At 58.2% G+C, this 922,746-nt stretch carries 812 protein-coding genes, 8 tRNA genes, 7 rRNA genes, 1 other RNA gene, 10 pseudogenes and 1 riboswitch (2 of these 839 only partly in view); of the genes and pseudogenes, 418 read left to right on the forward strand and 420 right to left on the reverse strand.

The annotated features are described in order from the left end of the window. Together RGV06_RS11695 and RGV06_RS11700 are read right to left on the reverse strand one after the other, a co-directional pair. On the reverse strand, positions 1-1,266 hold the 5' portion of the coding sequence (locus RGV06_RS11695; protein WP_019825759.1) for a CoA-acylating methylmalonate-semialdehyde dehydrogenase. 228 nt of this gene lie to the left of the window's left edge; only the first 1,266 of its 1,494 coding nucleotides appear in the window; its start codon is at positions 1,264-1,266; its stop codon lies beyond the left edge, outside the window. Positions 1,267-1,348: 82 nt separating this feature from the next. Beyond that, positions 1,349-2,698, reverse strand: coding sequence for an aspartate aminotransferase family protein (locus RGV06_RS11700; RefSeq protein WP_019825761.1), 1,350 nt, complete (start codon positions 2,696-2,698; stop codon positions 1,349-1,351). Positions 2,699-2,822: 124 nt separating this feature from the next. On the opposite strand from RGV06_RS11700, the gene RGV06_RS11705 reads away from it, so the two are divergent. The 5 genes from RGV06_RS11705 to RGV06_RS11725 all read left to right on the forward strand — a co-directional run bounded on the left by RGV06_RS11705 (position 2,823) and on the right by RGV06_RS11725 (position 6,952). After that, entirely contained in the window at positions 2,823-3,743 is a 921-nt protein-coding gene (locus RGV06_RS11705; protein ID WP_019825763.1) for a LysR family transcriptional regulator, read from the forward strand. 56 nt (positions 3,744-3,799) lie between these two features. Beyond that, positions 3,800-4,450, forward strand: coding sequence for a TetR/AcrR family transcriptional regulator (locus RGV06_RS11710; protein WP_046808561.1), 651 nt, complete (start codon positions 3,800-3,802; stop codon positions 4,448-4,450). Positions 4,451-4,463: 13 nt separating this feature from the next. Next, the gene (locus RGV06_RS11715; protein ID WP_322150042.1) at positions 4,464-5,066 is read left to right on the forward strand and encodes an IMPACT family protein; all 603 of its coding nucleotides are present in this window, start codon (positions 4,464-4,466) and stop codon (positions 5,064-5,066) included. Positions 5,067-5,223: 157 nt separating this feature from the next. Then, positions 5,224-5,910 carry an SDR family oxidoreductase gene (locus RGV06_RS11720; RefSeq protein WP_019825770.1) on the forward strand — a complete coding sequence of 229 codons (687 nt, stop codon included), beginning with the start codon at positions 5,224-5,226 and terminating at the stop codon, positions 5,908-5,910. An 88-nt stretch (positions 5,911-5,998) separates the two neighbouring features. Beyond that, complete coding sequence (locus tag RGV06_RS11725) at positions 5,999-6,952, forward strand: adenosine deaminase (RefSeq protein ID WP_046808563.1); 954 nt, start codon at positions 5,999-6,001, stop codon at positions 6,950-6,952. 133 nt (positions 6,953-7,085) lie between these two features. On the opposite strand, the gene RGV06_RS11730 is transcribed toward RGV06_RS11725, so the two are convergent. Then, the gene (locus RGV06_RS11730) at positions 7,086-8,003 is read right to left on the reverse strand and encodes a LysR family transcriptional regulator (protein WP_198823089.1); all 918 of its coding nucleotides are present in this window, start codon (positions 8,001-8,003) and stop codon (positions 7,086-7,088) included. Positions 8,004-8,127: 124 nt separating this feature from the next. On the opposite strand from RGV06_RS11730, the gene RGV06_RS11735 reads away from it, so the two are divergent. Continuing rightward, positions 8,128-9,141 carry a zinc-binding alcohol dehydrogenase family protein gene (locus RGV06_RS11735; RefSeq protein ID WP_048352179.1) on the forward strand — a complete coding sequence of 338 codons (1,014 nt, stop codon included), beginning with the start codon at positions 8,128-8,130 and terminating at the stop codon, positions 9,139-9,141. A 124-nt stretch (positions 9,142-9,265) separates the two neighbouring features. Beyond that, positions 9,266-9,436 carry a hypothetical protein gene (locus RGV06_RS11740; protein ID WP_019825774.1) on the forward strand — a complete coding sequence of 57 codons (171 nt, stop codon included), beginning with the start codon at positions 9,266-9,268 and terminating at the stop codon, positions 9,434-9,436. Position 9,437: 1 nt separating this feature from the next. Here the strand turns inward: RGV06_RS11740 and RGV06_RS11745 are convergent, their stop codons facing one another. Together RGV06_RS11745 and RGV06_RS11750 are read right to left on the reverse strand one after the other, a co-directional pair. Then, on the reverse strand, positions 9,438-10,634 hold the full coding sequence (locus RGV06_RS11745) for a multidrug effflux MFS transporter (protein WP_019825776.1): 1,197 nt from the start codon (positions 10,632-10,634) through the stop codon (positions 9,438-9,440). Between the two features lie 150 nt (positions 10,635-10,784). Next, on the reverse strand, positions 10,785-10,985 hold the full coding sequence (locus RGV06_RS11750; protein ID WP_019825778.1) for a heavy-metal-associated domain-containing protein: 201 nt from the start codon (positions 10,983-10,985) through the stop codon (positions 10,785-10,787). A 146-nt stretch (positions 10,986-11,131) separates the two neighbouring features. On the opposite strand from RGV06_RS11750, the gene RGV06_RS11755 reads away from it, so the two are divergent. The 3 genes from RGV06_RS11755 (at position 11,132) to cueR (ending at position 14,411) form a co-directional block, all read left to right on the forward strand. After that, a complete protein-coding gene (locus RGV06_RS11755; protein WP_019825780.1) occupies positions 11,132-11,512 on the forward strand; it encodes a hypothetical protein in 381 nt (126 codons plus the stop codon). 96 nt (positions 11,513-11,608) lie between these two features. After that, positions 11,609-13,996, forward strand: a complete 2,388-nt coding sequence (locus RGV06_RS11760) for a heavy metal translocating P-type ATPase (RefSeq protein WP_322151876.1) — start codon at positions 11,609-11,611, stop codon at positions 13,994-13,996. A 13-nt stretch (positions 13,997-14,009) separates the two neighbouring features. Next, complete coding sequence (gene cueR, locus RGV06_RS11765; RefSeq protein ID WP_019825782.1) at positions 14,010-14,411, forward strand: Cu(I)-responsive transcriptional regulator; 402 nt, start codon at positions 14,010-14,012, stop codon at positions 14,409-14,411. 59 nt (positions 14,412-14,470) lie between these two features. On the opposite strand, the gene RGV06_RS11770 is transcribed toward cueR, so the two are convergent. From RGV06_RS11770 to RGV06_RS11780, 3 genes are all read right to left on the reverse strand, one after another. Beyond that, a complete protein-coding gene (locus RGV06_RS11770; RefSeq protein ID WP_046808567.1) occupies positions 14,471-15,271 on the reverse strand; it encodes a sulfite exporter TauE/SafE family protein in 801 nt (266 codons plus the stop codon). Between the two features lie 8 nt (positions 15,272-15,279). Continuing rightward, complete coding sequence (locus tag RGV06_RS11775) at positions 15,280-16,845, reverse strand: TIGR01244 family sulfur transferase (RefSeq protein WP_322150044.1); 1,566 nt, start codon at positions 16,843-16,845, stop codon at positions 15,280-15,282. A gap of 70 nt (positions 16,846-16,915) precedes the next feature. After that, the gene (locus RGV06_RS11780) at positions 16,916-17,245 is read right to left on the reverse strand and encodes an ArsR/SmtB family transcription factor (RefSeq protein ID WP_019825789.1); all 330 of its coding nucleotides are present in this window, start codon (positions 17,243-17,245) and stop codon (positions 16,916-16,918) included. Between the two features lie 92 nt (positions 17,246-17,337). On the opposite strand from RGV06_RS11780, the gene RGV06_RS11785 reads away from it, so the two are divergent. Then, complete coding sequence (locus RGV06_RS11785) at positions 17,338-18,201, forward strand: MBL fold metallo-hydrolase (protein WP_019825791.1); 864 nt, start codon at positions 17,338-17,340, stop codon at positions 18,199-18,201. A 176-nt stretch (positions 18,202-18,377) separates the two neighbouring features. On the opposite strand, the gene RGV06_RS11790 is transcribed toward RGV06_RS11785, so the two are convergent. Then, positions 18,378-19,271: a PA4780 family RIO1-like protein kinase gene (locus RGV06_RS11790; RefSeq protein ID WP_019825793.1), complete on the reverse strand. Its 894-nt coding sequence runs from the start codon at positions 19,269-19,271 to the stop codon at positions 18,378-18,380. Between the two features lie 141 nt (positions 19,272-19,412). After that, complete coding sequence (locus tag RGV06_RS11795) at positions 19,413-20,207, reverse strand: AraC family transcriptional regulator (protein WP_019825795.1); 795 nt, start codon at positions 20,205-20,207, stop codon at positions 19,413-19,415. Between the two features lie 82 nt (positions 20,208-20,289). On the opposite strand from RGV06_RS11795, the gene RGV06_RS11800 reads away from it, so the two are divergent. Continuing rightward, positions 20,290-21,303: a bile acid:sodium symporter family protein gene (locus RGV06_RS11800; protein WP_019825797.1), complete on the forward strand. Its 1,014-nt coding sequence runs from the start codon at positions 20,290-20,292 to the stop codon at positions 21,301-21,303. A gap of 111 nt (positions 21,304-21,414) precedes the next feature. Here RGV06_RS11800 and RGV06_RS11805 read toward each other — a convergent pair whose 3' ends face one another. Further along, complete coding sequence (locus tag RGV06_RS11805; RefSeq protein ID WP_046810465.1) at positions 21,415-22,689, reverse strand: acetyl-CoA C-acetyltransferase; 1,275 nt, start codon at positions 22,687-22,689, stop codon at positions 21,415-21,417. A gap of 122 nt (positions 22,690-22,811) precedes the next feature. Here RGV06_RS11805 and RGV06_RS11810 point away from each other — a divergent pair, with 122 nt between their 5' ends. The 7 genes from RGV06_RS11810 to RGV06_RS11840 all read left to right on the forward strand — a co-directional run bounded on the left by RGV06_RS11810 (position 22,812) and on the right by RGV06_RS11840 (position 29,754). Continuing rightward, positions 22,812-24,164 carry a 3-oxoacyl-ACP reductase gene (locus tag RGV06_RS11810; RefSeq protein ID WP_322150045.1) on the forward strand — a complete coding sequence of 451 codons (1,353 nt, stop codon included), beginning with the start codon at positions 22,812-22,814 and terminating at the stop codon, positions 24,162-24,164. A gap of 3 nt (positions 24,165-24,167) precedes the next feature. After that, on the forward strand, positions 24,168-25,022 hold the full coding sequence (locus RGV06_RS11815; RefSeq protein WP_322150046.1) for a MaoC family dehydratase: 855 nt from the start codon (positions 24,168-24,170) through the stop codon (positions 25,020-25,022). Between the two features lie 221 nt (positions 25,023-25,243). Further along, positions 25,244-25,549, forward strand: a complete 306-nt coding sequence (locus RGV06_RS11820) for a nucleotide pyrophosphohydrolase (protein WP_019825804.1) — start codon at positions 25,244-25,246, stop codon at positions 25,547-25,549. After that, positions 25,546-26,295, forward strand: a complete 750-nt coding sequence (locus RGV06_RS11825) for a methyltransferase domain-containing protein (RefSeq protein WP_046810468.1) — start codon at positions 25,546-25,548, stop codon at positions 26,293-26,295. Before RGV06_RS11820 ends, RGV06_RS11825 begins: the two co-directional genes overlap by 4 nt. 23 nt (positions 26,296-26,318) lie before the next feature. Further along, complete coding sequence (locus RGV06_RS11830; RefSeq protein WP_322150048.1) at positions 26,319-26,933, forward strand: DUF4136 domain-containing protein; 615 nt, start codon at positions 26,319-26,321, stop codon at positions 26,931-26,933. Between the two features lie 28 nt (positions 26,934-26,961). After that, positions 26,962-27,549 (forward strand): DUF4136 domain-containing protein, encoded by a 588-nt coding sequence (locus RGV06_RS11835; protein ID WP_019825810.1) that lies wholly within the window; start codon positions 26,962-26,964, stop codon positions 27,547-27,549. A 234-nt stretch (positions 27,550-27,783) separates the two neighbouring features. Further along, positions 27,784-29,754: a pilus assembly protein TadG-related protein gene (locus RGV06_RS11840; protein ID WP_322150049.1), complete on the forward strand. Its 1,971-nt coding sequence runs from the start codon at positions 27,784-27,786 to the stop codon at positions 29,752-29,754. Between the two features lie 208 nt (positions 29,755-29,962). Here the strand turns inward: RGV06_RS11840 and RGV06_RS11845 are convergent, their stop codons facing one another. Beyond that, complete coding sequence (locus tag RGV06_RS11845) at positions 29,963-32,713, reverse strand: PAS domain-containing sensor histidine kinase (RefSeq protein WP_322150051.1); 2,751 nt, start codon at positions 32,711-32,713, stop codon at positions 29,963-29,965. Continuing rightward, positions 32,703-33,146 (reverse strand): TadE/TadG family type IV pilus assembly protein, encoded by a 444-nt coding sequence (locus RGV06_RS11850; protein WP_048352224.1) that lies wholly within the window; start codon positions 33,144-33,146, stop codon positions 32,703-32,705. Before RGV06_RS11850 ends, RGV06_RS11845 begins: the two co-directional genes overlap by 11 nt. A 71-nt stretch (positions 33,147-33,217) precedes the next feature. Between RGV06_RS11850 and RGV06_RS11855 the strand changes: the two genes are divergently transcribed. Together RGV06_RS11855 and RGV06_RS11860 are read left to right on the forward strand one after the other, a co-directional pair. Further along, positions 33,218-33,691, forward strand: coding sequence for a prepilin peptidase (locus RGV06_RS11855; protein ID WP_048352186.1), 474 nt, complete (start codon positions 33,218-33,220; stop codon positions 33,689-33,691). A gap of 116 nt (positions 33,692-33,807) precedes the next feature. Next, positions 33,808-34,593, forward strand: coding sequence for a response regulator transcription factor (locus RGV06_RS11860; RefSeq protein WP_046810473.1), 786 nt, complete (start codon positions 33,808-33,810; stop codon positions 34,591-34,593). Between the two features lie 74 nt (positions 34,594-34,667). On the opposite strand, the gene RGV06_RS11865 is transcribed toward RGV06_RS11860, so the two are convergent. Genes RGV06_RS11865 through cpaB form a run of 8 tightly spaced genes read right to left on the reverse strand, consistent with a single transcriptional unit; the run spans position 34,668 to position 42,093 of the window. Continuing rightward, positions 34,668-34,934 carry a DUF3613 domain-containing protein gene (locus RGV06_RS11865; RefSeq protein WP_048352187.1) on the reverse strand — a complete coding sequence of 89 codons (267 nt, stop codon included), beginning with the start codon at positions 34,932-34,934 and terminating at the stop codon, positions 34,668-34,670. A 17-nt stretch (positions 34,935-34,951) separates the two neighbouring features. Beyond that, positions 34,952-35,641 (reverse strand): tetratricopeptide repeat protein, encoded by a 690-nt coding sequence (locus tag RGV06_RS11870; RefSeq protein WP_046810478.1) that lies wholly within the window; start codon positions 35,639-35,641, stop codon positions 34,952-34,954. Positions 35,642-35,655: 14 nt separating this feature from the next. Next, positions 35,656-36,540: a type II secretion system F family protein gene (locus RGV06_RS11875; protein WP_322150055.1), complete on the reverse strand. Its 885-nt coding sequence runs from the start codon at positions 36,538-36,540 to the stop codon at positions 35,656-35,658. Position 36,541: 1 nt separating this feature from the next. Beyond that, a complete protein-coding gene (locus tag RGV06_RS11880; RefSeq protein ID WP_322150056.1) occupies positions 36,542-37,426 on the reverse strand; it encodes a type II secretion system F family protein in 885 nt (294 codons plus the stop codon). A gap of 10 nt (positions 37,427-37,436) precedes the next feature. Then, positions 37,437-38,711 carry a CpaF family protein gene (locus tag RGV06_RS11885; protein ID WP_322150057.1) on the reverse strand — a complete coding sequence of 425 codons (1,275 nt, stop codon included), beginning with the start codon at positions 38,709-38,711 and terminating at the stop codon, positions 37,437-37,439. Next, the gene (locus RGV06_RS11890; RefSeq protein ID WP_322150058.1) at positions 38,708-39,907 is read right to left on the reverse strand and encodes a pilus assembly protein; all 1,200 of its coding nucleotides are present in this window, start codon (positions 39,905-39,907) and stop codon (positions 38,708-38,710) included. The genes RGV06_RS11885 and RGV06_RS11890 overlap by 4 nt, the downstream gene beginning before the upstream one ends. Next, positions 39,904-41,130 carry a type II and III secretion system protein family protein gene (locus RGV06_RS11895; protein ID WP_048352190.1) on the reverse strand — a complete coding sequence of 409 codons (1,227 nt, stop codon included), beginning with the start codon at positions 41,128-41,130 and terminating at the stop codon, positions 39,904-39,906. Before RGV06_RS11895 ends, RGV06_RS11890 begins: the two co-directional genes overlap by 4 nt. Positions 41,131-41,157: 27 nt before the next feature. Then, positions 41,158-42,093: a Flp pilus assembly protein CpaB gene (gene cpaB, locus RGV06_RS11900; RefSeq protein ID WP_322150059.1), complete on the reverse strand. Its 936-nt coding sequence runs from the start codon at positions 42,091-42,093 to the stop codon at positions 41,158-41,160. Between the two features lie 335 nt (positions 42,094-42,428). Here cpaB and RGV06_RS11905 point away from each other — a divergent pair, with 335 nt between their 5' ends. After that, positions 42,429-42,659 carry a Flp family type IVb pilin gene (locus RGV06_RS11905; RefSeq protein WP_322150060.1) on the forward strand — a complete coding sequence of 77 codons (231 nt, stop codon included), beginning with the start codon at positions 42,429-42,431 and terminating at the stop codon, positions 42,657-42,659. Between the two features lie 22 nt (positions 42,660-42,681). Then, positions 42,682-43,095 (forward strand): response regulator, encoded by a 414-nt coding sequence (locus RGV06_RS11910; RefSeq protein WP_046810395.1) that lies wholly within the window; start codon positions 42,682-42,684, stop codon positions 43,093-43,095. Positions 43,096-43,155: 60 nt separating this feature from the next. Here the strand turns inward: RGV06_RS11910 and RGV06_RS11915 are convergent, their stop codons facing one another. The 3 genes from RGV06_RS11915 to pbpC all read right to left on the reverse strand — a co-directional run bounded on the left by RGV06_RS11915 (position 43,156) and on the right by pbpC (position 49,029). Then, positions 43,156-44,838 carry a ShlB/FhaC/HecB family hemolysin secretion/activation protein gene (locus tag RGV06_RS11915; RefSeq protein ID WP_019825836.1) on the reverse strand — a complete coding sequence of 561 codons (1,683 nt, stop codon included), beginning with the start codon at positions 44,836-44,838 and terminating at the stop codon, positions 43,156-43,158. Between the two features lie 190 nt (positions 44,839-45,028). Next, complete coding sequence (locus RGV06_RS11920; protein WP_322150063.1) at positions 45,029-46,372, reverse strand: collagen-like triple helix repeat-containing protein; 1,344 nt, start codon at positions 46,370-46,372, stop codon at positions 45,029-45,031. Positions 46,373-46,692: 320 nt separating this feature from the next. Beyond that, on the reverse strand, positions 46,693-49,029 hold the full coding sequence (gene pbpC, locus RGV06_RS11925) for a peptidoglycan glycosyltransferase PbpC (RefSeq protein WP_322150064.1): 2,337 nt from the start codon (positions 49,027-49,029) through the stop codon (positions 46,693-46,695). Between the two features lie 83 nt (positions 49,030-49,112). On the opposite strand from pbpC, the gene RGV06_RS11930 reads away from it, so the two are divergent. Next, on the forward strand, positions 49,113-49,406 hold the full coding sequence (locus RGV06_RS11930) for a hypothetical protein (protein ID WP_019825839.1): 294 nt from the start codon (positions 49,113-49,115) through the stop codon (positions 49,404-49,406). A gap of 113 nt (positions 49,407-49,519) precedes the next feature. Here the strand turns inward: RGV06_RS11930 and RGV06_RS11935 are convergent, their stop codons facing one another. Continuing rightward, a complete protein-coding gene (locus tag RGV06_RS11935; protein ID WP_322150065.1) occupies positions 49,520-54,409 on the reverse strand; it encodes an alpha-2-macroglobulin family protein in 4,890 nt (1,629 codons plus the stop codon). Positions 54,410-54,603: 194 nt separating this feature from the next. Between RGV06_RS11935 and RGV06_RS11940 the strand changes: the two genes are divergently transcribed. Next, on the forward strand, positions 54,604-55,947 hold the full coding sequence (locus RGV06_RS11940) for an MATE family efflux transporter (protein ID WP_046810398.1): 1,344 nt from the start codon (positions 54,604-54,606) through the stop codon (positions 55,945-55,947). 78 nt (positions 55,948-56,025) lie between these two features. Here the strand turns inward: RGV06_RS11940 and speA are convergent, their stop codons facing one another. The 4 genes from speA to RGV06_RS11960 all read right to left on the reverse strand — a co-directional run bounded on the left by speA (position 56,026) and on the right by RGV06_RS11960 (position 60,426). Continuing rightward, a complete protein-coding gene (gene speA, locus RGV06_RS11945) occupies positions 56,026-57,945 on the reverse strand; it encodes an arginine decarboxylase (RefSeq protein WP_019825845.1) in 1,920 nt (639 codons plus the stop codon). A 207-nt stretch (positions 57,946-58,152) separates the two neighbouring features. After that, positions 58,153-58,524 (reverse strand): translation initiation factor Sui1, encoded by a 372-nt coding sequence (locus tag RGV06_RS11950; RefSeq protein WP_019825846.1) that lies wholly within the window; start codon positions 58,522-58,524, stop codon positions 58,153-58,155. A 288-nt stretch (positions 58,525-58,812) separates the two neighbouring features. Beyond that, the gene (locus RGV06_RS11955) at positions 58,813-59,355 is read right to left on the reverse strand and encodes an NUDIX hydrolase (RefSeq protein ID WP_048352195.1); all 543 of its coding nucleotides are present in this window, start codon (positions 59,353-59,355) and stop codon (positions 58,813-58,815) included. 3 nt (positions 59,356-59,358) lie between these two features. Next, the gene (locus RGV06_RS11960; protein WP_322150069.1) at positions 59,359-60,426 is read right to left on the reverse strand and encodes a DUF2333 family protein; all 1,068 of its coding nucleotides are present in this window, start codon (positions 60,424-60,426) and stop codon (positions 59,359-59,361) included. 266 nt (positions 60,427-60,692) lie between these two features. Here RGV06_RS11960 and RGV06_RS11965 point away from each other — a divergent pair, with 266 nt between their 5' ends. The 14 genes from RGV06_RS11965 to RGV06_RS12030 all read left to right on the forward strand — a co-directional run bounded on the left by RGV06_RS11965 (position 60,693) and on the right by RGV06_RS12030 (position 80,328). After that, entirely contained in the window at positions 60,693-62,336 is a 1,644-nt protein-coding gene (locus RGV06_RS11965) for a response regulator (protein WP_019825853.1), read from the forward strand. A 998-nt stretch (positions 62,337-63,334) separates the two neighbouring features. Then, positions 63,335-64,378 (forward strand): methyl-accepting chemotaxis protein, encoded by a 1,044-nt coding sequence (locus RGV06_RS25780; protein ID WP_416194577.1) that lies wholly within the window; start codon positions 63,335-63,337, stop codon positions 64,376-64,378. A gap of 1,053 nt (positions 64,379-65,431) precedes the next feature. Then, positions 65,432-67,198 (forward strand): protein-disulfide reductase DsbD, encoded by a 1,767-nt coding sequence (locus RGV06_RS11975; RefSeq protein ID WP_322150071.1) that lies wholly within the window; start codon positions 65,432-65,434, stop codon positions 67,196-67,198. 130 nt (positions 67,199-67,328) lie between these two features. Beyond that, a complete protein-coding gene (aroQ, locus tag RGV06_RS11980) occupies positions 67,329-67,784 on the forward strand; it encodes a type II 3-dehydroquinate dehydratase (protein WP_019826878.1) in 456 nt (151 codons plus the stop codon). 25 nt (positions 67,785-67,809) lie between these two features. Beyond that, the gene (gene accB, locus RGV06_RS11985; protein ID WP_019826877.1) at positions 67,810-68,271 is read left to right on the forward strand and encodes an acetyl-CoA carboxylase biotin carboxyl carrier protein; all 462 of its coding nucleotides are present in this window, start codon (positions 67,810-67,812) and stop codon (positions 68,269-68,271) included. 17 nt (positions 68,272-68,288) lie between these two features. Next, a complete protein-coding gene (gene accC / locus RGV06_RS11990; RefSeq protein WP_046810401.1) occupies positions 68,289-69,647 on the forward strand; it encodes an acetyl-CoA carboxylase biotin carboxylase subunit in 1,359 nt (452 codons plus the stop codon). Between the two features lie 298 nt (positions 69,648-69,945). Beyond that, a complete protein-coding gene (prmA, locus tag RGV06_RS11995) occupies positions 69,946-70,824 on the forward strand; it encodes a 50S ribosomal protein L11 methyltransferase (protein WP_019826873.1) in 879 nt (292 codons plus the stop codon). Positions 70,825-70,854: 30 nt separating this feature from the next. Further along, entirely contained in the window at positions 70,855-72,108 is a 1,254-nt protein-coding gene (locus tag RGV06_RS12000) for a DUF3426 domain-containing protein (RefSeq protein WP_198822278.1), read from the forward strand. A gap of 197 nt (positions 72,109-72,305) precedes the next feature. Then, positions 72,306-73,319, forward strand: coding sequence for a tRNA dihydrouridine synthase DusB (gene dusB / locus RGV06_RS12005; protein ID WP_019826870.1), 1,014 nt, complete (start codon positions 72,306-72,308; stop codon positions 73,317-73,319). Beyond that, complete coding sequence (fis, locus tag RGV06_RS12010) at positions 73,316-73,636, forward strand: DNA-binding transcriptional regulator Fis (protein WP_003439210.1); 321 nt, start codon at positions 73,316-73,318, stop codon at positions 73,634-73,636. Before dusB ends, fis begins: the two co-directional genes overlap by 4 nt. Positions 73,637-73,717: 81 nt before the next feature. Continuing rightward, entirely contained in the window at positions 73,718-75,325 is a 1,608-nt protein-coding gene (gene purH / locus RGV06_RS12015; protein WP_019826868.1) for a bifunctional phosphoribosylaminoimidazolecarboxamide formyltransferase/IMP cyclohydrolase, read from the forward strand. Positions 75,326-75,493: 168 nt separating this feature from the next. Continuing rightward, a complete protein-coding gene (gene purD, locus RGV06_RS12020; protein WP_322150076.1) occupies positions 75,494-76,792 on the forward strand; it encodes a phosphoribosylamine--glycine ligase in 1,299 nt (432 codons plus the stop codon). 99 nt (positions 76,793-76,891) lie between these two features. Continuing rightward, positions 76,892-79,672: a hybrid sensor histidine kinase/response regulator gene (locus RGV06_RS12025; protein ID WP_048352200.1), complete on the forward strand. Its 2,781-nt coding sequence runs from the start codon at positions 76,892-76,894 to the stop codon at positions 79,670-79,672. 59 nt (positions 79,673-79,731) lie between these two features. Continuing rightward, a complete protein-coding gene (locus tag RGV06_RS12030; RefSeq protein ID WP_019826862.1) occupies positions 79,732-80,328 on the forward strand; it encodes a MarC family protein in 597 nt (198 codons plus the stop codon). A gap of 126 nt (positions 80,329-80,454) precedes the next feature. Here RGV06_RS12030 and cobJ read toward each other — a convergent pair whose 3' ends face one another. The 4 genes from cobJ to cobG are packed head-to-tail and all read right to left on the reverse strand — an operon-like array spanning position 80,455 to position 84,800. Then, positions 80,455-82,122: a precorrin-3B C(17)-methyltransferase gene (gene cobJ, locus RGV06_RS12035; RefSeq protein ID WP_322150078.1), complete on the reverse strand. Its 1,668-nt coding sequence runs from the start codon at positions 82,120-82,122 to the stop codon at positions 80,455-80,457. Continuing rightward, positions 82,119-82,853, reverse strand: coding sequence for a precorrin-2 C(20)-methyltransferase (locus RGV06_RS12040; protein ID WP_173667384.1), 735 nt, complete (start codon positions 82,851-82,853; stop codon positions 82,119-82,121). Before RGV06_RS12040 ends, cobJ begins: the two co-directional genes overlap by 4 nt. Continuing rightward, positions 82,850-83,476, reverse strand: a complete 627-nt coding sequence (locus RGV06_RS12045; protein WP_046810051.1) for a precorrin-8X methylmutase — start codon at positions 83,474-83,476, stop codon at positions 82,850-82,852. The genes RGV06_RS12040 and RGV06_RS12045 overlap by 4 nt, the downstream gene beginning before the upstream one ends. Continuing rightward, the gene (gene cobG / locus RGV06_RS12050) at positions 83,469-84,800 is read right to left on the reverse strand and encodes a precorrin-3B synthase (protein ID WP_322150080.1); all 1,332 of its coding nucleotides are present in this window, start codon (positions 84,798-84,800) and stop codon (positions 83,469-83,471) included. Before cobG ends, RGV06_RS12045 begins: the two co-directional genes overlap by 8 nt. A gap of 200 nt (positions 84,801-85,000) precedes the next feature. Between cobG and RGV06_RS12055 the strand changes: the two genes are divergently transcribed. From RGV06_RS12055 to RGV06_RS12110, 12 genes are all read left to right on the forward strand, one after another. Next, positions 85,001-86,212 (forward strand): bifunctional cobalt-precorrin-7 (C(5))-methyltransferase/cobalt-precorrin-6B (C(15))-methyltransferase, encoded by a 1,212-nt coding sequence (locus RGV06_RS12055; protein ID WP_019826856.1) that lies wholly within the window; start codon positions 85,001-85,003, stop codon positions 86,210-86,212. Then, the gene (locus RGV06_RS12060) at positions 86,205-87,302 is read left to right on the forward strand and encodes a cobalt-precorrin-5B (C(1))-methyltransferase (RefSeq protein ID WP_019826854.1); all 1,098 of its coding nucleotides are present in this window, start codon (positions 86,205-86,207) and stop codon (positions 87,300-87,302) included. Before RGV06_RS12055 ends, RGV06_RS12060 begins: the two co-directional genes overlap by 8 nt. Further along, the gene (locus RGV06_RS12065; protein ID WP_322150081.1) at positions 87,299-88,027 is read left to right on the forward strand and encodes a cobalt-precorrin-6A reductase; all 729 of its coding nucleotides are present in this window, start codon (positions 87,299-87,301) and stop codon (positions 88,025-88,027) included. The genes RGV06_RS12060 and RGV06_RS12065 overlap by 4 nt, the downstream gene beginning before the upstream one ends. Before the next feature lie 244 nt (positions 88,028-88,271). Next, positions 88,272-88,670, forward strand: coding sequence for a DUF2946 domain-containing protein (locus RGV06_RS12070; protein WP_046810048.1), 399 nt, complete (start codon positions 88,272-88,274; stop codon positions 88,668-88,670). Between the two features lie 48 nt (positions 88,671-88,718). Beyond that, positions 88,719-89,213 (forward strand): copper chaperone PCu(A)C, encoded by a 495-nt coding sequence (locus RGV06_RS12075; protein ID WP_048352204.1) that lies wholly within the window; start codon positions 88,719-88,721, stop codon positions 89,211-89,213. Positions 89,214-89,261: 48 nt separating this feature from the next. Continuing rightward, on the forward strand, positions 89,262-89,633 hold the full coding sequence (locus RGV06_RS12080; RefSeq protein WP_048352205.1) for a DUF2946 domain-containing protein: 372 nt from the start codon (positions 89,262-89,264) through the stop codon (positions 89,631-89,633). Positions 89,634-89,732: 99 nt separating this feature from the next. After that, positions 89,733-91,790, forward strand: coding sequence for a TonB-dependent copper receptor (locus RGV06_RS12085; protein WP_019826846.1), 2,058 nt, complete (start codon positions 89,733-89,735; stop codon positions 91,788-91,790). Between the two features lie 99 nt (positions 91,791-91,889). Beyond that, on the forward strand, positions 91,890-93,266 hold the full coding sequence (locus RGV06_RS12090; protein ID WP_322150084.1) for a PepSY-associated TM helix domain-containing protein: 1,377 nt from the start codon (positions 91,890-91,892) through the stop codon (positions 93,264-93,266). A 165-nt stretch (positions 93,267-93,431) separates the two neighbouring features. Further along, complete coding sequence (locus RGV06_RS12095; RefSeq protein WP_322150086.1) at positions 93,432-95,561, forward strand: TonB-dependent receptor; 2,130 nt, start codon at positions 93,432-93,434, stop codon at positions 95,559-95,561. Positions 95,562-95,716: 155 nt separating this feature from the next. Further along, on the forward strand, positions 95,717-96,505 hold the full coding sequence (locus RGV06_RS12100; RefSeq protein WP_019826841.1) for an ABC transporter ATP-binding protein: 789 nt from the start codon (positions 95,717-95,719) through the stop codon (positions 96,503-96,505). Continuing rightward, positions 96,502-97,452 carry an ABC transporter substrate-binding protein gene (locus tag RGV06_RS12105; protein WP_019826840.1) on the forward strand — a complete coding sequence of 317 codons (951 nt, stop codon included), beginning with the start codon at positions 96,502-96,504 and terminating at the stop codon, positions 97,450-97,452. Before RGV06_RS12100 ends, RGV06_RS12105 begins: the two co-directional genes overlap by 4 nt. Continuing rightward, positions 97,449-98,459 carry a FecCD family ABC transporter permease gene (locus tag RGV06_RS12110; protein ID WP_322150087.1) on the forward strand — a complete coding sequence of 337 codons (1,011 nt, stop codon included), beginning with the start codon at positions 97,449-97,451 and terminating at the stop codon, positions 98,457-98,459. Before RGV06_RS12105 ends, RGV06_RS12110 begins: the two co-directional genes overlap by 4 nt. Here the strand turns inward: RGV06_RS12110 and RGV06_RS12115 are convergent. Together RGV06_RS12115 and RGV06_RS12120 are read right to left on the reverse strand one after the other, a co-directional pair. Then, positions 98,456-101,902 (reverse strand): DUF4329 domain-containing protein, encoded by a 3,447-nt coding sequence (locus tag RGV06_RS12115; protein ID WP_322150089.1) that lies wholly within the window; start codon positions 101,900-101,902, stop codon positions 98,456-98,458. The genes RGV06_RS12110 and RGV06_RS12115 overlap by 4 nt on opposite strands. 98 nt (positions 101,903-102,000) lie before the next feature. Next, entirely contained in the window at positions 102,001-105,435 is a 3,435-nt protein-coding gene (locus tag RGV06_RS12120; RefSeq protein ID WP_322150091.1) for a DUF4329 domain-containing protein, read from the reverse strand. 281 nt (positions 105,436-105,716) lie between these two features. Here RGV06_RS12120 and urtA point away from each other — a divergent pair, with 281 nt between their 5' ends. The 12 genes from urtA (at position 105,717) to RGV06_RS12180 (ending at position 117,035) form a co-directional block, all read left to right on the forward strand. Further along, complete coding sequence (gene urtA, locus RGV06_RS12125; RefSeq protein ID WP_019826834.1) at positions 105,717-106,982, forward strand: urea ABC transporter substrate-binding protein; 1,266 nt, start codon at positions 105,717-105,719, stop codon at positions 106,980-106,982. A 149-nt stretch (positions 106,983-107,131) separates the two neighbouring features. Beyond that, the gene (gene urtB, locus RGV06_RS12130) at positions 107,132-108,634 is read left to right on the forward strand and encodes an urea ABC transporter permease subunit UrtB (RefSeq protein ID WP_322150092.1); all 1,503 of its coding nucleotides are present in this window, start codon (positions 107,132-107,134) and stop codon (positions 108,632-108,634) included. Beyond that, the gene (gene urtC, locus RGV06_RS12135) at positions 108,634-109,713 is read left to right on the forward strand and encodes an urea ABC transporter permease subunit UrtC (RefSeq protein WP_322150093.1); all 1,080 of its coding nucleotides are present in this window, start codon (positions 108,634-108,636) and stop codon (positions 109,711-109,713) included. The genes urtB and urtC overlap by 1 nt, the downstream gene beginning before the upstream one ends. Next, positions 109,710-110,555, forward strand: a complete 846-nt coding sequence (gene urtD / locus RGV06_RS12140; RefSeq protein WP_322150095.1) for an urea ABC transporter ATP-binding protein UrtD — start codon at positions 109,710-109,712, stop codon at positions 110,553-110,555. The genes urtC and urtD overlap by 4 nt, the downstream gene beginning before the upstream one ends. Positions 110,556-110,676: 121 nt before the next feature. Continuing rightward, complete coding sequence (gene urtE / locus RGV06_RS12145; protein WP_019826826.1) at positions 110,677-111,375, forward strand: urea ABC transporter ATP-binding subunit UrtE; 699 nt, start codon at positions 110,677-110,679, stop codon at positions 111,373-111,375. Positions 111,376-111,407: 32 nt separating this feature from the next. Beyond that, entirely contained in the window at positions 111,408-112,247 is an 840-nt protein-coding gene (locus tag RGV06_RS12150) for an urease accessory protein UreD (RefSeq protein WP_322150096.1), read from the forward strand. A gap of 52 nt (positions 112,248-112,299) precedes the next feature. After that, positions 112,300-112,602, forward strand: a complete 303-nt coding sequence (ureA, locus tag RGV06_RS12155; RefSeq protein WP_016783355.1) for an urease subunit gamma — start codon at positions 112,300-112,302, stop codon at positions 112,600-112,602. 9 nt (positions 112,603-112,611) lie between these two features. Then, the gene (locus RGV06_RS12160; RefSeq protein WP_019826821.1) at positions 112,612-113,145 is read left to right on the forward strand and encodes a GNAT family N-acetyltransferase; all 534 of its coding nucleotides are present in this window, start codon (positions 112,612-112,614) and stop codon (positions 113,143-113,145) included. Next, on the forward strand, positions 113,142-113,675 hold the full coding sequence (locus tag RGV06_RS12165) for a GNAT family N-acetyltransferase (protein WP_019826819.1): 534 nt from the start codon (positions 113,142-113,144) through the stop codon (positions 113,673-113,675). Before RGV06_RS12160 ends, RGV06_RS12165 begins: the two co-directional genes overlap by 4 nt. Further along, a complete protein-coding gene (locus RGV06_RS12170) occupies positions 113,672-113,980 on the forward strand; it encodes an urease subunit beta (RefSeq protein WP_019826818.1) in 309 nt (102 codons plus the stop codon). Before RGV06_RS12165 ends, RGV06_RS12170 begins: the two co-directional genes overlap by 4 nt. A 116-nt stretch (positions 113,981-114,096) precedes the next feature. Further along, complete coding sequence (gene ureC, locus RGV06_RS12175; protein WP_322150097.1) at positions 114,097-115,797, forward strand: urease subunit alpha; 1,701 nt, start codon at positions 114,097-114,099, stop codon at positions 115,795-115,797. 104 nt (positions 115,798-115,901) lie between these two features. Next, a complete protein-coding gene (locus RGV06_RS12180) occupies positions 115,902-117,035 on the forward strand; it encodes a sensor histidine kinase (RefSeq protein ID WP_019826814.1) in 1,134 nt (377 codons plus the stop codon). 127 nt (positions 117,036-117,162) lie between these two features. Here RGV06_RS12180 and RGV06_RS12185 read toward each other — a convergent pair whose 3' ends face one another. Then, complete coding sequence (locus RGV06_RS12185) at positions 117,163-117,468, reverse strand: chaperone modulator CbpM (protein ID WP_019826812.1); 306 nt, start codon at positions 117,466-117,468, stop codon at positions 117,163-117,165. A gap of 2 nt (positions 117,469-117,470) precedes the next feature. Continuing rightward, positions 117,471-118,382: a curved DNA-binding protein gene (gene cbpA / locus RGV06_RS12190; RefSeq protein WP_019826810.1), complete on the reverse strand. Its 912-nt coding sequence runs from the start codon at positions 118,380-118,382 to the stop codon at positions 117,471-117,473. Between the two features lie 302 nt (positions 118,383-118,684). On the opposite strand from cbpA, the gene RGV06_RS12195 reads away from it, so the two are divergent. Next, positions 118,685-119,950: an Hsp70 family protein gene (locus tag RGV06_RS12195; RefSeq protein WP_019826808.1), complete on the forward strand. Its 1,266-nt coding sequence runs from the start codon at positions 118,685-118,687 to the stop codon at positions 119,948-119,950. A 119-nt stretch (positions 119,951-120,069) separates the two neighbouring features. Here RGV06_RS12195 and RGV06_RS12200 read toward each other — a convergent pair whose 3' ends face one another. The 3 genes from RGV06_RS12200 to RGV06_RS12210 form a co-directional block, all read right to left on the reverse strand. After that, positions 120,070-121,080: an AI-2E family transporter gene (locus RGV06_RS12200; protein WP_019826807.1), complete on the reverse strand. Its 1,011-nt coding sequence runs from the start codon at positions 121,078-121,080 to the stop codon at positions 120,070-120,072. 195 nt (positions 121,081-121,275) lie between these two features. After that, entirely contained in the window at positions 121,276-121,557 is a 282-nt protein-coding gene (locus RGV06_RS12205) for a PsiF family protein (RefSeq protein ID WP_046810036.1), read from the reverse strand. 85 nt (positions 121,558-121,642) lie between these two features. Further along, entirely contained in the window at positions 121,643-122,428 is a 786-nt protein-coding gene (locus RGV06_RS12210) for an AraC family transcriptional regulator (protein WP_048352213.1), read from the reverse strand. Positions 122,429-122,524: 96 nt separating this feature from the next. Here RGV06_RS12210 and RGV06_RS12215 point away from each other — a divergent pair, with 96 nt between their 5' ends. Continuing rightward, complete coding sequence (locus tag RGV06_RS12215; RefSeq protein WP_322150099.1) at positions 122,525-123,400, forward strand: DMT family transporter; 876 nt, start codon at positions 122,525-122,527, stop codon at positions 123,398-123,400. Between the two features lie 571 nt (positions 123,401-123,971). Here the strand turns inward: RGV06_RS12215 and RGV06_RS12220 are convergent. Then, the gene (locus RGV06_RS12220; RefSeq protein ID WP_322150100.1) at positions 123,972-126,038 is read right to left on the reverse strand and encodes an AsmA family protein; all 2,067 of its coding nucleotides are present in this window, start codon (positions 126,036-126,038) and stop codon (positions 123,972-123,974) included. Between the two features lie 254 nt (positions 126,039-126,292). On the opposite strand from RGV06_RS12220, the gene RGV06_RS12225 reads away from it, so the two are divergent. The 6 genes from RGV06_RS12225 to RGV06_RS12250 all read left to right on the forward strand — a co-directional run bounded on the left by RGV06_RS12225 (position 126,293) and on the right by RGV06_RS12250 (position 130,684). Then, a complete protein-coding gene (locus RGV06_RS12225; protein ID WP_019826183.1) occupies positions 126,293-126,565 on the forward strand; it encodes a hypothetical protein in 273 nt (90 codons plus the stop codon). 224 nt (positions 126,566-126,789) lie between these two features. After that, complete coding sequence (locus tag RGV06_RS12230) at positions 126,790-127,422, forward strand: TetR family transcriptional regulator (protein ID WP_046809184.1); 633 nt, start codon at positions 126,790-126,792, stop codon at positions 127,420-127,422. A 161-nt stretch (positions 127,423-127,583) separates the two neighbouring features. Next, positions 127,584-128,084: an urease accessory protein UreE gene (gene ureE, locus RGV06_RS12235; RefSeq protein ID WP_019826186.1), complete on the forward strand. Its 501-nt coding sequence runs from the start codon at positions 127,584-127,586 to the stop codon at positions 128,082-128,084. After that, positions 128,081-128,755 (forward strand): urease accessory protein UreF, encoded by a 675-nt coding sequence (locus RGV06_RS12240; protein WP_322150101.1) that lies wholly within the window; start codon positions 128,081-128,083, stop codon positions 128,753-128,755. The genes ureE and RGV06_RS12240 overlap by 4 nt, the downstream gene beginning before the upstream one ends. Before the next feature lie 9 nt (positions 128,756-128,764). Beyond that, positions 128,765-129,373 (forward strand): urease accessory protein UreG, encoded by a 609-nt coding sequence (gene ureG / locus RGV06_RS12245; protein WP_019826189.1) that lies wholly within the window; start codon positions 128,765-128,767, stop codon positions 129,371-129,373. A gap of 177 nt (positions 129,374-129,550) precedes the next feature. Continuing rightward, positions 129,551-130,684: an AGE family epimerase/isomerase gene (locus RGV06_RS12250; protein ID WP_019826190.1), complete on the forward strand. Its 1,134-nt coding sequence runs from the start codon at positions 129,551-129,553 to the stop codon at positions 130,682-130,684. Between the two features lie 45 nt (positions 130,685-130,729). Here the strand turns inward: RGV06_RS12250 and RGV06_RS12255 are convergent, their stop codons facing one another. The 10 genes from RGV06_RS12255 to RGV06_RS12300 form a co-directional block, all read right to left on the reverse strand. Beyond that, entirely contained in the window at positions 130,730-131,635 is a 906-nt protein-coding gene (locus tag RGV06_RS12255; RefSeq protein WP_019826192.1) for a cation diffusion facilitator family transporter, read from the reverse strand. Between the two features lie 73 nt (positions 131,636-131,708). Further along, positions 131,709-132,473, reverse strand: a complete 765-nt coding sequence (locus RGV06_RS12260) for an SDR family oxidoreductase (RefSeq protein WP_019826194.1) — start codon at positions 132,471-132,473, stop codon at positions 131,709-131,711. Positions 132,474-133,283: 810 nt separating this feature from the next. After that, positions 133,284-134,000: an ABC transporter ATP-binding protein gene (locus RGV06_RS12265; protein ID WP_019826195.1), complete on the reverse strand. Its 717-nt coding sequence runs from the start codon at positions 133,998-134,000 to the stop codon at positions 133,284-133,286. Then, the gene (locus RGV06_RS12270) at positions 133,997-134,887 is read right to left on the reverse strand and encodes an ABC transporter ATP-binding protein (RefSeq protein ID WP_322150102.1); all 891 of its coding nucleotides are present in this window, start codon (positions 134,885-134,887) and stop codon (positions 133,997-133,999) included. Before RGV06_RS12270 ends, RGV06_RS12265 begins: the two co-directional genes overlap by 4 nt. After that, positions 134,884-136,167, reverse strand: a complete 1,284-nt coding sequence (gene livM / locus RGV06_RS12275; protein ID WP_322150103.1) for a high-affinity branched-chain amino acid ABC transporter permease LivM — start codon at positions 136,165-136,167, stop codon at positions 134,884-134,886. The genes RGV06_RS12270 and livM overlap by 4 nt, the downstream gene beginning before the upstream one ends. Before the next feature lie 2 nt (positions 136,168-136,169). Continuing rightward, positions 136,170-137,084, reverse strand: coding sequence for an ABC transporter permease subunit (locus tag RGV06_RS12280; RefSeq protein ID WP_019826198.1), 915 nt, complete (start codon positions 137,082-137,084; stop codon positions 136,170-136,172). 9 nt (positions 137,085-137,093) lie between these two features. Beyond that, a complete protein-coding gene (locus tag RGV06_RS12285; RefSeq protein ID WP_019826199.1) occupies positions 137,094-137,249 on the reverse strand; it encodes a hypothetical protein in 156 nt (51 codons plus the stop codon). A gap of 1 nt (position 137,250) precedes the next feature. Beyond that, positions 137,251-138,387 (reverse strand): branched-chain amino acid ABC transporter substrate-binding protein, encoded by a 1,137-nt coding sequence (locus tag RGV06_RS12290; RefSeq protein ID WP_019826201.1) that lies wholly within the window; start codon positions 138,385-138,387, stop codon positions 137,251-137,253. A 362-nt stretch (positions 138,388-138,749) separates the two neighbouring features. Then, positions 138,750-140,033, reverse strand: a complete 1,284-nt coding sequence (locus RGV06_RS12295; protein WP_019826202.1) for an NAD(P)/FAD-dependent oxidoreductase — start codon at positions 140,031-140,033, stop codon at positions 138,750-138,752. A gap of 174 nt (positions 140,034-140,207) precedes the next feature. Next, positions 140,208-141,698 carry an aldehyde dehydrogenase family protein gene (locus RGV06_RS12300; protein WP_046809181.1) on the reverse strand — a complete coding sequence of 497 codons (1,491 nt, stop codon included), beginning with the start codon at positions 141,696-141,698 and terminating at the stop codon, positions 140,208-140,210. A gap of 152 nt (positions 141,699-141,850) precedes the next feature. Between RGV06_RS12300 and RGV06_RS12305 the strand changes: the two genes are divergently transcribed. From RGV06_RS12305 to RGV06_RS12320, 4 genes are all read left to right on the forward strand, one after another. Further along, on the forward strand, positions 141,851-142,777 hold the full coding sequence (locus RGV06_RS12305) for a LysR family transcriptional regulator (protein ID WP_019826206.1): 927 nt from the start codon (positions 141,851-141,853) through the stop codon (positions 142,775-142,777). Between the two features lie 103 nt (positions 142,778-142,880). Then, positions 142,881-144,095 (forward strand): nicotinate phosphoribosyltransferase, encoded by a 1,215-nt coding sequence (gene pncB, locus RGV06_RS12310; protein ID WP_019826208.1) that lies wholly within the window; start codon positions 142,881-142,883, stop codon positions 144,093-144,095. 3 nt (positions 144,096-144,098) lie between these two features. Continuing rightward, positions 144,099-144,926, forward strand: coding sequence for an ammonia-dependent NAD(+) synthetase (gene nadE / locus RGV06_RS12315; protein WP_322150105.1), 828 nt, complete (start codon positions 144,099-144,101; stop codon positions 144,924-144,926). Positions 144,927-145,093: 167 nt separating this feature from the next. Continuing rightward, the gene (locus RGV06_RS12320; RefSeq protein WP_322150106.1) at positions 145,094-146,116 is read left to right on the forward strand and encodes a DUF1338 domain-containing protein; all 1,023 of its coding nucleotides are present in this window, start codon (positions 145,094-145,096) and stop codon (positions 146,114-146,116) included. Between the two features lie 58 nt (positions 146,117-146,174). On the opposite strand, the gene azu is transcribed toward RGV06_RS12320, so the two are convergent. Then, positions 146,175-146,621 (reverse strand): azurin, encoded by a 447-nt coding sequence (gene azu / locus RGV06_RS12325; RefSeq protein WP_016783322.1) that lies wholly within the window; start codon positions 146,619-146,621, stop codon positions 146,175-146,177. Between the two features lie 407 nt (positions 146,622-147,028). Between azu and RGV06_RS12330 the strand changes: the two genes are divergently transcribed. Next, positions 147,029-147,229 carry a hypothetical protein gene (locus tag RGV06_RS12330; protein ID WP_019826214.1) on the forward strand — a complete coding sequence of 67 codons (201 nt, stop codon included), beginning with the start codon at positions 147,029-147,031 and terminating at the stop codon, positions 147,227-147,229. 345 nt (positions 147,230-147,574) lie between these two features. Here RGV06_RS12330 and RGV06_RS12335 read toward each other — a convergent pair whose 3' ends face one another. The 8 genes from RGV06_RS12335 to rnr all read right to left on the reverse strand — a co-directional run bounded on the left by RGV06_RS12335 (position 147,575) and on the right by rnr (position 157,459). Then, the gene (locus RGV06_RS12335) at positions 147,575-149,881 is read right to left on the reverse strand and encodes a YgiQ family radical SAM protein (RefSeq protein ID WP_037032431.1); all 2,307 of its coding nucleotides are present in this window, start codon (positions 149,879-149,881) and stop codon (positions 147,575-147,577) included. 236 nt (positions 149,882-150,117) lie between these two features. Beyond that, positions 150,118-151,512: a replicative DNA helicase gene (gene dnaB / locus RGV06_RS12340; RefSeq protein ID WP_019826218.1), complete on the reverse strand. Its 1,395-nt coding sequence runs from the start codon at positions 151,510-151,512 to the stop codon at positions 150,118-150,120. A gap of 135 nt (positions 151,513-151,647) precedes the next feature. Next, complete coding sequence (gene rplI / locus RGV06_RS12345) at positions 151,648-152,094, reverse strand: 50S ribosomal protein L9 (RefSeq protein WP_003439047.1); 447 nt, start codon at positions 152,092-152,094, stop codon at positions 151,648-151,650. A gap of 19 nt (positions 152,095-152,113) precedes the next feature. Further along, positions 152,114-153,010, reverse strand: coding sequence for a hypothetical protein (locus RGV06_RS12350; protein WP_019826222.1), 897 nt, complete (start codon positions 153,008-153,010; stop codon positions 152,114-152,116). A 36-nt stretch (positions 153,011-153,046) separates the two neighbouring features. Beyond that, entirely contained in the window at positions 153,047-153,277 is a 231-nt protein-coding gene (rpsR, locus tag RGV06_RS12355; protein WP_003171373.1) for a 30S ribosomal protein S18, read from the reverse strand. Positions 153,278-153,305: 28 nt separating this feature from the next. Continuing rightward, a complete protein-coding gene (gene rpsF, locus RGV06_RS12360) occupies positions 153,306-153,731 on the reverse strand; it encodes a 30S ribosomal protein S6 (RefSeq protein WP_003439045.1) in 426 nt (141 codons plus the stop codon). A 300-nt stretch (positions 153,732-154,031) separates the two neighbouring features. Next, positions 154,032-154,799 (reverse strand): 23S rRNA (guanosine(2251)-2'-O)-methyltransferase RlmB, encoded by a 768-nt coding sequence (gene rlmB, locus RGV06_RS12365; RefSeq protein ID WP_046809179.1) that lies wholly within the window; start codon positions 154,797-154,799, stop codon positions 154,032-154,034. Continuing rightward, positions 154,796-157,459: a ribonuclease R gene (gene rnr, locus RGV06_RS12370; RefSeq protein ID WP_019826227.1), complete on the reverse strand. Its 2,664-nt coding sequence runs from the start codon at positions 157,457-157,459 to the stop codon at positions 154,796-154,798. Before rnr ends, rlmB begins: the two co-directional genes overlap by 4 nt. A 224-nt stretch (positions 157,460-157,683) precedes the next feature. On the opposite strand from rnr, the gene RGV06_RS12375 reads away from it, so the two are divergent. The 8 genes from RGV06_RS12375 (at position 157,684) to RGV06_RS12410 (ending at position 166,496) form a co-directional block, all read left to right on the forward strand. Then, positions 157,684-157,770 (forward strand) — tRNA-Leu (locus tag RGV06_RS12375). 175 nt (positions 157,771-157,945) lie between these two features. Then, positions 157,946-158,032, forward strand: a tRNA-Leu gene (locus RGV06_RS12380). Positions 158,033-158,224: 192 nt separating this feature from the next. Next, positions 158,225-158,731, forward strand: coding sequence for a sigma-70 family RNA polymerase sigma factor (locus RGV06_RS12385; RefSeq protein ID WP_019826229.1), 507 nt, complete (start codon positions 158,225-158,227; stop codon positions 158,729-158,731). Beyond that, complete coding sequence (locus tag RGV06_RS12390) at positions 158,724-159,686, forward strand: FecR family protein (RefSeq protein ID WP_322150111.1); 963 nt, start codon at positions 158,724-158,726, stop codon at positions 159,684-159,686. Before RGV06_RS12385 ends, RGV06_RS12390 begins: the two co-directional genes overlap by 8 nt. Positions 159,687-159,927: 241 nt before the next feature. Next, positions 159,928-162,705 (forward strand): TonB-dependent receptor, encoded by a 2,778-nt coding sequence (locus tag RGV06_RS12395; RefSeq protein WP_322150113.1) that lies wholly within the window; start codon positions 159,928-159,930, stop codon positions 162,703-162,705. A 5-nt stretch (positions 162,706-162,710) separates the two neighbouring features. Continuing rightward, a complete protein-coding gene (locus RGV06_RS12400) occupies positions 162,711-163,799 on the forward strand; it encodes a cytochrome-c peroxidase (protein ID WP_322151879.1) in 1,089 nt (362 codons plus the stop codon). Between the two features lie 121 nt (positions 163,800-163,920). Next, positions 163,921-164,943, forward strand: coding sequence for an iron ABC transporter substrate-binding protein (locus tag RGV06_RS12405; protein ID WP_046809177.1), 1,023 nt, complete (start codon positions 163,921-163,923; stop codon positions 164,941-164,943). Continuing rightward, the gene (locus tag RGV06_RS12410) at positions 164,943-166,496 is read left to right on the forward strand and encodes an ABC transporter permease (RefSeq protein ID WP_019826235.1); all 1,554 of its coding nucleotides are present in this window, start codon (positions 164,943-164,945) and stop codon (positions 166,494-166,496) included. The genes RGV06_RS12405 and RGV06_RS12410 overlap by 1 nt, the downstream gene beginning before the upstream one ends. A gap of 176 nt (positions 166,497-166,672) precedes the next feature. On the opposite strand, the gene RGV06_RS25785 is transcribed toward RGV06_RS12410, so the two are convergent. From RGV06_RS25785 to RGV06_RS12470, 13 genes and pseudogenes are all read right to left on the reverse strand, one after another. After that, positions 166,673-167,557 carry a methyl-accepting chemotaxis protein gene (locus RGV06_RS25785; protein WP_401015696.1) on the reverse strand — a complete coding sequence of 295 codons (885 nt, stop codon included), beginning with the start codon at positions 167,555-167,557 and terminating at the stop codon, positions 166,673-166,675. A 21-nt stretch (positions 167,558-167,578) separates the two neighbouring features. After that, positions 167,579-168,322: pseudogene (locus tag RGV06_RS25790) on the reverse strand (methyl-accepting chemotaxis protein); the annotation flags it as partial. A gap of 419 nt (positions 168,323-168,741) precedes the next feature. Next, positions 168,742-170,031 (reverse strand): adenylosuccinate synthase, encoded by a 1,290-nt coding sequence (locus RGV06_RS12420; protein WP_019826237.1) that lies wholly within the window; start codon positions 170,029-170,031, stop codon positions 168,742-168,744. Positions 170,032-170,085: 54 nt separating this feature from the next. After that, positions 170,086-171,273, reverse strand: coding sequence for an ATP phosphoribosyltransferase regulatory subunit (locus tag RGV06_RS12425; RefSeq protein ID WP_019826238.1), 1,188 nt, complete (start codon positions 171,271-171,273; stop codon positions 170,086-170,088). Between the two features lie 404 nt (positions 171,274-171,677). Then, positions 171,678-172,556, reverse strand: coding sequence for a protease modulator HflC (gene hflC / locus RGV06_RS12430; RefSeq protein WP_019826240.1), 879 nt, complete (start codon positions 172,554-172,556; stop codon positions 171,678-171,680). Continuing rightward, entirely contained in the window at positions 172,556-173,737 is a 1,182-nt protein-coding gene (hflK, locus tag RGV06_RS12435) for an FtsH protease activity modulator HflK (protein WP_019826241.1), read from the reverse strand. Before hflK (RGV06_RS12435) ends, hflC (RGV06_RS12430) begins: the two co-directional genes overlap by 1 nt. A 96-nt stretch (positions 173,738-173,833) precedes the next feature. Next, entirely contained in the window at positions 173,834-175,135 is a 1,302-nt protein-coding gene (gene hflX / locus RGV06_RS12440; protein ID WP_322150114.1) for a ribosome rescue GTPase HflX, read from the reverse strand. A 12-nt stretch (positions 175,136-175,147) separates the two neighbouring features. Continuing rightward, positions 175,148-175,408, reverse strand: coding sequence for an RNA chaperone Hfq (gene hfq, locus RGV06_RS12445; RefSeq protein ID WP_019411154.1), 261 nt, complete (start codon positions 175,406-175,408; stop codon positions 175,148-175,150). Between the two features lie 90 nt (positions 175,409-175,498). Then, a complete protein-coding gene (gene miaA, locus RGV06_RS12450) occupies positions 175,499-176,479 on the reverse strand; it encodes a tRNA (adenosine(37)-N6)-dimethylallyltransferase MiaA (protein ID WP_046809175.1) in 981 nt (326 codons plus the stop codon). Then, positions 176,479-178,392 (reverse strand): DNA mismatch repair endonuclease MutL, encoded by a 1,914-nt coding sequence (mutL, locus tag RGV06_RS12455; protein ID WP_401015645.1) that lies wholly within the window; start codon positions 178,390-178,392, stop codon positions 176,479-176,481. The genes miaA and mutL overlap by 1 nt, the downstream gene beginning before the upstream one ends. Next, positions 178,389-179,813 carry an N-acetylmuramoyl-L-alanine amidase gene (locus RGV06_RS12460; protein WP_197678352.1) on the reverse strand — a complete coding sequence of 475 codons (1,425 nt, stop codon included), beginning with the start codon at positions 179,811-179,813 and terminating at the stop codon, positions 178,389-178,391. Before RGV06_RS12460 ends, mutL begins: the two co-directional genes overlap by 4 nt. A 2-nt stretch (positions 179,814-179,815) precedes the next feature. Then, positions 179,816-180,286 carry a tRNA (adenosine(37)-N6)-threonylcarbamoyltransferase complex ATPase subunit type 1 TsaE gene (gene tsaE / locus RGV06_RS12465; protein ID WP_019826251.1) on the reverse strand — a complete coding sequence of 157 codons (471 nt, stop codon included), beginning with the start codon at positions 180,284-180,286 and terminating at the stop codon, positions 179,816-179,818. Further along, positions 180,274-181,134 carry an NAD(P)H-hydrate dehydratase gene (locus tag RGV06_RS12470; RefSeq protein ID WP_322150115.1) on the reverse strand — a complete coding sequence of 287 codons (861 nt, stop codon included), beginning with the start codon at positions 181,132-181,134 and terminating at the stop codon, positions 180,274-180,276. The genes tsaE and RGV06_RS12470 overlap by 13 nt, the downstream gene beginning before the upstream one ends. Before the next feature lie 62 nt (positions 181,135-181,196). On the opposite strand from RGV06_RS12470, the gene queG reads away from it, so the two are divergent. Further along, positions 181,197-182,264, forward strand: a complete 1,068-nt coding sequence (gene queG / locus RGV06_RS12475) for a tRNA epoxyqueuosine(34) reductase QueG (RefSeq protein WP_322150116.1) — start codon at positions 181,197-181,199, stop codon at positions 182,262-182,264. 16 nt (positions 182,265-182,280) lie between these two features. On the opposite strand, the gene RGV06_RS12480 is transcribed toward queG, so the two are convergent. Then, a complete protein-coding gene (locus RGV06_RS12480; RefSeq protein ID WP_019826256.1) occupies positions 182,281-182,892 on the reverse strand; it encodes a trimeric intracellular cation channel family protein in 612 nt (203 codons plus the stop codon). A 184-nt stretch (positions 182,893-183,076) separates the two neighbouring features. After that, on the reverse strand, positions 183,077-183,619 hold the full coding sequence (orn, locus tag RGV06_RS12485) for an oligoribonuclease (RefSeq protein WP_048352220.1): 543 nt from the start codon (positions 183,617-183,619) through the stop codon (positions 183,077-183,079). A 106-nt stretch (positions 183,620-183,725) separates the two neighbouring features. Between orn and rsgA the strand changes: the two genes are divergently transcribed. Then, positions 183,726-184,757 carry a small ribosomal subunit biogenesis GTPase RsgA gene (gene rsgA / locus RGV06_RS12490; RefSeq protein ID WP_019826259.1) on the forward strand — a complete coding sequence of 344 codons (1,032 nt, stop codon included), beginning with the start codon at positions 183,726-183,728 and terminating at the stop codon, positions 184,755-184,757. Between the two features lie 107 nt (positions 184,758-184,864). On the opposite strand, the gene motB is transcribed toward rsgA, so the two are convergent. Then, positions 184,865-185,845 carry a flagellar motor protein MotB gene (gene motB / locus RGV06_RS12495; RefSeq protein ID WP_019826260.1) on the reverse strand — a complete coding sequence of 327 codons (981 nt, stop codon included), beginning with the start codon at positions 185,843-185,845 and terminating at the stop codon, positions 184,865-184,867. 3 nt (positions 185,846-185,848) lie between these two features. Continuing rightward, entirely contained in the window at positions 185,849-186,700 is an 852-nt protein-coding gene (gene motA / locus RGV06_RS12500; protein WP_322150118.1) for a flagellar motor stator protein MotA, read from the reverse strand. A gap of 153 nt (positions 186,701-186,853) precedes the next feature. Here motA and RGV06_RS12505 point away from each other — a divergent pair, with 153 nt between their 5' ends. The 3 genes from RGV06_RS12505 to asd are packed head-to-tail and all read left to right on the forward strand — an operon-like array spanning position 186,854 to position 190,146. Beyond that, positions 186,854-188,392: an HDOD domain-containing protein gene (locus RGV06_RS12505; protein ID WP_037032435.1), complete on the forward strand. Its 1,539-nt coding sequence runs from the start codon at positions 186,854-186,856 to the stop codon at positions 188,390-188,392. 38 nt (positions 188,393-188,430) lie between these two features. After that, a complete protein-coding gene (locus RGV06_RS12510) occupies positions 188,431-189,258 on the forward strand; it encodes a rhodanese-like domain-containing protein (RefSeq protein WP_019826266.1) in 828 nt (275 codons plus the stop codon). A gap of 9 nt (positions 189,259-189,267) precedes the next feature. Next, entirely contained in the window at positions 189,268-190,146 is an 879-nt protein-coding gene (gene asd / locus RGV06_RS12515; RefSeq protein ID WP_019826268.1) for an archaetidylserine decarboxylase, read from the forward strand. Between the two features lie 99 nt (positions 190,147-190,245). Here the strand turns inward: asd and serB are convergent, their stop codons facing one another. Then, positions 190,246-191,457, reverse strand: coding sequence for a phosphoserine phosphatase SerB (gene serB, locus RGV06_RS12520; protein WP_019826270.1), 1,212 nt, complete (start codon positions 191,455-191,457; stop codon positions 190,246-190,248). A gap of 132 nt (positions 191,458-191,589) precedes the next feature. Between serB and RGV06_RS12525 the strand changes: the two genes are divergently transcribed. Continuing rightward, positions 191,590-193,140 carry an AhpA/YtjB family protein gene (locus RGV06_RS12525; protein ID WP_322150121.1) on the forward strand — a complete coding sequence of 517 codons (1,551 nt, stop codon included), beginning with the start codon at positions 191,590-191,592 and terminating at the stop codon, positions 193,138-193,140. Between the two features lie 221 nt (positions 193,141-193,361). On the opposite strand, the gene RGV06_RS12530 is transcribed toward RGV06_RS12525, so the two are convergent. The 9 genes from RGV06_RS12530 to RGV06_RS12570 form a co-directional block, all read right to left on the reverse strand. Further along, positions 193,362-194,066, reverse strand: a complete 705-nt coding sequence (locus RGV06_RS12530) for a PqiC family protein (RefSeq protein WP_201356178.1) — start codon at positions 194,064-194,066, stop codon at positions 193,362-193,364. 180 nt (positions 194,067-194,246) lie between these two features. Next, positions 194,247-196,511 carry a DNA topoisomerase IV subunit A gene (gene parC / locus RGV06_RS12535; protein ID WP_046809167.1) on the reverse strand — a complete coding sequence of 755 codons (2,265 nt, stop codon included), beginning with the start codon at positions 196,509-196,511 and terminating at the stop codon, positions 194,247-194,249. An 11-nt stretch (positions 196,512-196,522) separates the two neighbouring features. After that, positions 196,523-197,044 carry a retropepsin-like aspartic protease family protein gene (locus RGV06_RS12540; protein WP_322150125.1) on the reverse strand — a complete coding sequence of 174 codons (522 nt, stop codon included), beginning with the start codon at positions 197,042-197,044 and terminating at the stop codon, positions 196,523-196,525. Beyond that, positions 197,041-198,024 carry an esterase-like activity of phytase family protein gene (locus tag RGV06_RS12545; RefSeq protein ID WP_403212531.1) on the reverse strand — a complete coding sequence of 328 codons (984 nt, stop codon included), beginning with the start codon at positions 198,022-198,024 and terminating at the stop codon, positions 197,041-197,043. Before RGV06_RS12545 ends, RGV06_RS12540 begins: the two co-directional genes overlap by 4 nt. Then, positions 198,021-199,925: a DNA topoisomerase IV subunit B gene (parE, locus tag RGV06_RS12550; protein ID WP_046809165.1), complete on the reverse strand. Its 1,905-nt coding sequence runs from the start codon at positions 199,923-199,925 to the stop codon at positions 198,021-198,023. Before parE ends, RGV06_RS12545 begins: the two co-directional genes overlap by 4 nt. Before the next feature lie 52 nt (positions 199,926-199,977). Then, the gene (locus tag RGV06_RS12555; RefSeq protein WP_019826283.1) at positions 199,978-200,586 is read right to left on the reverse strand and encodes a YqiA/YcfP family alpha/beta fold hydrolase; all 609 of its coding nucleotides are present in this window, start codon (positions 200,584-200,586) and stop codon (positions 199,978-199,980) included. Positions 200,587-200,681: 95 nt separating this feature from the next. Then, complete coding sequence (gene cpdA, locus RGV06_RS12560) at positions 200,682-201,497, reverse strand: 3',5'-cyclic-AMP phosphodiesterase (RefSeq protein WP_019826285.1); 816 nt, start codon at positions 201,495-201,497, stop codon at positions 200,682-200,684. A 174-nt stretch (positions 201,498-201,671) separates the two neighbouring features. After that, complete coding sequence (locus RGV06_RS12565) at positions 201,672-202,124, reverse strand: DUF1249 domain-containing protein (RefSeq protein ID WP_019826287.1); 453 nt, start codon at positions 202,122-202,124, stop codon at positions 201,672-201,674. Beyond that, complete coding sequence (locus RGV06_RS12570) at positions 202,115-202,732, reverse strand: NUDIX domain-containing protein (RefSeq protein ID WP_046809191.1); 618 nt, start codon at positions 202,730-202,732, stop codon at positions 202,115-202,117. The genes RGV06_RS12565 and RGV06_RS12570 overlap by 10 nt, the downstream gene beginning before the upstream one ends. Before the next feature lie 220 nt (positions 202,733-202,952). On the opposite strand from RGV06_RS12570, the gene RGV06_RS12575 reads away from it, so the two are divergent. Further along, the gene (locus RGV06_RS12575) at positions 202,953-203,699 is read left to right on the forward strand and encodes an RsiV family protein (protein ID WP_048352380.1); all 747 of its coding nucleotides are present in this window, start codon (positions 202,953-202,955) and stop codon (positions 203,697-203,699) included. A gap of 53 nt (positions 203,700-203,752) precedes the next feature. Here the strand turns inward: RGV06_RS12575 and cytX are convergent, their stop codons facing one another. After that, complete coding sequence (gene cytX / locus RGV06_RS12580; RefSeq protein WP_322150126.1) at positions 203,753-205,015, reverse strand: putative hydroxymethylpyrimidine transporter CytX; 1,263 nt, start codon at positions 205,013-205,015, stop codon at positions 203,753-203,755. A 192-nt stretch (positions 205,016-205,207) separates the two neighbouring features. Then, entirely contained in the window at positions 205,208-207,097 is a 1,890-nt protein-coding gene (thiC, locus tag RGV06_RS12585) for a phosphomethylpyrimidine synthase ThiC (RefSeq protein WP_046809164.1), read from the reverse strand. Positions 207,098-207,251: 154 nt separating this feature from the next. Further along, positions 207,252-207,357, reverse strand: a riboswitch (TPP riboswitch). 172 nt (positions 207,358-207,529) lie between these two features. Between thiC and RGV06_RS12590 the strand changes: the two genes are divergently transcribed. From RGV06_RS12590 to RGV06_RS12600, 3 genes are all read left to right on the forward strand, one after another. Continuing rightward, entirely contained in the window at positions 207,530-208,966 is a 1,437-nt protein-coding gene (locus RGV06_RS12590) for a TolC family outer membrane protein (RefSeq protein WP_046809163.1), read from the forward strand. Between the two features lie 180 nt (positions 208,967-209,146). Next, positions 209,147-212,212 carry a dermonecrotic toxin domain-containing protein gene (locus RGV06_RS12595; RefSeq protein ID WP_322150127.1) on the forward strand — a complete coding sequence of 1,022 codons (3,066 nt, stop codon included), beginning with the start codon at positions 209,147-209,149 and terminating at the stop codon, positions 212,210-212,212. Next, positions 212,134-213,834 (forward strand): hypothetical protein, encoded by a 1,701-nt coding sequence (locus RGV06_RS12600; RefSeq protein ID WP_322150128.1) that lies wholly within the window; start codon positions 212,134-212,136, stop codon positions 213,832-213,834. The genes RGV06_RS12595 and RGV06_RS12600 overlap by 79 nt, the downstream gene beginning before the upstream one ends. A gap of 21 nt (positions 213,835-213,855) precedes the next feature. Here the strand turns inward: RGV06_RS12600 and waaA are convergent, their stop codons facing one another. Further along, complete coding sequence (gene waaA, locus RGV06_RS12605) at positions 213,856-215,133, reverse strand: lipid IV(A) 3-deoxy-D-manno-octulosonic acid transferase (RefSeq protein ID WP_048352386.1); 1,278 nt, start codon at positions 215,131-215,133, stop codon at positions 213,856-213,858. Between the two features lie 168 nt (positions 215,134-215,301). Here waaA and RGV06_RS12610 point away from each other — a divergent pair, with 168 nt between their 5' ends. The 4 genes from RGV06_RS12610 to RGV06_RS12625 all read left to right on the forward strand — a co-directional run bounded on the left by RGV06_RS12610 (position 215,302) and on the right by RGV06_RS12625 (position 219,497). Further along, positions 215,302-215,634 carry a DMT family transporter gene (locus RGV06_RS12610; protein WP_046809161.1) on the forward strand — a complete coding sequence of 111 codons (333 nt, stop codon included), beginning with the start codon at positions 215,302-215,304 and terminating at the stop codon, positions 215,632-215,634. A gap of 880 nt (positions 215,635-216,514) precedes the next feature. Then, complete coding sequence (locus RGV06_RS12615; protein ID WP_019825399.1) at positions 216,515-217,690, forward strand: NAD(P)/FAD-dependent oxidoreductase; 1,176 nt, start codon at positions 216,515-216,517, stop codon at positions 217,688-217,690. Then, a complete protein-coding gene (locus tag RGV06_RS12620; RefSeq protein ID WP_046809159.1) occupies positions 217,687-218,499 on the forward strand; it encodes an aldo/keto reductase in 813 nt (270 codons plus the stop codon). The genes RGV06_RS12615 and RGV06_RS12620 overlap by 4 nt, the downstream gene beginning before the upstream one ends. Positions 218,500-218,540: 41 nt before the next feature. Then, a complete protein-coding gene (locus RGV06_RS12625; protein ID WP_019825396.1) occupies positions 218,541-219,497 on the forward strand; it encodes a hypothetical protein in 957 nt (318 codons plus the stop codon). A gap of 121 nt (positions 219,498-219,618) precedes the next feature. Here the strand turns inward: RGV06_RS12625 and hldE are convergent, their stop codons facing one another. Both hldE and msbA read right to left on the reverse strand, forming a co-directional pair. After that, complete coding sequence (gene hldE, locus RGV06_RS12630; RefSeq protein ID WP_019825394.1) at positions 219,619-221,040, reverse strand: bifunctional D-glycero-beta-D-manno-heptose-7-phosphate kinase/D-glycero-beta-D-manno-heptose 1-phosphate adenylyltransferase HldE; 1,422 nt, start codon at positions 221,038-221,040, stop codon at positions 219,619-219,621. A gap of 151 nt (positions 221,041-221,191) precedes the next feature. After that, positions 221,192-223,000, reverse strand: a complete 1,809-nt coding sequence (gene msbA / locus RGV06_RS12635) for a lipid A export permease/ATP-binding protein MsbA (RefSeq protein WP_019825392.1) — start codon at positions 222,998-223,000, stop codon at positions 221,192-221,194. A 157-nt stretch (positions 223,001-223,157) separates the two neighbouring features. Here msbA and RGV06_RS12640 point away from each other — a divergent pair, with 157 nt between their 5' ends. Next, positions 223,158-225,008 (forward strand): O-antigen ligase family protein, encoded by a 1,851-nt coding sequence (locus tag RGV06_RS12640; RefSeq protein ID WP_322150129.1) that lies wholly within the window; start codon positions 223,158-223,160, stop codon positions 225,006-225,008. A 228-nt stretch (positions 225,009-225,236) separates the two neighbouring features. On the opposite strand, the gene RGV06_RS12645 is transcribed toward RGV06_RS12640, so the two are convergent. From RGV06_RS12645 to RGV06_RS12675, 7 genes are all read right to left on the reverse strand, one after another. Continuing rightward, positions 225,237-226,121 carry a glycosyltransferase gene (locus RGV06_RS12645; RefSeq protein ID WP_322150130.1) on the reverse strand — a complete coding sequence of 295 codons (885 nt, stop codon included), beginning with the start codon at positions 226,119-226,121 and terminating at the stop codon, positions 225,237-225,239. Continuing rightward, positions 226,118-227,269, reverse strand: coding sequence for a glycosyltransferase (locus RGV06_RS12650; protein ID WP_046809155.1), 1,152 nt, complete (start codon positions 227,267-227,269; stop codon positions 226,118-226,120). Before RGV06_RS12650 ends, RGV06_RS12645 begins: the two co-directional genes overlap by 4 nt. After that, positions 227,266-228,150 (reverse strand): DUF6625 family protein, encoded by an 885-nt coding sequence (locus RGV06_RS12655; RefSeq protein WP_173667386.1) that lies wholly within the window; start codon positions 228,148-228,150, stop codon positions 227,266-227,268. The genes RGV06_RS12650 and RGV06_RS12655 overlap by 4 nt, the downstream gene beginning before the upstream one ends. Positions 228,151-228,213: 63 nt before the next feature. Continuing rightward, the gene (locus RGV06_RS12660; RefSeq protein ID WP_322150131.1) at positions 228,214-229,632 is read right to left on the reverse strand and encodes a PIG-L deacetylase family protein; all 1,419 of its coding nucleotides are present in this window, start codon (positions 229,630-229,632) and stop codon (positions 228,214-228,216) included. A 129-nt stretch (positions 229,633-229,761) separates the two neighbouring features. Next, positions 229,762-230,658 (reverse strand): antimicrobial resistance protein Mig-14, encoded by an 897-nt coding sequence (locus RGV06_RS12665; protein ID WP_046809154.1) that lies wholly within the window; start codon positions 230,656-230,658, stop codon positions 229,762-229,764. Then, positions 230,658-231,788, reverse strand: a complete 1,131-nt coding sequence (locus RGV06_RS12670; protein WP_198822336.1) for a glycosyltransferase — start codon at positions 231,786-231,788, stop codon at positions 230,658-230,660. The genes RGV06_RS12665 and RGV06_RS12670 overlap by 1 nt, the downstream gene beginning before the upstream one ends. Continuing rightward, the gene (locus RGV06_RS12675; RefSeq protein ID WP_019825376.1) at positions 231,772-233,529 is read right to left on the reverse strand and encodes a carbamoyltransferase; all 1,758 of its coding nucleotides are present in this window, start codon (positions 233,527-233,529) and stop codon (positions 231,772-231,774) included. Before RGV06_RS12675 ends, RGV06_RS12670 begins: the two co-directional genes overlap by 17 nt. 251 nt (positions 233,530-233,780) lie before the next feature. Between RGV06_RS12675 and RGV06_RS12680 the strand changes: the two genes are divergently transcribed. Then, positions 233,781-238,067 (forward strand): membrane-targeted effector domain-containing toxin, encoded by a 4,287-nt coding sequence (locus tag RGV06_RS12680; RefSeq protein WP_322150132.1) that lies wholly within the window; start codon positions 233,781-233,783, stop codon positions 238,065-238,067. A gap of 165 nt (positions 238,068-238,232) precedes the next feature. Continuing rightward, a complete protein-coding gene (locus tag RGV06_RS12685) occupies positions 238,233-240,308 on the forward strand; it encodes a TonB-dependent receptor family protein (protein ID WP_322150133.1) in 2,076 nt (691 codons plus the stop codon). Between the two features lie 103 nt (positions 240,309-240,411). On the opposite strand, the gene RGV06_RS12690 is transcribed toward RGV06_RS12685, so the two are convergent. The 9 genes from RGV06_RS12690 to glnE all read right to left on the reverse strand — a co-directional run bounded on the left by RGV06_RS12690 (position 240,412) and on the right by glnE (position 251,403). Continuing rightward, entirely contained in the window at positions 240,412-241,854 is a 1,443-nt protein-coding gene (locus RGV06_RS12690; protein WP_322150134.1) for a lipopolysaccharide kinase InaA family protein, read from the reverse strand. After that, the gene (locus RGV06_RS12695; protein WP_322150135.1) at positions 241,854-242,606 is read right to left on the reverse strand and encodes a lipopolysaccharide kinase InaA family protein; all 753 of its coding nucleotides are present in this window, start codon (positions 242,604-242,606) and stop codon (positions 241,854-241,856) included. The genes RGV06_RS12690 and RGV06_RS12695 overlap by 1 nt, the downstream gene beginning before the upstream one ends. Beyond that, positions 242,603-243,337 (reverse strand): lipopolysaccharide kinase InaA family protein, encoded by a 735-nt coding sequence (locus RGV06_RS12700; RefSeq protein WP_322150136.1) that lies wholly within the window; start codon positions 243,335-243,337, stop codon positions 242,603-242,605. The genes RGV06_RS12695 and RGV06_RS12700 overlap by 4 nt, the downstream gene beginning before the upstream one ends. Continuing rightward, positions 243,337-244,143 (reverse strand): lipopolysaccharide core heptose(I) kinase RfaP, encoded by an 807-nt coding sequence (rfaP, locus tag RGV06_RS12705; protein ID WP_046809150.1) that lies wholly within the window; start codon positions 244,141-244,143, stop codon positions 243,337-243,339. Before rfaP ends, RGV06_RS12700 begins: the two co-directional genes overlap by 1 nt. Beyond that, positions 244,143-245,264, reverse strand: a complete 1,122-nt coding sequence (locus tag RGV06_RS12710; protein WP_019825365.1) for a glycosyltransferase family 4 protein — start codon at positions 245,262-245,264, stop codon at positions 244,143-244,145. Before RGV06_RS12710 ends, rfaP begins: the two co-directional genes overlap by 1 nt. Beyond that, positions 245,264-246,325, reverse strand: coding sequence for a lipopolysaccharide heptosyltransferase I (gene waaC / locus RGV06_RS12715; RefSeq protein ID WP_019825363.1), 1,062 nt, complete (start codon positions 246,323-246,325; stop codon positions 245,264-245,266). The genes RGV06_RS12710 and waaC overlap by 1 nt, the downstream gene beginning before the upstream one ends. Then, complete coding sequence (gene waaF, locus RGV06_RS12720) at positions 246,326-247,360, reverse strand: lipopolysaccharide heptosyltransferase II (protein ID WP_019825361.1); 1,035 nt, start codon at positions 247,358-247,360, stop codon at positions 246,326-246,328. Between the two features lie 58 nt (positions 247,361-247,418). Next, positions 247,419-248,342 (reverse strand): branched-chain amino acid transaminase, encoded by a 924-nt coding sequence (locus RGV06_RS12725; RefSeq protein WP_019825360.1) that lies wholly within the window; start codon positions 248,340-248,342, stop codon positions 247,419-247,421. Positions 248,343-248,460: 118 nt separating this feature from the next. Next, on the reverse strand, positions 248,461-251,403 hold the full coding sequence (gene glnE / locus RGV06_RS12730; RefSeq protein ID WP_019825358.1) for a bifunctional [glutamate--ammonia ligase]-adenylyl-L-tyrosine phosphorylase/[glutamate--ammonia-ligase] adenylyltransferase: 2,943 nt from the start codon (positions 251,401-251,403) through the stop codon (positions 248,461-248,463). 383 nt (positions 251,404-251,786) lie between these two features. Between glnE and aceE the strand changes: the two genes are divergently transcribed. The 5 genes from aceE to msrA all read left to right on the forward strand — a co-directional run bounded on the left by aceE (position 251,787) and on the right by msrA (position 261,321). Beyond that, a complete protein-coding gene (aceE, locus tag RGV06_RS12735; RefSeq protein ID WP_019825356.1) occupies positions 251,787-254,432 on the forward strand; it encodes a pyruvate dehydrogenase (acetyl-transferring), homodimeric type in 2,646 nt (881 codons plus the stop codon). A gap of 11 nt (positions 254,433-254,443) precedes the next feature. After that, the gene (gene aceF / locus RGV06_RS12740; protein WP_322150137.1) at positions 254,444-256,087 is read left to right on the forward strand and encodes a dihydrolipoyllysine-residue acetyltransferase; all 1,644 of its coding nucleotides are present in this window, start codon (positions 254,444-254,446) and stop codon (positions 256,085-256,087) included. Positions 256,088-256,356: 269 nt separating this feature from the next. Further along, positions 256,357-257,742: an alkaline phosphatase D family protein gene (locus RGV06_RS12745; protein ID WP_322150138.1), complete on the forward strand. Its 1,386-nt coding sequence runs from the start codon at positions 256,357-256,359 to the stop codon at positions 257,740-257,742. 175 nt (positions 257,743-257,917) lie between these two features. Beyond that, positions 257,918-260,611 (forward strand): putative bifunctional diguanylate cyclase/phosphodiesterase, encoded by a 2,694-nt coding sequence (locus RGV06_RS12750; RefSeq protein ID WP_322150139.1) that lies wholly within the window; start codon positions 257,918-257,920, stop codon positions 260,609-260,611. A gap of 62 nt (positions 260,612-260,673) precedes the next feature. Next, positions 260,674-261,321, forward strand: a complete 648-nt coding sequence (gene msrA / locus RGV06_RS12755; protein WP_322150140.1) for a peptide-methionine (S)-S-oxide reductase MsrA — start codon at positions 260,674-260,676, stop codon at positions 261,319-261,321. A gap of 128 nt (positions 261,322-261,449) precedes the next feature. Here the strand turns inward: msrA and RGV06_RS12760 are convergent, their stop codons facing one another. Continuing rightward, positions 261,450-262,286, reverse strand: a complete 837-nt coding sequence (locus RGV06_RS12760; RefSeq protein WP_019825346.1) for a 23S rRNA (adenine(2030)-N(6))-methyltransferase RlmJ — start codon at positions 262,284-262,286, stop codon at positions 261,450-261,452. A gap of 168 nt (positions 262,287-262,454) precedes the next feature. Next, positions 262,455-263,942 (reverse strand): sodium/proline symporter PutP, encoded by a 1,488-nt coding sequence (gene putP, locus RGV06_RS12765; RefSeq protein ID WP_019825344.1) that lies wholly within the window; start codon positions 263,940-263,942, stop codon positions 262,455-262,457. Between the two features lie 459 nt (positions 263,943-264,401). On the opposite strand from putP, the gene putA reads away from it, so the two are divergent. Next, on the forward strand, positions 264,402-268,355 hold the full coding sequence (gene putA, locus RGV06_RS12770) for a trifunctional transcriptional regulator/proline dehydrogenase/L-glutamate gamma-semialdehyde dehydrogenase (protein ID WP_048352365.1): 3,954 nt from the start codon (positions 264,402-264,404) through the stop codon (positions 268,353-268,355). Positions 268,356-268,442: 87 nt separating this feature from the next. On the opposite strand, the gene RGV06_RS12775 is transcribed toward putA, so the two are convergent. Continuing rightward, positions 268,443-269,105, reverse strand: a complete 663-nt coding sequence (locus RGV06_RS12775; protein WP_322150141.1) for a hypothetical protein — start codon at positions 269,103-269,105, stop codon at positions 268,443-268,445. 264 nt (positions 269,106-269,369) lie between these two features. Between RGV06_RS12775 and RGV06_RS12780 the strand changes: the two genes are divergently transcribed. From RGV06_RS12780 to selO, 3 genes are all read left to right on the forward strand, one after another. Further along, positions 269,370-271,112: a potassium/proton antiporter gene (locus RGV06_RS12780; protein ID WP_019825340.1), complete on the forward strand. Its 1,743-nt coding sequence runs from the start codon at positions 269,370-269,372 to the stop codon at positions 271,110-271,112. A 35-nt stretch (positions 271,113-271,147) separates the two neighbouring features. Continuing rightward, on the forward strand, positions 271,148-274,495 hold the full coding sequence (gene mscK, locus RGV06_RS12785) for a mechanosensitive channel MscK (protein ID WP_019825338.1): 3,348 nt from the start codon (positions 271,148-271,150) through the stop codon (positions 274,493-274,495). Between the two features lie 152 nt (positions 274,496-274,647). Next, the gene (gene selO / locus RGV06_RS12790; RefSeq protein ID WP_019825337.1) at positions 274,648-276,111 is read left to right on the forward strand and encodes a protein adenylyltransferase SelO; all 1,464 of its coding nucleotides are present in this window, start codon (positions 274,648-274,650) and stop codon (positions 276,109-276,111) included. A 9-nt stretch (positions 276,112-276,120) separates the two neighbouring features. Here selO and RGV06_RS12795 read toward each other — a convergent pair whose 3' ends face one another. Both RGV06_RS12795 and RGV06_RS12800 read right to left on the reverse strand, forming a co-directional pair. Then, complete coding sequence (locus RGV06_RS12795; protein WP_019825335.1) at positions 276,121-276,522, reverse strand: helix-turn-helix domain-containing protein; 402 nt, start codon at positions 276,520-276,522, stop codon at positions 276,121-276,123. Between the two features lie 5 nt (positions 276,523-276,527). Beyond that, entirely contained in the window at positions 276,528-276,815 is a 288-nt protein-coding gene (locus RGV06_RS12800; RefSeq protein WP_019825333.1) for a type II toxin-antitoxin system HigB family toxin, read from the reverse strand. 305 nt (positions 276,816-277,120) lie between these two features. On the opposite strand from RGV06_RS12800, the gene RGV06_RS12805 reads away from it, so the two are divergent. Continuing rightward, positions 277,121-278,917 carry an SLC13 family permease gene (locus RGV06_RS12805; RefSeq protein ID WP_322150142.1) on the forward strand — a complete coding sequence of 599 codons (1,797 nt, stop codon included), beginning with the start codon at positions 277,121-277,123 and terminating at the stop codon, positions 278,915-278,917. A gap of 52 nt (positions 278,918-278,969) precedes the next feature. After that, positions 278,970-279,410, forward strand: coding sequence for a thioredoxin TrxC (gene trxC / locus RGV06_RS12810; RefSeq protein ID WP_019825330.1), 441 nt, complete (start codon positions 278,970-278,972; stop codon positions 279,408-279,410). Here trxC and RGV06_RS12815 read toward each other — a convergent pair. Further along, positions 279,407-280,180, reverse strand: coding sequence for a ParA family protein (locus RGV06_RS12815; protein WP_019825328.1), 774 nt, complete (start codon positions 280,178-280,180; stop codon positions 279,407-279,409). The genes trxC and RGV06_RS12815 overlap by 4 nt on opposite strands. Before the next feature lie 337 nt (positions 280,181-280,517). On the opposite strand from RGV06_RS12815, the gene RGV06_RS12820 reads away from it, so the two are divergent. From RGV06_RS12820 to RGV06_RS12920, 21 genes are all read left to right on the forward strand, one after another. Further along, positions 280,518-281,237 (forward strand): beta-ketoacyl synthase chain length factor, encoded by a 720-nt coding sequence (locus RGV06_RS12820; RefSeq protein WP_046809139.1) that lies wholly within the window; start codon positions 280,518-280,520, stop codon positions 281,235-281,237. Beyond that, positions 281,213-282,025 carry a lysophospholipid acyltransferase family protein gene (locus tag RGV06_RS12825; protein WP_019825326.1) on the forward strand — a complete coding sequence of 271 codons (813 nt, stop codon included), beginning with the start codon at positions 281,213-281,215 and terminating at the stop codon, positions 282,023-282,025. The genes RGV06_RS12820 and RGV06_RS12825 overlap by 25 nt, the downstream gene beginning before the upstream one ends. Beyond that, positions 282,000-282,260 carry a phosphopantetheine-binding protein gene (locus tag RGV06_RS12830; RefSeq protein WP_019825325.1) on the forward strand — a complete coding sequence of 87 codons (261 nt, stop codon included), beginning with the start codon at positions 282,000-282,002 and terminating at the stop codon, positions 282,258-282,260. The genes RGV06_RS12825 and RGV06_RS12830 overlap by 26 nt, the downstream gene beginning before the upstream one ends. Before the next feature lie 9 nt (positions 282,261-282,269). Further along, positions 282,270-282,524, forward strand: coding sequence for an acyl carrier protein (locus RGV06_RS12835; RefSeq protein WP_019825324.1), 255 nt, complete (start codon positions 282,270-282,272; stop codon positions 282,522-282,524). Further along, positions 282,521-283,066: a hypothetical protein gene (locus tag RGV06_RS12840; protein ID WP_019825322.1), complete on the forward strand. Its 546-nt coding sequence runs from the start codon at positions 282,521-282,523 to the stop codon at positions 283,064-283,066. The genes RGV06_RS12835 and RGV06_RS12840 overlap by 4 nt, the downstream gene beginning before the upstream one ends. Continuing rightward, positions 283,063-284,733, forward strand: a complete 1,671-nt coding sequence (locus RGV06_RS12845; RefSeq protein ID WP_322150143.1) for an AMP-binding protein — start codon at positions 283,063-283,065, stop codon at positions 284,731-284,733. Before RGV06_RS12840 ends, RGV06_RS12845 begins: the two co-directional genes overlap by 4 nt. Beyond that, positions 284,726-285,460 carry a glycosyltransferase family 2 protein gene (locus RGV06_RS12850; RefSeq protein ID WP_322150144.1) on the forward strand — a complete coding sequence of 245 codons (735 nt, stop codon included), beginning with the start codon at positions 284,726-284,728 and terminating at the stop codon, positions 285,458-285,460. Before RGV06_RS12845 ends, RGV06_RS12850 begins: the two co-directional genes overlap by 8 nt. Continuing rightward, positions 285,457-286,395, forward strand: coding sequence for a glycosyl transferase (locus tag RGV06_RS12855; RefSeq protein WP_322150145.1), 939 nt, complete (start codon positions 285,457-285,459; stop codon positions 286,393-286,395). Before RGV06_RS12850 ends, RGV06_RS12855 begins: the two co-directional genes overlap by 4 nt. Next, a complete protein-coding gene (locus RGV06_RS12860; protein WP_322150146.1) occupies positions 286,376-287,920 on the forward strand; it encodes an HAL/PAL/TAL family ammonia-lyase in 1,545 nt (514 codons plus the stop codon). Before RGV06_RS12855 ends, RGV06_RS12860 begins: the two co-directional genes overlap by 20 nt. Further along, a complete protein-coding gene (locus RGV06_RS12865) occupies positions 287,913-288,338 on the forward strand; it encodes an acyl-CoA thioesterase (protein WP_019825314.1) in 426 nt (141 codons plus the stop codon). Before RGV06_RS12860 ends, RGV06_RS12865 begins: the two co-directional genes overlap by 8 nt. Then, positions 288,335-289,018 (forward strand): outer membrane lipoprotein carrier protein LolA, encoded by a 684-nt coding sequence (locus RGV06_RS12870; RefSeq protein WP_019825313.1) that lies wholly within the window; start codon positions 288,335-288,337, stop codon positions 289,016-289,018. The genes RGV06_RS12865 and RGV06_RS12870 overlap by 4 nt, the downstream gene beginning before the upstream one ends. Continuing rightward, positions 289,008-291,320, forward strand: a complete 2,313-nt coding sequence (locus RGV06_RS12875) for an MMPL family transporter (RefSeq protein ID WP_322151883.1) — start codon at positions 289,008-289,010, stop codon at positions 291,318-291,320. Before RGV06_RS12870 ends, RGV06_RS12875 begins: the two co-directional genes overlap by 11 nt. After that, positions 291,317-292,480, forward strand: a complete 1,164-nt coding sequence (locus tag RGV06_RS12880) for a sodium:proton antiporter (RefSeq protein WP_322150147.1) — start codon at positions 291,317-291,319, stop codon at positions 292,478-292,480. Before RGV06_RS12875 ends, RGV06_RS12880 begins: the two co-directional genes overlap by 4 nt. A 2-nt stretch (positions 292,481-292,482) precedes the next feature. After that, complete coding sequence (locus RGV06_RS12885; protein ID WP_233099473.1) at positions 292,483-293,715, forward strand: NAD(P)/FAD-dependent oxidoreductase; 1,233 nt, start codon at positions 292,483-292,485, stop codon at positions 293,713-293,715. Beyond that, complete coding sequence (locus RGV06_RS12890) at positions 293,712-294,440, forward strand: class I SAM-dependent methyltransferase (RefSeq protein ID WP_019825305.1); 729 nt, start codon at positions 293,712-293,714, stop codon at positions 294,438-294,440. Before RGV06_RS12885 ends, RGV06_RS12890 begins: the two co-directional genes overlap by 4 nt. A gap of 128 nt (positions 294,441-294,568) precedes the next feature. Then, on the forward strand, positions 294,569-295,027 hold the full coding sequence (locus tag RGV06_RS12895; protein ID WP_046809131.1) for a DUF3261 domain-containing protein: 459 nt from the start codon (positions 294,569-294,571) through the stop codon (positions 295,025-295,027). Then, positions 295,024-296,211, forward strand: coding sequence for a beta-ketoacyl-[acyl-carrier-protein] synthase family protein (locus RGV06_RS12900; protein ID WP_322150148.1), 1,188 nt, complete (start codon positions 295,024-295,026; stop codon positions 296,209-296,211). Before RGV06_RS12895 ends, RGV06_RS12900 begins: the two co-directional genes overlap by 4 nt. After that, positions 296,208-296,675 carry a hotdog family protein gene (locus tag RGV06_RS12905; RefSeq protein WP_019825302.1) on the forward strand — a complete coding sequence of 156 codons (468 nt, stop codon included), beginning with the start codon at positions 296,208-296,210 and terminating at the stop codon, positions 296,673-296,675. The genes RGV06_RS12900 and RGV06_RS12905 overlap by 4 nt, the downstream gene beginning before the upstream one ends. Next, positions 296,668-297,396: a 3-oxoacyl-ACP reductase FabG gene (fabG, locus tag RGV06_RS12910; RefSeq protein ID WP_019825301.1), complete on the forward strand. Its 729-nt coding sequence runs from the start codon at positions 296,668-296,670 to the stop codon at positions 297,394-297,396. The genes RGV06_RS12905 and fabG overlap by 8 nt, the downstream gene beginning before the upstream one ends. Next, positions 297,396-298,622 carry a beta-ketoacyl-ACP synthase gene (locus RGV06_RS12915; RefSeq protein WP_322150149.1) on the forward strand — a complete coding sequence of 409 codons (1,227 nt, stop codon included), beginning with the start codon at positions 297,396-297,398 and terminating at the stop codon, positions 298,620-298,622. Before fabG ends, RGV06_RS12915 begins: the two co-directional genes overlap by 1 nt. A gap of 19 nt (positions 298,623-298,641) precedes the next feature. Beyond that, positions 298,642-299,082 (forward strand): hypothetical protein, encoded by a 441-nt coding sequence (locus RGV06_RS12920; RefSeq protein WP_048352356.1) that lies wholly within the window; start codon positions 298,642-298,644, stop codon positions 299,080-299,082. Between the two features lie 117 nt (positions 299,083-299,199). Here the strand turns inward: RGV06_RS12920 and RGV06_RS12925 are convergent. Further along, a pseudogene (locus RGV06_RS12925) lies at positions 299,200-299,343 on the reverse strand (DNA-binding protein); the annotation flags it as partial. Between the two features lie 403 nt (positions 299,344-299,746). On the opposite strand from RGV06_RS12925, the gene RGV06_RS12930 reads away from it, so the two are divergent. Continuing rightward, entirely contained in the window at positions 299,747-299,929 is a 183-nt protein-coding gene (locus RGV06_RS12930; RefSeq protein WP_322150150.1) for a DUF6124 family protein, read from the forward strand. Positions 299,930-300,062: 133 nt separating this feature from the next. On the opposite strand, the gene RGV06_RS12935 is transcribed toward RGV06_RS12930, so the two are convergent. Then, positions 300,063-300,962: a LysR family transcriptional regulator gene (locus tag RGV06_RS12935; RefSeq protein ID WP_048352355.1), complete on the reverse strand. Its 900-nt coding sequence runs from the start codon at positions 300,960-300,962 to the stop codon at positions 300,063-300,065. Positions 300,963-301,114: 152 nt separating this feature from the next. Here RGV06_RS12935 and RGV06_RS12940 point away from each other — a divergent pair, with 152 nt between their 5' ends. After that, entirely contained in the window at positions 301,115-302,362 is a 1,248-nt protein-coding gene (locus tag RGV06_RS12940) for an MFS transporter (RefSeq protein ID WP_416194578.1), read from the forward strand. 68 nt (positions 302,363-302,430) lie between these two features. On the opposite strand, the gene hemE is transcribed toward RGV06_RS12940, so the two are convergent. The 11 genes from hemE to pilM form a co-directional block, all read right to left on the reverse strand. Continuing rightward, positions 302,431-303,498 carry a uroporphyrinogen decarboxylase gene (gene hemE, locus RGV06_RS12945; protein WP_019825290.1) on the reverse strand — a complete coding sequence of 356 codons (1,068 nt, stop codon included), beginning with the start codon at positions 303,496-303,498 and terminating at the stop codon, positions 302,431-302,433. Positions 303,499-303,728: 230 nt separating this feature from the next. Next, positions 303,729-305,147, reverse strand: a complete 1,419-nt coding sequence (locus tag RGV06_RS12950) for an FAD-dependent oxidoreductase (RefSeq protein ID WP_019825289.1) — start codon at positions 305,145-305,147, stop codon at positions 303,729-303,731. Positions 305,148-305,180: 33 nt separating this feature from the next. After that, the gene (gene gltB / locus RGV06_RS12955; RefSeq protein WP_322150152.1) at positions 305,181-309,629 is read right to left on the reverse strand and encodes a glutamate synthase large subunit; all 4,449 of its coding nucleotides are present in this window, start codon (positions 309,627-309,629) and stop codon (positions 305,181-305,183) included. Between the two features lie 331 nt (positions 309,630-309,960). Beyond that, the gene (locus RGV06_RS12960) at positions 309,961-311,520 is read right to left on the reverse strand and encodes an AAA family ATPase (RefSeq protein WP_322150153.1); all 1,560 of its coding nucleotides are present in this window, start codon (positions 311,518-311,520) and stop codon (positions 309,961-309,963) included. Between the two features lie 10 nt (positions 311,521-311,530). Further along, positions 311,531-312,631 carry a 3-dehydroquinate synthase gene (gene aroB / locus RGV06_RS12965; protein ID WP_046809123.1) on the reverse strand — a complete coding sequence of 367 codons (1,101 nt, stop codon included), beginning with the start codon at positions 312,629-312,631 and terminating at the stop codon, positions 311,531-311,533. Between the two features lie 147 nt (positions 312,632-312,778). After that, positions 312,779-313,297, reverse strand: a complete 519-nt coding sequence (aroK, locus tag RGV06_RS12970; protein WP_037032209.1) for a shikimate kinase AroK — start codon at positions 313,295-313,297, stop codon at positions 312,779-312,781. Between the two features lie 4 nt (positions 313,298-313,301). Next, positions 313,302-314,651, reverse strand: coding sequence for a type IV pilus secretin PilQ (locus RGV06_RS12975; protein ID WP_046809122.1), 1,350 nt, complete (start codon positions 314,649-314,651; stop codon positions 313,302-313,304). 12 nt (positions 314,652-314,663) lie between these two features. Beyond that, positions 314,664-315,191 (reverse strand): pilus assembly protein PilP, encoded by a 528-nt coding sequence (locus tag RGV06_RS12980; RefSeq protein ID WP_019825279.1) that lies wholly within the window; start codon positions 315,189-315,191, stop codon positions 314,664-314,666. Then, positions 315,188-315,811 carry a type 4a pilus biogenesis protein PilO gene (locus RGV06_RS12985; protein WP_019825278.1) on the reverse strand — a complete coding sequence of 208 codons (624 nt, stop codon included), beginning with the start codon at positions 315,809-315,811 and terminating at the stop codon, positions 315,188-315,190. Before RGV06_RS12985 ends, RGV06_RS12980 begins: the two co-directional genes overlap by 4 nt. Further along, positions 315,808-316,374, reverse strand: coding sequence for a PilN domain-containing protein (locus RGV06_RS12990; protein ID WP_019825276.1), 567 nt, complete (start codon positions 316,372-316,374; stop codon positions 315,808-315,810). Before RGV06_RS12990 ends, RGV06_RS12985 begins: the two co-directional genes overlap by 4 nt. Further along, entirely contained in the window at positions 316,374-317,336 is a 963-nt protein-coding gene (gene pilM, locus RGV06_RS12995; RefSeq protein ID WP_322150154.1) for a type IV pilus biogenesis protein PilM, read from the reverse strand. The genes RGV06_RS12990 and pilM overlap by 1 nt, the downstream gene beginning before the upstream one ends. A gap of 206 nt (positions 317,337-317,542) precedes the next feature. On the opposite strand from pilM, the gene RGV06_RS13000 reads away from it, so the two are divergent. Next, on the forward strand, positions 317,543-319,966 hold the full coding sequence (locus RGV06_RS13000; RefSeq protein WP_416194579.1) for a penicillin-binding protein 1A: 2,424 nt from the start codon (positions 317,543-317,545) through the stop codon (positions 319,964-319,966). Between the two features lie 57 nt (positions 319,967-320,023). On the opposite strand, the gene RGV06_RS13005 is transcribed toward RGV06_RS13000, so the two are convergent. The 4 genes from RGV06_RS13005 to rpmE form a co-directional block, all read right to left on the reverse strand. After that, entirely contained in the window at positions 320,024-321,814 is a 1,791-nt protein-coding gene (locus RGV06_RS13005) for a lipase family protein (protein WP_322150156.1), read from the reverse strand. A gap of 465 nt (positions 321,815-322,279) precedes the next feature. Next, positions 322,280-323,548 (reverse strand): malic enzyme-like NAD(P)-binding protein, encoded by a 1,269-nt coding sequence (locus tag RGV06_RS13010; RefSeq protein WP_019825268.1) that lies wholly within the window; start codon positions 323,546-323,548, stop codon positions 322,280-322,282. A 182-nt stretch (positions 323,549-323,730) separates the two neighbouring features. Further along, positions 323,731-324,558, reverse strand: a complete 828-nt coding sequence (locus RGV06_RS13015; protein ID WP_019825266.1) for a thermonuclease family protein — start codon at positions 324,556-324,558, stop codon at positions 323,731-323,733. A 5-nt stretch (positions 324,559-324,563) separates the two neighbouring features. Continuing rightward, on the reverse strand, positions 324,564-324,815 hold the full coding sequence (rpmE, locus tag RGV06_RS13020) for a 50S ribosomal protein L31 (protein ID WP_019825265.1): 252 nt from the start codon (positions 324,813-324,815) through the stop codon (positions 324,564-324,566). 219 nt (positions 324,816-325,034) lie between these two features. Here rpmE and RGV06_RS13025 point away from each other — a divergent pair, with 219 nt between their 5' ends. The 6 genes from RGV06_RS13025 (at position 325,035) to RGV06_RS13050 (ending at position 332,622) form a co-directional block, all read left to right on the forward strand. Next, positions 325,035-327,254 (forward strand): primosomal protein N', encoded by a 2,220-nt coding sequence (locus tag RGV06_RS13025; RefSeq protein WP_322150157.1) that lies wholly within the window; start codon positions 325,035-325,037, stop codon positions 327,252-327,254. A 251-nt stretch (positions 327,255-327,505) separates the two neighbouring features. Then, positions 327,506-329,242: an arginine--tRNA ligase gene (gene argS / locus RGV06_RS13030; RefSeq protein WP_322150158.1), complete on the forward strand. Its 1,737-nt coding sequence runs from the start codon at positions 327,506-327,508 to the stop codon at positions 329,240-329,242. Between the two features lies 1 nt (position 329,243). Next, a complete protein-coding gene (locus RGV06_RS13035) occupies positions 329,244-329,936 on the forward strand; it encodes an SPOR domain-containing protein (RefSeq protein WP_019825261.1) in 693 nt (230 codons plus the stop codon). Positions 329,937-330,176: 240 nt separating this feature from the next. Then, a complete protein-coding gene (hslV, locus tag RGV06_RS13040) occupies positions 330,177-330,707 on the forward strand; it encodes an ATP-dependent protease subunit HslV (RefSeq protein WP_003438754.1) in 531 nt (176 codons plus the stop codon). 68 nt (positions 330,708-330,775) lie between these two features. Further along, positions 330,776-332,110 (forward strand): ATP-dependent protease ATPase subunit HslU, encoded by a 1,335-nt coding sequence (hslU, locus tag RGV06_RS13045; protein WP_019825257.1) that lies wholly within the window; start codon positions 330,776-330,778, stop codon positions 332,108-332,110. A gap of 134 nt (positions 332,111-332,244) precedes the next feature. Further along, a complete protein-coding gene (locus tag RGV06_RS13050) occupies positions 332,245-332,622 on the forward strand; it encodes a gamma-butyrobetaine hydroxylase-like domain-containing protein (protein ID WP_019825255.1) in 378 nt (125 codons plus the stop codon). Positions 332,623-332,742: 120 nt separating this feature from the next. Here RGV06_RS13050 and RGV06_RS13055 read toward each other — a convergent pair whose 3' ends face one another. From RGV06_RS13055 to RGV06_RS13065, 3 genes are all read right to left on the reverse strand, one after another. Beyond that, positions 332,743-333,507 carry a phasin family protein gene (locus RGV06_RS13055; protein WP_322150159.1) on the reverse strand — a complete coding sequence of 255 codons (765 nt, stop codon included), beginning with the start codon at positions 333,505-333,507 and terminating at the stop codon, positions 332,743-332,745. A gap of 139 nt (positions 333,508-333,646) precedes the next feature. Next, positions 333,647-334,078, reverse strand: coding sequence for a hypothetical protein (locus RGV06_RS13060; RefSeq protein ID WP_019825253.1), 432 nt, complete (start codon positions 334,076-334,078; stop codon positions 333,647-333,649). 244 nt (positions 334,079-334,322) lie between these two features. Next, positions 334,323-334,598, reverse strand: a complete 276-nt coding sequence (locus tag RGV06_RS13065) for a polyhydroxyalkanoic acid system family protein (RefSeq protein WP_019825251.1) — start codon at positions 334,596-334,598, stop codon at positions 334,323-334,325. Positions 334,599-334,704: 106 nt separating this feature from the next. Here RGV06_RS13065 and ubiE point away from each other — a divergent pair, with 106 nt between their 5' ends. The 11 genes and pseudogenes from ubiE to RGV06_RS13120 all read left to right on the forward strand — a co-directional run. Then, a complete protein-coding gene (ubiE, locus tag RGV06_RS13070; protein WP_019825250.1) occupies positions 334,705-335,475 on the forward strand; it encodes a bifunctional demethylmenaquinone methyltransferase/2-methoxy-6-polyprenyl-1,4-benzoquinol methylase UbiE in 771 nt (256 codons plus the stop codon). After that, positions 335,475-336,098 carry a ubiquinone biosynthesis accessory factor UbiJ gene (locus RGV06_RS13075; RefSeq protein WP_019825249.1) on the forward strand — a complete coding sequence of 208 codons (624 nt, stop codon included), beginning with the start codon at positions 335,475-335,477 and terminating at the stop codon, positions 336,096-336,098. The genes ubiE and RGV06_RS13075 overlap by 1 nt, the downstream gene beginning before the upstream one ends. After that, the gene (gene ubiB, locus RGV06_RS13080) at positions 336,095-337,699 is read left to right on the forward strand and encodes a ubiquinone biosynthesis regulatory protein kinase UbiB (RefSeq protein ID WP_019825248.1); all 1,605 of its coding nucleotides are present in this window, start codon (positions 336,095-336,097) and stop codon (positions 337,697-337,699) included. Before RGV06_RS13075 ends, ubiB begins: the two co-directional genes overlap by 4 nt. Positions 337,700-337,778: 79 nt before the next feature. Then, positions 337,779-338,180 (forward strand): phosphoribosyl-AMP cyclohydrolase, encoded by a 402-nt coding sequence (gene hisI, locus RGV06_RS13085; protein ID WP_019825247.1) that lies wholly within the window; start codon positions 337,779-337,781, stop codon positions 338,178-338,180. Further along, entirely contained in the window at positions 338,173-338,505 is a 333-nt protein-coding gene (locus RGV06_RS13090) for a phosphoribosyl-ATP diphosphatase (RefSeq protein ID WP_016783168.1), read from the forward strand. The genes hisI and RGV06_RS13090 overlap by 8 nt, the downstream gene beginning before the upstream one ends. 23 nt (positions 338,506-338,528) lie before the next feature. Further along, complete coding sequence (locus tag RGV06_RS13095) at positions 338,529-338,807, forward strand: twin-arginine translocase TatA/TatE family subunit (RefSeq protein WP_019825245.1); 279 nt, start codon at positions 338,529-338,531, stop codon at positions 338,805-338,807. A 10-nt stretch (positions 338,808-338,817) separates the two neighbouring features. After that, entirely contained in the window at positions 338,818-339,225 is a 408-nt protein-coding gene (gene tatB, locus RGV06_RS13100; protein WP_019825243.1) for a Sec-independent protein translocase protein TatB, read from the forward strand. Between the two features lie 4 nt (positions 339,226-339,229). Beyond that, a complete protein-coding gene (tatC, locus tag RGV06_RS13105; RefSeq protein WP_019825241.1) occupies positions 339,230-340,027 on the forward strand; it encodes a twin-arginine translocase subunit TatC in 798 nt (265 codons plus the stop codon). Beyond that, positions 340,024-340,734 carry a 16S rRNA (uracil(1498)-N(3))-methyltransferase gene (locus RGV06_RS13110; RefSeq protein ID WP_019825240.1) on the forward strand — a complete coding sequence of 237 codons (711 nt, stop codon included), beginning with the start codon at positions 340,024-340,026 and terminating at the stop codon, positions 340,732-340,734. The genes tatC and RGV06_RS13110 overlap by 4 nt, the downstream gene beginning before the upstream one ends. Positions 340,735-340,954: 220 nt before the next feature. Continuing rightward, complete coding sequence (locus RGV06_RS25795) at positions 340,955-341,212, forward strand: hypothetical protein (RefSeq protein WP_416194559.1); 258 nt, start codon at positions 340,955-340,957, stop codon at positions 341,210-341,212. A 206-nt stretch (positions 341,213-341,418) separates the two neighbouring features. Next, positions 341,419-342,522: pseudogene (locus tag RGV06_RS13120) on the forward strand (methyl-accepting chemotaxis protein); the annotation flags it as partial. A gap of 102 nt (positions 342,523-342,624) precedes the next feature. Here the strand turns inward: RGV06_RS13120 and RGV06_RS13125 are convergent. From RGV06_RS13125 to hutC, 14 genes are all read right to left on the reverse strand, one after another. Beyond that, positions 342,625-343,359 carry an amino acid ABC transporter ATP-binding protein gene (locus RGV06_RS13125; RefSeq protein ID WP_019825237.1) on the reverse strand — a complete coding sequence of 245 codons (735 nt, stop codon included), beginning with the start codon at positions 343,357-343,359 and terminating at the stop codon, positions 342,625-342,627. Further along, positions 343,352-344,311, reverse strand: coding sequence for an amino acid ABC transporter permease (locus RGV06_RS13130; RefSeq protein ID WP_401015707.1), 960 nt, complete (start codon positions 344,309-344,311; stop codon positions 343,352-343,354). The genes RGV06_RS13125 and RGV06_RS13130 overlap by 8 nt, the downstream gene beginning before the upstream one ends. A 190-nt stretch (positions 344,312-344,501) precedes the next feature. Next, complete coding sequence (locus RGV06_RS13135; protein WP_019825234.1) at positions 344,502-345,299, reverse strand: transporter substrate-binding domain-containing protein; 798 nt, start codon at positions 345,297-345,299, stop codon at positions 344,502-344,504. Between the two features lie 245 nt (positions 345,300-345,544). Continuing rightward, positions 345,545-348,097 carry a glucans biosynthesis glucosyltransferase MdoH gene (gene mdoH / locus RGV06_RS13140; RefSeq protein WP_322150160.1) on the reverse strand — a complete coding sequence of 851 codons (2,553 nt, stop codon included), beginning with the start codon at positions 348,095-348,097 and terminating at the stop codon, positions 345,545-345,547. Next, a complete protein-coding gene (locus RGV06_RS13145; protein WP_401015692.1) occupies positions 348,090-349,793 on the reverse strand; it encodes a glucan biosynthesis protein G in 1,704 nt (567 codons plus the stop codon). The genes mdoH and RGV06_RS13145 overlap by 8 nt, the downstream gene beginning before the upstream one ends. A 264-nt stretch (positions 349,794-350,057) precedes the next feature. Then, positions 350,058-350,495, reverse strand: coding sequence for a D-aminoacyl-tRNA deacylase (dtd, locus tag RGV06_RS13150; protein ID WP_019825230.1), 438 nt, complete (start codon positions 350,493-350,495; stop codon positions 350,058-350,060). Next, positions 350,492-351,463 (reverse strand): prolyl aminopeptidase, encoded by a 972-nt coding sequence (gene pip, locus RGV06_RS13155; protein WP_019825228.1) that lies wholly within the window; start codon positions 351,461-351,463, stop codon positions 350,492-350,494. The genes dtd and pip overlap by 4 nt, the downstream gene beginning before the upstream one ends. Before the next feature lie 210 nt (positions 351,464-351,673). Next, a complete protein-coding gene (gene hutG, locus RGV06_RS13160; RefSeq protein ID WP_322150162.1) occupies positions 351,674-352,480 on the reverse strand; it encodes an N-formylglutamate deformylase in 807 nt (268 codons plus the stop codon). Between the two features lie 11 nt (positions 352,481-352,491). Continuing rightward, positions 352,492-353,697, reverse strand: a complete 1,206-nt coding sequence (hutI, locus tag RGV06_RS13165; protein ID WP_198822608.1) for an imidazolonepropionase — start codon at positions 353,695-353,697, stop codon at positions 352,492-352,494. Positions 353,698-353,724: 27 nt separating this feature from the next. Continuing rightward, a complete protein-coding gene (locus tag RGV06_RS13170) occupies positions 353,725-355,128 on the reverse strand; it encodes an amino acid permease (RefSeq protein WP_019825222.1) in 1,404 nt (467 codons plus the stop codon). A gap of 76 nt (positions 355,129-355,204) precedes the next feature. Continuing rightward, the gene (gene hutH / locus RGV06_RS13175) at positions 355,205-356,737 is read right to left on the reverse strand and encodes a histidine ammonia-lyase (RefSeq protein WP_048352345.1); all 1,533 of its coding nucleotides are present in this window, start codon (positions 356,735-356,737) and stop codon (positions 355,205-355,207) included. 116 nt (positions 356,738-356,853) lie between these two features. Continuing rightward, the gene (hutU, locus tag RGV06_RS13180) at positions 356,854-358,551 is read right to left on the reverse strand and encodes a urocanate hydratase (protein WP_322150163.1); all 1,698 of its coding nucleotides are present in this window, start codon (positions 358,549-358,551) and stop codon (positions 356,854-356,856) included. 357 nt (positions 358,552-358,908) lie between these two features. Beyond that, positions 358,909-359,487 carry a HutD family protein gene (locus RGV06_RS13185; RefSeq protein WP_322150164.1) on the reverse strand — a complete coding sequence of 193 codons (579 nt, stop codon included), beginning with the start codon at positions 359,485-359,487 and terminating at the stop codon, positions 358,909-358,911. Continuing rightward, positions 359,484-360,194: a histidine utilization repressor gene (gene hutC, locus RGV06_RS13190; RefSeq protein ID WP_173667408.1), complete on the reverse strand. Its 711-nt coding sequence runs from the start codon at positions 360,192-360,194 to the stop codon at positions 359,484-359,486. Before hutC ends, RGV06_RS13185 begins: the two co-directional genes overlap by 4 nt. 146 nt (positions 360,195-360,340) lie before the next feature. Between hutC and RGV06_RS13195 the strand changes: the two genes are divergently transcribed. Further along, positions 360,341-361,705 (forward strand): formimidoylglutamate deiminase, encoded by a 1,365-nt coding sequence (locus RGV06_RS13195; RefSeq protein ID WP_322150165.1) that lies wholly within the window; start codon positions 360,341-360,343, stop codon positions 361,703-361,705. 45 nt (positions 361,706-361,750) lie between these two features. On the opposite strand, the gene RGV06_RS13200 is transcribed toward RGV06_RS13195, so the two are convergent. Next, the gene (locus tag RGV06_RS13200) at positions 361,751-363,682 is read right to left on the reverse strand and encodes a RecQ family ATP-dependent DNA helicase (RefSeq protein WP_322150166.1); all 1,932 of its coding nucleotides are present in this window, start codon (positions 363,680-363,682) and stop codon (positions 361,751-361,753) included. 202 nt (positions 363,683-363,884) lie between these two features. On the opposite strand from RGV06_RS13200, the gene RGV06_RS13205 reads away from it, so the two are divergent. From RGV06_RS13205 to RGV06_RS13215, 3 genes are read left to right on the forward strand one after another with little or no spacing between them, the layout of a single operon-like run. Then, the gene (locus RGV06_RS13205) at positions 363,885-364,157 is read left to right on the forward strand and encodes a BrnT family toxin (RefSeq protein ID WP_046810582.1); all 273 of its coding nucleotides are present in this window, start codon (positions 363,885-363,887) and stop codon (positions 364,155-364,157) included. Then, on the forward strand, positions 364,117-364,395 hold the full coding sequence (locus RGV06_RS13210) for a BrnA antitoxin family protein (RefSeq protein WP_322150167.1): 279 nt from the start codon (positions 364,117-364,119) through the stop codon (positions 364,393-364,395). Before RGV06_RS13205 ends, RGV06_RS13210 begins: the two co-directional genes overlap by 41 nt. 22 nt (positions 364,396-364,417) lie before the next feature. Further along, a complete protein-coding gene (locus RGV06_RS13215) occupies positions 364,418-364,768 on the forward strand; it encodes a DUF1493 family protein (RefSeq protein WP_048352596.1) in 351 nt (116 codons plus the stop codon). A gap of 166 nt (positions 364,769-364,934) precedes the next feature. On the opposite strand, the gene RGV06_RS13220 is transcribed toward RGV06_RS13215, so the two are convergent. The 3 genes from RGV06_RS13220 to RGV06_RS13230 all read right to left on the reverse strand — a co-directional run bounded on the left by RGV06_RS13220 (position 364,935) and on the right by RGV06_RS13230 (position 368,111). Beyond that, positions 364,935-366,476: a phosphoenolpyruvate carboxykinase gene (locus tag RGV06_RS13220; RefSeq protein WP_019821763.1), complete on the reverse strand. Its 1,542-nt coding sequence runs from the start codon at positions 366,474-366,476 to the stop codon at positions 364,935-364,937. Positions 366,477-366,655: 179 nt separating this feature from the next. Then, positions 366,656-367,558: an Hsp33 family molecular chaperone HslO gene (gene hslO / locus RGV06_RS13225; protein ID WP_019821764.1), complete on the reverse strand. Its 903-nt coding sequence runs from the start codon at positions 367,556-367,558 to the stop codon at positions 366,656-366,658. Positions 367,559-367,703: 145 nt separating this feature from the next. After that, positions 367,704-368,111 (reverse strand): RNA-binding S4 domain-containing protein, encoded by a 408-nt coding sequence (locus RGV06_RS13230; RefSeq protein WP_019821766.1) that lies wholly within the window; start codon positions 368,109-368,111, stop codon positions 367,704-367,706. 268 nt (positions 368,112-368,379) lie between these two features. On the opposite strand from RGV06_RS13230, the gene RGV06_RS13235 reads away from it, so the two are divergent. Both RGV06_RS13235 and rimK read left to right on the forward strand, forming a co-directional pair. After that, a complete protein-coding gene (locus RGV06_RS13235; RefSeq protein WP_173667409.1) occupies positions 368,380-368,829 on the forward strand; it encodes an ATP-dependent zinc protease in 450 nt (149 codons plus the stop codon). Next, on the forward strand, positions 368,826-369,731 hold the full coding sequence (rimK, locus tag RGV06_RS13240) for a 30S ribosomal protein S6--L-glutamate ligase (protein ID WP_016783140.1): 906 nt from the start codon (positions 368,826-368,828) through the stop codon (positions 369,729-369,731). Before RGV06_RS13235 ends, rimK begins: the two co-directional genes overlap by 4 nt. 56 nt (positions 369,732-369,787) lie before the next feature. On the opposite strand, the gene RGV06_RS13245 is transcribed toward rimK, so the two are convergent. Together RGV06_RS13245 and ompR are read right to left on the reverse strand one after the other, a co-directional pair. Continuing rightward, positions 369,788-371,101 carry an ATP-binding protein gene (locus RGV06_RS13245; RefSeq protein ID WP_322150168.1) on the reverse strand — a complete coding sequence of 438 codons (1,314 nt, stop codon included), beginning with the start codon at positions 371,099-371,101 and terminating at the stop codon, positions 369,788-369,790. A 114-nt stretch (positions 371,102-371,215) separates the two neighbouring features. Beyond that, on the reverse strand, positions 371,216-371,956 hold the full coding sequence (gene ompR, locus RGV06_RS13250) for a two-component system response regulator OmpR (protein WP_019821773.1): 741 nt from the start codon (positions 371,954-371,956) through the stop codon (positions 371,216-371,218). Positions 371,957-372,314: 358 nt separating this feature from the next. Between ompR and RGV06_RS13255 the strand changes: the two genes are divergently transcribed. From RGV06_RS13255 to RGV06_RS13270, 4 genes are all read left to right on the forward strand, one after another. Next, complete coding sequence (locus RGV06_RS13255) at positions 372,315-374,636, forward strand: Tex family protein (RefSeq protein ID WP_322150169.1); 2,322 nt, start codon at positions 372,315-372,317, stop codon at positions 374,634-374,636. Beyond that, a complete protein-coding gene (locus RGV06_RS13260; protein ID WP_019821776.1) occupies positions 374,636-375,019 on the forward strand; it encodes a PaaI family thioesterase in 384 nt (127 codons plus the stop codon). Before RGV06_RS13255 ends, RGV06_RS13260 begins: the two co-directional genes overlap by 1 nt. A gap of 200 nt (positions 375,020-375,219) precedes the next feature. Then, positions 375,220-376,803, forward strand: coding sequence for a glutamate--cysteine ligase (gshA, locus tag RGV06_RS13265; RefSeq protein WP_046810261.1), 1,584 nt, complete (start codon positions 375,220-375,222; stop codon positions 376,801-376,803). Between the two features lie 370 nt (positions 376,804-377,173). After that, entirely contained in the window at positions 377,174-377,437 is a 264-nt protein-coding gene (locus tag RGV06_RS13270) for a DUF3077 domain-containing protein (protein WP_322150170.1), read from the forward strand. A 92-nt stretch (positions 377,438-377,529) separates the two neighbouring features. On the opposite strand, the gene argA is transcribed toward RGV06_RS13270, so the two are convergent. After that, positions 377,530-378,828 carry an amino-acid N-acetyltransferase gene (gene argA, locus RGV06_RS13275; protein WP_019821782.1) on the reverse strand — a complete coding sequence of 433 codons (1,299 nt, stop codon included), beginning with the start codon at positions 378,826-378,828 and terminating at the stop codon, positions 377,530-377,532. A 132-nt stretch (positions 378,829-378,960) separates the two neighbouring features. Continuing rightward, positions 378,961-380,103: an acetylornithine deacetylase gene (gene argE, locus RGV06_RS13280; RefSeq protein WP_019821784.1), complete on the reverse strand. Its 1,143-nt coding sequence runs from the start codon at positions 380,101-380,103 to the stop codon at positions 378,961-378,963. 156 nt (positions 380,104-380,259) lie between these two features. On the opposite strand from argE, the gene RGV06_RS13285 reads away from it, so the two are divergent. Then, positions 380,260-381,648, forward strand: a complete 1,389-nt coding sequence (locus RGV06_RS13285; protein ID WP_322150171.1) for an inorganic triphosphatase — start codon at positions 380,260-380,262, stop codon at positions 381,646-381,648. Positions 381,649-381,693: 45 nt separating this feature from the next. Here the strand turns inward: RGV06_RS13285 and RGV06_RS13290 are convergent, their stop codons facing one another. The 4 genes from RGV06_RS13290 to RGV06_RS13305 all read right to left on the reverse strand — a co-directional run bounded on the left by RGV06_RS13290 (position 381,694) and on the right by RGV06_RS13305 (position 386,498). Beyond that, the gene (locus RGV06_RS13290) at positions 381,694-382,263 is read right to left on the reverse strand and encodes a lipocalin family protein (RefSeq protein WP_322150172.1); all 570 of its coding nucleotides are present in this window, start codon (positions 382,261-382,263) and stop codon (positions 381,694-381,696) included. Between the two features lie 21 nt (positions 382,264-382,284). Next, on the reverse strand, positions 382,285-382,539 hold the full coding sequence (bamE, locus tag RGV06_RS13295) for an outer membrane protein assembly factor BamE domain-containing protein (protein ID WP_019821790.1): 255 nt from the start codon (positions 382,537-382,539) through the stop codon (positions 382,285-382,287). Positions 382,540-382,808: 269 nt separating this feature from the next. Further along, on the reverse strand, positions 382,809-383,819 hold the full coding sequence (locus RGV06_RS13300) for a class 1 fructose-bisphosphatase (protein ID WP_019821792.1): 1,011 nt from the start codon (positions 383,817-383,819) through the stop codon (positions 382,809-382,811). Positions 383,820-384,050: 231 nt separating this feature from the next. Beyond that, a complete protein-coding gene (locus RGV06_RS13305; protein WP_019821793.1) occupies positions 384,051-386,498 on the reverse strand; it encodes a glycogen/starch/alpha-glucan phosphorylase in 2,448 nt (815 codons plus the stop codon). 265 nt (positions 386,499-386,763) lie between these two features. On the opposite strand from RGV06_RS13305, the gene RGV06_RS13310 reads away from it, so the two are divergent. Beyond that, entirely contained in the window at positions 386,764-387,201 is a 438-nt protein-coding gene (locus RGV06_RS13310; RefSeq protein ID WP_037031547.1) for a YkgJ family cysteine cluster protein, read from the forward strand. A gap of 224 nt (positions 387,202-387,425) precedes the next feature. On the opposite strand, the gene typA is transcribed toward RGV06_RS13310, so the two are convergent. Next, positions 387,426-389,246: a translational GTPase TypA gene (typA, locus tag RGV06_RS13315; protein WP_003438614.1), complete on the reverse strand. Its 1,821-nt coding sequence runs from the start codon at positions 389,244-389,246 to the stop codon at positions 387,426-387,428. Positions 389,247-389,386: 140 nt separating this feature from the next. Beyond that, positions 389,387-390,841, reverse strand: coding sequence for a tRNA uracil 4-sulfurtransferase ThiI (gene thiI, locus RGV06_RS13320; protein WP_037032087.1), 1,455 nt, complete (start codon positions 390,839-390,841; stop codon positions 389,387-389,389). Between the two features lie 332 nt (positions 390,842-391,173). Here thiI and glnA point away from each other — a divergent pair, with 332 nt between their 5' ends. From glnA to ntrC, 4 genes are all read left to right on the forward strand, one after another. Beyond that, on the forward strand, positions 391,174-392,580 hold the full coding sequence (gene glnA, locus RGV06_RS13325; RefSeq protein ID WP_016783124.1) for a glutamate--ammonia ligase: 1,407 nt from the start codon (positions 391,174-391,176) through the stop codon (positions 392,578-392,580). 225 nt (positions 392,581-392,805) lie between these two features. Further along, positions 392,806-393,327, forward strand: coding sequence for a DUF4124 domain-containing protein (locus tag RGV06_RS13330; RefSeq protein WP_322150173.1), 522 nt, complete (start codon positions 392,806-392,808; stop codon positions 393,325-393,327). 265 nt (positions 393,328-393,592) lie between these two features. Further along, positions 393,593-394,678, forward strand: a complete 1,086-nt coding sequence (gene glnL / locus RGV06_RS13335; protein WP_019824842.1) for a nitrogen regulation protein NR(II) — start codon at positions 393,593-393,595, stop codon at positions 394,676-394,678. After that, on the forward strand, positions 394,675-396,108 hold the full coding sequence (gene ntrC, locus RGV06_RS13340; RefSeq protein ID WP_046810336.1) for a nitrogen regulation protein NR(I): 1,434 nt from the start codon (positions 394,675-394,677) through the stop codon (positions 396,106-396,108). The genes glnL and ntrC overlap by 4 nt, the downstream gene beginning before the upstream one ends. Positions 396,109-396,560: 452 nt before the next feature. Here the strand turns inward: ntrC and RGV06_RS13345 are convergent, their stop codons facing one another. Then, positions 396,561-396,998: a hypothetical protein gene (locus RGV06_RS13345; RefSeq protein ID WP_019824838.1), complete on the reverse strand. Its 438-nt coding sequence runs from the start codon at positions 396,996-396,998 to the stop codon at positions 396,561-396,563. Here RGV06_RS13345 and trmL point away from each other — a divergent pair. Next, positions 396,997-397,452, forward strand: coding sequence for a tRNA (uridine(34)/cytosine(34)/5-carboxymethylaminomethyluridine(34)-2'-O)-methyltransferase TrmL (gene trmL, locus RGV06_RS13350; RefSeq protein ID WP_019824836.1), 456 nt, complete (start codon positions 396,997-396,999; stop codon positions 397,450-397,452). The two genes, RGV06_RS13345 and trmL, sit on opposite strands and share 2 nt — an antisense overlap. A 176-nt stretch (positions 397,453-397,628) precedes the next feature. Here the strand turns inward: trmL and secB are convergent, their stop codons facing one another. From secB to RGV06_RS13365, 3 genes are read right to left on the reverse strand one after another with little or no spacing between them, the layout of a single operon-like run. Then, entirely contained in the window at positions 397,629-398,114 is a 486-nt protein-coding gene (gene secB, locus RGV06_RS13355; protein ID WP_019824834.1) for a protein-export chaperone SecB, read from the reverse strand. 41 nt (positions 398,115-398,155) lie between these two features. Beyond that, positions 398,156-398,410, reverse strand: coding sequence for a glutaredoxin 3 (gene grxC, locus RGV06_RS13360; protein WP_016783118.1), 255 nt, complete (start codon positions 398,408-398,410; stop codon positions 398,156-398,158). A gap of 2 nt (positions 398,411-398,412) precedes the next feature. Then, complete coding sequence (locus RGV06_RS13365) at positions 398,413-398,826, reverse strand: rhodanese-like domain-containing protein (protein WP_019824832.1); 414 nt, start codon at positions 398,824-398,826, stop codon at positions 398,413-398,415. Between the two features lie 148 nt (positions 398,827-398,974). Between RGV06_RS13365 and gpmI the strand changes: the two genes are divergently transcribed. From gpmI to RGV06_RS13385, 4 genes are all read left to right on the forward strand, one after another. Beyond that, positions 398,975-400,510, forward strand: a complete 1,536-nt coding sequence (gene gpmI / locus RGV06_RS13370) for a 2,3-bisphosphoglycerate-independent phosphoglycerate mutase (RefSeq protein WP_019824830.1) — start codon at positions 398,975-398,977, stop codon at positions 400,508-400,510. A gap of 209 nt (positions 400,511-400,719) precedes the next feature. Continuing rightward, entirely contained in the window at positions 400,720-402,006 is a 1,287-nt protein-coding gene (locus tag RGV06_RS13375) for a murein hydrolase activator EnvC family protein (RefSeq protein WP_048352232.1), read from the forward strand. Positions 402,007-402,041: 35 nt separating this feature from the next. After that, entirely contained in the window at positions 402,042-403,358 is a 1,317-nt protein-coding gene (locus RGV06_RS13380; protein ID WP_019824825.1) for a S41 family peptidase, read from the forward strand. Position 403,359: 1 nt separating this feature from the next. Beyond that, positions 403,360-404,142: a divergent polysaccharide deacetylase family protein gene (locus tag RGV06_RS13385; RefSeq protein WP_019824823.1), complete on the forward strand. Its 783-nt coding sequence runs from the start codon at positions 403,360-403,362 to the stop codon at positions 404,140-404,142. A 120-nt stretch (positions 404,143-404,262) separates the two neighbouring features. On the opposite strand, the gene RGV06_RS13390 is transcribed toward RGV06_RS13385, so the two are convergent. From RGV06_RS13390 to RGV06_RS13420, 7 genes are all read right to left on the reverse strand, one after another. Further along, complete coding sequence (locus tag RGV06_RS13390) at positions 404,263-405,018, reverse strand: substrate-binding periplasmic protein (RefSeq protein WP_019824821.1); 756 nt, start codon at positions 405,016-405,018, stop codon at positions 404,263-404,265. Positions 405,019-405,090: 72 nt separating this feature from the next. After that, positions 405,091-405,861: an imidazole glycerol phosphate synthase subunit HisF gene (gene hisF, locus RGV06_RS13395; RefSeq protein WP_198822364.1), complete on the reverse strand. Its 771-nt coding sequence runs from the start codon at positions 405,859-405,861 to the stop codon at positions 405,091-405,093. A gap of 10 nt (positions 405,862-405,871) precedes the next feature. Beyond that, a complete protein-coding gene (gene hisA / locus RGV06_RS13400; protein WP_019824817.1) occupies positions 405,872-406,609 on the reverse strand; it encodes a 1-(5-phosphoribosyl)-5-[(5-phosphoribosylamino)methylideneamino]imidazole-4-carboxamide isomerase in 738 nt (245 codons plus the stop codon). Positions 406,610-406,648: 39 nt separating this feature from the next. Next, a complete protein-coding gene (locus tag RGV06_RS13405) occupies positions 406,649-406,906 on the reverse strand; it encodes a DUF2164 domain-containing protein (protein ID WP_019824815.1) in 258 nt (85 codons plus the stop codon). Further along, positions 406,906-407,544, reverse strand: coding sequence for an imidazole glycerol phosphate synthase subunit HisH (gene hisH / locus RGV06_RS13410; RefSeq protein WP_019824813.1), 639 nt, complete (start codon positions 407,542-407,544; stop codon positions 406,906-406,908). The genes RGV06_RS13405 and hisH overlap by 1 nt, the downstream gene beginning before the upstream one ends. Further along, positions 407,544-408,137: an imidazoleglycerol-phosphate dehydratase HisB gene (gene hisB, locus RGV06_RS13415; RefSeq protein WP_016783108.1), complete on the reverse strand. Its 594-nt coding sequence runs from the start codon at positions 408,135-408,137 to the stop codon at positions 407,544-407,546. The genes hisH and hisB overlap by 1 nt, the downstream gene beginning before the upstream one ends. Positions 408,138-408,381: 244 nt before the next feature. Further along, positions 408,382-410,043, reverse strand: coding sequence for an OFA family MFS transporter (locus RGV06_RS13420; protein WP_019824810.1), 1,662 nt, complete (start codon positions 410,041-410,043; stop codon positions 408,382-408,384). Positions 410,044-410,333: 290 nt separating this feature from the next. On the opposite strand from RGV06_RS13420, the gene RGV06_RS13425 reads away from it, so the two are divergent. From RGV06_RS13425 to RGV06_RS13440, 4 genes are all read left to right on the forward strand, one after another. Then, positions 410,334-412,547 (forward strand): AsmA family protein, encoded by a 2,214-nt coding sequence (locus tag RGV06_RS13425; protein WP_322150174.1) that lies wholly within the window; start codon positions 410,334-410,336, stop codon positions 412,545-412,547. Next, entirely contained in the window at positions 412,544-413,611 is a 1,068-nt protein-coding gene (gene mutY, locus RGV06_RS13430) for an A/G-specific adenine glycosylase (RefSeq protein WP_019824807.1), read from the forward strand. The genes RGV06_RS13425 and mutY overlap by 4 nt, the downstream gene beginning before the upstream one ends. Beyond that, positions 413,608-413,880, forward strand: a complete 273-nt coding sequence (locus RGV06_RS13435; protein WP_003438557.1) for an oxidative damage protection protein — start codon at positions 413,608-413,610, stop codon at positions 413,878-413,880. Before mutY ends, RGV06_RS13435 begins: the two co-directional genes overlap by 4 nt. 103 nt (positions 413,881-413,983) lie before the next feature. Beyond that, positions 413,984-414,059, forward strand: a tRNA-Phe gene (locus RGV06_RS13440). 142 nt (positions 414,060-414,201) lie between these two features. Here the strand turns inward: RGV06_RS13440 and RGV06_RS13445 are convergent. Next, a complete protein-coding gene (locus RGV06_RS13445; protein ID WP_019824802.1) occupies positions 414,202-414,528 on the reverse strand; it encodes a hypothetical protein in 327 nt (108 codons plus the stop codon). A gap of 176 nt (positions 414,529-414,704) precedes the next feature. Between RGV06_RS13445 and RGV06_RS13450 the strand changes: the two genes are divergently transcribed. From RGV06_RS13450 to RGV06_RS13460, 3 genes are all read left to right on the forward strand, one after another. Next, entirely contained in the window at positions 414,705-415,175 is a 471-nt protein-coding gene (locus RGV06_RS13450; RefSeq protein ID WP_019824800.1) for a hypothetical protein, read from the forward strand. 59 nt (positions 415,176-415,234) lie between these two features. Further along, positions 415,235-416,101, forward strand: a complete 867-nt coding sequence (locus RGV06_RS13455; RefSeq protein WP_048352239.1) for an alpha/beta fold hydrolase — start codon at positions 415,235-415,237, stop codon at positions 416,099-416,101. Positions 416,102-416,355: 254 nt separating this feature from the next. Next, complete coding sequence (locus RGV06_RS13460; protein WP_231984131.1) at positions 416,356-416,637, forward strand: DUF3077 domain-containing protein; 282 nt, start codon at positions 416,356-416,358, stop codon at positions 416,635-416,637. 74 nt (positions 416,638-416,711) lie between these two features. Here the strand turns inward: RGV06_RS13460 and RGV06_RS13465 are convergent, their stop codons facing one another. Further along, on the reverse strand, positions 416,712-416,957 hold the full coding sequence (locus RGV06_RS13465; RefSeq protein WP_019824794.1) for a DUF1272 domain-containing protein: 246 nt from the start codon (positions 416,955-416,957) through the stop codon (positions 416,712-416,714). A gap of 112 nt (positions 416,958-417,069) precedes the next feature. On the opposite strand from RGV06_RS13465, the pseudogene RGV06_RS13470 reads away from it, so the two are divergent. From RGV06_RS13470 to RGV06_RS13480, 3 genes and pseudogenes are all read left to right on the forward strand, one after another. Continuing rightward, positions 417,070-417,483: pseudogene (locus RGV06_RS13470) on the forward strand (DUF1016 N-terminal domain-containing protein); the annotation flags it as partial. 257 nt (positions 417,484-417,740) lie between these two features. Next, a complete protein-coding gene (locus RGV06_RS13475) occupies positions 417,741-418,346 on the forward strand; it encodes a biliverdin-producing heme oxygenase (RefSeq protein WP_048352241.1) in 606 nt (201 codons plus the stop codon). Continuing rightward, entirely contained in the window at positions 418,343-420,580 is a 2,238-nt protein-coding gene (locus RGV06_RS13480) for an ATP-binding protein (protein ID WP_322150179.1), read from the forward strand. The genes RGV06_RS13475 and RGV06_RS13480 overlap by 4 nt, the downstream gene beginning before the upstream one ends. A gap of 92 nt (positions 420,581-420,672) precedes the next feature. Here the strand turns inward: RGV06_RS13480 and gabP are convergent, their stop codons facing one another. Then, positions 420,673-422,064, reverse strand: coding sequence for a GABA permease (gabP, locus tag RGV06_RS13485; protein WP_019824786.1), 1,392 nt, complete (start codon positions 422,062-422,064; stop codon positions 420,673-420,675). A 543-nt stretch (positions 422,065-422,607) separates the two neighbouring features. Here gabP and RGV06_RS13490 point away from each other — a divergent pair. The 5 genes from RGV06_RS13490 to RGV06_RS13510 are packed head-to-tail and all read left to right on the forward strand — an operon-like array spanning position 422,608 to position 426,793. Further along, the gene (locus RGV06_RS13490) at positions 422,608-423,381 is read left to right on the forward strand and encodes an ABC transporter ATP-binding protein (protein ID WP_322150181.1); all 774 of its coding nucleotides are present in this window, start codon (positions 422,608-422,610) and stop codon (positions 423,379-423,381) included. 13 nt (positions 423,382-423,394) lie between these two features. Next, positions 423,395-424,150, forward strand: a complete 756-nt coding sequence (locus tag RGV06_RS13495; protein ID WP_019824783.1) for an ABC transporter substrate-binding protein — start codon at positions 423,395-423,397, stop codon at positions 424,148-424,150. A gap of 57 nt (positions 424,151-424,207) precedes the next feature. Then, the gene (locus RGV06_RS13500) at positions 424,208-424,900 is read left to right on the forward strand and encodes an ABC transporter permease (protein ID WP_019824782.1); all 693 of its coding nucleotides are present in this window, start codon (positions 424,208-424,210) and stop codon (positions 424,898-424,900) included. Continuing rightward, the gene (locus tag RGV06_RS13505) at positions 424,900-425,589 is read left to right on the forward strand and encodes an ABC transporter permease (RefSeq protein WP_046810328.1); all 690 of its coding nucleotides are present in this window, start codon (positions 424,900-424,902) and stop codon (positions 425,587-425,589) included. The genes RGV06_RS13500 and RGV06_RS13505 overlap by 1 nt, the downstream gene beginning before the upstream one ends. After that, complete coding sequence (locus RGV06_RS13510; RefSeq protein ID WP_322150183.1) at positions 425,570-426,793, forward strand: methyltransferase; 1,224 nt, start codon at positions 425,570-425,572, stop codon at positions 426,791-426,793. The genes RGV06_RS13505 and RGV06_RS13510 overlap by 20 nt, the downstream gene beginning before the upstream one ends. Before the next feature lie 106 nt (positions 426,794-426,899). On the opposite strand, the gene uraH is transcribed toward RGV06_RS13510, so the two are convergent. Both uraH and RGV06_RS13520 read right to left on the reverse strand, forming a co-directional pair. After that, positions 426,900-427,310: a hydroxyisourate hydrolase gene (gene uraH, locus RGV06_RS13515; protein ID WP_019824778.1), complete on the reverse strand. Its 411-nt coding sequence runs from the start codon at positions 427,308-427,310 to the stop codon at positions 426,900-426,902. A 36-nt stretch (positions 427,311-427,346) separates the two neighbouring features. Further along, positions 427,347-427,826: a GlcG/HbpS family heme-binding protein gene (locus RGV06_RS13520; protein WP_046810326.1), complete on the reverse strand. Its 480-nt coding sequence runs from the start codon at positions 427,824-427,826 to the stop codon at positions 427,347-427,349. 135 nt (positions 427,827-427,961) lie between these two features. On the opposite strand from RGV06_RS13520, the gene RGV06_RS13525 reads away from it, so the two are divergent. The 3 genes from RGV06_RS13525 to RGV06_RS13535 all read left to right on the forward strand — a co-directional run bounded on the left by RGV06_RS13525 (position 427,962) and on the right by RGV06_RS13535 (position 430,285). Beyond that, complete coding sequence (locus RGV06_RS13525) at positions 427,962-428,636, forward strand: heavy metal response regulator transcription factor (RefSeq protein ID WP_019824774.1); 675 nt, start codon at positions 427,962-427,964, stop codon at positions 428,634-428,636. Further along, positions 428,629-429,993, forward strand: a complete 1,365-nt coding sequence (locus RGV06_RS13530) for a heavy metal sensor histidine kinase (protein ID WP_322150186.1) — start codon at positions 428,629-428,631, stop codon at positions 429,991-429,993. The genes RGV06_RS13525 and RGV06_RS13530 overlap by 8 nt, the downstream gene beginning before the upstream one ends. Before the next feature lie 216 nt (positions 429,994-430,209). Then, positions 430,210-430,285: transfer RNA gene (locus tag RGV06_RS13535), tRNA-Thr, on the forward strand. Positions 430,286-430,371: 86 nt separating this feature from the next. Here the strand turns inward: RGV06_RS13535 and RGV06_RS13540 are convergent. Next, positions 430,372-430,782, reverse strand: coding sequence for a type II toxin-antitoxin system HicB family antitoxin (locus RGV06_RS13540; protein ID WP_219262562.1), 411 nt, complete (start codon positions 430,780-430,782; stop codon positions 430,372-430,374). Further along, positions 430,779-430,976, reverse strand: coding sequence for a type II toxin-antitoxin system HicA family toxin (locus tag RGV06_RS13545; protein ID WP_219262563.1), 198 nt, complete (start codon positions 430,974-430,976; stop codon positions 430,779-430,781). Before RGV06_RS13545 ends, RGV06_RS13540 begins: the two co-directional genes overlap by 4 nt. A 276-nt stretch (positions 430,977-431,252) precedes the next feature. On the opposite strand from RGV06_RS13545, the gene RGV06_RS13550 reads away from it, so the two are divergent. The 6 genes from RGV06_RS13550 to dsdC all read left to right on the forward strand — a co-directional run bounded on the left by RGV06_RS13550 (position 431,253) and on the right by dsdC (position 439,283). After that, positions 431,253-431,753, forward strand: coding sequence for a sigma-70 family RNA polymerase sigma factor (locus RGV06_RS13550; protein WP_019824768.1), 501 nt, complete (start codon positions 431,253-431,255; stop codon positions 431,751-431,753). Then, positions 431,753-432,700 carry a FecR domain-containing protein gene (locus RGV06_RS13555; RefSeq protein ID WP_046810324.1) on the forward strand — a complete coding sequence of 316 codons (948 nt, stop codon included), beginning with the start codon at positions 431,753-431,755 and terminating at the stop codon, positions 432,698-432,700. The genes RGV06_RS13550 and RGV06_RS13555 overlap by 1 nt, the downstream gene beginning before the upstream one ends. Positions 432,701-432,812: 112 nt before the next feature. Further along, positions 432,813-435,251 (forward strand): TonB-dependent siderophore receptor, encoded by a 2,439-nt coding sequence (locus RGV06_RS13560; protein ID WP_322150188.1) that lies wholly within the window; start codon positions 432,813-432,815, stop codon positions 435,249-435,251. Between the two features lie 198 nt (positions 435,252-435,449). Then, a complete protein-coding gene (locus RGV06_RS13565) occupies positions 435,450-436,790 on the forward strand; it encodes a gluconate:H+ symporter (RefSeq protein WP_046810322.1) in 1,341 nt (446 codons plus the stop codon). A 43-nt stretch (positions 436,791-436,833) separates the two neighbouring features. Next, a complete protein-coding gene (gene dsdA / locus RGV06_RS13570) occupies positions 436,834-438,180 on the forward strand; it encodes a D-serine ammonia-lyase (RefSeq protein WP_322150190.1) in 1,347 nt (448 codons plus the stop codon). Between the two features lie 164 nt (positions 438,181-438,344). Further along, the gene (gene dsdC, locus RGV06_RS13575) at positions 438,345-439,283 is read left to right on the forward strand and encodes a DNA-binding transcriptional regulator DsdC (RefSeq protein WP_019824758.1); all 939 of its coding nucleotides are present in this window, start codon (positions 438,345-438,347) and stop codon (positions 439,281-439,283) included. Positions 439,284-439,477: 194 nt separating this feature from the next. Here dsdC and RGV06_RS13580 read toward each other — a convergent pair whose 3' ends face one another. Both RGV06_RS13580 and RGV06_RS13585 read right to left on the reverse strand, forming a co-directional pair. Next, on the reverse strand, positions 439,478-440,761 hold the full coding sequence (locus RGV06_RS13580; RefSeq protein WP_019824757.1) for an OprD family porin: 1,284 nt from the start codon (positions 440,759-440,761) through the stop codon (positions 439,478-439,480). A 250-nt stretch (positions 440,762-441,011) separates the two neighbouring features. Continuing rightward, positions 441,012-441,707, reverse strand: coding sequence for a DsbA family protein (locus tag RGV06_RS13585; RefSeq protein WP_048352248.1), 696 nt, complete (start codon positions 441,705-441,707; stop codon positions 441,012-441,014). A gap of 257 nt (positions 441,708-441,964) precedes the next feature. Between RGV06_RS13585 and RGV06_RS13590 the strand changes: the two genes are divergently transcribed. After that, positions 441,965-444,043: a TonB-dependent receptor gene (locus RGV06_RS13590; RefSeq protein ID WP_322150192.1), complete on the forward strand. Its 2,079-nt coding sequence runs from the start codon at positions 441,965-441,967 to the stop codon at positions 444,041-444,043. Between the two features lie 170 nt (positions 444,044-444,213). Here the strand turns inward: RGV06_RS13590 and aguA are convergent, their stop codons facing one another. Beyond that, the gene (gene aguA / locus RGV06_RS13595) at positions 444,214-445,320 is read right to left on the reverse strand and encodes an agmatine deiminase (protein ID WP_322150194.1); all 1,107 of its coding nucleotides are present in this window, start codon (positions 445,318-445,320) and stop codon (positions 444,214-444,216) included. Between the two features lie 282 nt (positions 445,321-445,602). Here aguA and rfbB point away from each other — a divergent pair, with 282 nt between their 5' ends. The 5 genes from rfbB (at position 445,603) to RGV06_RS13620 (ending at position 451,414) form a co-directional block, all read left to right on the forward strand. Then, entirely contained in the window at positions 445,603-446,685 is a 1,083-nt protein-coding gene (rfbB, locus tag RGV06_RS13600) for a dTDP-glucose 4,6-dehydratase (protein ID WP_019824751.1), read from the forward strand. Between the two features lie 17 nt (positions 446,686-446,702). Continuing rightward, entirely contained in the window at positions 446,703-447,566 is an 864-nt protein-coding gene (gene rfbD / locus RGV06_RS13605; protein WP_048352251.1) for a dTDP-4-dehydrorhamnose reductase, read from the forward strand. Between the two features lie 177 nt (positions 447,567-447,743). After that, entirely contained in the window at positions 447,744-449,558 is a 1,815-nt protein-coding gene (locus RGV06_RS13610) for a sensor histidine kinase (RefSeq protein ID WP_019824748.1), read from the forward strand. After that, the gene (locus RGV06_RS13615; protein ID WP_019824746.1) at positions 449,555-450,946 is read left to right on the forward strand and encodes a sigma-54-dependent transcriptional regulator; all 1,392 of its coding nucleotides are present in this window, start codon (positions 449,555-449,557) and stop codon (positions 450,944-450,946) included. The genes RGV06_RS13610 and RGV06_RS13615 overlap by 4 nt, the downstream gene beginning before the upstream one ends. A 12-nt stretch (positions 450,947-450,958) precedes the next feature. Beyond that, complete coding sequence (locus RGV06_RS13620) at positions 450,959-451,414, forward strand: thioesterase domain-containing protein (protein WP_322150196.1); 456 nt, start codon at positions 450,959-450,961, stop codon at positions 451,412-451,414. Between the two features lie 104 nt (positions 451,415-451,518). On the opposite strand, the gene cysQ is transcribed toward RGV06_RS13620, so the two are convergent. Together cysQ and nudE are read right to left on the reverse strand one after the other, a co-directional pair. Continuing rightward, positions 451,519-452,346, reverse strand: coding sequence for a 3'(2'),5'-bisphosphate nucleotidase CysQ (gene cysQ / locus RGV06_RS13625; protein WP_046810315.1), 828 nt, complete (start codon positions 452,344-452,346; stop codon positions 451,519-451,521). Next, a complete protein-coding gene (nudE, locus tag RGV06_RS13630) occupies positions 452,343-452,909 on the reverse strand; it encodes an ADP compounds hydrolase NudE (RefSeq protein WP_048352254.1) in 567 nt (188 codons plus the stop codon). Before nudE ends, cysQ begins: the two co-directional genes overlap by 4 nt. 87 nt (positions 452,910-452,996) lie before the next feature. On the opposite strand from nudE, the gene yrfG reads away from it, so the two are divergent. Further along, positions 452,997-453,659: a GMP/IMP nucleotidase gene (yrfG, locus tag RGV06_RS13635; RefSeq protein WP_019824737.1), complete on the forward strand. Its 663-nt coding sequence runs from the start codon at positions 452,997-452,999 to the stop codon at positions 453,657-453,659. A gap of 77 nt (positions 453,660-453,736) precedes the next feature. On the opposite strand, the gene lysM is transcribed toward yrfG, so the two are convergent. Next, the gene (gene lysM, locus RGV06_RS13640; RefSeq protein ID WP_019824735.1) at positions 453,737-454,177 is read right to left on the reverse strand and encodes a peptidoglycan-binding protein LysM; all 441 of its coding nucleotides are present in this window, start codon (positions 454,175-454,177) and stop codon (positions 453,737-453,739) included. Positions 454,178-454,281: 104 nt separating this feature from the next. On the opposite strand from lysM, the gene RGV06_RS13645 reads away from it, so the two are divergent. The 5 genes from RGV06_RS13645 (at position 454,282) to RGV06_RS13665 (ending at position 460,414) form a co-directional block, all read left to right on the forward strand. Beyond that, positions 454,282-455,169 carry a LysR family transcriptional regulator gene (locus RGV06_RS13645; RefSeq protein ID WP_019824732.1) on the forward strand — a complete coding sequence of 296 codons (888 nt, stop codon included), beginning with the start codon at positions 454,282-454,284 and terminating at the stop codon, positions 455,167-455,169. A 94-nt stretch (positions 455,170-455,263) separates the two neighbouring features. Further along, complete coding sequence (gene fdhD, locus RGV06_RS13650) at positions 455,264-456,103, forward strand: formate dehydrogenase accessory sulfurtransferase FdhD (protein WP_048352255.1); 840 nt, start codon at positions 455,264-455,266, stop codon at positions 456,101-456,103. Then, positions 456,100-458,448 (forward strand): FdhF/YdeP family oxidoreductase, encoded by a 2,349-nt coding sequence (locus RGV06_RS13655; protein ID WP_019824520.1) that lies wholly within the window; start codon positions 456,100-456,102, stop codon positions 458,446-458,448. Before fdhD ends, RGV06_RS13655 begins: the two co-directional genes overlap by 4 nt. Positions 458,449-458,768: 320 nt before the next feature. Further along, positions 458,769-459,245 (forward strand): glycine zipper domain-containing protein, encoded by a 477-nt coding sequence (locus RGV06_RS13660; protein ID WP_019824518.1) that lies wholly within the window; start codon positions 458,769-458,771, stop codon positions 459,243-459,245. Positions 459,246-459,490: 245 nt separating this feature from the next. Then, positions 459,491-460,414, forward strand: coding sequence for a hypothetical protein (locus RGV06_RS13665; protein ID WP_046810430.1), 924 nt, complete (start codon positions 459,491-459,493; stop codon positions 460,412-460,414). A gap of 153 nt (positions 460,415-460,567) precedes the next feature. On the opposite strand, the gene RGV06_RS13670 is transcribed toward RGV06_RS13665, so the two are convergent. Beyond that, entirely contained in the window at positions 460,568-461,032 is a 465-nt protein-coding gene (locus RGV06_RS13670) for an Lrp/AsnC family transcriptional regulator (RefSeq protein ID WP_019824516.1), read from the reverse strand. Between the two features lie 127 nt (positions 461,033-461,159). Here RGV06_RS13670 and RGV06_RS13675 point away from each other — a divergent pair, with 127 nt between their 5' ends. From RGV06_RS13675 to RGV06_RS13700, 6 genes are all read left to right on the forward strand, one after another. Next, positions 461,160-461,498 carry a hypothetical protein gene (locus tag RGV06_RS13675; protein ID WP_019824514.1) on the forward strand — a complete coding sequence of 113 codons (339 nt, stop codon included), beginning with the start codon at positions 461,160-461,162 and terminating at the stop codon, positions 461,496-461,498. 101 nt (positions 461,499-461,599) lie between these two features. After that, the gene (locus RGV06_RS13680) at positions 461,600-463,384 is read left to right on the forward strand and encodes a GspE/PulE family protein (protein ID WP_019824513.1); all 1,785 of its coding nucleotides are present in this window, start codon (positions 461,600-461,602) and stop codon (positions 463,382-463,384) included. Between the two features lie 80 nt (positions 463,385-463,464). Then, positions 463,465-464,385 carry an SPFH domain-containing protein gene (locus RGV06_RS13685; RefSeq protein ID WP_019824512.1) on the forward strand — a complete coding sequence of 307 codons (921 nt, stop codon included), beginning with the start codon at positions 463,465-463,467 and terminating at the stop codon, positions 464,383-464,385. 3 nt (positions 464,386-464,388) lie between these two features. Then, entirely contained in the window at positions 464,389-464,838 is a 450-nt protein-coding gene (locus RGV06_RS13690) for an NfeD family protein (RefSeq protein ID WP_198822391.1), read from the forward strand. Positions 464,839-464,904: 66 nt separating this feature from the next. Then, positions 464,905-465,219 carry a DUF2388 domain-containing protein gene (locus tag RGV06_RS13695; protein ID WP_019824509.1) on the forward strand — a complete coding sequence of 105 codons (315 nt, stop codon included), beginning with the start codon at positions 464,905-464,907 and terminating at the stop codon, positions 465,217-465,219. Positions 465,220-465,461: 242 nt separating this feature from the next. Next, on the forward strand, positions 465,462-466,604 hold the full coding sequence (locus RGV06_RS13700) for a DegT/DnrJ/EryC1/StrS family aminotransferase (protein WP_198822392.1): 1,143 nt from the start codon (positions 465,462-465,464) through the stop codon (positions 466,602-466,604). Positions 466,605-466,660: 56 nt separating this feature from the next. Here the strand turns inward: RGV06_RS13700 and gcvH are convergent, their stop codons facing one another. The 8 genes from gcvH to RGV06_RS13740 form a co-directional block, all read right to left on the reverse strand. After that, positions 466,661-467,044, reverse strand: coding sequence for a glycine cleavage system protein GcvH (gene gcvH / locus RGV06_RS13705; protein ID WP_019824507.1), 384 nt, complete (start codon positions 467,042-467,044; stop codon positions 466,661-466,663). A gap of 62 nt (positions 467,045-467,106) precedes the next feature. After that, positions 467,107-468,189: a glycine cleavage system aminomethyltransferase GcvT gene (gene gcvT / locus RGV06_RS13710; RefSeq protein WP_019824506.1), complete on the reverse strand. Its 1,083-nt coding sequence runs from the start codon at positions 468,187-468,189 to the stop codon at positions 467,107-467,109. Between the two features lie 153 nt (positions 468,190-468,342). Then, positions 468,343-469,959, reverse strand: coding sequence for an ABC transporter permease (locus RGV06_RS13715; RefSeq protein ID WP_048352260.1), 1,617 nt, complete (start codon positions 469,957-469,959; stop codon positions 468,343-468,345). Positions 469,960-470,107: 148 nt separating this feature from the next. Beyond that, positions 470,108-471,109: an extracellular solute-binding protein gene (locus tag RGV06_RS13720; protein WP_019824503.1), complete on the reverse strand. Its 1,002-nt coding sequence runs from the start codon at positions 471,107-471,109 to the stop codon at positions 470,108-470,110. Between the two features lie 94 nt (positions 471,110-471,203). Next, positions 471,204-472,421 (reverse strand): 2-octaprenyl-3-methyl-6-methoxy-1,4-benzoquinol hydroxylase, encoded by a 1,218-nt coding sequence (locus RGV06_RS13725; RefSeq protein ID WP_165585718.1) that lies wholly within the window; start codon positions 472,419-472,421, stop codon positions 471,204-471,206. Between the two features lie 85 nt (positions 472,422-472,506). Beyond that, positions 472,507-473,694 (reverse strand): 2-octaprenyl-6-methoxyphenyl hydroxylase, encoded by a 1,188-nt coding sequence (ubiH, locus tag RGV06_RS13730; RefSeq protein WP_019824499.1) that lies wholly within the window; start codon positions 473,692-473,694, stop codon positions 472,507-472,509. After that, a complete protein-coding gene (gene pepP, locus RGV06_RS13735) occupies positions 473,691-475,013 on the reverse strand; it encodes a Xaa-Pro aminopeptidase (RefSeq protein WP_046810423.1) in 1,323 nt (440 codons plus the stop codon). The genes ubiH and pepP overlap by 4 nt, the downstream gene beginning before the upstream one ends. Positions 475,014-475,042: 29 nt before the next feature. After that, entirely contained in the window at positions 475,043-475,600 is a 558-nt protein-coding gene (locus RGV06_RS13740; protein WP_019824492.1) for a YecA family protein, read from the reverse strand. 122 nt (positions 475,601-475,722) lie between these two features. Here RGV06_RS13740 and RGV06_RS13745 point away from each other — a divergent pair, with 122 nt between their 5' ends. The 4 genes from RGV06_RS13745 to RGV06_RS13760 all read left to right on the forward strand — a co-directional run bounded on the left by RGV06_RS13745 (position 475,723) and on the right by RGV06_RS13760 (position 477,147). Next, positions 475,723-475,932 (forward strand): TIGR02449 family protein, encoded by a 210-nt coding sequence (locus RGV06_RS13745; protein WP_019824490.1) that lies wholly within the window; start codon positions 475,723-475,725, stop codon positions 475,930-475,932. Further along, a complete protein-coding gene (locus tag RGV06_RS13750) occupies positions 475,929-476,246 on the forward strand; it encodes a cell division protein ZapA (RefSeq protein ID WP_019824488.1) in 318 nt (105 codons plus the stop codon). The genes RGV06_RS13745 and RGV06_RS13750 overlap by 4 nt, the downstream gene beginning before the upstream one ends. A 31-nt stretch (positions 476,247-476,277) precedes the next feature. Continuing rightward, positions 476,278-476,455, forward strand: a non-coding RNA gene (gene ssrS / locus RGV06_RS13755) — 6S RNA. 86 nt (positions 476,456-476,541) lie between these two features. Then, entirely contained in the window at positions 476,542-477,147 is a 606-nt protein-coding gene (locus RGV06_RS13760; RefSeq protein ID WP_019824486.1) for a 5-formyltetrahydrofolate cyclo-ligase, read from the forward strand. Between the two features lie 42 nt (positions 477,148-477,189). Here the strand turns inward: RGV06_RS13760 and RGV06_RS13765 are convergent, their stop codons facing one another. After that, the gene (locus RGV06_RS13765; RefSeq protein ID WP_019824485.1) at positions 477,190-477,339 is read right to left on the reverse strand and encodes a hypothetical protein; all 150 of its coding nucleotides are present in this window, start codon (positions 477,337-477,339) and stop codon (positions 477,190-477,192) included. Between the two features lie 194 nt (positions 477,340-477,533). Between RGV06_RS13765 and RGV06_RS13770 the strand changes: the two genes are divergently transcribed. From RGV06_RS13770 to RGV06_RS13785, 4 genes are all read left to right on the forward strand, one after another. After that, on the forward strand, positions 477,534-477,983 hold the full coding sequence (locus RGV06_RS13770; protein WP_322150209.1) for an EVE domain-containing protein: 450 nt from the start codon (positions 477,534-477,536) through the stop codon (positions 477,981-477,983). Positions 477,984-478,211: 228 nt separating this feature from the next. Beyond that, positions 478,212-479,177: an HlyD family secretion protein gene (locus RGV06_RS13775; protein ID WP_019824481.1), complete on the forward strand. Its 966-nt coding sequence runs from the start codon at positions 478,212-478,214 to the stop codon at positions 479,175-479,177. Further along, positions 479,174-481,906 carry a ribosome-associated ATPase/putative transporter RbbA gene (gene rbbA, locus RGV06_RS13780; RefSeq protein WP_046810421.1) on the forward strand — a complete coding sequence of 911 codons (2,733 nt, stop codon included), beginning with the start codon at positions 479,174-479,176 and terminating at the stop codon, positions 481,904-481,906. The genes RGV06_RS13775 and rbbA overlap by 4 nt, the downstream gene beginning before the upstream one ends. Then, positions 481,906-483,024 (forward strand): ABC transporter permease, encoded by a 1,119-nt coding sequence (locus RGV06_RS13785; RefSeq protein WP_019824479.1) that lies wholly within the window; start codon positions 481,906-481,908, stop codon positions 483,022-483,024. Before rbbA ends, RGV06_RS13785 begins: the two co-directional genes overlap by 1 nt. Positions 483,025-483,063: 39 nt before the next feature. Here the strand turns inward: RGV06_RS13785 and RGV06_RS13790 are convergent, their stop codons facing one another. After that, positions 483,064-483,468 (reverse strand): flagellar basal body-associated protein FliL, encoded by a 405-nt coding sequence (locus tag RGV06_RS13790; protein ID WP_037032074.1) that lies wholly within the window; start codon positions 483,466-483,468, stop codon positions 483,064-483,066. 51 nt (positions 483,469-483,519) lie between these two features. Then, positions 483,520-483,936 carry a hypothetical protein gene (locus RGV06_RS13795; RefSeq protein ID WP_046810433.1) on the reverse strand — a complete coding sequence of 139 codons (417 nt, stop codon included), beginning with the start codon at positions 483,934-483,936 and terminating at the stop codon, positions 483,520-483,522. 366 nt (positions 483,937-484,302) lie between these two features. On the opposite strand from RGV06_RS13795, the gene glpT reads away from it, so the two are divergent. Further along, positions 484,303-485,658, forward strand: a complete 1,356-nt coding sequence (glpT, locus tag RGV06_RS13800; RefSeq protein ID WP_019824474.1) for a glycerol-3-phosphate transporter — start codon at positions 484,303-484,305, stop codon at positions 485,656-485,658. Here glpT and RGV06_RS13805 read toward each other — a convergent pair. Continuing rightward, the gene (locus tag RGV06_RS13805; protein ID WP_233099428.1) at positions 485,655-486,314 is read right to left on the reverse strand and encodes a gamma-glutamylcyclotransferase; all 660 of its coding nucleotides are present in this window, start codon (positions 486,312-486,314) and stop codon (positions 485,655-485,657) included. The two genes, glpT and RGV06_RS13805, sit on opposite strands and share 4 nt — an antisense overlap. A 203-nt stretch (positions 486,315-486,517) precedes the next feature. On the opposite strand from RGV06_RS13805, the gene RGV06_RS13810 reads away from it, so the two are divergent. Beyond that, on the forward strand, positions 486,518-486,997 hold the full coding sequence (locus RGV06_RS13810) for a hypothetical protein (protein ID WP_019824471.1): 480 nt from the start codon (positions 486,518-486,520) through the stop codon (positions 486,995-486,997). A 113-nt stretch (positions 486,998-487,110) separates the two neighbouring features. Here RGV06_RS13810 and RGV06_RS13815 read toward each other — a convergent pair whose 3' ends face one another. The 4 genes from RGV06_RS13815 to trxA form a co-directional block, all read right to left on the reverse strand. Further along, positions 487,111-488,079 carry a CDP-6-deoxy-delta-3,4-glucoseen reductase gene (locus RGV06_RS13815; RefSeq protein ID WP_019824470.1) on the reverse strand — a complete coding sequence of 323 codons (969 nt, stop codon included), beginning with the start codon at positions 488,077-488,079 and terminating at the stop codon, positions 487,111-487,113. After that, the gene (gene ubiD / locus RGV06_RS13820) at positions 488,079-489,545 is read right to left on the reverse strand and encodes a 4-hydroxy-3-polyprenylbenzoate decarboxylase (RefSeq protein ID WP_019824469.1); all 1,467 of its coding nucleotides are present in this window, start codon (positions 489,543-489,545) and stop codon (positions 488,079-488,081) included. The genes RGV06_RS13815 and ubiD overlap by 1 nt, the downstream gene beginning before the upstream one ends. Before the next feature lie 142 nt (positions 489,546-489,687). Further along, positions 489,688-490,947, reverse strand: coding sequence for a transcription termination factor Rho (gene rho / locus RGV06_RS13825; RefSeq protein WP_003438291.1), 1,260 nt, complete (start codon positions 490,945-490,947; stop codon positions 489,688-489,690). A gap of 233 nt (positions 490,948-491,180) precedes the next feature. Continuing rightward, a complete protein-coding gene (gene trxA / locus RGV06_RS13830) occupies positions 491,181-491,510 on the reverse strand; it encodes a thioredoxin TrxA (RefSeq protein ID WP_016783018.1) in 330 nt (109 codons plus the stop codon). A 312-nt stretch (positions 491,511-491,822) separates the two neighbouring features. Between trxA and RGV06_RS13835 the strand changes: the two genes are divergently transcribed. The 5 genes from RGV06_RS13835 to ppx all read left to right on the forward strand — a co-directional run bounded on the left by RGV06_RS13835 (position 491,823) and on the right by ppx (position 496,437). Continuing rightward, a complete protein-coding gene (locus RGV06_RS13835; protein ID WP_322150218.1) occupies positions 491,823-492,608 on the forward strand; it encodes a transporter substrate-binding domain-containing protein in 786 nt (261 codons plus the stop codon). Positions 492,609-492,629: 21 nt separating this feature from the next. Further along, entirely contained in the window at positions 492,630-493,295 is a 666-nt protein-coding gene (locus RGV06_RS13840) for an amino acid ABC transporter permease (RefSeq protein WP_046810419.1), read from the forward strand. Continuing rightward, positions 493,292-493,942 carry an amino acid ABC transporter permease gene (locus RGV06_RS13845; RefSeq protein ID WP_173667410.1) on the forward strand — a complete coding sequence of 217 codons (651 nt, stop codon included), beginning with the start codon at positions 493,292-493,294 and terminating at the stop codon, positions 493,940-493,942. Before RGV06_RS13840 ends, RGV06_RS13845 begins: the two co-directional genes overlap by 4 nt. Next, the gene (locus RGV06_RS13850) at positions 493,929-494,666 is read left to right on the forward strand and encodes an amino acid ABC transporter ATP-binding protein (protein ID WP_019824462.1); all 738 of its coding nucleotides are present in this window, start codon (positions 493,929-493,931) and stop codon (positions 494,664-494,666) included. Before RGV06_RS13845 ends, RGV06_RS13850 begins: the two co-directional genes overlap by 14 nt. A gap of 268 nt (positions 494,667-494,934) precedes the next feature. Then, complete coding sequence (gene ppx / locus RGV06_RS13855) at positions 494,935-496,437, forward strand: exopolyphosphatase (protein WP_019824461.1); 1,503 nt, start codon at positions 494,935-494,937, stop codon at positions 496,435-496,437. A 90-nt stretch (positions 496,438-496,527) separates the two neighbouring features. Here ppx and ppk1 read toward each other — a convergent pair whose 3' ends face one another. Continuing rightward, the gene (gene ppk1, locus RGV06_RS13860) at positions 496,528-498,765 is read right to left on the reverse strand and encodes a polyphosphate kinase 1 (RefSeq protein ID WP_322150222.1); all 2,238 of its coding nucleotides are present in this window, start codon (positions 498,763-498,765) and stop codon (positions 496,528-496,530) included. A gap of 446 nt (positions 498,766-499,211) precedes the next feature. Here ppk1 and RGV06_RS13865 point away from each other — a divergent pair, with 446 nt between their 5' ends. Then, complete coding sequence (locus RGV06_RS13865) at positions 499,212-499,832, forward strand: DedA family protein (protein WP_048352268.1); 621 nt, start codon at positions 499,212-499,214, stop codon at positions 499,830-499,832. On the opposite strand, the gene RGV06_RS13870 is transcribed toward RGV06_RS13865, so the two are convergent. Further along, positions 499,810-501,048 carry a sterol desaturase family protein gene (locus tag RGV06_RS13870; RefSeq protein ID WP_322150224.1) on the reverse strand — a complete coding sequence of 413 codons (1,239 nt, stop codon included), beginning with the start codon at positions 501,046-501,048 and terminating at the stop codon, positions 499,810-499,812. The genes RGV06_RS13865 and RGV06_RS13870 overlap by 23 nt on opposite strands. Before the next feature lie 108 nt (positions 501,049-501,156). Here RGV06_RS13870 and elbB point away from each other — a divergent pair, with 108 nt between their 5' ends. Further along, on the forward strand, positions 501,157-501,822 hold the full coding sequence (gene elbB, locus RGV06_RS13875; protein WP_048352270.1) for an isoprenoid biosynthesis glyoxalase ElbB: 666 nt from the start codon (positions 501,157-501,159) through the stop codon (positions 501,820-501,822). Here elbB and RGV06_RS13880 read toward each other — a convergent pair whose 3' ends face one another. The 5 genes from RGV06_RS13880 to RGV06_RS13900 form a co-directional block, all read right to left on the reverse strand. Continuing rightward, positions 501,823-502,275, reverse strand: coding sequence for a YaiI/YqxD family protein (locus tag RGV06_RS13880; protein WP_048360584.1), 453 nt, complete (start codon positions 502,273-502,275; stop codon positions 501,823-501,825). A 110-nt stretch (positions 502,276-502,385) separates the two neighbouring features. Next, positions 502,386-504,284: a cytochrome c/FTR1 family iron permease gene (locus tag RGV06_RS13885; protein ID WP_046808612.1), complete on the reverse strand. Its 1,899-nt coding sequence runs from the start codon at positions 504,282-504,284 to the stop codon at positions 502,386-502,388. Positions 504,285-504,350: 66 nt separating this feature from the next. Beyond that, a complete protein-coding gene (locus RGV06_RS13890; RefSeq protein WP_019824448.1) occupies positions 504,351-504,983 on the reverse strand; it encodes a LysE family transporter in 633 nt (210 codons plus the stop codon). Between the two features lie 114 nt (positions 504,984-505,097). Continuing rightward, entirely contained in the window at positions 505,098-505,655 is a 558-nt protein-coding gene (locus tag RGV06_RS13895) for a mechanosensitive ion channel domain-containing protein (RefSeq protein ID WP_019824446.1), read from the reverse strand. Then, entirely contained in the window at positions 505,655-507,565 is a 1,911-nt protein-coding gene (locus RGV06_RS13900; RefSeq protein WP_322150228.1) for an ATP-binding cassette domain-containing protein, read from the reverse strand. The genes RGV06_RS13895 and RGV06_RS13900 overlap by 1 nt, the downstream gene beginning before the upstream one ends. 50 nt (positions 507,566-507,615) lie before the next feature. Here RGV06_RS13900 and RGV06_RS13905 point away from each other — a divergent pair, with 50 nt between their 5' ends. Beyond that, positions 507,616-508,080, forward strand: a complete 465-nt coding sequence (locus RGV06_RS13905) for a TIGR02444 family protein (protein WP_322150229.1) — start codon at positions 507,616-507,618, stop codon at positions 508,078-508,080. Here RGV06_RS13905 and RGV06_RS13910 read toward each other — a convergent pair. Next, a complete protein-coding gene (locus RGV06_RS13910) occupies positions 508,077-509,021 on the reverse strand; it encodes an AlgP family protein (RefSeq protein ID WP_322150230.1) in 945 nt (314 codons plus the stop codon). The two genes, RGV06_RS13905 and RGV06_RS13910, sit on opposite strands and share 4 nt — an antisense overlap. 247 nt (positions 509,022-509,268) lie before the next feature. Between RGV06_RS13910 and RGV06_RS13915 the strand changes: the two genes are divergently transcribed. After that, positions 509,269-509,934, forward strand: a complete 666-nt coding sequence (locus RGV06_RS13915) for an FKBP-type peptidyl-prolyl cis-trans isomerase (protein ID WP_198822398.1) — start codon at positions 509,269-509,271, stop codon at positions 509,932-509,934. A gap of 58 nt (positions 509,935-509,992) precedes the next feature. Here RGV06_RS13915 and RGV06_RS13920 read toward each other — a convergent pair whose 3' ends face one another. The 8 genes and pseudogenes from RGV06_RS13920 to RGV06_RS13955 form a co-directional block, all read right to left on the reverse strand. After that, on the reverse strand, positions 509,993-510,463 hold the full coding sequence (locus RGV06_RS13920; RefSeq protein WP_019824437.1) for an Rsd/AlgQ family anti-sigma factor: 471 nt from the start codon (positions 510,461-510,463) through the stop codon (positions 509,993-509,995). A 191-nt stretch (positions 510,464-510,654) separates the two neighbouring features. Continuing rightward, complete coding sequence (locus tag RGV06_RS13925; protein WP_019824436.1) at positions 510,655-511,182, reverse strand: disulfide bond formation protein B; 528 nt, start codon at positions 511,180-511,182, stop codon at positions 510,655-510,657. 221 nt (positions 511,183-511,403) lie between these two features. Next, positions 511,404-512,645 (reverse strand): heme biosynthesis protein HemY, encoded by a 1,242-nt coding sequence (locus RGV06_RS13930; RefSeq protein ID WP_019824435.1) that lies wholly within the window; start codon positions 512,643-512,645, stop codon positions 511,404-511,406. Then, entirely contained in the window at positions 512,642-513,769 is a 1,128-nt protein-coding gene (locus tag RGV06_RS13935; RefSeq protein WP_019824434.1) for a uroporphyrinogen-III C-methyltransferase, read from the reverse strand. The genes RGV06_RS13930 and RGV06_RS13935 overlap by 4 nt, the downstream gene beginning before the upstream one ends. Before the next feature lie 16 nt (positions 513,770-513,785). Beyond that, positions 513,786-514,553: a uroporphyrinogen-III synthase gene (locus RGV06_RS13940; RefSeq protein WP_046808607.1), complete on the reverse strand. Its 768-nt coding sequence runs from the start codon at positions 514,551-514,553 to the stop codon at positions 513,786-513,788. After that, entirely contained in the window at positions 514,550-515,491 is a 942-nt protein-coding gene (hemC, locus tag RGV06_RS13945) for a hydroxymethylbilane synthase (RefSeq protein WP_019824432.1), read from the reverse strand. The genes RGV06_RS13940 and hemC overlap by 4 nt, the downstream gene beginning before the upstream one ends. Before the next feature lie 127 nt (positions 515,492-515,618). Then, the gene (locus tag RGV06_RS13950) at positions 515,619-516,365 is read right to left on the reverse strand and encodes a LytR/AlgR family response regulator transcription factor (protein WP_019824430.1); all 747 of its coding nucleotides are present in this window, start codon (positions 516,363-516,365) and stop codon (positions 515,619-515,621) included. Further along, a pseudogene (locus tag RGV06_RS13955) lies at positions 516,362-516,481 on the reverse strand (sensor histidine kinase); the annotation flags it as partial. The gene RGV06_RS13950 and the pseudogene RGV06_RS13955, both read right to left, overlap by 4 nt. Before the next feature lie 270 nt (positions 516,482-516,751). Between RGV06_RS13955 and argH the strand changes: the two are divergent. Further along, positions 516,752-518,146 (forward strand): argininosuccinate lyase, encoded by a 1,395-nt coding sequence (argH, locus tag RGV06_RS13960; RefSeq protein WP_198822399.1) that lies wholly within the window; start codon positions 516,752-516,754, stop codon positions 518,144-518,146. 66 nt (positions 518,147-518,212) lie between these two features. Here the strand turns inward: argH and RGV06_RS13965 are convergent, their stop codons facing one another. Further along, positions 518,213-518,872 carry a glutathione S-transferase family protein gene (locus RGV06_RS13965; RefSeq protein ID WP_019824426.1) on the reverse strand — a complete coding sequence of 220 codons (660 nt, stop codon included), beginning with the start codon at positions 518,870-518,872 and terminating at the stop codon, positions 518,213-518,215. Between the two features lie 124 nt (positions 518,873-518,996). Between RGV06_RS13965 and RGV06_RS13970 the strand changes: the two genes are divergently transcribed. After that, the gene (locus RGV06_RS13970) at positions 518,997-519,281 is read left to right on the forward strand and encodes a hypothetical protein (protein ID WP_019824424.1); all 285 of its coding nucleotides are present in this window, start codon (positions 518,997-518,999) and stop codon (positions 519,279-519,281) included. Positions 519,282-519,289: 8 nt separating this feature from the next. Here the strand turns inward: RGV06_RS13970 and dibA are convergent, their stop codons facing one another. Beyond that, entirely contained in the window at positions 519,290-521,212 is a 1,923-nt protein-coding gene (dibA, locus tag RGV06_RS13975) for a phosphodiesterase DibA (protein WP_322150235.1), read from the reverse strand. A 149-nt stretch (positions 521,213-521,361) separates the two neighbouring features. Between dibA and desA the strand changes: the two genes are divergently transcribed. Continuing rightward, positions 521,362-522,546: a delta-9 fatty acid desaturase DesA gene (gene desA, locus RGV06_RS13980; protein ID WP_019824421.1), complete on the forward strand. Its 1,185-nt coding sequence runs from the start codon at positions 521,362-521,364 to the stop codon at positions 522,544-522,546. A gap of 113 nt (positions 522,547-522,659) precedes the next feature. Here the strand turns inward: desA and RGV06_RS13985 are convergent, their stop codons facing one another. The 3 genes from RGV06_RS13985 to gabD all read right to left on the reverse strand — a co-directional run bounded on the left by RGV06_RS13985 (position 522,660) and on the right by gabD (position 526,922). After that, positions 522,660-523,874, reverse strand: a complete 1,215-nt coding sequence (locus RGV06_RS13985) for an HDOD domain-containing protein (RefSeq protein ID WP_322150237.1) — start codon at positions 523,872-523,874, stop codon at positions 522,660-522,662. Positions 523,875-524,018: 144 nt separating this feature from the next. Next, complete coding sequence (gene gabT, locus RGV06_RS13990; RefSeq protein ID WP_019824417.1) at positions 524,019-525,302, reverse strand: 4-aminobutyrate--2-oxoglutarate transaminase; 1,284 nt, start codon at positions 525,300-525,302, stop codon at positions 524,019-524,021. Between the two features lie 177 nt (positions 525,303-525,479). Beyond that, positions 525,480-526,922, reverse strand: coding sequence for an NADP-dependent succinate-semialdehyde dehydrogenase (gabD, locus tag RGV06_RS13995; protein ID WP_019824415.1), 1,443 nt, complete (start codon positions 526,920-526,922; stop codon positions 525,480-525,482). A gap of 348 nt (positions 526,923-527,270) precedes the next feature. Here gabD and RGV06_RS14000 point away from each other — a divergent pair. Continuing rightward, positions 527,271-527,347, forward strand: a tRNA-Arg gene (locus RGV06_RS14000). 185 nt (positions 527,348-527,532) lie between these two features. Continuing rightward, positions 527,533-527,623 (forward strand) — tRNA-Ser (locus tag RGV06_RS14005). A 202-nt stretch (positions 527,624-527,825) separates the two neighbouring features. Here RGV06_RS14005 and RGV06_RS14010 read toward each other — a convergent pair. The 9 genes from RGV06_RS14010 to RGV06_RS14050 form a co-directional block, all read right to left on the reverse strand. Then, positions 527,826-529,310, reverse strand: a complete 1,485-nt coding sequence (locus tag RGV06_RS14010) for a YdgA family protein (RefSeq protein ID WP_019824413.1) — start codon at positions 529,308-529,310, stop codon at positions 527,826-527,828. Positions 529,311-529,438: 128 nt separating this feature from the next. Beyond that, positions 529,439-530,083: a hypothetical protein gene (locus tag RGV06_RS14015; RefSeq protein ID WP_019824411.1), complete on the reverse strand. Its 645-nt coding sequence runs from the start codon at positions 530,081-530,083 to the stop codon at positions 529,439-529,441. 107 nt (positions 530,084-530,190) lie between these two features. Further along, the gene (locus RGV06_RS14020) at positions 530,191-531,636 is read right to left on the reverse strand and encodes an efflux transporter outer membrane subunit (protein WP_322150238.1); all 1,446 of its coding nucleotides are present in this window, start codon (positions 531,634-531,636) and stop codon (positions 530,191-530,193) included. Continuing rightward, on the reverse strand, positions 531,633-532,535 hold the full coding sequence (locus tag RGV06_RS14025; protein WP_019824408.1) for an HlyD family secretion protein: 903 nt from the start codon (positions 532,533-532,535) through the stop codon (positions 531,633-531,635). The genes RGV06_RS14020 and RGV06_RS14025 overlap by 4 nt, the downstream gene beginning before the upstream one ends. Next, entirely contained in the window at positions 532,532-532,741 is a 210-nt protein-coding gene (locus RGV06_RS14030) for a DUF1656 domain-containing protein (protein WP_019824406.1), read from the reverse strand. Before RGV06_RS14030 ends, RGV06_RS14025 begins: the two co-directional genes overlap by 4 nt. Beyond that, positions 532,738-534,828 carry an FUSC family protein gene (locus tag RGV06_RS14035; protein WP_019824404.1) on the reverse strand — a complete coding sequence of 697 codons (2,091 nt, stop codon included), beginning with the start codon at positions 534,826-534,828 and terminating at the stop codon, positions 532,738-532,740. Before RGV06_RS14035 ends, RGV06_RS14030 begins: the two co-directional genes overlap by 4 nt. Then, positions 534,825-535,256, reverse strand: coding sequence for a MarR family winged helix-turn-helix transcriptional regulator (locus RGV06_RS14040; protein ID WP_019824403.1), 432 nt, complete (start codon positions 535,254-535,256; stop codon positions 534,825-534,827). Before RGV06_RS14040 ends, RGV06_RS14035 begins: the two co-directional genes overlap by 4 nt. Positions 535,257-535,356: 100 nt before the next feature. Next, entirely contained in the window at positions 535,357-535,614 is a 258-nt protein-coding gene (locus RGV06_RS14045; protein ID WP_019824401.1) for a DUF2789 domain-containing protein, read from the reverse strand. Next, entirely contained in the window at positions 535,595-537,211 is a 1,617-nt protein-coding gene (locus RGV06_RS14050; RefSeq protein WP_322150241.1) for a glycosyltransferase family 39 protein, read from the reverse strand. Before RGV06_RS14050 ends, RGV06_RS14045 begins: the two co-directional genes overlap by 20 nt. 247 nt (positions 537,212-537,458) lie before the next feature. Between RGV06_RS14050 and RGV06_RS14055 the strand changes: the two genes are divergently transcribed. Next, positions 537,459-538,157, forward strand: coding sequence for a GntR family transcriptional regulator (locus RGV06_RS14055; protein WP_037032065.1), 699 nt, complete (start codon positions 537,459-537,461; stop codon positions 538,155-538,157). 48 nt (positions 538,158-538,205) lie between these two features. Here RGV06_RS14055 and RGV06_RS25800 read toward each other — a convergent pair whose 3' ends face one another. The 13 genes and pseudogenes from RGV06_RS25800 to RGV06_RS14115 form a co-directional block, all read right to left on the reverse strand. Next, positions 538,206-538,991 (reverse strand): methyl-accepting chemotaxis protein, encoded by a 786-nt coding sequence (locus RGV06_RS25800; protein ID WP_416194580.1) that lies wholly within the window; start codon positions 538,989-538,991, stop codon positions 538,206-538,208. 69 nt (positions 538,992-539,060) lie between these two features. Continuing rightward, positions 539,061-540,086, reverse strand: a pseudogene (locus tag RGV06_RS25805) (cache domain-containing protein); the annotation flags it as partial. A 283-nt stretch (positions 540,087-540,369) separates the two neighbouring features. After that, positions 540,370-540,485: ribosomal RNA gene (gene rrf, locus RGV06_RS14065) — 5S ribosomal RNA — on the reverse strand. A 105-nt stretch (positions 540,486-540,590) separates the two neighbouring features. After that, positions 540,591-540,706, reverse strand: a 5S ribosomal RNA gene (rrf, locus tag RGV06_RS14070). A gap of 150 nt (positions 540,707-540,856) precedes the next feature. Next, a 23S ribosomal RNA gene (locus RGV06_RS14075) occupies positions 540,857-543,748 on the reverse strand. A gap of 247 nt (positions 543,749-543,995) precedes the next feature. Then, a tRNA-Ala gene (locus tag RGV06_RS14080) sits at positions 543,996-544,071 on the reverse strand. A gap of 28 nt (positions 544,072-544,099) precedes the next feature. Then, positions 544,100-544,176: transfer RNA gene (locus tag RGV06_RS14085), tRNA-Ile, on the reverse strand. A gap of 81 nt (positions 544,177-544,257) precedes the next feature. Continuing rightward, positions 544,258-545,794: ribosomal RNA gene (locus RGV06_RS14090) — 16S ribosomal RNA — on the reverse strand. A 480-nt stretch (positions 545,795-546,274) separates the two neighbouring features. Further along, positions 546,275-546,390 (reverse strand): 5S ribosomal RNA (gene rrf / locus RGV06_RS14095). 150 nt (positions 546,391-546,540) lie between these two features. Continuing rightward, positions 546,541-549,432 (reverse strand): 23S ribosomal RNA (locus RGV06_RS14100). A 325-nt stretch (positions 549,433-549,757) separates the two neighbouring features. Next, positions 549,758-551,294, reverse strand: a 16S ribosomal RNA gene (locus RGV06_RS14105). Together the 16S, 23S and 5S rRNA genes with 2 tRNA genes alongside form the textbook arrangement of a ribosomal RNA operon. 440 nt (positions 551,295-551,734) lie before the next feature. Next, entirely contained in the window at positions 551,735-552,955 is a 1,221-nt protein-coding gene (locus RGV06_RS14110) for a CaiB/BaiF CoA transferase family protein (protein WP_019827000.1), read from the reverse strand. A gap of 14 nt (positions 552,956-552,969) precedes the next feature. Next, positions 552,970-554,151 (reverse strand): acyl-CoA dehydrogenase, encoded by a 1,182-nt coding sequence (locus RGV06_RS14115; RefSeq protein WP_046809476.1) that lies wholly within the window; start codon positions 554,149-554,151, stop codon positions 552,970-552,972. A gap of 158 nt (positions 554,152-554,309) precedes the next feature. Here RGV06_RS14115 and RGV06_RS14120 point away from each other — a divergent pair, with 158 nt between their 5' ends. The 10 genes from RGV06_RS14120 (at position 554,310) to RGV06_RS14165 (ending at position 564,145) form a co-directional block, all read left to right on the forward strand. Continuing rightward, on the forward strand, positions 554,310-555,206 hold the full coding sequence (locus RGV06_RS14120; RefSeq protein WP_322150246.1) for a LysR family transcriptional regulator: 897 nt from the start codon (positions 554,310-554,312) through the stop codon (positions 555,204-555,206). Between the two features lie 437 nt (positions 555,207-555,643). Further along, positions 555,644-556,765: a Re/Si-specific NAD(P)(+) transhydrogenase subunit alpha gene (locus RGV06_RS14125; RefSeq protein WP_019826994.1), complete on the forward strand. Its 1,122-nt coding sequence runs from the start codon at positions 555,644-555,646 to the stop codon at positions 556,763-556,765. 11 nt (positions 556,766-556,776) lie between these two features. Then, the gene (locus RGV06_RS14130) at positions 556,777-557,100 is read left to right on the forward strand and encodes an NAD(P) transhydrogenase subunit alpha (RefSeq protein ID WP_019826992.1); all 324 of its coding nucleotides are present in this window, start codon (positions 556,777-556,779) and stop codon (positions 557,098-557,100) included. Continuing rightward, the gene (locus tag RGV06_RS14135) at positions 557,097-558,533 is read left to right on the forward strand and encodes an NAD(P)(+) transhydrogenase (Re/Si-specific) subunit beta (protein ID WP_019826990.1); all 1,437 of its coding nucleotides are present in this window, start codon (positions 557,097-557,099) and stop codon (positions 558,531-558,533) included. Before RGV06_RS14130 ends, RGV06_RS14135 begins: the two co-directional genes overlap by 4 nt. Before the next feature lie 181 nt (positions 558,534-558,714). Then, on the forward strand, positions 558,715-560,205 hold the full coding sequence (locus RGV06_RS14140) for an acetyl-CoA hydrolase/transferase family protein (protein WP_019826988.1): 1,491 nt from the start codon (positions 558,715-558,717) through the stop codon (positions 560,203-560,205). A 318-nt stretch (positions 560,206-560,523) separates the two neighbouring features. Then, complete coding sequence (locus RGV06_RS14145; RefSeq protein ID WP_019826986.1) at positions 560,524-560,739, forward strand: DUF1127 domain-containing protein; 216 nt, start codon at positions 560,524-560,526, stop codon at positions 560,737-560,739. A gap of 299 nt (positions 560,740-561,038) precedes the next feature. After that, the gene (locus RGV06_RS14150; RefSeq protein WP_019826985.1) at positions 561,039-561,356 is read left to right on the forward strand and encodes a DUF2388 domain-containing protein; all 318 of its coding nucleotides are present in this window, start codon (positions 561,039-561,041) and stop codon (positions 561,354-561,356) included. A gap of 190 nt (positions 561,357-561,546) precedes the next feature. Continuing rightward, positions 561,547-561,840 (forward strand): DUF2388 domain-containing protein, encoded by a 294-nt coding sequence (locus RGV06_RS14155; protein ID WP_046809479.1) that lies wholly within the window; start codon positions 561,547-561,549, stop codon positions 561,838-561,840. Between the two features lie 26 nt (positions 561,841-561,866). Beyond that, positions 561,867-562,187, forward strand: a complete 321-nt coding sequence (locus tag RGV06_RS14160; protein ID WP_019826982.1) for a DUF2388 domain-containing protein — start codon at positions 561,867-561,869, stop codon at positions 562,185-562,187. Beyond that, positions 562,184-564,145, forward strand: a complete 1,962-nt coding sequence (locus RGV06_RS14165) for a DUF4105 domain-containing protein (protein WP_322150250.1) — start codon at positions 562,184-562,186, stop codon at positions 564,143-564,145. The genes RGV06_RS14160 and RGV06_RS14165 overlap by 4 nt, the downstream gene beginning before the upstream one ends. Before the next feature lie 108 nt (positions 564,146-564,253). On the opposite strand, the gene RGV06_RS14170 is transcribed toward RGV06_RS14165, so the two are convergent. The 7 genes from RGV06_RS14170 to RGV06_RS14200 form a co-directional block, all read right to left on the reverse strand. After that, positions 564,254-565,129, reverse strand: a complete 876-nt coding sequence (locus RGV06_RS14170) for a response regulator (RefSeq protein ID WP_048352463.1) — start codon at positions 565,127-565,129, stop codon at positions 564,254-564,256. 76 nt (positions 565,130-565,205) lie between these two features. After that, on the reverse strand, positions 565,206-565,967 hold the full coding sequence (gene phoU, locus RGV06_RS14175; protein WP_322150252.1) for a phosphate signaling complex protein PhoU: 762 nt from the start codon (positions 565,965-565,967) through the stop codon (positions 565,206-565,208). Between the two features lie 85 nt (positions 565,968-566,052). Next, positions 566,053-566,886 carry a phosphate ABC transporter ATP-binding protein PstB gene (gene pstB / locus RGV06_RS14180; RefSeq protein WP_019826974.1) on the reverse strand — a complete coding sequence of 278 codons (834 nt, stop codon included), beginning with the start codon at positions 566,884-566,886 and terminating at the stop codon, positions 566,053-566,055. A gap of 153 nt (positions 566,887-567,039) precedes the next feature. Then, positions 567,040-568,710, reverse strand: a complete 1,671-nt coding sequence (gene pstA / locus RGV06_RS14185) for a phosphate ABC transporter permease PstA (RefSeq protein WP_048352462.1) — start codon at positions 568,708-568,710, stop codon at positions 567,040-567,042. Positions 568,711-568,725: 15 nt separating this feature from the next. Next, a complete protein-coding gene (locus RGV06_RS14190) occupies positions 568,726-571,011 on the reverse strand; it encodes an ABC transporter permease subunit (RefSeq protein ID WP_048352461.1) in 2,286 nt (761 codons plus the stop codon). Between the two features lie 220 nt (positions 571,012-571,231). Beyond that, a complete protein-coding gene (locus tag RGV06_RS14195; protein ID WP_019826968.1) occupies positions 571,232-572,236 on the reverse strand; it encodes a phosphate ABC transporter substrate-binding protein PstS in 1,005 nt (334 codons plus the stop codon). Positions 572,237-572,402: 166 nt separating this feature from the next. Then, positions 572,403-573,692: an MFS transporter gene (locus tag RGV06_RS14200; protein ID WP_019826966.1), complete on the reverse strand. Its 1,290-nt coding sequence runs from the start codon at positions 573,690-573,692 to the stop codon at positions 572,403-572,405. A 375-nt stretch (positions 573,693-574,067) separates the two neighbouring features. Between RGV06_RS14200 and RGV06_RS14205 the strand changes: the two genes are divergently transcribed. Together RGV06_RS14205 and RGV06_RS14210 are read left to right on the forward strand one after the other, a co-directional pair. After that, positions 574,068-574,469, forward strand: a complete 402-nt coding sequence (locus RGV06_RS14205; RefSeq protein ID WP_003438129.1) for an acyl-CoA thioesterase — start codon at positions 574,068-574,070, stop codon at positions 574,467-574,469. Positions 574,470-574,526: 57 nt separating this feature from the next. Beyond that, positions 574,527-575,426: a D-hexose-6-phosphate mutarotase gene (locus RGV06_RS14210; protein ID WP_322150256.1), complete on the forward strand. Its 900-nt coding sequence runs from the start codon at positions 574,527-574,529 to the stop codon at positions 575,424-575,426. A gap of 81 nt (positions 575,427-575,507) precedes the next feature. On the opposite strand, the gene RGV06_RS14215 is transcribed toward RGV06_RS14210, so the two are convergent. From RGV06_RS14215 to RGV06_RS14235, 5 genes are all read right to left on the reverse strand, one after another. Continuing rightward, positions 575,508-576,044, reverse strand: a complete 537-nt coding sequence (locus tag RGV06_RS14215) for a DUF3299 domain-containing protein (protein ID WP_019826960.1) — start codon at positions 576,042-576,044, stop codon at positions 575,508-575,510. An 81-nt stretch (positions 576,045-576,125) separates the two neighbouring features. Then, positions 576,126-576,374: a GlsB/YeaQ/YmgE family stress response membrane protein gene (locus tag RGV06_RS14220; RefSeq protein WP_019826958.1), complete on the reverse strand. Its 249-nt coding sequence runs from the start codon at positions 576,372-576,374 to the stop codon at positions 576,126-576,128. A gap of 106 nt (positions 576,375-576,480) precedes the next feature. After that, entirely contained in the window at positions 576,481-577,566 is a 1,086-nt protein-coding gene (locus RGV06_RS14225) for a 5-(carboxyamino)imidazole ribonucleotide synthase (protein ID WP_019826956.1), read from the reverse strand. Between the two features lie 11 nt (positions 577,567-577,577). Continuing rightward, positions 577,578-578,069: a 5-(carboxyamino)imidazole ribonucleotide mutase gene (gene purE / locus RGV06_RS14230; RefSeq protein WP_016782937.1), complete on the reverse strand. Its 492-nt coding sequence runs from the start codon at positions 578,067-578,069 to the stop codon at positions 577,578-577,580. Positions 578,070-578,460: 391 nt separating this feature from the next. Next, positions 578,461-579,378, reverse strand: coding sequence for a LysR substrate-binding domain-containing protein (locus RGV06_RS14235; RefSeq protein WP_019826954.1), 918 nt, complete (start codon positions 579,376-579,378; stop codon positions 578,461-578,463). A gap of 180 nt (positions 579,379-579,558) precedes the next feature. Between RGV06_RS14235 and aspA the strand changes: the two genes are divergently transcribed. From aspA to RGV06_RS14260, 5 genes are all read left to right on the forward strand, one after another. After that, entirely contained in the window at positions 579,559-580,983 is a 1,425-nt protein-coding gene (aspA, locus tag RGV06_RS14240; RefSeq protein ID WP_019826952.1) for an aspartate ammonia-lyase, read from the forward strand. A 387-nt stretch (positions 580,984-581,370) separates the two neighbouring features. Then, on the forward strand, positions 581,371-582,792 hold the full coding sequence (locus RGV06_RS14245; RefSeq protein ID WP_019826950.1) for an alanine/glycine:cation symporter family protein: 1,422 nt from the start codon (positions 581,371-581,373) through the stop codon (positions 582,790-582,792). A gap of 56 nt (positions 582,793-582,848) precedes the next feature. Beyond that, positions 582,849-583,853 carry an asparaginase gene (locus RGV06_RS14250; protein ID WP_019826948.1) on the forward strand — a complete coding sequence of 335 codons (1,005 nt, stop codon included), beginning with the start codon at positions 582,849-582,851 and terminating at the stop codon, positions 583,851-583,853. Between the two features lie 141 nt (positions 583,854-583,994). Continuing rightward, on the forward strand, positions 583,995-584,987 hold the full coding sequence (locus tag RGV06_RS14255; protein WP_037032524.1) for an AraC family transcriptional regulator: 993 nt from the start codon (positions 583,995-583,997) through the stop codon (positions 584,985-584,987). Positions 584,988-585,114: 127 nt separating this feature from the next. Beyond that, positions 585,115-586,152 (forward strand): histone deacetylase family protein, encoded by a 1,038-nt coding sequence (locus tag RGV06_RS14260; protein WP_322150261.1) that lies wholly within the window; start codon positions 585,115-585,117, stop codon positions 586,150-586,152. A 125-nt stretch (positions 586,153-586,277) separates the two neighbouring features. Here the strand turns inward: RGV06_RS14260 and RGV06_RS14265 are convergent, their stop codons facing one another. Further along, positions 586,278-587,825, reverse strand: coding sequence for a PLP-dependent aminotransferase family protein (locus RGV06_RS14265; protein WP_019826942.1), 1,548 nt, complete (start codon positions 587,823-587,825; stop codon positions 586,278-586,280). Positions 587,826-587,914: 89 nt separating this feature from the next. Here RGV06_RS14265 and RGV06_RS14270 point away from each other — a divergent pair, with 89 nt between their 5' ends. Genes RGV06_RS14270 through RGV06_RS14280 form a run of 3 tightly spaced genes read left to right on the forward strand, consistent with a single transcriptional unit; the run spans position 587,915 to position 589,694 of the window. Beyond that, entirely contained in the window at positions 587,915-588,544 is a 630-nt protein-coding gene (locus RGV06_RS14270) for an FMN-binding negative transcriptional regulator (RefSeq protein ID WP_322150263.1), read from the forward strand. 5 nt (positions 588,545-588,549) lie between these two features. Further along, positions 588,550-588,999 carry a GNAT family N-acetyltransferase gene (locus tag RGV06_RS14275; RefSeq protein WP_322150264.1) on the forward strand — a complete coding sequence of 150 codons (450 nt, stop codon included), beginning with the start codon at positions 588,550-588,552 and terminating at the stop codon, positions 588,997-588,999. Positions 589,000-589,013: 14 nt separating this feature from the next. Continuing rightward, the gene (locus RGV06_RS14280; protein ID WP_019826936.1) at positions 589,014-589,694 is read left to right on the forward strand and encodes a GNAT family N-acetyltransferase; all 681 of its coding nucleotides are present in this window, start codon (positions 589,014-589,016) and stop codon (positions 589,692-589,694) included. A 55-nt stretch (positions 589,695-589,749) separates the two neighbouring features. Here the strand turns inward: RGV06_RS14280 and RGV06_RS14285 are convergent, their stop codons facing one another. The 4 genes from RGV06_RS14285 to RGV06_RS14300 form a co-directional block, all read right to left on the reverse strand. Continuing rightward, positions 589,750-590,025, reverse strand: coding sequence for a helix-turn-helix domain-containing protein (locus RGV06_RS14285; protein WP_019826935.1), 276 nt, complete (start codon positions 590,023-590,025; stop codon positions 589,750-589,752). Then, complete coding sequence (locus tag RGV06_RS14290) at positions 590,022-591,347, reverse strand: HipA domain-containing protein (protein WP_322150265.1); 1,326 nt, start codon at positions 591,345-591,347, stop codon at positions 590,022-590,024. Before RGV06_RS14290 ends, RGV06_RS14285 begins: the two co-directional genes overlap by 4 nt. 224 nt (positions 591,348-591,571) lie before the next feature. After that, positions 591,572-593,380 (reverse strand): sodium-extruding oxaloacetate decarboxylase subunit alpha, encoded by a 1,809-nt coding sequence (gene oadA / locus RGV06_RS14295; RefSeq protein ID WP_019826931.1) that lies wholly within the window; start codon positions 593,378-593,380, stop codon positions 591,572-591,574. Between the two features lie 11 nt (positions 593,381-593,391). Continuing rightward, the gene (locus RGV06_RS14300) at positions 593,392-594,807 is read right to left on the reverse strand and encodes an acetyl-CoA carboxylase biotin carboxylase subunit (RefSeq protein WP_019826929.1); all 1,416 of its coding nucleotides are present in this window, start codon (positions 594,805-594,807) and stop codon (positions 593,392-593,394) included. Positions 594,808-594,997: 190 nt separating this feature from the next. Between RGV06_RS14300 and RGV06_RS14305 the strand changes: the two genes are divergently transcribed. Beyond that, the gene (locus RGV06_RS14305) at positions 594,998-595,960 is read left to right on the forward strand and encodes a LysR family transcriptional regulator (RefSeq protein WP_019826928.1); all 963 of its coding nucleotides are present in this window, start codon (positions 594,998-595,000) and stop codon (positions 595,958-595,960) included. Here RGV06_RS14305 and RGV06_RS14310 read toward each other — a convergent pair. The 3 genes from RGV06_RS14310 to RGV06_RS14320 form a co-directional block, all read right to left on the reverse strand. Then, complete coding sequence (locus tag RGV06_RS14310) at positions 595,902-596,114, reverse strand: PA3496 family putative envelope integrity protein (RefSeq protein WP_019826927.1); 213 nt, start codon at positions 596,112-596,114, stop codon at positions 595,902-595,904. The two genes, RGV06_RS14305 and RGV06_RS14310, sit on opposite strands and share 59 nt — an antisense overlap. A gap of 192 nt (positions 596,115-596,306) precedes the next feature. Beyond that, positions 596,307-597,173 (reverse strand): transcriptional regulator HexR, encoded by an 867-nt coding sequence (hexR, locus tag RGV06_RS14315; RefSeq protein WP_019826926.1) that lies wholly within the window; start codon positions 597,171-597,173, stop codon positions 596,307-596,309. A gap of 157 nt (positions 597,174-597,330) precedes the next feature. Further along, the gene (locus RGV06_RS14320) at positions 597,331-598,866 is read right to left on the reverse strand and encodes a putative bifunctional diguanylate cyclase/phosphodiesterase (RefSeq protein WP_019826924.1); all 1,536 of its coding nucleotides are present in this window, start codon (positions 598,864-598,866) and stop codon (positions 597,331-597,333) included. A gap of 191 nt (positions 598,867-599,057) precedes the next feature. Here RGV06_RS14320 and uvrD point away from each other — a divergent pair, with 191 nt between their 5' ends. From uvrD to RGV06_RS14335, 3 genes are all read left to right on the forward strand, one after another. Continuing rightward, the gene (uvrD, locus tag RGV06_RS14325) at positions 599,058-601,241 is read left to right on the forward strand and encodes a DNA helicase II (RefSeq protein ID WP_019826923.1); all 2,184 of its coding nucleotides are present in this window, start codon (positions 599,058-599,060) and stop codon (positions 601,239-601,241) included. 265 nt (positions 601,242-601,506) lie between these two features. Continuing rightward, the gene (locus RGV06_RS14330; protein ID WP_019826921.1) at positions 601,507-602,364 is read left to right on the forward strand and encodes a Tim44 domain-containing protein; all 858 of its coding nucleotides are present in this window, start codon (positions 601,507-601,509) and stop codon (positions 602,362-602,364) included. A 134-nt stretch (positions 602,365-602,498) separates the two neighbouring features. Then, positions 602,499-602,906 carry an SMI1/KNR4 family protein gene (locus tag RGV06_RS14335; RefSeq protein WP_016782918.1) on the forward strand — a complete coding sequence of 136 codons (408 nt, stop codon included), beginning with the start codon at positions 602,499-602,501 and terminating at the stop codon, positions 602,904-602,906. A 43-nt stretch (positions 602,907-602,949) separates the two neighbouring features. Here RGV06_RS14335 and RGV06_RS14340 read toward each other — a convergent pair whose 3' ends face one another. Continuing rightward, complete coding sequence (locus RGV06_RS14340; RefSeq protein WP_048352455.1) at positions 602,950-604,710, reverse strand: cation:proton antiporter; 1,761 nt, start codon at positions 604,708-604,710, stop codon at positions 602,950-602,952. Positions 604,711-604,997: 287 nt separating this feature from the next. On the opposite strand from RGV06_RS14340, the gene RGV06_RS14345 reads away from it, so the two are divergent. Then, a complete protein-coding gene (locus RGV06_RS14345) occupies positions 604,998-605,483 on the forward strand; it encodes an acyl-CoA thioesterase (RefSeq protein WP_019826917.1) in 486 nt (161 codons plus the stop codon). Positions 605,484-605,558: 75 nt separating this feature from the next. Here RGV06_RS14345 and pdxY read toward each other — a convergent pair whose 3' ends face one another. Continuing rightward, a complete protein-coding gene (gene pdxY / locus RGV06_RS14350; protein ID WP_019826915.1) occupies positions 605,559-606,431 on the reverse strand; it encodes a pyridoxal kinase PdxY in 873 nt (290 codons plus the stop codon). 113 nt (positions 606,432-606,544) lie between these two features. On the opposite strand from pdxY, the gene RGV06_RS14355 reads away from it, so the two are divergent. Next, complete coding sequence (locus RGV06_RS14355) at positions 606,545-606,946, forward strand: DUF3301 domain-containing protein (protein ID WP_019826913.1); 402 nt, start codon at positions 606,545-606,547, stop codon at positions 606,944-606,946. Between the two features lie 197 nt (positions 606,947-607,143). Here RGV06_RS14355 and RGV06_RS14360 read toward each other — a convergent pair whose 3' ends face one another. The 3 genes from RGV06_RS14360 to zigA are packed head-to-tail and all read right to left on the reverse strand — an operon-like array spanning position 607,144 to position 610,016. Beyond that, positions 607,144-608,118 carry a CobW family GTP-binding protein gene (locus tag RGV06_RS14360; RefSeq protein ID WP_322150271.1) on the reverse strand — a complete coding sequence of 325 codons (975 nt, stop codon included), beginning with the start codon at positions 608,116-608,118 and terminating at the stop codon, positions 607,144-607,146. Between the two features lie 39 nt (positions 608,119-608,157). Next, positions 608,158-608,808 (reverse strand): DUF1826 domain-containing protein, encoded by a 651-nt coding sequence (locus tag RGV06_RS14365; RefSeq protein ID WP_198821812.1) that lies wholly within the window; start codon positions 608,806-608,808, stop codon positions 608,158-608,160. Then, the gene (gene zigA / locus RGV06_RS14370; protein WP_322150273.1) at positions 608,808-610,016 is read right to left on the reverse strand and encodes a zinc metallochaperone GTPase ZigA; all 1,209 of its coding nucleotides are present in this window, start codon (positions 610,014-610,016) and stop codon (positions 608,808-608,810) included. Before zigA ends, RGV06_RS14365 begins: the two co-directional genes overlap by 1 nt. Before the next feature lie 147 nt (positions 610,017-610,163). Between zigA and folE2 the strand changes: the two genes are divergently transcribed. Together folE2 and RGV06_RS14380 are read left to right on the forward strand one after the other, a co-directional pair. Continuing rightward, a complete protein-coding gene (gene folE2, locus RGV06_RS14375; protein WP_019826906.1) occupies positions 610,164-611,060 on the forward strand; it encodes a GTP cyclohydrolase FolE2 in 897 nt (298 codons plus the stop codon). Beyond that, positions 611,057-611,617 (forward strand): DapH/DapD/GlmU-related protein, encoded by a 561-nt coding sequence (locus tag RGV06_RS14380; RefSeq protein ID WP_019826904.1) that lies wholly within the window; start codon positions 611,057-611,059, stop codon positions 611,615-611,617. The genes folE2 and RGV06_RS14380 overlap by 4 nt, the downstream gene beginning before the upstream one ends. Here the strand turns inward: RGV06_RS14380 and RGV06_RS14385 are convergent, their stop codons facing one another. Beyond that, the gene (locus RGV06_RS14385; protein ID WP_322150275.1) at positions 611,618-612,136 is read right to left on the reverse strand and encodes a DUF3617 domain-containing protein; all 519 of its coding nucleotides are present in this window, start codon (positions 612,134-612,136) and stop codon (positions 611,618-611,620) included. A gap of 138 nt (positions 612,137-612,274) precedes the next feature. Between RGV06_RS14385 and cls the strand changes: the two genes are divergently transcribed. Continuing rightward, a complete protein-coding gene (gene cls / locus RGV06_RS14390) occupies positions 612,275-613,714 on the forward strand; it encodes a cardiolipin synthase (protein ID WP_322150277.1) in 1,440 nt (479 codons plus the stop codon). 72 nt (positions 613,715-613,786) lie between these two features. Here cls and cfaB read toward each other — a convergent pair whose 3' ends face one another. The 7 genes from cfaB to RGV06_RS14425 all read right to left on the reverse strand — a co-directional run bounded on the left by cfaB (position 613,787) and on the right by RGV06_RS14425 (position 623,573). Further along, positions 613,787-614,971, reverse strand: coding sequence for a C17 cyclopropane fatty acid synthase CfaB (cfaB, locus tag RGV06_RS14395; RefSeq protein ID WP_019826897.1), 1,185 nt, complete (start codon positions 614,969-614,971; stop codon positions 613,787-613,789). A gap of 115 nt (positions 614,972-615,086) precedes the next feature. Then, positions 615,087-617,003 carry a cation-translocating P-type ATPase gene (locus RGV06_RS14400; protein WP_322150280.1) on the reverse strand — a complete coding sequence of 639 codons (1,917 nt, stop codon included), beginning with the start codon at positions 617,001-617,003 and terminating at the stop codon, positions 615,087-615,089. Further along, the gene (gene hflK, locus RGV06_RS14405; protein WP_322150282.1) at positions 617,000-618,058 is read right to left on the reverse strand and encodes a protease modulator HflK; all 1,059 of its coding nucleotides are present in this window, start codon (positions 618,056-618,058) and stop codon (positions 617,000-617,002) included. The genes RGV06_RS14400 and hflK (RGV06_RS14405) overlap by 4 nt, the downstream gene beginning before the upstream one ends. Beyond that, positions 618,055-618,963 carry a protease modulator HflC gene (gene hflC, locus RGV06_RS14410; RefSeq protein WP_416194581.1) on the reverse strand — a complete coding sequence of 303 codons (909 nt, stop codon included), beginning with the start codon at positions 618,961-618,963 and terminating at the stop codon, positions 618,055-618,057. The genes hflK (RGV06_RS14405) and hflC (RGV06_RS14410) overlap by 4 nt, the downstream gene beginning before the upstream one ends. A gap of 116 nt (positions 618,964-619,079) precedes the next feature. After that, positions 619,080-621,014, reverse strand: a complete 1,935-nt coding sequence (hflK, locus tag RGV06_RS14415) for a protease modulator HflK (RefSeq protein ID WP_019826892.1) — start codon at positions 621,012-621,014, stop codon at positions 619,080-619,082. Between the two features lie 206 nt (positions 621,015-621,220). After that, on the reverse strand, positions 621,221-622,555 hold the full coding sequence (locus RGV06_RS14420) for a serine hydrolase domain-containing protein (RefSeq protein ID WP_322150286.1): 1,335 nt from the start codon (positions 622,553-622,555) through the stop codon (positions 621,221-621,223). Positions 622,556-622,658: 103 nt separating this feature from the next. Beyond that, complete coding sequence (locus tag RGV06_RS14425) at positions 622,659-623,573, reverse strand: LysR family transcriptional regulator (RefSeq protein ID WP_019828676.1); 915 nt, start codon at positions 623,571-623,573, stop codon at positions 622,659-622,661. A 279-nt stretch (positions 623,574-623,852) separates the two neighbouring features. Here RGV06_RS14425 and RGV06_RS14430 point away from each other — a divergent pair, with 279 nt between their 5' ends. Next, the gene (locus RGV06_RS14430; RefSeq protein ID WP_019828674.1) at positions 623,853-624,815 is read left to right on the forward strand and encodes a bifunctional GNAT family N-acetyltransferase/nucleoside diphosphate kinase regulator; all 963 of its coding nucleotides are present in this window, start codon (positions 623,853-623,855) and stop codon (positions 624,813-624,815) included. A 209-nt stretch (positions 624,816-625,024) separates the two neighbouring features. Here the strand turns inward: RGV06_RS14430 and glmS are convergent, their stop codons facing one another. The 22 genes from glmS to rpmH form a co-directional block, all read right to left on the reverse strand. After that, a complete protein-coding gene (gene glmS, locus RGV06_RS14435) occupies positions 625,025-626,860 on the reverse strand; it encodes a glutamine--fructose-6-phosphate transaminase (isomerizing) (protein ID WP_046809498.1) in 1,836 nt (611 codons plus the stop codon). A gap of 9 nt (positions 626,861-626,869) precedes the next feature. Next, positions 626,870-627,637 (reverse strand): DeoR/GlpR family DNA-binding transcription regulator, encoded by a 768-nt coding sequence (locus RGV06_RS14440; RefSeq protein WP_019828670.1) that lies wholly within the window; start codon positions 627,635-627,637, stop codon positions 626,870-626,872. A gap of 268 nt (positions 627,638-627,905) precedes the next feature. After that, positions 627,906-629,273, reverse strand: a complete 1,368-nt coding sequence (gene glmU, locus RGV06_RS14445) for a bifunctional UDP-N-acetylglucosamine diphosphorylase/glucosamine-1-phosphate N-acetyltransferase GlmU (protein WP_019828669.1) — start codon at positions 629,271-629,273, stop codon at positions 627,906-627,908. Between the two features lie 115 nt (positions 629,274-629,388). Continuing rightward, complete coding sequence (locus RGV06_RS14450; RefSeq protein WP_019828668.1) at positions 629,389-629,814, reverse strand: F0F1 ATP synthase subunit epsilon; 426 nt, start codon at positions 629,812-629,814, stop codon at positions 629,389-629,391. A 44-nt stretch (positions 629,815-629,858) separates the two neighbouring features. Further along, entirely contained in the window at positions 629,859-631,238 is a 1,380-nt protein-coding gene (atpD, locus tag RGV06_RS14455) for a F0F1 ATP synthase subunit beta (protein ID WP_019828667.1), read from the reverse strand. 27 nt (positions 631,239-631,265) lie between these two features. Next, on the reverse strand, positions 631,266-632,126 hold the full coding sequence (atpG, locus tag RGV06_RS14460) for a F0F1 ATP synthase subunit gamma (protein WP_019828666.1): 861 nt from the start codon (positions 632,124-632,126) through the stop codon (positions 631,266-631,268). Between the two features lie 50 nt (positions 632,127-632,176). Further along, the gene (atpA, locus tag RGV06_RS14465; RefSeq protein ID WP_019828665.1) at positions 632,177-633,721 is read right to left on the reverse strand and encodes a F0F1 ATP synthase subunit alpha; all 1,545 of its coding nucleotides are present in this window, start codon (positions 633,719-633,721) and stop codon (positions 632,177-632,179) included. Between the two features lie 21 nt (positions 633,722-633,742). Continuing rightward, the gene (locus RGV06_RS14470) at positions 633,743-634,279 is read right to left on the reverse strand and encodes a F0F1 ATP synthase subunit delta (RefSeq protein ID WP_046809499.1); all 537 of its coding nucleotides are present in this window, start codon (positions 634,277-634,279) and stop codon (positions 633,743-633,745) included. A 12-nt stretch (positions 634,280-634,291) separates the two neighbouring features. Next, positions 634,292-634,762 carry a F0F1 ATP synthase subunit B gene (locus RGV06_RS14475; RefSeq protein ID WP_019828663.1) on the reverse strand — a complete coding sequence of 157 codons (471 nt, stop codon included), beginning with the start codon at positions 634,760-634,762 and terminating at the stop codon, positions 634,292-634,294. A 57-nt stretch (positions 634,763-634,819) separates the two neighbouring features. Beyond that, positions 634,820-635,077: a F0F1 ATP synthase subunit C gene (gene atpE, locus RGV06_RS14480; RefSeq protein ID WP_002555987.1), complete on the reverse strand. Its 258-nt coding sequence runs from the start codon at positions 635,075-635,077 to the stop codon at positions 634,820-634,822. A 123-nt stretch (positions 635,078-635,200) separates the two neighbouring features. Then, entirely contained in the window at positions 635,201-636,070 is an 870-nt protein-coding gene (gene atpB, locus RGV06_RS14485) for a F0F1 ATP synthase subunit A (RefSeq protein ID WP_019828662.1), read from the reverse strand. A 16-nt stretch (positions 636,071-636,086) separates the two neighbouring features. Continuing rightward, the gene (locus tag RGV06_RS14490; protein WP_003437994.1) at positions 636,087-636,494 is read right to left on the reverse strand and encodes a F0F1 ATP synthase subunit I; all 408 of its coding nucleotides are present in this window, start codon (positions 636,492-636,494) and stop codon (positions 636,087-636,089) included. A 148-nt stretch (positions 636,495-636,642) separates the two neighbouring features. Further along, the gene (locus RGV06_RS14495; RefSeq protein WP_019828659.1) at positions 636,643-637,515 is read right to left on the reverse strand and encodes a ParB/RepB/Spo0J family partition protein; all 873 of its coding nucleotides are present in this window, start codon (positions 637,513-637,515) and stop codon (positions 636,643-636,645) included. 9 nt (positions 637,516-637,524) lie between these two features. Continuing rightward, on the reverse strand, positions 637,525-638,316 hold the full coding sequence (locus RGV06_RS14500) for a ParA family protein (RefSeq protein WP_046809500.1): 792 nt from the start codon (positions 638,314-638,316) through the stop codon (positions 637,525-637,527). Positions 638,317-638,334: 18 nt separating this feature from the next. Further along, the gene (rsmG, locus tag RGV06_RS14505; RefSeq protein ID WP_046809501.1) at positions 638,335-638,979 is read right to left on the reverse strand and encodes a 16S rRNA (guanine(527)-N(7))-methyltransferase RsmG; all 645 of its coding nucleotides are present in this window, start codon (positions 638,977-638,979) and stop codon (positions 638,335-638,337) included. Continuing rightward, positions 638,976-640,868, reverse strand: a complete 1,893-nt coding sequence (gene mnmG / locus RGV06_RS14510; RefSeq protein ID WP_019828655.1) for a tRNA uridine-5-carboxymethylaminomethyl(34) synthesis enzyme MnmG — start codon at positions 640,866-640,868, stop codon at positions 638,976-638,978. The genes rsmG and mnmG overlap by 4 nt, the downstream gene beginning before the upstream one ends. Positions 640,869-641,372: 504 nt before the next feature. Next, positions 641,373-642,989: an ABC-F family ATP-binding cassette domain-containing protein gene (locus RGV06_RS14515; protein ID WP_322150291.1), complete on the reverse strand. Its 1,617-nt coding sequence runs from the start codon at positions 642,987-642,989 to the stop codon at positions 641,373-641,375. A 248-nt stretch (positions 642,990-643,237) separates the two neighbouring features. Next, positions 643,238-644,605: a tRNA uridine-5-carboxymethylaminomethyl(34) synthesis GTPase MnmE gene (gene mnmE / locus RGV06_RS14520; RefSeq protein WP_322150293.1), complete on the reverse strand. Its 1,368-nt coding sequence runs from the start codon at positions 644,603-644,605 to the stop codon at positions 643,238-643,240. An 80-nt stretch (positions 644,606-644,685) separates the two neighbouring features. Beyond that, positions 644,686-646,371, reverse strand: coding sequence for a membrane protein insertase YidC (gene yidC / locus RGV06_RS14525; RefSeq protein WP_019828650.1), 1,686 nt, complete (start codon positions 646,369-646,371; stop codon positions 644,686-644,688). A 13-nt stretch (positions 646,372-646,384) separates the two neighbouring features. After that, positions 646,385-646,618: a membrane protein insertion efficiency factor YidD gene (yidD, locus tag RGV06_RS14530; RefSeq protein ID WP_019828647.1), complete on the reverse strand. Its 234-nt coding sequence runs from the start codon at positions 646,616-646,618 to the stop codon at positions 646,385-646,387. Then, positions 646,611-647,012: a ribonuclease P protein component gene (gene rnpA, locus RGV06_RS14535; RefSeq protein WP_019828646.1), complete on the reverse strand. Its 402-nt coding sequence runs from the start codon at positions 647,010-647,012 to the stop codon at positions 646,611-646,613. Before rnpA ends, yidD begins: the two co-directional genes overlap by 8 nt. A gap of 16 nt (positions 647,013-647,028) precedes the next feature. Beyond that, positions 647,029-647,163 carry a 50S ribosomal protein L34 gene (gene rpmH / locus RGV06_RS14540; RefSeq protein ID WP_003213577.1) on the reverse strand — a complete coding sequence of 45 codons (135 nt, stop codon included), beginning with the start codon at positions 647,161-647,163 and terminating at the stop codon, positions 647,029-647,031. Between the two features lie 563 nt (positions 647,164-647,726). On the opposite strand from rpmH, the gene dnaA reads away from it, so the two are divergent. From dnaA to gyrB, 4 genes are read left to right on the forward strand one after another with little or no spacing between them, the layout of a single operon-like run. Next, entirely contained in the window at positions 647,727-649,226 is a 1,500-nt protein-coding gene (gene dnaA, locus RGV06_RS14545) for a chromosomal replication initiator protein DnaA (RefSeq protein ID WP_322150295.1), read from the forward strand. 38 nt (positions 649,227-649,264) lie between these two features. Continuing rightward, the gene (gene dnaN, locus RGV06_RS14550) at positions 649,265-650,368 is read left to right on the forward strand and encodes a DNA polymerase III subunit beta (RefSeq protein ID WP_019828643.1); all 1,104 of its coding nucleotides are present in this window, start codon (positions 649,265-649,267) and stop codon (positions 650,366-650,368) included. A 20-nt stretch (positions 650,369-650,388) separates the two neighbouring features. Beyond that, entirely contained in the window at positions 650,389-651,492 is a 1,104-nt protein-coding gene (recF, locus tag RGV06_RS14555; protein WP_046809505.1) for a DNA replication/repair protein RecF, read from the forward strand. Between the two features lie 5 nt (positions 651,493-651,497). Then, positions 651,498-653,915: a DNA topoisomerase (ATP-hydrolyzing) subunit B gene (gene gyrB, locus RGV06_RS14560; RefSeq protein ID WP_019828641.1), complete on the forward strand. Its 2,418-nt coding sequence runs from the start codon at positions 651,498-651,500 to the stop codon at positions 653,913-653,915. Positions 653,916-653,981: 66 nt separating this feature from the next. Here the strand turns inward: gyrB and RGV06_RS14565 are convergent, their stop codons facing one another. Further along, the gene (locus RGV06_RS14565) at positions 653,982-654,869 is read right to left on the reverse strand and encodes a LysR family transcriptional regulator (protein ID WP_019828640.1); all 888 of its coding nucleotides are present in this window, start codon (positions 654,867-654,869) and stop codon (positions 653,982-653,984) included. 130 nt (positions 654,870-654,999) lie between these two features. On the opposite strand from RGV06_RS14565, the gene RGV06_RS14570 reads away from it, so the two are divergent. After that, positions 655,000-656,661 carry a GMC family oxidoreductase gene (locus RGV06_RS14570; protein ID WP_019828639.1) on the forward strand — a complete coding sequence of 554 codons (1,662 nt, stop codon included), beginning with the start codon at positions 655,000-655,002 and terminating at the stop codon, positions 656,659-656,661. Positions 656,662-656,752: 91 nt separating this feature from the next. Further along, positions 656,753-658,375 (forward strand): MFS transporter, encoded by a 1,623-nt coding sequence (locus RGV06_RS14575; RefSeq protein WP_019828638.1) that lies wholly within the window; start codon positions 656,753-656,755, stop codon positions 658,373-658,375. A gap of 252 nt (positions 658,376-658,627) precedes the next feature. Here RGV06_RS14575 and RGV06_RS14580 read toward each other — a convergent pair whose 3' ends face one another. The 4 genes from RGV06_RS14580 to glyQ form a co-directional block, all read right to left on the reverse strand. Beyond that, on the reverse strand, positions 658,628-659,401 hold the full coding sequence (locus tag RGV06_RS14580; protein ID WP_019828637.1) for a lysophospholipid acyltransferase family protein: 774 nt from the start codon (positions 659,399-659,401) through the stop codon (positions 658,628-658,630). A 77-nt stretch (positions 659,402-659,478) separates the two neighbouring features. Then, the gene (gmhB, locus tag RGV06_RS14585) at positions 659,479-660,012 is read right to left on the reverse strand and encodes a D-glycero-beta-D-manno-heptose 1,7-bisphosphate 7-phosphatase (protein ID WP_046809506.1); all 534 of its coding nucleotides are present in this window, start codon (positions 660,010-660,012) and stop codon (positions 659,479-659,481) included. A 10-nt stretch (positions 660,013-660,022) separates the two neighbouring features. Next, positions 660,023-662,077 carry a glycine--tRNA ligase subunit beta gene (gene glyS / locus RGV06_RS14590; RefSeq protein ID WP_046809507.1) on the reverse strand — a complete coding sequence of 685 codons (2,055 nt, stop codon included), beginning with the start codon at positions 662,075-662,077 and terminating at the stop codon, positions 660,023-660,025. Then, on the reverse strand, positions 662,074-663,027 hold the full coding sequence (glyQ, locus tag RGV06_RS14595) for a glycine--tRNA ligase subunit alpha (protein ID WP_019828634.1): 954 nt from the start codon (positions 663,025-663,027) through the stop codon (positions 662,074-662,076). The genes glyS and glyQ overlap by 4 nt, the downstream gene beginning before the upstream one ends. Before the next feature lie 81 nt (positions 663,028-663,108). Here glyQ and RGV06_RS14600 point away from each other — a divergent pair, with 81 nt between their 5' ends. Then, positions 663,109-663,666, forward strand: a complete 558-nt coding sequence (locus RGV06_RS14600) for a DNA-3-methyladenine glycosylase I (RefSeq protein ID WP_019828633.1) — start codon at positions 663,109-663,111, stop codon at positions 663,664-663,666. A 182-nt stretch (positions 663,667-663,848) separates the two neighbouring features. Then, complete coding sequence (locus tag RGV06_RS14605; protein ID WP_016782851.1) at positions 663,849-664,736, forward strand: lysophospholipid acyltransferase; 888 nt, start codon at positions 663,849-663,851, stop codon at positions 664,734-664,736. Between the two features lie 115 nt (positions 664,737-664,851). Here the strand turns inward: RGV06_RS14605 and RGV06_RS14610 are convergent, their stop codons facing one another. From RGV06_RS14610 to def, 5 genes are all read right to left on the reverse strand, one after another. Further along, positions 664,852-665,163, reverse strand: a complete 312-nt coding sequence (locus RGV06_RS14610) for a tetratricopeptide repeat protein (protein WP_046809508.1) — start codon at positions 665,161-665,163, stop codon at positions 664,852-664,854. A 10-nt stretch (positions 665,164-665,173) separates the two neighbouring features. Continuing rightward, positions 665,174-666,550: a Trk system potassium transporter TrkA gene (trkA, locus tag RGV06_RS14615; protein ID WP_019828631.1), complete on the reverse strand. Its 1,377-nt coding sequence runs from the start codon at positions 666,548-666,550 to the stop codon at positions 665,174-665,176. A 19-nt stretch (positions 666,551-666,569) separates the two neighbouring features. Then, the gene (gene rsmB / locus RGV06_RS14620; RefSeq protein WP_048352448.1) at positions 666,570-667,880 is read right to left on the reverse strand and encodes a 16S rRNA (cytosine(967)-C(5))-methyltransferase RsmB; all 1,311 of its coding nucleotides are present in this window, start codon (positions 667,878-667,880) and stop codon (positions 666,570-666,572) included. Beyond that, positions 667,877-668,836: a methionyl-tRNA formyltransferase gene (fmt, locus tag RGV06_RS14625; protein ID WP_046809510.1), complete on the reverse strand. Its 960-nt coding sequence runs from the start codon at positions 668,834-668,836 to the stop codon at positions 667,877-667,879. The genes rsmB and fmt overlap by 4 nt, the downstream gene beginning before the upstream one ends. 216 nt (positions 668,837-669,052) lie before the next feature. Further along, on the reverse strand, positions 669,053-669,559 hold the full coding sequence (def, locus tag RGV06_RS14630) for a peptide deformylase (RefSeq protein WP_019828628.1): 507 nt from the start codon (positions 669,557-669,559) through the stop codon (positions 669,053-669,055). Positions 669,560-669,951: 392 nt separating this feature from the next. On the opposite strand from def, the gene dprA reads away from it, so the two are divergent. Together dprA and RGV06_RS14640 are read left to right on the forward strand one after the other, a co-directional pair. Next, entirely contained in the window at positions 669,952-671,049 is a 1,098-nt protein-coding gene (gene dprA, locus RGV06_RS14635; protein ID WP_322150304.1) for a DNA-processing protein DprA, read from the forward strand. 35 nt (positions 671,050-671,084) lie between these two features. Further along, a complete protein-coding gene (locus RGV06_RS14640; protein WP_019828625.1) occupies positions 671,085-671,642 on the forward strand; it encodes an L-threonylcarbamoyladenylate synthase in 558 nt (185 codons plus the stop codon). 141 nt (positions 671,643-671,783) lie between these two features. Here the strand turns inward: RGV06_RS14640 and RGV06_RS14645 are convergent, their stop codons facing one another. Then, on the reverse strand, positions 671,784-672,761 hold the full coding sequence (locus RGV06_RS14645; protein ID WP_019828624.1) for an NADPH:quinone reductase: 978 nt from the start codon (positions 672,759-672,761) through the stop codon (positions 671,784-671,786). Between the two features lie 162 nt (positions 672,762-672,923). Here RGV06_RS14645 and hemF point away from each other — a divergent pair, with 162 nt between their 5' ends. Both hemF and aroE read left to right on the forward strand, forming a co-directional pair. Next, positions 672,924-673,838, forward strand: a complete 915-nt coding sequence (hemF, locus tag RGV06_RS14650; RefSeq protein ID WP_019828623.1) for an oxygen-dependent coproporphyrinogen oxidase — start codon at positions 672,924-672,926, stop codon at positions 673,836-673,838. Positions 673,839-673,860: 22 nt separating this feature from the next. After that, entirely contained in the window at positions 673,861-674,682 is an 822-nt protein-coding gene (gene aroE, locus RGV06_RS14655; protein ID WP_019828620.1) for a shikimate dehydrogenase, read from the forward strand. A 51-nt stretch (positions 674,683-674,733) separates the two neighbouring features. Here aroE and RGV06_RS14660 read toward each other — a convergent pair whose 3' ends face one another. Continuing rightward, positions 674,734-676,302: a SulP family inorganic anion transporter gene (locus tag RGV06_RS14660; protein ID WP_019828618.1), complete on the reverse strand. Its 1,569-nt coding sequence runs from the start codon at positions 676,300-676,302 to the stop codon at positions 674,734-674,736. Positions 676,303-676,312: 10 nt separating this feature from the next. Continuing rightward, positions 676,313-677,866, reverse strand: coding sequence for a choline-sulfatase (gene betC / locus RGV06_RS14665; RefSeq protein ID WP_322150307.1), 1,554 nt, complete (start codon positions 677,864-677,866; stop codon positions 676,313-676,315). A gap of 109 nt (positions 677,867-677,975) precedes the next feature. Between betC and RGV06_RS14670 the strand changes: the two genes are divergently transcribed. The 6 genes from RGV06_RS14670 to RGV06_RS14695 all read left to right on the forward strand — a co-directional run bounded on the left by RGV06_RS14670 (position 677,976) and on the right by RGV06_RS14695 (position 684,953). Beyond that, complete coding sequence (locus RGV06_RS14670; protein ID WP_046809513.1) at positions 677,976-678,893, forward strand: choline sulfate utilization transcriptional regulator; 918 nt, start codon at positions 677,976-677,978, stop codon at positions 678,891-678,893. 35 nt (positions 678,894-678,928) lie between these two features. Next, positions 678,929-679,255, forward strand: a complete 327-nt coding sequence (locus RGV06_RS14675) for a DOPA 4,5-dioxygenase family protein (RefSeq protein WP_019828610.1) — start codon at positions 678,929-678,931, stop codon at positions 679,253-679,255. 286 nt (positions 679,256-679,541) lie between these two features. After that, complete coding sequence (locus RGV06_RS14680; RefSeq protein WP_019828609.1) at positions 679,542-680,078, forward strand: hypothetical protein; 537 nt, start codon at positions 679,542-679,544, stop codon at positions 680,076-680,078. Between the two features lie 73 nt (positions 680,079-680,151). Beyond that, the gene (locus RGV06_RS14685; protein ID WP_322150310.1) at positions 680,152-681,591 is read left to right on the forward strand and encodes a hypothetical protein; all 1,440 of its coding nucleotides are present in this window, start codon (positions 680,152-680,154) and stop codon (positions 681,589-681,591) included. A 674-nt stretch (positions 681,592-682,265) separates the two neighbouring features. Further along, positions 682,266-684,224, forward strand: coding sequence for a choline transporter BetT (gene betT, locus RGV06_RS14690; protein ID WP_162207969.1), 1,959 nt, complete (start codon positions 682,266-682,268; stop codon positions 684,222-684,224). A gap of 471 nt (positions 684,225-684,695) precedes the next feature. Further along, a complete protein-coding gene (locus tag RGV06_RS14695; protein ID WP_019828606.1) occupies positions 684,696-684,953 on the forward strand; it encodes a hypothetical protein in 258 nt (85 codons plus the stop codon). 71 nt (positions 684,954-685,024) lie between these two features. Here the strand turns inward: RGV06_RS14695 and RGV06_RS14700 are convergent, their stop codons facing one another. The 8 genes from RGV06_RS14700 to RGV06_RS14735 form a co-directional block, all read right to left on the reverse strand. Then, the gene (locus RGV06_RS14700) at positions 685,025-685,240 is read right to left on the reverse strand and encodes a TOBE domain-containing protein (RefSeq protein WP_003444581.1); all 216 of its coding nucleotides are present in this window, start codon (positions 685,238-685,240) and stop codon (positions 685,025-685,027) included. 34 nt (positions 685,241-685,274) lie between these two features. After that, positions 685,275-686,081: an aliphatic sulfonates ABC transporter ATP-binding protein gene (ssuB, locus tag RGV06_RS14705; RefSeq protein WP_322150316.1), complete on the reverse strand. Its 807-nt coding sequence runs from the start codon at positions 686,079-686,081 to the stop codon at positions 685,275-685,277. Continuing rightward, the gene (gene ssuC / locus RGV06_RS14710) at positions 686,078-686,884 is read right to left on the reverse strand and encodes an aliphatic sulfonate ABC transporter permease SsuC (RefSeq protein ID WP_019828603.1); all 807 of its coding nucleotides are present in this window, start codon (positions 686,882-686,884) and stop codon (positions 686,078-686,080) included. The genes ssuB and ssuC overlap by 4 nt, the downstream gene beginning before the upstream one ends. Positions 686,885-686,891: 7 nt before the next feature. Further along, the gene (ssuD, locus tag RGV06_RS14715) at positions 686,892-688,040 is read right to left on the reverse strand and encodes an FMNH2-dependent alkanesulfonate monooxygenase (protein ID WP_019828602.1); all 1,149 of its coding nucleotides are present in this window, start codon (positions 688,038-688,040) and stop codon (positions 686,892-686,894) included. A 31-nt stretch (positions 688,041-688,071) separates the two neighbouring features. Further along, on the reverse strand, positions 688,072-689,037 hold the full coding sequence (locus RGV06_RS14720; protein WP_019828601.1) for a sulfonate ABC transporter substrate-binding protein: 966 nt from the start codon (positions 689,035-689,037) through the stop codon (positions 688,072-688,074). A gap of 188 nt (positions 689,038-689,225) precedes the next feature. Next, positions 689,226-689,819, reverse strand: coding sequence for an NADPH-dependent FMN reductase (ssuE, locus tag RGV06_RS14725; RefSeq protein ID WP_019828600.1), 594 nt, complete (start codon positions 689,817-689,819; stop codon positions 689,226-689,228). Between the two features lie 304 nt (positions 689,820-690,123). Continuing rightward, on the reverse strand, positions 690,124-690,762 hold the full coding sequence (locus RGV06_RS14730) for a peroxiredoxin (RefSeq protein WP_019828599.1): 639 nt from the start codon (positions 690,760-690,762) through the stop codon (positions 690,124-690,126). Positions 690,763-691,057: 295 nt separating this feature from the next. Continuing rightward, positions 691,058-692,407, reverse strand: a complete 1,350-nt coding sequence (locus tag RGV06_RS14735) for an OprD family porin (protein WP_322150320.1) — start codon at positions 692,405-692,407, stop codon at positions 691,058-691,060. A 499-nt stretch (positions 692,408-692,906) separates the two neighbouring features. Between RGV06_RS14735 and tauA the strand changes: the two genes are divergently transcribed. From tauA to tauD, 4 genes are read left to right on the forward strand one after another with little or no spacing between them, the layout of a single operon-like run. After that, positions 692,907-693,890 carry a taurine ABC transporter substrate-binding protein gene (tauA, locus tag RGV06_RS14740; protein ID WP_019828597.1) on the forward strand — a complete coding sequence of 328 codons (984 nt, stop codon included), beginning with the start codon at positions 692,907-692,909 and terminating at the stop codon, positions 693,888-693,890. 26 nt (positions 693,891-693,916) lie between these two features. After that, on the forward strand, positions 693,917-694,711 hold the full coding sequence (tauB, locus tag RGV06_RS14745; protein WP_046808795.1) for a taurine ABC transporter ATP-binding subunit: 795 nt from the start codon (positions 693,917-693,919) through the stop codon (positions 694,709-694,711). After that, complete coding sequence (gene tauC / locus RGV06_RS14750; RefSeq protein ID WP_322150322.1) at positions 694,708-695,544, forward strand: taurine ABC transporter permease TauC; 837 nt, start codon at positions 694,708-694,710, stop codon at positions 695,542-695,544. The genes tauB and tauC overlap by 4 nt, the downstream gene beginning before the upstream one ends. 50 nt (positions 695,545-695,594) lie before the next feature. After that, positions 695,595-696,428, forward strand: a complete 834-nt coding sequence (tauD, locus tag RGV06_RS14755; RefSeq protein ID WP_019828594.1) for a taurine dioxygenase — start codon at positions 695,595-695,597, stop codon at positions 696,426-696,428. Positions 696,429-696,475: 47 nt separating this feature from the next. Here the strand turns inward: tauD and RGV06_RS14760 are convergent, their stop codons facing one another. Both RGV06_RS14760 and RGV06_RS14765 read right to left on the reverse strand, forming a co-directional pair. Continuing rightward, the gene (locus RGV06_RS14760) at positions 696,476-697,120 is read right to left on the reverse strand and encodes a TetR/AcrR family transcriptional regulator (RefSeq protein ID WP_322150325.1); all 645 of its coding nucleotides are present in this window, start codon (positions 697,118-697,120) and stop codon (positions 696,476-696,478) included. A 100-nt stretch (positions 697,121-697,220) separates the two neighbouring features. After that, positions 697,221-698,597: a glutamine synthetase family protein gene (locus RGV06_RS14765; RefSeq protein ID WP_019828592.1), complete on the reverse strand. Its 1,377-nt coding sequence runs from the start codon at positions 698,595-698,597 to the stop codon at positions 697,221-697,223. A 278-nt stretch (positions 698,598-698,875) separates the two neighbouring features. Between RGV06_RS14765 and RGV06_RS14770 the strand changes: the two genes are divergently transcribed. The 8 genes from RGV06_RS14770 to RGV06_RS14805 all read left to right on the forward strand — a co-directional run bounded on the left by RGV06_RS14770 (position 698,876) and on the right by RGV06_RS14805 (position 708,138). Then, entirely contained in the window at positions 698,876-699,652 is a 777-nt protein-coding gene (locus RGV06_RS14770) for a gamma-glutamyl-gamma-aminobutyrate hydrolase family protein (RefSeq protein ID WP_322150328.1), read from the forward strand. A 36-nt stretch (positions 699,653-699,688) separates the two neighbouring features. Then, positions 699,689-701,047 carry a glutamine synthetase family protein gene (locus RGV06_RS14775; protein WP_019828590.1) on the forward strand — a complete coding sequence of 453 codons (1,359 nt, stop codon included), beginning with the start codon at positions 699,689-699,691 and terminating at the stop codon, positions 701,045-701,047. Between the two features lie 61 nt (positions 701,048-701,108). Next, positions 701,109-702,473: an aspartate aminotransferase family protein gene (locus RGV06_RS14780; protein ID WP_048352439.1), complete on the forward strand. Its 1,365-nt coding sequence runs from the start codon at positions 701,109-701,111 to the stop codon at positions 702,471-702,473. 184 nt (positions 702,474-702,657) lie between these two features. Continuing rightward, a complete protein-coding gene (locus RGV06_RS14785) occupies positions 702,658-703,770 on the forward strand; it encodes a polyamine ABC transporter substrate-binding protein (RefSeq protein ID WP_019828588.1) in 1,113 nt (370 codons plus the stop codon). A gap of 257 nt (positions 703,771-704,027) precedes the next feature. Beyond that, the gene (locus RGV06_RS14790) at positions 704,028-705,122 is read left to right on the forward strand and encodes a polyamine ABC transporter substrate-binding protein (RefSeq protein ID WP_322150331.1); all 1,095 of its coding nucleotides are present in this window, start codon (positions 704,028-704,030) and stop codon (positions 705,120-705,122) included. Between the two features lie 69 nt (positions 705,123-705,191). Next, a complete protein-coding gene (gene potA, locus RGV06_RS14795; RefSeq protein WP_046808802.1) occupies positions 705,192-706,334 on the forward strand; it encodes a polyamine ABC transporter ATP-binding protein in 1,143 nt (380 codons plus the stop codon). Further along, the gene (locus RGV06_RS14800) at positions 706,331-707,251 is read left to right on the forward strand and encodes an ABC transporter permease subunit (protein WP_072022787.1); all 921 of its coding nucleotides are present in this window, start codon (positions 706,331-706,333) and stop codon (positions 707,249-707,251) included. Before potA ends, RGV06_RS14800 begins: the two co-directional genes overlap by 4 nt. After that, positions 707,248-708,138, forward strand: coding sequence for an ABC transporter permease subunit (locus tag RGV06_RS14805; RefSeq protein WP_046808804.1), 891 nt, complete (start codon positions 707,248-707,250; stop codon positions 708,136-708,138). The genes RGV06_RS14800 and RGV06_RS14805 overlap by 4 nt, the downstream gene beginning before the upstream one ends. A 122-nt stretch (positions 708,139-708,260) precedes the next feature. On the opposite strand, the gene RGV06_RS14810 is transcribed toward RGV06_RS14805, so the two are convergent. Then, entirely contained in the window at positions 708,261-708,641 is a 381-nt protein-coding gene (locus RGV06_RS14810) for a hypothetical protein (protein WP_046808805.1), read from the reverse strand. 152 nt (positions 708,642-708,793) lie between these two features. On the opposite strand from RGV06_RS14810, the gene phoB reads away from it, so the two are divergent. From phoB to epsC, 7 genes are all read left to right on the forward strand, one after another. Further along, positions 708,794-709,486, forward strand: coding sequence for a phosphate regulon transcriptional regulator PhoB (phoB, locus tag RGV06_RS14815; RefSeq protein WP_016782809.1), 693 nt, complete (start codon positions 708,794-708,796; stop codon positions 709,484-709,486). Positions 709,487-709,530: 44 nt separating this feature from the next. After that, on the forward strand, positions 709,531-710,853 hold the full coding sequence (phoR, locus tag RGV06_RS14820; protein ID WP_048352564.1) for a phosphate regulon sensor histidine kinase PhoR: 1,323 nt from the start codon (positions 709,531-709,533) through the stop codon (positions 710,851-710,853). 99 nt (positions 710,854-710,952) lie between these two features. Beyond that, complete coding sequence (locus tag RGV06_RS14825; protein WP_046808807.1) at positions 710,953-712,293, forward strand: hemolysin family protein; 1,341 nt, start codon at positions 710,953-710,955, stop codon at positions 712,291-712,293. Between the two features lie 254 nt (positions 712,294-712,547). Beyond that, complete coding sequence (locus RGV06_RS14830) at positions 712,548-713,855, forward strand: CitMHS family transporter (RefSeq protein ID WP_019828320.1); 1,308 nt, start codon at positions 712,548-712,550, stop codon at positions 713,853-713,855. 245 nt (positions 713,856-714,100) lie between these two features. Next, positions 714,101-715,759, forward strand: coding sequence for a Na/Pi cotransporter family protein (locus tag RGV06_RS14835; protein WP_019828319.1), 1,659 nt, complete (start codon positions 714,101-714,103; stop codon positions 715,757-715,759). An 83-nt stretch (positions 715,760-715,842) separates the two neighbouring features. After that, positions 715,843-717,219 carry a M16 family metallopeptidase gene (locus RGV06_RS14840; RefSeq protein WP_019828318.1) on the forward strand — a complete coding sequence of 459 codons (1,377 nt, stop codon included), beginning with the start codon at positions 715,843-715,845 and terminating at the stop codon, positions 717,217-717,219. A 96-nt stretch (positions 717,220-717,315) separates the two neighbouring features. Beyond that, the gene (epsC, locus tag RGV06_RS14845; protein WP_019828317.1) at positions 717,316-718,242 is read left to right on the forward strand and encodes a serine O-acetyltransferase EpsC; all 927 of its coding nucleotides are present in this window, start codon (positions 717,316-717,318) and stop codon (positions 718,240-718,242) included. Between the two features lie 102 nt (positions 718,243-718,344). Here epsC and trpA read toward each other — a convergent pair whose 3' ends face one another. Together trpA and trpB are read right to left on the reverse strand one after the other, a co-directional pair. Beyond that, positions 718,345-719,151 (reverse strand): tryptophan synthase subunit alpha, encoded by an 807-nt coding sequence (trpA, locus tag RGV06_RS14850; RefSeq protein WP_019828316.1) that lies wholly within the window; start codon positions 719,149-719,151, stop codon positions 718,345-718,347. Next, positions 719,151-720,371 (reverse strand): tryptophan synthase subunit beta, encoded by a 1,221-nt coding sequence (trpB, locus tag RGV06_RS14855; RefSeq protein WP_322150336.1) that lies wholly within the window; start codon positions 720,369-720,371, stop codon positions 719,151-719,153. Before trpB ends, trpA begins: the two co-directional genes overlap by 1 nt. Before the next feature lie 113 nt (positions 720,372-720,484). On the opposite strand from trpB, the gene RGV06_RS14860 reads away from it, so the two are divergent. Next, entirely contained in the window at positions 720,485-721,381 is an 897-nt protein-coding gene (locus tag RGV06_RS14860; protein WP_322150338.1) for a LysR family transcriptional regulator, read from the forward strand. Here RGV06_RS14860 and RGV06_RS14865 read toward each other — a convergent pair. Then, entirely contained in the window at positions 721,378-721,704 is a 327-nt protein-coding gene (locus RGV06_RS14865) for a DUF883 family protein (RefSeq protein WP_322150340.1), read from the reverse strand. The two genes, RGV06_RS14860 and RGV06_RS14865, sit on opposite strands and share 4 nt — an antisense overlap. 154 nt (positions 721,705-721,858) lie before the next feature. Here RGV06_RS14865 and RGV06_RS14870 point away from each other — a divergent pair, with 154 nt between their 5' ends. Together RGV06_RS14870 and RGV06_RS14875 are read left to right on the forward strand one after the other, a co-directional pair. After that, positions 721,859-722,074 carry a dodecin gene (locus RGV06_RS14870; RefSeq protein ID WP_019828312.1) on the forward strand — a complete coding sequence of 72 codons (216 nt, stop codon included), beginning with the start codon at positions 721,859-721,861 and terminating at the stop codon, positions 722,072-722,074. A gap of 122 nt (positions 722,075-722,196) precedes the next feature. Further along, a complete protein-coding gene (locus tag RGV06_RS14875; protein ID WP_019828311.1) occupies positions 722,197-722,421 on the forward strand; it encodes a DUF1161 domain-containing protein in 225 nt (74 codons plus the stop codon). Between the two features lie 120 nt (positions 722,422-722,541). On the opposite strand, the gene RGV06_RS14880 is transcribed toward RGV06_RS14875, so the two are convergent. Then, positions 722,542-723,546 carry an LLM class flavin-dependent oxidoreductase gene (locus RGV06_RS14880; RefSeq protein WP_019828310.1) on the reverse strand — a complete coding sequence of 335 codons (1,005 nt, stop codon included), beginning with the start codon at positions 723,544-723,546 and terminating at the stop codon, positions 722,542-722,544. Between the two features lie 214 nt (positions 723,547-723,760). Between RGV06_RS14880 and RGV06_RS14885 the strand changes: the two genes are divergently transcribed. Beyond that, positions 723,761-724,192 (forward strand): OsmC family protein, encoded by a 432-nt coding sequence (locus tag RGV06_RS14885; RefSeq protein WP_094999634.1) that lies wholly within the window; start codon positions 723,761-723,763, stop codon positions 724,190-724,192. A 158-nt stretch (positions 724,193-724,350) separates the two neighbouring features. Continuing rightward, positions 724,351-724,596: a DUF1161 domain-containing protein gene (locus RGV06_RS14890; protein ID WP_019828308.1), complete on the forward strand. Its 246-nt coding sequence runs from the start codon at positions 724,351-724,353 to the stop codon at positions 724,594-724,596. Here RGV06_RS14890 and RGV06_RS14895 read toward each other — a convergent pair. Further along, on the reverse strand, positions 724,588-725,004 hold the full coding sequence (locus tag RGV06_RS14895; RefSeq protein ID WP_019828307.1) for a hypothetical protein: 417 nt from the start codon (positions 725,002-725,004) through the stop codon (positions 724,588-724,590). The genes RGV06_RS14890 and RGV06_RS14895 overlap by 9 nt on opposite strands. Positions 725,005-725,186: 182 nt before the next feature. On the opposite strand from RGV06_RS14895, the gene RGV06_RS14900 reads away from it, so the two are divergent. Further along, complete coding sequence (locus RGV06_RS14900; protein WP_322150343.1) at positions 725,187-726,236, forward strand: aminopeptidase; 1,050 nt, start codon at positions 725,187-725,189, stop codon at positions 726,234-726,236. On the opposite strand, the gene RGV06_RS14905 is transcribed toward RGV06_RS14900, so the two are convergent. Further along, positions 726,237-726,872 carry a dual specificity protein phosphatase family protein gene (locus tag RGV06_RS14905; protein WP_322150345.1) on the reverse strand — a complete coding sequence of 212 codons (636 nt, stop codon included), beginning with the start codon at positions 726,870-726,872 and terminating at the stop codon, positions 726,237-726,239. Between the two features lie 292 nt (positions 726,873-727,164). On the opposite strand from RGV06_RS14905, the gene RGV06_RS14910 reads away from it, so the two are divergent. Genes RGV06_RS14910 through RGV06_RS14920 form a run of 3 tightly spaced genes read left to right on the forward strand, consistent with a single transcriptional unit; the run spans position 727,165 to position 730,958 of the window. Further along, positions 727,165-727,902 carry a gluconate 2-dehydrogenase subunit 3 family protein gene (locus RGV06_RS14910; RefSeq protein WP_048352560.1) on the forward strand — a complete coding sequence of 246 codons (738 nt, stop codon included), beginning with the start codon at positions 727,165-727,167 and terminating at the stop codon, positions 727,900-727,902. Positions 727,903-727,904: 2 nt separating this feature from the next. Next, positions 727,905-729,689: a GMC family oxidoreductase gene (locus RGV06_RS14915; RefSeq protein WP_046808814.1), complete on the forward strand. Its 1,785-nt coding sequence runs from the start codon at positions 727,905-727,907 to the stop codon at positions 729,687-729,689. A 12-nt stretch (positions 729,690-729,701) separates the two neighbouring features. Then, entirely contained in the window at positions 729,702-730,958 is a 1,257-nt protein-coding gene (locus RGV06_RS14920) for a cytochrome c (RefSeq protein WP_322150348.1), read from the forward strand. A 101-nt stretch (positions 730,959-731,059) separates the two neighbouring features. Here the strand turns inward: RGV06_RS14920 and RGV06_RS14925 are convergent, their stop codons facing one another. Next, entirely contained in the window at positions 731,060-731,701 is a 642-nt protein-coding gene (locus RGV06_RS14925; RefSeq protein ID WP_019828301.1) for a transporter substrate-binding domain-containing protein, read from the reverse strand. Between the two features lie 139 nt (positions 731,702-731,840). Here RGV06_RS14925 and RGV06_RS14930 point away from each other — a divergent pair, with 139 nt between their 5' ends. Then, on the forward strand, positions 731,841-732,278 hold the full coding sequence (locus RGV06_RS14930) for a DUF4399 domain-containing protein (protein WP_037032682.1): 438 nt from the start codon (positions 731,841-731,843) through the stop codon (positions 732,276-732,278). A 59-nt stretch (positions 732,279-732,337) separates the two neighbouring features. On the opposite strand, the gene serA is transcribed toward RGV06_RS14930, so the two are convergent. Continuing rightward, a complete protein-coding gene (serA, locus tag RGV06_RS14935) occupies positions 732,338-733,567 on the reverse strand; it encodes a phosphoglycerate dehydrogenase (RefSeq protein ID WP_019828299.1) in 1,230 nt (409 codons plus the stop codon). A gap of 206 nt (positions 733,568-733,773) precedes the next feature. Here serA and RGV06_RS14940 point away from each other — a divergent pair, with 206 nt between their 5' ends. The 7 genes from RGV06_RS14940 to RGV06_RS14970 all read left to right on the forward strand — a co-directional run bounded on the left by RGV06_RS14940 (position 733,774) and on the right by RGV06_RS14970 (position 740,755). Continuing rightward, positions 733,774-735,168, forward strand: a complete 1,395-nt coding sequence (locus RGV06_RS14940) for an FAD-binding oxidoreductase (protein ID WP_019828298.1) — start codon at positions 733,774-733,776, stop codon at positions 735,166-735,168. Positions 735,169-735,300: 132 nt separating this feature from the next. Beyond that, positions 735,301-735,966 (forward strand): fumarylacetoacetate hydrolase family protein, encoded by a 666-nt coding sequence (locus RGV06_RS14945; RefSeq protein WP_019828297.1) that lies wholly within the window; start codon positions 735,301-735,303, stop codon positions 735,964-735,966. 175 nt (positions 735,967-736,141) lie between these two features. Beyond that, the gene (locus tag RGV06_RS14950; protein ID WP_019828296.1) at positions 736,142-737,182 is read left to right on the forward strand and encodes a DUF5924 family protein; all 1,041 of its coding nucleotides are present in this window, start codon (positions 736,142-736,144) and stop codon (positions 737,180-737,182) included. Between the two features lie 79 nt (positions 737,183-737,261). Further along, on the forward strand, positions 737,262-738,392 hold the full coding sequence (locus RGV06_RS14955; protein WP_046808817.1) for an ABC transporter permease: 1,131 nt from the start codon (positions 737,262-737,264) through the stop codon (positions 738,390-738,392). Between the two features lie 8 nt (positions 738,393-738,400). Continuing rightward, the gene (locus RGV06_RS14960; RefSeq protein ID WP_173667411.1) at positions 738,401-739,192 is read left to right on the forward strand and encodes an ABC transporter ATP-binding protein; all 792 of its coding nucleotides are present in this window, start codon (positions 738,401-738,403) and stop codon (positions 739,190-739,192) included. A gap of 1 nt (position 739,193) precedes the next feature. Further along, entirely contained in the window at positions 739,194-740,132 is a 939-nt protein-coding gene (locus tag RGV06_RS14965; protein WP_019828293.1) for an MlaD family protein, read from the forward strand. Continuing rightward, entirely contained in the window at positions 740,129-740,755 is a 627-nt protein-coding gene (locus tag RGV06_RS14970) for an ABC-type transport auxiliary lipoprotein family protein (protein ID WP_019828292.1), read from the forward strand. Before RGV06_RS14965 ends, RGV06_RS14970 begins: the two co-directional genes overlap by 4 nt. A 57-nt stretch (positions 740,756-740,812) precedes the next feature. On the opposite strand, the gene RGV06_RS14975 is transcribed toward RGV06_RS14970, so the two are convergent. The 4 genes from RGV06_RS14975 to RGV06_RS14990 all read right to left on the reverse strand — a co-directional run bounded on the left by RGV06_RS14975 (position 740,813) and on the right by RGV06_RS14990 (position 746,974). Next, positions 740,813-741,553, reverse strand: a complete 741-nt coding sequence (locus RGV06_RS14975; RefSeq protein WP_019828291.1) for an SDR family oxidoreductase — start codon at positions 741,551-741,553, stop codon at positions 740,813-740,815. A 206-nt stretch (positions 741,554-741,759) separates the two neighbouring features. Next, positions 741,760-744,822, reverse strand: a complete 3,063-nt coding sequence (locus RGV06_RS14980; protein WP_322150353.1) for an efflux RND transporter permease subunit — start codon at positions 744,820-744,822, stop codon at positions 741,760-741,762. Next, a complete protein-coding gene (locus RGV06_RS14985) occupies positions 744,819-745,886 on the reverse strand; it encodes an efflux RND transporter periplasmic adaptor subunit (RefSeq protein WP_019828289.1) in 1,068 nt (355 codons plus the stop codon). Before RGV06_RS14985 ends, RGV06_RS14980 begins: the two co-directional genes overlap by 4 nt. Continuing rightward, complete coding sequence (locus RGV06_RS14990) at positions 745,883-746,974, reverse strand: efflux RND transporter periplasmic adaptor subunit (RefSeq protein ID WP_322150355.1); 1,092 nt, start codon at positions 746,972-746,974, stop codon at positions 745,883-745,885. The genes RGV06_RS14985 and RGV06_RS14990 overlap by 4 nt, the downstream gene beginning before the upstream one ends. 117 nt (positions 746,975-747,091) lie before the next feature. Between RGV06_RS14990 and RGV06_RS14995 the strand changes: the two genes are divergently transcribed. Beyond that, positions 747,092-748,255: an AAA family ATPase gene (locus tag RGV06_RS14995; RefSeq protein WP_019828287.1), complete on the forward strand. Its 1,164-nt coding sequence runs from the start codon at positions 747,092-747,094 to the stop codon at positions 748,253-748,255. Between the two features lie 51 nt (positions 748,256-748,306). Here the strand turns inward: RGV06_RS14995 and RGV06_RS15000 are convergent, their stop codons facing one another. The 3 genes from RGV06_RS15000 to RGV06_RS15010 all read right to left on the reverse strand — a co-directional run bounded on the left by RGV06_RS15000 (position 748,307) and on the right by RGV06_RS15010 (position 750,854). Beyond that, on the reverse strand, positions 748,307-749,089 hold the full coding sequence (locus RGV06_RS15000; protein ID WP_046808819.1) for a MetQ/NlpA family ABC transporter substrate-binding protein: 783 nt from the start codon (positions 749,087-749,089) through the stop codon (positions 748,307-748,309). Between the two features lie 237 nt (positions 749,090-749,326). After that, a complete protein-coding gene (locus RGV06_RS15005; protein ID WP_046808820.1) occupies positions 749,327-750,223 on the reverse strand; it encodes a sigma 54-interacting transcriptional regulator in 897 nt (298 codons plus the stop codon). A 49-nt stretch (positions 750,224-750,272) separates the two neighbouring features. Further along, complete coding sequence (locus tag RGV06_RS15010) at positions 750,273-750,854, reverse strand: alpha/beta hydrolase (RefSeq protein WP_048352556.1); 582 nt, start codon at positions 750,852-750,854, stop codon at positions 750,273-750,275. Positions 750,855-750,975: 121 nt separating this feature from the next. Between RGV06_RS15010 and RGV06_RS25810 the strand changes: the two genes are divergently transcribed. Next, complete coding sequence (locus RGV06_RS25810) at positions 750,976-751,119, forward strand: Mpo1-like protein (protein ID WP_401015784.1); 144 nt, start codon at positions 750,976-750,978, stop codon at positions 751,117-751,119. Between the two features lie 55 nt (positions 751,120-751,174). Here RGV06_RS25810 and RGV06_RS15020 read toward each other — a convergent pair whose 3' ends face one another. Continuing rightward, positions 751,175-751,822, reverse strand: coding sequence for an HAD family hydrolase (locus RGV06_RS15020; RefSeq protein WP_019828282.1), 648 nt, complete (start codon positions 751,820-751,822; stop codon positions 751,175-751,177). A gap of 22 nt (positions 751,823-751,844) precedes the next feature. Next, a complete protein-coding gene (locus RGV06_RS15025) occupies positions 751,845-752,393 on the reverse strand; it encodes a gamma carbonic anhydrase family protein (protein WP_046808824.1) in 549 nt (182 codons plus the stop codon). A gap of 75 nt (positions 752,394-752,468) precedes the next feature. On the opposite strand from RGV06_RS15025, the gene prlC reads away from it, so the two are divergent. Further along, entirely contained in the window at positions 752,469-754,547 is a 2,079-nt protein-coding gene (prlC, locus tag RGV06_RS15030; protein WP_164675415.1) for an oligopeptidase A, read from the forward strand. Further along, positions 754,544-754,822, forward strand: a complete 279-nt coding sequence (locus RGV06_RS15035; RefSeq protein WP_019828279.1) for a YheV family putative zinc ribbon protein — start codon at positions 754,544-754,546, stop codon at positions 754,820-754,822. The genes prlC and RGV06_RS15035 overlap by 4 nt, the downstream gene beginning before the upstream one ends. A 112-nt stretch (positions 754,823-754,934) precedes the next feature. On the opposite strand, the pseudogene RGV06_RS15040 reads toward RGV06_RS15035, so the two are convergent. The 5 genes and pseudogenes from RGV06_RS15040 to oscA form a co-directional block, all read right to left on the reverse strand. Beyond that, positions 754,935-755,914: pseudogene (locus RGV06_RS15040) on the reverse strand (sulfate/molybdate ABC transporter ATP-binding protein). 3 nt (positions 755,915-755,917) lie between these two features. Beyond that, positions 755,918-756,790, reverse strand: coding sequence for a sulfate ABC transporter permease subunit CysW (gene cysW / locus RGV06_RS15045; RefSeq protein WP_019828274.1), 873 nt, complete (start codon positions 756,788-756,790; stop codon positions 755,918-755,920). Positions 756,791-756,803: 13 nt separating this feature from the next. Then, entirely contained in the window at positions 756,804-757,622 is an 819-nt protein-coding gene (gene cysT / locus RGV06_RS15050; protein WP_019828273.1) for a sulfate ABC transporter permease subunit CysT, read from the reverse strand. 90 nt (positions 757,623-757,712) lie between these two features. After that, positions 757,713-758,723: a sulfate ABC transporter substrate-binding protein gene (locus RGV06_RS15055; protein WP_019828272.1), complete on the reverse strand. Its 1,011-nt coding sequence runs from the start codon at positions 758,721-758,723 to the stop codon at positions 757,713-757,715. Between the two features lie 68 nt (positions 758,724-758,791). After that, positions 758,792-758,974 carry a sulfur starvation response protein OscA gene (gene oscA, locus RGV06_RS15060; RefSeq protein ID WP_016782652.1) on the reverse strand — a complete coding sequence of 61 codons (183 nt, stop codon included), beginning with the start codon at positions 758,972-758,974 and terminating at the stop codon, positions 758,792-758,794. Between the two features lie 332 nt (positions 758,975-759,306). Here oscA and RGV06_RS15065 point away from each other — a divergent pair, with 332 nt between their 5' ends. Both RGV06_RS15065 and RGV06_RS15070 read left to right on the forward strand, forming a co-directional pair. Further along, on the forward strand, positions 759,307-759,555 hold the full coding sequence (locus RGV06_RS15065; RefSeq protein ID WP_019828271.1) for a TIGR02647 family protein: 249 nt from the start codon (positions 759,307-759,309) through the stop codon (positions 759,553-759,555). A gap of 166 nt (positions 759,556-759,721) precedes the next feature. Then, a pseudogene (locus RGV06_RS15070) lies at positions 759,722-760,978 on the forward strand (class I adenylate cyclase); the annotation flags it as partial. 93 nt (positions 760,979-761,071) lie between these two features. Here RGV06_RS15070 and rnk read toward each other — a convergent pair. The 3 genes from rnk to cyaY form a co-directional block, all read right to left on the reverse strand. Next, the gene (rnk, locus tag RGV06_RS15075; protein ID WP_019828269.1) at positions 761,072-761,485 is read right to left on the reverse strand and encodes a nucleoside diphosphate kinase regulator; all 414 of its coding nucleotides are present in this window, start codon (positions 761,483-761,485) and stop codon (positions 761,072-761,074) included. A gap of 304 nt (positions 761,486-761,789) precedes the next feature. Beyond that, positions 761,790-762,002, reverse strand: coding sequence for a DUF1289 domain-containing protein (locus RGV06_RS15080; protein WP_322150361.1), 213 nt, complete (start codon positions 762,000-762,002; stop codon positions 761,790-761,792). A 2-nt stretch (positions 762,003-762,004) separates the two neighbouring features. Beyond that, positions 762,005-762,337: an iron donor protein CyaY gene (gene cyaY / locus RGV06_RS15085; RefSeq protein ID WP_019828267.1), complete on the reverse strand. Its 333-nt coding sequence runs from the start codon at positions 762,335-762,337 to the stop codon at positions 762,005-762,007. Positions 762,338-762,540: 203 nt separating this feature from the next. On the opposite strand from cyaY, the gene lptM reads away from it, so the two are divergent. From lptM to RGV06_RS15115, 6 genes are read left to right on the forward strand one after another with little or no spacing between them, the layout of a single operon-like run. Continuing rightward, positions 762,541-762,696: an LPS translocon maturation chaperone LptM gene (lptM, locus tag RGV06_RS15090; RefSeq protein WP_019828266.1), complete on the forward strand. Its 156-nt coding sequence runs from the start codon at positions 762,541-762,543 to the stop codon at positions 762,694-762,696. A 9-nt stretch (positions 762,697-762,705) separates the two neighbouring features. Then, complete coding sequence (lysA, locus tag RGV06_RS15095; protein WP_019828265.1) at positions 762,706-763,953, forward strand: diaminopimelate decarboxylase; 1,248 nt, start codon at positions 762,706-762,708, stop codon at positions 763,951-763,953. Positions 763,954-763,957: 4 nt separating this feature from the next. Beyond that, positions 763,958-764,788 (forward strand): diaminopimelate epimerase, encoded by an 831-nt coding sequence (gene dapF / locus RGV06_RS15100; RefSeq protein ID WP_019828264.1) that lies wholly within the window; start codon positions 763,958-763,960, stop codon positions 764,786-764,788. A gap of 13 nt (positions 764,789-764,801) precedes the next feature. Continuing rightward, a complete protein-coding gene (locus tag RGV06_RS15105; RefSeq protein ID WP_019828263.1) occupies positions 764,802-765,518 on the forward strand; it encodes a DUF484 family protein in 717 nt (238 codons plus the stop codon). Next, positions 765,519-766,415 (forward strand): tyrosine recombinase XerC, encoded by an 897-nt coding sequence (gene xerC, locus RGV06_RS15110; RefSeq protein ID WP_322150364.1) that lies wholly within the window; start codon positions 765,519-765,521, stop codon positions 766,413-766,415. Then, entirely contained in the window at positions 766,412-767,098 is a 687-nt protein-coding gene (locus RGV06_RS15115; RefSeq protein ID WP_322150366.1) for an HAD family hydrolase, read from the forward strand. The genes xerC and RGV06_RS15115 overlap by 4 nt, the downstream gene beginning before the upstream one ends. A 170-nt stretch (positions 767,099-767,268) precedes the next feature. Here RGV06_RS15115 and sutA read toward each other — a convergent pair whose 3' ends face one another. The 3 genes from sutA to glnK all read right to left on the reverse strand — a co-directional run bounded on the left by sutA (position 767,269) and on the right by glnK (position 769,787). Then, positions 767,269-767,595 carry a transcriptional regulator SutA gene (gene sutA, locus RGV06_RS15120; RefSeq protein WP_019828260.1) on the reverse strand — a complete coding sequence of 109 codons (327 nt, stop codon included), beginning with the start codon at positions 767,593-767,595 and terminating at the stop codon, positions 767,269-767,271. Between the two features lie 481 nt (positions 767,596-768,076). Continuing rightward, positions 768,077-769,414: an ammonium transporter gene (locus RGV06_RS15125; protein WP_019828259.1), complete on the reverse strand. Its 1,338-nt coding sequence runs from the start codon at positions 769,412-769,414 to the stop codon at positions 768,077-768,079. 34 nt (positions 769,415-769,448) lie between these two features. Then, positions 769,449-769,787: a P-II family nitrogen regulator gene (glnK, locus tag RGV06_RS15130; RefSeq protein WP_002555808.1), complete on the reverse strand. Its 339-nt coding sequence runs from the start codon at positions 769,785-769,787 to the stop codon at positions 769,449-769,451. Positions 769,788-770,203: 416 nt separating this feature from the next. Here glnK and RGV06_RS15135 point away from each other — a divergent pair, with 416 nt between their 5' ends. Further along, the gene (locus RGV06_RS15135) at positions 770,204-770,464 is read left to right on the forward strand and encodes an accessory factor UbiK family protein (protein WP_019828258.1); all 261 of its coding nucleotides are present in this window, start codon (positions 770,204-770,206) and stop codon (positions 770,462-770,464) included. Between the two features lie 45 nt (positions 770,465-770,509). Then, the gene (locus RGV06_RS15140) at positions 770,510-770,938 is read left to right on the forward strand and encodes a bleomycin resistance protein (RefSeq protein WP_019828257.1); all 429 of its coding nucleotides are present in this window, start codon (positions 770,510-770,512) and stop codon (positions 770,936-770,938) included. Position 770,939: 1 nt separating this feature from the next. Here the strand turns inward: RGV06_RS15140 and RGV06_RS15145 are convergent, their stop codons facing one another. Both RGV06_RS15145 and RGV06_RS15150 read right to left on the reverse strand, forming a co-directional pair. After that, positions 770,940-771,245 carry a HigA family addiction module antitoxin gene (locus RGV06_RS15145; protein ID WP_048352553.1) on the reverse strand — a complete coding sequence of 102 codons (306 nt, stop codon included), beginning with the start codon at positions 771,243-771,245 and terminating at the stop codon, positions 770,940-770,942. A 7-nt stretch (positions 771,246-771,252) separates the two neighbouring features. Further along, complete coding sequence (locus tag RGV06_RS15150; protein ID WP_048352552.1) at positions 771,253-771,531, reverse strand: type II toxin-antitoxin system RelE/ParE family toxin; 279 nt, start codon at positions 771,529-771,531, stop codon at positions 771,253-771,255. A 175-nt stretch (positions 771,532-771,706) separates the two neighbouring features. Here RGV06_RS15150 and RGV06_RS15155 point away from each other — a divergent pair, with 175 nt between their 5' ends. Next, positions 771,707-773,200 (forward strand): YifB family Mg chelatase-like AAA ATPase, encoded by a 1,494-nt coding sequence (locus tag RGV06_RS15155; protein ID WP_322150369.1) that lies wholly within the window; start codon positions 771,707-771,709, stop codon positions 773,198-773,200. A 9-nt stretch (positions 773,201-773,209) separates the two neighbouring features. Here the strand turns inward: RGV06_RS15155 and RGV06_RS15160 are convergent, their stop codons facing one another. Next, positions 773,210-774,130: a LysR substrate-binding domain-containing protein gene (locus RGV06_RS15160; RefSeq protein ID WP_019828228.1), complete on the reverse strand. Its 921-nt coding sequence runs from the start codon at positions 774,128-774,130 to the stop codon at positions 773,210-773,212. 152 nt (positions 774,131-774,282) lie between these two features. On the opposite strand from RGV06_RS15160, the gene RGV06_RS15165 reads away from it, so the two are divergent. Continuing rightward, positions 774,283-775,698, forward strand: coding sequence for a NorM family multidrug efflux MATE transporter (locus tag RGV06_RS15165; protein WP_037032677.1), 1,416 nt, complete (start codon positions 774,283-774,285; stop codon positions 775,696-775,698). A 2-nt stretch (positions 775,699-775,700) separates the two neighbouring features. On the opposite strand, the gene RGV06_RS15170 is transcribed toward RGV06_RS15165, so the two are convergent. Next, the gene (locus RGV06_RS15170; RefSeq protein ID WP_019828225.1) at positions 775,701-777,263 is read right to left on the reverse strand and encodes a putative bifunctional diguanylate cyclase/phosphodiesterase; all 1,563 of its coding nucleotides are present in this window, start codon (positions 777,261-777,263) and stop codon (positions 775,701-775,703) included. A gap of 366 nt (positions 777,264-777,629) precedes the next feature. Here RGV06_RS15170 and rep point away from each other — a divergent pair, with 366 nt between their 5' ends. Next, entirely contained in the window at positions 777,630-779,639 is a 2,010-nt protein-coding gene (gene rep / locus RGV06_RS15175; protein ID WP_046808832.1) for a DNA helicase Rep, read from the forward strand. 56 nt (positions 779,640-779,695) lie between these two features. After that, positions 779,696-780,268, forward strand: a complete 573-nt coding sequence (locus RGV06_RS15180; protein ID WP_019828223.1) for a xanthine phosphoribosyltransferase — start codon at positions 779,696-779,698, stop codon at positions 780,266-780,268. Between the two features lie 158 nt (positions 780,269-780,426). Here RGV06_RS15180 and RGV06_RS15185 read toward each other — a convergent pair whose 3' ends face one another. From RGV06_RS15185 to dadA, 6 genes are all read right to left on the reverse strand, one after another. Continuing rightward, positions 780,427-782,352 carry an acetyl-CoA hydrolase/transferase C-terminal domain-containing protein gene (locus tag RGV06_RS15185; protein ID WP_322150373.1) on the reverse strand — a complete coding sequence of 642 codons (1,926 nt, stop codon included), beginning with the start codon at positions 782,350-782,352 and terminating at the stop codon, positions 780,427-780,429. Positions 782,353-782,470: 118 nt separating this feature from the next. Continuing rightward, positions 782,471-782,884, reverse strand: a complete 414-nt coding sequence (locus tag RGV06_RS15190) for a c-type cytochrome (protein ID WP_019828221.1) — start codon at positions 782,882-782,884, stop codon at positions 782,471-782,473. Positions 782,885-783,065: 181 nt separating this feature from the next. Continuing rightward, positions 783,066-783,614, reverse strand: a complete 549-nt coding sequence (locus RGV06_RS15195) for a cupin domain-containing protein (protein WP_019828220.1) — start codon at positions 783,612-783,614, stop codon at positions 783,066-783,068. A gap of 127 nt (positions 783,615-783,741) precedes the next feature. Continuing rightward, positions 783,742-784,815, reverse strand: coding sequence for an alanine racemase (gene alr / locus RGV06_RS15200; protein ID WP_322150375.1), 1,074 nt, complete (start codon positions 784,813-784,815; stop codon positions 783,742-783,744). Between the two features lie 101 nt (positions 784,816-784,916). Then, positions 784,917-785,270, reverse strand: coding sequence for a RidA family protein (locus RGV06_RS15205; protein ID WP_019828218.1), 354 nt, complete (start codon positions 785,268-785,270; stop codon positions 784,917-784,919). Continuing rightward, entirely contained in the window at positions 785,242-786,543 is a 1,302-nt protein-coding gene (gene dadA, locus RGV06_RS15210) for a D-amino acid dehydrogenase (protein ID WP_046810728.1), read from the reverse strand. Before dadA ends, RGV06_RS15205 begins: the two co-directional genes overlap by 29 nt. Positions 786,544-786,699: 156 nt before the next feature. Here dadA and RGV06_RS15215 point away from each other — a divergent pair, with 156 nt between their 5' ends. Beyond that, entirely contained in the window at positions 786,700-787,188 is a 489-nt protein-coding gene (locus RGV06_RS15215) for an Lrp/AsnC ligand binding domain-containing protein (protein ID WP_019828215.1), read from the forward strand. A 60-nt stretch (positions 787,189-787,248) separates the two neighbouring features. Here the strand turns inward: RGV06_RS15215 and RGV06_RS15220 are convergent, their stop codons facing one another. Then, positions 787,249-787,602, reverse strand: coding sequence for a YkgJ family cysteine cluster protein (locus RGV06_RS15220; RefSeq protein WP_019828214.1), 354 nt, complete (start codon positions 787,600-787,602; stop codon positions 787,249-787,251). A 147-nt stretch (positions 787,603-787,749) separates the two neighbouring features. Between RGV06_RS15220 and RGV06_RS15225 the strand changes: the two genes are divergently transcribed. Continuing rightward, entirely contained in the window at positions 787,750-789,051 is a 1,302-nt protein-coding gene (locus RGV06_RS15225; protein WP_046810729.1) for an NAD(P)/FAD-dependent oxidoreductase, read from the forward strand. Between the two features lie 49 nt (positions 789,052-789,100). Here RGV06_RS15225 and RGV06_RS15230 read toward each other — a convergent pair whose 3' ends face one another. Beyond that, positions 789,101-789,334 carry a DUF1127 domain-containing protein gene (locus RGV06_RS15230; RefSeq protein ID WP_322150380.1) on the reverse strand — a complete coding sequence of 78 codons (234 nt, stop codon included), beginning with the start codon at positions 789,332-789,334 and terminating at the stop codon, positions 789,101-789,103. Positions 789,335-789,505: 171 nt separating this feature from the next. On the opposite strand from RGV06_RS15230, the gene RGV06_RS15235 reads away from it, so the two are divergent. Next, a complete protein-coding gene (locus RGV06_RS15235) occupies positions 789,506-790,927 on the forward strand; it encodes a PLP-dependent aminotransferase family protein (RefSeq protein WP_322150382.1) in 1,422 nt (473 codons plus the stop codon). A gap of 35 nt (positions 790,928-790,962) precedes the next feature. Next, positions 790,963-792,513 carry a phospholipase D family protein gene (locus tag RGV06_RS15240; protein WP_037032670.1) on the forward strand — a complete coding sequence of 517 codons (1,551 nt, stop codon included), beginning with the start codon at positions 790,963-790,965 and terminating at the stop codon, positions 792,511-792,513. On the opposite strand, the gene RGV06_RS15245 is transcribed toward RGV06_RS15240, so the two are convergent. Together RGV06_RS15245 and RGV06_RS15250 are read right to left on the reverse strand one after the other, a co-directional pair. After that, positions 792,514-793,662, reverse strand: coding sequence for an MFS transporter (locus tag RGV06_RS15245; protein WP_019828209.1), 1,149 nt, complete (start codon positions 793,660-793,662; stop codon positions 792,514-792,516). It abuts the gene before it with no gap. Between the two features lie 139 nt (positions 793,663-793,801). Further along, positions 793,802-795,295 (reverse strand): aldehyde dehydrogenase, encoded by a 1,494-nt coding sequence (locus tag RGV06_RS15250; RefSeq protein WP_019828208.1) that lies wholly within the window; start codon positions 795,293-795,295, stop codon positions 793,802-793,804. Positions 795,296-795,464: 169 nt separating this feature from the next. Between RGV06_RS15250 and RGV06_RS15255 the strand changes: the two genes are divergently transcribed. Beyond that, positions 795,465-795,827, forward strand: a complete 363-nt coding sequence (locus RGV06_RS15255; protein WP_019828207.1) for a cupin domain-containing protein — start codon at positions 795,465-795,467, stop codon at positions 795,825-795,827. A gap of 229 nt (positions 795,828-796,056) precedes the next feature. Continuing rightward, entirely contained in the window at positions 796,057-796,353 is a 297-nt protein-coding gene (locus RGV06_RS15260) for an I78 family peptidase inhibitor (protein WP_019828206.1), read from the forward strand. A 100-nt stretch (positions 796,354-796,453) separates the two neighbouring features. Here the strand turns inward: RGV06_RS15260 and rpmG are convergent, their stop codons facing one another. Both rpmG and rpmB read right to left on the reverse strand, forming a co-directional pair. Continuing rightward, positions 796,454-796,609, reverse strand: a complete 156-nt coding sequence (gene rpmG, locus RGV06_RS15265; protein WP_003437824.1) for a 50S ribosomal protein L33 — start codon at positions 796,607-796,609, stop codon at positions 796,454-796,456. 11 nt (positions 796,610-796,620) lie between these two features. Further along, positions 796,621-796,854, reverse strand: a complete 234-nt coding sequence (gene rpmB / locus RGV06_RS15270; protein ID WP_019410280.1) for a 50S ribosomal protein L28 — start codon at positions 796,852-796,854, stop codon at positions 796,621-796,623. A gap of 502 nt (positions 796,855-797,356) precedes the next feature. On the opposite strand from rpmB, the gene RGV06_RS15275 reads away from it, so the two are divergent. Then, the gene (locus tag RGV06_RS15275; RefSeq protein ID WP_048352570.1) at positions 797,357-798,943 is read left to right on the forward strand and encodes an ABC transporter substrate-binding protein; all 1,587 of its coding nucleotides are present in this window, start codon (positions 797,357-797,359) and stop codon (positions 798,941-798,943) included. A gap of 3 nt (positions 798,944-798,946) precedes the next feature. Here RGV06_RS15275 and radC read toward each other — a convergent pair whose 3' ends face one another. Next, positions 798,947-799,621 carry a RadC family protein gene (gene radC, locus RGV06_RS15280; RefSeq protein WP_322150386.1) on the reverse strand — a complete coding sequence of 225 codons (675 nt, stop codon included), beginning with the start codon at positions 799,619-799,621 and terminating at the stop codon, positions 798,947-798,949. 122 nt (positions 799,622-799,743) lie between these two features. Between radC and coaBC the strand changes: the two genes are divergently transcribed. From coaBC to argB, 4 genes and pseudogenes are all read left to right on the forward strand, one after another. Next, entirely contained in the window at positions 799,744-800,952 is a 1,209-nt protein-coding gene (gene coaBC, locus RGV06_RS15285; protein WP_019828202.1) for a bifunctional phosphopantothenoylcysteine decarboxylase/phosphopantothenate--cysteine ligase CoaBC, read from the forward strand. A 5-nt stretch (positions 800,953-800,957) separates the two neighbouring features. Beyond that, positions 800,958-801,413 (forward strand): dUTP diphosphatase, encoded by a 456-nt coding sequence (gene dut / locus RGV06_RS15290; protein WP_019828201.1) that lies wholly within the window; start codon positions 800,958-800,960, stop codon positions 801,411-801,413. Positions 801,414-801,584: 171 nt separating this feature from the next. Next, a pseudogene (locus tag RGV06_RS15295) lies at positions 801,585-802,961 on the forward strand (phosphomannomutase/phosphoglucomutase); the annotation flags it as partial. A 25-nt stretch (positions 802,962-802,986) separates the two neighbouring features. After that, positions 802,987-803,892 carry an acetylglutamate kinase gene (gene argB / locus RGV06_RS15300; protein WP_019828199.1) on the forward strand — a complete coding sequence of 302 codons (906 nt, stop codon included), beginning with the start codon at positions 802,987-802,989 and terminating at the stop codon, positions 803,890-803,892. A gap of 111 nt (positions 803,893-804,003) precedes the next feature. On the opposite strand, the gene pyrE is transcribed toward argB, so the two are convergent. After that, the gene (gene pyrE / locus RGV06_RS15305) at positions 804,004-804,645 is read right to left on the reverse strand and encodes an orotate phosphoribosyltransferase (RefSeq protein ID WP_046810733.1); all 642 of its coding nucleotides are present in this window, start codon (positions 804,643-804,645) and stop codon (positions 804,004-804,006) included. An 82-nt stretch (positions 804,646-804,727) separates the two neighbouring features. Between pyrE and RGV06_RS15310 the strand changes: the two genes are divergently transcribed. Then, complete coding sequence (locus RGV06_RS15310) at positions 804,728-805,507, forward strand: exodeoxyribonuclease III (RefSeq protein ID WP_003437806.1); 780 nt, start codon at positions 804,728-804,730, stop codon at positions 805,505-805,507. Between the two features lie 146 nt (positions 805,508-805,653). Here the strand turns inward: RGV06_RS15310 and RGV06_RS15315 are convergent, their stop codons facing one another. Together RGV06_RS15315 and rph are read right to left on the reverse strand one after the other, a co-directional pair. Further along, on the reverse strand, positions 805,654-806,022 hold the full coding sequence (locus tag RGV06_RS15315) for a DUF4870 domain-containing protein (RefSeq protein ID WP_019828196.1): 369 nt from the start codon (positions 806,020-806,022) through the stop codon (positions 805,654-805,656). A 49-nt stretch (positions 806,023-806,071) separates the two neighbouring features. Further along, positions 806,072-806,794 (reverse strand): ribonuclease PH, encoded by a 723-nt coding sequence (gene rph, locus RGV06_RS15320; RefSeq protein ID WP_019828195.1) that lies wholly within the window; start codon positions 806,792-806,794, stop codon positions 806,072-806,074. A 194-nt stretch (positions 806,795-806,988) separates the two neighbouring features. Here rph and RGV06_RS15325 point away from each other — a divergent pair, with 194 nt between their 5' ends. The 6 genes from RGV06_RS15325 (at position 806,989) to RGV06_RS15350 (ending at position 812,297) form a co-directional block, all read left to right on the forward strand. Further along, positions 806,989-807,852, forward strand: coding sequence for a YicC/YloC family endoribonuclease (locus RGV06_RS15325; RefSeq protein ID WP_019828194.1), 864 nt, complete (start codon positions 806,989-806,991; stop codon positions 807,850-807,852). 13 nt (positions 807,853-807,865) lie between these two features. Then, a complete protein-coding gene (gene gmk, locus RGV06_RS15330; RefSeq protein ID WP_019828193.1) occupies positions 807,866-808,486 on the forward strand; it encodes a guanylate kinase in 621 nt (206 codons plus the stop codon). Between the two features lie 168 nt (positions 808,487-808,654). Then, positions 808,655-808,918, forward strand: coding sequence for a DNA-directed RNA polymerase subunit omega (gene rpoZ, locus RGV06_RS15335; protein ID WP_016782707.1), 264 nt, complete (start codon positions 808,655-808,657; stop codon positions 808,916-808,918). A 60-nt stretch (positions 808,919-808,978) separates the two neighbouring features. Further along, on the forward strand, positions 808,979-811,084 hold the full coding sequence (gene spoT, locus RGV06_RS15340; protein WP_019828192.1) for a bifunctional GTP diphosphokinase/guanosine-3',5'-bis pyrophosphate 3'-pyrophosphohydrolase: 2,106 nt from the start codon (positions 808,979-808,981) through the stop codon (positions 811,082-811,084). Positions 811,085-811,108: 24 nt separating this feature from the next. After that, entirely contained in the window at positions 811,109-811,489 is a 381-nt protein-coding gene (locus RGV06_RS15345) for a RidA family protein (RefSeq protein ID WP_019828190.1), read from the forward strand. 67 nt (positions 811,490-811,556) lie between these two features. After that, entirely contained in the window at positions 811,557-812,297 is a 741-nt protein-coding gene (locus RGV06_RS15350) for a hypothetical protein (RefSeq protein ID WP_322150390.1), read from the forward strand. A gap of 25 nt (positions 812,298-812,322) precedes the next feature. On the opposite strand, the gene RGV06_RS15355 is transcribed toward RGV06_RS15350, so the two are convergent. Next, positions 812,323-813,180 carry an SDR family oxidoreductase gene (locus RGV06_RS15355; protein WP_322150392.1) on the reverse strand — a complete coding sequence of 286 codons (858 nt, stop codon included), beginning with the start codon at positions 813,178-813,180 and terminating at the stop codon, positions 812,323-812,325. Positions 813,181-813,369: 189 nt separating this feature from the next. Between RGV06_RS15355 and exbB the strand changes: the two genes are divergently transcribed. The 6 genes from exbB (at position 813,370) to RGV06_RS15385 (ending at position 820,164) form a co-directional block, all read left to right on the forward strand. After that, positions 813,370-814,350, forward strand: coding sequence for a tonB-system energizer ExbB (exbB, locus tag RGV06_RS15360; RefSeq protein WP_019828187.1), 981 nt, complete (start codon positions 813,370-813,372; stop codon positions 814,348-814,350). 6 nt (positions 814,351-814,356) lie between these two features. Continuing rightward, positions 814,357-814,782 (forward strand): TonB system transport protein ExbD, encoded by a 426-nt coding sequence (gene exbD, locus RGV06_RS15365; RefSeq protein WP_019828186.1) that lies wholly within the window; start codon positions 814,357-814,359, stop codon positions 814,780-814,782. Next, positions 814,779-815,525 carry a TonB family protein gene (locus RGV06_RS15370; RefSeq protein ID WP_019828185.1) on the forward strand — a complete coding sequence of 249 codons (747 nt, stop codon included), beginning with the start codon at positions 814,779-814,781 and terminating at the stop codon, positions 815,523-815,525. Before exbD ends, RGV06_RS15370 begins: the two co-directional genes overlap by 4 nt. 160 nt (positions 815,526-815,685) lie before the next feature. After that, positions 815,686-816,606: a hydrogen peroxide-inducible genes activator gene (locus RGV06_RS15375; RefSeq protein ID WP_019828184.1), complete on the forward strand. Its 921-nt coding sequence runs from the start codon at positions 815,686-815,688 to the stop codon at positions 816,604-816,606. An 8-nt stretch (positions 816,607-816,614) separates the two neighbouring features. Beyond that, positions 816,615-818,690: an ATP-dependent DNA helicase RecG gene (gene recG / locus RGV06_RS15380; RefSeq protein ID WP_322150395.1), complete on the forward strand. Its 2,076-nt coding sequence runs from the start codon at positions 816,615-816,617 to the stop codon at positions 818,688-818,690. Between the two features lie 79 nt (positions 818,691-818,769). After that, on the forward strand, positions 818,770-820,164 hold the full coding sequence (locus RGV06_RS15385) for an aminoacyl-tRNA deacylase and HDOD domain-containing protein (protein WP_322150396.1): 1,395 nt from the start codon (positions 818,770-818,772) through the stop codon (positions 820,162-820,164). A gap of 62 nt (positions 820,165-820,226) precedes the next feature. Here the strand turns inward: RGV06_RS15385 and RGV06_RS15390 are convergent, their stop codons facing one another. The 4 genes from RGV06_RS15390 to RGV06_RS15405 form a co-directional block, all read right to left on the reverse strand. Continuing rightward, entirely contained in the window at positions 820,227-820,607 is a 381-nt protein-coding gene (locus RGV06_RS15390; RefSeq protein WP_019828180.1) for a hypothetical protein, read from the reverse strand. A gap of 191 nt (positions 820,608-820,798) precedes the next feature. Beyond that, positions 820,799-821,074, reverse strand: coding sequence for an HU family DNA-binding protein (locus tag RGV06_RS15395; protein WP_016782719.1), 276 nt, complete (start codon positions 821,072-821,074; stop codon positions 820,799-820,801). Between the two features lie 189 nt (positions 821,075-821,263). After that, a complete protein-coding gene (locus RGV06_RS15400) occupies positions 821,264-822,412 on the reverse strand; it encodes an NAD(P)/FAD-dependent oxidoreductase (protein WP_322150397.1) in 1,149 nt (382 codons plus the stop codon). 39 nt (positions 822,413-822,451) lie between these two features. Continuing rightward, positions 822,452-822,619 (reverse strand): rubredoxin, encoded by a 168-nt coding sequence (locus RGV06_RS15405; protein WP_003437744.1) that lies wholly within the window; start codon positions 822,617-822,619, stop codon positions 822,452-822,454. Positions 822,620-822,822: 203 nt separating this feature from the next. On the opposite strand from RGV06_RS15405, the gene RGV06_RS15410 reads away from it, so the two are divergent. Continuing rightward, positions 822,823-823,386: a chorismate--pyruvate lyase family protein gene (locus RGV06_RS15410; protein WP_019828177.1), complete on the forward strand. Its 564-nt coding sequence runs from the start codon at positions 822,823-822,825 to the stop codon at positions 823,384-823,386. Then, on the forward strand, positions 823,386-824,276 hold the full coding sequence (ubiA, locus tag RGV06_RS15415; protein WP_046809336.1) for a 4-hydroxybenzoate octaprenyltransferase: 891 nt from the start codon (positions 823,386-823,388) through the stop codon (positions 824,274-824,276). Before RGV06_RS15410 ends, ubiA begins: the two co-directional genes overlap by 1 nt. A gap of 154 nt (positions 824,277-824,430) precedes the next feature. On the opposite strand, the gene RGV06_RS15420 is transcribed toward ubiA, so the two are convergent. Then, a complete protein-coding gene (locus RGV06_RS15420) occupies positions 824,431-826,812 on the reverse strand; it encodes a penicillin acylase family protein (RefSeq protein ID WP_322150398.1) in 2,382 nt (793 codons plus the stop codon). A gap of 40 nt (positions 826,813-826,852) precedes the next feature. Continuing rightward, the gene (locus RGV06_RS15425) at positions 826,853-827,437 is read right to left on the reverse strand and encodes a DUF6436 domain-containing protein (RefSeq protein ID WP_322150399.1); all 585 of its coding nucleotides are present in this window, start codon (positions 827,435-827,437) and stop codon (positions 826,853-826,855) included. A gap of 108 nt (positions 827,438-827,545) precedes the next feature. On the opposite strand from RGV06_RS15425, the gene RGV06_RS15430 reads away from it, so the two are divergent. Beyond that, positions 827,546-828,487: an alpha/beta hydrolase gene (locus RGV06_RS15430; protein WP_046809339.1), complete on the forward strand. Its 942-nt coding sequence runs from the start codon at positions 827,546-827,548 to the stop codon at positions 828,485-828,487. Between the two features lie 34 nt (positions 828,488-828,521). Here RGV06_RS15430 and RGV06_RS15435 read toward each other — a convergent pair whose 3' ends face one another. Then, positions 828,522-829,274, reverse strand: a complete 753-nt coding sequence (locus RGV06_RS15435) for a hypothetical protein (protein ID WP_322150403.1) — start codon at positions 829,272-829,274, stop codon at positions 828,522-828,524. A 152-nt stretch (positions 829,275-829,426) separates the two neighbouring features. Here RGV06_RS15435 and RGV06_RS15440 point away from each other — a divergent pair, with 152 nt between their 5' ends. From RGV06_RS15440 to RGV06_RS15450, 3 genes are all read left to right on the forward strand, one after another. Continuing rightward, the gene (locus RGV06_RS15440) at positions 829,427-830,062 is read left to right on the forward strand and encodes a 2OG-Fe(II) oxygenase (protein WP_322150405.1); all 636 of its coding nucleotides are present in this window, start codon (positions 829,427-829,429) and stop codon (positions 830,060-830,062) included. Continuing rightward, a complete protein-coding gene (locus RGV06_RS15445) occupies positions 830,059-830,550 on the forward strand; it encodes a DUF523 domain-containing protein (RefSeq protein ID WP_019828169.1) in 492 nt (163 codons plus the stop codon). Before RGV06_RS15440 ends, RGV06_RS15445 begins: the two co-directional genes overlap by 4 nt. Positions 830,551-830,640: 90 nt before the next feature. Then, complete coding sequence (locus RGV06_RS15450; RefSeq protein WP_019828168.1) at positions 830,641-831,354, forward strand: carbonic anhydrase; 714 nt, start codon at positions 830,641-830,643, stop codon at positions 831,352-831,354. An 88-nt stretch (positions 831,355-831,442) separates the two neighbouring features. On the opposite strand, the gene RGV06_RS15455 is transcribed toward RGV06_RS15450, so the two are convergent. Further along, the gene (locus RGV06_RS15455; RefSeq protein ID WP_019828166.1) at positions 831,443-832,078 is read right to left on the reverse strand and encodes a hypothetical protein; all 636 of its coding nucleotides are present in this window, start codon (positions 832,076-832,078) and stop codon (positions 831,443-831,445) included. A 345-nt stretch (positions 832,079-832,423) separates the two neighbouring features. Here RGV06_RS15455 and coxB point away from each other — a divergent pair, with 345 nt between their 5' ends. The 9 genes from coxB to RGV06_RS15500 all read left to right on the forward strand — a co-directional run bounded on the left by coxB (position 832,424) and on the right by RGV06_RS15500 (position 840,668). After that, a complete protein-coding gene (coxB, locus tag RGV06_RS15460; RefSeq protein WP_322150408.1) occupies positions 832,424-833,548 on the forward strand; it encodes a cytochrome c oxidase subunit II in 1,125 nt (374 codons plus the stop codon). Positions 833,549-833,630: 82 nt separating this feature from the next. Further along, the gene (gene ctaD / locus RGV06_RS15465; RefSeq protein ID WP_322150410.1) at positions 833,631-835,220 is read left to right on the forward strand and encodes a cytochrome c oxidase subunit I; all 1,590 of its coding nucleotides are present in this window, start codon (positions 833,631-833,633) and stop codon (positions 835,218-835,220) included. An 82-nt stretch (positions 835,221-835,302) separates the two neighbouring features. Then, positions 835,303-835,875 carry a cytochrome c oxidase assembly protein gene (locus RGV06_RS15470; RefSeq protein WP_019828162.1) on the forward strand — a complete coding sequence of 191 codons (573 nt, stop codon included), beginning with the start codon at positions 835,303-835,305 and terminating at the stop codon, positions 835,873-835,875. A gap of 12 nt (positions 835,876-835,887) precedes the next feature. Further along, positions 835,888-836,775, forward strand: a complete 888-nt coding sequence (locus RGV06_RS15475; RefSeq protein WP_019828161.1) for a cytochrome c oxidase subunit 3 — start codon at positions 835,888-835,890, stop codon at positions 836,773-836,775. Positions 836,776-836,782: 7 nt separating this feature from the next. Further along, positions 836,783-837,520 carry an SURF1 family protein gene (locus tag RGV06_RS15480; RefSeq protein WP_322150412.1) on the forward strand — a complete coding sequence of 246 codons (738 nt, stop codon included), beginning with the start codon at positions 836,783-836,785 and terminating at the stop codon, positions 837,518-837,520. After that, a complete protein-coding gene (locus tag RGV06_RS15485) occupies positions 837,495-838,088 on the forward strand; it encodes a hypothetical protein (RefSeq protein WP_046809342.1) in 594 nt (197 codons plus the stop codon). Before RGV06_RS15480 ends, RGV06_RS15485 begins: the two co-directional genes overlap by 26 nt. An 11-nt stretch (positions 838,089-838,099) precedes the next feature. Continuing rightward, positions 838,100-839,149: a COX15/CtaA family protein gene (locus tag RGV06_RS15490; RefSeq protein ID WP_019828156.1), complete on the forward strand. Its 1,050-nt coding sequence runs from the start codon at positions 838,100-838,102 to the stop codon at positions 839,147-839,149. Beyond that, entirely contained in the window at positions 839,137-840,036 is a 900-nt protein-coding gene (cyoE, locus tag RGV06_RS15495) for a heme o synthase (RefSeq protein ID WP_048352584.1), read from the forward strand. The genes RGV06_RS15490 and cyoE overlap by 13 nt, the downstream gene beginning before the upstream one ends. Then, complete coding sequence (locus RGV06_RS15500; RefSeq protein WP_198822719.1) at positions 840,033-840,668, forward strand: SCO family protein; 636 nt, start codon at positions 840,033-840,035, stop codon at positions 840,666-840,668. Before cyoE ends, RGV06_RS15500 begins: the two co-directional genes overlap by 4 nt. A 189-nt stretch (positions 840,669-840,857) precedes the next feature. Here RGV06_RS15500 and RGV06_RS15505 read toward each other — a convergent pair whose 3' ends face one another. The 3 genes from RGV06_RS15505 to RGV06_RS15515 all read right to left on the reverse strand — a co-directional run bounded on the left by RGV06_RS15505 (position 840,858) and on the right by RGV06_RS15515 (position 843,391). After that, entirely contained in the window at positions 840,858-841,628 is a 771-nt protein-coding gene (locus RGV06_RS15505; protein WP_046809345.1) for a MetQ/NlpA family ABC transporter substrate-binding protein, read from the reverse strand. 81 nt (positions 841,629-841,709) lie between these two features. After that, positions 841,710-842,384, reverse strand: coding sequence for a methionine ABC transporter permease (locus tag RGV06_RS15510; protein ID WP_019828150.1), 675 nt, complete (start codon positions 842,382-842,384; stop codon positions 841,710-841,712). Then, positions 842,384-843,391: a methionine ABC transporter ATP-binding protein gene (locus RGV06_RS15515; RefSeq protein WP_322151892.1), complete on the reverse strand. Its 1,008-nt coding sequence runs from the start codon at positions 843,389-843,391 to the stop codon at positions 842,384-842,386. The genes RGV06_RS15510 and RGV06_RS15515 overlap by 1 nt, the downstream gene beginning before the upstream one ends. A gap of 217 nt (positions 843,392-843,608) precedes the next feature. On the opposite strand from RGV06_RS15515, the gene katE reads away from it, so the two are divergent. After that, positions 843,609-845,783, forward strand: a complete 2,175-nt coding sequence (gene katE, locus RGV06_RS15520; protein WP_322151893.1) for a catalase HPII — start codon at positions 843,609-843,611, stop codon at positions 845,781-845,783. 80 nt (positions 845,784-845,863) lie between these two features. On the opposite strand, the gene RGV06_RS15525 is transcribed toward katE, so the two are convergent. Genes RGV06_RS15525 through RGV06_RS15540 form a run of 4 tightly spaced genes read right to left on the reverse strand, consistent with a single transcriptional unit; the run spans position 845,864 to position 848,672 of the window. Then, positions 845,864-846,583 (reverse strand): PA5502 family lipoprotein, encoded by a 720-nt coding sequence (locus RGV06_RS15525; protein WP_048352586.1) that lies wholly within the window; start codon positions 846,581-846,583, stop codon positions 845,864-845,866. A gap of 37 nt (positions 846,584-846,620) precedes the next feature. Further along, positions 846,621-847,409 (reverse strand): zinc ABC transporter permease subunit ZnuB, encoded by a 789-nt coding sequence (znuB, locus tag RGV06_RS15530; RefSeq protein WP_019828144.1) that lies wholly within the window; start codon positions 847,407-847,409, stop codon positions 846,621-846,623. Continuing rightward, the gene (gene znuC, locus RGV06_RS15535) at positions 847,402-848,190 is read right to left on the reverse strand and encodes a zinc ABC transporter ATP-binding protein ZnuC (protein ID WP_019828143.1); all 789 of its coding nucleotides are present in this window, start codon (positions 848,188-848,190) and stop codon (positions 847,402-847,404) included. The genes znuB and znuC overlap by 8 nt, the downstream gene beginning before the upstream one ends. Beyond that, on the reverse strand, positions 848,190-848,672 hold the full coding sequence (locus RGV06_RS15540; protein WP_019828141.1) for a Fur family transcriptional regulator: 483 nt from the start codon (positions 848,670-848,672) through the stop codon (positions 848,190-848,192). The genes znuC and RGV06_RS15540 overlap by 1 nt, the downstream gene beginning before the upstream one ends. Positions 848,673-848,738: 66 nt before the next feature. Here RGV06_RS15540 and RGV06_RS15545 point away from each other — a divergent pair, with 66 nt between their 5' ends. Continuing rightward, positions 848,739-849,659, forward strand: coding sequence for a zinc ABC transporter substrate-binding protein ZnuA (locus tag RGV06_RS15545; protein ID WP_046809349.1), 921 nt, complete (start codon positions 848,739-848,741; stop codon positions 849,657-849,659). A gap of 159 nt (positions 849,660-849,818) precedes the next feature. Here the strand turns inward: RGV06_RS15545 and RGV06_RS15550 are convergent, their stop codons facing one another. Next, positions 849,819-850,769 (reverse strand): homoserine kinase, encoded by a 951-nt coding sequence (locus RGV06_RS15550; RefSeq protein WP_019828139.1) that lies wholly within the window; start codon positions 850,767-850,769, stop codon positions 849,819-849,821. A gap of 56 nt (positions 850,770-850,825) precedes the next feature. Next, positions 850,826-851,116 (reverse strand): DUF2782 domain-containing protein, encoded by a 291-nt coding sequence (locus RGV06_RS15555; RefSeq protein ID WP_019828138.1) that lies wholly within the window; start codon positions 851,114-851,116, stop codon positions 850,826-850,828. 74 nt (positions 851,117-851,190) lie between these two features. Between RGV06_RS15555 and polA the strand changes: the two genes are divergently transcribed. Continuing rightward, positions 851,191-853,956: a DNA polymerase I gene (gene polA, locus RGV06_RS15560; protein ID WP_048352588.1), complete on the forward strand. Its 2,766-nt coding sequence runs from the start codon at positions 851,191-851,193 to the stop codon at positions 853,954-853,956. Between the two features lie 331 nt (positions 853,957-854,287). Here polA and yihA read toward each other — a convergent pair whose 3' ends face one another. Then, positions 854,288-854,938, reverse strand: a complete 651-nt coding sequence (gene yihA, locus RGV06_RS15565; protein WP_019828135.1) for a ribosome biogenesis GTP-binding protein YihA/YsxC — start codon at positions 854,936-854,938, stop codon at positions 854,288-854,290. Positions 854,939-855,128: 190 nt separating this feature from the next. Between yihA and RGV06_RS15570 the strand changes: the two are divergent. The 7 genes and pseudogenes from RGV06_RS15570 (at position 855,129) to RGV06_RS15600 (ending at position 861,386) form a co-directional block, all read left to right on the forward strand. Further along, positions 855,129-855,385, forward strand: a pseudogene (locus tag RGV06_RS15570) (c-type cytochrome). Positions 855,386-855,431: 46 nt separating this feature from the next. Then, positions 855,432-856,052 carry a c-type cytochrome gene (locus RGV06_RS15575; RefSeq protein ID WP_019828134.1) on the forward strand — a complete coding sequence of 207 codons (621 nt, stop codon included), beginning with the start codon at positions 855,432-855,434 and terminating at the stop codon, positions 856,050-856,052. A gap of 199 nt (positions 856,053-856,251) precedes the next feature. Beyond that, a complete protein-coding gene (locus RGV06_RS15580; RefSeq protein WP_019828133.1) occupies positions 856,252-856,890 on the forward strand; it encodes a thiol:disulfide interchange protein DsbA/DsbL in 639 nt (212 codons plus the stop codon). A 15-nt stretch (positions 856,891-856,905) separates the two neighbouring features. Next, a complete protein-coding gene (locus RGV06_RS15585; protein ID WP_322150421.1) occupies positions 856,906-857,784 on the forward strand; it encodes an endonuclease/exonuclease/phosphatase family protein in 879 nt (292 codons plus the stop codon). After that, entirely contained in the window at positions 857,781-859,784 is a 2,004-nt protein-coding gene (locus RGV06_RS15590; RefSeq protein ID WP_322150423.1) for a diguanylate cyclase, read from the forward strand. The genes RGV06_RS15585 and RGV06_RS15590 overlap by 4 nt, the downstream gene beginning before the upstream one ends. A 298-nt stretch (positions 859,785-860,082) precedes the next feature. After that, positions 860,083-860,484 carry a hypothetical protein gene (locus RGV06_RS15595; protein ID WP_322150425.1) on the forward strand — a complete coding sequence of 134 codons (402 nt, stop codon included), beginning with the start codon at positions 860,083-860,085 and terminating at the stop codon, positions 860,482-860,484. Positions 860,485-860,606: 122 nt separating this feature from the next. Then, entirely contained in the window at positions 860,607-861,386 is a 780-nt protein-coding gene (locus tag RGV06_RS15600) for an N-acetylmuramoyl-L-alanine amidase (protein WP_046809353.1), read from the forward strand. A gap of 14 nt (positions 861,387-861,400) precedes the next feature. Here RGV06_RS15600 and RGV06_RS15605 read toward each other — a convergent pair whose 3' ends face one another. Together RGV06_RS15605 and algB are read right to left on the reverse strand one after the other, a co-directional pair. Continuing rightward, positions 861,401-863,191, reverse strand: a complete 1,791-nt coding sequence (locus RGV06_RS15605) for a KinB sensor domain-containing domain (RefSeq protein WP_046809354.1) — start codon at positions 863,189-863,191, stop codon at positions 861,401-861,403. Positions 863,192-863,198: 7 nt separating this feature from the next. Beyond that, positions 863,199-864,545 carry a sigma-54-dependent response regulator transcription factor AlgB gene (gene algB, locus RGV06_RS15610; protein WP_019828124.1) on the reverse strand — a complete coding sequence of 449 codons (1,347 nt, stop codon included), beginning with the start codon at positions 864,543-864,545 and terminating at the stop codon, positions 863,199-863,201. Positions 864,546-865,067: 522 nt separating this feature from the next. On the opposite strand from algB, the gene RGV06_RS15615 reads away from it, so the two are divergent. The 4 genes from RGV06_RS15615 (at position 865,068) to RGV06_RS15630 (ending at position 868,871) form a co-directional block, all read left to right on the forward strand. Then, positions 865,068-865,352, forward strand: coding sequence for a hypothetical protein (locus tag RGV06_RS15615; protein WP_019828123.1), 285 nt, complete (start codon positions 865,068-865,070; stop codon positions 865,350-865,352). Between the two features lie 85 nt (positions 865,353-865,437). Continuing rightward, positions 865,438-865,602 carry a DUF1328 domain-containing protein gene (locus RGV06_RS15620; protein ID WP_019828122.1) on the forward strand — a complete coding sequence of 55 codons (165 nt, stop codon included), beginning with the start codon at positions 865,438-865,440 and terminating at the stop codon, positions 865,600-865,602. Between the two features lie 614 nt (positions 865,603-866,216). After that, a complete protein-coding gene (gltP, locus tag RGV06_RS15625; protein WP_019828121.1) occupies positions 866,217-867,536 on the forward strand; it encodes a glutamate/aspartate:proton symporter GltP in 1,320 nt (439 codons plus the stop codon). Positions 867,537-867,641: 105 nt separating this feature from the next. Next, on the forward strand, positions 867,642-868,871 hold the full coding sequence (locus RGV06_RS15630; protein WP_019828120.1) for a nucleoside recognition domain-containing protein: 1,230 nt from the start codon (positions 867,642-867,644) through the stop codon (positions 868,869-868,871). A gap of 133 nt (positions 868,872-869,004) precedes the next feature. On the opposite strand, the gene RGV06_RS15635 is transcribed toward RGV06_RS15630, so the two are convergent. From RGV06_RS15635 to RGV06_RS15670, 8 genes are all read right to left on the reverse strand, one after another. Continuing rightward, positions 869,005-869,649 (reverse strand): class I SAM-dependent methyltransferase, encoded by a 645-nt coding sequence (locus tag RGV06_RS15635; protein WP_322150428.1) that lies wholly within the window; start codon positions 869,647-869,649, stop codon positions 869,005-869,007. 40 nt (positions 869,650-869,689) lie between these two features. Then, complete coding sequence (locus RGV06_RS15640) at positions 869,690-870,334, reverse strand: methionine ABC transporter permease (RefSeq protein ID WP_019828117.1); 645 nt, start codon at positions 870,332-870,334, stop codon at positions 869,690-869,692. Next, the gene (locus RGV06_RS15645) at positions 870,324-871,445 is read right to left on the reverse strand and encodes a methionine ABC transporter ATP-binding protein (RefSeq protein WP_322150430.1); all 1,122 of its coding nucleotides are present in this window, start codon (positions 871,443-871,445) and stop codon (positions 870,324-870,326) included. Before RGV06_RS15645 ends, RGV06_RS15640 begins: the two co-directional genes overlap by 11 nt. A 2-nt stretch (positions 871,446-871,447) precedes the next feature. Further along, a complete protein-coding gene (locus RGV06_RS15650) occupies positions 871,448-872,239 on the reverse strand; it encodes a MetQ/NlpA family ABC transporter substrate-binding protein (protein WP_037032676.1) in 792 nt (263 codons plus the stop codon). 115 nt (positions 872,240-872,354) lie between these two features. Further along, a complete protein-coding gene (locus tag RGV06_RS15655) occupies positions 872,355-873,716 on the reverse strand; it encodes an LLM class flavin-dependent oxidoreductase (RefSeq protein ID WP_322150431.1) in 1,362 nt (453 codons plus the stop codon). Then, the gene (locus tag RGV06_RS15660) at positions 873,716-874,912 is read right to left on the reverse strand and encodes an SfnB family sulfur acquisition oxidoreductase (RefSeq protein WP_198821554.1); all 1,197 of its coding nucleotides are present in this window, start codon (positions 874,910-874,912) and stop codon (positions 873,716-873,718) included. The genes RGV06_RS15655 and RGV06_RS15660 overlap by 1 nt, the downstream gene beginning before the upstream one ends. Positions 874,913-874,926: 14 nt before the next feature. Continuing rightward, a complete protein-coding gene (locus RGV06_RS15665) occupies positions 874,927-876,168 on the reverse strand; it encodes an SfnB family sulfur acquisition oxidoreductase (protein WP_048352473.1) in 1,242 nt (413 codons plus the stop codon). Between the two features lie 219 nt (positions 876,169-876,387). Continuing rightward, positions 876,388-877,152 carry a hypothetical protein gene (locus RGV06_RS15670; protein WP_046810239.1) on the reverse strand — a complete coding sequence of 255 codons (765 nt, stop codon included), beginning with the start codon at positions 877,150-877,152 and terminating at the stop codon, positions 876,388-876,390. A 542-nt stretch (positions 877,153-877,694) separates the two neighbouring features. Here RGV06_RS15670 and RGV06_RS15675 point away from each other — a divergent pair. Then, positions 877,695-878,627 carry an SdiA-regulated domain-containing protein gene (locus tag RGV06_RS15675; RefSeq protein ID WP_048352475.1) on the forward strand — a complete coding sequence of 311 codons (933 nt, stop codon included), beginning with the start codon at positions 877,695-877,697 and terminating at the stop codon, positions 878,625-878,627. Between the two features lie 101 nt (positions 878,628-878,728). Then, complete coding sequence (locus RGV06_RS15680) at positions 878,729-879,637, forward strand: SdiA-regulated domain-containing protein (RefSeq protein ID WP_322150435.1); 909 nt, start codon at positions 878,729-878,731, stop codon at positions 879,635-879,637. Positions 879,638-879,799: 162 nt separating this feature from the next. Here the strand turns inward: RGV06_RS15680 and rpiA are convergent, their stop codons facing one another. Then, the gene (gene rpiA, locus RGV06_RS15685) at positions 879,800-880,471 is read right to left on the reverse strand and encodes a ribose-5-phosphate isomerase RpiA (RefSeq protein ID WP_019828108.1); all 672 of its coding nucleotides are present in this window, start codon (positions 880,469-880,471) and stop codon (positions 879,800-879,802) included. Between the two features lie 142 nt (positions 880,472-880,613). On the opposite strand from rpiA, the gene ilvA reads away from it, so the two are divergent. Next, a complete protein-coding gene (gene ilvA, locus RGV06_RS15690; protein WP_019828107.1) occupies positions 880,614-882,128 on the forward strand; it encodes a threonine ammonia-lyase, biosynthetic in 1,515 nt (504 codons plus the stop codon). Positions 882,129-882,168: 40 nt separating this feature from the next. Further along, complete coding sequence (locus RGV06_RS15695) at positions 882,169-882,597, forward strand: DUF2269 family protein (protein WP_019828106.1); 429 nt, start codon at positions 882,169-882,171, stop codon at positions 882,595-882,597. A gap of 124 nt (positions 882,598-882,721) precedes the next feature. Here RGV06_RS15695 and RGV06_RS15700 read toward each other — a convergent pair whose 3' ends face one another. Further along, positions 882,722-883,378 carry an HAD family hydrolase gene (locus RGV06_RS15700; protein ID WP_019828105.1) on the reverse strand — a complete coding sequence of 219 codons (657 nt, stop codon included), beginning with the start codon at positions 883,376-883,378 and terminating at the stop codon, positions 882,722-882,724. 143 nt (positions 883,379-883,521) lie between these two features. Between RGV06_RS15700 and RGV06_RS15705 the strand changes: the two genes are divergently transcribed. Both RGV06_RS15705 and ptsP read left to right on the forward strand, forming a co-directional pair. After that, positions 883,522-884,001 carry an RNA pyrophosphohydrolase gene (locus RGV06_RS15705; protein WP_019828104.1) on the forward strand — a complete coding sequence of 160 codons (480 nt, stop codon included), beginning with the start codon at positions 883,522-883,524 and terminating at the stop codon, positions 883,999-884,001. Between the two features lie 21 nt (positions 884,002-884,022). Further along, positions 884,023-886,302, forward strand: a complete 2,280-nt coding sequence (gene ptsP, locus RGV06_RS15710) for a phosphoenolpyruvate--protein phosphotransferase (RefSeq protein WP_019828103.1) — start codon at positions 884,023-884,025, stop codon at positions 886,300-886,302. Positions 886,303-886,409: 107 nt separating this feature from the next. Here the strand turns inward: ptsP and RGV06_RS15715 are convergent, their stop codons facing one another. Continuing rightward, complete coding sequence (locus tag RGV06_RS15715) at positions 886,410-887,156, reverse strand: NRDE family protein (protein ID WP_019828101.1); 747 nt, start codon at positions 887,154-887,156, stop codon at positions 886,410-886,412. 129 nt (positions 887,157-887,285) lie between these two features. On the opposite strand from RGV06_RS15715, the gene RGV06_RS15720 reads away from it, so the two are divergent. The 3 genes from RGV06_RS15720 to RGV06_RS15730 are packed head-to-tail and all read left to right on the forward strand — an operon-like array spanning position 887,286 to position 889,909. Continuing rightward, the gene (locus tag RGV06_RS15720; protein WP_322150442.1) at positions 887,286-888,068 is read left to right on the forward strand and encodes a sulfite exporter TauE/SafE family protein; all 783 of its coding nucleotides are present in this window, start codon (positions 887,286-887,288) and stop codon (positions 888,066-888,068) included. Positions 888,069-888,080: 12 nt separating this feature from the next. Continuing rightward, positions 888,081-888,887 (forward strand): prolipoprotein diacylglyceryl transferase, encoded by an 807-nt coding sequence (lgt, locus tag RGV06_RS15725; RefSeq protein WP_019828099.1) that lies wholly within the window; start codon positions 888,081-888,083, stop codon positions 888,885-888,887. Between the two features lie 50 nt (positions 888,888-888,937). After that, positions 888,938-889,909, forward strand: coding sequence for a thymidylate synthase (locus RGV06_RS15730; RefSeq protein ID WP_322150445.1), 972 nt, complete (start codon positions 888,938-888,940; stop codon positions 889,907-889,909). Between the two features lie 92 nt (positions 889,910-890,001). Here the strand turns inward: RGV06_RS15730 and cadR are convergent, their stop codons facing one another. After that, entirely contained in the window at positions 890,002-890,451 is a 450-nt protein-coding gene (cadR, locus tag RGV06_RS15735; protein WP_019828097.1) for a Cd(II)/Pb(II)-responsive transcriptional regulator, read from the reverse strand. Positions 890,452-890,537: 86 nt separating this feature from the next. Between cadR and RGV06_RS15740 the strand changes: the two genes are divergently transcribed. The 7 genes from RGV06_RS15740 to RGV06_RS15770 all read left to right on the forward strand — a co-directional run bounded on the left by RGV06_RS15740 (position 890,538) and on the right by RGV06_RS15770 (position 899,584). Further along, positions 890,538-892,790, forward strand: a complete 2,253-nt coding sequence (locus tag RGV06_RS15740) for a heavy metal translocating P-type ATPase (protein WP_019828096.1) — start codon at positions 890,538-890,540, stop codon at positions 892,788-892,790. 16 nt (positions 892,791-892,806) lie between these two features. Next, positions 892,807-893,670 (forward strand): LysR family transcriptional regulator, encoded by an 864-nt coding sequence (locus RGV06_RS15745; RefSeq protein WP_046810241.1) that lies wholly within the window; start codon positions 892,807-892,809, stop codon positions 893,668-893,670. A 217-nt stretch (positions 893,671-893,887) separates the two neighbouring features. Further along, on the forward strand, positions 893,888-894,964 hold the full coding sequence (locus RGV06_RS15750; protein ID WP_322150447.1) for a putative 2-aminoethylphosphonate ABC transporter ATP-binding protein: 1,077 nt from the start codon (positions 893,888-893,890) through the stop codon (positions 894,962-894,964). 1 nt (position 894,965) lies between these two features. Continuing rightward, the gene (locus RGV06_RS15755) at positions 894,966-896,690 is read left to right on the forward strand and encodes a putative 2-aminoethylphosphonate ABC transporter permease subunit (RefSeq protein WP_322150449.1); all 1,725 of its coding nucleotides are present in this window, start codon (positions 894,966-894,968) and stop codon (positions 896,688-896,690) included. A gap of 47 nt (positions 896,691-896,737) precedes the next feature. Further along, the gene (locus RGV06_RS15760) at positions 896,738-897,760 is read left to right on the forward strand and encodes a putative 2-aminoethylphosphonate ABC transporter substrate-binding protein (RefSeq protein WP_019828091.1); all 1,023 of its coding nucleotides are present in this window, start codon (positions 896,738-896,740) and stop codon (positions 897,758-897,760) included. Between the two features lie 139 nt (positions 897,761-897,899). Continuing rightward, entirely contained in the window at positions 897,900-899,027 is a 1,128-nt protein-coding gene (locus tag RGV06_RS15765; protein ID WP_322150451.1) for a TIGR03364 family FAD-dependent oxidoreductase, read from the forward strand. Continuing rightward, positions 899,027-899,584, forward strand: a complete 558-nt coding sequence (locus RGV06_RS15770) for a phosphonate degradation HD-domain oxygenase (RefSeq protein ID WP_046810245.1) — start codon at positions 899,027-899,029, stop codon at positions 899,582-899,584. Before RGV06_RS15765 ends, RGV06_RS15770 begins: the two co-directional genes overlap by 1 nt. Before the next feature lie 27 nt (positions 899,585-899,611). Here the strand turns inward: RGV06_RS15770 and RGV06_RS15775 are convergent, their stop codons facing one another. Together RGV06_RS15775 and RGV06_RS15780 are read right to left on the reverse strand one after the other, a co-directional pair. Beyond that, entirely contained in the window at positions 899,612-900,976 is a 1,365-nt protein-coding gene (locus RGV06_RS15775) for a GTPase/DUF3482 domain-containing protein (RefSeq protein ID WP_322150453.1), read from the reverse strand. Then, positions 900,969-902,351 carry a DUF2868 domain-containing protein gene (locus RGV06_RS15780; RefSeq protein WP_019828085.1) on the reverse strand — a complete coding sequence of 461 codons (1,383 nt, stop codon included), beginning with the start codon at positions 902,349-902,351 and terminating at the stop codon, positions 900,969-900,971. The genes RGV06_RS15775 and RGV06_RS15780 overlap by 8 nt, the downstream gene beginning before the upstream one ends. A 90-nt stretch (positions 902,352-902,441) precedes the next feature. Between RGV06_RS15780 and RGV06_RS15785 the strand changes: the two genes are divergently transcribed. Then, the gene (locus RGV06_RS15785) at positions 902,442-902,954 is read left to right on the forward strand and encodes a dihydrofolate reductase (protein ID WP_019828083.1); all 513 of its coding nucleotides are present in this window, start codon (positions 902,442-902,444) and stop codon (positions 902,952-902,954) included. 128 nt (positions 902,955-903,082) lie between these two features. Here the strand turns inward: RGV06_RS15785 and RGV06_RS15790 are convergent, their stop codons facing one another. Then, positions 903,083-904,474 (reverse strand): L-cystine transporter, encoded by a 1,392-nt coding sequence (locus RGV06_RS15790; protein ID WP_019828082.1) that lies wholly within the window; start codon positions 904,472-904,474, stop codon positions 903,083-903,085. A 221-nt stretch (positions 904,475-904,695) separates the two neighbouring features. On the opposite strand from RGV06_RS15790, the gene RGV06_RS15795 reads away from it, so the two are divergent. After that, a complete protein-coding gene (locus RGV06_RS15795; RefSeq protein WP_048352482.1) occupies positions 904,696-905,751 on the forward strand; it encodes a phosphorylcholine phosphatase in 1,056 nt (351 codons plus the stop codon). Positions 905,752-905,915: 164 nt separating this feature from the next. Here RGV06_RS15795 and ilvD read toward each other — a convergent pair whose 3' ends face one another. After that, positions 905,916-907,763: a dihydroxy-acid dehydratase gene (gene ilvD, locus RGV06_RS15800; protein WP_019828080.1), complete on the reverse strand. Its 1,848-nt coding sequence runs from the start codon at positions 907,761-907,763 to the stop codon at positions 905,916-905,918. 448 nt (positions 907,764-908,211) lie between these two features. Here ilvD and RGV06_RS15805 point away from each other — a divergent pair, with 448 nt between their 5' ends. After that, positions 908,212-909,897 carry a DUF4153 domain-containing protein gene (locus RGV06_RS15805; RefSeq protein WP_019828078.1) on the forward strand — a complete coding sequence of 562 codons (1,686 nt, stop codon included), beginning with the start codon at positions 908,212-908,214 and terminating at the stop codon, positions 909,895-909,897. A gap of 69 nt (positions 909,898-909,966) precedes the next feature. Here RGV06_RS15805 and RGV06_RS15810 read toward each other — a convergent pair whose 3' ends face one another. Then, positions 909,967-911,163 (reverse strand): class I SAM-dependent rRNA methyltransferase, encoded by a 1,197-nt coding sequence (locus RGV06_RS15810; RefSeq protein ID WP_019828076.1) that lies wholly within the window; start codon positions 911,161-911,163, stop codon positions 909,967-909,969. A gap of 150 nt (positions 911,164-911,313) precedes the next feature. Between RGV06_RS15810 and mutM the strand changes: the two genes are divergently transcribed. Further along, positions 911,314-912,126 (forward strand): bifunctional DNA-formamidopyrimidine glycosylase/DNA-(apurinic or apyrimidinic site) lyase, encoded by an 813-nt coding sequence (mutM, locus tag RGV06_RS15815; protein WP_046810369.1) that lies wholly within the window; start codon positions 911,314-911,316, stop codon positions 912,124-912,126. Positions 912,127-912,256: 130 nt separating this feature from the next. On the opposite strand, the gene RGV06_RS15820 is transcribed toward mutM, so the two are convergent. From RGV06_RS15820 to RGV06_RS15840, 5 genes are all read right to left on the reverse strand, one after another. Next, positions 912,257-912,508 carry a YfhL family 4Fe-4S dicluster ferredoxin gene (locus tag RGV06_RS15820; RefSeq protein ID WP_016782613.1) on the reverse strand — a complete coding sequence of 84 codons (252 nt, stop codon included), beginning with the start codon at positions 912,506-912,508 and terminating at the stop codon, positions 912,257-912,259. 99 nt (positions 912,509-912,607) lie between these two features. Then, positions 912,608-913,090: a pantetheine-phosphate adenylyltransferase gene (gene coaD / locus RGV06_RS15825; RefSeq protein WP_004419754.1), complete on the reverse strand. Its 483-nt coding sequence runs from the start codon at positions 913,088-913,090 to the stop codon at positions 912,608-912,610. Positions 913,091-913,205: 115 nt separating this feature from the next. Continuing rightward, positions 913,206-914,801 (reverse strand): GMC family oxidoreductase, encoded by a 1,596-nt coding sequence (locus RGV06_RS15830; protein WP_322150459.1) that lies wholly within the window; start codon positions 914,799-914,801, stop codon positions 913,206-913,208. A 40-nt stretch (positions 914,802-914,841) separates the two neighbouring features. Then, on the reverse strand, positions 914,842-915,387 hold the full coding sequence (locus RGV06_RS15835) for a hypothetical protein (protein WP_019828073.1): 546 nt from the start codon (positions 915,385-915,387) through the stop codon (positions 914,842-914,844). Between the two features lie 13 nt (positions 915,388-915,400). After that, positions 915,401-916,831 (reverse strand): coniferyl aldehyde dehydrogenase, encoded by a 1,431-nt coding sequence (locus RGV06_RS15840; RefSeq protein ID WP_322150461.1) that lies wholly within the window; start codon positions 916,829-916,831, stop codon positions 915,401-915,403. A 164-nt stretch (positions 916,832-916,995) separates the two neighbouring features. Here RGV06_RS15840 and RGV06_RS15845 point away from each other — a divergent pair, with 164 nt between their 5' ends. Together RGV06_RS15845 and RGV06_RS15850 are read left to right on the forward strand one after the other, a co-directional pair. Continuing rightward, positions 916,996-917,664: a TetR/AcrR family transcriptional regulator gene (locus RGV06_RS15845; protein WP_019828071.1), complete on the forward strand. Its 669-nt coding sequence runs from the start codon at positions 916,996-916,998 to the stop codon at positions 917,662-917,664. A 29-nt stretch (positions 917,665-917,693) separates the two neighbouring features. Beyond that, positions 917,694-918,548 carry a sulfurtransferase gene (locus RGV06_RS15850; RefSeq protein WP_046810373.1) on the forward strand — a complete coding sequence of 285 codons (855 nt, stop codon included), beginning with the start codon at positions 917,694-917,696 and terminating at the stop codon, positions 918,546-918,548. A gap of 42 nt (positions 918,549-918,590) precedes the next feature. Here RGV06_RS15850 and RGV06_RS15855 read toward each other — a convergent pair whose 3' ends face one another. From RGV06_RS15855 to RGV06_RS15870, 4 genes are all read right to left on the reverse strand, one after another. Next, complete coding sequence (locus RGV06_RS15855; protein WP_019828069.1) at positions 918,591-919,430, reverse strand: AraC family transcriptional regulator; 840 nt, start codon at positions 919,428-919,430, stop codon at positions 918,591-918,593. Continuing rightward, positions 919,430-920,461, reverse strand: a complete 1,032-nt coding sequence (locus tag RGV06_RS15860; RefSeq protein ID WP_231984142.1) for a hydrolase — start codon at positions 920,459-920,461, stop codon at positions 919,430-919,432. Before RGV06_RS15860 ends, RGV06_RS15855 begins: the two co-directional genes overlap by 1 nt. A 74-nt stretch (positions 920,462-920,535) precedes the next feature. Further along, positions 920,536-921,969: a M16 family metallopeptidase gene (locus tag RGV06_RS15865; RefSeq protein WP_322150464.1), complete on the reverse strand. Its 1,434-nt coding sequence runs from the start codon at positions 921,967-921,969 to the stop codon at positions 920,536-920,538. Continuing rightward, a protein-coding gene (locus RGV06_RS15870; RefSeq protein WP_322150465.1) for a M16 family metallopeptidase crosses the window boundary here: on the reverse strand, positions 921,962-922,746 show its 3' portion. 562 nt of this gene lie beyond the right edge of the window; only the last 785 of its 1,347 coding nucleotides appear in the window; its start codon lies off the right edge, out of view; its stop codon occupies positions 921,962-921,964. The genes RGV06_RS15865 and RGV06_RS15870 overlap by 8 nt, the downstream gene beginning before the upstream one ends.

Consider the following 922,746-nt stretch of genomic DNA (forward strand, 5'->3'; position numbering starts at 1 on the left):
GGCAGCCTCGCCATCACGCGTGAAAATACAGGTGCCATTACCGTACTCGTGATCATTGATCAGTTGCATCGCCTCTTCCAGGCTCTTGACCCGCACGATGCACAACACCGGACCGAAGATTTCTTCTTTATAGATGCGCATTTCAGGCGTCACGCGATCGAACAGGCACCCCCCCAGGAAGAAGCCTTCTTCATGACCCTTGATACTCAACCCACGCCCATCAACCACGAGTTCGGCACCTGCCGCCACGCCATCGTCGACATAGCCGCTGACCTTGTCACGCGCCTGCCCTGTAACCAACGGCCCCATGTCCAGACCACAGGAAGTACCCGCCCCGATTTTAAGCGCCTTGATTTGCGGAACCAGCTTGGCAACCAGGGCATCTGCCACTTGATCGCCCACACACACCGCTACCGAAATAGCCATGCAGCGCTCGCCGCACGAACCGTAAGCAGCCCCCATCAACGCACTGACGGCGTTATCAAGATCCGCATCCGGCATCAGTACCGCATGGTTCTTCGCCCCACCCAACGCCTGAACGCGTTTACCGAGCTTGGTGCCTTGCGCGTAGATGTACTCGGCAATCGGAGTCGAGCCCACAAAGCTCAACGCTTTAACTTCCGGCGCCTCGATCAAGGCGTCCACAGCAGACTTGTCACCGTGAACCACGTTCATCACGCCCTTGGGCAGACCGGCTTCCTGCAGCAACTGAGCAATCAACAGCGTCGAGCTTGGATCACGCTCCGATGGTTTCAGAATGAAGCAGTTGCCGCACACGATCGCCAATGGATACATCCACAGAGGAACCATGGCCGGGAAGTTGAAGGGCGTAATCCCTGCAACCACACCCAGTGGCTGAAAATCCGACCAGGCATCAATGTTCGGGCCTACGTTTCGGCTGTACTCGCCTTTCAAGATTTCAGGAGCTGAACACGCATACTCAACGTTCTCAATCCCGCGTTTCAATTCGCCTGCAGCATCTTCCAGCGTCTTGCCATGCTCTTCGCTGATCAACTGCGAGATACGTGCTTCGTTCTGCTCCAGCAATTGCTTGAAGCGGAACATCACCTGAGCACGCTTGGCTGGAGGAGTATTACGCCACGCTGGGAATGCTGCTTTCGCCGCATCGATGGCTTGTTGAATTGTCTCGCGACTGGCCAACGGCACCTGATGAATCACTTTACCGGTGGACGGGTTAAACACATCAGCGGTGCGACCGGAATCGCTCAGCAGCTCGCCATTGATCAAGTGTTGGATGGTGCTCATGAATACTCCAGAAAAGTTGTCCACAGGCGCGAATGCTGCGCGCCTGTGTGAATGCAATGAGGTTCGCTTCTATATAGAAGGATCAGTCAATCTGGTTCAGTGCTTCGCCGACCGCATCGAACAAACGATCCAGGTCTTGCGGTTTGCTGTTGAAGGTTGGCCCGAACTGCAGGGTGTCACCGCCAAAGCGCACGTAGAAACCGGCTTTCCACAGTTTCATCGCTGCATCGAACGGACGCACAATCGCATCGCCATCACGCGGTGCAATCTGAATCGCCCCCGCCAGGCCGTAGTTACGAATATCAATGACGTTCTTCACGCCTTTCAAGCCGTGCAAGGCATTCTCAAAATGCGGCGCAACTTCAGCCACGCTCTGCACCAGGTTTTCCTTTTGCAGCAGATCGAGCGCTGCAAGACCTGCAGCGCAGGCCACAGGGTGGGCGGAATAGGTATAACCATGAGGGAATTCAACCGCGTACTCAGGCGTCGGCTGATTCATGAACGTGTGATAAATCTCGCTGGTCGCAATCACGGCACCCATAGGGATCGCACCGTTAGTGACTTGCTTGGCAATACACATCAAGTCAGGCGTTACACCGAAGCTGTCAGCACCGAACATCGAACCTGTACGACCAAACCCGGTAATCACCTCATCGAACACCAACAGGATGTTGTGCTGGTCGCAGATTTCACGCAGGCGCTTCAGATACCCCTGAGGTGGAACCAGTACACCGGCCGAACCGGCCATAGGTTCCACAAACACCGCCGCAATGTTCGAGGCATCGTGCAGTTCGATCAATTTGAGGAGCTCGTCGGCCAGGGCAATACCGCCCAGCTCCGGCATACCGCGAGAAAACGCGTTGCTTGCCAACAGCGTATGCGGCAAGTGATCAACATCCATCATTGCCTGACCAAACATTTTACGGTTGCCGTTCACACCGCCCAGGCTAGTGCCGGCGATGTTTACACCGTGATAACCACGAGCACGGCCAATCATCTTGGTTTTAGTCGACTGACCTTTCAAGCGCCAGTAGGCACGCACCATCTTGACCGCAGTATCGGCACACTCCGACCCCGAGTCAGTGAAGAACACGTGATTGAGATTGCCCGGCGTCAGCTCGGTGATTTTTTCTGCCAGCTTGAAGGACAGCGGGTGGCCATACTGGAACGCCGGGGAGTAATCGAGCGTGCCCAATTGCTTGGCAACAGCTTCCTGGATTTCTGTGCGGGTATGCCCTGCGCCGCAAGTCCACAGACCTGAAAGCGAATCGTAGATTTGCCGACCCTTATCGTCCGTCAGATAACTACCTTTAGCGGCCACGATAAAGCGCGGATCGCGATGGAAGTTACGGTTGGCGGTGTAAGGCATCCAGTGAGCATCCAGCTTGAGCTGGCTGGTCAGGTTCAATTCGGCATTCTCGGGCATGTTCATCAGCAAAACCTCGCAAGGCGAAAGCGGCGTAGGATGTTGAAAGCGTTGTTGCACCTAAATTGCCACGCCTATAAAGTCGATGAAATCCAACTCTTCTAACCTTTAGTTAGGCCTCCACTAAACTATGAGCAGCCGTCGTCCCGATGCACTGGCCCAGGTCAGCGACTTTGATATTCGATTGCTGCGCATTTTTCGCAGCGTGGTGGAGTGCGGCGGCTTCTCGGCGGCAGAGACAGTGCTCGGTATAGGCCGCTCGGCCATCAGCCAGCAAATGAGTGACCTTGAGCAACGCCTGGGCTTACGCCTTTGCCAGCGTGGGCGCGCCGGGTTCTCGCTGACAGAAGAAGGCCGAGAGGTCTATCAGTCGGCGCTGCAGTTACTGGGCGCACTCGAAAGTTTTCGTACAGAGGTCAACGGCCTGCACCAGCACTTGCGCGGCGAGCTGACCATTGGACTGACAGATAACCTCGTCACCCTGCCCCACATGCGCATCACCCATGCCCTGGCCCAACTCAAAGAGCGCGGCCCGGATGTGCAAATCCATATCCGCATGATTTCGCCCCACGAAGTTGAACAGGGAGTACTCGACGGGCGCCTGCATGTGGGCGTCGTGCCTCAGGCCAGCACGTTGTCCGGGCTGGAATATCAGCCGCTCTACAGCGAGCGCTCCTTGCTGTACTGCGCCGTAGGTCATCCGTTGTTTTATGTCGATGACCGGCAACTGGAAGATGCGCGGCTCAATGACCAAGATGCCATCGCTCCCACCTTCCGCCTGCCCTCCGATATTCAGGCTCACTATCAAGCTCTCAACTGCACCGCCAGTGCGTCGGACCGCGAAGGCATGGCCTTTTTGATTTTGACCGGACGTTACATTGGCTATTTACCCGATCATTACGCCAGCTTGTGGGTTCAGCAGGGCCGGCTACGGGCGCTGAAGGCAAAAACGCGTTTCTACGATTTGAGCCTCGCATCCGTCACCCGTAAAGGTCGTCGTCCACACCTTGTACTGGAAAGTTTCCTTGAGAGCCTGGAGGCGACGCGTTAACGTGAAAAACCTCGCAATGGTACAGAATGCTCCCACACAGATTGCCTGGAACGACCATGACCTTTGATGTCCCCGCCCACGATGGCAAGCCTGCAAGTCGCATTCGCCAAAAAAACGAAGAGACCATTCTCAAGGCCGCTGAGGATGAATTTGCCCGTCACGGCTTCAAAGGCACCAGCATGAACGCCATCGCGCTCAGCGCCGGGCTGCCAAAAGCCAACCTGCACTATTACTTCATCAATAAGCTGGGTCTCTACATCGCGGTTCTCAGCAATATCCTCGAATTATGGGACAGCACCTTCAATGCCCTGACCGCTGAAGATGATCCCGCTCAAGCCCTGACACAGTACATCCGCGCCAAAATGGAGTTCTCGCGCCGCCAGCCCCAGGCTTCCCGTGTTTTTGCCATGGAAATCATCAGCGGCGGCGCCTGCCTGACCGAGTACTTCACTCAAGACTACAGAGCCTGGTTCCAAGGCCGGGCCGCAGTATTCCAGGCCTGGATCGATGCCGGAAAAATGGACCCGGTCGACCCCGTGCACCTGATTTTCCTGCTGTGGGGCAGTACTCAGCATTACGCCGACTTTTCGACGCAAATTTGTCGCGTATCGGGCCGTACACACCTGACCAAACAGGACATGCAAGCGGCCTGCGACAACCTGATTCGTATCATCCTTAAAGGCTGCGGCCTGACGCCCACTGTCTAAGCCTGGAACCGACATGCCTTCTACCCTCACGGGACTTTGCGAATACCGCGAAGAAATCCGTAAAAGCCGCTTTATCACTTATGCCGCGCCCATCACCAGTGCCCAGCAAGCCGTCGACTTTATCGATCAATACAGCGACCTCAATGCGTCGCACAATTGCTGGGCCTGGAAGCTCGGGGATCAATACCGCAGCAGCGATGATGGCGAGCCCGGCGGGACAGCCGGACGTCCGATACTCTCAGCCATTGAAGCTCAGGATTGTGATCAGGTCGCGGTGTTGGTGATCCGCTGGTATGGCGGTATCCAACTGGGGACCGGCGGACTGGCTCGCGCCTATGGTGGTGGCGCGAACAAATGCCTGCAAAGTGCCGAAAAGCTGCCTTTGGTCAGCCGTGTAGCCCTCAGCTGTTCCTGCAGTTTCAGTGAACTTGCTCTGGTTAAACTGCGCCTGACCGAACTGAGCGGCCTGATCATCGACGAATCGTTCACCGCCAATGGCGTTGACCTACAACTGGCGCTGGCCGAAGAACAGATTGCTCCTGCACAACAACAACTGGCTGACTTAAGCCGCGGCAGAATTTTACTCCAGCGCCACAGCCTCAAGACTGACGACTAAAGGTGCTACTTTCCTGCATCCATAGTTGCCCACAGTCACTGTGCACCTGCCTGTGGATAACCTGAGCACACAGCGCTGCAGCCCTTGCACACCATAGGTTTCAAGCACTTGTACGCTTTTTAGCCAACTCTTATCACCTTTCTATAGGACGCTACTCATGACGGCAAAACATGCACTGATCATCGGAGCTTCACGTGGCCTGGGCCTGGGTCTGGTCAAAGAGTTGCTCGCAGATGGATGGAACGTCACCGCGACAGTTCGTGATCCCAAAAAAGCAGAGGCACTGAAGGCTCTGGGTCCGGTGCGTATCGAGCGCCTGGACATGGACAATCAGCAAGCCATCAAGGCGTTGAGCAATACGTTACACAACGAAATTTTTGACCTGCTGTTCGTGAACGCCGGGGTCAAAGGCCCGGACGATCAACTGTCGGGCAACGCGACGCTGGCCGAGGTGGGGCAGCTGTTTTTCACCAACAGCGTGGCGCCGATCAATCTGGCCCGCGAGTTTGTCAGCAAGGTCCGCAAAGACAGTGGCGTACTGGCCTTTATGAGTTCAGTGCTCGGCAGCGTCATTCATCCTGACGCCCCTGAGTTGGCCCTCTACAAGGCCAGCAAAGCGGCGCTCAACTCCATGACCAATACGTTTGTGCGTTACGAACTGGGCGACAACAACCCAACCGTGCTGTCCATGCACCCTGGCTGGGTGAAAACCGATATGGGCGGCGAAGGCGCGGACATTGATGTCCAGACCAGCACCCGGGGCCTGGTTGATCAGGTCAAGGCGTTTGCCGGCAAAGGCGGCCATCATTTTATCGATTACAAAGGCCAGACGATTCCCTGGTAAGCCGCCTGCGACAAATGGCGGGAGAACTGTGCCGCCTCCCGCCTGTAGAATGTCGACATCTGCACCCGATTTGATGAGAAAAACTTTTATGTATGACTGGCTCAATGCCCTGCCAAAAGCTGAACTTCACATGCACCTTGAGGGTTCTTTAGAGCCCGAGTTGCTGTTCTCGCTGGCCGAGCGCAACAAGATCGCCTTGCCCTGGAACGATGTTGAGACCTTGCGCAAGGCGTATGCTTTCAACAACCTGCAAGAGTTTCTGGACCTCTACTACAAGGGCGCGGACGTACTGCGCACCTCTCAGGACTTCTACGACCTGACCTGGGCTTACCTGTTGCGCTGCAAGGCACAGAACGTCATTCACACCGAACCGTTCTTCGACCCGCAAACCCACACCGACCGTGGTGTTCCGTTTGAGGTCGTGCTCAATGGTATCGCCAGTGCACTCAAGGATGGTGAGCAGCAACTGGGTATCACCAGCGGCCTGATCCTGAGCTTCCTGCGCCATTTGAGCGAAGAAGAAGCAGAAAAAACCCTCGATCAGGCACTGCCATTTCGCGATGCATTTGTCGCCGTGGGTCTCGACAGTTCAGAAATGGGCCACCCGCCCAGCAAGTTCCAGCGCGTCTTCGACCGGGCACGCCATGAAGGCTTCCTGACCGTGGCCCACGCGGGTGAAGAAGGCCCTCCGGAATACATCTGGGAAGCCCTCGACCTGCTGAAAATTCAGCGTATCGATCACGGCGTACGCGCAATCGAGGACGAGCGTCTGATGCAGCGCATCATCGACGAACAAATCCCGTTGACCGTGTGCCCGCTGTCCAACACCAAGCTGTGCGTGTTTGATCACATGTCGCAGCACAACATTCTCGACATGCTTGAGCGCGGCGTAAAAGTCACGGTCAATTCTGATGATCCGGCCTACTTCGGCGGTTACATGACAGAGAACTTCCACGCGCTGTACACCGACCTGGGCATGACCCAGGACCAGGCCAAACGCCTGGCGCAAAACAGCCTGGATGCGCGTTTGATCAAGCCGTAACACACCCTGTGGGAGCGGGCTTGCCCGCGATGGCATCAACTCGATCAGACAGACACACCTGATTGTTAGCATCGCGAGCAAGCCCGCTCCCACAGACATCTGAAACTGCATCACCGTCAGTACCACAACAGTTTTACTGTTTTCCCGGGTACAACTTGCTCAACATCGCACACCGCTCACTGAGCATCTCGTGCAACAACCGCACCGGCTTGCTCAACTGCGCGCGATGACCGCAGAGCAGATTCAACGGTGCACGCTCACACACAAGCTCCGGCAGTAACACCTTGAGCCTGCCCGCAGTCACATCGCCCGCCACATCCAGCCATGACTTGTAGGCAATGCCCTCCCCGGCGACTGCCCACAAGCGCACCACATCGGCATCATCGCTGAAACGATTGCCGCTTACCGTCAGCCCCAGCTCGCGCTTGCCATCATTGAATTGCCAATGGTCGTGAACCCGCGTGCCAAGCATGTAAAGCAGGCAATTGTGTTGCAGCAATTGCTCAAGTTGACGCGGCTCCCCCTTGCGCGCCAAGTAGCCGGGCGACGCACACAGCACTCGACGATTGTCCGGGGCCACCGGCAGTGCCACCAGGCTGGAGTCTTCTGGCTCGCCATAACGCAAAGCGATATCCACAGGCTGACGAAACAGGTCGGCAATACGGTCGCCCAATAAAAGCCGTACGGTCAGTTGGGGATGCTCACGCTGAAACTCATCCAGCCAGGGCAACAGCAGATTACGCCCGAAGTCCGAGGGAGCTGACAACTGCAGCACACCGCTGACTTGATCTTGCCCACGCGCCAACAAGCGCCGTCCTTCATCAAGACTGCTCAACGCCGTACGGGCATATTCGAGAAAGCCGTCCCCTTCGGCCGTCAGACGCAAGCTGCGGGTCGAGCGAGCCAGCAATCGAGCACCCAACTGCGCCTCTATCCGCTTGAGTGCCGCGCTGGCCACCGCGGGCGACATGTCCATCACTCGGGCGGCGGCCGACAGGCTGCCCAAGTCGGCAGCGCGAACAAACAATTGCAGGTCATCAAAACGCAGCATCCAGAACTCACTCGGCCATTATCAAAAAAATATTGAAAGAGACTGCTGTTTTAGCCGGTTTTATCATCCTGCGAAATAGCCAATTATCTCTACCAGATTCTTACCCCTTTTCAGGACATGTCCGATGAAAGCTGTCGCCTACTACAACTCGCTGCCCATTCACGACCCACTGGCCCTGCAAGACATCGAATTGCCTGAACCGGTCGCCGGTCCAAGGGACTTGCTGGTCGAGGTCAAAGCCATCTCCGTCAACCCGGTGGACACCAAAGTTCGCCAGAACGTGCAGCCAGAGGCCGACGCTGCCAAAGTTCTGGGTTGGGATGTCGCCGGGGTCGTAAAGGCCGTAGGCAGTGACGTCAGCTTGTTCAAGGTGGGCGACACTGTGTTTTACGCCGGATCCATTGCCCGGGCCGGGGCCAACAGTGAACGCCATGTGGTTGATGAGCGAATTGTGGGGCACATGCCAAAAAGCCTCGACTTTGCCCAGGCAGCCGCGCTGCCGCTGACCGCCATCACCGCTTGGGAGCTGCTGTTTGAGCGCCTTGGTGTTACAGAAGGTAAAACTGATGAGCAGCAAAGCCTGCTGATCGTCGGCGCAGCCGGTGGCGTTGGTTCGATCCTGACGCAACTGGCCCGCCAACTGACCGCGCTCAAGGTGATTGGCAGCGCATCACGCGCTGAAACCAAAACCTGGGTCCGCGAGCTTGGTGCCGATGTCGTTGTCGATCACAGCCAAGCGTTGAGTGAAGAGCTCAAGCGCCACGGCATCAACACCGTCACCCACGTCGCCAGCCTGACCCAGACCGATCAGCATCTGGATCAACTGGTCGAAGCCCTGGCACCACAGGGCAAACTGGCATTGATCGACGACCCCAAGGCTCTGGATATCACCAAGCTCAAGCGCAAGAGTCTGTCACTGCACTGGGAATTCATGTACACCCGCTCACTGTTCGAAACCGCGGACATGATCGAGCAGCATCACTTGCTTAATCGAGTCGCTGACCTGATTGATGCTGGCACCCTGCGCACCACCGTCGGCGAGCACTTCGGCACCATCAACGCGGCGAACCTGCGCCGCGCCCATGCGCTGCTGGAAAGCGGCAAATCCAAGGGCAAAATTGTGCTCGAAGGGTTCTGATAAAACGCGACACGGGACTGATGCGGCCAACGCTCAACCGTCAGTCAGAGACTTGACCCCGGACATATTTACCCACGTATTTCGGCATACACTGGCCTCCTTTGCGAACCGAAGGAGGCCAGTCATGAAAATCCTGATACGAGCGTTAGCAAGATCCCGTAACTGCCAATGGCAGGTTCAAATCGACCAACAAGCCGTCAATTTTCGCAGCGAGTCCGAGGCCCGCGCCTTTGTAGACAAATTGCAATCTCGCCTGCAAGCCCCGCATAGCCTGCCCGAACGTTTGGCAGGCTGAATCAGATCGACTGCTGAGCGGCGATCCGGGCGGTGTACAAACGCCGGGTCGCCATCGCGATCGCCACGGCCAAAACCCCACACAGCGTAATGACCAACGCCATTGGCATAGCGCTACCATCGTGCAGAACACCCACCAATGAAGCCGCCGCCGCTGCCACGCTGAACTGCAAGCAGCCGAGCATTGCCGACGCGCTACCGGCACGCGCGCCCTGCCCGCTCATGGCACAGGCCGAAGCATTGGGAATGATGCAACCCAGACTGGCAATACAGATAAACAACGGAATCAGCAGCGGCCATAGTTGCTCGGTGTGCAACGCACTGACCCCAAGCAACACCAGACCTGCAGCCAGATAGACCCACACCGTTCGCGCCAGCAAAAAAGCCGGGCCGCGCGATGCCAACAACCGGGCGTTGACCTGTGCTACCAGAATAAAGCCCGCCGCGTTACTGCCAAACAGCCAGCCGTAATGTTCGGCAGGTACGCCGTACAGTTTGATAAATACGAAAGGTGAGCCGGCTATGTAGGCAAACATCCCGGCCATTGCGATCCCCCCTGTGAGTGCATGCCCCAGAAACTCACCGTCCTTGAGCAATCGCCCGTATTGGCGCAGTGCTCCCGACAGAGGTTGACGCGGCACATTGGCCGGCAGACTTTCCGGCAACCCCAGCGCAACGGCCAGGGCGGCCAAGGCACTGAATCCGGTCAGCACGATAAAGATTGATTGCCAGCCATGCAGGTTGACCAACAGACCACCGAGCATCGGCGCCAGAATCGGAGCCAGCCCCATCACCAGCATCAATTGCGAAAAGACCTTGGCCGACCCCACCGCATCGCACTTGTCGCTGACAATCGCCCGCGACAGCACCATCCCCGCGCAACCGCCCAGCGCCTGAACGAACCGGGCGCCGATCAGCCATTCCAGGGTCGGGGCAAATGCACAGGCCAGCGATGCCGCCGTAAACAGGCCAACCCCTACCAATAATGGAATGCGGCGGCCAAAACGGTCCGCAATCGGGCCATAAGCCAGCTGGCCGATAGAAAGGCCCAGGAAGTAAACCGCCAGGGTCAACTGAATATGCTGCTCATCTGTTGCAAAGGCTTGTGCCATGGCTGGGAAGCCCGGCAGATAGAAATCGATCGCCAACGGACCGAAGGCGCTCAGGGCGCCAAGAATCAAGATTGTTCGAAGGTTCATCAGGTATCCAGATCGGGCTGCAATTAGCGCAGCCCGATAGTCTAGCCGTGGATACTGAACTTGAACATTAAGATAGCCAGCTAGCTAATAAATTGTAGAGACTCCGTTGTGAGAGTGAGCAGGCTCACCCCCACGATTGGGCGATGCTTTCTAGTGCGCCGTCCGCGCTTCAAACCCTGCATTGGTAATCACATCGATAATCTGCAGAGGAGCCACCTTGCTGTCCACTTTTACGGTTTTGCTCGCCAGATCCACTTCGACCTTCGCATCTTTATCCACAGCCTGCACCGCACGGGTCACCGCGCCAACACAGCCACCACAGGTCATACCTTCTACTTTGAACGTTTGCATGATCACGCCTCCTATCTGAGAGATGGCTACAGCTTCGACCTTGCCATCGTGGCAAGGTCAAGCCCGTTGTTTCACTCGCTGACTGGCAATCCATCCCCTGCTCGGCCAAGCTGCAGGCCTTGGGATTTAAAACAGGATACTGAGTCATGCGCTGGACCGCTTTGAGCCTAGTCAGCCTTTTGGGTCTCGCCAGTTTGCCGCTGTCGGCAAATGCCGATCAGGACTACGGCGTACTGATCATTTCCCGCGAGCGCCTTGAAGTGCCGACCCACTGCGAGGTCGGTGTGTATATCGACGATCAACTCGCCGGGCGATTGTTTCAGGAACAAGCGCTGGCCTTTAACTTGCCGGCGGCAAGCGTTGATATCCGTCTCAAGCTGCTACCCGGGCAAGCCCCCGGCTGCTTGCCCGGCATGCTGGTACCGCCCGCACAGCAATTCACCCTAAAGGCCGGTGACGTACGCAAATACCGCATCGCTCTTGGCAAGCAGGGCATGTACCTAAAGCCCGCCAAACTCGAGTATTGAACGCGGCACACAGGCAAACCCGACGAACAGCAAGAGCCCTTGACCTTCCCATGGGGTCAAGGTCGATTCTATGGATAGATAACTTCTTGAGGAGGACTGCTCGTGCCCACCCAATTCGATCTGCCGATTGATGGCATGACCTGCGCCAGTTGCGCAGGACGCGTAGAAAAAGCCCTGACCAAAGTACCCGGTGTGCGTTCGGTAAGCGTCAATCTGGCCACTGAACAGGCCCGCATCGAGGCGCCTGTGGGCAGCTTGCCGGCACTGGTCGAGGCCGTGAAGCAGGCAGGTTACAGCGTGCCCGCCCACAGCCTGGAACTGGATATCAGCGGCATGACGTGCGCCTCTTGTGCAGGGCGCGTCGAAAAAGCCCTGACCAAGGTGCCGGGGGTCAAAAGCGTGAGCGTTAACCTCGCCAGCGAACGTGCTCATATCGAGTTGCTCGGTCAAGTCGATACAACCTTGCTGATCAACGCTGTCAGCCAGGCGGGCTATGGCGCCAGCGTCCATCAAACCGCCAAAGCCACCGAGGACGATCAGCAAAAACGTCTGCGCCGCGAACGCTGGGCACTGACCCTGGCCATTGTGCTGGCGTTGCCACTGGTGTTGCCGATGTTGCTCGCCCCATTTGGCGTCCACTGGATGCTCCCCGCCTGGGCCCAGTTCCTCCTCGCCACCCCGGTTCAATTCATCCTCGGCGCACGCTTTTACGTGGCCGCCTGGAAAGCCGTCAAAGCCGGTGCGGGCAATATGGACCTGCTGGTCGCCCTGGGCACCAGCGCCGGTTATGGCCTGAGCCTCTACGAGTGGGCGATTGCCGAACCCGGCAGCATGCCGCACCTGTATTTCGAAGCTTCGGCGGTGGTGATTGCACTGGTGCTGCTGGGCAAATACCTCGAAAGCCGTGCCAAACGCCAGACTGCCAGCGCCATCCGCGCCCTCGAAGCCTTGCGTCCGGAGCGCGCCTTACGTGTAGTCGACGGGCAGGAACAAGACGTCGCCATCAGTGACCTGCGCCTCAATGACCAGGTGTTGGTCAAGCCCGGCGAGCGCTTTCCGGTAGATGGGGAAGTGGTCGAAGGCCAAAGCCATGCCGATGAAGCCTTGATCAGCGGTGAAAGCCTGCCTGTACCCAAACAGCCTGGGGATAAAGTCACCGGGGGCGCCATTAACGGCGAAGGCCGATTGATCATCAAAACCCTGGCGCTGGGCACCGAGACCGTACTGGCGCGCATTATCCGCCTGGTCGAAGACGCCCAGTCCGCCAAAGCGCCCATCCAGAAACTGGTGGATAAAGTCAGCCAGGTGTTCGTACCCGTGGTCCTGTTGATAGCCCTGGCAACGCTGCTCGGCTGGTGGCTGTATGGCGCACCCATTGAAACGGCGCTGATCAACGCCGTGGCCGTGCTGGTTATCGCCTGCCCTTGTGCCCTGGGCCTGGCAACACCTACCGCGATCATGGCCGGCACGGGTGTTGCCGCCCGTCACGGGATTCTGATCAAGGATGCCGAAGCCCTCGAACGCGCCCATGAAGTCAGCGCCGTGGTTTTCGACAAAACCGGCACCCTGACCTCTGGCACCCCGCAAATCGCCCATTTCAGCGCCCTCGACGGCGATGAGGCGCATTTGCTGCAAGCCGCGGGCGCCCTCCAACGCGGCAGCGAACACCCGTTGGCCAAAGCCGTTCTGGATGCCTGCGCCGCACGCAATCTGAATGTACCGGATGTTACGGACAGCCAATCCCTTACCGGGCGGGGCATTGCCGGCACGCTGCAAGGTCGTCGCCTGGCGCTGGGCAACCGTCGTTTGCTCGAAGAGACCGGCCTCACTCCGGGTTCGCTCGCCGAATCCGCCAGCGACTGGGAAACCGAAGGCCGTACGCTGTCCTGGCTGATAGAGCAAAGCCCGCAGCCTCGCGTGCTGGGCCTGTTTGCCTTTGGTGACACACTGAAAACCGGTGCCCTCAGCGCAATTCAGCAGCTCAATGCACGCCACATCAGCAGCCACTTGCTGACCGGCGACAACCGTGGCAGTGCGAAAGTGGTCGCCGAGGCGCTGGGGATTACCGATGTTCACGCTGAAGTGCTCCCCGCCGACAAGGCCGCGACAGTGACTGAGCTGAAAAAAACCGGCGTGGTGGCCATGGTCGGCGACGGCATCAACGATGCTCCGGCATTGGCCGCGGCCGACATCGGCATCGCCATGGGTGGCGGCACCGACGTGGCCATGCATGCAGCGGGCATCACCCTGATGCGCGGCGACCCACGGCTGGTGCCTGCGGCACTGGAGATCAGCCGCAAGACCTACGCCAAAATTCGTCAAAACCTGTTCTGGGCGTTTATCTACAACGTGATCGGGATTCCACTGGCCGCCTTCGGCTTTTTGAACCCGGTACTGGCGGGCGCGGCCATGGCCTTTTCCAGCGTCAGCGTGGTCAGCAACGCGTTGTTGCTCAAGTTCTGGAAACCCAAGGATCTTGATTAAGGAGGCAACCGTCATGAATATCGGCCAAGCCGCCAAACACAGCGGCTTGAGCGCCAAGATGATTCGTTATTACGAGTCCATTGGCCTGCTCAAACCCGCCAGCCGCAGCGACAGTGGCTACCGCCTGTACAACAGTGATGACCTGCACACGCTGGCGTTTATCAAGCGCTCACGTGACCTTGGGTTTTCACTGGAAGAAGTCGGCAAGCTGCTGACACTTTGGCAGGACCGCCAACGCGCCAGCGCTGATGTGAAGGCGCTGGCGCGTCAGCACATTGAGGCGTTGAATAAAAAAATCGCCGAACTGACCAGCCTGCGCGATACGTTGCACGAACTGGTCGAGAGCTGCCAGGGCGACCATCGTCCTGACTGCCCGATTCTCAAGGATCTTGAGAGTGCTTGTTGTGTCGGCTGAACAAAAAACCCCGTAGCAGCTGCCGAAGGAACGAGGCTGCTGCTACGGAAATTCGGGGCTTACGTCAGGACTGCCTTGGCGAGCATCAACAGGCCTATCACCGCACACAGCGCCGCGAAGCCTTGCTGTAGCCACTGGGCCGAGATGCGAGGGGCCATCAGCCGCCCGGCAAACATCCCGGCTAGGGTTGCCACGATAAACATCACACCCTCGCTCGACAGGCTCACACCCTGGCTCATCAGATTGCCCAATGTGCCCAGCGATACCAGCGCCACCACCATCAGCGACGTTGAAACCACTGCATGGATGCGCACGTCACTGAATTTGCGAAACGCCGGCACGATCAAGAATCCGCCCCCCACACTCAATAATCCCGTCAACAAACCCGACGTAGCACCAATCGACACCAGCGTCATGCTGCAGCGGGCGTTCCAGGTTAACCGTCCGGTGGACGGGTTGAGCATGCAGTTTTTTTCAATGGCTCCCGCGCTGCTACCTTCACGCGCATCAGCTCTGGCCTGCAAAAACATCCGCAGGGAGACGAACATCATCACCCCGCTGAACATCAATACCAGTGCTCTGGAGGGGATTTGTCTGGCGAGATAAAGCCCGATCGGCGAGGTCATCGAACCCACAATCGCCATCAATGCGGCCGCCTTGTAGCGCACCAATCCTTTGCGCAGGCCATCCAGCGCGCCCAGTGCCGCAGCTGTACCCACCGCCAGCAATGCTACTGGCGTGGCTTGCACCAGCGTCCACCCGAGGCCAAGGGTCAACGCCGGTATGGCCAGAATACCTCCCCCGGCCCCCGTCAACCCAAGCACTACACCCACCACCATGCCTAACAGAATAATCAACATGGTCAGGTTCAGTCCGGCTTGCAATCAGTGAACCACTCGCGCCCCTTGAGCATGCCTTGCCAGTAGAACCAGGGCAGAAAGGTTGCCTTGAGCCACCAGGCCGAGGTGCGGGCCACTGTCGGGTCCAGCCCGAAGGTGGGCAGCAGTTTGCCGCCATAGCCAAACTCGGCCAGGATCACCTTGCCGTTTTCTACGGTCAGCGGGCATGAGCCATAGCCGTCGTAACGTTTGGGCAAAACCGTGCCCTTGCGCAGGGCGAGCAGGTTCTCGGCCACCACGACCACTTGCTTGCGGGTCGCCGCCGCGGTTTTGGCATTGGGGGTATTGCAGACATCGCCAAGGGCGAAAATGTCGGGGTAGCGTGGGTGTTGCAGTGTAGCCGGATCGGTCTCGAACCAGCCCGCCTTGTCCGCCAACTCGCTGCGACGGATAACATCGGGGGCCTGCTGCGGCGGCACTACATGCAACAGGTCGAAGGTTTTCTCAACACGGGTCACGCTGCCGTCTGCGTCGGTGACATCAAACCAGGCGGTCTTGCCTGGCCCGTCGACCTTGACCAGATTGGACTGGAAGGCCAAGTGGGCGTTATAGGCCTCAACGTATTTCATCAACGGCGGGACAAAGGCCGGCACACCAAACAGCACCGCCCCCGCCAGATTGAACTCAACCGCAATCGAATCCAGAACGCCGCGCTTGCGCCAATGATCACAGGACAGATACATGGCCTTTTGCGGAGCACCGGCACACTTGATCGGCATTCCCGGCTGAGTAAACAGCGCTTTTCCGCGACCCAAGGTACGCACCAACTCCCAGGTATAGGGTGCCAGGTCATGACGATAATTAGACGTGACACCGTTCTTGCCCAGGGTCTCTTCCAGGCCCTCGATAGTCTCCCAGGCCAGCTGTAACCCCGGGCAAACGATCAATTGCTGATACCCCAGTTCAGTGCCATCACTGAGCAGCACGACCTTGCGTTGCGGGGCGAAGGCGCACAGTGACGCCTTGATCCAGACAACGCCTTTAGGCATCACGGATGCGGTCGGGCGAACCGTGTTTTTGACATCAAAAGCACCGCCGCCCACCAGCGTCCACGCGGGCTGATAGTAATGCTCTGTATTGGGCTCGATCACGGCGATGCGCAATGCCGCATTGCGCTTGAGCAGGCTCGCCGACACCGAGATTCCGGCCGAGCCCCCACCCACCACGACAACATCGTACAGCCTGGCCTTACGCGGGGCTTGAGTGGCGGCTTCGTAAAGTTTTGAGGAGCGATTGCCCGTACGGCAATACGCCAGAACGGGCGTTGGTAGCTCATTAAGCAAATGACGCAACTGCTGCGCCTGCTCAGGTGTCGCGCCAGTGCTGGGTACTGGCAGGTAGGCAAAGCTCAGCCCCAAGGCATGCGCGGCCTGTTGGATCGATGCGTGCCCGGGCTGCTCTGGTCCGCCTTCATGATCCGGACGGTTACAGATCACACTGGCAAAACCCAGTGCAGCCAAAGAGTGGAGATCAGACTGCTCGATCTGACCGGTCACGGAAAATGACGCGTCGATTCGCTTGATGTTTTGCTCCATTGAGCACTCCAGGCACAACAAAAATGAATGGAATAAGCCGGGCGATGTCAGCAGGGGGGATGAGGCCGCGTTACTTTTTAAGTGCTTGCCCGCAATACAAACCCGACAGGGCTTGCATCACACAAACCACTTCAAAGCTGGCAAGCGAATAAAAAATGTACTTCCCCATCCTCCGGGTGTTGACCATGCCCTCATCGCGCAACACGCCAAGCTGTTGCGACAAGGTGGGTTGCCTGATGCCTGTCAACCCTTCCAGTTCACCGACATTGCGCTCACCTTGGGTCAATTGGCAGAGCAGCAGCAGTCGGTCTTCATTGGCCAGGGCTTTGAGAAGGGTGCAGGCTTTGGATGCAGAGTCGCGCAGAAGTCCGATTTCTTCGCTGGTTAACTGAGCAGTCATGAAAAGCTCCGGGCCGTGATGGTCGACAGTCTACGACCCGATAATATATGTTTCAATATATTGAGTATTTTTTGACTAACGCGAGGCCATTCATGCAACCCGCCATTCAAGGTTTTTTCGACCCCGTGACGTCGACCGTGAGCTACGTGGTTCATGAAGCTGGCGCTCGCGAGTGCGCAATCATCGATCCGGTGCTCGACTACGATGCCGCCGCCGGACGCATCAGTACCACCGGTGCAGACATCATTGCTGCCTACGTGCAGGCACAGGGCCTGAAGGTGCAATGGTTATTGGAGACCCATGCCCACGCCGACCACCTGTCTGCCAGCGCTTACCTGAAGCGAAAACTGGGCGGCCAGATTGGTATTGGCGCGGCAATCACCCAGGTACAAGGGGTGTTTCGCGACATCTACAACCTTGAGCCCGAGTTCAAGCTGGACGGTTCGCAGTTTGACCGGTTGTTCGAACCGGACGAGCTGTTCCAGATCGGACGACTTAAGGTGCAAGCGTTGCACGTGCCCGGGCATACCCCGGCCGACATGGCGTATCAGGTTGAAGGCGACAGCCTGTTTGTGGGCGACACGCTGTTCATGCCCGACGTTGGCACGGCCCGCTGCGACTTCCCGGGGGGCGATGCGCATCAGTTGTATCAGTCGATCAAGCGTCTGCTGGCCCTGCCTGCACAGACCCGGTTGTTCATGTGCCATGACTATCCGCCAGCAGGGCGTGAGGCCGCATGGTCAACGACGGTGGGTGAACAGCGCGCCAAAAACATTCATGTCAACGACAGTATCGACCTGACGGGTTTTGTCGACATGCGCACCGCCCGTGACGCCACCCTCGGGGTTCCTGCGCTGCTGATTCCGGCCATTCAAATCAACATTCGGGCCGGCAACCTGCCGCCTGCCGATGAAACCGGCCTGTGCAGCCTTAAGGTGCCGCTGAACCGTTTTTAGCCGCACCATTTTTTTGTGTGTGGGAGCGGGCTTGCTCGCGATGCAGGGAACGCGGTCTACCGGTATGACCGCAGTGATGCCATCGCGAGCAAGCCCGCTCCCACAACAAGCCTGCTCCCACAGGGCTGCATTGAAGTAAAAAAAATCCGGCCTGAGCCGGATTTTTATTTAGCCAATTACTGCATCCACGGTGGAGGCGGCTCTTCAGACTTACTCGGTGGCGCATCATCTGCAGCACGCACGGCCTGACGGAACGCTTCGTCCAGACGGGCAGCTTCGATCTCGCGCATGACACCGCCAACATCGGCCAGCTCGTCCGGCTCGTCAAACTCGCCCGTCAATACGCTGCCAGGGTGCAAGGTGGCGGCTTCGTAAAGCGCCCACATTTCCTTGGCGTATTTGGTTGTCTTCAATTCCGGCGCAAAACGCCCGAAGTAAGAAGCCATGTTGCCCACATCACGCTCCAGCATGCTGAAGGCGTGGTTATTACCAGCTGCATCGACAGCCTGTGGCAGATCGATAATCACCGGCCCGGTTGGCGTCAACAGTACGTTGAACTCGGACAAATCGCCGTGGACCAAGCCGGTACACAGCATCAGCACAATCTGCTGAATCAGGAACGCGTGGTACTCGCGAGCCTGGTCCGGCTCCAGCACCACGTCATTGAGTCGCGGTGCTGCATCGCCGTACTCATCGGCCACCAGTTCCATCAACAGCACGCCTTCCAGGAAGTCGAACGGTTTTGGAACCCGAACACCGGCGCCCGCCAGACGAAACAGCGCAGCCACTTCGGCGTTCTGCCAGGCATCTTCGGTTTCTTTACGACCGAACTTGGAGCCCTTGGCCATCGCTCGGGCCTGACGGCTGTTGCGAACCTTGCGACCCTCCTGATATTCGGCGGCCTGGCGGAAACTTCGTTTGTTAGCCTCCTTATAAACCTTGGCGCATCGCAGCTCATTGCCGCAGCGGACTACGTACACAGCTGCTTCTTTACCACTCATGAGTGGGCGCAGCACCTCGTCGATCAGACCGTCCTCGATCAGGGGTTCTAAGCGTTTTGGAGTCTTCATCAGCTTTTATTGTGGGTCCTTTATTACCAAACACGCGAATGTCACTCGTTATACGGCAATCCACTCACCACGGGGAGAGGGCAAACGATTTGAATGATAGACGAGCAACCCGTTTAGAGCACCGACAAATGAGCCCGTAGCTTAGCCCTGGCGAAATAACTCGCCCGGCGTAAAGCCAAACATCTTTTTGAACGCCGCGATGAACGCTGACGTCGACTCATATCCGCACGACAACGCCGCGCGCGTGACATGCCCACCCTCCTCTAGCACCCGCAACGAAGACAGCAATCGTACCCGCTGACGCCAACTGCGAAAGCTCAAGCCCGTTTCACGCAGGAACAAACGCATAAGGGTTTTTTCAGACATGCCCAACCGATCCGACCACAGGCTCAGGCTCACGTCGGCATCGGGGGTTTCGATCAACTCATTGCACAGCACCAGCAAGCGACCATGGCGGGGCAACGGCAGCGAAAAACCCACCTCGGGCAGGCTCGCCAATTGATCCAGCAACACCGTCACCAGCCTTTGCTCAGGACTGCCGCCCTCCGGGTATTCGACGGGGAGCGCACAAAAACTTTTGATCAGTTCGCGCGCCAGCGGCGTAACTTCAAGGACCCGGCACTGGTCAGGCGCCCACTGGCAATCCTCTCGACGCACATACAGGCTGCGCATTTCAGCACGCATCGAGGTGATGACCTCATGCTCCAGCCCGGCGGGAATCCAGATCCCCCACTGCGGCGGGGCAAAAAAACTGCCCTCGTCGGTGTGCACGCCCAATACACCACTGATCGCGTATGAAAACTGCACCCAATCATGTCGATGACGTGGCGTCCACGAACCTGCGCCCAGGCTTTCGGCCCGGGCATACAGCGGCCGCGGCAATGCATCAAGCACTGGAATGACGCGCTGGAGCCCACGTTGTCCGTTTGGCGGCATTGATTGGCCTTATATCGCAAGACGTCAGATACCGGCGACGTTAGGCTAAGTCATCAATTCTTACAATGTTCCGGTGCCCACGATGCCTGTGCTCAAACATCTCAAACGAATGTTCACCGACTGGTTTCTGTGCGGCATGCTGCTAGCGACACTTCTGGCGTATGTGTTCCCGCATTTCGGCAGCACTGGCGGTGGGATGCATGCTGAGTGGGTCATCAATATCGGCGTGTTCCTGGTGTTTTTCCTGCACGGGGTCAACCTGTCCAGCGAGCAGATCAGTCACGGCCTGAAAAACATACGCCTGCACTTCATGGTGCAGGGCTTCACCTTTGTTGCCTTCCCGCTGATCTGGGTCGTCGCCAACAAGCTACTGGGCGCCCATATTCCACCGTTGTTGATGCTGGGGTTCTTCTACCTGTGCGCGTTGCCTTCAACCATATCCTCCTCGGTCGCACTCACCGGCAGCGCAGGCGGCAACGTACCGGCGGCGATTCTCAACGCCAGCCTGTCCAGCGTATTGGGGATTTTCATCACCCCATTGCTCGTCAGCCTGGTGGTTGGCAGCGGCGCGGGCGGTATCGACCTGGGCTCAACCCTGCTCGACCTGTGCGCCATGCTCCTGTTGCCCCTGGTCCTTGGCCAACTGGTACGCCCGCTGTTCGGACGCTTTTTCGCCCGCCACAAGCGCTACACCAACATCTGCGACAAAGTGGTGATTCTGCTGCTGGTCTACGCGGCGTTCTGCAACTCGATGGTCTCGGGCATGTGGCAACAACAGGGCACGTCGGTGATTTTCAGCGCCTTGATTGGCAGTGCGATGCTGCTCGCCATCATCCTGTGGATGACCACCCGCACAGCCCGCGCCTTGAAGTTCAGCACCAGCGATGAAATTGCCGCCGTGTTCTGCGCCAGCAAAAAATCCCTGGCTGCCGGAGCGCCGATGGCCGCCTTGATCTTCGGCGCCAACCCGGGGCTGGGCCTGATACTGCTACCCATCATGATCTATCACCCGCTGCAGTTAATCGTGTGCTCGGTGATGGCAGAAAGCTACGCCACTCGCACTCGGCAAGAGGTTCGGGCCCCTGTGCCCGCATAACGCCTGGAGAGACTTCAACCGTGGGAGCGAGCCTGCTCGCGAAGATCATTCGCGAGCAGGCTCGCTCCCACAGGGCCTTGACCGGCAACAGAGTGCCTGTCGGGTTCAGCGCTACCGCTCAAGGATTGCGGTCACGCCCTGCCCACCCGCCGCGCAGATCGAGATCAGCCCCCGCCCCTGCCCGGCGGTGGCGAGCAGCTTGGACATATTGGTCACAATCCGTCCTCCCGTCGCCGCAAACGGATGCCCCACGGCCAGCGAGCTGCCCTTGACGTTGAGCTTGCTGCGATCGATCGAGCCCAGCGGTGCATCCAGGTCGAGCCGGCTTTTGCAGTAGGCCGCATCCTCCCAGGCTTTCAGGGTACACAGCACCTGCGCAGCAAATGCCTCGTGAATTTCGTAGTAGTCAAAATCCTGCAAGGTCAGTCCATTGCGTGCCAGCAGCCGTGGGACGGCATACACAGGAGCCATCAGCAAACCTTCTGCTCCATGCACGAAATCCACGGCGGCAGTCTCGCCATCACGCAAATACGCCAAAATCGGTAAGCCGCGCTCCTTGGCCCACTCTTCGCTGCCCAACAGCACCACGGCAGCACCATCGGTCAGTGGCGTAGAGTTGCCCGCCGTCAGCGTGCCCTTGGCACTGCGCTCGAACACGGGTTTCAGGGCTGCGAGTTTTTCCAGGGTCAGGTCGGCACGCAGGTTGTTATCACGGCTCAAACCCCGGAAAGGCGTGAGCAAGTCATCTTCCCAGCCCGCGTGATAGGCCGCCGTCAACGCCTGATGGCTGTGCAGGGCCAACTCGTCCTGAGCAAGCCTTGGAATACCCCAGGTTTGCGCCATCAACTCGCAGTGCTGGCCCATCGACAGTCCGGTGCGGGGCTCGCCATTACGGGGAAACTCGGGCTTCAGAAATCCCGGACGCAATTGCAGCAAGGTCTTGAGCTTGTCCAGAGGCGCCTTGGTGCGATTGAACTGCAACAGCCATTTACGCAAGCCGTCATTAAGGCCAATCGGCGCATCCGAGGTAGTGTCCACTCCCCCGGCAATCGCACAGTCGATCTGCCCCAAGGCAATCTTGTTGGCCACCAGCAACACCGCTTCTAGTCCCGTCCCGCAGGCCTGCTGCAGGTCATAGGCCGGCGTTTTCGGCGAAAGCCGTGAACCCAGCACGCACTCTCGGGTCATGCTGAAATCCCGTGAATCCTTGAGCACCGCCCCGGCCACGACCTCCCCCATGCGCAGCCCGTGCAGGTTGTAACGCTCGATCAACCCCTCCAGCGCGGCCGTCAACATGTCCTGATTACTGGCGGTCGCATACGGCCCATTAGAGCGGGCAAACGGGATTCGGTTACCACCAATAATTGCTACACGACGCAGACTCATACGATTGCCCCTATTCTCTTGAATCCATTAATCGTTACAAGCGTAGGTCTTATCGCTGATAACGAACGACCACGGCATGTTTGTGGTCAACCCTTTGAACCCCATCTGTCGGAGAGTGTTCCATGTCAGACCGTTATATCGACTTCGTCAACTCATCCCTCGGCCAGCGTCTGGTCGGCGCGTTGGGTCTGCCGTCACCGGGACGACTGGAACGCTGGCAGGCCGGGCGTCTGCGCCCCGTCGAAGGTCCGCTGTTGATTGGTGGCGGGGCATTGGCCGAGCAGGTAAACCGTTTTGCCAGCAAACTCACCGACGCCGTGTACAGCTACGGCCCCGAACCATTGCTCGCCACACCCTGGATTCCAGGCCAGGGCCCCAGGCTCAAGGCCGTGGTGTTCGACGCCAGCGAACTGCTGCACACCGATCAGCTCAAGCTATTGCGCGAGTTTTTCCAGCCACTGCTGCGCAGTCTGGAACACAGCGCCCATCTAGTGATTCTGGGCCGGGCGCCTGAAACATTAAGTGACCCATTTGCCGCCAGCGCCCAGCGTGCGCTCGAGGGCTTCAGCCGGTCACTGGCCAAAGAACTGCGTAACGCCAGCACCCTGCAACTGCTGTATGTCGGTGAAGACGCGCAAGATCAGCTTGAAGGCGCACTGCGGTTTTTCCTTTCGCCCAAAAGTGCATTTATCAGCGGGCAAGTGCTACGCCTCTCGACCTGCACCTCTCAGGTACAGGACTGGACTCGCCCCTTGGCCGGGCGCAAGGCCTTGGTGACCGGGGCGGCCCGTGGAATTGGCGCCTCGATTGCCGAAACCCTGGCCCGGGATGGCGCCCAATTGATCTTGCTCGACGTTCCATCTGCCAAGGCCGACCTCGATGCACTGGCCGCCCGCTTGGGCGGGCACAGCATTGCGCTGGATATTTGTGCCGCCAATGCGGCTCAAGAGCTGGTCGAACACCTGAGTGACGGTGTCGACATCGTGGTTCACAACGCAGGTATCACCCGTGACAAAACCCTGGCCAACATGACGCCCGAGTTCTGGGACTCAGTGATCGCGGTCAACCTCAATGCCCCGCAAGTACTCACCAAAGCCCTGCTCGACAGCGGCACCCTGCGCGATAACGGTCGGGTGATTCTGCTCGCATCCATCAGCGGTATCGCCGGTAATCGCGGCCAGACCAACTACGCCGCCAGCAAGGCCGGGCTGATTGGCCTGGCTCAAGCCTGGGCCCCGATGCTGGCCGAGCGTGGCATCAGTATCAACGCCGTGGCCCCCGGGTTTATTGAAACCCAGATGACGGCGCATATCCCCTTCGCCTTGCGCGAAGCGGGCCGACGCATGAGTTCCCTGGGCCAGGGCGGCCTACCGCAAGACGTGGCCGAAGCGGTGGCCTGGCTCGCACAGCCGGGCTCTGGCGCCGTCAGCGGTCAAGCCCTGCGGGTGTGCGGACAAAGCATTTTGGGAGCATGAACCATGACCGTGAAGTGGCTCGACCTGACCAGCCCACCGCATTTGCCCGCGTTGTACGCCCGCGCCGCGGCCCGGCGCAAAATCACCGGCAGCACCTTGCCAGAGCAGGGTTTGCGCTGCTGGGTTGAAGTTGAGCCCACGTCACTGGCGGCGTTCAGGGACGTATGCGACCTGGCGCCTAGCCCCTTGCTGCCTCCTACCTATCCCCATGTCCTGGCCTTTGGGCTGCAAATGCAGTTACTGACCAGCAAGGACTTTCCCTTCCCGCTCCTTGGGCTGATTCATCTAACCAATCGGATACGGCTGCTGCGCCCCATGGGCAGCGTGACGCAACTGCGCATCGGGGTGTTTGTGCACAACCTGCAAAAACACCCCAAGGGGGCGACCTTTGAAGTGGTCACCCAAGTGGACGATATGCTCGGTCCGTTGTGGGAGGCCGAAAGCACCCTGCTGTGCAAAGGCGTCGAGTTGCCGGGCGAAGCACCTGAAACCCTGCCACCCGGGCCGGTGGTGCTCAACGAACTGACTCGCTGGTACGCCCCGGCCGACATTGGCCGCCGGTACGCCAAGGTGTCGGGCGACTACAACCCCATTCACCTCAGTGCTGCCAGCGCCAAACTGTTTGGCCTGCCCAGCGCCATCGCCCATGGCCTGTGGATAAAAACCCGCGCTGTGGCGGCATTGAACTCGCACCTGCCTGCGGCCAATGTCGAGATCTTTATCGCCTTTAAAAAACCGGTTCGTTTGCCCAGTGAAGTGATCCTGCTCAGCAGCGAAGCCGGTTCCAGTGGTGATTTCCAGCTCAACGGGCACGGCGACCTGGTGCACTTGATCGGTAACTGGCGACCGATCAGCTAAGCGACACAAGCGCGTCAGCGGCTACAGGAAAACGCCAACTGTGGGAGCGAGCCTGCTCGCGAAGGTCGTTCGCGAGCAGGCTCGCTCCCACAGTAGGGCTTGATCTACAACAGAGTTTGCACAAAGAACTGACTGTCAGGCCAGCATGGCTTCTATGCCTTTCACTTGCACCAACGCCCGTTCGGTCGCAAGCTTTGCTCCTTCTGGAGAGCACACCCTCGATGAACCTCGACGAACTCACGCAACGCATGCACCGCATCCGCGATAACAACGACTGGAAACAATTTCATAGCCCGAAAAATCTGGCCATGGCCGCCAGTGTAGAAATGGCTGAGCTGGTGGAAATTTTTCAGTGGCTAAGCGAAGACCAATCCCGCCAGCTACCCGCCGACAAACTCGCCCACGCAGGCCAGGAGGTAGGCGATATCGTGCTGTACCTGGTGTTGCTGTGCGCCGAGCTGGGACTGGACATGAACGACGTCGTGCGCAGCAAACTGGCCGACAATGAAAGGCGTTTCAACCCATGAGTGACCGTCACTTCGATCAACTGGCCACCCGTTTCGCCGAGAAAATCTACGGCGGCGCCAAGGGTGCCATTCGTCTGGCCGTGCTTCAGGCCGACCTTGAAGAATCACTGCCAAAACGCCCGTTACGGGTACTGGATATCGGTGCAGGGCTGGGCCACATGTCTTTGTGGCTGGCCCAGCAAGGTCACGATGTAACCCTGGCCGAACCAGCCGCCCCCATGCTTGAAGGCGCCCGCCAGCGTTTCGCCGAGGCAGGCCAGACCGGCACCTTTATTCAGGCGCCGTGGCAAGAGCTGCTGGGGCAATTGACCGAGCCCTACGATCTGGTGCTGTGCCACGCTGTGCTGGAATGGCTGGCCGAACCCCACGCGATCCTGCCGGTGCTGCATCAACTGACCGCCAAGGACGGCTGGTTATCGTTGGCGTTTTACAACCGCGACGCGTTGATCTACCGCAACCTGCTCAAGGGCCACTTTCGCAAAATGCGCAAGAACGACATGGCCGGCGAAAAACAGAGCCTCACCCCGCAGCAACCCCTCGACCCACGGGAACTGGCTACGGCACTGGACGGCCTGTGGCAGGTCGAAACTCAAAGCGGCGTGCGAGTGTTTCACGATTACATGCCCGTTGAATTTCAGGCCCGGGCCGAACTTGAGGCGCTGGTTGAAATGGAACTGGCCCATCGTCGCCATCCAGCCTTTGCCGGGCTGGGACGTTATCTGCATTGGGTGTGCCGCCCGGTTTAAATCGCCCTGCGGGGGAGACCATCATGTATCGCCGCGTTGCCTTATTCGTTTTAAGCCTGGGGCTGGGCGCTTGCCAAAGCCCCAACCCTTACATCCCGAGCGCCATGCCCATGCCGCCCGCCCCGGTGCAAGCGGCCAATACTCTGGATTTGAGCGCCTACCCCGCGCCACCGCGCGATTACGGGCGCTACCAGAGCTGGGCCTGGCTCAACGGTCGCCTGCCGGTTGGCACCGCGTGGGCCGACTCTGCCCAGATCGCCGAAGCGGTGAACAATGCGCTGGACCAGCGAGGCTTGCGCCCGGCCCAGCCCAACCGTCCAGCGGATCTGTGGGTCAGCGCTGATTTACACACCGAAAAACGCTTGCGCCAGGTACAGGACGACTATGGTTATGGGGCGGGCTACGGCAGCGGCTATGGCCGGTACGGCAGCCAGTACGGAATGTACAACTCCGTCCCGGTCGTACGGACCTACGAAGTCGAAGTCATGGTGGTGCGACTCAATCTGTATGACGGCAAAACCGGTCAACCGGTGTGGAGCTCCAGTGCAGAAACCAGCAGTAAAGGCAGCCTGGGCGAACGCAGTGATGCCCTGCGCGAATCACTGAACAAGGCAGTACAGGCTTATCCTCCCCATTAAGACTTATTGTTGAAGCGGAGAAATCATCATGCTACGTCGCCTGGCATTACTGGGCCTGGCCCTGCTGCTCAGCGCTTGCGAAACCATGCAGGTCAGCCATGACTACAACCCTGCTGTCGATTTCGCCAGATTCCAGTCCTGGGCCTGGAAAGACCCTGCCGTGCAATATCAACCCAACAACCCGATGCTGCGAAGCGACCTGACCGAGCAGCGCATCGTTCAGGCCATAAGCGGCCAGCTGGACCAGCGCGGCCTGCGCCCCGTAGCGGCAGGCAGCAAGCCGGATCTGCTGGTGCAAGCCTGGCTGATCGTTGCCAATCATCAGGAACAAGTGGTGACCAACTACGGTTACGGTCGCCCATGGGGCGGGCCGTGGGGTGGTTACTGGGGTGGCCCGTGGGAAGGTTATTGGGGCCCACCGATGTACAACGAAACCCGCAACGTGGTCTATCAAGTCGGCACGCTGCAAATCGACCTGATCGATGCCAAGGACGGCAAACTGGTGTGGCGCGGCAGTGCCGAAAAAGTCATCGACACCAGCCCTACTCCGGCTGAGCGCAGTGCGGCGATCCAGGAGGCGGTGACCAAGATATTGAGCACCTATCCACCGAAGTAAGTTCGAGAGCACTAACTTGCTCACAAAGTATATAAGTAAGTTGGTATTAATACTTTCGTGAGCAAGTTAGCTTTCACCCTCGATTTTCGACCATTTATCATCGGCTTTTGATTAACTGTTCACATCACGCCTATAAAACTGGCAACTGGCCAGCGCATCGATCACTTATTAGCTACACTCGTTCAAACTTTGGAGAGTTAGCGCTGGGCAATGTTCCAGCAACAGGAGTGCTCGATGTCTCCCCAACTACGCGGTATTGGTTTTACGGGTCCACAGCAACAGCGTGGCGCAATCGGCTTGATGGCTGCCGTGACCCTCGGCATGGTGCTGCTGTTCATGTTGCTGGTGGTCGACAGCGGGCGTTTGTACCTGGAGCAACGCAAATTGCAACGGGTGGCGGATATGGCGGTATTGGAGGCGGTGAGCAGACTGGGCACCTGTGGCAGCGGCGCTACAGCCGCGAGTTACGCGAACCAAAGCGCCATCCGCAACAGCTTTACACCCGGCGCCGTACAAAAAATAAACACTACCTGCGGAAGCCTGAGTACAAACAGCAGCCAGTTGCGTGTCTTCACCGCAGACGCAAACAAATCCGATGCCATCCGTGTGATCGCCACCACTACTGTTCCCACCAGTGTGGCCGGAGGATTGTGGAGTCTTTTTTCCAAAGACGGGTTTAACCTGAATACCAATTTGACGGCAAGTGCGGTGGGGAGCAATGGTGGGGCGCCGTTGGCACAGTTGACGATTCGTAGTTCACTGGCAACCATCGACACTACTCAATCCCGTATTCTGGATCAACTTATAGGCGGGTTGCTGGGAGGATCTATAAAAGCAGGCGTTGTGTCTTGGCAGGGACTAGTGGACACCAAGATAAACTTACTAAGCTATTTGAATGAGTTGATCTCATTGAATGCAAACGTCGGAAACTACGACAACTTATTAAAGACCGACCTTCATGTCACTCAGTTACTGGATGCAGCCATAAGTGCCTTAAACAAAAACGGGGCCACGGCTAATGTGGCAACCAGCGGTCTTGCTGCAATACGCGCTATCGTCAGCCCTACGCAGGTCTTAAAGCTGGGAGATTTGATTAAAGTTCAAACCGGGACATCCAGCGCAGGCCTGGATACAAACATGTCCGTGTTCGATCTCTTGCAAGGTATCGTCCAGCTTTCGAATGGCCAAAGCGGAATCACTGCGAATATAAAAATCAACCCTTTCAATCTTGTCGACATCAATGTCTACACCAAGGTTATCCAACCTCCACAACTTTCAGCCGTCGGTAACCCGGCATTGATAAACAACAACCCTACGGGCCCTAATCAAATATCCGTTCGAACGGCACAAGTGCAAACAAGAATACAAATAGGTCTGCCTGTACTGACAGCACTACAACCGCTTATAAGCTTACTCACCGACGCAATATCGACCGTTACAGAAATTGTCGGGAAAGTTTTAACTCTCGACTTGGTTGGTGCCGTTAAGTGCGTACTGAGCTGCGAGTCGGTCGCAACACTAACCTTAGTGAATGACATTAATGTCTACCTGGAGGCTGCCAGCGCCAACAGCTACGTAACTAACTATCGCTGCACCAATGAAAACTCAAAAAGTCTTATCGCACAAGCCAATACTTCGCTGGCGAAAGTCAGCATCGGAAGTGCGCCGCAAAACGGCACATTCCCACCGATAGATGTGGCCACCAACAACTTCAACGTCACACCTGTGAAGCTTATAAACATCAACCTTAAAACATGCACACTATTAGGACTTGGCGGCTGCTCAATTGGCGTGGGCGACGGAGGAAGTTTTAATTTAAAGGTCCAGACAAACATTTCACCCACCACCAAGAGTCTGACTTACGACTCCCCCCAATTATTAAATATCAATCAAGCCACCACTTACCAAAGTTTTGGCTCTAACGCCAACGTCCTGACCATTATGAGTCCTCCTGACAGCATTATAACGACCACTTACACCCCTCCCGCTGGCAAAACGGTCTTGGGCTCTCTTCTTCAAGCGGTATCAGGAACACTTACCACACTCGGCACCACCATAATTTCAGCCTTGAATCAAATATTGGTCTCCCTGGTCAACCCAATCATCAATACGTTGTTGAACGCCTTGGGTGTAAAGGTGGCCGTGGCTGATGTCGGTGCCAACCTCTCCTGCGGCCAAGGCGGTCGCGCCCAGTTGGTGCTTTAACTCCCCCTTGAACGCAGAAGGCCCGGTGTATCAGATACACCGGGCCTCATGGTCTTACGACTGCTGCGCAGCCGATCGCAGCCTCGCTTCGCTCCTCAGCGACTACACGCCCACTGCCTGTAGCCACTGACGAGTAGTACGAGGCTGCGTTCAAGTGCGCAGCACTCGCAGCTTCGTCAACGGCTACAGCTACAGCTATCGCAGCACCTCACTCCTGCACTTCAACCACCGGCAACTCCACGCAAAACCGGGCGCCGTGCTCGGTGTTGCTGACGCTTAACCGTCCGCCCATGTTGTCGATGATGCCGTAGCTCACGGATAACCCCAGCCCCGTACCAAGGCCAATGGGCTTGGTCGTGAAGAATGGCTCGAAGATCCGTTCCAGCAGACGCGGGTCAATACCGCCAGCGTTGTCGTCCACTCTGAGGCACACATGCTGTGCATCTGATTCAATGCTCAGGGCAATCCAGGGCTCAAAGTCGCGGTCGGTTTCACGCTTGCTCATCAGCGCATCACGGGCATTGACCATCAAGTTGATCAGCACTTGCTCAAGCTGGTCGACATGGCCACGCACCTGCACGTCACACGCCAGACCTTCGCTGCGCAACGCCACGCCTTTGCCGCGCAGGCCTTCGCTGAGCAAGGCCACGGAGCCTTCCATCGCTTGTGAAGGGTTGAACACTTGCTGCTCGATTTCCGAGCGACGGCCGAACACCCGCAAGTGGTCAACCACCCGCGCCGCACGTTGGATTTGGCCGTCGATGCGGGCGAGTTTTTCTTGCAAGTACTCGACCTGCGCATCGCCATTGCCAAGGCGCTTGAGCACGTTAGCAACGGCCATGCGCATGACGTTCAACGGCTGGTTGATTTCGTGCGCCAGCCCCGTGGCCATTTCGCCAAGGGTGGCCATTTTCGCACTGTGGGTCAGTTGCTGCTGCGAGCGACGCACCTCGGTGTTGTCGCGGCCAACAGCTTGTACTTCAAGCAGGTTGCCCTGCTCGTCGAAAATCCCCCGGTCCGACCACACCCACCAGGCATATTCGCGACCCGGCAGTTGCAGGCTGATTTCAGCGGAGCTCACCGGAGCCTGTGGAGTCAAACCCGCAATACGCTGCACAAAGGCTTCACGCTGTTCGTCGGAGAGCCAACTGCTCAGGTTGATGCCCGGCAACTGCTCGGTCGTGCACTCCAGATAGCTGGCCAGGGGCTGGTTGCCAAAGGTCAGGGTCAGGTCAGGCCGGTACCGGCAGATCATGGCCGGTGAGTCTTCGACCAGGATTCGATAGCGTTCTTCGCTGCTCTTGACCCGCTCGGCCGCTTCGGTGGCCTCGGTGATGTCCAGCCACAACCCGACGACTTCAACCGGCAAACCCAGGTCGTCGCGCAACAATTTGGCCTCATCGAGCAGCCAATGGTAATCACCCCCCCGGTCACGAAGGCGATAGCGACGGCGGGTGCTGCCTTCGCGCAGCAATTGGCGCGTGCGCTCAAAATAGTGCTCCCGATCATCGGGGTGAACCCACTCGATCAAGGTCGCGCTTGTACACTCCTCCAGCGTCCAGCCCAGCAAGGGCTTGAGGCTATCACTGAAAAACGCGGGCAACAGCGCGCCTTCTACATAACGTTGCACGTAAATCACGGCTGGCGAGCTGGCGATCAGGTTGTCCAACCGCGCATGAGCAGCGGCGACTTGCTGCTGTTGATTCTTGATGTCGCTGACATCCAGCATAAAACCAACAATGCGCCGCCGGGTGCCGGTCCCCAGCATCTGGCCCTGAATCCGATACCACTGGGCAGGCTGTGTGCTTTGGGGTTGATGCACCCGCGCAAACAGCAATAACTCCTTGCCATGCTCCAGCAATTCATTAAATCGGCCGCAGAGTTCGTCTCTGTCCGCGGGATGAAACAGCGCCAACCATGCCTCTCGGGTCAGTGGCTGCGGCTCTGCGGTATCCGTCAGATTCGCAGCCAGTTGTGGCGCAAGTTGCAACAGCTCGTTAGTGATCGACCACTCCCACCACCCCGTGCCCAGCAAGCCTTGCAGGGCTTCCATGCGCTCGCGCTGCTGCACATGCTGTTGCTCGCGCAAGCGATCCAGCAGCGGCGCTGACAAAGCTGCGCACACCTGCATCCAGTCGCTTTCACTCATCTGCGGCCCGTGCAGTGACGCAGGGTAAAAGCCCAGCATCAACCAGGCACACAAGCCTTGCTGGTCGCTGTACGGCACCAGTACACCGTCGGCATTGCCAAACAGATCGTTAAGCCGCGGATTACCATCGCGCTCGACACGCTGGGGCGAGTTGCCGCCCAGCGGGTCGAGCAGGCTGCCCAGGTTTTGCTCTGGCAACCAGAGTTGCGGGGCATCAAACGAGTGATAGGTGCTGTGCATGTACCACGAGGACTGCGCATCATCGCGCACCGCCAGCGCCATGCAGGGCACACGCCCATGCTGGGCCACGCTGCGCAGCGCCTCATGCATCACTTCCGGCAGGCGCAGCACACTGCACTGACGCAATTGCTCGCCCAGGCTGAGGGTCAGTTGCGTGCAGCGCTCACGGTTGCGCGCCTGCTCGCTGCCAAGGCGCAGGTCGCTGATGTCCAGCAGCTGTAAAAGCCAGCCATCGCCCCGGGGCTGAACCCAGCCTCGGGTATGCACTACGCGCAGACCGGCACATTGAAAGTCCAGGTCGAGGCTGTGGCCGACCCAGTCTGCCGGCACACCTTCGAGTGCCAGCGTGCTGCCCGGCACCATGTAGCTCAGCAGCAAGCGCGGTGCACCGTCGCCGCTCGAGCGCGCCAGGCCATAACGCTGCAGGCCGTGAATATCAGTGACGTAACCGTGTTGATCGAGCATCAATTGGATGCCCGCATGGGTGGGCATTTGCGGATCATTGGATTCAGGCAAGCGCTCGTCGGTCCGTCCCAACAATCGCCCAAACAGCCCTTCACTAGTTGCCAATTTGGACGCTCGATTCGGCTTTCAAAATAGTTGGCAGATTGGGCACAGTGATGGTCCCCAGCTTGAGCACTGGCATGATGGAAGTCAGCGCCGTGGCCGGCAGACTGACACTGGCGGTCAGGACTTTGGTTGTCGCGTTGTAGGTCGCGGCCGGGACCAGACTGCTTTTCACCGCAGTTGGCACCCAGGTCAGCTTCTCGTTCAAAACGCTCTTGGCCAACGTTTCCACCACACTCCCGTAGTTAGGCGCCGTCGGATCGACCGCCATGCTACGGCGTACCGCCTCGGCCGTCGCATTATTGAAGGACTGCACCAGTAGCAGCGGCAAGCTGTAGCTGAGGACGCCATAGAGCACTGCAAAAAAAATCACAAACACCAGCGCGAACTCAATCGCAGCGGCGCCTTTCTGCTTTTTGGGAAGTCTTGTTTTCATGACTGCGTCTACCCTGACCATCGACAGTAATATCATCATAGAATCATTGGTAAAAAAGGGAGGTTCTTTACGTGATCCAGTTATGTGTTGTGTTTGTGTGGTTTGCTGCGTGTTCCATTCAAGACCTGCTCCAACGTAATATTTCCAATGTCCTGACCTTTGGTGCCGCGGCGCTTGCGTTGCTGTATTTGCTATGGACGGGGCACACCTGGCTGGGCGCAAGCGCAGCCGAAGGCGGCTGGGCGTTACTGGTCGCACTCGTTCTGACGCTTCCCGGTTATGCGCTAAACAAGCTTGGAGCCGGCGACGTAAAGCTGTTGATGGCTTTGGCACTGGCAACCGACCGTCCGACAATTCTTGGTACCATCATCGGTGCTGGCCTGTGTGCTGGCGCTTGGTGGCTCTTTGCGTCAAAAATCCTGCCGTCAATGAATCAACGGGTTAAGATCCCTTCCCTTGTCAATAACGCCCCAGTGTCAAAAAAGCTTCCATTTGCACCCTTCCTGTTAGGCGGGTTTACCCTGACAATGGCGCTCCTTCGCTAATTGATATGAGGGATTAACACCTTGTACATAGTCGTAAAGTAGGTCTACGTTTAAACCAACGCAGTAAACAAGTGGACCAAGAAGTCCCTGATTGGTTTACCAGGAAGGAGAACCGCGTGCATACGTCCAACCCCCTAATAAAAGTCCTCGTGGTCGACGACCAATCGTTGATTGTCGAAGAGCTTTGCGAATTTCTTGAAAGCAGCGGCTACCGCTGCGTTCCCTGCAATTCAACACGTGAAGCCATCAGTGCCTTCGTCGCCGATCCGGAGATTGGCCTGGTACTGTGCGACCTGCACATGCCCGAGATGAACGGCATTGAACTCACCCAGCACCTGCAAAAAATCGCCGGTAAACATCGCGCCTTTGAAAGCATTTTATTAACCGGTCGAGCAGACAAGCAGGATGTGATCAAAGCCCTGCGTATCGGCATCGCCGATTACTATCAAAAGCCGGTCGACCTCAATGAACTGCTTGAGGGCATCCAGCGCCAGGAAGCCATCTTGCGCGAACGGCACAAGAGCGATCAGTTGGGCCACCTGAACCAAAAACTGCAGTACCTGGCCGAATCCATCGACGACCTGTATCAGGACATGGAGTCCGCTCGACGCCCTCCTCAGTCGGCCACTCAGCCTTCAAACCCGCAGGACTCAAGCGAGGGCACCTGGCAACAGATCCCGACGATTTTCAAACAGCTGTCGCCCCGTCAACTGGACGTTGCCAAGCTGGTGAGCAAAGGCCAGACCAACTATCAGATCGCCTGCGATCTGGGCATCACCGAAAACACGGTAAAACTGTACGTGTCCCAAGTACTGCGCCTGACCCACATGAACAACCGCACCCAACTGGCCCTCGCACTGTCCCCTAATGCACCCTCGCAGCATCGCCAAAGTGCGCATTAATCGCTGAGCGGGTATCAACTGAATCGCTGGCAACACCTGTGAATGACAGGCTTGCCCGCGACAGCATCACGTACTCATTCCTGCTTGGCCGTACCACCCTCATCCTGCTTGTAGTACTCCGGGATCTCATGCTTGTAGCTGTCCAGCCAGCGCTGCAGGCTGAGCTCACGCTCGGCCGGGGTCGCCGTTTGGCGTATCGGCGACTGCACGCTGCCACTGACCTGAAGCTGCAGCCAGTTTTCGGTTTCCTGCTGGTTTTTAGGCGTGGGGCCGGACTCGATGGCCACCGCCCCCAACGGGATAAGAGCGAGCAGCACCCCCACACGAATAGAAAAAGTCATTGCAAACCTCCAACGCATTATTTAATGACAGCTACCTGGTTGCTGGCTGTCTTGGCTTGGGCCTTCAGGGCTTGTGCCCGGGACTGGGCATCACTCACTTGATCGGGCGTTAATTCGGCGCGGGTGACCAGTTCTGCCGCCTGGGTCCACTGATCCTGATAAATCAGCAAGGTCACCAGATTCAGTGCCGCCAACGAGTCATCCTGCTTGAGTTCCAGAGCGGTCAAAAACTCGAACCGTGCATCATCGACACGACGCTGATTGAGATAGACCACACCCAAATCGTTACGGATCTTGGCATCGGTCGGTGCCAGTTTCGCCGCGCGCTCCAGGTGAGTGGTCGCCAATGCGTTGTCACCACGCCCGGCTGCCAACTGACCTAAACCATGCTCCCCCTCTGCGGCCAGACACGAACCCAACAACCCTTGAAACAACGGCTCGGCCTCACTGCGGCCCAACTGACGATAGATCCGCGCCTTGCGTAGCTGCACCTGTGCGGAACGCTCCGGCAGGTTTTGCAGGTTGGCCAGGCTGGCGTGCAGCTTGCCCTCCTTGGCCATGTCATCCGCCAGGTTCATCGACAGTTCCTGATCACCACTTAACTTCGTGCAGCTGCCGCCCATGGCCATCCACGGCGGATTGCTCTGGCCTCCTGTCGCACAGCCGCCCAACATCAGCAGCCCACACAAGACGATGACAGCTTTCATGTTCATACCCCTGATCAAGAGAGAAAAGCTCGTGAGATAGCGACAAAACTTGGTCCGGCCAACACAATCATTAACGCCGGGAACAGAAACACCATCATCACTACCGACATCTTTGCGGACATTTTGGAGATGTACTCCTCCATGCGTGTCAGGCGACGGTCATCAAGCAGCTCTTTGAGTGCCTGCAATGACTTCATCGCGCCACCGCCCTGTTGAATCAATTGCTGAAGAATCACGCAGGTGTCATTGAACTCGTCCACGTCCAGCAGGCTCGCGGTTTTGCTCAGCTCCTGGCTCAGCTCCAGCCCCGAATCGACCCGCGACAGCACGACTCGCAACTCGCCGGTCAGCACTGGCAGTAACTCCCGCGCATCCTGGCTAAGCACCCGTAGCGCCTGCTCAACGGCCATGCCCGACTCAAACAGAATGCGTAGCAACGGGATAAAGGTAGACACCTCAACCGCCACTTCCTGTTGCCGCTTCTTTGCAGCGTAGGCCAACATTCGCTTTGGGATCAGATACCCCAGAGCCAGTGAGAACAACAGCACAACCAACAGGTTTCCGGATCGCGGGAAGAACAACTCATGCCCCAAAAACACCAGCCCGGCAAACGCGAACGGTGTGCCGATCTGAAAGGCGGCAAACAATGAACGCTGACTGGCGGTACGCCAGCCCAGCCGGTTGAGCAGCGTCTGAGTTTCGCTGTCCATCGTGATCGAACGCTGGCCAAACTTGCTGTTGCCCACCATCCGCATCCAGAGACTGAGCTTGCCAGGGCCGCTCTTGTCACCGTCCAGACGCTGCATCACCCGTTGCTGACTCAGACGGTCCTGAACCACGTTATTGATCAACAGCGCCATGGCGCCCAACAGTAAAACTGCACAAATCAGATAGGCCATGTCATACGCTCCGTACCATGCGCCACAACGCAAAACTGCCAATTATCTGCATCGCCATAGCCGTAAGCAGCATGTGCTGCCCTCCCCCGTCCTGCCACATTTTGAGCATGTAAGCGGGGTTGGTAGACATGAAGAAAGCCACCACAAACAGCGGCAACATACCCAGTACCAAAGCCGTCATTCGGGTTTCACCGGTCATGGCTCTCAACCTGCGCGCCCCTTGTTCACGCTCGCGGATCAGCACGATCAGGTTTTCCAGCAGCTCACTGGCGTTACCGCCGTAGCGATGGTTGACCTTCAAGCCGAGGGCAAACATGCGAAACTCGTCACGCTCATACAGCTCGGCAAAATCGCTTACAGCTTCAGGCAAACTCACCCCCATCTGCACGTTACGTGACACCCGACTGATACTGGTTTTGAGCGGTTCACTGGACGCCTCGATTGCGTTCAGCACGGCATCGGCCAAGGTCCGTCCTGCTTTCAGGCTGCGAACGCTGTGATCGAGCAAGAGCGGCAGTTGCTCAACCATGCGCCGTACCCGACGGTGGTACCGCCAACTGACAAATAACTTGAGCAACAGCGGTGGCAACACCAGCAGCGCGAGAAAAAATACCCAGCCGCCGATCAGGCCAGCCAAAACCACTGCCCCCGCCCACAACGACAGCCATAAACCCAAACGTTCTGACGGACGCCCCAACCCGGCCTGTAAAAAAGCCCGGTCCAGCCACACAACACCCTGTTTTTTTTCCACCAACTGCGACTGACCTTCACTCAATCGGTCCAGAACACGACTGGTTGTCGAGTCAGTCAAAACCCGATAAACCAAGAACAGAAAAAACACGAGCATCAATAAACTGATGACGAAAAGCAGTAAGACCGGGATCATGATTAGCGCCTCAGCCGTGTGCATTCAAAGTGGGGTCACGACGCAACTTGTCGCCTGCCGGGTTCAAGGCTTCGCGCATAAAACCAAAACCGGTGCGTTTGTCCAGGCGGAACAGGGTGTTGGTCACGTACACATCGTCACGCACCCCGACCACTTCCAGAACTTCACTCACGCAACGGCGACCATCAGGCATGCGCGTGAGCTGGATGATCACGTCCAGCGCTGCGCAGATCATCTGGCGCAAGGTTTTTTCCGCCACTGTGCGGCCCGTCAGGCCGACCAGTGTTTCCAGACGCAACAACGCATCTTGCGCAGTGTTGGCGTGCACGGTGCTCATCGAACCATCGTGACCGGTGTTCATCGCGGTCAATACGTCGAGCACCTCCACACCACGAATTTCGCCGAGGATGATGCGGTCCGGACGCATCCGCAGGGCGTTGCGAATCAGGTCGCTGGATTTCACTTCACCATGCCCTTCGGCATTGGGCGGGCGGGTTTCAAGGCGCACCACATGGGGGTGACCCAGCTGCAATTCGGCCACGTCTTCGATGGTGACCAAACGTTCGTGGGGGTTGATCAACTGGCTCAAGATATTGAGCAGCGTGGTTTTGCCGGTACCGGTACCGCCGCTGATCAAGATATTGCAGCGCTTGCCCACTGACTCCTGAAAAAACTCATAGATCGCCTGGTCGATGGTTTGCATCGCCACCAGGTCGCTGCTTTTGAGCATGTCCTTGCGAAACTTCCGGATCGACAGGCACGGACCATCCAGGGCAATCGGCGGAATGATCGCGTTGACCCGGCTGCCATCAGGCAGACGTGCATCCACCATCGGCGAAGACTCGTCAAGGCGCCGGCCCAGCGGCGCCAGAATGCGCTGCATGACCCGCTCAACGTGATGATCATCGATAAAGCGCAAGTCGCTCTGGCTGAGCAGACCATCACGTTCAACAAATACTCGGTGGGGGCCGTTGACCAAAATTTCAGTGACGGCGGGGTCACGCAGCAAGACTTCGAGCGGGCCGAAACCGGTCAGTTCGTCGACAATTTCTTCGGCCAGACGCTCCATTTCATAACGGGAAATGGCCAGGTGCAGGCGCGACACATATTCAGCCACCCGCTCAGTGACAAATTGGGCCAAGGACACGCGAGAACCTTCCAGCAGGTTTACCCCGGTCTCTTCAATGGCATCAATGATGTAGCGGTGCAGCACCAGTTTCAGTCCGTCATGGTCCGCGCGCCCGTCCTTATAGAGGCCGGAACCAAACAATTGCTCATTGCTCATTTGGCCCCCCACAGGCGGTTTAACCACGCGCCAGACTTGGAAACCGTTTGCTCGGACGACTGCGAGCGCTTGGTCAATCGCTCACCCAGTTTTTTCAACGCCAGGCTCAGGGCTTCTCGCGGGGCCAGATCAAACAGGGTGGTGGCCTGATTCTTGGCATTGATGCGCAGCTCAGGGCTGAGCGCCAGTGTCGCCATCACCGGCAGGCCAAAGCTCTTGCCCAGGGCATCGGCATTGGGGGCAACGCCACCCATATAACGGTCGATCAACAACCCCGTATGCTCAAACTTCATGCCCTTGGCCCGCCAGCGAGCGAGCACCTCCAGGTTGCGGCGGCAATCAAGCACGCTCTGGTCGGTGTACCACAGCAAACTGTCGCAATGGGTGGCAAAGGTGCGCAGCGCTTCACTGTCAGGCTGACCCGTGAGGTTGACCACAATGTGTTGAAAGTGCTGACGCAAGGCGCTGAGCAACATATACAACTCGGCGGCACTGGTGTGCTCCAGCGGCTCATCACTTTCACTGTGGGCCAATACCCGCAAACCACTCGCTGTCTTGGTAAAAGCACTGTCAATCAAGGTACTGTCCAGGCGTCGTAAATGGCGCAGGGCATCACCAAAAAAGAACGTACTCTCAAGCCCCAGCACAGCCAGACCATCACCGCGGGGTACACCCAGGTCCAGAAACAAGGTTTTTTGATCGTGTTTTTGCACGACCAGCCCAAGGTGGCTGGCAACCAGCGCGCCATCCGCATTGCATTGCGCGCTGAACAACACGCTCAACCCACCCAGTTCGGTGTTTGGCGCAACCGGCGGCAAGCGTTTACTCAGACGCCGAACAAGCCCCGCCACTTCACTGGAACGCGAACCGTAGGCGACAAAATCCCTTGCCCCGGCGCGCATGGCGTTGAGCACCAACTGGTTATCCATACCATCGCCCAAGGCAACAATGGCCAGCATGGGCTTGGCTTCCAGCGCGCCTTCAATCAGGGCGCACTGGCTGACCACTTTGTCCCGATCCAGGCCTACAAAGATCAAGCCGGCAAACGTCACGTCCACCAGGGCCAGCAGTTCATCCAGGCTACTGGTGCCTGCACCCACCACTTGACCCAGCGGCGCCAGCGCACCTTGCAGCCATTCAAGATCGGTGTTGTTGCGCGTCAGCGCGAGAAATGTCTGGCTCAGGCTTTGGCTCATTGGGATAACCCGCTACGGCTGTTGAATTTGCCGTTTTCCAGGAAGTACAGGCGATACCAGTTAGGGTCGTAGTTACGCAGTTTCTCCCCGGGCATCGATGGCAATGGCGCATTGGCAGCCAATGGCTGAACCAGATGCGGGGTCACGATCATCAGCAATTCTTTCTCTTCGCGACTGATGTTGGAGTCGCGGAAGAACGCGCCAAGAATCGGGATATCGCCCAGGCCAGGGAATTTGTTGACCTGAGAGCTGTTGCGCGAGCTGATCAAGCCGCTGATCACAAAACTTTCGCCATCGGCCAAGGAAATGCTGGTGTCGGTGCGACGAACCGTCAGGCCGGGTACCAGGGTCCCGGCGATATTCACCGCATTGGTGTAGTCAAGTTCACTCACCTCAGGTGCCACTTTCAACATGATGCGATCACGACCAACCACGGTAGGGGTCAGCGTCAGACGGATACCAAACTCCTTGTACTCGATCGATACGTTGTCGCTGCCGCTGCTGGGTACCGGGATCGGTACTTCGCCACCGGCCAGAAAAGTCGCACTCTGCCCGCTCATGGCGACGAGGCTGGGGCGCGCCAGGGTATAGGCAAAACCGCTGCCTTCCAGGGCATTGATCATCGCTTTAACCTTGCCGCCGCCAAAACCAATGTTGAAATACTTGCTGTTGGCAACCGGACCGCCCGTGATCACCCCTTCAGCCGTACTGAGGAATGAGTTCGGCGAGCCGAACAGGAAGTTGCTGCCCATGCCGAAGATCGAGGTGCTGGCCTCTTGCAGCTTGGTGCGGCTGACCTCGACAAAACGAATATCCGTTTGCACCTGAATGGGCAGCGTCGGGTCTTCGGACGGTGACAACGAAGTACCGGTCAAACCCGAGGTGGCCTTGCCCTTGACGAACAACATGGTCTGATGTGGCTCTTTCGAACAGGCGCTCCAGACCATCAGACTCGTAGTACCCGACGCAACGCCGGTCAGCAAAAAGGCGTTTTGACCATTGGTGCGAACATCGGCAACCGTGGGGTCCCCCACGGCGATGCGAGAAATGTTGACCGGAAAGCTCATGGCCTTCTGAGACCCCTGGGGCACTTCCAGTACCGACGGCAACGCGTTGAATGCCGCGCAATTGTCAGCAGCGGCCAACGCCATTTCCAGGGGCAAGCTGCTCAGGATCAGGGTCCAGGCAGCACGTTTGTAGAACGGAACGCAACGATGGCTCATGTTGGTTTTCCCTGCAGAAAAGGATTTTTATTGGGCCGACTGCTGAGCCGTTTGATTGCCACGAATAACTTCAATACCGCGCACACGAGGAGCGCCAGCAGGACTGCTGACAGGCGCTCTCGCCGGGCTGGTCAGGGATAGCTGGTTGAACTGGTAAAGGCTGCGCTTGGCGTTCTCAAGGTTGGTCGAAGACTCCTGCTCACCCGCCCAATATTTGCTCAAGCGCTGCTCATCGGCACTGCGTACGGCAAGGCGAAGCGTGCCGGCCTGGGTCGCAAGCATCAGTTGATTGAGAAGAATGTCTGGTACTGCCAGGACTGCGGTGCGCGCATTGATGCGGCCCTGCTCTTGCTTGAGTGCTTCTTCAGCATTTTTCGGCGGGCTGGCCAACTGACCATCACTGGTCAGGCCCAACTCAGTCCCCACGCTCAGCACCCGTACCGCTGGCAACACCACTTGGGCCGATTGCTGGGGGTTGCCGGTGTCCTGACGCAGGAACAGCAGAATGTCGACGTAATCACCCGGGGTTAACTGCCCCCCCGCACCAGCTACCTCGTCGATGGATACCGCCAATGCGCGCTCATTGGGGCGGATCATGCGTGCCAGCGGCCCGCCCATTTCAAAACTTTTTTCATTGAGCCAGGTACCTGCACTCATGCTGCGCCACGGAGTACGACCCACCGCCTGATCGATTGCAGTGAGACTGCCTGCAGGTGCGGTACGCAATTTTTCGAGGGTTAGGTCTTCGGCCGTCAAGGCCACATTCGGGGGTACATCGCGGGCCAGTACCACCACCGACTGGCGAGTCGTGTCTTCAGCTGCTGCTACACCCTGCTCCACAACCTGGGTCACCGGAACTTCGGCGATCGGCTGCTGTCGACTCAATACCAGCCCCCAGTAACCAGCGGCAATTGCCCCTACAAATAATAGGGCGGCCAGTATTAAACTGCGTCGATTGTTCATGCACAAACTCCCTTTTCCACTGCGCACGGCAGACTAAAAAACCCATTCACAATCAGGCAGCTATAAACCAATAACGCTGTTGCAACCATTCGCTATTTAAAAATAGCCCAGTCGAAGCAAAATGCCATTAGTGAAACTAAAAAGCTCTAATTAATTGTGAATAGTTTGATTTAGCACACATTTTTTAAAAGGCGTATTTGGATTAATACTTTGTGATTAGTCCATTGTTACAGTTGTAAGGAAGTGATTTATTGCCAATCCTATGATGGCAGATGGAGATCAACCTGCACCATTGTTACGCAGTGCCCGACCCGGTGCACTCAAGGAGAAGTCAGATGATGTTAAATACTGTTCTGAAAGTGTATGTACCTGCACAAGTCTTTCTGGCGCGCCAGACCAAGTTATTTATTAAAAGGACAGAGGGTGCATCGGGCATTGAGTATGCGATTATTGCTGCGATGGTCGCAGTGGTTATTGCTGGACTTTCACCAGACGTACAAAAAGCTGTATCAACTATTTTCACGACGATAACAACTGGCCTAAACAAGCCGGTAACAGCTCCATAACAGGTCAAAGTGAGTTTTTAACATGCCCCTCTCCCCATCACGGCAACAACTGCTTCTGGTGGATGACGAAGAGGACGCACTGCTGGAGTTGGCCGAACTGCTTGAGGGCGAGGGCTTTTGTTGCTTTACGGCAACATCAGTCAAACTCGCCCTTTTGCAGTTGACCCAACATCCGGACATTGCGCTGGTCATCACTGACCTGCGCATGCCGGAGGAAAGCGGTATTGCGCTGATCAGGCGCCTGCGCGAGCACACATCGCGCCAGCATTTACCGGTGATTGTCATCTCAGGGCACGCCGATATGAGCGATGTCAGCGACCTGCTGAGATTGCAGGTACTGGATCTGTTTCGCAAACCCATCTACCACGTGCGCCTGCTCGACACCCTCGAAAATCTCTTTCCAAAACCTGCCCACCTACAGCTGGCCAGCACCTAAAACCCACCCATAAAAACCCCGCAGCCTTAGTTAGCACTGCGGGTTTTTTATATATAAAGTTTATAACTGATAGCTAAAACTTAGTGTATAACGCGGCTTGCGGTTAAAACTGTCCAACGCGATATCCGACATGGGTTTGGCAACTTCCAGGGCAATGTTGTAGTAGCGTTTATCACCAAAACGCAACCCCAGTGCTGCCGAGGACATGTCCGAGCCTTTTAATGGCAGTTCGTTGTACCAGGCCTTGGCCCGATCCACGATCGCATAGGGCTGCAGCAACTTGACCCACTCACCATCGCGGTTAAAGCTGTAGTTCAGCTCGTAGGCCACACCCCAGCCCTTGTCTCCCGATGCCTGGTCATCCGGATAACCCCGGCCGAAGTTCTGCCCGCCGAACACGGCACGCTCGCTGTCAGGCAGCGTGTCATCACTCCAGTACACCGCACCCGATACCACGCCTTGCCAGTTGTCAAAGTAACTGTCGCTCTGCACGCCCGACAAACGCAAACGGAAGAAGTCCAGATCATAACGACTGCTGGTCAGATTGGTTTCGCTCTTGGCGCCCATCCCGTCTATCCCTTGGTACAGACCGGCACTGACAATACGCAACTGCCTGGCATCGGACTTGCGCCAGTCACCTTCAAACGCCAGAGCGCGTACGTTGGTTTTTTCGCTGATGGTTTGCCCGTAGCCGACGATCTCGTAGTCTGTGTTGTCGTTGACGCCATACAACCGGGCGCCGGCGCTGAGCCATTGATCCGGCGCGGCAATCAAGGGGTGGCTGACGCCAATCGAAAAGCGGTCATTCTCGCGGTGAGGCTTAAGCTCAAAGCCATCATTTGTAGCAATGCTGGTGCTCGGGTCACTGCGATAACTGGAACCATACACGCTCAGCTGAGTACCTTCGGCATTCAGGTACTGGCTGTAATCGAGACGGTAGTAGTGCTCCTTGTCGCGACCCGGTGGGAACAACCCGCTCAGGGTCAACTGTTCAGCCATGGCTGTTTGCGAGTTGCTGGTGGCCCCGAACAGGGCCTGAGTACTGCTACGGCTGCCTTCGACAAGGCTCATGCTGGTGGTGAACGGTTTGCGGCTGGCACTGACACGCAGTGTCGATGCGCCGTCAGTGGTGCCCGGCGGCGGAACTTGCGCCTGCAGGGTTACACCGGGAATCCGGCTCATCAGCGTGCTGTAGCGATCAAATGTTTTACGGGTCAGTGGGCGCTCGCCCTTGATCTTGTCTACCAGTTCATCAACAAAACCTTTGACCCGCCCTATGTCCCCGTCAATCTGGTAATCGCTCACATAGCCTTCGACAAGCACCACACGCACCAGGCCCTGATCGAAGTCCTGCTGTGGCAAAAACGCGTAAGACAATAAGTAGCCATCGTCCTGGTAACGCTGGGTGATGCTGCGAGTCGCCTCGATCAATTGGCCCAAGGTGATCTCATGGCCCAGCAGCGATTTGAACGCCGCCCCCAACTCAGGCAGCGGGTAAATCGTGCCGCCTTCGATTTGCAACTTGCGAATGGTCAGGCGCGTGCCCATCACCAAGGGTTGAGCCTCGCCCGTTGCCGGCTTGGGCAATTCCAGCGCAGGCGCAGGCGGACGATAGGCATCCACTGGCAAGTTGGGCGTGGGCAAGGTTTGCATGCTGTCGTTGCTATTGAGAAAGCGCGGAAGCGACTCGGCACCCGCATACGGGGTCAGTGCCAGCAACAAAAAAGGTACGTAATTACGCATATGACACTCCATGTTCACAACAGCGGCATAACGAGGGGGGCTTCATCTTTGATTGATCCGTGAAGCTACCCGAGCATCAGTCCTAAAACCTGCACATGAAAAAAGACGAGAGACTCATCTGAATCTCTCGTCCCAACCAAGCGTAGGCGCTGTAGGTACGGCCGTCGAACCGGCCAGGTGCAATTAATCGTCAGTTTTTCTTGCCCAGATTGCCCAGCCCACCCAGCACTCCCCCAAGAGCACCACCCAGACCTGTATTTGCACCCGTGTTGTTACCACCCGTGCTTGCGCCTGCCCCCAACAAGCCGCCAAGACCGCCGCTCAGACCTGCACCTGCACCGGTGCTGCCACCCGTGCTTGCGCCAACACCCAACAAGCCGCCCAGACCTACACCAGCACTTGCACCGCCACCTGTGCTTGCACCTGCACCCAACAGACCACCAAGACCACCGCCAAGGCCTGCGCCAGTGCCCGCACCGGTACCATTACCCGTGCTTGCACCCAGACCCAGCAAGCCGCCAAGACCGCCACCCAGACCTGCACCTGTGCCCGTGTTGGTCGCCGGGTTCAGCAGGCCGCCAGCCTTGTCAACCGCGCCGCCCACGCCCACCAGCACGCCACCTACCAGCGAGGTCACCGGATTTTTGTCGCCGGTTGTCGACACCTTGGTGCCGAGACCGCCAACGGTGCCACCGACCTTGGTCAGCAGACCATCCACGGGGGCCCCGAGACCTGTGGTGGTACCCACTTTGCCTGTAACGTTTTCTACCAGGGAAATAACCGGCACCAGCACCTTGTCGTTCACGCCCCCAGTCACCTTGCCCAATTTGCCACTGTTCACGTCGGTGGTCAGTGTGTTGCCCAGCATGGTCACGGTTGTGCCCACTTTATTGACCAGGCCACCTGTGGTGTCGGTCACTTTACCCACCAGCCCGCCGGCCAGCGGGATCTGGCTGATAGGCGTGTTATCGAGCACAGTGCTCAGGCCCGTGCCGACGGACGAGACGCCTTTACCCACCTCGCTGACAGCATTGGTTGCGCCCGCTACGGTAATACCGAGGGAGTTTTTGTCTGTACCCAGCGAACCCAGGCCATTAGTCAGGCCAGTGGTGACAGAGGACACGGCATCGCCAGTCTTGACCACCAGGCCGCCACCCAGGGTACCGACTACCGGCACGGGGGTCAGGGCAGTGCCCAGGCTGCTGACGGTAGTACCCACACCACCCAGGGCGGTACCGACTTGTCCTATCACCTGGCCAGTAACCAGAGGTGTACTACCTGTACCACCGGTACCGCCAGTACCCCCACCACCGGTGCCGCCCGTGCCACCTGTACCACCTGTGCCACCAGTACCGCCTGTGCCACCAGTACCGCCGGTACCACCCGTGCCGCCGTCTGCACCGCCGCCCGAATCAGTATTGGTTGTAGTCACATAGCTTTTGGAGCCGCCGCCACCGCTGCTGCAGCCAGCCAGACCGACAGACATGACCAACAATAAAGCTGTACTGGTTTTAAACCACAGTTGAGTGTTCATGATTAATTCCCTTGCACCTGTTACACCTGAGTTCGAAAGTTCCCTGCTCTGCGTCAGGGATACATTCATCCGTTGGTGACATAACAACCTCAAGGGCCTTATCAAACAATTCACAACTTGGTATTAACCCCTTATATAAAGAGGCCCGAACCTCGCTTAAGAGCTAATACTTTTGGTTTAAGAAGTTATTAAAAAACGTTATTTATCAAGGCTATCGCCCGCCCGACAAAACACGCCCCTCCACAACCCTACTTTAGGTATACCTACAATTAACTGTGTTGCAGGAGATCCTTATCCCTCAGAAACACTCGTTGAGTACCTCACTCCACCACACTGAATTCAACCCGGGCCGTTTGCCCGCTCTCATCAAGCACACTGAGTTCATAACGTCCTGCTTGCTCCAGCGTGGTATTGAAGACCTCGTGCCCGGTGCTGTCTCCCAAGGGGGCCCCGTTAATGAACCACCAGCGCCGTCCCTCTCCGCCCAGGGTCGATATCGCCAATCGCAGCAAGGCCTGGCTCGCAGCAGGACGACGCAGGCGATCACCGTCGCGCACTCCGACAATCGACAGCGGTGTAACCGCACTCAAGGCCGGTGGAGGGCATTGCGTGGAGGCTGCTGGCAATCGCGCCGCCGAGCGCTCAACTCGCGGCAGCCACGGCTCAAGCGGCGCAGGCCACAACGCCACCTCGCGCAGCTGAGCTTCAGGACATTGCGGCCCAACACGAAGGCCCTGCGGGTTGACCCGGATTGTTTCCTTGAGGCCCACACCCAATGGTTGATCCGCCGCCAGCAAGGTCGGGGGGGTGGTGTGATCCAGCGTCCAGGCAAAGCGTTGGCGACGGCAATTGGGGTCGCTCTTGTTCAGGGGCTGGCCCAATGGCCAGCAAATCGCAGCCACCCCGACGCTCTCCGGTACCGCGTGCACCGGCGCGACGATCCCGCGCTGGCTGTCGCGGTTGCTCAGCACATCATGCACTTGCAGCATCAAGGGCGCTGCCGACGCCAGACCAAATTGCCCCGGCACCGGTGTGCCATCCGGACGGCCGATCCACACCCCGATCAAGTAACGCGGCCCCACCCCGATCGCCAGCGCATCACGAAAGCCATAGCTGGTACCGGTCTTCCAGGCCAGCAACGGGCGCTGCACCAGATCCGCGTGAGGGTCACGGTCCGGGCGTGCCTGACCGCTCAGAATACGCCGGATAACCCACGCAGCCCCCGGCGACAGCAAGCGTCGCTCGTGTATTCCATCACTCGGCTGCAGGCGCAAATTAGCACTGCGCCCCTCTCGCGCCAGGGCGCTGTAGCCGCTGACCAGATCTTCCAGGCGACTGCCCGCGCCCCCCAGAATCAGCGCCAGGTTGGGTTCCGCGAGTGCCGGCAGGCTCAACGGCACTCCACCGTTACGCATATCGGCGGCAAAGCGCTTGGGGCCATACGCCTCCAACAACTGCACGGCAGGCAAGTTCAGCGAAGTCACCAGCGCCGCACTGGCAGAGACCGGCCCGCTAAAGCCCATGGAGAAATTACCCGGCCGGTAATCGCCATAGCGCCGAGGCACATCCTGCAGCAGCGACTCGGAGTGGATCAGCCCCGCATCCATTGCCATGCCGTACAAAAACGGCTTGAGGGTGGAGCCCGGCGAGCGCATGGCGGTGATCATGTCGACATGGCCAAAGCGCCGCGCATCGTTGATATCTACCGACCCCAGATAGGCCCGTACCGCCATGTTTTCGGTCTCGACCACCACGATGGCGGCCGATGTGTGATCAGGGAGACGGGCGCGCCAGCCCAGCAGCAAGTCTTCGAGACGACGCTGCAAGCTGGCGTCAATCGTGGTGCGGATCAGCGGCGGGCTGTCCGGGCGGTTGAGCCGCCGCGCCAGCAACGGCGCCAGGCTTGGTTCCAGACGCGGCGCCAGCAACAAGGGTTCTTCCAGCGCCTCGGCCACAGCTGATTGCGGCCATACCTGGTACTCGGTCAAGCGGCGCAACACCTTGTCCCGCGCCACTTGCGCCCGCTCCGGGTGACGGTCGGGCCGCAAGCGGCTCGGTGCCTGGGGCAGCACAGCGAGCAACGCCGCCTCGGAATGGGTGAGCTGACGCGGCGACTTGCCCAGATACGCCCAACTGGCTGCCGCGACACCCTGCAAGGTGCCGCCGAACGGAGCCCGATTGAGGTACAGCGTGAGTATCTGGTCCTTGGACAAGTGCCATTCCAGCTGCGCCGTGCGCCACAGCTGACGCAGTTTGCCGGGCAGCGTGCGTTCATGGGGATCAAGCAAACGCGCAACCTGCATCGACAAGGTGCTGCCGCCTGACAACACCCGTCCGCCCGTCAGGTTCTGCCAGGCCGCACGGCCCAGCGCCAAAGGGTTGATGCCGGGATGTTGAAAAAACCAGCGGTCTTCGTAGGTCAGCAAAGCATCCAGATACAACGGCGATACTTCAGTGGTGTGCACCGGATAGCGCCACACGCCATTGGCATCGGCAAACCGCCACAAGGGCGTGCCGTCTTCAGCCAATACCACGCGAGCCAGATCATCCCGGGGCAAGGGCAAGGGCCAGGTCCTGTCCGCCGCCCACAGCAATACGCACACCAGCAGCAGGCCACCGAGTGCCCATCCCGCTATTTTTTTGATCCTTGCCCCCACTGACTCTCACTCTCTACGCAACTTGCGGCATGAATGGATGCCTAATCTGGCACAGTGGCCACCTTACTCATCGGAACATGACCATGCACGTCGAAAGTTTTATCGGAAATCTTGGCCTCTGGCTGGGCACACTGGTTCGTTTTATCGTCGAGAGCCTGAGCGGCCTGTTCGGCGCCATCACCGAGGCGGGCAGCAGCTTTGTCGAAGGCATGGCACGCGCGCTGGGTATGGACACCTCGATCATCAGCATCGCGGTGCTGATCATCGGCTTGCTGTTTTTATACAACGCCGTGCGCGCCTTTATGCGCGCCTCGGTCATCGGTGGAGTGATCTGGCTGCTGTTGGGGCTGTGGGTGCTGAGCTGGATCATCAACTGAGCAGCCATCCCCCCCTCACGCCTGTGGGAGCGGGCTTGCTCGCGAAAGAGTCGCCGCGGTTTGACGGTTACACCGCGTCATCGCCATCGCGATCAAGCCCGCTCCCACACCGGTCAGCGACCCTTGATTACCATGTCCCCCGGTGTTTCACCCACGGCCTGCCAGTTGGGGCGGTACATCGACTCCACTTGCGGCGGGGGGACGCGGTAGGTGCCTGGGGTCACGGCACGGGCCAGGTACAGCAGGTGCGTGGTGCCGTAGCCATCCAGTTTCAATGCCGCCACATAACGATCATCCCGGTATTCCTGGTGCTGCACGCTGGCATTTTGCATCGACTCGCGCCATTGCTTGACCTGAGTACTGGCGTTTTCAAGGCTGGCGGCGCTTTGGCCCAGGTTCTGGTTCTCAAGCTCCAGGCCCGCCGGCAGCAAATCGACCACCAGCGCATCCGGCACCTGCTGCTTGGCCGTCACGGCCAGGTGCACCAACACCAGATCACCACTTTTCAGGGCTTTGAGGTTCAAGGGTTCCCCGTTCATGCCCAGGTAGTCCCGGCGGATGCTCATGTTCTCACCGCCCGCCGCCGGGGCTTGCTGTGGATAACCCGAAATCGTCAGTTGTTGATAAACCGGCGCGCTGCCTTCATTGCGCAGGGTCAGGGGTGACGCCAGCAGCGGCCCATCGAGTTTGAGGCCCGACTGGGCGTTGTTCAGCTCACGGGTCTGGTCACCACTGGTGAGCAGGGCTGTCCAGTTGGCCTCAGGCTTGCTCAGCAGATCACGACCGGCGAGAAACAGCGCGTTGCGCTCCTGGGTCGACAGCCACTGGCTCGCCGCCAATTGATCGGACAGGTCGAACAGCCGTTGCTCGCGCTGCCCGGCCATCACGTTGTTTTCTTCCAGCAAGGCCAGAATCAGCGCCTGATCACGCAGCGGGCTGCCGTAGTCGCCCAGCCACTGATCGGCTTTACGGGGCACCGCCAGGCCTGCCACCAGCGCCTGATCCGCTCGTGGCTGATCGCCCATTTTCTGCAAGGCAATCGACAACTGCACCAACGGCAGACCGGAAAGGGCATCGCTACGCCGCTCAAAAATGCTGCGCAAGGCACCCAGCGGCGCTTGCTGGCTGCGAGCCAGAACCAACGCAGCATAGGCCTGCACGGCAAAGCGGGTGTGATCGAGGTTTTCGCTGTAGTCGGCCTCGATCAAATTGCGTTCTTGCACATAACGCAGCAAACGCTCGCTGGCCTTTTTAAGCGCTTCGGGCGGCACGGCGTAGCCTTGATCCCGTGCACGCAGCAAGAAGTCGGTGACATAGGCAGTAAGCCAATACTCCTCCTGACCGTCCGCGCCCCACAGGCCAAAACTGCCGTTGTAACGCTGCATGCCCAGCAGGCGTTCGATACCGAGCTCGATGTTGCGTTTGCGCTCCGCGTCCGGCTCGCCTTCCAGGCCCAGCCGCTTGAGCAACGCCGCATCGGCGTACAGCGCCGGGTACAGGCCGCTGGTGGTCTGCTCGGAGCAGCCGTAGGGGTAGGCCTTGAGCGCCCGGATCTGCTCGCCCAGGTTCAGCGGCGGACGGCTCGACAGGCTGATCAGGGCTTCACGCCCGGCCGGCTCAAAGGCTTGCAACTCGGCCTCAGGCAGGCTCCACGGCTGGTCGTTAAGTACCGCACGGTAATGTTTAAGCAGGGCCGGATACGCCGGGCGCACGCCCAGAGTCCATTGGCGGGTAAAAGGCGCCAGGGTTTCACCCGGCAGGTCCAGGCCATTGACCGTCACGTTGACCACGCCGGTGCCATACCCGCCCAGCGCCTTGACCGGCACCTGCAAGGTACTGCGCTGGCCGGGGCTGAGCGTCACGCTTTGTGTCGCGTCACCCTGCAGGCTCAGTTGACCTTCGGTGTTGAGCTTCACGCGCAGCGTTTGCGGCTTGTCGGTGAGGTTGGACACATCCAGCGCCAGCCTTGTCTCGTCGCCACCTGCCAAAAAGCGCGGTGCGGCCAGCTCGGCCACCAAAGGCGCCGCGACCACGGTTTTGGCCTCGGCCATGCCATAACGATCATCGGTCCAGGCTTGAGCCATCAAACGCAGTTCGCCGTTGAAGTCAGGAATATCCACACTGACTTCGCCTTCGCCCTGCTCGTTGAGGGTCACCGGTGCGCTTTGCAGCGCCACGATGGTCACGCTGGTGGCGGGCCGCTTGCCGCCCTTGGCCAGCGCCGCATCCCCCCCAAACGCCAGACTGGCCAAGCGGCCCTGCCCGGCTTCGATCAATTGCCCGTAGATGTCCAGTTGATCCGCACCATAGGCCTTGCGCCCAAACAGGCTGGCGAATGGATCGGGGGTCGGGTATTCGGTGATGTTGAGCACGCCCACATCCACTGCAGCCAGTAACACGTGAGCTTGCTTGGGGATGCTGCCATCGGCGTTTTTAGCGTGGATTTTCACCGTCAATGGCTGCTTGGGGCGCATTTTCTCGGGGGCATCGAGCGTGAGCGCAAGCTTGCGCTGGCTGCGATCGATCGGCAAATGCAGCACGCCCACGGCACGCTTGGGAGTGATGTTGGTCTTGCGCTCACCCGGGCGAATCACCAGGGCGCTGATGTACAAGTCATGCCGCGCCCAGCGTGGATCAAGCTTGATGTCGAATACCTTGCCCTCGGCCGGCACCTCGATTTCTTCCCACCACAATGGGCCGTCACTGCCTTCAACCAGCAAATAGCCTTTGCCTGCCGCAGGCGGTGTGACCGTCACTTTGGCCGTATCGCCATCGGCATACGCAGCCTTGTCCAGCGCCAGCTTGACCTGGTCGGGTCGCACGGCGCCGCCTTCGGCGTTGTCCTGGGCACGATAACCGGCCCAGAAGCGCAGGCTGCTGATCAGGCCAGTTTTCGGGTCTTCAACTTCAACGCGATACGGCCCCCACTCGACCGGGAAGCTGACCTTGGCGGTTTCGCCCGCCTTGAGGCTGAGGGTTTGCTCATTGAGGTTCAGAAACTTCTCGTTGTAGTGGTAGCTCCAGCCATCGCTGTCCGAGTAGTTCCAGTAATAGTCACGGCGCTCGCGCACTAAGCGCACCTTGAGGTCGTCGGCGGCCAGCTTGTTGCCCTGGCTGTCGGCAACCAGCAGCTCGAATTCAACCGGGCCATCACCATCGGTTTCAGTGCCGTCAAACAGGCCGCGAATACCCGGCAGACGATCCGCTGGCCACACGGGCTGCACCAGACGCCGGGTAATCGGCCGCCCACCCGACTCTTGCAGACTGGCCTGCACAATCAGTTGCAACGGCGATTTGGCATCGCTCCACTGGCTTTCGAGGCTGATGGTTTCCTTGCCTTCGGCATTGAGGACGCTTTCGTCCAGTTCCAGGTCCTGAGTCAGCTCAGGTTCTGTCACCGAACCGAACTGATACCCCGGCAAGGCACTGACCGCCTCGCGCAATGGCCGCACATAGACCTGACCACTTAAACGGTTGCCGGCTGCCGGCGCGCCATACAAGTAGCGGCCATTGACCTGGATTTCAGCGGTTTGCTCAGGGCTCAGCGGCGTATCGCTGCCCTTGAGCTCCAGCGCCAGGCGCTCGGGCAGGAAGTCCTCGACCAAAAACTCGTACAGCTGTGGCTTGCCGTCACCGAAATCGAACACCAGTTGCCAGCGGCCGGTCGGGGCTTCGGCGGCCAGTTGCAACGGGTACTGATACAGACCGGAAGCGTCTGGCGACCAGACAAACTTGCGGCTGACCTGCTCGTCCGGGCGACGCACTTCAACGCTGACCGGTTGTGGCTTGACCGGGTTGCCATCGCGGTCACGCAGCAAGGCATTGAGCAATACGGTTTCGCCGGGGCGATACAGGTCGCGCGGGCCAAATACAAAGAACTGCAGCGGATGCGCTTGCGGACCCCCGATGTCGAATTCGGCCAGGTCCAGCGCGGCCGTGTTCAAGCGCAGCAAGCTGGTCTGATCACCCTGACGCGCCACCAGCACTTCGGCCTTGGGTGGCAGCGCCAGTTGGGCGTGGCCGTCTTTACCGGTTTTGCCCTGCCCGAGCATCTGGCCTTTGCCGTCCAGCAGCTCCAGCTCAATATCACCCAGGGCACTGCCACCCTCCAGGGCCTGAGTGAAGACATCCAGGCGCTTCTGATAACGGTGTACCGAAAGGCCGATATCGCTAAGGGTGAACAAGGTAGCGGGCGTCGAATAGTTGTAACTGCCCGTCGCGGTCATGACCGCCAGATACACCCCCGGCTGCTGCAACGGCTTGATCCCGGACGTCGGCAAGATCAGGGTTTCACGGGTATTGCGCGCCGGGTTCAAGTCAAAACGCCCGCCGTACACCAGATCGGCCATGCTCAGCAGATCCTTGGCTTCGTAGCTTTGCAGGCTGCTGTTGCGTCCCCATTGACTGAGAAACGCTGGCAGCGACTCGGGTTTGACCCGAAAGAACTCAACGTCCACCTTGTCGACGTTCAGCGCGATCACCGGCAAGCCTTCGGCCAGACGGGTAGGCAGCAAGTTGCCACGGCTGGCGAAGCCGACCGTGGGTTGCAGGTCACGGGTTTCAAGGCGGCTGATGTATTCGGCGGCCAACGTGGCGTCATTGACGGCACGCAGGCCGGGGTCGACGGTGAGGATCAGTTTGCGCTGAGGCTCCAGATGGCGCAGGCGCAGCTCCATCAGGTTATCCGACAGCTCCCAGGCGCCATCGACCTTGCCGGTCTTGGCGTCTACCAGGTGCAGCTTGTCCGCGAAGTTCTGCTCAGGATTGAGCGGCACCGAAAAGCTCACGGACAAGGTGCTGGCACCGTCCAGTTGCACCTCGGACACATCCACCACACTTAACTCACGCCCGGCGTAGCGCTCGGCCAGAACCTTGACGTCCTGCACCGGCTTGTCCGGCTGGGTCGCAGCAACGGTCGGCGCGGCGGGCTTGTCGACGCTTGAAGAATCGCAAGCGCTCAACAGCGCAAGCGTGCAGGCCAGGAACAATCCTTTGTTAAGCATGGTGTTCTCGTTTACGGGGCAGGTAAGGGGCGACTATATAGCAGCCGGTGAGGAACCACAGGCACACTGGTCTGATTGTGGGAGCGGGCTTGCTCACGATGGCATCACTGCGGCTGGTCTGACACACCGTGCTGCCTGCAGCGCGAGCAAGCACGCTCTCACAGGTTACAATCGCGCTCCCCAAAGGAGCCTGCATGTCATCTTCTCTATTAGCCGACTGGCGCGACCGCCCTACCCATCGCCGGGTGTGGGCACTGGCGGCGCCGATGATTTTGTCGAATATCTCTGTGCCACTGGTGGCACTGGTCGACAGTACGGTCATTGGCCATTTGCCTCACGCCCATCAGCTGGGCGCAGTGGCGGTGGGCGCCAGCCTGTACATCTTCCTGGCCTGGATGATGGGCTTCTTGCGCATGGGCACCACCGGGTTCTCCGCTCAGGCCGCGGGGCGTGGGGATGGCGCCGCACTGCGGCAAATTCTAGTGCAGGGCTTGTTGCTCAGTGCTGTGCTGTCGATGCTGCTGGGGGCCATCGCGATTCCGTTCAGCGGGGTCGCATTGAGCTTGATGCAACCCTCGGCCGAGCTGCACGCCCTGACCCTGGATTTTTTCCATACCCGCCTGTTTGGCTTGCCCGCCGCATTGGCCAGCTATGCGCTGGTGGGCTGGTTTTTGGGCACGCAAAACGCCCGCGCACCGCTGGGGATTCTGCTGACCACCAACCTGGTCAATATCGCGCTTAACCTGTGGTTTGTACTCGGTCTGGACTGGGGCGTGGTCGGTTCGGCGCGGGCTTCGGTCATTGCCGAGTGGAGCGGCGCCCTGCTCGGCCTGTGGCTGACTCGCGGCGCATTGCGCACGTTTCCCGGCACCCTGGCATGGGCCGCATTGCGCCTCTGGAATAACTGGAAGCCATTGCTGGGGGTCAACCGCGATATTTTTATCCGAAGCCTGATGCTGCAATCGGTGTTTTTTGCCATCACCTTGCAGGGGGCTCGTCTGGGGGACTCAACGGTGGCGGCCAATGCATTGTTGCTCAATGGCCTGCTGCTGGCTGCCCATGCCCTGGACGGCCTGGCCCATGCTGTCGAGGCCTTGTGCGGGCATGCTATCGGCGCCCGGGACCGCAATGCGTTACGCCGTTCGATGGTGGTGGCCTGCGGCTGGTCAATGTTGGCCAGCCTCGCGTTTGCGCTGCTGTTCCTGTTTGGCGGTCACCTGTTTATCGAGATGCAAAGCGATATCCCCAGCGTGCGCGAAACGGCCTATCAGTACCTGCCGTATCTGGCACTGCTGCCGCTGATTGCGGTGTGGAGTTATTTGCTCGACGGGCTGTTTATTGGGGCCACCCGTGCCCGGGAAATGCGTAATGCAATGGTCATCAGCGTGATCATCGCCTTCCCCGTCGCCTGGGCGCTGCACGGCTATGGTAACCACGGGCTGTGGATAAGTTTCCTGCTGTTCATGGTGCTGCGCAGCCTGACCCTGGGCGTTTACGCCTGGAGAATGCAGCGCAAGGATCAATGGTTCGGCGCCTGAAACCCGGGCAAAAAAAAACGCTGCCCCCTGCAGTGCAGGAGGCAGCGTTGTTCAGTCAGCGGCGACTGTGTCGGGCAATCAGTGGCTCGACAGGTACGACGAACGGGTCAGGCCAAGACGCAGCGCGTCCAGGTACTGGGCACGCTCTTTAACGCTGATGTTGGCGCTGGCCACTTTGTCGCGGTAGTGGTTCATCAGCTCTTCAGGCGACAAGTGCACATAGCGCAGCATGTCTTCAATGGTGTCGTGGGTCTCGATACCGGCGTGATACACACTGCCATCGGCGTTCTGGTAGATGTTTACCGAGTCGGTATCACCGAACAGGTTGTGCATGTCACCCAGAATTTCCTGGTACGCGCCCACCAGGAAGATACCCAGCAGGTAGTCTTCGCCTTCGTTCAGCCCGTGAACCGGCAGGCTGGTTTCGATGCTCTGCTCGTCAACGTATTGCTTGATCTTGCCGTCCGAGTCACAGGTCAGGTCTTGCAGCACGGCGCGACGCAGCGGCTCTTCATTGAGACGGTGCAGCGGCAGGATCGGCAATACCTGGCCAATCGCCCAGGTGTCCGGCAGGCTCTGGAACACGGAGAAGTTGCAGATGTACTTGTCTGCCAGCTTGTCGTTGAGCTCGTCCAGCACCTGACGGTGGGAACGCTGACGCGCTTTCAACGAGTTGTGCAGGCGACGGCACACCGCGAAGTAGCACTGCTCGGCCAAGGCTTTTTCAGCCAGGTTGATCTTGCCGTCGGCGTACTGGGCAGCGATATCGCTCATGTAGTGCGTTGCACGCCAGTAGGTTTCGGTGACCATTTCGATGTCGGTCGGACCCAGCAGGTCAACCAGCCATTGCACGGTTTCCGGCAGGCTTTCCTTGTTCTCGATAACCGGCACGTCGTCGTTGTGTTTCTCGACGTCGGTCACTTGCACCACCAGCATGGCGTGGTGCGCGGTCAGGGAACGGCCGCTTTCAGAAAAAATGTTGGGATGCGGCAGGTTTTGCGCGTCGCAGAACTCTTTGAGCATACCCACGACCACACCGGCGTAATCGTCCATGTCGTAGTTGATCGAGCTGGCGTTGCGCGAGTGCGTACCGTCGTAGTCCACGCCCAGACCGCCGCCCACGTCGATGTGGTCGACCGGCAGGCCCAGGTTGCGCAGTTCGCCGTAGTAACGGATCGCTTCCTTGAAGCCGTGCTGGTAGTCCGCCAGGTTGGCGATCTGCGAGCCCATGTGGAAGTGCAACAGACGGATGCCCTGGTCCAGACCGGCAGTGCGGAAACGCTCAACCACCGACAGCAGCTGCGCGGCAGACAGACCGAACTTGGATTTCTCACCGCCCGTGTCAGCCCACTTGCTCGAGGCAAGAGAGGACAGACGCACGCGCAGACCCACCTGTGGCTTGACCTTGAGCGAGGCCGCTTCTTCGATCACCAGGTCTACTTCGGATTCTTTCTCGATCACGATAAAGACGTTGTGGCCCAGCTTCTGGCCCATCAGTGCCAGACGGATGAACTCGCGATCCTTGTAACCGTTGCAGACGATGGTGCCGCCCTTGGGGGCCAGCGCCAGCACGGCCAGCAGCTCAGGCTTGGAGCCGGCTTCAAGACCAATGGACACGTCTTTGGTGGCGATGATGTTTTCGATCACCGCTTCTTGCTGGTTGACCTTGATCGGGTACAGCGCGGTGTACTTGCTCTGGTATTCCAGGCGCTCGATATTGGCATCGAAGGCACCGGTCAACTGGCGTACACGGTCTTGCAGGATATCCGGGAAACGCACCAGCAACGGCAAGGACAAGCCGCTGTTTTTGCGCAGTTCGTCGACCTGCTCGTACAGATCGATGGGCGAGCTGTTCGGGCCGTTCGGACGGACTTCTACGCGACCGGCTTCATTGATCGCGAAATACCCGGCCCCCCAATGGCGAATCCCATAAACGCTGCGGCTGTCCGCAACTGTCCATTGGCTGCCATCGTCTTTGCGTGTGCGTCGTACGGACATCGAAGTCCCCTATAAATAAGTCAAATAGCCCAGCCTGAAAGCAGGCTGGCGCAGTCTAAAGTGTGAAAGTGACGATTAGTCAGACCCTGACAACAGCGCCGAGTTTAGAAACCCGTGATAACAGGCTCTGTGAAAACCATGGCGAGCACGATCTGGCCAGCCCTCAGGGGCGTCAGATCGGCTATGCGGTGGTTTTCACAGAGGCTGCTAGCCGCCGGATTTCTTGGCTTTGAACCCGTGCTTGATCAACTCGCCAAGCAACAGTTCGACGTGATCGCCCTGGATTTCGATGATGCCGTCTTTCAAGGCACCACCCGTGCCACAGCGTTTTTTCAACGTCGTGGCCAGTTCCTTGAGCGCGTCTTCAGCCAGCGGCACACCGGTGATGGTCGTCACCGTCTTGCCGCCACGGCCTTTGCTTTCGCGACGCACGCGGGCAATGCCATCACCTTCGGGGATCAGGGTTTGTTTGCAGGTACAGGCGTCCACCGGCTGGCGACAGTCCGGACAATGACGACCTGCGTCGGTGGAAAATACCAGGCCACCAAGGGCGGCGAAGGATGCGGCTTTTTTGGCCACCGGCAATCCTCATTCGGAGGACAAATAATTGGCCGGTGCATGGCGCTGTTGCGCCAAGGGATACCGACCGCGAAGCCCCACTCTGGCAGGGGCAGCGCAACTCAGGCGGGTAAACCGCCTGAGCCTGAAAAAGGTCGCGCAGTGTAACGACAAAATCGCTGCTGCCCAATAGCCAATCGGCGCAAAAGTCATCGCAAGGGCCACATGACCTTCAACCGTGGGAGCGAGCCTGCTCGCGAACAGCATTCGCGAGCAGGCTCGCTCCCACCAGGGCAGCTGTGCAGCGATCTACAGCGTGTTGATCTGAGCCAGATAACGCTTGAGTGCATCCAGTGAATCAGGGCAGTAGTCCTGTTGCGTACTCAAGCGCAGCGCCTCGTCCACAGGCATGAAGCAGGCCTGCTGAACTTCTTCGGGTTGAACCTGCAAGGGGCCGTCCCACACGGCCGAAAACACCGCGCACCACAGATGGTTTTGCGGGCCTTCAAAGTAAAACCGCTCATGGGCCGTCAGCGTTACACCACTGACTCCCAGTTCCTCGGCCAGCTCACGGGCCGCCGACTCGGCATAGGTTTCATCCAGGCCGACCATTCCACCCGCCGCCACGTCCCAAAAACCCGGGTAAAGCGCTTTGCTGAGGGTGCGCTGATGCACACACAGCTCGCCGGCAGAGTTGAATAATAGGATGAAGGTTCCGCGCCCGATCAGGCCGCGTTCTCGCAATTCGTGGCGCGGCAGTGCGCCCAGCAAACGATCATCACGATCGACCCAGGCAACTTGCTCGACATCAGAGGCCGCACGGTGTGCGGCCTCCAAAGCTGAAATAACCATCGCTTAGCCTTGCGACAGCAATTGACGAAGGTCCATGACCGCCGCGTTGGCGCGGGAAATGTAGTTGGCCATGACCAGCGAGTGGTTAGCCAGAACGCCATAGCCGCTGCCGTTCAGGATCATTGGGCTCCAGACCGGCTCTTGAGCCGCTTCCAGCTCGCGGATGATCTGACGCACACTCACCGTAGCGTTCTTCTTGGCCAGTACATCGGCGAAGTCCACTTCAATGGCCCGCAGCAAGTGCGACAAGGCCCAGGCTTGGCCACGTGCTTCGTAGAACACGTTATCGATCTGCATCCACGGTGTTTCGACCACTTCTTCGTCAACCACCGGCACCTGGCCAGGTTGCAAGGACTCAGTCTTCAAGGCGCTATTAAGCTTTACCCGCCCGACACTGGCCGACAGGCGTTGCGACAACGAACCCAACCGCGTGCCCACATCGCCCAGCCAGTTATTCAGGTTATCGGCGCGGGCATAGAACAGTGCGTTTTTCTGATTAGGGTCAGACAGACGCGCCTGATAGCGGCTCAGGGAGTTAATGCCTTCCTGATATTCAGACTCGCTGGACGGCAACATCCAGCTCTTGTTGTCGAAGTTGAAGCGCGGCTCGGCCTTGGCCAGGTCCGCGTCTTCCGCCGATTGCGACTGCGAGCGGGCGAAGTCTTTACGCAAGGCTCGGGTCAGGTCGCGCACTTGCACCAGAACGCCGTATTCCCAGCTTGGGATGTTGTCCAGAAAAATGCCCGGTGGAAGACGGTCATTGGACAGGTAACCACCCGATTTGCTGAGTAATGTACCGGCCACGGTCTTGAGGGTTTCGACGGTGGTAAAGCCCGGCACCATCTGCTTGCCTTCTTTCTCGGCCGCCAGCTGGGCGTTTTGCTGCACAGGGAACAGGTCCGGTTCCTGGCTCCAGTACCAGCCCACGCCCAGGTTCACCACGATAAAAATCGCCACCAGGACCGCGATCGAGCGGCTCAGCAGAATGCTTTTGAAATAGCCACGCGACTGTGTTTTCGTCTCTTTGACCGACTCGCGGGCACTGCCCTCACGTTTTTTCCAGTCCAGCATGGCTATGTCCTTTCATATGCTTGATTCAACGGTTCGACCACAACCCTAACCCATCGTGCCTTGGGGGCACGCTTTTAAATCCAGGCCAGGCTTCCTGCCGTAACGCAGGGGCCATTTACGCCCGGCACTATAGAACAAGCACGCAGACGATGGGCAAAATGGCTGCCCGTGAGTTAATTTCAAGGAGAAACTCGAACATTTGAAACGAGCTGCTAGCATAGAGCCACTATTCAATTTCAGCATGCTCCCTAACCAGCAGCCAGGATATGACAGAGCAAGAAGACCCCAGTCGCGAACGCCTGAAAAATCACTTTGCCCAGCGGGTCACGCATCAGGCACGCCAGATCCTTGAGCTCTGGCAACGTTTACAAGCCAATGAATGGTCGCCTACCAGCCTGGCTGAACTCGACGACGCCAACTTGCGCCTGCTGCGGTTTGCCAAACGCTTTGAACAGCCGGAGCACACCGAGCTGGCCCGGGCGATCAACGTTGCGCTGCAAGACATGGCCGCCAATCAGAGCCGCCTGAGCAGCCAGCTCATCACTGAGCTCAACCGTTTGATGCAGCGTCTGTCGCGCACCGGCCTGCGCCAGGGCGATGTAGACGCCAACATCCGCCTGCCTGCGCTGCGCAAGCCGGTGTATATCCTGCTGCTGGATCTGGAACGGGCGGACCGCCTGGCCAGGCAACTGGAGTTTTTCGAGCTTACGGCACAAGCGTTCAGCAGCCCGACCGCCTTTCGCCACGCCATGGCCGAGCGCCATCCGGCCGCCATTGTGATGGACGTTGATTTTGGCGGTCCGGGCCTGGGTCTGGAACTGGCTGCTGAAGCACAGGTCGGCCTGGAGCAAAAGCTGCCGCTGCTGTTTTTCAGCCTGCATGAAACCGATACCCCGACGCGCCTGGCCGCCGTGCGCGCAGGCGGGCAAGCGTTTATGACCGGCACCCTCGAAGCCTCAAGCCTGATGGAAAAAATCGAGGTGCTGACCTGTGTCGCTCAGTACGAGCCATACAAAGTGCTGATTATTGACGACTCCCGAGCACAGGCGCTGCACACCGAACGCTTGCTCAATGGCGCAGGCATTGTCACCCGCACCCTGATCGACCCGATTCAGACCATGGCCGAGCTTGCAGACTTTCAGCCGGACCTGATCATCCTCGATATGTATATGCCCAGCTGTACAGGTACCGAACTGGCCAAAGTCATCCGCCATAACGACCGTTATGTGAGTGTGCCGATCATTTACCTGTCTGCCGAAGACGACATGGACAAGCAACTCGATGCCATGAGTGAAGGCGGTGATGATTTCCTGACCAAACCCATCCAGCCCCGCCATCTGATCACCACAGTGCGCAACCGCGCCGCTCGCGCCCGCCACCTCAAGGCGCGAATGGTGCGTGACAGCCTGACCGGGCTTTATAACCACACCCATATCCTGCAATTGCTCGAAGACTGCACCTTTCGCGCACGCCGTGAAAATCGCCCCCTGAGTTTTGCAATGCTCGACCTGGATCACTTCAAACACGTTAACGATGGCTACGGCCACCCCATGGGCGACCGGGTGATCAAAAGTCTGGCGCTGTTTCTCAAGCAACGCCTGCGTAAAACCGACTTTATTGGCCGATATGGCGGTGAAGAGTTTGCGATCGTGATGCCCGATACCGATCAAGAGTCGGCCTACAAGGTGCTCAATCAGATTCGACAACGCTTTTCCGAGATTCATTACCCCGCCCAGCCAGCAGATCTGTCGTGCTCGTTCAGCGCCGGCGTGGTGCAAATGCAGGGCGAGGCCGACAGCCTGCTGATGGCCTCCCAGGCCGACGAGGCGCTGTACCGGGCCAAGAACAGCGGCCGCAATCAAGTGCAGCGGTTCTCCCACATAAGGCCAATTGCCACTATTTGCTCGTAACCCCCGCTTCCCGTCACACCGCTGTAACGTAAGTGCAATAACTTCTGCCGCTTCTGACTGTGTCGTAGGCAACATTCCACATGCGCCTGAAGCTGCTAACCAACCTCAATACACTGTTGCTGGTCGCCGTGTGCCTCGCCCTTGGCGCAACCTTGTGGTGGTCTCAACAGGCACTGGAACGGCCTTTCCTGTTGATGGAGCGCTACCTCAGCCTCTCACAGCAGTTCCAGAATAAAGTGGCACGCAACATCGAAGACTACCTAGCCAGCGGCGATGCCCTGCGCCTGAGTGATGCCAACAGCGCCCTGGACACGCTCAAGACCGAACTCGAGCCTTTACCACCGGCACTGGCTGATGCGCTGCGCCCCAGCCTTGAAAACCTGAGCACCTACAGCAACACGCAATTACTGGCCGCCGGTAAATTGGCCGGTGATCCACAGGCCTTACTGCTGCAAGCCGAACGCGAGCTGGGCGCCAGCCTCGAACAACTCAGTCAGTACGCCAGCGATGGGGCTTCACCGCAGGCCCGCGCCTATCTGCCTTTGTTGTTTGGCGCCTCGCAACACTTGGCCAAGCTGTCTCTTGGCCGCGACAAACTGGTCAGCAGCGGGCGCAGTGAACTGGCCGGCGACGTGGAGCGTGAACTGGACGGCATTGAGCGCCAGGCCAGACAAATCGAAGCCTTGCCCCTGCTCGGTGTGAGCAGCAACAGCGCTTCGGGCACCGACGACTTTGCCGCCATGATGGGGCTTGAATCCGCCGCCACAGCCCAGGCCGAAGACGCCGGGATTGGTCTCAAGCGCGAACTCAACAGCCTGTTGAGCCGCTACCCGGCCGAACTCAAGCGCACTCAGAACCAGATCGAACAACGCGCTCAACTCAGCGCTGCCACCCATCTAAAACTCGACGCCGTGCAGCAAGCCATAGCCGAACTGGAGCCCGTGGTACGCGCAGAACATGGGCAGATCCAGAACGAAGTGCGGCTGATCCAGGGACTGATGATTGGCCTGATCCTGTTGATTGCACTGCTGATCGACACCCTGCAACGCAAACTGGCGCGGGTACTGACGTATTTGGCACCGCTACTGTCGACCTGGGCCGAGGGCGACTTCAGCCGCGACATTCAACTGGGCAAAACCAACCGCGAATTGCGCGACATCGAAGCCTCACTCAACCGACTGCGCAGCTACCTGGTGAACCTGGTGGGCACCTTGCGTCTTAATGCCGAGCAGGTCGCAGGCAGCAGTCAAACCCTGGCCGAACTGAGCACGGGTTTGCACAGCGGCGCACAACGCCAGGCCGGCGATACCGCGCAAATCCGCGACGCCCTGGGTGATCTGGAAGCCACCATCTCTCAGGTAGCGGGCGATGCCAGTCAGGCCGCCGATGCCAGCCGCAGCGCCGGGCTGGCCGTGGCACAAGGGCAACGGGTGATCGGCCAAAGCCTGACCGGGCTGCACGCGCTGGTGGGGGAAGTGCAAGGGAACGCGCAGACCATCGAACGCCTTGCCGAAGAATCGGCCACCATCGGCGGGGTGCTGACCGTGATTCGTTCCATTGCCGACCAAACCAATCTGCTGGCGCTCAACGCTGCCATCGAAGCTGCCCGTGCAGGTGAAATGGGCCGAGGCTTCGCGGTGGTTGCCGAAGAGGTCCGCTCCCTGGCGCAACGCACGGCGGGCGCGACCAACGAAATCCAGATCCTCATTGGCGGGCTGCAACTGGCCGCCCGCCAATCGGTTGAAGGCATACGCGCACAAGTGACCCACGCTCAGGCCACCGCCCAGCAAGCCCAGGACGCGGACGGCGCGCTGGATGAGATTGTCGGAGCGATTGCGACCATCTCAAACACTGCCGTGCGAATCGCCGACGTCACGGCACAACAGACAGGCGCCGTCAGCGAGATTCGCGACCATAGCGAACGCATTCACGTGCTGGGCGACGAAAACTTGCAACGCATCGGCATTGCCCGCGACCAAAGCCAGCAACTGCTGGCGCTGGGTTCAGAGCTCAACACCGCGGTGCAGGCGTTTCGGGTGTAAGCCCAAACCACCTGCCCCTGTGTGGGAGTGAGCCTGCATCGCGAGCAGGCTCGCTCCCACAATAATCCCTGCAAGGCTCGAACTCTGTGGGCGCTGAAGCCCCTGTGGGAGCGAGCCCGCTCGCGAAGGCATCACCGCGTTCGTTACGGGTAAACCGCGTCGTGTGCATCGCGAGCAGGCGCGCTCCCACAATAATATCTGCAAGGCTCGAATTCTGTGGGCGCTGAAGCCCCTGTGGGAGCGAGCCCGCTCGCGAAGACATCACCGCGTTCGTTACGGGTAAACCGCGTCGTGTGCATCGCGAGCAGGCTCGCTCCTACAATAATATCTGCAAGGCTCGAACTCTGTGGGCGCTGAAGCCCCTGTGGGAGCGAGCCTCTCGCGAAGGCATCACCGCGTTCGTTACGGGTAAACCGCGTCGTGTGCATCGCGAGCAGGCGCGCTCCCACAATAATCCCTGCAAGGCTCGAATTCTGTGGGCGCTGAAGCCCCTGTGGGAGCGAGCCCGCTCGCGAAGGCATCACCGCGTTCGTTACGGGTAAACCGCGTCGTGTGCATCGCGAGCAGGCTCGCTCCCACAATAATCCCTGCAAGGCTCGAACTCTGTGGGCGCTGAAGCCCCTGTGGGAGCGAGCCCGCTCGCGAAGGCATCACCGCGTTCGTTACGGGTAAACCGCGTCGTGTGCATCGCGAGCAGGCTCGCTCCCACAATAATCCCTGCAAGGCTCGAACTCTGTGGGCGCTGAAGCCCCTGTGGGAGCGAGCCCGCTCGCGAAGGCATTACCGCGTTCGTTACGGGTAAACCGCGTCGTGTGCATCGCGAGCAGGCTCGCTCCCACAATAATCCCTGCAAGGCTCGAATTCTGTGGGCGCTGAAGTCCCTGTGGGAGCGAGCCCGCTCGCGAAGGGATCACCGCGTTCGTTACGGGTAAACCGCGTCGTGTGCATCGCGAGCAGGTTCCCTCGGCTGAAGGTGAGGCAGCAGCTACAGACGACCAGCACAGGTTTATTGGCCGCGCTATCATGCCCCCACGTTTGATATGCGAGATTCCTATGCGCCGCCTGTTTTTGCTCCTGTGTTTGCTGTTTGCCGTACCCGCTCTGGGCGCGGGGTTGCTGGATAACAGACCCAGTGCGACCTTGGGTGCAATCAATAACAGCAGCGATTTCTTGCCGGTGCGCGAAGCGTTCAAACTGAACCTGATCAACAGCACACCCGAGTCGATCAAGCTGCGCTTTGTGCCCACCGAAGGTTATTACCTGTATCGCCACAAGTTCGCCTTCAAGACCGAACCCGCCGACATCGCCCTGGGTACCGCGCAACTGCCTCCCGGTGAAGCAAAGCACGATGAGTACTTTGGCAACGTCGAGGTCTATCACGGCATTCTCGATGTGGATATCCCTCGCCCGACCAACGATTCACGTCCTTTCACGCTGGTGGTTACCTACCAGGGTTGCGCCGACAAGGGCCTGTGCTACCCGCCTGAAACCGAGCGCCTGAACATCGAGGGCAGCGCAGCTCCTGCTACTGGCCATCCCGTACAGTCGTGGAGCTGGCGCGAACTGGCGCTGTTTTTCCTCGCGGGCATTGGCCTGACGTTCACCCCCTGCGTGCTGCCGATGCTGCCGATTCTGTCGGGCGTGGTATTGCGTGGCCAGGTCGGTGGCCTGCGCGGTTTCAGCCTGTCGCTGGCCTACGTGCTGCCGATGGCGGCGTGCTTTGCGTTGCTGGGTGCGCTGATGGGCATGTTCGGGGCTCAACTCAATCTGCAGGCCCGTCTGCAATCGGTTTGGGTGCTGGTGCCATTTGCACTGTTCTTCGGGATTTTTGCCCTCGCCATGTTTGGCGTATTTGAGCTGAAATTGCCGCAAGCCCTCAGCAGTCGCCTCGATCGCGTGGCCAATCGCACTCAAGGCGGCTCGCTTTGGGGGGCCGCCGTGTTGGGCGTAGTCTCCAGCCTGCTGGTGTCACCTTGCGTGTCCGCACCGCTGGCCGGCGCCTTGCTCTATATCAGTGCCAGTGGCGATGCGCTGGGCGGTGGTTTGAAGCTGTTCGCCCTTGGCCTGGGCATGGGCGCGCCACTGCTGCTGGTCGCCACCGGTGGCGCGGCCTGGCTGCCGAAGAGCGGGCCATGGCTGGTCAATGTCAAAAACGCGATTGGCGTACTGCTGCTCGGTCTGGCCATTGGTTTGCTCAGCCGCGTGTTGCCGGGCCCCGTGACCTTGCTTCTGATCGGTGCATTGGCAGCGGGCGTGGGCCTGTTTCTCGGTACGCTGGAGTTTGTCTACAAAGCCCCGCGCCAACGTCTGGCCCAGTTGCTCGGGCTGTTTTTGCTGGTCTATGGGCTGGCGTGCTGGTACGGCGCCCTGAGCGGCCAAAGTGATCCGTTCAACCCTATCGGGCGCTCGCAACCCGCCAATACGGCAGTGACCGCTACCGCACAACCGGCCGACCAATGGCTTACCGTCAGCACCCCCGCCGAGCTGGACAGCGCACTGGCCCAGGCCAAGGCCGCTGGCCAGCCTGTCTTGCTGGACTGGTACGCCGACTGGTGTATCAGCTGCAAAGTGATCGAGCACGAAGTGCTGAACAACGCCCGCGTACTCGATCTGCTCAAGGGTTATCGACTGGTGCGTTTCGATATCACTGCCAGCAATGCCGAGCAACGCGCCCTGCTCGATCAGTACAAATTGTTCGGCCCGCCTGCGCTGATGTTCTTCGGAAAAAACGGCGCTGAAAAAAGTGACCAGCGGGTCATCGGAGAGATCAATGCAGCAGACTTCGCCGAACGTGTCGCTATCGCGAATGACCAGATCTAGAGCCGCAGTCACAAACTTTTCGCGAACATCGGTCATCGTGCTGGCTATTGCAGTTAACTGGACAGCGAATCCGCTTTTCGGCATAGTCGCCCGGCACTGACAACTGCACACAGATAATAAGGAACAGCAGATGGCGACTTTTCTGGTTCTACATGGCCCCAACCTGAACCTGCTTGGCACCCGCGAGCCGGGCGTCTACGGCGCAACTACCCTGGCGCAAATCAATCAGGATCTGGAACAGAGAGCCCGTGATGCCGGCCACCATTTGCTCCATCTGCAAAGCAATGCCGAGTATGAATTGATCGACCGCGTACACGCTGCCCGCAACGAAGGCGTGGACTTTATTCTGATCAACCCGGCGGCTTTTACCCACACCAGCGTGGCATTACGTGACGCGCTGATGGCGGTGAGCATCCCATTCATCGAAGTGCATTTGTCTAACGTGCACAAACGCGAACCTTTCCGCCATCACTCCTACTTCTCCGACGTTGCGGTAGGTGTGATCTGCGGCCTTGGCGCCAGCGGTTATCGACTGGCCTTGGAGGCCGCCCTGGAACAGCTTGAACTACAAGCTAAACGCCCCTGACAGACCCATTGGGAGTTGACGATTCATGGATATCCGTAAAGTTAAGAAACTGATCGAACTGCTGGAAGAGTCCGGCATCGACGAGCTGGAAATTAAAGAAGGCGAAGAGTCCGTACGCATCAGCCGTCACAGCAAGACTCCTGCTCAACAGTTCTACGCACCAGCGCCAATGCAGCAAGCACCGGCCGCAGCTCCAGTCGCTGTAGCTCCGGTTGCCACCGTGACCGAAGCGCCTGCTGCACCAAAACTGAACGGTTTTGTGGTCAAGTCGCCAATGGTCGGTACGTTCTACCGCACCCCGGCTCCAACCTCGCCTGCCTTCGTTGAAGTTGGCCAGACCGTCAAGGTTGGCGACACCATTTGCATCGTTGAAGCGATGAAAATGATGAACCACATCACGGCTGAAAAAGCCGGCGTTATCGAATCCATCCTGGTAGAAAACGGTCAGCCGGTTGAGTTCGACCAACCGCTGTTCACCATCGTTTGAACCGCGGGGAGCCAACGATGCTGAAGCCTCAGAAGCTGGAAAAAGTCCTGATCGCCAACCGTGGCGAGATTGCTTTGCGCATCCTGCGGGCGTGCAAGGAAATGGGGATCAAGACCGTCGCGGTGTACTCCACCGCCGACAAAGAGCTGATGCACCTGGGTCTGGCAGACGAAACCGTCTGCATCGGCCCGGCACCGGCCAACCTGTCTTACCTGCACATTCCGGCCATCATCGCGGCCGCTGAAGTGACCGGCGCCACGGCGATTCACCCGGGCTACGGCTTTTTGGCTGAAAACGCCGATTTCGCCGAGCAAGTCGAGAAATCCGGCTTTGCCTTCATCGGCCCGAAAGCCGACACCATTCGCCTGATGGGCGACAAGGTTTCGGCCAAGCACGCCATGATTGCTGCAGGCGTACCTACGGTTCCAGGTTCTGACGGCCCGTTGCCTGAAGACGAAGAAACCGCACTGCGCATCGGCCGTGAAGTCGGCTACCCGGTGATCATCAAGGCAGCAGGCGGCGGCGGTGGCCGTGGCATGCGCGTTGTACACCGTGAAGAAGACCTGATCGAAGCTGCCAAGCAGACCCGCGAAGAAGCCGGCGCCTGGTTCAGCAACCCGATGGTCTACCTCGAAAAATACCTGACCAACCCACGTCACGTGGAAGTTCAGGTCATTTCCGATGGCCAGGGTAACGCGATCCACCTGGGCGACCGCGATTGCTCGCTGCAACGTCGTCACCAGAAAGTGCTGGAAGAAGCACCGGCACCGGGCATCGACGAAACCGCACGCGCTGAAGTTCTGGCTCGCTGCGTAAAAGCCTGTGTCGACATCAACTACCGTGGCGCGGGTACTTTCGAGTTCCTGTACGAAAACGGTCGTTTCTACTTCATCGAGATGAACACTCGTGTGCAAGTAGAACACCCGGTGTCCGAGATGGTGACTGGCATCGACATCCTGAAAGAGATGTTGAGCATCGCAGCCGGTAACAAGCTGTCCTTCACCCAGGCTGACGTGAACATTCACGGTCACTCGCTGGAGTGCCGGATCAACGCTGAAGACCCTGCGACGTTCATGCCGAGCCCTGGCATGGTCAAGCACTTCCACGCTCCGGGCGGCAACGGCGTTCGCGTCGATTCGCACCTGTACAGCGGCTACAAGGTTCCGTCCAACTACGACTCCCTGATCGGCAAGCTGATCACCTGGGGCTCGACCCGTGACGAAGCCATGGCGCGCATGCGCAATGCACTGGACGAAATCGTGGTTGACGGGATCAAGACCAACATCCCGCTGCACCGCGATCTGGTGAATGACGAAGGCTTCTGCAAAGGCGGCGTCAACATTCACTACCTGGAACACAAACTGGCTAACAAGTAAGTTTGTAATCCGTTCAACAAAGCCGCTTTCGAGCGGCTTTGTTGTTTCTGAGTTTGCAATACCTGTAGTCGCTGTCGAGGCAGAGATACTTCAAGCGTGGGAGCGAGCCTGCTCGCGAAGATCATTCGCGAGCAGGCTCGCTCCCACTGGGGCTTAACCTGGAACAGAGTATCTACAACGCCAGCAGCGATCACTTTTCATCGTTTTTGATTACCCCCCTCTCAGCCCGCTCGCGTAAACTTGCGCGCTTCTCGCAGCCCGACCGGCTGCACACTCCTATATTTCAAAGGTGCCCGCCATGCCTTGGCTGCAAGTACGCCTCGCCATCAGCCCGGAACAAGCCGAAACCTACGAAGACGCGTTCCTCGAAGTCGGTGCTGTTTCGGTTACGTTCATGGACGCCGAAGATCAACCGATTTTCGAACCTGAACTCAACACCACCCCCCTGTGGTCGCACACCCATTTACTGGCCTTGTTCGAAGGCGGCACCGAAGCCGAGCTCGTGCTGTCCCATCTGGAACTGCTCACCGGTTCGCCACTGCCTGAACACCACGCCGAAGTCATTGAAGATCAGGACTGGGAGCGCAGCTGGATGGACAACTTCCACCCGATGCGCTTCGGCCAGCGCCTGTGGATCGTGCCAAGCTGGCACGCAGCTCCGGAGCCTGACGCGGTTAACCTGCTGCTCGATCCGGGCCTGGCTTTCGGTACCGGCACCCACCCGACCACCGCGCTGTGCCTGGAATGGCTCGACGGTCAGGACCTGAAAGACTGCAACGTGCTGGACTTCGGCTGCGGCTCGGGGATCCTGGCCATTGCCGCCCTTCTGCTGGGCGCCAAGGAAGCCATCGGCACCGACATCGACGTACAGGCACTTGAAGCCTCCCGCGATAACGCCGGTCGCAACAATGTCGCCGAAGAGCTGTTCCCGCTGTACCTGCCAGAAGACCTGCCGCAGGTTCAGGCTGATGTCGTGGTTGCCAATATTCTGGCTGGCCCGCTGGTGTCCCTGGCCCCGCAATTGTCGAGCCTGGTCAAGCCGGGTGGCCGCCTGGCACTGTCGGGCATCCTCGCCGAACAGGGCGAAGAAGTCGCCGCGGCTTACGCCAAGGACTTCGATCTGGATCCGATTGCCAATCGCGATGGCTGGGTGCGCATCAGTGGTCGTCGGCGCTAGAATGCACGCCTGCTCAATCCGGATGGTCGCATGAACGATAGCTTCGTTACCCAGTGCCCACATTGCCAAACCAGCTTTCGCGTAAGCCACGCCCAATTGGGCATGGCTCGCGGAGTGGTGCGCTGCGGCGCCTGCCTGCAAGTGTTCAATGCCGCACAGCAACTGCTGAACCAGAGCCCTGAAACAGAGCAGCCGCCTGCGCTGGTGACGCCCGTCGTTGCCGCACCTGAAGTGATTGAGCCTGCACCCGTCCAGGCGCCTGCCACGCCTCTGCCGGCCAGCCCGGCACCGTGGCAGGCAAACGCCATGGACCTTGACCATCTGGATCTGGACGAAGAACTGGCCAAGCTCGAAGAGCGAGAAATCCAGCCCAGCAAAAGCTTCGGCCAACCGCACACACCCAAAAGCAGCGCCCTGAGTGCTCGTCGCGAAAGCTCTGACGCTGAAGAAGGCGAATGGTCTGACAGTCTGTTCAGTGAATCCGCTGCAGACCGCGCCGAGACCGCCAAAGAAACCGAGAAAGCAGCCGAGCCCCCCAAGACAGGGCGCACAGAGCCGTCATTGTCACTGGACCTCGACGAACCGGACGACACACCACCGCTCCAGCTTTCACTGGACGACGACCTGGAGCCACCGCTGCCGGGCGAGCGCCTGTCGGCGACCGATGACGATGACGACGAGCTCCCTGAGCCCGCGCCCGTCAGCAAAGACAAGCGCAAGCGCAGTGAGCCGGCCATGCGCGAAGATCCGTTGATGGACCTGGTCGACGATCCGCTGCACCTGGACTGGCAAAAGCGCCGCACCCCCTGGGGCAAGCGCCTGCTCTGGACCTTGCTGGTATTGCTGGCCGCGGCGGCATTGGCCGGGCAGTACATTGCCAACCACTTCGACGAGCTGGCACGTCAGGATCAATACCGCCCGATCTTCCAGCAACTGTGCCCGCAGATCGGCTGCACGGTGCCGTCCAAAGTCGATATCGACCGAATCAAAAGCAGCAACCTGGTGGTGCGCAGCCATCCGGAGTTCACCGGAGCGCTGGTGGTGGATGCAATCCTCTACAACCGCGCACCGTTCTCCCAGCCCTTTCCGCTGCTCGAACTGCGTTTCGCCGACCTTAACGGCAAAATGATAGCCAGTCGTCGGTTTAAACCTGGCGAATACCTGACCGGGGATCTGTCCAAAGCCGAAATGCCCCCGCAAACCCCTATCCACATTGCCCTGGACATCCTTGACCCGGGTCCCAAGGCCGTGAACTACAGCCTGAGTTTTCACTCTCCCGAATAACCGCGCTACGCTTTGAGTGACAAACCGCAAGCGGCAAGTGCGGGGCTGTTCGCCCTCCACTTGCCGCTTGCGGTTTGTGTCTTGCGGCTAATTGTTCAAAATTCATCCAATTGCGTCTTTAACCAGTCATCGAGAGCGGGTATCATGCCAACCCTTTTTCGAACTCCCAAGATCCGGCCCCACAACAGGGAAGTCCTATGTCGGCGGTACGCATCGGCCCATATACATTGCACAACGGTTTGATTCTCGCCCCTATGGCGGGCGTCACCGACCAGCCCTTTCGTCAGCTTTGTCGACGGATGGGTGCAGGCCTGGTTGTTTCGGAAATGGTCACCAGTGACATGAGTCTCTGGAACAGTCGTAAATCGCGCCTGCGCATGATTCACGACGGTGATCCCGAGCCCCGCTCGGTACAGATCGCCGGCGGTGATGCGCAAATGCTGGCAGACGCCGCCAGGGCCAATGTGGAACTGGGCGCACAGATTATTGATATCAACATGGGTTGCCCGGCAAAAAAGGTCTGCAACAAGGCCGCCGGCTCCGCGTTGCTAAAAGACGAAGCATTGGTAAACGAGATCCTGCAGGCCGTCGTGGCTGCGGTTGATGTACCGGTTACCCTGAAGATTCGTACCGGCTGGGACCGGGACAACAAGAACGGCATTACGGTGGCAAAGATCGCCGAACAAGCCGGCATTACCGCTCTGGCGGTGCACGGTAGAACCCGTGCCGACCTGTACACCGGCGAAGCCGAGTACGACACCATTGCCGCCATCAAGCAGGCGGTGTCGATACCGGTCTTTGCCAACGGCGACATCGATTCACCCCACAAGGCCCTGCACGTGCTGAACGCGACCGGGGCTGACGGACTATTGATAGGCAGGGCGGCTCAAGGGCGGCCCTGGATTTTCCGCGAAGTTGATCACTTTCTGCGTACCGGGCAACTGTTGCCGGCACCGGAATTGAGCGAAGTGGAACGTATTCTGCTAGAGCATCTGACTGCATTGCATACCTTCTATGGGGAGGTACTGGGCGTACGCATCGCCCGCAAGCATGTTGGCTGGTATCTGGCAACCTTGCCGGGCGCCAAGGAGTTTCGCGCCCACTTCAATCGTTTAGAAGATACGGAAGCACAATGCGCCAACGTTCAGGCGTTTTTCGCCGAACGACACAAGAGCCTGGTGACAGGGGACGAAGGATGGGTGGCCGCATGACGATGATGACCGAGACATTAGTGAGTGGAACAACGCCCGTGAGCGACAACGTCAACTTGAAACAGCACCTCAATACACCGAGCGAAGAGGGCCAGACCCTTCGCGGGAGTGTCGAAAAGGCGCTGCACAATTATTTCGCCCACCTGGAGGGCGCTGAAGTCACGGACGTCTACAACCTGGTACTTTCCGAAGTCGAGGCTCCCCTTCTCGAGTGCGTTATGAACTACGTCAAGGGCAACCAGACCAAGGCCTCCGAGCTGCTGGGCCTCAATCGCGGCACCTTGCGCAAAAAGCTCAAACAGTACGATCTGCTGTAAGCATTCAATCAAACCTGAAAGGCGCCCTGATAAAACAGGTCGCCTTTTTTGCTGACTCCTTTGCTTTTGATGGAAATCGAGATGACCGATCAGACTACCCGCCTGCCGATCCGCCGCGCTCTAATCAGCGTTTCCGACAAAACCGGAATCCTTGATTTCGCCCGTGAACTGGAAGCCCTCGGCGTCGAGATCCTGTCCACTGGCGGTACGTTCAAGCTGCTGCAAGACAACGGCGTAGCCGCCGTTGAAGTGGCTGATTACACCGGTTTTGCAGAAATGATGGACGGTCGGGTCAAGACCCTGCACCCGAAAATCCACGGTGGCATTCTGGGCCGTCGCGGCATCGACGACGACATCATGAGCGAGCACGGCATCAAGCCGATCGACCTGGTAGCCGTTAACCTCTACCCGTTCGAAGCCACCATCTCCAAGCCAGGCTGCGACCTGCCGACCGCCATCGAAAACATCGACATCGGCGGCCCGACCATGGTCCGTTCGGCTGCAAAAAACCACAAAGACGTAGCCATCGTGGTCAATGCCAGCGATTACGCCAGCGTTCTGGAAAACCTCAAGGCCGGTGGCCTGACCTACGCACAGCGTTTCGACCTGATGCTCAAGGCGTTTGAACACACCGCTGCCTACGACGGCATGATCGCCAACTACCTGGGTACCGTGAACCAGGCCGCCGAGACATTGAGCACCGAAGACCGCGGCCTGTTCCCGCGCACCTTCAACAGCCAGTTCATCAAGGCCCAGGAAATGCGCTACGGCGAGAACCCGCACCAGAAAGCGGCGTTCTACGTTGAAGCCAAGCCGGCCGAAGTCAGCATCGCGACGGCTACCCAGCTGCAAGGCAAAGAACTGTCATTCAACAACGTGGCCGACACCGACGCCGCGCTGGAATGCGTAAAAAGCTTCGTCAAACCGGCTTGCGTGATCGTCAAGCACGCCAACCCGTGCGGTGTTGCCGTAAGCCCGGACGCTGAAGGCGGCATCCGCCAGGCCTACGAACTGGCTTACGCCACGGATACCGAATCGGCGTTCGGCGGCATCATCGCCTTCAACCGCGAACTGGACGCCGAAACGGCCAAGGCCATTGTTGAGCGTCAGTTCGTTGAAGTGATCATCGCCCCATCCGTGAGCGAGGAAGCCCGCGCCATCGTCGCGGCCAAAGCCAACGTGCGCCTGCTGGCCTGCGGCCAGTGGAGCGAAGACCGCGCCCCGGCCTGGGACTTCAAACGCGTCAACGGCGGCCTGCTGGTTCAAAGCCGTGATATCGAAATGATCGGTAGCGAAGACCTGAAAGTCGTGACCAAGCGCGCACCGACCGAGCAAGAGATCAACGACCTGATCTTCGCCTGGAAAGTAGCCAAGTACGTGAAGTCCAATGCCATCGTCTACGCCAAGGGCCGTCAGACCATCGGTGTCGGCGCGGGCCAGATGAGCCGCGTCAACTCGGCCCGTATTGCCGCGATCAAGGCGGAACACGCCGGCCTGCAAGTACAGGGCGCCGTCATGGCATCGGACGCGTTCTTCCCGTTCCGTGACGGCATCGACAACGCTGCCAAGGCCGGTATCACTGCGGTGATCCAGCCAGGCGGTTCGATGCGCGACAACGAAGTGATTGCAGCAGCAGACGAAGCCGGTATTGCCATGGTGTTCACCGGTATGCGCCACTTCCGTCACTAATCACTTTTGAGCGCACCGCAACCCTGTAGTCGCTGCCGAAGGCTGCGATAGGATGCACAGGGAACTTGAGGTAACGGGTTGCTTCGCAACCCTTCGCAGCCTAAGGCAGCGACTACCGGTTCAGGTTGCGGTGCTCACCAGAATTCAGCGTCATCCGAGGTTTTTGAAATGAATGTTTTGATCATTGGCAGCGGTGGCCGCGAACACGCACTGGCCTGGAAAGTAGCTCAGGACCCACGTGTCGCTAAAGTTTTCGTTGCTCCGGGCAACGCCGGCACCGCCATTGAAGCCAAATGCGAGAACGTCGCCATCGACGTGCTGGCCCTTGAGCAGCTTGCGGATTTTGCTGAGAAGAACGTCTCCCTGACCATCGTTGGCCCGGAAGTGCCCCTGGTAGCCGGCGTTGTGGATCTGTTCCGCGCCCGTGGCCTGGACTGCTTCGGCCCGACCGCCGGTGCTGCTCAGCTGGAAGGCTCCAAGGCGTTCACCAAGGACTTCCTGGCTCGTCACAAGATCCCGACTGCCGACTACCAGAACTTCACAGAAATCGAACCGGCTCTGGCTTACCTGCAGAAAGTCGGCGCGCCGATCGTGATCAAGGCCGACGGCCTGGCCGCAGGTAAAGGCGTGATCGTCGCCATGACCCTGACCGAAGCCGAAGACGCCGTACGCGACATGCTCGCAGGCAACGCGTTTGGCGAAGCCGGTTCACGCGTTGTGATCGAAGAGTTCCTGGACGGCGAAGAAGCCAGCTTTATCGTGATGGTCGACGGCAAGAACGTTCTGCCAATGGCCACCAGCCAGGACCACAAACGTGTTGGCGATGGCGACACCGGCCCGAACACCGGCGGTATGGGCGCTTACTCCCCTGCTCCTGTCGTGACCGCTGAGGTTCACCAGCGCGTGATGGATCTGGTGATCTGGCCAACCGTGCGCGGCATGGCTGAAGAAGGCAATGTCTACACCGGTTTCCTGTACGCAGGCCTGATGATCGACAAAGCCGGCAACCCGAAAGTCATCGAGTTCAACTGCCGCTTCGGCGACCCGGAAACCCAACCGGTGATGCTGCGCCTGCAATCGAGCCTGGTGCTGCTAGTTGAAGCCGCACTGGCCCAGGCGCTGGACAAGGTTGAAGCGCAATGGGATCCGCGCCCAAGCCTGGGTATCGTCCTGGCTGCCGGTGGCTACCCTGGCGATTACGCCAAGGGCACCGTCATCCACGGTCTGGATGCCGCGGCCAAGCTGGAAGGCAAGGTTTTCCATGCGGGTACTGCCCTGAACCAAACCGGTGATGTCGTGACTTCAGGCGGCCGCGTACTGTGCGCAACCGCAATGGGCGACACCGTTGAAGCGGCACAACACAAGGCTTACGAGCTGGCCAAGGCCATCGAGTGGGAAGGTTGTTTCTACCGTAACGATATTGGCTACCGAGCCATTGCACGCGAACGCGGTGACGACCAGGAATAGGCAATCTACATGGATAGGCGGGGGCTGTCGGCCCTTGCCTAACTATTCCAGGCCCGCGCATAGTTATCATCTGGCTTCACTTTACGAAGGGATTTCGCCGTGCGCTGGCTCAGGATCGCCATAGCTTTTACCGTCACGTTGCTGGCCTCTGTGCTCTGCATGATGCCTGTGCAGGCGGCATCAGGGACCAGTTGGTCTGTATTGCCAGACCCACAGGCAACCCTGCAACTGAGCGACGTACGTTCACCCCGTTTATCCAGTCAGTTCGGCCCTGTCGAACTCGATCGAATCATCGCTGCAGAACCCGGCGAAGCCTTGTGGCTGCGGGTGCACCTGCAACCCGAAAAACATGAGCAGGTCCTGCGAGTGTTCGCCCCCGATCTGGCGAACCTCGACATGTATGTCTTCGATGATCAAAAACTGATCAGCGAAACCAACACCGGCACGGCATTGCCCCTCAACAGCAAACCTGTGCCCAGCAGCGACTACCTGCTGCCCCTGCCCCAAAGCTCCAAACCCCTGGATGTCTACCTGCGCATGGTCTCTGACCACCAGTTGCGTCCCCACATTACCCTCGACACTGCCGTCATGCTGGCTGCCAACCAGACCAAGCCCTTGCTCTATGGTTTGCTGCTGGGCTGCATGGCGATGCTGTTGCTGCACAACCTTGTTCGCTTTGCCTTCAGCCGCTCACCCAGCAGCTTATGGCTGGCCATCTGTGAGATTCTGCTCATGGCCAGCTCCGCGCTGTTCCTGAACCTGCTGGATCCCTGGCTTCCGGAGTGGCACGGCATACAAACCCCCGGCGCCTACCTGACCTTGCTGCTGACCGCGCCATGCGGGCTGATGTTCACCTACAGCTTTTTCTCTACCCGTGGCGCCCATCGCCTGCACAAACTGCTACTGCTGGACATCCTGATCATCTGCCTCGGTGGCCTGTTACTGCTGTTTATCGACAATCTGCCGCTCAACCTCATTACCTACGGCCTGGTCGGACTGGCAAGCATCAGCATCCTGGTGGTTTCGATTTACCACTGGCAAAAAGGTTACCGGCCTGCGCGCATGTTTGTCATAGGGATGGTGATTTTCAATATCGGCACCCTGGTGATTCTCCCCGCGTTGCTGGGCTTGACCCTCATCGCGCCGCAGGAGCTGGTCCTGGCGCTGATGGCGATCATTTGCATCAGCGGGTTGCTGATGAGCATCGCCCTGAGCGAGCGTAATCGCAGCATCACCCAGGCTCAGTTCAGCATCAGCCGCGAGTTGGCCGCCAGTAATGCCGAAGTGAACGCCAAGGCCGAGTTTCTGGCCAAGATCAGCCATGAAATCCGCACCCCCATGAACGGTGTTCTGGGCATGACCGAGCTACTGCTCGGCACGCCGCTGTCGGTCAAGCAGCGGGACTACGTCCAGACCATCCACAGTGCGGGCAACGAACTGCTGACACTGATTAACGAAATTCTCGATATTTCCAAACTCGAATCGGGGCAAATCGAGCTCGATGACGTGCAATTCGATCTCAATGCCCTGATCGAAGACTGCCTGAGTATTTTTCGCACCAAGGCCGAACAGCAGAACGTCGAGCTCATCAGCTTCATCCAGCCACAAGTGCCACGGGTCATCAGCGGTGACCCCACGCGCCTGCGCCAAACCCTGCTGAGCCTGCTCGAAAGCTCCCTGAAAAAGACTGACGAGGGCGAGATCCTCATCGTTGTGGCACTGGAGGAACGCAATGGTCCGCCGCGACTGCGCATTGCCATTCAGGATTCCGGGCAGCCTATGGATGAACAGGAGCGTGACGCCCTGTTGCATGCCGAGTTGCACAGCAAGAACTTCCTGGCCGCGACCCGCCTGGGTGGCCATTTGGGGCTGGTAATCGCTCGCCAGCTGATCATGTTGATGGGCGGCGAATTCGGCATAAAACCCGGGCAAACCATCGGTAGCAACCTGTGGCTGACACTGCCCCTGGACCCGCAGCACCTTGAACGCCAGACCTGCGACCTGGACAGCCCGCTCAAGGGCGCACGGGTGCTGGTGGTTGACGACAATGACACCTGCCGCAAAGTACTGGTGCAGCAATGCTCCGCCTGGGGCTTGAATGTCAGTGCGGCGGCGTCGGGCAAGGAAGCCCTGGCCTTGCTGCGCACCAAGGCGCACTTGCGTGACTACTTCGACATCGTGCTGCTGGACCAGAACATGCCCGGCATGACCGGCATGCAACTGGCCGCCAAAATCAAGGAAGACCCCAGCCTCAACCACGACATCCTGCTCGTCATGCTCACGGGCATCAGCAACGCACCGAGCAAGATCATTGCGCGTAACTGCGGGATCAAACGCATCCTCGCCAAGCCTGTGGCCGGTTACACCCTCAAGACCACCCTGGCCGATGAGCTGACCCAACGCAACAAGGGTCATGCCGCCGCACACACCACCGCCAACGGCCCGGCCGCCGTACCTGTTTCAGTACCCAGTGACTTCCGCATCCTGGTGGCTGAAGACAACAACATCTCTACCAAGGTCATTCGCGGCATGCTGGGCAAGCTCAACCTGCACCCGGACACTGCCTGCAATGGTGAAGAAGCCCTGAAGGCGATGAAAACCCAGCAGTACGACCTGGTCCTGATGGACTGTGAAATGCCCGTGCTGGACGGGTTTTCAGCCACGGAGCAATTGCGCGCCTGGGAGGTCAGCCATCAGCGTGTACGCACCCCGGTGGTCGCGCTGACCGCGCACATCCTCACAGAGCACAAGGAGCGCGCCCGACAGGCCGGCATGGACGGGCATATGTCCAAACCCGTGGAACTGTCGCAACTGCGAGAACTGGTGGAGTTTTGGGTCGAACAACGTGAGTTGCGTCAATCCTCGACACAACTGTCCTAACACACAGCCGAACCCCTGATAGACTTTCCGGCGCCCCTCCTTCGATATGAGCCAAGACCATGCTTCATATGCTGTTCAGTGTGTATTTGAAGATGCTGGTGCTCTACAGCCCGTTTTTCGTGCTGTCGTGCTTTATCAGCCTGACCCGGGGTTACTCAAACAAGGAACGCCGCCGCCTGGCCTGGAAAGTGGCCCTGGCAACGCTGATCTCCAGCGTACTGCTGTACCTGTTTGGACGCGCGATCTTCAATGTGTTCGGCATTACCGTCGACGCCTTCCGTATCGGCGCGGGCAGCGTGCTGTTTATCTCGGCGCTGGGCATGGCCCAAGGCAAGTCTGCCGTTCAGACCGACAACGTGCAGCAGGACGTGACCATTGTTCCGCTGACCATTCCGCTGACCGTTGGCCCCGGCACCATTGGTGCGTTGCTGGTCATGGGCGTCAGCCAGCCCCATTGGGACGACAAACTGATGGCGATCACCAGTATTGCGCTGGCGAGCCTGACGGTTGGCGTGGTGCTTTACCTCTCCAACCGAATCGAACGGATACTGGGCGAACAAGGGCTGCAGATCGTCAGCCGTTTGATGGGCCTGTTTGTCTGCGCCCTGGCGGCCCAGATCATCTTCACCGGGATCCGGGGCTACATGATCCCCTGAAACACACCGGACGGTGGGAGATCATCTTCACCGGGATCCCCCTGAAAACACACAGTGACTGTGGGAGCGAGCCTGCTCGCGCAGCGGTTCAAGACCATTTCGCGAGCAGGCTCGCTCCCACGGGGCTCAGGGCTTTTCGCCATACCAGCGCGGCGTGTACACCCACTGCGTACCATCGACCCGCGGGAACGTGCAGGTGGTCGACGACCCCACCAGCACCATCGTGCGCATATCCACCTGATCCGGCGTCAACTCGCCCAGCGTGGTCACCCGCAGGGTCTGCCCCGGGCGGCCGATATCACGGCCCAACACCACCGGCGTTTGAGGCGTACGATGACGCCTGACGATTTCCAGCGCCACGCCCAACTGCCACGGACGGGAACGGGAGATCGGGTTATAGAACGCCAGGGCCAGGTCCGCTTCGCTCGCCAGATCCAGTCGCTTTTCAATGATGCTCCACGGCTTGAGGTTGTCGGACAGCGACATCACGCAGAAGTCATGCCCCAACGGCGCTCCCGCCTGTGCCGCCGTTGCCAGCGAGGCCGACACCCCCGGCAACATCTCCAGGTCAACGCTGTGCCACTGCGGGTCCGTCGACTCGTGCAAGGCCTCAAGCACGGCCGCCGCCATGGCAAACACCCCCGGATCCCCCGAAGACACCACCACCACCGAACGACCCTGTGCCGCCAGCTCAAACGCATGGCGGGCGCGCTGCATTTCTTCGCGGTTGTCGGTGCAATGCATCACCTGATCGTCGCGAAACGGTCCGGCCATGCGCACATACGTCTCATACCCCAGCACGTCATTGGCACGCGCCAACTCGGCCTTGACCGCAGGTACCATCAGCTCGGCAGCGCCAGGGCCCAGGCCGATCACGGCCAGACGGCCACGGGCCCGACCCAGCTGCAACGGGTCCAATGGCGCGGGGGCAACGCCCAGGGACATGTCATTACCCATCTCGCGCCAGACAGCAGGCACTACCGGCTCACCCGCGCTGACAAAGCGCAGGGGCACCGCCAGTTCGAGGGCTGTTTCACGCAACGACGCGCTGGCCATCAAGGTTTCGTCGGCGACGATGCACGCCAGTGATTGCCACGCCAGCTTCGCGTCATGCAAGGCCTCGCGAATGGCCTGTGGCGACACTTCAGCAGCCACTTTCACCAGCACATTACGGGGATAGATCAGCAGTTCGTCAGCGGCCGGCTCACGCTCGGCACTGCCGATATGAATGGCCAGACGCGCCTGCTGACTTTCAGGCAACTGCGCGCTGGCCAGCCACGGGGCATCGCCTTCAATACGTACCGATTCGCCCGCCAGCAGGTCAGAGACAAAACGCTTGCCCAACTCCAGATCACCCAACGCATAACCCTGTGGAGGATTGAGCAGGCAGGTACCAAAACGCAATTCACCACTGGTGGTGATCGCAGGGGCAATGCCCAGCCCGGCAGCGATTTTCCGTGCCAGATCATTCACGCCACCCAACCCGCCCAGCAGCGGCACCACCGCGCTGGCGTCTTCGGCCACGGCCAGTACCGGCGGCTCGGCGCCCTTTTCCAACAACAGTGGCGCCAGCGTGCGGATCACAATCCCCGCCGCGCACAGCGCAATAATCGGTGTGTTCTGTTGATACAGCTCACGCAGGGTGGCGCCAAAATCGCTGTAGCCGCGATCAGCACCTTCAACCCGCCCCGTCAGGCCGTAAATAAGCGCCTCGGGGTAGCACTGTTGAATACGCTGCGCGGTGCTCAGGCTGCCATTACCCAGAATGACAATGGCTGGCGCTGGACGACTCATCCTTGCCACCGTTCGCCGGGCACGATGATCAGCGAGAAGTACGGCGAAGACATCGGTTCCACTTCGTTGAGCGGGACGATTTTCTGATTGCTCATGGTCGCGCGCTCGACATACAGCGCACGCTCGGCCAGCCCCAGTTCACCCAGCACTTCACGCACCTTATGAAAGTTGCGGCCCAGTTTCATGATCACCGCTGCATCGGCAACCGCCAGGCGCGACTTGAGTTCGTCGTGGGGCAGCACGCCCGAAAGCACCGACAGGCTCTGATTGCGATACACCAGCGGCACGCCCAGCACCGAAGCGCCACCCAGCATCGAGCACACGCCCGGCACTACCTGCGCTTCAAAACGCTGGGCCAGACGGTCATGCAGGTACATGTAGGAGCCATAGAAGAACGGGTCGCCTTCGCAGATCACCGCCACATCGCGACCGGCGTCCAGATGCACGGCCACTTCGACGGCAGCCTGATCATAGAAATCGCTGATCACTTGCTCGTACGACAACGGCTCGGGCAACACTTCAGTGGTCACTGGATACACCAGCGGCATCTGGGTTTGCTCCGCTTGCAGGTGGGCTTCGATGATGCCGAAGGCATTGCCCTTTTTGCCTTTGGCAACGAAGTACGCCACCACCGGCGACTCACGCAGCAGGCGCAAGGCTTTAACGGTAATCAGCTCCGGGTCGCCAGGGCCAACGCCCAGACCGATCAAACGTCCTGGTTGCGTCATCATTCGATCTCCGTCGCCAGTGCATTGACCGCGGCGGCGGCCATTGCGCTGCCGCCACGACGGCCTTGCATGATCACAAACGGCACGCCGCGGCTGTCTGCCGCCAGCATGGCCTTGGACTCAGCCGCGCCAACAAACCCCACCGGGAAGCCCAGGATCAGCGCCGGTTTCGGTGCTCCGGCGTCGATCATTTCCAGCAGGTAAAACAATGCAGTGGGCGCGTTGCCGATCACCACAACGCTGCCTTCCAGGTACGGGCGCCACAGCTCAAGGGCCACGGCCGAACGGGTGTTGCCCTTCTCCAGCGCCAGCTCTGGCACGCCTTCTTCACGCAGGGTACAAATCACCGGGTTGTTGGCCGGCAAGCGGGTACGGGTGACGCCTTCGGAGACCATGCGCGCATCGCACAAAATTGCAGCGCCAGCGGCCAGGGCATCGCGCCCGGCCTTGCCTGCACCCGGAGAAAAGCGCAGGTCTTCAATGGCGTCGACCATGCCGCAGGCATGAATCACCCGCACCGCGAGTTTTTCCAGATCCGCCGGGATGCTGTCCAGGTTGGCCTCGGCACGAATAATGGCGAACGAGTTGCGATAGATCTCTTGACCATCGCGGATGTAATCAATCATCGGTGTTGCTCCGTTGGCGGGCCTCAAGCCAGGCGCCTGCCGCTTCAATAGTAAGGTTGCGCTCACGCAGAACACCGAATCCCGGCTGCTCTGGGGCACGTAAATAAAGGTCGTAATGACCGGGCGCCACGGCCAGCAATGTGACCGGCGCGACATGGGCTGCCGCGCAAGAGCGCAGGCAGCCGGTCAAATGAATACTCAGCGGTTGCGACAGGTTCGCGGCCAGTTGGCGGGCGTCCTGCTTGGTGTCGGCCAGGCCTTTGGCGCAGGCGCTGGAGCCGGTGCAGGCGATCAAGTGGGCCAACGGGTTGCCCACGTCACAGCACAACCCCAAGGCGTGTAGCTGCCGCGTGACGGTCGACGCGTCTGCAGCCCGTACATTGGGCAGCAACACACTTTGCCACGGGGTAAACCGCAGCGTGCCATCGCCGTACTCGCGGGCCAGTTGTGCCAACCCCTCAAGCATGGCCGCACTCAGCCGACCCAGCGGTGGAGCGGCGCCGATATAGACCCGGTCCGTATCGCGCTGCGGGTACGTGCCGATGTGCAAGGACGCCGCGCCGGGCTCCCGCCGCCAGCTCGAAAGCGCAATGAGCGGTACCGGCAGGCGCTGTGCCAACTGCGCCATAAACGACTCGACCGGCAACTCCTTGAGCAGGTGGCGCATGCGAATGTGCTCGGGGCGGGCCAGGTCGAGGAACAGCGTGAGTACTGCCAGCACCACTGCATGCCCGTGCTCGACGGGCACGCCAGCCAGGGCCGGATCGTGTGCCGGGCAGCCCGCAAGACCAAAGGCCAGTAGCGTCTGGCCATTTAGGTCAACGGCAGACAACCAAAGGTCATGATGATGCTCAAGCATCGCCAGCGCTTCGCCGCCGTCCAGTTGCACGGCGAACTTGGCGGACAACTCGGCAAAACGCGCCGTACTTTGCAGGCTGTCGAGGACCTGACGCGCCAGAGGCCAGGTATCTATCAACAGATCACGGTCGATACCTGCCGTGGGGCTGAGCATCAGGTTGCGCACATCATCGCTGGCAGCCGTGGCGGGCCCCAGCCCTGCGTCCAGCAAGGGACCGATCAGCGCAGCATGCTGCGGGCCAACCCCTCGAATTTGCAGGTTGCCCCGGTTAGTCGCCTCGATCACACCACTGGCATAGCGCTGGCTAACATCGGCCACCGCACGCGCCTGTGCAGCCGTTATCGAACCACCGTCCAGCTTGACCCGACAGATACCGCCATCCATCGCCTGGACAATGCGCAGTAACCCCGGGCAAGCCGAAGGGCGCACAGACGTCGTGACAGGAATTTCAGGTGGCAAGGTCAATGGTCGATCCAGAGCAGGCAATGAGCTATTGCAGGTGGCGCATTATGCCTGCTTTGGACAGCCGCATGAAAAGCCTGCCGGACGGAATGAATGCACAAGGCATCTGCAGCCCGAGGCTGCGCTATCATGCGGCCTGTATTCGCGCGGTCGTGCAAACCTGCTGGCGGATGGAACATTTGGCGTTATACAAGAGGATTGGCATGTCGCCCTGGCTAACAATTGTGGGAATCGGTGAAGACGGCTTTAGCGGGCTGGGAAAAAATGCGCGTCGCACCTTGCTCGGCGCAACCACCGTATTCGGCGCCCAGCGTCAGCTCAACCTGCTGCCTGCCTGCATTCGCGCCGAACGCCAAGCCTGGCCAAGCCCGTTTTCCCTGGCGCCGGTACTGGCATTGCGCGGCCAGCCGGTCTGCGTTCTGGCCAGCGGCGACCCGATGCTGTTCGGTGTCGGCGCCAGCCTGGCGCGAGTGATTGCCAGTGATGAGATGCAGGTGCTGTCGTCACCGTCATCCTTCTCACTGGCTGCCGCCCGCCTGGGCTGGCCGCTGCAGGACGTGGTCACGCTGTCAGTGGTGGCGCGCCCGGTGGCGGCCCTCAATGCCCACCTGCACAGTGGCGTGCGCTTGCTGGTTTTGAGCAACGACGGCAAAAGCCCGGCCGCTATTGCCGCTTTGTTGCGCGAGCGTGGTTTCGGCCCCAGCCGCCTGCACGTACTGGAACACGTGGGTGGCCCCGCCGAACGGCAGGTCGAGGCCACCGCCAATGACTGGAGCGATCCGCCCATCGCCGCGCTCAATTTGATCGCTATCGACTGCCTGGCCGATGACACCGCCCAGCCGCTGTCACGCACGGGCGGGCTCCCCGACAGCGCCTTTGCCCATGATGGCCAGTTGACCAAACGCGACGTGCGCGCCATCACCCTCGCCCGCCTTGCCCCCTTGCCCGGTCAATTGCTCTGGGACGTGGGCGCGGGCAGTGGCTCCATTGGCATCGAGTGGATGCGCACGTGGCCCAGTTGTCGCACCCTGGCGATTGAAGCCGATGCCGGGCGCCAGCAATTGATTGAACACAACCGCGATGCTCTGGGCGTGCCCGGCCTGCAACTGATTCGCGGCAAGGCACCGCAAGCCCTGGCAGGACTCGAACGCCCGGACGCGGTTTTTATCGGCGGCGGCGTCACCCGCGAAGGCGTGCTCGACACCTGCTGGCAACAGCTCAAGCCCGGCGGGCGTCTGGTGGCCAATGCCGTCACTCTGCAAAGTGAAATGCTCTTGATGAGTTGGCGTGAACGCCACGGCGGCGAGCTGACACGGGTTCATATCGCTCAGGCACAACCTTTGGGCGAGTTCGACACCTGGCGCCAGGCGCTGCCTATTACTCTTCTCGACATGACCAAACCCCTCGATGCGTGACGAAACCGCCGAACAACCCGCACCGCTGCGCAGTGGCCTGACCACCGGCAGCTGCGCCACCGCCACCAGCCTGGCTGCGGCCCGCTTGCTGCTGGGCGGCGTCAGCCATGACGCGGTGGAAATCACCTTGCCCAAGGGTAAAAAGGTGCAGATGCGCCTGGAGTTCTGCCGCCTGAGTGAAGACGGCGCCGAAGCGGGCACCATCAAGGATGCGGGCGACGACCCGGACGTCACCCACGGCGCACTGCTGTACTCGCGGGTGCGCCTGCGCCCGGAACCGGGTATCGGTTTTATCGCCGGACATGGCGTCGGCACCGTGACCCGTCCGGGGCTGGTGCTGAACGTGGGCGAGCCGGCAATCAATCCGGTACCCCGCCAGATGATCACTGATCACTTGCAGCAATTGGCGGCCGAGCTGAGTTACGGCGGCGGCTTTGACGTCACCGTCAATGTTCAGGACGGTGAAGCCCTGGCCCTGAAAACCATGAATCCGCGCCTGGGTATTCTCGGCGGGCTGTCGATTCTGGGCACCAGCGGCATCGTCCGCCCGTTTTCCTGCGCCGCCTATATCGCCTCGATCCATCAAGGCATCGACGTGGCCAAAACCAATGGTTACCTGCATATCGCCGCCTGCACCGGCAATGCCAGTGAAGACACCATGCGCCGGGTATACAACCTGCCGGAAATTGCCCTGATCGAAATGGGCGACTTCGTCGGCGCGGTCCTCAAGCACCTGCGCAAAGTCCCTGTGGATAAGTTGAGCATTTGCGGCGGCTTCGGAAAAATCAGCAAACTGGCTGCCGGGCATATGGACTTGCACAGTCGCCACTCCAGCATCGACCTGCCGCAACTGGCCGAGTGGGCCGCCGCCATCGGTGCAGACAGCGCGCTGCAAGACGCCATCCGCCAGGCCAACACCAGCCAGCAGGCGCTGGCAATGGCCAGCGCAGTGGGTATCGCGCTGGGGGATGCGGTGTGCCAGCACGCACTGGATTTTGCCCGCAGCGTGGTGCCTGCCCAGGTGCAGATTGAAGTGTTTGCCATTGATCGCCAGGGCGCAATTGTTGGCCACGCAGGAGCCTTTGCATGAAGCGGATACTGTTGCTCGGTGGCGTCACCGAAGCGTTAGCCATCGCCCGCACGCTGGGCCCGCACCACGTCTACAGCCTGGCCGGAGTTGGGCGGGTGCCGACCGATCTGACCTGCGAGGTACGGGTGGGCGGTTATGGCGGTGCTGAAGGTTTGGCCCGGTACATTCGCGACGAGCGCATCGATTTGCTGCTGGACGCCACTCACCCTTACGCTGCGCAAATAAGCCAGAACGCGGCGTTGGCCGCAGCCGCCAGCGCCATCCCGTGCTGGGCCTTGCGCCGCCCCGCGTGGGTTGCGCAACCGCAGGATGACTGGCGCGAAGTGGCGGATTGGCCCGAACTGGTCCAAGCCCTCAAGCCTTTCAAGCGCCCGCTGTTTACCTTGGGCCGCGAGCCGCTGGAGCATGTGAATGAGATCCCCGAACAGCAGTTCTGGACCTTGCGCGCCCTCGACGTGTATCCCGGCAATGAACGCTGCGAAGTGATCGGCGCACGGGGCCCGTTCCTGATCGACCAGGAGCGAGCGTTGTTCGAGGGGCGGCAGATCGATGTGCTGATCAGCAAAAACAGCGGCAGCAGCGCCACCGAACCCAAGCTGGAAGTGGCCCGTGAACGCGGGGTGCCCGTGTTGATCCTCAAGCGGCCGGAGTTGGCGCAGGTGGATCGGGAGTTTTTGACGACCAAGGACGTGCTGGAGGCGTTGGCGTGGGGAAGTTATGTGTAAGTCATCCCTTTTATGAACACCCCGTTACCAGTGAGAGCTGCGGGGCGACATGCCTGCTATGCAAACGACGAGGCCTGTCAGGTATGTCTTCGCGAGCAAGCCCGCTCCCACAGAAAAGCCCTATGAGTAGTACAAAACGCACATTAGCTATACTTGCGCGACACTTCGCCACACCCGCTCTTTTTACTTACGCCGATCATTCAGGCTAAATAGCCGCCTGATCGCTTCACTCATGGAATTGCTCATGTCCCGACAACGGTTTGCATTTGCCTGGATCGCCTGCTTTGCAGTGCTGTTCAACATGCTCGCCATGTCGACAGCCGGGGCGATGAGTGACACTAAACAAGCCTCAACCGAACAGTTCATGTGGAGCAGCTTTTGCACCTCCACCGGCACCAAGATGGTCGCCGTGTCGCTGGGCCAGGTTGACGCCGGCGACAGTCAGAAAGACGATCACTCCACCATGCAGCACTGCTGGTGCTGTTCGGGCTCCGCCTCTGTCGTGGCCCTGCCCGCCCATATCCCAACGCTGTACTTTGCGGCCATCGAGCATGGTCACAGCCAGGTCCCTGACCACCTCAAACGTCCTACTCCGCGCCAGCAATGGCCAAGCCTCAACCCCCGCGCGTCGCCCCTGGTCTGATTCATCCTCGCAACCCCTTTGCGTTTTGAATCGTTCCGGAGAATTGCCATGTTGAACCTTTCCCTGTTCAAGCACGTCGTGATTGCGGCGGCTGTGTTGCTGCCTGCCTGTTTTGCCAATGCCCATGAATACAAAAGCGGCGACCTTGAAATCGCCCACCCGTGGTCGCAAGAGCTGCCGCCCAACGCTCCAACGGTGGCCGCCTATTTCGTGATCCACAACACCGGCAACAGCGCAGACCGTTTGATCAGCGTCGACACCCCCATTGCCGATAAAGCAGAACTGCATCAGCACGTGATGGAGGGCGACTTGATGAAAATGCTGCCCGTGACCAGCGTCGAAGTACCCCCCGGTGGCACGGTCACGTTTGCGCCCATGGCGTACCACGTGATGATGTTCGGCCTTAAAGACCGCGGCCTGCTGCAGGACGGCAAGCACTTCCCGCTGACCCTGCACTTTGAAAAAGCCGGCGCGGTACCGGTTCAAGTCAACGTACAGAAACAGCCCCCGGCTGACAGCATGGAACACATGCACGCCCACTAACGGCCAAGGTTCCTGCCCCCCGTGCGCGAACCTCGCGCCAGGCACTCCATGTCGCCCGTTCGCGGCAGTTGGCTGAGCCTGTTTGCCATGTTGATGATCTTTATCGGTCCGCTGATTTCACAGTCGATGCCGATGGATCATCACGACTCCATGCCAATGCCCATGTCGATGGATATGGGCATGGACATGTCTGCGCACGCCGAACATAAACAACCCTCCCCTGACCACCATGCCATCTGGGCAAAGTGCGGCTACTGCACATTATTGTTCAGTTGCCCAGCGCTCCCCGGCAGCGTGGGCCTGGCGCTGTTTGATGCGCCCGCACCCGAACGTTATCTGGCCTCCAACCCCCGACTGGGCCACGCCCGGCAACCGGTCTTCCCTGGCGCCCGCTCCCGAGCTCCGCCCGTATTCCTTTAGGCACCGACACAACATCTTCATCGAGCCAACCTGCATGCGCTGCTTAAGACAGCCGCAGGTTCCTGGCCGCGTTGTACTCGCTTGAATACTGGAATGCTTATGTCCCGTTTTACTGCTGCCTCACGTTTGCCTTTTGCCCTTAGCACCCTGTGCTGCGCAATCCTGGCGTCTACCGCTGTCGCCGACGAACATGCCGGTCACACTAATGAGCTAAGCCCTTTGGTGATTACCGCCGTCGCGCCCAGTTCGCCCCTGACCGTCGTCACCAATCCTAAAGATCCGCGCCAGCCGGTGCCCGCCAGTGATGGTGGCGATTACCTGAAAACCATCCCCGGCTTCGCCCTGATTCGCAACGGCGGCACCAACGGCGACCCGGTGTTACGTGGCATGTTCGGTTCACGCCTGAACATCCTCACCAACGGCGGCATGATGCTCGGTGCCTGCCCCGGCCGCATGGACGCGCCAACGTCCTATATCTCCCCCGAAACCTACGACAAGCTCACCGTGATCAAAGGCCCGCAAACGGTGCTTTGGGGCCCTGGCGCATCCGCGGGCACCATCCTGTTTGAACGAGAGCCCGAGCACTTCGGCGAACTGGGCACCCGGGTCAATGCCAGCCTGCTGGCCGGCTCCAACGGCCGCTTCGACAAAACCATCGATGCCGCCGCCGGGGGTCCGCTGGGTTATGTGCGGGTGATCGGCAACACCGCCCATGCCGACGACTACAAAGACGGCAATGGCGACACCGTGCCCTCGCGCTACGACAAGTGGAACGGCGATATCGCCCTCGGCTGGACCCCGGACGCCGACACCCTGCTGGAACTGACTGCTGGCAAGGGCGATGGTGAAGCCCGCTCTGCAGGCCGCGGCATGGATGGCAGCCAGTACAAGCGAGAAAGCCTGGGGCTGCGGTTTGAGAAGTCCAATATCGGCGACGTTCTCGACACGATCGAAGCCCAGATCTACTACAACTACGCCGACCATGTGATGGACAACTACACCCTGCGCACCCCGTCGGGCACCGGCATGATGGCAGGCCCGATGGCGTCCAACGTCGACCGCCGCACCCTCGGCGCACGAATCAAGGCCACCTGGCGCTGGGCTGATTACCAGTTGATCAGCGGCATCGACGCGCAAACCAACGAACACCGCAAACGCTCCGGCATGGGCATCGACACCTACAAGGATCAGAACTGGAGCAAAGATGCCGACTTCCACAACTACGGTGCTTTTGGCGAACTGACCTGGTACGCCGCCGAGCGTGACCGGGTAATCAGCGGCGCGCGGCTGGACCGAGCTTCTGCCAAGGATTACCGGGCGCGCCTGGGCTCGGGAATGATGAGCAAACCCAACCCGACCCTGGACAAAACCCGCGCCGACACCCTGCCCAGCGGCTTTGTACGCTATGAGCACGACCTGGCCGACAGCCCGACCACGCTCTACGCAGGTCTTGGCCATACCCAACGCTTCCCGGACTACTGGGAACTGTTTTCGCCCAGTTCAGGCCCGGCCGGTTCGGTGAACGCGTTCGATGCCATCAAACCCGAAAAAACCACCCAGCTCGATATGGGCCTGCAATACAAAACCCAAAACCTGGAAGCCTGGGCCTCGGTGTATGCCGGTGAAATCCGCGATTACATCCTGTTCGATTACGCCAATGGCGCGTCACAGGCACAGAACATCAACGCCCGGATCATGGGCGGTGAAGTGGGTGCTGCTTATCAGTTGACCTCCAACTGGAAGGCCGACGCCACCCTGGCCTATGCCTGGGGCAAAAACACCAGCGATGGCAAGGCACTGCCACAAATGCCGCCGCTGGATACCCGCCTCGGCCTGACCTACAGCGAAGACGACTGGAGTGCTGGCGCCTTGTGGCGAGTGGTGGCCCCCCAGGACCGCATCGACCGCAACGCGGGCAACGTCGTGGGCAAGGACTTCAACAAGAGCGCAGGTTTCGGGGTGTTCTCGCTCAATGGCGCCTACCGCATCAACAAAAACCTCAAGGTCAGCGCCGGAGTCGACAATTTGCTGGATAAAAACTACAGCGAGCACCTGAACATGGCGGGGAACGCGGGTTACGGCTACCCGGCCAACGATCCCAGGGCGATCAATGAACCGGGTCGCACGCTCTGGACCAAGGTGGATGTAAGTTTCTGATAAACCCCAGGCCCTCACCCCAACCCTCTCCCGATGGGAGAGGGCCAGGGTGAGGGGCATTGCTGACAACAACATTTTTGAACTTGCGGAGCCGCTCACATGAGCCAACCAACACCGTCTTTCTACAACCTGGCCTGGCGCTGGCATTTCTATGCCGGGCTGTTTGTCGCCCCCTTCATGATCCTGCTGGCCCTGACCGGGATTATCTACCTGTTCAAGCCCCAGCTTGACTCCCTGATGTACGACCATCTACTCAACGTGACCCCGGCCCATCACAGCCTCAGCGCCGATGAGCAGCTCAACCGCGTGAAAGCCGCTTATCCACAAGGCCACATCAGCCAGTACCTGCCGCCCATCAATCTTGAGCGCAGCGCCCAGTTCGTGCTCCACAACGGCGGGCGCGAACTCAACGTATTCATCAATCCGTACAACGGCGACGTGCTGGGCGAGCAAGACGCCAAGCTCAATCTGCAAGCCGTGGCCCGCGCACTGCATGGCGAGCTGATGATCGGCACCCTGGGCGACCGGCTAGTGGAACTGGCCGCAGGCTGGGGGGTGGTGCTGGTGGTATCCGGCCTGTACCTGTGGTGGCCACGAGGGCAATCGGCCGCCGGAATACTCTGGCCGCGCCTGAGCCGTCGCGCACGCCCGCTGTGGCGCGACTTTCACGCCGTTACCGGCTTCTGGGGCGCAGCCCTGCTGCTGTTCATGCTGATCAGCGGCATGACCTGGACCGGCTTCTGGGGCAAGCAATACGCCGACGTGTGGAACCAGTTCCCGGCAGCGATGTGGAACAACGTACCCACGTCCGATATTGAAGCCCGCAGCCTCAACACCGCCACTCGCCAAACCGTGCCCTGGGCGCTGGAAAACACACCGATGCCGGTCTCCGGTGCCCACGCCGAGCACATGGGCCACGGCGCGATGCCAAGCGGCCCTGCGGCACCGGGCATCACGTTGCAAGACGTAGTCGACACGGCCACCGCACGCAAGGTCGAACCCGGCTACAGCATCACACTGCCAACCACCGCCACTGGCGTCTTTACCGTGGCCGTCTTCGCCGACGACCCGCGCAACGATGCCACCCTGCACGTCGATCAATACACCGGCCAGGTGCTGGCGGATGTGCGCTGGCAGCATTACAGCAATGTCGCCCGTGCCACTGAAATGGGCGTGATGCTGCATGAGGGCAAACTCTTCGGCTCGCTGAACCAGATCGCAATCTTGCTGGTGTGCCTGATGATCCTCCTCAGCTCGATCAGTGGCCTGGTGATCTGGTGGAAGCGCAGGCCCCAAGGCCGTCTGGGCGTGCCGCCTCTGCGGCACGATTTACCGACCTGGAAAACGGGCGTTGCAATCATGATCGCCCTGGCAATTGTGTTCCCGCTGGTGGCGGCCTCCTTGATTGCGGTGTGGGTGCTTGATCGTTTGCTGCTGTTGATCCGCAAAAAACGCCCACGTGAGCACCTCTCATAATGCGCATGAGGCATCCGAGTGGCGCATTCCTGAGCCACTGCGATAATGGCACGTCAGTATCACGCGCGAAATAAATGTTACTGTATAACAAAAGCGTTTAAGCTCTATCACCCGCCGCCAGGAGGCAGCGGGGACACCTCTTGAAATAAGCGACTCACTGCCCCGATGAACACGTACCTTTTATCCAGTCTCTGCCTGCTGGCGATCAACAGCGCCCAGGCCGATGACAGCGCCCCTTCCCTGATGTTGCCCGCCGCGAGCATCACTGCTCCTGAAGTCGACATTGAAAGCATCGACCTCAAGACCGCCACCTCAGCCGGTTCGCGTCTGAACCTCAACAGTCTCGAAACCCCGGCCAGCGTCGAAAGCCTGACGGGCGCGCAAATCCGCGCCCGTGGCGATCGCAGTGTGCAGGACGCCGTGACACGCACCACCGGCATCAGCAACACCGGCACACCGGGCAACGGCGGCTCGTCGTACTCGGCCCGCGGCTTTGTCGGCCAGGGTTCGGTGATGCAGTTGTATGACGGGATTCGCATGTACAGCGGCGCAGGCACCGTGACCTTCCCGGTGGACGACTGGTCGGTGGAGCGCATCGACGTGCTGCGCGGCCCTGCCTCGGTGCTGTATGGCGAAGGTGCCACCGGCGCGGTGATCAACGTGATCCCGAAAAAGCCCTTCAGCGGCGAAATCGAGAACCATGTCCGCCTGGGCTACGGCTCCTACGATGCCCGCCAACAGGCACTGGACAGCGGCGGCTCGCTCACCGACACCCTGAGCTACCGGTTGAACATCAACCATATCCAGAGCAATGGCTGGATCGACCACGGCGACTCCGAAAGCACCTTTATCAGTGCCGCCCTGCGCTGGCAGGCCAACGACGACCTGGCATTCACCCTGAGCCACGACTACGGCGACCAGGAGCCGCAGAACGACTTCGGTGTGCCGCTGATCAATGGCCATTATCACAAGAGCCTGCGCGACAAGAACTACAACGTGCGTGATGCCAAGCTGCATTACAACGACCAGTGGACGCGCCTGAACACCGAATGGCAGATCAGCGACGACCTCAGCGCCAGCAACGAGCTTTATTACCTCAAGGCCCAGCGCCGTTGGCAGAACGCCGAGCGCCATGCCTGGAATGAGGACCGCCAGACCTTGCTGCGCAGCGGTTACTTCAGCATCAAGCATGAGCAGGAGCAGGTCGGCGACCGCCAGACTTTTACCCTCAACCACGACCTGTCCGGCCTCAAAAGCAGAACCCTGGTGGGGGCGGACTACAACCGTATCCACTTCAACCTGCACAGCAACTCGCCGTATACCGATGTGAATACAAACGGCCAGCCGATCGACCTGTACCACCCGGATCGTGGCCAATTCGAAAGCCGCTCGCCGTACCTTGACCAGTTCAAGACCACGACCCAGCAGGTCTCGCTGTTTGCCGAAAACCGCACCGAACTGACCGATCAGCTGTCGCTGGTAACGGGAGTACGCCGCGATATCGTGCATCTGGACAACGATAACCTGGTCAAAGACACGCGCAGCGATCGCAGTCTGTCGGCCAATAGCTGGAAAGTCGGGCTGGTGTATGAGTTGACGCCGGACATGTCGATCTATGCCCAGCAGGCCACCAGTGTTGACGGTGTGGCCGGGCTGATCAGCCTCTACCCGGACGAGCAGGGCTTTGACCTGGCCCGCGCCCGCCAGACCGAAATCGGCTTCAAGCAGATGTTCTGGGACCAGCGCGGCGAATGGACAGTGGCGGCTTATCACATCGTCAAGAAAGACCTGATCACGGCCGACCCGAACAATCCGGGCATCTCGCAACAAGTGGGCGAACAGTCCTCCAGTGGTCTGGAAGCCAACCTTGATCTGCAACTGCCCCATCGCTGGCAGCTACAGGCCAATGCCTCGGTGGTACGCGCCCAATACGACACATTCGATGAAAACGTGAACGACGTGGCCGTCTCTCGCAAAGGCAACCGCCCCACCGACGTGCCGCGCCGTACCGCCAACCTGTGGTTGAGCAAGGCCGTTACCGATGACGTGAACGCCGGCGCCGGCGTGCGCTATGTCGACTCGCGTTATGCCGATTACGCCAACACCGTCGAGCTGCCGAGCTACACCGTGGTAGACGCCACCGTCAGCTGGAAAGCGCTGCCTAAAACCACCCTGGGCGTGCGCCTGAACAATTTGTTCAACCGCCAGTACGCCGTAACCCAATACAATAACGGCCAGCAGTGGATCATGGGCGAACCGCGCTCGCTCTTCGTGACCGCTGATTACGCCTTTTAACCCAATCTGTGCACTTCAACCGTGGGAGCGAGCCTGCTCGCGAAAAGCATTCGCGAGCAGGCTCGCTCCCACAGGGGCGCCTTGATCGCAAACAGAGTCTCTGCACAGCTCCAGGCAGCACACCACATTCTCAACATTGGCCAACCCGGATTTTTATGACCCGCCTCACCCTCACCCAACTCGCCTGGACCCCTCTGGGCCACGGCCATTGTCACCACCAGTTCCAGCTGCGTGATGCCAACCTGCACGTCGCGGCGGGTGAGTTCGTGGGGTTGATCGGGCCTAACGGCAGCGGCAAGACCAGCCTGTTGCGCTGCGCTTATCGCTTCAGCAAACCCGAGGCGGGCGAGGTCCACTTGGGCCCGCACAACCTCTGGCAGCAATCGCCCCGCTGGTGTGCCCGGCGCATCGCGGTGGTGTTGCAGGAATTCCCCGACGCCTTTGGCCTGACCGTCGATGAAGTGGTCGCCATGGGCCGAACCCCGCACAAGGGCCTGTTCGACGGCGACACCGAGGCCGACCGCCAACTGGCCAAAAACGCTCTGCAGTCAGTGGGTCTCAGCGGCTTTGAAGACCACGCTTTCGCCACCCTCTCGGGGGGTGAAAAACAGCGCGTGATCCTAGCCCGAGCCCTGACCCAGCAACCTGAACTGCTGATCCTCGATGAGCCGACCAATCACCTCGACCCGCGCTATCAGCTGGAGCTGCTGCAACTGGTCAAGCGCCTGAAGATCGGCACCCTGGCCAGCATTCATGACCTCAACCTGGCCGCCGCGTTTTGCGACCGGCTGTACGTGATCAACCACGGCAAGATCATCGCCAGCGGCACCCCGCGCGAAGTGCTGACCGTCGAACTGCTGCGCGATGTCTTTGGCGTGGCGGCCTTGATCGACGATCACCCGCTGTCCGGCTACCCGCGAATTACCTGGATAACCCAACCATGAAGCTGATCCGCCTAGCACTCGGCCTTTGCGCATTACTGGGTGCCCAGCTGACCCTGGCTGACACCACGCAGTACCCGCTGACGATCAAGAGCTGCAACCGCGAGGTGACCTTTACCCACGCCCCGGAACACGCAGTCAGCCACGACATCAACATGACCCAGATGATGCTCGCCCTGGGCCTCAAGCCGCACATGGCCGGCTACAGCGGCATCAGTGGCTGGAAGGCGGTAACGCCCGAGATGAAAGTGATCCTCGATGGCCTGCCGGAACTGGCAAGCAAATACCCGTCGGTAGAAACCCTGCTCAACGCCAACGTCGACTTCTTCTTTGCGGGCTGGGATTACGGCATGCGCGTTGGCGGCGACCTCACCCCGCAAACCCTGACCCCGCTGGGCATCAATGTTTACGAGCTGACAGAGTCCTGCGCCTTTGTGATGAAGCGCCCGGCCGCCAGCATGCAAGACACCTACAACGACCTGCGCAACCTGGGCAAAATCTTCAATGTGCAAGACCGCGCCACGGCACTGATCGTGCAGATGCAACAAAAAATCGCCGAGGTGCAAACCTCTTTGCCCGCCACAAAACCCCGGGTGTTTTTGTACGACAGCGGCGAAGACCGCGCCATGACCTCGGGCAAGCTCGGCATCCCCCACGCCCTGATCGAAGCAGCAGGCGGCAATGACATCCTCAGCGACATCGACGCCAGTTGGACTCGCATCAACTGGGAAACCGTGGTCGAGCGCAACCCCGAAGTCATCGTGATCGTCGACTACAGCGAAGTCAGCGCCGAGCAAAAACAGCACTTCCTCCAGACCAACCCCGCGCTGCAATCGGTCGACGCCATCCGCAACAACCGTTTTATCGTGATCCCTTACGTGCAGGCCACGCCGGGCATCGATAACGTGCTGGCAATAGAAACCATGGCCAAAGGTTTCCACCCACAATGATGGCTCGTCGCTACGCCTTGTTGCTGATCGGCCTCGGCGCACTGCTGCTGGTGTCGTGTGTGGTGTCCCTGGGCTTTGGTCCGGCGCGGGTGCCCGTGGACGTGGTGTGGCACATTTTGCTTAACAAACTGTTCGGCCTGTGCGAGGTGAGCTGGAGCGCTGGCCAGGAACATATCGTGTGGCTGATCCGGGTGCCGCGCATGCTGCTCGGGGCCTTGGTCGGCGCCGGCCTGGCACTGATCGGCGCAGTGCTGCAAGCGGTCACGCGCAACCCGCTGGCCGACCCGCATCTACTTGGCGTCACCAGCGGTGCCACCTTGGGCGCGGTGATTGTGGTGCTGCACGTGGGTGAAATCGTCGGCCTGCTGACCCTGCCCATCGCTGCGTTTATCGGGGCCTTGCTGAGCATGCTGCTGGTACTGGCCATCGCCAGCCGTCATGGGCGCCTGGACAGTGACCGCCTGTTGTTGTGCGGGGTTGCGGTGTCATTTGTGATGATGGCCGTCGCCAACACACTGCTGTTTTTGGGCGACCATCGCGCCAGCTCCGCCGTGCTGTTCTGGATGCTCGGCGGCCTGGGACTGGCGCGCTGGGAACTGCTGGCAATCCCCAGCGCCAGCGTGCTGCTGGGGCTGGTGTTACTGCTGGGCATGGCCCGCCCGCTGAACGCCCTCATGGCCGGTGAGCAAACCGCTGTCACCCTGGGCCTGAATGCGCGCAACGTGCGGCTGCGGGTATTTTTGATCGCCTCGCTGATGACTGGCGTCTTGGTTGCCATCAGCGGTTCGATTGGCTTTGTCGGCCTGATGATCCCGCACATCGCACGGCGCCTGGTGGGCGCCGAACACCGGCGCCTGCTGCCGGTATCCGCCTTGTTGGGCAGTGTGTTTCTGGTGTGGGTCGACGTCGCTGCCCGTACCTTGATCGCCCCCGAAGACTTGCCCATCGGCGTCGCCACGGCAGCGATTGGTGGTCTGTTCTTTATTGGCCTGATGCGTAAACGTTAAAGCTCATCGCGTACCGGCCCCACCTTTAACTGCGCCACCGGCGTACCGGGGGTCACCCCTTCATAGTCAAACGAAAGCGGTTGAGTCGACACCGTCAGGTGCGTGTCGACTGCCCCGGCTCGCGGCCAGGTAGCGCTGGGTTCCAGCACCTGTAAAACGCCCGAATTGAGCACCTGGGTCAGCAGATCCTCGGGGTTGCTCGGTGTTCGGGTTGGAGCATTGTTTTCAATGAAGTAGCGCTCGTAGGTGAAACTGGCGCCACTGACATACTCACACAACCGGTCATTAGCCTCCTTGCTCCCCCGGGTGTACTTCAACAACGCACCGTCGTCGGTCGTGAGGTACAGATCATCCAGGCTCGCGTCGTTCAGTTGCCGGTGAAGGGTTCGCGTGGCGTAGCAAATGTCGACCGGCCAAAACATGTTTTTAAGCAGATTGGTTTCGACAGGGCTACCCGCCGATTGCCCGTTTACATCACGGGCAAAATGCAGGCTATTGATTGAATAGCCCGTCGGCAAAATTGCTTTGGCAGCCATCAGGTTCGGTATCGACAAATGGGTGTTGAGGATCATCTGCGCCACATTGACCGGCTCGCCGTTTTCCACTGATTGCAACGCCACGCAGGTGTCGTAGGCCCGATGGCGTAAAACACCGCCCATCACACTCCCGGTCTGCGCACGCTTGAGGTGCAAATGCTCATACCGCGCCGCATCATCGGGGTGGCTGAATACAGGGCTCATAGCGAACAGGCGGATACTCCTGGCGGCCGCGCTGGGCACCTCCAGCCCAAAGGGGCGCCATGTGGGCGATACGCGACCCGGGTTGAGCCAGAGCGGGTTGGTTTTGATCACCTGTAGATCCCCTGCCATCGCAACACGGCGCACATAGTCCAGTGGCGTCAATTTAAGCGTCATGAGTTGATTGAGTGTGGTCTGGCCCCCGTTCTGGAACACACCGGTGGACAGCTGTGTCGCTGCCGAGCGGTCCAGATAGCGCAACAGCGCCCCGTCGCTGGTGGATAAGTAGAGCACCGCAGTAGCAGGAACCACTGCGTTCTGCTCCTTGATGCTGTCACTGAGTATCAACCCCTGCGCCATATGCACCGGGGACACAAACCCTTCATAGATCCTGCGGGTGTTCATGCCTTCCACCTGAGGCGGCATTTTAGGCGCGGCCACATACACCCCTTGAAAGGTGAACCCGGGGGGCAGGTTGAATTGGCCGTCCAACCCATCCAGTGGAAACAGTCGATTCAAGGTAAATGGCTCATCTGGGACCGGCAGAGTCGCCACGTATTCATTGCTGTGGGGGTTGCCGAGGATCAAGCCGTACTGAGCCGCTTCACCATGAACCATTCGTTCATGGGTATAGCGCATGGCATCTTGCAACTGACTGAACACAGGGCCCAGGGCAGGTTGTCGAATCGTCCCGCCAGACGGAGCTGGCCGTGCATTCGGAGTGAAATCTGACGTTACCTGCCCCGCTGTCCCCCACAGTGTGCTGCCCACCACCACCTGCAGATCCCCGGCCCGCGCGACCCGGCGGATGTATTCACTGGGTTTGAGAGCGTTGGCCCGCATCGCCATGTTGATCGCGTTTTTACGCACCTGCTCAGGGTGCTCGACAGGGGCCACTATCTGCTTGCGCAGTAAATGTTCGCTCACCGAGTCGCTGGGCGTGTACTTGAGCAGCGTGCCATCCCGAGCCGAAAAATAACGGCTGGGTGCCCACTCCCGGTCCCTGATCGCGGCGTTCAACTCATGGGGCTCAAGCATGGTTTGAAACAGCTGCTCTTCAGCCGCCGTTCGCCATAGCTGCAAAGGATGCACCCGGTGCGTGTGATACACCGCAACCACCGAGCAACCGTGAGGCGTGAGTGCAATCAGCTCCGGGGGGATGACGCATGTCGGATCGAAGGTCTCGTTATGGCAAGCCAGGGGCTCGGTTGCGACGAAGCGGTTGTCCAGCCGTTGATAGATCAGCCCGCCGTAAACCTTATCGTCGCGACGGGCAATTTTTTCGTGGGCATCGCGCGCAGCATCATCCGCCGAAAGAAAGGACGGCCCCAGCGCCCGGCGACTGAACCCCTGGTAAGGCTCCCAGGTGGGCTTTACCCGCCCGGACCGACTCCATAAATCACTGGTATGCAGCACGCTCAGCTCGCCTGCGCTGGCCACGTGGCGGATATAGGCAAGGGTTGTCGTCATGCCACCCAGCAGCTCGCGCTCAATGGCCAGCCCCGGCCCTTCGCTTTTTGGCAAATACGCTGAAAATGCCGTTTCAGCAGTGGCAAATCTCGAGACGTACCTCAAGACAGCACCGTCGCGGGTGCAGATAAAGAGCGGCACCGCCCGCCCACGCGAAGCTCCGGCAAATGCTTGTGCTGCGTTGATCCCGCGGACCAACGTCCCAGGGGCCACAAAATGTTTGAACAGCGAAGGCTGCTGCGCAGGCATCAGGCTTGGATCACGGTAAAAACCATCGCTGCAATAAAAGCTTGCCACTTGGTACTGCTCTGGCATCGGTAATGGATGGGTGGCCGTCGGCGGAAAAATCTTCGACAACGAAAAATCCAAGTCCCCCGTCACCGGTTCAGAAGCCACAAAAATAGGTCGGGTTTTATGTTTGAGGATCACCCCGAACACGGGCTCGCTGGTTTGATTTACCCGGGCCCGCACTTCTTTGACCGCCTGTTCCAGGCTGTCGTTAATAGGTCCAAATGCCGGCTGTTGAACAATCACAGGGGCAATATCCAAAGATTGGGTGGGCGCATACACCTTGAAGTCAGATTGCACCCGGCCGACTTTTCCACCCCAGACTTCCGTGGCCTGGATCACCCTTAATCGGCCCATGCTGGCCGCCGCCTGCACGAACTCTGCGATGGTTTCAAAGGTGATTTTACCGGCCAGGGTATCGAGTGCTATTCGCTCGACAAGCGCATTTTCCAGGGCCGAGCCGCTGGGTATGTACTTGATCAGCGAACCGTTTACACCCGATAAATAATGCGCGGGGGCAAAATTGGCATTTAGACGGTTGAGCACCATGTCCGTCGAAGAAAAGGCATTGATCGACGTGTAAATGTCTTCTGGGCTCCAGTGCTTGAAACCGCTCTTTAACCGGTCATAGTCCGCCGGATGAGAGTGGTAGAGAGCGGCACAGGCATAACCCGGCGGGCTGATGAACTCCCCTGCGCTGTTGGTTGAGATCACCAGCGTAGGGTCGAAGGAGTCGGTTTTTCCTCGCACCGGGCGCGTCGCAAAGTAGCGGCCTTCGGCGTCCGTCAAGATAGCCCCGCCATACTCCACAGAACGATAATCACCAATCAATTGATGGGCAAAGCGCGCGGCGTCGTCGGCATTGATAAAGGGCGGACTCAAGGTCGGTAACGAGACGTGTATGTTGGGGCGTGCATGCCGTTTATCACGGCCGTCAGTCTGTTCCATGGCACTGGCTTCCTTTATGAAAAGAAGGGCGAAAAAATTGCGCCCTCCTTTCATAGTCCCGCCAGCCACCGCGTTACGGGCTGTACATAGTTAGTAGCCTAGAGTTCATCTCTGTTTGTAGCCTGGGGCCTGGCCCAGGACGCACTGGTTGACGGTCCGTATTGGGCGGTCCACGAACCTACATCCTGCTTCCAGCCGGGCGTCACCCAGCTGATTGCCGGCCAGTCACGACTGGTCTGAACCACAATCAGTTCACCGGCCTGAAGCAATGCTTTGAGGTACTCATCTTCTGTCTCGCGCCCTGTGTCGAGCTGCTGTTGATGGACGTACTGGTTGTCCCAGTAATCCGACCCCCTCACGCGTTCACACAGGTCATCTTCGGCCTTGCCCCGGCGACGTACGTATTTCAACAACGCGCCGTCATTACCCGACACGTAACCGATCTCCAGCGCAAACCCCAGGCGAGGCAGGCTCTTGGTCATGTAGCAAATATCACTCGGCCAAAAGACGTTATCCATCCACTCGCTTACACCGTGCTTGGCATAGACGGGCGTTCGAGGGCGGTGCGCGTAATAGACCGCCCAAGGGGCAAAACCGGGGGGAAAAATCGGCAGTGGTCGATTGCTGCTGGTGCCCTGTTCAAACAGCGCATTTAAAAAGATTCGATCCTGGCCATTTACCACAACCCCATTGGTTAAAGGCTCTACAGCCACATAAAGGTTTTTGACCGACGAGCGCAACATCGCCCCCATCACATCCTGTGCATGGGGGTGCGGCAGGCGTCGATGGCAATACAGAGCTGCATCATCGATATGGTTAAACACCGGGCCCAGGCTCAGTACATTGGCCCGCGAACCGCTGCCGATCGGTATCTCGAAAGCGTTGGGGCGCCATGCTGTGGTCACCCGCCCCACAGTGGCCCACAGGCTGCTCGACAGCAGCACCTGCAGCTCGCCACTGCCTGCCACATGCCTCACATACTCCGTGGGCCTGATCTTGCCGGAGATCAAACCGCCCAGCATTGAAGACTGGGACGAGAAAGGTCCGTCCAGATCCAGCAGCGGATTACGCCCCCCGGCGCGATAACTCAAGAGAGCGCCTTCGCGGGTCGAGATATACAGCAGCGGGTAAGCCGATCCCCTGGGCAAGTCATCTCGAACAGTGCTCATGAGCACTGCACTGTCGGCCAGGTCTTTGGGCGCAATAAAATCGGCGTATACACTCCCCGGCACCCGTTCTGCAGGCTCATTAGGGGCCGCTATATACACCGAGTAGCAGGCGAATCCGGCAGGCAGGTTGTGCACCTGAGTACCGGATAAAAGAGGAAATAGAGTGGATAACAGGATCGAGTTGCTGTCAGCCAAAGTCGGTTCGGTAGCGATGTACTCATCGTCGCGAAGGCTTTTCAAGATAACGCCAAACTGGCGACCGTCACGCGTGCCCATACGTTCATGGGCATAGCGCATGGCATCCAGTGCCTGGGTGAAGATAGGGCTGAACGCCGGCTGGATTTTCGACGTGTAGACCCTGGCTCTAGGCTGGGCCGGCTTCCACAGTGGCGTCACTTTGCCCCGCTCGCCCCATAAGGCACTGCCCACCACCACGCGCAACCCGCCCACACGGCTCACCTGGGCCACGTATTCGGTGGGTTTGAGAACGTTGGCGCGCAACTTGACGTGCATCGAATTGTTGAGGGCTTGCTCCGGGTGTTCTCTGGGCGGCGAGATCAACGCCATGAAGTCTGTTTCAAGGGGCGATCCGCTGGGTGTGTACTTGAGCAGTACGCCGTCCCGGGTGGATAAATAGCGTGACGGGGCCCATTCCCGCTCCTTGATTGCGGTACACAGCTCATGGGGATAAAACATGCTCTGGTTCAACTGCTCTTCAACCGGCGAACGCCACAGGCGCAACGGCTCAACTCGATGAGACTGGTAGACCGCCACCACGGCTGCGCCGTGCGGCGTAAATGACAGCAGCTCCGGGGGAATCACTCGTTGTGGATCAAACACCCGGGTATGCACTGCCAGTGGCAGCGTGGCGAAAAAGCGGTTATCCAGGCCCTGAAAAATCAACCCTCCATAGACCGCATCGACCCGCCCGGCAATCTGCTCATGGGCATAACGTGCGGCGTCGTCGGCGCTGATAAACGAAGGGCTCAGGGTGCGTCGCATAAAGCCCAGGAAGGGCTGCCAGTGGGTCTGGACCCGGCCGGTTCTACTCCAGAGTTCGCTGGTACGCACAACACTCAATTCACCGGCATGGGCCAGTAGATGGATATATGAAAGGGTTTTTTCGACATCGGCCAGCAGGTTCCTGATCAACTCCATGCCGCCGCCCTCAGCCTCGGACAACGTGGCGAAGAGGGTTTTTTCATCCGCCGAGTACCGGGACACATACTTGAGCATCGCGCCATCACGGGTGCCGATAAACAGGGGCAAAGCCCGGTGTTCCAACGGTTGGCCCACTAACCGGGCAACCTCAATCCCTTTTTCCAGAGACACCGGGTGCATGAAGTTTTTGAACAGCGAAGCCTGCTCTGCGGGAATCAGCGTCGGGTCGCGGTACTCACCGTCACAGCCATACAAGGCAAAGAGCTCATAGCCCGCCAGCAGTGCCGGCTTGTTGTCCGCGGACTTGATAAACACTCGAGCCAGAGAGAAATCCATCGGCCCGGTGACCGGTTCGCACACCACAAACTCATTGCGTTGAGCATGCTTGAGAATCACCCCGAAGTGTTCATCCGCCGTTAGATCCATACGCGTTCGGACGTAATCCAGAGCCAGTGCCTGGCTGGTAACGATCGGCCCGAAAGCAGGCCGCTGCACACTCACGCGGCCCATATCCAACGAGTTCAAGGCGGCCGCTACTTCAAACGTCTTGTCCAGCGGACCGACCCTATTGCCCCACAACTCGCTGGACTGAATCACGCTGACCGTCCCAAGACTGATCAAAATATGTACAGCCTTGGCCAACGTATCAATCGCTTCATGGGCATGATCCCGAGCTCGGGCCAGGAGCTCGGCGATTTTCTTTTCCTCATCGGAGCCGCTGCATTCGTACTTGATCAGAGAGCCATTGAGTCCCGACAAATAACTGACCGGGGCAAAGCTGGCCATTCGCAGCATGTCGTAAATATCCACAGGCGAGAAAAAATTGACCCGCCTGAAACTGTCTTCACTGGGCCAACCCTCAAAGAGCACTTGAGCCTGCCCATAGGTGTCGGCATGGGAGTGATAGAAAGCGACGCAGGTGTACCCCGGCGGATGCTTGAACCTGCCCAGTTTATTGGTGGACATGACGCGCTCGGGTCTGAACAGGGCCGCGGCCCCCTTCAGCGGGCGTGTCGCGTAAAACTGCCCCTGTGTATTTTTTAAAATCGCCCCGCCGTATTGAACGTCGCGATGATCGCCAATCAACTCGTGGGCAAATCGTGCCGCGTCGTCAGCGCTCACGAACGGCGGGCTCAAGGTGGGGAGCGATACGCTGACATCGGGGGCCGCCCAGCCGGGCGGGGGAATATCTGAAAGGTCCATGGAGAGTGGTCTCATGCTGGTGGAAGATCGACTTCCATCCTTCGCTTCATGGTCTGCTGCCCGGTGGTAGTTATTTACAGCGCCCCTTGAGCCGCAGGCACCAAGGCGGCGCACTCGGCGCACCACGCACGCCCTCAAGCCCCGTACTGGTGCGCCAGCACGCCCAATCTTCGCGCAAAGCCCTGATACAGAGCCTTTTCTCCATCCCGGCACAGCCTTTGCTAAGACCTTCCCAGTGTTCAGATCAGCCCTCTAAAAATCAGATACCTGGAGATCGCACCATGAAGCGTCGTAGCTTGATCAAGGCTTTCACCCTGACCGCCTCTATCGCGGCCATGGGCATGACCTGGACGGTGCAAGCCGCCGAGACCATCAAGGTGGGGATTTTGCATTCGCTGTCCGGAACCATGGCGATCTCCGAAACGTCGCTTAAAGACATGGCGCTGATGACCATTGACGAAATCAATGCCAAAGGCGGCGTGAATGGCAAGATGCTCGAAGCGGTGGTCGTCGACCCTGCATCCAACTGGCCTCTGTTTGCCGAAAAGGGCCGGCAGTTGCTGACCCAGGACAAAGTGGCCGTGGTGTTCGGTTGCTGGACGTCGGTGTCACGCAAATCGGTGCTGCCGGTATTCGAAGAACTTAATGGCCTGCTGTTCTACCCGGTGCAATACGAAGGCGAAGAAATGTCGCCCAACGTGTTCTACACCGGTGCGGCGCCTAACCAGCAGGCCATTCCGGCCGTTGAGTACCTGATGAGCGAAGACGGCGGCAGTGCCAAGCGCTTTGTGCTGCTGGGCACCGACTACGTGTACCCGCGCACCACCAACAAGATCCTGCGCGCGTTCCTGCACTCCAAAGGCGTGGCCGACAAGGACATCGAAGAGGTCTACACCCCGTTTGGTCACAGCGATTACCAGACCATCGTGTCCAACATCAAAAAGTTCTCGGCAGGCGGCAAAACGGCGGTGATCTCCACGGTCAACGGCGACTCCAACGTGCCGTTCTATAAAGAACTGGCCAACCAGGGCCTGAAAGCCACCGACGTTCCGGTGATCGCGTTCTCGGTGGGTGAAGAGGAACTGCGCGGCATCGACACCAAACCGCTGGTGGGCAACCTGGCCGCCTGGAACTACTTCCAGTCGGTAGAGAACCCGGCCAACGATAAATTCGTCGCCGACTGGAAAGCCTACGCCAAGAAACACAACCTGCCGGGCGCCGACAAAGCCGTGACCAACGACCCGATGGAAGCCACCTACGTGGGCATTCACATGTGGGCCCAGGCCGCTGAAAAAGCCAAGTCCACTGACGTGGATAAAGTGCGCGAAGCCCTGGCCGGCCAGACCTTTGCCGCGCCGTCGGGCTACACCCTGACCATGGACAAGACCAACCACCACCTGCACAAGCCGGTGATGATCGGCGAGATCCAGCCTGACGGTCAGTTCAGCGTGGTGTGGCAAACCGAAGGCCCGATCCGTGCCCAGCCGTGGAGCCCTTATATTTCGGGCAACGACAAAAAACCGGACTACGCGGTGAAGGGTAACTAAGGCCAGCCTCATCGTTGTGCTTTTGTGGGAGCGGGCTTGCTCGCGATGCAATCAACACGGTTTCACTGAAAGACCGCGTTGCCTGAATCGCGAGCAAGCCCGCTCCCACAGGTGTGTTGAATTGCTTCTATCTGTGCAAGGCCATAACTATGCCCACTGCCCTTTACCGCGTTATCGTCGCGCTACTGCTGTTGCTGCCCCTGGCCGTACACGCCGATGACGCCAGGGATTTCGCTGCTGCCAACAATTCACAGCAGGCCACACTGCTGCAAAGCTGGGCCGCGCAACCCGCCCCTGCCCGCGTCGAACTGATCAACAGCCTGCAACAAGGTCAGCTCACGGTAGACGGCCAGACCAAAACCCTGCGCCTGAACAACCGTCTGCGCGGGCTGATCGACACCGCACTGGCCAGCCATCAGTTGCTTGCCAGCGATCCCAAGCTGCGCCTGAGTGCGGCGCAACACCTGCAAAAATCCGCAAGCCCTGCACAACTCTCATTCCTCGACCGGCAACTGGCTGGCGAAACCGACAGCGATGTACACACCGCCCTGAGTCTGGCACTGGCCAATCTGCAACTGGTCGACCCCGACCCTGCGGTGCGTCTGGCCGCCGTGCGCCTGCTCGGAGAAACCGGCGAACCGCTGGCCCGTACCCGTCTTGAAACCCTGCTGCAACCTGGCGTCGAAACCGATGCCACGGTACACACCGCCGCCGAAACCAGCCTGTCCCAGGTCAAGCGCAAACTGCTGATCGGCGACCTGCTGGGGCAGGCGTTCAGTGGTTTGTCCCTGGGTTCGATTCTGCTGTTGGCGGCGCTCGGACTGGCCATTACCTTCGGCCTGCTGGGCGTGATCAATATGGCCCACGGCGAGATGCTGATGCTCGGCGCCTATTCCACGTACTGCGTGCAGTTGCTGTTCCAGCGCTTTGCTCCTGGCGCCATCGAGTTCTACCCCTTGCTGGCATTGCCGGTCGCGTTCTTTGTCACCGCTGCCGTGGGCATGGTGCTGGAGCGCACGATCATTCGTCACCTCTACGGCCGTCCGCTGGAAACCCTGCTCGCCACCTGGGGCATCAGCCTGATCCTGATCCAGCTGGTACGCGTCCTGTTCGGTGCACAAAACGTTGAAGTGGCCAACCCGGCATGGCTGTCGGGCGGGCTGCAAGTGCTGCCCAACCTGGTCCTGCCGTACAACCGCCTGGTGATCATCGTCTTCGCATTGGCCGTAGTGGTACTGACCTGGCTGCTGCTGAACAAGACCCGTCTGGGCCTCAACGTTCGGGCCGTCACCCAGAACCGCAACATGGCCGCCTGCTGCGGCGTACCCACCGGGCGTGTAGACATGCTCGCCTTCGGCCTCGGCTCGGGGATTGCCGGGCTCGGCGGCGTGGCCTTGAGCCAGGTCGGCAACGTCGGCCCGGACCTGGGTCAGGGCTACATCATCGACTCGTTCCTGGTGGTGGTGCTGGGCGGTGTCGGGCAACTGGCGGGCACCGTTTACGCCGCCTTTGGCCTGGGCATCGCCAACAAGATTCTTGAACCACAGATCGGCGCCGTACTCGGCAAAATCCTGATCCTGGGGCTGATCATTCTGTTTATCCAGAAGCGTCCCCAGGGGCTCTTCGCGCTTAAAGGACGGGTGATCGACTGATGAATCAGCCTCTGATGGTCACTGCTGCACAAAAGGCCGGGCCAACGGTTACAACACTGGTAGGCGGTTTGGTCCTGCTGGTATTGCTGGCCTTGCCGATGCTCTCGCTGCTACCCGCCGACAGCCCGTTTCAGGTCTCGGCCTACACCCTCACGCTGGTGGGCAAGATCCTCTGCTACGCCATTGTCGCGCTGGCGCTGGATCTGGTCTGGGGCTACGCCGGGCTGCTGTCCCTGGGTCACGGCTTGTTCTTCGCCCTGGGTGGCTACGCGATGGGCATGTACCTGATGCGCCAGGCCTCGGGCGATGAATTGCCCGCCTTCATGACCTTTTTGTCATGGACTGAACTGCCCTGGTACTGGGTCGGCACTGAACACTTCTGGTGGGCCATGTGCCTGGTGGTACTGGCTCCCGGCTTGCTGGCACTGGTGTTCGGCTTTTTCGCCTTCCGCTCGCGAATCAAGGGCGTGTATTTCTCGATCATGACCCAGGCTCTGACCTTCGCCGGGATGCTGCTGTTTTTCCGCAACGAAACCGGGTTTGGCGGCAACAACGGCTTCACCAACTTTCGCAGCATTCTGGGCTTTGGCATCACCGAACCCGGTACCCGCGCCGCGTTGTTTTTCGCCACCGTACTGTTGCTGGTGGTCAGCCTGTTCCTCGGCTGGAAGCTGGCGCGCAGCAAGTTTGGCCGCGTACTGACCGCGCTGCGCGATGCGGAAAACCGCCTGATGTTCTGCGGCTACGACCCCCGTGGCTTCAAGCTGTTTGTGTGGGTGTTGAGCGCTGTGCTGTGCGGCCTGGCCGGGGCCTTGTATGTGCCGCAAGTCGGCATCATCAACCCCGGCGAAATGTCGCCGACCAACTCCATCGAAGCTGCCGTGTGGGTTGCCCTGGGTGGACGCGGCACCCTGATCGGCCCGCTGCTGGGTGCAGGCGTGGTCAACGGCATGAAAAGCTGGTTCACCGTGGCCTTCCCCGAATACTGGCTGTTCTTCCTGGGGGCGCTGTTCATCATCGTGACCCTGTACCTGCCCAAAGGCGTGATCGGCCTGTTGAAGAAAAAGGCCGACCAATGAGGAATGTCATGCTCGAACCTATCCTCGACCCCAACAAAGACGCGGGCAGCAGCCGTGACGCCATCAGCTTTGGCCAGCGCGTTGAACCGGGCCTGAACACCCGCCACGGCACCATCCTGACCCTGGAAGACATCAGCGTCAGCTTCGATGGCTTCAAGGCGCTGAACAATCTCAACCTGTACATCGGCGTTGGCGAATTGCGCTGCATCATCGGCCCCAATGGCGCCGGCAAGACCACCATGATGGACGTGATCACCGGCAAGACCCGGCCCAGCGAAGGGCAGGCCTGGTTCGGCGAAACCCTGGACCTGCGCCAGATGAGTGAAGTGCAGATTGCCCAGGCCGGGATCGGACGCAAGTTCCAGAAGCCCACGGTGTTCGAAGCCTTGAGCGTGTTTGAAAACCTGGAGCTGGCGCAAAAGACCGACAAGTCGGTGTGGGCCAGCCTGCGGGCAACGCTGAGCGGCGAGCAGAAGGACCGCATCGGCGAAGTGCTGCACACCATCCGTCTGAGCGGCTCGGCCCATCGACCTGCCGGGTTGTTGTCCCACGGCCAGAAGCAGTTTCTGGAAATCGGCATGCTGTTGGTGCAAGACCCGCAACTGTTGTTGCTGGACGAACCGGTGGCGGGCATGACCGACGCCGAAACCGAGTTCACCGCCGAGCTGTTCAAAAGCCTGGCGGGCAAACACTCGCTGATGGTGGTGGAGCACGACATGGGGTTTGTCGGCTCGATTGCCGATCATGTGACCGTGCTGCACCAAGGCAGCGTGTTGGCCGAGGGCTCGCTGGAACAGGTGCAGGCGAATGAGCGGGTCATCGAGGTGTATCTGGGCCGCTGAATGCCTGCCTTGGGTGGGAGCGGGCTTGCTCGCGAATCAGGCGACGCGCTCTGTCAGTCAATACGCGGTGATGCTATCGCGAGCAAGCCCGCTCCCACAGGGGCATGGGGAGATTTTGAATATGCTGGAAGTCCGGAAACTGCATCAGTACTACGGCGGCAGCCACATCCTGCGCGGCCTGTCGTTCGAGGTAAAAGTCGGCGAGGTCACTTGCCTGCTGGGCCGCAATGGCGTGGGTAAAACCACATTGCTCAAATGCCTGATGGGCTTGCTGCCGGTCAAGGAAGGCGATGTGCAGTGGGAGGGTAAAACCATTACCACGCTCAAACCCCACCAGCGGGTCCACTCCGGAATCGCTTACGTGCCCCAGGGCCGGGAGATTTTCGGGCGCCTGACGGTGGAGGAAAACCTGCTGATGGGCCTGTCGCGCTTCCCCGGTTCCGAGGCCAGGGAGGTTCCGGCGTTTATCTACGAGCTGTTCCCGGTATTGCTGCAAATGAAACATCGACGCGGCGGCGATTTGTCCGGCGGCCAACAGCAACAACTGGCCATTGGCCGCGCGCTGGCCAGCCGTCCGCGCTTGCTGATCCTCGATGAGCCGACTGAAGGCATCCAGCCTTCGGTGATCAAAGAGATCGGAGCGGTCATCAAAATGCTCGCCGCACGGGGGGACATGGCGATTTTGCTGGTGGAGCAGTTTTATGACTTTGCCGAAGAATTGGCCGACCAGTATCTGGTGATGTCACGGGGCGAAATCGTGCAGCAAGGTCGAGGTGAAAATATGCAAACAGAGGGTGTACGCGGGCTTGTAACGATTTAATCTGCGTCTCTATTTAAAGAAAAGTCCTACAAATGAACCTGTCCGCCAACACTGCATTGTTCACCCCCAGCTGGCATGCCGAGCTGGAGCTGGGCTATGGCCGTTTTGGCGATAGCACGCGCCCTACCCTGCGTCGTCATGTAGGCCCGTTGCGGGTGCAAAAGCACCTGTACGCCGAAGGGCCGCAGGTTTGCCAGCACATCATCGTCCATCCACCGGGCGGGATTGCCGGTGGCGATCAACTCAACATCAGTGCCAGCGTCGGCCCGGATGCCTGGGCTCAACTGACCAGCCCCGGCGCAGCCAAATGGTATCGCGCGGCCGGGCCGGCCTATCAGAACCTGACCTTAAAGGTCGCGTCCGGTGCAACCCTGGAATGGCTGCCCCAAGAAACCATCGTATTCAGTGCGGCCCAGGCCGAAATCACGACCCATATCGAACTTGAAGGCGATGGCCGGTTGTTTTACTGGGACATAGTGGCCTTGGGACGACTGGCCAGTGGCGAGCGTTTCGAGCACGGGCACTTCCAGTCGCGGCTAGATCTGCGCCGCGACGGCCAACTGCTCTGGCATGAGCGCCAGCGCATTGTGGGCGGCGACGGGCTGCTGGATTCGCCCATTGGCCTGGACGGCAACCCGGTGTTTGCCACGTTGCTGGTGACGGGCGAGATCAGCGCCCAATTACTGGAAACCTGTCGCTCGCTGCCCAATCCGGTGCGCGGCGACTTGACCCAGTTACCGGGTTTGCTGGTAGCCCGCTGCCTGGCGGGTGAAGCCTTGCAGGCACGGGCCTGGCTGATTGATTTATGGCGTCTGTTGCGTCCGGCGCTGCTGGGGCGAGAAGCGCTGGCCCCCAGGATCTGGAGTACTTGAGCCGCCCGCTCCCACACTCAACATTTTTAAACTGCCGAACACGGACCCGATCATGGACCTGACCCCTCGCGAAAAAGACAAGATGCTGATCTTCACCGCCGGCCTGCTGGCGGAACGTCGACTGGCCCGCGGCGTGATTCTCAACTATCCGGAAACCATCGCCTATATCTCTGCCGCCCTGCTCGAAGGCGCCCGCGATGGCCGCACCGTGGCTGAGCTGATGCACTACGGCACCACCCTGCTGACCCGCGATCAGGTGATGGAAGGCATCCCGGAAATGATCCCCGACATCCAGGTCGAAGCCACCTTCCCGGATGGCACCAAACTGGTCACCGTCCACCAACCCATCGCCTGAGGTCGCACCATGCCTTACGTTATTCGTGATGCTGTCCCGGCCGATCTGCCGGCGATTCGCGATATTTACAACGATGCGGTGCTCAATACCCTGGCCATCTGGAATGAGCAGACTGTCGATCTGGACAACCGCCAGCAATGGTTCAACGCCCGCCAGGCCCAGGGTTATCCGGTTCTGGTGATCGTCGACGACGCCAATATCGCCCTGGGTTATGCCTCGTTTGGCGACTGGCGCCCGTTTGAAGGGTTCCGTCACACGGTCGAGCATTCGGTGTATGTCCACCCCGAACAACGGGGTAAACGCCTCGGTCCGCACTTGTTGAGCGAGTTGATCAAGCGTGCCCGGGCCTGTGACAAACACGTGATGGTTGCGGCCATTGAGAGCGCCAATGCGGCCTCGATCCACGTGCACAAACAACTGGGCTTTGTCACGAGCGGGCGCATGCCACAGGTGGGGATAAAATTCGGCCGCTGGCTCGACCTGACCTTTATGCAACTGATGCTCAACCCCGGCGCATTGCCACCCAAGGAACGTGCTCAATGAACATCGAACAGGTGGTGCGTGTCACGGCGCAGAGTTTTGCCCACTATCGTGAAGACTTGATTGTGCTGCTGCTCGACGCCGTCAAACATGGCGCATCAGTGGGCTTCATGAACGACCTTGACCAGCCCCAGGCCATCCGCTATTTCAACGAGGTTCATGCCCAGTTGGAGCAAGGCAACCTGCTGCTATGGGTCTTGGTTGAAGACCAGCGCGTACTGGCCAGTGTGCAACTGATCTTGTGCCAAAAGGCCAACGGCCTGAACCGCGCCGAAGTCCAAAAGTTGCTCGTGATCAACGAAGCGCGGCGGCGCGGGCTGGGCCAGGTGTTGATTCACGCACTGGAACAAGGTGCGCGGGAGCTCAAGCGGGGCTTGCTGCATTTGGACACCGAAGCGGGCTCCCCCGCCGAGAATTTCTACAGCGCCCTGGGTTATACCCGTGTTGGCGAATTGCCCAACTACTGCCAAAGCCCCAACGGCCATTACAGCCCGACCGCCATCTACTTCAAAACCTTGAGTGAACCGCAATGATTCCGGGCCAATACCACATTGAAGCTGGCGAGATCGAACTGAACGTGGGCCGCCGCACCCTGAGCCTGAGCGTGTCGAACCGTGGCGACCGTCCGATTCAGGTCGGTTCGCACTACCACTTTTACGAAACCAACGACGCCCTGATCTTTGACCGTGGTGACAGCCGCGGCATGCGCCTGAACATCCCGGCGGGCACGGCGGTGCGATTCGAGCCGGGGCAAACCCGTGAAGTGGAACTGGTGGAACTGGCCGGGCTGCGCCGGGTGTTCGGCTTTGCCGGGCGGGTGATGGGCAATCTGGATTGAACCGCCCCCGTGGGAGCGAGCCTGCTCGCGAAGCTCCCGGGAGCAACACAATTACCCCATGAATTCGCGAGCAGGCTCGCTCCCACAGGGCTCGAACCAAATTTTAGGAACTCACCATGAAAATATCCCGTCAGGCCTACGCCGACATGTTCGGCCCCACCGTGGGTGACAAGGTTCGTTTGGCCGATACCGAGCTGTGGATCGAGGTCGAGCAGGACTTCACCACCTACGGCGAAGAAGTGAAGTTTGGCGGCGGCAAAGTGATTCGTGACGGTATGGGCCAAAGCCAGTTGCTCGCCAGCGAGGTGGTCGACACCCTGATCACCAACGCGCTGATCATCGATCACTGGGGCATCGTCAAGGCCGATGTGGGCCTCAAGAACGGTCGCATCCACGCCATCGGCAAAGCCGGCAACCCGGATATCCAGCCCAATGTGACCATTGCCATCGGCGCCAGCACCGAAGTGATCGCCGGCGAAGGCATGATCCTCACGGCAGGCGGCATCGACACCCATATCCACTTCATCTGCCCGCAGCAGATCGAAGAAGCACTGAACAGTGGCGTGACGACCATGATCGGCGGCGGCACCGGCCCGGCCACCGGCACCAATGCCACGACCTGTACGCCAGGCCCGTGGCATATGGCGCGCATGCTGCAGGCCGCCGATTCGTTCCCAATGAACATGGGCTTTACCGGCAAGGGTAACGCCAGCCTGCCACAGCCGCTGATTGAGCAGGTGGAAGCCGGGGCCATCGGCCTCAAGCTGCACGAAGACTGGGGCACCACCCCGGCGTCCATCGACAACTGCCTGAATGTAGCCGACCGCTATGACGTGCAAGTCGCAATCCACAGCGACACCCTGAATGAATCGGGCTTCGTCGAAACCACCCTGGCCGCGTTCAAGGGCCGCACGATTCACACTTATCACACCGAAGGTGCCGGTGGCGGCCATGCGCCGGACATCATCAAGGCCTGCGGCCTGGTCAATGTGCTGCCCAGCTCCACCAATCCGACCCGGCCCTTTACCCGCAACACCATCGACGAACACCTCGACATGTTGATGGTGTGCCATCACCTGGACCCGAGCATTGCCGAGGATGTGGCCTTCGCCGAAAGCCGTATCCGCCGCGAAACCATTGCCGCCGAAGACATCCTCCATGATCTGGGCGCGTTCTCGATGATCAGCTCCGACAGCCAGGCCATGGGCCGTGTGGGCGAAGTCATCACCCGCACATGGCAGACTGCCGACAAAATGAAGAAGCAACGCGGCCCGCTGCCCGAAGATAGCCCGGGCAACGATAACTTCCGCGCCAAACGTTATATCGCCAAGTACACCATCAACCCGGCCATCACCCACGGCGTGAGCCATGAAGTGGGGTCGATCGAGGTGGGCAAGTGGGCCGACCTGGTGCTGTGGCGCCCGGCATTTTTTGGGGTCAAGCCGACGCTGATCCTCAAGGGCGGCGCGATTGCCGCCAGCCTGATGGGCGATGCCAACGCCTCCATCCCCACCCCGCAACCCGTGCATTACCGCCCGATGTTCGCAAGCTACGGGGGCTCGCGCCATGCCACCTGCCTGACCTTTATCAGCCAGGCCGCCTTTGACGCAGGCGTACCCGAAGCGCTGGGTTTGCAAAAGCAAATCGCGGTGGTCAAAGGCTGTCGCGATGTGCAAAAAACCGACCTGATTCATAACGGTTATTTGCCCAAGATCGAAGTCGACCCCCAGACCTATCAGGTCAAGGCCGACGGTGTGTTGCTGTGGTGTGAACCGGCTGATGTGTTGCCGATGGCACAGCGCTACTTTTTATTCTGATGCGCTGCGTTTGCAAGGGATTGGCGGTTGTATTGAAAAGCTGCGTTTGACGTTAAGATGCGTCACCTTCCAATACAGCCGCTCTTGCAGCGAGGTTTGTGGCCATGCGCCTATCTGAATTCATCGTGCACAATGTTGATCGTATCGTCGATGAATGGGAGCAGTTTGCCGAAACCATCACACCGGCTGCCGATTCCATGACCAGCCTGGCGTTGCGCGACCATGCCAAAGAGATCCTGCTGGCCGCATCGCGGGACATGGACACCGCGCAAACGGCCAGCGAGCAGCAGGCCAAGGCCGAGGGTGAGGGGCCCGAAACAAGCCCCGCTCTGGACGAAGCCGCCGCCAGCCACGGCGAACTGCGCCATACCGTGGGTTTTGATCTGGTACAGATGACTTCGGAGTTCCGTCATTTGCGCGCCTGCGTGATCCGCCTGTGGGTGGCCAGCATCGACTCTCCGGCCCTCTCGCACATGCAGGACATGATCCGCTTCAACGAGGCCATCGATCAGGCGCTGGCCGAATCAACGGCGGCCTACGCCGAACAGGTCAATCGCTCCCGGGACATCTTCCTCGCCATCCTTGGCCATGACCTGCGCGCACCGTTGCAGGCGGTGAGCATGTCCACTGAAATGCTGGAGCGCAAAGCACGGCTCGACGCCGATGCGTTGACCTATGTGCTGGCGATCAAAAATGGCACCCGCCACATGGGCTCGATGGTCAATGACCTGCTGGAGTTTGTGCGCAGCCGTCTGGGCAGCAATCTACCGATCGAACCCCTGGCCATGGACCTGGCCGTCGCCTGTCAGGCGGCGCTCGATGAAGCCTGTGCAGGTCAACCGGACCGTGCACCGAGCTTGCAGGTTGAGGGCGACGTGCAAGGCCATTGGGACCCGCGCAGGCTGGGGCAGCTGCTTCAGAACCTGATCGGCAATGCACTGCAGCACGGTGCCCGCAAAGGTAACGTGACGCTGACCCTGAGTGGGGACATGAGCAACGTGACCTTGCGCATCCACAACCTTGGCCTGCCCATTGCCCAGGACGCCATAGGCACCCTGTTCGACCCGCTGGTACGCAGCCCGAGCGAAGACATCACCCAGCCGGGAACGTCGACCAGCCTTGGGCTTGGCCTGTTTATCATCAAGGAAGTGGTGGACGCCCATAAAGGCAGCATCGAAGTGACCTCAAGCGAAGCCGACGGCACGACGTTTACCGTGGTGCTGCCAAGAAACGCCTGAGCCATCTGCAAACGCCCTCTGTGGGAGCGGGCTTGCTCGCGATGCAGTCGCCGCGGTTCAACAGGAACACCGCGCCGATACCATCACAGGCAAGCCAGCTCCCACAAAGCCTGTGGGCATGCTTCATTTATTGCGTCACAAAGCGCCCCAACTGCTGCTTGAGCCGCTGATTTTCGGCCCGCAGTTGCTGCACTTCTTCGAGCAGGTCCAGCGCCAGGGCGACGCCTTCCCACTCTATTTGCAGATCATCACGCAGCTTGGCCGCACGCCTGGCGATGGCCAGTTCGTAGTCTTCAAAACGCCACACGTCAGGCGTGCGGCCCTGAGGTTCGATAATTCCGTGTTCGACAATCTCTATCACGTAAGTGGCCGGGATATTGGCCTCTTCGCAGAACCTTTCCATGTCCAGCTGAACGATCAGGGTGCTGCTCATGATCAGTTACTCCATTGTTCTCTCGGATCAAATGCTGCTTTGTCGGCGAGTTCTTGCCACAGTGCTTTAGTGGCCTCGTCGGTATGCTTGGGCATGACCACTTTCAATTGGGCATACAAATCACCACGCTGGCCTTGCTTGTCCGCCAAGCCGTGGCCCTTGATCCGCATGCGCTGACCGCTCTGACTGTCAGGGCGAATAGTCATCATCACCTTGCTGGTCAGGGTTGGTATCGCCACCTTGGTACCCAGCGCAGCTTCCCACGGGGCCAATGGCACCGTGATTACCAGGTCATGGCCTTCGACATCGAACTTGGGGTGCGGCGCAAAACGGATGATCAGGTACAGATCACCATTGGCTCCACCGCCCATGCCCGGCGCGCCCTGCCCTTTAAGGCGGATACGCTCGCCGTCGGTCACACCGGCAGGAATTTTCACACTCAGGGTCTTGCTGGTATCGCCGATCTGGAAGCTGATCTGCTTCGACTCACCAGACAGGGTTTCTTCAAGAAAAATCGGCAATTCCATTTCTACATCCTGCCCGCGACGGCCCGCACTGCGGCCCGACTGCCCACCAAATCCATTACCGCGCGAACCGAAGATCGAGCTGAAAAAGTCTGAAAAATCGCCGTTGTTCTCGAAACCACCACTGGAATGACCCTGCCAGCCTGGCGGCCCCTGGAATGGCTGACCATGCTGACCGTATTTACGAATCTCATCGTATTCGGCGCGTTTTTCGGCACTTTTCAGTGCTTCATACGCTTCGTTGACGTCCTTGAACTTGCTCTCGGCGTCCTTTTCCTTGCTCACATCCGGGTGATATTTGCGCGCCAGCTTGCGATAGGCGGTCTTGATCGCCTTGTCGTCGGCCGTGGGCTCAACACCCAGGATCTTGTAATAGTCTTTGAAGTCCATGTAAGGATCACCATCCGTTATCAATATCGCGCTGTTCCAGACCACCCAGAATGCTCTGGTTGACCGGCCTGTCAATTGACCGGTCTCAATCGTGTGACGGAACGCCGCTGCAAAAGTTTATCGGCAGCCTACGGGCTTCACTCAGTCGCCTGACAACTACCAAACCAATGTCTGGAAGTTTGGGGGTGAAGGATAGTCTTTCAAGTGGATTAAAACCTGCGAATTAGCGAATCGTCGCCCTTCGATTCTTCGACGGTCTGACATACACTGCGCGGCCGTTTTTTAACCGGAACACGAAAGACATGAAAAGCGCCTCTCCAGCCCGTGCCTGCGGCATCGACTTCGGCACGTCCAACTCCACCGTCGGCTGGCTTCGTCCAGGCGTGGAAACCCTCATCGCGCTGGAGGACGACAAGATCACCCTGCCCTCAGTGGTGTTCTTCAATATTGAAGAGCGCCGCCCGGTGTATGGCCGTCTGGCGCTGCATGAGTATCTGGAAGGCTACGAAGGCCGCCTGATGCGCTCGCTCAAGAGCCTGCTGGGTTCCAAGCTGATCAAGCACGACACCAGCGTCCTGGGGACGGCAATGCCGTTCAAGGACTTGCTGGGGCTGTTCATCGCGCAGCTCAAAAAGCGCGCTGAGGCGACCGCCGGTCGAGAATTTGAAGAAGTGGTGCTGGGTCGCCCGGTTTTTTTCGTCGATGACGATCCCCTGGCGGACCAGGAAGCCGAAAACACCCTGACCGACGTGGCTCGTGCCATCGGTTTCAAAGAAGTGTCTTTCCAGTACGAACCGATCGCAGCGGCATTCGATTACGAGTCCACTATCGAACGCGAAGAGCTGGTACTGATCGTCGACATCGGCGGTGGTACGTCCGACTTCTCGCTGGTGCGCCTGTCGCCAGAGCGTCGTGGCATGGACAACCGCCAGGACGACATCCTCGCCACCGGTGGTGTACACGTGGGCGGGACCGATTTCGACAAACAGCTGAGCCTGCAAGGCGTGATGCCGCTCTTCGGCTACGGTAGCCGCATGAAAAGCGGCGCCTATATGCCTACTAGCCATCACATGAATCTGGCGACCTGGCACACCATCAACTCGGTGTATTCGCAAAAATCCCAGCTGGCGCTGGGCAGCATGCGCTACGACATCGAAGACACCGGCGGCATCGACCGGCTGTTCAAGCTGATTGAACAGCGTGCCGGTCACTGGCTGGCGATGGAAATCGAAGAAACCAAGATCCAGCTGACCCATAACGACAGCCGCCACTTGCCGCTGGACCGGGTTGAAGCGGGACTGAGCGTTGACCTGAGCCGTGGGCTGTTCGAAGCGGCCATCGACAATCAGCTGGAACGTATCCGCAACAGCGTGACCCACTTGCTAACCAGCGCAGGCGTAGGTGTCGAGCAGGTCGACACGGTGTTCTTCACCGGCGGTTCGAGCGGCATTCCTGCATTGCGCCAGAGCGTTGCCGCCATGTTGCCCAATGCCCGTCATGTTGAAGGCAATATTTTCGGCAGCATCGGCAGCGGTTTGGCGATTGAGGCTAAAAAGCGTTACGGCTAATCCCGTAATACTCATTCCCCCGTAGCAGCTGCCGAAGGAGCGAGGCTGCGTTCGGCGGCGTAGCCGTCGTAAAATCAGATCACGCGGTTTACAGATAAACCGCGCGTTCAGGATTTGCGTTAAACCAACCCCACCTGCTTCAACTCGCTTTTCAAATATGCGTAATAAATCGGTCCGGCCACCACACCCGGCAGGCCGAACGCTGCCTCAAATACCAGCATCGCGAGCAACAACTCCCACGATTTGGCGCTGATCTGCCCACCCACAATTCTGGCGTTAAGAAAGTATTCCAGCTTGTGGATAACGATCAGGTAGCCCAACGCACCCACCGCCACCCATATCGACAGTGACAAGCCAACAATGGTGATGAGCGTGTTGGAGATCAGGTTACCGATCACCGGCAACAAGCCCAGCAGGAAGGTCAGTACGATCAGGGTTTTGGTCAGCGGCAAGTGAACGCCCATCAGCGGCAGGATCACGGCCAGGAAAATCCCGGTAAACGCGGTGTTGAGCAGCGCAATCTTGATTTGCGCAAACACGATATTGCGAAACGCCTGTACCAGCAGGTGCAGTCGCTCGAACAGCGCGGCAGACAGCGGCTTGCGACGGCTGATATCAGGAATGGTCTGCAAGGCCATGATTGCCCCCAGCACCATGCCGATCAGCAGGGTCACGAACATGTGCGCCGCGTCTTTGCCCACCAGTTGCAGATCGCTGAGATGCTTGTTCATCCACTGCCCGATGGCCACCCGGAACTCAGCAGCGCTGGCAGGCAGGTAACTGTCCAGAAACGGCGGCAATTGACCCCGTGCCCGATCGACCACGGCCATGAACTTGTTCAGTGAAGCGCCTGGATTTTCGGCTTCATGCAGCAAAAAGCTGATGGCTCCGGCAAAAATCAGCGCCAGCACGCTGACAATCAGCGTCCCCAGCAATGCGACCGCCAGCCAGCGCGCACGGCGCCCGGCAATCAGACGCTGCAGTTGGGGGGTGAGCATGTTGACCAGTTCGAACACCAACAACCCAGCCAGCAGGCTGGGCAACAAACGCAACGGGAAAACCAGTAGCAGGCCGCCAGCAATGATGATGTAGCTGGCCAACACGATGTGACGCTGGGAAAACGATGGCATACAGCCTCAAAACTGACAGCGTGAAAGGAAAGGCAGTCTGCCAGCCTTCGGCGGGGAGCACTAGAATTTGTGACCGGCGAGTGCTGAAGCCACACCTCAATGCCCCTGTGGGAGCGAGCCTGCTCGCGAATGATCTTCGCAAGCAGGCTTGCTTCCACAGTTGAAGTGTCTCGTCAGCAGCGACAAGAGCCCGCTTTATTTTTTCTTCAGGCACTCGCTCATAAAGGCTTTGCGCGCATCACCCTTGAGTTCCTGGGTACCGGCGGTGGCGTTGCAGGTTTTCATTTTTTCTTGCTGCGTGGCCGGTTTCGCCTTGAGGCAGGTGCTCATAAAGGCTTTGCGCTCATCCCCCTTAAGGGCTTTGGCACTCGCGTCAGCGTTGCAGGTAGTCATTTTGTTTTGTTGGGCAGTGGCCGCAAAACCCTGGGAGCACAGCAGCAGACCTATCAGCAGCAGAGGAACACGCAGCATCTTCATGGAGTTTTCTCTTTGTTGACGCGCCACGTTTCAGCGCGGGTAAATGCAGTGTAGACAAACCTAGTTACAACACTGACTCACCACTTCAAAGATGACGTGCCTGGCGCCGATACTGCTCTGGCGTACACCCGGCCTGGCGCGCAAACATCGCGATAAACGCCGATGAGGTGCTGTAGCCCAGATCAAAGCCCACCTCCTGCACGCTACGCGAGGACTCCAGCGCCTCGATCGCCGCCAGAAAGCGCAGACGCTGACGCCACTCACCAAAGCTCATGCCCAGTTCGCGCACAAACAGCCGCGCCAGGGTGCGCTCGCTGACATGCACCTGCTGCGCCCACTGGCCCAGCGGCCGGTTATCGCCGGGGGACAGTTGCAGCGCCTCCAGCACCAGTAACAAGCCAGGATGGCTGGCATAGGGCAAGAAACACTGATGCATCGGCGCCTGACGCAATTGGTCGACCAGCACCTGCGCCAGTCGAACATCCGCCTCGCTCTGGGGGATATTGATATCGCGGCGGGCGAAATCACTGAGGATTGCCTTGAGAATATCGCTGATGGCCAGGGTGACCGGGGTGGTCGGCAGGTGCTGGCAGTGAACCGCATCCAGATACACCGAACGGTAAACAATGGCCTGCGCATTGCTGGCGCTGTGCTCGGTGTTGGGCGGGATCCAGACCGCGTATTGGGGCGGCGACATAAAGCGCCGACCGTCGACTTCAAAGCGCATAACCCCGTGGGCCACGTAGTCCAGCGAGCCCCAGGCATGGACATGGGGTACGGCATGGCTGTGGGCCTGAAACTCGGCGTAGCGAAAGTAAACCGGTGCAGGCAAGCCGTCGAACTCGGGGACGCTGATCAGATTCTTGCGCATGCTGTCTGGATTCGGTGTGAGATTGGCCGGATCGCAGTATAGGCTTGCAGACAGACAGGCGGATAATCGTCGCTCATTGAATGTATGGTTGTCCTGATGCAATACGCTTACCCGCTACTGGCCATTTTTATCTGGGCCGGCAATACCGTAATCAACAAGTTGGCGGTCGGGGCGATCTTTCCGTCCGAGATCGGTTTCTACCGCTGGCTGCTGGCCGGTCTGCTGTTTACTCCCTTCATGCTCAAACCGGTCATGGCCAACTGGCCGGTCATCCGCCCGAACCTGGGCAAGATCTTCGTCCTTGGCGTGCTTGGCATGGCGATTTACCAAAGCCTGGCCTACTACGCGGCGGCCAGGACCTCAGCTACCAACATGGGCATTATCCTGTCGCTGATGCCATTGATGGTACTTGCGATGTCCATCATCAGCCTGGGCCAGCGCCTGACGGCCGGAGCATTGGTGGGCGCCATCGTGTCATTTGTCGGGGTGCTGGTGGTGGTGTCGAGCGGCAGCCTCAGGGCTTTGCTCGATCACGGCCTGAACCTGGGCGACGCGATGATGCTGGTCGCGACGCTGGCCTATGCGATTTACAGCACGCTGCTGAAGAAATGGCAGTTGCGCCTGCCGCCGCTGCAAATGCTGTACCTGCAAGTCCTCGTGGCAATTGTGGTGTTATTCCCGCTGTACCTGGCCTCCCCCAAGGTGGGCCCGACCGTTCACAACATGGGGCTGGTGCTCTACGCCTGTGTGCTGGCGTCGATGATCGCGCCCTTGGCCTGGATGAAAGCCGTGGCCACCCTGGGTCCGAGCCGCACCACGCTGTTTTTCAATCTGCTGCCGCTGATTACGGCATTGATTGCTGCCGTGGTATTGAAGGAACAGTTGCATGCCTACCACCTGATGGGTGGCGCGCTGACTCTGGGCGGGGTGATTTTGTCCGAACGCTGGACTACGCCACTTCGCAAAGCCTGACAGCTCTGTCTCAACCTGTAGATACTCTGTTGCCAACCGGCCTGTTTAGAGAAATGTGCTTCGCTAAACAGGTCCGCCTGTAGGCCGCCTCGGCGGGCCGTTGATCTTGTTTTTGCACTGGTTTTTGATCTGCCTGCCCTTCGGGAGGCCGAGCGCAGGTTCTGCGTAGTGGGTCGACCGGCATGGATGCCGGGAGAGCCGTGTTGGGCCATGGATGGCCCGTCACGGCGTGCCCACGGAGCGGGACCGGAGTGAGGGACACCTGAGCGCAGCGAGGGCCGTACGCTGGGGCAAGGCCTTTTTGGTGGGCCTGTCTCCCTGCAGCGGACGCCTCGCCCAGGCTCGGTGGTTCCCTCACTCCGGCACTGTCATGGGCATTCGCGTCGTCTGGACATTCGTGTGGCTCCAGCAAAAGCAAAATGCATCGCAGGCGTCACAGAACCCTACGAAAAACGGTTTAGCGCCAACATACAAGCCGCTGCCGCAGGCTGCGATGGGCAGCGCAGCGGCCCGCTTTGGCATTCAAAGCAAAGGCCTTGCGGTGGCAGCGGCTACATCCGTTCTGCAGGGCTTATTTCACCGTTTTCGGCACTTTGCCCTGCTGCATTTGCTGCAGCAGAGGCGCGCACTGGTTGGGTTCGCCGCCGCTCGGCGCAACCAATGCCAGCAGCCCCGCCGCCGGACCGGCAATCACGCCCAGCGCCACCATACCGGCACCACGCAACAGCAGCGGTACGGCTTGCACACCCGCCGACGGGTTGGCAAAGGTGCCGCGTACATACAGCGGTGAACGCAGCGAGAACAATCGCAGGCCCTTGGACTCAGGGGTGATTTTCAAGTCGAGCTGTTCGGTGGCGAAATTGACCGTACCGTCGATGTAGATAATCGCGTTCTCGGTATCGAACACAAACAACCGGGTGCTGGCCAGACCACTCTTGATTCCAAAGTCTGCTGCGGCGCAGTTGATTTTGACGTCTTCGTCGCCAAAAATTTTGCCCACTACATAGTTGCCCACATTCAAACCGGCTATTTCCATCAGGCTGCGGCTGATGGCGCCGTCATTGATGATCATCTTCAAATCACCATTGGCGGTGCCCAACAACTTGGCCACCGAGTTGCCGGTCCCGGCAATCGTGGCATCGCCATTGAGCTCACCGAAGCTGGTTTTCATCGGTTCAAAGGTGGGAAACAGCTGCTTGAGCTTGAAGTTGCGCGCGGTCAATTTGGCGCTGCCCTTTAACGGCGTAGTACGGCCATTGAGACGAATCTGCGCATCCAGCTTGCCGCCCGCCACGCCAAAGCGCAGCGGTTCGAGGCTCAGTTCGCCGTTATCGAGCACCAGATGGGTGAAGAGGTCGGTAAACGGCAACTCGGCGCTCTGCACGATGCGCTTGCCGGTGAGTTCGACATCGGCGTCCATGTCGCGCCAGCGCTCGGTGCGGAACTCCTCGACCGGCAGCACTTTACCCGCAGGCTGTTTGCTTTCGCCGCCACGGGCCTTTTGCTCGGTGTTGGAGTCGGCGCCAATCAGCGGTGCCAGGTCAGCCATCAGCAGTTGGTTGGACACCAGCTTGCCGGACAACTTGGGCCGCGGCTGACTGGCCACGTATTTCAGGTCGCCGTGAATATCACTGCTACCGATTTTGCCGTTGAAGTTTTCATAGCTGAAGGTCGCGCCCCCTGGCTCTCGCAACGCGGCGATCAAATGACCGTCGGTCGAGTAGGGCGGCGAATCCGGCAAGGTCACGCCGGTCAACGGATAGAGGTTGCTCAGGCTGGTTCCGGCCAACTTCAGGCGCAGGTTCAGCGCGCCCAGATTCAGTGGATCGGTCAGGGTCCCGGCGAGCGCCACGCGGGTGTCGGCAATGCTGACCTGTGCTTGCAGCGGGAAGGGTCTGGTCGAGTCTTGCAACGCCAGCAGGCCGCCAATCTTGCCCGTGCCGTTGAGCTTTTGGTCGTGGTACTGACCTTTGACCTTGAGGGCGAAGGCATAGTCCTGCGCCTGGCTGCCTTTTTCCAGAGTCTTTTTGGCGTCTGCTTCGCCGACGATTTCGCTAAAAGGGATAGGTTTGCCCAACGGATCGATCAGCACATCCAGGCGGGCTTTGAGGGTTTGGTCATTAAGCGTGACATGCCCCTTGTCGAAACCGATGGCGCCTATATCAACCGTCCAGGCTGACGGCTCTGCGTTCGGGTCCTTGGGGTCGAACGTAAAATTCCAGTTCGCCCGGCCATCCGTCAGACGCTCAAGGTGGGCGCTGGGCTGCGTCAGGTTGATACGCGGGATATCCACCGTCCGGGTCAGCAGTGCCAGGGGCGAGAGGCGCAGCTCAACTTTTTTGAGGCTGGCCATTTGCGGAGTTTTCAACCACTCGGGGTTACCCAGGGTCAGGTCGTGGGCAATGACATGGGGCCAGGGCACCCAGGCGCGCCAGCCGCCCTCGTCCTCTTCGCGCTGCCAGCGCACGGCCAGATCACCGTTGATGGCAAACGGGCGATGAAGGATTTCGGACACTTGGGTGTTGATGGTCGGCTTGATGCGGTTCCAGTCGAAGGTAGCGAGGATTGCCACCAGCACAGCCACCAGCAAGACGAAAATTGCGCCTATCCAGGCAAGGGTTTTACGGGTGCGCGTCATGTCACGGCTCCTTGATTACGACTGAACGTCCCAGTTACGACGCCTCTAAATGTACGACTGGCAAAGACGACTCAAGGTTTAACCCCGGTACGACTTTCGTGTAAAAAACCTCGGAAGCCTCAGGCTAGAGCCCCCGAATCTGAACAATCAATTCTGTCGATTATCACCATTGCCCGTATGAACTTTGATATCCGGTAGCCAAGCGTAGCATTGCCACAACACCTACTTAGTTGCACTGCTACGGAGCACACACCATGAAACGCCCATTACTGCTTGGCCTGACCCTTTCACTTTTCGCCGTCAACGCTTTTGCCCTGCCAGCCGACGACGAGCCAACCCCAATGGTACAACCTGCATCGAGCACGTTGAGCCAACCCCTCAACCCGGTGGCTGAAGATGGCGCGCAACGTACTCTGGATCAGCAAAATCGCGTCGCTGAAGATGGCTACGATCGCACCCCAAGCAATCAGTTTGTCGCCGAAGGTGGCGCTGAACGCCTGGCCGAGCGCAATCAACGTGCGAGCTAATGTTTTCGTAGCAGCTGGCGAAGGCTGCGTCCGGTTGCGAAGCAATCGTAGGTCCTGAGAACCCGGTTTACCTGATACATCTCAGCGTCTGACTTTGCGATGGCTACGCCATCGGACGCAGCCTGCGGCAGCTGCTACGAGAATATTGATACCTTCACCGTTCGACGTCATCAAAGCCGATTTGCTAGAGTGCGCCGCTGTACTTGTCTGGAATACCAGCCCCGATGCTGCCTCGCGCCGAACAGAAGCAACAAACCCGCCTTGCGCTGATGGATGCTGCCCGCCACTTGATGGAGTCGGGTCGCGGCTTTGGCAGCCTGAGCCTGCGCGAAGTCGCAAAAACGGCTGGCATCGTGCCTACCGGTTTTTATCGACATTTCAGCGACATGGATCAACTGGGCCTGGCATTGGTCAGTGAAGTCGGCCAAACCTTTCGCGAAACCATTCGCCTGGTGCGTCACAACGAACTGTTCATGGGCGGTGTGATCAACGCGTCGGTGCGCATCTTTCTCGACGTGGTGGAGGCCAATCGCTCGCAGTTTCTATTTTTGGCCCGCGAGCAGTACGGCGGTTCCCAACCGGTTCGCCAGGCCATTGGCGCACTGCGTGAAGACATCACCTCGGATCTGGCAGCAGACTTGGGCTCCAAGCCAAAACTGCAGCACCTGGACCATGCCGGCCTGACCGTGATCGCCGATCTGGTGGTCAAAAGCGTGTTTGCCGCCCTGCCCGATGTGATCGATCCGCCCGCGGACACCCTGCCCGACCATCTGCAACCCCAGGCCAAAATCAGTCAGCAACTGCGCTTTATCTTTATCGGGCTCAAGCACTGGAAAGGTCTGGGCAGCACTGAATAATCGCTAGCGCACTTTATTAGTGCGCCACTGCGTCCGCTGCGCACCCCTTTAGAACACCCTCAACTCCCTGCACCTTTTTTGGGCCTGTATTTGCGCCCTGCACCCGGGTTGGCAAGCCCCTTGCTCTGGCCTAGGTATTGTCCATTGCAGGAAGCCTTCCGATGTTGGTGATTCATCGCAGAATCCAGGCCCACCCCGTGTGGAGTGCCGAGTTACACCTCAACTTCGAAGCCCGAAGCAAAAGTCGCCTGCGCTGCTTCAGCAGCGGTGGCGAAGACGTCGGCCTGTTTCTTGATCGCGGCCAGCCCCCGTTGAATGACGGTGAATTTCTCCAGGCCCAGGACGGGCGAATCGTGCGCGTATGCGCCAGCGCCGAGAAACTGTTGCATGTCACCTGTCGTAATGCCTTTGAATTGACCCGTGCCGCCTATCACCTGGGCAATCGCCACGTCGCCCTGCAGGTCGGTGATGGCTGGTTGCGCCTGCTGGACGACTATGTGCTCAAGGCCATGCTGGAGCAGCTGGGTGCACACACCGAGGCCATTGAAGCGCCGTTTCAACCGGAACACGGCGCCTATGGCGGCGGTCACCATCACTCCCGTGCGGGTGAAGAAGACTTCAACTACGCCCCGCGCCTGCATCAATTTGGCGTGCGCCTGTGAATCCGGCCTGGGCGCTGTTGCGTTTGGCCAGTCCGCAACTGCCCATCGGCGGCTACAGCTATTCCCAGGGGCTGGAAATGGCCGTCGAAAATGGCCGCGTGGCTGACCCTGAGACAGCAACGCGCTGGATCAGCGATCAACTGCTGCTCAACCTGGCCCGCTTCGAAGCACCTTTGTTACTCGCCCACTGCCAGGCGGCAGCCGATCAGGACTGGAGCACGTTGCAGCGGTTGTGCGATGAACATCGCGCCAGCCGTGAAACCCGCGAACTGCATCAGGAAAGCCGGCAAATGGGCTATTCCTTGCAACAGTTGCTCAACGGCTTGCCGGAACTGGACGAGCCCTCTCGGTTGTTTCTCGCACAGCAATGCGAGCCACATCTGGCACTCGGCTGGGCATTGGCCTCCCGCGCTTGGGGCATCAGCCCTGCAGACGCACTGGCCGCCTGGCTCTGGAGCTGGCTGGAAAACCAATTGGCGGTGCTGATGAAAACCTTGCCCCTGGGCCAGCAAGCGGCCCAGCGCATGACCAGTCAGTTGTCGCCCACCTTGCAGCAGGCACAGCAACACGCCAGCACCATCGCCTTATCCCACTTGGGCAGCGCCGCTTTCGGCCTGTCGTTGGCGAGCATGGCCCACGAGCGCCAGTACAGCCGCCTGTTTCGTTCCTAGGAGAATGTAATGAACACACAGCCTTTGCGTGTTGGCATCGGTGGCCCGGTGGGCTCCGGCAAAACCGCGCTTACCCTGGCCCTGTGCCTGGCGTTGCGCGAAAAGTACAACCTGGCTGTCGTCACCAACGACATCTACACCCGTGAAGATGCCGACTTTCTGGTGCGCAACGAAGCATTGGCCCCGGAGCGCATTATCGGGGTTGAAACCGGCGGTTGCCCGCACACGGCGATTCGTGAAGATGCGTCGATCAATCTGGAAGCCGTGGATCAGTTGAACCGTCGTTTTCCAGGGCTGGATTTGATCCTGGTGGAATCGGGTGGGGATAACTTGTCGGCCACCTTCAGCCCGGAACTGTCCGACCTGACGATCTACGTGATCGACGTGTCTGCCGGGGATAAATTACCGCGCAAGGGAGGGCCGGGGATCTGTAAATCGGACTTGCTGGTGATCAACAAGATCGATCTGGCGCCACTGGTGGGCGCATCGCTGGAGCTGATGGACAGCGACACGCGGCGGATGCGCGGTGAGAAGCCGTTTGTATTCAGCAACCAAAAGACCGGACTTGGCCTGGATGCCATCGTGGCGTTTATCGAGCGTCAGGGGTTGTTGATTTAACCTGTGGGAGCGAGCCTGCTCGCGATGGGAACGATGCGGTACTTCAGGCAAACCGCAGTGATGCCATCGCGAGCAGGCTCGCTCCCACATTCCCGACCCCACATCAGAGTTGAGATCATCCAGCGAATCACGGTGTATCATGTCGCGCAAACGCCCCAGCCGTGACGACGCCCGCCGATGCCTGATGTAGCCAGCTCCGACTTCCCGCATGAACTGACCGCCACGTTTGCGGCCGTTCAGCAGCATTTTCGCCAGGTCATTGTGCCGCTCTGGCAAGGCCCCGGCTGGAATGCCGAACTGGCGCTGCCCTTCGAGGCGCTCAGCCCCGAGCATCGGCCGTTGCCACCTCAGCGCTATCGCGCCATGGCCTGCGCGCGGCAACTGTATCTGTTCGCCAGCTTGATCGATGACCCGGCGTTCCCCGACGCCGCTGAACGCGCCGCGGCGCTGTTCCGCTCGCTGCACCAGCATTTTCACGACGCCGAACACGGTGGCTGGTTCTATAGCATCGACCCTGACGGCGCGCCGCTGGATCAACGCAAAGACCTCTACACCCACGCCTTTATCATCTTCGCCTGCGCCCATTACTGGGCCAAAGTGCGCGAACCACTGGTGGAGTCGGCGCTCAATGGGGCGCTGGAAGTGGTGGCCGAGCGTTTCAGTGATGGTAGCGGTCTGTACGAGGCCAGCCTGGATCGCGACTGGTCGTCACTGAATACCGGCCCCCTGCAAAACCCGTTGATGCACTTGGCTGAAGCATTTTTGGCCACCCTGTCGGTGCGCGACGATGCACCGGTGCATGGCGCTCTGCTCGCACTGGCCGATGCCATGCAGCAGCGTTTTATCGAGCCTGTGCATAACGTCATGCTCGAAAAACCGCGCGGGGCTGTGGATAACTGGTTTGAGCCGGGCCATCAGTTTGAGTGGTACTTTTTGCTGGAATCTTCGCCACTGCTGCGCCAGACACCGCTGCACGGGTCACTGGATCGTGCTTTCGGCTTTGCCGAGCAGGTGGGCGTCGACCCGCAGAGCGGTGCGGTCTGCGGCATGCTGGCTCCTGATGGCAGCCTGCGCGATGGCACCCAGCGCATCTGGGCGCAAGCCGAGTACCTGCGCGCCCTGACCTTGCGCCCGGACAGCCAGCCACGTCTGCAACGCCAGCTCCTGGCGCTGCAACAGCAGTTTTTACATGCCGGTGGCTGGTATGAATGTCGGGATGACGCGGGAAATGTCAGCCGCGAAGACATGCCGTCAACCACGCCGTATCACCTGGCGACGTGCTACAGCGGGTTGGCGCAGTATTTCGGTTGACGCTTTTGCCCTCCCCTTCTCCCGGAGGGAGAGGGGGTTTTCAAATCACGCAATCCACTTACGATCACCGGTAAAGCTGATGGTGAGCCAGCGAGCACTGTCAGCAGCCCCCAGTAACTCGGATATTTCCTCGCGCAACGCATCGAGCGTTTTCACGCTGGTCAGTGGATAACCCACTGGCAACACGATATGAATCTCGATAAACCGCGCCCGTCCATGCTTCTGCACGTAGGTTTTATAACCCTCAAAACCGTGGCGCGACGACATGTCTTCGAGCACGTCGCGTACTTTGTCATCGAGTTTGTCCGGGGCTATCCCCAGTACATCTCGCAAGGCTGGCTTAAGGATTTTGAACGCCGGGGCCAACATGCTCAGCGCCAGCAAAATCAGGATCGCCGGGTCAACGTAAGCCGCCCACTGTGCATAACCTTGCTGCTTGAGCACCAGAGCCGTGATGAAACTTATCAACAGCCCCACCGACAGCATGGCGTCCACCAGCCAACTGATGTTGTCGAACTGGATCAGGGTGGACTTGAGCTTGCGGTTTTTGCGCCGCACCCAGAAGTAGTATGCAAACTCGATCACGGTAAACACCGCCGCGTAAACAATCACCATCCCCAGCTCGATATCGCGTCCACCATTGATGATGCCGAACACGCCGTTAAGAAAGGCATAGATCGCAATCAATAACAGGAAGCTGCCTTCGATCAACAGCACCATGGGTTCAAGGTGCCAGAAGCCGAACTGGAAACGCTGATTGCTTTCCTTGGCGATCAGTTGCGCCGTAATCAGCATGAGTACTTTGATGAAGGTCGCTATCAAAGAGAAGAACCCATCGAACATGATGGATTCAGAACCCGAAATAAAACCCGTCGCAATGCCCGCAATGGCCACCGCGAACATTAAAAACGTCGATTGCTTGAGCAGTTTCTGCTCACCACGGTTACTCACAAAAACTCCTTTTCAGCCCGATTGGATGCGACCCCCTCAGGAGGTCGCAGGTGGGCTGCCAGGCGTGAGTTTACTACTTGGCGTGGCGTTCGATGGCAAAACCGCTCCAGGACTGCGTGACAGGCATCAGTTCAAGGCGGTTGATGTTGATGTGGGCCGGGGTATTGAGCACCCAGAAAATGGTCTCGGCGATGTCCTGGGGCTGAATCGGCTCAGCACCCTGGTAGGTGGCGTCGTAACGTTCCTTGTCACCGCCAAAGCGCACCATGGAGAACTCGCTCTCGCACAGGCCTGGCTCGACGTTGCTGACCCGTACACCCGTGCCTTGCAAGTCGCAACGCAGGTTCAGGGAGAACTGTTTTACGAACGCCTTGGTGCCGCCATACACGTGGCTGCCAGGGTATGGGTAGCTGCCGGCGATGGAACCCAGGTTGACGATTCCGGCACCGCGACCGTAGGCAATCAGCCGTGGCAGCAGCAGGCGAGTCGTGTAGAGCAGCCCCTTGATGTTGGTGTCGACCATGGTTTCCCAGTCATCGAGGTCACACTTGGGCGCCGGATCGGTGCCCAGCGCCAGGCCAGCATTGTTGATAAGCCCACGCAACTTGCTGAACGAAGGTGGCAGATCGGCAATCGCCGCCTCCATCGCTGCACGGTCACGCACGTCCACTACCAAGCCGTGGACCTCGGTCTGCTTTGACAATTCTTCGCACAGTGCTTTCAAACGATCTTCGCGCCGACCCGTCAGCACCAGTTTCCAGCCTGCTTGTGCAAACTTGCGCGCACACGCCTCACCAAATCCGGAAGTCGCGCCCGTAATAAACAGGGTGGAAGTCATCGTGTTCTCCTTGGCTGGCGGGCATCGGCCGCCATTGAATTGGACGTTGAGCAGAATGCCCCGGCTGGCGTTCAGCGGCAACCCGCTGTGTATTCACCTCAGCGCTGTACGAAAAATGATCATTCTTCGGCAAGCCACTGTGCATAAGGGCTGGAGCCATATGCACTCACCTTATCCACAGGCCCGTCCACAGTCTTTGGGTGTAAGTCGACAATGCTTAAAGCCGCGACTCACAAGGGATTGAGCGTAGGGAAAGGTGTTTTTGACTTGACCTGGACACGCCCCACATGCAGCCGCCCCAAAAAGGTGCAACCAAGGGAAACCCGGCAGATAGCCAGAAGCCAGCAATTACACCGCCTAGCGCATTCTTTCCAGAGTTTAACCACAGACTTATCCACAGGTTAGTCATTATTTCCAGACGCTCTTTATAAGCAAACAAACCTGTTGACAAATCACCCGGAGAGTCAGGGAAAAACCGCTGATCAGAAAACAACCACATCTCTACAGCCCTTGTAGGACGTGGCCTACAGCCAACTACTCCCACGTTACCCACAGCCACCTCCACAGCAAACGGGGACAAGTCAAAATGATGACAAAACAGGGATTTACAGCGGCTTTATGTCGCGGTTTCACAGAAGTGCAATATTGTTTTCCACAATTCAGGGCGGGGGTGATTCAGGGAGGGAATTGTCTGACAAAAGACATGTGGGAGCGGGCTTGCTCGCGATGGCATCGACGCGGTACTTCAGAAAAACCGCAGCGATACCATCGCGGGCAAGCCCGCTCCCACAGAGAGGTGTGAAATGCCTGCTAGTGCCCGCCCAGATAAGCGTTGCGCACTTCTTCGTTACTCAGCAGTTCCTTGCCGGTACCCGTCAGGCGGATTTCGCCGTTGACCATTACATAGGCACGATCCGATAAACGCAGGGCGTGGTTGGCGTTCTGCTCGACAAGGAAGATGGTCATCCCGGTGGTGGCCAATTCGCGCAGGGTGGCAAAAATCTGCTTCACCACGATGGGCGCCAACCCCAGGCTGGGTTCATCCAGCAATAACAGCTTGGGCCGGCTCATCAGTGCGCGGGCGATGGCGAGCATTTGCTGCTCGCCGCCCGACATGGTCATGGCCCTCTGGTTACGCCGCTCCTTGAGCCTTGGGAACAACTCGAACATGCGCTGCATGTCCTCGTCAGCATGCTTGTCGCCAATGGGAATGGTGCCCATCAACAAGTTTTCTTCAACCGACATGTCTGGAAACACGCGGCGGCCCTCCGGCGACTGGGCGATACCGTTGGAGGCAATGTAGTGCGAGGATTTGTGGGTAATGTCCACGCCCTGGTAGATGATTTGTCCACCGCTGGCACGGGGCTGGCCAAAAATCGACATCAGCAGCGTAGATTTTCCCGCACCGTTGGAGCCGATCAGGCTCACGGTTTCACCCTCTTCAATGTGCATCGAGACTTTTTTCAACGCCTGGATCGGCCCGTAGTGAACGTCCAGCTCCTTGAGTTCGAGGATCGTGCTCGTCATATCAGCTCCTCTTCATCTGCGCCGAGGTAGGCAGCAATCACTTTGGGGTCATTACGGATGGCTTCAGGCCCGCCCTCGGCGATCACGTTACCGTGGTCGAGCACCACGATGTGATCGGAAATACTCATGACCATGCCCATGTCGTGCTCAATCAGCACCACGGTCAGGTCGTGTTCATCACGCAGCAGGCGAATCATCCCGCTCAGCGCTTCGGTTTCCTGCGGGTTGAGGCCTGCCGCAGGTTCGTCCAGACAGATGATTTGCGGACGGGTACACATGGCCCGGGCAATCTCCAGACGCCGCTGTTGGCCGTAGGACAATTCACCGGCCAAGCGGTTGGCGCAGTCCACCAGGTCGACCACCTCCAGCCAGTAGAACGCGTGGTCCAGCGCATCGCTTTCGGCCTTGCGATAGCCCTTGGTGTTGAGGATACCGGCGAGCATGTTGCGGTTGACCCACATGTGCTGGGCCACCAGCAGGTTTTCCAGTACCGACATTTCCTTGAACAGACGAATGTTCTGAAAGGTGCGGGCCAGGCCTGAGCGGTTGACCAGGTGGGTACCACCGAACATTTTGTAGTACAGACGGCTGGCGAACGCCTTGGGCGATACAAAGTCAGCCAGTTTGAAGGGCTCGCCCAACAACTTGATGACGTTGGTGCGAGTGCCTCGGGCATTGAGCTCGATCTTGCCGCCGCTGGCCTTGTAGAAGCCGGTCAGGCAGTTGAAGACGGTGGTTTTACCGGCACCGTTGGGGCCGATCAGGGCAAAGATCGAGTTGCGCTTGACCTTCAGGCTCACATCGCTCAGGGCCTTGATCCCGCCAAAGTGCATCATCAGTTTATCGACCGAGAGCACAACGTCGTCATTCAGAGTGGGCTCGTTCATGGCGCGACCCCCTTGCGTAGCGTAACACCGACACGGCTGATGCGGATCAGGCCTCGTGGTCGCCAGATCATCATCAACACCATCAAGACACCAAACAGCAACACCCGGTATTCGGCAAAGCTGCGCAGCAGTTCAGGAGCCACAGTCAGCACGAAGGCCGCGATCACCACACCCACCGTTGAACCCATGCCGCCGAGCACCACAATCGCGAGGATCAAGGCCGACTCAAAGAAGGTAAACGAAGACGGGTTCACAAAACCTTGATAGCTGGCGAAGAACACCCCGGCCAGACCCGCCGTGGAAGCACCAATGGTGAACGCAGAAAGTTTGACCAGCACATGGTTCAGGCCCATGGAGCGGCAGGCGATTTCATCTTCGCGCAGCGCTTCCCAGGCGCGGCCAATCGGCATGCGGGTAAGACGGTGCTTGATGTACAGCACCAGCAGCACCACCAGGAACAACACAATATAGATAAACAGGAACTTGATATTGGGGTTGTATTCCAGGCCGAAGAACTCATGAAACGGCACCCCGCCATCTTTGGCGCGACGGCCGAACTCAAGCCCGAAGAAGGTCGGCGATGGCACCGGCATACCGTTTGGACCACCGGTAAACGACAGCCAGTTATTGAGGACCAGACGAATGATTTCACCAAAACCCAGGGTCACGATGGCCAGGTAGTCGCCATGCATTCGCAACACCGGGAACCCGAGAATGCACCCCGCCATCGCCGCCGCAATAGCCGCCAGCGGCAGCACCGTCCAGAAACCCAGCCCCAGATACTGATAGCCCAACGCCAAGCCATATGCACCAATCGCATAGAACGCGACATACCCCAGATCGAGCAAACCGGCCAGGCCGACTACGATGTTCAGCCCAAGCCCGAGCAGCACATAGATCAGGCCCAGGATCACCACGGTCAGCAGGTATTTGTTGGCGAAAAACGGGAACACGATAGCAATCACGATCAGCAGCGGCACAATCCAGCGCAGTCGGGACTTGTAGTCCGGCGCCAGCACATGCACGCCGGAGCCTGAGGACTCAAAGCCCTGAAGGATTTTCAGGCCCTTGGACGTCTGTAAAAACAGGCTCAGGGCAAAGCGCCCGATCATCACGATTGCCACCAGCCAGCCCACCCGGGCAGGCTGCAAGTTGAAGCTATAGCCGTCGAGCACTACCCCCACGATAGGGCCGAACACAATCAATGAAATCAACCCGGCCAGGATCGAATCGATGACGCTTTTTTTGATATCAATCGGTTTATTAATGGCTACAGACATACTTACACCTTCGCCACGAGAGGACGACCCAGCAGGCCTTGGGGACGGAAAATCAGAATCAGCACCAGCAGTGAGAAACTGAACACGTCCTTGTAATCCGAGTTAATCAACCCGGCAAAAAGCGACTCGGAAATACCCAGGATGATCCCGCCGAGCATGGCGCCGGGCAGTGATCCAATCCCGCCGAGTACCGCCGCGGTGAACGCCTTGATCCCGATGATGAAACCGGCATAGAAGTCGAACGTGCCGTAGTTCATGGTGATCAGCACACCGGCCAGTGCGGCCATGGCTGCACCTATCACAAACACGTAGGAGATCACCCGATCGGTGTTGATCCCAAGGATGGACGCCATCTTGCGGTCTTGTTGGGTGGCGCGGCACATGCGGCCCAGCTTGGTGTATTTGATGATGTAGGTCAGCAGGCCCATGCCCACGAAGGCCGCGAGCAGAATGAAGACTTTGGTGTAGGTCAGTTGTACAAAACCTGTGCCGATATCGACGCGCCAGGCGCCACTGAGCAACGTAGGAACACCCTGCTGGCGCGAGCCCTGGGCGATTTGTACATAGTTTTGCAGAATCAGGGAAATACCGATGGCGCTGATCAGCGGCGCCAGCCGTGTGGAGTTACGCAGGGGTTTGTAGGCCACGCGCTCAATCACCCAGCCATACACACCCGTGACCACAACCGTGAAAATCAGGGTGCCCAACATCAGCAGCGGGAAGGATTCAATACCGAAGTATGCCAACAGAGCCAGACTGATCGCCGCCAGGTAAGCAGAGATCATGTACACCTCGCCGTGGGCGAAGTTGATCATGCCGATGATGCCATAAACCATTGTGTAGCCGATGGCGATCAGGCCGTAGACAGACCCGAGGGTCAGGCCGTTCAGCAGTTGCTGTAGGAAAATACCGTCCATAACGCAATCTCACGCACTTGAGCCATTGCGCAGACGCACGCCAGCCACGCCGTCTGAGGACAACTTGGCTGGCAGGGTGCGCGCGACTCCTGGAAAAGAAGACAGGTGATGCAGATACATTCCCACCTGATGCCAGCCGAAGCTGGCGTCAGGTGAGTGATTCATCTCACTTCTGTTTTTCCAGCTGGTGATATTTGCCGTCCTTGTCCCACTGGTACACCACATAGTCGGAGACTTTGAGGTCACCTTTGCTGTCCCAGGACTTCTCGCCCATCACGGTTTTAACCGGGTTGGCCTTGAGCCACTTGGCGGCGTCTTCACCTTTATTGGACTTGGCACCATTGAAGGCGTCAGCCAGGGCTTGAACCGAAGCATAGGCGTACAGGGTGTAGCCCTCAGGCTCAGTGCCTGCCTTGCGGAACTCTTCAACCACGGCCTTGCTGTCTGGCAGCAGGCGCGGATCGGCGCCGAAGGTCATGTACACGCCGTCAACGTACTGAGGGCCGCCTGCAGTGGTGACCAGTTCATCGGTAACCACACCATCATCGGACATGAATTTCACGTCCTTGAGGCCCTGCTCACGCAGTTGGCGCACCAGGGGACCCGCTTCCGGGTGTAAACCACCGAAGTACACGACATCGGCGCCGTTTGAGCGAATTTTGGTGACGACGGCGCTGAAGTCTTTTTCGCCACGGGTCAGGCCTTCATACAACACGGGAGTCACGCCGCGTTTGACCAACTGTGCCTTGGTGGCATCCGCCAGGCCTTGGCCATAGGTGTCCTTGTCGTGCAGCACGGCCACTTTTTTGCCTTTGAGCACGTCGACAATGTAGTCCGCCGCCACAATGCCTTGCTGGTCATCACGCCCGCACATGCGGAACATGGCGCTCAAGCCACGCTCGGTCACTGCCGGGTTGGTTGAGCCCGGTGTAATCGCTATCACGCCAGCATCGGCGTACACCTCAGAGGCTGGGATGGTGGATGAAGAACAGAAGTGCCCTACTACACCGGCCACTTTGTCCTGATCGACCAATCGGTTGGCAACAGCAACGGCCTGTTTGGGCTCGCACGCGTCGTCCCCTGCGACCAGAACGATTTTCTCGCCATTAACACCGCCGGCTGCGTTGATCTTGTCCGCTGCCGCTTTTGCACCCTTCATGTACTGCTCGCCAAATGCCGCGTTAGCGCCAGTCATCGGCCCCGCTACACCGATCTTAAGATCCGCCTGAACAAACGAAGAAACACCCAGCGCTGCTGCCACTGCGAGGGCCAGAAAACCTTTCTTGTAGAACGTCTGCGACATGAGGTGGTGCTCCTGAGGTTTTATTAGATGGCACTTCGACTTCACGTAAAGCTCAGAGCAAGCCGCGTGCCATTGGCTTTTTATTCTTAAAAAAGTCGTTCTTTTGTTGTTTTATCGACTGTTTCGAGCCCATTTTCATTGGGCGTGCAACCGTCTAAACCGAGGAAGGTGAAACCGCTAAGTCATTGAAGGCGCAACCGGTCACGACAAACGTTGCAACCGGGTTGCCCTGCATTGTGCAACCCACTTGTAACCAGCTGCGTCACCGAACTGCACACTCTCGGTGCATGACTGCTACAAGCAGCACCACTAAAGGCTAGCTGCTGGCCAGCGAAACGCTGTGCCGCCCGAAAAAAACCTCTTCAGATCACAATTCTCAAACATTGGCCGGCGTGATACAGCGAGAAACCGGCTTCGTACAAACAGCTGCGCAACCCCGTCCCAGAGAGCGGCCGCATCGGCGCAAAAGGAATCGGCAAGGCCTTCGCATCGCCGTTGCACAGGTAGTCGGCAAACGCCTTTCCCACCACGCTGCCCGTGGTCACGCCACGGCCGTTGTATCCCGTCACTGCCACCAAACCGGGCGCTGGCTCGAATAAACGCATCAGGTGGTCAGGCGTAAAGGCGATGCAACCGGTCCAGGTGCACTCCCACTCCACGCCCTTGAGGTACGGAAAGTAATGCTGTTGAACGCGATCGGCCCAGGCCTTTAGAAACCACGCAGGTTTTTGATTGCCGTTACCCAGGCTGCCCAACAATAAACGGCCATCTGCATCGCGGCGGATGCTGCTCAATACCTGACGCGTGTCCCACGAACCCTGGCCACCGGGCAGGATGCGTTCGGCGGTGGCATCGGTCAGTGGTTTGGAGGCGACCTGATAGTAGTAACCAGGGAAGAAGTTACGTCGCAGGTCAGTCCATTCACCTTCGGTGTAGGCATTGGACGCCAGCACCACCTGTTCAGCACTGACCGCACCCTGAGCAGTCTCTACTGACCAGCGTGTGCCCTGGCGCTCTAACCCGGTGACTGGCGAATGGTCAAACAGACGCCCGCCCAGATCACTGGCAGCCTTGGCCAGGCCCGAGGTGTAAGCCATCGGGTTGAGTGTCCCCGCACGCCGGTCGAGCAAGGCCGCGGCGATTTTCGGGGTGCCGGTGGCAGCTTCGCACGCAGCACCTGTGAGCAGTTCAACCGGTGCTCCGCGCCGCTTCCATTGCGCTTCGCGGCTGCGCAAATCGGCTTCGCCCCGGGCGTTATGGGCCATGTGCAACGTGCCTTCGCGGCGCAACTGGCAGTCGATCCGGTATTTGTCGATCAGGCTGAATACCAGCGCAGGCGCTGCCCCGAGCATGCGATTGAGCTGGCTGCCCACGGCTTCGCCGAAGCCCGCCTCAATGTCATCCGGCGGGATCCACATCCCGGCATTGACCAACCCCACGTTACGCCCCGAACCGCCGTGACCGGTGCGATGCGCTTCCAGCACACAGACGCTTTTGCCCTGTTCAAGCAAATGGATGGCGGCCGACAGTCCGGTGATGCCAGCCCCAATCACACACACATCAACATTCAGTTCGCCCTTGAAAGTGGGCGCCTGAGGACGTTGTGGGGTGAGGTTTTCCCACAAACACTGTTCGAGTAAAGGCATTGCCAAGCTCCAGAAATGAAACCTAACGGTGATGCAATCATGGGCGCAACGGGTGTGGGAGCGGGCTTGCTCGCGATGCAGACAACTCGGTCTGGCTGGCAGACCGCAGCGATGCTATCGCGAGCAAGCCCGCTCCCACCGTATCCTCCCACCACAGGTGACTCAGGGCTTACCTCAATCGAAGGTAATCCCCTGGGCCAACGGCAGTTCCAGCGAGTAATTGACGGTATTGGTCTGGCGACGCATGTAGCCGCGCCACGCATCAGAACCCGACTCGCGACCGCCACCCGTTTCTTTCTCGCCACCGAAAGCACCGCCAATCTCCGCGCCACTTGGGCCGATGTTGACGTTGGCAATCCCGCAGTCACTGCCGGTGGCAGACATGAATTGCTCGGCCTCACGCACGTCGGTGGTGAAGATGCATGACGACAAGCCCTGGGGTACGGCGTTATTCAGGCGCAAAGCCTCGGCAAAGTCGCGGTAACCAACCACGTACAAAATCGGGGCGAAGGTTTCGTCGCATACCACATCGCTCTGCTCCGGCATTTCAACAATGGCCGGGGCTACGTAGTAAGCGCCGGGATACTGGCCGGCCAGTTGACGCTCACCACCAAACACTCGCCCGCCTTCGCTCAGGGCCTGCTCCAGTGCGTCCTGCATGTTTTCAAAGCTGTGCTTGTCGATCAGCGGCCCCACCAGGTTGCCTTGCAGCGGGTGGCCGATACGGACTTTGGAATAGGCGGCCTTGAGCCGAGTGACGATTTCTTCCTTGACCGATTCGTGGGCAATCAGGCGGCGCAAGCTGGTGCAACGCTGGCCGGCGGTACCCACGGCACTGAACAGAATGGCGCGTACGGCCATATCCAGATCGGCGCTCGGGGCCAGGATCATTGCGTTGTTACCGCCCAGCTCCAGAATGCTGCGGGCAAAGCGGGCCGCGACTATGGGCGCCACTTCACGCCCCATGCGCGTGCTGCCGGTAGCGCTGATCAGTGCCACACGCGGGTCTTCCACCAGGGCCTGACCCGCATCACGACCGCCGATAATCACTTGAGCCAGGTACTTGGGAGCGTCGGTGAATGAATTCAGGACCCGATCAAACAATGCCTGGCAAGCCAGCGCGGTGAGCGGAGTTTTCTCGGACGGTTTCCAGATCACCGCGTTTCCGCATACCAGCGCCAGAGCGGTATTCCAGGCCCAGACAGCCACGGGGAAGTTGAATGCACTGATCACCCCGACCACGCCCAGCGGGTGCCAGGTCTCACGCATATGATGGCCTGGGCGCTCGGAAGCAATGGTCAAACCGTAAAGCTGACGCGACAGGCCGACGGCGAAGTCGCAAATGTCGATCATTTCCTGCACTTCGCCCAGACCTTCCTGGGTGATTTTGCCCGCTTCCCACGACACCAGCTCACCCAGATCAGCCTTGTATTCACGCAGCAAATCACCGAATTGACGGACCAGCTCTCCACGGCGCGGAGCCGGCACCTTGCGCCAGGCCTCGAATGCGTGCTCGGCGCGGGTCACGTGCTGCTCGGTTTCGGCAGCACCTTCCCAGTGCACAGCGCCTATCTGGCTGCCATCAACCGGCGTGTAAACCGGCTGAGTGCCCTGTTGGTACAGCGCGGGGTTCACACCCAGACGATCCAGTAATGCAGCAACCATTGAAGACACTCCTTGAGCAGAAAAATGTTTCACAGGCCTTTAGTTGTAGCTGGCCGGCATTGCTGCAACAAACGACCTTTAAGCGAGATATCATTCCGAAAATTCATGCTGCGTTGGTAACCTTGCCTGACAACAAGAATTAGGGGCCTTTCATGCTCAACAAGCGCCATTTACCCTCGATCACGGCGTTGCAGTGTTTTGAAGCCGTCACTCGCCATTTGAGCTTCACCCGCGCGGCCGAAGAGCTGAACCTGACCCAAAGTGCTGTCAGCAAACAGGTCGCGCAGCTGGAGGAACTGTTGCAGCACTTGCTGTTTCGCCGGGTGCGACGCCGCTTGCAGCTGACGCCCGCGGGTGATTTGTATCTGGTAGAAGTCCGAAAAATCCTGACCCAGATCGAAATGTCGACTCATACCCTGCGCTCCTATGGCGGCGAAACGGAGGTCCTGCGGGTTTCGACGCCTTCAACCTTCGGTGCACGCTGGCTGGTACCGCGACTCAAGGGTTGGGGCATACGCCATCCGCATATCCACCTGGACCTGTGCAACGAGCAGCAAGGCGACGACCTGCTGCAAGGGCGCAGCGATCTGGCGTTTTATTTTGGCCAGGGCTCACGACCCGGTACCGAAAGCCTGAAGCTGTTTGGCGAAGAACTGGTCGCGGTGTGCGCACCCGCGAGCCTGCCCCGCACTACGTTCACCGACCCGACCCAACTCACCGATCTGGTGCTGTTGCAAAACGCCTCGCGGCCGCAGGCATGGCACGAATGGTTTGAGCATCAGGGCTTTTGCACCGACCACAGCTATCACGGGCCGCGCTTTGATACCTTTTATATGTGCATCCGTGCGGCACAAGTGGGGTGTGGCGTAGCCTTGCTACCCAGGTTTCTGGTGGAAGAGGAATTGGCCGACGGCAAACTGGTCATCGCCTGGCAGCACCTGATGCCGAGTCATGACTCCTATTACCTGGCGTATCCTGAGCATTCGGCAGGCGTGCCAAAGGTGCGCGCGTTTGTGAGCTGGATGATGGAGCAACTGAATGACCCGCTCCCCGAGGGTAGAAACAGGCTTCAACCCTAAAAACCGCTGGCATAACCGCCTGCGGATATGCGCCACTAGCGCCATTCATTGAAAAAGCTGAACACCGTGGCAATAAGGCACGGGCAGCATGGAGATTGCCGCTATGAGCGAGAGTGTATTTGCCGATCGCATCGTGCAGAACCTGCTCGACACCGACTTCTACAAATTGACCATGATGCAGGCGGTGCTGCACAACTACCCCAACGTTGAAGTCGAGTGGGAATTCCGCTGCCGCAACAGTGAGGATTTACGACCTTACCTCAACGAGATTCGCCACCAGATCGAACGCCTGGGCGAGCTGAGCATGACTCAGGACCAGTTGGGGTTCCTGGAACGAATCACGTTTATGAAGCCCGACTTCATACGCTTTCTGGGCCTGTTTCGCTTCAATATGCGCTACGTGCACACCGCTATCGAAAACGGCGAGCTGGTTATCCGCCTGCGAGGGCCGTGGCTGCATGTGATTTTGTTTGAAGTACCAATGCTGGCGATTGTCAGCGAAGTACGTAACCGCTCGCGCTATGCAGACACGGTGCTGTCCCAGGCCCGCGAACAGCTGTACCGCAAGTTTGACTGGTTGCAGGCCAACGCCAGTGCTGAAGAATTGTCCGAGTTGCAGGTCGCCGATTTCGGCACTCGCCGACGTTTTTCGTATCGCGTGCAGGAAGAAGTGGTCAGCGTGCTCAAGCATGACTTCCCCGGACGCTTTGTCGGCACCAGCAACGTCAACCTGTCCCGCGAGCTGGACATGAAGCCCTTGGGCACCATGGCCCACGAATGGATCATGGCCCACCAGCAACTGGGCCCCCGGCTGATCGACAGTCAGAGCGCAGCGCTCGATTGCTGGGTGCGTGAGTACCGTGGGCTGCTGGGCATTGCCCTGACGGACTGCATCACCACCGACGCCTTTCTGAAAGACTTTGATCTGTACTTTGCCAAGCTGTTCGACGGCTTGCGCCACGACTCGGGTGACCCGGTTGTATGGGCTGAAAAATGCATAGCCCACTACCACAAGCTGGGCATTGATCCGATGAGCAAGACCCTGGTGTTCTCCGACAGCCTGACCCTGCCCCGCGCGCTGGAGATTTTCCGGGCACTGCGCGGCAGGATCAACGTCAGCTTCGGTATCGGCACCAACCTGACCTGCGACATTCCGGGTGTTGAGCCGATGAGCATCGTGCTTAAAATGACCGCCTGTAATGGCTCGCCAGTGGCCAAGATCTCGGATGAGCCGGGCAAGACCCATTGCTCGGACCCAAACTTCGCCGCCTATTTGCGCCACGTTTTCCAAGTTCCTGAACAGTCTTCCAAGGAGTGAATCATGCAGGCCGTACAGCGTCAGATTGCTCAAGACCTCAAGGTCCAGCCGCCGTTTAAAGACCTCTCGGCCCTTGAGGCCGAGGTCGCCCGTCGCATCACTTTTATTCAGTGCTGCCTGCACAATGCCAGGCTCAAGACCCTGGTACTGGGCATCAGCGGCGGGGTCGATTCACTGACCGCAGGGCTGATGGCACAACGGGCAGTCCAGCAGTTGCGCGAGCAGACCGGCGACCCGTCTTATCGATTCATTGCCGTGCGCTTGCCGTACGGGGTGCAGCACGACGAAATCGATGCCACGGCGGCTGTGGACTTCATCAATCCGGACGAGCGCCAGACCGTCAACATCGGCCCTGCGGTCAAGGCCCTGGCGGCTGAAGTCACGGCCTTTGAAGGCAAGCCCCCGGCCACCGTTGATTTTGTGCTGGGCAATACCAAGGCGCGGATGCGCATGGTGGCGCAGTACACCATCGCCGGCGCAACGGGCGGGCTGGTGATCGGCACTGACCATGCAGCGGAAGCGGTCATGGGTTTCTTCACCAAATTCGGTGATGGTTCCTGCGATCTGGCGCCGCTCAGTGGCCTGGTGAAGCATCAGGTGCGGGCAATTGCCCGGCATTTTGGCGCCCCGGAATCGTTGGTGGAAAAAGTCCCGACTGCTGACCTTGAAGACCTGGAGCCGGGCAAGCCTGATGAAGCGTCACACGGTGTGACCTATGCCGAGATCGATGCTTTTTTACATGGCCAACCGGTGAGCGAAGAGGCCTTCAGGATCATCAGCAGTACGTACGAAAAGACTCACCACAAACGTGAGATGCCGTTCGCGCCTTGAGCACCTTGGGCACACTTAACCCCCACCCTAGCCCTCTCCTGGAACGCTAGGGTGGGGGCTTTCGGCGACCCGGAAAAAACGGAATGAACCCCGCATTTTTTTTCGCTTGTCGCTCCCGCACTCAAAGGCTTTGATAGGCGTCTATTTCGTCGCCAGAGCCCTGCCCCATGTCTTCTTTCGATGGTTTGTTCTCACTTGTCGATTCCTTGCTCGGTCAATCGGCATCCGGTTGGTTGCGCAAGCATGTCGAGGTACCTGAAAGCCTGCTGCGCTTCAGTTGGCATGATCAGGCGCTGCACCGGGTCTGGCTGGCCGAAGCACTGAACCTGTGCCTGCTGCACAAGCTGGTAGAAGCCGTGCCGGATGGCCGTCGTTATGTAGAAGAACAGGTCCAGCAAGGTCGCAAAGTGGTATTTGACCACGGTGCCATTCGCACGGTGGACTGGCCCGTTAACGGTGAGTTACCCCGTGGCCGTCAGGCGTTTTCGCGCTTGCTCGAGCCGTTGGGTTTTACTGACGTGCGAACTTATCCACTGACCAAGCTGAACATGACCGGTTGGGGCTACAGACAAATGGACCTGCCCGAGGACATCGCTCAGTTCTTTGTCTCGGAACTGCACCCCGGCCGTTTCAGCGAGGCCTTTGCGCAGGCCGTCTCTCGCGTAGTCGGTTCCAGCGTGGACCCACTGCAGCCGGAACATGAAAGCATCCTCAGACGCTTGAGCCTTACCCGTCATTGCAGCCTGAGCGAAGCAAAAACGTTGTTGCCGGCGCTGTATCAAGCATTCGGGCGCCAACATGGGGTGGTGCAGGAAACGGACTACCAGTGCCTGCTCAATGAAAGCGCCGAAATGGCCTGGATTGCCACTGAGGGCAACAGTTTCAACCACCTGACCGACCGGGTTCTGGACCTGGAAGCATGCGTCGCACAACAACGCGACCTGCAGCGACCGATGAAGGACAGCATTGAAGTTTCGGCCTCTGGCCGAGTGATGCAAACCGCGTATCGCGCCAGTACGGTCAGCCGTGGCCTGATCGATGCCGCAGGGGTGTACCGCGAACACGCCGTGCCTGGCTCGTTTGTGGAGTTTATCCAGCGCGAGGTCGACCCCGATACCGGTCTGATAGACCTGAACTTTGACAGCAGTAACGCCCAGGGCATTTTCAAGATGACCGACTCAAAGGCCTGAATGCAAACAGCCCTGACGGCGCATGGCACGTCAGGGCTGCTGGAGGGCTCGCGGGGTCTTATTTAAGAACCACAGCGCCTTTCATCATCGAGTTGTGGCCCGGGAAGGTGCAGAAGAACTCATATTCTTCGCCCGCCTTGAGCTTGGCCACGTCGAAGGTCACGGAGTCTTTCTCGCCAGCGCCGATCACTTTGGTGTGGGCAATGACGCGCTCGTCACCGTCCTTGAGGTAGTTTTTATCCAGACCGGCAGCAATACCGTCGGTGGAAACTGCCTGCATGTCTGCCTTTTTGCTCAAGACCCAGTTATGGCCCATGACGTTTTTCGGCAAGTTGCCGGAGTGCGTCAGGTTAACGGTGAACGTCTTGCAGGATTTGTCGATGACGATCTCTTTCGTGTTGTAAGACATTTGGTCAGTCGAATCGACAGTCACAGCGCACTCTGCCGCCAGCAAATGGCCGCTGGCCAGGGTCAAAAGGGATACCGCAACAACTTTGGCAAACATGGTCTATCTCCAAGGCAGGGTATGAAAAACTAAAATCTGTATACAGATTGCCTGAAAATTGTCTCGATTCATATGATCTGCGTCATGGTCTATCGCCGCGATCGAGAGAATCCATCCCAAAATGGACTTCAGGCCTATAACCTTAGGTCATCATTTTGATAATTGGGGGAATAAGTAATGGGACTTCCTGCATTGATGACCTGTTTGCTTGCCACGTATGCCTGCGGTGCTTGTGGTCATGACCGCCTTCGGTCAGAGATTTAATCCACAACGGTCTTTTGGGTGGGTGTAGAGTCGTATTTTTAGCGCAAAGTACAACCTTGCAAAAACCCAGCTAACGGCTAAGCACTAATACAGGGCAGAATACGCGCCGCTTAACCTCACCTTCGACCCCAAGAGGATCGCCCATGGCCAAACCAAACTATAACTTCGCTAAGCGTCAAAGAGACTTGGCTAAAGAGCAGAAGAAAGAGGAAAAGCTCGCCCGCAAGAAAGCAGCTGCTGAAGGCGGCATCGTAGACACAGAGCTGGACCAGGACGTCGACACCGAAAATGAAGGCGCCGCAGAAGATACCGGCGCCACAGAAGATAAAGCTCCAACCGCTTGAGCCCCACCTAGGCCCGGTTATCCACAACCCGGCCCACAGGATCTGTGATCAGGATCAGCAGCCCGGCTGTTGATCCTCGCAGTCAGCCTGTCGCCCTCTCAGACGCTTCAAACCTCTTTCCCTGACTCCCTGCTCAGCAATCAACCTACACACGCCTGGCCGGCTTCTCAGCGCGCAGAAAGCACAACGCCAGCCCGAAGGCTGGCGTTGTAGGTGAATACTGCGCGGTTTCTTGTGGGAGCGAGCCCGCTCGCGAAGGTCTCATCACGTAACGCCGAGACTATCCAGCAACCCCGTATTATCGTGAACCATCTTCGCGAGCAGGCTCGCTCCCACAAAGTATCCCTAGCGCGGCACTACCGGCTTGCGGGTCGGCTTTTGGCTTTTTCCGCCCTTAGCTGCTTCGTGACGCTCTTTGGCAGCCTGTTTGTTACGAGCGAATGCGGCGGCCTTGGCCTGCTCACGCTTGTCCCACGGGTTGCCGCCATCGCTGGCACGCGGCGGCAGGCCGGTATGCTGGGTCAGGATTTTGGTGGTCTTCTCCCCTGCTACCTTATGGCTGCCAGCAGGCGTCGAGTTTTTGCGACGCGCACTCTGGTAGCTGTCAGTCGCAGGCTGGTGCAACGGGATCAGTTGATCCTTGCCCGAACCGATCAGGTCGGCGCGACCCATACGGGTCAACGCTTCACGCAGCATTGGCCAGCCTTTCGGGTCGTGGTAACGCAAGAACGCCTTGTGCAGACGGCGCTGCTCTTCGCTCTTGACGATGGTCACCGAGTCACTCTTGTACGTAACCTTGCGCAGCGGGTTCTTGCCCGAGTGATACATCGCGGTGGCAGTGGCCATCGGCGACGGGTAGAACGCCTGGACCTGGTCGGCACGGAAACCGTTGGTCTTGAGCCAGATCGCCAGGTTCATCATGTCTTCGTCTTTGGTGCCCGGGTGAGCCGCAATGAAGTACGGAATCAGGTACTGCTCTTTGCCCGCTTCCTTGGTGTACTTCTCGAACATGCGCTTGAACTTGTCATAGCTGCCAATGCCCGGCTTCATCATCTGGTTGAGCGGACCTTCCTCGGTGTGTTCCGGGGCGATCTTCAAGTAACCACCAACGTGGTGGGTGACCAGTTCTTTAACGTATTCCGGAGACTCGACCGCAAGGTCGTAGCGCAGACCGGAAGCGATCAGGATCTTTTTCACGCCCGGCAAGGCACGGGCACTGCGGTACAGCTGAATCAGCGACGAGTGGTCGGTATTCAGGTTCGGGCAAATACCCGGGAACACACAGGACGGCTTGCGGCACGCGGATTCGATTTCCGGCGTTTTGCAGGCAATGCGGTACATGTTCGCGGTCGGGCCACCGAGGTCGGAAATAACACCGGTAAAGCCAGGCACCTTGTCGCGGATCTCTTCGATCTCACGAATGATCGACTCTTCGGAGCGGTTCTGGATGATCCGGCCTTCGTGCTCGGTGATCGAGCAGAAGGTGCAGCCGCCGAAGCAGCCACGCATGATGTTCACCGAGAAGCGAATCATGTCGTAGGCAGGGATCTTTTCCTTACCGTACGCAGGATGCGGGATACGTGCGTATGGCATGCCAAACACGTAGTCCATTTCTTCGGTGGTCATCGGGATCGGTGGCGGGTTGAACCACACATCCACTTCGCCGTGTTTCTGTACCAGCGCGCGGGCGTTGCCCGGGTTGGTTTCAAGGTGCAAAACGCGGTTGGCGTGAGCGTACAGAACCGAGTCGCCACGTACTTTCTCAACCGATGGCAAGCGGATAACCGTCTTGTCGCGGGTCATGCGCGGGCTGGCCAGGATCTCCACGACCTTGGCTTCATTCGGGTCTTCAACCGGACCTTTTTCCTGCTCGATGGCGCAGGCCTGGGTGTCCTGGGTGTTCACATACGGGTTAATGATCTTGTCGATCTTGCCCGGACGGTCGATACGCGTGGAGTCGACTTCGTACCAGTCTTTTGGCGTATCGCGACGGATGAACGCGGTACCGCGAACATCGGTGATGTCTTCGATCTTGTGACCGTAGGACAGACGCTGGGCCACTTCAACAATGGCGCGCTCGGCGTTGCCGTACAGCAGAATGTCGGCGCAGGCGTCGATCAGGATCGAGTTGCGGACGCGGTCCTGCCAGTAGTCGTAATGCGCAATACGGCGCAGGGACGCTTCGATGCCGCCCAGTACAATCGGCACATTCTTGTAGGCTTCCTTGCAGCGCTGGCTGTAGACCAGACTGGCGCGATCCGGACGTTTGCCAGCCAGGCCACCAGGGGTGTAGGCGTCATCGGAACGAATCTTTTTGTCTGCGGTGTAACGGTTGATCATCGAGTCCATGTTGCCGGCTGCAACACCGAAGAACAGGTTCGGCTCGCCCAGCTTCATGAAATCGTCTTTTGACTGCCAGTTCGGCTGGGCAATGATGCCCACGCGAAAGCCCTGGGACTCCAGCAGGCGACCGATGATGGCCATGCCGAACGACGGGTGATCGACATAGGCATCACCGGTGACGATGATGATGTCGCATGAATCCCAGCCAAGCTGATCCATCTCCTCCCTGCTCATAGGCAGGAATGGCGCTGGACCGAAACATTCGGCCCAGTACTTCGGATAGTCAAATAGAGGCTTGGCTGCTTGCATGTCGATGACCGGTGTTGAGTACAGAAAATTGGGGCGCGTCATTTACTAAGAAATTCGCGGGCGCGGAATATAGCACAAAAAATGATCAATTCCGACGGCGATGGTCGGAATTGATTGGCGCACGTCGATTACCTGTGGGAGCCAGCCTTCTGGCGATGGCATCATCACGGTGTGCCTGAAACGCCTCACCGCTTGAATGGCGGGCAAGCCCGCTCCCACAGAGAAGCGCCGGGTGCTTAATCGTCGTCGAAGTTGTAACTGCCTGGCGCCAGGTTTTCGAAGCGGGTGTACTTGCCGATAAACGCCAGGCGCGTGGTGCCGATAGGGCCGTTACGCTGCTTGCCGATAATGATCTCGGCAATGCCCTTGTGCTCGGTCTCGGGGTGGTACACCTCGTCGCGGTACACGAACATGATGACGTCAGCATCCTGCTCGATGGCTCCGGATTCACGCAAGTCGGAGTTGATCGGGCGCTTGTTGGGCCGCTGCTCAAGGGAACGGTTGAGCTGCGACAACGCCACTACCGGGCAATTGAATTCCTTGGCCAGGGCCTTGAGGGATCGCGAAATCTCGGAAATCTCGTTGGTACGGTTGTCACCGCCCGAACCCGGGATCTGCATCAATTGCAGGTAGTCGATCATGATCAGGCCGATATCGCCGTGCTCACGTACCAGTCGTCGGGTACGGGCGCGCATTTCCGATGGGCTGATGCCCGCCGTGTCGTCGATAAACAGCTTGCGGTCATTGAGCAGATTGACCGCCGACGTCAGGCGTGGCCAATCGTCGTCTTCGAGGCGACCGGCACGGACCTTGGTCTGGTCGATGCGCCCCAACGAGGACAACATACGCATGATCAGCGATTCGCCTGGCATCTCGAGGGAGTAAACCAGTACCGCTTTTTCGCTGCGCAAAACCGCATTCTCGACGAGGTTCATCGCAAAGGTGGTTTTACCCATCGATGGACGACCCGCAACGATGATCAGGTCCGATGGCTGCAAGCCGCTGGTCATACCATCAAGGTCGGTGTAGCCGGTAGACAGGCCAGTGATGGCGTTGTCGGTATTGAACAGGGTGTCGATACGGTCGATGGCCTTGGTCAACAGATCGTTAACGCTGACCGGGCCGCCGGTTTTTGGCCGGGCCTCGGCAATCGCAAAGATCTGGCGCTCGGCCTCATCGAGAATTTCGGCAGCATTGCGACCTTCGGGGTTGAAGGCGCTGTCGGCGATCTCGGTGCTGATGCCGATCAACTGACGCAAGGTGGCGCGCTCGCGAACGATCTGCGCATAGGCCTTGATGTTGGCGACCGACGGCGTGTTTTTTGCCAGTTCACCCAGGTAACCCAGCCCGCCGACTTGCGAGGTCTGACCTTCCTTGTCCAATTGCTCGGCAAGGGTCACGACGTCAATCGGGGAGTTTTGGTCCGCCAGTTTGGCGATGGCCCGGAAGATCAGGCGGTGGTCATGTCGATAGAAATCGCCGTCCGAAACCTGATCCAGCACGCGTTCCCAGGCGTTGTTATCCAGCATCAAACCACCGAGCACAGCCTGTTCGGCCTCGATGGAATGCGGAGGCACCTTCAGGGCTGCGGTTTGTAGATCGTATTGCTCAGGAGCGGAGATATCGTTCATGGCCACTTGAGTTGTTTATAAAAGCAGGGGGTTTGAAAATCAGAAACTGCAGAAAGACAAAGGGCACGACCTGTAAACAGGATCGTGCCCGATGTTAACCGTCCAGCACACAAGGTGCCAGTCAGTTAAGACTGCTTAAGCAGCTACCACAACAACGCGTACGGTTGCTTCAACTTCGGCGTGCAGGTGCACAGCCACGTCGAATTCGCCAACGTTGCGGATAGTGCCGTTCGGCAGACGAACTTCGCTTTTAGCAACTTCAACGCCAGAGGCGGTCAGTGCATCAGCGATGTCGTGAGTACCGATCGAACCGAACAGCTTGCCTTCGTCGCCAGCGGTGGCAGTGATAGTCACTTCCAGCTCAGCCAGTTGGGCAGCGCGTGTTTCAGCCGAAGCTTTTTTGTCTGCAGCAGCTTGTTCCAGCTCAGCACGACGCTCTTCAAACGCAGCCAGGTTGGCAGCGGTTGCAGCGGTAGCTTTGCCGTACGGCAGCAGGTAGTTACGACCGTAACCGGCCTTAACATTTACTTTGTCGCCCAGGTTGCCCAGGTTCGCGACTTTTTCCAGAAGGATCAGTTGCATGTGAAAATCCTCTTAACTTTTAACCTTCACCGTCCGCAGAGTCTTTATCGGCACTTTTCGGTGCCAGACGTCCGCGAAAATCAATCAGGCTGTCGACAATGGCCAAAACCACGAGCAACGGATAGATCAGCTGCATAAACAGCAACAGCGTGACGTACAACCCCACCAGCCAAAACCTGGCCAGTCGCTTTTGCGCCACCAGCCCATGAATCAGGGCTAGCCCGGCGAAGAACAACGCTACGCTGCACAACGGCGTGAGCATGGCCATTTCAGGACCGAAGTTCGGTCCTACAAGCATGCACGCCAGCAATACGAGCGCTGGTCCCAGCGGTAGGCGGATGCTGCGAAACTCGCTCGCAAAACCGCCCGGGTTGTACAACAACGCCTGCCAATAACGCCCAAGCATCAGGCTAAGCACGCTGACGACCTGCATCAAAGCTGCAATCAGTCCGGTGAGGACGGGTGCAATCAGTGCTCCAAGGCGCGCTCGCTCTACGTCAGATAACTTGTCGTAGAGACCATTGAGGACCTGCGGCAGAAGTTTTTCCAACTCCTGCGCCATCGCACCAATGGGTTCGCGGAAAACCGTACCCAGGATCACGCCATACACCACACCCAGCGCTACGCTGACCAGCAGCACGCGGTTCCAGGACTGGCCGGCGCGTAACATCAACGCCAACCCCAGAGTTCCCAGCAGCACCATAAGGGTGCGAGGTTCTCCAATAAACCACCAGACTAAAGCCGGCAGTAAAGCCCATGAGAGGATGCTCAAGGCATCTCTCGGACCGCGCCGCAGGAGCACAAGGCAACCTGCAGCAGCACTCAACCAGAACAAGAACGGCAATGCCGCACATCCGGCCACGATTAACGTGGCCTGCACACGGCCTCGCATGATGAACTCAGCTAAGGCGCGCATGCTTTCAATCCTTTACTACTTGTCGACTGCCCGGTCTCAGCGGCCGTGGCTGTCGGTGTAGGCCAGCAGGGCCAGGAAGCGGGCGCGCTTGATAGCGGTGGCCAGCTGACGCTGATAACGAGCTTTAGTACCGGTGATGCGGCTTGGAACAATTTTGCCGGTCTCGGATACGTAAGCTTTCAGAGTGTTGAGATCCTTGTAATCGATCTCTTTCACTTCTTCTGCTGTGAAGCGGCAGAATTTACGACGACGGAAGAAACGTGCCATGTAATTGGCTCCTCAAAAGGTCCGTGGATTACTCGTCAGCGTTATCGCTGGCGTCGCTGTTATCGCTGTCATCGCCATCGGCGCTGTCAGAATGCTCAGGACGGTCACGACGCTCACGGCGCTCACTGCGGTTCTCTTCAGCCTTGAGCATCTCGGACTGGCCAGTTACGGCTTCGTCGCGACGGATGACCAGGTTACGGATCACAGCATCGTTGTAACGGAAGTTGTCTTCCAGCTCAGCCAGGGCTTTGCCAGTGCACTCAACGTTCAGCATCACGTAGTGAGCCTTGTGAACATTGTTGATTGCGTAGGCCAGTTGACGACGGCCCCAATCTTCCAGACGGTGGATTTTGCCGCCGTCTTCTTCGATCAGCTTGGTGTAACGCTCTACCATGCCGCCGACTTGTTCGCTTTGATCCGGGTGGACCAAAAAGATGATTTCGTAATGACGCATGAATGCTCCTTACGGGTTGTAGCCTGCCGCTAACTAAAAAGCGGTCAGACAAGGAGTGAATGACACTTGTGTGTCTTGCCTAGAGAGGCACATATGCGCCCGCCATGACGGCAAGGGGCGCAATTGTAGAGAAGGGACAACAGAGGCGCAAGGCAATTGGCGATTATTTGAACAATCCCGACCACCTACATACAAATACAACTGTGGGAGCCAGCCTGCTGGCGAAGCATCCAACGCAGCCTGCCAGACAGACCGTATCGATACCTTCGCCAGCAGGCTGGCTCCCACAGGGGATGTTGCTTACTTCTTCTTGGAAGAAGTCTTGGCTTTGACGCTGCGCTGACGCAAGGCTTCGAACAGGCATACGCCCGTCGCTACCGAAACGTTCAGGCTGCTGACACTGCCCGCCATCGGCAGGCGTACCAGGTAATCGCAATGCTCACGCGTCAGGCGACGCATGCCTTTGCCTTCAGCACCCATAATCAGGATGGTCGGGCCAGTCAGGTCTTGCTCGTACAGCTCCTGCTCGGCTTCGCCGGCAGTACCAACGATCCACAGGCCGCGCTGCTGAAGCTTTTTCAGAGTGGCCGCAAGGTTGGTAACGGCAACCAACGGAATCACTTCAGCTGCGCCACAGGCTACTTTTCGCACTGTTGGCGTCAAGGTTGCAGACTTGTCCTTCGGCACGATAACTGCCAAGGCGCCGGCAGCATCAGCGGTACGCAGGCAAGCACCCAGGTTGTGCGGATCGGTCACACCGTCCAGCACCAGAATCAGCGGAGCACCTTCGGTGCGGTCCAGCAATTCGTTGAGCATGGCCTCGCCCCAGACCTGGCTCGGGCTTACGTCAGCCACAACACCCTGGTGCACGCCCTCAACCCAAACATCCATCTCGCGACGCTCGGCGTTACCCACCGGCACCCGGCTTTCATCAGCCAATGCGATCAGGGTCTGAACGCGAGGATCGCTACGACCCTCGGCCAACCACACTTGCTTTACGCGCTTGGGATGATGACGAAGCAACGCTTCTACGGCGTGGATACCGTAGATTTTTTCCAACTGACTCATGACTTGGCCTTAGGTTTGCGCGACCCGCCGCTTTTGGCAGCAGGAGCGGCGCCCGATTTTGGCGGGCCTTTACGATGTTTACTCGGTTTTGAAGGCTTGCCTGCATCTTTAGCAGGTGCTGCCCTACCCGACTTTCCCGGCTCCGATGTCCGACCGCCGCTCTTCGATTCGGCCAACAGCGCCTGTTTCAATTCGCGACTTTTGCGCAGCTCGGCATTTTTTGCGGCAGCATCGCCAGGGCGATAGGCATCGTCGGTCGTTTTTTTGACGGCCTTGGCCGGAGCACTGCGTCGTGCAGCAGGTGCTGGCTCGACCGGCTTTTCAGTGGCCTTGGTGCCCGACTTGCCAGCATTTTTGGCTTTTGGCGCGTCAGTAGTGCGATTTTTACGACCAATCGGTGCACTGAGGGTTTTTTCCGCCATTTCGAAGTCGATTTTGCGCTCGTCGAGATCGACGCGCATAACTCGTACTTCAACGGTGTCGCCCAAGCGGAAGCTGCGACCGGTGCGTTCGCCCGCCAGGCGGTGATGCACAGGATCGAAATGGTAGTAGTCACCCGGCAAGGCGGTCACGTGGACCAGACCTTCGACATAGATGTCGGTCAACTCCACGAACAGGCCGAAACCGGTCACCGCCGTCACCACGCCCGGGAACGACTCGCCGACACGATCCTTCATGAACTCGCACTTGAGCCAGTTGGTCACATCACGCGTGGCTTCGTCAGCACGGCGCTCGCTCATCGAGCACTGCTCGCCGAGCTGCTCCAGAATCGCTTCGTCGTACGGATAGATACGCGCTTTCGGAATGGTCATCGCGCCAGCACGGCGAACGTGCGGGGTATCCATTTTGGAATGGATCACGCTGCGAATTGCACGGTGCGTCAACAGATCCGGGTAACGGCGGATCGGCGAAGTGAAGTGGGTGTAGGCTTCATAGTTCAGGCCGAAGTGGCCCTGGTTATCAGCGCTGTACACCGCTTGACTCAACGAACGCAGCATCACGGTCTGAATCAGGTGGAAGTCAGGACGATCCTTGATGGTTTCAAGCAGCGCCTGGTAATCCTTAGGCGATGGACCATCCTTGCCTTTGTGCAGGCTCAGGCCCAGCTCACCCAGGAAGGCACGCAGTTTTTCCAGGCGCTCCGGCGGCGGACCATCATGAACGCGGTACAACGCAGGAATTTCGTGCTTCTTGAGGAATTCAGCAGTGGCCACGTTGGCTGCCAGCATGCACTCTTCGATCAGCTTGTGTGCGTCGTTACGAGTAGTTGGACGAATTTCAGCGATTTTGCGCTCGGTACCGAAGATAATCCGGGTTTCCTGCGTTTCAAAATCAATCGCGCCACGGGTATGACGAGCGGCCAGCAACACTTTGTACAGCGAGTAAAGCTGCTTGAGGTGCGGCACCACATCAGCGTATTCGCTGCGCAGCTGCTTGGCTTCGGTGGTTTTCGGCTGCTCCAGAATGGTGCTGACCTTGTTATAGGTCAGACGCGCCTGGGAGTGAATCACCGCCTCATAGAACTGATAGTCAGTCATTTCGCCGGTTTTGGAGATGGTCATCTCGCAAACCATGGCCAAACGGTCGACTTTCGGGTTCAGGGAGCATAGACCGTTGGACAGCTGCTCAGGCAGCATCGGGATCACACGCTCAGGGAAGTACACCGAGTTACCGCGAACCTGCGCTTCGGTATCCAGAGCCGAACCGATTTTCACATAGCTGGAAACGTCGGCAATCGCCACGTACAACTTCCAGCCACCGGAGAACAGGCGCAGCTTGCCTGGCTTGGCTTCGCAGAAAACCGCGTCATCGAAGTCGCGAGCATCTTCGCCATCAATGGTGACGAACGGCAGATGACGCAGGTCGATGCGCTTCTCTTTGTCTTTTTCTTCGACTTCCGGCTTCAACCGGGCCGCTTCCTTAAGGACGCCTTCAGGCCAGACGTGCGGAATGTCGTAAGTGCGCAGGGCAATGTCGATTTCCATACCCGGGGCCATGTAGTTGCCTACGACCTCAAGCACATCACCTTGCGGCTGGAAGCGCGGCGTCGGCCAGTGAGTGATCTTCACTTCGACGAACTGGCCAATTTTTGCGCCAGCATTGCGACCCGGCGTCACCAGCACTTCCTGCTGGATCTTTGGGTTGTCGGCCACGACAAAGCCAATGCCGCCTTCTTCGAAGTAACGACCCACGATGGTTTCGTGAGCACGCGAGACCACTTCGACGATCACGCCTTCACGGCGACCACGGCGGTCCAGCCCCGAAACACGGGCCAGCGCACGGTCGCCATCGAACACCAGCCGCATTTGCGACGGGCTCATGAACAGGTCGTCACTACCATCATCCGGGATCAGGAAGCCGAAGCCATCACGGTGACCACTGATGCGGCCGAGAATCAGGTCGAGCTTGTCCACCGGTGCATAAGTGCCACGACGGGTGTAAATCAGCTGGGCATCGCGTTCCATCGCACGCAGGCGACGGCGCAAGGCCTCGATTTGGTCTTCTGTAGTCAGACCGAACTCTTCCACTAACTGTTCGCGAGCAGCAGGCGAGCCACGCTCGGCCAGATGCTTAAGGATCAGTTCGCGGCTAGGGATAGGGTTTTCGTATTTTTCCGCTTCACGTGCGGCCTCGGGATCGAGGGTCTGCCAATCGGCCATTAGATAGTTTTCACCTTGTCTATATGCGGGTTAGTTTGGCATACGCGTATTGAAACGGGAAATTTCAGGCACACACTGGGCCTTAATAGTCCTTTCTGACGCGCTTTAACGCTACCAACCAACCGTTCGCGAAAAATTTTCAATATTTTTAATCACAACGCTTTACAGGTCAAAGGGTCATCCGTATAGTGCGCGCCATCGACAACGGCAACGTTGAAGATGCTGCCCAGATGGTGAAATTGGTAGACACGCCAGCTTCAGGTGCTGGTGATCGCAAGGTCGTGGAAGTTCGAGTCTTCTTCTGGGCACCAATTTAGAGATTCAGAGTAGTACAACTCTGAGCCTCACACAAAAACCCGCGAAAGCGGGTTTTTGCATTTAAGAACTTCATAAGCCCCTGATTTAATAAAACTAAAACAGGGGTTTACAGATTCAAAAGCGCTCCGTATAGTGCGCCACATCAACAGCGGCAACGTTGCTGATACTGCCCAGATGGTGAAATTGGTAGACACGCCAGCTTCAGGTGCTGGTGACCGCAAGGTCGTGGAAGTTCGAGTCTTCTTCTGGGCACCAATTCAGGTTTACAGATTCATTCTGTATAACCACTCAAAAAGCCCGCGAAAGCGGGCTTTTTAGTTTCCGGGATTCGTTTCCCTCTCCCCCAAGGTTTTTTATCAGCGATCCCAAGGTCGTATTTGATAATTAATCTCATCCGCATTAATATCCGACCACCTTCAGATCGCTAGCGCGTCCACCTGGATTCTCGTGCCCGATACCAACGACAGGCTCCAGCTCTACCTCACGCATCGCCTTGCCCTGGTCGATTACGCCGCACCTATCGTGGGCTGTCGAGCCAAGGCCGAAGACGTGGTTCAAGACGCCTGGCTGCGCTTCAGCCAGGGCGCGGACAACCTCATGCCGTTGACACAGCCCGTCGGCTACCTTTATCGCATCGTGCGCAATCTGGCGTTTGACCTCAATCGCCGGGCGACCCTTGAAAACCGCCACACCAGTCGCAGTGAATCACTGGACGAGCACATTTCCAGCACCCCATCACCCGAACAGCAAGCCCTGCATCTGGACGAACTGCGCAAATTGCAACATGCTTTGTCGCGCCTGCCAGAGCGTACGCGACAGGCATTTGTGCTGCATCGACTGAAAGGTCTCACGTTCCAGCAAATCGGCACACAACTTGGAATCTCCGTGAGCCTGGCCCACCAATTGGTCCGCGACGCCCTGACCTACTGCGCGGAACAACTGAGTAATGACTGACAATCCGAACCCGATCTGGGAAACCGCGCTGGACTGGCTGTTGCTGATCCAGGAGAACCCCCACGATCCCGAGCTGACCGAACGCCTGAATAACTGGCGAGCCAGCGCCCCCGAACATGACGCGGCTTACCGCAAGGCGCTCAAGGTATGGAGCCTGAGCGGCGAAGCCCTGACCCTGCCGGCTGAGGCCGCGCCAGCCCCACGGGCTTCACGCCCTCCCCCGCGCCTGAACCGGCGCAAACGCGCACTGGTCGGTGCTGCCGTGGCCGCGAGTGCCTTGCTGATGTGGGGCCCCGACTGGCAAGCAATGCAAGCCGACTACCGCAGCCCTGCCGCCGAACACCGCACCGTCGCGCTCAGCGATGGCAGCCAGATGCTCCTCGACAGCAACACCCTTGCCGACATTCAGTTCAACCCCGAACAACGCGAAGTCACATTGCTGCGCGGCCAGGCATTTTTCTCGGTGAAGCCGGATGCCGATCGCGCCTTTTATGTGAACGCCGGTGATGTACGCGTTCGAGTCACCGGAACCGCATTTGCCGTAAGCCTGGGCGACAACGGCGTCGACGTCAGCGTCGAGAGCGGTACGGTTGCCGTGCAAACACCCCAGGCGTCCGCTTCGGCCATGCACCTGTTGGGCCACGGCGATCAACTGCACTTCACCGCTAACGACCGGCATACCCGTATCGTGCAATTGCCCATTGAGGAAATCGCACCCTGGCGCCAGTGGCAACTGGTGGCCGTCGATCAGTCCATCGACGACGTAATCATGCAGTTACGCCGCTATCAGCCCGGTCTGATTTTGCTGACGGACAAGGCACTGGGCCAACGCCGCATCACCGCCGCCCTGAACCTGCGCGACCCCAAAAGCGCATTGCAGGCCGCCATTGCTCCACTGGGCGGACGCCTGCATGACAGCGTGCCGTACACCCTGATTGTCTCGGCAAAGCCCTAAGCTCTGATCGCCTTCGCAGCAGCCCTGAAGTGGGAGCGAGTCTTTATCTGTCTTCGAGAGCACGCTCTCCCTCACGATTGAAGTCATGTAAACCCTGAGCAATTGGCACATCGCTCTCAGCCAGCCGAAACTTTTTTCAATTATTTCTGGAAATCCGTTTAGCCCGAGAGTCTTTACCTACGAACGTCACTGATAAAGATTCGCATTAGTGACTATGACGTTTTATTTCGTAGGTCACTTCATGCCTTCTTTGCGTTTGCAATGCGTCAGCCTCCCCCGTTGCCGATCGCTGTCCATCATCCTGCTGCTTGGGTTGCCAGCAATGGTCATCGGCGCCAGCCCTGTGTCTGCCGCACAAACAAAACAGCAACAGCTGCATTTCCAGATCCCGTCCCAGCCACTGGCCAATGCCCTGATTGCGTTTTCCCGGCAGTCGGGCTGGCAGGTCAGCGCGGAAAGCGCATTGCTCACTGGCTTGAGTGGCTCATCCGTCGAAGGCGGCATGAGCCCTGAGAAAGCCCTGGCCCGCCTGCTACGCGGCAGCGGCTTGCAATGGGAGGCCACCTCCGCCGACAGCGCCTCCATCCTGCCGCCCACTGAAAGTGATGTGCTGCTGATCAAAAGCACGCCCATCACTGCCATGGCCCCAGTGTTTCAAGGCGAACAGACCATTGACCGGCACATGATAGAAAGCCTGCCTTCAGGCAATGGCGATATCACCAGCCTTCTACGCACCAACCCCAATGTACAGTTCGATAACAACCAGCAGAGCAGTAAAACCCCGGGGGAAATTGCGCCTGCCACTATCAGCATCAACGGAGCAAGGCCCTGGCAAAACCTGTTTATCGTTGACGGCATGAGCATGAACAACGACCTGGACCCCGGGGGTACCAACGATGACTTCGATGAAATGCCGGGCCGCAGTCAGGGGCTGGCACTGGATACCGACCTGCTGGAGGACATCAAGGTTTACGACAGCAACGTGCCCGTGGAATTTGGCGGCTTTAACGGCGGCGTGGTCCAGGCCAATACCCGCGACCCCAGGACGGACTTCCACGGCAAGCTCTCAGTACAGATGTCACGCTCCGAGTGGACCCGCTATCACCTGAATGAAGATGATCCGGACCTCGAAAATTTCAAAGCCGGGTTTGGCAACAGTAGCCAGCCCGACTTTAAAAAATTCATCACCCGCGCCACCCTCGAAGGGCACCTGAGCGAAAACTTCGGTTTGATGGGCAGCTTTTCACGCAAGGACTCGACGATGCCCACCCGCGTGTTTGCCGTGTCCAACCAGACGGATACCGCCAACATGACTGAGGTACAGACCCGGCGTATCGACAACTACTTTCTCAAGGCTGTCTGGCAGGTTAACGAGGACTGGAAGCTGGACGTGAGCCTGACCCACGCCCCGGAAACTGCAAAAACATTTGGCCCCAGCGCCATTTTCTCAGCCCGCGAAATGGAGGCCGGCGGCGATAGCCTCAGTACACGGCTGGTGTGGAATGCTCCAATGGCCCGGGTTGAGCAAAACCTGAGCTGGAGCAAACTGAACACGTCCCGCTATTCCGACAGCGACTACATGATTTTTTGGCGCACCTCCACGACCAAAAACTGGAGCACCTCGGGGGCGGCTACCGAGGGCGGCTTTGGTGATCTAGAAGAAACCCAGAAAAGCCTGGCTTACAAGCTCAAGGCCGACTGGAACAGCTTCAACTGGCTAGGCGTCAACCATGCCTTGCAAACCGGCCTGGAGCTGTCACAAAACACCGCCAGCTATGAGCGCAACACACCCTACAACAGCTACACCGTCGCCGAGGCAAGCTCTTGCGCGGGCAATGACCCCTTCTGTTCGATGGGTCCTGTCCTCAATGAAGGCTGGGACGGCCAGTACGCCAAAAAGAGGACCCTGAGCCAGGGTAAAACCAGCTTCGACACCCGCACCTGGGCTTTGTACCTGCAAGACGAAATGCGCTACAAACGCCTGACCGTGAGGCCCGGCGTGCGGATCGACGGTGATGACTACATGAAACAAACCACCGTGGCACCGCGGCTGGCGATTGAGCTGGACGTCTTCGGCGACAGCAAAACCCGCATCACCGGCGGCGCCAACCGCTACTACGGACGCAACCTGTACACCTACCGCCTGCGTGACGGTGTAGCGGCCATGGGCACCGAATACACCCGTGCCGGCCAGACTTCCGATTGGGTATTGAACAAGCGAGTGGCCAACGACAGTAAATTCAACCAGCTCAAAGTGCCTTACGACGACGAACTGACCTTGGGCCTGAGCCATGTGCAATGGAACACCGAGTTCGCCGTCAAATACGTAAAACGCATGGGCCGCGAGCAAGTCAGCCGCGCCTGGGGCTCGCAAATCGGCGAACCGTCCGAAGACATCGGCACCTTGGCGACCAATTACTACACCTACTACAACGGCGGCAAAAGCGACGCCGACATCTACACCTTGACCATCACCCCGCTGCAAGCCTTTACCCTGGGCAGCACCCGCACCTCAGGCCAGTTCGCCATGGACTGGAGCAAAATCCACAACACCGGGCTGTCGAGCTACACCGCCAATATTGGCGCCACCTACGTCGAAGACCCAACGATCCAGTACGACGGCAAATTCATGAAGTACTCCGACATGCCAGCGGCCAACTACAACCGCCCGTGGACTGCGCGCCTGACCACCGTCACCGAAATCGAGCCGCTGCATATCACCTGGAGCAACTTTTTGCGTTATCGCGACGGCTATCGCCGCATCGCCGCCACGGGCAAGAAAATCCAGCACGAGGGCAAGGACGCTTATATCTGGGCAGAAACCCCGTTTTCCGGGGCGCTGACCTGGGACACACGCGTGGCCTGGGAGCTGCCCACCGCCAAGGATCAGGCCGTTTTCGTCAACCTCGACGTGACCAACCTGCTGGACAAAAAGATCGTCGGCGCCACCGAAACCAGTGGCTTGGCCACCTATGAAGTCGGTCGTCAATTCATGCTGGAAGTGGGATACAAATTTTGAAGCGCATGACTTTCTGCATCAGTCTGGCCACAGCTTTGAGCGCGGCTGCGGCAACCGCCTGCGATCAAAAGGCTGCCGATTACCCGACCTGCATCGCCCAGCAGTACCGCCAGCCCGTCACCCAATGGCCCGCCCCCCAGGTGGATGCCGATGTGAACTGGCAAGAAATGGCCGCCTTGCCCGCCCACGCCCCCGCGCCACCCGAGAACCCGTTCAGCGAAACCAAGGCCGCGCTGGGGGAAAAGCTGTTCAACGACCCCAAATTGTCGCGCTCCGGACAAATCGCCTGCGCGTCATGCCATGAGGCTGATATGGCCTTTGCTGATGGCCGCCGAGTGTCCTTCGGTCACGATCGCCAAAGCGGTCGGCGAAATGCACCAAGCCTGGTAATGAGCGGCTACAGCTCGGCGCTGTTTTGGGATGGTCGGGGCGCCAGCCTTGAACAACAAGCCATGCATCCGATCATCGACCCACTGGAAATGGCCTTCGACATTCCCCAACTGCTGCAACAGCTAAACGCCGACCCGACCTACCGCACAGAGTTTGTCCAGGCATTCGGGCCAGGCCCGATCACCCAGGTGCAGACCGCCCAGGCCCTGGCCACCTTTCAGCGCACACTCGTCAGCGCCACGCGCAATACCCCCTTTGAGCAATTGCTGCGCGGGCGCTCCCAACGCATGAGCGATGAACAGCTTTATGGCCTGCACCTGTTTCGCACCAAGGCGCGCTGCATGAACTGCCACTTTGGCCCGGCGCTAAGCGACGATCAGTTTCATAACCTCGGCCTGACGTACTACGGGCGTAAATATGAAGACCTGGGGCGCTACGAAGTGTCACGTAAACCTGAAGACGTGGGCGCATTCCGCACCCCGTCATTGCGACTGGTGATGAAAACCGCCCCCTGGATGCACAACGGACTGTTCGTCAACATGGAAGGCACGCTGGCGTTCTACAACATGGGCATGCCCCGTCCGCGCCCCAACGCACAACAGGTCGATGATCCGCTGTTTCCACGCACCAGCGACCGGCTTAAGGCCCTGAATATGAACAAGGACGAATTGCGGGCCTTGCGCAGCTTTCTGGACACGCTCTAAACCCTGGGGCAAACACAGTTCGTCGTACTGGCACAATTGGACGCTGGGTCAAGCGCACTTGAGAAACAATATCGTTTATTATTGTTACAAGTTTTGTAGTACCCAGCGAGGAACCCAGCGAATGATGCTCCGAAATACCCGGCTTGCGACATCTCTACTGCGCGGTCTGACTCTCTCCATCCTAGGTCTTGCACTGACCTCTCCCGCCCACGCTGCCGACCCTGTGTCGCTGACGCTCTACAACGGTCAGCACAAGGAAGTCGGCGACAACCTCGCCAAGGCCTTTGAAGCCAAAACCGGCATTCACGTCAACGTGCGCAAAGGCAGCAGCAACCAGCTGGCCAGTCAGATCATGGAAGAAGGCGACCGCTCGCCTGCGGATGTGTTCTACGCAGAAGAATCGCCACCTCTGAACAACCTGGGCGAGCAAGGTTTTCTGGCCAAGGCCGATGACAGCACGCTGCAAGTGCTGCCCAAGGAATACGTGGCGGCCAACGGCACCTGGATCGGCGTGACGGCACGCACCCGCGTCGTCGCGTTCAATCCCAAGAAGATCAGCGAAGACCAGTTGCCCAAGTCCGTACTGGAATTCGCCGAGCCTCAATGGCAAGGCAAGATCGGCTTTGTACCCACCAGCGGCGCGTTCCAGGAACAGGCCGTTGCAATCATCAAGCTGCACGGGCGAGAAGCTGCTGAAGAATGGCTGACCGGCCTGCGTGCCTTCGGCAAGACCTACACCAACAACATGGTGGCGCTCAAAGCGGTAGAAAACGGTGAAGTGGCCGCAGTTCTGGTCAACAACTACTACTGGTTTGCGTTGCAGCGCGAGAAGGGTCAATTGGACTCCAAACTGTATTACTTCACCGATGGCGATGCGGGCGGCTTGGTGACCGTGTCCAGCGCTGGTGTATTGAAGGCCAGCAAGCATCCCAAAGAAGCCCAGCAATTGCTGGCTTACATGGCCAGTGAAGAAGGCCAGCGCGTGATCACCAACACCACCGCGGAATACCCGATGCGCAAAGGCATGGTGTCCGAGCGCGGCCTCAAGCCATTTGAAGAGCTGCAACCGCCAAAAGTGACGCCTGCCGACTTGGGCAACGCTGAAGAAGCACTCGACCTTGAACGTGATGTAGGCCTGCTCTGATGCTGTCTGGCGCCCAACCTGCACGCTTTACGCCCACCCGCAAAAGACCTTCGATCTGGCTGTTGCTGCCCGTCCTGCTACTGGTGGGCCTGAGCCTGTTGCCGTTGTTGTATGTCGGCACCAAGGCCTGGCAAGCCGGATGGGCTGAAGCGCTGCACCTGTTGTGGCGCCCTTATGTATTTGGCCTGATGCGCAACACGTTGCTGCTGATGGTCGGCGTCACCGTCACCTGCGCGCTGATCGGTCTGTCCCTGGCCTGGCTGCTTGAACGCAGCAACCTGCCCGGCCGGCGCTTGTGGGGCGTGATTCTGTGCCTGCCGTTCGCCGTTCCGGCGTTCGTCAGCAGCTTCACCTGGGTCTCACTGAGCGCAAGCTTTGAGGGCCTTGGCGGCGCGATTCTGGTGATGAGCCTGTCCAAGTACCCGCTGATTTTTCTACCGGTCGCGGCCACCCTGCGCAACCTAGACCCGGCTCTTGAAGAATCGGCCCGCACTCTGGGCCAGAATCGTTGGGGGGTGTTTTACACCATCACTCTGCCACTGCTCTGGCCTTCGCTGCTGGCCGGCTCGCTGCTGATTGCCCTGCATATGCTGGTTGAGTTCGGTGCCCTGTCGATCATTGGCCTGCAAACCTTTACGACGGCGATTTATCAGCAGTTCGAACTGGAATTCAGCAACGCCAATGCGGCGATGCTTTCTGCGGTACTGCTGGTGATGTGCCTGAGCCTGTTATGGCTGGAGCTTAAAGTGCGCGGCAAGGGTCGCCACATTCGCATCGGCCAGGGCGCTGCGCGGCGTGCCGAACAAGTGCGACTGGGCAAATGGTCAGTGCCGGGGCAGTTGTATTGCCTGGCTCTGGCGGTGGTCGGCAGCGGTATTCCTTTGGGCATGCTGGTGTATTGGCTGGTCAAGGGCAGCTCGGCAGCATTCCCGATGGCCGAGATTGGCGAGGCTCTGTTCTCGTCGCTGTCACTGGCGCTGGGCGGGGCTGCGCTGTGCCTGGTGCTGGCCGTACCGGTCGGGTTGCTGGTGGTGCGTTATAAAGGCTCGCTGGCGATCTGGGCGGAACGCCTGCCCTACTTGCTGCATGCGCTGCCGGGGCTGGTGATTGCCTTGGCCCTGGTGTATTTCGCCCTGCATTACGTTCCGGCGCTGTATCAGACATCGGCCTTGCTGCTGATTGCCTATGCGCTGCTGTTTTTGCCGCTGGCGCAGGCGCCAATCCGCACAGCCCTGAACAAGGCTGCCCCGCAGTTGGAAGAAGCCGCACGAACGTTGGGCGCAACGTCGTTCTCGGCCTTTTTCCGTGTGACGCTGCCGATCATCTTCCCGGCCCTGGGTGCGGCATTTGCCTTGGTGTTTCTGGATGCAATGAAAGAACTGACGGCGACTTTGCTGCTGAGCCCGACCGGGCTTAACACCTTGGCGACACAGGTGTGGTCGCATACCTCGAATATAGAGTTTGCAGCGGCGGCACCTTATGCGGCGCTGTTGATTCTAGTCTCGGGGCTACCCGTGTACTTGCTCACCACGAAGATGTATTTGAGCCGCTAAACGCCAAGAGGCTCGTAGCAGTTGCCGAGCCTGCGAGGCTACGTCCGATTGCGAAGCGATCGTAAAACCTGAGCACGCGGTTTAACCGTTACACCGAGCACTCTGACTTTACGACGGCTGCGCCGCCGAACGCAGCCGTCGTCCCTCGGTAGCTGCTACAGGATCATGTTGCTTCTTTACGCCCTGAACTGCCCCAGGCTCGCCTTGAGCTGCGCCGCCAACCCATCCAACACCTTGCCGCTGGCCGTGGTTTGGGTCACCGCCTCGGCCGCACGTTCAGCCTGAGCATGAATCACTTCAACCCGCCCGCGCACCGCATATGCACCTTGTGCCTGGTGCTCTGCCGCCTTGGTGGCCTCGCCGATGGCGGTATGGACCTGCTCAACCGAGGTCTGCACGGTTTTTTGCAACTGCACGCTGCCACGCAGTACCGCCAACCCCTCGTTCGCTTGACGCCCCGCCAGACCAATCGCCGCAACGGCCTCTTTGGCGCCCTGCTGCAACGCCACGATATGCGCCTGAATGTCACCGGTTGAGCTCTGGGTTTTGCTGGCCAGTGCCCGCACCTCATCGGCCACCACAGCAAAACCGCGCCCGGTCTCTCCCGCCCGCGCCGCCTCGATGGCCGCGTTGAGCGCCAGCAAGTTGGTTTGCTCGGCAATGCCATGAATCACGGTCAGGACGACTTCGATCTGTTCGCTTTGTTGTGCCAGTCGCTCAATCACCTTGGCCCCCTCGCCCACCTGCCCCGCCAGCGCCTCGATCAGGCCGCCCACCTTGGCCGAAGTACGGGTGTTTTCATCGGTGGCCTGGCGAATATCGACCACCTGTTTAAGCGCGGCCTGCATGGCCTGACTTTCGGATTGAGCCGCATCCGCCATGGTCGATAGCGCGTGAAGGCTTTGCGCTACTTCATCACGCTGCAACTGCGCGGCAGCATCCGCCCCGGCGTTGCGCAGCGTCATGACGCCGATTTCGACTCCGGTGCGCTGCGCCACATCCCCCGCCTCACGCACGATAGGCTGCAGCTTATCGATAAAGCGATTGACCGCCGCCGCCATATCGCCAATTTCGTCCTTGCTGTTAAGTCCCACGCGCTTGGTCAGATCCCCCTCACCCGCCGCCAGATCATTCAGGGCCGCAATCAGCAGCAGCAACTTGTTGACCACACGCCGCCCCAGCACCACGGCCAGCAACAGCAATACGCCCAGGCCGACAATTGCCAGGCCCATGCCAATACGCCAGCGCAAGGTATCTGCCGCCTCGCGCACGGTTTGCGCGGTGTTTGCCTGCATCTGTGCCGCAGCAGCCTGCGCCGATTCCAGACGCGCACTCAATGCTGCTGAACTGTCGCTCGCAGCGCCCTGCAGGCTTTCGCCGACCAACTGCTCGCTGTTGACAATCAAGGTTGCAAAACGCTTGTCGAGGGCCGCCAGGTCCTGCTCAACAGAGGCGGTAGAAACCCCCATCAATACTTTGCCGATCTCGACCCCATTAGGGTTGATGGAAGCTTCGAGGTAATACACCGACGGGTCGTGGCGTGCGGCGTCCAGAACTTTATCCAGCGCTCGCTCTCCCTTGCCCTTGGCCAAAAGTGCCTGGTTGATCGGGTTATCGCGATTGAGGTAACGCGTCAGATGCTGCCCAGTGGCGTCGTCATACACCACGAACAACACATTGGGATTGCGTTGCGCACGACGGGCGAAATCAGACAGCGTAGGCACGTCACTGTCCCAGATTGCACGCGGCGCCACGGCAGCCAGCAATTGGGCCATGTCGTTGGCCGAGTCCTGCAGGTTCTTTTCCAGCGCTTCGCGCAGTTGCATTTGCTCGTCTTTCAAGCGTGGCTCGAGGCCCGCCGTCAGGCGCTGGCGAGTGCTGCCGGAGAGAGCTTCAAGGTTGCCCTTTACTTCACGCCCGGCCTGTTCCAGTTCTGCAGTGAGCTTTTGACTGTCAGCTCCAAGACGAGTGTCCAGATCAGACTCCAGGGCAGTCACCGTGCTCCGCGTCAGTGCGACAGCCACCAGCACTTGCACCAAAAGAGCGATACCTAGGGTAACGAATACAGGCCGCAGCAGACGGCTTTGTAACAGTGAGAGAACGGCAGACACAGAAAACCCTCCACTTAAGTGCCATTATTTTGATAGCACCCTTATTGGCGGTTATCACAGCAAGGGTCGTGCCGCACACCCGGCAGAAACAACAAAAGGCCCCGAGGGGCCTTTTGTTTTACATCAACAGCGACTTAAGCGAACGGGTGACGCAGAACGATGGTTTCGTTACGGTCCGGGCCAGTCGAGATAATGTCGATCGGCGCGCCGATCAGTGCTTCAACGCGCTTGATGTAAGCACGTGCGTTCTCTGGCAGCTCTTCCAGGGTTTTTGCACCCACGGTCGATTCAGTCCAGCCCGGTACTTCTTCGTACACAGGCTGAAGACCTACGTAGCTGTCAGCATCGGTCGGAGCAATTTCAACACCATTTGCGTCTGTGTAACCGACGCAGATGTTGATGGTTTCCAGACCGTCGAGTACGTCCAGCTTGGTCAGGCAAATGCCCGAAATACTGTTCACATCGATAGCGCGACGCAAGATAACGGCGTCAAACCAGCCACAACGACGAGCACGGCCGGTGGTAGCACCGAACTCGTGACCTTGTTTGGCCAGGTGAGCGCCGACGTCGTCGAACAGCTCAGTCGGGAACGGGCCCGAACCTACGCGAGTGGTGTAAGCCTTGGTGATGCCCAGGATGTAGTCCAGGAACATCGGGCCAACGCCCGAACCGGTCGCAACGCCGCCAGCAGTGGTGTTGGAGCTGGTCACGTACGGATAAGTACCGTGGTCGATGTCCAGCAACGAACCTTGGGCGCCTTCGAACATGATGTCTTTGCCAGCGCGACGCAGGTCGTGCAGCTCGGCAGTCACGTCCAGCATCAGCGGCTTGAGCAGCTCGGCGTATTCCTTGCACTCGGCCAGGGTCTTGTCGAAGTCGATGGCTGGCTCTTTGTAGAAACCCACCAGCATGAAGTTGTGGTAGTCCACCAGTTCACGCAGTTTGGCTTCAAAGCGCGGCATGTTCAGCAGATCGCCAACACGCAGGCCACGACGAGCAACCTTGTCTTCGTAAGCCGGGCCGATGCCACGACCGGTAGTACCGATCTTCAGCTCGCCACGGGCCTTTTCACGCGCCTGGTCCAGCGCAACGTGGAAGGACAGGATCAGCGGGCAGGACGGGCTGATACGCAGGCGCTCGCGCACCGGTACGCCTTTCTCTTCCAGCTTGATGATTTCACGCAGCAGGGCGTCGGGAGCAACCACGACACCGTTGCCGATCAGGCATTGCACGCCTTCGCGCAACACGCCCGACGGAATCAGGTGCAATACGGTTTTTTCGCCGTCGATTACCAGCGTGTGGCCAGCGTTGTGGCCACCTTGGTAACGCACTACAGCGGCAGCATGTTCGGTCAGCAGATCAACGATCTTGCCTTTGCCCTCATCACCCCATTGGGTGCCCAGGACTACGACATTCTTACCCATAACACTTGTCCTCATTCGCGCAAACTTGGTGCCGGCAGCCGCCGGCAGGAAAACTCAAGAAACCAGCGGCACTACTTGCCACAGGCCGTTCTGCTGAATCAATTGGCGGTCGCAGTCTGCCTCTTGGGCACCAGCCTGCTGTTGCCCAGGCAACGCCTGAACCACACGCTGACCTTCACTGCGAAGCTGGCAAACCTGCTGCCAGAGTGCCGCATCTGTGCTGTCAGGCATCCAGATACCGCCAGACGGTAGCTCGACTTCAGCACGCCCCAGGGTCACCAGGGTTTTCAAATCGGTCGAAAAACCGGTAGCCGGACGGGCACGTCCGAAAACAGCACCTATATCGTCATAACGACCGCCCTGGGCGATGGAGTCCCCAACGCCCGGTACAAAGACCGCAAACACCACACCTGTGTGGTAGTGATAACCACGCAACTCACCCAGGTCAAAATACAGCGGCAACTGCGGGAAACGCACAGACAACCGCTCGGCAATCGCCAGCAAGTCATCCAGAGCAGCCATGACCTGGGCCGGAGCCTTGGCCAGACGCTCACGCGCAGCAACCAGCACTTCGCGGCCGCCACACAAACTAACCAATGCCTGCAGCATGCCTGCCAAATCAGCCGGCAAACCTTCGGTCAAGGCCGTTACTTCGTCGATCGCCTTGCGTTGCAGGGCGTCGAACAATTGTTGTTCCACTTCAACCGACAGGTTGGCCGCACGGGCCAGACCACGGTAAATACCAACATGCCCCAGGTCCATGTGCACATCCGGCACATCGGCCAGTTGCAACATCGCCAACATCAGGCTGATGACTTCAACGTCGCTGCTCGGGCTTGCATCGCCATACAACTCGGCACCCAACTGGATCGGGCTGCGCGAGGATGACAACGCACGCGGCTGCGCATGGAGCACGCTACCGGCGTAGCACAGACGGCTCGGGCCTTCGCGACGCAGGGTATGCGCATCGATGCGCGCCACTTGCGGCGTGATGTCGGCACGAAAACCCATCTGGCGACCCGTTTGCGGGTCAATAACCTTGAAGGTACGCAAGTCGAGATCCTGGCCAGCCCCTGTCAGCAAAGACTCCAGGTATTCGATATGCGGGGTGACGACGAACTCATAGCCCCAGCTCTGGAACAGATCCAACACCTGACGGCGCGCCACTTCAATGCGGGCTGCCTCTGGTGGAAGTACTTCTTCGATGCCATCTGGCAAGAGCCAGCGGTCTACCGTTGCCATTACGCCATTCCCCTATGATCCGGGCGGCCAGCCAGCAGGCGAGCCTTGAGTAAAGCAGAACGTGGCTGCGTCTTGAACGCGCACAGCAAAAAAGCCCAAGCGACAGGCTTACACAGCACATTCCTCGAAAAATCTGCCGAAGCTGTAACAGCCATTCGGTCAATCAAACATGCAGACGCAAAAAAGCCGGGAATTTCCCGGCTGCCGCATCATACACCCGTTTTCTAAAAGGATCACCCCGCCAGGCAATTTGACCGCCAAGCGGAGTGAATGCAGCCTCCTAAAGAGAGGCCCTTTCAGTTGAGAGCGAGCCTGCTCGCGATGTAATCAACTCGGCTTGCCTGACAAATCAAGTCGACCGCATCGCGAGCAGGCTCACTCCCACCCACAGGCTTCAAGCGTTTTTACTGTTGCGCAGGCTTGGATTTTTCCAGGTAGCGGAAGAAATCGCTGCTTGGGTCAAGAACCAGTACATCGCTCTTGTTCGCAAAGCTTTCGCGGTAAGCGCGCAGGCTGCGATAGAACTTGTAGAACTCCTGATCCTGGCCATAAGCCTTGGAGTAAATCGCAGCAGCCTGGGCATCACCATCACCGCGCGACTCTTCGGACTGACGATACGCCTCAGCCAACAGCACGCGGGCTTGACGATCGGCGTCAGCACGAATGCCTTCTGCCAGTTCGTTACCCTTGGCGCGGTGCTCACGAGCTTCACGCTCACGCTCACTGCTCATACGTTCGAAAACGCTGCGGTTAACTTCTTTCGGCAGGTCGATGGCCTTGACCCGAACATCGAGAACTTCGATACCCAGCTCTTTTTCAGCCATTTTGTTCAGCGATGCAGTCAGTTCAGCCATCAGCGCATCGCGCTCACCGGACACCACTTCATGCAGCGTGCGCTTACCGAACTGGTCACGCAGCCCCGATTCGAGACGACGCGACAGGCGCTCGTCAGCAACTTGCTTAAGACCCGACGTCGCAGCGTAGAAGCGACCCGCATCTTTCACACGCCACTTGGCGAATGCATCAACCATTACTGCTTTCTTTTCCAGCGTCAGAAAACGCTGAGTCGGAGCGTCCAACGTCATCAAGCGGCCATCAAACTTGCGCACCTGGTTGACGTAAGGAATCTTCACATGCAGACCCGGCGGAACATCGTCCTGCACCACACGACCAAAGCGCAGCATAACGGCACGTTCGGTTTGCGAAACGATGTAGAAGCTGTTCCAGGCAACAATCGCCACGACAACGGCAACAATAAGGGCGATCAGCGATTTATTGCTCATCAGCGACTCTCCCTGGTACGCGGTGGTGTCGGCATGTCCGACTTGGCATGGGATGCCGAGTCGTTATTGCCCGCCGCAGCTGCCGAACCCGTTGCCGGGTTGCTGCCATTACGGCCTTCAATCATTTTGTCCAATGGCAAGTACAGCAAGTTGCTCTGGCCGTTTTTGTTGCCGGTCACGAGTACTTTGCTGGTGTTGCTGAAGACATCCTGCATGGTGTCCAGGTACAGACGATCACGCGTTACATCCGGAGCCTTGCGATACTCGGCAACCAGCTTGGTAAAGCGGTCGGCTTCACCCTTGGCACGAGAAATCACTTCGTCACGGTAGCCGTTGGCGTTTTCGATGATGCGCTGGGCCTGACCGCGTGCTTCCGGCACCACGCCATTGGCGTAGCTTTCTGCCTGGTTGCGGGCGCGCTGCTCGTCTTCACGGGCACGAATCACGTCATCAAAGGCTTCCTGTACTTCACGCGGTGCCGCTGCGTTTTGTACGTTGACCTGAGTCACGGTGATACCGGTCTTGTAGGTATCGAGGAAGCGCTGCAAGCGTTCCTTGATGTCTACAGCCATCTGCTCACGACCTTCGGTCAGCACCTGATCCATCGCAGTGGAACCCACTACGTGACGCAAGGCGCTTTCAGTGGCCTGTTGCAGGCTGACTTCCGGCTGATCAACGTTCAACACGAAATCACGCAGGTTGCTGATCTTGTACTGCACGGTCAGCGGCACTTCGACGATATTTTCGTCTTCAGTCAGCATTTGACCCTGCTTGGTGTACGCACGCTCACGCGTCACGTTCTCCATGTACTTTTTATCGAACGGCGGGAAGTAGATGTTCAGACCCGGCCCAACGGTGTCGTAGTACTTGCCCAGGCGCAGCACGACGGCTTGCTCCTGCTCGTCGACTACATAGACAGCGCTGTACAGCCAGGCAGCCGCCAGTACGACAAGGCCGATGCCGAGCAAGCCGTAACCGGCGCCCTTGCCATTCGAGCCACCATCACTGCCGCCACCGCCAGTACGTTTTTTCCCACCACCGAACAACCCATTCAGGCTTTCCTGCAGCTTTCGGAAGGCCTCGTCGAGATCTGGTGGACCCTTGCGGTCGCCATTATTAGGGCGTTTGCCACCCCAAGGATCTTGATTGTTCGAGTTGCCACCCGGCTCATTCCAAGCCATAGCGCTCTCCATCTGATAAAGCAAAGACGCGCCCACGGCGCGCCGACCAATGCTACAGAATGCCTATCACAGCGGCACAGCCGCTTTGCGAGGCTTTTATTGCAAAGTGTGTTCTTCGATGAATTCCAGCGGCTGCATCCCTTCGCGGCTGACCAAGCGGTTTAACTCGGCTCGCGGCAGGCGTACGTCCAACAGACTGGAGCCCTCATCGTCATGCTCTTCCTTTTGCACAACCCCCAGTTCGAAGAACTGTGCACGCAGTCGAGCAAAACGTTGCGGCAAGCGCAAGGTGCCAACAAACAAATCATTGCCCAGTAACTCGGCGATGGCCTGCTCAAGCAACTCCAACCCTTGACCATCACGGGCCGACAACCAGACCCGCTGCGGCTTGCCATCGGCATCACGCTGGATCTGCGGCTCGACACCTTCAAGCAAATCGATTTTGTTGTAGACCTCGAGAATCGGCAAGTCCTGCGCACCAATTTCGCCCAGCACCACCATCACCTGCTCGATCTGAGCCATACGCTCAGGCTCGTGCGCATCGATCACATGCAGCAGCAAATCGGAATTGCTCGACTCTTCGAGCGTAGACCGGAAAGCTTCAACTAGCTTGTGCGGAAGGTGACGAATAAAGCCCACGGTGTCGGCCAGCACGATCGGTCCCAGATCGTCTAGATCAAGGCGGCGCAAGGTCGGATCAAGCGTGGCGAACAACTGGTCGGCGGCAAATACGTCAGAGCCGATGACCTTGTTGAACAGCGTGGATTTACCGGCGTTGGTATAGCCCACCAGCGACACCGTAGGGATATCGGCGCGTTGGCGACCTCTACGGGACTGCTCGCGTTGACTGCGGACTTTTTTCAGGCGGGATTTGATCTGGCTGATGCGCACTCGCAACAGACGGCGGTCGGTTTCAAGCTGGGTTTCACCCGGCCCGCGCATACCAATGCCGCCACCTTGACGCTCAAGGTGAGTCCAGCCACGCACAAGGCGCGTGCTCATGTGGTCAAGCTGGGCCAGTTCGACCTGCAACTTACCTTCATGGGTACGGGCGCGTTGAGCGAAGATATCGAGAATCAGCCCGGTACGATCAAGCACGCGACACTCGAAAACACGTTCGAGGTTACGTTCCTGACTGGGCGTAAGCACGTGATTGAAAATCACGATGTCTACCTTCTCGGCCTTGACCAGGTCGCGCAACTCCTCGACCTTGCCACTGCCAATCAGGTATTTGGCTGATGGCCGATGACGCGGCACGTTATAAAACGCGACGGTATCGGCGCCAGCCGACACAGCTAACTCCTGGAACTCCTGCGGATCTTCGCGCGCCTCAGGGTCCTGTCCTTCCAAGTGAACGAGGATCGCTCGCTCACCACCACCGTGGCGCTCAAAGAACAAAGCAGACTCCTATCAGGCGTTACCTGGCTCAGCGTCTGCCAGTTCCGATTCAGTTGCGCTTGGCAAACGAATTGGACGAACCGGGACTACTGTCGAGATAGCGTGCTTGTAAACCATTTGGCTGACGGTGTTTTTCAGCAGGATCACGAACTGGTCGAAAGACTCGATGGTCCCCTGCAGCTTGATCCCGTTGACCAGGTAGATGGAAACGCCAACCTTCTCTTTACGCAAAGTATTCAAGTAAGGGTCTTGTAGCGAATGCCCTTTTGACATATGCCGCACTCCTGTAAGGATAAAAAATAGAAACAAAAATTAGATGACCGCTGTCGCCACATCCATAGGATAGACGGCATTTGCCAAGACTCAGCTCAATATGGAGACCGATTCCAGGTATTTCAAGGCTCGTGGCAGATTGTCGCAGTCCAGACTGTCCAGCCAATGTAGGTCGTCCCAACTGCGCAACCAGGTGAACTGACGCTTGGCCAATTGGCGCGTGGCAATGATTCCGCGCTCCCGCATCTCGACCGCTGTCAGCTTGCCGTCAAGGTAATCCCAGACTTGGCGGTAGCCTACAGCACGTATAGACGGCAACCCTGCATGCAGGTCACTTCTACGGCGCAGACTTATGACCTCGTCAATGAACCCCTGTTCCAGCATCTGCCCGAATCTTAGTGCAATTCGCTCATGCAGCACCTGACGGTTCGCCGGAGCGATGGCCAGATTCGCGACAGTATAGGGCAATTGGCTGTGCCCAGAAGCCGCTGCTTTAGTCGTTTGTTCAGATTGTTTTTGCCGATGCGCCGTCACGCTCATGCCGCTGACCCGATAAACCTCCAGCGCCCGCGTCAGACGCTGCGGGTCATTGGGGTGAATCCGCGCCGCAGACTCCGGATCGATGGCCGCCAACTGGTCGTGCAAGGCTTGCCAGCCAAGGCGCTGAGCCTCCTCTTCGAGCTGCGCACGCACCAGAGGATCGGCCGCCGGCATGTCGGCCAGGCCGTCAGTCAGGGCCTTGTAATAGAGCATGGTGCCGCCTACCAGCAGCGGGATATTGCCGCGCGCGGTGATTTCAGCCATGGCCTTGAGCGCATCGCGGCGAAAATCTGCCGCCGAATAGCTGTCGGCCGGGTCAAGAATATCGATCAACTGGTGAGGGTGTGCAGCCAGAATTTCTTTGGAAGGCTTGGCCGTGCCGATATCCATGCCGCGATAAACCAGCGCCGAATCGACACTGATCAGCTCGCAGGGCAGCACCTTGGTCAGCTCGATAGCCAAGTCGGTTTTGCCGGCAGCCGTAGGGCCCATCAAAAAAATGGCCGGGGGTAAAGCATTGGAACCTGTCATCAGCGACCGCGCAAAAAGAGTTTGTCCAAGTCGTCCAGGCCCATTTGGGTCCAGGTGGGACGACCATGATTGCACTGACCACTGCGCTCGGTATTTTCCATGTCACGCAACAAGCCGTTCATTTCCGGAATTGCCAAACGCCGATTGGCCCGGATCGCACCGTGGCAGGCCATGGTGCCGAGCAACTCATTGAGATGCGCCTGAATCCGGTCACTGGTGCCGTACTCCATCAGGTCGGCCAGCACGTCATGCACCAGGCGCTGAGCCTCAGCCTGCTTGAGCAGGGCCGGGATCTGGCGGATGGCCAGCGTTTCCGGACCAAGACGCTGCAGCTCAAAGCCCAGGCGCTGGAACCACTCGGCGTGCTCTTCGGCGCAGTCTGCTTCACGCTGACTGACCGCAATCGACTCCGGCACCAGCAGCGGCTGCCCGCTCAGGCCTTCGCTGGCCATGGCGATTTTCAGGCGTTCATACATGATGCGTTCGTGGGCAGCGTGCATATCCACCAGCACCAGGCCCTGGGCGTTTTCGGCAAGGATATAAATACCCTTGAGCTGCGCCAGCGCAAAGCCCAGCGGAGGGATATCACCCTGCCCGTCCGGCAGCGGCGCAGCGCCAGCTTCAGGCAATGGCGCAAAAAACTCGCGATAGGCATTGCGGGCTTCTTCGACAGGCACTGAAGGCGCGGAAGGCTGAGGCCGGTACTGATACTGATAGCCAGCGCCTGCACCCGAGCCCGCGACATGCTGGGTTGGCGCCGCTTGCGGCTGCTCCAGAACATTGGCGGCCAAGCGCATTTCACCTTGCGGGCCAAACTCTCCGGCGTCGAGCCCCGTAGCGCGCTCGGCCCCGGGAACCGGCGCTGGCGCGGCCAGTTGATCTTCCGGACGCACATCGCCCAGGGCCCGGTGCAAGGTGCCATACAAAAAGTCATGCACCATGCGCCCGTCACGGAAGCGCACTTCGTGCTTGGTCGGGTGCACGTTGACGTCGACGACCGAAGGGTCGACTTCAAAAAACAGGACAAAGGTCGGATGACGACCGTTGAACAGCACATCGCGGTAGGCCTGGCGCACCGCATGGGCCACCAGTTTGTCGCGCACCGCACGGCCATTCACATAGAAATACTGCAGGTCGGCCTGGCTGCGCGAGAAGGTCGGCAACCCCACCCACCCCCACAAATGCAGGCCATTGCGCTCGATTTCGATCGGCAGTGCCTGCTCCAGAAACGCCGAGCCGCAGACTGCTGCCACACGCCGGGCGCGGGCAGTATCGTCATGGGCTTCATGCAGATTGAGGATGGTTTTACCGTTGTGGCGCAGATTGAACGCCACATCAAACCGCGCCAGCGCCAGGCGTTTGATCACTTCTTGCAGATGATCGAACTCGGTTTTTTCGGTTTTGAGAAACTTGCGGCGCGCCGGGGTATTGAAAAACAGGTCACGCACTTCAACCGAGGTACCCACCGGATGCGCGGCAGGTTGAACCCGAGGTGCCATATCACGCCCTTCAGTTTCGACCTGCCAGGCCTGATCGGCGCCACGGGTGCGCGACGTCAGGGTCAGGCGTGCAACGGAGCTGATGGATGCCAGTGCCTCACCGCGAAAGCCCAGGCTCATCACCCGTTCAAGGTCTTCAAGGTCGCGAATCTTGCTGGTGGCGTGACGAGCCAGCGCCAGCGGCAAGTCGTCGCTGGAAATACCGCTGCCATCATCACGCACCCGCAGCAACTTGATCCCGGCCTGCTCCACATCCACGTCGATACGCTTGGCGCCCGAGTCGAGGCTGTTTTCCAGAAGCTCTTTGATTACCGAAGCCGGACGCTCAACCACCTCGCCAGCGGCAATCTGGTTGGCCAGGCGCGGGCTGAGCAGTTCAATCCGCGCACTGCTGTTCAACACCCCGTCACTCATTGCTGGGCCGCCAAGGCGGTGGCCGGAATATTCAGGTTTTGGCCGACTTTCAGTTCATCGGTTTTCAAGCTGTTGCTGGAGCGTAATGTCGCAACGCCCACCTGGTAACGCACGGCAATCATTGCCAGTGTTTCGCCGGGCCGAACGGTGTGCTCGCGGGCGCCCTGAGCAATTTTACCAGTGTCACGCAACCAGGCGATGTAAGTGCCCGGAGGCGGGTTTTGCTGGAAGAACTGGCGCACGCCGCTGCTGATCGAACGCGCCAGCGCTTGCTGGTGACTGCTCGACGCCAGCTTCGACGCTTCGTTGGCGTTCGAAATAAACCCGGTTTCAACGAGGATCGACGGGATATCCGGCGACTTGAGCACCATAAACCCGGCCTGTTCCACGCGCTGTTTGTGCAGCGGTGTGACCCGACCGATGTTGCTCAAGACTTTTTGCCCCACATTCAGGCTGGACGTCAACGAAGCCGTCATCGACAGATCGAGCAATACACCCGCCAGCATGCGGTCCTTGTCGTCGAGGCTCACATTGCCCGCGCCGCCAATCAAGTCAGAGCGGTTTTCGCTGTCTGCCAGCCAACGGGCGGTCTCAGAAGTAGCGCCACGCTCAGACAAGGCAAACACCGAAGCACCAAAGGCGGCCTTGGACGGCGCGGCATCGGCGTGGATTGAAACAAACAGGTCGGCACCCTTCTTGCGGGCGATTTCGGTACGGCCGCGCAACGGAATAAAGTAGTCGCCAGTGCGCGTCAGCTCAGCCCTGAAGCCTTTCATGCCGTTGATCTGGCGCTGCAACTCTTTGGCAATCGCCAGCACCACGTCTTTTTCACGCTGACCTGCAGAGCCCGAAGCACCCGGATCTTCACCGCCGTGGCCGGCGTCAATCACCACCACCACACTGCGTTTGCCGCTCGGAATCGGCGGCAGTTTCACGTCAGGTTGAGCCGGAGTGACCGGAATCACAGGCACAGTGGCTACGTTGGTGGCAGGCAGGCTTGGGGAGAGATCGGCACCCTGGTCATACAGGTCGACCACCAGGCGGTTGCCGTACTGGGCATTCGGCGCCAGAACAAAGCTCTTGGGAGTAACGGCCTTTTTCAGGTCGATCACCACGCGCAAATCCGTGGGGGTTCGTTGCGCCGAGCGCATGCTGGTAATAGGCGTATTGGCCGTTTGCACATTCAACGGCCCGGCCAGGGTCGCACCATTGATATCAATCACCAGGCGGTCAGGCGCTGTCAGCGTAAACACACTGTGTTGCACCGGGCCGGTCAGATCAAAAACCAGTCGTGTGTTGTCCGGTGCCCGCCACAAACGCACGCTTTTGACCTGTGTCGCCGCCAAAGCGTTGACCGCCATGACACTGAGCAACACACCAACAACACTTACTAACGCGCGAAAGCGCATACCAAACCCCATCATTATTTGTATTCCGGTGCCAATGCGGCACACCAAGACTCGCCACGTGAACCTTGGGGCGTCAGCTTCAGCAAACGCCCGGTGTTGTGCGCACTAATGGTAATGGTCAGGTCAGGCTTTGGCAAAAAGCCTGCACCTTTATCGGGCCATTCAATCAAGCATAGGGCGTCTTCGTCGAAATAATCGCGAATCCCCATATATTCGAGCTCTTCCGGGTCGACCAAGCGGTACAGGTCAAAATGGAAGGCTCGAATATCGCCAATCTCATAGGGCTCAACCAACGTGAAAGTCGGGCTTTTGACCGAGCCGGTGTGCCCAAGGCCGCGAATCAAGCCTCGTGACAGGGTGGTTTTGCCCATCCCCAGATCACCGTCCAGAAAGATCAGGCCATGGCCTTGAGTAACGGTCGCCAGGCGCGCGCCAAAGGCGGTCATGGCCTCTTCATCGGCCAGTTGCAGTGTTATTTCGTGCACGGTGCGTGTTCCTCCAACAACAGACGAATGGCTGGAATCAAATCACTGGCCGCCAGCCCACGGCCCAATTGTCCTTGTTGTTCTCCGGCGCGGGCATGCAGCCACACCGCCAGGCACGCCGCATCGAAGGCGTTCATGCCCTGAGCCAGCAACGCGCCAATCACGCCTGCCAGCACATCACCCAAACCGGCCGTAGCCATGGCCGGGTGACCATGATTGCAAATGGCCAATTCACCCTCCAGCCCTGCAACCAGAGTGCCTGCTCCTTTAAGAACGCAGACCACTGAATATTTTTTAACCAATGCCCGAGCCGCGGCCGGGCGGTCTGCCTGCACTTGCTCGGTACTGATGCCCAGCAACCGCGCCGCTTCGCCAGGGTGCGGAGTGATCACAGACCCGGACGCCAGCCCAATGACTGCGTTGGACAACAGATTCAGCGCATCGGCATCCCACACTTGAGGCATTTTTGCCTGCGCTGCAGCCGACAACAGACTACGCCCCCAGGGCGCTTGCCCCAAACCCGGCCCAACCACGACCACCGACGCCTGCGCCAACACATCCATCAACTGATTGGCCGAAGACACGCCCAGCGTCATCACTTCAGGCACCAGCACCAGCGCGGCGGCCACGTGTTCGGGGCGTGTGGCCAGCGATACCAGCCCTGCACCGCACCGCAGTGCGGCGTGTGCACTCAAGTTGATCGAACCGCCAAACCCGCGATCTCCACCCACCAGCAGCACATGTCCGAACTGGCCTTTATGGGCGCTTGGGGCACGCGCAGGCAGTCGCGGCAGGGTGTCTGCGCGAAGGGCTTTGGGGTCAGCTAACAGGTGTTTGGTCTGCGGCATACGTGTCGTGCTCCGATGTCTGGCAGAATTATACGCATCTCAGCTCCGGTTTCTCTTGCCTCATGCCTGCTATTACTGCCGACCTCCCCGCTCTCGCTCAGTCCATCAAGGAATGGGGCCGCGAGCTGGGCTTTCAACAAGTCGCCATTGCCGGCCTCGATCTGGGAGAACACGAACACCATCTGCAACGCTGGCTCGATGCTGGCTACCATGGCGACATGGACTACATGGCCGCCCATGGCAGCAAACGTTCACACCCTGAAGAGCTGGTGCCCGGCACCTTGCGCGTGGTTTCCCTGCGCATGGACTACTTGCCCGGCGACACCCACATGGCGCAGTTGCTGGCCCAATCCGAAAAAGCCTACGTGTCGCGCTACGCCCTGGGCCGCGATTACCACAAGCTGATCCGCAAGCGTGTGCAGCAACTGGCCGACCGCATTCAGGCGGATATTGGACCGTTTGGCTTTCGCGCCTTTGTCGACAGCGCTCCGGTACTGGAAAAAGCCATCGCCCAACAGGCAGGCCTGGGCTGGATCGGCAAGAACACCCTGGTACTCAATCGCAAGGCGGGCAGCTACTTCTTCCTGAGCGAGTTATTTGTCGACTTGCCGCTGCCGGTCGACCCGCCCCATGAAACCGAGCACTGCGGGCGCTGCACCGCCTGCCTGGACATTTGCCCCACCAATGCCTTTGTCGGACCCTATGTTCTGGATGCGCGCAAATGCATTTCGTACTTGACCATCGAACTGAAAACCGCGATTCCCGAAGAGCTGCGCTCAATGATCGGCAATCGGGTGTTCGGCTGTGATGACTGCCAGATCGTCTGCCCATGGAATCGCTTTGCCCGCACCACGACTGAAGGTGACTTCAAGCCAAGGCACAATCTGGACAACGCCGGGCTGGCCGAGCTGTTTATGTGGGATGAAGACACGTTCCTCAGCAACACCGAAGGCTCCCCCCTGCGTCGGGCGGGGTACGAGCGCTGGTTGCGCAATCTGGCAGTGGGATTGGGCAATGCGCCGTCGACGATCCCGGTACTTGAAGCCTTGAAGGCGCGCCGCGAATACCCGTCAGAGCTGGTGCAGGAACATGTGGAGTGGGCGCTGGCACAACACGCCAAGCGTGCCTGACCACTCCCGCAATTGCTTAATGCTCGTCGTTGTAAACGAACTTGGGCATTTCCCAGTTAAAACGAATCGCCAGCAAGCGCAGCAGCAAACCGCCGAACAGGGTGACGAAAATCGCCTGTTCGTTGGGCATTTCCAGATAAGTACACAGCAAGAAACACCAGGCAGCCGCAAACGATACGCTGGCGTACAGCTCGCGGCGGAAGATCAACGGGATGTCGTTGCAGAAAATGTCGCGCAGGATGCCGCCAAATACTCCGGTAATGACCCCGCTCACCGAGGCCACCAGCATGCCCTGCCCCATCTCAAGGGCCGTCATGCAGCCAATCAGGGTAAACGCCACCAGCCCCAGTGCATCGAGCACCAAAAACAGCGAACGTAAATGACGCATCAAGGGCGCGATAAAAATCGTCACCAGCGCGGCAAAGGTAGTTAAGACCAGGTATTCCGGGTGTTTGACCCAGGTCAGCGGGTAATGCCCCAACAATACGTCGCGCACCGAACCGCCGCCTAGCGCCGTGACACAGGCAATCAGCACCACGCCGAACCAGTCCATGCCCCGACGCCCGGCAGACAGCGCCCCGGTCATGGCTTCGGCAGTAATGGCAACTAAATAGAGCATCAGCAACATGGCAGCGATCCTTGCAAGAAGGCGCGCAGTCTACTCTCAGTTGGCATTAGCACCAAAAGGGGGCAGCAAATACTGTTCTTTGTGGGAGCGGGCTTGCTCGCGATGGCTTCGCTGCGGTTCGGTAGATGTACCGAGTCGCTTGCATCGCGAGCAAGCCCGCTCCCACAGGGGGATCAACGGCAACTTAGAATTTGATGAAGTGCTTGCGGTAGTGCTGCAGCTCGGCAATAGACTCGCGAATGTCGTCCAGAGCAAGGTGCGTGCCTTTTTTCACCAGGCTGTCGCGCACTTCAGGGGCCCAGCGAGCTACCAGCTCCTTGAGCGTCGAAACGTCCAGGTTGCGGTAATGGAAGTAGCTTTCGAGCGTTTTCATGTGGGTGTACAGGAAGCGACGGTCCTGACAGATGCTGTTGCCGCAGATCGGCGACTTGCCTTTTGGTACCCATTGCTCAAGAAACGCGATGGTTTGCGCTTCTGCTTCGGCCATGGTGATGGTGCTGTCCTTGACGCGCTGGGTCAGGCCACTGCCACCGTGGGTGCGGGTGTTCCATTCATCCATACGTGCCAGCACTTCATCGCTGTGGTGAATGGCGATGACCGGGCCTTCAGCCAAGGTATTGAGGTTGCTGTCGGTTACGATGGTGGCCATTTCGATAATGACGTCGTTGTCAGGGTCCAGACCGGTCATTTCCAGGTCGATCCAGATCAGGTTCTGCGCGTTTTGCATAATGGCCTCCAGTGCTTGGTTGCGCAGTTTAGCTTAGGCGTGCTGCCCTCGTGCTAAACTCGCCTGCGTTTTACCCTTCTTATCGTTTTATCAACACGGAACACCCATGGCCAAACGCCAGCTCAATCGTCGTCAGAATTGGCGCATCGAAAAGATCCAGGGCGAGCGCGCTGCCCGCGCCGCCAAACGCGAATCCAGTGCCGTCGAAGCCCTTGAAGGCGGCGATTTAGGCCCCGAGCAGCTCGGCCTGGTGATCGCGCACTTTGGTGTGCAGGTCGAAGTCGAAGCCCAGGAAGGCGAGCTTAAAGGCCAGATGTTCCGCTGCCACCTGCGCGCAAACCTGCCCGCACTGGTGACCGGCGACACGGTTGTATGGCGCGCCGGCAACCAGGGCATCGGCGTGATCGTCGCCCAACTGCCGCGTAAAACCGAACTGTGTCGCCCGGACAGCCGTGGCCAGCTCAAGCCGGTTGCAGCCAACGTCGACATGATCGTGATTGTGTTCGCGCCAATGCCCGAGCCACACGCCAACCTCATCGACCGTTATCTGGTGGCCGCCGAGCACGCGGGGATTCGTCCGTTGTTGCTGCTTAACAAGGCTGACTTGATCGACGATCAAAACTCACCCGCGCTCAATGCGTTGCTGGGGGTTTATCGCCAACTGGGTTATCCGGTACTCGAAGTGTCGGCCCATCACGGTGATGGCATGCAGCAGTTGCAAGCGCAACTGGACGGCCATATCAGCGTGTTTGTGGGTCAGTCGGGCGTTGGCAAGTCGTCCCTGGTCAACAGCTTGCTGCCAGAGGTCAACCTGCGGGTCGGGCCGCTGTCCGAAGTCTCTGGCCAGGGCACGCACACCACTACGACTGCACGACTGTTCCACTTTCCGGGCGGCGGTGAATTGATCGACTCCCCGGGTATTCGCGAGTTTGGCTTGGGCCACGTGAGCCGGGCCGATGTTGAGGCGGGTTTTATCGAGTTCAACGACTTGATCGGGACTTGCCGTTTCCGCGATTGCAAGCACGACCGCGAGCCGGGCTGTGCATTGCTGATGGCCCTGGAAGATGGCCGCGTGCAGCAGCAACGCATGAACAGCTATCGCTCGATCATTGCGAGCCTGCCCGAGTCGAGCTACTAAGCCCCCTATCAACTTCCGTGGGAGCGGGCTTGCTCGCGATTGCATCGCCTCGGTGAATCAGGTGTTCCGAGTCGCTTGCATCGCGAGCAAGCCCGCTCCCACCGTTTTTACGGGGCCTTGTCGTCAAACAAGTTCAGCTTCTGGCGCTCTTCATGCATCGGCATGGGCTGTTTGTCAGCCGGCAACTTGATCGGGTCAACCGGCTCTTTCGGTAACTCCTGGGCCTTTACCGACTCAACGCCCTGCTCGCCTTCAATCGCCTGCTGGGCCTTTTTAGTCAGCACCACGATGTCGATTCGACGGTTGATCGGGTTATAGGGGTTGGCCTTGTCGAACAACACTGACGACGCATACCCCACTACCCGCGCAATCTGTGCATCAGGGTAACTCCCCGCCACCAAAGCGCGCCGGGCCGCATTGGCACGGTTGGCCGACAATTCCCAGTTGCCAAAATCGCCACCTCCCGCATAGGGCATGGCATCGGTGTGGCCGCTGATGCTGACTTTGTTCGGCACCGCTTTGATGGTGTCGGCCATGGCCAGCAAAATATCCTCGAAATAAGGCTTGAGCCGCGCACTGCCCACATCGAACATCGGTCGGTTTTCGGCGTCCATCATCTGAATCCGCAAGCCGTCCGGGGTGATTTCAAACAGCAGCTGATCCTTGAATTTGCGCAATTGCGGGTTTTCTTCGACCTTGTTCTGCAACTCCTGAAGCAGCAGTTCGAGACGCTCTTTCTCGACCTGCTCCGCCATGCTTTCAACCTGGTCCGCATCGACTTTGATCTTGTCGGGCTGAGGCTGCAGCTTTTCTTCGGGATTGAGGGTGTTCTCCGGCGCCAGCGCAGGCGTGCCGCCCAGGTCGATGATGTACGGCGTGCCGCTTTCACTGAAACCGATCGGGTCCTTGAAATAACCGCCGATGGCGATTTTTTGCTCCGGGGTCGCGGCCGTCATCAGCCACATCACCAGGAAGAACGCCATCATCGCCGTGGCAAAGTCAGCAAAGGCGATTTTCCAGGCGCCACCGTGATGGCCTGCGGCGTAGCGCTTTACGCGCTTGATAATTATGGGCTGGTTGTTTTCCATAAATCAGCGACCGCGAACCACTTGTTCAAGCTCGGAAAAGCTGGGGCGATGCTTGGGATACAGCACCTTGCGACCGAACTCGACGGCAAGCGAGGGCGGTATGCCCGAGGCCGAGGCCACCAGCGAGGCCTTGATCGACTCATACACGTTGATTTCTTCCTTGGCATCGTGGGCCAGTGAGGTCGCCAACGGACCGAAGAAACCATAAGCGGCCAAAATACCGAAGAACGTCCCCACCAGCGCGGCACCTACGTGCATGCCGATTGCGGCCTGATCACCCTCACCCAGCGAGGCCATGGTCACCACAATCCCAAGAACCGCCGCCACAATACCGAAGCCGGGCATGCCGTCGGCGATCCCGGTCACGGCATGGGAAGGATGCTCCAGTTCTTCCTTGAGGTTGAAAAGCTCCATGTCGAACAGCCCTTCGAGCTCGTGGGGCGCCATGTTGCCCGACGACATGATGCGCAGGTAATCACAGATAAACGCCGTCATGCGCTCATCCTTGAGGACGGTGGGGTACTTGGCGAAGATCGGGCTGGCCGCAGCGTCTTCAATGTCGCTCTCGATGGCCATCATGCCTTCGCGGCGACTTTTATTAAGAATCTCATACACCAGGCCCAGCACTTCCAGATAGAAAGCGTGGGAGAAACGCGAACCGAACATGCTGAGTGATTTTTTGATCACGTGCAGTGTCATGTAGCCGGGGTTGGCTTGCAGGAACGCGCCAAAGGCCGCCCCGCCAATGATCAGGACCTCGAACGGCTGAATCAGCGCACCGATCTTGCCGTGGGAAAGCACGTATCCGCCAAGCACACTCGCGAACACGACAATGATGCCGATAATTTTAGCCATAGATATAAAAGTACTTACTGAGTCGGGTTCAAGGTCATATTCCAGCGAAGCTAAAACTCTTCTTCTCCTTATCGGCGAATCTGCGCCAGACTATAGCCGGCAAAGCCGAAAATCCATTCGACCTCCACAATCGATGATGATCGCGTCCCCATAATGGCCAATGAAACCTGCGCACCACCATCAACACCCACCACTCTGGATGCCTGGGTCTTACTCCTGGACACGGTTGACTTGCCGATCCCGCAAAACAGCCATGAGCGAGTATTCAAGACGATCAACGACAGTCGCCGCTCATTGCGCGAAATTGCCGAGGTCATGCAGGACAGCCCGGCACTGGCACTCAGGATCATTCGCGAGGCCAACCAACAGGCTCAGAGCAGCCTGAGCGAGCCTGCCGAAAGCCTTGAAGTGGCCATCAACCGTCTCGGCCTCAAGCGCACCCAAGGGCTACTCGAACACGTTCCCGCACTGGCAATCGAAAACATCCCGATGGCCTATCGACAAATCCAGCTCATTAGCCAGCACGCCGCACAGCAAGCCATTGGGCTATTCGGCAATCGTCTGGCGCGGCTCTGGCAAGAAATCTACTGGAGCAGCCTGCTGTTTCTGTCACCGTTATGGGCGCTGGCGCTTACCCACCCGCTACTGCTTGAAGCCTGGGAACGACGGGTGGTCGAACACGGCGAATGCGCCAAAAAAGTCGAACTGGCGTTGTTCGGTCTACCGCTGTTTGATATCTGCCTTGCGCTGGCCAAACTCTGGCGCCTGCCCGCCTGGGTGATGCAGGGGTATACGGTTATCACCGACGAGCGCCGTACGCTGGTCAAGGTGTTGCACATCGCCCGCGACACTCATCATCCGTTACGCCAGCAACAGCACCTGGACGCCGATCCGGCGCTGCGCCGCTGGTTCAACCAGCCCGCCAACAGCGTATTGCTGGCCAACTGCCTGGCGCTTTCGGCGCAACAGGCATGGGACACGCCACACAATTTGCGCTGGCAATACGTCACCAGCCTGTACTTGCAAATGCCGTTGGATGAAGTGCAGCAGCAAGTGCACCAACACGCGGTCAACAGCGGGCGCTATCACTCCATGCCAGAGCTCTGGCACCCGGCCCAGGCACTGCTCTGGCCATGGGATGCGCGCCGCACCAGCCACAGCTCGCTGGCTGCGCCACCGCCCTCGGCTGAGGCGCTGGCCGCGTGGCGCAAACACTGCGGGCAATTGCTGGAGCAACCCAGCGCATTCACCAACCCTATGCACCTGACTACCTGCGCCCGAGAAGCCTTGCTGGCATGTGGCATGCGCCGGGTGATGCTGCTGACGCCCGACAAGACCTCGACCGCCCTGACCGTGAACCAGATTGCCGGGCTGGCGAAGACGGCCTTCGACCTGATCGTGAATATCAGCGAGAGCACCGCCCTCCAGCGCTTGATGACGCAACCGGCACAGGTGCGACTGACTCCCGAAAACAATCCCGTCATATCCGCGGTTTTACCCTACAGCTTGCGCAGCCTGTTCCCTGGCGAGCATCTACTGTTACGCTCCCTAAGCAACAACGGCCGCGTGGTCATGCTGATACTGGCAGACCAGGGCGGCGGACCCTTCTCGGAAACCAGCGTGCAGGCATTCGGCAAAACGGCCCAATGCATCGAGAAAGCCCTGAATAGCTTTAGTAGTCGCGGGCGCTAGCGCTACAATCCCCCCCTTTTTTGCTCTGGAGGCTTCATATGCCTGGCTTCTCTGGCTTGCCGTTAGTGATTGAACCGAGCGATCTGTTCGCCCGGCTCAACGCCCCCGAATTGATCCTGGTCGACCTGACCAGCGTCGCGCGATACGAAGCCGGGCATATTCCGGGGGCTCGCTTCGTCGACCCGAAGCGCACGCAACTGGGCCTGCCGCCGGCGCCCGGCTTGCTGCCGACCCAGGCTGCGCTCGAAGCATTGTTCGGCGAGTTGGGGCACCACCCCGATGCTGTCTACGTGGTGTATGACGACGAGGGCGGCGGTTGGGCCGGGCGGTTCATCTGGCTACTGGATGTGATCGGCCACAAGGCTTATCACTATCTGGACGGCGGCATTCACGCATGGACCGGTGACGGTCACGCCGTCAGCCAGGACGTACCTCCTGCGGCCGGCGGCCCGGTTGCACTGACCCTGCACGACGAGCCCACCGCGACCCGCGAGTACCTGCAAAGCCGCTTGGGCGCCCCGGATCTGGCGATCTGGGATGCGCGCAACGAAGCCGAATACACGGGCGAAAAAGTGCTCGCCGCCAAGGGCGGGCATATCCCCGGGGCGAAGAATTTTGAATGGACCGCAGGCATGGATAAAACCCGCAACCTGCGTATCCGCACTGACATGGCGCAGATCCTCAAGGATCTGGGCATCACGCCAGACAAAGAAGTGATTACCCACTGCCAGACTCACCATCGTTCTGGCTTTACTTATCTCGTTGCCAAATCGCTCGGTTATCCGCGTGTCAAAGGCTACGCCGGCTCTTGGGGCGAATGGGGCAACCATCCCGATACCCCTGTCGAGCTGCCTGTAAAAAATTAAGGACCTTGAATGAAAACGCGTTTGTTCCTCCTCAGTCAGTACCTGTTGCCGCATCACCTGCTGTCACGCCTGGCCGGCTGCATTGCCGAGTGCCGCGTGCGCTGGTTCAAGAATGCATTCACCACCTGGTTCGCCAAGCGTTATCAAGTGGACATGTCCCAGGCACTGGTTGAAGACGTTACCGCCTACGAGCACTTCAATGCCTTCTTCACCCGCGCATTGAAAGACGGTGCCCGCCCGCTGGATCAAACTCCGGGCGCAGTATTGAGCCCTGCCGATGGCGCGGTCAGCCAACTGGGTCCGATTGAACACGGCCGCGTGTTTCAGGCAAAAGGCCACAGTTACAGCGTGCTGGAACTGGTGGGTGGCGATGCTGCTGTGGCAGCACAGTTCATGGGCGGCGACTTCGCCACCATTTACCTGTCGCCAAAGGACTACCACCGCGTGCACATGCCACTGGCAGGCACCTTGCGCGAGATGATCTACGTGCCGGGCCGCCTGTTCTCGGTTAACCAGACGACAGCCGAAAACGTACCGGAGCTGTTCGCCCGCAACGAGCGTGCCGTGTGCATTTTTGATACCGAGCGCGGCCCGATGGCGGTGATTTTGGTGGGTGCCATGATCGTGGCGTCGATTGAAACCGTATTTGCCGGCCTGGTCACGCCGCCTAAACGCGAGCTGAAAACCTTCCGTTACGACGAAGCTGCACGTGCGCCCATCCATTTGGAAAAAGGGGCCGAGCTGGGCCGCTTCAAACTGGGTTCGACCGCCATCGTGCTGTTCGGTGCCGATCAAGTGAAGTGGGCTGAAGGCCTGGCGGCAGGTACGCCGGTGATGATGGGGCAAGGCATTGGTGCACCGGCTCACGCCGAACAAGCACCCGAGTAAAAAACGTGTGGGAGCGAGCCTGCTCGCGATGGCATCACCTCAACCCGTCAGGTGTACCGGGTTGATTGCATCGCGAGCAGGCTCGCTCCCACCGTTTATTTACAAGGCCTTGCGGTCACGCTGGCCCAGCAGGTACAGCACGCCATCCAGACCCAACGTCGAAATGGCATGTTTGGCCGACTTTTTGACCAGTGGCTTGGCACGGAATGCCACACCCAGCCCGGCAATTGCCAGCATCGGCAAGTCGTTGGCGCCATCACCGACCGCGATGGTCTGCTCCAGGCTCAAGCCTTCCTTTTGAGCCAGCTCACGCAGCAAGTCCGCCTTGCGCTGCGCATCCACAATCGGCTCTACCGCAACCCCCGTCACCTTGCCATCCACCACTTCCAGCTCGTTGGCGAATACATAGTCGATGCCCAGTTTCGCTTGCACCTGCTTGGCAAAGTACGTGAACCCGCCCGACAGGATGGCGGTCTTGTAGCCCAACCGTTTGAGTTCAGCGAACAGCACTTCGGCGCCTTCGGTCAGGCGCAGCGAAGCGCCGATGGCATCCAGCACCCCCACGTCCAGGCCTTTAAGCAGCGCCATGCGCTCCTTGAAACTGGCCTTGAAGTCCAGCTCACCAGCCATGGCGCGCTCGGTGATTGCAGCGACCTGATCACCCACACCCGCAGCCTTGGCCAACTCGTCGATCACTTCGGCCTCGATCAGGGTCGAGTCCATGTCGAACACCGCAAGACGGCGATTGCGACGGAACAGGGTGTCTTCCTGCAGCGCGATATCCACACCCAGCTCTTGGGCCAGGTTGAAGAAATCGGCACGTAGCGCTTCACTATCCGCGGGCTCGCCGCACACACGCAGCTCGATGCAGCTTTTGCTCAACTGCGTTGGAGCATCCAGCGGTACGCGGCCAGACAAGCGATCAGTCTGTTCGATGTTCAAGCCGTGCTGGCTGATGATCGACGTCACGCGCTGAAGCTCGCGAGCGGTCACTTGACGACTCATCAGCGTCACCACATGACGGGTCTGGCTTTGCTCATTGACCCAGCGCTGGTAATGCTCCTCGCTGATCGGGTCAAAACGCAGTTGCAGGCCCTCTTGGGCGATCAATGGCTGCAGGTCTTTAAGCACCGCCGACACCTGCTCTGCCTGTGGGATTTCCACCAGAAAGCCCAACGACAAAACGCCATGGATGGCGGCCTGACCGATGTCGAGAATATTCACACCATTGCTGGCCAGTACACCGGTAATGGCCGCAGTGAGACCCGGACGGTCCTCACCTGTGATGTTAATCAGGACGATTTCGCGCAAGGCACACCCCCATTCGCTAAAAAAAACGCATTCTACCCACTTTCAGTGACCATCGGGCACCGCCAAGGCTTTGCCGCCTCTAGGCTGCTCGCTATACTGCGCACCAACTTAACGGACTAAGAGCCGCGCTCAGTGAACCGGCCATTGCCTGTCAAAACCGATAACTTCTTCCTGCTGATCTTCCGGGCCCTGCGCGATCGCCGCATTCCGATTGCTCTGCGTATTGCCAGCCATAACGTGATTCTGGTCGCCTTGGCGCTGGTCATCTATGCCGTGGTGATGGGACTGCAATTCAAGCAGGCCATGCATGAGCAGGCAGATGCCCTGGGTCAGAGCCTGACCACACAAACCGCCACCTCGGCGACAGAGCTGCTGGTGTCCAATGACATCCTCAGTCTCAACGTGCTGCTCAATAACCTGACCAAAAACCCGCTGGTGGCGCACGCTGCTATCTATAGCGTCGATAACCGCATCCTCGCCGAAGCCGGGCAGCGCCCCAAAAACGGCCTGCTGGGCGAAACCGAAGGCGTATATCAGACCAAGATCACCTTTCAGGATGTGACCGCCGGGCATCTGCGCATCAGTCTGGACATGAACCAGTTCGAACAGCCGATGACCATCAGCCTGCAGAGCATGGGTATTCTGAGCGCCATTTTGCTCGCCCTGGCCCTGGCCTTGAGCCTGCGACTGGGACGCCACATCACCACGCCACTGCTGCAATTGCGGGTATGGTTGCGCGAGCCCGACCCTTACACCCCGGCCATCCAACGCCAGGATGAAATCGGTGATCTGGCCCGCCAGCTTCATAGTCGCCTCGCCCCTCCGGCGCCCGAGCCAGAACCCGAGCCAGAACCGGAAGAAGACTACGACGACAGCGACTACGAAGAAGCCGAAGACAACGAGCCGACCTTCGAAGTGCGCAACCTGAGCGATCCGACGTTCGATGAAGCCCCTGCCGCACCTGCGCCCAAGGCTGCTCCTCGACAGCTGTTCAGCACCGCAGAAGACGAAAACGACGACGAAGACCCGTTCGCCGACTTGCGCGACACCAGCACAACCAGTGCTGCGCCGATTGCGCTGGCCAAGCCCAAACAGGTCGTGTCGGCTGCGCCACAGCCAAGCGCCGTACTTGCGGTGCAACTGGGCGCCCAAGAGCAACTCCGTCGCCTGCCCCGCGCCCGTTTGATGGAACTGCTGGAGCGCTATCGCGACTGCCTGAACCAGGCGGCTTCGCTGTATCAAAGCGAACTGCATACGCTCAACGATGGCAGCACTCTGATGCTGTTCCATAGCGAAGACAGCGGCGACGACTACCTGACCAACGCCATTTGCTGCGGCGAACTGCTGCGGGCCCTGGGCCATGCCTTGCAGATCGAAGTCGCGGACAGCGGCATTACCCTGCAATTGCAGCTGGGCCTGGTGCTGGGCGAAGGACTGAACGGCATGAGCCAGATTGACTTGCTGCTGACTGAGGTCGCTCAGGACGCCCTGGCGCTGTCGCAACACAGCCGCAACTTGCTGCTGGTGGAGCGCAAGATCAGCGACGACCCGCTGATCCGTCAGCGCGCCCGTATCCGCCCGATTGCCAGCCCTGAAGGTGCCTGCTGCGTTGAGCGCCTGATGGAGCCTTACCCGTCCATGCTGGAGCGCCAACTGGCACGGATGCATGAGAACCGCGGATAAAGTCAAAAGCTAAAAGCTCCTCACCCCAACCCTCTACCGGCGGGAGAAGGAGCTAACCGTGTTGTTTTCGAACTCATTGCCAATCTGTCAAATTGCATTAAAGCTCAAGCATCCCCCGATCAGTCCCCTCTCCCTCCGGGAGAGGGCTAGGGTGAGGGGCTTTTGACCTTCCATAAAAAATCCCGCACACATAGGCGGGATTTTTTGTTTTTTGTCAGGGTTTAGAAGCGGAACACTTCCATATCCGTACGAATCGGTGCAGCCATCGGGATCCGGGGCTTTTCGGCGCTCTGCTTGGGTGTAGCCTTGGTCTCGGGCTTGCGCATCTCAACCAGCGGCGGCTGATTGGCCAATGGCTTGAGCGCCACCGCCAACTGCTCACTCAACTGTTGCAGCAGTTGCCCTTGAGCCTTGACCTGATCAGCCGTGGAGCCCGAGTGTGGCTGCTCCAGGTGAACAATGCGGTTGTCACGCACCTGACCGCGACGATCGATCAAACGCCATTGCGCATCCAGTACCGCAGGCAGATTCTTGCCCGAGTCCAGGCGAGTGATCGACAACAGCACCTGCACATCCGGACTGAAGCCCGCAGTGGCCGGCGACAGGACGACACGCTGGCTGTCCAGACGCCACGCCAGCTGGCGCACCAGCAGTTGGTCGATGTCTGAAGACAGGCTGCCAGCCCATCGACCATCGGTGGCTGCACTCAGGCTGCCATCGGGTTGACGTTGCAGCAGTGTTTCACGTTGCAGGTAGTCGGCCACGCTGATCGGGCCAAGCACCACGGCCATGCCGGCGCTTTGCGCGGGCTGGCCTGGGGCGCCGCTGTCCAGCTGGTACAAGGCCGCTGGCTGGTGCGTTGTGCACCCCGCCAGACCCAGCACACCGGTCAGCAACGCAATTATAGGAAGGCGTAGAACGTTCATCATTCCATCCAGGTGGCCGCCATAGGGCCAGCCGCAGTGTGATTCTCGAAAGGTTCGCAAAGCACATTGCCATTAAGCCGTGCCGCAAACGCGGCATATCATCCGCGAATATTGGACCTGACTCCAGCGCTGTCGCGCCGATCTGCGCGTAAAAACGCAGATCGGGCACGCTAAACAGCCTTAATTGGGCGTTTCTACCAACAAGGCATCCACACGCTGGAAGCCACGGGGCAGTTTATTACCCCGACGACCGCGCTCACCCTTGTAGTGTTCCAGGTCATCCGCCTTGAGTGACAGTGTGCGCTTGCCCGCCTGCAATACCAGCGTGGCGTTGTCTGGCAGCACGGCGAGGTCGGTCACGTACTCTTCGCGGTTCGCCACTCGGTCGCCGGGAATGCCGATGATCTTGTTGCCCTTGCCCTTGCCCAGTTGCGGCAAGTCGCTGACTTTGAAAATCAGCAGACGACCTTCAGTGGTCACCGCCGCCAGCCAGTTGTGCTCACGATCCGACACCGGCCGCGGTTGCATCACCTGAGCGCCTTTCGGCAGGCTGAGCAGCGCTTTACCGGCCTTGTTTTTGGCTTGCAGGTCTTCACCCTTGACCACAAAACCGTAACCGGCATCGGAGGCGATAACGTACAGCGCATCGTCTTCAGGCAACAGCACGCATTCGAAGGTCGCGCCCGGCGGCGGGGTCAAGCGTCCGGTCAGCGGCTCGCCCTGGCCACGGGCCGAAGGCAAGGTGTGCGCTGCCACCGAATAGCTTCGCCCCGTGGAGTCGATAAACACCGCAAACTGATTGGAACGCCCTGCAGCGGCGGTCTTGTAACCATCCCCTGCTTTATAGGACAGGCCGGTGGCGTCAAGGTCGTGGCCTTTACCGCAACGAACCCAGCCTTTTTCCGACAGTACAACAGTGACCGCTTCGGTAGGAACCAACTCGTTTTCCGACAAGGCCTTGGCTTCAGCACGGGACACGATTGGCGAGCGACGGTCGTCGCCATAGGTTTCGGCATCGGCCAGTAACTCGGTACGCACCAGCTTTTTCAGCTTGGTTTCGCTGCCCAGCAAGGTTTGCAGCTTGGCTTGTTCTTTACGCAACGCATCCTGCTCGGTGCGCAGCTTCATCTCTTCAAGGCGGGCCAATTGGCGCAGGCGCGTGTCGAGGATGTAGTCAGCCTGGATTTCGCTCAGGGCAAAGCGTGCAATCAGCTCGGCCTTGGGGTGTTCCTCGGTACGAATGATATGAATCACTTCGTCGAGGTTCAGGTAGGCGGTGAGCAAACCGTCCAACAGGTGCAGGCGGCGCTCGACCTTATCGAGGCGGAACTGCAAGCGGCGGCGTACGACATTGATCCGGAACTCCAGCCACTCCACCAGCAAGGCGCGCAGATTTTTCAGCTGCGGCTTGCCGTCCAGACCAATGATGTTGATGTTGACCCGGAACGTGGACTCAAGCTCAGTCACGGCGAACAAGTGCTGCATCAGTTCGTCGAGGTCGACCTTGTTGTTGCGCGGAATGATCACGATACGGCACGGGTTTTCGTGGTCAGATTCGTCGCGCAGGTCGGTGACCATTGCCAGCTTGGTAGGCTTGGCCTGCATGAGAGCAGCGATCTGCTCCAGTACCTTGGCGCCCGAGACCTGATGCGGCAACGCGGTGACCACAATGTCGCCGTCTTCAACGTGATACACGGCCCGCATGCGCACCGAGCCACGACCCGTCTGATAGATCTTCAGCAGGTCGGCACGCGGAGTGATGATTTCGGCCTCGGTCGGGTAGTCCGGGCCCTGGATGTGCTCGCACAGCTGTTCAACCGTGGCCTTGGGCTCATCGAGCAAGCGCACGCACGCACTGGCGACTTCACGCAGGTTGTGCGGCGGCACGTCAGTGGCCATGCCCACGGCAATACCGGTGGTGCCATTGAGCAGGATGTTCGGTAAACGCGCAGGCAAAACCGCCGGTTCGTCGAGGGTGCCGTCAAAGTTGGGAACCCAGTCCGCCGTGCCCTGGCCCAGCTCGCTGAGCAAGACTTCGGAATAACGCGACAAACGTGCTTCGGTGTAACGCATGGCCGCGAACGACTTGGGATCGTCCGGCGCACCCCAGTTGCCCTGACCGTCGACCAGGGTGTAGCGGTAGCTGAACGGCTGAGCCATCAGCACCATCGCCTCGTAGCACGCCGAGTCGCCGTGGGGGTGGAACTTGCCGAGTACGTCACCGACGGTACGCGCCGATTTCTTGTGCTTGGAGTCAGCGTCCAGCCCCAACTCGCTCATGGCGTAAACAATGCGCCGCTGTACGGGCTTGAGGCCGTCGCCGATGTGCGGCAAGGCCCGGTCCATGATTACGTACATGGAGTAGTTGAGGTAGGCCTGTTCGGTGAAGTCGGCCAATGACCGGCGTTCTACGCCGTCCAGGCTGAGATCAAGGGAGTCGCTCATGCGGACCTCATTCAATTCGTTGTCTGGCGCAGCAGCATGGTGCCGCCGCGCTGGGTAAATTCAAGTTTTTTGAGCGCACTCATGCCCAACAGCACCTGCTCGCCTTCAAGCCCTAGAGCAGCCACTGCACGCACGTCACGCAACACAATGGCACCCAGTTGCAGGCGGTCGATGCGGGTCTGATAGCCCTGAGTGCGACCATTGGCGGTGTTGAGTGTCACCGCCAGCCCCTTGGGCAAGGCCAGTTGTCTGGCCAGTTCCATCGGCACCGCCACATCGGTGGCGCCGGTATCGAGTAAAAATTCCACTGGCACGTTGTTAATCCGGCCGCTGGCAACAAAGTGACCCTGCGCGTTACCGAGCAGTTTGACTTCGATGTAACCCTCGCCCTGTTGCGAGGAGACTTCGGTATTGGGGTTTTCCTGACGCTGTTCCCAGCGCCCGAAAAATTGCGCGGCCAGGTACAAACCGGCGCACCAGGCCACAATCATAAAGACTCGACCCACACCTTTACCCGGCGCTTGCTCGCTCATGATTTGGCACTCCAGCCACCTTGCGGGGCAGCAAAGCGCCAGACGATGGGGCGTTTCTCGCCATCGGCGCGTATATGGTTACCGTTATCGACACCGATCCAGGCACCTTGGGCATCCAGGCTCAAGGCCTCGGTATTGCCATAGCCGCTGTTATATAGCCGCGCGTCGGCCAATGCATCATTGGCAAACGACCAGCAACGTTCAATTTCACCTGTGTCCAGGGTACGACGACAAATGCGGTAGGCCATGCGCTCAAGGGTAAACAGCTTGCCCTCAAACAGCGCCAGGTCGGCAAAGTCCTTTTGCTGCGCCTTGGCCTTGAGTTGAGGCGGTGCCTGCTCCAAGCCACCTTCACTCATCAATACACAACCGTTCTCGCAGTCCCACACGCTTTGCTTTTTACGGATGGTCAGCAAACCGCGGCGCTCGCGTTCAGCCGCCAGCCAGATCTGGTTGCCCTGCGGGTTGACGGCGATGCCTTCAAACAGCGCATTGAAATGCAGCAACATGCCGCTGGCTCGGGCCTGACGCACCAATGAAGGGTCGATCTTGAGCCACGCCGGTGCACCCGCCGGTGGGATTTGCAACACCGCCGCATGGGCCTCACTCACCACGTAACGGTTGCCCGCGTCGTCGCAACTGATGCCTTCAAAATCCAGATCGCCACCGCGCAACGGGCTGATGGCTTTACCCATCATGCGCACACCCCACGGCAAACCGCTTTCGGGTGGTGGCGGAGCATCAATGTTCAGAGCCTCGGCTTGCCACTCGGCGTAGCGCTGGTCAAGGCGGTAGATCTGATCATCATCACGATCAGAGACCGCCAACAACTCACCCGAACACAGCGCGAGGCCGGACAGATTGCCACCTCGCATGCCTTCTACCGGATGCTCTGACTGCATGACCAATGCTGGCCATGTATTAGCCATTACTGGCGCAGTACCCAGGCAGAGCAAGCCCAGCAAGGCACTGCGCATCAGGCCAGCACCTGCGCCAGGTTACCTTTGGATTCAAGCCAGGTCTTGCGGTCACCGGCGCGCTTCTTGGCCAGTAGCATGTCCATCATTTCGGAGGTCGCGGCAAAATCGTCCAGGGTCAGTTGCACCAGACGACGGGTGTTTGGGTCCATCGTTGTTTCGCGCAGTTGCGGCGGGTTCATCTCACCCAGACCCTTGAATCGCGTGACCTGTGGCTTGCCGCGTTTTTTCTCGGCGACCAGTCGGTCAAGGATGCCATCACGCTCGGCTTCATCGAGGGCGTAAAAAATCTCTTTGCCCAGGTCAATGCGGTACAACGGCGGCATCGCCACGTAAACGTGACCGGCGTCCACCAGCGGACGGAAGTGCTGAACAAACAACGCGCACAGCAAGGTGGCGATGTGCAGACCGTCCGAGTCGGCGTCGGCAAGGATGCAGATTTTGCCGTAACGCAATTGGCTCATGTCGGCCGCGCCCGGATCGACACCGATGGCGACGGCGATGTTGTGTACCTCCTGGCTGGCCAGGACTTCGCTGCCGTCGACTTCCCAGGTGTTGAGGATCTTGCCGCGCAACGGCAGGATCGCCTGGAATTCCTTGTCTCGCGCCTGCTTGGCCGAGCCGCCTGCGGAGTCACCTTCCACCAGAAACAGTTCAGAACGCATCGGGTCCTGCCCGGCGCAGTCGGCCAGCTTGCCCGGCAAGGCCGGCCCCTGGGTAATCCGCTTGCGCTCGACCTTCTTGCTGGCCTTGAGCCTGCGCCCGGCGTTGTTGATTGCCAGCTCAGCCAGTTGCATGCCCAGCTCGGGGTTGGCATTGAGCCACAGGCTGAAGGAGTCCTTGATTACGCCCGATACAAATGCCGCCGCTTCACGGGAGGACAGACGTTCTTTGGTCTGCCCCGAGAACTGCGGTTCCTGCATTTTCATCGACAGCACGAACGCAATGCGCTCCCACACGTCTTCGGGGGCCAGCTTGACACCACGAGGCAGCAGGCTGCGGAACTCGCAGAACTCGCGCATCGCATCGAGCAAGCCCTGACGCAGACCGTTGACGTGAGTACCGCCTTGAGCCGTAGGGATCAGGTTGACGTAGCTTTCCTGAACGCTGTCGCCGCCTTCAGGCAGCCACAGCAACGCCCAGTCGATGGCTTCTTTATTACCGGCAAGACTGCCGCAGAACGGTTCATTCGGCAGGCGTTCAAACTCGCTGACCGCGTCAACCAGGTACGAGCGCAGACCGTCTTCGTAATGCCACTCGACCTTTTCGCCGGTGTTTTTGTCTTCAAAACTGACCAGCAGCCCCGGGCACAGTACGGCCTTGGCCTTGAGCACATGCTTGAGGCGGCTGACGGAGAACTTTGGCGAATCGAAGTACTTCGGGTCCGGCGCGAAGTACACGCTGGTGCCGGTATTGCGCTTGCCGACCGTACCGATGACTTCCAGATCGGTCGCTTTATAGCCATCGGCGAAGGTCATCTGGTATTCGTTGCCGTCACGCTTGACCTTGACCCGAACCAGTGTCGACAGCGCGTTGACCACCGAAATCCCCACGCCGTGCAGGCCGCCGGAGAACTGATAGTTTTTGTTGGAGAACTTGCCACCCGCGTGGAGCTTGGTGAGGATCAGCTCGACACCTGACACGCCCTCTTCAGGGTGGATGTCCACAGGCATGCCGCGCCCGTCATCGCTGACTTCCAGCGAGTGATCGGCGTGCAGGATAACTTGCACCGACTTGGCGTGACCGGCCAGGGCTTCGTCAACGCTGTTGTCGATGACTTCCTGGGCAAGGTGGTTGGGCCGACTGGTGTCGGTGTACATGCCGGGGCGTTTGCGCACCGGGTCGAGGCCCGAGAGGACTTCGATGGCGTCGGCGTTATAAGAGCTAGCGCTGGGAGTGGCCATAGGGTCTCGTCGTTAGTCGTAAATGAAAAATAAGGGCCATTCGACGGGCGCCTTAGAGGGCCGCAAAGTCGATGGTTTGAAACTGTTCGGTGCCAATCCCGGCAAAATTCAGTAGATCAGGCAACTGCTGCGCAAAACCTTGATAACTGTGATCACCGCCCGCCTGAATACGCAATGTACACGCTGCGTAGTACTTTTCAGCGTAGCGGTAGTCCAGGGTTTCATCGCCCGTTTGCAACCACACCTGATACCGCTGAGGGTCTTGGGGTGCTGCCACTTCGAGATCGGCCAGGGCTTGAACGTGATCGTGGGTCAATTCCCAGGTTTGGCCGCTGTAGTGGTTGGTTTGCATGCCCAGATAACCGTCGAACATCCGATGCGGGCTGACGGCCGGGTTGACCAGCAAGGCATTGAGGCCATGTTGTTCGGCCAACCAGGTCGCATAGTAGCCGCCGAGCGAGCTTCCGACCAGCAATGGGCGGCCCAGCTCACTGATTGCGGCCTGCAATTGGGCCATGGCCTCCCGCGGATGATGGTGCAGGGCTGGCACGCGCAGCTGGTCGGCAAGCCCCATGCGCTGCATCACCGAGATCAACTGTGTGGCCTTCTTGGACTCGGGGGCACTGTTGAACCCGTGGATATACAAGATGGAACCCGACATGCAATGACCCCCGAAGACACATTAAGCTGAACACAGCATCAAGAAAGACGCGCAGTTTAGCCTGACTCAAGGGCAATGACTCGCTTCAAGATATTTCAGTAATTGTTGGCGCTGTAATCCGGCTCGAACGTGAAATCAGCCAGGCGCGACACGCCGGTTTGCAACGTGCCATCCGGCTGCAGGCGCAACCAGCGATAACCCGGCGCCTCGTTGCTGACTTTGAACTCAGGACTGGCGACTGCAAACTGGATGCACGTCGAGGGCGATGCCAGCAACCTGACCTCATTGCGCTGCTGATCGAACGCCTGATGAACATGCCCCCAAAGCACCGCCCGGGCCTGCGGATAACGGTCCAGCACCGACCAGAAATCCTTGGCGTTGCGCAGACCTATCGGCTCAAGCCACTGGCAACCCACCGAGACCGGATGATGGTGCAAGCACACCAGGTGATGCCGCTCGGGAGCTTCGCTCAAGGATTGCGCCAGCAGTTGCAGCTGATCCTCTTCCAGATAACCGGGTGTTGAATGGGGCACTGCCGAGTTGAGCAACGTAATGCGCCAATTGCCGATATCAACCACAGGTTCCAGCAGACGGCTTTGCACAGCAGCCTCGCGCATCTGTGGCACTTGATCGTGGTTGCCGGGCAGCCAGCGGGCAAACGGGGCCAGTTGCGCGGTCATCCTGCGAAAGTGCTGATAAGCCTCGACGCTGCCATCCTGGGTGAGGTCGCCGGTGGCCAGCACACCATCGACCCGGGGGTGTTCGGTGCGCACCAGATCAATCACCTGTTGCAGGCTTTGCGCGGTCTTGAGCCCGAGCAGGGAACCGTCTGCATCAGCAAACAAATGGCTGTCAGACAGCTGCACCAGCAGCACCGGATCTTCGGTGGTCAGCGTGGATACATTAGGCAAGGCGACTCTCCCGCAGAGGGCTCAGTGAAGGGCACGATTATGCCACCAGACACTTCAAGTGTAGTGGCAGCTGTATCTATGTCGGTCTATCGGCACAGCTTTCTGTGAGCGTTGGCCTGCTCGCGATTCAGACGACGCGACCGGCCAGGCGGGCAAGCACGGTTTCGACAGATTTCAGCGCACTTCTGCGTACTCATGCCCGCACGCCAGGCAGTGACTGAGCCACTCACCCAGGAACACATTGAGCTGAGCTTTTTCATCGGGCTGGTGCATGGCGATGTTGGGGTAAGGGTAGATACTGCGAAAACGCCGGGCATGCTCGGCGGCGACCACTTCAGCCATGCGGGCATCGTGATACACCTGCACCTGCAACTCGGGCACCGGCAACCAGGGCAAGCTGTGCTCCTGGCGTATGCGAAGGGTGCTGGTGTACGGACAATCGAGGATCACCTCAAGCGTCAGCACGCCCAACATCTGGTCACCCTGAGTCACGGCAATCCGACGCGGGCCGGGTTGCTCGCGCATGTCAGGCAACAAACGCATCAGACGCGCATAGTTGGCCTCGCAGGCAGCCTGCAAACCGATCAGGTCGACTCGATAACGATCGCGAACCCCATTTACGACCATAACCCCCTCACTTCAGCGCGATTAAGCGCCAGCCATTGCAGGGCAATAATGCTCGCTGCATTGGAAATACGTCCATCACGTACAGCTTGCAGCGCATCTTCGTACGCCCATACCGTTACACGAATATCTTCTGCCTCTTCTTCCAGGCCATGCAAGCCCCCCACACCCACGGTGCTGCAACGCCCCAGAAACAAGTGAACAAACTCGGTGCTGCCACCCGGCGAAGGGAAATAGCGGGTGATGGGCCACAGTGACGAAAACGTAATCCCTGCTTCTTCTTCGCCTTCACGGTGAGCGACCTCTTCAGGCACTTCGGCCTTGTCGATCAGCCCGGCGACCAGTTCGATCAACCAAGGTGTTTCGGTCTTGCCCATGGCCCCGACCCGGAACTGCTCGATCAGCACCACTTCATCGCGCTGCGGGTCATAAGGCAGCACACAGACCGCGTCATGACGCACAAACACTTCGCGACTGATCTCACGGCTCATGCCACCGGCAAAGAGTTCGTGACGCAGATGCACTCGATCAAGTTTGTAAAAACCCTGATAACCGTTCTCGCGTTTTACGATCTCAACGGCACTTGGCATGGCCTTGGTGATGTCAGTCATTGCAAACCCCTTACTGGCGAATTTCACCGGGGTGGCCCTCGGCATCGCGCATCCTAACGCGCCTGCGCCTGCGGATGCAGCCTCTTTTATGACGCGGGGATAGACGGATCGCCTGCAAAACAACTCTAATTGACTCTATTGAGCTTAGTGGCGAACCGATGCCTATGCTGGCAGTCGAACCACCATAATTTTCTCTTTCTTTCGACAATGAAGGACGACCATGTCGCTTTTAAAGTTTGCCTCCATGACTTGCATCGCCCTGACCCTGGGCGCTTGCCAAAGCGTGTTTCAACCTTCGGCCCAAAAGCCGCTGGCGTTTACCAATGACGCTTCGGAGCAGGTCAAATCCGGCTGCACCGGCCAGGACTGCCCGCTGGTGAATATCGACACCCTGCACTTTGCCGATGCTCCCAACCTTGACGCGCTGATCGAAAACCGTCTGCTGAAAATGACCGTTAACTCGCCCGACGACAAACTGGCGCCATCGCTCAACGCGTATCGCGAGCAATTCCTGCGCACGGCAGACAGCCGCAACAGCACCTACTTGCAGGCCAAGGTACGCGAGGAGCATGACGGTCTGTTGATTGTCGAACTGTCCAGCTACCTGGACACCGGCGGCGCTCATGGCATGCCGGGGCGCGGTTTTATCAACTACTCGCGCAAGGAACAGAGAGAAGTGACCTTGCAGGACATGCTGTTGCCGGGTCAGGAGCAAGCCTTTTGGGGCGCCGCAAAAGTGGCCCACAACAACTGGCTGATCAACAGCCATTACAGCAGCGATCCGGAATACGTTAAAAACTGGCCGTTCCAGAAAACCCCGCATGTGGCATTGCTCAAGGACAACGTGGTCCTTAAGTACGACGTGTACAGCATTGCGCCGTACTCTGAAGGTCATGTTGAACTGAAGATCCCGTACTCGCGCCTTAACGGGATTCTGAAACCTGAGTGGTTCCCGGCTAAGGGCTAAACCAGAGCGGCCCTCACCCCAACCCTCTCCCAGAGGGTTGGGGTGAGGGGCTTTTAGCGTTTACGTCCCAACACCCACTGCAACACCCCGGCCAGCAGCAACGCCGGCAACGTCGCGCCCACATCGGGCATAAAGTTCGCCAGCAGGTGATAGGTCACCACCCCGCCCAACCAGGCCAGCAAGGTTGGCCAGCGCACCATGGTGGGCGCCATCTGAGCACTGCGCTTGCGCAAAATAAAGTGATCCACCAGGACCACCCCGAACAATGGCGCGAACACCGAGCCAATCAGCAGCAAGAAGTTCTGGTACTGCGCCAGCGGCGCAAAGCAGGCAATCAAGGTGCAAAGCACACCGATAGCCAAGGCCAGATGCTCGACTTTCAAACCCAGCAACATCCCACCGGATACCGCCGCCGAGTGAATGTCGGCAAATGCGTTTTCGGACTCGTCGAGCAAGATCAGCAGCAGTGGAATGCCCAGCCCCGCACCCGCCAGCGCCAACAGCAGCGCATTGACTTCGCCACTCGGTGCAAATGCCAGGGTGTAGGCCACGCCCAGGCTCATCAACCAGAAGTTGCCAATAAAGAAGCCCAGCGCCGTGCCGCCGAACACGCTTTTAGCGCGTTTGCCGAAGCGTGAATAATCCGCAATCAACGGCAGCCACGACAGCGGCATGGCAATGGCAATGTCAAACCCCACAGCAAATGGCAGAGAGCCATCGCCCTTTTGGGCCCACAACGCGGGCAGATCGGCCCTGGCCAAGAGGTTCCAGGTCAACCAGATGCACGCCGCCAGCAGCAGCCAGATGCCCCATTTGCGCAAGACCTTGCGCACAAAGGTCAGCGGCCCGCTGACCGCAAGCAGGGTGGCCAGGGCGCCGAAAAACAGCGTCCACACCCAGGGATTACTCAGCACACTGCCTTCGCTGAAAGCCCGGGCACCCAGCAGGCTGGCCGCATCGCGCATCACAATGATTTCGAACGAGCCCCAGCCGATCAGCTGCAACACGTTGAGTACGGCCGGGAGCATGGCGCCCCGGCTGCCGAGGGTAAGTTTCAGCGCAGCCATGGACGACAGCCCGGTATCGCTGCCAATCACACCGACCGAAGCCAACAACGACACGCCCACCAGCGTGCCGAGAAAAATCGCCAGCAACGAACCCGAAAGCCCCAGCCCCGGCGCAAGCAACGCACCGGTCTGCAACACCATCAGGCCAATGCCGAGGGAGAACCACAGGGAAAACAAATCTCGACCGCCGAACGCGCGCCTGTCCTGAGGGACAGCACGGTCGGGGGAATAGGTGCCGGGTGTGTTCAAGGGTTGAATCTCAAAGAGAAGGACAAACACTGACCCGTAGCAGCTGCCGCAGGCTGCGTTCGATTGCGAAGCGATCGTAATTCCTGAGTGCAAGGTGTGCCTGACACACCGTGGTTTCGGGGTTTACGACGGCTACGCCGCCGGACGCAGCCTCGTTCCTTCGGCAGCTGCTACGAGGGATTTCGGTTCACATCACACTTTTTTGTACAGCTGGCTGCCTTCCTGCTTGAAGCGCTCGGCCTGTTCGGCAAGGCCCTTGGCAACCTCCACGTCGATGGCATCGATGCGCTGGTTGGCGGCGTAGATGCGCACTTCCTGAGTGATCTTCATCGAGCAGAATTTCGGCCCGCACATGGAGCAGAAATGCGCGACCTTGGCCGAGTCCTTGGGCAAGGTTTCATCGTGGTACGAACGCGCGGTGTCCGGGTCCAGGCCAAGGTTGAACTGATCTTCCCAGCGGAACTCGAACCGCGCCTTGCTCAAGGCGTTATCACGGATTTGTGCGCCCGGATGGCCCTTGGCCAAGTCGGCGGCGTGGGCTGCAATCTTGTAGGTGATGATCCCGGTCTTCACGTCATCCTTGTTCGGCAACCCCAGGTGCTCCTTGGGGGTCACATAGCAAAGCATGGCGCAACCGAACCAGCCGATCATGGCCGCCCCGATGCCCGAGGTGATGTGGTCGTAACCGGGTGCAATGTCGGTGGTCAGCGGGCCAAGGGTGTAGAACGGCGCCTCGTCGCAGCACTCCAGCTGCTTGTCCATGTTCTCCTTGATCAACTGCATCGGCACGTGACCCGGACCTTCGATCATGCATTGCACGTCGTGTTTCCAGGCAATCTTGGTCAGCTCACCCAGGGTTTCCAGTTCACCGAATTGGGCGGCATCGTTGGCGTCGGCAATCGAGCCCGGACGCAGGCCGTCGCCCAGCGAGAAGCTGACGTCGTAGGCCTTCATGATTTCGCAGATTTCGTCGAAATGGGTGTAGAGGAAGTTCTCTTTGTGATGCGCCAGGCACCACTTGGCCATGATCGAACCGCCACGGGACACAATGCCGGTCACACGTTTGGCGGTCAGCGGCACGTAGCGCAGCAACACGCCGGCGTGGATGGTGAAGTAATCAACGCCCTGCTCGGCCTGTTCGATCAGCGTGTCGCGAAACAGCTCCCAGGTCAGGTCCTCGGCCACGCCGTTGACCTTCTCCAGCGCCTGATAAATAGGCACGGTGCCGATCGGGACCGGCGAGTTGCGGATGATCCACTCGCGGGTTTCGTGGATGTGCTTGCCGGTGGACAGGTCCATGACCGTGTCCGAACCCCAGCGAATACCCCAGGTCAGTTTGGCCACTTCTTCTTCAATCGAAGAGCCCAGTGCGCTGTTGCCGATGTTGCCGTTGATCTTCACCAGGAAGTTACGGCCGATGATCATCGGCTCCAGCTCAACGTGGTTGATGTTGGCCGGGATGATGGCGCGACCGCGAGCGATTTCTTCGCGTACGAATTCGGCAGTGATTTCTTTGGGAATGCTGGCGCCGAAGCTGTGACCAGGGTGCTGCTGATCCAGCAGACCTGCCGCCCGGGCTTCCTGCAGCTTCATGTTTTCGCGGATGGCGACGTATTCCATCTCGGCGGTGATGATGCCCTGACGCGCATAGTGCATCTGGGTGACGTTGGCACCGGCCTTGGCCCGACGCGGGTTTTTAACGTGGGCAAAACGCAGTTTGGTCAGCTCGGCATCGTCCAGGCGCATTTGCCCGAAGTTCGAGCTCAGGCCCGGCAGGCGCTCGGTGTCGTCACGGTCATCAATCCAGGCCGAACGCACATCGCCCAGGCCTTTGCGCACGTCAATTTGAACAGACGGGTCGGTATACGGACCCGAGGTGTCGTAGATCAATACCGGGGCGTTCACTTCGCCGCCAAAATCGGTGGGGGTGATATCCAGGCTGACTTCACGCATCGGCACCAGAATGTCCGGGCGCGAACCCTGTACGTAGACTTTTTGCGAGCGGGTAAACGGCTTGACCGACTGCTCATCGACCTTGGCCGAATCACTGAGGTTGATCGCGTTTTTTGGTTTTGTACTCATCACGGCTCTCCAGACTGCATCCAGGCGGATTGTCGGAGGGAGAACCTGAAAAATGTACGGATGCACCCAAGGACTGGGTGCTGAGTGGTGGCCTCGAACAACTGATCATTTTTTGACCAATTGATCCCGGACAGCACTCAAGAGGACTCGCCGGGAGACGAGAAATCTTGTTCCCTACGCAGGCGTTAACCTGATCAGGTTCAACGGGATCCGAAATTATTCGATCTCAGCCTCATAGCAAGGCACCCCGACAAGAACCCGGCCAGTCTAGACAAGAGTGAGACAGAACGCCAATCCCACAATTAATGCAGTGATGAAAGGCGCAACAATGGCATTGTTGCAAGGTGCCACCACTACTACACTCGCTACGGCTTGAAACCGCGAATCGGGCTCGGGCACTTATTTTTCGCAACCTTGAACTAGGGATCGCTCATGCTGCGCAAACTATCACTGGCTATAGCCGTGTCTTGGGCGACCAGCGCAATGGCTCTGGATACAACCGCCCCACTGTCCAATCAAAACGGGCTGGTCAGCGTTTACCACGAAGCGGTAGACAACAACGCTGATCTGGCTGCTGCCCGCGCCAATTACGCGGCCCAAAAGGAAGTGGTGCCCCAGGCCCGCGCCGGTTTGCTGCCCAACCTGTCCGGCGGCGCCGAGTCGACCAGCGTGCGCACTGCCATCGACCAGCCGTCATTGACCACGACCCGCAGCGCCATGGTGTATCAGGCCACGCTGGCACAACCGATTTTCCGCATTGACCGCTGGTTCCAGTTAAAAGCCGCCGAATCGGTCAACGAACAAGCCGCGCTACAACTCTCGGCCACCGAGCAAAATTTGATCCTGCAAAGCGCCAACGCCTATTTCTCGGTACTGCGTGCCCAGGACACACTGGCCGCGACAAAAGCTGAAGAAGCCGCATTCAAGCGCCAGCTGGACCAGTCACGCGAGCGCTTTGACGTGGGCCTGTCGGACAAGACCGACGTGCTGCAATCCCAGGCCAGTTACGACACGGCTCGGGCCAACCGGATGCTGGCCCAGCGTCAGGTAGAAGACGCCTTTGAAGCGCTGGTGACCCTGACCAACCGTCAATACAACGCGATTGAAGGCATGCGCCACACCTTGCCGATCTTGCCGCCGATGCCCAATGACGCCAAATCCTGGGTCGACACGGCCGCGCAGCAGAACCTCAACCTGCTGGCCAGCAATTACGCGGTGGATGCCGCCCAAGAAACCCTCAAGCAGCGCAAGGCTGGCCACGCGCCAACCCTGGATGCCGTTGCGCAGTACAAGACTGGGGACAACGATGCCTTTGGCCTGAGCAACCCCAACGCCCTCAACCAACGCTATGGCGGCGACGTATCGCAGCGCAGCATTGGCGTGCAGCTGAACATTCCCATCTACAGCGGTGGGCTGACCAGCTCGCAGGTGCGTGAATCGTACTCGCGCCTGGACCAGACCGAGCAGCAGCGCGAGGCCTTGCGTCGCCAGGTGGTCGAAAACACCCGCAACCTGCACCGTGCAGTGAACACCGACGTTGAGCAGGTGCAAGCGCGCAAACAGTCGATCATCTCCAACCAGAGCGCACTGGAAGCCACGGAAATCGGCTACCAGGTGGGCACGCGCAACATCGTCGACGTGCTCGACGCCCAGCGCCAGCTCTACAACTCGGTGCGTGACTACAACAACAGCCGTTATGACTACATCCTCGACAACCTGCGTCTCAAGCAGGCAGCGGGCACCTTGAACCCAGGTGATCTGGAAGCGCTCTCGCGCTACCTCAAAGCCGACTACAACCCGGACAAGGACTTCCTGCCGCCGGATCTGGCAAAGGCCGCCGAAGCCAATTTGCGCTCACCGGGCAATTGAATAACCCCACACTCCTGCACGCGGTCTCTCAAGTAGACCGCGGCGCACCAAGCGCCACCAAGTGCGCTGCCACAGCGGTGTGATCCACTGATATATCCAGTTAGCACCGTTCCTTGAGAGCACCAGAAGTTAATACGGCATCGGTCGTGTGACCTTTTGGAACTCAACACAGGAACGTTTATGCCTACAGTCCCGGCTCTACGCCTCGCCCCTGCCGAAAACGCAGTACGGGCACAGTTCGCCCACCCACCCGCGCTCGAAGCGAGCGCCCGGCACATGCTCGCCGAGGCCATTGCGCAGCGCTATCCCTCACTCCAGATCGACCTCGAACGCACCCGGCTGGCCGTGCCCAGGCCAGGGGGCGGCTGGACGCTGGAGCCGTTGATGCCCAAGGTGCTGGATTACCTTGGCAGCGCTGCGCAACTTGATTTAAGCCCCGTCAACACACAGCCCTTCTACCTGACCGATAACGCCCCCGAATGGCTCAAGCCAGAGGATGGCGAGCTGGATATGCAGGTCATCGAGACGCTGATAAAGGAGCTCAGCTGGCGCCTGCCCATCGGCCTGCAAGATGCCTTGAACACGTATTGGACACAGAATGCCGATACCGGGATCAGTCGTTGGCAGTGGCTCAGTGATGTACTCAAGGACACTCTGACGATTGGCTCACTCCAGCAAACAGACCTGACACCCAGCGCCCTTGCGGCACTTAATCAGGTCATCACCACCCCGAACCATGAAGAGCGAGTCCGCCTGTTCGCAGAAAACGCCGTTCGCGCCTATTGGCTCCAAGCCACTTTGCTCACTGCGGGCGTGGTCCACTCGGGGCTCAGCTCACGGATTGTTCTGGCAACCCGGGATCAAGTGCTGCTGTGCAGGCCTGATGGCAAGACGCTCCCCTACAAAAATCTGGGCGCATTGAGCCGCGCCTGGGCCAGGCAGATCAGTCGCGCCTTCACCGTCAAGGAAATCCGTTTCAAGCATTTTGAGCTTGAGGGCAATGTTTTCGACGCTGGGGCCGCTGCCATTTTGAACCGGCAACTGGAGCGCACAGGCGCGCTGAAGTTGCCTGCCCATATCGGCTGGCAGGCACTGGAAACGGTTTACCAGGCGATCACCGATACCTCGCAGTTCTTTGTCGGGAGCACTCAAACCGACCTGCACAGCCTTCAAACCCTTCACAGACATCTGCCTACCTGGCTAAGCAACGCTGGCGCTGGCGACAAAGCCCGCTACCGCCAATACAGCCTGGCCCTGTCTACCGCCAAAAAAATCGGCAAAGGTCAGACCTACCTCTCTGGCATCAACGATATTCACGGGTACGCCGTCGATGCGCTGCAGCGACAGATGCGCATCGACCAGCAGCGTTTCGAGCCGGGCGTTCCTGTCCAGGCCAGCGAGGATCTCTTCAATCCCGACGCTATTGAGCTGACTTTTCTGACGGCTGCAGGATTGCCAGGCGCTGCGGGCATTGTGGAGCCCGTCACCATGAGCCTGACCGAACTGGCCCTGAAGAACCTGTTCGGTCGACCCACAGGCAGACTCAGCCTGCGCCATCGTCAGGGCCTTGAGTTGCCCGCCTGGTTGACACGTGACTACATCACCCAACGCGGCGGACTGATCGAAAAAGTGGATATCGGCAAGATGTACCCCAGGCATCTTGAAGACAGGCTGCTGAGCAACACAACCGAGGCGCAAACTCGCGAAAAACTGTTTGCCGTCCACCTCAGCGGGCAGCTTGCGCTGGAAGCGCTGGAGCTGAGCCTCAAACAAGAGAATGGCATGACCGCGCTCGGCGCACGCTATGTGGCAGCAGTGCTGCAGACCAGCGTGGACGCGCAAAAGGTCGAGGGCACGGCGGTGGTCATTCGGCACTTGGCGCTGGTGCGCCACCCGCAAGCGCTGCCTGATAGGGCGAGCAACATGTTCATCATCGAACCTGCCGATGCCGAGCGTGGCCCCCATGTGTTGTACCGTCCGTTTTACTCACCCTCATTGCTGGAATTCACGACCCGCACAGCCCTGCTGGACGCGATCGCCGAACCCTCGCCACTGCAATCCAGCGTACTGACCTGGTTGAGCGACCTTGCCCGCCCGATCTACGACAACGGTGGTTTCAAAGAGCCTCATTACGTGCGCTTTGGCCTGGGCAGTGACTTCGCCCCGATTCAAACACCCGCCCCTGCACAACTGGCAATCAACGCCAGCAGCGACGAATTGCTGCAATACCTGCATAACGGTCGTTTGATGCAGTTTCTGTATGGCAGCAATGCCCGAGCGCTGGTGGAACAGGCGAACATCGACTCGGTGTCCAATCAGGAAAGCCGCTGGCGCGTATTGATCGAAGGGGGCGGCCTGGTTTTCAACGCCTTGTTGCTACTACCTGGCGGGCCTCCCGCCGTCATGCTTACCGCCGGGTTAATGAGCCTGGCCAGCCTTGCCAGCAAGGACATCCCCGCACTCACCAGCAGTGACCCGGCGACCCGCGAACTGGCAGCAGCCGATGTGCTGTTCAATCTGTGCCTGTTGCTGCTCCACCAGTCCCTGACCGTTGTGCAGCCGCTTGCACCTTTGCCCGAAGGGCTGATGGCGCAAGTGCTGAGGCCACGGGCCCCAATCCGTATCCGGGAGGTCTGGCCGGAGCCTTCACCGCCCAATGTTGTTACGGGCATCGCCGCCCTGCCCGGCGAATACCCCGATGCGGACAGCACAGTGCTGGACTTCAGCTTTGCCAACGCCCATGACCGCCTCACCCCCAGCCAGCGTAAGCAGCTGGGGACCTTTGAAGTATTGCAGCCAGCGATCCTGCCTCCCCCTCAGGCCAGTGGCCCGAGCAAAGGCCTCTACCGCATTGGGCAAACTTGGCATGCGTTGATCGAACAGGGCCTGTACCCCGTTGATGTCGCCCCCCCAGGCGTGGCGGTTATCGTTTCAGCTGCCGATATCAACCATCACGGCCCAGGTCTCAAGTCGGACAGCCACGGCAACTGGTCACTGGATCTGCGCCTGCGCTTGCTCGGGGGGATGCCGCCCAAACGGATCGCGGCATTGCAACAGCACAAAGCGCAGCGCATTCGCGAACTGGAGGCCCAAATGAGTGATTTTTTCCCCGTGAGGCTCCGCTGCAAAAAACTGTTGAGATTACCCATGCAGCGCTCAAAAGGGCGATGGCGGAGCCTCGCTTCAGTGCTGAGCAAGTCGCCGCCTTTCGCGACAGGCTTGGCACCGCCCTGCATGCTGAATTGAGCGAGTACCAGGCACTGCTGGCCACGGCTCAGGAACGCATCGAGCTGAAAATACCGTTTCACGAAACGATCATGGTTTCGATGCTGGAGAAGGCCTTCTACAACCGCTCAATTTCCTTGTCCATTTCGGCAAGTGAACAGGCGGCGCAGATTGCAAAGTGGCCGCAGTTCACCACTCCGGGGCCGGACCTTGAGGCGGCAGCGGTTGAAGACCCGCAAGGGTTTATAGCGTCCATCCGGGAACAAATAGCCCTCAACGAACACACCATCGAACGTATAGAGCAAAGAGATGGCTATCTGGATCAGTTGTTCAGCCTCGGCGACGCGGGGGTTGCAACTGCCACCGAGCTGGTCCGGGGGCTACCCGTCGGCGGGCACACAAGCCTGACCCTCAAGGGTTTCCAGCTCGACTGCCTGAAACTCGCCAGCTCAAGGCTTGCGGCAGGCAGCCTCATCGAAGACAGCCTCGACAACGCCATCGACCCTCTCAAGGAGCACATCTACACCCACAACCAGCTCAACACCCTGGAGTTCGAGGCCAGCAAACGCCTGGAGATACTGGGTAGCCTCGCTGAGCAGTACGGCCAGGCCCTGGATACGGTGCAGGGCATCGGCCTGCTGTATGCCGATGAACTGCAGCCCGAGTACTTCAATCAACTGCACACGCTCCTGACAGATCTGTACCAGGAGGCGACTAAGCAACTGGCTACCGAGATCAGGCCTCCTGCTAAACCCAGTGGAAAAAGCCCCCGTAAACGCATGCCGTCAGCAGCCGGCATGCGTCCAAAAAAGATGATCAGCGTACGCGGCAAGGGCAAATTGATTGGTGAACTAAGACCCGCAGACAGCGAATGGCAAAATGAGGTGATCGAAGTCCGCTCCGATTACGACCGGCAACTGCTGTCGACCTACCTGCAACACGGGGACGAATGGGTCCAGATCAAGACCGAACGTCCTTCGCCGCCTGCCAGTACTCGAGCGCTCAATGTCATCAAGGGGGACGCTCGCAAACTGCTGGCCACGTTCGCGGGGTATCTGGACAAAGCCCGGCAGTACAAGATCCTTTCCCGGCACCCCCAGGAAGTCGAAGAACTACTCACTTACCAGGCTCGCAAGCTCGACAACCTGGCAACCGAACTGCACCTAAGCCTTCAGACCCTGCCCCCGGCCTCACGACTGGCGGACGATCAAACCCTGATGGACACCCTGCGCAGGGCTGCCCGGCAAATGATCGACGAAGGCCGGGCAATGCGCATTCAATTGAGCCTGCAACTACCACCCACACACGGCAACCTGCACTACCTGATTGATCAGGAACGGGTCCAGATCGCCGCTCTCGGCAGGCGCATCCAGTTAACGGGCGAACGTCGGGACTTTATCCAGGAATATGCCATCAACGACCGCAAGGGTTATCCGCTGTGGTATGCCCATTTTCACTATGCCGAAGCAGACACTGCGAAGCAGGACTACACCGTCGCCCACTTGAAAACCAAAGCACAGCGCACGCTCAGTTATTGGTCGCAGCTGGCCAACGCTAAAAGCGGGCAGGCCATTGTCAACGTCCACCGTGGCCAGATCGGCCGGTCACTGGCAGAGCGCTGGTTTCTGCCAGTGGCCCAATAACCCGCAGGCTAGAGGGGCCGCTCAGCGCGCTATCAGGCGCGCCAGGCCGTCGAGCAAACGCTGCAAGGCGCCCTGGTTGAGCTGCATCACCTTGAGGCCCGCCTGCGCCATGCGCTGCGCGTCTTGCGGCAACTCAAACAGGCGCTGCACTGCGACGGCCAGACCTTGAGCATCATCAACTTCTTCCAGGGCTGCGGCATCGCGCAGTTTGGCGGCAATTTCGAGGAAGTTGAACAGATGCGGCCCGCTCAGCACGGGCTTGGCCAGCGCAGCCGGCTCCAGCAGATTATGCCCGCCGTTGGGTACCAGGCTGCCGCCAACAAAGGCGCTGTCTGCCAAGGCATATAAAAACAGCAACTCGCCCATGGTGTCGCCCAGCAGCACTTGGGTTTGAGCTTCAACCGACTCGCCACTTGAGCGGCGCACGGTGGCAAACCCTTCGCGCCGACACAGCTCGAATACCGAATTGAAACGCTCAGGATGACGCGGCACCAGAATCAGCAGCGCATTGGGGTAACTGGCCAGCAATTGACGATGGGCCGCCAACACGATCTCGTCTTCGCCCTCGTGGGTGCTGGCTGCGATCCATACCGGACGCTCTTGCGCCTGCCATTGCTCGCGCAGCTCACGGGCCTTGATCAATAGCTGAGGGTCAATGCTCAAGTCGAACTTGATCGATCCAGTGACCTCAACACATTCAGGTCGCGCGCCCAGGAGCCGAAAACGTTCGGCCTCGGCCTCGGTCTGCACGGCGATCAGGCTCATTTCTTCAAGCATTGGCCGGGTCAGCCCGGCAAACCGCGCATAGCCTTTGGCCGAACGTTCGGACAACCGGGCATTGGCCAGCGCCACCGGGATACCGCGCTTGGCGCACTGGTGGATATGGTTGGGCCACAACTCGGTTTCCATGATGACGCCAAGCTTGGGCTTGACCCGCTCCAGAAACCGCGCCGCCGCCCACGGCAAATCGTAGGGCAGGTAGCAATGCTGAATTCGCGGCTCGTTGGCGAACAGGGCCTGGATCCGTTCCGAACCGGTCGGCGTCATGCAGGTCACGGTGATCGGCAACTGTGGATAACGCTTGAGCAGCTCGCGAATCATGGGTGCGGCGGCAATGCTCTCACCCACCGAAACGGCATGCACCCAAATCCCGCCCGGCTGCATGGCCGGCAGGTTCATGGCGAAACGTTCGCCAATGCGCCGGGCATACGCGGGTGCCTTGCGTGCCCGTAACCACAAGCGAATCGCCACCAGCGGCAGCCCCAGATGAAACAGCAAGGTGTAGAGAGTTCTATTCATGGGCACGGAGTTTACTTGAAAACGGTAATCACGATGATGGCACTGCATCACGCCTGCGGTGTCGAAATACCCCCGGCACCTGTCGTAATCGAAACGTACTACACACTTTTACATTCACTAGAATGCCTTACTGTTAAATTGCCCCGCACCACACTCAGGACTCCACCCATGAACGCCTACTACTACTTGGCCATCGCCATTTGCGCCGAAGTGATTGCAACCGTCTCCATGAAGGCGATCAAAGGCTTCAGTACTCCACTGCCACTGATTCTGGTCATTGCTGGCTACGCCACGGCGTTCTGGATGCTGACACTGGTCGTGCGCACCATCCCCGTAGGTGTGGCTTACGCCGTATGGGCGGGCATGGGGATTGTGATGGTGAGCATCGCTGCACTGTTTATCTACGGGCAGAAACTCGACATTCCGGCAATGATCGGCATGGGCCTGATTGTGCTGGGCGTGGTCGTTATCCAGCTGTTTTCCAAAACGGTGGGGCATTGAAACAGCCCGCCCTGTAGATACTGTGTTGCCAACCGGCCTGTTTAGAGAAATGTGCTTCGCTAAACAGGTCGGCCTGTAGGCCGCCTCGGCGGGCCGTTGATCTTGTTTTTGCACTGGTTTTTGATCTGCCTGCCCTTCGGGAGGCCGAGCGCAGGTTCTGCGTAGTGGGTCGACCGGCATGGATGCCGGGAGAGCCGTGTTGGGCCAGGGATGGCCCGTCACGGCGTGCCCACGGAGCGGGACCGGAATGAGGGAACCTGAGCGCAGCGAAGGCCGTACGCGGGGGCGAAAGCGCTTTGGTTACTTTGCCGCTTTTGCAAAGTGACTCGCTGTAAGAGCGAAACCATCATTTCAGTTAACCGCGGATGCCGGATATGTACCCCGTGTGCCAGTTGTTTTGCGAAGCGCCCGCACCTATGCCGAGTCCATATCCATTCGATATGTCACGGTTCTCTACGGGTTCCGCCCTTACGGCGGGTCACTTTTTCCAAACGCCGAAAAAGTAACCAAAAAGGCTTGCCCTACCATACGGCCGCCTCGCCCAGGCTCGGTGGTTCCCTCACTCCGGCACTGTCATGGGGGCACGCCACGACGGGCCATCCATGGCCCATCGCGGCTGGCGCGGCGTCCTGCCGCGCCACCCCCATAACAGCACCTGCGTTCGGCCTTCTGTGATGGGCATTCGCGTCGTCTGGACATTAGTGTGGCTCCAGCAAAAGCAAAAAGCATCGCAGACGTCACAGAACCCTACGAAAAACGGTTTAGCGCCAACATACAAGCCGCTGACGAGGAACGAAGGCTGCGAGCTCTTCCAGGTCAAGGCAGGTTGAAGATCAGACTGTATACTTGCGGTCTTTGTCTTTAAACGCTGAGGTCGCTCATGCCATCTGTTATTTCCACCGACGTGCTGATTGTCGGCGCTGGTGTTGCCGGCCTCTGGCTCAATGCCCGTCTTCGACGTCAGGGGTTCTCCACGATTGTGGTTGAACGTGAAAGCCTGGGCGGCGGTCAGAGCGTGAAATCACAGGGCATTATTCATGGCGGCGCCAAATACGCGCTACATGGGGCCCTGACCGGCGCCTCGGAAGCCATCGCCGATATGCCCAGGCGCTGGCGTGAAGCCCTGGCCGGTAATGGCGAGCTGGATCTGAGCGGCGTGCGCCTGCTCTCCGAAGCCCATTACCTGTGGTCCCCCGGTACCCTGGCGGGCAATCTCACCAGCTTCTTTGCCAGCAAGGCCGTACGTGGCCGGGTCGATCAGGTCAAAGGCGACCAATTGCCCCCTGCTCTGCAAGATCCGCGCTTCAAGGGCAAGGTCTATCGCCTGGCAGAGCTGGTGGTCGATGTTCCGAGCCTGATCGAGCGTCTGGCGGAGTTGGCGGGTGACGGCCTGCTGGCTGGCCAGAACATTGAACCCCTGTTTGAAAACAACGAACTGATCGGCCTGCGGGTCGACGGACGCGACATTCATGCCCAGCGCATCGTATTGAGTGCGGGCGCAGGCAATGCCGAGCTATTGGCCAGCGCCGGCATCAGTGTTCCAGCCCAACAGTTGCGCCCGTTGCACATGGTGATGGTCAAGGGCCCAAGCCTCAAGCCGCTGTACGCCCATTGCCTGGGCGGTGGCCCCAAGCCGCGCGTTACCGTGACCACACACCCGGCAGCAGATGGCGAGTGGGTGTGGTACCTGGGCGGTGACATCGCCGAAGCCGATGGGGTTGCCCGCGAACCTGCCGAGCAAATTGCCGTTGCGCAAAAGGAACTGGGCAATTTGCTCCCTTGGGTCGACCTGAGCCAGGCGCAATGGGCCACGTTGCGGGTCAACCGCGCCGAGCCTGCGCAGTCGGGCCTTGTACGCCCGGACAACGCCTACCTTGCGGATCAAGGCCGCCTGATGGTGGGCTGGCCGACCAAGCTGGCATTGGCGCCTGACTTCTCGGATCGTGTGATGCAGGCACTGGAGAACGACGGTATCAAGCCGGGCAATACCCCGGCCTTGCCTGAGTTACCGCGCCCGCCTTTGGGCAAAACAGCCTGGGAGCAACTGTTGTCATGAGCCAGCCAACCCTGCACGCATTTCATCGCCCGCTGGGCAGTACCGGCCTGTTGGTTTCGCCACTGGGCCTTGGCACCGTCAAGCTGGGCCGTGACCAAGGGGTCAAGTATCCCAGCGGTTTTCAGATCCCGGATGATGACGAAGCGCGGATGCTGCTCAAGCTCAGCCGTGATTTGGGCATCAATCTGATCGACACTGCGCCCGCCTACGGCCGCAGTGAAGAACGCCTGGGCCCGCTCTTGCGCGGCCAGCGTCAAGACTGGGTGATTGTCAGCAAAGTGGGCGAAGAGTTCGTCGACGGCCAGTCGAGCCACGATTTCAGCGCGGCTCATACACGGCGCTCGGTGGAGCGCAGCCTGCAACGTTTGGAAACGGATTTCATCGACCTGGTGCTGGTGCACTCTGATGGCAATGACCTTGCGATTCTCAATGAGTGCGAGGTTTACGAGACCCTGTCCGAACTGAAACGCGAAGGTAAGATTCGCGGCTTCGGCCTGTCAGGTAAAACCGTCGAAGGCGGGCTGAAGGCCTTGGAAACAGGCGACTGCGCGATGGTCACCTTCAACCTCAATGAGCAAGCCGAACTGCCGGTTATCGATTACGCCGCAGCCCACGGCAAGGCCATTCTGGTTAAGAAGGCCTTGGCCAGTGGACATGTGTGCTTGAGCCCGGGGGTTGATCCGGTGCGCGCCAGCTTCGAATTGGTATTTGGCCATCACGGAGTTGCCAGTGCTATTGTCGGTACCATCAATCCGCTGCACCTGGCCCATAACGTGGCGACTGTTGCGCAGGTACTGCGTAAAACCTGAAGCCGCCGATGTGGCCGACCCCGACGCAAGAAGGAGCCGAGATGCCGCGCATGCTGATCCGCAAGAACCCCAGCGACTTCAAAACCCTGCCGTTGTTTGTCGAGGCCACGCCTGAAGGCTTGAGCTATCAAAGCGTCGGGATGCCGCTGAACTTCACGCAAACCCTGCAAAAACGCCGACCGGTGAAAGTGGCTAACAGTGAGCGTTTTTCACTGGAACTGGCGAATCTTGGCGTATCGGTACGCCTGACCTTGCATTGGCAAGGCCGCGATTACTGGGTGTTGGTGCGCCAACGCCGTCAGGATCGGGGCGATGTGGTGCTCAAGCTGATCTCGGGCTATGTCCCCGCCCATGAGGTCAACCTGCCCCTGCACACCGCCATCCAGGAAATTGCCGAAGAATGCTTGCTGGAAACCCCCGAGGGTTGGCTTAGCGGACGCTTCAACGAAACATGGCTACCGGCGCCCTATGCCGCCGCCCTGCATTACCGTGAAGCCCTGCCCTTTCGCCTCACGCCGCTGTCTGGCGCAGCGCGGCCCGTACGCTGTGGCAGCCAGCCCCTGCTCGAGCGGCCACGAACCTACGTGCATTTACCGACGGCGTCACTGCAGCTGATATACGACCTGCGCCTGGAAGTGCCAAAGGAGGCCAAGTCCCTGAGCCTGTTTCATGTCGATGAGCGACTGGAAGGTGATCAACTGGTCGCGCGCCTTGATCGCAAGCGCCCGGACCTGTACCTGATCCCGCTGACCGATGGCCAGCCCTGCGCCGAACTGTACACACTCACCAAAGACCAACTGCACCCCGCAAGTACCCGGGGCGTGCGTCTGGCCGAGAGCTTCGCGCCTCAAGACGGCTGGGTGGTACACGACGAACGGATTCACTGGAAAGATTGGGTCAAGCAGCAAGGCCTGAGCCCGCCGACACCGGAGTCCAGGCTCAAGCGCCTGACCGGTAAGGCGCGGCAGATTTTCAGGAAGGTCGTGAAGAAGGCTTGAGCGCAGCGCTCTGCACATGTGGGAACGGGCTTGCTTGCGATACAGGCGGCTCGGTCTGTCAGAAGAACCGAGTCGATCTCATCGCGAGCAAGCCCGCTCCCACAGTGCATCTGCCGGGTAATTACTGACCGCGGATTTTCTCGACAATCGCCGTGGTCGAGCTGTTTTCAACCAGCCCCAGCACTTTTACCGTACCGCCATAAGCCGCCACGATATCGGCACCGACCACCTGATCGATCCCGTAATCGCCGCCCTTGACCAGCACATCCGGCTTGACCTGGGCCAGCAGGTTTTCCGGAGTCGCTTCAGGGAAGCTGATCACCCAATCCACCGCGCCCAAGCCAGCCAGTACGGCCATGCGCCGGTCAACGCTGTTGATCGGGCGCCCCGGGCCTTTCAGGCGACTCACGGAAGCGTCATCGTTGACCGCCACGATCAAGCGATCGCCCTGGGCCCGCGCTTGTTCCAGGTAGGTCACATGACCGGCATGCAGGATGTCGAAGCAACCATTGGTGAAGACGATTTTCTCGTTGTGGGCCCGCGCATCTTCGATGGCCTGCAACAGCTGATCGAGACTCAGCACACCACGCTCCGAACCTTCGGAACGCTGAATCGCCCGGCGCAGTTCCGGCGCACTGATAGCGGCCGTACCCAGCTTGCCGACCACAATACCGGCCGCCAGATTGGCCAGCGCCACGGCGTGGGGCAGTTCTTCGCCGGCTGCAATGGCTGCGGCCAGGGTCGAAATGACGGTATCGCCAGCGCCTGTCACGTCAAACACTTCACGAGCCCGAGCGGGCAAGTGCATGGCCGCAAAGCCCGGACGCAACAAGGTCATGCCATGTTCGCCACGGGTGACCAGCAGGGCCCCCAGATCCAGATCTGCCATCAGCTTGGCGCCTTTGGCCACCAGATCGGCCTCATCGGTACAGCCACCGACGATAGCTTCGAACTCGCTGAGATTGGGCGTGATCAGGCTTGCGCCACGATAGATCGAGAAGTCCTTGCCCTTGGGATCAGCCAGCACCGGAATGCCTCGGGCGCGTGCGGCCTGGATCAACACCTGATGGTTTTTCAAGGCGCCCTTGCCATAGTCGGACAGCACCAGCACCTTGATGCCTTCGAGCAGGTTTTCAACTTCAGCGCCCAACGCCAGGGCGTCGGTGGCGAACGGCTCTTCGAAGTCGATACGCAGCAGTTGCTGGTGACGGCTCATGACCCGCAACTTAACGATGGTCGGCTGATGCGCGATACGCTGGAACAGTGCACGAACACCGGCGCCTTCAAGCCGATTGGCCAGGCTGTCGGCGGCTTCATCGTCGCCGGTCACACCGACCAGTGAGGCAGGCGCACCCAGTGCGGCAATGTTGAGCGCAACGTTGGCAGCGCCGCCTGGACGGTCTTCGATTTGCTCGACCTTGACCACCGGCACCGGCGCCTCAGGGGAAATCCGTGAGGTCCCGCCATGCCAATAACGGTCGAGCATGACATCGCCTACCACCAAGACAGGGGCTTGATCGAATCGCGGCATGGACAACTTCATGGAGATCCCACATACAAAATGAACAGGGGCGCGATATTAACACAGGGTGAACGCAGGTCAGTTCACGGTATTAATCGCAGCGAATGAGAATCAGGCAAAGCGAAAGTGTTGTGTAGCCGCTGCCGAAGTATTCGCCAGCGGCTACACAATGCTAGGCGATATCGCCAGAGGTTTGCGGGGCATCAAGGCCCATTGAGTGAAGACGCGCGTAGTAGCCGTTTAACGCCATCAACTCGGCATGGGTGCCGCGCTCGACAATCTGGCCCTGATCCATGACCAGGATCAGGTCGGCTTTCTCGATGGTTGTCAGGCGGTGAGCGATCACCAGGGTAGTACGACCCTTCATGACGTGGTCGAGGGCTGCCTGGATATGACGCTCAGACTCGGTATCCAGCGCCGAGGTGGCCTCATCGAGGATCAGCAACGGCGCGTTCTTGAGCAACGCCCGGGCAATCGCCAGACGCTGGCGTTGACCGCCGGAAAGCAGCACGCCGTTCTCGCCGACCTGAGTGTCCAGGCCTTGCGGCAATTGCTCGATAAAGTCCATCGCGTAGGCATCACGCGCGGCTTTTTCGATATCGGCACGGGGAGCACCTGCCAGATCGCCATAGGCGATGTTGTTGGCCACGGTGTCGCTGAACAGGGTCACATGCTGAGTCACCTGGGCAATATGTCGACGCAGGTTAAGCAGGCGGTAATCTTCGATATCAACGCCATCGAGCAGAATTTCGCCCGACGTGTGGTGATAGAAGCGCGGAATCAGGTTCGCCAGTGTCGACTTGCCGCTGCCGGAACGCCCCACCAGCGCCACCATTTGCCCCGGCTCGGCCGTGAAAGTCACGTCCTTGAGCACCTGACGGTCTGTGTCAGGGTAGGTGAAGTTGAGGTTACGCACGTCAAGACGACCGCTGACGTGGTCGCGCTCAACAGTGCCGGTGTCGACTTCAGGTTGTTCGTCCAGTTGCTCAAAGATGCTTTCAGCGCCGGCCACACCCTTCTGGATTGTCGAGCTGACTTCAGACAGCTGACGAATCGGCTTGGGCAGCAAACCTGCCAGGGTGATGTAGGCAATCATGTCGCCTGCCGAGGCATCGCCGCGAAGGTACAGCACCAGGAACATCAGGACGCCCATGGCCACGTAGATGACCAGTTGCAACATCGGGGTATAAATCGCCCCGGTGCGGGTCATGCGCAGTTGCTTGTCAGTGTTGCTCTGACTGGCTTCCAGAAAGCGTTTTTGCTCGTAGGCTTCACCACCAAAGCTGCGTACAACGCGATAACCCTGGATGGTTTCCGAGGCGACGTGTGTCACGTCGCCCATCGCCACCTGGATTTTCTTGCTTTGCTTGCGGAATTTCTTGCTGGCCGTACTCACCATGACTGCAATCAGCGGCAGGATCGCAACCATCACCAGCGTCAGGCGCCAGTTCATCCACAGCAACGAGCCAAACAGGAACACAACGGTCATGCCTTCACGGATAACGACCTTGATCGCATCGGTGGCAGCGCCAGTAACCATGGTCACGTTGAAGGTGATACGGGAGATCAGATGGCCGGAGTTGTGCTTGTCAAAGTAGCGGTTGGGCAGTACCAGCAGGTTGTTGAACAGCTGGACCCGCAAGTCATGCACCAGGCCCAATGACACCTTGGCCAGGAAGTAGTTGCCCAGGAAGGAGCCCAGGCCCTGCCATGCGGCGATCAATACGATCAGTATCGGCACGACCTGCAACAGGCGCAGATCACGCAAATAAGGAATAGTGGGAAACAGCACTGCGTCCGGATTGGACAGGCCATCGACGAAATACTTGAGGATGTAACCAAGCATTGGCTGGGTCGAAGCGAAAATAAGAAACCCGAGGATGCTCAGCAGGAACAGGCCGACATAAGGCCGGACATAGCTGAGCAGGCGCAGATATATCTTCAAGCTCGATTCGCTTGTGCTGGGGCTGGATTCGGTCATATCACGCGGCGGTTAGTAAAAAAGGAAGCTGACTTTATCACAGCTTCTCTGGTGTACTGACTGCCGCTTGAAGCCCGGCCTCGCAGGGCAGTAAAAACGACACGTCAGGGCCAGTACGCTAGTATGGCCGTCCAAAACCTGGAATGAACCTTTCAGCATGCAATTCAGTTACTTAAATTATTCAAAGCAGCGGGTGTTTGATTTCATCTGCCTGTGGCTACTCCCTGTCGGCCTTTTATTACTCCTCTCCGACCTTTATTTCCTGCCCGGGCGCAGTCTGCATCACAAGTTGTATTACGGCCTGTTCAGTATTCCGACCCTTATTGCGATTATCTTGCGGCCCAGGGAGCTGAAAGAAATCCTGCGTGACCCGATAGTCCTCGGCTTCATGCTATTTGCCGCCTGGGCGATGGCCAGCCTGATGTGGACTAACGGCGAAGAAGACTTCTTGGGCTCGCTCAAGCCGGCCCTGCACCTGCTGATGCTGTTCTGGGGCTGCACGCTGCTGACCCGATACCGCAGTGAAAGCCTGCAGCCGGTGTTCTTCGCGGCGGCGATCATCGCCTTGGTTGCGACCGTCTATAACCTGTACATGTTTATCAGCCATTTCGCCCCGCAAGACCGGATGGTGGGGGCGGGAGCGTTCGACAATCCACTGCTGAGCTCCCACGCTTTCGGCTTTTTCTGCATTTACTGGCTCACCCTGGGCATGACCTGCAAACGCCCGCAGATCCTGTTTATCGCGATCCCTGCTTTTACCATCATGTTCGCAGCACTGCTGGCCACCGGTTCCAGAACCCCCCTGGTGGCAGTGGTCATGGCCATGGTGTGGTTGAGCTTTATCTGCTGGAACCGTCGCTCATTGGCGTTGATGAGCATGCTCATCACGGGTGGAGTCGTGGTGATAGCACTGTTCTCCGAGATGATTATGAGCCGCGGCAGCTCATTCCGTTTTGAGCTGTGGCAACTGGTGCTTGAGCAGATCAAGCTGATGCCCTGGATCGGGCATGGTTACGAATCGACTCTGAGCCTGGATCCGGGTGCGGGCTTACTGTTGAGCGAACCTCACAACTTCGCCCTGGGTGTGCTTTATTACACCGGCATTCTGGGCTTCACGCCCTGGCTGTTCATGCAGGTCTGGGGGCTGTACAGCAGTTGGCGCCATCGCGTGCAACCGCTGTTCATCCTGGCGTCTGCCTGGCTGGTGTACGGCATCGGGGCCGGCCTGACTGAAGGCGGCGGCATATTGCCAAGGCCCAAAGAACACTGGTACCTGCTGTGGATCCCGCTGGCCCTGATTGCTGCACTGAGCATCAACCAGCGCTTCAAGACCCTGCGTGACCGGCCTGTTCGCAGCCTCTCCCGGGCAGCTCTGGACACCCTTCAGGCCCATGCACACGTCATTGAAGAAGATGGTCTGGGGCCAAAAGTCCTGCGCCTGGAAAACGGTAACTTCCTCAAGCTGTTCCGCGGGCGTCGCTGCTACACGTCCGGCAGCTTTAACCCGTACTCCGAGCGCTTTGCCGTAAACAGCGAGCGCTTGCAGGACATGGGGATTGCAGCGCCTAAAATCCTGGACCTGTATCAACTGACTGACGGCAGCACTGCTGTGCTCTATCAGCCGCTACCGGGCCAAACCCTGCGTCAGGTGATGCAATCGATGGGATCGCCTGCGGTTCGCCAGGCACTGGTTGAGCGTTTCGGCAAGTTCCTGGCGGTCTTGCATGGCAAGGGCGTTTACTTCCGCTCGCTGCACTTGGGTAATGTGTTGCTGATGGACGATGGTGAATTCGCCCTGATCGATATCGCCGACATGCACATCTACCCTTCATCGCTCCGGATCGCCTTGCGCAAGCGCAACCTGCGCCACATGCAGCGCTATCCTGAAGATCGTCGCTGGTTGTTCGAAGAACAGCTGCAGGCGCTACTCGACGGCTATGCCAGCTTGGCTGATCCTGTGGCCGTTAACAGCCTTAGCCAGCAGATCAAGGTACAAGCGGCAACCTGATGCATCAGGGGGAGCACCTTCAGGTGCTCCTGGCCAGAACCGTATACAGTTCTACATCATGCGTGACCCATCGTTACACCCGACAGCAAGATCCTGTTGGAGCACAGCCACCCATCGCTGCCCACCACCCCATCCCCACGGATGCCGTTCTAAACGGTTAGGTCATGGACAGATCGCACGCTTCGCCCAACATCGTTCAATCCAGCCCTAGACGCACGCCCTCCCGTCTCAGTCTTTTTCCAGCGGCGAAAAATACAACCGTCCCAAGCCTCGCCAGGTCTTACCCGTCCAGTGCTTGAACGGAATCTGGGCCAACAACTCACGGGCCAGCGCACGATTGCGATTGGCCGTTTTCAGGAACATGGAGTTGAGAAACTTGTAGCGCACCTCGTCATACAGCGGGTGATCACTGAACAGTGCATAGATACGCAAAATACTGTCGATCATGAAGCGATGGTTCTTGTAGGAGTTGGTGGCGTGCTTGCGATAGCGCGCCATCACCACGTTCAGACCGTCGATAAAGTACCCGGCATGGGTAATCTTCAGCTCGATGTACAGGTCTTCAAGGCGAATGCTCGGGTCAAACCCCCCCACCTTGTCCAGCGCTTCGCGACGGATCATCAGGGTGGGCGCTGGCGGATACGGTTTGCGCTCAAGGAACATGTCATCGAAATCCAGACGCCTGAACGGCACATCCCGGCGCTGGCGCTTCTCCGGGAAGGGGTTGCCCTGGGCATCGATCAACTCGATATTGCCCGCGCAAATACCCACCTCGGGCTTGCCATTCATATACGCGACCTGCACCGCAATGCGGTCCGGCATCATGATGTCATCGGAGCCGAACGGCACAATCAGACTGCCCTTGGCGCGGGCAATAGCGCCGTTAAGGGTATTGGTCAGCCCCTGATTCTGCTGTACCCGAAAGTCGAAACCATGCACCGCCTGCAAGCGCTCAATGCGCTCCACGCTGTCATCGGGCGAGCCGTCATCGATCACCAACAACTCAATATTGGGATAGGTCTGGTCCAGAACACTCTGGATGCTCTGCTCGATATAAGGCCCGTGGTTATAAGAGGCGATGATCACCGTTACCAAGGGTTGCGAATCTGTCATGGGTGCTCCTTGCGTGCCTGGCTCAAGCCAGAGTCGATCAAATCCAGATACTGTTGACGGAACACTTCAATGTCGTGGTGCTCCTGCAAGTAGCGATATGCCTGTTCGCCCTTGGCCTGCAGTGCCTGATCCGACAAGGCCAGGTATTCATCCAGCGCGGCGGTCAGTGTTGCCACATCGCTGGGCTTCACGGCCAGGCCACCGGCGCCTTCAATCAGCGGCAACATCGCCGGCACATGGGTTGCGATCACCGGCAAATGCCCGCTCATGCCTTCAAGCAATGCCAACCCCAGGCCTTCAGCCAGCGAAGGCATGGTCCAGATGTCAAAGGCGCGCACGTACTGCAGTGCGTTCTCTTGAAAACCCAGAAGATGCGCACGGCCATTGAGGCCCAACTGCTCGATCTGTTCGCGCAAGCGCGACTCTTCACGCCCGGCGCCGATGATTGCCAGCTGCGCGGTCGGGTATTTGTCTTTCAGGGCGGCGAAGGCTTGCAGCAAGAAACGATGGCCCTTGATCGGGACCAACCGTCCAAGTGCCCCAATCATCCGGGCATCCTGGTCCAGGCCGAGTTTTTCACGGGCCTGCTGGCGTGGCAGTTGCAGGGCTTCAGCTTGTTCAATGTCGATAGCATTGGTGATGGCCACGGTATTTTGCTCGGTGAAACCGCACTTGCAGTCGAGCAGATACTGTTTGACCGCAGGCGACACGCCGACAAAGCGCCATGCCTTGTCGATCAGGCGCTTGGCCTGGCTGCGACGATAGAAGCGGTCGTACTCACCAAAGCCGTGTGAAATGCCCACGCACAACGGGATTTTCAGCCAGCGGTTGAGTTGCAGCATCATATTTACCGGCTTGAAGCGGTTGCAAATCACCACATCAAACTGCTCTTTACGGCAAAACTTATACAACGCCCACATGGCGCGCAGACGCATACCCTTGAGCGATTTGTCGCTGAATTCGAAATACACCGAGTGATCAGCCTTGCTCACCGGCTCACCCGGACCCGGACGCCCACGCAAAAAGGCCGCCGTGATTTCGTAGCGCTCACGGGGGAGCGCGCGCACGATCTGCTCGGCGAGATCGGCAAAGTCATGGGATTTGACGTTGTAATCGGGCTGCAATTGCAAAACCTTGGAACGCTTCATAAGTCTCCCCGGTGAAACCCGGTGGCATCAATAACCCAGGTCGGCTCTGCAGCAAGACGCTGGATTGCAACTGGATCAGGAGCAGGCAGCTTCGCCCACTCATTACGCTTCCAGCACACGAAATGAAAATAAGGAAAGGTATGGTCGCCGTCACGATCATTTTTCAATTTGCCGTTGATCCAGAACCACTTGCCCGGGAAGTTCTCAGTACCGTCATGCCACTTGATGCACCCGCCCGGGGTGCTGAATGCCTCGGTGAATTCGCTGGTACGGCGTAGTGGATTAAATTGGCCCACCAGCTCGAACAGCGGTTTTGGCAGATTTTTGCGCCACAGGAAAATCCGGCTGAAAGCCCCTTCGTCCAGCGCATGATGCTGGTCATCCGTAAAGCGCTGCTGCCAGTCCTTGATCCTCATGAACAGTTCGCGCTTGCAAGCCGTATTGCGCAGCAAGCACAAATGGCCAGCCACTCGGCGCTCATGGGTGGAAAACAGGTCATAACGCGCCAGACGCTCGGCGGTGAAATAGCTGCGCAAATCCCCGTAGATCAGATCAATGTCGCCAAAGGCCCAGAAGTCGTAGCCCTGCAGGCGGTCTTCATGGATATAGCCCAGCGCCGGCTTGATATCGCACAGCTTATAGGCGTCCTTGGGCGAGAAATCGATCTTCAGGCGCTCCGACACTTTATGGCAATAATCGGCAAAACTGATGGGTTCAATGGTCACGTTGGCCGGCAGGTTTTCAGGTACCCCACAGTCACTGAAAAACAGCCAGTCAATATCAGGATTGTGCCGACAACTTTCGAGGAAAAAAGGGATCCAGAACGGCCATCGGCCGAAGTAAGGGATCACAAATAAAATACGCGGTGATGGTTTTATCACGAGGAACTCAATGTAAAGGTCGAGATTAGAACCAATGCTATGGCCCTGCTTACTGTGTTCTTATTATTTGAGTCGCCAAAACAGTTCATGACGCCGAACCGCTTTGCGAAAGAATTCATTTTCGCCATAAGGTGATGGCGTTCTGCCTGCCAAGAGCTGCTGTATCGACCGCCGCAGCCTGCGCTTGAGTGCGGCTCGGGGCTGCAGGTCATGCATCATGCCCAGCGCCATGGCCTTGTCTCGCTGCTGCTCCAGGTTCAGCGCCAGACTGCAAGGGCGCAGGCTGAGGGAGGCATCGAACACCGGCGGCAAGGCAATGCCATCCCCGCTGTTGCCCATCGGCCAACGATCGTTGTCATGCAGATGGTTGGCGTAGCCAAGTACGGTGGTCGGCTGCCACGCCAGGCCCTCAAGTGCTTCTATGACGGCGGCGTGGGCACAGATATGGTCTGGATGCGGATCGATTGCCGGATGCGGCAGCACGACCACTTCTGGGCGAGCGCGCAGGATCAACGCCCGCAGGTCCGCCAGCAGATTATTCCAGGTCGGTGCGCCATCCAGATCACCGGGCAGCGGGAACGGGTTGAACTGGCGGAACACGCGTGTGTCGCTCAAGTCAGCCTCTCGCGAAGCCATCGGTTGATCGGGGGCAGCCCGCATGGCGGGCAATTGCAGGCAAAAATACCCCAGTTGCGCGCAACGGGCTTCAGGCACCCCGGCCCAACGCGGCACAACCATACTGTCCCAGGCACGCAAGCGGCCTTTGAGACGTGCGGCGGCGGCGCGCTCCAGACCCATCTGTTGATAATGTTCGGCTTCGATCTCACCCGCGGTCAGGGTCACAATCCAGGCTTCCCGGGCCTGACTGTACAACCCGAAAGCAGCCAGTTCAGCGTCGTCGGCGTGGGGAGCGATCACCATCACGCGCTGATCGCGATAATCGGGCTGGCGCAAAACCCAGAGTTCAGGCTGACCCAGGGCGCGGCAAAAACGACCGCGAACATGCAGTCTCCCACCGACCAGAGCCGAGCCACAGCCGCTTAAATTCAGATAGCGCAGACCGTTGACGCCACGTTCAAAGGTTTGCCGGTCTGCTGGCTCTGGGCCCGACAGCTGTACATACGGATCGAAAAAACGCCCCAGCCAGCCACTTTTAATCTTGATTGCCAGAATCACGGTTTCATCGCCATCGAGCATCAGCGGCTGATCAACAACCAGCTTGTCGCCCACAAGGCGAACCACCGGGTGCTCAGTGTCGGGCGCAAAGTTGTACCGGTAATCGTCCTGGGCCGAATAGAACAAGTGATCGGCAAACCAGGCTTCGTGAGCCACCCAGCCCAGCACCGCCAACACCGGCGCCAGCCACCAGGCCAACACCACACCACTGGCAATCAGCACCAGCAGGCCAATCAGCAGGCTAATACGCTTGTTGCGCCGGTGACGCTTGAGGAGCTGTTGCTTGCGACTCATGGGCTGGCTCATGACTTGGCTCTTGTGATTGAACGCCCGTGGGCGGGCCTGCTCGCGGTGCAGGCACTACGACATGTAAAAAAAATCGCAGTAATACCATCGCGAGCAAGCCCGCACCCACAAGGTTTATGTGCGTATGTTTCAGACTTTGAACACAGGCACCGGGTTACACCAACGCTCTTTGTACTCGCGATCGGCTCGGCCAAACGAGAAGCGTAAAGGCTTGTTGACGCTACGGGCCTGCTCCCAGGCGGCTTGGGTATTGATAAAGCTCAACACGCTGCCGGGGCTGAATTCCCGGGTTTCAGGGTCGACGCCACCATTGACGTACTCGACGCTGATCCACTCTGGCGACTCGGCCCGGTACACCAGTTGAATGGCTATCGGCGCATCATTGAGAAAAATCACCGAACCGATCAACAGTTCACGCAACAGCTCGATCACTTCGGCCATGCGCTCCGCACCGGTGGCAACAAAACCCCAGCGCCGCAGGAATAAATCGCAATAAATGCTCGCCAGCTCTGCACTGGAAAACTCAGAAACCGGGCGCACAACGCCGCCAGCCTCTTCCAGCAGACGCAGCTCGCGGCGCTGGTTATAGCGGAATTTTTTCGACAGCTCTTCGGGTGTGCGGGCCATGGCCAACTGCTCGGCCTGAGGTTTGAGCGTACTGAAACGGCCCTCATTGAGTTGGGACAGATAACGCCCACGATGTCGCAAAGGCGCTTGAGCATCCGCAGCAGCGGGCAGGATCAGCTCGGCATTGCCCAGGTCGAACAGGCCTTTTTTACCGTGACGCTTGAGCACATCCTTGGACAAGGCGAGATCGCGTCCCCAGGTCGGGATCGCCGCTTTCAGCTCGCCGTCTTGCTCCCAGGCCAGATACCGCACCGGGATACCCGCCAGCTGCGCCAGGCGCTCAACCACCAGCGGATGGGTGGCAACACTGCCACCAAAACGCTGCCAGGCATTGGCATAGGTGTCAGCATCGACAACGCTCCAGCTGCGCTCGCGCCAGCCTTGAAATCGATTGAGCATCAGGACTCCGCAGTCAGGTCGGTGACTTGCGCCAAGCGCCAGAAGGTATCGCGCACCGCTTCATCGCTGAAACGCTCATGCAAGCGTGCCAGCATCAGCTCTGCGCACGCCAGGCGCTGCTCATCATTGAGTTGCGCCAAGTGTTGCAGGCCTTGGGCCAGATGCTCAGCATCGCCCAGCGGAAACAGGATACCCACACCCTCGACGACTTCTTTTGCACCGCCACAAGCCGTTGCCAACAACGGCACGCCTGCCGCCATGGCTTCAAGCAGCACCATGCCGAACGGCTCGTGATCGGAGCTCAACGCAAACACATCAAAGGCCCGGAAATAACGCCGTGCATCGGGCACCTGGCCCAAAAACAGCACCTGCCCGCCGACCCCGAGTTCGTGGGCCAGTTCTTTGAGATCCTGCTCCAGACGACCCTTGCCCATGATCACCAACTGACTGTCAGCAGGCAGGTTGGGCAATGCACTGGCAAAACCACGAATCAGCGTAGCCTGGTCCTTGTCCGGATGCAGACGGCCGACGTTACCGACAATAAAACCGTCAACCGACAACCCCAACGCTTCACGCGCCGGAGTGCCAGACAACTGGTCGGCTTGTACGGTATCGATATCGATGCGGTTATAGAGCGTGTTGATACGGCCAGTCGGCCACTTGGGCAAACACTTGCGCATGTCGTCGCGCACCGCGTCTGACACACCGAGCAGGCTCAGGCGCTTGCGAAACAGGTGAGCGAACAGTTTGCGACTGCGCCGCTCATAGTCGCCAAATGCGTGATGTACGCCAATCACCGGCAAACCAGTGGCCAACAAGGCGATATATATCGGCTTGAAGCGGTGGGCGATGCAAAAACTGAACTTGCGCGAAGCTGCGATCTTGCGCAGCTTCGCGATGGCGCCCAGCTTCAGGCCACGAATGGCCTTTGAGCTGAACTCCATAAACAGCACTTCATCAGAATCGCAGCCTGCTGCCACTTCAGGGTCGGCCGCCCCGGTCAAAAAGACCGTGGTGACCTTATACCCGGTGCCGGAAAACAGGCTGGCGTACTGGCGCGCGCAGTCCAGGAACGGCCCGTCATAGCCGTGACAGAACTGCAGCACATGACGCTCAGTCGAGCGATTCATAAGTCTCGGCGCCGTCTTTAACTACCAAAATATCTTCCATGATCAGGTACTGCAGATCGGAACCGAAGAACATGTTCAGCGCGTCGGTCGGCGAGCAGACCATCGGTTCGCCGCGACGGTTGAGCGACGTGTTCAGCGACACACCATTACCGGTCAGCACTTCGAGCGCCTTCATCATGTCGTAGTAACGCGGGTTGTATTCGCGCTTGAGCACCTGGGCACGGGAAGTGCCATCTTCATGGACAACCTCTGGCACGCGGGTTTTCCATTCGTCAGACACTTCAAAGGTGAAGGTCATGAACGGTGCCGGGTGATCGACCTTGATCATCTGCGGGCCAACGGTGTCGAGCATGGACGGGCAGAAAGGCCTCCAGCGCTCGCGGAACTTGATTTGTTCGTTGATGCGGTCAGCCACGCCTTCGCTGCTCGGGCAACCGATGATCGAACGACCGCCCAATGCACGCGGACCGAACTCCATGCGGCCCTGGAACCAGGCCACCGGGTTGCCGTCGACCATGATCTTGGCGATCTTCTCCGGAGTGCCCTCGATCTTGCGATACGCAGGCTTGCCAGGGTGACGGGCACAGGCTGCGATCACGTCTTCGTTGCTGTAGGCAGGGCCGAGGTAGACGTGTTCCATCTTCTCGACCGGCACGCCGCGAGCGTGAGACACGTAAGCAGCGGCGCCGACAGCGGTGCCGGCATCGCCGGAGGCAGGTTGAACGAACAGTTCTTTGACTTCAGGACGGGCGATGATTTTCTGGTTCAGCTTCACGTTCAACGCGCAGCCGCCCGCAAAGGCCATCTTGCCGGTCTCTTTAAGAATGTCGCCCAGGTAGTAATCGATCATCTGCAGCGACAGTTTTTCAAACAGCGCCTGCATGCTGGCCGCGTAGTGGATATACGGCTCGTCGGCGATATCGCCTTCGCGCTTTGGTCCCAGCCACTCGATCAGTTTTGGCGAGAAGTAGAACCCCTTGCCTTTCTCTTTGTAGCGACGCAGGCCGATCACGTTGGCGTATTCGGTATTGATCACCAGCTCGCCGTTTTCAAATGAGGCCAGGCGCGAGAAATCGTATTTGCTGGCGTCGCCGTACGGCGCCATGCCCATGACCTTGAACTCACCGTCCAGCATCTCGAAACCGAGGAACTCGGTAATCGCGCCGTACAGGCCACCCAGGGAGTCCGGATCGAAGAACTCCTTGATCTTGGTGATCTTGCCGTTTTCGCCGTAGCCGAAGAACGTTGTGGCGTACTCGCCCTTGCCGTCGATACCCAGGATCGCGGTTTTCTCTTTGAAACCCGAGCAGTGGTAGGCGCTGGAAGCGTGGGCCAGGTGATGCTCAACCGGTTCGATCTTGATTTTCTTCGGGTCGAAACCCAGTTGCTCAAGGCAGAACACGATTTTGTTGCGATAGCGTTTGTAGCGACGGTTGCCCATCAGGATCGCGTCAAGGGCGCGGTCCGGGGCGTACCAGTAGCGCTTGGCGTAATGCCAGCGTGCCTTGCCGAACAAGCTGATCGGCGCGAACGGGATCGCCACTACGTCAACGTCGGAAGGTTTGATACCCGCCTGCTCAAGGCAGAATTTCGCGGACTCGTAGGGCATGCGGTTCTTTGCATGCTTATCACGCACGAAGCGTTCTTCTTCAGCCGCCGCTACCAGCTTGCCGTCGATATAGAGGGCTGCGGAGGGATCATGGCTGAGGGCGCCGGACAGGCCAAGAATCGTCAATGCCACAGGTTGGGCCTCTTTTGAATGCAGGCAGGCGGCGGGCGCCTGAAAAATTAATGCGTCCCCCGCAAGGCGAGAAACAGCTAAAGAGCGGGATTATAGCGTAAAGACACCGCAAATGACCCAGCGCGATTTGCCACGCCTCACACCAGAGTCCGCCAACAACCAATTCTAGATCTATGTAAGCCCAGCCCCTGAACGTTTGGGGGTTTCCTGTGATTACACCGACGTACGCGTCAACTCACAGGACATACAAGATGCCTACCCCCCTCGAAAACCTGACAAATGCAGCACACGAACTGCTTTTGCTGCGCAATGCCCTCCCCAACCTCGATCTGTCACTGGATCACCGCTTGCGGATGTTTTTCCCGCACCTTCCCGCTGACACTTGCACAGACTTTCTCTTTCTCAATGCACAAGCAGTGCCCGAACCCGGGCAGCTTCCGACCATCGTCAGCCAGTCCGTGACCGCCCTCATAGACCAGTGTTATCAAACCGCAAAGGTTCCGACCTTCGTCCAGGGTTCGTTGCGGATTTACACAGACGCCTACACCTTGGACGACCAGGACCTTGCCAGCGGCATCACCATCCCGGAGCTTGAAAAGTACCTTGAGTTTGTAGTCCGCTCCCCAGAACTGTGTGTGAGGGATGCCTTGAATGACTTCTGGCGAACGCCTCATGACGATCTCAACGCGCTGACCCCGAAAGACTGGCTGGCTCAACTGGCCCAAAAACTGATCCGGGCCGAAGCTACCGTACGCCACACAGACACCACCCTTAGCCCCAACGCGATGGAAGCCATTAACCAGCTCTTGCCTGATACCAACTTGCCATCCGCGCAACAAAGCCCCAGCGCCTACGGCTTTTATACGCTGGCATTCACCGGCCCTGCCCCCCAAAACCCCAGCCCCCTTCATGGCGCATTCGTGATCACCCGCAGAAATCTCCCCCTGGGTTCTGCCGACCCCCGGGACATCCGTGCGGTTCAAGACGCCAGCCCGCACACCGTCGTGTTTTACCTGCCCAACAGCGGTCTGCAAGAGTTCGACTCAATCGCCGCGCTTACCCATGAACTGAGCGCCCGGCTCAAGGACCCTTACCAGCGCGAGGCGCTGCTCGATTGCGTACTGGCAGAGCAGCGCATGTCGGCCATGGCTCATGAGGACGTGAGCTACCACCCGGTGGAGGACCATGACGTACCCACCTTCTACTGCAATCAATTGATCCACAAACAAGAACACGACCTGCGCCATGCCTGGTCTGTGGCACGCACCCTGAAGCAAAACGCGTCTCTCGATCTGTTATCCGAGTCTATCGACCAGTCACTGAACTCAAGCCTACCCCTCAATCCAACCAATATTGTGCGAAACCGCTACACCCGACTGGTGGAAAGGCAATTGCCCGACTGGTTGAAAAACGCCTCGGAGGAAGACAAAACCCAATGGCGGCTGGCGGTTGAGCGTTTGAACCACCAACGCCAGGCGGCCGAGACCGACGACGCCCGCCCCCTGGGTGAAATCGGGCGTAAACACACTTTGCTAGGTTATGCCCGCCTTGAGTTGCGACAACAGATCAAAAAAGACCACGGTATAGACGTAGACCCCGACGATATTTTTATCTCGACCACAGAGGCCCAACGCACCGGCCCGCTGATCAACCCCACTGGCGGCTCCGGGTTTGCTGCCGGGGTGAGCCTGGACAGGACGGGGCCGGCCATCAGCTACCACACCACCCGGCGCAGCCTGAGCGAATTGGCGTTGTCCAACGTCGGCATCTGGGATCTGACCTTCGCCCTGACAGCACAGGTCAAGGATGGCGCGGGCAACAGGCATCCGGTGCTGAACAGCAGCTACCTCAAAGCACTGGTGCGCCAACTGGACATCGGCGAGCACTACAAAAAAAGGCTCAACGACCTGCTGGTCAACTCCAGACAGGCCCAGTGGCGCAAGGAGCGTTACGTCGCCTTCAAGCAAGCACAACTGAGCCTGGACCTGCTCGAAGCCAGACTGTCGGGCGCCCTGAGCGCCGACCAGGCGGCGTGGGTCAGGGCCGCGCTGGAGCACCCAGCAGAAAGCAGCCGCCCGCGTGTCAACGGTGCGCAGGTCAAAGTCCATCTGCTGATGCTGCGCTACAAACCACTGCCGGGGGTCCTGGTCTTCAGTTCAACCGGCTCGCAACAATTGCTGTGCTACACCCCCGACGCCTCAGAGAACCGCTGGTTCCTGATCGCCAACTCACGCAATGAGCTGGGCCAGATGCTGTCACGCCCTCAATGGCGCAGCTACCTGCTGCGTCGCGTAACGGCAGCACAACAGGCCTATATCAAACCGCTGCTCATCCAGGGCCTGACCGACAGCCACCTGCAACTGCAGGCCATCAGCCCTAACCTGTTCGAAACGTCTTACGACACCGAAGCCCTGCATGCCATTCACGATGCCGACGAGCAGACAACCTCGACCTGGGAAAGCAACGTCAGCACCGCAACCGACGCAGCGCTGACGGCAATCGATATCATCTCGTTCGCGCTACCGATCAAGGTGTTGCTGCCCATCGTACTGGCGCGGTTTATCCATCAGATCCTCAGAGGCCTCGACGCCCTGCAACGAGACGAAAAAAACGAAGCGTTGCTGCACTTCTTAGAGTCCATCACTCACCTGACTGATGCAGCGTCAGACTTCACCGGCTCTGCAATATTCGGCAACTCGATCCGCCAGCGCATCAAGCAGCCCTCCCCCTCATTGAGTCCAGGGGGCGCCAGCACAGCCCCTGGTGTCGGGCTAAGGCTGCGTACGGGAGACACATACGGTGCCGGGGTCTACGAGGCGCTCGCCAGCAATGGCCAGACCACCCACTACACCAAAGACTCCCACGGCAATCTTTACCGCAGCCGGTACGACAACCTTGATGAACTCTGGCGCGCCGTGGATGAACGCAAACCTGACGCGCCGTACAGCATTCCCCTGCGCCAACTCTCGGCCGGTCTCTGGGATGCCGACCTGACCGCACCCTTGCTCAAGCAAAAACCCGGAATTGAACGCGTCATAGAGCGCGCACGAATCAGTGGCGTCGACCTCAGCCGTCACACCCCTGACGAGCAAGGCATCTACCGGCTGAGCAACATGCGTTACATCCAGCAAAACGGCATTGTATTTGAGGTCTATAGCGGCTGGCTGGGGCGCACCTGGTACTTGCAACTTCCACGGGGCTCACACAGTGTCACAAGCGCAATTTACAAGGTGCGACGCACCGCCGGGCGCTGGGAAATCAAGCACAGGCTGGCGGACAACAGCAAGCGCTGGGAGCCATTGGTCCGTGATCATACGGGGCTGGCTATCGACCCGCCTGCGGTCAAATACAGCGACTACGACATGCCGGGTGAATACAAGGAAACACTTGTCGAGATCATCGACAACTATCGCTCCGCTCTGGATGGCGACTATGAGTTTATGGATGTTGCCTCCAAACAGAGCGCTGCACATCGGGTGTTCAAAAACCTAAGGGTCAAACTGCTCGCGGATGCAAAAGCCTGGTACCTGACAAAGCCTGCAAAGCCCCGTGTCACTCGGCCGTTACTGCCCAACAACGTGACACCGCAAGACCTGATCAAGCATCTTTTCGAGCATTCAGATGGCATCGTCTGGGGTGAAGCCCACGCCCACCAGTCGGGTAAAAAAATCCTGATTGAAAACATGGCTCATTTGTCTGCAAGCGATGTAAAAACGCTCTACCTGGAGCACTTGCAAAGCGACCTGCACCAAAGCCTGCTAGATGACTACTTCCAAACCGGAAAAATGCCCTTGAGGCTGGACAAGTTTCTGCAGAATCAGGATCTTGGCCATCGCATTGCTCCCTCCAGCCCCTACACATTCAGCCAATTGGTGCGCGAGGCCAGACGGCACGGCATCCAGATTGTCGCCATTGATTGCTCGGCCAGTTACTTTTCGAAAGGCACCCCAAGCGAAACACCCTGGCTGACCCGCTATGAAACGTTCAGCTACTTTGCCTCACGCACCATTCGCGCTCATCAGGCACGCACTGGGGTGCACAAATGGATTGCCCTCACGGGAAACTCCCATGCCAATAGCTTTCAAGGTATCCCGGGGCTGGGCGAGCTCGAGGGCGTCGTGGGTGTACGGATATCGGATACTGCCCCAGGCACCAGCCTGGGCTTGCGCATGGATATAGGTGACATCATCCCGCCGGTCATGGCGCATGAGGACTACCTGTTTTTGAAAAATGACTACTGGTTGCAGATCGACATTCCAGGCACAAAACCCAAGCTGCCTGCGCTTTACCTGGCGCAAACCAATGCCCGGCTCAAGGACCCGGGCTATTTCCGGTTTGAGAGCGCTTCACCTAAAGGCGCAGAGTTGATTCATCGCTCCAGCAGCCACGAAATCATTCACACCCCCTTGCAGACCGACCCCGGGGGCCAACTGTTTATCGAGCGCGACAGTTGGCCAACCCTCCACCAAAAACGTTATGGCACCCTGAACGGCCTGATCCATGACTTGCAAGACATCAACATGACGCACGTGCAGTAACGCGACGCCTCAGGCTCAAGACGCCCAAGCACAAGGACGCCCCTGACAGGTCCTTGTGCTTGTTTTACTGGATATCCCCACCTCAGCCGCTAAACTGCGCGCCCTCTGCTAGCCTCATCCCCGTTGCCCTGGACGGGTCGCGTCATACGGAACCCCGATTTGCCCATGAAATATTTCGTACCCGCTCACCTGGCCCTACTGCCCGGCCTCTGCCTGACGCCCCTGGTCCATGCCGAAACCCTGGAACTGGACCCCAGCGTCATTACCGGCTCGCGCAGCGCCAGCCCCAGTTTTGACCTGCCGTACTCGGTCGACAGCATCAATCAGGAACACATCAAGGATGGCCAGTTAGGCATCAATGCTTCCGAAGTGCTGTCCCGCGTACCAGGGCTGGTGGTGCAAAACCGTCAGAACTACGCCCAGGACCTGCAAATATCATCCCGGGGCTTTGGCGCCCGCTCGGCGTTTGGCGTACGTGGCATCAAACTGATTGCCGATGGCATTCCCGCTAGCACCCCGGACGGTCAGGGGCAGGCTGCGACCTTCAACCTCGACACGGCCGAACGCATTGAAGTTCTGCGCGGCCCGGCAGCCACCTTGTATGGCAGTAACGCCGGGGGCGTGATCCAGATGTTCTCCCGTGACGGCGAAGGCCCGCCGCGTATTGGCGCCGAAACGCTAGTCGGCAGCGACGGCCTGAGTAAAAACCACCTCACCGCCGAGGGTGCCACCGATGACGTGGGCTTTGTGCTTGATGCCTCGCGCATGGACACCGACGGCTACCGCGACCACAGCGCCGCCCGCCGTGACCAGACCTTCGCCAAGCTCAACCTCAAACCCGATGAAGACAGCAAGCTGGCGTTGATCTACAGCAGCCTTGAGCAGAACGGTACGCAAGACCCGCTGGGCCAAAGCTGGGCCGCCTACAAGGCCGACCCGCGCTCCGTGACGCCCAACGCCCTGACCTACAACACCCGCAAAAGCATCGACCATCAGCAGTTGGGAATGAACTACGAGCGCTATATCGGCGACGCGACCCTGCAGGTCAATGCCTACACCGGCACCCGAAGCGTGATTCAGTATTTGGCGATTCCTTGGTTCGCAGACGGGAATAAACAAGGCGGTGGTGTCGTTCAATTCGACCGAAAATTCTACGGTGGCAGCCTGCGCTGGATGCAACCGGTGTATGGCGTGCCGGGTGACCTGACCTTGATCGGCGGCCTGGATTTCGACCAAAGCCAGGACAGCCGCCACGGCTACAACAACTACATCGGCGACCAACTGGGGGTCAAAGGTGCGCTGGTGCGCGACGAAGTCGACACCGCCCGCAGCCTAGACCCGTATGTGCAGGCCAACTGGGCGCTGGACAACTGGACCGTGCAGGCCGGATTGCGCTACAGCACCATGGAGATGGACGTCGATGATCAATTTTTGAGCAACGGCGACGACAGCGGCACCAAACGCTATGAGAAAGCCACGCCGTCGATGAGCGTGATGTACGCCTTCACTCCTGAGCTGCATGGCTATGTCAGCGCGGGCAAGGGCTTTGAAACGCCGACCCAGGCCGAATTGGCGTACTCGCCCAGTGGTCGGGGCTTTAACTTCGGCCTCAAGCCCTCCGAAAGCACTCAATACGAGATGGGCCTGAAAGCCCAGCTAAACAACACACGAATCAATGCGGCGGTATTCCAGATCACCACTGAAGATGAGCTGGTGGTTGCAAGCAATACTGGCGGTCGTACCACTTACCAAAACGCCGGCCGCACCTTGCGCCGCGGCTTTGAGCTGGGCATCGAAAGCCAACTGGCCGAGCATTGGACCTCAACCCTCGCCTATACCCGCCTGCAAGCGACCTACGACAGTGACTTTGCCAGCACCAAAGGCACGGTCGACAAAGGTAATTACCTGCCCGGCGTGCCACAGACCACACTGTTTGCCGAGGTCAACTGGAAGCCGGTTGATTGGCTCAGCACCGCCGTCGAAGGCATGTATCGCAGCAAGGTGTATGTCGAAGACACCAACTCCGCCAAGGCGGCACCGGCCTACAGCGTGTTTAACTGGCGGGCCAAGTTTGAGCAGAAGGTCGAGCACTGGACCTTTCACCAGACGTTGCGTCTGGACAACCTGCTGGATCGCCAATATGTGGGTTCGGTGATTGTGGCGGACGGCAACAGCCGCTTCTACGAGGCCGCGCCAGGACGGTCGTGGTATGCCGGAGCCGGGGCGCAGTACAGCTTCTGAAGCCATAACACCATCCCTGTGGGAGCGAGCCTGCTCGCGAAAAGCATTCGCGAGCAGGCTCGCTCCCACAGACAATACCCCCACACAAAATCTTGGTTACGCTTCAGCCAAGGTCTTTGGGCAACCGCCCCTCTATCACTTGATACAACGTACTGCTCACCGGCCAATTGCGCATGAAGCGCGCTCGGTCACGGGCGTACGCGGTGGCGAAACTCTTCAGGCTGGCGTGCTGGCACATGGAGTCCAGATCGATCAGCGCCCAGCGCCCCTCGTCCCAGAACACGTTATGCCCCTTGAGATCACCGTGACTGATGCGTTCGCGGATCAAGTCGGCAAATAACTGATCCAGCGCCTGCAATTCGGATTCCGGCGCGTCACCTTGCTCAACATACGGCGCAAAACGCTCGATGATGTCAGGGCCCGGCAGATACTCGGTGACCAGATACGCTTTGGAGCGCAACCACAGAAAACGGGTTTCCAGCAGTGCCAGCGGTTTAGGCGTAGCAATGCCCAGCAATTCCAGTCGATTGCCCTCACGCCATGAATGCCACGCACGGCTCGGACGCCAGAAGCGTTTGAGCCAGTGCGCAAAGCCCTTGATGTTGTACCGCTTGACCACCAGAGTGCGGCGCGCCACTTCAACCTTGCCGACACTGGCTGCACCGCCGGTTTTATACAAATGCCCCTGATCCAGCAAGGCATCGGCATTAGCCAGTACAGGCAGCATCGCGGCCTCTTCTTCACGGCGAATCGCACGCAAGACGAAGGCGTTACGCTGAACGCTGAACAGCGAGCAGTCGCGACCGACTTTGTTCAAAAAATCATTGAGGCGCCAGGTACGAACCTTCTCGATCTGCTTGAGCAGTGCCTCTAGCGGCAAGGCGTGTTCACCATTGCTCAACAGGTAATGCACCAGCAATTCTTCGATAAACGGCTCAAGGCTTTTCGGCAATTGAGCAAAAAACACACCGAGGTTTTCCAGGACTTTTTGCCGCGACAGTGGCTTGCCCGCTTCTTCGACGCAAATACCCGCGCCATCGATCAGGTACAGCTTGCCGTCCTGACGCAGCAGGTTGTCCAGGTGCAGGTCTTCCTGCCACAGGCCCTTGAGGTGCATCTGACCAATAGCGGCCAACGCCTGGGCCAGTACGGCCACTTGTTCGTCCGCCAGAACCGGCAACGACTCCACCGCGCCCCAAGCGTCACCCAGGCTCTGGGCATGCTCCAGAAACTCGAACAGCAACCAGCCGCCCTCGCCTTCCTGTAAGCCATCGGCCAGCAGCTGCGGCGTGGTCAAACCTTGATCAGCCAGCAGGCGCACACCCGTCAGTTCTCGCTGAAAGTTACGCGCAGCCTTGCTACCCACCATCAACTTGGCCAGCACTGTACGCCCGCGCCACACGCCGGCCCCCACATAACGCTGCCCGGGTAATACCCGCAGCAACGTCAGCAGTTGCAACTGTGCAGGCCCGGCAGCATCGGCCAGGTCAATGCTCAGCGGCAAACCGGGCGACCGGCCGGCTTTTTGCAATTCGGACAAACGCATCAGCGAGCCCCCTTGTGGCTGCGACGCACATTCAGCCGCGCCAGCCAGGCATCCACCAAACCGCTGTCGACAGGCTGATCCAGATAGGCCGCGAGCAAGGACCGCACCTCGGCATCGCTCCAGGCATGGGCCCGACGCAGCAACGGTTCGATGTCCTTGACCCGGTCACGCTGGCCCAGCAACAAGGGGCGGGTTTTCTCCAGGTCGATCAGTTGGGCGCGATAACCCGAGCCATCGGCCTGCAAGAAGATGTGCTTGGGATAAAAACAGCCATGTACCTGACGCGCAGCGTGCAGGCGACGCGCCAACAGGCCGCATTCACGCAAAATTGCCTGCTGCTGCTCAGTGGTCAATTGCGGCCATTGTTCAAGCAACGAATCGAGGTCATTCCAGCCATCCAGCGCACGGGTCATGAGCACCGCGCGATGTTCGCCAGGCACTTTTCGCTCGCCAAAAAACACCGCTTCCAGCGCTGGAATACCCATGTGCTGATAACGCTGAATATTACGAAATTCTCGTGCGAAGCTCGGCTCGCCCAATGGCCGGTGCAGGGTACGGGTCAGGTAGTTGCTTTGACGCTTGAGGTAAAAGCCCTGGCCTTCGAGGTCCATGCGAAACACGCTGCTCCAGCCACCGCCGCTGGTGTTGGGCTCGTCCACGGCTTCCAGTTGCACAGCCCACAGCGCATCGAAGTCAGCCAGTCCGTTGCGCTCAAGCAAAGCCCGATCCGCATCCGCTAAAAAATCAGTCATTCCCGGCCCTCAAAAAAACGCACGATATGACGAACACGCTCCTTGTCCGCCGCATTGAGCGTAGTGCGCCCGGTGTATTGGAAATAAAAACGCAAACGCTGGGTGTAGGACAAATGGTACTTGGCCACTTTGTCGAGGCACGCCAGGTCTTTGGTGATGCGGTACTTGAGCCAGAAACCGCGCCAGAAGTCACCGTTCGGGCAGTCGATCAAAAACAGCTTGGGCTGATCGTCGACCAGCAGGTTTCGCCACTTCAGATCGTTATGGGTAAAACGATGGTTGTGCATGATCCGGGTGCACTTCGCCAACTGGCGACTGACACAATCGACCCAGGCACGGTCCTTGAGCAGGGGATCATGGTGGTCCGCCAGTTCGGACAGATCGCGGGTATTGGGCAGTTCACGGGTGATCATGGCGCCACGGGTGTAGGCAAAGCCACTGCGCTCAAGCCCCCAGGCCACGACTTCGGCGGTGGGAATGCCCCACTTGTCGAAGCGTTTGAGGTTCTGCCATTCGGATTTGACCCGAGGGCGGCCCAAATAGCGGCGCAAGCCCTTGCCCGCACCGGTGTAACGCTTGACGTAATAATTGACGCCATCGCGCTGCACACGGATCACTTCCGAAAGAGGATCGCGGGTGAGGTGCTCGCCCTGGAGGGCAAATACCGCTTCCAGACTGCCAAAATCAGACGCCAGTGCGCTGTAAGCGGGTTCAAGATTCCAACCCGCCATTACAGTGCATCCCCATAACGCAGTTTGCGTTCGTAGAGTTTGCTCGCCTTGCCTTCCAGCCATGCCAGCAGGCGGGCTTCTTCGCGAAGGGTTTGACGCAGCGGCATCTGGAAGTAACCCCGCAGGAAACGCAGCTTGTCCCGTTGGGTCAGGCCGATATCCAGTGCAGAAAAATACAGTGCAGCCAGGTCCTTGTTGCGCCAGCGTTTGCTGATGACCGGTCGAACCTGGGCCCGGTGCAGATCAATGAGCGACAAACGAAAGGCCTGGGCTGTAACCGGTTTGTCGGTGTGCAGCAAAAAGTGGCAGATATAGCAGTCGCGATGGTTAACCCCGGCGCGGTGCATCATGCCCGTCATGCGCGCCACTTCGGCGATCAGCGCATGCTTGAGGTTTGGCTGTGGCGGCTGCTTGATCCAGTTGAGGCTGAAGTCTTCGAGGCTGACCGTTGGCGCCAGTTCTTCGGTGATGATGAACGAGTGCTGCTGCGCCGGGTTACTGCCCTTTTCGCCATACGCGACGGCAGTCATGGTAGGTACGCCGACTTCGTGAAGGCGCTTGATTGCCCGCCATTCCTGGCCCGCGCCCAGCACTGGCAGCTTGGCCGTGAGCAGGTTTTTGAACACCTCACCCCAGCCAATGCCACGGTGGATTTTCACAAAATAACCGCGGCCCTCGACTTCTGTACGCAAGGTACGTCGACCATCCAGTTCGCGGTAAACCTCGCCCTCCAGGCGCTCGACTTCGGTGAACGCATCGCGTCCTGCCCACAAGCTCTTGAACGGTTCGGCAAGAATCAGTTTCATCAGTGTTGCTCCGCCAGAATCACATCCGCAGCGTGCTGCGGCATGCTGTAGAGGTCGGCCGTCTGCGCGTAGGCCAGGCCATTTTGGCTCCAGGCCGCGCGCGCAGCATCGTCGGACAACATGTGTGTCAGGTATTCATTGAGTTGCGCCTGCTCAAACGGCTCGTCCAGTACCCGGCCGCAATCGGCGTCGCTGATGTAGTGGGCGTAGCCGCAGACGGCGCTGACCAGTACCGGCAAACCCGCCACCAGGGCTTCAAGCAGCACGGTGCCGGTGTTTTCGTTGTAGGCCGGGTGAATCAACAGGTCCGCGCCCAGCAAGAAGCGAGGGATGTCGCTGCGCCCCTTGAGGAACTGCACGTGATCGCCCAGCCCCAGCGTGGCGCTCTGCAATTGAAAGACTTTGGGATCGTCCTGACCGATTACAAACAGCTTGGTGCGCTTCTTAAGCTCGGCAGGCAAGGCTGCCAGTGCTTTAAGGCTGCGATCAACGCCTTTGGTCTTGAACCCGGAGCCGATTTGCACCAGCAGCAGATCGTCGTCAGACAGGTTGAATTCACGACGAAAATCGGCGCGAATCTCTACGGCATTGGCAGGCGCGCGACGGTCCAGGGCGATGCCCGGTGGCAACAGATGGAATCGCTGCAGCGGGGTGTCGTAATGTTTGATGAACAGCGGCTGCTGGACTTCTGAAATCATCAGGATTTCAGTCTTGGCGTTCTTGTCGAACACCGCCCGTTCGTATTCAGCAAAGTGTTTGTAACGCTTGAAAAAGCGATAAAACGAATGACGCAGGTTTTGCGCCTTGTCTTCAAAGCAGCCGTCGGCCGCGTAGTACACGTCCAGCCCCGGCATTTTATTGAAGCCGACGAGGCGGTCCACCGGGCGTTTGGCCAGGTCGGCCTGCATCCAGGCGAGCATTTTTTCGTTGCGGGTATGGTTGTGGAACGCCTTGACCGGCGCCACCAGCACTTCAAAACCGGGGGGAATGTCACCCTCCCAGATCATGGTGTAGACGCGAATTTGATGGCCACGTTTCTGGCATTCCAGCGCAATGCGCATGAAATCGCGTTGCAGCCCGCCAAACGGGAAATATTTGTACAGCACAAAAGCCAGTTGCATCAGCGCAGTTCCTCAGCCAGTAACAACGTGCTTAATCGACTCGCGACACGCTCAGGGTTCAAACGGGTAAAGCACAACGGCCACTCGTTTTTCAGATCAAACCGCTGCTGGTCCTGTGCAGTCGGAGTGTAGGTGCATTTTTTCTGCAGGCACGGTGCGCACGGAAAATCGCTGGCCAGGTGGATTTGCACCTTGCCATAGGCACCGGTCAGGCCCGGATTGGTGGGACCAAACAGGGAGATGGTCGGTACATCCAGTGCCGCCGCCAAATGCCCCAGCCCGGTATCGACCGCCACACAGGCGCTGGCACTGGCCAGTACCTTGGCAACCCCCGCCAGATTCAGCTTGGGCAGCACCACTGCGTTGCTCAGGCCGTCGGCGATGCGTTCGGCGCGGGCCTTTTCAGCCGGGTTACCCCAGGGCAAGCGGACTTCGACACCCATGTGGCCCATGCGCAGGGCCAGGTCGCGCCAGTACACTTCGGGCCAGTGCTTGGTGTCCCACGTGGTGCCGTGCAAAAACAATACGTAAGGCTTCTTGCGCGGTAATTCAACCAGGCGTTCGACGTCGAGGCCGTAGTCACCCAGCCCTTTTGGCAGGTCGTAGCCCAGCGCCACGGCAAATAGCTGACGCAAACGCTCGACCGCGTGCTGCCCACGAGCCACGGCCAGACGACGCTGATAAAAGCGGCTGGCCAAGGGTTCACGGGCTGAGTCTTTATCAAGACCGGCGACCGGGGCTTTCACGTAACGGGTCAGCCAGGCGCTTTTGACCAGGCCTTGAGCGTCGATCACCAGATCGTATTTTTCGGCACGCAGGCTTTGCTTGAAGCGTCGCCACTCACCACTTTTGATGGTTTCCCAGATATTTTTGCGCCAGCGGCGAATCGCCACCGGAATGACCTTGCCCACCGCCGGGTGCCAGGTAGGGATTTCGGCAAAGCCTTCTTCCACGACCCAGTCAAAGGTGATGCCTGGGATCGCCCGCGCCGCATCGGTCAACGCAGGCAAGGCATGGATCACATCCCCAAGGGATGAGGTTTTGACCAACAGAACGCGCACCTAGTTGACCTCGACCGGTGAGCCCTGCAAACGCTGCAAGGCTTCAACCACCGGCTGCGGCATCAACTCGCGCAGGCAGTTGTAGTGGCCAAAGCGGCAGGTGCGATCAAAACATGGGCTGCAATCGAGCCCCAGGCGTACGATTTCGACCTTGTCGGCCAACGGCGGGGTGAAGCCCGGCGATGTGGAGCCGTACACCGCCACCAAGGGACGGTTCAGCGCGGCAGCCACGTGCATCAGCCCCGAATCGTTGGACACAACGGCGTCGGCACACGACAGCAAATCAATGGCTTCGGCCAGCGAAGTCTCGCCGCTGAGGTTGACCGACTCTTCACGCAGCCCCGGGATCAACCGCGAGCGGATGTCTTCGCCCACAGCGTGATCGTTTTTGGAGCCGAACAACCACACCTGCCAGCCTTCGCGGATCTTTTGCTCGGCAACTTTGGCGTAGTGCTCGGACGGCCAGCGCTTGGACTCGCCAAACTCGGCACCCGGGCACAGCGCCAGCACCGGGCGGTCCAGTTCCAGGCCAAATTTTGCCAGTGCGCCGGCACGGCTTTGCGGATCGATCTGCAAGGCCGGGCGCGGATAAGGCTTGGGCAGATCCGCCCCTGGCTCATAGGCCAGCGCCATGAAGCGCTCGATCATCAACGGGTAGCGTTCTTTGTCGAGCTTGCGCACGTCATTGAGCACGCCATAACGAAATTCGCCACGCCAGCCGGTGCGCTTGGGGATTCCCGCAAAGAACGGCACGAGAGCTGATTTCAGCGAGTTGGGCAGCAAGATTGCCTGATCGTATTGGCCCTTGAGGGACTTGCCGATCTTGCGTCGCGTGGCCAGTTCGAGCGCGCCGTGGCCGAGCGGAAAGCTCAAGGCCTTGCGAACTTCAGGCATGCGTTCAAGGATGGGCCGGCTCCACTCAGGGGCCAGCACATCGATTTCGCACTGCGGGTGGCGCTGCTTGAGGCACTGAAACAGTGTCTGCGCCATCACCATGTCACCGACCCAGCTGGGCCCAACGATCAAAATATTCATAAGTTTCCATAAACAAGCAAGGGAGGCATTCGCCTCCCTGCTGTAGTGCCATATCGCTTTATTTGACCAGTGTACGCCACTCTGGGTGATCCGTTGTCTTGCCGGTCACCAGGTCGAAATAGGCTTTTTGCAGTTTTTCGGTGATCGGACCACGGCGGCCGATACCGATATGACGCCCGTCGACTTCACGAATCGGCGTCACTTCAGCCGCAGTACCGGTAAAGAACGCTTCGTCGGCGATATACACCTCGTCACGGGTAATGCGTTTTTCAACAAACTTGTAACCCAGCTCGGTGGCCAGGGTCAGGATCGTGCTGCGGGTGATGCCGTTCAGGCACGCCGTCACGTCCGGGGTGTAAATCACGCCATCCTTGACCAGGAACACGTTCTCGCCCGAGCCTTCAGCCACGAAGCCTTCCGGGTCCAGCAACAGCGCTTCGTCGGCACCGCCGGAAATCGCTTCCTGCAGGGCCAGCATCGAGTTGATGTAGTGACCGTTGGCCTTGGCCCGGGTCATGGAGATGTTCACGTGGTGACGGGTAAAGGAGCTGGTACGCACCTTGATCCCGACTTCCAGGGCCTCGGCGCCCATGTAGGCACCCCAGCTCCATGGCGCGATGATTACGTGGACTTTGAGGCCAGTGGCGCGCAGGCCCATGGCTTCGGACCCGTAAAACACCATCGGGCGGATGTAGGCGCTGTCGAGGTTGTTTTCACGCACCGCAATACGGGTCGCTTCGTTGATTTCGTCTTTGCTGAACGGGATCTTCATGCCCATGATGTGGGCCGAATCGAACAGGCGGTCAGTGTGTGCCTGCAAGCGGAAAATCGCCGCGCCCTGCGGGGTTTCGTAAGCGCGTACACCTTCAAACACGCCCATGCCGTAGTGCAATGTATGGGTCAGCACGTGCGTCGTAGCATCACGCCACGGCACCAGCTTGCCGTCATACCAGATCACACCATCACGATCAGCCATCGACATCATTACGCTCCTCAAAGAATCCAGCACCCGCGCCACGAGGCGTCAGGCAAATTGGACGGGGCTTATGGACCCGCCGGATACGTTCTTACAGCTTTAACTCTGTACTTAAGCCAGCAAGCTAGCTCAATCCCAGCTCGGACCATATGCGCCGCACGTGTTGACGTTCGACTACAAGCTGGTCCCCCGTGACCACGCCGGCCTCTTTTTGCAAGGCTTGACGGTGGGCGACGGTGCGAAAAGCCTTGTAGGCCTCGCGCAACAGGCTGGCATCAGTGGCGGGCATCAGCCCGACCTGTTCCAGCCCTTCCAGAATGCGGATGTTATCGGTGTAGCGCAGTAACGCCGGATGTTCCCTGGACCACGCCAGGGCCGCGTATTGCACCATAAATTCAATATCGACGATACCTCCGGCATCCTGCTTGAGGTCGAACGGCACCGTGGCCTCAAAGGCGTTTTCAGCTGTTCCGGCAGCGGTTATCCGGGTTCCAAGGTTGCCACGCATTTTGGCCCGCATCTCGCTGACCTCCTGGCGCAAGGTGGGCAAGTCGCGTTCACGTCCCAGCACGCTGGCACGGACTTTTTCGAACGCACTGCCCACCTGCTTGCAGCCCACCAGCACCCGTGCCCGCACCAGCGCCTGATGCTCCCAGGTCCATGCCTCACTCTCCTGGTAACGCTCAAAAGCGCCCAGGGAACTGACCAGTAATCCCGATGCACCTGAGGGACGCAGGCGCATATCGACGTCATACAGTTGACCGGAGTTGGTCTGGGCCGTCAGCAAGTGGATGATGCGCTGCCCCAACCGGGTGAAAAACTGCGCGCCGTCGATAGGTTTGGCGCCGTCGGTCTCGGCATTCGGGTCACCGTCGTGGATAAACACCAGGTCCAGATCCGAGCCATGCCCCAACTCGATACCGCCGACCTTGCCGTAGCCAACAATAATAAAGCCGGGGTCGCACAAACTGCCGTCAGTGCGCTGCGGCGTGCCGTACTTGGCCACCGTCTGACGCCAGGCCAGCGCCAGCACTTGCTCCAGAATCGCTTCGGCCAGCCAGGTCAGGTAATCACTGACTTTCATTAAAGGCAGGCTGCCTGCGATTTCCGATGCCGCAACTCGCAGACGGTGAGCCAGCTTGAAGTTACGCAAGGCCTCCATCTGCTGCTCAAGATCGTCCTCCGGGATACGTGTCAGACGCTCGCGCAACTCGGCCGCCAGCTCTGGCGCCAAGGGCGGTTTGAACAGTCGACGCTCATTGAGCAACTCATCGAGCAGCAACGGGAAACGGGTGATTTGTTCGGCGATCCACGGACTTGCGGCACAAAGGGTCAGCAAACGCCGCAAGGCGTCGGGGTTTTCGGTCAACAACACGAGATAAGCCGAGCGCCGGGCCACCGCTTCGACCAGCGGCAACACCCGCTCCAGCACCAGATCGGGATTGGCGTGCTCAACGGCCTGGGCCAGCAAACGCGGGATAAAGGCATCCAGACGCTCCCGCCCCAAGCGCTGCATGGCGCGCAATTGCGGGCTGGAACGCAGGGCCGCCAATTGCTTCAAGGCTTTGGGGGCATCCACAAACCCGGCTTCTTCCAGCTGGGCACAGGCAGCGGCGTCGTCCTGATCTTCTTCCCACAGCGGCAGCCACTCGCCGCCGACGATCAATTCGCCTTCGTCGATGACCTCTTCTTCGTCAGGATCAGCGATCACCTGACGGAAATGCCAGTCGATGCGCCCACGCCACGTCATCAATTGCTCGTGGAATGCAGCCCAGGTGTCAAAGCCCATAATGAAAGCAATGCGCGCCTGATCCTGTTCGGTGTCGGGCAGCATTTGGGTCTGGCGGTCGGCAATGGCCTGGATCGCGTGTTCGGTGTAGCGCAAGAACTCATAGCCTTCGCGCAGTTCGCTGACCACTTCGGCCGGCAAATATCCCTGGCCTTCCAGGGTGGTCAGCACTTTAAGCAGCGGGCGTTGCTGCAGGCTGAGGTCGCGACCGCCATGGATCAGCTGGAACGCCTGAGCGATAAATTCGACTTCACGAATCCCGCCCGCCCCCAGCTTGATATTGTCGGCCATGCCTTTGCGCCGTACTTCCTGCTGGATCAGTTGCTTCATGGTGCGCAGCGCTTCAATCGCCGAAAAGTCGAGGTAGCGCCGGTACACGAACGGCCGCAGCAAACTGAGCAGCTGTGCGCCCATCACCTGATCACCGGCCACGACCCGCGCCTTGATCATCGCGTAACGCTCCCAGTCGCGGCCTTGATCCTGGTAGTACTGCTCGAGCGCATTGAAGCTCAGCACCAGGGCGCCGGATGAGCCGTACGGGCGCAAGCGCATATCGACGCGGAACACAAAACCGTCGACGGTCATTGGGTCCAGGGCCTTGATCAGGCGCTGGCCCAGACGGATAAAGAACTCCTGATTATCCAGCGGGCGCTTGGCACCCACCGTTTCGCCACCCTCGGGGTAGGCGAAGATCAGATCGATGTCCGAAGACAAGTTCAGCTCAACGGCCCCGAGCTTGCCCATACCCAGAATCACCATTTGCTGCGGCTCGCCGCTGCGATGCCCGGTGGGTGTGCCGAACTGCTGGCAATGGCGCACATACAACCAGCGATAGGCCTGATCGATGCTGGCATCGGCCATGTCCGACAGGTCGCGGCAGGTTTCAATCAAATCGGCCTGGCGGTTGATGTCACGCCAGATAATCCGGATCTGTTGACGGGTACGCTGGCGGCGCAGTGCGCGGCCCAGTTCGTCATCAGTCGTTGCAGCCTGAGCGGCGACGCTGATCTGGGCACACAACTCGCCGGGGGCGAAACTGCGGTCCAGTTCACCCGAGCCCACCAGCTCAAGCAACATCAAAGGGTCACGCAAAGACTGTTCTATAAAGAAGTCACTCGCGGCACTGACCCGACTGAACGCCAGCCAGCGCTGGGCCGACCAGTCATCGAGCCCCTGCTCGCCTTCAAGCCCGGCAACCGCCGTGCGCCACGATTGCTCGGCACGGCTGGCCAGTGACTGTAAAAGGCCGGGAATTGGTGCAAGCGACGGAAGGCTCATGGTCTATCCTTGATCGGCGATGGTGTTGCCGAGTACGGTGACAGGAAGAAACAGCGGTTTAATCCGACTGTCGAACAAAGGTTATAAATAGCTGTAAGCGCATATTGTTTAGCATCCAGCCTGCATCTCTCAGGCTGAATAACGAGAAACACACCAACAATATCGATTTTTCGCACAACCAAACAGATGGCTATCAGGACCAATCCTGTAGTTTTACTACTGAGTCTTACACTTGAAAGGCTGAAATGGCCGACGATTTGTAGTAAAACTACACGCCGCTGGAACCAACCTCCGGCCATCCAAGAATTTATGTCGTCTGCCCACAAGGCCAGTCGCAAACTCAGGCAACCGATTCTGGAAGCCTATCCGCCCTGGAGCAAGCCATGCAAGACCTCGATCCCGTCGAAACCCAGGAATGGCTGGACGCCCTGGAATCGGTTCTCGACAAAGAAGGCGAAGACCGCGCTCACTACCTGATGACCCGTATGGGTGAGCTCGCTACCCGCACCGGTTCGCAGCTGCCGTATGCCATCACCACGCCTTACCGCAACACGATTCCTGTAACCCACGAAGCACGCATGCCTGGCGACCTGTTCATGGAACGCCGCATTCGCTCGCTGGTTCGCTGGAACGCCATGGCCATGGTGATGCGCACGAACTTGAAAGATTCTGACCTGGGCGGTCATATCTCCAGCTTCGCTTCCAGCGCAACCCTGTATGACATCGGCTTCAACTACTTCTTCCAGGCCCCGACCGACGAACACGGCGGCGACCTGATCTACTTCCAGGGTCACACCTCGCCAGGCGTTTACGCCCGTGCGTTCATGGAAGGCCGGATCACCGAAGAACAAATGAACAACTTCCGCCAGGAAGTAGACGGTCAGGGCCTGTCGTCCTACCCGCACCCTTGGCTGATGCCTGATTTCTGGCAGTTCCCGACTGTATCGATGGGCCTTGGCCCGATCCAGGCGATCTACCAGGCACGCTTCATGAAGTACCTGGAAGCCCGTGGCTACATCCCGGCCGGCAAGCAAAAAGTCTGGTGTTTCCTGGGCGACGGCGAGTGCGACGAACCAGAATCCCTGGGCGCAATCTCCCTGGCTGGCCGTGAAAACCTGGACAACCTGATCTTCGTTATCAACTGCAACCTGCAGCGCCTTGATGGCCCGGTTCGCGGCAACGGCAAGATCATCCAGGAACTCGAAGGCGTCTTCCGCGGTGCTCAGTGGAACGTGACCAAAGTCATCTGGGGTCGTTTCTGGGACCCACTGCTGGCCAAAGACGTCGACGGTATCCTGCAACGTCGCATGGACGAAGTCATCGACGGCGAGTACCAGAACTACAAAGCCAAAGACGGCGCGTTCGTACGCGAGCACTTCTTCAACACGCCAGAGCTCAAGGCGATGGTTGCTGATCTGTCCGACGACGAGATCTGGAAACTCAACCGTGGCGGCCACGACCCGTACAAGGTCTACGCGGCGTACCACGAAGCGGTCAACCACAAGAACCAGCCAACCGTGATCCTGGCCAAGACCATCAAAGGTTATGGCACCGGTGCCGGCGAAGCGAAAAACACGGCGCACAACACCAAGAAAGTTGATGTTGAAAGCCTGAAGTTGTTCCGCGATCGTTTCGACATCCCGGTTAAAGACGACGAAATCGAAAACCTGCCATTCTTCAAACCAGAAGAAGGCAGCGCCGAAGCCCGCTACCTGAGCGAGCGCCGCACTGCACTGGGTGGCTTCGTTCCTCAGCGCCGCGCAATGAGCACCAGCATTCCGACCCCGCCTCTGGACACCCTCAAGGCCATCCTTGACGGCTCCGGCGACCGTGAAATTTCCACCACCATGGCTTTCGTGCGCATCCTGGCGCAGTTGGTCAAGGACAAGGAAATCGGTCAGCGCATCGTTCCGATCATCCCGGACGAAGCCCGTACCTTCGGTATGGAAGGCATGTTCCGTCAGTTGGGCATCTACTCGTCCGTCGGCCAGCTCTACGAGCCAGTCGATAAAGACCAGGTGATGTTCTACCGCGAAGACAAAAAAGGTCAGATCCTCGAAGAAGGCATCAACGAAGCAGGCGCCATGAGCTCCTTCATCGCTGCCGGTACTTCGTACTCCAACCACAACCAGCCGATGCTGCCGTTCTACATCTTCTACTCGATGTTCGGCTTCCAGCGTATTGGCGACCTGGCCTGGGCCGCTGGCGACAGCCGCACCCGTGGCTTCCTGATCGGCGGCACCGCCGGGCGCACCACGCTCAACGGTGAAGGCCTGCAGCACGAAGACGGTCACAGCCACATCCTGGCCGGTACCATCCCGAACTGCCGCACCTTTGATCCAACCTACGGCTATGAGCTGGCGGTGATCATTCAGGACGGCATGAAGAAGATGACCGAAGAGCAACAGGACGTCTTCTACTACATCACCGTGATGAACGAGTCTTACCAGCAGCCAGCCATGCCGGCCGGTGTCGAGGAAGGCATCGTCAAAGGGATGTACCTGCTCGAGGAAGACACCAAGGAAGCGGCACACCACGTTCAGCTGATGGGCTCCGGCACCATCCTGCGTGAAGTCCGTGAAGCGGCGATCATCCTGCGTGAACAGTTCAACATCGGCGCTGACGTATGGAGCGTTACCAGCTTCAACGAATTGCGTCGCGACGGCCTGGCCGTTGAGCGCAGCAACCGCCTGCACCCGGGCCAGAAGCCTAAGCTGAGCTACGTCGAAGAGTGCCTGACTGGCCGTAAAGGTCCGGTGATTGCCTCTACCGACTACATGAAGCTGTTCGCTGAACAGATTCGTCAGTGGGTACCGGTCAAGGAATTCAAAGTGCTGGGCACTGACGGTTTCGGCCGCAGCGACAGCCGCAAAAAACTGCGTCACTTCTTTGAAGTAGACCGTCACTTCGTGGTGTTGGCAGCCCTGGAAGCACTGGCTGACCGTGGTGATATCGAACCTAAGGTGGTTGCAGAAGCAATCGTCAAGTTCGGCATCAACCCGGAAAAACGCAACCCACTGGACTGCTGAGGAGAATATTTGTGAGCGAACTCATTCGAGTACCTGACATCGGCAGCGGCGACGGTGAAGTCATCGAGCTGTTTGTAAAAGTCGGCGACCGTATCGAAGCCGATCAGAGCATCCTGACGCTGGAATCGGACAAGGCGAGCATGGAAATCCCTGCGCCTAAAGCCGGTATCGTCAAAAGCCTGAAGGTCAAGCTGGGCGACCGCTTGAAAGAAGGCGACGAACTGCTGGAACTGGAAGCCGAGGGCGCCGCTGCGGCGCCTGAAGCTGCAGCCCCGGCGGCGGCAGCCCAAGCTCCGGCTGCGGCTGAAAAACCTGCTGCTGCCCCTGCTGCCGAGGCCCCTGCGGCCCCGGCTGCACCTGCCGCTGCCACCATCCAGGACATCCATGTCCCGGATATCGGCTCGTCGGGCAAGGCCAAAATCATCGAAGTCCTGGTCAAGGCCGGCGATACCGTTGAGGCTGATCAATCGTTGATCACCCTCGAATCCGACAAGGCCAGCATGGAAATTCCATCGCCAGCCGCCGGTGTGGTTGAGAGCATTTCGGTCAAGCTGGACGACGAAGTCGGCACTGGCGACTTCATCCTCAAGCTCAAGGTTGCCGGCGCTGCTGCGCCTGCAGCTCCAGCCCAGGCTGCTGCTCCGGCTGCGGCAAAAGCTGAAGCCCCTGCTGCTGCTCCGGCACCCGCTGCAAAAGCCGAGGCAGCACCTGCCCCGGCCGCCGCGCCTGCGCCGAAGGGTGCCAAAGTTCACGCCGGCCCTGCCGTGCGTCAACTGGCCCGTGAATTCGGCGTCGAGCTGAGCGCGGTCAGCCCAACCGGCCCACACGGCCGTGTGATCAAGGAAGACGTGCAGGCTTACGTCAAAACCATGATGCAGAAGGCCAAGGAAGCTCCAGCCGCCGGTGCAACCGGTGGTGCTGGCATTCCGCCGATCCCGGTCGTGGACTTCAGCCGCTTCGGCGAAGTTGAAGAAGTGGCCATGACTCGCCTGATGCAAATCGGCGCGTCGAGCCTGCACCGCAGCTGGCTGAACATCCCGCACGTGACTCAGTTCGATCAGGCTGACATCACTGAGCTGGAAGCCTTCCGCGTCGCGCAAAAAGCCGTCGCAGAAAAAGCCGGTGTGAAACTGACCGTACTGCCTCTGCTGCTCAAGTCCTGCGCGCACCTGCTCAAGGAAATGCCAGACTTCAACAGCTCGCTGGCGCCTAGCGGCAAAGCGATCATTCGCAAGAAGTACGTCAACATCGGCTTTGCCGTAGACACCCCGGATGGCTTGCTGGTCCCTGTAATCAAGAACGTTGATCAGAAGAGCCTGCTGCAACTGGCGGCTGAAGCGGCTGCGCTGGCTGCCAAAGCCCGCGACAAGAAGCTCACCGCAGACGACATGCAAGGCGCGTGCTTCACCATTTCCAGCCTCGGTCACATTGGCGGCACCGGCTTCACGCCGATCGTCAACGCACCGGAAGTGGCGATCCTCGGCGTTTCCAAGGCAACCATCCAGCCGGTCTGGGATGGCAAAGCCTTCCAGCCGAAACTGATGCTGCCTCTGTCGTTGTCCTACGATCACCGTGTGATCAACGGCGCTGCTGCTGCACGCTTCACCCAGCGTCTGAGCCAGTTGCTGGGCGACATCCGCACTATCCTGTTGTAAGCCACGCCCCGGCCTTCCTCACCGAAGGCCGGGGTAGCGCACTGTTTTCCGAGCGCCACGCTCGTACCTCAACCCCGCCATTTGGCGGGGCTTTTTTTTGCCTGCGATTTAGCCATTCCCATACAAACAATCTCCCACCAGCCGTACCTCCCCCGCCCTACAACCCATGCGGAATCCAGGAGTGGGTCGCCTCCCCGTGGGCTTCTACGGTTAACCAAAGGACTTTAACCACGCGATCAATTTCGCCTTACATCAGAAAGGATTTCGATGTGAACAGACCGACCGTTGGCCCGATTCTGGGATTTACCACTGCCCAACACGCCCGTATTTTTGTGCGCGGCGCATCCGATAAAAACAACGCCGTATTCGCGGGTATCCGCCATCGAAAGGCCGGTGAGAGCCAGTGGTCCGCAGGCGTGTATTCAAGGCTGAGCCCTGAGTTCGATATGTCCGACACCCTGATTCTGAGCGGGCTAGGCTCAAATACCCGCTATGAGTACCAAGCAGGCTGGTTCTCCACCACTCGCCTTGACCACACACCCGAAACCGTTGCCCAGATCCCGCTCAATTGGCCGTCAAATTTCTACACCTTCAAGACCACGTCGAACCAACCCAACCGTGTACGTCGCTACGTTTCAGGCTCATGCCGTTACCTCAGACTTACAGCAGGCATACCTTCGGCACCACAGTTGGGCGACGCGATTTTTAGCGCCATCAGCTCACTTAACCGCCAGAACCCTCTGGATGCCGTCGTGATGACGGGTGATCAGGTGTATGTCGACGACCTGAATGTCCTGTTGCCGGACCGCGAGTTCGCCGCTATCAGCAAAAAATACCAGGCGGCGTTTTCCCAACCCCATATCCGCAATCTGATGTCGGGCACGCCGACCTACATGATTCTCGACGACCACGAAATCGAAGATAACTGGCCAGCCAATCAGAGCAGTGCCGACCGGGAGCTCTATAACAATGCCATGACGGCTTATGAGATCTATCAATGCAGCCACGGCCCGGCACACGACCTGCTGCCCAACGGGCGTATCAACCGGAACCTGAGCCGCTACTGGTATTGGTTTGGCGATGGCGATATCGACTGGTTTGTCATGGACTGCCGTACTGAGCGCACGCTGTCTGGCAACGCCAAAAGCATGATCGGCACCCGACAGGAATACGCACTGCTGAAATGGCTGATCAACAGCACTGCCAAGGTGAAGTTCATCGTCAGCAGCGTGATGTTCATGCCCGACCAACAACGCGGCGATGATGGCTGGAAGGCATTCGCGGCGCAGCGCAACCGGATTCTTGAAACCATTCGCGCCAACGCCATCAAAAACGTGGTCTTCATTTCCGGTGACATTCACGGCTCTCTCACCTGCCAACTGACCCACAGCAAAAACCCGGGGTTTGTCGTGCACAGCATCGTGTCCTCACCTTTGTGCAATACCAAGTTGCTGCCGTATGCCAAAGCCAGTGATCTGGTCGTCAACGGCCCCCTGACGACGGTCGGCACAGGTACTTACACACTCAAGCTCACCAGCCGCGTAGTGAGTGAGGACAACTTCGCTTGCCTGACCATTGAAGGCCAGAAGCTCAAGGTCGATTTTCACAATAAAAATGGTCGAATCATCGAGTCAACGATCATTACGCTGACATAACTGCTAAACCTTGTCGTACGGCCTGCAGAAATCTGCCGGCCGGCCGATAAGCACCTATAGCACTTAGCCTTTATGTTCGCTTGTCAGCGCCATGAGCATGATGCAACCTTGCCGCAAACCACAGAAACAGGGTGACAGCCCGTGCGCAATCCGCATTTGTGAAGCGAGTGCCCTAATGAAAAGCCAACCCGATGCTGCCCCGCGGATGGCAGCCGAGGTCGTGACCCAGCTCCCAGTGCCTTCCAGGCTTGGCATGCTGCGTTTCGAACGGCTGAATGAAGCCAGCTGGGCCATGCTCTACATCGACCCTCACTGCGAACGCCAATTCGGTGTGCCCGCGGCAGAGCTGTGCGCGCTGGTTGGCTCGCCTTACGCCAGCTTGATGGAGCCTCAAGCACGCTATCGACTGCACGATGCCATTGAGCACCAACTCAGAACCAGCCACCACTACGTGGTGCATTACACCTTGCACACCGCTCTCGGCCCATTGAACCTGATGGAATTGGGCGAAGCGTACAAACAGCACAACCGTCACTTCTTGCGGGGCTACCTGCTGGCGATTGAAGACAGCGCTGCCAGCCCGTTGCCAGCTCCTGTAGCTGAGCTTGAGACTCAAAACAGCCGCCTGCAAATCGCACTGGCACTCAACCAGCGCGCCCAGCACGATCAACTCCAGCATCTGGAACGCGTACGCGCCCAGCAAGACTTGATCCTGCGCCTGGCTCGCCACCGCTACAGCCAGCACAACTCGCTCAAAGAAGCCGCCGAACTGATCACCCGCAGCGCCTGCGACATCTATCAAATCGATGGCGCAAGCCTGTGGAACCTTGAAGGCAATCAGTTTTTGCCGGTTTCGGCTTTCCAACGCGAGACTCAGGCCCATATCGCGCAAGATAGCTTCGACGCCAGTCTGTTCCCCGACTACCTCGAAGCCTTGCACACCAGCCGCTCGATCGACGCCTCGAACGCCAGTCGCGACATGCGAACCCGCGAACTGGTGGCAAATTTAGGGCCCTGCGAACCCGGCGCCATGCTCGATGCGGGCATACGCATCGATGGGCAGGTAGTCGGCGTGCTGTGCCTGGAGCAAGTGGGCAAGACCCGCGTTTGGCAGGCGGATGAAATCGCCTTTGCCGGCGAGTTGGCCGACCAGTTTGCCCAGGTCATCAACAACCATAATCGACGTACCGCCACCAGCGCCCTGCGCCTGTTTAAACGCGCGGTCGAGCAAAGCGCCAACGCTTTTTTGCTGGTCAACTGCGACGGCGTGGTGGAATACGCAAACCCCAGTTTTACCGCCATCACCCAATACAGCACCGAAGAAGTCCAGGGCCACAAGCTGTCCGAGCTGCCCGCGCTGGAAAACCTCAGCGAGTTACTCTTCGATGCCCATTCAAGCCTGAGCAATGGCAACAGCTGGCAGGGTGAGTTCAAAAGTCGGCGTAAAAACCTGGAACCCTACTGGGGCCAGATGTCGATCTCCAAGGTTTATGACGACAACCGGGAACTGACCCACTACATCGGTATTTACGAAGACATCACCGACGCCAAGCTGGCGCAGCAGCGTATCGAGCGCCTCGCTTACACCGACAACCTGACCAATCTGGGCAATCGCCCGGCTTTTATCCGCAGCCTCGATGAACGTTTCGCCCGCAACAGCAGCACACAGGTTTGCTTGTTGCTGGTGGACATCGACAACTTCAAGCGCATCAATGACAGCCTCGGTCATCAGACCGGTGACAAGCTGCTGATCAGCCTGGCCCGCCGCCTGCGCAACAGCCTGAGCCCCAGCGACGGCCTGGCGCGCTTTGCCAGCAATGAATTCGCGGTGCTGCTGGACGACACTGACCTGGTGACCGGTCAGCAGATTGCCAGCCAACTGCTGATGACCCTCGACAAACCGATGTTCGTCGACAACCAACTGATCAGCGTTACCGGCTCGGTCGGTGTGTCCTGTGCCCCCTTGCACGGCCGCGACCCGCAAACCCTGATGCGCAACGCCGGTCTGGCCCTGCACAAGGCCAAAGCCTGCGGCAAGCATCAGGTGCAAGTGTTTACCGAAGCGTTGAATGCCGAAGCAAGCTACAAGCTGTTTGTCGAAAACAACCTGCGCCGCGCCCTCACGCAAAATGAACTCGAAGTGTTTTATCAGCCCAAGCTGTGCCTTCGCACCGGGCGATTGCTGGGCATGGAAGCCCTGCTGCGCTGGAACCACCCCAAGAACGGAATGATCCGCCCAGACCAGTTCATCAGCGTGGCCGAAGAAACAGGGCTGATCATTCCTATCGGCAAATGGGTCGCCCGCCAGTCCTGCCGCATGAGCAAGCAACTGAGCCTGGCCGGGCTGGGTAATCTGCAAGTGGCGATCAACGTCTCACCCAAGCAGTTTTCCGACCCGGACCTGGTGGCCTCAATTGCCAGCATCCTCAAGGAAGAACAGCTCCCGGCCGCACTGCTGGAGCTGGAACTGACCGAAGGCTTGCTGCTGGAGGCCACCGACGACACCCGACTGCAACTCGATCAGTTAAAGAAGCTCGGTCTGACCCTGGCCATGGACGATTTCGGCACCGGCTATTCATCGCTCAGCTACTTGAAGAAATTCCCGATCGATATCATCAAGATCGATCGCAGCTTTATCAAAGACATTCCTGACAACCAGAACGACATGGAGATCACCTCAGCCGTGATCGCCATGGCCCACAACCTCAAGCTCAAAGTGGTTGCCGAGGGCATCGAAACCGCTGCACAGTTGGCATTCCTACGCCGCCATCGCTGTGATGTGGGCCAGGGCTATCTGTTCGATCGCCCGATCCCCGGCAGCGAACTGATTGAAAAACTCAAACGCTACCCGCGTGGCCCCGCGGCCTGACAGCGCGGCGACACTCGGGCACACTAGCGGCTTCCTACACTCTGACTGAGAGGACTTGAACCATGGTCTTGCGCTCGGAAATCCTGGTGAATAAAAACGTGCTCCCTACTAAAGAACAAGCCCTGCCGGGCCGCGACACACACGTACAGTTGCCGGAAACCCACTACGTCACCGGCGAACCGCTGCTGGGCCCGTTTTCAAAGAATGTGGACTTTGCGATTTTTGGCCTGGGCTGCTTTTGGGGTGCAGAGCGCAAGTTCTGGGAACGTGAAGGCGTGGTCAGCACCGTGGTGGGCTATGCGGGCGGCTACACGCCGAACCCGACTTACGAAGAGGTCTGCTCGGGCCTGACCGGTCACACCGAAGTGGTGCTGGTGGTCTACGAGCCAGAAATCGTCAGCTACAAGCAATTGCTGGCAATGTTCTGGGAACTGCATAACCCGACCCAGGGCATGCGCCAGGGCAACGACATCGGCACCCAGTACCGCTCGGTGATCTACTGCACCACGCCTGAGCAACTGGACGAAGCACTGGCCAGCAAGCAAGTGTTCCAGGCTGAACTGGACAAGGCAGGCCTGGGCAACATCACCACTGAAATTGAGCAGGCGCCAACGGTCTACTTCGCCGAGGCGTACCACCAGCAATACCTGGCAAAGAACCCACAAGGTTACTGCGGCATTGGCGGTACCGGCGTGACTTGCCCGATTTGATCAAAGGCTACTCCTGTAGTCGCTGACAAGGAACGAGGCTGCGATGGGTTGCGAAGCAGCCCCGGCATCCTGAAGGTCCTTCGGCCCTTTTCGCCGCCTCGTACCTCGTCAGCGACTACAACATCAGCTTACTCAGCGATCAACCACTCCATTTGCCAGCCACCCTGGGTTTGCCCCAGTTTCTTGGCCAGCCACGGCATCAGCTCACGCAGTTCTTCTTCCAGCCCCCAAGGCGGGTTGGCAATCGCCAAACCCGAGCCATTGAGGCTGTTGGGCGTGTCCAGCGGGTGAACGAACAACTCTACCTGCAACAACTTCGGCGCGCCTGAACCCGCCAGGTCCTGATAAAAACGGCGCAGCTGGCGCTTGTCCTTGATCGGGTACCAGATCGCTACCACGGTCTGACGCATACGGCTGATCGCGTCTTTCAACGATTCAGCGCAGCGCTTCATCTCGTCCAGCTTCTCGAACGGCGGGTCAATCAGCATCAACCCACGCTTCTCGGCCACCGGCAGCAGCGCCCGCGGCACATGCCAACCTTCGCCCAAATGCACGGCGACGCGGCGATCACCTTTCATGTTGTCCTTGAGCAACACACCGTCTTCGGGGTGTTTTTCGTTCAACAGCACGCGGTCATGGGAACGGGTCAAGCGACGCGCCCACTCCGGCGAACCCGGGTAATAACGCAACTCCCCATCCGGGTTCATCTTGTGCAGCACTTGCATGTAGTCATCAGTCACTGCTGGCAGGTCTTTCTGGCCCCACAACCGTGCGATGCCTTCCAGATACTCACCCGTACGGCTGGCCTGATCGCCCTTGAGGTCGTACAGACCAATACCGGCGTGGGTATCGAGGTAGGCAAAAGGCTGCTCTTTGCGCGACATCAGGGCGATGAGGCGAGTCAAGACGATATGTTTGAAGACGTCGGCATGGTTGCCGGCGTGGAAGGCGTGACGATAGTTCATGGTTGCTCCTGCGCAGGGGGCGAAGTTTACCTTGTACGTAACCTGACGTCAGGTGGCAGGCCGTTTTTCCGAGATACGGTGAATAACGCACAAACAAAAAAACGGCCCGTCTCACCAGGAGACGGGCCGTTTCAGAACACCTTCAGGTCAGCGCATGCGCTTGCCCGATCAGTGGTTTTGCTGGAAATCTTTCTCAGCAGCATTAAAGCGCTCAACCATGCCCTTGGTCGGGCCTTTGCCCATCAGGCTCGCCAGTACGATGGCCAGGCTGGCCAGGATGAAGCCCGGGATGATTTCATACAGACCGAACAGTTCGAAATGCTTCCACACGATCACGGTGATGGCACCGACCAGAATACCGGCCAATGCGCCATTACGGGTCATGCCTTTCCACATTACCGAGATCAGTACAACCGGACCGAAAGCAGCACCGAAGCCTGCCCACGCATAGCTCACCAGACCCAGAACACGGTTTTCAGGGTTGGCCGCCAGGGCGATGGCGATCAGTGCAACCAGCAGAACCATGGCACGACCGACCCACACCAACTCCACCTGGGACGCATTTTTACGCAGGAAGGATTTGTAGAAGTCTTCAGTCAGGGCGCTGGAACACACCAGCAACTGGCAGCTCAGGGTACTCATTACTGCAGCCAGAATGGCCGACAGCAGTACACCGGCAATCCATGGGTTGAACAGCAATTTGGCCAGTTCGATGAACACGCGCTCAGGGTTTTCATTCACAGGACCTGCCACTTCCGGATGTGCCGAGAAGTAAGCGATACCGAAGAAGCCCACAGCAACCGTACCGACCAGACACAGGATCATCCAGGCCATGGAGATGCGACGCGCCTTGGCGATCGACTTGACCGAATCAGCGGCCATGAAACGCGCCAGGATGTGCGGTTGGCCAAAGTAACCCAGGCCCCAGCCCATCAACGAAATGATGCCAATAAAGGACGTGCCCTTGAGCATGTCGAAGTTGCTAGGGTCTTTGGCCTCGATGGCCAGGAAGGTCGTGTCTACGCCGCCAGTGGCCAGCAGCACGATGATAGGCGTCAGGATCAGCGCGAAGATCATCAGGGTGGCTTGAACGGTGTCAGTCCAGCTCACGGCCAGGAAGCCGCCGATGAAGGTGTAGGCAATGGTCGCCGCAGCGCCGGCCCACAAGGCTGTTTCGTAAGACATGCCGAACGTGCTTTCGAACAGACGGGCACCGGCCACGATGCCGGACGCGCAGTAAATGGTGAAGAACACCAGGATCACGACGGCCGAAATAATCCGCAGCAAACCGCTTTTGTCTTCAAAACGGCTGGAGAAGTAATCCGGCAGGGTCAGCGCATCACCGTTGTGCTCGGTCTGTACCCGCAGGCGACCGGCAACAAACAGCCAGTTCAGATAAGCACCGACCACCAAGCCAATGGCGATCCAGCTTTCCGACAGACCGGACATGTAAATCGCGCCTGGCAAACCCATCAACAACCAGCCGCTCATGTCGGAAGCGCCAGCAGACAATGCAGTGACAACACTGCCCAGGCTACGGCCACCGAGAATATAGTCAGAAAGGTTGTTGGTGGAGCGATAGGCCATGAGGCCGATCAGCACCATTGCCGCGATATAGATCACGAACGTGATCAGGGTTGGGTTACTAACACTCATTGATAAAGCCCTGGCATTGTTTTTATGTTTAGCGGCGGTCTGGCCGTACGCTCACAAACGTCCTGTTTGAGACGATCAACCTTGCCGCGCATTTATGACTGATGTTTCCCCAGGAAATCCATCAGCCGATGAACCCATCTTAGTAGGAGGTTGCACCTTGGGCGCGAATGCTATGCAACAAAGCAAATAAGGTGCAACCAGTTTCTACCGCCCAAGTTGCACCTTGTCGCCTTTTCGCCTTAATTCGGTGTTTTTGCTCCTTTTCGGAGCAAAAACAGCGCAAAACCAATAAAAAAGCACCACACCAGTGCTCCGCTCTCTTCCCATTCAAAAAATCCTGACGAAGCGTAGAACAATCCGCAAAAAAACGGGTTGCACTAGGTTGCACCTCTTTCAGCGCAGCGCTAATCTTGCCGCCAGCTGCTGCCACGCAAATGTGGCACCCATGAGGATAAAAATATGGCTACCACCACCCTTGGGGTCAAACTTGACGACCCTACCCGCGAGCGCCTCAAGGCTGCCGCGACCTCGATTGATCGCACGCCACATTGGCTGATCAAGCAGGCAATCTTCAATTACCTGGAAAAACTCGAGGGTGGTGCAACCCTGACCGAGTTGAGCGGCATCCCTGGCAACGCCAGCGATGACGCCGACGACGTGCAAGCCGATCACGCACATCAGTGCTTCCTGGAGTTTGCAGAAAGCATCCTGCCCCAGTCCGTACTGCGTGCCGCAATCACTTCTGCTTACCGTCGCCCGGAGCCAGAAGTCGTGCCAATGCTGCTCGAGCAAGCGCGCCTGCCTGCACCGATGGCAGAAGCCACACAAACCCTGGCTGCCTCGATTGCCGAGAAACTGCGCAATCAGAAGAGCGCCGGTGGCCGTGCCGGTATCGTGCAAGGCTTGCTGCAAGAGTTCTCCCTGTCGTCCCAGGAAGGCGTAGCCCTGATGTGCCTGGCCGAAGCGCTGTTGCGTATTCCGGACAAAGGCACCCGCGACGCCCTGATCCGCGACAAGATCAGCACCGGCAACTGGCACCCGCACCTGGGCAACAGCCCGTCGCTGTTTGTTAACGCAGCGACCTGGGGCCTGCTGCTGACCGGCAAGCTGGTGTCGACCCACAACGAAGCAGGCCTGACCTCCTCCCTGAGCCGCATCATCGGCAAAAGCGGCGAGCCGATGATCCGCAAGGGCGTCGACATGGCCATGCGCCTCATGGGCGAGCAGTTTGTGACCGGCGAAACCATCGCCGAAGCCCTGGCCAACGCCACGCGCTTTGAAGCCAAGGGCTTTCGTTATTCCTACGACATGCTCGGTGAAGCTGCACTGACCGAACATGACGCCCAGAAATACCTCGCGTCCTACGAGCAAGCCATCCACTCGATCGGCAAAGCCTCCCACGGACGTGGCATTTACGAAGGCCCGGGTATTTCGATCAAGCTGTCGGCCCTGCACCCGCGTTACAGCCGCGCCCAATACGAGCGCGTGATGGACGAGTTGTACCCGCGCCTGCTGTCGCTGACGTTGCTGGCCAAGAAGTACGACATCGGCCTCAACATTGACGCCGAAGAAGCTGACCGCCTCGAAATCTCCCTCGACCTGCTGGAGCGCCTGTGCTTCGAGCCGCAACTGGCTGGCTGGAACGGCATCGGTTTCGTGATCCAGGCTTACCAGAAACGCTGCCCGTACGTGATCGACTACGTGATCGACCTGGCTCGCCGCAGCCGTCATCGCCTGATGATCCGCCTGGTGAAAGGCGCCTACTGGGACAGCGAAATCAAGCGCGCTCAGGTTGAAGGCCTGGAAGGCTATCCGGTCTACACCCGCAAGGTGTACACCGACGTGTCCTACATCGCTTGCGCGAAAAAGCTGCTGGCCGTGCCAGAAGCCATCTACCCGCAGTTCGCCACTCACAACGCCCAAACGCTGTCGGCGATTTACCACATCGCGGGTCAGAACTACTACCCTGGCCAGTACGAATTCCAATGCCTGCACGGCATGGGCGAGCCGCTCTACGAACAGGTTGTAGGTAAAATTTCCGAAGGGAAGCTGAACCGTCCGTGCCGCGTGTACGCTCCAGTTGGCACCCACGAAACACTGCTGGCTTACCTCGTTCGTCGCTTGCTGGAAAACGGTGCGAACACTTCGTTCGTTAACCGCATCGCCGACCACACAATCGCGATCCACCAGTTGGTGGCCGACCCGGTGAGCCAGATCGAGCAGATGGCGACAGCGGAAGGCGGCTTCGGTTTGCCGCACCCGCGTATCCCGCTGCCGCGTGACCTGTACGGTAGCGAACGCGCCAACTCCAGCGGCATCGACATGTCCAACGAACACCGCTTGGCGTCGTTGTCCTGTGCCTTGCTGGCCACGGCCCACAACGACTGGAAAGCCGCGCCGATGCTCGGTTGCGATTCCAGCAGCGAAACGCCTGCGGCTGTCCTCAACCCGGCCGACCTGCGTGACGTGGTCGGTTATGTGCAAGAAGCCACCGTTGAAGATGCCGACAACGCTATCCAGTGCGCCCTGAGCGCCGCGCCGATCTGGCAGGCCACCCCGCCTGCTGAACGCGCTGCGATCCTGGAACGCGCCGCGGACCTGATGGAAGCCGAGATCCAGCCACTGATGGGCCTGCTGGCCCGTGAAGCGGGCAAGACGTTCGCCAACGCCATTGCCGAAGTGCGCGAAGCGGTCGACTTCCTGCGCTACTACGCGGTACAGGCTCGCAACGATTTCACCAACGATGCCCACCGCCCGCTGGGTCCGGTGGTCTGCATCAGCCCGTGGAACTTCCCGCTGGCCATTTTCAGCGGTCAAGTTGCTGCGGCACTGGCTGCCGGTAACCCGGTACTGGCCAAGCCTGCGGAACAAACACCGCTGGTAGCGGCTCAAGCTGTGCGCATCATGCTCGAAGCGGGCATCCCGCAAGGCGTGCTGCAATTGCTGCCAGGTCGCGGCGAAACGGTCGGAGCGCGCCTGGTCGGCGACGATCGGGTCAAAGGCGTGATGTTCACCGGTTCCACCGAAGTTGCACGCTTGCTGCAACGCAACGTGGCAGGCCGTCTGGATGCTCAAGGCCGTCCTATCCCGCTGATCGCCGAAACCGGCGGCCAGAACGCCATGATCGTTGACTCCTCGGCGCTGACCGAACAAGTGGTTATCGACGTGGTGTCCTCAGCCTTCGACAGCGCCGGTCAGCGTTGCTCCGCACTGCGAGTACTGTGCCTGCAGGAAGATTCGGCAGACCGCGTCATCGAAATGCTCAAAGGTGCCATGGCCGAATCGCGCATGGGTAACCCTGAGCGCCTGAACGTAGACATTGGCCCGGTGATCGACGCCGAAGCCAAGGCCGGGATCGAGCAACACATCCAGGGCATGCGCGACAAAGGCCGCACTGTTTACCAGATGGCCATTGCCGATATCGAAGAATGCAAGCGTGGCACTTTCGTCATGCCAACCCTGATTGAACTCGAAAGCTTCGACGAGCTGGAGCGTGAAATCTTCGGACCGGTGCTGCACGTGGTGCGCTACAAGCGCAAAGACATCGACCAACTGATCGCACAGATCAACGCTTCGGGTTACGGCCTGACGCTGGGCGTACACACCCGCATCGACGAAACCATTGCCAAAGTGGTCAACAACGTCAACGCCGGTAACGTCTACGTCAACCGCAACATCGTAGGCGCTGTGGTCGGCGTGCAACCGTTCGGCGGCGAAGGCTTGTCGGGCACAGGCCCGAAAGCCGGTGGCCCGCTGTACCTGTACCGCCTGCTGTCTACCCGTCCGGGCAATGCAATCGAGCAATCGTTCGCCAAGGTCGATGCCATCAGCGCTCCGGACACCCAGGCCCGCGAAGCCCTGAGCAAACCACTCAGCGCCCTGCAAACTTGGGCAACCGGCAACCAGCAACCCGCGTTGGCAGAACTGTGCACCGAGTACGCTGCGCATTCACAAAGCGGCATCACTCGCTTGCTCAACGGCCCGACCGGCGAACGCAACAGCTACGCCATTCTGCCGCGCGAACACGTGCTGTGCCTGGCTGAAGTCGAAAGCGATCTGCTGACCCAACTGGCTGCGGTACTGGCTGTGGGCAGCACCGCCGTACTGCCGCAAAGCGAACTGGCAAAGGCCTTGTACGCCCGCCTGCCAAAAGAGGTGCAAGCACGCATCACGCTGGTGGCTGACTGGACCAAGGACGACGTGATCTTCGACGCTGTGTTGCACCACGGCGACTGCGATCAGTTGCGTGACGTGTGCCAGCAAGTGGCCCAGCGCGCAGGTGCCATCGTGGGTGTGCAAGGCTTGTCCCAAGGCGAAACCAACATCGCCCTGGAGCGCCTGGTGATCGAGCGCGCACTGAGCGTCAACACCGCTGCTGCTGGTGGTAACGCGAGCCTGATGACCATCGGCTGATGGTTTGAGCAGGCACTAAAAAACCGGGTACCCGAAGGGGTTGCCCGGTTTTTTTATGGGTTGAGGCTTTGCGAACGTAAAGAAGGCTCAGGCCTCGAGATTCATCGCGGTGAAAAAAATGAAAATCCAACCTAACCAAAAATAGCCAAACACCCCTACCCAGATTCCGTTGGCAAACGATAAGGTCGAATTACCATGGCCTTCGGGGTCGGTTTCCAAAAAGTTGATAGCTCTCTGGGCACCTGCCAGCAAAAAACCGAATACGCCTAAGATCATGACATTGGCGACAACTAGCCACACAGGAATAAAGGTGGCATTACCTATCACTGAAGAAATAATGCTCGCGACTGTAATGGCAAAAATCAATGTTCCACGCACGACTGGGGACCACTCGTAATCTCGTCCCGACTCACTCAGTGACTTTTGGACTTTAGAGAACAAGGAGAAAATCATTAACGCCCCGAAAAAAGCACGAACTGCCGGCCAAACCTTGACCCCAGTCGCCAACCGATAGTGCTTCCAGTGTTCATAAAACCAGACAATCGAATACAACCCCATCGTCATGAAATACAGGACCATGAATTTCTTCACGGAAATCACAAAGAACGTGTGCACACTCTGAGCCGGTGTTGATTCTTCTGACTCAGGATTATCTTTTTTCAATAGAGATGACGGCATTTTTTCGCCCCGCAGAGTTAAATTGAGGCGGAAGTAGACAGAATAAGTCCAATAATGAAATGCAGTCCCCATCTCGTATTTTCGTCAGAAGATGCCCTGATACCCGCCATACTGCGCACATGACGGTATCCAACCATTGCTGCTGGCCATGTCAGAAATGCAAAGACACTGCGCCAAAGCATCAGATGCAGCGTGCGAGGCTTGTTTGGATTTGGAAGACAACCACCCCGCACAAAACCTTTTTGACAGCCCGCCAATAACGCAGGTTAGAATCGCTGGCACGTAGACTGCATGAGCCGTTTGCGCCCTGCCTTTTAGTTTTCTGGAGTACTGCCTTTGAATGCGACAACCATCAACAGCCTGTTCTTGATCGGTGCGTTGCTGGTAGGTGCAAGCATTCTGGTAAGTTCCCTGTCCTCACGTCTGGGCATCCCGATTCTGGTCATCATCCTTGCGGTAGGCATGACGGCGGGTGTCGATGGCGGCGGCATCATTTTTGACAACTATCCCACTGCCTATCTGGTGGGTAACCTCGCCCTGGCGGTGATTTTGCTCGACGGTGGCCTGCGCACGCGGGTCTCCAGTTTTCGAGTGGCGCTATGGCCCGCGCTGTCGCTGGCCACAGTGGGGGTGATGATCACCACCGGACTGACTGGCTTGATGGCCGCCTGGCTGTTCAACCTCAACTTGATCCAGGGGCTGCTGGTGGGCGCCATCGTCGGTTCGACCGATGCGGCAGCCGTGTTCTCGCTGCTGGGAGGCAAGGGCCTGAACGAACGGGTCTCGGCCAGCCTTGAGATCGAATCCGGCAGCAACGACCCTATGGCGGTGTTTCTCACCGTCACCCTGATCGACATGCTCGCCAGCGGTGAGACCCGCTTGCACTGGACGCTGCTACTCGATTTGCTGCGCGAATTCGGAATCGGCGGCACGGTCGGACTGGCCGGTGGCTGGCTGCTGCTGCAAATGGTCAACCGCATCAATCTGGCCAACGGCCTATACCCGATTCTGGTGATCGCGGGCGGACTGGTGGTATTCGCCTTGACCAACGCCCTGCACGGCAGCGGCTTCCTCGCCGTCTACCTGTGCGGCCTGGTGGTCGGCAACAGCCCGATCCGCAGCCGTCACGGCATTTTGCATATGCTCGACGGCATGGCCTGGCTGGCTCAGATCGGCATGTTTTTGGTTCTGGGTCTGCTGGTGACGCCCCATGACTTGCTGCCGATCGCCATTCCCGCCCTGGCCCTGGCCCTGTGGATGATCCTGTTCGCACGCCCACTGTCGGTGATGGTTGGCCTGCTGCCCTTCAAGGCGTTCCACGGCCGTGAGAAAGCCTTCATAGCCTGGGTGGGCCTGCGCGGCGCGGTGCCGATCATTCTGGCGGTATTCCCGCTGATGGCCGGGCTGCCCAATGCTCAGCTGTATTTCAACCTGGCATTCTTTATCGTGCTGGTGTCCCTCCTGGTGCAAGGCACCAGCCTGCCATGGGTCGCCAAACTGCTCAAAGTGACAGTGCCGCCTGACTTGGCGCCCGTCTCCCGCTCGGCACTTGAAGTGCATGTCACCAGCGAGTGGGAACTGTTTGTTTATCGCCTAGACGCACAAAACTGGTGCATCGGAGCTGCCCTGCGTGAACTGAAAATGCCCGAAGGTACCCGGATCGCGGCCTTGTTTCGCGATCAAAAACTGCTCCATCCGTCGGGTAGCACAACCCTGGAAATTGGCGATTTACTCTGTGTCATCGGTCACGAACACAACTTGCCCGCCCTGGGCAAACTGTTCAGCCAGCCGCCGAGCCGCGGCCTGGATCTGCGCTTTTTTGGCGACTTTGTGCTCGAAGGCGACGCCCAGTTGGGCGCTGTGTCGGCGTTGTACGGCCTGAAGCTGGACGGCATCGACCCCAACATTCCGCTCAGCAGCTTTATTGCGCACAAGGTCGGCGGCGCGCCGGTGGTCGGTGACCAGGTGGAGTGGAACAACACCATTTGGACTGTCGCCGTTATGGACGGGAACAAGATAGCCAAAGTGGGCGTCAGATTCCCCGAAGGAAGTGCACCGGGGCCCGGGCTGTTCCTCTAAACTCCAACTTTCTGACCTTTGTCTGACCGGTATCTATGCCAACTCTGCGCACGTTCATCGCAACAGTCCTGCTCGGTCTGAGCCTTTGTGTCGGCACGCTGCACGCTGCCGAACCGCCCACCACCGAATCGGTGCAGCAAAGCCTGGACAAAATTGCTGATCGCAAGCTGCCAGACGCTGATCAGAAAGCCCTGCAGGCGGTGCTCCAGCAAACGCTCACCCTGCTGGACAGCAAGTCCGATTACGAACAACGCCTGAACGACGTCAAACAACAGCTCAGCAATGCGCCGCGCCAGACCAGCGAAAACCAGCGTGAACTGGCCCGCCTCAAGGCCAGCAAAGCCATACCCGTGGCCCAGCGTTACAGCGACCTGTCCGTACCGCAGCTGGAGCAAATGCTGGCTGAGCGCACCACCCAACAAGGCGAACTGCAAAAAGCACTGGCCATCGCCAACAGCCAGAGCATTGCGGCGCAAACCCGACCAGAGCGGGCTCAAGCTGAAATCAGCAATAGCCAGACACGTATCCAGCAGATCAGCAACACCCTGAAAACCGGGCGCGACAATGGCAAATTGCTCACCCCCGATCAGCGCAACCAGCTCAACGCCGAAGCCGCCTCGCTCACGGCCTTGATCGCCCTGCGCCGTCAGGAATTGGCCGGCAATAGCCTGCTGCAAGACCTGAGCGGCAGCCAGCACGACCTGCTGCTGGAAAAAACCACGCGCCAGGATCAGGAAATCCAGGAGCTGCAAACCCTGATCAACCAAAAGCGTCTGGCGCAGTCGCAACAGACCGTGACCGAGCAATCCATCGAGGCTAAAAAGTCCGGCAGCAGCAGCCTGCTGGCGACTGAAAGTGCGATCAACCTCAAGCTTTCCGACTACCTGCTGCGCAGCACCGACCGCCTCAATGAAGTCACCCAGCAGAACCTCGAAACCAAGCAGCAACTGGATAACGTCACCCAAAGCGACCAGGCGCTGGATGAGCAAATCAACGTGCTCAAGGGCAGTTTGCTGCTATCCAAAATTCTTTATAAGCAGAAACAGGCCCTGCCGCGCCTGCAGAAAATGGACAAGAATCTGGCGGACGAAATCGCCGATATTCGCCTGTACCAGTTTGAAATCAACCAGCAACGGGAACTGATCAGCAACCCTACGTCCTACGTCGACAACCTGCTCTCGACCCAGCCTGCCGATCAAGTCACTCCCCAACTGCGCAAAACCCTGCTTGAACTGGTCAACACCCGCAGTGATCTGCTGGACCGCCTGAACCGCGAGTTAAGCTCCCTGCTCAACGAATCGATCACGCTGCAACTGAACCAGAAACAATTGCTCAGCACCGCCCAGAGCTTGCGCTCCACCCTGGACGAGCAAATGTTCTGGATTCCCAGCAACAAACCGCTGGATCTGGAGTGGCTGGAAACTGCCCCGCGCCAGCTTGAACAGCAAGTCACCACCCTGCCCTGGGGCTCCAGCGTCAGCGAGCTGGCAGAAGGCCTGGTAGAAAGGCCGCTACTGTTCCTGCCGTTCCTGCTGGTGGTGGCCGCCCTGCTGTGGAAGCGCAGTTATCTCTACAGCAAATTGAACAAAATCCATCAGGACATTGGCCACTTCAAGCGCGACAGCCAATGGCATACGCCGCTGGCGATTCTGATCAATATTTTGCTGGCAATGCCCATTTCCCTGGCACTGGCGCTGTGCGGCTATGCCCTGCAAACCGATGCCAGAGGCATGAACGCCAATACGGGCGCGGCGCTGATCCAGATGGCCGAAGCCTGGCTGGTGTTCTATACGGCCTACCGGATTCTGGCGCCTGGCGGCGTGGCCGAACTGCATTTTCGCTGGGAAAAATCCCTGGTCTCGTTCCTGCAAAACTGGATTCGCAAGCTCGGCTTTGTAGTGCTGGCCCTGGTGGCCGTGGTCGCTTTTGCCGAGCAACAACCCGCGGCACTGGCAGACGACGTACTGGGCATCCTCGTGGTGTTGAGTTGTTATGCCGCCATGGCCTGGCTGCTATGCCGTCTGCTGCTCAACGACTTCGAGACGGCGACAAAAGCCTATCGCCTGCGCAAATTGCTCGGGTTTGCCTTTGCGCTGTTGCCACTGGCATTGTTCGTTGCCGTCTGTTTTGGCTACTACTACACCGCGCTGAAACTCAGCGACCGCCTGATCAACACTCTCTACCTGCTGATGTTGTGGCTGGTGGTCGAAGCGGCCTTTGTACGCGGCCTGGCGGTTGCGGCACGGCGCCTGGCTTATCAACGCGCACTGGCCAAGCGTCAGGCAGCCAAGGAAGCGGGCGAAGGCAACGACATCATCATTGAAGAGCCGACGCTGGACATCGAACAGGTCAACCAGCAATCGCTGCGCCTGATTCGTCTGGCCCTTCTGGCGGGCTTTATCGGCATCTTGTATTGGGTATGGGCCGACTTGATCTCGGTATTCTCCTACCTCGACAACATCACTCTTTACGAATACACCAGCGGCAGCGGCGCCAATATGAGCATGGTGCCCATCAGTATTGGCGACGTGATCGGTGCGCTGGTCATCATCGGCATCAGTATTGCGCTGGCGCGCAACCTGCCCGGGCTGCTGGAGGTGCTGGTGCTGTCTCGCCTCGACCTGGGCCAGGGCAGCGCCTACGCCACCACCACCCTGCTGACCTACGTGATCATCGGCGTGGGCTTTGTCTCCACCCTGTCGACCCTGGGCGTGAGCTGGGACAAGTTGCAATGGCTTGTCGCCGCGCTGTCAGTAGGCCTGGGCTTCGGCATGCAGGAAATTTTCGCCAACTTTATCTCCGGGATCATGATCCTGTTCGAGCGCCCGGTGCGTATCGGCGACACCATCACCATCGGCAACCTGTCGGGCACCGTGAGCAAGATCCGCATTCGTGCGACCACCATCACTGACTTCGACCGTAAAGACATCATCGTCCCGAACAAGACCTTTATCACCGGGCAACTGATCAACTGGTCCCTGACCGACACCATCACCCGCGTCACCCTCAAACTGGGTGTGGACTACGGTTCGGATCTGGATCTGGTGAAAAGCCTGCTGCTCAAGGCTGCCCAGGAGAATCCGCGCGTACTCAAAGACCCTGAGCCACACGTGTATTTCCTCAACTTCGGCGCCAGCACCCTGGACCACGAACTGCGCATGCACGTACGTGACCTGGGCGACCGCAATCCGGTGATCGACGAAGTGAACCGCTTTATCAACCGCGAGTTCAAGAACCACCAGATCAACATCTCGTTCCAGCAGATGGAGGTGTACCTCAAGAACTTGCAGGGTCAGGAGTACAAGTTGGTGCCAGTGGGACCTGAAATCCCGCCCGAGCCGACTCCACCGCCGCAAAAACCGCAGTTGGGCAAGCTCGACTGAGCGCAGCGACATACCAACACATGACGTGTGGGAGCGAGCCCGCTCGCGAAGGCTTTAAAAGATAGCGCGTCCGCGCTTGAGATCTTCGCGAGCAGGCTCGCTCCCACAGAGCATGTACGCCAAGATCACTTTTTGTTTACTGGAGACGGTCATTGAAAGCCCTCGACGAACTGACTTTTGATAACCGCTTCGCTCGGCTGGGTGACGCGTTTTCGACTCACGTACTGCCAGAGCCTATCGACGCACCGCGCCTGGTAGCTGTCAGCAATCGCGCGTTGGCGCTGCTCGACCTCGACCCGGCGGTCGCCCAGGACCCGGTGTTCGCCCAACTGTTTGGCGGTCATACCTTGTGGGCCAACGCCGAACCCCGCGCCATGATCTATTCGGGCCATCAGTTCGGCTCCTACAACCCGCAACTGGGTGATGGCCGTGGGCTATTGCTGGGCGAGGTCTATAACGAGGCGGGCGAGCACTGGGACTTGCACCTCAAGGGCGCCGGCATGACGCCCTACTCGCGCATGGGCGATGGCCGAGCCGTGCTGCGTTCATCGATCCGCGAATTTCTCGCCAGCGAGGCGCTGCACGCGCTGGGCATTCCCAGCAGTCGCGCCCTGTGCGTGATCGGCTCCGATACCCCGGTATGGCGCGAGACACAGGAACGCGCAGCCATGGTCCTGCGCCTGGCGCCCAGCCATGTACGCTTCGGGCATTTCGAATATTTCTATTACACCAAGCGCCCAGAGCAGCAAAAACAGTTGGGCGAGCATGTACTGGCCCTGCACTTTGCCGAGTGCCTGGAGCAACCCGAGCCCTATCTGGCGATGTTCCGCGAGATCGTCGAGCGTAACGCCGAGCTGATTGCCAAGTGGCAGGCATACGGTTTTTGTCACGGCGTAATGAACACCGACAACATGTCGATTCTGGGAATCACCTTCGACTTCGGCCCGTTCGCCTTCCTGGACGACTTCGACGCCAACTTCGTCTGCAACCACTCCGACCACGAAGGGCGCTATTCCTTCAGCAACCAGGTGCCTGTCGGCCAGTGGAACCTCAGCGCACTGGCCCAGGCCCTGACGCCGTTTATCAGCGTTGAAGCCCTGCGCGAAACCCTGGGGCTGTACTTGCCGCTGTATCAAGCGCACTACACCGACCTGATGCGCCGCCGACTGGGCCTGACCACCGCCGAAGACGGTGATCAACTATTGATCGAAACCCTGTTGCAACGGATGCAAGGCAGCAGCGTCGACTACACCCTGTTCTTTCGTCGCCTGGGCGACTTACCCGCAGAGCAGGCCGTGTCGCGCCTGCGTGACGAGTTTGTCGACCTAAAAGGGTTTGATGAGTGGGCCGCGCAATACGTTGCCCGGGTCGCCCGTGAAGGCGTAAGTGATGAAAGCGCACGGCGTGAGCGCATGCACGCGGTCAACCCGCTCTACATCCTGCGTAACTACCTGGCGCAAAAAGCCATCGATGCAGCGCAAGCCGGGGATTACAGCGAAGTACAACGCCTGCATGACGTGCTGACCCAGCCGTTCACCGAGCAACCGGGCATGGAGGCCTATGCCGAACGCCCGCCCGAGTGGGGCAAACACCTGGAAATCAGTTGCTCGTCGTGATGCAAAACCTCAGATAAACATATCCACAGGCACTTTGAAGTAATCCGCCAGCCAGCGTATCTGCCGAACGTTGAGCTGGCGCTTGCCGCTGAGGATTTCGGACACCACCGATTGGGTACCCACGCCCGGCAAGTCGCTTTGGGTCAGCCCGTGCTCCTGCATCACCGAGCGCAGCACATCGACACCACTGACCTTGGGCATCGGCCGATGCTCGAGATCGTAGGCTTCAACCCAGTCACCGATGATGTCCACCAGGCTCATCAAGGGATGACTCTCATCGTCGCCAATCAAGTCGGTCAAGCCATCAAGGGCTGCGACCAACTCATCGTAATCGGCTTCGTTTTTCGGTTTGCGCAGTAGAGGCGCCACGAATTTCCAGTGCTCAGCCGCCTGTGTGATCAATGGGTTCATAGTTCTTACTCCTTCCAATTGCCCTTGTCATAGTCACTGTGATCGAGCACATGACGAATGTAGAGGCGCTGTACCCGATAACGCACCACGGCGATCAGCCGCAGCTTGTTACCTCCAATATTGAAAACGTGAAACGAACCGACCTTGTCGGTAGCAGGGAAAAACGACCTTAACGCGGCAAAGTCTTCGGGTTTGAGAACCTTGATCTTGCGGTACCACTCATCGAGAGCGCTCGCCGATTGCGGCCATTGTTCTTTCGCTTCCCAAATACGCTTGGCTGTTATCACTCGCATGCAACGTCCCTATCGCATCTTGCTATGGAGGTTAAGTCAGGGATCAGATAATCGCAATGTGCGATATTCACGCCCTGACAAATGGCGCTGTGGTTGTCTCGCTTCAAAGCCTAGATAAAGGCTGTACAACCGGCTCAGGACTGTATGAGCAAATACGTCCCCCCGGCGTCTGCATAACCAAATCGCATAACAACCTGCCCAAACAGTCTTAGACGAACTAACTCACCCTGATTATCGTGACGCCCGCGCGGCGGCTATGGCCTGACCGATACCTCATACGAGATTCGTTGCATTAAGGAAGACCCATGTCCTGGGACTCGCTCCCCCTGCTGTTTGTTGCCGCTTTGCTGGTGTGGCTCTTGGTGTCGTTTGTGCGCGAGAAGTGGAGCGCCGATGTCGTAGCCGCCATTGGTGTCGCCGCCCTGTTGGTCACGCAAATACTGACGCCACACGAAGTGTTGAGCGTGCTCAGCAACTCGGCGCCTGCCACGATTGCCTGCATGTTTGTGCTTTCGGCTGCGCTGGAACGCACCGGCTGCATTGATGCCCTGGGTAATTGGCTGGGCAACCTGGTAGGCGACAAACCGCTGCGGGTGCTGGGCGGGCTGATGATCACCGCACTGGTCATTTCGGCCTTCCTGAACAACACCCCCGTGGTGGCCATTTTGACGCCCGTGGCGATTGCCCTGGCAAAGCGCTCCCACAGTTCGCCGTCCAAACTGCTGATCCCGCTGTCTTACGCCACGGTACTGGGCGGGATGCTGACGATGATCGGCACCTCGACCAACATTCTGGTAGACGGGGTTGCACGCAAAGCCGGGCTCGCGCCCTTCGGCATGTTCGAAATAACTCAGGCCGGGCTGATGTTTGCCGCCGTGGGCTTTGTGTACCTGATGATTTTCAGCAACCGCTTGCTGCCTGATCGCGACAGCCTGTCCAAGCAGTTGCGCCCGGATCTGACGCGAACCTTCATGAGCGAACTGCTGGTACCCCACAATTCGCCCGTGATCGGTAAAACCCTGACCGAAGCCAACCTCAATGGCGGCAGCGGTCTGCAAGTCCTGAAGATTTTCCGTGATGAGCAGGAGCTTTCGACGCCCGAGTCCACCACCCAACTGCGCAGCGGCGATCGCCTGGTGCTGCACGGGCAAGTACAGAATGTGGTCGAGCTGCGCGAAAGCGGCGTGCTGGCCTTCAACCGTGGCGATGCGTTCGAAACCATCAGCAACCACGACGTCATCCTGGCCGAGGCCATCGTGGGCCGTAATTCCCGCTACAGCCACCGTCCCATGCGCGACCTCGACCTGACGGCGCGTTACGGCATTGCGGTGCTTGCGGTGCATCGTCAGGACGAGAACATTCAAGGCAACCTCGACGACCTGCACCTGCAATTCGGGGATGTGATTCTGGTCGAAGGCACACCCAGCCAGATTCGTCGCTTCGCCGAAAATGGCGACTTGATCAGCCTCAATACTGTCCTGGAGCGCGCATACCGCCGCGACAAGGCGCCAATTGCAATCATTGCGACCCTGGCCGTGATGCTTCTCGCGGCACTGGAAGTCATGCCCATCGAAGGACTGGCACTCATCGCCGCGGTGACGGTAGTCGCCACCCGCTGCCTGGATGTGCAAGACGCTTACAAGGCGGTGGACTGGAAAATCCTCAGCCTGATTTTCGGCATGCTGGCCATCAGCATTGCGATGGAAAAAGTAGGCCTGATCAACCTGGTCGTCAGCCAGACCATGGCCGCGATCCCTAATGCCGGACCGTTGCTGATGCTGGGGTTTGTCTACTTACTGACCAGCATCCTCACCGAGATCCTCTCCAACAACGCCGTGGCCGTATTGCTGACGCCGATTGCCATTGGTGTGGCGCAACAGATGGGCGTGGACCCTCGGCCTTTCGTGGTGGCCGTGATGTTCGCTGCCAGCGCCAGCTTTGCCACGCCGATTGGCTACCAGACCAACACCTTTGTGTATAACGCAGGCGGGTACAAATTCAGCGACTTTTTGCGCATCGGCATTCCGCTGAATGTACTGATGCTGATTGTGGCAATGCTGGTGATTCCCTGGATCTGGCCGCTGACGCCAGTGGCGGGTTGAGCAATCATCTGCTGAACTGCACGCTCATGAGCCCCCTTGTAGAGAACGACCAATGACCGAACCGCTGCTGATTCCCTGCCCACACTGCAACGGCCTGAACCGTATTCCCGCAGAGCGCATCGGCGAGCACCCCAAATGCGGGCGCTGCAAGAATGCGGTGCTGCTCGCCAAGCCCTTCGATCTTAAACAAACCGACTACCCCAGCCAGATAAAGGGCGACTTGCCGCTGCTGGTGGATGTATGGGCTGAGTGGTGCGGACCGTGCAAAGCCTTTGCCCCGGTATTTGAACAAGCCGCCAGCCAACTGATCGGTAAATGCCGACTGGCCAAACTTGACAGCGAAACCAATCAACAACTGGCCGGACAATTAGGGATACGTTCGATCCCGAGCCTCATCCTGTTTAAAAATGGCCGCGAAGTCGCTCGCCAGAGCGGTGCGCTGCCGTTGCAGCAACTGACCGCCTGGCTGCGCAGCCAGGGCATCAACGCTTAAGCGTTCTGATCCAGATAATCGTGCAACTCCACGAACTGCTGGGTCAGCTTGTGCCGCGGGTCGAAGTGAATCAAAGGCTGACAAGCCTGATGGGACTCGCGCATACGCACGGAGCTGCTGAGGTACATCGGCAGCACCGGTAGCCCTTCCGCGATCAGTTCGTCGAGCATTTGTTGAGGCAGGCTGGCCCGGGCCTGGAACTGATTGACCACAATGCCTTCGACCATAAGATCTTCATTGTGGTCCTCTTTGAGCTCTTCGATTTCAGCCAAGAGGCTGTACAAGGCCTGACGGGAAAAACTATCGCAATCGAATGGGATCAATACCCGATCACAGGCGATCAACGCCGATACTGCATAAAAGTTCAATGCGGGGGGAGTATCGACATAAATGCGGTCGTAGTCTTCGGCCAACTCATCAAGCAGCTTTCGCAGCTTGTTGATCTTGTGTTTGGCCTCAAGTTTTGGCTGCAAATCGGCCAGTTCGCCGGTGGCGGTCACAACGTGTAAGTTTTCGAAGGGTGTTTCGTAAATATCTACACGATTTTTCTTCGAGCCGACTCCAGCTGACAAGCTGTGCTTAAAGAAGTCGGCAATACCCATGGGGATATCGTCGCCGGTCAGTCCGGTCAGGTATTGAGTGGAGTTGGCCTGGGCATCCAGATCTACCAACAACGTGCGATACCCTTCGCTGGCACTGACTGCAGCCAGGTTACACGCGATGCTGGACTTGCCCACACCGCCTTTTTGGTTGAACACCACGCGACGCATTTCAAAACCTCCGTGTACCAATGAGTACCCGAGTGTAGATGTCCTTTGCGCGGCTTAGCTACCTTGCTCTGAAATGAACTACAGCTCAAAGACGCTTATCTGCAAGGACCTACGAACAATTCTGATTTCAGCAGCACGTTTGACCTACGTGTAGACCAATACAAGCAAAAAGACACCACCTTTCTTCTAAAACGCACAAAAAACATACTTGAAGTGTAAGCAATATTTGCTACAAGCCAACTGCACCGGGATAATGTCGCCACTCTGTATTAGGTGCGGCATCGACTGATGTCCACTTTCGCATCAAGGAAGCCTGCAAAGGCGGGATGAAACTCCAGTGATCAATTTCAATATCGCCGCGTGGCGCGCTTGGGCTCCGGGCCTCGACAGCGTGGCCGATTGGCAGGCCTGGAGCCAGCAACCCAGCGTACTCCCCGCCAGCAATGCAGCACCGGATGTCTCGTTTCTTCCCGCCATGCAACGTCGTCGCCTTAGCCGTTTGGCACGCATGGCATTCAGCGTCGGCTGGCCACTGGCAGATGGCCATGAAGCATTGCCTCTGGTATTCGCCTCACGTCACGGCGAAACCCCACGCACGTTCGACATCCTCAGCGACCTCGCTGCCGAACAGCCTCTTTCCCCGACACAATTCAGCCTTTCGGTGCATAACGCCGTCATCGGGCTGTGGTCGATCATGCGTGGCGAAACAAGCGAAATGACCGCCATTGCCGCAGCTGGAGATGGCCTGGAACACGGCCTGATCGAGGCCTGTGCGTTGCTCAACGAAGGCGCGCCCGCCGTACTGCTGGTCATCACCGAAGAGCAACCGCCACACGCCTATGCCCAGTGGATTGATGATGTGCCCTTCCCTTATGCCGTCGGCCTGCTGCTGACCCCTGGCATGCAATGGCAAATCTCCCTCGCCACCAATGCCACCGGCATCGAAAAAGCCCCGTGGCCTCATAGCCTCAACCTGTTGCGCCACCTGCTCGATGAGCAGGCGTCCTTCCAGCACGCCTGGAAAGACCGCGTATGGAACTGGCAACGCAGCCTGTGAGCGAGCGTCGCGATGCTTATAGTTGGCGCCTGATCGCCACGGCCATCAGCTTTGCACTGTTCGGCCTGGGTTGCCTGTGCCTGCGCATCGTGATTTTCCCGGTGCTCAGCTGCCTGCCGGGAGACGCCGTTCGTCACCGCGAACGCGCTCGCGCAACTGTCAGCCGGTTGTTCTGGCTGTTTATCCGCACGATGGCCCGCATGGGCGTGCTGACCTATGACGTACAAGGTGCCGAACGGCTCGGGCGCCCCGGCCAGATGATCATTGCCAACCACCCGTCGCTTATCGATGTGGTTTTTTTGATCGGTCTGGTGAGGAATGCCAATTGCGTGGTCAAAGAGAGCCTTTGGCAAAACCCGTTTACCCGCAGCCCCGTGCGTGCCACGCAATACATCAGCAATGATGGCAGCGTCGACATGCTCGATAACGCCGCGCAAGCCCTGCAGGAAGGCCAGACCCTGATCATTTTTCCTGAGGGCACCCGTACGCAGCCGGGCATGACACCCGCCTTTCATCGCGGCGCCGCCGCGATAGCACTGCGGGGTGCGAAGATCCTCACCCCGGTGGTGATCAAGGTCAGCCCCACCACGCTGACCAAGGCCGAACCCTGGTACCGCATACCCCATCGGCGCGTGCACTTCAGTTTCCGGGTCGGTGCCGATATAGATCCAAACACCTTTACTGCGCTGGGCCCGCCGCCTAAAGCCTCGCGCCTGCTCAATGACTTCGTGCATGACTACTTTATTAAGGAGCTCGCCACAGATGAGCGATCTGAAAAGCGACATTAAACAGCTGATCATCGATGCCCTAGGCCTTGAAGACATCAGCGTCAGCGATATTGGCGATGAACAAACCCTCTTTGGCGAAGGCCTGGGGCTGGATTCGGTCGACGCGCTTGAGTTGGGCCTGGCGATTCAAAAAACCTACGGCATCAAAATAGACGCCGACGCCAAAGACACTCGCAATCATTTTTCAAACGTGGCCAGCCTTGCGGCTTTTGTCACGGCCAAACAGGCAGCCTGAGACCGAACCATGCAAACCCGTGACGACATTTTCAATACCCTGCGCGACGCCCTGGTCGAACTCTTCGAACTTGAGCCCGAGCGCGTCACCCTGGACGCCAACCTCTATCAGGATCTGGAAATCGACAGCATCGACGCCGTCGACCTGATCGACCACATCAAGCGCAAAACCGGCAAAAGAATCGCGGCTGAAGAATTCAAATCGGTGCGTACCGTCAATGACGTGGTCGAGGCGGTTTACCGCCTGGTTCACACGGACGCATGAGTCGACTGATTGGGCTTGGGCTGTTGCTGGCTGGCCTGCTGTACCCCTTTGCGGTGTATTTCGGCATGGCCCATTTCGCTCCATGGCAGTTCGCGCTGCTGCTTGGCAGCCTGTGGCTGGCCCGCGCCCTGACCGGCGAGCGACGCCCCGGCAGTGTGTGGATGGCGGTAGTGGCACTGGTGTTCTGCGGCCTGCTGGCTCTGTTCAACAGCCCGGCATTGCTGCGCTGGTACCCGGTCCTGATCAGTACCTTCATGCTTTGCCTGTTCGGTCTTAGCCTGAAGTTCGGGCCGCCGATGATCGAGCGCCTGGCGCGTTTGCGCGAGCCGGTGTTGCCCGAGATCGCAATTGTTTACACACGGCAGGTCACCAAGGTCTGGTGCCTGTTTTTCATGCTCAACGGGTTAGTCGCAGCAGGTCTGACGCTGTGGGCGCCGCTGAGTTGGTGGACGTTGTACAACGGCCTGATCGCCTACGGGCTGATGGGGCTGCTGTTTGCCATTGAATGGCTGATACGACAAAAGGTAAGAGGCCGGGCATGAATTGGATAAAACTTGAGCAGCTATTGCTCAAGGGGCACGCAGAACGCCGCGTCACGGTTGACCCTGCGCTGAACCACGACAGCCTTTGCGAGCAGGCCCTGCGCCTGGCCGGCGGCCTGCAACAGCGTGGCGTGCAGCACATTGCTGTCCATCTTGAAGACGCCGCCGACCTGGCAGTGGCTTTACTCGGTGCATGGCGGGCCGGGGTCAGCGTGCTGTTACCCGCTGACCTGCAAGCGCAAACCCGTCAGCGCTGGGATTGCCGGGTTGACCTGTGGATAACTCAACACGACGAACTGCAAGCTTTATACGCCGACGCACTGCCTGCGGCAGCACTGGATCTGGACACGTGCCAGCTCAGCCTGTGCACCTCGGGCTCCAGCGGCGAGCCCAAGCGCATCGACAAAAGCCTGCGTCAGATGGCCAACGAGGTCCAGGCGCTGGAACAGTTATGGGGCGAAGATCTGGGTGATGCGTGCATCATCGCCAGTGTGGCGGCGCAGCATATTTATGGTTTGTTGTTCCGTGTGCTGTGGCCCCTGTGCGCAGGCCGCACCTTTGTGCGCAAGCAACTGGCGTTCCCTGAAGACATGCAGCGCGCCAGTCGCGAGCATGCGTCATTCGCCTGGGTCGCCAGCCCTGCCCTGCTCAAACGCATGACCGACAACCTGGACTGGCCCGCCTTGAGCCCGGTACGCCGGGTGTTTTCTTCGGGCGGTGCCTTGCCTGAAGACGCGGCACACGCGTTGTTCGAGCGTCTGGGCCAGTGGCCGACCGAAATCCTTGGCAGCTCCGAAACCGGTGGTATTGCCTGGCGTCAGGGCCCGAACCTGTGGCAACCGTTTGCCGATGTGCAACTGAGCCAGAGCGAAGACGGCGCCCTGATGATCGCTTCAGCGTACTTGCCTGCGGGGCATATAGAACACACGGCCGACGCGGCTCGCATCGAGGCCGATGGCCGTTTCGAGCTGCTCGGGCGTCTGGACCGCATCGTCAAACTGGAAGAAAAACGCATCTCCTTGCCAATGCTGGAACACGCACTGGTCAATCACGACTGGGTGGCTGAAGCCCGTCTGGGGGTGGTCAACGAGAACCGCGCATCTCTGGGCGCCTTGCTGGTACTCAGTGACAGCGGCCTGTTTGCGTTGCGTGAACACGGTCGTCGCGCCCTGACTCAAGCCCTGCGCCAGCACTTGAGCCAGCACTGCGAAGCGCTGGCCTTGCCGCGCCGCTGGCGCTTGTTGCGCCAGTTGCCGCTCAACAGCCAGGGCAAGCTGCCACAGGTGCAAGTCGATACGTTACTGCTGGCACCCCGGCCGAAAATGCCCGAAGTGCTGAGCCAAAGCGAACAAGACGGCCAGTGGACACTTAACCTGTCGATCCCTCCGGACCTGGCCTACTTCAGCGGTCATTTCCCTAAAACCCCGGTGCTGCCGGGCGTGGTGCAAGTGGATTGGGCGATGGCGCTGGGTCAGCAGTTGCTCGACATGCCGCCGCGTTTTGCCGGGATGGAAGTGCTCAAGTTCCAGCAACTGGTACGCCCCGGCAACGCCATCGAACTGATCCTGCGTTTTGACCGTGAGCGCAGCAAACTGCACTTCGCCTACCGCAACGCCACGGCGCCCTGCTCCAGTGGTCGCATCGTGCTGGAGCCCGCCCATGCATAACCCCTGCGCCGTGATCCCGGTGTACAACCACGAAACCGCCGTGCCGGCCGTGGTCGACGCCCTGCTCGCCGCCGGCTTGCCCTGCGTGCTGGTTGACGACGCCAGCAGCCCCGCGTGCAGCGCCGTTCTCGAACAGCTTGCCCAGGGCGAACACATCTTCCTCGTGCGCCTGGCCATCAATCAGGGCAAGGGTGGCGCGGTCATGGCGGGGCTGCGGGAAGCCGCCAGGCTGGGCTTCACCCACGCCCTGCAAGTAGACGCCGACGGCCAGCACGACCTGCGCGACGTAGCGACCTTTATGCAGGTCTCACAGCAAAACCCCCAAGCGCTGATCTGCGGTTATCCACAGTACGACGACAGCGTGCCCAAGGGTCGCCTGTATGCGCGCTACCTGACCCACGTGTGGGTGTGGATCAACAGCCTGTCGCTGCAGATTCCCGACTCCATGTGCGGCTTTCGGGTCTACCCGCTCACGCCGACGCTGGCGCTGATCAACACGGTCAAACTGGGCAAGCGCATGGATTTCGACCCCGAGATTCTGGTGCGTCTGGCGTGGCGCAATCAGCCCATGCGCTGGCTGCCGACCAAGGTCCATTACCCGCAGGACGGCCTCTCGCACTTTCGTCTGTTCCATGACAACGCGCTGATTTCCGGCATGCACACCAAACTGTTTTTCGGCATGTTGATCCGTTTGCCGAGCATCCTCTGGGGGCGTTTCAAAGCATGAGCGAACCTCAACAGCATTGGGCTGACCACAAGGAGCGCGGCAGTTTCCGGCTGATGAAGCTCACTGCGTTCGGCGTCAAACTGCTGGGCCGCCGCCTGCTCAGCCCGGTGCTCTACGCCATCGTGCTGTACTTCTTTGTGTTCGGTGGCCGCGCCCGGCGCAGCATCTGGCAGTATCAGCAACGGCTGGCCGACTGGAGCGGTCATAACGACCTGCAACCTACCCGCAGGCGGGTGTTTGGGCAGTTCATGGCCTTTGCCGACGCCCTGCTCGACAAGCTCGACGTGTGGAACGGCCGCCTCAAGATCGAAGATATCGAAATCATTGACCCCGCCCTGCTGCGCAATCAGTTACGCGGCGAACGCGGCCAGATGCTGGTGGGCGCACACCTGGGCAACCTCGAAGTGTGCCGCGCACTGGCCGAACTGGGCGAACAGGTGACCATGAACGTGCTGGTGCACACCAAGCACGCCGAACACTTCAACCGCTTGCTGGGCGAAGCCGGGGCCAGCCATTTACGGCTGATTCAGGTCAGTGAGCTCAACCCGGCAGTCATGCTGCAACTCAATCAGCGCCTGGAAGACGGCGAGTGGCTGGCGATTGCCGGTGACCGAGTGCCGCTGCATGGCGGGCGCAATGTCGAGGTCGACTTTCTCGGCCACCCCGCCGCATTCCCGCAAGGCCCGTGGCTGTTGGCCGGGTTGCTCAAATGCCCGGTCAATCTGATGTTTTGCCTCAAGCATGAAGGGCGCTACCGGGTCATCCTCGAACCCTTCACCGACGCCGTACTCTGGCGGCGCAGCGACCGCGAGCAAGTGATCGCCCACTGGGCCACGCGCTACGCCGAACGCCTGGGGCACTACTGCCTCGAAGCGCCGCAACAATGGTTCAATTTTTACCCTTTCTGGAAGACCGATGACGACGCATCCGCATGAGCCAGTAACCTTCGGCCAAACCCCGTTGCGCATTGAAGACGTGCTGGCCCTGGCCAATCGTCAGGCGCCGACCCGTCTGCAAGACGACGCTGACTACCGCGAACGCATCGCAAAAGGCGCGCGCTTTCTCGACTCGCTGCTGGACAAGGAAGGCGTGATCTATGGCGTGACCACCGGTTACGGCGATTCGTGCGTGGTGGCGGTGCCACTGGAGCATGTTGAAGCGCTGCCACGTCATCTCTACACCTTTCACGGCTGTGGGTTGGGCAAGTTGCTTGACGCCCAGGCCACCCGCGCCGTGCTCGCTGCCCGCCTGCAGTCGTTATGCCACGGCGTTTCCGGGGTGCGCATCGAGTTGCTGGAGCGTTTGCAGGCCTTCATCGCCCACGACATCCTGCCGCTGATCCCCGAAGAAGGTTCAGTGGGCGCCAGCGGCGATTTGACGCCGTTGTCCTATGTGGCCGCCACGCTGTCGGGTGAGCGCGAAGTGCTGTTCAAGGGCGAACGCCGCCTTGCAGCCGACGTGCACCGGGAACTTGGCTGGACACCGTTGGTACTGCGGCCCAAGGAAGCGCTGGCGCTGATGAACGGCACCGCCGTGATGACCGGCCTCGCGTGCCTGGCCTATGCCCGCGCCGATTACCTGCTCAAACTCGCTACCCGCATCACCGCGCTCAACGTGGTGGCACTGCAAGGCAACCCTGAGCATTTCGACGAACGCCTGTTCGCTGCCAAACCGCATCCGGGGCAAATGCAGGTGGCGGCCTGGATTCGCCAGGACCTGGCCATCGACGCCCCGACAGCGCCCCTGCATCGCCTGCAAGACCGCTACTCGCTGCGCTGCGCGCCCCACGTACTGGGCGTGCTGGCAGACAGCCTGAACTGGCTGCGCTCGTTTATCGAAATTGAACTTAACAGCGCCAACGACAACCCGATCATCGACGCCGAAGAAGAACGCGTGCTGCATGGCGGGCACTTCTATGGCGGGCATATCGCCTTTGCGATGGACAGCCTCAAGACCCTGGTCGCCAACGTCGCCGACCTGCTGGACCGCCAGCTCGCGCTGCTGGTGGACGTGCGTTACAACCACGGCCTGCCGAGCAACCTCTCGGGCGCAACAGCCGAGCGGGCGATGCTCAACCACGGCTTTAAAGCGGTACAGATCGGCACCAGCGCCTGGACGGCCGAGGCGTTGAAAAACACCATGCCGGCCAGCGTGTTCTCACGCTCTACTGAATGCCACAACCAGGACAAAGTGAGCATGGGCACTATCGCTGCCCGTGATGCGATCCGCGTGCTGGAACTGACCGAACAGGTCGCCGCGGCCACCTTGCTTGCGGCCAATCAGGGGGTGTGGCTGCGTAGCCGTTCCGAAGATGCACGCCCGCTGCCACCCGCACTGGCACAGATGCACGCCGAGTTGGCCGAGGACTTCCCACCGGTGGTCGAAGACCGTGCCCTGGAAGCCGAGTTGCGCTTGTGCCTGAGCCGTATCGCCCAACAACACTGGAGGCTGCATGCGTAGCAAAGGCGTTTTGCACGTTGATACCGAAGTGTTGGTGCCGTTTTTCGACATCGACACGATGCACGTGGTGTGGCACGGCCACTACGTCAAATACCTCGAAGTGGCGCGGTGTGAGCTGCTCGACCATATCGGCCACAACTACACGCAGATGCTCGATGCGGGCTATGCGTGGCCGGTGATCGATATGCAATTACGGTATGTACGTGGTGCAACATTTGGCCAGCGCATCAACGTTCGCGCCAGCCTGGTGGAGTGGGAGAACCGCCTGAAGGTCAATTACCTGATCACCGACCTGGCCACCGGCGAACGGCTGACCCGTGCGGTGACTGTGCAGGTGGCGGTCGAGATCGCCAGTAAGGAGATGCAACTGGTGTCGCCCAAGTGCTTTACCGAAGCGGTTGCGAGGATGCTGCCATGAGCGCGATCATCTGTGGGAGCGGGCTTGCTCGCGATTGCATCACCGCGGTGTGGCAGACGCTGCGCAGCGCCTGCATCGCGAGCAAGCCCGCTCCCACATTGGGGTGTGTGCTGTTACTCGGATTCACTCCTCTGGCCCACGCCTTCGACCTGCAACAACTCAGCGAACAACTGGCCAGGCCACAGGTGATCCACGGCGACTTCATCCAGGAAAAACACCTGCGCGCCCTGCCCAAGCCGCTGACCAGTACCGGTACGTTTGTGCTCGCCAAAGATCACGGTCTGCTTTGGCAACTCAAATCCCCGTTGCAACAGGATTACCGCATCACCGCCCAAGGCATCGCCCGGCGTAACGGCACCAGTTGGCAAATGCTGCCCGGCAAAAGCGCCGGCGCCGAGCAGAACCGGTTGTTCCTCGCCGTGCTGCAAGGCGACAGCAGCGGCCTGCAGCGGGATTTCGACCTGCAACTGCAAGGCGAACCCGCACACTGGACGCTGACCCTGACCCCACGCTCACTGCTGCTCAAACAAGTGTTCAAACAGATCAACATCGACGGCGGCGAAGTGGTGCAACGCATCGAACTGCAAGAAACCCAGGGCGATAGCACGCTGCTTAAAATGCACAACAGCGTCAGCAACCAGCCCTTGAGTGAATCGGAGCAGCTCGATTTTGCGCAGTGAACGCTGGTTACCCCGCGGCTTCCTGATCCTGCTGGTGGCGGTGCTTGCACTCGCTGGCTGGCAATGGCGTCACGGCGCACCGCTGTCGGCCAACCTGATGGAACTGGTGCCAGGGGACTCCCCGGATGCGCTGGAGCTGAGCGCCGAACAACGCATGCAAGAGCCCCTGAACCGCGAAATGCTGGTGCTGGTAGGCAGTAGCGACCGCCAGCAAGCCATCGCTTCGGCCGAGCAGTTGGGCCAGCAGTGGCAAGCCAGCGGTCTGTTTGAAAAGGTGCAATGGAACCTGCAGGCCGACCTTCCGGCGCTGCGTGATCAACTGCTGCGCGGGCGACTGGCGATGCTGTCTGCAGCCGACCGTGCGCAACTGATCGAGCACCCCGACGCCTTTATCCAGCAACGCGTGCAGGCACTGTTCGATCCTTTCACCGGGTTCAGCCTGGTGCCGAGTCAAGACGACTGGCTGGGCCTGACCGGGCGCATCCAGAACAGCCAGCCGCAGCGGGGGGCGGTGCAACTCGATATAGGCAGCGGCGCTCTGGTTGCCGAAGCCGACGGCAAACACTGGGTATTGCTGCGCGCCCGTACCCAGGGCAATGCTTTTGACATGAAGCTGCCGCTGCAGGTGGCCGAACTGCTTGAGCACAGCCGCCAGCAAGTCGCACACGACGATGTGCAACTGCTCGCGGCCAGTGGCTTGCTCTACGCAGCCAGCGGACAACAGCAAGCTACCCGTGAAATCACCTGGGTCGGCGGTGGCGCCACCGTCGGGATTCTGCTGCTGTTGCTGCTGGCGTTTCGACGCTGGCGGGTGCTGTTGGCGTTTGTGCCCGTGTTGGTCGGCATGCTGTTTGGTGCCGTGGCCTGCGTCGCGTTCTTTGGCAGCATGCACGTGATGACGCTGGTACTGGGCTCCAGCCTGATCGGCGTCGCCGTGGATTACCCGCTGCATTACCTGTCCAAAAGCTGGAGCCTCAAACCCTGGCGCAGCTGGCCGGCTTTGCGCCTGACCTTGCCCGGTTTAAGCCTGAGCCTGGCCACCAGTTGCATCGGCTATCTGGCACTGGCCTTCACCCCGTTTCCGGCGTTGACCCAAATCGCCATCTTCTCCGCCGCAGGCCTGGTCGGTGCCTACCTGAGCGCCGTATGCCTGCTGCCCGCGCTGCTCCAGGGCGTGGAACTGCGCCCTGCGCAATGGCCCCTGCGTATTGCCCAATCGCTGCTCGACGTGCGCGAAGCCTTGCTCAAACGCCTCCCTACGCCTGCCTTGCTGGTCTTACTGCTGGCGTTTTGTGCTGCCGGTCTGTGGCAACTGACCAGCAAGAACGACATCCGCCAATGGGTCGGCGCCCCGCCGCAATTGATGGCCGAAGCACAGGCCATTGCACGGATCACCGGTTATCAGCCCACCAGCCAGTTTTTCCTGGTCCGGGCCGACAACGAGCAGCAATTGCTTGAGCGCCAAACCGCCCTTGTCGAGCGTCTCGATCAGTTGGTGCACATGGGTAAGTTGCAGGGTTATCTGGCACTGAACCAATTGGTCAGCCTGCCCAGCGAGCAACAGCACTTACGCCGTGCACTGTCACAGCTGCCGCAACACTGGCAACCCCTGCTGGAGCTCGGTGTACCTGAAGCCGCTCTGCAAGCCGAACTGGTGCAATTGCAGGCCTTGCCCGAGCAACATATCGATGACGCGCTGAGCGGTCCGCTGGCCGAACCCTGGCGCACACTCTGGCTAGGCAAGAACGCTGAAGGCGTCGCCGCAATGGTCAGCCTGCAAGGTTTGAACAGTGCCAGCTTGCTGCGGGTGCAAGCCCAGGACCTGCCGGGCGTTCAACTGGTCGACCGCCTGGGCGACTTGAATAACGTCTTTGCCGCAACGCAAGTCAGCGCCGCAGAATTGAAGTTGCTGTCCTGTGCCTTGATCGTAGTGTTGCTGATCGCACCCTTCGGTTTTGGCGGAGCATTGCGCATCGTCGCACTGCCGCTTCTGGCCGCGCTGTGCAGCCTTGCCAGCCTGGGCTGGCTGGGGCAGCCGTTAACGCTGTTCAGCCTCTTCGGCCTGCTGCTGGTAACGGCAATCAGCGTCGATTACGCGATCCTGATGCGTGAGCAAATCGGCGGTGCTGCCGTCAGCCTGCTCGGGACCTTGCTGGCGGCGCTGACCACTTGGCTGTCGTTCGGCCTGCTGGCGGTGTCGAGCACGCCTGCGGTCAGCAATTTCGGCTTGTCCGTAAGTCTGGGGCTGGCATTCAGTTTTATCCTGGCGCCGTGGGCGGGTAAACAGGAGCACAGCCAATGATGACGGCCGTGTTCTGGCTGCTGGCCCTGGCCCTGTTTGCCTTGGCAACCCGGATGGGCCGTCACTTTGGCGTGATCCCGATTGTCAGCCAGTTGCTGCTGGCGTCCATCGTCTTGCCGCTGCTGATGCTGTTCTGGATCGAGCCGCACTGGCAGCTCAGCGGCGTACAACTGGTTGCTCCGGCGTGGCTCAAAAGCCTCTACAGCCTGAGTTTTGCGCTGTTGCTGGGCACCATTTTGAGCGACGTGATTGATCTGCGCCTTGATCGCCAAAGTGTAAAAATCGCCCTGCCCAGCTTTGCTGTGCCTTTCGCCTGCGGGCTGGCCTGCGCCGTCTGGCTGCTGCCTGAGCAACCCTGGTTGAGTTCGCTGGCGGTGGGCCTGGTCTTTGCCATCACTGCGATCCCGGTGTTGTACCTGTACTTGCGCCACATTGATTACCCGCCCGCTGCCACCCGGCGCTTGGTGCAAAGCGCGATCCTTATCGACCTCACGTGCTGGACCCTGTTTGGCCTGGCCCAGGGCAGCCTGGACCTGAGCAGCCTGCTCCTGCCGCTGGCCGGGGCCTTGCTGCCGCTGCTGCTACACCTCCTGCGCATCCGTCAGCCGCTGTGCTACAGCCTGGGCTTTTTTGCCTTGCTGGTGGTGGCCGAGCATTACCGCCTCAATGCACTGATTTTCGGCGTCGGGTATTTGATCTGCATGGCGTGGCTCAAGGTGGCGCTGGTCATGCCGTTAAGCGCTGTATGGCTGGAACGCTTGCAGACCACGCTGGCGATCCCGCTGATCCTCACGTTCGGCATTGTGCAGATCAATGTGCACAGTGCCCTGAGCGAGATCAGCCTGCTGCAATTGTCCGCACTATTGCTGCTGCCGATGGTCAGTAAGCTGCTGGGTAACTGGCTCGGGGTGAGCTGGGCCACGCCGTCGTTTGCCGGGGCCAGCAAATGGCGTGAAAGCCTGTTACTGAATATTCGCGGATTGAGCGAAATTGTCTTTCTCAACCTGCTGCTGCAACAACAGCTCATCAGCCCGGCGCTGTACTTTGCACTGATGCTGATGAGCCTGATCGCCACGCTGTTACCGGCGTTGGCGGGCATGAGTAAACCCCCTTTGAAGTCTGCCGTAGTACCCGGCAAGGAGCGCCTGTGTCAGGAATAGAAATGGAACGTCGTCAGGTTGTCGTGATTGGTGCAGGGCCGTCCGGCGCCATCGCTTCGGCCTTGCTCACACGCAAGGGGCACGATGTATTGATCATCGAGCGCCAGCATTTCCCGCGCTTTTCCATTGGTGAAAGCCTGCTGTCGCACTGCCTGGACTTCGTCGAAGAAGCGGGCATGTTGCAAGCCGTGCAAGCTGCCGGTTTTCAGATGAAAAACGGCGCCGCGTTTGCCTGGGGCGAGCAGTACAGCGCCTTTGATTTTGGTGACACGTTCAGCAATGGCAAACCCACCACCTTTCAGGTGCAACGCGCCGATTTCGACAAGCTGCTGGCCGATCAGGCCGCCTTGCAGGGCGTTGAAATCCGCTACGGCCAGACCGTGATCGCCACCGATGTGGAACGGGCCAGACCGTTGCTGGACATTGAGCGCGAAGACGGCAGCCGCTATCAGGTCGAAACTGACTTTATCCTCGACGCCAGCGGCTATGGCCGCGTGCTCCCGCGCTTGCTCGATCTTGAAGCACCCTCGAATTTCCCGGTGCGTCAGGCGGTCTTTACCCACGTTGAAGACCGCATTGATGATGACGGTTTTGATCGCAATAAAATCCTCGTCACCACCCACCCGACCCAGCGCGATATCTGGTTCTGGAGCATTCCGTTCAGCAATGGCCGCTGCTCGGTGGGCGTAGTCGCGGCAGCAGAGCATTTTGCAGGGCGCAGCGAAAACCTCGATGAGTGCCTGCGCAGCTTTATTGACGAGACCCCTAGCCTGCAGCGCGTGCTGACCAATGCCGAGTGGGACACTCCTGCGCGTACCATTGGCGGCTACTCGGCCAACGTCAAAACCCTGCACGGCCCGGGTTTTGCGCTACTGGGCAACGCGGCCGAGTTCCTCGACCCAGTGTTCTCCTCGGGCGTGACCATTGCCATGCGCTCGGCCAGCATGGCCGCTGGCGTGCTGCACCGACAGTTGCAAGGCGAAGCCGTTGACTGGCAAACCGAGTTTGCCGAGCCGCTCAAGCGCGGTGTCGATACCTTCCGCTGCTACGTCGAAGGCTGGTACGCCGGGACCTTCCAGGACGTGATCTTTCACCCTGACAGCTCGCCACAGATTCGCCGCATGATCTGTTCGATTCTGGCGGGCTATGCCTGGGACGAAAACAACCCGTTTGTCAGCGAACCCAAGCGCCGTTTGCGCATGCTGTCGGACATCTGCGCGACGGAGTCCCCATGAAACCGCTGAGCGATACCTACGTTGAAGAAACCCGTCTGGGCTTCTGGTTTTTGCGTAGCCACACCTGGCAGCACCATGTGCTGCGGGTGGCGGTCAATGACCTGCGCAGCCTGTTCAGTGAAGAACTGCCAAACGCGCCGGTGATTCTGGATGCCGGTTGCGGCCAGGGGAAATCGTTCCAGTATCTGCATAAAACCTTCACCCCCACGCGTCTGGTTGGCCTGGATGCCGATCCGCTGAGCCTGCAATTGAGCGCAGAAGAAGCCCGGCGTCAGGGCATCGACATTGAACTGATCGGCAGCGACTGCGCCGAGCTGGAGGTGGCCGATGCCAGTGTCGACATTCTGTTCTGTCACCAGACTTTCCACCATCTGGTGCAGCAGGACCGGGCCCTGGCCGAGTTTTACCGGGTGCTCAAACCGGGCGGTTACTTGCTGTTTGCCGAGTCCACCGAGGCCTACATCGATACCTGGGTGATCCGCTGGCTGTTCCGCCACCCCATGCACGTGCAAAAAAGCGCGGCGCAATACCTGGAAATGATCCGCGACCAGGGCTTTGAGTTTGAAGACCGGAACGTGTCGTACCCGTACCTGTGGTGGAGCCGTTCCAAGGACTTCGGCCTGCTGGAGCGTTTGGGCTTGGTCAAGCCAAAGCCGGTGGGCCAGCGGGAAGAAACCCTGGTCAACGTGGTGGCGCGCAAGCCCCTGCAAGGCCTGGCCCAATGATCCATGCAAATCCTGTAGCCGCTGCCGCAGGCTGCGATGGCGTGCGAAGCAGGCCCGTTTTTTTGAAGGCCCTGCGGTCCTTATCGCAGCCTGCGGCAGCGGCTACAAGAATCGGTGTCGCGCTGTGGATGTGCTTGCTCCTGTTACTGGCTGGCTGCACCAGCTTGCCGCTGCCCAGGCACACCCCAACCCTGGACTTGCCCATGCAGTTGCATATCCAGCGCGAACAGGCCGATCAGCGTCAGGACTGGTTGCTGGTGATCCAGCAAGAAGAAGCCGGGCTGCGCTGGTCATTGATGGACCCACTGGGCATTCCTCTGGCACGTCAATTGTTGCAGGACGGCACCTGGCACGCCGATGGTCTGTTACCGCCCAATCCCGAAGCCCGCGAGCTGTTCGCGGCGTTATTGTTTGCACTGACGCCAGAGGCGCAGCTGTCGAATAATTATCCACAGGCAACATCCGAATCTGATCTGCGATTCATGGAACAACGCTGGCAAGTGCAGTACCTGCAACCCCGGGTCTTTCGCATCGATATGAAGGGCGATCTGCACTACCGGATCACCCCCCTGGAGACCGCGCCATGACTGCTTACCTCAATGCCCTGGGCGTGGTCTGTTCGCTGGGTCGCGGCAGCGATGAAGTCGCGCGCAAGCTGTTTGCCGGTGACTGCTCGGGCATGCAGCGTCAGAGCGGCTGGGTGCCCGAGCGCTCGATGACCCTCGGCGCGGTCAGTGGCGAGCTGCCTGCAATCGCGGCTGAACTCAACCCGCAAAGCAGCCGCAACAATCAGTTGCTGCTCGACGCCGCGCTGCAGATTCGAGACGACATCGAACAGGCGATTCAGACTTTCGGCCGCGAGCGCATCGCCGTAGTGCTGGGGACCAGCACCTCGGGTATCGATGAAGCCAGCCGGGGCATTGCCCACTACCTGCAACATCAGCAGTTCCCCAGTGATTACGCCTATCAGCAGCAAGAGCTGAGCGCACCGGCCACGTTCCTGGCGGACTGGCTGAACATCAATGGGCCGACCTATGTGATTTCTACCGCCTGCACTTCCAGCGCCCGTGCCCTGATGAGTGCTCAGCGACTGCTGGACATGAACCTGTGCGACGTGGTGCTGTGCGGCGGTGTCGACACACTGTGCAAGCTCACGCTCAACGGTTTTTCATCGCTGGAAGCCGTGTCGGATGAACGCTGCAATCCGTTTTCGGCGAACCGTCACGGCATCAACATCGGTGAGGCGGCGGTTCTGTTTGTGATGAGCAAGCAACCTGCAGGCACTCACTCCATCGCCCTGCTCGGCGCGGGCGCCAGCAGTGATGCGCATCATATTTCCGCCCCTGAACCTTCCGGGCGTGGCGCAGCTCAAGCCATGCACAAGGCCCTGAGCCGTGCGGGTTTGCAGCCCGATCACATCGGTTATCTGAACCTGCATGGCACCGCCACCCAGCACAACGACGCGATGGAAAGCCACGCAGTGACGCAGGTCTTCCCCGAAGGCGTGCCGTGTTCATCAACCAAACCCATGACCGGTCACACGCTGGGTGCGGCCGGAGCACTGGAAGCCGCCTTTTGCTGGTTGAGCCTCACCCACGGTGATGCCCTGCCCCCGCACATCTGGGACGGCCAGCCTGATCCGGCACTGCCTGCGCTGAGCTGGGTAACGCCCGGACAAACCCTGGCCCCGGCTCCACAACGCTGCCTGATGAGCAACTCGTTTGCCTTCGGCGGCAATAACGTCAGCCTTATTATCGGAGACGCCCCATGATTGACTGGCCGCTCGCCGAACTTTTGCCTCACGCTGGCGACATGATCCTCATCGATCAGGTACTGGCGTTTGATGAAGAGCAGATTCAAACCCGACTCACCGTGCACGCAGGCGGCTTGTTCAATCGCGAAGACGGCAGTCTGCCCGCGTGGGTCGGTATTGAACTGATGGCACAGAGCGTGGCTGCCTACGCCGGTTGTCGCGCTCGCCTGCAAGACCGTCCCGTGGAGCTGGGCTTTTTGCTCGGCACCCGCAAATTTGAATGCAACGTCGAACACTTTCCCCTCGGTGCCCAACTGCACATCCACGCACTGCGCTCGCTGGAAGACGACAACGGCATGGGCGTGTTCGAGTGCCACCTCACCGGCCCCGGCATTCATGCCAGCGCCCGCCTGAACGTGTTCCGTCCGCCCCAGGCTGAAAACTACCTTGCTCAAGCATCCCAGGAGACCCGCCATGACTGAGTCCATTTTGGTCACAGGCTCCAGCCGTGGCATCGGCCGCGCCATTGCCCTGCGTCTGGCGCAAGCCGGTTTTGACCTGGTGCTGCATTGCCGCAGTGGCCGCAACGAAGCCGACGCCGTCATGGCACAAGTCCAGGCATTGGGCCGCAGCGCACGAGTGCTGCAATTCGACGTGTCGGATCGCGCCCAATGCAAAGCCATACTCGAAGCCGATGTTGAAACCCACGGTGCCTATTACGGCGTCGTGCTCAACGCCGGGCTGACCCGCGACGGTGCGTTCCCGGCCCTGAGCGAAGACGATTGGGACGTCGTGATGCGCACCAACCTCGACGGTTTCTACAACGTGCTGCACCCGGTAATGATGCCCATGATCCGTCGCCGTGCTGCCGGGCGCATCGTCTGCATCACTTCGGTATCGGGCTTGATCGGCAATCGCGGCCAGGTCAACTACAGCGCCTCCAAGGCGGGCTTGATCGGCGCCGCCAAGGCCCTGGCCATCGAACTGGGCAAACGTAAAATCACCGTCAACTGCGTTGCGCCAGGGTTGATCGACACCGCCATGCTTGACGAAAACGTACCGGTAGAAGACCTGATGAAAATGATCCCCGCCCAACGCATGGGCACCCCGGAAGAAGTCGCCGGGGCGGTTAACTTTTTGATGTCGGCCGAAGCGGGTTACATCACCCGTCAGGTGCTGGCCGTCAATGGAGGCTTGTGCTGATGAAGCGCGTCGTCGTCACCGGCATGGCCGGCATCACCTCCCTGGGCTGTGACTGGGCCAGCATCGAAGCCAACTGTGTGGCCGGGCGCAGTGGCATTCGGCGCATGGACGAGTGGGACCGTTTCACCGAACTCAACACACGACTGGCCGGGCCTATTGATGACTTTGCGGTGCCCGCGCACTGGACCCGCAAACAACTGCGCAGCATGGGCCGCGTCTCGCGCCTGGCCGTTGGCGCAGCGGAGATGGCGTTGCAGGATGCCGGCTTGCTGGGCAACCCGATCATTCGTGACGGGCGCATGGGCGTGGCCTGCGGCTCGTCCACCGGCAGCACCGATGAGATCAAGGCATTCGGCAATATGCTGCTCAACTCCGTGGCGGACGGCCTCAATGCCAACAGCTATGTCCGCATGATGCCGCACACCACGGCGGCCAATATCAGCATTTTCTTTGGCCTGACCGGGCGCCTGATCCCCACGTCCAGCGCCTGCACCAGCGGCAGCCAGGGGATCGGTTACGCCTACGAGGCCATCAAGTTCGGCCGCCTGCCCCTGATGCTCGCGGGCGGTGCAGAAGAACTGTGCCCCACCGAAGCCATGGTGTTTGACGCCCTCTACGCCACCAGCCTGAAAAACGACGCACCGCACACCAGCCCGCGCCCCTATGACAAGGGCCGTGACGGCCTGGTCATCGGCGAAGGCGGCGGCATGCTGGTGCTTGAAGAACTGGAACATGCACTGGCCCGTGGCGCGCATATCCATGCTGAAATCGTCGGATTTGGCAGCAACGCCGACGGCCAGCATACCACCCGCCCGGAAGTCAGCACCATGCGCCGGGCGATGGAGCTGGCACTGGAAGATGCGGGGATTGGTGCGGATGCCATCGGCTACGTAAACGGCCACGGCACCGCCACTGAACAGGGCGATATTGCCGAGACCCTGGCCACCCGCGAGCTGTTCGGCACACACATGCCCATCAGCTCCCAGAAAAGCTATCTGGGCCACACCCTGGGCGCCTGTGGCGCGCTGGAATCGTGGTTCAGCATCGAAATGATGAACAGCGACCGCTACCTGCCCACGCTCAACCTGGATGAAATCGACCCCCGTTGCGGCGAACTGGACTACCTGCGCGACGGATTGCGCGTCATGCACAACGATTACGTGATGAACAACAACTTTGCCTTTGGCGGGGTCAACACCTCGTTGATCTTCCGTCGCTGGGTTTAACACCTCTGGAGCCAATGGAATGCCTTACTTGCTGCGTATTACCCTGATAGCCCTTGCCCTGCTGGGCACCGTGTCCTGCACCAACAAACCCATTCAGAACCCGGACCGCACGTTGCATGCCTCGATCCACAGCGATCGCGCGCAGATGCAGCAAGCCATCGTCAAAGCCCTGGTCGGGCGTGGCTGGACGGTGCAAAAAATCACCCCGCAACTGGTGCAGGCGCAGATCACCGTGCGCGAGCAATACCACGCTGAAATCGACATTCCGTACAGCGCCAACCATTACCGTATCCAGTACCGCGACAGCAGCGGCCTGGACTACAAGGACGGCAAGATCCACAAGAACTACATCCGCTGGGTGCGCCTGCTGGACCGCGATATCGTGCGCGACCTCAAGGACAACCAGAATGAACGCACGGCCAAACAGCTGTCTGAAGCGGCGCTGGTAAAACCGTTGTAAGCCTCAGACATGACAAAGGCGCCTTTCGGCGCCTTGTTTACAAACAGACTGCTGTTATCGCACGGTGTCTGTCCGGCTCTGGGATGGCTGGTTATCCAGGGTCTTCAGAGTCTCACCTGCCTTGGCAACCCTGCCCAGTGCTTTGGCAATGAAGGCGGGATCATCACCCGCTTCATCCCTGCAGGCTTCAAGATAGTGCCCAATATCTTCTTCCGTTTTAAGGAATTCAGTACTGTCCCAACGAGTGAAATGCTCAGTCACAAGTCTTTCTCCTTCCAGGTTTTGGCAATCAACCGCGCGTGTTTGACTGCTTTTATCGCCAGCGCACGATAAATGATCCATTGATGACCTTGCGCGAGAGCGATCCCTTTCCTTCGCAGGACTATTCCTAGACAATTCCTGGGCCTTGCGCCTGTCTCTTTCGATGGCTAGCCTGCGGTTCGTCACTCCTCATGGGTGACCGGACGTGCAAGTCCGAATCGAGTAAGGAACTTGGATTATCACCGCCAAATAACCCAATTTTATGGCGGCTGTACGTGGGAGGTCTTCGGGCCTGCCGGAAATAAGTGCCTCTCGACCGGTCTTGCACACCCGCGTACAGCTGCCACCCTCTTTGTGTGCAAGCAAATGGTGAAAGCTCTTATTTAATGAGAGGAAATAAACCATGACTCACACACACGATCACGAACAAACCCTCGAACACACCGAAGAGCTGCTGCGTTGCGCCATTGCCACGGCCTATGCGTCGGCCGATAACCTGCAAGGCCTCAACCGCGATGTGGCGCTGGCAGTGGTGCATCTGATTCATCAGGTCAAAGCGTCTGTGGATAAGTTGATGGCCTGCTAGGCACGACCTGAATGTGGATTTGCTCGCGGACAAGCCCGGGCCTGAACACAGTTCTCTGTGGGAGCGGGCTTGCTCACGATTGGATCGATACGGTTTGCCTGAAAAGCCGCAGTGCCTGAATCGAGGGCAAGCCCTAAACCCTGGCCACCGTTTTACGGGTCAGTAAATCCGCGAACGCATTTGCCATCGGTGAGTTATTACCCTTGCGCTGCACCAGCCACACCGCCGTATTGGCATCCGGATCAAGCAGCGGCCGATAGACCACGCCCTTGATGCGCATGTGCTGGAACGACGCCGGCAACACCGACACCCCCAGCCCCGCCGATACCAGCCCGATGATGGTCATGGCTTCACCCGCTTCCTGTGAAAAGTGCGGGCTGAAACCCGCCTGGCGCGCCAGGCTCAATAACTGCGCATATAAACCGCTGCCATAACTGCGCGGGAAGAACACAAAAGGCTCATCCGCCAACGCCGCCAACTGCAAGCCATGCTCACTGCCTTCAGCCAAGGGGTGATCGGCGCGGATGACCGCCACCAGCGGCTCACGAAACAACTCCACGGCGCTTAACGACTCAGGCAACGCCAGCGGACGCATGATGCCGACTTCAATGGTCTCATCCACCAACCCCTCGGCCACCTCGCGACTGCTCATTTCCTTGAGGTTCAGGTGCACCGCCGGGAACGCTTGGCGGAACGCAAAAATGGCCTGGGGGATGCTGGAATTGAACGGTGCCGAGGAGGTAAAGCCGATCTTCAATTCGCCCAGTTCACCCAACTGCGCACGCCGGGCCACATCGGCTGCCTTGTCGACCTGGGCCAGCACCAGTCGCGCCTCTTCCAGAAACAATCGCCCGGCTTCACTGAGCTCAACCCGACGGTTGGTGCGATCAAACAAACGCGCGCCCAGTTCCTGCTCCAGTGCCTGAATTTGCTGGCTCAGGGGCGGTTGCGAGATACCCAGCAACTGCGCTGCACGGCCGAAGTGCAGCTCTTCGGCGACGGCGATGAAGTAGCGCAAATGGCGCAATTCCATACAAGCTCCATTGAGTCGTAAAACCTATCAAACAGGTCGAACAATATATTGGAAAGAATCGTTAGCGGCCTATATTCTTTTGTCATTGCCGCTCGGCTTTACCGCAACTTGAGGTCCCCGTGAAAACTGCTGCTGCACCGCTCGCCCACGAAATCCCGCCATCCGCGCTGGATGATGTTGTCTCTCAACTCAATGATGTGTTTATCGAGAAAGGCACGCCGATGTTTATGCGCACGGTGCTGGCGCTGTTCTCGGGGGGCTTTGCGACCTTTGCGCTGCTGTATTGTGTGCAACCGATGATGCCGGTGCTGTCCCATGAATACGGGATCAGCGCGGCACAAAGCAGTCTGATCCTGTCGGTCGCCACGGCGATGCTGGCCATTGGTCTGCTGATCACCGGACCGATTTCCGATGCTTTTGGGCGCAAACCGGTGATGGTATTTGCGCTGTTTTCCGCGGCGGCCTTTACCTTGCTCAGCGCGATGATGCCGACCTGGGAAGGCGTCCTGATTACTCGCGCCCTGGTGGGCTTGTCGCTGAGCGGTCTGGCCGCAGTAGCGATGACGTACTTGAGTGAAGAAATTCATCCCCAGCACATCGGCTTGGCCATGGGTTTGTACATCGGTGGTAACGCCATTGGCGGGATGAGCGGGCGTTTGATCAGCGGCGTATTGATCGACTTTGTGAGCTGGCACACGGCAATGCTGGTGATCGGAGGCCTGGCGCTGGCCGCCGCGATGGTGTTTGTGAAAATCCTGCCCGAATCGCGCAACTTCCGCCCCCGAGCCATGAACCCCCGCAGCCTGCTGGAAGGCTTCACCCTGCACTTTCGCGATGCCGGGCTGCCGTGGCTGTTCCTCGAAGCCTTCTTGTTGATGGGCAGCTTTGTGACGCTGTTCAACTACATCGGCTATCGCCTGCTGGCTGACCCTTACAACATGAATCAGGCGCTGGTGGGTTTGTTGTCCATTGTCTATCTCTCGGGCATCTACAGCTCCGCGCAGATTGGCGCGCTGGCCGACAAGCTGGGCCGTCGCCGTGTGCTGTGGGCCGTGATTGTGCTGATGCTGGCCGGGATCGCGCTGACCATGCTCGAGCCCATAACGTTTGTGATTATCGGCATGCTGATGTTCACGTTCGGCTTCTTCGGCGCGCACTCGGTGGCCAGCAGTTGGATCGGCCGCCGGGCCATCAAGGCCAAGGGGCAGGCGTCGTCGCTATACCTGTTCAGCTACTACGCCGGGTCGAGCGTCGCAGGTACTCTGGGTGGCGTGTTCTGGCATCTGGCAGGCTGGAACGGTATCGGTTCGTTTATCGTCGGCATGCTGCTGATTGCTTTGCTGGTATCGCTGCATCTGGCCAGGTTGCCGGTGCTGCCGGGGAATGCGAAAAGCGCATAACCCCCGAAACACAGCATAAAAAAAAGCCCGGGACTCAATCGAGACCCGGGCTTTTTTGTGCGCGTTACTTACTGGTGATACTGGCCCGAGAACTCGTGCACCGCGCTGATAAAAGCACCTGCGTGTTCCGGCTTCACTTCAGGGGTGATGCCATGGCCCAGGTTGAACACGTGGCCTGAACCGGTGCCGTAGCTGGCCAGGATGCGCTTGACCTCGGTGCGGATCGCCTCCGGGTTGGCGTACAGCACGGTCGGGTCCATGTTGCCTTGCAGCGCAACCTTGTTGCCCACACGCTTACGGGCTTCGCCCAAGTCGCACGTCCAGTCCAGACCCAGGGCGTCAGCGCCTGCATCGGCAATGCTTTCAAGCCACAGACCGCCGTTCTTGGTGAACAGGATGACCGGCACTTTGCGGCCTTCGTGCTCGCGGATCAGGCCGCTGACGATTTTGCGCATATAGGCCAAAGAGAACTCCTGGTATGCCGCAGACGACAGGTTGCCGCCCCAGGTGTCGAAGATCTGGACCGCTTGGGCACCGGCCATGATCTGGCCATTGAGGTAGGAGGTCACCGACTGCGCCAGCTTGTCGAGCAGCAAGTGCATGGCCTGCGGGGTGTCATAGAGCATGGCCTTGGTTTTGCGGAAGTCCTTGGAGGAGCCACCTTCAACCATGTAGGTGGCCAGGGTCCACGGGCTGCCAGAGAAGCCGATCAGGGGCACGCGACCATTCAGCTCTTTGCGAATGGTGCTGACGGCGTTCATCACGTAGCCGAGATCTTTTTGCGGGTCGGGAATCGGCAGTGCTTCGATGTCGGCCAGGGTGCTGACAACTTTTTTGAAGCGCGGACCTTCGCCGGTTTCGAAGTACAGGCCTTGGCCCATGGCATCGGGGATGGTCAGGATGTCGGAGAACAAGATGGCCGCATCCAGCTGCGGGAAGCGGTCCAGAGGCTGCATGGTGACTTCACATGCGAATTCGGCGTTCTTGCACAGGCTCATGAAATCGCCGGCCTTGGCGCGGCTGGCACGGTACTCCGGCAGGTAGCGACCGGCCTGACGCATCATCCAGACAGGCGTTACGTCTACGGGTTGCTTGAGCAAAGCGCGAAGGAAACGGTCATTCTTGAGAACAGTCATGTCAGCATCCGGAAAAAAAGTGGGGGCATTTTCTCAGAGACGGACGCAAAAGGCACGGCAAGTGCCGTGCCTTTTATCTATCGGGGCGATTTGACGCGGTGTAACACCGTATTTGGCAACACGGTGAAACAACTGTGGGAGCGGGCTTGCTCGCGATGCAGACAACTCGATTGATCAGCAGATCGGGTTGATCCCATCGCGGGCAAGCCCGCTCCCACAGGGGGATTGGGCTACACGCCCAGGTAATCCATGATCCCTTCAGCCGCAGTACGGCCTTCGAAAATCGCGGTCACAACCAAGTCCGAACCGCGCACCATGTCGCCACCGGCAAAAATCTTCGGGTGACTGGTCTGGTGCTTGAACTTCGACTGCTCGGGCGCAATCACGCGGCCCTGGCTGTCGGTCTGGATCTCGAACTGCTCGAACCATGACGCCGGGCTCGGGCGGAAACCAAAGGCGATGATCACGGCGTCTGCCGGGATGATCTCTTCAGAACCCGGAATCGGCTCAGGGCTGCGTCGGCCACGGGCATCCGGCTCGCCGAGACGGGTCTCGACCACCTTCACGCCTTCAACCTTGCCTTCACCGACAATGGCAATCGGCTGACGGTTGTAAAGGAACTTCACGCCTTCTTCCTTGGCGTTCTTCACTTCTTTACGGGAGCCGGGCATGTTGGCTTCGTCACGACGATAGGCACAAGTCACCGATTTGGCGCCCTGGCGAATCGAAGTACGGTTGCAGTCCATGGCCGTGTCGCCGCCACCGAGCACCACAATCTTTTTGCCTTTCATGTCGACGAAGTCTTCCGGCGATTTTTCAAAGCCCAGGTTGCGGTTGACGTTGGCGATCAGAAAATCCAGTGCATCGTGCACGCCTGGCAGGTCTTCACCGGCAAAACCACCTTTCATATAGGTGTAGGTGCCCATGCCCATAAAGACGGCGTCGTACTCGGCCAGCAGCTCTTCCATGCTGATGTCTTTGCCGATTTCGGTATTGAGACGGAACTCGATACCCATGCCGGTGAACACTTCGCGACGGTGGCTCAGGACGGTTTTTTCAAGTTTGAACTCCGGGATACCAAAGGTCAGCAGACCGCCGATTTCCGGGTTCTTGTCGAAGACCACCGGTGTCACACCGCCACGCACCAGTACGTCGGCACAGCCCAGGCCCGCAGGGCCCGCACCGATGATGGCCACACGCTTGCCGGTCGGTACGACCTTGGACATGTCCGGGCGCCAGCCCATGGCGAACGCGGTGTCGGTGATGTACTTCTCCACCGAACCGATGGTCACCGCGCCGAAACCGTCGTTAAGGGTGCAGGCACCCTCGCACAGGCGGTCTTGCGGACACACCCGGCCACAGACTTCGGGCAAGGTGTTGGTCTGGTGCGACAGTTCGGCGGCGGCGAGGATGTTGCCCTCGGCCACCAGCTTGAGCCAGTTTGGAATGAAGTTATGCACAGGGCATTTCCATTCACAGTACGGGTTACCGCAACCCAGGCAGCGGTGGGCCTGCTCGGCCGACTGCTGGGGTTTGAAGGGTTCGTAGATTTCCACGAACTCTTTTTTGCGTTGACGTAACAGTTTCTTCTTCGGATCTTTGCGCCCGACATCGATGAACTGGAAGTCGTTACTCAGACGTTCAGCCATTGTTAAAACCTCATCAAACTCTTCAGGCGCATATCACTGCGGGTTGGCACGGATGCTGGAAAGCAACGACTTCAAGCTGGCAGCCTTGGGCTTGACCATCCAGAAACGACGCAGGTAATCATCAAGGTTTTCCGAGAGGTTGCGACCCCACTCGCTATTGGTTTCCTCGACGTATTCGTCCAGCACGTGTTGCAGATGGTTGCGATATGCCTCCATCGCTTCGCCGCTGATCCGCTGGATTTCCACCAATTCGTGGTTAACCCGGTCGACGAAGGTGTTGTCCTGATCCAGCACGTAGGCGAAACCGCCTGTCATGCCCGAGCCGAAGTTGTAACCGGTTTTGCCCAGTACGCAGACGAAACCGCCCGTCATGTATTCGCAGCAGTGATCGCCTGTACCTTCAACCACGGTGTGAGCACCAGAGTTACGCACGGCGAAACGCTCGCCCGCCGTACCGGCCGCGAACAACTTGCCGCCGGTTGCCCCGTACAGGCAGGTGTTGCCGACAATGGCGCTGTCCTGAGTTTTGTAGATGCTGCCTACAGGCGGGACTATCACCAGCTTACCGCCGGTCATGCCTTTGCCCACGTAGTCGTTGGCATCGCCTTGCAGGTACATGTTCAAACCACCGGCGTTCCACACGCCAAAGCTCTGACCTGCAGTGCCTTTGAAGCGGAAGGTGATTGGTGCTTTGGCCATGCCCTGGTTGCCGTGGGCACGGGCAATTTCACCCGAGATACGCGCACCAATCGAACGGTCGCAGTTGCAGATGTCGAGGTCGAACTCGGCACCGCTCATGTCGTTGATGGCAGACGTGGCCAAGTCGACCATCTTCTCAGCCAGCAGGCCTTTGTCGAACGGCGGGTTGCGCTCTACCTGGCAGAACTGTGGTTTGTCCGCCGGGATGTGATCACTGCCCAACAGGGGCGTAAGGTCCAGGTTGTGCTGTTTGGCGGTCTCGCCCTGCAGGATGTCCAGCAGGTCGGTACGGCCGATCAGCTCTTCGAGGGTGCGCACGCCCAGTTTCGCCAGCCACTCGCGGGTTTCTTCAGCCACGTAGGTGAAGAAGTTGACGACCATGTCGACAGTGCCGATGTAGTGGTTTTTACGCAGCGATTCGTTTTGGGTCGCGACACCGGTGGCGCAGTTGTTGAGGTGGCAAATACGCAGGTATTTGCAACCCAGAGCGATCATCGGTGCAGTACCGAAGCCAAAGCTTTCAGCGCCCAGAATCGCTGCCTTGATCACGTCGAGGCCGGTTTTCAGGCCGCCGTCGGTTTGTACCCGCACTTTGCCGCGCAGGTCGTTACCGCGCAGGGTCTGGTGGGTTTCAGCCAGGCCCAGCTCCCACGGAGCGCCCGCGTACTTGATGGACGTCAGCGGTGATGCACCGGTGCCGCCGTCATAGCCGGAGATGGTGATCAGGTCGGCATAGGCCTTGGCCACGCCTGCGGCGATGGTGCCTACGCCCGCTTCAGCTACCAGTTTCACCGAGACCAGCGCTTTGGGATTGACTTGTTTCAAGTCAAAGATCAGTTGCGACAAGTCTTCGATGGAATAGATGTCATGGTGTGGCGGTGGCGAAATCAGGGTGACGCCGGGTACGGCATATCGCAGTTTGGCGATCAGGCCATTAACCTTGCCGCCCGGCAGTTGCCCGCCCTCACCCGGCTTGGCGCCTTGGGCAACTTTGATTTGCAGCACTTCGGCGTTGACCAGGTATTCCGGGGTCACACCGAAACGGCCAGTGGCCACTTGCTTGATTTTTGAACTTTTGATCGTGCCGTAACGCGCCGGGTCTTCGCCGCCTTCACCGGAGTTGGAGCGTGCGCCCAAACGGTTCATGGCTTCAGCCAGGGCTTCGTGGGCCTCTGGCGACAAGGCACCCAGCGAGATGCCGGCCGAGTCGAAACGCTTGAGGATCGAGTCCAGCGGTTCGATTTCGTCGATGGACAGTGGCGTGTCGAGGGTTTTTACCTGGAACAGGTCGCGGATCATCGACACTGGACGCTTGTCGACCAGGGCGGTGTATTCCTTGAACTTGCTGTAGTCGCCCTGTTGCACAGCGGCTTGCAGGGTGGCCACCACGTCCGGGTTATAGGCGTGGTATTCGCCGCCGTGCACGTACTTGAGCAGGCCCCCTTGCTGGATCGGCTTGCGCGCGCTCCAGGCTTCGGCCGCCAGCAGCTTTTGCTCGGCTTCAAGGTCAATGAAACGGGCGCCCTTGATGCGGCTTGGTACGCCACGGAAGCTCAGGTCGCAGATTTCTTCAGACAGGCCGATGGCCTCGAACAGCTGCGCACCACGGTACGAAGCAATGGTCGAGATGCCCATTTTCGACAAGATTTTGAGCAAGCCCTTGGTGATGCCTTTGCGGTAGTTCTTGAATACCTCATAGAGGTCGCCAAGGACTTCACCGGTACGAATCAAGTCACCCAAAACTTCGTAAGCCAGGAACGGATAGACCGCCGAGGCGCCGAAGCCGATCAGCACCGCAAAGTGATGCGGGTCACGGGCAGTAGCGGTTTCAACCAGGATGTTGCTGTCGCAGCGCAGGCCTTTTTCGGTCAAGCGGTGATGCACGGCACCCACAGCCAACGAGGCGTGAACCGGCAACTTGCCCGGTGCGATGTGACGGTCACTCAGAACGATCTGAGTACGGCCTGCACGTGCGGCTTCTTCGGCCTGATCGGCGATATTGCGTACAGCGGCTTCAAGGCCAACGCTCTCGTCGTAGTTGAGGTCGATGATCTGACGCTCAAAGCCCGGCAGGTCGAGGTTCATCAGCGAGCGCCATTTGGCAGGCGAGATCACGGGCGAACTGAGGATGACGCGCGAAGCGTGCTCCGGGGATTCCTGGAAGATGTTGCGCTCGGCACCGAGGCAGATTTCCAGGGACATGACGATGGCTTCACGCAGCGGATCGATCGGCGGGTTGGTAACCTGCGCGAACTGCTGGCGGAAGTAGTCGTATGGCGTGCGAACACGCTGGGACAGCACGGCCATTGGCGTGTCGTCACCCATCGAACCTACGGCTTCGTAGCCTTGTTCGCCCAATGGACGCAGCACCTGATCGCGCTCTTCGAACGTGACCTGATACATCTTCATGTATTGCTTGAGCTGATCAACGTCGTAAAACGCCGAACCGTGGTCATGGTCGTCGATGGTGGCCTGAATGCGCAGGGCATTCTTGCGCAGCCACTGTTTGTACGGGTGACGCGACTTCAAACGGTTGTCGATGGAGTCGGTGTCCAGTACCTGGCCGGTTTCGGTGTCCACGGCCAGGATCTGGCCAGGACCTACACGGCCTTTGGCGATCACGTCTTCAGGCTTGTAGTCCCACACGCCAATTTCAGAGGCGATGGTGATGTAGCCGTTGGTGGTGGTAACCCAGCGTGCCGGGCGCAGACCGTTACGGTCGAGCAGGCAGACCGCGTAGCGACCGTCAGTCATTACAACGCCGGCCGGGCCGTCCCACGGTTCCATGTGCATGGAGTTGTACTCATAGAACGCCCGCAGGTCGGGGTCCATGGTTTCAACGTTCTGCCACGCCGGTGGAATCAGCATGCGCACGCCACGGAACAGGTCGATGCCGCCGGTGACCATCAGTTCCAGCATGTTGTCCATGCTCGAGGAGTCAGAACCCACGCGGTTAACCAGTGGGCCGAGCTCATCGAGGTCGCCGATCAGGTCGTTGGCAAACTTGGTGCGACGGGCCTGGGCCCAGTTGCGGTTACCGGTGATGGTGTTGATCTCGCCGTTGTGGGCGAGAAAGCGGAATGGCTGAGCCAGCGGCCATTTCGGCAGGGTATTGGTGGAGAAACGCTGGTGAAACACGCAGATTGCGGTTTGCAGGCGCTCGTCGCTCAGGTCCGGATAAAAGGCGGTGAGATCCGCCGGCATCATCAGGCCTTTATAAATGATGGTCTTGTGGGAAAAGCTGCAGATGTAGTGGTCAGTGTCAGCTGCGTTGCTCACCGATGAGCGGCGACGGGCGCTGAACAGTTTGATCGCCATGTCCTGATCGCTCAGGTTGTCGCCTGCGATAAACACTTGCTCGATCTGCGGCAAACGTTCCAGTGCCAGGCGGCCCAGAACGCTGGTATCGATTGGCACCTTGCGCCAGCCCACCAATTGCAGACCCGCCGCGAGAATTTCGCGGTTCATGTTGTTGCGGGCCGCTTCGGCCTTGATCGGGTCCTGGTTGAAAAACACCATGCCGACGGCGTATTGCTTGGGCAAATCTGCGCCGAACTGTTCCTTGGCGGTTGCACGCAAGAACAGGTCAGGCTTTTGAATCAGCAGGCCACAACCGTCACCGGTCTTGCCGTCTGCGTTGATCCCACCGCGGTGGGTCATGCAGGTCAGGGCTTCAATGGCGGTTTGTAGAAGGGTATGACTAGGTTCGCCCTGCATATGGGCAATCAGGCCGAAACCACAGTTATCCTTGAATTCATCGGGGTGGTACAGACCTGCTTTCATAGACACTTTCTCACCAGGCTGCCCCAAAAAGGGGCAAATTTCTTTTAATTCAACCACTGCTCCCCGCGCTGAACGTACGCCAGCTTGGCAGGGGCAAAAGGGTGGTCATTCTACACACCGTCACAAAGACCCACAAATTTAGCGGCGATTAACCGTAAGTTCGTGTCGCATTTATGAAAGGTTTAAAGCGATTGCTCGTGCTAGTCAAAACATTTTTGATGTCGACTGCTGCGCGGCGCAGACACCACAAGGCATGCGGCTTGGAAAGCCCGCATACACAAGCAGGAATTTGATGTGCTAGAACGGCGACCTGGGTAAGGTCGCCGGATCATCAGCGAGCTGTAGCCAGCTCTTTTTGGACGCTGGCGACAGTGCGAGGCCAAGGTTTACCAGCCTGTGTCTTCGCTGGCAAGTTCTTGATTGCCGCAGTGGCTGCGGCATGGCTTGGGAAATTGCCATAGGTGACGACGTACAGCGGCTTGCCGTTCAAGGACTTCTTGAAATAACGGGCATCGCCGCCCAGTTCTTTAGCGACATTTTGCGCAGACGCTTCAGAGCTAGTGCCGACGATCTGCACCACATAGTTGTTGGCTGGCTGGCTGGAATACCAGCTGCCGCCCGGTGCAGCCTTCGCCACAGTGACAGGCTTCTCGGCCGGCTTGACCACTGGCTTGGCTGCCGGGGCCGGAGCAGGCTTGGCGACAGGAGCTGGTGCTGGCTTGGCCGTTGCCACGGTCGGTGCCGGTGTCGCCACTGGCGCCGGGCCTGAAGGCACGCCAACCGGTGGTGCAGTGGTGGTGACGGTGGGTGGCGAGGCAACACCACCGTCGACCGCAGGAACACCTCCATCGTCACCCTCAGAGATACCCCCGGCCTCTTCAGCCAACGGGCCGCGCATGACCGGCTGCGACTGCCCCACCAGCGGCAACGGCATAGGCTGCGAAGAGCCTGCGAAATCAACCGACGGCTGGGCACCGCCATTGGGAGCGGCCTGCCCCAGTTGTGTCTGTTCGGCACCCGGCGCGACAGGCGCCTTGCCACGACCCGGTATCAATACAGCAGCAGCTACAGCTACTACCACTACTGCACCAATGGCCAATACGTGTTTCTTCGGCATCTTGAACCCCATACTTGGACGCTTGACCGCTGAACGGCTGGCAATCATGGCTTCGATCATTGCATCGCGGGCGACCTGGTTAATCGTGCCAGGCCAGCCCTCGGAGCTCTCGTGTATATCTGAGATCTGCTGAGCGCTAAAGAGTTCGATTCCTGCCCCTGCACCTTCCAGGCGTTGGGCCAGATACTCACGGGTTTCATCGAGGGTATAGGGCTGCAACTCGATGACATGAAAACGTTCTTCATCACCGCTCAACTGTTCCAGCCCGGCGATCATCGACGGCTCACCGAACAGGAACACATGCGGACGGCCTTCGGGCACTCCCGCGGCCAGCGCCAGCAATGCTTCCATTGCCGACTCGTCCAACTGCTCGGCGTCATCAACCAACAAGTAGACTTCTTGCCCGGTCAGTGCCAATTGCACGACTTGCCCCAGAATGGAGCCCACATCGGGGCGTGCAACATTCAGGGTCTGTGCCACCTGGTGCAAAATGCCAGCTGCATCGCCAACACCCCGCGCCGACACCACGACACTCTGCACAGACTGCTTATTGGTGCTCGCGACCAGTGCCTGACGCAGCAAGGTCTTGCCGCTGCCTTCAGGCCCGGTGACCACCAGCAACAACTGGCTGTAACGGGCAAGGTGATGCAACTGCCCCAGCACCGGCTTGCGCTGGGCAGGGAAAAACTTGAAGCCCGGTACCCGCGGCGCAAAAGGGTCGTGGTTGAGCTGGAAGTGACCGAGGAACGCCTCGTCGGCATGCAAACTAGTCATCGGGATCTTATTAACCTTTAAGCTGAGCCAGTGCGCGGTAATCCGCACCCAGCGTGGCTTGGAGAACCTCTTGTGGGTAATCGTCAGTCACTGTCGCTTCGCCCAGGCGACGCAACAGCACCAGCCGCATGCGGCCGTCGATCACTTTTTTATCAACAGCCATGTGTTGCATGAAGTCGGCCGGTGTCATTTCGCTGGGCGGTACTACTGGCAAACCGGCACGCTGGAAAATTCGAATACCGCGGTCACGTTCTGCATCGCTGATCCAGCCCAAGCGGGCGGACATTTCCAGCGCCATCACGGTGCCTGCTGCTACCGCCTCGCCATGCAACCATACGCCGTAACCCATATGGGTTTCGATAGCATGACCAAAGGTATGACCGAGGTTAAGGGTGGCGCGTACGCCTGTTTCGCGCTCATCGGCCCCCACCACTTCAGCCTTGGCGGCGCACGAACGCTGAATTGCGGCGGTCAGGGCGACCTGATCCAGCGCACGCAAAGCGTCCATGTTGTCTTCGAGCCAGGTCAGGAACGGCTCATCGCAAATCAGGCCGTACTTGATGACTTCAGCCAGCCCCGCAGACAATTCACGGGCCGGGAGCGTATTGAGGGTCTGGGTATCGATCAGTACCAGGTTGGGCTGATAAAAAGCACCGATCATGTTCTTGCCCAGCGGGTGGTTGATACCGGTTTTGCCGCCCACCGACGAATCGACCTGAGACAGCAAGGTGGTCGGCACCTGGATGAAATCAACACCGCGCTGGTAGCAGGCTGCCGCAAAGCCTGCCATGTCACCCACCACGCCGCCGCCCAAAGCGATCACCGTGGTACGCCGATCGTGGCGAGCAGTGAGCAGGCCGCTGAAGATCAGTTGCAGGGTTTCCCAGTTTTTGAACGACTCGCCGTCGGGCAGGATAATCGGCACGACCGAGAACTGCGCAAGGCTGCGCGTCAGGCGCTCAAGATAGAGTGGCGCGACCGTTGCATTGGTCACAATGGCCACTTGGCGGCCGGCGATATGGGGGGCCAGCAACTGCGGCTGATCCAACAAACCTTCGCCAATATGAATCGGGTAGCTACGCTCGCCTAGATCAACCTTCAGTGTCTGCATGAATCCCCGCGTTGAAACAGGTCACCGACGACCTGCTTCGCAATTATCAAGTGATGGCCGCCCCTGTTCTGACGCGACCCAATAGCCTTTGCTGGCGCCGAGGATAGCGCATTTCGTACCGCACTTTAATGGTCTGGCACAGCGGCCCTACCGAGGAGCAAGCTGCGCCAGTCGCTCGAGAATATCCAGAACCACCATGCGAGGTGGCCGCTCATCGGTTTCGACCACCAGATCAGCGATTTCTCGATAAAGCGGATCGCGGATGGCCAGCAAGTCGCGCAGGATTTTTTCCGGGTTTGCATTGCGCAACAGAGGTCGATTGCGGTCACGTGAAGTACGAGCAACCTGCTGTTCGATAGAGGCATGCAAGTACACCACTCGCCCGCCATTGCGCAACGCCAGCCGGTTTTCGGGGCGCATGACGGCACCCCCACCGGTCGCCAGCACAATGCCATTTTCATGGCACAGCTCAACAATCATGGCTGTTTCACGATCGCGGAAGCCTGGTTCACCTTCTTTGTCGAAGATCCACGGGATATTGGCACCCGAGCGCACTTCAATTTCCTTATCGGAATCCTTGAACGGCAGGTGCAACTCTTTGGCCAGCAAACGTCCGATGGTGCTTTTTCCAGCCCCCATTGGCCCAACAAGAATCAAATTTCTCACAGAATCAATGACTCACAGCAATCGCCTGGTTGTTCATGATACGCGGAGTCAGGAACACCAGCAGTTCGGATTTTTTTTCCAGGACAACGTCTCTACGGAAAAGTCGGCCAACATACGGCAGATCTCCTAAAAATGGCACTTTATCTACTACTTTGCTTTGAGTATTTGAGAACACTCCCCCAATCACGATGGTTTCACCGTCCCTGACCAGCACCTTGGCCCTGACCTCATTCTTCTTGATGGGTGGCACATCCTGAACCCTGTTCATGTAGTCGGGCTCATCCTTGGTAACGACGACCTCCATAATGACGCTGTTGTCCGGGGTTATTTGCGGCGTCACTTCCAGGGACAACGAGGCCTCCTTGAACGATACCGATGTGGCCCCGCTTGAACTGGACTCTTGATAGGGAATTTCAGTGCCTTTGAGGATTTTGGCGGTTTCCTTGTCGGAGGTAACTACTTTGGGCTGAGAAATGATTTCGCCATTGCCGGTTTTTTCCATGGCCGTCAGTTCCAGGTCCAACAACACATTGTTGGTGATAAAGGCGATACCCAGCCCGGAGGTATTGCCTGAAACGCCGAGATCCACAAAGGGCGCACCCAGATTTCCGGGCGCGACCTCTGACCCGCCCGAGCGGGTAATGCCGCCCGCACTCCAGCGGCCTTCGTTGCGCAGCGTTCCACCCCAACGAACCCCCAGGCTTTTCTCGAAGTCCACGCCCGCCTCAACAATCCGGGCCTCGATCATGACCTGACGTACCGGAACATCCAGTTGAGCCACGAGGCGTCGCAACTCATCCAGCCGCTCTCCAGACTCAAAGGCGATGATGTTATTGGTGCGTTCGTCCACCGTGACAGTGCCCTGCCCGTCATTACCAGGTTGAGCACCGGTCACCGACTGGAACAATTTGGCAATATCTGCTGCCTTGGCGTAATTGACCTGCACCAATTCTCTGCGCAAAGGCGCAAGTCGGGCCAGTTGATTGCGGGCCTCAAGCTCTTGCCGCTCACCCGCTGCGATGTCGTCAGAGGGGGCGATCATCAGCACATTGCCCTCAAGGCGCTTGCCCAGACCCTTGCTCTTTAGCACCAGATCCAGCGCCTGATCCCAGGGTACGTCCTGCAGGTTGAGGGTAATGCTGCCTTGAACAGCGTCGCTGACCACCAGATTGAACCCCGTAAAATCTGCCAGTAGCTGAAGCACTGTGCGCACTTCAACCTCCTGAAAGTTAAGGGACATTGTGTCGCCGACATACGAGGGGTGGGTGTCTGCAGGCGTAGCAATCGCCAGCGTTGCCTGCGAATTCAGCGCACTCCATAGCGCCAGTACGCAGACCGGTGAAATCCTTTTCATGGTGTTTATCCGTTAAGACTGTTGCTTTAGAGGGATCGTCAGGGACCTTTCCAGCCAACCGCCCCGACCATCGGAAATCACTTCAAACACTTCAACCTGAGCCGTGCCTACAGAGACAATCTGGCCATTGTTGCGCCCCAGGTAATCACCTACTTTCAAGCGGTGAATAACGCCATTGGCCCGGAGCAAGACGTTGGTTTCCAGATCATTGGACAGCGTCCCGACCATCTCGAATTGCTCAAGGTCGAAGCCTTCCAGGAACTGCCGCACCCGGTCACCGTCAAGTTCATCACCGACAAGGCTGGCCTGCCAACCACCAGCCCCGCGCCCGGATACGGCTTGAAAAGGATTGCGCAACGTCAACGCGTCATACGTAAACACATGTGCAGCACTCATCTCGGGAAGCGGCTCAATGGCAGTGCCCGGGTGCGCCTGCGTGGCCTGCAAATACCGTTGCAGCTCCCCGGTGCTCTGCGGGTTATCGCACCCCGCCAGGCTCGCCAGCAATCCAGCACCAAACAGTCGATAACAAACACTCATGGGATCAGTCCTTGATCATGGGTGCGGTAGGTTCTGGCCAGCAGCGTCATGCGCAACTGACCGTCGCCTGTGCCGTTGAGCGGCGCAAGTGCGAAATCATGAAGAGTGACGATGCGTGGCAGGCTCGCCATGGCGCTGACGAAGAGCCCCAACTCGTGGTACCCACCCGCAAGGGTCATCTGCAAGGGCAATTCGGCATAGAACGGCTGGAGGACTTCGGGTAACCAGTGAATCTGCTCGATCGCCAGGCCATTGAGGTGGCCCAGTCGCGAAATTTCATCGAGCAAACCAGGCACTTGCGCCTGAGCAGGGAGTTGTTTGAGCAACACACTAAAGGCAGCTTCCAGCCCTTGCATTTGCTTCAAGTAGGCATCCAGGTTCGCAACCTGGGCAACCCGAGCTTCAAACTCGGTTTTTAGTTTGGTTTGAGCTTCATGCTGCTGTTGCAACCGGACAACCGAGGGCTGCAGCAGCAGCGGATACCCCAGTACAAACATCACCCCCAGCCACGCCAAAGCCACGGCGGTTTTGCGTTTTGGCGACCAGGTTCCCGGACTTCCGAAGTCCAGCTCCCGCAGGTCAAAGCTGCGCAGGCTCTGCAGCCATAGCGCAGCATTCATAACTGCCCCCCGGCAGGTGCATGCCGAGCTTCGCGCACCGTCATCTGAAATTGACGCTCTTGCCCCCCGGCATGGGCGGGATCTGCCTTGACGTCATTAAGTTCAGGCGTTTCCAGCCAGTGTGAAGCATCCAGATTTCGCATCAGCTGCGCGACGAGGTTATTGGACTGGGCAACCCCCGTGATGACGATGGTGCCCTCGGTCATTTTCACGTCGGTGAAATGTACGCCTTCGGGCAAACTGCGCGCCAACTGCTCCAAAATAATCCCGCTGCTCGATCGGCTGCTCTGCAGTGCCCCGATTGTTTGCATGCGCTCGAGCAATTGCTCGCGGCGCACTTTCAACTGATCGATTTGCTCCGCGCGACCGTCCAGCTGGAACGTGGCACTGCGGATCAAGTCATTGCGCTCCAGCTGCTGCTCGACCAGGTTGTCGATAAATTGGTCAGCAGCAAACAAACCCGCCGCCGTCCCCACCGACAGTACAGCCAGCACCATCAAAAACCGTTTGCCCCGCTTTTCACGCAACAACGCGCGCCAAGGCAAAAAATTGATTTTCGCCATCAATCAAACCCCCTCAAGGCCAGACCGCAGGCAGTCAATAATACTGGAGCATCGCAGAGCAAGGCTTCAGGTGCGAGCGCGGGCTCAAGGCTCATGGTCGAAAAGGGATTGGCGGTACGTGTCGGCGTACCGAGCCGGGTCTCAATACACTGCCTCAACCCAGGGGTCGTTGCCGCCTCGCCAGCGAGTATGATCATGGCGATAGTCTCTTCAATGCCGGACTGGGCAAGCAGCTCTAACTCGCGCTTCAGATGCCCGGATATCGTATTTTCGAACCCATGTTGCTCTGCAGCTTCCGGCTCAAGGCGCAACTCGCGGGAATAAATCACCTGCCCCTGGCACACCACGCTCAAAAAAGGTGCATGGGGTGCAAGGTCAAGCACCGCTACTGCATCTTGCAACGCAACGTTTGGGGCCATGGCCTCAACGCCACGTGCCAGGGCATGGGCCTGGACTGTGACCACTCGTGGAGTCAAACCGGCACTGGTCAAAACGCAACGATGCCACTCAAGTGCTTCTTGGCGACACGCCGCCACCTGTACGTTGATCCGTCCCGGATGGCTCGATGAAAAACCTTGAACTTCGAAATCCAGCGCCACGTCTTCAAGCGCATAAGGAATATGTTGCTCCGCCTCCAGCCGTACATGAAGTTCAAGCTCGATTTCATTCAAGCCCGCCTCGACCTCAAGGGTTTTGCAGATAACTTGCCCGTCGGGGATTCCGACAATGGCATTACTGGTCACAACGGCAGCTTTTTCCAGCGCTCTCTGGAGTGCTTGAACGACACTTTTGGACTCAGCGCCGGTCTGATGCCCCGTAAGCCCGGCTGGCAACGGTTCTATGGCATAGCCTTGAAGCATGAACTTGCCCCGGGAACGGCTCAGTTCGACGACTTTGATCGCTTGCTGGCTGATATCGACACCGATAAAACGATGGCGTGTTGTAGGAAGAAATCCGGGCACTTTTGTTTTCCCTAATGCAATCCGTCACTTACGGAGGGTAAAAAATGAGATCCGTTCAAAACCTGTTCTGACATGCGGCTCATGACGCCCATGAGCGAAAAATGCTTATAATGCCGGGCGTTTTTTTCCGTATCGTCGACCCGGCGCAGCTGCGCACTACCCTGACGTGCAAACCCATTTCTTAATCTGGAAATCCAAAAGCCTTGATTCGTCTGCTGAAGTTTTTCGGGTGGTCTTTCGTTGCTGTGTTCTGCGGGCTGTTGCTCGTGTTGAGCGGCGCGTTTCTCTATCTTAGTCCTGGCTTGCCGTCCGTAGAGTCGTTGAGAAGCATCCAGTTGCAGATTCCTTTACGGGTCTATACCAGCGACGGAAAGTTGATCGCAGAGTTTGGCGAAATGCGCCGCTCACCGATCAAGTTCGCCGACATTCCGCCCAATTTCATCAATGCCCTGCTTTCTGCAGAAGATGACAACTTCGCCAATCATTACGGGGTCGATCCCAGTAGCCTGATGCGTGCCGCTACCCAGCTGGTAAAAAGCGGACACATACAATCAGGTGGTAGCACCATCACGATGCAGGTGGCGAAGAACTATTTCCTGTCCAGCGAGCGGAGCTTTTCACGCAAAACCAACGAAATTCTGTTGGCGCTGGAAATCGAACGCGAGCTGACCAAGGATGAAATCCTTGAGCTGTATGTGAACAAGATTTACCTGGGCAACCGTGCTTACGGCATTGAAGCCGCTGCGCAGGTCTACTACGGCAAGTCGATCCGCGACCTGAGCCTGGCGCAGATGGCTATGATTGCAGGCCTGCCCAAAGCCCCTTCGCGCTTTAACCCGCTGGCCAACTCGGTACGCAGCAAAGAACGCCGCGACTGGATCCTGGGCCGCATGTACAAGCTGGGCAAGATTGATCAGGCCAGCTACGAAGCCGCCATCGCAGAGCCCGTCAACGCCAGCTACCACGTGCCAACCCCGGAAGTCAGCGCGCCTTACATCGCTGAAATGGCTCGGGCCGAAATGGTCGGGCGCTACGGCAGCGAGGCTTACACTGAAGGTTTTCGCGTAACAACAACGGTACCCAGCGACCTTCAGGAGCTCGCCAATACTGCGGTTCACGAAGGCCTGATCGCTTATGACCAGCGCCACGGCTATCGCGGCCCCGAGTCGCGCCTTCCGGGCAAGACCCTGGCCGTCTGGACTCAGGAACTGGCCAAGCAACGGGCGATTAGCGGCCTGGAACCTGCGATCGTGACTCAGGTCGACAAGGACGGCCTGCAAGTGCTGACCCGCACCGGCGAAGTTCACGTTTCGTGGAACACCATGAAATGGGCGCGCAAGTTCCTTAATACCAACAGCATGGGCCCAATGCCCAAGCAGCCCTCGGATGTCGCACAGGTCGGCGACCTCATTCGCGTACAGCCGCAAACTGATGGCAGCTACAAGTTCAGCCAGGTCCCTACCGTGCAAGGTGCACTGGTATCCCTAGACCCGAACAACGGCGCTATCCGCTCACTGGTGGGAGGCTTTGCCTTCGAGCAGAGCAACTACAACCGTGCGATGCAAGCCAAACGCCAGCCCGGTTCGAGCTTCAAGCCTTTCATTTACAGTGCCGCGCTGGATAACGGCTACACCGCCGCCACTCTGGTGAACGACGCACCGATCGTGTTTGTCGATGAATACCTGGACAAGGTCTGGCGTCCGAAGAACGACACCAACACCTTCCTCGGCCCGATTCGCGTGCGAGAGGCGCTGTACAAATCTCGCAACCTGGTCTCGATTCGCCTGCTGCAAAGCCTGGGTGTCGACCGCACCATCGACTACATCAGCAAGTTTGGTTTCAACAAGCAGGACCTGCCGCGCAACCTGTCGCTGGCCTTGGGCACTGCAACCTTGACACCCATGGAGATCGCCACGGGCTGGAGCACGTTCGCCAACGGCGGTTACAAAATCACGCCCTATCTGATCGACAAGATCGAAAGCCGCAACGCCGAGACCCTGTTCGTGGCCAACCCGCCCAGCGTGCCCAAAGCCGCCGGCAAAGACGTACCGCCAGAAGCTGAAGCGCTGACCATCGACACCATCAACGCCGCACCCGGCCTGCCGACTGTCGAGACGCAAGCCGTGGCCGAACGTATTGTCGACGGCCGCACCACCTACATTCTCACCAGCATGTTGCAGGACGTGATCAAGCTCGGTACCGGCCGCCGCGCCCTGGCGCTGGGTCGCACCGATCTTTCGGGTAAAACCGGTACAACCAACGAGTCCAAGGATGCATGGTTCTCAGGCTACAACGCCGACTACGTGACCACGGTATGGACCGGCTTTGACCAACCCGAAAGCCTCGGTCGTCGCGAATATGGCGGCACCGTAGCCCTGCCGATCTGGATGACTTATATGAGTGGCGCGCTCAAAGGCAAGCCTGCTCATACGCAGCCTGAACCGGAAGGCATCCTCAGCTTGCGAATTGACCCTTTAAGTGGCCGTATTGCCTCTCCAGGAACGCCTGGCGCCTACTTCGAGCTGTTCAAGAGCGAAGACACACCGCCGACCAACAGCGAGCTGGGCAACGGCGTAGCGCCGGGCAGTCCGCTGCCGGCTGATGACGGGGCTCCAATCGATCTCTTCTGACGAAGTCAGCAGCAAGCAGCAAGTAGGCACTTGCCGCTTGCTGCTGCCTCACGGCACTCAGGCGAGCATGTACTGCAAGGGCTCAGTCCCGTCGAACATTTCTTCAACCGGCGCCATGGCCAACTGATCGATACGGGTGCTCTCGCCGTGAGCCTCCCAGCGCGCCAGGCTTTCAGACAGGACATCGCAGTGCTGCGCAAGCCCGCCATACACCTCCCCCCGGCTGGGCACCTTGAACCTCAACTGGTATAGCCGCTCACGGGTTTTGTGGACATTGTCCATCTCGCGCATCAACAGATTCATGACCCGTACCTGCTCTTCAAATACGCTGTCCACACGGGTCATTTCCTCGCGGTATTTAACTCGCAGCTGTTGTGCGATGTGTTCAAACGCCTGATCCACAAACAGCACTTCTCGCTCCGTTACCAGCGAACAACGGGCTTTCAATGCTTGCTGGTTTCGGCGCAAAACGGCCCAGCAACTCGGGATGTAACTGTCCACCATGAACTGCTGGCCAACGTCGACCAGTTGCTTGAGCAACCCGTCTGATACTGGCACGGCACTTTTTTGCTCAAGCACCGCTTGGCTCACAGCATGCTGGCTGACGGTATCGCTCAATGGTTCCCACATCAGATGCGACACTTGTCCCTGCCCAAACTCTACCGGCATGAAGTGACGCAAGGTTCCATGATGCTGGTAAGGCTCACCAAGCAATTGGTTCAGGCCCGCCACAAACACCCCAAAACCTGCAGGAACATTCGTGAAGCTGAGCACAGATCCCGCGCGATATGCTGACAACGGGCTGTTCATCCAGCTGCCAGGTACACTGGGAATCGGGTCGCGATGATTGACCATGCGCTGATGCACCAGCCCCTTGGCCGCATTGACGAAGGCCGCATCCGCTGCGCGAGGGGCACCATACGTGTAGAGCTGCACCTCGCATGCCCTTCGCAAACGCAGCATTTGCGAAAGAATCAAACCAATTGCCCCACCCTGGCTGTGACCGCAGACCAATACTTTTTGCCCTGCGTAGAACTTGTCCAGGTAAGCATCAGCAAGCTCAAAAACCTGCCTGGCAGCCTCGTAAAAACCGCCATGCACTTTGCCCTCACCTTCCTCAAACGGCACTTGAAGCACATCAGCATCCTGCAAGAGGTCAGCCCACGAACTGGTACCTCGAACAGCAATCAAGATGACTTTTTCGTTATGAGTCACATACGCTTGTGCGTTTGTACCTTTTGCACCAAAACGAATGTCGCCGCGAAAATGAACATCGGCAGGGGTCTGCTGATCTGCCCCGCAAACAGGGTCATTGACCGGGTACAGCACAGGATCGAATGGCACCGTTTCCAATCGCCTGGAGTACGCAACGTCCTCATACAAGGGGTAATAGGACTTGGATTGCTCCGGGCTGACCTCCCAGTCCCCCATGCTCAACTCCGCACAGGGCGTGGTCACTCGGGACTTGCCTGCGGGGTGTTCAAAAGGACAATTGCTCAACGTGGCCATCAATGCCAATTGGTAGAGATTAAGCGCGCAAAACTGTGGATCGGTAGACAGCAGCGGGCACAGGGCGCGCAAGGGGCGAACTTCCAGCAAGGTATGACGACCGTCAGCCAGGGATACGCCGAGCGTGCCGCCCTGATGGGGATAGTGGCAATCAACCACGGGTGGCAAGTGCGAAACATGCTCGACAAGATGTCGAACTTCGACCTGTAAGTAATCGGTACAGGTGTCGATACAGAGCGGTTTTTGCTGAGTGCGAGCGCCGTTTTCATTGAGAAATCGGGTGTGCTCGGCCCTGACCTGAAGCTCGGTGATTTTGAGGGGGTAATGTGTGCGATCCATTAGCCGCACATACATTTCACTGCGACCGCTATATAACTGCCTGAACATGACGGTAACAGGCCCTACAAGATGATTACCAACTTCACCGGCTCCAGCGGCATCCAGATGGCCGCCGTACTTCCTTCCTTCCTGATCTACAACTTCATAGGCCAACCCTGCATAGGGTTCGCCTGCACCTCGCTCGTCAATTAATTGAAAACGGGTCCTGCTTTTACTTTTCTGGCGCGAGGGAGTGAGCATCCGTGGTTCCTATAGACACAGAAGGCACACTTCAGAACAAAGCACCCTTCAGAACAAAGGAGTGACGCTAACGGATGGCAGCAGGGTTTTATGTAAGATAATTCCTATTTAGTGTACGGATTTATCCCGTTTTCCTACGCACTCATTGCAAGATCTTGCGCTGCAGAAACCAAAAAGCCCCGGTGCTTTACAGCGCCGGGGCTTAAGTTGTGACGCTAAACGGGCTTAGCCGTTGAAGACGTCATCTACGCTTTTGAGCGGGTAGTTCTTCGGGTATGGCAGAGTTGCTACACCGGTCTCGATGGCAGCTTTAGCCACAGCATCGGAGATCAGGGTGATCAGGCGAACGTCCATTGGTTTCGGAATGATGTACTCACGACCGAATTCCAGCTTGATACCGCCGTAGGCGTCACACACTTCTTGTGGCACTGGCAGTTTGGCCAGTTCACGAAGAGCATTGGCCGCTGCGATTTTCATTTCTTCGTTGATGCGCTTGGCGCGAACGTCCAGGGCACCACGGAAGATGAACGGGAAGCCCAGTACGTTGTTGACCTGGTTCGGATAGTCCGAACGGCCAGTGGCCATGATCACGTCGTCACGAGTGGCGTGAGCCAGTTCCGGCGAGATTTCCGGATCAGGGTTCGAGCATGCGAACACGATCGGGTTAGGCGCCATGCGCAGCAGGTCTTCAGCGCTCAGCAAGTTGGGGCCCGACAAGCCAACGAACACGTCTGCGCCGTTCATGGCGTCAGCCAGAGTGCGCTTCTCGGTTGCGTGGGCGAAGACCGCCTTGTACTGGTTCAGATCGTCACGACCGGAGTGGATCACGCCGGTGCGGTCGATCATGTAGATGTTTTCGATGGTTGCACCCATGCTCACCAGCAACTTCATGCAGGAGATGGCTGCTGCACCGGCGCCCAGGCAAACGATCTTGGCGTCAGACAGGGTCTTGCCCGCGATTTCCAGGGCGTTGATCATGCCGGCCGCGGTCACGATAGCGGTGCCGTGCTGGTCATCGTGGAATACAGGAATATCGCACTGCTCGATCAGAGCACGTTCGATCTCAAAGCACTCAGGTGCCTTGATGTCTTCGAGGTTGATGCCGCCGAAGGTGATGGAGATGCGTTTTACGGTGTCGATGAAAGCCTGTGGGCTTTCGGAGTCAACTTCGATGTCGAATACATCGATACCGGCAAAGCGCTTGAACAACACGCCTTTGCCTTCCATAACAGGCTTGGAGGCCAATGGGCCGAGGTTACCCAAGCCCAGAATAGCGGTGCCATCGGAAATCACGGCTACCAGGTTGCCTTTGCCAGTGTATTTGTAGGCAAGTTCAGGGTCGCGGGCGATTTCGCGGACTGGTTCGGCAACACCCGGGCTGTAAGCCAGCGCTAGATCGCGGGCTGTAGCGGTAGGTTTGGTGAGCTCGACACTCAGTTTCCCTGGACGGGGCTGGGCATGGTATTCGAGAGCGGCGGTTTTCAAATCAGACATGTGGGCATTCCGCTTTTTTTGCTGTTGGACAGACGAATCGCCGAGCATACGCGTGTCGCAAAGTCCCGACAAGACTGACCAGTCAGCAGTGTCAAGGGCTTTGCCTTACGACTTTGGCCCAAGAGCCGCGCCCCACAAGGGCTAGAGTGTTCACAATCCGCATTAAAAATTGTCTACAATTTTTAATGCGCCGCTACTTTCAACATCCCCGGATGAGTCAACGACAACATCCAGCGTGCCTGGCCTGATTTAAGCCCTCCACGCCGTGAGCGATCCAGCACCCAGCCCCGGGCCTCAACCTGCGCACCTTGCAGACTGGCAAGGCTGTCCTGGTCGAAATTGGCCAGTTGATTGGGTGCAATGTGCACTACCAAACCGCCTTGCAGATCGATCCAAAGGCCACCGCGATTTCGCTGCACCTGACTGACCTTGCCGCCCACCAGGGCAAAGCCCGAACGGGTGATTTGCTGCGGCGCCAGCACCGGCGATTGTCGCCAGAGGCCCAGACCTGCTGCCCGCGCACTGCTTTCGGCCGCTTGCTGACAATCCAGCAGCGCGACATTGGGCGCTATCGCGACCTGATACCCCAAGCCTTCTGCCAGCAATTGGGCTTCAAGATTACTGCCATCGGCACCAAACACATGGGCCAGAGTGCGCCCATAACGGTCTTGAGCCTGCTTGCCTGTCAGTAGCCCGACGCGACCATCACTCTTCGCCACCAGCGTTTGCAACCGCTTGCGTGCAGCGTCAGCAAAGGGTTCGGCGGACTGGCCTTTTTTACCCGTCTCAGGCGCATTGAGACCGATCATACGCACGCTGCGTCCGTCCTCAAGGCGCAGCGTATCGCCATCGGACACACGATCCACCAACGCGTACGAAACCGCACCCGGTGCCGGGCAAAGCGGCGCGGCCGAAGCGCTTGCCAACCAAATCGCAGGCACAAAAAAGGCGCCCGCAAGGGACGCCTTTTTCAATAACCTGACCAGACCAAAAAGGCTGCTCAAGGTCATCAGCCTTACTCGGCTGCTTTTTCTGCTTCTGCTGCTGGAGCTGCTGCTTTAGCGCCGAAAGCACCAAAACGAGTCTTGAAGCGATCAACACGACCGCCAATGTCCAGAGTCTTCTGCTTACCGGTGTAGAACGGGTGGCACTCGTTGCATACGTCAGTGCCCAGTGGCTTGCACAGGTTCGAACGAGTTTCGAACTTGTTGCCGCAGCTGCAAGTTACCAGGATTGTTTCGTACGCTGGATGGATATCGGCTTTCATGGGGTATTCCTCGGGCTAGCGTGCCGCCACTCAACACCATTGTTGAATACCGCACGTAAATTTAGGGCGCCGATAATACCAGACCTTTGCATTGACGCAAGCGGCCAAGCATGCTCCACCAAAAATCATTCATCTTTCAGTGCCCCGCGTTTTAGTCCCGCAGGGCTTTGTCTGCTAGGCTCCGGGCCATCTTTGCCGTTCATCACTTGAGAGCCCCGCGTGCCCGACGCCATTTTGCGCCTTGCCCTGCCTTCCCCCTTGCGCCGCCTGTTTGATTACCGGGCGCCTGCTGGCGTGCTGCGCAGTCTATTACAACCGGGCATGCGCTTGCGGGTACCGTTTGGGCGACGCGAGATGATCGGCATTCTGGTCGAAGTGGTGGATCACAGCGAAGTACCGGCCGACAAGCTTAAACCGGCCATTGCCCTGCTCGACGCTGTGCCACCGCTTCCGGCTTCCTTATTCAAGCTGTGCGTGTGGACCTCTCAGTATTATCAACACAGCCTGGGCGACACCTTGAGCTGGGCACTGCCGGTACTGCTGCGCCAGGGCGAACTGGCTGAAACCCGCCAGGAGCGGTTCTGGCAGATCGCCCCAGGGGCCAAAATGGACGACCCGCGCATCGCTCGCGCACCGCGCCAGCGTGAAGCCCTAGCCACCCTCGCCCAGCACCCTCACGGCGTGGCACATCAGCTGTTAAGCAAATTAATGCTGAGCAAGGACAGTCTCGACCTGCTGCTGGCAAAAGAGTTGGTCACCGTTGAAATTCGACGTCACGCGCCCAGCGAGCGCCACGAACATTGGCTGGCCCAACCCGAACTGCCGCTCAACAACGAACAACGTGCTGCCTACGAAGCCATTCGTGCAGGTTTCGATCACTTTCACGCCTTCTTGCTGGCCGGGGTGACCGGTAGCGGCAAGACCGAAGTGTATTTGCAACTGATCCGCGAAACCCTGCAGGCGGGCAAGCAGGCGCTGGTGTTGATCCCTGAAATCAACCTTGGCCCGCAAACCCTGGCCCGCTTCGAGCAGCGCTTCAATGCGCGCATCGCCCTGGTGCATTCGGCGGTCAACGACCGTGAGCGCCTCGAAAGCTGGCTGGCCGCACGGGATGGCGAGGCCGACATTATTATTGGTACCCGCTCTGCACTGTTCACACCGATGAAAAACCCAGGGTTGATCATCATCGATGAAGAACATGACGGCTCTTATAAACAGCAAGAAGGTTTGCGCTATCACGCCCGAGACCTGGCACTGGTCCGAGCCCGACAGGAAAACATCCCGATCGTACTGGGCTCCGCGACGCCTTCCCTCGAAAGCCTGCATAACGCCTACACCGGCCGTTACGGCCTGCTGCGCCTGAACGAGCGCGCTGGCGGAGCCAAACAACCGCGCTTCCTGCGCCTGGATGTTAAAAGCCGGCCATTGGACAGCGGGATATCCGGCCCCATGCAACAAGCCATCGGTCAGACCCTCGCTGCTGGCCAACAAGTGTTGGTGTTTCTGAACCGTCGCGGCTTTGCCCCCACGCTGTTGTGCCACGACTGCGGCTGGATGTCTGAGTGCCAACGTTGCGATGCGCGCATGACCGTTCATCAGCGTTCTGGCGAGCTGCGCTGCCATCACTGCGGCTATGTCGAGCGCGTGCCACGCAACTGCCCGCAATGCAGCAAGGTTGATTTACGCCCGGTAGGCGCTGGGACTGAACGTGCCGAAGAGCGGTTGGGGATCTTGTTTCCCGATTACCCCGTGTTGCGGGTCGACCGCGACAGCACCTCGCGCAAAGACGCGATGAACCAATTATTTGCCACGATTCAAAAGGGCCAGCCGTGCATTCTGATCGGCACGCAAATGCTTGCCAAAGGCCATCACTTCCCACGGGTGACGCTGGTCTCGATTCTGGATGCCGATGGCGGCCTGTTCTCCGGTGATTTCCGCGCCAGCGAGCGCATGGCACAGTTGATCGTTCAGGTTGCAGGCCGTGCCGGCCGCGCCGAAGAACCCGGCAAGGTGATTATCCAGACCCATCTGGCCGACCATCCCCTGCTGATCCAATTGACCGAGCAGGGTTACTTCGCCTTCGCCGAACAGGCCTTGAGCGAGCGCCGGGCTGCGGGGCTGCCGCCTTTCGCACATTTGGCGCTACTGCGTGCCGAAGCCCATAAGCCCGGGCAAGCGGAAGGTTTTCTGGATGAGGCCTGCACCGAGGCTGAGCGCCTGCTGGCCGAGTTGAACCTGAGCGGCATCGAACTGCTTGGCCCGGTGCCCGCACCGATGGAGCGCCGCGCCGGACGCTACCGCGCCCAGTTGCTACTGCAAGCCAACGCCCGGGGACCGCTGCATCGACTGCTCAGCCAATGGCTGCTGGCCCTTGAACAAATGCCCAGCGGTCGCCAGGTTCGCTGGTCGCTCGACGTTGACCCGGTAGACCTTTACTAAGGCACCCAATATCCCCTGTGGGAGCGGGCTTGCTCGCGATGCAGACGACGCGCTGTCTCTGGAAGACCGCGATGATGCTATCGCGAGCAAGCCCGCTCCCACAGATTTGGAGAATATTAGGGAATAACCGTACACCACATATCCATAACCCGGCTGCCAAGGTTGGCAAGGGCGGTCTGGCAACGGATAATACCCAGTTTTTCCACCTGCGCACTGAAGCGCTACCGCGCTTGCGGTCGAAAGAGAAGACCATGAAAGACACCATTCGCCAGCTGATTCAACAAGCCCTAGCTCAACTCGTCACAGAAGGTGTGTTGCCTGAAGGCCTGACGCCAGCGATTCAGGTGGAAAACGCCCGTGACAAAACCCACGGCGACTTCGCCAGTAACATCGCCATGATGCTGGCCAAGCCTGCGGGCATGAAGCCCCGCGACCTGGCTGAGAAAATCATCGCGGCATTGCCGGCCGATGAGCAAATCAGCAAGACCGAGATTGCAGGCCCCGGTTTCCTGAACTTCTTCCAGAACACCCAGGCCCTGGCTTCGCGCCTGGACGCCGCCCTGGCCGACCCGAAAATCGGCGTGCGCAAAGCGACCCCGGCCATGCGTACCGTGGTCGACATGTCGGCACCCAACCTGGCCAAAGAGATGCACGTGGGCCACTTGCGCTCCACCATCATTGGCGACGGCGTGGCCCGAGTGCTGGAGTTCCTGGGCGATGACGTGATTCGTCAAAACCACGTGGGCGACTGGGGCACCCAGTTCGGCATGCTGATGGCCTACCTGGAAGAGAACCCGATCACCAGCGAAGAGCTGTCTGACCTCGAGAACTTCTACCGCGCCGCCAAACAGCGTTTCGACGAGTCCCCGGAGTTTGCCGATCGCGCCCGCGGCCTGGTGGTCAAGCTGCAAGCTGGCGACCCGGACTGCCTGGCGCTGTGGACCAAGTTCAAGGACATCTCGCTGTCGCACTGCCAGAAAATCTACGAGCAGTTGAACGTGAAACTGACCATGGCCGACGTGATGGGCGAAAGCGCCTACAACCACGACCTGATCAACGTGGTCAACGACCTCAAGGCCAAAGGCATGCTGGTTGAGAGCAATGGCGCCCAGTGCGTATTCCTCGACGAGTTCAAAAATGCCGACGGCGAGCCGCTGCCAGTCATCATCGTTAAGGCAGACGGTGGTTATCTCTACGCGACGACCGACCTGGCAGCCATCCGCTACCGCAGCGGCGTATTGAAAGCTGATCGCGCCCTGTACTTCGTCGACCAGCGTCAGGCCCTGCACTTCCAGCAAGTGTTTGCCGTTGCCCGCAAGGCCGGTTTCATCACCCACCCGATGGAAATGGAACACATGGGCTTCGGCACCATGAACGGCGCCGATGGCCGCCCCTTCAAGACCCGTGATGGCGGCACGGTAAAACTGGTCGACCTGCTCAACGAAGCCAAAGAGCGTGCCTACACGCTGGTCAAAGAGAAAAACCCGGAGCTGGCGGAAGACGAGCTGCGTGCCATCGCCAAAGTCGTCGGCATTGGCGCGGTGAAATACGCAGACCTGTCCAAGCACCGCACCAGCGACTACAGCTTCAACTTCGACCTGATGTTGAACTTTGAAGGCAATACCGCACCTTACCTGCTGTATGCCTACACCCGTGTCGCGGGTGTATTCCGCAAACTGGGCAAACGCTTCGAAGAAGTGCAGGGCAAGATCGTGCTTGAGGCGGCGCAAGAGCATGAGTTGGCGGCCAAGCTGGCACAGTTCGGTGAAGTGCTGAACAACGTTGCTGAAAAAGGCACCCCGCACACCCTTTGCACCTACCTGTACGAAGTGGCCGGCCTGTTCTCCAGCTTCTACGAGAACTGCCCGATCCTGAGCGCTGAAAACGAAGCTCAAAAACAAAGCCGCTTGCGCCTGGCTGCTCTGGCGGGCCGTACCCTAAAGCAAGGCCTGGAACTGCTGGGCCTGGAAACTCTGGAGCGCATGTAAGTTGGCCGCCAAGAAAAAACCTGCACCCAAGCGCGGCGCCAGTCGATATCAGGCACCCGCTAAAAAGCCGATTCCGGGCTGGCTATGGATGGCCATCGGCCTGACCGTGGGCGCATTTATCGTGTTTTTGATGAAGCTTGAGCCTGGCCAGGGCGACGACGTCAAACGGGTCAAGCAAGAGCAGCTAAAAGCCACGAAAGCCGCTGAAGCCAACAAAACAGCGCCCAGCCCGACTCAGCCGGCCAAGCCCAAGTACGACTTCTATACCTTGCTGCCCGAATCTGAAGTGATCGTGCCGCCAGAAGCCGTACCCGAGAAAACCCTGCCAACGCCGCAAACCGCGCCGCTGGCACCGGTCACGCCTGCTGAAGCTGCAAAAATCGACACCGCACGTGCCCAGGCAGCCCTGAGCGGTATCACACCGCCTCCTGCGCCGCCTGTCGCCAAGGCGGCGCCGGTCACCAAGTTCTTCCTGCAAGCGGGCTCGTTCCGCAAACAGGCCGATGCTGAAAAGGTGCGGGCGCAAATCATCCTGCTGGGCCAGACCGCTACGGTTGAAGCCGGCACGGTAAAAGACGAAACCTGGTACCGGGTGCTGGTCGGCCCGTTCAGCAACCGCGACCAGTTGACGGTGGCCCAAAAACAATTGGCCAGTGGCGGATTCAACAACCTGCTGCTGCAACAGCGACGCTGATTCGAGATCGCTCCCACAGGTTTTTGAACCCTGTGGGAGCGAGCCTGCTCGCGATGCCGACACTGCGGTTTTCCTGCTGAATCGCGCTGGTGTCATCGCGAGCAGGCTCGCTCCCACAATACCTTCGCAAAATCCTGCCCCCCATTAATCCCCATTCCCTCCCCGCTGTTGAAAAATCCGCTACAACCCCCATATGTATTTCCATCAGGCATTTTCGCCCCGCTGCGTGGAGACTCTCCCTTGACCACCATCGTTTCAGTACGCCGCCACGGCAAAGTCGTTATGGCTGGCGACGGCCAGGTTTCTCTTGGCAATACCGTGATGAAAGGCAACGCGAAAAAAGTCCGCCGCCTTTATCACGGCCAGGTAATCGCCGGTTTCGCCGGGGCTACCGCTGACGCATTTACTCTGTTCGAACGTTTTGAAGGCCAACTTGAAAAACATCAAGGCCATCTGGTTCGCGCCGCTGTCGAGTTGGCCAAAGAATGGCGTACCGACCGCTCGCTGAGCCGACTGGAAGCCATGCTGGCAGTTGCCAACAAAGACGCTTCGTTGATCATCACCGGCAACGGTGACGTGGTTGAGCCCGAAGATGGCTTGATCGCAATGGGTTCGGGCGGTGCATTTGCCCAGGCCGCGGCCCGTGCCCTGCTGATGAAAACCGATCTGTCAGCCCGCGAAATCGCGGAAACAGCGCTCGGTATAGCTGGCGACATCTGCGTGTTCACCAACCACAACATCACTATTGAGGAGCAGGACCTCGCTGAATAAGACGTCTGCCGGGCTGGTATCCCAGCCCGTTTGTGAACCTTACTTTAGCTAGAGGAACGCCAACTACCATGTCCATGACTCCCCGCGAAATTGTCCACGAACTCAATCGCCACATCATCGGCCAGGACGACGCCAAACGCGCCGTCGCCATTGCGCTGCGTAACCGCTGGCGCCGGATGCAACTGCCCGAAGAGCTGCGCGTTGAAGTGACGCCAAAAAACATTTTGATGATCGGCCCGACAGGTGTCGGTAAAACCGAGATCGCCCGTCGCCTGGCCAAACTGGCCAACGCACCGTTCATCAAGGTTGAAGCCACCAAGTTCACTGAAGTCGGCTATGTAGGCCGTGACGTCGAGTCGATCATCCGTGATCTGGCTGACGCTGCGATCAAGCTGCTGCGCGAACAGGAAATCGTAAAGGTTCGCCACCGCGCTGAAGATGCCGCCGAAGAACGCATCCTCGACGCTCTGTTGCCGCCTGCCCGTACGTTCGGCGAAGAAGCCGCCGTACCGCAGGACTCCAACACCCGCCAGCTGTTCCGCAAGCGTCTGCGTGAAGGTCAGCTGGACGACAAAGAGATCGAAATCGAAGTTGCCGACATTGCCGGCGTCGATATTTCCGCGCCGCCAGGCATGGAAGAAATGACCAACCAGCTGCAAAGCCTGTTTGCCAACATGGGCAAAGGCAAGCGCAAGAATCGCAAGCTGAAAGTCAAAGAAGCACTGAAAATGGTGCGTGACGAAGAAGCCGGCCGTCTGGTCAATGACGAAGAACTCAAGGCCAAGGCGCTCGAAGCTGTCGAGCAGCACGGCATTGTGTTTATCGACGAGATCGACAAGGTTGCCAAACGCGGCAATGTCGGCGGCGCCGATGTATCCCGCGAAGGTGTTCAGCGAGACCTGCTGCCACTGATCGAAGGTTGCACCGTCAATACCAAGCTGGGCATGGTCAAAACCGACCACATCCTGTTTATCGCTTCTGGTGCATTCCACCTGAGCAAGCCAAGCGATCTGGTACCTGAGTTACAAGGCCGCCTGCCGATTCGTGTCGAGCTCAAGGCCCTGACCCCTGGCGACTTCGAGCGCATTCTCAGCGAGCCACACGCTTCGTTGACCGAGCAGTACCGCGAGTTGCTGAAAACCGAAGGCCTGAACATCGAGTTCTTGCCAGAAGGCATCAAGCGCCTGGCGGAAATTGCCTGGCAAGTGAACGAAAAAACCGAAAATATCGGTGCTCGTCGTCTGCACACGCTGCTTGAGCGCTTGCTCGAAGAGGTGTCTTTCAGTGCCGGTGATATCGCCAGCGCGCAGAAAGACGAGCCTATTCGCATCGACGCTGAATACGTGAACAGCCATCTGGGCGAACTGGCCGAGAACGAAGACCTCTCGCGCTACATCTTGTAAGCCGAACACCTGTAGCCGCTGCTGCAGGCTGCGATAAGGCGAAAGCCTTCAACGATCTCCGGATCTTGCGCCAACTCTAATGGCGATCGCCGCCTGCAGCAGCGGCTACTGCGTGTGTGCAATGACAGAAGGTTATGACCATGCTCCCCAGTGCCATCAACCTGCACAAAGCCTCCAAAACCCTCACGCTCAAATACCCGTCCGGCGAAGAGCACCACCTGCCTGCCGAATTTTTGCGCGTGCACTCCCCGTCCGCCGAGGTACAGGGTCACGGCAATCCGATTCTGCAGTTTGGCAAAATCAATGTTGGCTTGACCAAAATCGAGCCCGCAGGCCAATACGCGCTAAAACTGACCTTCGATGACGGACACGACAGCGGGCTCTTTACCTGGGAATACCTCTATCAGCTCGGTGTACGTCAGCAAGACCTATGGGCGGATTACCTGCAAGAACTGGAAAAAGCCGGCAAGTCCCGCGATCCGGCGGTATCGGTGGTCAAACTGATGCTGTAAACGCTGCAGTGGATGCCCTGTTACCAGCCCCCGTGGGAGCGAGCCTGCTCGCGAATGATCTTCGCGAGCAGGCTCGCTCCCACGGTTGAAGTTTCGCGCGGCTCGTCAGCGGCTACAGAATCAAGCAGACGTTGTGGGTGTAGTTGCCGCCGTCTCAACCGCAGGGGTTTTAGCAGCCGCTGCGGGCTTTTTGGCAGCAGGCTTTTTGGCGACGGGCTTGGCCGCTGCCGGCTTGGCGGTTGCAGCTTTGGCAGGTGCCGGTTTGCTAGCCGCCGCAGGTGCCTTGGCAGCAGGCTTGGCGACAGCTTTTGCAGCGGGCTTGGCGGTTGGCTTGGCAGCCACTTTTACAGCAGGTTTTGCCACAGGTTTTGCCGTTGATTTCGCAACCGCTGGTTTTACCGCAGCCTTTACCACAGGTTTTGCCGGAGCAGGTTTGCTCGCAGCCGCAGCCTTGGTGGCCGTGACTTTGACCGCTGCCGCAGTCAGCTTCTCAATATGTTTGGTCAGGGTCTCAACCTTGGCATGCAGGGCTTTGACCTCTTCACGGCTGGGCACACCCAAACGGGTGATGGCACTATTAAGACGCTTATCAAAAGCCTCTTCAAACTCGCTCCATTTCTCCAAAGCCAAGTCCTTAACATCTTCAACCCGGGAGCGGGCGGATGACGTCGACGCCTTTACACCCTCGGCGACTTTGTGGCCCGCGTCCTTGGCCAGCTTTTCAGCTTTTTCGCCATCCTTGACCAGGGTGTCAAACAACTTGCTACCATCGGTATCTATCTTCGAATACACACCCAAACCTGCCAGCCAGATTTTGCGTGAGTACTCTTCAACCTTGCCTACCCATGAGTGGTTTTCTTTGGTCGTCGGTTTTTTAGCAGCCATCGTGTTCCCCTTAATGTTTAGTCGCGACGTCAGTGAGCAGGATCGTCGAATCATCAAGATGAACAAAGGTGCTCACCTGCATCAGGTTTAGACGTTAAACCGGCTTGTTTCAAGGTGAGCACCACCGTTTAGCGCCCTACTAACCGAGTTTAATTGCACCCGGTAGCCCTTCGAATAAATCGAATTTAAGCAGGGCTTCATCGATATCAGGAAACTCTATGTCTTTCACTGCTCTAAAGGGCTTTAACAGCGTTCCCGGAATCTGCTCCGAGTCGTTGAACTCCCCGTTCATCAACGCTGCCATTTCAGCCTCTACGGCATGGGCTTCAGCGAGCACTTCTTGCGCACCAAACACATACACAAAGAACTGAACCAAGCCTGGGCTGACGGTCACAAACCCCGTTCGTTGCGAACACGCCGTTTGCAGTACATAGCGTTCACCCTCAGAGCCGGCGACAACTTCATAGCCTCGCGAAGATGCAAAAGACTGTGCAACACGCTTGACCCTTTCCGCCATTACGGCATCCGGTAGCGTTGTTTTATAAGAGATGGAACACACGTGATACGTCATGCTGGAATACCTTATTGTTCATGTTAATAAAAACAACAATAGGTAAAAGCCTGTATAAATCCAAAACAGCAAAAGCAACTCAGCACATAAAAAAATCTTCTATATCAACCACAAAAAAAATTCGCTTAAACTTCGCAAACTAATACCGGGCAGCATTTAGAACATTCTTACACTAAAAAGTCTTGTGCCTGCGGAGTCCAGCACCCACCCGCCGGAGCACATCACGACGGGGAGGCGGTGACGATCACGACAGGGCTTTGTCCAGCGACCGTTCGATTTCTGACTGGATCATGCCGCTCATCGCCGACATCAGCAGCCCCAACTCCACATCAACCTTGACGTTGCTTTCACTGATTTGCAGGGTACCGTTCACTCCAGAGCGCTTGAGCTTTACGGTGTCTCCCACCCATGTCGGTGTCAGGCCGTACTGACTGGCCAGCTTCTCGACCAGTGGCTGAGCTTTTTCACGTGCGGCCTCAAGGCCCAGGCTATGGGTACGTTCAACGCTGATACGCGCCATGGCGTCGCTCCTGATAAATAAAGCCGCCACTATACATTCACCCTCGCCAAGACAAAGCCGGCCACCGGGATTAGAATGGCCAGCATTCTCTTTTGGTGACAGCGATATGACTGATCAGCGCAAAGGCAGCGATGCCGAACCCACCACTCACTTCGGCTTCAAAAACGTACCGGAAAGCCAAAAGGCCGAGAAAGTCGCCGAGGTTTTCCACTCTGTAGCCGGCAAATATGACCTGATGAACGACGTTCTGTCGGGCGGCATGCACCGTCTGTGGAAGCGCTTCACCATCGAGTTGTCCGGCGTTCGCCCTGGTAACAAGGTGCTGGACATTGCCGGCGGTACCGGTGACCTGGCTCGCAAGTTTTCCCACCTGGTAGGTCCGACCGGCCAAGTGGTGCTGGCCGACATCAACGCTTCCATGCTCAAGGTTGGCCGTGACCGCCTGCTGGACAAGGGCGTGGCCGGCAATATTGAGTTCGTTCAGGCCGACGCTGAAAAGCTGCCGTTCCCGGACAACTACTTCGATTGCGTGACCATCGCCTTCGGCCTGCGCAACGTGACCCATAAAGAAGACGCCCTGCGCTCCATGCTGCGCGTGCTCAAGCCAGGCGGCCGCCTGTTGGTGCTGGAGTTCTCCAAGCCGACCAACGCGCTGATGTCCAAGGTCTACGACGCTTACTCGTTTGCCTTCATGCCGATGGTAGGCAAGTTGATCCTCAACGACCCGGAAAGCTATCGCTACCTGGCAGAGTCGATCCGCATGCACCCTAACCAGGAGACGCTGAAGTCGATGATGGTCGAGGCCGGTTTTGACCGCGTGACCTATCACAACATGACCTCCGGCATCGTCGCACTGCACCGCGGCATCAAGCCCTGATGTTGCTGCGCGGCCTTCTCGCAGGCGTCGAAAGCGGCATTAACCGCGTTTTGCGGCTGGACAGCACGGCCATGGCGCGTTTGCGGCCCTTGACCGGCAAATTGATTGCCGTCGATTGCCCAAACCCATCGCTGCGGCTGTTTATTCTGCCCAGCGATGAAGGCCTGCTGCTGGCTACCCAATGGGCGGCCGAACCCGACTGCACCTTGCGAGCACCAGCCACAAGCTTGCTGCGCCTTGCCTTGAGCAAGGACAAAAGCACCATCTTGCACAGCCCTGAAGTCGAGCTTGAAGGCGACAGCGCGGTGCTCATGGAGCTGGCGGCAGTGCTGCAAGACCTGGAACTCGATTGGGAGTACGAACTCTCGAACTGGATAGGGCCGGTTGCCACAGCGTTGATCAGTGGTCACCTGCGCAGCCGCGCCAACTGGTATCAGCAAGGATTCGCCAGCCTGAATCAGAATCTGGCCGAATACCTGAGCGAAGAAGCCCGTACCTTGGTCGGCGAACGTGAAGCGCAAGCCCGCTTTGACGAACTCGACCAAATCAAACTCGACCTGGATCGGCTGGAGGCACGTTGTGAGCGCCTTTCCCGATCCCTCAATTCCAGCGATAACGCATGAAGCTGCTAGCCATACGCCGTTTGTTTCGTATCCAGCGCGTCGTCATTCGCTACCGGCTGGATGACCTGCTGTTCGCCCTGCCCTTGCCGTGGTGGATGCTGTCCCTGCGCTACGCGCTGCCGTGGCGCTGGTTCCCGCGCAAAAAACTGGAGCTCAGCCGTGGTGCGGCCCTGCGCCTGGCGCTGCAGGATTTGGGACCGATTTTCATCAAGTTCGGCCAGATCCTTTCTACCCGTCGCGACCTGCTGCCCGCCGACATCGCCGATGAGCTGATGCTGCTGCAAGACCGCGTACCGCCATTTGACCCGCAACTGGCAGTCAAACTGATCGAAGAACAGCTGGGCGCCAAGATCAGCGAAGTGTTCAGCCGTTTCGACATCCAGCCGCTGGCTTCGGCCTCAGTGGCCCAGGTTCACTCGGCCAAGCTCAAGACCGGCGAAGAAGTGGTGGTCAAGGTCGTGCGTCCAGGCCTCAAGCCGATCATCGGCTCTGACCTGGCCTGGCTGTTTATTCTGGCCCGCACCGCCGAGCGCCTGAGCGCTGATGCACGGCTGCTGCACCCGGTGGACGTGGTTACGGACTACGAAAAAACTATTTACGACGAACTCGACCTGTTACGCGAGGCGGCGAACGCCAGTCAGCTCAAGCGCAACTTCGAAGGCTCGCCCCTGATGTACGTCCCGCAAATCTACTGGGACTGGTGCCGCCCCAAAGTGCTGGTGATGGAGCGTATCTACGGGATTCAAGTCACCGACTTGCAAGCGCTTGCAGATCAACGCACCGACATGAAGATGCTGGCCGAGCGCGGGGTCGAAATTTTCTTCACCCAGGTGTTCCGTGACAGTTTCTTCCACGCGGACATGCACCCCGGCAACATCTTCGTCAGCACCGTCAACCCGTGGGCCCCGCAATACATCGCCATCGACTGCGGGATCGTCGGTAGCCTGACCCCCGAGGACCAGGACTACCTGGCGCGCAACCTGTTTGCTTTTTTCAAGCGTGATTACCGTCGCGTGGCGCAGTTGCACATCGATTCTGGCTGGGTGCCGGCCCACACCAAACTCAACGAGTTTGAAGCGGCCATTCGTACCGTGTGCGAGCCGATCTTCGAAAAACCGCTCAAGGAAATATCTTTTGGACAGGTACTGATGCGCCTGTTCCAGACGGCTCGACGCTTCAATATGGAAGTTCAGCCGCAGTTAGTGTTGCTGCAAAAAACCCTGCTCAATATCGAAGGCCTGGGGCGACAACTGTACCCCGACCTCGATCTGTGGAGCACCGCCCAGCCGTTCCTTGAGCGCTGGATGCGTGAGCGCGTGAGCCCCAAGACCCTGCTGCGCAACCTGCACAGTCAGGTCGAGCAGATCCCGCATCTGGCCGGCATGACCCGCGACCTGCTGGAGCGCATGTCGCAACCCCACGCCAACAACCAGCCATTGATCGTTCGCGAATCCCGCGACGGCTGGTTCCTGCGCCTGATTGGCGCCGGACATTTGGCCGCAGGCGCCTTGCTCGCCAGTATCGGACCGCTGCACACTGCGGGCTATTGGCCAGCTGGAATCATGATCGCCGTGGGCTTGTATCTGATCGTGCGCCGATAGCCAGCTCTCGGTGAGGCTGGCAAACTGTGAAATCACCAGGCCTCAGCCACAGGGTTGAGGCAGGTTGTCGGAGTCGAACATGAAAGACTGGCTGGACGAGATCAAATGGGACAGCGACGGCCTGGTGCCGGCGATTGCCCAAGACCACAAAACCGGGCGCGTATTGATGATGGCCTGGATGAACCGCGAGGCACTGAGCCTGACGGCGCAAGAGAACCGTGCCATTTACTGGTCACGTTCCCGTGGCAAGCTGTGGCGCAAGGGCGAAGAGTCCGGCCACGTGCAAAAACTGCATGAGATGCGCCTGGACTGTGATGCCGATGTGATCATCCTGATGGTTGAGCAAATCGGTGGCATCGCCTGCCATACCGGCCGCCAGAGCTGCTTCTACCGCGTATACGAAAATGCCGAGTGGAAGACCGTCGACCCGGTGCTCAAAGATCCCCACGCCATTTACCACGCAGGGCACTCCCATGACTGACACCTTGAGCCGCGTAGCCCAAGTGCTCGAAGCGCGCAAAGGCGCAACCCCCGACAGCTCCTATGTCGCCAGCCTGTACCACAAGGGTCTGAACAAGATCCTGGAAAAAGTCGGCGAAGAGTCGATCGAAACCATCATCGCCGCCAAAGACGCCGCCATCAGCGGTGATTGCAGCGATGTGATCTACGAAACAGCCGATCTCTGGTTCCACAGCATGATCATGCTGGCCCAGTTAGGGCAGCACCCTCAGGCCGTACTGGATGAACTGGAGCGTCGTATCGGAACCTCTGGCCACGTGGAAAAAGCCTCACGGCCGTCCGCCTAAATCACTTTGTTAAGGATCACATCATGGGCATTTTTGACTGGAAACACTGGATCGTCATTCTGGTAGTCGTAGTCCTCGTCTTCGGCACCAAAAAACTGAAAAACCTGGGCACCGATGTCGGCGAATCGATCAAGGGCTTTCGCAAAGCCATGAACGACGACGAAAAACCAGCCGAGCCTGTGGTTCCGCCTGCGCAACCAACCGCCGCGCCGCAGCCACACACCACTTCGACCCTGAACGAGCCGCACACCATCGACGTGCAGGCGCAGAAAGTCGAAGAGCCGACCCGCAAAGACGTGTGAGCCAAAACTAATGTTCGGTATCAGCTTCAGTGAACTGCTGCTCGTTGGCCTGGTGGCCCTGCTGGTGCTCGGCCCCGAGCGCTTGCCGGGTGCCGCGCGAACGGCGGGCCTGTGGGTCGGGCGCTTGAAACGTAGTTTTAACGCGATCAAACAGGAAGTTGAACGTGAAATCGGCGCTGACGAAATTCGTCGGCAGCTGCACAACGAACATATCCTGTCGATGGAAGAGCAAGCCAAGAAGATTCTGGCTCCGCTGCAGGACGCCGTTAAGCCGTCAACGCCGACCGCACCGCCTGCCACCACAGCGACCGTCGAGCCGGCGACCCCCGCGCCCGTGAGCCTGAGCAAAACCGCGTCCGACCCTGCGCCTCAACCGGCAGCGCCACACGACCCCACTCTGCCACCGCGAGCCCCTTAAGCGCATGAGCGATAAGCCTGAACACGACCAGCCAATGCCGCTGGTTTCGCATCTCACCGAGCTGCGCACCCGCCTGTTGCGCTGCATCGCGGCGATTTTCATCATCTTTGCCGGGTTGTTCGCCTTTACCCAGCAGATCTACACCCTGGTCTCCACGCCGCTGCGTGAATACCTGCCGGCAGGCGCGACGATGATCGCCACCGACGTGGCCTCACCGTTCCTCACCCCGCTCAAGCTGACCATGATGGTGTCGCTGTTTATTGCGATTCCGGTGATCCTGCACCAGATCTGGGGCTTTATCGCACCCGGTCTGTACAAGCACGAAAAGCGCATTGCCGTGCCATTGCTGGTCTCCAGCATCTTTCTGTTTTACGCCGGCATGGCCTTCGCCTACTTTCTGGTGTTCCCGCTGGTGTTCAAGTTCTTCGCTGCAGCCACTCCGCAAGGCGTCGCGATGATGACCGATATCAGCAGCTACCTTGATTTCGTCATGACCCTGTTTTTTGCCTTTGGCGTAGCCTTTGAAATCCCGGTGGCCGTGGTGCTGCTGGTGTGGATCGGCATCGTCGACGTGCAATATCTGCGCAAAATCCGCCCGTACGTGATCATCGGCTGCTTCGTGGTCGGCATGATCCTGACCCCGCCCGACATCTTCTCGCAAACCCTGCTGGCGATCCCGATGTGGATGCTGTTTGAAATCGGCATTCTGTTTGGCAGCCTGGTCAGCAAGAACAAGCGCGGCGAAGACCCGGACGAGCCATCGGCTGACAGCGACGCCCAACCGCCAGCGCCGCAAGCGTGAACCTGCTGCTCCTCGAAGAGGCTGATTTCATTGCCGCCGACCGCGTGATCCTGCGCGATCGACGCCTGACTCATATGCAGGAAGTTCACCGTGCCACTGTCGGCGACAGCCTGCGAGTCGGCCGTATCGGCGGGCTGATGGGCAACGCCGAACTGGTGCGCCTGGAGGCCAAAGAAGCCGAACTGGTGATCCACAGCCTTGACCAGCCGCCCCCGGCCAAACTGCCCCTGACTCTGTTGCTGGCCCTGCCGCGCCCGAAAATGCTGCGCCGGGTGCTGCAAACCGTGGCCTCGATGGGTGTGCCCAAGGTCATTTTGGTCAACAGTTACCGGGTAGAAAAAAGCTTCTGGCAGACACCGTTTCTGGAGCCGGAGGCGATTCGTGAGCAGTTGATCCTGGGGCTGGAACAATCACGGGACAGCGTCTTGCCCGAAGTCATTATCGAAAAACGCTTCAAGCCGTTTGTTGAAGACCGCTTGCCGGCATTGGTCGAAGGCACGCTGGGCCTGGTTGGTCATCCGGGGGATTACCCGGCCTGCCCGCGCGGACTGGATGAAGCGGTCACCCTGGGCATCGGCCCGGAAGGTGGATGGATCCCTTACGAAATCGACTTGCTGGCCAAGGCAGGCCTGCAACCGGTGCAACTGGGTGCGCGCATCCTGCGGGTCGAAACCGCCGTCACCGCCCTGCTCGCCCGGTTGTTCTAACGGCCAAACTTGTGGGAGCGGGCTTGCTCGCGATGGCATCAACGGGGTAGCTCAGACATACCGCGTCGTTTGCATCGCGAGCAAGCCCGCTCCCACAGGGGTAGCACCTGCGACGTTCGTCACACATTCAACCTCTGCCCTTCAGTTCTCCCCCGGCGCGCCGATGCCCTGATAACCCATAACGACCAGTACACAACTCGGTCAGCAAAGGAGTATCACCATGTACCGTTGGCTGGCCCAATTGCTCGGCAATATAAGCGTCAAACGCAAACTCAGCCTGGGCTTCGGGCTGGTACTGGTGCTGACCTTGCTGATTGCCGCAACGGGCTGGAATGGCCTGGTCTCGGTGATAGACCGGGGTGACAAGCTGGCCAATATCTCGAAGATCATCGGGCTGACCAAGGACCTGCGTATTGCTCGTCTTGAATACGAGCGTCACCCCGAGGAAAAACCCTGGCCGAGGTCACCCGACAACTGACCGAACTGGATAACGCTCTGGAGTTGTCGCACCAACAGTTGGTATCCCCCGAAGACCTGACCCTGGTCGAGCAGCAACTCAACGCCGTGGCCGAGTACAAGCGTGCCTTCGCCGACCTGATTCAAGGCTCCCAGGGTGCAGATCAAGCGGTAGAGCGCATGCACCAGCAGGGGGATGCTCTGATCGAGCAGAGCCAAAAGCTCTCGGGTCTGCAAACGGTCAAGCGCAACAACGAAAGCCGCCAGGCCACCACCCTGCTGATCAGTTGCGCACTGCTGGCACTGGTGCTGGGAATGATCGCCGCCTGGGTTATTACCCGCCAGATCGTGATCCCGCTGCAACGCACGCTCAAGACCGTTGAGCGGATCGCGGCAGGCGACCTGACCCACGACCACCCAACCGAGCGCCGCGACGAACTGGGCCAGCTACAGCAAGCCATACAGCGAATGACTGCGGGCCTGCGCGAGTTGATTGGCGGGATCAGCGATGGCGTGACACAAATAGCCAGCGCTGCCGAAGAACTCTCGGCGGTCACCGAGCAAACCAGCGCAGGGGTTAACAGCCAGAAAGTCGAAACCGATCAGGTCGCCACCGCCATGCACGAAATGGCCGCGACCGTCCAAGAGGTGGCGCGCAATGCTGAAGAAGCCTCTGAAGCCGCAGTCGCTGCTGACCAGCAGGCCCGCGAGGGCGACAACGTGGTCGCGCAAGCCATCGCCCAGATCGAGAAGCTGGCCATTGAAGTCGGTCACTCCACCGATGCGATGGGCCATCTGAAGCGCGAAAGCGACAAGATTGGCAGCGTGCTGGACGTGATCAAGTCCGTCGCGCAGCAGACCAACCTGCTGGCCCTCAACGCCGCCATCGAAGCGGCACGAGCCGGTGAGGCAGGTCGTGGTTTTGCGGTCGTGGCTGACGAGGTGCGAAGCCTGGCGCAGCGCACACAAAAATCCACAGAAGAAATCGAAGAGTTGATTGCCGGTCTGCAAAGCGGCACCCAGCAAGTGTCCAGCAGCATGGACAATAGCCGTGCCCTGACGGACAACAGTGTTGAGCTGACCCGCCGTGCAGGCGAGTCACTGGGCAACATCACCCGCACGGTGTCTACGATTCAGGGCATGAACCAGCAAATTGCGGCCGCGGCCGAGCAGCAAAGCGCGGTGGCCGATGAGATTAACCGCAGCGTATTGAATGTGCGTGACGTGTCAGAGCAGACCGCTGCCGCGAGCGAAGAGACAGCAGCGTCCAGCGTTGAACTGGCGCGGCTGGGCACACATCTGCAGGCATTGGTTGGGCGGTTCAAGGTTTAACAGCCTCGCAACCCTGTGTGGTAGCGGGCTTGTTGTGGGAGCGGGCTTGCTCGCGATTGAGTCGCTGCCATCGCGAACAAGCCCGCTCCCACACTTTCGGAACTACAGCACCTGACGCAAAAACGCCTGGGCGCGCAGGTCTTTAGGCGAGTTGAAGAAGTCTTCCGGGGCGGAGTCTTCCAGCAGCTTGCCATGGTCGAAGAACAACACGCGGTTCGCCACTTCTCGGGCAAAGCCCATTTCGTGGGTCACGCAGACCATGGTCATGCCTTCGCGGGCCAGGGTCTTCATCACGTCCAGCACTTCGCCGACCATTTCCGGATCAAGCGCCGAGGTGGGTTCGTCAAACAACATCACCTTGGGCTCCATCGCCAACGCACGGGCAATCGCCACCCGCTGTTGCTGGCCGCCCGAGAGGCGCGACGGGTACTCGTTGGCCTTCTGCCCGATACCCACCTTGTCCAGCAGTGCACGGGCCTTGGCTTCACGCTCGGCCTTGCCACGCTTGCGTACAACCTTTTGCGCCAGGCACAGGTTTTCCAGCACGGTCATGTGCGGGAACAGGTTGAAATGCTGGAACACCATGCCGACTTCACGCCGATAGGCATTCACATCGGTTTTAGGGTTGGCCAGGTCCAGACCGTCAATGCTGACGGAGCCGGAGTCAAAATCTTCCAGGCCGTTGAGGCAACGCAGAAAGGTCGACTTGCCAGAGCCCGACGGGCCGATCACCACCAGGACTTCGCCCTGGGCAACAGTGGTGCTGACGTTGTCCACAGCGCGAACGATGTGGCCGCGGGTGTCGAAGACTTTTACCAGTTCATGAACTTCAATCACTTTGCGCGAGCCTCCGCTCAAGCCGGCTGGCGAAATGCGACAGCGGCAGGTTGATCAACAGGTACAGACCCGCTACGCAGAACAGGATTTCGAACGGCGAAAACGAGGTGGTGATGACCTCACGGCCACTTTTGAGCAGCTCGGTAATGGCAATCACAGACACCAGCGAGGTGTCCTTGACCAGGCTGATAAATTGCCCGGCCAACGGCGGCAACACCCGCTTGAACGCTTGCGGTAACACCACATAGCGCATCGACTGGCTGCCGTTAAGGCCCAGCGAGCGGGCCGCTTCGTTTTGCCCCCGGGCGATGGACTGCACGCCCGAGCGAATGATTTCGGCCACGTACGCACCGGTGAACAACGACAGCGCGGCAATACCGGCAAATTCGCGGGACAGGTTAAGTACAGTGCCAATAAAGAAGTAGAAGATGAAAATCTGTACCAGCAGCGGTGTGCCCCGTACCAGTTCGACGTACAACGTCGAAAGGTCGCGCAGGGTCGGGTTATTCGACAGTCGGCACAGGCCTGTGGCCAGCCCGATGATCAAACCCAATACGCCAGACACCAGCGACAGCCAAACGGTGGTCCACAAGCCCCACAGCAGCGGTCCTGCGGCCCAATGACGGTTAACGCCAATGACATCGCCTTCATCGACCTCGTCGCCTTCGACCCATTGCAGGCTGTTGTCAGCAACGCTGACCCGTTGTTCTTTGCCATCCTCGCCCCGCAGCACGACTTCGGCAGTGTCGCCTTTGCGCACCAGCTCGATGATGGTCGAGTGCTCAGCCGCCCGCTGGGCTTCTTCCGCTTGATAGGCGAAGTACTGCGGCACGCGGTTCCAGCGCCATTCGTAGGACATCAGAGAGGTGGCGTAATACAACGCGCCCGCCAGACCGATGAGCACCAGCACGGTCAATACGTGCCAGGGCCACTGGACTTTTTTTTGTTTGATCACTTTCAGGTTCCGTCAGGAGAAAAGCCAGGCCCGTAGCAGTTGCCGAAGGCTACGTCCGGGCGCGAAGCGCTCGTAAATCGAACGCCTCCGTTTTTCATCTGAACCGCATTCAGCTTCTTTACGGCTGCTGTGCAACCGGACGCAGCCTTCGGCAGCTGCTACAAAAGTAGCGGAATGCGATCAGCGCTTATTCCATGTCTTTGAGCCAGGCGGTGTCTTTGAACCACTTGTCATGGATGCGATCGTAAGTGCCGTCTTCGTGGATCTGGTGCAGGAAGTTGTTGATGAAGTTAATGCTGTCGTAGTCGCCTTTCTTCAGACCAAAGGCCAACGGCTCGTAGGTGAACGGCTTATCGAGGAACACCAGCTTGCCGTTACCGAACTTGTTAACCGCCACAACGTTGTAAGGGGCGTCGTAGATAAAGGCATCAGCCTTGCCGTTAACAACGTCCAGAACACCCTCAGGCTCGTTGTCGTAGCCGTGGTACTGGGCTTTTGACATCAGTTTGCGGGCAACGATTTCACCCGTGGTGCCAATCTTGGAGGTCAGGCGATATTGCGGGTCGTTGAGGTCTTTGTACGATTTGACCTTGTCTTCCAGCTCTTTACGAATGAGCACGGTCTGGCCCACAACGATAAAGGGTTCGCTGAAGTTCAGGCGCAGATTGCGCTCCTGGGTCAGGGTCATGCCGCTGCCGATCATGTCGAACTTGTTGGTCATCAACGCCGGGATGATGCCGTCATAACCGGTGGAAACCAGTTCAAGCTTCACACCCATGGCCTTGGCCATCGCTTTAAGCAGGTCAACTTCGAAGCCGATGATCTGGCCGCGCTTGTTGGTCATTTCAAATGGCATGTAGGTTGGGTCCATGCCCACCTTCAACGTGCCACGCTTGACCGCATCGTCAATTGCGCCTGCATGGGCTGCGCTGACCGCCAGTAGTGCAGTGATACCGAACAGCAGTTTCGACACAAACTTCTTCATCATCAACTCCCCCTCACCTACTCAATTAAGGTGTTGGCCAACGGCAGGCTCGATTCAAAAAGCCAATACAGCCGGGCACTCACCCATTCGAAAACGGATGCTAACTCACTGGGGGTTGTGACACGAGTTTTGCGAGAGAAAAGCAGGATGGGTGTGAGCGATGGATCCGCTACCGAGAAACCTCAACTGTGGGAGCGAGCCTCCCATAAAGCACAAACCCCACCGAAGTGGGGTTTGTTTTGACATCAAGCCGCGGGCTGTAACGGCAACAACGGCGCGTGAGGGTCAGCGGCAACCGACTCTCGCCAGGCGTTCAGCCAGCCTTCGTGACCTTCGTTCCACACCAGCGCGTGCAAGCGTGCCAGAGCAACAGGGTCGCTCAAGAGCTCCATGCGCTCTTTGTCGCTGACACCCTGAGGCCCCATCTTGAGTGCGTGACGCACACGCTCGGTACGCAGCCATTCGATCGGCTCGGCCTCACGGTGACGCGACGTCGCAAGGGCGCAAGCCAGTGCGTTCTGCTGTGGATCAACCACGGCCCGCACAAAACCGTCATGCAGTGCGTGGTAGCGATTTTCGTGGGTGTATTCGGCTGTGGCCGACAATTCACGGGGCGGAGCATATTCCTCAGGAATCAGGAACAGGCTTTCATCGCGCGTCTTGAGGCCCAGCTTGACCCGGCTGGAGATCACCGATACCGGGATCGACAACATCAGCGAACCGACAATTGGCACCAGCCACCACAAAAAGCTCGGGTTCAACCACAGCACCAACGCTGCCCAAGCCGCACCCAACAGGGTTTGCGGACCATGACGGCGTACTGCTTCACTCCACGGCGTGGAGTCGTCGTCACGCTGTGGCGAGTTCCAGGTCGCAGCCCAGCCCAGGAACGCAGCCAGAACAAAGCGGGTATGGAAGATCATGCGCACAGGTGCCAGCAGCATCGAGAACAGCATCTCCAACAGCATCGACAGCGTGACTTTGAACTTGCCACCGAACTCTTTCGCGCCCTTGGCCCAGATCAGGATGATGCTCAGCAGTTTAGGCAGGAACAACAGCACGATAGTGGTCGAGAACAGCGCAACGGCTTTATCCGGATGCCATTGTGGCCACAGCGGGTACAACTGACGCGGCTCCATGAAGTACTGCGGCTCCATCAACGTGTTGACTGCCAGCAGGGCGGTCGACAGCAACAGAAAGAAGAACCACAACGGCGCTGACAGGTAAGACATCACGCCCGTGAGGAACACCGCACGGTGTACCGGGTGCATGCCTTTGACCAGGAACAGGCGGAAGTTCATCAGGTTGCCGTGGCACCAACGACGGTCACGCTTGAGTTCGTCCAGCAGGTTGGGCGGCAATTCTTCGTAGCTGCCCGGTAAGTCGTAGGCAATCCACACGCCCCAACCGGCACGGCGCATCAACGCGGCTTCAACAAAGTCGTGTGACAGAATCGCGCCCGCAAAAGCACCTTTACCCGGCAACGGCGCCAAGGCGCAGTGCTCGATAAACGGCTTCATGCGGATGATTGCGTTATGGCCCCAGTAGTGGGATTCACCCAACTGCCAGAAGTGCAAACCGGCAGTGAAGAGTGGTCCGTATACCCGCGTCGCAAATTGCTGCATGCGCGCATACAAGGTGTCCATGCCCGATGCTCGCGGCGCGGTCTGGATGATGCCGGCGTCTGGCGTGGCTTCCATCAAGCGCACCAGACTGGTCAGGCACTCACCGCTCATCACGCTGTCGGCGTCGAGTACCACCATGTACTTGTAATCGCCGCCCCAGCGACGGCAGAAGTCATCGAGGTTGCCGCTCTTGCGCTTCACACGACGACGGCGACGACGATAGAAAATTCGCCCAAAGCCTTCTGTTTCGCGGCACACATCCAGCCAGGCCTGTTGTTCTGCGACACAGATATCAGGGTCGTTACTGTCGCTGAGGATAAAGAAGTCGAAGCGATCCAGATCGCCCGTGGCCGCCACCGATTCGTAGGTCGCCCGCAAGCCCGCAAATACACGGGTTACGTCTTCGTTACAGATCGGCATTACCAGCGCAGTACGTGCTTGCTCAGGGATTGCCTCATTCCCGGCGCTTTTGCCGGAAATACGGTATTTGTCGTGGCCGGTCAGCAGCTCCAGAAAGCCCATCAAGGCAGTCCAGAAACCCGCCGACACCCAGCAAAACAGAATCCCGAACAGAATCAGGATGCTGGTCTGCAAGGCATACGGCAACACTTGTTGCGCCGTTTGCGTCAACGGCTGGTGCAACACTTCTTCAAGGTCGACAAACGACCAGCCCTGGTACGGCATGATGCCTTTCATGTACCAGCCAGCAACAATGGTCTGGCCCAGCATCAAGACCAGCAGGATGTAACGGCGGATCGAACCCACCGTACGCCAGCGGGCCTTGGGCAATACGCGCTCGTCAATTTTCGGCGCAGGCGGATTGCTGCGCCCGGTCAGGCGCCGCCATCCACGAACCAGGATGTTGGTACGCCACGGCTCCGGCACCACCTTGGTGCGACGAATCGGCGGCGTGGCCTTGAGCATCACCCGGCCGCTGGCGTCGAGGGCGAGCATTTCTGCTTCCTCAAGCTCATTGGCCGAATTCAGGTTCAGACGCGTACCCACCGAGGCCTGAGCGGCCTCAGCAGCATCGACATCAGTTTTCGCCGACAGGCGCGCATGCAACTCGGCGAACGAGGTGCAGCTCGCCAGTTCCGCGCGCTGCTCATCGCTCAGTGGCAAATGCGCCAGGTACTCGCTGAGCGAGGCCGGTTGGGGCTGAGCATTACTCATCGGCTGGCAACTGGTAGCTCCAGGTCTCGGTCAACACTTTTTCAGTCTTCACCGGTTCTGGAGTGGCTACAGGAGCGTCAGCCGCCGGGGCCTTGGCGTCCTTGGCCGCGTGGTCTTTCTTCTCTTGTGCCTTGGCCGCCGCTTTTTCAGCTTTAGTCACAGGCGCTGCAGGCTTGGCCGCAGGTGCTTGCTCGATGTCCTGAACCAGCGCTGCACGCATCTCCGTAGACTTGCTCGGATCCTTGATTTTCATCCGCAGGGTCAAGCGCCAGCCCTTGGTTTCAGGGTTGTAACGCACGTTGTTCTCAACCAGTTCCGCGTTGTCACCCACACTCACCTGGCTGCGTACTGCGGCATTTTCTGGCAGGGCCTTGAGCGACGGGCCTTCGAAGTCCACCAGATACGCGACGCTGCCGTCTGGCTGGCGGATCAGGTTCGATTGCTTGACGTCGCCGGTCGAACGCAGGGTTTGCTTAACCCAGGCGCTATCCGTTGGATGCAGGGCAGCTTCGTCCAGGGTCCAGTGCATGCGGTAAGCGAAATCAAACGGCTTGAGTGGCTCTGGCAGTGTTTCCGGGCTCCAGAACGCAACGATGTTGTCGTTGGTTTCGTCAGCGGTCGGAATTTCTACCAGGTCAACGGAGCCTTTGCCCCAATCACCCTGCGGTTCGATCCAGGCGCTTGGGCGCTTGTCGTAGTTGTCGTCCAGATCTTCGTAGTGGCTGAAGTCACGGCCACGTTGCAGCAAGCCGAAGCCGCGCGGGTTTTCGACCGAGAAGTTGCTGACCGACAAGTGTTTCGGGTTGTTCAGCGGACGCCAGATCCACTCGCCGTTGCCGGCATGAATGGCCAGACCAGACGAGTCATGCAACTCGCGGCGGTAGTTGAGGACTTTGGACGGCTGGTTGGCGCCGAACAGGAACATGCTGGTCAGCGGAGCGATGCCCAGCTTGCCAACCTTGTCACGCAGGAACATTTGCGCTTTGACATCCACTACCGTGTCTACGCCCGGGCGCAGGGTAAAGCGGTAAGCGCCGGTCGCCCGTGGCGAGTCCAGCAAAGCGAAGATCACCAGATGTTTATCGTTGGGCTTGGGTTTTTCGATCCAGAACTCAGTAAAGCGCGGGAACTCTTCACCCGACGGCAATGCGGTGTCGATCGCCATACCACGGGCCGACAGGCCATAGATTTGATCCTTGCCCACAACGCGGAAGTAACTCGCGCCGAGCATGGTCATGATTTCGTCCTGCTTATCCGCCTTATTGATCGGATACAGCACGCGGAAACCCGCCCAACCGAGGTTCTCGGTAGCTTTTGGATCAAACTTGACGTCACCGAAATCGAAACGACTGGAGTCGTACTTGATCTCTTCGACCTTGGTGGCTGTCACTTCGTTGATTTTCACCGGCGTGTCGAAATGCATGCCCTGGTGATAGAAGGACAGTTTGAACGGGGTTTTATCACCCGCCCACTGGGCCTTGTCGCGGTTGAATTGAATCTTCTGGTAGTCCGCGAACTTCATGTCGCGGAACTCTTTTGGCAAATTGCTGCGTGGCGCTTGGTATTTCTGTTCGGCGAGGGTTTTAGCCTCAGCCGCCACGTCATCCAGACTGAATGCCCACAGTTGACCCGCACCGAACAAGCAAAAGAGCGCAGAGCCCGTCACCAGTGCGTTGCGTAACCGCTTGGCAGACATTTTTGGTGCATTAAATAATGGACTAACAATCACGAGCAAACCTCGCCGAAAACAGATGATGAAACCAACGGCCAGCGATCTAAATGCCAGGTTGGCGAGCACTGTTCCGACCATCAAAGGAATGAATGATTCCCCAGATGCGTCGGATTAGTCTCTGTGTAGCGCAGGATTATCTAGTAGCCCGCGTTACAACGCATCCACTGTCAGCAAGTATTTCTCGCTAAAACCCCCTGTTTTCAGACGAAAACACGGTTTTTAAGGGTTTTAGATTTGTAACAGAAATGTCACAGGGCCATCATTGACCAAATGCACCTGCATATCTGCCCCAAAACGGCCAGATTCGACTCTCGGATGAAGGCGCTTGGCCTCCCCCAGCAGGTGATTGAATAAGGCCTCGGCCAATGCAGGAGGTGCCGCCGTTGAGAAACCGGGACGCAGGCCGCTTTTGGTGTCAGCCGCCAGGGTAAATTGCGATACCAGCAGCAACCCCCCGCCAATATCGGCCAGGGAAAGGTTCATTTTGCCTTCGGCATCGCTGAACACACGGTAGTTGAGCAGCTTGTGCAACAACTTGGCGGCGCTCGCCTCGGTATCACCGGGTTCGACGGCGACCAGCACCAGCAAACCCTGGTCGATTGATCCGATAATCTCCCCCGCGACCTCAACCCGCGCCCCACTGACACGCTGCAACAACCCCCTCATGCTTCGTCCGGTTGCAAGTTGAGCAGGCTGCGGGCCATTTGCTCAGTGGCGCGCACCAATGCATCGGTGATCCCGGGTTCGGAAGCTACGTGCCCGGCTTCGCGGATTATCTGCAGTTCGCTGCCCGGCCAGGCCTGATGCAGCTCCCAGGCGTTATCCAGCGGGCAAATCATGTCGTAGCGACCATGCACGATGACCGCCGGCAGATGGGCAATCTTGTACATGTCACGCAGCAGCTGATTGGGCTCCAGGAACGCATTGTTCATAAAGTAGTGGCATTCGATGCGGGCAATGGACAATGCCCGGTGAGGGTCACAGAAACGCTCGACCACTTGCGGGTTGGGCCGCAGGGTGGCCGCACGGCCCTCCCAGGTCGACCAGGCCTTGGCCACGTGCATCTGGGCAATCTGGTCATTGCCTGTCAGGCGCTTGTGAAAGGCACTCATCAGGTCGTGACGCTCTTCCGGCGGGATGGGCGCTATATAATCCTGCCAGTAGTCCGGGAAGATCCGGCTGGCGCCTGCCTGATAGAACCATTCGATTTCTTGAGGGCGAGCCAGAAAGATCCCGCGCAGGATCAGTCCATGCACCTTGTCCGGATGGCTTTGCGCGTACGCCAGTGACAGGGTCGAGCCCCACGAGCCACCAAACAGCACCCACTTGTCGATGCCCAGGAACAGGCGGATCCGTTCCATGTCGGCAACCAGGTCCCACGTCGTGTTGCTGTCCAGACTGGCGTGGGGGGTTGAACGCCCGCAACCGCGCTGATCAAAAGTAATGATGCGGTACAGGCCCGGATCGAAGTAGCAGCGGCTGTTGGCATCGCAACCCGAACCCGGCCCGCCATGCACAAACACCACAGGCAGGCCGTCTGGCGAACCGCTCTCGTCTACGTAAAGAACATGCGGCCCATCAACCGCCAGTTCATGACGGGCGTAAGGTTTGATCTGCGGGAACAAGGTCTGCATTACGCACTCCGGGAGGTCGGGATAATGTTGCCTCTGGCATCATAAACCCGATTGGGTGCAATGAGCATGCCCTTAAAAACACTGTGGTTGAATAACTGGCTGTTGCTTAAACCCTGTAGGAGCGGGCTTGCTCGCGATGGCATCAATGCAACCTCACTGACAGACCGCGGCGCTGGCATCGCGAGCAAGCCCGCTCCCACACCACCCGACTCAGCCCTTGGAGTATCGCTGCTGGCCCCACTCAATAATCCGCGCCAGCAACTGCTTGAGCACCACCTGGGTCGGTGCCGCAAGGTCTTCGCGATAGTTGAACGGCTCAAACTCCTCCATATAAGTGCACTGGGCCAGTTCCAGCTGCACGGCATGGATGTTGTCCGCCGGACTGCCGTAGTGGCGAGTGATATGACCGCCCTTGAAGCGTCCATTCAGGATGTGGCTGTAGGCCGGATGCTCGGCACAAATGGCTTCAAGGTCGCGGGCCAGGGTCGGATCGCAACTGGCGCCATTGAAGGTCCCCAGGTTGAAGTCCGGCAACCGCCCCTCAAACAGGTGCGGCACGCAAGAACGAATGGAGTGCGCATCAAACAGCAGCGCATAGCCAAATTCATCCTTGAGGCGCTTCAGTTCCTGCTCCAGGGTCTGGTGGTAAGGTTGCCAGATCTGCTCAAGATACGTTGCACGCTCTGCGGCAGAAGGCACCTGCCCTTCACGAAACAGTGGCACACCATCAAACAGCGTGGCCGGGAACAGCCCGGTGGTCGCTCCTACATACATCGGCGCATCGTCCTGCGGGCGATTGAGGTCGATCACAAAGCGCGAATACTCCGCTGCCAGGGTGCTGGCACCCAGCTCGGTGGCAAAATCATAAAGCTGTGGGATATGCCAGTCGGTGTCCGGCAGGCTTTGCGCTTCGGGGATCAGCCCGGCCTTGACCGCAGGTGTCAGCTTCAAGCCTGCGTGGGGCATGCTGATCAGCAATGGCGCACGGCCTTGTTTGAATGTCAGAACCTTATCCACAACCTTTTCTCCTAAAGCGTTACGTCAACGCCGCTGCGCACGACGCGTTTGTCCAGATCACCGCCCAGCCAATAGGCCAGGTCTGCCGGGCGATCAATGTTCCAGGCCACAAAGTCGGCCACTTTGCCGGGCTCAAGAGAACCATGGGTCTCGCCCATACCCAATGCCGTCGCCGCATGTTGGGTGACGCCGGCCAGGGCTTCTTCGGGGGTCATGCGGAACAGGGTGCAAGCCATGTTCAGCATCAGGCGCAACGACAAGCCAGGGGACGTACCGGGGTTGAGGTCGCTGGCGATGGCGATTTTCACCCCGTGCTTGCGCAGGGCGTCCATCGGCGGCAACTGGGTTTCACGCAAGAAGTAAAACGCGCCGGGCAAGAGCACGGCCACGGTGCCGGAGGCGGCCATGGCAATGGCGTCTTCTTCGGTCATGAATTCCAGATGGTCCGCCGACAACGCCTGATAACGTGCCGCCAGGCTTGAGCCGTGTAACGAGGACAGTTGCTCGGCGTGCAATTTGACCGGCAGGCCCAATTGCTGCGCCACCTTGAATACCCGCTCAACTTGAGCGGGCGAAAACGCCAGGTATTCGCAGAACGCATCCACGGCGTCAACCAGCCCTTCGGCCGCCAGCGCGGGGAGCATCTCGTTGCAAATATGCTCGATATAGTCGTCGGCCCGGTCCTTGTACTCCGGCGGCAAGGCATGGGCCGCCAGACAGGTGCTACGCACTGTGACCGGCAACTCGGTGCCCAGGCGACGGATCACACGCAGAATTTTGTGTTCGCTCTCAAGGCTCAGGCCATAACCCGACTTGATCTCGACGCTGGTAACGCCATCGCGCAGCAAACACAGCAAACGCTGACGGGCACTGGCAAATAATTCCTCTTCGCTGGCAGCACGAGTCGCACGCACGGTGCTGGCAATACCGCCACCGGCAGCGGCGATTTCTGCATAGCTCACGCCTTGCAAACGCTGCTCGAATTCGCCGCTGCGATTGCCGCCAAACACCGTGTGCGTATGGCAATCGATCAGCCCCGGCGTCACCCATGCCCCTTCCAGGCCATGGGTTTGTCCATACTCGCCCGTCGGCAACTGCTGACGCGGACCAATCCACTCAATGTAGCCATCACGGGTGACAATGGCGGCATCCTCGATGATCGAGTACGTGCCATTGGCCATGGTTGCGACATTGCAGTGTTGCCAAAGGGTTTTCATTGCGTCACTCCGTCAATGATCAAAAACTCAGGAAAGCTCGGGCGCCACTTCAACTGCCCGACCCGCTGCCGGCTTTACCCACAATAGATAGGCCACAACCAGGAAGACAATCCAGACCGCGCCTACCATCAGTGCCGCCTGCGTCTCAGGGAAGTAACCCAGTACCCCGAAAATAAACACCATGAATGCAATAGCAGCCATTGGCGCATACGGCCAGAACGGCACAGGGAACTTGAGTTCGGCCACTTGCTCACGGGTCATGGAGCGGCGCATGGCCACTTGGGTCACCAGGATCATCAACCACACCCACACCGTGGCGAAGGTGGCAATCGAGGCGATCACCAGAAAGATGTTTTCCGGAATCAGGTAGTTGAGCACCACACCGCCCAACAACGTAGCGCCCATCACCAGTACGGTCATCCACGGCACGCCATGGCGGGAGATTTTGGCAAAGCCTTTAGGCGCCTGCCCTTGCTGTGCCAGGCCGTACATCATGCGGCCTGCACCAAAGATGTCACTGTTGATGGCCGACACCGCCGCCGAGATCACCACGATATTAAGAATGGTGGCCGCCGAGCTGATGCCCAGGCTGTCAAAGATCTGCACGAACGGGCTGCCCTGGCTACCGATCTGGTTCCAAGGGTAAATAGCCATCAACACAAACAGGGTCAGCACATAGAACAACAGGATGCGCAGCGGTACCGCGTTGATCGCCTTAGGGATCACACGCTGCGGGTCTTTGGCTTCGCCGGCAGTGATGCCGATGATTTCAATGCCGCCAAAGGCAAACATCACCACGGCAAACGAAGCGATCAAACCGCCCACGCCATTAGGCATGAAGCCGCCGAAGGACCACAGGTTGCTGATGCCAGTGGCCACAGCATCCGAGCTGCCAGAGGTACCGATCCCGAACAGCATGATGCCGAAGCCGGCCAGGATCATGGCTACGATGGCGGCAACTTTAAGCAGCGACAGCCAGAATTCCATTTCGCCAAAGACTTTGACGCTGCACAGGTTCAAGCCGCCGATCAGCAGCACGATGCCCAGCACCCAGATCCAGCGCGCGACTTCCGGGAACCAGAAGCCCATATAAATGCCGAAGGCGGTGACATCGGCCAGACACACGATGATCATCTCGAAGGCATAGGTCCAGCCCAGGATAAAGCCGGACATGGGGCCCAGGTAGGTGCTTGCATACTGGCCAAACGAGCCGGACACCGGGTTATGCACGGCCATTTCGCCCAGTGCTCGCATCACCATGAACACGGCGGCGCCACCAATCAGGTACGCCAGCAGCACAGCAGGTCCAGCCATTTGGATGGCAGCGGCTGAACCATAAAAAAGACCCGTTCCGATCGCTGAACCCAGCGCCATAAAACGGATGTGGCGAGCGGATAGCCCGCGTTTCAAACCTTGAGTCTGGTTTTGCATTTCGCGTCCTTGATTATTTTTGTCGGCGAAAACAGAGACGCAGAGGATCCATAAGACCCTCTGCGTTTTTTTGGGGTTACAGGCTTGGCAGAACGTGAGCAGGCAGCAGATCGTTCAGGCAACGAGTAGCCAGCAGTTTCATGGCGACTTCGATATCCGGCGCGAAGAAACGGTCTTTCTCATAGTGAGCGACCTTGCTGCGCAGGGTCGTGCGAGCGACTTCAAGCTTGGCCGAGGTTTTCAGGCCATCACGCAGATCCAGACCCTGGCACGCGGCCAGCCACTCGATGGCCAGCACGCCACGGACGTTTTCAGCCATTTCCCACAGACGCTTGCCAGCAGAAGGAGCCATCGATACGTGGTCTTCCTGGTTGGCCGAGGTCGGAATGCTGTCGACACTGTGCGGGTGGGACAACGCCTTGTTCTCGCTGGCCAAGGCCGCAGCCGTAACCTGAGCGATCATGAAGCCGGAGTTCACGCCACCATTGGCCACCAGGAACGGCGGCAATTGCGACATGTGCTTGTCCATCATCAACGAGATGCGACGCTCACTCAGCGAACCGATTTCAGCAATCGCCAACGCCATGTTGTCTGCCGCCATCGCAACCGGTTCGGCGTGGAAGTTGCCACCGGAAATCACGTCGCCCTGCTCGGCGAATACCAGCGGGTTATCCGACACCGCGTTGGCTTCAATGCCCAGCACTTCGGCGGCCTGACGGAACTGGGTCAGGCAGGCGCCCATTACTTGTGGCTGGCAACGCAGGGAGTACGGGTCTTGTACCTTGTCGCAGTTCTTGTGCGACTCGGACACTTCGCTGCTCGTGCCCAGCAGGTCGCGGTAAATCGCAGCGGCGTCGATTTGCCCGCGTTGACCGCGTGCAGCATGAATACGTGGATCGAACGGCGAACGCGAACCCAGTACCGCTTCAACTGTCAGGCCGCCGCACGCCATCGCGGCAGCAAACAGGTCTTCGCCTTCAAACAGACCGCGCAGGGCGTAGGCCGTCGACACTTGAGTGCCGTTGAGCAAGGCCAGGCCTTCTTTTGCCGCCAGGGTCAGAGGCTCAAGACCGGCTTGCTTCAAGGCAGTCACTGCATCCAGCCACTCGCCTTTGTAACGGGCCTTGCCTTCGCCCAGCAGTACCAGCGACATATGCGCCAATGGCGCCAGGTCGCCCGATGCACCTACCGAACCTTTGAGCGGGATATGCGGATAAACCTCGGCATTGATCAGAGCGATCAAGGCATCAATTACCACGCGGCGAATCCCGGAGAAACCACGGCTCAGGCTGTTGACCTTGAGCACCATGATCAGGCGTACCAGATCATCGCTGATCGGCTCGCCGATACCGGCTGCATGGGACAGCACCAGAGAACGCTGGAGGTTTTCCAGGTCTTCGCTGGCGATTTTGGTCGACGCCAACAAACCGAAACCGGTGTTGATGCCGTAGGTGGTGCGGTTCTCGGCAAGGATCTGCTCAACGCACGCCACGCTGGCATCGATCTGCACCGACGCACTTTCGTCCAGGCTCAGGGTGACCGGCTGCTGATAGATGTCACGCAGTTGGGCAAGGCTCAGTTGGCCGGGGATCAGGTTTAACTCAAGCACGTTAATACTCCTTCACGCGTGTAACCAAAATTATAGAAATCTTTAGCAACCTTGTGGGAGCGAGCCTGCTCGCGAAGGTCGTTCGCGAGCAGGCTCGCTCCCACAGAAGACCAATGTCAGCCGTTAATCATCGGCAGGTTCAGGCCCTGCTCGTTCGCACAGTCGATGGCGATGTCATAACCCGCATCCGCGTGGCGCATCACGCCGGTTGCCGGATCGTTGTGCAGGACACGGGCGATGCGCTCAGCCGCTTCGTCGGTACCGTCACACACGATCACCATCCCCGAATGCTGCGAGAAGCCCATGCCTACGCCGCCGCCGTGGTGCAACGACACCCAGGTCGCGCCGCTCGCGGTATTGAGCAAAGCGTTGAGCAATGGCCAGTCGGACACAGCGTCCGAGCCGTCTTTCATTGACTCGGTTTCGCGGTTCGGGCTCGATACCGACCCAGAGTCCAGGTGGTCGCGGCCGATCACGATCGGGGCTTTCAGCTCGCCACTGCGGACCATTTCGTTGAAGGCCAGGCCCAGCTTGGCGCGTTGACCCAGGCCTACCCAGCAGATACGGGCCGGCAGACCCTGGAAGCTGATGCGCTCGCGGGCCATGTCCAGCCAGTTGTGCAGGTGCGCGTCGTCGGCAATCAGTTCCTTGACCTTGGCGTCGGTTTTGTAGATGTCTTCGGCATCACCCGACAGCGCGACCCAACGGAACGGGCCTACACCACGGCAGAACAATGGGCGGATATAAGCCGGCACAAAGCCCGGGAAGTCGAAGGCGTTTTCTACGCCCACTTCTTTGGCCATCTGACGAATGTTGTTGCCGTAGTCGAAGGTCGGCACGCCCGCTTTCTGGAAGGCCAGCATGGCTTCAACGTGCTCGCCCATCGAGGCTTTGGCGGCTTTGACCACGGTAGCCGGATCGGTCACGGCGCGGTCGCGGTACTGTTCCCAGGTCCAGCCTTTAGGCAGGTAGCCGTTCAGTGGATCGTGGGCGCTGGTCTGGTCAGTGACCATGTCCGGGCGTACACCACGACGAACCATTTCTGGCAGCAATTCAGCAGCGTTCCCGCACAGGGCGATGGAAATTGCTTTGCCTTCGGCGGTGTATTTGGCGATACGGGCCAGCGCGTCATCCAGGTCCGCGGCTTGCTCGTCGACATAGCGAGTGGCCAGGCGGAAATCGATGCGGCTTTGCTGGCATTCGATGTTCAGCGAGCAGGCGCCGGCCAGGGTGGCGGCCAGAGGCTGGGCACCGCCCATGCCGCCCAAACCGGCCGTCAGCACCCATTTACCGACCAGGCTGCCGTTGTAGTGCTGGCGACCGGCCTCGACGAAGGTTTCGTAGGTGCCCTGGACGATGCCCTGGCTGCCGATGTAGATCCAGCTGCCGGCGGTCATCTGGCCGTACATGGCCAGGCCTTTGGCGTCGAGTTCGTTGAAGTGCTCCCACGTGGCCCAGTGCGGCACCAGGTTGGAGTTGGCGATCAGGACCCGTGGCGCGTTGCTGTGGGTTTTGAACACGCCGACCGGCTTGCCCGACTGCACCAGCAGGGTTTCGTCGTCGTTGAGGTTGGTCAGGCTTTCGACGATTTTGTCGTAGCACTCCCAGTTACGCGCTGCCCGTCCAATACCGCCATACACCACCAGCTCGGTCGGGTTCTCGGCCACTTGCGGGTCGAGGTTGTTCATCAACATCCGCAGCGGCGCTTCGGTCATCCAGCTTTTAGCAGTGAGCTGGGTGCCACGGGCGGCGCGGATTTCACCATCACGGTGACGGGTGAACTCAGCAGGCGATTTTGGGGTAGTTGAAGTCACGGGTAACTCCTCAGCGATAGTCGGATGCGTCGGGTGTGAGAAGAGGATCGACGCACACTTATGTACTTGTACATACAAGCATATGCAAGTTAGCGGCCAATGTGTGAAATTCGCAAATGAAAAAATTTGAGAGCCCGAAAACACAGGCTAAAAACCGTGCGCCAGGTTTGTGAGAAGAGAACGAATGATTCGCAGGAGTGTTACTGAGGAGGGTGCGCGCGCTGAATTGGGGCGTTCGGTAACAGAGCGTGTAGCGTGTGTAGTCGCTGCCGCAGGCTGCGAAGCGGGACGTGGGCGCCCAAGAAAACGGGTTGCTCCGCAACCCTTCGCAGCCTGCGGCAGCGACTACATGGCTAGTTAGACCGTGCTCAACTCAATCACACAGCACAAGCCTGTTACCGTCACTTCCAGCAACTCGCGATTGCCGCTCAGTTGCAGGCAATCGTAACGGCCCAGGTGTTCGTGACAGCGACTACCCAAGGCCACGTGTACCGATTCACCCCCACTGAAAACCACCAGGGTATGCGCCGAACTGAACAAGCGCTGCGGGGTTTTCGCTTCCAGCCATTGCAGCCGCGCGGTGTAGCGTTGCGGGGCGTAGATCAGGTTGAAGTCGCGGATCGGTCCATCGATCAGGGTGCAGGCGACGGCGCTTTCACCCTTGAACGCAAAAGCATCGAACGGTAACAGTGCCCGCGTGCTCACACCGTCGACTTGCAGGTTCATGCCTGCGCCTTGCAGCACGCTGATGATTCGCTGATAGCCGTCAAAACGTGAAAAGCCGCCGGACTCGCCAATGTCCGCAATCGACAGGCGCCAGCCAAAGCCATCAAGGCCCTCGCCTGCGTCACGGGTGATTTCTTCAGTGCTACCGCCGCCGTTTTTCCACGGCATGCGCGGGTAGTCGACGGCACGTAAAACTACAGGCTGACTCATTTATTGAAACGTCCTTCAAGTCGATGACGGGAACCGGGGTGGATCAATCGGGCGGCGGTCACAGGCTGACGACCCGACCAGGTGCGGCGGCGAATCAGCAGGCACGGCTCGCCGGGCTCGATTTGCAGTAACTTGCACTCTTTGGGGTCAGCCAAAATCGCCTCAACCACGTGCTCGCCCTCAGTCAGCGGCGCGACTTGGGACAAATAGGCGTAAGGCGTTTGCTGGGTGAAATCCTGCTTGAGGTAATCCGGTGCCACCAGGGCATTGACGAAACGGTCCTCGATTTGCACGGCAATTCCGTTCTCGTAGTGCACGATCAGTGAGTGAAAAACTTTCTGCCCTTCACGCATGTCGAGCACAGCGGCACGTTCCGAGCCGGCCATTTCTTCACCCAGACTGATGACCTTGCAGCTGTGCGTATGCCCACGAGCTGCGATTTCATCGGCGATGTTGTTGACCTCAAACAGCGCGGACTGCGTCTTGGGCTCAGCCACAAAGGTGCCCACGCCCTGCATGCGCACCAGCAAGCCGTCGGCGGTCATTTCACGCAGCGCACGGTTGATGGTCATGCGACTGAAACCCAGTTGGGTCACAAGCTCGCTCTCGGAGGGCACACGATAATGCGGCGGCCAGTTTCCACTCTGGATCTGCGCAGTGATCATTTGCTTTACTCGGGCGTAAAGCGGGGCCGGGCTATCGCCCATGTGGGCGGCCAGCGGGGACACGACAGGCGGAGTCGACACAGGCAATCCTTGGTAATGAGTTAAGAGTCGTAGCTTGCCGGAGTTTACCGAGCAGGCAAACGTCTGTATATGTATATACAAATTACAAGCAATGGGGTACCGAACCGATGTCCGTCTTCTTTGCCGAGCGCGCGCTACTGCCTACAGGCTGGGCTACCAATGTCCGCATCGAGGTCGGTGCCGATGGCTACTTGACCCGAATCCAGGCCAATGCCGACGCGCACGGCGCCGAACGGCTGAACGGCCCATTGCTGCCGGGCATGCCGAATCTGCACTCCCACGCATTCCAGCGGGCCATGGCCGGTTTGGCCGAAGTGGCGGGCAATCCCAACGACAGTTTCTGGACGTGGCGCGATTTAATGTATCGGCTCGTCGGAAAAATCAGCCCTGAGCAGCTCGGCGTTATAGCTCGTCAGTTGTACATCGAAATGCTCAAGGCAGGTTACACCTCGGTAGCCGAATTCCATTACGTACACCACGATCTGTCAGGTCAGTCCTATGCCAATCCGGCAGAGCTGGCGCTGCGCATCAGCGAAGCGGCACGCTCCACTGGCATTGGCCTGACTTTGCTGCCCGTGCTTTACAGCCACTCGGGCTTTGGCGGCCAGGCACCCAATGACGGTCAGCGACGCTTTATCAACAGCACCGAGCACTATCTAAAGCTGCAGGAGCAGTTAAAGCCGCTGCTGGCCCAACAGCCGGCACAAACCCTGGGTTTATGCTTTCACTCGCTGCGCGCCGTCACCCCCGAGCAAATCCACGAAGTGCTGCAGGCCAGTGACACGACCTGCCCGGTGCATATCCACATCGCCGAGCAGCAAAAGGAAGTCGACGATTGCCTGAGCTGGAGCGCCAAGCGTCCGATCCAGTGGCTGTACGACAATGTCGAGGTCGATCAGCGCTGGTGCCTGGTGCATGCGACCCACGCCAACGCTGCCGAAGTCCAGCTGATGGCGCAGAGCCAGGCCGTGGCCGGGTTGTGCCTGACCACTGAGGCCAACCTGGGTGACGGTATTTTCCCGGCCGTGGATTTCCTCGCTCAAGGCGGACGCATGGGCATCGGCTCGGACAGCCATGTGTCCCTGAGTGTGGTTGAGGAACTGCGCTGGCTGGAATACGGCCAGCGCTTGCGCGATCAGCGCCGCAACCGGATGTATCGCAGCGATCAGCCAATGATCGGCCGAACGTTGTACGACGCGGCACTGGTGGGCGGCGCTCAGGCAATGGGCCAGGCGGTTGCCGGATTGGCCGTGGGCCAGCGCGCCGACTGGTTGGTGCTTGACGGTAACGACCCGTACCTGGCCACGGCTCAGGACGATGCGATTCTTAACCGCTGGCTGTTTGCTGGCGGCGACCGTCAGGTGCGTGACGTATTGGTCAACGGCCAGTGGGTGGTGCGCGACGGCCGTCATGCCGATGAAGAAGTCAGTTGCCGCGACTTCACCCGGGTATTGCGCGAGTTGTTGGGGTAACAAAAACCTGCGGTCGCCCTCGCCGCCTGCGGCAGCGACTACCTGTTAACTCAGCCCTTTCACCGCCCATTCCCGGACCTCGGCATAGGGGTAGTTCTCCAATGCCGCAAAACCTGGAATGGCACGCGCTTTCATCTTGGTGAACATCGGCACGCTGATCCCGCATAAAAACCGGGTCAGGCGTTCTGCCGGGGGATAACTTCCCGTGAACTCCTGATGCCTGTGGATAAAAGCACCGCACAGCGCTTCGAAGTTTTTATCCACAAGCGGCATCAGTGCGGGTGGCTCCGGCAAGTGAGCGACCTGCCCTGCACACACTGAACAATGGCCGCACTGCTGCGGCGCCTGCTCATCCCCAAAATACTGCGCCAGCCGGTAGCTCAAGCAGGTTTCACTGGCGAACAGCGCCAACATGGCGTGAATCCGCGTAATCTCGCCACGCTCGTGAGCCGTGAAGTAGGCATGCAGCTCCAGGCTCAGAGCCTGGGCATCAAAATCTTGAACCAACAGGCTGTAGACCTCGGTCATCTGCTTGCTTTCAAGTTCGATCCAGCCCTTCTCCTGAAAGTAATCCAGCGCTTTGACCACCCGGTTCCGGTCGGCCTGATGCTGGCTGTACAGCGCGTCGAAATTCACCGTGGCCCAGGTTCTGGCACGACTGGAAGTCTGAATGATGGCTGAGACGAATTGCTGACGCTCGCCTTCAAACTTGGCCAGCAACACATCGGGTTCGATCAGGAACTTGAAACGATATTCGGCGAAATACGCATAGCGAGGAGCGATCAACCCACGCAGCTCCAACTGCACCAATAAGGTCTTGAGCGGTAACTGACGAATATTGCTCTGATCGGACAGAGGCAGCAGCATGAATTCCCACTGACCTTCAGCAATCACCTCACGCAACTCATCAAGCACACAGCGAATGCCTTGCAACTCCGGCGTGTCGCCGTACACAAAGTTTTCCAAAACGTTGAGGCTGTCGCGATTGGCCAGTACCAGGCACTCGGAGGGATCGCCATCGCGCCCGGCGCGGCCGATTTCCTGGCTGTAGTTTTCGATCGACTTGGGCAAGTCGAAATGCACCACGTTGCGGATGTCGCTTTTGTCGATGCCCATGCCAAAGGCAATGGTGGCAACGATGCAATTCAACTGCCCGCCCATGAACTGGCGCTGAATGCCCTCGCGCTGATCATGGGGCAAACCGGCGTGATAGGCGTTGGCGCTGATCCCGTTCTGGTTCAAGTGCTGGGCAATGTGCTCGGCGGTCTTTTGCAGCGTGACATACACAATGCTCGGCTGGCCGATACGCTCGCCCATCCACTGCACCAGGCGCTGACGCTTGGCGGCGCCAGTGACGGGCTCGACCCACAGATTGAGATTGGCGCGGTAGAAACCGGTGGTGATGACGTCCGACTCGGCAATCGCAAATTTGACCTGCATGTCAGCGATCACATTCGGGGTCGCGGTAGCTGTCAGCAGCAGCGCTTGCGGGATATTGAACTGGCGCTGGTAGTCCGGAAGCTTCAGGTAGTCCGGACGGAAATTATGCCCCCACTCGGAAATACAGTGCGCTTCGTCCACCACCAGCAGGGAAATCGGCACTTGCTGCAAAAAGTTACGAAAGCGCTCGTTCTTGAGGCGCTCGACCGAAATCATCAGGATCTTCAACTCGCCCGCTTTCGCCCGGGCCATGACGGCGCTTGCCTCGTCGCGGCTTTGCGCCGAATCGATGCTGGCCGCTGCAATCCCGTGGCGCTGCAAAAAAGCCAGCTGGTCCTGCATCAGGGCCAACAGCGGCGAAACCACTAGCGTCAGGTGAGGCAACAGCAACGCCGGCAGTTGGTAACACAGGGATTTACCCGATCCCGTAGGGAAAATCGCCGCCGCCGAACGCCCGGCCAACACGGCACTGATCGCCGCTTCTTGCCCGGCCCGAAACTGTGGATAACCGAAGACCTGTTCGAGGGTGTTGTGCATCACTGTCACTCCTTTGACCGCTGCAAAGCGCAGAACTCTACGCCAGGTTTGCAGCCGGTCGCGAAAAGGCCGGGGGCAAATTGAGAGGGGATGATACAGGGTCGAGCCAGGATGCCTTGAATAACCCTTTGTCAGGAGAAAACGCAAAATTTGGCAACAACAGGATTTTGCCAGTAGTATTTATTGTGCATACGATAAATTGATGCAAATAACCTACGACATCACCAAACGCAACAAGACGCTAATCGAGCGAGGCCTTGATTTCGCTGACGCAAAAACCCTATTTGCAGGTCATCACTTCACATCGGAAGACTCACGCCAGGATTACGGCGAAGTCCGACTAATCAGCATCGGCCTGTTACAGGAGCGCATGATTGTTTTGGTCTGGACACCGCGCGGCGCGGACCGCCGTATTATTTCCATGAGGAAAGCCAATGAGCGCGAACAAGCACTCTACGCCCATCGACTGGGCTGACCCGGATGACGCGCCCGAACTGACAGAAGCCTTTTTTGAAGCTGCCGACGAGTTCAAAGGTCCGCTGTTGATTAAACGCGGCAGACCCAAGGCGGACAAAGTGCTCACACGAATCACCATCCGTCTTGCTCCCGAAGTCGTAGAGCAATTCAAGGCCTCCGGCCCCGGCTGGCAAACACGCATGAACGCAGCACTGGCTGACTGGTTGAAGAGTCATTCGCCAGGAGAGATTCCTTGAAACTCATTTCGGACTTTTGATAATGAAACTCGCCACCGACCTCCCGGACACCCCCATCCTGCGCGAGCTGATGCAGTTGCTGCATGAAGAAATCGGCCTGCCGGAACACAAAACCATCAGCCTAAAAACCGCGATCAACGCAGATCTTGGCTGCAATGGCACCGATGCCCAGCATTTGATGGAAGCTCTTGAGGAGCGTTTCGGGCTCGAATTGGCGGACTATGATGCCTACCGCTACTTCCAGCCTGCGGGCAACGACCCGCATCTCAAGCGCAAGGCCAAGGGCCGCGAGGGCAAAGTACCCTTGACCATCGGCATGCTGTACGCGGCGATCAGAAGCGGCCATTGGGATACGCAAAGCCTGGAAGCTTAGGCGAAACGTTCTGTGGTGAGCCTGCTCGCGATGCAGACGACGCGTTTTATCCGAATGATCGCGGTGATGCCTTCGCGAGCGGGCTCGCTCCCACAAGAACTGCACAGGCACAAAAAAGCCGCCCTCTCAGGCGGCTTTTTTATGGATCAACACACTGACCGAATGCTTACGCCTTCGGACCCGCTGCCTTGATCGCGTCGCTGACGTCGAACTTCTTGAAGTTCTCTACGAACAGGCCAGCCAATGCCTTGGCAGCTTCGTCGTAGGCAGCTTTGTCTGCCCAAGTGTTGCGTGGGTTGAGCAGAACAGTGTCAACGCCCGGCACGGCCAAAGGCACGTCGAGGTTGATGGTGTCCAGGTGCTCGGTTTCTACGCCAATCAGAGCACCGCTCTGGATCGCTGCAATCACGCCACGGGTGGTCGGGATGTTGAAACGCTTGCCAACGCCGTAGCCACCGCCGGTCCAGCCGGTGTTAACCAGGTACACCTTGGAGCCGAAGCCGCGGATGCGCTTGATCAGCAGCTCAGCGTATTCGCCAGCCGGGCGCGGGAAGAACGGTGCGCCGAAGCAGGTGGAGAACGTCGACTTGATGCCGCTGCCCGAACCCATTTCAGTCGAGCCCACCAATGCGGTGTAGCCAGACAGGAAGTGGTAGGCCGCCTGTTCTTCGCTGAGGATCGACACAGGTGGCAATACGCCAGTCAGGTCGCAGGTCAGGAAGATAACAGCGTTTGGCTCGCCGCCCAGGTTCTTCTCGGAACGCTTGGCAACATGCTCCAGAGGGTAAGCTGCGCGGCTGTTCTGGGTCAGGCTGACATCGGCATAGTCAGGGTGCTTGGCATCGTCGAGAACAACGTTTTCCAGCACGGCGCCGTGCTTGATGGCTTTCCAGATGACCGGCTCGTTCTTCTCGGACAGGTCGATGCATTTGGCATAGCAACCACCTTCGATGTTGAACACCACACCTTCGCCCCAACCGTGTTCGTCATCACCGATCAGGTAACGGCTTTCATCGGCGGACAGGGTGGTTTTACCGGTACCCGACAGGCCGAAGAACAGGGTCACGTCGCCTTCTTCGCCAATATTGGCCGCGCAGTGCATAGGCAATACGTCAGCAGCAGGCAACAGGAAGTTCTGTACCGAGAACATGGCTTTTTTCATTTCACCGGCGTAACGCATGCCGGCGATCAGCACTTTTTTCTGGGCGAAGTTGAGGATCACGCAACCGTCAGAGTTGGTGCCATCACGCTCAGGTACGCACTCGAAGTTGGCCACATTGAGCACTTGCCACTCTTCACGACCGGCCGGGTTGTACTGAGCCGGATTGATGAACAGGCAACGACCGAACAGGTTCTGCCAGGCAGTCTGGGTGGTCATTTTCACGGCCAGGTAGTGGTCTTCGGAAGCACCTACATGCACGTGGGAAACGAAATGCTCTTGCGCGTTGTTGAAAGCCTCGACGCGGTCCCACAAGGCATCGAACTTGTCGGCCGGGAACTTGCGGTTGATCGGGCCCCAGGCAATGGATGCCTGAGTGGACGGTTCTTCAACAATGAAGCGGTCAGCCGGTGAACGGCCTGTACGGTGGCCAGTTTCGACAACCAGTGCGCCATTGTCGGCAAGCTCGCCTTCACCACGGCTCAGGGCTTCTTTGACCAGATCGTCGATGCTCAGATCGGTGTACACGGCGTTATTAGCTTGCGTCATGAGGTTCCCCGTCGGCCATTGGCCGAGTGCGCCAAACGTTTTGTAGTAGAAAAGTTTGCACTACTACCGCGAAAAAAGTGGGCCGGATTATGCCAGAAAACCCCAAAAAGAGTAGGGCCCACCTGTCAGAACCGCGCAAGAACGGGGTTTGACAGGTGTTTTACCTAGGCTGAATCGTTTTAGTGATGAGTGCCAGAAGGGGATTCGACACCAGCGCCAGCGAATAATTGATCGACATCGGCGGCATCAAACAGGTAGCGCTCGTTACAAAACTGGCAGTCGATTTCGATATGACCGCCATGTTCGGTAACCAGGGTCAACGCGTCTTCATGACCCAGGCTGGTCAGGGCATTACCCGAGCGCTCACGGGAGCAGCTGCATTTGAATTCAATGGCTTCGTTGTCAAACAAGCGCACTGTTTCTTCGTGATACAGACGGTGCAGGATGGTTTCGTTGTCCAGCCCCAGCAGCTCTTCAGCCTTGAGGGTATCGCCCAACATCAGCAACTTGTCCCAGCTGTCGACTCGCTCGTCTTCATCCTTGACCACGTCGGCAGGCAACTGCTGCAGGAACATGCCACGGGCACGCTTGCCATCAGCAACCAGCCAGAAGCGGGTTGGCACTTGCTCAGACATTACGAAGTAGTTGGTGAAGCAGTCAGCCAGGGTTTCGCCGTTCAGGTCCACAATCCCCTGGTAGCGTTTGCCAACAGTAGGATCAATGGTAATGGCCAGTACGCCGTTGGGCAGCAGATCGGCCAGAGTGGCATCCGGAGCAATGCTGTCGGCGTCGAAACGGGCCAGACCGCGTATCTCACGGTCGCTGGTGCACTCGATCATCAACAGCGGAACCGGGCCTTCGGAACGGGCCTGCAGGCTCAGCAAGCCATCGATTTTCTGGTTGCCCACCAGCAACGCAGCGGCGGCCATCAGCTCGCCCAGCAACTGCTGGACCGGCTGTGGGTAAGCGTGCTTGGCCAACACGTCAGCGTAGCTGTGCTCCAGCGAAGCCAGTTCGCCGCGGGCGTCGCTGGTATCGAACATAAAGCGTTGTGTGGCATCGGTTTTGAGTATGTCGGACATAAGAATAAGGTTCTGAATTGGTGACAAAATGTGTACGGATCGTTGAATGTCGTGCAGGTCTAAGGACCTTATATGGCGCCATGCAGGGATGATTACAAGTTATGCGCACACAGACTCGACGTACGGTTTGCGAACAGCGGTCAGCTCACTCGGCACCACTGGCGTCATGGAATTGATGCAATTGGCGTCGTTGTTTCTTGGTTGGCTTTCCATCGGTGCTGATGCCCATTGCACCGGATTTGCGCATAGCCGCCGCGTTTTCGCGCTTGGCGATGCTTTGTTCGGTTTCGGCGTACAACAATTGAGCCTCGGGAGCGCCTCGACGCACCACTGACAACGCTTTGACTTCCACAGTACGCTCCTCAAGACCTACACGGACTTGCAACTCATCGCCCAAGCGTGGCTCTTTGCTCGGTTTGCAGCGTTCACCACGGCAATGCACCTTGCCGCTTTCAATCGCGGCTTTGGCCAGTGCACGAGTTTTGTAAAAGCGCGCTGCCCAGAGCCACTTGTCCAGGCGAACCTTGTCGTCCTCTTCCTGTTTTTGCGCCACTGGAATTCCTCTTCATTTGAATAGTCAGAACTGTACTACTACTTACGATGAACAACTGAAGCAATCAGCCCGATAGAATGCCTGCCTGCTGAACAGCGTACACGTAGATAACTGTCGCCATTTACCGGATATTCTGCGTGAATACTCTTTCTACACCGCCAAGTCGGCATCGCCGATTGTTTTACCTGCAGGGTTTCTCCTGCAGCCTGAATACGTTAATCGCTGGTTACTTATATTGAAGACTTTTGATCACTTGACCGTTGTCGGTCTGCGCGAGTGGGTGGCGCTTCCCGATTTGGGAGTTGCCGGCCTGCGGGCGAAAATCGACACCGGTGCCAGTACCTCCAGCTTGCACGCCACCGAGATCGAGCCTTTTGAGCGCGAGGGTGAAAAGTGGGTACGTTTCAATGCCCATTTGGGCACGCTGGTACAGCTGCGCCACCGCCGCTGTGAAGCCCCGTTGGTGGCCATAAAAACCATAAAAAGCTCCAATGGTCACACCCAGGTTCGCTATGTCATCCGTACCGGCCTGGCGCTGGGCGATCGGGTCTGGCAGGTCGAGTTCACCCTCGCCTGCCGCAAATCGATGCGCTACCGCTTATTACTGGGCTCAAAAGCCCTGATTGACGGCCAACTGGTCGTCAATCCAGAACATAAATACGTTCAAGACAAGCCGGTGTTTCCGGTCACTACTACCTCTGCCACAGGTGTTGCATGAAGATCGCTGTGCTGTCGCGTAACCCGCGTCTGTATTCCACTCGTCGTCTGGTTGAAGCCGGTACCGAACGAGGCCATGAAATGGTAGTGATCGATACCCTGCGCGCCTATATGAACATTGCCAGTCATAAGCCGCAGATTCACTATCGCGGCAAGCCGCTGGAAGGCTTCGATGCCGTGATCCCGCGTATTGGCGCCTCGGTCACATTCTATGGCTGCGCGGTGCTGCGTCAGTTCGAGATGATGGGTGTTTTCCCGCTCAATGAGTCGGTAGCGATTGCCCGTTCACGCGACAAGCTGCGCTCGTTGCAACTGCTGTCGCGTCGTGGCCTGGGTTTGCCGGTGACCGGTTTTGCCCACTCCCCTGATGACATTCCCGACCTGATCGAGATGGTCAACGGCGCGCCACTGGTGATCAAGGTACTGGAAGGCACCCAAGGCATCGGCGTGGTGCTGTGTGAAACTGCGACTGCGGCCGAATCAGTGATTGAGGCCTTCATGGGGCTCAAGCAAAACATCATGGTGCAGGAGTACATCAAGGAAGCGGGTGGCGCCGATATTCGCTGCTTCGTGGTTGGGGACAAGGTAATCGCGGCCATGAAGCGTCAGGCCAAACCTGGCGAATTCCGCTCCAACCTGCACCGGGGCGGTAGCGCCAGCCTGATCAAGATCACTCCTGAAGAGCGCATGACCGCCATTCGTGCGGCCAAGGTCATGGGGTTGAGTGTGGCGGGGGTCGATATCTTGCGCTCCAACCATGGTCCACTGGTGCTGGAGGTCAATTCTTCGCCGGGCCTGGAAGGGATTGAAACCACCACTGGCAAGGATGTGGCCGGGATCATCATTCAACATCTGGAAAAAAACAGCAGCCCGCATATGACACGGACCAAGGGCAAAGGCTAACCACGCATCAAACCCTGTGGGAGCGGGCTTGCCCGCTCCCACAGAGCCAGAAAAATCTAGACAGCCCCTCTTGGCAACATCAGCCCCAGCGGCAGGCGTACACGGGCTTCCAGCCCGCCGCCGCTGCGGTTGCGCAACTCGACATTGCCGCCATGCATGGAGGCAATCCGCTTCACGATCGCAAGTCCCAACCCAGTGCCTTTGCCACCACGAGCACGATCACCACGAATGAACGGGTTGAAGATGTCTTCAAGCTCCGAAGGGTCAATGCCTGCGCCCCGGTCCATCACGCTCAGCACCACGTACGGTGCACTGACGTCTCCAGACACATAAGCCGCAACCTCAACGTCTTCGCCCGCATGGTGCAGGGCATTGCCGATCAGGTTGTTGAGCAGGCGTTTCATCGATACCCGCCGCAACGCAAACGGCTGGATCGGCTGTAAGCGCAAGCGAACCTCCTCACCGTTCTGGTTGTAGGGCGCTACCACTTCGCGGATCAAATCACACAGATCAACTTCTTCGACCGGCTCGTCACGTCCATCACGGATAAAGGCCAGGAACTGATCGAGAATCGCATCCATGTCTTCAATGTCACGCACCATATCGTCTGAAAGGTCGCTGTGGTTGCCCATGAGCTCAAGAGAAAGGCGCAAACGGGTCAACGGTGTTCGCAGGTCATGGGACACGCCCGCAAGCATCAGTTCACGCTCACGGCCTGCCTGTTCGACATCTTCAGCCATTTGATTGAAGGCGCTGTACACCTCGGTCATCTCGCTGGGAGTGTCACTTATTGGCAAGCGCACACTGCGCCCCTGCCCCAGTTGACGAGCTGCATACACCAGACGCTTGAGCGGCTGGTTGAGCTGACTGACGAAAATCCATGCCGATGCTGTGGATAACAAGCCGATTGCCAGGAACCATCCCAGCACATTCCAGATTTTCTGCCCGCGAAGCGGATGCGGATACAGCGGCACTTTCAACCAGCCCTCACCCAGGCTGGGCGCACGCACCCACAGAGCAGGAGACGTATGCATGCGCAAGCGAACTTCGGTATCGGGACCAAGTTCGTCTTGCATCTGACGTTGGTAGATTTCGCTGTAAGGCCAGTGTTGCTCACCCTCAGGCACACCACCGCCCACGACGCGTACCAGATCAACGGCATCGATAATCTTGTTGCGGTTTTCCTCATCAGCGGCCCAATAGGCGCGCAGGGTCAGTGCCACACCGTGACTGTACTGGCGGTCGACCAATACGTCTTCGTTCATGAGCAGGTAAACCAGCGTCAACGCCTTGGAAAACAGAACGACTATCAGGACAAGCCAGAGAGTGCGAGAGAAGAAACTTTGGGGAAACCAGAGAGGGGTTTTCATAGACAGCCGTTTTTACACTTTGCAGGAGCGAGCCCCAAGGCCCGCAAAAAAATGAATCGCGAGCCACGCAGGCACCGGACGGCACCTGCATGACTCGCTCCTACAAATGATCTGTCACTTGGTCGCGTTACCATCCGGCACGAACACATAACCTACGCCCCAGACGGTCTGGATATAGCGCGGCTTGGACGGATCAGGCTCGATCATGCGACGCAAACGGGAAATCTGGACGTCGATTGAACGCTCCAGCGCATCCCACTCGCGACCACGGGCCAGGTTCATCAGCTTGTCACGGGTCAATGGCTCACGAGCATGCATGACCAATGCTTTAAGCACCGCAAACTCACCCGTGGTGAGCATGTGAACTTCGTCGCCACGCTTAAGCTCGCGAGTAGCCAGGGACAACTCGTAATCACCGAAGGTTACGCTTTCGTCTTCACTGCCCGGCGCACCCGGCACTGGAGCCGACTGGCGGCGCAATACAGCTCGCACCCGCGCCATCAGCTCATCGGGGTTAAACGGCTTGGCCAGGTAATCATCGGCGCCCAGTTCCAGACCCTTGATGCGGCTCAGCTCGTCGCCTTTTGCTGTAAGCATGATGATGGGCACCCGGTTGCCCGCTGCACGCAGGCGGCGGCAGGCAGACAAGCCGTCTTCGCCGGGCAGCATCAAATCCAGTACCACCAGGTTAAATACCTCACGAGCCAGCAAACGATCCATTTGCTCGACGTTCGGCACAGCCCGAGCACGATAGCCCTTGCTGACGAAGAAACGTTCCAGCAGGCTGCTCAGCCCTGGATCGTCATCAACGATGAGAATTTTTTCGCCTTCAGCCGTTTGTGCAATGCTGCTCATTAGATGCTCCTGTGATCTCGGCGCGCATTATGGCTTAGCTGCTGTCATACGCATGGTGTGCATTGTTAGCAGATTTTTCCTCTACAAACAGCAGACCCATCAATGAGGCCGCAGCCCGCAGTCCCCTGAATCCGGGAACGCTGGTTATAATGCGCCGCCTTTTGTGTCAGGCAACCTCGAATTTTCAATGGTTGTGGCAGGATTTATTTTTTCAACACCTGCCGTAATTTGCTGATTTCACGGGTCAACAGGCTGCCCTTTTGGCCCAGGTAGCGGCGCCCTCCGGGCCGCTCAACCAGCCTCGCAGGCCTTCAAGCCCGGGCCTGCGAGCCTGCATCACAATTTGTCAGGTGGTTTTATGGACAGCATCAACAGCCGCATCGCCGAAGAACTTGGCGTGCGCCCGCAGCAGGTCGAAGCGGCCGTCGCTCTTCTGGATGAAGGCTCCACCGTACCCTTCATTTCTCGCTACCGTAAGGAAGTGACCGGAAGCCTGGATGACACCCAGTTACGTCATCTGGAAGAACGCCTGCGCTATCTGCGTGAACTCGACGAACGGCGCACAAGCATCCTCGCCAGCATCGAAGAACAAGGCAAGTTGACGCCAGAACTGGCCCGCGATATCAAACTCGCCGAGACCAAAACCCGCCTCGAAGACTTGTACCTGCCGTACAAGCAAAAGCGCCGCACCAAGGGCCAGATCGCCCTGGAAGCCGGCCTTGGCGAACTGGCTGATGGCCTGTTCAACGACCCGACACTCAATCCTGAGACCGAAGCTGCCCGTTTTGTCGACGCAGAAAAAGGTGTGGCGGACGTCAAGGCGGCCCTCGATGGCGCCAAGTACATTCTGATGGAGCGCTTCGCCGAAGACGCCAGCCTGCTGGATAAACTGCGCAGTTTCCTCAAGCACGAAGCCATTCTCAGCGCCCGTGTTATCGCTGGCAAAGAAGAGGAAGGCGCCAAGTTCCGCGACTACTTCGAACACGATGAGCCGCTCAAAAGTATGCCGTCGCACCGTGCCCTGGCGATTTTCCGTGGCCGCAATGAAGGTATTCTCAGCTCTTCGCTCAAGGTGGGTGAAGAACTGCCTGGCACCATGCACCCCGGCGAGATGATGATTGCAGAGCGCTTCGGCCTGCAAAACCAGAACCGCCCGGCTGACAAGTGGCTAAGCGAAGTTGTGCGCTGGACCTGGAAGGTCAAGCTCTACACCCACCTCGAAACCGACTTGCTGGGTGAATTGCGCGACGGCGCCGAGACCGAAGCGATCAACGTATTCGCCCACAACCTGCACGACCTGCTGCTGGCTGCACCGGCCGGCCCGCGGGCCACACTGGGGCTGGACCCGGGCCTGCGTACCGGCTGCAAACTGGCCGTGGTGGATGCCACCGGCAAAATGCTGGAATACGCCACCGTTTACCCGCACGTGCCGCACAACAAGTGGGATCAGACCATCGCCGTCATGGCCGCCCTGTGCGCCAAGCACTCGGTCGAGCTGATTGCCATCGGAAACGGTACCGCCAGCCGCGAAAGCGACAAGCTGGTCGCTGACCTGATCAAGAAATACCCGGCGCTGAAAGTCACCAAGGTGATGGTGTCCGAGGCCGGTGCTTCGGTGTATTCGGCCTCGGAACTGGCCGCCAAGGAATTTCCGGATCTGGATGTATCGATCCGTGGCGCAGTATCGATCGCCCGCCGCCTGCAAGACCCGTTGGCCGAGCTGGTGAAAATCGACCCTAAATCCATCGGTGTCGGCCAGTACCAGCACGATGTGTCCCAGCTCAAGCTGGCACGCGGCCTGGACGCAGTGGTGGAAGACTGCGTAAACGCCGTGGGCGTGGACGTAAACACCGCGTCCGTGGCGCTGCTGGCCCGCATCTCGGGCCTCAATGCCACGCTGGCGCAAAACATCGTGAGCCATCGCGATGAAAACGGCGCTTTCAAAACCCGTGCCGCACTGAAAAAAGTCAGCCGCCTGGGCGAAAAAACCTTCGAGCAGGCCGCCGGCTTTTTGCGCGTCATGAATGGCGACAACCCGCTGGACAGCTCGGCGGTTCACCCCGAAGCCTACCCGCTGGTCAAGCGCATTGCTTCGGACACCGAGCGCGACATTCGCTCGCTGATCGGCGACGCGAGCTTCTTGAAGCGCCTCGATCCGAAGAAGTTCACCGACGAAACCTTCGGTCTGCCGACTGTTACCGACATTCTGCAAGAGCTGGAAAAACCCGGCCGCGATCCGCGTCCCGAGTTCAAGACGGCTGAGTTCCAGGAAGGCGTGGAAGACCTCAAGGACCTGCAACTGGGGATGATCCTGGAAGGCGTCGTCACCAACGTGACCAACTTCGGTGCTTTCGTCGATATCGGCGTGCATCAGGACGGCCTGGTGCACATCTCGGCATTGTCCGAGAAGTTCATCAAGGACCCGCGCGAAGCCGTGAAAGCGGGTGACGTGGTCAAGGTCAAGGTCATGGAAATCGACATCCCGCGCAAACGCGTTGGCCTGTCGATGCGCATGAGCGACACACCGGGTGAGAAGATCGACGGCGCCCGTGGCGCACGCCCGGGTTCCGCCCCACGCCAGCAAAGCACTGCGCCACGCAAAGAAACGGTTGCCGCAGCGCCGAGCAACAACGCGATGGCTTCGCTGTTTGCCAACGCCAAACAGCTGAAGAAACGCTAATGACGCTCCCGGACGGCCTGACCCAAAGCGCTTTCAGCACGTTGATCGGTTGCCGCGTGCAGTCGCTGGAAGACGGTGTAGCGCACGTAGCGCTCAGCCTGGAGCCGCAACTGCGCAACCGGGGCGGCAAGATGCACGGTGGCGTGCTGTTCAGCCTTGTGGATATCAGCATGGGGCTGGCGTGTTCCAGCGCCCATGGGTTCGATCAACAGAGCGCAACCATCGAGTGCAAGATCAACTACATCCGCGCGGTGTCTGACGGCGAGGTGCTGTGTATCGCCAAAGTCATCCATCCCGGGCGACGTACGCTGGTGGTCGAAGCGGATGTATTCCAGGGCGACAAACTGGTCGCAAAAGCACAAGGCACGTTCGCTGTCCTGTAGCCGCCACAGGGTCATTTGAGTTAATTTCGGTACTGCTGACGCGGTGCCGAAATGCGCTTGAAGCGCTCAGGGGCCGAAACAGGGACGGGGCCAAAGCAATATCAACAAAAGCCAGGCGACCACGCCGGTTTCAACTTCACCCTTGTAGACCGTCCTGACCACCCCCATATTGGGGCGACTGACGCGTGAAGGAATCCAACTTGAGCCAACTTCTCAACCGCCGCCTGGCTCTGCTCAGCGAGCGCGCTAACCTCACTCTGCTTGGGCAATGCCTGCATGGCATCGAGCGCGAATGCCTGCGCGTCACGCCTGATGCACGCCTGGCTCAGACCCCGCACCCAGAAGAATTGGGCTCGGCGCTGACCAACGATCAAATCACCACAGACTATTCAGAGTCGCTGCTGGAGTTCATCACCCCGGCCCTGCCCGATCCGGCAGAGACGCTGGCCAGCCTCGACAAGATCCACCGCTTTGCCTACAGCAAGCTCGGTAACGAGTTCCTGTGGAGCCCTTCGATGCCGTGTCCGTTACCGGCCGAAGAAGACATCCCGATTGCCTACTACGGCACGTCCAATATCGGGCAGCTCAAGTACGTGTACCGCAAGGGCCTGGCCCTGCGATACGGCAAGACCATGCAGTGCATCGCCGGTATCCATTACAACTTCTCCCTGCCCGAGGCCCTGTGGCCCGTGCTGATGCAGGCCGAAGGGTTCGTGGGGACCGAGCGCGACTATCAATCGAACGCCTACATCGCCCTGATTCGTAACTTCCGTCGTTACAGCTGGCTGCTGATGTACCTGTTCGGCGCCTCGCCAGCACTGGATGCGGGCTTTTTGCGCGGCCGTTCTCACCAGTTGGAACAACTGGACCCGGATACGCTCTACCTGCCGTACGCCACCAGCCTGCGCATGAGCGACCTGGGTTACCAGAGCAACGCCCAGGCCGGCCTGACACCGTGCTACAACAACCTCGACAGCTACACCGACAGCCTGCGCAAAGCAGTGGCCACGCCTTACGCACCCTATGTTGAAATCGGCACGCACAAGGATGGCGAATGGGTGCAGTTGAACACCAACATCCTGCAAATCGAAAACGAGTACTACTCCAACATCCGCCCCAAGCGTGTGACGTACACGGGTGAGCGTCCGATTCAGGCCCTGGTGTCACGTGGTGTGCAGTACGTTGAAGTGCGTTTGCTGGATATCAACCCGTTCCTGCCAGTGGGCATCGACCTGCCGGAGGCCCGCTTCCTGGATGCCTTCCTGCTGTATTGCGCGCTGCAAGAGAGCCCGCAATTCGATAGCCCGGAATGCGGCAGCTGCACGTCGAACTTCCTGAGCGTGGTCAAGGAAGGTCGTCGTCCGGGCCTGCAATTGCAGCGCGATGGTGAAGCAGTCGACATGAAGGAATGGGCGGCAGAACTGCTGGAAAAAATCGCTCCACTGGCCGCCCTGCTCGACCAGAGCCACGGTGGCGATCACCACAGCAAAGCAGTCGACGAGCAGTTGGCCAAAATCAAGGACGTGTCACTGACGCCGTCTGCCAGAGTGCTGGCCAGCATGACCGAGCACAATGAAAGCTTCGCCCAGTTCTCCATGCGCCAAAGCCTGGCTCACGCAGAGTTCTTCCGCAGTGAACCGTTGAGCGCAGAAGATCAGGCTGCATTCGAAGAAAAAGCCCGCAAGTCACTGCTCGAACAAGCCGAGACAGAGAAGATTGAAGAGGGCGATTTCGATTTATTCGTGGCCTCGTATCAGGCAAGTATTCTGGCGATCAGTAACTAAATAAACCCTCACCCTAGCCCCCTCCCGGAGGGCGAGGGGACTGATCGGTGGTGTTCGTGCGAGCGCGGGCGGTCAGTTCCTACGCCCACTGAGGCAATGGACGGCTTCCGCGTTTTGAAGCGAAGCGTACTGTGCATCGTCACTGAAAAAAACAGTGACCGGGCATGAGAATCCGATGAACAATATCGAACTGAACGCCATCGCAAGATGGCATTCATTGTGTACAGTCCAACGTGTTATGGCGGCTGTGCGCGGGAGGCCTTTGTGCCTGCCGGGGTTCCTATTGTCCCGATTCTCAGCCCGCGCACGGCTGCCACCATTTGCCTGAGAACAAAAAGTGGCAGCTCTTAGTCCCATAGGAGCGCACTCAATGACTGATCGTCCCCCAATCAAAACCCTCGGCACCGTCACCTTCGGCCCCTGCGGCCAGGACAACCACGAGCTGTTTCGCGTTAACCCCGACATACCGTTGCGCCAGGCGCTGGAGCAGGTGTCGGCCTTGCTGTATTGCGCAAAAAAACTGGCGCTGGATGCCGCGCTGGACAAGAACTGTCAGCACCATGCCTGGGCTTCGCATTACTTGTGCGACATGGGCAAGGCGGTGATTGATGATGTGTGTTTGCGGGAGTTTTGACGGGGTTTGCTGAGCACCGTGGGAGCGAGCCTGCTCGCGAAAGTCATCGCGAGCAGGCTCGCTCCCACAGTTGAATGGTTCCTCGTCAGCGGTTACAGCGTCTTCTCGAAGATCTTGGAGTTACGCTGATAGTTGTACAGCGACGCTCGCGCCGCAGGCAGACGCTCAACACCACTAGGTACAAACCCGCGCTCACGGAACCAGTGCGCAGTGCGCGTAGTTAAGACGAACAGCGTTTTCAACCCCTGAGCCCGAGCACGGTTTTCGATACGCTCCAGCAGCTCATCGCCACGGCGACCATGACGGTACTCCGGATTCACCGCCAGGCACGCCAGCTCCCCCGCATCCGAATCGGCAATCTGATACAGCGCCGCACAGGCGATAATCATCCCTTCGCGCTCAACCACGCTGAACTGTTCAATCTCACGCTCCAGCACTTCTCGCGAGCGACGCACCAGAATGCCCTGCTCTTCCAACGGGCTGATCAGATCGAGCAAACCACCGACGTCTTCAATCGCCGCTTCGCGGATCAGTTCGAATTGTTCCTGGGCGACCAACGTACCGCCACCGTGACGGGTGAACAGCTCCGTCAGCAAAGCGCCATCTTCGGCATAGCTGACGATATGGCTACGAGCCACACCACCGCTACAGGCCTCGGCAGCTGCTTCCAGCAGTTCGGCCTGGTAGTCGCTGCCCAAACGCTTCATGTGGGCAGGCACTTGCTGTGGGCGCAGCTCACGCACCAACCGCCCTTCTGCGTCGAGCAAGCCGGACTCGGCGCCGAACAACAACAGCTTGTCCGCCGCCAGGTCGATCGCGGCACGGGTGGCGACGTCTTCACAGGCCAAGTTGAAAATCTCACCGGTCGGCGAGTAGCCCAAGGGCGACAGCAACACAATCGAGCGCTCATCGAGCAGACGGTTGATGCCCTTGCGGTCGACACGACGGACTTCGCCGGTATGGTGAAAGTCCACGCCATCGAGCACGCCAATCGGCCGTGCGGTAACCAGGTTGCCGCTCGCCACCCGCAGGCGCGAGCCCTGCATCGGCGAAGACGCCATGTCCATCGACAAGCGCGCTTCAATCGCAATGCGCAACTGCCCTACTGCGTCGATCACGCACTCCAGGGTTGAGGCGTCGGTGACGCGCATGCCGTTGTGGTAATACGGCACCAGACCGCGGGACTCAAGCCGGCTATCGATTTGCGGGCGCGAGCCGTGAACCAGTACCAGGCGCACGCCCAAACTGTGCAACAACACCAGGTCGTGGACGATATTGCCAAAATTGGGATGTGCCACGCCGTCGCCGGGGAGCATGACGACAAAGGTGCAATCGCGGTGGGCATTGATGTAAGGAGACGCGTGACGCAACCAGTTAACGTAATCGTGCATAACCAAAGCCTGTAAAAAATAAATCGCCTAAAAAGGGCTAAAACAGCAAACGCACATCGGGCTGATGGTTATCGTCGAAACAGGGTCGGCAACACGCGCGCGCTCCTTGTGTGAAATGCAAAGGGATCGCCACTACTTCAGGCAATAGTGTTCGACCAGTTGAGTCAGTAGACGCACCGTAGGCTGCAAACGTGACATTTCCAGGTATTCCCCCGGCTGATGCGCACAGGCGATATCGCCCGGCCCCAGTACCAACGTTTCGCAGCCAAGCTGCTGAAGATAAGGCGCTTCGGTACCAAACGCCACTGCTTGCGCGCGATGCCCGGTGAGTCGCTCGGCAACCCGCACCAACTCAGCGTCGGCGTCCTGTTCGAATGGCGGCACTCCGCCAGCAATGGGGGCGAAATCAATCTTCACCTGATGGCGCTCGGCCAACGGTTGCAGCTTGCCGCGAATGATGGCCCGCAGTTCGTTCGGGTCCATGCCCGGCAACGGTCGCAGGTCAAACTCAAGCGAGCATTGCCCGCAAATCCGGTTCGGATTATCGCCGCCATGAATACAGCCAAAGTTCAGGGTCGGTTGCGGCACGCTGAACTGCGGGTTGCGGTATTCATTGAGCCACTGCTGGCGCAGGCCTTTGAGTTCGCTGATCACATCGTGCATGGCATCAAGTGCGCTGTGGCCCAGGCTTGGATCGGATGAGTGGCCGCTGCGTCCGAGAATCTCGATGCGCTCCATCATCACACCCTTGTGCATGCGGATTGGCTTGAGTCCGGTCGGCTCGCCGATCACGGCGGCGCGGCCCAGCGGCCTGCCGGCTTCGACCAGCGCCCTGGCGCCAGCCATCGACGTCTCTTCGTCGCACGTGGCCAGAATCAGCAGCGGCTGCTTGAACGGTTGATCGAGCAACGGGCGTACCGCTTCGATCACCAGTGCGAAAAAACCCTTCATGTCGCAACTGCCAAGGCCGACCCAGCGGTTATCCACTTCTGTGAGTTTGAGCGGATCGGTTTGCCACAGCGCTTCATCGTAGGGCACGGTGTCGCTGTGCCCGGCCAGTACCAGCCCGCCGGGACCGCTGCCGAAGGTGGCGAGCAAGTTGAACTTACCAGGGCTGACCTGCTGGATATCGCAGTTAAACCCCAACCCACTCAGCCAGGTGGCCAGCAAGTCGATCACCCCACGATTGGACTGATCCAGATAAGGCTGGGTGCAACTGACCGACGGTGTGGCGATCAAGGCAGCGAACTGCTCTTTCATGGAAGGTAAAGGCATGCGCTGACTTCCTGTTGGCGGGGCAAGGCCCATCATAGAGCTATCTGCGAGGCAGAATAAACCCGTTCGGCGCGCCGGGGCGGCTTGTCCTGTACACTGCACGGCCTTGGCAGCCACACTTTTCCCGGCTGCGCACCGATCCTGGATTTTCCGGCCATGCAAAAAGAAACTGAAATCAAACTCCGCGTCAGCCGCGAAACCCTCGCCGCCCTGCGCGAGCACCCCTTGCTGAAAAAGCGCAACAAAAGTGGCTGGGAAAGCCGTGAGTTGTTGAACCAGTACTTCGACACCCCTGAGCGCGATCTGGCCAAGGCCAAGGTTGCCCTGCGCCTGCGCCGTGACGGTGAAGACGTTATTCAGACCCTCAAGACCCGCGGCCAAAGCATTGCCGGTCTGTCCGAGCGTAACGAGTACGACTGGAACCTGCCCAAAGCCAAACTCGACATCAAGAAGCTCGACGGCGAATGCTGGCCCGAAGAGTTGGCCGATCTGGACAAAAAAACCCTGAAGCCAATCTTCACCACTGATTTCGTACGCGAACGCGCTGAAATCTCCTGGGGTCGCGGCAAGGCCAAAGTGGTCATCGAAGCCGCCCTGGATCTGGGTCACGTGATTGCCGGCAAGCAGAAAGAAGAGATCTGCGAACTGGAACTCGAACTGCGCGAAGGCGAGCCATCCGCCCTGCTGGAACTGGCTACAGAACTGGCCGAGAAGCTGGCCCTGATGCCATGTGACATCAGCAAGGCCGAGCGTGGCTATCGCCTGTTCGACGCCAACAGCTACTCCGTCAACCTGCCAGCGCCAGAGCTGACCCCCGAGACGCCGCTGGACGATGCCTTTGCGGCACTGGCCTGGCACTTGCTGGGCAACAGCCAGCGTCTGGCCGAGCAGTATCGCTTCAATGGCCACTGGCGTTTGCTGCAGGATTGGGTTCAACAGTTGATTGACCTGCGCGCGCTGGTCAGCAGCCTCGGTCAAGCCGCTCCACGCCAATCCACCAGCACCTTGCGTGCAGCGCTGGACGCCCTGCTTGAAGACTGGCGCCCGCTGGTTCAGATCGGCCAGGACGACGAAGACGTTCGTAAAGCCGCACCTGAGCAGTTCCTTGAAGAGCTGGAAGACCCTCGCTGGGGTCAATTCTCCCTGAACACTTCGCGCTGGTTGATGGCGCGCAGCTGGACCGTTGATCGCGGCACCACCCGTGGCAATCGTCAGGGCGCTGCACAGCTGCACAGCTGGCTGCCGCGTTTGTTGTCGGATGAGGCGATTGCCTTGCGCTTGAACCGCTACCAGCAACAACCCGAAGACCTGGCCGAGCAACTGCCGCGCATCGAGCGCATTCAGGCGTGGTTGCGCCTGGCGCGTAACGTGCTGGAAATTCCGGAACTGGACCGTTTGTACGGAGAGATGAACAAGCTGCAGGAATTGGCCAACATGCCAATCACTGACGACGCAGAGCAAAACGACGAATTGCTCAACGCCCGTAAGCAGCAAGCCATCGCCGTGTACCAGAACCGCGCCTGGAAGACCCTGCTGCGCGCTTAAACGCCCAGCCAACGCCCCTTGGCGCCAGCTGAGGGGCGTTCCTGTTTATTGAGTGTCTTTGGGCATCTCTGCATCCGGCGTGCGCCAGATCAAGCGTGACGTGTCGTAGCCCTGCTGCTGAGCCTTGCTGAGCAATTCATCACGGGTTTGCTGATCAACCTGCGGCTTGCGCGACAACAACCACAAATAGCGTCGGTCGGGATTGCCCACCAGCGCCGTGCTGTAGTCATCCCCCAGGTACAACACCCAGTAGTCGCCCTTGGTCACACCCGGCAGCACGGTTGATACCCAGTTGTCGAACTCGACCCACAGCTTGTCGGTTTTACCCTCCACCTGCGGGGTCGCCGTGCCCTTCGCCTCCTCCCATTTGCCCTCTGCCGTGCGGCAGCGGTTTAACACCGCGACGTTACCGTCGGGCTTCAAACTGTAATGGGCTTCAGACTGCGCACAGTTGCGCTGGAAGAACATCGGCAATCGCGCCAATTCATACCAGGTGCCCTGATAGCGCTTGAGGTCGACACTTGTGACAGTATTGGGCGCCAGCGAGTCGCTGCTGGAACCCGTGCATCCGGCCAGCAACAGCGCGGCCCCCAAGCTAACTAAAAGACGTTTCATCGCGAACGCTCCCGATCAGTATTACTTCAGACCCTGACCCGAAAAAATCAGCACTTTATCGCCCGCGTATTGCACGCTGATAAAGCTCTTCTGATCGCCCCAGGTGCAGCTCGACATCCCCAATGCGCCCGAACAATCGGTCGGGCTGCCCAGAAGCTGCTCAACTTCAGCCTTGGTCATGCCCGCCGACAGTTTTGAATAGTTTTCTTGATTGATCTTGCTGCACGCCGTCAGCAATACGCAGAACGACAACATCGCCAAATAACGCAATTTCATGGAAAGCTCCTGCAGGGAAAGGTCGGCACAGATGCCTGATGCAAGCTTAGAAGAGAAAAGCACAGGGTGGTTCCCGCAGGGCGCAGGGATTTGTTTGGCGGGGGGGGAGATGGTGTCCGTAGCAGCTGCCGAAGGCTGCGTTCGGGGGCGCAGCCGCCGTAAATTCAAAAGTCCCGGTCTATCTGACGGGTCGCTACTTCTGAATTTACGATTGCTTCGCAATCGAACGCAGCCTCGTTCCTTCGGCAGCTGCTACAGGCGCGGCATGCTTAGGCTTTGTGGTAATCGGTAATGCGCGCGACTTCTTCTTTCGAGCCCAGGTACACGGCTACACGCTGGTGCAAGCCTTCAGGCTGGATGTCGAGAATGCGCTGATGGCCGTCAGTGGACGCACCGCCCGCCTGCTCCACGAGGAACGACATCGGGTTGGCTTCGTACATCAGACGCAGCTTGCCAGGCTTGGACGGCTCACGGCTGTCGCGCGGGTACATGAACAGACCACCGCGGGTCAGAATGCGATGCACGTCCGCAACCATCGCGGCGACCCAACGCATGTTGAAGTTCTTGTTCAGCGGACCTTCTTCACCGGCCAGCAATTCGTCTACATAGCGTTGGACCGGAGCTTCCCAGTGACGCTGGTTAGACATGTTGATGGCAAATTCCTGGGTGGTTTCAGGAATGGTGATGTCTTCGTGGGTCAGAACGAAGCTGCCCATTTCACGGTCCAGGGTGAAGCCTTTAACGCCGTCGCCCAAGGTCAATACCAGCATGGTCTGAGGACCGTAGATGGCATAACCGGCAGCTACCTGCTGTGTGCCTGGCTGCAGGAAGGCCTTTTCATTCAAAGGCTCGTTCTGAGTCAGGTATTCGTTCGGGCAACGCAACACGGAAAAAATAGTGCCGACCGGAGCATTGATATCAATGTTCGACGAACCGTCCAGTGGGTCGAATACCAGCAGGTAGGCGCCTTTCGGATACTTGCCCGGGATCTGGTAGGCGTTGTCCATTTCTTCAGACGCCATGCCGGCCAGGTGACCGCCCCATTCGTTGGCTTCGAGCAGGATCTCGTTGGAGATCACATCGAGCTTCTTCTGCACTTCACCTTGTACGTTTTCGGTGCCCATGCTGCCCAGAACACCACCCAGGGCGCCTTTGGACACGGCGTGGCTGATCTCTTTGCAAGCACGCGCCACCACTTCGATGAGGAAACGCAAATCAGCAGGCGTGTTGTTGCTGCGGGTCTGCTCGATCAAATAGCGACTCAGGGTAACGCGGGACATGTAAGGCTCCGAACAATGGGGAGGGGGCGAAAAACCCGCGCAGTTTAACGCGTGTTGCCGTGCAAATCTTCTAATCAGACTCAGAACCGACAGAGCGAGTTCTGCTGAACCCTTAAATCAGGCGAAAACGGGTAGAGACTTTGTTCCCGGTCAAGGCCCCTTGTGGGAGCGAGCCTGCTCGCGAATGCTCTTCGCGAGCAGGCTCGCTCCCACGGCTAGAGTGGCCGTGTCCTACAGCGCTTTCCAGATATCGGTAGCGTACTCGCGAATGGTCCTGTCCGACGAGAACCAGCCCATGCGCGCCGTGTTCAGCACAGCTTTACGCCACCACTCGTCCTTGTCCTGCCACAAATGCTCCACACGCATCTGCGCATCCCAATACGCATCAAAATCCGCGCACACCAGAAACCGGTCGTATTCGATCAGTGAATCCACCAGCCCGGTGTAACGCGCCGGATCATCGTGTGAAAAGACCCCGCCGCGAATCGCCTGCAATACATCATTGAGCCGATGCGATGCCGCCACATCCGGTGCCGCATGGAACTCGCCATTGTGCTTGCGCGCTTCAACCTGCTGCGCACTGAGCCCGAAAATGAACATGTTGTCGGCACCGACCCTCTCGCACATCTCAACGTTGGCTCCATCCATCGTGCCGATAGTCAGTGCACCGTTGAGGCCGAACTTCATGTTGCTGGTGCCCGATGCTTCGTAGCCTGCGGTGGATATCTGCTCGGACAAATCCGCCGCCGGGATGATGCTTTCGGCCAGACTCACGTTGTAGTTGGGGATAAACACCACTTTGAGCAAACCGCGCACCGTGGGGTCGTTATTCACAGTACGGGCGATGTCGTTGGCCAGTTTGATGATGAGTTTGGCCTGCTCATAACTGGCCGCCGACTTACCGGCAAAAATTTTCACCCGTGGCACCCAGTAATTTCCGGGCTCGGCACGAATGGCCTGATACAGCGCGACGGTGTGCATCAAGTTGAGCAATTGGCGCTTGTACTCATGAATTCGTTTGACCTGCACATCGAACATCGCTTCAGGGTTAACCACGATACCCAAGCGCTCGTAAATCAGCGCCGCCAGAGTGCATTTGCTTTGCAGACGCTGCTCTGCAAAGCGCTTGCGAAAATCGGCGCGCTCGGCAAAAGGCTCCAGCTTGATCAGTTTGTGCTCGGTCTCATCAAGAACATCGACCCCCAGCGCGTCAACCAGCATCGAGGTCAGGGGCGGGTTGGCCTGGAACAGCCAGCGGCGGAAAGTGACGCCGTTGGTTTTGTTGTTGATCCGCTCAGGGTAGAGCTTGTGCAACTCGGCAAACACCGTGCTGCGCATCAACTGGGTGTGCAGCCCGGAAACCCCGTTCACGCTGTGGGAGCCCAAAAATGCCAGGTTGCCCATGCGCACTCGTCGACCATGGTCCTCTTCAATCAGCGAAACCGCACGCAGCACGTCAAAATCGTGAATACCCTTGGCCCGCAACGCATCGATATGGTGCGCGTTGATCAGATAAATAATCTGCATGTGCCGCGGCAACATGCGCTCCATCAAGCCGACGGGCCAGGTTTCGAGTGCTTCGGGCAGCAGCGTGTGGTTGGTGTACGACAGGGTATCGACGGTGACTTGCCAAGCGGCATGCCATTCGATGCCGTGCTCGTCGACCAGAATGCGCATCAACTCGGCAACGGCAATCGAGGGGTGGGTGTCATTGAGCTGGATCGATACATGCTCGGCCAGGTTCAACAGCGTGTCATGCACATGCAAATGGCGCCGCAGCAAGTCTTGCAGCGAGGCCGAAACAAAGAAGAACTCCTGACGCAGGCGCAACTCTTGCCCCGCTTCGTTGCTGTCGGCCGGGTACAGCACGCGGGAGATGCTTTCAGCCCGCACGACTTCGGCCACTGCGCCCAAGTGGTCCCCCGCGTTGAAACGGCTCAGGTTCAAGTCGTGCAGCGCCCTCGCCCGCCACAGGCGCAAGGTGTTGACACTGGCTCCGCGCCACCCCACTACGGGCGTGTCATAGGCAATTGCGCGCACGGTCTCGCCTGGCCACCAGATTTGCCGAAGCTGGCCCTGTTCATCCTGTTTGGTTTCAACCGAACCGCCAAAGCCGACCGAGTACAACACTTCAGCGCGCTCGAACTCCCAGGGGTTGCCGAAGTCCAGCCAGTTCTCGGTCTGCTCCTGTTGCCAGCCGTCAACAATGCTCTGGCGAAACAACCCGTGTTCATAGCGGATGCCGTAGCCGTGAGCCGCAATGCCCAGAGTTGACATGCTTTCCATAAAGCAGGCGGCCAATCGTCCCAGACCACCGTTACCCAGCGCCGCATCCGGCTCCAGCAGGCGGATGCGCTCCAGATCGACCCCGAGGTCGGTCAGTGCTTCGCGGGCCACCTCCAGCAGTCCCAGATTGCTCAGGCTGTCATACAGCAAGCGACCGATCAGAAATTCCAGGGACAGGTAATACACCCGCTTCTGGTCCTTGCGATAAATCTGGCGCGTGTGGTCCATCCAGTGCTCGACCATATGGTCGCGGGCGGCCAGAGCAATAGCTTCAAACCAGTCATGGTCAAACGCGTGTTCCGGGTCCTTACCCACCGCGTAAGTCAGTTTGGCTACTACAGCGGCACGGAAAGCCGCCACCTGTGCGTCACGAACAAGCGGTTCCTGGGGCATCGATACAACCTCAATCGAGATGGGGCGATTTGAAGAACGAATGGTGTCAGCCTAGACGCTTCGACAGAAACAAAGTGCTTTGGTTGGGGGTTTTTTGGAGGATTAATTGAAAATAACTGACGAAATGTGCGCCGCCCCAAAACGAGGCAGATACACCGTTGAATGCTTTAAAACATGGCCCTGATCGAAAAACCGGCAAATGGTTGTTCACACATTCATCAACACCGGTATGATCGCGCGCCCTGATGCACGCTGGAATACAAGCCTGATGAAGTCCAACCTGATCGCCGCCGCGGAAATCGACCGTCTCGATACCTGGGCCAAATACTCCGCGCCCATGTGCGGCTCCTGCATTTCCAGCTGCTGCACGTTGCCGGTCGAGGTCAAGATCAAAGACCTGATCCGCATCGGCATCGTCGATGAGTTCGAGATGGGTGATCCACCGAAAAACATCGCCAAGCGCCTGCAAAAAGAAGGGATCGTGGAGCGCTTCAACCAGAAATCCGGGATTTTCACGTTGCAGCGCATGAGCAACAACGACTGCCTGTACCTGGATCGCAAGTCGCGCATGTGCACCATCTACGAGATCCGCCCGGATACCTGCCGCAACCACCCGCGAGTGGGCCCACGTCCTGGTTATTGCGCCTACGTGCCCAAAGCCGTCGAGCGTAAAAACAGCAGCGAGAAGTTGATGGTGTTCTAAGACACCATCTTTAAATACTCTGTTGTAGATCAAGCCCTATTGCGGGAGCGAGCCTGCTCGCGAACGACCTTCGCGAGCAGGCTCGCTCCCACAGTTGCCGTTTTCCTGTAGATACTCTGTTGCCGATTAAGCTTTCGACAGGTGTTTTTCATCGAAAACCCGGACATAAAAAAACGCCCCCGGCCGCAAGGCCGGGGGCGTTTTTTATTCAGCAGCTAAATCAATTACTTGCTGCTTTTTTTGCTAGCGCGGGTACGCTCGCTTTCGCCCAGGATCTTCTTACGAAGACGGATGGACTTAGGCGTTACTTCGCACAGTTCATCTTCTTGTACGAATTCCAGAGCTTGCTCCAGAGTGAAGCGGATAGGCGGAACCAGAGCGATGGTTTCGTCTTTACCCGAAGCACGCATGTTGTCGAGCTTCTTGCCTTTGGTTGGGTTAACGCCCAGGTCGTTGTCGCGGCTGTTGATGCCGACGATTTGACCTTCGTACACGTCTTCACCGTGACCCAGGAACAGTTTGCCGCGAGCTTGCAGGGTTTCCAGCGAGTAAGTCAGAGCCTTACCGGTAGCAACCGAAACCAGAACGCCGTTCTGACGGCCGGACATGTCGCCCGACTTCATCACGTCGTAACGGTCGAAGATCGAGGTCAGGATGCCAGCGCCCGAAGTCAGCGTCAGGAACTCGTTACGGAAACCGATCAGGCCACGTGCAGGGATGTTGTATTCAAGACGAACACGGCCCTTGCCATCCGGAACCATGTTGGTCAGATCGCCTTTACGGATACCGATCTGTTCCATGATTGCGCCCTGCGATTCTTCTGGCAGGTCGATGGTTACGTTTTCGTACGGTTCGTGCTTAACGCCGTCAACCATGCGGATGATTACTTCCGGACGACCAACACCCATTTCGAAGCCTTCGCGACGCATGGTTTCGATCAGTACCGACAAGTGCAGCTCACCACGGCCAGACACTTTGAACTTGTCAGCGGTGTCGCCTTCTTCAACGCGCAGAGCAACGTTGTACAGCAGCTCTTTGTCCAGACGCTCTTTGATGTTACGGCTGGTTACGAACTTGCCTTCACGGCCGCAGAACGGCGAGTCGTTAACCTGGAAGGTCATCGAAACGGTAGGTTCGTCAACAGTCAGAGGCTTCATCGCTTCAACATTCAGTGGGTCGCACAGAGTGTCGGAGATGAACAGCTGGTCGAAACCGCTGATGCAGACGATGTCGCCGGCAGCTGCTTCTTCAACGTCGATACGGTGCAGACCGTGGTGACCCATCAGCTTCAGGATACGACCGTTACGGCGCTTGCCGTCAGCATCGATAGCCACAACCTGAGTGTTCGGCTTAACGCGACCACGAGCGATACGGCCAACGCCGATAATGCCCAGGAAGCTGTTGTAGTCCAGTGCCGAGATTTGCATCTGGAAAGGACCGTCACGGTCAACTTTTGGAGCAGGAACGTGGTCAACAATCGCCTGGTACAGCGGGGTCATGTCTTCAGCCATGTCGGTGTGGTCAAGACCAGCAATACCGTTCAGGGCAGAGGCGTAAACCACTTTAAAGTCCAGCTGCTCTTCGGTAGCACCCAGGTTGTCGAACAGGTCGAAGATCTGATCCAGAACCCAGTCCGGACGAGCGCCTGGACGGTCAACTTTGTTGATAACCACGATTGGACGCAGGCCGGCTTCGAAAGCCTTCTTGGTCACAAAGCGGGTTTGCGGCATAGGGCCGTCTTGAGCGTCAACCAGCAGCAGAACGGAGTCAACCATCGACATTACGCGTTCTACTTCACCACCGAAGTCGGCGTGGCCCGGGGTATCCACGATGTTGATGTGGTAGCCGTTCCAGTTGATGGCAGTGTTTTTTGCCAGAATGGTAATACCGCGCTCTTTCTCCTGGTCGTTGGAGTCCATCACGCGTTCGTCGTTAAGCTCGCCGCGCTCCAGAGTGCCGGATTGACGCAAGAGTTTGTCTACCAGGGTAGTTTTACCGTGGTCAACGTGAGCAATGATGGCGATGTTACGTAGATTTTCGATCACTTGTGTATCTCGATCAGAGGATTCGGTGTGCTGACTGAGTCCAGGCAGCGATTAACAGTAGAGTCCGTGCAAGCCGTTACAGCTTGACGGCGGCGTCGGGGGGCCGGTGACGCAGGCCACAGGCATACAGCCCCGGGCTCTTAGCTCGGTCGATAAACGCGCACATTGGCATGTCCCTCACTGAGCAAATGGTGAGCATGCAGGCGACTCATCACGCCTTTGTCGCAATACAACAGGTACTGACGGGTGTCATCCAGTTCCTTGAAGCGGCTGTTCAGTGCATAGAACGGCATCGCTTGTACTTCGATGCCAGCCAGTTCCAGCGGTTGATCTTCCTGAGCATCCGGGTGACGGATGTCGATCACGATCTGGCCCGCCAGCACTTCGCTGACTTCTTCGACTTGCAAGTCCTGGCCCAATTCATCGATTACTCGATCAATCGGCACCATTTTGGCCCGCTCAAGCGCTCGCTCAAGCACGGCCATATCGAACTGTTGTTCTTCATACTCCACGCGGTTGCGTTTGGCGTGGGTCTTGGGGTTGACCGAAATTACCCCGCAATACTCAGGCATGTGCTTGGCAAAATCGGCCGTACCGATTTCAACCGCCTGATCAATGATGTCCTGCTTATGGCTCGCAATCAGCGGACGCAACACCAGTTTGTCGGTAGCCGAGTCAATCAGCGACAAGTTGGGCAGCGTCTGGCTCGACACCTGGGAAATCGCTTCACCGGTGACCAGCACTTCAATTTCGAGACGTTCGGCGATACGGGTCGCAGCGCGCAACATCATACGCTTCAAAATGACGCCCATATGACTGTTATCGACTTTACCGAGAATTTCGCCCAAAACTTCTTCGAACGGAACGCTGACAAACAGCACGCGCTGCGAGCTGCCGTACTTCTTCCATATATAGTGCGCGACTTCCATCACGCCCAGTTCATGGGCACGACCGCCCAGGTTGAAGAAGCAAAAGTGGCTCATCAGGCCGCGACGCATGATCTGGTAAGCCGCGACGGTTGAGTCGAAACCACCGGACATCAACACCAGGGTCTGTTCCAGAGAGCCCAGCGGGAAGCCGCCTATGCTGTCGTGCTGGCTGTGAATCACAAACAACCGTTGGTCGCGAATTTCGAAGCGCACTTCAATTTCCGGCTTTTTCAGATCAATTCCGGCCGCCCCACACTCACGACGCAGCTTGCTGCCGACGTATTTCTCGATTTCCATCGAGGTAAATGGGTGCTTGCCACCGCGCTTGCAACGCACGGAAAAAATCTTGCCGGCCAGCGCATCGCCAAAGTGCAATTTGCACTTCTCGACGACGTCGTCGAAGTCACCCAGCGGGTACTCGTCGACTTGAAGAAAATGCGCGATACCCGGCATGCAGCTCAGGCGTTCGGTCATTTCTTTCAAGGCTTTAGGGTCACTTACGCGCGTTTGCAGCTCGATGTTGTCCCACACGCCCGTCACCACCACAGCCGGGTCCAGATCGCGGAGCACAGCACGGATGTTTTTGGCCAGTTGACGGACGAAACGCATCCGAACCGGGCGGCTCTTGATAGTGATTTCGGGGAAGACTTTAACGATTAGTTTCATGAAAACAGCGCGCGAGCAGCCTGCCAAAAAAGGGGGGCGCGGATTATAGCGGAAATTGCTCAAGGTTTAACCAGTTATCGTACAAACGGTTTTCACTGCACCAAAATGGAACATAAACGCCTTTAATCGCTTCATTTGAGTGCGATAAATGCGCCTAATCGGTAGTCTTCGCCTCTAACCTGCTTGAGATTGGGGCAATAAACCCAAGTCGGGGCACTGGCATGCAATTTGCTCCCTTGTGAGGCAGGTTGCCTTGGCAGAGTATTCGCGCCGGCATCAACCACTTAATAAGGGCACGTAACTAACAGCCCTAAGCCACCCCGGAGGACACTATGTCGAAGTCGGTTCAACTCATCAAAGATCATGACGTCAAGTGGATTGATCTGCGCTTCACTGACACCAAAGGCACTCAGCACCACGTGACCATGCCGGCCCGTGATGCGCTGGATGAAAACTTCTTTACCGACGGCAAGATGTTCGACGGTTCCTCCATTGCCGGCTGGAAAGGCATCGAAGCGTCCGACATGATCCTGCTGCCAGACGACAGCACTGCCGTTCTGGACCCGTTCACCGAACAGCCAACGCTGATCCTGGTGTGCGACATCATCGAACCTTCGACCATGCAAGGCTATGACCGCGACCCGCGCGCCATCGCTACCCGTGCCGAGGAATACCTGAAGTCCACCGGTATCGGCGACACCGTTTTTGTCGGCCCGGAGCCAGAATTCTTCATCTTCGACCAAGTGAAGTTCAAGTCCGACATCAGCGGCTCCATGTTCAAGATCTACTCTGAACAAGGTTCGTGGATGTCCGACCAGGACGTGGAAGGCGGCAACAAAGGCCACCGTCCAGGCGTGAAAGGTGGCTACTTCCCAGTTCCGCCGTTCGACCATGACCACGAAATCCGTACCTCCATGTGCAACGCCATGGAAGAAATGGGCCTGGTTATCGAAGTTCACCACCACGAAGTGGCAACTGCCGGCCAGAACGAAATCGGCGTGCAGTTCAACACCCTGGTGAAAAAGGCTGACGAAGTTCAGACCCTGAAATACTGCGTACACAACGTGGCAGACGCCTACGGCCGTACCGCTACTTTCATGCCTAAGCCTCTGTACGGCGACAACGGCTCGGGTATGCACGTACACATGTCCATCTCCAAAGATGGCAAGAACACCTTCGCTGGCGAAGGCTATGCCGGCCTGTCCGACACCGCGCTGTACTTCATCGGCGGCATCATCAAGCACGGTAAGGCACTGAACGGCTTCACCAACCCGGCTACCAACTCCTACAAGCGTCTGGTACCAGGTTTCGAAGCTCCGGTAATGCTGGCCTACTCGGCCCGCAACCGTTCCGCTTCGATCCGTATTCCTTACGTGTCCAGCCCTAAGGCTCGCCGTATCGAAGCACGTTTCCCGGATCCAGCAGCCAACCCATACCTGTGCTTCGCTGCACTGATGATGGCTGGCCTGGACGGTATCCAGAACAAGATCCACCCTGGCGACGCAGCTGACAAAAACCTGTATGACCTGCCGCCTGAAGAGGCCAAAGAGATCCCACAAGTTTGCGGCAGCCTGAAAGAAGCCCTGGAAGAGCTGGACAAGGGTCGTGCGTTCCTGACCAAAGGCGGCGTTTTCAGCGACGACTTCATCGACGCTTACATCGCCCTGAAAAGCGAAGAAGAAATCCAGGTTCGTACCTTCGTACACCCGCTGGAATACGAGCTGTACTACAGCTGCTAATCCAGTAACGCTCGCGAAAGCGGCGTGACCTGAAGAGGCCTCCTACGGGAGGCCTTTTTTATGCGTAACGTCTTACACATACCTCGGCTATACCCAGCCAACTTCTCACCCATACCTGACAGCCACTCCAAAGCGCGATCTGTAGCTTGAGCCGACTTCCCAAACGGACGCTGCCATGACACGTGCAAACACCCTCAACGCTTTTTCCCTGTTGGCTGCCAGTTTGTGCGCGTCCTGCTGATCATTCTGTGGCTGATCGCCCTGCCCCTGAATGCGCAGGTGTTCAAACACATCGACGCTGACGGCAAGACCCATTACAGCAGCACCCCGCGAAACCTGACCGGCAACTCCCCTCTGAAGCTTGCCCCGCTGAATCGCCAGCCCGCCCTGATCATTACGCCACCGGCCAGCACTCAACAACTGCTGCCTGAAAAAGAGCCATATCCTTCTCACGCGCCCTACAAAACACTGTCCATTAACGGACTGCCTTCTGATCAAGCGCTGCGGGCCAACAATGGAACCTTCGCGTTGCAGATCAACATTGCACCACCCTTGCACAGCCAACATCGCCTGCAATGGATGCTCGACGATCAAGCCTATGGCCAGCCCAGCTCAAGCCTCGACTTGCATCTGGTCAATATTGATCGCGGCGAGCATCGTCTTTTGGTAAACGTACTGGAAGGCAACGTTGTGGTGCAGCAGAGCCCCGTCCTGCGTTTTTACCTGCAGCGATTTCATCAGCGCTGACACTAAAAAGCTCCGTACAGCCGGTATTTTGAGGGGACTGAATCTATTCAGCTCAATTGCACTATATTGGTGCAATAGTTGCTCAAATGTTCACTTACCAGCCCAATTTGGTTCAAAACGATTCTCAACCGGATCAAGAGCGCCACCTTGATGGGCTATAAGTCCTTATTTCAGGCCATTCGCGCATCTTTTCAGAGCCTTGGTTTGTTTATTGCATTTTCCTTGCACCAGCGCCTCACCCGCGCACGCAACCCGGGATTGGCCCATGACCATCAGTGATGCCCTGCACCGACTGTTACTCGACAACCTGACCACTGCCACGCTGTTACTCAATGCTGATTTACGCCTTGAGTACATGAACCCGGCAGCAGAGATGCTATTGGCAATCAGTGGTCAACGCAGTCACGGGCAATTCATCAGCGAGCTCTTTACAGAATCCACCGAGGCTTTGCATTCGTTGCGCCAGGCGGTTGAGCAAGCGCACCCGTTCACCAAGCGCGAGGCCATGCTGACCTCACTGACAGGCCAGAACCTGACCGTGGACTACGCCGTAACGCCCATCTTGAGCCATGGCGGCACCATGCTGCTGCTTGAAGTCCACCCCCGTGACCGCCTGCTGCGCATCACCAAGGAAGAAGCCCAGCTGTCCAAGCAGGAAACCAGCAAGATGCTGGTGCGCGGCATGGCCCACGAAATCAAGAACCCGCTGGGTGGCATTCGGGGTGCTGCGCAGTTGCTGGCCCGTCAGTTGCCTGACGAAAGCCTGCGCGACTACACCAACGTGATCATCGAAGAGGCCGACCGTCTGCGTAACCTGGTGGACCGCATGCTGGGTTCCAACAAACTGCCTTCGCTGGCCATGACCAATGTCCACGAAGTCCTGGAGCGCGTGTGCAGCCTGGTTGAAGCGGAAACACAGGGCAGCATCACATTGGTGCGCGACTACGACCCAAGCCTGCCCGACCTGCTGATAGACCGTGAGCAAATGATCCAGGCCGTACTCAACATCGTGCGTAACGCAATGCAGGCCATCGGTAGCCAAAACGAGCTGCGGCTGGGACGTATCAGCCTGCGGACCCGCGCCATGCGCCAGTTCACCATTGGCCACGTGCGTCACCGACTGGTCACCAAAATCGAAATTATCGACAACGGACCGGGCATTCCGGCCGAGCTGCAAGACACCCTGTTCTTCCCGATGGTCAGCGGGCGCCCAGATGGCACCGGGCTAGGCCTTTCCATCACGCAGAACATCATCAGTCAGCACCAGGGGTTGATCGAGTGTGAAAGCCACCCCGGCCACACACTCTTCTCGATCTTTCTACCACTGGAACAAGGAGCCGCATCGACATGAGCCGAAGTGAAACCGTGTGGATCGTCGACGACGACCGTTCTATCCGCTGGGTCCTGGAAAAAGCCTTGCAACAGGAAGGCATGACCACACAAAGTTTCGACAGCGCCGATGGGGTGATGAGTCGTCTGGCTCGCCAACAACCCGACGTCATTATTTCTGACATCCGCATGCCCGGCTCCAGCGGCCTGGACTTGCTGGCCAAGATTCGCGAACAGCACCCGCGCCTGCCCGTGATCATCATGACTGCCCATTCCGACCTGGACAGCGCGGTGGCCTCCTACCAAGGTGGCGCGTTCGAATACTTGCCCAAGCCGTTTGACGTCGATGAAGCCGTGTCACTGGTCAAGCGCGCCAACCAGCACGCCCAGGAGCAACAAGGCTTGGCAGCGCCCCCGGCACTGGCCAGAACACCTGAAATCATCGGCGAAGCGCCGGCGATGCAAGAGGTGTTTCGTGCCATTGGCCGTCTTAGCCATTCCAACATCACGGTACTGATCAACGGCGAATCAGGCACGGGCAAGGAGCTGGTGGCTCACGCCCTGCATCGCCACAGTCCACGCGCTGCGTCGCCATTTATCGCGCTGAACATGGCAGCGATCCCCAAAGATCTGATGGAATCCGAGCTGTTCGGCCACGAAAAAGGCGCCTTCACGGGAGCTGCAAACCTGCGCCGGGGTCGTTTTGAACAGGCCGATGGCGGGACCCTGTTCCTGGATGAAATCGGCGATATGCCTGCCGATACCCAAACCCGCCTGCTGCGGGTGCTGGCCGATGGCGAGTTCTACCGAGTGGGTGGGCACACGCCGGTCAAAGTTGACGTACGGATCATTGCTGCGACCCACCAGAACCTCGAAACCCTGGTTCAGGCCGGCAAATTTCGCGAAGACCTGTTCCACCGCCTGAACGTGATCCGCATCCACATCCCGCGCCTGTCTGACCGTCGTGAAGACATCCCGACCCTGGCCCGGCATTTCCTTAGCAGCGCCGCGCAAGAGCTGTCGGTAGAACCCAAGCTGCTGAAGGCCGAGACTGAGCAGTACCTCAAGAACCTGCCGTGGCCGGGCAACGTACGTCAGCTTGAAAACACCTGCCGCTGGATCACGGTGATGGCTTCGGGTCGCGAAGTGCATATCAGCGACTTGCCGCCGGAGTTGCTGAACCTGCAGCAAGACACCTCTCCTGTCACCAACTGGGAGCAGGCGCTGCGCCAGTGGGCTGATCAGGCGCTGGGCCGTGGCCAATCCAACTTGCTCGACAGTGCAGTGCCAACCTTTGAGCGGATCATGATCGAGACGGCACTCAAGCACACTGCGGGTCGTCGTCGCGATGCCGCGGTGCTGCTGGGCTGGGGCCGCAACACCTTGACCCGCAAGATCAAGGAACTGGGCATGAAGATCGACGGCGACGAGGAGGATGGCGACGAAGCTTAAGGCAGATCATAGCCCCTCACCCCAACCCTCTCCCAGAGGCAGAGGGAGCTGATCGGTGGTGATATTGACTGCGCGTGCGGTTAGTCCCCTCTCCCTCCGGGAGAGGGCTAGGGTGGGTTTTTGATCTGACCGCACCACCCTCAAGCAACCCGCCCCATTATCGTGCACCGCTCTAGCCCAATGGTTTGCGCCAACCCTCTCACCAAAATCAGCCCCCAAGCAAAAGCCCCGGATTCCGGGGCTTTTGCGTTTTCATCAGGTCATTTCTACAGAAAATCAAAAACTGGCACGCCCCCTGCAATACCTATATCAAGCAACACCGCTTTAGGGGACCTTGATACAGGCAGGTCAAGACTCCCCACTTTTACACCCGCAGCCTTGATGCCTGTTGCATCAAAGCGCACACCGTTTTTGGGGAACCCAGTACAGGCAGGCTGGAATTCCCTCTTTTATTACTCGCGCAGGCTCACCTGCAATCGCCAGCGCCCATCCTGCGGCGCACCGGCCCAGTCGCCCTGCAAAGCACGGGCCGCCACCACGGTCAGCAGTAAACCACCGTCCGTATCCCGCACCCGCCAGTTCACATGCTTGCCGTTGAGCATCAACTGGCCGTTCTGCGGCTTGCCCTTGGCATCGAACAACAATCCCAAGGTGCCATCGACCAACTCACCATGCAGCTTGGGCTCAGCGCTGAACCACACCACCAACCCGTTCGCCAGCACGTCCACCTGTTGCAGTTCAACAGGCACAGGCGTGGTCAAACGGCCGATCATCATCCCTACCATCACACCGACTATCGCCAAAGAACCTAAAACCCGTGGCCATAGTTTCGGTCGCGGGTCCTCTTCAGGCGTAGAATGCTGCCCATCATTAAGTTCGGAGCCGTGCATGTTTCACGTCATCCTTTTTCAACCAGAAATTCCGCCGAATACCGGCAACATTATCAGGCTGTGCGCCAACAGCGGCTGCCACCTGCATTTGATCGAGCCTATCGGTTTTGAGCTGGACGACAAGCGCTTGCGTCGCGCCGGCCTCGATTACCACGAGTACGCGCCGCTCAAGCGTCATGCTGACCTGGCCAGTTGCCTTGAAAGCCTGGGTCACCCGCGCCTGTTCGCCTTTACCACCAAAGGCTCGAAACCCTTTCATGACGTCCAGTTTGCTGAAGGCGATGCCTTTATCTTCGGCCCTGAAAGCCGTGGCCTGCCACCCGAAGTGCTTGACGCGCTGGATGGCGAGCACCGCCTGCGGTTGCCGATGCGCGAGGGTTGCCGCAGCCTGAACCTGTCCAACACCGTGGCAGTTGCCGTGTACGAAGCCTGGCGTCAGTTGGGTTTCAAGTAATTCACATCCAGTTATCTGTGGGAGCGAGCCTGCTCGCGAAGGCGTCAAGAACGGGTGATTCACCATCACCCGCGCGCTATCGTTAACGAACTTCGCGAGCAGGCTCGCTCCCACAGAGTCTTCGACATACCCAATAAAAAAGCGCCCTTAAGGCGCTTTTTTTGGGCATCGACTGTTTATTGAACAGTCGGGTTGCCTTCTTCCTGCATGCGCTGCAATTCTTGCGCGTACAGGGCATCGAAGTTCACCGGTGCCAGCATCAACGCAGGGAACGAGCCGCGAGTTACCAGGCTGTCCAGGGTTTCACGGGCATACGGGAACAGGATGTTCGGGCAGAACGCGCCCAGGGTGTGGTTCATCGACGCTGGATCAAGGTTTTTGATCAGGAAGATGCCAGCCTGTTGCACTTCAGCAATAAAGGCCACTTCGTCACCGTTTTTCACGGTAACCGACAAGGTCAGAACCACTTCGTGGAAGTCGCCTTCCAGCGGCTTTTGACGGGTGTTCAGGTCTAGACCAACGCTCGGTTCCCACTGCTGACGGAAGATCGCCGGGCTTTTTGGGGCCTCGAACGACAGGTCGCGCACGTAGATACGCTGCAGGGAAAATTGTGGAGCGGTGTCTTCATCGCTAACAGCAGCGGTGTTCTGTTGGTCAGTCATCACAGATCCTTGTTGATCTTGGGGCTTATAGAGAATGAGAGTCAGACGTTCAGCAGCGCATCCAATTTACCTGCGCGCTCCAAAGCAAACAGGTCATCGCATCCGCCAACATGCTTGTCGCCGATCCAGATTTGCGGAACCGATGTACGACCCGCCTTCTGAGCCATCTCGGCACGTACCTGTGGCTTGCCGTCGACCTTGATTTCTTCGAAGGCAACGCCCTTGTTCTCAAGCAGAGCCTTGGCTCGCATGCAGTAAGGGCAGTAGTCGCTGGAGTAAACGATGACCTTGGACATATTTACTTCACCACTGGCAGGTTGTCTGCGCGCCAGCTGGAGATGCCGCCAGACAGCTTGGCTGCGTTGTAACCGGCCTTGAGCAGCTCGCGGGCGTGGGAGCCCGAGTGCTGACCGGCAGCGTCAACCAGAATAATGGTTTTGCCCTTGTGCTTGTCCAGCTCGGCAATGCGCGCCATCAGCTTGTCTTGCGGGATGTTCAGGGCACCCACGATGTGGCCGGCGGCAAAGTCTTTAACCGGGCGAATATCAATCACCACACCTTCGTCGCGATTGACCAGGCCGGTCAGTTCGCCCGTGCTGATGCTGCGACCGCCACGGCTTATTTCGTGGGTGATCAACAACGCCAGCAGGATGACAAACGCGCCTACAAGCAGGTAGTGAGAAGTCGCAAATGCAATCAGGTGCTCAACCATCAGAAGGTTCCAGGGTCGTAAAATGTGGGCCAGTATACACAGCCACCTTGGTCGGCCAAACCCCGCCCGGCGGTGACGCCACATGAACTTCGCTTTAAACTGCGCGTCCTCTTCATACCTTCTTATAAACCAGCCACGAGTGGGATCTATGACTACCACGCCTAAACCTTTGGTCCTGATCATCCTGGATGGCTTCGGTCACAGTGAAAGTCACGAATACAACGCCGTATATTCGGCCAAGAAACCAGTGCTGGATCGTCTTTGCGCGAGCATGCCGAACGGCCTGATCTCAGGTTCAGGCATGGATGTCGGTTTGCCGGACGGCCAGATGGGCAACTCCGAGGTCGGTCACATGAACCTCGGCGCCGGCCGCGTGGTGTATCAGGATTTCACCCGCGTCACCAAATCGATCCGTGATGGCGAGTTTTTTGAAAACCCGACCATTTGCGCCGCCGTCGACAAAGCGGTGAGTGCAGGCAAGGCCGTGCATATTCTGGGCTTGCTGTCGGATGGCGGCGTTCACAGCCACCAGGACCACCTGATCGCGATGGCTGAGTTGGCCTTTAAACGTGGCGCAGAAAAAATCTACCTGCACGCCTTCCTCGATGGCCGTGATACGCCGCCAAAAAGCGCTTCATCGTCCATCGAACTGCTGGACGAAGCCTTCAAGGACCTGGGCAAAGGCCGTATTGCCAGCCTGATTGGCCGCTACTTCGCCATGGACCGCGACAATCGCTGGGATCGCGTCGAACAGGCCTACAACCTGATCGTCGACGGCAAGGGCGAGTTCAACGCCGCTACCGCCCAAGAAGGCCTGGAAGCGGCTTACGCCCGTGGCGAAAGCGATGAGTTCGTCAAAGCCACCACCCTTGGTGAGCCGGTGAAGGTTGAAGACGGCGACGCCGTGGTCTTCATGAACTTCCGTGCCGACCGCGCCCGGGAACTGACCCGCGTGTTCGTTGAAGACGACTTCAACGCGTTCGAACGTGCCCGCCAGCCAAAACTGGCCGGCTTTGTGATGCTGACCCAATACGCAGCCAGCATCCCGGCGCCAAGCGCCTTTGCCCCCGGCAGCCTGGAAAACGTGCTCGGCGATTACCTCGCCAAAAACGGCAAAACCCAGCTGCGCATTGCTGAAACCGAAAAATACGCCCACGTCACCTTCTTCTTTTCGGGCGGGCGTGAAGAGCCGTTCCCGGGTGAAGAGCGGATTCTGGTGCCCTCGCCAAAAGTCGCCACCTACGACCTGCAGCCTGAAATGAGCGCTCCCGAAGTCACCGACCATATCGTCGATGCCATCGAGAACCAGCGTTATGACGTAATCGTGGTCAACTACGCCAACGGTGACATGGTCGGGCACAGCGGTGTCTTCGACGCAGCCGTTAAAGCAGTTGAATGCCTGGATGCTTGCGTGGGCCGGATTGTCGAAGCGCTGGACAAGGTCGGTGGCGAAGCCCTGATCACGGCTGACCACGGTAACGTTGAGCAGATGTCCGATGACACCACTGGCCAGGCACACACCGCACACACCTGCGAGCCCGTACCGTTCATCTATGTGGGCAAGCGGGCGCTCAAGGTTCGTGAAGGCGGCGTGCTGGCCGACGTGGCTCCCACCATGCTCAAACTGCTGGGTTTGCCTCAGCCGCAAGAGATGACCGGCAAATCGATCCTGGTCGACGCATAAAGTAAAACCTGTGGGAGCGAGCCTGCTCGCGAAGGTCTCAAGCGCACCGCGATGATCCAATCAACATGCGCTATCGTTAACGACATTCGCGAGCGGGCTCGCTCCCACGGGGGTTGACCGATCCATGACAATTTCACCTTCATCCATTTCTTATAGGTGACGAGGGCGGGCATACTAGGCCGTCCCGTTCCCCAGGTGTCGCCCGCCCCATGCTTCGCGCCCTTATAGCCCTGACCCTCGCATGCCTGCTCCAACCGGCGTTTGCCGACGAGCGCGCGCAAACCCAACAGCAGCTGGACGCCACGCGCCAGGATATCAGCGAGCTGAAAAAGCTCCTCGGTAAACTCCAGGAAGAAAAATCCGGCGTGCAGAAAGACCTGCGCAGTACCGAAACCGAAATCGGCAAGCTGGAGAAGCAGGTAGAAACCCTGCAACAAGAACTAAAAAAGAGTGAAGGCGAGCTGCTGCGCCTAGATAGCGAGAAAAAAAAACTCCACAGCGCAAAACTTGAACAGCAGCGCCTGATCGCCATTCAGGCCCGTGCCGCCTATCAGGGGGGGCGTCAGGAGTACCTGAAAATGCTGCTCAACCAGCAAAATCCCGAGAAGTTCGCCCGAACCCTCACCTATTACGATTACCTGAGCCAGGCCCGCCTGGAGCAGCTCAAGGGTTTTAACGAAACCCTGCGCCAACTGGCCAATGTCGAAGCCGATATCAATCTGCAACAGGCTCAGTTGCTGACTCAAAAAAGCAGCCTGGACACCCAGCGCGCTGAACTCGACAAGGTACGTGCAGAACGCCAGCAAGTACTGGCCAAGCTCAATACCGACGTAAAGGATCGCGATCAAAAACTGCAGGCGCGCGAACAGGACCAAGCCGATCTGGCTAAAGTCCTCAAGACCATCGAGGAAACCCTTGCCCGTCAGGCACGCGAAGCCGAACAGGCGCGGCAAAAAGCCTTGATTGCACAGCAGGAAGCCGAGAAAAAACGCCAGCGCGAGGCTGAATCGGTTGCCACCGACGCCCCCCGCAAACCGGTCCAGTCAACTCCGGGCGCATTGGTGTCCAGTGCCGGCGCTTCCTACGGCGGAGTTTTTTCTCAGGCACGGGGCAAACTTCCATGGCCAGTTGATGGTCGATTGCTAGCACGCTTCGGTGAAACCCGTGGTGATGACTCGCGCACCAAGTGGGACGGCGTGATGATCAGCGCCAGTGCCGGCAGCCAGGTACACGCCGTACACGGTGGTCGCGTGGTGTTTGCCGACTGGCTGCGTGGCGCAGGTCAACTGGTGATTCTGGACCACGGTAATGGCTACTTGAGCTTGTATGGCCACAATCAGACACTGCTCAAGTCTGCCGGAGACATCGTTAAAGCTGGCGAAGTGATCTCCACCGTAGGCAACAGCGGTGGGCAAGCCACACCAGCACTGTATTTCGCTATTCGTCAGCAGGGCCGCCCCAGCGACCCTGCACAATGGTGTCGCACTCAGGGATGAGTCCATCACCTTTAATACGTAGGAGTTCGCTCAACATGCCGCATTTGTCCCGCCTCAACTCGCTGGCCCTGACGATCGCTCTGGTGATCGGCTCGCCAATGGCATTTGCTGCCGAGCCGACCATCGCGCCAGCCGGCGCAGCTGCCAGCACCAAGGCACCGCTGCCTCTTGAAGAGCTGCGCACATTTGCCGAGGTCATGGATCGAATCAAGGCCGCGTATGTTGAACCGGTGGACGACAAAACTCTGCTGGAGAATGCCATCAAAGGCATGCTCAGCAACCTCGACCCGCACTCCGCCTACCTTGGCCCAGAAGATTTCGCCGAATTGCAGGAAAGCACCAGCGGCGAGTTTGGCGGGCTGGGCATCGAAGTCGGCACTGAAGACGGCAATATCAAAATCGTCTCACCGATCGACGACACCCCCGCCAGCAAGGCCGGAATTCAGGCGGGCGATCTTATCGTCAAGATCAATGGTCAGCCCACCCGTGGCCTGAGCATGACCGAAGCCGTGGATAAAATGCGCGGCAAGATCGGGCAGAAAATCACCCTGACCCTGGTGCGCAATGGCGGTACGCCGTTTGACGTAACCCTGACCCGCGCCAACATTCAGGTCAAAAGCGTCAAGGCCCAGTTGCTTGAGGACGGTTACGGCTACATCCGTATCACCCAGTTCCAGGTCAAGACCGGCGAAGAAGTGGCCGCTGCGCTGTCCAAGTTGCGCAGAGAAAACGGCAACAAGCGACTCAAGGGCATCATCCTCGACCTGCGTAACAACCCGGGTGGCGTGCTGCAGTCGGCGGTTGAAGTGGTCGATCACTTCATCACCAAAGGCTTGATCGTCTATACCAAGGGCCGCATCGCCAACTCTGAGTTGCGTTTCTCTGCCACCGGCAAGGACCTGAGCGAAGGCGTTCCATTGGTCGTGCTGATCAACGGCGGCAGCGCTTCGGCGTCAGAAATCGTCGCAGGCGCCTTGCAAGATCAGAAACGCGGCGTGGTCATGGGCACCACCAGCTTCGGTAAAGGTTCGGTGCAAACCGTACTGCCACTGAATAATGACCGTGCGCTGAAAATCACCACGGCGCTGTACTTCACCCCGAACGGGCGCTCGATCCAGGCCCAGGGCATTGTTCCGGACATAGAAGTCAGCCGCGCCAAGATCACTCGCGAGCAGGACACCGAGTACTACAAGGAAGCCGACCTGCAAGGTCACCTGGGCAATGGCAACGGCGGCGCCGACAAACCTTCCGGCTCCAACCCCAAAGCCAAGCCAATGCCGCAGGACGATGACTTCCAGCTGAGCCAGGCCCTGAGCCTGCTCAAGGGCTTGAGCATTACGCGCGGCAACTGAGGTGCGTCTTTCTCTAGCCCTGGCCCTGCTCTGCTGCCTGACCGGTGTCGCCCATGGGACACCGGCCAGCCAGCAAGCCGCGCCGCACAAGGCTTACCTGAGCCTGATCATCGATGACCTTGGGCAAAACCTGCCACGGGACCGCCGCGTGCTGGCCTTGCCCGGCCCGGTCACTACCGCCGTCATGCCCGACACCCCCCATGCAGCAGAATTCGCTCGCGAGGCCTACAAAGCCGGCAAGATCGTCATTTTGCACATGCCAATGGACCCGGCCACCGGGCCGTTTGCCTGGCACCCGGACCTGCCCGTCGACGAACTTGAAAAGCGCCTCAACGCCGCGTTCAAGGCCGTGCCCTACACCAGTGGCATCAACAACCACATGGGTAGCCGCATGACCTCACAGCCGCAAGCGATGGCCTGGTTGATGGGCAACTTGCAGCAGCGCCATAAATTCTTCGTCGACAGCCGTACAAGCGCACAAACCGTCGCCGCTGCCGAGGCACAGAAGATCGGCCTGGCCAGTGTTTCACGGGATGTGTTTCTCGACGATGTGCGCACCGAGCAAGCCATCGCCACGCAACTCCAAACCGCGATCAAACTGGCCCATAAGCAAGGCTCGGCAGTGATGATCGGCCACCCTTATCCGCAAACCCTCGCCGTGCTTGAACGTGAACTACCCAAGCTCAAGGCGCAGGGAATTGACTGGATCGACATCAGGCAAATGATCGGCGTGCGCAGCAACAAGGCCATGGCCGGGCACGGGAAGGACGGGGTTTATCGCTAGCACTTACGGGCTCGGCTCTTGTGGGAGCGAGCCTGCTCGCGATGCAGGCGGCGAGGTCTGTCTGGCAAACCACGGTGTTGCCTTCGCGAGCAGGCTCGCTCCCACATCCGCGTATTGTGGTTAGAGATATTTGGCGCGGATCTTATCGACCACGCCTTCAGCCTTTAACTCATCCAGCGCCTTCTGCAGCTTGCTCACCACCTCGTCCGGCACGTCTTTGTTCAACGCCAGAAAAAGCTCGGCCTGATTAAAGCGCAACACCGTCTTGAACCCCGAAATGCCTACCTGACGCGCCAGGAATTGCCCTGCCGGAGCGCCTGTGGCCCACAGGTCGATTTGCCCGGCCTGCAGCTTTTTGGCGTTGTCCTGATCGCGCAACACAATCACCGGCGCCAACCCCTGCTTCTCAAGGGACAAGGCAATGGCGTCACCTTTGTAAGCGCCCACCCGGTACTGGCGGGCCTGTTCAAGCGAAGTCAGGGTAATCGGGCTGTCGCCTCGGGCCAGCAACACCCAGTCATCCGGGCCAAGCGGGCCGACCCACTTGAACAGCTGTTCACGCTCGGGCACACGAGCAGCGACAAACACGCCGTATCCGGGGTTTTCAAGGGCAAGGTGATAGATACGCTCCCAAGGGAAGCGCAGGGTCATGCTGTAAGGGATACCGGCACGTTTGAAGGTTTCACGCAGAATATCGACGGCGATGCCTTCAATATTTTCGTTTTGCGCAAAGTTCTTGCCGTTTTTTGCCATGTTGTACGGCGGGAAGTTTTCAGTCAGCAGCACGATCGAAGAATGCGACGCATCAACCGCAGAAGCGGTACTCGCCAGCCACATCGTGGAACCGGCGAGAACGAGCAAAAAGCGTTTAAACATGACTGGCGACCTAAATCCATGGCGTGCTCAAGAGTGCCGTGGGCACGCCATGCTGTCCAGTAGCCTTTGGCCTCAGCGAACCACGATCCCGCGCGCTGCCATGTATGCCTTGGCCTCTGGCACGGTGTATTCGCCAAAGTGGAAAATACTCGCCGCCAGTACCGCACTGGCGTGACCTTCAAGGATGCCGTCGGCCAAATGCTGCAAGTTGCCGACACCACCCGAGGCAATCACCGGAATGCCCAGCGCGTCGCTGATGGCCCGGGTCACGCCCAGGTCAAAACCGCTTTTCATACCATCCTGGTCCATGCTGGTCAGCAAGATCTCGCCAGCCCCCAGGCCTTCCATCTTCATGGCCCATTCGACTGCATCAAGCCCGGTAGGCTTGCGCCCGCCGTGGGTGAAGATTTCCCAGCGCGGGGTCTCGCCCGGCTGTGAGACTTTTTTCGCATCAATCGCTACCACGATGCACTGCGAGCCAAAATGCTGCGCCGCTTCACCCACAAACTCCGGGTTAAACACCGCCGCAGTATTGATCGACACTTTGTCCGCACCGGCATTGAGCAGGTTGCGGATGTCCTGGATGCAACGCACGCCCCCGCCCACAGTCAGCGGGATGAACACCTGGCTGGCCATGCGTTCGACGGTATGCAACGTGGTGTCGCGGCCATCGACGCTGGCGGTGATGTCGAGAAAGGTAATCTCGTCAGCACCTTGCTCGTCATAGCGACGGGCAATTTCTACCGGGTCGCCAGCATCGCGAATGTTCTCGAACTTGACGCCCTTGACTACCCGGCCGTTATCCACGTCCAGGCAAGGGATGATGCGTTTGGCCAGCGCCATGGGTCTCTCCTCAGGCCTTGTAGCTGTCGCAGAAGGCTTGCGCCTCAGCCACATCCAGCGTGCCTTCATAGATTGCACGACCGGTGATGGCGCCCACGATGCCCGGAGCCTTGGCATCCATCAGGGCCTTGATATCACCCAGATTGTGGATGCCGCCCGAGGCGATCACCGGGATGCTGGTAGCAGCAGCCAGCGCGGCGGTGTAGCTGACGTTGCAGCCCTGCATCATGCCGTCTTTGGCAATGTCGGTATAAACGATGGCCGACACGCCGTCCGCTTCAAAGCGCTTGGCCAGATCGATGACCTGAACGGTGCTGACTTCAGCCCAGCCGTCGGTAGCCACGAAGCCGTCTTTGGCGTCCATACCGACAATGATCTTGCCAGGGAACGCACGGCACGCTTCGGCCACGAACTCAGGGTTCTTGACTGCCTTGGTGCCCAGAATCACATAGCTCACGCCAGCCTTGACGTAGTGCTCGATGGTTTCCAGCGAGCGAATGCCGCCGCCGATCTGGATTGGCAACTGCGGGTACAACCGGGCAATGGCTGTCACCACGTCACCGTTGACCGGCTGACCTTCGAATGCACCGTTCAGGTCGACCAGGTGCAGACGGCGGCAACCGCCCTCTACCCATTTGGCGGCCATGCTCACCGGGTCATCGGAGAACACGGTGGAATCTTCCATGCGGCCCTGACGCAGACGCACACAAGCACCGTCTTTAAGATCGATAGCGGGAATAATCAGCATGTGGCAAACCTTCAAATTCGGGAGTCTGAGACTCGGAAATCAGTTCTTTTCGAGCGCCCACAGGTCGCTTTCGATGCTCTCGAACCTCTCTTTGAGGTGCGTTTGCACATCGAAAATCGCGCGATTGTAGTAATGCGGCGCGATTTCGCGGGTGAACAGCTCAAGGATTTCAGCCGCCTCGAACGAACCCAGGTCCAGTTCGAAGCGATCTTCCATAAAGCGTTTGATCTTGCTGTTGGCTTCGCTCTCTTGCTCGGGAGTGAGCGTGAGAATCGGCGGCTTCTTGCGAGGAGCCATTACCAGCGACCATCCCAGGCCGCGAAGTTTTGCAGCAGCTGCAAGCCGTGGGTATGGCTTTTTTCCGGGTGGAACTGCACCGCGAAGCGCGAGCCCTCGGCCAGCGCTGCGGCGAAATCGACGCCGTAATGCCCGCCACCGACTACCTGGCGAGGATTGCCCGCCGCAATGTAGTAGCTGTGTACAAAGTAAAAACGCGCCAGGTCGGGGATGCCGTGCCACAGCGGGTGATCCACTTTTTGTTGCACCTCGTTCCAGCCCATGTGCGGCACCTTGAGGTGCTCGCCGTCTTCGTGCAGACCTTTGCCGAAGAACTTCACAGCACCCGGGAACAGGCCAATGCAATCAACGCCACCGTTCTCTTCACTATGGTCGAGCAACGCTTGCATGCCGACGCAGATACCGAGGAACGGACGATCCTGGCTGACTTCACGCACCAGCGAGTCAAAACCCAGACGACGGATTTCCGCCATGCAGTCGCGAATCGCGCCCACACCCGGGAACACCACCCGGTCAGCTTCGCGAATCACGTCGGCGTCGCTGGTAATCAGCACCCGACCGGCGCCAACGTGCTCCAGCGCCTTGGCCACCGAGTGCAAGTTACCCATGCCGTAATCGATAACCGCCACTGTCTGCATCAGAGCACGCCCTTGGTCGATGGCATTTGCCCGGCCATGCGCTCATCCAGCGCAACGGCCATACGCAACGCGCGGCCAAAAGCCTTGAACACAGTTTCGATCTGGTGGTGAGTGTTGGTGCCGCGCAGGTTGTCGATGTGCAGGCTGACATTGGCGTGGTTCACGAAGCCCTGAAAGAACTCCTGGAACAGGTCAACGTCGAAGCCGCCTACAGTGGCTCGAGTGTAGGGCACATGCATTTGCAGGCCAGGACGACCGGAAAAGTCGATGACCACACGCGACAGCGCTTCATCCAGCGGGACATAAGCGTGACCGTAGCGGGTCATGCCTTTTTTATCGCCGACCGCTTCGCTGAAGGCTTTACCCAGGGTAATGCCAACATCCTCGACGGTATGGTGATCGTCGATATGCAGGTCGCCTTTGCACTCGATGTCCAGGTCGATCAACCCATGTCGGGCGATCTGGTCGAGCATGTGCTCAAGAAAAGGAACACCGATATCAAATCGGGCCTTACCGGTACCATCCAAGTTGATCGAGGCTTTAATCTGGGTTTCCAGAGTATCGCGCTCGACTGACGCCTTACGTTCGGCCATCACCAGCTCCGCAAAATCATTGGGCGAAAAAGGTGGCCATTATAGGCACGGGTCTGGCAAACAGAAACATTAAGGGTGATACGGCTGACGGAGTGAACACAACGGCTGATTTTGTAGCCGCTGCCGAAGGCTGCGATCGGGCCCGAAGGGGCCGTACTGTAAAGCTTGCAGGAAGGTCCTTCGGCCCTTATCGCAGCCTTCGGCAGCGGCTACAAAGGCGCCATACGAAATGGCGCCTCCTGAATCAGTTAAACAATACCGCCGTTTTCTGCACTGTCACCCAAACACCCCACAGCAATGGAATGCCCACGGCCAACCAGGCCGCGATAACCAGTGGGTGGCTACCCGGTGCGGCTTTCCACTCCAGCGAAGTGCTGGCATCCGCACCCTTGTCATGGCCCAGCGCCTGTTCGGCGGCCAGTTCAGCGTCAGTCATGAAGTATTTGTCGGCCACCGGACGCACCAGCAAGTTGCAGATGAAGCCCAGTACCAGCAGGCCTGCGAGGATGTACAACGTGATGTCATACGCCGCCGCCCGCTCGACCCCGATGCTCAACTGGTATTCGCGCAGGTAGTTGACCAATACCGGCCCCAGCACACCCGCCGCCGCCCAGGCTGTCAGCAGGCGGCCGTGAATCGCGCCGACCATCTGCGTCCCGAACAGGTCAGCCAGATACGCCGGCACCGTGGCAAAGCCGCCGCCGTACATCGACAAGATGATGCAGAACGCCGCCACAAACAGCGAAACATTACCCAGATGACCGAGGTTGGGAATCATCGCGTACAGCGCAAAACCCAGTGCGAAGAACACAAAGTAGGTGTTTTTACGCCCCAGGTAATCCGAGAACGACGCCCAGAAGAACCGCCCGCCAATGTTGAACAGGCTGAGCAAACCGGTGAAGCCCGCGGCAATCGCGGCAATTTGTGCCAGCTGTGCAGCATCCAGTTGACTGAATGTCAGGTCATTGCCCAGCAACTTGCCTGCGAACACTTCCTGCAACAAGGGCGAAGCCATACCCAAAATACCGATACCTGCCGATACGTTGAGACACAGCACCAACCACACCAGCGCGAACTGCGGGGTTTTCCAGGCCACGCTCACGTGTACATGGCGTTGGGTAATCATCGCGTTGGCTGCTTTTTTGGCTGGAGCTTTCCAGCCCTCAGGCTTCCAGCCGGTCGGCGGAACGCGGTACGACAAGGCGCCACCGATCATGAAGACGAAGTAAATCGCCGCCATCGCTACAAAGCTCTGCCATACGCCGACGCCATCCGGTCCGGCAAAATGGTTCATCAGCGCCGCGGCCAGCGGTGCACCCACCATTGCCCCGCCACCAAAACCCATGATCGCCATGCCCGTGGCCATGCCACGCTTGTCCGGAAACCACTTGATCAGGGTCGATACGGGCGAGATGTAGCCCAAACCAAGGCCGATACCGCCGATCACCCCAGACCCTAACCACATCAACCAGATCTGGTGGGTATAAATGCCCAACGCAGAAATCAACAAGCCGCCACACCAGCACAGCGCCGACACCACACCAGCTTTGCGCGGCCCGGCATGCTCAAGCCAGCCACCCCATACGGCTGCCGAGCAGCCCAGAAAGATAAAAAACAGGGTGTAGATCCAGCCGAGCATCGAAATCGGCCAGTCGCATTGCGACGAAAATACTTGTGCGATAAAACTCATGTCCGGCGCGCATGCCACAGGAGCGGTCACGCCCAGGGCTTTGGACAGCGGCAACCAGAACACCGAAAAGCCATAGGCCATGCCGATACACAGGTGAATGGCCAATGCGGCGGGCGGAACCAGCCAACGGTTAAAGCCGGGTTTGGCGATGATGCGCTCCTTGGACAGGAACGCAGGCTGTGAAGCAGGACTGCCCGCAGCGGTGCTGGTACTCATGAGTGTTTCCCCCAGTTAATGAAGTTATTTCCCGGACACGCTCGATCCCTGACTTTGGCGCCCTGCGGCGAACAGTCGTTCTTGTTGGATCGAGACGCGGCATTACGCCGCAGAAGGCCCGAAAAACAGGCGAAGATTACCATTTGAACGCCGCTCAGGGCTTAACCTGATGCGGTCTTTATCCGACCAACTGATCCGCCACTATCGGCGCCCAGTCGGCCTGCTCGTGACGCTATACTCTGCGGCTAAATTAAAAACTCACCTTCACTCAGACTTACAAGGACTCGCCCATGAAAGCGTTCGGCAAAATCCTGGGTCTGGTGCTTCTCGGATTGTTGCTGATCATCGTGGCCCTGGGCTTTGCCCTTAGCCATCTGTTCGATCCCAACGACTATAAAGACGAGATCCGCCAGATAGCCCGTGACAAAGCCCACATTGAGCTAACCCTCAATGGCGACATCGGCTGGAGCCTCTTCCCCTGGCTTGGCCTGGAGCTGCACGACGCCACCGTGGCAACCTTGGCCGCTCCTACCCAACCTTTCGCCGATCTGCAGATGCTCGGTTTGTCAGTGCGCGTGCTGCCGCTGTTGCGCAAAGAAGTGCAAATGAGCGATGTGCGTGTCGAAGGCCTGAACCTGCGCCTGACCCGCAACAAGGACGGTCACGGCAACTGGCAGGATATCGGCAAGCCAGCATCAACTCCTGACACCGCCGCAACCTCCAGCACTGAGCCCGCCCCGGCCAGCAAGCCCGAAAGCGTCAGTCAGCCGCTCAAGCTCGATATCGACAGTCTGACGGTGAACAATGCGCGGGTTGAGTACAACGACGAGCAAACCGGCAAGCAATTCAGCGCCGAAAGCATCCAGCTGAGCACCGGCCCGGTACACGAGGCCACCAGCATCCCGGTCAAACTGACTGCCTTCCTGGGCACCAACCAGCCTGTAATGCGGGTCAAGACCGAAGTCGACGGCAAGCTGCGGTTTGACCGTGTACTCAAGCGCTATCAGTTTGAAGACCTGAAAGTCACGGGCGAAGCCTCGGGTGAGCCGCTGCAAGGCAAAACCATGACATTCGCCGCACAAGGGCAAATTCTGGTTGATCTGGCAGCGAACGTCGCCGAATGGAGCAGCTTGAAAATTTCCGCCAACCAGCTGCGGGCTCTGGGTGAACTCAAGGCCCATAACCTGAACGACACCCCGCAAATAAGCGGCGGGCTGTCCATCGCCCAGCTTGATCTGGCCAGATTCCTCGACAGTATCGGGCACCCGCTGCCTGCGATGGCCCCCCAAAGCCTGAGCAAGGTTGAACTGGTCAGCCGCCTGTCAGGCACACCAACCAGCGTGACCTTTGACGAACTCAACCTCAAAGTCGATGACAGCACTTTTACCGGGGTCATCGCCATTGAAGATTTCCCTAAACAATCTGTGCGCATCCAGCTTAAAGGCGACACATTCGACGCTGATCGCTACCTGCCGCCTAAATCGGCCGAAGCCAACAGCGCAAGCGTCGCCCGCCAGACCGAAGTACAGGGCGGCGAAGCCAACGCATTGGCGGCATCGGGCGATACGCCGCTGCCGGACGCACCGACCAAGAGTGGCTGGAGCACGACCAAAATCATCCCAGTGGCTCGCCTCAAGACCCTGGACCTCAATGCCGACATCAGTTTTGGCCAACTGACCCTCAGCAAGCTGCCCATTCAAAATGCCGCGCTCAAGGCCAACAGCAAAGCTGGCGTGCTGACCCTCGAAAACCTGAGCGGCAATCTCTACAAGGGCAGCTTTGCAGCCAACGGCAGCCTGGACGTACAACCCATACTGCCCGTGGTCAAACTGCAGACTCGCATTACCAATGTCCCGGTTGAAAAAATCTTGCAAAGCCAAGGTCAAAAACCACCGGTGACCGGCCTGCTGACCCTTAACAGCAACGTCACGGGCAGCGGCAATAGCCAGAGCGCGCTGATTTCGAGTCTCAACGGCACAGCCAACTTTGTGCTCAATGACGGCGTGCTGCTCAATGCCAACCTCGAACAGCAATTGTGCAAAGGCATCTCCACCCTTAATCGCAAAACCATGAGCGGCGCACCGCTGGGCAAAGACACGCCGTTCAAGGAGCTCAAGGGCAGCCTGGTGTTCCGTAACGGTGTGGCCAGCAACCCGGACATGGTCGTGCGCATGCCCGGCCTGAGCGTAAAAGGCGATGGCGACATTGACCTGCGCGTCCTGGGCATGGACTACCGCATCGGCATCATCATCGAAGGCGACACCCGCGCGATGCCGGACCCGGCGTGCCAGGTCGGCAAAAACTTTGTCGGCATCGAGCTGCCATTGCGCTGCCGTGGCCCGCTGGAGCTGGGAGCCAAGGCATGTCGTCTGGATAAAGAGGGCCTGGGTAAAGTCGCCGCCAAAGTGGCGGGCAACAAGCTCAGCGAAAAACTTGAAGAGAAACTCGGCGACAAGGTGAGCCCTGAACTCAAAAACGCCCTCAAGGGGCTGTTCAACCGATGAGAGATGAGCAATTTTCAACGGCGGTACTGGATTGGTATGACCACCACGGCCGCCATGACCTGCCCTGGCAACAGGGCATCACCCCCTATCGGGTGTGGGTCTCGGAAATCATGTTGCAGCAAACCCAGGTCAGCACCGTGCTGAACTACTTCGACCGGTTCATGGCCTCCCTGCCAACGGTCGAAGCCCTGGCCGCAGCACCGGAAGACGAAGTGCTGCACCTGTGGACAGGTCTGGGCTACTACACGCGTGCGCGCAATTTGCAAAAGACCGCGAAGATCATCGTTGCAGAACATGACGGGGAATTCCCGCGGGATGTTGAAAAGCTGGTCGAACTGCCCGGCATCGGCTTATCCACAGCAGGTGCGATTGCCAGTCTGAGCATGGGCCTGCGGGCGCCAATCCTCGACGGCAACGTCAAGCGGGTGCTTGCGCGCTATACCGCCCAAGAGGGCTACCCCGGCGAACCCAAGGTGGCCAAACAGCTGTGGGCTACCGCAGAGCGTTTCACTCCCCACGACCGCGTCAACGCCTATACCCAGGCCATGATGGACATGGGGGCCACACTCTGCACCCGTAGCAAGCCCAGCTGCTTGCTGTGCCCGCTCGAAAGCGGCTGCGAAGCGCACTTGCTGGGCCTTGAGACGCGCTACCCGATCCCCAAACCGCGCAAAACCGTCCCGCTGAAGCGCACCTTGATGCCGATGCTGGCGAACGCCGACGGGGCGATCCTGCTTTATCGTCGCCCGTCGAGCGGTTTGTGGGGCGGACTGTGGAGCCTGCCTGAACTCGATGACCTGCAAGATATCGAGCATCTGGCACTGCAACACTCCCTGACCCTGGGCGCGCAGCACCCACTGCCGGGGCTGACCCACACCTTTAGCCATTTTCAACTGGCCATCGAACCCTGGCTGATCCACGTCAAGGAGTCCGACCATCACGTGGCCGAGGCCGACTGGCTCTGGTATAACCTCGCCACCCCGCCGCGCCTGGGCCTTGCTGCCCCGGTCAAGAAGCTGCTCAAACGCGCAGCCGACCTATTGAACGCTGGAGAGTCGTCATGACCCGCACCATCATCTGCCGCAAGTACAAAGAAGAACTGCCTGCCCTTGAACGCGCTCCGTTTCCGGGTGCCAAAGGCCAGGACATTTTTGATCACGTTTCGGCCAAGGCCTGGGCTGATTGGCAAAAACACCAGACGTTGCTGATCAACGAGAAGCGTTTGAACATGATGAACGCTGAAGACCGAAAATATTTGCAGGGCGAAATGGATAAATTCTTCAGCGGCGAAGAATACGCACAAGCTGAGGGCTACGTTCCGCCGACCGAATAATCCCGGTTTTACGGGGCTCGGTCCGTAAGCGACGGTAATAATTAAATATTTTTCAAAAAAGTGTTTGACGAGTTATCGAAAAAGGCTTCTAATGCGCCCCGTTGCCCAGATAGCTCAGTCGGTAGAGCAGGGGATTGAAAATCCCCGTGTCGGCGGTTCGATTCCGTCTCTGGGCACCACATTCAGTTTTGATGTGGTGTTCGCACCACCTCAAAACAAAAGAAAACCCGCCTAGTGCGGGTTTTTTTTTGGCCGCGATTTAGCTAAGCACCCGGGCTCGCTCACCCATGACTGCGTCTTTGCCTTGACCCCGGCGCCTCATTACTGAGCCTTCCCGACAGGTCGGATTGAGTCCCACTCGGTCACGTAGGCCACTTTTGACTGTTTGTTGAAGAGGCAAAGCTCAGTGCCTTGCCGGCCTTTCATGTGTTTCTGCGGGTATTGACCCTGCAGCAGAATCGCGGTGTAGCCCACCCGATCGTCAAATTGCGCAGGAGTGCCGACGGGGGTCGCCTTTTTCAGAGTGCTTGCCTGGGTGCAGCGGGCGAGTACGTCCTTGTCGTAGGCCGCCCACGCATCGGAGCTGGAAGCGTGGGCTTGAACGGCAAAAGCGGTCAAACACAAGAAGGTCAGCGAGGTGATTTTCATGGTTCGGTGTATTCCAGAAGGCCAGGTTGTTGTCTGACATGTGAGCGATCCGAGCGAGATAGGTTCCAGGCTGGCCCGGCTCCACAACCCATAATCGACCCAACCCATGATCCACGCTTGGCGATCCCCAAAACCTGAGGTTCAATACCCCCTTAGCCCGTAAAGGACACATGTTCATGGCAACGCCAAAGAAACAGCAAAAGCACGCGCAGCGGGCCAAGACCAAAGCCAAGCAGAACCGCATCGGCAAACCGGCCAAAACTTCGGCTGGCGCGCTGATCGACAACCCGTTCGATGACGTGAAAATCGACCTCAGCACGTTCAACTTCCAGGACATCCTCGACAACGGCTTTGACCCGGCCGATTACGACGATTTGTTCCAGGTGATGAAAGCCGCCGAAGCCACCAGCCTGCAAACGATGTGCACCGTATTCCTGCAATACCCGGTACTGGAACTGGTGATCTCGGAAGAGGAAGAAGAACCTGCGACTGACTTCCTGATGGGCCTGTTGATCGAATACCGCATTGCCATCCATGGCGACGATGAAGACAGCGCCGTAGCCTGGATCGAAACGCCTGCGTTCCAGAAAGCCTATGTCGAAGCCTCTCGCCTGCTGACCGAGCGCAACGCCCGGAGCGCGCACTGACAGCAGCCCTGCTCGAACCTGTCAGCCGGGCGTTTACCGAGCCTGCTGCTGACGGTTACCTGCTGGGTGGTTTCGAGTGGCGCCAACCCACGCCAGACGCCTCACGCGCAGTGGTGATCATCAACGCCGCCACCTCGGTGCGCTGCCTGTACTACTCGCGGTTTGCCCACTACCTGTTCAGCCACGGCCTGGACGTGATGCTGTTCGACTATCGCGGCATTGGCGCCTCGCGCACCGGATCGTTGCGCGGTTTTGAAGCCACATGGTCGGACTGGGGCGCGCTGGACGCGGAAGCCGTATTCAAGCGTGCCCAGCGCGAATATCCCGGCCAGCCGATCGATGTGGTTGGCCACAGCTTTGGCGGCTGCGCAGCGGGCCTGATGGCTTCCGGCCAGGCAATCCGTCATCTGGTGACAGTGGGCGCGCAATTTGCCCACTGGCGCGACTATGCGCCCGCACAGCGCTGGCAGATGCTCGCCAAGTGGCACGGGGTCATGCCGCTGCTGACTCATGTATGCGGTTATTTCCCCGGCAAACGCCTGGGCTGGCTCGAAGACACCCCGGCGGGCGTGGTCAAGGACTGGAGCGCCTTCAGCACCCACTACGAAAGACTCCCCAGCGCACGCGGCCTTGCAGCCCTGCCCTTTTCCTCCGTGACCGCCAAAACTCTCGCCATCAGTCTTGGCGACGATCCTTTCGGCACCGTAGCGGCCATCGAGCGCTTATTGAGCTACTTCAGCGCCAGCCCGCGCACGCATCTGCGCATCCAACCGCAAGACATCGGCGAAACAGCCATCGGTCACTTCGCGTTTTTTCACACTCGCTTTCAGAGCAGCTTGTGGCCCATTGCCTTGCAGTGGCTGCAGCGAGGGGAATTGGCCGCGGATGTGCCGGGGCAGACGGTTTCTTTCAAAGCGCCCGTGTAGGGCTTTTGACTCTGTTGCCAAGAAGGTGTTCGAGGGTTAGAGTCCGTTGCGTCGCGGTCAATCCCGTGGCCGGGTGTAGGAACCTGATTAAAAGTTGGCGCGTAGCGCCCAAGATTGTATCTCTGGCGTTTTTTTATGCCTGAGATAACGCTCTATGGTAGCTGTGTGCGGGCAGACTTCGGTCTGGCCGGGTGCCAACTTTCCCGGTATTCCTACCCCGCACATGGCTGCCACCCAATCCCGTAGGAAGGATCGTGTCAGCTCTCACTGAAAAGTTGGAGAAGATCATGTATCAACACCCCACCACCCCACTCGCTTTCCACGAAAGCGGACGCAGCCATCTGTTATTCAGCGTGACACCGGACATTCCTGCAGCAGACGCCTTGCACAGTGCCTCGGAACTCTTGTCAGCCGTCGCCCACGCTCTGGACGCCGCCGCAACCGGCATTACCCAGATCGACGCCCATCACGCCTTTGTGCTGCACCACGCCTTGCGGGCCGCCAAAGCGACTGTCGACTCACTGATCCCAACCTGACAACTCATCACCGCTAACGAGTACAGCCAGGCTGCAATCGATCGCAGCCTCGTGCCTCGACAGCGGCGTCGCCCTCAACGCGCGACACATCCCTGAGGGTTATGCACCCGCAAGCTCGACGGCGGATTATTTGCCAGCTTGTTGGCCGGCCTGCGCGGACGCACCATCAACTCCCCCCCGCAATTAGGGCAAAGCCCCCCCAGATGCTGCTCAGTACACGTTGCACAAAAGGTGCACTCAAATGAGCAAATCCGCGCTTGTGCCGAATCAGGAGGCAGGTCGCAATCACAGCATTCGCAACTGGGGCGTAATTCGAGCATGAGCACCTCACATAGGACCGGTAGTTTTCATCGTTATATTTAAGACGCTTCACGCAAAAAACCAACTGCTAATACAAAATGGCAGTGACATTCTCATTGACCCCTCCGGTCAATGCGCGGCACTCACTATGAATCCTCCGCTTCCCGTCACTCCACCCCTGATCTGACTCCTCTGCTCAGCGCCTTGAGCGAACTCATCCGCCAGTCACGGCAAAAGGTCCTGCGCGCAGTGGATACGCTGCACGTGCAAACCTGCTGGAACATGGGTCGGCACATCATCGAATACGAACAGGCCGGTACGGCACGGGCCGAGTATGGCAAGCAACTCCTGCCAACGCTGGCCAAGGCCCTAACGGCTGAATTCGGGAAAGGCTTTGATGCATCAAACTTGCGGTACATGCGCTTGTTCTATCAGGCCTTTCCAAACTGTGACGCACTGCGTCACGAATTGAGCTGGACCCATTACCGCACCCTGCTGCGAGTCGACAGCGAGCATGCACGCCAGTGGTACATGAACGAAACAGCCACGCTGGTGCTGCCCACCGAAGAGGAACTGCGCGCCGAACTCGACCGTGAACAGGCCCTGGTTGAGGCCAACGCCATCGGGCAATGATGCGCCATGTTAAGGACGCTGCCCGAAATACAATGCGCATAAAAACGGGCTGACGCCGGCCATTGTTCAGCTGCGCTTTATGCAAAAAAATTGCACTTTTTAAAGGCCATGAGCTCCTACAAAAATGAGCGCCGACTTCTCGTCGCACACAGAGAGCCCTCTTATAAGGCATGCCACAAGACCAAACTTTATCAGCGGTATCGCCCGCTCTGAACGCGCTGCGTTCTGGCACTCAAACACTCCATGTCGCCCTTGAAAAACGCCTCCCGTTCTTCAGCGACACACTCGACCTTGAACGCTACAAGCGCCTCTTGGGCGCCTACTACGGGTTCTATCACGAGCTGGAGGAGCGGCTACAACACAGCCCCTGGCTCACATGCGGTTTTGACCTGCAGGCACGACTCAAGACGCCCGCATTGTGTCGAGACCTGCAAGCTTTGGGGGTCAGCATCCCGTCGCTTGAGCTGTGCGATACCCTCCCCGTATTGCACAGCCAGGCCAGTGTGCTGGGCGCCTTGTATGTGCTGGAGGGCGCCACGCTGGGCGGTAATGTGCTGCGCAAGCAGATATCGGAACGCCTGGGCCTTGATACGCACAACGGCTGCGCGTTTCTTTTTGTTTACGGCGCAGCCACAGGACAGCAATGGAAGGCATTCATGGATTTTCTGGGCAGTGTGCCCCTCGACGCTCAAGCGCGAGGCGAAGCCGTGCAGGCTGCCTGCTCTACGTTTAGCTGTTTCGAGCAATGGCTCGAACGTCAGGAGGTTTTGGTATGAACCCACAGGACCCTCAAGCTTTTGAACGCTTGCTGGCCAATTGTGCTGATGAACCCATCCGCTTTCCCGGGGCCATTCAACCCCACGGTTTATTAGTGACCCTGTCGCAGCCCGACCTGCGAATTCAGCAAGTCAGCCACAATGTGCAGGCGATGTTCGGCCAGAGCGCCGAGTCGCTGCTCGGCTTGCCCCTGGCCGCTCTTACCGGCTCAGCCGCGGCTGACGCCGTGCAGCAGGCCGCAGGCCATGTCACGCTGGCCGATGCGCCACCCTTGGCCCTGAGCTTGCAGGGGCGCGAATACGAGGGCCTGCTGCACCGCGACAAAGACATTCTGGTGCTCGAGCTTGAGCTCAAGCCCGACGCATCAGAAATCCACAGCACGATGAACAAAGTGCGCAACCTGAGCCGCATGCTGCAACGCCTGCAATCCGCCAAGACACTCCCCGCACTGTACGAAATTTGCGTGCGCGAGATTCAGGCGCTGACGGGCTACGATCGGGTGCTGATCTATCGTTTCCAGGATGAAGGCCACGGCCAGGTCATCGCGGAAGCATCCTCGCCTTCGATGGAATTATTCAATGGGATGTTTTTCCCCGCCTCTGACATCCCGGAGCAGGCCCGCGAGCTTTACCGCACCCATTGGCTGCGCATCATCCCCAATGCCGACTACCAGCCAGTCCCGTTGATTCCCGCCCTGCGCCCTGACAACGGCGAGGCACTGGACCTGAGCGGGGCCGTATTGCGCAGCGTTTCGCCGATTCACTGCCAGTACATGAAAAACATGGGCGTGCTGTCATCCATGAGCATTTCGCTGATGGATGGTGAACGCCTGTGGGGCCTGATCAGCTGCGGGCATCGCCAAACGCTGCACGTGCCCCATGAACTGCGCATGGCCTGCCAAACCATCGGCCAGGTGCTGTCCCTGCAAATCAGCGCCCTGCAGACACTGGAGATCAGCCGCCAACGCGAAGCCAAAATGGATGCCTTGGTACGCCTGAACGCGGCCATGGTGCAAAACACCGAAGCCGTTTTTGAAGGCCTGGCACAGGCGCCTGAGGTATTGATGGCGCTGACCGGTGCCAGCGGCGTGGCCATTCTGGAAGACAAAGTGCTGCACCGTTATGGCCAGTGTCCTTCTTCAGAAGACATTCGAGGGCTGTATCAATGGTTCAAGGACAGCGGCCAGCCGGTCTTCTCCAGTCATAACCTCAGCGCACTCCATGCCCCGGCAGCGCAGTACAAGGACATCGCCAGCGGTTTATTGGCCATGACCCTGCCCAAGCCTGTGGACAACGCCGTGCTGTGGTTTCGCAGTGAAGTCAAAGAAAGCATCCCGTGGAGCGGCGACCCCAGCAAGCCGCTCAACCTTGAAGCTGGCAGCTACGGACTGCGCTTGAGTCCGCGCACCTCTTTCGAAATCTGGAAGGTCGAGATGGACGGCATCTCCACCAAATGGAGCCACGGCGATCTGTTTGCGGCCAATGACCTGCGGCGCTCGGCCCTGGAAAATGACCTGTCGCGTCAGGTGCTGCGTGAGCAACAGGCCGTGCGGGCACGAGACGAGCTGGTGGCAGTGGTGTCCCACGACCTGCGCAACCCCATGACCATCATTTCAATGCTCTGCGGCATGATGCAAAAAGCCTTCAGCAGCGAAGGGCCGCACACCTCGCGACGCATTACATCGGCCATCGACACCATGCAACAGGCCAGTAGCCGCATGAGCGTGCTGCTCGATGACTTGCTGGACACCTCCAAAATCGAGGCCGGACGCTACACCATCAGCCCGCAGCCGCTGGATGTCAGCCAGATTTTTGAAGAAGCACTGGCGTTGCTTGCGCCGCTGGCGCTGGACAAGGCGGTGGAGCTGACCTTCCACGCCGAACCCGACCTGAAAATCAACGCCGACCCGGAGCGTCTGTTTCAGGTCTTGTCCAACCTGATCGGCAATGCGATCAAATTCACCCCGGCGCAAGGCAAAATCGGCGTGGCAGCCATGTCCAACGGCGACGACATCGTCTTCAGTGTGCGGGACTCGGGCAAAGGCATTGCACCCGAGCAGTTGCCCCACATCTTCGACCGTTACTGGACAGCAAAAGAGGGTAACTCGCTGGGTACAGGCCTGGGGCTGTACATCTCCCAAGGCATTATCAAGGCCCATGGCGGCCAGTTAATGGCGCAAAGCACGCCGGGAGAAGGCAGCGAGTTCCGCTTTACCGTAGCCAGAATGCTCTGACAGGTAGCGGCAATTGTAATGCCCACAAAAAAACCGCCATCCCGAAGGATGGCGGTTTTTTTTGTTACTCAACCGCAAGAACCGTCCTGGCCTCAGCTGAGTACCGTTGCCCCCAACTTCTCAATGCGTCGACGACGTGCCACCAGCAGGCCAGCCGACACCACCAGAATGCTCAGCAAACCGGTGGCCATGATTTCAACACGATGCGCTTCCTGGAACAGCATGATCGTCAAAATGGCCACGATGAAGACGATCACCGCATAGGTCAGGCCCGGAAACAGCCACATCTTGAACGAGATGGTCTCACCCAGCGCCGTACGCTTTTGGCGCATGCGCAATTGCGATACCGCAATCACCAGATACACCAGCAGCGCAATGGCGCCGGAGCTGGCCAGCAAGAACTCGAACACAGCAGCCGGCGCTACGTAGTTGGCGAAAACCGCTACAAAGGCTGCGCCGGTGGACATCATCACCGCCCAGTAAGGCGTGCCAGCCGCGTTGGTGCGTTTGGCCGCAGCCGGAGCGTCACCGCGTTTGCTCAGGGAGTACAGCATCCGCGAGGAGGTGTAGAGCGCCGAGTTCAGGCAGCTGGTAACGGCGATCAATACCACGATATCAACGATCAGCTTGGCATTCGGGATACCCATGCGATCAAGTACGGTCTGGTAGGAACCGAACTGCGCCAGCGCCGGGTCATTCCACGGTACAAGGGCCACAACGATGAAGATCGATACAAGGTAGAACAAGCCGATCCGCCAGATCACCGAGTTGGTGGCCTTGGTGATTTGCTTGCTTGGGTCCTTGGATTCCGCCGCCGCGATGGTGACGATTTCAGTCCCCATGAACGAGAACATGGTGGTCAACATGGCAGCCAGTACAGCGCCCATGCCATTGGGCATAAAGCCGATGGTATCGGCCAGGTGCGCGACACCGCTGACCTGACTGGTAGGCAGGAAGCCGAAAATCGCCAGCAGGCCCAGAACAATAAAGCCAATGATCGCCAGCACTTTGACCAGCGCAAACCAGAATTCGAACTCACCATAGTTCTTGACGCTGAACAGGTTGGTGACTGTCAGCAACAGGGTTATGACCAGGGTAAATACCCAAATCGCCGTATCGGGGAACCATGCATGCAAAATGGTACCGGCGGCGACGGCTTCCAGCGGGATAACCAGTACCCAGAACCACCAGTACAGCCAGCCGATGGTGAAACCGGCCCAATGCCCGATGGCGCGGTCGGCGTAGGTGGAGAACGAACCGGTGTCAGGGGATGCAACGGCCATTTCGGCCAGCATGCGCATCACCAGTACCACCAGGGTGCCTGCTGCGGCATACGCCAACAGCACTGCAGGGCCTGCTTGGGCAATCGCGTGTCCGGAGCCGACAAACAAACCGGCTCCGATGACTCCGGCAATCGACAGCATGGTCACATGCCGTGGCTTAAGCCCTTGTTCCAGACCATTAGAGGATTGCGTATTGCTCATTGGGACTACCTTTCATTGAAGCCATTCCGAGCACCCGCGTTGACATTCGTAAAAAGTAACCAACGGGGCGTTTAGAATCTTTTACGCAATAACTGAGCCAGAATGTGACAAGGGCACGGTCTACGCGGGCTGCAACGATTTGCAACATACACTGCAACCCATTGAGAGTAATGGCTTTTCGCCCATTTGTTACCGTAACACTCAGTTTCAAGCCTCTCGGCGCACCAAAAATACCCAAAACCGCCCATATGGCCCAAAAGCGGTGCACATCTTTAACCTTTAGTAGGTTCGCGCTTCCAACACCGGGCCAAAGCTGGCAACATCGCGACCTTTTTTAAGCGACACCTGTCTGGCCGAACGGCGAAATATGGGGTCGGTTGTTGTCGGCGCGACACTCTGCTGTAGCGATGCGACAAACTGCCACCCTTGCGTCTTTTGTGTCTTCAGGGCGGCTGGTTGCCTCTGCAGCCCTATGCTAGCTTGGCCTGCGCCAGGAAGGCCGCCCAACAGCAGGATCGCACCCGAACACAATGAGGAACGCACATGGCTTTGGCCACGCCCGCGCTTGAAATCCGCAACTTGCACAAACGCTACGGCGAGCTTGAGGTACTTAAAGGTATCTCGCTGACCGCACGCGACGGCGACGTGATCTCGATCCTGGGTTCTTCCGGTTCCGGCAAATCCACCCTGTTGCGCTGCATCAACCTGCTGGAAAACCCCCACGAAGGCCAGATCCTGGTCGCCGGGGAAGAGCTCAAACTCAAGAAATCCAAAAATGGCGAATTGATCGCGGCCGATGGCAAGCAGATCAATCGCATGCGCAGTGAACTGGGTTTTGTATTTCAAAACTTTAACCTGTGGCCGCACATGACCATCCTCGACAACATTATCGAGGCTCCGCGTCGGGTGCTGGGGCAGAGCAAAGCCGAGGCCATCGAGGTTGCCGAAGCATTGCTGGCCAAGGTCGGGATTGGCGAAAAACGTCATGCCTATCCCTCTGAATTGTCCGGCGGTCAGCAGCAACGCGCTGCGATTGCACGCACGTTGGCCATGCAGCCCAAAGTAATTCTGTTCGATGAACCAACATCGGCACTTGACCCGGAAATGGTTCAAGAAGTACTTAGTGTGATCCGCGCGCTCGCCGAAGAAGGTCGCACTATGCTGCTGGTGACCCACGAGATGGGCTTTGCCCGTCAGGTGTCCAGCGAAGTAGTGTTTTTGCATCAGGGCCTGATCGAAGAGCAAGGGTCGCCAGAACAGGTGTTCGACAACCCGGTTTCGGCGCGCTGTAAACAATTCATGTCCAGCAACCGCTAACGGAGCAACACGAATGCAGAACTATAAAAAGCTTCTCATGGCCGCTGCCGCCACACTGGTTTTCAGCGCCAACGCCCTGGCTGTAGATAAGTACAAAGTAGGGATTGAAGGTGCTTACCCACCGTTCAATAACAAAAACGCCAGTGGCGAAGTAGTGGGCTTCGACCCCGATATCGCGATGGCACTGTGCGCCAAGATGAAAGCCGAGTGCGAAATCGTCACGTCCGATTGGGACGGCATCATCCCGGCACTGAACGCCAAAAAGTACGATTTCATCGTGTCTTCGCTGTCGATCACTGACGAACGCAAGCAAGCGGTCGATTTCACCGACCCGTACTACTCCAACAAGCAGCAGTTCATCGCACCGAAAAAAGTCGACTTCAAAACCGACATCGCGTCCCTCAAGGGCAAGGCCCTGGGCACCCAGCGTTCAACTCAGGCCGCAACCTGGCTGGATGACAACCTGGGCACCGACGCGACCATCTCTTTGTACGACACCCAGGAAAACGCCTACCTCGACCTGACTTCGGGCCGTGTCGATGCATTGCTGGCTGACAAGTACGCCAACTACGACTGGCTGAAAAGCCCGGCTGGCCAGGCATACGAGTTCAAAGGTGAGCCGGTCAACGAAGACGACAAGGTCGGCATCGCACTGCGTAAAGGCGACAACGAACTGCGCGCCAAGCTGAACCTGGCCCTCAAGCAAATCGTTGAAGACGGCACGTACAAGAAGATCAACGACAAGTACTTCCCGTTCAGCATCTACTGACCTGCCTGACCGTCGCGCCTGCGGGCGCGACGGTCCCTAGCAAAGCCTGCCTACCCCATGACTATCGATCTATACGGATTCGGCCCGGCGCTTGCCGCTGGCGCGCTGATGACCGTCAAACTGGCACTCACTGCGCTGTGTCTGGGCCTGGTGCTCGGATTGCTCGGTGCCTTGGCCAAAACATCCCCCTACAAACCGCTTAGATGGTTGGGCGGCGCCTATTCGACCCTGGTTCGTGGTGTTCCCGAACTGCTCTGGGTGTTGCTGATTTACTTCGGCAGCGTGAATCTGGTGCGCGCCATCGGCGAATACATCGGCATGCCCGAACTCACCCTCAGCGCCTTCGCGGCGGGTGTGATCGCTTTGGGCCTGTGCTTTGGTGCCTATGCCACCGAAGTGTTCCGCGGCGCCATTCTGGCCATCCCCAAAGGCCACCGCGAAGCGGGCATGGCGCTGGGTTTGTCCAAACCGCGGATTTTCACCCGGCTGGTTCTGCCACAAATGTGGCGTATCGCCCTGCCCGGCCTGGGCAACCTGTTCATGATCCTGATGAAAGACACCGCGCTGGTCTCGGTCATCGGTCTGGAAGAAATCATGCGTCAGGCGCAAAACGCCGTGACCTTCGCCAAACACCCGTTCACCTTCTACATGGTGGCAGCCGTGATGTACCTGGGCCTGACCGTACTGGCCATGGGCACCATGCACGTGCTTGAAAAACGCGCAGCGCGCGGCTTCGTGAGGAGGACGTAATGGAGTGGGAAGTAATCCTCAAATGGCTGCCCAAGCTGATGCAGGGCGCAACCCTGACCCTGGAGCTGACCGCAATTTCGGTGATCGCCGGTCTGATTGTGGCCATCCCGCTGGGCATCGCCCGCTCATCCAAGCTCTGGTATGTGCGTTCGCTGCCATACGCCTACATCTTTTTCTTCCGGGGCACTCCCCTGCTGATCCAACTGTTTCTGGTCTATTACGGCCTGGCCCAGTTCGATCTGGTGCGTGAAAGCGCGTTATGGCCGTATCTGCGCAGCCCTTTCTGGTGCGCAATCATCACCATGACCCTGCACACCGCCGCTTATATTGCCGAAATCCTGCGCGGCGCGATCCAGGCCATTCCGCCGGGTGAAATCGAGGCGGCACGAGCCCTGGGCATGTCGCGCTTCAAAACCCTGGTGCACATCGTCCTGCCCCGCGCCACGCGCATCGGCCTGCCGGCGTACAGCAACGAAGTGATCCTGATGCTCAAGGCCAGCTCGCTGGCGAGTACCGTGACCCTGCTGGAACTGACCGGCATGACACGCACCATCATTGCTCGCAACTACCTGACGGTGGACATGTTCCTGACCGCAGGCGCGATCTACCTGCTGATGTCGTTTGTGCTGATCCAGGGGTTCAAGCTGCTGGAGCGCTGGTTGCGCGTCGATGCCTGCCAAGGCCGCTAACCGCGAGGGCGAGCCGCTGCTCGCCCGCTTTGAGGCGCTGGACAGTTTTTTGCGTGACCACCAGCACGTGTGGCGCCCACGGCCTTTCACTCACCTGAACATGCCGTGGGAAGCGCAACACCCCGATCTGGCGCACTGGTTGCGCCAACGTTCGTTGCAAGACGCCGAATCCAGCCACAACCATCCCCAACACGTGCCCGCCCCCGCGCCCTTCCCCGAACTGGCGGCAACGTCCCTCGCCTTGAGTAAGGTCGACCGGCTGCCGACACAGACCCTTGCACCTGCGAACCCGCGTTTGCAGGTGGATGTGCCGGGACGTAAATGGCAGCAAATTGAAGCCTTCGCCCAGAGCCTGACCTTCACACAAACACCCGTTCACTGGCTGGACTGGTGTTCGGGAAAAGGCCATTTGGGGCGAAGGCTGTTAAGCGCAGGACAACAACTGACGTGCCTGGAGTATGACCCGGCATTGATCGAGTCCGGCCAGCAACTCAGCCAGCGCCATCATCTAGCGGTGCGTCATGTGCAACAGGACGTGCTCGCGCTCGAAGCGGCCTTGCAGCTCACGCCCGGGATGACCCCCGTGGCGCTGCATGCCTGTGGCGATTTACATGTGCGCCTGCTGCAACTGGCAAGCGCGGCGGGCTGTGGACAACTTGCCGTGTCGCCCTGCTGCTACAACCGCATCAGCACGTCGCACTATCAGCCGTTATCCACAGCCGCTAAAGCTTCAGCCTTGCAGCTGTCGCTGGAAGACCTGAGCCTGCCCATGAGCGAAACCGTGACGGCCGGCAACCGTGTACGACGCCAGCGCGACGAGTCAATGGCACGGCGCTTGGGCTTTGATATGTGGCAGCGCCAGCTCCGTCAGTGCGATGAATACTTATCCACACCTTCACTGCCCGGCACCTGGTTGAACAAGCCGTTTGCCGAGTACTGCGAGGATCTGGCGGCGCTGAAGAACTTATCCACACGCGGCAGCGAAGATTGGCCGGCACTGGAAGCGGCAGGTTGGGAGCGACTGGCGCAGGTGCGTAATCTGGAGTTGGTGCGCGGGCTTTTCCGTCGTCCGCTGGAGGTGTGGCTAGTGCTGGATCGCGCGCTGTACCTGAAGGAAAACGGCTACGAAGTGCAGGTCGGCGAGTTTTGCGACAGCCAGCTGACACCTCGTAATTTGATGGTGCTTGCGCAGCGCTGTGGATAAGCCTGTGGGAGCGGGCTTGCTCGCGATTCAGGCGCTGCGGTCTGACAGGTAAACCACAGCGATCCCATCGCGAGCAAGCCCGCTCCCACACAGGTTTTTGGCAGGCCTACGAACCGCGATACGTCGAGAAGCCATAAGGGCTGAGCAGCAGCGGAATGTGGTAATGCTGATCGGCGTTTTTCACTTCGAAAATGACCGGGATTTCCGGGAAGAACGTCTCGTGGCCAGCTTTCTTGAAGTACTCACCGGTTTTAAACACCACACGATACTCACCCGCCTCGAACGCTTGCTTGGCCGGGAACAGTTCGCCGATGCGCCCCTGCTCATTGGTCACGCCCTGCGCCAGCGGCTGCCAGTCTTTACCCACGTGCTTTTCCAGGGTTACGTTCACGCCCGGTGACGGCAGGCCATTTTCAAGGTTGAGCACATGCACGCTCAACGGGTTACCAGCGGCCAGTGTCAGGCTCGACACTGCGCTCAGGCTCAAAGCCGCCAACGTGATTCGCAAAGATTTCATCGGTCATCCTCTAATAGTGGTTAAAAAACAATCAACTCAGCGTTGAGTCGTCAGGCCAATCTGTTGCGCCGCCTTGATCGCGCACGCTTCATCCTGCTCCGCGCCACCTGCACCGGCCACGCCAATGGCACCTACCAATTCCCCCTCGGCAAACAACGGCACCCCTCCTCCCAGCAGCAACAGCTCGGCAATGGAGTTGAGGTTGCTTGCCTCAGGATTGCTGCGTGCCCGCTCGGCAAACAAGCGGGTCGGGGTTTTGGTCGACAACGCCGTGTAGGCTTTGCGCTGGCTGGCCAGCAAGTTGTGCGGGCCAACACTTTCCGGGCGCATCGCCATCAGTACGTTGCCACCACGGTCCAGCACACTCAGCGCACCCGTGCAGTGCGTGATAGCCGCATCGGCCAGCTGGCGGGCGGTGGCCAGATCCAGATCGGCATGACGGGGTAGATTCGGCGCAGCATGAGCCACACCGGCAGCGCCAACGGCAGTCCACAACAACAAGGTTTTCAGCATCATTGGCTAGCTCCTGTACGAATGTGCCCACCTTAACCAGCGACCCTCGTCAGAACTCCGTCAGTTGCATTACAAGTTTGTAATAGGCAACACCCCCGAAGACGCCTAGCCTGTGCAGACGATTGATCGAGGTGTGCGATGCGTTTGTTAGTGGTTGAAGACGAAGCCAAGACGGCCGATTTCCTGGCCAAGGGCCTTAGAGAGTCAGGCTTTGCGGTGGATGTGGCGCTGAACGGGCTGGACGGTCGGTACTTTGTCGAGCAACAGGAATACGACCTGATCATCCTCGACGTGATGCTGCCGGGGCTCAATGGCTGGCAATTGCTGCAACTGATTCGCCAGCGCGGCGCCACGCCGGTACTATTTTTGACCGCCCGGGATGCCATTGAAGACCGCGTGCGCGGCCTCGAACTGGGTGCCGACGATTACCTGCTCAAGCCTTTCGCCTTTGCCGAGTTGCTCGCCCGGGTACGTACCTTGTTGCGCCGTGGCCCCATGCGCGAAGCCGAGTCGTATGCCATCGCCGATCTTGAAATCGACGTGCTGCGCCGCCGCGTCAGCCGGGGCGGCCAGCGCATCAGCCTGACCAACAAGGAGTTCTCGCTCCTGCAACTGCTGGCCAGCCGTCAGGGCGAAGTCTTGTCTCGCACCTTGATCGCTTCGCAGGTCTGGAACCTCAATTTCGACAGCGACACCAATATGGTCGAAGTCGCCGTGCGCCGATTGCGCGCCAAAGTCGACGACCCCTACATGCCCAAACTTATCCACACCGTGCGCGGCGTCGGGTATCAGCTGGAAGCGCCCGATGAGTAAATCCATCGCCTGGCGCCTGGCGCTGGCGATTGCCCTGACCTGCGCATTGGTACTCAGCGTGATCGGGGTGTTTCTGTATCGCTCGCTGGCCTCGGAACTCGCATTTCGTGACGATCAGGCGCTGCTGGGGCGTCTTGAGCAGGTACGCGCCCTGTTACATGACAGCGACAGCCTGGAAGCCCTGCAGGAACGCCCGCGCCTGTATCAGAACATGCTGGGCAACCTGGACAGCGTGTTGCTGGTCAACCGCGAGGACGGCAGCCCGCTCATTGCCATTAATCCCCATCAACAAGCCTTGCCGCCTGTGCAGCCCATTGCCCAAGCACAAGCGCCACGGCGCTCGGATATCAAAACGGCAGACGCGACGGTGTTGCTGGCCGGTATGGCGCAAGGCCCGGCAGGGGAAACCTTGAGCGTAACCGTAGGCAAACGTCTTGATGAGCGTGAGCAAATGCTCGCCAGCTATCGCATGCGTTTATATGGCGCGGTGGGGTTGGGTGCATTGATGGCTTTCGGTCTTGGCCTGCTGCTTTTGCGTCGCGGCCTCACACCTTTACGCGAACTGGCTCGCGCCATGGCTGGCATCGACCCACGCAGCCTCGATCAACGCATGGCCGCTGACAACGTGCCCGTCGAGCTCAAAGAACCCGTACAGGCCCTCAACGCCATGCTCGCACGGCTGGAAGACAGCTTTTCACGGCTGTCGCAGTTCTCCGCCGATCTGGCCCATGAAATTCGTACGCCGTTGCACAACTTGCTGGGTAGCAACAGCCTGGCACTAAACCAGTCACGCAGCACAGCCGAGTACCAGGAGGTACTGGCGTCGAATATCGAAGAATACGAACGGCTCAATCGCATGGCAGAAAACCTGATGTTTCTCGCCCGCGCCGAACACGGCCAACGCCCGTTACAGCTGCAAGTGCTGGACCTTGGAGAGGTGGGCGACGGGTTGTGTGACTACTTCGAGGCGTTGGCCGAGGATCGACAGTTGCAGCTGGATAATCAGCTCAGCGGGCCGCTGGTGGCTGACCAGCAACTGCTGCAACGGGCATTGGGCAATCTGCTGGCCAATGCCGTGCGCCATGCCCAGCCCGGTTCGACCGTACGCTTGCTGCGTCGCGACGATGCCGAGTATTGCTGGACAGGTGTGCATAACGTTGGCCCGGCGATTGATCCGCGACATATCGACAAACTGTTCGACCGCTTTTACCGGGTAGACCCGTCACGGGCACAGCCGGGCGACTCTGGCGGCCTGGGCCTGGCGATTGTGCATTCGATCATGCAACTGCACGGCGGCCATGTGCGAGTGGTGAGCGATGCCAGCGGCACGTTGTTTGAGCTGGGGTTCAGCCTGTAAGTGCTTTTTTGGGGCCCATCACGCTTCTGTGGGAGCGAGCTTGCCGGGCCCAGGTCCGACAGGATGTCGCCGAACGGCTGGCCAATTCAGCGAAAGTTCGGGTCACCGTCTAGCACTTGCACCAGTACTTCAGCGAGCCACGGCGCGAATCGTGAAAATAGTCTGTTATCAGGGGTTTACAAGCTCAAACATCCGGGTATACTCGTCGCCCATAACGCCGGTATAGCTCAGTTGGTAGAGCAACTGACTTGTAATCAGTAGGTCCCGAGTTCGACTCTTGGTGCCGGCACCATACGCAACACCGAAATAGGCTCACCGCAAGGTGGGCCTTTTTTGTTTCCGGGGTTTGGGAGGCTCACAAAGAGCGTTTTCCCACGATCAAAAGCCCTGAACACTCAGCTCGCGCAATGCGGCTGTGGCCAGAAAACCAGAACGCGATGCGTAGCGGTGATCCTTGCTGACTCGTTCATCAATGCGCAGCAACAGGTTTTCAGGTAATGACGCGTTGAATCGAACCGACTTCCCAAGATAGGGAGTCAAATCGAAGTCAACCACGGCCCAAATCCCACCGACATAATCCGGATTCTCAAGGTGAGCATCCACATCCTTGCCCTGGGGCAGTTCGCCGCCATCCGCCACAACACCTTCCAGATGCAGAGCCAGCGCCTGCTGCACGTTGTCCAATGCTTCTGAAAAAGTGCCACCCGCAGAAAAGCAGCCGGGTACATCAGGTACCGTCACGCTGAAATCGGAATCGGCATCTTTATGTATTACAACTGGGAATTTCATGACCGTAACTCTCCTTTGAGACCTGCGGATTTTAGAATGTTGTGCAGCGTCCCTTTCGCAATTTCAGACTTGGGATGTGGAACGGTTACCCGCCCTGCCTTGGCTGGATGCTTGAACTGATGGTGGCTTCCTTTGACCGCTATCTCAAACCATCCATCCGCCACCAACAATTCGATAACCTCACGACTTCGCACTCAGCCACTCCTACATTAGTGTGTACGCTACACAACATCGAACAATGGTGCAATTTATTTATACACACACTACACACTTAAAGGCGCAAGTCCCTTGGCGTGGTGTTACACGTTGTGAACCCAACCTGTTCGGAGATTTTGGGGATCTACAGAAAAATGAGTAAAACCAAGTCGGGAACCAGCCAGCCTTCGCCCTCCTCAGAAAACCCCCTTGCATAAACACTCTGCCATCACAATAATGCGACTGATTACCAATTACACCTTGGTGACATTATTATGTCGGCGCTCGACCCTTCAGTGCTTCATCGGTTGTACAGCGAACACAACGGTTGGCTAAAGGGCTGGTTACGAGCCCGGCTGGGCAATACGGCGGATGCTTGCGACCTGGCTCAGGACACGTTCTTGCGGGTCATGACAGCCCGCCACGACGCTCCAATCCGCGAGCCGCGAGGTTATCTGAGTGCTATTGCCCGCTCGCTGTTGATCGACAAGGTTCGCCGCCGCACCATTGAGCAGGCTTACTTGCAGGCTTTGGCCCTGAGGCCGGAGCCCGTGGATGTTTCGCCAGAGGTGCGCCTGTCGATCATCGAAACGCTGATATCGATCGACGGCATGCTCGATGAGCTAGGGAGCAGAACGCGGGAAATTTTCCTGGCGGTTCAACTCGAAGGGTTGAGCTACGTTGCCGCGGCCGAACGTTTCGGCGTGTCGGTCACCACGATCAAAAACCATTTGATTCGCGCCATGACCCGCTGTCTGATGCTGGTCGAGCATTGATGGCCTCCTCCCCTGACTTCAAGACGCTTGAAGCCGCAGCCACCTGGTACGTACAGCTCAATGACGGCACCGTCAGCGCGGCACGAACCCGAGCCTGGCAGGCATGGGTAAAGTCTTGCCCACAGCACGCTGCGGCCTGGGCACGGGTCGAAAAGCTGCAAAGCCAGTGGGCCAAGATCCCGCCAAAAGCCGCCCTCTCCAGCCTGGATGCTGCAAAAGCTCAACGCCGGGATGTATTGAAAATGCTTGGCATGCTGCTGGCCGTCAGCAGTGGTACATGGCTGACGGTGGAACACGCCCCTTATCGCTCGATGCTCGCTGAACACCGCACCGGCCTGCGGGAAAGGCGCTCGTTGCGCCTGGACGATGGCTCACAACTGGAACTCAACAGCGACACGGCGCTGGATATCCTCTTTGATTCAAAACAGAGAATGATCCGCCTGCACCGTGGCGAAATTCTGGTTCAGACCGCAAAAGACCCTGACCAGCGTCCCTTTATCGTGCACACCGAAGACGGCCGCGTGCGCGCCCTCGGCACCCGTTTCAGCGTGCGTCAGCTGCCCGGGCAAACACGGGTTGGCGTTGAGCAATCGGCGGTAGAAATTCGCCCCTACAGTCACCTGGACCAGCCCTTGCGCCTGGAAGCCGGGCAACAAGTCACTTTCAATCGCGACGACGTCGGCGAGGTCGAACAATTGCCTGCTGCCTCATCCGCCTGGGTAAAGGGCATGTTGAGCGTGAACGACTGGCGCCTGAGCGACTTTGTCGAAGAGCTGGGGCGCTATCGCCCGGGGGTACTGCGCTGCGCAACATCGGTTCAGGGCTTACGCATCTCGGGGGCGTTTCGTATCGATGACACAGAAACAGTTCTGGAGAACCTGAGTAAAACCTTACCGGTGAAGGTTCGTTATCTGACCCGTTACTGGGCCAGCATCGAACCGGCATAAGCTCAGGCTCAAATGGTTTGAACTTCAACCTTGCTGATTTCGATTCTCATCCGTCAATGACATAAGCCGCGACCGCAGCGAGTTTCTGCCATGACAACGCAAGGATCACCGAATGCCCCCGCTCCCCCTCAATGCCACTCCTAAAATAACGCGCGCTGTTCGCCTGGCAGTATTGGGTGCGTCCCTCGCCAGCCTGTCCGGTCTGGCACTGATGCCCGCTCAGGTATCCGCGCAAAGCCAGACGGTTTACCAAATCGCTCCGGGACCGCTGGGCGATGCCCTGACCCAATTTGGGGTGCAGGCAGGGGTCACGATTTCGTTCGATACGGAACAGGCCCGACACCTCAACACTGGCGGGCTCGAAGGATCTTACAGCGTCGAGGACGGTCTGGACCGCTTGCTCGCCAACAGTGGGCTGCAAGCACAGCGGCAGAGCAACGGGGGCTACGTACTGGTCGCCAGCGCCCCTCAGGAAACGCTGCAACTGGGGGCCACCCAAGTCATCACCAACCAGTTGGGCACGGTGACCGAAGGCACCGGCTCCTATACGCCAGGGGCCATTGCCACGGCCACCCGCCTGGTGCTGACACCCCGGGAGACGCCGCAATCGATCAGCGTGATCACCCGTCAGCACATGGATGACTTCGCGCTCGACAATGTCGACGACGTGATGCGCCATACTCCCGGCATTACCGTATCGGCCTATGACACTGACCGGACCAACTATTACTCCCGCGGTTTTTCGATCAATAACTTCCAGTACGACGGCATTCCCTCCGCCGTGCGCAACGTTGCCTATTCGGCGGGCAACACCCTGAGCGACATGGCGATCTATGACCGCATCGAAGTGCTCAAGGGCGCCTCTGGCCTGCTAAGCGGGGCGGGATCATTGGGGGGCACCATCAACCTGGTGCGCAAAAAACCCACCCACGACTTTCACGGCCATATCACCGCAGGTGCAGGCTCCTGGGACAACTACCGCACTGAAGTTGACCTCAGCGGCCCGTTGACCGAAACCGGCAATGTCCGCGGTCGAGCGGTGGCGGCCTATCAAGACAGGCAGTCGTATATCGACCGCTACTCCAACCAGAGTTCGGTGTTCTACGGCATCCTCGAAGTCGATGTGACACCCGACACCTTGCTGACCGTGGGCGCCGATTATCAGGACAACAAACCCCAGGGCTCTACCTGGTCGGGGAGTTTTCCGCTCTACAACTACGCAGGCGAAATCAACAGCGCCAAACGCTCGTTCAGCAACGCCACCGACTGGAGCAGTTGGCAGCAATACACCCGCACCGTCTTCGCGACCCTGGAACAGGACCTGGGCAGTGGCTGGGTGGGCAAGCTGCAACTGGACCACAAGATCAATGGCTACGATGCCCAACTAGGAGCCATCCAGTTCAACCAGCCGGCCGCTGATGGCACGGCCAAAATCAACGCACAGCGCTACAAGGGCGAAACCGTCAGCGACGCGGCCGATATTTATGTCAGCGGTCCCTATGATTTTCTGGGACGCGAGCATGAGCTGGTGCTGGGCGGCTCGATCAGTACCGCGAACTGGAAAGGCAAAGGTTACTGGGACGTCACGTTCGCCACGCCCAACCTGGTGGATTACTTCAACTGGGACGGGCACCTGGCCAAGCCTGACTGGGGCAGCGCATCACAAATCAGCGACGACACCGTGCGCCAGACAGGCATGTACGCCACCACTCGCCTGAATGTCACCGATGACTTGAAAGTCTTTCTGGGCGGCCGGGTGGTCAACTACACCCTCACCGGCACTACCAATACTTATCGCGAGTCGGGGCGCTTGATTCCCTACGCGGGCGTCACCTATGACCTGACCGACTACCTGACGGCGTACGCCAGCTACACCGATGTGTTCATGCCTCAGGAGTTCTACAACCTTGACCGCAATAGCAAGATGCTTGATCCGGACGAGGGTGAAAACTATGAGATCGGCCTCAAGAGCGAGTTTTTCGATGGCCGTCTGAACGCCAGTCTGGCGTACTTTGAAGTCAAGGAAAGCAACCGCCCCATCCCCGACGATGCGTGGAACAACCTGTCGCCCACCCCGCCCAACTACGCTTTCAAGGGCACTTCAGCGAAAACCAAGGGCTACGAGCTGGAAATATCCGGTGAGCTGAGCCCGGGCTGGAGCCTGCAGGGCGGATACACCCACAAGGTGGTCCGTGATGACACCGGCAAAAAGATCTCGACCTTTGAGCCTGAAGACCAGCTGAGTTTCTACACCATCTACAAACTCAAGGGGGATTTGAACAAAGTCTCCGTGGGCGGTGGCGCACGCTGGCAGAGCACTGCTTGGCAAGAGATGTACAACAGCCCCAAGGACCGGTACGAAGATTTCTCGCAAAAACCCTACTGGATCGTGGACCTGATGACCCGTTATCAATTCACGGAAAACCTGTCGACCACGCTCAACGTCAACAACGTTTTCGACAAGTACTACTACACCAACATCGGCTTCTATAACTCGGCAATTTATGGCGAACCCCGCAACTTTATGCTGACCACTCGCTGGGATTTCTGACCCCCGTGTAACTTCAACTGTGGGAGCGAGCAGGCTCGTTCCCACTCAGGCTCAAGCCCTCCGACAGATGACCCGACATCACCTGTCCCGTGAAAAACCATCCTTTGTCAGCCCTTCGAGCGGTGCCTTCTAATTGCTGGAAGCAAAGTGACTCCGATCACTTATTTCAACAATAAAAGCGCTTCCCGGAGATCTCCCATGCACAGCGGTCCTACTCTATTGCTGGTGTTGTTTTGCGCCATCGCCCTGATCGTTTTTCTCATCGTCAAAGTCCGCGTTCATGCCTTTTTGGCCCTGACCGCTGCGAGCTTTGTGGTGGGGATCGGTTCAGGCATGCCACTGGCAAAAATTGCTTCGTCGTATGAAGCAGGTGTTGGCGGAACCCTCGGGTTTCTGGCAACGATCATTGGCCTGGGCGGGATTCTGGGCAAGATGCTGGAAGAGTCCGGCGGCGCGGAGCGCATTGCACAAGCACTGTTAAGGGCCCTGGGTAAAGAACGCGCTACATGGGCCATGATGCTGGTCGGGTTCATTGCCGGCATCCCGGTGTTTTTCGAGGTGGGTTTCGTCCTGCTGATTCCGCTTATCTATGTGGTCGCCAAAGAAACCAGAGTCAATCTTCTGTACCTGGGCGTGCCGTTGGCCGTGTCGTTAATGGCCGTTCATTGCATGTTGCCGCCCCATCCCGCCGCAATGGCGATTACCGGGATGCTGGGCGCCGATGTCGGCAAAGTGATCATGTACGGTCTGATCGTCGCACTGCCGACCGCGATTATTGCCGGGCCGCTGTGGGTCAAACTGGTGTGCAAACCTGAAGCCCCAGACACACAAGAAGCCTTTTTGAACGAGCATTGTGATGACAGCAAAACCCGAGATTTACCGGGCCTTGGCATCACCCTGCTGACCATTGCCCTGCCATTGCTGCTGATGGTCGGCAAAAGTTTCGCGGCCGGTCTGCCACATGATTCCACGGCATTCAGCTTGATTTCCTTTCTGGGTACGCCCCTGATCGCATTGTCGATTGCGGTGGTGTTTGCATACTGGGCGCTGGGTTTGCGTCGCGGCTTGTCCATGTCCGACTTGCTCTCCTACACGCAAAAAAGCTTTCCTCCGCTGGCCAGCATCCTGCTGATCATCGGCGCCGGTGGTGCATTCAATGGCATCCTGATCGACAGTGGCGTGGGTAACGCGTTGTCCGCGTCTTTGACCCAATTGAATATGAACCCCATCGTTCTGGCGTGGTTGGTGGCCGGTTTGATGCACTTCGCCGTCGGTTCGGCAACAGTGGCTATGATCAGTGCCGCAGGTATGGTGCTGCCCATGCTCGGCGCGCATCCGACCGTGAGCAAGGAGATCATCTGTATCGCTATCGGGGCCGGAGCAATGGGATGGACCCATGTCACCGATTCGGCCTTCTGGGTGGTCAAAGAATACCTGGGCGTCTCGCTGACCGACGCCTTGAAAACCTTCACCACCGCCACGGTACTAGCTTCGTCGGTCGCACTGGGGCTGACCCTGCTACTGGCGCGCTTTGTTTGATTTAACCCATATTTTCAGACTGATTGTTTAAAGGGATCCCGACATGATTTTGGGCAGAACACTTGAAAGCTGGTGTGACAGCTACCCACTGATTCGCGAACTGGTTGCGCTGCAAGAGACCACCTGGTTCAACCCGGGCGTGGCGCCAGTGGGGCAAGCGATTGCCGACGTGGGGCTGACCAGCGCAGATGTCGCAGATGCCAGCGCCCGACTGTCACGATTTGCTTCGTACCTGCGCCTCGCCTTCCCTGAAACAGAATGCAGTGCCGGCATTATCGAATCGGACATCGTGCCCATGGCACACCTTCAGCCGTTGCTCGGCGAGCGTTACGGGCAATCCCTGAACGGCGCGCTGTGGCTCAAGCGTGACAGCCATCTGCCCATTTCGGGTTCGATCAAGGCCCGTGGCGGGATTTATGAAGTGCTCAAGCATGCCGAAGACCTGGCCCTGGCCGGGGGGCTGTTGACCCTGAATGACGACTACGCGCTGCTGCACAGCGATAAGGCTCGAGCCTTTTTCGGCCAGTACAAAATAGCCGTGGGCAGCACCGGTAACCTGGGTATGTCGATCGGCATCATGGGCGCCGCGCTGGGCTTTCAGGTGACCGTGCATATGTCGGCAGATGCACGGCAGTGGAAGAAAGACAAGTTGCGTTCACACGGTGTAACGGTGGTTGAGTACGCCAGCGATTACAGCGTGGCCGTGGCCCAGGGTCGCCAGCAAGCGGAGTCCGACCCGGCCTGCCATTTCGTCGACGATGAAAACTCGGTCAACCTGTTCCTGGGTTACGCGGTGGCCGGTGAACGTTTGAAGCAGCAATTGGCTGCGGCGCACATCACCGTGGATGCGCAACATCCCCTGTTTGTGTACTTGCCCTGCGGCGTGGGTGGCGCGCCCGGTGGCGTTGCTTTTGGTTTGAAGCTGGCCTTCGGTGACGCCGTGCACTGCATCTTCGCCGAACCGACTCACTCGCCCTGCATGATGCTTGGGGTCTATACCGGGCTGCACGACGAAGTCAGCGTGCAGGATTTCGGCATTGATAACGTAACGGCCGCAGATGGCTTGGCGGTAGGCCGTGCTTCCGGTTTTGTAGGCAAGGCCATGCAGCGGTTGCTGGACGGTTTTTACACAGTCAGCGATGAAGAAATGTACAGCCTGCTGGCACTGATGGAGCGCAGCGAAGGCCTGCGCCTTGAGCCTTCCGCGCTGGCTGGCGTGCCCGGCATTGCCAGGGTCCAGGCCGACCAGCAAGGTTATCTGGCCCGCATCGGGCTGGACACGCAGGCCATGAGCAACGCCACCCATCTGGTCTGGGCAACAGGCGGCAATATGGTGCCTGCTGACGAGATGGAGGCGTATCTGGCCAAGGGTCGTGAATTGCTGGGCTGACTCAGGCACAAAGCGGATGTGGCAAGATGCATGCGTTGCCACATCCTGCCACACGCCGTAATGCTATGACCCCCACAGTGGGAGCGAGCCTGCTCGCGAAGGTTTCAACGCGTCGCGAGCAGTATTACGCCAGAAGTCAGCCTTTGGCTTGAGGGAAACCCGCCGTGCTTAACCTTCCGCCCCGTGTCAGTTCCAGGCTCAACAGTAGCCAGTTCGCTAACCTCCACACCTTTTTGGTGGCCGCTCGTCATCTGAGTTTTGCCCGTGCGGCGCAGGAACTGTGCTTGACCGCGAGCGCCGTAAGCCACCGCATCAGTCGGCTGGAAACCGCGTTGAGCATGAAGCTGTTCCAGCGTCTCACACGTCAGGTAAGCCTGACTGATGAAGGCGAGCGTATTTTCGAAATTCTCCAGAGTGCGATGGGGGAATTGTCCGAGGCGCTTGAGCAGTCATCACAGGCAGAAATTGCCGGTTCAATTGCGCTCTATGCCAGACCTTCGGTAGCACAGTGCTGGCTGGTGCCCAGACTGGCCGACTTTATTGAGCGCTACCCGCTGGTCTCTCTGGACCTGCGGGTGGGCAATGACAATGTCGACTTTCGCACGCGCAAAATTGACCTGGCCTTGTACTACGCCAACGGCGAATTTCCAGGACTGGCAAGCCAGCGATTGATGCGCGAACGGATGGCGCCGGTGTGCAGCCCTGAATATGCGCAACGCCATCGCCTGACGGAAAACCCGCAAAACCTGAGCAACTGCACCACCTTGCACGACTCCCTGGCCTGGGATCATGCGGCCTATGATGCCGAGTGGACACTCTGGGCCGAACAACACAATCTACTGTCGGCACTGCCAAAACGCACCCTGACCTTCGACCGCTCGGACCTCTGCGTAACCGCCGCCATGAACCACGCGGGCATCGCCATCGGGCGCCAGCAACTGGTCCAAAAACGGGTTGATCGTGGCGAACTGGTCCTGCCCTTCGGGGGTTTCAGCCGGTGCGGCCACTACGACTATTACCTGGTTTACCCTCCGTTCGGCACGGTGCCCAAGCGGCTACACGTGTTTATGAACTGGTTGCGCGAGTGCGCTCAGGAATCGTGATCACCCTGACAATAGGGTCTACCTGACAGACCGCGCCGCCTGCATCGCGAGCAAGCCCGCTCCCACAATGGTCCCTACCAGGCTCGGATGAACTGGGCCCGTCGGTGGCAGGGCCTTCGCTGGCTCGGCAAAAAAAAAGCCCCAGTCGGGGCTTTTTTATTCAGATGTCCGGCCTGTTTAACAGGCCGGTGGCATCAGAAAATGCTGATCGGGTAATCAACAAATACACGGACTTCATTGCCGCCGACGTTGTAGTCGCTGGCGTTGCTCGATACGCGCAACCACGAGCCACGCAGACGCACGCTCAGGTCCTTGACCGGGCCGCTTTGTACAACGTACTTGGCCTGGTTGTAGATTTCGCGCTCGGTACCACGGCCACGGTCAGAACCGTCGTCGATGTTGGTGCCGCGCACGTAGGCGATGTTGTAGGTCAGACCCGGAATGCCAACGGCGCCGAAGTCGAAGCCATAACCCAACTGCCACGAACGTTCGTCCTTGGCGTTGAAGTCGGACCAGTAGGAGTTGGCCAGCAGGATGGTGTTGCCGCCATCACCCACGCCGCCAGCGTTGCGGTAGCCGCCGTACGGGTAGCCGATTTCGCCGGTGCTGCTCTGGTAAGCCAGGGTCACGGTGTGTGCGCCAAAGCCGTAGGTGGTTGCCAGGCTCCAGATCTTGTTGTCCTGACCGTCAACTTTCAGCACGTCACGCGCGTAGTCGTCGTTGACGTGAGTGCGGTAGCCGTTGAAGTCAAACGTCAGGGACTGTTTGTCTTGCAGCGGCAGCGCGTAGGTCACGCCCACGTATTGCTTGCGCAGTTCGTCTTCCATTTCGGAGCCGTACAGCGAAGCCGACAGGTTGTCGGTGAACTTGTAGCTACCGCCAAACACGTTGATGCTTTTCAGGTCGCCGCTGTCGCGCGCTTCAGCACTCTTGCGCGATTCTGCGGTGAAACGACCGACGTTCAGCTCCAGGCCGTTAATCTCTTTGGAGGTCAACAAAGTACCGGTGAAGCTTTCTGGCATCAGGCGCGAGTTGTCGTACATCAGCACCGGCAGCGCAGGCATTTGGTCGCCGTATTTGAGCACGGTGTTGGACACACGCACTTTCACTGCAGCGCCAGCCTTGGCGATGTCGTCAGCCGCTTTGCCGCTGGCGCCTTGCTTGAAGAAGTCGATACCGCCCGCGCCGCTTTTGCCACGGCCGCCGTCCAGACGCAGTGCGTAGATGCCGAAAGCATCCACACCCACACCTACGGTGCCTTGGGTGAAGCCCGAGCTGAAGGTGCCGAGGAAGCCTTGGCCCCATTCAGCTTTATCCTGCTGGCCATTCTTGTAGTCACGGCTGATGTAGGCGTTACGCGCCAGTACATTGAGGTGACTGTCTTCTACAAAACCTTTTGCGTCAGCTTGATCGTTAGCCATTGCCTGGGTAGCACTGAGTACGCCCAAAGCGAGGAGACCTATCCGTTTGTTCAACATATTATTTTCCTTATTTCTGAATAAAGGCGCGCTGTGGATATCAAGCTGAAACATTGAGTGGTGGTTGCTACACATAACAAAAAAGACCTGCACGACGACTCAATACAGGCCTTTCACAAAGTTGGTGTATGGCTTATCGCCACAGGCGTTGGCGGGAATCCTAGCCGCCGTGAAGGCGAGGTGTCAATTTCGTGAAAAATTTGTTAATTCGCAGGACTTTTCAAAATTTTCACCGAAGTGTCATTAATTGTTACTGACAGCCGTCCAGACCACAGGCTGGCCCTGAGTTGCCCCCGTGTTCAGCGCTGACCCCATCACGCTGTCGCAGCCAGGCAGCAAAGGCCTCGGGCTTGCCCAGATACGGCCCCAGATCGATCACCTGGTATTGACCGGACTGCTCCAGGACGGCAGTCGGAAAGCCTTCGCCACCGACACGGGCCAACAACCCGCGACTGGATTTGAAATGCGCTTGCGTCAATTCGCCGCTTGCCGCTTCAAAGGCTGCACGAAACCCCTCGACCTCCAGGCCCATTTCATCCGCCACCGCCATCAACACGTCCTGATCGGCAATTCGGCGACCATTTACGTAGTGAGCGGTTTGCAAGTGCCCGAGCATCTCAAGTCCGCGACCGGCCAGTTGGTCCGCCGCCAGCACAGCTGTGGTAGGCGGCGCCGAATCAAATACGGCAGTGGTGTCGCGCAACAACCCTTCAAAGTACGCCTCGCCAAACGGCTGCCCGGTGTACTGGGCAATACGCAGGTCGTGGGGCATCACGTAGTCGCGCAGTTGCGCTGACACCGGCTGGCGTTGTGGGCCGGTCATCATCCCGCCGCCATGAGCAACCACCGGCAGAATTTCCCGTGCAGCGTCGATAAGTGGCTTGGCGCCATAGCACCAACCGCACAGGGGGTCGTAGATGTAATGCAACACGGGGGGGGTGGTCATGGTTCGCTCCGGACAATCAACAAATCAGAGCGACAGCCTAGCTTTCTGTGCTGAGAGGAAAAACGCCGATACAGCTTTTAGTCTGTTTCACGAATCGGGCAAATCGGGCGGGATGAGGCCGCAGGCAACCGAAACAAAAAGATACATATTCACGGGACGGCGTAATTGTTAATTATTAACACAAAGTAACAAGAACCATTACCATTCGCACCCTAAAAATATAACCCTCACCTCAACCGCCCGGACACTTCTCAACCATGCTCTCCCCCCGCCGTTTAACGCCCTTGAATCTGGGGCTGTGCGCCTTGCTGTACGCCGGATTTGGCAGCGCTGCCACCGTACTTCCTGAACTGTCGATCAGTGCCACCGAAGCAGAAGCCGATGACCCACGAGTCAAAGACGTCACCACCGCCACCCGTACATCGACCCCTGCGCGCTATGTCCCGCAGGCCATTGATTCAGTCAAAACCAGCAATGTCCTCGATTACGGGATCAACAGCCTGGGCGAAGCATTGAGCGGGATTCCCAACGTCAGCAGCACGGCCGATACCCGCTTCGACAGCTTGCGTATTCGCGGTTTTGACGCCAGCAACGACTTTTATCTGGACGGTATTCGCGACGACAGTCAATACGTACGCGACCTGCATAACATCGAGCGCATTGAAGTACTTAAAGGCCCGGCAGCCGTGTTGTATGGCCGCGGAAGCCAGGGCGGGATCATCAACCGCGTCAGCAAGATGCCGCAGTTCGGCCGCCAGTCGAGCATCCAGGCCCAAGGCGGCAGTGAGGATTTGCGCAGCCTGTACGCTGACCTCAGCACCGACCCGAGCGACACCATCAGCCTGCGCCTGAACATGGGCAATGAAGACAAAAACAGCTTTCGCGATCACGTCAGCGGCAATCGTCAGCTGTTCGCACCTTCGATGAGCTGGCAAATCACCCCGGATCTGAACTGGCTGGTGCAGTACGAATACAGTCGCTACAACCGCACCCCGGATCGCGGTATCCCGAGCATCAACGGGCGCCCTGCCGACGTCAGCCGCGGTACGTCTTACGGCGGGAAAAACGATTACATCGATGACAAAACCCAGAACCTGCGCTCACGCCTGAGCTATGAGTTGAGCGAAAACTGGCAACTGCGTCATACCCTCGGCGTGTTCAAACTCGACAGTGAGTTCGAAAACACCTACCTGACCGGCTACAACCCAATCACCAACAGGGTCGATCGTCAGAGCTGGCAGCAGGACATGAGCACCCGCAACATATTCAACAACCTCGAGATCGAAGGCGGCTTTGACACCTTTGGCCTTGAGCACCGCCTGCTGGCCGGTCTGGAAATCGGCAGTCAGCGTCGCGACCCCAAACTCTTCAAAGCCTTGAGCGCACCCTCGGTTGATCTGTACAACCCCGACCGCAACCTGCGCACGACTGGAGCGATGCCCACATTCAGCGACAGCCATACCGAAGTCGAAAGCCAGGGCCTGTATGTTCAGGATCAGATTCGCTTCAACGATCAATGGCAGGTGCTGGCTGGCTTGCGCTATGACCGCTTTGATATCGAGTCCACCAACTACCTGAAAAAAACCGACCGTACTGAAGACCGTCAAAGCCACAGCACCAGCCCGCGCCTGGGCGTGGTCTGGACCCCGCTGGAGAACCACTCGTTTTACGCGTCCTGGACCAAAACGTTCTCACCAGTGGGCGGCGGCCTGATCGGCATCACCCCGGGGGCGGCCGGCAACACCAATGACCTGAGCCCGGAGCTGACCAAGCAAAAAGAAATCGGCGTGAAAAGCGACTGGATGGGGGATCGCCTGAGTACGACGCTGGCGGTGTACGAGCTTGAGCTCTATAACCGTCGCACCAAGGACCCGTTAAATCCGACCATTACCCTGCTTTCCGGCCTGCAACGTTCACGGGGCATTGAGCTGACGGCCAGCGGCAAACTCGGCGGCAACTGGTATATGCGCGGCGGCATTGGCCTGCAGGACGCAACAGTGGTCAAGGACAACAATGGTTTGGAGGGCAAGCGCATCAACGGCGTGGCCAAGCGCAATGGCAGCCTGTTCATTACCTGGAAACCGGAAATGGGCTGGTATGCCGAAACGGGCCTGACCCTGGTAGGCCAACGTTATGCAGACAACATGAACACCACGGTATTGCCGGGTTACGGGCGCTGGGATGCGTTGGCGGGCTATCGCGAAAAAGACTGGGATGTGAGCGGTGCGCTGACCAACCTGACTGACCGTTATTACTATGAGTCAGCCACCAGCGCAGCGCAGATCATGCCGGGCGAACCACGCAGCCTGGTAATGACGGGGACGTACAAGTTTTAAAATGTACCTCTGTAGCCGCTGACGAGGAACGAAGGCTGCGTCCGGTCGCGAAGCGATCGTGAAAATGCATCTCACAAACCGAGACGCATGGTTTCACGACTGCCTTGCAGTCGAACGCAGCCTCGCTGCGCTCCTCAGCGGCTACAGGAGCCGCGCCGCAAGAAGCGGGGTTATGCCTTATGCGGCGCGGGCTGTTGCTGGGTCAGGCAGTGAATATTGCCGCCGCCCAGCAGCAATTCACGGCCCGGTACCATCACCACTTCGTGCTGCGGGAAGATTTTTTGCAGGATCACTTTGGCCTGCGCATCCATCGGGTCGTCAAAGCTCGGCGCAATGATGCCGCCGTTGACGATCAGGAAGTTCACGTAAGAACCGGCCAGACGCTCCGACGGGTTGCGGTCCTGGCTACCCGCCACCTTGTCCACGCCATCACACTCTTGCTGGGTGGCATACATCGGTCCCGGAATCGGCATTTTGTGCACCACGAACGGACGCCCCTTGGCGTCGGTGCTGGCTGCCAATACGTCCATCGCCGCGTGGCAACGCACATAGTTAGGGTCGCGCTCGTCGTCGGTCCAGGCCAGCAGCACTTCACCCGGTGCGACGTAGCAACAGAAGTTATCCACATGACCGTCGGTTTCATCGTTGAACAGACCGTCCGCCAGCCAGATGATCTTGTCCACAGCCAGTTGCGCACGCAGGACGTCTTCGATCTCTTCGCGAGACAGATGCGGGTTACGGTTGCGGTTCATCAGGCACTCAGCCGTGGTGATCAGCGTGCCTTCGCCATCGACGTGAATCGAGCCGCCTTCGAGCACAAAACCTTCGGTGTAGTAACGCGGGCAACGTTCGATTTCCAGCACCTTGCTGGCCACTTGCTGATCGCGGTTCCACGGGAAGTACAAGCCGCCATCAAACCCGCCCCAAGCGTTGAAATCCCAGTTTACGCCGCGCACTTCACCGCTGTCGTTAATGACAAACGTAGGGCCGCTGTCACGCACCCAGGCATCGTCGCTGGACATCTCGACCACGCGAATATTGGGCACATCGAGTTGCGCACGGGCATTTTCATACTGGGCGGCCGAAACACCGACGGTCACCGGTTCAAAACGCGCAATGGCCTTGGCCACCGCTGCATGAGCCGCCTGGGCGGGCTTGCCACCCAGTCGCCAGTTATCCGGACGCTCTGGCCAGATCATCCAGGTTTGGGTCTGCGGAGCCCATTCGGCTGGCATGTGAAAGCCGTCAGCGCGCGGCGAACTGTGCAAAGTGGTCATCTGGACTCCTGAAAAGCATCGGGTTTGGAATGCGTAAAATATGAAGACAGTGAGTGCATGTCGGCATCACGTCAACGATGACTGCCTTTATAGCCGATAAATATCGGCAATTATATGAATTTTTATCGATAGTTAATGAGAATACGCCTACAAAGCAGATATAAATCTGGATTTATACTTATCTCTTTATATTCCTGACCACGCCCACTTGCACCACCCGGCACATCCCCACAAGCTATGCGCCATATGTTTAAAGGCCTTCAGGGAATAAGGAACAACTACATGCGCATTTTAGTCACCGGCGGCGCCGGCTTTATTGGTTCAGCGCTGATCCGTCACCTGATCAAAAACACCGGGCACGAAGTCCTCAATCTCGACAAATTGACCTACGCCGGTAACCTTGAATCGCTGCAAAGCATTGCCACCGATACCCGCTACGAGTTCGTACAGGCCGATATCGTCGACCAGGCCGCTGTCAGTGCAATCATTGCGCGCTTCGAGCCACAGGCGATCATGCACCTGGCGGCCGAGTCCCACGTTGACCGCTCCATCGACGGCCCGTCCGACTTTATCCAGACCAACATCGTCGGCACCTACAGCCTGCTCGAAGCCGCCCGTGCTTACTGGCTGACCCTGCCTGAGCCGGAAAAAAGCGCGTTTCGCTTCCACCATATTTCGACTGACGAAGTGTATGGCGACCTGCACGGTGTCGACGACCTGTTCACCGAGACCACGCCTTACGCGCCAAGCTCGCCGTACTCGGCCAGTAAAGCGGCATCCGACCACCTGGTCCGCGCTTGGAACCGCACTTACGGCTTGCCGGTTTTGCTGACCAACTGCTCGAACAACTACGGCCCGTTCCACTTCCCTGAAAAGCTGATCCCGCTGGTGATTCTCAACGCCCTGGCCGGTAAGCCGCTGCCGGTCTATGGCAATGGCCTGCAAGTGCGTGACTGGCTGTTCGTCGAAGACCATGCCCGTGCCTTGCTCAAAGTCGTGACTGAAGGTGTGGTTGGCGAGACTTACAACATCGGTGGGCATAACGAACAAACCAATATCGACGTAGTGCGCAGCATCTGTGCCCTGCTCGAAGAGTTGGCGCCGAAGCACCCGGCGGGTGTTGCACAGTTCGCCGACCTGATTACTTTCGTCAAGGATCGTCCGGGCCACGACCAGCGCTACGCGATCGACGCCAGCAAAATTGAACGCGAGCTGGGCTGGGTGCCCGAAGAAACCTTCGAGACCGGCCTGCGCAAAACCGTGCAGTGGTATCTGGATAACTTGGAATGGTGTCGCCGGGTTCAAGACGGCAGCTATCAAGGCCAGCGCCTGGGCTGCACTGATCCCCAGGACTTGATCGCATAACGGATGGAGCAGCTTCTTTGAAAATCCTGATCAGTGGCAAAACCGGCCAAGTGGCGGTTGAGTTGCAAAAGCACCTTGCCGGTCTGGGCGAGCTGGTTGTGCTGGGACGCGATGTGCTTGATCTGGCCGTACCCGGGCAAATCCGCAGCCAGGTACGGGCCCACAGGCCTGACTTGATCATCAATGCCGCCGCACACACCGCCGTGGACCAGGCTGAAAGCGAGCCTGAGCTGGCGTTCGCCATCAATAGCATTGCCCCCGGTGTGTTTGCTGAAGAAGCGGCGGCCCTGGGCATCCCGCTGATCCACTATTCCACCGATTACGTGTTCGATGGCCGCAAGTCTGCGCCTTACACCGAAGACGATGCCACCAACCCCTTGGGCGTCTACGGCAAAAGCAAGCTGGCGGGTGAACTGGCCATCGCTGCGAGCGGAGCTGAGCATTTGATCCTGCGCACCAGTTGGGTGTACTCGACCCACGGCAAGAACTTCCTGCTGACCATGCAGCGCCTGTTGCAAGAGCGGCCGGAACTGCGCGTGGTGGCTGACCAGATCGGCGCGCCGACCTGGGCCGGTACCATCGCCCAGAGCACACGGGCGTTGATCGAGCGCTGGCAAGCCGGCGAAGCAGGGCCATGGGGTACGTATCACTTGACCGCTCAGGGTGAAACCTCATGGTTTGGCTTCACCCAGGCCATTGCCGAGCACCTGAGCGCCCAAGGCAAGTCGTGTGCGACTCTGGAGCCAATCCCTGCAAGCGCCTACCCGACGCCCGCAGCCCGGCCACAAAACTCGCGACTGGATTGCAGTCGCCTGGCCCGCGAGTGGCACGTCACTCAGCCCGACTGGCAAACCGCGTTGCGTGAGTGCTTGGCCCGCTAACTCTCTGTAAATACTTTGTTAGCGGTTAAAGCCCCCCGTGGGAGCGAGCCTGCTCGCGAATGATCTTCGCGAGCAGGCTCGCTCCCACGGTTGACGTATTTCTGTAGCCGCTGCCGCAGCGGCTACAGGGGCTCTGCACAGGTATACTGCGCCGTACTCTTGCGGCGCAGCCTCCCGATGATCACCACCTCCTCAGTTCCTCGCAGACCCCGCTGGCGCAGCCTGGCCTTGTTGGCGTTGTGCCTCGCCCCTTTGTTGTGGCCGCTGCAGCACCTGGCCGAACGCTATTACCGCAGCGAACTGGCCGGGCAAAATCGCCAGACCCTCGACCTGTACGTCGCCAACCTGCTGGGCACGCTGCATCGCTATGAGGTGCTTCCGCAGATTCTCGGCGAGCTGCCAGACCTTCGCGCCGTGCTGGCCAACCCTGAGGATGCCCAAGCCCAGGCCAAGGCCAACCGCTTGCTGGATGACATCAGTAACCAGACCGGCGCAGTGGTCATGTACTTGCTGGACACCCATGGCGATACCCTGGCCACCTCGAACTGGGATCAAGCCGACAGTTTTATCGGGCGCAATTTTGCGTTCCGTCCGTATTTCAGCGAGGCGATGGAAGGCAAGCTGGGGCGCTTTTTCGGGCTGGGTACCACCTCCGGCAAACGCGGTTATTACTTCGCGGCCCCCATACTCGACGGCGATAAAAAACTCGGCGTGCTGGTGGTCAAGGTTGATCTGGACCACACCGAACAGTTGTGGGGCAACACACCCGAGCAACTGCTGGCAACCGACAGCAATGGCGTGGTGATCCTCACTTCGCGTCCGGAATGGCGTTTTAGAGCCACCCGCGAGTTGTCGCCAGAAGAGCGTCAGGCCATTTTCGCCATCCTGCCCTACCCGACCAGCGACCCTAAACCGCTGAACCTGGACCTCAATGCCTGGCTGGTGCAAACCCAAAAAATCGATGAGACCGGGTGGAGTGTCAACATTCTTGCCCCTCGTACGCTGATCGACCGCTCGGTGCGCACGGTGCTGGCTATCGGTGGCGCCACCTTGCTGGTAGTCATGCTGCTGATCGGCTTGATGATGCAACGTCGGCGCCATTACCTGGACCGCATCGCGTTTGAAGCCAAGGCGCGCCGTGAACTTGAAATGCGTGTGGCAGAGCGGACCAGCGACCTCGAAGGGCTCAACCGGCTGCTGCGTGAAGAAGTACTGGAACGCGAACATGCGCAACAGGAACTGGTGCGCGCCCAGGATGATCTGGTGCAGGCCGGCAAGCTGTCGGCGCTGGGCACCATGTCAGCCAGCATCAGTCACGAGCTCAACCAGCCGCTGGCGGCCATCCGCAGTTATGCAGAGAACGCCGAAGTGCTGCTCAATCACCAGCGCATCGAGGACGCACGCGGCAACCTCAAGCTGATCAATGAGCTGACCGGACGCATGTCTTCGATCATTGCCCACCTGCGGGCCTTCGCCCGCCGTGATCGTCATGCGCCTGAAAGTGTCGCCCTGCAACCGGCACTGGACGACGCACTGGCATTACTGGCCAAACGTCGGCGCAGCATGGAAGTCGAACTGATCCGCGATTTGCCTGCTGCCACGCTGTGGGTCGAAGCCGGGGAAACCCGCTTGCGCCAGGTACTGGGCAACCTGCTGGCCAACGCCCTTGATGCACTGACCGAAAAAGGCCCGCCCAGACGCTTGTGGCTAAGTGCCCAATCCACGGCCGAAGGCGTCACGGTGTACATTCGCGACAACGGCCCGGGGTTTTGCCTGGAAGCGTTGGGCCGCGCCGGTGAGCCTTTCTACACCACCAAGACCCGCACCCAGGGCTTGGGCCTGGGACTGGCCATTTGCGACACGCTGATCCGTGCGTTTGGCGGCGAGTTGTTGTTCGCCAACCACAAGGAAGGCGGTGCCTTAATTACCTTACGACTGCGCGCAGGGGCGCCAGGCGTGAGTTTGCAAGCCTCGGAGGACTCCAGGTCATGAGCCAGCCCATCGATCCACGCGTTCAGGTCATCCTGATCGATGATGACCCGCACCTGCGCCAGGCCCTGTTTCAAACCTTGGACCTTGCGGGCCTCAATGTGTTGCCCCTGGCCGAAGCAAACGGTCTTGCCGAACGCATCGGCCGCGACTGGCCGGGGGTGGTGGTCAGTGATATCCGCATGCCGGGTATGGACGGTCTTGAGTTGCTCGCTCAACTGCATGGCCAGGACCCGGAACTGCCCGTGCTGCTGATTACCGGTCACGGCGATGTGCCGCTGGCGGTTCAGGCCATGCGCTCTGGCGCCTATGACTTTCTCGAAAAACCTTTTGCCAGCGACGCGTTGCTCGACAGCGTGCGCCGGGCCCTAGCCTTGCGTGCTCTGGTGCTGGATAACCGCAGCCTGCGCCTGGCCCTGAGTGATCGCCAGCTACTGAGCTCGCGGCTGGTTGGGGTGTCTGCAGCCATGTTGCGCTTGCGCGAGCAAATTGGCGCGCTGGCAGCGACCAAGGCCGATGTATTGATTCTGGGCGAAACCGGCTCGGGCAAGGAAGTTGTCGCCCGGGCGCTGCATGACTTGTCGAGCCGACGCAACGGCCCGTTTGTGGCAATCAACGCCGGGGCCCTGGCCGAATCGGTGGTTGAAAGCGAGCTGTTCGGCCACGAGCCGGGAGCCTTTACCGGCGCGCAAAAGCGCCGTATCGGCAAATTTGAGTTTGCCAATGGCGGCACGCTGTTCCTCGATGAAATCGAAAGCATGAGCCTGGATGTGCAGGTCAAATTGCTGCGCATGCTGCAAGAACGCGTGGTCGAGCGTCTGGGCGGCAATCAACTGATCCCGCTGGATATCCGGGTCATCGCCGCCACCAAGGAAGACCTGCGCCAATCCGCCGATCAGGGCCGCTTTCGCGCCGACTTGTATTACCGGCTGAACGTTGCCCCCCTGCGTATCGCGCCCTTGCGTGAACGGGGTGAAGACGTCCTGATGCTGTTTGATTACTTTGCCGGCGAAGCCAGCGTGCGCCACGATCTGACGCCCAACGTCCTGCAACCGGCGCAACGGGCCTTGTTACTGCGGCATAACTGGCCGGGCAACGTGCGTGAACTGCAAAACGTCGCCGAGCGTTTCGCCCTTGGCCTTGAGCTGGCGCTGGACGACTCGGCTGACGGCAAGGAATCAACCGGGCATGAAGTGTCGGGGGGGCTGAGCGAGCAGGTCGAACACTTTGAAAAAAGCCTTATCGCCGCCGAACTTGAGCGCTCTCACAGCTCGATGCGCAGCCTGGCCGAAGCCTTGGGCGTACCGCGCAAAACCCTGCACGACAAACTGCGCAAGCATGGACTCAACTTCGACAGCGCCAGTCATCCTCACCCTGATGAACTTGATTAAAGAGGCCATTGCATGAACCGCGACAGTCGTTATCTGGAATCCGTTCTCCATCACGACATTCCGCTCACCCGTGAAATGGGCCTCAAGGTCGTGAGCTGGCAAGACAGGCAATTGCGCCTGCAGTTGCCGCTTGAGGCCAATATCAACCACAAGAGCACCATGTTTGGCGGCAGCCTGTACTGCGGCGCGGTGCTGGCGGGCTGGGGCTGGCTGCACTTGAGCTTGCGCGAGGCGGGGATTGATGTCGGGCACATCGTGATTCAGGAAGGTCATATCAGTTACCCGCTGCCCGTGACCCAGGACGCCATCGCACTGTGTGATGCGCCGGGTGAAGCAGCCTGGACCAAATTCCTGGCCATGTACAAGCGCCACGGCCGTGCGCGGTTGACGCTGGACACGCGGGTGATCAATGCACAGGGCGGGGAAGATGCGGTGAGGTTTAGCGGGCAGTATGTGTTGCATCGCTGATTCAGTTTATGTGGGAGCGGGCTTGCTCGCGATGCAGACGCTGCGGTCTTTCAGTTGAACCGCGTCGATGCCATCGCGAGCAAGCCCGCTCCCACAGATGAAAGTCAGCCTTGTGCCAGATCCAGCAGTTTTTCACGCCACGGTGCCTTGGCAGGCAACGCCAAAAACGAGTCATTGAGCAACGACTCACGGGCCGGGTAGCTGAACGGCTCGCCATCCAGTTGCAGCACCACTCCACCTGCCCCCTCCAGGACGCCTTGAGCCGCCGCCGTGTCCCACTGCGAAGTTGGCGCCAGCCGCGGATAGCAATCGGCAGCCCCTTCGGCCAGCAGGCAAAACTTCAACGAACTGCCCACGCAGGTCAGCTGCAACTCGCCCAGATGCTCACTCAACCCGGTCAGCAAGCGTTCTTGCTCAGGACTGGAATGCCGGCGGCTGGCAACCACGGTCAACGCCCCGCCTTCAGGCGGCGTGTTGCGCACACTGATGGGTACAGTCACACCGCCATCCGCTCGCCAAGCGCCCAAACCCGCGCCGCCGTAGTAACAACGGCGGCTGGTAGGCATGGAGACCACGCCGAACACCACACGGCCCTGTTCGATCAGCGCAATATTGACGGTGAACTCTTCACTGCCCGAAATGAATTCTTTGGTGCCATCCAGCGGATCAACCAACCACCAGCGCGTCCATCCAGCCCGTACGGCCTGGGGGATATTGGCGTCTTCTTCCGACAGTACCGGAATGCTCGGATCCAGCGCCGTGAGGCCGTCGAGCAACACATGGTGAGCTGCCAGATCGGCGGCTGTTACCGGTGAATCATCGGCCTTTGCGGTGACTTCAACACCGGCCCGCCAGAACGGCAAGATCGCTTCGCCAGCGGCATGGGCCAGAGTGATGACACCTTCAAGCAACGGATGCGGCAAACCACTCACGGCTGAAACACTCCGCGCTGGGTCAACAGGTCACGCACCAGATACAGGGCAGCCAGGGCCCGGCCTTCGCTGAATTGCGGATTGAGCACCAGGCTCGACAATTCACGCAAATTAACCCGATCAACGCGCATCGGCTCAGGTTCGTCGCCTTCCAGATGCGCTTCGTAAAGATCAGTGGCCATTACCACCTGGATTTTTTGGCTCATGTAACCCGGGGACAGAGACAGCTCGGTCAGATGCTCAAGCTGGCGAGCGCCGTAACCGGCCTCTTCCTTCAGCTCGCGCTCAGCGGCGGCCAGTATATCTTCACCCGGTTCGATCAGGCCTTTGGGCAGCGACACTTCGTATTCATCAGTGCCACCGCAATATTCTTCGACCAAAATGGCGTGTTCGGCGTCGATCATGGCCACAATCATTACTGCGCCATAGCCGTTGCCGCGCCCCACCAACCGTTCGTAAGTACGTTCAACGCCATTGGAGAAGCGCAACTTCACTTCTTCGACCCGAAATAATCGGCTGCTGGCAACAATTTCACGGGCAAGTACGGTGGGTTTTTGGCGCATAGCGGCTCCTCAATATGAACGGGGTACTATACCCCGGCTTTTCCGATTGTCTGTGTCGGAAATTTTTACCTGTGGGAGAAGTTTTGCATGACCGTTTTACCTTGGCGCGACATCGATACCGTGCTGCTCGACATGGACGGCACGCTGCTCGACCTGCACTACGACAATCACTTCTGGCTCGAACACCTGCCTCAGCGCTATGCCGAGTTGCATGGCATCAGCCGGGCAATGGCGGATCTGGAACTCACGCCGCTGTTTGAGGGCAATGCCGGTCAGTTGAAGTGGTATTGCCTGGATTTCTGGAGCCGCGAGCTGAAGATCCCGGTACGCGAACTCAAGCTTGAAACTGCTCATCTGATTGCCTTGCGTCCCGACGCCGACACGTTTTTGGCAGCGATCAAGCAGGCGGGCAAGCGCGTGATCATGATCACCAACGCCCACCGAGATTCGTTGTCACTGAAATTGGAGCGCATTGAGCTGGCGCCTTATTTCGAGCGCCTGATCAGCTCCCATGATTACGGTTTCCCCAAGGAAAGCCCGGCCTTTTGGGATGCACTGCAAGCCGATATCGGCTTTGATCCGGCCCGCAGCCTGTTTATCGATGACACCCTGCCCATTTTGCGAAGTGCCCGTGATTTTGGCGTGGCTCACTTACTGGCCGTCAAACAGCCTGACAGCAAAAAAGGCCCGAAGGACACCGAGGAATTCACCGCGCTGGGGGATTATCGCGAGTTGCTGGAAGGACTGTGAATCTCTGAACCTGTGGGAGCGAGCCTGCTCGCGAAGAGCATTCGCGAGCAGGCTCGCTCCCACAAGATGCCGCCGGCTTACTCAGGAATACGCAGCGTCTGACCCGGGTAGATCTTGTTTGGATCCTTGAGCATGGGTTTGTTGGCTTCAAAGATTTTGTTGTACTGGTTGGCGTTGCCATACACCTGCAATGAAATCGCGCTCAAGGTGTCGCCCTTTTTCACTACCACAAAACGCGAAGCGACAACGGTCGGGCCAGTGACCGTGATTTGATCATCAACACTGGCCACGCCTGCGATGTTCCCGGCGGCCAGAATGATTTTTTCTTTCTCTTCCTGCGTGGCCACTTCGCCACTGACCGTCACTTTGTCACCGTCAACGGTGGCGGTGATATTTGGATTGCCCAGGCCCACTTCCTGTACGTGTTTTTTGAGTTCCTCACTGGCATTGGCATTGCCGGGGGTCAGCAGATCGATCAGTTTTTCGCCGGCTTCTTTCACAAAGCTGAAAATGCTCATAAAACACGCTCCTAGGGTTGGAAGATCCAGACCCATGAGCGTAGACCATCATTGACGGGAGCAAGCGCGCTAGAATCGCCCACTCAATTGCGCCGGGAGCGACGATGGACATCAAACAGCTGAAATTCCTCATTGCCCTCGATGAAACCCGGCATTTCGGCCAGGCTGCCGCCCGCTGCCACATCACACAACCCACCTTGTCCATGCGTTTGCGCAGCCTTGAGCAGGAACTCGACCTGCAACTGGTCAATCGCGGACAGCGATTCGAAAGTTTCACCGCACCCGGCGAGCGCGTCCTCGCCTGGGCCCGGACCGTGCTGGCCGCCTACGACGGTTTGCAGGCAGAAGCGGCCGCCTGTCGCGGCAACCTGATCGGCACCTTGCGCCTGGGCGTCGTCCCGCTGTCCAGTTTCGATCCGCTGCCTTTATTGCAGCGCCTGCATCAGGAGCATCCCGAGTTGCGCTTCGAGCTATCGGCTCTGAGCTCTGAGCAAATCCTCGAACAACTGGCCAGCAATCGGCTGGATGTAGGCGTCTCGTACCTCGAGCGCCTCGACCAGGAACGCTTTGACTCACTTGCACTGGACGAGACCCGTATGGGCCTGCTGTACGACCAACGGTATTTCAGCTTTGGCGATCAGCCCCTGAGCTGGGAGGCGCTCATTGAGTTGCCGCTGGGCCTGCTCAGCAGCGGTATGCACTTTCGCCAGTCCATCGACTACAACTTCCACAGCCGTGGCCTCACGCCACAACCGTTGCTGCAAACCGATGCCGTTCATCAACTGTTGCAAGCTGTCCACGGCGGGCTGTGCTGCGCGGTGATGCCGCTTGAAGGCGGGCTGCAAGCGTTGACCGATGATCTGCGCCTGCACCCGATTGCAGACGCGCGCACCCTCGCCCGACTGGGTTTGATCATGCGCCGCACGGCCCCGCGATCGGCCCTTGCTGAAGCCTGTTTTGCGCTTTATCAGAAATCACAAAACCCTTCTTGATCGACGCCATCTATCAATAGATCAGCACTAGCGATTAGACGCGACACTGTGTCGCGCCTAGGCTAAGAGCTGAATTGAACGTTGGTACAGCCTTATGAACGCCAAGCGCCCCCTGTGCGCGGCGCCCGCTTCTGTTACGCCCGCGCCTGCTGCCAGCCAGAACTATGACTACGTCACCCTGGATCACAGCAGCGGTGCGCAAACGGCCTTGGCCGAAGAAGTCGCACTGGCAATTGCCTACAACGGCATCAGCCAGGCCGTGATGCTGGTCACGCCCACCGATCTCGAAGACTTCATCGTCGGCTTCAGTCTGGGCAGCGGCATCATTCATGACGCCAGCGAAATCTACGACCTCACGCTCACAGGCGCCGGTTCAGCCCAATACGCGCAAGTCGAGATCGCCAGCCGTGCCTTCTGGAACCTCAAACAGCAACGCCGACAACTGGCCGGTACCAGCGGCTGCGGTTTGTGCGGCGTAGAAGCGGTCGAACAAGCCCTGCCTGACCTCAAGGTGCTGCCCGGCGCACCGTTGCCACCCGCACAGTGGCTGGACGGTTTGCGCCAGCGCATCAGTGATTTTCAACCGCTGGGCCAGCACTGCGGCGCGGTCCACGCAGCTGTTTACATGGACGGGCAGGGCCAATTGCTGATGGGTCGTGAAGACATTGGCCGCCACAACGCCCTCGATAAATTGATCGGTGCGCTGGTGCGCCAAGACATCGATCTGGCGGGCGGCGCGGCGATCGTCACCAGCCGTTGCAGCCTTGAACTCATTCAAAAAGTGTTGCGCGCCGGTATCCAGACCCTGATCAGCCTGTCCTCGCCCACGGGCCTAGCGCTGCAATGGGCACGGCGCCACAACCTCAACCTTATTCATCTGCCACAAAAAAGCGCACCACGGGTGTACAGCCCGGCGCAGGAGAATCAACCGTGAGCACACACCATCAAGCCGATAAAACCCCGACTCCCCGCTACAAGCCCTACAAAGGCCCAGCCGGTGGCTGGGGCGCGCTGATCAGTGTGGCGCAAGCCTGGTTGACCAGCGACAACGCGCTGAAAAACCTGCGCATGATGCTCAAGACCAACCAGAACGGCGGCTTCGACTGCCCGGGCTGCGCCTGGGGTGATTCGCCGGAGAGCGGCCTGGTCAAGTTCTGCGAGAACGGCGCCAAGGCGGTGAACTGGGAAGCGACCAAACGTCGTGTCGATGCCGCGTTCTTCGCCAAGCACAGCGTCAGCGCACTGTTGGAGCAAAGCGATTACTGGCTTGAATATCAGGGCCGCCTGACCGAGCCCATGAGCTATAACCCTGAAACCGACCGCTACACCCCTATCAGTTGGGACGCCGCGTTCGCCTTGATCGCCAGGCACTTGCTCAACCTGGCCAGCCCCAACGAAGCCGAGTTCTACACCTCGGGCCGGGCCAGCAATGAAGCCGCGTACTTGTACCAACTGTTTGTGCGCTCGTTCGGTACCAACAATTTCCCGGATTGCTCAAATATGTGCCACGAGGCCAGTGGCGTGGCATTGGCGCAAAGTATCGGGGTGGGCAAAGGTACGGTGACGTTTGACGATTTCGAACACGCCGATGCGATTTTCGTACTGGGGCAAAACCCCGGCACCAACCACCCGCGGATGCTTGAGCCATTGCGTGAAGCGGTAAAACGCGGTGCACAGGTGGTGTGCGTCAACCCGCTCAAAGAGCGTGGGCTGGAACGTTTTCAGCATCCGCAACACCCGCTGGAAATGCTCACCAACGGCGACCGCCCGACCAACACGGCCTATTTGCGCCCGGCATTGGGCGGCGACATGGCGCTGTTGCGCGGCATGGCCAAGTTTCTGTTGCAGTGGGAGCGCGATGCCCAAGCCGCAGGCGAACCGGCTGTCTTCGATCACGCTTTCTTGAATGAGCACACCGCTGGCATCCTCGATTACATCTCCAGCCTCGATGACACCTCGTGGGATCACCTTGTGGAGCAATCGGGCCTGACCCTGGTGGATATCGAGCGCGCCGCTCGCATGTACCTCAAGGGCAAGAACGTCATCATGTGCTGGGCGATGGGCATCACCCAACATCGGCACTCGGTGCAGACCATTCAGGAAATCGCCAACCTGATGCTGCTGCGCGGCAATATCGGCCGCCCTGGCGCCGGCCTGTGTCCGGTTCGCGGCCACAGTAACGTGCAGGGTGACCGCACGATGGGCATCAACGAACGCCCACCAGTGGCCTTCCTGGACTCCCTGGAACGTCGCTTTCAGTTCAAGGTGCCCCGTGAAAACGGTCACAACGTGGTTGAAGCCATCCACGCCATGCTTGAAAGGCGTGCCAAGGTGTTTATCGGCTTGGGCGGCAACTTCGCCCAGGCCACCCCGGACAGCCCGCGTACCGCACAGGCGCTGCGCAATTGCGACCTGACCGTACAGATCAGCACCAAGCTCAACCGTAGCCACCTGATGCACGGTAAAGAAGCGCTGATTTTGCCGTGCCTGGGGCGCACCGATATCGACATTCAGGCTGAAGGCCCGCAAGCCGTCACGGTGGAAGATTCCTTCAGCATGGTTCATGACTCCAATGGCCAGTTGCAGCCACTGTCGAACCAGATGCGTTCGGAGCCCGCGATCATTGCCGGGATCGCCGCCGCCACGCTGGGCACTCATCCGATTGACTGGAGTTGGGTGGTGGGCGACTACCGACGTATTCGCGAACTGATCGCCGACACCATCCCCGGCTTCAAGGACTTCAATACACGGCTTCAACACCCCGGCGGTTTCTACCTGGGCAACTCGGCCGGTGCGCGGCAGTGGAACACGCCCACCCAACGCGCCAACTTCCGGCCCAACGTGCTGCCGCAAGACCTGGTGGATGCACGCACCCGCGCCACCGGCCAACTGCCCGACCTGATTTTGCAGTCGATGCGCTCCCATGATCAGTACAACACCACCATTTATGGCCTCGATGACCGCTATCGTGGGGTCAAGGGCCAGCGTGACGTGTTGTTCGTCAACGAAGCCGACATCATCCGCCTGGGCTTCAAGCCAGGACAGAAAGTCGACATCGTTTCAATTTGGGATGACCAGCACGAGCGCCGGGTCAAAAACTTCACCTTGCTGGCGTTTGATATTCCTGCCGGGCAAGCCGCAGCGTATTACCCGGAGGTCAATCCACTGGTGCCGCTGGAAAGCACAGGGGATGGCAGCCACACGCCTACCTCCAAGTTCGTGGCCATCTGCCTGGAAGCAGCCAGCCCGTCAAAACTGATTATGGCCAAGGCCAGCTGACGCAGCTTGAGGTGCAGGAGCGGGCTTGCTCGCGATGACATCGCCGCGGTTTGATTGACCGACCGCAGCGACCGAATCGCGAGCAAGCCCGCTCCCACATTTGAAACCCATCCCATCCAAATTTCAGGCACAAAAAAGGCCTCTTTCCTACAAAAGAGGCCTCATCGAACTAGTAAACAGACCCTCAAAAATCAATTAAGTTCCCCAGTAAAAACAACAACTTATAGAATTGTGTACAACTCGTGCTACTCGTCGGATTTCGATTGTCACCCATCACCGACAGCCTCAGGATCGCGCCGTCATCTCTTTGAGGCTCATCTATGAAGCTCACCTCGATTCTCTTGTTGTCCCTTGGCCTGGTCAGTGGCGTAGCCTCGGCCGGTGGCACCACCGAAGCCGGTGTAGGCGGCGCATTAGGCGGGGTTCTTGGCGCCGTGGTTGGTCAACAGCTCGGCGGCTCGACCGGTTCTGCCATTGGCGCAGGCGTGGGTGGCGCGGCAGGCAGTGCCGTGGGTGCCGACAAACGCAGCCGTGGCGAAGCAGCCATTGGTGGCGCACTGGGTGCTGCAGGCGGCAACGTGCTGGGTCGCAGTGTCGGCGGCAGCACGGGTGCTCTGGTCGGCTCAGCCGCTGGCGGTGGTGCCGGTGGCGCGCTGGGTAACTACATGGGCAATAAAAGCGACGCCGAAGATCGTCGCTATCGCGATCGCGATAACCGTCGCTACTACCGCGACGACAACCGTGGTCGTGGCCACGCGTATGGTCATCGCAAAAAGAACAAGCATCGTCATCATTGATCACCAAAAGAACGGGAGCCGAAAGGCTCCCGTTTTTTTTGGCCTGCGTCTGTTTTCGTAAAATTGTTTCAATGCATTACGCCCGCCTGCAACAGCGTCAATCATGCAAAGTGCATGCACCCGAAATTCAATTAAAAATTAACTTATTGAAAAATATGGAGTTACTCGCACGCACGCTGTTGGCATGTGACCTGCAATCTCTTGAATGAACGCTGCACTTCCTACCATTCAGGAGCACAACAATAATGATCGGGACAACTGAGCACTCTCCCGCAGCCCTGCAAGATTCCTCTGGCCACTCAGGTGTTTCCTGGGCCGCCATCTTTGCGGGTGCAGCCACCGCTGCCGCACTATCTCTGCTGCTGATCATGCTGGGCGCAGGCCTGGGCTTTTCGGCAGTTTCACCGTGGGCCAATGAAGGCGTGGGTGCCAAAGGCCTGGGCATTACTGCCATTGTCTGGCTGGCCCTCACTCAAATCATTGCTTCAGGGATGGGCGGTTATCTGGCCGGCCGCTTGCGGGTCAAATGGGCCAACATGCATGGCGATGAAGTGTACTTTCGAGATACCGCCCATGGCTTTTTATCCTGGGCTGTTGCCACGCTGGTAACGGCAACCTTGATCGCAGGCTCGATCAGCAGCGTGATAGGCAGCGGCGTTCAAGCGGGCGCCAATGTCGCTTCGGGTGCTGCTTCTGCCATGAGCACCGCGGCCGCCAGCCACGCCGATAAAAATACGGGCAATAGCTCTGATTACTTTATCGACACCCTGTTTCGCGATGATCGCGGCACCGCTGTCAGCGAAGACGCCGCCCACGGCATCGTGACCCGCATCTTTGTTCGCAGCCTGGGCAACGATGGCCAGTTAAGCGGTGAGGACCGTACCTATCTGGCGCAAATCGTCGCTCAGCGGACCAACCTCAGCCAGGCCGAAGCCGAGCAACGGGTAGACCAGGTCTATGCCAAAGCTCATCAGGCAGTTGAAGACGCCAAGGTTAAAGCCAAGGAAGCCGCAGACACCGCCGCCAAAGTCGCCGCCTGGACCACCCTGTGGATGTTTATCAGCCTGCTGCTGGGTGCATTTTTCGCCAGCCTCTGCGCCACGTTTGGCGGTCGTCAACGTGATGCTGTGAGCTACGTGGAACACACCACCAAGCCGGCTGTTTATTAATAATTCTGGAGAATGAAAATGCGCTCACTATTGCTGTTTTTTCTCGGTATCCCTATCCCGATCATTATTCTGATTGCCTTGTTTGTGCATTGATGCAACAGGTGTAAATCCAAAGCGGCCTTCTTCGTGAAGGCCGTTTTTTTGTGGCGGGGATCAGACCGGCAGACAGGTGGTGGATTTGATTTCTGATAACGCCACGATGGAGTTCACCTCTTGAATACCCGGGACCATCGACAGTTTTTCGAAGAAAAACCGCTCGTAGGCTTCGATGTCGGCAGTCACGATCCGCAGCAGAAAATCCACCGACCCCATCAGCACGTAACACTCCAGCACCTCGGGGAAACCGCGAATCGCGTCGGTGAACTCGGTGAAGTTGGAACGCCCGTGGGCATTGAGTTTGATCTCGGCAAAAATTTGCGTGTTAAGGCCGATTTTCTTGCGATCGAGCAGGGTCACCTGGCCGCGAATGATGCCCTCATCCTTCATTCGCTGAATACGCCGCCAGCAGGGTGATTGTGATAACCCCACCTTTTCGGCGATCTGCGCACTCGATAGAGATGCATCCTCTTGCAGCAGCGCCAAAATGCGTCGGTCGTAAGCATCCAGTTCACCCTGCATAAAAACACCTTTAAATTAACAATTTGCGACTTGATCAAGTCTATTTATCGTTGATTTAAACCATCTTAGATAAAAAGTTTCTCCCGTGGCGTGTAAATATTTCTCCAGCCTGAACAGGAGCCTTTGCATGTCCCATCTGGAAGTCGTCAACCACACACTGCGCCCCGACGTCTGGGCCAGTAACGCAGCACCCTGCCCGGTGCTCTACCGCATCCAGGCGGATGCCGATGCTGATGTGCTATGCCGTGTACTCAATCTGTTTGCCTTGCAGCAACTGATCCCGCAGCAGGTGGAGGTGGTGCGCGATCAGGACACGTTGAGCATCGAAATCCAGAGTCATGAGCAGAGCTGGCACCGGGCTCAGATCATTGGTGAAAAACTGCGCAATCTAATCAGCGTATTCGACATGGAGCTGCACCCCGTGCAGTCGGCCAAAGCGTCTTTTCTGCAAGTCTCGGGGCAATAGTTCGCAACCATTGAGCACGTGAAGCTGAAAGGGGCGCGACTAGGCTTTGGCGTTCACGGCCAGACAAGGATCTGTCTGAGCCGATGCCCAAAGGAGCTTTTATGCGCATCTACCCGTCCCATGACCAGTGGCTTGACCTCAATAACCTGTTAGCCGCGTTGCATGCCCAAAACCGTATCCCCCAAGGCTGCACCGAACAGGTGTTGATTGCGTGGCGCCAAGCCTCCAACGCAGCCTTGCACCCGCTGGTGTTTCTGGCAGAACAACAGCTCTGTGACCCCAGCCGGGCAGGTAAAACCCTCGATATTGAAACCCTCACCGCCTGGCTCGCCGACCACGTAGAACAACCCTATCTGCGCCTGGATCCGCTCAAGATAGACGCCGCCACAGTGACAGGACTGATGTCCTTCGCCTTTGCCCAACGCCACGTAATCCTGGCGGTGGCTGTCGATGACAGGGGTATCACCATCGCCAGCTGCCAGCCTTGGGTCAGCAGTTGGGAGTCGGATTTACGCCAGATGCTCAAGCGCCCTGTCAGGCGGGTAATTGCAAACCCTCTGGAAATCCAGCGTCTGGGCGTGGAGTTTTTCCAACTGGCCAAATCGGTCACCGGAGCCGCGCTAAACGATCAGAAAACCAGCCCACAAACCAACCTCGAACAGCTACTGACCCTGGGTACCGGCGCCCGTGAGCCAGATGCCAATGACGCGCACATTGTAAATATCGTCGACTGGCTGTTTCAGTACGCCTTTGAGCAACGTGCCAGTGATGTCCACATAGAGCCGCGGCGTGAGCAGGGTTGTGTGCGCTTTCGTATCGATGGCGTGCTGCATGATGTCTACCAGTTCCCGCCGCAGGTGACCGTGGCCGTCGTCAGTCGCCTCAAGAGCCTGGGCCGGATGAATGTCGCCGAAAAACGTAAACCTCAGGACGGTCGAATAAAAACCAGGCCCCCGGGCGCCGCTGAAGTTGAGCTGCGCCTCGCCACCCTGCCCACCGCTTTTGGCGAAAAAATGGTAATGCGTATTTTTGATCCGCAGGTCCTGCTGAAAAATTTCGACCAGTTAGGCCTGTGCCCTGAAGACCTGCAACGCTGGCAACACATGACCCGCCGGCCCAACGGTATTATTTTAATTACCGGCCCTACCGGCTCAGGCAAAACCAGCACCCTGTATGCAACGCTCAAACAACTGGCCACTCCAGAAATCAACCTGTGCACCCTCGAAGACCCCATCGAGATGATTGAACCAGCCTTTAATCAGATGCAGGTTCAACCCAACATTGACCTGACCTTCGCCAACGGCGTACGGGCATTGATGCGCCAGGATCCGGACATCATCATGCTGGGTGAAATACGTGACCTGGAGACCGCAGAAGTGGCCATTCAGGCAGCGCTGACCGGACATCTGGTGCTTTCTACCCTGCACACCAATGACGCCCCCAGCGCCATCAGCCGCCTGCAAGAACTGGGAGTAGCACCCTACTTGATCAAAGCCACGCTATTGGGGGTCATGGCCCAACGTCTGGTCCGAACCCTGTGCACTGACTGCAGGAACGAGCAGCCACTGAGCCTGAGCGACTGGCAGGGCTTTACCCCGACCTGGCCCGGCTCACTGCCCGCCTGTACCTGGCGGGCCGCTGGCTGCGCGCAATGTCGAGACACCGGCTACAGCGGACGAATCGGCATCTTCGAAGTGATGTTAATCAGCGATAAAATCAAAACCCTGATTGGCCCTGACACGGAGCTGAACGCCATTCGTCGCCAGGCGCACGCGCAGGGCATGCTCAGTCTGAGGCTGGCCGCAGCCCACAAAGTCGCCAACGGGACGACTTCCATGGAAGAAGCCTTGCGAGTTACCCCCGCGCAGTTGAATTCTTTTGACTAAAATTTAAACAGTTACGCCTATTTTTTGATCGTTACACTCCTCGTTCGTTTGTTTCTTACACCTCAAAACAAGGAATGGTTATGCAAGCGGGTACTGTGATCCTGTTATTTGTTGCCTTGGCTATCGCCATGCTCTTCATGGGCTTCAAGGTGGTTCCGCAAGGGTATCAATGGACGGTGGAGCGCTTCGGGCGTTACACCAACACCCTCAAGCCGGGCCTGAACATCATCATTCCGGTGATGGACCGCATCGGGCGCAAGATCAACGTGATGGAAAGCGTGCTGGATATCCCGCCGCAAGAAGTGATCACCGCCGATAACGCCACCGTGCAGATCGATGCCGTGTGTTTTTTCCAGGTGGTCAATACGGCTCAGGCTGCATATGAGGTCAACAATCTCGAACACGCCATCCGTAACCTGCTGCAAACCAACATCCGGACCGTGCTGGGCTCGATGGAGCTGGATGCCATGCTCAGTCAGCGTGACGGGATCAATGAAAAGCTGCTGCGCACCGTGGATGAAGCGACGGCCCCCTGGGGCATCAAGATCACCCGCATCGAGATCAAGGACATCAGCCCGCCCGCCGACCTGATGGCCGCCATGTCCGGACAGATGAAAGCCGAACGTATCAAGCGCGCACAAATCCTTGAAGCTGAAGGGCTGCGAGCCTCGGCAATCTTGACTGCCGAAGGTAAGAAGCAGGCACAGATCCTCGAAGCCGAAGGGGGTCGTCAGGCCGCGTTCCTCGAAGCCGAAGCCCGCGAGCGACAGGCCGAAGCGGAAGCTCGGGCAACGCAAGTGGTCTCCGAAGCCATTGCCACAGGTAACGTGCAGGCGATCAACTACTTCGTGGCGCAAAAATATATCGATGCACTGGGCAAGCTGGCTTCTGCCAACAACAGCAAAGTCATCCTCATGCCGCTGGAAGCCAGCCAGGTTATCGGCGCAGTGGGCGGCATCGGCGAAATCGTCAAAGCTACCTTTGATTCCAAAAAGGTCTGATACATGTGGGAGTTTCTGCAACACCTGAACTACTGGGACTGGCTGGCGCTGGGAACGGCACTGTTGATTCTGGAGGTATTTGGCGCCGGAGGTTATCTGCTGTGGACAGGCATAGCCGGCATTATTGTCGGGCTTCTAACCTTTGTGATCCCCGAACTGCCCTGGACACTGCAACTTCCCTTGTTTGGGGTGCTGGCGATCCTCACCGCGGTGTTCTGGTGGCGGCGCCAGCGCGGCAAAGCCGAAAGTGGCGACCAACCCAACCTGAATCAGCGTGGTCATGAATTGATCGGCCGTACCTTCGTCGTTCAACAGGCGATTGTGGAGGGGCGGGGCAAAATCAAAGTCGGCGACAGCGTCTGGATGGCCGTAGGGCCTGACGCCGCGGTGGGAACGCCGGTTCGCGTTACCGCCCAAAACGGAACAGTGTTGAGCGTAGAAATTGTACCCTGACGTTACGGAACTCCTGGGTGCAATTTGCAATCAAACTCGATAGCTAATCTATTCGGAGTCACCGTCATGCGCCTCAAATATGCTGTAGCCGCTATCGCCTTGCTGTCTCTTCCTGTTGGGTCTGCAATGGCCGACAGCTTCTGGCGTAATGTGCTGTCTTCCGGTGCAACGACCGGGTCTACCTACCTGACCTTCAAAAAAGACCGCAAGGTTATCGCCGCTCAAGATGACGCCGGCAGCTTCGTTGCCAGCAACGGTTCGATTCGTGGACCGTACCTGGAATCGGCCATGCAACAAGTGCGCGCTGATAACCCGAACATGAACGTTAGCGACATGGACCTGGCCAACGCAATTCTGGTTAAAAACGCTACTGCCGAGTAAAAGCCTCCCCTTGTAGCTGCTGCCGCAGGCCGCGATGGGTTGCGAAGCTGCCCTGAAATCCTGAAGGGCCTTCGGACCTCATCGCAGTCTGCGGCAGCGGCTACAGGTGAAGCACTTGTCTTATTGATTCAGCTGCCATACAGAATTTTCACCGGATGTGAATGATCCTCCGGGTATGATCTTGAGCGCTATGCTATTGCTTTTGGTCCTCCAAACTCATTCACATCGGACGTCATGCCTCTATGAGCTCGCTGCCTTTCCTGCCGTTTTCCAAACCCACCATTGATGAAGCCACCATTGCTGCTGTGGGCGACGTTTTACGCTCGGGCTGGATAACCAGCGGACCCAAGGTCCAGGCTTTCGAAGCACAGCTGTCCGAGTACTTTGGCGGGCGCCCCGTGCGCACCTTCAACTCCGGCACCTGCACGATGGAAATCGCGTTGCGCATCGCTGGCATTGGTGCGGGCGATGAAGTCATCACCACGCCTATTTCTTGGGTGGCCACCGCTAACGTGATTATCGAAGTCGGCGCGACGCCGGTCTTTGCCGATATCGATCCGGTGACACGCAATATCGATCTGGCCAAACTCGAAGCAGCCATCACCCCGCGCACCAAGGCAATCATCCCTGTGTACCTGTCGGGCTTGCCAGTGGACATGGAGGCGCTCTACGCGCTGGCCAAAAAACACAACCTGCGCGTCGTTGAAGACGCCGCTCAAGCGCTGGGTTCCAGCTGGCAGAGTGAGCGTATTGGCGCACGGGGCGATTTTGTATCGTTCAGTTTTCAGGCCAACAAGAACATCACCTCATCCGAGGGTGGGTGCCTGGTGTTGAACAATGAAGAAGAAGCACGGCTGGCCGAAAAATACCGCCTGCAGGGTGTAACTCGCACCGGCTTCGATGGGCTGGATGTCGACGTGCTGGGTGGCAAGTTCAATATGACCGACATCGCTGCTGCGATTGGTCTGGGTCAGTTTGCCCATATCGAAACCATCACTGCCCATCGTCGGGAATTGGCCAAGCATTACTTCGAATGCTTCGGGCCTGAGTTTGAAGCGCAATACGGCGCACAACTGCCGGTTGCAGATTTCAACAACACCAACTGGCATCTGTTCCAGCTTGTGCTGCCTGAGCGCAAGGACGGTCAGCCCGCACGTGCAACCTTCATGAAAGACATGCAAGCCCTGGGTGTCGGCGTGGGCTATCACTACCCGCCCATTCACTTGCTGAGCTTGTACCGTGCTCTGGGCTTTAAAGAAGGGATGTTCCCGATTGCAGAACGTGTCGGGCGCCTGATCGTGTCGTTACCGATGTTTACGGCAATGACCAAGGCCGATGTAGAGCGTTCGGTGGCAGCGGTTAAAGCAGTTCTGCGAAACGCCTAACCTCCCTGTGGGAGCGAGCAGGCTCGCTCCCACAGTTGAGATTCTTTGTAGCCAGGTTACTCGCCGATCGCAGCCTTGTAACCGGCAGCATCCAGCAGTTTTTCCAGCTCCGCGGTGTTGCTTGGCTTGAGCTTGAAAATCCAGCTGGTGTACGGGTCGCTGTTCAGCGATTCAGGGCTGTCCGCCAGTGCTTCGTTGACGGCAATCACTTCCCCGGAAACAGGCGAGTAAATGTCGGATGCGGCTTTTACCGACTCCACAACGCCTGCTGTATCGCCTGCGGCAAACACTTTGCCGACTTCGGCCAGCTCAACAAACACCACATCACCCAAGGCTTCCTGAGCATGATCGCTGATGCCTACGGTAACCGTGCCATCCGCTTCCAGGCGTGCCCACTCGTGACTTTCAGCAAAGCGTAACTCAGCAGGGATCAGGCTCATATTCAGTGTCCTCAAGAATAAATGTCAGCGGTGCACACACGGTGCTTACTCGCCAGTAAACGTTAGATCAGAGCTTTGCCCTGACGAACAAAAGTCGGTTTTACTACGCGAACCGGGTACCACTTGCCACGAATTTCAACCTCGGCACGATCAGCCGTTGCCATCGGTACTCGCGCCAGCGCGATCGATTTGCTTAGCGTAGGAGAGAAGCTACCACTGGTGATCTCCCCTTCGCCAACATTGGCGATGCGAACCACCTGGTGAGCACGTAAAACGCCCCGCTCCTCAAGCACCAATCCCACCAGCTTGAGCTGCACGCCACCGGCCTTTTCAGCTTCGAGCGCTTCGCGGCCCACGAACTTGCGCGAGGCAGGCTCCCAGGCGATGGTCCAGGCCATGTTGGCGCAAAGAGGTGAAACAGACAGGTGGATATCCTGCCCGTAGAGGTTCATGCCGGCTTCAAGTCGCAAGGTATCGCGAGCGCCCAGGCCAATCGGTGAAATACCGGCACCCACCAGATCGTTGAAAAAGGCCGGGGCCTGATCGGCCGGGAGCACGATTTCAAGGCCATCTTCACCGGTGTACCCAGTGCGAGCGATAAACCAGTCGCCGCTGCTCTGCCCCTCGAAAGGTTTGAGCTGCTGGATCAACTGGCCGCGTGCCTGACTCACGAGTTCAGCCACTTTGTGCCGTGCATGTGGTCCCTGTATGGCCAACAGGGCCAGTTCCGGGCGCTCCAACAACTGCACGTCATAGCCCTGACACTGAGCTTCCATCCAGGCCAGATCCTGATCCCGGGTGGCGGCATTGACGATAAGCCGATAACCCGTCGGCATCAGGTAGACAATCATGTCGTCGACCACGCCGCCCTGCTCATTGAGCATGGCGCTGTACAAAGCACGGCCAGGTGTATTCAGACGCTCGACATCATTGGCCAGCAAATACTGGAGCCACTCCTTGGCCTGAGGCCCGGCGATGTCGATCACGGTCATATGCGAGACATCAAAAACCCCACAGTCGCGGCGCACCTCATGGTGCTCTTCAACTTGTGAGCCGTAATGCAAAGGCATATCCCAACCGCCAAAATCGACCATCTTCGCGCCCAGGGCGAGATGCAGGTCATACAGAGGCGTACGCTGTCCCATGGGTTTCTCCTTCCGGGCTTGGCGAGGGTGCGGACAGGCTGCGGGGCATTTCAAGCCTAAAATATGGCTTTCTTACATCACGCAGAAACCTGGCCTGACAGACAGACCGCACCGAATGCCGCGCATTGTAGCCGCATGAAGAAGGACTGGCACCTAACCGATTCGATGTGCCGAGCGTCGAATCAGTCCGATGACCGGTAACAATCCAACCAGTACCAGAGTCAGGGCCGGCAACGAAGCCCGCGCCCATTCGCCTTCACTGGTCATCTCGAAGATCCGCACAGCCAGTGTGTCCCAGCCGAACGGGCGCATCAGCAAGGTGGCCGGCATTTCCTTGAGCACATCGACAAACACCAGCAGAGCAGCACTCAAGGTGCCCGGCAGCAATAACGGCAGATACACTTTGAAAAACAGTCGTGGCCCACTGACACCCAAACTGCGAGATGCCTCCGGCAAGGAGGGCCGAATGCGCGCCAGGCTGTTTTCCAGCGGGCCATAAGCCACAGCTATAAACCGCACCAGATACGCCAGCAGCAAGGCCGACAGGCTGCCCAGCAAAAGAGGCTTGCCCGCACCGCCCAACCAGCCTGACACCGGAATCACCCATTCGCGGTCCAGATAGCTGAACGCCAACATGATCGACACCGCCAGCACCGAGCCCGGCAGGGCATAACCCAGGTTCGCAAGGCTGACCCCGGCGCGAATGACCGGAGTAGGTGCCTGACGCCGGGCAAACGCCAACACCAAGGCCACGCTGACGGTGATCAGTGCCGCCATGCCACCCAGATAGAGGGTGTGCAGGATCAAGCCGGTGTATCGCTCATCCAGGTCGAAACGACCACGCTGCCAAAACCACACCACCAGTTGCAGCATCGGAATGACGAAAGCACAGGCAAACACCAGCAAGCACCAACCACTGGCCAGCCACGCTTTGGGACCGTTCAGGTGATACAGGGCACTGACCCGTGGGCGTTCGTTACTGGCGCGGCTGGCGCCCCGGGCGCGTCGTTCGCCATAGAGCACCACCATGACCACCAGCAGTAGCAAACTGGCCAGTTGCGCTGCCGTAGACAGGCTGAAAAAGCCGTACCAGGTTTTGTAGATAGCGGTGGTGAAGGTATCGAAGTTGAACACCGACACGGCACCAAAATCAGCCAGGGTTTCCATCAGTGCCAGCGCCACACCCGCACCAATCGCCGGGCGTGCCATGGGTAACGCCACGCGCCAGAATGCCTGCCACGGGCTTTGACCCAGCACCCTGGCAGCTTCCATCAGACCTTTGCCCTGTGCCAGAAACGCCGTGCGGGCCAGCAGGTAAACGTAGGGATAGAACACCAGGATCAGGACGATGATCACCCCGCCGGTGGAACGCACCCGTGGCAACCTCAGGCCCATGCCAAACCACTCACGCAGCAGGGTTTGCACGGGGCCTGCGAAATCCAGCAAGCCGACAAAGACGAACGCCAACACGTACGCAGGAATCGCAAACGGCAACATTAGCGCCCAGTCCAGCCAACGCCTGCCAGGGAACTCACACAGGCTGGTCAACCAGGCCAGGCTCACACCGAGCAGCGTGACGCCAATGCCCACTCCGACGATCAGGGTCAGGGTGTTGCCCAGCAGGCGCGGCATCTGCGTGTCCCACAAGTGGCTCCAGATCTGGGTGTCAATGCTTTGCCAGGACAGCAGCAGAACGCTCAGCGGCAACAGCACCAGAGCGGCAATGACAAAAACCAGCGGATACCAGCGACGTTGAGCAGGATGGGCCACGAAAAACTCTCGGAAGGTGGTCGGGACGAGGTAAAAAACAAATGTGGGAGCGGGCTTGCTCGCGATGCAAACACCGCAGTTTCCAATGAAACCCCGGCGATGCTATCGCGAGCAAGCCCGCTCCCACAGGTATTGCTTCAGATTTTGATCAGTTCCAGCCCGCGCGGTCCATCATGCGGATGGCTTCGGCCTGACGCTTGCCTGCCACTTCTACGGGTAGTGCATCGGCTTTGAACTTGCCCCAGCTGGCCACTTCGGCCGAGGGTGCAACGCTTGGGTTGGCCGGGAACTCCTGGTTAACACCGGCAAAAATCGCCTGGGCTTCAGGGGTAGTCATCCACTCAACCAATGCCTTGGCGGCCTCTGGGTGAGGGGCGTACTTGGTCAGGCCTATACCCGACAGGTTGACGTGAACACCACGATCCGCCTGGTTGGGCCAGAACAGCTTCACCGCCAGATCCGGTTTTTGCTTGTGCAAGCGACCGTAGTAGTAAGTGTTGACGATGCCCACGTCACACTGCCCTGCGTTGATCGCTTCGAGCACCGCGATGTCATCCGAGAAGACGTCGGTGGACAGGTTGTTGACCCAGCCCTTGAGGATTTCTTCGGTTTTTTCCGGGCCGTTCACTTCGATCATGGTGGCGGTCAGGGACTGGTTGTAAACCTTTTTGGCAGTACGCAGGCACAGGCGACCTTCCCAATTCTTGTCAGCCAAAGCCTCGTAGGTCGACAGCTCTTCAGGTTTAACCCGGTCAGTCGAATAGGCGATGGTTCGTGCGCGCAGGCTCAGGCCCGTCCACTCATGGGAGGAGGAGCGGTATTGCGGCGGGATATTTTTGTCGATCACATCGGAAGTGAACGGCTGCAGGATGCCCATTTGCTCGGCTTGCCACAGGTTACCGGCGTCCACAGTCAGCAACAGGTCGGCAGTGGCATTTTGGCCCTCAGCCTTGATGCGCTGCATCAGCGGCGCTTCCTTGTCGGTGATGAACTTGACCTTGACCCCGGTCTTGGCGGTGTAGGCATCAAATACTGGCTTGATCAGCTCGTCGATACGCGAGGAGTAAACCACCACCTCTTCGGCAGCAGAAACACTGCTCGCGAAAACGGTCAGGGCCAGGGCAGTCAGTAGACGCTTGCGTGCCAACATGAGGGGCGGTCTCTCTTAATGCGAATCGGGCGTAAATGGTAGTGAATCACATTTAACACCTCAACCTAACTCGCCCCGGAGGAGTTACTAGATGTTACGGCTTGGCCAGCGGCGGCAGGTCGCCACTCAGCCCCAGGGCCTGACGCACAAACAACGCTTTGGCCTCGGGCATTTTGTTTACCCATTTCAAACCGGTGTTGCGCAGCAATCGTGCGGTCAGCGAGTCAGCCTGGAACAAGCGCTCGAAACCCTCCATGGCGGCCATCAAAGCCAGGTTGTGGGGCATGCGCCGACGTTCAAAACGGCTCAGCACGCGCACATCCGCCAAACGCTCGCCACGGTCAATCGCGTGCAGCAACACATGCGCCAGCACGGCAGCATCCAGAAAACCCAGGTTTACGCCCTGCCCGGCCAGCGGGTGGATGGTGTGTGCTGCATCACCGATCAACGCAAGGCCTTCAGCCACATAGCGTTTGGCGTGACGCTGACGCAGTGGCACACACACCCGGGGATCAGCGCTCAACACGCTGCCCAGACGGCCTTCAAAAGCCAGTTCAAGCTCGCGGCAGAAGGCAGCATCGTCCAACGCCATCAGGTACTCGGCCTGCTCAGGCGTAGTCGACCAGACAATCGAGCACCAGTCCTGCTGGCCATCGCGCTCCAGCGGCAGGAATGCCAGCGGACCATGGTCGGTAAAACGCTGCCAGGCGGTCCGCTGATGCGACTCTGAGCAGCGGACGCTGGTGACGATGGCATGATGCTGATAATCCCACTCGCGGGTCTCACAGCCCGTCAGGCGGCGTACAGCCGAGTTGGCGCCATCGGCCGCAATCACCAGCGGCGCACGCAGGGTGCGGCCATCGGCCAGGGTCAGCAGCCACTCGTCGCCCGAGCGGCGCATCTGTTCCAAGCGCGCATTGGCCAGCATTTCGATGCCCGACGCCTGCAAACATTCAAGCAGGGCGTCCTGCACCACGCGGTTTTCAACAATGTGACCCAGCACGTCGGCATGAACACTGGCCGCCGAGAAGTGGATCTGCCCCGTGCCGCTGCCATCCCATACCTGCATGTGCGAATACGGGCTGGCGCGACGCCGGGTGATGCCATCCCACGCGCCAAGGCGCTGCAAAATACGCTGGCTGGCAGCTGACAGGGCACTGACCCGAGGCTCGAACGGAGCCTCGGCGGTAAAGGGTTTGACACTCAGCGGGCTGCCATCGAGCAGCAGGATATTCAGCCCGCTGTCCCTGAGCGCCAGCGCCAGTGCGCTTCCGACCATTCCGGCCCCAACAATCAGCAGATCTGCGCGCATATCCATGCTTTAAGCCTGTCTCGCTAGCGGCGTACGCCGCACCTGAAAAAATGGATCGACATGGGGCATGCTCGCCCCGCCGACATCAACTGTCTGCGCGGGTACCCAGGCCCATGGCCTGGCGGGCGAACCAGCGCTTGGCCGGTGGCACCAGATCAAGGCCGAGCAAACCCAGGTTTCGACCAAACGAAACCAGTGGCTGCTCACTGCCAAATACCCGCGTCACCTTGTCAGAGAACCCGATGGTCAGTTGCTGGTCGAGTTTTTGAGCCTGTTGATAACTCAGCAGCGTCGCCAAATCACCGGGTTTTTTATCGCTGGCCAGCAAGGCATCGGCCAAGGCCTGAGCATCACGCAGGGACAGGTTGAAACCCTGACCGGCAATCGGATGCAGGCTGTGGGCCGCGTTGCCCAATACCGCCAGATGGGGGCGTACCTGCTCTTGCGCTTCGATCAACGTCAGCGGGTACAGATGCCGCGCCCCCACTTGCTTGAGTGTGCCCAGACGATAGCCAAATACGCCCTGCAATTCGCTGAGAAAACTGCGCTCATCCAGTGCCGCCAGGCGCTGGGCGTCCATCCCCAGACGGGTCCACACCAGCGCGCAGCGGTTGTCAGGCAGCGGCAGCAAAGCCATTGGGCCTTCGTCGGTGAAACGTTCGAACGCCATCCCGCCGTGGGGCTGACTTGGGGTGATATTGGCGATCAGCGCGCTTTGGTTATAAGCCTGCTGGCGCACATGAATGCCCAACTGTTCACGCAAGCCCGAACGCCCACCATCGGCCAGGACTGCAAGGTCGCACTCCAGCGTGGTCTCGTCGTTGAGAGTCAGGCGATAGCCATCTTCCAGCGGTTGCATGTGGATAACTTCAGCCGGGCAACGCCAGCTGATCACGTCCGGGTCCAGACTTTTCCACAGGCACTGACCCAGCCAGGCGTTTTCAACCACATAACCCAACGCCGGAACACCTTCTTCGCAGGCCGACAAGCGCGCCGTTGAGAAGCGCCCGCGATCGGACACATGAATGTCCTTGATCGGCTCGCCGCGTTCTGCAATCGACTGCCACAGGCCCAAACGCTCATAAATAATCCGGGCACCGTAGCTGAGCGCCGAAGATCGAGCGTCATAGCTGGGCTGATAGCTGTTGCCGGGGGCGAACGGCTCGATCAACACAATCTTCCAGCCCCGGGCCTTGGCCCCGGCCTGCAAGGCCAGCGCCAGGCTCGCACCCACCAGGCCGCCACCAATAATGGCCAGATTGACGCGACTCATGCCGCGCCCGCCATAAGGGCTTCGATATCGGCGACGGTTTTGGGTACTTCGCCGGTCAGGATTTCACAGCCGTGTTTGGTGACCACTACGTCGTCCTCGATCCGCACGCCAATGCCACGCCATTTTTTCGCGACATTAAGGTTGTTGGGGCTGATATAGATGCCCGGCTCGACAGTCAGGGTCATGCCGACTTCCAGCACGCGCCACTCGCCGCCGACTTTGTACTCACCCACGTCATGCACATCAAGCCCCAGCCAGTGACCCGCCCGATGCATGTAAAACGGCTTGTAAGCCTCAGTCGCGATCAGCTCCTGAAGATCGCCCTGCAACAAACCCAGTTCCACCAACCCGGCGGTTATGACCTGGACCGTGGCTTCGTGTGCCTGATTCCAGTGCTTGTCGGGGGCAATGTGAGCAAATGCCGCTTCTTGCGCCGCCAGTACCAATTCATAGATCGCTTTTTGTTCTGGCGAAAAACGACCATTCACCGGGAAGGTGCGACTGATATCGCTGGCGTAACAGTCGATTTCACAGCCGGCATCAATCAACACCAGATCGCCGGCTTTGAGCAGGGCGTCGTTCTCCTGGTAATGCAGGATGCAAGTGTTATCACCTGATGCGACGATCGAGCCATAAGCTGGCATTTTTGCCCCGCTTTTGCGAAATTCGTAATCCAGTTCGGCCTCCAGGCTGTACTCATGCAAACCGGCACGGCTGGCCTGCATGGCCCGCACATGGGCCCGAGCCGAAATTTGCGCCGCGTGGCGCATGACCTTGAGTTCTGCCGCCGATTTATACAGGCGCATGTCATGCAGCAGATGATCCAGGGCAACGAATTCGTTGGGCGGCTGGGCACCGAGATTCGCCTTGGAGCGAATCGCGTTGATCCACTCCATCAGATTGCGGTCGAATTCAGGATTGGCGCCCATCGCCGAGTAGACCCGGTCGCGACCTTCAATCAGCCCCGGCAGGATGTCGTCGATATCGGTAATGGGGAACGCATCGTCGGCACCGAAGTCGCGAATAGCGCCTTCTTGCCCGGCCCGCAAACCGTCCCACAACTCGCGCTCGACATTACGCTCGCGGCAAAACAGTACGTACTCGCCGTGCACACGACCCGGGATCAACACGATCACGGCTGAAGGCTCGGGAAAGCCGCTCAGGTACTGAAAATTGCTGTCTTGACGGTAAACATGTTCGACATCGCGATTGCGAATGGCCACTGCGGCAGCGGGCAGAATCGCAATACTGTTGGGCTCCATCTGCGCCATGAGTGCCTTGCGGCGACGTGCGTATTCCGATTTCGGGATATGGATCATGGGCAGACGGGTTCCCTCTTGACGATCAATCAGTGCAGCGAAGGTTTGGCTGGCGCAGGTTCAGCGGTTTTTTTGGTTTCGGTGAACAGCAGCAACGGTGCGACACGCAGGTATTCCATCACTTCCATGTAGTCGCTTTCGCCATCTTCGGACTCTTCAAGTGCATCTTGCACCTGGGCGATGGCGGCGAGGTCGCGCAGCACTTCGTTGGCTTCATCGCTCAACGAGTAGGCACGGCGGGTCAGGCCGAAACCCGACAGGAAACCCTGGCACCACTGGCCCAACGCAGCCGCGCGGTCAGGCAGAGGCGCATCATCGGTCGGTAACAACAGCACAACGGTCATGTCATCGCTGGTCAATTCGCCCTTGACCATCTCTTGCAATCCGATCAAGGCATTGCGTACGTTGTCTTGTGGCTCACTTGCCAACAGCTCGCTGGCTTCAACCAACCAGCTTTCGGCATCAAAACCGGCCCCGGCACAGCTGCGACCCAACAAGTGGCCGTGCAGTTCAGCAGGGGAAACGGAGTGGCCGCTGGCGGTCAGCAGGGTTACAAAGGCTTGATACGGAGAATTCTGAATAGGCATGGTCAGCTAGGCGCCAAGCGGCGCTATGTCTAGAATGGAGGGCTTGTATCCTAGCATCGGCAGACGTGCCAGACCATCGAGGCGTCAGTCCCCATCCATCAGAAAATTCACAGTAGGACACAATGGAAGACACCGACCTGCATGCACTGATGGCTAGACTCGAGTTGCTGATTAGCCGAGTCGAGCAACTAAACCGCCAAAACGCACTCTTAATTGCTCAGGAAAAGACTTGGCGCGAGGAACGCGCGCACCTCATTGAAAAAAACGAAATCGCCCGACACAAGGTGGAATCGATGATTTCGCGCCTCAAAGCCCTGGAGCAAGACTCATGAGTTCAAGCAGTAGCGTCACCGTGCATATCCTCGATAAAGAATATTCGATCATGTGCCCCCAGGAAGAGCGGAGCAATCTGGTGAGCGCTGCCCGTTATCTGGATGGAAAAATGCGCGAAATCCGCAGCAGCGGCAAAGTCATTGGTGCCGACCGTATCGCCGTGATGGCTGCTCTGAATATCACCCACGATCTGCTGCACAAGCAGGAAGTCGCCGAAGTTCAAACCAGCAGCTCCACCCGTGAGCAGGTGCGCGACTTGCTGGAACGCGTTGATCTGGTGCTGGCCACTGATCCGAACGAACGTCAAAGCTGATTCAAAACGTTACTTTGGGGTATACTCGCGCCACTCCCTGGAGTATTCGCCAGTTAGCGATGTCCCTGAGCCGATTCGCACTACCCTGGAGCTTGCACGTTGGGCCGGTGTGCATGTCCGCTAGACGGAAAGCCTTAAGGTCTACTGCAACTTCCACCTTGAACTTTCGGGTTCAAGGGCCAAGCCGACAGCGGTACGTCGGGGAGCCTGATTTCCTAGCGCAATGCCAGCCACCTGCTGGCATTGGCTTCCACGAGCCACCCTGCGGTGAACTCGTCCTTGAACAGCACGCCCTATGAACGAACCTGCGACGCCTACCCGCCCGCAACTTCGCCGAATGCTGCGCAAAGCCCGCCGCGACCTGTCGCCGTGCGAGCAACGCCAGGCCGCCCGCGGCCTGTACCGGCAACTGGCACAGCACCCGCTGTTTCGCCGCGCCAAACACATATCCCTTTATCTGCCCACCGACGGTGAAATCGATCCGCGTCTGCTGCTGCGCGAAGCGCAGCGCAGGGGCAAGATCACCTACCTGCCGGTCCTCAGCGCCTGGCCCAAGACCAAGATGGTCTTTCAGCGGATTGCTCCCGGCGAGAAGCTGATCCCCAACCGGTTTCGCATTCTAGAACCACGCATCAATCGCGCACGTCAACGCAAGGTCTGGGCGCTGGACCTGGTGTTGTTGCCATTGGTGGGGTTTGATCCCGCGGGGGGACGATTGGGTATGGGCGGCGGTTTTTATGACCGCAGCCTGGCGTATCAGGCACGACGCCAAAGCTGGCGCAAACCGACGCTTTTGGGGTTGGCCCACGAGTGTCAGAAAGTCGAAAATCTGGCCCAGGCCAGTTGGGATGTACCTTTGCAGGGCACCGTCTCTGACAGGCAGTGGTACGTCGCCCGCTGACAACCAGGGCATCACCGTTCAAGTGATGCCTTCGATCAGGTTTTAGCGTTTGAAGGGTTGTACTTGCTGTTGTGTCAGTTCAATTGGCTCGTCAATCGAATTTGACCAGAGACTTTGTGCATAACCCGTTGTAACCACACCCAAACCGAACAAAATAACCAGCATCCACAGTAAATCCGGTTTGCGTTTCATCGATTGCCCCCCTTCAGGCAAATCAACACGATGACAGCAACGGTTTTTGTTATAGGCCGTGCAGCAGCGTCAAGCTTCAAAGCCGGGCATTCTGCGGCAACACGAACACACACGCAAACTCTGGCGTCAACCGACTGTCGGTTTATCAAAATGCTGCCAGACAAAATAACCACAGCATGTTTCTGGAGTAGAAAATGGCCTACTGGTTGATGAAATCCGAGCCTGACGAGTTCTCGATCAAAGACTTGCACACGCTCGGCGAAGCGCGCTGGGACGGCGTGCGCAACTACCAGGCGCGCAACTTTATGCGAGCCATGGCAGTAGGGGACCTGTTCTTCTTCTATCACTCCAGTTGCCCGCAGCCTGGGATTGCCGGGATTGGTCGCATCAGTGAAGCCGCCTACCCGGACCCGACCGCCCTCGACCCTGAAAGCCATTATTTCGACCCCAAGGCCAGCGCCGAAAAAAACCCGTGGAGCGCACTGCAGGTCGCCCACGAGCAGACTTTCCCCAAAGTGATCAAGCTCGACTACCTCAAGCAACAAACGGCCCTGGCCGAAATGCCACTGGTACAAAAAGGCAGCCGCCTTTCAGTGATGCCCGTTACGGATGATCAATGGGCTGCGGTGATGGGGTTGTTGTAAACACCTGTGACCTGTGGGAGCGGGCTTGCTCGCGATGGCATCACCGCGGTTGTACTGGCAGACCGCGCCGCCTGCATCGCGAGCAAGCCCGCTCCCACCACTCACCTCGCCTCGTGGCAGGCAACATCCTGTATTCCCGTCTACGCTCTGGTCTTCCTTTGACTGGCATCAAGTCGTAATCGCCTTGAGAACGTCAAACTAGAGCGCTCTGTGACACAGGATGTCGGCATGTCTAGCAATTCCCGCATTTCCCATTATTTCGTTATTCCCCTGGCTGTCCTGCTGATCGCAGCAGGCGGGTTCGGGTATTGGAAATCCCAGCACGACAGCCTCCCTGAAGGCATCAGCATGGGCAACGGTCGACTCGAAGCCACAGAAGTACAAATCGCAGCCAAAACCCCGGGCCGCCTGGCCGAAGTGCTGGTCGACGAAGGTGACCGTGTGACCCAGGGCCAACTGTTGGCTCGCATGGATACCCGCACCCTGGAAGCCAGTCGCGCGCAAGCCGAAGCCGAAGTACTGCGGGCCCGCCAAACCCTGGCCGCCAATGAAGCCAACGTGCAGTTGCGCAAAAGCGAAAAACTGCTGGCCAGCCAGGAGCTCACGCGCTTTCGCCAACTGTCCCAGCGCGGTTTTGCCAGCGGCCAGCAACTCGACCAGCAACAGGCCAGGTTCGATACCAGCAACGCAGCAGTCGTGGCAGCACAGGCCCAGGTGGCAGCCGCCAAGGCTGCCATCGGCTCATCCGAAGCCCAGGTTGCGCAACTCACCAGCGAAATCGATGACAGCAGCCTGCGCGCGCCCATCAACGGCGTGATCCAATTGCGCCTGGCCGAACCCGGCGAAGTGCTGGGCGCAGGCGGGCGAGTCTTTATGATGATCGACCCCAGCGACCAGTACATGAACCTGTACATGCCGGCTTCAGTGGTCGGCAAGCTGACCGTTGGCGCTGACGCCCGCATCGTGCTCGACGCCCTGCCCGACCAGGCGCTGCCGGCCAAAATTGCTTTTGTCGCAGCCAAATCGCAATTCACGCCCAAAGAAGTCGAAACCCGCGACGAACGACAAAAACTGGTATTTCGCGTCAAGCTGCGCCTCACCGACCCAAGCGCCGTGCCACAGGCCAAGCCGGGCATGCCGGGGGCGGGTTATGTACGAACCGCAGACGTAGCCTGGCCGGCCAATCTGCAATGAGCGACCTGGCGATCAACGCCAGTGGCATCAACCACTGGTATGGCAAACAGCAGGCGCTGTTCGACATAGCCTTCAGCCTGCCAAAAGGCACGCGCTGTGGACTGATAGGCCCGGACGGTGCGGGTAAATCGAGCCTGCTGGGGTTGATTGCCGGGGTCAAAAAACTCCAGCAAGGCAACCTTGAAGTGCTTGGCGGCCCGATTGACGACCGCCGCCATCGCAACACCCTGTACCCACTGATCGCATTTATGCCCCAGGGACTGGGGGGCAACCTTTATCCCGAATTGTCGATCAGCGAGAACATCCGTTTTTTTGGCACCTTGTTCGGTCTGTCAAAAGAGGACTGCGAACAACGCATGGCCGAGCTGCTCAAGGCCACCGATCTGGAGCGTTTTGCCGAACGCCCGGCTGGCAAGCTGTCGGGCGGAATGAAGCAAAAACTCGGCCTGTGTTGCGCGTTGATCCACGAACCGGATTTACTGATCCTCGACGAACCCACCACCGGGGTTGACCCACTTTCCCGTCGACGCTTCTGGGAACTGGTGGATGACGTGCGCAGTCAGCGCCCGCAACTGACGCTTCTAGTGGCTACGGCCTACATGGAAGAGGCCGAGCAGTTTGAGCACTGCCTGATGCTCGATCGCGGCAAATTGATTGCCGCCGGTTTAAGCCAGGAATTGGCGACTGTCACCGCTACCGGCAAGCTCGACGAGGCCTTCACCCACTATCAGGGCGACAGCGGTCACAATAACGAGCCTTTGGTGATCCCGCCTCGAGTCAGCGACAACAGCGACATCGCCATTGAGGCCCATGACCTGACCCTGAAATTCGGCGACTTTACGGCCGTGAACAACGTCAGTTTTGCCATCGGCCGAGGAGAAATCTTCGGCTTTTTGGGCTCCAACGGCTGCGGTAAAACCACCACCATGAAGGTCCTGACCGGGCTGATGCCGGCCACCGAAGGCAGCGCCAAACTGCTCGGCAACCCGGTGAATGCCAAAGACCTGGCCACCCGCAAACGCGTGGGTTTTATGTCGCAAAGCTTCTCGCTGTACGGCGAGTTAAGCGTGCGGCAAAACCTTGTGTTGCACGCCCAGCTGTTCGACCTGCCCAAGACCGAAAGCCAGGCCCGTATCGAAGAGCTGATTGAGCGCTTCGACCTCGGCGATGTGGCGTCACAACAGTCCGGCGAATTACCGCTGGGCCTGCGCCAACGCTTGTCACTGGCGGTAGCCGTGCTGCACCGCCCCGAAGTTCTGATCCTTGATGAGCCAACCTCGGGGGTCGACCCGGCCGCCCGTGATGACTTCTGGCGGCTGCTGATCGAGCTGTCACGCGAGCAGGGGGTGACCATCTTTTTGTCCACCCACTTCATGAACGAAGCCCAGCGCTGCGACCGCATCTCATTGATGCACGCGGGTAAAGTTTTGGCCTGCGACACGCCCGATGCACTGCAACAGCAATTCAAGGGCGACACGCTGGAAGCGGCATTTGTCACCTGTCTGGAACAGGCACAAAACGACCAGGGCGCCAGCCCTGCGACTGAGGCCGAGCCAGTCGCCACACCCGTGGCCAATGCTGCGCCGCCCGTCAGCAAAAAGGGGTTTAGCCTGACCCGGCTGATCGCCGTGGCCAGCCGCGAGTCCAAAGAATTACTGCGCGACAAAGTGCGCATGGCGTTTGCCTTGCTGGGCGCCGTGTTCATGATGGTGATATTCGGCTACGGTATTTCTCTCGACGTCGAGAACCTCGCCTTCGCCGTCTACGACCAGGACCAAACCCCCCAAAGTCGTGCCTACCTGGAAGCCTTCCGCAGCTCGCGCTATTTCGAAGAGCACGCCCCAATCCGCAGCTCAGATGAATTGCACAAACGCTTGCAGCGCTCCGAAATCAAAATTGCCCTGGAAATACCGCCCGGATTTGGACGTGACCTGTATGCCGGTCGCCAGCCCACGGTCGCCGCCTGGCTGGACGGCGGCATGCCCTTCCGGGCCGAAACCAGCCGCAATTACGTTGAAGCGGTACATACCGCCAACCTTGAGCAGCTCTCCACCCTCAGCAGCCAGACACAAAACAAACAAGCGGCGGCCAAGCTCGAAACCCGTTTTCGCTACAACCAGGACGTGATCAGTGTGAATGCCATCGGCCCCGGCGTGATGGCGCTTATCCTCGCGTTTATCCCGGCCATGTTGACCGCGCTGGGCATCGTGCGCGAAAAGGAACTGGGGTCGATTACCAACTTCTATGCCACGCCCCTGACCCGTCTCGAATTCCTGCTCGGCAAGCAGGCTCCCTATCTGGCCGTGAGCCTGGTCAATCTGGCCTTGTTGGTGGCGATGAACCGCTGGCTGTTCGGCGTTCCATTCAAGGGTAGCGGGGTAACGCTGGCGCTTGGCGGACTACTGTATGTGCTGGCCACCACCAGCATGGGCTTGCTGATTTCCGCCTTCACGCGCACGCAGATCGCGGCGATTCTGGGCACCATGATCATCACCAGCTTACCGACCATTCAGTTCTCCGGGCTGATCGTGCCGCGCTCCTCGCTTGAGGGTTCGGCGGCACTGATGGGCATGCTGTTCCCGGCCGGGCACTTTCTCGACATTGCCGTAGGCACCTTCACCAAAGCCTTGGATCTGCGCCAGTTGTGGCCGCAATGCCTGGCGCTGCTGGGGTTCTTTGTGGTCTTTACCGGGCTGAGCCTGATCATGCTCAAGAAGCAGGAGGTTTGATGCACAAGCTCTCGCACATCCTGCGCCTTGGCCTTAAAGAGCTGACCAGCCTGCGCCACGACAGCGTGTTGCTGCTGTTTTTGTTCTACGCCTTCACTGTGGCGATTTATATGCCCGCTGCCGGATCGATTATCGGTGTTCACAACGCCAGCGTTGCCATCGTCGATGAAGACCACAGCGCCCTGTCACGCAAGCTTGCGCAATCACTGCTGCCCCCGGAGTTTCAAGCCCCGCAGGCCCTGCCCTACGATCAACTGGACCAGTCGATGGACAGCGGCAAGTACACATTTGTGATCAACGTGCCGGTCAACTTTCAAGCCGACTTGCTGGCCGGACGTGAGCCCAGCGTGCAGGTCAACGTTGATGCCACGGCCATGAGCCAGGCCTTTATGGGCGCGGGTTATATCGGACGAATCTTCCAGCGCGAGCTGCTCAACTACACCGGCCAGGCCGACGCGGCAGCAAAAACACCGGTGCTGATCAGTAATCGGGCACTGTTTAATCCGAACCTGGAAGGCGGATGGTTTTTGGCCGTCATCCAGATCGTCAATAACATCACCATTCTGGCTATTGTGCTGACAGGCACCGCCCTGCTGCGAGAGCGGGAACACGGCACACTGGATCACTTGCTGGTGCTGCCATTGACGGCGCTTGAAATCATGCTGGCGAAAATCTGGAGCAACATGCTGGTCGTGGTGCTGTGCACCTGGATATCACTGGAAGTGGTGGTGAAGTGGGCGCTGGGTGTGCCGTTGGCGGGGTCGCTGACCCTGTTTTTACTGGTCACTGCGCTCTACCTGTTTGCCAGCACCGCACTGGGGATCTTCCTTGCGACCCTGGCCCGTTCAACGCCGCAATTCGGTTTGCTGGCAATCCCGGTAATTATCCCGATGCTTCTGCTCTCGGGCGGCAGTACGCCGCTGGACAGCATGCCCCAATGGTTGCAATGGGTGATGCAATGCTCGCCGTCGACCCACTTCGTGAGCCTCAGCGCGGCGATACTGTTCCGTGATGCCGGGGTGAATGTGGTGTGGCCGGACTTGTTGGCGCTGGCCGCCATCGGGCTGGTGTTCTTCGCCATTGCGCTGGCGCGGTTTCGCAAGAGTTTGGCGTCGTAGCGTAGAGCCCTCTCCCATAGGGAGAGGGGCTTTGAGCCTTTACTGAACAATCAAATTGTTAAACAGCAAATCGTCCACCATCGGCTTGCCGGTCTCATCGCTCATCACCTGCCGGATCTGCTTCAAGGCTTCCTGACGCAGCTTCTCCTTGGCCTCGACGCTGCCCAGGGTTTCGCTGGTCTGTTGGGTAAACAGCCCCACCAACTGATTGCGAATCAACGGGTCATTAGCTTTAACCGCCTTTGCCGCCTCGGGGCCCGTCACGCGCAAGGAAATATCGGCCTTGTATACCTTGAGCTTCGAGCTGCCATCCAGGCCGTAGTTACCCACAAACGGCGGGCTCAGGCTTATGTAGCTGACCTTGTCGCCGCCTTCTTGCGCCTCTTCTCCAACCGCCGCCATCGGCAAGGACAGGGCCAGCATCAACATGATCCACGCTTTCACAATTCGCTCCTTAATACGGTTGGGTGCAAGCATACGGGGCTGCTTGCGGGCCTATCTACCCTTATCGGCCAATCCCTGAAAAGCCGTAGGCCTGCGCGAATCAGTTGTGTCCGGGCGCCCCGTCAGCAGCAGCGCCTTGACGGGCTCAGGCAACATGTCCACAAATTTTCGACTGCGTTTTCGCTGGCAGTTTTTAACCACCTTTTGCGCGCCTTGCGAAAGCGCGTATAAACCGGCTGCCAACTGATCAATGGAATACTGCCCGGCTTCAAAACCCTCAATCAATAGACTGCGGGTCTGCCTGAACACAGTCACTTCAGCCAGAGGCTGGTCGATCCCGCGGCGAATATAGCTATTAACTTCCCGATTCAACGTGAGACAGGTTGCGCGGTTCAGAGGATTCGAGAACGCCTCGGCCCGTACTTCCACTGCCATAAACATGACGAATAACCACACCCGATACTTCATCACCATCCCCCTTCGTTGCGCCAAACCGCATCCACAGGAATTCAAAGGGGGAAATATTATTGATGTGTTGCCTGATTTCTCAGCTCACTGGCTCCGATCCTCTCGTGGGATCGCTCCGATTACACCTACCGCCTCTACCCACCTGAACATCACAAGCGGACTATTTCTAAGCGCTAGTGAATAGATTTCTGGGAGATCAGAGATCTCAACGGGTCTGGCATCGACTTTGTAGCCACACGACATGTTCAAAAGCGAAAACCGTACGTAGGATTTTCCCTTACGCTCCAGGGAGAAGGCCTGTCATTTTCAGTAACGAAAATGTAACGTTCGACACCGCTGATATAACAAGAAATTTGGAGCTCTTGAATGTTTGCTTTTTTCCGACCTGCCGCACACCAGGCTCCCCTGCCTGAAGAAAAAATAGACAGCACCTACCGACGACTGCGCTGGCAGATTTTTGCCGGTATCTTTTTTGGTTATGCCGGTTACTACCTGTTGCGTAAAAACTTCTCCCTGGCCATGCCTTACCTGATTGACGAGGGTTATACCCGGGGTCAGTTGGGCGTGGCGATGTCGGCGATAGCCATTGCTTACGGCCTGTCCAAGTTCCTCATGGGACTGGTTTCCGACCGCTCTAACCCGCGCTTCTTTCTGCCTTTCGGCTTGATGATTTCAGCTGGAGTCATGTTCATTTTCGGTTTCGCACCTTGGGCAACGTCCAGCGTGACCATGATGTTCATTTTGCTGTTTATCAACGGTTGGGCGCAGGGAATGGGCTGGCCGCCCAGTGGCCGGACCATGGTTCACTGGTGGTCGCAGAAAGAGCGCGGTGGAGTGGTATCGGTGTGGAACGTTGCCCACAACGTAGGCGGTGGTCTGATCGGCCCGCTGTTTTTGTTGGGCATGGCCTGGTTCAACGACTGGCACGCAGCCTTCTACGTACCCGCCACAGTTGCCCTGTTAGTGGCACTGTTTGCGTTTATTGCCATGCGCGATACACCGCAGTCCGTCGGCTTGCCGCCGATTGAGGAGTACAAGAATGACTACCCGGCGGGTTACAACGCCAGCCACGAAGACGAATTCAGCGCCAAAGAGATCTTCGTCAAATACGTGCTGCGTAACAAAATGCTCTGGTATATCGCCATGGCCAACGTGTTCGTTTACCTGCTGCGCTACGGCGTGCTGGACTGGGCACCGACCTACCTGAAGGAAGCCAAGCACTTCACGGTGGACACCACATCGTGGGCGTACTTCTTCTACGAGTGGGCAGGAATTCCCGGCACGCTGTTGTGTGGCTGGATGTCGGACAAGATTTTCCGCGGTAATCGCGGCCTGACCGGCATTGTGTTCATGTCGCTGGTGACTGTCGCCACACTGGTTTACTGGCTCAACCCGCCGGGCAACCCGACCATCGACATGATCGCGCTGTTTTCTATCGGCTTCCTGATTTACGGGCCGGTGATGCTGATCGGTTTGCAGGCGCTGGAGCTGGCACCGAAGAAAGCGGCCGGGACTGCCGCAGGCTTTACCGGACTGTTCGGTTACCTGGGCGGCTCGGTCGCGGCCAGTGCGGCCATGGGCTATCTGGTTGACCACTTCGGCTGGGATGGCGGCTTTGTACTGCTGATCAGCGCATGCCTGTTGGCCATCGCGTTCATGATCCCGACACTGCGCCACAAAAATGTGGCCAGTGAAGAACGTGCGGTTAACGCTCCCGCCTAAGGCGTGATCGACACACAGCGCTTGAGCCGCGCCTCCAGATTTCGATCTGGCATGGCGTGGCTGCGCAGGGCGCTTACGGTCTGCTCGACATAATCGCGAGTCGTGCCGTAGCGTCCGCTGGCGTTGGCCAGTACTTGGCTCAACACGCCATCTGGCAAGTTGCCCGCATAGCTGGGTAAATGTCGCTCCAGTACAAACCCCAAAGCCTGCACCTGACTGCCGTCTTCGAGTCGGCACGTTAGCCAGTGCGGCCGATACGAGGGCACTGGCATTTCACGCAACCACAGGGCGTAAAGCGAAGCGTCGAGGTTGTCTTCCGGCAATCGATAAGCGAAACCACTGCACGAGCCCCCACGGTCCAGGCCAAAGACCAGGCCCGGCCACTGCGGGGTGCCACGATGCTCGTGAGACCACAAATACAACCCGCGATGGTAACCATGCACCCGGCCACGCACGCGTTCGACCGCCGTACACTCAGGGCGCCAGATCAGCGAACCATACGCAAATAGCCAGACCGGCCCGCCCTGATGACGCGCCATGGTGCTGTGCATGGAGTTGAGCAATTGTTCTGGAGTCAGCGGCGCCCCGAGATCGAGTCGCGGCGGATAAGTCAGATTCAAGCAAGAAGATTCACTGATAGTGATTGCTGGGGGCATTGGGTCCTACAGGCATTACATGCAGTAAACAAAAATAACGATACTAATCTTATAGCACCCAATCCCATATGACCCACTCAGCAAGACATATGGCTGGGCGACTTCCTGATTGCCACTCGACTAAAATCCGTTTTGTTCAGGGGATGTTCAAGTTATCCCTTTATAGTTGCCGGCCGCAGGCGCACACCCAACGAGGTCGTTATATGAGAAAACTTGGGATTTGCTTCCTGTTGATATTGGCCTATGCCAGTTCAGCGCTGGCAGAAGATGAAACAGAGCAAAAAAAAGACGGCTTTTGGTATCTGCAAACCAGTGTCTACACCCGGCACTTTTCGCCAGACTCTGAGCACAACAACAATCAGGATCTGATCGGCATTGAGCGCCATGACGCGTCGGGCTGGTTAGTCGGCGGGGCAACCTTTCGCAACTCATTTCGCCAGCGTTCGTATTACGCCTACGCAGGCAAGCGCTTTGATAGCGACACTTACCCGGTCTATCTGAAACTGACGGGAGGCCTGCTGGAGGGGTATCACGGCGAATATCAGGACAAGATCCCGCTCAACCGCTTCGGCGTAGCCCCGGTGATCATTCCTTCGGTGGGTGTTTACTACGGCCCGGTCGCTGCCGAGTTGGTGTTGCTCGGCTTCAATGCCGCAATGATCACCACCGGTTTACGCTTTTGAGGCAAAACCTGTGAGAGCGGCGGTGCGACAATTCAACTTGCCGCGATGCAGACGGCGCGGTCTACCTGCTTGACCGCTGTGCTGCCATCGCAATCAAGCCCGCTCCCACACATTCATGGCCGCGGGCAGTAGGCAAATACATCGGCGCGCATCTGGTGCGCGTCCATGCCGGCTGCCACCAGGGCGTCGAGGGTGCCGTAGATCATCGCCGGTGAGCCGCTGGCATAAACATGCACACTGGCCAGATCACTGATGTCTTCGCACACCGCTTCATGGAGCATGCCGCACCGACCTTCCCAGCCACACAAATCACTCACCACTTTGTGCAGGAACAGGTTGGGGATTTGCTCCCATTGTTCCCACTCTTCCAGGGTGTAGAAATCTTCAGGACGACGTACGCCCCAGTACAAATGCACCGGATGCTTGAAGCCTTTTGCGCGGCAATGCTCGATCAGGCTGTGCATTTGCGCCATGCCGGTACCTGCAGCGATCAAGACCAGCGGGCCGTCCGGCAGTTCAGACAAGTGCGTGTCACCAAACGGCAGCTCAAGGCGAACCATTTTGTTGCGCTGCAGTTGCTCAATCAGACGCCGGGCGCTGTCCTCGCGAACCAGTACATGCAGCTCAAGGTCACGTCCCGAGTGGGGGGCACTGGCCAGTGAAAATGCCGACTTGTCGCCATTTTCACGCTCCAGCATCACGTATTGCCCGGCGTGATAACGGGGCGGCTTGCCCGCAGGCGCGCGCAAGCGCACCCGCCACACATCGCCACCCATATCGACACACTCGGTCAACTGACACGCCAGGCTACGCACCGGTAACTCTCCCAACGCAAGCACGCCATCCCACAACACCACACAGTCTTCAAGCGGGGCCGCCAGGCAGGTATAAAACTCGCCGTGATCACGCACGTCACCCGCCTGCTCCACCTGACCCTCGACCAGCAAGGCCGCACACACGTGGCAATTACCATTGCGACAGCTCTGCGGGCATTCATAGCCCAGACGTTGCGCCGCATCCAGAATTCGCTCGCCAGGCAAGGTTTCAAGCACCGCACCTGAAGGCTGCAAGGTTACACGCATCAATCTATTCCTAATTGATTCCAGATGTCATCGATTCGGCGAGTGACCGCCTCGTCCTTGACGATGACACGACCCCATTCGCGGGTGGTTTCACCTGGCCATTTGTTGGTCGCATCCAGCCCCATCTTCGAGCCCAGTCCGGAAACCGGCGAGGCAAAGTCGAGGTAGTCGATGGGCGTGTTATCGATCATCACCGTATCGCGCTTGGGGTCCATACGCGTGGTGATGGCCCAGATCACGTCATTCCAGTCGCGGGCATTGATGTCGTCGTCAGTGACGATAACGAATTTGGTGTACATGAACTGACGCAAAAACGACCACACACCCAGCATTACGCGCTTGGCATGCCCCGGATACTGCTTTTTGATGGTCACGATGGCCATACGATACGAGCAGCCTTCGGGCGGCAGGTAGAAATCGGTGATTTCCGGAAACTGCTTTTGCAGGATCGGCACAAACACTTCGTTAAGCGCCACACCCAAAATTGCCGGTTCATCCGGTGGACGGCCGGTGTAGGTGCTGTGGTAGATCGGCTTGACCCGGTGGGTGATGCGCTCGACGGTAAACACCGGGAAGCTGTCGACTTCGTTGTAGTAACCGGTGTGGTCCCCGTACGGGCCTTCGGGGGCCATCTCGCCAGGATGAATCACGCCTTCAAGAATGATTTCAGCCGTGGCCGGCACTTGCAGGTCATTACCGCGGCATTTCACCAGTTCGGTGCGATTGCCACGCAGCAAGCCCGCGAAGGCGTATTCGGAAAGGCTGTCTGGCACAGGGGTCACGGCGCCAAGGATGGTCGCAGGATCTGCACCCAGGGCCACGGAAACCGGGAATGGCTGGCCGGGGTGTTTTTCGCACCAGTCACGATAGTCCAGCGCGCCACCACGGTGGCTCAACCAACGCATGATGACCTTGTTGCGACCAATCACCTGCTGGCGATAAATGCCCAGGTTCTGACGTTCCTTGTTCGGACCTTTAGTCACGGTCAGGCCCCAGGTAATCAGGGGCGCCACGTCACCTGGCCAGCAGTGCTGAACCGGCAACTGGCCTAGGTCGACGTCATCCCCTTCAACGACCACTTCCTGGCACACCGCGTCCTTGATGACTTTGGGGGCCATGGCAATGATCTTGCGGAAGATCGGCAACTTGGACCATGCGTCCTTCAGGCCTTTAGGCGGCTCGGGTTCTTTAAGGAACGCCAGCAGCTTGCCGATTTCACGCAACTCACTGACCGCTTCGGCGCCCATGCCCAAAGCCACGCGCTCCGGCGTACCAAACAGGTTGCCGAGCACAGGAATGTCGTAACCCACCGGGTTTTCGAACAGCAAAGCCGGACCTTTTGCGCGCAACGTGCGATCGCAAATTTCTGTCATTTCCAGCTTGGGAGACACTGGAACCTGGATGCGCTTGAGTTCGCCGCGCTTTTCCAGGCCGCTGATAAAGTCGCGTAAGTCGCGATACTGCATGCTTGAGCCTCGTAGTGGCCGTGGCGTTGGGAAACAGAGTGTAGCGCCCAAGCCGTCTGTTCAGAAGGGAGAGCTGCCCGGATCAAAAAGCTCAGACAGCAAAAAGCCGGGTTTCCCCGGCTTTTGCTTAGCCTGCGATAGCTTACTTGCGCTTCATCGACAGGAAGAACTCATCGTTGGTCTTGGTCTGTTTCAGCTTGTCGATCAAGAACTCGATAGCTGCGACTTCGTCCATAGGATGCAACAGCTTGCGCAAAATCCACATGCGTTGCAGCTCGTCGTCCGCGGTCAGCAACTCTTCGCGGCGTGTGCCGGAGCGGTTGATGTTGATCGCAGGGAAGACGCGCTTTTCAGCGATCTTGCGGTCCAGAGGCAGTTCCATGTTGCCGGTGCCTTTGAACTCTTCGTAGATCACTTCATCCATCTTCGAGCCGGTTTCAACCAGCGCGGTAGCGATGATGGTCAGCGAGCCGCCTTCTTCGATGTTTCGCGCAGCACCGAAGAAACGCTTTGGCTTCTCAAGGGCGTGAGCATCGACACCACCGGTCAATACCTTGCCGGAGCTCGGGATCACGGTGTTGTAGGCACGGGCCAGACGGGTGATGGAGTCGAGCAGGATCACCACGTCTTTTTTGTGTTCGACCAGGCGCTTGGCCTTCTCGATCACCATTTCAGCAACCTGCACGTGGCGGGTTGGCGGCTCATCGAAAGTGGAAGCGACCACTTCGCCGCGCACGGTACGCTGCATTTCGGTCACTTCTTCAGGGCGCTCGTCGATCAACAGAACGATCAAGTGCACTTCAGGGTTGTTACGCGAAATGTTCGACGCGATGTTCTGCAACATGATGGTCTTGCCCGCTTTTGGCGGAGCAACGATCAGACCGCGCTGACCTTTACCGATCGGCGCACAGAGGTCGATGACACGACCGGTCAGATCTTCGGTGGAACCGTTACCGATTTCCATCTTCATGCGAACGGTCGGGAACAGCGGCGTCAAGTTCTCGAAGAGAATCTTGTTTTTCGCGTTCTCTGGACGATCGTAGTTGATCGTGTCGACTTTCAGCAGTGCGAAGTACCGCTCGCCTTCTTTAGGCGGACGGATTTTACCGACGATGGTATCGCCAGTGCGCAAGTTGAAGCGTCGAATCTGGCTTGGCGAGACGTAAATATCGTCTGGGCCGGCCAGATAGGAGGCGTCAGCGGAGCGCAGGAAGCCGAAGCCGTCCTGGAGAATCTCCAGCACGCCATCACCGGAGATTTCCTCGCCGCTTTTCGCGTGCTTTTTGAGCAGGGAGAAAATCACGTCCTGCTTGCGCGAACGGGCCATATTTTCTATGCCCATCTGTTCGGCCAATTCGAGCAGTTCGGTAATCGGCTTTTGCTTGAGTTCAGTCAGGTTCATATAGGAATGACGTAATCATTTATGGGGAGGGAAATTAAGCTTTTGGCTTAATGAGGCCGCGCCGCAGAGAAGGCGACAGGATCGCGTACTAATTCGATAAGGAGTGCGTCGGCGACGGCTTGCAGGGGGCAGTGGAGAAACCAGTGCGGGGCCGAATGTACCACTTGAGTTTCATAGCGTCTAGTCCTTGAGCCATGAAAAAGCCCCGCATTTAGCGGGGCTTTTATCGACGCTTAGATATTGGCGTCGAGGAATGCAGCCAACTGCGACTTCGACAGCGCACCGACCTTGGTGGCTTCGACGTTGCCGTTCTTGAACAGCATCAACGTAGGAATACCACGTACGCCGTGCTTGGCCGGGGTTTCCTGGTTTTCATCAATGTTCAGCTTGGCAACAGTCAGCTTGCCTTTGTAAGTCTCTGCGATCTCGTCCAGAACCGGCGCGATCATTTTGCAAGGGCCACACCATTCAGCCCAGTAGTCGACCAGTACAGCGCCTTCAGCCTTGAGAACATCGGCCTCAAAGCTAGCGTCGGTGACGTGTTTAATAAGATCGCTGCTCATGGAAGTCTCCGTGGTTGTAAGCAAAAACGTAGCACATCATAGCCGTCATCTCCGCGTTCAGGAAGGTGAGGGATGATTGACTCTCACTATAGTGGTGCATGAGTGCGGATATCGCTCCGATCTTTTATGTAAACCCTCTGCATAGCCCGCTCAATTACGGGGCACCCATAACAACTCCCGTGCACCATTGAAGTTCACTCGACCAGCCGAATGCCCCCGAACCTGACCTGCGACCTCAAAAAAACGCTGTTGGCATGGCCTGTGCTCTGCTCCAAACAGACACCACTGCCCGCCCGTTCCCGGAGAGTTGCCATGACCCAGCGTTACAGCGCCCTGATTTGCGCCTTGTTCGCCAGCCTGATGCTGAGCCAGGCCCCGGCTCACGCCAATGACCTCGAAGAAGTGATTGCACGCGGCACGCTCAAGGTCGCAGTGCCCCAGGACTTTCCGCCCTTCGGCTCGGTTGGCCCTGACATGAAGCCCCGCGGGCTGGACATCGACACCGCCAAACTGCTGGCCGACCAGCTCAAGGTCAAGCTTGAACTGACCCCCGTCAACAGCACCAATCGCGTGCCTTACCTGACGACCGGCAAAGTCGATGTGGTGATATCCAGCCTCGGCAAAAACCCGGATCGTGAAAAAGTCATCGATTTTTCCCACGCTTATGCGCCGTTCTACCTGGGCGTGTTTGGACCACCGGACGCTCAAATCACCACATTGGACGACCTGAAGGGCAAAACCATCAGCGTCACCCGAGGTGCTATCGAAGATATCGAACTGACCAACGTGGCTCCTGCCGGCGTCACGATCAAACGCTTCGAAGACAACAACTCAACCATTGCCGCCTACCTGGCAGGCCAGGTGGACTTAATCGCCAGCGGCAACGTGGTGATGGTCGCCATCAGCGAACGCAACCCCAAACGCATTCCGGCGATGAAACTCAAACTCAAGGATTCGCCCGTCTACGTGGGTGTCAACAAGGATCAGCCCGAGTTGCTGGACAAGGTGAACCAGATTCTCGCCACGGCCAAAGCTGACGGCAGCCTGGAGAAAAACGCACTGCAATGGCTCAAAGAGCCGTTGCCAGCTGACCTCTGATAGCGGGCGACGAGGTCAATCATGGCTTATCAGTTTGACTTTTTACCGGTGCTGCAAAACAGCGACCTGTTATTACGCGGCGCCCTGTTTACCCTGGAACTGACCGCCATCGGCACGGTACTCGGGGTCAGCCTGGGGATTGTCGGCGCGGTGGTGCGGGCGTGGAATATTCGGCCTTTTGCTGCGCTGTTCGGGTTGTATGTCGAGTTGATTCGCAACACGCCGTTCCTGGTGCAACTGTTTTTTATCTTCTTTGGCCTGCCGGGCCTGGGCCTGCATATCAGCGAATGGCAGGCCTCGGTGCTGGCGATGGTGATCAACCTCGGCGCCTATTCCACGGAAATCATTCGTGCCGGCATCCAGGCGATCCCCAAAGGCCAACTGGAAGCCGCCTCAGCATTGGCCATGAGCCGATTCGAAACGTTTCGTTATGTGGTGCTGCAACCGGCGCTGGCCAAGGTGTGGCCCGCATTGAGCAGCCAAATCATCATTGTGATGCTCGGGTCGGCGGTTTGCTCGCAAATTGCCACTGAGGAGCTGAGCTTTTTCGCCAATTTCATTCAGTCGCGCAACTTCCGGGCTTTTGAAACCTATGCCCTGACGACCCTGATTTATCTGTGCATGGCCTTGCTGATCCGCCAGTTGTTGAACTGGGTCGGCCGCCGCTACCTGACCAGGAGCCGCTGATGGACTTCACCTTCTGGGACATCGTGCGCAATTTGCTGATGGGTTTGCGATGGACCGCAGCCCTGTCGATCGTCGCATTTATCGGCGGCGGCCTGATCGGGTTGCTGGTGCTGCTGATGCGCATCTCCAAAAGCCGCTTCGCCCGCACTCTGGCACGCGGTTATATAGAGTTGTTTCAAGGCACTCCCTTGCTGATGCAGCTGTTTTTGATCTTTTTTGGCGTCGCCTTGCTGGGCATCGACATTTCCCCATGGATGGCAGCCGCGCTGGCCCTGACCTTGTTCACCAGCGCCTACCTGGCCGAGATCTGGCGGGGCTGTGTCGAGTCGATCGCCCACGGTCAATGGGAGGCCTCGGCGAGCCTGGCCATGAGCCCGCTTGAGCAGTTGCGTTACGTGATCCTGCCGCAAGCCGTGCGGGTCGCCATTGCGCCCACCGTGGGGTTTTCAGTGCAGGTCATCAAAGGCACTGCCGTGACTTCCATCATCGGTTTCACCGAGCTGACCAAGACCGGCAGCATGCTGGCCAATGCGACTTTTGAGCCCTTTATGGTCTATGGCCTGGTGGCGCTCGGTTACTTCCTCTTGTGCTACCCCTTGTCACTCAGTGCGCGCCATCTCGAAAGGAAACTGCATGCCTCTGCTTAGAGTTACCGCCCTGCATAAATATTACGGCGACCACCACGTGCTTAAAGGCATCGACCTGACCGTCGAGCAGGGACAGGTTGTCGCGATCATCGGCCGAAGTGGCTCAGGCAAGAGCACCTTGCTCAGAACCCTGAACGGGCTGGAATCCATTAACGACGGGGTGATTGAAGTCGATGATGAATACCTGGACGCCGCCCGTGCCGACTTGCGCAGCCTGCGCCAGAAGGTCGGCATGGTGTTCCAGCAGTTCAACTTGTTCCCGCACCTGAGCGTGGGCGAAAACGTCATGCTCGCCCCGCAAGTGGTGCAAAAAGTACCCAAGGCCAAGGCCGCCGTATTAGCCCGGGAAATGCTGGAGCGAGTGGGTTTGGGCGACAAGTTCGATGCGTTTCCCGAGCGTCTGTCGGGCGGGCAACAGCAGCGTGTGGCGATTGCTCGCGCGCTGGCCATGTCACCCAAGGTGCTGCTGTGTGACGAAATCACCTCTGCGCTCGACCCGGAGCTGGTCAACGAGGTGCTCAGCGTGGTGCGCCAGCTGGCGCGTGAAGGGATGACGCTGATTATGGTCACCCACGAAATGCGTTTCGCCCGTGAGGTCGGAGACAAGCTGGTATTCATGCATCAGGGCAAGGTGCATGAAGTGGGCGATCCAAAAGAGTTGTTCGCCAACCCTAAAACCCCGGAGCTGGCGAATTTCATCGGGACGGTGGAGGTGAACGGCTAAGCGCATCCCCCCTGTGGGAGCGGGCTTGCTCGCGATCCAGGCGACGCGATGAGTCAGATGCACCGTGTTGATGCCATCGAAAGCAAGCCCGCTGCCACAGAAAAACCGACCTGACACGGCACTTAAATCGCACACAAAAAAACGAACTGTCCCGGAACAGCTAACGTCATTGCTTTCGTGCTCCATATCAATGCATCTGACATCGCGCGTTGGCGCGAGCGTTTGATCGTGGCACGATGAACAGGTTATCGACCGAGACTCCTCAACCATGCCCCAATCCCAAGCCAAGAATCCGTCCCTGATCGCCGCCATCGATCTGGGTTCTAACAGCTTTCACATGGTGGTGGCCAAGGCCCAGAATGGCGAAATCCGCATTCTTGAGCGTCTTGGTGAAAAGGTGCAGTTAGCTGCCGGCATCGACGAAGAACGCAAGCTCACCGAAGAATCCATGCAGCGCGGGCTCGATTGCCTCAAGCGTTTTGCCCAGTTGATCAACGGTATGCCGTTGGGCGCCGTGCGCATTGTGGGGACTAACGCATTGCGTGAAGCGCGTAACCGCAACGAGTTTATCGTGCGCGCCGAAGAGATCCTGGGGCACACCGTCGAAGTGATTTCCGGCCGTGAAGAAGCACGCCTTATCTATCTTGGCGTTTCCCATACCCTCGCCGACACACCGGGCAAGCGCCTGGTGGCCGACATTGGCGGCGGCAGTACCGAATTCATTATTGGCCAGCGCTTTGAACCGCTGCTGCGCGAAAGCCTGCAGATGGGCTGCGTCAGCTTCACCCAGCGTTACTTTCGCGACGGCAAGATCACCCCGGCCCGCTATGCCCAGGCCTACACGGCTGCGCGTCTTGAAATCATGAGTATCGAGCACGCCTTGCACCGTTTGACCTGGGATGAGGCCATCGGCTCCTCAGGCACCATTCGGGCCATCGGCCTGGCCCTGAAGGCTGGCGGTCATGGCAATGGCGAGGTGAATGCCGAAGGCTTGTCCTGGCTCAAGCGCAAGCTGTTCAAGCTGGGTGAGGTGGAAAAAATCGACTTTGAAGGCATCAAGCCTGACCGTCGGACCATTTTCCCGGCCGGGCTGGCGATTCTTGAAGCGGTGTTCGACGCCCTTGAACTGCAGCGCATGGATCACTGCGACGGCGCACTGCGTGAAGGCGTCCTGTACGACCTGCTGGGCCGTCATCACCATGAAGACGTACGCGAGCGCACCCTCAGCTCGCTGATGGACCGCTATCACGTCGACCGCGAGCAGGCCGCCAGGGTTGAACGCAAGGCCCTGCGCGCTTTTGATCAGGTGGCCAAGTCGTGGGATCTGAAAGACGGTGTCTGGCGTGAACTGCTGGGTTGGGCGGCCAAGGTGCATGAAGTCGGGCTGGACATTGCCCACTATCACTACCACAAGCACGGCGCCTACCTGATCGAGCACTCCGACCTTGCCGGTTTCTCACGCGAAGACCAGCAAATGCTCGCGCTGCTGGTGCGCGGTCATCGTCGAAATATTCCTAAAGACAAGTTCGCCGAGTTTGGCGAAGACGGTATCAAGCTGATTCGCCTGTGTGTGCTGCTGCGCTTTGCGATCCTGTTCTACCACATCCGTGGTAACCAGGAAGCTTCGCAGGTCAAGCTGCGCGCCGAGGGCGATCACCTTGAAGTGATCTTCCCCGAAGGCTGGCTTGAACAAAACCCGCTGACCCAGGCCGACTTCGAACAAGAAGCTCAATGGCTGACCCGGGTCGGGATTGTGCTGACGGTGTCTTGACGCGACGCCCCTCAAACCAGACAAATGTGGGAGCGAGCCTGCTCGCGAAGGTTATTCGCGAGCAGGCTCGCTCCCACAAGGGCAGCTGCGTTACACCGAAGGCCCGGTGCTCACCGTCAATACGGGCAGGCTCAAACGCTCCAGCAATGTTGCCTGGGCGCTGCGTGGGTTCTGGTTACCGGTTGGCGTGTTGCGGATGTAACGGCCGTCCGATTGCAGGCTCCAGCTGTGGGTGTTGTCGGTCAGGTAGCACTCCAGTTCTTTCTTGACCCGCAAAATCAGCTTTTTACCCTCTACCGGGAAGCACGTCTCCACGCGTTTATCGAGGTTGCGCTCCATCCAGTCGGCACTGGACAGGAACATCTGTTCTTCACCGCCGTTGAGGAAGTAGAACACCCGTGTGTGCTCCAGGAAGCGGCCGATGATCGAGCGCACGTGGATGTTGTGCGATACACCTGGAATGCCCGGGCGCAGGCAGCACATCCCACGCACAATCAGATCGATTCGCACGCCTGCCTGGCTGGCTTTGTACAGCGCACGGATGATTTTCGGATCGGTCAGCGAGTTGAACTTGGCAATGATGTGCGCAGCCTTGCCTTCGACCGCGAACTGGGTCTCGCGGGCAATCATGTCGAGCATGCCCTTTTTCAACGTAAACGGCGCATGCAGCAGTTTTTTCATGCGCAGCGTCTTGCCCATGCCAATCAGCTGGCTGAACAACTTGCCCACGTCTTCACACAGCGCGTCGTCCGAGGTCAGCAGGCTGTAATCGGTGTAGAGCTTGGCGTTGCCAGCGTGATAGTTGCCGGTACCCAAGTGCGCGTAACGCACGATCTCCCCCGCCTCACGACGCAGGATCAGCATCATCTTGGCGTGGGTCTTGAAGCCAACCACGCCGTAGATCACTACCGCACCGGCCGCTTGAAGACGGCTGGCCAGTTGCAGGTTGGACTCTTCGTCAAATCGCGCACGCAGCTCGATCACCGCGGTGACTTCTTTACCGTTACGCGCTGCATCGACCAGCGCATCAACGATTTCGGAGTTGGCACCGCTGCGGTACAGGGTTTGGCGCACCGCCAGTACATGCGGGTCTTTGGCCGCCTGACGCAGCAAATCAACGACCGGGGTAAACGATTCAAACGGGTGCAGCAGCAAAATGTCCTGCTTGCTGACCACGCTGAAAATGTTCTCGCTGTTCTGCAACAACTTAGGGATAGCCGGGGTGAACGGCGTGTATTGCAGCTCAGGGTGGCTGTCGAGCCCCGTGATGCTGAAGAGACGCGTGAGGTTCACCGGGCCATTGACCTGATACAACTCGGTTTCGTGCAGGCTGAACTGCTTGAGCAGGTAGTCGGACAGATGCTTGGGGCAGGTATCTGCGACTTCCAGACGCACGGCATCACCGTAACGACGAGAGAACAACTCGCCGCGCAGGGCGCGGGCCAGGTCTTCTACATCTTCGGTATCGACCGCCAGATCGGCGTTACGGGTCAGGCGGAACTGATAGCAGCCTTTTACTTTCATGCCCTGAAACAGATCATCGGCGTGCGCATGAATCATCGACGACAGGAACACGTAGTTGTCCCCTGCGCCGCCAACTTCTTCAGGCAACCTGATGACACGCGGCAACAGGCGCGGCGCCGGGATAATCGCCAGGCCCGAATCACGACCAAAGGCATCGATGCCTTCAAGCTCGACGATAAAGTTAAGGCTCTTGTTCACCAGAAGCGGGAACGGGTGCGTTGGGTCAAGGCCAATCGGGGTGATGATCGGCGCAATTTCGTCGCGGAAGAACTTGCGTACCCACGCCTTGATCTTGGTGTTCCAGTGCCGGCGACGGATAAAGCGCACCTGATGCTTTTCAAGTTCGGGCAGCAGGATGTCGTTGAGGATCGCGTATTGGCGATCAACATGGCCATGAACCAGCTCACTGATACGGGCCAGGGCCTGATGCGGTTGCAAGCCATCAGCACCGGCCTGTTCACGGGCGAAGGTGATTTGCTTCTTCAGGCCCGCGACACGAATCTCAAAAAATTCATCCAGGTTGCTGGAGAAAATCAGCAGGAACTTCAGACGCTCAAGCAGGGGGTAGGACTCATCCAGTGCTTGTTCCAGCACACGAATGTTGAACTGCAATTGCGACAGCTCACGGTGGATATACAGGCTGCTGTCATCAAGGCCAGGAATGGTAATCGCCGGATGTACCGCCGCATGCGTCTCGGCTGCAACAGGCGCAGGGGCATGAGGTTCAGGCGGGGTTTCAGAGACTGGCTCAGCAATCGGCTGAGCTTCAGTGGCAACGATTTCAGCAAGTCCTTCGGTATTCATTGAATGATCCTGTAAGAGCGGGTTTGACTCTCGTAACAGTTAAGCGGCGCCGCCAGTCAAGTTGCCAGAATGCCATCAACGCCTGCGGGTTTAAACCGCTCATAGGCGCTTTATGCGGGCTAGAGCCTGGTTAGAGGGCGATTTGTTGAAATTGTTTCCAGAGGTACCGGCATGTGGGAGCGGGCTTGCTCGCGATGGCATCACCTGTGCTTGCCTGCCAGGCCGCGTAGCCCCCATCGCAGGCAAGCCAGCTCCCACAGGTTTGAGGCAATAATCACCTCGCGCATGGTTATAGCCCCTCGCCATGAACACTAGATGACAACGCTAATGATGTAGGTCAAATACACATGATTTGTAGGATTTGTTAACGCAAAGACACATTTCGATACTTTCCCGAACGTCCCTTAAGGCGTAGGCTGCGCGTTCATTTCGCCAGCATCCAGACAATGCTCCAACAATTTCTTCAAGAATTCGGCTACTTCGCCCTGTTTCTAGGGACGTTCTTTGAAGGTGAGACCATTCTGGTTCTCGCAGGCTTCTTGGCGTTCCGCGGATACATGGACCTCAAACTGGTCATGATCGTGGCGTTCCTCGGCAGTTATGCCGGTGATCAGTTGTGGTATTTCCTGGGGCGCAAGCACGGCCGCAAACTGTTGGCGCGCAAACCGCGCTGGCAACTTATGGGCGACAAGGCGCTGGAGCACATTCGCAGGCACCCGGATATCTGGGTCTTGAGTTTTCGCTTCGTCTACGGCCTGCGTACCGTCATGCCTGTGGCAATTGGCCTGTCGGGATACCCTCCGGGCCGCTACCTGTTGCTCAATGGTATCGGTGCTGCCATTTGGGCTATCGCCCTGGCTACTGCGGCGTACCACTTTGGTGCCGTACTCGAAGGTTTGCTGGGTAACGTCAAGAAATATGAGCTGTGGGTGCTTGGAGCATTGCTGCTGATCGGCCTGGGCCTGTGGGCCCGCCGCCGCTTCAAGAATGCGCGCCAGGCCAAACAGACCGCACTCGAAGAGAAGAACAAAACCAGCGTTGAGGTCAGCAACCCGCCAGCTGAGTGATCCGGCTTCTGCACCTATACAGGCCCATCACACTCAACACGGTGTAACTGAACAGGCCGATCCAGCCCAATGCGCTGGCCGGCCATAGCCCCGCCCAAGGGGCCAGCCATAGCAGCGGTACATTCAGCGCCAGGCGCAACCCCTCAAGCTTCAGCGCCCAGGGCCTATTCTCCAGCCCGGCCCCCAGCACGAACAACCCCAATGCCATATAGCCCCACCCCAGGATCAACGCCGGGGTCGGCAATGTCTCGCCCAGGTTCAGCAAATAGCTCCCCAGCGCCACATAAACCGCGAATTGTACTGCGATGTACAGCTGTTGGCGCAACGGTAATGGGACTTCGAACTTTTCAAACTGGCTCAACTCTGGCTTGTCCCTCGGGTATTTCGTCGCCACATCCGCAGGGCGCCAGCCCGTGGGCATAAACCAGATCCGCAGTTTGTCCCGCCAGCGCTCGGTGCGCCGGGCATCGGCGAGTAACTGACCATAAAATTGCCAATTGGCCCACAGCGGGTTCCAGCTTTGCAGCGGTGTCGTCACGCCGAAAATAACCGGTTCCGCGTCCTCCTCTTCCTGAAAGGTGCCAAACAATCGGTCCCACAGAATGAACACCCCTCCGTAATTACGATCCATGTAGAGAGCATTCTGCGCATGGTGAGCCCGATGATTGGAAGGCGTCACAAAGAACCACTCGAACCAGCCCAGCTTGGGTACATGGCGGGTATGGACCCAAAACTGATAGAGCAGGTTAAGCGTCGCTACAGTGACGAACACCAGCAGCGGCACGCCCAGTACGGCCATCGGCAGGTAAAAGACCCAGCCAAATACGAACCCGGTACTGGTTTGGCGCAGGGCGGTGGACAAGTTGTAGTCTTCACTCTGGTGATGCACCGAGTGCGCGGCCCACAGCACATTGCGCTCATGCCCGAGGCGATGGTGCCAGTAATAGCAAAAGTCGTAGAACACAAAAGCAAACAGCCAGACCCACAGGCTGTCTTCCGGCAGTTGCACCAGCGCCAAATACTTGAGCGCCAGCGCGTAAGTGATCAGGCCTACGCCTTTGGTCAGCAAACCGGTAGTGGTCGACAGCACACCCGCGCTCAAGCTGCTGATGGTGTCTGCCAGGCGATAGGTGCGCATCCCGCGCCAGCGGTCAGCCAGCAACTCGACGGCAATCAGTACAAAGAAAAACGGAACTGCATACAGAATCAGCTTCATGGCACACCCCGTCCGACAATTCCTAAAGCGTAGGCGGACTTCGCGCGAAACCCTATGGCATCAAGCGCCAAATCAGGCGACATTAACGCCATGAACAAGGAGACCGACATGACCACAAAAAAAGTTGCCGTCATTCTTTCGGGTTGCGGCGTCTATGACGGCGCCGAGATCCACGAAAGCGTGATCACCCTGCTGCGCCTGGACCAGCGCGGCGCCAAAGTGCAGTGCTTTGCCCCCGACATTGCGCAACTGCACGTCATCAACCACCTGACCGGCGAACAAATGCCCGAGACGCGCAATGTGCTGGTGGAATCCGCCCGTATTGCCCGAGGTGAAATCAAGGATGTGCGTGAAGCCAAGGTCGAAGACTTTGACGCCCTGATCATTCCCGGCGGTTTTGGGGCAGCCAAAAACCTGTCCAGCTTTGCCACTGAAGGCGCCGCGTGCACGGTTCAGGCTGACGTTCTGTGCTTGGCCGAGGCTTTTGCCGAAGCGGGTAAACCCATTGGCTTGATGTGTATTTCGCCCGCCATCGCCGCCAAGATTTATGGCCCGGGCGTGATTTGCACCATCGGTTCGGACGCAGACACCGCCGCCGCCGTAACCAAGATGGGGGGTTCCCACGAAGAGTGCGAAGTGTCGGAAATTGTCGAAGACAAAGCCCGAAAACTGGTCAGCACCCCGGCCTACATGCTCGCCCAGTCCATCAGCGAAGCGGCATCCGGGATCAACAAAATGGTTGACCGCGTGCTGGAGCTGACCCAAAAGGCCTGATCAGCCTCGCGACAACCGGGTCAGGATACGGTCCAGCGAGTTGGCGAACGCCTGCTTTTCGCGTTCGCCATACGCGCCCTGCCCGCCGCCCATCTGACCTTGCTCACGCAGGTCGGTAAACAGATTGCGCACCGCCAGGCGCTCCCCCATGTTCTGCGGGTCAAACTCCTTGCCCCGCGGATCCAGCGCTGCAACGCCCTTTTTCACCAGCCGATCGGCCAGCGGCACATCGCTGCAAATCACCAGCTCACCGGGCACCGCGTGCTCCACCAAGTAGTCATCAGCCGCATCCGGGCCACTGGGCACCACGATCAATTTGACCAGCGCGTAGGTCGGCTTGATCTGACTCTGCCCCGCCACCAGCACCACCTCAAACTGACGCTTGAGGGCGAACTTGATGACTTGGTCCTTCGCTGCCTTGGGGCAAGCGTCTGCGTCGATCCAGACACGCATGGGGTAACTCCTGAACAGTGATGGCTACAAAAAACACTTCTACCGTGGAAGCGAGCCTGCTCGCGAAGATCGTTCGCGAGCAGGCTCGCTTCCACGGCATGAGTTTGTGCTTACGAAGCCTGCACCCGGCGTTTTTCAGCCAGCTTGCTACGGCTGTACAGCACGATAATCGCCAGAATGGCGACTGCCTGCGCACTCAGCGAGTACGCATCAGCGTGGATGCCCAACCAGTCGAAGTCAAAGAACGCTACCGGCCGCGTGCCGAAAATGCCGGCCTCTTGCAGCGCTTTCACGCCATGCCCGGCGAACACTACCGACAGCGCGCACAGCAGTGCCGCGTTGATGCCGAAGAACAGCGCCAATGGCAATTTGGCCGAGCCGCGCAGGATGATCCACGCCAGGCCCATCAGCAATACCAGTGCCGTGGCGCCACCCGCTATTACCGCGTTGTGACCTGCAGGGCCGGCTTGCAACCACAGGGTTTCATAAAACAGGATCACTTCGAACAGTTCGCGGTACACCGAGAAAAACGCCAGGATCGCAAAACCAAAACGCCCGCCACCGCTGACCAGACTGCTTTTGATGTAGTCCTGCCACGCCGCCGCATGACGACGGTCGTGCATCCAGACACCCAGCCACAACACCATGACGCTGGCGAACAAGGCGGTACAACCTTCAAGCAGTTCGCGCTGGGCGCCACTGACGTCAATGACATAGGCGGCCAGGGCCCAGGTAGCAAGGCCCGCAACCAGGGCCAGGCCCCAGCCAATGTTGACGCTACGCACCGCCGATTGCTGGCCGGTGTTACGTAAAAAGGCAAGAATTGCAGCCAGGACCAAAATGGCTTCCAGACCTTCGCGCAGCAAAATCAACAAGCCTGAAACATAGCTCAACGTCCAGCTCAAACCATCGCTGCCCAGCAGCCCGGCTGATTCTTTCAGCAAGTCTTTTGCGGCGTCCAGACGCTGCTCGACCTGTTCGATCGGCAAGCCATCCTGCAACGACTGCCGATACGCCATCAGGGCTTTCTCGGTATTTTTGCGCACGTTGGCGTCAACGTTATCCAGCGAGCTTTCGACCAGTTCAAAGCCTTCCAGATAAGCGGCTACCGACAGGTCGTAGGCTTGCTCACGGTCGCCGGCGCGGTAGGCCGCGAGGCTTTTGTCCAGGGTGGCGCTGGTGTAATCGAGCAACTGCGCCGGGCCGCGTTTGACTTGCGGCGGTTGCGCGCGCTGGGCACGGAAGGTCGCAGTCGCCTCGGGGCCTTCAGCTGCCAGCACTTCATTCGGGGTTTGACGGGCTAGATCCGCCAGGTTGTAGGTTTTGTCTGCCTTCACAGCCGCCGGGTCAGCACTCAAGCCGGCGATGTAGGTCGCCAGGTCCCAGCGCTGACGCTCGTCCAGCTGATCGGCAAACGAAGGCATGTCAGTGCCCTCAACGCCCAGGCCCAGCGTGTTGTAGATCGCGTAAAGGCTGAGCCGGTCCAGACGCTGCACATCGCGCAGGTTAGCCGGAGGCGGCGTCATGCCCACACTGGCGGGGCCATCACCGGCGCCGGTTTCACCGTGGCACACCGAGCAATGCTGGGCATATAACGGTGCGCCGCGGGTGGGGTCAGGGGTAATGGCAGGTGCCTGGCTGACCTCGTAGGCCACCGCCAGTCTGGCACCCAGCTGCCGCGCTTCACGGGCAACGGCGGTGCCGTCCTCACGCTTTTCGATGGCGGCATGCAAGGCATTCACGCCCCGAGCCAAATCGGCTCGTTCAGGACGTTCTGGCAAGTCCGCAATCAAGCCCTTGAGTACGGTCAGAAACTCCAGCTGCTCGCGGTACTCGGTTTCATCGATGACCTTCCCGTCCTCAACGGTAGGCGGGTAGTCCGCGCCGATGTAGTCGATCAGGTGCAGCGCTTGTGAGGCGCCTTCCGGGGAGTTGGCAGACACAGCAAGGCTGCACAACGCGAGCACTGGCAACATCAACCAGGCAAAAAAACGCGAGCGGGCGGTCATTAATAAATCCGGATGGAAATGAGAAGTAACACATTGTTCACTTCCAATGACCGCGACTCAAGATTTTTAGGTCGTGGCGCGATGCAACGTCGCAAGAAAACCCGCTGCGCCCACAAACAGGCCTGCAAAAGTGCGGTTCATGCGCCGTTGTTGCTTGGGGGTGCGCAGCAAACGCAGGACCTTGGACGCGAGCCCGGTGTATCCGGCCATTACGATCAGGTCAACGCAGATCATAGTCGCGCCCAGTGTCACGTATTGGGACACCAGAGGTGCAGAGGGATTTACGAACTGCGGCAAGACCGCGAGCATGAAAACAAGCGCCTTGGGGTTGCTGACATTGACTAGGAAGCCGCGAAAAATCAGCGCCAGAGGCTTACCGATGGGGCGCACAGCCGCGTCATCGCTAAGGTCCGCCGGGAGGGCACGCCACTGTTTAACGGCCAGGTAGACGAGGTACGCAACGCCGAACCATTTGATCGCGTAGAAGGCTGTGGATGAGGCGGCAAGCACTGCGCCAACCCCGGCGGCAACAATTGCAATTTGCAACGCCAGACCCAGTTGCAGGCCCAAAGCGTTCCAGTAACCGCGCCAGAAACCGTATTGCAGACCGCACGACATCGAGGCAATTGCCCCTGCCCCAGGCGACAGGCTGATGACCCAACAGGCAGCAAAAAAGGCCAACCACGTTTCCAACGACATCGCACACCTCGGACAAGATCTGTAACAAGTCCTTTAAGCTAATGTGTTGGTTGAAAATTGACCACTACTTTTTGTGGCCGCTGCCGCAGCGGTTACAGGGGGATGGCCGTGCTTTCAAAGATCGCTTTCACGCCAGCGACGAACCGAGCGCTGAAAGAACAGGCTGTTAGGGACTTGCACCATGCTGCTGCCGCTGCCTGCTTCTGCGGGCTCGATCAGGGTGGTGTAGAGCAGGTTGATGGCCACAACCCGACCTTTGACGCCCGGCTTGTCGAGCGTATCGAGCAGCTCCACGATGTCGCCAATGCGAAACGGGCCCACCGTGAAGATCAACACCGCGCAAAGCAGGTTGGACAGCACGCTCCACATAGCGAAGAAGGCAATCGCTGCCACGGCCACAAAACCCGAGAGCGCAGTCCACAACACGGTGGCTGATACACCCAGTCGCTCCAGGACGACAATCACCGCACTGCCCATGATGAACCAGCGCAGCCCGCCTCGCAGAGGCATCATCAACTGAGGCGGAAACGGATAGCGCTCGCCCAGACGCGTAAGGAAGCGAGCCACTACGCGCTGAGAGAAATAGCCGGCCAACAGAATCAGCAGAATCTGCAAGCCGATCCACAGCGGTGCGATCAGCTCGGCGGGCAGGGGTAAGTTCAGGGCTTCCATCAGGACAGGGCTTCCAGTTCCGCTTGCATGGACTCAAGCAGCTCAAGAGCTTCCATCCAGCGTTCTTCCAACTGACCTTCGAGCACCTTGAGCTTGGCCTGTTCTGCCAGCAGATCACGCAATTCGTCCTTGCGGGATGCTTCGTAAACCGCGCTGTCGCCAAGACTGGTTTCGATTTTGGCCAACTTCTCGTTGACCTTGCCCAGTTCGCTTTCGAGCTTGTCGGCTTCGCGTTTGTGCGGTGCCAGTTGCTGGCGCAACGTTGCGGCAGCCTGACGCTGAGCCTTTTTATCGGTCTTGTCAGGGTTGACCGGCGTGGTACTTGCCGGCGCGTTGCGCAAACGGTAGTCAGCCAACCAACGCGCATAATCTTCGAGGTCACCGTCGAATTCCTGCACCTTGCCATCAGCCACCAACAGGAATTCATCCGTGGTGCTTTTGAGCAAATGCCGATCGTGAGACACCACCAGCACTGCACCGCTGAACTCTTGCAGCGCCATGGTCAGCGCCAGACGCATTTCGAGGTCGAGGTGGTTGGTCGGTTCGTCGAGCAGCAACAGGTTCGGCCGGCCCCAGGCGATCAACGCCAGTGCCAGGCGGGCTTTTTCACCACCCGAGAAATTCAGCACCGGCTCGTCAATGCGCGCACCGCGGAAGTCGAAGCCACCGAGGAAATCACGCAGGGTTTGTTCACGTTCAGCAGGAGCCAGACGCTGCATGTGCAGCAACGGGCTGGCCTTGGAGTCCAGCGAGTCGAGTTGATGCTGGGCAAAGTAGCCAACCACCAAATTCTCGCCACGGGCCAGGCGACCCGACAGCGGCTCGAGCTCACCCGCAAGGTTTTTGATCAGGGTCGATTTACCCGCGCCGTTTGGCCCGAGCAAGCCAATACGGGCGCCCGGGACCAGTTGCAGCTTGACCTTTTCCAGGATGGTTTTATCGCCATACCCCAGGCGTGCATCGGACAAGTCGAGCAGCGGGCTGGAGAGCTTGACCGCTTCACGGAACACGAAGTCGAACGGCGAATCCACATGGGCCGCGCTCAGTTCTTCCATGCGCTCCAGCGCCTTGATCCGGCTTTGGGCCTGACGGGCTTTGGTGGCCTGGGCCTTGAAGCGGGCGATGTAGCTTTCCATGTGCGCACGTTGCGCCTGCTGCTTCTCGTAGGCCTGCTGTTGCTGGGCCAGACGCTCGGCACGGGCACGTTCAAATGCGCTGTAACCACCACGATAAAGGGTGATTTTGCGCTGATCGACGTGGGCGATGTTATCGACCACTGCGTCGAGAAAATCCCTGTCGTGGGAGATCAGCAGCAAGGTGCCGGGGTAGTTCTTCAGGAAGTCTTCCAGCCACAGAATGGCGTCGAGGTCCAAGTGGTTGGTCGGCTCATCGAGCAGCAATAGATCCGACGGGCACATCAGCGCCTGCGCCAGGTTAAGGCGCATCCGCCAGCCACCGGAGAAGTCGGCGACCGGGCGGTCCATTTGTTCGTTGGTAAAACCCAGCCCGGCGAGCATTTTGCGGGCCCGGGCATCAGCCGTGTAGCCGTCGGCGCTGTCGAGTTCAGAGTGCAGGCGTGCCTGTGCGGCGCCATCCTCTTCAGCTTCGGCCTTGGCCAGATCGGCTTGCACTTGACGCAAGCGCAGGTCGCCATCGAGCACGTAGTCGATCGCAATGCGGTCGAGCGTGTCGATTTCTTGCCGCATGTGGGCAATCCGCCAGTCGGCCGGGAGCAGACAATCCCCGGAATCAGGCGTCAACTCACCCAGCAGCAAGGCGAACAAAGTGGATTTACCGGCGCCATTGGCGCCGACCAGACCGGCTTTGTGGCCGGCGTGCAGGGTCAGCTCGGCGTCTTCTAGCAGACGTTGCGGACCACGCTGTAAAGTCAGGTTCTGAAGTCGGATCATAATGGCGGCGGAGTCTACCAGCTTCCCTCTCAACTGGCGCGAATTGCACTATGCAGACTGACCTGTGGAATTACTGTTTGAACCTCTACGCCCGCCCAGGTGTAGAACCGGCGTGCCTGCACTTGCAGAGCCAGGGCCTGGATGTATGCCTTGTACTGTGTGCGGCCTGGCTTGAGGAGCGTGGCGTGGCCTGCGATGAGGAGCGCCTGGGGCAATTAAAAGCCTGCGCCGGGCCTTGGCAGCGTGAGGTGGTTCAGCCCTTGCGGCTATTGCGAACACACTGGCGTGAGGCGGCAACCCGAGACGATGCGCTGGCAGCGTTACGCAAGCAGATCAAGTCGTTGGAACTGGAGGCTGAGCGAACCTTATTGCAGCGCTTGGAATCGGTAACTCAAGGCTGGTCGACAGTGCAATCGCAAGAACCTTGCGATTGGCTGCAGAGGGTGGCGGGCAATGCCGACCACCCTGATTGCGGCGCGCTGCACACGCTGCGCGCCGCAATCAACAACGCTTAAGAAGCGTTGGTTGGGGTGGTAGCCGAGTTTGCTGCAGATGCCGGGGTTGGCGTAGCAGTAACAGCAGGCGCAGCGGCAGCGGGTGCTACAGCAGGCTTGGCGGGTGTAGCGGCAGGCTTGGCTGCCGGTCTGGCCGCTGCAGGCTTTTTGACGGCCGGTTTTGCCGGGGCTTTTACCGCAGGTTTGGCAGCGGCAGGCTTGGCGGCAGCAGCAGGTTTGGCAGCGGCTGTTTTAGCAACAGGCTTGGCGGCGACTTTTACAGGCGCTTTAACCGGTGCTTTGACTGGCGCTTTGGCAGCAACCGGTTTGGCCACTGCGGGCTTAGCGGCTGGCTTGGCTGCAGCTGTTTTGGCAGCTACAGGCTTGGCGGCTGGCTTGGCCGCGGCGGTTTTTGCCGCAGGTTTTGCCGTGCGAGCTGCCGCCGGTTTTGGCGCAGCCGCTTTGGCCGCAGGCTTGGCGACTGCTTTAGCCTGGGCCTTGACCGGGGCTTTAGCGGCTGCTTTGGCAGCAGGTTTTTTCGCAGCTGACGCAGGCTTGGCATCGCGCGTTGACAACGCTTTGCCTACGGCCTCTTTGACGCGACCAATGCCTTGGGCCAACTTCAGGCTTTCTTGAGCATCGCGCTTGAGTTGCAGGATATAAGTGCGCGTTTCAGTTTGACGTTCTTTGAGCGAGTCGAGCAGTTGCTCAAGCTCTTTGACGCCAGACTTGGCTTTCGCCTGAGCCTTGGATTTGCCAGCATTGGCAGCGTCCTGCAGTTTGGCGCGGGACTTGTGCAGTTTTTCCTGCGCTTTGCCGCGCTGCTTTTCAAGCTTGGCGAGCAATTTCTCAGCATCAGCCAACGCTTGGGAACAAGCGTTTTCCAAATGCTCAAGCAGACTGCCTGAGAGCTGTTGGAGCAAGTGCAACGGCGTATTAACGGGCTTCTTATTGGCCGACATGGTTTACCTCCTGGCTGAAGTGAGTGCGGCTCATACTAGACCTCTGTAACTACCGCCGCTAGGGCATGTTGACACTAAGGATAGCTGTGCGTTGCATGACGTCGAAAAACTTGTGCTGGATCAATCTTTAACAATCACAGCGACTAAATTTTGCGGGTGGTTCAACGTTATCCAAACCCCTGAATAAATCATCGGTGCACGCTTTAGCGCTGGCATAATCCCTCGCACTTCACGCCGGAGAACTACCATGCCGCGTTACTTATTAATGACGTTGTTGTGCCTTGCACCTTTGGCTCATGCAGCCCCGGCGCCCTCCCCCGATGCCCCGCACGACCTGGCCTATAGCCTGGGTGCCAGCCTGGGAGAGCGCTTGCGCCAGGAAATGCCGGACCTACAAATAAAGGCGTTGATTGAGGGGCTGCGCACGGCCTATCAAGGCAAGCCGCTGGCGCTAAGTGATGAGCGTATTGAACAGATATTGACGCAGCACCAGGCCCAGGCCGACAACACACAAAACTCGCCCGAAAGTGACACTGCATCCGAGCCTGAGCGTGATTTTTTGTTGAAGGAAAAACAGCAGCCTCAGGCTCGTGAACTGGCTGACGGCATTATCCTGACAGAACTCAAACCCGGTACGGGGGCAAAACCTGACGCACAGGACTCAGTCTATGTGAGCTATGTGGGCCGCCTGCCCGATGGCACAGTGTTCGACCACAGCAACCAGCCTCAATGGTTTCGCCTGGACAGCGTAATCGCGGGCTGGCGCAGCGCACTGGTGCAGATGCCCGTCGGCGCGAAATGGCGATTGGTGATCCCTTCCAGTCAGGCTTACGGGGCTGAGGGTGCGGGGGATTTGATTGATCCCGATACGCCGCTGGTGTTTGAAATCGAACTGTTCTCTATCAGAAAGTGAATGCTCCACAACAAAAAACGGTGCGCCATGGCGCACCGTTTTTTTTACTGCCAACTGCTTAAGCCTGAGCGGCTTCTTTCTGTTTGTGCGCGTTATGCAGCACCTCAATCAGGCAGTCTTCAAGCTCAAAACGCTCATCCAGCAAGGCGCCAAGAATCTTGATTTCTTCTGCCAGCTTGTCGCAGTCGGGTCGATGGGCCTTACCGTCGCAATGATCGTTGAAGGCCAGGGCAGCTTCGGTAATCACGTTGATTCGCGGGTAGATGGTCTCGGCCAAGGCAAGCCCGCGCTCATCATTGAAGGCCTGGGCCTCCTGATTCAGCTGCTCGTAAATCTCGAAATGGCCTGCAGAAACGTAGTCGACCAGGATCTGGCAAAACTCTTTTTGAGGCCCACGCTTGGGATTGTTTTGCTGATCGATCAGAGCAGCATAAGCACTCACAAGTTTACGGCGCTCATGCAACCAGCGATCAACCAGTTGGTGGACGCCGTTGAATCGTTCCTGAGCACTCTCACATCTTTCGAGCATGATGATCTCTCTTCCCTTGTGGGCCCATGCCACCCGACTTCAGCCGGGCCTATGTGAACCAAAACCTGCGCGATTGCACCGGCATTGGGCGGCATAACTCCAGTAATACGTGCGGGCCAGATTATGCCCGCACGGCAACTGCTTCAAGGTACGCAGGAGAGAAAATTCATACAAGTGTTTAATCCAGACTGCTACGTCACGTCGCAGCCACGGCGTAATTTGCCAGCATGCATTGAGCGTGTTATCTGAAAGATGCTCAGCACAAGCAGGCCGATAAAGGCCAACAGGCTTAGCTCGGGAACGCTCAAATCAAAAATGGTCCAGTGAATATGCGTGCAGTCTTCACTGCCCCGATAAATCATTGAAAAAATTTCGCCGGGCGACATGTTGCGCCAGACACAGGTCAGCTCCGGCTGACAGAACATCAACTGCTCTGGCGTCAACACTTGCAGCCTTACCTGTCTCAAGGCACTCGCAGCGCCTCCAAGTGCCAACAACGTGGACGCAATGGAATAGCACCACAGGCCAAAACGCCGTGGGCCATGCACAAAAGCCAATAGGTTGACGAGACAGAACCCCAGCAGGAAAAGCCGTTGCACCTGACATAACGAACAGGGCTTGAGCCCGGGCCCATACTCCAGATACAGAGTTGCACCCATCACCAAGGCGCCGATGAGAAAGGCCAAAAAGAAAATGAAACGTGAGCCTGCCAAAAACATGGCTTTTCCGTAACAAAAGAGACAGTCGGTTACGGTAGATGAAAGCCATTGGCCCTTTCAAGGTGGGCCTATGCGGATACTTCTTGAAGAAAGTAAGGAATTACCAACAAGAGCTGAAGGCTTCTAGTGTATTGCGCGTAGGAAATACCGACTCGTTAACGTATTCGCTGGGTTAAGCAACCCGTCTGACGTGCGCTTAAACACGCGCCAGACGGCTTGTTTCAGAGGCTGGTGGCCGTCACTGGCAAAGGTGATGCCAGCAAACGCTCATCCAGCAGATTCAACCCTTCCTGAAACAGTTGATTGCTGCGCGTTGTATCCCCTAGCTGAGCCAGCAGTCGCGCCAGCTCTGCACAGGTTTCAGGATTGCGCTCAACCTTCAGGCTGCTTTCGAGATAGTCCCGGGCCTTGCCCCACAAGCTGTTTTGCAAGCACAAGCGGCCAAGGGTCAATAGCAGACTGGCGTCCCCCGGGTGGGTTTTTAGCCATCCTTCGGCGACCTGCAACTGCTTGACCGGGTCGCTGCCGCGCACCAGGCCATAGAGCCGCACAAGATGACTGTCGTAACTGCGCTTGAGCGCTCCACGCAAGACTTCTTCGGCTTCTGTTTGCGCGCCCAACTGGCGTAACTGCTCAGCGTAGGCCAGAACCAGTGCGGGCTCCTGGCGCTGAGCCGAGGTGAGTTGTTGCCAGGAACGTTGCAGAGATTGCAGCCCTGCCTCGCCTTCAGTTTCGCGCTGGGCCGCTAGGCTCAGATTTTGTCCCCAGGCCCGACGCTCAAGCTCTGCAAGCTCCTTGGCCGGCAAAACCTTGTCCTTGCGCAACTCAGGCAACAGACGAATCAGCGCCGCCCAGTCGCCACGCTGCTGGTGCAGACGCTGCAACTGGCGTAGCACCTGGACGTTATGCGGATGACGCTCGTGCATGGCTTGCAGGGTCATCAGCGCGCCATCTGTATCGGCGCGGTCCACTTGTAACTGGGCATGGCTCAAGGCAATGGCCAGTTCAGCCTGGGGCTGACGTTCCAGTGCACGTTCGAGCAAGTTATCGCTTTCTTCGTAATGCCCCTGTTCGTTGGCGGCGCGTGCGGCGCCCAGATAGTAGAGCAAGGGTTGAGGCTCAGCTTCAGCAGCACGCGCCAGGTGCTTTTGCGCACTGGCCCAACGACCTTCAGCGAGGTCCATCTGGCCTTGCTCGATGGCGATCTGCACCCGACGGGTGCGATTACGCCGCGACCACGGGTTCACCAACCCGGTAGAAGCCGTAACCAGCTCTACCAGCAGTTTGATCCCCCACACCAGCAACCACAGGACCGCCAGCAGAGCGAGCGTTGCCCATACGCTGGATTCGTAGCGAAAGCTTTTGTAAGCAATCAGCACATAGCCCGCGTCCTCAGCGATTGCCAGGCCGATGCAGGCCGCAGCTGCAATCAACAAAAACACAATCACGTAGAAACGCTTCATGGAAGAGTCTCCTGCGCCGGGTTGGCAGCCGCTTTACCTGGCTCGTCAGCACGCACATGCCGACGCTCAAGATAAGCCTGCACCGCGCTCAGGGTGGCAGCAAGGTCCGGGGTTTTAACCGTGACCGGCTGCTTGCCGAGTTCGATTACTTGCTCAAGAATTTTTTTACTCTGCGGGTTATCCGGGTTGAAGTTGCCCTTGAGGACTTCTTGCGCTTGCGCCAAGGCCTGGGTGTACACCGATTCCTGACCATTGAGGGCCGCCCATTGGGCTTGCTCGAGTGCAAGACTCAAGGCCAGGCGAACTTGCGTCAGGCTTTGACCTGCCAACAGTGGGCGCACATTTTTGTCGGCATTGAAGTCAATACGAATGTAGTGCGAGATTTCATCCCACCACTGCGCCCAACGGCTCGCGCCATCACCGTCTGCCGTCAGGCCTGCCAGCGAATCACCTTGATTCTGATAGGCCGGGGCCAGGGCGCTGAGCTGTGCAACTTGATCACGCAAGGCGGCCAATTGCAAAAACAGGCCCGTGCGATCCGGTTGCTCAATGCTGCGCAGTGCCGCAAGACTTTTTGCCAGTTGTTCACGGGCAGCGAAAGAACCCGGATCATTTTGCTCGCGCAAAATGGCGTCCGCACCCTGAACCAGCGCCTCGGCGCTGGTGATGTCTTGCAGAGCCGACAGGCGCAAGGTCGCCAACCGCAGCAAGTGCTCGGCCTCGGCCAGACGCCAGTCTTTGCGGCTTTCACCCAGCACGGTTTCGAGGCGCTGGTTCAGGCGCTGCTGATCGCCTTGCAACTGCACAACCAGTTGACGCTGGTTATCCAGCTCGCCCGCGGAGGGCAATTGGTTGACGCGCGTCAGCAACTGTTGCTCACCCTGCTTGATCGACAGCGTTTGCGCAGCCAGTGCGGGTACGTCGCTTAGCTGCTGCTGGGTGGTGGCTTGCAACTGACGCACCTGCCACACACCCCAGCCGCCCACGGCAATACCGGCAGCGCCCAGCAACAGGGCGAAAACGGCCAGACCATTGCCCCGACCCTGCGGCGCAGGCTCAGCATTTTTAGCCTGCGCTTCTGGCGCGGGCTGTACGTGTTCTTTGGACAAGACTGTTTCGCTCACGAATCCATCCTTTGCATTAGAAAGCAGGTGCGGGATGCTCCCGCAGCGCCGCCAGCAAAGCCGCGGCACTCGCGCCACGACAATCCACAACGTTTTGCGCCCCGGCGCTGCGTGCCATCTCAGCAACCCGAGGGCTTGGAACAAACAATGGCAAGCTTCCAAGTTGCGACCAGGTATCGCCTGCCAATTGGCGTAAATGTTCAAAACCCTGCCCACTGCTGACCACCAGCGCGTTCAGGCGTTCCACTTTAACTCGCTGATACAGGGTCGCAGGCGGGTATGACGGCAGTTCGCGACGATAGAGCTCAAGGTAGTCGACCTGCGCCCCAAGGCTACGCAGACGGTCCGCCAACATCTCACGACCGCCCTCCCCGCGCAGGATCAGTACCTTGGGCTGATCACGGCCAACCGCTGATTCAAACTCAGGCATCGCCAGCAAGGCTTCGCTGTCATCCCCGCATTGAGGGTAGCTAACATCGAGGCCGTAGTCGGCGAGAATCTGCGCGGTGGCGGCGCCAACGCTGAACCACTTCTGTCGCGGCGCTTGTGGCCAGTATTGATTGACCAGCTCAAGCCCCAGGCGCGCCGCAGGCTTGCTGACGACAATTACCGCGCAGTAACGGTCAATACTCTCAACCAGCGCACGCTGCGCGTCGGTCAGGGCCAATGGCCTGATCGCCAGAAGTGGCAAGCTGCTGCTGTAAACCCCCGCAGCCGCCAGTTCATGGGCCAGGGCTGCCGACTCCTCGGCAGGCCGGGTCAGCAACAAGCGCCAGCCGGTCACTCGTGACCTGCCTCACCATAGACGGCTTTAAGGATATCCCCTGCGCCCTGGGCCAGCAGCGCCTCGGCCACTTGCACACCCAGCTCGGTAGCCGAAGTACGCGGCGCTCGGGCATCGGCGCTCAGCAACACGCCGCCGCTTGGCTCACCGACCAGCCCGCGCAGCCAGATTTGCTCGCCTTCCAGCACCGCATAGCACGCGATCGGTACCTGGCAGCCACCATTGAGATGCTTGTTCAGAGCACGCTCTGCCGTTACGCGCACGGCGGTATCGGCATGGTGCAAGGGTGACAGCAAGGCATGGATTTGGGTGTCTGCGCTGCGGCACTCGATGCCTACGGCACCCTGGCCGCCAGCGGGCAGGCTGTCATCGATGCTGATGGCAGAGGTGATGCGATCTTCGAAGCCGAGGCGGATCAGACCGGCAGCAGCCAGAATAATGGCGTCGTATTCGCCTGCATCAAGCTTGGCCAGACGAGTATTGACGTTGCCACGCAGAAAGCGGATCTCAAGATCCGGACGGCGAGTCAGCAATTGAGCCTGGCGGCGCAGGCTGGACGTACCGACAACGCTGCCATGCGGCAAGTCATCGAGACTGGAGAAGGTGTTGGAGACGAAGGCATCACGCGGGTCTTCACGCTCGCAAATGCAAAACAGGCCCAGACCTTCCGGGAAGTCCATCGGCACGTCCTTCATGGAGTGCACGGCGATGTCGGCTTCGTTTTCAAGCAGAGCCGTTTCCAGCTCCTTGACGAACAGCCCCTTGCCGCCGATTTTCGACAGCGGCGAGTCCAGCAGCTTGTCACCACGGCTAACCATGGGCACCAGGGTCACCAAAATACCTGGGTGAGCCTGCTCTAAACGGGCTTTAACGTATTCGGCCTGCCACAGAGCCAGGGCGCTTTTACGGGTAGCGATGCGGATTTCGCGAGAGGACATGGATCAATCCGTACTGAAAAGATACGGCTGATAATAACAGCTCAGCCAAAACAGCTTTGACTTGTATCAGAAAGTCCTCGGCCTCCCTGGCCCGAAAACGGCGCTCCAGCGCCTTTTTCAGCGCGAACTACAGCTGCTGCATCATTTTGCGCACTCCCGCCACATGCCGTCGGCTCACGATCAGTGCGTCACCGTTGAGCCCTCGAAGGAACAACTGAAAGTGCCCCAGCGGCGTGCGCTGCAAACGCTCGATCCGGTCACGCGCTACCAGTGCATTACGGTGAATTCGCACAAAGCGCTCACCAAACTCGTCCTCGAGCGCCTTGAGCGGTTCATCAAGCAATACTTCGCCGCCAGCGTGACGCAAGGTCACGTACTTATGGTCGGCTATAAAGTAGATCACCTGGTCGATCGGGATCAGTTCAATGCCTTTGCGGGTTCTGGCACTGATGTGACTGCGCGGGCCACTGCCGGTTTGCGCAGCAGGCCGGGTGAGCGCGGCCAGTTGCACGCGGTTGGGCCGATGGGCCTCTTTCAAGGCGGCACTCAAGTCCTGTGCGGTGACCGGTTTGATTACATAGCTGACCCCGCTGTCTTGCAGGGCCTGCACGGAAAATTCGTCAGGCGCCACGCAAAACACCACCGAAGGAGGTAGCTCGCGCTCGCATAATTTGGCTGCCACCTGCAACCCGTCCAGGCCCGGCAAACGGATATCGAGCAAAACGACATCCGGTTTCAGGTTTTCGATCAGGGTGAGTGCCTCTTCGCCATTTGTGGCGCCAGGCTCCAGCAACGTGTAGCCCCCAAGCGTGCTGAGCAAGTGGCTCAAATGCTCGCGGGCCAGGGTTTCGTCATCAACGATCAGGACATTCATATAGCGCTGTATTCCTGCGTGAGTCTCGCACAAGGATAGCGTAGACAGGTGAAGTGACGACTGTCACGGCGATCCACGCTAAGACTAGCGCGAAGGCCAAAAAGTGCCGTAAACCTCACAGCAAAATTCACCTGTCTCGGTTGCTCGATTTAATACCGGATACGTCTGGCGATCTACAAAGACCTGCAGCGACTGATCCATACGACCAACTGTAGACGGTTGCCAAGACGAAAGTATTCAAACGATACATTTCGTTTCGGATTTTTGTTTATACCGCACTTCACACAAAAACCTGCCGACCTGCGTCAACGCCTTGATTGGCAACCCTGTTATGATCCGCGGTAACTTTTTGTGTAACTCCCCCTCAGCCGATTACGAGCGAATCCATGAGCACCGACAAGACCAATCAGTCCTGGGGCGGCCGCTTCAGTGAACCCGTCGACGCCTTCGTTGCGCGTTTCACCGCCTCCGTCACTTTCGACCAGCGCCTTTATCGCCACGACATAATGGGCTCCGTGGCTCACGCCACCATGCTGGCCAAGGTTGGCGTACTGACCGATGCAGAGCGCGACAGCATCATCGATGGCCTCAAGTCCATCCAGAGCGAAATCGAAGCGGGCACGTTTGACTGGCGCATCGATCTGGAAGATGTGCACATGAACATCGAGGCGCGTCTGACCGACCGCATCGGCGTGACCGGCAAAAAGCTGCACACTGGCCGCAGCCGTAACGACCAGGTAGCCACCGATATCCGCCTGTGGTTGCGTGATGAAATCGACGTGATCCTGGCCGAAATTACCCGCCTGCAAAAAGGCCTGCTGGAACAAGCCGAACGCGAAGCTGAAACCATCATGCCCGGCTTTACGCACCTGCAGACGGCACAGCCAGTGACATTCGGTCACCACATGCTGGCCTGGTTCGAGATGCTCAGCCGCGACTACGAACGTCTTGTCGACTGCCGCAAGCGTACCAACCGCATGCCCCTGGGCAGCGCCGCACTGGCGGGTACCACTTACCCGATCGACCGTGAGTTCACTGCTCAACTGCTGAACTTTGACGCTGTAGGCGGCAACTCGCTGGACAACGTGTCCGATCGCGACTTCGCCATCGAATTCTGCGCCGCGGCCAGCATTGCGATGATGCACCTGTCGCGCTTCTCCGAAGAGCTGGTGCTCTGGACCAGCGCGCAGTTCCAGTTCATCGATCTGCCGGACCGTTTCTGCACCGGCAGTTCGATCATGCCGCAAAAGAAAAATCCCGACGTGCCAGAACTGGTACGTGGCAAAAGTGGCCGTGTATTCGGTGCACTGATGGGCCTGTTGACCCTGATGAAGGGCCAGCCGCTGGCCTACAACAAGGACAACCAGGAAGACAAGGAGCCGCTGTTCGACGCAGCCGATACCCTGCGCGACTCGTTGCGCGCCTTTGCCGACATGATCCCGGCGATCAAGCCAAAGCACGCAATCATGCGTGAAGCGGCATTGCGCGGGTTCTCGACCGCCACCGACCTGGCCGACTATCTGGTTCGCCGTGGCCTGCCGTTCCGTGACTGCCACGAAATCGTCGGCCATGCCGTTAAATACGGTGTCGAGACAGGCAAGGATCTGGCAGAAATGAGCCTCGAAGAACTGCGCCAGTTCAGCGATCAGATTGAAGACGACGTGTTTGCCGTGCTGACGCTGGAAGGTTCGGTCAATGCCCGCGATCACATCGGCGGCACTGCGCCCGCGCAAGTGAAAGCAGCTGTTGTTCGTGGCAAGGCGTTGTTGGCTACCCGCTAACTTCTGAGCAATACAAAAAACGGGCACCTTCGGGTGCCCGTTTTTTATTCAGCGCCACTACCCGCGTTATTTCTTGCTGCTGATCCAGGCCAGAAACTGCGGCATGGCGGCCTCTTTGTCAGCGGCAATTTTTTGCACGTGCGGGTTTTGCTCCAGTCGCTCCAGCAACGCCCTGGCCCCCGGCATTTCAGCCAGCAGGTCCAGACCAAACACCTTGTGGCCTACGGCACAGGCCAGATTGACGCTGAAGACAAAGTAAATATCCGCAACACTCAGGGTTTCACCCGCCACATAAGGTGCGAACTTGCCGTGACGCCCCAATGAAGCCATGCCCTCCAGCAGCTCGGTCCGCGCTTTTTCCTTGATCGCTTCCGGCACTGTCATGCCGAAGAAAGCTTCGGCGTAGCACGCGCGTGCAGGTAATTCGATGTACAGCTCGATTTCCTTGGCCAGCGCCAGCACTTGAGCGCGCTCAAACGGATCCACCGGCAACAGTTTTGGGCCTGGCTGGGTCTGTTCGATGTACTCGAGGATCACGCTGGTTTCATTGACGTAACCTTGTTCAACGCCCAGTACCGGAACTTTGCCACGGGGGCTGATGGCGAGTGCCTCAGGGCTTTGACCGGCAAAAAACGGCACTTCCTCAAAAGGTACGCCCTTCTCCAGCAGCGCCAGTTTGACCATGTTGTAGTAGTTACTGACTGAGAATCCATAAAGCTTGAGCATCACAAAGCCTCCGGGCCGTGTAGGGGTTGGCAGCGACTCTTATAGAGCTTCGTTACTGGACTGGCTAGCAGCATCATCAGGCTGAATACCGTTAGACTGGCCGTCTTTACTTAAGGAGCCTGCCATGAGCGAGCCAGTTGATATCGATAACGAAGAAGAAGAGTTTGCCGAGTCCACGCTGATTCAGGCCATTGAAAACCAGATTGAAAGCGACAACCCGCCTGCCGCCAAAGCCACGTTCAACAAGCTGACGCTGGTCGGCTACGAGCGTGAAGACATTCTGCAGATGATGGCCCACGTGCTGGCCGTGGAGATTGACGCGATCCTCGAAGAAGACCGCGCCTTCAACACCGAGTGGTATGAAACCGCCCTGCGCGCACTGCCAACGTTGCCGCCAGAGAAGAACTGAACCACAGCTCAGGTGCGAATGGCAGGTGCCCGTTGCCAGTCAAGTTCCTTGGCCGGCATCGGACGCCCGAACCAGTAGCCCTGACCCAGGTTGCAGTTAAGGTCGAGCAGGAACCGCGCCTGCTCGACTTGCTCTATCCCTTCGGCATGCACCTGCAGGCCCATGCTTTGGCCTAGCGCGATAACCGCGCGCACGATCGCCACATCATCATTGTCACCGGGTAACCCGGCGACAAATCCCTGATCGATTTTCAGCTTCTGCACAGGTAATCGCTTGAGTCGCAGCAACGATGAAAAGCCGGTACCAAAATCATCGATGGCCAGGCGCAAACCCAGCGCTCGAAGGCGATGCATCTGCTCCAGTGCGACTTGAGAGTTATCCATCACCGCACTTTCGGTCACCTCCAGCTCCAGCAACGATGGGTCCAGCCCCGTGTCTGCCAGTACCGTTGAAACCAGCGTGTACAACTCAGGTCGCGCAAATAACCGGCTGGAAATGTTCACCGCCACAAATGACAATTTCAGGCCAGCCGCTTGCCACTGAACCATCTGCCAACAGGCCTGCTCCAGCACCCAAGCGTCAATTTCTGCAATCAATCCGGTGCGCTCGGCGATCGGAATAAACTCTCCCGGCGACAACAGCCCCCGCAGTGGATGCTCCCAGCGCACCAACGCTTCAACACCAATCAGGCGACTGGTGTGCAGATCGTGCACCGGCTGGTAATACACTCGCAGTTCTTGCTGCTCCAGGGCGCGGCGTAAATCACCGGCTACCTCGATACGGTATTGCGCATGGGCGGTCAGCTCTTCGGTGTACAAGGCGTAGCCTTCACGCCCGATGCTTTTAGCCTTGAACAGGGCCGAGTCGGCATTGCGCAACAGTTGCTCGGCGTTCAATGCATCTTTGGGGAACACGCTGATGCCAATACTGGCGCTGATAAACAACTGATGTTTATCGACATCGAATGCACCCTTCATGACTTCCAGGACCTGTTGCGCGGCATTGGCGGCATGAGCCACTTGCGGGCAATTATCGACCAGCACGGCAAATTCATCGCCACCCAGACGGGCCACCGTGAAGCCCTTGCCAAATATCCTCAGCAAACGATCAGCGACTGCCTTGAGCAAAAGATCACCGATGTTATGGCCAAGGCTGTCATTGATGATCTTGAAGTGATCAAGGTCGATCATCAGCAGCGCACAACCCGTCTCATGGCGTTGCGCAAACGCCAGGGCCTGCTCGGTACGGTCAGTAAACAACAGCCGATTGGGCAAGTCTGTCAGCGGATCATGGTGAACCAGTCGTGCCAGTTCGTTCTGGGAGTGCTTGATCGCCGAAATATCCGAAAAAACTGCGACATAGTGAGTGACCTGCCCCTTGTCATCAGTAATGGAGCGGACTGTCTGCCATTGCGGATAAACCTCGCCACTCTTGCGCCGGTTCCAGATCTCCCCGTGCCAGTCACCGCTTTCATCAATCGACTTAAACATCGCCTCATAGAATGCAGGACCGTGGCGACCCGACTTGAACATGTTCGGTCGGTGGCCCAGCACCTCTTCGGCCGAATAGCCGGTGATCTCAACCAACGCTCGGTTCACATGCACAATCACGCCGCGACTGTCGCTGACCAGCACTCCTTCGCGCGTACAGTCAAAAACCACGGCTGCCTGGCGCAGGCGTTCTTGGTCCTGACGCTGGCGCTTCAAGCCGGGGCTTATGCCCAAAAAACCGAACAGGCGAGCCCGGGCAAAAAAAATCAACACGGCACTGAACAGAGCAAAAACATAGCCGTTTATCAGTTGCCACTTCGCCAGCTGGGCTGAATCATCGAAATAACTGTTCAATAAATGATCAGTTATCAGCAGCCAGAAAACCGATAGCAGCCCGTATAACAAGGCCGTACGCAAGGCATCTCGAGAGGAAACGGACATAAGAAAGATAAAGCACCTACAAAAAAATGGGAATTATAGTGTAAGAAACATCCAGGCACTCTTATCTGAAAGGGCGACTGGTTTTATCTGGCTGCATGGTGATAATGCGTGTTGCAGTTTTTTTCATCTTCCCGAGGGCCAAACAGCCTATGTGGTACAACGGTTTTCTCGACTTGTCGGCCTGGCAACTGGTGGCAGTCACTCTGTTGATGACCCACGTGACCATTATCGGTGTCACGGTTTATCTACACCGCTACTCAGCCCATCGCTCGCTGGAGCTCAACGGTGGCCTGAAACACTTTTTCCGCTTCTGGCTTTGGTTGACCACGGCACAGAACACCCGTGAGTGGACAGCCATCCACCGCAAACACCACGCCAAATGCGAAACCGTTGATGACCCGCACAGCCCGGTTATCAAAGGGTTATCGACCGTTTTGCGAAAAGGTGCAGAGCTGTATCGCGAAGAAGCTCAAAATCCTGAGACATTGCGTATTTACGGCAAAAATTGCCCTGAAGACTGGATTGAGCGAAATGTTTATTCGCGTTACAAAATGCTGGGTGTGGCAATCATGCTGGTCATCGACCTGCTGCTGTTCGGCGCCATCGGCCTGACCATCTGGGCCATCCAGATGATGTGGATCCCGGTATGGGCTGCAGGCGTGGTCAACGGTCTGGGCCATGCAGTGGGTTATCGCAACTTTGAGTGCCGCGACGCGGCCACCAATCTGGTGCCGTGGGGCATCATCATTGGCGGCGAAGAGCTGCACAACAACCATCACACCTACCCCAACTCGGCCAAGCTGTCGGTCAAGAAATGGGAGTTCGACCTGGGCTGGGCCTGGATAAAAGTCTTCAGCTTTTTGCGTCTGGCCAAGGTGCAGCGTGTCGCGCCAATTGCCCATCGGGTGGAAGGCAAAGGCAATCTGGACATGGACACCGCGATGGCGATCCTCAACAACCGTTTCCAGATCATGGCGCAGTACCGAAAGCTGGTCATTGCGCCTCTGGTTCAGCAAGAGCTGGCCAAGGTCGATCACTCGGTGCGCCACCAGTTCCGCCGTGCCAAGCGCCTGCTTTCCCGTGAGACCAGCCTGCTTGAAGAGCGTCATCACCAGCGTATCGAAACGATGCTGGAGCATAGCCATTCGCTCAAAGTGATTTACGAGAAGCGCCTGGCCCTGCAACAGATCTGGGTCAAGACCAGCACCAATGGTCACGACATGCTGGCAGCGATCAAGGAATGGATACACGAAGCAGAAGCCAGCGGGATTCAGTCGCTGCGCGAATTTGCTCACCAGCTCAAGACCTACTCGCTGCGACCTGCGGCGGTTTAAAGACTGGCCCCGCCTCCACCGATCAGGTGGGAGCGGGCTTGCTCGCGATGCAATCACCGCGGTTTGCCTGACAAACCGCGACGCCTGAATCGCGAGCAAGCCCGCTCCCACCGTTACGGTTTATCGATCAACTGCAAAAGCTGCGACATGCCTACTCGCAACAAGCGAGCCGTCTTCCCGCCAGCCACCTCGGCAATCCCCTCTTCCGATTCCAGATTGGCGACTTGCGCCGCCAGACTCATCACCAGCGCTTCGCGTGAATACACTCCGCCACCCAAGTGATAAATCGCCGCTATCAACTCACGCAACTCCAGCGGCAAACGCCAGCGCGTGCGCAAGGCCGAGCCGTAGGCGGCTCCGAATTCGCTCAATGACGCGTCAATGGCAAGGGTGTCGAGCTCGCCACCGGCCTGCTGCCACGCCTCAAGGCTGCGCAACAAGGCCAGATCGCCCAACCGATGCAACAACCCGGCACAGTAGCAACGCTCTTGATCCAGGTTAAGCATGCCCGCCAGCTCAAAACCATACTGCGCCGTACGCAATGACACAGCCCACTGCTGTTCGGCGTAATCCGCCAGGCAAGGGTCCGTCAGTTGCGCGCTGCGCTTTAGCGTCAGCCCAAGGACAAGGTTCATGCTCTGCGCAGGTCCGAGCATCTGCAACGCTTGGGCAAGTGTCTGGGCAGGGTCAATGCGGTGCTGTGCAGCGCTGTTGGCCGCCGCAATCATGACCGCGGTAATTTGTGGGTCAGTGCGCACGGCCTGCTCTAGCAGTGCAAGGTCCAACCCCTCGGGAGTGAGGCTGCTGTTGAGCGCCGACTGCGCATCCACCAGAAGCGGCGCGCCATCTGAAGAGGCTCGGTGCTGCTCCAGAAACCGCTTGAGGGTCATGCCGGGGACCAGTGCCGGCACTTCGCACGAAATCTCTTGCCCCGCGGTCAGCAGCAGCCCCTTGAGGCGCCTGGTCAGGCCGGCAATGTCCAGCGGTGTCGTCAGGTAGGCTGTTGGCGCCAGCGGCAATGCTTCGCGCACACTGGCGCTGTCATTGCGCGCACTCAGCAAAATAAAAGGCTGCGCTGGAACAGCCCGGCGCTGACGCACAGTGCGCAACAAATCCAGGCCGCTGACTCCGGGCAAATCACGATCAGCAATCACAAGTCCGTAGTGTTTTTTGCTCAACTGCGCGAGCGCCTGCTGACCATCCCCACATACATCCAGCTGAGCATCACAACGTACCGTCAGCACCACCTGCTTGAGCAAGTCCTGAGTCCAGGGGTCGGCCTCGGCGATCAATACAGTGGGCACCGCGCTTAAATCTACAACCGTCATCCAATTTTCTCTCCGCACAATGCCTGCACCTTAGTCAAAGGCCGTACGGGGTTACAGAAAAAATCACCCAAACAGATAGTTCAAACGCAAAAAAACCGCCGAAGCGGTTTTTTTGTGTCTCAGATCACACCCTCAAGGGTGGACTCAAGCCAGTTCAGCGAAGCACTCTTCGATGATGGCCAGGCCTTTGTCCAACTGCTCGTTTGGCGAAGTCAGTGGAACCAGCACACGCAGGACGTTGCCGTAAGTGCCGCACGACAGCAGGATCAAACCTTTATCGCGAGCCTTGGCAACCACTTGCGCCACTGCAGCCGCGTTTGGCTTGTGGGAGTCGCCGCCTTCGAACAGCTCGACCGCGATCATCGCACCCAGCGCACGCACGTCACCGATCACGGGGTACTTGGCCTGAATGGCCTTGAGGCCAGTGACCAGACGCTCGCCAACTTCTTTGCAGCGATCCAGCAGGTGTTCCTCTTCAAACACCTCAAGCACTGCCAGGGCAGCTGCGCAAGCAATCGGGCTACCAGCATAGGTGCCGCCCAGACCGCCTGGTGCAATGGCGTCCATGTATTCAGCCTTGCCACACACACCGGCCAACGGGAAGCCGCCCGCAATGGATTTGGCGAAGGTGGTCAGGTCGGCAGTAACGCCCATCTGTTCCATGGCGAAGAAGGTGCCAGTACGGCCAGCGCCGGTTTGCACTTCGTCAGCGATCAGCAAGATGCCGTGCTTGTCGCACAGTTCGCGCAGGCGGGCCATGAACGCTTTGGGCGCCACGTAGAAACCACCTTCGCCCTGTACCGGCTCGATGATGATGGCCGCGATGTCTTTAGGCTCGGCATCGTTTTTGAAGATGCGTTCGATACTGGCGATGGAATCGTCAACCGAGACGCCATGCATTTCGCACGGGAACAGAGCGCGGAAGATACCGCCTGGCATCAGGCCCATGCCTGCCGAGTACGGTACGACTTTGCCGGTCAGGCCCAGGGTCATCATGGTGCGACCGTGGTACGCGCCAGTGAACGCGATCACGCCAGCACGGCCTGTAGCAGCGCGGGCAATTTTCACCGCGTTTTCTACGGCTTCAGAACCGGTGGTGACCAACAGGGTTTTCTTGTCGAAATTGCCCGGCACTTTGGCGTTGATCTTTTCGCACAGTTCAACGTACGGCTCGTAAGCCAGTACCTGGAAACAGGTGTGGGTCAGTTTGGTCAGTTGCTCTTGCACCGCAGCAATGATTTTCGGGTGCAGGTGACCGGTGTTCAGTACCGCGATACCGCCCGCAAAGTCGATAAATTCACGACCTTCAACGTCAGTTACGGTGGCGTTCTTCGCTGACTCGGCAAAGATCGGGTGGATCTGGCCAACACCGCGCGGGACAGCAGCTTCACGGCGTTTCATCAGGGATGCGTTGGTCTTGTTGCTCATGGTGTTCCTCATTCGCCGCTCATCAAGCGGCGTGGTTCAAGGCTGACGCGCCGGGAAGACAACAGGCCAGCATGCGATGATCGACTGGCATGGCGCTCCCGGCCACAAAAATTAACAGTTTGAAACGCAGGGGAAGCATCGCTCTCGTGCCCCCTCTGCTTGAACCACCCGCCGGGTTTAGATGCCCAGGCAGAGATATTTGATTTCCAGATAATCTTCGATGCCGTACTTCGAGCCTTCACGGCCCAGGCCCGAAGCCTTGATCCCGCCGAACGGCGCGACTTCGTTGGAGATCAGGCCGGTGTTTACACCCACCATGCCGTATTCCAGGGCTTCAGCCACACGGAACACACGGCTCAAGTCGCGGGCATAGAAGTACGACGCCAGACCGAACTCGGTGTCGTTGGCCATTGCGATCACTTCAGCTTCGTCTTTGAAGCGGAACAGTGGCGCCAGCGGACCGAAGGTTTCTTCCTTCGCCACGGCTGCGTTTTTCGGCACGTTGATCAGAATGGTCGGCTCGAAGAAGCTGCCTTCCAGGCTGTTGCCGCCAGTCAGCAGAGTGGCGCCTTTGCTCAGTGCGTCAGCGATGTGCTCTTTGACCTTGGCCACGGCCTTGTCGTCAATCAGCGGGCCTGTGGTGGTGCCTTCGTCCAGACCGTTGCCGATCTTGAGCTTGGCCACGGCCACTTTCAGTTTTTCAGCGAACGCGTCGTAGACCGAATCCTGAATGTAGAGGCGGTTTGCACAAACACAGGTCTGGCCGTTGTTGCGGTATTTGGAAATGATCGCGCCTTCGACGGCCTTATCCAGGTCCGCGTCGTCAAACACGATGAAAGGTGCGTTGCCGCCCAGTTCCAGCGACACTTTCTTAATGTCTTTGGCGCATTCGGCCATCAGTTGACGACCGATTTCGGTCGAGCCCGTGAAAGACAGTTTGCGCACGATCGGGTTGCTGGTCAGCTCGCCGCCAATGTCACCCGCACTGCCGGTCACAACGCTCAGCACGCCTTTAGGGATGCCGGCACGGTGTGCCAGCTCAACCAGTGCCAACGCCGAGAACGGAGTTTGCGAAGCAGGCTTGATCACCATGGTGCAGCCAGCAGCCAAGGCCGGGCCCGCTTTACGGGTGATCATGGCCGCAGGGAAATTCCACGGAGTAATGGCAGCGGTCACGCCAATCGGTTGTTTGATCACGATCAGACGCTTGTCTGGCTGATGGCCCGGGATCACGTCACCATAAACGCGCTTGGCTTCTTCGGCGAACCACTCGATGAACGAAGCGGCGTAAACGATTTCGCCCTTGGCTTCGGCCAGAGGCTTGCCTTGTTCCAGGGTCATGAGGCGACCAAGGTCGTCCTGGTTTTCGATCAGCAGCTCAAACCAGCGACGCAGCTTGTTTGCACGCTCTTTGGCGGTCAGTGCACGCCAAGCGGGCAACGCATTGTCAGCGGCTTCAATGGCACGACGGGTTTCAACCGCGCCCATTTTTGGCACTGTACCGATGATTTCACCGGTAGCCGGGTTGTTGACCTTAATTGTCTGGCCACCGTCCGCATCAACCCAAGCACCATCGATATAGGCTTGTTGGCGGAACAACTGTGCGTCTTTGAGCTGCATGTGGGCTTTCCTTAACAGCACCGCGCAGGCGCGGAGCGAATTATTAAAAGTAGAAAGGCGCCATAGAAGGCTGCCGTCAGGAAGTCATTCACTGCCAAAGTATCTAGAAAACGCACAAAGAGTTAGCCGTGCGGTTTAGCACTCAGACAAGAGCGTTTGAAATCTCAAACGAATCCTAGGGTCAAAGGGGGTAAAGGACAATAGCCTGTTCGAAAAAAAGAACAAGCGGCTATATTTTACGGCTTTTTCACCCGGCCCCCATTAATAGCCCATAACGCACCAATAAACACCTGACGAATCAGCAGCATGGACGGGGGACACGCAGATGAGTATTATGGCGCCCGCGTCGCACCAGTAGCTCAGCTGGATAGAGTACTGCCCTCCGAAGGCAGTGGTCGTGGGTTCGAATCCCGCCTGGTGCACCATCTTCTTTCCCTTGTTCAAGGGAGCAGCGTCAAAACCACCATTCTTCAAAGCTCACTTGCCTCTCGCCGAGAACCCGGCGAGTCTTCACGTGCCTGTATTTCGGTCTTTTTTCAGCAAAATGCAGGGCAGGTTAAATTTTTATGGGCAACTGACGAAAGGCTGGTTACTATAGCCGGCGTTTTGCGGAGAGCTGGCCGAGTGGCCGAAGGCGCTCCCCTGCTAAGGGAGTACACCTCAAAAGGGTGTCGGGGGTTCGAATCCCCCGTTCTCCGCCATATTTACGCCGTTTCTAAATACGTTCCCTTGTTCAAGGGAACCGTGTTTCCCCCTTTCGAATTGAACCCGACGTGCATTTGCGCGTGGTTTTGTCGCGTCTGCAGAAAACAGTGGGCACAGGATTACTCGCGATGCAGGCGCTGCGGTTCTCAGTTGAACCGCAGCGATGCAATCGCGGGAAAGCCCGCTCCCATGAGTGATTTACTGCTGGCTGGCTACACCGCCAAATCGGGTGGTCATTGCAGTGATGAAGTCTTCCAGGCTCATTTTTTGACCATTGAGGTCCACCTGGCCTTCCGCGTAATTGAGCGAGGCCAGGATGTTGTTGCCATCCACTTTGGCCAACCCGGTTTGCACCGCCATTACCCCTGCCATCTCGCTGTTCATGCTGGCCATTTTGGCAATGGCTTGCGGGTCAGTCTGACCGACCAGTTGCGCCTGAACAGCTGACAGGTCAGCAATCATCGGCTTGGACAGCAGCAGCTTTGCATCCAGCGCGGTCAGCATCTGCTTGGTGACTTCGACAGGCGCGCCCTCAAATGAGGCCGGCTTGGCCAGGCTCATGGCAACGTTGAACTGACTTTCACCGTTTTCGGTTTTGATCGTGAATTTTTCCAGCGCCAGCTGCGGTTTGGCGGCCAGCATTTTTTCAACTTGTACCTGCATCAGTACTTGCTCCGCCGGAGTCAGCGGTGTTTGCGGCAAGGTGCCATCGGCCTGAGGCTGGAATTTGCTCTGATAGATCTGCATCAGCGATTGCATGGCCGGGATATCCAGGCTGCTGGCAGTCAGGACCATTTGCGCGCTGCCTACTGGCTTGCCGTCCAGGGTGACTTCACCCACCTTGTAGGACAGGCGTCCGGACATCAAGTTGTCGTTGGCAGAAGCAGAGTCCGCGTATTCAAAGTTTTTGAGCTTGATGACGGATTGGGCTGCGCCATAAGTCAGCTGGCCTTCGCTCAGCACCATCACGTTCTGGCCGAGATAGAAGCCAAATGGAGTTTTTTTCAGGTCGCTGGCGAGGGTCAGGCCATTGAGTTCAACCAGTACCGGTGGTTTGTCGACCGTTACCGCGTGGATCTTGAGGTGGTCCATGTAGCCTTTGGCTTTCAGGTTCTGGCCCTCGGCATCGGTTTGAGCCTCCATGGTCAGGCCCGAGAAGCTGAAGGTGGAGTTGTCGTCCAGTTTGGTCTCAAGTGCCACCAGTTCCATATGACCATCAACCGAGCGGTTATAGCCCATGGTGACCTGGCCTTTGAGCGGGGTCTGATCTTTGGTGGCAGCAAACCATTTTTCGGTAAAAGGGGACTTTTCCAGCGCGTAGTTGTTGACCGCCATTACTGGCATCCACTTGAACGTCTTGATGCGCGACCATGGCAGCGGGCCATGCTCGATGTTATCGACAAACAGCAACTCCACGGGCTGTGCGTCCGGGCCCGCTTTGTCGTCCTGGATTTTCAGGCGGTAGTGCGCGGTGCTGCTGTAGAGGTTGCGCTCAATAGACACCAGTTCGAGAGTGCCGTGGGTGGTGGAGCCCTGGAGTTGGGTTGCCAGTTCCTGGTTGGATTGCACAATCGCAGCCTGCAACACACCCTCGATTTTGCTGCCGGTGTACCACGCCCCGGCGGTATTCAGTGCCCCAACAACAATCACAATCCCTGCCAGCACGCCTAATGGTTTGTTCATCAATTGACCCGTTCAATGTCCGTTGTGTTGAAAGTAATGCGGTCTTTGCAAAGCCCTTCATGGGCCCAAAGTGCTAGCAGGTTAACACTGGCGATAGAGCAGGCGCTGCTCTTGCGTGACGGCAGACATCATGCGGGCTGAGCGTAACGCTGATCGATTTCATCAAGTTGATGATCAAAGCTCTTGAGGCTGGCACTCCAGGTATACACCAGCACTTCCAGATCGTGATCGATGCAGGTTTCTCCTACGGAATTGAAAGAAACGTCCGAATAATCCAGCTGGTATCGCTCACGGGCCATCGCCGCCGCGACATCCGAGAGCTCACGGGCATTGTCGAGCCATTGGCGATCTTCGGATGGCAGGGCTTTATCGAGTTGCAGGCATTGAGCTTTAAGGGCTTCGAGGCTTTTTTCCAGCGGGGTGCCGGTGAGTTCGCCCATGAACTCCTGGAAGGTTCGGCCTGGCTGCCAATAGCTCCCCCAGAAGTAGCGGTCGAAAACCGTCTCGACCCGGCGCAACGCAACTTTGGTGTCCCAAATCAGGACACGGGTCTGGCCTTGGGTGATCTGGCGCTTTTTGATTTGCCGGGTTTGCACCAGGGCGCACGCGACAACCACGATGGCCAGCACGGCAATCAGGGCGCTGGCACTGTCGAGGAAGATCATTGCCTTGTCGATCTGGTGCGCCAGCATGATGCCGTAGAAGTAAGTCGCCGAGAGCAACACGACTGCCGCTACTGCACACCAGAAACCAGGAGCATAAGGGTTTTTCATTATTAGTATCCCCATCAGGCATGGTCTGCACGATGAGGAGGGCTACAGACCCGCAAACGCCCTGAACCATCGTTCTGATACCGATAGTTCAGAGCATAGCAACGCTGTCAGGGTTTCGCGTTTGCCGGGGCTTGCGTTCGTCCGCTTTCCCAGCCGCCGCCCAGAGCCAAAAACAGATCAATCTGGCTCATGGCAACCTGGGTGTTGGCCGCAGACAATTGCGCGCGCATATCGGTGTAGGTACGGGTTGCTTGCAGGTCAGCCAGGAATGACTCGCGCCCTGCCTGGAAGAACTGGTGGGTTTGATCGGCTGCGGTTTTGGCCGACAACTCAGCCTCTGCCAATGCATCGCGACGCTGCAACAACGCGGTGTATTGCACCAGGCTGGTCTGGGTTTCGCGGATGGCGTTGAGCACTACGCCATCGAACTTGGCCAGGGCACCCTGGGTGACGGCCTCAGCTTCACGAATTCGAGCCCGCGAGCCATTGGTCGGAATGGTCCAGCTCAGCAACGGCCCAAAGCCCCAGCGGTTGGCCGGTGCCGTCCCAAGGTTTTCCAGCAGCCCCACCGTACCAACGCTGGCGCCAATGCTGATGTCCGGATACAGGGAGCCTGTAGCCACACCAATCTCAGCGGTTGCAGCCGCCAGATGGCGTTCGGCCTGACGCACGTCAGGGCGGCGCTTGAGCAGTGCCGCACCGTCGCCTACAGGCAGCAGTTGCGCGATGTGCGGCAGCTCGGCGCAGGTGGCAACGCCGGGAGGCAGTTGGTCCAGCGGCTTGGCCAGCAACATCGACAGACGGAACAGGCCGGACTGGCGCAACGCCTCGTATCGCGGCAATTCTGCCCGCAGCGATTTGAACTGGGTTTCGGAACGGGTGACTTGAGTTTCGTCACCGCGGCCCGCATCACGCAGGCGCTGGGTCAGGCTGGTGCTTTGGGCTTGCAGCTTGAGAGATTGTTCTGCGATGTGGTGTTCTTCATTGGCCGCGCACACCTGGGTGTACGCTCGCACCACATCCGCTACCAAGGTGATGCGCGCGGTGTCCGCCGCGGCCTGAGTGGCATCAGCGTTGGCTTGTGCAGCTTCAATACCGCGCTGCAAGGTGCCCCACAAATCGAATTGATACGAGGTGCTGATGCCCAGGTCACCCACGTTGGCAACGGGGACTTTATCGGCCAGCAGGAAGGCCTCACCGGACTCTTGCAGACGCTGAGCCCCTGCCTTCATCGAACCGCTCCAGCCACCGGCCGATTGTGCTTGCTCAACCTGAGCCCGCGCCCGCGACAGGTTCGCCGCCGCGACCCGCAAGTCGGTGTTGGAGGCCATTGCCTGACGCACCAGCTCGTTGAGTTTCGGATCTTTATAGAGCTTCCACCAATCATCGGGAACTGGCGCTGACATCACGTTGGCGCCCTCACCCGCCAGTTCGCCTTGCAAGTCCGGACGTTGCATGGCCGCGTCTTTGGGCAGGTGGTAATCGGGGCCAAGCAACTGGCAACCTGACAGCAGCAAACCCAGCCCTACGGCTGCCAGGTGAACGGCTTTCATCGCGCACTCTCCTGGGCAGGTTTGGCTTTGGGTGAGTCTTCAATGATGGACACTGTCGCGGTGCGACCGGCGATCATGCGGAAGTCCTCAGGCACGTCGTCAAACACAATGCGCACTGGAATCCGTTGCGCCAGCCGCACCCAGCTGAAAGCAGGGTTGACGTTGGGCAACAGGTTCTGGCCGCTGGTACGGTCACGGTCTTCGATACCCGCCACGATGCTTTCGACATGACCGCGCAAGCGTGCATTGTCACCAATCACGCGGATATCAACGCTCTGACCGACATGGATGCCATCGAGTTTGGTCTCCTCAAAGTAACCGTCGATGTGGAACGAGGTGCTATCGACGATCGACAACACTGGCCGACCTGCCGTTACGAACTCATTGACCCGTGGTGCCCGGTCATTGACGTAACCATCAACCGGGCTGCGCACGACCGTGCGGTCCAGGTTGAGTTGGGCGCTGTCCACGGCCACTTGGGCTTCGGTGAGAGCCGCTTGAGCGCGCATTTCACGGGACTGGCTTTCTTCCAGCAACTCACGGGCGACCAGATTGCCAAGCCCCTTGTTACGGCGACTTTCTCGCTGGGCTTGTGCCAGGGTTTCCTTGCGATCGGCAACAGTGGCCTGGGCCTGGCGCAAAGCCAGTTTGAAGCGCTCCTGGTCGATGACAAACAGCACCTGGTCACGGGTGACCAGTTGGTTGTCACGCACATCGACCTGCTTGATCAGGCCCGAAACGTCGGGGGCGATTTGCACAATATCGGCGCGGATGTGGGCATCGCGCGTCCAGGGAGCAAACATGTAGTACATGGTCATGCGCCAGACCACGACGCAGGCAAACGTCACCACCAATAAGGTGAGAACGACACGGCCCAAGGTCAGTAAAGGTTTTTTCATGTCATCAGGTATCGACTAAAAGAATCCACAACGCCGAGTAACAGAGCGTAGAGACCGACGTTGAACAAAGCCCGGTGCCAGACCAGACGGTAAAAGTGCACACGCGTCAGAAACGCGTGAACCACCAAAAACAGTAAATAGGTAATGCCCATCAATACCAGGAGCGTGGGCAGGAATACCCCGCTGATATCTACGTCACCGATCATAGCGGCGCTCCATCAATGCTCTGAGCCTGAGGATGTGGCAGGTCGTCGTTGTCGACAATAAATTCGACGCCAGGCAGCAAGGCCAAGCGTAGCCCGCTAAGGGCGTGCAGCAGGTGCACTCGCGCCTCACCTTCGCCTTGCAGGTCGTTGGCGTTGAGCGCGCGACGAGTGCGGTCCATGGTCATTTGCAGCCCCAGGGGCATGGGCAAACGCTCACCCGCCTTGAGGCAGGCGCAAAAATAGTCACCCACATCGCTCACCACCTGACGCAACAGCCGTTGCGGCACTCCCGTGACCCTTGGCGCATAAGCCAGCAAATCCAGAAGGTTGAGTGCCACCCGCAGGTCACGCAAAGCGCTGCCCGTGTCTTGCCCGGTCAAGGCCAGACGCGGCAAGTGCTGCATGAGGCGATCGAGCATTTGCGCGCCCATGTGGCGGTGCTCGGCCAGCGTCGCGGGCTGAGTCAGGGTGACGATGTCACGCCAGCTGAAGCGCGTCAGCCGCTTGGCCGCCAGCTCAGCACCGAACGGACGCGCAATCAGGGTCCAGACGAAGGCAAACAGCAGCCCGATGGGGCCTGCCAGGTTGGCGTTCATAAACACCATGAAGTCCGCATCGTAGGCGCCCTGAATGCTGATAAACGAGGCGGTGTTGACGATGGTCAGCAACGTGCCCAGGTAAAAACGCGGTTGTACGGTCAGGGTGCCGACGCAGATGAACGGCACTGCGAACGCCAGCACCAGCATCGGGAAATCGTGCAGGTTGGGCAGGATCACAAACAGGTACAGGCTGGCGAATACCACTGATAGCGAGGTCCAGAAAAAGAACCGGTAGATCTGCGGCGCCGGGTCGTCCATCGAGGCAAAGAAGCTGCAGGCAACCGCAGCCAGAATCACGGCGCTGGCGCCGTCGGTCCAGCCGAGCAATATCCACAGTACTGAGGCGACGACAATCGCGGTCACAGTGGAAAATGCCGAATAGAGCATCAGCCCGCGGTCAAGAAACGGCGTCAGCCGGCCCAGGCGCCAATGGCGGTATACGGCACGCCAGACCTCCTGGTTGCCCGTGGAAATAGCTGTTTGCAGACTGCGGCAGTCTTGCCACAGGTCGATCCATTCCCCCAACCGATACAGCACATTGGAAAACACCAATTGGCGACGATCATCCAGCGCGGTGGCACTGGGCTGCAGCGCTTCGAGTTCATGGCGCAAGGCTTGCCAATGTTCGATCGAAGCCCCGTCCCGGGTGTTTTCAAGCCATCGCTGAGCGTGGTCGAGCAAGGGGGTCACTTTATCGAGCAGTTCAGGGGCGCGACGCTCCAGCGCGTAGAGTGCGTCGTCCAGTGCATCGACCACAGGCAGCAAGTGAATCATGCGCCCGCGCAATTCTTTGGTATTGCGCACGGTCTGGGGGTGCGCGCCCTCATGGGGCAGTTGGCCAATCATCATCTCCAGACTGTTGAAGGTCGTGACCATCGAGGCGCGCAGGCCGCTGGCTTTGCTCGGCTCAACGTCGCGAGCCAGGAAGTGCTTGCTGTAATTGCTCGCATCGGCAAACCACTTGGCGGCCGAGTCGATAAAAACCGGGGTCAAGCGCCGAGGCCAGAACATGCTGCCCACCACCGCCGCGCACACAATCCCGAGCATGATTTCTTCGGTCCGCGAGACGGCAATGTCGAAGACGTTCAGCGGGTTATCCACAATCGGCAACGCGATCATTGGCATGGTGTAGCCGGCAAGCATGAATACGTAACTGTTGGCCGTGCGCAGGTGCAGCGACAGAAACAGCAAGATGCCGGTCCAGAGGGCAATCACCAGCACCAGCAAAAAGGGCGTTTGCACAAATAGCGGGACAAAAAATACGGCAGCGGCAGCCCCGATCAGGGTACCCAGTGCGCGATATACCGCCTTGGAACTGGTCGGCCCGACGAAGGGGCTAGAGACGATGTAAACCGTGGCCATGGCCCAATACGGACGGGGCATTTCCATTAATAACGCGATATACAGCGCAATCATCGAGGCAGCGAAAGTGCGCACACCGTAGAACCAGTCACGAGCAGGCGGCATGCTGCTGAAAAACCCGTTCAATTCATCGCTCCATCAGACCGTTGGCCGGCCGCTTCAAACGCTTTGATCACCCGTAGCGCAGCTTCCTGGTCAGCCACCGAAATGCCTGCCAGAGCCGTCCTTCTCAATTGCACGAGCTGCGCTTCAATCGATTGCACCAGCGCCCGACCGGTGTCGGTAAGACTCAGGGTTTTGGCGCGGCGGTCGCTGGCATCTTCACAACGGCGCACGTAGCCGGCCTTGCACAGTTGATCGAGCAGACGCACCAGCGATGGGCTTTCCATACCGGCTGCATGGGCCACGGTGACTTGTCTCACTCCCTCCCCCAAGCGCCCGATAATCAATAGCGGCATGGCACAGGCTTCGGAGATGCCGTAGTTGACCAGCGTAGCCTGGCAGACGCGACGCCAATGGCGAGTCGCAACCACCATGCCGGTGCTGATGCTCATTTGCAGTAGATCGAGAGTGTCAGACAAGAGGCGTCACATAATGTTAGTTTGCTAACTATTAATATTGCGCGGCCAGATGATCTCAGTCAAGTGTTGCCATTTATTTCTGCGTACCTACGATCGGTTTTGTGCGCAGCATAAGGTTAAGTTGATCGACGACTTCAGCCCAATCAGCATCCTCAAGGTGCTCTTCACGCAAAAAAGCCGCTTGGGCAGGTGTCCAGAAAAATGCATCTTCAAGCTTTAGATCAGGCTTGAGTGGTGAGTGGGTGGTGACAAACTTTTCAATATCTTCGGGGCCGGACGGCAGACCCAGCTGTTTGAACAAGGATGGGAGGCTATGGGTTGGCTTTTGCATTGAGTTGACTCCATTCAGGTTCAGCGCCGCATTCGGCGCCAAGGCAGGTCAAATATAGTCGAGCCTGCGTGTCATCGACGGCCAAGTCCTGTGCTTTGTGCCAACCCGTGGGGATAGGGCCGAAATCGTCCGGCTGTACTTTGCTGCTTATAAGCCACACCCGCCCCGTACCGGCGGGCAAGTCTGCCAGACGATCGACGTAGATTTTCGCCCCGTCGGCATTCACCAACGTGCCAAACCCGTAGTCGTTCGGCCGCCCTGATGCGCCGCTGCCTGTGGGCGGTGTGTAGAGCATGGGCGCAAACCCGGTCTTGTTGTAATAGACGTAGCTGAAGTACCAGAACAGATCACTGACTACGATCCGGTCACCGGGCTGGAACTGTTGATTCACGTGCTCAACCAGACGATCAAAATGGTCGGCATCGTTGCTGAAGTTACTGCGCAAGCCCACTGCCTCAGTGCCTACAAACAGTGTCAGGAGTGCAATGGCCATCGCACGCTTGTAACTGAGCAAGCGATCCACCGCGATCGCCACCAGGAGTGGCAAACCCAGTGCGGCAAACATCACATAACGTTCTATAAACAGCGGCGAGGCAAACGACACGGCGTAGATGGCCAAAATCGGCAACAGGGTGTAAATCACGATCAATCTGGTGAATTTGTGTGGCGTTGAATCTCGTACGGCCATCCAGACCGCGCCGCCAAGCAGTGCAAGCGGTGCCAGCCAGAATAGTGGCCAGGGCAGGCTGTCTCCTTCGTCCTGAATCAAGAATTGCCACGTCATGGCTGGCAGGGAGCGGGCATCGACTGCAGGCTCCCAATCCACATCACCGCCGCTTTTGAGGTCATCCATGTGTTGCAGCAGGTCCAGCAGCCCGGGAAGCCAGGGCAGAAACAAGAGCACAATAGCGACGTTGGCCAGCCACCAGGCGGGACGCTTGAGCAGCCACCCGGTGCTGCGGCCACTGAGCAAAAGGTATAGCCAATGGGCAATCACACAGAATGCGGTGAAGTAGTGGGTGTAGAACGCTGCCGCCATCAGCACGGTGTAGATAACCAGATAGCGGTGTTTATGCGAGGCTTTGACCCAATAGACCAACGCAATGGTGGCGCCTATCAGCCACAGCCCCATGAGTGAGTACATCCGCACTTCCTGGCTATAACGCACTGCAGTCGGCAGCAACGCCAACAGCAACCCCGCCACTAACGCGGCTCTTGGGGTCGCGATCAACCGTACGAGCCACATGCCCAGCAGTACCGTTGCGATACCGGGCAAGACACTCAGGGTACGGATCGAAACCAGGCTGTCGCCAAATAGCGCCATCCAGCCGTGCAACAGCATGAAATACAACGGAGGGTGAACATCGTGCGACGCATGCAACCAGATGTCGGCGAGTGGATAGTCGCTCAACATCAGGCTGGAGCCCTCATCGCACCATACGGCAGAGGTTGTGAAGCCATAAAATCTTACCGCTGAGGCCAAGATCAAAATGCACCACAGCCATGGTTGGCAAAGCATTCGCGTGAGTGCAGTGCGGGACGACTCAGGAGTGCGCAATCGCAATTCCACCCCATCGTTATTGCTGAGTACGCCCATCCTTCACCCGCTATGCATTGAGGCTGCGACGCAGGCAGCTTTGACTCTGGCGATTGTAGGGCACAGCCCATAACAAAGGGGAGCGCACGGGAGGGTCCTGGACAAGAAAGATAGTGGCACCATGCAATCTCTTATCTCGCAGTCAGGCTAAACTAACCGTAACAAGGTTTGACAAGGATCAGGTCAGTACCTAACTTGAATTGGATCCAAACGAGCGTGCTGAACTTTCGGCGCAGGTAGTAACAACGTGGCCGTTAAAAACAATCCTTTAAACAGCATAGTTGTATCAGGACCCATACCCGCTCATTTGGCGCGGGCGGTGATTGAAGAGACCTTGCGCAACGCCATTCTCGATGGGCGCTTGCCATGCGGTACCGCTATTCGCCAGGAAGCGTTGGCACAGTTGTTTGGCGTCAGCCGCATGCCCGTGCGCGAGGCACTGCGTCAGCTGGAAGCTCAAGGTTTGCTGCAAGTTGTGCAATACAGAGGAGCGGTCGTTGCCCCTTTGATCGAGGACAACTCACTGGAGACCTATGAGTTGCGCCTGTTGCTTGAAGCCCAGGCTCTGCGCCTGTCAGTGCCACTGTTGACCGACGAGGATTTTGAAACGGCCGACGGTTATATCCAGGCGCTTGAAGCCGAAATAGATTTCGGCAAGATCGGCACACTCAACCGGCAATTTCATCAGGCGCTTTACTGCAAGGCTCCGAACCGAAAACTGCTGGCGTTGATTGAGGCAGGACTTATCGAGGAAGAACGCTTTCTGCGCTTTAACCTTGAGCAGATGAACCTTGGCAAGTTGTGCCAGGACGATCACAGGGCACTGCTACGTCATGCCCGAGACAGAGATGTCGAGTCATGTATTGCAGAGCTGGAGTTACATCTGCACCGCGGTGTTGTGGCTATTACCCATTACCTCAACACTCAGCATGCAAAACAGCCCTGACGCTTAACACGCCAGGGCTGTGGATAAGTTTTAACTGACTTGCAAACCTCAGATCTTGAAGCTGTCGACCAATTGCTTGAGGCGACTGGCTTGCTGCGATAGAGCATCGCAGTCCTTGAGGGTTTCGTTGAGGTTCACCACACCTTGCTGGTTGAGCAAGTTGATCTGGTTGATATCCACATTGAGGGTTTCGACCACGGCGGTTTGTTCCTCGGTTGCGGCGGCGACCGACTGGTTCATTCCGTCAATTTCTTCGATACGTTGAGTCACGCTGATTAATCGAGCCCCAGCCTGATTGGCAACCTCAACACTTTCTTCGCTGGAAACCTGACTCGCATTCATGGTGCTGACCGCTTCGCGGGAACCCACTTGCAGCGAGGTGATCATTTTATGTATCTCCTCCGCCGACTCCTGAGTGCGGTGAGCGAGGTTGCGCACCTCATCGGCCACCACGGCAAAGCCTCGACCCGCCTCCCCCGCACGCGCGGCCTCAATGGCTGCGTTGAGGGCCAGCAGGTTGGTTTGCTGAGAGATGCCTTTGATCACATCCAGAATGTGGCCAATATTGTCGGTGCTGGCATTCAGGGTTTCGATTTGTGCACACGACAGACTGATCTTCTGCGAAAGCTCGGTCATGGCCAGGATGGTCTGCTCAACGACTTTGCGACCGTCATCTGCCTGCTCACTGGCACCGCTGGCATGCTGTGACGCGTCGGCAGCATTGCGGGCGATTTCTTGGGTGGCAGCACCGAGCTCGTTAATGGCGGCGGCTACGCTGTTGGTTCGCGCGCTTTGCTCGTCCGAGCCGACAATGGATGCGTTGGACGATGCCATGACGCGGTGAGACAAATCATGAACATGGCGGGTTGCAGAGGACACCTCACTGATTGACGCGTGAATACGCTCAACGAATTGGTTGAACGAGCTGGCCAACTCGCCGAACTCATCCTTGTTCTCAATGACCAAACGCCGTGTCAGGTCGCCCTCACCTTGCGCAATGTCTTGCATTGCACGCCCCATGGTAGTGAGCGGACGCATCAAGACCTGAATCAGCAAGCTCAGCAGTAGTGCAATCGCTGCCACCGCAATAAACATCGCAATCAATGCCGAGGTGCGGAATTTAGACAGCGGGGCGTAAGCCTTTTCTTTGTCGATTGATTGACCGATATACCAATCCGCGGACGGCAAGCCTGTCACCGGAGTAAAGTAAATAATCCGCTCCTGGCCATTGAGCCTGACTTCCTGAATACCTTTTTCAATACGCAGAGCACTGGACGGGTAGATGTCCTTCAGGTTTTTCATTACCTGATTTTTGTCCGGACTAACGATGACCTGACCATCGCTGCTCACCAAAAATGCGTAACCCAGGCCACCGGAGTCTACCGAGTTAATGATTTTAACCAGGCTATCGAGGCTCAGATCACCACCGACCACACCGAGCAGCTCACCACCTTTTTTTACCGGCATGGCGATGGTCACAATCAGGCCACCAACAGCTGCCATGTAAGGCGGTGTCAGCATGGTCTGACCGGCGTTTACTGCTTGCTTGTACCAAGGGCGCTCGCGGGGGTCATAGCCCTCGGGCATCGTCGCATCAGGGCGCTGGGTAAATACTCCGTTGGCTTGCCCGACGTAGGTGAACTGGAAGTTGGAGGTAAACGCCGGCTGATCGACCAGGCCTGGCAGATCCGCCTGGGGGCCTTGATGCGCAACGCCTTGTGCGAGGCTCTCCAGCACCAGAATGCGACCACCGAGCCAATTTTGAACGCTGCTGGCTGTCAGGTTGCCGGCTTGCTGAACCGAGGACTCAATGTTTTGCTTGATGGTGTCGCGTTGCAGGTAGTCGTTGTACAAGGTGAATAATGCAAACGCCAGAACCACAACGCCTGAGGCGGCCAGAAGGATTTTATGGCTGAACTTTAGATTCATAGCATGGACTTCTTATGCCAAAAGGTTGGATGCGTACGCGGGCACTATTGTGTGTAACAGCGCAGGCAACCTCTTGGCCGCTCTGCTCATACGCATTGCTCAACAGGCTGTCGGCACCAATTGCGGAATACTTAGCCACTTTTGGTGGCAATGTGTTTAATCCGACGAAAGTGCAGCCTTGGCTTTTAGAGGGGGGGTAAAGAGAACAGAAAGCGCTGGGGTTTTATTTCGCGCAAAAACAAAACCCCTGTCTGCGTTAGCAGACAGGGGTTTCGGAATTCAATCTTGACGATGACCTACTCTCACATGGGGAAACCCCACACTACCATCGGCGATGCATCGTTTCACTTCTGAGTTCGGGATGGGATCAGGTGGTTCCAATGCTCTATGGTCGTCAAGAAATTCTGTATCAGATCCGTTGTTAAAACGTCTCTGCAAAAACTTGGTACTTCTATAAAAACAAAATCCCCGTCTGCGCGAGCAGACAGGGATTTTGGAATTTAATCTTGACGATGACCTACTCTCACATGGGGAAACCCCACACTACCATCGGCGATGCATCGTTTCACTGCTGAGTTCGGGATGGGATCAGGTGGTTCCAATGCTCTATGGTCGTCAAGAAATTCGGTAGCCAGGTCGTTTACCTTTCGGTTTACGCTCCAGCGAATGGGTATGTAATAGTTGGTGTTTTGTGAGTCGCAAACTTTCGGTTTGTATCGTCTTCACACACCGCAATCTGGTCTCTTCGACGCAAATTGCTTGGGTGTTATATGGTCAAGCCTCACGGGCAATTAGTATTGGTTAGCTCAACGCCTCACAGCGCTTACACACCCAACCTATCAACGTCGTAGTCTTCGACGGCCCTTTAGGGAACTCAAGGTTCCAGTGAGATCTCATCTTGAGGCAAGTTTCCCGCTTAGATGCTTTCAGCGGTTATCTTTCCCGAACATAGCTACCCGGCAATGCCACTGGCGTGACAACCGGAACACCAGAGGTTCGTCCACTCCGGTCCTCTCGTACTAGGAGCAGCCCCTCTCAAATCTCAAACGTCCACGGCAGATAGGGACCGAACTGTCTCACGACGTTCTAAACCCAGCTCGCGTACCACTTTAAATGGCGAACAGCCATACCCTTGGGACCGGCTTCAGCCCCAGGATGTGATGAGCCGACATCGAGGTGCCAAACACCGCCGTCGATATGAACTCTTGGGCGGTATCAGCCTGTTATCCCCGGAGTACCTTTTATCCGTTGAGCGATGGCCCTTCCATACAGAACCACCGGATCACTAAGACCTACTTTCGTACCTGCTCGACGTGTCTGTCTCGCAGTCAAGCGCGCTTTTGCCTTTATACTCTACGACCGATTTCCGACCGGTCTGAGCGCACCTTCGTACTCCTCCGTTACTCTTTAGGAGGAGACCGCCCCAGTCAAACTACCCACCATACACTGTCCTCGATCCGGATAACGGACCTGAGTTAGAACCTCAAAGTTGCCAGGGTGGTATTTCAAGGTTGGCTCCATGCAGACTGGCGTCCACACTTCAAAGCCTCCCACCTATCCTACACAAGCAAATTCAAAGTCCAGTGCAAAGCTATAGTAAAGGTTCACGGGGTCTTTCCGTCTAGCCGCGGATACACTGCATCTTCACAGCGATTTCAATTTCACTGAGTCTCGGGTGGAGACAGCGCCGCCATCGTTACGCCATTCGTGCAGGTCGGAACTTACCCGACAAGGAATTTCGCTACCTTAGGACCGTTATAGTTACGGCCGCCGTTTACCGGGGCTTCGATCAAGAGCTTCGCGTTAGCTAACCCCATCAATTAACCTTCCGGCACCGGGCAGGCGTCACACCCTATACGTCCACTTTCGTGTTTGCAGAGTGCTGTGTTTTTAATAAACAGTCGCAGCGGCCTGGTATCTTCGACCGGCATGGGCTTACGCAGTAAATGCTTCACCCTCACCGGCGCACCTTCTCCCGAAGTTACGGTGCCATTTTGCCTAGTTCCTTCACCCGAGTTCTCTCAAGCGCCTTGGTATTCTCTACCCAACCACCTGTGTCGGTTTGGGGTACGGTTCCTGGTTACCTGAAGCTTAGAAGCTTTTCTTGGAAGCATGGCATCAACCACTTCGTTGTCTAAAAGACAACTCGTCATCAGCTCTCGGCCTTAGAATCCCGGATTTACCTAAGATTCCAGCCTACCACCTTAAACTTGGACAACCAACGCCAAGCTGGCCTAGCCTTCTCCGTCCCTCCATCGCAATAACCAGAAGTACAGGAATATTAACCTGTTTTCCATCGACTACGCTTTTCAGCCTCGCCTTAGGGACCGACTAACCCTGCGTCGATTAACGTTGCGCAGGAAACCTTGGTCTTTCGGCGTGGGTGTTTTTCACACCCATTATCGTTACTCATGTCAGCATTCGCACTTCTGATACCTCCAGCAAGCTTCTCAACTCACCTTCACAGGCTTACAGAACGCTCCTCTACCGCATCACCTAAGTGATACCCGTAGCTTCGGTGTATGGTTTGAGCCCCGTTAAATCTTCCGCGCAGGCCGACTCGACTAGTGAGCTATTACGCTTTCTTTAAAGGGTGGCTGCTTCTAAGCCAACCTCCTAGCTGTCTAAGCCTTCCCACATCGTTTCCCACTTAACCATAACTTTGGGACCTTAGCTGACGGTCTGGGTTGTTTCCCTTTTCACGACGGACGTTAGCACCCGCCGTGTGTCTCCCATGCTCGGCACTTGTAGGTATTCGGAGTTTGCATCGGTTTGGTAAGTCGGGATGACCCCCTAGCCGAAACAGTGCTCTACCCCCTACAGTGATACATGAGGCGCTACCTAAATAGCTTTCGAGGAGAACCAGCTATCTCCGAGCTTGATTAGCCTTTCACTCCGATCCACAGGTCATCCGCTAACTTTTCAACGGTAGTCGGTTCGGTCCTCCAGTTAGTGTTACCCAACCTTCAACCTGCCCATGGATAGATCGCCCGGTTTCGGGTCTATTCCCAGCGACTAGACGCCCTATTAAGACTCGCTTTCGCTACGCCTCCCCTATTCGGTTAAGCTTGCCACTGAAAATAAGTCGCTGACCCATTATACAAAAGGTACGCAGTCACCCAACAAAGTGGGCTCCCACTGCTTGTACGCATACGGTTTCAGGATCTATTTCACTCCCCTCTCCGGGGTTCTTTTCGCCTTTCCCTCACGGTACTAGTTCACTATCGGTCAGTCAGTAGTATTTAGCCTTGGAGGATGGTCCCCCCATATTCAGACAAAGTTTCTCGTGCTCCGTCCTACTCGATTTCACTGTAAAGATGTTTTCGCGTACAGGGCTATCACCCACTATGGCCGCACTTTCCAGAGCGTTCCGCTAACATCAATACAGCTTAAGGGCTGGTCCCCGTTCGCTCGCCACTACTAAGGGAATCTCGGTTGATTTCTTTTCCTCAGGGTACTTAGATGTTTCAGTTCCCCTGGTTCGCTTCTTAAGCCTATGTATTCAGCTTAAGATACCTAACTTATGTTAGGTGGGTTCCCCCATTCAGACATCTCCGGATCAAAGTCTGTTTGCCGACTCCCCGAAGCTTTTCGCAGGCTACCACGTCTTTCATCGCCTCTGACTGCCAAGGCATCCACCGTATGCGCTTCTTCACTTGACCATATAACCCCAAGCAATCTGGTTATACTATGAAGACGACATTCGCCGAAAATTCGCATGCTCAATTAAGAGACACTCACAAATTTTACCTTAGCCTGAATAAACACCAGTGAAAGTGTTATCCAGTCTAACTTTCTATTACATACCCAAATTTTTAAAGAACGATCTAATCAAAAGATCAGAAATCAACATTCACCATCGTTTGATGGAATGCTCATTTCTAAGCTTTACGACACAGAAGCAAGTTATGGTGGAGCCAAACGGGATCGAACCGTTGACCTCCTGCGTGCAAGGCAGGCGCTCTCCCAGCTGAGCTATGGCCCCATATTTCTACAGGCTTTTTACACAAAATTGGTGGGTCTGGGCAGATTCGAACTGCCGACCTCACCCTTATCAGGGGTGCGCTCTAACCAACTGAGCTACAGACCCAATTTTGGTCTGCTTCTATCGTCTTCTTCAATGAATCAAGCAATTCGTGTGGGAACTTATGGAGCAGCTGATGTCGTCGATTAAGGAGGTGATCCAGCCGCAGGTTCCCCTACGGCTACCTTGTTACGACTTCACCCCAGTCATGAATCACACCGTGGTAACCGTCCTCCCGAAGGTTAGACTAGCTACTTCTGGTGCAACCCACTCCCATGGTGTGACGGGCGGTGTGTACAAGGCCCGGGAACGTATTCACCGTGACATTCTGATTCACGATTACTAGCGATTCCGACTTCACGCAGTCGAGTTGCAGACTGCGATCCGGACTACGATCGGTTTTATGGGATTAGCTCCACCTCGCGGCTTGGCAACCCTTTGTACCGACCATTGTAGCACGTGTGTAGCCCAGGCCGTAAGGGCCATGATGACTTGACGTCATCCCCACCTTCCTCCGGTTTGTCACCGGCAGTCTCCTTAGAGTGCCCACCATTACGTGCTGGTAACTAAGGACAAGGGTTGCGCTCGTTACGGGACTTAACCCAACATCTCACGACACGAGCTGACGACAGCCATGCAGCACCTGTCTCAATGTTCCCGAAGGCACCAATCTATCTCTAGAAAGTTCATTGGATGTCAAGGCCTGGTAAGGTTCTTCGCGTTGCTTCGAATTAAACCACATGCTCCACCGCTTGTGCGGGCCCCCGTCAATTCATTTGAGTTTTAACCTTGCGGCCGTACTCCCCAGGCGGTCAACTTAATGCGTTAGCTGCGCCACTAAGAGTTCAAGACTCCCAACGGCTAGTTGACATCGTTTACGGCGTGGACTACCAGGGTATCTAATCCTGTTTGCTCCCCACGCTTTCGCACCTCAGTGTCAGTATCAGTCCAGGTAGTCGCCTTCGCCACTGGTGTTCCTTCCTATATCTACGCATTTCACCGCTACACAGGAAATTCCACTACCCTCTACCATACTCTAGCTTGCCAGTTTTGGATGCAGTTCCCAGGTTGAGCCCGGGGATTTCACATTCAACTTAACAAACCACCTACGCGCGCTTTACGCCCAGTAATTCCGATTAACGCTTGCACCCTCTGTATTACCGCGGCTGCTGGCACAGAGTTAGCCGGTGCTTATTCTGTCGGTAACGTCAAAACACTAACGTATTAGGTTAATGCCCTTCCTCCCAACTTAAAGTGCTTTACAATCCGAAGACCTTCTTCACACACGCGGCATGGCTGGATCAGGCTTTCGCCCATTGTCCAATATTCCCCACTGCTGCCTCCCGTAGGAGTCTGGACCGTGTCTCAGTTCCAGTGTGACTGATCATCCTCTCAGACCAGTTACGGATCGTAGCCTTGGTGAGCCATTACCTCACCAACTAGCTAATCCGACCTAGGCTCATCTGATAGCGCAAGGCCCGAAGGTCCCCTGCTTTCTCCCGTAGGACGTATGCGGTATTAGCGTCCGTTTCCGAACGTTATCCCCCACTATCAGGCAGATTCCTAGGTATTACTCACCCGTCCGCCGCTCTCAAGAGAAGCAAGCTTCTCTCTACCGCTCGACTTGCATGTGTTAGGCCTGCCGCCAGCGTTCAATCTGAGCCATGATCAAACTCTTCAGTTCAAACATCTTTGGGTTTTTAAGAAACCCTAAACTTGGCTCAGCAATCGTTGGTTACATCTTTGATTTCTCGCGGAGTAACTTGTGATGCTGATAATCTTGTTGACTATCAGTCTGACTCCACAAGCACCCACACGAATTGCTTGATTCAGTTGTTAAAGAGCGGTTGGTTTAGCTTTCGCTGAACCGAGGCGCGCATTCTACAGCAGCCTCTGTTGCTGTCAAGCGGTTATTTTAAGATGTTTTCAAAGTTTCCTCTGTAACATCAACCACTTGCGCTTTCGATCTCTCGTTAGCGGGAGGCGAATTCTACAGCGTTACACGCTGCTGTCAACACCTTATTTCCTGCTTCTTTCGATTGAGATAATCGAGGTGTTAGCCAGGCAAATGGCCTGATTAACAGCACAGGCTTTTTACAAAGCTTGTACTTATACAAAAACAAAATCCCCGTCTGCGCGAGCAGACAGGGATTTTGGAATTTAATCTTGACGATGACCTACTCTCACATGGGGAAACCCCACACTACCATCGGCGATGCATCGTTTCACTGCTGAGTTCGGGATGGGATCAGGTGGTTCCAATGCTCTATGGTCGTCAAGAAATTCGGTAGCCAGGTCGTTTACCTTTCGGTTTACGCTCCAGCGAATGGGTATGTAATAGTTGGTGTTTTGTGAGTCGCAAACTTTCGGTTTGTATCGTCTTCACACACCGCAATCTGGTCTCTTCGACGCAAATTGCTTGGGTGTTATATGGTCAAGCCTCACGGGCAATTAGTATTGGTTAGCTCAACGCCTCACAGCGCTTACACACCCAACCTATCAACGTCGTAGTCTTCGACGGCCCTTTAGGGAACTCAAGGTTCCAGTGAGATCTCATCTTGAGGCAAGTTTCCCGCTTAGATGCTTTCAGCGGTTATCTTTCCCGAACATAGCTACCCGGCAATGCCACTGGCGTGACAACCGGAACACCAGAGGTTCGTCCACTCCGGTCCTCTCGTACTAGGAGCAGCCCCTCTCAAATCTCAAACGTCCACGGCAGATAGGGACCGAACTGTCTCACGACGTTCTAAACCCAGCTCGCGTACCACTTTAAATGGCGAACAGCCATACCCTTGGGACCGGCTTCAGCCCCAGGATGTGATGAGCCGACATCGAGGTGCCAAACACCGCCGTCGATATGAACTCTTGGGCGGTATCAGCCTGTTATCCCCGGAGTACCTTTTATCCGTTGAGCGATGGCCCTTCCATACAGAACCACCGGATCACTAAGACCTACTTTCGTACCTGCTCGACGTGTCTGTCTCGCAGTCAAGCGCGCTTTTGCCTTTATACTCTACGACCGATTTCCGACCGGTCTGAGCGCACCTTCGTACTCCTCCGTTACTCTTTAGGAGGAGACCGCCCCAGTCAAACTACCCACCATACACTGTCCTCGATCCGGATAACGGACCTGAGTTAGAACCTCAAAGTTGCCAGGGTGGTATTTCAAGATTGGCTCCATGCAGACTGGCGTCCACACTTCAAAGCCTCCCACCTATCCTACACAAGCAAATTCAAAGTCCAGTGCAAAGCTATAGTAAAGGTTCACGGGGTCTTTCCGTCTAGCCGCGGATACACTGCATCTTCACAGCGATTTCAATTTCACTGAGTCTCGGGTGGAGACAGCGCCGCCATCGTTACGCCATTCGTGCAGGTCGGAACTTACCCGACAAGGAATTTCGCTACCTTAGGACCGTTATAGTTACGGCCGCCGTTTACCGGGGCTTCGATCAAGAGCTTCGCGTTAGCTAACCCCATCAATTAACCTTCCGGCACCGGGCAGGCGTCACACCCTATACGTCCACTTTCGTGTTTGCAGAGTGCTGTGTTTTTAATAAACAGTCGCAGCGGCCTGGTATCTTCGACCGGCATGGGCTTACGCAGTAAATGCTTCACCCTCACCGGCGCACCTTCTCCCGAAGTTACGGTGCCATTTTGCCTAGTTCCTTCACCCGAGTTCTCTCAAGCGCCTTGGTATTCTCTACCCAACCACCTGTGTCGGTTTGGGGTACGGTTCCTGGTTACCTGAAGCTTAGAAGCTTTTCTTGGAAGCATGGCATCAACCACTTCGTTGTCTAAAAGACAACTCGTCATCAGCTCTCGGCCTTAGAATCCCGGATTTACCTAAGATTCCAGCCTACCACCTTAAACTTGGACAACCAACGCCAAGCTGGCCTAGCCTTCTCCGTCCCTCCATCGCAATAACCAGAAGTACAGGAATATTAACCTGTTTTCCATCGACTACGCTTTTCAGCCTCGCCTTAGGGACCGACTAACCCTGCGTCGATTAACGTTGCGCAGGAAACCTTGGTCTTTCGGCGTGGGTGTTTTTCACACCCATTATCGTTACTCATGTCAGCATTCGCACTTCTGATACCTCCAGCAAGCTTCTCAACTCACCTTCACAGGCTTACAGAACGCTCCTCTACCGCATCACCTAAGTGATACCCGTAGCTTCGGTGTATGGTTTGAGCCCCGTTAAATCTTCCGCGCAGGCCGACTCGACTAGTGAGCTATTACGCTTTCTTTAAAGGGTGGCTGCTTCTAAGCCAACCTCCTAGCTGTCTAAGCCTTCCCACATCGTTTCCCACTTAACCATAACTTTGGGACCTTAGCTGACGGTCTGGGTTGTTTCCCTTTTCACGACGGACGTTAGCACCCGCCGTGTGTCTCCCATGCTCGGCACTTGTAGGTATTCGGAGTTTGCATCGGTTTGGTAAGTCGGGATGACCCCCTAGCCGAAACAGTGCTCTACCCCCTACAGTGATACATGAGGCGCTACCTAAATAGCTTTCGAGGAGAACCAGCTATCTCCGAGCTTGATTAGCCTTTCACTCCGATCCACAGGTCATCCGCTAACTTTTCAACGGTAGTCGGTTCGGTCCTCCAGTTAGTGTTACCCAACCTTCAACCTGCCCATGGATAGATCGCCCGGTTTCGGGTCTATTCCCAGCGACTAGACGCCCTATTAAGACTCGCTTTCGCTACGCCTCCCCTATTCGGTTAAGCTTGCCACTGAAAATAAGTCGCTGACCCATTATACAAAAGGTACGCAGTCACCCAACAAAGTGGGCTCCCACTGCTTGTACGCATACGGTTTCAGGATCTATTTCACTCCCCTCTCCGGGGTTCTTTTCGCCTTTCCCTCACGGTACTAGTTCACTATCGGTCAGTCAGTAGTATTTAGCCTTGGAGGATGGTCCCCCCATATTCAGACAAAGTTTCTCGTGCTCCGTCCTACTCGATTTCACTGTAAAGATGTTTTCGCGTACAGGGCTATCACCCACTATGGCCGCACTTTCCAGAGCGTTCCGCTAACATCAATACAGCTTAAGGGCTGGTCCCCGTTCGCTCGCCACTACTAAGGGAATCTCGGTTGATTTCTTTTCCTCAGGGTACTTAGATGTTTCAGTTCCCCTGGTTCGCTTCTTAAGCCTATGTATTCAGCTTAAGATACCTAACTTATGTTAGGTGGGTTCCCCCATTCAGACATCTCCGGATCAAAGTCTGTTTGCCGACTCCCCGAAGCTTTTCGCAGGCTACCACGTCTTTCATCGCCTCTGACTGCCAAGGCATCCACCGTATGCGCTTCTTCACTTGACCATATAACCCCAAGCAATCTGGTTATACTATGAAGACGACATTCGCCGAAAATTCGCATGCTCAATTAAGAGACACTCACAAATTTTACCTTAGCCTGAATAAACACCAGTGAAAGTGTTATCCAGTCTAACTTTCTATTACATACCCAAATTTTTAAAGAACGATCTAATCAAAAGATCAGAAATCAACATTCACCATCATTTGATGGAATGCTCATTTCTAAGCTTTACGACAGAAAAACCACAGAGCGACTCTGCAGTTATCGTCTTCTACAATGAATCAAGCAATTCGTGTGGGAACTTATGGAGCAGCTGATGTCGTCGATTAAGGAGGTGATCCAGCCGCAGGTTCCCCTACGGCTACCTTGTTACGACTTCACCCCAGTCATGAATCACACCGTGGTAACCGTCCTCCCGAAGGTTAGACTAGCTACTTCTGGTGCAACCCACTCCCATGGTGTGACGGGCGGTGTGTACAAGGCCCGGGAACGTATTCACCGTGACATTCTGATTCACGATTACTAGCGATTCCGACTTCACGCAGTCGAGTTGCAGACTGCGATCCGGACTACGATCGGTTTTATGGGATTAGCTCCACCTCGCGGCTTGGCAACCCTTTGTACCGACCATTGTAGCACGTGTGTAGCCCAGGCCGTAAGGGCCATGATGACTTGACGTCATCCCCACCTTCCTCCGGTTTGTCACCGGCAGTCTCCTTAGAGTGCCCACCATTACGTGCTGGTAACTAAGGACAAGGGTTGCGCTCGTTACGGGACTTAACCCAACATCTCACGACACGAGCTGACGACAGCCATGCAGCACCTGTCTCAATGTTCCCGAAGGCACCAATCTATCTCTAGAAAGTTCATTGGATGTCAAGGCCTGGTAAGGTTCTTCGCGTTGCTTCGAATTAAACCACATGCTCCACCGCTTGTGCGGGCCCCCGTCAATTCATTTGAGTTTTAACCTTGCGGCCGTACTCCCCAGGCGGTCAACTTAATGCGTTAGCTGCGCCACTAAGAGTTCAAGACTCCCAACGGCTAGTTGACATCGTTTACGGCGTGGACTACCAGGGTATCTAATCCTGTTTGCTCCCCACGCTTTCGCACCTCAGTGTCAGTATCAGTCCAGGTAGTCGCCTTCGCCACTGGTGTTCCTTCCTATATCTACGCATTTCACCGCTACACAGGAAATTCCACTACCCTCTACCATACTCTAGCTTGCCAGTTTTGGATGCAGTTCCCAGGTTGAGCCCGGGGATTTCACATTCAACTTAACAAACCACCTACGCGCGCTTTACGCCCAGTAATTCCGATTAACGCTTGCACCCTCTGTATTACCGCGGCTGCTGGCACAGAGTTAGCCGGTGCTTATTCTGTCGGTAACGTCAAAACACTAACGTATTAGGTTAATGCCCTTCCTCCCAACTTAAAGTGCTTTACAATCCGAAGACCTTCTTCACACACGCGGCATGGCTGGATCAGGCTTTCGCCCATTGTCCAATATTCCCCACTGCTGCCTCCCGTAGGAGTCTGGACCGTGTCTCAGTTCCAGTGTGACTGATCATCCTCTCAGACCAGTTACGGATCGTAGCCTTGGTGAGCCATTACCTCACCAACTAGCTAATCCGACCTAGGCTCATCTGATAGCGCAAGGCCCGAAGGTCCCCTGCTTTCTCCCGTAGGACGTATGCGGTATTAGCGTCCGTTTCCGAACGTTATCCCCCACTATCAGGCAGATTCCTAGGTATTACTCACCCGTCCGCCGCTCTCAAGAGAAGCAAGCTTCTCTCTACCGCTCGACTTGCATGTGTTAGGCCTGCCGCCAGCGTTCAATCTGAGCCATGATCAAACTCTTCAGTTCAAACATCTTTGGGTTTTTAAGAAACCCTAAACTTGGCTCAGCAATCGTTGGTTACATCTTTGATTTCTCGCGGAGTAACTTGTGATGCTGATAATCTTGTTGACTATCAGTCTGACTCCACAAGCACCCACACGAATTGCTTGATTCAGTTGTTAAAGAGCGGTTGGTTTAGCCTTCGCTGAACCGAGGTGCGCATTCTACAGCGTTACAAGCTGCTGTCAACACCTAATTTCCTGCTTCGATGACTTGAAGCTGACACTGTAAAACAATCCAACTCATTGATTCTCAAGGAGTTTTCCGTTTCAACTGCGCCGGAAGTGGGACGAATTATAGGCCGCTAAAAATCCTAGTCAAGGGCTAATTGAGTAAAACTATCAATAAACTTCAAATACCCCTAAATACACCTATATAGAGGGGTGCTGACGCACCCCTCTATATAGCTACAGCACGCCAGACCGCCGCAAAGCTTCCACTGCTCCCGACTTCAGCCCCAACACCTGCTCCAGCACTTGCTGAGTATGCTCACCCAACAAAGGAGGTGCATTGCGGTACTCCACTGGCGTTTCGGACAACCGGATAGGGCTTGCCACCTGCGGCACAAGACCCGCTAACGCATGTGGCAACTGCATCGCCAACCCTCGAGCACGCACCTGAGGATCAGCAAACACTTGAGCCAGGTCATTGATCGGCCCGCAGGGCACACCAACCGCTTCCAGTTGCGCCACCCACTCAGCTGTAGTCTTGAAAACAGTTAGCTGCCTGATAAGCGGCACCAACTCCGCCCTATTAGCAACACGCAGCTTATTAGTGGAAAAGCGCGGATCCCCACCCAACTCAGGACGACCTGCCACTTCAGCAAATTTACGGAACTGACTGTCGTTACCTACCGTGAGAATAAAGTCTCCATCTGCCGTCGGAAAATCCTGATAAGGAACGATATTAGGATGAGCATTGCCCAGGCGCTGCGGTGCAACGCCCGTAGTCAGATAGTTCATCGCCTGATTCGCCAGGCAAGCTACCTGCACGTCCAGCAGCGCCATATCAATATGCTGCCCGCCACCCTCATGCTGGCGATGGGCAAGGGCAGCCAGAATAGCTACGGTCGAATATAGCCCGGTCAAAATATCGGTCAGCGCAACCCCAACCTTAACCGGTCCCGCACCCTCATCACCCTCAGGCCTTCCCGTCAGGCTCATCAGACCACCAAGCCCCTGGACCATAAAGTCATAACCCGCCCGCTTGGCATAGGGACCGGTCTGACCGAACCCCGTAATCGAGCAGTAGATCAAATCCGGGTTCAACACCTTGAGCGACGCATAGTCCAGACCGTACGCCTGCAGACCACCCACCTTGAAGTTCTCAATTAGTATGTCGGACTTGGAGGCCAGATCACGAACCAGCTGCTGCCCCTCAGGCTTGGTGAAATCGATAGTGACTGACTGCTTGTTGCGATTGGCAGACAAGTAATAAGCCGCCTCCCCCGTACTCTCACCGTAAGCATCCTTGAGAAAGGGTGGCCCCCACGCGCGCGTGTCATCACCATTGCCCGGGCGCTCAACCTTGATAACCTCGGCTCCAAGGTCCGCCAGTATCTGCCCGGCCCACGGCCCCGCCAGCACCCGAGACAAATCCAACACCCGCAAATGCGATAAAGCACCCATGAGCCGAGCTCCTGTTAATAGAACGCCTGAAGGCCGGTCTGCGCACGACCCAAGATCAAGGCATGCACGTCATGCGTGCCTTCGTAGGTGTTCACAACCTCCAGGTTGACCAGATGGCGCGCAACCCCGAATTCATCCGAGATACCGTTACCGCCCAGCATGTCGCGGGCCATACGCGCGATGTCCAGCGACTTGCCGCATGAGTTGCGCTTCATGATCGACGTAATCTCAACAGCCGCAGTCCCCTCATCCTTCATCCGACCCAAACGCAGGCAACCCTGCAGGGCCAACGTAATCTCGGTCTGCATATCGGCCAGCTTTTTCTGGATCAACTGGGTTGCAGCCAAAGGCCGACCAAACTGATGACGATCCAGGGTGTACTGACGCGCCGTGTGCCAGCAGAACTCTGCAGCCCCCAGCGCTCCCCAGGAGATGCCGTAGCGAGCCGAATTCAGGCAGGTAAAAGGACCTTTCAAACCACGCACATCCGGGAAGATGTTCTCTTGCGGCACAAACACGTTATCCATCACGATTTCGCCAGTAATGGACGCACGCAAGCCAACCTTGCCGTGAATCGCAGGCGTAGTCAGACCCTTCCAGCCTTTTTCCAGAACAAAGCCACGAATGTCGCCTTCATCATCTTTCGCCCACACCACAAACACATCGGCGATCGGGCTGTTAGTGATCCACATCTTGCTGCCCGTCAGGCTGTAGCCGCCATCAACCGAACGGGCACGGGTAATCATCGCGCCCGGGTCAGAGCCGTGATTAGGCTCTGTCAGACCAAAGCAACCGATCCACTCGCCAGAGGCCAGCTTGGGCAGATACTTTTGCTTCTGCGCCTCGGTACCGAACTCATTGATCGGCACCATTACCAATGAAGACTGCACACTCATCATCGAGCGATAACCCGAATCGACCCGCTCCACTTCACGAGCGATCAGGCCGTAGCTGACGTAATTAAGGCCACTACCACCGTACTGCTCAGGAATCATCGCACCCAGCAAACCGGTTTCGCCCATTTCGCGAAAGATCGCAGGGTCAGTCTTCTCATTACGGAAAGCATCAAGAATACGTGGCGCCAACTTGTCCTGAGCGAACTGCTCAGCACTGTCACGCACCATGCGCTCTTCTTCAGTGAGCTGCTGATCCAGCAACAGTGGATCAATCCAGTTGAAGCTTGCTTTACCCGCCATGAGAGAACCCTCGCGTAATAGATAAAATGTCGTGAGCCGATCCTAGACCCCTTCTATATAGAAGGACAAACGAGGATTCAGCACCATCCTGTGATAATTTCTCACTCCGTAACTCGATAAAAAGCCTTTTCTGACTGCATTTAGTGAGTAAGCCGTACATGCGTCGCAAGATCCCCAGCACAACAGCCCTGATCAGCTTCGAAGCGGCCGCACGCCACGAAAGCTTTACCAAAGCTGCGCACGAGCTTTCCCTCACTCAAGGGGCCATATGCCGACAGATTGCCAGCCTGGAGGAATTCCTGAGCGTTGAACTCTTCCGACGCTCTAAGCGCGGCGTAAAACTGACCGAGGCAGGCCTTTCTTACAGTCGACGCATAGCAACCCAGCTGGATGCGGTAGAACGGGACACACTGTCGGTCATGGGCCAGCAGGGCGCCAATGTGATTGAGCTGGCCGTAGTGCCCACTTTCGGGACGCAATGGCTATTACCTCGCCTCAAGGACTTTCAGCAGCTACACCCGGACGTCACGGTAAACCTGACCAACCGCACACGCCCCTTTCTGTTTGCCGATACCGACTTTGATGCCGCCATCTACTTCGGCGATGCCGACTGGTCAGGCACTTCGTCCTACCGACTGATGGGCGAGAACCCAGTACCTGTATGCAGCCCTACACTACTGGGTACACACCAGGGCCTCACCCCGCACGCTCTCGCCGAACTTCCTTTGCTACAGCAAACCACTCGCCCCTACGCGTGGCGCCAGTGGTTCAACGCACAAGACATGACCGTGCCTCGCGACATGACCGGGCCACGCTATGAACTGTTCTCGATGCTGGCTCAGGCCGCCATGCACGAAATGGGCGTTGCCCTGATCCCCCCGTTTCTGATTCAGCGCGAACTGGCCGAAAAACGCCTGGTGATTGCCAACGAGAGCGCCCTGCTCAGCACCAAGGCTTACTACCTGATGATCCCCGAACGCAAAATTGAGTCAGCCTCACTGCAAGCTTTTAGAGACTGGCTGATCAATCAGGCCGCGACTTACAGCCTGATTTGAAAGTCCCGCATAGTCCAAATAAACTATGTAGCGCCATACAAATAAGCACTACATATATAAGTAAATGTCGCCTTTAAACACTCTGGACTTTTGTCTAACTGGACATTCCTGTAAGCCAGTAACCACGCGGCCTACAGGGTATTTCTCAAAGTTATGCAGCGATAACTAAAAGAAATGTGAAAAAAACTCAAAAAACACTCAATTCCTCTGCAAGCCCCGTATTTAAAGGCATGTAGCCGACCATTGCGACATTCGGTCACTGCATGACTTGTAGTTTAAATCTCGTCACCCTCCATAAGTTCTTGAAGGGTAAAAAAATTGCCAGCAGAATGCCCCGCCCCACCCATACTTTGGTGGGATCGTGCTGATCGGCCGCCCCAGTCGCACCATCCGTAGTGCGCTGGCTTTCTTATAAAAGATCACGCAGGAGATTTGACGTGCACATTGGTGTTCCTCTCGAGACCCATACGGGTGAAACGCGGGTTGCTGCAACCCCGGAAACCATCAAGAAGCTGATCGGCCAAGGCCATAAGGTGACTGTTCAAAGCGGCGCGGGCATTAGTGCCAGTGTTATTGACAGTGCTTATGAAGCCGCTGGCGCGACTATTGGCAACGCAACAGATGCTTTCGGTGCAGAGCTGATTCTCAAGGTTGTCGCCCCAAGCGATAGCGAACTGGCCCTGATAAAAACCGGCACCGTGCTCATTGGCATGCTCAACCCGTTCAGCAATGAAACCATTGCCAAACTGGCCGAGCGTGGGATCACCGCCTTCTCTCTCGAAGCCGCCCCCCGAACCTCCCGCGCGCAAAGTCTTGATGTTCTGTCATCCCAGGCCAACATCGCCGGCTATAAAGCCGTCTTGGTCGCCGCTCACCACTATCCGCGCTTTATGCCGATGCTGATGACCGCTGCCGGGACCGTTAAGGCCGCTCGCGTGCTGATCTTGGGCGCAGGGGTTGCTGGCTTGCAGGCAATCGCCACGGCCAAGCGCCTGGGCGCAGTGATCGAGGCCTCCGATGTACGACCTGCCGTTAAAGAGCAGATCGAATCTCTGGGCGCCAAGTTCGTCGACGTGCCTTACGAAACCGACGAAGAGCGCGAGTGCGCAGTTGGGGTAGGCGGCTACGCACGTCCAATGCCTGCCAGCTGGATGCAACGCCAGGCACAGGCCGTTCACGAACGCGCCAAGCAGGCAGACATCGTGATCACCACCGCACTGATCCCGGGCCGTAAAGCTCCGGTACTGCTCAGCGCCGAAACCGTAGCCCAGATGAAACCCGGCTCGGTGGTCATCGACCTGGCTGCCGCACAAGGCGGCAACTGCCCGCTGACCGTTGCCGATCAAGTAGTGGTTGAACACGGCGTCACCATCGTCGGCCACACCAACCTTGCCGCCATGGTTGCCGCAGACGCTTCGGCGCTCTACGCCCGCAACCTGCTGGACTTCCTCAAGCTGGTCTTCACCCCCGAAGGACAGTTCCAGATCAACCTTGAAGACGACATCGTCGCCGCGTGCCTGATGTGCCGCGACGGTCAAGTCGTGCGCAAAAACGGCTGAGGATAAAAATAATGGAAGAGTTCATCTCCCCCGGTATCTACAACCTGATCATCTTCGTGCTGGCCATCTATGTGGGCTACCACGTGGTCTGGAACGTGACACCTGCGCTGCACACACCTTTGATGGCCGTTACCAACGCCATTTCGGCGATTGTGATCGTAGGCGCGATGCTTGCTGCGGCACTGACTGTTACCCCGCTGGGCAAAACCATGGGCACCCTGGCGGTCGCGCTGGCGGCCGTAAACGTATTCGGTGGATTTTTGGTCACCCGGCGCATGCTGGAAATGTTCAAGAAGAAAGCACCTAAAGCCAAAGAAGAGGTGCGCAAGCCATGAGCATGAACCTGGTCACTGTTCTGTATCTGGTTGCATCAATCTGCTTTATCCAGGCACTCAAGGGTCTGTCGCACCCTACCACCTCACGTCGCGGCAACCTGTTCGGCATGCTCGGCATGGGTCTGGCGATCATCACCACGGTCGGCCTGATCTACAAACTGGGCGCAGAGATCGCGACTGCTGGTATCGGCTACGTGATTGTCGGCCTGCTGGTCGGCGGTACTGCTGGCTCGATCATGGCTAAACGCGTTGAAATGACCAAAATGCCTGAGCTGGTCGCTTTCATGCACAGCATGATCGGCCTCGCTGCGGTATTTATTGCCATCGCAGCCGTGGTCGAACCGCAGTCGCTGGGCATCGTCAAGCACCTGGGCGACGCCATCCCGGCAGGCAACCGCCTGGAGCTATTCCTTGGCGCAGCCATTGGTGCAATCACCTTCTCCGGTTCGGTGATCGCCTTCGGCAAGCTCTCGGGCAAATACAAGTTCCGTCTGTTTCAGGGCGCACCGGTACAGTTCACCGGCCAACACAAGCTGAACCTGGCGCTTGGCCTGGCTACGCTGGCTCTGGGCATTACCTTTATGCTGACCGGCAACCTCAACGCATTCGCGCTGATGCTGGCTCTGGCATTTGTACTGGGTGTGCTGATCATCATCCCGATTGGCGGCGCCGACATGCCGGTCGTGGTATCGATGCTTAATAGCTACTCAGGTTGGGCAGCCGCCGGTATCGGTTTCTCGCTGAACAACTCGATGCTGATCATTGCTGGCTCGCTGGTAGGATCTTCGGGTGCGATCCTGTCGTACATCATGTGCAAGGCGATGAATCGCTCGTTCTTTAACGTGATCCTCGGCGGCTTTGGTGGCGCAACAGACGTTGGCGGCCCAGCCGGCACGCAAGAGGCCCGCCCGGTGAAATCCGGCTCGGCTGACGACGCCACCTTCCTGTTGATGAACGCCGATACTGTGATCATCGTTCCAGGCTACGGCCTTGCGGTTGCCCGGGCACAGCACGCGCTCAAAGAACTGACTGAAAAACTGACCCACCGCGGTGTGACCGTAAAGTACGCGATTCACCCGGTTGCAGGCCGTATGCCAGGCCATATGAACGTGCTGCTGGCCGAGGCCGAAGTGCCTTACGACCAAGTGTTCGAAATGGAAGACATCAACTCCGAGTTTGGCCAGGCTGACGTGGTGCTCGTACTAGGCGCCAATGACGTGGTCAACCCGGCGGCAAAGAACGATCCAAAATCGCCGATCGCAGGCATGCCGATCCTCGAAGCCTATAAAGCCAAAACCGTCATCGTTAACAAACGCTCCATGGCCAGCGGCTATGCAGGCCTGGATAACGAACTGTTTTATCTGGATAAAACCATGATGGTCTTCGGCGACGCCAAGAAGGTTATTGAAGATATGGTTAAAGCGGTCGAGTAACATCAAGCATCACCGCAATATCGAGAACCCCGGCGCTGTATTGGTCGGGGTTTTTCTTTTTCCAAGGAACCCGACCAAAGGCTCTAAATCGGCCGCTGGCATTCGACCATGGTAGCGGGACGAAAGGCTCTGAAAATGAATAGACTGCGCCTCTTGCTTCCGTTGCCCGAGATAACAATCCATGTACCGTGAACGTATTCGCCTGAACTCCCTGCACGATAAGGTCATGAGCGCCGAAGAAGCCGCCGCCCTTATCCAAGACGGCATGACCGTCGGCATGAGCGGTTTTACCCGTGCCGGTGAAGCCAAAGCCGTCCCGCAGGCCCTGGCTGAGCGGGCCAAAAAGTCACCGCTGAAAATCACCCTGATGACCGGCGCAAGCCTGGGCAACGACCTGGACAAGCAATTGACCGAAGCCGGTGTACTGGCACGTCGCATGCCATTCCAGGTAGACAGCACTCTGCGCAAGGCCATCAACGCTGGCGAAGTCATGTTTATCGACCAGCATTTGTCCGAAACCGTTGAGCAACTGCGTAACAATCAGCTCAAGCTGCCAGACATCGCAGTCATCGAGGCCGTCGCTATTACCGAGCAAGGTCATATCGTTCCGACGACTTCCGTAGGCAACTCTGCCAGCTTCGCCATCTTCGCCAAGCAAGTGATCGTCGAGATCAACATGGCGCATAACCCGAACCTGGAAGGTCTGCACGACATCTATATACCGACCTACCGTCCGACGCGTACACCTATCCCCTTGGTGAAAGTCGACGATCGCATCGGTAGCACCGCGATCCCGATCCCGGCAGAAAAAATCGTCGCCATCGTGATTACCAACAAGCCTGACTCGCCATCCACCGTATCCGAGCCTGACAGCGAAACAGACGGTATCGCCTTCCACCTGATCAACTTCCTCAAGCAGGAAGTCGAAGCCGGCCGCATGACCAACAAGCTCGGCCCGCTGCAAGCGGGTATCGGCAACATTGCAAACGCCGTGATGTGCGGCCTGATCGACTCGCCGTTCGAAGACCTGACCATGTACTCTGAAGTACTGCAGGATTCGACCTTCGACCTGATCGACGCGGGCAAGATGAGCTTCGCTTCGGGCAGCTCCATCACCTTGTCGGAACGTCGCAACTCGGACGTGTTCGGCAATCTGGAACGCTACAAGGACAAACTGGTACTGCGTCCGCAAGAGATCTCCAACCACCCTGAAGTGGTTCGTCGTCTGGGCATCATCGGTATCAACACCGCACTGGAGTTCGACATCTACGGCAACGTCAACTCCACTCATGTCTGCGGCACGCGGATGATGAACGGCATCGGCGGCTCGGGCGACTTCGCCCGTAACGCGCACCTTGCGATCTTCGTCACCAAGTCGATTGCCAAGGCCGGCGCAATCTCCAGCGTTGTGCCAATGGTCAGCCACGTCGACCATACCGAGCATGATGTCGACATCCTGGTGACCGAACAGGGCCTGGCCGATCTGCGTGGCCTGGCACCGCGCGAGCGCGCACGCGTCATCATCGACAACTGTGTGCACCCGGACTTCCGCGAAGCCCTCAATGATTACTTCTCCAAGGCATGCGCGATAGGTGGCCACACGCCGCACATCCTGCGTGAAGCCCTGAGCTGGCATATCAACCTGGAAGAAACCGGAAAAATGCTCCCGTAACCCGCGAGCTAGACAGCCGCTGACGTAAACACTGTTTCGTCAGCGGCTTTTTTATGCCTGGAGTTTCAAAAACTGTACTGCTGTACTGGTCTATTTATACCTGTTAAGCCTGTCTTTCTTACGAATTTTGCCATTTATGCACTACTTAGGTGCGCACAGGTACAGTTGCACTCATTTGTGCCAGTACAGCCCCTGTAAACAGTTAACTGGCCCATCGCAATACAGGTGAACTGTATCTAGAGACCATGGACAAAGAGGAGGATCATTGGCATCAGTTAAACCACTAGCCAATGCCGCCATAAGCGGAAGGATGACACCATGGAACGTACACTCAGTTCCGAACTGTTCAGCGAAAGCAACTCTGTAAACACCCAGGCTTCCATGCCTTTGCGCGTACTTGCCAACCTGATGTTGTGGCAGCGCCGCATCTCCAGCCGCCATCAATTGGCTCGACTGGACTCGCGTCTTCTGGCTGATGCCGGTATTAGCGAAGCACAGCGTTACGAAGAGTTGAGCAAGCCGTTCTGGCGCTAACCAGCGCTCGCTGGCCCTGACCACCGGTCCACTGCCAGCAACCTGAATTGAAAAAACAGAACCCGTCGCGGATAACCGCTGACGGGTTTTGTCGTTTATGGGCTCCAGGTTTGAGTACCAGCATTGCGACGGGTACAGTTTTAAAATATATAAAACCTACAAGTACAGTTAGCGAAATGCCTGATCTAGAGCACTTTGCCCACAAAACCCAGTAAAACTTCCTATGCCTAGCGCAGCCCTCGGCCTACTATTCGGTCCATAACCGACTATTTTCATACGTTCATATCCAGGAGTTCACCATGTCCACACTTCGCCTACTTAGCGCGGCGGCTCTGCTGGCCGTTGCTGCAAGCGCCAACGCCACAAGCTTCATCGTTACGACCGATGGCATTGTGGGCACCCTCAAGGCAACGACCGATCTGACATCTGACGCCACAGGCTCGTTTCGTGACAACAAAATCGTACGTGCCGCCCGTGACGACGCTGCCAGCTTTGTTGCCAGCGAAGGCACTATCCGTGGCGTGAAACTCGAAAGCGCTTTCGAAGCCATTCGCCAGCAAGCTCCGCAATTGCAGGCCACCGATGCCCAGCTTGCCCAGGCCATTTTGACGATCTGAATGTAAGTGACGCCATAACGGGTCAGCTCTTGTGGGAGCGGGCTTGCTCGCGATGCAGGCGGCGCGTTCATTCAGTTGAACCGCGTCGACACCATCGCGAGCAAGCCCGCTCCCACAAAGACACCCCCGCGCTGGCCCTGCCCCGCCCATTACGCTAGCCTTGACGCTCATTCAAACAGCCTCGAGACCCATGCGTTTTTCCTTATCCGTTCTACTTGCTCTCTGCTGGACTCAATCAGCCAACGCCTTCGACATGACCACCCAGAATGTGGTGCTCAGTGGTTACGTCACCAGTAAAGTGACGTCCGCGCCTTTTGATCAAAAATTGATACGTGCCGCCCAGGATGATGCCGCCGTCTTTATTGCCAGTGATGGCCAGACAAGAGGAGCGCAGCTGGAGTCTGCCTTGCGCTATCTGCGCCAAAACACGCCAAAATTGAATGCCAGCGACCTTGAACTGGCACACACAATTCTCATCCAATAAATACCCGCTTTTCCTGGAGATACGTCATGCGCAGCCCATTAATTGTCGCCACCCTTGGCCTTTTGCTGCTCGCCGATGTGGCGCAGGCACAAACCGTCGTGCAGACCAGTAACATCATCGTGCGCGCTTTTGGACGCACCATCGATTTCACGTCCGATACCACCACCTCTATCCGCGACTCTAAAGTAGTGCGTGAAGCCCACGACGACGCGGCTACCTTCGTCGCCAGCCAAGGCGATATTCGCGGAGTACAATTGGAAGCTGCCTTCAGCACCCTGCGTGACCGTGTGCCTGAAGCACGCAACGCCAGTGACCAGGATCTCGCCGAAGCCATCCTCGCACTGTGAGGTCGCTAACGCGCTGGTTAGCCGCCTGTGGCCTGCTGCTGATCGCCAGCAGTGCCCAGGCCGCGCTGCATCTGCAACTCAAGACCGAAGGCCTGAGCCCGGCCGAGCAACAGGCCAGCCAGGCCTTGCTGGATGAGGCCATGCAGAGCCTGCCACCGCGTTTTATCGAACAACTGGACCGACAGATTCTGGTGGGCTGGACCGATGACATGCCCAGCAACGCCTACGGCCAGGCATCGCTGACCTCCGAGCTGGACCTCAATCGCTCGCTTCTGGCAGGGCTGACCGATGGCTCGGCCGCGACCCGGCAGACCAACCGTCCACACGGCACCGTGCGCCGTGAAATGCTCGCCACCGTCTTGCACGAAATCACCCACATCTACGACCGCGCCCGCCTCTGGCCCACACCCGAGCGCTCGCTGATCCGCCGCTGCACCCGTCAAAACGGCAACACCGGCCTGATTGGCCTGCCTGATCAATGTCGCGGGCAGACCGAACGCCGTTTCACCCTCAGTGATGACCCGCGCCTGCTCGACCTGGCCGGCTGGCAGCAATACGTGGGTCGCCGGGGCGAGCGCGAACAAGATAACCACCAGGTCGTGCGCAGCCCCGACCTGTACGAAATCAGCAGCCCCAAGGAGTTTGTCGCGGTCAACATGGAGTACTTCCTCCTCGACCCGGCCTATGCCTGCCGCCGACCGGCGCTGTATCGCTACTACAAAGAGCATTTCGGCTGGGCGCCCGCCGTCAAGGACGAGTGCCCCAAAGGCTTTGCCTTCCTCAATGCCGGCAACGATTTCGCCAAAACACCGCTGGGCACCGTAGACCCTGAGCGGGTGTACGCCGTCGACTACCTGCTGGCCGAAGCCAATCAGGAATGGGCCAGCCGTTGGGGCCACAGTATGCTCCGCCTGGTGATCTGCGCCCCAGGACGCCCACGCGGGCCGGACTGCCGACTCGACCTACAAGAACACTTGGTGTTGTCCTACCGGGCGTTCGTCAATGACGTACAGCTTTCAAGCTGGGACGGCCTGACCGGTGCCTATCCTTCACGGCTGTTTGTATTGCCGCTGGCCCAGGTGATTGACGAATACACCAAAACCGAACTGCGCAGCCTGGCTTCCGTACCGCTCAAACTGAGCCGTCCGGAAATCGAGGAAGTGGTTGAGCACGCCGCCGAAATGCACTGGAGCTATGACGGCGACTACTACTTCATCTCCAACAACTGCGCTGTCGAGACCCTGAAACTGCTGCGCAGCGGCAGCAACAATGCCCAACTCAAGGGCCTGGACAGCATCGTGCCCAATGGTCTGCTCGACGTCCTCAAGGGTCGTGGCCTGGCGGACACCAGCGTGCTGGACGATCCCAAAGAGGCGCTACGCCTGGGTTATCGCTTTGACTCCTACCGTGATCGCTACCAAGCAATGTTCGACGTACTCAAGACCCGCTTGCCGATCAAGCAAACCACCGTCGAAGACTGGTTGGCCCTGAACGCGAACGAACGCCGCCCATGGATCGCGCAAGCCGACTTGCGCGCCAGCGCCGCCTTGTTACTTCTTGAGCAAGCCGGCTTTCGCCGACAACTGCTGCTGGCACAGGACGAGGTCAAACAAAAGTACCTGGGCGCACGCGGGCTCAAGGATGGTGGCATGGACAAAGCCAACAAAACCTTGCAGGAAATCCTCGCCAGCAGCGGCTTCCTCAGCCGCCCGGCCGAACTGCTCGGCAGCGGCGGCTACGGCCTGCCGCAAACCAAAGAATGGGAAATGCTCGAGTCCGAAAGCAGTCAGCGCCAACAGCAACTACTGCGCCTGACTACCGACTTGGACAAGGAGGTGCGCAGCCTGCTGGAGCCTTCCCGCGCCGCCGAAATAGCGGCGACTGAAGCCAACGTCAAACAGATCGGTGAACACCTGCGGGCAATCCACAAGGCATCGGGCGGGTTGCAGCTGCCCTGATCCACATATGACGTGTGGGAGCGGGCTTGCTCGCGATGGTATCGACGCGGTTCGACTGAAAAACCGCGGCGTCCACATCTCGAGCAAGCCCGCTCCCACAAGGGCACTTCACGCACCCGGCACAAAATGCTTCTGTGCCGTGCCGTGGGCAATCAATCGTGACAGGTAGTTCATTTTGTCGGCATCCTGATCGACAAAGCGAAAGGTCAGTTGCAGCCAGGCGCTGTCTGGTTTTGGCTCATACGCCACGATGGCATGCAGATAACCATTCAAACGCGCCACTTCGGCGCTCTCGCCCTGCTCAAGGTCCAATACGGCGCTGTCCAGCACCTGAGGCAGCACTTCGCCACGACGCACCACCAGCAGCGCCTCCTTAAGGCTCAGGGCCTTGATCACACAGACCTGTGTGCCGCTGGGTAACCGCAGTTGTCCTTGGCCACGGCTTGTCAGTGCCGGCGCAGGCACTGGGGCCGGACGCGGTGCAGGGGCCGCCGGTGCAGGGGTTACCACCTGCGCCTTGCCTCCAGTTAGTGCATTCAGCGAATCATTGCCAAACGCCGAGTTCATGCGCGTCGGTGCACTGGCCATCACCGAGTCGAGCAATCCTGCCTTGGTGAACGCCTTCTTCACCTTGGACAGCAACTGTTCGTTGGTAAAAGGCTTGCTGACGAAATCCGAAACACCGGCCTGAATAGCCTGGATCACGTTCTCTTTATCGCCACGGCTGGTGACCATGATAAAGGGCAGCGTTTTCAGCTGGTCCTGCTCACGACACCAACTCAACAGTTCAAGGCCGGACATCTCTGGCATTTCCCAGTCACACAGCACCAGATCGAATGATTCACGGGTCAGCAGGGTCTGGGCTTTGCGGCCGTTGACGGCGTCTTCGATCCTGATGCCCGGAAAATAATTACGCAGGCAATTTTTAATCAGGTCACGAATAAACGACGCGTCATCCACCACCAGCACACTCACCTTGCTCATCGACTGCTCCTTGGATATGAACGCCTGAAAACCAAAACGCCCGGCAATGAGCCGGGCGTTTTTAGTTCAGGCTGTCTTACTTATCGTCAGGCGGCGTCGCAACATTAGCGTTATCGGCAGCCGTGCCCTGAACTTCTTCGCGCATGCGCTTGAGGCCCATGTGTCGAACGTCGGTGCCGCGCACCAGATAAATCACCAGTTCCGAGATATTGCGGGCGTGGTCGCCGATACGCTCCAGCGAACGCAGTACCCAGATGATGCTCAACACCCGCGAGATCGAGCGCGGATCTTCCATCATGTAAGTGGCCAGCTCACGCAGTGCAGTCTTGTACTCGCGGTCGATGATTTTGTCGTACTGGGCCACCGACAGTGCAAGGTCGGCATCGAAACGGGCAAAGGCGTCCAGTGCATCGCGCACCATGTTGCGCACCTGATCGCCGATATGGCGCACCTCGACATAACCCCGTGGTGCCTCACCTTCTTCGCACAACTGGATAGCCCGGCGGGCGATCTTGGTCGCTTCGTCGCCGATGCGCTCAAGGTCGATCACTGACTTGGAGATGCTGATAATCAAACGCAAGTCAGACGCCGCAGGCTGACGACGGGCCAGAATGCGCAGGCACTCCTCGTCGATGTTGCGCTCCATCTGGTTGATCTGTTCATCAATCTCGCGCACCTGCTGAGCCAAACCCGAGTCGGCCTCGATCAACGCGGTCACTGCATCGTTGACCTGTTTCTCGACCAGGCCGCCCATCGCCAGCAGGTGGCTGCGCACGTCTTCGAGTTCCGCGTTGAACTGCGCGGAAATGTGATGGGTGAGGCCATCCTTTGAAATCATGGTTCTGCTCCGCAAAAGCTGTGAGCTGCGCGCTGTAAGCGGCTAGCCAAATTGTCGATACGTCGAACGGTCACTACCGCTCAAACTAGCCATAGCGCCCGGTGATGTAGTCTTCGGTCTGCTTCTTGGCCGGGTTGGTGAACAGCGTGTCGGTGTCGCCGTACTCAACCATTTTGCCCATGTACATGAACGCCGTGTAGTCCGAAACCCGAGCTGCTTGCTGCATGTTGTGGGTCACGATCACGATGGTGAACTTGGACTTGAGTTCGTAGATCAGCTCTTCGACTTTCAACGTCGAGATCGGGTCGAGTGCCGAGCACGGTTCATCGAGCAACAACACTTCAGGCTCTACCGCGATGGTACGGGCAATCACCAGACGTTGTTGCTGGCCACCCGACAACCCCAGTGCCGATTCATGCAGGCGGTCCTTGACCTCATCCCACAACGCTGCGCCCTTGAGTGCCCATTCAACGGCCTCGTCGAGCACGCGCTTTTTGTTGATGCCCTGAATCCGCAGACCGTAAACCACGTTTTCATAAATGGTTTTGGGGAACGGGTTTGGCTTCTGGAACACCATGCCGACGCGACGACGCAGCTCAGCGACATCCTCGCCCTTGCGGTAGATGTTGTTGCCGTACAGGTTGATCTCGCCTTCGACCCGGCAACCGTCTACCAGGTCGTTCATGCGGTTGAAGGTGCGCAGCAACGTGGACTTGCCACAGCCCGACGGACCGATAAACGCCGTTACCCGTTGTTTCGGGATATTCAGGCACACGTCGTACAGCGCTTGTTTTTCGCCGTAGTAAAGATTCAGGCCCGGGACTTCAATGGCGACTTCTTCGCTTTCCAGGTTCAAGCTTTGTTTGGTGCGACCCAAGGCTGACATGTTGATGCCGTGGGTTGAGGATTCATGCTGCATGGGTTGCTCCATACGCTAAAAATTCGTTTCGGTTTTCAGTAACCGGGCTTCTTCTGTGGGAGCTGGCCTGCCAGCGATTCGGGTAACCGGTTCCACCTTGAAACCTTGGCGATACCTTCGCGAGCAAGCTCGCTCCCACAGGTTATGTGTCTATCAGCTTTCCAGCGCCTTGTACTTCTCGCGCAGATGGTTACGAATCCACACCGCCGACAGGTTCAGGGTCGCGATTACCAGTACCAGCAGCAGCGCCGTGGCATAGACCAGCGGGCGGGCAGCTTCGACGTTCGGGCTTTGGAAGCCGACGTCATAAATGTGGAAGCCCAAGTGCATGATCTTCTGGTCAAGGTGCAAGTACGGGTAGTTGCCGTCCAGAGGCAGCGACGGTGCCAGCTTGACCACACCCACCAGCATCAGCGGCGCCACTTCACCGGCCGCACGAGCCACGGCGAGGATCATGCCCGTCATCATGGCCGGACTGGCCATCGGCAGCACGATCTTCCACAGCGTTTCGGATTTGGTCGCACCCAGCGCCAGCGAACCTTCGCGAACGGTACGCGGAATACGCGCCAGCCCTTCTTCAGTGGCCACGATCACCACTGGCACCGCCAGCAGCGCCAGCGTCAACGAAGCCCACATCAGGCCCGGTGTACCAAAAGTCGGCGCAGGCAATGCTTCAGCGAAGAACAAACGGTCAACCGAGCCGCCCAACACATACACAAAGAAGCCCAGACCAAACACACCGTAAACAATGGCCGGCACACCCGCCAGGTTGTTCACCGCAATACGGATCACCCGGGTCAGGGTGTTTTGCTTGGCATATTCACGGAGGTAAACCGCCGCCAGCACACCAAACGGAGTCACGATCACGGCCATGATCAACGTCATCATCACGGTGCCGAAAATCGCCGGGAAAATACCGCCTTCGGTGTTCGCTTCACGCGGGTCCTGGCTCAGGAACTCCCAAATGTTGCTGAAATACATGGCCAGTTTTTGCCAGCTGTTCATGGCGTTCGGCTGGTAGGCCTTGACCACTTTGCCGATGTCGATCACGAGCTCTTTGCCATTGGCATCGCGGGCCGTAAGGCTGTCGCGATTGAACTGCGCATGCAGCTCGCCCAGACGATCTTCAATCGCTTTGTAACGGGCATTCAGCTCGGCACGTTCAGCGTCCATGTCCGCTTGTGCCTGAGGGGTCAGCTTGCCGTCCAGTTCCAGCTTGCGACCCTGCAGACGGATGCGCTCAAGCCCATAGTTGATCGCACCGATGTCTTTCTTCTCGAGCTGGCTGAGTTGCGCCGCCAGATCATTCACACGCTTGACCCGGGCTTGCAGCTCTGGCCAGGCGGCGGCACCTTCTGCCACCACCTTGCCGTTTTCTTTCACGTTAACCAGGTAACCGTAAAAGTTGCCCCACTCACGACGCTCAATGGCCATCAGCTCTGGCGGCGTGCTCTGGTTAGTCAGCCACTCGCCGACCACCCAGGTAAAGTCGTTGCCATTCAAGTCACGGTTGCCGACCTTGATCAGCTCGCGAGTCATGAACTCCGGGCCTTGCTCCGGGACTGGCAAACCCGCGCTTTTCAGACGCTCGCGGGGCACCTCTTCCTTTTGCACCACTTCACCAACCACCAGGTGATGGGTATCGCCTGGAACGTTGTACTCAGCGTGTATCAGATCAGCAGGCCAGAAGTGGCCCAGGCCACGTACGGCAATCACCGACAGCAAGCCGATGGTCATGATGACGGCGATGGAAACCGCACCACCGCTGATCCAGACGCCAGGAGCGCCGCTCTTGAACCAGCCTTTGAGGGAGTTCTGTTTCACAGACTTCTACCTTCCTTAAAGCGACGAATATTTCTTGCGCAGACGCTGACGGATCAGCTCGGCAAGAGTGTTCATGACAAAGGTGAACAGCAGCAGCACCAGGGCCGAGAGGAACAGCACGCGGTAATGGCTACCGCCCACTTCCGACTCCGGCATTTCCACCGCCACGTTTGCCGCCAAGGTACGCAGGCCTTCGAACAGGTTCATTTCCATGACCGGGGTGTTACCGGTGGCCATCAACACAATCATCGTCTCGCCAACCGCACGGCCCATACCGATCATCAGTGCCGAGAAGATCCCCGGGCTGGCCGTCAGGATCACTACGCGGGTCATGGTTTGCCACGGCGTGGCACCCAGCGCCAGCGAACCCAGGGTCAGACCGCGAGGTACGCTGAACACGGCGTCTTCAGCAATCGAGTAGATGTTGGGGATAACTGCAAAGCCCATAGCCAGACCCACTACCAGTGCGTTGCGCTGGTCGTAGGTGATGCCCAGGTCGTGGGAGATCCACATCCGCATGTCGCCGCCAAAGAACCAGGCTTCCATATACGGGCTCATGTACAGCGACAACCAGCCCACAAACAGCAGCACCGGGATCAGAATCATGCTTTCCCAACCATCCGGTACTCGCAGGCGGATCGACTCAGGCAGACGGCTCCAGGTGAACCCGGCGACCAGAATACCAATCGGCATCAGCATCAGCAGGCTGAAAATCCCCGGCAAATGCCCTTCGACATACGGTGCGAGGAACAGACCGGCAAAGAAGCCCAGAATCACCGTTGGCATGGCTTCCATCAGCTCGATAACCGGCTTGACCTTGCGGCGCAGGCTCGGAGCCATGAAGTAAGCGGTGTAGATCGCAGCGGCAACGGCCAGAGGCGCAGCCAGCAACATGGCGTAGAAAGCAGCCTTCAACGTACCGAAGGTCAATGGCGCAAGGCTCATCTTCGGTTCGAAGTCGGTGTTGGCGGCGGTCGATTGCCAGACGTATTTAGGCTCGTCGTAGTTCTCGTACCAGACCTTGCTCCACAGTGCACTCCAGGACACTTCCGGGTGCGGATTCTTCAAGGTCAGTGGCAGCAGCTTGCCGCCCTCTTCCACGATGATGCGGTTGGCCCGCGGCGACAACGCCATGATGCCAGGGCCTTCGGCAATTTTTTCGACCAGCAGGGTACGGTGCGCGGTGCTGTGGAACACGCCGATCTCACCCGCCGCATCCAGGGCCAGGAAGCCCTTGCGACGTTGTTCGGCAGTGATTTCAACAATCGGCGAAGTGCCCATCTGGAAGCTGCGGATAGGCTTGAAGCGCTGTTCGCCATCCGGATCGCGGGCCATGAACCACTGGCTCAGACCACCTTTGGAATCGCCAAATATCAGGGAGATGCCACCCACCAGCTGCGCACTGGCCGTGATCTCTGTGGTCGCGTCCTCAGAAAGTTTGTAGCGACCGTTGAGGCTCTTGTCGCGCAGGCTGAACACATCGACTTGGGCGCGATCATTGACCACATACAGCCACTGCTGACGCGGATCGATGTACAGCGCTTTAACCTGATTGGTCATCTGCGGCAGATCGATGCGGGTCTCGGAGTTCGTGACCTCACCGGTCATCATGTTTTCTTCGCTGGCCAACGACACCACATGCAACTGCGCGCCGGTTGAACCCGCCAGCACCAGCGTCGAATCGTTCACGCTGAGGTTAACGTGATCCAGTGCGCGGCCTTGCGGATCGAGCACGACGGGGGTTTCACCGTAGGGGTATTCAATCGCAGGGGTGATGGTCTTTTTGTTGTCCGGGTAGCTGACGCGATAGGTGTGGCGAAACACCAGCGCCTGGCCATTGGACAAGCCCAAGGCTACCACCGGGTTACCCGGCTGGTCTTCGCCCAGCGAAGTCACTTGCGTGCCAGCTGGGAGCGGCAAGTTAACCCGCGTCAGTTCTTCGCCGTTCTTCACATTGAAGAACAGCACCATGCCCTTGTCGGATACCCGCATGCCCACCTGATTCTGCTCCTCAACGGAGATCATCAGCGGCTTGCCGGCGTCCTGCATCCAGACCGGCGTAATCGCCTGTTTGGCATTCAGGTCGGCGCCCTGGAACAGTGGGTAAACCACGTAGCCCAGAAAGAAGAAAATCAGGGTGATAGCGCCGAGCACGGCAAGACCGCCGATAAATACATACCAGCGGGTCAAGTGGTCTTTAAGCGCGCGGATACGGCGCTTGCGCTGCAGTTCAGGCGTATTGAAATCAATGCGCTTGGGAGCGGATGTCGTAGTCATTGGGGAATTGGCCAGATCATTCATGCGCACACCCTAGCGGTCCTGTATGACAGAAAGATGACAAAGCAGTGACGCAAAAAATCCGCCGCCCAGTGGTTCCGGCAGCGGAGTGAAAAAATGAGGTGAAGCAGAAGTGAAATAACCCTGTAGTCGCTGCCGCAGGCTGCGAAGGGTTGCGCAGCAACCCGTTGATCTGAAGTCTGCGCGATCCTTTTCGCAGCCTTCGGCAGCGACTACATAGCCATTACTTCTTCGCGACGTCAGCGCCGCCTTCTTTCAAGCCCAGGTCAGCCAAAGCTTTGGCAGCGACTTTGGCTGGCAGAGGGATGTAGCCGTCTTTGACAACCACTTCCTGACCTTGCTTGGACAGAACCAGCTTGATGAACTCGGCTTCCAGCGGGTTCAACGGCTTGTTCGGCGCCTTGTTCACGTACACGTAGAGGAAACGCGACAGCGGGTATTTGCCGTTCAGTGCGTTTTCTTCGGTGTCTTCGACGAACTCGGTGCTGCCTTTTTTAGACAAAGGCACGGTCTTCACGCTGGCGGTTTTGTAACCGATGCCCGAGTAACCGATACCGTTCAGCGAGCTGCTGATCGACTGAACTACCGAGGCAGAGCCCGGTTGTTCGTTCACGTTAGGCTTGAAGTCACCTTTACACAGGGCTTCTTCCTTGAAGTAACCGTAAGTGCCGGATACCGAGTTACGACCAAACAGTTGCACCGGCTTGTTCGCCAGGTCGCCCGTCACACCCAGGTCACCCCAGGTCTTGATGTCGGACTTGCCGCCACACAGACGCGTGGACGAGAAGACAGCGTCTACTTGCTCCATGGTCATGTGCTTGATCGGGTTGTCCTTGTGCACGAACACGGCCAGGGCATCCACTGCCACCGGGATGGCGGTTGGCTTGTAGCCGTACTTCTGCTCGAAAGCAGCCAGTTCGTTGTCTTTCATCTTGCGGCTCATCGGGCCCAGGTTAGCGGTGCCTTCAGTAATCGCAGGCGGCGCGGTCGAAGAACCGGCAGCTTGAATCTGGATGTTCACGTTTGGATATTCTTTCTTGTAAGCCTCAGCCCACAAGGTCATCAAGTTCGCCAGGGTGTCAGAACCAACGCTGGACAGGTTGCCCGATACACCAGTTGTCTTCACATAGGGCTGAATAGCCGGGTCAACACCAGCGGCAACCGCATTGGCAGTTGCAACGCCTGCGGCAACAAAAGTCAGGGCCGCCATAACACGCTTCAGTTTCATGCCTTACTCCTAACAAACGGGGTTAGATGAATCGGGGGCCAGTATCTGCAGGCCATGTGACTACTCTATGAACCGATTGTGACAATTAGATGAAAGGCCATCATTCGTTACAAATGATGGCCTTCGGGGAGAGGCTAGCGAGACGTCATGACAGACAAGGAATCGATCAGCGTCCTTTTTTCCACAGATAAGCACCCACTACCAAGCCCATCGTGCAAATGATTGCCACGTAATACGCGGGTCCCATCGGGCTTTCCTTGAGCAATAGGGTCACGGCCATCGGGGTCAGGCCGCCGAAGATGGCGTAGGCCAGATTGTAGGAAAACGATAGACCACTGAACCGCACCACAGCCGGGAACGCTTTGACCATCACATAGGGTACGGCGCCGATGGTGCCTACAAACAAACCGCTCAGGGAATACAACGGGAACAGCCAGTCAGGGTGTTGCAGCAGGCTGTGATAGAACGTCCATGACGTGATCAGCAACCCGGCGCAACCCACCACAAACACTTTGCCTGCACCAAAACGGTCAGCCAGAGCGCCCGAGGCAATGCAACCCAAACTCAAAAAGACGATCGCCAGGCTGTTGGCTTGCAACGAGGTGGTCGCAGAAAAACCGTAGATGGTTTGCAGTACTGTCGGCGTCATCAGAATGACCACAATGATCCCGGCAGACAGCAGCCAGGTCAGCAGCATAGAGATCACTATCGCCCCGCGGTGATCACGCAATACGGTCTTGAGCGGGACTTCAGCGGCCAGCGCCTTGCGCAGTTGCAACTCGGCGAACACCGGGGTTTCGTGCAACCAGCGACGCAGGTAGACCGAGAACAACCCGAACACACCGCCCATCAGAAACGGAATCCGCCACGCGAAATCAGAGACTTCAGCCGGTGTATAGATCGTGTTAATGGCAGTCGCCATCAGCGAACCCAGCAAAATACCCGCCGTCAGCCCGCAGGTCAGGGTGCCGCAGGCATAGCCCACATGGCGTGGCGGTACGTGCTCGGCCACAAATACCCAGGCCCCTGGTACTTCACCGCCAATGGCGGCGCCCTGAATCACGCGCATCAGCAGCAACAGGATCGGCGCCCACATGCCAATCTGCTCATAGGTTGGCAGCAGCCCCATGATCAAGGTCGGAACGGCCATCATGAAGATGCTCAAGGTGAACATCTTTTTGCGCCCCAGCAGGTCGCCAAAGTGCGCCATGACGATGCCCCCTAGAGGGCGCGCCAGGTAACCTGCGGCAAAAATGCCAAAGGTTTGCATCAGGCGTAGCCATTCCGGCATGTCAGCCGGGAAGAACAACTTGCCGACCACGGTGGCGAAAAATACAAAAATAATGAAATCGTAAAACTCCAGCGCACCACCCAGGGCAGACAGCGACAAGGTTTTGTAGTCATTACGGGTCAACGGCCGTGAAGGCGGTGCAGCACTGGAAGGCTCTGTGATCATGGGGTAATGCTTCTCTTATTAGGCTCGGCAAAAGCTGCAACTTCGCCGGCAGGGGCTGGGCAGGTTTTGAAAGATAACAAATTGTTTGCAAAAGCACAGAGCTAGACGCGCAGCGCCCTCAAAAAGCAGAATCTGAAGGTCGTCGGCTGAGTCATCGCCCGATATACTCACAACAGAAAGAAACACTTGGTAACTTCTCAAGTGACTGTACGAAAACGTCCTGCTGGACGACTTCAGCCGGTTTTGCAGCGTTTCCCCATGGCGCGGCTTATGAAGAACGTGACGAACGTAGTATGTTCGGGCTGAATCGTTTTTCTAAAGACGCTTTTTCACCCGCAGTACTCATGAAGAATCACGGGTCAGAGGCCCTTAGGCATGCTAGAGCTCGAACAAGAAGATCCAATCCCCCAAGGCGACTTGGCCTTGCAGATCACCGCCTTGCCACGGGAAACCAACGGTTTCGGTGATATTTTCGGTGGTTGGCTGGTTTCACAAATGGACCTCGCCGGTACCGCAATGGCCAGTAAGGTTGCAGGTGGCCGTGTAGCCACTGTCGCGATTGATCGCATGGCGTTTTTGGTGCCTGTGGCCGTTGGCGCGCAATTGTCGTTCTACACCCAGGCACTGGAGATCGGCCGCAGCTCGATCCAGATGATGGTTGAAGTGTGGAGTGACGACCCGTTGTCCAGCGAGTGGCGCAAAGTGACCGAAGCGGTCTTTGTATTTGTTGCCATTGATGGCAGCGGTCGTACCCGCTCCGTTCCGCCGCGCCGCTAAAACTTGCGCGATTTGCCTGCCCATTGCTGCCTTTGCCCCTGAAATAGAGAGCCTGCCATGCATCACATTGAGTCAGTCACCCTGGATGAACTGGAGTGCTGGCACTTCCAGCATGGTCAGGCACAACTGTTGATCGCCAAACAGGGCGCGCAGGTACTCAGCTATCAGATAGGCGATGAGCCCCCGATTATCTGGCTCAACGAAAAAGCGCAGTACAAGCAGGGCAAAGGCATTCGTACCGGCGTGCCTGTGTGCTGGCCGTGGTTTGGCAATCTGGCGCTTAACCCGCAAAGCGTGCAGGCCATGCGCCACAGCGATGAACCCGCCACCGCCCACGGCCTGGTACGTACCCGCGAATGGGAAGTGCTGGAGATCGATGATGCGGGCGAAGCGCTGCATATTGAACTGGGCTTGCCCCACATCGAGGGCGGCCTGCCCGGCTGGCCCCACGATGTGGCACTCACCCTGAGCATTCGGCTCGACACCCAGTTGCACATCAGCCTCACCAGCCATAACCGCAGCGACATCCCGGTCAGCATCAGCCAGGCGCTGCACAGTTACTTCGCGGTCAGCGACGTACGCAAGGTTCAGGTTCAAGGGGTCCAGGGCCTGACCTACATCGATACCCTCAAAGACTGGGAACACATCAAGCAGTCGGGCGACCTGACCTTCAGCGGAGAAACCGACCGTATCTACCTCGACACCCCGCAGCAACTGAGCATCGTTGACCCCGCCTGGTCACGCACTCTTGAGTTGACCAGCCGAGGCTCACGCACAGCCGTGATCTGGAACCCCTGGATCGACAAGACCGCCAGCTTCAAGGACATGGCAGCAGATGGCTGGCAGCGCATGCTGTGCATCGAAACCGCCAACGTGATGGATGACGTGATCACCCTTGAGCCAGGCGCCAGCCATACGCTGGGTGTGAGCATTGCGAGCAAGCGCCTGAAGGCCTGATACACATACACCTTGTGGGAGCGAGCCTGCTCGCGAAGATCGTTTTCGCGAGCAGGCTCGCTCCCACAACTAATCTGCCACCTACAAATCTTCCTCGACCACCACCCGCACCTTGCTGGCATCCAGCGCATAAGCCGCATCGGCCAGGTCATTGCTGACCTTCTCGACCTTCAGCGTGCCCATGACCCACAGCGGCGTGTAGATGTCATCCAGCTTCAGGCCTTTGGGATAGCGCACCAGCACCAGTTGATTCGGCGGCGGAGGTGGCACATGGATGCAGGCCCCCGGGTAAGGGACCAGGAAAAACAACGTGCTGCGCCCCTTGGCATCTGTTTCCAGAGGTACGGGATAACCGCCCAGACGGATATTTTTGCCGTTCATGCCAGCAACAGTTTTGCTGGAATACATCACGGCCGGCAAACCCTTGCTCTGCTTCAAGCCACCCTTGTCAGTAAACGTACCATTGGCCTCGGGCGAGTCATGGTCAATTTCGGGCATTTGTTCGAGGGCTTTTTGGTCCGACATGGGCATCAGTTCGAGCCAGTCGGTTTCGGGCAGTTCTGCCGCGTGTACCAGGCCTGAGCCCAGCAAAAGAAAAGTCAGTAGAAGACGGCGCATGAAAGGCTCAATGAAAGAGGAGTTAAACGCGCGCAGTTTAGCTCCCTCTGCGGTTCGCGCAGAGAGAGCCAAAGCGTTTAATCAGGACTTTTTCGACACAATGCCGTAGATCACCAGCAAGATCACTGCACCAACCACCGCACCAATAAAGCCGGCACCCTCACCCGCCCTGTAGATACCCAGTGCCTGACCACCATAGGTAGCCGCCAGCGAACCGCCGATACCCAGAAGGATGGTCATGATCCAGCCCATGCTGTCGTCACCTGGTTTCAGGAAACGAGCCAGCAGGCCAACGATCAAGCCGATGAAAATGGTTCCGATGATGCCCATGGGCGCTTCCTCTCGTTTAGATGGCGTTATACCAAAGCCTAGTCAGCACTTTGGCATCACGCCATCAGAGAGCAGTGACAACCCAATGGTTCCCGGCAAAAGCGATTTACGCTTCGTCGATCAACGCTTCAACCTTGAGGATTTGCGCTTGCAGCGTCGCCATGTCGGCGCAGCGCAGGTTGGCGTGCCCGACCTTGCGGCCGACCTTGAACGCCTTGCCGTAGTGATGCAAATGGCAGTCGGCAATCGCAATCACCTTCTCAACCGGCGGCACGCTGCCGATGAAGTTGAGCATGGCGCTTTCACCCACCTTGGCCGTCGAACCCAGCGGCAAGCCAGCGATGGCCCGCAAGTGGTTTTCGAACTGGCTGCACTCGGCGCCTTCAGTGGTCCAGTGCCCGGAGTTGTGCACACGCGGAGCGATTTCGTTGGCCTTGAGGCCACCGTCGACTTCGAAGAACTCGAACGCCATCACGCCAACGTAATCCAGCTGCTTGAGTACACGGCTGGAGTAATCCTCGGCCAATGCTTGCAGTGGGTGATTCGTACTGGCAACCGACAGCTTGAGAATGCCGCTGTCGTGGGTGTTGTGTACCAACGGGTAGAACTGGGTCTCACCGTCACGACCGCGCACAGCGATCAGCGACACTTCGCCCGTGAACGGTACAAAACCTTCCAGCAAGCACGACACACTGCCCAGCTCGGCAAATGTACCCACTACATCCGCGGGGGTACGCAGCACTTTCTGGCCCTTGCCGTCGTAACCCAGGGTACGGGTCTTGAGCACCGCAGGCAGGCCAATGGTGGCCACCGCAGCGTCCAGATCAGCCTGGGACTGAATGTCGGCAAACGCCGGGGTCGGAATGCCCAGGTCCTTGAACATGCTCTTTTCAAACCAGCGGTCGCGCGCAATGCGCAATGCTTCGGCACTTGGGTACACCGGGACGAATTGCGACAGGAACGCCACGGTTTCAGCCGGAACGCTTTCGAACTCAAACGTCACCAGATCGACTTCATCGGCCAGTTGGCGCAAGTGATCCGGGTCGCTGTAATCCGCACGCAGGTGTTCGCCCAGTGCGGCTGCGCAGGCATCGGGAGCCGGGTCAAGGAAAGCGAAATTCATGCCCAGCGGAGTGCCCGCCAAGGCCAGCATGCGGCCCAGTTGGCCGCCACCGATTACACCGATTTTCATCGTCAGAAACCTCAGGCTACGCGCGGGTCTGGATTGTCCAGCACGCTGTCTGTCTGTTCAGCACGGAATGCTTTCAAAACGGTATGGAACTGCGGGTGTTTGGCACCCAGGATGCTCGCCGACAACAGGGCCGCGTTAATCGCGCCCGCCTTGCCGATGGCCAGGGTTGCAACCGGGATGCCTGCTGGCATTTGTACGATCGACAGCAGCGAGTCGACGCCCGACAGCATGGCCGACTGCACCGGAACACCCAGTACTGGCAAATGGGTTTTAGCCGCACACATGCCTGGCAGGTGGGCTGCACCACCGGCACCAGCGATGATGACCTCGATCCCGCGGCCTTCGGCCTCTTCGGCATACTGGAACAGCAGATCCGGAGTGCGGTGGGCAGAGACCACTTTCACTTCGTAAGGAATGCCGAGTTTTTCCAGCATATCGGCGGTGTGGCTGAGGGTGGACCAATCGGACTTGGAGCCCATGATCACGCCTACCAGTGCACTCATCGTCGCGCCTCTTCTCTTGGGCGCCCGCAGGCGCGTCAAAAAACAACAAGCCACGTGGAGGATCCGACGTGGCTTGTTATAGGAATTAAGGCCGGTCAAGCCAGCCGAAGGCCGCGCAGTATACCGCAAAGAGGTGGTTTGACAGCACCTTTGGCGACCATCTGTCTTGCACCCTGAAAACGGCCCGACAGCCCGGTTTTATTGACTCTAAGGTCAGGCAAAAAAACCACCTCAGGTCATAATGCTGTTCACTTGAGCCAGCGGTGCCTCTGTGGGAGCGAGCCTGCTCGCGAAGGCCGTTAGCGATAACGCGTGATTACGGGTTAATCGCGACGGTCTTAAGGCGATCGCGAGCAGGCTCTCCCACAGCTGAGGTCATACCGCATTCGGGTCAGGTCGGCGTTGGTGTCTGACCGGTAGGGTTCTCCAGCTTGCGCCACAACAACCGCACGTTGGCCTTGCGCACCAGGGCGCAGCGATACAGGCGAATCTCCAGTGGCACGTGCCATTGTGGGCCGCCGCACACCACCAGCTCACCCCGCGCCAGCTCGGCGCGCACACTTAGATGAGGCACCCAGGCAATGCCCAGCCCTTCGAGCGCCATGCTCTTGAGGCTATCCGCCATGGCCGTTTCATAAATAGTGGTGAAACGCAGGCTGCGCTGGCGCAGCAGCAAATTCACCGAGCGCCCCAAAAACGCTCCGGCGCTGTACGCCAGCAATGGCACGCTGGCTTCACCTTCCAGGTCAAACAGCGGCTTGCCGTCCGCATCGGCCGCACACACCGGGAGCATTTCGGTGTTACCCAAGTGCAGTGACGGAAAAATCTCCGGGTCCATCTGTAAAGCCGCATCTGGATCGTAAAAAGCCAGCATCAAATCGCATCCGCCCTCGCGCAAAGCATGCACCGCGTCTCCGACGTTAGTCGCAACAAGCCGCGTGGCAATGTTCAACCCTTCGTTGCGCAATTGGGCGATCCAGCGCGGGAAAAAACCCAGCGCCAGGGAGTGCGCGGCGGCCACTTGCATGACCTCGCCCTGCCCACCTTCGAGGTGATGCAAGTGACGCAACACCTCACCGAGTTGCTCGACCACGGTACGCGCCGTCACCAAAAACAGCTGACCGGCCGCAGTCAACTCCACCGGGGTGCGGGAACGATTCACCAACGTCAGCCCCAGGGCTGCTTCGAGGCTGCGAATACGTCGGCTAAATGCCGGCTGGGTCACAAAACGACGCTCTGCCGCCTGGGAAAAACTGCGGGTCGCAGCCAGGGCACTAAAGTCCTCCAGCCATTTGCTTTCAAGATTCATCGAGTCCTCCCGGACGCGCACCAAATTGGGTCACACGTTCAACGCAGCCGTCGCGTCACGTCGTCATTATGCCGTTTCTGCATAGGATAGTGTTTAAAGGCATTGGCCCAAAATAGTCTGCAGGCCTAGGATTCGCAGCGTTCCGGCCCAGACCGGGTTCTTATCGAGATGATTTCTATCATGTCCTCCGCTGCATCTTTCCGTACCGAAAAAGACCTGCTTGGCGTACTCGAAGTACCGGCTCAAGCGTACTACGGCATCCAGACCCTGCGAGCGGTGCATAACTTCCGCTTGTCCGGCGTCCCGATCTCGCACTACCCGAAGCTGGTTGTGGGCCTGGCAATGGTTAAACAAGCCGCCGCTGACGCCAACCGCGAGCTGGGTCATCTGAGCGACGCCAAGCACGCTGCCATCAGCGAAGCCTGTGCCCGCCTGATCCGCGGCGATTTCCACGAAGAGTTCGTGGTGGACATGATTCAAGGCGGCGCTGGCACTTCAACCAACATGAATGCCAACGAAGTCATCGCCAACATCGCGCTGGAGGCCATGGGCCACCAGAAGGGCGAGTACCAGTACCTGCACCCTAACAACGACGTCAACATGGCGCAGTCGACCAACGACGCCTACCCGACTGCGATCCGCCTGGGTCTGCTGCTGGGTCACGACGCCATGCTTGCCAGCCTCGACAGCCTGATCCAGGCGTTCGCCGCCAAAGGTGTTGAGTTCAGCCACGTGCTGAAAATGGGCCGTACCCAACTGCAAGACGCCGTGCCGATGACCTTGGGTCAAGAGTTCCGTGCGTTTGCCACTACCTTGGGTGAAGACCTGGCCCGCCTGAAAACACTGGCGCCAGAGTTGCTGACCGAAGTGAACCTGGGCGGCACCGCCATTGGTACCGGCATCAACGCCGACCCGCGCTACCAGTTGCTGGCCGTAAACCGCCTGGCGACCATCAGCGGTCACCCGCTGGTACCGGCTGCCGACCTGATCGAAGCCACGTCCGACATGGGCGCCTTCGTTCTGTTCTCCGGCATGCTCAAGCGTACCGCGGTCAAGCTGTCGAAGATCTGCAACGACTTGCGCCTGCTCTCCAGCGGTCCACGTACCGGCATTAACGAAATCAACCTGCCAGCACGTCAGCCAGGCAGCTCGATCATGCCAGGCAAGGTCAACCCGGTTATCCCGGAAGCCGTTAACCAGGTTGCGTTCCAGATCATCGGTAACGACTTGGCACTGACCATCGCTGCCGAAGGCGGTCAACTGCAACTGAACGTGATGGAGCCGCTGATCGCCTTCAAGATCTTCGACTCGATCCGCCTGCTGCAACGCGCCATGGACATGCTGCGCGAGCACTGCATCGTCGGCATCACCGCCAACGAAGCACGCTGCCGTGAACTGGTCGAGCATTCGATCGGCCTGGTCACTGCACTGAACCCGTACATCGGCTATGAAAACGCCACCCGCATCGCCCGTATCGCCCTCGAAAGCGGACGCGGCGTGCTGGAACTGGTGCGCGAAGAAGGTTTGCTCGACGACGCCATGCTCGACGACATCCTGCGCCCGGAAAACATGATTGCTCCGCGTCTGGTGCCCCTCAAGGCCTGATGCTGTAACACGCTCAACGCTCACCAGGTCGAGGGACTAGACACCTCTCACCTTTTGAGGGCCTGTAGATACGTCTGCAGGCCCTTTTTTTTGCCTGAAAAAAGGGCAAATCGGACACAAACTGATGCCTTTTAAGACGACTCGCACATGAAAAATCAATCACTTATGCAGACGCTTCCTGCGCTCCTAGGTATAGTGCCGCCCCTCTTCCTGTGCCCGGCCCCAGCACCAGCGGCCATCGCCAGCACGGAAACAGCATCGTAAACCAAGCAGCAACATGGCCAGGGTCTCATTGATCGCCTACGTTTATGCCTTGCTCAAGCAGGTGTAACGCGATATTTCGATCCGCCCGTGTTGCCATCAGATAAAAACAGCGAGGAATAATCCATGCTTGAAGTCATCAATGACTTCCTCTCAGGGAAAGTGCTAATCGTGCTTATGGTCGGGCTCGGTGGTTACTTCACGATCCGCTCGCGTTTCGTTCAGTTTCGTTACTTCCTGCACATGTTTTCGGTATTCAAAGACAGCCTGCGTAGCAGCGCCGGTGAACTGAGCTCGTTTCAGGCATTGATGCTGAGCCTGGCCGGCCGCGTAGGCGCGGGCAACATTGCCGGTGTCGGCATTGCCGTTACCCTGGGCGGACCGGGTGCCGTGTTCTGGATGTGGGTCACCGCACTGGTCGGCATGTCCAGCAGCCTGATCGAGTGTTCGCTGGGCCAGCTGTACAAGCGTCGCGACGCTGAAGGCCAACTGCGTGGCGGTCCGTCCTTCTATATGAAGCATGGCCTGGGCAAATTGTGGATGGGCCAACTGATGGCCGTGCTGCTGCTGATCACTTTCGGCTTTGCCTTTATGGGCCTGCAAGCCCATGCCGTCACCCACTCGCTGCAAGATGCCTTCGGTTTCGATGTCAGTTACTCAGGCCTGGCCATCGCCATTCTGTTGGGCCTGGTGTTTATCGGTGGTATCAAGCGTATCGCTTCGGTGGCCGACCTGCTGGTTCCGGTCAAGACCCTGGCCTACATCGCGGTCACCCTGTATGTGATCGTGCTGCAATTCGACCACGTGCCTGCGATGCTGGGCCATATCGTCAAGAGCGCCTTCGGCCTCGATCCGGTGTTTGGCGGTCTGATCGGCAGCGCGATTGTGATGGGCGTCAAACGTGGCGTATTCGCCAACGAAGCCGGTCTGGGCAGCGCCCCGAACGTGGCAGCGGTGGCCGATGTTGAACACCCGATCGCCCAAGGCGTGGTTCAGGCGTTCAGCGTATTCCTCGACACCTTCGTGATCTGCACCTGCACCGCCTTGCTGATCTTGCTGTCGGGCTTCTATACCCCGGGCTTTGAAGGCGACGGTATTGCCCTGACCCAGAACTCCCTGGCGGCCGTGGTCGGCGAATGGGGCCGTGTGTTTATCAGCGTGGCACTGGCGCTGTTCGTGTTCACCTCGATGCTCTACAACTACTACCTGGGCGAGAACAACCTGCGCTTTCTGGTCGGTGAAAGCCGCAAGGCGCTGATCGGCTACCGCGTTCTGGTGCTGGTATTGATTTTCTGGGGCTCGATCGAAAACCTGCAAACCGTTTTTGCGTTCGCCGACATCGCCATGACCATGCTGGCCTTCGTTAACCTGGTTGCCCTGGCGATGCTGTTCAAGATCTGCATGCGCGTGCTCAAGGACTACGATGACCAGCGCCGTGCGGGGATCAAGACACCGGTGTTCGATTCCAGTAAATTCTCGGATCTGGATCTGGACCTGAAAGCCTGGCCGCCAAAACCGGCCGCCAAGGTCGAAGAAACAAAACGCTGATACTTGACGCGGCGGTTCTCCAGAACCGCCGCGTTTTTGCTTATGGGGACTCAACAATGACCGCAGCCACTCACCACCCTTCCCAACGCGTCATGGTGCTCTACACCGGCGGCACCATCGGCATGCAAGCCAGCGCCAGCGGCCTGGCACCTGCATCGGGTTTTGAAGCGCGCATGAGCGAGCACCTCGCCAGCCAACCGGCGCTGAAAGTGCCGCAGTGGTCCTTTCGCGAGATGAGCCCGCTGATCGACAGCGCCAACATGACGCCGGCCTACTGGTTGCGCCTGCGTAGCGCGATCATCGAAGCCATCGAACAGGATGGCTGCGATAGCGTCCTGGTGCTGCACGGTACTGACACGCTGGCCTACAGTGCGGCGGCCATGTGCTTTCAGCTGCTGGGCTTGCCAGCACCGGTGCTGTTCACGGGCTCCATGCTGCCAGCAGGCGTACCGGACAGCGATGCCTGGGAAAACGTCAGCGGTGCACTGCAGGCACTGGGCCAAGGCCAGCCTCACGGTGTTCAGTTGTACTTCCACGGCAAGCTGATGGCCCCGACACGTTGCGCCAAGGTACGCAGCTTTGGGCGCAACCCGTTTGTGGCACTGACGCGCAACGGCGGTGTGGCCAAGGCCACTTCATTGCCGGGCGAACTGGTCTACAACCATCCAAAGCACGAAGCCAACGTGGGTGTATTGCCGCTGGTACCGGGCATTGGCGCAGCCCAACTCGACGCACTGCTCAACAGCGGAATCGAAGCGCTGGTGATCGAATGCTTCGGCAGCGGCACGGGTCCCAGCGATAACCCGGACTTCCTCGCCAGCCTGCAACGGGCACAGGAGAACGGTATTGTGGTGGTGGCCATCACCCAATGCCATGAAGGCGGAGTGGAACTGGACGTGTACGAAGCAGGCAGCCGTCTGCGCGGGGTCGGCGTGCTATCAGGGGGAGGCATGACCCGTGAGGCCGTGTTCGGCAAACTGCATGCCTTGCTCGGTGCAGACTTGCCACTGGCTGAAGTGCGTCGCCTGATCGAGCTGGACGTGTGCGGGGAGCTGGCCTGATCGACGTGTAGCTGCTGCCGCAGGCCCGCCTTGATTGAAGGTCCTGCGGCCCTTATCGCAGCCTGCGGCAGCGGCTGCAGGTTCGCGCCCGCCCCGGCACACAACTTGCTGGTTTCCTGCACCCTCACGCAGGAAGCCAGCATGCTGCATTCTCATCTCACTACCCTCAACGCCGTTTCGCTGGTGCTCAGCACCTTCAATGCCGAAGGCTTGTCCAGCGAAGCGTTGTTGGCGGGCAGCGGCATCCGGGCGGCGGATTTGAGCCGCGCAGACACACGCATCACTACCAACCAAGAAATGCGCGTGTGTGCCAACGCCGTCGCCTTGCGCCGCGAAATCGGCCTGGAACTGGGCCGGCGGATGCATGTGTCGTCCTACGGAATGCTCGGTTACGCCCTACTGACCAGTGCCACCTTAGGTGACGCATTGCGTCTGGCTTTACGCTACCCGGCGCTGCTGGGAACACTTTTTGAACTCAGCCTTGAGGTCGAAGGTGAACAGGTGTGGTTCTGCGCCAATGGTTATGCAGAAGGCCCACAACTGGCGGTGTTCAACACCGAGTTATGCCTGGTTTCACTCAAGGTCATTTGTGAAGACCTGCTCGGCCAGCCGTTGCCACTCTTGGGTGCACGTTTTGCCCACAGCGCGCCCGACTACCACGCCAGCTACGGGCAAAGCTTCGATTGCCCTCGCCTGTTCGAGGCCGACAGCAATGCTTTCGCTTTCGCCAAAAGCTGGCTCGACCAGCCCTTGCCCCTGGCCGATGCCGTCACTCATCAGGCGATGGCTGAGCGCTGCCGTAAACAAAACCTGGAGTTCACCGGGCGGCAAACCTGGCTGGAACGCATCCGTAAACTCCTTGCCGCACAACTGCACGCCGCCCCGGGGCTTGAGGGGCTGGCTGAACAAATGAACTGCTCGCCACGTACCCTGCGTCGTCATTTGCACGATGTGGGCTGCAGCTATCAGACGCTCCTCGATGACCTGCGTTTCGAGCGGGCCAAGTTATTGCTCAACGAAACCGAGTGGCCCATTTACCGCATTGCCGAAACCTTGGGCTTCAGTGAAACCGCAAGCTTTCGTCATGCCTTCATACGCTGGAGCGGGGTCGCGCCCAGCCAGTTCCGCGCCTGACTCAGGGGCGAATTTCGGTCAGTGATTTTGGCCATATCCATCTCCTTTTGGCCGCTCCTGCCGTTCTCTCAAACACCTTGCGCCGCAAGACTGTAGGCCACCGCTCAAGCCTTGGGAGAACAAGAACATGCTGACGATCTACTCGGACGATCATCACCTGCATCATGGCCGCTGTGAGTTGATGGACGGGCAATTGATGCCCTGCTTTGAAATGCCCTCTCGTGCCGACCATATCCTGCAGCGCGTGCTAACCCGCGAACTCGGGCCGGTGCGCGCGCCACAAGACTTCGGTCGCGGGCCGATCGAGAGGGTCCACAGCGCAGCCTATCTGGACTTTTTTCAGGGTGCCTGGGCTCGCTGGACCGAGCATGGCCGCGATGGCGACTTGCTGCCCTACACCTGGCCAGCCCGTACCCTGCGCGCCGTTTTACCCACCAGCCTTCACGGCCAGCTTGGTTATTACAGCTTCGACGGCGGTGCGCCCATTACCGCCGGCACATGGCAGGCGGCCTACAGCGCCGCGCAAGTGGCCCTGACCGCCCTGGCCGAAATCCAGAGCGGTGCCCACAGCGCCTTCGCCTTGTGCCGACCACCCGGCCATCACGCCGCCAGCGATTTGATGGGTGGCTACTGCTACCTGAACAACGCTGCCATTGCCGCGCAGGCGTTTCTGGATCAGGGCCGACGCAACGTGGCGATTCTCGACGTGGACTACCACCACGGTAACGGCACGCAGTCGATTTTTTATGAACGCAGCGACGTGCTGTTCACCTCGATTCATGGCCATCCTGAAGCCGAGTTTCCGTTCTTTCTGGGCTATGAAGATGAACTCGGTGAGGGGCCGGGCGAAGGTTTCAACTTCAACTACCCGCTACCCGCGGGCTCAGCCTGGGATCGTTGGAGCGCAGCACTTGAATTGGCCTGCAGCGAAATCGAAGGCTACGACGCTGACGTCATCGTGGTTTCGCTGGGTGTGGATACCTTCAAGAATGACCCGATTTCCCAGTTCAAGCTCGACAGTCCGGACTACCTGCGCATGGGCGAACGCATTGCACGCCTGGGTAAACCGACTCTGTTTGTGATGGAAGGCGGCTACGCCGTTGAGGAAATCGGCGTGAATGCGGTGAACGTGCTTGAAGGGTTTGAACGCATGAACGACGCATAATCCCCGGTGGGAGCGAGCCTGCTCGCGAAGGTATCAGGAGCGTTGCGCTTAGCTAGTCAGCACGCGCTATCGTTAACGAACTTCGCGAGCAGGCTCGCTCCCACAGAGCAACCGCAGCATGCTCCTCAATTCCACACCTTGCCCAGCCGCTCCAGCGCCGCCTTGATCTCCACTTCGGGCACCGCTGCAAACCCCAGCACCAGCCCCGCTCTTTTATCCACAGGCTCAATCGAGTCTTGCTGCCAATAACTGCTTAACCCGTTGATTTCCACTCCTGCCGCCTTGGCCTGCGCCAACAGTGCCTGCTCACGCGCAAAACTGCTCACCGGCACAGCAACGTGCAACCCCGCATTTATTGCCGGCATCGGCCCCACTCCTGCCAGCTCATGGGGCCAGTTTGCCAACAACACATCACGCCGGCTCAAGGCAGCGCGACGCATCCTGCGGATATGCCGCTGAAAATGCCCAGATGCCATAAATTCAGCCATCACCGCCTGGGTGCTGACTTCCGAATGGCGCATATCGAGAGAGCGGCGCCGGGCAAACGGTTCGGTCAAGCCTTTGGGAAGCACCAGGTACCCCAGGCGCAGCGCCGGAAAGGCCACCTTGCCGAATGTGCCCACATATATCACCCGACCACTGCGGTCCAATGCCGCCAACGGCGCCAGCGGCGCACCGCTGTAGCGGTACTCGCCATCGTAGTCGTCTTCGACAATCCAGCCCTGGGTGCGCTCAGCCCAGGCCAGCAGCTCCAAACGCCGGGCCAGGCTCAAGGTGACACCGCTGGGGTACTGATGAGAGGGGGTCACGTAGGCCAGTCGACAGTTGTTCAAGTGCGCCAATGCCGAACAATCCATACCGTCCTGATCCACCGCCACACCCTGCACATGGGCTCCGGCAATCGCAAACGCATACGCAGCTGCGCGATAGCCAGGGTTCTCCACAGCCACCCCCTCGCCCGGCTCTACCAGCAGCTGTGCACAAAGGCTAATCCCCTGCTGCGCGCCACTAGTGATCAAAATTTGATCAGCCGTACACGATAAACCCCGCGAAGTGCGCAAGTACGCCGCAATCAGCCCACGCAAACGCTCATCCCCAGCTGGATCGCCGTAACACAGTTGCTGCAAGTCCGGCTTACGCCAAAAAGCCGCCTGTAGCTTGCTCCATACCTCGAAAGGGAATAAGTCAAACGCCGGGACGCCCACTCGAAATGCACGCGGAACACCGCTGGGAGGAAGGTCCAATGCGTGCTTTGCGACCCTGCTCAGGGCTGTGCTGTGGATAACTTTACTGGATGTAATTACAGGTAATTCAGCCTGTTTTGTGGATAAACCTGTGGGTAAGCCTGTTGAAAACCCTGTGGACAAGTTGGTGGACAACTTTTTTATCGGTAGTGCTTTTTCAGGCAGTTTTGCGACGTAAGTGCCGTCCCCTACTCGGCCCTCAATAAAACCCTCGGCATACAACTGGTCATAGGCCCGTACCACGCTATTTCGGGAAATACCCAGGGCGCAGGCCAGATCGCGGCTGGCGGGCAACCGCGCACCGCCACTCAACCGTCCATCCAGCACGCGCTGGCGCAATGCCTGATACAGCTGGCGACTCAGGCCTTTTTTCGGATCAAGCTCAATTCCGGCTGGGTTGAAGGCGATTGAAAGCGCTGAATCCGTCATGGATTGGACCTATGAAAATGACCATTAATGGCTCTTACAACAAACCAATAGCCTGCCTAGGATGAAGCCATTCGCCAAGGATAATTTCTATGTACGTTCCCCGCGCCTTCGCAGTAGACGACGTTCCAATCCTGCATCAGCAAATGCTGGCCACGCCCCTGCCCGTGCTCGTTACTCACGCCAGCCAAGGCTTGATCGCCAGTCATGTGCCTTTACTGCTGAACCCCGATGAAGGGCCCTACGGCACGCTGTACGGCCACCTTGCCCGTGCCAATCCGCACTGCAAAGCTCTGGCTGAAGGGGTAGAGAACCTGGTGATTTTCGCCGGAGAACAGGCCTACATCAGCCCGTCTTTCTATCCCAGCAAGGCTGAGCACGGCAAAGCAGTGCCCACCTGGAATTACCTCGCCGTGCACGCTTATGGCACAGCAGAGGTCTTCGATGATGCCGAGCGTTTACTGGCGCTGGTCAGCCGCCTGAGCAACAAGCACGAAGCAGACCGCTCTGACCCTTGGTCGGTCAGTGATGCACCCGCGGACTACATCGACAGCATGCTCAAGGCCATCGTGGGTTTTCGCCTGCCCATCACCCGTCTGGACGGCAAACGTAAACTCAGCCAGAACCGCGACGCTACCGACCAAGCGGGCGTACGCAAGGGACTCTTGGCCAACAGCAACCCGCACGACCACGCACTCGCTCACTTAATGGCCAAGGAATAGCGCCCATGACTCAAATCCAGATAAAACCCGCAACCGCTGCCGATCACGCACAGTGGCTCCCCCTCTGGCAGGCGTATTTACGCTTCTACAAAACCGAACTGTCCGACGAGATCACCCAAACCACCTGGGCACGCTTTTTCGATCCGGCAGAACCGACTTCCCTGGCCCTTGCCTGGCAGGACGATAAAGCCGTAGGCATGGTCCAGTGCGTTTATCACCGCACCAACTGGAGCATTAAAAACGCCTGCTATCTTCAAGACCTGTTTGTCAGCCCTCAGGTGCGCGGCAAAGGGGTGGGCCGCCAACTGATCGAGCACGTATATGCCGTCGCGCGCGATAAAGACTGTGCCAAAGTCTATTGGATGACTCAGGAAACCAACGCCACGGCGATTCAGCTGTATGAGCGCATTGCCGAGCGCCCTGGCTTTATTCAGTTTCGCAAAACCTTGTCATAACTAAGGAACGCGCAATGCCCGACTCTCTAGAACACTGGCTGGCGGCCAAAACACCCGATACCCGAACCCTTGAAGGGCAATTCATTCGTCTGGAAAAGCTCGACCCGGCACGGCATGGCGATGAACTATGGCTAGCCTTACAAGGACCGCAGGCGGATCCCAAGCTTTGGGACTACTTACCCTACGGGCCCTTCAATGAGCGTCCGACGTTTGATACCTGGTTGCACAACCATGCTGCCAGTCGTGATCCACATTTTTATACCGTCATTGATAAGTCGAGCGCAGAGGCACAAGGCTTGATCAGCCTGATGTGCATTGTCCCGGAACACGGGCGTATCGAGATCGGCCACGTGACCTTTGGCGCCCCCATGCAGCGTTCGCCAAAAAGTACCGAAGCAGTCTACCTGCTGGCCAAGGAAGCCTTCGCATTGGGCAACCGACGCCTGGAGTGGAAGTGCAACAACGACAACGCGCGCTCAAAGCGTACAGCAGTACGATTGGGGTACACATACGAAGGCGTATTCCGCCAGCATATGGTGGTTAAAGGCAAAAATCGTGATACCACGTGGTACAGCATTATCAGTACGGAATGGCCCTCTATAGCAGCAGGCTTCGAAAAATGGCTGGCACTGGATAACCAACCAGAAAGCGGCCAAATAAAGACCCTGGAAGAATGCCGAGCATCAACTGTATAAAATTTGATCAACACGCCCAACAAGGACTGTTGGGCGTTTTTGCGTTCAGAAGGGGTTAAAACTTGCGAGGTAACCGGACAACTCCCATCTGCAACCCAAAAGGCTTGAACACAGCATTCAGGGATTTAAGTGTGGGGTTACCTTCGCCGTGTTCGATTTGAATCAAGGTTCGAACCGAGATTTTGCACATGCGGGCGAATTGGGTTTGCTGCAACCGGGTGACATCCACCCTGAATCGCTTTACCGCTTCGCCTAACGTGATCTTGCCCTGAGCCAGATCAGCCTCAATGCTTTCGATCATCAGCTGACGCGCATCAATAGTCAGGGTCATTTCAAGCCCCACTCGCGCAATCGCTGGTCGAGGTTTTTAAGCGCTATTTGTGGATGGTTCATTGTCATTTCCGGCAAACCTTCAGCGCGAAGCAAATCAGGCAAGGCCCGCAGCGGCTCTACGTCAGTGCGCAAACGCTGATACGCCATATCCGGATCAATAATCGCGCTCAGCGACTCACAGGCGCCTCGCCAATCAATTTGCCCTGCACGCTCAACCTCCCGCGACCACTTGGTTGTACGCGTAATACCTTCACCATCCATCACCATGGGCGCCAGGTCATACACAGGCGCCAGGCGAAATGAATCAACACCCCGAATAATCGCGGTGTTGCGGCCATGGTTATCACTGTTGCCGAGGATTTTGTTTAGCAGATCGCGGCGCAAGTATTCAGCCACCAGATCAGGGATCTGATCCTGCTGGCCAGCATGCTTCCAAAGCGCTGCCAACCGCTCAAGCACTTCGACGTGAGCCATGTCGCTGCCGGGCTCAGTGACCTGGGCAAGAGAATAGACAGACTCCACAGCAAGCCTCTCGACGCCTTGCCCAGTGACCTTGCGGTCAAAGCGCTGCATCCACAGGCTCGGCTTTCGCCCTTCTTCCAGCGCCAGCCCTTGAGCTGGAACAGTTTCGATACCCAATGCCTGCAAGGCTTTGTAGTACATGAATTCGCTGCGCAAAATGTCGCAGTCCAGCTCCAACCCCTTGTTGCGAGCAAACTTGATGAACCAATGCTGCCTGACGTCAGGGTCCGCCAGGGTAGCGTCGGGATACAACAAGCCATCCGCGCCTTCAGACATCAACAGTTTTGGCGCTTCGCCACCCGCCCCTGTTGCGCCGCCAATCGCAGCTCCTTGCTCGTGGGCGTACTCAAGAAAGCTGTTGTCACGATCGATCACGTCCTGGCGAGAGAAGCCCAGCGCCGCATGGGTATCAAGCCGCTCAAACGACTCTTTAATCCGCAGATGGCCTATCGGCGCAGGTGTGCTGCGGCCAAGCAAAAACAAATCAATGCTCAAGTCCTCAGGTTTTTCCCGCCCTATTTGCTTGATCAGGATTTTCTTCGCAGCCCCGGCCGGGGCAATATCGTGCCGGAAGGCGGGAGCCTTTTTCAGCATGTGCGTATCCCACTCAACGGGCACACACGCACTCACCGAGCAAAGAAAGGGGCTTTCAATGGCCTCCAGGTTTTGCATCAGGTACTTCTGCTTGTAGCCAAAGCGGCAAGGGCCATCGAGCCCTTTATTCGGCTCAGAAAAAGCCAGCGTCATCGCGTCATGCCACTGACCGGCACGGTAGAGCTGAAGGGTTAGCTGAAACATGCTCGCACCTGCAATTCAATGCATATCAAACAATCGAATAAACCATTACCTGCAATATAGTGCAGTTATAGTTATTTTTCTCGCCCAGACAATGCATTTTAATGCAGATAAAGGCGATTGCCGGATCATCCGCCTGCATTAAAATACAGATATAAAAAGTCAGTCGAAAAAAAAGGGGAGCACATGCTCCCCCGAGGTTTAAAGCGTTTGTATCAAAGGCGGTATCAGGCTTCGATTTCGATCAGAATTTCGCCCGGGTTAACGCGGTCGCCTTTAATGACGTGGATGGTGACGATTTTGCCCGCGATGGCGGCCTGAACTTCGGTCTCCATTTTCATCGCTTCGGTGATCAGTACCGACTGGCCAGCCTTGACGACGTCGCCTACAGCAACCAGTACATCAACGATGTTGCCCGGCATTGCAGTGCTCACGTGGCCCGGCTCGCTGGCTTGCTTGCGTTTGCTCGAAGTGCCACCCACGAATTCGTTGAGCGGCTCGAACACCACCTCTTCCGGCATGCCGTCGATGGACAGGTAGAAGTGACGCTTGCCTTCTGCCTTGACGCCCACACCGGTGATATCAACGCGGTAGCTTTCGCCGTGTACGTCGATCACGAATTCAGTCGGTACGCCCTCACCGCTTGCCTTGGTGACGCCGCCCGCCTCAGGAATCGGCAGCAAGACTTCCGGAGCCAAGGTGCCTGCAGCACGCTCTTCGAGGAACTTGCGGCCGATGTCCGGGAACATGGCGAAGGTCAGTACGTCTTCTTCCGACTTGGCCAAAGCACCAATCTCAGCACGCAACTTGACCATTTCTGGCTTTAGCAGGTCAGCAGGACGTACATCGATCAGCTCTTCGTTGCCGATAGCCTGACGGCGCAGTTGCTCGTTGACCACGCCCGGCGCCTTACCGTAGCCACCTTGCAGGTACAGCTTCACTTCGTTGGTGATGGTCTTGTAGCGCTCGCCAGCCAGCACGTTGAAGAACGCCTGGGTGCCGACGATTTGCGAAGTCGGCGTTACCAACGGCGGGAAGCCCAGGTCCTCACGAACACGCGGGATTTCGGCCAGCACTTCGCTCATGCGGTTCAGGGCGCCCTGTTCCTTGAGCTGGTTGGCAAGGTTGGAAATCATCCCGCCTGGCACCTGATTGACTTGAACACGGGTGTCGACTGCGGTGAATTCGCTTTCAAACTGGTGATACTTCTTACGCACCGCATAGAAGTACAAGCCAATTTCCTGCAGCAATGACAGGTCAAGACCGGTGTCGTATTCGCTGCCTTTAAGGGCCGCTACCATCGACTCTGTACCCGGGTGGCTGGTGCCCCACGCAAAGCTGGAGATGGCGGTGTCGATGTGGTCGGCGCCGTTTTCAATCGCCTTGAGCTGGCACATCGAAGCCAGACCCGCGGTGTCATGGGAGTGAATAAAGATTGGCAGGCTGATTTCAGCCTTCAGCGCCTTGACCAGATCGCCAGTGGCGAACGGGGTCAACAAACCAGCCATGTCCTTGATTGCAACAGAGTCGCAACCCATGGCCTCCATCTGCTTGGCTTGGGCCACAAACGCTTCAGTGGTATGCACCGGGCTGGTGGTATAGGCGATGGTGCCCTGAGCGTGCTTGCCAGCAGCCTTGACCGCTTCGATGGCGACGCGCAGGTTACGGACGTCGTTCATGGCGTCGAAAATGCGGAACACGTCGATGCCGTTGACCGCAGCTTTGGCGACGAAGGCTTTGACCACGTCATCGCTGTAGTGGCGATAGCCAAGCAGGTTCTGGCCGCGCAACAGCATTTGCAGGCGAGTGTTAGGCAAGGCGGCACGCAGTTGGCGCAGACGCTCCCACGGGTCTTCCTTGAGGAAGCGTACGCAAGCGTCAAAAGTGGCGCCGCCCCAGACTTCCAGCGACCAGTAGCCGACTTTGTCGAGCTTGTCGCAAATCGGCAGCATGTCTTCAGTGCGCATGCGGGTAGCCAGCAGCGACTGGTGGGCGTCACGCAGGATGGTGTCAGTTACAAAGATCTTCTTGGACATGAAAATATTCCTCACAGGCCTGCGTGGGCGGCAATGGCGGCAGCGATGGCCAGGGCCAGCTCTTCGGGTTTGCGCTTGATCGAGTAGTTGGTCAGTTCTGGATGGCTTTCTACGAAGCTGGTATTGAACTGGCCACTACGGAATTCCGGGTTACGCAGGATTTCCTGGTAATACGCGGCGGTGGTTTTGACCCCTTGCAGACGCATGTCGTCGAGGGCGCGCAAACCACGGTCCATCGCTTCTTCCCAGGTCAGGGCCCACACCACCAGCTTCAGACACATGGAGTCGTAATACGGCGGGATGGTGTAGCCGGTGTAGATCGCCGTGTCGGTACGCACGCCAGGACCGCCGGGCGCGTAGTAACGGGTGATCTTGCCGAAGCTGGGCAGGAAGTTGTTTTTCGGGTCTTCAGCATTGATCCGGAACTGCAGGGCAAAACCGCGGTGCTGGATGTCTTCTTGCTTGATCGACAACGGCAGGCCGGAGGCGATGCGAATTTGTTCACGAACAATGTCGATGCCGGTGATTTCTTCGGTGATGGTGTGTTCCACCTGCACCCGGGTGTTCATCTCCATGAAGTACACCTCGCCCTCGGCGAGCAGGAACTCCACGGTACCGGCGTTCTCGTAACCCACCGCCTTGGCGGCGCGTACCGACAGGTCGCCGATGTAGGCGCGCTGCTCCGGGGTCAGCTGAGGGCTTGGGGCAATTTCGATGAGCTTTTGGTTGCGACGCTGGATCGAGCAGTCGCGCTCAAACAAATGCACTACGTTGCCAAAACTGTCACCGAGGATCTGCGCTTCGATGTGCTTGGGGTTAACGATGCACTTTTCCAGGAACACTTCTGCCGAGCCAAAGGCTTTGGTGGCTTCAGAGATCACTCGAGGAAAGGCTTGCTCCAGTTCTTCACGGCTGTTGCAGCGACGAATCCCGCGTCCGCCACCACCCGAGGTGGCTTTGAGCATGACCGGATAGCCAATGCGCTCGCCTTCGAGCAATGCTTCGTGGATATCGGCAACGTTGCCTTCAGTACCGGGCGTGACCGGCACGCCGGCCTTGATCATGCTGCGACGCGCTTCAGTCTTGTCGCCCATGCGGCGGATGACTTCAGCGGACGGGCCGATGAACTTGATTCCGCGCTCGGCGCAAATATCAGCCAGCTCTGCATTTTCTGACAGAAAACCATAACCGGGATGCAGGGCATCACAACCGGTTTCAACAGCCAGGTTCACCAGCTTGCGCGGGTTCAAATAACCGGCCAGCGGGTCTTCGCCAATGCTGTGGGCTTCATCGGCACGTTTAACGTGCAAGGCATGTCGATCCGCTTCGGAATAGACCGCCACGGAACGAATACCCATCTCGGCGCAGGCACGCACGATGCGGACGGCAATTTCTCCGCGGTTGGCGATCAGGATCTTTTTTATCACTTGGATTTTCCCTAAAGCCCATGGAACAAACGACCTGCTAGACCAGGTCGGCACGTGTCCAAATGTGTCTGAACCGTTGTGTCGCCACACTAGACCCACGCAGCAATAAACAAAAATCAATAATTCTTGGGTCGTGCATAAGTAACAACTTATAGTTAATCAACTTGCCGCTTCGGATACTTTTATAAAAATGCGTAAGTCATTGATGCGTATCACTTTTCGTCAATTACAGGTGTTCAACGAAGTCTGTGATTTGCGCTCATACAGCCGCGCTGCAGAAGAAATGTCGCTGACACAACCCGCCGTAAGTCTGCAAATTCGTCAGCTTGAAGAGCTGATTGGTCAGCCTTTGTTCGATTACGTAGGCAAAAAACTGTACATGACCGAGGCGGCTGAAGCGCTTCAGTTGGCCAGCCGGGATATTTTCGGGCGCCTTGAAAACCTCGACATGCAGCTCTCGGACATGCTCGGGTCGTTGCAAGGTCAGCTGAAGTTGGCGGTTGAATCGAGCGCAAAGTATTTCGTGCCGCACCTGTTTGCTGCGTTCAAGCGCCAGCACCCGGAGGTCAATTTGCAGCTAACGGTGGTCAATCGGGCGCAAGCCGTTCGTCGACTGTCGGATAACCGCGACGATCTGGTGATCATGTCGATGGTGCCGCAGGACATGGGCCTGGAGTTTCTGCCCTTTTTGAATAACCCGATTGTTGCCGTCGCACCGGTAGACCACCCGCTGTGCAGTCGTGGCCCCCTGCATTTGCAGGACCTGGAGCCTTATACCTTGCTGATGCGCGAGCAGGGTTCGGGCACGCGCCTGGCGTGCGAGGAGTACTTCAAGGAGAAGCGCGTTCACTTCAGTCAAACGCTGGAAGTGTCATCCAATGAGTCTCAACGCGAGTGTGCGGTGGCCGGACTGGGCGTGGCGCTGTTAACACGCCACGCCGTCAGCCTGGAGCTTGCAACCGGCCTGTTGCGCGAGTTGCCGGTCGAAGAGTTGCCGCTGTATCGCAGCTGGTGCGTGGTGCAGGCCAAAGCCAAGCGCCTGTCACCGGTGGCCCATGCGTTTCTGGGGTTTATTCGCAGTGAGCGCCTGCAAATCAGCGAGCTGGTTGAGCGCTTCGACGGTCACTTGCCGACGCTGCCTGCCAATAGTTGATGGCGCCAAGATCCGGGTAGTCAGAGGTTTCCAGACGCAGCTGGCGCTGGTTCGTATGCTCTTCAATCGCTCGACGGAAGGCCATGCGGCGCTGGTCTTCTTGCTGACGGCGGGTTTTGACGGCGCTATTGCGTTCTTCGTAAGGCTGAGCCATTTCGAGTCTCCCAAGGCGTGTACGGGAGTTTCAAGATGGACTTTGTTTATGACGACTTGGCGAAGATGGGATGACAGGGGGATGAAGGCTGAATATGAGTACTGTGCGGGAGGGCGCTTGATCGCGATTCAGGCAACGCGGCCTGTCAGGAAAGCTTCAGCGATGCCATCGCGAGCAAGCCCGCTCCCACAATTAATCTTCGTGGCTTTTCAGCGACTTTGGCGACAGACGCAAGCTGCGCAGGCTGCGCTTGACGCTCTTGAGGTGGTTAACCAGGCTCGGCCCCCGAGCCATGGCAACCCCCATCGCCAGCACGTCAATCACCACCAGGTGGGCAATACGCGAAGTCAACGGGGTGTAGATTTCGGTATCTTCATGCACATCGATCGCCAGATTAACGGTCGCAAGCTCCGCCAGTGGCGTTTGGCTCGGGCACAAGGTGATCAAGGTCGCACCACTTTCTCGCACCAGATTGGCAGTGATCAGCAAATCTTTGGAGCGGCCCGACTGAGAGATGCAAATTGCCACGTCGGTAGGCTTCAAGGTCGCAGCCGACATCGCCTGCATGTGCGGGTCGGAGTACGCCGCGGCTGTCAGTAACAGGCGGAAAAACTTGTGCTGGGCATCTGCCGCAACGGCACCCGAGGCACCGAAACCATAAAACTCGACTCGCTGCGCTTGCGACATGGCCGTCACCGCACGCTGCAGGGCGGCGGGATCAAGCTTCTCGCGCACCTCCATCAGGGTGTGCAGCGTGGTGTCGAAAATTTTCAGGCTGTAGTCCGCAACCGAATCGTCTTCATGGATTGCGAACTGACCAAAGCTGGCGCCTGCTGCCAGGCTTTGCGCCAGCTTGAGTTTCAAGTCCTGGAACCCGGAACAGCCAATCGCCCGGCAAAAGCGCACGATGGTGGGCTCACTGATGCCGACATTGTGGGCAAGGTCGGCCATGGAACTGTGCATTACAGCCGCAGGATCAAGCAGCACGTGATCGGCGACCTTGAGTTCCGATTTACGTAACAGGTGGCGTGACTGGGCAATATGTTGCAGCAGGTTCAAAGGGCAGGACTCGGTCTGTAAGCGGCGGGCGCCGGGGATGTAGCATTCTTGTAGTTATACTACAAGAATTCGCTTTCTGCCCACCCAATACACCCTGTCTTCCCCTTCTCTTTCCCTTGATTCATGCAGCTTCAGGGCGATGTAGCCCTTTTTGGCACTACAAATCCACTACACCAGTGCGCAATAAATCGCCAAAGTACGCAGCGTTCACCGGACGACTGATCAAGTAACCCTGCACTTCATCGCACCGACGAGCCTTGAGAAATGCCAGCTGCGCCTCGTTTTCGACACCTTCGGCCACTACTTTGAGGTCGAGGCTATGGGCCATGGAGATGATCGCAAGCGTGATGGCCTCGTCCTCACTGCAGCGTCCCAGGCCGTGAATAAAGGTTTTATCGATCTTCACGTAGTCCACTGCAAAGCGTTTGAGGTAACTGAGGGATGAATAACCGGTACCGAAATCATCAATCGCCAGCTTCACCCCCAACTCATGCAATTGCTGGAAGGTCGCGATGACGTATTCAACATTGTCGAGCAACTGGCTTTCTGTCAGCTCAAGCTCCAGGCAGTGCGGCGCCAGGCCGGTTTCTTCGAGCACCTGACGCACCAGGCTGACCAGCTTGCCCTGGCGTAATTGATGCCCCGACAGGTTCACCGACACTCGTATCGGCGCCAGCCCTGTGCCCTGCCATTCACAGGCTTGCCGACAGGCTTCGCGCAACACGAATTCTCCGATGGCGCTGATCAGGCCGGTCTCCTCGGCCAAGGCGATAAAGTCGCTCGGAGGGACGCTGCCCAACTGCGGATGATCCCAGCGGACCAGCGCTTCAGCAGCGTGCAGGCGCCCCGTCGCCAGACAGAGTTTGGGTTGATAAAAAACATCCAGCTGGCCCAGGGCAATGGCTTTTCGCAGCTGACTTTCCAGCTGCAAGCGCTCCAGGGTGCTGTGTTGCAGACTGTGACTGTAGAACTGGAAAGTACCGCCGCCCAGATGCTTGGCCTGGCGCATGGCTTTATTGGCCTGATGGACCAGGGTTGTGATGTCACGTGCACTGCCCGGTAACAGACTGATGCCCATGGACACACTGATGATCAACTCATGACCATCAACCAACAGTGGCCGGCCGAGCCTTTCCAGCAGCCGGGTCGCTACCCGCGCCAGACTGGTCAGGCTGCTGTACGCATCAAACAGCACGGCAAACTCATCACCCGAGAGCCGCGCAATGGTGTCGGCCTCAGGCAAGGCCTTGCTTATGCGCTCTGCCATTTTTTGCAACACATGATCCGCCAGCTCGTGCCCAAGATTGTCATTGAGCAATTTGAAACGATCGAGATTGATGTGCAGCAACGTGAGGTTGCACGAGCCCTGGCGAACTCGCTGACTGGCCTCTTCCAGTCGCTCCTTGAACAAGAGGCGGTTGGCCAGCCCGGTTAGCTCATCGAAATGGGCAAGGCGGCGCACCCGTGCCTCAACGAGACGGCGCAGCTCTACTTCGCGCAAAAGCTCAGAGTTCAGTTGTTCACTGCGGACATTGGCTTGCTGCAAGTCTTCGAAAAGGCCTTGATGGCGCAAGCGCTGAGCCTTTTGACGCTGATTGATCCGTTTTACTTGCCAACCAAGACCACTCACAAGCAGAAAAATACCGAACCCTAGGCCGAAAAAAATTCCCGGCGAATTTAAACTCTGAACCATCGGCGAAATTCTTATCAGTAGAGGGGCCAAAAAGTCGCCCGAGCATACACAAGCTATGCCCGCGACCAAACGCACACCGTATTAAATAGCTGAAACCGGCTGGGTACATTTACCGGCAGGCTTTTTGACCGCTCGGCCCAAGACCGCTACGTGGCTAGCAATGAAACGCCAACAGCCCCTAAAATGCCCCGATGCGCGATGATCTCTCTCTCTTGTTAAATTCTCTCAACGATGCCCAACGTCAGGCCGTCACGGCCAGTGTTGGGCGTCAGTTGGTTCTGGCCGGCGCAGGTTCCGGCAAAACCCGTGTGCTGGTGCACCGTATCGCCTGGTTGATCCAGGTCGAGAACGCGTCACCCCACTCAGTCCTGTCGGTGACCTTCACCAACAAGGCCGCTGCGGAGATGCGTCACCGCATCGAGCAGTTGATGGGTATCAACCCGGCCGGTATGTGGGTCGGTACCTTCCACGGCCTGGCGCACCGCCTGTTGCGGGCCCACTGGCAAGAAGCCGGTCTGAGCCAGACCTTCCAGATCCTCGACAGCGATGACCAGCAACGTTTGGTCAAGCGTGTGATCCGTGAACTGGGGCTCGATGAACAACGCTGGCCTGTGCGTCAGGCGCAGTGGTTTATCAACGGCCAAAAAGACGAAGGCTTGCGTCCCAAACATATCCAGGCCAGTGGTGATTTGTTCCTGGCCACCATGCGCAACATCTATGAAGCCTATGAGATCGCGTGCCAACGCGCCGGTGTCATCGACTTTTCCGAGTTGTTGCTGCGCGCCCTGGACCTGTGGCGCGACAACCCGGGCTTGCTGGCGCACTATCAAAAGCGCTTTCGGCACATTCTGGTGGACGAATTCCAGGACACCAACGCCGTTCAATACGCCTGGTTGCGATTGCTGGCCCAAGGCGGCGACAGCTTGATGGTCGTAGGCGATGACGACCAGTCGATCTACGGCTGGCGCGGCGCGAAAATCGAGAACATTTACCAGTACTCAACCGACTTCCCGGATGCCGAGACTATTCGCCTGGAGCAAAACTATCGCTCCACGGCAGGCATCCTCAAAGCGGCCAACGCCTTGATTGCCAACAACAGCGGCCGTATGGGCAAAGAGCTGTGGACGGACGGCGGTGAAGGCGAAGCAATCAATTTGTACGCCGCCTTCAACGAACACGATGAGGCGCGCTACGTGGTCGAGACCATCGAGAGCGCCCTTAAAACCGGCCTGGCCCATAGCGATATCGCCATTCTGTACCGTTCCAACGCCCAATCGCGGGTGCTTGAAGAAGCGTTGCTGCGCGAACGTATTCCGTACCGCATTTATGGTGGCCAGCGCTTCTTCGAGCGCGCAGAAATCAAAAATGCCATGGCTTACATGCGCCTGCTCGAAGGTCGTGGCAATGATGCGGCGCTGGAGCGGGTCATTAACGTACCGGCTCGGGGTATCGGCGAAAAAACCGTCGAAGCCATTCGCGAGCACGCACGTCACAGCGATGTGTCGATGTGGGAGGCCATGCGCCAGCTCATCGCCAACAAAGCTCTCCCGGGGCGGGCTTCAGGTGCCATTAGCGGCTTTATCGAACTGATCGATAACCTCGCGGCAAAAGTCATGGACATGCCTCTGCACCTGATGACCCAAACGGTGATCGAACAGAGTGGGCTGATTGCCTACCACCAGGCGGAAAAAGGCGAAAAAGGCCAGGCCCGGGTAGAAAACCTTGAGGAACTGGTCAGCGCGGCGCGCAACTTCGAAAGCAACGACGAAGACGAAGAGCTGTCGCCATTGGCCGCCTTCCTCGGCCATGCCTCACTGGAGGCAGGCGATACCCAGGCCGAAGAGCATGAAGACGGTATCCAGCTGATGACGCTGCACAGCGCCAAGGGTCTAGAGTTTCCGTATGTGTTCCTGGTAGGCATGGAAGAAGGCTTGTTCCCCCACAAGATGAGCCTGGAAGAACCCGGTCGCCTTGAAGAGGAACGGCGCTTGGCTTACGTGGGTATTACCCGCGCCATGCAAAATCTGGTTATGACTTACGCTGAAACCCGACGCCTGTACGGTAGCGAGACCTACAACAAGGTTTCGCGCTTCGTGCGAGAAGTGCCTAAAGGCCTGATTCAAGAAGTTCGACTGTCCAACAGCGTCAGCCGTCCTTTCGGAGGAGGTCAAAAGCAGAGCGCCAGCAACCTGTTTGGTGGCTCAGAGATTCCAGAGACCGAATTCAAACTCGGCCAGATGGTTAAGCACGCAGTCTTCGGCGAAGGCGTCATCCTCAACTTCGAAGGCGCAGGCGCACAGGCCCGGGTTCAAGTGAACTTCTCGGAAGGCAGCAAGTGGCTGATGATGGGTTACGCCAAACTTGAAGCGGTCTGACAGCAACCCGACAGCTTTGCGGGAATAGGCTGGATTGATAGATAACGGTGGGAGCGGGCTTGCTCGCGATTCCCGGCACTCGGTGTATCAGATGCACCGAGTGCCGGGAATCGCGAGCAAGCCCGCTCCCACATCAATGCGTCCTACAGTAAAAAAATCTGTCTCTTACAGATAAGTAGGAAAAAGCCCGAAACACTTCACGCCTAGCCAGTCACACCTCACCTGTGCAACATGGCGCGCGTGTATCCACAAATGGGAACCCCTTATGAAACGTTTTCTTAGCATCGCCATGGCGTTGTGCATCGGTTTGACGATGAGCCTCGACGCGAACGCCAAGCGCTTCGGCGGCGGCAAAAGCGCTGGTGCAGCGCCTAGCCACCAAACGCGTCAGGCCGCTCCAGCTGCTGCTCCTGCCGCAGCTGCCGGTGCTGCAGGCGCCGCCGCTAAAGCCGGTGGTGCTTCGCGCTGGCTCGGCCCTCTGGCTGGCCTCGCAGCCGGCGGCCTGTTGGCGTCCATGTTCATGGGCGGCGGCTTCGAGGGCATGCAGTTCTTCGACATCCTGATCATGGCGGTCATCGCCTTCCTGATCTTCCGCTTTATCGCGGCCCGTCGTCGCAAGCAACAATCCGAGATGATGGCCCCTGCAGGTCACGCTCCACTGCAACGCGAAGCCTTTGACGCCAAGCCTGCACCTTCGTCGTTCTTCGGTGGCGGTTCGGCTGCTCCTGCGGCCCGTCCGGTGATCAATGCACCGGCCTGGTTCAATGAGCAGAACTTTCTTGAAGCTGCGCGCAACCATTTCCAGTCCCTGCAACAACACTGGGATGCCAACGAAATGGACAAGATCGCCGAGTTCGTAACCCCGCAGATGCTCGACTTCCTCAAGCGTGAACGCGCTGAGCTGGGCGATGGCTTCCAGTCCACCTACATCGACAACCTGACCGTGCAACTGGACGGCCTGGATGATCGTGCAGACAAAACCATCGCAACCTTGACCTTCAGCGGCGTGTCGAAAAACTCGCGCTTTGACCAGGGCGAAGCCTTCAGCGAAAGCTGGAACATGGAGCGTCAGCAAGGTGACAACCAGCCTTGGCTGGTAGCAGGTATCCGCCAGAACGGCTGATCCCGCCAGTAACACATGCGTTAACCAAAGCCCCGGACTTGTCCGGGGCTTTGCATTTCACGATTGCACTTATAACGAGCTACTGTATAAAGCGCGTCATATAAACCGCGCCATAGAGCATGAGGATTGAGGTCGTGGAAGAGATCATTGAAGAGCTACGCGAAAAAAACGAGCCTGTACCAGTTCCTCTGGAACTGCCTGAAGAAGACCAGTTGGTGGAAATCGAAGAACAGCTGTTCATTGATATCCCGTTTGTCTTCAGAGAGTTTCTGCTGACCGTCAGTGACGTGGTGTATGGCAGCCTGGAGCCGGTCACCGTGACCGATCCACAATCACACACCTACCTGCCGGAAGTGGCAGCCAACGCTTGGGATGCCGGCGTTGATCGCAGCTTGATCCCTATTTGCCAGGACGGTGACGACTACTACTGCGTAGAAGAAGACGGCACCGTGGTGCTGTGGTCCGGCGAAGAAGAACTCGTTACCGAAGAAACATGGGAATCGGTCTGGCACTGGGCGCGCGACGTCTGGCTGGAAAGCTGATACCTGCTTGATACCCGCTTTCCAGCCATTGGTCAGCGGGTTGTCAGTGCCCCCCTTCCTTGTGGTTATCCAGCGTCTCCAGCAGTGCAACCTGCATGCGCGTATGAATCCGGATAAACCAGCGCCACAACAGCGCAGCCACCCCCGCCGCGACCACTGCAATTACGATCAGCAACTCATTGGTGGGCAAGATGCTCGCTGACAATGCTGACAACAGCAGAAAGATCACCAGCAACGACAAGATCGGGATCACTTCTGAGATCACTCGACGCACGCGCTGAGTGTGGCGCCCGGCCATTTCCGGCTTGACCCCCATCTCCGCCAGGAGCATCGACAACGCTTTGAGCTTTCGATACGCCGCAATCAAAAACGGCAGTGACAGCAACAAGGCCACGCCCCAGATAATCCCTTTTTGCCAGCTCGGCTCCAGGATCCAGCCCTGCAAGAAACGGCCGATCCGGGGGGCGAAGTAACCACCCGCGAAGAAAATAGCGATGACCAGCGCCAGGTTAACGCCCACTTGCATCAATATTTTTCGGATCATCGCGGCCAACAAGGCCCCTTCTCCCTGCGGCTGAATACTGCGCAGCCATTCGCCATAGAGCCCGAACACCCGTGACACACGACCAGGCACCACCTGTGCCAGCTTGAGCGAGAGCGGGTCTGCGGCGCGAATCAAGTAAGGCGTCATCAGGGTCGTCAATACGGACACAGCCACCGCTACGGGGTACAGGAAGCTGCTGGTGACCTGCAATGTCATACCCAGTGCCGCGATGATGAAAGAAAACTCCCCAATCTGAGAAAGCCCCATCCCAACTCGCAGTGATGTGCGTCCGTCATTACCTGCGATAAATGCTCCAAGCCCGCAGGACAGCATCTTGCCCAGCACCACCGCAATGGTGATCACCACAATTGGCACCGCGTATTCCAGCAGGATTGCCGGGTCGAGCATCAGCCCGATGGCGACGAAGAAAATCGCACTGAACAAATCACGAACCGGCTCAATCAGGCGCTCGATTTTCAGCAACTGACGGGATTCGGCCATGATCGCCCCGATCAAAAACGCCCCGAGCACCATGCTGTATTCCAGCTTGACCACCAGCAGGCAGAAGCCAAAACACAGCCCCAGCACGGTGATCAGCAGCATTTCATTACTTTCGAATTTAGCCACATAGGCCAGCACACGCGGCACCAGCAAAATGCCAATAACCAGCGCCACAATCATGAACAACGACAATTTACCGACCGTCGAAAAAACTTCTTCGGGGCTGACACTGCCGCTGACAGCGATACTCGACAGCAGCGCAATGATTCCGATACCTAAAATATCTTCAACGATGAGCACGCCAAAAATCAGCTGTGCGAAGCGCTCGTTCTTCATTTTCAGGTCGTTAAGGGCTTTGACGATGATGGTGGTCGACGAAATGGCCAGAATTGCGCCTAAAAACAGCGAATCCATGGTGTTCCAATCAAACCAGCGGCCAATTTCGTAGCCGATCCAGATCATCAGCGTAATTTCCATAAACGCTGCAATAAAGGCAGTGGCTCCGACCTTGAACAACTTGCGCAGGCTGAACTCCAGCCCCAGGCAGAACATCAAGAAAATAACCCCCAGCTCGGCCAGGGTCTTGATCGTTTCTTCATCGTGGATCAGGCCAAACGGCGGGGTGTGCGGGCCAATAATAAATCCCGCAACGATGTACCCCAGCACCACCGGCTGCTTGAACCTGTGAAAAAGAATCGTCACCACACCTGCAACCAGCATGATGACTGCCAGATCCTGAATAAAACTGATGGCATGCATGGCATGGCGCTCCTTGTTTAATTGTCACCAGACAACAAGACGACAGACGCCGCCTGTTTGGCTGTGCGTATCGACCGTTTAAAATGTAGGAATTACCCGACTAATGGGCTTTTGCAGGTTAACACCGCGACTTCCAGCAGAAAGGCGGTGCAATATATGGAAACAGATGGATATGGGCGTGACGGCAGTCAAAACGGCAACGTCCCGTTAATAACTGTTTCAAAAATCGACAAGTATCCTCAGAGATACCCATTTCACTGCTGCTACACAACCACGAGCCTGCTGCTATGGAACCCGGAAACGCCCAACTGTCGATGACGGTCTTGATGACCCCGGACATGGCCAATTTTTCTGGCAATGTTCACGGCGGAACCCTGCTCAAGTACCTCGATGAAGTCGCTTACGCCTGCGCCAGCCGCTATGCGGGGCGTTATGTGGTCACCTTGTCGGTGGATCAGGTTATTTTTCGCGAACCGATTCATGTCGGTGAGCTGGTGACCTTTCTTGCATCGGTCAACTACACCGGCAACACCTCGATGGAAGTTGGCATCAAGGTCGTAACCGAAAATATCCGTGAACGCTCAGTGCGCCACACCAATAGCTGTTTCTTCACGATGGTAGCCGTGGACGACGACCGTAAACCGGCCGCTGTACCACCGCTACAGCCGTTGAACAGTGAAGACAAACGTCGCTTTATTCAGGGCAAGCAACGTCGCCAGATCCGTCAGGAACTGGAGCAGCGTTATCGTGAGTTGAAAGACGAGACGGTGTAAATGACCTGTGGGAGCGGGCCTGGTCGCGAAGGTCGTTCGCGAGCAGGCTCGCTCCCACAAAAAAACCGAATATGCTTACAAACTGATCGGCACTGCCTCAAACCGCACACGCGGATGAGCGATGCGGTCCTGGGACCGGACCAGCTGCAATTCGTAGCTGGTACAGGCCTGGGTTTCCAGCAGCACCTCGTGCACCGCCGCTGCTGTGAATTCAAAAGCAGCCAGCAGGCTGTCGCCCAGCAATACCCGCGCTAGAAATAATCCTGACGTCAGATCGCCGACACCCACCGGCTGACGCGGGAAAGCCAACAATGGACGGCGCAAGTGCCAGTTCCCTTCTGCCGTTACCAGCAGCATCTCAAAACTTTCTGCCGGCTTGCCGGGATATGACAAATGCTTCACCAGCACCGCTTTAGGGCCGCGGGCCAGCAGGCTGCGGGCCATCGCCAGGCAGTCAAACAACGATTGCGGATGGCGACCGCAAAAACTGTCCAGTTCCAGCTGATTGGGGCACAAAAAATCTGCCATCGCGACAGCTTCTTCAAGCAGGAAATCACTGACCTCCTGGGGGACGATGCAACCTTTCTCCGGGTGGCCCATCACCGGGTCACACAGGTACAGCGCATGGGGATTAACTGCCTTGATACGCGCCACGCCACTCAAAATTGCTCGCCCCTGAGCCGCACTGCCCAGGTAACCGGACAACACCGCATCACAGTTGCCCAGCTCACCGATGGCGGCAATTCCGTCAACAAGTGAAGGAATTTGCTCAGGAGCCAACACTTCGCCTGTCCACTGACCATACTGAGTGTGGTTGGAGAACTGCACCGTGTTCAGAGGCCAGACATTCACCCCCACACGCTGCATAGGGAAAACGGCTGCGCTGTTGCCGGCATGGCCGAAAACCACGTGGGATTGGATGGCGAGTAAATGAGGTGTACGTTTCATGCCGGATTCCAGACTACGGGTGGATTCAAGCCACGCAGTATGCGACGAAACGCGGCCTGTACGACAGGTTGAAGACGCAGTTAAGCTGAGCACAATCTGTTGGAGCACATGTAATGCTGACCTTAGGAAATATGTTTGTGCTGATGCTACTGGCCACTGGCGCAGCCTGGCTATGGCACAACCACGGTTTGCGCGAGCGGGCGCTGGAACGCGTCAAACAGCACTGCAAAAATCTCGATATCGAGTTGCTGGATGAAAACGTGGCACTCAAAAAAATCGGCTTGATACCCGATGCCAACGGCAACAAACGCCTGGCCCGTGTGTATAACTTCGAATTCACGGTCACTGGGGATCAGCGTCATACCGGGACCATTACCCAGTTCGGTGCCCATAGCGCAAAAATCGAACTGCCGCCCTATCCGTTCCAAACCGAGCCTGAGCCAAGCGAGATTCCCAGCGCTCAAGTGATTGAGCTTAGCCAGTGGCGTCAGGAACACAGCAAGACCCGCCACTGAGTCCCCTCACACGCCTCACCTGCAAAGCACCTGTGGATAACTTCCCTGCAAAACAGGCTAAAACCATTGAGATAGACACTTCTCATGGTTTTTAGCCAAGGGAAATCAATGCGCACACTTAACCTTGTAGGACAATTTTACCAGCACAGAATCAGGTAAAACGTCCCGCTTTCTTGCTCTCGCCGTCCACCCACTCCCTAAAAAACGTCCTTTTTCAGGCAGTTTTCCAGCCCCGAGCGAAGCAAATCCAGGTCTTGGGGGTGATCAAAGATTAATTCGAGGCGTGAATCCCTGCGCCACTCACTCGGTTTCCACTCAGCGATCGAGTTATCCACAGAATTACTTGAAAACCAGCCCGCCGAGCCATGAATGACCAACTTGGCACGGCGCCAATTGAGGCTTTCAAGCCACAGCTGCAGCAAACCTAAATCAAACTGTCGAGAGGCATGCCAACGCCACCCCACACTCCAGGCTTCGGGCTGAAGCTGAGTCATTACAATGGGCGTGAGAGGGTCTGAAAAGACGCTGCCGATTTGATTAAAATCCTTATAAATCAAAGAGTTATCCACAGCATGAGAATCATTCATACAGGCTGCAGGCAGCGTATTTAAAGGGATGCGGCCATGCTCGACCCATAAAACAGGGCACTTTGGCAGGCTGCATGCAATCTGCTCACGTTGCTCATTTGGGACACTATTAGATTTATTCATGACCACTAAACCAGCACTTTTCAGGGCTTCTTTCTGGGTTTCTGGCAAAGGTTTGTCTTGGGCCAAGGCCTGTGCATCGAGCACCATGACGCACGGCTGCAACGCCAAAACACCCAGCCAGGGCGCCTCACTGAGTTGCTTCAAAATCTGTACGGGGTGACCCAAACCGGAAGGTTCAATAAACAATCGATCGGGGCGAGCCTTGCGTAATAGACGGCTCAAGCCGATCTGAAAAGGCGCGCCATTGACGCAGCACACGCAACCGCCCGCCACTTCGGCAATGGCAATTGCATCGTCTCCCTGACTCATCAGGGCCGCATCCAAACCTATTTGACCGAATTCATTCACCAGCACTGCCCAGCGCTCGTGGGCGGGTTTTTGCGCCATCAGGTGCTGGATCAGACTGGTTTTGCCGGCGCCGAGTGGCCCGGCAATCACGTGGGTGGGTATGTTCTGCAACATGATCGCCAGCTTCTGTGTGGATCAAAGCAGCAATATGCCTCAGGCCAGCCAATCGAGGGTCAAAATCAATCGGCGCTCGCCCGGCGCCAATGCTGGCGAACGATGAATCAAGCCCGCACCCTCATTGCCCTGCCACTTTTCGCCTTTGAGCAAAGCTACCTCACCGGCATTGACTTGCTGGATCAACCCCGCCCGGGTTGGCTCGGCCTGCTGATGGCCCAGCTGCGAACGCTCCATCACACCCTCTTCCAACCATTGGCTGCCAATTCCCGCATAAGTGGTAATAAGTCGCACAGGTACGTGGTCCACATGAAATCGTGGGCACATGGCCTTATCCAGCGCCCTGAGACGCAGCCCAATGCGTTTTGCGCCCAACAGGCACGCATAGGCACTCACCAGCCAGGAAACATCGGCAATGAAGCCTGCATAGCCCTCCAGATCATTGAACCTTGAGGCAAGCCCCTGCAGGTTGGGCTGAGCTTTTTCATTGGGCATTTCAACAACAATGGCGTCAGCCAATGGCTCATCAAGCGAAAGCAATAGAGCCCCGAAATCAACGATATGCACAGGCAACTGACGCTGCCAGAGGGCCAGATTGACGTTTTCGTCGAGAATCTTCGTCATGACCTCCGGGGTTTGCCCGCAGGCCTGATGGGTCAAAGGCAGCGCTGTAGGGGCATAAGCGTTCATCATGCAGCCACCTCTTCATGCCATTCACCAAACGGATCATTCAGTTGTTTCCAGCTCGCTTCCCCCAATGCCATCTCAGCATCGCTGAGCAAGCAGGCGTCGAGTTCAAGCGTGAGAAGGGAGAAATCGATGTGCTGGCCTATAAACACCAACTCCTGACGGCAATCTGCAGTGTCTGGCAGCCATTTTTGAAGAATTTCCGCTCGGGTTTGCGGATCGTGCGGCCATTGGTCACGGGGTACAAAGCGCCACCAGCGCCCGGCAAATCCATAGCGCATCAGGCCGCCTGCCTGGGACCAACTGCCCGCTTCCTGATACTTGCTGGCCAGCCAGAAAAAGCCTTTGGAGCGCAGCAGCTTGCCGTTGGTCCAGGGACGCTCGATAAAATTATAAAAACGCTCGGGGTGAAACGGACGACGAGCGCGGTAGGCGCTGGAAGCAATGCCATATTCGTCGGTTTCAGGTACATGCTCACCGCGCAATTCTTGCAACCAGCCGGGTGCCTGCGCCGCACGCTCAAAATCAAAGCGTCCGGTATCGAGAATTTTATGCAGCGGGACTTCACCCATGACCATGGGAATGATTTCTGCCTGAGCATTCAGGCGCTGCAAAATGGCGATTAATTCCTGCCTGTCGGCACGACTGATCAGGTCAATTTTGCTGATCAAAATAACGTCAGCGAACTCGATTTGCTCAATCAACAAATCAGTAATTGACCGCTCGTCGGATTCTCCAAGCGTTTCGCCCCGTGAGTCCAGGCTCTCTGCGGCTTGAAAATCCTGCAAGAAACTAAGGCCGTCCACCACCGTGACCATGGTGTCCAGACGGGCAACATCAGCCAGGCTTTGGCCCGCTTCGTCACGGAAAGTAAAGGTTTCGGCCACTGGCAGAGGCTCTGAAATACCCGTCGATTCGATCAATAAATAATCAAATCGTCCGTCCTTTGCCAATGCACTGACCTCCTCCAGCAAGTCTTCCCGCAGGGTGCAGCAGATGCAGCCATTGCTCATTTCGACGAGTTTTTCTTCAGCACGATTCAAGGTCACGTCGCGCTGAACGGCTCCGCCATCAATATTTATTTCGCTCATGTCGTTAACGATCACCGCCACGCGCAAGTTGTCGCGGTTACGCAAAATATAATTTAGCAGGGTGCTTTTTCCTGCTCCGAGAAATCCGGACAGCACTGTCACCGGCAGACGTTTAGACATGGGAGTTCCTCATCAGGATTGGCAGGTCAAAGCGCCCGCTTGTTGGCTCGATCATTTTCGATCGTCGATAATGATATATTATAACAATACAAAGTATTAGAATTGTTATTAAGTAACAAAACACCCACTCCCTCGATGGAAGCCCCTATGAATGCCCTCACCCTTCCCGACATTGCGTCACAAAACGCCCGACAAGCTGTCCCACTAGAATGGGTTGGAATGTGCGGTATTGCGCTGCCTGTTGTGATTGACGGTCAGAGACTCACCGCAACAGCCGATGCAGGTGTGAGCCTGGATGACGGTGAAGCCCGTGGGATTCATATGTCGCGACTTTATTTAGCGCTAAAAGTACTCGAGTCGCAGGACCTGAACCCTCTCGTTTTTAAAAAAGTTTTGCAGCAATTTCTCGATAGCCATGACGATTTATCGATCTGCGCCTACCTGCGAATTCACACCCACGTACTGCTTAAACGCCCCGCTTTAGTCAGCCCTTTGAGTGGTTGGAAGAGTTACCCAGTGAGTATCGATGCGTCCCTGAAAAACGGAATGTTCCACGTGGAACTAAAAATTGAGGTGGATTACTCATCGACTTGCCCGTGCTCAGCGGCATTGGCCAGGCAGTTAATCCAGCAACAATTCGTCAATGACTTCGCCAACAAACCACTCCAACACGCCGAAGTTTTAACCTGGCTTGGCAGTGCGCAGGGCATTGTTGCAACACCCCATAGCCAGCGCAGCACCGCCTATTTGCAGACTCTCCTCAGCACTGAACTGCAGCATTTCCCGATCAACATGCTTATCGATGAAGCAGAAGGCGCATTGGGTACCGCCGTACAAACGGCAGTGAAGCGTGCGGATGAACAAGCCTTCGCGTTAGCAAATGGTCAAAACCTGATGTTCTGTGAGGATGCAGCACGCCGACTGAATGTCGCTTTAAAGGTTGTACCAGGCGTTAAAGGCTTCAACTTAAAAGTGGTACACGCCGAAAGTTTGCATAGCCATGATGCCGTGGCCGAGAGTCACTGGAACTGGAGAACACGATGATCCGCAAGAACCCGTCCGGTGATTTACCCCAGATTGCTGAGTCAGCGTACGTAGATAGAACCGCGATTATTTGCGGCAAGGTAGTCATTGGCGAAAACGTATTTGTCGGGCCATATGCCGTGATACGCGCCGACGAGGTGGACAGTCAGGGTGGCATGCTTGCGATCACTATCGGTGCCAATTCCAATATCCAGGACGGGGTGGTGATTCACTCGAAGTCCGGTGCGGCAGTCACTATTGGTGAGAGCACTTCGATAGCACACCGCTCCATCGTTCACGGCCCCTGCCGTGTAGGTGATCGAGTGTTTATCGGTTTCAACAGTGTGCTGTTCAATTGCGAGTTGGGGGACGGGTGTGTGGTACGGCATAACTCGGTCGTCGATGGCCGCGACCTGCCGGATAATTTTTACGTACCGTCCACGACCCGTATCGGGCCAAACACTGACCTGAGCCAATTTGCCCCGGTCAGTGTCAGTGCATCGGAGTTTTCAGAAGATGTAGCCCGCACCAATGTCGATCTGGTGCGCGGTTATAAAGCGCTGCAAAACGAGTTCTAATCAAGTGCGCGGTTTGACTGTTCCACAGTTTTGACCCAACCAGACAGCACGGGTATCCATGCTGCCCTTCTGCTGAATCCCGGTCGCGTTAAAGGTGCCATTAACTTGGGTGGTGAACTCACGATCACTGGCAAAAGTTGCCACACCTGCGCCCTTGGCTTTTGGACAACTAAAGCGAAACTTCCACTGATTTCCACTACGCTCAGTGATCTGCTGATTACATCCCGACTTGGGATCCGTCAGCGGGATGTCATCTGTTTTCACTTGATCAGGGGTGAGGCAGACACGAACACCTTTACCCGCCATGGTTAGCCCCTGGCTCTCCAATTGGGCTTTTTGTTCCGGGGTCAGCATATTCTGTAATTGGCCTAACATTACCTGCAGTTCAGGTAATTGTTGGCCGTCTACCTGCATATTGCTGGAGCTGAGCTCCCAAAGCCCAGGCTGCAGCATTTGGGCCTGAGCCACCGGGATCGACAAACCACAGGCCATGAACAACCCAAGCAGACGAACATTCATCAAATAACTCCTACGCAATTGTCAGCGTTAGACGTCGAAAAAGGGCGAGTGTTGCAACCAGCACCCTAAACAGGGACATTCACAACAGAACGTGGTCAGTCTGTCATTTGCATTGAACATTGAGGAGCAAGGATACGCATGGATTATCTAGGCCCGCACGTATTTGGTTATCTGATTTTATTAATCCACAGCTTAGGCTTGATTGCTGCCGTACATGCGGTCTTAACCGTCAGGACGGCCCAAGGCTCGATTGCCTGGGCCATGTCATTGTTCTTCATTCCATACTTCACACTCATTCCGTATCTGATTTTTGGGCGCAGTACGTTTGACGATTACATTCGCGCCCGGCGTGATGCCAATCAGGAGATGCGCGAAGCCATCACTCACCTGAGCTGGCGACCTTGGGTTGAAGAAGCACTCGCTGCACGCAACTCAAAAGCTTATGCCTCGTTACGGGCGATGCCCAGGTTGGGGCGCATGCCCTGCCTGGCAAACAACAACGTGCGTTTGTTAATAAACGGCACAGCTACATTCGACGCTATTTTTGAAGCCATCCGCGCTTCAAAAGAAGTCGTGCTGGTCCAGTTCTTCATCGTTCACGACGATGTGTTGGGGATGAAGCTGCATGCACTGCTCCTGGAAAAAGCAGCTCAAGGGGTCGCGGTGCATCTGCTCTATGACAGTATCGGCAGTCATGCCCTGCCCAACAGTTATGCCGAGTCTTTGCGCGCAGGCGGTGTTCAAACGTATGCATTTGCCACACATGGCGGTTGGATCAGTCGCTTCCAGGTGAACTTTCGGAACCACCGAAAAGTGGTCGTTGTAGACGGGGTGCGGGGCTTTGTTGGAGGGCACAACGTAGGGGATGAATACCTTGGGGCGAAGCCACCGTTGTCTCCATGGCGCGATACCCATGTCGAGGTCACCGGACCGGTGGTGGCCTGCCTGCAGGAGTCCTTTGCGGAAGACTGGTTCTGGGCTGCGCGCAAACTGCCCCCCCTGATCCTGCCTCAAAGCTATCCGGACGGTGGCGTACTCTGCCAGTTTCTGGCCAGCGGTCCTGCAGATCCGTACGAGACCTGTTCGTTGTTTTTCGTGGAAGCCATCCATGCCGCCAATCACAGGGTGTGGATTACGACCCCCTACTTTGTTCCCGATGAGGCGGTGTTCTCAGCCTTGAGGCTCGCCGTACTGCGGGGTGTCGATGTACGGATCCTGATACCTTCGCGCCCGGACCATAAAATTGTGTATGCAGCATCCAGCCTTTACGCCTTCGAAGCGGTTCACGCAGGCGTGCGGATCTTCCGTTATCAACCCGGTTTTGTGCATCAAAAAGTGGTGTTGGTGGATGACGAAATCAGCGCCATTGGCAGTGCCAATATGGACAACCGTTCGTTCCGTCTCAACTTTGAAGTGATGCTGCTTACGGTCGACGAAGCGTTCGCCAGAGAGGTCGAGCATATGCTGCTCGATGACTTCGCGCTGGCCCGCGAAATCACTGAAGCGGATATCAAGGCCACACATCGATTGCAGCAACTGGGCATGCGAATCGCCCGCCTGGTTTCGCCTGTTCTATAAAAAAGGCCGTGACGCTCCAGTCCAGGGTGGTCTGTTGACGTCACGGCCTTTTCTCTACTTTGTAAAAAGCTGTCAGCGATAAATATCCGCTCGGGTCGGTGGCAGCTCCAGCGAGCCATCGGCATGTGGCTTGGTCGCCAGAATCTGGTCGATGTTGATCCACCCATGAGCAAAGGCATAGGCACACCCAGCCAGATACAGCCGCCAAATACGCAGCGCTTGTTCCGGTACTTGTTTGGCTGCAGCCTCAAGGTTTTGCTCAAGACGCTGGCTCCAGTGCTCCAGTGTGCGCGCGTAATGCAGGCGCAAACTTTCGACATCCACCACTTCCAGTCCCGCCTCGCTGATCTCGGCAGTCATCATCGACAGATGCGGCAACTCCCCGTTGGGGAACACATAACGGTCGATGAAATCTCCTGCTCCCCGTCCTACCTGACGACCATCGGTGTGCTTGGAGGTAATCCCGTGATTCATCACCAGTCCGCCCTCACGCACGGCCTTGGACAGAATCTCGCAATACTCGCGAAGGTTGGCGTGCCCCACGTGTTCGAACATCCCGACGCTGACAATTTTATCGAACCGCCCATCTTGGGGCAGATCCCGATAGTCCAGCAGTTGCAGATCAACTTTGTCCTGCAAGCCTTCGGCGTTAACCCGCTCGCGAGCCAATGTGAGTTGTTCTTTGCTCAGGGTGATTCCGAATACCTTGACCCCGTACTCCCTCGCGGCAAAACGCGCCAGCCCGCCCCACCCACAACCAACATCCAATAAATATTCGCCGGGTTTGAGCCGCAGCTTGCGACACAGCAGGCGGAACTTGGCTTGCTGTGCTTCATCCAGGCTCTCTTCCCCGGTTTCGAAATACCCACAGGAATAGGCCATGTCTCGGTCGAGCCACAACTGGTAAAAGTCGTTGGAGAGATCGTAGTGATACGAAATGGACTCGGCATCCGTGGCTTTGTCGTGATGAACGCGAGGCGGTGGAGTGTCGTCCTCATCGTCCAACAATGCCTGACTCAATTCATCGCACACGCGAATGGCTTCGCTGATAGAGCCTTCCAGTTCAAGCCGACCCTCAACAAAAGCACTGCCCAGAAGGTCCAGACTGGGATGGGTAAATTGAGCCACCAGAGTTGGGTCCTTGACCACAATCGTGACGCTGGGTGTCGGGCCAAAATTGAACTCGTGACCGTCCCACAGCCTTAGCCGTAATGGAAGTTGAAGTTTCTGTAAGGCCGGCGGAAGTTGCGCGAGCATCTGTGTTCCTCCTTCAGTTCAGATATCAAAACTATAGGTTAGACGAATAACGTACGCTGTCAGTTTCATGGACCATGAGGTGTGCACTAGAGCGGGTACAGCCCCCTTATCTAAATCATGCCCCGGGAGGCTTAAGCGCCACCAAAGGCTCATGAAACCTCAACAAACGCCCTGCATTACCCAATACCAGTAACGTGCTGAGGTTATGCAACACGGCAGCAATCATTGCGCCGGCCGCACCCAGCCAGCCAAACGCCGCGCCAGCCACGATGGCCAAGGTCCAGCCCAAACCGATGATCACGTTGACCTGCAACGTATGACGACACTCGCGACTCAGGCGCACGCAGGTTCCCAGCCGCCGCAAGTCACTCCCTATCAACACGATGTCCGATGACGCCAGCGCGATATCCGCCCCGCCTGCGCCCATGGCAACCCCGACCACACCGGCCTTGAGCGCCAGCGAATCGTTGATGCCATCACCTACCACCATGGGCCGAAAACCGTTGTCGATTTCACTTAAAACGCGATCAAGTTTGTCTTCGGGAAGTGCCTGCGCCTGAACTTCGCTGATACCGACGGTATGTGCCAACTGCTCAGCCACACTCTGGCGATCACCGGTCAGCAACACCTGACGCCCAAGCCCAAGCTCGCGCAGTTCGCTCAACGCCTGCCGGGCTTCAGGTTTGATGCTGTCCGCCAGCAGCAACCAACCCAGAAAGTTGCCATTGAGCGATAGCCCGGCAATGGGCCCGTCGTGCTCCGGCACGGAGGTCGTGCAGATACCCAACTGGCTAAATAACTCAGGGCGGCCCAAAGCGGCTTCACCCCGCTCGGTGGTCGCCACGACGCCCAACCCTTGACGCTCGCGAACGTCATTCAGAGTGAGCATCTGCTCGTGACTCACCACTGCGGCCAAGGCCCGGCTCACCGGGTGGCTGCTGGCTGCGCCCAAACTGGCGGCCAGTTGCAACAGCGGTTGTTGCTCGGCGACGTCGGTCTCAATAGCCAGCAAGCGCAGGGTGCCGTACGTCAGGGTTCCGGTTTTATCCACCACCAACGAAGTGAGGTCCGCCAACTCTTCGAGAAATGCCGAGCTGCGGATCAGAATGCCGTGACGCGCAGCGACGGCAATTCCGGCAATCGCCGTGGCGGGTGCCGACAACACCAATGCACAAGGGCATGCTGCTACCAACACTGCGAGCATCGCCTGAGCGTCGTTGGTGGTGAACCAGGTCACGGCTGCAATCATCAATACCAACACCATGTAGCCACCGGCATAGCGCTCAAGCAATCGGGTAATCGGTGGCTTGGCGCGCTCGGCGTTTTGCATCAGGGCGATGACCTTGCCCAGCGTCGACTCCTCGCCAGTACGCGTGACTTGAACACGCAGCAAGCCATCCAGGTTGATCGCACCACCAAAGATCGGCATGCCACTACTGACCTCAAGCGGCACCGACTCCCCGGTAATCGAGGCGGTGTCGAGACTGGCCTGCCCCGCCAGCACCACACCATCGGCGGGCACTCGGTCGCCGGCGCGCACCTCCACCTCATCACCGCTCTTGAGGGTGGCGTTGTCGACTTCCAGCAAACTGCCGTCCGCCTGAAATAAACGCGCCTGACTGCGGGTCAGTTTGCCCAATGCGTGGATCGCTTCCTGTGAGCCGATCACACTGCGCTCTTCAAGTACGTGGCCAAAAATCATGATGATCGGCAACAGGGCCGCCGTCAGTAAATCTCCCGTAGTCCAGGCTCCGAGCATGGCCAAAGCAATCAACTGGTCAGTGATCCCGTGCAGGCTTGGATAACGCAGGCTGTACCAGGCCGAACGCATCACCGGTATAGCCACCAGTAGTGACGCGACACCAAGCAGTAACTGACTGACGCCCATTTGTGTCGGCAGCAACCAGCGCCATACCAACCCCAAACCCAACAAGCCCAGCGCCAGCATGGCCAGGGTCAATTGGCGCGCTGCGCTGCGTTGCTCGGCGCCGGACAGCAGGCTGACGGCAGGTTGTGTCGCGGACGTGCTCATTGTTCGGCTCCCTGAATAATCAGGCGGGAATCATCATTAGGGTCAACGCTGGTGACAGAACCGGCCTGCCCCAAAATGTGCGGCATGCGTTCGCGGTACAGACGTAGCATCAAGCCCGGGTCATTACCGGCGCGCTGCACCTTGGCCAAATTGATGATGGTGGATGTGTCCGCCTGAGCGCGGGCCAAACGTTCACTGGCCTGAGCCTGGGCCTGCTCGACACTGCGGTCAGCTTGTTGCGTGGCGGACTGGATAACTTTGGCAGCTTCATTACGGGCTGTTGCCACCGCTTGTTCGGCGTGCTGACTGGCCGTCAGTACCGCGTTGAAGGCATTCACTGCAGGCCCCGGCAAACTGGATTGCACATCAACGCGCACAACGTCCAGGCCCAGGCTCTGGCCTGTCGCACTCAGGGCTGCAAGTTGCTGATTGATGCCCTGTACCAAATCACCGCGCAAACGCTCGCGGCGTTCCGCCGCCTGGCTGTCACTGCCTATCAGTTCGGGACGTGCCACCAGAATGGTGTCCAGGTCGCGAGCAGCCGTCAGAGCCACCGCGCTACGGGTCACCAATCGATCCAGCGCTGGCAGGACGTGTTCACCTTGCAGCACAAACGCGTAGGGTTCGGTGACGTTGTAAAACACCCGCACATCCAGTTGCACCACACCCGCATCGCCGGTCAGCAAATACCCGGAGCCGGCCAACGCATCGTTGATCGGCGTAGCAAACGTAGCCACCCGGTCTGCCTGCAGCGCAGCATCAGAACGCAGGAGGTTTTCTACCCGGCGTTCACTCACACGGTCTGCAGCAGGAACGATCACTACTTGCTCGAAAGGCCTTGGCCACGCCAACAGCAAACCGGCATTTTGAATACGGTCCAGCGCGCCCAGGCGTAACACCACAGCGCGGTTTTGCGGATCTATCTGGCGCACGTTAGAAACCCCCCACGCCACAGCGGCGAAAATCGTAACCGCGTACAGGCCCAAAAAAGCCAGCCGTCCGGCTTGCTGCCACGGGCTGCTGGCTTTTTTTGTCTGCTCAGATGGGTGGCTCATTGCTGTGATCCAGTCTTGGTATCCAGCTTGGGTGGCCCGTCTACCAATACTCGAAACGGTGCGGCATCGGTGCGCAGAATAATTTTAGTGCCCGGATTGACCATCGTGCCCAGCGTATCGAGGGAGCGCAGTTCGTTGTACAGCTCAGGCGAACTGGCATAGGCCCGGCCGTAAATCTGAGCGGCTTCGACCCGGGATTGGGCTTCAATGTCAGCAGCTTTGATGCCGGCATCGGCCTGGAGAATTCGCGCATCGCGCTCGGCTGCTGAACGAATTTGCGCTGCTTCGCGTTTGCCCACAGCGGTGCGCTCAGTGGCAATTGTTTCGCGTTCGGCACGCATGCGATCGACCGTGGCCGTGAGCGTGACCGACGGCAATGTCAGCCGCTCCACGCCTACTTGCAGCACGCGTACCCCATAAGTGCTGAGCAGCTGCTGTTCGATCTGCTGGCGCAATTGCGCTTCAAAATCGGCAATCTTGACCTTACTGGCATCCGTATTCACCAGGCTTGAAAGATCAAAGCTAGCGGTTGTGGTTTCCAGTGCAGAGCCGACAAAAGTGCGAATCTGCCGGGCCGCTTCTTCCGGCTGATTTTGCACGGCACGCATGAAGCGCTGCACATTCTCGGCATCAGGTTGTACCTGCCAGGCCACGTAGGCTTGCACAATAATCCGCAAACCGTCGCGGGTGCCCACGTCTTGCAGGCCACTGGACGTGGTGCGCAGACGCAAGTCTACCGGCACGCTGACTTCAAACGGTGCCGGCCAGCGCCAACCCAAACCCGGTTCCAGCAGCACCCGGGCCGGGTTGCCAAAGCGGGTGATGACCGTGGCTTCGCCAGAACGTACTTGCACCAGGCTTGCAGCGGCCATGGCGAACAGCACCAGCAGCGCCGCCCAACCCATGCGTCTCCACGGGAACGGGCTCGGCTCGTGGGCGTCGCCATGATGGTGATGGCCGTGGTGTGCACAGCCATGATGATGGCCGTTGTGATCATGAGATTGAGACACAAGAAAGCTCCTTACTGAGCAACTTTACGCGGCGCGACAGGATCGGCCGGCAGCGTGAAAGAACGCAGATCGAGGGTCGGCGTGCTGCTGCCCCCGAGGCGATGGTCGAGGATCAGCAATTTGGCGTTGTTCAGCCCCAGGCTTAATTGGCTCAAGTACTGCTCCAGCAGGAACGCATGGCCGGCGCTGGCGTAGGCTTTTTGTTCGGCGCCAAAGCGCAGGTCAGCCGTCTGTGCGGTGGCGTTTACTTCACGCGCCAGCGCATGGGCCTGGTCCAGCAAGATGCTGGCCTGTAATTGCGCGACGTTGCTTTGCTCGCTCGCCGCCCCCCGCTCCCGGGCAATCAGGGCCTGGGCACTGATTTGTGCAGCCTGGACACCGTGATAGGCATTGGCTGCACCGGCCGGGGGATGGATGGCTTCGACCACAGTGGCGAGAATTTCGACGCCGCTGTCGAGGGAATCCAGATCGGCTTGAACGGCACGACCGATATCATCGGCCAACGCACTGCGCTGCTCACCGAGCACACCATCGAGCGTACGCGAGGCAAAGTCGTGTACCAGAATGCGGCTCGCGGTACTGCGGATCAGCGTGGGTACATCATTGCTGTGGTAAGTAGCCGCAATGGCGGCATGGTCGCTCAGCCCAATGCGGTACACAAAACGGACGTCCATGTTGACGATCTGAAAGCCCTGCTTGTCGCCACTGTCGCTGGCAATCACCTGGGACTTGTCGTTCACATGGGTGGCGTCCCACAACCGATTGGCGCTAAGTGGAGGCAAGCCATCAGCAGGCGTGAGCAACGGATCGGACGACGATTCGGTGCTAGTCGCCAGTTCATGTACCCCACCATTTTCGACCGTCAACACCCGCCCCAAAGGCCACGGCAAACCTGCGTGCAAACCCGGCCCCAACACGTCGACCGGTTCACCGAAGCGCTCATAAATGCCGCGACCTTGCAGCGGGATTTCGTTCACACCGCTCAGTGCCCAGCCGGTCACGATAACCACCGCCAGCACCGGGAAGAACGCTTTACGCATGTACGTAAACGCCCAGATCTGGCGCAGATCGATGCCAAAGCGGTTATGCAGTTCGAGTTGCAGCGCCAATAATGGCTGAGGGGGCCAACGCAACATGCCCGCGACAAAGCTTTGCGCAATCATGCGGGGTTCAAACGTGTCGCGACGCGGACTGAACAGCGCCGCCACAGCACGCAAGACGTACTCAATGGCCACCGCCGCCGGCAACAGTCCTGTCAATACGGCTAAACGGGATGGCCATAACGCATCGTCGCTACTGAATAACAGGCATAAGGCGCTCAGTAATAACGTCAGGATGGGCACGCGAACCAGCGGTGCCAGCCAACGGGCTTCAGGCCATTGAGCGGGCAGTTGCTGCGCCAGATACCGCTCGAACACAAGCAACGCAAACGCCATTAGAACCGCAACGCCTGCACCGATGCTGCCCCAGGTACCCAACGCCACACCCGGCAGTGCCATGTTCCAGGTGTGCTGCACACTCCACCAGGCCGTGGCGCCCAGCCCGGCGAGCCATAAGACAGGCGCACCGATAGTGGCCAGCACATGTTGCATCCCGGCAGTAAATCGTTGGCTCAAGCGGTCGATACCGCTCATTTGTAGATCCGGTACCTGCTCGGTCACATCTGGGACCGTGTGGAGGGCAGCCTGGCGCCAACTCGCAACCCAGTAGGCCGATTGAGCCCCTGCCGCCAGCACCAGCATGGCTGCTGCGTTGTTACCCAGTAGTACAGGCCACAGCGACTGCGACGAAAACAGACCAATAAAAAACGCCAGCGCCCAGGCCATGATCGCTAAAGCAGCCAGTAAAAACCCTGACCGATAAAGCTGACGAGCCTGAACGCCGGCGCTTTGAAATCGAGGTAGAGACTCAAGGCCACCCTCCTCGGCATCTAAATCGACGCGCATGGACATTCTCACTTATGAAATATCTAGTAACGATATCGCAGAAATGATGAAACTTTTGTCCAGCTTACGCATTCTTCATCTTTGCTGGATAGAGCGCGCAAATCCTGTGGGAGCCGGACTTACCCGCGATGCAGGCAACCCGGTGTATCCAAAAACAGGGGTGAGGTGAACGAGAGCAAACCTGCTCCCTCACCCCGTCAGTGCAATCACTCGGGGTGAGCAATCAACTGTTTGGCAAGCGCTTCGAATGCCGGAATGGTGACCGGATCGTTTGCGGAGTTACTGGCAATCGGATTGGAGGCATAGCGCACGATCACCATCTCGGCTTTCGGGTCGATGTAGGTACGCTGACCATAAACACCGCGAGCCATAAAGGCGCCGTCGGTGTTGTGCGTTACCCACCACATGTTGCGATAGCTGCTGCCCTTGAGCAGGTCATAACCGGCCTTGGCAAAGGCCGCTTTATCACCACCGGCACGGATATCATCGACGACCGCTTTGGGTACGATTTGCTGCCCAAGATACTGACCGTTATTGCGGATCATCTCGCCGAACCGGGCCATGTCCCGTAGTCCGGTATTCAGACCGCCGCCTGCGAACGGAGTACCGATTGAATCGACGGTAAAATAAGCCGCTTGTTCAGCACCGATGCGCTGCCAGATTTTTTCGGACAATAATTGCGCAACATTCTTGCCGGTCACCCTCGCAATCACCCAGCCCAGTACATCGGTATTCACTGTTTTATAGGCGAAGGCCTCACCGTGCTCACCTTCAGGCTGAACCGTCTGTAAATACTCCATATAGGTTTGCGGGCCGGTGTAATCCTTGGGTTTAGGCAGCGGGTTACCGGCCTGTGCGTGCTTCCAGACTTCGGCATTGGGATCGGCATAATCTTCGCTGTATTTGAGCCCCGTGGTCATGTCCAGCACCTGATGCAAGGTGGCATTGCCAAAAGCCGACGAGGCCAACTCCGGCACATACGCTGCGATTTTCTTATTGGCATCCAGTGTGCCATCAGCCACCAGCATCGCGCCCATGGTGCCAACCACCGACTTGGTCATCGACATTGCGGCGTGCTGGCCTTCAGGGTTCAGGACGCCAAAATAGCGCTCGTACACAATTTTTCCGCGATGTAATACAACGATGCCGTCGGTGTAGTTCGCGGCCAAGGATTGCTCCCATGTCATCGGTTGCTTGCTGCCCAATGGTACAAAGGTCAAACCGTCGATATCCGTACGCAAGGCGCTGGCCAGCGGAACGGGATCACCCAAGCCACGGGAAACATTGGTGGTGGGCATCAATTGGCGAAAATTTGAAACACTCCAGCGCATGGCCGGAAACTGGAAGTAACTGCCATCGGCAAAACGTACGATGCGATCAGGGGGTGGCGGTGCGCCGACCATCCAGCCCATCTTTGCCGGATCGCTGGCGGAAGCATCGGGGTAACTGGTTTTATCGCCTGCACAGGCAACTGAAGCTGCCAGGCATGAAAGTAAAAAAACCGCGCTGGTGCGCACGGGTTTGAAAAATTGTTTAAACATCGAATATTCCTTTTCAGTTCAAGGCCGCACACCACCTTGCGATTTAACAGTGGGAAGGTATAGCCCACCACAGCTCACACAGGTTGAACTGCAGAGCTGTAATTTATATTTTTATTTTTTCAATCAACGCTTCCAACTGATGAAAGTCGCTGTGGATATTTCTTTCACGGCTCCAGATCATGTCCAGAGTAAAGGTTGGAAAGCCTGCTGGCGGTTCGAGAACTTTAATTTTTGGCGGTACATTTAACGTCGCAACTATTTTTTTCGGAATCACGATCAGCGCGGGCACGGCCAATAAAATAGTGACTCCCGCGTGATAGGAATTGGCACGGGTAAAAATATTTCTCCTGCGCGACTGTTTTTCCAACCAGCCATCCACCATGTTTTTTTCCGATAACCACGGTGTCGGGAATACCTGTGGTGTTTCACAAAACTCATCGATACCCAAAGCGGTTTTCGGTTGGTGTTTTGGCACGCTGGACAAACACACAAAAGAATCTTCATTGAGGCTGCGGTACCCCAACAACGGATGGCGCTGGTGATACCCGGGGCCGAAGCCAAAGCACACGTCGATATCCGAGGACAACATGTCGTTGATCGGCAGATCCCTGCCCAAACGGCTCACGCTCAACGACCAGTTGTGCCCGGTTGAACGTGCTTGCTGCAACAGCGTGGGCAACATCAGGATTTCAAAGTATTCCGGGGCCGTGATGTTCCACTGACGCGGCGCGCCGCTCTGCTCGGCCCCCTCTTTGGCGCATTGGTTAATGCACTGCATGATGCTTTGCAGATAAGGCTTCATGGCCAGCACTCGCGCCGTCGGCTGCATGGCGCCCTCACTGCTTTCGAACAGTTTGTCGTCGAAACAGTGTCTGAGTTTTTTCAGGCTGTAACTGATACTCGACTGACTGAGATTCAAGATTTCTGAAACCCGCTTGGCGCTGCGGTTTTCGATCAACAACAAAACAATCGAAATATCCTGCATATCCAATTGTCTCAGAGCATTGGTGTACAGCATGCCGCCTCCTTGCTGAGGTTATCCACAGGCCAGAAACAATTCGACCCGCAGCGCGGGTCGAGTGGGTGTGAATCCTGAGAATTAGAACTGTTGCACCCAGTAATGACAAGACATCCACATACATTTGATGAGTCTCTGGGGGGGATTAAAGGACACAACGATGCATCGCTGATCATTGTGATTGACAGTCGGCCTCATCAAGGCTTGAGCGTTCAACGGGTTCGGGTTCGGCTTTACCCGCGTTATGTCTTAAAATAGCCGGTTGCCGAAAGAACCGTCATGACCATAACCATGAAGGGCTTCCAACTTTTACAAATAAGTGTGGTTAAGATGAACAAGCCTTTCATTTCGCTGTGCCCTGAAATTACTCGGGCGCACGCGCTGACGCTGATGGACTGGTTGGAGGATGAGCGCGTCACCTGCTATCTGAGCGATTCGCGTCACGTCTCCCGCTCCATCGAGCAAGTGATCGATCGAACTCAATTGCCGATCCTGACCCATCTATTCAACCAGGGCGGCCGATTCTTCATGGCCTATGACCGGCATGACGCTCCGGTGGGCTTTGTCCGTCTAATCAAGACCGGCTCAAATTGCGAGATAGTCCTGGTCATCGGAAACAGCGACAAATGGGGCCGAAATCTTGGCGCTCGCACGATCCGCGAAGGCATGAAACTGGCCTTTCTCGACATGCGGGCAAAGAAACTCATCGCCAAGATCCACCCTGACAACGCACGTTCGCTGAAAGCCTTTCTGCGCAGCGGCTTTGTGCTTGAGAGCGAAACACCGACATTGAAGTCATTTTCGATGACAGCAGGGCGCTATCTCCAACTCTTGCGCGAAGGTGCCGTTGACGACTCCACCAGGATCTACATCACTGAAATCGACAAGGCCAGGCTCGAGAGTCTCATCGCACTCGAGCAAGGCCCGGCTGTTGTTGAACTCGAACATGAGCTTGAGCGAGCCATTGTCGTCAAGCCACAACAGGTGGCGTGCAATGTCGTGACGATGAACTCCAGGGCTTTGCTGCAGCTGGACGACGAAGAGATCGAAGTGGCCTTGGTCTACCCTGAAGACGCGGACAGTAACGCCGGGAGGCATTCCGTGTCTTCCGACATCGGCGCCGCCATCCTGGGCTATCAGGAGGGGGATACCATCGACTGGCGAATTTCTGATCGGACTCGCCGAATTGAGATCAGGAAAGTGCTTTACCAGCCGGAGGCGGCGGGTCATTTCCACCTGTAATCGCCTTGTGCTCAGTGTTCGTCCATAAGACGTCAGGCCCCCAAAAGGATGGGAGCCTGGCCTTGCGTACCTGAGCGGCCCGTTGGATGGTCAAGTTGTGAAAAGCAGGCAGCGGCAGGACTGACTGAGCTGGCTCCTGCGACAGCTTTAACTCTCTAAATCCAGTACTACTGGATTTAGAGAAATGATACCCACTGTCGCGGTAGGATTTATTCCACGGTGACGGATTTAGCCAGGTTACGTGGCTGGTCTACGTCAGTGCCTTTGAGCACAGCTACGTAGTACGACAGCAATTGCAGAGGGATGGTGTAGAGGATCGGCGCCAGCACATCGTGGATATGCGGCATGTTGATCACATGGGTGCCTTCCCCATTGGTCATGCCTGCCTGTTCATCAGCAAACACAATCAGTTCACCCCCACGGGCACGAACTTCTTGAAGGTTGGATTTCAGCTTTTCCAACAATTCATTGTTCGGTGCAACGGTTACTACCGGCATGTCGTTATCCACAAGCGCCAGAGGGCCGTGCTTCAACTCGCCCGCTGGATACGCTTCAGCGTGGATGTACGAAATCTCTTTGAGCTTGAGTGCACCTTCCATTGCCACCGGGAATTGAGCACCACGGCCCAGGAACAGGGTGTGGTGTTTGTCGGCGAACAATTCAGCCACTTTTTCGATAATCGAATCCATCGCCAGGGCTTCGCCCAAACGTGCCGGCAAACGACGCAACTCTTCCACCAGCTGAGCTTCAACGCCTGTTTCCAGGGTACCGCGAACCTGGCCCAGGGACAGGGTCAGCAGCAACAGGCCCACAAGCTGGGTGGTGAACGCTTTGGTGGAAGCCACGCCAATTTCACGACCGGCTTGGGTCAGCAGCGTCAGGTCAGACTCACGTACCAGCGAGCTGATGCCCACGTTGCAAATCGCCAGACTGCCAAGGAAGCCCAGTTCTTTTGCATTTCGCAGTGCGGCGAGAGTGTCTGCGGTTTCGCCCGACTGCGAGATCGAAACAAACAGGGTGTCTGGCTGAACGACGACTTTGCGGTAGCGGAATTCGCTCGCCACTTCGACTTGGCACGGAATACCGGCCAGGCTTTCAAGCCAGTAACGCGCAACCATGCCGGCGTGATAGCTCGTGCCACAGGCTACGATCTGAACATTGCGAACCTTGGCGAACAATTCCTTCGCTTGTGGACCGAAGGCTTGAACCAGTACGTGGTCCTGACCCAAGCGGTTTTCCAGGGTGCGCTGCACCACGGCTGGCTGTTCGTGGATTTCCTTGAGCATGTAGTGGCGGTATTCACCTTTGTCAGCGGCTTCAGCACCATCACTGTACTGAACGGTTTCGCGCTGAACGCTTTGGCCATCGACATCCCAGATCTGAACACTGTCACGATGGATTTCAGCGATGTCGCCTTCTTCCAGGTACATGAAGCGGTCAGTTACCTGGCGCAATGCCAATTGGTCGGATGCCAGGAAGTTTTCCCCAAGACCCAAACCAATCACCAGCGGGCTGCCGCTACGGGCTGCAACCAGACGATCCGGCTGTTTGGCGCTGATCACGGCCAAACCATAGGCACCGTGCAACTCTTTAACGGTGGCTTTGAGAGCCGCGGTCAGGTCGTGGTTGTCTTTGAGTTTGTGCTCAAGCAAGTGAGCAATGACCTCAGTGTCAGTGTCTGAGGTGAACACGTAACCCAGGCCTTTGAGTTGCTCGCGCAGGGCTTCATGGTTTTCGATGATGCCGTTGTGCACCACGGCCAGATCGGAGCCGGAGAAATGCGGGTGAGCGTTACGCTCGCACGGCGCGCCGTGAGTTGCCCAGCGGGTGTGGGCAATGCCCAGACGACCTGCCAATGGTTCACCGGCCAGCGCTTGCTCAAGTTCTGCAACTTTACCGTTGCGACGCATGCGTTCCAGGGTGCCATTGTTGGTGAAAACAGCAACACCAGCACTGTCGTAACCACGGTATTCAAGTCGTTTCAGGCCTTCAAGCAGAATGGCCGTGATATTGCGTTCAGCGACTGCGCCTACAATTCCGCACATAAAATTCTCCTAGCTTAGGGCCGCGCATAACAATGTTATGCCCCGGGCCTGAATCTGTTCGCGTGCCTCAAGCGGCAGGCGATCATCGGTAATAAGGGTATGGACGCTGCTCCAGGGCAGCTCCAGGTTGGGTATCTTGCGACCAATCTTGTCTGACTCGACCATTACGATCACTTCACGTGCGACGTCAGCCATGACCCGGCTCAGACCCAACAACTCGTTAAAAGTTGTCGTGCCGCGCTGCAGGTCTATGCCGTCAGCACCGATGAATAGTTGATCGAAGTCGTAGGATCGCAACACCTGTTCGGCAACCTGACCCTGAAAGGACTCAGAGTGCGGGTCCCAGGTGCCCCCGGTCATCAACAGCACCGGCTCGTGTTCAAGTTCACTGAGTGCATTGGCGACATGCAGGGAGTTGGTCATCACCACCAGGCCAGGTTGCAGGCCCAATTGTGGAATCATCGCGGCGGTGGTACTGCCGCTGTCGATGATGATGCGCGCGTGCTCTTTAATCAGGCCAACTGCCGCACGGGCAATAGCTTGCTTATAAAGAGAAACGGGTTGGGGTACATCACTGACCAGTTCTTGCGGCATGGTAATGGCGCCGCCGTAACGACGTAATAAAAGACCATTACTTTCGAGTGCAGCCAAATCCTTGCGAATCGTAACCTCGGAGGTTTCGAAGCGCTTGGCCAGTTCATCCACACTGACTTCGCCTTGCTCGGCAAGCATGGCCAGGATGTTGTGTCTGCGTTGTGGTGTGTTGCGTTTGGACATAACGGCTTAAGTTTCGTTTCGAAAGATAACGAAAGCAATGAAACCTTATCTCGAAATCCCCGTCAAGAAAATGTTGCAGGTTATTTTCTGTGAATAACTCGATATCGGCCTGTATTAATGGGCTAAAAACGTGATTTCAACTCGGAAAAAATAAAGCCTTATCCACAGGATGCAGATAAGGCTTTAGGTAACTTGTTGATTTAAAACAGTTATAGGATGACTTGTTGATAACCACAGATCGCCAGGTTGATCTGTGGATAAGTTAAAATCAAGGCTTTGGCTGCTTTACCGGACGCTTCCAGCCATCAATATTGCGCTGGCGCGCACGTCCCACCGCAAGTTGCTCAGGGGCCACATTCTGGTTGATGGTTGAACCCGCTGCGGTGGTTGCACCGTTGGAGATATCCACAGGCGCAACCAGAGAGTTGTTCGAACCGATGAACACATCCGCACCCAACACGGTTTTCCACTTGTTGGCGCCATCGTAGTTACAGGTGATGGTGCCCGCGCCAATGTTGGTGCGCGGACCCACTTCGGCATCCCCCAGGTATGTCAGATGACCGCACTTGGCATCTTCACCGAGATGGGCATTTTTCAATTCGACAAAGTTACCCACATGAGCACGGGCATCCAGCACGCTACCCGGACGCAAACGTGCGAATGGACCCGCATCGCTGTTCTCACCCATCACGGCACCGTCGATATGACTGTTGGCCTTAACTACAACGCCTTTTCGCAAAGTGCTGTCTTTGATCACGCAGTTAGGACCAATCACCACATCATCTTCAATGACCACACGGCCTTCGAGAATCACGTTGATGTCGATCAGCACATCACGGCCTACAGTCACTTCGCCGCGCACGTCGAAACGAGCCGGGTCACGCAAGGTCACACCCAATGCCATCAGGCGACGACCTTCACGCAGCTGGTAATGACGCTCCAGCTCACTGAGTTGATTGCGGTCGTTGGCGCCCTGCACTTCCATCGGGTCGTGGGCATGTTCGGTAGCCACGACCAAACCATCGTTCACCGCCATCGCAATCACGTCGGTCAGGTAATACTCGCCCTGGACGTTATTGTTCGAAAGACGGCTCATCCAGTTACCCAGGTGCTGGGTCGGCAGCGCCAAAATTCCGGTATTGCCTTCAGTGATGGCACGCTCAGTTTCGGTCGCATCCTTATGCTCTACGATGGCGCTGACCTTGCCGTTAGCGTCACGCACGATCCGACCATAACCGGTCGGGTCTGCAAGGTTTACGGTCAGCAAGCCCAGTTGCTCAGGGCCGACTTGCTTGAGCAAACGCTGCAAGGTCTCGACTTCAATCAGTGGTACATCCCCATAAAGAATCAGCACATTTTGCGCAGTCAAAAATGGCAGCGCCTGGGCCACGGCATGGCCTGTTCCCAATTGCTTGTCTTGCAGCACAAAGTTCAGATCATCAGCGGCCAGACGCTCGCGGACAAGTTCGGCACCGTGACCGATCACTACGTGGATACCGGTCGGTTTGAGCTGACGAGCGCTGTGGATAACATGGCCGAGCATGGAGTTGCCTGCCACGGGGTGCAGAACCTTGGGCAGGGATGAACGCATGCGGGTGCCCTGACCTGCAGCGAGAATAACGATATCGAGAGACATGACTGGCTACCAATCCTGGGTGGTCAGCGGTTGCGACCAAAAAGTATTTCGCGGAAAAAGAAAAAGGGTAGCCGAGGCTACCCTTTTTAATCAATCACACAATGAAGCAGGAGGCTTAGCCGCCAAACTTTTTGCGGATTTGCTGGACGGTGCGCAGCTGAGCTGCAGCCTCGGCCAGTCGTGCAGCAGCAGATCCGTAATCGAATTCTGCGCCTCTTTCGTTCAGGGCCTTCTCGGCAGCCTTAACGGCTTCCTGAGCGGAGGCTTCATCCAGGTCGGCAGCACGTTGCACAGTGTCGGCAAGAACCTTGACCATGTTCGGCTGAACCTCGAGGTAACCACCGGAGATGTAAAACACCTCGGCTTCCCCACCCAGCTTTATCAGGCGGATCGGACCTGGTTTGAGCTCAGTGATCAGCGGAGCGTGACCCAGGGCGATACCAAGATCACCCAGGCTGCCGTGCGCAATCACCATCTCGACCTGACCGGAAAAGATTTCTCCTTCCGCACTGACGATATCGCAATGGACTGTCATAGCCATCTGCTTGCCTCAACCTGATTAGCGCCCGTTACCGGGCGCCGGGATTACAGTTTTTTGGCTTTCTCGATCGCTTCTTCGATGCCGCCGACCATGTAGAACGCTTGTTCTGGCAGGTGGTCGTAGTCACCGTTGAGGATGCCTTTGAAGCCAGCAATGGTGTCTTTCAGGGAAACGTATTTACCCGAAGCGCCAGTGAAGACTTCAGCCACGAAGAACGGCTGAGACAAGAAACGCTGGATCTTACGAGCGCGAGATACCAACTGCTTGTCGGTTTCCGACAGCTCGTCCATACCCAGGATCGCAATGATGTCCTTCAGTTCTTTGTAACGCTGCAACACGTACTGAACGCCGCGAGCGGTGTCGTAGTGTTCCTGGCCGATTACGTTCGGGTCCAGCTGGCGCGAAGTCGAGTCCAGTGGATCGACCGCTGGGTAGATACCCAGGGAGGCGATGTCACGGGACAATACAACAGTGGCGTCCAAGTGGGCGAAAGTGGTCGCAGGCGACGGGTCAGTCAAGTCATCCGCAGGTACGTATACCGCTTGGATCGAAGTGATCGAACCGTTCTTGGTCGAAGTGATGCGCTCTTGCAGAGTACCCATCTCTTCAGCCAGAGTCGGCTGGTAACCTACTGCCGAAGGCATACGGCCCAGCAGTGCGGATACTTCAGTACCGGCCAAGGTGTAACGGTAGATGTTGTCAACGAACAACAGTACGTCGTTACCTTCGTCACGGAACTTCTCGGCCATGGTCAGGCCAGTCAGTGCTACGCGCAGACGGTTACCCGGCGGCTCGTTCATCTGACCGTAAACCAGTGCCACTTTGTCCAGTACGCTGGAATCCTTCATCTCGTGGTAGAAGTCGTTACCCTCACGGGTACGCTCGCCCACACCAGCAAACACAGAGTAACCGCTGTGTTCCATGGCGATGTTACGGATCAGTTCCATCATGTTTACGGTTTTGCCTACACCGGCACCACCGAACAGACCAACCTTACCGCCTTTTGCAAACGGGCAGATCAGGTCGATAACCTTGATGCCGGTTTCCAGAAGGTCGTTGCCGCCCGCTTGCTCAGCGAAGGACGGTGCAGGGCGGTGAATGCCCCAGCGCTCTTCGGTGTCAATCGGACCAGCTTCGTCGATTGGGTTGCCCAGAACGTCCATGATCCGGCCCAGAGTCGCTTTACCGACTGGAACGGAGATGGCTGCGCCAGTGTCGGTGACTTCCAGACCGCGCTTCAAGCCCTCGGTGGAACCCATCGCAATGGTACGAACCACGCCGTCGCCCAGCTGTTGCTGAACTTCCAGAGTGGTCCCGGCCGCGCTTTGTACTTTCAGCGCGTTGTAGATGCTCGGTACGTTTTCGCGTGGAAATTCCACGTCGATCACGGCGCCGATGATTTGAACGATACGTCCGCTACTCATAGCTGGATCCTCTGAATATTTGAACCGTTAAACCGCGGCAGCGCCGCCGACGATTTCCGAGATCTCTTGGGTGATCGCAGCCTGACGCGCCTTGTTGTAGATCAGCTGCAAATCGCTGATCAAGTCACCGGCGTTATCAGTGGCGTTCTTCATTGCGATCATCCGCGCAGCTTGTTCAGCTGCACTGTTCTCGACCACCGCCTGGTACACCTGCGACTCCACGTAGCGCACCATCAAGCCGTCTAGCAGCTCTTTGGCATCCGGTTCGTAGAGATAGTCCCAGTGGTGCTTGAGTTTTTGATCCGGGGTCGCCACCAGTGGAATCAACTGCTCCACAGTAGGCTGTTGCGTCATGGTGTTGATGAACTTGTTGGATACCACGGACAGGCGGTCAATACGGCCTTCCAGGTAAGCATCCAGCATCACCTTAACGCTGCCGATCAAGTCATTGATCGACGGTTCTTCACCCAGATGGCTGATAGCAGCGACGACGTTACCGCCGAAGTTACGGAAAAATGCCGCACCCTTGCTGCCGACCACGCACAGATCAATCTCGACGCCGTTTTCACGGTTTACCGCCATGTCCTTGACCAAAGCCTTGAACAGGTTGGTATTCAAACCACCGCACAAACCACGGTCACTGCTCACAACCACATAACCCACACGCTTAACTTCGCGGTCGATCATAAATGGGTGGCGGTATTCCGGGTTGGCGTTAGCCAAATGCCCAATAACCTGGCGGATACGCTCCGCATAAGGACGGCTAGCAGCCATGCGCATTTGTGCCTTGCGCATTTTGCTGACCGCCACTTTTTCCATGGCGCTGGTAATCTTTTGCGTGCTTTTGATGCTCGCAATCTTACTGCGAATCTCTTTTGCGCCTGCCATGTAACACCTATCAGGTTAGCAAGCGGGAGCCTTGCGGCTCCCGCTGCGGCTTACCAGGTTTGGGTGGCCTTGAACTTCTCGATACCGGCTTTGATGCCAGAATCGATTTCGTCATTGAAGTCACCTTTAACGTTGATCTTCGCCATAAGCTCGGCGTGATCGCGGTTGAAGTAAGCAATCAGCGCTTGTTCAAAGCTACCGACCTTGGTGATTTCGACGTCAGTCAGGAACCCACGTTCAGCGGCATACAGCGACAGCGCCATGTCAGCGATCGACATTGGTGCGTATTGCTTCTGCTTCATCAGCTCGGTAACGCGCTGACCATGCTCAAGTTGCTTACGGGTCGCTTCGTCCAGGTCAGATGCGAACTGGGCAAATGCTGCCAGTTCACGGTACTGAGCCAGAGCGGTACGGATACCACCGGACAGCTTCTTGATGATCTTGGTCTGAGCGGCACCACCCACACGGGATACCGAAACACCGGCGTTCACTGCAGGACGGATCCCGGAGTTGAACATGGCCGATTCCAGGAAGATCTGACCGTCAGTGATGGAAATCACGTTGGTCGGAACGAACGCGGAAACGTCGCCAGCCTGGGTTTCGATGATCGGCAGTGCGGTCAGGGAACCGGTTTTGCCGGTCACTGCGCCGTTGGTGAACTTCTCTACGTACTCTTCGGAAACGCGGGATGCGCGCTCCAGAAGACGGGAGTGGAGATAGAACACGTCGCCTGGGTAAGCTTCACGGCCTGGTGGACGGCGCAGCAGCAGGGAAATCTGGCGGTAAGCCACTGCTTGCTTGGACAGATCGTCATAAACGATCAGTGCGTCTTCACCGCGGTCGCGGAAGTATTCGCCCATGGTGCAACCGGAGTACGGTGCCAGGAACTGCAGCGCTGCGGATTCGGAAGCACTGGCAGCAACGACGATGGTGTTAGCCAACGCGCCGTTTTCTTCCAGCTTGCGAACCACGTTGGCGATAGTCGATTGCTTCTGACCGATCGCTACGTATACACAGAAAATGCCGCTGTTCTTCTGGTTGATGATCGCGTCGATCGCCAGAGCGGTTTTACCGATCTGACGGTCACCGATGATCAGCTCACGCTGGCCACGGCCGACAGGGATCATGGCATCGACAGCCTTGTAGCCAGTCTGTACAGGCTGGTCTACCGACTTACGCCAGATCACGCCCGGAGCAACTTTCTCGACTGCATCAGTCTCGGTGTTGCCCAGTGGACCTTTGCCATCAACTGGGTTACCCAGTGCGTCGACAACGCGACCCAGCAGTTCCTTACCAACCGGAACTTCCAGGATGCGGCCAGTGCACTTGGCGCTCATGCCTTCAGCCAGAGTCGTGTATGCGCCCAATACTACGGCACCTACAGAGTCTTGCTCCAGGTTGAGAGCCATACCGAAGACGCTGCCCGGAAACTCGATCATCTCGCCGTACATTACGTCGGCCAGACCGTGAATCCGCACAATGCCGTCAGATACGCTGACGACAGTGCCTTCGTTACGGGCTTGGGAGGTCACATCGAGTTTTTCGATGCGGCCCTTGATAATTTCACTTATTTCGGAAGGATTGAGTTGCTGCATTGCTCTGCTGCCCCTTCAAACTCAAGATTTCAATGCTTCGGCAAGGCTTGCGAGTTTTCCGCGAACCGAGCCATCGATAACCAGGTCGCCGGCGCGGATGATGACACCACCTATTAGGCTGGCATCCTCCGCAACTTGCAGGCGCACTTCCCGGTTGAGTCGTGCACTGAGAACCTTGGCGAGTTTGTCTTGCTGTTCTTGGTCCAATGTAAAAGCACTGGTCACTTCTACGTCTACCGACTTCTCTTGTTCAGCCTTGTACAGGTCAAACAGAGCGGCAATCTCCGGCAATAGCGGGAGACGGTCGTTTTCGGCAACGACGTTGATGAAGTTCTGTGCTTCTACAGTGAACTTGTCGCCGCACACGTCAATAAACGTGGCGGCCTTTTCTGCGCTCGTCAGTCGCGGGGCCTTGAGCACGCGCTGCATAGTGTCGTCTTGCGACACTGCTGCAGCCAGGCCGAGCATGGCTGACCAAGAGGCCAGTTGCTGGTGGGCCTGGGCGTGCTCGAAGGCTGCCTTAGCGTAAGGTCGGGCCAACGTGGTCAATTCTGCCATGATCGCCCTCGCTTAAATTTCAGCAGCCAGTTTATTAACCAGCTCCGCGTGCGCGTTTTGATCGATTGTGGCACCCAGGATCTTCTCAGCGCCTTCAACGGCCAGGCTACCCAATTGGGTGCGCAGCGCGTCTTTGACACTGTTGAGTTCCTGCTCGATCTCGGCCTGAGCCTGAGCCTTCACACGGTCAGCTTCAACGCGAGCCTGTTCACGGGCTTCGTCTACGATCTGAGTTCCGCGTTTCTTGGCTTGCTCAATGATTTCAGCTGCTTGAGCCTTAGCTTCGCGCAGTTGTTGACCCGCTTTATCTTGGGCCAACTCCAGGTCGCGAGCTGCTCGGTTAGCAGCGTCCAGTCCAGCCGCAATCTTCTTCTGACGTTCTTGCAATGCCGCGATGACCGGAGGCCACACGAACTTCATGCAAAACAGTACAAAAATGAAGAACGCAACGGACTGGCCAATCAGGGTTGCATTAATGTTCACGCCAACACCTCGCTCGTTCGTTGTCCATCACTCTAATCAACTCGAAAATTCGAGTGATTAGCCAGCGAGTTGACCAACGAAGGGGTTCGCGAAGGTGAAGAACAGTGCGATACCAACACCGATCATGGTCACGGCGTCGAGCAGACCGGCAACGATGAACATTTTAACTTGCAGCATTGGAACCATTTCTGGTTGACGCGCTGCGCCTTCCAGGAACTTGCCACCCAACAGGCCGAAACCAATTGCGGTACCCAGTGCGCCCAGGCCGATCAACAGTGCAACAGCGATAGCGGTTAGACCAACTACAGTTTCCATCTTTCCTCCCGACTTTTACGTCGTATGGTTTAGGTTTTTTAGATTAAAGCGGTAAAACAAAATCATTTTGCGATGCTCTCTCACCCTGAGGTGAGAGGAGCACCAGACTCGCCGAAGCGGATCTTAGTGGTTATCTTCGTGTGCCATCGACAGATAGACGATGGTCAACATCATGAAGATAAACGCTTGCAAGGTGATGATCAGGATGTGGAATACAGCCCACGCCCATTGCAGCACCACGCCCAGACCGCTAAGCCAAAGCAGGCCGCTGCCGAACATTACGGCGATCAGGATAAACACCAGTTCGCCAGCGTACATGTTGCCGAACAGACGCAGAGCCAACGAAATAGGCTTGGCAATCAACGTCACGAATTCGAGCAGGAAGTTCACCGGAATCAGCAGCGCTTGAACAAAAATGTTCTTGCTGCCAAACGGGTGCAGGGTCAGTTCGCCGATAAAGCCGCCGATACCCTTGATTTTGATGCTGTAGAAGATGATCAACGCGAATACCGACAGGGCCATGCCCATGGTCGCGTTTGGATCAGTCGTCGGTACGGCACGGAATGGGAAGTGCTCATCGCCGGTGATCAGGATCGCCAACTGAGGAATCCAGTCAACCGGAACCAGGTCGATGGCGTTCATGAGGAACACCCAAACGAAAATGGTCAGCGCCAGCGGTGCGATAACTGCACTGCGACCGTGGAAACTGTCTTTAACGCTGCCATCAACGAATTCCACCAGTACTTCAACGAAGTTCTGCAGTGCGCCTGGTTGACCGGAAGTTGCCTTCTTGGCCGCCATGCGGAATACGAGGATGAAGACCAGACCAACAAACAGCGACCAGCCGAGAGTATCGACGTGGAACGCCCAAAAACCCATTGATTTAGCTTCTGCAACGGTGTGAGCAAAGCCCCAGCCGCCATCAGGTAGCTGCCCAAAGGTCAGGTTCTGTAAGTGGTGCTGGATATAGCCCGAAGCGGTTGTTTCTGCCATGGTTGCCTCAAACGCCCTAAGGTCTCGAAAGTGTTGTTCTCATTAGCAGGGGAGCGAACCAGCTGACCAGTTGGGTCAACACGAAGACGCCGAATACTGCTAGCGGCGCCAATGGCTTCACACCTGCAAACGTCAGCGCGAACAGCACTGCCGTCAAAATTAACTTGCCCGCCTCGCCGGCGTAAAACGACCGGACGATGGCTTGCGCTGCTCGGGCGCCGGAAAACCGAAAAGCCCTGTGAGCAAAATACACATTGGGTAGCAAAGCTATCAGGCCTCCGCAGAGTCCTGAATATCCGGCGACGACTCCATGCCATTGCCAGAGCCCCAGAGCAGCCAGCAATAAAACGACAAATTGAGCCAGCAAAACCGGAAAAACCGCCAAGCGATGGAACGGCAAGCGGTTTGGCGTGCGGGTTTCCATCACAACTGCTCCTCAAAGGTCGGCTACCAAAAACAAAAAACTTGGCATAATTTGTGCCGACAAAATGCGCGCAGAGTATAGGGGCGCTTAAGCCCCTATTCAACTGTCAGGTAGTGATTTCCGACTGCACGCTACATGGGGAATTGTTTCAGCGGATGTGAGCCAGCACTCCTTGAAGCTCATCCAGAGAATTGTAACCAATCACTAACTGGCCTTTTCCCTTCTTTCCGTGGCGAATCTGCACCGCAGAGCCTAGGCGCTCAGCCAGACGCTGTTCGAGCCTGGCTATGTCCGGATCTGGTTTAACCGGTTCAGCCGGCTCTTGTTTGCCGCTCAACCACTGGCGAACCAGAGCTTCGGTCTGACGTACTGTCAGGCCTCGTGCGACAACGTGTCGCGCCCCTTCAACCTGCTGATTTTCAGGCAAACCGAGCAATGCCCGCGCATGACCCATTTCCAGGTCACCGTGGGACAACATGGTTTTGATGACTTCCGGCAAGGAAATCAATCGCAACAAGTTAGCCACAGACACGCGGGACTTACCCACGGCGTCAGCGACTTGTTGCTGAGTCAGCTGGAACTCTTGCTGCAAGCGCTGCAAGGCGACGGCCTCTTCAATCGGATTGAGATCTTCGCGCTGAATGTTTTCGATCAGCGCCATCGCGATGGCGGTTTCATCCGGCACATCGCGCACCATCGCCGGGATGGTGTCCTTGCCTGCCTGTTGGCTCGCGCGCCAGCGACGTTCACCGGCGATGATCTCAAAACGGTTGCCATCAATCGGGCGAACCACGATTGGCTGCATGACGCCTTGAGTCCTGATCGAGCTGGCCAGCTCTTCAAGCGCCTGAGGATCCATGTCACGACGAGGCTGATACTTGCCGCGCTGGATCAGATCCAGAGGCAAGTGCTGCAGTTCGCTTTGATCAACCTTGACCGCTTGCTCTTCCAGCGAGCTGACCGTTGGACCACTCAGGAGTGCATCCAGTCCGCGTCCGAGACCTCGTTTCTTGACGGCCATAGGATTTCCTTAAGTTGGCTGAGGCGTGCGGGTGGTACGACGTTGACGACGAACCAGCTCGCCCGCCAGGGCAAGGTAAGCAATCGCGCCACGAGAATTTTTGTCATAGGCCAATGCTGGCATGCCGTAGCTCGGAGCTTCGGCCAGACGAATGTTGCGCGGAATCACCGTGTCGTAGAGCTGCTCGCCGAAGTGTTCCTTGAGCTGAGCCGATACATCGTTCATCAGGCTCAGGCGCGGGTCGTACATGGTCCGCAGCAGGCCTTCAATTTTCAGGTTCGGATTCAGCAGCTCGGCAATGCGCTTGATGTTATCCACAAGGTCGCTCAAGCCTTCGAGTGCGAAGTACTCGCACTGCATGGGGATAATGACCCCATCGGCAGCAACCAGAGCGTTCAGGGTCAGCATCGACAGCGACGGCGGGCAATCGATCAGAATGTAATCGTAGCTCTCGCGAACCGGCGCCAGTGCAGTGCGCAGACGGCTTTCTTTCATCTGCATTTCGAGCAATACAACTTCGGCTGCCGTCAGATCACGGTTAGCGGGCAGGAGCTGGTAACCACCGTGTTCGGAGATATGCATGGCCTGAGCCAGGTCGCATTCACCGATCAACAGGTCGTAGACCGAATTCTCGAGACCGTGTTTATCCACACCGCTACCCATGGTGGCGTTGCCTTGCGGATCAAGGTCGATCAGAAGCACGCGGCGCTTGGTCGCGACCAGCGATGCTGCGAGGTTGATACAGGTGGTGGTTTTACCCACACCACCCTTTTGGTTCGCTATTGCGAATACCTTAGCCATTCTTGCTTGCGTTCCCAATCATGCCGTGCGGCGCAGTATCAGCAGATGGCGTTGGCCTTGGCAACCTGGAACGGTCAAGGCGTGTTCGCTATCTAGACGAAAATCAGACGGCAATGCTACCAGCTCATCGGCAGGATGAACGCCCTTCATTGCCAACCAGCGCGTTTCGCTGTTGCCCAGGTGGCGCGTCCAGTTGCTGAAGTTTTCCATGCTGCTGAAAGCCCTGGAAACAATTCCATTGAATGGCAGCTCTGGCTGAAACTCCTCAACGCGACTGTGGATAACTTGCAAGTTATCCAGCTTGAGCTCGAGTTTAACCTGGGTCAGAAAACGGGTTTTCTTGCCGTTGCTGTCCAGACAGGTCACTTGAGACTCGGGAAACAGGATCGCCAGGGGAATCCCCGGCATGCCGCCGCCGCTGCCCACATCCAGCCAACGGCCGTTTTCGATGAAGGGCATCACACTTAGGCTGTCGAGCAAATGGCGTGAAACCATTTCGTCCGGGTTACGCACAGCCGTGAGGTTGTAGGCCTTGTTCCATTTGATCAACAGGGCCAGGTAGCCCAGCAATTGCTGGTGCTGGCTTTCGGTCAGTGCAACGCCCAACTGGCGTGCACCTGTGGATAACTCTTCGGCGTGTTGTGCGGTAACCAGCGAACTCAAGCGTTTTGCTCCAACGTGCGGCCTGCGCCGCGCTTTTTCAGGTGAATCATCAACAGGGAAATCGCCGCCGGCGTGACGCCGGGGATACGCGAAGCCTGACCCAGGGTCTCGGGGCGGGTTGCGCCAAGCTTGCTCTGGATCTCTTTCGACAGCCCGGAGATGTTCGTGTAATCGATATCCACAGGCAGTTTGGTATTTTCACTGGCGCGCAGACGGGCAATTTCGTCTTGTTGACGATCGATATAACCGGCGTACTTGGTTTTGATCTCAACCTGTTCGGCGACCAACGGATCTTCGGCGCCCTGCCCGGTCACTTCAACCAGGCCGACGTAGTCGATTTCAGGACGGGTCAGCAGATTGAGCAAATTGTATTCATGGGTCAGCGGTGTGCCGAATTTGGCAGCAATGGCATCGCCCTGCTCAGTGCCCGGGCGAACCCAGGTACTTTTCAGTCGCTGTTCTTCTTGCGCGATGCTTTCACGCTTGGTGCAGAAAGCAGCCCAACGGGCGTCATCGACCAGGCCCAACTCGCGACCTTTTTCGGTCAAGCGCATGTCAGCGTTGTCTTCGCGCAGGATCAGGCGGTATTCGGCACGGGATGTGAACATCCGATACGGTTCTTGAGTACCCAAGGTAATCAGGTCGTCGACCAATACCCCGATGTACGCCTCATCGCGACGCGGGCACCAGCTTTCCTTGCCCTGTGCGAGCAATGCCGCGTTGGCGCCAGCCAGCAAACCTTGAGCACCGGCTTCTTCGTAACCGGTAGTGCCGTTGATTTGTCCTGCAAAGAACAAACCGCCAATCACTTTGGTTTCGAGGCTGTACTTCAGGTCGCGCGGATCGAAGTAGTCGTATTCGATGGCGTAGCCGGGCCGCACGATGTGGGCGTTTTCCATGCCGCGAATCGATTGCACGATCTGGATTTGCACATCGAACGGCAGGGAGGTGGAGATCCCGTTCGGATACAGCTCGTGTGTGGTCAAACCTTCCGGCTCGATGAAGACCTGATGGCTTTCCTTGTCGGCAAAGCGATGGATTTTGTCTTCGATCGAAGGGCAGTAACGCGGGCCTATCCCTTCGATTACACCTGAGTACATCGGTGAGCGATCGAGGTTGGACGCGATGATTTCGTGTGTGCGGGCGTTGGTATGGGTAATCCAGCAACTGACCTGAGCCGGATGCTGTTCTTTGTTGCCCATGAACGACATCACTGGGATCGGTGTATCCCCTGGTTGCTCGGTCATGACCGAGAAATCCACAGAGCGACCATCGATCCGCGGTGGTGTACCGGTTTTCAGGCGACCCACTCGCAGAGGCAGCTCACGCAGACGGTGTGCCAAAGCGATCGAAGGTGGATCACCGGCTCGGCCGCCCGAGTAATTCTGCATCCCAATGTGGATAAGTCCACCGAGGAAGGTGCCTGTGGTCAAAACCACGGCATCCGCCATAAAACGCAGACCCATTTGGGTCACTACGCCACGCACTTGATCCTGTTCAACGATCAGGTCATCAGCTGCCTGTTGAAATATCCACAGGTTGGGCTGGTTTTCGAGCGTTTCGCGTATCGCCGCCTTGTACAGAATCCGGTCGGCCTGTGCACGGGTTGCCCGCACAGCCGGGCCTTTACGCCCATTAAGTACACGGAACTGGATGCCGCCTTTATCGGTAGCCATTGCCATCGCGCCGCCAAGGGCATCGATTTCTTTAACCAGATGGCTTTTACCAATCCCGCCAATCGCAGGATTGCAGCTCATTTGCCCGAGGGTTTCCACGTTGTGGGTCAACAGCAGGGTTTTTACGCCCATGCGTGCTGAAGCAAGTGCAGCCTCGGTTCCGGCGTGACCGCCGCCGATGACGATCACTGCAAAACGGGAAGGGAAATTCACCACGCACCTCGTGCCTGTTACTAGGGGTTTTTTGGATAGACCGCAAAGTATAGGGACTTCGCCCTTCTTAAAGAACCCTTTGCACAAAATTTAACCAGCTGTGGATAAGGGCAAGATAGATAAATAAATAGAGAAGAAATTTATAAAGCTTTGTTTTTATGTTTATTTCTACTGAACCACTTTTCTGTGGATAGATTGCTGCAGGCCATATTTTACATACTGTACAGAGATTCAAAAGTCTGTGGTTATGCACCGATAAGGGGTTGGGATAAGTGCTTTAAGCCTGTGGGTAAAACATATTGTTATCCACAGGGGTGGTTATCTTCAGTTTTCAGGCCTACTTACCCACTGACCTGAGGGCTAGTTATACACAGAGCTTATTCGACGATTTAGAGGGTTTTTGGTCAATAAACAGGCAGCCGAAAACCGCTTGAATGGTCAATCCATCAAGCGGTTGGACGATCGGTCAGTGATTAAAGTGATAAACGGTACAAGCCAGCGCCGTTATTGAAGCGTAATCAGCCAGCCTGTGGGTGATGCCTCAAGTCTGTGGGTAACTCCAATTGCAGTCAGGAACACCTCATCGTGGGAGGTGACAACCAGAGTTCCCGAGTACTGTTTGAGCATGCTCTCCAACGCCTGAACCGAAGGCAGATCCAGGTGATTGGCGGGTTCATCGAGTAACAACAGCTGTGGCGGGGACGCGGCATAAAACACGCAAGCCATGGCGGCTTTCAGGCGTTCACCGCCACTCAGCCGGTTACATGGCTGGTTAATTCGATCCGCGTTTAGGCCCAATTGCGCCAGCCGAGTGCGTAATTCTCCTTCATTGAGCTGCCGATTGAGGGGCTGCAACTGCTCAAGAACTGTGTGCTCGGGCTTTAACAGTCCCAGGTGCTGGTCGAGATAAGCGGTGGTTACGAAGGTCCGGGCCTGACCTGAAACAACCGGCAGCTGACCGGCCAGTACCTTGAGCAAGGTCGACTTGCCGCAGCCGTTCGGCCCCACCAGGGCAATACGCTGGCCACGAGTCAGCGTGAGATTGATCGAGCGTAAATGCTCAGCTCCCTGTGGCAGACGAGCATCGATCAACTCAGCGATTTGCACCGGTGCGCTTTGGCAAGCTTGAGGCGGGTAGACAAAGATGGCCTGTTGCTCTTCTACCTGACTCGCGGCCTGGCGCACTTGAGCAGACAATTGTTCCCGTGCCGCGTCCTGTTGTACCCGCAGTTTGCCGCTGCTGGCCTGGCTGCGTTCCTTTTGCCGGCCCAGCAAAACTTTGGCCTGATTAGCATCACTGGCCTGTTTATGGCCGCGGGATTGACTGCGTTCCAGACGCTCTTTTTGTTCACGCAGGGCCTGTTCCTGTCGCTTGCGTTCAAGCTTGGCTGACGCCAGTTGTAGCTGCGCCGCTCGAAGTTGCTCGGCTTTTGCCTGTGTATAAAACGAAAAACCACCGCCATAACGGGTGAGCCCCATGGAAGACAACTCAACAATAACCTCCATGTGCTCCAACACATCGCGATCGTGGCTGATCACCAGCAAGCCGTTGGGCCAGTTCAGCAACTGCTCATGGAGCGCACGACGGTGCTGGTGATCCAGATGATTAGTGGGCTCATCCAGTATCAACAGGTCGGCTTGAGACAAGAAAGCGCCCATCAGGGCCACACGCATGGCTTCGCCCCCACTGAGGGCTGAAGCAGGGGTTGAGGGCGTCAGGTGTGCAAGATTGTTTTGGGCCAGCTGGTCGAGCAGTTGCTGACGGATGCCCCAGCGCTCGCCGATGCAATCGAAGTCCGCTTGCTCAGTGCTGCCCTGCTCTATTCGCTCAAGGGCGCTGATAACGAGCCTTACACCGGCAAGGTCGGCAACGGTATGACCGGGTTCTGGGCTAACGTGCTGAGCCAGGTAATACACGGTGCCACTACGTGTGCAACGGCCTGTGGAGGGGGATATATGCCCAGCGATCAGGCGTGCCAACAGGCTTTTGCCCACACCATTACGCCCCACCAGACCTGTACGGCGATGGTCGATATGCAGATCAAGGTTTGTGAACAGGGAACTGCCGTCGGGCAGGTGATAAGAAACGCTTTCCAGCGTTACAGAGGTAACGAGAGCCATATGCACTCCAAAGATGCCCAGAACTGCCCCTGCGGTGAGGGGGATGAGATCTGGCCGCTAACATCGCGGCGGCATCAATTGCGCATTGGACTAACACCTCGTGGGATTGAATCGCCAAAACTATAGGACAAAGGTAGAACAATGCCAACCTGTGGGAACGGTCTGTCTCGTGATGGCCTCACTGTGGTTCAACTGAGCCACTGAAGGCCTGAATCGCGAGCAAGCCCGCTCCCACAAGTGCGAGGCGATTACTTGCCTATACAGAAACTGGAGAAAATCCGTCCCAACAAGTCGTCCGAGCTGAAGGCTCCAGTTATCTCGCCCAGCGAATGCTGCGCCTGGCGCAAATCCTCAGCCAGCAACTCCCCTGCGCCCGCCAGGGTCAGTTGCGCCCTGCCGTGTTCAAGTGCCTTGCTTGCGTGCTGCAACGCCTCCAGGTGGCGGCGGCGCGCGCTGAAGCTGCTTTCAGAGGTCTGCTCATAACCCATGCAGGCCTTGAGGTGTTCACGCAGCAAATCCAGGCCATCCGTTGATCGGGCGCTAAGGCTGATCGTCACGTGGCCATCGTCACACACCTGCAGGGCAATGTTCTCACCGCTCAGGTCGGCCTTATTACGGATCAACGTCACTTTCGCCGGATCTGGACGCTGTTCAAGAAACTCTGGCCATAGCGCAAACGGGTCGTCCGCTTCCGGTGCAGTGGCATCGACCACCAACAGCACCCGATCAGCTTCGCCAATGGCCTTGAGTGCCCGTTGCACACCGATTTTCTCCACTTGGTCGTCTGTGTCTCGCAGGCCTGCAGTGTCGACCACATGCAGCGGCATGCCATCGATGTGGATATGTTCACGCAACACGTCCCGGGTGGTACCGGCAATCTCGGTCACGATGGCCGCTTCACGCCCGGCCAGGGCATTGAGCAAGCTCGACTTGCCGGCGTTGGGACGGCCCGCAATAACCACGGTCATGCCATCGCGCAGCAAGGCGCCTTGTCCGGCCTCCCGTTGAACGGTGGATAACTCTTCGCGAACCTTATCCAGCATTCCAAGTACATGGCCATCAGCCAAAAAGTCGATTTCTTCTTCCGGGAAATCAATCGCCGCTTCGACATAGATACGCAAACCGATCAATTGCTCGGTCAAGTTATGCACACGCTGTGAGAAAGCGCCCTGCAAGGAACGCAATGCGTTACGTGCAGCCTGTGCAGAACTTGCCTCGATCAAGTCGGCAATTGCTTCGGCCTGGGCAAGATCGAGTTTGTCATTCAGAAACGCCCGCTCGCTGAATTCCCCCGGACGAGCCAGACGGCACCCCAGTTGAATGCAGCGCTGCAACAACATATCCAGAACAATCGGGCCGCCATGGCCTTGCAATTCCAGCACGTCTTCGCCGGTAAACGAGTTGGGCCCCGGGAAATACAGCGCAATGCCTTCATCCAGCACTTCACGGTTTTCGCCGTAAAACGGGCCGTAATGGGCGTAGCGAGGTTTCAGTTCACGTTCACTGAACGCTTTCGCCGCAACACTGGCGAGCGGGCCGGAAATACGCACGATTCCCACACCACCTCGGCCTTGGGCGGTCGCTACTGCGGCAATGGTTTCAGCCGGAACACTCATAAAACAGGCCTCAAAACTAAAGTAACGGATAGCAAAACGCCCCACTAGGGGGCGTTTTGAGTGGTGCTCACCAGAGTAAGTTACTCGGCTGCTTTTTTGGTAGCAGCTTCAACTTTACGGGTGATGTACCACTGTTGAGCGATGGACAGGCAGTTGTTCACAACCCAGTACAGCACCAGACCAGCAGGGAACCACAGGAAGAAGAAGGTGAAGATGATAGGCATCAGCTTCATCACCTTGGCCTGCATCGGATCCGGCGGAGTCGGGTTCAGACGCTGCTGGATGAACATGGTTGCGCCCATGATGATCGGCAGAATGAAGAACGGGTCCTTGATCGACAGATCGGTAATCCAGAGCATGAACGGCGCCTGGCGCATTTCAACACTTTCCAGAAGTACCCAGTACAAGGACAGGAAGACCGGCATCTGCACCAGAATCGGCAAGCAGCCGCCCAGTGGATTGATCTTCTCTTTCTTGTACAGCTCCATCATCGCTTGCGACATTTTCTGGCGGTCATCACCAAACTGCTCTTTCAGAGCAGCCAGTTTTGGTGCCACGGCGCGCATGCGAGCCATCGACTTGTAGCTGGCGGCCGACAGAGGGAAGAAGATCCCTTTGATCAGCATGGTCAGGAAGATGATCGACCAACCCCAGTTACCGACCAGGCTGTGGATATGTTGCAGCAGCCAGAAAATAGGCTGGGCAATGAACCACAGAATGCCGTAGTCGACGGTCAGTTCCAGACCTGGGGATAACTCTTTGAGCACACCCTGACTTTTTGGACCGGCGTACAACGTAGCACTGGTTTCAGCAGTTTTGCCCGGCTCAACGGTCAAGGTTGGGCCAGTAAAACCGATGATGTAGTTGCCCTGGTTGTCTTTGCGGGTCTGAACGACGTTGTTATCGCCTTTCTGAGGAATCCACGCGGTCACAAAGTAGTGTTGCAACCAGGCAACCCAGCCACCTTGAACTGTTTCTTTCAACTGAGCCTTGTCGATATCTTTCATCGACACTTTTTTGTACGGCTCTGCACTTGTCCACAGGGCAGCGCCCAAGTAGGTGGCAGTACCGGTGGCGGTGCTGGAAGAAGGATCGGAGCTGGCGTCACGCTTCAATTGCGCGAACAGGTTGCCGCTCCACGGCTTGCTGCTCTCGTTATCAATCAAATAGCTGACTTGTACATCGTACAAACCACGCTTGAGCGTGAAACGCTTGATGTAATTGATGCCGTTTTCGCTGAACTTCAGATCAACAACCAGTTGATCCTGGCCTGGGGCCAGTTCGAAAGTCTTTTTCTCAGCGCTGAAAACAGGACGACCTGACGGACGGGCGTCCGGGCCATCAACGCCTGTCAGGCCACTTTGTGCCAGATAGGTGCGTTCGTTGCCGTTATCGAACAACTGGAAAGGAACATCCGGGTGATCCTGGCGACGTGGATAAAGCGGCAGACGCAACTGGGCAATATCACCACCCTGTGGATCGATCGCGATGTCCAAAACATCCGTTTTTACGTGGATGAGGTCTTTGCTTGCAGCCACCGGAGTTTCAGTCGGTGTGCTGGTATCTGTATTGGCGCTGGGTACATCGGCACTGTTTGAAGCGTTGTTACCTGAAACCGTGTCGGGCAAAGCCGGCGCGGTGGTGCTGCTGGCGGCAACATTCTGAGTCGGCAGGGCAGCTTGGCCGTAATCCTGGTTCCATTTCAGAACCATAACGTAGGACACGACTGCTAGAGCGACGATCAGGATCGTGCGTTTAATATCCATGATTACTCGGCCATCAAGAAGAACGGGAGGTAGGGATAGGCGGAACCGGGTCGTAACCACCGGGATTCCACGGGTGACAGCGACCTAAACGACGAAAGGTCAGCCAGCCGCCGCGCAGAAGGCCATGATTTTCAATGGCTTCCAACGCGTAGCAGGAACAACTGGGGTAGAAACGGCAGTGGCTGGCCATCAAAGGACTAATGGCATAGCGATAAAACTGGATCGGAACGAGCGCCAGTTTACGCATCAGGACTGCCTACCCCTACAGTTTCGGTTTTAACTGCTGGAACTGGCGTGTTACGGGCCAGACGCTTCCAGAGTTTGCCGAAATGCTGAATCAATTCGGGGTTCTCTACGTCACCCAAACCTTTGCGCGCGACGATAACGATATCCCAACCAACCAGTAAATCCTGGTGGAGACGAAACGATTCACGCATCAAACGCTTAAGGCGATTGCGCTCAACGGAGAGCTTTACGCTCTTTTTCCCGATTACTAACCCCAGGCGGGGGTGATCAAGATCGTTGCTACGCGCAAGGAGCAGGAGGTTTTTCCCCGGAACCTTGCCGGTGGGGGAGTCAAAGACTGCCTTGAAGTGTCGGGGAGTGAGTAACCGCTTTTCCCGACTGAAGTCCTGACTCACCACCATTGTCTGATTATCAAACTGCCAGACGTGCGCGGCCTTTGGCGCGGCGACGCGACAGGACTGCACGGCCGTTTTTAGTAGCCATGCGTGCACGGAAACCGTGAGTGCGGGCGCGTTTGATAGTGCTTGGTTGGAAAGTACGTTTCATGTCGTGCTACCTGGTTCGTCCACAACGGGCCGGAATGGCCCCCGTTTTAAGAGACCGGCGATTCTAGAGAAAGCAAGCCAATAGGTCAATTTCCAACCAGCGTTTACCGGTAAATAGATGTTGGGCGTTTTGCACAAGCCTTTAGCCTGCCAACTATAGAAATAAAAAAATGAAGTATTTAAAGCTCTTTTAAAGATGTAACTACTCTTATAGGAGACATTTTCTGTGGATAACTTAATGCAGCCCTTTTAGATCAAGGCTTTCAGCGATCCGAAAGGTTGTCCAAAAACCGTGCTCTGCCTGTGCTGCACCCGCGGATAAGCTGTGCATTAAAGGCCTGTTTATCCACAGGCCAGTTATGCACAGAGTTTCGACCCCACTTGTGCAACGGTCTTAGGCCCGCTTATCCACAGACCTTATGCACATACCATTTGTCGCTTTGTTCACAGCGAAAAGCCCGATCTCTCCTTATATGCAGCTCACCTACATGTGGATAAGTGGGGCGGTGGTCGCTACAATGGCGCCTGTTTTTGCCTCACCGGCTTTCAACTTAGGGGATATCCGTGTCAGTGGAACTTTGGCAGCAGTGCGTGGAGCTTTTGCGCGATGAGCTGCCTGCCCAGCAATTCAACACCTGGATCCGTCCACTACAGGTCGAAGCCGAAGGCGACGAGTTGCGTGTGTATGCACCCAACCGATTCGTTCTCGACTGGGTCAACGAAAAGTATCTGAGCCGCTTGCTTGAACTGTTGAACGAGCACAGCAATGGCATGGCGCCTTCGTTGTCCTTGTTAATAGGCAGCAAACGCAGCTCGGCGCCTCGTGCTGCCCCCAATGCGCCATTGGCTGCAGCGGCATCTCATGCCCCGGCGCCCAGCGCACCTGCCAATACAGCTGCACCTGCCCCAGCGCCAAAACAGTCCGGGCATGCCAGCGAAGAGCCTTCGCGTGCCAGCTTCGACCCAATGGCCGGGGCCAGCTCGCAGCAAGCGCCAGTGCGCGCCGAGCAGCGCACCGTTCAAGTCGAGGGTGCGCTCAAGCACACCAGCTACCTGAACCGTACCTTTACCTTCGAAAACTTCGTTGAGGGCAAGTCGAACCAACTGGCTCGCGCTGCGGCGTGGCAAGTGGCGGATAACCCAAAGCACGGTTACAACCCGCTCTTCCTTTATGGCGGCGTTGGTCTGGGTAAAACTCACTTGATGCACGCGGTGGGCAACCACCTGTTAAAGAAGAACCCGAATGCCAAGGTCGTGTACCTGCATTCCGAACGTTTTGTAGCTGACATGGTTAAAGCCTTGCAGCTCAACGCCATCAACGAGTTCAAGCGCTTCTATCGCTCGGTAGATGCCTTGCTTATCGATGACATTCAATTCTTTGCGCGCAAGGAGCGGTCCCAGGAAGAGTTCTTCCACACCTTCAACGCCCTGCTTGAAGGTGGTCAGCAAGTGATTCTGACCAGTGACCGCTACCCCAAGGAAATCGAAGGCCTTGAAGAACGTCTCAAGTCCCGCTTCGGTTGGGGTTTGACGGTAGCCGTCGAGCCACCAGAGCTTGAGACCCGTGTTGCGATCCTGATGAAGAAGGCCGACCAGGCCAAGGTCGATCTGCCTCACGATGCCGCGTTTTTTATTGCTCAGCGCATTCGCTCAAACGTGCGAGAACTCGAAGGTGCGCTTAAGCGCGTTATCGCTCACTCGCACTTTATGGGTCGCGACATCACCATCGAATTGATCCGCGAATCGCTCAAAGACTTGCTGGCGCTACAAGACAAGCTCGTCTCTGTGGATAACATCCAGCGCACAGTGGCTGAGTACTACAAGATCAAGATCTCGGACCTGCTGTCCAAGCGTCGCTCGCGCTCGGTTGCGCGACCACGCCAGGTGGCGATGGCATTGTCCAAAGAACTGACCAATCACAGCCTGCCGGAAATCGGCGATGTGTTTGGCGGTCGCGATCACACCACGGTCTTGCACGCATGCCGCAAGATCAACGAACTTAAGGAATCCGACGCGGACATCCGCGAGGACTACAAGAACCTGCTGCGTACACTGACAACCTGATGACACCAGCGCAGCTTAATAAGGCAAGGGACTAGACCATGCATTTCACCATTCAACGCGAAGCCCTGTTGAAACCCCTGCAACTGGTCGCAGGCGTCGTTGAACGCCGCCAGACCTTGCCGGTATTGTCCAACGTGCTGTTGGTTGTCGAAGGCCAGCAACTGTCGCTGACCGGTACCGACCTTGAAGTCGAACTGGTTGGTCGAGTGCAACTTGAAGAGCCGGCCGAACCAGGCGAAATCACCGTGCCTGCGCGCAAGCTGATGGATATCTGCAAAAGCCTGCCCAACGATGCATTGATCGACATCAAACTCGATGACAACAAGCTGGTGGTCAAGGCAGGCCGTAGCCGTTTTACCCTGTCCACCTTGCCAGCCAACGATTTCCCGTCGGTTGAAGAAGGCCCGGGCTCGCTGACGTGCAGCTTGCAGCAGAGCAAACTGCGTCGCCTGATCGAACGTACCAGCTTTGCCATGGCGCAGCAGGATGTTCGTTACTACCTCAACGGCATGCTGCTGGAAGTGTCGGCCGGCATCATCCGCGCGGTGGCAACCGACGGTCACCGTCTGGCCATGTGCTCGATGAAAGCTGATATCGGCCAGCCAGACCGTCATCAAGTGATTGTGCCGCGCAAGGGTATTCTTGAACTGGCGCGCTTGCTGACCGAGCCGGACGGCGAAGTGAGCATCGTTCTGGGGGCACACCACATCCGTGCCACTACCGGCGAGTTCACCTTCACCTCCAAGCTGGTTGACGGCAAGTTCCCCGACTACGAGCGTGTGCTGCCTAAAGGTGGTGACAAGGTTGTTATCGGTGACCGTCAGGCACTGCGTGAAGCGTTCAGCCGGACCGCGATTCTGTCCAACGAAAAGTACCGTGGTATCCGTCTGCAATTGGCCAATGGTCAACTGAAAATCCAGGCCAACAACCCGGAACAGGAAGAAGCAGAAGAGGAAGTAGGCGTCGAGTACAACGGCGGCTCGCTGGAAATTGGCTTCAACGTGAGCTACCTGCTGGATGTGCTGGGTGTGATGACCACTGAGCAAGTGCGTCTGATCCTGTCGGACTCCAACAGCAGCGCCCTGGTGCAGGAGTCGGACAACGACGATTCGGCCTACGTTGTTATGCCGATGCGCCTGTAACCATGCACAGCCCACGCTAGATGTCCCTCAGTCGTGTCACAGTCACCGCGGTGCGTAACCTGCACCCGGTGACCTTCTCCCCCTCTCCCCGCATCAATATCCTGTACGGCGCCAACGGCAGCGGAAAAACCAGCGTGCTGGAAGCCATCCACTTGCTGGGGCTGGCACGTTCGTTTCGCAGTGTGCGGCTCAATCCCGTGATCCAGCACGAGCAGCAAAGCTGTACGGTTTTTGGTCAGGTTGAATTGGCCGAAGGCGGGCACAGCGCGCTCGGTATCTCACGGGACCGGCAGGGGGAGTTCCAAATTCGTATCGACGGTCAAAATGCGCGCAGTGCAGCGCAGTTGGCTGAGATCCTGCCGTTGCAATTGATTAACCCTGATAGCTTCCGCCTGCTGGAAGGTGCCCCAAAGATCCGTAGGCAGTTTCTCGATTGGGGCGTGTTCCATGTCGAACCTCGCTTCATGTCGACCTGGCAGCGGCTACAGAAGGCCCTGCGGCAGCGGAACTCATGGCTGCGGCATGGTACACTCGACGCCGTTTCACAAGCGGCCTGGGACCGGGAACTGTGCCTGGCCAGTGCTGAAATTGATGAATACCGCCGCGCCTACATCAAAGCCTTGAAACCAGTCTTTGAGCAGACCTTGAGTGAGCTACTTGATCTCGAAGGGTTAACGCTGAGCTATTACCGTGGTTGGGACAAAGACCGGGAGTTGAGTGCAGTACTCGCTGCGTCTGTCCACCGGGACCAGCAAATGGGGCATACCCAGGCCGGACCACAACGTGCTGATTTGCGCCTTAAGCTGGGCGTGAATAACGCGGCAGATATCTTGTCGCGGGGGCAGCAGAAGTTGGTGGTTTGCGCGCTGCGTATCGCTCAAGGGCACTTGGTCAGCCAAGCCCGGCGTGGCCAATGTATTTATCTGGTAGATGACTTGCCCTCCGAACTGGATGAGCAGCATCGCAACGCACTGTGTCGCTTGTTGGAAGACTTACGCTGCCAGGTATTCATTACCTGTGTAGACCACGAATTATTGAGGGAAGGCTGGCAGACGGAAACGCCAGTTGCCCTGTTCCACGTGGAACAGGGCTGTATCACCCAGACCCACGACCATCGGGAGTGAAGGCATTGAGCGAAGAAAACACGTACGACTCAACGAGCATTAAAGTGCTGAAAGGCCTTGATGCCGTACGCAAACGTCCCGGTATGTACATTGGTGATACTGACGATGGCAGCGGTCTGCACCACATGGTGTTCGAAGTAGTCGACAACTCTATCGACGAAGCGCTGGCTGGCCATTGCGACGACATCACCATCACGATCCACCCGGACGAATCCATCACGGTGCGCGACAACGGCCGCGGTATTCCGGTGGATGTGCATAAAGAAGAAGGCGTCTCTGCAGCCGAGGTCATCATGACCGTACTGCACGCCGGCGGTAAGTTCGATGACAACTCCTACAAAGTATCCGGCGGATTGCACGGTGTAGGTGTTTCGGTGGTAAACGCCCTGTCCGAACTGCTGGTCCTGACGGTACGTCGCAGCGGCAAGATCTGGGAACAGACCTACGTCCACGGTGTTCCTCAGGCGCCGATGGCCATCGTTGGCGAGAGCGAAACCACCGGCACTCAGATCCATTTCAAACCGTCTGACCAGACGTTCAAGAATATCCACTTCAGCTGGGACATCCTGGCCAAGCGTATTCGTGAGCTGTCCTTCCTGAACTCCGGTGTGGGTATCGTCCTCAAGGACGAGCGCAGCGGCAAGGAAGAGTTGTTCAAGTACGAAGGTGGTCTGCGTGCATTCGTTGACTACCTGAACACCAACAAGACGCCGGTCAACCAGGTGTTCCACTTCAGTGTTCAGCGTGAAGACGGGATTGGCGTAGAAATCGCCTTGCAGTGGAACGACAGCTTCAACGAGAACCTGTTGTGCTTTACCAACAACATTCCGCAGCGTGATGGCGGTACGCACTTGGTGGGCTTCCGCTCTGCCCTGACGCGTAACCTCAATACCTACATTGAAGCTGAAGGCCTGGCCAAAAAACACAAAGTCGCCACCACCGGTGATGACGCTCGTGAAGGTTTGACCGCAATCATCTCGGTGAAAGTGCCGGATCCGAAGTTCAGCTCCCAGACCAAAGACAAGCTGGTTTCTTCCGAAGTGAAGACCGCTGTTGAACAGGAAATGGGCCGGTTCTTCTCCGACTTCCTGCTGGAAAACCCGAACGAAGCCAAGCTGATTGTCGGCAAGATGATCGACGCCGCCCGTGCCCGTGAGGCCGCGCGCAAAGCCCGTGAGATGACCCGTCGTAAAGGCGCGCTGGACATCGCAGGCTTGCCCGGCAAACTGGCCGACTGCCAGGAAAAAGACCCGGCGCTGTCCGAACTGTATCTCGTCGAAGGTGACTCTGCTGGCGGTTCCGCCAAGCAGGGTCGTAACCGTCGTACCCAGGCCATCCTGCCGTTGAAGGGTAAAATCCTCAACGTTGAGAAAGCCCGCTTCGACAAGATGATCTCTTCGCAAGAAGTAGGCACCTTGATCACCGCTCTGGGCTGTGGCATTGGCCGCGATGAGTACAACATCGACAAACTGCGCTACCACAACATCATCATCATGACCGATGCTGACGTCGACGGTTCGCACATCCGTACCCTGCTGCTGACTTTCTTCTTCCGTCAGCTGCCGGAGTTGATCGAGCGTGGCTATATCTACATTGCTCAGCCGCCGTTGTACAAAGTGAAAAAAGGCAAGCAAGAGCAATACATCAAAGACGACGAGGCCATGGAAGAGTACATGACCCAGTCGGCTCTTGAAGATGCCAGCCTGCACTTGAACGATGAAGCCCCTGGCATCTCGGGTGAGGCGCTGGAGCGCCTGGTGTACGACTTCCGCATGGTAATGAAGACCCTCAAGCGTTTGTCGCGCCTGTACCCTCAGGAGTTGACCGAGCACTTCATCTACCTGCCGGCCGTTACCCTTGAGCAGTTGGGCGACCACACTGCCATGCAAGAGTGGATGGCCAAGTATGAAGAGCGTTTGCGCCTGGTTGAAAAATCGGGTCTGGTCTACAAAGCCAGCCTGCGCGAAGACCGTGAGCGTAATGTCTGGTTGCCAGAGGTCGAACTGATCTCCCACGGCCACTCGACCTTTATCACGTTCAACCGCGACTTCTTCGGCAGCAACGACTACAAAACCGTAGTCACCCTGGGCGCTCAATTGAGCACTCTGCTGGACGAAGGCGCGTACATCCAGCGTGGTGAGCGCAAAAAAGCTGTCACGGAGTTCAAAGAAGCACTGGACTGGTTGATGGCCGAAAGCACCAAGCGTCACACCATCCAGCGCTACAAAGGTCTGGGTGAAATGAACCCGGATCAGCTCTGGGAAACCACGATGGACCCAAGCGTGCGCCGCATGCTGAAAGTCACCATCGAAGACGCGATCGGCGCCGATCAGATCTTCAACACCTTGATGGGCGACGCCGTAGAACCGCGCCGTGAGTTCATTGAGAACAACGCACTGGCAGTGTCCAATTTGGACTTCTGATGGTGGTGTAGTGCAGTCAAAAAAGGCCAACGCTTAGCGTTGGCCTTTTTTTGGTTTAAAAATTCTCTATGGCGCCAACAAAACCCCCTGCTCTTCCTGGCACAACTCCAGCAAGAAATCCCAAACAACCCTCAACCTTACCGACTTGTGCAGCTCACGGCGGGTGCTGATCCAGTAGCTGCGTTGCACTGATTCCTCGGGCAATACACGCACCAGCTCCGGGTCGTTACTGGCCATGTAGTTGGGCAGTACGGCGATACCGAGCCCTGCTCGGGCCGCTTGTTGCTGGGCAATGACGCTTGTGCTGCGAAAGGTCACGGTCGGGGTGCGGCAAAAGTTGTTGAGAAACAGCAGCTCCTGGCTGAACAGCAGATCGTCGACGTAGCCGATCCAGTAGTGATTGGCCAGGTCATCACGGTTGTTCAAGGGCGGCGCCTTGTCGAGGTAAACGCGGCTGGCATAGAGCGCCAGGCGGTAGTCGGTGAGTTTGCGGGTTATCAACAGGTCAGCGTTGGGTCGATCCAGGTGGATGCTGATTTCTGCCTCGCGGTTGAGGATGCTGACAAAGCGTGGCACCGCCACCAGTTCCACTTCCAGCCCTGGGTAGCGTTCAAACAACCCGCGTAACCGCGACGTGATGAACATGATCCCTATTCCTTCAGTGACCCCCAGGCGGATCTTTCCCATGGGGGCGATGGCCTGGGTAATTTCCTCTTGCGCCAGCAATGCGACGTTTTCCATGGCTTCTGCGTGTTTGAGCAGCGCTTGGCCTGCGGGCGTCAGTTCGTAACCTTGTGCATGTTGCACAAACAGCGCCGCGCCCAGGTGCTGCTCGATGCTCTCGATATGCCGTGCGACAGTGCTGTGGGTCGTGTTCAGGCGTTTGGCGGCGGTGAGCAAGCGACCACTGCGTTGCAGCTCAAGAAAATATCGCATGTCATTCCAGTCGAACATGTCAGCCCCCAAGCACTATTGATATTGAGCTGTGCAAAAACGCACAAGCCATGGGTGAAATCACGCGTTTCAAACTCGAAATTAATCAATAGGATGGTGTAGGACAAGAACAATAAAGGCGAGGTGATCAATGCCATCAGCCAGTAAGGTGTACGACTACATCATTGTGGGCGCCGGACCTGCGGGTTCAGTGCTGGCCAATCGGCTGTCTGCCGATCCACGTCACAACGTGTTGCTACTCGAAGCGGGTGGGCAAGATAACTACCCGTGGATCCATATCCCCGTGGGTTACCTGTATTGCATCGGTAACCCACGCACCGACTGGTGTTTCAAAACCGAGGCGCAGATCGGCTTGCAAGGCCGTAGCCTGAGCTATCCGCGTGGCAAGGTGTTGGGCGGCAGTTCGTCGATCAACGGCATGATCTATATGCGTGGCCAAGCGGGTGATTACGACCGCTGGGCCGAGCAAGGCAATGCGGGCTGGTCCTGGAAAGACGTCCTGCCTCTGTTCAAGCGCAGTGAAAAACACTTTTCCGGCAACTCCGATCTGCATGGCAGCGATGGCGAATGGCGAGTGGAGCAACAGCGTTATACCTGGCCGATTCTCGATGCCTTTCGAAGCGCAGCCGCCGAAAGCGGAGTTGCCAGCGTCAGCGACTTCAACGGTGGTGATAACCAGGGCTGTGGATACTTTCAGGTTAATCAGAAGTCCGGTGTGCGCTGGAATGCCTCCAAGGCTTTTTTACGGCCGGTGCTTAAACGTCCGAACCTGACTGTTCTGACCGATGTTCAGGTCGATAAAGTGCTGCTTGAGAATGGCCGTGCGACGCAGGTCAGCGCACGCTGGCAAGGCACTGAACATGCCTTTGCGGCGAGTCGCGAGATTATCTTGTGTGCGGGCTCCATTGGCTCTCCGGGTATCTTGCAGCGCTCGGGTATTGGCCCACGGCCCCTGCTTGAAAGCCTGGGGATAACGGTGCTGCACGAATTACCCGGTGTTGGCGGCAATCTGCAGGACCACCTGCAACTGCGCCTGATATTCAAACTGACCAAGGCGCGCACCCTTAACCAGGTGGCCAACAGCCTATGGGGCAAGGTCGGCATGGGCCTGCGATATGCCTACGACCGCAGCGGCCCATTGGCCATGGCACCCAGTCAGTTAGGCGCGTTCGTAAAGTCCGATCCCGATCAACCCTCGGCCAACTTGCAGTATCACGTTCAACCGTTGTCCCTTGAGCGCTTTGGCGAGCCGCTGCACACCTTCCCCGCTTTCACGGCTTCAGTGTGCAACGTGCGGCCAAAGAGTCGTGGCCGGGTCGATATCCGCTCTGCCAATCCCGATGATGCGCCGCTGATTGATCCCAATTACCTGAGTCATCCTGACGATTTAAAGGTCGCAGCGGATGCGATTCGCCTGACCCGGCGCATCGTGGCCAGTGCTGCCTTGCAGGCGTTTACGCCAGAGGAGTACCTGCCTGGTAAGGACCTGCAAACCGAGCAAGAGCTGTACGAAGCTGCCGCACGCATCGGTACGACTATTTTTCACCCTGTAGGCACTTGTCGCATGGGCCAGGACGCCGAAGCAGTGGTCGATGCTCAGTTGTGCGTCCATGGCGTATCGGGGTTGAGGGTGGCCGACGCTTCAATCATGCCTAACATCGTGTCGGGTAATACGTGTTCTCCGACCTTGATGATTGGCGAAAAAGCCGCGCAGTTAATCCTGCAGGCGTCGCTTGACTCACTGGAGCACGCAACAGACGTTAATCGCGCGGTAGCAACACCGGTCGCCTGAGTGCGATCGTGGTTTCGGGCGCAGTCATCCGGAACCGGCAGTGGACAAAAACAATAATCACTGTGGCCCAACAGGGCTGAGGACACTGAACATGTCAGACGCAATTGCAGAACAAGCGGCTCCCGCCAAGGGAACAACCGGTCGTGAAGAACGAAAGATCATATTTGCGTCATCCCTCGGGACGGTTTTCGAGTGGTATGACTTTTTCTTGTATGGCGCTTTGGCAACCGTGCTCAGCAAGCAGTTCTTTGCGGGTGTAAACGACACCACGGCGTTCATTTTTGCCTTGATGGCCTTCGCCGCCGGCTTTTTGGTCAGACCCTTCGGAGCACTGGTTTTTGGCCGATTAGGCGACATGATCGGGCGTAAATACACCTTCCTCATGACCATCATTCTGATGGGCTTATCGACCTTTGCCGTCGGCCTGTTACCGACCTACACCAGTATTGGCATTGCGGCCCCGATCATGCTCGTGTTGTTGCGCATGCTCCAAGGGCTGGCGCTGGGGGGTGAGTATGGCGGTGCTGCCACCTACGTGGCAGAGCACGCAGCTCCCGGCAAACGCGGTTTTAACACCAGCTGGATTCAATCCACCGCAACATTGGGCTTATTGCTGTCGCTGGTGGTTGTACTGAGCTGCCGTTACCTGACCGGTGATCAGTTTGAAGTGTGGGGCTGGCGCCTGCCGTTCCTGCTGTCCATCGTGCTGCTGGGCATCTCGACCTGGATTCGCATGAGCATGCACGAGTCGCCCGCTTTCGTGAAAATGAAAGCTGAAGGCAAAACCAGTAAATCGCCGATCCGCGAGTCGTTCGGTAAATGGGAAAACCTTAAAATTGTTCTGATTGCGCTGTTCGGCATCAACGCGGGCCAAGCGGTGACCTTCTATACCGCGCAGTTCTATGTGCTGTTCTTCCTCACGCAAATGCTCAGGATTGACCCGGCCCAGGCCAACATGTTGCTGATTATCAGCGTGATCATCGGTGCACCGTTCTTTATCTTCTTCGGATGGCTATCGGACAAGGTGGGGCGCAAGCCGATCCTGATGCTCGGCCTGTTGCTGGCCACAGTGCTGTACTTCCCACTGTTCAAAGCATTGAGCCACTACGCCAACCCGCAGATTGATACGGCCAGCCGTCAGTCACCGATTGTGGTGATGGCCGACCCGGCCACCTGCACCTTCCAGTTTGACCCGGTGGGCAAGGCTCGTTTTGACAGCCCGTGCGACAAGGTCAAAACCTTCCTTGTGAAACAAGGTTTGCCGTACACCTCGCAGTCGGTTGCAGCAGGCACCGAGGTACAGGTTTCGGTGGGCGAGAAGACAATCAGCGGTTTTGACGAAGCTGCCATGCGCGCGGCGGTCACTGAAGCGGGCTACCCGGCCAAGGCGGACCCGAGTTCGGTTAACCAGCCGATGGTCGTGCTGATCATGGTATTGCTGACCCTCATCGCCACCATGACCTATGGCCCGCTGGCTGCAGTGATGGTCGAACTGTTCCCGACCCGTATCCGCTACACCTCCATGTCTCTGCCCTACCACATTGGTAATGGCTGGTTTGGCGGATTTCTGCCAACGGTATCGTTTGCGCTGGTGGTCTTTACCGGGGATATCTTCTATGGGCTGTGGTATCCGGTGGTGATTACCGGGGTCAGCCTGGTGGTGGGTATGATCTTCCTCAAGGAAACCAGGAACGTGAACATCGACAAGGTTTAGCCCATCGCGAGCTAGCCCGCCCCCATAGAATTGATCGGTGGGAGCGGGACTTGTCCGCGATTTCACCACGGCGGTCAGTCAGATGTCAGACACAAAAAAACCGGCTGGAATAAGCCGGTTTTTTTATGCTCCGAGAAAAACTTATGCACGTTTTTCGACAAAAAGTCATAAATAGAAATAACGATTTAAATCATTAACTTACGACTGTTTTTTGGAAATTATCAAAATCTTGTGCACACCTTATCCACAATTTTACTGACCCACAGCGGCGGCGATTGGCGCAGCCACTGGAGGCAGTGAACCCATGTCTCGTTGAGCCTGTTCGTTCCAGGCTTGAACACGGTCGTTCAGCTCGGCGATCGCCCGTGGCCCAGTGCCGTTGGCGTACATCGGTTCGCCAATGACCAGCTCAATCGTACCGGGCTTTTTAGCCCAGCCGGTTTTAGGCCAGTACTTGCCAGCATTGTGGGCAATCGGCAGTACCGGTAACTCGGCGTTGACCGCCAGAGCCGTGCCGCCACGGGAAAACTTGCCCACCTGGCCAAACGGTACGCGGGTCCCTTCTGGAAAGATCAGCACCCAAATATTGTCCTTGAGCAGCTCATCACCTTTTTTGGCGATGTGCTTGAGCGCTGCTTTCGGGTTGTCACGGTCGATGGCAATCGGACGCAGCATCGCCATCGCCCAGCCAAAGAACGGTACATACAGAAGCTCGCGCTTGAGGACCTGGCTCAACGGCTGAAAGTAGGCCGAGAGGAAGAAGGTCTCCCAGGTACTTTGGTGGTTAGCCAGAATCACGCAAGGTCGTTGCGGGATGTTTTCAGCACCCGTCACGTTGACGTGAATGTTCAAAAACACTCGCGTCAGCCACAGCGCGCAGCGGCACCAGTACACATTAATAAACCGATAACGCGCACGGAACGGCAAAAAGGGGGCGACAAAAAAGCTCAGCGAGCACCACAGCAGAGAGCTGGTGCCCAGCAGCAGGTAAAAGAAGAAGGTTCTGATGGCCTGCAGGATCGACATAGCGACTTTTACCGATGCGGATAAAGCACGACTGAACAACCCAACACGTAAAGTGATGGGGCGTGTTCAAACCTGCTCTATTTGTGGATAAGTTCTGCGGCAACTGCCGCCAGATCGTCAAATATTAGGGTATTAACCGGTAGTTCTTTGGCCAAAGTTAGTAGGCCTTTTCCGGTTTTTACCAAAACGGGCTGAGAATCGACGGTTTGCGCAGCCTGCAAGTCACCCAAACTGTCACCGACAAACCAACATTGGGTCAAATCAGCGCCGTAATGCGCGGCAATCGTCTGCAGCATGCCCGGCTTGGGCTTGCGGCAAGCACAGCCTTCGTCGGGACCATGCGGGCAATAAACGATTAACCCGACCTCACCACCCTGCTGCGCCACCAACTCCCGTAAACGGGCGTGCATGGCGTCCAGCGTGGCGACATCGTAATAGCCGCGTGCAATGCCGGACTGGTTGGTCGCGATGGCGACTGTCCAGCCGGCCTTGCTCAACTGCGCAATGGCCTCGATCGAGCCGGGAAGTGGAATCCACTCCTCGACTGACTTGATGTAAGCGTCGGAGTCGACATTGATCACTCCATCCCGATCGAGAATCAGCAGTTTCAACGGTAACCCCTTAGCCCAGCAGTGAAATATCGGCGACGCCCAGGAACAGGCCGCGCAGACGCGCCAGCAATGCGTAGCGGTTAGCCCGCACGCTCGCGTCTTCAGCGTTGATCATCACCGCTTCAAAGAACGCATCCACCGGCTCGCGCAGCGAGGCCAGACGGGTCAGCGCTTCGTTGTACTGACGGGCAGCAGCCATTGGCTGAACGGCTTCGTCGGCCTTCTGGATGGCCGAGAACAGCGAGAACTCGCTGGCGTTGTCGAAATAGCGGGCTTCAACATGAGTCGAAACCGTGCCTTCAACCTTGCTCAGCAGGTTCGATACACGCTTGTTTACGGCGGCCAGTGCAGCGGCTTCCGGCAATTGACGGAACGCCTGCACGGCTTGCACACGTTGATCGAAGTCCAGCGCCGATTTTGGATTCAGTGCACGCACCGACAGGTAAGTGGCTACATCCACGCCTTCGTCTTCATATCGCGCACGCAGGCGGTCGAAGATGAATTCCAGTACCTGCTCAGCCAAACCGGCCGATTTGATCTTGGCACCGAATGCGCTGACAGCGAAGTTCACCGCTTCAGTCAGATCGAGGTCGAGTTTCTTGTCGATCAGAATCCGCAAGATACCCAGGGCAGCACGACGCAGCGCGTACGGGTCTTTGCTGCCGGTCGGCAACATGCCGATGCCGAAAATCCCCACCAGGGTGTCGAGCTTGTCAGCGATGGCCACTGCAGCGCCGGTCAGGGTGCTTGGCAACTCAGCGCCAGCGCCACGGGGCATGTACTGCTCGTTCAACGCCAATGCAACGTCTTCTGGTTCGCCGTCGTTCAGCGCGTAGTAGTAACCGGCAATGCCTTGCATTTCCGGGAACTCACCGACCATTTCAGTGGCCAGGTCGCACTTGGACAGCAAGCCGGCACGGGCTGCGCGCGAAGCATCGCCGCCAATGCGCGGGGCAATGAATGCCGCCAGCTTGGAAACCCGTACAGCCTTGTCGTAAACGCTGCCCAGTTGAGCCTGGAACACCACGTTTTGAAGACGCAGGTTGAAGCTCTCGAGTGTCTGCTTCTTGTCTTGCTTGAAGAAGAACTCGGCGTCAGTCAGACGTGGACGAACCACTTTCTCGTTACCCGAGACGATCTGCTGCGGGTCTTTGCTCTCGATGTTGGCCACAGTAATAAAACGCGGCAGCAACTTGCCATCAACGTCCAGCAGGCAGAAATACTTCTGGTTGTCCTGCATGGTGGTGATCAGGGCTTCTTGCGGCACATCCAGGAAGCGCTCTTCAAACGAGCACACCAGTGGCACCGGCCATTCAACCAGCGCGGTCACTTCGTCGAGCAGGCTTGGCGGCACGATTGCAGTACCTTCCTGCATGGTCGCCAGCTCGGCTACACGCTTGGAAATCAGCTCACGACGCTCATTGAAGTCTGCCAGCACATAGGCTTTGCGCAGATCTTCGAGGTAGTTGGCTGGCGCGGTGATGGTGACGTTTTCCGGATGGTGGAAACGATGTCCGCGGGAATCGCGACCCGATTTTTGCGCAAGGATCGTGCAGTCGATCACTTCATCGCCCAGCAGCATGACCAGCCATTGGGTTGGACGCACGAACTCGACCTTGCGTGCTCCCCAGCGCATGCGCTTGGGGATAGGCAGGTCGTTGAGCGAGTCTTCGACGATGGTTGGCAGCAGGCTGGCGGTCGGCTTGCCGACGATGACCTGGCTGAAGCGCAGTTTAGGACCGCTCTGATCAATTTCGCTCAGCTCAACGCCGCACTTCTTGGCGAAGCCGAGGGCTGCCTGAGTCGGGTTGCCTTCAGCATCGAAGGCTGCCTGACGGGGTGGGCCGTCGATGTTGATGCTGCGGTCCGGTTGCTGGGTTTCGAGCTGGGTCAACAGCACGGCCAGGCGACGCGGCGCGGCGTATACCTTTTTCGCGCTGAAGTTCAGACCTGCACCTTGCAAACCTTTTTCAATCCCGGCGAGAAACGCATCAGCCAGGGTATTGAGGGCTTTTGGCGGCAGTTCTTCAGTGCCCAGTTCAACCAGAAAATCTTGAGCACTCATTGTGCAGCCTCCAACTTAGCCAACACTTCATCACGCAAATCAGGTGGAGCCATCGGGAAGCCCAGCTTGGCGCGAGCTTCGAGATAGGCCTGAGCCACGGCACGGGCCAGGGTACGCACACGCAATATGTACTGCTGACGTGCGGTCACGGAAATGGCCCGGCGAGCATCCAGCAAGTTGAAGGTGTGGGACGCCTTGAGCACCATTTCGTAGCTTGGCAACGGCAGCGGCTGGTCCAGCTCGATCAGGCGCTTGGCTTCGCTTTCATAGAAATCGAACAGCTCAAACAGCTTGTCGACGTTGGCGTGTTCGAAGTTGTAGGTCGATTGCTCGACTTCGTTTTGATGGAACACGTCGCCGTAGGTCACTTTACCGAACGGGCCGTCAGTCCAAACCAGGTCATAGACGGAATCCACGCCCTGCAGGTACATCGCCAGGCGCTCAAGGCCGTAGGTGATTTCGCCAGTTACCGGGTAGCACTCAATACCGCCTACTTGTTGGAAGTAGGTGAACTGGGTGACTTCCATACCGTTCAGCCAGATTTCCCAGCCCAGACCCCAGGCGCCCAGTGTTGGCGATTCCCAGTTGTCTTCGACGAAACGAATGTCGTGTACCAGAGGGTCCAGGCCGATATGTTTCAGCGAGCCCAGGTACAGCTCCTGGAAATTTGGCGGATTAGGCTTGAGTACCACCTGAAACTGGTAGTAGTGCTGCAAACGGTTCGGGTTTTCGCCGTAGCGGCCGTCAGTCGGGCGACGACTGGGCTGCACATAAGCGGCGTTCCAGGTTTCCGGGCCCAGAGAGCGCAGAAACGTGGCGGTATGGAATGTGCCGGCGCCCACTTCCATATCGTAGGGCTGAAGCACCACACAACCTTGCTCGGCCCAGTATTGCTGGAGGGCGAGGATCAAGTCTTGGAAGGTACGCACTGCTGGCGTAGGCTGGCTCACAAATTCACCTGTTTCTTGGGCTGCGATTTAAAGAGCGGGAGTATACCCGATTCGGTCGCGCCTCCACCCTTTGGAGCCTATATGGCACGTTGTTTCTGGTGTTCAGAAGACCCGCTGTATGTGGCGTATCACGATCAAGAGTGGGGCGTGCCGTTGCGCGACGCGCATGGGCTGTTCGAGTTGTTATTGCTCGAAGGGTTCCAGGCGGGTTTGTCCTGGATCACGGTTTTAAAGAAGCGCGAGCATTATCGCAAGGTCATGTTCGGCTTCGATGTGCAACGTTTGGCGATCATGAGCGACGCAGAAATAGAAACATTGCTGCAAGATCCGGGGATCATCCGCAACCGTCTCAAGGTGGCTGGCGCACGGCGCAATGCCCAGGCCTGGCTGGCGCTGGAGGACCCGGTGGCGTTCTTGTGGTCGTTCGTGGGGGGCAAGCCGAAGATCAACCACTTCACTGAACGCCATGAATTCCCGGCGGTTACGCCGCAGGCTGAGGCCATGAGCAAAGCCCTGAAAAAAGCCGGTTTTACGTTCGTCGGCCCGACCATCTGCTACGCCTTTATGCAGGCCAGCGGCATGGTCATGGACCACGCCACCTATTGCGACCGTTACGCCGAACTGGCAAACGGCGGTTAGAATGGCCTTTTCGCCACACGCATAACCCGTAGCAGCTGCCGAAGGCTGCGTCCGGCGGCGCAGCCGTCGTAAATTCAGGCCCTGCGATGTGTCAGTAAAATCAAATACTCAGTATTTACGATTGCTTTGCAATCGGACGCAGCCTTCGGCAGCTGCTACGAGTATTTTCGAGAGATTATTTTGTGGAAAAGTTTAAAGGCGCCTTGCTGGTCGGGGCTTTGCGATTGTTTGCCATGCTCCCGTGGGGCGCGGTGCAGCGCGTGGGGTCGGCCATCGGCTGGTTGATGTGGAAACTGCCCAATCGATCGCGCGATGTCGTGCGTATCAACCTGGCCAAGTGCTTCCCCGAGATGGACCCGGTCGCCCGCGAGCAACTGGTGGGCCAAAGCCTCAAGGACATTGGCAAAAGCCTGACCGAGAGCGCGTGTGCCTGGATCTGGCCAGCCCAGCGCTCCATTGATCTGGTGCGGGAAGTCGAAGGCCTGGACGTCCTTAAGGATGCTTTGGCCTCGGGCAAGGGCGTAGTCGGCATCACCAGCCACCTGGGCAACTGGGAAGTGCTCAACCACTTCTATTGCAGCCAGTGCAAACCGATCATTTTTTATCGCCCGCCCAAGCTCAAGGCCGTCGACGAGTTGTTGCAAAAACAACGGGTGCAGTTGGGCAACCGCGTGGCCGCATCGACCAAAGAAGGCATATTGAGTGTCATCAAGGAAGTGCGCAAAGGCGGTCAGGTCGGTATTCCGGCCGACCCGGAGCCCGCAGAATCCGCCGGTATCTTTGTGCCATTTCTGGGCACCATGGCACTGACCAGCAAGTTTGTCCCCAACATGCTGGCGGGCGGCAAGGCAGTTGGCGTGTTTCTGCACGCACTGCGCCTGCCGGACGGCTCGGGTTTCAAAGTGATTCTGGAAGCGGCGCCCGAAGAGATGTACAGCACCGACACAGCAACCTCGTGCGCGGCCATGAGCAAGGTGGTCGAGAAATATGTGCGGGCGTACCCGAGCCAGTACATGTGGAGCATGAAACGCTTCAAAAAGCGTCCGCCGGGAGAGGCGCGCTGGTACTAAAGCCACTCAACCCCTGTGGGAGCGGGCTTGCTCGCGATTGCATCGACGCGGTTTTAAAACTGAACCGCGCTGTCTGCATCGCGAGCAAGCCCGCTCCCACATTAGATCTGCAGTGTCATGAGGCTTTATCCAGCTTCTTCAAAAACACAGTCATTTCTTTCTCGGCCTGTTTGTCGCCATGGGCCTGGGCTGCTGCAATCCCCTGCTCCCACGCCGTACGCGCGGCAACACGATCACCGGCTGCCAACTGCGCCTTGCCCAGCAGCTTCCAGGCGGCCGAATACTTGGGGTCAAACGCCACACAACGTTGCAGGTGCTCCGCCGCCTTGAGGTTATCCCCAAGGTCGAGATAACCCTTGCCCAGGCCAAAGCGCAGCAATGAGTTATCCACACCCTTGCCCAGCATTTTTTCCAGTGATTCCAGCATCCCTGACTCCTTAGAAAAAACTCAAGCCCACGTGGAACAGCTTCTCTACGTCGCGAATATGCTTTTTATCCACAAGGAACAAGATCACGTGGTCGCCGGCATTGATCACAGTAGAGTCGTGGGCAATCAGTACTTCTTCGTCGCGAATAATCGCGCCAATTGTCGTGCCCGGTGGCAGATTGATTTCGCCGATGCTGCGCCCAATCACCTTGCTCGACCTGGAGTCACCGTGGGCAATCGCCTCGATCGCCTCGGCCGCTCCCCGGCGCAATGAGTGCACGCTGACGATATCGCCACGGCGCACGTGGGCCAGCAAGGTACCGATGGTGGCCAACTGCGGGCTGATAGCGATATCGATTTCGCCACCCTGGATCAGATCCACGTAGGCCGGGTTGTTGATGATGGTCATCACCTTCTTTGCACCCAGACGCTTGGCCAGCAACGAGGACATGATATTGGCCTCGTCATCGTTGGTCAGGGCCAAAAATACGTCGGCGTCCGCAATGTTCTCTTCGAGCATCAAGTCGCGGTCTGAAGCGCTGCCCTGCAGCACCACAGTGCTGTCGAGGGTGTCGGACAAATAGCGGCAACGTGCCGGATTCATCTCGATGATCTTGACCTGATAACGGCTTTCAATCGCCTCGGCCAAACGCTCACCGATTTGTCCGCCTCCGGCGATCACAATGCGTTTGTAGCTTTCGTCGAGACGGCGCATTTCGCTCATTACTGCGCGAATGTTGGCCTTGGCGGCGATGAAGAAGACCTCATCGTCAGCCTCAATGACCGTATCGCCACGGGGAGTGATCGGTCGATCACGTCGGAAAATCGCCGCTACTCGCGTATCCACATTCGGCATGTGCTCGCGTAGCTGGCGTAATTGCTGACCAATCAATGGGCCGCCGTAGTACGCCTTGACCGCCACCAGTTGCGCCTTGCCTTCAGCAAAGTCGATAACCTGCAAGGCACCGGGGTGCTCGATCAGGCGCTTGATGTAATTGGTTACTACCTGCTCAGGGCTGATCAATACGTCGACCGGGATGGCGTCGTTATCGAACAACTCCTGGCCGCGTGTCAGATAAGCCGCCTCGCGTACCCGGGCGATTTTGGTCGGGGTATGAAACAGCGTGTAGGCCACCTGGCACGCGACCATATTGGTCTCGTCGCTGTTGGTGACCGCCACCAGCATGTCGGCGTCATCCGCCCCTGCCTGACGCAGCACGTTGGGCAACGAGGCTCGGCCTTGCACGGTCCGAATATCGAGCCGATCACCGAGGTCGCGCAGGCGCTCACCATCGGTGTCGACCACGGTGATGTCATTGGCTTCGCTGGCCAAATGTTCTGCCAGCGTACCGCCGACCTGACCTGCGCCGAGGATGATGATTTTCATGCCTGCAATCCCTAATCAGTTAGCCGCGAGCGGCAGCGATTTTGATCAATTTGGCGTAGTAGAAGCCGTCATGCCCGCCCTCTTGCGCCAGCAACTGGCGGCCGTGGGGTTGCTTGATGCCGAACTGCCCGGCGATATCCAGCTCTCGGGCACCCGGGGTACGGGCGAGAAAGGCTTCGATCACGTCGGTGTTTTCAGTCGGCAATGTCGAGCACGTGGCATAGAGCAAGATGCCACCGACTTCCAGCGTTGGCCACATCGCGTCCAGCAGTTCGCCTTGCAAGGTCGCGAGTGCGGCAATGTCGTCCGGTTGGCGGGTCAGCTTGATGTCCGGGTGACGGCGGATAACGCCGGTCGCCGAGCACGGCGCATCGAGCAGGATGCGCTGGAACGGCTTGCCGTCCCACCAAGTGGCGGTGTCGCGGCCATCGGCAGCAATCAGCTCGGCGCTCAGCCCCAGACGCTCAAGGTTCTCGCGCACACGCACCAGACGCTTGGCTTCGAGATCGACCGCCACCACGCCCGCCAGTGCAGGTTCGACTTCCAGGATGTGACAGGTTTTGCCGCCCGGCGCGCAGCAGGCGTCAAGTACGCGCTGGCCCGGCGCCAGGTCCAGCAGGTCAGCGGCCAGTTGCGCAGCTTCGTCCTGCACGCTGATCCAGCCCTCGGCAAAGCCTGGCAGGTTGCGCACATCGCACGCTTGGGCCAGTACGATCCCGTCCTGGCTGTAGACGCACGGTTGGGCTTCGATACCGGCTTCGACCAGCAGTTGCAGATACGCATCGCGGCTGTGATGACGGCGGTTAACCCGAAGAATCATCGGCGGATGGGCGTTGTTGGCCGCGCAAATGGCTTCCCATTGCTCAGGCCAAAAGGCCTTCAGGGATTTTTGCAGCCAGCGTGGGTGGGCGGTACGCACCACCGGATCATGCTCAAGTTCGGCCAACAAGGCTCCGCTCTCGCGCTGGGCGTTGCGCAGTACGGCGTTAAGCAGGGCTTTGGCCCATGGTTTTTTCAGCTTGTCGGCGCAGCCTACGGTTTCGCCGATGGCAGCGTGGGCTGGAATACGGGTGTAGAGCAGTTGATATAAACCCACCAACAGCAGCGCTTCAACATCGGCGTCGGCGGCCTTGAACGGCTTTTGCAGCAATTTGTTGGCCAGCGCCGACAAGCGCGGCTGCCAGCGCGCGGTTCCGAATGCCAGGTCCTGAGTCAGGCCGCGATCGCGAACCTCTACCTTGTCCAGTTGCAGCGGCAAGGAGCTGTTGAGCGATGCTTTGCCGTTCAACACTGCTGTCAGTGCCTTGGCAGCGGCCAGACGAGGGTTCATTGCGCGTTTTCCGTTTGACCGAGGGTGATGCCGACAGCGAATTTCTCACGGCGACTGTTGAAAAAATCACTGAAGTTCAGCGCTTTGCCGCCAGGTAATTGCAGGCGTGTCAGGCACAGCGCGCCTTCACCGCAGCCGACGATCAGGCCGTCTTTGCTCGCCGCAATAATTTGCCCTGGCGCGCCTGTGGCGTCAGCAACCGTCGCGGCCAGCACTTTAAGGGCTTCGCCACTGAGCGTGCTGTGGCAAATTGGCCAAGGGTTGAAGGCGCGAATCAGACGCTCCAGCTCAACAGCCGGGCGGTTCCAGTCGATGCGTGCTTCGTCTTTATTGAGCTTGTGAGCGTAGGTCGCCAGGGTATCGTCCTGCACTTCGCCTTGCAGCGTGCCCGCGGCCAGGCCTGCAATGGCCTGGATGACGGCCGGTGGGCCCAGCTCTGCAAGACGGTCGTGCAGGCTCCCGCCGGTGTCGTCGGCAGTGATCGGGGTGACAGACTTGAGCAGCATGGGGCCGGTGTCCAGACCCGCCTCCATGCGCATCACGGTCACACCGCTTTCACTGTCGCCCGCTTCGATGGCGCGCTGAATCGGCGCCGCCCCACGCCAGCGTGGCAACAGGGACGCGTGGCTGTTAATGCAGCCCAGACGCGGAATATCCAGCACCACTTGAGGCAGGATCAGCCCGTATGCCACCACCACCAGCAAGTCCGGCTTGAGCGCGGCCATTTCGGCTTGAGCTTCTGGGGCGCGCAGGGTTGGCGGCTGCATGACCGGGATGTTGTGCTCCAGGGCAAGCTGCTTGACCGGGCTTGGCATCAGCTTTTGCCCACGCCCGGCCGGGCGATCCGGTTGGGTGTAAACCGCGACGATCTCGTAAGGGGTGCTCAGCAACGCCTTGAGGTGTTCAGCAGCGAATTCTGGGGTGCCAGCAAAGACGATGCGCAGTGGCTCAGTCATGGATTACTCACTTGGAATAGGGGGCGCGGGAACAAGCGGCATTGAGCCCGCGAAGGTCAGGCTGACTCATTTCTAATGTGGGAGCGGGCTTGCTCGCGATGACAGCAACTCGATCTCTGTGAAAATCGCGTCGCCTTAATCGCGAGCAAGCCCGCTCCCACATCGGATCTCTGCATATACGAGAGTGTTGTCCGGGATAGGTCCGCTCGGGGTCGATCAAGCGTTCTGGCGGTGCAGTTTTTCCAGCTTCTTCTTGATCCGGTCACGCTTGAGCGTAGACAGGTAATCGACGAACAGCTTGCCGTTGAGGTGGTCGCACTCGTGCTGAATGCACACGGCCAGCAGGCCTTCGGCAATCATTTCGAAAGGCTTGCCGTCACGGTCCAGCGCTTTGATCTTGACGCGCTGCGGGCGATCAACGTTTTCGTAGTAACCCGGTACCGAGAGGCAGCCTTCCTGATACTGGCCCATCTCGTCGGACAGGATTTCGAACTCAGGGTTGATAAACACCATGGGTTCGCTGCGGTCTTCGCTCAGATCCATGACCACGATGCGTTTGTGCACGTTGATCTGGGTAGCCGCCAGACCGATACCCGGCGCCTCGTACATGGTTTCAAACATGTCATCGATCAACTGACGGACTTCGTCGTCCACAACCGCCACGGGTTTGGCGATGGTACGCAGACGCGAGTCTGGGAATTCGAGGATGTTCAAAATAGCCATAAGTTTGATTGGTGCACTGTGTGAAAGATTCAAAAACGGTTGTCAGGTGGGTCCTGTGGACTCGAGCAACCTGTGCAAAACGTCTCCTTCAGAGAGAACCCGCTCGGGCTCTGGCGTTTCACGCGAGCGCACATAATAAAGGGATTCACCCGCGGATGAAACGACTAGCTGCCGGGCTGCACGCACAGCTGGGCGGTGCATGTCTCAATTTGAAACCTGTGTGATCAGCCTCTTGGCGGCGTTCAACTAATGTTGGGTTTCCACGCACGATTTCAATCCTGAACCGGGTGCTCAATCCTGCCGTTTCCATAGTTTGCTAAACAACTTGTCAACAGACTTATCCACAGCTTGTGCCTTATGTTCAGATGGAATAACCGATCAAGGATGATCCCATGTCGCTGTCAGAAATATCCCCAGCAGAGCTCGAAGCCCGTTTGCGTTTGCACCGCCTGCCCGAGGTTGGGCCACGGCGTTACTACACCCTTTTTAGCGCCTTCGGTTCGGCCAGTTCGGCGCTCAGTGCGCCTGCCAGTGCCTGGCAGGCATTGGGACTGCCCACAGCCTGTGCCCAAGCGCGGCGCAGCCCGCAAGTTCGTGACGGTGCCAGCGCTGCATTGCGCTGGCTTGAGCGCTCCAGCCACCATGTGCTGCTTCATGATCAGGCCGATTACCCTGCGTTATTGAGTGAGCTGAGTGATGCGCCACCCCTGTTATTCGTGGCCGGAGATCCTACTATTCTGGAAAAACCGCAGCTGGCGATGGTCGGTAGCCGGCGTGCTTCACGGCCGGGTCTGGACACCACCGCAGCCTTTTCTCGCAGCCTTGCCGCAGCTGGTTTTGTGATTACCAGCGGGCTGGCGCTGGGGGTAGACGGCGCCGCACATCAAGCGGCGCTGGAGGTTGGCGGACAGACGGTGGGTGTATTGGGCACGGGGTTGCAAAAACTTTATCCACAGCGCCATCGCGCCTTGGCAGACGCAATGATTGCCAGCGGCAGCGCGGTGGTTTCGGAGTTCCCTCTGGACGCCGGACCACTACCGGCCAATTTCCCGCGGCGCAACCGCATCATCAGTGGTTTATCCCTTGGCGTGCTGGTGGTCGAGGCCAGTGTGGCCAGCGGCTCGCTGATCACTGCTCGTCTGTCGGCCGAACAAGGTCGCGAGGTGTACGCCATGCCCGGTTCAATCCACCACCTGGGGGCACGGGGTTGTCATCAGTTGATCCGCGATGGCGCCACCCTGGTCGAAACCGTCGAGCATATTCTGGAAGGCCTGCGGGGCTGGCGCTCAATGTCGTTATCTACTACAGATTTGTTTACACCAAGCTGTCATCCACTGGTGCAATTGTTGCAGGCAGCGCCTCAAACCAGCGAAGCGCTGGTTAATGCCAGTGGCTGGGATTTACCCCGGTTGCTGGCTGCTATGACCGAACTTGAACTGGCAGGGCATGTGGTGCTGGAGGGCGGGCGTTGGTTTGCGCGCCCCAGCTAAGTACACTGCGCGCAGCACATATCTGGAGACATTCGATGATCAGCACCTGGCGCGTCCAACAAGCTGCAAGAGCCATTCGCGCAGGCGCGGTAATTGCCTATCCGACCGAGGCGGTGTGGGGGTTGGGCTGCGACCCGTGGGATGAGGAAGCGGTCGAGCGGTTGCTGGCGATTAAGTCGCGGCCTGTGGATAAAGGCCTGATTGTGGTGGCAGACAACATTCACCAGTTCGACTTTCTGTTTGAAGACTTCCCCCAGGAATGGATCGACCGTATGGCCAGCACCTGGCCGGGGCCGAACACCTGGCTGGTGCCCCATCAGGGCTTGTTGCCCGAGTGGATCACCGGTGTTCATGACACCGTGGCGCTTCGCGTGAGTGATCACCCACTGGTGCGTGAGCTCTGTGCGTTGGTGGGGCCGATCGTATCGACCTCGGCCAACCCCGCGGGCTTGCCGGCTGCGCGTACTCGGTTAAAAGTTGAGCAGTATTTCCGTGGGCAAATTGATCATGTACTGGGCGGTAACCTGGGCGGGCGTAAAAACCCGAGCCTGATCCGCGACCTGGCCACCGGCAAGGTGGTTCGCCCGTCTTAAAAAGCACTCCCATCCTTGTGGGAGCGAGCCTGCTCGCGAAGGTCCTTAACGATAGCGCGTTCACTGGATAAACGCGGCGCTCTTGAGGCTTTCGCGAGCAGGCTCGCTCCCACGAGGGAGTGATCAATCGAGGTGTTTTTATTAAGGCAACAAAATCGTTGAGCCCGTTGTACGGCGTGCCGATAACTCGGTCTGTGCCCTGGCCGCATCACTCAGCGCAAAACGCTGGCTGATATCAACCTTGATGCTGCCACTGCGAATCATCTCAAACAGCTCATCGGCCATTGTTTGCAGGTTTTCGGCGTTATTGGCGTAAGTGGCCAGTGTCGGCCGGGTGACGTACAGCGAACCTTTCTGCGACAAAATCCCCAGGTTCACCCCCGTCACTGCGCCAGAGGCATTACCAAAGCTGACCATCAGTCCGCGAGGTGCCACGCAGTCCAGCGAGGTTAGCCAGGTGTCTTTGCCTACGCCGTCATACACAACAGGGCACTTCTTGCCGTCGGTCAATTCCAGTACACGCTGGGCCACATCTTCATGGCTGTAGTCGATGGTTTCCCATGCGCCCAGCGCTTTGGCATGTGCAGCTTTTTCGGCTGAACTGACGGTGCCGATCAGCTTCACGCCCAGCGCTTTTGCCCACTGGCAGGCAATCGAACCGACGCCACCGGCGGCGGCATGAAACAAGATAGTTTCGCCACCTTTGAGCTCGTAGGTCTGACGCAGCAAGTACTGCGTTGTCAGGCCTTTCAGCATCACGGCGGCGGCCTGTTCAAACGAAATGTCGTCGGGCAGCTTCACCACGTTCGCGGCGGGCAATACATGCAGCTCGCTGTACGCCCCCAGCGGGCCGGTTCCGTAAGCCACGCGGTCGCCGACCTTAACGGTGTGCACGTCACTGCCCACCGCATCAACGATCCCCGCGCCTTCATTGCCCAGCCCGGATGGCAGTTCAGCCAGTGGGTACAAGCCGCCCCGGTAATAGGTATCGATGAAATTCAGACCGATGGCCTGATTGCGTACCCGCACTTGCTGCGGACCCGGCTCGGCGGGCTGGTAGTCGACATACTCAAGCACTTCAGGGCCACCGTGGGCCCGAAACTGGATACGTTTAGCCATCTGCATTGTCCTCGCTCATTTCACGAAGCCACCATCCAACGCTTAAGCGTGACCTTCGTCAACAGCGGTGATGCGGGGTGCGGTGTTATGCTAGCGGCCCTTTGCCGCCGGCCCCGCTCAGAACGAAGTGCCGCGTCGCTTTGCCCGATTTAAGGTGATGTCATGACTACTCGCACCGAGGCTGTAAAAGCCTACCTGCTCGACCTTCAAGACCGCATTTGCAACGCACTGCAAACTGAAGACGGCGGCACGCAATTCATTGAAGACGCCTGGCAGCGCCCGGCGGGCGGCGGCGGTCGCACCCGTGTGATCGAAAACGGCCATGTGATTGAAAAAGGCGGGGTTAACTTTTCCCACGTATTTGGCAGCGGCTTGCCGCCATCCGCCAGCGCCCATCGCCCTGAACTCGCGGGCCGTGGGTTTGAAGCCTTGGGTGTGTCGCTGGTGATCCACCCGCACAACCCGCATGTACCCACGTCCCACGCCAACGTGCGTTTTTTCATCGCTGAAAAAGAGGGCGAAGAGCCGGTCTGGTGGTTCGGTGGCGGCTTTGACCTCACGCCTTACTACGGCGTTGAAGAAGACTGCGTGCATTGGCACCGTGTGGCCGAGCAGGCGTGTGCGCCGTTTGGCCCCGACGTGTACCCGCGCTACAAGGCCTGGTGCGACACCTACTTCCACATCAAGCATCGCAATGAGCCGCGCGGCATCGGCGGCCTGTTTTTTGATGACCTGAACGAGTGGGATTTCGACACCTGTTTCGCCTTTATTCGTGCCATTGGCGACGCCTACATCGACGCCTACCTGCCAATCGTCCAGCGTCGCAAAAACGACGAATACACCGCCCAACAGCGTGAATTCCAGGAGTTCCGCCGTGGCCGCTACGTTGAATTCAACCTGGTCTATGACCGTGGCACCCTGTTTGGCCTGCAATCGGGCGGTCGCACCGAGTCGATCCTGATGTCGCTGCCGCCGCAAGTTCGCTGGGGCTACGACTGGAAAGCCGAGCCGGGCAGCCCGGAGGCTCGTCTTACCGACTACTTCTTGCAGGACCGCGACTGGTTAGCCAACGCCTGACATTGCCCGAGGAGTTTGCCTGATGGACCGTTACGTCGTTTTTGGTAACCCGATTGCTCACAGCAAATCCCCGGTACTGCATCGCCTGTTTGCCGAACAAACCGGTCAGGTCATGCAATACGACACCTTGCTCGCGCCACTGGATGATTTTGCTGGCTGCGCGACGGAGTTCTTCCTTCAGGGGCGTGGCGCCAATGTGACGGTGCCCTTCAAAGAAGACGCCTACCGGCTGGCCGATAAACTGACGGCCCGCGCTCACCGTGCAGGTGCCGTCAACACGCTGAGCAAGCAGGCAGATGGCAGCTTGCTGGGGGACAACACCGACGGTGCAGGTCTGGTACGCGACCTCACGGTCAATGCCGGTTTCAGCCTCAAGGGCAAACGCATCCTGGTACTGGGCGCAGGCGGCGCGGTGCGGGGGGCGTTGGAACCCTTGCTGGCCGAGGGGCCGGCTTCTGTGACCATCGCCAATCGCACGGTTGAGAAGGCCGAGTTGCTGGCCGAACTGTTCAGCGACCTGGGCCCGGTAGCGGCCAGCGGTTTTGACTGGTTGCACGAGCCGGTCGACCTGATCATCAACGCCACCTCGGCCAGCTTGAGCGGTGAATTGCCACCCATTGCCAGCAGCCTGATCGAGCCGGGTAAAACCCTGTGCTACGACATGATGTACGGCAAGGAACCCACGCCGTTTTGCGTGTGGGCCGCCGGGCATGGCGCAGGTCAGGTCATGGACGGTCTGGGGATGCTGGCCGAACAGGCGGGCGAAGCGTTCTACCTGTGGCGCGGTGTGCGCCCTGATACGGCTCCGGCGTTGGCCGAGTTGCGCAGGTTGCTGGCGCTGTAAAGCAAGCGCTCAGCCCATCCTTTCGTGAGAGGGTTGGGCTGAGGGCCGACCTTAGGCCTCAAACAGAATCGGGCATTTATCCGCACCTTCCAGTTTTTTCAATTCCTCCACCACCTGCGCCCGCGCCCGGCGCAAGGTCAAACTGCGCCCCAGGCCCTGTAACCTGCGAGCCTCCTGATGCAACATTTCAACCCCTGAATAATCGATAAAGTTGATGTGCTGCGCCTCGATCACCACCCGCCGGCCCTGTGTGCGCTGCAAACGCACTTGCAGGTAATGGGCGGCGCCGAAAAAGATCGAACCGCCAACCCGCAACACCTCTTCGTCGCCCTCGCGCCATTGTTGAATGCGCGGGCGCGAGGTGCGCTTGAGATAGAAAAACAGCGAGGCCAGCACCCCGGCGTAAATTGCTGTTTGCAACTCCAGCAACAAGGTTGCGACGCAGGTCAGCGCCATCACTGCGAACTCGGCGCGGCTTACCCGCCACAGCGCCCGAATACCTCGCGTGTCTACCAGCCCCCAGCAAATCAGCAAAATACTCCCTGCCATCGCCGGGATCGGAATGTGCGCAATCAGCTTGGACCCGGTCACGGCGAACAACGCCACCCACAGCGCTGAAAACACCCCGGCCAGCGGTGAACGGGCCCCTCCTTCGTAGCTCAACCCCGAGCGTGTAAAGGAACCCGACGACAAATACCCCGAGAACAGCGAGCCCACCACGTTGGAAAGGCCTTGTGCGCGCACTTCCTGATTGGCATCGAGCATCTGCTGCGAACGTGTTGCTAACGAGCGGGCAATCGACAAGCTGGTCACCAACCCCAGCATGCCCACCGCCACGGCGCCCGGCAGCAAGCGCAAGAAGGTGTCCACATCCAGGGGGAGCGGGCTGAAGGGCGGCAAGCGGCCCACAAACGATTGCACCCGCTCGACATGCCCGAACACCTGCGGCAACAGCCACACTGCAAGGCTGGCGAGCACCAGGGTGATCAGCAATGTGGGCCAGCGTGGTAGCCAGTGTTTGAGCGCGATACCCAGTGCCAAGGTGCCCGCCCCCAGCCCCAGTGAGGCGGGATCGAATTGGCGAACATGGGCAAGCAGCGTCAACAGGCTGTCCAGAGCGGTAGCCCTGCTCGGTAAGTCCAGGCCCATTAGGTTCGGTAACTGGCCCAGCCCAATCACCACGGCCGCGCCCAGGGTGAAACCGAGCACCACCGAATGCGAGACAAAATTGGCGAGCGCGCCAAACTTCAGCACCCCCAATAGCCACTGAAACACCCCGGCCAGAAACGTCAGCAGCAGGACCAGGCCGATGTAATCCTGAGTGCCGGGCACCGCCAGCGGGCTGACGCTGGCAAACAGCACGATCGAAATTGCCGCCGTAGGGCCGCAAATCAAATGCCACGACGAACCCCACAAGCAAGCGATGATCACCGGCACGATGGCCGCATACAGCCCGTACTCGGGCGGTAAGCCGGCGATCAGGGCGTAGGCGATGGACTGCGGCAACGCCAGAATTGCACCACTGAGCCCCACCATTGCATCGCGGCTGACGCTGGCGCGGGTTTGCTTGGGCAGCCAGCTTAAGAACGGCAATAAGTGTGTGAGTTTGGGCCTGGCCATGTAGGACTCTTCAGATATCGGTCTTGGGCAGAGTGTCGTTTAACCCTGCCGGGTTCAAGCTGCCGGGTTGTGGATAACGTGCCGTGCGCTCCAGGTCGTCGAGGTCGATGTGGTTGCGCATATATTGCTGGCTGGCGTCGACCCACGGTTGATGATCCCAACTGGTGAGCTTGCCTGTGGCCAGCGCTTGTGTGACCAGTCGTCTGCGACGCTGGCTGGCAAGCACTTGCTGGTGAATCAGGGGGATGTCCCATTTGGCCCGAGCCTGGGCCAAAAATGCGCTGAACAGCGCCTGATGCCCGGGGGACTGACTGAGTTCTTGCTGTTCACGCGGGTCGTTGTGCAGGTCATACAGCAGGCAAGGATCGTCTTCACTGTAGATAAATTTGTAGGCCCCACGGCGGATCATCATCAACGGGCTGATGGTCCCTTCGGCCATGTACTCGCCAAACACTTCGTCATGCCCGCCTTCGCCGCGCAGATGAGGCACCAGCGAACGACCGTCCAGCGCCAGATTGTCCTCCAGCGTGCCACCCGCCAGTTCGACAAAGGTGGGCAGCAGGTCGGCGGTCGATACGGCGGCGCCAATGCGCGCCGCATCAAATTGCCCCGGTGCGTACACCATCAGCGGCACCCGTGCGGCCATCTCGAACCAGTGCATTTTGTACCAAAGCCCGCGCTCGCCCAGCATGTCGCCGTGATCGCCGGAAAACACGATCACCGTGTCATCTGCCAGCCCGGTGTCTTCAAGGGTTTGCAGCAGTCGACCGATGTTGTGGTCGATGTAGCTGCACGCGCCGAAATACGCGCGGCGGGCGTCGCGAATCTTATCCACAGGCAGCGGCTTGTCCCAGAGATCGTAGGCTTTGAGCAGGCGTTGCGAGTGTGGGTCGAGGCTGGCTTGTGGCGGGGTCTCGGGTAGCGGAATCTCTTCGTCGCCATACAAATCCCAGAACGGTTTGGGGATGGTGTACGGGTCGTGTGGATGGGTCATGGACACGGTCAGGCAAAATGGTTGATCGCCGTCCTGACGTATGTGATCGAACAGGTATTGCTGCGCCTTGAACACCACTTCTTCATCGAAATCCAGCTGATTGGTGCGCACACACGGCCCGGCTTGCAGCACCGAGGCCATGTTGTGGTACCAGCTGGGCCGCGCATCCGGCTCATCCCAATTGACCGACCAGCCATAGTCGGCGGGGTAAATATCACTGGTCAGGCGCTCCTCATAGCCATGCAATTGATCGGGCCCGCAAAAGTGCATCTTGCCCGCCAGTGCCGTGCGATAACCCAAACGGCGCAGGTAGTGTGCATAGGTCGGCACATCCGCGGGCAAGTCCGCCGCGTTGTCGTAGGCGCCGATTTTGCTCGGGAGCTGGCCGCTGACCAGGGTGAAGCGCGACGGCGCGCACAGCGGGCTGTTGCAGTACGCCGCGTCGAACACCACACCTTGAGCCGCCAAACGGCTCAAGTGCGGGAGTTTGATCGGGGACGGGCCGTAAATCGGCAACAACGGGGCGGCCATTTGGTCTGCCATGATGAACAGGATATTTTTGCGCGACATAAGGGGGCGGCCTTTCAATAATTTATGCGAAAGTGCTGACAAGCAGCATGAAGGCCACGTTTGTCGTGGTAAAACCCATGCACCACAATAACTCGGATAAGCACAGCTAATGTATGAAGCGCTGGGTAATGTGTCCCTCGACCTGCTGCGCACTTTTGAGGCGGCAGCCCGACATCGCAGTTTTACCGCCGCGGCACAGGAACTGGGTACTACCCAGCCAGCCATCAGCCAGCAACTCAAACGGCTGGAACAGCGCTTGGGTGTTCGCTTGTTTGATCGAATCTATCGCGGCATTGCCCTGACCGAGACGGGCCTTGGCCTGTTCTTGCATGTTCAGGCGGGTTTGCAACAAATCGACGCAGGTTTGCAGGCGTTACGTGAACAACCTGCCCGTGAAGTGCTGCAAGTCGCCACCGACTTTGCCTTTGCGGCGTATTGGTTGATGCCGCGTCTGCCGCGTTTTCACGGGCTTTACCCACACATTGATGTAAGTCTGATTACCCGCGAGCGTAGTCATGACGCCCTGCATGGCGATATCGACGTGGCAGTAGTGTTTGGCCAGGGGCGATTTGCTCAGGGTGAGTCCCAGTGGTTGTTCAACGAAGAAGTATTCCCGGTGTGCAGCCCGCACTTGCTGTCCGGCCAGGCGCTGCCGCTAGCGGCTCAGGCCCTGGGCGATTTCCCCTTGCTGCAATTGCGCGGTGAACATGCTCGCCAGTGGTTCGACTGGTATCGGCTATTTGACGCCCTCCAGCTTGGGCAGGCGCCTGCGCCGGGCCAGCTACGGTTCGACAACTACACGCTGCTGATTCAGGCCGCCATCGCCGGGCAAGGCATGGCCATTGGGTGGAAGCACCTTGTGGATAACTTGCTGGAGCAGGGTGTGCTGTGCCGCCCGTTTGCCGAGTCGGCTCAATCGGAATTTGGCTATTACGCGGTGATGCCTGCCCGAAAACGGCGTGGCAGGCTGGTCCAGGTCTTTGTCGACTGGATGCTGGCGGAGCAGAATGCGGGTGCAAGCCAGTGACCCAATTAAATGCATCCTTTAACACGAGGCCCCCTATGCAACGAATTAAGGGCTACCACGCCCACGTCTACTTCGACGCCTCGACCATCGATCAGGCGCGAGCTTTATGCGAAGAGGCCAGGCAACTGTTTGGCGTCACCATGGGCCGCGTCCACCAACGCCCGGTCGGCCCGCATCCGGACTGGAGCTGCCAGCTGGCGTTCGGCCCGGAGCTCATCGGCATCGTCCTGCCGTGGCTGGCGCTCAACCGCAACGGACTGGTGGTGTTCTTGCACCCTGATACCGGCAATGACCTGCGCGACCACACCGACCATGCGATCTGGATGGGCGCGATTCGGCCGCTGGATTTGTCTGTGTTTTAAACGGGGGCGCGCAGTTCAGCGCCCGGTTTAACCCTCTCCTACATACTATTTTTAGTTACGGAAATATCCGACATTAAGTACGGCGGCTTCGCTGTGGTCATATTTTGGTACAAGGCCTAAAGTTTTCAGGGCGATAAGATTTTTAATATTGAATCTTGGATGGTGTATGGAAATAACACGTCCAAAACCATGTTTCGCGCTGTGCTCTGGAGATTAAATGTTTCTGGTGGCTGTATTTAATCCTCCTGTGGATAAGGCGATACATCAGTAATATTGGAGGCTGGTAGTGCGTAGATATCTTCTAGGTGGGCTTATATCACTGGTGTTTGCTTGGGGCTCAATGCCCACCCATGCAGCTTGCACGTTTGTTAATAAAAAAACGAATATCAGTGTTTTTTCCTTTGATGTTTCGGATGAGGATTGTGAGCTTATTGATTTTAACCGTGAAACCGTGGTTACTCTTCGAGTTGAGTATCCGTCCATGAAGTTGGTTGACTATAAAAATAAATCTAACAATGTAATGGTATTAGTTCTATTTCCTATATCCGTTCCTCCGTTTGATATAAATCGAGTCACCCGAACATTAAAAACCATTGCGTCTTTTGATGGGGTTGAACTGTTAGAGGGTAGTGAGAAGATGTATAGAGTCGCGGGCCGTGATGGAAGCAATGCTTACATACATGAGTGGGACCTTATTTATGTGGGAAAAAGAGCGTACAAAAATATTTTTGGGGTTGACTATTTGTTTAAGCGTGAGATTTCCGACCTTAAAGAAGTCGATAATTTTGTGTTGAGTTTTCTGGATCGTTTTTTAATTAATTAATTAAGGAGGCGCCAATATGGTGCAAATACCTCTTACACCCGCGGATGTCATATACCTGAAAGGTAGACTCGCCGTGAAAGACTACGCGGGAGGATACCATTACTTATATAATGTTGCTCAAAAAGCCATTGCCAACCAGGCCGGTGGCGAAGTGAGAGACCAGATGTTGATGACGGCTAACTGGCTTATGGCTGCAAAATCTATCAATAATATTGACGGAAGCTTTGCAAGCGAACTGGTTTCCAATTCCATGCGATATGCAGTTGAGCGCTCCGGAAGGAAATTCACTTCGCGTATGTATAAAAATGCTTCTGACAGATTAGCCCACCAAGTTATTGAGGATTTTATTTATGCTAAAGGCATCTTGCCAATTCAACAGATTATTGAAAGAGACGTGCAAGCCGCAGTAAAACACCTAGGTTTGGAACCATGGCAATGGGCCGGGACGCTCGGTGATGAGTTTCCTGTGTGGGGGGGTGGACTAGGGCATAATTACGTTGAGATTCCGGGCCGTAACTTTTTAGAGCAAATGGAAAATTATGCCACGGTATTTATACAAAATGCCGCTGCTATTGGGATGATTTTCGAAAAGTATTTTGGCAATGCCTCAATGATTATACCTATTGTAATAAAGATAGTATTTGAAGATTTATTAGTAAAAGGTGTAGACGTTGATATTTCACTGCCTGTAGTTCCTGGTGGCGGTATAAGTAACGGTACGGCTGGTAGTCTTGACAGTGGCGGAAGTGGGTGGGCAGGTGGCGCTACTTCTGCATCGAACGGCTACAGCACAGGCGGAGGGGTACCTGTGACAAATATCGAAAGGCCAGCTGCTAATGTTGATATTTCCTTGGAAAGTGTTGGAGGTCTCAACTATATAACGCCAGAACAAATTGCAAGAATGAGATGCGCCTTAGAAAACAAAGTAGACCCTTTGATTTTGGATCTGGGTGGGGCCGGTGTAAAACTCACCAACCCTCATACCTCTCCTGTTCATTTCGACATGAACAACGATGGCGAGAAGGTGCAAACGGGGTGGAGCAGTACTGACGAGGGTATGGTTGTTTTGGACCTTGATGGCAACGGAAAAATTGATAATGTCTCGGAGTTGATGTCAGAGTATTTTGGTGCCGAACAAGGAAGCCGTGATTCTCCGAGTAAAAAAACCTTTGATAATGCATTTGATGCACTGCGCAGCCTGGATAGCAACAAAGACCTTAAGTTTGATAACCAGGATGAACGCTGGGGGGATGTGAGGGTTTGGGTTGATGCCAATCATGATGGCCAAAGCAGCATTGAGTCGACTAGTACAAGCGAGTTACATTCGCTGGACGAGTTAAGTATTTCACAGATTGATCTGAACTATACAAGGCCATTAGCAGATGCTCGAAATGGTAATGATATTGTAGGTGTCAGTGGTTTTACTCAAAAGGGTGAAATTAAAGAAGCAGTGGCCGTTAATTTTTCGACGATAACTCCCGATGAGCCATCGGCAGAGACATTGAAAAGTTAAGTTGATATAAATATCCGTTGAAAGAAAGAATTATTTTTCTATCGATTGATTTTTATCTAGGTTCTAATGTTAATTTCGATGTATGAAATAGAGTGTTTGTAGTCTTAAATTTTCGATAACTGTCATCGGGTAACATTATCAGGTGTTCTTTGTGAATCTCTGTTTGTTCGTATTGGTGCTTGTAGATTGCGGGCGCGAATACGAGATAAGTCTCTGGGACCACTTCAATCAATGGGGTTCCCCCCCTGCTGCAAATTCGTCGGTACTTTCTTCCTGAGGCGCTACTGATCGACGTCTAAATCAGTCTATTTTTTGATCACTGCGCTTCTGCGAGCTTTTTTTGGATTTTTTTTTTCAGCGCTCGAAAACCCCGTTTTCTTTTGCCGTCGCCCCCCCTGACAGCCCCACCCCACAACGGCTGAACGTTGGTCATGGCCATGTGTCATACCCAGTCATGAGCTAACGTATGAGACGTGTAGCCGTGGGCAGCGATTAGTGCTGAAAGGCCATCCATGTTTAACTTGAATGCTCGTTCAACTTAAACCGGTGGTCCGCTGCCCGCTCACAACAGGAGGCTAACCCTTGCCGAATCCGCTCTTTTTGATCCCGTTTTATCTCTATAAGGTGCACATCCAATGAGTGTACCGATCACGCCTGAAACGTCTTCGATCCGCATGAACCCACCGGTATTTTACTTTGCCGCCGTGTTTATCCTGATCTTTGGCCTGGTGGTTATCTCCATGCCGCAAGCCGCCGGGGAATGGCTGCTGGCAGCACAAAACTGGGCGGCCAATACGGTCGGCTGGTACTACATGTTAGCGATGACCCTGTATCTGATCTTCGTGGTCGTCACCGCCTTGTCCGGCTACGGCAAGATTAAGCTCGGTGCCGACCACGACGAACCCGAGTTCAGTTACCTGTCCTGGGCGGGCATGCTGTTCGCCGCCGGGATCAGCATCACGCTATTTTTCTTTTGTGTGTCCGAACCCCTGACCCATATGCTCGCCCCGCCTCAAGGCCCGGCCGGCACGTCAGAGGCTGCGCGCCAAGGCATGCAGTTGCTGTTCCTGCACTGGGGCCTGCATGGCTGGGGCGTGTTCGCCTTTGTAGGCATGGCGCTGGCCTACTTCGCCTACCGCCACAACTTACCGCTGGCGCTGCGCTCGGCGCTGTACCCGCTGATCGGCAAGCGCATCAACGGGCCTATCGGCTATGCGGTGGATGGCTTTGGCATCATCGCCACCGTATTTGGTCTGGGCGCCGACATGGGCTTTGGGGTGCTTCACCTCAATTCCGGGCTCGATTACCTGTTCGGCCTGCCTCACACCCAATGGGTACAAGTAGGGCTGATCACGCTGATGATGGGCGCAGCCATTTTGGTGGCCATTGCGGGCGTGGACAAAGGCGTGCGGGTGATGTCCGACATCAACATGCTGCTGGCGTGCGCGCTGCTGCTGTTTGTGCTGTTCGCAGGCCCCACCCAGCATTTGCTCAACACCCTGGTGCAAAACATCGGTGACTATCTGGGCGCGTTGCCGACCAAGAGTTTCGACGTGTACGCCTATGACAAACCAAGCGACTGGCTGGGCGGCTGGACCGTGTTCTATTGGGCCTGGTGGATCGCATGGTCGCCGTTTGTGGGCCTGTTTATTGCGCGTATTTCCCGTGGTCGCACCATCCGCGAATTCGTGTTTGGCGTACTGCTGATTCCACTGGGCTTCACCCTGGCGTGGATGTCGATTTTCGGCAACAGCGCCATTGATCAGGTGCTCAACCACGGCATGGTTGCCCTCGGCCAGTCGGCTATCGACGACCCGTCGCGCACGCTGTACCTGCTGCTGGAGACCTACCCGTGGAGCCGGACCGTGATTGCGGTGACGGTGTTTATCAGCTTTGTGTTCTTCGTGACCTCGGCCGACTCCGGCACCGTGGTGCTGTCCACCCTCTCGGCGCGCGGCAATAACGCTGACGAAGATGGTCCTAAATGGTTGCGGGTGTTCTGGGGTGCGATGACCGCGCTGGTCACCAGTGCGCTGTTGTTCTCGGGCAGTATCGATGCGCTCAAGTCAGCGGTGGTGCTCACGTCGCTGCCGTTCTCGCTGATTTTGCTGCTGATGATGTGGGGCCTGCACAAGGCGTTCTACCTTGAGTCGCAGAAGCAAATCGCGCAGATGCACTCCCTGGCGCCGGTTTCGCACTCGCGTCGCGGTGGTTGGCGTCAGCGCCTGAGTCAGGCCGTGCACTTCCCGTCCCGTGACGAGGTGTATCGCTTTATGGATACCACCGTGCGCCCGGCGATTGAAGAAGTGAGCGCGGTGTTCCTGGAAAAAGGCCTGAATGTCGTCACCCAGCCCGACCCGGCCAACGACAACGTAAGCCTGGAAATCGGCCATGGCGATGAACATCCGTTCATCTACCAGGTGCAGATGCGCGGCTACTTCACGCCGTCCTTTGCCCGTGGTGGTTTTGGCAAAAAAGAGCAACTGCGCAATCGTCGTTACTACCGCGCTGAAGTGCATTTGGCCGAAGGCAGTCAGGATTACGACCTGACGGGCTACACCAAAGAGCAAATCATCAACGACATCCTCGATCAGTACGAACGCCATATGCAGTTTTTGCATTTGGTGCGCTGACAGCCAGGGCCCGCCTGCAATGGGCGGGCCCTGCCCTTGGGTCCACGAAAAAGTGCAGTTTGCACTCGAAAAAACCGAAGGTGTGTGTGGGAGCGATCCTGCTCGCGAATGGCCTTCGCGAGCAGGCTCGCTCCCACAGCTAAGGTCGGTATTTACAGACCCTTCGCGCACTTGTGTGGGATCGGGCTTTCACGCTCGGCACCCCATTGTGATGCCCCAGGCGGGCTGCCTATAGTCCGCCCCGTCGCTGAAAAATCAGCGATCAGGCGTGCAAGCCTGATTATTGGATTTCAACTTTTCATATCGCTTGGTAGGCTCTGCGCCTGCAATCGGCGTTATGGCGGTTGTGCGCGGGAGATCTTCGGGTCTGCCGGGTCCCAATAACCGGTCTTGCACACCCGCGCACAACTGCCACCTTCTTTCTGCGTGCAAGCTGATCGGAGTGGCTCCTCAAATTATTGGAGTTCAACCATGACGCATTACATCCCCCAAACCGACAACCCCGTCGGTTCAACCGTTTTGTTAATCGACTCCCTCGCCTCTGTACCTGCCCTGCTGGCCTGTGCCGAGCAGCGCATTCAGGCGGCCAAGAATTTGTTGCGCTGTTTGGCGCTGATGAGCGGCCACAGCCATGACCCCCATGATTTGAGCGCGGTGTGCGAGGCGTCGTCTTTGTTGTTGCAGCAAGGCTGTGATGTGTTGGGGGTGCTGGCGCTGCGCGATGCCTGATTGCACGTACCCACTGCCCACAAAAAACCCCGAAGGGCTCACACCTTTCGGGGTTGTGGATAAACCACGGTTTACAGCTTGGCGATGGACACTTCGGTGGATTTTACAAACGCGATCACTTCGCTGCCGACCACCAGTTCCAGCTCTTTGACCGAGCGGGTGGTGATGACGGAGGTCACGATGCCTGACGCGGTCTGTACGTCGATTTCCGACAGTACGTCGCCCAGTACGATTTCCTTGATGTGGCCTTTGAACTGGTTGCGAACGTTGATGGCTTTAATGGTCATGGTGTCGATTCCTGTCTTGGGATTAAAAGTGGTTTTATTGCGCCCAGCGCAGTTGCGTAGGCAGCGGTGCAACGGGTTCCGGCTCAGGTGGCGAGCCAGGCAGTGCGAGAACACGGTTCAGTACTTCGGTTTCCAGTGCAGCCAGACGGTGCGAGCCGCGTACCCGAGGGCGTTGCAGATCGACGGTGAGGTCCAGCCCCACCTGCCCGTCTTCAATCAAAATCACCCGGTCAGCAATCGCGACGGCTTCGCTGACGTCGTGTGTCACCAGCAACACGGTAAAACCATGCTGGCGCCACAGGCGTTCGATCAGGTCCTGCATTTCAATGCGGGTCAGGGCATCCAGTGCGCCCAGCGGTTCGTCGAGCAGCAGCAAGCGCGGCTGGTGGATCAGGGCGCGGGCCAGGGCCACACGCTGTTTTTGCCCGCCCGACAATGCTGCGGGCCATTCATTGGCTCGTTCGGCCAGACCCACTTCTTCCAGTGCCTTGAGCGCTTTGGGGCGCCAGTTACCTTTAAGGCCAAGGCCTACGTTATCGATGACTTTTTTCCAGGGCAGTAGGCGCGCCTCCTGAAACATCAGTCGCGTGTCTTCACGGGCCGCTTGCAGCGGTGCGCTACCGGCCAGTAATTGGCCTGCGGTGGGCTGATCGAGCCCGGCCAGCAGGCGCATCAGGGTGCTTTTGCCGCAACCGCTGCGGCCTACGATGGCGACAAATTGCCCCGCCGGGATGTGCAGATTGATATCTCGCAGCACCAGCCGCTCGCCGAAGGCTTTTTGCAGGCCGTTGATGGCCAGCGGGATGCCCTGGCGCAAACGTGGAGGTTGTTGAGCTGTCATGCTGCACCGCCTTTAACGACTTGATAGGCCGGGTGCCAGCGCAACCAGATGCGCTCCAGACCACGGGCTGCGGTATCGGCCAGTTTGCCGAGCACGGCGTACAAAACAATTGCCAGCACCACCACGTCGGTTTGCAAGAACTCCCGGGCGTTCATCGCCAGGTAGCCGATGCCGGAGCTGGCCGAGATGGTTTCGGCCACGATCAACGTCAGCCACATAAAGCCCAGGGCAAAGCGCACGCCCACCAGGATCGAAGGCAGCGCCCCCGGCAAGATCACCTGCCAGAACAGGCTGAAACCGGACAACCCGTAGTTGCGCGCCATCTCGACCAGCGCCGGGTCGACGTTGCGGATGCCGTGGTAGGTGTTGAGGTAGATCGGGAATAAAGTCCCCAGTGCTACCAGAAATATCTTCGCCGACTCATCGATACCGAACCACAGGATGACCAGCGGAATCAGCGCCAGGTGCGGCACGTTGCGGATCATTTGCACCGAGCTGTCGAGCAGGCGTTCGCCCCATTTCGACAGGCCGGTGATAAAGCCCAGCGCCAGGCCGATGCTGCCGCCGATGGCAAAGCCCAACCCGGCACGCCAGCCGCTGATGGCCAGGTGTTTCCAGATTTCGCCACTGCGAACCAGCTCGATCCCGGCCGCGATCACGGCGCTGGGAGCGGGCAGGATGCGTGTCGACAACCAGCCCGCCGACACGGACAGCTGCCACACCGCCAGCAGCAACACAGGCAAGGCCCAGGGCGCAAGGGTGTGACCGATTTTATTGAGGCCCAAGGCCTTGCCTGAACTCATGGCGACCTCAGCTCTGCGACGCAGCTTTAGGGAGAATGTCATTGGCGACCATTTCGCCAAACGGGCTTACGTAACTTGCGCCTTTTGGCAGTTCCGGACGTTCGATATCCAGGTGCGGAAACAGCAGTTCAGCCACGCGGTACGACTCTTCCAGGTGCGGGTAGCCGGAGAAGATGAACGTGTCGATGCCCAGATCGGCGTATTCCTGAACCCGTGCAGCCACGGTTGGGCCGTCACCGACCAGTGCCGTGCCGGCACCGCCACGCACCAGGCCCACGCCGGCCCACAGGTTGGGGCTGACTTCAAGGTTGTCGCGGCTACCGCCATGCAGGGCGGCCATGCGTTGCTGGCCGACCGAGTCGAAGCGCGACAGCGAGGCTTGAGCGCGGGCGATGGTATCGTCGTCCAGATGGGAAATAAGTTTGTCGGCGGCTTTCCAAGCCTCTTCGTTGGTTTCACGCACAATCACGTGCAGACGAATGCCGAAGCGTACGGTGCGCCCCAGCTTGGCGGCCTTGGCACGTACCTGTTCGATTTTTTCGGCGACGGCGGCCGGTGGCTCGCCCCAGGTCAGCACCATTTCAACTTGTTCGGCAGCCAGGTCTTGCGCAGCTTCCGACGATCCACCGAAGTACAGCGGCGGGCGCGGTTGCTGGATTGGCGGGTAGAGCAATTTCGCGCCTTTGACGGTGATGTGTTCGCCGTCGTAGTCCACGGTTTCGCCTTCGAGCACACGACGCCAGATGCGGGTGAATTCCACCGAAGCCTGATAGCGCTCTTCGTGGCTGAGGAACAAACCATCACCGGCCAGCTCTTCGGGGTCGCCGCCGGTTACCAGGTTAAACAGCGCGCGGCCACCAGACAGACGGTCCAGGGTCGCGGCCTGACGTGCCGCCACGGTGGGCGAAACAATGCCCGGGCGCAGGGCCACCAAAAATTTCAGACGCTGGGTCACGGGGATCAGCGCTGCCGCTACCAGCCATGAGTCTTCGCACGAACGCCCTGTCGGAATCAGCACCCCGCCAAAGCCCAGGCGGTCTGCGGCCTGTGCGACTTGTTGCAGGTAACCGTAGTCAACGGCACGAGCGCCTTCGGAGGTGCCAAGGTAATGGCCGTCACCGTGGGTAGGCAGGAACCAGAAAATATTGAGGCTCATGGAGTGGTCTCCTAAATGGGGGCAGCAAGCGTTAGTTGGCTTTGGCCAGATTGGCCGGGGGCGTCCAGATCACGTCTTTCACAACGAGCGGCTTGGGAATCAGCTTGAGCTGGTAAAAACTGTCGGCAATTTTTTGCTGGGCGTTGACCACTTCGGGGGTCAAGAACTGCGCGCCGTAGCCTTGGCGTTTGACCGCCGTGAGGGTGATTTCTGGTGACAAGCCCAGCAGCGGCGCGACTTGTTCGGTCACGTCTTCAGGGTGGGCTTTGGCCCATTCGCCAATGTTGCGCACTTCATCGACCAGGGTTTCGATCACCTTGGGATGCTGTTCGGCGTACGGCTTGGTGGCCAGATAGAACTGATGGTTGTCGGCGATGCCGCTGGCGTCACGCAGGGTGCGCGCTTGCAGCTGTTGTTCGGCCGCGGCCTGGTACGGGTCCCAAATCACCCAGGCATCGACACTGCCACGCTCAAACGCCGCGCGGGCATCGGCAGGTGGCAGGAACACGGTCTGGATATCGGTGTATTTCAGGCCCGCATCCTCAAGGGCACGCACTAACAGGTAGTGAACGTTGGAGCCTTTGTTGAGTACGACCTTTTTGCCTTTCAGGTCTTTGACCGAGGTGATCGGTGAGTCCTTGGGCACCAGAATCGCTTCACTGGTCGGGGCTGGCGGCTCGTAGGCCACGTAGAGCAGATCGGCGCCTGCTGCCTGGGCGAAAACAGGTGGGGTTTCACCGGTTACGCCGAAGTCGATGGAGCCTACGTTCAGGCCCTCAAGCAGCTGCGGGCCACCGGGGAACTCAGTCCATTGCACGTCAACGCCCTGCTCGGCCAGACGCTTGTCCAGCGTGCCTTTAGCCTTGAGCAGCATCAGCGTGCCGTATTTTTGGTAACCGATGCGCAAGGTATCGGCTTGAGCCTGGGTAACAGCGCCGAAGGACACAGCCGCAGCTAACAGTGCGACCAGACCACGACGCAAAATGACAGGGCGCATGGCGCTCTCCTTTTGAGGTTCGAGATTCGGGTAGCACCTGCCGAGCCGTTAGCGGATCAGTAAGGTGAAGGGTGATGCTTTATCTGTGGGAGCGAGCCTGCCCGCGATTCAGGCGATGTATTTTTCTGATACACCGCAGCGATCTTTTCGCGAGCAGGCTCGCTCCCACAGTTGAGTAATGTGTTGGCTCAGATACTCCAGCGAGCCGTGACCAGGCGCTCGTTGAGGATGCTGGGGTCCAGTGGCTTGGGGCGGCGTGCCAGAGCGCTGTAAAACTGCTCAAGCGATTCGTTCATACGCTGTTCCAGCACCGGCACCAGTTGCGCGGGTGCGCCGCCTTCGCCGTAAGCAATCTGGCTGTCTTCGGCAAAAATGCCGTGCAGCATTTCCTGGGCCTTGAGCGCCGACAGTACGGGCTTGAGTGCGTAGTCCACGGCCAGCATGTGGGCGATGCTGCCACCGGTGGCGATGGGCAACACCACTTTGTGGCTCAGGGCGCGTTCGGGCAGCAGGTCGAGCACGGTTTTCAGTGCGCCGCTGAACGAGGCTTTGTAAACCGGAGTCGCAATCACCAGGCCGTCGGCGTTTTCAATTTGCTGCAGCAGGTCGATAATTTTTGGGCTGTCGAAACGTGCGTGCAACAAGTCCTCGGCCGGAAAATCCCGTACCTGATAACTCACCACTTCGACGCCTTGCTGGTTGAGCCAGCGTTTGGCGTGATCCAGCAACACTCCCGAACGGGATCGTTGGCTTGGGCTTCCTCCGAGTGTCACGACCAGCATCTAGGCGTTTCCTTGAATGAATTTGTGCAATTCGCTGTCAGCGTTTTCGCTTGAGTGAATAGACCTTAACAGGTGATTTATATATCTATAAATCATATTTATTCATTTGTTTATTCTTAAAATGCATATGCGATTGTGTTAAACGAAACGCAAAAAAAAGGCCGTCGAAACGGCCAGAAACCCTGCTGAAGACACTGGTTGTGTGGGAGCGGGCTTGCTCGCGATGGGATCGCTGCGGTGCATCTGAAAAACCGCAGCGCCTTGATCGCGAGCAAGCCCGCTCCCACAAGGGATGACATTCACATTACTTATTGGGCTGCGGCGTGAGGCGCAAGTAGGGCTTCACGGCGCGGTAGCCCTTGGGGAAGCGTTTCTTGATCTCGTCTTCGTCCTTGAGCGAGGGCACGATCACCACGTCGTCGCCGTCCTGCCAGTTGGCCGGGGTCGCTACCTTGTAGTTGTCGGTCAGTTGCAGCGAATCGATCACCCGCAGGATTTCGTTGAAGTTGCGCCCGGTGCTGGCCGGATAGGTGATGGTCAGGCGGATTTTTTTGTTCGGATCAATCACGAACAACGAGCGCACCGTCAGGGTGTCGCTGGCATTGGGGTGGATCAAGTCGTAGAGGTCGGACACTTTACGGTCGGCATCGGCCAGGATCGGGAAGTTGACTACGGTGTTTTGGGTTTCGTTGATGTCTTCGATCCACTTGTGGTGCGAGTCCACCGGGTCTACCGACAGCGCGATGGCTTTGACGCCACGCTTGGCAAACTCATCCTTGAGCTTGGCGGTAAAGCCCAGTTCGGTGGTGCACACCGGTGTGAAGTCGGCCGGGTGCGAGAACAACACCCCCCAGCTGTCGCCCAGCCATTCATGGAAGTGGATCTTGCCAGCGCTGGAATCCTGTTCGAAATCGGGGGCGATATCGCCGAGTCTGAGGCTCATGGTGCAGCTCCTTTTTATAGGGAATGGCAGGGCGTGATGGCTTTACTCTGCCTGCGTCACGAGCTAATTAAAAAGAATAAATATCGATTTTGTTAGGTCAGAAAGGAATATTAAAAACTGTTTCATTGGACGCAACAAAGCCCCGGGTCCACTCTGGACTCAGGTTTAGGCAAGGGGAGCGGCAGGGAGCTGCGACATTTGAATGTGTTGCGAATTGACCGTTCAGGTCTTCGGTAAACACCCTGCCCGGCATTGCGCCGGGCAGGATTTTTCTAACCTTTGATCTACAACCGGCTTACAGCAACGGGATCGAGTAGCTGACGATTAGACGGTTTTCGTCCTGGTCGCGCAGGCCGGCAATATCGTTGCGCCACATGGCGTTTTTCCACATGAAGCCGAGGTTTTTCAGCGCGCCTTCCTGGATCACGTACGCCACGGTGATATCGCGTTCCCATTCGGAAGCGCCCTTGCTGGTTTGTACTGTGCTGCTGTTGTAGGTGTCGATGTTATCGCCACGCAGGTAAACCGCGCCCGCCGTCAGGCCAGGAACGCCCACTTTAGCGAAGTCATACGAGTAGCGTGCCTGCCAGGTACGTTCGCCAGCACGGGCAAATTTCGAGATCTGCATGTCGGTCGGGATGTAAGCCGACGCGCCGTCGCCCTGGTTCAGGAACGGGAAGTCGCTGCTGCCGTTGCTGACCTGGTAACCGCCACCGAAGGTATGACCTTCAACGGTGTACAGGAACAGGCCGCTGATCAGGTTGTTGTCGACCTTGCCCTTGCCGTTGGCCTGGGTGTGGTAACTGCCCGAAGAGTAGTAGGCAGGGACGCTGCCGTTCTTGCCGTCGTCGCTGCTGTTGAAGTAGCGCAGGTCTGTTTTCAACACGCCCGGGCCGATGGACCAGTTGTGAACCAGGCCCAGGAAGTGTTGCTTGTAGAATTCTTCCAGGTTGCCGTAGTAGTACTGCAGCAACAGGTCTTTGTTGACCTTGTAGTCGACACCGCCGTACAGGAACTTGTTGCTGTTGGCTGTACGAGCGTTCGCACCACCAATCGACATTTGTTCTTCGCTGCTGGAGTTACGGCCTTTCACGTGTTCGATTTGACCACCGATCAGGGTCACATCCTTGAACTCGTTGGAGGTGATTTGGCCACCTTCAAAGGTCTGTGGCAGCAGGCGACCATCGTTGTACGAGATGACCGGCAGTTTCGGCATCAGCGTGCCGTAGCGCAGTTCGGTCTGGGAGATCTTGGCTTTTGCTGTCAGGCCCAGGCTGGAGTAGTCATTAACGGCGTCACCGTTGGACTTACTTGGGAATACAGTACCGCCGTAGGAGTTACCGCTGCGACCATTAGTGCCGCCGCCCGAGTCCAGGCGCACGCCCAACAGGCCAATGGCATCAATACCAAAACCGACTGTGCCTTGAGTGAAGCCAGAGGTGAAGTCCAGCTGGAAGCCTTGGCCCCATTCTTCGGCCTTGCTTTGAGCGCCAGCCGCTTTGGTGCCCGAATCACGGTTGTCGTTGTTGATGTAGAAGTTACGCAGTTTCAGCGTGGCCTTGCTGTCTTCAATGAAGCCAGCAGCACTTGCTTGTTGTGCCAACAACCCTACGGCCACAGCGATGGCCAAGGTGGACTTGTTCATTGTGTTGCTCCTTTGCGTTTCTAATTTTTGTATTTCTTTAGTCCCGGATCTGATGTCTGGGTGCTTCAGATGCGCGATTAGCGCCAGACGGTGACTGGCAAGTCAATCGTAACCAATCGTGTCTACGACCTTTGTCTAGTCTTCCGTCGTTTGTGCGCAGATTAATGGCTATTTTATAAACCTAAAAAGAATTATTTCTAACCTTTTCAGATCAAACAGGCATAAAGAAGGATATTTCCTACGCGCACGAATAGGAATGCTATCGGTCTTTCGTCTAATTCCTAAACATAATTTCATGAATCTTTTAATAGCGTTTGGTTCTTAAACCCTTGACCCGATCACATCCGGGTCAAAAGGCCGTATCAGTTGCTGAACGATTACGGCTGGAGAGGTGGCGGAACTACATAAGCTAATGCTTAAAAGTTATTTATTTAGTGTTTCTTAGATCATTTAACCTCGCATTCTGCCGATATCCGGCCGCCTGCCGAGGAGCTTCCTGATGAAACTGCATTCTCCCCTACGCCTATTGGCTGCTCTGTCTCTGGCGGGTGCCAGCTTCTTCGCGCAGGCTGCCAGCACGGATGTCACCGTGGCTTACCAAACCACGGTGGACCCGGCGAAGGTCGCCCAGGCCGATGGTGCTTACGAGAAAGCCACGGGCGCCAAGATCAACTGGCGCAAGTTTGATAACGGCGCCGACATCATTGCCGCCATCGCCTCGGGGGATGTGCAGATTGCTTACCTGGGCTCTAGCCCGCTGACGGCCGCGGTGACTCGCAACGTACCGGTTGAAACCTTTTTGATCGCCACCCAGCTGGGGGGCTCTGAAGCCTTGGTCGCCCGCGATGGTTCGGGGATCAACGGCCCGCAGGATCTGGTCGGCAAAAAAGTGGCCGTGCCCTTTGTGTCCACCGGCCATTACAGCCTGCTGGCCGCGTTGAAACACTGGAACATCGACCCTTCGAAAGTACAGATTCTGAACCTCGCACCACCGGCCATCGTGGCTGCCTGGAAGCGTGGCGATATCGATGCCACCTACGTGTGGGACCCGGCATTGGGCACGGCCAAGGAAAACGGCAAGGTGCTGATCACCTCGGGTGAGCTGGGCAAGCTCGGCGCACCGACTTTTGATGCCTGGATCGTGCGCAAGGACTACGCCGCCAAGCACCCTGAAGTGGTCAAGCAGTTCGCCAAGGTGACGCTGGACGCCTACGCCGACTACCACAAGGATCCAAAAGCCTGGCTGGCCAATCAGAGCAACATCGACAAAGTGGTGAAGCTTTCGGGCGCCAAGGCAACGGATATCCCTCTGCTGCTGCAAGGCAACGTGTACCCGCTGGCCGCAGATCAGGTCGTGTTGTTGGGCGCACCCACTACCAAAGCCCTGGCCGACACCGCTGCTTTCTTGAAAGAGCAGAAAAAGGTCGACGCTGTACTGCCGGACTACGCGCCGTCGGTCAACGCCACTTTTGTTACTCAATAATCAACGCCGCTGAGGAGTCGACCGTCATGGCCTTGTTATCGCTGGAGCGCATCAGCGCACAGTACCCAGGCGCCGCTGAGCCGGTGCTGTCGGACATTTCCGTCAGCCTGGGCCCTCAACAACTGCTGGTCGCACTCGGCCCGTCGGGCAGCGGTAAAACCTCGTTGCTGAATTTGATTGCAGGCTTTGTGGAGCCCAGCGGGGGTCGAATTACCCTGGATGGCGTTCCGGTTCAAGGCCCCAGTGCCGAGCGCGGGGTGGTGTTTCAGGACGACGTGCTGCTGCCGTGGCAAGACGTGTTGGCGAACGTAGCCTTTGGCCTTGAGCTGGCCGGTGTGCCGCGCAACAAACGTGAAGACCGGGCGCGTGAAATGCTGGCGCTGGTGGATTTGTCCGGCTTTGAGAGTCGCCGGGTGTGGGAGCTATCGGGCGGGCAAAAACAGCGCGTGGGCCTTGCCCGTGCTTTGGCTGCCGACCCGCGCGTGCTGCTGATGGATGAACCGTTCGGTGCGCTTGACGCTTTTACCCGTGAGCAGATGCAAGAGCTGCTGCTGCAAGTGTGCCGCCGCACTGACAAACCCGTTTTCCTGATTACCCACGACATTGAAGAAGCGGTGTTTCTGGCCACGGATTTGATCTTGTTGGCGCCTAACCCGGGTCGCATTGTTGAACGGCTGACCCTGGATTTTGGCCAGCGCTACAACGCGGGCGAGTCTGCCCGCTCGATCAAGTCCGACCCTCGTTTTATCGAAACCCGTGAACATGTGCTTGAGCGCGTGTTTTCACAACGCGGTGCCGCCCAGCGGCAGGAGCGCGCATGAGCAGTTATGAAGCCGTTACTGGCGCCCCCATTGCTGTGCCCCACGCACCGCGCCCGGTTAAACGCAGCCTGAGCACGCGCTGGATCAGCGTCCTGACCCTCGTCACTCTGATCGCCGTCTGGTGGGCTGTCACTGCGGGCGGGTGGATCGAGCCGCTGTTTTTGCCACCGCCCTCTGCCGTGCTGCAAAAAGGCTGGTTGCTCGCGACCGCTGGCTATATGGACTCCACCCTGTGGCAACACCTGGGCGCGAGTTTGAGCCGTATCGGGCTGGGGCTGGGCTTTGCGATTCTGACGGCAGTGCCGGTGGGTATCGCCATTGGTCACAACCGGATTGCGCGGGGGATTTTCGACCCGCTGATCGAGTTCTATCGTCCGATTCCGCCTTTGGCCTATTTGCCGCTGATCGTGATCTGGTGCGGCATTGGCGAGTTGTCGAAAGTATTGCTGATTTACCTGGCGATTTTTGCCCCGATTGCCATTGCTACCGCGACGGGCGTACGCACGGTCGACCCGGCCAAAGTGCATGCGGCGCAGTCGTTGGGCGCCACGCGCTGGCAGCTGATTCGCCATGTGATTTTGCCGAGTGCCTTGCCGGATATTTTGACCGGAGTACGCATTGGTCTGGGCGTGGGCTGGTCGACCCTGGTGGCCGCCGAGCTGATCGCCGCCACCAGTGGCCTGGGCTTCATGGTGCAGTCCGCCGCGCAATTTCTGGTCACCGATGTGGTGGTGCTGGGGATTCTGGTGATCGCCATCATCGCCTTTGCCATGGAAATGGGCCTGCGCGCCCTGCAACGCAAGCTGGTGCCGTGGCACGGCCAGGCTCACTAATTAACAGAACTCGACGCTGATTAATCGGCGCGCTGATAAAGAGACAGATCATGAGCCTGACCATTACCCCGATTAGCTCTGCCCTGGGCGCCCAGATTGACGGCGTCGACCTGACTCAACCCCTGAGCCTTGAGTACCGTGATGCCATCGAGCAAGCGTTGTTGGCGCATCATGTGGTGTTCTTCAGGAATCAGTCGATTACGCCCCAGCAGCAGGCACGTTTTGCCGCCAACTTCGGCGATCTGCATATTCATCCGATTTATCCCAACGTGCCGGAGCAGCCAGAAGTGCTGGTGCTGGACACGGCCGTGACCGACGTGCGCGATAACGCGGTGTGGCACACCGACGTAACCTTTTTGCCGACGCCGGCCATGGGCGCGGTATTGAGTGCCAAGCAACTGCCAGCCTTTGGTGGCGATACGTTGTGGGCGGCCGGAATCGCCGCGTTTGAAGGGTTGTCCAGGCCGCTGCAGGTGCTGCTGGAGGGGTTGACGGCCACTCACGACTTCACCAAGTCGTTCCCGCTGGAGCGCTTTGGATCGACCCCGGAAGATTTGGCACGTTGGGAACTCACCCGTAAAAACAATCCGCCCCTGTCGCACCCGGTGATTCGCACGCACCCGGTAAGCGGGCGTAAATCGCTGTTCGTCAACGAAGGTTTCACCACGAAGATCAACGAACTTTCAGAGGCTGAAAGTGAAGCGATCCTCAAGCTGCTGTTCGCCCATGCCACCCGCCCCGAATACACCATTCGCTGGCGCTGGCAGGAAAATGACGTGGCTTTCTGGGACAACCGCGTGACCCAGCATTACGCCGTGGACGACTACCGCCCCAATCGCCGCGTGATGCATCGTGCGACCATTTTGGGTGATGCGCCGTTCTGAGCCGCTCCCACAAAGGCAATCTCACAAGAGTTGATGCAGGCTTACGGTCAGGTGTTTGACGGGCTTACACGTTTCGGCAAAAAAGTCGGCAAGTACAGTCCCAGATAAGCATCCACCACGCGCATCCCTTCTTCGGCCATGCGCGGGGTGATGCAGTCGTGCAATTGAATCGAACGCGCATACACGCGGTCACCCAACTCCATTGCCAGGGCAAATACGTCGACGTCCTGTGGCAGTGCTGGCAGCTCAAAATGACGCATGAATACGTCATGCAGCAGTTGGCCCAGTTCAATGTCGTGCTGGCGGTCGGCCTGAGTGACTTCGGTGAGACCATGCTGGGCCAGGATGAGTTGTCGGGCCGCTGCATCTTCGCTGTAGATCGTCAGCATGCGCCGCTCAACGATGCGCGACAGATCCCCCCAGCCATTGAGCGCGTCATGCTCAATCGGCGCCTGCAGGCAGGCGCGGAACGCGGCGTGTACATCACCGGTCAGCGCTTCGAGGAGCGCGGGCACTCCCGCAAAAAAGTGATAGACCGATGACGGCGGGATTTCAGCGCGTTCGGCCACGCTGTAAATCGACAGGCTGGACACCCCTTCTTCTGCCAGCAGTGTGCGGGCAGCAGTGAGTATTGAATCGATCCGCAGCTGACTGCGAGCGCGTGACTTTCGAGGTGTGGCAAGGCGCGTCATGGGTGTCTCCTGCGGGGCAGTGCGCATTGTACGACCCTGGCGGCCATAAAAAAACGCCGCAGGCGGTGAGGCCTGCGGCGTTCTTTTGGACTGCAATCGCTTACACGGTATGCAAGTACCAGTTGTATTCGAGGTCGGAGATGGAGTGTTCAAACTCTTCCAGCTCGCTCTCTTTACAGGCGACAAAAATATCGATGTATTTCGGGTCGATATATTTGGCCATGACTTCGCTGTCATCCAGCTCACGCAACGCATCGCGCAGGTTGTTTGGCAGGCTTTGCTCGTTCTGCTCGTAGCTGTTGCCTTCGACAGGTGCGCCCGGTTCGATCTTGTTGGTCAGACCGTGGTGAACGCCGGCCAGTACAGAGGCCATCAACAGGTACGGGTTGGCATCGGCACCGGCAACCCGGTGTTCGATACGGACCGAGTCGGACGAGCCGGTGGGGACGCGAATCGCCACAGTACGGTTGTCCAGGCCCCAGCACGGCGAGTTCGGCACGTAAAACTGTGCGCCGAAACGACGGTAGGAGTTGACGTTCGGGCAAAGGAAGGCCATCTGCGCTGGCAGGGTCTCCAGCACACCGCCGATCGCATGACGCAATGCGGCGTTCTGCTCGGGATCCTCGCTGGCAAAAATATTTTTGCCCTCTTTGTCCAGAATCGATATGTGAACGTGTAGTCCGTTGCCCGCCTGGCCCGGGTAAGGCTTGGCCATGAACGTGGTGTCCATCTCATGGTCGTAGGCGATGTTTTTGATCAGACGCTTGAGCAGTACCGCGTAGTCGCAGGCCTTGATCGGGTCGGCAACGTGGTGCAGGTTCACTTCGAACTGCGCCGGGGCACTTTCTTTGACGATGGCGTCAGCCGGGATGCCTTGCTCTTTGGCACCTTCCAGAATGTCCTGGAGGCAGTCGACGTATTCATCGAGGTCGTCGATCAGGTAAACCTGAGTCGAGTGCGGACGTTTGCCGGAGATCGGCGAACGTGGAGGCTGTGGGCGACCGTTAACGTTCTCCTGGTCAATCAGGTAGAACTCCAGCTCGAAAGCCGCGCAGATGGTCAGGCCCATTTCGTCAAACTTGGTAACAACTTGGCGAAGTACTTCACGTGGATCGGCGAAGAATGGTTCACCTTCAAGTTCGTGCATGGTCATCAGCAGTTGCGCGGTTGGGCGCTTTTGCCACGGCTCGTTGCACAGGGTGTCGGGGATGGGATAACAGATTCTGTCTGCGTCACCGATATCCAGACCCAGACCGGTGCTTTCCACCGTTGAGCCGTTGATATCAAGGGCAAATAGAGAGGCCGGCAGGTTGATGCCTTTCTCGTAGACCTTGTGCAGGCTGGTGCGTTCGATGCGCTTACCGCGCACCACACCATTCATATCCGCAATGAGAAGGTCTACGTACAGAACCTCAGGATGATCCTTAAGGAACGCGTTCGCTTCGTTAAGCTGAACGGCACGCGGGGGTACCGACATGATGCAACACCTTTGTTGTTAAAAATATCAATCATTGAGCGCTACGGGATTCAGTCAACCCGAACGGCATACCGAAGTCAAGCAGCCTCTTTTTTGCCCTGAAAAAGCGCCTAAAGGCCATTTTTGACGCTTTTTGGGGCGTGTTTGCCCTGTTTCAATTGTTGCCGACCGCAGGCTTGAGCGGGCCGTGTTGTATTTTTTACGGGGGTGTTGTGTAAAAAAATGAACAAGGCTAAGCTCGATTCAAACCCATAACAGCAATAATACCGGGGTGTTACATGTCACGCCTGCCGTTAATCGGCGTTACCGCCTGCACCAAGCAGATCGGTTTGCATCCTTATCACATCACTGGCGATAAGTACGTGCGAGCAGTTGCAGTGGCTGCCAAAGGCTTGCCTCTGATCATTCCGTCCCTGGCGGAACTGATTGATCCGACCGATATTCTTGACGGTCTGGACGGCATCCTCTTTACCGGGTCGCCCTCCAATATTGAACCCCATCTTTATAGCGGTTCGGCCAGCGTGCCAGGCACGCTGCATGATCCTGACCGTGATCGCACTACCCTCCCCTTGATTCGTGCTGCACTGGCGGCTGGCGTTCCGGTGCTCGGCATTTGCCGCGGCTTTCAGGAGTTGAATGTAGCTCTGGGTGGCTCACTTCACCAGAAATTGCACGAAGTCGAAGGCTTTATTGAGCATCGCGAAGATCCCAGCGCCCCGGTTGAGGTGCAATACGCGCCGAGCCACGCCATGCACGTTCAACCCGGCGGCGTCCTGGCAGGCCTGGGCTTGCCGGCGGAGTTCGAGGTCAATTCGATTCACACCCAGGGTATCGAGCGGGTAGCGCCGGGCCTGCGGGTTGAAGCGATTGCCCCGGACGGTCTGGTTGAGGCGGTGTCGGTGGAGGGCGGCAAGGCTTTTGCTTTAGCGGTTCAGTGGCACCCCGAATGGCAGGTAAGCTCTAACCCGAATTATCTCGCCCTCTTCCAGGCATTTGGAGATGCCTGCAGAAGGCGCGCAACACAACGCGACGCGGATGCGTCAGTAAACGCCTGACTTATTCAAGTCAGGACACTCAGCCCAGAGGCATTTATGAGTAACAACCTCGACCAGCTCACCGATTGGTTGAAAGACCACAAGATCACAGAAGTCGAATGCATGATCGCCGACCTCACCGGGATTACTCGCGGGAAGATTTCGCCGACCAACAAGTTCATTGCTGAAAAAGGCATGCGCCTGCCCGAAAGCGTCCTGCTGCAAACCGTAACGGGCGACTATGTCGAAGACGACATCTATTACGAGCTTCTGGACCCGGCCGATATCGACATGATCTGCCGTCCTGACCAGAACGCAGTGTTTATGGTGCCGTGGGCGATTGAGCCCACCGCTCAGGTGATTCACGACACCTACGACAAGCAGGGCAACCCGATTGAGTTGTCGCCGCGCAACGTGCTTAAAAAGGTCCTCAAACTCTACGCCGACCACGGCTGGCAGCCGATTGTGGCGCCAGAAATGGAGTTTTACCTGACCAAGCGCAGCGACGACCCGGACTATCCGTTGCAGCCGCCGATTGGTCGCTCCGGTCGCCCTGAAACGGGTCGTCAGTCTTTCTCTATTGAAGCGGCCAACGAATTCGATCCGCTGTTCGAAGACGTTTATGACTGGTGCGAGCTGCAAGAGCTGGATCTGGACACGCTGATCCACGAAGACGGCACGGCGCAGATGGAAATCAACTTCCGTCACGGTGATGCACTGTCGCTGGCCGATCAGATTCTGGTGTTCAAGCGCACCATGCGCGAAGCCGCGCTCAAGCACGACGTAGCCGCCACCTTCATGGCCAAGCCCATGACCGGTGAGCCTGGCAGCGCCATGCATTTGCACCAGAGCATTATCGACATCAACACGGGCAAAAACATCTTCTCCAATGAAGACGGGACCATGAGCCAGTTGTTCCTCAATCACATCGGCGGGTTGCAGAAGTTCATTCCAGAGCTGCTGCCACTGTTCGCGCCGAACGTGAACTCCTTCCGCCGCTTCCTGCCGGACACTTCGGCACCGGTTAACGTGGAATGGGGCGAAGAGAACCGTACCGTGGGGCTGCGTGTGCCGGATGCAGGCCCGCAAAACCGCCGGGTTGAAAACCGTTTGCCGGGCGCCGACGCCAACCCGTACCTAGCCATTGCGGCCAGCTTGCTGTGTGGCTACATCGGTATGGTCGAGGGCATCAACCCGAGCGCACCCGTAGTGGGTCGTGGTTATGAACGTCGTAATTTGCGTCTGCCTTTGACCCTCGAAGAGGCATTGGCCCGCATGGAAAGCAGCAAGACTGTCGAGAAGTACCTGGGCACCAAGTTCATTGCAGGCTACGTGGCCGTCAAACGTGCCGAGCATGAAAACTTCAAGCGCGTCATCAGTTCGTGGGAGCGGGAATTCCTGCTGTTCGCCGTCTGACACGCCGAGGGGCTGCGCCTTGGAGGCGCGCCCCTCCTCTACTGAATAAAAGGAGAGCTGTATGACTAACAAGAACCCGCAAACCCTTCAATGGCAACAACTGAGTAACGATCACCACCTGGCACCATTCAGCGACTTCAAACAGTTGAAGGAAGTTGGCCCACGCATCATCACGCACGCCAAGGGCGTGTATCTGTGGGACAGCGAAGGTCACAAGATTCTCGACGGCATGGCCGGCCTGTGGTGTGTTGCCATCGGTTATGGCCGTGACGAGCTGGCTGAAGCCGCCAGCAAGCAAATGCGCGAACTGCCGTACTACAACCTGTTTTTCATGACCGCGCACCCGCCGGTGCTCGAGCTGTCCAAAGCCATCGCCGAGATCGCGCCTGAAGGCATGAATCACGTGTTCTTCACCGGCTCAGGCTCTGAAGGCAACGACACCATGTTGCGTATGGTTCGCCACTACTGGGCGATCAAGGGCCAGCCCAACAAGAAAACCATCATCAGCCGCAAAAACGGCTACCACGGCTCCACCGTGGCCGGTGCCAGCCTGGGCGGCATGACCTACATGCATGAACAGGGCGACTTGCCGATCCCGGGCATCACCCACATCGCTCAACCGTACTGGTTCGGTGAAGGTGGCGACATGTCCCCGGAAGAGTTCGGCATCTGGGCAGCCAATCAGCTTGAAGAAAAAATCCTCGAGCTGGGCGTCGACACTGTCGGTGCCTTTATTGCCGAGCCGATCCAGGGCGCGGGCGGCGTAATTGTGCCGCCAGCCACCTACTGGCCGCGCATCAAGGAAATCCTGGCCAAGTACGACATTCTCTTTGTTGCCGATGAAGTGATTTGTGGTTTTGGTCGCACTGGCGAGTGGTTCGGTAGCGATTTCTACGACCTTAAGCCGGACATGATGACCATCGCCAAGGGCCTGACCTCGGGCTACATCCCGATGGGTGGCCTGATCGTGCGCGACGAAGTGGTTGCCGTGCTCAACGAAGGTGGCGATTTCAACCACGGCTTCACCTACTCGGGTCATCCGGTAGCGGCAGCAGTGGCACTGGAAAACATCCGCATCCTGCGCGAAGAAAAAATTATCGAGAAGGTTCACGCCGAAACGGCACCGTATTTGCAAAAGCGTTTACGTGAACTGAACGATCACCCGTTGGTGGGCGAAGTGCGTGGTGTGGGCCTGTTGGGCGCCATTGAACTGGTGCAGGACAAAGCCACCCGCAAACGTTACGAAGGCCGTGGTGTTGGCATGATCTGCCGCCAATTCTGCTTCGCTAACGGTCTGATCATGCGTGCCGTCGGCGACACCATGATCATCTCGCCGCCACTGGTGATCAGCAAAGACGAGATCGACGAACTGGTGACCAAGGCGCGTAAGTGCCTGGATCTGACCTTGGAAACATTGCAAGGTTAACTGCTAGGCTTTGGGCGCAAGACAACTTCGGTTTTAAAGTAGGCAATTGCGCTCAGGGCCTTAAGAATCAAGGCTCTTTCCTTGAAAGCCTGCCCCAGATCTTGCCAGACTAGCCTCCGGCTTTAGTCACCTTGAGATCAGGTCGCTGAATCGGTGGTTTAAAAGAACAATTGGAGCATTACAGATGACGGCATCCGGATTTAAAAAAGCTGGCAAGACACTTCTCGCTCTCTCCTTGATGGGTGTGATGGCTGGGGCAGCTCAAGCTGCGGACAAGGTTCTGCACATTTACAACTGGTCCGATTACATCGCGCCTGACACCGTTAAAAAATTCGAAGACCAAACCGGTATCAAGGTGGTCTACGACGTGTTCGACAGCAACGAGACCCTTGAGGCCAAACTGCTGGCGGGCAAGTCCGGCTACGACATCGTCGTGCCATCCAACAATTTCCTGGCCAAGCAGATCAAGGCCGGGGTTTACCAGGAGCTGGACCGTTCCAAGCTCCCTGACTGGAAAAACCTCGATCCTGCGTTGCTCAAGGCCGTTGGCGATGCCAGCGACAAAGACAACAAACATGCGTTCCCCTACATGTGGGGCACCATCGGTATTGGCTACAACCCTGAGAAGGTCAAGGCTGCTTTGGGCGTCGACACCATCGATTCCTGGGACGTGCTGTTCAAGCCCGAGAACGCTGCCAAGCTCAAGAGCTGCGGCATAAGCTTCCTCGATTCGCCGACCGAAATGATCCCGGCCGCCCTGCACTACCTGGGCTACCCGACTGATTCCCAAGACAAGAAGCAACTGGCTGAAGCCGAAGCGCTGTTCTTGAAAATTCGTCCTTCGGTTGGCTACTTCCACTCCTCCAAGTACATCTCCGACCTTGCCAACGGCAACATCTGTGTCGCGGTGGGTTACTCGGGTGACCTTGAGCAGTCCATCTCCCGTGCCAAAGAGGCCGGCGACAAGGTCAAGCTCAAGTACGTGATACCTAAAGAAGGTGCTGGCAGTTTCTATGACATGGTCGCCATTCCCAAGGATGCCGAGAACGTTGACGCCGCTTACGCCTGGATGAATTTCCTGATGCAGCCAGAAATCATGGCCGAGATCACCAACAGCGTGCGTTTCCCGAACGGTAACAAGGCTGCAACGCCACTGGTGAATAAAGACATCTCTGGCGACCCGAGCATTTACCCGTCCGATGAAGTGAAGGCCAAGCTGTACGCAATCAGCGATTTGCCGCCTACAACGTTGCGTTTGCTGACGCGCAGCTGGACCAAGATCAAGTCCGGTAAATAACCAAACGCTGTAGTCGCTGCCGAAGGGGTGCGTAGCAACCCGTTGTCCCAAAGGCCCCGCGATCCCCTTCGCAACCTGCGGCAGCGGCTACAAAATTTGGTTTAAACGGATACAAATCAGGGCTTTACGGTAATTAATCGCGGAAAACTTTGCTGTGTCGGTTTATCGAGGGTAAGTTGCGCGCCGGTTTTGTCTTTGGCGGCTCGACTGCCGTGTGACGCGGGCAACTCAGGCCCACCTATTTAGAGGACCATCACGTGTCTATATCTTTGTTTCGCAAGACCTTGTTGGTCGGGGCCGGTTTGACGTTCGCCGTCAGCGTGCAAGCGGCACCTACGGTGCATATTTACAACTGGTCGGACTACATCGCGCCGAACACGCTGGCTGATTTTGAGGCCGCTACCGGCATCAAGCCCGTGTATGACGTCTTCGATTCCAACGAAACCCTGGAAGGCAAACTGCTGGCCGGGCGTACCGGTTATGACGTGGTCGTTCCGTCTAACCATTTCCTGGGCAAGCAGATCAAGGCGGGCGCGTTTCAGAAGCTCGACTTGTCGCAGCTGCCGAACTATTCCAACCTCGACCCGGCCTTGCTCAAGCGCCTTCAGGCCAATGACCCGGGTAACCAATATGCAGTGCCGTATCTGTGGGGCACCAATGGCATTGGGTATAACGTCGATAAAGTCAAAGAAGCACTGGGCGTCGATAGCATCGACTCCTGGGATGTGGTGTTTAAACCCGAGAACATGAAGAAGCTGTCCAAGTGCGGCGTAGCCTTCCTGGATTCGGCTGATGAAATGCTGCCAACCGTACTCAATTACCTGGGCCTGGATGCCAACAGCACCAACCCCAAGGACTACAAAAAGGCAGAAGCAACCCTGATGTCGGTGCGTCCATACGTCACCTACTTCCACTCTTCCAAATACATCTCCGACCTGGCCAACGGCAACATCTGTGTTGCGATTGGCTTTTCCGGTGATGTGTTCCAGGCCAAGGCGCGTGCCGAGGATGCAAAAAAGGGCGTGAACATCGCCTACATCGTGCCCAAGGAAGGCGGCGCCCTGTGGTTTGACATGCTGGCCATCCCCAAGGACTCCGGCAACGTCAAGGAGGCCCACACGTTCATCAACTACTTGCTCAAGCCTGAAGTGATTGCACAGGTCAGCGACTATGTCGGTTACGCCAACCCCAATCCTGCGTCCGACAAGGTGATGGATGAGTCCATTCGCAGCGATGAAGCGGTTTACCCCACTCAGGCGGTGCTGGACAAGACATACGTCTCAACCGAGTTGCCTGCGAAAATACAGCGTCTGATGACGCGTACGTGGACCAAGGTCAAGACGGGCAAGTAATCTCGCAAGACCACCTATCCAAGGCCCGACTATCTGGGTTGGGCTGCTAAATTTGTTGGGAGTTTCGTAATGGCTGTTGCCTCCGGCGCCTATAAGAAAGCCCTCGAGGGCGACCAGACACCTAAAAAGGTGCTGGTCAAAATCGACCGGGTCACGAAAAAATTCGACGAGACGATTGCCGTGGACGATGTGTCCCTGGAAATCAACAAGGGTGAAATTTTCGCCCTGCTCGGTGGATCGGGATCGGGCAAATCTACTTTGCTGCGCATGCTCGCCGGTTTCGAGCGCCCAACTGAGGGTCGTATTTTCCTCGACGGTGTAGACATCACTGACATGCCGCCCTACGAGCGGCCGATCAACATGATGTTCCAGTCATACGCGCTGTTCCCGCACATGACCGTGGCCCAGAACATCGCTTTCGGCCTCAAGCAGGACAAAATGTCCAATGCCGAGATCGATGCCCGCGTGGGCGAAATGCTCAAGCTGGTGCACATGAGCCAGTATGCCAAGCGCAAGCCTCATCAGTTGTCCGGTGGTCAGCGCCAGCGTGTGGCCCTGGCCCGCTCGCTGGCCAAGCGCCCGAAACTGCTGCTGCTCGATGAGCCGATGGGCGCGCTGGACAAAAAACTGCGCTCGCAGATGCAGCTTGAGCTGGTGGAAATCATCGAGCGCGTCGGCGTGACCTGCGTCATGGTGACCCACGATCAGGAAGAGGCCATGACCATGGCCCAGCGCATTGCCATCATGCACCTGGGCTGGATTGCCCAGATCGGCAGCCCGATCGACATCTACGAGACACCGGTCAGCCGTCTGGTGTGCGAGTTCATTGGCAACGTCAACCTGTTCGACGGTGAAGTGGTCGACGACGCTGAAGGCTATGCGCGCATCAAGTGCCCGGAACTGGAGAACGACATTTACGTCGGTCACGGTGTCAGCACTTCGGTGGAAGACAAACACACCACCTACGCCATCCGCCCGGAAAAAATGCTCGTCACCACCGAGAAACCGGCGTGTGAGTACAACTGGTCGCGCGGCAAGGTGCATGACATCGCCTACCTGGGCGGTCACTCGGTGTTTTACGTTGAACTGCCGAGCGGCAAGCTGGTGCAGTCCTTTGTGGCCAACGCCGAGCGCCGTGGCGCGCGTCCTACCTGGGATGACGAAGTCTACGTGTGGTGGGAAGACGACAGCGGCGTGGTACTTCGCTCATGAACATGCGAAAGCTTAAACGCCGACTGCAACGAATAACCCCCGGTGGCCGTCATGTGGTCATCGGGATTCCATTCCTGTGGCTGTTTTTGTTTTTCATGCTGCCGTTCTTCATTGTGTTGAAGATCAGCTTTGCTGAAGCCGACGTCGCAATCCCGCCGTATACCGAGATCTACAGCTACGTTGAGCAGAAAGTTCAGCTGCTGCTGAATCTGGGCAACTACGCCATGCTGGGCGACGACGAACTGTATATCGCTGCCTACCTGGGCTCGCTGAAGATGGCGTTTTTCAGCACGGCGTTGTGCCTGCTGATCGGTTATCCGATGGCCTATGCCATCGCCAATGCGCGCAAAGAGATGCAGACCGTGCTGGTGCTGCTGATCATGATGCCGACCTGGACCGCGATCCTGATCCGGGTGTATGCGTGGATGGGCATCCTCAGCAACAACGGCCTGCTCAATGGCTTTCTGATGTCGATGGGCTGGATCAGCGAACCGCTGCAGATCCTCAACACCAACATCGCGGTGTACATCGGCATCGTCTATTCGTACCTGCCGTTCATGATCCTGCCGCTGTACGCCAACCTGGTGAAACACGACACCAGCCTGCTGGAAGCCGCGTCTGACCTGGGTTCGAGCACCATCAACAGCTTCTGGAAAATCACCGTTCCGTTGTCGAAAAACGGCATCATCGCCGGCTGCATGCTGGTGTTTATCCCGGTAGTGGGCGAGTTCGTGATTCCGGAACTGCTTGGCGGCCCGGAAACCCTGATGATCGGTAAAGTGTTGTGGCAAGAGTTCTTCAACAACCGTGACTGGCCGGTAGCGTCTGCGCTTGCCGTCGTCATGCTGGCGATCCTGATCGTGCCCATCATTCTGTTCAACCGCAGCCAGGCTAAAGAGCTGGAGGGCAAGATATGAATCGCTTCCGTTTTTCTAGCTTCATGTTGGTCGCGGGGTTGCTGTTCATCTACCTGCCGATGCTGATTCTGGTGATCTACTCGTTCAACGCTTCCAAGCTGGTCACGGTGTGGGGCGGCTGGTCGCTGAAGTGGTATGTAGGCCTGCTGGACAACACGCAACTGATGGGCTCGGTGATGCGCTCCCTGGAAATCGCCTTTTACACGGCGATTGCAGCGGTAGCGCTGGGCACCCTGGCGGCGTTCGTACTGACCCGTATCTCGCACTTCAAGGGTCGCACGCTGTTTGGCGGCCTGGTGACGGCGCCGCTGGTGATGCCGGAAGTGATCACCGGCCTGTCGCTGTTGCTGCTGTTCGTGGCCATGGCGCAGATGATTGGCTGGCCGCAAGAGCGTGGCATCGTCACCATCTGGATCGCCCACACCACGTTCTGCTCGGCCTATGTGGCGGTGGTGGTGTCGTCGCGTCTGCGTGAGCTGGACCTGTCGATCGAAGAGGCGGCCATGGACCTGGGTGCCAAGCCGTGGAAGGTGTTCTTTTTGATCACCATCCCGATGATCGCGCCGTCACTGGCTGCGGGCGCCATGATGTCCTTTGCCCTGTCGCTGGACGACCTGGTACTGGCCAGCTTCGTGTCGGGGCCGGGGTCCACGACCTTGCCGATGGAAGTGTTCTCGGCGGTGCGTCTGGGGGTTAAGCCCGAGATCAACGCCGTGGCCAGCCTGATCCTGCTGGCGGTGTCGCTGGTGACCTTCATGGTGTGGTTCTTCAGCCGTCGTGCTGAAGAGCACCGCAAAAAGGCCATTCAGCAAGCCATCGACGAGTCGGCGGCGGAGTCCTGGAAACAGCCGGATGTACGTCGTCCGCATTCGACAAACGCGGGTTAAGGCGAGCGCCATAAAAAACCTCGCCCCCTGTGAAGGGGGCGAGGTTTTTTTATAGGCTGCGGTCAGAAGCCCCTCACCCCAGCCCTCTCCCGGAGGGTTAGGGTGAGGGGTTTTTGATCCTCCTAAGGCTTGGCCACCTTCCAGGCTCCGTCCATTTTGCCGTCTCCAGTCGCGTCGCCAGCCTTTTTGTCCATGACAAAGGTATACAGCGGCTTGCCGTCATAGGCCCATTGCATATGGCCGTCATCGCGTTTAATGGCCGTCCATTTGCCCATGTCTTTGGCCGTGCTCTCGGCAGCCAGCGGTGGCCAGTTGGAGGCACACTTGTCATTGCACATCGATTTGCCGCCCGCATCCTTGGCGAAGGTATAGAGCGTCATACCGTTATGGTCGACGAGCATGCCATCCTTGGTCATCGCCGGATCAGCCGCAAACGCCATACCGGGTAGGGTAAAGGCGGCAGCCAACAGCAATGTCTTGAGGGAAAACGAGCTAGAAATCATCGGAATCGTCCTGTTTGTGGTTGTACGATTTGAACTCAAAGCGTAGTTCACTAACCGTTAGCACGCGCTCCACACCCAAAGCTGTCACACGACTGCAATAATTCCGTTATCTAATGCGCCACAAGACAGTTAAATGACATGAGGATTACGGCATGGTAGGCAGGAGCATTTTGATCGTTGATGACGAGGCGCCGATTCGCGAGATGATCGCCGTGGCCTTGGAAATGGCGGGCTACGACTGCCTTGAAGCCGATAATGCTCAGGACGCCCACGCCATTATCGTGGACCGCAAGCCGGACCTGATCCTGCTTGACTGGATGCTGCCCGGCGGCACCTCGGGCATCGAGCTGGCCCGGCGCCTCAAGCGTGAAGAGCTGACCAGTGATATCCCGATCATCATGCTCACGGCCAAAGGTGAAGAAGACAACAAGATCCAGGGGCTCGAAGTGGGTGCTGATGATTACATCACCAAGCCGTTTTCCCCGCGTGAACTGGTTGCCCGCCTCAAAGCCGTTCTGCGCCGTGCAGGCCCGGCCGATGCTGAATCCCCTATCGAGATCGGCGGCTTGCTGCTCGATCCGATCAGCCACCGCGTAACCATCGACGGCACCCCCGCCGAAATGGGCCCTACCGAATACCGCCTGCTGCAGTTCTTCATGACCCACCAGGAGCGTGCCTACACCCGCGGCCAATTACTCGATCAGGTGTGGGGCGGCAACGTCTACGTGGAAGAGCGCACCGTAGACGTGCACATCCGCCGCCTGCGCAAAGCCCTCGGTGAGGCCTATGAAAATCTGGTACAAACCGTGCGTGGCACCGGTTACCGGTTCTCTACCAAGGCCTGATACCGGCTTTATCTGATCCAACGGCAAGCAAGGACCCGCGCGACGTGAATCAAAACTGGCATGGCACTCTGATTCGTCATTTGTTGCTTCTGGTCACAGGCTGCCTGGTGGTCGGGCTGCTCAGTGGCTATTACGGCTGGAGCCTGGCCATTGGCCTGGCGTTTTATTTGGGCTGGACCCTCAAGCAGTTGTTGCGTTTGCACGAATGGCTGCGCCAGCACAAACCCGACGAAGCCCCCCCCGATGGCTATGGCCTGTGGGGCGAAGTGTTCGACAGCATCTACCACCTGCAACGCCGCGATCAGCGTGTGCGTGGGCGTCTGCAAGCGGTGATCGATCGGGTACAAGAGTCCACGGCAGCCCTGCAGGACGCGGTGGTGATGCTCGACAGCGACGGCAACCTGGAATGGTGGAACCGCGCAGCCGAGACCCTGCTGGGGCTCAAGACGCCCCAGGACAGCGGCCAGCCTGTGAGCAATCTGGTCCGTCACCCGCGCTTCAAGGAATATTTCGAGCAGGGCAACTACGTTGAGCCGCTGGATATCCCCTCGCCGGTCAACGATCACTTACGCATCCAGCTCTACATCACGCGCTATGGCAATAACGAACACCTGATGCTGGTGCGCGACGTGACGCGGATCCATCAGCTGGAGCAAATGCGCAAAGACTTTATCGCCAACGTGTCCCACGAACTGCGCACGCCGTTGACGGTGATCTGCGGCTATCTGGAAACCCTGCTCGATAATGTCGACGACGTGAATCCGCGCTGGAAACGCCCCTTGTCGCAAATGCAGCAACAGGGCGAGCGCATGCAGACCTTGCTCAACGACTTGCTGTTGTTGGCCAAACTCGAAGCCACGGACTACCCCTCAGATAACCAGCCGGTGGCTATCGACACGTTGCTGCGCTCGATCAAAAGCGACGCCCAGGCGTTGTCAGGGCAGCGCAACCAGACAATTACCCTGGACGTCGAAGCCGATTGCGCCCTCAAAGGCAGTGAAGCCGAATTGCGCAGCGCGTTTTCCAATCTGGTCTTTAACGCGGTCAAATACACCCCCGATGGTGGCAGCGTGCGCATTCGCTGGTGGGCGGACAGCAGTGGAGCGCACTTGAGCGTGCAGGATTCGGGTGTGGGCATCGACAGCAAACACTTGCCGCGCCTGACCGAACGCTTCTACCGCGTGGATTCCAGCCGAAACGCCAGCACTGGCGGCACCGGGTTGGGGCTGGCTATCGTCAAGCATGTCTTGTTGCGCCATCGTGCGCGTCTGGAGATCAGCAGCGTGTTGGGCCACGGCAGCACGTTTACCTGCCATTTTGCGCCGATCCAGGTGACAAAATCACAGGCCCAAACGCGGGTCGACTAGGCCCTGCGGCCTTTGCCCACTAGGCAAGGGCCACATCAGCCGTTACATTGTTTGGCCATATCTCCCCATTTGTAACGACGGAACCCGTAAAACTCCATCATGGACCCTTCCCCTGGCTTGACCCTCGCGACACTCTTCGCCGACTTCGGCATGATTCTTTTTGCTCTGATCCTGGTTTTGCTCAACGGTTTTTTCGTTGCGGCCGAATTCGCCATGGTCAAATTGCGCTCGACCCGAGTCGAGGCGATTGCCGAGGACAACGGCTGGCGCGGACAGATCCTGCGCACCGTTCATAACCAGCTCGACGCCTACCTTTCGGCTTGCCAACTGGGTATCACCTTGGCATCGCTGGGGCTGGGCTGGGTCGGTGAACCGGCGTTCGCCCACATACTGGAGCCGCTGCTGGGTGCCATCGGTGTCGAGTCGCCTGAAGTGATCAAGGGTGTGTCGTTCTTTACCGCCTTTTTCATCATTTCGTACCTGCACATCGTGGTTGGCGAACTGGCCCCTAAATCGTGGGCCATTCGTAAGCCAGAGACCTTGTCGCTGTGGACCGCCGTGCCGCTGTACCTCTTCTACTGGGCCATGTACCCGGCGATTTACCTGCTCAACGCCAGCGCCAACGCCATTTTGCGTATTGCTGGCCAAGGTGAGCCCGGCGCCCATCACGATCACGCCTACAGCCGCGAAGAACTCAAACTGATCCTGCACTCCAGCCGCGGTCAGGACCCGAGTGACCAGGGCATGCGTGTACTGGCTTCGGCGGTGGAAATGGGTGAGCTGGAAGTGGTCGACTGGGCCAACTCCCGCGAAGACCTTGTGACCCTGGACTCCAAGGCCCCGCTCAAGGAAATCCTGGCGCTGTTCCGTCGTCACAAATTCAGCCGTTACCCGGTCTATGACGCAGACACCAATACCTTCGTCGGTTTGCTGCACATCAAGGACCTGCTACTCGAGTTGGCCGACCTTGATCACTTGCCTGAAACCTTCAACCTTGAAGAGCTGACCCGGCCGCTGGAGCGCGTGTCGCGACACATGCCGCTGTCCCAATTGCTGGAGCAGTTCCGCAAGGGCGGTGCTCACTTTGCCCTGGTCGAAGAAGCGGACGGCAAGGTGGTGGGCTACCTGACCATGGAAGACGTGCTGGAAGTGCTGGTCGGTGACATCCAGGACGAACACCGCAAGGCCGAGCGCGGCATCCTCTCTTATCAACCCGGCAAACTGCTGGTACGCGGCGACACGCCGTTGTTCAAGATCGAACGCTTGTTGGGTGTAGACCTTGACCACATTGAAGCCGAAACCATTGCGGGCCTGATCTACGACACCCTCAAACGGGTGCCCGAAGAAGAAGAGCAACTGGAAGTCGAAGGCCTGCGCATCATCATCAAAAAGATGAAAGGCCCGAAAATCGTCTTGGCTAAAGTCCTGAAGATGGATTAAAGCCCGCACAGAGACGGTGATTCAAACCGTGGGAGCGAGCCTGCTCGCGAATGACCTTCGCGAGCAGGCTCGCTCCCACAGTGCCGCCTTGACCAGCAATAGAGTTTCACTCCCTCCAGTAAGTTTTTTCACCAGCGAAAGCTGGCTGAAAGTATTCCCCTCTAGCATCGAGTCATCACCGGCATAAGACCGGCTGGCCTGCCACGCGAACAACACGCTGGCAGCGCCCTACTACAACAATAATGGTGACTTCCATGCTGACCTTCCTTGGCTTTGCCATGGTCATTACATTTATGTACTTGATCATGACCAAGCGTCTATCCGCACTGATTGCCCTGATTCTGGTACCCATCATCTTCGCGTTGTTCGGCGGTTTTGCGCCGAAGATCGGCCCCATGATGCTCGAAGGCATCACCAAGCTAGCCCCGACCGGGGTGATGCTGATGTTCGCCATCCTCTACTTTGCCCTGATGATCGACTCCGGCCTGTTCGACCCGGCAGTGCGCAAGATCCTCAAGCTGGTCAAGGGCGACCCGCTCAAGATCTCGGTGGGCACTGCGGTGCTGGCCCTGGTGGTCTCTCTGGATGGTGACGGCGCGACCACTTACATGATTTGCGTGGCCGCCATGTTGCCGCTCTACAGCCGCATTGGCATGAGCCCGCGGATCATGGCCGGCCTGATTATTCTGGCCGGTGGCGTGATGAACATGACGCCCTGGGGTGGCCCGACCGCCCGGGCGGCCAGTGCACTGCACGTCGACCCGTCGGACATCTTTGTACCCATGATCCCGGCCATGCTCGCAGGCTGCCTGGCAATCCTTGCCATCGCGTGGTTCTACGGCAAGCGTGAACGTGCGCGTCTGGGTGAGCTGCACCTGCACGGCGATGAAATCGACCACAGCGAAATCAGCGTCTCGCAATTCCCGGATGCCCGTCGGCCAAAACTGATCTGGTTCAACGGTGCGCTGACCCTGGCGCTGATGGTCGCCCTGATCGCCGGTTTGCTGCCATTGCCCGTACTGTTCATGGTGGCGTTCAGCATCGCGATGATCGTTAACTACCCTTGCCTGCAACAGCAAAAAGACCGCGTTGCGGCGCATGCTGGCAGCGTACTGGCAGTGGTCGGGCTGATTTTTGCAGCGGGTATTTTCACCGGCATCCTGTCGGGCACCGGCATGGTCGACGCCATGTCCAAAAGCCTGCTGGCGGTTATCCCTCCTGCGATGGGCCCTTATCTGGCCGTGATTACCGCGCTGGTGAGCATGCCGTTTACCTTCTTCATGTCCAACGATGCGTTCTACTACGGCGTACTGCCAGTACTGGCTGAAGCCGCCAGCCACTACGGCATCACTGCCGCCGAAATGGCCCGCGCTTCGATTGTTGGTCAGCCTGTGCATTTGCTGAGCCCATTGGTGCCATCGACTTACTTGCTGGTGGCGTTGGCCGGTATCGAGTTCGGCGATCACCAGCGCTTCACCCTCAGGTGGGCCATTCTGGTATGCCTATGCATCATGGTTGCGGCGCTGCTGTTGGGGACATTCCCGCTGTTCAGCACGCTTTAACCCCCTCCGGTGTGGGAGCGGGCTTGCTCGCGATGCAAACGACGCGGTGTTTGAGTTAAACCGTGTCGAAGCCATCGCGAGCAAGCCGGCTCCCACAATGCCACCATCGTCCGCAAGTGTTTCAACCCTCCGCCAGCTATGCGATGCTGGCGCTCTGCTCAATTGCCGACTACATCTTAAGAAACATCTGTAGGAACGGCCCGCAGCTATCTGATCCTTAGACACATCTATTACAGGGAGCCAGCATGCTGACCCTGCTCAATCTGCTTTCCGCTGTTGCCTTGTTGATCTGGGGCACTCACATCGTTCGAACCGGCATTTTGCGGGTCTTCGGTACCAACCTGCGTCATGTCATCGGGCAAAACGCCTCCAGGCGCATGTTTGCTTTCGTCGCCGGGATCGTGGTCACAGCCATGGTGCAGAGCAGCAACGCTACGGCCATGCTGGTCACTTCATTCGTCGGCCAGGGGCTGATGGCACTCACCCCTGCGCTGGCAACCATGCTCGGCGCCGATGTCGGTACGGCCTTGATGGCCCGGGTGCTGACCTTTGACCTCTCGTGGTTGTCACCCCTGCTGATTTTTCTGGGTGTGATTTTCTTTCTGACGCGCAAGCAAACCCGCGCCGGACAACTGGGTCGGGTCGCAATTGGCTTGGGCCTGATTATTCTGGCGCTGCAACTGATCGTCGAAGCCGCAACCCCCATTACTCACGCCCAGGGCGTGAAGGTGATCTTTGCCTCGCTGACCGGCGATATTCTGCTGGATGCCCTGGTCGGCGCTCTGTTCGCGATGGTCTCCTACTCAAGCCTGGCGGCGGTACTGCTGACCGCAACACTGGCCGGTGCGGGCGTGATCAGTCTGCACGTGGCAATCGGTCTGGTGATTGGGGCCAACATTGGTAGCGGCGTGCTGGCCTTTCTCAGTACCAACATGCAAAACGCCGCCGGGCGTCAGGTGGCGTTGGGCAGCCTGCTCTACAAACTCATTGGCCTGTTGCTGATCATGCCCGTGCTCGATCCGCTGGTGGCCTGGATGGACAGCCTGAGCTATAGCGCCCAGGAACTGGTGATCGGTTTCCACCTGCTCTACAACACTGCCCGTTGCTTTTTGATGCTACCGACGGTGGGCCTGATGGCGCGCATCTGCGCCTGGCTATTGCCCGAACGAGAGCAAACCAACGGCGTGGCCAAGCCGCGCCATCTGGACCCGGCAGCGCTCGACACACCGAGCCTGGCCCTCGCCAACGCCGTGCGGGAAACCCTGCGTATTGGCGACCTGATCGACACCATGTTGGTCAATATGCTCGACGTTTTGCGCGGCAAGCAGACCGCTGTCACCCAAGAAATGCGCACGCTGAGCGATGAAGTCGAAGTGCTCTACAGCGCGGTCAAACTCTATCTGGCACAAATGCCTCGGGAAGACTTGAGCGAACAGGACAGCCGACGCTGGGCAGAAATCATCGAACTGGCGATCAACCTCAAACTCGCCAGCGATGTGATCGAACGCATGCTGCGCAAAGTCCAGCAGCAGAAAACCTCCCAGCGTCGATCGTTTTCAGAGACCGGGCTGGAGGAGTTGGTGGTCCTGCAAAGTCAGCTGATCGATAACCTGCGACTCGGGCTGACCGTGTTTCTGAGTTCAGACCCGCAAAGCGCCCGCCAACTGCTGCGCGAGAAGCGCCGCTTTCGCGCCCAGGAGCGGCGCCTGGCCCACGCTCACGTAAGCCGTTTGCAGCGCAAGGTCACGCAAAGCATTGAGACCAGCTCCATGCACCTGGAGTTGATCGCGGACATGAAACGCTTGAACTCACTGTTTTGCGGCAGTGCCTACGTGGTTCTTGAAACCTCTGAAACCGGCGCGCTGGAGCTGGATAACGCAGCGGATACGCAACATTTTCCTTGAACGTTACCTGCCGGGGTGTTGTCAGCCGGTAAGCAGAGACTAAGCTGCACCGGCTCAAGGACTCGAGAATTCAGGGATTTTTTATGCGCTGCCTGCTGTTCATCTGTTTACTGCTCGGCGCGACTCAGGGCTTTGCCCTTGATCGTAACAGTGTCGAGGGTTACCAACTCCCCAATGGTCTGCAACTCATCCTCAAGCCCGGTAATGATCGCGGGCACGTGTCGATTCGGCTGGTGGTAGGTGTGGGGCTGGATGACTTTTCATGCGCCGACCAGCAGTTACCGCACCTGCTGGAGCATCTGCTTTTCAGCGGCATCGATGACACCGGTGAGGGCGGTCTGGAGGAGCGCATGCAGGCGTTGGGGGGCGAATGGAACGCCTTTACCAGCCACGCCGACACCACCTTTGTGATCGAGGCCCCGGCTAAAAATCAGCGCAAAATCCTTGACCTGCTGTTGGGCTTGCTGACCCGTACGCAACTTACCGAGCAACGCATCAGCGATGCCAAGCAAGTGGTTGAGCGTGAAGACGGCGGCCATTACTCGCACTTGCAGCGTTGGCTGGACCGCCAGGATCTTGGCCACAGTGCCAGTAATCAATTGGCGGTCGAGTTGGGGCTTAAATGCGCAGAGCGGGCTGAAGTGCATGACCTTACGCGTCAACAGTTAGAGGCCGTTCGCCAGAATTGGTACGCGCCCAACAACATGTCGCTGATTATCGTGGGCGACCTGGACCGGTTGTTGCCGGCCTATCTGGAGCGTACGTACGGCGCCCTTGAACCGGTTGAGCCCAGTGAGCACAGGCCCTTGGCCGCGATCGATGCCAAGGCCGACGCCGAGCGTGAGCTGGTGCGCGGGGTGGTGGGTGACACGGCGACCTTGCACTGGCTGTTGCCGGAGCCGGTGATCGAGGGGCAGTCCGATGAAACCTGGAGCTTGCTGCGCGATTATCTGGAGTGGGCCCTGTACAGCGAACTGCGGCTCAAGCACGGGTTGTCTTACGGCCCCTGGGCGGAGCGCGAAGTGTTTGGCGGCGTGAGCTTTCTAAGCCTGAATGCGGACCTGGAGCGCGAAAATGTGCCTCAAGCCCGGCAGGTGATTGAACAACTGAAGGCCCGGCTTCTCAAGGACGGGCTGGACCCGCAGGTGTTTGCCCGGCTCAAGAACGCCGCCATTGCCCGCCAGGCGTGGGCGGTGCAAGGTAACAGCGCGCTGGCCGATTACTACTGGGCTTCGCTGGGTGACTACGAGGAGGGGCATTTCGCTGATCCGGCCAAGCAGCTTAAGACCATCAGCCTTGAGCAGGCCAATGCGGCACTGCGCGAGTTGTTTGCCGAGCCCGGCTATATCCGCATCGAAAAGCCGCTCTTCGGTTATCACAGCTTGAGCATGGCCATTCTGGGCGTGCTGGCCTTGCTGATTATCGTAGCGGTGAGCTGGCGGGCATGGCGTCGACGTTAAGCGGTCATTTGCTCCACTGCGAAACTCTTTGATACCGTAAAATCATTGCCAATTCGCGGCTGGTCGATCCAGCCGCCAGCGTGCGGAGTATTCATCGTGAGTGATCGTTCCAATCCTTGGCAATTGCAGGCCATCGTCTGCCAACTGCGCGCGGCGCGAAATCAGTGGCGCACGCAAAACGGGCGGGTCAGTGGTGAGCAAGGTGGCCGCGAGCTGCCGTCGCGTGCCGCGATGGCCGATATTCTCGAGGCCTTGTGTGGTGCGTTGTTCCCCATGCGTCTGGGCCCGGTTGACCTGCGTGAGGAGAGTGAAGACTTCTACGTCGGCCACACGCTGGATGTCGCGCTCAACGCCCTGCTGACCCAAGCCCGGCTGGAGTTGCGTTACGCGGCCCGCCAGGGCGGTCTGCCCGATGAGGGCGTGGATGCTACCGCGACCTTGCTGATTCAGGACTTTGCCCTGGCCCTGCCAGGCCTGCGCACGATTCTCGATACTGACGTACTGGCCGCGTACCACGGCGATCCGGCGGCCCGCAGTGTGGATGAAGTGCTGTTGTGCTATCCGGGGATTCTGGCGGTGATTCATCACCGGCTGGCGCATCACCTTTATCGCGCAGGCTTGCCTTTGCTGGCGCGCATCAGCGCAGAAATTGCGCACTCCGCCACCGGCATTGATATCCATCCTGGCGCGCAGATCGGGCCAAGCTTCTTTATTGATCATGGGACAGGCGTTGTGATCGGAGAAACCGCGATCATCGGTGAACGTGTGCGGATCTATCAGGCAGTGACCCTTGGGGCCAAGCGTTTCCCGGCGGATGAGTCAGGGCAACTGCAAAAAGGTCACCCTCGCCACCCGATCGTTGAGGATGATGTGGTGATCTACGCGGGCGCAACGATTTTGGGGCGTATCACCATTGGCCAGGGTTCAACCATTGGCGGCAACGTCTGGCTGACTCGCAGCGTACCGGCGGGCAGCAACCTGACCCAGGCCAACTTGCTGCATGATGACGGCACGCAGAAGTAAGATCGGGTGACACCTTGCCCCTCATCCCAGCCCTCTCCCGAAGGAGAGGGAGAGGGAGAGGGAGAGGGAGAGGGTCAGGGTGAGGGTGAGGGCGCTCTTGATCTAGCGGGCGGTACGCACGCCTTCTGCCAGCGCCGCGCACAAACTCAACACACCATCCACCGCCTGTTCAGGGGTCGCTGCATTTTCGATCTTGTCGATCAATGCCGAGCCGACCACTACGCCATCTGCCAGCCGTGCAATCGCCGCTGCTTGTTCCGGGGTGCGAATGCCAAAGCCCACGCTGATCGGCAGGTCGGTATGGCGACGCAGACGCTCGATGGCCGCACTTACCTGTTCAGTGGTGGCTGAACCGGCGCCGGTCACGCCTGCTACGGATACGTAGTACACAAAGCCCGAGCTGCCAGCCAACACGGTCGGCAAGCGCCCGTCGTCAGTGGTCGGCGTGGTCAGGCGGATAAAGTCGATGCCTGCCGCCTGCGCAGGGTCGCACAGCTCACTGTTGTGCTCGGGTGGCATGTCGACCACGATCAGGCCGTCAACGCCGGCAGCGACAGCGTCGGCAATAAACGTTGGCACGCCGTAGTGGTGGATCGGGTTGTAGTAACCCATCAGCACCAGCGGGGTATCGCTGTTGCCTTCACGGAACTCGCGAACCATTTGCAGGGTTTTTGCCAGATTTTGCTTGGCACCCAGTGCGCGAATATTGGCCAGCTGAATCGCCGGGCCATCGGCCATCGGGTCGGTGAAGGGCATGCCCAGTTCGATCACGTCGGCGCCTGCAGCAGGCAAACCCTTGAGGATCGCCAGCGAGGTGGCGTAGTCCGGGTCACCTGCGGTGACAAAGGTCACCAGGGCCGCGCGGTTTTGTTCCTTGAGTTCGGTAAAGCGCGTTTGCAGGCGGCTCATCAGTGCTGCTCCTGTTGAGACTGTTTCATGTGGTGCATCACGGTTTGCATGTCCTTGTCGCCTCGACCCGAAAGGTTGACCACCATCAGGTGATCGGCCGGCAGAGTCGGTGCGCGCTTGAATACTTCTGCCAGGGCGTGGGCACTTTCAAGGGCCGGGATGATGCCTTCAAGGCGGCAGCACTTGTGGAACGCATCGAGGGCTTCGTCGTCGGTCACCGAGGTGTATTCGACGCGACGGATGTCGTGCAACCAGGCGTGCTCAGGGCCGATGCCAGGGTAGTCGAGGCCGGCAGAAATGGAGTGGGCGTCGATGATCTGGCCATCGTCATCCTGCAGCAGGAACGTGCGGTTGCCGTGCAGTACGCCCGGTTCACCGCCGTTGAGGCTTGCCGCGTGCTTGCCGGTTTCGATGCCGTGACCCGCGGCTTCCACGCCGATGATGTCGACGCTGGTGTCATCCAGAAACGGGTGGAACAGGCCCATCGCGTTGGAGCCGCCACCGATGCACGCGACCAGGCTGTCCGGCAGGCGGCCTTCCTGGGCGAGCATCTGGTCGCGGGTTTCCTTGCCGATCACGGCCTGGAAGTCACGCACCATCGCCGGATACGGGTGTGGGCCAGCCACGGTGCCGATCAGGTAGAAGGTGTCGTCGACGTTGGTCACCCAGTCGCGCAGGGCTTCGTTCATGGCGTCTTTCAGGGTGCCGGTACCCGCTACTACCGGGATCACTTCAGCGCCCAGCAGTTTCATGCGGAACACGTTCGCTTCTTGGCGCTCGATGTCGGTGGTACCCATGTAGATCACGCATTGCAGACCAAAGCGGGCCGCCACGGTCGCGGTGGCCACACCGTGCATCCCGGCACCGGTCTCGGCGATGATGCGTTTTTTACCCATGCGTCGCGCCAGCAGGATCTGGCCGATGCAGTTGTTGATCTTGTGCGCGCCGGTGTGGTTCAACTCTTCGCGCTTGAGGTAAATCTTGGCGCCGCCACAGAACTCGGTGAGCCGCTCGGCGTAGTACAGCGGGCTTGGACGGCCCACGTAGTCACGCTGGAAATAGGCCAGTTCCTTGATGAACTCAGGGTCTTTTTTTGCCAGCTCGTACTCGCGATCCAGTTCAAGGATCAGCGGCATCAGGGTCTCGGCTACGTAACGGCCGCCGAATGAGCCAAACATGCCATTGGCGTCTGGGCCGGTACGTAAAGTGGATTGAGTCATGTGACGCTCCAGATAAAAAGTTACGAAGGTCGATGGGCCAGACTTTACCCGCGACAGCCCGGGATGAAAACCGATAAGATCGCCACAACCTGTCAGGAAAACTCACAGATATCATGAGTCGAGATCTCCCGCCCCTCAATGCCCTGCGTGCATTCGAAGCCGCCGCACGCCTGAGCAGTGTCAGCCAGGCAGCTGAGCAGTTGAACGTCACTCACGGCGCCGTCAGTCGACAGCTAAAAGTCCTTGAAGAGCATCTGGGGGTGAGCCTGTTTGTGAAGGAAGGACGAGGCCTCAAGCTCACTGAAGCCGGAATTCGGCTGCGGGATGCCAGCAGCGAAGCCTTCGATCGTTTACGTAATCTGTGCGCAGAACTCACGCAAAGCCAGGTTAATGCCCCTTTCGTCCTCGGCTGCTCAGGCAGTTTGCTGGCGCGCTGGTTTATTCCGCGTCTGGGTCGGTTGAACGCCGATTTACCGGACTTACGCTTGCACTTGTCTGCCGGTGAAGGTGATCTCGACCCTCGTCGCCCCGGGCTAGACGCCTTGCTGGTATTTGCCGAGCCGCCATGGCCCGCCGACATGCAGGTATATGAGTTGGCCAGCGAGCGCATTGGCCCGGTGGTCAGCCCGCGTTATGCCCGTTACGCGCAACTGTGTGATGCCCCGGCCAGCGTCCTGCTCGACGAAGCGTTGCTGCATACCACTTCGCGGCGACAGGCATGGCCAAGCTGGGCTCAACAAAATGCAATCGAGGCAAGGGATTTGAACTACGGGCAGGGATTTGAACACTTGTACTACTTGCTTGAAGCCGCCGTTGCGGGGCTGGGTGTGGCAATTGCTCCCGAGCCGTTGGTGGCGCAAGACCTGCAGGCAGGACGCCTGGCTGCGCCCTGGGGCTTCAACGAAACCCCGGCGCAGCTGACGTTATGGCTGCCCAAGCGCGCCGCAGACGGGCGCGCCCGGCAACTGGCGCAATGGCTCAAGGCTGAGCTTGCGCGCAGCGCAGATTAGTTACCGCGCTTGCTCATCAGGAAGGCCGCCAGCAGGCCCAGCGCTCCGATAGCAACGCCAGCAGTGGCATACGGATGTTCCTGGGCGTACTCACGGGTAGCGATAGCGGTTTCGCGAGTCTTGTCCTTCACTTCTTCGTAGGCGTCGCTGAGCAGGTGACGCGAATGCTTGAGTGCATTCTCGGCGTTGTTCTTGAGCACTTTCAGGGTCTTTTGGGACTCCTCGGAAGCATCGTGCTTGAGGCCTTCCAGAGACTTGAGCAGGCTCTCGATCTCTGCTTCCATGCTTTGCAATGAGGCTTTACGTAGGGAATTGCTAGCCATTAGGGCTCTCCTGCATTGATGAGTGAGGTGCTTGTTAAGTCCGACTACAGAGATTTCAGAAAGTGCAGTTGGCCTGAACTTTTCCGTTCAATTTGCCTACAAAGTATTTAGCACAATCGCTGCTAGGCTTTGATCTACGACAAAGGAGAACGTTATGTCTGACCATCACACCTACAAGAAAGTTGAACTGGTAGGCTCGTCCCCGAGCAGCATAGAAGACGCCATCAGTAATGCACTGGCCGAGGCCAACAAAAGCATCAAACACTTGGAATGGTTCGAAGTGATCGATACGCGTGGGCACATCAAGGACGGCAAGGTTGCGCACTATCAGGTGACGCTCAAGGTCGGTTTTCGGATAGCCAGTAGCTGAAAAGGTGATGGCGTTTTGAACTTACTGGCTGGCCGTTTGCCATAAACTCGGCTACACCGTCTGGGTGCAGCACGGCACATGCTGCGTTGCACCCTTTTCGTTTTGACCGGGGAATGTCACCGATGAAAAAGATTTTATTGGCTGTAGGTTTGCTGAGTCTGGCAGGAACAGCGTTCGCAGCGGGCAAGCCGTGCGAAGAGCTGAAAAGCGAAATCGCGGCGAAAATTGAGGCTAATGGCGCCACGCATTATTCGCTGACTGCTGTGGATAAAGGCACTTCGGCTGACGGCAAAGTGGTGGGTACCTGCGAAGGCGGCACCAAGGAAATCATCTACAAACGCGGCTAATACCCTGTGATGCAATACCTGTGGGAGCGAGCCCGCTCGCGATGCCAGACGGCGCGGTGTTTCAATTGAACCGCGTCGATGCCATCGCGAGCGGGCTCGCTCCCACAGTTGTTTTTTGCCTTACGCCCCTTTCATCACCTGCGACAGCAATTCATATGAGTGAATGCGGTCTGCGTGTTCATACAAATCACAGGTAAAGATCAGTTCATCGGCCTGGGTCTGCTCGACCAGCACATCCAACTGAGCCTTGATTTTCTGCGGGCCGCCGACCATCGCCAGGCCCAGGAAGCTCATCACCGCCTCTTTTTCGTGGGGCAGCCACAATCCGTCCATTGTCTCCACCGGTGGGCGCTGTACCAGGCTTTGCCCACGCATCAACGCCAGAATTCGCTGCTGTACGGAGGTGGCCAGATACTCGGCCTGCTCATCGGTATCCGCCGCGACCAGCGGGATGCCGAGCATCACGTACGGCTTGTCGAGGGTCGCGGAGGGTGTGAAGTGATTGCGATAGACGCGAATCGCTTCATGCATCAAACGCGGTGCGAAATGTGAGGCAAAGGCGTAAGGCAAACCAAGCTCACCGGCCAGTTGCGCACTGAACAAGCTTGAGCCCAGCAGCCAGACCGGAACGTTGGTGCCCGTGCCCGGCATGGCGATGATCCGTTGATCCGGGGTGCGGGGGCCAAGGTAGCGCATCAGCTCGGCCACATCCTGCGGGAACTCATCGGCACTGCCTGAACGCTCGCGGCGCAGGGCGCGGGCGGTCATCTGATCTGAGCCCGGCGCACGGCCAAGGCCCAGATCAATGCGTCCCGGATACAGACTTTCGAGGGTGCCGAACTGCTCGGCGATCACCAGCGGCGCATGGTTGGGCAGCATGATCCCGCCTGAACCCACGCGAATGGTCGAGGTGCCGCCAGCCAGATAACCGATCAACACAGAGGTTGCCGAACTGGCGATACCGTCCATGTTGTGGTGCTCGGCTACCCAAAAGCGGTTATAGCCAAACTTTTCTACGTGCTGTGCAAGATCCAGCGAATTGCGCAACGACTGAGCGGCGCTGCCATTTTCGCGCACAGGCACCAGGTCGAGGGTCGAGAATTTGATGTCAGACAATCGTTTCATCAGCCGGCTACTCCAGGTGGGGTGCAGGTCCAAGCGCTCGCTTGGCCCGCCAGTGATTAAGCAATATGGGCATATACCCGAGATTCAATGGCAAACCGGGAATTGAGTGACTAAAAAAGACGACTGGTCCGACAAGATGAACTTTGTGGAGCCGACTACCCTCACAACCTTAACCATGGCGTGAAACCTTCGCGCCGTTCTTCAGGAGGCACGCATGAGTATCAAAAAGAAAGCATCGGCTCATTGGGCAGGCGACCTTAAAACCGGTATCGGTTCTATTTCCACTGAAACCGGGGTACTGCGCGAAGCGCCGTATGGTTTCAAGGCGCGGTTTGAAGGCGGCAAGGGCACTAACCCCGAAGAGCTTATTGGCGCAGCCCATGCAGGCTGTTTCTCGATGGCACTGTCGATGATCCTCGGTGATGCCGGTCTCAAGGCCGACAGCATCGACACCACGGCTGAAGTGACGCTGGACCAGGTGGATGGCGGCTTTGCAATTACGGCAGTGCATCTGGTGCTCAAGGCCAAAGTGCCCGGCGCAACCCAGGCGCAATTCGACGAACTGACCACCAAGGCCAAAGAAGGCTGCCCGGTGTCCAAAGTGCTGAACGCAAAAATCACTCTGGATGCCACACTGGTGAGCTGACGACTGCGTGCGCCCCGCTTGCCATAAGCGGGGCTGCATTGGTCCGGACAGTTGGTACTCGGCTGCGACAGATCAGTCTTGCGCTGCGCCAGATGTGATCGAATGATCACTGCTCGCGTCAGATCATGACTTAGCGTTCTGCCTCAAGGAGTCTCATCATGAAACGTTTTGCTCTAGCGGTTATTTGCTGCGCCATGGCTACCTCGGCTTTGGCGGCCCCCAAGCCGTGTGAAGAACTGAAAGCCGAAATTGAAGCCAAGATCCAGGCCAATAACGTGTCGTCCTATACGCTTGAAATCGTGACCAACGAAGAGGTCCATGACGAGAACATGGTGGTCGGCTCGTGCGAGTACGGCAGCAAAAAAATTATCTATCAGAACAACGACCGCCAGGCCTCACGGTAAGCAATTGACCAGCCGCTCTTCGGCGACCACCTTGCCCGCTGCGTTGTACAGTCGGGCGTAGGCGTTGAAGCCCAGCGAGCGGGCTTGCAACCGGTAACGCTGACCGGGCTGGAAGTTGTCGTAATTCAAGGTGACGTAGCACAGCCGCTCCTGCGGGTCGCTGAACATGCCCATCCCCCCTACAAACACCTCGAAATCGAAGCGCACCATCAGTTCGTGACTGCCCGGCGTGACTTGAAAGTAGCGACCGTCGGTCATGCGCCGGTTATCCAGACGCTCGGCCATCACCAGCTTGCCGGTTTGGGTTTCAAGGTCAATCCAGGCCATTTTCGGGTCAGCCGAAGGTAGTGGCGTGCTGGCGCAAGCGCTCAGCAGGCAAGCGGTCAACACAAGCAAAAAAGTGCGCATGATGATTTCCAGAAAATTTGTTACATAAGCATAGCGCGCAATGCCGCTTCGCTGCTCAGCCCTCTGTGGGAACCGGGCTTGCCCGCGGTGGCATCGATGCGGTTTGCCTGAAAGGTTGTGCTGCCTGTATCGCGAGCAAGCCCGCTCCCACACTATTGTCACTTTGCCGCCGGGATCGCTTTATGACGCCGCGTGTTCGCTGCCTGCTTGCTCTAGCCCTCATACCGCTGATCAATGGCTGTTCCAGTGCGTCGTATTACTCGCAACTGGCGGGTGGGCAATGGCGGTTATTGCAGGCCCGCGAACCGGTAACCGAGGTCATTGCCGACCCCCAGCGCCCGGCGGCATTGCGTGAGCAATTGGTTAAAGCCCAGGCCGCACGCACCTTTGCCAGCCAGCACTTGCACCTGCCGGACAACCAGAGCTATCGCCTGTACGCCGACCTCAAACGGCCATACGTGGTGTGGAACGTGTTTGTCACACCGGAGTTTTCCCTCAACCCCATTACCCATTGCTTCCCGATTGCCGGGTGCGTGGCCTACCGTGGTTATTACAGTCAGGGGGCGGCGCGAGGGGAAGCGGCCCTCCAGCGTCAGGACGGCAAGGACGTGTTTGTCGGCGGGGTTGAGGCCTACTCGACATTGGGCTGGTTCGATGACCCTATTCTCAACAGCATGCTCACTTGGGGCAATGAGCGCCTGGCGACCCTGATTTTTCATGAGCTGGCGCATCAGCGTTTTTATGTGAAGGACGACAGCGAGTTCAATGAGTCTTTCGCCAGCTTCGTTGAACAGGAAGGCACCCGCCAATGGCGCGCCCATCAGGGGCTTTCGCCCAGCCGCGACAAAGGCTTGCAGCAGCGCAAGCAATTTATCGCGTTGGTGCTCAATACCCGCCAACGCCTGCAAGAACTTTACGCGCAGCCTTTGCCTGCCGATGAAATGCGTCAGCGCAAAGGGGCTGAATTTGCGCGAATGCGCGGGGAGTACCGTCAGTTACGTGATCAGCAATGGGGCGGTAATCCGCGCTTCGATGGGTGGGTCAATTCGCCGATGAATAACGCCAAACTGCTGCCTTTCGGGCTGTATGACCAATGGGTGCCAGCCTTTGCCGCGTTGTTTGAATCCGTAGGGGGCAATTGGCCGCGGTTTTATCAAGAGGTAGAAACACTCGCCCAACTGCCACCGAAACAGCGTAAGGCAGCTCTGGAGCAGTGGGCTGTACGCCAGTAATCAACTGGATTTGAGCCAGCCCTTCACTGCACAGACGGCAAAGGGGCTGGTGCTGCACGCGCCGCTGCTCAAGGCTGCGCGCAATTGCGCGATATCAGCTTTCATCATGTAGCTCGCGCCATCCTTGAAATGCGAGTTCTGGCCAAAGCCGCCCTCGGTCATTTCCTTCAATGCATCTTCTTTGCTCCAGTCCTGCACCACCACGCGGTACATCGCTGCCATCAAACCTGTGCGGTCCACGCCGTGTTTGCAGTGCATCAGCACCGGACCTTTGGTTTGTGCCGTCTGAATGGCACGCAATGCGGCCAGCACATCGGTGTCATCCACATGGTTGGTGCGATAAGGCAACTGGACCTGTGCTACATCGGGGTTCTTGAGCCAGGAGGCATCGGCTTCAGGCAGGAAATTGACCACGGTTGCGATCTGCAACTTTGCCAGCAGCGGCTGTGCATCGCTGTCAGGCAAGGCGCTGCGGTAAAGGGTCGGGGACATTTGATAGAGGTTGTACTGCGCGTCAACAGGTTGAGCCCATTGCGCCGGGCGAACCCGAGTTGTTTCTTCGGCCTGCGCCTGAGGCAATGCTAACGCTGCCAGCCATGTCAGGCACAGGGCGGGAAAAAGCCGGGCTTTGGGCATGTCAATTTGACCACTTCAACAGGGGTTATCAGGAGGTGGCGGCAGATTGAGTCAATCCTGATCAAAACCGTGTGAGCCCTGTGTAAAAAATTCGTGAGAACACACCCCTGGCGGCAGGTGCGGCAAAATTACGCATGAAACGATTCATCAGCGCGCCCGGCCTGTTAGTATTTGTAACCAAATTTTGCATGCGTGTTGTTTTCCTTCGGTCTACACCGACCCGTATCGCTGCCAAAACGAAAAGCTGCCCATGAGCGGCTGTAATCCGTGACTGCCTGATGAGGTGCCCCGCATGTCTGAGCAAGACAACCCCCGGCGTGAGTTTTTGCGCAAAACCCTGACCCTGATTCCAGTGGTCACTGTTGCCAGCACCGGCCTTGGTAGCACGGTGATGATGGCCACGCCTGCGGTCGCAGCGCCTGAACCTGCACAGCGCCCTTCGAGCCCTGGCAAAGCGTATGAGCCGACCTACTTCACGGCTGAGGAGTGGGCGTTCGTAAACGCCGCGGTCGCACGCCTGATCCCTGCAGACGAGCAAGGTCCCGGCGCTCTTGAAGCCGGTGTGCCGGAATATATCGACCGCCAGATGAACACGCCTTACGCCAGTGGTGCGCTGTGGTTCATGCAAGGTCCGTTCAATGCCGACGCGCCGCCCGAGATGGGCTGGCAGAGCAAACTGGTGCCAAAACAGATCTATCGCCTGGGCATCGCTGCCACGGAGGAGCTCTGCAAAAAAGCCTATAACTCAACATTTGCTGGGCTAGACAGCGCTACCCGAGACGAAGTGCTCAAACAACTGGAGGCCGGTACGCCTAAATTCGAGAGCGTCCCGGCCAAGATGTTTTTCAGTTTTTTGCTGCAAAACACCAAGGAAGGCTTTTTTTGCGACCCTATTCACGGTGGCAACAAAGGCATGGTCGGCTGGACCATGATCGGCTTCCCCGGCGCGCGCGCTGATTTCATGGATTGGGTTGAACGCAACGAGCAGTACCCCTTCCCGGCAGTTTCCATCCGCGGCGAGAGGGCTTGAGCATGTCGACCGTTATGAAAAAAGTTGATGCAGTTATCGTCGGTTTCGGCTGGACCGGCGCGATCATGGCCAAAGAACTGACCGAAGCTGGTCTGAATGTTGTGGCCCTAGAACGTGGCCCAATGCAGGACACCTACCCGGATGGTAACTATCCACAGGTGATCGACGAACTCACCTACAGCGTACGTAAAAAGCTGTTTCAGGACGTCTCCAAAGAAACCGTCACCATCCGCCATAGCGTCAATGACGTGGCCTTGCCCAATCGCCAGCTGGGCGCGTTTTTGCCTGGCAACGGCGTGGGCGGCGCGGGTTTGCACTGGTCGGGTGTGCACTTTCGGGTCGACCCGATGGAACTGCGCATGCGCAGTCATTACGAAGAACGCTACGGCAAAAACTTTATTCCCAAGGACATGACCATCCAGGACTTCGGCGTCAGCTATGAAGAACTGGAGCCGTTCTTCGACTATGCCGAAAAAGTCTTCGGAACGTCGGGCCAGGCCTGGACCGTCAATGGCAAGCTGGTCGGCGAAGGCAAGGGCGGCAACCCTTATGCCCCGGATCGCTCCGATCACTTCCCGCTGGTGTCGCAAAAGAACACCTACTCCGCTCAACTGTTTCAGAAAGCGGCCAATGAAGTGGGCTACAAGCCTTACAACTTGCCGTCGGCCAACACCTCGGGGCCGTACACCAACCCCTATGGCGCGCAGATGGGGCCGTGCAATTTCTGCGGTTTTTGCAGTGGTTATGTCTGCTACATGTACTCAAAGGCATCGCCCAACGTAAACATTTTGCCAGCGCTCAAGCCGCTGCCTAACTTTGAGCTGCGCCCTGATGCCCATGTCATTCGGGTCAACCTGGACAGCACCAAGAGCAAAGCCACCGGCGTGACCTACATCGATGCACTGGGCCGCGAGATCGAGCAACCTGCGGACCTGGTGATCCTGGGCGCGTTCCAGTTGCATAACGTGCGTTTGATGCTGTTGTCGGGAATTGGCAAGCCTTATGACCCGAAAACCGGTGAAGGCGTGGTGGGCAGAAACTTCGCCTACCAGAACATGGCCACCATCAAGGCGTACTTCGATAAAGACGTACACACCAACAACTTCATCGGCGCTGGCGGCAATGGCGTGGCCATCGATGACTTCAACGCGGATAACTTCGATCACGGGCCGCACGGCTTTGTCGGCGGTTCGCCGATGTGGGTCAACCAGGCTGGCAGCCGGCCGATTGCGGGCACGTCCAACCCGCCGGGTACCCCGACCTGGGGCAGCGCCTGGAAGCGTGCTACTGCCGATTACTACACCCACCAGGTGTCAATGGATGCCCACGGTGCGCATCAGTCCTACCGTAGCAATTACCTCGATCTGGATCCGGTGTATCGCGATTCCTTTGGTCAACCGCTGCTGCGCATGACGTTCGACTGGCAAGAAAACGACATCAAAATGAACCGTTTCATGATGGAGAAAATGGGCAAGATCGCCGAAGCGATGAACCCAAAAGCCATTGCCCGTATCGGCAAACAGGTCGGTGACCACTTCAATACGGCGTCCTATCAGACCACTCACCTGAACGGTGGCGCGATCATGGGCACCGATCCTAAAACCAGTGCTCTGAACCGTTACCTGCAGAGCTGGGACGTGCATAACGTGTTTGTGCCGGGTGCATCTGCCTTCCCACAAGGTTTGGGATACAACCCGACAGGTCTGGTTGCAGCGTTGACTTATTGGTCGGCCCGGGCGATCCGCGAGCAATACCTGAAAAACCCCGGCCCACTGGTTCAGGCATAAGGAGCGATGACCATGAAAGCATTTGTTATCGCGACCCTGACACTCTTCGTCAGCTTCTCGGCGGTTGCCGCTGACAGTGATCCGCAAGCGTTGGTCAAGCAAGGTGAATACCTGGCTCGCGCCGGTGACTGCGTGGCGTGCCACACCGCCAAGGACGGCAAGCCGTTCGCCGGTGGCCTGGCGATGGAAACCCCGATCGGTACGATTTATTCGACCAATATCACGCCGGGTAAAAGCGGCATTGGCAGCTACAGCTTTGAAGATTTCGACAAGGCCGTGCGCCACGGTGTCGCGCAAAATGGCAGCACCTTGTATCCGGCCATGCCGTATCCGTCCTATGCGCGGGTCAACGAGGCCGATATGCAGGCGTTGTATGCCTACTTTATGAAAGGCGTAAAACCTGTCGAGCAAGCGAATCAGGAGGCTGATATTCCGTGGCCGCTGAGCATGCGCTGGCCGTTGGCGATATGGCGCTGGCTGTTTGCGCCAGCGGTTGAAGACTTCAAGCCGCAAGCCGGGCAGGACGCCGTGCTCAATCGCGGTGCGTATTTGGTGGAAGGCCTTGGGCACTGCGGCGCATGCCACACGCCACGGGCATTGACCATGCAGGAGAAGGCCCTGAGTGCAAGTGACAGCCCGGCATTCCTGTCAGGTAGCGCACCGCTGGAAGGCTGGATAGCGAAGAACCTGCGAGGCGATCACAAGGACGGTCTGGGCAGTTGGAGCGAAGAGCAACTGGTGCAGTTCCTCAAGACCGGGCGCAGTGATCGCAGTGCTGTGTTTGGCGGCATGAGTGATGTGATCGTACACAGCATGCAGTACATGTCCGAGGCTGATCTCACCGCTATCGCTCGTTACTTGAAGTCGTTGCCTGCGGTTGATCCAGCAGACGCGCCCCATCAGTACGATCCCGCTGTCGCGGATGCCCTGTGGAACGGTGACGACAGCAAGCGCGGTGCTGCGGTGTATATCGATAACTGCGCGGCTTGCCATCGCACTGACGGTCACGGCTACACCCGAGTGTTCCCTGCTCTGGCGGGCAATCCGGTGTTGCAGTCGGACGACCCGACGTCGCTGATCCATATCGTACTTAAGGGTGGGACGTTGCCTGCGACGCATACGGCGCCGTCGACCTTCACCATGCCTGCTTTCGACTGGCGCTTGTCGGATCAGGAAGTGGCCGATGTGGTCAATTTCATCCGCACCAGTTGGGGCAACAAGGCGGGTGAAGTGAAGGCCGGGGATGTTAAGGCGATTCGCACACCCTGAGTATTGGGTGGGAGCGGGCTTGCTCGCGATGCAGTTGACTCGGTATGCCTGAATTACCGATTCGATCCCATCGCGAGCAAGCCCGCTCCCACAGTGGGTATTCAGGGTTGTTTTGCACCCATCCCGAACCACTTCTGGGACAAGGCCTCCAACCGGCCATCGGCCTTGATCCGCTGCAGTGCCTTGTCCAGGCTGGCCTGGAACGCCGGGTTGCCTTTCTGGAAGGGAATGGCCAAGGCAACTTCCTCATCCGTGACCGGCGCTTTCTGCGCTACGGTTACCAATGGCCCGCGGTCGACAAACGTGTTGCCCTGAACTACGCCTAATGTCTGGCCCTGCAACGTGGCAAGGCTGTTGGGTGAGCGCGGCGGTTCTTGTCGAGCTATCGTCTGCGCTTGTATGTGGCTGTAAGGCTCGCTGAAGTCGAAACGATCTTGAAGTTCGGGAGTCAAAGCGATGTGGTTGATGGCGACATCGTATTTGCCGCTCTCAACGCCCGGCAGCAGGTCATTGCTGTCAGTGACCAGAATGGAGGGATGCACATCCAGTTCCTGAGCCAGCAGCTCGCCCAACTCCACGTCAAAGCCGGTCAAGCGTCCGTCCTGCTTGAAGCTGAATGGAGCCATGTCAGCTTCAAGGGCGATGCGCAGTTCACCTCGGTCGTTCACGTCGTCGATCAGTTCGGCTTGAGCAAAAGGGCTCGCCAATGGCAGTAAAAGCATCAGGCCTGGCAGGAAACGCATGGACACTCCTTTGAATGTGTTGCAAGCGATTCGCATCGAGCGTGCGCTTTGCTTTATGTTGGTCAGTTGCGGCGTTGGACAACAGATTGGCTCAAAGTTGTCCGGCGCCGAAGAATTTTGCAAAAAACCGGAGAAAAAAATGAAAGCTCTACTGTCTCGTGTTGCGTTGGCTTCTGTGTTGATGGGCGCTTCGGTCATGGCCACAGCGGCTGGCCTGGAATCGGAGCCGGCTCCTAAAGGCGCCAAGGTTTTCATCGTTGAACCTAAAGACGGTGCAACCGTTGATCAAACGTTCACCGTCAAATTCGGCATCGAAGGTATGCCTCTGGCGCCTATTACCGAGGCGACCCCTCACGCAGGCCACCACCACCTGCTGATTGACGTCGACCAGTTGCCAGCCGAAAACGCGCCTATCCCGGCCGATGCCAACCATATCCATTTCGGCAAGGCACAGACCGAAACCCAGGTGACCCTGCCACCCGGCAAGCACACCCTGCAATTGGTGCTGGGCAACCAGGTACACGTGCCGTTCAAGCCAAGCATCGTGTCGAAGAAAATCACGGTTGATGTGAAATAAGTATTTTCGACGGATAAAAAAAGGGAGACCCGAGGGTCTCCCTTTTTTGTGACGCGCGTTTAGAACAAAACGCGGCAACGGATAGTGCCGTTGACGGTCTGCAACTTCTCTTGCGCCAGGTCCGAAGACTCTGCATCTACGTCGATCACTACATAGCCAACTTTTTCGTTGGTTTGCAGGAACTGACCGGAGATGTTGATCCCGTTTTCGGCGAAGATCTTGTTGATTTCGCTCATCACACCCGGGATGTTCTCGTGGATGTGCAGCAGACGGTGCTTGCCAGGGTGAGCCGGCAGGGCCACTTCCGGGAAGTTCACGGACGATACCGAAGTACCGTTGTCGCTGTACTTGACCAGTTTCTCTGCCACTTCCAGACCGATGTTGGCTTGCGCCTCAGCGGTGGAACCGCCGATGTGCGGGGTCAGGATCACGTTGTCCAGGCCGCGCAGCGGGCTTTCGAACACGTCGTCGTTGGAGCGCGGCTCAACCGGGAACACGTCGATAGCGGCGCCGATCAGGTGCTTGTCCTTGATCGCGTCAGCCAGGGCGTCCAGTTCAACTACGGTGCCACGTGCGGCGTTGATCAGAATCCCGCCCTTTTTGATGGCGCGGATTTCTTTTTCGCCGATCATCCACTGGGTGGCTGCGGTTTCAGGCACGTGCAAGGTGACGATGTCGGACATGCCCAACAGATCGTGCAGATTACCGACCTGAGTCGCGTTGCCCAATGGCAGCTTGGTCACGGTGTCGTAGAAGAACACTTGCATGCCCAGGCCTTCAGCCAGTACCGACAGCTGAGTGCCGATAGAGCCGTAGCCGACGATACCCAGCTTTTTGCCGCGGATTTCGAAGGAGTTGGCTGCGCTTTTGATCCAGCCACCACGGTGGCAGGAAGCGTTTTTCTCAGGGATGCCACGCAACAACAGGATCGCTTCAGCCAGCACCAACTCGGCCACCGAACGGGTGTTGGAGTACGGTGCGTTGAAAACAGCGATACCGCGTTCGCGAGCAGCGTTGAGGTCGACCTGGTTGGTGCCGATGCAGAAACAACCAACAGCGACCAATTTCTTGGCGCAGTCGAACACTTCTTCGGTCAGCTGGGTACGAGAACGGATGCCGATAAAGTGGGCATCAGCGATCTTTTCCTTCAGCTGGGCTTCAGGCAAGGAACTGGTGATGTACTCAATGCTGGTGTACCCGGCAGATTTGAGCACTTCAACAGCGGATTGGTGGACGCCTTCCAAAAGAAGGAACTTGATCTTGCTCTTATCGAGAGAAGTCTTGCTCATCTGCGTAAACCTGTGTCCCAGAGAAAAAATGGCAGGGAATGGACAGCGAGAGCTGACCTGGCCGGCGTGAAGACCGGCACCGAGAATCGTCCTACGGCTCGATTCTGCGGGGGGGTCGTATGCTAGCATAAGCGCCCCGCTAAACACCCATTCCTGCGACGTGAAGCGTTCTCAGGATGACCATGAATTGTTCGAGAGTTCTGTTGATGACCCATCCTGCCTTGATTGATGAGCTAAAGACCCTGGTAGAGCCTGGCAAGGTCCTGACCGACGCCGACTCCCTTAATGCTTACGGCAAGGATTGGACCAAGCATTTCGCCCCGGCCCCGCTGGCCATTGTGTTCCCGAAAACCACTGAACAAGTGCAGGCCATTGTGCTGTGGGCAAACGCTCATGACGTCGCATTGGTGCCGTCGGGTGGCCGTACCGGTTTGTCCGCCGCAGCCGTGGCCGCCAATGGCGAAGTGGTTGTGTCGTTCGACTACATGAATCAAGTGCTGGACATCAACCTGACCGATCGCACCGTGGTCTGTCAGCCGGGCGTGGTCACCGAGCACCTGCAAAACCTCGCCGAAGAAAATGGCCTGTACTACCCGGTGGATTTTGCTTCGGCAGGTTCCAGCCAGATTGGCGGCAATATCGGCACCAATGCCGGCGGAATCAAGGTGATTCGCTACGGCATGACCCGTAACTGGGTCGCGGGCATGAAAGTCGTGACCGGCAAGGGCGACGTGCTGGAATTGAACAAGGACCTGATCAAAAACGCCACCGGCTACGACATGCGCCAGCTGTTTATCGGCGCTGAAGGCACCCTGGGCTTTGTGGTGGAAGCCACCATGCGTCTGGATCGCGCCCCGAAAAACCTGACGGCGATGGTGTTGGGTACGGCCGATTTCGACTCTATCATGCCGGTGTTGCATGCCTTCCAGAGCAAGCTGGATCTGACGGCTTTTGAGTTCTTCTCCGACAAGGCCCTGACCAAAGTCATGGACCGTGGAGACGTGCCTTCGCCGTTCGAGACCGACTGCCCGTTCTACGCGCTGCTGGAATTCGAAGCGACCACCGAAGAAGTGGCCAACGCCGCACTGGAAACTTTCGAACATTGCATGGAAGAAGGCTGGGTCCTCGATGGTGTGATGAGCCAGAGCGAAACCCAGCTGCAAAACCTGTGGAAATTGCGCGAGTACATCTCCGAGACCATTTCCCACTGGACGCCCTACAAAAACGACATTTCGGTCACTGTGTCGAAAGTCCCGGCATTCTTGAAGGAAATTGATGCGATCGTTGGCGAGCACTACCCGGACTTCGAAATTGTCTGGTTCGGCCACATCGGTGATGGCAACCTGCACTTGAACATCCTCAAGCCTGAAAACCTGAGCAAGGACGAGTTCTTTGCCAAGTGCGCGACGGTGAACAAGTGGGTATTTGAAACCGTCGAGAAGTACAACGGTTCGATCTCTGCCGAGCACGGCGTTGGCATGACCAAGCGCGATTACCTGACCTACAGCCGTTCGCCGGTCGAGATCGAGTACATGAAAGCGCTCAAGGCCGTGTTCGACCCAAAGGGCATCATGAACCCCGGCAAGATTTTTGCGGTTTAAACCATAGCGTGTAGTCGCTGCCGCAGGCTGCGAAAGGAATCGCAGGGGCTTCAAGAAACGGATTGCTCCGCAATCCTTCGCAGCCTGCGGCAGCGACTACACACAATCAGCATCCATCAGCGGAGTCGGTCAATGAGCTATCAGCACCAGTATGTCGACGGTACCCGGATTCACTTTCCTATCGGTAAAGTGGTGTGCATCGGCCGCAACTATGCCGAACACGCCAAGGAACTGGACAACCCGATCCCGTCTGAACCCCTGCTTTTCATCAAGCCGGGCAGTTGTGTCGTTCCACTGGACAGCAGTTTCACGATTCCGACCGAACGCGGCTCCGTGCACTACGAAGCAGAAATCTCGGTGCTGATCGGCAAGCCTTTGTCGAATAACCCAAGTGCTGAAGAAGTGCTGGATGCTATCTCCGGTTTTGCGCCGGGGCTGGACCTGACCCTGCGCGACAAGCAGACCGAGCTCAAGGGCAAGGGTTTGCCTTGGGAAATCGCCAAATCTTTCGACGGCGCCTGTGTACTGGCCCCTTTCGTACAGAGCAGCACCTTTCCTGATCTGGCCGACATCGGCATTCGCCTGACCATCAATGGTGAAGTGCGCCAGGACGGCAGCAGCGCCCTGATGCTCAACCCGATTGTGCCGATGATCCAGCACATGGCAGCGTGTTTCTCGCTGCAAGCGGGCGATGTCATCATGACCGGGACTCCGGTGGGCGTTGGTCCGCTGAATGTGGGCGATGAGTTGGTACTGGAACTGACCGGCGCCAGCCGCTTCGAAAGCAGCGTGCGTTAAGCGTACGTTGTAGGAGCGGGCTTGCTCGCGATGGTCTCACCACGGTTTGCCTGACAGACCGCAGCGACTCAATCGCGAGCAAGCCCGCTCCCACGGTGTCATGAAGTCCCGGACGCGGAGCGCCTAAAACGCTATTCTGTCGAGGATATTTCCTATACAGAATGTGAACTGCCGAATGCCTAACTGGAACCTCCACATACAGCGCGTCCTTGAGTTGATGAAGCGCTATCCAGGGCTCATTGCGGCGTTTGGTTTTTGCTCGGGCGTGGGCAGTTTTATTCTGGTGGACCGTCAGCAAGGCATGGCCCGCTGGATCGCCGTGATCCTGTTGGTGAGCTGGGTCTGGCTGATGCTGGAAAACAGCTTGACCCAGCTATTCAGCCGGGTATTCAAGCGTGAAATCCCCCCGCCGCTGCTGCGTTATGCGACCCAGATGATCCATCAGGAAAGTCTGTTTTTCGTATTGCCGTTTTTCTTTATCACCACCACCTGGAACAGCGGGCAGCTTGTCTTTACCGGGCTACTGGGTGTGTGCGCACTGATCACCATCACTGACCCTCTGTATTACAAATGGCTGGCCCCCCGGCGCTGGCTATTTTTGGCGCTGCACACCCTCGCCCTGTTCGCCGCGATGCTGACAGCGTTGCCGGTCATCCTCAATCTGACCACCGCCCAGAGCTACAAACTGGCGCTGGGTACCGCCGTGCTGCTGTCAATCCCCAGCCTGGCTGTGAGCCTGCCATTGAAGACCTGGCGCGGCTGGCTGGTGCTGCCACTGATTGTTCTTGCCCTGGGCGGCTCCGGCTGGCTGCTGCGCTCCTGGGTGCCGCCCGCCACACTGTGGATGACCGAAGTGGCCGTCACGACCCAGCTGCAAGACCGCACACCGGGCGAGAGCATCGAGCAAATCAGCGTCAGCGAGCTACGTAGCCGTGGGTTGTACGCGTACACCTCGATCAACGCCCCGCGCGGCTTGAACGAGCGCATTTATCACGTGTGGCAACTCAATGGCCAGGAAGTCGATCGCATCGCCCTGGATATCCATGGCGGGCGCAAGGAGGGCTATCGCGCCTGGACCCACAAGCAGAATTTCCCGCCCGATCCGGTGGGTCGCTGGCAAGTCAGGGTGCTGACTGAAGATGGACAGATGATTGGCGTTTTGCGCTTTCGGGTTAACCCAGATCAATCTGTGCCTGCGGTTGTTCCGTCAAACTGAAACACTTTTGCAGGATTGTGCTATTACATAAGGTCTGCGTTTCAACGTACTGAGCTGGGAGCTTAAGACTATTACGGCCATGGCGGGCAATGCCCAACTAGACACTTCCAGTAATCCGGCGCGGCTGCTGATCAGCGGCGACTGGACCCTTGCCCATTACACTCGTCTCAAGCAGCAGACCGAGCAGTTGGTGGGCAAATACGATGAGCAGACCGCCATCAACCTCGATGCGGTGACCGGTATCGATACGGCGGGTGCGTCACTGCTGGTGGAATTGTTGGGCGCTGAGCGCGTCAGCCAGTTGACCCAAACCGCACAAAAGCTCCCCGCCGCCGACCGCGCCTTGCTGCAAACGGTCTATTCCTCAATGCGTGATTTCTGTGTGCCGGTCAAAGTCGCACCGCAGAACGTCGGCATCCTGTTGCTGAGCCGTATCGGCAGCGCGGTCTACAAACTGTGGCAAGACACCCTGCAATTGCTGGGCTTTATCGGGCTGATCCTGCAAACCCTGGCGCGTAATCTGTTTCGACCCAAGCAATGGCGCATCACGCCAGTGGTGGCACACATTGAGCAGATCGGCCTCAACGCCGCGCCGATCGTGGTGCTGCTGACCTTTATGGTGGGCGCGGTGGTGGCCTTTCTCGGCGCTACGGTGCTGGCCAGCTTTGGTGCGGGAATCTTCACCGTTGACTTGGTGGCGTTTTCCTTCCTGCGGGAATTCGGTGTGTTGCTGACCGCCATTCTGCTGGCGGGTCGAACGGCCAGTGCTTTTACGGCACAAATCGGCTCAATGAAAGCCAACGAAGAAATCGACGCCATTCGCACCCTGGGCCTCGATCCGATGGACTTGCTGGTGCTGCCGCGGGTTCTGGCCCTGTTGATCGCCCTGCCGCTGCTGACCTTCCTGGCCATGATGGCGGGCATCCTTGGCGGCGCCGTGGTGTGTGTCATCTCGCTGGGTATTTCCCCGGACATGTTTATTTCGCTCCTGCACTCCGACATCGGTGTTAAGAACTTTTTGGTGGGCATAGCCAAAGCGCCCTTTTTTGCCTTTTTGATCGCTGCAGTGGGCTGCCTTGAGGGGTTTAAAGTCAGCGGCAGCGCCGAATCGGTCGGCGCCCACACCACGTCCAGCGTGGTGCAATCGATCTTTATCGTGATCGTCCTCGACGCCGTAGCCGCGTTGTTCTTTATGGAGATGGGCTGGTGAGTACTTCCCTGCGCAAGCCCGGCGAGGCGGTGATCGAGGTGCGTGATCTGTGCAACCGCTTTGGCAGCCAAAGCGTGCACGAACACCTCGACCTTGATGTGTACAAAGGCGAAATCCTGGGCGTGGTTGGCGGCTCCGGTACTGGCAAATCGGTGCTGCTGCGCAGCATTGTCGGCTTGCGTCGACCCACTGAAGGGCAAGTGCGGGTGTTTGGCCAGGACTTGATGAACCTCCACGAGGCCGAGCGCTCACGGATCGAACGGCGTTTTGGCGTGTTGTTCCAGGCAGGGGCGCTGTTTTCTTCGCTGACCGTGACCGAAAACATCGCCCTGCCCCTGATTGAACACGCAGGGCTAAGCCGTCCTGATGCTGAGCACCTGGCATGCGTGAAGCTGGCGCTGGCCGGACTGCCGTTGTCGGCCGCCGACAAATACCCGTCTTCGTTGTCGGGCGGGATGGTCAAGCGCGCCGCGCTGGCCCGAGCGCTGGCGCTGGACCCGGACATCCTGTTTCTTGATGAGCCCACCGCCGGGCTCGATCCGATTGGTGCGGCGGCATTCGACCAACTGATTCTGACCCTGCGCGATGCGCTGGGCCTGAGCGTGTTTCTCGTCACCCATGACCTGGACACGCTGTACACCATCACGGACCGGGTGGCTGTGCTGTCGCAAAAACGGGTGCTGGTGGCGGCACCCATCCGCGAGGTCGAAGACTTCAACGACCCTTGGATTCACGAATATTTCCATGGCCCCCGTGGCCGCGCCGCATACGAAGCGGCAACCCAGCGTAAGGAGCAATGACATGGAAACCCGTGCCCATCATGTATTGATCGGCTTGTTCAGTGTCCTGGTTGTCGTCGGGGCCATGCTGTTTGGCCTGTGGCTGGCCAAGGCGAGCATGGACAGCACGTTCAAGGATTACGAAGTGGTGTTCAACGAAGCCGTCAGCGGCCTGTCAAAAGGCAGCTCGGTGCAATACAACGGGATCAAGGTGGGTGACGTCATCGAGTTGCGACTCGACGACAAGGATCCGCGCCGTGTATTGGCGCGCATCCGTCTGGCCGCCAACACGCCGGTCAAGGTCGATACCAAGGCCAAGCTGGCGCTGACTGGCGTTACGGGCACCTCGATCATCCAGCTCAGTGGCGGCGACCCGAATAGCCCGGACCTCAAGGGCAAGGACGGCAAGCTCCCGGAGATCGTGGCTTCGCCGTCACCGATTGCCCGTCTGCTCACTGACGGCACCGACATGATGGCCAACGTCAACATGCTGCTGCACAACGCCAACCAGCTCTTTTCCGAAGACAACGTCAACCGCGTGAGCAAGACGCTGGATAACCTCGAGCAAACCACCTCGGCAATTTCCGGTCAGCGCGGTGATATCAGCCAGACCCTGAAACAGCTGGCCCAGGTCGGTAAGCAGGCCAGTGCCACGCTGGAGCAAACCGCAGCACTGATGCGCAACGCCAACGGCCTGTTGAGCAGCGACGGCAAGCAGATGTTCGCCAGCGCAGACCGCGCCATGAAGTCGCTGGAACAAAGCAGCGCGACCATCAACACGTTGATCAACAGCAATGAGGAGTCGCTTAACAACGGCCTTCAGGGGCTCAATCAACTGGGCCCTGCGGTCAACGAATTGCGCGAAACACTCGGCACATTGCGCTCGATCTCACGGCGCCTGGAAGCCAATCCAAGCGGTTACTTGCTAGGCCGCGAACAGAACAAGGAATTCACTCCATGAAGCGTACCTATCGCCTGGCAGGTTCTATCATGTTTGCGGCCAGCCTGAGCCTGCTCAGCGCCTGTTCGATTCTGCCCAAGCCCGAGATGGTCGACGTCTATCGGCTGCCCGCTGCGCAAGCGCCCATTGCCGCCAGCCAAAGCGCGCCAGTGAAGTGGTCATTGCGTCTGGACAAGCCGATGGCCAGCGGCGCCTTGAACAACCAGAACATTGCCGTGGTGCCCGAGGGCAACCTGATCAGCAACTACAAGGGCGCCCGCTGGAGCGATACTGCGCCCGTGCTGCTACGCAATCGTCTGCTTGATGCCTTCTTGCAGGATGGGCGGATTCAAGGGCTGAGCACCGACGACAGCAACCTGCATGCCGATTACGAGTTGGGTGGGGAGTTGTTGGCGTTCCAGACCCACTACAACGGCAAAAGCCCTGAAGTATTGATCCAGTACAACGCCCGTCTGGTGCGCAGCAGCGACCAGCGTGTGATTGCCTCCAAACGGTTTGAAGCACGTCAGCCGCTCAGTAATCCATTGGTGCCGGGGGTGGTTGCAGGGTTTGGACAGGCCAGCGACACCTTGATGCCGCAAGTGGTGCAGTGGGTGATGCAGCAGGGTCAGGCGCAGCGTTAAAAGCCCCTCACCCGATCCCTCAGGAAAAGGGTCAGGGTGAGGGCGCTCTGCTTTTGCCTATACCAACCCGCCATTGGCCCGCAAAACCTGCCCGTTGACCCAGTCCGCTGCCGGGCTCACCAGAAACGAGATGATATTGGCAATGTCTTGTGGCTGGCCCAGACGCTCCAGAGGCGGCATCTTGGAGAACGTCTGGATTTGCTCTTCGGTCTTGCCCTGTAAAAACAGCTCCGTCGCCACCGGTCCCGGAGCCACTGCGTTAACGGTGATCTGCCGCCCGCGCAGCTCCTTGGCAAACACCTGGGTCAACGATTCAACCGCAGCCTTGCTGGCGATGTACACCGCGTAACCCGGCAGGTTCATGCCCACCGTACTGCTCGAAAAATTGACGATGCGGCCACCGCCGTTCAGCCGGGTAGCGGCTTCGCGCAGGGTGTTGAACGTCCCTTTGGTGTTGATATTGAAGGTCTGTTCGTATATCTCGTCGCTGTGCTGGGCCAGCGGCAACACGTTGAGTACACCCGCGTTGTTGATCAGTACATCGACCTTGCCCAGTTGCAGCTCCGCTTCATCGAACAGGCGCTTCACATCAGCGGCACTGGCCACATCCGCCTGCACGGCGATCGCCTCATGCCCGTCTTCACGTAGCTGTGCGACCAGCCGCGTGGCTTCGCCTGCACTGTTGGCGTAGTTGATGACCACGGCAAAACCTTCGCCTGCCAACTGTTTGGCAATTACGGCCCCGATGCCACGTGAAGCGCCCGTGACAATGGCGACTTTGGGTTGTGAAGAACTCATGGCAACACTCCGTTGTGGAAAAGGCGTGGGGCTAGACTCACATGTGCGCTCAGGCAGATAAAGACCGCTGGTTTGATACCGGTATTCGGATATTCCAAACAATCCTGGCCTCTGCAGGAGCGGGTTTGCTTGCGAAGGCATCAACGAAGTGTCCTTGAAACACTTCGTTGTCTGCATCACGAGCAAGCCCGCTCCCACAGGAAGAATCAAACATGGGCAGGCGGCGGCTCTTTGTTCTCCTTGATCTTGTACGAGGCCACATACAGCGCTGGCAGGAACAGCAGCGTGAGCAAGGTGGCCGACAGGATGCCGCCAATCATGGCGTAGGCCATTGGCCCCCAGAACACGTCACGGGCAATCGGGATCATGCCCAGGCTGGCCGCTGCTGCGGTTAGCAGGATCGGTCGGCGACGGTGCTGGGTGGCTTGCATCACTGCATGCCACGGGTCATAGCCGTCGCGCTCGTACTGATCGATCTGGGTCACCAGAATCACCGAGTTACGTACGATGATGCCCACCAGCGCCAGAATCCCCAGAATCGCCACAAAGCCCATTGGCGTACCGGTGGGTACAAGCGCCAGCACCACGCCGATCAGCCCCAGCGGCGCGACACTCACCACCAGGAACATCTTCTGCACGCTTTGCAGCTGGATCATCAGGAACGTTGCCATCAAGAACAGCATCAATGGCACTACCTGAGCGATCGGGCCTTGAGCCTTGGCGCTTTGTTCCACTGTACCGCCGGTTTGCAAGGTGTAGCCCTGGGGCAGGCTGTCGGCGAACGTGTCGACGTCAGGTTTGAGTTGGGCCACCAGGTCGGTGGGTTGCATCGAACCACGCACCGAGGCCTTGAGGGTCAGGGTGGGGATTCGGTCACGGCTCCATACCAACGGCTGCTCCAGCTCGTAGCGCACGGTGGCAAAGGCCAGTAACGGAATCGAGGTGCCACTCGGGGTGCTGATTTGCAGGTTGAGCAGGGTTTCGGGAGTGCCGCGCTCACTGCTGTTGGCCCGCCCGACGATGTTGATCAGGTAGATGTTGTCCTTGACCTGACTGACAGCTGCGCCGCTGACGATGCTGTTCATCACATGGGCCACGTCTTCGGACGACAGCCCGAACTGGCGAGCCTTGTCCTGGGCGATGTCGATACGCAGGACCTTGCCGGGTTCGTTCCAGTTGAAGATGGTTTCACCGACGTTGGGGTTGGCATCGAGCACTGTGGCCAGGTCGATCGAATACTTGCGCACCAGGTCGATGTCTTTGCCGCTGACCCGATACTGCAACGGTTGCCCTACGGGCGGCCCCAGTTCCAGGGTATGGACGAAACTGCCGATCCCCACGAACTCTTCGCGCAGGCGTTTGTTCAGGCGCTCCACCAGAACATCGCGGCTTTCAAGCCCGGTACTGACGATGACGAGCTGGGCATAGAAGGGGTTTTGCAGTTGCTGGTCCAGCGGCAGGTAGAAACGGATTGCACCCTCGCCGATGTACGAGCTCCAGCGCACGATATCTGGATCACCCTTGAGTGACTCTTCAAAACGCTGGGTAACTTTGAGGGTTTCCTCAATTGAAGCGTTTTGCGGCAGGTTCAGGTCTACCAGGATCTCGGGGCGATCGGATGCCGGGAAAAACTGGTTCTGCACCAGCCCCATGCCAAACACCGACAGGACAAACATCAGCACCGTGGCGCCGATGGTCCACCAGCGATTGCGCATGCACCACAGCAGGGCGGTATTGAAAACCCGGGCCAGACGCCCGGGCTCCTCGGACTTGGGTTTAACCTTGGCGCTCAGAATGTGTACGCCCAGCACCGGCGCGAACAGTACCGCCACCACCCATGACACCAGCATCGCCACGGCAATTACCGCGAACAGGGTGAAGGTGTATTCCCCCGCCGAGCTGTTGTTCAGCCCGATGGGAACAAACCCTGCCACCGTCACCAGGGTCCCGGTGAGCATCGGGAAGGCCGTGGAGTGGTAGGCAAAGGTGGCTGCCTGCTCCTTGGTCTCCCCCAGCTCCAGGCGCGTGATCATCATCTCCACCGTGATCATCGCGTCGTCCACCAGCAGGCCCAGGGCGATGATCAGCGCGCCCAGTGACACCCGCTGCATGGCAATGCCGGTGAACTCCATAAACACGAACACCAGCGCCAGAACCAGCGGGATCGAAATCGCCACCACCAAGCCGGCTCGCAAGCCCAGGCTGATAAAACTCACCGCCAGTACAATCACTACGGCTTCGAACAGCGCACTGGTGAAGCCGCTCACGGCTTCTTCAACCACCTGCGCCTGATCGGACACCATGTGTACGCCCACACCCACCGGCAACTGCGCGGTCAGTTCATCGATGCGCTCCTGCAGTTGCTTGCCGAACTCCTGAATGTTGCCGCCATCAATCATGGCGATCGCCAGGCCAATGGCAGGCTTGCCGTTGTAATGGAACATCGGCGCAGCAGGGTAGACGTAGCCTCGGGTAATGTCGGCAATGTCGGCCAGCCGGTAAAAGCGGTCGTTGACCCGCAGGTTTACCGCCGCCAGGTCTTCAACACTGTGGAACTGGCCTGACGTGCGGACCGACATGCGTTCGGGGCCCGCTTCGATGACCCCGGCGGGGGTTACGGCGTTCTGTGCTTGCAGGCTTTCAAGTATCTGCTGCTGATCAAGGCCCAGCGCTGCCAGCTTGCGGGTTGAAAAATCGAGGTAGAAGGTTTCTTCCTGCTCGCCAATGGTCATCACCTTGCCGCGATTGGGTACATCGCGGATGCCGGTGCGCACCTGCTCCACGTAATCGCGCAGCTGGCGCATGGTGAAGCCGTCGCCGGTAAAGGCGAAGATGGTGCCGTAGACATCACCGAACTCATCGTCGAACCCCGGGCCTTGAATACCTTGGGGAAAGTCGCCGCGGATGTCGCCGATTTTCTTGCGCACCTCATACCAGATATTCGGGATGGCATCGGCCTTGGTGGTGTCCTTGAGGAACACAAATACCGTTGACTCACCGGGGCGGGTATAGCTTTGCACGTAGTCGAGGGAATCCAGCTCTTCGAGCTTTTTCTCGATGCGATCGGTGATCTGCAGCCGGGTTTCATCGACTGTGGCGCCGGGCCATCGGGTCTGGATTACCATGGTTTTGATGGCGAAGGACGGGTCTTCTGCACGCCCCAGATTGATGTACGAGAAAATCCCGGCCACCACCGCCACAAACATCAAATACCAGACGAATGACTGATGTTTCAGGGCCCACTCGGACAGGTTGAACTTCCCATTCATTGCGAGCTTTCCTTATCGAGTCTGACTTTCTGCCCAGGGGTGAGGCTGTGTACGCCTGCACTGACCACCATGTCGCCGGCTTTTATGCCGCCAGACAACAACACGCTTTGTGCATCGCGCCGCAGAACCGTGACATCACGGGGGCTGACGGCATGGGTTGCCGTGTCGATGATCCACACGCGGGTGTGGCCATCGGTTTCTTGCATGGCCGTCAGTGGTAACTGAAAGTGCTCGGCGATCGGGCTGCTGACGGTCACGCTGACTGAGCTGCCAAGACGAAACGCCGCCGGGGTCGAGTCCAGTGTCAGGCGGGTACGTCGTGTGCGGGTTGCGCTGTCGGCCTGCGGAGCGATTTCGCGGATATGGGCGCTGGTGTTGATGTTCGGGTCGAGCTGACCAGCGACGCGGAACTCGATGTCTTTAGGCAAGGCCTCGGCCAGCGGTCCCGGCAGGTCGATCACCGCCTCTTTGATTTCAGGTCGTGCCAGAGTGACGACTTCCTGGCCGATGCTTACCACTTGCCCGGCCTCGGCCTGCCATTGAGTGATCACGGCGTCATGGTCAGCGCGCAGGTTGCAGTAACTGAGCTGATCCTGGGCCTGACTCACCGCCGCCTGCGCCTGCTGCATCGAGGCCTGGGTGGTCTTGAGATCAGCTTGTGCCGTGTCCAGCTGAGCCTGGGCACCCACGCCACGGTCGAACAGCTCTTGCTGGCGACGGGCGTTGGCTTTGGCGTTGATCAATTGCGCTTGCACCTTGGCCAGATCGCCCTGAGCCGAACGCAACTGATTTTGCTGATCGGTGGGGTCGAGGTTGGCCAGAATGTCCCCCTGTTTGACCACCGCACCCACGTCGTAATACCGGCGCACGATGCGCCCCGGAACCCTGAAGCCCAAGGTGCTTTCGTAGCGAGCTTCGATATTGCCGGCAAAGCGTCCCAAGTCTTGCGCCAGTTCGGGTTGCGCCACCACATACAGCGCCGGTCGAATGGGTTCGGGCGGCTGTTTTTCAGAACAGCCCACCAACAGGGCGGCCGCTAAGGGCATCATCCACAAACGCCTCATAGTTGAACTCCTTCGGCTGGAGCAGGGACGATTTCAACCTTCATGCCGGGGTGCAACAGTTGCCCGCCTGCAACCACGACTTTTTCCCCATCCTTGAGGCCTTCGCTGACGATTACGCTGCCGGTCAGGTAGCGCCCCACCTTGACCCGCTGCAGGCGCACGTTGTTTTGATGGTCGGCGATCCACACTGCGGGCTCGCTGATGTCCTTGGTCAGTGCCGACCACGGCAACTCGATGCTGCGACTGGGAGGCGGTGTCAGGTTGACGCTGACAATCGAACCTAGGTCCATGCCTTTGGGCAATGCATCCAGTTGCACCTTTATTTGCAGCGTGCCGCTTTGCGCGGCCACGGTGGGCGTGATTTCGCGGATCTGGCCGTTGACCTTGATCGTCGGATTACTCAAGAGCGTGACCTGCACGGTGGGGTCTTTGGGCGGCTCGATAAACAGCGATTCATACACGTTGAAAACCGCATCCCGTGCACCATCGCGGGCGAGGGTGAAAATCGGCATGGTGGCCTGCACCACTTGTCCTACCTCGGCCTGGCGCGCCGTGATAACGCCGGGCGCCTCGGCTTCAAGGTTGCTGTAACTCAGTTGTTCGCGGGCATTGGCCAACTGTGCCTGCGCTGCAGCCAAGGCGCTTTTTGCGCTCAACTGGGCGGCGTTGGCGGCGTCGTATTCGCTTTGGCTGGTATAGCCTTTTGGCAGCAATTTTTGCTGACGAATAAATGCTGCGCGGGTTTGCACCACTTGAGCCTGTTGCGCATTGACGCTGGCCTGAGCGGTCTCGACCTGGATCTTCAAGTCCTTGGGGTCGAGGCGTGCGAGCACCTGATTGGCCTTGATATGGTCACCCACATCGACCTTGCGCTCGATAATCTTGCCACCTACGCGAAATGACAGCTGGGTTTCGACCCGAGCCTGAATATCACCGCTGAGTTGAATGGGGGGGGCGAATTCTCGAGTGCTCACCTGCTGCACATACACCCTGGGGGACAAAGGTTCCTTAGGACCCTCCTTGCCGCACGCGGTGAGAAGCGCCAAGAGGCTCAAGCCCAAAATGCTCGTGTTCAGTGGACCTGCCATGCAAGCTCCTTTGCATAATGCCGATTAACATGCGGATACGGGTGATAGCGTAGAACAGTGTTCAGCGTCTGTGGGACTCTATTGCCGCCTATCGGTTTCACGAAATGAGGTCATACCATGCTCACCACCCTGGCCGTGGCCAACTACCGCTCTATTAACCAGTTGGTGGTGCCCTTGGCCAGACTTAATCTGATCACGGGGCCCAATGGCAGCGGTAAATCGAATCTTTACCGTGCCCTGCGGTTATTGGCCGAAACCGCCCAGGGCGGGGTGGTTAATGCGTTGGCCCGTGAAGGGGGGCTGAGCTCGACTTTCTGGGCGGGACCTGAAGTGATCTCCCGGCGCATGAAGTTGGGCGAAGTCGATGTTCATGCCAGCGTGCGTCAGGAAACCAAGCGCCTGCGCCTTGGTTTTGCCGGAGAGGATTTCAGCTACGCCATCGCCCTGGGCTTGCCGATACCCGGCCGTACGCAGTTCAACCTCGACCCTCAGATCAAGCACGAGAGCATCTGGGCAGGGCCTTTTTACCGGCCGGCCAGTGAGTTGGTCGAGCGTAAAGGCCCGCTGGTCCGCGCGCGTGATGGCCGTGACTGGCAGGTGCTGGCACAGCACACGCCGCTGTTCGACAGTCTGTTTGATCAGGTTGGCAGCATGCAGGCCTCGCCCGAAGTGTTGCAGCTGCGCGAATCGATCCGTGGCTGGCGCTTTTACGATCACTTTCGCACCGACCCGCAAGCGCCTGCGCGCCAACCGCAACTGGGCACACGCACGCCGGTGCTGCATCACGACGGCCGTGATCTGGCGGCTGCGTTGCAAACCATCATCGAGGTCGGCAACCCCGAAGCCTTACATGCCGCAATCAGCGATGCATTCCCTGGCGCCCGGTTGAAAATCGAGTGCGTGCCCGGCGGGCATTTTTATATCGAGTTTTATCAAGAGGGGCTGTTGCGCCCGTTATCGGCCGCTGAGTTATCAGACGGTACCTTGCGCTACCTGTTGCTGATTGCTGCCCTGCTCACTCCGCGCCCGCCGAGCATGATGGTGCTTAACGAACCCGAAACCAGCCTGCATCCTGACTTGCTGCCTGCGCTGGCGCGGTTGATTACCAGTGCCTCGCAACACACTCAGGTCTGGGTCGTGTCCCATGCCCGACGGCTGATTGCTGCGTTGCAGCAGGACCCTGACTGCAATTGCATCGTGCTGGAAAAAAACCTTGGCCAGACTGAAGTGGTCGGCCAGCGTCTGCTGGATCAGCCGGCCTGGTATTGGCCCGACAAATAAAAACGCCGACGCTATAAAAGCCGTCGGCGTTTTCAGTGGAGCTGTGCTTGATCAGAACGCTGGCAGCACTGCGCCTTTGTATTTTTCAGCGATAAAGGCTTTTACTTCCGGGCTGGTCAGGGCTTTGGCCAGCTTCTGGATGGCCGGGCTGTCCTTGTTGTCAGGACGGGCCACCAGGAAGTTTACGTACGGTGAATCAGCACCTTCGATGATCAGCGCGTCGGTGGCAGGGTTCAGGCCAGCTTCCAGCGCGTAGTTGGTGTTGATCATGTCCAGGTCAACCTGGTCCAGCACGCGTGGCAGCAGTGCGGACTCAAGCTCTTTGAACTTGAAGTTGTGCGGGTTCTTGGCGATGTCTTTTGGCGTGGAAACAGCGTTGGTCGGGTCTTTGAGTTCGATCAGGCCAGCCTTTTGCAGCAGGATCAAAGCGCGGCCGCTGTTGCTGCCTTCATTGGGGATGGCAATGGTTGCGCCGTCTTTGAGTTCAGAAAGGCTTTTGACCTTTTTCGAGTAGCCGCCGAACGGTTCAACGTGAACACCGATCACGGTTTGCAGATTGGTGCCTTTACCTTTGTTGAAGCTTTCGAGGTAGGGCAGGGTCTGGAAGTAGTTGGCGTCCAGGTGTTTCTCGGCCACTTGCACGTTAGGTTGCACGTAGTCGGTGAACACTTTGATTTCCAGATCCACGCCTTCTTTGGCGAGGGTCGGCTTGATCAGCTCAAGGATTTCGGCGTGGGGTACTGGAGTTGCAGCCACTACCAGTTTTTCGCCAGCCTGTGCCAGGCCTGCCGTCAGAGCAGCCGCCAATGCGGTAAACAACAGAACCTTTTTCATGCAATACCCTTAAGTGTATGACCGTTCGGATGACGGTTTTCTTGGAAGACGAAGCAGACAATACCGAGATTCTTTATTCCCGAACAATAATATTTATTCAGCTTCTTATGCCATTTTGTTCGCTTGATTTTTTCCTTTCGCAGGCCTCGTGGGAGCGGGCTTGCTCGCGATTGCATCAATGCGGTGTTCCAGACAGGCCGCAGTGCTTGCATCGCGAGCAAGCCCGCTCCCACAGGGTCAGGTAAGCAGGTGTTTAATTGCCGCCAATTCCTGGGCCGTCGCGCTTTTTATAAACAGCTCTATCTGGCTCAACCCATCGGGCAGGTTCAGGTGCTCGGGCTGAATCTCCTCGCCGGTGCTGACCAGCAGCGCAAAATGAATCACGTTTTCCAGTTCCCGGGTGTTGCCCGGCCAGCTGTAACGTTCTAGTACCCGCTGCGCGCCGTCGCTGATAAAAGGTACGGGCAGATTCAGGCGCTGGCTGTAGATGCCTAAAAAGTATTCGGCCAGCGACAGGATGTCACCGGGCCGTTCGCGCAAAGCGGGCAATTCCAGCCGCCCTTCGCTGAGGTAGTGAAACAGTCGCTCGTGGAATTTGCCTGCACTGACCGCCTGCGCCAGGTCGATGCTGGTGGCCGCCACCAGTCGTACGTCTACAGGGCTGGGTTGATGGGCTCCCACGCGAGTCACTTCGTGGGTTTCCAGCGCCGCCAGCAGCTTGATTTGAATCGCCAGGGGCAAGTCGCCAATTTCGTCCAGATAGAGCGTGCCGCCATTGGCCGAGCCAAACCAGCCCGCGCGGCTGCTGGCCGAACTGTTGTGTGCTCCGGCGGCATATCCGAACAGCTCGGCGTCTGCGTAAGTGGGGCTGATCGCCCCGCAGTTGACCGACACAAACAAGCCGGTACGGTCGCTGGCGCGGTGAATGTGCCGGGCCAGCAGCTCCTTGCCGCTGCCGGTTTCACCCCGGATTAACACTGGCAGCGCGCGGGGCGCCAACAGCTCCAGATCGTTGCGTAATTTGCGTGAACGAGGGTCGACAAACACCAGCGCCTTGGCGCGAATGCTCAGCGGGCTTTTTTCCGCGTCGGGAAAGGTCAGCAATGGCTGGCCAAAGGTTTCATGCAGGCTCATGACAGGCTCCCACCCGCAGCCTATGGGTGGGCGCGGGCGTTACAGAAATTCATGCGCGGCGCAGGGCACCGTGCTCGATGCGGGTTTGCAGGCGGTATAAAAAGGCAAAGCCTTGCTCCCAGCGCTGGTGTCCGGACTTAACGTTGATGTGCCCTGCGCCGCTGATAACGCCAATTTCGGCGCCCCACTGGCGGGCAAACTCCATTGCCCGTGGCGCACTCACCGCCGAATCGTTATCCGAGGTGACAATCTGGCTCGGGAACGGCAAAGGCAGGCTCGGGATAGGGGCAAAGTTGCGCAAGGCTGGCGCACAGGCTGGACGTTCGACATCGGCCGGGGCCACCAGCAACGCGCCGCGGACTTGGCCCAGCAGGCTTTCTGGCGCACGCTCGGCCCAATGGGCTACGGTGATGCAACCCAGGCTGTGGGCGATCAGAATCACGGGGGTGCTGTCAGCGGCAATGGCTTCGGCCAAGGCGGCAATCCAGTCTTCGCGCCGAGGCGTCAGCCAGTCGGCCTGCTCCACCCGGGCACTGTTCGGTAAGCTGTTTTGCCAGTGGGTTTGCCAATGATCGTCGGACGAACCTTGCCAGCCCGGCACTATCAAATAGCGAATCGAATCGTTGCCCATGGGTGTGCGCCTCCAGCGGTATGTGTGTTACCTAGTCAGTATAGGGACGGTTTTTAGATTCGCTAAGGAATAAGAAGCTATTTGTTTATAACTAAAAATAATAAATTGAGGGTTCTGCACCCTGAAAAGCCTGGTCGACCATCTGAGCCAGTACGCGGCCTATCACCGTGATCCGCACACTATCGCCACCCATTTCGTGGGTATCGGTCTGGAAATCGGTGTGGGAGCGAGCCTGCTCGCGATTCAGACGGCGCGGTTTGTCTGAACGACCGCGCTGATGCCTTCGCCAGCAGGCTGGCTCCCACAAGGGATATATCAGCTCATTTTCTGAACGCCTGATGCAACTGCGCCAGCGTCTCAAAGTGGTACTTGGGTGCAAACGAATTAAGTTCTTCGAAGCTGCCAAACCCATAACCCACGGCAGCTGCGTCCATGCCATTGTCACGAGCACCGATCAGGTCGTGCTTGCGGTCACCGATCATCAGGGTCTGCGCCGGGTCCAGCCCTTCAGTCGTCACCAGGTGGTTGATCAGCTCGACCTTGTTGGTGCGGGTGCCATCCAGTTCGCTGCCGTAAATCACTTTGAAGTGCTTGGCGAAATCAAAATGACGGGCGATTTCACGGGCATAAACATGGGGTTTCGAGGTGGCGATATACAGTTGGCGACCCTGTGCCACCAGCTCTTCGAGCAGCGGTGTTACACCTTCGAAGACTTCGTTTTCATACAGCCCGGTCACGGCGAAACGCTCGCGGTAGAAGCCCATTGCTTCCCAGGCTTTTGCCTCGTCAAAGCCATAGGTGGCCATGAACTGTTGCAGCAACGGCGGGCCGATAAAGTGCTCAAGCCGGGTCAGGTCAGGTTCATCAATGCCCAGTTTGCTCAGGCCGAACTGGATCGAGCGGGTGATGCCTTCCCGTGGGTCGGTCAGCGTGCCGTCAAGGTCGAACAATACGTTTTGGTAATGCATGGAAACTTCCTGAAAAGTGAGCTTAAACCGGCTGGTCGTAGCCTTCGGCCAAGTGCTGGTCCTTGAGTTTTACGTAGTTGCCGGCGCTGTAGGTGAAGAAGGCTTTTTCTTTTTCGGTCAGCTCGCGCACCTGTTTGACCGGGCTGCCCACATAAAGAAAGCCGCTTGCCAGGCGCTTGCCCGGGGGCACCAGACTGCCTGCGCCAACGATCACGTCGTCTTCAATAATGGCACCGTCCATCACGATGCTGCCCATGCCGATCAGGATGCGATTGCCCACGTGACACCCGTGCAGCATGACTTTGTGGGCGATGGTCACGTCGTCGCCGATCAACAGCGGGAACCCGTCGGGGTTGAAGGGGCCTGCGTGGGTGATGTGGAGCACGCAGGCGTCCTGCACGCTGGTGCGGGCGCCGATGCGGATGCGGTGCATGTCGCCGCGAATCACGGTCAGCGGCCAGATAGAACTGTCGGCGCCGATCTCGACGTCACCGATCACCACTGCCGAGCGGTCAACAAAGGCGCGCTCGCCCAGGGTCGGTGTGTGCTGCTGGAACGGACGAATGGACACGAATAGCTTCCTTCTTTAGCAGTGATAGCGGGGCTGATTGCTGCGCAGTGCGTCGATTGTAATTAAGATGGCCCAATGTTTCTTCAAGCCAAGGTGCCAAACGTGAGCGAGAACAACCCTCTTTTGCAGCCCTACGACCTGCCGCCGTTCTCGGCGATCCGTCCTGAGCACGTACAGCCGGCCATCGAGCAGATCCTCGCCGACAACCGCGCCGGCATTCAAGCCATCCTCAAGGACCAGGGCCAGAACCCTACATGGGCTGGGCTGGTATTGGCGATGGATGAGCTGAACGACCGACTGGGCGCGGCCTGGAGCCCGGTCAGCCATCTTAATGCGGTGTGCAACAGCAGTGAACTGCGTGAAGCCTATGAGGCCTGCTTGCCTGCCTTGAGCGCCTATTCCACCGAGATGGGTCAGAACCGCGAACTGTTCCAGGCCTTCGAAGCCCTGGCCCACAGCCCGCAAGTGGCTGGTTTCGACCAGGCGCAAAAAACCATTCTTGAGCACTCGCTGCGTGACTTCCGCCTGTCGGGTATTGACCTGCCGGAGGCTGAGCAAAAGCGTTACGCCGAAGTCCAGAGCAAACTGTCGGAGCTGGGCAGCAAGTTCTCCAATCAGCTGCTGGACGCGACGCAGGCCTGGACCAAGCACATCACCGACGAAGCCGCACTGGCGGGCCTGACCGATTCGGCCAAGGCGCAAATGGCCGCTGCTGCACAGGCCAAAGGTCTGGATGGCTGGCTGATCAGCCTGGAGTTCCCGAGCTACTTCCCGGTCATGACCTACGCCCAGGATCGCGCCCTGCGCGAAGAAGTCTATGCCGCGTACTGCACTCGCGCGTCGGATCAGGGCCCGAATGCCGGCAAGTTCGACAACGGTCCGGTGATGGAAGAAATCCTCGACCTGCGTCAGGAACTGGCCAAGTTGTTGGGTTTTGGCAGCTTTGCTGAGCTGAGCCTGGCCACCAAAATGGCCGAAACCCCGGATCAGGTACTGACCTTCCTGCGCGATCTGGCCAAGCGCAGCAAGCCATTTGCAGCCCGCGACCTGGAACAGCTGCAAGCCTACGCCACCGAGCAAGGCACCCCGGAACTGAAAAGCTGGGACACAGGTTTCTTCGGCGAGAAGCTGCGTGAACAGCGCTACAGCGTGTCGCAAGAAGCACTGCGTGCTTACTTCCCGATCGACAAAGTACTGGGCGGCCTGTTTGCCATTGTGCAGAAGTTGTACGGGATCGAAATCGCCGAAATCAAAGGCTTCGATACTTGGCACCCGGACGTGCGCCTGTTCGAAATCAAGGAAAACGGCCAGCACATCGGGCGCTTCTTCTTTGACCTCTATGCCCGCGCCAACAAACGTGGCGGTGCGTGGATGGATGGCGCCCGCGATCGTCGTCGCACGGCAGCCGGCACGCTGCAAAGCCCGGTGGCCAACCTGGTGTGCAACTTCACCCCGGCCGTTTCAGGCAAGCCTGCGCTGCTGACCCACGACGAAGTCACCACCCTGTTCCACGAATTCGGTCACGGCTTGCACCACATGCTGACCGAAATCGAACACGCGGGCGTGTCCGGCATCAACGGCGTGGCTTGGGATGCTGTCGAGTTGCCGAGCCAGTTCATGGAAAACTGGTGCTGGGAGCCTGAAGGCCTGGCGCTGATTTCCAGCCACTACGAAACCGGCGAAGCACTGCCAAAAGACCTGCTGGACAAGATGCTCGCGGCCAAGAATTTCCAGTCCGGGCTGATGATGGTTCGCCAGCTGGAATTCTCCCTGTTCGACTTCGAGCTGCACGCCACACACGGTGACGGTCGCAGCGTGGCGCAGGTGCTGGACGGCATCCGCGATGAGGTATCGGTCATGCGTCCACCGGCGTACAACCGCTTCCCTAACAGCTTTGCGCATATTTTCGCGGGCGGTTACGCCGCGGGTTACTACAGCTACAAGTGGGCTGAAGTGCTGTCGGCTGATGCGTTCTCGCGCTTTGAAGAAGAAGGCGTGTTCAACCCGCACACCGGCAAGGCATTCCGTCAGGCGATTCTGGCCCGTGGCGGCTCGAAGGCTCCCATGGAGTTGTTCAAGGACTTCCGTGGGCGTGAGCCGTCGATTGACGCGCTGCTGCGCCACAGCGGCCTGACTGAGGATTCGGCGGCATGAGCGATGCACCTGTGAATGTGACCAAAAAACGCTTTATCGCCGGGGCTGTCTGCCCGGCGTGCAGCGAGCCCGACAAGTTGATGATGTGGAACGAAGACGAAGTGCCGCACCGCGAATGTGTGGCCTGCGGTTATTCGGATACGTTGAATGAGCAAGGTTTGTCGGTGCCCAAGGAATTGGGTACGCGGGTCAATGTTTCTGCGTTGAAAAAAGCACCGGATCCTAAAGTGCAGGCGGTGCAGTTTTTTCCGAATCCGAAGCTGAAAAAGCCTTAGATCCACTCTGAAACTGTGGGAGCGGGCTTGCTCGCGATGCAACCGACGCGGTTTATCTTGAAACCACGTTGCCGCCATCGCGAGCAAGCCCGCTCCCACAAGGGCAGTGGGCTTACGCCTTTTGCCACACCTTCGGCTTGAAGAACAACGTCTCGCCGCGCGCCAGATCGGTCAGGCTGTCGTGGTCCTTGACCACTTCAACTTCGATTAACTCGCTTTGCCCTTCAACTTTCAATGTCACCCGGGTGGTCGCGCCCAATGGGCGAATATCGCGTACCTGCGCGGCATGGTGGTCTTCGATCTCGTGACGCGACAACGACACTTCGTGCGGACGGAACAGCAGGTGCTGATCTTCGCCGATGTGCAGACGATTGGAGTCGCCCAGGAAGTGGTAAACAAAATCGCTGGCCGGGTTTTCATAGACTTCGCCCGGTGAGCCGATCTGCTCGATCACACCCTTGTTCATCACCACGATACGATCGGCCACTTCCATGGCCTCTTCCTGGTCGTGAGTCACGAATACCGAGGTCAGGTTGATGTCTTCGTGCAGGCGCGCCAACCAGCGGCGCAGCTCTTTACGAACCTTGGCATCCAGCGCGCCGAACGGTTCGTCCAGCAACAGCACTTTTGGCTCTACCGCCAAGGCGCGGGCCAGTGCGATACGCTGGCGCTGACCGCCAGAGAGCTGCTCCGGGTAGCGATCCGATAACCAGTCCAGTTGCACCATGTTCAGCAGCTCATGGACTTTTTCAGCAATGCGGGTTTCGTTAGGACGTTCTTTTTCGGTTTCATGCGCAGGCCGAAAGCCACGTTGTCGAACACTGTCATGTGGCGGAACAACGCGTAATGCTGGAACACAAAGCCGACGTTGCGATCACGCACGTCGTGCCCCGAGACATCTTCACCGTGGAACACGATGTTGCCTTCGTCGGGGGTTTCCAGGCCTGCGATGATGCGCAGCAAGGTGGTTTTGCCGCAGCCCGACGGGCCGAGCAGGGCCACCAGTTCGCCGCTGTGGATATCCAGATTGATGCTGTCCAGCGCCTTGAAGGCGTTGAAGTTCTTGCTGACGTTACGGACTTCGATCGACATGGTTTATTCCTCCGCGGCGCTGGCGCGCAGGCGGTTAATACGGGATTCGCTCCACTGCTTAAGCAGCAGGATGAAGAGCGCCATAATCAGCAACAGGGTCGCCACTGCGAAGGCGGCAACGTGGTTGTATTCGTTGTAGAGAATCTCGACGTGCAACGGCAGCGTGTTGGTCACCCCGCGAATGTGCCCGGAAACCACCGATACCGCACCGAACTCACCCATCGCCCGCGCTGTACACAGCACCACGCCGTAGATCAGGCCCCATTTGATATTGGGTACGGTTACGTGCCAGAACATCTGCCAGCCGTTGGCGCCCAGCAGGCGTGCGGCTTCTTCTTCCTGGGTGCCCTGTTCCTGCATCAGCGGGATCAGTTCACGGGCCACAAACGGCACGGTGACGAAGATGGTTGCCAGCACGATACCCGGCAAGGCGAAGACGATCTGGATGTCATGCTCCTGCAACCACGGGCCCAGGAAGCCTTGCGCGCCGAACATAAGCACGTAGACCAGACCGGCGATTACCGGCGAGACCGAAAACGGCAGGTCGATCAGGGTGACCAGGATGCTCTTGCCGCGAAAGCTGTACTTGCTTACGCACCAGGCCGCGCTGACGCCGAATACCACGTTCAGCGGCACCGAAATCACCACCGCAATGATGGTCAGCTTCAGGGCCGACAGGGCGTCGGGCTCGATGATGGCGTCGACGAAGGTACCGACTCCCATTTTCAAACCCTGGGACACCACGATCAGCAGTGGCAGCAGCAAGAACAGGGTGAAAAACAACCAGCCGAAGCCGATCAGCAGACGTCGCGACGTCGGGCTGCCACGGCGGGCGGCGTTGGCCACGGATGAGGCGCTTTGTGTTGAACTGGACATGGTCAGGCCTCCTTCACGGTTTTTCGATGCGGCGCTGAATCAAGTTGATGATCAGCAGCAAAATGAAGGAAACCACCAGCATCATCACGCCGATGGCCGTGGCGCCGGTGTAGTCGTACTGGTCCAGCTTGACCATGATCAGCAACGGCAGGATTTCGGTTTTGAACGGCATGTTGCCGGCGATGAAAATCACCGATCCGTACTCACCGACACCGCGGGCAAACGCCAGGGCAAAGCCGGTCAGCCAAGCGGGCAGCAGGGCTGGCACCAGAATGTAGCGGAACACTTGCAGTGGCTTGGCGCCCAGGCAGGCAGCAGCTTCTTCGATTTCTCGCGGGATATCGGCCAGTACCGGCTGCACCGTTCGCACTACAAACGGCAGGGTGACGAAGGTCAGTGCCAGGGTGATACCCATCGGGGTGTAGGCGATCTTGAAGCCCAGGTCGGTGGCGAACTGGCCGATCCAGCCGTTGGGGGCGTACAGGGCCGTCAGTGCGATACCGGCTACGGCGGTTGGCAGGGCAAACGGCAGGTCGATCATGGCGTCGATGACCTTGCGTCCCGGAAAGGTGTAACGCACCAGCACCCAGGCCAGCACGGTACCAATGATGCCGTTGATGATTGCAGCGACGAAAGCGGTGCCAAAGCTCAGTTGCAGCGCAGCCAGCACCCGCGGAGCGGTGACGATGGCCCAGAACTGGTCCCAGGTCAGTTGAGCGGCATGCACGAACATCGCCGCCAGTGGAATGAGCACAATCAGGCTGAGGTACACCAAGGTGTAGCCCAGCGTCAGCCCGAAGCCGGGTATGACGGGGGAGATACGACGCGACATAAAAGTCCTTGGGTTAACGCACGAGGCCCGCAACCAATTGCGGGCCTGATGTTCTAGCTTTAAGCGTGGCTCAGAGGCCCGCCCCGCAGGTTATTGCGCCTGGTAAATCTGGTCGAACACGCCGCCGTCATTAAAAAATTTCGGCTGCGCAGTCTTCCAGCCACCGAAGTCTTTGTCGATAGTCACAAGCTCCAGTTTCGGAAACTGTTGTGCGTATTTGGCAGCGACTGCCGCGTCACGGGGGCGGTAGAAATTCTTCGCCGCAATTTCCTGGCCGGCTGGGCTGTACAGGTGCTCCAGGTAGGCTTTGGCGATTTCGGAGTTGCCTTTTTTCTCGGCATTTTTATCGACTACAGCCACCGGAGGCTCGGCCAGAATCGACAGCGAAGGCACGACGATATCGAACTTGTCATTACCACCGTCTTCCTTGAGTGCCAGGAACGCTTCGTTCTCCCAGGCCAGCAACACGTCGCCCTGACCGTTGTTGACGAAGGTAATGGTCGAGCCGCGTGCGCCGGTGTCCAGCACGGGTACGTGTTTGAACAGCTCTTTTACGTATTCTTTGGCTTTTTCCTCGTTACCACCGTTGGCTTTAAGGCCGTAGGCGTATGCCGCGAGGAAGTTCCAGCGAGCACCGCCGCTGGTTTTAGGGTTCGGAGTAATCACCGACACGCCGTCTTTGGTCAGGTCGCCCCAGTCCTTGATCCCTTTAGGATTACCCTTGCGTACCAGGAACACGATGGTCGAGGTATACGGGGTGCTGGCGTCAGGCAGGCGGGTTTGCCAGTTTTCCGGCAGGGTTTTGCCCAGTTTGGCGACTTCATCGATGTCACCGGCCAGCGCCAGGGTGACCACGTCAGCGCGCAGACCATCAATTACGCCGCGAGCCTGTTTGCCCGAGCCACCGTGGGATTGCTGGATTTTGACGTTGTCGCCGGGGTGGCTGGCTTTCCAGAAGTGGGTGAATTCGGTGTTGTAATCCTGGTACAGCTCGCGAGTCGGATCGTAGGAAACGTTGAGCAATTCATAATCTTTGGCCACAGCGGAGCCAGCAAAAATGGCACTGGCCAGCGCGGCCAAAGCGTAACGGCGTAGGGACATAGGTGAGGCTCCAAAGCTTTTTCTAGTTTTTTTATGAGGCGCACTCGCGTGAATGCGCTTTCTATTGATCAGGCGTTTTTTTGACTCGGGTTTTGCAGACGGAATTTTTCTTTACGTTCGATCTGAACCACTTGAGCGTTGTGCACAGTGATTTCAACAGCACCAAAGCGCAGGTCTCGCAGCGCGCTCTGGATTTCCCGAAGGATGGTTGCTTCGTCCTGGCCGTCAACGCTACGCAGAGATGCGCTCATGGTGCTGCTCCTGAAAATATGGGTGCCGACAGGGATGCTGGCGTAGGGCAATAGTAGTGAGGCGCGGATATTCTTAAAAATACTATTTAAGAATGTTTATATAACTGAAAAGTCATACCGGGCCCGCAGCCAGCAAAACCCTGTAGATACTCTGTTGCCGGGCAGCTATCCCCAGTGAGAGCGAGCCTGCTCGCTCTCACAGTTGGACTACACTCCAAATGCTCTATCGCGACAGGCTGTTTTATAAAGGTAGGAACTGCCACTGGACAGTCAGCGTCAGTGCGATCACCTTAGAGCGGCTGTCGTCTTTTCCTGCATAGTCTGGAGTCTTTATGTCGTTTACCCCTGAGCTGGTTGCCGAACTGGAAGTCCTTGCACTGTTTGACCTGGAAAGTACCCTTGAGGGCCTGAAGATCCATCAACATGCGGCACCCGAAAAAGTGGCTGCTGCACGCCGTCTGTATGACAAGAAGCTGATTGATCAACCCGATGGCGGTTACCTGACCAGTCTGGGCCGTGATGCTGCTCAGAGTGTTCAAGTACTGCTGACCATCCTTGTAGAGTCCAAAGAAATCGCCTGACGCCACGCCGCGCCCTCGGGATCTGAACGTTCAATGATTCCGCGGGCACATTTTTCCCCGCAGTAAAAATCTGAGCTCAAAAGCGCAATCCTCCTGAGTCTTTCCCACGGCTGGCTGTAGACTCCCACTCCCTATTGGTCTTGTGGCGAGCCGGTCTGAGCGTGAAATGACGAGCCCTCCTGAAACACTTCCCGTGCTGAGCGATGGAATCGAGCGACAGACTCTCCAGCAACTTCGTGGCCGGTTTCTTGCCGTCAATCAGGGCCGCATGGGTCGTGCGATGGAAGGCCTGGCACCCGGCCAGCAATCGCTGCTGAGGCTGTTGGCGCTGTTCTTTCATGTGAATCACCCGCTGTTGCCTGGCTATGTTTCGGCCTGTACCCCGGCGGGGGTGACGGGCTATGAACCTGACGCCCCCACCCTTGCTGCAGCGCAGCAATTGATACGGGGTTTTGCGTGCAGCATGGGCAGCGCCTGCGCTTCAGAGCCGATTCATGGGCTTTTTTTGATGGGCAGCCTTGGCACTTTGGCCCAGACCGATCAAAGCGATATGGATGTTTGGATTTGCCTGGGCCCGGACTTGAGCGATGTGGCATTGGCGGCGTTACGCAAAAAATGTCGACGGCTGGAGGTTTGGGCGGCAAGCCAGGGGATTGAAGCGCATTTCTTCTTGATTGATGCGCAGCGTTTTGCGCAGGGCGAATGTGTATCTCAGCCGAGCCACGGCGACAGTGCCAAACCTCGCAACACGTTGTTGCTCGATGAGTTTTATCGCACTGCGATCTGGCTTGCTGGGCGTACGCCGATGTGGTGGTGGGTGCCGGCGCATGAAGAGGCCCGGTACGCCGAATTTGCTCAAGGGCTGTTGGCCAATGACGTTGTTGGGTGCGATGAAACCATCGACCTCGGGCACCTGGCGCAGATTGCCCCCGGCGAATTTCTGGGCGCCGGGTTATGGCAATTGTTCAAGGGCATTGAGTCGCCGTACAAGTCATTGCTCAAGCTGTTGCTGGTGGAGGTGTACGCCAGCGAGCACCCGCAAGTGAACTGCCTGAGCCTGAGTTTCAAGCAGACGGTGTACGCCAATCGGCTCGACCTGGATGAACTGGACCCTTACGTGGTGGTGTATCGGAGGATCGAGCAGTACCTGCAGGGGCGCGGCGAGTTGCAACGTCTGGAACTGGTTCGCCGCAGCCTGTACCTGAAGGTAGGTCACAAATTGAGCGGTAGCGAGACGGGTATGCAGTGGCAGCGCCGCTTGCTGCAGCGACTGACTCGCGAGTGGGGCTGGAATGAGCAGCACCTGGCAATGCTCGACAATCGTTCCCGATGGGAGGCGCAGCAGGTCAGCCATGAGCTCCGGGCATTGGCCCGTGAGCTGAGTGTCAGCTACCGGTCTTTGAGTCAGCTTGCTCGCGATGAGCCAGTACCTGCGTGGTAACGGTGCTGGGGCAGCGCCGCGAAACCGAGCGCTACCGCTGTGACATGACTGATCCGGATGGGGTGCTAAAAGGACTTAAGCGCTGAAATCGCTTGCGGCTTTTGGCTGGTACTCAACTTCAAGCAGTTCCAGCTTCAGGGTCTTGCCACCCGGGGCTGGCCAGTTGATGTGTTGACCGACCTGCAGACCCAGCAGCGCGCTGCCGACAGGGGCCAGAATCGAAATCTTGCCTTCGTCGGCGTTGGCGTCTTTTGGGTACACCAGCGTCAGGCGGTAGTCCTTGCCACTGCTTTCTTCGCGGCAGTGCACGCGCGAATTCATGGTCACAACACCAGCAGGCACTTCTTCGTGGCCAACGATGGTTTCGGCGCGATCGAGTTCGGCTTGTAGTGCCTCAATGCCAGGAGTCGTTTCTGGCAAGCTGTCGATGAGTTGCTCCAGACGCTGTACGTCCAGGCGGGTGAGTATGAGTGGGGTTGGGGTGCTCATGACCTGGCAGACTCCTTTTTTCTGCACGAAAAAGCAAAACCCCGCCGGAATATGGCGGGGTTTTGACGAACCTCGTTAGTGCGAGGCGTACCCGGACACTACCACAGCAAAATAAATACACAAGCCGGGTGGGGTTTTGCTGTTTGCCCCGGAGCTGATTGCAACTGGCGATTATTTGTAGCAGCTGCCGCAGGCTGCGATCGGCGACGCAGTCGGCGTAAAGTCAGGTTGCGCGGTGTGTCAGTTAAGCAAAGGACTCAGGTTTTACGATTGCTGCACAATCGGACGCAGCCTGCGGCAGCTGCTACGGGAGCATTTGCCGCAGTTGAGCCTGTTTACAAATTACCCGGCGCCGCTGGTCGTCTGCCGAGCGCCATTCGCGAATATCTTCGACGTGGCGAAAACAGCCCAGGCAGACTTTGTGTTCATCCAGCCGGCAGGTGCTGATACAGGGGGACGGCACTGCCGGACTGACGTTGCTGTAGAGCGGTTTTGCAGGTTTAGCAGAAGCGGTCACTGTCAGATCTCTTCAAATTCCAGCTCGGCTCCAGCGTGTTCCAGTGTCAGGCGCTGGACCATTTCGCTGAGCAGTTCGTCGGTTTTATCGCACTTCCACGAGCTGCGCTTTTCATCGTAGTCGAAGTGGAAACCGCCGCTGGGAGCAGCCAGCCAGAGCTGTAGCACTGGCGCCTGACGGCTGAAGATCAGGGCTTTGCCATTCTCGAACTTGATCGTCAGGATTCCCGCGGAATTCTCCACATCTACATCCAGATCACAGTCGTCGAAGATGTCTTCCAGATTTTCCTGGGTGGCATCGACCAGATCGTGAAAACGGGCTTCAGTCAAACTCATGGTGGAACCTCGTAATATCTAGTCATGCTCGGAGCTCGCAAGATACGGGCGCTCCAGGCCGATTGCAAACCCCATGACAGCCTTGTGCCCGCCACCACTGATCATCCAGACAGGGCGTCACGCTCGGCCGCTCTGTTGCATAGGCAAGCTGGTGGGTGCTCGGTATACTCGGGCGCAATTAATGCTTTTCAAAGGATTTCGCCATGAAGCGCCTGATCTCTTCTATTGCTGCGCTCGTCGCGGTCGCCTGCCTTGTTTCTGCCTGTGGTCAAAAAGGACCGCTGTATCTACCCGATGACAGCAAATCCCCTGAAGACCAAGCGAAGTCGTCGCAATCGCAATCGCACAAGCACCAATAAGGGAACACCATGGACGCTTTTAATTACCGGGACGGCGAGCTGTTCGCCGAAGGTGTTGCGCTGACGGCCATTGCCGAACGTTTTGGCACGCCGACTTACGTTTATTCCCGGGCGCACATCGAAGCGCAATACAACGCTTACGCCGATGCCCTGAACGGCACGCCACACCTGGTGTGTTTCGCAGTCAAGGCCAACTCCAACCTGGGTGTGCTCAATGTCCTGGCGCGTCTGGGCGCCGGTTTTGACATCGTGTCCCGTGGCGAGCTGGAGCGTGTACTGGCCGCTGGCGGCTCGGCCGACAAGATCGTGTTTTCAGGTGTAGGCAAGACCCGTGATGACATGCGTCGCGCCCTGGAAGTCGGCGTGCACTGTTTCAACGTCGAGTCCACAGACGAACTGGAGCGCCTGCAGGTTGTGGCCGCCGAAATGGGTGTTCGTGCACCGATTTCGCTGCGCGTGAACCCAGACGTTGATGCGGGCACGCACCCGTACATCTCCACCGGCCTCAAAGAAAACAAGTTCGGTATCGCCATCGCTGACGCCGAAGATGTCTACATCCGTGCTGCGCAGTTGCCTAACCTGGAAGTGGTCGGCGTCGATTGCCATATCGGCTCGCAACTGACCACCCTCGAGCCCTTTATCGATGCTCTTGATCGCCTGTTGGCGCTGATCGATCGTTTGAGCGATTGCGGCATCTACCTGCGCCACATCGACCTGGGTGGTGGCCTGGGCGTGCGTTATCGAGATGAAGAGCCACCTCTGGCTGGCGATTACATCAAGGCCGTGCGCGAGCGCATCGAAGGGCGTGACCTGGCGCTGGTGTTCGAACCGGGCCGCTTCATCGTGGCCAACGCGGGCGTGCTGCTGACTCAGGTCGAGTACCTCAAGCATACCGAGCACAAAGACTTTGCCATTGTCGATGCGGCAATGAACGACCTGATTCGTCCGGCGCTCTACCAGGCATGGATGGACGTGACCGCGGTTCGCCCGCGTGATACCGAGGCTCGTCTTTACGACATCGTCGGCCCGATCTGCGAAACCGGCGACTTCCTGGCCAAGGACCGCCAACTGGCCCTGGCTGAAGGCGACCTGCTGGCTGTGCATTCGGCCGGTGCTTATGGTTTTGTCATGAGCTCGAACTACAACACCCGTGGCCGCGCCGCCGAAGTTCTGGTGGATGGTGATCAGGCGTTTGAAGTACGTCGTCGCGAGACCGTAGCCGAGTTGTTTGCTGGCGAAAGCCTGCTGGCGGAGTGAACCCATGTTGCTGCGTTTTACCAAAATGCACGGCCTGGGCAATGACTTCATGGTTCTCGACCTGGTCAGCCAGCACGCGCACATTTTGCCCAAGCATGCCAAGCAATGGGGCGATCGGCATACGGGCGTCGGTTTTGATCAATTATTGATCGTTGAGGCGCCGAGCAACCCGGAAGTGGATTTCCGTTACCGGATCTTCAACTCAGACGGTTCTGAAGTTGAGCAATGCGGTAACGGTGCGCGCTGCTTTGCGCGCTTTGTGCTCGACAAGCGTTTGACCACCAAGCGTCAGATCAAGGTCGAAACCAAGAGCGGCATCATTGAGCTGAACGTGCGCAGTGATGGGCAAATCAGTGTCGATATGGGTCCGCCGCGCCTGATTCCAGCCGAGATCCCTTTTGTAGCCGACGCTCAGGCGTTGAGCTATGAGCTGGATGTTGACGGCCAGACTGTTGAGTTGGCAGCCGTGTCGATGGGCAATCCCCATGCAGTGCTGCGTGTCGACGATATCAACGCCGCGCCGGTGCATGAGCTGGGACCAAAAATTGAACATCACCCGCGCTTTCCGGCACGGGTCAATGTCGGCTTTCTTCACGTGGTTGATCGCCAGCGCGGACAGTTGCGGGTTTGGGAACGTGGCGCCGGGGAAACCCAGGCCTGCGGTACCGGGGCGTGTGCCGCCGCTGTGGCTGCAATCAGCCTGGGTTGGATGGACTCGCCGCTGATCCTCGATTTGCCGGGGGGCCGTTTGTCCATCGAATGGGCAGGTCCTGGCCACTCCGTGATCATGACCGGCCCGGCGATGCGTGTTTACGAAGGACAAGTCCGTTTATGAGCGAGCGTAACTGATGACCGACAAAACGCAGCCTTCAGAACTCGATGTACCTGTGGATAACTCGCCCGCTGCAACTGTGGAGGCGTATCTGCAGGAACACCCGGACTTCTTCGGTCAGCGCGAAGAGTTGCTCCTGTCGATGCGCATTGCGCATCAGCGTGGTGACACCATTTCGCTGGTGGAGCGTCAACTGGAGCTGCTGCGTGGTCGTAACATCGAGATGCGTCATCGCTTGTCGCAGTTGATGGACGTGGCCCGCGACAACGATCGCCTGTTCGAAAAAACCCGTCGCCTCAACCTCGCCTTGATGGACGCCACCAGTCTTGAAGAACTGGTGATTGCCGTCGAAGACAGTTTGCGCCAGGACTTTCAGGTGCCTTTCGTCAGCCTGGTGCTGTTCGGTGACAACCCGATGCCGGTCGGGCGTTGGGTCAGCGGCGCAGATGCGCAGCGTGCATTGGGTGGCTTGTTGACTGAAGGCAAGACGGTCAGTGGCAGCCTGCGCGAGCATGAGCTGGACTTCCTGTTTGGCGAAGAGCAACGCAAGCAGATCGGTTCGACGGCGGTAGTGGCACTCAATCACCTTGGGTTACACGGTGTATTGGCGATTGCCAGTCGTGATCCACAACACTACAAAAGCTCGGTGGGTACGCTGTTCCTCGGCTATATATCCGAGGTGCTGGGTCGGGTCCTGCCGCGCTTTACCAACGCTTTGCGCTCGGTGCGCTAGATGGAACGGCAACTGGACGCTTACTGCATTCACCTGCGCAGTGAGCGCCAGGTGTCGCCCCATACGCTTGAGGCTTACCGCCGCGACCTGAACAAGGTGCTGGCGTTTTGCGCCAAGGAGTCCATCGTCAGCTGGACGGCACTGGATATCCAGCGCATGCGCCAACTGGTTTCGCGTCTGCATCAGCAAGGTCAGTCCTCGCGCAGCATTGCGCGTCTGCTGTCAGCGGTGCGCGGGCTTTATCACTACCTCAATCGCGAAGGCGTGTGCGAACACGACCCGGCAAACGGACTGGCTCCGCCCAAGGGCGAGCGCCGACTGCCTAAAACCCTGGATACCGATCGTGCCCTGCAATTGCTGGAGGGCAGAGTCGAGGAAGACTTTCTGGCCCTGCGCGACCAGGCCATTCTGGAATTGTTCTATTCGTCGGGGCTGCGCTTGTCGGAGTTGACCGGGCTTGATCTGGACCAGCTGGACCTGGCCGATGGGCTGGTCGAAGTGCTCGGCAAGGGCAGCAAGACCCGGGTTCTGCCCGTCGGCAAAAAGGCCCGTGAGGCGCTACAGGCGTGGCTGGCGCTGCGCGCGTTGGCCAACCCTGGTGACGGCGCCGTATTCGTCAGCCAGCGTGGTACGCGCCTTGGGCCGCGGGCCATTCAATTGCGGGTCAAGGCCGCCGGTGAGCGTGAGCTGGGGCAGAACCTGCACCCGCATATGCTGCGCCATTCATTTGCCAGCCACTTGCTGGAGTCCTCCCAGGATTTGCGTGCCGTGCAAGAGTTGCTCGGGCATGCGGACATCAAAACCACGCAAATCTATACTCATCTGGATTTCCAGCACTTGGCATCGGTCTACGACAGCGCCCACCCAAGGGCCAAACGCAGTAAGGACAGTGAATGACGATTGAGCTGATTACCTTCGACCTGGACGACACCTTGTGGGATACCGCCCCGGTGATTGTCAGCGCCGAAGCCGTTTTGCGTCACTGGCTTGGCGATAACGCACCAAAATTGGGCGTCGTTGATGTGGGGCATTTCCAGGCGATTCGTGAACGGGTGTTGAATGAAGAGCCACAACTCAAGCACCGGATCAGCGCGCTGCGTCGGCGGATCCTGTTTCATGCGCTGAACGATGCGGGGTACGTGAACGCCGCGGCGTTAGCTGATGATGCGTTTGAAGTCTTTATTGAGGCGCGTCACGCATTGGACGTGTTCCCCCAGGCTGAACCGACCCTTGTTGCACTGGCCCGTGATTACAGCTTGGGCGTGGTCACCAATGGCAACGCCGATGTACGGCGAATCGGCTTGGGGCACCACTTCAAATTTGTGCTGTGTGCTGAAGACATCGGCATCGCCAAGCCGGATGCGCGCCTGTTTCACGAGGCGTTGTTGCGCGGTGGCGTGGCGGCGAGTGCAGCGGTGCACGTGGGCGATCACCCGGGAGACGACATTGCCGGAGCCCAGCAGGCGGGCTTGCGAGCGGTGTGGTTCAACCCGGGCGGCAAGCACTGGGACGGCGAGAAGGCTCCGGATGCCGAGATTGGCTGTTTGAGTGAGTTGCCGGCGGTGTTGAAGCACTTGTAAGTGTGGGAGCGGGCTTGCTCGCGATGCAGACAACGCGGTTTGCCTGTCAAACCGCGTCGCTAACATCGCGAGCAAGCCCGCTCCCACAGGGTCATGTCAGTCTTCTTTCCGTCACCCACAAAAAAACCCGCAGCGACGGCGGGTTTTTTCTTCAAGCAAACAGCTTGCCCTTAGATAGGGCGGCTGCCGTACTTGTTGTCAGGCTTCTTGGGTGGGTCGGCCACCACATTGGCCTCAACTTCCTGCACTTTGCCGCCTTTGGACAGAAACTCTTCCATGGCGCGAGCCAGAGCATCACGCTCCTTGTTTTTGGCTTCTACACTGGGCAGGTCATCGACCGACACGGCAGCCTTTGATTTGCCTTTGGCCGCAGGGGCCGGCGTATCTTCGCCACCATCGTCGTCTGCAACGTCCTCGGCGGCCGTTTCCAGGCCCTCTTCGGTATCGTCGTCTTCGCCTACTTCGAGGTCATCATTTTCCAGATCGTCGTCGCTCATGTTCTACCCCATGACATACGTAAAGCAGATTAGTTATAGACCAGTTGTGGCAACTGTCGACCACTACTGGTGAAAAAGTAGCCTTGGGCAAACCGCGGCTCACGCCTCTTCATCGTTGTAAGGTGAAGAGGGCTTGTCGCACACCGCTACCATCACGGCGTGCGCTTGAATAAACACCTTGCCAGGCGCCCAGTGCCAGATGCTCCGGCAGCACGGATCACGGGCCTTGAAAGCGTCGGGAGATCATCCTCGCCTTCGTCGTACTCGAGCATTGTTTCCTGCCCTTGGGCGCGCATTCTAGCGTGCTGAATAAAAAAGCAAAGCAGCTAATAGTCGAGTTGTGTCGCAAGTACGGGTGGCATTCACAAGCGTAGAACTTGGTGAACCCTTTAACCTGTGGGGCAAATCATTCCATTGCCGAGAATATCGTCTTTTTATGAGCAAAAAAAAACCCGGCACGCCGGGTTTTTTATAGGGATATTTACAGGTTGTAGCCACGCTCGTTGTGCTGAGCCAGATCGAGGCCCACAGCCTCTTCCTCTTCAGTCACTCGCAGACCCATCACTGCATCCAGCACTTTGAGAATGATGAACGTCACAATCGCAGTGTAGATCACAGTAAAGGCGACGCCCTTGAACTGAATCCAGACTTGAGCCGGGATGTCGGTCACGGTGCCAAAGCCACCCAGTACAGGGGCAGCAAATACACCTGTGAGGATGGCGCCGACGATGCCGCCGATGCCGTGTACGCCGAACGCATCCAGTGAGTCGTCGTAGCCCAGTTTGCGTTTGAGGCTGGTTGCACAGAAGAAACAGATCACGCCAGATGCCAGGCCGATCACGACCGAGCCCATTGGGCCGACAGTGCCCGCAGCGGGAGTGATGGCCACCAGGCCGGCTACCACGCCGGAGGCGATGCCCAGTGCGCTTGGCTTGCCGTGGGTAATCCACTCGGCAAACATCCAGCCCAGTGCAGCGGCAGCGGTTGCGATCTGAGTGACCAGCATTGCCATGCCAGCAGTGCCGTTGGCGGCCGCTGCGGAGCCGGCGTTAAAGCCGAACCAGCCGATCCACAGCATGGCGGCGCCCATCAGGGTGTAACCGAGGTTGTGCGGAGCCATTGGGGTGGACGGATAGCCTTTACGCTTGCCGAGCACGATGCACGCTACAAGACCTGCGATACCGGCGTTGATGTGCACCACGGTGCCGCCTGCGAAATCGAGGACACCCCAATCCCACATCAGACCGCCGTCGCCACTCCATACCATGTGCGCAATCGGTGCATACACCAGGGTGAACCACACTCCCATGAAAATCAGCATGGCCGAGAACTTCATACGCTCGGCAAAGGCACCGACGATCAGTGCCGGGGTGATGATGGCGAAGGTCATCTGGAAGGTGATGAACACGGCTTCAGGAAACAGCGCGGTAGGTGAGGTCAGGCTTTCAGGCGTGACACCCACCAGGAAGGCTTTCCCGAACCCGCCAATGAACGAATTGAAATTGGTGACGCCCTGCTCCATGCCCGTTGTGTCGAACGTGATGCTGTAGCCATAAATGACCCACAGAATGCTGATCAGACCGGTAATGGCGAAGCACTGCATCATCACGGAAAGAATGTTTTTGGAGCGCACCATGCCGCCGTAAAACAGCGCCAGGCCGGGAATGGTCATAAACAGCACCAAAGCGGTAGCAGTCAGCATCCAGGCGGTATCGCCCGAGTTGAGGACTGGAGCAGCCACTTCGTCTGCCGCCATGGCCAGGCCAGGCATTACGACAGACAGCAGGGCTCCGAGCCCTGCGATTTTACGCAGAGTCATAGTGTTTTCTCCTGGGGCGTTGGGGTTTGGCGGCTTAGATTGCGTCGGTATCGGTTTCGCCGGTACGGATGCGAATAGCCTGTTCCAGATTGACCACGAAAATCTTGCCGTCACCAATCTTGCCGGTGTTGGCAGCCTTGGTTATCGCCTCGATAACCCGATCAAGATCCTTGTCGTCAATGGCGACATCAATCTTCACCTTTGGCAGAAAATCGACCACGTATTCCGCGCCGCGATACAGCTCGGTGTGGCCTTTCTGCCGGCCGAAGCCTTTGACCTCAGTAACAGTAATGCCTTGTACGCCGATCTCAGACAGCGACTCGCGCACGTCATCCAACTTGAACGGCTTGATAATGGCGGTGACTAGCTTCATGAAACTTCTCCCGAATTGGTGGACTTGCCCCAGGAAAACAAACCCGGCTCAAGTCTAAGCGCAGTGCCTGGCTTTGTAACGCGTCGTCAGCCTTCTTCAGGCTGTACAACGTGTGTAAATCGCTGGTGACGAAAACACTCCCTGAACCACCTGCCGCACTGCCTTCGTCACAGCTACTGCATCAGTGCATGAGTCATATACGCCTAAGCAGAAACCTTGCCATGTCTGGAAAAATCAACAATTACAGCGGTTTAGAAGAAGTTGATGGCTTTTTGCCTGATTTGTCGGGATGTTTGTGCTCGATGATGGTGCGCAGCCTGCAGGGAAGGTGCGCGAAAAACGTGCAGAAAGCCCTCGGCAATTCGCTCCAACACCCCGTGATACACTCGGCGTCACCCGTTTTAAGGACTTTATCCATGCTCGCGCCCAAAGATTTTCTCGACGCCCTTGGTGGCCACGCCTCCCGTTTGTTCAGTGGCGAAACCGCGCTGCCGCGCAACGAAATCGAAAGCCAGTTCAAAGCCTTGCTGCAAAGTGGTTTCAGCAAGCTGGATCTGGTGAGTCGCGAAGAGTTCGACAGCCAAATGGTGGTTCTGGCCCGTACCCGTGCTCGCCTTGAAAGCCTGGAAGCCAAAGTGGCCGAAATGGAAGCCAGGCTGCTGCCGCCTGCGCAATAACGCTCGAAGCCGGTGCGTCGCTCATTGAAACAAGGATGTTTGAGTATGTTGGTGATGAATCCGCTGGTTCCCGAGATGATCGTCTCGGACCTTTCGCGCAGTCTGTCTTTCTACTGTGAAGTACTCGGTTTCAGGATCGAGTATCAACGGCCCGAGCATCACTTTGCATTTTTGTCGTTCCATGGCAGCCAGTTGATGCTGGAGCAGGATGACCTTGAAGCGTCTTCCTGGCGTGTCGGGCCGCTGGAGCCGCCGTTTGGTCGCGGCATGAACCTGTCGATCAAATGCCCGGATGCCCAGGGGCTGATCCAGCGCCTTGAAGCCGCAGGTCACAGCTTGCGAAAACCTCTGGAAGAACGTTGGTATCGCAGCAACGAGGTGTTGTTTGGCGAACGCAACTTTTTGGTGCTCGATCCCGATGGCTACTTGTTGCGTTTTGCAGAAGATCTGGGCACCAAAGCGCTGGGGGCGTGAATCAGGCGCAGTGGTGAATGGGTTCAACCTGCTCGCGAATCGCTGCGCCACGTTCGATTTGTGCTTTGCGCAGATCGTAAGTGGTTTGCAGGTTCAGCCAGAACTCAGGGGTCGTCTCAAGGCAAATCGCCAGCCGCAAGGCCATATCGGCACTGACACCACGACGCTGCAGCACGATATCGTTCACCGTCGGTGTGGACACCTTGAGCGCTCTGGCCAGCGCAGCGGCCGAGAGACTCAGTGGCTCCAGATATTCCTCTTTAAGGATTTCACCCGGATGAACCGGGCGCATGCCGTTCTTGATCATGATGACCTCAGTGATAATCAACGATTTCTACCGCTTCAGGGCCATTCGCGCCCCAGATGAAGCAGATTCGCCATTGTGCATTGATGCGAATGCTGTGCTGGCCTTTGCGATTGCCGCCCAACGCTTCGAGCCGATTGCCAGGAGGCGACAGTAAATCGGACAGCACGGATGCAGCATCTAGCATCGTTAGTTTGCGTTCTACCACATTGATAATGTCTGACCATGCGCGGGTCTTGCCACTTCGGAACAGACGTTCAGTTCTGCAGCACTTGAAGTTTATTATCATAATTAATGGGTAACGTTATTCGTTAATTTTAGAGGATTGTGCGTTTTATGCAACCGCACTTTGGCAGCTCGCCGTTCGTGCTTGCATGCCTATTCACATCCCGTATCCATTACACCCCTGCCCTCGGCTCTTGATTCGCGCAGGATGAGTTTTTTGCGAACTCAAGGAATGAGTCATGGCTCTGGCTATCGTTTACAGCCGCGCCCAGGTCGGTGTCGAGGCGCCTGCCGTTATGGTCGAAGCGCATCTGGCCAATGGATTACCCGCCTTAACTCTGGTCGGTTTGCCTGAAGCCGCGGTCAAGGAAAGCAAGGATCGGGTGCGCAGCGCGATCCTCAATTGCGGGCTGGATTTCCCGGCCCGGCGAATCACTCTTAACCTGGCACCCGCCGATCTACCCAAAGACGGCGGGCGTTTTGATGTGGCCATTGCCCTGGGGATTTTGGCGGCCAGCGGGCAAATACCGGCTGCGGCGCTGGAGCAGGTGGAGTGTTTGGGTGAGTTGGCGTTGTCGGGTGCAATCAGGTCCGTTCAGGGGGTTTTACCTGCCGCGTTGGCGGCCCGGGCTGCAGGCCGAGCGTTGGTGGTGCCGCTGGCTAATGCCGAAGAGGCCTGCCTTGCATCCGGGCTGACGGTGATTGCGGTCGAACATTTGTTGCAGGTGGTGGCGCATTTCGCGGTGCGCGAAGTGATTGAGCCTTATGTCGCCAGCGGCTTGCAGCAGTTGAGCAAACCTTATCCCGACTTGATCGATGTCCAGGGACAGCTTTCGGCAAAACGGGCGTTACTGATTGCCGCCGCCGGCAGCCACAATGTGTTATTTACCGGCCCGCCCGGCACCGGGAAAACCTTGCTGGCCAGCCGCCTGCCCGGCTTGTTGCCACCGCTTACTGAGCAGGAGGCGTTAGAGGTCGCGGCCATTCAGTCCGTGGTCAGCCACGTGCCCCTGAACTGCTGGCCACAACGCCCGTTTCGTCAGCCTCACCACTCGGCCTCCGGCCCTGCACTGGTGGGGGGCGGCTCAAAGCCACAACCCGGCGAGATCACGCTGGCGCATCACGGGGTGTTATTTCTTGATGAGCTTCCCGAGTTTGATCGCAAGGTGCTGGAAGTGTTGAGGGAGCCAATGGAGTCCGGCTTTATCGTGATTGCCCGCGCCCGGGATCGAATGCGCTTTCCGGCGCGCTTTCAACTGGTCGCGGCCATGAACCCCTGCCCCTGTGGATATCTTGGAGAGCCCACAGGCCGCTGCCGTTGTACCCCGGAACAGATCCAGCGGTATCGCAACAAACTGTCCGGACCGTTGCTCGACCGCATTGATTTGCATCTGACCGTGGCGCGCGAGACCACGTCGCTCAACCCGTCGCTTGCCTCTGGCGATACCACGGCCACGTCGGCTGCATTAGTGGCAGTAGCGCGCGAACGCCAGTTGCAACGTCAAGGATGTGCCAATGCCTTTCTTGATTTACCGGGGGTGCGCGCTCAATGCCGGCTGAGTGCTGTGGACAACGCCTGGCTGGAGACCGCCTGCGAGCGGATGACCTTGTCGCTGCGAGCGGCCCACCGGTTGTTGAAGGTGGCAAGGACGTTGGCCGATCTGGAGCAGGTGCAAACTATTGAGCGCACGCATCTGGCGCAGGCGTTGCAGTATCGGCCGGTTACCGGGTGATGAACGGAGCTATTTCAACTGCTCCACCGCAGGGAGCTCCATGGCGGCGACTTCATGTTGCAAAAAGTCGCTGAGACGGCGCAGGCGTTCACCGCCAGGGCGGGTCTTCGGCCAGACCAGGTAGTAGTTTTCGCCGCTGGCCACGGCGGCCGGGAACGGCAGGCTCAGGCGACCCTGGGCAACGTCTTCGGCAACCATCAGCAAGTCACCCATAGAGATCCCGTAACCCCGGGCGGCAGCGATCATGCCCAGCTCCAGAGTGTCAAAAACCTGCCCGCCCTTGAGTGATACTTGCCCGCTCAGGCCCATGCAGTCGAGCCAGCGGCGCCAGTCACGGCGGTCGGGCGTGGGGTGCAACAGCTCGGTGGCGGCCAGCCGTTTGGCGTCCCAGGGCTGATCGTCCAGAACATTTGGCGCACCGACCGGGATCAACATTTCCGCAAACAGCAGCGTGGCCTCCCAGTCCGGCGGAAAGTGGCCGTTGCTCAACAGGACGGCGCAGTCGAACGGTTCCTGATTGAAATCCACATTGTCGATATCCATCCAGGCACTGGTCAGCTGCACCTCGTTACCTGCTTGCAGGTGGCGAAACCGGCTCAGGCGGGCCAGTAGCCAGCGCATGGTCAGGGTCGAGGGGGCTTTCATGCGCAAGGTGTCATCTTCGGCACGCAAAGTGGTGCAGGCACGCTCCAGCGCGGCAAAACCTTCGCGCACACCCGGCAGCAACAGGCGGGCGGCTTCAGTGAGCTGCAGGCTGCGACCACTGCGCTGGAACAATCGGCAGGCGAAATGCGCTTCCAGGGTCTTGATATGCCGGCTGACGGCGCTTTGAGTGATCGACAGCTCTTCTCCCGCTCGGGTAAACGAGCTATGGCGAGCTGCCGCTTCAAAGGCACGCAAGGCATAAAGAGGTGGAAGGCTACGAGACATTGAGATTGTTCCTATGGTGCAACTGGCCGAGGTTTGAAATATAAGCTTTTGCATGAGTTTTAATCATGCCACTGATCGTTTTTATCCCTTTGCTTAAAACACTCAACGCGCCGAGAATCAAGCCTTTCAACGCACCTATAGAAATCTCAAAGATGATCAAACAGCATCCTGCACGTATCGAACTCTGGGCCATTATGCGGCTGGCGGGGCCGCTGATCGCCTCTCAGTTGGCTCACATGCTGATGGTGCTGACCGATACGCTGATGATGGCGCGCCTGAGCCCCGAGGCTCTGGCTGGCGGGAGCCTGGGTGCAGCCAGTTACTCGTTCGTGTCGATTTTTTGTATTGGTGTGATTGCTGCCGTGGGCACGCTGGTGTCGATTCGCCAGGGCGCGGGGGATATCGAAGGTGCGACCCGTCTGACACAGGCCGGGCTGTGGCTGGCCTGGGGGTTGGCGCTGGCAGGCGCGGTGATGCTCTGGAATATCAAACCGCTGTTGCTGTTGTTCGGCCAGACGCCCACCAACGTTGAGGCTGCTGGTCAGTTTCTGATGCTGTTACCGTTTGCCCTGCCCGGCTATATGACCTTCATGGCCTTGCGCGGCTTTACCAGTGCAATGGGTCGGGCTACGCCCGTGATGGTGATCAGCCTGATCGGTACCGTGGCCAACTTCCTGCTCAATTACGCATTGATTACCGGGATGTTCGGCCTGCCAAAGCTGGGCTTGATGGGTATCGGTCTGGTCACGGCGATTGTGGCGACTTGCATGGCGCTGGGCCTGGCCTGGCATATCCATCGTCATCCGGCCTATGACGCGTATCCAATCAGCAAGGGCCTGTCGCGTATCAATCTGACTTACTTGCGGGAACTGTGGCGTCTCGGTTTGCCGATTGGCGGCACCTACGCGGTGGAGGTCGGGCTATTTGCTTTCGCGGCGCTGTGCATGGGCACTATGGGCAGCACGCAACTGGCAGCGCATCAGATTGCGCTGCAAATCGTCTCGGTGGCGTTTATGGTTCCGGCGGGCATGTCGTACGCCATTACCATGCGCATTGGCCAGCACTATGGAGGCGGCGATTTGCAGCGGGCGCGGCTGGCGGGCCGGGTCGGGATCGGCTGCGGTGCGGTGATCATGCTGGGCTTCTCTGTGGTGTTCTGGTTCTTGCCGACCCAACTCATCGGTTTGTTCCTGGATTACAACGATCCGGCGTTCCGCCCGGTGTTCGAGTTGGCGGTGAGCCTGTTGGCGGTGGCTGCCTGGTTTGAACTGTTCGATGGTGCACAGACCATTGCGATGGGTGCCATTCGAGGGCTCAAGGATGCCAAGACAACATTTCTGGTGGGGCTGTTTTGCTATTGGGTGATTGGCGCACCGATGGCCTGGTTGCTGGCATTTACTTTCGGCTGGGGCCCTACCGGCGTGTGGTGGGGCCTGGCACTGGGCCTGGCCTGTGCGTCTATCAGTTTGACGCTGGCGTTCGAGTGGAAGATGCGCCGCATGATCAAGCAGGAGCGCAAGGCGGCGAAAGTGGCGGGCGTAGCAGCTGCTACAGAAGTTTGCCCTTAACCTTAGAGCGCAATTGGCACCTGCTGCTGCGCCCCAAAGGTCAAGTATTCCACCAGATCTGCCAAGGGCAGCGGTTTGCTGATGAAATAACCCTGTACCTGATCGCAGCCAAAATCGCGCAAAAGGGCAAGCTGTTCAGGGGTCTCGACGCCTTCGGCGACCACTTCCAGTTTCAGGTTATGGGCCAGGTTGATCATGGCGTGGACCAACTTGCGGTTCTCTTCGCGGCCTTCCATGCCACCCACAAAGCTTTTGTCGATCTTGAGTAGCGCAATCGGCAGGCTGTTGAGGTGCACAAATGATGAAAACCCCGTGCCGAAATCATCCAGCGAAAAGCGTACGCCGAGTCGCCCCAGTGCATCCATCGTTTGCTTGACCAGATCACTGCGACGCATCACGGCCGTTTCTGTCAGTTCGAACTCCAGCCATTGCGCTTCAACCCCGCGTTCGATGATCAAGCGGCTTAGGGTCGAGAGCAGCTGGCTATCCTGAAATTGGCGGAACGACAGGTTGACCGCCATGTGCAATGGTTCTAGCCCGCGTTCGCGTAGCACCTGCATGTCGCGCAGGGCGCGGGAGATAACCCAGTAACCCAGCGGCACAATCAGTCCACTCTGCTCTGCCAGGGGCACAAACTCGCTGGGTGCCAGGAGGCCGCGCTCGGTGTGGCGCCAACGCACCAGCGCCTCCAGCCCGACGATCTGGCCCGTGCCCAGATCCAGGCGTGGCTGGTAGTGCAGTTCCAGTTCGTCACGGCGCAGGGCGCGGCGCAGTTCGCTTTCGAGATCGGCCAGGCTGCGAGCATTGCGATTGATACGTTCGTTAAATACGTGAAAGGTGCAGCCCTGGGTGCTTTTGGCTTGCTGCATGGCGATGTGGGCGTGCCACATCAACGGGTCGGCCCCGGCATTGGCACGTGCATGGGCGATGCCCAGGCTGCAGCCGATCAGCAGGCTTTCACCATCGACCCAATAGGGTTCGGCCATTACTTCTGTAATGCGCTCGGCCATCCATTGCGCGCGCTCGGGCGCACGATGGGTATTGATTAGCAGGGCGAACTCATCGCTGCCCAGGCGCGCCAGTTGGTCGCCGGCTTCGAGCTGGCTTTTGAGGCGCGCCACCACTTGCAAGATCAAGCGATCGCCGGCCTGATGGCCCAGCGCATCGTTGGCGTGGCGAAAGTTGTCCAGATCCAGATGACCCAGGGCGATTCCGCGGCCGTCACTTTCGGCCAATCGTACAGCCAGCAGAGTCTGGAATCCCTGACGATTGGCGATGCCGGTCAGCGGGTCTTCTTCGGCCAGGCGTTGCAGCGTGTGTTCCAGCAGGCCACGCTCGCGGACATGACGCAGGCAGCGGCGCAGAACATCGGGAGTCAGGCTGGTGCTGACCAACCAGTCGCTGACCCCGTGGGGTGACGTTGCAGGCTCGGTGTCGAGCAGCAAAACCGTGGGCAAGCGGCAGCGGCCTGCTGGAGGCTGCAGCGCCGGTGTGGTCAGGAGCAGCGCATTGCGATCGTTCTCGAACAGATGGCTGACTGATTCCCAGCTCGGCGCGCACATCATGACGGCCATATTTCCCATGGGCGTCAGACACTCGCGCAATAACACTGCCCAAGATGGCTCTTCGGCCAATAGCAGTAAACGCAAGGGTTCGACAGGCGTAGACAAGCTAGCTCCCTAGACTCTGCAATAATTCGGGCGGTGGCCATTATGACGTGCCAGCAACCGATGGCAATGAAACGGGTTATCAAACACGTACGCGCGGCATTAACCCTACGGTAGCTGCAAATACTCATGGCATCCTGCGCGAAAGTAACAAAAGCGGCAAATTAAGATGATGTGGCATGTCACACCGTCGCACAGAGGCAGCAATATTTGCTCAGCCTGTTAAAATGCCCGCCCTTTTTACACACGACCCCTGATCTCGTCATGTCCCGACTCAATCCCCGGCAGCAAGAAGCCGTGAGCTATGTCGGCGGCCCTCTATTGGTGCTCGCCGGCGCGGGCTCCGGCAAAACCAGCGTGATTACCCGCAAAATCGCGCACCTGATCCAGAACTGTGGCATCCGTGCCCAGTACATTGTCGCCATGACGTTTACCAATAAAGCCGCCCGCGAAATGAAAGAGCGTGTGGGTACCCTGCTTAAAAAGGGTGAAGGTCGAGGCTTGACGGTGTGCACGTTCCACAACCTGGGTCTGAACATTATCCGCAAGGAGCATGCGCGGCTGGGCTATAAGCCGGGGTTCTCGATCTTTGACGAAGCTGACGTCAAAGCGCTGATGACCGACATCATGCAAAAGGAATACTCGGGCGACGACGGGGTCGATGAAATCAAGAACATGATCGGCTCGTGGAAAAACGACCTGATCCTGCCGCCACAGGCGCTGGAAAACGCGCGCAGCCCTAAAGAGCAGACAGCGGCCATTGTCTACACGGCCTATCAGCGCACGCTCAAGGCCTACAACGCAGTGGACTTTGACGACCTGATCCTGCTGCCGGTGAAGCTGTTCGAAGAACACGCCGATATTCGTGAAAAGTGGCAGAACAAAGTCCGCTACCTGCTGGTGGACGAATATCAGGACACGAATGCCAGCCAGTATTTGTTGGTGAAATACCTGATCGGCACGCGCAATCAGTTCACCGTGGTAGGTGACGACGACCAGTCGATCTACGCCTGGCGCGGCGCCCGGCCCGAAAACCTGATGTTGCTCAAGGACGATTACCCGTCCCTGAAAGTGGTGATGCTGGAGCAAAACTATCGCTCCACCAGTCGGATCCTGCGCTGTGCCAACGTGCTGATTTCGAACAACCCACACGAGTTCGAGAAGCAACTGTGGAGTGAAATGGGCCACGGCGACGAAGTACGGGTCATTCGCTGTCGCAACGAAGATGCCGAGGCCGAGCGCGTAGCCGTCGAAATTCTTACCCTGCACCTGCGCACCGACCGGCCGTACAGCGACTTTGCGATTCTGTATCGCGGTAACTATCAGGCAAAACTGATCGAGTTGAAGCTGCAGCACCATCAGATCCCCTATCGCTTGTCGGGTGGTAACAGTTTCTTCGGGCGCCAGGAAGTGAAAGACCTGATGGCGTACTTCCGTCTGATTGTGAATCCGGATGACGACAACGCCTTCCTGCGGGTTATCAACGTCCCACGTCGCGAGATCGGTTCGACCACGCTGGAAAAGCTCGGTAACTACGCCACCGAACGCAAAATCTCGATGTATGCCGCCACCGATGAAATCGGCCTGGGCGAGCATCTGGATGCCCGCTTTACTGATCGTCTGGGGCGCTTCAAGCGTTTTATGGACCGCGTGCGCCAACAATGTTCGGGCGAAGACCCGATATCTGCGCTGCGCAGCATGATCATGGACATCGACTACGAGAACTGGCTGCGCACCAACAGTTCCAGTGAAAAGGCGGCGGACTACCGCATGTCCAACGTCTGGTTCTTGGTCGAGGCGTTGAAAAACACTCTTGAGAAAGACGAAGACGGTGGCATGACCATCGAGGAAGCCATCGGCAAGCTGGTACTGCGCGACATGCTTGAGCGCCAGCAGGAAGAGGAAGACGGTGCCGAAGGCGTGCAGATGATGACGTTGCACGCGTCAAAGGGCCTGGAATTCCCGTACGTGTTCATCATGGGCATGGAAGAAGAAATCCTGCCGCACCGCTCCAGCATAGAAGCGGACACTATTGAAGAAGAACGGCGTCTGGCCTACGTAGGTATTACCCGTGCCCGTGAGACGCTGGCATTTACCTTTGCCGCCAAGCGCAAGCAATACGGCGAGATCATCGATTGTGCGCCGAGTCGCTTCCTCGATGAGTTGCCCCCGGACGATCTGGCCTGGGAAGGCAACGACGATACCCCCACCGAAGTGAAGGCGGTTCGCGGAAATACGGCATTGGCCGATATACGCGCGATGCTAAAACGCTAGAATTGACTATTTTTTACTCTACCTTCAGCGCATAAGCGCTATTTGAGGACGTTACGTTGGAAGCACTGCACAAGAAAATTCGCGAAGAAGGCATCGTGCTTTCCGATCAGGTTTTGAAGGTCGACGCCTTCTTGAATCATCAGATCGACCCTCAGTTGATGAAAGAAATCGGCGACGAATTCGCGCGCTTGTTCAAGGATTCGGGGATTACCAAGATCGTCACCATCGAAGCGTCGGGTATTGCTCCTGCCGTGATGACTGGCTTGAACTTGGGTGTACCTGTGATTTTTGCGCGTAAGCACCAGTCCCTGACCCTGACTGAAAACCTGTTGTCGGCCACGGTGTACTCGTTCACCAAGCAGACAGAAAGCACTGTTGCGATCTCTCCGCGTCACCTGCAAAGCAGCGACCGCGTGTTGGTTATCGATGACTTCCTGGCCAACGGCAAAGCCTCGCAGGCACTGATTTCGATCATCAAGCAAGCGGGCGCAACCGTTGCCGGTCTTGGCATCGTGATCGAGAAGTCGTTCCAGGGCGGCCGTGCCGAACTGGATGCTCAGGGCTACCGCGTTGAATCGTTGGCCCGGGTCAAATCCCTGGCCGACGGTAAAGTGACCTTTATCGAGTAACCCCCCCCTTCACGCCCGTAGCAGCTGCCGTAGGAACGAGGCTGCGTTCGACGGCGCAGTCGTCGTAAATCCGGGCGCCTCGGTGGGTCAGGTAAGTCCGGGGCTCAGGATTTACGATCGCTTCGCAATCGAACGCAGCCTCGTTCCTGCGGCAGCTGCTACGAAAGCCTCGTGGCATGGAGCCCTGCCAGCAGCAAACGCTGATAAAGCTCCTCGCGCAGGCCGTCCGGCTCGGCCAGGTGCATACGCTCCAAGTGTTCGGGGAATGCCTGCGGTGAGGGCGCATCCAGCGTGGCTTTGCCCAGTTGGTAAATCTGTGTGAGCTTGAATTTGCTCTTGAGCCAGTTCAACGCTCGCAGCAGGTCTTGCTCCTGTACGCTGAAATCGCTGCCCAGCGGATACTCCGGGAACAAGTGCGAGTGCCGAGCGGCAATTGCCTGCAAGCGTTGTGGGCTGTTATCGGCAAACCGTGGATCCAGGCAAAAGTCCTTGGGCAGTTTGCCAATTTGCTGCGCCTGCGCAATCAGCTCGGTCTGGAAGCGCGAGTCGGTGATGTTGAGCAGGGCTTCGATGACTTTGCGATCAGTTTTGCCGCGTAAATCGGCAATCCCGTACTCGGTGACCACGATGTCGCGTAAATGTCGCGGGATGGTGCAGTGGCCGTATTCCCAGACGATATTGGAACTCACGTCACCCCCCGATTCGCGCCAGCTTCGCAGCATGATGACCGAGCGCGCGTCATGCAGGGCGTGGCCTTGGGCAACGAAGTTGTATTGCCCGCCGACCCCGCTGAGTACCCGTCCATCTTCCAGTTGATCGGCAACGGCGGCACCGAGCAAGGTGGCGGTAAAGGCGCTGTTCACGAAGCGCGCATCACGCCGTTGCAGGCGTTTCAAGTCTTCCTGGCCATACAGCTCGTTGATGTAGCTGATGGCGGTCATGTTGAATTCGCGGCGTTTGCTGAGGGGCAGGTCTCGTAACCGCTGGTAAAAGTCTTGGGGGCCGAGGATGAAACCACCGTGGATGCTTACGCCGTCGCTTTGCAGGCTTTCGTCCAGGGTCCCTGCGTTGGCCTGTGCTTGCCGTTCGGCATCGGGGTAGACCTTGCGCCGCACAATCCCGGCATCGGCCAGCACCATCAGCCCGTGGACAAACATTTCGCTGCAACCATACAAGCCCCGGGCGAACGGTTCGACACCGCCCTGCTGTTCAATCAGCGTGTGCCAGGGCGTGATGTCGATCTCGTTGAGCAGGGCGCGATAGTCGTCATTGTTGCCCTGGCGCGCCAGCAAGGCGGCACTCAGGGCGTCGCCCATCGAGCCAATGCCAATCTGCAGGGTGCCGCCATCCCGTATCAGGGTACTGGCGTGTAAACCGATAAAGTGATCTTGCAGGGTGACCGGCATAATGGGGGTAGAAAACAGGGTGGTGCGCTCATCTTCGTCGATCAGGAGGTCAAAATCATCAACGTCGAGTTCCGAGTCGCCGGGCATGTAGGGTAGGTCACTGTGTACCTGGCCGAGCATCAAAATGGTCTCGCCCTCGGCTCGCCGCTTGGCAATCATGGGCAATAAATCGAGGGTGATGTCGGGGTTGCAGCTCAAGCTCAGGCGCCGTGCATCCTGAGGGTTGCGGGCAACCAGCTGCGCCACCAGATTCAGGCCGCCAGCATTGATATCGCGCGCCGCGTGGCTGTAATTGCTGCTGACATAATCCTGCTGGGCTGGGGGGCTGTTGAGCAAACTCCCCGGCTGCATGAAGAATTGCTCGACGACTATATTGTCGGGCAGGCTGTTGCGATGCAGGTCGGCAAGGTAGTCCAGCTCGATGTAGTCGCCAAATACCCGCTCGACAAAAGGCTCCAGAAACAGCCGCTGCAAGCCATCCCCAAGCGGCGGGCGGCCGAGACTCAGGGCGGTGTAGATCGTGAGCCGGCGCTCGGGTAACAGTTTGATCCGCTGATACAGCGCGTTGACGAACCGGTTGGCCTTGCCCAGCCCCAGCGGCAGGCCCAGGTGAATATGTGTGGGTAGACGCGCCAGTACATCATCGACTGCGCGCTCGATCGAACAGGACTGCACCATCTGACCCCTCCTTATCAATCCTTGAATATAGACGTGATAGGCATCAGGGGGGGCGGACTGACTCAAATCCCGGGCACAAAAAAGCCGCCCATCAGCGGCTTTTTCAGAGAGGTGCGGTTTACTTCAAACCGGACATCTTCTCGATGGCGCCTTTAAGGTCTTCATCGGAGCACGTCATGCAGGTGCCTTTAGGCGGCATGGCGTTGATACCGGTGATGGCCTTGGCCAGGATGCCATCAAGGCCGCCCTGGTGATCAGCGCGCTCTTTCCAGGCTGCGGTGTCACCGATTTTCGGTGCGCCCAACAGGCCGGTGCTGTGGCATGCGCTGCAATGCTTGGCAATGATGTCGTCGGGGGTCATGCCGCCGCCACCGCCCACAGAGGCAGTCACTTCCATGCCTTTGCATTCTTGCCCTTGAACACAGACTTTACCGACTGGCTCAAGACGTTTTGCGATGTCATCGTTCGTTGTTGCCTGAGCGCTGACTGCCCAAAGGGCCATTACTGTTGCTGGTACGGCCAGCATTTTCATAATTAGGTTCACGCGTACACCCTCAATGGTGGCTAGTCACGCCCACAACCACGGTTTCGCGGGCGGGCGAAAGTATAACGGTTAGCCCGCCACTCTGAAACAACCCTAAAGACAAAGGGGGAATAGAGCTGGCGAAATGCATCTTCGGGTGCCTCTGCAAGCAGGCAGGGCGCCTCTGTTCTTAGAAGTTCGCCGGGGTGGCTGCGCTGATTAGTCGCGCCGCAACGTCGAACGGATTACGGAAACGGTGTGGCTTTGAGCTTTCGAAATAGTAGCTGTCACCGGCTTCGAGCACGAAGGTTTCAAGCCCCACGATTAACTCTAGGCGACCTTCCACTAAAATCCCGGTTTCTTCGCCTTCATGGGTCAGCATTTCGTCCCCGGTATCGGCACCCGGTGGATAAATCTCGTTGAGAAAGGCGATGGCCCGGCTTGGATGTGCCTTGCCGACCAGTTTCATGGTCACGGCGCCATCGGAAATGTCGATCAGCTCATTGGCTTTGTACACAATCTGGGTCGGGTTTTCTTGAAGGATCTCTTCGGAAAAAAACTCGACCATGGACATGGGGATGCCACTCAGCACTTTTCTCAGGGAGCTTATGGACGGGCTCACGCTGTTCTTTTCGATCATCGAAATGGTGCTGTTGGTGACGCCCGCGCGCTTGGCGAGTTCACGTTGTGACAGGCCTTTCAGTTTGCGGATGGATTGCAGTCGTTCACCGACGTCCAATGCAGGAGCCTCCTAGGGGTCAGATTCAGGTCGAGAAGTCGCCATCATGGCGATAGCGTTCAGTATTTACAACACTTCGACTTCAAACCTGGGTGCCCATTAGCCCCCGCACTTTGGATACAACTGATCAGCTCCCGGAATAGAGGCGTGGCGCTCGTTTCAGGTTGCAGAAAATCTGGTAAGGAATGGTGTCAGCCTTGGCTGCCACTTCACTGGCGAGGATGTTTTTGCCCCACAGCTCCACTGTCGAACCCAGGCCTGCCTGCGGCACGTCGGTGAGATCGATGCACAGCATGTCCATCGACACCCGGCCCAGCAGTTGGCTGCGTACGCCGGCCACTAGTACAGGGGTTCCGGTGGGGGCCTGGCGCGGATAGCCGTCTGCATAACCCATGGCTACCACACCAATTCGCATCGGTTTTTCGGTAATGAATCTGGCGCCGTAACCTACGGGTTCGCCAGCAGGCAATTCACGTACGCAGATCACTTTGGACTCCAGGGTCATCACCGGCTGCAGGCGTGATGCAGTGGCCTGGGGTTCTTCGAATGGCGAGGCGCCATATAGCATCAGGCCCGGACGTACCCAGTCACTTGGCACGCGTGGCCAGCCGAGTACAGCCGGCGAGTTACGCAAGCTGACTTCTGCCGTCAAGTCGGCGCGAGCGCCCAGGAACACAGCGACTTGCTCTACGCTTCGGGTGCAATCGAGCTCATCGGCGCGAGCAAAGTGGCTCATCAGCACAATGTTCGCCACATTGGCACTGGCCTGCAGACGCTGGTAAGCGGCCTTGTAATCATTGGGGTGCAAACCGACGCGGTGCATGCCGCTGTCCAGTTTCAACCACACGTGGATCGGTTTGGTGAGTCTGGCCTGCTCGATGGCATCGAGTTGCCACAGTGAATGCACCACGCACCAGAAGTCGTGCTCGACAATCAGTGGCAGTTCATCCGCTTCAAAAAAACCTTCAAGCAGCAGGATGGGGGCACGGATACCGGCGGCGCGCAGCTCCAGTGCTTCTTCGATACAGGCAACGGCAAAGCCATCGGCCTCGGCTTCAAGGGCCTGGGCGCAGCGCACGGCTCCGTGACCGTAGGCGTCGGCCTTGATCACTGCGAGGGCCTTGGCCCCCGTGACTTCACGGGCCAGTTGGTAGTTGTGGCGCAGGGCTTGGAGGTCGATCAGGGCACGGGCTGGGCGCATGGCGGCGGGCTTCTAACGGCAGTTGAATAAAAAACCGGCGCTGACCCACGGCGTTAACCGCGTGCCGCACCGGAAGAGGGACTATTACGTGATCGAAAAACCTACGGCAGTGCTGCCACAACAGACAATTCGACCAGAATTTCAGGTTCGCACAACTTGGCCTCAACGGTGGCACGGGCGGGTGCGACGCCTTTAGGCAGCCACTGATCCCAGACGCCATTCATGCCGGCAAAGTCGGCATCAATGTCTTTGAGGTAGATGGTGACCGACAGGATGCGGCTTTTGTCGGTACCCGCCAGGTCCAGCAAGTGCTCGATGTTGGCCAGTGTTTCACGGGTTTGCTGCTCAATCCCGGCGTTCATGTCGTCACCGACTTGACCGGACAGGTAAACAGTACCGTTATGGGAAACGATCTGGCTCATGCGTTCATTGGTGAGCTGGCGCTGGATTGCCATGTTTTGCAGCCTCCTGGTGGTTACCGTAGCGGGAAATATCAAGGCCTTCGGCGCTGATTTGTGGTGTCTTCTTGGCCATCACATCTGCAAGGAAACGACCGGAGCCGCAGGCCATGGTCCAACCGAGCGTGCCATGACCGGTGTTCAGGAACAGATTCTTGAACGGAGTTGCGCCCACAATCGGCGTACCGTCCGGCGTAGTCGGGCGCAGGCCGGTCCAGAAGCTGGCCTGGCTCAAGTCACCGCCCTGAGGATAAAGGTCGTTGACGATCATCTCCAGGGTTTCGCGTCGGCGCGGGTTCAGCGACAGGTCGAAACCGGCGATTTCAGCCATGCCGCCCACGCGGATACGGTTGTCGAAACGGGTGATCGCGACCTTGTAGGTCTCGTCGAGAATGGTCGACGTCGGGGCCATGTCCGAGTTAGTGATCGGAATGGTCAGCGAGTAACCCTTGAGCGGGTAGACCGGGGCCTTGATGCCCAGCGGCTTGAGCATCTGCGGCGAGTAGCTGCCCAGTGCCAGCACGTAGCGATCAGCGGTTTCGAGCTTGCCGTCGATCATTACGCCATTGATGCGATCGCCTGCGTAGTCCAGGCGCTGGATGTCTTGGCCGAAGCGGAATTCAACACCCAGGTTTTTGGCCATTTCAGCCAAGCGGGTGGTAAACATCTGACAGTCGCCGGTCTGGTCATTAGGCAGACGCAGGGCGCCGGCCAGAATGTCGGTCACGTTGGCCAATGCGGGTTCAACCCGGGCGATGCCTGCGCGGTCGAGCAGCTCAAACGGAACCCCGGATTCCTTGAGTACCGCGATGTCCTTGGCCGCGCCATCCAATTGGGCCTGGGTGCGGAACAATTGAGTGGTGCCCAGGTTGCGAGCCTCGTAGGCAATGCCGGTTTCGGCGCGCAGTTCGTCGAGGCAGTCACGGCTGTACTCGGACAGGCGAACCATGCGCTCCTTGTTCACGGCATAGCGGCTGGCTGTGCAGTTGCGCAGCATCTGCGCCATCCACAGGTATTGGTCGATGTTGGCAGTGGCCTTGATGGCCAGAGGCGCGTGGCGCTCGAGCAGCCACTTGATTGCCTTGAGGGGCACGCCCGGCGCTGCCCACGGCGAAGCATAGCCTGGGGACACCTGACCGGCGTTGGCAAAGCTGGTTTCCATTGCAACGGCTGGCTGACGGTCTACGACGACCACATCGAAACCGGCTCGGGCCAGATAATAGGCGCTGGCAGTACCAATAACGCCGCCACCCAATACCATAACTCGCATATTTATATCCCTCATCGCGGCCAGCCGCAGACGTTTATTGTTCAGAGCGAAGATGAGCGCAGTATATGAAGCATTGAGTAGTGGAATTCACTGTATAAGCAGCTATATTTGGCGACAATTCTCGGGCACAACCCTTTTCACGGAGGAGAATCTCCTATGCGTACAAATCACCAAACAAAACGTGAATTGGACAAGATTGACCGCAACATTTTGCGCATCCTTCAGGCCGATGGCCGCATCTCGTTTACCGAGCTGGGAGAGAAGGTCGGGCTGTCGACTACGCCCTGTACTGAACGGGTGCGCAGGCTGGAACGTGAAGGCATCATCATGGGCTACAACGCCCGACTCAACCCGCAGCATCTGCAGGGCAGCCTGCTGGTGTTTGTCGAGATCAGCCTGGACTACAAGTCGGGCGACACCTTTGATGAGTTTCGCCGTGCCGTGCTGAAGTTGCCCCATGTGCTGGAGTGCCACCTGGTGTCGGGGGACTTCGACTATCTGGTCAAGGCACGGATCAGCGAGATGGCCTCGTACCGCAAGTTGCTGGGCGACATTCTGCTCAAGTTGCCCCACGTGCGTGAGTCCAAGAGCTATATCGTGATGGAAGAAGTGAAAGAGAGCCTGAACTTGCCGATTGCAGATTAAACGTTGCCCTCACCAGCCCTCTCCCTAGGGAGGGGGTCAGGGTCAGGGGCTTTTGATCTTTTAGACCAGCACCTGCCGCGTACTGGCGATGTATTCATGCACCAGCTTCTCTGCGCCAGGATGAATCATCTCCACAGGACGTCGGCCATTGGGGCACGGCAGCGTGGGTGTGGTACCAAACAGACGACAGATCAACGGCCGCTCTTCATACACCGTGCAACCGTTGGGCCCCAGATGCACACAGTTGAGCTCGTCCATCGCGGCTTCCTGCTCGGCGGCCGTCTTGCGCGGCAAGCGGGCCATTTCTTCGGATGAGGTGGTCACCGGCCCGCAGCAGTCATGGCAACCCGGCACGCATTCAAACGAGGGGATTTGCTGCCTGAGAAAGCGGATCTTGTGACTGTTGCAGCTCATCCAGAACGTACCGATTTTGAAAAGGCCGCAAAGTCTGCCTGAAAAGCCCCGCTCTAGACAGCGCCGTCCGGCTGTTCTTGCCCCGTGGGAATAGCCCGGCTTATGCTCCGTCAAATTTTACAAACATCGACAATCAGGATTACGCACATGAGCGCCCCGGTTCAGCGCAGCCAGCACACCGCCTCTTATTACGCCGCCAGCAGCCTGCCGCAGCCCGATCATCCGGTGCTGCAGGGCGAGCTGGTGGCTGATGTATGCGTAGTGGGCGGTGGCTTTTCCGGTCTGAACACGGCGCTGGAATTGGCCGAGCGCGGCATGAGCGTGGTTTTGCTCGAAGCCTGCAAGATCGGTTGGGGTGCCAGCGGGCGCAATGGCGGTCAGTTAATTCGCGGCGTTGGCCATGGCCTTGAGCAATTTGAAGGCATTATCGGCAAGGACGGCGTACGGCAGATGAAATTGATGGGGCTGGAGGCGGTGGAAATCGTTCGCCGCCGCGTAGAGCGCTTCAATATTGCCTGCGACCTGACTTGGGGCTATTGCGACCTGGCTAACAAACCGCGTGACCTTGAAGGTTTCGCCGAAGAAGCCCAGGAGCTGCGGGGCTTGGGCTACCGCCACGAAACCCGCTTGCTGCAAGCCAACGAGGTGCGAAGCGTGGTGGGCTCGGACCGTTATGTCGGCGGTCTGATCGATATGGGCTCGGGGCACTTGCACCCGCTTAACCTGGCACTGGGCGAAGCAGCGGCAGCTGCGCAGTTGGGTGTGAAACTGTTTGAAAACTCCGCCGTGACTCGAATCGATTACGGCCCTGAAGTCCGGGTTCACACGGCGCAGGGCTCAGTGCGGGCCAAAAGTCTGGTGCTGGGGTGCAACGCCTATCTAAAGAATCTGAATCCGCAACTCAGTGGCAAAGTGCTGCCTGCAGGTAGCTACATCATTGCCACCGAGCCGCTGAGTGAGGCCCAGGCACACGCTTTGCTGCCGCAGAACATGGCGGTGTGTGATCAGCGCGTGGCGCTGGATTACTACAGATTATCGGCCGACAGACGCTTGCTGTTCGGAGGGGCTTGTCATTATTCGGGACGCGATCCGCAAGATATTGCGGCGTATATGCGGCCCAAAATGCTTGAAGTATTCCCCCACCTTGAACACGTGAAGATCGATTACCAATGGGGCGGGATGATAGGTATCGGTGCCAACCGTTTGCCGCAGATCGGTCGCCTGCAAGACCAACCCAACGTGTATTACGCGCAGGCGTATTCAGGGCATGGGGTCAACGTGACCCACCTGGCAGGCCAGTTGCTGGCCGAGGCCATCAGTGGCCAGCACAGCGATGGTTTCGATCTGTTTGCCAAAGTCCCGCACATCACCTTCCCGGGTGGCAAATACCTGCGCTCGCCGTTACTGGCGCTGGGGATGCTGTGGCACAGGCTTAAAGAGTTGCGTTGAACAAAACCCTGTAGCCGCTGCCGCAGGCTGCGGCGGCTACAGGTTTTGGTTACGAACGCCAAAACGGTTTGCAGCCTTCATGGCGGGCCAATTCGCGGCTCAGGCCCACGTCACGCAGTTGATCCTCGTCCAGGTTGAGCAGCACGCGGCGGCTGCGTGCGCGGTGCCAGAACAGGCTCCAGCGGCCCAGCTTGGCGGGGGCGCTCATGATTTCCCGGGACTCGTGTTCGGCCAGTAGTTGTTGGCTGTGCAGCGTCAGGCGGACATCGCTCATACCATTCATCAGGCAGCTCCTTTTGACTCAATCGCCATGAGTCAGCATGATGGCCTCGCGCCAAAAACCATGACAGATTCAGCAAAGTCATTTTACGTGCATACAGATACGGTTTTTCAGGCGCTGAATCCTTGGTTTTTACCCCATCTGTACTGGTCAACCCCCATCGGGAGCCCTGCCATGACCCTTTACGTCAATCTTGCCGACCTGCTCGGTACGCGAATTGAGCAGGGCTTTTATCGTCCAGGCGACCGCTTGCCCTCCGTGCGGGCGTTAAGCGCCGAGCATGGCGTGAGCCTGAGCACGGTGCAGCAGGCGTATCGGTTGCTGGAAGACAACGGGCTGGCTTCGCCACGGCCCAAGTCCGGGTACTTTGTGCCCATGGACCGTGAGTTGCCTGCGTTGCCGGGTATGGGCAAACCTGCCCAGCGGCCAGTGGAAATATCGCAGTGGGAGCAAGTGCTGGAGTTGGTGCGATCCGTGCCGCAAAAAGACGTGATCCAGTTGGGGCGCGGCATGCCCGATGTCACCACGCCGACCATCAAACCGCTGTTGCGCAGCCTGGCGCAAATCAGCCGGCGCCTGGATTTGCCCGGTCTGTATTACGACAACGTGTACGGCGTGCTGGGCCTGCGTGAACAGTTGGCGCGTCTGTTGCTCGATTCGGGCTGTCAGCTTGGTGCTGAAGACCTGGTGATTACCACCGGCTGCCATGAGGCGCTGTCGTGCAGCATTCGAGCGGTGTGTGAGCCAGGCGACATCGTGGCGGTCGACTCACCGAGCTTTCATGGTGCCATGCAAACCCTCAAGGGGCTGGGCATGAAGGCGCTAGAGATTCCTACGGACCCGCTGACCGGGATCAGCCTTGAAGCGTTGGAGTTGGCGCTGGAGCAGTGGCCGATCAAGGCGATCCAAATTACGCCCAGCTGTAACAACCCGTTGGGCTACATCATGCCCGAGGCGCGCAAGCGGGCGCTGGTGACGCTGGCTCAGCGTTTTGATGTGGCGATTATCGAAGACGATGTGTATGGCGAGCTGGCTTACACCTACCCGCGTCCGCGCACGATCAAATCTTTCGATGATGATGGCCGGGTCTTGCTGTGCAGCTCATTCTCCAAAACCCTGGCCCCCGGCTTACGTGTTGGCTGGGTTGCACCGGGGCGTTATCTGGAGCGGGTGCTGCACATGAAATACATCAGCACCGGTTCCACGGCGCCCCAGCCGCAACTGGCGATTGCCGACTTTCTGAAGAACGGCCATTTCGAGCCGCACCTGCGCAAAATGCGCAGCCAATATCAGCGCAATCGCGATCTGATGCTGGGCTGGATCAGCCGCTACTTTCCACCCGGCACTCGTGCCAGTCGGCCCCAAGGCAGTTTTATGCTCTGGCTGGAGCTGCCGGAGGGGTTTGACAGCTTGCGTCTTAATCGCGCGCTGCTGGATCAGGGGGTACAGATTGCGGTGGGCAGTATTTTCTCAGCCTCCGGCAAGTACCGTGACTGCTTGCGCATGAACTACGCTGCAAAGCCTACACCGCAGATTGAGGAGGCGGTGCGCAAGGTCGGGATGGCAGCCAGTAAACTGTTGGCTGAAGCTGTTTAATTACCCTTGTGACGTCCGGCCCGAGGCTCTACACGTTGAAATCACTCTGTGCATTGTTTTTGGCTGTATTGCTGGGAGGTTGTGTCACTTTGGACGTGCCCCGTGAGCCAACCCAGGCGTTGCCAGCCGCAGACTCAGCCTTTGGCCGTTCGATCCAGGCCCAGGCTGCGCCTTATCAGGGTCGCTCCGGGTTTCGCCTGCTGCCTAACAGCGGTGAAGCGTTCAGGGCCCGGGCCGAACTGATCCGTAACGCGCAAAGCAGCCTCGACCTGCAGTACTACATCGTCCACGACGGGCTGAGTACACGCATGCTGATTGACGAACTGCTCAAGGCGGCAGATCGCGGCGTACGCGTACGGATCCTGCTCGATGACACCGCCAGTGATGGCCTGGACGATATCCTGGCGACACTTGCGGCTCATCCCACTATCCAGATTCGGTTGTTCAACCCTCTGCAACTGGGGCGCAGTACGGGCGTGACCCGAGGCATGGGGCGGTTGTTCAACCTTTCGCGCCAGCACCGACGCATGCACAACAAGCTCTGGCTGGCCGATAACAGCGTAGCGATTGTGGGTGGGCGTAATCTGGGAGATGAGTATTTCGATGCCAAGCCCGAGCTGAATTTCACCGATATCGACCTGCTCAGTGTCGGTCCGGTGGCTGAGCAGCTGGGGCACAGTTTTGATCAGTACTGGAACAGCGCCCTTAGCCAGCCAATTAGCGATTTTGTCTCATCCCGGCTGTCTGCAGCTGAGCTGACCAAGGCACGCAAAAAACTGGAGGCATCACTCAAGCTTGCGCAGCAACGCAATCAAGGGCTGTATCAACAATTGGCTTCGTATGAAACCAATCCCCAGCTGGATGTGTGGCGCAAAGAGCTGATCTGGGCCTGGAACCAGGCGTTGTGGGATGCGCCGAGCAAGGTGCTGGCCAGGGGCGAGCCAGACTCGCACTTGCTGCTGACCACGCAGTTGGCGCCGGAGCTGGCAGGAGTGAATCAGGAACTGATCCTGATTTCGGCCTATTTTGTGCCGGGTGAAACCGGATTGGTGTACCTGACAGGTCGTGCGGATGCCGGGGTCGATGTTCGTTTATTGACCAATTCGCTGGAGGCGACCGACGTACCCGCTGTCCACGGTGGCTATGCGCCCTATCGAAAGGCGCTGCTGGAACATGGGGTAAAGCTTTTTGAGCTGCGTCGCCAGCCGGGTAGCAGCGGCGGCAGTGGCCCGCGCCTGTTCAAGCACGGGATGAGCTCGGATTCGAGCCTGCACAGCAAAGCGATGATTTTCGATCAGCAGAAATCATTCATTGGCTCTTTCAATTTTGACCCGCGTTCGGGGTTGTGGAACACCGAGGTCGGCGTATTGGTAGACAGCCCGGAACTGGCCGCCGAGGCCCGCAAGTTGGCCCTGCAGGGCATGGCTCCGGCCTTGAGTTACGAGCCAAAGCTGGAACAGGGCAAGATCGTCTGGGTGACTGAAGACAACGGCCAGCTCCACACCTTGCATCGGGAACCGGGCAACTGGTGGCGCCGGTTTAATGCCTGGTTCAGCAAGAGTGTGGGGCTGGAGAAGATGTTGTAACTACGAGGCCGCTGCCTGCTCAGCTCCGAATGCCCCTTGGCGTAACACCAGGATCACCAATATCAAAGCGCCTGCGGCCATGAACAGCGGCAAGGAATGCCCGCTGATCCACTGACTGCCCGCGCCAGCGGCCAATGGCCCGATCAGGCAGCCGATGCCCCACAGTTGCGCGATGTGGGCGTTGGCGCGCACCAGGGCGTCGTCACGGTAGCGCTCGCCGATCAGAATCAGCGACAAAGTGAACAGGCCACCGGCGCTGGCGCCAAAGATCACCCACAGCGGCCAGATCAGCAGCGTATTGAGCAAGAACGGCACTGCCAGGCTCGACAGCATCAGCAGCACCGCGCAGCTGGTAAACAGCGAGCGCCGGGACAGGCGGTCGGCCAGCGCGCCAATCGGCAGTTGCAGCAGGGCGTCGCCCACTACCACGGTGCTGACCATCGCGAGTGCGATATCTGCGGTAAAGCCTTGACGCAGGCAGTAGATGGGCAGAAGCGTAAGAATCATCGCCTCAAAAGCAGCAAACAGCGCTACGGCCCATGCAATCGCCGGTAAGCCTCGACAGAAGCCCAGTAAATCCTTGAAGGTCACGCTGCATGATTCGGTGGTCGGTGCGCCGTCGCGGCCCATCAGCAGTAAAGGCGCGAGGGTCAGTAATGCAACGCCGATCCAAAATCCGTAGTTGCCTTCAGAGCCGACCAGGCCCAGCAGCAGTGGCCCGGACAGTTGGCTCAAGGCATAGGCCGAACCATACAGCGCAACCAGACGACCTCGCCATTGTTCGACCACCAGTTGGTTGATCCAGCTTTCGCCGAGAATAAAAATAATCGTGAGTACCACGCCGATCAGCAGCCGTAGCACCAGCCACACGGGATAGCTGGGCAGCAACGCCAGTAGCCCGATGGACAGCGCGCCACACCACAAACACAGGCGCATCAGGCCGGGCGTGCCGAAGCGGGCTGCCAGCTTGCTCGCCACGCTGGCGCCCACCAGTACGCCAATGGCCGGCATGGCGGCCATGACGCCAATCGCGAACCCGCCGTAGCCCCAGCTTTCAAGCCGAAACGAGACCAGTGGCATGCTCACGCCCAGTGCCAGGCCGACACTGAGAACCGAGGCCAGTACGGCGAAATAAGTCGCCCAACGCATGTCTGCGCTCCAATTGTGTGGTGTAAAAACCAGTGTGGGAGCGAGCCTGGCTCGCGAAGAAAACACAGCGGTCTGTCAGTCAGACCCAGTGCTGCCATCGCGAGCAGGCTCGCTCCCACAAGGTGTAGCGGTTAAATATTTACAGCTTGATCCAGGTGGATTTCAGCTCGGTGTATTTGTCGAACGCATGCAGCGACTTGTCACGACCGTTGCCCGACTGTTTGAAGCCGCCAAACGGTGCGGTCATGTCGCCACCATCGTACTGGTTGATCCACACGCTACCGGCACGCAGGGCTTTGGCGGTCAGGTGAGCCTTGGAGATGTCTGCCGTCCAGACCGCTGCAGCAAGGCCGTAAGGCGTGTCGTTGGCGATCTGGATGGCTTCTTCGGCGCTGTCGAAAGTGATGACCGATAGCACTGGACCGAAGATTTCTTCCTGGGCGATTTTCATCGCGTTGCTGACGCCGTCGAAAATCGTCGGCTCAACGTAGGTACCGCCGGTTTCCTGCAGGATTCGATTGCCGCCCGCTACCAGTTTTGCGCCTTCGCTATGGCCGGACTCGATGTACGACAGCACGGTGTTCATTTGCTGGGTATCGACCAGAGCGCCCACGGTGGTAGCCGGGTCCAGCGGGTTGCCGGGCTTCCAGCCTTTAAGGGCCTGGATTACCAGAGGCAGGAACTTGTCCTTGATCGAACGTTCCACCAGCAGGCGCGAACCGGCGGTGCACACTTCACCCTGGTTGAAGGCGATGGCGCTGGCAGCGGATTCGGCTGCAGCTTGCAGGTCCGGTGCGTCGGCGAAGACGATGTTCGGGCTCTTGCCGCCGGCTTCAAGCCAGATGCGCTTCATGTTGGATTCGCCGGAATAGATCATCAATTGCTTGGCGATCTTGGTCGAGCCGGTGAACACCAGGGTGTCGACGTCCATGTGCAGTGCCAGAGCCTTGCCGACAGTATGGCCATAGCCTGGCAGCACGTTGAGTACGCCCGCTGGAATACCGGCTTCAACGGCCAGAGCTGCGATACGGATGGCAGTCAATGGGGATTTTTCGGACGGCTTAAGGATCACCGAGTTACCGGTCGACAGGGCAGGGCCCAGTTTCCAGCAGGCCATCATCAGCGGGAAGTTCCACGGCACGATAGCAGCGACAACGCCGACGGCTTCACGGGTCACCAGGCCCAATTGGTCGTGCGGAGTGGCAGCGACTTCGTCGTAGATCTTGTCGATGGCTTCGCCGCTCCAGCTCAGCGCACCGGCGGCACCGGGCACATCGATGCCCAGGGAGTCACTGATCGGCTTGCCCATGTCCAGGGTTTCAAGCAGTGCCAGTTCTTCGGCGTTTTGTTTCAGCAAGCCGGCAAAGCGGATCATCGCGGCTTTGCGCTTGGCCGGAGCCAGGCGGGACCACACACCGGATTCAAAGGTCTGGCGTGCATTTTCTACAGCTCGCTGGGCGTCAGCGCTGTCGCAGCTGGCAACCTTGCCCAGCAAGCGGCCATCAACCGGGCTCAGACACTCGAACGTTTCGTTGGAGACCGCATCGGTGTACTCACCGTTGATGTAGGCGCGACCTTCGATTTTCAGCTCTTGGGCCCGTTGTTCCCAATCAGCACGCGTCAGGGTGGTCATTCGAGTGTCCTCCTCTCTATTGAAATGGAAACGCCACCCTAAACCAGTGGCCCTGGAACTTTCAATATATTTGACACGAGTGTCGCAAACGGCATGGCTTGTTCGTTTTAATAAACATAGACTTTGGTTTTCTGACCGCATACACCGCAATTTCGGGGGGACAAGAACCATGAGCATCGCAACCATCGTCGATTTCAGCACTGCCAACACCCAGGCTGATCGCTTCAGCCCGGCACCGGAAAAGGTGCTCAAGGGTGCCCCTGAACAAGTTATCCACAACCATTACGACAGCCCGTGCGGGCAAATGAGCGCGGGCGTGTGGGAAGGCGCTGTGGGCCAGTGGACGGTCAATTACACCGAGCACGAATATTGCGAAATTGTGCAGGGCGTTTCTGTATTGCGTGACCATGACGGTAACGCCAAGACTCTCCGGGCCGGTGATCGTTTTGTCATCCCGGCAGGTTTTCGCGGGACGTGGGAAGTGCTTGAGCCTTGTAGGAAGATTTACGTGGTGTTTGAACAGAAGGTTTGAAACCGCTGATCCAGAGCGCTTTAAGAGCCCTGCCTGATATTGAGGGCGGGGCTTTTTTATGGGCATTTGCCGCACCTTGAAAGACAAACCAGGAAACACGTCGCCGCGGATGCGGGCGTCAAAGTGAGCCAGTCTTTGGAGGGCAAGGAATTGCGGTGCCAAACACTCATGGACGAGCAGGCACTGTCAGCCTCCGCACTCACTATGGATTATTTAACAAGGATGAATCATGTCGAAGATGACTGTTTCCAAAATCGCCGCGCTGGCGGCAAGCATGATGCTCGCAGCGCTTTCACTGCCTGCGATGGCTGCTGAAGAGGGCCTGTGCGATAAGAATTTGACGCTCAACTATGTGGTTGCACCTGAAGTGACGCCGCAGTTGGTGGAGTTCTGGCGCAACATTTACGGAGCCCGGGAGGTCCGCGTGGAGGTCCCTGGCGAGGGCTATACCAAGGAGTTCAATAGCTATCGCCTGAGGGTGTTGGTCAACGAAGGTAAAAAACTCAGTTCCCTGAGTTGTGGTTGAGCAGGGTGCCGTAGCGCTGTGTAAGTACGGATAAAACCGTAGGCAACAAAAAAGGCCCGTATCGTGAGATATGGGCCTTTTTTGTAAGAAGTAAAACCAATTACTTGATTTTGGCTTCTTTGTAGATCACGTGCTTGCGAACCCGCGGATCGAATTTTTTGATTTCGATTTTGTCCGGAGTGGTGCGCTTGTTCTTATCAGTGGTGTAGAAATGGCCTGTACCAGCGCTCGACACCAAACGGATCAATTCACGCATGATTAGCTCCCTTAGATCTTGCCAGCACGGCGGATTTCGGCCAGCACGACAGTAATGCCACGCTTGTCGATGATACGCATGCCTTTAGCAGATACGCGCAGACGAACAAAACGTTTCTCTTCTTCAACCCAGAAGCGGTGATGCTGCAGGTTCGGCAGGAAACGACGACGGGTTTTGTTATTTGCGTGGGAAATGTTATTCCCAGTCACCGGACCCTTACCGGTAACTTGACAGACTCTCGACATGCCTCAGCCCTCTAAAACCACATGCCCAACCCGGCATGGGTTGGCCGCTTAATCTCTCAGTCATGGCGCCAGGCGCCGCGTTTCTTTAAGGGTCTTACCGGCTACACCTACAAACGCAGGAACCGGGCCCCTAGAAAAGAGCGCTGCTTTATACCAGAAAGACTAAAGAGCAACAACAGGCAGTGTGATTTGCTGTAATTAATGAAGCCGCCATTTTAACGCCAATCCACGCGGCGTCTATGCCTTAAAGCGTTTTACCGCTCGTCGCGGGGTGAAAGACTTGAGGTGGAATTTGCACCTGTTGTCGCTGCCGTAGGCTGCGAAAAGACCCGCACTGACTCGGGAAAACGGGTTGCTTCGCAACCCTTCGCAGCCTGCGGCAGCGACTACAGGGCTTCAAACGCCATTAAAAAGTAGTCATTTGAGTAGCGGAACACTAGGGTAGGACTTTTCCAGACTGCATGTGCAGATGGGCCTCATCGACTTGTAAAGGAAACAGATCATGCGCCTCGCTGCCATCCCCTTTGTGCTCACCTTTTGCCTGACCCCACTGGTACAGGCGGCCACTTTGAGCGTTTGCACCGAGGCCAGCCCCGAAGGATTCGATGTGGTGCAGTACAACTCGCTCAGTACCACCAATGCCTCGGCAGACGTGCTGATGAACCGCCTGGTGGACTTTGACGCCCAGGCCGCCAAGCTGGTGCCTGGCCTGGCGCAAAGCTGGTCAGTGTCCCCTGATGGCCTTGTGTACGACTTCAAGCTGCGTCCTGGCGTCAAGTTTCACAGCACACCCTATTTCACCCCGAGCCGAGAGCTGAATGCCGATGACGTGCGTTTCAGCTTCGAGCGCATGCTCGACCCTGCAAACCCGTGGCACAAGGTGGCTCAAAGCGGTTTCCCCCATGCTCAATCCTTGCAGTTGCCAGAACTGATAAAAAAGATCGAAACGCCGGACCCCCTGACGGTCCGTTTCACGCTCAGTCGTCCTGATTCCACCTTTCTGCCAGCGTTGAGCATGGGTTTTGCCTCGATCTACTCGGCCGAGTACGCCGACAAACTGATGAAGGCCGGCACCCCTGAACTGATGAACAGCCAGCCGATCGGCACCGGACCTTTCGTGTTCAGCCGATTCCAGAAAGATGCGGTGGTACGTTACAAGGCCAATCCGGACTATTTCGCAGGCAAGCCCGCAGTGGACGGGCTGATTTTCGCCATCACGCCGGACGCCAACGTGCGGCTACAAAAATTGCGCCGTAATGAGTGCCAGATTGCGCTCTCGCCCAAGCCACTGGACGTGGCGGCAGCGATCAAAGACCCCGCGTTGGCGGTCACGCAAACCCCTGCCTTCATGACTGCGTTTGTGGCCATCAACAGTCAGCATCCGCCTCTGGACAAGCCTGAGGTGCGCCAGGCCATTAACCTCGCTTTCGACAAGGACACTTATCTCAAGGCCGTGTTTGAAAACAGCGCCCAGGCCGCCAACGGTATTTACCCGGCCACTACCTGGAGTTTCGCCAAAGACTTGCCGGGGTATGCCCACGATCCTCAAAAAGCCCGCGATCTCCTGGCCAAGGCCGGCTTTAAAGACGGTTTTAAAACCACCATCTGGACGCGTCCGACCGGCAGTGTGCTTAATCCGAACCCAAGTCTGGGGGCGCAGTTGTTGCAGGCCGATTTGGCCAAGATCGGTATCCAGGCCGACATTCGAGTGATCGAGTGGGGCGAGCTGATTCGCCGCGCCAAAGCGGGTGAGCACGACCTGCTGTTTATGGGCTGGGCAGGTGATAACGGCGACCCGGACAACTTTCTGACGCCGCAGTTTTCATGTGCGGCGGTGAAGTCCGGGACCAACTTTGCGCGTTATTGCGACAAGACTCTGGACAGTTTGATCAGCGAGGGCAAAACCCTTACCGATCAGGACAAGCGCAGTGCGCTGTATCAAAAGGCCCAGGCGCAGATCCAGCAGCAGGCGCTGTGGCTGCCGCTGGCGCATCCGACGGCCTACACACTCACCCGCAAAGACGTTCAGGGTTATCAGGTGAGTCCTTTTGGGCGTCAGGACTTTTCGACGGTCAGCGTTAAGCCTTGAGCGCTACATCCAGCCGTGTTCGACCATTGAAAGGGGGTGGCCGTCGCCGACGATGAAATGATCCAGCACCCGCACTTCGATCAGATCCAGGGCCTGGATCAAGCGTTTGGTCAAAGTGCGGTCCGCCTGGCTGGGCTCGGTGACGCCGGAAGGGTGGTTGTGGCAAAAAATCACCGCTGCCGCGTTATGAGCAAGTGCTCGCTTGACCACTTGGCGCGGGTAAACGCTGGCGCTGTCGATTGAGCCCCTGAAGAGCACTTCGAAGGCCAGCATGCGGTGCTTGGAGTCCAGAAACAGGCAGCCAAAGACCTCATGAGGCTCATGGCGCAGCAGCGATTTCAGATAATCCCGAACCGCTTGCGGGCTCTCTAGCGCGCTGTCTCTGCGCAAGCGTTCAGCAAGGTGGCGACGGCTCATTTCCAGTACCGCCTGCAGCTGGCTGAACTTGGCGGGCCCCAGCCCGACCTGGCGACAGAACGCGCGTAGATCGGCCTCGAGCAAGGCTCGCAGGCTGCCGAATTCAGTAAGTAAATGACGGGCCAGATCGACCGCGCTTTTGCCCGAAACCCCGGTTCGCAAGAAAATTGCCAGCAGTTCGGCATCGGACAGACTGGATGATCCGTGTTCCAAAAGCTTCTCGCGCGGCCGCTCGGCTGCGGGCCAATCTCGAATGCTCATAACACCTCCTTGTGAGTGGGCGCCGCTGTTCCCTGGCAGGCGCTGTGTTATCTTAGCCCATCATTTTTGCGTGGCATTTGGCCATTTTCCGCGCAGTCATCATCGAACTAAAAGGCAGGCCTATGCAGCGGCTGTATCGAAAACGCATTGTTTTGGGCGTCGGCGGCGGCATCGCGGCTTACAAGAGTGCAGAGCTGGTTCGTCGCCTGCTGGATCAAGGCGCAGAAGTACGGGTTGTCATGACCCGGGGCGGCAGCGAATTCATCACCCCTCTGACCATGCAGGCGTTGTCCGGGCACCCCGTTCATCTGGATTTGCTCGACCCTGCAGCTGAAGCGGCCATGGGGCATATCGAGCTGGCCAAGTGGGCCGATCTGGTGTTGATTGCGCCGGCAACTGCTGACCTGATTGCCCGTCTCGCCCAAGGCCTGGCGAATGATCTGTTGACCACGCTGGTGCTCGCCACCGATGCAACGGTGGCCATTGCGCCTGCGATGAACCAGGCCATGTGGCGTGATCCGGCCACTCAGGCCAATACCCGACTGCTTGAGAGTCGTGGTCTGCGTGTGTTTGGCCCCGCCTCCGGGAGTCAGGCCTGTGGTGACGTAGGTTTTGGCCGCATGCTGGAAGCGGATGACCTGGTGCACAGTGCTGCCGAGTGTTTTCAACGCCAAGTGCTGACCGGCAAGCACGTGCTGATTACGGCAGGTCCGACCCAGGAAAACATCGACCCGGTGCGCTACATCACCAACCACAGCTCCGGAAAAATGGGCTTTGCCCTGGCCGAAGCGGCCGTTGAAGCCGGTGCTCGTGTAACGTTGATTACCGGGCCGGTCCACCTGCCTACCCCGGATCGGGTCAGCCGCATCGACGTGGTCAGTGCTCGAGACATGCTCGCGGCGTGTGAAGCCGCGATCCCGTGTGACGTGTTTATTGCCTCTGCTGCAGTTGCGGACTATCGACCTGAAGTCGTTGCCCCGCAAAAACTCAAGAAAGACCCTACCAAGGGCGACGGCCTGTTGCTGCAGATGGTGCGCAATCCAGACATTCTGGCCACCATCGCTTCGCGTCCTGACCGCCCTTTTAGTGTCGGCTTCGCCGCAGAAACCGAGCACTTGCTCGATTACGCTGCGCGCAAGCTCAAAGACAAAAACCTCGACCTGATTGTCGCCAACGATGTGGCTAACCCCAGCATTGGCTTCAACAGTGAAGAGAACGCATGCAGCGTGATTGACCGCGAACTGCACGCCACTGTGTTTGCCCAGACCAGCAAGGGCAAGATTGCCCGCCAGCTGATCACTTTTATCGCCGAACGTCTGAACCAGGTTTAACTCGTATGCACGCTTTGCAAGCCAAGATCCTTGATCCACGCATTGGTAACGAATTCCCGCTGCCGCAGTACGCCACTCCCGGCTCCGCAGGTCTGGACCTGCGCGCCATGCTTAAACAAGACACCGTTCTGGAACCGGGCCAGACCCTGCTGATCCCGACCGGCCTGTCGGTGTATATCGGAGATCCCGGCCTTGCCGCGCTGATCCTGCCGCGCTCGGGCCTGGGGCATAAGCACGGCATCGTGCTGGGCAACCTGGTCGGCCTGATCGACTCTGATTACCAGGGCGAGCTGATGGTGTCGTGCTGGAACCGTGGCCAGACCGCATTCAACATCACTATCGGCGAGCGTATCGCTCAGTTGGTGCTGGTGCCGGTGGTACAGGCGCATTTTGAGCTGGTCGAAGAATTCGACGAAAGCCAGCGTGGCGCTGGCGGTTTTGGGCACTCAGGCAAGCTCTGACTGTGCAGCATCAGGTCAGGCGTTCTGCCTGGACTGATCCGTTTGGCGTGGTAATTCAGGATGAAATTCACGCAGATGCATTTACCCTATTCGTTGTCCACATCGATGTCGCCCCCTCCCGAATCCTCAGAACATGGAGTCCTCTCTGCAATGATTAGCCAAGCTTCGGTCGCCCCCCAATTCCCAGACAGCATTTTTCGCGCTTACGACATTCGTGGCGTGGTACCCCAAACCCTGACCGCTGAAACCGCGTACTGGATTGGTCGAGCCATTGGTGCCGAGAGTCTGGCCAAGAATGAGCCAAACGTGTCAGTTGGGCGGGACGGTCGCTTGTCCGGCCCTGAATTGGTCGAGCGTTTGATACAGGGTGTGGCAGACAGTGGCTGCAAGGTCAGCGATGTGGGCCTGGTGCCGACGCCTGCGCTTTATTACGCCGCTAACGTGCTAGCGGGCAAGTCGGGCGTGATGCTTACGGGCAGCCATAACCCGTCGAACTACAACGGTTTTAAAATCGTGATCGCGGGCGATACTCTTGCCAACGAACAGATTCAGGCGCTGCACACGCGTTTGAAAACCAACGATCTGAGCTGGGGCGAGGGCAACATCGAGCGTGTAGATATCCTGTCGCGCTACGCAGATGTAATTACTCAGGACATCAAGCTGGTCAAGCGTCTGAAAGTAGTAGTGGACTGTGGCAACGGTGCTGCGGGTGTAATTGCACCGCAACTGATTGAGGCCTTGGGCTGTGAGGTAATCCCGTTGTTCTGCGAGGTGGATGGTAACTTCCCCAACCACCACCCGGACCCCGGAAAACCAGAAAACTTGGTGGATCTGATCGCCAAGGTTAAAGAGACCAATGCCGATGTCGGTTTGGCCTTTGATGGTGATGGCGATCGCGTGGGTGTAGTGACCAATAAAGGCACCATGGTGTTCCCGGATCGCTTACTGATGTTGTTCGCCCAGGATGTGCTGGAGCGCAACCCGGCGGCCGAGATCATTTTCGATGTGAAATGCACACGCCGCCTGGCACCTTGGATCGAAGAGTGTGGCGGTCGACCCCTGATGTGGAAAACCGGTCATTCTTTGATCAAGAAGAAGATGAAGGAAACCGGTGCCCTGCTGGCAGGCGAAATGAGCGGGCATATCTTTTTCAAGGAGCGCTGGTTCGGTTTCGACGACGGTATTTACAGCGCTGCACGCCTGCTGGAGATTCTCAGCAAGCGCCAGGAAACAGCTGAGGAGCTGTTTGAGACCTTCCCGAACGATATTTCTACGCCTGAAATCAATATCGATGTGACGGATGAGAGCAAATTCAGCATCATTGAGGCTCTGCACGACGCTCAATGGGGTGACGCCGCCGAGCTGACGTCCATTGATGGTGTGCGGGTTGACTACGCTCATGGCTGGGGCCTGGTTCGCGCATCCAATACCACCCCGGTGCTGGTGCTGCGATTTGAGGCCCAAACCGAGGCTGAACTGCAACGCATCAAGGACGTCTTTCACGCTCAATTGAAGCGTGTGGCCCCTGATCTTCCACTACCGTTTTGATCGACTTGTTCTACCGGAGCCCTGAATGACCCTCGAACGTGATGCCGCCTCCAACGTCGCCAAGGTTTTGTCCGAAGCGCTGCCCTACATTCGCCGTTACGTCGGCAAGACGCTGGTGATCAAGTACGGCGGCAACGCTATGGAAAACGACGAACTGAAAACCGGTTTTGCCCGTGACATCGTGTTGATGAAGGCCGTGGGTATCAACCCGGTCGTAGTACACGGTGGCGGGCCGCAAATCGGTGATTTGCTCAAGCGTTTGTCCATCGAAAGTCATTTCATCGACGGGATGCGCGTGACTGACTCTCAAACCATGGATGTGGTGGAGATGGTACTTGGCGGTCATGTGAACAAGGAGATCGTTAACCTGATCAACCGTCATGGCGGCAGCGCCATCGGCCTGACAGGCAAGGATGCGACCCTGATTCGCGCCAAAAAAATGGTTGTGACCCGTCAGACGCCGGAAATGACCAAGCCTGAAATCATCGACTTCGGTCATGTGGGCGAGGTCATCGACATTAATACCGACCTGCTGCACATGTTGACCAAGGGCGATTTCATCCCGGTGATCGCGCCGATCGGTGTGGGTGCCAATGGTGAGTCCTACAACATCAACGCGGACCTGGTGGCGGGCAAGGTTGCCGAAGCTCTCAAGGCCGAGAAGCTGATGCTGCTGACCAACATTGCAGGCCTGATGGACAAGGAAGGTAAGGTGCTGACCGGTCTGACAACTGCTCAGGTGGATGACCTGATAGCCGACGGCACCATTTACGGCGGCATGCTGCCAAAAATTCGTTGCGCGCTGGAAGCCGTACAGGGTGGCGTGACCACGGCACACATTGTTGACGGCCGTGTACCAAATGCCGTGCTGCTGGAAATCTTCACCGACACCGGTGTTGGGACGCTCATTACCAACAGCAAACCGCTGTAAGCAGAACAAAAAAGCCCCGCCCGGTGATGCCGGGCGGGGCTTTTTTTCACTTGAAAATCTGTGGGAGCGAGCCTGCTCGCACCCACGCTTCTAGTGAGTCATGGGCGGGGGTTAAATCCCGTACTGCGCCCGGTACGCTTCAACGGCAGGCAGGTACTGTTGTAGCGTTTCGTCTTCGGCCAGGAACTGCAAAACCTGGTTCAACGACACGATGCTGATCACCGGAATGCCGAAGTCGCGCTCGACCTCCTGGATGGCCGACAACTCGCCATTGCCGCGCTCCTGACGGTTGAGGGCAATCATCACCCCCGCGGCCTTGGCGCCTTGGGCCTGGATGATCTGCATGACTTCACGGATGGCGGTGCCAGCGGTGATCACGTCGTCAATAATCAGGATGTCACCTTCGAGCGGCGATCCGACCAGGCTTCCACCTTCGCCGTGGGCCTTGGCTTCCTTGCGGTTGAAGCACCACGGCATGTCGCGGTCGTGGTGCTCGGCCAGTGCTACAGCAGTGGTCGCAGCCAAGGGAATACCCTTGTAGGCCGGGCCAAAGAGCACATCGAAGGAAATGCCGCTGTCAACGATGGCAGCAGCATAGAAGCGCCCCAGTTGAGCCAGCGCAGAACCTGTATTGAACAGGCCGGCATTGAAGAAGTAAGGACTGGTACGCCCCGACTTCAGGGTGAACTCACCGAAGCGCAGTACGCCGCGATCGATGGCAAAACGGATGAAGTCGCGCTGATACGCTTGCATGAAAAAAGCCCCAGATACCACGGATTTAGCTAATTAGTAAGACCGCGTGTATCATACACGCACGTGATTTTTGGGGCCATTTATGCGGATCATCAGTGTGAACGTCAATGGTATTCAGACGGCAGTCGAGCGCGGTTTGCTCAGTTGGCTGCAAGCTCAGAATGCCGACGTTATCTGCCTGCAGGACACCCGCGCCTCCGCCTTTGAACTGGACGATCCAGCTTACCAGCTCGATGGCTACTTTCTTTACGCCTGCGAAGCTGAAGTCCCTGCCCAAGGCGGTGTGGCTTTGTATTCGCGGTTGCAACCGAAAGCAGTCATCACTGGGCTTGGCTTCGAGACGGCCGATCGCTACGGGCGCTACCTGCAAGCCGATTTCGATAAGGTCAGCATCGCGACCTTGCTGCTCCCTTCGGGGCAGAACGGCGATGAAGACTTGAACCAGAAGTTCAAGCTAATGGACGACTTTGCGCGCTACCTTGATAAGCAGCGTCGCAAACGTCGTGAGTACATCTACTGCGGCTCGCTGTATGTGGCGCAGCAGAAACTCGACATTAAAAACTGGCGTGACAGCCAGCAATCGCCTGGTTTCCTGGCGCCTGAACGGGCCTGGATGGATGAGATTGTCGGCAACATGGGCTATGTCGATGCCCTGCGTGAAGTCAGTCGTGAAGGCGATCAGTACAGCTGGTGGCCGGACAACGAACAAGCCGAGATGCTCAATCTGGGCTGGCGTTTCGACTACCAGTTGCTGACACCAGGCTTGCGTCGCTTTGTACGAAGTGCTCGTTTGCCGCGTCAGCCACGGTTCTCGCAACATGCGCCATTGATCGTGGACTACGACTGGACACTGACTATCTAAGTGTTTGTCGCCGTCATAAAAAATGCCCGTATCGTTCGATACGGGCATTTTTTGTGCGCAACCCATTGTGGTGGCGGGCGATGTGGGAGCGGGCTTGCTGGCGTTGATACCATCGCGGGCAAGCCCGCTTCCACAAGGTCAATGTGTTACTTCAATGGGCGCCAGGTGAAGGGATAGCGGTATACCACCCCGTCATTGGCCTTCACGCCTGCGATCACCACCAGCACCACTGCGCCGATCAGCACCAGACCGAGCAAGGCGAACCCGACCAGTATGAACATCAGCACGTAGCAAATAGCTGAAGCAATCGCCACGGTGATCTGAAAGTTCAGTGCTTCCTTGCCCTGGTCGTCGATAAAGGGATCGCTCTCGCGCTTGAGTTGCCAGAGGATCAGCGGGCCGATCAGGCTGCCAAACGGAAACCACATCCCGAGAAACGCCGAAAAGTGACAAAACATGGCCCATTTACGAGCGTCGCGGCTCGGTTGGGGTTTTGAAAGGTCCAGCTCACTCATAGCGCTCTCCGGTGGGTCGTTTGAAGGCTTTGACAATCAATCCGGCCGTTTAGTCCGCCAGGGCAGCGTGCTGCAGGGCGAAAATTTCATTCATGCCTTTTTGTGCCAGTGCGAGCATCGCATTCAGCTCTTCAGGCTGGAATGGCGCGCCTTCCGCAGTGCCCTGAACTTCGATGAAACCACCGCTGCTGGTCATCACAACGTTGAGATCGGTTTCGGCTGCCGAATCTTCAGGGTAGTCCAGGTCAAGGACCGGTACACCCTGGTACATGCCAACCGATACGGCTGCGATCATTTGCTTGATCGGGTCGCCGCCTTTGAGGCCGCCACGCTTTTTGATGATTTTCAGTGCATCGACCAGTGCAACCATGGCGCCGGTGATGGACGCGGTACGGGTGCCGCCATCAGCCTGGATCACATCGCAGTCGACGTACAAAGTGATATCGCCCAGTTTGGACATGTCCAGTGCTGCGCGCAGGGAGCGGCCGATCAGGCGCTGGATTTCCAGGGTGCGCCCGCCTTGCTTGCCGCGGCTGGCTTCACGCTGGTTACGGTCGCCGGTAGCGCGTGGCAGCATGCCGTACTCGGCAGTCAGCCAGCCTTGGCCCTGGCCTTTGAGGAAGCGCGGTACGCCGTTCTCGACGCTGACGGTGCAGATGACTTTGGTGTCACCGAACTCGACCAGTACAGAACCCTCTGCGTGTTTGGTGTAGTTGCGGGTGATGCGGATCGGGCGGAGCTGATCGGCAACGCGACCACTTGGACGTTTCATGTGGGATACCTGTACGGGACGGAAAACTGCCGAGCATTATAAAGGAAAGGCCGTGGCGGCGCAGGAAGCGTCGGTTTGTCATCATATGAGCGTATTTGCGACCGACGTCATTTGGGGCCATCCGCTGCACTGCGTTACAATCGGCGGTCTTAATTGCCGTCAGGCCTAATTCATTAAATCGCGAGGTACCGTCCATGGTGCATAGCATGACCGCCTTTGCCCGCGTCGAAAGCGCCGGCACTCAGGGCACCCTGAGTTGGGAGCTGCGCTCGGTCAACAGCCGCTACCTGGAGCCGCACCTGCGTCTGCCTGAATCTTTCCGTGATCTCGAAGGTGCAGTGCGTGAAGCACTGCGTCAGGGGATTTCGCGAGGCAAGCTGGAATGCACCTTGCGTTTTACCGAAGAAACCACTGGCAAGCCGCTGCAGGTTGATCGCGAACGTGCCGCGCAACTGGTAGCCGCTGCCGAGACCATCGCCAGCCTGATCAAGCAGCCGGCCCCGCTCAACCCGCTGGAAGTGCTGGCCTGGCCTGGCGTTCTGGTGGCGGATGCAAGCGACCCGCAAGCCTTGAATACCCAGGCCTTGGCATTGTTCAAGCAAGGCCTGCAGGAGCTGAAAAACGGCCGCGAGCGCGAAGGCGCGGAGCTGGCCCGTTTGATCAGCGAGCGTTTGACGGCGATTGAAGGTGACGTCGACACCCTGCGCGAGCTGGTGCCGCAAATGCTCGCCACTCAGCGCCAAAAGGTGCTCGATCGCTTTGCCGACATGAAGGCCGAACTTGATCCGCAGCGTCTTGAGCAAGAAATGGTCATGCTGGCGCAAAAAAGCGATGTCGCCGAAGAGCTGGATCGCCTCAGCACCCACATTCTTGAAGTGCGACGCGTGCTCAAGTCGGGAGGGGCTGCGGGCCGCCGTCTGGACTTCCTGATGCAAGAACTTAACCGTGAGGCCAATACCCTGGGCTCCAAGGCATTCGATCCACGCAGCACCCAAGCAGCGGTCAACCTCAAGGTGTTGATCGAGCAGATGCGTGAACAAGTACAGAATATTGAGTAAGGCACCCCCTGACATGAACCACAGCACTGGCACCCTTTATATCGTTTCTGCCCCTTCGGGCGCAGGCAAGACCAGCCTGGTCAAGGCGCTGATCGACGTTGAGCCGCAGATCCGGGTTTCGGTTTCGCACACTACCCGCGCCATGCGCCCGGGTGAAGTGAATGGCGTGAACTATCATTTCGTCGAGCGCGAAGAGTTCGTGAAAATGATCGAGCACGGTGACTTCCTGGAGCGCGCCGAAGTCTTCGGCAACCTTTACGGTACCTCGCAAAGCCATTTGCAGCAGACCCTGGATGAAGGCCATGACCTGATTCTGGAAATCGACTGGCAGGGTGCGGAGCAGGTCCGCAAGCTGATGCCGCAGGCGCGTTCGATCTTTATCTTGCCGCCAAGCCAGGAGGCCTTGCGTCAGCGTCTGGATAACCGCGGCCAGGACAGCGATGAAATCATTGACGGCCGGATGCGCGAAGCCGTGAGCGAAATGAGCCACTATGTCGACTATGACTACCTGATCATCAATGACGATTTTGCCTTGGCGCTTGAGGATCTGAAGGCCATTTTTCGGGCCAATCGCCTCCAGCAAAAACGTCAGCAGCAGCGATTTGGCAAATTACTGGCCGAACTGCTCGGTTAAACAGCTCTTCCCAAAACCCCTGTAAGGGCTTTACATTGGCGCTTACAGGGGTTTTTGGTGCAGTGCCCGAAAAATCAGCGCTTCCCTAATGGCTGGTGATTTTTTAAACTGTTCAGTCCGCTCGCCCATCCGGGCAGCGCGCATATTGCATTTGCTACGAGGAAGACCATGGCCCGCGTAACCGTTGAAGACTGTCTAGAACACGTGGATAACCGCTTTGAGCTGGTCATGCTCTCTACCAAGCGTGCCCGTCAACTGGCCACCGGCGGTAAAGAGCCTCTGGTGCAGTGGGAAAACGACAAGCCTACCGTTGTTGCCCTGCGCGAAATCGCAGAAGGCCTGATGAGCTACGAGTTTATCGCCAACGCTGAAATCGTCGAAGACGAACCGCTGTTCGCAGCGTTCGAGGACGAGTCCAACGAGGCGAACTAAGCCTATGCCCGGTCGACGTAGCACGGCGAAGGGTAAAAAGTTTTGGCAGGAGGTTTCCTCATGCCGAGCATAGACGCCCTCGCCGATCGCTTGTCGGCGTACCTCGGCCCGGACCAGGTCAATCTGGTCCGCCGGGCGTACTTCTACGCAGAGCAAGCCCACGACGGCCAACGCCGACGTAGCGGCGAGCCATATGTCACGCACCCGCTGGCAGTGGCAAACATTCTTGCCGATATGCATATGGACCATCAGAGCCTGATGGCAGCCATGCTGCATGACGTCATCGAAGACACCGGTATTGCCAAAGAAGCGCTCGTTGCGCAGTTCGGTGAGACCGTGGCCGACCTGGTCGATGGGGTCAGCAAACTGACTCAGATGAACTTCGAAACCAAAGCCGAAGCCCAAGCTGAAAACTTCCAGAAGATGGCCATGGCCATGGCACGTGATATCCGCGTGATCCTGGTGAAGTTGGCTGACCGTCTGCACAACATGCGCACCCTCGAAGTGCTGTCCGGCGAAAAACGCCGACGGATTGCCAAGGAAACCCTGGAAATCTACGCACCCATTGCCAATCGGCTGGGTATGCACAGCATTCGTATCGAATTCGAAGACCTCGGTTTCAAGGCGATGTACCCGATGCGTTCTGCGCGCATATATCAGGCGGTCAAGCGCGCCCGGGGCAACCGCAAGGAAATCGTCAACAAAATCGAAGAATCGCTCAGTCACTGTCTGGCCATTGATGGCATTCAGGGCGAAGTCAGCGGTCGTCAAAAACATATCTACGGCATCTACAAGAAGATGCGCGGCAAGCGTCGGGCCTTCAACGAGATCATGGACGTTTATGCGTTCCGTATCATCGTTGACAAGGTCGACACCTGCTACCGCGTGTTAGGTGCTGTACATAATTTGTACAAACCCTTGCCGGGGCGTTTCAAGGATTACATCGCCATTCCCAAGGCCAACGGCTATCAGTCGTTGCATACCACGCTGTTTGGCATGCATGGCGTACCGATCGAAATTCAGATCCGTACCCGTGAGATGGAAGAAATGGCCAACAACGGTATCGCCGCCCACTGGCTGTACAAGTCCAGTGGCGACGAGCAGCACACGGGCACGCACGCCCGGGCGCGGCAGTGGGTCAAGGGCGTGCTGGAAATGCAGCAGCGCGCAGGCAACTCCCTCGAATTTATCGAAAGCGTGAAGATCGACCTGTTTCCGGACGAAGTCTACGTGTTCACGCCCAAAGGCCGGATCATGGAGCTACCCAAAGGCTCCACAGCGGTCGACTTTGCTTACGCCGTTCACACCGATGTCGGCAACAGCTGCATTGCATGCCGGATCAATCGCCGCCTGGCCCCGTTGTCCGAACCACTGCAAAGTGGCTCCACGGTCGAGATCGTCAGTGCGCCCGGCGCCCGGCCCAATCCGGCCTGGCTCAACTTTGTGGTCACCGGCAAGGCGCGCACGCACATTCGTCATGCCCTCAAGCTGCAGCGTCGTTCCGAGTCGGTCAACCTGGGCGAACGCCTGCTGAACAAGGTGCTCAACGGCTTTAACAGCTCGCTGGACAAAATCCCGGCCGAGCGCGTTCAGGCGATGCTCCAGGAATACCGTCTGGAACAAATTGAAGACCTGCTCGAAGACATCGGCTTGGGCAATCGCATGGCTTACGTGGTTGCTCGACGTCTGTTGGGCGAAGGCGAGGCTCTGCCGAGCCCTGAAGGTCCGCTGGCGATTCGCGGTACAGAAGGTTTGGTGCTCAGCTACGCCAAATGTTGTACGCCGATCCCGGGGGATCCGATTGTTGGCCATTTGTCGGCGGGTAAAGGCATGGTTGTGCACTTGGACAACTGCCGCAATATCAGTGAAATCCGCCATAACCCCGAAAAGTGCATCCAGCTTTCGTGGGCCAAGGACGTTACCGGCGAATTCAACGTCGAATTGCGCGTCGAGCTGGAACACCAGCGCGGCCTGATTGCGCTGCTGGCCAGTAGCGTCAACGCCGCCGACGGCAACATCGAAAAGATCAGCATGGACGAACGCGATGGTCGCATCAGCGTGGTCCAACTGGTAGTCAGCGTGCACGACCGCGTGCACCTGGCTCGCGTGATCAAAAAACTGCGCGCCCTTACCGGGGTAATCCGCATCACTCGTATGCGTGCGTAGCCAACTAATTACAAGGAGTCACCCATGACCAAGACTGTTATCACCAGCGACAAGGCACCTGCTGCAATCGGTACTTATTCTCAGGCGATCAAAGCTGGCAATACTGTCTACATGTCCGGTCAAATCCCGCTGGACCCAAAAACCATGGAACTGGTTGAAGGCTTTGAGGCCCAGACCATTCAGGTATTCGAAAACCTGAAGTCGGTAGCTGAAGCCGCTGGTGGGTCGTTCAAGGACATCGTCAAGCTGAACATCTTCCTGACGGACCTGAGCCACTTCGCCAAGGTCAACGAGATCATGGGTACGTACTTCGAACAGCCGTACCCGGCCCGCGCCGCCATCGGCGTTGCAGCCCTGCCAAAGGGTTCGCAGGTAGAGATGGACGCTATTCTGGTTATTGAGTAACCCCCTCGGCGCAGCGTTTTCATGCTGCGCCAACCCCCGCTCCTCCTAGTTTCCAAAGGACCCCGCCATGCGCAAAGCGCTCGTGTTGTCACTGCTCACTTTTGTTTTGGGTGGTTGTGCCAGCGTACCCGCCCACCGCGACATCAGTGGTGTCTGGATCAATCAGGCCGCCATCGACGCAGCTGCCAATGGCGGCAACCTGCGTGAAGCCCTGCTGGCCTATGGGCCGAACCTTGAATGGGACATCGATGCCAAAAATTCGACGGCTTACTACACCAATGGCTTTGAGCTTGTTGAGGGCAAGTTGTTGCCCGCAGACGATGGTGGTTGGCAGGTCAGCTTTTATGGGAGCAGCGCTACGGGTCTGAGACTGGATGGCGAAACGCTTGTTCAGGACGAGACCGACGCAGAGCCCCGGCAGGCGTTTGTTCGTTCGCGTGTCAGTGTTGCAAGCGACGCGCCATTGGGCTCCAGCTTTGAAACGTCACTCAACTCTGCCTATATGGGCGGCAATTGGCGTGTGGTCAGCGGTATGGGCCAGGGCAATCAAGTGACTTTCACCCCGGACGGCAAGCTTCAAGGCCTGCCCGGCATCCAGGGTTACGTGCTGTGCCTGGCGGGCGATTGCGCATCGATGAGTGGCGAGTACGACAGCCTCTGGTTGCAGCAAGGTGAAATGGGTGCGGCGCACATTTTTGTTCGCGATGGCCGCAAACTGGAAATCTTCCAGGCGCTGGATGCTTCCGCCCCGGATGACATGCCCCAGTTTTACCCGGGGCAGCGTGAGTGGTTGCTGGAGAAACTGTAATAGCTGCTACGGTTTCCCCATAAACCTACGCTTTACCGTCCAGTATCGCGGCATAGCCCTCGCGATAACTTGAGTATCGAGGCTCCCAGCCCAGTGCCTTGGCGCGGGCGTTACTGCATCGTTTGCTCCCGGCCCGGCGAGTGCTTGTCTCTTCGGCCCACTCAGTCACCCCCAGACGTTCGCGCAACCAGCCGACCACCTCAGCCAAGGGGACCGGTGCGTTGTCGACGCCTATATAGGTGTCGTCCAGGGTTTTGCCCTCGCGATCTGCCTCAAGCAAAAACGCCAGAAGGCCCGCGGCGTCGTCGGCATGGATCCGGTTGCCATACAGTGGAGGATCGACAGCCACGCGATACCCTTTGCGCACCTGCCCCAGCATCCACTCGCGACCCGGTCCGTAGATCCCGGTAAGGCGCACTACGCTGGCTGCCAGCGCACTGTTCAGCGCCACCTGCTCGGCATCGAGCATGATGCGGCCAGAGTAATTCGACGCCTGGGCCGGGGAGGTCTCGTCAACCCACTCGCCGTCCTTCTGGCCAAAAACGCTGCTGCTGGACACGAACAGCAGCCGTTTAGGCCGTTGGCCGTTTTGCTCGAGCCAGTTAAGGGTGTGTTTCAAACCGTCGACATACGCTGCCTGATAACCTGCCTCGTCATGATCGGTCGCCGCCGCGCTGTACACCAGATAGTCGATCTGGCCGGTTGGCCATTGCGCCGGGCATTGCGCGCCGAACAAGTCGCCCGCCACCCCGATGACGCCTGCAGGTAAACGATCGATGGAGCGTCGCAGGCCATATACCTGCCAGTCACTGCCGAGCAACCGAGTGGCCAGGCGGCTGCCAATATCACCGCACCCGGCGATCAATACAGAAGCTTTTGGCATCGCAAAATCCCTAATGAAAAGTTACAAAACGACGTGATTTGACACGACCTAAGTCGTGACTTTCGAAAAAAACAGATGCTATTGCTTTTGTTAACAAGAATTACTTGCAATAATAACGCATCATTTTGCCCCTGGTCTTACACCGCGTTGTAGGGCATTACCTCATTACTTTCCTCAGGTCCGGCTAGCATGACACGCAATCATTCCACCGCTTCGCCAACCCAGCTTTTGAGCCCATCACGCGTCTGGCGTGGGGTAGTGGCGCTGATGTTCAGCTTGATGTTGGCACCTGTCGCGGCCTATGCCGACGAACCTGCTGCCCCTGCCGCACCCGCTGCTACTGAAGCTGCTGCCCCGGCACCTGTCGCAACACCGGGTGCGACTGATCCTACACTGGTTGAGGGTGCTGTTGCCCCGGCTGATGACGCGCCGCAAATTATTGCCGAAGAAGATAACAGCCTGGGCATGGCCCATGACCTGTCGCCTTGGGGCATGTACAAAAACGCGGACATCGTCGTCAAAATCGTGATGATCGGTCTGGCCATCGCCTCGATCATTACCTGGACCATCGGGATCGCCAAAGGCTTTGAAGTGCTGGGCGCCAAGCGTCGTCTGCGCGTTGAAATCGCCAACCTTAAAAAAGCCCGCACCCTGAAAGAAGCCAGTGAGACAGCGGCCAAAGAAGGTACGTTGGCCCACCTGCTGGTGCAGGACGCCCTGGAAGAAATGCGCCTGTCGGCCAACAGCCGTGAAAAAGAAGGCATCAAGGAGCGTGTGAGCTTCCGTCTTGAGCGTCTGGTAGCCGCTTGCGGCCGCAACATGAGCAGCGGTACGGGCGTACTCGCCACCATCGGTTCCACCGCACCGTTCGTCGGTCTGTTCGGTACGGTATGGGGCATCATGAACAGCTTTATCGGTATCGCCAAAACCCAGACCACCAACCTAGCCGTCGTTGCGCCGGGTATTGCTGAAGCCCTGTTGGCCACGGCGCTGGGTCTGGTTGCCGCGATCCCTGCGGTAGTGATTTACAACGTTTTCGCCCGTTCCATCACCGGCTACAAGGCCCAGGTGGCGGATGCGTCTGCTGAAGTGTTGCTGTTGGTTAGCCGTGACCTCGATCACCTGCCGCCCGAGCGTAGCTCGCAACCGCACATGGTGAAAGTGGGGTAATCGGCCATGGGCCTGCATTTAAAAGAAGGCGATGACGATCTCGCCGAGAACCATGAAATCAACGTCACCCCGTTTATTGACGTGATGCTGGTACTGCTGATCATCTTCATGGTGGCAGCACCGCTGGCCACTGTGGATATCAAGGTTGACCTGCCAGCTTCAACTGCCAAACCGGCGCCTCGTCCCGAGAAACCCGTGTTCCTCAGCGTCAAGGCTGACCAGCGGCTGTATCTGGGCGAAGAACCGGTCACGGTTGAAGCGTTGGGCCCGACCCTGGATGCCAGGACCCACAACAACAAAGACACGACGATCTTCTTCCAGGCCGACAAGGGCGTGGACTACGGTGACTTGATGAGCGTGATGGATGCTTTGCGCGCAGCTGGTTACTTGAAGGTGGGTCTGGTCGGACTTGAGACGGCAGCCAAGAAATGACCATAGCGCGCCAAAAGATGACGCGTTACGCAACCAGCCTGGCCGTGGTATTGGGTGTCCATGCAGTGGCAGTGATTCTTGCCCTGCAATGGTCCAACCCGCGCGCGATCGAACTTCCGCCGCAAGCGATGATGGTTGATCTGGCACCACTGCCGGCACCGCCTCCTCCTGCGCCGCCAAAAGTGGTGACACCGCCACAACCGCCGGCGCCAGTGGAAGAGTTGCCGATACCCAAGCTGGCCGAAGCGCCCAAGCCGAAGATCTCTGTACCTAAACCGGTCAAGCCCAAGCAAAAGCCTCAGCCGCCCAAGCCTGTGGAAAAACCGGATCCGGTCAAAGAGAAACCTTCCGAAGAGAAACCCAGCGACGCGACGCCGACCAAGAACACCAGTGAGAAATCCGCTGCACCGGCCCCGGGGCCGTCTGCGCAACAACTGGCAGCCAAAGCCAGCTGGGAAGGCACCTTGCTCAGTCACTTGGGCAAGTACAAGAAGTACCCGCCTGCTGCGCAATCCCGTGGCAAGGAAGGTCTGAACCGTCTGCGCTTCGTAGTGGATGCTGAAGGCAAGGTACTGTCCTACGAGTTAGTCGGACGTTCCGGCAATGCTGATCTGGACCGGGCCACCCTGGAAATGATTCGCCGGGCACAGCCATTGCCCAAGCCGCCGCCCGAGATGCTGACCAATGGCAGCATCGAGATCGTGGCACCCTTCGTTTATTCCATCGATAAGCGTCGGCGATAACACCGCAAAGGGCACCTCAGGGTGCCCTTTGTGCATCTGCGAGCAAGATAAATCAGCCCTGCCTTTGATTAGCGACTGTAGCTCTTGGGGCAATGTCTGATAACGTGCGTCTATCGATTGCAGCCGCTATGCTTGGCCCGCAACCACAGGGACGCACGCTATGACGCTTACAGAATTACGCTACATCGTTACCCTCGCCCAAGAGCAACACTTCGGTCACGCGGCCGAACGTTGTCACGTCAGCCAGCCGACCCTTTCGGTGGGTGTGAAAAAACTGGAAGACGAACTCGGTGTGCTGATTTTCGAGCGCAGCAAAAGTGCGGTACGCGTCACTCCGGTCGGTGAAAGCATCGTGGCTCAGGCCCAAAAGGTGCTGGAGCAGGCCCAAGGGATTCGCGAGCTGGCACAGGCCGGCAAGAATCAGCTGACGGCCCCTCTCAAGGTCGGCGCGATCTACACCGTGGGCCCGTACCTGTTCCCGCACCTGATTCCACAACTGCACCGGGTTGCCCCGCAGATGCCGTTGTACATCGAAGAAAACTTCACCCACGTGCTGCGTGACAAACTGCGCAACGGTGAGCTGGACGCGATCATCATCGCGCTGCCGTTCCAGGAAGCTGACGTCCTGACTCTGCCGCTCTATGACGAGCCGTTTTACGTGCTGATGCCCAGTGAGCACCCGTGGACCAAAAAAGAGACCATCGACGCCAGTCTGCTCAACGACAAGAGCCTGCTGTTGCTGGGCGAAGGTCACTGCTTCCGCGATCAGGTCCTTGAAGCATGCCCGACCGTTGCCAAAGGCAATGATGGCGCCATGCACACGACGGTTGAGTCCAGTTCGCTGGAAACCATCCGCCATATGGTGGCGTCCGGTCTGGGTATCTCGATCCTGCCGTTGTCTGCCGTGGACAGTCACCATTACGCTCCCGGCATCCTGGCCGTGCGCCCGTTGACCCCACCGGTGCCGTTTCGAACGGTCGCCATTGCCTGGCGTGCCAGCTTCCCGCGGCCCAAGGCAATTGAAATCCTTGCCGACTCGATCCGCCTGTGTTCGGTGGCCAAGCCGCCTGCCGCGAAGTAAGTCTGCCGATGACCGAGTTGTCGAAAGTGTCGGTCACCGCGCTCAAGGGCGTGGGCGAGGCCATGGCCGAGAAACTGGCCAAGGTCGGACTGGAAAACGTCCAGGACGTATTGTTCCATCTGCCATTGCGCTATCAGGACCGAACCCGCGTGGTGCCGATTGGTGCCTTGCGGCCTGGTCAGGATGCGGTGGTTGAAGGGCGGGTCATCGGTGCTGATGTGGTCATGGGCAAGCGTCGCAGCTTGCTGGTGCGCATCAACGACGGCACCGGCGGCCTGAGCCTGCGCTTCTATCACTTCAGTAATGCGCAAAAGGATAGCCTCAAGCGCGGCACCGAAGTGCGCTGCTATGGCGAGGCCCGGCCCGGGGCGTCGGGTCTGGAAATCTACCACCCCGAATACCGCGCCATTACCGGTGACGAGCCGCCGCCTGTCGATACCACGCTGACGCCGATTTATCCCACCACAGAAGGCCTGACCCAGCAGCGCTTGCGCCAGCTGAGCCAGCAGAGCCTGGCCATGCTCGACCCGCGCAGCCTGCCCGACTGGTTACCGCCGGAGCTGGCCAAGGATTACCAGTTGGCCCCGCTGGATCAGGCCATTCGTTATTTGCATCAGCCTCCCGCCGATGCCGATGTTGAAGAACTCGCCTTGGGCCATCACTGGGCACAACACCGCCTGGCCTTTGAAGAGTTGCTGACTCATCAATTGTCCCAACAGCGCTTGCGCGAGAGCTTGCGCTCCCAGCAGGCGCCAGCATTGCCCAAGGCTACGAAACTGCCGGTGCAGTTTCTGGCCAATCTGGGCTTCCCGCCGACGGGAGCCCAGGCTCGGGTCGGCAACGAAATCGCCTATGACCTCAGCCAGCCCGAGCCCATGCTGCGCCTGATCCAGGGCGACGTAGGGTCCGGCAAGACGGTGGTGGCGGCGATGGCTGCCCTGCAGGCCCTTGAGGCGGGGTATCAGGTGGCATTGATGGCACCGACGGAAATCCTCGCCGAGCAGCACTTCATTAACTTCAAGCGCTGGCTGGAGCCTTTGGGGCTTGAAGTCGCCTGGCTGGCCGGCAAACTCAAGGGCAAGGCCCGCGTGACGGCGATGGAGCAAATTGCCAGTGGCGTACCCATGGTTGTGGGCACCCATGCGTTGTTTCAGGAACATGTGCAGTTCCACAATCTGGCGCTGGTCATCATCGATGAGCAGCACCGCTTCGGCGTGCAGCAGCGCCTGGCACTGCGCAACAAGGGCGTGGGCGGCGTGATGTGCCCGCACCAGTTGATCATGACCGCGACCCCTATTCCGCGCACCCTGGCCATGAGCGCTTACGCCGACCTCGACACCTCGATTCTCGACGAACTGCCGCCTGGCCGCACCCCGGTCAACACCGTGCTGGTGGTCGATACGCGACGAATCGAAGTGATTGAGCGGGTGCGCGCTGCCTGCGCCGAGGGGCGACAGGCCTATTGGGTCTGCACCCTGATCGAAGAATCCGAAGAGATGACCTGTCAGGCCGCTGAAACCACCTTCGAAGACCTTTCCAGTGCCTTGGGCGAGTTGCGCGTCGGCCTGATCCACGGGCGCATGAAAGCGGCTGAAAAAGCGGCCGTCATGGCCCAGTTCAAGGCCGGCGAGTTGCAGTTGCTGGTGGCGACCACGGTTATTGAAGTGGGCGTCGACGTGCCCAATGCCAGCCTGATGATCATCGAAAACCCTGAGCGGCTGGGCCTTTCACAGCTTCACCAGTTGCGTGGGCGTGTAGGCCGGGGCAGCGCCGCAAGCCATTGCGTGCTGCTGTATCACCCGCCACTGTCGCAAATTGGCCGCCAGCGTCTGGGCATCATGCGCGAGACCAACGACGGCTTTGTGATCGCCGAAAAAGACCTTGAACTGCGCGGCCCCGGAGAAATGCTCGGCACCCGCCAGACTGGCCTTTTACAATTCAAGGTTGCCGACCTGATGCGCGATGCCGACCTGCTGCCCGCCGTGCGCGAGGCGGCCCAAGCGTTGATTGAGCGCTGGCCCGGCCATGTCAGTCCTTTGCTGGATCGATGGCTGCGTCACGGTCAGCAATACGGGCAGGTGTAAAACACCATTCAGTAAATGCCCCGGCTGCCGATCTAGTAACGGCTTATCAAATTTGAGTTGTACAGAACGGATGCAGATCATGACTGAAGTTGCCAGCGCCCCTGCCGTTGCGAGCACGCCGTCTGTTATCGGGCGCTTGCTCGGTGACTTGGCCATCGCCTATCGCGAAGTCCCTGATCACCCGGCGCTCGATCCTGCGCGCAAGGTCCAGGCCGTACTGCTCGATGACTCGGTCGGCATCCTGATGGTGCTGTTCACGCAGAGCCATTTGCTGGATTTGAACCGTCTGGCTGACTTGATCGGGCGCCGCATGACCGCCCTTGCGCCCGATCGCCTCCAGACCCTGCTCGACAAGCAGGGCCTGAGCCTGTTGCCGGGCCTGCCCGCGCTGATCAACTCGCCCTGCCTGTACGAAGAGCAATTGCTGCAACAATCCACGCTGCTGATCAGCGCCGGTGAACCGGGGCAGTTGCTCGAAATTACCCGGGAAGACTTCAAACGCCTGCTCAAGAACGCCAGCGTGGGTGGTTTTGGCGAGCCCCTGAGTGCGATCAAACTTGATTACGCAGGGGACGACGGCGAGGCCATTACCCGAGCCGTCCAGGCATTCACGGCGCGACGGATTCAGCAGCGGCTTGAAGCCACCATCGAGTTGCCGCCGCTGGCAGAGAGCGTGCGCAGAATCATGCGGCTACGGTCCGACCCCGAGGTCACCATCGATGAGATCACCAGTGTTGTCGAAACCGACCCGGCACTGGCGGCACAAGTCATGAGCTGGGCGTCCTCGTCGTACTACGCGTCACAGAGCAAGATTCGCTCGGTCGAAGATGCCATTGTGCGGGTGCTGGGGGTCGATCTGGTGATCAACCTGGCGTTGAGCCTGTCGCTGGGCAAGAGCCTGAGCCTGCCCAAGGACAATCCTCAATCGAGTACGCCCTACTGGCAGCAGTCGATCTACACCGCAGCGGTGATTGAAGGGCTGACCCGCGCCATGCCTCGGGAACAACGCCCTGAAGTCGGCATGACCTACCTGGGCGGGCTGTTGCACAACTTTGGTTACTTGTTGCTGGCCTATGTGTTTCCGCCGCATTTTTCGCTGATTTGCCGTCATCTTGAGGTCAACCCCCACGTCAGCCACAGCCTGATTGAACAGCACTTGCTGGGCATCAGCCGTGAGCAAATGGGAGCCTGGTTGATGCGGTTCTGGGGGATGCCTGACGAGCTGGCGATCGCGGTGCGCTTTCAACATGATCCGGCTTACATCGGCACAGATGCTGCGTACCCGAATCTGGTGTGTCTTGCGCTGGGGTTACTGCGAAATCACGGCATTGGGCACGGTGCGAGTGCCCCGATACCGGATGCGCTGTTTGAGCGTTTAGGTGTGACCCGCGACAAGGCCGAAGCGGTGGTCAGTAAAGTGCTGGAGGCTGAAGTGTTACTGCGCGAGATGGCGGCGCAGTTCGGTCAGGCCTGAATCACTGAAAGCCCACCCTAGCCCTCTCCCGGAGGGAGAGGGTTGGGGTGGGGCTCTGGACCTTAAGCCTTGGCTTTTTTACGCGGCTTGAGGTATTTGGTCAGGCCCTGGAACCAGATCACCAGCGCCGGGTTGCCCTTGATCTGAATCGACTTGTCCTGAATCCCGGTCATGAACGCCAGTTGCTTGTTCTTCGCTTGCAGCGTGGCGAAGCCGTAGGCGGCATCTTTAAAGGCGATGGCAAACGCAGGCTCCGGATACAGGCCGCCGTGGCTGATGATGCGCTGGTTTTTGACCTTGAAATGACGAGCCACTTTGCCGTCGAGGGTTTGCAGCTGGAACACCAGATCCTTGTCAGCCAGTTGCTGCGCAAAGGCGGGGTTCTTACGGCTGGCTCTGCTCATTAGAAAGCCCAGCATCCAGAGCAGAAAACGAAATTTCATGTACGCGGCCTCGGGGGAATAAAAAAATGGCCGGCGCAGTTTAACGATTTGAGCGAAGAACGCTATATATCTGCAGGTATGGGCGTAGATGGGGTAGGTTTTGCCGCTTATGGCCGCACAATCGATCCGTTTGCAGTCAAGAATGGGCCGCTAGCATCGCCAGCTTGCCCATTCTTCATGTCGCCAGTGCCTTAAGGATTAACGCTGTCCTTGAGGAATTTGCCCGGCTTGAACGCGACCGTGTTGCTGGCCTTGATGGTGACCGGCTGACCGGTTTGCGGGTTTTGTCCGGTACGGGCACCGCGATGACGCTGAATAAAGGTACCGAAGCCGACCAGCGTGACGCTGTCTTTGCGATGCAGGGCCTGGGTGATTTCTTCAAGCACGGCATTGAGTACGCGGTTGGCTTGTTCTTTGGTGAGGTCGGCCTTTTCAGCAATAGCGGCGGCGAGATCTGGTTTACGCATGATGAAGCCTCTTTGACGGTTTTTTGTTGTTATGTCCGTGCTGCTCTCTACGGAGCAGCGCCCAAGGCGCCGCAGGCTCTAAACTGCGGCAGACCGGTGTGAGGATGGCACGCGGCCAAGGCCGGCGCCAGCCTTCGCACAGGCTTTGTTGAGCCAAGGCAGTGCCATATCCGACAGAGTGCGCAGTGTTTACGCCAAAAGTGCAGGCAGCTCTTTGTTCAGCGCGAGTTTTTCGCGAACGGCTTCGCCGGTCAGGGCATAACCGAGCAATTTGCCATCCGCGTCGCGGCACAACGCCTTGATATCTGCTCCCTGGCCTTCCACGGTCCACACGCCGTCGCAGCCGCGTGGAACAGGAGACACCACCAGCGGGCAAACCGGGGTCTTGACGGTGATGGGCATTGCCCCGTAATTGACCGTCGTCGGGTTGCCTGCCAGCGTTTGAGCCAGTGCGCGAGCACACGTCATGAGCGGCATCACGTACAACAGATTCAAGCCATCGACCTCGGCACAGTCACCCAGCGCGTAGATGTTGGGGTGCGAAGTTTGAAGCTGGCGATCCACCTCAATCCCGCGATTGACCTTGATCCCGGCCGCGGCTGCCATATCAATGCGTGGGCGCAAACCGATGGCTGACACGACGACATCACACGGGACTACGCTGCCATCCGACAAATGCGCATCCAGTCCTGCATCGGTGCGTTGCAGGCGAGTCAGGACCGGGCCCAGGTGAAAGCGTGCGCCCAGGCTCTCGAGGCCAGCCTGCACCGCCGCCGCGGCAGCAGCAGGCAACAGGGTTGGCATCACTTGCTCGCAAGGCGCCACCAGATCGACCTCATATCCCCCCGCGATCAAGTCATTGGCAAATTCGCAACCGATCAACCCGGCCCCCAGGATCAGTACCCGGTGCTTGCCTGCCGCGGCTTCCCGAAAGCGCGCGTAATCTTCAAGATCATTGATCGGGAAGATGGCGCCCTGGGCATCGCCCTCCACTGGCACCTGCACCGTTTGTGCGCCCCATGCCAGGACCAGGTCGCGATACGGCACGGCCTCTTCGCCGATCCACAATTGCTTGTGGCCAGGATCGATTCCGCTGATACGGGTGTGGGTGCGTACCTGGGCCTTGAGTTGCTCGGCCATGGCCTGGGGCGTTGCCATGCTAAGACCATCGGCTTCCTTGTTCTTGCCGAAGCCGGTGGACAGCATGGGCTTGGAGTAGGAACGGCCGTCATCGGCGGTGATCAGCAGCAGCGGGGTTTCGCTGTCCAGCTTGCGAAACTCGCGGGCCAGGTTATAGCCAGCCAGCCCGGTACCAACGATCACGACAGGTGCGTTCATTCCAATCTCCAAAGGGTGAATCAGGTTTTAAAGGGGCGATCAGTTGATTTCAATCATCTCGAAATCCATTTTGCCGACGCCGCAGTCCGGGCACAGCCAGTCTTCTGGCACGTCTTGCCACAGGGTGCCTGGGGCGATGCCATCGTCCGGCCAACCGTCGGCTTCGTTATAAATCAGTCCACATACAATGCATTGCCACTTTTTCATCGGGGTACTTCCTAAAGGTTCAGGCTTGGACGAGACCACAGACTTCTAAAGACCCGCCGTGTTGCTCGTCAAATTCAGGGCGTTTTGTACTGATGACCACCGGCAGATGCAAGCACCAATACTGCCAAAGGGCCCAAGGCCGCTCAATCAAGGACCAGCGTGATAAGCTCGCCGACCTCAATGGCTGCCAATTATGACCCACTGTGCCGCACATAACTTCTGCGCTTGTCTCCCCCGTCTGGCTTGAGCAAGGCCAACTTCGCGCCCTGCCTGACACACACACGTTCGACTGGCTGTTTGATGAGGGCTCACTGACCCGGCGTCTCACTGCGATTTCAGACGATTCCTTCAGCGTTCAGCCACTTTTTGAAGGCTGGCAAGAGTTGCGCCCTGACGAATGTGCTGCGCTTGACCTGCCCGAGGGCATTCAGGGCTGGGTACGTGAAGTGTATTTGCGAGGGCACGGCCAGCCGTGGGTGTTTGCCCGCAGCGTGGCGGCCAAAAGCTCGCTGGAGGATGGCGGCCTGAACATGGATGAACTCGGCACCCGTTCATTGGGCGAGTTGCTGTTTAGCGATCAGGCCTTTGAACGCGGCGCGCTGCAGGTGTGTCACTACCCGCGCCACTGGTTACCACTGGCCGACCAGGCCGATCACCTGTGGGCCCGCCGCTCGCGCTTTGTGCGTGGCGCACTGAGTGTGTTGGTGGCCGAAGTGTTTTTACCCAAACTGTGGGCCGCCCTCAGTGCCCGGTCGGAGAACAACTGATGTACTTGCGCCTGCTCAAATCACTCAACCGCCTCAACCCTCGTGCCTGGGACTTCATCCAGCTGACCCGTATGGACAAACCCATCGGCATTTACCTGCTGCTGTGGCCGACTCTGTGGGCACTGTGGATTGCCGCTAAGGGTGTGCCCTCGCTGAGTAACCTGCTGATCTTTGTCTTCGGCGTGATCCTGACGCGAGCGGCGGGTTGCGTGATCAACGACTTTGCCGATCGCAAGGTGGATGGGCACGTAAAACGAACGGAACAACGGCCGATGGCCAGCGGAAAAATCAGCAGCAAAGAGGCGTTGGTGTTTTTTGCCTTGCTGATGGGGCTCAGTTTCCTGCTGGTGCTGTGCACCAATGCGCCAACCATCTGGTTGTCATTCGGCGCACTGGCGCTGGCTGCCACTTACCCGTTCATGAAGCGCTACACCTACTACCCGCAAGTGGTACTGGGTGCTGCATTCTCGTGGGGCATACCGATGGCGTTCACGGCCGAAACCGGCAGCCTGCCCGCTGCGGCGTGGTTGCTGTACATCGCCAACCTGTTGTGGACGGTGGGCTACGACACCTACTACGCCATGACGGACCGTGAAGACGACCTGAAAATCGGTGTCAAATCCACTGCGATTCTGTTTGGCGATGCCGATCGCGTGATCATCCTGAGCTTGCAAGGCCTGGCCCTGGGCTGTCTGCTGCTGGCAGGTTCGCACTTTGAGCTGGGGGGCTGGTTCCACCTCGGCCTGCTCGGTGCGGCGGCGTGCTTTGTGTGGGAATTCTGGTACACCCGCGACCGTGATCCGCAGCGCTGCTTTAAAGCTTTCCTGCACAACCACTGGGCAGGCTTATCGATTTTTGTGGGGATCGTGCTGGATTACGCACTGCGCTAGCCAAAAGTGATGTGTCGCCGCTGAGGAGCGCAGCGACCGTAAACCCTCCATCCGGGTTTTCCTGAGACGGTGCAGTGTCCGGTTTTCGACGGCTACGCCGCCGAACGCAGCCTCGCTGCGCTCTTCAGCGGCTACAGAACATTTGCCACCCAACTCACCGCACCGGTATCAGCCGCAAGGTGCTGCGGGTGTTGAGCTGGATTTCGGCTTCATCCATATGAGGCTTGTCGTAGTCCCCTTCGATGTAGGACTCGGCCTGATCCCGGTAGTGTTTGTCGAAGGGCACGCCGCTTTGCCCCACCGGGTTAATGGTCAACCCGTGGGCCGGGTCGGCAAAGTCGATCAGGCGCCGTGTTGATGGGCCGTAGGTCACCGGCCACGGTGCGTTGCCGAGTTTGGCGCTAAGGTTGTTCGGCACTTCGTGGCTACCGGGGGCGGCGAAGGGGCCGACATTGAACAGCCAGTCCAGAGGCTTTTGTCGCCCTAGCGGGTGCTCGTGGGTCAGGGTGTGGGCGCGGCCCCAGCGCCATTGCCCGGGGTCGTCGCCCAGGACGGCCTTCAAGTGGGCAATGCTGGCCTGCCAGGCCACTTTGACCGTGTCAGCGCGGCTCTCTTTTTGCGGTGTCGTGCGGTTGTCCCACCACGGTGAGTCCGGGGTTGCAGCCAAGCGCGGCAAGGCGCTATCGATCACTCGGGTCGTTAGCATGGTGTCAAAAAAGGCATCGCCCAATTTATCGCGCATGGTGGCTTCAGTGAGGCTGTACAAGAACTGGTTGAATACGGTGGCGGCAGTCGAGTCCAGCGGGTAATCACCTTTCCATTGCGCCAGTTGCTCCACCAATCGACGTTCGGCCGGATCGCTGACCACGTCGCGCAGTACCGGCAACAGGGGTTTGAGCACACGCTGGCCGTAGTCGGTGGCGGTACCCAGTTGCAGGGCCTGACTATTTTTCAGGTTCCACTTCACGCTGTTATCGCTGAGCTGGCGATTTAGCTGCTGGCCACGGTCCGCCAGATTGTAGTAACCGGGAATCTCGATGCCAGCAGGCGATAGCGGCTGGAAGTTGGCCGACACGATATAGCCTCGTGCCGGGTTTTCTTCCTGGGGGTTGGCGCTGAACGGGTAGAAACCGTCCTTGTCAGCCTGGTTGGTGCTGCCGTCCAGAATGAATGCCGGATTAACCCCAGCCGGGCGCTTGGGCAACTGGGCTGCTGCCCACCAGCCAATATCGCCCTGGGTGTTGGCCCACAACAGATTGAGCCCCGGTGCTTGAATAAGGGTCGCGGCCGTTCGCGCCTTGCTCAGACTGTCTGCACGGTTGAGCTGGTAGAAGCCTTCGAGGATCGGATTTTTCGTCTCCAGAAAACCCCACCACATCGCAATCGGCGTGTTACCCGCCGTTGCGCCCAGCACGTCGTTGATGATCGGCCCGTGAGGCGATTGGCGTAGTGTGAGCGTGACCGGGGCCTGGCCTTTGACGGCAATCTGTTGCTCGGTACTGGTCATGTTGACCCACTGACCGTGGTACCAGACCTGATCGGGATTCTCGGGGTTGGTCTTCTCGGCGATCAGGTCCAGATCGTCGTTCTGGAACATGGTCAGGCTCCAGCCGAAGTCGCGGTTGTTGCCCAAAAAGGCGAACGGAACCAAGGCCTGGTGGTAGCCGTACAGCTCAAAATCCGGTGCCGAAAGTTGGGCTTCGTACCATACCGATGGCGCCGAAAAGCGGATATGCGGGTCGCCTGCCAGCAGCGGTTTGCCACTTTGGGTGCGTTTGCCCGCGACCACCCATGCATTGCTGCCCTCAAATTGCGGTAAACCTGCCTGGCTCAGGGCCTGATCACTGAGTTGGGCCAGCGCGCCCAGGGTTTTCCAGTCGCTGGCCGCCAGTGCCGGGGCCAATACGCCCTGGGGTTGCCAATCGAGGTCAAAGATTTTCAGGTAGTCGTTGCCCAGTTGATCGCGCACATACGTCAGCAACGGTTCGGTCCTAAAGGCGGCAGCAAAGCTGTAGGCCATGTACCCGGCGACGCTGATGGTATCTTCGGCGGTAAAGGGCCGTGGGGTGATGCCCAGAAGGTCGAACTCAACGGGGTTGGTGTTGTTGGCCTGATACTGATTGATCCCGTCCAGATACGCCTGCAAGGCCAAAAAAGCCGGGGACTGAGTATCCAGTTCAGTCAGGTAACTGGCCGCCCGATCGCGGATGCGCAGACTGCGAAACAATTTGTCGGTATCGACCAGCTTGGGTCCCAGCACCTCGGCCAACTCGCCCCGAGCCAGACGCCGCATGATCTCCATCTGAAACAGCCGGTCCTGGGCCTGCACATAACCAAGGGCGCGGTACAGGTCAGCCTGGTTTCCCGCCCGAATATGCGGCACCCCCCGTTCGTCATAACGCACCGTGACCTGCCCTTGAAGTGCAGTCAGTTCGACTTGGCCCTGGCGTGTCGGCAGTTTGCTTTGCACGTACCAGAACCCGCCGCCTGCCAGGGACGCAACGACTAGGGCAATGATGGTCAGGCTGCGTTTCATGGAACTACTCCTTGTTCGGCTCATGTACGCCGCAACGCTATCAACGCGCGGTGTGATCGTCCTGCCACGAGCAGTAACAGCCCACGGCCATGGTGTGGGTGGCCTTGACCGGGCGGCCTTCGCTCAGGGCTTGCAGGATCGGCTCGATAAAGCTGTTGCTGGCGTTGCAGGTGGCGCCTTCGCTGTAAGGGCCGAAGTAGGCCAGTTGGCCGCTACGGTCCCAGATGGCCACGGCCGGGCTAGCGCTCAGGCGCTCGGCGCCGGGCAGGTTGGCCAAGGGTTTGATCGCGCCCAAGGTGGATGGCAATTGGCCTTGGGTGCCGGCCTTTTGCACGGAATAGAATTCGACGCCTTGCGGTACGTAATGGGCCAGCAGTTCGCTGAGATGCTGCTGGTTACCCACATTGCACGGGCAGGCCGGGTCCCAGAAGTGCACCACGCGAATGGCGCCCGGGCCGGACAGTTCGGCGGGCAGGCTCAGTACGTCGCCTGCAAATAGCGCTGTTTGATCGCTGAAGGCGCGAATGTAGCGGCCCTGAAACCAGTCATAAGCGAGCCACAACCCCACTGAGCAGATCAGCGTCAGCAGACAGGCCAGCAGGGTTTTCAACGTGGGCACCGGCATGCAAAAGCTCCTTGAAGGTCGCGTAGCTTGCCATGCCTGACCTGACAGATGAATATCGATGGTCTATAAAGCCTGTTTTGCGCTCGTGCGCCCTGTCTGGAAGCCCTTATGCCTGCCCCGTTTGCCCCCGATACCTTGCGCGCCAGCTTAAAGCCGTTGGTGGCGGGTCAGCCGTTATCGAGAGAGGGTCTGGCATATCAGCACTTTTATGGGCTGGATTTTCCTCAGCGTCAGGCGGCGGTCAAACGTCAGTTGGGGCGCTTTAGCGCGGAGGGCTTCGAACTGGTGAGCCAAGTGTGGTGGCCCGACGCTCCGCCAGTGGCAACCCTGTTTGTGATTCACGGTTTTTATGACCACATGGGGCTGTATCGGCATGTGATCGAGTGGGGGTTGAACCGGGGATTTGTGGTGATTGCCTGTGACCTTCCGGGGCATGGGCTGTCGAGTGGCGAGCGGGCCAGCATCGACGATTTCGCGCAGTACCAGGCGGTGCTGCAAGGGTTGTTTATCGAGGCGCAATCGTTGCAATTGCCGCAGCCTTGGCACCTGTGCGGGCAAAGCACGGGAGGGGCAATCGTCCTCGATCACTTGCTGAATCACGGCGAACAAAGCCCGGCTCAGGGTCAGGCCATTTTGCTCTCGCCGCTGGTTCGGCCCAAAGGCTGGGGCTGGTCAAAGTTCAGTTATTACTTACTGCGCCCTTTCGTCAGCGGCATTGCCCGGCGCTTTAGCGAGAACTCCAACGACCCGGATTTTCTGGCGTTTCTGCAAGCCGATCCGCTGCAGCCGATCCGTTTGCCAACAGCGTGGGTGGGGGCGCTGGCGCGCTGGATTCCGCGTATTGAAGGTGCATCACCGAGTGTGCGCCAGCCGTTGGTGATTCAGGGTCAGGCCGATAAGACGGTGGATTGGCAACATAACCTTGAAGTATTGAAGACCAGGTTCAAGCAGCCGCAGGTGCTGTTACTGCCTGAAGCACGGCACCATCTGGCGAATGAAACCGCAGAAATACGTGCTCAGTATTTCGCCTTTCTGGATACGTTTTTTTGAAGTTGGCAGTGATCCTGAAGGTGCGGTTGTAAGGCTACTGGGTCAGGTTTGAAGTACTTTGCCCGACCGCTAGCCCGGCGCGGATCGCGGCCAGAGCCGCCTGGTAATAGGTTTTACCTTCAGGGGATTCAGCAAAGGTGACGAATTCTTCCAGTTCCGGGTCAGACAGGTCGCGATACACGTAGAGCAACGTGTTATCCAGCTCACCTGCGATCTGGTCCATCAACCGCTGGCGCTGGCCATTCAACATGCTTTGGGCCTGACCGCCCCCCAGCAACCCCGGGATCATTGAGCTCAAACTGTCAGCGGCAACGCCCGCAATGGCCAGGCTGACTTCCGCCCCGGCTTCACGGGCAGGCAGTGCGCGGGATAAATGATTGATCAGCAGTTGACGGGTGGCGCTGGCTTCCATGCGTGGCAAGCCTTGCGCGTGCTTGGCCAGTTGATCGCGGCGGGTGGCCAGCAGTTCGGCGGCCACGATCTTGCGGCCCAGCGGTGACTGAAAAAAGCTCAGGGCAGGATTTGGATCGGGCAGGTTTTTGCGCATCTGGTCCCTGGCCCGTTTGTCCATCGCCTCAGGGGCAAAACGCTGGTTACTGTTGTTGACCAGAGCCTGGTAGACCGCAGGCGGCAGATTGTTGCTGTAGCGCTGCTGAGCGGCGCTCAGGGCATCATTGAAATGCGCGCGTTGCTGCGGCCAGCCGGCGACCGTAAACAGATCATCAAGGTTGTCTGCCCATGCGGGTAACGTACAAAACATCATTAACAGTAAAAACAAGCGGCGCATGAGGGGCTCCTGTCTGCAGGGCGCTATTGTCCGGGTGTGGCGTAGGACTTGTCGAGAATTCGTCTCGCTCTAATGGGCTTTAAATGCGCAGGTGAAATTTTTCGACGTTGCCAGCCAGACGGAGCTGTCAGATTTTGAGGCGGCTCGATACTATGCGCGCCATGCCAATCCCCTCTGATCACCCGCTGTTTCTACGCATCGTCGACGACCTGTACGCACAGGGATGGTCACAGCAAAATATTTTCCTGCCCGAGGCTTTGACCCTCGAGCTAGCGGCTGAGTGCCATAAACGTTCTGTTGAAGGTGAACTCACTCCCGCAGCGGTTGGACGCGGCCTAACGCAGGAGGTTCGAGAGGGTATACGCGGTGACCATATCCAATGGCTGGAACCGGGAGAGGCGCTGGCCTGTGACAGTTATCTGGAGCTAATGGAAAGCCTGCGAGTCGCCATGAATCGCAGGCTTTTTTTGGGCCTGGAGGACTTTGAAAGCCACTTCGCGCTGTACCCCCCCGGCGCGTTCTACCTCAAGCATCTGGACCGTTTTCGCGACGACGACAGACGCATGGTGTCGGCCGTGGTGTACCTCAACCAGAGCTGGCTGCCCGAGCACGGTGGACATTTGCGCATGTACCTCGACGGAAATGTCGACTATGACGTGCTGCCTATAGGCGGTTGTCTGGTGGTATTCCTCTCAGGGGAGATCCCTCACGAAGTGATGCCTGCGACCCGTGATCGACTGTCGTTGACCGGTTGGTTTCGCCGTCGTGCCACCGAGATATTTCTATGAGCCACAAACTGTTGATCAGCCGCTGCCTGCTGGGCCATCCCGTGCGCTACGACGGCGGAGCCAGCGGTCCGTATGCACAATTGGCCCAATGGCAGGCTGAAGGCCGGGTCGTTGCCTTGTGCCCGGAAGTGGCGGGAGGGTTGCCGACTCCCCGTGCACCGGCGGAAATACCCGGCGGCCAAGGGGTCGATGTGCTCGCGGGCAGAGCACCGGTGATGACCGCCGAAGGCGAGGATGTGACCGAAGCGTTTGTATCGGGTGCCCAGCAGGCGCTGGAGTTGGTGACGCAGCACGGTATCCGCATTGCTATCCTCAAGGCCAACAGTCCGTCTTGCGGCAATTTGCTGACCTATGACGGCAGTTTTGGCGGCGTTAAGGTCGAGGGGCAGGGCGTGACGGCGGCGTTGTTGATCCGGGCGGGCGTTCAGGTGTTCAGTGAACTGGAACTGGAAGACGCGGCACAGGCGCTGGCAGCCCTGGATTTGTAGTCCGTTGCTGAAAGTTGCTACGGGTTGTGTATTTTCAGCAGGATTTGAGTTCAGGTAACATTCGTCTCCACTTTGCCCAGGGATATACCGATGACTGACAAGCCTAAACCACAGCCCTCGGCCGCGGCTGAAAGTGCTGATACAGCACTGCACCACATCGTTGATGGCTTTCTGCACTTTCATCACGAAATCTTCCCTGAACAAGAAGCCTTTTTCAAAAAACTCGCCACGGCACAAAGCCCGCGTGCGATGTTTATCGCCTGCGCCGATTCGCGAATCGTGCCGGAGCTGATCACCCAAAGCGCGCCGGGTGATTTGTTCGTGACCCGCAACGTTGGCAACGTTGTGCCACCTTACGGTCAGATGAATGGTGGTGTTTCGACAGCCATCGAGTACGCGGTACTGGCACTGGGTGTGCAGCACATCATCATTTGCGGGCATTCCGATTGCGGTGCGATGCGTGCAGTGCTCAACCCCGCCAGCCTGAAAAAAATGCCGACGGTAAAAGCCTGGTTGCATCATGTTGAAGTGGCCAAGACCATGGTGCAGGACAACTGTAACTGCGCCAACGAGGCCGAAAGCATGCACGTGCTGACCGAAGAGAACGTGATCGCCCAGTTGCAGCACTTGCGCACGCACCCGTCGGTGGCATCACGCATGGCCAACGGGCATCTGTTTATTCATGGTTGGGTGTACGACATCGAAACCAGCCAGATCAAGGCCTACGACGCCGACAAGGGCGCCTTTCTGCCACTGGATGGCACCAACCCGATCCCGAGTGCGACGCCTAAAGCGCGGTTTTAAACAGCATGACCTGTGGGAGCGAGCCTGCTCGCGAATGGCCTTCGCGAGCAGGCTCGCTCCCACAGCTGAAGTCTTCCTGCAACCACTGTTACAGCGCCAAACCAACGCCCAATTGCTTGGACAGGCATGGCCAGCGTTTCCAGGCTGCGCCGGTCTCTGGGCTGGTCAGGCGCTCGCGGTAGGCTTCGACCGACTCCAGGGCGAAGCTCTCGTCGTTAAGCATCAGGTCAACAGCGTGATGCACGGCAGCGTCCAGTTGGTTGGCAAAGTCTTCGCCAATCAATTGATGGGCAATCAGATTGGCCACGGTCATGTCCAGCGGGATCAACGGCTGCTGGAAGTGCTTGATGTAGAGATCGTTGACCTCTTCAACCAGGCGATGCGCCAGGTAAGCCTCGTCCAGCAAACCCTCAAGCCCTTCGTGGCCAGTGAGCAGGGGCAGTGGCTGAGCAAAAAACTGTTCGGCGATTTTCAGTATCGGCTTGATTTGCGATTCGATACCGGCCTCGCGAGCGACCTCATTGGCCGCATCCAGCAGGTCGGGTACCTGGTCGATATAGGCGCTGACGAAACGCGTCATCACCAGATTGCGGTCGACTTCAGGCAGTTGAATGGCGGTGTGAAGGTGTGGCAATTGAGCGGCCAGATGCTTGGCGAGCAGGCCCGTTTCGGCCTCATGTTCTTGGGCACGCGAGATCTGCACGCGGATGGCGGCGGTGTTCATTGGAACTCCAGGGGGGTGCTAGGCAGGGAATTACTTTAAAAGTAGCCCTCCTCAAGTCAAGGAGTGCCTTTTTTTCAGGGGGAGTATTGTTATTCATTTTATGACCGGGCAGTGAGTGCCATTTGTCGATGGGGCTTATTTCATTGTTTTTACCCCTCGCATTGCGGGGTTGGGCTCGGTGTCTATACTCGTTTTTGTAACCGTTTTTCGATGACGCCCGACTGCTTGAGCAGACGAGGCTCGGCGGTAAGAGTTCGCAGGTTTTAAAACCGCCCCCTTGTAGCGCTGCCCGTTTCACAGATGCAGACCGGCGCAATAACAAGAAAAATAAAGGGGAGCACCGCGATGCGACATCCACATCTATGGATGGGCTTGCTGTTGTGGTCAGTGTTCGGCCAGGCTCATGCGGCCTGGACCGTGAACATGTCGCCTGGGGCGACGGAAGTCAGTCATGCGGTTTTCGATCTGCACATGATCATCTTCTGGATCTGTGTGGTGATCGGCATCATCGTCTTCGGTGCTATGTTCTGGTCGATGATTGTTCACCGCCGCTCCACCGGACAGGTGGCGGCCAAGTTTCATGAAAGCACCACGGTCGAAATTCTCTGGACCGTCATCCCCCTGGTAATCCTGATCGCGATGGCCGTGCCTGCGACCAAAACGCTGATCAATATCTACGACAGCAGTGAGTCGGATGTGGACATCCAGGTCACCGGCTATCAGTGGAAGTGGCATTACAAATACCTGGGCCAGGACGTCGAGTTCTTCAGCAACCTGTCCACTCCTGCCGATCAAATCCATAACCAGGCCCCCAAGGGCGAGCATTACCTGCTCGAAGTCGATGAGCCGCTGGTGCTGCCCATTGGCGCCAAAGTGCGGTTTTTGGTGACCTCGGCCGACGTTATCCACTCCTGGTGGGTACCTGCCTTTGCGGTCAAGCGTGACGCCATTCCGGGCTTTATCAACGAGGCCTGGACCCGGGTCGAGAAGCCCGGGATCTATCGGGGTCAATGCGCCGAGCTGTGCGGCAAGGACCACGGGTTTATGCCGATTGTGGTCGATGTCAAAACTCGTGCGGACTACGACGCCTGGATGACCGAGCGCAAGGCCCAGGCTGCACAGCTCAAGGAGCTGACCAGCAAGGAATGGACCCTCGACGAGCTGGTGGCCCGTGGGGACAAGGTCTATCACACCGCCTGCGTGGCCTGTCACCAGGCCGAAGGCCAGGGGCTGCCGCCCATGTTCCCTGCGCTCAAGGGCTCGCCGATTGCCATCGGCCCAGCCGCCGATCACCTGCACCGCGTGTATTTCGGCAAGCCGGGCACGGCCATGGCCGCCTTCGGCAAGCAGCTGTCCGAAGTCGATATCGCCGCCGTCGTGACCTATGAACGCAACGCCTGGGGCAACAACAAGGGCGACATGGTGACGCCAAAAGACGTGCTGGCGCTCAAACAGGCAGAAGGCAAGTGAGCCGCTCAGTGATGTGCGCACGCGACGGTCGGGGGCAATCTGCCGCCGGCTTCTTGGTCCAGCTGTTAGCAGGAGTCAGGACATGAGTGCTGTTATCGATGACCACGGACATGCAGACGGTCAGGCCCATGGTCCGGCCAAAGGCCTGATGCGCTGGGTGTTGACTACAAACCATAAAGACATCGGCACCTTGTACCTGTGGTTCAGCTTCTGCATGTTCCTGCTCGGCGGTTCGTTCGCCATGGTCATTCGCGCCGAGCTGTTCCAGCCCGGTCTGCAGATTGTGGCCCCGGCCTTTTTCAACCAGATGACCACCATGCATGGGCTGATCATGGTGTTCGGCGCGGTGATGCCGGCGTTCGTCGGCCTGGCCAACTGGATGATTCCGTTGATGATCGGCGCACCCGACATGGCTTTGCCGAGGATGAACAACTTCAGCTTCTGGCTGCTCCCCGCAGCGTTCCTGCTGCTGATTTCGACCTTGTTTACTGCAGGCGGCGGGCCAAATTTCGGCTGGACGTTCTATGCGCCGCTGTCCACAACGTATGCACCCGAAAGCGTAACGTTCTTCATATTTGCTATTCATTTGATGGGCATTAGTTCGATCATGGGCGCGATTAACGTGATCGCCACCATCCTCAATCTGCGTGCCCCCGGCATGACCTTGATGAAAATGCCGCTGTTTGTCTGGACCTGGCTGATCACGGCTTTTTTGCTGATCGCAGTAATGCCCGTGCTGGCAGGCGTGGTGACCATGATGTTGATGGACATTCACTTCGGCACCAGTTTTTTTAACGCGGCAGGGGGAGGGGACCCGGTCTTGTTCCAGCATGTGTTCTGGTTCTTCGGCCATCCCGAGGTCTACATCATGATCCTGCCGGCATTCGGTGCTGTGAGCGCGATCATTCCGACCTTCTCGCGCAAGCCCTTGTTCGGCTACACCTCGATGGTCTACGCCACGGCCAGCATCGCGTTCCTGTCGTTCATCGTGTGGGCGCACCACATGTTTGTGGTCGGGATCCCCTTGGTTGGCGAGCTGTTCTTCATGTACGCAACGTTACTGATTGCGGTGCCGACCGGGGTCAAGGTGTTCAACTGGGCCAGCACCATGTGGCAAGGCTCGCTGACCTTTGAAACCCCCATGCTGTTCGCCGTGGCCTTTGTGATTCTGTTCACCATTGGCGGGTTTTCTGGGTTGATGCTGGCCATTGCCCCTGCGGACTTCCAGTACCACGACACCTATTTTGTGGTGGCGCATTTCCACTATGTGCTGGTGCCGGGGGCAATCTTCGGGATCTTCGCCTCGACCTACTACTGGCTGCCGAAATGGACCGGCCACATGTACGACGAAACCTTGGGCAAGCTGCATTTCTGGCTGTCGTTTGTGGGCATGAACCTGACCTTCTTCCCGATGCACTTTGTGGGCCTTGCGGGCATGCCGCGACGGATCCCGGACTACAACCTGCAATTTGCCGACTTCAACATGGTGTCGTCGATTGGCGGATTCATGTTCGGTGCAACGCAGTTTCTGTTTCTGTTTATCGTCATTAAATGCATTCGCGGCGGCCCGAAAGCACCGGCCAAGCCGTGGGACGGTGCCGAAGGCCTGGAGTGGAGCGTGTCTTCACCGGCGCCGTATCACACCTTTACAACGCCGCCGGAGATCAAGTGAACATCCAAAAGCTCCTCACCCCAACCCTCACCCTTCGGGAGAGGCCTAGGGTGAGGGGCTTTTGCTCTAGAGGAGATTGGGTGTGAACAACTCAAAGCCGATCAAACGCCTGGTCCTGCGCCTGTCATTGATGGTGGTGGTGATGTTCGCCTTCGGCTTCGCACTTGTGCCGATTTACGACGTGATGTGCAGGGCCTTCGGTATCAACGGCAAAACCGCCGGGCAGTACGAAGGTGAGCAAGTGGTGGACCCGAGTCGTCAGGTGAAGGTGCAGTTTTTGTCTACCAATGCCATCGACATGGTGTGGGAGTTTTACCCCAAGGGCGATCAGTTAGTGGTCAACCCGGGCTCGGTCAACGAGATGGTCTTTGTGGCCTACAACCCCACCGACCACCCCATGTCGGCGCAAGCGGTGCCGAGTATTTCTCCCGCTGAAGCGGCCCAGTACTTTCACAAAACCGAGTGTTTTTGCTTTACCCAACAGGTGCTGCAACCGGGTGAACGGATCGAAATGCCGATGCGCTTTATCGTCGATCGGGCCATGCCCAAGGATGTGAAACACCTGACGCTGGCTTACACGCTGTTCGACATCACCGCTCGCCATCCGCCCGTCGCCGCTATCGCTGGCAAGGACGCTGACCAGCCTTCCCGATAAGGAGAAAGCCCCATGGCAACTCACGATCAGTACTACGTCCCGGCGCAAAGCAAGTGGCCGATCATTGCCACGATAGGCTTGCTGGTCACGGTGTATGGCCTGGGAACCTGGTTCAACGATCTGAAGGCGGTGCGGCCGGAATCCCATGGGCCGCTGATCTTCTTTGTCGGTGCCTTGATCGTCGCCTACATGATGTTTGGCTGGTTCGCAGCGGTCATCAAGGAGAGTCGTGCCGGGCTCTACAGCGCTCAACTAGACCGCTCGTTTCGCTGGGGCATGACCTGGTTTATTTTTTCCGAGGTGATGTTCTTTCTCGCGTTTTTTGGTGCGCTGTTTTACGTACGCCACTTTGCGGGCCCCTGGCTGGGGGGCGAAGGCAGCAAGGGGGTAGCGCACATGTTGTGGCCTGACTTTCAATTTACCTGGCCGCTGCTGCACACCCCCGATCCAGCCCTTTACCCGCCGCCCAAAGGCACTATCAGCCCTTGGGGCTTGCCACTGCTGAACACGGTGTTGCTGGTCAGCTCCAGCATCACGCTCACCATCGCCCACTTCGCACTGAACAAGGGTCATCGAGGTGCATTGAAGTTCTGGTTGGGAGTGACGGTGCTGCTGGGCGTCGGCTTTCTGGGGTTCCAGGCCGAAGAATATGTCCACGCGTACAAGGAACTGGGACTCACCCTTGGCTCAGGGATCTACGGCGCGACGTTCTTTATGCTCACCGGTTTTCACGGGGCCCACGTCACCATTGGTGCGCTGATTTTGTTGATTATGCTGATTCGTATCATGCGGGGGCATTTCACTGCCGAGCACCAGTTCGGCTTTCAGGCCGCGACGTGGTATTGGCATTTTGTGGACGTGGTCTGGCTCGGTCTGTTCTTGTTTGTTTACGTAATATGAGCCGGTCATGACGCGCTTTCGCCCCGGTATCGCGCCGACTTTGGTGGTGTTGGCGTTGCTGCCGTTACTGGTGTTTTTGGGGTTCTGGCAGCTCGGTCGCGGTGAGCAAAAACGTGTGCTGCTCGACAGTTACGCCGAACGCCAGATGGCCGCGCCGGTGACGGCTGGGCAACTGTTGACCCTTGACGACCCGGCCTTTCGGCGCGTGCAGTTGCGCGGGCATTTCGATGGGCAGCACAGCCTGCTGCTGGACAACCGTGTACGCGACGGCAAGGTCGGCGTCGAGCTGCTGCAACCGTTTCAGGATCAGGCCAGCGGGCAGTGGCTGTTGCTCAACCGCGGCTGGCTGCCGTGGCCGAGTCGCCAGACGCCGCCCGTGTTCAGTACCCCCGAACACATACTGGATGTCCAGGCCTGGGTCTATGAGTCTCCGGGCGCGCCCTTTCAGTTACACGCCGATCCGTCGGACGCGCCCTGGCCACGGCTGGTGACGGCAGTGACCCCTGACAAATTGTGGGTCGAGCTAAGCCGCGAAGGCTTTGCCAAAGAAGTGCGCATCGCTCGGGGCCCCGCAGCGTATCAGGCCGACTGGCCGCTGATCTCCACGGGCATGGGCCCGGAGAAACACACCGCTTATGCCGTGCAGTGGTTCGCGATGGCGCTGGCCTTGCTCGGTCTTTATCTGTACCTCGGTTGGCACACTGCTCAGGAGAAACGCCATGGGAACGGCCATCAATCAACCTGATACCGCACGCGTCCCGTCCCCGGCTGCACGTCGGCGCGGACGGTTGCAACTGATCCTTATTTTGCTGCTTACCGTTGGCCCCATGGTGTTGGCCACGGGCATGTACAAACTCAAATTCTGGGTGCCCGACAGCCGTAGCTATCACGGTGAGCTGATCGGCGACGGGCAAACCCGGGCCGCCCTTGGGGTAGCTGCCGATGAGCAGCGCTGGCAATTGCTGGTGACCGCGCCACAAGCCTGCGCAGCGGATTGTCAGCAACTGGTGTATCTGGCCCGCCAACTGCAAATCGGTCTGGGCCGCGATGCCTCCCGTGCCAGCCACGGGCTGGCGGTTGCACAGCCTGTAGACCCGGCCTACGCGGCCAAACTTCAACTCGAATACCCGCAGTTACAGCGCTACAGCCTGGACGTGCCGACTTATACACAGGGCGCCGAGGGCAACGGTGCCGCGCAACTGTGGATCATCGACCCCCACGGCAATCTGGTGCTGCGCTACGGCCCCGGGGTTATCGGCAAGGACGTGCTCAACGATCTGCGCCTCCTGCTCAAGCTGTCCAATATCGGATAGAGGGCTATGTCATGGCCAAAGCTGGATTTCGCCTCGCGTTGTTTGCCACCCTGCTGGCGCTGGTGGTGGTGCTGCTCGGCGCCTACACCCGCCTGACCCACGCCGGGCTCGGCTGCCCGGACTGGCCCGGTTGCTACGGCTTTATCAGCGTGCCTAAGACCGAGGCTCAACTGGCTCACGCTGAACTGCACTTTCCCGATACGCCCGTGGAGGCCGACAAGGGCTGGAGTGAGATGACCCATCGTTATTTCGCCGGCACCTTGGGCTTATTGATTGTGCTGCTGGCGGCGCGGGCGTGGCGGCAACGTCGTTTGCCGGATCAACCGCTCAAGCTGCCGTTGTTCATTTTGCTGGTGGTGATCGCCCAGGCGGCTTTTGGCATGTGGACGGTAACGCTCAAATTGTGGCCGCAGGTTGTTACGGGGCATTTACTGGGCGGCTTTGCAACTTTGAGCCTGTTGTTTTTATTGACCCTGCGCCTTTCTGGCGTATTGCCAGCGCTGGCCGTACCGCGTCGCTTGCAGCGTTGGGCCACCGCCGGGTTAGTGCTGGCGATCATGCAAATCGCGCTCGGGGGCTGGGTCAGCTCAAACTATGCCGCCGTGGCCTGTGTCGACGTACCGACCTGTCACGGCCAATGGTGGCCCGAGGCTGATTTCGCCAATGGTTTTCATCTGACCCAGCACATCGGCCCCAACTACCTTGGCGGGCAACTGGACAGTGAAGCCCGCACGGCGATCCATCTGACCCACCGACTTGGCGCGTTGTTGCTGACGCTGGTGCTGCTAGGCCTGGCCTGGCAGTTGCGCAGGGTAGGCATGACCCGCCTGGCGGGGTTACTGCTGGTGGCGCTGGCGGTGCAAGTCAGTCTGGGGCTCAGCAATGTAGTGTTTGGTTTGCCACTGGTGGTGGCGGTGGCACACAACGCCGGTGGCGCGGCGTTATTGCTCACGCTGGTGCTGGTCAATTACCACGCGCGTACGGCACTGGTCAGAGTCAGGGCCCCGCGCTTTGCCCGCTGGACCTTCAGCCTTAAAGGAGAACAGCCGTGGCGACCTTGATTGGCGAACGAGCGCAGCAAGCGGTGTGGCGGGATTATCTGGAACTGACCAAACCCAAAGTGCTGGTACTGATGCTGATTACCTCGCTGGTGGGCATGTTTTTGGCAACTCGCGCCGGTGTGCCCTGGACTGTGCTGATCTTCGGGAATCTGGGGATTGGTCTGTGTGCGGGCGGTGCGGCGGCGGTCAACCATGTGGTGGACCGGCGAATTGACGCCGTCATGGCTCGCACCCATAAACGCCCGTTGGCTCAGGGGCGTGTGTCACCGCTTGGCGCGCTGTCCTTCGCCCTGTTGTTGGCCTTGGCGGGCATGGGGTTGCTGCTGGTGTTTACCAATCCGCTAACCGCCTGGCTGACGCTGGCTTCCTTGCTCGGTTATGCAGTGATTTACACCGGTTTCTTGAAGCGGGCCACGCCGCAAAATATTGTGATCGGCGGCTTGGCCGGGGCGGCACCGCCATTACTCGGGTGGGTGGCAGTCACGGGGCATGTCACCGCCGAGCCGCTGCTGCTGGTGTTGATTATCTTCGCCTGGACCCCGCCGCATTTTTGGGCGCTGGCCATTCATCGCAAGGAGGAATACGCCAAGGCGGATATCCCGATGTTGCCGGTGACCCATGGCGAGCACTACACCAAGGTGCATATCGTGCTGTACACCTTGGTGCTGCTGGCAGTCAGCTTGCTGCCGTTTGTGATTCACATGAGCGGCTTGCTCTATCTGGTGTGTGCGCTAGGGTTGGGCGCACGCTTTCTGCATTGGGCGTGGGTGCTGTACCGTGGCACCCAGCCGCACGCGGCGATCAACACGTTCAAGTATTCTATCTACTACCTGTTCTTGCTGTTTATCGCGCTGCTTGTCGATCACTACCTAGTGTTGAACCTATGACTAAAACTCAAAAAACCGTCTATATCCTCGTTGCGCTGGTGGCGTTGGTCATGGGCCTGACGTTCAACAAAATGATGTCGGGCAAGGAGCAGGGCGACAACACGTCCCTGATTGATGCCGGGATCATTCTGCTCCCGCAAAGCCGCCAGTTGCCGGATGTGACGATGACCAACCAAGACGGTCAGCCGGTGGTGATGAACGCGCTGAAAGACAAGTGGAGCATGCTGTTTTTTGGCTACACCTTCTGCCCGGACATTTGCCCGACCACCCTGGCTCAGCTGCGTCAGATCAAAAGCGAGCTGCCTAAAGAGGTGCAGGACAAACTGCAAATCGTACTGGTCAGCGTCGACCCCAATCGCGATACACCGCAACAGCTCAAGCAATACCTGGGCTACTTTGACCCGCAGTTTGTGGGCCTGACCCCAGGTTCCATCGAGGAACTGCAAACACTGGCCAACGCAGTGAGCATTCCGTTCATTCCGGCGGACACCAGCAAACCGAACTACACCGTGGATCACAGCGGCAACCTGGCGCTGATCGGGCCGGATGGCACTCAGCGAGGTTTCATCCGCGCACCGTTCAACAACCAGAAGATGGTTGCCCAATTGCCGGGGTTGGTTGAGCGCAAGTAAGGGAAAGAAGCCTGTAGTCGCTGCCGAAGGCAGCGAAGGGGTGCGAAGCGACCCTCAGTCTATGAAGGTCCTACTGCCCTTATCGCAGCCTGCGGCAGCGGTAGCGGCAGGAAACGGCAACTGTGGGAGCGAGCCTGCTCGCTCCCCCAATAGGGCCTGACCTGCAACAGAGTCTCTACAAGGTAGTGCTTAGAACGCCGGAACGATGGCGCCTTTGTATTTTTCCAGAATGAAGGCTTTCACTTCCGGGGTATGCAGGGCAGCCACCAGCTTTTGCATGTCAGCCGAATCTTTGTCGTCCGGGCGAGCTACCAGAATGTTCACGTAAGGCGAGTCGCTGCCTTCAATGACCAGCGCATCTTTTTCCGGATTCAGCTTGGCTTCCAGCGCGTAGTTGGTGTTGATCAGCGCCAGATCAACCTGGGTCAGCACGCGCGGAATAGTGGCGGCTTCCAGCTCGCGGAACTTCAGGTTTTTAGGGTTTGCGGTGATGTCCTTGACCGTGGACAGGATGTTGGTCGAGTCCTTGAGCTTGATCAGACCTGCCTTGTCCAGCAACAGCAGGGCACGGCCGCCGTTGGTGGCGTCATTGGGGATGACAACGGTGCTGCCGTCCTTCAGTTCATCCAGCTTTTTGTACTTGCTCGAGTAAGCACCCAGCGGCTCGAGGTGAACGGCTGCAACGCTGACCAAGTGTGTGCCCTTGGCCTTGTTGAACTCATCCAGGTACGGCTGGTGCTGGAAGAAGTTGGCGTCCAGACGCTTTTCGGCCACTTGTACGTTTGGCTGGATGTAGTCGGTGAAGACCTTGACCTTAAGGTTCACGCCTTCTTTGGCCAGTGCAGGTTTCACGAACTCCAGGATCTCGGCATGCGGCACCGGAGAAGCGGCTACCGACAGGTCGCCCGCGTGGGCCGAAAACGCCGCAACAGCGGCCACAGCAGCAAATAACTTCTTCATTCAGCAACTCCTTGTGAATACCTGGGTTCAGGTATCTGCCAGCCGTTGGCTGGCGGTTACGTTTATTGACGCGGGTCGCGTTTACTTACGCGAAAAGTGAACCACCAGCCTGTCGCCAACGGTTTGCAGAATTTGCACCAGAATCAGCAACAGCACCACTGTGACGATCATTACGTCGGTCTGGAAGCGTTGATAGCCGAAACGGATTGCCAGGTCACCCAGACCGCCTGCGCCGACCACACCGGCCATCGCCGTGTAACCCACCAGAGTGATGGCGGTCACGGTAATGGCTGCAAAGATGCCGGGGCGCGCTTCAGGTAGCAAGGCGCTGGTGATGATCTGACGGGTGCTGGCGCCCATTGCCTGGGTGGCCTCGATGATCCCGCGATCCACTTCACGCAGTGCGGTTTCTACCAGACGGGCGAAGAACGGCGTAGCGCCCACCACCAGTGGCGGAATTGCACCGGCGACGCCCAGCGAGGTGCCGGTAATCAGTACTGTGAAGGGGATCATCACAATCAGCAGGATGATGAACGGCAGCGAACGCAGAATGTTCACCGCCAGCGACAGAAAGGCGTACACGGTCTTTTGTTCGAACAGTTGGCGCGGGCTGCACAAAAACAGCAACACACCCAGCGGCAGGCCCAGCACGATGGTGAACAGCAGCGAACCGCCGAGCATCATCAGGGTGTCGCCGGTGGCCAGCCAGATTTCCAGCCAGTCGATGTTGGAGAAAAAACTCAAGAAAGCGTCCATTAGCGCAGCACCTCCATATGAACGTCAGCGGCAACGAAGCTGGCGAAAGCCGCTTCCATGTCCCCACCGGTGATGGCGAGGGTCAGTTGCCCATAAGGGGTGTCTTTGATGCGGTCAATGCGACCTGCCAGGATGCTGTAGTCCACACCCGTTTCGCGGGCGATGGTGCCCAGCAACGGCGCGTAGGTAGATTCGCCCTGGAAGGTCAGGCGTACGATACGGCCTGGGACATGGGCGAAATCGTCGCGCTGCTCGCTCTCGTCGACCTGCTCGTCCTCCTGCACAAAACGCTTGGTGGTCGGGTGCGTGGGGTGCAAAAACACCTGCGCCACCGGGCCTTGCTCGACGATTACGCCGGCATCCATCACGGCCACTTCATCACACACGCGTCGGATCACATCCATCTCGTGGGTGATCAACACGATGGTCAGCTTCAGCTCCCGGTTGATTTCGGCCAGCAGTTGCAGCACCGAGGCGGTGGTTTGCGGGTCGAGGGCACTGGTGGCTTCGTCGCACAGCAAAACCTTGGGTTTGGTGGCCAGGGCACGGGCAATGCCCACGCGCTGTTTCTGGCCGCCCGAAAGTTGCGCCGGGTATTTTTTGGCGTGCTCGGACAAGCCCACGCGCTCGAGCAACTCGGCTACGCGTTGGTCGATGGCACTGCGGGACAATTCACCGGCCAGTGTCAGCGGCATTGCTACGTTGTCAGCAACGGTCTTGGAAGCCAGCAGGTTGAAATGCTGGAAGATCATGCCGACTTGCTGGCGCAAACGACGCAGGCCGTTGGCGTCCATCGCGGTGACGTCTTCGTTGTCGACAATGATCTTGCCGCCGCTCGGGGTCTCGAGACGGTTGATCAGGCGCAGCAATGTACTTTTACCCGCACCGGAGTGGCCAATCAGGCCGAACACCTGGCCGCTCTCAACACGCAAAGTGGTGGAGTGCAGCGCGGGAATGTCCTTACCGGCAACCCGGTAAGTTTTATGAACGTTATGAAACTCAATCACGTAGCGAACCTTGTGGGCGCGTAAATAGAAGTTCAGCGGTAAGCCGGGCACGCATCTTATCGTGCTCGTATAGAGGCTCTTAGCATTTATTTGCGCAGGATCCTTTGATTTGGCAATAAGACGACTAAAGGTCAGAAAAAAGGAACGACGGCAAAGGCAAGGCGTCAGTACTTAAGCAGCTCGCATCCCGCCTCGGGAAATTTGTCTACAAAGCCCGATTCATGGGGCTTTCGCAAACAAGGAGTTTAGTCTGATGAGTAGCAAAAAACCGTCTTCCAATAAGAGCCAGATGGCCGGCACCGACACCTTGGATCGTGGCAACAGCAACGTCAAACTGGAAAGCCTTGAAGCCTTCCGCGATGACGCCACCGACCAGGCATTGCGCACCAATCAGGGGGTGAAGATTGCGGACAATCAAAACACCCTGAAAGCCGGTGCGCGTGGCCCGTCGCTGCTGGAAGACTTCATCATGCGGGAAAAAATCACCCATTTTGACCATGAGCGTATTCCAGAGCGCATCGTGCATGCCCGAGGCAGTGGCGCACATGGCTACTTCCAGGCTTATGAGTCCCACAGTGCCTTGACCAAGGCAGGTTTCCTGCAGGACCCGGGTAAAAAAACTCCGGTGTTTGTGCGGTTTTCTACGGTGCAAGGTCCGAGGGGGTCTGGGGATACGGTGCGAGACGTACGTGGGTTTGCCGTCAAGTTCTTCACGGACGAAGGTAATTTCGACCTGGTCGGCAACAATATGCCGGTGTTCTTCATTCAGGATGCGATCAAGTTCCCCGACTTCGTGCATGCCGTAAAACCCGAGCCCCATAACGAAATGCCTACCGGTGGCTCGGCCCATGACACTTTCTGGGACTTCGTCTCGCTGGTTCCGGAATCAGCGCATATGGTCATTTGGGCCATGTCCGATCGAGCCATCCCGAAAAGCCTGAGAAGCATGCAGGGTTTTGGGGTGCATACCTTTCGCTTTATCAACGCCGAAGGAAAGTCGAACTTCGTCAAGTTTCACTGGCGGCCGAGCGTGGGTACCTGCTCTTTGGTGTGGGATGAAGCGCAAAAGCTGGCTGGTAAAGACACTGACTTTCATCGGCGCGATCTGTGGGACGCCATTGAAACCGGTGACTATCCTGAGTGGGAATTCGGCGTTCAGATCATTCCCGAAGAGGATGAGCACGCATTCGACTTCGACATTCTGGATCCGACCAAACTGATTCCTGAAGAAGTGATCCCGATTACGCCGCTGGGCAAAATGGTGCTCAACCGTAATCCGGACAACTTCTTTGCCGAAACCGAGCAGGTTGCGTTTTGCCCGGGGCATATTGTGCCGGGGATCGACTTCTCCAATGATCCCTTACTGCAAGGCCGTCTGTTTTCCTACACCGATACGCAGATCAGCCGTCTTGGCGGACCGAACTTTCATGAAATCCCGATCAACCGTCCGGTAGCGCCATTCCATAACAATCAGCGTGATGCCCAGCACCGCAGCACCATCCACAAGGGGCGTGCGTCCTACGAACCCAATTCCATCGATGGCGGCTGGCCTAAAGAAACGCCACCCGCTGCCAGCGATGGCGGGTTCGAGAGTTACCCGGAGCGCATCGACGCCAACAAGATTCGTCAGCGCAGTGAATCGTTCAGCGATCATTTCTCCCAGGCGCGGCTGTTTTTCAACAGCATGAGCAAGCACGAGCAAGAGCACATTATTGCGGCTTACAGTTTTGAACTGGGCAAGGTGGAGCGCGAGACGATCCGTGCGCGCCAGGTGAACGAGATCTTGGCGAATATTGACCTGAGGCTGGCCGGGCGCGTGGCCGAAAACCTCGGCTTGCCAGCTCCGAAGGCCGGGACTGTGGCTGAACGCAAGGTCAGCGTCACTCAATCCCCGGCCCTGAGTCAGGCCAACTTGCTGGCGGGCAATATCAAAACCCGCAAGGTGGCAATTCTGGCTGCCAACGGGGTAGATGGTCAGGCGATTGATGTGTTGAAACAGGCGCTTGCTGCCGAAGGGGCGCATGCCAAGTTGCTGGGGCCAACCAGCGCGCCGGTCAAAACCGCTGACGGCACTTTGCTGGCGGTGGACGGGTCGATGGAAGGCCTGCCCTCGGTGGCGTTCGACGCGGTGTATGTGCCGGGTGGAGCGGCGTCAATCAAGGCCTTGAGCGGTGATGGCGTGGCTTTGCATTACCTGCTGGAAGCTTACAAGCACCTCAAGGCGATCGCTTTGCACGGCGAAGCCAAACAGCTGCTGGATGTGCTGCATTTGCAGGCGGATGAAGGGTTGTTGGTGATCAAAGATGCCAAGGAGCTGAAGGCATTTTTCGCGGCTATTTCGCAACATCGGGTGTGGGCACGAGAGGCGAAGGCCAAGGCGATTCCTGCCTGAGGACGCAGTACACCGTTAGAAGAGGCTGAAAGCTGCGATCTTTTGCTTCTCGTAAAAGATCGCAGCCAACGGTTGACGAGCTATTGCGGCTTACTTGGGATCAGCACCATTTGTGCAGGCACGTGGCGAATGATCTGACGCTCAAGTTTGAGATCGAAGTCGGGATCGAGCTTTTTGACCCGTTTGCTGATCAGCGTTGCCAGCCAAGGGTAATCAGCCGTCCGCGGAACCTGCAGGCTGACAGTGCACTGGTAATTGACGATATCTTGCGCGATCAAATCCAGTTGATGGCGAAGTTTTGCAACATCGGCAATGTTCAGCGCCACGGTGGTGCTTTCGGCTGCAGGGTCGATCACCTTGGCCGGTGGGCGTGCTTCGGCTGCCTTGAGGGCGGCCTCGGCTTTTTCCAGCTCGGCCTTGCGTGCCTGGGCAATGGCGCTGTTGACGCCGCCTGTCAGTGCAGGTGCCTTGGGCATCAGGGCGCGGGCACGGCTCAGGGCTGTGGCTGCGGCGTTGACGTCACCTTTTTGCAGAACGATCTGGCTGCGCTGCAGGTAGGCTTCGGCCAGTTGGCGCTGGTACTGAACCAATTGCGGATCATCCCCAGACTGGGCCTGCAAGGTGCTCAGTTGGTCCTCAGCGGTCGCGAGTTCGCTGCTGGCCAGGTTTTGCTCCAGCTGTGCGATGGCCGCAGCGCGTGCGTCGACGGCAGTAGTGTCAGCCGACGGCGTGCTTTGGCAGGCGCCCAGCAGCAAGGAAAATGCGGCCAGGAGCAAGTAACGGAAGTTGAACAGCTTCATTCCTGCGGCTCTCTAAGTGCGCAAAAAACAAGCAAGTCTACACCCCTCGACGGGGCAGAACAAAACTCAGCAAAAACAGTGCGGCGGCAGACACCACAATCGATGGCCCTGCCGGCGTGTCCTTGAACCATGACAATGCCAGGCCACCACACACCGCCAGTATCCCCAGCATGCTCGCCCCCAGCGCCATTTGCTCCGGAGAACGTGCATGGCGTTGGGCCGCTGCCGCCGGAATAATCAGCAGGGAGGTGATCAACAACACGCCAACGATCTTCATCGCCACGGCAATCACCACCGCGATCAACAGCATCAGAGTCAAGCGTAACGCTGCCACTGGCAAACCTTCAACCGTGGCCAGTTCTTCGTGCACCGTGATTGCCAGCAGTGGCCGCCACAGTGCAACCAGAAGCGCCAGCACCGCAGCGCTGCCGCCCAAAATCCACATCAGATCAGTAGGGCTGATGGCCAACAGGTCACCAAACAAATACGCCATCAGATCGATCCGAACTTCATGCATGAAGCTTAGTACGACCAGCCCGAGGGACAAGGTACTAGGGGCGAGAATTCCGAGCAACGTGTCGGAAGCAAGCGATTGGCGCTGTTGAAGCGTGACCAGTAGCACGGCCAGCAGCAAGCAGCCCACGGTTACGGCGATGGTGGGGCTGATGTCCAGCAAGAAGCCCATTGCTACACCCAGCAGGGCCGCGTGCGACAACGTGTCGCCGAAGTAGGCCATGCGCCTCCACACCACGAACGAACCCAAAGGTCCTGCAACAATTGCCAGAGCCAGACCTGCCAGCAGGGCGTACAGCAGAAAATCAGCCATGCTTGCAGCCTTCTCCATGAACGTGGGCGGATGTCGCCGGGGTATTTTCGCTGACCACTGAGCCATGCAAGTCATGGGCGTGGTCGTGATGGTGGTGATAAATCGCCAGGCTTTGTGCGTTTTTACCAAACAACTCAACAAAGGCCGGGTCGCTGCTCACTTGCTCTGGGTGACCAGAACAGCACACGTGGCGGTTGAGGCACACCACCTGATCGGTAGTGCTCATGACCAGATGCAAGTCGTGGGAGACCATCAGCACGCCGCAACCGTGGCGGTCGCGCAGGCGCGTGATCAGGGCATACAGCTCCGACTGGCCAGCCACGTCCACCCCTTGAACCGGCTCGTCGAGCACCAGCAATTCGGGTTTGCGCAGCAGGGCGCGGGCCAGCAGTACGCGCTGCATTTCACCGCCTGAAACGCTTTGCACCGGGCTGTCGATCACCTTCTCGGCGCCGACTTCCTTGAGCGCTTCAAGGGCCTGGGCGCGATCTACGCCGGGCACCAGACGCAGAAAGCGCAGCACCGACAATGGCAGCGTCGGGTCAACGTGGAGCTTTTGCGGCATGTAGCCGACGCGCAGTTTAGGCTTGCGCCAAACACTGCCACTGGTGGGCTTGAGCAGGCCGAGCACGGCCTTGACCAGTGTGGTTTTACCGGCGCCGTTGGGGCCGATCAGGGTCACGATCTGGCCCGGTTCAACGCTCAGCTCAATAGTGTCGAGTACGTTTTGCCCGGCATACGTCACGGTGACGTCCTGCAGGCGAATCAGTGCAGCGCTCATCAAGCCTCCCGGCAACCGGAACACAAACCGACCACTTCGACGGTTTGGCCTTCGACAGTAAAGCCGACATCCCGTGCGCTGTTGATAATCGCGTCACTGATGGTTTTTTGTTCAAGCTCGATCGCGGCGTGGCACGTGCGACAGATCAGGAACTGTCCCTGATGCGGATGCTCGGGATGGCTGCAGCCGACAAAGGCATTGAGCGACGAGATGCGGTGCACCAGACCATTGTCGAGCAGGAAGTCCAGCGCGCGATAAACGGTCGGCGGTGCTGCGCGACGGCCGTCCTGCTCGCTGAGCACGGCCAGAATGTCGTAGGCGCCCAGCGGCTTGTGGCTCTGCCACACCAGCTCCAGCACCCGACGACGCAACGCGGTCAGGCGCAGGCCCTTTTGCGCGCACAGGACATCGGCCTCAGTGAGCGCACTGTGGACACAATGAGAATGGTCATGGGGACGACTGGCAAGCGGTGTTATAGGCATGGGCGGCGACGATTTTTGAGAGAGACGTTATTATGTTACCTGTTTCAGCCACCATGAGTGCTCATCGTGCCCCGTCTTTTTTCCATTTTGCTTGCTCTAAGTACCAGTTTGCTCGTGATTAACCCGGCTCAGGCCGAGGTGAACGTGCTGACCAGCATCAAGCCCCTGCAACTGATTGCCGCTGCCGTACAGGACGGCGTGGGGCATCCTGAGGTGCTTTTGCCCCCCAATGCTTCGCCGCATAACTATGCATTGCGCCCATCCGACGTACGGCGCGTGCAGGCGGCAGATCTTTTGTACTGGATCGGCCCCGACATGGAAGGTTTCTTGCCCAAGGTGATCAAGACCCGCACTTTGCCTTCCGTCACGGTGCAGACCCTGCCAGGGTTGAAACTGCGTCATTTCGCCGAAGATAGCCATTCGCACGAAGAAGATGCCGCCGAACATGATCACGATCATCGTCCTGGCACACTGGATGCGCACTTGTGGCTGGCGCCGGACAATGCACGGGTAATCGCTGCAAAAATGGCCGCAGACCTGAGCGAGAAAGACCCTGCCAATTCGGCTAAATATCAGAGCAACCTCAAGGCCTTCAATGAGCGTCTGGATGCGCTGAATGCACGCCTTAAGACGCGCATGGCCGGGATAGCCGACAAGCCTTTCTTCGTCTTCCACGAAGGCTACGACTATTTTGAAAGCGCTTACGGGATCAAGCACGCGGGCACGTTCAGTGTGGCTTCGGAAGTACAGCCGGGAGCTCAACACGTAGCGGCCATGCGCAAGCGTTTGCAGGAAGTGGGCAAGACGTGTGTATTCAGCGACCCACCGCTGCGTCCGCGACTGGCAGAGACGCTGACGGCCGGCTTGCCGGTAAAGCTGGCGGAGCTGGATGCATTGGGCGGCTATACCCCCGCGACGGCGCAGGGCTACGAGCAGTTGCTGGAAAAGCTGGGTAATGACTTGGCGGGGTGCCTGGAAAGTTTGTAAGCCGACTCCCACAGATTGTGTGGCATTCACAAAAGTTGCAGCTTGCCAGAACCTCTGTGGGAGCGGGCTTGCTCGCGATTGGATCGACGCGTCTGTTCAGATACACCGCGCCGTTTGAATCGCGAGCAAGCCCGCTCCCACAATTGATTTCAGTGTTTGTTACAACGCGAACGGCAGTTGTACGGTCACCGTCTGGCGCAATGCCAGGCGCTTTTCGAACTCGCCCGGATCGTGAATCAGTACATCCTGACCGGCAAAGGTCTGAGCGGCGATGAGGCGTGACAACCAGAATCTCACGCAGGCAACGCGCAACAGGGTTGGCCACAACTCGGCTTCAGCGGCCGTAAACGGGCGCAGTGCGGCATAGGCACCGAGCAACGCTCGCGCACGGGGGGCGTCGATCTGACCGTCCTCGTCAGCACACCAGTCATTCAGGGCAATCGCCACGTCGTACAGCATTGGGCCTGAGCAGGCGTTGTAAAAGTCGATCAACCCCGTCAGATGGGTGCCTTCAAACATTGCGTTATCGCGAAACAGGTCGCCGTGCAGGTTGGCACGAGGCAGTGCCAGAATCTGTGCCTTGCGTTCAGTAATTTCTTGAAGCGCTTTCTGCAGCAATTGTGCCGAATCAGGAGACAAATCGGCCATTAGGGCTGGCCCTTCAGCCAGCATCCAGTCCAGGCCGCGATCAGTCTTGCGCTCCAGAACATTGTTGCGCGTGGCGGTGTGCAAGTGACCGAGCAACTCCCCGACCTGGGCGCAATGCTGGGCGTTGGCTTCGCGAATATGCTTGCCTGCCAGGCGCGGCTGCAGCAATGCCGGTTTACCCTTGAGTTCGCGCAGGGCCTGGCCGTCAACGGTGCGCAGGGCGAAAGGCACCGGCAGGTCGGCGTCATGTAGTACATCCAGCAGCTCGATAAAAAACGGCATCTCTTTGACCGGGCCGCGTTCAACCAGGGTCAGGACATACTCACCCTTCTCCAGGCTGATGAAGTAGTTGGTATTTTCGCTACCCGCGGCAATCCCCTGGAAATCGAGCAGGCGACCGAGTTCATAAGGCGCAAGGAAGGTTTCCAACTCGCTGCGAGTCAGTGGGGTGAATACAGACATGATTTAAATTGCCAGTACGGGCGCCGTGTGAGGCGGCGCCAATTAAAGTTAAGACGCTACTTCCATTCGAAGATTTTCCACGATGGAATCAGCATATCCGGCTGGTCGGAACGGATGTAATTGGCATCAGTACCATCAGCCCGCACCAGAAAGTACGGTTTGCCCCCTTTTGGGGTGACCTTGATGGCGTACAGGAAACCGTTTTGACGGTATTCCTGAATGGTTTTATCGCCTTCCGTGCGAATGGTTACATCTGGATCGGCGGTGACTGCTTCATCGGCTGCAAAGGTTACCAGCGGAGTGAATGCAAACAAACCGGTCAGCAACAGGCGATTGAGTGTACGCATGATAACCTTGTCCCTTTGTCGTCATTGGTCCGGACATTCTAGCGCCGGACTCGCCGAAAAGGTTGATCCTGCTCATGAGCCAAGCTCCCCTCGTCCTGGTGGACGGTTCTTCATATCTGTACCGCGCCTTTCATGCGCTGCCGCCGTTGACTACGTCCAAGGGTCTGCCGACCGGCGCCGTCAAGGGCGTGCTGAACATGCTCAAAAGCCTGCGCAAGCAGTATCCGGACAGTCCGTTCGCGGTGGTTTTCGACGCCAAAGGCGGGACATTTCGCGATGACATGTACGCCGAATACAAGGCCAATCGTCCGAGCATGCCCGATGACATGCGGGTTCAAATTGAGCCGCTGCACGCCAGTGTGATCGCGCTGGGCTTCCCTCTGTTGTGCGTTGAAGGCGTTGAAGCGGACGATGTAATCGGCACGCTGGCCCGAAGCAGTGCGGCTGCAGACCGACCGGTGGTCATCTCGACCGGCGACAAGGATATGGCACAACTGGTCGATGGCCACATCACTCTGGTCAATACCATGACCGGCAGCGTGATGGACATTGAAGGCGTAAAAGAGAAATTTGGCGTTTCGCCCGAGCAGATCATCGATTACCTCGCGCTGATGGGCGATTCGTCCGACAACATTCCAGGCGTTCCAGGCATTGGTCCAAAAACCGCGTCTGGCTTGCTTGTGGGTGTAGGCGGTGGGCTGACTGATCTGTACGAAAAGCTTGATATCGTGCCGACCCTGCCAATTCGAGGCGCAAAAAACCTGCCCGCCAAACTCGAAGAACATCGGGAAATGGCGTTCTTGTCGTATCAGTTGGCGACTATCAAGATCGATGTGCCGCTGGATATTGGCCTGGAAGACTTACATCTCAAGGCTCCCGACTGTGAAAAACTGATTGAGCTGTATACCGAACTGGAATTCAAAAGCTGGATTGCCGAGGTTGAGCGCGAGGCCAAGCGTGCCGGTCAGGTGATCGTGCAGGAAGCGCCGCCAGCCCCAGCCGAAGAGCAGCAGTACGAAACCATTCTCGATCAGGCGCGTTTTGATGTATGGCTGAAAAAACTCAACGATGCCAAGTTGATCGCCTTTGACACCGAAACCACCGGCCTTGACGCGCAGCAAGCGCAATTGGTGGGGCTCTCGTTTGCGGTCAAACCGGGCGAAGCAGCCTACATTCCGCTGACCCACTCCTATATGGGTGTGCCGGAGCAACTGGATCGCGACACCGTACTGCGCGCCCTCAAGCCACTGCTGGAAGACCCGAGCAAAGCCAAGGTCGGACAACACGCCAAGTACGACATGAATATTCTGGCCAACTGCGCCATCGGTGGCGATCAGGCGTGCGGGATCATGGTGCAGGGCGTTGCCTTTGACACCATGCTGGAGTCCTATGTACTGGACTCCACAGGCAGCCGTCACGACATGGACAGCTTGGCCCTCAAGTACCTGGGGCACACCACCACCAGTTTTCAGGACATCGCCGGGAAAGGCGTCAAGCAACTGACCTTTGACCAGATTTCCCTGGAGCAGGCCGGCCCTTACGCCGCCGAAGATGCCGACGTGACCTTGCGTTTGCACCATGTCCTGCACGAAAAGCTGACCGCAATCCCGAGCCTGAACGCCGTATTGACCGACATTGAGATGCCGCTGGTGCCTGTGCTGGCACGCATTGAGCGTCAGGGTGCGTTGGTGGATGCCAACCTGTTGGGCATCCAGAGTGTCGAACTGGGTGACAAGCTGGTCGCGCTTGAGCGTGAGGCTTTTGCTATTGCGGGCGAGGAATTCAACTTGAGTTCACCCAAGCAACTGGGTGTGATCTTGTACGAAAAACTCGGACTACCGATTATCAGCAAAACAGCCAAAGGCCAGCCTTCGACCGCCGAAGCCGTATTGGCTGAATTGGCAGAGCAGGACTTTCCGCTGCCCAAGGTGCTGATGCAGTACCGCTCGATGAGCAAACTGAAAAGCACCTATACCGATCGGCTACCCGAGCAGATCAATCCACGTACGGGCCGCATCCATACGTCCTATCACCAGGCCGTTACGGCGACAGGGCGTTTGTCCTCCAGTGATCCAAACCTGCAGAACATTCCGATTCGTACTGCTGAAGGTCGCCGGATTCGTCAGGCGTTCGTGGCTCCAAAGGGCTACAAGCTACTGGCGGCGGACTACTCGCAAATCGAACTGCGGATCATGGCTCACCTGGCCAAGGACGAAGGCTTGCTGCACGCCTTCCGCAACAATCTGGACGTACACAGCGCGACGGCTGCCGAGGTTTTTGGTGTTGAGCTGGGTGATGTCACCACGGATCAGCGCCGCAGTGCCAAGGCGATCAACTTCGGCTTGATCTATGGCATGAGCGCCTTTGGCCTCGCCAAGCAGATCGGTGTCGACCGTAAACAGTCGCAGGCCTATATCGACCGCTATTTCGCGCGCTATCCGGGGGTGCTCGATTACATGGAGCGCACGCGCACCCAGGCCGCCGAGCAAGGCTATGTCGAGACCATTTTTGGTCGTCGCCTGTACCTGCCCGAAATCAACGCGAAAAACCCGGCCCTGCGCAAAGGCGCCGAGCGCACGGCAATCAACGCACCGATGCAGGGCACGGCAGCCGATATCATCAAAAAAGCGATGGTGGCTGTGGATAACTGGTTGAGTGCGTCGGGTCTCGATGCCCGCGTCATCCTGCAAGTGCACGATGAACTGGTACTCGAGGTGCGGGAAGACCTGGTGGATCAAGTGCGCGATGAAGTTCGCGTACATATGAGCGAAGCGGCGAAGCTGGATGTGCCGCTGGTGGTCGAAGTTGGTGTGGGCAACAACTGGGATGAGGCGCACTAAAGGGGGGATGTGGGAGCGGGCTTGCTCGCGATGCAGGCGATGCGGACTGTCGCAATGACCGCGTTGATGCCATCGCGAGCAGGCTCGCTCCCACACTAAAAATCTATTGCTGCTGCAGAGTAGGGGCTTATTCCAAATCGTTTTTAGCCTCTGGGAACTAAATCTGCCAATCACCACTCAGATTTATTGAACGGGTGGTGAAGCCCTTCAATGCTCCTAATGTTGTGTTAAGTGTTGGCAGATATCTGGACCCCGCCCTAGCGGTCCAGTACTTAAACCCCGGACCTCCTTCCCCCCATGCGAAGTCCGGGGTTTTTTTTGCCCGGGATTTTTACTCCCCAGCCTCAACCAGCTCTTCGCCTTTGTTCGGCAGTTCCATCCAGCGAGCAAGAACGGTGTACGCCTCTTCCAGGCCCATGCGCTTAGGGGTGGAGAATAGCTGGATGGTGACTGCGTCGCCCCATTGCTTGCGAATATCCGACTGAATTTTGAGCAGCGTATTTTTTGCTGCGCCGTACGTCAGTTTGTCGGCTTTGGTCAGCAAAATATGCATCGGCATGCCGCTCGACACGGTCCAGTCGAGCATCAACAGGTCGAAATCGGTCATTGGATGACGGATATCCATCATCAAAATCACACCTTTGAGGCTTTCGCGGCTACCGAAATAAGCTTCAAGGTGACGCTGCCAGTGCAGCTTCAATGGGATCGGCACCTTGGCGTAACCGTAACCGGGCAGGTCGACCAGGCGACGTTCTTCGTCCAGCTGGAAGAAGTTCAGAAGCTGAGTACGCCCTGGGGTTTTCGACGTGCGCGCCAGGCTGGCGTGGGTCAAAGTGTTGAGTGCGCTGGACTTGCCGGCGTTCGAACGCCCGGCAAATGCGACTTCATAGCCTTCGTCATCGGGGCATTGATCGACTTTGGCAGCGCTGAGCATGAAAGTAGCCTGTTGGCACAGACCTAGAATGGGGTTCTTGAGTTGCATGGGATTTCCGATGTGAGCGGCGTCAGGAATGGACGCGGCGAGCGTGTCGTTTCCGTTTCAGTGACGCCAGTATATAATGCCGCAGATTTTGTGTGCGCTTTGTCCCAGCGTAGGATGAAGAACACGGGAGCGAAAAAACCAGGTTGCGCATTAGAACGCAGCAAGCTCCCAACCCTGAAAAGGTCGTTTTATGACGAAATGGCTGCTAGTCGCCGGTGTCTTGATGCCACGTTACAGCATTCAGGCTACACAGGATCCGGAAGCCGTGTACAACCGCGTTTGCAGTGTCTGCCATGCTGGCCAGCAGTAAGGCCAAGGTTTGAGCAGGGTAGTGAGGCGCTGGTGCAACACGTGATCCAGGGTTTCAAGGCGATGCCGCCGCGTGGTTTGTGCATGGACTGCAGTGTCGAGGATTACCGATCTGTCCTACAGTGGATAAGCGAGTAAGCCCGGCCCATAACTCTTTAACCCTTAGCCGTAGTTGGATTAGCTGATGAACAAATTACTCGTGAGTCTGCTGTTGACCTTGGGCGTCACCGGTATTGCCCAGGCTGCAGGCACCGCTCTTGTAGGCGATGCTGCTGCAGGTCAGGCAAAAACCGCTGTATGTGGCGCTTGTCACGGTCCAGACGGCAATAGCATGGCCCCAAACTTCCCAAAACTGGCCGGGCAAGGTGATCGTTACCTGCTCAAGCAGTTGCATGAAATCAAGGACGGCAAGCGTCAGGTGCTGGAAATGACCGGCCTGCTGGCGAACCTGAACGATCAGGACCTTGCCGATATCGCTGCTTTCTACTCAAGCCAAAAAAGTTCGGTTGGCGCTGCCGACCCGGCCCTGGTTGCCCAGGGTGAAGCCCTGTTCCGCGGCGGCAACCTTGAGAAAGGCATGCCAGCGTGCACCGGTTGCCACTCGCCAGACGGCCAGGGTAACGCAGCTGCCGGCTTCCCGCATCTGGGTGGCCAGCATGCAAGTTACATCGAGAAGCAACTGACAGACTTCCGTGAAGGCGATCGCACCAACGATGGTGACTCGATGATCATGCGCGGCATTGCGGCCAAGATGAGCAACAAGGACATCAAGGCGCTGGCCAGCTATATTCAGGGTCTGCACTAAGGTTTTACGATCGGCGGGGGCAGTCCTGGAAACGACTGGTCATCTTAACGATCGTTTAATCCTTGAATGTGAACCTCAAAGGGCAGCTTCGGCTGCCCTTTTTCATGGCATCTACCGTTACACTATCGAACTCAAATCAGCGCGGACCTGTCTGAATACAGGTCGCGTTGAAACGACCTTATCTGCCCAGGAGTAAAGCATGCGTAATCTGATCCTCAGCGCCGCTCTCGTCAGTGCCAGCCTGTTTGGCATGACCGCTCAAGCGGCCGAACCGCTTGAGGCGGGTAAACAATATGTAGAGCTGAGCAGCGCCGTTCCGGTTGCAGTGCCTGGCAAGATCGAAGTGGTTGAGCTGTTCTGGTATGGCTGCCCGCATTGCTTTGCATTCGAGCCAACCATCAATCCTTGGGCTGAAAAGTTGCCGGCTGATGTGAACTTTGTACGTATCCCAGCCATGTTTGGCGGGATCTGGAATGTTCACGGTCAACTGTTCATCACCCTTGAAGCCATGGGTGTTGAGAACAAGGTTCACAAAGCTGTTTTCCAGGCAATTCATGACGGCAAAAAGCTGGCTACCCCGGAAGAAATGGCTGAATTCCTGGCAGGTGAAGGCATCGACAAAGACAAGTTCCTGAGCACCTATAACTCGTTCGCCGTCAAGGGCAAGGTTGAGGACGCCAAGAAAAAGGCTCAGGCCTACCAGATCTCCGGCGTACCGACCATGGTCGTTAACGGCAAGTATCGCTTTGACCTGGGTACTTCCGGCGGTCCTGAAGGTGCATTGAGCGTTGCCGATCAGTTGATCGCCAAAGAGCGCGCCGCGAGCGCTAAAAACTAAGCGGCGCCCGCCCCCATGCGCCGCTGGAAAAACGAGCGAATCGTTGGTCTGCACCAGCCGCAGATCAACGAGGATCATCTGGCATCCTGCGAGATGCCGGATGATCGGCGTCTGCGATTGCTCAGTTTCAACATCCAGGTGGGTAACAGCACTCAAGGTTATCGACACTACCTGACCCGCAGTTGGCAGCATGTGCTGCCACACAAGGGGAGGGCCGGAAACCTTGAGCGCATAGGCGACTTGTTGGGTGACTTCGACCTGGTTGCCCTGCAAGAGGCGGACGGTGGCAGTCACCGCTCCGGCTACATCAATCAGGTCAAATACCTGGCCCAACAGGGCGAATTCCCCTACTGGTATCAACAACTCAATCGCAATCTGGGTCGCCTGGCCCAGCACAGCAACGGGGTGCTTAGCCGTCTGCGCCCCAGCGCGATTGAAGATCATCCGTTGCCTGGCCCTGCGGGGCGTGGCGCGATTCTGGTGCGCTTTGGTGATGGTCCTGATGCACTGGTGGTCGTGGTCATGCACCTGGCGCTGGGAACAAAAACCCGCACTCTCCAGCTGGCCTATATTCGCGAGCTGATTGGCGGGTATCAGCACCAAGTCCTGATGGGTGACATGAATACCCATGCCAACGACCTGCTGCACACATCGCCACTGCGCGACCTGGGGTTGCTGGCACCGCAAATGGAGGCCACCTTCCCAAGTTGGCGTCCACAACGTTGTCTTGATCATATTTTGCTCAGCCCAAGCTTGACCCTAGAACGGGTACAAGTGCTGGACCAGCCTATTTCCGACCATTTGCCCGTTGCGGTTGATATCCGCCTGCCGGGCACGGTGGGTGTTGATTCACAGCTTGCCTTGCGACCGACAGACAGTGGGCCTTTGGCATGAGTGACGAGGCTTCGCGCTGGAAAGAGAAATACCTTAAAAGCGTTGAGCAGCAAGACAAGCTGGAGCGCCGCTGGAATGCTCGTCTCGACTTGCTGCGTCGCGGTCTTGTACGTAGCACCCTGGCGGCAGAAGGCACTGATCGAACCGTCGATCAGTGCATGAAGGAAATGCGCGAAGTGGTGCGCACCAACGAGATGGACGCCGCTCTGGCTGCCTTGCTGCCACGCCTGGAAAAGGCAGTGCTCGACTCGGAACAACGTCGCGAAACCCGGGTTGAACAAGTGGGTGCGGCGCTCACTACCCTGGTCACGCAACTGCAAGCCCTGGCGCTGCCCCGTGAAATCAGCAAACCACTCAAGGCATTTGCCAAACAACTCGACAACCGCGTGACCCATGCCCGTGAGATCCCTCTGCTGCTTGACGAACTAAGCCGCTTGCAGGGGCAGGCGCTGTCGCTGCAAGCCAATGGCGCTGAACCGCCCAAGCCGGGCCTGTTGCAGCGCCTGTTCGGGGTCCATGAGGCCGATAAACCACCAAGCGAACCTCTTGTTGAGCCTGTGGCGGCTGCTCCCCATGTGCACGCCCCGACCGTCACCGCTTCACCGGTTGTGGCCAAGCCACTGGACGCCTCCTCGCCAGAGGTGGAGCCGAGGGCGGCCGTTGAGTCTCTGCGCCCGCACATTAGCTCCCCGCAGCCCAAGGCCGAGCCTGTGGCCGATGCTGAAGCCCTTGTGCTCCCTGAACCTGAGCCAGAGGTTTTTGAAGAATCTGAGGAGCAGGAGTCGGGAGGCGCGCTAGAGTCGGTAGTCGCGCAGGTCGACGCAGAAAATAATCTGCCCGACGTGCAGTTTGAGATTCCCGTCCTCGAAAAGGCGAGCAGTTGCGAACCGCTTGAGGATGAAATCGACGCCGTTTATGCCCTGCCCGAGAGCCCCGAGCCGTCTTACAGCTCAGTGGCGACGCATATCGAATCCACATTACTCGGTCTACTGAACGACCTTTCACTGCCCGAGCACCACCGGCCGCAGGCCGAAGCCATGCGCAAGCGTCTCGAAAAAGGGTTGAACTGGTACGAATTACTACCCATCCTCGATGATCTTGCCGTTTTGATGCTGGCCATTACCGATAGCGGCCAGCATGAATTCGAAACTTACCTCAAACAACTTAACGGGCGCCTTGAGTCGTTCCAGAACAACCTTCAGGCAGCCAGTGAAGGCCATGCCGAAGGACGCTCCGCTGCGGACAACTTGCACACCCAACTGCGCGAGCACGTTGATGGTTTGCAAAGCAGTGTGCAAGACGCTGTCGATCTCAACAGCCTCAAGCACCTTCTGGAAAACCGTCTCGAGGGGTTGCTGGGCACGATGGACCAGCATCAGCAGCAACGAAATGCCCGTGAGCAGGAAGTCTCAGCCCATCTTCAAGGGTTGGCCGAGCGTATAACGCACATGGAGCAGCAGGCCCAAGGTTACCGCGAACACCTTGAAGAACAGCGCCAGAAAGCGTTGATAGACCCGCTGACCGGCCTGCCAAATCGGGCTGCATGGGGCGAACGGCTGCAATGTGAAGTCGAACAGTGGCACGTTCACGGCACCCCGCTACTGATTGCCATGCTCGACCTCGATCATTTCAAGCGTATCAATGATGGTTATGGCCATCTGGCCGGCGACAAGGTGCTCAAGATCATCGCCGCGCAGTTGCGCAAACACCTGCTCCCCAGCGATTTTGTTGCCCGTTTTGGAGGCGAAGAGTTTGTGTTGCTGATGCCCAACACGCCACTGGCGACCGGCTTGCAGCGGGCAGAGAAGCTTCGGGCAGCCATCGAGGCGTGTCCTTTCCACTTCAAGGGCGAACCTGTGACCCTGACGGCCTCCATCGGGGTATCGGCCTTCAAGGCTGGTGATCGCAGCGAGCACGTGATCAAGCGGGCAGATGAGGCGCTGTATCGGGTCAAGGCCAATGGTCGCAACGGTGTTGATCCGTGTCCGTCAGATCACTAACTTCAATCGTTAGTTAAACTTCATCGATTATATAATCGCTGCCTGGTAAGTGCTGAGTTGTGTAATAGCTTTCCAATTGTTCAGTAGTACTTGTCGGTTTTTAAACAGTGTTGGTTAATCCTGTTTATAACGTCTTGACGGGCGAAGAGTGAGCGACTTATATCAATTAACAGGCTGTTCCAGGTTGCTTTAAGGTAGCCGCAGTGCTGTCATCTGTTTATTGATCGGATGTCCATTAAGAGCGCTATGCCTGTCTATTCAGGCCGTGTGGCGCCCTGCGCGACTCAAAAGGTAATGTATGAAAACGTTAATCTCCTTGTTGTCCGTCCTTTTTTTAATGGCGGGCGCTGTCTCGGCTAGTGCGGCGGTTAAGACAGCCCTCTATTCGGCGTATATCAACAAAGATGGAACCTTGGCAACGCAATCACCTTATTGGATTGAACGGGTTGAATATTCCAGTCAGCCCGATTACGCCGCCAGTTATAATGTGAAGTTCATGCCCGGCAGCTTTAAAGACGCTCCCAAGTTTTGTGTGGTCTCGGCCGATGATAAATCCAGTTATGAACACACGCTGTATGGCAATGCAAAGTTATCAGGCAAACCGACCCGTGAAGAGGTCAATGTAATTGGCTTGATGCTGGGGCTCGATGGGCCATCGGGCGATTCATCGACGAGCTTTTATCTGGTGTGCGGCAAGTAGCAACTGCCCTCCTGCTCGTGCGCGAGCAGGAGGCTTGTTCCAACCCGGTGCGGTGTACAGCTGCGCGACAAGAGCAGTGAGGTATGCTTGAGTATTAATTTTCAGCTGTGTTGTCTTTGCCCATGAAATTTTCAGCTTTGATCTTGTCCATCGTAGTGTTGGCCGGTTGCGCCAATGGCCCTCCCATGGACACCAGTCACCCATCGGTCAACTACGACAGCCGCGTGCAGTTCGTGGTGCTGCATTACACCTCAACCTCTCTGGAGCGCTCTCTGGAGCTGTTGACCCATGGTCCTGTCAGCAGCCATTACCTTATTGGCGATACTCCGCCGACAATCTACAAACTGGTAGACGAAAACCAGCGCGCCTGGCACGCCGGTGAAAGCCAATGGAAAGGCCGGACCTGGTTGAATTCCAGCTCCATCGGCATTGAGATCGTGAACAAGGGTTTTCGTGATACGCCAGAAGGGCGAGTCTGGTATCCCTACACCGAAGGTCAGGTCCAGTCGCTTATCGCGCTGCTTAAAGACATTTCGACCCGCTACAAGATCGATCCGCGCAACATCATAGGCCACAGCGACATAGCCCCCCTGCGCAAGCTCGATCCTGGACCGCTATTTCCCTGGAAGCGACTGGCCGAAGCAGGGTTTGGCATCTGGCCAAATGCGCAAGCCGTGGCCCGTGAGCAAGCATTGTTTACCAGCACGTTGCCGAGCATCACCTGGTTCCAGCAGCAACTGGCGCTATTGGGCTATGAAACTCCGCAAACCGGCGAGCTGGATGTCGCGACCCGCCACGTATTGGCCGCGTTTCAGATGCGTTTCAGGCCCGCGCTTTTCGATGGCACACCGGATGCTGAAAGTGCGGCAATCTTGAAAGTGTTGAACACGCAAAAGTACTGATAAGCCAGTGCGGGCTACAGCAATGGAAGCGCCATGTAAAACTGCGTGCCTTGCCCTGGACGTGAATACACCCCAATGCGCCCGCCATGCAATTGCACAATCTCCTTGCACAGCGCCAGACCAAGGCCAGCACCGCCCTTTTTACGCCCCACCTGCACGAAGGGCTCGAAAATACGGCCTTGCTGGCTATAGGCAATACCTTCGCCATTGTCTTCGATACTGATGATCACCCGCTCACCATGACGTCGGGCCTGAAGGCGAATCTGCCCGCCATCGGCGGTATGGCGCAAGGCGTTATCCAGCAGGTTATCCAGCACACGTTCAAGCTGGGCCTGATCGGCATTAAGCACAGGCAGTGGTTCTTGAAGTTCGAGCACTAGCTCGATATGCCTTGCCGCGGCCTGTGCTGCGATGCGGGCACTTGCGTCCTCAAGCATCTGTTGAAGGTTGCAGGGGGCCAGGGTCAGCTTTTGCATGCCGTTCTGATAACGAGAGAAGTTCAGCAAGTCATTGATCAACTGCATCAGGCGCTGCATTTCTTCGTTTACGGTGTTGAGCAAATCGGTTTCACGGGATTGCGGGTCAAAGCGCGCACGCTCCAGAAATAACCCGAACGCCATGTGCATACCGGTAACGGGGGTGCGCAGCTCATGGGACGCGCGCAGTACAAACTCGCTGCGCACACGCTCAAACGCGCGCTGCTCGGTTACATCATGGAGCACCATCACAGCCCCGAGAATCGGCCCTTTGGGTTGGCTGACCGGAGTCAGGCTGTAAGTCAGAAGTCGGTTCTCGCCCTCTATGTCGACGCTCAAGTCTTCCGGCAACCGTTCAAGGCTGCCACCGCGCAGCACCGTTTGCAGTTGTTGGTCGAGTTCGGGGCGTTGCAACGCTTCGCCCAGTGGCTGGCCAAGACGGCCTTCATCCCAACCCAATTGCCGCTGTGCCACTGGATTCAAATGCTCTAGCCGCCCCTGCTGATCGATCATCAACAACCCGTCATCAATGCTGTCGAGCACTGCCTGCAGCCGTTGCTGGCCCGCCAGCAGCTCGTCGATGTTGGTTGCCTGATGTTGGCGCAAAGCTTCGGCCATCGTGCCGAAGCGCCGTGTCAGCAGGTTCATTTCAGTGGCTGAAGAGAGGGGCAGCACCACCTCAAAGTTACCTTTGCCTATATTGTCGGCAGCTTTGGCCAGCGCCTCGATCGGCGCGCCAAAGCGCCTGGCAATGCCATGGGCGGTAATAAAGCCGATGATGAGCACCGCAAGGCCGACCAGACCCAGCAGGGAAGCGATGATTATGGCGCGATCACGGGCGGCTTCCTGTGCGGCATAAATAGTATCCAGCGCCCGGCGGTGCTCAGTGATCAGCCCATTGCGCAACTGATTGAAACGACTTGAAAGCTCGTTGTCAGTGCTCAGATTGAGCGATGTGCTGCTGGCTTTATGGAACGCTTGTAAAAAGCGCTCGTAATCTTCCCGTGCCTGAGCAAAGCCGCTGTGAAGTTCGTTTTTTCGCTCATGCTCGATACCCTCCTCGAGCAGGGCCTGATACTCCTGGGTGGAGGCTTGCAGTGCCTGCGGATCTGGGTTGTTGCGCAGCATCAGGATCAATTGGTCTCCCAGTGACTGACGCAACTTAAGGCCCAGGTCCAAAGTGATGAAGTTATTACGGATCAGTGCTTCCTGGCTTTTGGCCATTTGCATGACGCCAACAACGCCAAGCAAAAGCCCGAGCAACGCCACTGTAATCAGCGCCGAAATGCTAAGGAACAGACGGGTACGCAGCTTGATCGCAAGTCTCATCGGATGCTCACAGGTTGTACTGCTTACGTTTTCGATACAGCGTCGAGGCATCAATGCCCAAGGTTTTTGCTGCTTGATCCAGGGTTTCGCTGGTGGCCAGAACAGCGCCGATATGGGCTTTTTCCAGTTGATCCAGGCTCAGTGCGGCACCGATGCGCGGGGCATTGGGGGTGGTTTGTTCCGCCATGCCCAAGTGGCTGACTTCGACGACTTCCTGGGGGCAAATGATACTCGCGCGCTCAACCACGTTGCGCAGTTCGCGAATATTGCCCGGCCAGCGGTAGTTGGCCAGCGCCAGACGGGCATCCTGGCTGAAGCCTCGTGCAGGTCGGGCGTACTCCTTGACGAAGCGGGCCAGAAAGCGATCGGCCAGGGTGAGGATATCTTCACTGCGCTCGCGTAACGGTGGCAAATGCAGGGTGATCACGTTCAGGCGATACAGCAAGTCTTCACGGAAGCGACCATCACGCACCATGTCCTCAAGGTTGAGGTTGGTGGCGGCCAGAATTCGTACATCGGCACGGCGGGTCACGGGGTCGCCGACGCGTTCGTATTCCTTGTCCTGAATAAAGCGCAACAGTTTTGGCTGAAGTGTCAGTGGGAAGTCGCCGATTTCATCGAGGAACAATGTACCGCCGTCGGCCTGGTTAACCCGGCCCAAGGTGCTTTCGCTGGCGCCGGTAAACGCTCCGCGGGTATGGCCGAACAGTTCACTTTCCATCAACTCGGCGGTCAAAGACGGGCAGTTAATAGTGACGCACGATTTCTTGGCCCGTTTGCTCCAGCCATGAATCGCCCGTGCCAGCTCACCCTTGCCGGTACCTGACTCACCGAGAATCAGGATGTTGGCATCTGTACCCGCGACCTGGCGTGCCGTTTCCAGCACCGCCATCATGGCCGGGCTGTGGGAGTCCAGGCCGTCCTTGGGTTTGCGCACTTCACCTTCCAGTGCTTCAAGACGGGCGGACAACTGGCGCACTTCCAACTGTTTGGCAGTCGCCAGACGCAACTGGTCAGGGCTGCACGGTTTGACCAGATAGTCCGCGGCACCGGCCTGGATAGCATCCACTGCGGTATCGACCGCCGAGTGGGCAGTGACAATCACCACGCGCATCCACGGCGCCTGGATGCGCATCTGGGCCAATACATCCAGGCCGTTGTCTTCGCCCAGGCGCAGATCGAGAAAACACAGATCGAACACTTGGCGTTGCAACAGCGAGTCGGCCTGTGCCGCGCTGTTGGCGGTGGCAACGGTGTAACCCTCGTCTTCGAGGCAATAGCGGAATGTGCGCAGGATGGCTGATTCATCATCGACCAGCAGAATGCGGCCCTGTTGCTCTTTGGCTGATTCCATGTCCTGCGTTCCTTTATGAGTGATCTTGGTTAGTGTCGGAATAATCGGGCAAGTTGCATGATTTTTCAGGATTCATTCCGAGGCTAGCACTGAAAGCGTTGTATTGCCTGAAGTAACTATCTGATTTTAAAGCTGAATAGGCTGAATATCAGGTCTTGATCGATGGTGGGAATTTACCCTCGTAGCAGCTGGCTCGCGGAGCGAGGCTGCGTTCGGCGGCGCAGCCGTCGTAAATCCTGAGTCAACGGATTTCCTGTTGCACCATAGAGCTCCGGTTCTACGACGGCTACGCCGCCTCGTTCCTTCAGCAACTGCTACGGGATCGTGCATAACGCACGACGGGCATTGGGGCTATCGTGCAGGATGCGCGTAAAAGCGGACTTTTAAAATAAGTAAGTAACTGATTTATATAGGTTTTTTATCTGTTCAAAAGCTGGCATGGCACCTGCAATTACCCTTGCATAGAGAGTCGCGGTCCGCGATGCAACCTTACATTGACCACCGGGTGGCAGGAGTTTGAACATGAATCGTCAAAATTTCTCCAACATGCGCGTTTCGTCATTGCATCTACAGCAGGGCTTGTTTGCCAGCCTGGCCTTGTCGGTGACTTTGATCGGTGGTCAACAGTGGAGCCGAATGGAGGCAGCGACGCAGCCCGCCGCTACAGCTCTGCACTCCGCCGCCCCACAGCAGCACTTCAAGGCACTGGGATCTGTGACTGATCCCAAAGGTGGCTACGAACTGGCGGCCTCTGACGAAACACAAATAGCCAACGCTCAACCTGCACCGGAACGTTGGGTGTTTTGAGTGTTCACAACATTGAGGCCCTGATCGGGCATCGAATTAAACCAGCGGCATCATCCTGCTTCCCACAGTAATAAGGAGAATCACCATGTTGAGTTGGGCAATTACCTTCCTGATTATCGCCATCATCGCTGCAGTTTTGGGCTTCGGTGGTATTGCGGGCACCGCGACCGGCATCGCCAAGATTCTCTTTGTCGTGTTCCTGGTCATGTTTGTGGTGTCCTTCATCTTTGGTCGTCGCGGTCGAGGCTAGGCATGCTCGCCCCATCCTTTAAGGAAGTGGCCGCTGCCCTGTTAATAGCAGGCGGCGGCCGCGGGGCATGAAACCGGTTACAGGCTTCACTGATGCCAAGGTTTTGCCTTGGTTTTTTTGTGCCTGAAGAAAACCTCCCGGTATACGTAATGCCTTATCAGGGTTCATTTTTTTGAAAACAAATGTGGCCTGAACAGCACTTCGAAACGTCGACCGTATATCGACAAACAGAAAAATAGCCCGGACTTATATCTGATTTGTGTTGTCGGATATTTCTTGGATATATGCGGCTTAATGCCACTCCCTTCTTGGCTAAAAAGACCTTGAAACAGCCGGTCTACGGCACTTATGTCGTCTATTCTGTGCAATCGCAGAGGGGCCGATTTGAGGTCTTGTCGGACAAAACCCATGCCGATTCGGCATAGGGTAGGCGTTTACGGCATTAGACGGCTACCTCATGCATGGGAATAGTTGCGCCTTTTTTCGCCTGCCAAAGAGCCTTTCTGGCTCGGTTTGGGCGACCTTCTACGGGGGTAGAGGTATCTGATTTTTTGCGCTTTCGAGCGCTCTAGTCTGAGCCTCTGCCCGAGTCCACTTGAAGTAAGGGTAATGACATGAAGAAGGCAAAACTTAGCCTCGCCTGGCAGATCCTGATTGGTCTGGTCCTCGGGATTGCAATCGGCGCGCTGCTCAACCATTTCAGTGCTGAAAAGGCCTGGTGGATCAGTAACGTTCTGCAACCTGCCGGCGATATCTTTATCCGTCTGATCAAGATGATCGTAATCCCAATCGTGATTTCTTCACTGGTTGTCGGGATTGCAGGCGTGGGAGATGCGAAGAAACTCGGTCGTATCGGTTTTAAAACCATCATTTACTTCGAGGTGGTCACTACCATCGCGATTTTGGTCGGCCTGGTGCTGGCCAACGTGTTCCAGCCGGGTGCCGGGATCGACATGAGCACCCTGGGCACAGTCGATATCTCGAAATATGCGGCCACTGCGGCTGAGGTCACCCATGAACATGCGTTCATCGAGACCATCCTCAACCTGATCCCGTCGAACATCTTCGCGGCCATGGCTCGCGGTGAAATGCTGCCGATCATCTTCTTCTCGGTACTCTTCGGTCTCGGCTTGTCGAGCCTGAACGCCGAACTGCGCGACCCGCTGGTGAAAACCTTCCAGGGCGTGTCCGAGTCGATGTTCAAAGTCACTCACATGATCATGAACTACGCGCCAATCGGTGTGTTTGCCCTGATCGCCGTGACCGTCGCCAACTTCGGCTTCGCCTCCCTGGTGCCACTGGCCAAGCTGGTGTTGCTGGTTTACGGCGCCATCCTGTTCTTCGCCTTCGCGGTGCTGGGCCTGATCGCCAAGCTGTTCGGCTTCTCCGTGATCAAGCTGATGCGCATCTTCAAGGACGAACTGGTACTGGCCTATTCCACCGCCAGCTCCGAAACCGTGCTGCCGCGCGTGATCGAGAAGATGGAAGCCTACGGCGCCCCTAAAGCGATTTGCAGCTTTGTGGTACCGACCGGCTACTCGTTCAACCTTGACGGTTCGACCCTGTATCAAAGTATCGCAGCGATCTTTATCGCTCAGCTGTACGGCATCGACCTGTCGATCAGCCAGCAATTGCTGTTGGTTCTGACCCTGATGGTCACCTCCAAAGGCATCGCCGGTGTACCGGGCGTGTCCTTCGTGGTGCTGCTGGCCACTTTGGGCAGCGTGGGTATCCCGCTTGAAGGCCTGGCCTTTATCGCCGGTGTTGACCGTGTGATGGACATGGCCCGTACGGCCCTGAACGTGATCGGTAACGCCCTGGCGGTACTGGTGATCTCCCGTTGGGAAGGCATGTACGACGACGCCAAGGGCGAGCGCTACTGGAACTCGCTGCCGCACTGGCGCAGCAAAGAGGCACTGCCAAAAGGCGAGTAATCGTCACGCGGTAGTCGCACTTGAACAAACCCCGGACTTGTCCGGGGTTTGTTGTTTCTGGGCCTTGGCCGCTATCATTCGCTCCATCTTCCAGGAGTTTTCTCGATGCTCAACGGCCTATGGCTCAGCTTTTTCGTCGTCGCCATGGTGTCGGCACTTGCCCAATGGCTGGTGGGGGGTAATGCGGGGATCTTCTCCGCGATAGTCGAAAGCATCTTCGCCATGGCCAAATTGTCGGTCGAAGTGATGGTTTTGCTGTTTGGCACCCTGACCTTGTGGCTAGGTTTTCTGCGGATCGCCGAAAAAGCCGGCATCGTCGATTGGCTGGGCAGGGCGCTGGGGCCGCTGTTCAAGCGCCTTATGCCTGAGGTCCCGTCCGGTCACCCGGCGCTGGGGTTTATCACCCTGAACTTCGCCGCCAACGGCCTGGGGCTGGACAATGCGGCCACGCCCATTGGCCTGAAGGCCATGCGGGCGCTGCAAGAGCTCAATCCGAGCCCGACCAGTGCCAGTAATGCGCAGATTCTGTTCCTGGTGCTCAATGCCTCGTCCCTGACCCTGTTGCCAGTCACCATCTTCATGTACCGCGCCCAGCAAGGCGCCCCCGACCCGACGCTGGTATTCCTGCCAATACTGCTGGCGACCAGCGCATCGACGCTGGTCGGCCTGCTTTCAGTGGCCGTGATGCAGCGCTTGCGGTTGTGGGATCCGGTGGTGCTGGCGTATCTGGTGCCCGGCGCGTTGATCCTGGGCGGCTTCATGGCGTTGTTGGCGACCCTGTCGGCCACGGCCCTGGCCAGTCTGTCGTCGATCCTTGGCAACCTGACGCTGTTCGGACTGATCATGTTGTTTCTGGTGATTGGTGCCCTGCGCAAGGTCAAGGTGTACGAAGCGTTTGTCGAAGGGGCCAAGGAAGGCTTTGACGTGGCGAAAAACCTGCTGCCGTATCTGGTTGCGATGCTATGTGCAGTGGGTGTGTTGCGCGCCTCCGGAGCCCTGGATTTTGGCCTGGACGGCATCCGTCATATGGTCGAATGGTTGGGCTGGGACACCCGTTTTGTCGACGCGTTGCCAACGGCGATGGTCAAGCCCTTCTCGGGGAGTGCCGCTCGGGCGTTGCTGATCGAAACCATGCAGACCCAGGGCGTGGACAGCTTCCCGGCGCTGGTGGCGGCCACGGTGCAGGGCAGCACAGAAACGACCTTCTATGTACTGGCGGTGTACTTCGGTGCCGTGGGTATCCAGCGAGCCCGGCATGCAGTGGGCTGCGCCTTGCTGGCTGAGTTGGCGGGCGTAGTGGCCGCGATTCTGGTGTGCTACTGGTTCTTCGGCTGATCCGTAGCAGTTGACGAGCGGAGCGAGGCTACGCTCGGCGGCGAAGCCGTCGCAAAATCAGACACTGCGGTGTGCCCGTTTAATCCTGTTCTCAGGGTTTTCGACGGCTTCGCCGTCGAACGCAGCCTAGCGGCTACGGTTGTTGAGTCGAGGGGGTTTTACGCCACACACTCACCAGCCACGGCTGCTGGTCGCGTGGTAATCCCGCCGGGCGATAGTAGTGCTCCAGCTCAACAAAACCGGCAGCCGTCAGCATGGCTCGCCAGTTTTCCAGATCGTGATACGCGCCATAGCGCTCACCGTTCCAGCCTTCGCGGTTGTCGCCCCGGGGGTTAGAGCTGAGGAGCACGCCGCCGGGTTTCAAGCTGCTGTGCAGTTTGCCCAGCACTTGCCCCAGTTCCTGGGTAGGAACGTGGAACAACGAAGCATTGGCGAAAATGCCGTCGAAGCGTTCAGGGGGCAGGTCGAGCTTGAGAAAGTCCTGGTGCCACACTTCGCAGCCGCTGTCTTCGCGGGCCATTTGCGTGAAGCGTTCGGTGCCGTCCAGCCCGACCGCGACATGGCCCAACCGGGTGAAGGTTTGCAGGTCGCGACCCGGGCCACAGCCAAAGTCCAGAATCGAAAACGGCAAACTGCCCTGGATGTGCCGCAGCAGGGCGTCGATGTTCTGGCTTACATCGTGGTCGCGGGTGCCATCACGAAAGCCTTCAGCACTCTGTTGATAGTGGCCAAGTGTGGTGGCAGCAATCTGTTCGAGGGTCTTTGGGTCGAGGGTCATCGCAGGCTCAGTCGGCGTCAGTCAGACCGCCGACTATACCTCAGCGTTTGTTCAGTGCCAGGGCCAGGCGGTCGCCGCCGAGCTGAATCACGGCCACCAAAATCACCAGCAATACGATCACGGTCAACATCACTTGCGAGTCGAAGCGCTGATAGCCATAGCGGTAGGCGATGTCGCCCAGGCCGCCGGCGCCGATCGCGCCAGCCATGGCCGAAGAGTTGATCATGGTCACCAGGGTGATGGTGAAGCCGCCGACGATTCCGGGTAAGGCTTCGGGCAAAAGCACGTGCCAGATGATGTGATGACGCTTACAGCCCATCGCCTGGGCAGCTTCGATCAATCCATGATCAACTTCGCGCAGGCTGACTTCAGCAATCCGGGCAAAAAACGGTGTTGCCGCGATGGTCAGTGGTACGACCGCAGCCCAAACCCCGTAGGTCGTACCCACAATCAGGCGGGTAAACGGGATAAGAGCCACCATCAAAATCAGAAAGGGAATTGAGCGAAAAAGATTCACGAATGCGCCCAATGCCTTGTTCAGTGCAGGGGCTTCGTAAATCCCGCCCTTGCCGCTGGTAACCAGAATCACCGCCAGCGGGATGCCCAGGATCAGTGCGATCAGCGACGACACGCCAACCATCAAAAAGGTGTCGATCACCCCCTGCCATAAACGATCAAATCCCATAACCCACCACCTCGACCTGTTGTGCCCATTGACCGGCTCGCTTGCGCAGCTCGTCTGCGCCCAGCGACGTGCTAGTCACGCTGAGCAGCAGTTGGCCCAGGGCATGGCCCTGGATTTGCTCGACACCGCCCTGCAGCAGCCGCACCTGCCCTCCGAGGGCGCTGAACAACGCGCCCAGATCAGGCTCCTGCGCCTGGCTACCCGTGAAGCGCAGACGCAAGATCACGCTTGATTGGGAAGACAGGGGCTGCGCCGTAATGCGGTTTTGCAGCGCTTCGGGCAGGGTGTTTTGCAAAGGGGCGAGCAGGGTTTTGCTGACATCGTGCTGCGGGTCGCCAAACACTTGCCACACCGGCCCTTGCTCCACCACCTGACCTTGCTCAAGCACCACCACGCGGTGGCAAATGTCCCGGATCACCGCCATTTCATGGGTGATGAGGATGATGGTCAGGCCCAGGCGGTGATTGATCTCGCGCAGCAAACCCAGAATCGACTGCGTGGTTTCGGGGTCGAGTGCCGAGGTGGCTTCGTCGCAGAGCAAGATCGCTGGGTCGTGAACCAGTGCACGGGCAATGCCTACCCGTTGTTTCTGCCCGCCCGAGAGCTGCGCTGGATAGGCCGTGTGTTTGCCTTGCAGGCCGACCAGCTCCAGCAGCTCACGGACTTTCTGCTCGCGTTGCAGCTTGGGAACCCCCGCCACCTTGAGTGGCAGTTCAACGTTCTGCCACACGGTCTTGGCCGACATCAGGTTGAAGTGCTGGAAAATCATGCCGATCTTGCGCCGCAGCGCGACCAGTGTGTCTTCGTCAAAACCGGCGATATCCACCTGGTCAATCAGTACGCGCCCGCTGGTGGGGTGTTCGAGGCGGTTGATGGTGCGAATCAGCGACGACTTGCCCGCGCCGCTGCGGCCAATAATGCCGAATATTTCCCCCCGTTGAATCGCCAGGTCGATGCCTTTGAGGGCATCCACCGGGCCCTGGCGGCCGTCATAGGTTTTGCCGATACCGATAAAACGCACATGGGCGTGGCTCAACTCGGGGTGCAGCTCGGTGTGGTTCGCGCTGGGCTGCGGCTGATCGAGCCGCTCGCGAGCAATAGCCACGCTCATGATCAGCCTCCCCAGCCGGGCTGGTACAGGTTGCCGTAGGTTTTATCCAGTTGGGCCTTCACCACAGGGGAGTGCTGGTAAATGTCGATGAACTTGGCCAGACGCGGATCGTCTTTGTTTTTAGGCTGGATCACGAACTGGATCACGTATTCGGGGTGGTCGATGCCATCGAACAGCAACGCCGACTCTGCATCGAAGGTTTTGGCCAGGCGGATATAGGCCGGATACCCCTGCACCAGATCAGCATCGTCGTAGGCACGTACCAGTTGCACGGCCTCGACCTGCAGGATCTTGATCTTCTTCGGGTTGGCGACGATGTCATCTTCGGTGGCCTTGTAGCCCACCCCGGGCTTGAGGGTGATCAACCCGGCCTTGGCCAGCAGTTGCAGGCCGCGGCCGCTGTTGATCGGGTCATTGGCGATGGCGACGGTGGCGCCCTCAGGCAAGGCGTCGAGGCTTTTGTACTTTTTCGAATACAGGCCCACGTTGTTGATGATGCCTTTGGCATATGGCGTCAGGTCAAACCCGGCGGCGGCCTTGGCGTTTTCCAGAAACGGGATGTGCTGGAAGTAGTTCACGTCGATATCGCCGCTGGCCAGGCTGACGTTAGGCGCGATCCAGTCGGTGAACTCCACCAGCTCAACCTTGAGCCCTTGCTTGTCGGCCTCGGCCACAGCGGTTTCCAGCGGGATGGCGAAGGCGGCTGTGGTGCCGACCTTGAGTGGCTTGTCGGCTGCGTGGATGAAGCCGCTAAACAGCCCGAGGGCCAGAACCAGTGCGTGTTTTTTGTTCATGATCATTGCCCAGTCAAAGAGTCGGAATTCGAGTTTTGTGGGAGCGAGCCTGCTCGCGAAAGTGCGGCAGTCCTGCAAGCTTCGCGAGCAGGCTCGCTCCCACAACAAAAAAGGGTTATGGGTTGTGCCTGTAAGCCGCGCCCGTATGGCGCTGCGGCAAGTGCGCATCGCCGTCGACAAACAGCTTTTGCCGCAGGCTGCCGGTGTCATACGCGGTTTTGTAGGAACCCCGGCGTTGCAGTTCGGGGACCACCAGGTCGATAAAATCGATGTAGCTTTCGGGGGTCACGATGCGGGTCAGGTTGAAGCCGTCGAGACCGGTTTGTGCGATCCACGACTCCAGTTCGTCGGCCACCTGTTCCGGCGAACCCACCAGGGTCATGTAACGACCGCCCAGCGCGTGTTGTTCGAGCAATTTGCGTCGGGTCCAATCGTTGTTTTGAAGCACTTTGGTTGCCGACTGGATCGCGTTGCTCTTCACGTACTGGATCGGTTCGTCCAGTTCGTAGTCGGCAAAGTCGATGCCCGTAGAGCTGGAAAAATGCGCCACGCCTGCTTCGGCGCTGGCATAGCTCAGGTACTCGTCACGCTTGGCCTGAGCCAGTTCTTCGGTAGGTGCCACGATCACGTTAAGGCCCATGAACAGCTTGATGTCGTCCGGGTTGCGACCCGCTGCCACGGCACTGGCGCGCACCTTGTCGACCTGGGCTTTGGTGGCGGCCTTGGTCTGGCCGCTGATAAACACGCATTCGGCATGGCGCCCGGCAAATACCAGCCCGCGATCCGAACTGCCGGCCTGAAACAGCACCGGCGTGCGCTGAGGCGACGGTTCGCAGAGGTGATAACCCTCCACTTGATAGAACTCACCGTGGTGTTTGACCTTGTGGACCTTGTCAGGCTGGGCGTAGATGCGCTGCACCGGGTCATTGAGCACGGCGCCGCTTTCCCAACTGCCCTCCCACAGTTTGTACAGCACCTCCAGGTACTCATCGGCCTGATCGTAACGACGGTCGTGTTCGACTTGCTCGGTCAGGCCCATGGCCTTGGCTGCGCTGTCGAGGTAGCCGGTGACGATATTCCAGCCCACACGGCCCCGGGTCAGGTGGTCAAGGGTCGACATGCGCCGTGCGAACAAGTACGGCGGTTCGTAGGTCAGGTTGGCGGTCAAGCCAAAACCGAGGTTTTTAGTGACTGCGGCCATGGCCGACACCAGCAGCAGCGGGTCGTTGACCGGGAGCTGGATTGCCTCTTTGAGGGGCACATCAACCGACTGTTGATAAACGTCGTACACGCCCACGATGTCGGCGATAAACAACCCGTCAAACAGTCCTCGTTCCAGCAACTGAGCCAGTTCTGTCCAGTACTCCAGGGTGTTGAAGGTGGTCGAGTTGTCCCGTGGATGGGTCCACAGCCCGTGATTGATATGGCCAATGCAGTTCATATTGAAGGCATTGATCAGGATCTTCTTCTTACTCATCAAATGGTCCCCCGCAGTGGCGGGTTGGCATCGTTGAGGTAGTAGTTGCCCACGGCGTGATACTTCCAGCGAACCGGATCGTGCAGGGTATGGACGCGAGCATTGCGCCAGTGCCGGTCAAGACCGTGCTCGGCCAGGGTGGCCTGGCTGCCCGCCAGCTCAAACAGGGTGCTACCGGCGGCCAGGGAAATTTCAGTACTAAGGGCTCGCGCTTCCGCGATGGCGATCGAGGCGGCGGCCACGGTGCTGGCGTTGGTATCGTTCTGGGCGCTGTCGAGCAATTCCCCGGCCCGCTCCAGTAGAGCTTCGGCAGCATGCAGGCGCACACTCAAGTGGCCGAAGCTTTTCAGGGTCAGGGGGTCTTCGCTGGCGATATCAGTGGTGGCGTCGATCCACGGCCGGGTTTTGGTGCGCACAAAATGCAGGGCATCTTCAAAGGCGGCACGGGCGATACCGGTGTCGATGGCCGCGTGCAGAATCTGAGCCAGCGGGCCGACCGGAGTCGGGCGCTCAAATGCGCTTTGAAACGGAATCACGTCCTGTGCTGCGACCAGTACGTTGTCGAACACCACCGAGCCGCTGCCCGTGGTGCGCTGGCCAAAGCCGCTCCAGTCGTCGATCACGCTCAGGCCGTCGCTGTCGCGGTGGACAAATGCCAGGTGCTGGATACCGTTATCGTCCACCACCGAGGTAGGAATCCGCTGCGCATACAGTGCGCCGGTGGCGTAGAACTTGCGGCCGGTGATGCGATAACCGTGTTCGGCCTTGGCCAGGTGGGTGGTGCGATCGTGGGCAGTCTTGGTGCCGATTTCGGCTAGGGCATTGCCGAAGCGTTGCCCGGCCAGCACTTCGGCATATAGCCGCTGTTTTTGTTCGTGCGTGCCATTCACCCGCAGGACTTCAAGGGCATAAAAGTGATTTTGCGGGATTTGCCCCAGCGAGGCGTCGGCTGCAGCGATCAACGCAACCACCTGGGCCAGAGCGACATTGGACACGCCGGCGCCGCCATAGGCCTTGGGCACGGTGATGCCCCACAGGCCGGTGTGGGAAAACAGTTCCAGCTCATCAAAAGGCAGGCGTCGCTCACGATCGCGCAGGGCGCTGTCGCGCTTGAAATGCGCCGCGAGTTCACGGGCTACGCTCAGGGCCTCGGCATCGCTGTGGATAACCGGGACCTGTTTGGATATCAGTGACATGGGTGTCTCCAGGTTCAGATCCAGGAATGCCGGGCAGGCAAGGTGCCGTTGAGGCGGTAAGCGCCAATGGCGTGGTACTTCCAGCGCACCGGGTCGTGCAGGGTATGCACCCGGGCGTTACGCCAGTGGCGATCAAGGTTGAATTCGGCAAGGCTGGCGCGGCTGCCGGCCAGTTCGAACAGTTTTTCGCTGGCCAGTAACGACAACTCAGTGGTCAGTACCTTGGCTTCGGCCACTGCAATGGATGCGCGGGCGGCGGCGGGAGCATCAATCGGGGCGGCGCTGACTTCATCGAGCACTCGCCCGGCTTTGCGCAACAAGGCTTCGGCTGCGTGCAGTTCAATATGTAACTTGCCGATGTCGGCGATCACGTAGGGGTCGTCGCTGTTGCGTTCTACTTTGGCGTCGATCCACGGACGAGAGCGCTCGCGCACAAAACTGATGGTGTCAGCGATGGCGCCACGGGCGATGCCCAGATCGATGGCCGCCTGGATCAACTGGGACACGGCGCCTTGAATATTGGGGGCATCATTGAGGCGCGAACTGTCGATCACCAGTCCGGCTTCAACCCGAACATTGTTGAGCAGTACGGTACCGCTGGCGGTGGTGCGCTGACCAAAGCCGGACCAGTCATCGACGACGCGCAAGCCCGGTGTGCCGCGACGTACAAAGGCCATGACCTGCTTGCCGTCATCGTTGATTGCCTTTACCGCAATCCAGTGGGCGAACAGGGCTCCGGTGGAGTAAAACTTCTGGCCGTTTATGACGAAATTTTCGCCATCGGCGGTGATTCGGGCCTTCAAGTCGAGGGTGTTTTTGCTGCCGCGTTCCGGCCCGGCATTACCGATGCGCCAGCCTTGCAGCACGCTGGCGAACAGTTGGTCTTTTTGCGCCTGGGTCGCCGTGGCGGCAATCAGGCTGAGAATGCCCACCTGATTCTGCGGAATCTGCCCCAGTGCAGGGTCTGCGGCCGATATGATCGCGAATACTTCAGCCAGGGTCACGAATGACACCTTGGGTCCGCCAAATTCGCGGCCGATGGAGATACTTCCCAGGCCGCTACGGGTGAATTCTTCGATCAGTGACCAGGGCAGTTTGCGCTGCTGGTCGCGCTTGGCCGCGTCCTCGCGGGCGCTGGCAGCCAGGGTGCGGGCAGCTTCAAGGGCTTCGTTGTCGGAGCGCAGAACATGCGTTGCCAGCAACAGAGGCGCGACATCCTGGTCGCTTTGCAGGTGTGCAGTGGCCAAATTGGACATTAGTACCGCTCCTTGGCTGCACTCAATGCCCTGGCGTTATGCACAAGGGTGATTGTTTTACGGACCATACCTACCTCACGTTTCATGGGAGCGCCGCTTGAGCGGCGCGAATAAAAGCAGAGAGTCCGGTGGTCCGGTCTATATACCCTAATCGAGTATAAAAATTAAAAGAACTAACTTTTAGGAATATGAATAGATGATTCCATTGCGTACCCGACCTTAGCCCCTCCAGGTGGTGCGAGGCTCTGCGGCGCGCAGTACCTCGCTTGCAGCGGGCTTGAGGTAGAGTTTTGGGGCGCCCACTTTGAGGATTCGTGCGGGTGCCCACCGCGAATTGTTACCGGCACGATCAATCACGCAATAGGTGACCTCCAGTTTGGAGTCTTCACCGGCTTCTTGAATGATGTGCGGTGGGACGAATACGCTTACGGGCTTGTCGACATCGACCTGGCGCAGTTTGGGCAAGTCCAGGCGTACGTCACCCCACAGCAGGGTGATTGCGTCTTCACAGGCCATGTTGCGGTAGGGTTCGATGGTCACGGGCACGCCGCGCTTCATCTGGCTGGGGTTAACCCCGTAACGCTGGATGGGCTCGGGAATGATAAGTGCAGCGAGCCCTTGATTTTCATCGCCGATGGCTTCCCCGCCAGGGCAATCAAGTTTGACAAAGACCTTGAGCTGGGCAGAAAGAGCTGGGGTACTGCCAATATGCATGACGCGATAATAAAGACGCGCCGAGCCATTTTGGATAAAACTTTGAGGCACTCTTAAAAAAACAGGTTGGCCAATGTCTGCCCTCGATACCTGTTGCGAGGTGACATAGCAGCCGTCCCAAAATAATTCAATAAGGTCGCCTTCTCCCATGTTTTTATAAGGCATTATTGTAATAAGCAAGTGTTCAGCGGCGCGTGCGCAAATAGTATGTTTGTCAGGGTTTGAAAGTGCAGGAGGCGCAAGTTTGTTTATGCAGGATGTAAAGGGCATATATGAAAGATTCCTTTCTGGCTGGTAAATCTGCGATAAACGCCTGCAAGGGTTTAGCCCCGGGGCTGGCGCCGAGTGATGCAGACCCCGTGATGAAGTGGAATAAAGAGCTGGCGTTAACGGCACAATAGACATTCTATATAACTACTGTGAGAGAACAGCCGGGCCGGTTGTTTTATTAGATAAGAGGCTAGAGGTAGGAGTGTCAAGGAAGAATGGAGCGTGTGTGAATGTCGTTGAGTTATTCGGAAACATCCTACTGATAGTGCGTGTAGGTAATGGAAAGAGAGTGGTAGTGGGTCGGTATTAATGGACGAGTGGTTTATAAGTAAGTGGATGGATCCCTGTTTTTAATAGGGGCAAAGTATCTGCGCTGACCCAGTCACAACACTCGTTCAATCAGTAAGGGTGAGTGGCATCAGATTTTTTGGCGTTTTTACCCTTTATTTCACACGCCTTTTGCATAATATTGCGCGCGAGGCAGCCGGTTTGCCCGCTTTGTGATATCTAGAATTAGCCAAATTTCTCGGAAGCCCATTCAAATGGCAACAGACCCTCAACTGATCCCGCCTGTTCCTCGGACCTCTCGCTTGCGCATGCGCTGGTACTCCTGGCTCTTGCTGGCGGGTGCGCTGCTCTATGGTTTAGCGTCGATCATGCATTGGGATGATCGCGGTGCACTGTGGGTGCTGGAGCGATTTGAAAGTTCCTCCGAGCAGAACGAAAGTGTGTGGTTGCCAGACTACACGGCGGTCATAGATGCCAAAGTGTTGCCGGGGATGGAAAAGGATGAAGCCTCAGATCTGGCCTACAACCCTTTGAGCAAAACGCTGTTTTCGGTGATGGGCAAGAATCCGTTTCTGGTGGAGCTGACCCTGGATGGCGATGTGCTCCGTAAAATCCCGCTGGTGGGCTGGAGCAATCCTGAAGGTCTGACAGTGATGGAAAATGGTCTGCTGGCCATTGTTGACGAGCGCGAGCACATGTTGAGCATCGTGAACATTGATGCCAACACCACCACCCTGAACATTGCCGACTTCCCCAAGTACGACCTGGGCCCTTCGAAAAACCAGAACAAGGCTTTTGAAGCCATTGCCTGGGACCCGCGTCGCCAGCAATTGTTGCTGGGCGAAGAGCGTCCGCCGCAATTGTTTGTCTGGAAAAGCGATGGCGGCCAGATACTGACCGGTAGCAAGCAGAAAGTACCCAGCGATGAGCTGGACCTGCGCAACCTGTCCGCCTTGAGCGTTGACCCGCGCACCGGTCATACACTGGTGCTGTCGGCAGATTCGCACATGCTTCTGGAGCTCGATGAACTGGGCGAGCAAGTCAGTTTCATGACCTTGCTTGGTGGTTTCAACGGCCTGAAGAAGACCATTCCCCGGGCTGAGGGAGTCGCGATCGATGAGCATGGAACGCTTTATATGGTGAGCGAGCCGAACCTGTTCTATCGCTTCGAGAAGAAGACCCCGTAACCGGCCAGTTTTACGCGAGACACGGGATGTATTGAGGTTTAAGGTTGAATTCAGGCAGTCGTGGTATTTCTCCTGCCTGTTTTTTCTAGAGTTCGACCTCAATGCGCCGTGTCAGACGTCCTACCGCTCTTTTTCTATGTGTATTGCTGGTGGCTCTTGTGGCTGCCGGTTTTGCCGCGCAACACTTTCGTCTGTTCGAACGTACCTGGTTTCAGGTCAGCCAGCTGTGGCAACCCAGCGATCCGGGCGCGATCAATCTGGGCGAATATCACGCCGTGCTGCAAGGCAAGGTGATTGAAGGGCTTGAAGACGATGTCTCGGCTCTGACCTACGATCCGCTGCGTAAAAGCCTGTTCACCGTAACCAACAAAAAAGCCGAGCTGGTTGAACTGTCCCTCGATGGCCTCCTCCTGCGGCGCATTGCGCTGGTGGGGTTTGGCGATGCCGAAGCGGTTGAATTTATTGGCGAGAACACCTACGTCATCACCGATGAACGTCAACAGCGACTGATCAAGGTAAAGGTCGATGACAGCACCCAGGTGCTGGATGCCAAGGATGCGGAGCAACTGACACTGGGGATTAACCTGTCGGGCAATAAGGGCTTTGAAGGCCTGGCCTACGACTCTGTGGGCAAACGTTTGTTTGTGGCGAAGGAGCGTGACCCGATGCTGATTTATGAGGTACGGGGGTTTCCTCAGGCCAACCCACAGCAACCTTACGCCACTCATGTGGTGACCAACCCGCGACGTGATGCGCGATTGTTTGTACGGGACTTGTCGAGTTTGCAGTTTGACGAGCGCACCGGGCATTTATTGGCGCTGTCGGATGAGTCCAAGTTGTTGCTGGAGCTGAATCTGGAAGGGCGCCCAATCAGCGTGTTGTCGCTGAAAAAAGGGCGTCATGGCCTGAAGAAATCAGTGCCGCAGGCTGAAGGTGTTGCCATGGACGAAGACGGGGTGGTGTACGTGGTGAGTGAGCCGAATTTGTTTTACGTGTTCAAAAAACCGTAGGCGCGCCGCTATCACGTAGCAGCTGCCGCAGGCTGCGTCCGGCGGCGTAGCCGTCGTAAATCCGGATCGCGTGATCTTATTTTCAAACCGCGTGATCAGAATTTACGATCGCTTCGCAATCGGACGTAGCCTCGTTCCTTCGGCAACTGCTACGGGGGGGTGTTACTTGCTCAGGGTTTTGACGCCTTCAGGCGTACCCAGCAACAGCAAGTCTGCCGGGCGAGCGGCGAACAGGCCGTTGGTCACGACGCCGACAATGGCGTTGATCTGACGCTCCAGCTCAACCGGGTTGACGATCTGCATGTTGAATACGTCGATGATGATGTTGCCGTTGTCCGTGACTACGCCTTCGCGGTACACCGGATCGCCGCCCAGCTTGACCAGTTCGCGGGCTACGTGGCTGCGAGCCATCGGGATCACTTCAACCGGCAACGGGAACGCGCCCAGCACCGGAACCAGCTTGCTGGCGTCGGCGATGCAGATAAAGGTCTTGGCCACGGCGGCCACGATCTTCTCGCGGGTCAGGGCTGCGCCACCGCCCTTGATCAGGTTCAGGTTTTCGTCGCTTTCATCAGCGCCATCCACGTAGAACTCTAGGTCGCTGACAGTGTTCAGTTCATACACTGGAATGCCGTGGCCCTTGAGGCGGGCTGCAGTGGCTTCGGAACTGGCCACGGCGCCGTCGAATGCGCCCTTGTGTTGGGCCAGGGCGTCGATGAAGCAGTTGGCCGTGGAGCCGGTGCCGACCCCGACGATGCTCTTGTCATCCAGTTTTGGGAGGATGAAGTCGACTGCAGCCTGGGCTACGGCCTGTTTGAGTTGATCCTGGGTCATGCGGGCTCCGGGGCGGGAAGGGTAAACAGAAGGGTTGCGAGTATAACCCAAGCATTTAAAACCTTTGGAATCGTGTGGTCGGCTGCGCAAACGCTGGGTTAGACTCCTTGGTCCCTGCCAACCCGCCCAGTGAAGCTTTCCGATGCTCGAACAGTACGTTAAGAAGATCCTCACCTCGCGCGTTTATGACGTTGCCGTAGAAACCCCATTGCAGCCGGCCAATCAGCTGACCGAGCGGTTGGGCAACCAGATTTTGCTCAAACGCGAAGACTTGCAGCCGGTGTACTCGTTCAAGATTCGTGGCGCTTATAACAAGCTGATGCACCTGACCGACGCCGAGCGCGCGTGCGGTGTGGTGACGGCCTCTGCGGGCAACCATGCCCAGGGCCTGGCCCTGGCAGCCAAGGTGCTGGGTGTCAAAGCCACAATCGTCATGCCCAAAACCACTCCGGAGATCAAGGTCGAAGGTGTGCGCTCCCGGGGCGGCATTGTGGTGTTGCACGGTGACTCCTTCCCGGAAGCCCTGGCCTACTCGCTGCAATTGGTCGAGCAAAAAGGCTACGTCTACGTCCATCCCTATGATGACCCGCATACCATTGCCGGGCAGGGCACCGTGGCGATGGAAATTCTGCGCCAGCACCCGGCGCCGCTGGATGCGATTTTCGTCCCGGTGGGCGGTGGCGGGCTGATTGCCGGTATTGCGGCCTACGTGAAATACCTGCGTCCGGACATCAAGGTCATTGGCGTCGAGCCCGATGACTCCAATTGCCTGCAAGCGGCGATGGCGGCAGGCGAGCGCGTGGTACTGCCGACGGTGGGGATTTTTGCCGACGGCGTGGCCGTTGCTCAGATTGGCCAGCACACCTTCGATATCTGCAAAGACTACGTCGACGAAGTGATCACCGTCAGCACCGACGAGATCTGCGCAGCCATCAAGGATATCTTCGACGATACCCGCTCGATCACCGAACCTGCCGGCGCGTTGGGCGTGGCCGGGATCAAGAAGTATGTTGAGCAGCGCGGCGTTCGCGGCCAAACCCTGGTGGCGATCGATTCCGGGGCCAACGTCAACTTCGACCGCCTGCGCCATGTGGCCGAGCGCGCCGAGCTGGGTGAAGGTCGTGAAGCGATCATCGCGGTGACCATTCCCGAAGTGCCGGGCAGCTTCAAAGCGTTTTGCGAAGCGATCGGCAAGCGTCAGATCACGGAATTCAACTACCGCTATCACACCGGCAGCGAAGCGCACATTTTCGTTGGGGTGCAGACCCATCCCGAAAACGACCCGCGCAGCGCGCTGCTGGCCAGCCTGACTGAGCAGGGTTTTCCGGTGGTCGACCTGACCGAGAACGAACTGGCCAAGTTACACATTCGGCACATGGTCGGCGGGCGTGCGGCCAAGGTCAGCGACGAACTGTTGTTCCGTTTCGAGTTCCCGGAACGCCCGGGTGCGCTGTTCAACTTCCTTAATAAGTTGGGCGGTCGCTGGAATATTTCGATGTTTCACTACCGCAACCACGGTGCAGCCGATGGTCGGGTCATGGCCGGTCTGCAAGTGCCTGCCGACGAACGCCATCTGGTGCCGGCGGCACTGGCTGAAATCGGTTACCCGTACTGGGATGAGAGCGATAACCCGGCCTATCAACTGTTTCTTGGCTGATAGCCGCTACGCTGATTGAACGGCTCAAGGGATTAATCATATGGAAACGTTCACAGCCTTAAAACTGCTGCATGGCGTGTCGACACTGCTGCTGTTTGTCAGCGCCATTGCCTTGCTGGTCCTGGTTATTCGTCGTTGGCGGGCAGGGGATAAAAACCTGTCGGGCGGGGTGGTACAGCGGCCATGGAGCTTCGTGTGGGCGTTGATGGGGCTGTGTTTGCTGGCGTTGCCGGTCAGTGGCTGGTTTCTGGTGCACCTGGCCGGTTGGCCGCTGAGCCAGATGTGGTTACTGGCGGGCAGCTGCCTGTATCTGCTGGGCAGCTTGAGCTGGTTGTGGCTGGTGGTGCGCCTCAATCGCCTGCGGTTGGGGCGAATGGCCCGGTATCCGGGGTTTACCCTGGTTTTGGCGATTTTTTGTGCCGTCTGCTTTATTGCGATTGCCGGGCTGATGGGCGCCAAGCCGGTTTAAGCACACTTGCTTGTGTGGGAGCCAGCTTGCTCGCGATGGCATCACTGCGGTCTTGCAGAAAAACCGCGGCGATCTTATCGCGAGCAAGTCGAATCGTCGCACCGCCGCTCCCACAGGTTGTGTGTCAGTCGCGCAGCGAGATGACTTCCCAGCCACGCTTGATGGCTTCAGCCCGCAAGTTCGGATCAGGATCGACCGCCACTGGATGGTCAACCTGCTCCAGCAACGGCAAGTCATTCATCGAGTCGCTGTAGAAGTAGCTGTCTTCAAGGCTGTAGCCATTTTCTGCGATCCAGCGGTTCAGGCGCGTCACCTTGCCTTCACGGAAGCACGGCACGTCGGTGCTGCGACCGGTGTAGCGGCCGTCGACGATTTCGCATTCGGTGGCAATCAGATGTTCCACGCCGAGTTTTTGGGCAATGGGAGCCGTGACCACACGGTTGGTGGCGGTAATGATTACCAGCGTGTCGCCCGCTTCGCGGTGCTTGGCCAGCAGGTCCAGGGCCTTGGGCAGCATTAATGGCTCAATGCAGTCGCGCATGAATTCGCGGTGCCACTGATCCAGTTGCGCCATGTCATGGCGGCCAAAGATTTCCATGCTGAAATTAAGATACGCGGCATTGTCGAGCTTGCCGGCCAGGTAATCCTGGTAGAACTCGTCGTTGCGCGCCTTGTAGGCGTCGCCATCGAGAATGCCCCGTTGGCACAGGTAGTCGCCCCAGGCGTGATCGCTGTCACCGCCCAGAAGGGTGTTGTCCAAGTCGAATAAAGCCAGACGCATTGAGGTTACCCGTTGAGTTGCCTGAGAAAAGGCCACAAGAATACGGTCTTTTAATAAGAGTGCACATAAGGCAGGAAGGCGCGTTGCTGCTTTCACAACCTTTGTGGAACAATGCGGCGACATGCGTTTGCGAGGTTGTTGCCGTGATCGACCCCGATGGTTTCCGCCCTAATGTCGGGATTATTCTGACAAATGACGCTGGTCAGGTACTTTGGGCTCGCCGTATCAATCAAGACGCCTGGCAGTTTCCACAGGGAGGTATCAACCCTGATGAGACGCCGGAAGACGCCTTGTACCGTGAGCTGAACGAAGAAGTTGGCCTTGAACGCGAAGATGTAGAAATACTCGCCTGCACGCGAGGCTGGTTGCGTTATCGTTTGCCGCAACGACTGGTGCGTACCCACAGCCAACCGCTGTGTATCGGCCAGAAGCAAAAGTGGTTTTTGCTGCGCCTGGTCTCTAACGAGCAGCGGGTGCGGATGGATTTGACCGGTAAACCGGAGTTCGATGGCTGGCGTTGGGTCAGTTATTGGTACCCGTTGGGCCAGGTGGTGACATTCAAGCGCGAGGTCTACCGTCGCGCTCTCAAAGAGCTTGCCCCGCGCCTTTTAACGCGCGCCTGACACGGAGTTCGACCCCGAGCCATGCTCAATACGCTGCGCAAGATCGTCCAGGAAGTTAACTCCGCCAAGGATCTCAAGGCGGCGTTGGGGATTATTGTGTTGCGCGTCAAAGAGGCCATGAGCAGCCAGGTCTGCTCGGTCTATTTGCTTGATCCAGAGACCAACCGCTTTGTCCTGATGGCCACCGAGGGCTTGAACAAGCGCTCGATCGGCAAAGTCAGCATGGCGCCCAACGAGGGCCTTGTCGGTCTTGTGGGCACCCGTGAAGAGCCTCTGAACCTCGAAAACGCCGCCGATCACCCGCGCTATCGCTACTTTGCCGAAACCGGAGAGGAGCGTTATGCCTCTTTCCTGGGTGCGCCGATCATCCACCACCGCCGTGTGGTCGGGGTTCTGGTGATCCAGCAAAAAGAACGTCGTCAGTTCGATGAGGGCGAAGAAGCCTTCCTTGTAACCATGAGCGCCCAATTGGCCGGGGTTATTGCCCATGCCGAGGCTACGGGGTCGATTCGCGGCCTGGGACGTCAGGGCAAGGGCATCCAGGAAGCCAAGTTCGTCGGCGTTCCGGGTTCTCCGGGTGCTGCGGTAGGTACAGCGGTGGTCATGCTGCCACCGGCGGATCTGGACGTGGTGCCCGACAAGGCCATCACCGATATCCCTGCCGAAATAGCGCTGTTCAAAACAGCCCTCGAAGGCGTGCGCAACGATATGCGCGCCGTTTCGAAGAAGCTCGCCACGCAGTTGCGCCCCGAAGAGCAGGCGCTGTTCGACGTGTACCTGATGATGCTCGACGATGCGTCGCTGGGCAGCGAAGTCAAAAATGTCATCAAGACCGGTCAGTGGGCTCAGGGCGCGTTGCGCCAGGTAGTGACTGATCACGTCAACCGTTTTGAATTGATGGACGACGACTACCTGCGTGAGCGGGCGTCGGATGTGCGCGACCTTGGTCGCCGCCTGCTGGCCTATTTGCAGCATGATCGCCAGCAAAGCATGGTCTACCCCGACAACACCATCTTGGTCAGCGAAGAGCTGACGGCCACCATGCTCGGCGAAGTGCCCGAGGGCAAGCTGATTGGTTTGGTGTCGGTATTGGGCTCGGGCAACTCCCACGTCGCCATTCTGGCCCGGGCCATGGGCATTCCTACTGTCATGGGCCTGGTCGATCTGCCGTACTCCAAGGTCGACGGCATCCAGATGATCGTCGATGGCTACCACGGCGAGGTCTACACCAACCCCAGCGAGGTGCTTCGCAAGCAATACGCTGAGGTTGTCGAAGAAGAACGCCAGCTGTCCCAGGGCCTGGATGCCCTGCGTGAACTGCCGTGCATCACCCCTGACGGGCATCGCATGCCGCTGTGGGTCAACACCGGCCTGCTGGCCGATGTGGCGCGTGCGCAGCAGCGTGGCGCCGAAGGTGTAGGTCTGTACCGCACCGAAGTGCCGTTCATGATCAACCAGCGCTTTCCCAGCGAAAAGGAGCAGCTGGCGATTTATCGCGAGCAACTCGCCGCCTTCCATCCGCAGCCGGTGACGATGCGCAGCCTGGACATTGGCGGCGACAAGTCACTGTCGTACTTCCCGATCAAGGAAGACAACCCGTTCCTCGGCTGGCGCGGGATTCGCGTGACCCTCGACCACCCAGAAATCTTTCTGGTTCAGGCCCGGGCCATGCTCAAGGCCAGCGAAGGCCTGAACAACCTGCGTATTTTATTGCCGATGATCTCCGGCACTCACGAACTCGAAGAAGCCTTGCACCTGTTACACCGTGCCTGGGGTGAAGTGCGTGACGAAGGCACCGACGTGCCGATGCCGCCCATTGGCGTGATGATCGAAATCCCGGCGGCGGTGTATCAGACCAAGGAACTGGCGCGCCAGGTGGACTTCCTGTCGGTAGGGTCCAACGACCTGACCCAATACCTGCTGGCGGTGGACCGTAACAACCCACGGGTTGCGGATTTGTACGACTACCTGCACCCGGCCGTGCTGCAAGCCCTGCAATCGGTGGTGCGCGACGCTCACGCTGAAGGCAAGCCGGCGAGTATCTGCGGTGAAATGGCCGGTGATCCGGCGGCAGCGATCCTGCTGATGGCGATGGGTTTTGACAGCCTGTCGATGAACGCCACCAACCTGCCAAAAGTGAAGTGGATGCTGCGCCAGGTCAGCCTGAGCCGCGCCAAGGAACTGTTGGCTGAAGTGATGACCATCGACAACCCGCAGGTTATTCGCAGCACCATCCATCTGGCCCTGAAAAACATGGGCCTGACGCGCATGATGAACCCGGCGGCAATCAAGCCGTATTGAAAGCCTCTCACCCTCCTGTGGGAGCGAGCCTGCTCGCGAAAGTCTCAAGAAGACAGCGTTTCAAGAGCCTTCGCGAGCAGGCTCGCTCCCACAGAGTGGGTGTTTCGTCACACCGCCAATGTCACTTCCCCCAGCCGCCCCCCCAGCGGCCCGAAACTGTGTTCCACCACCAGCCTTGAGCCGTCAGCATTAATGATCAACGCCGTGCTGGCGCGAGTGCCGTAGCTGGGGCTGCTGATGAACACGCTCGACAGCAGACTTTCTGTGGCCAGGCCTACGCCAGTGTCTGGCAGATCGCTGAAGGGCGCGGTTTGCGGGTCTTTGAGCAAAGCCAGCAGTGCTTGCGGCTGCGGGTTGTCGAGTACCTCGGCCAACGCTGCCTTGGCCTTGACCAGCTTGGGCCAGGGAGTGTCCAGCCCGGCATTGGACAAACCGTAAATACCCTCGCTCAGCGGTTGTGGCGCCAGATCTTTGGAGTTGAAATGCCAGAGTTGATCTCGGGTGCCCAGGAGTAGATTAAAGCCGGCATATTCGACAGAACGTCGCCCAACTTGCGTGAAGTACTCTGCAATGGACTGGTTGCCGGTCAAGAAGTCCGCCACCAATTCACCTCGGGAACGCCGCGAAGGTGGCTTGTGGGGTTCGCGGATATTGGTCAGTGCTGCAAAGCGCCCGTCAGCACCAATCCCCAGCCAGGTTCCGCCCGCCTCAAGGTCGCGGCCAGCATACACCTGGGGCGTATTGGCCCATTGGGCAAAGGGTTTGGCGGGGCGCGCATAAAACTCATCGCGGTTGGCCGCAACGACCAAAGGCTGTGCATGGCCGGGGCGCCAGGCGAAGACAATCAGACACATGGGCAGTCCTTAATGTTTTTTTAATCACTCTACTTATAGATTGCTCAGGCCGCTCGCGCCATACCGTGCAGCGCAGTGGAGCCAAAGCCCTTGCTCCGTTACCATGCGGATCAAATTTGGGGGGGCGTCATGGAATTTCTGCTCTATCTGGTGCTGGGAGGTTTTGCGGGCGTGCTGGCCGGGCTGTTCGGGGTCGGTGGCGGAATCATCATCGTGCCTGTGCTGGTGTTCAGCTTCACCTTGCAAGGTTTTAACAGCGAGGTGCTGACCCATCTGGCCGTGGGCACGTCATTGGCCACGATCATATTTACCTCGATCAACTCGATTCGTGAGCACAACCGCAAAGGCGCCGTGCGCTGGCCGCTGTTTGTCTGGATGACATTGGGCATTCTGATCGGCGCGGGTATTGGTGCGATCACGGCAGAAGCGATTGCCGGTCCTCACTTGCAGAAAATGATTGGCGTGTTCGCCTTGTTGATTGCCCTACAAATGGCCCTTGGGTTGCAACCCAAGGCCAGTGGCACGGTGCCTGGCAAGTTCGGTCTGACCCTTGCTGGGACCGTGATTGGTTGGGCTTCGGCGATATTCGGTATCGGGGGTGGCTCGTTGACCGTGCCGTTCCTGAGCTGGCGCAGCGTGCCGATGCAGCAAGCCGTCGCCACCTCGGCGGCCTGCGGACTGCCGATTGCGCTGGTGGGTGCATTAAGTTTCATGATCATTGGCTGGCATAACCCCGACCTGCCCGCGCATAGTCTCGGTTTTGTTTACTTGCCGGCGCTGCTCGGGATTGCCCTGACCAGTATGTTTTTCGCCCGTTTTGGTGCGCGACTGGCCCACAAGCTTTCGCCACGCCTGCTGAAACGGCTGTTTGCCGCACTGCTGTTTTGTGTCGGTTTGAGTTTCCTGATCTAACAAGGAGTCGCAATGCTGCCTTACCCGCAGATTGACCCGGTGGCCTTGGCCATCGGCCCGCTGAAAATCCATTGGTATGGCTTGATGTACCTGATCGGCATTGGCGCAGCCTGGCTGATCCTGTCGCGACGGCTCAACCGCTTCGACCCTACCTGGACCAAGGAGAAACTCTCCGATCTGGTGTTTTGGGTGGCCATGGGCGTGATTGTCGGTGGTCGTTTGGGTTATGTGCTGTTTTACGACCTGAGCGCCTACATCGCCAATCCGCTGCTGATTTTTGAAGTGTGGAAAGGCGGCATGGCGTTCCACGGTGGCCTGATCGGCGTGATGCTGGCGGTTTGGTGGTTCGGCAAGCGCAACGGAAAGTCGTTCTTCCAGATCATGGACTTCATCGCCCCTGTGGTGCCGATTGGTCTGGGTGCCGGGCGTATCGGTAACTTCATCAACGCCGAACTGTGGGGCAAAGCCACTGATGTACCGTGGGCGATGATCTTCCCTACCGATCCGCAGCAACTGGCGCGCCATCCGTCGCAGCTTTATCAGTTTGCGCTGGAAGGTGTGGCACTGTTCCTGATTCTTTGGCTGTACTCGCGTAAACCTCGGCCAACCATGGCGGTTTCCGGGATGTTCGCCCTGTTCTACGGCATCTTCCGTTTTATCGTCGAATTCGTCCGTGTGCCGGATGCTCAACTAGGCTATCTGGCGTTCGGCTGGGTGACGATGGGGCAAATTCTCTGCATCCCGATGATTGCGGGCGGCCTGTTCCTGATCTGGTGGGCTTACCACCGCGATCCAGCGGCTAACAAAGCTGCGCTTTAAATTCGAATGGCAGGGCGCACAACGCCCTGCATTCAAACGGTAGGAAAACCATGAAGCAATATCTCGACCTCGTTGCCAATGTCATCAAAAACGGCACCCTGCAAGCCAACCGCACCGGCGTGAAGACCATCAGTCTGCCGGGCGCCATGTTGCGCTATGACCTGAAAGAAGGTTTCCCGGCCATCACCACCCGTCGCATGGCGTTCAAATCCGCGATTGGAGAGATGTGCGGTTTCTTGCGTCCGGTCAACAACGCTGCCGATTTCCGCGAACTGGGTTGCAAGGTGTGGGACCAGAACGCCAACGAAAACGCCCAATGGCTGGCCAACCCGTTCCGCCAGGGTGAAGACGACCTGGGCGAAATCTACGGTGTGCAATGGCGCAAATGGCCGGCTTACAAGCAAATCGAGCGCAGCAACCAGGCGGCTATCGAGTTGTGCCTGAGCCAGGGCTATCGCCAGATTGCCGAAGGTGAAGAAGACGGTCAGGCCTACGTGGTGCTGTACAAGGCCATCGATCAGGTGCGCCAGTGTGTCGACACCATCATCAATGACCCGGGCAGCCGTCGTATTCTGTTCCACGGCTGGAACTGCGCCCAGCTCGATGAAATGGCCCTGCCGCCGTGTCATTTGCTGTACCAGTTCCACCCCAATGTCGAGACGAAGGAAATCTCCCTGACCCTCTACATCCGCTCCAATGACCTGGGCCTGGGCACGCCGTTCAACCTGACCGAAGGCGCTGCTCTGCTGAGCCTGATCGGCCGCCTGACCGGGTATACGCCGCGCTGGTTCACCTACTTCATCGGCGATGCTCATGTGTATGAAAACCACCTGGACATGCTCAATGAGCAGTTGACCCGCGAACCCTTCCCGATGCCAAAACTGGTGATCTCGGACCGTGTGCCTGAGTTCGCCAAGACGGGTGTATATCAGCCAGAGTGGCTGGGCCTGATCGAGCCGAGTGACTTCAGCCTCGAAGGCTATCAGCACCACGCACCCATGACCGCGCCGATGGCGGTGTAACTGCATCCCTGTGGGAGCGAGCCTGCTCGCGAAGGTCTTGTTGAGGTCTTCGTGAGCAGGCTCGCTCCCACAAAGGGAGTGGTCTATTTGCTTTAATGCCCGTGGCTTCTGCCCACATGGCTTGGCTCACCTTCCGGTGCGCTGACCGAGCCGCTGACTTCCAGCTGCTGCAAGATCCCGCAATGTTCCCCGTTGGGCCCCTCGCCACATCGCTGGCGCAGGTCGAGCAGTTGTGTCTGCAAGGCCAGCAAACCGTCGATTCGCGCCTTGACGTGATGAATATGCTCGTCAATCAGCGCGTTCACGCTTTCGCACTGGTCCTGCGGGCTGTCGCGCAGATTGAGCAGGCTGCGGATCTCTTCAAGGGTCATGTCCAGGCTGCGGCAATTGCGGATAAACGTCAGCCGCTCCACGTGCGCCTGGGTGTACAAGCGGTAATTACCTTCACTGCGCGCTGGCTCCGGCAGCAACCCTTCGCGCTCGTAATAACGGATGGTTTCGACCTGACAGTCGGTCAATTTCGCCAGTTCACCAATTTTCATCGCGGTTATCTCCGAAAGGTTGCTTGACCCTATAGTGGCTACAGGGTCTTTACTTGGCAACAGGCACCTTTTCCGGACGCAACCTGATGAGCGATTCCATTCACACCCCGCACAAGCATCCCCACGATCATGATCACGACCATGGCGCGAAGCATGACCACGCCAGCCATGCCCACAGCTGCTGCTCGACCGCAGCGGGGCCAAGCGTAATCAAGCTCGGCGCCACCCCCACGGCGGGCTCGCGGTTGAGCAACTTTCGCATCGAAGCGATGGATTGCCCCACCGAGCAAACGCTGATCCAGAACAAGCTGGGCAAGCTGGCGGGTGTGCAGCAACTGGAGTTCAACCTGATTAACCGGGTGCTGGGCGTGACCCACGACCTGCCGTCGACTGAGCCGATTATCGCGGCGATCAAATCCCTTGGCATGCAGGCCGATCCTATTGAGTCAGGGGCAGAGGCGGCCCCGGCTGCACCGCCCGCGAAAAAACACGGGTGGCCGCTGGCGGTGGCCGGTGTGGGCGCACTGGCGGCTGAAGTGCTGCATTTCACCGATGCAGCGCCCACGTGGGTCATCGCACTGGTGGCGCTGGTGTCGATCCTCAGCGGCGGCCTCACCACCTACAAAAAGGGCTGGATTGCCCTTAAAAACCTCAACCTGAATATCAACGCGCTGATGAGCATCGCCGTGACCGGCGCGGTGTTGATCGGCCAATGGCCAGAAGCTGCCATGGTGATGTTCCTGTTTACCGTGGCCGAGTTGATCGAGGCCAAATCCCTCGACCGCGCACGCAATGCCATCAGCGGACTGATGCAAATGGCGCCGGACAAAGCCACCGTGCAGCAGGCGGATGGCACCTGGGTTGAGCGTGAGGTCAAAGACATCGCGCTTGGCGCCATCGTGCGAGTGCGCCCCGGCGAGCGAATCGGCCTGGACGGCGAAGTGATCGCGGGCAGTTCTACCATCGATCAGGCGCCGATCACCGGTGAAAGCCTGCCTATCGAAAAAACCGTGGGCGATAAAGTGTTTGCGGGCACCATCAACCAGGCCGGTGCCCTGGAGTACCGGGTGACGGCTGCGGCCAACAACTCGACGCTGGCGCGGATCATCCACGCCGTGGAGCAAGCCCAAGGCTCACGGGCGCCGACCCAGCGTTTCGTCGACAGCTTCTCGAAAATCTATACCCCGCTGGTGTTCGTGTTCGCTTTGGCAGTGGCCGTGATCCCGCCCCTGTTGATGGGCGGCGTATGGTACGACTGGATCTACCGCGCCCTGGTGTTGCTGGTGGTGGCGTGCCCGTGTGCGCTGGTGATCTCGACTCCGGTCACCATCGTCAGTGGTCTGGCTGCAGCGGCCCGCAAAGGGATTTTGGTAAAGGGCGGTGTGTACCTGGAAAGCGGCCACACACTCGACTTTCTGGCCCTCGACAAAACCGGCACCATCACCCACGGCAAGCCGGTTCAAACCGACTACCTGCCCCTTGATCCGTTGGTCGCCGACAGCGCCGTAGTGTTGGCCGCGAGCTTGGCCTCGCGCTCCGATCACCCGGTTTCACTGGCCGTGGCCACTGCGGCTGTGGATAAAAAACTGCAACTGAGCGCTGTGGATAACTTCGCCGCCCTGGCCGGTCGCGGCGTGCGTGGTGAGATTGACGGCAAGCTTTACCATTTGGGCAACCATCGTCTGGTGGAGGAGCTTGGCCTGTGCTCGCCTGCCCTTGAAGCAAAACTCTTTGCGCTGGAAGAACAGGGTAAAACGGTCATTTTGCTGTGTGACAACTCAGGGCCGATGGCGCTTTTCGCGGTGGCAGACACCGTCAAGGAAACCAGTCGCGAAGCGATCCGTGAGTTGCATGAACTGGGCATCAAAACCTTGATGCTGACCGGTGACAACCCGCACACCGCCAGCGCCATTGCGGCCCAGGTCGGCATCGACGAAGCGCAAGGCAACTTGTTGCCGGAGGACAAGCTCAAGGCAATCGAAGCCCTGTACGCAAAAGGTCATCACGTGGGCATGGTGGGTGACGGGATCAACGATGCCCCCGCACTGGCCCGTGCCGAGATCGGTTTTGCGATGGCCGCAGCCGGCACAGATACAGCGATTGAGACCGCAGATGTTGCCCTGATGGACGACGATCTGCGCAAAATCCCCGCATTCATTCGTCTGTCACGCCAGACCTCCAGCATCCTCAAGCAGAACATTGCCCTGGCATTGGTCATCAAAGCGATCTTTCTTGCGGTAACCTTCCTCGGAATGGCCACCATGTGGATGGCCGTGTTTGCCGACATGGGCGTCAGCCTGTTGGTGGTATTCAACGGTTTGCGCCTGTTGCGCAAATAGATCAAGAGAGGCCGTTGTGCTGAGTGCCGAGCTGAAAGCGTTTTACCGGGTGGCCCAGTTGGGCAGCATTACTCTGGCCGCAAAAAAGCTCGGGCTTAGCCAGCCGACCGTGACCACGCAGATCCGCAACCTCGAAAGCCAGTACGCCGTGGAGTTGTTTTACCGTGGCGGCCGGCGCCTGACCCTCAGCGATGAGGGTGTGCGCTTGCTGCCGATGGTCAAGGCACTGCTCCAGCAAGAAGCCGACATTGAGTTCTTTTTGCGCAACAGCGGTCAGGGCGTGGGTACTTTGCGCATCGCCGCCACGGCACCGTATTACATCCTCGACCTGGTCAAAGCCTTTCGCGAACGCTTGCCGCAGATCGAAGTGTCGGTGGACATCGGCAACTCCCGGCAGGTGCTTGAAGCGCTGGATGAATACCGGGTCGACATCGCCGCTTCGTCGCAGTTACTGGAGGACCCGCGCCTGATTCGCCGCGTACTCGGCACCGATCCGCTGGTGCTGGCGGTGCATCGCAATCACCCGCTGGCCAAGCTCGAACACGTGCCATTGAGTGCGCTGGCCGGGCATTGCCTGTTGATGCGCGAACAGGGCTCGACCACGCGCAAGCTGACAGAAGAGCTGCTGGCCAGCGCCGGTGTGAGCTTTGGCCCGTTGCTGGAGATTGGCAGCCGGGAGTCGATCCGCGAGGCGGTATTGCGCAATATCGGCATCAGCATCATCGCCCGGCAAGAGGTGCCCCACGATCCGCAGCTTCGGGTGCTGACCCTGGAAAATGCGCCGGTCATCCACGAATACCTGTACTGCCTCAAAGAGCGCAAATCGGCGCGTTTGCCCGCGGCATTTCTGGGGCTGGCGCAGGAAATGGCCCCGGCCTGACCACAACCACTGTGGGAGCGGGCTTGCTCGCGATGCAGACGATGCGGTCTGTCAGGCAAAATGCGGTAAGGCCATCGCGAGCAAGCCCGCTCCCACAATGACCCTGCACCCATACCCAAATCCACCAATACCACTATCGGCAGCTTTGGCCTTGCTGCCACATCTTGTACGCATTGCGTCTCTAGGATGGCCCCCATCTGCTTGATGAGGTGCATCCATGAACAGCTCGAACGCAACCGCTTTGACCCAACCCGGCGTACCGATGAGGGTGCGTAATGTCAGCAAGCGCTTTGGCGCCTTTACCGCGCTGGACAACGTCTCGCTGAACGTGGCCGCAGGCGAGCTGGTGTGTCTGCTCGGGCCTTCCGGCTGCGGCAAGACCACACTGCTGCGCTGCATTGCGGGGCTTGAGCGTCAGGACGACGGCGCGCTGTATCTGGGTTCGCGCGATGTGTCTGAACTTGCGCCTCAAGCCCGGGACTACGGGATTCTGTTCCAGTCCTACGCGCTATTTCCCAACCTGACCGTTGAAGCCAACATTGCCTACGGCCTGGCGGGCAGCAATCGCGATGTGGTGCGCAAGCGGGTTGGCGACATGCTGGAACTCGTGGGCCTGACCGGCAGTGAAAAGAAATTCCCGGGGCAATTGTCCGGCGGCCAGCAACAGCGAGTTGCCCTGGCCCGCGCCTTGGCACCATCGCCGTCCTTGCTGTTGCTCGACGAACCGATGTCGGCACTGGATGCCCGTGTGCGTGAGCACTTGTGTACCGAGCTGCGCCAACTGCAGCGCAGCCTGGGGATCACCACGCTGATGGTCACCCACAACCAGGACGAGGCCATGTTGATGGCCGACCGCATTGCCGTGATGAATAACGGCAAGGTCGAGCAATACGCCACTCCGCAAGAAATCTACGACAAGCCCGCTACTCCGTTTGTGGCCGAGTTTGTGGGGCAGGGCAACTGGCTACCGTTTCAACGCAACAGCGCCAGCCACGCTCAGGTCGGCGGGATGAACATGCGTCTTGCAGACGACGCCGGGCGGGCCGCCTCGGGCCGTTTGTTCTGTCGTCCCGAAGCCATCAGCGTCAACCCGGTGCTGCATCAGGAAAACCTATTCCCGGCGCGAGTGCGAGAAATCACCTTTCTGGGCAACCGGTGCCGCATGAGTTTTGAACTCAACCACTTGCCGGGCCATGCACTGACTGCCGAAGTCGGCAGCCAGGACTTACCACGCCTTGGCGCCCCGGACATTTTTGTCGCCCTGCCGCCGGGCAGCCTGCAGGTGTTTGCCTGAGATGGCCGGCCAATTGACCTTGCCGTTACCCGGCAAAGTGACCCGCAAAATCTCGAAGGCGGAGCGTGGTGACCGCATTTTCGTCGTGGGCGGCAAGCTGCTGTTACTGCTGCTGTTGGGCGTCGCGGTGCTGATGCCGTTGCTGGCGATCTTCTGGCGCGGGTTCAGCGCTGAAGATGGCCAGGGCGGCGGTTGGGTCGCCGCCCGGGAGCTGGTCACCAGCGAAAATTTTCACTGGTTGGTGGGCAATAGCCTCAAGGTTGCGCTGAGCGTCGCGGCAATTGTCGTACCGTTGGCTTACCTGTTTGCCTACGCCCTGCAACGCACCATGATCCCCGGCAAACGTATCTGGCGCGGGATGTCACTGTTGCCGCTGATGGCTCCGTCAATGTTGCCGGGCATTGCGCTGGTTTACCTGTTTGGCAACCAAGGCATGTTGCGCGGGCTGATTTCGGACAACATCTACGGCTTCTGGGGGATCGTGCTCGGTGAAGTGATTTATACCTTCCCTCACGCGTTGATGATTTTGCTGTCTGCCTTGTCGCTGGCAGATGCGCGCTTGTTTGACGCTGCATCGAGCATGGGCGCCGGGCCCTTCAAGGCCTTTCGCAGCATCACCTGGCCGGGCACCAAACAGGCGGTGTTCGCCGCGTTCTGTCTGGTGTTCACCCTGACCATCACCGATTTTGGTGTACCCGTTGTAGTGGGCGGCGACTATCAAGTGCTGGCGCTGGAAGCCTACAAAGCCGTGGTCGGTCAGCAGCAATTCGGTCGCGGTGCGCTGATCGGCATGGTCTTGCTACTGCCTGCGCTGTTCAGCTTCGGGGTCGATGCCTGGCTGCGCCGCCAGCATGGCGACTCCATGAGCGGCCGCGCCCAAGTGTTCAAGCCAGTGCCTTCCAAAGTGCGTGACCGCTGCTACCTGACCATCGTGCTGCTGATCTGCGCCATTTTGCTGCTGGTATTCGGCATGGCGGTGTACTCGTCGCTGGTCAAGTTCTGGCCGTACAACCTGTCCTTGTCGCTCAACCACTACCAATTCAACGACACGGCCGGTGGTGGCTGGCTGGCTTATCGCAACAGCGTGACCATGGCGGTGTGCACGGCCTTGATCGGCAGTGCAGTGATCTTCACCGGTGCCTACCTGATGGAGAAAACCAAGGGCCAGAAAGGACTCAACCTGGCCCTGCGCATGCTCAGCTTTGTGCCGATGGCGGTGCCCGGCCTGGTGCTTGGCCTGGGCTACGTGTTCTTTTTCAACTTGCCCGGCAACCCGCTTCACGTGCTCTACGGCACCATGACTCTGCTGGTGGTGTGCACCATTGCTCACTATTTGACCACCGCCCAAATGACCGCCACGACGGCACTGCGTCAGCTCGATGGCGAATTCGAAGCCGCCGCGCTGTCGCTCAAAGCACCCCTGTATCGCCATTTCTGGCGCGTCACCGTACCGATCTGCCTGCCGGCGCTGCTGGACATCATCCGCTACCTGTTTGTCTCGGCGATGACCACCGTGTCAGCGGCGATCTTCCTCTACAGCCCCGACACCATCCTGGCGGCGGTGGCGGTACTGAACATGGACGACGCCGGCAACGTTGGCGGCGCGGCGGCCATGTCGACCCTGATCCTGTTCACCTCGGTAGGTGTGTCCCTGCTGCTGGCCTGGGCTTCACGCGGGTTGCTGCGTCGCTCCCAGGCCTGGCGCCAGGGCGCTCCGGCTCAATGATTCGTGCCCTCTCAATCCTGCCCCTACAACCATAAAGGAACCGCACCATGTTCAAGCCACTTGCTCTTGCCGCTGCTGTCCTCACCGCTTTTAGCTTCAATGCGTTTGCTGCCAAAACCGAGCTGACCGTGTACACGGCCCTCGAAGCCGAGCAGCTCAAGACCTATAAGCAGGCTTTCGAGAAGGCCAACCCGGACGTTGAGATCAAGTGGGTGCGCGATTCCACGGGCATCATCACGGCCAAGCTGCTGGCCGAGAAAGCCCGCCCGCAAGCCGATGCCGTCTGGGGCCTGGCGGCTTCCAGCCTGGCGATTCTGGATCAGCAAGGCATGCTGCAAAGCTACGCCCCCAAAGACCTGGCCAAGATTGGCGCCAACTATCGCGATACGGCCAATCCGCCCGCCTGGGTGGGGATGGACGTGTGGGCCGCGACTATTTGCTTCAACACCATCGAAGCCGAGAAGCAGGGCCTGACCAAGCCGGTGAGCTGGCAAGACCTGACCAAGCCTGAGTACAAGGGCAAGATCGTCATGCCTAACCCGGCTTCGTCCGGCACCGGTTTTCTGGACGTAAGTGCGTGGCTGCAGACCTTCGGCGAGAAGCAGGGCTGGCAGTACATGGACGACTTGCACCAGAACATCGGCCAGTACGTCCACTCGGGCTCCAAGCCGTGCAAGCTGGCGGCCTCGGGTGAGTTCCCGATTGGTATTTCGTTTGAATACCCGGCCGTGCAGCTCAAGCGCCAGGGCGCACCGCTGGACATCGTGTTGCCAAAAGAAGGCCTGGGCTGGGAAATCGAAGCCACTGCCGTGATCAAAGGCACACCGCATGAAGAGGCAGCCAAAAAACTGGCTGACTTCTCCGCCAGCCCGGCAGCGATGGAGCTTTATAAAGAGAATTTTGCGGTACTCGCTCAGCCGGGCATCGCCAAGCCACAAACCGAACTGCCAGCCGACTACGAGCAACGTCTGATCAAAAACGACTTCGCCTGGGCCTCCAAGAACCGCGACAGCATTCTGGCCGAATGGCGCAAGCGCTATGACGGCAAGTCCGAGAAAGCGGCGCAGTAGTTTTGTAGCCACAAAAGACCTGTGGGAGCGGGCTTGCCCGCGATTGGATCGCTGCGGTTGGACAGCCGCACCGCGGCGTTTGTATCGCGAGCAAGCCCGCTCCCACAAGGGAAGTGAAGTTGCCCTTCAGGACATCGTGATGACTCAACCAATCCTTATCGTCGGCGCTGGCATTCTGGGCTTGTCCCATGCCTACGCCGCTGCAAGACGCGGGCTCAGGGTGCGCGTATTCGAACGCACCGCTACGCCCTTGGGTGCGTCGGTGCGCAACTTTGGCCAGGCGCTGGTCACCGGCCAGCCACCCGGCGTGATGCTCGACCTGGCCCGGGCCAGCCGCCCTATTTGGGCCGATTGGGCGCAGCGCGCGGGTTTTGACCTCAAGCGTAATGGCTCATACCTGTTCGCTCGAACCGAAGCCGAAGAACAGTTGCTGGATGCCTTCTGCCAAGGCCGCGCCCGTGAATTTGGCTATCGCGTCGAACTCTTGCGCGGTGCAGAAATGGACGCGCTGTACGGCGGTCAATTCAGCCATCACCGTGCCGCACTGCATGGGCTTGACGACCAGCAGGTCTATTCACGGGAAGCCATTGCGGCATTGATTGCGTATTTGCAGCGTGACCTGGGTGTCGAGTTTCATTTTTCGACCCTGGTGCGCGATGTCGAGCCCGGTCAGGTCCACACCACGGCGGGGAGCTTCAAGGGCTCGCACGTGATTGTGTGCTCGGGTCACGATTACCTGACGTTGCTGGCTGAGCCGCTGGCCAAACTCAGTCCACAGATTTGCCGCCTGCAAATGCTGCGCGTGCGACCCAAGGTCGATTTGAAGCTGCAACACGCCCTGCTGACCGGGCTGAGCTGTGTCCATTACGGTGCCTTTGCCGACCTGCCGCAAGCTGCGGCGGTGCAGAACGAAATTCTGCGCGACAGCCCGCATCTGGATCAGCACGGCATTCATCTACTGATCAGCCCAACCCCTTACGGTGACCTGATTGTCGGTGATTCTCACGATTACGGCCGGGATCCATCGCCCTTTAACGGTGAACAGGTGGATAACTGGATGCTGCAACTCTGCGAAGAAACCCTGGGCTGTGAAGTCAGGGTGGTCGAGCGCTGGCAGGGCGTCTATGGTGCGAAAGGAGCCAAGCCGTTCTCCTGGTTGGAGGTGGCGCCGGGTTTGAATGCGGCGCTGATGCACACCGGTGTGGGCATGAGCGTGGGCCCGGCAATGGCCGAGGGCAATATCGCCCGGATGCTGGAGGAGAGGTGATGACACACGCACAGCAAGTGGTTGAAGACATTTTTGGTTTGTATCAGCAATACGGCACTGACGATTACATCGGCGAGCCGGTGTCGCAAATCGAGCATATGTCCCAGGCCGCGCAGCTTGCGTTGGATGAGGGCTGTGATGATGAAGTGATCCTGGCGGCGTTCTTTCACGATATTGGGCACTTCTGTGTCAATGATGCAAAGAACATGGGCGGATATGGTGTGGTCAGCCATGAGTTGGTGGGCGCCCGCTATTTGCGCCGTGCAGGCTTCAGTGAACGACTGGCCAAGCTGGTGGAGTATCACGTGCAGGCCAAGCGCTACCTGACTTTGCGGCAACCAGGCTATTACGACCTGCTGAGTGAAGCCAGTATCCGCACGCTGGGGTATCAGGGCGGAGTGATGAGCGAGGCCGAGGCGGATGCATTCGAGCAAGATCCGCTGTGTGCGTTGAGCCTGCGCATGCGGGTCTGGGATGAGCAGGCCAAGGAAATGCACGTGCCACTGATCGACCTGCAACTCCTCAAGAACAAGGCCGTCCGCCTGTTAGAGGCTTAAGCTCCCACGGGGGGGTTGAGTCGGTACTTAGATCTGCCCGGCCAACGCCTCGATCTGCTCCTGGCGCTCAGCCTGGTTCAGCTTCGGATGCGGGTTCAGAGACGACCATTGCGGGTGCGCACGGGCTTTGTTCAGGGCTTCGGGCAATTTGCCCTCGCGCCAGGTTTTGTCCTGTGGGGTGGCGACCTTGATGCTGTCGACAGCGGCATGCCCGCGGGCATTGAGGGCGTGCAGCAATTGCCGTTGGCGCAAGGCCAGCAGGCGCAGCACGCTGTCGTCCACGGTCAATTCACGCTGGCCCTTGAGTTTGCCCAGCAAGCGGCTGCCATAGCTGCGTGCGGTCTGCAGCGCACCGCCGGCAATGGCGCCGGCCAGTGCGGCCGCACCCAGGGTCAGGCCACCGACCATCAGGTCCACACCGGCCCCGGCCGCCGCGCCTGCAGCAATCCCGCTACCAACCCGCACACCCAGTTGCTTGAGGGTCTCAGGGTTGAACAAGTCATCGCCCCAACGTCCGTCGAGCAACGGCAAATCACTGGCCGCCGCATCGCTGGTACGAAAGCCATACAGTTTGAGCATGGCTTCAACGCAGCGCTGCTCACGCTGGCGGATCGCTTCACGCAGTTGCTGGATGGCCTGTTGTTCGGCGGCTTTTTCGCTGACTACGCTGCGACGGCACGCGGCGCAGTCGATCAATAATTCGGCGATCAAGCGCAGCGCACTGTGCTTGCGGGCTTCACGTTGAGCCTCATGGTCTGTAATCAGTCGCTGCAACGCCTCCCGTGAATGCTCCAGCAGCAGGGCCAGGCTTTCATACAAGCGGCGCTCGCCATCTTCGGGCGGGGCCACGCTGTCAAACCGCACCAGTGCATGCAAACCGAGGCGTGCCAGGGCTTCGCGCCACTCCGGTTCGCGATGCTGCGGGCTGCTGACAAAATTGAGTACCGGCAGCAGCGGCCTGCCGCAACTGGCCAGCACACTGAGTTCGTCGCGGTACTTGGCCAGTACCGGCTCGCGGGCGTCGATCACATACAGCCCCGCGTCCGATGCCAGCAGTTGGCGCAGTACCTTGGCCTCCTGCTCGAAACGCTGGCGCGCCTCACTGCCTTCGAGAAACCGCGCCACCCGCGCGGGGCCATCCAGGCGTTCGCCGGGGTGGTCGAGGCGTTCCAGGTAGTCGAGCAGGGCGATGGCATCTTCAAGCCCCGGCGTGTCGTAGAGCTCCAGCAGGGGCTCGCCGTCTACCGATAATCGCGCACCTTCGACATGGCGCGTGGTGCTGGGGCGATGGGACACTTCGCCAAAGCCGACATCCCGGGTCAGGGTGCGCAGCAATGAGGTTTTGCCGACGTTGGTGTGGCCGACTACGGCCAGCGTGAGTGGCTTAGTCATGGCCTGTCTCCAGCCAGTTCAAGGGCGCGCTGGCGGCGAAAGGCAGCCCCAGTTGTTGCAGCGCGGTGTGCCAGTCGCCCAGGCGGTCGGCGTCCAGCGCCTGACCGGGCGGGGCTTGCAGCAGCCACACACGGGTTTCGCTGGCACTGCGCGCCAACTCGCCGATCAGCGCCAGGCTGCCGCGATCCGGCGAGCGTCGCGGGTCGCAGGCAATGGCCAGGCGGGCCGGGGGAAAGCGGGTCATTTGTTCGAGCAGTTTTTGCCGGGACTCGCGACTGTCGAGAATGCCCGCGTCCTTGACCGTGGCAGGCAATTTGGGTGGCCACGGGTGCTGGTCGTCCAGCTCAATGGCCACGATCAATGCGCCATCGGTTTGCAGGTCGCTGTGCCCGGCCTGCACGTTGTGCAATTGCTCAGGTGCAATGTCGTTGACGCCCAGACGCTCACTGCTGGGCATCAGGCGTTCGCGCAACTGGCTGTAACCGGGCAAGTTGAGATCGAGCTGCAATGCGTTGCGTCCGCTTTTCCAGCGCCACAGGCACAAGGCTGCCAGGAGCAGGCGTGGAATCACGCCGTAGATCAGCACCACGCCGACCAGCCAGACCGCCCATGCCTGGCGCACCAGTTCGTTGTTGTAGAGGCTGGTGTCGTTGCTGATGCGGATCATTTCCACGGTCGGTACGCCAAACCCCAGCCAGTGGGGCAGTGCGCCAAGGGCGCGGGTGGCGGCGACAAATACGTCGGCACCGAGGATCGTGGTTTCCCAGATGAATCCGTAGCGGCGAGTAGCCATAAGCAACAGCATCATCACCAGCGCGCTGAGCATCGCCAGCAGCCACAGGCCATTGACCAGTGTGCCGAGCGCCCATCGATTGAGTTTGCGTCGTTGCAACAACAACAATAATGCGGGGGCCAGTTGTGCGGCCTTGGCGTCACGGGCGAGCTTTTCACTGAGCCACAACCACAGGCGGCCCAGGCTCGCGCCGTGGTTACCGGCAAACAGCAGACCCATCACCCAGCTCAATAGCAGGATCAGGTTGAGCCCCAGCAGACTGCCCAGTGCCCAGAACACATTGACCGGGGTTTGCCCGTCGCCCAGGGCCGCGAATGCAAGACCGGCGCCACTGAGTACGGCGAGTACCGCCAGCACCAACAGCGCCAGCCTTGCACCTTGCAACCAGTGCTGCATGGCACTGAGCAAACCATCCCGTTCGGCCAGCCACAGGGCGCGGTTTTGCAGGCGTGTGGATAAGTCGCCCGCCGAGGTTCGGGCACGGCGATTGGCTTCAAGGTCGTCCAGCGGGCCTGCGTGTTCTTCGCGCAGGCGCACGGTTTCGGTCAGCCAGAGGCGTTGTAAGGGGGAAAGTTGAGTCACGCGACATTCCATTCAAGTGAACAAAGAGCATAACCGCTGTTAGTCAGGCGGGGTACTGTCGGCGCGGGCCGCTCTGGTATCCTCGGCGCCATGAAAAAATCACTCCCCCTTAGCCTGATCGCGGCACTCGCTGAAAACCGCGTGATCGGCGTCGACAACAGCATGCCGTGGCATTTGCCTGCGGATTTCAAATACTTCAAGGCCACCACCCTGGGCAAGCCGATCATCATGGGTCGCAAAACCTGGGATTCGCTGGGACGCCCGTTGCCGGGTCGCTTGAACCTGGTGGTCAGTCGTCAGACCGATCTGCAGCTTGAAGGTGCCGAGGTATTTGCCTCCCTTGAGGCCGCTGTTGAGCGCGCGGAGCAATGGGCAACCGAGCAGGGTGTCAGCGAAGTGATGTTGATTGGCGGTGCGCAGTTGTATGCCCAGGGTCTGGCGGATGCCGACCGGTTGTACCTGACGCGGGTGGGGATGAGCCCGGAAGGCGATGCGTGGTTCCCTGAGTTTGATCAGGCGCAGTGGAAGCGGGTGTCAGAAGAGCTGCACGAGGCGGCAGATGACAAACCGGCGTTCAGCTTTGAGGTGTGGGAAAGAATTTAAGGCAACCCCTTACCCTGTGGGAACGGGCTTGCTCGCGATTGCATCACCGCGTTGGTAAAGACAAATCGCGTTGCCTGAATCGCGAGCAAGCCCGCTCCCACAAGAGTGGGCGCGGGGTCAGTCAAGTGTTACGCGTGCGCCAGATCACCGTGATCGTCTTCAGCCAGAATGGCCTTGTCGGTCTGGTGCAGAATCTGGCTGGTCACCGTACCGGCAACCATAGAACCGCTGACGTTCAGCGCCGTGCGACCCATGTCGATCAACGGCTCAACTGAAATCAGCAACGCCACCAATGACACCGGCAGGCCCATCGCGGGCAATACGATCAGTGCCGCGAAGGTCGCACCACCGCCCACACCGGCCACCCCTACTGAACTCAAGGTCACGATCGCGACCAGCGAAGCTATCCACATCGGGTCCAGCGGGTTAATGCCCACGGTCGGGGCAACCATTACCGCCAACATGGCCGGGTACAGACCGGCACAGCCGTTCTGGCCAATGGTCGCGCCAAACGAGGCGGCAAAGCTGGCGATGGAAGACGGAATCCCCAGGCGACGGGTTTGCGCTTCGATGCTCAGCGGAATGCTGGCCGCGCTCGAACGGCTGGTGAAGGCAAACGTCAGTACTGGCCATACCTTGCGGAAAAAGCGCAGTGGGTTAACGCCGGATACCGACAGGATCACGCCGTGAATCACGAACATCAGTGCCAGGGCGATGTAGGACACCACCACAAAGCTGCCCAGTTTGATGATGTCTTGCACATTGGACATGGCGACCACTTTGGTCATCAGGGCCAGCACGCCGTACGGGGTCAGTTTCATGACCAGGCGTACCAGACGCATCACCCAGGCTTGCAGGGTGTCGATGGCGCTGATGATCTTGCCGCCTTTTTCCGGCTCGTCCTTGAACAGTTGCAGTGCAGCAATGCCCAGGAAGGCCGCGAAAATCACCACGCTGATGATCGATGTCGGCTTGGCTCGGGCCAGGTCGGCAAACGGGTTTTGCGGGATAAACGACAGCAGCAACTGCGGCACATTCAAGTCTGAGACCTTGCCCGCGTAGTCGCTCTGGATCACTTGCAGACGGCTCATTTCAGCTGCGCCCGCTACCAGGCCATCGGCGGTCAGGCCGAACAGGTTGGTCAGGCCGATGCCCACCAGCGCTGCGATCATGGTGGTGAACAGCAGCGTGCCGATGGTCAGGAAGCTGATTTTGCCCAGAGATGAGGCGTTATGCAGGCGGGCCACAGCGCTGAGGATCGATGCGAATACCAGCGGGATCACGATCATTTGCAGCAACTGCACGTAGCCGCTGCCAACCAGGTCGAACCAGCCGATGGAGGTTTTCAGGGTAGGGCTATCGGAGCCGTAGGTCATGTGCAGGCACAGCCCGAAGACCACGCCGAGAACCAGCGCCAGCAAGACTTTTTTCGCAAGGCTCCACGCGGTGTGGCGGGTCAGCGACAGGCCGAACAGCAACGCGAGGAACACCAGCAGATTGAGGATCAGCGGGAAATTCATGAAAGCTCCGAGGGGACGACTTGTACCAGTATTTGTGTGCAGCTATTTCGAACCGGAAATCGTAACAGGTTGATATATCTACAAATATACCGTTGTGGAATGGATACCTAGGTTTTTGGAATAAGCCGCGTGGCGCATTCAAGACGCTGACAGTCGTGTCCAAGTCAAAAACTGTCATACAGGTTTGTTAGCTTCGATGCCTTTGACGTGGAGCATAGCTGATGAAACTGACCGCCAAGTTGATCGCTGCAACCCTGTGTCTGGGCCTGACAGGCCAGGTGCTGGCCACAGAATTGAAACACTGGCCCGCTGACCAGGCCAAGCAACTGGAGGCCATGATCGCCGCCAACGCGAACAAGGGTAACTTCGCGGTCTTTGACATGGACAACACCAGTTATCGCAACGATCTGGAAGAGGCCCTGCTGCCGTACATGGAAAACAAGGGCCTGATCACCCGCGAGAGCCTCGACCCGTCACTCAAGCTGATCCCGTTCAAAGATACCGCTGACCATAAAGAAAGCCTGTTCAGTTACTACTATCGCCTGTGTGAAATCGACGACATGGTCTGCTATCCGTGGGTGGCCCAGGTGTTTTCCGGCTTCACCCTGCAACAGCTCAAGGGCTATGTGGACGAGTTGATGGCGTCGGGCAAGCCGGTGCCGGTGACTTACTTTGAAGGCGATGTGGTCAAGAGCTCCCAGGTTCAACCGCCCAAGGTGTTTACCGGTCAGGTTGAGCTGTTCAACAAGCTGATGGAGAACGGCATCGAGGTCTACGTGATGACCGCCGCCTCGGAAGAGCTGGTGCGTATGGTCGCGGCGGACCCCAAGTACGGTTACAACGTCAAACCGCAGAATGTGATTGGCGTGACCACCTTGCTCAAGGATCGCAAAACCGGAGAGCTGACCACGGCACGCAAGCAGATCAGTGCGGGGACCTATAACGAAAAAGCCAACCTTGGGCTGGAGCTGACGCCTTACCTGTGGACGCCGGCGACGTGGATGGCTGGCAAGCAAGCGGCGATCCTGACCTATATCGATCAATGGAAAAAACCGGTGCTGGTGGGCGGTGATACGCCATCCAGTGATGGTTACATGCTGTTCCACGGTGTGGACGTGGCCAAAGGCGGGATTCACCTGTGGGTCAACCGCAAGGACAAATACATGGCGCAGCTGGAAGGCATGATGGCCAAGAACGCAGCGGCCCAGGCCAAGGAAGGTTTGCCGGTCACGGCGGACAAGAACTGGGTGATCGTCAAGCCTGATCAGATCCAGTAACCGAGTTTGCACAAATGTTCATTGTGGGAGCGAGCCTGCTCGCGATTGCCCACTAAACCCGCGATATTGCTAACGACCTTCGCGAGCAGGCTCGCTCCCACATAGTGGGGTTGGGCATAAAAAATCCCGGCACCTGGCCGGGATTTTTACTGTTGCGCGGTGGCTTACGGCACCAGCTTGTCCAGCAACGCTTTATCACGCACCGCGCCCTTGTCGGCGCTGGTAGCCAGCAAGGCATAGGCCTTGAGGGCGGTGGTGACTTTGCGTGGGCGGATTTCTACCGGCTTCCAGCCTTTCTTGTCTTGCTCTGCACGGCGTGCCGCCATTTCTTCGTCGCTGATCATCAGGTTGATCGAGCGGTTTGGAATGTCGATCAGCACTTTGTCGCCGTCCTGCACCAGACCAATCGCGCCGCCAGCAGCCGCTTCCGGTGAGGCATGGCCGATGGACAGACCCGAAGTGCCGCCCGAGAAGCGGCCATCGGTGAGCAAGGCACACGCTTTGCCCAGGCCTTTGGATTTCAGGTAGGAGGTCGGGTAGAGCATCTCTTGCATACCCGGGCCGCCCTTTGGACCCTCGTAACGGATGATCACGATGTCACCGGACTGCACTTCGTCAGCCAGAATGCCGCGCACGGCACTGTCCTGGCTTTCGAAGATCTTGGCGTTGCCTTCGAACACGTGGATCGACTCGTCGACACCCGCGGTTTTGACCACGCAGCCATCCAGCGCGATGTTGCCGTACAGCACGGCCAGGCCGCCCTCTTGCGAGTAAGCATGCTCGACGCTTCGGATGCAGCCGTTTTCGCGGTCGTCGTCCAGGGTTTCCCAGCGTGTGGACTGGCTGAACGCAGTTTGCGTCGGGATGCCGGCCGGGCCTGCCTTGAAGAATGTGTGTACGGCTTCGTCGTCAGTCTGGGTGATGTCCCATTTGGCGATGCCTTCAGCCAGGGTCTTGCTGTGTACGGTCGGCAGGTCGGTGTGCAGCAGGCCGCCACGGGCCAGCGAGCCGAGGATGGAGAAAATGCCGCCAGCGCGGTGCACGTCTTCCATGTGGTACTTCTGGATATTCGGCGCCACTTTGCACAGCTGCGGCACGTGGCGCGAGAGGCGGTCGATGTCTTTAAGGTCGAAATCGATCTCGGCTTCCTGGGCTGCGGCCAGCAAGTGCAGGATGGTGTTGGTCGATCCGCCCATGGCGATGTCCAGCGTCATGGCGTTTTCAAATGCCTTGAAGTTGGCGATGTTGCGCGGCAGTACCGATTCGTCGTTCTCGACGTAGTACTGGCGGCACAGGTCGACGATGGTGCGGCCAGCCTGCAGGAACAGTTGCTCGCGGTCGCTGTGGGTCGCCAGTGCTGTGCCGTTACCCGGCAGGGCCAGGCCCAGGGCCTCGGTCAGGCAGTTCATCGAGTTGGCGGTGAACATGCCGGAGCACGAACCGCATGTCGGGCAAGCGCTGCGCTCGTACTCGGCAACCTTCTCGTCAGAAGCGCTGGAGTCGGCGGCGATGACCATGGCGTCTACCAGGTCCAGACCGTGGCTGGCGAGCTTGGTTTTGCCTGCTTCCATCGGGCCGCCGGAAACGAAAATCACCGGGATGTTGAGGCGCAGCGAGGCCATCAGCATGCCAGGGGTGATTTTGTCGCAGTTGGAAATGCACACGATGGCGTCGGCGCAGTGGGCGTTGACCATGTACTCGACGGAGTCGGCGATGATCTCGCGGCTCGGCAGCGAATACAGCATGCCGTCATGGCCCATGGCGATGCCGTCGTCTACGGCAATGGTGTTGAATTCTTTGGCAACGCCGCCAGCGCGTTCGATCTCGCGGGCAACCAGTTGGCCCATGTCCTTTAGGTGGACGTGGCCGGGTACGAACTGGGTAAAGGAGTTGGCAATGGCGATGATCGGCTTCTTGAAGTCGGCATCTTTCATCCCCGTGGCGCGCCACAAAGCGCGGGCACCGGCCATGTTGCGGCCGTGGGTGGAGGTTTTCGAACGATAGTCAGGCATGGAACAACTCCGGGCGGCTAATCAGGTAACAAACAGGGAAGTGAGCTTCTAATGGTTGCGGGTCACACAGAAAATGACTACGTATCCGCAAGCTGCCGTAAACGCTGCGGGATCGCCGCGCGCCTGGGCCTGAGCTCATAAACCCGCCGGGGATGATTGGCGATGAATCCGTCGATTCTACACGGCTGGCGGCCGGAGGGAATGGGCCAGACGGTTGCTCCAGAGTACAAACAGGCAACTGGCAGCCGTACGCGGGTAATCAGCCTTGGTATGTAGGTGTCGAGTCATGCAGCAGGAAGACTGAGGATTAGGTGCAGTGAGCAATTACCAAGCATCGAGTAAGACCAAGACTGTCTTTATGCAGGAAAAGACTATTTTAAAGGGTGGCAGGACCGTTTCATGGGATTCAAGTAATAGTGTGTGATTGGTTTTTCAGTGAGGACTCTAAATGCTGACGCTCGAACGCTCCGTCATGACGTATCTGGCCATCGGTCTGGTGCAAGGGCTGTTGCTGTGGCTGGCCACTTCCATGGGTGATCCCGGTGCGTGGTATGGGCTGATAACGGCGGTGCTGGTGGGCGGCGTCAACCTGTTGCTGCTGGGCGAGAACATTCGCCATCGTGGCACGGCATGGCTAGTGGTGGGGCTGACGGTCGTCATGACTGCGATCAGTGCCTGGGTTTTTTGGGATGGTGATGAGTATTGGCGCCCGGGCAGCTGGCTGGCCGGCAGCTGGAGCTTTTTTGCCGTAGTGATTACTTATATCTGCACGGTTTTCATTCTGAGCTGGCCAACCCGCGAAGGGCGTTACCCTCGCTACGAAGACCTGTTTCGCCATGCCTGGGGCACGGTGTTTATCGTCTTGCTGGGGCTGCTGTTGAATGCGGTGTTCTGGGCATTGCTGTGGTTGTGGGGCGGCTTGTTCAAAATGCTCGGGATTGTGGCCCTCAATAAATTGTTCTCCACCGAGGGTTTTATATGCATCAGCTCGGCGATGGTATTTGCCCTGGGTGTGCATATGGGCCGCGAAAAAGAACGGGTCATTGGCCTGCTACGGGGAATTGTGCTGACTCTGTGCCGCTTTCTGCTGCCATTGAGTGCACTGATTGTGATTGTGTTCACCTTCGCGTTGCCCTTTACCGGGCTCGAGCCGATCTGGGATACGGGCTATTCGACGCCGATCATGTTGTGGCTGGTGGCGGTCAATCTATTTTTGCTTAATGGCGTGTTTCAGGATGGAACCCAAGGCAGTGGTTACCCGACGTGGCTGGTGCGAGTGGTAGACCTGTGCCTGTTGTGCTTGCCGGTGCTGGTGGTGTTGGCGGGGTATTCGACATGGCTGCGCATCGAGCAATACGGCCTGACGCCGTCGCGGATTCTGGCAATGGTGTTGGTGCTGGTGATTTTTATTCACAGCGTGGCGGCGCTTTTGGCCGTGTTTGTCTCTCGATCAATCTGGCTGGGCAGTCTGCGCGTCAGCAATCCGGTGATTGCGCTGCTCTGCGTGGTGCTGTTGCTGGCGATGCACACGCCGTGGTTCAGCCCACTGAAGATGAGCGCGAACAATCAGGTGCAGCGCTTGCTCAGTGGCCGGACGGCGGTGGATAACTTTGATGCAGACACGCTGCGCAATCGACTGGGATCAGAGGGCAAACAGGCGTATGACGCGTTGCTGGAGCAAGTCGAGCAGGGGTTGGTGTTGGCCGAGCCTGGTCGCCAAGTCTTGTTGAAACGTCTCAAGGAGGTGAGCGCGGGCAATGGTCCAACAGGGTCGGAGCGACTACTGGAGTGGATTGGGCCCAAGGTCGAGGGCAGCGAGCAGTTCTACGACAAGCGATTCAACGGGCAGTTATGCCTGGCACCAGGTTGCGCGTTATGGGCAGTGGACCTGGATCAGGACGGGCAGCCGGAGGTGCTGCAATTACCCAAGAACAAGTGGTCAGAGCCCCTGTACTTCTTTAAGCGTGACGCCCAGGGCAACTGGCAGCGCGTCGGTACTTATGCTGGCGGCGGGGAAAGCTCGCTGGAGCTGATCGAGAAGATCCGTCAGGGCAAGGTGAAGGTGGTGACGCCGCGCTATCAATCGTTGCAGATTGACGGGGTGGAGCTGAGCCCGACGCTGGACAAAAAGTGAACACCGGACTCGTGTGACCATAACGGTGGGAGCGAGCCTGCTCGCTCCCACCGGGGCTAATGCGCCAAATCAGCTGTTAGGCAGCAAACGGCAGGTGATGCTCTTGATGTAGCGCGTTTCGTTGATGGCTGGATGTACCGGGTGATCCGGGCCCTGGCCGCCGCGTTCCAGCAGCTGGATGTTGCGGTCCAGATGGCGGGCGCTGGTCAGCAGAATGTTTTGCAGGTCGTCTTCCGGCAGGTGCATTGAGCACGATGCGCTGACCAGAATCCCGTCCTTGGTGAGCAGGCGCATGGCTTGTTCATTCAGGCGACGGTAGGCACCTTCGCCGTTCTTCAGGTCTTTTTTGCGTTTGATGAAGGCCGGTGGATCAGCAACGATCACGTCGAAACGCTCTTCGTTGGCCTTGAGTTCCTTGAGGGCTTCAAACACGTCGCCTTCCATGCAGGTAACGCGTTCGGCAAAACCGTTCAGGGCAGCGTTGCGCTCAACACCGTCCAGGGCGAACGACGAAGCGTCGACACACGTGACTTCGCTGGCGCCGAAAGCAGCGGCCTGAATACCCCAGCCACCGATGTAGCTGAACAGGTCCAGGACCTTTTTGCCTTTGACGTAAGGCGCCAGGCGGGCACGATTCATGCGGTGATCGTAGAACCAGCCGGTTTTCTGACCGGTCATGACCGGGGCTTCGAACTTGACGCCGTTCTCTTCCAGGGCAACCCACTCCGGCACCAGGCCGAACACGGTTTCGACGTAACGCTCAAGGCCTTCGGCATCGCGGGCAGCCGAGTCGTTCTTGAACAGGATGCCGCTTGGCTTGAGGACTTGCACCAGTGCTGCGATCACGTCGTCTTTGTGCTGTTCCATCGTGGCCGAGGCCAACTGGACCACCAGGATGTCGCCGAAACGATCGACTACCAGGCCCGGCAGCAGGTCTGAATCGCCGTAAACCAGGCGGTAGTAAGGCTTGTCGAACAGGCGGTCGCGCAGGGACAGGGCCATGTTCAGGCGGTGAACCAGCAACGATTTGTCCAATGGCAGCTTGATGTCGCGCGACAGCAGGCGTGCACAGATCAGGTTGTTGGGGCTCATGGCAACGATGCCCAGCGGCTTGCCGCCGGCGGTTTCGAGTACCGCTTGGTCGCCGGCCTTAAAACCGTTCAGCGGTGTGGCGGCTACATCGATTTCGTTGCTGTAGACCCACAAGTGGCCGGCGCGCAGGCGTCGATCGGCATTGGCTTTAAGGCGCAGGCTTGGCAGGGACATGACGTCGCTCCGGGTATTGAAAAGGGCGCGATTATAGCCTTAGACGTAACCTTGGGGCTTGGCTGATTCACCGCATTGCGTCGGATCGCGGAGCTGGTAACGCAGAAATTTCCGTTAGAATCGCCAGCTCTTCCAGAGTACGGAGCCCCCATGCCTGAATTACCTGAAGTCGAAACCACCCGACGTGGCATCGCCCCGCATCTTGAAGGGCAGCGGGTCAGCCGGGTGATTGTGCGCGAGCGCCGTCTGCGCTGGCCGATCCCCGAAGACCTTGATGTGCGCCTGTCCGGGCAGCGTATTGTATTGGTCGAGCGCCGGGCCAAGTACCTGCTGATTAACGCTGAGGTGGGGACGCTGATCAGCCATTTGGGCATGTCCGGCAACTTGCGACTGGTGGAAGCGGGCCTGCCCGCCGCCAAGCATGAGCATGTGGACATTGAGCTGGAGTCCGGTCTGGCCTTGCGCTACACCGACCCGCGCCGGTTTGGGGCAATGCTCTGGAGCCTGGACCCGCTGAACCATGAACTGCTGGTGCGCCTGGGGCCGGAGCCGCTGACGGACCTGTTTGATGGCGACCGACTGTTTCAGCTGTCGCGCAAGCGTTCGATGGCGGTCAAGCCGTTCATTATGGATAACGCGGTGGTGGTGGGCGTGGGCAATATTTACGCGACCGAAGCCTTGTTTGCTGCAGGGATCGATCCGCGCCGCGAGGCCAAGAGTATTTCCCGGGCGCGGTATTTGAAACTGGCGATTGAGATCAAACGGATTTTGGCCGCCGCCATCGAGCGCGGAGGCACTACCTTGCGTGACTTTATCGGCGGTGATGGCCAGCCCGGTTACTTTCAGCAGGAGCTATTTGTATACGGGCGTGGGTATGAACCGTGCAAGATTTGCGGCACTGAGCTGCGTGACGTCAAGTTGGGTCAGCGTGCCAGCGTGTTTTGCCCGCGTTGCCAGACGTAGCCGCCAGTCGTGCGCTGAACGCTTGTGGGAGCGGGCTTGCTCGCGATGCAACCACCTCGGTCGAACGGGTCGACCGCAGTGAATCTATCGCGAGCAAGCCCGCTCCCACACAAATCGCATAGACGATGAATCAGGCCTTCCCGGTAATTGCCCGGTACTTTTCCATCAGCTGTTCTTCGGTTTCCGGGTGGGCTTCATCCAGCGGGATGCAGTCAACCGGGCAGACTTGTTGGCATTGCGGTTCATCGTAGTGACCAACGCACTGGGTACACAGGTTGGGGTCGATCACATAGATCTCTTCGCCCTGGGAAATGGCAGCGTTCGGACACTCGGGTTCGCAGACGTCGCAGTTAATGCAATCGTCGGTGATGATCAGGGACATGGGTACTCCGGCCGGGGCGGTTGGCCCGGGCAACTGAAATCGAATGCGGCAATTGTGCCGCATTGGCGCCCGCAGTGCACGCGGGCGCCGCTTCAGTGGTTATTTCTTGCGAAAACGCTCGGTCAGGGCATCAGCTACCGCCGGGTGCACAAATTTGTTTATATCACCGCCCAATGCCGCGATTTCGCGCACCAATGTCGACGATATGAACGAATAACGCTCTGACGGCGTGAGGAACAGACTTTCGACATCGGGGGCCAGTTGGCGATTCATGTTCGCCAGCTGAAACTCATATTCGAAGTCCGACACGGCACGCAGGCCACGCAGAAAGACATTGGCATTCTGTTCTTTGGCGAAATGCGCGAGCAGCGTCGAGAAACCGACCACCTCTACATTGGGCAGGTGTTTGGTGACTTCACGAGCCAGCTCCACACGCTGTTCCAGAGGGAATAGCGGGTTTTTCTTGGTGCTGGCAGCGACAGCAATAATCACGTGATCGAACAGGCGCGAAGCGCGTTCGACCAGATCGCCATGGCCCTTGGTAATAGGGTCGAATGTACCTGGGTACAACACTCGGTTCATCGCGTCGTCCTGGCGGGAATCCGTTGGGGAGTCGGATGGTATCGCAGCATTACCGGTCGGCCAAGTCGCCATTCGAAGAAGAAAGCACTATAGACGCGACGAATTAACTGCTTTTTCATGAACTTTTGAGGCGTTCGGCCAATTGGGTCGCGAGTTTTGCCGTCAGTCCGTACACCGATAATTGTGGGTTGGCGCCAATGCTGGTGGGGAATAAAGAGCCGTCGTGGACCGATACATTGCGCAATTGATGATGGCGGCCGAGGCTGTCGGTGACGGCCATTTGCGAATTCTCCCCCATCGAACATCCGCCCATCACATGGGCACTGGCCAGGCGAGTTCGATACAACTCAAGGCTCAAACTGTCGATCTGGTCACGTGTTTCGCGAAGGCTGGTCATGTAGCGCGCATCGCTGTGCAATGGCATAACTGCGCTGGCGCCCGCCGCAAACTGGATTTCGGCCATGCTGTGAAAGGCGCGCTTGAGCCCCTCCCAGCCGTAAGGCGTGAGGGTGTAATCGAGTACCGGGCTGTCATCGCTGCGCAACTCGACACTGCCCCCGGGGCTGTCGGGATGAAAACCGTCGCGCATCAGTGCCAGCATCATGTGGGTATTGGGTAGTTTGGCCATTTGTTCAGCGCTGCTCTGATCAAAACCTGCAAACAAGGTGGAGGCCAGTGCCGGGTGCAGCGGCGGTACTTCCAGTTTGTAGCCCATAGGGCCTTTGGGGCCGTCTTTCCATTGAAAGTGATCCGAGTAAATTGACTGCGGCGCACCGTAGAAAGGATTGATTGCAGTAGGAAATTGCGCCGCGGAGAAGTTGACCAGATGCAGAAACGTCCGCTTGCCCAGACGTTTGTGCGGGTCGGGTGCATTGGAGCGCATCAGCAGGCCGGGCGTATTGATGCCACCGCCTGCCAGCACGTAATGCCGCGCCTTGATCGTTATTTTGTGACCATTGGGGGCCACGCATCGGCTGTCCATGGCCTGGCACTCCAGGCCGGTGACCTGGTCGCCACTGATCAACAGGCGCTGAGCACGGGCCAGGTACAGCAGTTCGCCGCCGTTTTCCAGGGTTGCGGGAATGGTGGTGACGAGCATCGATTGTTTGGCGTTGGTCGGGCAGCCCATGCCGCAATAGCCCAGGTTCCAGCAGCCCCGCACGTTGCGGGGGATCACATGCCAGCTGTAGCCGAGCTTTTCGCAGCCGTTGCGGATCACTTCGTTGTTGGCGTTGGGCGGGACTTGCCAGGGCGCAACACCCAGGCGCTGCTCCATGTGTTCGAACCAGGGAGCCATCTGCTCTTCGCTGTGGCCTGCGACTGCGTGCTCGCGGGCCCAGTGTTCCAGGGTGGGCGCCGGGGTGCGAAAGCTTGAGGTCCAGTTGACCAGCGTGGTGCCGCCCACGGCCCGGCCTTGCAGAATGCTGATGGCGCCGTCCTTACTCATGCGTCCTACACCTTCTTGATACAGGCTGGCGTAGGCCTCGTTCTCGAGCAATTTGAAATCGCTGCTGGTCTTGAGCGGTCCTTCTTCGATCAGTAAAACCTTGTAACCCGCTGCGCTGAGGATTTCAGCCGTGGTGCCGCCGCCTGCGCCACTGCCGACGATGGCGACGTCTGCCTCCAGTGTCAGGTCGCCTTCCAGTTGCGAGCCATCATGGGTTTTCCAGCCTCGGGCCAGGCCTTCGCGGAACGGATCGGTTACGGGCATCAGGGATTACTCGACATGAGTGCGGGATCTTGAGTGTTTTTTATATTTTTGGCGGGCCCGGATAGCCGCAGGCGGCCCATGATTGCGGGCACTCGTACCAACTCATCATGACCAACTGCACCAGCGAGCCATGACCCATTTTCAGCAAGCCCAGGCTGCTGTTTTGCCAGCGCTGGAGAAAGTGCCGGATCTGCTCGGGGCTGGCGTTTTCCCAGCGGCCCCAAACCCCGGTCAACGGGCCGCGTGTTACGGGCATGGCCAGTACGTCGAGCAGTTGTTGGGTGAGGCTGAGCAGTGCGGGAGACAAGTGGTTGAGGTTGTCGTCCAGAGTGTTCAGCGTGGCCTTCGCAGCGTCGGGCATTGAGGATGCAGGCACGCTGCCAGCGAGCATGACCGGGATCAGTGCGCGTAAAAAAGCCAGGTCACTGCTGCGCAACACCGCAAAGCCGCTGGCACTGCTGCTGGCCGAGCAGCCACTGAGGCTGGCGCTAAGCCCCGCAGTCGCCAGAAATGCACTGGCACACGCGCCTACTTTCAAGACCCCGCGGCGTGAAAGCAGGGCGTTCTCGACACTGAGTACAGGCATGGCCAAGGCTCCGCTAGCGGATGAACAGTTTTTGGATCAGACGCACCAATTGCCTGCCGTAAGGCGGATAGATCATCAGCGAGCTGTTCCAGCGCTGTTTGACCAATACCCCTTTGGCTTTGCTAAAGGTCAGAAAGCCTTCGTGACCGTGGTAATGGCCCATGCCCGAGTGCCCGACCCCTCCAAAAGGCAGGTCGTCGATGGCCACGTGCAGCAGTGTTTCATTGATGCTGACACCGCCCGAGTGGGTGTGCTGGATGACGCGCTGTTGCTCGGCCTTGTTGTAGCCGAAGTAATAAAGCGCCAAGGGGCGGGGTCTGGCGTTGATGTACGCCAATGCCTGATCCAGATGGGTGTAGGTCACGACGGGCAACAGCGGGCCAAAGATTTCGTCCTGCATGATCTGCATGTCGTCGCTCACTTGCAGCACCAACGTGTGGGGCATGCGCCGCCCCTGACCCTGTTCATACAACGGAACCAGACGCGCGCCCTTGAGGGTTGCATCGGCCTGCAACCGTTCAAGTCGTGCCAACTGGCGTTCGTTGATGATTGCGGTGTAGTCCGGGTTGTCGGTCAGGGTTGGATAAAAACTGTGGACCGCCTGGCGGTAGGCCTCGACAAAACCGTCGACCCGATCCTGGGGTACCAGCACGTAATCCGGGGCGATACAGGTTTGTCCCGCGTTCAGGGTCTTGCCCCAGGCGATGCGCTGGGCTGCGTCTTTAAGCGGTACATCGGCCGACACAATGGCGGGGGATTTGCCGCCCAGCTCCAAGGTGATGGGGGTCAGGTTTTCAGCGGCCGCGCGCATCACCTGCTTGCCCACATGGGTGGAACCGGTGAACAGCAAGTGATCAAACCCCAGGCTGGAGAACGCTACAGCCACATCGGCTTCGCCCAGCACCACCGTCACCATGTCTTCGGGAAAGATGCGCCCCAGCAAATCCTTGAGCAAACGCCCTGTGGCCGGGGTGAACTCGCTGAGCTTGAGCATGACCCGGTTGCCGGCGGCCAATGCCCCGACCAAAGGGCCAATTGCCAGGTACAGCGGGTAGTTCCACGGCACGATAATTCCGACCACGCCCAGTGGCTGGTACACCACCTTGGCGCTGGCGGGTACAAACATCATGCCGACGCTGCGCGCTGAAGGTTTCATCCAGCGTTTGAGGTGTTTTAGGGTGTAATCAATGCTGTGAAGGCAAGGCATCAGCTCGGCAAACAAGGTTTCGTCCGGACTGCGGTGGCTGAAATCCTGACTGATGGCGTCGATTAAGACTTCACGCTCGGCACTGAGCAGTTGGCGCAGACTTTTTAACCATTGCTGGCGTTGCGCAAGAGGTGCAAACGGATGGGCTGCGTAGGCCTGGCGCTGTTTGTCGAGCAGTGAATTGAGCTCATCCTGAAGGGATGAGACGTTGTGATCGTAGGCACTGTCGACAGACATGGTTGCTCCAGGCGTTTTTTCTATGGGTTTTTATCGTTGGAGAGCAGTGATGTTTTTAGAGCTTGTGCTCTAAGTTGTCAATCGCCGGGCCTGTCACCCGTGTTGTTTATCGATTCAAGGTTAGGCCGTAAGATGCCTTTCGTTTTTAATTTAAGCGCAAGCCCATGGCCATACGACTAAAAACCAGCCAGCGCATCGCCAATAGCAGCCTGGAGCTTTTTAACCAGCTGGGCGAACGCAGTGTCAGCACCAACCACATTGCGGCCCACATGGAAATTTCGCCGGGCAATCTGTATTACCACTTCCCCAACAAGCAGGCGATTATCTCGGTCTTGTTCAGCGAGTACGAAGCGTTGGTGTTGAGTTTTCTACACCCGCCAGAAGGGCGTTTGCCGACCGTTGCCGACAAGCGCCATTATTTGCAGCAACTGCTGGATGCCATGTGGCGCTATCGTTTTTTGTACCGCGACATTGAGCATTTACTGCACAGTGATTCGGAACTGGCCATCCGCTATCGACGCTTTTCACAGCACTGCCTGGCTCAGGCGCAGGCGATCTATGCCGGATTTGTCGAGGCCGAAATCTTGCGTATGACCTCCCAGCAAATCGAATCCTTGAGCCTTAACGCGTGGATTATTCTTACCTCGTGGGTCGGATTTTTATGCACCACCCGTGAGAACAGTGAGCAGCTCAGCGAGCAGGCGATCAAGCGTGGTGTGTATCAACTGCTGGTGCTGGAGGCGGGGTTTGTCACCGACCAGGCCCGTGAAGCAGTCGATGACCTGATCAAGGAATATTACGTTCCCCTGGAACATGCGCTGTACGCTCAATAACTGCATTTCACCCCCCTCAGGAGTTCACTATGCCCGTTGCGCAACTGATCAGCCCTCACGCCCTGAATGAACGTCAGGCGCAGCCCGGTCTGGTTATCCTGGACTGTCGCTTTGCCCTGGAAGACCCGGATTATGGCCGTTGCAGTTATGCCGAAGGGCACATAGCCGGCGCACAATTTGCTGATCTTGAGCGCGACCTGAGCGGTCCGGTGATCAAAGGCGTGACAGGTCGTCACCCGTTGCCCGACCCGCGCACCCTGGTGGAGCGACTGCGGGTCTGGGGCGTAAATGCCGACAGCGATGTGGTGCTGTATGACGATGGTCCCGGTGCCTTTGCTGCTCGGGCATGGTGGTTGCTGACCTGGCTGGGCAAGCGTGACGGCGTATTTATCCTGGATGGCGGCCTCAAAGCCTGGCATGGAGCGGGATTTCCCCTGAGCCTGGATGCGGCCCCGACGTTGCGCGGTACGTTCGAAGGTAAACCTGACAGCCATATGCTGCTCAGTGCTGAGCAATTGCAAAAGCGCCTTGGCAAACCGCAGATGACCTTGATCGACGCCCGTGCCCAGCCGCGCTTTCGTGGCGAGGTCGAACCCATCGACCCGGTGGCCGGGCACATTCCAGGCGCGCAATGTGCGGCGTTCAGTGAAAATCTGGATAGCACGGGGCGTTTTTTGCCTGCCGAGCAGCTCAAGCAGCGGTTCGCCGAAAAACTCGGGGATCGTTCGCCCGATGAGCTGGTGGCCTATTGCGGATCCGGCGTGACGGCGTGCCATAACCTCTTTGCATTGGGGTTGGCGGGCTATCCGTTGGGCAAGCTCTATGCAGGTTCGTGGAGTGAATGGATCAACGATCCAGCGCGTGGCATTGCTACTGGCGATTGATCAACCGAGGGCGGTTTAGTGTGTGGGAGCAGGCTGCAATCATCAGCGGTCCGAGTTCGCACTGGCTAAACGATACGCGCCTGGGCCTACGCCGTAGACCTTTTTGAATTGTCGACTCAGGTGGCTTTGGTCGGCAAACCCCAGTTGTGTCGCCACCTGCAATGGCAAGCAGCCCTGTTGTAACAGGGCTCGGGCATGGGCGATGCGCTGCTGCATCAGCCAGGTATGAGGCGGCATGCCAGTGGCCCGTTGAAATACCCGGGCAAAATGGAAGGGTGACAGGTTGACTGCCGCTGCCAGCTCTTCAAGTGACGGCGGCTCGGCCAGCCGGGCGTTTAGCAGTTCTTTGGCCCGACTCACGGCGCGATGCTCGACCCCGGGCTTGGCCGGCATCGGCAGGCGGGCATGGCGATTGAGCAGTGCGAGCATCATCTGGCGCCACGCGGTTTGCTGTTGCAGTGCGCTGACTGGCCCTTCGAGCAACTGATGCAACTGGAACAACCCGTGGAACAGGTCGCTGTCGTACAGAAGCGTGTCATTGAACGTCGGCAAGTGCGTGGCAGGCAGTTCCAGTTCCTCCATCAACTGGTGTATTTGTGCGTTGTCCGGGTAGAACGCCCGATAGCGCCAGCCAGCCTCGTGGCCTTTGTGGCCATTGTGAACTTCGTCCGGGTTGATCAGGACCAGCGTGCCAGTGGCTGCCAGGTGTTCGGCGCCCCGGTAGCGATAACGCTGAGCTCCCGCGACAATCATGCCTATCACAAAACCATCATGTACGTGGGGCACGAAACGGTGCTCGATGTAACGCGCCGTGAGCAGTTCGACTCCGGTCAGAGGCGGTGTTTGCCAGAAGCGGATCGACTCACCCTGCTCGGCGTCCACTACTCGGACTCAAGCCGCAGCGCGGCCAGCCATTGCGGGATCCGTCGTTCAAGGTAGTAGCCGGGTTTTCCTGGGGTGCCTTCCAAAAACCCGACATGCCCGCCCTTGGGGTGCAGTTCTAGTTGGGTGGTGGCCGACAGTTCGCTGGTCTCGGGGATGCTGTGCTTGAACACGAACGGATCGTCCGTGGACTGGATAATCAGCGTGGGGGTGTCGATGGCTGCGAGGAAGTAACGGCTGGAGGCGCGACGGTAGTAGTCATCGACGTTGAGATAACCGTTAAGCGGTGCCGTCACGCGGTCATCGAATTCCCAGAAAGTGCGCATTTTGCTCAGCGCTTTTACGGAGCCCAGCTTGGTCAGGCTGGCCAGGTCTTCGTGACGGGCGTCGAGCTGAAAGCGGTGCTTTTTGACTTTGACGTAGGCCAGCATCTCGCGCATGAAGTGAGCCTGATAGACCCTCGAAAACCCGAGGCCGATACGGTCGGCACACTGGTCAAGACGAAACGGTACCGACACGGCGACAGCGCCTTGTAGTCCACTTTCGGAGCCGCTTTCGCCCAGATACTTGAGCAGCACATTGCCACCCAGCGAATAGCCCACGGCGTACAGGGGCGCCTGCGGATGGGTGGCGCGTATATGCGCCACGGCCTCGGCCAGATCTTCGCTGGCGCCTGAGTGATAGCTGCGAGCCAGCAGATTAGGTTCGCCCGAGCACCCTCGCCAGTTCAGTGCAGCACTGGTCCAGCCACGGGCGGCAAGGGCGTTTTGCAGCCCAAGGACGTAGTGCGAACCCGATGAGCCGGTCAGACCATGCAGCACCAGAACCACAGGTGCCTGGGGGGAAGGCGTGCCGTGCCAGTCCAGATCGAGAAAGTCGCCATCCTTCAACCACAAGCGTTCACGCCGATGCTCAATGACAGGCTTGGTGCGCCATAACGGGCCCCATAACGTCTGGATGTGGGGATTGCCCAGACCCAACGCCGGGGTAAACGGCTTGGAGGGTGAATCATGGCTGGCTGAAAAAGGCACTGTGGTTCTCATCGGGTGACGGGTACGGCGGGTGTCTAAATTGCCATATCAGAGCCCTGCACCCAAGTGCTGAGTTATCTGATGGCTGGCATGCAACTGTGCGCCATCGAAGCTTCAAGCGCCATCACGTCCGGCAAAGGCAACTGCTCAGCGCGGGGCCCGACGGTCACGCTGACCCAGCCGTCGGCACTGAAGTGCCGGTTCATCGCCGCTTTTATCTGTTCGGCGGTCAGGGCCTGAATCTGTCGGGTTTTATAGCCGAAGGACAGGGGATGGTTAAAACGGCCGATCATGGACAGCTCGTTTCGCATCGCCAGATTACTGGCCGTGAGCTGCGGCAAACCCTGCAGGAGGGATTGTTTTATGTTGTCCAGATGCGATGCATCGGGACCGTCTTCCAGATAGTGAGCAAACAGGGTTTTGATGTGGTCCAGTGCGCTTTGACTGTAGTGCGAAGGGGTATTGAGGTTAATGGTCCAGGTGGCGGGTCCCTGTGCAGGCGGGATATCTGATAACACGCCATAGGTGACGCTGCGCTCCTCTCTTAAGTACTGATTGAGGATCTGCTCGAAAATAGTATGCCCGGCGAGCACAGCCACCCCGTCCGGGTGCTGAGCGGGTGGAGCTGCCTGAGCCAGCATGATCAGGGTCTGGGTAGCCTCAACTTCGATATGCAGCATTTTGCCAGTGCTACTCGGGCCGCTCGAAGACGGCTGATCAGGCAGTGCCGGTCCGGTGGGCAGGGCATTGGCCAGCGAGCGACTGAGGCGCTGCGCTTGTTGCGGGGTGAGGTCACCGACGATCACGATCTGAGCGTTGGCGGCCGTGTAGGCGCGGCGATAAAAAGCCTTCAGTTGTGCCTCATCGATGCGCTCAAGACTCTCGGCCGTACCGTACGTCGAGCGGGCACGGGGTTGCCCTGGGTAGAGCTCGTTGTTGATCAGCGTCAGTGCGCGAGAATGTGGGGTTTCCCGTTCCATTTTGAGCTGGATGAGCATTTCGTTTTTGACCCGGCGCTGACCTGCGACGGTAAAGCCCGGGTTAGCCAGCATCTCGGTGAACAGTTGCAGGGCCGGCTCGCGCAGGTGCGGTGCACTCAAGCTGCGTAGGGTGAAAAAGCTCTGTTCTTGGCTAATGCCGTTACTCAGTTCAGCACCGAGGCGGTCAAAGCCATCGGCCAGTGCATTGGCACTCTTGAGTGTCGATCCTTCGTTGAACAGGCTCAGCACCATCGCCGCCAGGCCAGGTAAATCACCTTCCTGATTGCTGCCTGCCGCAAAGTTGATGTGCACATCGATCATGGGCAGTGAGTGGTTTTCGACAAACAGTACCTTGGTGTTTTGCGCCAGCCGCCAGGCTTTGATCGTTGGCACGGGTGTAACGGAGGCGGGCGGACTCAGTTCAAGCAGCGATTGCAGTTGTGCGGGCTGTTCTTGCGCAAGGGCTTGCCCGGTGGCAGTGACAAGGCTAAGCAGCAGTCCGGCAGCGATGAGTAGGGGCTTATTCATGGCGAGCCTCCTCGGGCAACACATGACTGATGGTTAACCGGTCGCGGGTGAGGAACGTTTTCGCTGCTTGCTGGATGTCTTCGGGGGTTATTGCCTTCAACGTCTCCATTCGTTGCTCGACGTGTGCGGATGACAACCCTGCAATGTCCAGCTCACCCAGATAAACGGCCTGGTTTTGCAGGTCATCGCGACTGAAAACATGCCGTGCAATGATCCGCGTCCTCGCTCGCTCAAGGGTGTCGTTGGAAGGCGGCGTATTTTTCAACGTGTCGATCACGGCCCAAATCTGCTCCTGAACTTCGTTCAGCGGTTTCATTTTTTCAGGATTGAGGGCTGCGACGAGGGTGAACAGGGCATCACCGCGTCTAATGCCGCTGTAATGCGAACCGACGGCGATCAACAGTTCCTCGTCGTGTCGTAGCCTGCTTTTGAGCAGTGAGCTATCGCCGCCGCCGAGCAGTTCACTGAGCAGTTGCAGTGCCGGGGCCGTGCGGGGGTCGGTTTGCGTGCTCAGGCTAGGCACGTTGAATGTCATGCTCAGGTTCGGGATTTGATGAGCGATGTACTGGGTAATGCGACGCTCGCCGGGGGTGGCCAGTTCGAGCGGGAGTTTGGCTACAGGTAATTCTCGTCGGGCAATAGGGCCGAAGTAGCGGGTGGCCATGGCCTTGACCTGATTGACGTCGACATCACCGACGATGATCAACGTGGCGTTGTTGGGTGCGTACCAGCTGCGATACCACTGCTTGAGTTCGTCGACCTGCATGCGCTCGAGGT

Source organism: Pseudomonas sp. CCI3.1 (assembly GCF_034313985.1).
Lineage (GTDB): Bacteria > Pseudomonadota > Gammaproteobacteria > Pseudomonadales > Pseudomonadaceae > Aquipseudomonas > Aquipseudomonas psychrophila.

Bases quoted from the DNA above. Each gene is read 5' to 3' on its own strand.
- RGV06_RS11700 (WP_019825761.1), bottom strand. From the start codon at position 2,698: ATGAACATGCCCGAGAATGCCGAATTGAACCTGACCAGCCAGCTCAAG.
- RGV06_RS11705 (WP_019825763.1), top strand. From the start codon at position 2,823: ATGAGCAGCCGTCGTCCCGATGCACTGGCCCAGGTCAGCGACTTTGAT.
- RGV06_RS11710 (WP_046808561.1), top strand. From the start codon at position 3,800: ATGACCTTTGATGTCCCCGCCCACGATGGCAAGCCTGCAAGTCGCATT.
- RGV06_RS11715 (WP_322150042.1), top strand. From the start codon at position 4,464: ATGCCTTCTACCCTCACGGGACTTTGCGAATACCGCGAAGAAATCCGT.
- RGV06_RS11720 (WP_019825770.1), top strand. From the start codon at position 5,224: ATGACGGCAAAACATGCACTGATCATCGGAGCTTCACGTGGCCTGGGC.
- RGV06_RS11725 (WP_046808563.1), top strand. From the start codon at position 5,999: ATGTATGACTGGCTCAATGCCCTGCCAAAAGCTGAACTTCACATGCAC.
- RGV06_RS11730 (WP_198823089.1), bottom strand. From the start codon at position 8,003: ATGCTGCGTTTTGATGACCTGCAATTGTTTGTTCGCGCTGCCGACTTG.
- RGV06_RS11735 (WP_048352179.1), top strand. From the start codon at position 8,128: ATGAAAGCTGTCGCCTACTACAACTCGCTGCCCATTCACGACCCACTG.
- RGV06_RS11740 (WP_019825774.1), top strand. From the start codon at position 9,266: ATGAAAATCCTGATACGAGCGTTAGCAAGATCCCGTAACTGCCAATGG.
- RGV06_RS11745 (WP_019825776.1), bottom strand. From the start codon at position 10,634: ATGAACCTTCGAACAATCTTGATTCTTGGCGCCCTGAGCGCCTTCGGT.
- RGV06_RS11750 (WP_019825778.1), bottom strand. From the start codon at position 10,985: ATGCAAACGTTCAAAGTAGAAGGTATGACCTGTGGTGGCTGTGTTGGC.
- RGV06_RS11755 (WP_019825780.1), top strand. From the start codon at position 11,132: ATGCGCTGGACCGCTTTGAGCCTAGTCAGCCTTTTGGGTCTCGCCAGT.
- cueR (WP_019825782.1), top strand. From the start codon at position 14,010: ATGAATATCGGCCAAGCCGCCAAACACAGCGGCTTGAGCGCCAAGATG.
- RGV06_RS11770 (WP_046808567.1), bottom strand. From the start codon at position 15,271: ATGTTGATTATTCTGTTAGGCATGGTGGTGGGTGTAGTGCTTGGGTTG.
- RGV06_RS11775 (WP_322150044.1), bottom strand. From the start codon at position 16,845: ATGGAGCAAAACATCAAGCGAATCGACGCGTCATTTTCCGTGACCGGT.
- RGV06_RS11780 (WP_019825789.1), bottom strand. From the start codon at position 17,245: ATGACTGCTCAGTTAACCAGCGAAGAAATCGGACTTCTGCGCGACTCT.
- RGV06_RS11785 (WP_019825791.1), top strand. From the start codon at position 17,338: ATGCAACCCGCCATTCAAGGTTTTTTCGACCCCGTGACGTCGACCGTG.
- RGV06_RS11790 (WP_019825793.1), bottom strand. From the start codon at position 19,271: ATGAAGACTCCAAAACGCTTAGAACCCCTGATCGAGGACGGTCTGATC.
- RGV06_RS11795 (WP_019825795.1), bottom strand. From the start codon at position 20,207: ATGCCGCCAAACGGACAACGTGGGCTCCAGCGCGTCATTCCAGTGCTT.
- RGV06_RS11800 (WP_019825797.1), top strand. From the start codon at position 20,290: ATGCCTGTGCTCAAACATCTCAAACGAATGTTCACCGACTGGTTTCTG.
- RGV06_RS11805 (WP_046810465.1), bottom strand. From the start codon at position 22,689: ATGAGTCTGCGTCGTGTAGCAATTATTGGTGGTAACCGAATCCCGTTT.
- RGV06_RS11810 (WP_322150045.1), top strand. From the start codon at position 22,812: ATGTCAGACCGTTATATCGACTTCGTCAACTCATCCCTCGGCCAGCGT.
- RGV06_RS11815 (WP_322150046.1), top strand. From the start codon at position 24,168: ATGACCGTGAAGTGGCTCGACCTGACCAGCCCACCGCATTTGCCCGCG.
- RGV06_RS11820 (WP_019825804.1), top strand. From the start codon at position 25,244: ATGAACCTCGACGAACTCACGCAACGCATGCACCGCATCCGCGATAAC.
- RGV06_RS11825 (WP_046810468.1), top strand. From the start codon at position 25,546: ATGAGTGACCGTCACTTCGATCAACTGGCCACCCGTTTCGCCGAGAAA.
- RGV06_RS11830 (WP_322150048.1), top strand. From the start codon at position 26,319: ATGTATCGCCGCGTTGCCTTATTCGTTTTAAGCCTGGGGCTGGGCGCT.
- RGV06_RS11835 (WP_019825810.1), top strand. From the start codon at position 26,962: ATGCTACGTCGCCTGGCATTACTGGGCCTGGCCCTGCTGCTCAGCGCT.
- RGV06_RS11840 (WP_322150049.1), top strand. From the start codon at position 27,784: ATGTCTCCCCAACTACGCGGTATTGGTTTTACGGGTCCACAGCAACAG.
- RGV06_RS11850 (WP_048352224.1), bottom strand. From the start codon at position 33,146: ATGAAAACAAGACTTCCCAAAAAGCAGAAAGGCGCCGCTGCGATTGAG.
- RGV06_RS11865 (WP_048352187.1), bottom strand. From the start codon at position 34,934: ATGACTTTTTCTATTCGTGTGGGGGTGCTGCTCGCTCTTATCCCGTTG.
- RGV06_RS11870 (WP_046810478.1), bottom strand. From the start codon at position 35,641: ATGAAAGCTGTCATCGTCTTGTGTGGGCTGCTGATGTTGGGCGGCTGT.
- RGV06_RS11875 (WP_322150055.1), bottom strand. From the start codon at position 36,540: ATGGCCTATCTGATTTGTGCAGTTTTACTGTTGGGCGCCATGGCGCTG.
- RGV06_RS11880 (WP_322150056.1), bottom strand. From the start codon at position 37,426: ATGATCCCGGTCTTACTGCTTTTCGTCATCAGTTTATTGATGCTCGTG.
- RGV06_RS11885 (WP_322150057.1), bottom strand. From the start codon at position 38,711: ATGAGCAATGAGCAATTGTTTGGTTCCGGCCTCTATAAGGACGGGCGC.
- RGV06_RS11890 (WP_322150058.1), bottom strand. From the start codon at position 39,907: ATGAGCCAAAGCCTGAGCCAGACATTTCTCGCGCTGACGCGCAACAAC.
- RGV06_RS11895 (WP_048352190.1), bottom strand. From the start codon at position 41,130: ATGAGCCATCGTTGCGTTCCGTTCTACAAACGTGCTGCCTGGACCCTG.
- cpaB (WP_322150059.1), bottom strand. From the start codon at position 42,093: ATGAACAATCGACGCAGTTTAATACTGGCCGCCCTATTATTTGTAGGG.
- RGV06_RS11905 (WP_322150060.1), top strand. From the start codon at position 42,429: ATGATGTTAAATACTGTTCTGAAAGTGTATGTACCTGCACAAGTCTTT.
- RGV06_RS11910 (WP_046810395.1), top strand. From the start codon at position 42,682: ATGCCCCTCTCCCCATCACGGCAACAACTGCTTCTGGTGGATGACGAA.
- RGV06_RS11915 (WP_019825836.1), bottom strand. From the start codon at position 44,838: ATGCGTAATTACGTACCTTTTTTGTTGCTGGCACTGACCCCGTATGCG.
- RGV06_RS11920 (WP_322150063.1), bottom strand. From the start codon at position 46,372: ATGAACACTCAACTGTGGTTTAAAACCAGTACAGCTTTATTGTTGGTC.
- RGV06_RS11930 (WP_019825839.1), top strand. From the start codon at position 49,113: ATGCACGTCGAAAGTTTTATCGGAAATCTTGGCCTCTGGCTGGGCACA.
- RGV06_RS11935 (WP_322150065.1), bottom strand. From the start codon at position 54,409: ATGCTTAACAAAGGATTGTTCCTGGCCTGCACGCTTGCGCTGTTGAGC.
- RGV06_RS11940 (WP_046810398.1), top strand. From the start codon at position 54,604: ATGTCATCTTCTCTATTAGCCGACTGGCGCGACCGCCCTACCCATCGC.
- speA (WP_019825845.1), bottom strand. From the start codon at position 57,945: ATGTCCGTACGACGCACACGCAAAGACGATGGCAGCCAATGGACAGTT.
- RGV06_RS11955 (WP_048352195.1), bottom strand. From the start codon at position 59,355: ATGGTTATTTCAGCTTTGGAGGCCGCACACCGTGCGGCCTCTGATGTC.
- RGV06_RS11960 (WP_322150069.1), bottom strand. From the start codon at position 60,426: ATGCTGGACTGGAAAAAACGTGAGGGCAGTGCCCGCGAGTCGGTCAAA.
- RGV06_RS11965 (WP_019825853.1), top strand. From the start codon at position 60,693: ATGACAGAGCAAGAAGACCCCAGTCGCGAACGCCTGAAAAATCACTTT.
- RGV06_RS25780 (WP_416194577.1), top strand. From the start codon at position 63,335: ATGATTGGCCTGATCCTGTTGATTGCACTGCTGATCGACACCCTGCAA.
- RGV06_RS11975 (WP_322150071.1), top strand. From the start codon at position 65,432: ATGCGCCGCCTGTTTTTGCTCCTGTGTTTGCTGTTTGCCGTACCCGCT.
- aroQ (WP_019826878.1), top strand. From the start codon at position 67,329: ATGGCGACTTTTCTGGTTCTACATGGCCCCAACCTGAACCTGCTTGGC.
- accB (WP_019826877.1), top strand. From the start codon at position 67,810: ATGGATATCCGTAAAGTTAAGAAACTGATCGAACTGCTGGAAGAGTCC.
- accC (WP_046810401.1), top strand. From the start codon at position 68,289: ATGCTGAAGCCTCAGAAGCTGGAAAAAGTCCTGATCGCCAACCGTGGC.
- prmA (WP_019826873.1), top strand. From the start codon at position 69,946: ATGCCTTGGCTGCAAGTACGCCTCGCCATCAGCCCGGAACAAGCCGAA.
- RGV06_RS12000 (WP_198822278.1), top strand. From the start codon at position 70,855: ATGAACGATAGCTTCGTTACCCAGTGCCCACATTGCCAAACCAGCTTT.
- dusB (WP_019826870.1), top strand. From the start codon at position 72,306: ATGTCGGCGGTACGCATCGGCCCATATACATTGCACAACGGTTTGATT.
- fis (WP_003439210.1), top strand. From the start codon at position 73,316: ATGACGATGATGACCGAGACATTAGTGAGTGGAACAACGCCCGTGAGC.
- purH (WP_019826868.1), top strand. From the start codon at position 73,718: ATGACCGATCAGACTACCCGCCTGCCGATCCGCCGCGCTCTAATCAGC.
- purD (WP_322150076.1), top strand. From the start codon at position 75,494: ATGAATGTTTTGATCATTGGCAGCGGTGGCCGCGAACACGCACTGGCC.
- RGV06_RS12030 (WP_019826862.1), top strand. From the start codon at position 79,732: ATGCTTCATATGCTGTTCAGTGTGTATTTGAAGATGCTGGTGCTCTAC.
- cobJ (WP_322150078.1), bottom strand. From the start codon at position 82,122: ATGAGTCGTCCAGCGCCAGCCATTGTCATTCTGGGTAATGGCAGCCTG.
- RGV06_RS12040 (WP_173667384.1), bottom strand. From the start codon at position 82,853: ATGATGACGCAACCAGGACGTTTGATCGGTCTGGGCGTTGGCCCTGGC.
- RGV06_RS12045 (WP_046810051.1), bottom strand. From the start codon at position 83,476: ATGATTGATTACATCCGCGATGGTCAAGAGATCTATCGCAACTCGTTC.
- RGV06_RS12055 (WP_019826856.1), top strand. From the start codon at position 85,001: ATGTCGCCCTGGCTAACAATTGTGGGAATCGGTGAAGACGGCTTTAGC.
- RGV06_RS12060 (WP_019826854.1), top strand. From the start codon at position 86,205: ATGCGTGACGAAACCGCCGAACAACCCGCACCGCTGCGCAGTGGCCTG.
- RGV06_RS12065 (WP_322150081.1), top strand. From the start codon at position 87,299: ATGAAGCGGATACTGTTGCTCGGTGGCGTCACCGAAGCGTTAGCCATC.
- RGV06_RS12070 (WP_046810048.1), top strand. From the start codon at position 88,272: ATGTCCCGACAACGGTTTGCATTTGCCTGGATCGCCTGCTTTGCAGTG.
- RGV06_RS12075 (WP_048352204.1), top strand. From the start codon at position 88,719: ATGTTGAACCTTTCCCTGTTCAAGCACGTCGTGATTGCGGCGGCTGTG.
- RGV06_RS12080 (WP_048352205.1), top strand. From the start codon at position 89,262: ATGTCGCCCGTTCGCGGCAGTTGGCTGAGCCTGTTTGCCATGTTGATG.
- RGV06_RS12085 (WP_019826846.1), top strand. From the start codon at position 89,733: ATGTCCCGTTTTACTGCTGCCTCACGTTTGCCTTTTGCCCTTAGCACC.
- RGV06_RS12090 (WP_322150084.1), top strand. From the start codon at position 91,890: ATGAGCCAACCAACACCGTCTTTCTACAACCTGGCCTGGCGCTGGCAT.
- RGV06_RS12095 (WP_322150086.1), top strand. From the start codon at position 93,432: ATGAACACGTACCTTTTATCCAGTCTCTGCCTGCTGGCGATCAACAGC.
- RGV06_RS12100 (WP_019826841.1), top strand. From the start codon at position 95,717: ATGACCCGCCTCACCCTCACCCAACTCGCCTGGACCCCTCTGGGCCAC.
- RGV06_RS12105 (WP_019826840.1), top strand. From the start codon at position 96,502: ATGAAGCTGATCCGCCTAGCACTCGGCCTTTGCGCATTACTGGGTGCC.
- RGV06_RS12110 (WP_322150087.1), top strand. From the start codon at position 97,449: ATGATGGCTCGTCGCTACGCCTTGTTGCTGATCGGCCTCGGCGCACTG.
- RGV06_RS12115 (WP_322150089.1), bottom strand. From the start codon at position 101,902: ATGGAACAGACTGACGGCCGTGATAAACGGCATGCACGCCCCAACATA.
- RGV06_RS12120 (WP_322150091.1), bottom strand. From the start codon at position 105,435: ATGGACCTTTCAGATATTCCCCCGCCCGGCTGGGCGGCCCCCGATGTC.
- urtA (WP_019826834.1), top strand. From the start codon at position 105,717: ATGAAGCGTCGTAGCTTGATCAAGGCTTTCACCCTGACCGCCTCTATC.
- urtB (WP_322150092.1), top strand. From the start codon at position 107,132: ATGCCCACTGCCCTTTACCGCGTTATCGTCGCGCTACTGCTGTTGCTG.
- urtC (WP_322150093.1), top strand. From the start codon at position 108,634: ATGAATCAGCCTCTGATGGTCACTGCTGCACAAAAGGCCGGGCCAACG.
- urtD (WP_322150095.1), top strand. From the start codon at position 109,710: ATGAGGAATGTCATGCTCGAACCTATCCTCGACCCCAACAAAGACGCG.
- urtE (WP_019826826.1), top strand. From the start codon at position 110,677: ATGCTGGAAGTCCGGAAACTGCATCAGTACTACGGCGGCAGCCACATC.
- RGV06_RS12150 (WP_322150096.1), top strand. From the start codon at position 111,408: ATGAACCTGTCCGCCAACACTGCATTGTTCACCCCCAGCTGGCATGCC.
- ureA (WP_016783355.1), top strand. From the start codon at position 112,300: ATGGACCTGACCCCTCGCGAAAAAGACAAGATGCTGATCTTCACCGCC.
- RGV06_RS12160 (WP_019826821.1), top strand. From the start codon at position 112,612: ATGCCTTACGTTATTCGTGATGCTGTCCCGGCCGATCTGCCGGCGATT.
- RGV06_RS12165 (WP_019826819.1), top strand. From the start codon at position 113,142: ATGAACATCGAACAGGTGGTGCGTGTCACGGCGCAGAGTTTTGCCCAC.
- RGV06_RS12170 (WP_019826818.1), top strand. From the start codon at position 113,672: ATGATTCCGGGCCAATACCACATTGAAGCTGGCGAGATCGAACTGAAC.
- ureC (WP_322150097.1), top strand. From the start codon at position 114,097: ATGAAAATATCCCGTCAGGCCTACGCCGACATGTTCGGCCCCACCGTG.
- RGV06_RS12180 (WP_019826814.1), top strand. From the start codon at position 115,902: ATGCGCCTATCTGAATTCATCGTGCACAATGTTGATCGTATCGTCGAT.
- RGV06_RS12185 (WP_019826812.1), bottom strand. From the start codon at position 117,468: ATGAGCAGCACCCTGATCGTTCAGCTGGACATGGAAAGGTTCTGCGAA.
- cbpA (WP_019826810.1), bottom strand. From the start codon at position 118,382: ATGGACTTCAAAGACTATTACAAGATCCTGGGTGTTGAGCCCACGGCC.
- RGV06_RS12195 (WP_019826808.1), top strand. From the start codon at position 118,685: ATGAAAAGCGCCTCTCCAGCCCGTGCCTGCGGCATCGACTTCGGCACG.
- RGV06_RS12200 (WP_019826807.1), bottom strand. From the start codon at position 121,080: ATGCCATCGTTTTCCCAGCGTCACATCGTGTTGGCCAGCTACATCATC.
- RGV06_RS12205 (WP_046810036.1), bottom strand. From the start codon at position 121,557: ATGAAGATGCTGCGTGTTCCTCTGCTGCTGATAGGTCTGCTGCTGTGC.
- RGV06_RS12210 (WP_048352213.1), bottom strand. From the start codon at position 122,428: ATGCGCAAGAATCTGATCAGCGTCCCCGAGTTCGACGGCTTGCCTGCA.
- RGV06_RS12215 (WP_322150099.1), top strand. From the start codon at position 122,525: ATGCAATACGCTTACCCGCTACTGGCCATTTTTATCTGGGCCGGCAAT.
- RGV06_RS12220 (WP_322150100.1), bottom strand. From the start codon at position 126,038: ATGACGCGCACCCGTAAAACCCTTGCCTGGATAGGCGCAATTTTCGTC.
- RGV06_RS12225 (WP_019826183.1), top strand. From the start codon at position 126,293: ATGAAACGCCCATTACTGCTTGGCCTGACCCTTTCACTTTTCGCCGTC.
- RGV06_RS12230 (WP_046809184.1), top strand. From the start codon at position 126,790: ATGCTGCCTCGCGCCGAACAGAAGCAACAAACCCGCCTTGCGCTGATG.
- ureE (WP_019826186.1), top strand. From the start codon at position 127,584: ATGTTGGTGATTCATCGCAGAATCCAGGCCCACCCCGTGTGGAGTGCC.
- ureG (WP_019826189.1), top strand. From the start codon at position 128,765: ATGAACACACAGCCTTTGCGTGTTGGCATCGGTGGCCCGGTGGGCTCC.
- RGV06_RS12250 (WP_019826190.1), top strand. From the start codon at position 129,551: ATGCCTGATGTAGCCAGCTCCGACTTCCCGCATGAACTGACCGCCACG.
- RGV06_RS12260 (WP_019826194.1), bottom strand. From the start codon at position 132,473: ATGACTTCCACCCTGTTTATTACGGGCGCGACTTCCGGATTTGGTGAG.
- RGV06_RS12265 (WP_019826195.1), bottom strand. From the start codon at position 134,000: ATGACGAGCACGATCCTCGAACTCAAGGAGCTGGACGTTCACTACGGG.
- RGV06_RS12270 (WP_322150102.1), bottom strand. From the start codon at position 134,887: ATGAACGAGCCCACTCTGAATGACGACGTTGTGCTCTCGGTCGATAAA.
- livM (WP_322150103.1), bottom strand. From the start codon at position 136,167: ATGTCTGTAGCCATTAATAAACCGATTGATATCAAAAAAAGCGTCATC.
- RGV06_RS12280 (WP_019826198.1), bottom strand. From the start codon at position 137,084: ATGGACGGTATTTTCCTACAGCAACTGCTGAACGGCCTGACCCTCGGG.
- RGV06_RS12285 (WP_019826199.1), bottom strand. From the start codon at position 137,249: ATGAATCACTCACCTGACGCCAGCTTCGGCTGGCATCAGGTGGGAATG.
- RGV06_RS12290 (WP_019826201.1), bottom strand. From the start codon at position 138,387: ATGTCGCAGACGTTCTACAAGAAAGGTTTTCTGGCCCTCGCAGTGGCA.
- RGV06_RS12295 (WP_019826202.1), bottom strand. From the start codon at position 140,033: ATGCCTTTACTCGAACAGTGTTTGTGGGAAAACCTCACCCCACAACGT.
- RGV06_RS12300 (WP_046809181.1), bottom strand. From the start codon at position 141,698: ATGGTTGCTGCATTACTGGATCGTCTGGGTGTGAACCCCGCGCTGTAC.
- RGV06_RS12305 (WP_019826206.1), top strand. From the start codon at position 141,851: ATGCTCAACAAGCGCCATTTACCCTCGATCACGGCGTTGCAGTGTTTT.
- pncB (WP_019826208.1), top strand. From the start codon at position 142,881: ATGAGCGAGAGTGTATTTGCCGATCGCATCGTGCAGAACCTGCTCGAC.
- nadE (WP_322150105.1), top strand. From the start codon at position 144,099: ATGCAGGCCGTACAGCGTCAGATTGCTCAAGACCTCAAGGTCCAGCCG.
- RGV06_RS12320 (WP_322150106.1), top strand. From the start codon at position 145,094: ATGTCTTCTTTCGATGGTTTGTTCTCACTTGTCGATTCCTTGCTCGGT.
- azu (WP_016783322.1), bottom strand. From the start codon at position 146,621: ATGTTTGCCAAAGTTGTTGCGGTATCCCTTTTGACCCTGGCCAGCGGC.
- RGV06_RS12330 (WP_019826214.1), top strand. From the start codon at position 147,029: ATGGCCAAACCAAACTATAACTTCGCTAAGCGTCAAAGAGACTTGGCT.
- RGV06_RS12335 (WP_037032431.1), bottom strand. From the start codon at position 149,881: ATGCAAGCAGCCAAGCCTCTATTTGACTATCCGAAGTACTGGGCCGAA.
- dnaB (WP_019826218.1), bottom strand. From the start codon at position 151,512: ATGAACGATATCTCCGCTCCTGAGCAATACGATCTACAAACCGCAGCC.
- rplI (WP_003439047.1), bottom strand. From the start codon at position 152,094: ATGCAACTGATCCTTCTGGAAAAAGTCGCGAACCTGGGCAACCTGGGC.
- RGV06_RS12350 (WP_019826222.1), bottom strand. From the start codon at position 153,010: ATGCGCGCCTTAGCTGAGTTCATCATGCGAGGCCGTGTGCAGGCCACG.
- rpsR (WP_003171373.1), bottom strand. From the start codon at position 153,277: ATGGCACGTTTCTTCCGTCGTCGTAAATTCTGCCGCTTCACAGCAGAA.
- rpsF (WP_003439045.1), bottom strand. From the start codon at position 153,731: ATGCGTCATTACGAAATCATCTTTTTGGTCCACCCGGATCAAAGCGAA.
- rlmB (WP_046809179.1), bottom strand. From the start codon at position 154,799: ATGAGTCAGTTGGAAAAAATCTACGGTATCCACGCCGTAGAAGCGTTG.
- rnr (WP_019826227.1), bottom strand. From the start codon at position 157,459: ATGGCCGATTGGCAGACCCTCGATCCCGAGGCCGCACGTGAAGCGGAA.
- RGV06_RS12390 (WP_322150111.1), top strand. From the start codon at position 158,724: ATGACTGACAATCCGAACCCGATCTGGGAAACCGCGCTGGACTGGCTG.
- RGV06_RS12395 (WP_322150113.1), top strand. From the start codon at position 159,928: ATGCCTTCTTTGCGTTTGCAATGCGTCAGCCTCCCCCGTTGCCGATCG.
- RGV06_RS12400 (WP_322151879.1), top strand. From the start codon at position 162,711: ATGACTTTCTGCATCAGTCTGGCCACAGCTTTGAGCGCGGCTGCGGCA.
- RGV06_RS12405 (WP_046809177.1), top strand. From the start codon at position 163,921: ATGATGCTCCGAAATACCCGGCTTGCGACATCTCTACTGCGCGGTCTG.
- RGV06_RS12410 (WP_019826235.1), top strand. From the start codon at position 164,943: ATGCTGTCTGGCGCCCAACCTGCACGCTTTACGCCCACCCGCAAAAGA.
- RGV06_RS25785 (WP_401015696.1), bottom strand. From the start codon at position 167,557: ATGGCGGCGGCGGTCAATCGCTTTATCGATAAGCTGCAGCCTATCGTG.
- RGV06_RS12420 (WP_019826237.1), bottom strand. From the start codon at position 170,031: ATGGGTAAGAATGTCGTAGTCCTGGGCACCCAATGGGGTGATGAGGGC.
- RGV06_RS12425 (WP_019826238.1), bottom strand. From the start codon at position 171,273: ATGGCAACGGTAGACCGCTGGCTCTTGCCAGATGGCATCGAAGAAGTA.
- hflC (WP_019826240.1), bottom strand. From the start codon at position 172,556: ATGAGCAATAAATCGCTGATCGCCCTTATTGTTGCCGTTGTCGTGGCG.
- hflK (WP_019826241.1), bottom strand. From the start codon at position 173,737: ATGGCTTGGAATGAGCCGGGTGGCAACTCGAACAATCAAGATCCTTGG.
- hfq (WP_019411154.1), bottom strand. From the start codon at position 175,408: ATGTCAAAAGGGCATTCGCTACAAGACCCTTACTTGAATACTTTGCGT.
- miaA (WP_046809175.1), bottom strand. From the start codon at position 176,479: ATGACAGGTTCCAATGCTTTACCCCCGGCCATTTTTTTGATGGGCCCT.
- mutL (WP_401015645.1), bottom strand. From the start codon at position 178,392: ATGAGTGACGGGGTGTTGAACAGCAGTGCGCGGATTGAACTGCTCAGC.
- RGV06_RS12460 (WP_197678352.1), bottom strand. From the start codon at position 179,813: ATGGGGTTTGGTATGCGCTTTCGCGCGTTAGTAAGTGTTGTTGGTGTG.
- RGV06_RS12470 (WP_322150115.1), bottom strand. From the start codon at position 181,134: ATGCCGCAGACCAAACACCTGTTAGCTGACCCCAAAGCCCTTCGCGCA.
- queG (WP_322150116.1), top strand. From the start codon at position 181,197: ATGCCTGCTATTACTGCCGACCTCCCCGCTCTCGCTCAGTCCATCAAG.
- RGV06_RS12480 (WP_019826256.1), bottom strand. From the start codon at position 182,892: ATGTTGCTGATGCTCTATTTAGTTGCCATTACTGCCGAAGCCATGACC.
- orn (WP_048352220.1), bottom strand. From the start codon at position 183,619: ATGCAAAACGCGCAGAACCTGATCTGGATCGACCTGGAAATGACCGGT.
- rsgA (WP_019826259.1), top strand. From the start codon at position 183,726: ATGGCCAAACGCCAGCTCAATCGTCGTCAGAATTGGCGCATCGAAAAG.
- motB (WP_019826260.1), bottom strand. From the start codon at position 185,845: ATGGAAAACAACCAGCCCATAATTATCAAGCGCGTAAAGCGCTACGCC.
- motA (WP_322150118.1), bottom strand. From the start codon at position 186,700: ATGGCTAAAATTATCGGCATCATTGTCGTGTTCGCGAGTGTGCTTGGC.
- RGV06_RS12505 (WP_037032435.1), top strand. From the start codon at position 186,854: ATGGCCAATGAAACCTGCGCACCACCATCAACACCCACCACTCTGGAT.
- RGV06_RS12510 (WP_019826266.1), top strand. From the start codon at position 188,431: ATGCCTGGCTTCTCTGGCTTGCCGTTAGTGATTGAACCGAGCGATCTG.
- asd (WP_019826268.1), top strand. From the start codon at position 189,268: ATGAAAACGCGTTTGTTCCTCCTCAGTCAGTACCTGTTGCCGCATCAC.
- RGV06_RS12530 (WP_201356178.1), bottom strand. From the start codon at position 194,066: ATGAACGTTCTACGCCTTCCTATAATTGCGTTGCTGACCGGTGTGCTG.
- parC (WP_046809167.1), bottom strand. From the start codon at position 196,511: ATGAGCGACTCCCTTGATCTCAGCCTGGACGGCGTAGAACGCCGGTCA.
- RGV06_RS12540 (WP_322150125.1), bottom strand. From the start codon at position 197,044: ATGAGCGAGCAAGCGCCGGGTAAAGGTGTGGGTCGAGTCTTTATGATT.
- parE (WP_046809165.1), bottom strand. From the start codon at position 199,925: ATGGCCACTCCCAGCGCTAGCTCTTATAACGCCGACGCCATCGAAGTC.
- RGV06_RS12555 (WP_019826283.1), bottom strand. From the start codon at position 200,586: ATGTCGGGTTCCATCTTGTATATCCACGGGTTCAACAGTGCCCCCGAG.
- RGV06_RS12565 (WP_019826287.1), bottom strand. From the start codon at position 202,124: ATGGTCGTAAATGGGGTTCGCGATCGTTATCGAGTCGACCTGATCGGT.
- RGV06_RS12570 (WP_046809191.1), bottom strand. From the start codon at position 202,732: ATGACTGACATCACCAAGGCCATGCCAAGTGCCGTTGAGATCGTAAAA.
- RGV06_RS12575 (WP_048352380.1), top strand. From the start codon at position 202,953: ATGTCGCTTTTAAAGTTTGCCTCCATGACTTGCATCGCCCTGACCCTG.
- thiC (WP_046809164.1), bottom strand. From the start codon at position 207,097: ATGAGTACAAAACCAAAAAACGCGATCAACCTCAGTGATTCGGCCAAG.
- RGV06_RS12590 (WP_046809163.1), top strand. From the start codon at position 207,530: ATGCTGCGCAAACTATCACTGGCTATAGCCGTGTCTTGGGCGACCAGC.
- RGV06_RS12595 (WP_322150127.1), top strand. From the start codon at position 209,147: ATGCCTACAGTCCCGGCTCTACGCCTCGCCCCTGCCGAAAACGCAGTA.
- RGV06_RS12600 (WP_322150128.1), top strand. From the start codon at position 212,134: ATGGCGGAGCCTCGCTTCAGTGCTGAGCAAGTCGCCGCCTTTCGCGAC.
- waaA (WP_048352386.1), bottom strand. From the start codon at position 215,133: ATGAATAGAACTCTCTACACCTTGCTGTTTCATCTGGGGCTGCCGCTG.
- RGV06_RS12610 (WP_046809161.1), top strand. From the start codon at position 215,302: ATGAACGCCTACTACTACTTGGCCATCGCCATTTGCGCCGAAGTGATT.
- RGV06_RS12615 (WP_019825399.1), top strand. From the start codon at position 216,515: ATGCCATCTGTTATTTCCACCGACGTGCTGATTGTCGGCGCTGGTGTT.
- RGV06_RS12620 (WP_046809159.1), top strand. From the start codon at position 217,687: ATGAGCCAGCCAACCCTGCACGCATTTCATCGCCCGCTGGGCAGTACC.
- RGV06_RS12625 (WP_019825396.1), top strand. From the start codon at position 218,541: ATGCCGCGCATGCTGATCCGCAAGAACCCCAGCGACTTCAAAACCCTG.
- hldE (WP_019825394.1), bottom strand. From the start codon at position 221,040: ATGAAGTTGTCCATGCCGCGATTCGATCAAGCCCCTGTCTTGGTGGTA.
- msbA (WP_019825392.1), bottom strand. From the start codon at position 223,000: ATGACCGAATCCAGCCCCAGCACAAGCGAATCGAGCTTGAAGATATAT.
- RGV06_RS12640 (WP_322150129.1), top strand. From the start codon at position 223,158: ATGCAATTCAGTTACTTAAATTATTCAAAGCAGCGGGTGTTTGATTTC.
- RGV06_RS12645 (WP_322150130.1), bottom strand. From the start codon at position 226,121: ATGACAGATTCGCAACCCTTGGTAACGGTGATCATCGCCTCTTATAAC.
- RGV06_RS12650 (WP_046809155.1), bottom strand. From the start codon at position 227,269: ATGAAGCGTTCCAAGGTTTTGCAATTGCAGCCCGATTACAACGTCAAA.
- RGV06_RS12660 (WP_322150131.1), bottom strand. From the start codon at position 229,632: ATGAGCCAGCCCATGAGTCGCAAGCAACAGCTCCTCAAGCGTCACCGG.
- RGV06_RS12665 (WP_046809154.1), bottom strand. From the start codon at position 230,658: ATGCTCAATCGATTTCAAGGCTGGCGCGAGCGCAGCTGGAGCGTTGTC.
- RGV06_RS12670 (WP_198822336.1), bottom strand. From the start codon at position 231,788: ATGAATCGCTCGACTGAGCGTCATGTGCTGCAGTTCTGTCACGGCTAT.
- RGV06_RS12680 (WP_322150132.1), top strand. From the start codon at position 233,781: ATGCCTACCCCCCTCGAAAACCTGACAAATGCAGCACACGAACTGCTT.
- RGV06_RS12685 (WP_322150133.1), top strand. From the start codon at position 238,233: ATGAAATATTTCGTACCCGCTCACCTGGCCCTACTGCCCGGCCTCTGC.
- RGV06_RS12690 (WP_322150134.1), bottom strand. From the start codon at position 241,854: ATGCGTTTGTCCGAATTGCAAAAAGCCGGCCGGTCGCCCGGTTTGCCG.
- RGV06_RS12695 (WP_322150135.1), bottom strand. From the start codon at position 242,606: ATGACTGATTTTTTAGCGGATGCGGATCGGGCTTTGCTTGAGCGCAAC.
- RGV06_RS12700 (WP_322150136.1), bottom strand. From the start codon at position 243,337: ATGGCGGGTTGGAATCTTGAACCCGCTTACAGCGCACTGGCGTCTGAT.
- rfaP (WP_046809150.1), bottom strand. From the start codon at position 244,143: ATGAAACTGATTCTTGCCGAACCGTTCAAGAGCTTGTGGGCAGGACGC.
- RGV06_RS12710 (WP_019825365.1), bottom strand. From the start codon at position 245,264: ATGCAACTGGCTTTTGTGCTGTACAAATATTTCCCGTTTGGCGGGCTG.
- waaF (WP_019825361.1), bottom strand. From the start codon at position 247,360: ATGAATATTTTGATCGTTGGGCCCAGCTGGGTCGGTGACATGGTGATG.
- RGV06_RS12725 (WP_019825360.1), bottom strand. From the start codon at position 248,342: ATGTCGATGGCTGATCGTGATGGTGTGATCTGGTATGACGGCAAGCTG.
- glnE (WP_019825358.1), bottom strand. From the start codon at position 251,403: ATGAGCCTTCCGTCGCTTGCACCAATTCCCGGCCTTTTACAGTCACTG.
- aceE (WP_019825356.1), top strand. From the start codon at position 251,787: ATGCAAGACCTCGATCCCGTCGAAACCCAGGAATGGCTGGACGCCCTG.
- RGV06_RS12750 (WP_322150139.1), top strand. From the start codon at position 257,918: ATGAAAAGCCAACCCGATGCTGCCCCGCGGATGGCAGCCGAGGTCGTG.
- msrA (WP_322150140.1), top strand. From the start codon at position 260,674: ATGGTCTTGCGCTCGGAAATCCTGGTGAATAAAAACGTGCTCCCTACT.
- RGV06_RS12760 (WP_019825346.1), bottom strand. From the start codon at position 262,286: ATGAACTATCGTCACGCCTTCCACGCCGGCAACCATGCCGACGTCTTC.
- putP (WP_019825344.1), bottom strand. From the start codon at position 263,942: ATGAGTGTTAGTAACCCAACCCTGATCACGTTCGTGATCTATATCGCG.
- putA (WP_048352365.1), top strand. From the start codon at position 264,402: ATGGCTACCACCACCCTTGGGGTCAAACTTGACGACCCTACCCGCGAG.
- RGV06_RS12775 (WP_322150141.1), bottom strand. From the start codon at position 269,105: ATGGGGACTGCATTTCATTATTGGACTTATTCTGTCTACTTCCGCCTC.
- mscK (WP_019825338.1), top strand. From the start codon at position 271,148: ATGCCAACTCTGCGCACGTTCATCGCAACAGTCCTGCTCGGTCTGAGC.
- RGV06_RS12795 (WP_019825335.1), bottom strand. From the start codon at position 276,522: ATGAACCCATTGATCACACAGGCGGCTGAGCACTGGAAATTCGTGGCG.
- RGV06_RS12800 (WP_019825333.1), bottom strand. From the start codon at position 276,815: ATGCGAGTGATAACAGCCAAGCGTATTTGGGAAGCGAAAGAACAATGG.
- RGV06_RS12805 (WP_322150142.1), top strand. From the start codon at position 277,121: ATGTCCTGGGACTCGCTCCCCCTGCTGTTTGTTGCCGCTTTGCTGGTG.
- trxC (WP_019825330.1), top strand. From the start codon at position 278,970: ATGACCGAACCGCTGCTGATTCCCTGCCCACACTGCAACGGCCTGAAC.
- RGV06_RS12815 (WP_019825328.1), bottom strand. From the start codon at position 280,180: ATGCGTCGCGTGGTGTTCAACCAAAAAGGCGGTGTGGGCAAGTCCAGC.
- RGV06_RS12825 (WP_019825326.1), top strand. From the start codon at position 281,213: ATGGAACTGGCAACGCAGCCTGTGAGCGAGCGTCGCGATGCTTATAGT.
- RGV06_RS12830 (WP_019825325.1), top strand. From the start codon at position 282,000: ATGAGCGATCTGAAAAGCGACATTAAACAGCTGATCATCGATGCCCTA.
- RGV06_RS12835 (WP_019825324.1), top strand. From the start codon at position 282,270: ATGCAAACCCGTGACGACATTTTCAATACCCTGCGCGACGCCCTGGTC.
- RGV06_RS12840 (WP_019825322.1), top strand. From the start codon at position 282,521: ATGAGTCGACTGATTGGGCTTGGGCTGTTGCTGGCTGGCCTGCTGTAC.
- RGV06_RS12845 (WP_322150143.1), top strand. From the start codon at position 283,063: ATGAATTGGATAAAACTTGAGCAGCTATTGCTCAAGGGGCACGCAGAA.
- RGV06_RS12850 (WP_322150144.1), top strand. From the start codon at position 284,726: ATGCATAACCCCTGCGCCGTGATCCCGGTGTACAACCACGAAACCGCC.
- RGV06_RS12855 (WP_322150145.1), top strand. From the start codon at position 285,457: ATGAGCGAACCTCAACAGCATTGGGCTGACCACAAGGAGCGCGGCAGT.
- RGV06_RS12860 (WP_322150146.1), top strand. From the start codon at position 286,376: ATGACGACGCATCCGCATGAGCCAGTAACCTTCGGCCAAACCCCGTTG.
- RGV06_RS12865 (WP_019825314.1), top strand. From the start codon at position 287,913: ATGCGTAGCAAAGGCGTTTTGCACGTTGATACCGAAGTGTTGGTGCCG.
- RGV06_RS12870 (WP_019825313.1), top strand. From the start codon at position 288,335: ATGAGCGCGATCATCTGTGGGAGCGGGCTTGCTCGCGATTGCATCACC.
- RGV06_RS12880 (WP_322150147.1), top strand. From the start codon at position 291,317: ATGATGACGGCCGTGTTCTGGCTGCTGGCCCTGGCCCTGTTTGCCTTG.
- RGV06_RS12885 (WP_233099473.1), top strand. From the start codon at position 292,483: ATGGAACGTCGTCAGGTTGTCGTGATTGGTGCAGGGCCGTCCGGCGCC.
- RGV06_RS12890 (WP_019825305.1), top strand. From the start codon at position 293,712: ATGAAACCGCTGAGCGATACCTACGTTGAAGAAACCCGTCTGGGCTTC.
- RGV06_RS12895 (WP_046809131.1), top strand. From the start codon at position 294,569: ATGTGCTTGCTCCTGTTACTGGCTGGCTGCACCAGCTTGCCGCTGCCC.
- RGV06_RS12900 (WP_322150148.1), top strand. From the start codon at position 295,024: ATGACTGCTTACCTCAATGCCCTGGGCGTGGTCTGTTCGCTGGGTCGC.
- RGV06_RS12905 (WP_019825302.1), top strand. From the start codon at position 296,208: ATGATTGACTGGCCGCTCGCCGAACTTTTGCCTCACGCTGGCGACATG.
- fabG (WP_019825301.1), top strand. From the start codon at position 296,668: ATGACTGAGTCCATTTTGGTCACAGGCTCCAGCCGTGGCATCGGCCGC.
- RGV06_RS12915 (WP_322150149.1), top strand. From the start codon at position 297,396: ATGAAGCGCGTCGTCGTCACCGGCATGGCCGGCATCACCTCCCTGGGC.
- RGV06_RS12920 (WP_048352356.1), top strand. From the start codon at position 298,642: ATGCCTTACTTGCTGCGTATTACCCTGATAGCCCTTGCCCTGCTGGGC.
- RGV06_RS12930 (WP_322150150.1), top strand. From the start codon at position 299,747: ATGACTCACACACACGATCACGAACAAACCCTCGAACACACCGAAGAG.
- RGV06_RS12935 (WP_048352355.1), bottom strand. From the start codon at position 300,962: ATGGAATTGCGCCATTTGCGCTACTTCATCGCCGTCGCCGAAGAGCTG.
- hemE (WP_019825290.1), bottom strand. From the start codon at position 303,498: ATGACTGTTCTCAAGAATGACCGTTTCCTTCGCGCTTTGCTCAAGCAA.
- RGV06_RS12950 (WP_019825289.1), bottom strand. From the start codon at position 305,147: ATGGCTGAACGTCTGAGTAACGACTTCCAGTTCATCGATGTCGGGCGC.
- gltB (WP_322150152.1), bottom strand. From the start codon at position 309,629: ATGAAAGCAGGTCTGTACCACCCCGATGAATTCAAGGATAACTGTGGT.
- RGV06_RS12960 (WP_322150153.1), bottom strand. From the start codon at position 311,520: ATGACTAGTTTGCATGCCGACGAGGCGTTCCTCGGTCACTTCCAGCTC.
- aroB (WP_046809123.1), bottom strand. From the start codon at position 312,631: ATGCAGACACTGAAGGTTGATCTAGGCGAGCGTAGCTACCCGATTCAT.
- RGV06_RS12975 (WP_046809122.1), bottom strand. From the start codon at position 314,651: ATGAAAAGGATTTCACCGGTCTGCGTACTGGCGCTATGGAGTGCGCTG.
- RGV06_RS12980 (WP_019825279.1), bottom strand. From the start codon at position 315,191: ATGAGTGTTTGTTATCGACTGTTTGGTGCTGGATTGCTGGCGAGCCTG.
- RGV06_RS12985 (WP_019825278.1), bottom strand. From the start codon at position 315,811: ATGAATGCTGCGCTATGGCTGCAGAGCCTGCGCAGCTTTGACCTGCGG.
- RGV06_RS12990 (WP_019825276.1), bottom strand. From the start codon at position 316,374: ATGGCGAAAATCAATTTTTTGCCTTGGCGCGCGTTGTTGCGTGAAAAG.
- RGV06_RS13005 (WP_322150156.1), bottom strand. From the start codon at position 321,814: ATGGATCGCACACATTACCCCCTCAAAATCACCGAGCTTCAGGTCAGG.
- RGV06_RS13010 (WP_019825268.1), bottom strand. From the start codon at position 323,548: ATGTCTGATTTGAAAACCGCCGCTCTCGAATACCATGCCCAGCCCCGT.
- RGV06_RS13015 (WP_019825266.1), bottom strand. From the start codon at position 324,558: ATGACCTTGAGCAGCCTTTTTGGTCTGGTCAGGTTATTGAAAAAGGCG.
- rpmE (WP_019825265.1), bottom strand. From the start codon at position 324,815: ATGAAAGCCGATATCCATCCAGCGTACGAAACAATCCTGGTAACTTGC.
- argS (WP_322150158.1), top strand. From the start codon at position 327,506: ATGAAAGACACCATTCGCCAGCTGATTCAACAAGCCCTAGCTCAACTC.
- hslU (WP_019825257.1), top strand. From the start codon at position 330,776: ATGTCCATGACTCCCCGCGAAATTGTCCACGAACTCAATCGCCACATC.
- RGV06_RS13050 (WP_019825255.1), top strand. From the start codon at position 332,245: ATGACCATGCTCCCCAGTGCCATCAACCTGCACAAAGCCTCCAAAACC.
- RGV06_RS13055 (WP_322150159.1), bottom strand. From the start codon at position 333,507: ATGGCTGCTAAAAAACCGACGACCAAAGAAAACCACTCATGGGTAGGC.
- RGV06_RS13060 (WP_019825253.1), bottom strand. From the start codon at position 334,078: ATGACGTATCACGTGTGTTCCATCTCTTATAAAACAACGCTACCGGAT.
- RGV06_RS13065 (WP_019825251.1), bottom strand. From the start codon at position 334,598: ATGGCGCGTATCAGCGTTGAACGTACCCATAGCCTGGGCCTTGAGGCC.
- ubiE (WP_019825250.1), top strand. From the start codon at position 334,705: ATGACTGATCAGCGCAAAGGCAGCGATGCCGAACCCACCACTCACTTC.
- RGV06_RS13075 (WP_019825249.1), top strand. From the start codon at position 335,475: ATGTTGCTGCGCGGCCTTCTCGCAGGCGTCGAAAGCGGCATTAACCGC.
- ubiB (WP_019825248.1), top strand. From the start codon at position 336,095: ATGAAGCTGCTAGCCATACGCCGTTTGTTTCGTATCCAGCGCGTCGTC.
- hisI (WP_019825247.1), top strand. From the start codon at position 337,779: ATGAAAGACTGGCTGGACGAGATCAAATGGGACAGCGACGGCCTGGTG.
- RGV06_RS13090 (WP_016783168.1), top strand. From the start codon at position 338,173: ATGACTGACACCTTGAGCCGCGTAGCCCAAGTGCTCGAAGCGCGCAAA.
- RGV06_RS13095 (WP_019825245.1), top strand. From the start codon at position 338,529: ATGGGCATTTTTGACTGGAAACACTGGATCGTCATTCTGGTAGTCGTA.
- tatB (WP_019825243.1), top strand. From the start codon at position 338,818: ATGTTCGGTATCAGCTTCAGTGAACTGCTGCTCGTTGGCCTGGTGGCC.
- tatC (WP_019825241.1), top strand. From the start codon at position 339,230: ATGAGCGATAAGCCTGAACACGACCAGCCAATGCCGCTGGTTTCGCAT.
- RGV06_RS25795 (WP_416194559.1), top strand. From the start codon at position 340,955: ATGTACCGTTGGCTGGCCCAATTGCTCGGCAATATAAGCGTCAAACGC.
- RGV06_RS13135 (WP_019825234.1), bottom strand. From the start codon at position 345,299: ATGAAGAAGTTTGTGTCGAAACTGCTGTTCGGTATCACTGCACTACTG.
- mdoH (WP_322150160.1), bottom strand. From the start codon at position 348,097: ATGAGTAATGCTCAGCCCCAACCGGCCTCGCTCAGCGAGTACCTGGCG.
- RGV06_RS13145 (WP_401015692.1), bottom strand. From the start codon at position 349,793: ATGTCTGCCAAGCGGTTACGCAACGCACTGGTGACGGGCTCTGCGCTC.
- dtd (WP_019825230.1), bottom strand. From the start codon at position 350,495: ATGAGGGGGTTGTTGCAGCGTGTCAGTGGGGCGCGGGTTGAGGTCGCG.
- pip (WP_019825228.1), bottom strand. From the start codon at position 351,463: ATGCAGACCTTGTTCCCGCAGATCAAACCTTACGCCCGTCATGAACTG.
- hutI (WP_198822608.1), bottom strand. From the start codon at position 353,697: ATGAAAACCCTTTGGCAACACTGCAATGTCGCAACCATGGCCAATGGC.
- RGV06_RS13170 (WP_019825222.1), bottom strand. From the start codon at position 355,128: ATGCAAAACCAGACTCAAGGTTTGAAACGCGGGCTATCCGCTCGCCAC.
- RGV06_RS13185 (WP_322150164.1), bottom strand. From the start codon at position 359,487: ATGAGTCAGCCTGTAGTTTTACGTGCCGTCGACTACCCGCGCATGCCG.
- hutC (WP_173667408.1), bottom strand. From the start codon at position 360,194: ATGGGCGATAGCCCGGCCCCGCTTTACGCCCGAGTAAAGCAAATGATC.
- RGV06_RS13195 (WP_322150165.1), top strand. From the start codon at position 360,341: ATGTCCGTCTTCTTTGCCGAGCGCGCGCTACTGCCTACAGGCTGGGCT.
- RGV06_RS13200 (WP_322150166.1), bottom strand. From the start codon at position 363,682: ATGCACAACACCCTCGAACAGGTCTTCGGTTATCCACAGTTTCGGGCC.
- RGV06_RS13205 (WP_046810582.1), top strand. From the start codon at position 363,885: ATGCAAATAACCTACGACATCACCAAACGCAACAAGACGCTAATCGAG.
- RGV06_RS13210 (WP_322150167.1), top strand. From the start codon at position 364,117: ATGAGCGCGAACAAGCACTCTACGCCCATCGACTGGGCTGACCCGGAT.
- RGV06_RS13215 (WP_048352596.1), top strand. From the start codon at position 364,418: ATGAAACTCGCCACCGACCTCCCGGACACCCCCATCCTGCGCGAGCTG.
- RGV06_RS13220 (WP_019821763.1), bottom strand. From the start codon at position 366,476: ATGACGCAAGCTAATAACGCCGTGTACACCGATCTGAGCATCGACGAT.
- hslO (WP_019821764.1), bottom strand. From the start codon at position 367,558: ATGTCCGACATACTCAAAACCGATGCCACACAACGCTTTATGTTCGAT.
- rimK (WP_016783140.1), top strand. From the start codon at position 368,826: ATGAAGATCGCTGTGCTGTCGCGTAACCCGCGTCTGTATTCCACTCGT.
- RGV06_RS13245 (WP_322150168.1), bottom strand. From the start codon at position 371,101: ATGAAAACCCCTCTCTGGTTTCCCCAAAGTTTCTTCTCTCGCACTCTC.
- ompR (WP_019821773.1), bottom strand. From the start codon at position 371,956: ATGAGCAGCATTGCACAAACGGCTGAAGGCGAAAAAATTCTCATCGTT.
- RGV06_RS13255 (WP_322150169.1), top strand. From the start codon at position 372,315: ATGGACAGCATCAACAGCCGCATCGCCGAAGAACTTGGCGTGCGCCCG.
- RGV06_RS13260 (WP_019821776.1), top strand. From the start codon at position 374,636: ATGACGCTCCCGGACGGCCTGACCCAAAGCGCTTTCAGCACGTTGATC.
- RGV06_RS13270 (WP_322150170.1), top strand. From the start codon at position 377,174: ATGACTGATCGTCCCCCAATCAAAACCCTCGGCACCGTCACCTTCGGC.
- argA (WP_019821782.1), bottom strand. From the start codon at position 378,828: ATGCACGATTACGTTAACTGGTTGCGTCACGCGTCTCCTTACATCAAT.
- argE (WP_019821784.1), bottom strand. From the start codon at position 380,103: ATGCCTTTACCTTCCATGAAAGAGCAGTTCGCTGCCTTGATCGCCACA.
- RGV06_RS13285 (WP_322150171.1), top strand. From the start codon at position 380,260: ATGCAAAAAGAAACTGAAATCAAACTCCGCGTCAGCCGCGAAACCCTC.
- RGV06_RS13290 (WP_322150172.1), bottom strand. From the start codon at position 382,263: ATGAAACGTCTTTTAGTTAGCTTGGGGGCCGCGCTGTTGCTGGCCGGA.
- bamE (WP_019821790.1), bottom strand. From the start codon at position 382,539: ATGAAATTGCGTTATTTGGCGATGTTGTCGTTCTGCGTATTGCTGACG.
- RGV06_RS13300 (WP_019821792.1), bottom strand. From the start codon at position 383,819: ATGTCCCGCGTTACCCTGAGTCGCTATTTGATCGAGCAGACCCGCAGC.
- RGV06_RS13305 (WP_019821793.1), bottom strand. From the start codon at position 386,498: ATGCCCCAGGAACCGCTTGTTCGTGACGCACAGGTGGCGGCTTTCCGT.
- thiI (WP_037032087.1), bottom strand. From the start codon at position 390,841: ATGAAACTAATCGTTAAAGTCTTCCCCGAAATCACTATCAAGAGCCGC.
- glnA (WP_016783124.1), top strand. From the start codon at position 391,174: ATGTCGAAGTCGGTTCAACTCATCAAAGATCATGACGTCAAGTGGATT.
- glnL (WP_019824842.1), top strand. From the start codon at position 393,593: ATGACCATCAGTGATGCCCTGCACCGACTGTTACTCGACAACCTGACC.
- ntrC (WP_046810336.1), top strand. From the start codon at position 394,675: ATGAGCCGAAGTGAAACCGTGTGGATCGTCGACGACGACCGTTCTATC.
- trmL (WP_019824836.1), top strand. From the start codon at position 396,997: ATGTTTCACGTCATCCTTTTTCAACCAGAAATTCCGCCGAATACCGGC.
- RGV06_RS13345 (WP_019824838.1), bottom strand. From the start codon at position 396,998: ATGCACGGCTCCGAACTTAATGATGGGCAGCATTCTACGCCTGAAGAG.
- secB (WP_019824834.1), bottom strand. From the start codon at position 398,114: ATGACTGACCAACAGAACACCGCTGCTGTTAGCGATGAAGACACCGCT.
- grxC (WP_016783118.1), bottom strand. From the start codon at position 398,410: ATGTCCAAGGTCATCGTTTACTCCAGCGACTACTGCCCTTACTGCATG.
- RGV06_RS13365 (WP_019824832.1), bottom strand. From the start codon at position 398,826: ATGGTTGAGCACCTGATTGCATTTGCGACTTCTCACTACCTGCTTGTA.
- gpmI (WP_019824830.1), top strand. From the start codon at position 398,975: ATGACTACCACGCCTAAACCTTTGGTCCTGATCATCCTGGATGGCTTC.
- RGV06_RS13375 (WP_048352232.1), top strand. From the start codon at position 400,720: ATGCTTCGCGCCCTTATAGCCCTGACCCTCGCATGCCTGCTCCAACCG.
- RGV06_RS13380 (WP_019824825.1), top strand. From the start codon at position 402,042: ATGCCGCATTTGTCCCGCCTCAACTCGCTGGCCCTGACGATCGCTCTG.
- RGV06_RS13390 (WP_019824821.1), bottom strand. From the start codon at position 405,018: ATGTTTAAACGCTTTTTGCTCGTTCTCGCCGGTTCCACGATGTGGCTG.
- hisF (WP_198822364.1), bottom strand. From the start codon at position 405,861: ATGGCGCTGGCCAAACGCATCATCCCTTGCCTGGACGTGGATAACGGC.
- hisA (WP_019824817.1), bottom strand. From the start codon at position 406,609: ATGCTGATTATTCCCGCTATCGATCTTAAAGACGGTGCTTGTGTGCGT.
- RGV06_RS13405 (WP_019824815.1), bottom strand. From the start codon at position 406,906: ATGGCTCCTCGCAAGAAGCCGCCGATTCTCACGCTCACTCCCGAGCAA.
- hisH (WP_019824813.1), bottom strand. From the start codon at position 407,544: ATGCAGACAGTGGCGGTTATCGATTACGGCATGGGTAACTTGCACTCG.
- hisB (WP_016783108.1), bottom strand. From the start codon at position 408,137: ATGGCCGAACGTAAGGCGTCAGTCGAGCGCGATACTCTGGAAACCCAG.
- RGV06_RS13420 (WP_019824810.1), bottom strand. From the start codon at position 410,043: ATGAGTACCAGCACCGCTGCGGGCAGTCCTGCTTCACAGCCTGCGTTC.
- RGV06_RS13425 (WP_322150174.1), top strand. From the start codon at position 410,334: ATGAAAGCGTTCGGCAAAATCCTGGGTCTGGTGCTTCTCGGATTGTTG.
- mutY (WP_019824807.1), top strand. From the start codon at position 412,544: ATGAGAGATGAGCAATTTTCAACGGCGGTACTGGATTGGTATGACCAC.
- RGV06_RS13435 (WP_003438557.1), top strand. From the start codon at position 413,608: ATGACCCGCACCATCATCTGCCGCAAGTACAAAGAAGAACTGCCTGCC.
- RGV06_RS13445 (WP_019824802.1), bottom strand. From the start codon at position 414,528: ATGAAAATCACCTCGCTGACCTTCTTGTGTTTGACCGCTTTTGCCGTT.
- RGV06_RS13450 (WP_019824800.1), top strand. From the start codon at position 414,705: ATGGCAACGCCAAAGAAACAGCAAAAGCACGCGCAGCGGGCCAAGACC.
- RGV06_RS13465 (WP_019824794.1), bottom strand. From the start codon at position 416,957: ATGCTCGAATTACGCCCCAGTTGCGAATGCTGTGATTGCGACCTGCCT.
- RGV06_RS13475 (WP_048352241.1), top strand. From the start codon at position 417,741: ATGCCACAAGACCAAACTTTATCAGCGGTATCGCCCGCTCTGAACGCG.
- RGV06_RS13480 (WP_322150179.1), top strand. From the start codon at position 418,343: ATGAACCCACAGGACCCTCAAGCTTTTGAACGCTTGCTGGCCAATTGT.
- gabP (WP_019824786.1), bottom strand. From the start codon at position 422,064: ATGAGCAATACGCAATCCTCTAATGGTCTGGAACAAGGGCTTAAGCCA.
- RGV06_RS13490 (WP_322150181.1), top strand. From the start codon at position 422,608: ATGGCTTTGGCCACGCCCGCGCTTGAAATCCGCAACTTGCACAAACGC.
- RGV06_RS13495 (WP_019824783.1), top strand. From the start codon at position 423,395: ATGCAGAACTATAAAAAGCTTCTCATGGCCGCTGCCGCCACACTGGTT.
- RGV06_RS13500 (WP_019824782.1), top strand. From the start codon at position 424,208: ATGACTATCGATCTATACGGATTCGGCCCGGCGCTTGCCGCTGGCGCG.
- RGV06_RS13505 (WP_046810328.1), top strand. From the start codon at position 424,900: ATGGAGTGGGAAGTAATCCTCAAATGGCTGCCCAAGCTGATGCAGGGC.
- RGV06_RS13510 (WP_322150183.1), top strand. From the start codon at position 425,570: ATGCCTGCCAAGGCCGCTAACCGCGAGGGCGAGCCGCTGCTCGCCCGC.
- uraH (WP_019824778.1), bottom strand. From the start codon at position 427,310: ATGAAATCTTTGCGAATCACGTTGGCGGCTTTGAGCCTGAGCGCAGTG.
- RGV06_RS13520 (WP_046810326.1), bottom strand. From the start codon at position 427,826: ATGATGCTGAAAACCTTGTTGTTGTGGACTGCCGTTGGCGCTGCCGGT.
- RGV06_RS13525 (WP_019824774.1), top strand. From the start codon at position 427,962: ATGCGTTTGTTAGTGGTTGAAGACGAAGCCAAGACGGCCGATTTCCTG.
- RGV06_RS13530 (WP_322150186.1), top strand. From the start codon at position 428,629: ATGAGTAAATCCATCGCCTGGCGCCTGGCGCTGGCGATTGCCCTGACC.
- RGV06_RS13540 (WP_219262562.1), bottom strand. From the start codon at position 430,782: ATGAAATTCCCAGTTGTAATACATAAAGATGCCGATTCCGATTTCAGC.
- RGV06_RS13550 (WP_019824768.1), top strand. From the start codon at position 431,253: ATGTCGGCGCTCGACCCTTCAGTGCTTCATCGGTTGTACAGCGAACAC.
- RGV06_RS13555 (WP_046810324.1), top strand. From the start codon at position 431,753: ATGGCCTCCTCCCCTGACTTCAAGACGCTTGAAGCCGCAGCCACCTGG.
- RGV06_RS13560 (WP_322150188.1), top strand. From the start codon at position 432,813: ATGCCCCCGCTCCCCCTCAATGCCACTCCTAAAATAACGCGCGCTGTT.
- RGV06_RS13565 (WP_046810322.1), top strand. From the start codon at position 435,450: ATGCACAGCGGTCCTACTCTATTGCTGGTGTTGTTTTGCGCCATCGCC.
- dsdA (WP_322150190.1), top strand. From the start codon at position 436,834: ATGATTTTGGGCAGAACACTTGAAAGCTGGTGTGACAGCTACCCACTG.
- RGV06_RS13580 (WP_019824757.1), bottom strand. From the start codon at position 440,761: ATGTTGAACAAACGGATAGGTCTCCTCGCTTTGGGCGTACTCAGTGCT.
- RGV06_RS13585 (WP_048352248.1), bottom strand. From the start codon at position 441,707: ATGACCACCCCCCCCGTGTTGCATTACATCTACGACCCCCTGTGCGGT.
- RGV06_RS13590 (WP_322150192.1), top strand. From the start codon at position 441,965: ATGCTCTCCCCCCGCCGTTTAACGCCCTTGAATCTGGGGCTGTGCGCC.
- aguA (WP_322150194.1), bottom strand. From the start codon at position 445,320: ATGACCACTTTGCACAGTTCGCCGCGCGCTGACGGCTTTCACATGCCA.
- rfbB (WP_019824751.1), top strand. From the start codon at position 445,603: ATGCGCATTTTAGTCACCGGCGGCGCCGGCTTTATTGGTTCAGCGCTG.
- RGV06_RS13610 (WP_019824748.1), top strand. From the start codon at position 447,744: ATGATCACCACCTCCTCAGTTCCTCGCAGACCCCGCTGGCGCAGCCTG.
- RGV06_RS13615 (WP_019824746.1), top strand. From the start codon at position 449,555: ATGAGCCAGCCCATCGATCCACGCGTTCAGGTCATCCTGATCGATGAT.
- RGV06_RS13620 (WP_322150196.1), top strand. From the start codon at position 450,959: ATGAACCGCGACAGTCGTTATCTGGAATCCGTTCTCCATCACGACATT.
- nudE (WP_048352254.1), bottom strand. From the start codon at position 452,909: ATGCGCCAAAAACCCACCGTACTTGCCCGTGAAATTGTTGCCAGCAGC.
- yrfG (WP_019824737.1), top strand. From the start codon at position 452,997: ATGACCGTTTTACCTTGGCGCGACATCGATACCGTGCTGCTCGACATG.
- lysM (WP_019824735.1), bottom strand. From the start codon at position 454,177: ATGAGCATTTTCAGCTTTGTGAAAGAAGCCGGCGAAAAACTGATCGAT.
- RGV06_RS13645 (WP_019824732.1), top strand. From the start codon at position 454,282: ATGGACATCAAACAGCTGAAATTCCTCATTGCCCTCGATGAAACCCGG.
- fdhD (WP_048352255.1), top strand. From the start codon at position 455,264: ATGAACGCCAAGCGCCCCCTGTGCGCGGCGCCCGCTTCTGTTACGCCC.
- RGV06_RS13660 (WP_019824518.1), top strand. From the start codon at position 458,769: ATGAAGCTCACCTCGATTCTCTTGTTGTCCCTTGGCCTGGTCAGTGGC.
- RGV06_RS13665 (WP_046810430.1), top strand. From the start codon at position 459,491: ATGATCGGGACAACTGAGCACTCTCCCGCAGCCCTGCAAGATTCCTCT.
- RGV06_RS13670 (WP_019824516.1), bottom strand. From the start codon at position 461,032: ATGCAGGGTGAACTGGATGCTTACGACCGACGCATTTTGGCGCTGCTG.
- RGV06_RS13675 (WP_019824514.1), top strand. From the start codon at position 461,160: ATGTCCCATCTGGAAGTCGTCAACCACACACTGCGCCCCGACGTCTGG.
- RGV06_RS13680 (WP_019824513.1), top strand. From the start codon at position 461,600: ATGCGCATCTACCCGTCCCATGACCAGTGGCTTGACCTCAATAACCTG.
- RGV06_RS13685 (WP_019824512.1), top strand. From the start codon at position 463,465: ATGCAAGCGGGTACTGTGATCCTGTTATTTGTTGCCTTGGCTATCGCC.
- RGV06_RS13690 (WP_198822391.1), top strand. From the start codon at position 464,389: ATGTGGGAGTTTCTGCAACACCTGAACTACTGGGACTGGCTGGCGCTG.
- RGV06_RS13695 (WP_019824509.1), top strand. From the start codon at position 464,905: ATGCGCCTCAAATATGCTGTAGCCGCTATCGCCTTGCTGTCTCTTCCT.
- RGV06_RS13700 (WP_198822392.1), top strand. From the start codon at position 465,462: ATGAGCTCGCTGCCTTTCCTGCCGTTTTCCAAACCCACCATTGATGAA.
- gcvH (WP_019824507.1), bottom strand. From the start codon at position 467,044: ATGAGCCTGATCCCTGCTGAGTTACGCTTTGCTGAAAGTCACGAGTGG.
- gcvT (WP_019824506.1), bottom strand. From the start codon at position 468,189: ATGGGACAGCGTACGCCTCTGTATGACCTGCATCTCGCCCTGGGCGCG.
- RGV06_RS13720 (WP_019824503.1), bottom strand. From the start codon at position 471,109: ATGTTGGCACGCAAGCGTCTACTGACTGCCCTGGCCCTGACCGTTTTC.
- RGV06_RS13725 (WP_165585718.1), bottom strand. From the start codon at position 472,421: ATGCGCGCAGATCTGCTGATTGTTGGGGCCGGAATGGTCGGAAGCGCA.
- ubiH (WP_019824499.1), bottom strand. From the start codon at position 473,694: ATGAGTCGCGTCAATCTGGCCATTATTGGTGGCGGCCTGGTGGGTGCG.
- pepP (WP_046810423.1), bottom strand. From the start codon at position 475,013: ATGATCCATATCCCGAAATCGGAATACGCACGTCGCCGCAAGGCACTC.
- RGV06_RS13740 (WP_019824492.1), bottom strand. From the start codon at position 475,600: ATGCCTATTCAGAATTCTCCGTATCAAGCCTTTGTAACCCTGCTGACC.
- RGV06_RS13745 (WP_019824490.1), top strand. From the start codon at position 475,723: ATGGAAGACACCGACCTGCATGCACTGATGGCTAGACTCGAGTTGCTG.
- RGV06_RS13750 (WP_019824488.1), top strand. From the start codon at position 475,929: ATGAGTTCAAGCAGTAGCGTCACCGTGCATATCCTCGATAAAGAATAT.
- RGV06_RS13760 (WP_019824486.1), top strand. From the start codon at position 476,542: ATGAACGAACCTGCGACGCCTACCCGCCCGCAACTTCGCCGAATGCTG.
- RGV06_RS13765 (WP_019824485.1), bottom strand. From the start codon at position 477,339: ATGAAACGCAAACCGGATTTACTGTGGATGCTGGTTATTTTGTTCGGT.
- RGV06_RS13770 (WP_322150209.1), top strand. From the start codon at position 477,534: ATGGCCTACTGGTTGATGAAATCCGAGCCTGACGAGTTCTCGATCAAA.
- RGV06_RS13775 (WP_019824481.1), top strand. From the start codon at position 478,212: ATGTCTAGCAATTCCCGCATTTCCCATTATTTCGTTATTCCCCTGGCT.
- rbbA (WP_046810421.1), top strand. From the start codon at position 479,174: ATGAGCGACCTGGCGATCAACGCCAGTGGCATCAACCACTGGTATGGC.
- RGV06_RS13785 (WP_019824479.1), top strand. From the start codon at position 481,906: ATGCACAAGCTCTCGCACATCCTGCGCCTTGGCCTTAAAGAGCTGACC.
- RGV06_RS13795 (WP_046810433.1), bottom strand. From the start codon at position 483,936: ATGAAGTATCGGGTGTGGTTATTCGTCATGTTTATGGCAGTGGAAGTA.
- glpT (WP_019824474.1), top strand. From the start codon at position 484,303: ATGTTTGCTTTTTTCCGACCTGCCGCACACCAGGCTCCCCTGCCTGAA.
- RGV06_RS13805 (WP_233099428.1), bottom strand. From the start codon at position 486,314: ATGCCCCCAGCAATCACTATCAGTGAATCTTCTTGCTTGAATCTGACT.
- RGV06_RS13810 (WP_019824471.1), top strand. From the start codon at position 486,518: ATGAGAAAACTTGGGATTTGCTTCCTGTTGATATTGGCCTATGCCAGT.
- RGV06_RS13815 (WP_019824470.1), bottom strand. From the start codon at position 488,079: ATGCGTGTAACCTTGCAGCCTTCAGGTGCGGTGCTTGAAACCTTGCCT.
- ubiD (WP_019824469.1), bottom strand. From the start codon at position 489,545: ATGCAGTATCGCGACTTACGCGACTTTATCAGCGGCCTGGAAAAGCGC.
- rho (WP_003438291.1), bottom strand. From the start codon at position 490,947: ATGAACCTGACTGAACTCAAGCAAAAGCCGATTACCGAACTGCTCGAA.
- trxA (WP_016783018.1), bottom strand. From the start codon at position 491,510: ATGAGCAGCGATCTTATTAAACACGTCACCGACGCTAGCTTTGAGGCC.
- RGV06_RS13835 (WP_322150218.1), top strand. From the start codon at position 491,823: ATGACCCAGCGTTACAGCGCCCTGATTTGCGCCTTGTTCGCCAGCCTG.
- RGV06_RS13840 (WP_046810419.1), top strand. From the start codon at position 492,630: ATGGCTTATCAGTTTGACTTTTTACCGGTGCTGCAAAACAGCGACCTG.
- RGV06_RS13850 (WP_019824462.1), top strand. From the start codon at position 493,929: ATGCCTCTGCTTAGAGTTACCGCCCTGCATAAATATTACGGCGACCAC.
- ppx (WP_019824461.1), top strand. From the start codon at position 494,935: ATGCCCCAATCCCAAGCCAAGAATCCGTCCCTGATCGCCGCCATCGAT.
- ppk1 (WP_322150222.1), bottom strand. From the start codon at position 498,765: ATGAATACCGAAGGACTTGCTGAAATCGTTGCCACTGAAGCTCAGCCG.
- RGV06_RS13865 (WP_048352268.1), top strand. From the start codon at position 499,212: ATGCTCCAACAATTTCTTCAAGAATTCGGCTACTTCGCCCTGTTTCTA.
- RGV06_RS13870 (WP_322150224.1), bottom strand. From the start codon at position 501,048: ATGAAGCTGATTCTGTATGCAGTTCCGTTTTTCTTTGTACTGATTGCC.
- elbB (WP_048352270.1), top strand. From the start codon at position 501,157: ATGACCACAAAAAAAGTTGCCGTCATTCTTTCGGGTTGCGGCGTCTAT.
- RGV06_RS13880 (WP_048360584.1), bottom strand. From the start codon at position 502,275: ATGCGTGTCTGGATCGACGCAGACGCTTGCCCCAAGGCAGCGAAGGAC.
- RGV06_RS13885 (WP_046808612.1), bottom strand. From the start codon at position 504,284: ATGACCGCCCGCTCGCGTTTTTTTGCCTGGTTGATGTTGCCAGTGCTC.
- RGV06_RS13890 (WP_019824448.1), bottom strand. From the start codon at position 504,983: ATGTCGTTGGAAACGTGGTTGGCCTTTTTTGCTGCCTGTTGGGTCATC.
- RGV06_RS13895 (WP_019824446.1), bottom strand. From the start codon at position 505,655: ATGGAAGCCCTGAACTTACCCCTGCCCGCCGAGCTGATCGCACCGCTG.
- RGV06_RS13900 (WP_322150228.1), bottom strand. From the start codon at position 507,565: ATGATCCGACTTCAGAACCTGACTTTACAGCGTGGTCCGCAACGTCTG.
- RGV06_RS13905 (WP_322150229.1), top strand. From the start codon at position 507,616: ATGCAGACTGACCTGTGGAATTACTGTTTGAACCTCTACGCCCGCCCA.
- RGV06_RS13910 (WP_322150230.1), bottom strand. From the start codon at position 509,021: ATGTCGGCCAATAAGAAGCCCGTTAATACGCCGTTGCACTTGCTCCAA.
- RGV06_RS13915 (WP_198822398.1), top strand. From the start codon at position 509,269: ATGCCGCGTTACTTATTAATGACGTTGTTGTGCCTTGCACCTTTGGCT.
- RGV06_RS13920 (WP_019824437.1), bottom strand. From the start codon at position 510,463: ATGCTCGAAAGATGTGAGAGTGCTCAGGAACGATTCAACGGCGTCCAC.
- RGV06_RS13925 (WP_019824436.1), bottom strand. From the start codon at position 511,182: ATGTTTTTGGCAGGCTCACGTTTCATTTTCTTTTTGGCCTTTCTCATC.
- RGV06_RS13930 (WP_019824435.1), bottom strand. From the start codon at position 512,645: ATGAAGCGTTTCTACGTGATTGTGTTTTTGTTGATTGCAGCTGCGGCC.
- hemC (WP_019824432.1), bottom strand. From the start codon at position 515,491: ATGTCCTCTCGCGAAATCCGCATCGCTACCCGTAAAAGCGCCCTGGCT.
- RGV06_RS13950 (WP_019824430.1), bottom strand. From the start codon at position 516,365: ATGAATGTCCTGATCGTTGATGACGAAACCCTGGCCCGCGAGCATTTG.
- argH (WP_198822399.1), top strand. From the start codon at position 516,752: ATGAGCACCGACAAGACCAATCAGTCCTGGGGCGGCCGCTTCAGTGAA.
- RGV06_RS13965 (WP_019824426.1), bottom strand. From the start codon at position 518,872: ATGCTCAAGCTTTATGGATTCTCAGTCAGTAACTACTACAACATGGTC.
- RGV06_RS13970 (WP_019824424.1), top strand. From the start codon at position 518,997: ATGAGCGAGCCAGTTGATATCGATAACGAAGAAGAAGAGTTTGCCGAG.
- dibA (WP_322150235.1), bottom strand. From the start codon at position 521,212: ATGTCCGTTTCCTCTCGAGATGCCTTGCGTACGGCCTTGTTATACGGG.
- desA (WP_019824421.1), top strand. From the start codon at position 521,362: ATGTGGTACAACGGTTTTCTCGACTTGTCGGCCTGGCAACTGGTGGCA.
- RGV06_RS13985 (WP_322150237.1), bottom strand. From the start codon at position 523,874: ATGACGGTTGTAGATTTAAGCGCGGTGCCCACTGTATTGATCGCCGAG.
- gabT (WP_019824417.1), bottom strand. From the start codon at position 525,302: ATGAGCAACAAGACCAACGCATCCCTGATGAAACGCCGTGAAGCTGCT.
- gabD (WP_019824415.1), bottom strand. From the start codon at position 526,922: ATGCAGCTCAAAGACGCACAGTTGTTCCGCCAACAAGCCTATATCGAT.
- RGV06_RS14010 (WP_019824413.1), bottom strand. From the start codon at position 529,310: ATGAACAAACCATTAGGCGTGCTGGCAGGGATTGTGATTGTTGTTGGG.
- RGV06_RS14015 (WP_019824411.1), bottom strand. From the start codon at position 530,083: ATGAAAAACCCTTATGCTCCTGGTTTCTGGTGTGCAGTAGCGGCAGTC.
- RGV06_RS14020 (WP_322150238.1), bottom strand. From the start codon at position 531,636: ATGAAAGCCGTTCACCTGGCAGCCGTAGGGCTGGGTTTGCTGCTGTCA.
- RGV06_RS14025 (WP_019824408.1), bottom strand. From the start codon at position 532,535: ATGAAAAAACCTTTACTGACCTTGGGCCGTGTCGTTCTCACCTTATTG.
- RGV06_RS14030 (WP_019824406.1), bottom strand. From the start codon at position 532,741: ATGATCGGTGACGTAGATATCAGCGGGGTATTCCTGCCCACGCTCCTG.
- RGV06_RS14040 (WP_019824403.1), bottom strand. From the start codon at position 535,256: ATGAGCATCAGCACCGGCATGGTGGTTGCGACTCGCCATTGGCGTCGC.
- RGV06_RS14045 (WP_019824401.1), bottom strand. From the start codon at position 535,614: ATGCAAAAGCCAACCCATAGCCTCCCATCCTTGTTCAAACAGCTGGGT.
- RGV06_RS14050 (WP_322150241.1), bottom strand. From the start codon at position 537,211: ATGGGCGTACTCAGCAATAACGATGGGGTGGAATTGCGATTGCGCACT.
- RGV06_RS25800 (WP_416194580.1), bottom strand. From the start codon at position 538,991: ATGGCATCGTCCAACGCATCCATTGTCGGCTCGGACGAGCAAAGCGCG.
- RGV06_RS14110 (WP_019827000.1), bottom strand. From the start codon at position 552,955: ATGGGTGCTTTATCGCATTTGCGGGTGTTGGATTTGTCTCGGGTGCTG.
- RGV06_RS14115 (WP_046809476.1), bottom strand. From the start codon at position 554,151: ATGGCGGGTAAAGCAAGCTTCAACTGGATTGATCCACTGTTGCTGGAT.
- RGV06_RS14120 (WP_322150246.1), top strand. From the start codon at position 554,310: ATGCGTCGCAAGATCCCCAGCACAACAGCCCTGATCAGCTTCGAAGCG.
- RGV06_RS14130 (WP_019826992.1), top strand. From the start codon at position 556,777: ATGGAAGAGTTCATCTCCCCCGGTATCTACAACCTGATCATCTTCGTG.
- RGV06_RS14135 (WP_019826990.1), top strand. From the start codon at position 557,097: ATGAGCATGAACCTGGTCACTGTTCTGTATCTGGTTGCATCAATCTGC.
- RGV06_RS14140 (WP_019826988.1), top strand. From the start codon at position 558,715: ATGTACCGTGAACGTATTCGCCTGAACTCCCTGCACGATAAGGTCATG.
- RGV06_RS14145 (WP_019826986.1), top strand. From the start codon at position 560,524: ATGGAACGTACACTCAGTTCCGAACTGTTCAGCGAAAGCAACTCTGTA.
- RGV06_RS14150 (WP_019826985.1), top strand. From the start codon at position 561,039: ATGTCCACACTTCGCCTACTTAGCGCGGCGGCTCTGCTGGCCGTTGCT.
- RGV06_RS14155 (WP_046809479.1), top strand. From the start codon at position 561,547: ATGCGTTTTTCCTTATCCGTTCTACTTGCTCTCTGCTGGACTCAATCA.
- RGV06_RS14160 (WP_019826982.1), top strand. From the start codon at position 561,867: ATGCGCAGCCCATTAATTGTCGCCACCCTTGGCCTTTTGCTGCTCGCC.
- RGV06_RS14170 (WP_048352463.1), bottom strand. From the start codon at position 565,129: ATGAGCAAGGTGAGTGTGCTGGTGGTGGATGACGCGTCGTTTATTCGT.
- phoU (WP_322150252.1), bottom strand. From the start codon at position 565,967: ATGATTTCAAAGGATGGCCTCACCCATCACATTTCCGCGCAGTTCAAC.
- pstB (WP_019826974.1), bottom strand. From the start codon at position 566,886: ATGCAGCATGAATCCTCAACCCACGGCATCAACATGTCAGCCTTGGGT.
- RGV06_RS14190 (WP_048352461.1), bottom strand. From the start codon at position 571,011: ATGAATGATCTGGCCAATTCCCCAATGACTACGACATCCGCTCCCAAG.
- RGV06_RS14195 (WP_019826968.1), bottom strand. From the start codon at position 572,236: ATGAAACTGAAGCGTGTTATGGCGGCCCTGACTTTTGTTGCCGCAGGC.
- RGV06_RS14200 (WP_019826966.1), bottom strand. From the start codon at position 573,692: ATGATCACAGAGCCTTCCAGTGCTGCACCGCCTTCACGGCCGTTGACC.
- RGV06_RS14205 (WP_003438129.1), top strand. From the start codon at position 574,068: ATGCTAGAGCTCGAACAAGAAGATCCAATCCCCCAAGGCGACTTGGCC.
- RGV06_RS14210 (WP_322150256.1), top strand. From the start codon at position 574,527: ATGCATCACATTGAGTCAGTCACCCTGGATGAACTGGAGTGCTGGCAC.
- RGV06_RS14215 (WP_019826960.1), bottom strand. From the start codon at position 576,044: ATGCGCCGTCTTCTACTGACTTTTCTTTTGCTGGGCTCAGGCCTGGTA.
- RGV06_RS14220 (WP_019826958.1), bottom strand. From the start codon at position 576,374: ATGGGCATCATCGGAACCATTTTCATCGGCTTGATCGTTGGCCTGCTG.
- RGV06_RS14225 (WP_019826956.1), bottom strand. From the start codon at position 577,566: ATGAAAATCGGTGTAATCGGTGGCGGCCAACTGGGCCGCATGCTGGCC.
- purE (WP_016782937.1), bottom strand. From the start codon at position 578,069: ATGAGTGCACTGGTAGGCGTGATCATGGGCTCCAAGTCCGATTGGTCC.
- RGV06_RS14235 (WP_019826954.1), bottom strand. From the start codon at position 579,378: ATGAATCTTGAAAGCAAATGGCTGGAGGACTTTAGTGCCCTGGCTGCG.
- aspA (WP_019826952.1), top strand. From the start codon at position 579,559: ATGTCCTCCGCTGCATCTTTCCGTACCGAAAAAGACCTGCTTGGCGTA.
- RGV06_RS14245 (WP_019826950.1), top strand. From the start codon at position 581,371: ATGCTTGAAGTCATCAATGACTTCCTCTCAGGGAAAGTGCTAATCGTG.
- RGV06_RS14250 (WP_019826948.1), top strand. From the start codon at position 582,849: ATGACCGCAGCCACTCACCACCCTTCCCAACGCGTCATGGTGCTCTAC.
- RGV06_RS14255 (WP_037032524.1), top strand. From the start codon at position 583,995: ATGCTGCATTCTCATCTCACTACCCTCAACGCCGTTTCGCTGGTGCTC.
- RGV06_RS14260 (WP_322150261.1), top strand. From the start codon at position 585,115: ATGCTGACGATCTACTCGGACGATCATCACCTGCATCATGGCCGCTGT.
- RGV06_RS14265 (WP_019826942.1), bottom strand. From the start codon at position 587,825: ATGACGGATTCAGCGCTTTCAATCGCCTTCAACCCAGCCGGAATTGAG.
- RGV06_RS14270 (WP_322150263.1), top strand. From the start codon at position 587,915: ATGTACGTTCCCCGCGCCTTCGCAGTAGACGACGTTCCAATCCTGCAT.
- RGV06_RS14275 (WP_322150264.1), top strand. From the start codon at position 588,550: ATGACTCAAATCCAGATAAAACCCGCAACCGCTGCCGATCACGCACAG.
- RGV06_RS14280 (WP_019826936.1), top strand. From the start codon at position 589,014: ATGCCCGACTCTCTAGAACACTGGCTGGCGGCCAAAACACCCGATACC.
- RGV06_RS14285 (WP_019826935.1), bottom strand. From the start codon at position 590,025: ATGACCCTGACTATTGATGCGCGTCAGCTGATGATCGAAAGCATTGAG.
- RGV06_RS14290 (WP_322150265.1), bottom strand. From the start codon at position 591,347: ATGTTTCAGCTAACCCTTCAGCTCTACCGTGCCGGTCAGTGGCATGAC.
- oadA (WP_019826931.1), bottom strand. From the start codon at position 593,380: ATGTCCAAGAAGATCTTTGTAACTGACACCATCCTGCGTGACGCCCAC.
- RGV06_RS14305 (WP_019826928.1), top strand. From the start codon at position 594,998: ATGCGTAAGTCATTGATGCGTATCACTTTTCGTCAATTACAGGTGTTC.
- RGV06_RS14310 (WP_019826927.1), bottom strand. From the start codon at position 596,114: ATGGCTCAGCCTTACGAAGAACGCAATAGCGCCGTCAAAACCCGCCGT.
- RGV06_RS14320 (WP_019826924.1), bottom strand. From the start codon at position 598,866: ATGGTTCAGAGTTTAAATTCGCCGGGAATTTTTTTCGGCCTAGGGTTC.
- uvrD (WP_019826923.1), top strand. From the start codon at position 599,058: ATGCGCGATGATCTCTCTCTCTTGTTAAATTCTCTCAACGATGCCCAA.
- RGV06_RS14330 (WP_019826921.1), top strand. From the start codon at position 601,507: ATGAAACGTTTTCTTAGCATCGCCATGGCGTTGTGCATCGGTTTGACG.
- RGV06_RS14340 (WP_048352455.1), bottom strand. From the start codon at position 604,710: ATGCATGCCATCAGTTTTATTCAGGATCTGGCAGTCATCATGCTGGTT.
- RGV06_RS14345 (WP_019826917.1), top strand. From the start codon at position 604,998: ATGGAACCCGGAAACGCCCAACTGTCGATGACGGTCTTGATGACCCCG.
- pdxY (WP_019826915.1), bottom strand. From the start codon at position 606,431: ATGAAACGTACACCTCATTTACTCGCCATCCAATCCCACGTGGTTTTC.
- RGV06_RS14355 (WP_019826913.1), top strand. From the start codon at position 606,545: ATGCTGACCTTAGGAAATATGTTTGTGCTGATGCTACTGGCCACTGGC.
- RGV06_RS14360 (WP_322150271.1), bottom strand. From the start codon at position 608,118: ATGTTGCAGAACATACCCACCCACGTGATTGCCGGGCCACTCGGCGCC.
- RGV06_RS14365 (WP_198821812.1), bottom strand. From the start codon at position 608,808: ATGAACGCTTATGCCCCTACAGCGCTGCCTTTGACCCATCAGGCCTGC.
- zigA (WP_322150273.1), bottom strand. From the start codon at position 610,016: ATGTCTAAACGTCTGCCGGTGACAGTGCTGTCCGGATTTCTCGGAGCA.
- folE2 (WP_019826906.1), top strand. From the start codon at position 610,164: ATGAATGCCCTCACCCTTCCCGACATTGCGTCACAAAACGCCCGACAA.
- RGV06_RS14380 (WP_019826904.1), top strand. From the start codon at position 611,057: ATGATCCGCAAGAACCCGTCCGGTGATTTACCCCAGATTGCTGAGTCA.
- RGV06_RS14385 (WP_322150275.1), bottom strand. From the start codon at position 612,136: ATGAATGTTCGTCTGCTTGGGTTGTTCATGGCCTGTGGTTTGTCGATC.
- cls (WP_322150277.1), top strand. From the start codon at position 612,275: ATGGATTATCTAGGCCCGCACGTATTTGGTTATCTGATTTTATTAATC.
- cfaB (WP_019826897.1), bottom strand. From the start codon at position 614,971: ATGCTCGCGCAACTTCCGCCGGCCTTACAGAAACTTCAACTTCCATTA.
- RGV06_RS14400 (WP_322150280.1), bottom strand. From the start codon at position 617,003: ATGAGCACGTCCGCGACACAACCTGCCGTCAGCCTGCTGTCCGGCGCC.
- hflK (WP_322150282.1), bottom strand. From the start codon at position 618,058: ATGAGCCACCCATCTGAGCAGACAAAAAAAGCCAGCAGCCCGTGGCAG.
- hflC (WP_416194581.1), bottom strand. From the start codon at position 618,963: ATGGGTTGGGCGGCGCTGCTGGTGCTGTTCGCCATGGCCGCTGCAAGC.
- hflK (WP_019826892.1), bottom strand. From the start codon at position 621,014: ATGCGCGTCGATTTAGATGCCGAGGAGGGTGGCCTTGAGTCTCTACCT.
- RGV06_RS14420 (WP_322150286.1), bottom strand. From the start codon at position 622,555: ATGTTTAAACAATTTTTCAAACCCGTGCGCACCAGCGCGGTTTTTTTA.
- RGV06_RS14425 (WP_019828676.1), bottom strand. From the start codon at position 623,573: ATGCTGTACACCAATGCTCTGAGACAATTGGATATGCAGGATATTTCG.
- RGV06_RS14430 (WP_019828674.1), top strand. From the start codon at position 623,853: ATGACCATAACCATGAAGGGCTTCCAACTTTTACAAATAAGTGTGGTT.
- glmS (WP_046809498.1), bottom strand. From the start codon at position 626,860: ATGTGCGGAATTGTAGGCGCAGTCGCTGAACGCAATATCACGGCCATT.
- RGV06_RS14440 (WP_019828670.1), bottom strand. From the start codon at position 627,637: ATGTCCAAACGCAACACACCACAACGCAGACACAACATCCTGGCCATG.
- glmU (WP_019828669.1), bottom strand. From the start codon at position 629,273: ATGTCTCTCGATATCGTTATTCTCGCTGCAGGTCAGGGCACCCGCATG.
- RGV06_RS14450 (WP_019828668.1), bottom strand. From the start codon at position 629,814: ATGGCTATGACAGTCCATTGCGATATCGTCAGTGCGGAAGGAGAAATC.
- atpD (WP_019828667.1), bottom strand. From the start codon at position 631,238: ATGAGTAGCGGACGTATCGTTCAAATCATCGGCGCCGTGATCGACGTG.
- atpG (WP_019828666.1), bottom strand. From the start codon at position 632,126: ATGGCAGGCGCAAAAGAGATTCGCAGTAAGATTGCGAGCATCAAAAGC.
- atpA (WP_019828665.1), bottom strand. From the start codon at position 633,721: ATGCAGCAACTCAATCCTTCCGAAATAAGTGAAATTATCAAGGGCCGC.
- RGV06_RS14470 (WP_046809499.1), bottom strand. From the start codon at position 634,279: ATGGCAGAATTGACCACGTTGGCCCGACCTTACGCTAAGGCAGCCTTC.
- atpE (WP_002555987.1), bottom strand. From the start codon at position 635,077: ATGGAAACTGTAGTTGGTCTAACCGCTATCGCTGTTGCACTGTTGATC.
- atpB (WP_019828662.1), bottom strand. From the start codon at position 636,070: ATGGCAGAAACAACCGCTTCGGGCTATATCCAGCACCACTTACAGAAC.
- RGV06_RS14490 (WP_003437994.1), bottom strand. From the start codon at position 636,494: ATGGAAACCCGCACGCCAAACCGCTTGCCGTTCCATCGCTTGGCGGTT.
- RGV06_RS14495 (WP_019828659.1), bottom strand. From the start codon at position 637,515: ATGGCCGTCAAGAAACGAGGTCTCGGACGCGGACTGGATGCACTCCTG.
- RGV06_RS14500 (WP_046809500.1), bottom strand. From the start codon at position 638,316: ATGGCTAAGGTATTCGCAATAGCGAACCAAAAGGGTGGTGTGGGTAAA.
- RGV06_RS14515 (WP_322150291.1), bottom strand. From the start codon at position 642,989: ATGGCTCTCGTTACCTCTGTAACGCTGGAAAGCGTTTCTTATCACCTG.
- mnmE (WP_322150293.1), bottom strand. From the start codon at position 644,605: ATGAGTGTTCCGGCTGAAACCATTGCCGCAGTAGCGACCGCCCAAGGC.
- yidC (WP_019828650.1), bottom strand. From the start codon at position 646,371: ATGGATATTAAACGCACGATCCTGATCGTCGCTCTAGCAGTCGTGTCC.
- yidD (WP_019828647.1), bottom strand. From the start codon at position 646,618: ATGCGTAAACTGGCGCTCGTTCCGATCCAGTTTTATCGCTATGCCATT.
- rpmH (WP_003213577.1), bottom strand. From the start codon at position 647,163: ATGAAACGTACTTTCCAACCAAGCACTATCAAACGCGCCCGCACTCAC.
- dnaN (WP_019828643.1), top strand. From the start codon at position 649,265: ATGCATTTCACCATTCAACGCGAAGCCCTGTTGAAACCCCTGCAACTG.
- recF (WP_046809505.1), top strand. From the start codon at position 650,389: ATGTCCCTCAGTCGTGTCACAGTCACCGCGGTGCGTAACCTGCACCCG.
- RGV06_RS14565 (WP_019828640.1), bottom strand. From the start codon at position 654,869: ATGTTCGACTGGAATGACATGCGATATTTTCTTGAGCTGCAACGCAGT.
- RGV06_RS14570 (WP_019828639.1), top strand. From the start codon at position 655,000: ATGCCATCAGCCAGTAAGGTGTACGACTACATCATTGTGGGCGCCGGA.
- RGV06_RS14575 (WP_019828638.1), top strand. From the start codon at position 656,753: ATGTCAGACGCAATTGCAGAACAAGCGGCTCCCGCCAAGGGAACAACC.
- RGV06_RS14580 (WP_019828637.1), bottom strand. From the start codon at position 659,401: ATGTCGATCCTGCAGGCCATCAGAACCTTCTTCTTTTACCTGCTGCTG.
- glyS (WP_046809507.1), bottom strand. From the start codon at position 662,077: ATGAGTGCTCAAGATTTTCTGGTTGAACTGGGCACTGAAGAACTGCCG.
- RGV06_RS14600 (WP_019828633.1), top strand. From the start codon at position 663,109: ATGGCACGTTGTTTCTGGTGTTCAGAAGACCCGCTGTATGTGGCGTAT.
- RGV06_RS14610 (WP_046809508.1), bottom strand. From the start codon at position 665,163: ATGCTGGAATCACTGGAAAAAATGCTGGGCAAGGGTGTGGATAACTCA.
- trkA (WP_019828631.1), bottom strand. From the start codon at position 666,550: ATGAAAATCATCATCCTCGGCGCAGGTCAGGTCGGCGGTACGCTGGCA.
- rsmB (WP_048352448.1), bottom strand. From the start codon at position 667,880: ATGAACCCTCGTCTGGCCGCTGCCAAGGCACTGACAGCAGTGTTGAAC.
- fmt (WP_046809510.1), bottom strand. From the start codon at position 668,836: ATGACTGAGCCACTGCGCATCGTCTTTGCTGGCACCCCAGAATTCGCT.
- def (WP_019828628.1), bottom strand. From the start codon at position 669,559: ATGGCTATTTTGAACATCCTCGAATTCCCAGACTCGCGTCTGCGTACC.
- dprA (WP_322150304.1), top strand. From the start codon at position 669,952: ATGTCGCTGTCAGAAATATCCCCAGCAGAGCTCGAAGCCCGTTTGCGT.
- RGV06_RS14640 (WP_019828625.1), top strand. From the start codon at position 671,085: ATGATCAGCACCTGGCGCGTCCAACAAGCTGCAAGAGCCATTCGCGCA.
- RGV06_RS14645 (WP_019828624.1), bottom strand. From the start codon at position 672,761: ATGGCTAAACGTATCCAGTTTCGGGCCCACGGTGGCCCTGAAGTGCTT.
- hemF (WP_019828623.1), top strand. From the start codon at position 672,924: ATGACTACTCGCACCGAGGCTGTAAAAGCCTACCTGCTCGACCTTCAA.
- aroE (WP_019828620.1), top strand. From the start codon at position 673,861: ATGGACCGTTACGTCGTTTTTGGTAACCCGATTGCTCACAGCAAATCC.
- RGV06_RS14660 (WP_019828618.1), bottom strand. From the start codon at position 676,302: ATGGCCAGGCCCAAACTCACACACTTATTGCCGTTCTTAAGCTGGCTG.
- betC (WP_322150307.1), bottom strand. From the start codon at position 677,866: ATGTCGCGCAAAAATATCCTGTTCATCATGGCAGACCAAATGGCCGCC.
- RGV06_RS14670 (WP_046809513.1), top strand. From the start codon at position 677,976: ATGTATGAAGCGCTGGGTAATGTGTCCCTCGACCTGCTGCGCACTTTT.
- RGV06_RS14675 (WP_019828610.1), top strand. From the start codon at position 678,929: ATGCAACGAATTAAGGGCTACCACGCCCACGTCTACTTCGACGCCTCG.
- betT (WP_162207969.1), top strand. From the start codon at position 682,266: ATGAACCCACCGGTATTTTACTTTGCCGCCGTGTTTATCCTGATCTTT.
- RGV06_RS14695 (WP_019828606.1), top strand. From the start codon at position 684,696: ATGACGCATTACATCCCCCAAACCGACAACCCCGTCGGTTCAACCGTT.
- RGV06_RS14700 (WP_003444581.1), bottom strand. From the start codon at position 685,240: ATGACCATTAAAGCCATCAACGTTCGCAACCAGTTCAAAGGCCACATC.
- ssuB (WP_322150316.1), bottom strand. From the start codon at position 686,081: ATGACAGCTCAACAACCTCCACGTTTGCGCCAGGGCATCCCGCTGGCC.
- ssuC (WP_019828603.1), bottom strand. From the start codon at position 686,884: ATGAGTTCAGGCAAGGCCTTGGGCCTCAATAAAATCGGTCACACCCTT.
- ssuD (WP_019828602.1), bottom strand. From the start codon at position 688,040: ATGAGCCTCAATATTTTCTGGTTCCTGCCTACCCACGGTGACGGCCAT.
- RGV06_RS14720 (WP_019828601.1), bottom strand. From the start codon at position 689,037: ATGCGCCCTGTCATTTTGCGTCGTGGTCTGGTCGCACTGTTAGCTGCG.
- ssuE (WP_019828600.1), bottom strand. From the start codon at position 689,819: ATGCTGGTCGTGACACTCGGAGGAAGCCCAAGCCAACGATCCCGTTCG.
- RGV06_RS14730 (WP_019828599.1), bottom strand. From the start codon at position 690,762: ATGAGCCTCAGACTCGGCGATATCGCCCCCGATTTCGAACAGGATTCC.
- RGV06_RS14735 (WP_322150320.1), bottom strand. From the start codon at position 692,407: ATGAACAAGTCCACCTTGGCCATCGCTGTGGCCGTAGGGTTGTTGGCA.
- tauA (WP_019828597.1), top strand. From the start codon at position 692,907: ATGAAACTGCATTCTCCCCTACGCCTATTGGCTGCTCTGTCTCTGGCG.
- tauB (WP_046808795.1), top strand. From the start codon at position 693,917: ATGGCCTTGTTATCGCTGGAGCGCATCAGCGCACAGTACCCAGGCGCC.
- tauC (WP_322150322.1), top strand. From the start codon at position 694,708: ATGAGCAGTTATGAAGCCGTTACTGGCGCCCCCATTGCTGTGCCCCAC.
- tauD (WP_019828594.1), top strand. From the start codon at position 695,595: ATGAGCCTGACCATTACCCCGATTAGCTCTGCCCTGGGCGCCCAGATT.
- RGV06_RS14760 (WP_322150325.1), bottom strand. From the start codon at position 697,120: ATGACGCGCCTTGCCACACCTCGAAAGTCACGCGCTCGCAGTCAGCTG.
- RGV06_RS14765 (WP_019828592.1), bottom strand. From the start codon at position 698,597: ATGTCGGTACCCCCGCGTGCCGTTCAGCTTAACGAAGCGAACGCGTTC.
- RGV06_RS14770 (WP_322150328.1), top strand. From the start codon at position 698,876: ATGTCACGCCTGCCGTTAATCGGCGTTACCGCCTGCACCAAGCAGATC.
- RGV06_RS14775 (WP_019828590.1), top strand. From the start codon at position 699,689: ATGAGTAACAACCTCGACCAGCTCACCGATTGGTTGAAAGACCACAAG.
- RGV06_RS14780 (WP_048352439.1), top strand. From the start codon at position 701,109: ATGACTAACAAGAACCCGCAAACCCTTCAATGGCAACAACTGAGTAAC.
- RGV06_RS14785 (WP_019828588.1), top strand. From the start codon at position 702,658: ATGACGGCATCCGGATTTAAAAAAGCTGGCAAGACACTTCTCGCTCTC.
- potA (WP_046808802.1), top strand. From the start codon at position 705,192: ATGGCTGTTGCCTCCGGCGCCTATAAGAAAGCCCTCGAGGGCGACCAG.
- RGV06_RS14800 (WP_072022787.1), top strand. From the start codon at position 706,331: ATGAACATGCGAAAGCTTAAACGCCGACTGCAACGAATAACCCCCGGT.
- RGV06_RS14805 (WP_046808804.1), top strand. From the start codon at position 707,248: ATGAATCGCTTCCGTTTTTCTAGCTTCATGTTGGTCGCGGGGTTGCTG.
- RGV06_RS14810 (WP_046808805.1), bottom strand. From the start codon at position 708,641: ATGATTTCTAGCTCGTTTTCCCTCAAGACATTGCTGTTGGCTGCCGCC.
- phoB (WP_016782809.1), top strand. From the start codon at position 708,794: ATGGTAGGCAGGAGCATTTTGATCGTTGATGACGAGGCGCCGATTCGC.
- RGV06_RS14825 (WP_046808807.1), top strand. From the start codon at position 710,953: ATGGACCCTTCCCCTGGCTTGACCCTCGCGACACTCTTCGCCGACTTC.
- RGV06_RS14830 (WP_019828320.1), top strand. From the start codon at position 712,548: ATGCTGACCTTCCTTGGCTTTGCCATGGTCATTACATTTATGTACTTG.
- RGV06_RS14835 (WP_019828319.1), top strand. From the start codon at position 714,101: ATGCTGACCCTGCTCAATCTGCTTTCCGCTGTTGCCTTGTTGATCTGG.
- RGV06_RS14840 (WP_019828318.1), top strand. From the start codon at position 715,843: ATGCGCTGCCTGCTGTTCATCTGTTTACTGCTCGGCGCGACTCAGGGC.
- trpA (WP_019828316.1), bottom strand. From the start codon at position 719,151: ATGAGCCGCCTGCAAACGCGCTTTACCGAACTCAAGGAACAAAACCGC.
- trpB (WP_322150336.1), bottom strand. From the start codon at position 720,371: ATGACTCAATCCACTTTACGTACCGGCCCAGACGCCAATGGCATGTTT.
- RGV06_RS14860 (WP_322150338.1), top strand. From the start codon at position 720,485: ATGAGTCGAGATCTCCCGCCCCTCAATGCCCTGCGTGCATTCGAAGCC.
- RGV06_RS14865 (WP_322150340.1), bottom strand. From the start codon at position 721,704: ATGGCTAGCAATTCCCTACGTAAAGCCTCATTGCAAAGCATGGAAGCA.
- RGV06_RS14870 (WP_019828312.1), top strand. From the start codon at position 721,859: ATGTCTGACCATCACACCTACAAGAAAGTTGAACTGGTAGGCTCGTCC.
- RGV06_RS14875 (WP_019828311.1), top strand. From the start codon at position 722,197: ATGAAAAAGATTTTATTGGCTGTAGGTTTGCTGAGTCTGGCAGGAACA.
- RGV06_RS14880 (WP_019828310.1), bottom strand. From the start codon at position 723,546: ATGAAACGATTGTCTGACATCAAATTCTCGACCCTCGACCTGGTGCCT.
- RGV06_RS14885 (WP_094999634.1), top strand. From the start codon at position 723,761: ATGAGTATCAAAAAGAAAGCATCGGCTCATTGGGCAGGCGACCTTAAA.
- RGV06_RS14890 (WP_019828308.1), top strand. From the start codon at position 724,351: ATGAAACGTTTTGCTCTAGCGGTTATTTGCTGCGCCATGGCTACCTCG.
- RGV06_RS14895 (WP_019828307.1), bottom strand. From the start codon at position 725,004: ATGCGCACTTTTTTGCTTGTGTTGACCGCTTGCCTGCTGAGCGCTTGC.
- RGV06_RS14900 (WP_322150343.1), top strand. From the start codon at position 725,187: ATGACGCCGCGTGTTCGCTGCCTGCTTGCTCTAGCCCTCATACCGCTG.
- RGV06_RS14905 (WP_322150345.1), bottom strand. From the start codon at position 726,872: ATGCCCAAAGCCCGGCTTTTTCCCGCCCTGTGCCTGACATGGCTGGCA.
- RGV06_RS14910 (WP_048352560.1), top strand. From the start codon at position 727,165: ATGTCTGAGCAAGACAACCCCCGGCGTGAGTTTTTGCGCAAAACCCTG.
- RGV06_RS14915 (WP_046808814.1), top strand. From the start codon at position 727,905: ATGTCGACCGTTATGAAAAAAGTTGATGCAGTTATCGTCGGTTTCGGC.
- RGV06_RS14920 (WP_322150348.1), top strand. From the start codon at position 729,702: ATGAAAGCATTTGTTATCGCGACCCTGACACTCTTCGTCAGCTTCTCG.
- RGV06_RS14925 (WP_019828301.1), bottom strand. From the start codon at position 731,701: ATGCGTTTCCTGCCAGGCCTGATGCTTTTACTGCCATTGGCGAGCCCT.
- RGV06_RS14930 (WP_037032682.1), top strand. From the start codon at position 731,841: ATGAAAGCTCTACTGTCTCGTGTTGCGTTGGCTTCTGTGTTGATGGGC.
- serA (WP_019828299.1), bottom strand. From the start codon at position 733,567: ATGAGCAAGACTTCTCTCGATAAGAGCAAGATCAAGTTCCTTCTTTTG.
- RGV06_RS14940 (WP_019828298.1), top strand. From the start codon at position 733,774: ATGACCCATCCTGCCTTGATTGATGAGCTAAAGACCCTGGTAGAGCCT.
- RGV06_RS14945 (WP_019828297.1), top strand. From the start codon at position 735,301: ATGAGCTATCAGCACCAGTATGTCGACGGTACCCGGATTCACTTTCCT.
- RGV06_RS14950 (WP_019828296.1), top strand. From the start codon at position 736,142: ATGCCTAACTGGAACCTCCACATACAGCGCGTCCTTGAGTTGATGAAG.
- RGV06_RS14955 (WP_046808817.1), top strand. From the start codon at position 737,262: ATGGCGGGCAATGCCCAACTAGACACTTCCAGTAATCCGGCGCGGCTG.
- RGV06_RS14965 (WP_019828293.1), top strand. From the start codon at position 739,194: ATGGAAACCCGTGCCCATCATGTATTGATCGGCTTGTTCAGTGTCCTG.
- RGV06_RS14970 (WP_019828292.1), top strand. From the start codon at position 740,129: ATGAAGCGTACCTATCGCCTGGCAGGTTCTATCATGTTTGCGGCCAGC.
- RGV06_RS14975 (WP_019828291.1), bottom strand. From the start codon at position 741,553: ATGAGTTCTTCACAACCCAAAGTCGCCATTGTCACGGGCGCTTCACGT.
- RGV06_RS14980 (WP_322150353.1), bottom strand. From the start codon at position 744,822: ATGAATGGGAAGTTCAACCTGTCCGAGTGGGCCCTGAAACATCAGTCA.
- RGV06_RS14985 (WP_019828289.1), bottom strand. From the start codon at position 745,886: ATGAGGCGTTTGTGGATGATGCCCTTAGCGGCCGCCCTGTTGGTGGGC.
- RGV06_RS14990 (WP_322150355.1), bottom strand. From the start codon at position 746,974: ATGGCAGGTCCACTGAACACGAGCATTTTGGGCTTGAGCCTCTTGGCG.
- RGV06_RS14995 (WP_019828287.1), top strand. From the start codon at position 747,092: ATGCTCACCACCCTGGCCGTGGCCAACTACCGCTCTATTAACCAGTTG.
- RGV06_RS15000 (WP_046808819.1), bottom strand. From the start codon at position 749,089: ATGAAAAAGGTTCTGTTGTTTACCGCATTGGCGGCTGCTCTGACGGCA.
- RGV06_RS15005 (WP_046808820.1), bottom strand. From the start codon at position 750,223: ATGAGCCTGCATGAAACCTTTGGCCAGCCATTGCTGACCTTTCCCGAC.
- RGV06_RS15010 (WP_048352556.1), bottom strand. From the start codon at position 750,854: ATGGGCAACGATTCGATTCGCTATTTGATAGTGCCGGGCTGGCAAGGT.
- RGV06_RS15020 (WP_019828282.1), bottom strand. From the start codon at position 751,822: ATGCATTACCAAAACGTATTGTTCGACCTTGACGGCACGCTGACCGAC.
- prlC (WP_164675415.1), top strand. From the start codon at position 752,469: ATGTTTCTTCAAGCCAAGGTGCCAAACGTGAGCGAGAACAACCCTCTT.
- RGV06_RS15035 (WP_019828279.1), top strand. From the start codon at position 754,544: ATGAGCGATGCACCTGTGAATGTGACCAAAAAACGCTTTATCGCCGGG.
- cysW (WP_019828274.1), bottom strand. From the start codon at position 756,790: ATGTCCAGTTCAACACAAAGCGCCTCATCCGTGGCCAACGCCGCCCGC.
- cysT (WP_019828273.1), bottom strand. From the start codon at position 757,622: ATGTCGCGTCGTATCTCCCCCGTCATACCCGGCTTCGGGCTGACGCTG.
- RGV06_RS15055 (WP_019828272.1), bottom strand. From the start codon at position 758,723: ATGTCCCTACGCCGTTACGCTTTGGCCGCGCTGGCCAGTGCCATTTTT.
- oscA (WP_016782652.1), bottom strand. From the start codon at position 758,974: ATGAGCGCATCTCTGCGTAGCGTTGACGGCCAGGACGAAGCAACCATC.
- RGV06_RS15065 (WP_019828271.1), top strand. From the start codon at position 759,307: ATGTCGTTTACCCCTGAGCTGGTTGCCGAACTGGAAGTCCTTGCACTG.
- rnk (WP_019828269.1), bottom strand. From the start codon at position 761,485: ATGAGCACCCCAACCCCACTCATACTCACCCGCCTGGACGTACAGCGT.
- cyaY (WP_019828267.1), bottom strand. From the start codon at position 762,337: ATGAGTTTGACTGAAGCCCGTTTTCACGATCTGGTCGATGCCACCCAG.
- lptM (WP_019828266.1), top strand. From the start codon at position 762,541: ATGAAGCGCCTGATCTCTTCTATTGCTGCGCTCGTCGCGGTCGCCTGC.
- lysA (WP_019828265.1), top strand. From the start codon at position 762,706: ATGGACGCTTTTAATTACCGGGACGGCGAGCTGTTCGCCGAAGGTGTT.
- dapF (WP_019828264.1), top strand. From the start codon at position 763,958: ATGTTGCTGCGTTTTACCAAAATGCACGGCCTGGGCAATGACTTCATG.
- RGV06_RS15105 (WP_019828263.1), top strand. From the start codon at position 764,802: ATGACCGACAAAACGCAGCCTTCAGAACTCGATGTACCTGTGGATAAC.
- xerC (WP_322150364.1), top strand. From the start codon at position 765,519: ATGGAACGGCAACTGGACGCTTACTGCATTCACCTGCGCAGTGAGCGC.
- RGV06_RS15115 (WP_322150366.1), top strand. From the start codon at position 766,412: ATGACGATTGAGCTGATTACCTTCGACCTGGACGACACCTTGTGGGAT.
- sutA (WP_019828260.1), bottom strand. From the start codon at position 767,595: ATGAGCGACGACGATCTGGAAAATGATGACCTCGAAGTAGGCGAAGAC.
- RGV06_RS15125 (WP_019828259.1), bottom strand. From the start codon at position 769,414: ATGACTCTGCGTAAAATCGCAGGGCTCGGAGCCCTGCTGTCTGTCGTA.
- glnK (WP_002555808.1), bottom strand. From the start codon at position 769,787: ATGAAGCTAGTCACCGCCATTATCAAGCCGTTCAAGTTGGATGACGTG.
- RGV06_RS15135 (WP_019828258.1), top strand. From the start codon at position 770,204: ATGCTCGCGCCCAAAGATTTTCTCGACGCCCTTGGTGGCCACGCCTCC.
- RGV06_RS15140 (WP_019828257.1), top strand. From the start codon at position 770,510: ATGTTGGTGATGAATCCGCTGGTTCCCGAGATGATCGTCTCGGACCTT.
- RGV06_RS15145 (WP_048352553.1), bottom strand. From the start codon at position 771,245: ATGATCAAGAACGGCATGCGCCCGGTTCATCCGGGTGAAATCCTTAAA.
- RGV06_RS15150 (WP_048352552.1), bottom strand. From the start codon at position 771,531: ATGATAATAAACTTCAAGTGCTGCAGAACTGAACGTCTGTTCCGAAGT.
- RGV06_RS15155 (WP_322150369.1), top strand. From the start codon at position 771,707: ATGGCTCTGGCTATCGTTTACAGCCGCGCCCAGGTCGGTGTCGAGGCG.
- RGV06_RS15160 (WP_019828228.1), bottom strand. From the start codon at position 774,130: ATGTCTCGTAGCCTTCCACCTCTTTATGCCTTGCGTGCCTTTGAAGCG.
- RGV06_RS15165 (WP_037032677.1), top strand. From the start codon at position 774,283: ATGATCAAACAGCATCCTGCACGTATCGAACTCTGGGCCATTATGCGG.
- RGV06_RS15170 (WP_019828225.1), bottom strand. From the start codon at position 777,263: ATGATGTGCGCGCCGAGCTGGGAATCAGTCAGCCATCTGTTCGAGAAC.
- rep (WP_046808832.1), top strand. From the start codon at position 777,630: ATGTCCCGACTCAATCCCCGGCAGCAAGAAGCCGTGAGCTATGTCGGC.
- RGV06_RS15185 (WP_322150373.1), bottom strand. From the start codon at position 782,352: ATGGTGCAGTCCTGTTCGATCGAGCGCGCAGTCGATGATGTACTGGCG.
- RGV06_RS15190 (WP_019828221.1), bottom strand. From the start codon at position 782,884: ATGAAAATGCTGGCCGTACCAGCAACAGTAATGGCCCTTTGGGCAGTC.
- alr (WP_322150375.1), bottom strand. From the start codon at position 784,815: ATGCGCCCAGCCCGTGCCCTGATCGACCTCCAAGCCCTGCGCCACAAC.
- RGV06_RS15205 (WP_019828218.1), bottom strand. From the start codon at position 785,270: ATGGCAATCCAGCGCCAGCTCACCAATGAACGCATGAGCCAGATCGTT.
- dadA (WP_046810728.1), bottom strand. From the start codon at position 786,543: ATGCGAGTTATGGTATTGGGTGGCGGCGTTATTGGTACTGCCAGCGCC.
- RGV06_RS15215 (WP_019828215.1), top strand. From the start codon at position 786,700: ATGCGTACAAATCACCAAACAAAACGTGAATTGGACAAGATTGACCGC.
- RGV06_RS15220 (WP_019828214.1), bottom strand. From the start codon at position 787,602: ATGAGCTGCAACAGTCACAAGATCCGCTTTCTCAGGCAGCAAATCCCC.
- RGV06_RS15225 (WP_046810729.1), top strand. From the start codon at position 787,750: ATGAGCGCCCCGGTTCAGCGCAGCCAGCACACCGCCTCTTATTACGCC.
- RGV06_RS15230 (WP_322150380.1), bottom strand. From the start codon at position 789,334: ATGAATGGTATGAGCGATGTCCGCCTGACGCTGCACAGCCAACAACTA.
- RGV06_RS15235 (WP_322150382.1), top strand. From the start codon at position 789,506: ATGACCCTTTACGTCAATCTTGCCGACCTGCTCGGTACGCGAATTGAG.
- RGV06_RS15245 (WP_019828209.1), bottom strand. From the start codon at position 793,662: ATGCGTTGGGCGACTTATTTCGCCGTACTGGCCTCGGTTCTCAGTGTC.
- RGV06_RS15250 (WP_019828208.1), bottom strand. From the start codon at position 795,295: ATGACCACCCTGACGCGTGCTGATTGGGAACAACGGGCCCAAGAGCTG.
- RGV06_RS15255 (WP_019828207.1), top strand. From the start codon at position 795,465: ATGAGCATCGCAACCATCGTCGATTTCAGCACTGCCAACACCCAGGCT.
- RGV06_RS15260 (WP_019828206.1), top strand. From the start codon at position 796,057: ATGTCGAAGATGACTGTTTCCAAAATCGCCGCGCTGGCGGCAAGCATG.
- rpmG (WP_003437824.1), bottom strand. From the start codon at position 796,609: ATGCGTGAATTGATCCGTTTGGTGTCGAGCGCTGGTACAGGCCATTTC.
- rpmB (WP_019410280.1), bottom strand. From the start codon at position 796,854: ATGTCGAGAGTCTGTCAAGTTACCGGTAAGGGTCCGGTGACTGGGAAT.
- RGV06_RS15275 (WP_048352570.1), top strand. From the start codon at position 797,357: ATGCGCCTCGCTGCCATCCCCTTTGTGCTCACCTTTTGCCTGACCCCA.
- radC (WP_322150386.1), bottom strand. From the start codon at position 799,621: ATGAGCATTCGAGATTGGCCCGCAGCCGAGCGGCCGCGCGAGAAGCTT.
- coaBC (WP_019828202.1), top strand. From the start codon at position 799,744: ATGCAGCGGCTGTATCGAAAACGCATTGTTTTGGGCGTCGGCGGCGGC.
- dut (WP_019828201.1), top strand. From the start codon at position 800,958: ATGCACGCTTTGCAAGCCAAGATCCTTGATCCACGCATTGGTAACGAA.
- argB (WP_019828199.1), top strand. From the start codon at position 802,987: ATGACCCTCGAACGTGATGCCGCCTCCAACGTCGCCAAGGTTTTGTCC.
- pyrE (WP_046810733.1), bottom strand. From the start codon at position 804,645: ATGCAAGCGTATCAGCGCGACTTCATCCGTTTTGCCATCGATCGCGGC.
- RGV06_RS15310 (WP_003437806.1), top strand. From the start codon at position 804,728: ATGCGGATCATCAGTGTGAACGTCAATGGTATTCAGACGGCAGTCGAG.
- RGV06_RS15315 (WP_019828196.1), bottom strand. From the start codon at position 806,022: ATGAGTGAGCTGGACCTTTCAAAACCCCAACCGAGCCGCGACGCTCGT.
- rph (WP_019828195.1), bottom strand. From the start codon at position 806,794: ATGAAACGTCCAAGTGGTCGCGTTGCCGATCAGCTCCGCCCGATCCGC.
- RGV06_RS15325 (WP_019828194.1), top strand. From the start codon at position 806,989: ATGGTGCATAGCATGACCGCCTTTGCCCGCGTCGAAAGCGCCGGCACT.
- gmk (WP_019828193.1), top strand. From the start codon at position 807,866: ATGAACCACAGCACTGGCACCCTTTATATCGTTTCTGCCCCTTCGGGC.
- rpoZ (WP_016782707.1), top strand. From the start codon at position 808,655: ATGGCCCGCGTAACCGTTGAAGACTGTCTAGAACACGTGGATAACCGC.
- spoT (WP_019828192.1), top strand. From the start codon at position 808,979: ATGCCGAGCATAGACGCCCTCGCCGATCGCTTGTCGGCGTACCTCGGC.
- RGV06_RS15345 (WP_019828190.1), top strand. From the start codon at position 811,109: ATGACCAAGACTGTTATCACCAGCGACAAGGCACCTGCTGCAATCGGT.
- RGV06_RS15350 (WP_322150390.1), top strand. From the start codon at position 811,557: ATGCGCAAAGCGCTCGTGTTGTCACTGCTCACTTTTGTTTTGGGTGGT.
- RGV06_RS15355 (WP_322150392.1), bottom strand. From the start codon at position 813,180: ATGCCAAAAGCTTCTGTATTGATCGCCGGGTGCGGTGATATTGGCAGC.
- exbB (WP_019828187.1), top strand. From the start codon at position 813,370: ATGACACGCAATCATTCCACCGCTTCGCCAACCCAGCTTTTGAGCCCA.
- exbD (WP_019828186.1), top strand. From the start codon at position 814,357: ATGGGCCTGCATTTAAAAGAAGGCGATGACGATCTCGCCGAGAACCAT.
- RGV06_RS15370 (WP_019828185.1), top strand. From the start codon at position 814,779: ATGACCATAGCGCGCCAAAAGATGACGCGTTACGCAACCAGCCTGGCC.
- RGV06_RS15375 (WP_019828184.1), top strand. From the start codon at position 815,686: ATGACGCTTACAGAATTACGCTACATCGTTACCCTCGCCCAAGAGCAA.
- recG (WP_322150395.1), top strand. From the start codon at position 816,615: ATGACCGAGTTGTCGAAAGTGTCGGTCACCGCGCTCAAGGGCGTGGGC.
- RGV06_RS15385 (WP_322150396.1), top strand. From the start codon at position 818,770: ATGACTGAAGTTGCCAGCGCCCCTGCCGTTGCGAGCACGCCGTCTGTT.
- RGV06_RS15390 (WP_019828180.1), bottom strand. From the start codon at position 820,607: ATGAAATTTCGTTTTCTGCTCTGGATGCTGGGCTTTCTAATGAGCAGA.
- RGV06_RS15395 (WP_016782719.1), bottom strand. From the start codon at position 821,074: ATGCGTAAACCAGATCTCGCCGCCGCTATTGCTGAAAAGGCCGACCTC.
- RGV06_RS15400 (WP_322150397.1), bottom strand. From the start codon at position 822,412: ATGAACGCACCTGTCGTGATCGTTGGTACCGGGCTGGCTGGCTATAAC.
- RGV06_RS15405 (WP_003437744.1), bottom strand. From the start codon at position 822,619: ATGAAAAAGTGGCAATGCATTGTATGTGGACTGATTTATAACGAAGCC.
- ubiA (WP_046809336.1), top strand. From the start codon at position 823,386: ATGTACTTGCGCCTGCTCAAATCACTCAACCGCCTCAACCCTCGTGCC.
- RGV06_RS15420 (WP_322150398.1), bottom strand. From the start codon at position 826,812: ATGAAACGCAGCCTGACCATCATTGCCCTAGTCGTTGCGTCCCTGGCA.
- RGV06_RS15425 (WP_322150399.1), bottom strand. From the start codon at position 827,437: ATGCCGGTGCCCACGTTGAAAACCCTGCTGGCCTGTCTGCTGACGCTG.
- RGV06_RS15430 (WP_046809339.1), top strand. From the start codon at position 827,546: ATGCCTGCCCCGTTTGCCCCCGATACCTTGCGCGCCAGCTTAAAGCCG.
- RGV06_RS15435 (WP_322150403.1), bottom strand. From the start codon at position 829,274: ATGCGCCGCTTGTTTTTACTGTTAATGATGTTTTGTACGTTACCCGCA.
- RGV06_RS15440 (WP_322150405.1), top strand. From the start codon at position 829,427: ATGCGCGCCATGCCAATCCCCTCTGATCACCCGCTGTTTCTACGCATC.
- RGV06_RS15445 (WP_019828169.1), top strand. From the start codon at position 830,059: ATGAGCCACAAACTGTTGATCAGCCGCTGCCTGCTGGGCCATCCCGTG.
- RGV06_RS15450 (WP_019828168.1), top strand. From the start codon at position 830,641: ATGACTGACAAGCCTAAACCACAGCCCTCGGCCGCGGCTGAAAGTGCT.
- RGV06_RS15455 (WP_019828166.1), bottom strand. From the start codon at position 832,078: ATGAACACCGCCGCCATCCGCGTGCAGATCTCGCGTGCCCAAGAACAT.
- coxB (WP_322150408.1), top strand. From the start codon at position 832,424: ATGCGACATCCACATCTATGGATGGGCTTGCTGTTGTGGTCAGTGTTC.
- ctaD (WP_322150410.1), top strand. From the start codon at position 833,631: ATGAGTGCTGTTATCGATGACCACGGACATGCAGACGGTCAGGCCCAT.
- RGV06_RS15475 (WP_019828161.1), top strand. From the start codon at position 835,888: ATGGCAACTCACGATCAGTACTACGTCCCGGCGCAAAGCAAGTGGCCG.
- RGV06_RS15480 (WP_322150412.1), top strand. From the start codon at position 836,783: ATGACGCGCTTTCGCCCCGGTATCGCGCCGACTTTGGTGGTGTTGGCG.
- RGV06_RS15485 (WP_046809342.1), top strand. From the start codon at position 837,495: ATGGGAACGGCCATCAATCAACCTGATACCGCACGCGTCCCGTCCCCG.
- RGV06_RS15490 (WP_019828156.1), top strand. From the start codon at position 838,100: ATGGCCAAAGCTGGATTTCGCCTCGCGTTGTTTGCCACCCTGCTGGCG.
- RGV06_RS15500 (WP_198822719.1), top strand. From the start codon at position 840,033: ATGACTAAAACTCAAAAAACCGTCTATATCCTCGTTGCGCTGGTGGCG.
- RGV06_RS15505 (WP_046809345.1), bottom strand. From the start codon at position 841,628: ATGAAGAAGTTATTTGCTGCTGTGGCCGCTGTTGCGGCGTTTTCGGCC.
- RGV06_RS15510 (WP_019828150.1), bottom strand. From the start codon at position 842,384: ATGGACGCTTTCTTGAGTTTTTTCTCCAACATCGACTGGCTGGAAATC.
- RGV06_RS15525 (WP_048352586.1), bottom strand. From the start codon at position 846,583: ATGAAGCTGTTCAACTTCCGTTACTTGCTCCTGGCCGCATTTTCCTTG.
- znuB (WP_019828144.1), bottom strand. From the start codon at position 847,409: ATGGCTGATTTTCTGCTGTACGCCCTGCTGGCAGGTCTGGCTCTGGCA.
- znuC (WP_019828143.1), bottom strand. From the start codon at position 848,190: ATGAGCGCTGCACTGATTCGCCTGCAGGACGTCACCGTGACGTATGCC.
- RGV06_RS15540 (WP_019828141.1), bottom strand. From the start codon at position 848,672: ATGCCTATAACACCGCTTGCCAGTCGTCCCCATGACCATTCTCATTGT.
- RGV06_RS15550 (WP_019828139.1), bottom strand. From the start codon at position 850,769: ATGTCTGTATTCACCCCACTGACTCGCAGCGAGTTGGAAACCTTCCTT.
- RGV06_RS15555 (WP_019828138.1), bottom strand. From the start codon at position 851,116: ATGCGTACACTCAATCGCCTGTTGCTGACCGGTTTGTTTGCATTCACT.
- polA (WP_048352588.1), top strand. From the start codon at position 851,191: ATGAGCCAAGCTCCCCTCGTCCTGGTGGACGGTTCTTCATATCTGTAC.
- yihA (WP_019828135.1), bottom strand. From the start codon at position 854,938: ATGCAACTCAAGAACCCCATTCTAGGTCTGTGCCAACAGGCTACTTTC.
- RGV06_RS15575 (WP_019828134.1), top strand. From the start codon at position 855,432: ATGAACAAATTACTCGTGAGTCTGCTGTTGACCTTGGGCGTCACCGGT.
- RGV06_RS15580 (WP_019828133.1), top strand. From the start codon at position 856,252: ATGCGTAATCTGATCCTCAGCGCCGCTCTCGTCAGTGCCAGCCTGTTT.
- RGV06_RS15585 (WP_322150421.1), top strand. From the start codon at position 856,906: ATGCGCCGCTGGAAAAACGAGCGAATCGTTGGTCTGCACCAGCCGCAG.
- RGV06_RS15590 (WP_322150423.1), top strand. From the start codon at position 857,781: ATGAGTGACGAGGCTTCGCGCTGGAAAGAGAAATACCTTAAAAGCGTT.
- RGV06_RS15595 (WP_322150425.1), top strand. From the start codon at position 860,083: ATGAAAACGTTAATCTCCTTGTTGTCCGTCCTTTTTTTAATGGCGGGC.
- RGV06_RS15600 (WP_046809353.1), top strand. From the start codon at position 860,607: ATGAAATTTTCAGCTTTGATCTTGTCCATCGTAGTGTTGGCCGGTTGC.
- RGV06_RS15605 (WP_046809354.1), bottom strand. From the start codon at position 863,191: ATGAGACTTGCGATCAAGCTGCGTACCCGTCTGTTCCTTAGCATTTCG.
- algB (WP_019828124.1), bottom strand. From the start codon at position 864,545: ATGGAATCAGCCAAAGAGCAACAGGGCCGCATTCTGCTGGTCGATGAT.
- RGV06_RS15615 (WP_019828123.1), top strand. From the start codon at position 865,068: ATGAATCGTCAAAATTTCTCCAACATGCGCGTTTCGTCATTGCATCTA.
- RGV06_RS15620 (WP_019828122.1), top strand. From the start codon at position 865,438: ATGTTGAGTTGGGCAATTACCTTCCTGATTATCGCCATCATCGCTGCA.
- gltP (WP_019828121.1), top strand. From the start codon at position 866,217: ATGAAGAAGGCAAAACTTAGCCTCGCCTGGCAGATCCTGATTGGTCTG.
- RGV06_RS15630 (WP_019828120.1), top strand. From the start codon at position 867,642: ATGCTCAACGGCCTATGGCTCAGCTTTTTCGTCGTCGCCATGGTGTCG.
- RGV06_RS15635 (WP_322150428.1), bottom strand. From the start codon at position 869,649: ATGACCCTCGACCCAAAGACCCTCGAACAGATTGCTGCCACCACACTT.
- RGV06_RS15640 (WP_019828117.1), bottom strand. From the start codon at position 870,334: ATGGGATTTGATCGTTTATGGCAGGGGGTGATCGACACCTTTTTGATG.
- RGV06_RS15645 (WP_322150430.1), bottom strand. From the start codon at position 871,445: ATGAGCGTGGCTATTGCTCGCGAGCGGCTCGATCAGCCGCAGCCCAGC.
- RGV06_RS15650 (WP_037032676.1), bottom strand. From the start codon at position 872,239: ATGAACAAAAAACACGCACTGGTTCTGGCCCTCGGGCTGTTTAGCGGC.
- RGV06_RS15655 (WP_322150431.1), bottom strand. From the start codon at position 873,716: ATGAGTAAGAAGAAGATCCTGATCAATGCCTTCAATATGAACTGCATT.
- RGV06_RS15660 (WP_198821554.1), bottom strand. From the start codon at position 874,912: ATGTCACTGATATCCAAACAGGTCCCGGTTATCCACAGCGATGCCGAG.
- RGV06_RS15665 (WP_048352473.1), bottom strand. From the start codon at position 876,168: ATGTCCAATTTGGCCACTGCACACCTGCAAAGCGACCAGGATGTCGCG.
- RGV06_RS15670 (WP_046810239.1), bottom strand. From the start codon at position 877,152: ATGCCCTTTACATCCTGCATAAACAAACTTGCGCCTCCTGCACTTTCA.
- RGV06_RS15675 (WP_048352475.1), top strand. From the start codon at position 877,695: ATGGCAACAGACCCTCAACTGATCCCGCCTGTTCCTCGGACCTCTCGC.
- RGV06_RS15680 (WP_322150435.1), top strand. From the start codon at position 878,729: ATGCGCCGTGTCAGACGTCCTACCGCTCTTTTTCTATGTGTATTGCTG.
- rpiA (WP_019828108.1), bottom strand. From the start codon at position 880,471: ATGACCCAGGATCAACTCAAACAGGCCGTAGCCCAGGCTGCAGTCGAC.
- ilvA (WP_019828107.1), top strand. From the start codon at position 880,614: ATGCTCGAACAGTACGTTAAGAAGATCCTCACCTCGCGCGTTTATGAC.
- RGV06_RS15695 (WP_019828106.1), top strand. From the start codon at position 882,169: ATGGAAACGTTCACAGCCTTAAAACTGCTGCATGGCGTGTCGACACTG.
- RGV06_RS15700 (WP_019828105.1), bottom strand. From the start codon at position 883,378: ATGCGTCTGGCTTTATTCGACTTGGACAACACCCTTCTGGGCGGTGAC.
- ptsP (WP_019828103.1), top strand. From the start codon at position 884,023: ATGCTCAATACGCTGCGCAAGATCGTCCAGGAAGTTAACTCCGCCAAG.
- RGV06_RS15715 (WP_019828101.1), bottom strand. From the start codon at position 887,156: ATGTGTCTGATTGTCTTCGCCTGGCGCCCCGGCCATGCACAGCCTTTG.
- RGV06_RS15720 (WP_322150442.1), top strand. From the start codon at position 887,286: ATGGAATTTCTGCTCTATCTGGTGCTGGGAGGTTTTGCGGGCGTGCTG.
- lgt (WP_019828099.1), top strand. From the start codon at position 888,081: ATGCTGCCTTACCCGCAGATTGACCCGGTGGCCTTGGCCATCGGCCCG.
- RGV06_RS15730 (WP_322150445.1), top strand. From the start codon at position 888,938: ATGAAGCAATATCTCGACCTCGTTGCCAATGTCATCAAAAACGGCACC.
- cadR (WP_019828097.1), bottom strand. From the start codon at position 890,451: ATGAAAATTGGTGAACTGGCGAAATTGACCGACTGTCAGGTCGAAACC.
- RGV06_RS15740 (WP_019828096.1), top strand. From the start codon at position 890,538: ATGAGCGATTCCATTCACACCCCGCACAAGCATCCCCACGATCATGAT.
- RGV06_RS15750 (WP_322150447.1), top strand. From the start codon at position 893,888: ATGAACAGCTCGAACGCAACCGCTTTGACCCAACCCGGCGTACCGATG.
- RGV06_RS15755 (WP_322150449.1), top strand. From the start codon at position 894,966: ATGGCCGGCCAATTGACCTTGCCGTTACCCGGCAAAGTGACCCGCAAA.
- RGV06_RS15760 (WP_019828091.1), top strand. From the start codon at position 896,738: ATGTTCAAGCCACTTGCTCTTGCCGCTGCTGTCCTCACCGCTTTTAGC.
- RGV06_RS15765 (WP_322150451.1), top strand. From the start codon at position 897,900: ATGACTCAACCAATCCTTATCGTCGGCGCTGGCATTCTGGGCTTGTCC.
- RGV06_RS15770 (WP_046810245.1), top strand. From the start codon at position 899,027: ATGACACACGCACAGCAAGTGGTTGAAGACATTTTTGGTTTGTATCAG.
- RGV06_RS15775 (WP_322150453.1), bottom strand. From the start codon at position 900,976: ATGACTAAGCCACTCACGCTGGCCGTAGTCGGCCACACCAACGTCGGC.
- RGV06_RS15785 (WP_019828083.1), top strand. From the start codon at position 902,442: ATGAAAAAATCACTCCCCCTTAGCCTGATCGCGGCACTCGCTGAAAAC.
- RGV06_RS15790 (WP_019828082.1), bottom strand. From the start codon at position 904,474: ATGAATTTCCCGCTGATCCTCAATCTGCTGGTGTTCCTCGCGTTGCTG.
- RGV06_RS15795 (WP_048352482.1), top strand. From the start codon at position 904,696: ATGAAACTGACCGCCAAGTTGATCGCTGCAACCCTGTGTCTGGGCCTG.
- ilvD (WP_019828080.1), bottom strand. From the start codon at position 907,763: ATGCCTGACTATCGTTCGAAAACCTCCACCCACGGCCGCAACATGGCC.
- RGV06_RS15805 (WP_019828078.1), top strand. From the start codon at position 908,212: ATGCTGACGCTCGAACGCTCCGTCATGACGTATCTGGCCATCGGTCTG.
- RGV06_RS15810 (WP_019828076.1), bottom strand. From the start codon at position 911,163: ATGTCCCTGCCAAGCCTGCGCCTTAAAGCCAATGCCGATCGACGCCTG.
- mutM (WP_046810369.1), top strand. From the start codon at position 911,314: ATGCCTGAATTACCTGAAGTCGAAACCACCCGACGTGGCATCGCCCCG.
- RGV06_RS15820 (WP_016782613.1), bottom strand. From the start codon at position 912,508: ATGTCCCTGATCATCACCGACGATTGCATTAACTGCGACGTCTGCGAA.
- coaD (WP_004419754.1), bottom strand. From the start codon at position 913,090: ATGAACCGAGTGTTGTACCCAGGTACATTCGACCCTATTACCAAGGGC.
- RGV06_RS15830 (WP_322150459.1), bottom strand. From the start codon at position 914,801: ATGCCCGTAACCGATCCGTTCCGCGAAGGCCTGGCCCGAGGCTGGAAA.
- RGV06_RS15835 (WP_019828073.1), bottom strand. From the start codon at position 915,387: ATGCCTGTACTCAGTGTCGAGAACGCCCTGCTTTCACGCCGCGGGGTC.
- RGV06_RS15840 (WP_322150461.1), bottom strand. From the start codon at position 916,831: ATGTCTGTCGACAGTGCCTACGATCACAACGTCTCATCCCTTCAGGAT.
- RGV06_RS15845 (WP_019828071.1), top strand. From the start codon at position 916,996: ATGGCCATACGACTAAAAACCAGCCAGCGCATCGCCAATAGCAGCCTG.
- RGV06_RS15850 (WP_046810373.1), top strand. From the start codon at position 917,694: ATGCCCGTTGCGCAACTGATCAGCCCTCACGCCCTGAATGAACGTCAG.
- RGV06_RS15865 (WP_322150464.1), bottom strand. From the start codon at position 921,969: ATGAATAAGCCCCTACTCATCGCTGCCGGACTGCTGCTTAGCCTTGTC.